This is a genomic window from Clostridium sp. CM041 (assembly GCF_055081035.1).
The window spans coordinates 1,672,469-2,595,214 of sequence record NZ_CM143648.1; the positions used below are offsets into that span (position 1 = coordinate 1,672,469).

Genomic DNA, 922,746 nt, shown 5'->3' on the forward strand with positions numbered 1-922,746 from the left:
AGCTAGATATCAGAAACGACTATCCAAGAGCTTTCGAGGTACCCTTTGATTCCGATAGAAAACTAATGAGTACAGCAAATAAACTTAAAGACAAAACCTTTATGATAACCAAGGGTGCACTTGATGTACTTTTATTAAGGACAATAACTATTGTTACATCAAGTGGAGTTAAAACACTCACTAATGATGATAAAACGGAAATTGAAAGGGTAAATAGGGAATTTTCTGAAAGTGGACTCAGAGTTTTAGCTTTTGCTTATAAAGAAATAGAAAATGGAAAAACAATTGATACGTGCGATGAAAATGACTTGACATTTGTAGGTCTAATTTCCATGATGGATCCTCCAAGAGCGGAATCTAAAGTCGCAGTTGCAGAATGTATCAAGGCTGGCATTAAGCCAGTAATGATAACTGGAGATCATAAAATAACCGCTTCTGCCATAGCTAAACAAATAGGTATATTAAATAATGGATCTGTTGCTATAGAAGGCTATGAAATTGATTCCTTAAATGATGAAGAGCTTAAATCTAAGGTAGAAAATATTTCTGTATATGCAAGAGTATCCCCTGAACATAAGATAAGAATAGTAAGAGCATGGCAAGAAAGAGGAAATGTAGTGGCAATGACCGGTGATGGTGTAAATGATGCCCCTGCTTTAAAACAAGCAGACATTGGTATAGCTATGGGAATAACGGGTACTGAGGTTGCTAAAGATTCTGCTTCTATAGTACTTATGGATGATAACTTTTCAACCATTGTAAAGGCAATTTCCAATGGCAGAAGTATATATTCGAACATAAAAAATTCAATTAAATTTTTATTATCTGGAAATTCTGCTGCTGTAATCTCAGTGCTTTATACTTCACTTGCAGCGCTTCCGATGCCTTTTGCACCAGTGCACCTTTTGTTTATCAACTTGGTTACAGATAGCCTTCCAGCTATTGCAATAGGACTTGAGCCTCATAATAAAAATATAATGGATGAAAAACCTAGAAATATAAACTCACCTATATTAAATAAATCCTTTTCAATAGAAGTACTACTTGAAGGGTTACTAATTGCACTATGTACAATGACAGCGTTCCATATAGGATTATCCACCGGTGATACTGTGGTTGCAAGCACGATGGCCTTTGCAACACTGTGTTTATCAAGACTGCTCCATGGATTTAACTCTAGGTCACAAGAATCAATATTTAGAATAGGAGTTTTCTCAAATAAATATTTATGGATTTCCACTATATTAGGTTATTTACTTTTAGAATTTGTTTTAAGCTTTAAGCCATTTATGGGAGTTTTCGAAGTAGCTACTTTAACAATAACCCAACGTGTTATGATATATGGACTCTCCCTTATGCCTCTAATTCTTATTCAAATATATAAACTATTATTTGTAAGAGCTCATACGTAATATACTAAACTATAGAATAGGGACGGTTAATAACTTCTAGTAAAGTTATTAACCGTCCCTTGTATTTATAATTTATTATATCAGAATTTTCTATGCCGTGCTTTCTCTTAAGAAAGCACAGTTTTGCTTTCCATTTCCTTATCTTCTAAGAGCTGATTTGTATATAGTTTATAGTAATAACCTTTTCTTTTTAGTAGTTCTTTGTGATTTCCTGATTCCGTAATCTTTCCATTTCTTATAACAAGAATTCTATCTGCAGATACTATGGTAGAAAGTCTATGGGCAACCACAAAACTAGTTCTACCATTTAAAACTTTTTCTATGGCATTTTGTATCATTCTTTCTGTTTCCGTATCTATAGATGATGTAGCTTCATCAAGAACAAATAGTGCTGGATCTGCTACAATGGCTCTAGCAAAGGAAATAAGTTGTTTCTCACCTGTGGATAGATTCCCTCCCCCTTCACCAACCTGCGTATCATAGCCTTTTTCTAGTTTACTTATAAACCCATGAGCATTTACAAGCTTTGATGCATTTTCAATTTCATCGAAGGTTGCATTAAGCTTTCCATATATAATGTTATCTCTAATATTTCCACTAAATAAATGTGGGCTTTGAAGTACATAGCCTACATTAGATTGAAGCCACAATAGTGATCTTTCTCTATAATCTTTTCCATCAATTAATATTTCTCCACTACTTGGTTCATAAAATCTACAAAGTAGGTTTACTAAAGTGCTTTTACCAGAACCTGTTTCTCCAACTAATGCTATAGTTTCACCTTTTTTCACTTTTAGGTTAAAGTTTTGAAACACCTTTTCTCCATTTTTATAGGAAAAGCACACATCTTTAAACTCAATATCTCCATGTATTTCTTCCCAGTTTTCTTGTTTTGCATTAAATAAATCTCCGTACTTTTCAATTACATCATTTTTATCCCATATATCTGGCTCAGTTTCTATTAAAGCTATAATTCTCTCTGCAGATGCTTGAGCATTCTGAAGTTCTGCAATGGTTCCAGCTAGCTGACTTACAGGGTCGAAGAACTGCACAGTATAAGCAATAAACATTACAAAAGTACCATAAGATAACGATTGTGATATAACCCTATCCCCTCCTAGCCATAAAGCAAAACCTGCTCCTACGCTTCCCATAGATATAACAATTGGAAGAAAGAGAGCAGAGAACATAGCTGCCTTAACTGAAGAATTTCTCATATTGCCTGCATCTTGTTTAAATTCGTTTAAGTTTTCTTCTTCACGAACAAGAGTTTTAGTAGTTTTAGCTCCAGATACCTCTTCACTAAAATCCGCAGTTAAATGTGAATTTAATTTTCTAACCTTTCTATATGATTTCAATATTTTTTTTTGAAAAAATATCCCTAGTAAAAATAAGAATGGCACCACACTCATACTTATAAGAGTTAGCTTTACGTTATTATAAAGCATTACTCCTATAAACCCAGTCATCATAACTATTGCCCACACCATATCAATTAATCCCCAGGATATTATTTCACTAAGCCTTGTTACATCTGAGGTCATCCTTGCCATAAGCCATCCCACTGATGAGTTATCATAATATGAAAAAGATAGCTGTTGAAGCCTTTTAAACCCAAGCTTTCTTATATGATAAGCTAAGTGCGTTTCAATTTTACCTGCATGCATTATAAATAATCTTACATTTAACGCTTGAAAAACAATTATGCAAAAGTAAACTAATGCAAATATTGCAAGCCCGTCTATTGTTTTCTTTGCAATAAAATTATCAATAGCATACCTTGTAAGTAGTGGCATTACTACATCTACGCCTGCCACACCTACCATTAGGAAAGCCAAAAATATAAGTCCATTTTTGAATTCTGTAAGATATTTAAAGAGCTTTCTCCATACACCTATATCTATTTTTTTAGTAGCTTTATTTTCATCTATCCTATCCATAATATCACCTGCCTTTTACTCATTAAGCACCTGCTTTTCATCCTTTATGGAATCTAACGATGTCTGTATATCCCATATTCTTTTATAGATACCATCCTTTTTAATGAGTATGTCATGGGTTCCTATGTCTTCAATCTTTCCACGATTTATTACAATAATTTTATCCGCAGCCATAACTGTAGAAATTCTGTGAGAGATTATGAAGGTAGTATTACTTTCACTTTTCTTTTTAAGTTTTTGCCTTATAACTCTATCAGTTTCAGTATCCACCGCACTTAGTGAATCATCAAATATCAATATAGGCATATTGTTTATAAGTGTCCTTGCTATGGCGACCCTTTGCCTTTGTCCTCCTGACAAGGTAACACCCTTTTCTCCTACAATAGTGTCATACCCCTTTTCAAAAGAAGCTATAACATTATGCACATCAGCTACTGTAGCCGCATCATGAATTTCTATATCTTCAGAGTCTATCTTTGCCATTTTGATATTTTCCTTTATAGTTCTTGAATAGAGAAAAGGCTCCTGAAGCACTATTCCAACATTTCTTCTCATATGCTTTCTTTCAATATCCTTAAGCTCTACTCCATCAACCTTTATAGACCCACTATTATAGTCATAAAGTCTTAATAATAGATGCACTAGCGATGACTTACCTGAACCTGTTGGTCCAACAATAGCCACTGTTTCGCCTTTCTTTACTGTGAAAGTTATATCGCTTAAAATTTTATTATCTTTCTCGTATTCAAAGTTTACATTTTCAAAGCTTATATCACCTTTAATTTGTGGCTTAAGTGCTTTTCCATATTCTTGTTCTACGTGCTCTTCAAGAACATTCGTTATTCGCTTAAGCGAAACTGACATTTTGCCCATATCTGAAAGAATTCTACCCAGCTGCCTTACTGGCCATAATAACATTCCTTCATATGTGTTAAATACCACCAAACTGCCCAAACTTATTTCTCCATTAACTGCAAAATATATGCCCGATACTAAAACCAAACCAATTTGAGTCATACAAAGTATATCTGATGTAGACCAATAAATTGAATGTAGCTTTACTAATTTGAAATTTAAATCTCTATATTTCATATTCTCTTTTTCATATTTTTCAATCTCAAACTTTTGCCTTCCAAACGCTTTAACCACGCGTACTCCACTTAGATTTTCTTGAAGCACTGAGGTTAGTACCCCCTCTTGTGCATCTGAGTGCTCAAAAGTATCCTTTATTTTATAAAAGAACACATATGAAAATATAAATATAATTGGTACTATTGCCATGGCAATAATCGTCATTTTTTTATTAAGTGATAACATCATTAAAATTGCGAATGTTACTATAAAAAACGCTCTTCCTATTTCCACCATTTGCGTCGCAAAGAATTTTCTAACGGTATCTACATCTGACGTACATCTTTGAATAAGATCACCTGTTTCTGCTTTTACATGATATCCATATGGCAAATTCTGAATATGATCATACAGCTTAACTCTCATATTTCTTGCAATATTTTCAGCAGCGCGAGCAGAAAGATTCCCTCTTAGGAATAAGAAAACCCCTCTTATACATGTTAATATTACAAGCCCCAAAGCACATATCCATAGATTTCTCGAAAGCATACCTGTGCCACCTAATAGCATAACCAATTTTTGCATAGGTAATGGAACGTCCATTGGTTTATTTCCTATTATTGAATCTATTGTTACTTTTATAACCATAGGCTCCAGCATTGCTATGAAAGTAGCTACTGCTATAGAAATTATTGCTGTAATATATAATAATCTATTTCCTTTAGTTAACTTTAAAAGTTTTTTCATATAATTTGTCTCCTTGTAGCTGGGCCTATTTGATACTGATTATTAATCACTTTTCATGTATATACTTTCTAGTCTCCTCTTCAGCGATAGTATACGCTGTCCCCATTTTGCACCTAAACTCATCTGTGCTTGTGCAAAAGTCTGGAATACCCAATGTTTTTATAACTCCATGCTTAACTTCGGGTGTTATATAAGAAAATGTCATGTTTAATACATCATCATCTATTTTATTAAAATTTTCAAATTCTCTTTTTAAATCTTCAATAGTTTTTCTTGACCTACGGTGTATTTTTGCTTTTCGTTTAACCTTTTCACCTTCATTTCCACTTCTTAAAGTTCTCAAAGCTTGTAAAAATTCATCTTTATCCATGCCTCTCAGTTTTAAAATTACAAAGGGATCCTTATCAAACTCAACCCCAAGCATATAATGAACTGCAGCGATATGTTTGCATGGGTTTGCAACGTCTGAGCAGGAACACTGAGTTACTAAATGTATTTGTTTTTTGGGGAAAAGAGAAACTCCGGCTTCTTTAAAAGCTTCCTCTATATTTTCAGGCATTTCTCCATTTAAAAGTTTAGCGCAAAATATAGCTTTTTGCGACATAATCTTCATGATTTTTTCCCACTGCTGATCCGAAAAACTATCAAGCTCCATAATTACTTTATAAGGTGTTAAGCTGCTTCCCTGAACTTCTGCCTCAATTTCCCCCTTTGAAACCTCTATGCTCAGTACATTTCCACCTCTTGCATATTCTCGTCCACTGTCAACTCTAGAACTTATAGTAAAGCTCGAAATTGCGTTATTCCATTTTTTAGACCACCAATTGCTACCAAATTCATTTCTTATTCTTCCAGCCACAAGTTTCCACCTCCTTGCCAATATCTATGTTTATGTAACAATTGTTAATTATCACCTTCGATGTTATCTGTCAATTGTAATCTTTGTTGTCCTGCTCTAATGTAAAGAGTTTGTGAAGCTCTTCATTGCTCATTTCTGATATCCAGTTTTCATTTGTTGAAACTACACTTTCAGCAAGTGCCTGTTTCTTTTCCAGCATAACATCAATTTTTTCCTCTAAGGTTCCCATACATATGAATTTATGAACATGGACATTCTTAAGTTGCCCTATCCTAAATGCCCTATCTGTTGCTTGATTTTCTACAGCCGGATTCCACCATCTATCAAAATGAAATACCTGATTGGCTTTTGTTAGATTTAACCCAAGTCCACCAGCCTTTAAAGATAATATAAATACCATAGGCTCATTACCATCTTCTTGAAAAATATTAATTAGCTCTTCCCTTTTCTTTCTGCTGGTTCCTCCATGTAAAAAGAGTGTCCTTACCCCTAGTTTTTCCTCAATTTCAGATTTTAAAATATGTCCCATTTCTGCAAACTGCGTAAATACAAGCGACCTACCCCCTTCTTCTATAATAACTTCCAGCATTTCTAGAAGCCTTTCAAGTTTTCCAGAGCGTCCTTCAATGTCGCCACCGTCCTTTAAAAATTGCACAGGGTGATTACAAATTTGCTTGAACTTTGTTAATGAAGAAATAATAAGGCCCCTACGCTGAATACCCTCTGATTCATCAATTTTATTTATGCAATCATTTACCACAGCTTGATATAAAGTAGCCTGTTCCTTTGTTAAAGCTGTATATTCCTTAGTTTCTATTTTTTCCGGTAAATCTTTGATAATATTTGTGTCTGTTTTAAGTCTTCGTAGCACAAATGGAGTAATTATTTTTTTTAGTTTATCACTTTTTTTAGAATCTCCGTCCCGCTCTATAGGAACTGCATATTCACTCCTAAATGTTGACCAATTATATAGATATCCTTTATTTAAAAAGTCCATAATAGACCACAAATCTGAAAGTCTATTTTCAACCGGCGTTCCTGTTAATGCAACTTTATATTCCGCTTTAAGTTTTTTTATATATTGAGTTTGTTTGGATGCGCTATTCTTAATATTTTGAGCTTCATCTAATATAATTCCTGCCCATTCTTCTTTTTGGAATAACTCCTTATCTCTTACTATTAGCGCATAGGTTGTAATAACAACCTCATTTTTATGTATTTCCTCGCTAAAAGTTTCATAACTCCACCTACTATTTCCGTGGTGAATTGCTGATTTAAGATTAGGTGCAAACTTTTCAATTTCTTTTTCCCAATTTCCCACAACAGACGTAGGACATATTATTAAAGTAGGTTTATCCGTTAATCCCTTTTCTCTCTCATAAAGCATAAGACATATACTTTGTACAGTTTTTCCAAGCCCCATATCATCAGCAAGGCATGCCCCTATACCATGATTTCGCAAAAAAGTTAACCAATAAAACCCTCTTTTCTGGTATCCACGAAGGGTACCTCTAAATCCTAATGGAATATCAACTTCTTCTATATTATTCAAATCAAATAATTTCTCAAAAAAATGCCCCACAGCTTCTTGATTATCTATATTATCAACAGTAACTCCTGGAATTATCTCCTCATCACTTAAGTTGAGTCTTAATAATTCTCCGACAGGAATCTTCCCATTTAATCCTTTATTCATTTTCATCTTGGAGAGCGTTTTAATTTGATGTATATCAACCTGTACCCACTGGCCCCTTAATTGAATAAATGGTATTTTCAAATTTGAAATTTTTTCAAATTCCTTCTCACTTATCTCTTCTCCATTTAATGCCAATTTCCAATCATATTCAAGAATAGTATCCATATTGAATGTACTCTTTACTGCTAAATTAGTATTTGTAATGTGCTTTTTATCCTTTAGTTTAACAGAGAGCCTTGAAGGTTTTTTCCACCAAGCTGGTGCAATAATACCAAATCCTTTTTCTTTCAAGAAATAAGCTGATTCTCTTAAAAATGAATAGGCTTCCTCCATAGATAGCTTGCACTCTATGGGTACCGCATCATAAAGACTCCTTTCAATAGGAATAAATACTTTTGATGCAACTGCTAAATCCTCTAGAAGCCTTTCTTGGGGATTATCAAATTTTTTATTTAAATAGGTTATTGTATCCACAGATTCTTCAAAAATCATTTTTGCTGGTAGTACAAGACTAAGATCATCCTTTGCTTGAAGCAAATATTCAATTGTCCAATCCTCTTCTCTTGTAGGTGGAATAACTTTGAAACATGTACGAAATTTAAAATTACTGTTTTTAATTTTTATAGGTTCTATCCATTTCTTATACTCATTTAGCATTTTAACCTGGTCACTTTTGTCAATCGGTATCTCAGGCAATTCTGAAAAAAGAGAATGCATCCACGGACTACTTAAATTATTAAAATCATACTCTAAGTAATCATTATCTTTGTTTATTTCGTTACAGCTACTTCTTACCATACTGTCAATCATAGAATCCATGAAATTACTTACCAGTTTATTACTATTTGTGTATATGAATTGCTGATCATCTAAATGAAAATATGCCTTACACTCTGTAGGCATATTACTACATAAAATCTTCTTTTTATCAATATACTCAGGATCGCTTGAGTGCCATCTCCACTGAGAATTCACTTTTTTCTTTGCTCTATCGATGGTTAAAGAAGGTAAATACTTATGCTTTATAATTAGCTCAGCAGTAAACTTTGCCACTGTAATCCAAAACTTTATTTCTCCTGATAACTCTATCTGTTTCGTGCAGTCTCTTTCTATATTCAAAATCAAATTAAATAAATCTAAATTACTAAAAGTAATACCCCTAATTTCTCTTTTTAGAAGCTCCTTTTTTATTGCATCATATTTATATTTCCCATGTTTTATATCTATTGCTGAATTATTTGTTTTGCTACGCAATTCTACAACTGAAGCCATTTTTTCATATAGTGGAAGTGCATTTTTAGGTTTTCTACCTCGTCTTGTGCACTTAGTCTCTCCACTCTCGCCCCACAATATAAATGTGTGCATACCTTCTGTAGTTTCTATCCATCCGCCATTTAATATCAATTTTACTTCACCCTCTAAATAATGCTGTTAACATTTTACTACATACTATATAGTTTACCATATTTTGCTGAAAAATTTCACTTTTATACTTTGTTTTATTATTTTTAAATTTGCTTTCCTTATGAAATGTTGTTAAGGCTTTATTTTAACATTTAAAAGTAAAGTTATTTACGTTTTGTTCGAAATATAACTATAAATATTTTTTATACAATGCTATATTTATATCTATTTGAAAGTGAGGAAAAATATGAATAATAATATACTATTAGAATCTGGAACTGGTGAACTTGAAATACTAGAATTCGTCATAAACAATAAACACTATGCAATTAATATTATAAAAGTTAAAGAGGTAATACATGCAACTAACTTAACAAAACTCCCAGAATCGCATCCTGCCATAGCAGGACTTACATTATACAGAGATAAAATCATAACTTTAATAGACTTAAAATATGTTTTAGAAAAGCAGCATAAAAATGAAATCGAGGCAAAGATTATTCTTTGTGAATTTAACAAAATTGAAGTAGCCTTTAGCATTGATAATATTGTAGGTGTTCATCGCATTAAATGGGAAGAAATAACTAAGCCTGATGACATATCTATCAATTCACTAGTTATAGGAAATATTATTTTAGACAATAAAATAATATTATTGCTGGATTTTGAAAAAGTAGTTACTGATATCAGCCCTTCTACAGGTATTACTGAGGACAAAATTCTTGACATAGCTTGTAAAGATAGATCTAATGTTAAACTTGTTTTAGCTGATGATTCTCCATTAATTAGAAAATTACTAAAGGATACCCTTATTAAAGCTGGCTTCAATGACTTAAAAATATTTGATGATGGAAAGCAAGTTTTAGATTATTTATTAAATTTAGCTCACAAAAAAAACGAAAAATTTATGGAAGAAGTTAATGTACTTATAAGCGACATTGAAATGCCCCAAATGGATGGTCATACTTTGACAAGAAAAATTAAAGAGCATAAAATTCTTAAAGCATTGCCAGTTATACTATTCTCATCATTAATTACAGGTGATTTGAAACATAAAGGAGAATCTGTTGGTGCAAATGCACAGCTGAGCAAACCGGAAATAGGAGAGCTCGTAACTTGTATTGATGGTTTCACTAACATTTGTTATAAATAAAAAGTTTTTTTGTAATGTACCCCTTTAAACTAACTCAAATAGTATAATCTATTGAATACCACCTGCATTCAATAGATTTTATTATATTACTACATCTACTATTTCATCTTCATAATCATTCAAACTTTCTTCAAAACATTCAATAGTTCCTCTATATATTGATCTATTAAAATAATCATTATTATATAAATCAAAATTATCAACAGAATATCCTATAAGATTTTGTACAATATATACAAGTTGTTTACCATATAAATCCATACAACCCTTTGGGTTAACTCCCGGCCAAGCATTACAGCTTACTACTGTTCTTCGATTAAGTGATTTCAAACACTTTGGTATAGTACTATACTCGTCATCAGCAGGGTAAATAACAATTTTATCTAGTGTTCCATGTGGTACACCTTCTATTGCCTTTACTTGAATAGGAAAAACATCTGATAAATAAGGATCTGATGTTAAATCTAAAATTATAGAATGCGCCTTTAAATATCCTAATAATTCATTGCTGACAATATATTCTGTTGCATCATCCCTAGTAGTTGCATCTACTAAAATATCCGTATTTTTTAGAATTTCTATCATATGTTTTTTATCATCAGTCATATTTCTTGGTAGCATCTTAACAAGTACACCTTTAGTTTTTTCCTTAAGTATATCTTCATTTGCTTTGTTATTCCCATATTTACCTGCCAGTCTTGCTGCTGTTAAACCAACCCGTCCCATTCCCATTATACTAACAATTATAGGTTTTCTTTCTTCAATACAAGTATTTTTATAGTTTTTTGCCAGCTCAGTAAATGCTGCATTAATTCCATTTCCTGAAGTCCCCTCATAATCTACAACAATTCTTTCTGAAAAATCATTTCTAATAGAATCCATAGAAACAGCAAATATGCCTTTTTCTTTAAGCTTTTCTACTCTGGTAGCTCTAGTTGGATAATGGAGCATACTTAATAAAATACTTCCTTCTTTCATATAATCAATTTGCTCAAACTCTGGAGATCTTAAAACTACAACTATATCTTTTTCATAAGATTCTTTATTAGATACAAATTGTATTGTGTTATTCTTATTTAAATAATCTTCCTTTGTATAACCTAAAGCCGAACCATATCCTTCTTCAAGAAATATTTTCACTTTTTCCTTTTGAAGTATATCAAAAAATATTGGTAAAAAATCTCTTTTCTCATTTATTTCTTTATGCATTCTTGGAAAACCTATAGTTTTCAATATTATCATCCTCCTTGTCTTTCTCTTCTTTTGTTTAATTCATTTTTTTGAAAAAGTGCAGAACCAAAATAGTTGTTATTTTAAAATAAAATAACACCTTTATCCTTCTTAGTTTTATTTTTTTGTTTTTAAAAATAGATGTACTAATAATTGAATTATATTTTGAAAGGCTTTAAAATTTCAAAGTATTAATTTTAAAATTGTATTATGAAGTAGTGTGAGACTGAGTGTTACTAACTTTTGACAAGTAACAATCTGCATTGTATAATTAAGTTGTTACTTACTGTAGTTTGATTATACAATGCAAATTGCAAGTTTGCAATGTTTATTAGGAGGTTGTGTTAATTTATGAATTATTTTTTAGATAGGTATATTAAAAATCCAAATTTCGATTTTATTTTAACTATAGATTGTGAAGGATACAATTTCGATAAAAATTTAAAAAACAATGTAATGAATTTAGAAAGGCTATTAAAATTAAATTCCGAGAACAATATATATACACTTTTATTCATAACTCCGTTTTTTGCCGAAATGATGAATGAGCTAAATCTAATAGAAAAGATAAAAAATAATTATAAAGTTATATTTGGCCTTCATATTCATCCAAATAATTTGCCAGAACATATAGAAAAGCTTTGTCCATTTATAAAAAGCGATGAAGATTTAATATCCTACTACCCTTATGATCAGCAAAAGATTATAATAAAACATTGTTACGAATATATTTCAAAAATAGGAATTGAGCCTATTGAGGCTTTTCGTGGAGGATATTTCTCAATAGATGATAATACATCAAAAATATTATCAGAGTTAACTAATATAAAATATGAATCTCACAATATTTACAGACCTCAGTATAAAGTAACAAAAAATATATTAACTTCTTTACCTGTTTACGCACAAAATGAGAATGATGAGTTAAGACTCGAATACTTTAACATTGAAAAACTTTCAGAAATATTTGAAAAAGGAATCAAGGAAAATAAAACACTGTTTGGAGTAACTCATAGTTACTTATTAGATCCAAATGATTTTCATTATAAGCGTGATAACATAGAACCAAATATTCATGAAAGAATGAAAATTTTAATAGATATTATAAATAAACAAAAATAAACAAGCTATTAGTTGTAAAATATATATTTTACAACTAATAGCTTGTTTATTTTTCAAATATTCCCTTAACCAAAACCTTATTTTCATGAATCATTGTTATACCCTTTGCTACTACAGTATTGATATTTAAATCATCTTCATTAACTACAATAATATCTGCATCAAATCCAACCTTTAAATATCCTTTTGTTTTCAGTTTTAAGTGTTCTGCAGGATTTGATGTTATTACACTAATTGCATTTTCTATACTAATATTTTCATTAATTATAGCATCTCTTACCTCTTTATATAGCGAATCACATCTCCCTATCTTAAGACCAATACATTCGCCTTTATCATCGAAGTCTGGAAGGCTTCCTTGTCCATCTGAAGTAAATGTTATATTCTTAATATTAACACATCCCTCAAGCATAATTCTAAGACCAGTGCTGCATTTCAGTTCTCCTTCTTCTAGAAATTTTTTTGTAGTACTTGTCGTTAAATCAACATACCCACCATTTCTTGCATATTCTAAACCTTTTTTAAATAAGGATGGATTCCTATTTATATGTGTTGGAATAATTTGAGTTAGCGGTATATCCGTTTCTTCAGCTAACCTATCCAGATAGTTAAGTTCATCCTTACCATCACCCATATGAACATTTATGATTCCTGCTTTTCCAGATAACATCCCAGCAACTCTTGCATCTCCTACTAATTGTGAGAACTGTTCAAATGTTGGATTGCTTGATCGATGGTCTGACAGGGCTACTTCTCCAACACCTATAATTTTATCAATTAAAATAATATCTTCTTGCACATTTCCAGTTATAGATTTAATCGGTATCTTATACGATCCTGTATATATGAATGTTGATACTCCTTCTTCTTCAAGGGCTCTTGCCTTTGCAAGTAAAGACTTCACATCTCTTGATATACCATCAGTCCCTAAACACCCAATTACTGTAGTTACCCCTGCAGTTGTTAAATCAGATAAATTTATTTCTGGAGTTCGGGTTTTAAATCCACCCTCTCCTCCTCCTCCTAAAATATGGACATGCGAATCAATAAATCCTGGGAATAATAATTTTCCATATGCTTCTATGACTTTAATTTCTAACCCACTATTTTCTATATTAATACTATCCTCTATAAGCTCTATTTTATCACCACATATTAAAACATCTTTCTTTCCCATATACTGTGGCGAGTATACTTTTCCTCCCTTAATTAACGTTAACATGCTAATTCTCCTTTCATTATAAGTATTTTAGTAACCTATTGCTACAGCCGTAAACATTACAATTGAAGATATAACAAATAATACACCTTGAAATTTCATTTGGAATTTTGCCCATTTACCCCAGTCTAATTTTGCAACACCTAATACAGCCATTAGACATCCTGAAGTTGGAACAATTAGGTTTGAAAATCCATCACCTAATTGGAACGCCAATACTGCAACTTGTTTGCTTACACCTACCATATCTGCAAGTGGTGCCATGAGTGGCATTGTTATAGCCGCTTGACCTGATCCAGAAACAACAAAGAAGTTAAATATCGCTTGGAATATATACATAAACCATGCATTTAATCCTGAAGAAAGCCCACTAAGTGTAATAGCCATACCATTAAGCATAGTATTTAGAACAGAGTTAGTTACAGGAGACGAATCTCCAAGTACTAAAATAATACCCTGTGCCATACCTACTACTAATGCAGCTCCAACTAAGTCTTTTGCTCCTTCTTTGAATGAAATTGAAATATCGTTTACACTCATATTGTTAAGCTTAAATATTACAGCAATAATACCTGAAACAAGTCCCATGGTAAAAAATACTGTTGCAATTTCCGGAATATAGTACCCGTATTTAGTAACCCCATATACAACCCATACCATTCCGAGTACTATTGTAACAAGCACTAACTTATGTCCAAATGTAAAATCAATATCCTTAAGCTCCTTTTTTTTGAAATCCGTTCTATAAAAGCCGTCTGATTCATATGCAACTGATAATAATGGATTCTTTCTTATCTTCTTAGCATAAAACCAAATATATGCGATGCCTAATGTAGTGAAGAATACCCATAAAACTATCCTAAATCCTGCACCAGATAAAATAGGTATACCTGCGATACCTTGTGCAATGGCCACATTAAATGGATTCATCCATGATGTAGCAAACCCTATTTGAGTTGCACCATAAGTAATCATAATACCAACTATTGCATCATATCCCATGGCTATTACTAATGGAATAATAATCATAGCAAATGGAATTGCTTCCTCCGACATACCAAATACAGCACCTCCCAATGAAAACAATAAGAAGATTAATGGTATAAGTATAACCTCTTTCCCTTTGGTTTTACTTATCATTGAAAGAATACCTTCCTCAACAGCGCCAGTTTTTAATATAATTCCAAATGAACCACCGACTACTAAAATAAATGCTATAACACCTACTGCACTTCCCCACTTGTCTCCTTTTACAAGACCCTCAAATATATAATTAAGGAAGCCCATCTCTCCACCACTTGCAAATAGTTTAACTCCTTTTTTTTCTCCCGTCGAAAAAAATTCACCAAATTCCTGTACTATCTTAAAAGATACCTTATCATCTTTTTTTACTTCTAAAGCCTTAGCCTTGCCCTTATTTATTTCACCTACTGGTTCGTCTTTGCCTTCTTCAATTAATAAAGTTTTTTCACCTGAAGAGTCAATAATATAATTTTGGTTATGTACCTGAAAAGAAGCTTTTTGCCCATCTGCAACTTCAACAATTTTTTTGCCATTAGCATCATAAGCTTTATAATTAATCTCAAATCTGCCTACAGGCATGATATAAGTTAATAGTGCCGCTAATAAGACAACAAAGAATACGATTACATAAGTGTCCGGCATTTTAAAATCACAGTTTTTCTTTTTATTTTGCACCATTATGATTCCCCCTTTAATTCATATGTTTTATATAGTAGCAATTTATATGCCAATTTATATTTTTGTTAAATTGAGTTAATTGCATATATACGTTAGTCATAGTCTCAATTATTTTTATAAACTAAAAATGAATGGTGACCACATAGCATCCAATTATGCTTAATGGTCACCATTCATTATATTATATCTTTAAATTATCATATTAAATTTTATTTTATTTTTGTAATACTACTTTTTCACCTAACTCTGTAAGGCATGTACCTTTTTTCCCTTTACCTTTTACAATTAAGCCCTTTCTTTCTAACCTTTCTAATCTAGTTCTAACCATTGATTCGCTCATATTAAAGTTATTTTTTTTACTTTCTTCTGAAATAATCTTTCTTCCTACAATTATTCTTTCATTACTCAATTTATGTACCTGCATTAGTATATACTTAAGTTCCCTATCTAAATAATCAATAGTTAAACATGAACTTTCATTAATTTTAGTATCATAATTTTGAAAGAAACTTATATCTGGCAGTTCATTTAATGTTATAGTATCACTATCTCTTATAGCAAGCATATAGTTTATTGTATTTCTAAGTTCGCGTACATTCCCGTACCAATCATATTTTTTTAGTATTTCAATTACATCACATTCAATTTTAATCTCTTGTCTGCTTTCCATGTTTAGGAAACATTTCAATAGCGGTTCTATATCCTCTTTACGATCACGTAGAGGGGGAATTTTAAGGTATCCTATTTTTAATCTGTAATATAAATCTTTTCTAAATTGGCCTTCTTCTATCATTTTAAACAGATCTCTATTAGTGGCTACTATTATATTAACGTCTACAGGTATTATGCCATTACCGCCTATCCTCATAACTTCTTTCTCTTGAAGCACTCTAAGTAATCTTATTTGAACTTTTAATGAAATATCTCCTATCTCATCTAAAAAAATAGTCCCCCCATTTGCTTGCTCAAATAAACCGGGTTTCCCACCCTTTTTTGCACCTGTAAATGCTCCATCTTCATACCCAAATAATTCACTTTCAATAAGCTCATCAGGTAATGAACTACAATTTACGGCGAGAAACGGTTCTTTTCTCCGTCTTGAGCTTTTATGTAGAGCACTAGCAAAAAGTTCTTTTCCCGTACCATTCTCTCCTTCAATTAATATAGTTAAATCTGTTTTTGCTAATTTTCTTGCTATGTTTTTTGTTTTTTGCATATTTGAATTATCACTTATAATATCATCAAAGGAATATTTAGCAACCAATCCTTTTGTTATAAGATTTTTTTCCTTGTTATCATTTGTTGTATCATAGTACTTCTTAAATACTGCTACTGTATAATCATTATCATCAATTTGAAATTTATTAACCGATATATCTATCCCCTCTAAATTAAACCCTTTTTCACCAAATTCTGTATTATCCATAAGGTATTCTAAAAGTTTTTTATTATATACCACATTTTTGAGTCTTTTACCTACTAATTTATTATTATTTATTTTTAAACTGCATTTTAGGTCTTCATTTAATACATTTATTATTCCATTTTTATCATATACAATTAACCCTTGATGAAGTCCATCAATAACATAATTAAGATGTGAATTCATCTTGATTATTTTATTATTATATTTACCTAATTTTTCTGCAATGTTAATTATTTTGAAAAGATAATTTTGAGAAAATACAAATGATTTTTTTTCTAATAGATCTAGCTTAACTAAAATTTTTATTATAGTAGTAGGATCCATTATTCTTGGTCCTATATCATATTTTTTTTCTATAAAACTAGGAATTTTATCTGTCTCCCCTGGAGTTATAGCGATTTTTATTCTTTCATTAATTTCTAAGATTCCTGGATAATATGGTGCGCATTTAATGTGGTCAATACCCAATTCCTTAAATATTTCTATCGTTTCATATGTACTTTCTTTTAAATCATTCACTAAGAGCACTTCGGTATTTTCCGGTATTAAGAATATTTCATCAATATGGTCATAATTTATAGTTCTCTTTGCAATAATGATATCACATTTAGTATTTAACAAACCCTTTTCAATTAACTCCCGCTTAACAATTTCGCCCGAAAGAATTACCAAATCATTTTCTATAATGTCATGAATTTTGTTATTTTCTATAGCATAGCTTTTTACATATTTGATATCTATGTATTCTTCAAGTTGCTTTAACAAAGCTATTTTTGTAGATTCAGAGCCTGCGACTAAACTTATACCTCTAATCATATGTATTCCCCCAATATGTATTAAATAATATATATCATATTATACACTACTTTATAAACAATCTAGTATTCCATAATATAAAGCTTAAATATCAATTTGAAAAAATCGAAATTTAAGCTTATATTACAGCTATTTCGTTGTTTGATAATATTATTTAATTAATCTATTTACATATTACTTTTTAATAGGAAAATAATTTTCAGGGGTTTCATCATTAATAACTTTAAATTCATATCCATTATCTTTATAGAACTTTATAACCCTAGGTAGTGCCTTACATGTGTTTTTATGCATATAATCACAATGCATAAGTAATATTATAGGATGCTTTGTAACGGTATTTTTCGTAGCTTCTGTATACATCTTATTAGCGGGAGCTTTAGCATTTATTCCATCAGACATAGTAGCATTCCAATCATATACTTTAAAATTATAGCTATGAAGTTGTTCTAAAAAAGCCTTAGTTAAATGTTTACTACTACCAGACGGAAATCTTATTATTGTTGGATTAGTTCCTATAAGTTCATTAATTTCTTTCTGAGTTTGTAACATTTCAGATATAAACCCTTTTCTACTGGGGTATATATTCTTATATTCATGCGTATAAGAATGCAGACCTATATTATGCCCTTCATTATATATTCTTTTTACTATAGCTTCTTGACCTTTAATTTGATTTCCTATAAGAAAAAAAGTAGCCTTTACATTATTCTCTTTAAGTATATCCAAAACTTTATCTGTCATAACACTAGGTCCATCATCAAAGGTTAAATATATAATTTTTTCATCTTTTCTATTTGCTATAGAATATCCTGATGCTCTTTGACTACCTAATAAACAAGAATTAACAGATAAATAAAATATCCCAAGGGATAAAACTATAAATCTAATTAAACATTTTTTTTTCACATTATTTCCTCCTTAAATTTAATAAAACATATATTGTTCATTAAATTTATTTTACCCTAAGTAATCTATATAATAAGTGGAACTTACTGTATTGTCCTAAAAAAATTGTGTTATCTTAACTTATTGTATACATAACATATAATAAATTAGGTATACTAATTACTATAATTAAATTCCATATGTATAGCAATCATAATTTATGTTTTATATTATCCTTGTAGACCTTTTCGGTAATTTACTAAATTTGTATTTAAAGAGGCAAAACATGAGCAATGCATCAATTCCCCATTGCACCGCAGTAATCCACCATACCGCTGTAATTGGGTATTTTAAAATATAAATAATATAAAATGTTAATGGTAATCTAATAATCCAACTTGTAAAACAACAAATAAAAAATGGGCTTTTAACGTCTCCTAACCCCTTTAATGCACCAGCAAAGACTACCGATATACCTATAAACGGTTGCTCTACTGCTCCAATTGCAAGACATTTCCCTGCTAAATAAGCAACCCTCTTTTCATTTTCATTTACAAAAAACTTTACCAGAATGTTGGACATAAATAAGAATATTATTGCAAATATGCTCATCATAAATACAGCATAAAAAACACAATTATACGCAGTTATTTTTGCTTTTTTATAATCTTTTTTCCCTATATTAAGTCCTACTAAAGTAATAACTGCGATTCCAAATCCAGTACTGGGCATAACTGAAATTCCTTCTATCATATTAGCTATTTCATCCGCTGCATAGGAAACGCTTCCAGAATGAATTATAATGGCAACACATATCAATTTGCTTATGCTAAAAACTGTTTCTTCCAATGAACAAGGAATGGCGAGTGCTAATATTTTTTTGACATCTCTAAAAGTAATACTGAAAATAAAAAAGGGTTTAAACCTAATTTTAGACTTAAAAACAGTATAGTAAAAGGACAAAATAAAACCACCTAAATAAGCAATTATAGAAGCTATAGCCAACCCTTCTATCCCCCTTGCTTTAAATCCAATACCAAAAATTAATAAGTAATTAAAAATCATTTTAAAGGAAATTACAATTAAGGAGCATATGAATGGTATAAAAGTGTTTCCGTATCCTATTAAAATAGAATTTAAAAGCCTCATGTTCATACAAAAAAACATAGCTATAGAGTTAACTTTTATAAATGAATATCCTATTTCTAAAATTCTATTTCTAGCTCCAAGTATATAAAGAAGCTCTTTTCCAAAATTAAAAATAAAAATTGTAATAATTAAACAAAATATAACACCTAAAATTAATCCTATTGCTGCGAATTTTTCAGCGGTTTTATACTTCTTTGCACCTACCAGTCTAGAAACTAGTGAAACAATACTTATACAAAAACCTCCTGAAACAAATATTCCTATAAATGCATTTGTTAAATTATTACTTAATCCCACAGCACTTACTGCTATATTCCCGCCATATTTGCCAATCATCATCAAATCAAAAATGGACATTAATGTATATACTGTTATCTCCGCAACTACAGGTAAAGAAATATTAAGGACTTCATTTGTTGTATCCCTATATGACATACATAATCTACCTCACAAAAATTAATTGCCATTATAAAGTATATTAGCTAACTCTGTTTTGATGAATAATTCTTCGACATTTAACAATAATTTATTTTTAAATTTTGCAAGAAATCTTAATAATGTGGAATACTAAATTAGTACTTATTTTATTATTGTTTTAAATAGATTGGAGGTGTATCAATTCATGAGAAAAAGCACTAACCGAATTCGTATTTCTATTATCATTTTTCCACTTATTTTATTGTTGTGTTTATTTTACTATAAACCAGATACTTTTTATATAAATAAAGATACTGCTATTCCTACAATAGCTTTAATAGATTCTGATAAAACTGAAGTTACAAAAGCACTCGAAGATATTTATAAAGAACGTTGCTCCATGTTTATTACTAAAGATCTAACTAATCTCCCTAATTATTTTGATACCTCTCAAAAACTTGGGAAATGGAGTTTAGAACACGAAGTAAAAAGATTAAGTTATTTTAATGATTGGTCAAGTCAAAGAGATATGAATTTTATAAAAGTTGAATCTACCCCTAAAGTTAGAAAAATAACTAGTACCAAAAGAGGCCTTCGCTTATTAGTGGATGAATATTATAAATTTCAGTATTCTTATAAAAATGATATAGCACTCACTGCAAATGTTTTTGGAGTAGGATTAACACACTCTATTGAATTAATCAAAAAAGAAGGGAAATGGGTAGTTTATTCCGATTGGTATTTAGATTGCTTTGAAGATGCATTAAAATCTTATTTAGGTGAAATAAAAGACGTTAAACTTAATGCTAATAAACAGCCTATTTATAAGCTGGATAATTGCCCTAAAATATCATCTGAATTAAAAGTTATTACCAAAGGTCATTATGACAAAATAAATGCTGTTAAATACGCAGATAAATATTGTGGAATACCATGGGCAAGTGGAAATTCAACAAAATATAATAAAAGGTACACAAACTATACCGGTATTGGTGGAAATTGCACAAATTATGTATCTCAATCAATGGGAGATAAAGAAGGTGGTGGCCTAAGATTTGATAGCACTTGGAACTGTACTTACAAAAAATATGATGGAGCTGACGGAAGCTCTGCATGGGTTAATGCTGATGCATTTAAAAATTATATGCTTTATAGCGGTAGAGGAAAACTACTAGGAAAAGGGACATTTAAGGAATTAATTTCTCCTCTACCTGGCTATCCATGCGGTGCAGTACAAAAATTGGATATAGGCGACCTTATATGTTATGCCAAAGGTAGCGATATAGATCATTTTGCTATGGTTACTGGTTTTGATTCTCATGGTTATCCCCTTGTTAATACTCACACTATTGATAGATATCACGTACCTTGGGATTTAGGTTGGGGCGATAAAAATATTAATTTCTACTTAATACATGTCAAATAGTTTTAAACTCATATTCATTATTTTTATAGAAATTGTACCCCTTTAAATGGACGCAACTAAAAAAGCTGTAGAATCCATTTGATGGGGTGTATCTATATGTTATAGTAGTTTATATAGCTGATTTAAATACCCATGTTTTTTCCCTTTCCTTATAGATTGAAAACTCAAAATTTATGATAGTTTATAATAAAAAAACACCTACATTACAGATAAATCTGAAATCTAGATGTTTAATATAATAGTTTTGTAATGGTGTGACTTTAATACTAATTGATATAACTGTTATTATCCTCATTTTCTAAAAATAATTCTTCAGAGTCATGATCGTAATTAAATACCTCTGCATACCTGCCCCAATCAATTATTGAACCCATTGTATTTTCTACTTCATAAGTTGAAAAATGTTGCATAAATAATTCCTTAAAAAATTCTTCTTTCATAGTCTTATTTCTCTTACTATTTAACACATTTTCAATAACCCTAAAAGTTGAAATATTTTTAATCTGATTTTTAAATATAGTTTTACTATCTTCTATATCAGCTTCGACGAACTCTTTTCCAAGCGTTGTAATAATTATATCACCTTCTTTTATTTCAGCGAAATTAAGCATACATGTACCTTCAATATTTGGAAGTAAATCATCACTCTCCATCATTAAATCACGTCCAAGCTGATAGATATCCATTTTGCCATCATTATCATCAATAAGTTCAAGAAGACCTGACATAACTCCTATAGGAGCTTTTGGTATTAGAACAGGTTTTTCTTTATTTTCATTAATAGCTTCTGTTACTTCTTTGTCTTCTATCTTTTCTTCCAATTTCCCACTGGTCAAAACCTTATAGATGTTATCTACAATACTTTCAAATTCAGGAGACTTCCTATTTCTTGGATGAGGAAGGTCTACCTTTAATTCTGCAATTACCCTTGCAGGATTTTTGCTTAATATTATTATTTTATTAGCCATAAGTACTGCTTCTTCAATATTGTGAGTAATCATTATCACACTTTTCATTGGCATCCTTTTATCTGTCCATAAATCTATAAGCTCAGTTCTTAAATTTTCAGCGGTTAAAAAATCTAGTGCAGAAAAAGGTTCGTCCAAACATAGAAGCTTAGGTTCAACGGCGAGCGCCCTAGCAAATCCAACCCTTTGCCTCATACCACCTGATAATTCTTTAGGATAAGCCTCTTCAAATCCATCTAGTCCTATAAGATTTATTAAATCTTCTGCTTTCTCTCTTGTATATTCTTTAGGAAAACCTTTAGCTTTAAGCCCAAGTTCTACATTTTCAAGTACAGTTAGCCATGGATATAAAGCAAATGTTTGAAATACTATAGATGCGTAGGGGTTAACGCCGTTAACTCTTTTTCCATCAAATAAAACTTCACCTTTATCAGGCTGAATTAGACCTGTTACTATTCTTAATATAGTTGATTTACCAGATCCAGATGGTCCAAGTATTCCAACAAAATCTCCTTCATTAATATCTATATTTATATTTTCAATTGTAGGTTTATCTGAACCTCCATAATATTTAGTTATTCCACTTACTTTAATAAACTCTTTTACCTTAGCCATTACTAACACCTCTTTCTATCTTACTATAGTTCTATTTTATACTTCACTTCTGCTAAATTATACAATGGTTTCCAAATCAACTTATTGAATGTAACTACCACTATACACATAATGATTGTACTAAGAATAAGCATTGGAAAATCCCCACTATTACTTGCATGTGATATTAATGCGCCAATTCCTATAGTGCTAAATGTTTCGTTCCCAAAATTCACATATTCAGATACTATAGTAGCATTCCAGCATCCACCTGTAGCTGTAATCATTCCGGTTATGAGATAAGGAAATATTGCTGGTAGTATTAGTATCTTCCACTTTTTAAAGCCTTTAAGTCCAAAAGTCTTACTAGCTGCTACCAAATCCTCTGGTATTGCCATTGCTCCTGCAATTACATTAAACAATATATACCATTGTGTTCCCATTAACATTAGAAAGACTGATGCTATACTTAATCCTCCAACAGCACTCATAAATAATCCCAATACTACAGGAAATAGTGCTGTAGCTGGAACCGATGCTATAACTTGGATAATTGGTTGAAATATATTTGCTAGCTTTTTATTCATTCCTATAGCAACTCCAACTGGTACTGTCCATAAAAGTGCTATAACTTGTGCAGCAATTACCCTTAATAATGAAGCTCCTACAGCTGGAATAAACTTGCTTAATTCATTAAGAGAAACCGTAGATACAAGTTTTAAAGCGTTAAATAACGAATAAGAAAGCAACATAATTATTATAATTCGTACTATTATGCTTATAAACTTCCCTAAAATACTAACCCTCAAATATTTGCTACTACTAAATCTGCCTATTAAATTATCAATAATATTATTAGTAAAAAATTTAATTTTACTAAATACATTTTCTGATATAAATTCAATAATCACTGAACGCCTTATCATTGTAAGAATAAAGGAATGGGATTTTTCATCATTTCCAGTAAGCTCTAATTTGAATTTATCAGCCCATACAATTACAGGTTTCCAAACCAATTCGTTCAGCAGTACAATCACCAGTACTAATGTAATTATTCCCCACAAGAGTGCTTTTTTATCTCCCTCATTAGCTGCTGTTTGAAGATAAGATCCTAAACCCTCAAGTCTAAAATTTCTATCCTTTATGGTAAACATTTCACACGCCATTAGAAAGAACCAACCACCAGCCCAAGACATCATGCTATTCCAAACAAGACCTATAGCCGAAAATGGAAGTTCCATGGTTTTAAATTGTTGCCATTTACTTAATTGAAAAACTTCAGTTGCTTCTTTTAAATCTCTAGGAATATTCTTAATTGAATGATAAAAGCTGAAGGTCATATTCCATGCCTGCCCGGTAAAAATCAAAATAATTGAAGCAATTTCAATTCCTATGTTATTATTGGGGAATACTGCAACTAATCCCAAAACAACAGCCGGCAAGAATGAAAGTACAGGAATTGATTGCAAAATATCAAGTATAGGTACCAGAACCCTCTCTGCCTTTTCATTATGGGCAGCCATATATCCGTATATAAATGTAAATATTAATGATAAAATATATGCTGCTGTCATTCTTCCAACTGACTTAAGGGCGTAAATTGGAAGCTTTGATAGACTTGTTGAAATCACTACACTTTGACCAGTTGAAGTATGATTAATACTTGGTGACACCAAAATATACAATAATGCTATTATTGATGCAAATATTATAATGTCAAATAGTCCAAATTTTCTTTTAATAAAACTTACTGTATGTTTCATTTTAAAACCTCCTATGATTTGTATTATGAATTAAAATTAACACATCTCATAGTAATCTAAATAAACTTAATTAGTTAAATCATCGTCTTCGATGCTGCAACCTTATATTTCTACCATAACTAATACATATTTAATAAAACATACCTATCAAATAGCGATTGGCTATGGTAATGATATAAAATTCATTAAATTTGTTTATTAAATTACTATCCGCAGGGCCATCATCCATGTCAATCACCTCCTTAAATCATCTTCTGCGAAGCTGCAATTTCAATGACTTCAGAAGGATATTTAGACTCCCGCTGAAGTTTTTTCTTTGTTATAGCATGCAACTTCCACTTATAGACGTGGGAGACTTTCCTTCTAAAAGTCATAAAATAAAAAATCTCTCCACAACAAGCGAAGAGATTCAATACGAATCAAATAATACCTTCTCCACTCGTTGAGTTTTAGCACTGTAAAGCGTAGAACATAATCATTCATATTATCTATGAATGTTGTCAGCTACATTAAGTAAAACCTTAATCCGGTAGTACCTGCTGACCCATTGGCGTCTCTCGACATTTCTGGGCAGTAGCATATTTCTATACAGTAACCTCACCTAACAAGAATATTAAATTGTTATTCTCAATTAGTTTTAGTCTATATTTTTATAATATGCGTAAAACTAAAGTATGTCAATGATATTTTCAATAGTTTTTAATTGATGTTATCAATTAGAAACCATTATTAATATCCCACACAGATACTTTATACCTTTAATTTAATAAAATAAACCACTGTATTATTTTATCCAGTTTTTTTAATTTCATTCACTACATTTTCGTCTTATTAATCAAATCTTTTACCTTACTACTACAGTAGATATATTATCGAGCTCTGTAGTTATAGCATATCAAAAAAACAGCATCATCATAATAGGCATTACTTTTCCTATACACTTGTTTATTAAGAATTAACACATGTTAATATGTATTATTCACAATTAATTCTCATTAATATCTGGATATAATTCTCAATTGATAATATATATATTCATCTTATTTTTAATGAAACCTTTAACACTTCTACCTTCATAACATATAGTAGTTAGTATATGTATTATTAATTGATAATGAGGTGTAATAAGTGAAAGATATTTCATTAAAAGGTTTGAATAAGATCGAGGTAAAAACTCTTAGAGAAAAATATGGCTTTAATGAGCTTTTAAAAGTTAAAAAATCTAATCCCATAATAAAATTTTTAAGTATATTCAAAGAGCCTATGTTTTTATTACTAGCAGGAGCCTCAACCTTATATTTTATTTTAGGTGAACCAAGAGAAGGTAGTATAATGCTTATTTTTGTTATTTTTGTTGCTACTATAACCTTCGTTCAGCAATGGAAAACCGAAAAAACCATGGATGCTTTAAAAGATTTGACGGCACCTCATGTTATAGCCCTTAGGGATGAAAAAAAACAAGTAATTAAAAGTTGCGAACTTGTACCTTCTGATATAATTTTTTTATCAGAAGGAGATCGCATTCCAGCAGATTGTGAAGTAATCGAAGAATCAAATTTCTCAGTGGATGAATCTTCCCTTACTGGAGAAAGCGGACCTGTATATAAGCAGCCCACCGGAGCTATAGATTACTCAAATGAATACTGGAAACAGGATTATCTATATGCGGGTACTTTGTCTAATTTCGGAAAATGTACTGCTAGAGTAAAAACAATAGGCTTTAAAACAGAATATGGAAAAATAGGAAAATCCATAAGTGGAACAAATCAGGAACCTTCTCCTCTCCAAAAGAAAGTATCTCATTTAGTAAAAACATTAGCTATTACTGGTTTTGTTCTATGCATTATAGTAATGTGTTTTTCCTATATGCATACTGGTAAATTTGTTGAGAGTGTACTCGCAGGTATAACCTTGGCTATGGCAATTATTCCAGAAGAGTTTCCCGTAGTACTTACAATATTCTTGTCCCTAGGTGCATTTAGGTTAGCTAAAAAGAACACCTTAATTCGCAGCATAACTGCAGTGGAAACTTTAGGTTCCACCACCGTTCTTTGCGTAGATAAAACAGGAACAATCACACAAAATATTATGAGGGTAAAAACTATATATAACAATGAATTTATAGACCCAGATAAAATGCTGGATATAAATTTAGCAAAGCTTTTAGTTTTAGCTTGCGAAAAAGATCCCTACGATCCTATGGAAAAAGCAATAGTTGCAGCTGGCACTGATAAAATAGACATAAATGAGCTTTACAATCTTGAGTTAGCTAAAAAGTATTCTTTTGATCCTAAAACCAAAAGAATGGCGAACATTTACAAAGAAGATGATGCCTATTATATAGCAGCTAAAGGTTCTCCGGAAACTATGATTCCACTATGTAATTTAAGTCCTAATGAAGAAACCAATATTTTAAATATTATTGATGATATGGCTAGCAGCGGGTTAAGAGTTATTGTACTGGCCGATTTATTAACTTGTACCCTTAAAGATAATTTAGAACAGTATAGTTTATGTTTTAAGGGATTAATTGGACTTCAAGATCCACCGAAAGAAGGCGTACAGGATGCTATAAATATATGTAAAAAAGCTGGAGTAAGAGTAATGATGATAACTGGAGATTATTCTAAAACAGCTACAGCCATAGGACATGAGATAGGTCTTAATTTTAATAACTCTGCTATTACTGGAGATGAAATTGATGCTATGACCGGCCATGAACTTTGCGAGGCAGTGAAGCATTGTGATATTTTCTCAAGAGTAATTCCAGAACATAAAATGAAGATAGTTAAGGCTCTTAAAAAGAACGGTGAAATTGTTGCAATGACTGGAGATGGCGTAAACGATGCCCCAGCTCTAAAAAATGCTCATATAGGTATTGCAATGGGCAAAAGAGGAACAGAGGTTGCGAAAGAAGCTGCCGATATGATTCTAATGGATGATAATTTTACAACTATAGTCCACTCCATAGAAGATGGAAGAAGGGTTTTTGATAACATTCGTAAAGCTATGGTATATATAATGATAATTCACATTCCTATTATGGCCCTAGCGTTATTTTCACCTATTTTTATCTTACCACAAATATTATTACCTGTTCATATTGTTCTTTTAGAGTTAATTTTGGATCCAACCTGTTCTATAGTTTTTGAAGGTGAACCAGCAGAAGATTATATAATGGATCAGCCCCCACGTTTGCCAGATGAACCTCTACTAACAAGAGCATTAACAAAAAAAGTTTTATTACAGGGTACAACAATGTTTTTAGCAGCATTTTTACCTTTTCACTATATGGTTGACTCAGGTCTAAGTGCAGACTATGCAAGAACTTTTTCTTTAATGAGCTTGATAGTCGGAAATGTAATTTTAGTCTTAGTTAATAGATCCAACACTAATTATCTAATTAGTGTTTTTAAAGAAAAAGGTAGCAAAGCTAGAATTTACATTAATAGTTTAGCCTTAATGATGTTATTTTCAATAGTATATATTCCAGCCGCTCATCCTATTTTTAAAACTGTAGCGCTGAATTTCAAAACCGCTATACTAGCTTGCATCCTTGGTGCTGCTTCTACTGGTTGGTGGGAAATTGTTAAGTTTTATAATAATTCAAAGAACAATAAAATAAAAAATAAAAAAATACCCTTTCATAATTAGGATAACTACTGATAGTCTCCCAATTGCCTACAAAAACAAACCCTATAGGTTTAATCCTATAGGGTTAATAGTACTTTTTTACTAGTTTCTGAATCCTCTGTCATTTTGTTGTTTTCTTGCTCTTCTGCAATCAACACATCTTTGAGGTTCATTGTCGAATCCTTTTTCTTTGTAGAATTCTTGTTCGCCTTCAGTGAATAGGAAATCTTTACCACAGTCTTTACATACTAAAGTTTTATCTGCCATTTTAAACATTCCTCCTTTTTCAAATATTAAGATCTAACAATCGATTAACAATTATATTCTAAAAAGAGGATATGTTGTTATCTAGTTTAGTCTCAGTAATAACTGGCGTTAACCAGTTAATATAAATGTATTTTACCATACATATAAGTGAATAACAATACATTTTTGATTGTTCTCGATGAATTTTATACTTATCCTATACGATTATAAATAATTTAATTTTATATTTACACCTTTACAATGTAATATTTATCCTCTATACTATATCTGTATTGCGTTCAATAATACAGTTGACACACTAGGATTATACATTTAAAATAAAAAAGAAAGGAGGAATAAGATGTTTGAATTAGATTTAAGAAGTCGTCTGCCCCTTTACGAACAACTAGTAGAAAAGTTTAAGCAGCTTATAATTAGTGAAATATTGAAGCCTAATCAGCAACTCCCTTCAGTACGCACTATTTCAATGGAGCTTACTATGAACCCCAATACTATTCAAAAAGCGTATAAAGAACTAGAAATACAAGGATATATTCACTCCATAAAAGGAAAAGGCAGTTTCGTTACTCCCTCCGCAAAAGTAGCTGATTCTGAAAAGCTAAAAAAAATAGAAAATGAATTAACAAAAATACTGTCTGAAGCAATGTATATGGGGATGACGAAAGAATATATTTTAAAAATAATTTCACAAGTTGAAAATAATAAGAAGGAGGAATAAATATGATTTCAGTAAAAAATGTTTCTAAATCCTTTGCTGATTTAGAAGCATTACAAAATGTAAACTTGAATGTTAATAAAGGCTCTATTTACGGCCTTGTAGGTTCAAATGGCGCCGGAAAAACAACTCTTTTAAAGCTTTTAGCAGGTATCTATAAACAGGACAATGGAATAGTTCAAATATCTGGTGAAAATGTATTTGAGAATGTATTAATTAAATCAGAAATGGTATTTATACCAGATTCCCTTTATTTCTTTTCCCAATATACAATAGATACTATGGCTAACTATTATAAAAATATTTATCCTAAATGGAACAATGAAAGATATGAAAAACTAATAAAAATATTTAATATGGATGTAAATAAAAAAATAAATAGTTTATCTAAAGGCATGCAAAGGCAAGTTGCCTTCTGGCTTGCACTATCAACTATGCCTAAAGTTATGATTTTAGATGAACCACTTGACGGCTTAGATCCAGTTATGAGACAAAAGGTTAAAAACTTAATAATTCAAGATGTGGCGGACAAAAAAATGACTATTATCATCTCTTCCCACAATTTAAGGGAATTAGAAGATATATGTGACCACATAGGAATTCTTCATAAAGGAGCCCTCATATTAGAAAAAGACTTAGATGAATTAAAATCTGATGTGCATAAAATACAAATCGCTTTTAAGAATAATGTACCCGAGGAATTTTTTAGCGGTGTTAATATACTCCATAAGGAGGAAAGAGGAAGCGTGCTTCTTCTAATCGTTAGAGGAAATAAGTCCGATGTTATTAATTACTTTAATAAATTTAGTCCTGTAATTATGGATGTTATTTCTCTTACCTTAGAAGAAATATTTATATATGAAATGGGGGCCGTTAACTATGAAATCGAAAATATCATGCTTTAACAAAGGAGTACTCATAAATGATACAAAACGCTTTGCCTGGATAGGCATATGTTACACAATATTTTTATTATTTGAAGTACCTTTTAAAATATTAATGATGAACGCTAATAACACCGCTCATCCAGAGTATTCTTCATCAATGAAAGATATTTTTAATAATAACATACTATCGATGTTCACTGTAGTTATACCGGTTTTAACTGCTATACTATTATTTAGATACATACAAAACAAAAAATCTGTAGATATGATTCACGCTCTTCCTATAAAAAGGGTGAAGTTATATGATAACCATATATTTACAGGAATACTACTTCTTGTAGTACCAGTAATTATAACTGCACTTTCTGCATTATTTCTTAAAGAAGCTTTAAATTTGAACACTGCTAATATTTACTTTACGGTTAAAAATGTTATATCCTGGGCTAGTATAACACTTTTATTTAATATTGTTATTTTTCTTTCAAGTGTTTTAGTTGGTATGTTCACAGGACTTTCAACTGCACAGGGAATACTTACGTATATATTTTTATTTTTACCCCTTGGATTAACTGCCTTAATTAGTTATAATCTTGACTTCTTTATTTATGGTATTGCCAGTAACTATCATATAAATAATAGCATAGAATTTTCTCCAATTACAAGATTTTTAACAAATACACCAATGACTTCAATGGAAATATTTATATATATAATTTTATGTATTATTCTTTACCTTGTAGCTAGATTTGCATACCATAAAAGAAATTTAGAAGCTGCATCTAATGTTGTTGCTTTTAAACATCTACAGCCTGTATTTAAATATGGCATAACCTTCTGCTTTATGCTCGTAGGTGGAACGTATTTCAAAAGCGGAGTCTACGATATCCGCTTCATAATACTCGGTTATGTTATAGGCTCTCTAATTGGATATATTATTGCAGAAATTATAATAACTAAATCTCTAAGAATATTTAGAAATATAAAGGGGTATTTCATATATGCAGGCTTTATCGCCATACTAGCAATTGTTATTAATTCTGATATTATTGGATATGAAAAACGAATTCCTACTATAGAAAATATCAACAGCATTGTTATAGATAATGGCTTTTATTATTCAAATGATATAAGGAACAGTTCAATACCTGCTTATCATGAAATACAAAATCTTAATAACATTGTGAAATTGCATAGCAAGCTTATAAATGATAAAAAAACTTTAAAGTACTCTTCAAATTCAAATAAACAACTTGATTTTCTGTATAATTTGAAAAATGGAAAACAAATAAAAAGACAATATAATATTCCACAAGATGAGTATGGAAAATATTTCAAACCTATATATGAATCAAAGGAATATAAAAAATTTCATAATAGTATTTTAAATACTGATCATAAATCCATCGATAAAATTTCAATTAACTCACAATATGCAAATAAAATGGTAACAATAACAAACCCAACAAAAATTAAAGAGGCAACAGATATTTTGAAAAAAGAAGCTTTAAATGAAACTTATGAAAACATCATAGATTCAAGGGATGCATGGGCGAATATTGATATATTACTATCAAATGATAAAAGAATAAATTTATCTTGGAAAAAATCCTATAAAGAATTTGAAAATTGGTTAAAACAAAATGGATACTATTCTAAGGCTAGAATTTTGCCTGAAGATATAGACTATGCTATTATAGAAAAAACAAACCCTAGCAACCCCCATGGAGGAATTAATCTTTCTGATGAAACTGCCAATGTAAAAAGACTTAAAATCACTGATAAAACTAAGCTTGAAACCTGCCTAACAGACTACTCACAAAATAAAATAGGACAGTATGCTTTAGGTCTACATATGAAAAACGGTGAGGATATTACTTATTTAAATATTGAAACCGCATATGTACCTGATTTCGTTCGCGAATATTTCAAATAAAACAAGAAAATATGAGGACGGTTAATAACTAATTGCATGCAATTAGTTATTAACCGTCCTTTTTTTATATTTTTACCAAAGAAGTTCAGATATGGAGAGAGTATTTTAGGATGTTGAGCAAAATGTATGTGATTAAATCATTTACAAATTGGCTAAAATATCTATATGTAGTTAATTATTATAATACAAAGGATGTTTAATTTATGAATGCAAATGACTTTTCAAATATAAACCTAGTAAAATCATTAGATGAAAATATTAATATGATAAAAAACATTTTTATTAATGACACAACAGTCGTATATAGAGATCTATCAATTGGCAAACCTACTAGCACTAAGTGTACGCTTGTTTATATTGATGGAATGGCAAATCTGAAAACAATTAATGAAGATATTATAAAGCCACTTTTGTTAGGTGATTTATCTGATATTAATGATAGTAACATTATGGATATTTTAATGCAAAAAATACTTTTAACTGCAGACAACAAAAAAGCATCTATTGTTGATAATATCATTAATGAAATTATATACGGAAAAACTATGCTTTTCATAGATGGTTTGGCTGAAGTAGTTTCTATTGGTACTATAGGATGGGAAAAAAGGGCAATTTCAGAACCTCAATCAGAAACTATAGTTAGGGGTCCTCGCGAAGGCTTTACCGAATCAATGAATTTAAATCTTACACTTATTAGGCGGAAACTTATTAATTCTAACTTAAAATTCGAATTCATGAGAATTGGTGAACAAACTAAAACTCAAATATGTGTATGTTATATTAAAGGTATAGCAATGGAACCTATACATAAAGAGCTAATGACGCGGCTTAATAATATTGATATTGATGGTATTTTAGATTCTGGTTACATAGAGGAATTAATTAAAGATGCCCCTTATTCTCCCTTTAGGACTATTTTTACTACAGAAAGACCTGATGTGGTAGCAGGTAAACTTCTAGAAGGAAGGTTTGCAGTTCTCTGCGATGGAACTCCCGTTGTTCTAACTCTTCCAACTATCTTTGTTGAGGTTTTTCAGAACAATGAAGACTATTATAACAATTTTTTATATTCCTCCTTTGTCAGATTTCTTCGATGGTTATGTTTTTTTATTAGTACTAGTACTTCAGCTATATATGTAGCACTTGTTACCTTCCATCAAGAACTTATTCCAACTCCACTTCTTCTAAGTATATATTCTGCGAGACAAGGATTACCTTTTCCTTCAATTGTAGAAGCCATGGGCATGATGATTGTATTTGAGATACTTAAAGAAGCAGGTCTTAGAATGCCTAAACATATTGGTGGAGCAATTAGTATAGTAGGTGCCTTAGTGCTTGGTGATGCTGCTGTTAACGCAAGACTAGTCAGTGCCCCTATAGTAATAGTTACTGCACTAACTGGAATTTCAAGCATTATGCTACCTCAAGTGTTAGGAATAGTAGAGATACGAATAATTTTTTTATTATTATCTTCCTTCCTAGGTTTATATGGTTATATTTTTGGCGTAATGGGTTTAGTTCTTCATATGATGTCTATTCGTTCCTTTGGTATACCTTATATGACTAACATCCCTTCTTTTTCTATTCAAGATATAAAAGATACGGTAATTAGAGCTCCCTGGTGGTCTATGTATTTAAGACCGAAGCTGTTTACAAAAAATAAAAAGCGTCAAAAAAAATACAGAAAGTGGGGCCTCAAGTGAAAAAAAAAATTGTAATCATAATTTTTATTATAGCTATGTGTCCTATTATATTATGCGGTTGCTGGAACTATAGCGAAATAGACACATTAGCGATAGTAGCTGGTGTTGCTATAGATAAGGATATATCAACAAATAAATATATTGTTACAACAGAAGTTATAACTACGCAACGTCAAGGTGGTTCCTCAACCATTGGTTCTGAGCTTTATAGCTCCGAAGGTGACAGTATATTTAATGCGGTGAGAAATATGATAGAAAAAACTGGTTTAAAACTTTTTTGGAGTGATGAAAAGGTGCTAATAATAAGTGAGCCAGTCGCAAATGAAGGGGTAATTCCGGTAATTGATTGGGCCCATAGAGACTCCAGCCTTAGATCAGATATGTGGATTCTAATAGCAAAGGGTGATAGTGCTGCCGAAATTTTAAAAACTAAGGTTGACCTTAATAGCGTAACTTCATTTCATCTTAATGATGCCATGACTTCATGGAAAACACTCTCTAAGTTTCCTAATTCAATGTTATGGTCATTTGTCGGTGCAATGTCTTCAGAAGGTAAGTCTGAAGCAATAGCTACAGTTAAAAGTGAGCCTAATGCTGGAAATATAGTACCTATTTTAAATGGCTCTGCTGTTTTTAAGTCAGATAAACTTGTAGGATATATAGATGGAGACGAAACCCTATACATGCTTATGATTCAGAATAAAATAAAGCAAGGGTTAATTACTTTGAAAGATGTTTCAGGTTCTGGCACCAGCATAACCTTAGAAATACATGAAAATAAAACTAAATTAACCCCTATTTATAACAATGGAGTATCATCGCTTATAATTGATATATACCCAGTTGTAACTATATCTGAGGTTGGAGGAACTAAAGATTTTATTAAAGAGGGAAATTTAAAAATACTTAAGAGTGAAGCAGAAAAAATAATAGAAAATAATATACAATCTATAATTAGTAAATTACAGAAAAATTACCATAGCGACGTTTTAGGCTTTAGAGAGATTTTCAAAAAAGAAAAACCAAAAGTAAGTGAGACTTACAAAAATAATGGAGAAGATATTTTAATAAGTCTAAAGACTGAAGTTAACGTGCACCTGAAAATAAAGGGTAGTGGTACAACAACAAATCCTATTCCAATAGGGAAATAATCAAAGGAGAATTTATAAATGTTCTTACTTGTAATATTTTTTTATATCATAGTAATATTATTTGAAACTGTCGTATTATTAAAAGAAAAAAATATTGGTAAAATGGTACTTTATTTTTCTCTAATTATATTTTCAATGATAATTAGCATTTTTCTAACCTTAGGGGTACAGTTACCAAGTCCATCGAATCAAATAAAAAATATTGTGGTTTCAATATTGGGTAAAACAAATTAGTTTTTTATTTACTGTTTATCATTACAGTAAATAGTGTGGGAGGCATAAATGAAAAATGAAGTTATTTCTGAAAGACAAGCTACAATACTTATAATACTTTTTATAATTGGAACTTCTTTTTTAAGAGGATCTGGAGGCGCTGCAAAACAAGATGCCTGGATAGCAATAATTATTGCTATTTTGTGGTCTATTATATTGTTGCTTATGTTTTCTAGAATTTTATCATTATATCCTGGGAAAGATTTATTTGATATACTTCAAATCGCTATGGGAAAGTCTATAGGAAAAATAATAAGTATACTAATGATATGGTTTGCCTTTCATGATGGATCCTTAGTTCTTAGAAGTTTATCAGAATTTACTGATATCTCAGTGTTACCTGATACACCAGTGGTAGTACCTATGATTTTTTTTACTCTACTTCTTATATGGTGTTTAAAAGAAGGTATTGAAGTCTTAGGAAGATGGTCTGAGTTCTTCATTTGGATTGTAATTCTAATATTTTTTACTGTCTCTATATTTTCAATTTCACAAATGAATATAAGCGAATTAAAACCGATACTAAGTAGCGGCGCCGCTCCACTTCTAAGAGGTGCTTTCTCAAGTTTTACTTATCCATTTGGTGAAACCGTAATTTTTACAATGGTATTTTCTAATATATCTAAAGTTAATAATTATAAAAAAACATTTATGGTAGGGTTACTAGTGGGTGGAGGGCTTATATTTTTAGTAACATTAAGAAATATTTTAGTATTAGGTAATGAAACCTTATCCAGATTATACTTCCCTTCTCCCATGGTAATAAGCCTTATTCACCTAGGTAATTTACTTGAAAGACTTGAAATGACAGTAGCTATTGAATTCTTAGTATGTGTCTTTGTTAAAGTAATTATATGTCTCTTTGCAGTTTGCAATGGAATTTCCAAGGTTTTTGGGTTTGATGATTACAAATTTATCGCAACACCTGTAGCTCTTTTGATGCTTAGCTTCTCTTTTTTTGTTTACGAGAGTACCATGGAAATGTTATCCTGGACTTTGAATATATGGCCATATTATTCTCTTGTATTTGAAGTTATAATACCTTTAATTATTTTTATTATAGTGGAGATTAGGAGCCGCAGCGCAAAAACAACAAGTGTAACTAAATAATTATTTAGTATTTCATCACCTAAGTCATATGTAAATGACTATAACAATCATATTTTTAAAACTATTTTTTTAATATAAATAATATATGATATAATATAAATACTTTTAAAATTAGTATATTCTTTGAAAGGAAGTGGTTCACGTATGTTGAAAGAATTTAAGAAATTTGCTCTTAAAGGAAGTGTATTAGATTTAGCAATAGCTGTTGTTATAGGTGCGGCATTTTCTAAAATAGTTACCTCTTTAGTGAATGAAATTATAATGCCCTTCCTTGGCATATTAATGGGTGGAATTAATTTTAGTAGCTTACAATATGATATACCATCATCCATAGCCGGCGGAGTAGCATTGTCAATTAAATATGGTTTGTTTATTCAATCCATCATAGACTTTTTAATAATTGCTTTTTCACTTTTTATATTTATAAAAGCTATACAATCTGTTAAAAAGAAAGAAATCGAAGAAATTATCGCTCCCAAAATTTCAAATGAAGAAGTGCTATTAAGTGAAATTAGAGACTTATTACAACAAAAAAAGTAATATAAAAAAGCTCCAAGTAAACATTTCACTTGGAGCTTTTGTATAATAAATTATATTTACATTCAATTTATATAAACAACTAAAACATGAGAGATATAAATATATAAAGGAGGTGCTTAGTTTGAAGCTTTTTCCCTGTAAGAAGAAATCATTTTTAATCTTGCTTTTACCCTCAGGTATTCTCCTAACTCAAATATCTAGAATGTTTCCGACTCTTATAGAAAAATACTATTCATCATATTTTTATAAAATAATTGCTAATATTTTAAGTTCAATTACCCGTTTCTTACCATTCTCTCTTGCAGAACTTGCAATTATTTCCTTTGTAACTTTCGCGTTATTGTATATTTTAAAAACAATTTTTGACTTATACAAATATAAAAATAAAAGATTATGTATTTTAAAATACTTTGCTTTAAATATACTTGCCACATCTGGATTAATATATTTTTTATTCCAGTTTTTATGGGGATTTAATTATCAAAGACTTACACTCAATAAAATATTTCAGTAAAATGTCCGCTCGTCATCTTCAAATGAACTTGCTTCGCTTTGCATGCATCTTATAAATAGTTCAAGTTCTCTAAGAAAAAAAACAAACGAAAACCAATATGGTGTAATGGAACTTTCTTATAATAAAAAGTATATCCTAAAAACTGCTCAATTAGGATATGATAAAGTTTCACTTCAATATGCTGCATTAAAAGGTAACTATGGAATACCTAAAGGTATATTGCTTTCAAGTCCAATGTGTTATACGGGAATTACAGGTTTTTATTTTCCTTTTACTAACGAAGCAAATATTAATATGGCAGAACCTGATTCATTCCTTCCATTTACCACTGTTCACGAAATGGCCCATCAAAGAGGCTTTGCCAAAGAAGATGAAGCAAACTATATTGCATATATAGCTTGTATAAATCATCCGTATATAGATTTTCAATACTCTGGAACACTTGCAGCATTATCTTATTCATTAAATGCATTACAAAAAAGTGATTCACAAAAATATAATGAATTGATTTCAACTTGTAGCACAGGTGTAATTACTGACTTGAAGTACAACCAATCTTTTTGGGAAATGTACTCTGGTCCTATAGAAAAAATAGGAGATAAAATTAACGACACTTATCTTAAATCTCAAAATCAACAATCTGGAACTAAAAGCTATGGTGCAATGGTCGACTTACTTCTTGCTGATTACAGAGAAAAATGATTTTAAAACACCGTGGTTAAAATTAACCACGGTGTTTTAAAAATCATCAATCAAACCTATTTATATTATTTATGTGAATCATTTTGTGTTATTTTACATGTTACTATCTAACTCTTCTTGCAGACATATAATCACTTCTCGTTAATTGTGATATTTTAACTACATCCCCTGTGCTTGGTGCATGTATGTATGAATTATTTCCTACATAAATACCAACATGGTGAGGACTTCCCGTTCCAAAAAACACCAAATCTCCTGGTTGTAAATTCTCTCTAGACACATATGATCCGTGAGTTATCTGAGCATAAGTATCTCTACCTGTAGTAACTCCAAAATGTGCATATACATATTGAGTAAAACCTGAACAATCAAATGAATTTGGACCCGTTGCTCCCCACACATATGGCGTTCCCAGGAAAGTTTTAGCATATTCTATTACTTCATTTGAACCTATTGGTAAAGTTGGTTTTGGTAAGGTTGGTTTTGGTAAGATTGGTTTTGGTAAAGTTGGTTTTGGTTTGCTTACCTCTTCAACTATTTCTTTTTCATCATTTGTTTCATTTTTCACTGCGGTACTTACTTGCCCTCTTGACGGGGTATTTTCTTGAGTTTTTTTAGTAGCTATTGCCATATCATATTTACGTTTTTGATCTGCTTCATCTTTTATTTGATTCATAGTACTGTCTACTGAAGCCTGTATTTTTATCATTTCATTTTTATTCAATTCTTCCTGTTTATTTGCTTCTGCTACTAGTAGTCCTTGTTCTTTTTTCTTTGCACTAAGCTCGTCCAATTTAATTTCATTATTAGCTTTTAACGCTAGAACTTTTTCTTTGTTATCATTAAGAGTTTTTTTTCTATCCTCAATAATTTTCTTTTTCTGATTTAATTCTTTAATAATTTTGTTATCATATTCTACAATTTTTTTAACATTTTCTACTCTTGAGATAAGGTCTTCGACTCCTTCAGAATCAAGTAGTATCTCTAAATAACTATCTGCTCCGTTCATATACATTACTCTCATTCTTTCATTAAATAAAGATTCCTCGCCCTTAATATTATTCTCGGCAACTATTATATCTTTTGTAGTCTTCTCTATTTTTTTCTCAGTACTATATATCTCATTTTTTGCTTTATCAATTGCCGCGTTCATGTTCCCAATATCTAAATCTAACATTTCAATAGATATCTCTAATTGGTCAGAATTCTTTTGTGACAAACTATATGAACCCTGTTGTTCTAGCAGCTGCCTCTTTTGATTATCTAACTGCTGCGTTAATGACACTGCGAACATCGGCTTACTTACTGACATAACTAATCCAATAGCTATAAGTAAAGGTAATATTCTTCTTCTCATTGTTACTCCCCCCATATCTTATGTTGTAAAATCATCATTAATTCTCATATTATTATTTCCTAACCACATTATAGCACTATATTAGACAATTGGAGCGATTAATATGAATTAACCCTTATTAACAGTCCAAATTAAATTAAATTATTATTACCTGTCCATCTCTATACATCTTCATCCATTTCTAACCATCTCATTTATTTAACCCTTTTTACTATGTTTGTTTGTTTGTTTTTTCGTTTTTCTTTATCCTTTGCTTTAGATAATTGCGGTGTTTTTTCTTTTATTGAGCTATCTTGTGTAATAGAACTAGTTGCTACTTTTATAGGGCTTATAATAGGTGTCTTAACAGACTTTTTTATAGACTCCTTAATAGCATCTTTCTCTGTACTTGATGAACCTACTACGGGACTCACTATTTCGGTCCTATCTACAGTGTTCATAACTGTATTTTCTTTTTTATTCCCATGCAAAATATAAATGCTTGCTAACGTTACAACTAGACAACAGAAAAACCCATTTTTAATTATTGTTAACTTACCTTTATTTGTGATTTTTGTTTTAGCTTTTTTAGTCCCCACATTTGTGCTAATATTATAGTCGCTTAAACCCGCTGTTTTTTCATATTTATCTTTTTTTAATACTTCTAAAATTTCTTTTTTTAAATCTTTAACCGAATTATATCTATCCTTAATATCAATCTTAACGCACTTCTGTATTATTATTTTTAATTTATCATTAATATCGGTCCCGTAATTTTCGTCCAAAAGAGGCTCTACACCCGTGAAAGGGGTCTTCCCTTTCACCATAAAGTATACTAACATTCCGATGCCATATATATCTGTTTGCGTACAACATTTCCCTAAGCCGTATTGCTCTGGAGCCGCATATCCATTAGAACATGCACACACTGTGTCTTGCGACTTGTCACCCTTATAAATTTTCGAAATACCAAAATCAATCAAAACAACTTTTTCACTGATTGTTATAATTATGTTCGATGGTTTTATATCTCTGTATATAATAGCTGGATTTTGATTATGTAAGTATCCTATAATATCACATAAATCAGATGTAATCCGGCAAGTTTTTTCTGTCTGTATTCTACCACTTACCTTAACATATTCCTTTAGTGTTTGACCCTCTACGTAGTCTTGAACCATATATAGATTGTTATTTTCATAAAATATATCAACTATTCTCCGAATACCTGGATGGCTTAGATTTTTTAAAATGTTAGCCTCTGTTAAAATATCTATATTTTTTGTATTTTTTATTACTTCTTTTATAGCCCAAAAATTACCAAGAATTATATTTTCGCATAAATAAACAGTGCCCATTCCACCCTTGCCTAAAATTTTAATTACTACATATTTTTTGTCTAATATATCTCCACTATTTAGCATAATCCACCTCTTGTATAAATGTTTCATAACTTATTCATCTTAATAACATATGTATAAATATAAAATTTTAAGTTAAATTTTCTTTTTATAGTCATACCTTATCCAATAACAATATATATATAAATATAGGTATATTGGGTATCTAATATCCTTTACGCGAAAGTATATACAAATATAAAATGCATTTGCTATTATTGTTTTACCACAAATAATAATAGCTTAACAAAAGAGAACACAAATACAAGGTAATTATATCAAACTTCCCATTGATTTACCATATATTCATGTTAAATGTTACTAAGAATATGACAATAGGATTTTTATTAGAGTTTCTTTAATGTTATATAGCTATCTCTCATAATTTATTAAATACCCAATAAATCTTACAATTTCCTTGTAAACAAATAATTTCTTTGCTTTTTTAAGTACCATTATTAACTCCCTGAATATAATAACACTGTAGAGCGAATTAAGGAGATGACTATTTATGGCTTTCAGTGCTAGGGAGTTATTGGCTAGAATACTACAATGTGAGGCTGGTGGAGAAGGCGAAAATGGGATGAAAGCTGTTGCCTCTGTAGTTATGAACAGAGTGCACGTAGCAGATGGTGAATATCTTAGGATAGGTCAAGGTGATTTAAGAAGGATTATATTTCAGGAAGGACAATTTGATTGTGCAAGATCTGAAATTCGTGGCGTGATTAACCCACAAACCATTTGGGCAAGTCGACCAGAGCAGATACATTATGATATTGCTGATTGGGCTTTAGCTGGCAATAGATTATATACAACAGGTGAGTCCTTATGGTATTTTAATCCCTATGCACCATGTCCAGATGAATTCCCTTTCAATGGTAGTGGTATCTATCAAGTCAGTGTAGGTCTACATTGCTTTTACAATCCCACAGCGAAGTATTTTACTACTTAATTAAAAAGCATTACTAACAATACCTTTAGATAATGATTTAATATAATTTTTAAGGAGGATATTTTATGTTTATAGCACCACCTAACAATTTTAATCAAATTCCAATGTGGGACAGTGTTCCTGTGTTTTCTGAACCCCCAATGGCACCTATCCCAAAATTTGGTACAGATGATAATACAAGAGAAAGACCTGCGATGCCAACCCCTGATAATAACCAGCACCGTGAAATGCCACCTGTCTCACCCATAGTAGATAATCCACTTTATAATCAAGGTTGGTTATCTACCCAAATAGGTAAATATATAAAAGTAGAATTTTTAATTGGAACTGGTATGTGGGTTGATCGCGAAGGCATATTAAAAGAAGTTGGTATTAGTTTTATTGTCATTCAAGAAAGTGGTTCAAATGATCTGGTAATGTGTGATATATTCTCTATTAGATTTGTAAGAATTTACAAAAACCAATCTAAATGTACAGATAATTATGAAAAACAGACAAAGTCTTCGTATTAATGTAATTTAAAATCACGAAACATATAAAAGATGCCCCTAGTGAACTTAACTCACTAGGGGCATTTCTTATAATTTTATTTTACCTTCTCAACTTCACCATACTTTACTCCAAACGTGTCCACAGTAACTTTTTTCATCTTTTGATCTTTTTTAGGTTTATCATTACTCCCAGTCTCAACAGCTACTATTTTATCCACTGTTTCCAAACCTTCTGTAACCTTACCAAAAGCAGCATAATCACCATCTAAGTTGCTGCTTTCCTTAATCATTATAAAAAACTGTGAACCAGCTGAGTCTTTATCAGCACTTCTAGCCATAGATATTACTCCTCTTTCATGTTTTAAAGAGTTGTCAAAACTATTATTACTGAACTCGCCGCTTATTGTATATCCGGGGCCGCCCGTGCCCGTTCCTTCTGGGTCTCCTCCTTGTATCATAAAACCTGGTATTACCCTATGAAAAATTAATCCATTATAATAACCGCTTTGAACTAAAGAAACAAAATTTCTAACTGTATTCGGTGCAATTTCCGGATATAATTCTACCTTAATAGTCAATCCATCTTCCATTACTATAGTAACCATTGGATTTTTGTCATTAGCTCCTTTTTCTGTTTGTTTTTTAACTACTGGGGAAGGTTCTACCCCTTTTGTTGCTTTAGGTTTACTATCGACATTATCTTTTTCCTTATTAGCGCATCCAGCTGCCAAAAACACAAAAATCACTGTACCCAATATCATTGTTTTTTTTAAAAACTTCATCCTTTTCATTTTTAAACGCTCCTTCATATCTCGCCTAGCATTAATCCTCTACACACTAGATTTAATTAATTCCATATTACCTTCAAGTGTATACTCTATTCCTTTTGATATATAAACTGTTTCTTCTTCTTTTAATTCCATTTGCTCATTACTGACTTTTATTACGCCCTCGCCACATATTACAGTGTAGCTATGGAAACTATCATTAACTATGTCTACATAATTGTTATTAACAATAATTTTTTCCACTTTAAAATAAGGTGTCTCTAATTTATTAAAATTATCAATTTTTCCACCTTTATTCTCACCATCATAATCTATAACATCTAAGGATTTTTCAATATGCACTTCTCTGCCTCGTCCCCAGTCATGAAGTCTATAAGTAATGTTGCTATTTTGTTGCACCTCAATAAGCTTTACACCAGATTCTATTGCATGTACCGTACCCGCTGGTATATAGATGAAATCTCCCCTGCTTATATTGATTCGTTCTAAATAATCTTCTAGTTTACCTTCTTTTATAATTTGCCTTAGCTTTTCTTTATTTAAACCTTTCTTTATTCCTGATACTAAAGTCGCTCCCTCTTTAGCTTCCAATATATACCAGCACTCTGTTTTTCCATTAGCATTTTCAACCCTTTTAGCATATTCATCATTTGGATGTACTTGTACTGATAAGGTATCTTCTGCTTTTATAATTTTATTTAGTATAGGAAAATCACTACCACATCCTAAAACTTCAGACAATTCTCGTCCCTCATAAATTCCTTCTTGCACCGTAGAATTTCCTTCTTCATGACATGAAAGTACCCATTTCTCCCATCCCCATATTTTTTCACTTAAGTATGGCTTTAATTTTAAAATTAATTCTTTAGACAATACAACTCCTCCAATACACGTTAATTATTTTTTCCCATATTTGTTATTATACCTTTTGCCTCTTTCACAGTACTACTTGGCCCACAAATATCAAATTTACCATTATATTTGTTATCTACTTCAGCTACTCTTATAAGTATTTCATTGAAGTTCTTTGATGTATTAAGCGTTCCAGTCACTTCATATTGCCCTGTTTTACTATTTTTAGCTTCTATAAAAGTGCTATATCCCGTAGTCTTAAAAACATTGTTCTTCGCCCATATTCTCTTTAGAATAACCTTCTCTTTAATACCATCTACTTCTACACTTCCAGTAAATTCATAATTCAAAGATAATTTCTTTTTTAATTCTCCAACAAGCTTAATTTCAGTTGATTTGTTAAATTCACTATTCTCATCATACATATATCCACCATAGTTTCTTTCAATGCTCACCGGTCTAAAATATATAACTGATATTAAAATCATACCAATAACTGCAATTAATATTGAAGCTTTCAAAGCTGATCTATCCATATTTATCACCTCAGATTTTAATTGTTTTATTTAAAATATATTACTTTCTGCCTTAAGCTATACATAATATTATAAACTAAATTTTCTTATCACTTCCTTTTTTAAAATTTTATCACATTATTAATTTAATTTCTATTATTTTGTAAAAACATTGGAAATTTAGTTATAATTTAGATGCATTATACTCTGAATATTGGAGAAACTAATATTTCATTAAATCATCTCCTGCGGAGCTGCAATATCAACGACTTCAGAAGGAGATTTATACTCCCACTGAAGTTTTTTATTTGTTAGGGCATGTAACTCCCACTTGTAGAAGTGGGAGACTTTCCTTCTGAAATGTCGTTAAACTTTAGAAAGGTGGCAATATCCATGGCAAGAAAAGATTCAAAAAACTACAATTACACTACCCAAGAGCAAATTATGATTAAGAAAAATGATGATACTAGATTACCAAAACGACTTGGCAGCGATGAAAAAATCCAGGCGGCTTCAAAAAGAAGTAAAATAGAATAATTCCTACTCGGTCCATCCTATTTAGTTTAGATAAAACAAGACATCTATGATTATTGCCCATAGATGCCTTATTAATTCATACTTATTTAACTTTCCAAGTCGTTCCTTCCTTAGTATCAAAAAGTTCGATATTCATAGCTATAAATTCATTTCTTATCTCATCTGCTCTTGCCCAGTTTTTACTCTCTCTTGCGTCAGTTCTTTCAATTATAAGCTTATTTATAAGCTCTTCATCTACATTTGTATCTTCCTTTTCAATTGTCATAAGATCTAATGAGAATATTTTATCAAAATCTTCTATAAGTATAGCTTTTTCCTTATTATTAAGTTCACCATCTTTTAAAACATCAAAAAGTACAGTGAAAGCATTTGCTATATTTAAATCATCACTGATATATGCTGAGAATCTTTCTTTGTATGCGTTAGTTTTCTCACCACTCGTTATATCATCTCGATTTATAGAGTTTAAAACAGTAGCAATTCTCTCTTTAAGTTTTTTGTAGCCGTTCCTAGCGTCATTTAAACTGTCGAAACTAAACACTAACTGTTTTCTATATTTAGATTGAAGACAGAAATATCTATAATCAAGAGGACTATATCCTTCTTCTTCAAGTCTTGCTACAGTTAAAAAATCCCCAGTAGATTTTGACATTTTACCACTATCTAGTACTAAAAACTCTCCATGCATCCAGTATTTTACCCATTTATGTCCTAATACTCCTTCAGATTGAGCTACTTCATTAGTGTGATGTATCGCAATATGATCCACTCCACCACAGTGAATATCTAAACATTCACCAATATATTTAACAGACATTGCCGAGCATTCTAAATGCCAACCTGGAAATCCCTTGCCCCATGGTGACTCCCACTGCATAATTTGATTAGAAAACTTAGAGTTTGTAAACCATAGTACAAAATCAAGTGGGTTTTTCTTATTAGGATCTATTTCTATTCTACTTCCTGCTTTCAATTCATCTATACTAAGGTTTGCAAGCTTAGTATAGTCTTCAAATTTGTCAATTTCAAAATACACATTTCCATTAGAAACATAAGTGTATCCTTTTTCTTCAAGTTTTTTTATAAAATCTATCATATCCTGTATATGATCTGTAGCTCTACATACAATAGTAGGTCTTTTTATATTAAGTTTTTTACAATCTTCAAAAAAAGCATCTTCATAAAACTTAGCAATTTCCCATACTGTTTTATGCTCACGGCTTGCACCTAATGCCATTTTATCTTCACCTTCATCCCCATCCGATTGAAGGTGACCTACGTCAGTTACATTCATTACATGCTTAACTTTATAATTAAAATACTCTAAGGATTTTTTAAGTACATCTTCAAAAATATATGTCCTTAAATTGCCTATATGTGCATAGTTGTACACTGTAGGTCCACAAGTATACATTCCCACTTTACCTTCTTTATAAGGTACAAACTCATCTTTATTTCTAGTCATAGTATTATAAACATTAAAACTCAATATATTCACTCCTTCTTAAATAGTACAAAAGTATCCAAATCTTTCCGGAAACTCTTACTAATAATCGAATCTTTTAATTTAAAATATAAAAAGCTACAGGCATGCTGCAGCTTTAAACTTCAAAGTATAAACAAGCACAGATTTTCAAATACAAAAGTAACTCTAATTATTTAGAATCTTAAAACAATAACATATATAAATTCTAACATAATAATAAGATAATGCAATAAATTATGTTAATAATCTTTTATTTGCTTCAAATTTATAAAATTTGCATTATTTATTATAATGCAATTTCCTATAAAATAAAAGTAGCAGAGCATATAGACAAAAGTTTATATGCTCTGCTCTTTTTATTTTCTATCAGCAGACTGTTTTTTTGTTGTAGCATTTTGATTTTTTGCAGATTCTCTAGTTATAGGAGTATCATAATTACTTTTAACTAATCTAGAAAACTTATTATCAGGTTGGCTATCTTTAGGCATAAAAACATCTCCTTTATTTATATTGCTATTTATATGTTTTGCTATTTTCCAAAAAATATTCTACTTAATTATAATTGTAGATCTCAATTTCATAAATTTATTACTTATAGAATCTAGAAAACAAAAACCAATCTAAAATATAGATTGGTTTTTAAAAGATCATTTATATATTTGATTTAACTTCATTAGAATGTTCCTTATAGTATCTCTTCATAATCAACATCAACAATAACACTATCATTATAATTAATATCAATGGAATCTGAAGTATCTTTATCACTACTAAACATATCAGCTTTTGCAGCAAAATTTTTCTTTGTACTTAATTTGTAGATGAAATTTTTAGTACCCTTTATTAGTTTAAAACTATACCATACTAAAGCTCCAAAAACTACAATTGCAAATAAGGCTTTAATAACAAAGATAGCTATATAAGGTAATGTTATTAATAAAACAATAAATGTACCAATTGATAAAACTGATTTAAATAACCTTGAAATTATATTTCTGCCCTTTGTATATTCCATGATAATCCTAGCCTTCTTTCATTTCATAAGATTTATTTATTAAATGTTAATCTAATTATAACATATAATTAGATTCTAATATTAGAGATTGCTTAAGAAGTTATTAATAAATTATTAATAATATTATTATTGCATTCCTCCATCTATTGTTACCACCTGTCCAGTAATATATTTTGAATTTTCACTAGCTAAAAAGGTTACAAGCATTCCAACATCTCGCACTTCTCCAAATTTCATCATAGGTATTTCATTAGTTAAAGATTTGCGTTCGCCATCAGTTAGCCAACCATTCATTTCTGTATCTATAACCCCTGGAGCTATTGCATTAACCCTAATATTAGATGGTGCAAGTTCCTTAGCTAGTGCCTTTGTAAAAGAGTTAATCGCCCCCTTAGATGCTGAGTAAATCACTTCACAAGATGCACCTACATTACCCCACATTGAAGATATATTTATTATGCTTCCGCTTTTTTGCTTTATCATCTCTTTAACAGCACTATGGGAACAATTAATTGTTCCTTTAAGATTTACGTTTAAAATATTGTCCCATTCTTCTGGCGTAGCATCCATAAACAGCCCGACCTTTGAGATTCCTGCATTATTTATCAAAATATCTATTTTACCTAATTTTTCAACAGTAGTTTTTATCATATCCTTTGAAAATTCATAATTACTTACATCACCTTTAATTTTCAAGGCATAAGCTCCTAGCTCTCTAATTTCTTGCAAGGTTTTTTCAGCTGCTTCATCATTACTTTTATAATTTATAACCACGCAAGCTCCAGCCTTAGCTAGTTCTATAGCAATACCTTTCCCAATCCCTCTAGATGCTCCTGTAACTATAGCTACTTTACCTTTTAAATTCATAAATATCGCCCCTAACTTAAAATGTTTTCTTTTTTATTTATTATACCGCTAATTTACTAAATATAAAAACATCCCTTCATTTAATATCTTGTAAATAATTATCTATTCAATTATTCTTCTGTTCAGAATTCCAAAATTCAATCAGCTTTTTTATGACTTCTACCTATTTAAATTTCACACAATTTATGTTACATTTTAGTTAGTTATATAAAAATTCAAATTATTATATCTATTTACACAGTAGCATTTGATAAATGCATTTGGAGGGAAAAATGGCTAATTTAAAAAGAGAATTTGGTGAAGGACCTATATATACGATAACTAATTATATATTTTGGTTTTTCTTGGGCAATCTGTACTTTCTACTTCTCAATATCCCACTACTTTTCATATTAATTGCACTCTTTTCTAATGGTTCAAATACAATTCCACAGGGGTTTATTTCTATTATCCTTATATGTTGTATCCCAATAGGACCTGCCGCAACAGCTCTTCTTAGTGTTATGGGAAAACTTATCCGGGAAAAAAATATAAATATTACGAAAGACTTTTTTAAGGCTTATAAAGTTAACTTTTTTCAATCATTATTCTTTTGGTCTCTAGAAATAATTATACTATCTATACTATTTATTGACATCAAATTGGTTATTTCAAGTAGTTACCCAAAATTTTTAACTGTTTTCATCTTTATAGTTGTAGCTTTTATTTTTCCAATGAGTCTTTATGTATTCCCAATAATCTCAAGATTTTATTTAAGTACAAAAGATATTCTTAAAACTGCTGCCTACTATACCATTCGTAAATTTCATATTACAATTTTGAATTTAACAAGTTTTTTGGTTGTAATACTTATATTTTTTAAAGTTTCTACCTTTATATTAGTATTTATATCAAGTATTATCTGTTATTTAATAATGTTCTATCAGCAAAAAATACTATCGGAAATTGAGTGTAATATTAAAAAAAATACTGAGAAAATTCAGGAAGAAGGCAAAAATGGATTTGGAGATAAAGATAAGGATTAAGTCATCTTCAAAAGGAGATTTATACTCCCACTGAAGTTTTTTATTTGTTAGGGCAAGTAACTCCTACTTATAGTAGGTACTCCCACTTGTAGAAGTGGGAGACTTTCCTTCTGAAATGTCGTTAAACTAACTTCTTTTTAAAAACAATATATCCTTGCAATACAGAGAGTAATCTTTTATATTAAATATAGGACATACATCTATTATAAATAATTTAAAATATCATAATAATTAAGATATATAACAAGGAGGAATTTATATTGAGTAAAATTGAACAACTAACCGTAGATACTATAAGAATTTTATCAGCTGAGGCAATAGAAAAAGCAAAATCTGGACATCCAGGGCTTCCGCTCGGAGCGGCACCCATGGCATATACATTATGGTCGAAGCATATGAAGCATAATCCTTGCAATTCAAAATGGCAGGATAGAGATAGATTTGTATTGTCAGCTGGGCATGGATCAATGCTAGAATATTCTCTACTTCATCTTTTTGGATATGGTCTAACTATTGAAGATTTAAAGAATTTTAGACAATTGGGAAGTTTAACACCCGGTCATCCTGAGTATGGTCATACAAATGGTGTTGAAGTTACCACAGGACCACTCGGACAAGGTATTGCTAATGCGGTAGGTATGGCAATAGCCGAAAGCCATCTTGCAGCAAAATTTAATACTAAAGAATATACTATTGTGGATCATTATACCTATGCTATATGTGGTGACGGATGTAATATGGAAGGAATCTCTGGAGAAGCAGCATCCCTGGCAGGCACCTTAGGCCTTGGAAAACTTATTTTAATGTATGACTCAAATAGTATAACTATAGAAGGAAATACAGATATCGCTTTTAGAGAAGATGTAAGTAAACGATTTGATGCCTATGGATGGCAGGTTTTATATGTAGAAGATGGCAATGATATGGACGCAATAAGTAGTGCCATTGAAACTGCAAAACTTGAGTTAAATAAACCTACATTTATTAAAATTAAAACTATTATTGGATTCGGTTGTGCTAAAAAACAAGGTACTGCCTCAGCACATGGGGAACCACTAGGAGAATCTAATATAACTGAAATGAAAAAATGCCTAGGCTGGAACCTCGATCCATTTACAGTTCCCGATGAAGTAACTAATCATATGGAAAATGTAAAGTCAGATCTTATGAAAAAAGAAGAAACTTGGAACACACTTTATGCGCAGTATAGTGAAAAAAATCCTGAACTTGCTAAGGAATATGAAGCATGGCAAAGCGGAGAACTTTCTGTTGATTTACTTAAGATCCAAGATATGTGGAAGTTTGAAGGCACAGCAGCAACAAGAAACTCTTCTGGCGCAATAATAAATATATTAGCAAAACATGTACCAAACCTTATAGGTGGTTCAGCAGATCTTGCTCCTTCTAATAAAACCTATATGGAGGGCAAAGGTGATTTTTCTATGGAAGATAGAACTGGCACTAACCTTCATTTTGGAGTAAGAGAGCATGCAATGGCTGCTATTGCAAATGGAATATATGTTCATGGAGGTCTTAAACCCTTTGTTTCAACTTTCTTTGTATTTAGTGATTATATGAAGGGTGCAATGAGATTATCTTCCCTTATGAGTCTTCCAGTAATTTATGTTTTAACTCATGATAGTATAGCAGTTGGTGAAGATGGTCCAACTCATGAACCAATTGAACAGCTTGCAGCTTTGCGATCTCTACCAAACTTCAATGTCTTTAGACCAGCTGATTCAAGAGAAACAGCTGTTGGCTTTTATGCTGCAATGACTTCAAAAACAACTCCTACTGCATTAATACTAACAAGGCAGAATCTACCTTTGTATGAAGAAACCTCAATTGAAGCTTTAAAGGGTGCCTATGTCTTAAAAACCTATGAAGAAAAAGGTAAAACCCCTGATATAATTTTAATGGCTTCTGGTTCTGAAGTAGAATTTATTTATGAAGGAGCTAAGATATTAAATGACCGTGGTATCAAAGCTAGAGTAGTAAGTATGCCATCCTTAGATTTGTTTGAATCACAATCAAAAGAGTACAGGGAATCTATATTACCATCAGACATAAGATCCCGCTTGGCAGTTGAAGCCGCTTCTTCCTTTGGTTGGCATAAATATGTTGGAATAGACGGAGATGTAATCTCTATTGATAGATTTGGAGCTTCAGGTAAAGCCGACGATTTATTCAAAATATTCGGCTTTACAACAGAAAATGTTGTTAATAGAGCAATTAAATTGCTCCGTAAGTAATTTAATTAAGTTATAATTTTATTCTGAATAATTTTTTAAATCTTACACATAATATTATTAATAGTTATTAACTCACAGCTAGATAGATGAGCTCATCATTAATATAGATACAGCTAAAAGTTACTAACTACCATATATATTAAATGAACTGTTTTAAATTTAGTTTTTAGCTGTAACTATTATTTAATGCAGTTTATTTAATATTGTATTTTGAAAGCATTTATAAATTATTAATATAAATATTTATTTAATTTAACATATAAAAATAATCATAATAATTATGACATATGTTCCACCATCTTCTATTTCTAAAAAACTCTTTATTTATTAGCCCAATTATGATATTATGTAGTAAATTAGTTAAAAAGGAGGTTGATTATTATGTCATATAAAATTACTGATGCATGTGTAAGCTGTGGAGCTTGCGAACCTGAATGCCCAGTTAACGCTATAAGCCAAGGAGATTCACTATTTGTTATCGATGCTGATACTTGTATCGATTGTGGAGCTTGTGCAGGTGTTTGTCCTACAGGCGCTCCAGTTGAAGCTTAATTAGAACATAGATCTTATGATTAAGATACAAGCTACTGACTTTTGTCAGTAGCTTGTATCTTTTTATTCTGTTATATCATGAAACCCTTCCCCAAGGTTCCTCCCTGCGCTATCAGCTTTCTAAATTAAAAACAGCTCCTATTCTACACATAGGGAGCTGCTTTTAAGTATTGCAATTTACTATTAATTCATCTCCTGCGGATTCGCAGAAGATGCATTGACGACTTCAGAAGGAGATTTATACTCCCACTAAAGTTTTCTATTTGCTAGGGCAAATAACGCCTACTTATAGTAAGTACTCCCACTTATACAAATGGGAGACTTTCCTTCTGAAATGTCGTTAAAATTCAGCAGACCCAGTTGTTCTTGGGAATGGAATAACGTCTCTGATGTTGCTCATACCTGTAATATACATAATAGCTCTTTCAAATCCTAGTCCAAATCCAGCATGCTTAGTTCCGCCGTATTTCCTTAACTCTAAATACCACCAGTAATCTTCTTTATTAAGACCACAGTCTTCCATTCTAGCTTCTAAAATATCTTGTCTTTCTTCTCTTTGGCTTCCACCAATAATTTCTCCTATTCCCGGTACAAGTAAGTCCATTGCTGCAACTGTCTTATTATCGTCATTTATTCTCATATAAAAAGATTTTATTTCCTTTGGATAATCCGTTACAAATAATGGTTTTTTAAACACTTCTTCTGTTAAATATCTTTCATGCTCAGTTTGAAGATCACAGCCCCAAGTTACTGGGTACTGGAATTCATTTCCTGATTTTTGTAGAATATCCACAGCCTCTGTATATGTTATCTGGCCAAACTCTGCGTTTACAACACCATTTAACCTTTCAATTAAACCTTTATCTACAAAACTATTGAAAAATTCCATCTCTTCTGGAGCGTTTTCCATAACATATTTTATTATATATTTCATCATGTCTTCTGCGAGTTTCATATCATCTTTTAAATCCGCAAATGCTATTTCAGGCTCTATCATCCAGAACTCAGCTGCATGTCTTCCTGTATTAGAATTTTCTGCCCTAAATGTTGGCCCAAATGTATAAACATTTCTAAACGCTAAAGCAAAAGCCTCTGCTGCTAACTGTCCACTTACAGTTAAGCTAGTTTCTTTACCAAAAAAGTCTTGCGCGTAATCAATTTTTTTATCTTCGCCTAGCGGAATATTGCTAAAATCAAGGGTAGATATTCTAAACATTTCACCCGCACCTTCGCAATCACTACCAGTTATTATTGGTGTATGGGTATATACAAATCCTCTCTTTTGAAAAAACTCATGTATAGCAAAAGCAGTTAATGAACGCACCCTGAACACTGCTGAGAAAGCATTACTTCTTGGCCTTAAGTGTGCAATAGTTCTTAAATACTCAAAAGAATGTCTTTTCTTTTGCAATGGATAATCGGTATTTGACATCCCTTCTAAAACTATTTTAGTAGCTTTAATCTCAAATGGTTGCTTAGCTTCTGGCGTTACAACAAGTTTCCCTTCTATAGTCAAAGATGAACTTATAGGTAATTTAGCTATTTCAGCAAAATTTTCTAAACCTTCCTCAAAAACTACCTGAATATTTTTGAAGAAGCTTCCATCATTAACTTCTATAAACCCGAACGCTTTAGAAGATCTTAAAGTTCTTATCCATCCAGAGATAGATACTACTTGATCTGCATATTTTTCTTTTTCTCTATAAATTTGTTTTACTAACAATTTTTCCATAAAATTGCCCTCCTTATAATTTTATATTTACCTTAATAATAAAAAAAGCCTTCCATCCCTTAATAATAAAGGGACGAAAGGCTATAATTTCGCTATGCCACCCAGTTTTGTCATATAATATGACCAATCTAATCAGTACAGAATTATATATTCGTTGATACGAGTTATACAATTGATACTGCCCAACAGTTAACGGATTGGAGCCGTCTAAGCCTACTACCTTAAAGATTTCGGTTAGAAACTCTGAGATGTTCTTCGATATAAACTTCGTATTGGTCTTTCACCATCACCAACTCGCTATTACTACCCTTTTATATCTACTCTTCTCTTCACAGTCTTTATATTTAAATATTAGTATATGTATCAATTATTTTTATATTCAATTAAAATTATAATATTTTTAATAATAAATGTCAAATATTTTTATAATAAAAATAGATGCCTAAAATGATTTTTCAATCATTTTAGGCATCCCTTAAGTTTTTCTCTTAATTATATATATTATAATTCTTTTAAACAAGCATATCTATTTAATCAAATTCTTCATCTTCATTTTCGTCTTCAACTATCTCACCAATAACTTCATCTCTCTTTGCCGTTTCTCCAGTAACCTTATTTTCAAGAACAATGTTACATTTCACACATCCATCTTCTTCATTAATGAAAGTTTTTGCAACAACATCATCTTTTTCTAAAGATACACCCTGCGTAAGTTTCTCTGGGTGGTCAAATATAATAGGTTTACTATTTAATCTATCATCCATGTATAATCACTTCCTTTCTAAATTTAGTGTTTACATGAAGACTTCAAAGTATACTTTGAAAATGTTGCCTATTATACTTGTTTTTTATTTTGTAAATCCTTCTCCCGATACTTCTCTTACATCTGCAACAGTAATAAATGCGTTGGCATCAATTAATTTAACCATTTTTTGAAGAGGTACTATTTCATTTTTACCAACTACTATATATAGCACCTGTTTGGGTCCATTTGTATACATTCCAGTAGCATTTATTCCTGTTACACCTCTCTTTAAATCCTTCATTAATATTTCCGCTATTTCCTTAGAATTATTTGAAATAATAAATACCGCTTTAGAATAATTTATTCCTTCAAGTATACCATCTATAACCTTACTAACTATATAAGTAGATATTAGTGCATACATAGCTTTTTGAATACCAAATACAAAAGCACCTGTTAGTATTATAATCGAATCAATAGCTAATATAATTTTAGCTATTGGCATATTTTTTAAATAAACCTTTATGATGTTTGCAGCTAAATCGGTTCCTCCAGTACTAGCGGATGCTCTTAATACAAACCCTAAGCCTATACCAACAAATACTCCACCAAATATACTAACCAACAAAATATCGACCTGTGGCATCGGTATAAAGCTTGTATAAAACAACGCGAAAGATAGATATGCCGCAGCAAACATGGATTTACCCACAAATTTTTTCCCCTTAAGTTTTCTAGCAATGATAAGCAATGGTATATTTATCACAATATTAGTAAACCATAGAGGCACTCCTATTCCGTAATGCCTTTCTGCAATATATTGAATTACAATGGCAATACCTGCTACTCCACCTGTTACCAATTTAAATTTTGCCAAAAACATATTTATGCCTGCTGCGAGTATTGTAGTCCCGATAATAATGTAAATATAATTTAAAACGTTCTCATTTTTAGTTTCTGTTCTCATTTAATCTATCCTACTTTCTACTTACTGCTTTATAATAATAAAGTTATCACAATTATAAAATTATGTAAATAGAAATTATAGTTTTTAATTATTTTATAAGTTTTGCATCATAAATCCATCTAAATATAAAAAGCATCACATGTAATATTAATTTAGGGGGACTAAAAAATACTGCATGTGATGCTTTTTTATTTGGTTATTTAAATTATAGACATAACTGACTATTTCTATCCATATATATTAAAAATATTTTTTATATATTATCTCTTGCCTAGGATGATTTATTTCAACTGATTTTATGTTAATTTTTCTCATTATACTAGCAAATTCTTTAGTAATAGCTACTTCATCTCCGAAATGCATAGGTATAAGTAATTTAGGCCTAATTTCTTTTGCAAAATATTCTCCGCCTATATAATAAAACTCTTGAAGTCTTGGATCTACTGGAAAAAAAGCTATGTCGATAGATTTTTCTTCTTTTAATTTCTCTATGTGAGTTTTAAATGAAGCCTCTGCTTCAGATCGCTCCTCTGAACTGTCCTCTTTCCAGTGCCACCAATTAAGATCTCCAGCATGAAAAATAGTTACCCCATCAACTTTTACTAAAAAAGATATTCCAATATCAGTTGAACCATAAGCTTTTACATAAACGTCTTTAAATAATTTTTCTTCACCTTCCTTTATAAATCTATAATTCGATTTATTCTTATCTATTTTTATATCATTACTAAGTATATATTGTATATCACTATTATAATTTTCCCAATCCAAAATACAAGAATTAAAATGATCCTCGTGACTATGTGATGAAAACACATAAACATTTTTCATGTCTTTAATATTTTCAGATGATAACAATGCTGTCTGCTTATGGGCTTTATCATTTATTACAGGTTCTTTATAGTAATCAAATATTAAAAAATGATTTTTAGTTTTAATGGCAAACCCACTATGGTATATATAGTATATTTTTGTTTCTATTTCTCTCATATATTTTCACTCCTTCATAATTTTGTGATAGTAAACTCATATCATACATTCTATGCAAATATAAATATATTCCAAATCAGATATTTTTATTTTTAAACTTCTATGAATAAAATTTAAGTAAGCTTATAATGATTCTATGGCATATGTGATATATTAATCAGTGTAGCGTGTGCTACACGATATATGGAAAGGTGGTTATATTAAATGAAGTTTTCTTTCGATCATAATAATATAAATGTATTGGATTTAGAAAAAAGTGTGGAATTTTATAAAAATGCTTTAGGATTTATAGAAACTAGGCGATTTCATCCATCAGATGGTAGTTTTACTCTTGTATTTTTAGGTGATGAAACCACTAATCATAAGTTAGAACTTACTTGTCTTAAGGACAGAACGCAATCATACAATTTAGGGGAAAATGAATTCCACCTTGCTGTAGTTACAGACGATTTTGATGAAGCCTACTCATACCATAAAAAAATGGGTTGTATTTGCTATGAAAATAAATCTATGGGAATATATTTTATTATAGATCCAGATGGTTACTGGACAGAGGTTATTCCTAGAAAATAGAAATAATAATATCGATTTAAATAGAAAGATGTTGCTATTTTTATTAGCAACATCTTTTTTTTAATTACCTTTAATAATTGTAAGTTTACCATCCACAATATCAACTATTGCACTACCGCCTGTGCAAAGGTCTCCAAACAGCACTTCATCTACAAAATAAGCCTTTATTTCTTTTTGGACCACTCTATTGATTTCTCTCGCGCCATAATCCTCGGAAAAACCCTTTTTACTTAACCAATCATATAAATTATCTGTAACCTTTAATTTTATATTTTTAGTTAAAAGTTTTTCTTCAAACTGTTTCATTGCCTTCTTAGCTATTTGAAGAGCCATAGCTTCATCAATTTTATTAAATACAATTATGTTATCCAATCTATTCCTAAATTCGGGTGAGAATACTCGCTCCACTTCTTTAGTAATTACTTGCCCAGACTCCATTTTGTCTCCAAACCCAATTATATGTTTGCCAGCCTCTCTAGCTCCTGCATTAGAAGTCATTATTAAAATCACATTTCTGAAATCCGCCTTTTTACCAGTATTATCTGTTAATGTTGCATAGTCCATAACCTGCAATAACACATTAAATATATCAGGGTGGGCTTTTTCAATCTCATCTAGAAGTAGCACGCAATAAGGATTTCTTTTAATAGCCTCAATTAACATTCCGCCCTCTTCATAACCTACATATCCCGGTGGTGCACCGATAAGCCTTGCAACAGTATGTTTTTCCTGGTATTCACTCATATCAAATCTAATAAGTGGAATAGCTAAGCTAATCGACAATTGTTTACTTATTTCTGTTTTCCCAACCCCTGTAGGACCAACAAAGAGGAGCGACGCTATTGGCTTATCTTCTTCATTAAAACCTGCCCTAGATCGCTTTATAGATCTTACTAAAGTGTCTATAGCGTCTCTTTGCCCAAAAACTTGTTTCTTTAAATTAATATCTAGATTTTTCAGTATATCTATCTCATTATTTGATACACTTTGCTCTGGAATTTTTGCAATAGAAGCTACTATTTTTTCCACTGCACCCACCGTAATAGGAATAGTCTCTTCATTGTCTTCAGCATAAAGCCTTGCATAAGCGCCTGCTTCATCCATAATATCTATAGCCTTATCTGGTAGAAATCTGTCCTTAATGTACTTGCTAGATAATTCTACTGCTATTTTTAAAGCTTCATCTTTGTATGTAACATTATGGTAAGTTTCGTATTTATCTTTTAACCCCATAAGAATATCGAAAGTATCCTCAACTGAAGGCTCTGGCACCTCGATTTTTTGAAATCTTCTAGCCAGTGCACTGTCTTTTTCAAAATGTTTCTTATATTCATCATAAGTAGTTGATCCAATAAATCTTACCTTACCATCTGCAAGAAAGGGTTTTAAAATATTAGAAGCATCCATAGATCCTCCAGAAACTGCACCTGCTCCAACTATAGTATGGATTTCATCTATATACACTATAGGTTTTTCTTCCTTACTAATTTCGCTTAACACTTTTTTAATACGTTCTTCAAAATCTCCTCTATACTTTGTACCTGCGAGAAGAGCACCCATATCCAAATAATATATTTTACTCCCTTGCAATAACTTTGGCACTTTATTTTCTACAATTAATTGTGCAAGACCTTCAGTAATAGCAGTCTTACCTACTCCAGGTTCCCCTACATGCACCGGATTATTTTTAAGCCTCCTGCATAATACCTGCAAGGTTCTTAGCAGAATATCTTGTCTCCCTATAAGAGGATCCATCTCTCCTTTGCCCGCTTGTTCTGTTAACTCTACAGTAAAGTTACTTAAAAAATTTTCCTTATCATTGGGATTTTCAATTTCCTCTTCATAGGTGTATTCTATATCTTCTTCATTGTCAGTAAATCTCACCGGCTCTTCTATGTCATTATCTGTTGTAGAATCAAAATCAAAAGTATCTACCACAGATATACCATGAGCTATATAATTAAGAAGATCTCTTCTCTTCATTTGCTGTTTCCGCAAAAAATAAGAAGCAAAGCTTTCATCATCATCATACATGGCCACGATCACATCGCCTATCTTAACTATCTCTTTACCCGAGAGCATAACATGATCTGCAGCCGTTGATAGAATTGTTTGAATTCCAATTGTTTGGATTGGCTCTACATCTTCTACGATTTCTATATTTTCCTTTAAAAATTTTGTTATTTGTTTTTTAAGTCTTTTAACATTCCCACCACTATTCTCTACTATCTCAATTCCCTCTTCAAAAAATAAAGAAGCGTAAAGAATATGTTCTGGTGTAAAGTATTCATGATTTGACATTTGAGCTTCATTAAAAGCCGCAGTAATAATCTCATTTACTATATTATCTAATTGCATAATTACTCCTCTTCTAAGGTTAGTTTCAGTGGAAATCCACTTTCTTCACACATATCCATAGCTTGATCAATTTTTGTTATACCTACGTCATAGCTGTATATCCCTGCAACGCCACTACCTTTTTTATGGACTTCAAACATGGTTTTTGTGGCTTCCACAACCTGTTTTTTAAAAACCCCAACTAAAACCTGCACAACAAACTCCATACTTGTATAATCATCATTGTGAATTATTACCATGTACTTACTAGGCTTCTTAATCTTCATTTCTATTTTTTCTTTAATAATAATTTCCTCATCGAAGGTCCTTTTTTCTGACATAATTAACAACCCCACTATTTGCATTAAAATTTATTTTTAATCTAAAAAAATAACTATTCACATGCTAGTCTATTTTATTTTCAATATCTTGCTCCAAGACTATTATATCCTACTTGTTTATATATTACTGCATTTACCTATATTATTTCAACTATTCTATACTTTTATATTTCATATCTAGCATTAAAAATATACTGATATTTGAATGAACCATTTTTTTATTATTTACATAGTATGTAGAAGGCCATGAGGCCTAAAAAGAAGGAGGAATTACTTTTGGAAAATAATCAAATTCTTCACCCTTGCGATAATTGTGGTGAAATTATTAGTTCAAAAACATTACCTTTAAGCAGTGGAATTAATATTACACCAGTTGGCATTAATGGCCCCCTAGTGGCTAAAATCCCTGTAGTTCTCGGCGAAAGAGAAATTCAAATAGATGTCGAAGCTGAGTTTAGATTGAACGAACCATTCTATGAAATTAAAAGAATAAAGAAAAATGTATATTTAACTCAATGCAAATTACTTCCAAGATCAGGAGTAATTGAAAATGGTGTTCTTAGATCCGGAAAATTATTTATAAGTGGATTTGTAAGGAAAAATATAGAATATGCTACCGCTGACTGCATCGAAGATAAAATTGTAAGTGGTAGAATAGCTCATACAACAATAGATGTCAAATTTACAACCGTTACAGAAGTTCAATATGTTGTACCACCAATAGTTAATGTCCGCAGAGCTCAAACTGAAATAGATTTATTAAGTAGTTGTGTGTGCCATGACGACTGCAAAGAAACTCTTATTGGAAAATCAGCATGTGAGCAATCTTTTGAAGATAATATAGCTTTTACTGAAAGCCCATACTGTGAATTAGAAGGAGTAAGAATTTTTGAAGACGATATGAATACAGACCCTATATACCATAAAACTAATTCAAAAGTACAACTTTACAATAAAGTAATTGAAAAAATGGTTGTATATGTCAGAGTTAAAGTATTACAATTACAACAGGTAAATATACCATATGATGATCCAGTTAACTCCATTTGCACTACGAGTAAATATTGCGATTTCTGCGAGTAATTATTTCACTATAGACATCTAGATATAGCCGTTCTTCTAAAGAAGATATTTTCCTTTAGAAGCACGGTTATTTATATATTTAATAATATTTAAAGTAACACTTTCTTTATTTTCTACATAGTATGTAGAAGGTCATAAGACCTGAAAAAAAAGGAGGAATTACTTTTGGAAAATAATCAAACTCTTCACCCTTGCGATAATTGTGGTGAAGTTATTAGTTCAAAAACATTACCTTTAAGCAGTGGAACTACTATCAGACCAGTTGGAATTAATGGCCCTCTAGTAGCTAAAATTCCTGTGGTTCTCGGCGAAAGGGAAATTCAAATAGATGTCGAGGCTGAGTTTAGATTGAACGAACCATTCTATGAAATTAAAAGAATAAAGAAAAATGTATATTTAACTCAATGCAAGTTACTTCCAAGATCAGGAGTAATTGAAAATGGCATTCTAAGATCTGGCAAATTATTTATAAGTGGATTTGTAAGAAAAAATATAGAATATGCTACTGCTGACTGTATCGACGATAAAATTGTAAGTGGTAGAATAGCTCATACAACCGTAGATGTCAAATTTACAACTGTAACAGAAGTTCAATATGTTGTACCACCAGTAGTTAACGTTCGGAGCGCTCAAACCGAAATAGATTTATTAAGTAGTTGTATGTGCCATGATGACTGCAAAGAAACTCTTATTGGAAAATCAGCATGTGAGCAATCTTTTGAAGATAATATAACTTTTACTGAAAGCCCATACTGTGAATTAGAAGGAGTAAGAATTTTTGAGGACGATATGAATACAGATCCTATGTACCATAAAACTAATTCAAATGTAAAACTTTATAATAAAGTAATTGAAAAAATGGTTGTATATGTTAGAGTTAAAGTATTACAATTGCAACAAGTGAATATTCCGCTATAGACATTTAGATATAACCGTTCTTCTAAAATAATATAATTCTTTAGAAGAACGGTTATTTTTATATAATTAATATAATACGTATTCCATATTCAATAATATTTAATTACATAAGGCATATGAAATAAAATAACTCTACAGTATGCTATCTAGCCCGTTTTATTTAATATTTCTGACCCTTATAATAAAGGAGCATTTTTGAATGAAGGAAAAAAATAACTGTGATAAATCAAGGCTGATGAAGTTACTTATTGTTTTGAATATGTTGCAACGACCAAATTGTTTTATAGTTTTTAATGAATCATCTAAAAAAGTCTCAACAAATGTTAAGCACAAAAATAATTTATGCTTACAAGAAAATACAAAAGATAGAATGAATGTAGAATATATACCGCCTCTTAAACAAGTAAGTATTGAAGATGACTCAGATTTTATACCTTCTCTTAAACAAGTAAATATTGAAAATGACTCAGATTCTATACCTCCTATTTGCGATAAATTAATTATGGCAAAACTGCTTGTTATTTTAAAACTCTTACAACAATCATCTTATAATGAAGATATTAATAAGATATTTAAAAACAGGTTAACAAATATCAAGCATAAAAATAATTTAAGTGTACAAAAAAATATAAACGATAAAATTACTACAAAATTTATACTTCCTACACGCAAATTAATTATTAAAACTGATACAGAATGTATAAAAAAAGAAGGTGACATTAATACTACTCCCGATTGTATTTATGATATCCGTGGAAGTATAAATACTAACCCCAGTAAAAGCTTAGTATCGACCTTCCCCCTCATAATTGCAGAGAAAACCATAGATATTCCTATTGAATCAACATTTAGATTAAAAAACGCTGCCTTAGATATAAAAAACATGAAAAAAGACGTATACTTAACTAATAGTAAGCTTATACCTTTGTATAATAAAGATGATATTTCTCCCTCCTTGAATGGAAAACTTTTTTTAGAAGGTTTTGTAAGAAACAAAGTAGATTCCTCTATAGCTAAAGATGTTCATGATGGTATAATTAATTTAGATACTGAATCTCTTATAATTTATATTCCTTTTAAATGCACTACTTTGATCCAGTATAAAGTCCCCCCCATTTTCTCTAAGCAAAATCCTCTAGATTATATACCAATTTATGTCTCATTAGATTGTTTAGATGTTAATAAAAGTTATGGTGATTATCTATACAAAAAAAATATAGAATGTGATAGATATATAGATTGCAGTGTTCCACCTATAAATTGCGAAATAGAAAAAGCTAAAATTTATGAAACATATACCCTTGTTGATAAAACGCCCTTTAATAAAGACTTTCCTATAGAAATCAATTTTAATACTATCAAAGAAAACATAATAATAAATCTTTCATTAACATTACTTCAAGAACAAGATGTAGCCATAAACTATAAAAAAACTAAATAGATAATTTATAGTAATGATTAAATAAAAAAACATGGCAAAACTGTTAGATGTGAAATGAAGTTTATTTTACTCTCCTAATAAACTTCATTTCACAATTTACGCTCTTATACTAAATCATATTATCTAGAAATTAAGTCTATTAATTTGCACCATTAAATCCATATTTTTTAAAAATACGCTTACAGTCTTTACTCAATAAAAATGAGTACAACTCCTCTGCATATTTATTTTCTTCTTCATTTTTTAATTTAGAAGTCCAGTACTCTGCCTTTACATTATATTTAGGATCAATGTCAATTATCTTAACTTTATCCCTCACGCCTTTTGTAATATCTGATGAATAAACAAATGCTGCATCCGCTTCTCCTATTACAACCTTATTTACCACCTGTTTTACGTTACTCTCCTCTGATACTATGTTGCTTAGTACCTTCCCCTCATATTGTGTTCCTAATTGCTGATTTAGAGAATTAATTATCTTTCTCGTGTACTCTCCAGCAGGCACCTCCTTCTGAGCTATAACGAGTTTACATTTATTCTGTAAATCATCGAGCTTTTCAATCTCAGCTGGATTACTTTTGGGAACAATTAGAACCATGGAATTATGTAAAAAGACTTCTCCTTCTGAAATATGTCCTTCTTCTTTCAATGCATCATAATGTTCTTTATTTGCTGATAGAAATAAGTCAGCTTTTATCCCCTGCTCTATCTGAACTCTTAATCTGCTTGTACTGTCCAGATTCATCGTTACTTTTACATCAGGATTTTCTTTTTCAAATAATTTAATAATTTCTTCAAGACTTTCTGTCAATGAAGATGCTGCTAAAACAATAATTTCTCGTTCTGAGGCTTTATCTGTCTGCTTTGCCTTACATCCCCCGCCTAACATAATTAATAACAAAGTCATCACTATTAATACTGTTCTCACTAACTTCTTTTTCACTATTTTCCTGCCCCCCCGACTTAACAATTCTATATATCTCATTTAAAGTCAAAATTCTAAAGCAATCAATTTTTCTCCCATAGTAATCAAGCCTCTTAATCCTTCTCAGTTCTAGTGATATATTTCAATATACCCAAAACTCCAATTGATACAATAACCAACAATACTGCCATTCCCATAGATAGGTTTAAATCCTTTTCCATTGCCGTATATATAGCTAGAGGCAGCGTCTGTGTTTTCCCTGCCAAATTTCCTGCGAATAAGATAGTCGCTCCAAACTCCGCAAGGGCTCTTGCCCAAGAAAGAATAGCACCAGTTAACAATGCATTTTTAGATAATGGGAGTGTAACATAAATAAAAATCTGCAAATGCGAACCTCCCAAAACTGCTGCTGAGTTCTCTAGTTCTCTATCCACCTTTTTGAATCCAGTCCGTGCTGCTTGAATAAATATAGGCATTGCTATAAACACCTGCGCTGTAACCACAGCTATAAAAGTGAATGGTAGCTGAATCCCAAATGGAGATAGATATTTTCCTATAAGTCCATTTCTCCCAAAAGTAACTAATAATAGCAACCCAGCTACCGCTGGAGGCAGTACAAGAGGCAACTGTACAATGATTTCAACAAGCCTCTTTCCCCAAAATGAGTACCTTTCCATATAATATGCTGTTGGTATACCTAATGAAATAGTTATTAGTAAAGAAAGAAAAGTACTTTTCAAGCTTATTATAAGCGCCTGTAATACAAATGAATCTAAAATCAACTCTAAAGATTTCTCCCATGGAAATATAAAAAGTGTAATGATAGGGCTTAATAAAAACAAAACACATATACTGCATGTTAACGCTAAAATTATCTTGAATAATCCTTTATCCCTCATAAAAAACCTCTATTCATTATAAGTCCATGTTCCTCTCTTAATTTTGAATTTATTATACTCCCTTTCCAAATATACAATCGGGATATCTACATTCCTCACACTCCATACAAAGTCCCCCATGACCATATGCTGCTATATCAGCAAAACTCAATTTTTCCTTTGCGAGTACCCTTGGTAATACCAAATCAAATATAGTTCTCTTAGAGTACATTACACACCCCGGAAGTCCTAAGATTGGAATATTTCCTTTATACGCTAGCAAGAACATTGCACCTGGAAGAACGGGTGATCCATATGTTACAATTTCTGCCCCTGTATTTTGAATTGCTGTAGGAGTAACGTCATCAGGATCTACTGACATTCCACCAGTACAGATTACCATTTCAGCCCCCTGCTCTATCCATGCGTCTACAGCCTCCGTTATCTTATTCTCATCATCTGAAAGTATAGTTTGTCCAAGTATTTCACAACCATATTCCGTAACTTTGCTTCTTATTACAGGACCAAACGCATCCTTTATTCTGCCATGATATACTTCACTGCCTGTAGTAACAATTCCTACTTTCATTGGTGCATACGGTATTATGCTTACAATTTTCGCATCGCCGATTAAATCCTCTGCTTTTTTTATCTTATCCTCCTCAATTACAAGTGGAATAACTCTTGTTCCTGCTACCTTCTGTCCCTTTTTTACAGGATAGTTATTATGTAATGTAGCTAAAATTATCTCACCTAATGAATTAAGTCCATATAACAACCTTGTATTAATTATAAGAAGTCCATCGTGCTCTGCTATAAAATTAATTTTACCTTCTTTTACTTCACTAAATGTAAGTCCTGTTCCTGCTGTAAGGGCTCTCAAACGTTCTGCTGCATCATTTTCATGAAGATATCCTTGTTTCTCCTCCCATACATATATGTTGTCTTTTCCCAATGAAAGTAATAATTGTATATCTTCTTCTTTAATTATATGTCCTTTTTTAAATGCTCTATCTTTTACTACTCCTGGAACAATTTGAGTAATATCATGACATAAAACGGATCCAACTGCGTCTCTCACAGGTATTTTTTTTATATCAATCACCTCTAACTCGTATTTTAAAATAAGTTTTATTTAATACCACACTCCACGTGAAAGCATTGCATCCATTAAACAATCTATAGCCCTCGATTCTTAAACTTTCTTAAATCCCTTTTAGAATTCTCTTTTCCATACCATTAATCCTCATTCTGAGATGTCATTAAATAAAATACTGCTTCTAATACTCCGCCTGCTATATTTCTTGCTTTATCAGAAATAGTATAACAATTCATTTTTTCTGACACCCTTGGATCGATATCCGCAATCTTAAATCCCTCTTTTACAGTACTTCCACTACGTATAATTCCTCTTAACAGTCCTGATATTGTTGCTTTTATTGGTGTCTCTCCTATATATGCAATAACTTCATCTTTTTCAACCACAGCACCAATATCTAGAACATCCTTCATTACCCCAGCGCATATCGAATGTATAACTCTTTCTTTAGAGTACCCCCTAATATTTCCTGGAACTCCTGTGTTTTTCGCAGCTTGTCCACTAAAAATAAGTCTACCTAGATTGTGACCCCTAGCCGTCTCTATTACAACATCTACATCTTTACCTGCTGTAAATCCCGGCCCAATAGCAATAGTTATATCTGCCATATCCCTTGTTGTTCCCATATTTTTCTTAGCAATAATAGCATCAACTACAATTTTAGGCTTTATTTCTTTAATATATTTTCCTTCTTCATCTATAATTACTGGAACTTTTTTATTGCTCCAAGCATTTTCTATTTCACTTAAACTAAATACATGTACAGCCCTAATTCCTTCTACCTCTACTTCTCTTTCATATACCACTTCACTAAAAGAAATCTTCCGTCTAATAGCAGTCGGTTTTGATGCTTCTAGAACTAATACCCTAAATCCACTTCTATGCAATTTTTGAATTGTTCCAGATGCTAAATCTCCTCCGCCACGTACAATGACAATCTCATTAAACATGCTCATTATTCTCCTCTAGTTTTAGAATATACTCATAATTTTCATTAGTATCAATATCAAATAATTTTGTACTATTATGTATTTCTACAAACTTAACTTTCTCTAAATTCTTATTTATTATTATTTTCCCACCAACATCCCCTTCTAACTTCAAAAAGTCTTCCTTAAAGATGTACGGAAATATTACAGGATTCCCATGTCTACCATCACACCTTGGAATAATTATATAAGCTGAATTCTCTTTAAATTCATAGATTAATTCTTTTATCGTATCTTTATCTAAAAAAGGTTGGTCCGCCGTAAAAAACATATATCCATCTGTTTCTGTTGTATGTGTTACACCCAATTTAACTGATTCGCTTATTCCTTTAACTGCATTTTCATTTTTAATAACTTTTAAATCATTTCTTTTACCAATTTCTATTATTTCCTCTTCTCTAGCTACAACAATCACCTCTAAAAAGCAACATTGTTTAATTACTTCTATAGTGTGTTCAATTAGCATTTTACCTTTATATTTTAAAATAAGCTTATTTTTCCCCATTCTCCTCGAATACCCTGATGCTAATATTATAGCAGTTACCATTATTATATCACCTACTCTTACCCATAACTACAAACTTAAAACTTAATTTCATTTTTCTTACATAATTTTTATGATAAAAAATCCTTCTAATCATATAATACCTTCATGGGATTCTCCAAAATATACGTTAGTTTTTAAACTTCCAATAAATACACTATTTAATAATTTCTTATTCTTTAAATTTATTTCCTTAACTAACAACCTGGCTAATATTAAATGATGGAGGTCTTCTATTTTATTTATGTATAGTATTTTTTCTCCTTGTGCTCCCTTGAACAACCCCTTAGGATGAAATATTAGCTTAGATAAGTCTTCGATTTTAACAGTTTCTTCCTCTTTTACCCCCGTTATTTCACAAAATATCTTACTTCTATGAATATTGCTTTCATTAATTAGAATACCACATGACTGTATATCTATAATTCCTACAGTTTTTGTAGTTTTTCCGTATATAACTGGTTCAAATTCATTCCACCCTTTTAGCTGTTTTTCCTTTGCCCCATCTGCCTCTATTAGTATATAGTCAAAATGTGGTACTAACTCATCTAATTCTTTTGTGCTTAGCCCCAATATTTTATTTTCTCCATTTACAGCTAATCCTAAAATATAAATTCCATTTTTATTCATAGTAATATACCTTGGAATTATTTCTTTATCAGTGCATATAAAGTCATACTTATCATCTAATGGAATGTATATCTTAGTGGTTGTAGTTACTAAGACCCTATTATTCGCTCTCAGCTCTTCTGCAAGCTTAAACATCATTGTGGTTTTCCCACCTGCACCTACAAAAGATATAATGTCTTTTTTCTTCAATTCCATATAATTACTCAGCTTCATGATATCACCTACTTATTTTTTCTTACTGTATGGCGTATTCGAAATAGGTAGCTTTGTTCTAAGCTCTCCATCATAATTATAATACGCACCAGCCACAGCAGGCGCAGTTGGTATTGAACATATCTCACCTATTCCCTTTGCTCCATATGCAAGATTCATATTTCCTTTACCTAATATAATAGATTCTATTTTCGGTACCTCCGTTGCTTTAAACAATCCTAGTGTCCCAAATTTTGCAGTTGGTACGCTGCCCCTAAGCGGATAATCCTCTGTTAGAGCATATCCGAGACTCATAACAACACCGCCTTCAATCTGCCCCTCAATACTTTTAGGATTTATAGGAGTACCAACATCATGAACCGCAATAACCTTCAAAAGTTTACCCTCATCATTCAAAATAACTACCTGTGTAGCATAGGCATAAGCTACATGACTTACAGGGTTTTGTTTAATTGAGCTCATTTTATCAGTTATCCCTTTAAATTCTCCATAAAATTCTTGCCCATCTAAGTTTTCTAATGTTTGATAAGTTAATGCATCAAGAAGTTCTCTAGCTGCTCTTTTTACTGCCTCACCTGTGAATAATGTTTGTCGTGAAGCTGTTGTATTCCCAGAATCAGGGCAAGTCAAAGTATCTGGCGCTGCATGTACCACTTTATCCGCTGACATATTAAGGGTTTCACAAACTATTTGCGTTAATATAGTCCCAAGCCCTTGTCCAATACAAGCCGCACTGGTATGAATATATACGCTACCATCCTTTATAACCAGCATGCAACGTCCAATATCAGGGATTCCGACTCCTAGTCCACTGTTTTTAATAGAACAAGCTATTCCTGCTTTAGGATTTTGCTTGCATATTTCTTTCACCGCTTCCAAAGTTTCAACAATAGATGTTGATGAATCTGCAATTTGACCATTAGGAAGTACTTGGCCTGGTCTAATTGCGTTTCTATATCTTATTTCAAAGGGAGTTATTGAAGCCAAATGCGCAAGCTGATTTAAATTGCTTTCTATTGCAAAACAGCTCTGTGTTACCCCAAACCCTCTAAATGCACCAGCTGGTGGATTATTTGTATATACTGCTTTCCCAATTATATCAATATTATGATAATTATACGGTCCTGCAGCATGGGTGCATGCTCTTTGCAGCACAGGTCCCCCCAGCGACGCATATGCTCCTGTATCAGCTATTATGATAGCTTTCATAGCAATCAAATATCCATTTTCATCACACGCAGTTGTAACCTCCATCTCCATAGCATGACGTTTGGGATGTATCATCATGCTTTCCCTGCGACTTAATGCAACCTTCACAGGTTTGTTACATAAATAAGCAAGAATTGATGCATGGTGTTGAACGCTCATATCTTCTTTTCCACCAAAACCACCACCAACTATTTTACTTACAACCCTTACTTTACTTTGATCAATCCCTAAAGCTTCTGCACATTCCTTCCTTGTTTGATAAATACCTTGGTCACCGCAATATATTATTATTCCATCATTACCATCTGGCGCAGCTACTGCCGTTTCGGTTTCTAAAAAAGCATGTTCTGTAAATGGCGTACTGTATTTATTTGTTACGCTGTATTTAGAATTTTTTATAAATTTATCTGCATTACCAAATACCATGCTTTCAGTTACTAATAAATTACCGCTTGCATGTACTTGAGGCGCATCTCCCTTCAGTGCATCTTCCGGACATGTAACCGGTGTTAATTCTTCAAAATCAATTTTAACTAAAGATTTAGCTTTTTCTAGTAATTCTTTCGTTCTAGCAGCTATTAGAACTATAGCATCTCCTATGCAGTGAGTTATCTTTCCCATTGGTATTAATACATCCCAATCCTTTATAATATGACCAACTTTTTGGCTTCCAGGAAGCTCATCCGCTGTAATTACTAAATAAACACCTTGTAGTCTTTTAGCTTCACTAATATCTATACTTTTTACTAAGGCGCGTGGATATTTAGTTCTAACCGCTCCACCATAAATCATACCTTCTATACGCATATCATCTACATATTCTGCTGTGCCAAGCACTTTGTCTACAGCATCAATTCTATTTAAATTTTCTCCTATTGAACCTTTACAAGTAGATTTAGGTACCTCTGTGTTTTCTCGTAATAGTTTAGCCGCCAGCTTCACAGCTTTAATTATTTTCACATATCCCGTGCAGCGGCAAATATTATTCTTCAAAGCATTTTTTATTTCGACCTCAGTTGGATTTTCTACCCTATCAATAAGACCCTTTGCACTTATAACCATTCCTGGAGTACAAAAACCACACTGTACTGCTCCTGCCTCCATAAAAGCATACCCATATACATCTTTCTCTCTACCAGTTAGGCCTTCAACCGTTATAATATTTTTATCTACAAGCTTGCTTGTTTTTAATATGCATGCTTTTTTTGCCTCGCCGTTAACTAAAACCATACATGTTCCACAGGCACCCTCAGAGCACCCATTTTTAACTGATGTTAAATTCAAATCTTCCCTTAAGAATGTAATTAACTTTTTATCTTCCTTAGCCCTAACTTTATTCCCATTTACAACAAAGTTAAAAATTGCGACCACCCCGTTTTATATATTTCCCAAAATTATGCTTTATAATATTTCCATTCTCTACAATCTGTGTCCCTCTTAGAAAAACATGCTTAGCAGACCCTACAGTTCTAAATCCTTCAAAAGGTGTATAATCTACATTTTGTGTTTGATTATACTTAGATATAATTCCTTGATTTCTTATATCCCATACAACTATATCCGCATCACTTCCAACTTGTAATGCTCCCTTTCTAGGATACATTCCAAAAACCTTTGCAATATTTTCACTAAGAATAGAACACATTTGCTCTTTACTTATTCTCCCTTTATCTACTCCATAGGTGTACATAAGGATTGGTCTATGTTCAACCCCTGGTATACCATTGGGTATTTTACTGAAATCGTTTATACCATGATCTTTTTGACCTTTAAAATTAAAACTACAGTGATCTGTTCCAATTGTATCAATATCTTCCTCTGCTAAAGCCTGCCATAATCTTTCTAGATCATCTTTTTTTCTTAAAGGTGGTGACAGAACATACTTAGCACTTTCGAAATCCTCTGATAAATATAAACTATCTTCTAAAAGCAGATATTGAGGACATGTTTCTACATATACTTTTTGTCCTCTTTTTCTTGCTTTTAATACCTCTTCTAAAGCTTCTTTTGTACTTAGATGTACAATATATATAGGTGCGTCTGCTAAATTTGCAATATCTATATATCTTGATACTGCTTCTGATTCCACAATATTAGGTCGTGACAGTGGATGGGCCGTCGGAGTCATATTCCCACTATTAAGCTGTTCTTTTATCATAGCATTTACAAGATCACCATTTTCACAATGAACACAAAGCAAACCATTATATTTTTTCAAGCACTTTAAAAGATCATATATCTCTCCATCATTAAGACGCAAATTGTCATAGGCCATATATGCTTTAAATGATGTTATTCCCTGGTCTTTCATTATTTTAAGTTCATCTTTTACATCTGCATTCCACTGCGTTATTGCCATATGAAAGCCATAATCGCAACTTGAAACATCTTTAGCTAAATTATGCCAATTTATTAGCGCTTCACTTAGAGTTTCTCCTTTGTTTTGCGTTGCAAAATCCAAAATCGTTGTGGTTCCACCTACAATAGCCGCGGCAGTACCTGTTTTAAAATCATCTGCAGTTCTAGTGTATCCTGTATCTAAATCAAAGTGAGTATGAGAATCAATAAATCCTGGAAATACTAAACAACCTGCTGCATCTATAATTTGTGCTTTATCATCTTCTAAATTTTCACCAATAGAGGTAATTATCTCATCTTCAATTTTAATATCAGAAATATAGCTTTTTCTAGGAGTTACAATAGTCCCATTTTTTATAATAATTAACATTTAACCCACCTCATCAATTTTCAAATCATATAACTATAGTTCGAAATTACAGCCCAAATCATATTTTCAATGTCTTTAGGTATTTCTGTATTGTTTTCATTAAGATTAACTTCTAAAACTTCGCTATCTAACCTAACTTTTACGATTTTTTCATCTTTATTAATTAATACAAATCCCATGTTTTTGCTGTTTTCAAAATCGGCTTCTCTAGCAAATAGTGTAAGCTTTTCTTTATATGGAGCACTATCATATGGACAGAACGTTTCACAGTTTCCACACTCATTACATAGTTTATCCAAGTGAATTATTTGATGCATTTTATTACCTTTTACTTTTATAGTAATATTTGCACGATTAGGGCAGACATCAACACAAGCTTCACATATTGTTGAACACTCAAGACATCGTGCGCATTCTTTAGGACCGCACTCAGCCATTTGGAGTATACCTTTTTTAGCTATTGCCGCTTCAGTATTTGTGCTTGCTTTTGGCATATTTATTCTTAAATCACGATTCATTTCTTCTTTGACTATAGACCTTGCAAATCTTGTTGCATCTGCTATGCCTTCAACTACTGTAGCCGGTCCATGCAGACCATCTCCAGCAACATATACTTTTTTAATGTTTGTTTCTAGTGTTTGTGCATTTACATCGGCTTGTCCTTTTTCATTTAGTTTAATATTATTTTCTTCAAATATCTTAGTATCTATCTTCTCTCCAACTGCTGATATAACTATATCTGCTTTTATATCTACCATATCGCCGCTTGGAACTGGTCTTCGTCTTCCACTTTCATCTGGTTCTCCGAGTTTCATAACCTCACATTTAAGAACACCACCGCTAACTTTTACAGGTGATAGTAATTCCTTAAATTCTACTCCATCTTTGATTGCCATTTGCAATTCTTCGACATCTGCAGGCATGTATTTTTTAGTTCTACGATATACTACATATACATTCTCTACTCCGTCTACTCTTTTAGCTGCCCTAGCTGCATCCATAGCAGTGTTACCACCACCTACTACTACAACATTTTTACCAATATTTAAATTTTTATCATTATTCTTTAATTTCTCTAAAAAATGAAGTACATTTATTACATTTCCGCCTTCGATATTAACTCTACCTGGCTGCCATGCCCCGATCGCAAATAGGACATATTTATATCCTTGCTTTTTCAACTCATCTAAAGAATTCTTCTCTGAATTTAATTCAATTTTAACTCCCACGCTTCGAACAAGCTCAATGTCTTTCTCAATAGAATTTGATGGTATTCTAAATCCTGGAATAACATGTTTTACTATTCCTCCTAAAGAGTTTCTTTTTTCAAAAATTGTTACATTGATTCCTTCTCTTGCAAGGAAATACGCTGCCGCAAGACCTGTGGTTCCTCCCCCAACAATTGCTACCCGTGCATCACCTTTATCTGCTATCTTAAGTTCCTTAATTAAACTATCGTATGCTTTTTCTGCTGCTTGTAATTTTATATTCCTTATGTTAACAGACTCATCGCAGAAATTTCTGATGCATTTGCTCATGCAAGCATGACTGCATATTGTTCCAGTAATAAATGGGAGTGGATTTTTTTCAACTATTACCTTTAAAGCTTCAAGATGTTTTCCTTCTGAAACAAGACGTATGTACTCTGGAATATCTTGTCCTATAGGACATCCCTTCTCGCATGATGCAATAAAGCAATCAACTAATGGTACTTTTTCATTTATTTTACGATTAGGAATTGGTTTTATAGGCTTTATATGATGAATATCTTTTACTGATTTATCTTTAAGATCCCTTAATCTTTCATTATTCATAATATATTTATTGGAATATTTTGGCTTATTTAAGTTTTCGGCAATTTGAAAACATCTTTGATATCCACCAACTTTTAAAAGTGTTGATGCTATAGTTATAGGCCATATGCCCGTTTCGAATATGTCGTTTATATTGAAAGCATCTGCACCTCCTGAATAAGAGATCTTAAGTTTTCCTTCAAATTCTTTTGAAAGCTTATAAGCAAGTGCTATTGAAAGAGGATATAGAGATTTTCCTGACATATACATCTCATCGCCTGGTAATTCCGCATTTTTAATCAGAGCTGGAACTGTATTAGTTAATTTAACACCAAATGACAAGCCTTTTTTACTTGCCAAACCTTGTAAACCTCTAAACATAGAAATAGCATCATTAAATTGCAAGTCCTCATTGAAGTGGTGCTCATCAAATGAAACATAATCATATCCCATACTATCTAAAGTTTTACGTACAAATTCATACCCCAATAATGTAGGATTACATTTTACATAAGTGTTTAGTCCTTTTTCATTTATTAGATATGTTGCAATGCGTTCAATTTCTTGTGATGGACATCCATGCATTGTTGATAATGTTATAGATCTGCATACTCTAGGTGGTATACATTTAACATATTCACTATCTATGTTTTTGAATTTATCTATATTTTCTAAGACATATTCAGTGCATTCTTTCCATATGTCACTATTAGATGCATCTTTAAGACCCATAATAAATTTATCTATTTTAGGTGAAGAAATACCTTTAAAATCATATCCTACGCTCATATTAAAAATAAATCCATCAGGACTTCCTAGTTCAAGCTCCTTTGATAATATTTTTAGTGCAAACCAAGCCTTAACATACTCATCATATGCCTCGGTAACCCTAAGCTCTGTTGACCACTCTACGTTATAGCACTCATCTTCTGCTCTTATGCATGGTTTTGACACAGGTAAATCTTCACCGTCAAGGGTTTGCACTGTTTTTAATTCAAAAAATCTACACCCAGAAACGTAAGCTGCAATTATGTTTTGTGCGAGCTGTGTATGTGGACCAGCTGCTGGACCAAAAGGAGTTTCAATTTTTTCTCCAAATATTTGGAGAACCTTATTATCCTGCTTTTTGAAAAATTTGTTTACTCCAAATATCTTGACCTGATTTTTATTTTCGTAAGTTATCCACTCCATTAAGTTTTTAAATGGAATAGGTGTCATTCTATCACCCATAGGTAATACCCCCTTATTTTTATTGTTTTTTACCTGTTGATTTTATTCCACAATTCATTTGATAATTCTCTTGATTTCGCCATGATTTGTTCAGAATCAACACCGATCATTTCACGATCCTTCATAAGAACCTTGCCATTTATCATTGTAGTTGTTACACATCTTCCATTAATTCCAAATAAAATATGAGCGTTTGCATTATTTGCATTAAATGGCGTTAGTGGATCGTATTCTGCTACTATAATGTCAGCATAAGCTCCTTTTTGTATAATTCCAAGAGGTTTTTCAAAGAATCTATTAGCAATCTTTGCATTGTTTTTAAATGTCATTAGAGGAACTTCACCCCACCCAACAGATGGATTACAGTTATTATGCTTTTGCAAAATATTTGCAACCTTCATTGATTCAAGCATATCACTGGTGTATCCGTCAGTTCCAAGCCCTAACGTTAATCCTTTTTTAACAAACTCTAGCACAGGGGTACATCCTACGGCGTTACCCATATTAGATTCAGGATTGTGTACTACCATTGTATTAGTTTCCTTTAATATATCCATCTCACCATTATTAATGTGTATACAATGAACAGCCATAGTTTTGCTTCCCAAAATATCAAAATCAAATAAACGATTTACTATTCTTTTATTGTATTTTTTTAAAGAATCATATACATCATCTATACCTTCTGCTGTATGCACATGATACCCAGCACCACAGGTTATATTTTTAGCACAATACTCAAGTGTTTTATTACTTAATGTAAATGATGCATGAAGTCCCATCATACCCTTTTGCATATCTGAGGAATCATTTTTAGCTGCCTTCATAAATTCAACATTTTCTTTTACAGCTTGTCTCATTTTTTCCTCTCCATCTCTATCAGAAACTTCATAACATAAAGATGTACGAATTCCTAGCTTTTTAGCAACACCCGATATTTGAAATAAACTTCCGGAAATACTACCGTAACTTGCATGATGGTCAAAAACAGTTGTAACCCCATTTCTTATACAATCTAAGTATGTTGAATATGCACTATATTCTGTATCTTCGAGTGTTAATAATCTATCTATTTTCCACCACATTCCAGAAAGAATATCTAAAAAGCTTTTAGGGTTATTCCCTTTAATAGAAAGACCACGAGCAAATGCACTATATATGTGATGATGAGTATTAATCATTCCTGGCATAATTAAACCTTTTTTAGCATCAATAAACTCAGCGCCCTCATACTTTTTCTTCATTTGCTCTGTGGTTCCGATGTTCACTATAATATTAGCATCAATACACACACAACCATCCTCAATAAATGTATTGCCATTATCTCTAGTCAATAACTTACCATTGCCTATTAAAATCATAATATCCCTCCTGTAATATATTTTCAAAATGATATGTAATTAATTGATTGTTCTCATTGTTTTTACTATTCCAAATTTATTCTACCATTATTTTCCGAATTTAGTCAATTCATTCCAATAAGGTTTTTGTAAGCTTAAAAAATTTTTGTATCTTTTATTGATTTATAAAAAAACACTGATATACTTATCTTATAAATATTGTAATATTTTATAAATTATTACTTATTATATAACCGATTGAGAGGTTTATTATGGATATTAACAGTAATTTAGATTTTTTAAAAAATTTAGCCAAAGGCATTTCATCTCAATTTGGGCGAAATTGTGAAGTAGTTATACATGACTTATCTTCCGTCAACCCAGATTATCCCATTCTATTTATTGAGAATGGCGATGTTACAAAAAGAACAACGAGCACTAGTAGCGCTTCGCGTGTTGTATTAACTGCTTTGAAAAACAATTGTGAACAAATTGAAGATAATTTAAACTATATTACCAAAACTCACGATGGCAGGATTCTAAAATCGAGTACTATATATATACGAAATGATGAAAACATTCCTGTTGGTATATTTTCTATAAACTATGATATTACTGAGCTTACCATTGCTAGTAATTGTATAGAGTCCTTAATTAGTCATAAAGAAAACATTTATGACGGGGATAAAATTCCTCAAAATGTAAATCAACTACTAGATGATTTATTAGAAGAATCTGTAATAAAAATAAATAAACCAGTTGCATTAATGAGTAAAGACGAAAAGATACAAGCTATTCAATATCTTAATGATGCCGGTGCATTCCTAATTACTAAAGCAGGCGATAAAATAGCCAGTTTTTTCGGAATTTCAAAGTATTCAATCTACAATTATGTAGATATAAAAAAATAAATTTTCTGGAGGTTTTGTTATGAATAAAATAAACTGGGTACGAAATGAGCTCCCTAAAAACAGTAATAAAATGTTAGATGTAATGTCCCTTCAAAAAATTGATAAGGCATCTTCTTTTCATAAAAGTTTCCCGCAATACAGTCAAACACCCTTAGCTAAACTAGATAATATGGCTAAATTTCTTGGCCTTAAGAATCTGTATGTAAAAGATGAGTCTTATAGATTTGGCTTAAACGCTTTTAAGGTCTTAGGTGGTTCTTTTGCTATAGGTTGCTACATTGCAAAAAAATTAGGCAAGGATATATCAACACTTCATTATGATACTATTACGTCAAAAGAACTTCTTAAAGAATTCGGACAAACAACTTTCTTCACAGCAACTGATGGAAATCATGGAAGAGGTCTTGCTTGGTCAGCTAACAAATTAAATCAAAAATCCGTCATTTTCATGCCAAAAGGCTCTTCAAAAACCAGATTAAAAAACATTCAAAAGGAAGGCGCTACTGCTACAATAGAGGATGTAAATTATGACGAATGCGTCCGCATCGCAATAGCCGAGTCAGCAAAAACTCCCAATTCTGTAGTTGTTCAAGATACCGCATGGCTTGGTTATGAAGAAATCCCCTCTTGGATTATGCAAGGTTATGGAACAATGGCAATGGAGGCTAATGAGCAACTGCATAATGATAATTGTGATGCACCAACACATATTTTTCTGCAAGCTGGTGTAGGTTCTCTTGCTGGTGCAGTTCAAGGCTATTTTTCAAATGCTTATCCTGGTAATCCACCAATAGTTACAATAGTTGAACCCAATAAGGCTGATTGTATATTCCGTTCTGCATCAGCAAGAGACGGAAATGTAAGAATTGTTACTGATGACATGCAAACAATCATGGCAGGCCTTGCATGTGGAGAACCAAATACAATATCATGGGATATTTTAAAAAATAATAGTTCATTCTTTGTATCTTGCCCAGATAATATTTCCGCTAAAGGAATGAGACTACTTGCTGCACCTATTAAGGGAGATCCTACTGTTACCTCTGGTGAATCCGGCGCTGTAACAATGGGTGTTCTCTTTAATATAATGAAAAATGATAATTTAAAAGATTTAAAACAAGCTCTAAAACTTGATGAAAATTCAAGAGTACTCTTGTTTTCAACAGAGGGAGATACTGATCCAGATGTATATCGTAATATTGTATGGGATGGTAATTATTCATCATTGTAATGGTTGTCAATTTAACTAGTAATTTAATATTTACTCAAATTTAAGGGGGCATAAAATATGAATTTTAACAGTATTAAGGAAAAAGCGGAGAGCTATAAAGCTCCAATGACAAAATTCTTACGTGACTTAATTGCTATCCCTGGCGAAAGCTGTGGAGAAGAAGGTGTTGTTAAAAGAATAGAGCAAGAAATGATTTCTCTTGGTTTTGACAAAGTAGAAATTGATCCACAAGGAAATATTTTAGGTTATGTTGGAACAGGTAAAACTCTTATAGCTTTTGATGCTCATATTGACACTGTTGGTCTTGGAGATCTCAGCAACTGGACTTTTGACCCTTATATAGGTTTTGAAACTGAGGAAGAAATCGGTGGACGTGGTGCATCTGACCAACTTGGTGGTATCGTATCAGCTGTATACGGCGCTAAGATAATGAAACATCTTGGCATGTTAAGCGAAGACTACACAGCTCTCGTAGTTGGATCAGTACAGGAAGAGGATTGTGACGGAAACTGCTGGCTGCACATCATAGAACAGGACAAAATCAAACCTGAATTCGTTGTAAGCACAGAGCCAACTGATAGCGGCATCTACAGAGGACATAGAGGACGTATGGAAATCAGTGTTGATATTAAGGGTGTTTCATGCCACGGTTCAGCTCCAGAAAGAGGAGACAACGCAATCTACAAAATGGCTGAAATATTAATAGATATCAAAAACCTTAACGCAAATGATGCTGCTGATTCTACAGAAATCAAAGGTCTCGTAAAAATGTTAGATAAAAAATATAACCCTAAATTCGAAGAAGCTCGATTCTTAGGACGTGGTACTGTAACTACATCAGAAATATTCTTTACTTCACCAAGCCGTTGTGCAGTAGCTGACTCTTGCGCAATTTCATTAGATCGTCGTATGACCTCTGGAGAAACCTTTGAAAGTTGTTTAGAAGAAATCCGTCAACTTCCAGCTGCTAAAAAATACAATGCTGAAGTTACTATGTATAAATATGACAAAGAAAGCTGGACTGGACTTTCATACCCTCAGGATTGCTACTTCCCTACCTGGGTTATTCCTGAAGATCATGCTGTTGTTAAGGCAATGGAAGAATCTTACCAAGGAATGTTCGGAACAACAAGAAGCGGTTCTTATAGCACTGATGAAATGAGAAAAGCTCGTCCGCTTACTGATAAATGGACATTCTCAACAAACGGTGTTGCTATAATGGGTCGTCATGGAATACCATGCATAGGATTCGGACCTGGTGCAGAATCTCAGGCACATGCTCCAAATGAAAAAACTTGGAAAGATGACTTGGTTAAATGTGCTGCTGTATATGCTGCTCTCCCAACGATTTATTGTAAAAATAAATAAAACTAAATAAAAAGGAGTTTTTAAAAATGGCTTTAATGGATAAATACATCAGCAAACTTAACTCCCTGGATTTTAAAAATATGTATAATAATGATTTCATGCTCACTTGGGAAAAATCAAAGGACGAACTCGAGTCAGTGTTCACAGTTGCAGAAGCTCTTAAAGAATTAAGAGTAAATAACATATCATCAAAGATTTTCGATAGTGGCCTGGGAATTTCACTCTTCCGTGACAATTCAACTCGTACAAGATTTAGTTTCGCTTCTGCTTGTAACCTTCTTGGTCTTGAAGTTCAGGATCTTGATGAAGGAAAATCTCAGGTTGCTCATGGTGAAACAGTAAGAGAAACCGCTAACATGATTTCTTTCATGGCAGATGTTATAGGTATCCGTGATGATATGTATATTGGAAAAGGTAATGCTTATATGCGTGAAGTTTCTAAGGCTGTACAAGAAGGTAACGATGAAGGGATTTTAGAACAACGTCCAACACTTGTTAGTTTACAATGTGATATAGACCACCCCACTCAATGTATGGCTGATACTCTTCATATTATAAATGAATTGGGCGGTATTGAAAATTTAAAAGGTAAAAAAATTGCTATGTCATGGGCATATTCTCCATCTTATGGTAAGCCCCTTTCAGTTCCCCAAGGAGTAATTGGACTTTTAACTCGTTTCGGTATGGATGTTGTTCTTGCACATCCAGAAGGTTATGAAGTTATGAGCTCCGTCGAAGAAATTTCAATAAAAAATGCTGCGAAGTCTGGTGGTTCATTTACAAAAACAAATTCTATGGAAGAAGCATTCAAAGATGCCGACATAGTTTATCCTAAGAGCTGGGCTCCTTTTGTCGCTATGGAAAAACGTACAGATTTATATGCAAAAAATGACCAAGCTGGTATAAATACACTTGAAAAAGAACTCCTTTCACAAAATGCTGAGCATAAGGATTGGCAGTGTACTGAGGAACTTATGAAAACTACAAAAGATGGGAAAGCACTTTATCTTCACTGTTTGCCCGCTGATATCTCTGGTGTTAACTGTGAAGTTGGAGAAGTTGCAGCTTCTGTGTTTGATCGTTATCGCAAACCACTTTATAAAGAAGCAAGCTATAAACCTTATACAATAGCTGCTATGATTTTCTTAAGTAAAGTTAATAATCCACAAGAAGTTTTAGCTATGCTTGAAAAGAGCAATAAAGAGCGCAAATTAAAATAACCCAAATTAAATGATGGGGGGAGTTTTTGTTACAACTATAATTGCAATAGCACTAAATCTAACTCAATAAACATGTAAAAAAAATCAAGCCACTTTAGTGGCTTTTAATGAGGTGGTATAAAAATGAATAAGTTTATGAAAATCGCTATAGAAGAAGCTTTGGCTGGAATGGAGAACAACGATGGTGGCCCTTTTGGAGCCGTTATTGTAAGAAATGGTGAAATTATAAGTTCCGCTCATAATCAAGTTATTAAGACCAACGACCCTACTGCACATGCTGAGGTTACAGCCATTAGAAAAGCTTCTAGTACACTTGGTAAATTCGATTTATCAGATTGTATAATATACTCCTCTTGTGAACCTTGTCCTATGTGTTTTGCAGCAATTCATTGGGCAAAAATAAAAACACTTTATTATGGTTCAACAAGGCAAGATGCTGCAAATATAGATTTTGATGACCAATATATTTATGATGTAATAAACGGAACGGCAAAAAAATTGCAAGTTGAAGTGCTACAAATAGATAGAGAAGAGAGCCTTGAAGCTTTTAAAAAATGGAAAATTAAAATAGATAGGGTTCAATATTAGACTATAAAAACAAAGCACTTCCATCGCAGCGATGTAAGTGCTTTATTTTTCATTTCTTGAATCTTCATTATTGTTTTAAACCAGTGACAAGCGAAGTTTAAAACATTTCACCATAGTTCTCAATGGTTACAATTTTCGCAACGATGCTTTTTAACTTTTTCTACAGCATTCAAAATATTTTCATAACCTGTACAACGGCAAAGATTACCTGAAAGTTCTTTTTTGATTTCATCTGTTGTATACTCTTTACTGTCTTCAAGAACAGGGATAGATGCCATAACAGCTCCACATGTACAAAAACCGCATTGGACAGCACCTTCATCAATAAATGCTTCTTGAATATCTGATATATTTCCATCACCATCCATTAAACCCTCAGTTGTACGAATTTCTTTACCCTCTGCCCAAATTGCAAGGTAAATACAAGAATCAAAAGCTTCATCATTAATAAGGACAGTACAAGCTCCACATTCTCCAACCTCACAGCCTTTTTTAACGCTCGTAAGATGAAGATGATTTCTGAGAACATCCGTAAGTGACTCTCTATCATCTATCATAAGTTGTTTAGGTTCATCATTTACTGTGAAGTTTAAAATTGCATTAGCCATTTACCACACCTCCTGATAGTCTTATTGATTCCTTTAAAGCCCGTTTACACAATTCATAAACAAGCTGGAGACGAAAATCTTTAGATGCACGCCAGGAAGTACGCGGATTAACTTCTGTCTTTGCTATTTCTCCAAAAATATTGAACATTTCATCAGATATTTTCATTCCCTTTATGGCTTCTTCAGCTTTTGGACATCTCATAGGAATAGGACCTGCAACCCCAAAGGCAAGATGTACATCGTAAATCACATCTTTTTGCACATTAAGTTTGCAAGTTACACTGCAGCCAAGGGTTGCAATATCCATTGCATTACGCATAGAATATTTAATATAATTACCTGTGAAATTTTCATAATTTTCTTTTGTAATATATATAGCCGTAAGTATTTCACCATTTTTTAAACTAACTTTTCCTGGACCTACATAATACTGCGCAATTGGAATAACCCTCTTCCCATTTGCCCCTTCTATTTCAAGAATAGCATTCAGTGCAAATAACGTCGATGCACTATCAGCACTTGTAACACCATTTGAAATATTCCCGCCAATTGTGCCAATGTTTCTTAACTGTGGGCCTCCTATTTCATCAACCGCATCTCCTAGTACTGGAATATGTTTTTTAATAATTTCATTTTTTGTTATATGTGAAAAACTCGTAAGGGCGCCTATTTTTATACTACCATTTGCCTCCATAGATATTCCTCTTAGCTGGTCTAATCCATAAATACTTATAAGAGAACATCCAGCAAGCTTTCCATTACGAATCTTAATAAGTACATCACTCCCACCTGCAATAATTACAGCATCAGGTTCATCCATAAGGTGCTGTATTGCATCTTGAGTTGAAGTTGCACTATATATTTTCCCGATATCATACATTATTATGTCGCCCCCATCTTTATATTAAATTTTGATTTTTAAATTTTTCTACAAGTCTTTGTGGCGTTAACGGAGCAACATTAAACTGAACTCCTGTAGCATTTAGCACAGCATTTCTAATTGCAGGTGCAACGGGGATCGCAGGCGGTTCTCCTAGTGCCTTGTTGCCAAAAGGCCCTGACACATCATATGTTTGCGCAAACTGTGCTTCCAGGTGTGGTGTATCCATCATAGTTGGAAATTTATAATCTAGTAAATTGTCATTAAGTAGTTTACCAGTCTTTTCATTAAACAATAGCTGCTCACTTAAACCATAACCGAGTCCCATGCTCATACCACCATGTACCTGGGCTTCTGCAAGTGCTGGATTAATAATTTTACCAGAATCATGTACATTAATAACTTTAATAACTTTAATTTTACCAACGGGAATATCAACTTCAACATCGACAAAACATACTCCAAAGGAAAACGTATTTAATTTACATTGGTTTGTTTCTTCAGCTGTTATATGAATTGATCTTTCTACATTGTAAAGTGCATGCATAGCAACTTCTTTAAGTGAAACTAAAACTTCACCAGTTTCCTTGTTTATAATATTATTATCTTTAAGATCAATATTTCCTGATGGAACTTTTAACATGAAATTTGCGTGCTCAATTATTTTTTCTTTGAGCTTTATAGCAGTTTTTTTAGCGGCCATCCCTGATACATAAGACTGCCTCGATGCATAAGCACCTGTGTCAAATGGTGTAATATCTGTATCTTGAGTTGATATCATATGGACATTTTCAATTGGAATAGTAAGAACCTCTGATACCATTTGACTAAATACCGTATCTGCCCCCTGACCTATCTCTGTCGCACCCATTTGGACTTGAACAGAACCATCTTGATTAAGCACAATCCTACAAGATGCTGTTTCGAGTGATATTGGATAAACACCTGTTGCATAACTAAATATTGCCATACCAACACCTTTTCTTACATGCCCTGTTTGATTTTGGTATTCTTTAAGTTTATTGTCCCAATCAATATATTTTCTACCTTTTTCGATACATTCGTAAAGACCATTGCAATTGCATTTAACCTGATTATCAACAAAACCTACTTTCATAGCATTAAGTTTTCTTATTTCAATCCTGTCTAACCCAAGTTTTATTGCAATATCATCCATATGGGATTCAAGCGCGAAAGTGATTTGTGGTATCCCATAACCACGCATGGCACCAGATGGAGGCATATTCGTAAATACCGAATACATATCTCCTTTAGTTGCAGCCGCATCTTGATATATCTGTTTAAATGCGTGGCCAGCTTTATTTGTTACACTATGTCCATGTGATGCATAAGCGCCTTTATTACCATATATTTCAACTTTTCTTGCAACAAATCGTCCATTTGATCTTAGATAACTTTTAATTTTGATTTTCATGGCAGTACGCACGCGGGTATTAGCAAAATCCTCTTCCCGGGTCAGATCAAGTTTGACACATCTACCACCGATAGCCTTACATAAATATGCATTAAGTGGTTCATAAAGAACATCTTGTTTATTCCCAAACCCACCCCCTATATATGGCTTAATAACTCTGATTTTACCCCAATCAACACCAAGTGCTTGACCAATCACACGTCTTGTAATCTGAGGGATTTGAGTTGATGAAACAACAACAATTCTTTTTCCCTCTTCATATGCATAGGAAATTGGATTTTCAATCTGGCAATGTTTAACGGCCGGAGTTTCGTATTCCCCTTCAAAAACAATAAGTCCTTGTTCTTTTATCGCATTATCATAATTACCCATTTCATAACTTGTATGCGAAAGAATATTATCAGGGTAATCTTCATTGATTGCTTTTGCCCCTTCTTTTAAGGCAGCTTCTATGGACATTAATGGTTCATATTCATCGTATTCAACTTTTATAAGATTAATTGCTCTTGTTGCAATTACATTATCTTTAGCAACTACAGCTGCTATGTCATCACCATAATATCTAACTCTTTGATTAAGTAACTTTCGGTCTGCAATATCCGCATGACTCGGGTCAATTGAAAAAGGATGCCCAGCTGTTGGAAATTTAATATCAGGAACATCAAAACAAGTTACAATTTTTACAACCCCTGGAAGTTTCATCGCCTCTGTAGTATCAATAGCTTTAACAAGACCATTCGCAATTTTACTATGAAGAACTTTAGCAACTAGAGCATTATTTAATTGAAAATCATCTGTATATAGTGCCCGTCCAGTTACTTTATCAAAAGCATCAACCCTCTTAATACTTTTCCCAATACTCATTTTTTTCCCTCCTTATATAAATGCGTCCTTATTATATTCAATAACCTCTTATGATCTAATAATATTTTTTATTGTGAAACTGTTTTTGAATCTAAGTTAGCTTTCGATTCTTCTTTTAATACAAAATTAAGTAATAGAGCTGACACTGTACCTGCACTTATACCTGAAGAAAAGAAACTTTTAACTGCTGACGGCATACTATTAGTTACCTTTCGTATACGTTTTCTAGATTCATTTAGAATATTTATAAATAACTAACGATCTGTTATTTTTTTTGTAAAAATATTGTTTTTTTTCCTATTATACCCTTCGTCAAGATTACCATCTTGATAAATAAAAGTCAATGATTTACAAAACTTTTAACCCCTCAGCTATTTCTGCAGCCTTGGCAAATGGACAAGAAATGGAATTGTTGCATTCCAATATAACTAAGGGCTGTGGTGAATGTTTAAATCTATGTACAAAAAATAATTCCAAAATCTAAAAAAGCACTGTGAATATTATTGAAACTCAATAATATTCACAGTGCTTTTACTATTTTTAATTTAAAATATTAATATGATTTTAGTTATCCTACATAAATTTTACTTTTAAGGTAGCTCATTATTCCCTAACTTGCCCATCTCCATATATAAGATATTTTGTAGTTGTTAACTGCTCAAGTCCCATTGGGCCCCTAGCATGAAGTTTTTGATTGCTTATACCTATTTCTGCACCAAATCCAAATTCTGCACCATCTGTAAATCTTGTAGAAGCATTTACATATACACAAGAGGCATCTACTTGCATTAAAAATCTCTGCGAATTTCTATAATTATTGGTTATTATAGCTTCTGAATGTTTTGTTCCGTATTTAAAAATATGGTCAATAGCTTCTTCCATTGAATCAACAACTTTAATTGAAAGTATTAAATCCAAATACTCAGTATCCCAATCCGCGTCGATGGCAGCCTTCGCATCTTTAATAATTTGAATTCCTTTTTCACATATTCTAATTTCCACACCTAATCCATAAAGTCTTTGTGCAAGCCTTGGCAAAAACTCACTAGCAATATTTTCATGTACAAGTAGTGTTTCTACTGCATTACATACTCCCGGTCTTTGAGTTTTAGCGTTAACTACTATTTCTTCCGCCATACCTAAATCAGCCTCTGAATCCACATATATATGACAAATACCTAGCCCTGTCTCAATTACTGGTACAGTAGCATTTGCTATAATGGCTTTTTTAAGTCCAGCGCCACCTCTAGGAATAATTACATCTACGTAATCATTAAGCTTTACTAACTTATTTACTAATTCTCTATCCACCATTTCAATAAGCTGAATACAACCTTCTGGTAGTCCTGCGAAAGTAGCAGCTTTTTTAATAACTTTAGCTAAAGCCATATTAGTATTTATAGCCTCTGAACCTCCTCTAAGTATTATTGAATTACCTGCCTTTAAGCATAAAGCTGCTGCATCTACAGTTACATTTGGCCTTGACTCATATATCATACCTATAACGCCCAATGGAACTCTTACCATGGAAATATCTAAATCATTTGGTCTTTTCCATCTTTTTATTCCGTCACCTATAGGATCAGGAAGTGATGCCACATTTTTAAGTCCCTCAGCCATATTTTCAATTCTCTGCTGATTAATCATTAATCTATCCAGCATTGCAACAGACAAATTATTTTTCTTACCTAATTCCATATCCTTAATATTTGCTTCAATTATAGCGTTTTCACTGCTTATTAAAGCTTTTGCCATATGTAAAAGTGCATTATTTTTCGCATTAGTGCTAGCAGTAACCATGATTCTAGACGCATCTTTAGCACGTCTGCCTATATTTATAATATAATCTTCAAAATTCAATTTTTCTCCTCCTTGGCGCTTTATAGCATAGATAACAGCTATGCTATTACAATGTGTATCCTATTCTATCTCTCGCTCATGGTTTTTGTATTTCTTTCGAATAATGTCCCTACTTCACGACCTTCTAAAATATCATTAATAATATTAGGTTCAGAGCCTTCCGCAATAATCATAGAGGCATTTGCAGCTACTACAATTTCTGCTGCCTTAATCTTAGTTGCCATACCCCCAGTTCCAAGATTTGACCCTACACCTTCTGCAGATTCCTTAATTTCATCAGTTATCTCAGATACATTATAAATGATTTTCGCATCAGAATTTGTCCTAGGGTTTGAGTCATACAATCCATCAATATCGGAAAGTATTATCAATAAATCCGCACCTATTAGACTTGTTACCATTGCAGATAATGTGTCATTGTCTCCAAACATTATTTCATCAACGATTACAGCATCATTTTCATTTACTACAGGTATAACCCCCTGAGATAGTAACGTCAAAAACGTATTATGGGCATTTAGATATCTTGTACTATCTATGATATCCTCTTTTGTTAAAAGAATCTGTGCTATAGTCTTTCCATACTCTGAAAAAAACTTTTCATACATGTGAATTAAAATGCCTTGACCTACAGCGGCCGCTGCCTGCTTTTCTGGTATTGTTTCCGGCCTCACCGTAAACCCTAATTTCCCCATGCCTGCTCCTATAGCTCCAGAGGTGACTAGTACAACCTGAATTCCTTGATTATGAATATCTGCCAATTGTCTTATAAGATTTTCAATACGTTTAAAATTTAATAATCCTGTAGAGTGGGTTAATGTTGAAGTTCCTACCTTTACCACAATTTTTGTTACACCTTTTAAATATTCTTTTCTACTGTTCATATAACCACTCCCCATCTCATTCTAATATTTAATTTAATTTTCTGTTTTTATAAATTTACCATACTTTTTAAAATTTTAAAAGATATTTTATACATAATACTAATTTAATTTTACACCATATAAATTACCAGGGTTAATTAATTTATAAAATTTTGATTTTTAGGATGAGGTTATTTAAGTAGAGTTTTGTATCATAGTGAATTTAATGATATAATTAATCTATTGTCATTAGCCATCTAAAAAATAGACTATCATGCTTACTAGTTATTTTTTTAAGATGCCTTAGTTAATGACTAAATAAAAAATGTAAAGTAGGAAGATTAAAATGAGAAATGCAAAATTAGAAAGAGCAATAGTTAGAATAGATAATGAGATTTCCGCTATGAACATAGCTAAGAAATACTTATCAAATTTAGATGAAATTAAAAATGTACAACACACTTTAAATAATAAAAGACAGTTACTCGCGGACGAATTGTATGTTGAAGACAAAAAATGTTATGAGAAGTGTTGTGACGTTATAGACGACATGCTAGATAAAGAGCTAGGAAAAGAAGACCAAATAGAATTACTTGAAATGATTAGGGAAAATTTCGGAAGACAATCCCCAAACGTAAGCAAGAAAAGTAGTGGCCTTAATGCCTGGTTAAAAGAACTTTGCATTGAATACCATTGGATTAAAAATGAAGAAACTGATTGGGATATGGTTGTTATTACCGGATTTGGGTTATATGAATAATCACCAAATTTTAGATTACAACTAAGTCCCTAATTATAATTAACCGCCATGTTGAGTCAACATGGTGGTAATTGATTTATAATAAAAAACTGCTTATAAAATAAGCAGTTTTTTATATTTTCTTTATTTACCTACCACTGGAACCCTTTTAGCATCGTCTTTCTTCATTTTCTTATTATTATCACCTTTAGGCTGAGCTTGCGGTCTACTCATTCCTTTTTTCGCCATAATTTTTCCTCCTTAAATTTATTTTAATATGCCTCATTACCTTATTATCTTTTACATATTATTTTGTTTAATACTAATACATTTTATTATTTATTCTTTCCTCTAATTTTATCATTAATCTGTATGACTTCCTCTTCATTTAAACTTGTTAAGTTTAAAATTTCAATCATGCCCTTGCCTTCTTCAAGCAAATTTTTTATATTTTCAACTTCCTCTTCATGCTGACCTTTTGGCAATTTTGTTTTTTTCATAAACTTTTATTTACCTCCTCTAAACTTTAATAAAATATTGTAATATCTTATTTTTACCGAGAAGATAACTTTTATTCTAAAACTATTAAAAATATGAATATAAAATGTTAATGTAATATAATCCATAACAAATAATATGTAGACTATATTCTATATATTTCATGGTATTAATAGTCTCATATTTGTAAAATATATTAACATATTATTAAAAAGGGAGGTCTTTTAATATGCGTGAAGGATTAATTCCAACTATGTTAGGTGCAGTTGTTACTACGGCTGGAGCATCATTTTCAAAAAACAGTATGAATAAAAAAAATAAGCTTCCTATGATTGAAGCAGGTGTTATTGGCTTCGGGCTTGCTCACATTGTGTTAGGAGCAATTGATTTGGTTGAGCACAGACGATAACTTACTTTGTTACATTTGTCGTAAATATTAAAAAGTCTTTCTAATTTCAAAAAAATAATTTAGCATAAAAGAAAAAGCTGATTAGAAATTTCAATTTCTAATCAGCTTTTTTATAGTATCTAATCTCTAAATTCCCCATAAAATCTTTTTTTACAATATTTACTAATTAATGTTATAATAGTATTAGTATAATAATTTCATTATAGAAATGTTAGTATATCTAATAATTGAGGAGTTGTTTATATGATTTTAATTAAAAATGCCAATATACACAGTATGGCAAATAAGGATTTTGAAAATGGAATGATTTTAATCGATCATGGTAAAATTATTGCTATTGCAAATGACGTAAATCCACCCCGTAACGCAGAAATTATCGATGTTAAAAATAAGTTTGTTATGCCAGGAATGATTGATGCACACTGCCATCTTGGAATGTGGGAAGACGGAATGGGCTTTGAAGGTGCTGATGGTAATGAGGCTGTTGACCCAGTTACCCCTCATTTAAGAGCAATCGACGCTATCAATCCTATGAACATATGTTTCAAAGATGCACTCGACGCTGGAATAACAACCGTTGCAACTGGTCCAGGTAGTGCCAATGTAATTGGTGGACAGTTTACGGTTATTAAAACCTATGGAAATAGAATTGATGATATGATTGTAAATGAGTGTCTTGCTATGAAAGTCGCCTTTGGTGAAAATCCTAAAAGAGTATATCATGCTCAGAAAAAATCCCCCAGCACAAGAATGGGCACTGCTGCTATTTTAAGAGAAAATCTTATTAAGGCAAAGATGTATATAGAAAAACAAAATAAAGCCTTAGAAAACCCTGATAAAATTCCTGAATTTGACATGAAAATGGAAGCTTTAGCAAAGGTTATAAAAAAAGAAATACCTCTAAAAGCTCATGCTCATAGAGCTGATGATATCCTTACTGCTCTTCGAATCGCAAAGGAATTTAATATAGATATAACCCTTGATCATTGTACAGAAGGCCACTTAATTATAGATTATTTAAAAGAAGGCATTCAAAAGGGTGTAATATTAGGTCCTTCGCTTTCTAATAGATCAAAAGTAGAACTTAAAAATCTAACTTTTAAAACGCCTGGAATTTTATCAAAAGCGGGTATAAAAGTAGCCATAATGACAGACCATCCTGTTATCCCACTTCAATATCTCCCAGTATGTGCTGGCATTGCATCAAGAGAGGGTATGGATGAAGAAGAGGCCCTTAAGGCAATAACTATAAATGCTGCAGAAATACTTGGCATAGATGGCATTGTTGGAAGCTTAGAAATTGGAAAGGATGCCGATATTGTTATATATAGTGGACATCCCTTTGATTTAAGAAGTAAAGTAGCATTGGTAATGGTTAATGGTGAGATTGTAAAAAATGAAATTTCAAAGGAATTTTAAAGGAATTTTAAAGGAATTTAAAGGCTGTCAACATAATATTTATGTTAACAGCCTTTATTTTGTAATGAGATTTAAAAAAAATTTTATATATTAATGTTGCTTTTTAATTCTACTTTTTTTGATGCAATCAAGAAAATTACCATTGCTGCAATTGCTCCTATAATCCCGATCGTGTATGAAATATTTTGTGAAAGTTTAAACCCCTCTGGGGCAATTAAGATGTAAGAAGTACATACGGCTGTCATAAATGTAGCCGGCACCGTTGCCATCCAGTGTTTTTTACCCATACTAACCATATACATACCTGCTGTCCATAATACTATAGTAGCTAAAGTTTGATTAGACCATCCAAAGTATCTCCATATTATTGCAAAATCCATCTTAGTTAATATGAATCCTACCACAAATAGTGGAATACTAATTAGAAATCTATTTTTAATAGGGCCTTGATTAAATTTAAATGCATCAGCTATAGTTAATCTTGCACTTCTAAATGCTGTATCGCCAGAAGTTATAGGACAAGCCACAACTCCAAGTATAGCCAAGATTCCACCAACTTTTCCAAGCAAACTAATTGAAGATTCGTTTACTACCCATGCTGCTGTATGACCACTAATCGCCATAGTAGCATTTAACTGGTCTACTCCTCCAAAAAAACTCATTGCTGCCGCTGCCCAAATTAATGCAACTATACCTTCCACGATCATTGAACCATAAAATATCTTTTTACCTTGTTTTTCACTACTTATACACCTTGCCATTAAAGGCGATTGAGTTGCATGGAACCCCGAAATAGCACCACAAGCAATAGTTATAAATAACATAGGAAATATTGGATTTTCACCTGGGTTTGAATGCATATTCATTAAATTAGCTGGTGTTACTTCTGGAATATGGTATCCTCCAAAAATTAATGCACCAGCAACACCAACCGCCATAAATAACAAACAAAAACCAAAAATAGGATATATCTTCCCTATAAGCTTATCTATTGGAAGCATTGTTGCCAGTATATAATATGCAAATATTATATAAATTAATGTTTGAAAGTTCATTCCTGTTAAACCTTTTAAAATACTTGCTGGTCCAGTTACAAAAACCACCCCTACAAGTATTAAAAGTATTACCGAAAACACTCTCATAAAGTTTTGAAAACCTTTACCGAGATATTTCCCTACAACCTCTGGTATACTTGCGCCATTATGTCTTACTGATAGCATACCTGAAAAATAATCATGGACTCCCCCTGCAAAGATACATCCAAAGACAATCCACAAAAATGCTGCTGGCCCCCACATTGCACCTGCAATTGCCCCAAATATAGGACCTAATCCCGCAATGTTAAGAAATTGAATCAAGAAAATTTTCCAGGCGGGCATCTGAACAAAATCTACACCATCCTCTAGCCTTATAGCTGGAGTTTGAATTGCTTCATCTGCCCCAAAGGCCTTTTCTACAATTGTACCATAAATAAAATAACCTACTATAAGGGCGCTAATTGCTAAAATAAACGATACCATTTTAACCCTCCTCAATATTTATAATTACATTTAAATTTATTAACATAACTATATTATATTGACATATTCGCGATATATTATTAAGAATTAAATACAGTTTTATACATGAAAAAACAAAAAAGCGCATGGAGTACTTTTATATGCCCATTAGTTGTTTAAACTTATCTTTCCAAAGTGTTATTTTATTATTTATACTTTTTTTATCCAAAAATTTCTCATTATTTTTTAATGTACTAACTATACGCTCTTCTGAATACGGCTTTAATATATAATTATAGGCTTGAATTTCAAATGCATCTACAGCATAATCTTTATGAGCCGTAATAAAAATAATAACAATAACTCTATCCCCGTGTAGGTCACTAAAGTTCCAAATGTTCCAAAAATTATTGAGAGCATAATTAAATCTTTTTTTTGAACTCATCTTTTTGAACGATCCTCTTAAATCTCCCTATCCTAGAAACAAAAAAGCAATAAGAATCACATACCCTAAATTATTAGTAAGATTTCTTAACAATTCGATCATACATATTAACCCCATTTCACCCAATATATCTAAAAATAACTAGCCTAGTCTATTTTTCACACATGATTAAAGAAGGTTTTATAAATAGTATATACACCATTCTATAATATATAAAGATATATTATTTATGCTATAATTACTATAAGGTTATTTTTAATTAATACGAAATGTTAGAATACCTTAAATAGCCTTTATACATTATTCTATTAATTGTAAATATACACCTAGGTGATAACTACAGGAGGGTCTCTAATGCGAATGATTTTTTTTGATACAGAAACTACTGGCATAAGGCCAGGTAATATATGTCAACTAAGTTATATCCTTGTTGACACTAATTATAAACCAACAAAAACAATAGGTAAAAATATCTTCTTTACAGTAGATTATATAGAGCCATCTGCGCAAGATGTGCATGGTTTCAGTGTAGAGGCTTTATTTAAACTAAGCAATGGCAAAACTTTTGAAGATTCTCACGAAGATTTTATTGATGACTTTTTAACCGCAAACATTCTTATAGGACACAATGTTAATTTTGACATAAAATTTTTAACTCATGAACTTGAAAGTTGTGGGCATAAGCTAAATCTTAGCCATACTTTTTGTACAATGAAATATTATAAAGATATATGCAAACTTCTTACTTCAAGAGGTGGATATAAAAACCCAAAATTATCAGAAACTATTAAATTTCTTAAGTTAAATGAGACTCATATAAATTTAAAAAGCAATGAATATTTTGGAGATACTTCAAGTTTTCACGATGCTAGATTTGATACTACTGCAACCTATTTGCTAGTTACAGAAGGTATTAAGAAAGGCTTTATCCCTAAACATTATTTTTCAAAGCTTGTTAAATAATTTATAATGAAAAGATAGAATAATCGTACATTATTCTATCTTTTCAAAGAGTTTTTCAAATCCACTCCACATCTCCATATTAACTTTTTTAAGATTTACAACTCTAAATTTTTCATTAACAAAAGCATGAGTTGTACTGCCTTTAGCTAAGATTTTCCCGTCATTTTCTCTAATAACATTATAATTGAATATTACCTTAGCCCCATTTAGCTCTTTCATGAATGTTTGAATTATAATTATGTCTTCATATTTTGCACCTTCTATGTACCTACAAGAGCTCTCTACCACTGGTAACATAATATTATTTTCTTCCACCTGTTTATAGGTCATGCCTATTTCTGTTATATACTCCGTTCTACCTACTTCAAACCAAGCGTAATAATTTGAATGATGCACAATCGCCATTTGATCCGTCTCTACATACCTTACTTTTAATTTCGTTTCATTGATATACATTTTCATTTCTCCAGTCTTCATTTGTATTAAACCCTAAACATTATTAGAATTCATATATTATACCATCGCAAAATATCCTTTTAATAACCTTATTATATACATATATTTGAATTGTATCACCCTTCTTCAAGTATAAGTCTACAGGCAAATTAAGATCACATATAAAATTCCCTGATTTTATTTTTAGTTTTGTCCTGTGAATATGGTTTCTTCCCGCCAAATCTGCAATGTCTGCCCCTAATAGCAACCCCTGTCCTGAGGTCATGCTATCAATTTGTATTCTTGGATAATCTATAATCTTTGCAATCATAGGAATATCATTTCCTATTTTTTCATTATTAACATATACTGTATCCTCATTCATAATAATTGAATCATTTTCAATTATAACATTATTAATATCCACCAAGAAATATGCATTGATCTCTTCATTTGGGATACTTTTATAGTGAAATTTTTCTTCATAACGTAATATTCTAAGATATACCAATTTCAACAATTCTTCATAAGTATTATCTTTAAATTTTCCAAATTCTTTTCTCATTACATTATCTATGCTTTTGCTTAATCTTGGTTCGTTAATTTTCCCTAAAATATTTTTACAGCCTAAAAAGCTAGCTAACTCCGATTTTATTTTGATTTTATTAAAATCCTTCTCTTCCAACTTAACATCTGTGTTAGCAACCATAAATACACTTGTATATTGTGGATATGCAGATTGAATAAATCCTAAATATTTCCTATTTCTATCATATACATTAAAAGGCATAATACGTCACTTCCTCCTAAACTATTTTTAAATCATATAAAAAATATTCCATATTAATATTACACCCCTATTTAAAATTGTTAAATACAAATTTCACTAAATATTATTTTACTTAATTATTTAAAAAGGTAAAAATATCTCTACCATTTATAGTAACTTTCTCATACAAATATTTTTATGATATTAGGTTATATTATTATTATATAACCCTAATATAAAAGGAGGTAATACTTATGGACAATAATAAAAGTCACATGAAAACTGATAAAAAAACTAACGCCGAACTGAGAAAAATGTTCCCCCAAAGCGGTGGTGATATAGGAATTGAAAATGGTGTGAAAATTGATGCAAATAATGATAAATTGACTAAACGCTCTAAATTATCTCATAACAAATAATATTTTTATCGTTATAAAAACTCCAGAATGTTTCTGGAGTTTTTTAGATTGTATTTACCATTTCACTAGTTCATTCTACATAAGAGTTATTCCTAGGTTAATTTTAACTGTGACCTGCTCCAATAATAGATAACTTTATAATAAGAATCTTAATATTATGTTAGACTATGTGAAAAAATAATATTACTTATTATTTTCACTACCTTATGCACTTTTACAATTTCCTAGAAAATAAAAAAAGCCCTATAAACCCAAAGTTTTATAGGGCTTTACACTTATTTATACTATCTTCTGAAAGATGAATTATCATTTTGTTGTTTTCTTGCTCTTCTGCAATCAACACATCTTTGTGGTTCATTTTCGAATCCTTTTTCTTTGTAGAAAGCTTGTTCGCCCTCGGTGAATACGAATTCTTTCCCACAGTCTTTACAAATTATGTTTTTGTCTTCCATTTTAAACATTCCTCCTTTTATTTGGAAATTAAAATCTAAATTTGATTAACAATAATTTCCTAAAAAGAGGATATGCTGTTTATCATATTAGATTCTCTAAATAGCAATTATTAATTACTATTATATACCTATATTAACATAATATGAATGCATGTACAATATTTTTTTACTTTTTTATACAATCATTTTTTATATCAATATAAAATATTAGAAGTAGTAGACTTTCCTTTGGAAATGTGGTTAGAATGCAAAATTACCACTCTTAAATACAGGTATTTCTTTTCCATCTGCTGTAATACCTATTATTTGCAAATCTCCTGTGCCAACCATAAAATCTTCATGCACAAAGGAATCATTAACCCCTAGTTTTTCAAGTTCCTCACTACTTAAATTTTCACCATTTTTTATGCATACTGGATATGCTTTCCCAATAGCCAAATGGCAAGATGCATTTTCGTCAAAAAGTGTATTGTAAAATAGTATATTTGAATTTGATATTGGAGAATCATATGGTACTAATGCCACTTCACCAAGATAATAAGATCCTTCATCGGTTTCAATAATGCTCTTTAAAATATCATAACCATTTTTTGCTTTGAAATCTACAATTCTTCCCTGCTTAAAAGTAAGTGAAAATTCTTCAATTAGATTTCCATTATAGTTTAAAGGTTTTGAGCTTACTACTATTCCATTAACTCCAGTCTTTTTAGGAAGTGTAAATACCTCTTCAGTAGGCATATTAGCTATAAACTCTATGCCCTCTGGGGTATAATCTGATCCTCCAAGCCATAAATGATTTTCTGGAAGCTCAATTTTAAGATCAGTACCCAATGAATTTTTATATTGCAAATATTTAAAGTTATTCAAATTTAAAAAATCCATACTTTTTTTTAGATTGCTTTTGTGAGTTTCCCATGAATCAACAGGATCCTCTGTATCAACCCTTACTGTTTTAAATATAGAGTTCCAAAGTTTTTCCATTGCCTTATCCTCTGATAGTTCTGGAAAAACTTTTTTTGCCCAGGATAAAGTTGGAATTGATGCAACACACCATACATTTTTATTACTCATAAGCCTATCTCTGTATTCTTTTATTGCAGTACTAGCTGCTTTATGTGCTTTTGACAATCTCTGCGGATTAACATCCTTCATAAGTTCAGGATCAGAGGCTGAAATACTTAAGAAAGCTGCGCCCATTCGTGCATTAGATAAGTAAAAATCTCTCTGCCATTCCGGATATTCTTCAAAAACCTCTTCTGGCGCATGCATAAATTTAATTTTTGAGGATAATTCATCCCTCCAATTTATAATTACTTCCCTAGCACCCTCTATATAAGCACTCCTAGAAACAATTCTAGTAAAAGACGCGCACTCTATAGGCGAGTTGATTACAAGTGTTTGATTCTTTTGAATATTTATTCCTGTTTTTACCAATAAAAGAGCATATTTTTCTAATAATTCATTATTCATAATTTATTTTTAGCGAGTAAGTGTACATCAAGTACTCAAATTCACTAAATACTCACTTCCTTCCAATATCTCGTGTAGCCTTCTGCACGGATTGATTTTGATTACTTTATTTATAATTTATTATTAGTACATCCAAGAAAATTATACCATAGAAGACAGCGTATGAAACCTAATGTTTAGTTCCATCTATCTGCTTTTCTATTTACTTCAATGATAATAATCTTTATAACCGCTATACTAGTAATATTATTATATAAAGATAATTATGAGAACTAAATCAAAATAATTATCTCAAAATAATAATATCTGACTTTTACTTAAATATAATTTACTTAAAAACATGAATTTTTATGATTTTGGTTATACTACATTTAAACCGATAATTATTTTACTAATAAGGAGGATTTTTCATGAAATCAAAAATTGTACTATTAACATCAGCTCTATTAACTGTGTTGTTTGTAGGATGCGCTAAGCAACCTGCACCCCCAAAACAAACAACACCGCCAGAAACAACCCCAAATGTAGTAACCACAGCTTCAATAGTAAATACTACAGCTACTTTTGAAAAGGCTATAAGTAGCAAGGGGACATGGATTATTGCAATAACAAAGGATTTAGCTATTGATAAAGATCTTGTAGTTGATGGTGAGTATAAAAACGGTAAAAAAGATGATAGTGGAAAAGATATTATACAACGTAAGATAGCTCTATACAGCCAAGATGAGGATAAAAACATAACTGCTAGATTCACTTTAACTGTTCCAAAATTAACTATCAATAGTGTTAACGGCAGTATAGAACATGGGACTTTCAAAGGTGATCTTTATGTTTCTGCAAATAACTTTCAGTTAAAAGATGCGACCGTTGATGGAAATATATATTTTACTACTGATGAAGCTAAATCTACATTCAAAATGGATGCCAAAAGTAAATTGACAGGAAAAACGGAATTAAAAAAATAGTATAGTATCACAAATATTAAACCATTAAAAAATCGAGTTTTTTAATGGTTTAATTTTATTTTGAAATTTTGTAATCATGTAGGTCTCTTTAACTATTTACAATTACTTATATATAAACCAATAAAGATTCTTTAGAGGTATGTTTTAAATTAGAAAAGGTAGTAACATAAAATGTTATTTTACATAATAATATATTGTGTATAACTTTTATAAGGAGATTTTTATGAAAAATTATTCAATGGAAAACATGAAAGAAATGAACCCTACGATGCCTATTAATCAAATGGATCATATGATGCCTACGATGCCTATGAATCAAATGAATCCTATGATGCCCACCATGCCTATGAATCAAATAAATCCTATGAATCCTATGATGCCTACGATGCCTATGAATCAAATGAATCCTATGATGTCAATGATGCCTATGAATCAGACACCAATGGATCCTATGATGCAGAACTGTATGATGCATATGATGCATATGATGTGTATGATGTGTATGATGCATATGCATCATATGATGCCTATGCCCGACAAAGACAATGTAAAAAAATAATTTTCTACTTAGATTCGAGCAAAATCATATAATTAGGCTAAGTCACATAAATAATCTAAGTGACTTAGTTTTTTTTCTTCCATGCTTATTTTGCCATAATTCCCTTTCCAAATTCTTGTGAAACGCGCCCCTTATTCTCGCTGTATATCATATACTTTAAAGACATATCACATGGTTCCATTTCTAATCACTTTACTTTCTATATTAAGCTTTATTGGCTCTTTAATTCTACTGTTTATTCTACTATGCTATACTCATACTAACTAAGTATATAGAATAAGGAGTGTATAAAATGACTGAACAACAAAAGATGCTAAATGGTGAAACATATAATGCCTATGATAAAGATTTAGTACTCTTAAGAAATAAAGCTAGGCATCTTACAAAACTATATAATAATACAGATCCCGAGGAAACAATCGAGCGAATAAATATTATTAAAAAACTACTTGGAGAAATAGGCGGGAATTTTGAAATAGAACCTCCCTTTCATTGTGATTATGGCACTAATATTGAAATTGGAGAAAATTTCTATGCGAATTTTAATTTTTTGGTTTTAGATGATGGACTTGTAAAAATTGGACATGATGTATTGTGTGCTCCTAATGTAAGCATATTTACTGCAACTCATTTAATTGATCCCAAATTAAGGCCCAAAAATGCTGATTATACAAAAGCTGTAACTATAGGGAATAATGTATGGATTGGTGGTGGCTCTATAATAAATCCCGGTGTAACTATTGGGGATAATAGCGTAATAGGTTCTGGTAGCGTGGTTACAAAAAATATTCCGGCTAATGTTATCGCTGTTGGAAATCCTTGTAGAATAATAAAAAATATTGATTAATTAATAAAAGTACCTAATATAGTACTAACAACTGTTGTATCAACATTTCATCTTTAAATTGAAATCCGATAATGAAATAAATTACAAGTAATATTAAAAATGCTCGATATTCAAAAAACTACTGAAATATATATTTCAGTAGTTCACTATCTGGCTTTTGCCAATTTTTTTATTCACATTCTTTTGTAACCTAAGTTCAACTTCTTCTTATCTAAACTGTAATTGCATATTATAATATTTTACACCCAATTGTGCAAATACTTCCACTTATAGTAGTTACTTCCACTTATAGAAGTGTGAGACTTTCCTTCTGAAATGTCGTTAAAAGTTTTTAGAAACGTAATTTATCATTAACATCCCCTATTTTAAAATTGCTAATACACCACCCTATGATAATTTATTATCCCGATTGGATAATCCCTCAGAATAATTGTTAGATTACTTTACTAAAAAAGAAAACTCACCCTCCACATTATCCTTTAATAAATTTGCGTTGATTTCTACTTGAACTCCTATTTTTCCGGCACTTACAATTATGGTATCTATTTCGAGAGCACTTTTATCAATAAATGTTTTATACTGTTTCTTCATACCTATAGGGGAACACCCCCCTCTAACATATCCTGTAACCTTTTGAAGATCCTTTAAATCTAACATTTCTATTCTCTTCTCGTTAGTTACTTTAGCTACTTTCTTAAAGTCCATTTCTTCTCTAACTGGAATTAATATAATATAAATATTTTTAGAAATTCCATGTGTCACTAAAGTTTTATAGACATACTTTTCATCTCTACCTATCTTATTTGCCACAGACACTCCATCTATTTTATCATCTTTGATATCATAAGTTATAACATTGTATTCTACATTCCCTTTATCTAAAATTCGCATAGCATTTGTTTTTATCATCATCTTCCCCTTTATTTAAATGGATTTACAATAAAAAGTTAGTTTCAAAGCTTCCCTTATTATATCCTCTTTTCTTACCTTATGCACTATTTACCTAATCACAATAGTATTTATTGGTCTATTTTACAATTATTAACTATAAATAACCCCTTTGCTATTGAAATTTTTACCAGTTGCTATATAATGATATTAACAAAGTAAATTAACTTAGATCGTCTACATTAAAGGGGGAAAAAACATGTCGGAAAAAGTAAAAAGTACTAAACATTTAACATTAGTATCATTAGTTTTAATGATTTTTACTTCGGTTTATGGATTTAACAACATTCCCAGATCATTCTATAAGATGGGTTATGCTGCCATTCCTTGGTACATACTGTCTGGAATAACATTTTTTATTCCTTTTGCTTTCATGCTATCTGAGTTTGGTGCAGCTTTCAAGGATGAAAAAGGTGGAATCTACTCATGGATGGAAAAATCAGTGGGGGCTAAATTTGCTTTTATGGCAACGTTCATGTGGTACGCATCTTATGTAATTTGGATGGTTAACGTTGCATCGGGAATTTGGGTTCCAATATCGAATGCAATATTTGGTAAAGATATAACACAGACTTGTTCCTTATTTGGATTAACCGGGCCTAAAACTTTAGGAATACTTGGAATGCTTTGGATAATATTTGTTACATTTATATCAACTAAGGGATTAGATAAAATTAAAAAGGTAACTTCACTAGGTGGCACTGCAGTTGCATTGTTAAATGTAGTATTATTAGTCGGATCTCTACTAGTCCTTATAGGAAATCATGGCCAGTTAGCTCAGCCAATAACTGGACTTAGTTCATTCATATCCTCGCCAGATCCTGCTTATTCTGGAAATATGATTTCATCATTTGCTTTCGTAGTATTTGCTATATTTGCTTATGGTGGTATTGAAGTTGTTGGAGGACTAGTTGACGAAACAGAAAATGCTGAAAAAAACTTCCCTAAGGGTGTTGTTATTTCAGCAATTGTTATCTCAGTTGGATACGCACTTGGACTATTCCTTGTTGGTATATTTACTAACTGGTCAACTGTTATGACTGGAAATGGCGTTCACTTAGGTAATGTTGGTTATGTAGTAATGAGTAACCTAGGATATTCTCTTGGTAGCGCATTCGGTGCAAGCGAAGCAACATGTTTAGCTTTGGCGCATGGAGTAGCTAGATTCGTTGGGCTTTCAATGTTCTTAGCTTTAGCCGGTGCATTCTTTACATTAATGTTTTCTCCATTAAAACAATTAATTGAAGGTACTCCAGCTAAATTATGGCCTGGGAAAATGGCAGAAATGAAAAATGGAATGCCTCAAAGGGCTATGTGGATTCAAGCTACAATAGTTTGTGTTATTATTGCTCTTGTATCCTTTGGTGGAGAGAATATGTCAGGTTTCTTCGTTGTATTAGTAGCTATGACTAATGTAGCTATGACTCTTCCATACATGTTTATAGCTTTTGCTTTTGCACCATTTAAGAAAAACAAAGATATTATTAAGCCTTTTGAAATATTCAAAACTGAAAGAAGTGCACTAATATGGACAATAGTTGTTATGTTCACTGTTGGATTTGCAAACTTCTTCTCAATAATACAACCAGCACTGGAAGGAAAATTGAGCATAACACTTTGGAGTATAGGTGGCCCGATATTTTTTGCGGCTGTTGCCTGGTTTATGTATAGCCACTATGAAAAGAAATATTTAAATAAAAATATACCCTTTACAAATAAAAATTTTAAATAAGTCTATGCTGAATCAAAAAGATGATTTCTGTGTTGTGCACAGAAATCATTTTTTTGCTTTTCACATTATATTATATAATTTCCTCAATAAATAATTTTATTATTATTCCATTTACCTGATTTCATGTAGATTATACACATTACAAGTGATGCGAATGTTGCAAGAGGAGAAGCAAATCCAATTTCATATAGAGTCATACCTACTATTTTACTTAAAACAAAAGATAACGGTATACGAATGATAAATGTAGCAATTAAACTGTGAATCATTGGAAATAACGAATTACCACAACCACTAAAAAACGAGTTCATACAAAATACAAAGCATACCAAAATGCAATCGATGCTGTATGATTTAATATATAATGCAGCTGTTTCTATGACCGCTGTATCCCTAGAAAACAATGCTGTAAGCGATGTTGGATTCCATTGTGCATATGCATAACATATTATTCCTAATATTAATGAGCATCCCGTGCCTATATACAAACATTGTTTTGCTCTTTCCTTCTTTCCTGCCCCCATATTCTGAGCTGTCATCGCTGCAATTGCTGAAGCAAATGCAATCGTTGGAAGCATTGTAAATACAATTATTTTTTCGACAACACCTACAGATGCAGAAGCAGTAAGTCCCATTACATTAATAACTGCTGTAATTATTATAAAAGAAATATTAATTAAACCATCCTGTAATGCTATTGGTAATCCTAGCTTAAATACCTTCTTTGCTTTTCCTGCTTCAATCCTAATATGACTACGATGAAACTCAAAGTTAAAACCTATCTTTTTTATATACAGCACCCCAATTATGAAGCTTATAGCTTGAGCAGCTATAGTAGCAATTGCAGCTCCTGGCGCCCCCATATGGAACCCACCCACTAATATTAAATCTACCATAATATTAGTTACGCAAGCTACCGCAATAAAGAATAATGGTGCTTTTGAATTGCCTAGCCCTCGCAGAATACCACTCAACGCATTGTACCCTATAATAAATGGAATACCACAAGAACAGATAAAAATATATTCTTTTGTGTATTTAAATGCCTCTGTTGGCGTATTCATTAAATTTGTAATAGTACCTGTCATTACCACCATAATTACAGTCAACACAGCTGCTATTATACCAAATGTACAAATGATAGTTCCAACTGACTCTGCAATATCTTTATATTTTTTTGCACCCAAATAGTTGCCAATTAAAATAGTACCTCCAGTTGTTAATCCAAGGATAACGCTTGTGATTGTCTGCATAATCTGGCTTCCTGTTGCCACAGCAGAAACTTGCGCCGAATTATCAAACTGTCCAACAACCAACAAATCAGCTGCACCATAGAGTGCTTGCAACAAGCTTGCTAATAGAAACGGAAATGCAAATTTTAAAAGCGTTGGGATAACCTTACCCTCTGTTAAAGTATTCTCTTGTTTCATAATAACCTTTCCTTCTGTTAAAATGTTCTGTTGTGTCATAATATGTGCCTCCTAAAATAAAAAAATGCTGGATAAGGCAGTTGGCTTTATCCAACCATCTTATCCAGCATATAATTATCTATATACCCTCCGATGAACAGTAGCAATCGTAACACATATGTTCAATATTGTCAAAAATAAAACAAAGACATTTTTACCTATTGACAATTGCTTTTACGAGTAATATACTAAGCAATAACAACTGAATACAACTTATCCAGAGCGGCAGAGGGACTGGCCCGATGATGCCCGACAACCAGCATTCTTAAGTGGAGTGCAATGGTGTCAATTCCATCAGATTATAAAATCTGAAAGATAAGGACGATAGCAAATTTTATAATACAATTTTATTGTTTATTAAAGTTAATCACGCTGCTTTCCTTATAGGAAAGCAGCTTTTTTTTATAAGATGCCTAATTACAAGGAGGATGCAAATGCCAATAAAAATACCTGACAATCTTCCAGCGTTTAAAACTTTAAATAAAGAGAACATTTTTACTATTACAGAAGACTGCGCATTTCACCAAGATATTCGGCCTTTAAAAATTGTGATTTTAAACCTTATGCCAACAAAAATCGATACTGAAACACAAATTTTAAGACTTCTTGGGAACTCTCCACTACAGATTGATATAGTTCTTCTTCACCCTGCAAGCCATGCATGTAAAAATATATCGCAGGAACATTTAATTAAATTTTATAACACTTTTGAAGAAATAAAGAATTCTAGATTTGATGGAATGATAATAACTGGAGCGCCAATTGAAAGTATTCCCTTTGAAGAAGTGGATTACTGGGAGGAGCTTAAAAAAATTATGGAATGGAGTGTTCACAATGTATACTCTACCTTGCATATTTGTTGGGGTGCTCAAGCAGGGCTTCATTATCATTACGGAGTGCAAAAACATAAACTTGATAGTAAAGTATTTGGAGTGTTTAAACATAAAATAACAAAGCAAAACGTTAAACTTTTGAGTGGATTTGATGATGAATTTTATGTTCCACATTCAAGACATACTGAAATAAGAAAAGTTGATATTGATAAAATAGATGAGCTTGAAATTTTATCAGAATCTGAGGAATCAGGCATTTACATTGTATCAGCAAAAAAGGGAAGACAAATTTTTATAACCGGGCATTCAGAGTATGATCCATTAACATTAAAAAATGAATATGACAGGGATATAGCAAACGGCTTAAATATAAATGTCCCCAAAAATTATTATCCAAAAGACGATCCATTAAAAATACCTATCGTAAAATGGAGAGGTCACTCAAGTTTGCTTTTTTTAAACTGGTTAAATTATTATGTTTATCAGGAGACACCTTACAATTTGGTGTACCTAGAATAATACATATAAAAGTTGGGCCCCTAGTAACTTAGGGACCCAACTCTAAATATTGAACTTTATTAAAATTTAATCTGTATTAGAAATTCGTTTTTTAAATTCTTCCATGTCATGGAATGAACTTATATATACCCTATGTAAGGAAAGTATACCATCCTCTTTGGAAGACCATCTGCCGTCAGTACTAAAAGCCATTGTATACCCTGCTTCTCGTACAGCCTCAATTGAAGTTTTACTGTATCCACCATAAGGGTAGGAAAAGAATTTTATTTGTTTATTTAATATTTTTTCCAAATCTTTTTTAGATTTAACTAAAGTTTCTAGTTGCTTATCCTTAGGCATCTCTTTTAAATTTTCATGCTTTACGGTATGACTACCTATTTCTACTCCATATTTTTCCATTTCTACAAGCTGTTTCGAAGTCATATAGTTAGGACTTTTATCAATACTACCAGTAATAACAAAAATTGTTGCTTTAAAATTATACTTTTTCAAAACAGGGAACATATCCGTATAATTATCTTCATAACCATCATCAAAAGTAAGAACTATGGATTTTTCAGGTATTGGTATATCCTTAATAAGATATTCATATAAATTTGTAAGTGTAATAGTATAATAACCATTATCTTTTAAATATTTTAGTTGCTCCTCAAATCTTTTAACAGGAAGACGAATAGGATTATCTTTTTCGTAGTCAATTGAATGGTACATTAAAACTGGAACACTCTTTCCTGAAGCCTTCATAACAGCAGTCTTGTCAAAAGCGGGTATCGAAGAGGTTTGAGCGGGTTCAGCCGGTTTAATGGGTTCAACTGCAGTTGCTGGTTTAACTGGGGCAGTTTTTTTTATTGTAGCAGTCTTCGATCTTGAACATCCCGAAAGAGACATTAAAATAATGAGTGTAAATATTAAAAATATTTTTTTTCTCATAATAACCTCCTTGTATGTATTTTTTCGAAACACATATTATTTTTTAATCTTCATCATCTAATACAAAACCCCTTAATAATAAATTCTCTGAGTATTTTGTAACCCTAATGCTAAATTGATCACCTTACATTTATTAACTTTATACCATCCAGATTATAAAATCAATCTTTTCCGGTATTTTCTTTATTTTAATTTGTAAATATCTAAAACAGGTTGTAAAATATAATATACTTCTATATAATTAAATTATAATAATAATATATGTGCTAGGGGTGCCTAATGGCTGAGATATGAATATTTAATTCATTGACCCTTATACCTGATCTGGATAATACCAGCGGAGGAAAGCGGTTATGATGTATAAGTACATTAACTATATTCCTTTTTTGAATATAGTTTTTTTGTTTTTGCCATAATACTTCTGTAGCACAATACATGGAGGCTATAAAAATGACTTTTGCCGAAAGAATCGCTGAAATTACAAAAACCCCCATTGCTCTTTTTGCACTATTAGGAGTTTTGTTATTAATCTATGCAGTTTTGAAAGTTAGGAAAATTAAATTTACTACGCAGATGATAACTTTAATTGGTATATCTCTTGCATTATCTACTGTATTGCAGTTTATTACAATTCTAAAATTACCACAAGGTGGTAGCATTACTGCTGGAAGTATGGTTCCAATCATACTTGTATCTTTATTTTATGGTCCTGAAGTTGGTTTTTTAACAGGTTTTTTATTTGGAATTATTAATTTTTTAGTAGCGCCCTTCGCACTCCATCCAGTGCAAGTACTATTTGATTATCCGCTTCCTTTTATGGCTATTGGAATAGTTGGTTACTTTAGATCACGTGATACCAAGGTCATACTTATTGGCGTAGTCGTAGCAATGCTAGCTAGATTTACATGCCATTTTATATCTGGAGTAGTGTTCTTCGGAAGCTATGCTCCAAAAGGAACATCTGTTTATTTATACTCCCTTTTATATAACGGTTCATACCTAAGTGTGGAAACCATTATTACCTGTGTAATTATTGGGCTTCTACCTTTAAAACGATTATCAAAGTTAGTTATAACCAAAGCTCTAGATTAACAACAAAATATATCTACTGCCTACTTCAGGTTTTTCTTCAACCAAAATTATATTAATACATTATTCTGTTCATCATGAAGTTTACTGTATTATATTTAATGCTACGTAATATTAATATTACGTAGCATTAAATATAATAACTTTGAAATTACTATCAATCATTTCTTAACTCTAGCCCACTAAAATGGTCAATTCTGTTAGATTATGTTTTAATCATTCTTTTAGATGAAAGAATACCCATAATACATAAACCAATTATAAAATAAAAGATATAATTATAATTCGCAAGGATATCCATTAGAAGTCCAGAAGCCAATACCCCGATAATGGCTCCTATACCATATGCCGTAAACACAACACCATAATTCTCACTATAATGTTTCGTTCCATACATATCAAGAGTTGAAGTAGGCGCTATAGCTAACCATCCTCCAAGATTAAACCAAAATATCGAAAACGCTATACTAAATAATACTAAACTGCCTTCATTTGCCACTAGCATTAATAATGCTGCGATAATAATTAGTGCGTAAGAAATTAGCATGGCATTTTTAGACGAGTACTTATCCGTAATCAAGCCAAATATAGGTCTACCTATTCCATTAAAAACTGCAAATACGATCATTAATAAGGCTACTGTTTTTGGGGATAGCTTAATGAGTTCTACACCAACGTTACTTGTCATTCCAATTAACATTAGTCCAATCATTGATCCAATCATAAAATTTACATATAACCCTTTAAAGTTTTTTGATTTAATCATTTTAGCAGTATTCGTACCATTCATATGAATTTTTGTGCTTGAAGTTGTTTCAAGACTTTTACTTTCCACATCAGACGGATATCTAAATGGATACGAAAGCAAAGGTATTATTACCCCAAAAGATACACCTAATATTAGGAAAGCTTTTGTTATTCCATAACTTTCTATTAAATTTCTTGCAAGTGGAGCTGTTATAAGTGGTGACAACCCAAATCCTATTAATACAATGCCTACTACTAAGCCTTTTTTTTCTGGAAACCATTTTGCTACTACCGTCATCGGAGCTCCATATGCTATGCCTACGCCAGCGCCAATTATTACCCCATATGTTATAGTTAAAATGTATATATTTGGTGCATATGCAGATAATATCCATCCTAATGCTACAAGAAGTGCACCCATAGAAATAACCATTCTTGGACTGTATTTCTCTAAATATTTTCCAGTTATAAACATAAAAAATGAATAAGCTGCTAAAGAAACCATGTAAGGAAAGCCACTTTGAGTAGATCCTATATTAAAAGCCTTTTCAATTGGAATCCTAAAAACACTCCATGAGTATACAGTGCCTAAGCACATCATAATTATAATTCCCAAAATCACATATATCCACCTTTGCTTAAATTTCATATTATCATCCCCTTCGTTTTTTATAATACTCCTTTAAAATTAAAATCAATAAAAAAGCCAATAACAAAAACTCCTCACTCAGAGTTATTGTTATTGGCTTACCCCTTGACTGGTCATTTACCCTTCAGTGCGTCTTCCATGATTATTTTATTAATCGTTCTTCAATATCTTGGTCTACAATTATAGCTATAATTTTTTCACCTGTTTTGGTACTCACATCAGAATAAGTACTTACTATATTAACATCAATTATAGATTTTATAGTTTCTTCCAAATTTTCTCTTGCATTCTCAAACAAAGCAATATTCAGTCTTTTAATTAAATCGACGCCTTCCTTGCTTTGAGCCAAACTTTTTTCTGATTTACTTAAAAATCCTTTAAGTCTTACTATTATTAAATCCTGAAATATGATTGTCCGAATTTTTTCTGGGCCTCTACCCATGTGTTCAATCTCAAATTTACTAATTGCTTCGCTTAATTTCGCTTCAATTTGTCCTTTTGTCATTGAGCTCCTCCATAAATCATCATAAATAGAATCAGAGTCTTGATATAATAAATAATTTTAGCATATCAATTGATAATTGTAAATAATAATATTTAAGGTTGTAGTTTGTTACTTTATCATCCTTTGCTAAGATTCAAATTTCCTAATCAAATTTATTTCCGCTCTAACAGGTGGTTTAGAATCACTTTTGCCTCGCACGTTCACTTTATCTTCGCAAATATTCAGTTCTCTTGCTATAATAGCCTTAACTCTAGGTTTACAAAAATTCCCTTGGCAAGTTCCCATTCCTGCTCTTGTACGTCTTTTAATCGCATCTATAGAGTTAATTGGTATATTTCTATGAAGCGCATCTATAATCTCTGCCTCTGTAACCTGCTCACATCTGCATATAATATTTTTTGATTTATCTTCATGATTAACTTCTCCATCAAAACTATTATCTTTTTTTACTATTATTCCTTTTCTATAAGGATTAAAATTATTATTCTTCACAAGATTCATTCCTGAATTCTTAAGTATTTCTACCACCATCTCAGCAATTGCTGGCGATGATGTAAGCCCCGGAGAATCTATCCCAGCCACATTAATAAATCTTTTAACTCTGCTTTCCTCAATGATAAAATCCCCCGTACTGCTACTAGCTCTTATCCCTGAAAAAGTAGTTAATGCGCCTCTCACATTAAAATCAGGTATGGACTTTCTAGCCGCCATAATGACATCTTTTAAAGTTTCAGCGGTAGTTGACACATCATCTCCATTACTCACTTCTTCTGCATTAGGTCCTATCATAAAATTGCCATGATATGTGGTAGTTACTAATATCCCTTTCCCTTTATCTGTAGGCACTTGAAAAATAACAGTATTCACAAGGTGCCCTTGATCTTTTCCCATTAAAATATATTGGCCTCTCTTTGGTGTTATTTTAAAATCATCGATCCCTACCATGTTAGATATATTATCACTATGCAAACCCGCAGCATTTATAATATATCTTGCTTTAATATCCTCCTTGTTAGTATGTACAATAAACTTATCTTCTAATTTTTCTATAGATATTACTTCATTTTCAAGCTTAAGTTCAACGCCATTAGTTATAGCATTTTCTACTAACGCAATTGTAAATTCATAAGGAGACGCTACCCCTACGCTTTTAGCATATAGTGCTACCTTTACTTCACTATTTAAGTGTGGCTCTATTCCTTTTAGTCTCGCTCCTCTTATCACCTCTAAATCATTACAGTCTAATTTTATACCATTTTCATAAAGCTCAGTAATTTTTTTCTCGTCACCTTCATTAAATCCAATCACTAAAGCTCCTGTTTGTCTGTATCCAAAATTTAATTCTTCCTCAACACTTCTATACATTTTGTTTCCTTTTCCGCATAATCGCCCTTTTAATGTACCGTACTTTGCAGCATATCCACCATGAACTATTCCACTATTTGCTTTTGATGCTTTCGTTGCAACGTCATCTTCTTTTTCTAAAACGCCTATTTTTAGATTATATCTTGAAAGTTCCCTTGCTATCGCTGCACCTACTACTCCTGCTCCTATAATAATTACATCATACATAAATATCACCCCTCAACATATTATTAATATTTAAAACCTTTTAATATTTAATCTTTGTTAATATCTATTATAATATAATTATTTACATTATAATAGATATTTTCAATAAAATCGTTTTCTTATTTATTAGTTTTCGCCGTGTATGTTGTTTATAAAAATAAATGCGATGTAATTTTATAGTTGCTGAGCTATTAAATAAATTTTACTTAATGCGAGAACGCAAAAAGCATGTATCAATTACTTTGACACATACCTTTACTGTATTTTATGATTATGGTTATGTTTAAATGTTAATTTGTTAATTTGTAATATCAGAAACGGAAATCTCGCTTCCCTTCCTTAAGTTCTTTTAAATGCTCTATTGCAATTGTACGAACCTTTTCATTTTTTATATTAGGAATCTCATTTTCAATTACCATCTCGCCCTTTTTTTTGGTATCAAGTGAAGCATAATCCTCCAAATATTCTTTAAGTGTCATTAGTGCGTTCGGCTGACAACAGTTTCCAATTTGACCTGATTTCACAAGGCTCATGAAACGATCACCTGTACGCCCTTCTCTATAACAGGCGGTACAAAAGCTTGGAATATACCCAAATTCCAAAAGCCAGTTTACAATTTCATCTAATTTACGCGTATCTGTTACTTCAAATTGCTTCGAGTTATCTTCTTCCGTTTCCTTCTGCGCATATCCACCAACACTGGTACATGAGCCTCCACTTACCTGAGATATACCCAGTTCCAGCACACGCTCACGCGTTATTTTCGATTCACGAGTGGATACAATCATGCCAGTGTATGGAACAGCGATACGAATAATAGCCACAATTTTTTCGAACATCTCATCCGATATTGAATTTGAAAACGCATTTGGGTCAATATCATCAGCAGGGCATATTCGAGGAACACTAATTGTATGTGGACCCACACCCATGGCTGCCTCTAAATGCTCTGCATGCATGAGTAGTCCAACAAAGTCATAACGGTACATATTTAAACCGAATAAAACTCCGATCCCCACATCATCAATACCAGCCTCCATGGCACGATCCATAGCCTGCGTATGATATTCATAGTTGTGCTTTGGTCCTGTTGGGTGCAACTCCTCATAATTTTTTTTGTTATACGTTTCCTGGAAAAGTATGTAGGTACCGATGCCCGCATCCTTAAGTTTCTTATATTCTTCCACTGTAGTTGCAGCAATATTGACATTGACACGGCGGATATCTCCATTTTTATGCTTAATACTATAAATGGTCTTTATACTTTCAAGGATATATTCAATTGGATTGTTCACAGGGTCTTCTCCTGATTCTAAAGCCAATCGCTTATGTCCCATATCCTGAAGTGCTTTGACCTCTTGTGCTATTTCTTCTTGCGTAAGTTTTTTACGGGATATTGTTTTATTTTTAGCGTGATATGGACAATACACACAACCATTTACGCAATAGTTCGAAAGATATAGTGGAGCAAAAATAACAATACGATTGCCATAAAACTTCTGCTTAATCTCTTTTGCCAGTTTGAACATTTTTTCTTTTTCATCTTCCAAATCACATTCGAGAAGTACTGCAGCCTCCCTGTGTGTTAGGCCCTTACAGTCTTTTGCACGTTCTATCAGGCTATCAATTAGCTCACGATTTCTTTTGTTTTCTCGAGCATAAGAAATGGTAGATAGAATTTCACCGTCATCAATAAACTCAGTTGCATTTTTAGACTTATTATCATACATAGCATAAACCCCTTTTTAATATTTATTATTTATAAATGGTCAAACTCTTATAGACCTTGATTTAATCATTCGTTTACTGCTTTGCTATAGGTGGCGCCTTGGAATAAATCGTTTTGGTGTTTACATTTGGTAGCATTCCAAGCTTACCTGACAGGGCGCTGATAACATCATTCGGCGCATCCACAACGATACTTATTACCGAAATATGGCGTTTCAGATAGGGTACTCCCATTCTTCCTACTATGTATTCTCTATATTCGTGGAGAATAGAGTTAAGCTTTGGAGCAGCATCTGTGTTTTCAACGATAATTCCAATTAGAGCAATTCTTGTTTCCATTGGCAACCTCCTTTCTTTTAAACAATAAAAAAAACCCTGCACCCGAAAAGGCACAAGGATAGTACGTCGAAACCAAAGGTACAACCAATAAAGATATGTTCTTTGGAGCATTCCAACTATTCTCTCGCCTTCTCATTCGGGACGAACCCTCGTGCATTCAGAACGATAACTTTGTTAATTTAAAATCAATCTAACCGTACCACTCCTGATAGTAAAAAGCAATACAACAATTTATTTACTTATTTTTAACTGCCCATCTGATTCCTTTTTCAATATATTCATTCCAAAAATCCCACGTATGGCTACCAGGACTTTCTACATATGTTACATCTATATTTTCTGAAATTAAAAAATCACGGTATTTATGATTTACATCTAACAAAAAATCGTTTGTACCGCACGCCATATATATTTTAGGAATTAGAGCATTTTTCTTCTTCAACTTAATAATAAGTGCCTCTGGGTCTTTATCACTATCCAAAAGTTGATTCAGATCACCAAATACTCTAGTATAAAATTTATAGTCACGAACTTCGTCCTTAAAATCACTAGAAGCTCCAGCAATATTGTATGTAACTATAGCAGAAGATAATGCAATGATACGGCTAAAGTTGTCAGAATATTTTAATCCATTTCGAATTGCTCCATATCCACCCATAGATAACCCACCTATAAATGTATCTTCCCTTTTCCTTGATAACGGAAATATCCTGCGTGTAAATTCCACTAAATCATTTCCAACGAACTCACCAAACAATTCGCCTTTATCAACATCGTCTAAATAAAAATTATTTTCTCCAGAGGGCATAAACACTGCGATATTGTGTCTTAAAGATAGTTCCTCAATTTTACTACTACAAACCCAATCAGTGTAATTTCCAGCTAACCCATGCAAGAGATACAGCGCTTTCATTGGTTTTTTCTTAATTATTTCTTCCTCCTGTATTTCTATTGTATCAATTGGTATAAGAGCATTGAAAGTAACATCTCTTTTTAAGGCTTTCGAAGCAAAGCTCACTTGTAAAAATGCCATTTTTCATTCCCTCCTCTAAGGTATTTTTAGTATTAGTATAATACTAATTAAATAATACTAAAATTGAAATCTATTAACTATAGTTACTATTTAGTCACAAACCAAATTAGCTCCATTTGTCTAAATTATTTGAGCTAAAGTTACTTAATTTGGGAATTCAGATGAGAGACATTATTTCTCTCTTAAATCAAGATGTTAATCACCTATATCCTTGGCAACCACCTTTAGTTATTAGCTTGATTATCTTTTTCTCATAAAGCAGACCACCTCTTAACATAAAAGCATATACACTTTAAATCACAACTGCTCCCTAAGTGTTCTACATCATTCTCCTTTATCATTATGATACCAATGCCAACTAACATTAAATATAGTACTCGGTAGCAATATTATTAAAAATCCAGTAAAATTATATAAATTATAAGTACTAATAATAAGACCACATACAAATACTATTATAGACACTATCACATAATATTCTTTATCTAGTTTCATACCCATCCCCCCTGTAATATATTTTACAAAAATGGTTGAAACCATAAATAATCAACAGTTCCAACCATTCTTTATGATATATATAATTTAAATATATTAAATATTAAGTTCAATTTGTTCCTCTGCTTGTCCTGATTGCAGATTTGGTTATACCGGATTTAATGTAAAAAGTACATCCCCAGCTTTTACTTCTTTACCTTCTAATGCATTTACATTGACTACTGCTCCAGATACAGCCACCATAATTTGCGACTTATTTTCTGTAGTCACTATTCCTTCTTCATTTTTATCCACAAAAACCGTGTAGCTGTCACCTTTTAATTTCATATCATTCTCAAAAGCGAATAGTCCTAATTTTGAATAAGCATACTGAAGATTTTCTTCTTTTTCAGTAAATCTTGCAAACAAGCAATTTGTTACCCTTATTTGATTCTTTAATTCATAGGGTTTTTCTATATTATGGATTTAATTTTTTAGCTGTATCATAAGCTTTATTGTTATTTTAGCCTGTCCATTTTCATCACCCTCCACAAATGAGTAATTAATCATTGGACCCACTTCAGAATTCCCCTTTGACTTTATATAACTATCCATCATATATGTAATCTAATTGTAAATAACTGGCTTAGCGTTGTAAGTTTACGCCTTGCTAGCACTACCCATTATAGGAATTCAATATTTTTTGAAATGGAAACTTGGAAAAGATGAAAAATAATATAAGAGGATTAAGAAAACAACTTGGATTTAGACAGGAGGACATAGCAACTACGCTTGGTGTTACAAGGCAAACCGTTAATGCGATTGAATGAAAAGTATAATCCTACTCTGGAATTAGCTATGAACCTTGCTAAACTATTAAACACTACGATAGAAAAATTATTTATACTTGAAAGTTAAAAAGAAAAATAAATCTAATATAAAAAACAAATGTAATTATTTATTAGACAAAAAACTACGTGATTACAGCCTATAAAGTAAAATAATTACATTTACGGGAGCGTAGGGCGTGTAAATTATTTTGTGTATACTCTTTCTATAGGCAAAAAATTAATCTATTATTTTTTTGTAAAATAATGCTATTTAAAGTCGATTAAAGTTTTTTATCTATAATCACTATACAGTATATTATTGCCCCAATGTTTTGCCTATCCCGCCAAAAGGTATATTAGGGGACAAAATATATTATTAATATGTATTTTGGGTGTTTTGAAAGTTACACAATGTATTTGTGTAACTTTCACTTTCCTTATTCATCAACACTTTCACATGTTTTGTATAGAAAGCATAAATTGAATGTTACTTAATACATAACAATTGATATTGTTATGTAACCTAAGTTCTACTTTGACTTTAACTCATCCACCTCATGCTAATATACCTTTTTGGCGGGTAAGTCAAAAATACCCCATTAGGGTATACTTGGTGAAATATATTGTATTTTTTAAATAAAGTGCTTAAAAAACCACATTTTGGAAATATCATCCACGATGTGGCTCATTTTTGCACGTATGTCTGCTGTACCCGCTTTCAAGTGGATAGAACGCTAATAACCGTCTTTTTGCTGCTTTTGAACATATCATACCACCCTATCTTGAGTTTAATCTTACTAATTATAATTTCTCTTTAACTTTGTTAAATCTAAGTGCTATTTTTCTATCTGTACGTATTGTTGGATATAGTAATAAAAACCCACCAAACGTAGCTATAGATTCAAGCAAAGAACCGATTCCAAAAAATCCGAATGCAGCTATTAAAACTATTATATATCCAAGAGATGCGTATAATGCATCTCTAACAAAAATTCTCTTTGCTAAAGATTTATCTAAATAAAATAAATAACACTTTCTATAATTAGTAATTAAAAACCATACAAACACATAAATTGAAATAAATACAATAATTCCTCTTAGTAATTTAATATCAATCTGTTGTATTTGTGTTATACCCATCCCCAAACCCGCAAATATAAAAAGTGAACTCATCCCAATAGTTGTTGCTTTGCCCATTTTTTCAATATTTTGTTTTTCTGCTTCAGATATTATTTCAACTTCCATGTTTTCTTTTTTTATAATTATATGTATTTTTGCTTTTTTATACATTTTACATTCCAAATATATATTAATAATTAGTAATGAGGCTAATACGACTTGTTGAATAATATACTTTGATGATAAAAATTGAAAAGTAAATTGAAAAGTAACATAACATGATGCAACTCTTATAAACCAATCGATTATTGCCTCTATTTTAAATATTTTATATTCTTCTTTGTTATCAGTAGCTAGTATAAATGATGTAACTACTAAAAATACAAATGGTGACAATACCCACATTACTTCTATTCTTAAATTACTTTGTAATGCTATTTTGTTGTATGAATATATAAATGCAAATGCAAAATTACTTATATAACTCATTAAATTTAATAACATTAATAGCTTAACATCTTTTTTAATTTATAACATCTCCTATTTTTATAATTAGATTTTTTAACATGTATTTAGACGTATCTCAATGGTTTTCGTTAATTATCACTAATACAAAAGTGTAATTAAATCTTCTTAGATTAAAGTCAAAGTGTTAGTTATTAGTTGTTCTTATGTAACCTTAATAATTAGCAAACTATAAAGATCAACACTAATACTACAAGTAAATGCTTTTAGCATTTCCAATCTTCTCAAGAAGACGTTTCAAAATTAATGGAAATTCACCTAATTTTATCTCTTTAACGCCAATGTTATCTTTTTCTTGAAAAAAGTCTTCAATTTCATAATATATTTTTTTTGTAACTGCACTTTTATGTAAAAAACAGGGTTCTGAATCATTGAAGTATTCAATACTTTGCTCAATAATAATATTCTCTGCAACTGGTAGTTTATAAAGATTACCCTCATATAAAATGCAATTATCATTATCTGTTATTTTAATATTTCTCGGCATTTAATAAACTCCTTTATATTTACTATATTAAATTATAAAAACTATAAATAAACAAAATAAGAACATCACTATTGCGGTTAATAATTTTATTAAATACATTTTCTCTACAAGGAATGATGATACTTTGAACATATCAGTCCCTTTATCAATAATAAATACGATTATAATTGGTGGTATAATAAATACTAAATCATATAAGAATAAATAAGAAAAAGCCTTAAGAGAATAAATGCTATTTTTTTGTATCATGTAACTTATACTTGCAAGATATACTTGTCCTGTACATAAAAATTCTCCTAATGAAATAACTACACCTAATAAAAAACTTATAATAACTAATATTTTCCCACTTTTATTTTCCAAAAATCTTTTTATTACATTGTGATTAAAACGTCTAACTTTTCTTGGGAGTTGATTTTTAATTTGTCCAAATTTTTCCTTTCTTGCTTTTAAAAAGTCATTTACATTCAAATAAATAATTATAGCAGAAAACAATATAAATATTTCTTTCATTATTGTATTATATATCCCTATATTTATTTTAGATAGATATGTGTATAAGACTGAACCTATTAATAAATATGCTATAAATTTACCTAAAATAAAACTAAAACCAAGCTTCTTTATTCCAACATTTTTGACACTAATAAGTGAGAGAAAAAATAAGAGCATGGATATAGAGCAGGGGTTAAGTCCATTAATAAATCCTGTAAATATAAAACCTAAAATATCATAATTGAATGAATTTGCATTTATCTGAATTCCCTCCAAAATGGGTGTTTCCTTAACCTTCTCATTCTGTAATATTTCTCTTATTTTAGACTTTATTTCAGACGGCTCTTTTATATATCTATCTGATACGAATATAATTGGTGCTCCTCCAGTCTCTTTATTTAACTTATATTCATTATTATATCTAACAAGCATCTCATAATTTTGACTTTTACTTATATCATATTTATATATCTTAATATTTTTATGCTTTTTCTGTAATTTATTTAGTTCATCTTCAAACTTATTGCATGTATTACAAAGAGGCACATTGAAATAAATCAAATTTAACTCATTAGTCTTTGCATGAATTGTGTCGACCATTAAGAAATTAATGGCAAAGAATATTATTAGCAAAAATAATATTCTACAGTATCTTTTTACTACTTTATTAATATTCATACTTCTCATATTTTAACCTCACTTGGATTATTTATTATTTTAATTTCACTATGAATATGATAAAGTTCCTACTATTTATTTACGATTAAAACATCTAATCATAATTCCACCACAATTTATTTTCCTAATTGGAGTTTAATATATCTTCTACAATTTTTTTAAATTCGTCTTTTTTATAAATACCAACCATTTTTTCATTACCTACATACATTGTTGGTATCGTATTAATCTTGAGATAGTCTATTTCTTTCTTTATTTCCTTGTTATCATCTTTCCTTTTATTATATAATTTCTCTCCTAAATATGACTTTAAGTACTGCTCTGATTTTGGACTAATATACTTTTCTTTTTCATTGAATATCTTTCCAATCTCTTTATAATCCTCTGTACTAATTTTAGGAATATTTAAATGCATATTTTCATTAACAGTCTTAAATATTAAAACAACCTTCTTATTAGCTATGTATTCTAATAGGATTGGCTCAATATTTTCATTCATTTTTTTACAATCTGGACAATTAAAGTCCGTATACTCAATTATCTTAACAGGTGCCTTAATATCACCAAAAACAATTCCAGCATTAGATATAGTCTTAATATCATCTTTTTTACTTAAACCCTCAGATCTATTTATAAAAATACCCATAATCACTAATAGAACTAGACTTATTGTAATGACAACACATTTTTTCTTTCTTTTAACATTCATTTTTCCTTAATCCTTTCAATAAAATATTAAATATTATTGATAAGACAATAGTCGCCAAAAATACAGCCAAAACTAATAATAAAAATGTAGTCTTTATATTAAACGTATAGCCATTGTTTCCAATTTTAAGAATCTCCATTGTGTTAAAAAGGATTTTACCACTTTTATTACCAAACATTTTAAGAAAGATTAAACTCATAGCAGTTATAGGTAAAATAATTATACTTAAAACAGCAGCTAAACCATATGTTTTTTCACTAATTTTTATCATCTTAATCTCCCCTAGTATCTAAATTATTTTTTTATTGTATATCATTAATAATATATAGTTAAGAATATTTTTACCATCACCTGTAAATGGTAGTAAATGTACTAATTGAATAACAAACATACCCGCAAAAATATTGATATACAGAGAATATTGCCACTCTTTAAACATGGTGAAACTAATGATGTACATTAAAACTCCTAAGATTCCAGGAATTATTGATCCTGATAAGGCTATAATAATATTGTTCTTAGAATTAGTTTCTGCCGGTCTTACAAATCTCACTCCTAATGGACTTACCCCTAAAAATCCTATATTTTTATTTTTCTTTTTTATCCATAAAGAGTACATGTGAGATAATTCATGTATGTTTGTACTCAAAATTAATCCAACAAAAGCGACCAAAAATCCAAATGCTACTCCTGAGGCTAAACTATCACTAATTAAAACTACACTCAATATATATAGAACTAATGTCCATATAAATAACATTCCTATTTTTTTAAAAATCACATTATTAATACTATTAAATACAGAAAAAAAGTTGCTGTTTTTTATAGTAACTCGTTCTTTATACCCTTTTTTATATTGTGCAATAAGATTTATAAATATTTTTTTTATCTTTATATTGGTGTCATACTTCCAGTTTAATAGATAATTTTTATTTAATTCATAGAATAAATTATTTATATCATTATATAGAACATCATAATTGATCTTGATTTCTTTGTTTAAATATTCTGTAATCTCACTTACACTTTTAATTCCATCAACTAGTAATAATATTTTATAAGCCGTTTCATTTATTGGAATATCAGCATGTAGATTATGATCAAATATGTGATCTTTATTAATCTCAATATTTTGAGGTATATATGGTATTCTTTTTAATTTATTCATATTTTATCCTCCATTTGGCCACTAAATAAAAAGCAGTAAATAATATAATTGTAAGTACTACCGCCACAATTATCAAAGACATATTTGTTGTAATTATTTGATTTAATATAACCACTATAGGAATCATTGTAAAAAAGAGAATAAAAAAAGCAAATACACCCATATAAGGGTTCTTGTTATCTACTGGAATTAATATTCCTAAAATATATAATGATATTATTGAACTAATAACTATTGGAATGCTAATCAATACTTGATATATATCCATATCAATTCCTAGTATTATTATAGTTATAAGTAGAAATAAACCATATCCGATAATACATAATCCTATTGCCTTTGAAACCAACACCTTTAACAATTCAACCCCATTAGCTTTATACATTATAAAGTAATTATTTTCATTTCCAAAGGAGTTTAGCGCCAACATACTAGAAACTAAACTTACTATCCCTATTATCATAATATTCGGCTCTAAATTTCCCAATTTAAATCTTACTAAAATTGATAACAGTAAAAAAATTATTATATTTATGTAATTTTCTTCATTTCTAATTTGAACTTTAACTTCTTTTATAATTAATGATCTATTAAACCCCTTTGACATAGGCAGAAATTTTAATATTTTAGAAGAGTTGTTATTCTGAACTTTTTCATAGCAAAATAAAGTGCTTAAAGCTAAAAATGCAGTAATTAAGATATAAATACTTATTCTTAAATAGCTTACAGAATTAAATGCTGCAACCTTTACTGATTTCATAAGAACTCCACTAATTAAATAAAGTATATTATAATCAAATTTAGTGTATGAAGATAAAATCCCTTCCACCGAAAAATTTTGTATAAAATAATAAAATACTGACATTAGTAAAATTAAAAGCGTTATAAGTTTTCTATAAGGCAGTCCAATCATAGATATAATAAATATACAAACGTCATATATTATTGTATTTAAAAAGAATACAAAAGTAATTTGTATAATAAAAGCTAATATACTGGCTAGCAAAAACCCTCCCTGTAAATCATTCATAACCAATGACGGTACAACTAATAAAGTATTTATAAACAATTCGCTGACAAATACAACAAAAAATATTGGAAGCTTGTATCCTAAATTCCTTTCGAATGTAGTAAGCGGAAACCAATTTAACTGCATTTCAAATTCACCGCGTTCTTGTATTACAGATTTCACCAATACAAATAGTGCCGTTGTTACTACAGAAATATTTACCAATATACCAGAAAACAATAAATATAGTGACCTAGTATCCCCATTCACAAACATTACTATTATAGGATTTACAACACAGTATCCTGCTATTACGGATAATAAGGTAATAAATAATAAAAATGAAATTACTCCTATAACCTTGCTTTTAGTATTCAATATTTTTGCTAGACTTCTCTGCCATATTTTAAAAATTAATTTACAAATTATTAATGACTTCGTCAATTTTATCACTCCTACTTTTATCAAGGGATGCTTTAATAAAAACTTCTTCAAGTGAATTACAGTTATATTCTTTTTTCAATATATTACTAGTATTTTCTGCAACTTTCCTCCCTTTAGAAATTATTACAATTCTATCACTCAAACTATCAGCTAAAAGAAGATCGTGAGTTGACATTAAAATACTTTTTCCATCTTTCAAAAATTTTCTCAACATTTTTTTTGTTGTTATTATCGATTCTACATCTAATCCTCTAAATGGCTCGTCTAACACCATCAATTTGCCTTCTAACATAAATGCTGCAATTAATTGAAGCTTTTTCTTCATTCCATGTGAATAATTTTTTATTATTTGCTCCATAGCTTCTGCCATATTGTATATTTGTACAAGTTTTTTAATCTTTTCGTCATTTACATTTTGATACATTGATTTTACGAAGTTAATATATTCTTTACCTGTCAAAGACTCAATAAGTAATAGTTCGTCCGGTACATATGCAATATATTCTTTAAATTTCTTAGTATTATTTTTTTGACCATATAAAGACAAAGTCCCTTTGGTTGGAGAAATAACTCCAAGTAAACAATTAATTATTGTAGTTTTTCCAGAACCGTTTGGACCAACAATTGAAACCAATTCTCTTTCTTTTAGTTCTAAATCAAAATTTTGAATGCCCCAAAAATTATTTGAATATTTTTTACTAAGGTCTTTTATTGATAACATAATAAAAGTTCTCCTCCCTAAATAGAATATTGTTTTTGTAAAATTTTATTTTGCAATCAACTATAAATTTAAATGAAACTTAGACAAGCTTATTATCCATTATAGGCTTGTCTAAGTTGAAGAATAATGCAATAAAATAGCTTTTTTATTGCATTTTATTCATTTAATAACATTCAAATTTGACTTTTAATCCCCATTCAATTATGCTATAATCTCCAGTGAAGCCACTGTAACCATTAGCAAGACACCACACTGACATACCTATGAACCATGTAACACCAATTACTAGTAATACTGCCATAAATACTATAATCCACGCTTGATCTTCAGTATATTCAACTGAAGTACAGTCAATTTTTGGACATAAATAAGTTTCCATACAACACCCCTTTTTTGTGGTATTTTCAAAAATATTAATCTATCTTTGACTTACCCAATTTTATTTTAATAATTTATATAAATAACTTGCTTCCAATTCAGGATTAGGTATTTTAGTTTCGCGAGAACTAAAATACCTAAACAAAAGAAAGGAACAAGATATCATCATGATTATTACTTCTTGAATTCTGTCAATCGTTTACATACAAAATAATTACAACCCTTATTTGTCTACCACCATATTATAAACCTTTAAGGGTTGTCCTTTTAATATTCTTACCTAATATACAAACCCATACCAAATCTCTTTATAATTTTTTATCAACCTTATATAATGATTTAGGCATCTTACATTCATTAAATAACCAAACTATACACATTGATGATGAAGCTTTCGCCACTGCCGTTACACCAGAACTAGTTATTGAAGCTACTTTTTCTAATATTAAATTTTTCATTTTTCCACCCCTTATTATTAAGTTGTCCTATTGCTTTACTTGAATTACCATGATATTATTTTACCATATTGTGATTGCTTAATTCTACATTTTTTCCTGAAATGGTCTTTTTTGCGCGTGAAATGTAATTAATATTAATTTTTATCAATAAATTATTGTTTAGGATGGGGTTATATGAATATAAATGAAAAATTAAACAACTTATTCATGGAATTTGTCAAAAAAAATTTAGATAAGACAGAGGAAGAACTTGAAATACTCCATTATGGTACTCAAGTTATTTTAATTAATGTTTACAAATTGATTATTTTATTTTTAACATCATATTTTCTTAAAGTATTCACCTATACATTAGTAGCATTTATAGTTTTTGGCATCCTTAGATCTTTTGCTAATGGAGTTCATGCAAACTCTAGCATAAAATGTATTTTTTTAAATTATATAGTCTTTTTAGGAAATGTGTTTTTAAGTCTAACTTTTACTCTAAATAGAACTTCAATAATTATCTTATTTTTAATAAGCTTAACTTTAGTTGTTAAATATGCTCCTGCCGATACAGCTGAGCGTCCCCTTGTAAGCAAAAAATTAAGAAAAGCTTTAAAACTAAAATCTATCGCTATTGTATTAATTTCGTGTTCAGTAAGTCTATTATTACCAAATTCGATTTATAAAAATATAATTATTTATTCTATCTTCCAAGGATCCTTTTTAATTACTCCCTTTGCCTACTTTATTTTTAGAAAATCTTATAATAACTATAAAAATCTACAACTTTAAAGCACTAATTATTAACAATAATTAGTGCTTGTGTAAAAACAAAGTTATCAATACTAATATTTAAATATACATTATTATATTTTTTATTCAAAATATCCTTAACAGTATCCAAATATAGATTACAAATAAATCTTAGACAAGCCTAATTATAAGCTTGTCTAAGATGTTGCAATAATAAAATAAATTTATTATTACATTTTATTTACATTCAAAATTGACTTTTAATCCCCATTCGACTATGCTATAATCACCAGTGAATCCCTTATAACCATTACTAACACACCACACTGACATACCTACCATCCATGTAACACCTACCGCTAGTAACGCTGCCATAAATACTATAACCCACGCTTGATCTTCAGTAACTTCAACTGAAGTACAATCAATTTTTGGACATAAATAAGTTTCCATACGACACCCCTTTTTGTGGTATTGTCAAAAATATTAATCTATCTTTGACTTACCCCATTATATTTTAATAATTTATATAAATAACTTGATTCCCGCTCATGATTTGGTATTTTAGTTTCGCGAGAACTAAAATACCTAAACAAAAGAATGGAATAAGATATCATCATAATTAATAACATTTAATTAAGACAATCGTTTACATACAATGTAATTATTAGTCTATTTCTTTAGCACTAAATCCAAACTTTTAGCACCATCTTATAAACCCTTTTTTCTCAGTTTTTCTATCGATTTACTTGAATTACCATGACTTTATTTTACCATTTTTAATTGCTTGATTCTACATTATTTCCTAAGTTGGGCTTTTTTGAGCGTGAAATGTAATTAATATTAATTTTTATCAATAAATTACTCTCTTAGACTTCTTTATTTTCAGAAAATCAAATAATGACTGTAAAAATTCACAACACAAGAACTAATTATTAACAATAATTAGTTCTTGTGTAAAAATGAAATTATCAATACTAGTATTTAAATATACATTATTATATTTTTCATTCAAAATATCTTTAACAGTTTTTAAGCCTACTCCTCTATTAACGCCTTTTGTCGAAAAATTTTTTTCGTATATTTTATGAACAGATGGCGTATTTTCCGGGCAAGAATTTTTTATAATAAATGTAGTACTATTATTATTTTTATATACTAAAAATTCAATAAATTTGTTATCACATAATATCGCAGCTTCTATTGCATTATCAAATATAATTCCAGTAATTCTACAGATATCTATTAAATATATTGACAATTCATTAACATCGTCCACAATCTCTATTTTCACTTTTATGTTTTTTGATTGAGCCTTAATAATTTTAGAAGAAAGCAGTCCTTTCAACGAATCAATTTTTATATGCATAAGTAATGTATAAGAGCGATTCTTTTCCAATATCTTTTTACTTTCAGGCATTAATTCTGTATAATAGAATTCCTTCAACTCTTTTATATTTTCTGACTCGATATATGCCCCTATTGTTTGGAATATATTAATTTGGTCATGTCTAAAACCTCTTAAGTCATTTGAAAGATTTTCTAAATTTATAGTATATTCTTTAAGATGGGCCAATTCTTTTTCTCTGTAATCCCATTCTAAATCTTTTTTAATACTTTCGTTATTTGTATGAGTTAATATTAATATAAGAATAAAATAACTAAATATTAAAAAAAGGTTTAATGAAATAAAAACCTTATTAGGCTTATCAGATATCATTTTTAATGATATAGAATAAGAATATATAGAAATAAGTGAGATTACTATGGTAGAGAATAAAATAGAAATATTTTTTGACTTTATTTTTAGATAATTTTCAACATAGTTATTTTTAATAATTTCACATGAAAATTTACTTATAAAATAACATACTGTTAAAATTAATAAAGCTGCTACTAATTTAATTTTAGGATTATTTAGTATATCATAATATTTAAATTTTAAAATAAAAACTAAGATGACCCCAGTAACAGCATCACCAAAAGCAAAGATCAATTGTATAAAAATAGAAATTAACAGAGCATAGTATACTTTTTTAAAAAGTCTATATAAGTATATAGTCATTATTATTGTTGTAATAGGAATTATTAACTTGTTTTCATTATAATTATTCAATAATGCAATTACAGGAAATAAAATACTATTAATAACTAAAAAGTTTTTTTTAGTTATTAATATATAACTTATATTAATCATAATAACACTAAAATTTAATGCAATAATAAATATATATATTAACTCCATAATCATATTAAACATTTTTTAATTAATCCTTTTAGATATAATGCTGAGCTATAACAGATTTCATCATTTATCATATAGATAGTTTTATTTTTTTTATCAAAAAACTTAATTTTGGTGGTATTAACTATATAAGATCTGTGACATTTATAAAAATATGATGGTAATTTAGCTTCAATATCCTTCATTTTTCCATAGAACTCAAAATGGCCATTAGTCGTATGACCCCTTAATTTATGACCAATATCTGCTGTTTCAAAGAATAGAATTTCATTAAATAGAAAGTTTTCAATCCTATTCACTAGATTTATTGAAATGACTTCTTTTTCTTTACCATTAACATTTTTATAATTATTGTAGGCCGCACTTAAGCATTCTGAAATGCTGCTTTTAAGGGCCTTATCATCAAATTTTAAGATATAGTCAAAAGCTCGTACTTTATATTTAAAGGTTAAAAATGATAACTCAGCATGTGAAGTTATAAAAACAATATATCCTTTTGTATCATAATTTCTTATCTCTTTTGCAAGGTCTATTCCATTTGATTTAGTGCCTAAATCTACATCTAAAAAGTAAATAAAGCTTTTTTCTATGTTGTTCTTAAGATGATTTATTACATCTTTAGAATTATCAGCTGATAAAACTATCTTTAAATCAAGCTTTAAATCTATTACTTTATCTTTTATGATACATTCAACCTTTTCCCTTTGCATCTCATTATCTTCACAAATAATTATATCAAGCATTTTAGCACCACCTTAATAAGAATTCAAACTAAAACTTATAATAATATGACAATTTACATTATTATTATACCATTTCCAACAAAAAAACACTACATTGCTAATTAGTTACATGAGCTATGCCCGCGGTGGTTTTTATGAGCAAAGCGAATTTAATCCTCCTATGTCATTTTTAGTTTTTGTATTATTCTATATACACGATATTTCGAATAGATTAAAATAGAGGAATGAATGTAATGACGTTTTCCTCTAAAATTAACTAAGGAGATGTTGCTTTGAAAAACAAATCTAAACTATTATTATGTATAATTATTTCAATAAGCTTTATTTCGCAGGGTTGTAGCAAAAAAGCTGAATCTATTGCTACGCCAAACCAATCAAACCCTAAAAAAACAGAATCCCCTGTAAAGACCTCACAAAAGTACTTCTCTCCTTATACAGGTGAAGATGTAAAAAAAGAAATATTAGATAATATTGCTGTGCTTGTGGTAGTAGAAAATTCAGTAGCTGCAAGACCTCAATCGGGTTTGAATGCTGCGGATATAGTTTATGAGACCCTGGCCGAAGGTGGCACACCTAGATTTATTGCATTATTTCAAAAAAACAACGCTGAAAAGGTTGGACCAATTAGAAGTGCCAGGTCTTACTTTTTAGATATTTCAAAAGAATATAACCTGCCCTTTGCTCACTGTGGTGGAAGTTCGGAAGCTCTTGTTAAAATAAAAGATGAAAACTTAATGAGTATGAATGAAATGACACATGCTTCTACTTATTGGAGAGATTCCATGCGAAAGGCTCCTCATAATCTTTATACCTCCACCGAAAAATTAAGAGAACTTGTTAAAAGAAAAGATTTTGTCAAAACTCCTACTGTAAAATTAAAATTTGACAAAAGCTATTGGGATAACGCTAAATCGCCAAAAGCTATAGATGTACTTTTAAAAATAAACAAGAATTACAACACTAGTTACAACTATAAGGGTGGGCTTTACCTCAAAAGCATGGATGGTAAATCGTCAACTAATAAAGAGAATAAGCTTCCCTTATCATTTAAAAACATAGTGGTACAAATCACCTCCATTAAAAAACAAGCAGATGGACAACATTTAGACATTGCTCTTGTAGGCAAGGGGGATGGTTATGTTATTAGTAATGGTAAATTTATAAAAATGCATTGGGCTAAAAAAGATGCCACTTCGCAAACACTTCTAACTGATGAAGATGGTAATAATTTGCCATTAAATCCTGGAAAAACTTGCTGGAACATTGTAGATAAAAATACCATTGTAGATATTAAGTAAATTATAAGGTTAGGCGAAAAAAAGACTTGCCTCGTATAATGAGACAAGTCTTTTTGTTGTTTTTCGATTAAGCTTTTTGAATTTTTCCATCAATTTCTTCCTGATTAGTTGTTTCTACAATATCTTCTTCATGAAAATATTCTTCTTCAATATCTTCTTCAACAATATCATTGCAAATCTCAGCTTTAGTTAAGCATATTAAACATTTTGAAACTTTTTTGTTTACTACACCCACTCCTAATAGAAGAAATGCGATACCTCCATATATTGCAACTGGTTCAAATATTCCTGGCAACAATTGTGATGGCACTAACGCATCCCTTACAGTAGCGGCAGAATAACCCTGAGCTACAGCTTGATTAAAGTTAGTTCTATATAAGAAAACATTATTAACTAATAATGCAACTCCCATAATTGCAACAACTGAAGCGACAACATACAAAGTAATTGAAATAGCAGATTTTCCTGATTTTTTAGACGCATTTTTTGCCTTGATTTTCATAGTAATTCGTCCCCATTTCCGCCATTAAAGGCTATATTATAATTTCGTTTTAATACTGATATTATTTTGCAGCACTTCTGCTTCTTTTAATAATAGTAACAAATAATTGTTGCATTTAAGTGTCAATATTGTGAACAATTTATAACTAGGGTTTCCAAGTTTTAAAACAACCGTGCGTACATCATTTTCTGTGGAATCCTCAGGCAACATATCTTCTATATTGCCGTGAAGTTCGGACCTTACATCTCCTCTTGTATCTTCTGATAATAAATAACCTATATTCGGACCCTACAAAAGACCATATCGCCAGTAATGGTACTATTATCTAGCATATGTTCCATTTTTATCCGTATATCACCTATACCCCAATATTGACAGACCTGTCACATTTATTCTCAATTTATGGAGTTTTGTAAACAGACAATCCTATGATACCATATAGGTTGTTAGTTTTAATTAATAAAATTTGACTGACATTCTATTATTTTATTGAGGAGAGGTTATATGTTAGAGTTTAGGAATATAAGGAAGGTTTTTAAGGGCAAAACCGTAATTAACGACATTAGTTTTACTGTAAATAAGGGAGAATTTGTAGTTATAGTAGGGCAAAGTGGTTGCGGTAAAACCACAACCTTAAAATTGATTAATAGGTTAATTTCACCAACATCAGGGAGCATACACTTGGATGGTAAAAATATATTAAAGGATGATACAATTAAGCTACGACGGAATATGGGGTATGTCATACAGCAAACAGGACTTTTACCACATATGACTGTAGGAGAGAATATTGGAATAATACCAATGCTGGAAAAATGGCCAGAAGATAAAATACTTGACCGAACAACTGAACTTTTAAAGATGGTAGGAATGAAGGCAGAAGAGTATGTTGATAGATATCCATGTGAATTAAGTGGAGGTCAGCAACAAAGAATTGGGGTAGCAAGGGCCTGGGCAACAAATCCAGATGTAATTCTTATGGACGAGCCTTTTAGTGCCTTAGATCCAATTACGAGAAATCAGCTTCAAGATGAATTGTTTAATCTTCAGCAAGAGTCTAAAAAAACAATAGTTTTTGTAACTCATGATATGGATGAAGCCCTAAAGCTCGGTGATAGAATTTGTATTATGAAGGATGGAAACATTGTTCAGTATGATACCCCAGAAGAAATTTTAAATAATCCTGCTAATGATTTCGTTAAAGAATTTATAGGTAAAAATAGAATATGGCAGCAACCAGGGTTTATAAAAGCTAGGGATATTATGATTACAGAGCCAATTACAACTAGTGGCAACAGAACAGTAGTCCAAGCTTTAGAAATCATGAAGGCAAACAAAGTGGACAGCTTATTAATTATTAATAAAGAAGATAAGCTGGAAGGAATTATTACAATAAAAGACATTATAAGGAATTATATAGGTTCTATAAAGGTAAATACTATTATGGGCACAGAAATTAAAACCGTTAATTTAGATGACTCTTTAATAGATATATTAAATCTAATGAATGAACTTAAAATTGGATATGTTCCAGTTGTAGATGACAGTTCTAAATTAGTTGGATTAATTACTGAGAGTAGCTTGTTGATTGTTTTAAGCAATCAGTATATTAACCAGGAGGATGATGAATAATGGGCATATTAAATGGAATAGTTAGTTTTAAAGACTTTGTAGTTTTAAGGCAGAGTCAAATAATAGATTTAACACTTCAACATATTGAATTAACCGTATTTTCTGTGGTTATAGCCATAATTGTTGGAATCCCTTTAGGTATATTAATATCTAGAGTTAAGAATTTATCGGGGCCCGTTATAGGTTTTGCGAATTTAATACAAGCAATACCTAGTTTAGCTTTGTTAGGGTTTTTAATACCAATACTTGGAATAGGTAGTACGCCAGCAATACTTATGGTATTTTTATATTCACTACTTCCTATTATAAAAAATACCTATACTGGACTTATGAATATAAATCCAGATGTAATCGAGTCATCCAAAGGCATGGGTATGACAACTAAACAAGTACTTAAATTAGTTCAATTACCACTTGCGTTCCCAGTAATTATGACTGGTATAAGAATATCAGCAGTTACCGCTGTCGGACTTATGACAATTGCAGCATTTATAGGTGCAGGCGGACTTGGATATATGGTATTCTCAGGTGTGCAAACGGTAGATAATAATATGATTCTAGCTGGAGCAATTCCTGCATGTTTATTAGCATTGTTAATGGACTCTATTGTAGAGAAAATTGAACAAGGGGTAACACCTCCAGGAATCAGAAAAGCAGATGGAACAATTAAACTGTCTAAGAGAAATAAACATAAGTTTAGTAAAATACAAAAAATCATAGCTAGTAGTTTAGCTATGATACTGATAGCTAGCGGTGTGTATATATCCACTAAAAAAACTGACACTATTGTGGTAGGTTGTTACAACAGTTCTGAACAAATTATATTAGGTAATATACTAGCAACATTAATAGAAAAAAATACAGATATCAAAGTAGAAACACATTTAAATTTAGGAGGATCAGGGCTCGCTTATTCTGCATTAAGAACTGGTGAAATAGACATGTACCCTGAGTATACTGGCATGAGTTTAGTTGGTATTATGAAGAGGGCCCCCATTAATGATCCAGCTAAAGCTTATAAAGTTGTAAGTAATTATTACATTAAAAACTACGGTATAACTTGGCTAAAACCCTTTGGTTTTAATGATACTTATACATTATCGGTAAGACAAGACACTGCTAAAAAATACAATCTAGAGACCATTTCAGACCTTGCAAAGGTAGGAGGCAAGCTTAATCTCGGTGCTACATTAGAATTTTGCAATAGAGCAGATGGTTATTCAGGATTAACTAAAGTATATAATTTGAAATTTAAAAGTGCTAGCGCAATTGATGGAGGACTTCGGTATGCAGCCTTAGATAATAAAAAAGTAGATGCTATAGATGCTTTTAAAACCGAAGGGTTATTAAAGTCATATAACCTTAAGGTTTTAAAAGATGATAAAAACTTCTTCCCAAATTATGATTGTGTACCCATAGTTAGTAGTAAAACTCTTGAAAAACATCCAGAACTTAAACCTTTAATTAATAAATTAGGCGGCAAGATTACGAAAGAAAAAATGATAGACTTAAATTATAAAGTTGATAAGCTTTCCGAAGAACCAGCAAAGGTTGCCGAAGACTTTTTGAGAAAAAATAAATTGATTAAGTAGTATATAAAGTTATAGAATATCTTTTATAAGAAGAGGTATAGCAAAATTTTGCTATACCTCTTCTTATAAAAAATTATTTAGACATGAAGTTTTTACCACGGTGCATATCAATTTCCTCTACCTTTATTACTTTGAGTGAATCGCTAGCATCTTTTTCTAACGCTAATTTTCCGTACTTATTTACCTCATTTTTATCTCGTGAACCATGTTTAAGGGATGCCGCTCCACCTATGCATCCACCAGAACAAGCCATTCCTTCTATGAAATTGCCGTTTGATCTATTAAATTTTAATAATTTCAAGGCTTTATCACATTCAATAAGGCCGTCACAACTAATAGGTTTAAACTCAACTGAAACATTTTCAGCATCAACTAAGTGTTTTACTGCTTCGGTAAGACCACCAGCTTTAGCAAAAATCCTTCCATAATAAGAAGCATTATTCAAAGGAAGTTCTTCACACTCTTGAAGATCTATTTCAAATGCCTCAAGCATTGCCTGAAGTTCTTCAAAAGTCATTACATAATCAGTAATGCCTTTTATATCTGATTGCTTTATTTCCATTTTTTTAGCCGTACAAGGTCCAATAAATACAACTTTAGCTAAAGGATCTGTATTTTTAATGAGCTTAGAAATTGCTATCATCGGAGAAACTGTGCTTGATACATGTTTACCGAGCTCTGGGTAATTTTTCTTAATATATGAAACAAAAGCTGGGCAACAAGAGCTTGTCATAGTTTTGAGCTCCTCGATAGTTTCTATAAATTCTTTTGTTTCATTTTGAACTACCATATCTGCACCAAGGGCTGCTTCTACGACATCATAAAAGCCCATTTTTTTTATACCTGAAAGTACTTGACCAATCTTAACATCTGTAAATTGACTAGCGATTGCAGGCGCAACGACAGCATATACATGCATATTTTTATCTTCTTTTGATTTTATTAATGCATTAGTAATATCTACTACTGATGATTTATCCATAATTGCACCAAAAGGGCATTGATAAACACAAGCACCGCATTGTATACATTTATCATTATCTATTACTGCTTTTTTATCTTCATCAATACTTAATGCGCCTGCACTACAAGCTCTACGACATGGTCTCATAACATCAGAGATTGCGTTGTACGGGCAAGCAGCTTCACATTTGCCACATTCAATACATTTTTCTGTATCAATGTAAGATCTACGATTTATAGAGTGAATTGCATCCACAGGGCATACTTGAATGCATTTGTGTGTTAAACAACCTCTACAAGCTTCGGTAACCGTGAATCGTTGTATGGGACATTCATCACAAGCAATACTTATTACTTCAATAACATTTTTGTTTTTTTTACATCCGCCCATTACAAGTTTTATTCTTTCCCCAATAATTGCTCTTTCCTTATGAATACAACAACGAGTTCTTGCTTTAGGGCCTGGAACAAGAACCTTAAATAGATTTCTACCTTCTTTTTTTAGAGTTCCTTTAATCGCAAGTTTAACTACCTCTGTTATTACCTCATATTTTATAAGTTGTATATCATTATCAAAATGCTTCAAATTTATCACTTCTCCTATTTTTATAATGTAAAGTATGAATATCAAATTCTAGACACTTTTAAAAATGTGTAAAAGATATTCAATTCCTATTACCGAGAATATATATATGTATTGTTCCTAATAATTGGTTTTAGTTACATTAAAATAATATCACTATGTTAAGAAATCAGCAAGTGGGCCCCTCAAGTACCCACAATACCTTTCCTTGACAAAACACCATTGTTATAATAAGTTCTAACTTCTGGTTTATTTTTTATTAATTCCAATATACATTCTATATCCATAAATTTAAAATATAATTCTATAGTAAGCTCATCTAATACAACTACATCATATTCATTATTTTGTTTAATCCTAATTTTTTCTGAGTACTTAGCAATCGAAATTTAATTGTAATATGAAATATGTAATAAAATTGTAATAATTCTGTAATCTCTTAAATTAGAATAAGTAGTATTATAAATGTATAGATACGACAACATTTTACATATGAGTTGATGATATTGCAAATTTTGGACATGTTGTATTTAATTGTAATTTTATCTATTGTTTATTATTTGCAAATAAGCTGTTAAGGAAGTGTTAAATAAGTGTTAAATATTAATGAAAAAAAGATACTTAATAAAAGAACTATAAAAATAAATTTATTATCTGGCTGCATTTTTTTAATTTTAATAGGTGCTCTCATAATAGGTAAAAATTTTCTTAAAGAAGAAGTTAAAGCTGAACCAGTTACTGCTACAAATAATAATGCATTGCAGCATAATAATGAAACCAGTAATAAACCACCAAAAAATTATACCGTAAGTGAAGAAGGACAAAAGTACATTTATGATGCTACAAAGGTAAATGCCATAGTAAATTACAAAGAAAAAAATGATGGTAAGAAGATAGCATTTCTTACCTTTGATGATGGTCCATCTACCACTGTGACCCCCAAAATACTAGATATTCTAAAAGAGTATGATGTTAAAGCAACATTTTTTTTGATCGGAGAAAATATAGAAGAGAATGAAAAAAGTAAAGAACTTGTAAAGCGTGAATTTAATGAAGGACATGCAATAGGCAATCACACTTATTGCCATAGCCTGAATGTGTTGTTTCCTAACAACAAAATTAATATACCTGTTTTCATGAATGATGTGAAAAAAACCGAGGACGCTTTAAAAAATATTCTTGGCCAGGATTTTAATACAAATATTTTAAGGGTCCCAGGAGGATATATGTCCAGGACATATTATAAAGATCCAACTTTACCAGAGTTTGATACAATATTAAAGAAAAAGAACATGGTTAGTATAGATTGGAATGCTCAAATTAAAGATGCGGAAGGTAAGCCCAATAAAAGTCCAGAAGAGTTCCTTAGCATATTAAAGGAAGAGGTTGGAACAAAAGAAAAAGTAATTATATTGATGCATGATACTTATGGTAAAATAGGAACTGCTAATGCATTACCTCAAATTATAGAATATTTAAAGGGTCAAGGATATGAATTTAAAACAATAAAATAAGTGCTAACGCGACTAGTCGCGTTAGCACTTATTTTACTTTTTTTTGCCAATCATCCACGTAACTACCCGTAGCCCAATGAGCCATTACTGGCAGTTCTCCTGATTTAAACTTCAAAGTTAATGATTTTTCTCCAAGGTTATATCCTTTTATAGTAAAAACCATTAATTCTGTATTGGTTAGAACAACAACAAAGTCTCTATTAGGTGAGGAATAAGCATCCACTGCACTAGGAACCTTTGTTTTTATTACGTTAAAAGAAGGAAATAAATTATCATAGGTAGTTAATGATTTAGGTGTAGCATAAGGAATATCAAAATCTATAAATGAATTCTTACTATTTATTTTCGTTTCCATTCTTCCCCTTAGTATCCATCGTCCACCCCTTCTTATTACACCCCAATTAGTATCCACTTTTTTTAGATTTTCATCTTTAATGTTTTTAGGTGCGTTTAAAAGTGTACCTGCCAAAGTAGACTTTTCTATTTCCCTTCCCAGTATGCTTGTAAGTTTTATGGATTCTCCCAATAGATTATCCATAGGAAGAATTTTAAGCTGATTACTAGGGTATTTATTTTCTGAATAATTATTATTTACATCCTCTAAAGTATCAATTGAAACATAATTGCTACCTACAAATTTAATAGCCATATTACCTTCCGTTTTGGTATACTTTATTTGTTTTGAATTTGTATTTATCGGTTTCGTCGGATTAATTGGATAAGACCAAAGTACATCCTTAGCATCTCCATTTTCTATTTTCTTACTTATCCCTACCTTCCAAAATCCATCTTGCCTTGGAAGTAGCAAATCTTTAGTTTCCATAATGGGTAAAATTTTATCATTTACCGAACTAATCATTAAGGTTTTATACAAATATTTGCTAAGCCCAGCTTCCGCTTTAGGGTTTTCATACCTTAGCCCAAGTAATAATCCTGACTTAGATCTTATTTCTTTTTCTGCCTTGCTGATTAAAACTTTTGTGTTATGTTCTTTATCATATGAAGGCGTAGCACTAGAATCTTTTATTTTATGAAAATATAATAAATTGCCCTCATAATTTTTTATTAAAGTTATCTCATCCAACTTTATGTACTCATCGAAAAAAATATTATTGGAGCTAATAGTTATAATTTGCACATCTTCACTTTGTATTCCTAAACTTTTAGCACTTATTTTTACAGTATTCCAAAAATAGTTTTTAGTATTCACGGACTTAACTTTATATTTAGGTTTTTTAGAGATTTCACCATTAAAGTCAACTGTATCTTCACTAAAATATGCACTCTTTCCAATTAATTCTTTTGCCTTTTTATCATCTATTGTAGCTCCACCAATACTAACATATTTTTCTACTGTCCAACTCCCTCCTATAGGAGACACAGTGAGTTTTTTATGTAATCCTTGAGAGTTTAAATTTAATCCTGCATATTGACTCCATATAAAAATTATAATAGAAAATAAAATAAAAAATAAACATAATGCTTTTTTCACTGCGAGCCACCTCTTATATATTTAAATTAGTTATTTCTTATGCCAACGGTAAGAATATTCTAACATCTGTACCCATGCCGTGTTCACTTGAAATCTCAAGTTTACCATTGTGCATTTCTACAATTTCTTTACAAAGAGAAAGTCCTATTCCATTTTGTGACATACTTGTTCTGCCTTTGAAAAATTTTTCTGTGACTTTAGGCAAATCCGCTGGTGAAATTCCTATTCCATTGTCCTTTATAATAATGCAAATATTATTACCGGCAATGCATGCTTCGAGTGTTACATTGCCCCCTTTTTTTGTAAAATTAAAGGCGTTATCTAAAACGTTAATAATAACTTGATTCACCCTTTTTTCATCTGCAAAAACTGGAGATAAAGCCTCTTGTATTTTAACAGTAAAATTAATATTGTGACGTATTGACTTAGGCATAAACTGTTTTTCTATATAGGATATAATGCTTTGAATATTTACATATTCTTTTGTAAGTGGTACTTTTCCAGATATAAATTTAGAAAAGTCCAACAGTTCTTCCACCATTCCTGTAAGTTTATCACTTTCCTTTTCTATGATGCTAAGTCCATCTAGTATTTCTTCCTTATCTTCTAAACTACCAGAACTAATAGTTGCAGCCCAACCTTTTATAGATGTCAATGGAGTTCTAAGTTCATGAGAAACCGACGCAATAAATTCATTTTTCAACTTTTGATTTTTTTCAATTTCTTCTGCCATAAAATTAAATGTATCGGATAGTTCTCCAATCTCATCATTTCTTATTTTTTCTAGTCTTTCATTGAAGTTTCCAGACGCAAATTTCTTAGCTAGGTTTTTTACTTCCTCTAAGGGTTCCACAATAGTATTAGATATAAATATACTAGAAACACCAGAAATCACAATTACAAGAGCCCCAACTCCTAAGAAAAGAAATGTTATTTTACGAATCAGTGCATCTACCTCAGATAATGAAGTAACAAAACGCAGTACACCCTCTATTTTATTAGAGGATTTTAAGGGGTAGGAAACGTACATAAAATTTTCTTTTGTATACTTATCTTTCTTAGTAAAGGTTCCAAGTCCGCCCATCAATGCCTTTTTTACATCATCGTCTTCAATAGGTTTCTCATTAAAATTACCAATTGAATCCATTAGCATCATTCCTGAGTTATCAATAATTTGGACCTCAGCAGAGGTGTTTTTCCAAAAAATATCAGCATTATTCTCCACATTTTCCTTTAAACTTGATGAAGAAAAATAATTATTATAAAAATCAACAGACCCCTTAATTTGGCTCGAAAGCAAAGACTCCATGTTTTTGTAGTAATATTTCTCTATAGAAACCGTAAGAAAAACTTCTAAGGTAATTACCGTAAAAAAAATCACTAACAGATAACTCCAAACAAGCCTGGCTTTTATTCCTCTCAAAATATCACCTCTTTTTCCATCTATATCCAATACCCCATACTGTTTCTATATGTTTGGGTTTAGAAGGAGTATCTTCAATTTTTTCTCTAAGACGTCGTATGTTAACATCTACAATTTTAGAGTCTCCAAAGTATTCATAATTCCATACTAAGTTTAATAAATCATCTCTACTAAAAGCTTTTTCCTCATTTTCCATGAAGGCCTTCAAAATCAAGTATTCTTTAGGCGTTAAATCTAGAAGCTGGCGATTTTTATATACCTTCATTGAAACAGTATCTATGATGAAGCACCCAGAGATTAATCTCTCAGGATTTTTCTCTTCACTATGACTCATTCGTCTAAGTAGAGAGTTTGCTCTGGCAATAAGTTCTAAAGGATTAAATGGTTTTACCATGTAATCATCAGCACCATACTCAAGGCCCATTATTTTATCCATATCTTGTCCTCTAGCAGTAAGCATGATAATACCCAAATTCGGAAAATCAGCCCTTAACAATTCACAGGTTTTAAACCCATCCATACCAGGGAGTGTTATATCTAAAATTATTAAATCTGGTCGCTCCTGGTGGACTTTTTCTAAACCTTCCTCTCCAGATACAGCTTCAAGCACTAAAAAGTTATTTCTTTGGAAATTAATTTTAATAAACCCTCTAATAGATTCCTCATCTTCTATAATGAGCACTTTTTTTTCCATAATTTCACCTCTTACAATGAAAGCAATATTCTACTACAATCTGCTTTACATATTATTAGCTTTAATTATAACATAATGCAGCTATGAAATATCTGCGCACATTTTCAGAAATTTAGTTCTTTTCTTAAAATTAACTCGTAACTTTGAAAAAGTGAAACATTTAGAATTTAAGGTAGATGTATAATGTGCTCTGAAAAAAGCACTTAATCACATTAAGTGCTTTTGTTTAAATTATTTAATTTTTTTAATAATGACCAGCATATCAATCCTTTTACATTATAGATAGTAAGAGTGGCAGACCTGCAAAGGCTGCTGTCCATTTAAACAAATATCCTATTATAATTATTTATTTCATTAGCAAATTATCTTTTAATATCACTCTTAGTAAATGTTTTTGTTAAATATGTTATAAAAAATCCAAAAATTATAAATCCTACTGGTCCACCATAATTCTTTAGTATTGGAACTATTGCTTCTTTGAAACTTGTAGCTCCTGAAATATCTCCCCAGCCAGCGCCAAAGAATGCTAATACACCTAATACGAAAACAATAGTTGAAGATGTAACTACGGCCGCTTTTGATTTTAACATTACAAATGGAGGTACATTACCTTTAAGCCTAAATACTAAATATGCAGCTGCAAGGACAATATAAGGTATTGCAAGACATAAACCGGATAATGTAGTTAATGTGTTAAAAAAAGTATCTATTGAATTCAATCCTATTAGTGGTACTATTATTAATGCTGATAGGATTCCACATTGAACCCAAAGTGCATTAACTAGTGTTCCATCTTCACGTTTCTTAGTTAAAAATTTAGGAAAGGTGCCACTCGGAACCTCGGAGAACATAGCTCTAATTGGAGATTCTAACCAAACCACAAATGCGGCTATAGACGATACAGTTAAAATAAAAGCATATATTTGAACAAATATTTTACCATTTAAACCCCAGGTTTCTGCTAATATCTTATAAACAACATACCCTGCATCCTTAACACCAGCTTTGGTTATTAATTCAGGTGATGCAACTAAGCATATTGCAAGTGAACCTAGTACATATGCTCCAGCTATAAATGTAGTTGCTATAAGAACAGCCTTTGGGAAAACTTTTTTAGGATTTGCAACATCTTTAATATAAGTACCTGCCACCTCAGCCCCTGCAACAGCGAGAATCAGCCATGAGAAAGTTGAAAAATAGTCAGCATCAAACTTGGGAATAAGTGTTGTTTTTGTGAAAGTTGTAGCTGATGGTTGTTTACCAACTAATGCTCCAACAACTGCAAATAAAATAAATATAACTGTAACTGCTAAAGTTAGTTTTCCACCTAAATCACTGATTTTCGAGAATCTTTTAACTCCAGTTGTAGCTATATAAGTTAATACTACTGCTAGTCCCAATCCTATCCAAGGTAACAAATATGCATTGGCATCGTTAAATCTATTTTCACCAAAAAGAGTCCATGATACCATGACTGGTATTCTGGCAAAAACCATTTGCAAATAGAATAAATTAGCAACAAAGTATGACCAAGTACCTATAAACGCCCATCTTGGACCAATTGAACATTCTATCCAGGTGTATAAACCTCCTTCTTTGTCTTTATTAGAAGAAGCTAACTCTGCTATCATTATTGATAAAGGTAGGAAAAATAATAGGGCAACTATAAGCCATGATGGAATAGCTGCAGGTCCGAGTGCCACTGCATTTGAAGCAATATTCCCAAATCCAAATGTTGGAACAAAAATCAACATTACCAAAGTCCATAAGCCAAGTTTTTTTGTATCATTCATAATTTACCTCCCTAATTTTAGAGGTTAGTGCAATCACTAGCCTTACTTTATACAATTATACCAATATTAGTAACCTATAATCAACTACTACTTTCACTTATAAACCAATTGTTTGATTTTATTGTAAAAAATGCACCTCTCTAGTCCTCAAAATACGATATTAGCAGCCATAATGGCCTCTGTCTTTGTCCTATAACTCATAATGTAATTCTTTACGCTAAATAAACTTTATGTTATATTTACTTTAGTTTAACATATTCATTAATGGTACATAGATACCCTACATATATATAAATAAGAAAAACCAATTAAATCAAATGTGGGAGGTATTCCTAATCTTTTTCCTAAAAGACAAATTTAATTTTAAGGGGTGATATCGTGATTAATAATAATAATAATAATAATAATAATAATAATAATAATAATAATAATAGGTCTATCGGAGTTATTGATTCCGGAATAGGAGGTTTATCAGTTGTTAAAGAACTTCAACTTCTCCTTCCTTACGAGAATATAATATATTTTGGAGATAATAAAAATGTACCATACGGGAACAAAACAGTAGGCGAGATTACGAGCTTAACAAAACGTATGATTGATTTTCTAATTAGTAAAAATGTAAAGGTGATAGCAATTGCTTGTAATACAATATCCAGTATAATAGAACTATTTAGTATGGATTATGACATTAAAATAATTGGTATTATTAATCCTGTTATTGATACTATAAGTAAAAGTACAGACAAAGATGCTGTTGGTTTAATAGCTACATGTTTTACAGTAAATACTCATTGTTATAATAAAGCTCTATTAAAAGTTAATAGTAAAATACAAATTATATCAGAAGGGAGTGCAGAACTAGCAGAAATCATTGATAGTTCTGATTATAAATCTGAGGCTGTTAAGTGTATAGTAAAAAATCATATCGGAACTATTGTTACTAAAGAAAATGTTGATACTATTATTTTAGGATGCACTCATTACCCACTAATAATGGATATATTTAAGGAATGTTATCCCAATATAAACTTTATAAATCCTGCTTTACAACAATGTGCTGAGTTAAAGCAGTATTTACAAGAAAATAATATTATTAATAATGATAAGACTAACGGTTCATTTGAGATTTATACAACAGGCGATATTAAAAAGTATGAAAAAGGTGTGGATTTATTAGCACTAAGAAATCCTGACAATATCATAAAATATGTTGAAGAGAATTAATTATATAATAGAAAACAAAACAGGCAAGGATTTTGCCTGTTTTTAATGTACCTTATAAAAAATTTGAAATTTTATAACTTCCATCACTGTTATCTTCACTCTTATCCTTATTTGTTCTCACCTTACTCACATTTTCTAATGACTCAATATCAGAGTGTTTTTTAAGAACTCGATCTTTTATACTATGACTTTCTGCTATATTATTTAGCGCCCCTATCGCATTATCTTTTTGGATTTTATCACGATCTTCATTATAAGATATATTACTATTGTGTGACATAAAAAAACCTCCTCTTTTTTTAAAATTTAATACACTTATTTTAGGCTTTTTACCTTGTTGTAATACTATGAAATTCTTGGTATTTATATGAACTTGATAATGAAATAATGGTTATTGCTAAAAAAAATTATAACCTAAAAAAAACCGTAGAAATCAATCTACGGGTTTTCCTCTATTTTTTTCTTTGCTTTTTTTTTGTAGCTTTTACCTGCTTTTTTTTATTTTTATTTTTATTCATCTTGTTAATTCCTAGCATATATTGCGACTTAGACTCAATACTCTCTCTAGGAAAACATCTCCAACACCTTAACTCTTCTATAGTATCCTTAAGAAATGAATACCCTTCCTCTTTTAACTTTGGAAATTTTTCTTTATCATGGATTTTAATAGCCCCATCCACTTCTTCTAAAGAAATGCACTCCTCATCTATTAGTCCATCTTTATAAGCCTTTTTTATGTGTTCATATAATTCACTAGGACCCGCTTCACAAGAATCATATATAAGCTCATTCCAAACTTGTGAAAATTCCCGTTCAAGTTTCTCTTCAAATAAACTTTTGTAATATTCAATAACTTCACTTTGTGATATAACTCCTTCGCCCAGAAGTACAATAAAGGATTTAATCGCAGCACTTCTAACATATTCATTAACGCTGCTATCTTCTACTAATCTTTTTATTGGATCCATATCGCTTCCACAAACTGATGCTAAAATTTTGTGTAAATCCTCTGTAAGAAAATCACCAAAAATATCGTCTGAAATTTCATTTGGTAGACTAATTAAATCTATAATCGGCTCAATACTTTGCTTTTCTTTAAACTGTGCTAACAAGAAAATGGCATATATATGCGCAAAATAATTAGTTTTTTCTAAAATATCTCCATAATTTTCTTTAGCATTTTTTAATATCTCAAGTAATTCAGGTATGAACTCTTCTTTGTGGTTTATTATTTGCTTTAATTGCGCTTCTGGAAATTTCCCATTATTATATTCAATTTCTTTAAGTAATTCATTCATAAAATAAAACTCCTTCTTCATTTGATTCGTTACTAATGTATTATCTTATAATTTCTTTATAATATCAATGCTTTTTATATTTTCAAGGCCTCTCTATCACCAAGTACATTTTCACTCCCTATAATAACTTGGATAAAGGCATCAGCAATCTCTTTATCGAACTGATTATCGCTAGATCTACAAATCTCATCAATAGCTTCTTTATAAGTTTTGCTTTTATTTTAAGGTCTGCACTACTAAAAAAATAATGAGGCCAGTAAAACTGACCTCATTTCTTTATTATTTTTCTCTTAGACATTTTGGTTCTACAGGCTGATAAGTAAACCACCAACATGCTGAAGAAGCTACAGAAGCCGCCACAAATGTAGTTACTACTGCAATTAAAGTGAATAGGTGTTTATTTATTTTCTTCATACTAATTTTACCTCCTTTTCTTAATATTTATGATTTAAAAAGGTATCTACTTTACCTATTAATAAGTGTGCTGGAGCTGTAAGCGTAAATGCTTGCCATAAGATGCCTGAATATATGCATAGAGCATAAAAAAGTAGATTTATTCCACCACTATTTATATACAACAGGATAATAAATACTGAAATGATTAAATAAACACTTAAAAGTATTGTAGATCCTTTTTTCATCCGCTTTCTTTTTTCTTCTTTTACTATAGGCTTTGAAGCACTGTCCACTGGGGCTAATTTGTAAATTATGTAATAAGACCATATAAAAATCAATGTTCCTATTATTATAATTAATTTTAAATTAACCACTGAGCTCATTAAAAGCGATATTAATACCGCCCCTCCTACACATACAATTGTTCCTATGAAAGTGCAAATCCCTGGTGAACTTGCATGAACTCCTCCAGAATATTTTCTAAGAATACTTGCTGTAAAGGAAATTATTAGAGCTTCAAACGCTACATGAAACAACAATCCAAACAAAAATACAATAATTATAGAAATAAACATCTGCATTAAAGCAAAAGTGCCATAAGCAATTACCTCTCTATTATCCTCATCAAGGGATAATTCTAATGCTACTTTATTAGCAATATTATCAGATAATTTCTCCATTTATTACCTCTCTCATCTTTTTTCTTCTAGTAACATATAAATAATATGTGGATACTATAATTGCAAAAACCAGCAAGGATGGAATCCCATATAGTGTTTTTAATAAAGGTTCGCTTAACGCATACATAAAATCTGCTTTAAAGATATTATCAATTATAAAAACATTAATTCCCTCACAAATAAATTCGAGAATTACTGTCATTATACCTGCTTTTATGGATTTAATTATACTAATTTTATTTATATTAACCGTTAATACAATAATTACTATAATATTGAGAATAGCATGTACCCCATATTGAATTGGTAGTAACCTTATTAAATAAACTGCTATAATAAAAATAATACTTGATATTATATATCTTTTTATATTAATAACAGTCTTTGAAAATACATATACTGCGAAAAAAATTAGAAATCCTTCCGGCAGACCTCTAAATAAAAACTCTAACAACGTTATTTTCAACATATTTTACTTCTCCCCTAACAACCTTCTAAAATACCTATGTATATATTGTCAATTATACCATTAATATTACAAAATAGGATATAATTCTTAATATAATTCAATAAAACTTCAGATACTACTAATGCAACCCTCAGACCTCATTATGTCTGTCCGTTTCATTAATGATCTTTATGGTATTAAATATAATAATAAAGGCAAAAACTCTTATACATATATCTCCAATGCTCATAACGCTGTAACCCACATCAATTATATCTGTTAAAACCTTCAACTTAGTTGCTTCACTCCCCATAATATGTATGTCATTTACTTTCATAAAAGAATCTGGTTTTGCATAACCAGTTAAGTATGCTAAAGTTGGAAATACTGGCATCTTCCCATTATTAGCTGCTATAGCAGTATTATTCAAGGCAGTTCCAATAAAAATAAATATTGATCCAATAATTGCACTAACATTAAGCTTATATTTAATAATCAAAATCAAAAACGTTAAAAGATAAAAATAATGAAAAGTGCTGGCATACTTTATAAATGCATAATTACCATGGAATAGCATTACCTCTAAAATTACATATATTAGTACAAATGCTAATACAGGATATACTGCCCATGTCTTAAAAAGTGGTCTTACTTTGTACCCTTTTATTTTTGCAACAAAAAGAGCTAGAATTATGGATTCAATCATATATATTCCTCACATTCAAAATCTCAATATTAAATCTATTTCTCTTTAAATTATACTACTTTTTCAACCAATTTTATAAATTCTTCCATGCTGTTTACAACATAATCGGGCTCATACTTAAGAATCATGTCCATAGGCAGTGCGCTCCACCCAACAACCACGGATGTGATTTTTGCATTTTTCGCACATAAAACATCAAATGGACTATCCCCCACAAAGATGGTCTCCTCTGGCTTCCCTTTCAATTCCTTTAAAGCCATAAGTGCTGGGGTAGGATTTGGCTTATGTTGGTCTGTATCGTCTGCCCCTATAATGCTTTCAAAATAATCCATTAATCCGAAATGTTTTAATCCTTTAATGGCCGAATCATTAAAACGGGAAGTAACGATTCCAAGATTATATCCTTGTCTATGGAGCTCTATTATTCCTTCCCTTACCCCCTCGTGGATTGTAATCAACTTTTCGAAGTTACCGGTTTGGAATCTACGATAGGTTTTAATGGCTTCTTCACTGTCCTCACCAAATTCCCTATCTAATGTAATTTTTAAAATTTCTCCAAAGTTTTTAATAATCTCCTCTTTATCTACTTGCTTGTTCAAGTGCATTTTATAAGTATGCTGAAAAGATTGTATAATTAGTTCATTTGTATCTAACAAAGTCCCATCCAAATCAAACAAAATATTTCGAATCGCCATAAAATCTCCCCCTTATCTACAATAACGGAGTTACTCCGCTAATTTCATTCTACCAAAATAACAAGCATTTTAAAAGAAAAATAAAACTATATGTCCATATATTTGTATTAAAGTAAATTATATTTAAACGACAGAAAACCACCGAAATATATGTATATTTCAGTAGTTACCTTCGATAGCTTTCACTAAGTTTTTTGTTACTATTCTTCTCTGTATTCTAAAATATCTCCTGGCTGGCACTGAAGCTCACTACATATAGCCTCAAGGGTAGAGAATCTTATTGCCTTTGCTTTATTGGTTTTTAATATAGACAAATTCGAATTTGTAATTCCCACTCTATTTGCCAGTTCAGATAAAGAAATTTTTCTTTTGGCCATCATTACATCTAAATTCACTATTATTGCCATGTATTTCACCTCAATTTGTTTATATAACGCAAATTCTATACCGTAAAATCATTTTCTTCTTTAACTTCAATCGCCTGTTTAAAAACCTTAGAAAGAACTAATGTAAAACAACCTGCAAAAAAGAAAATTATAAACTCAATATCTGTGTGAATCCCTTTAGCATCAATTTCTATTATCTTTAAATTTAAATATTGATTGTTAATAAAAAAATTGAGCACATAACAAGCAGCAATTATAAAACATGAAGCAGCAACAATTTTTAAACTTTCAACATTCTTCCATACAAAAGGGTTTGCTTTAACTAATGAATTCATAATGCACCTAAGATAATACATTATACAAAGTAATGCAAAACCACCTAGGACGAATAGAACACAGGTGATAATATTTTTAAAATTAAGTAAGTTTACTTGCTCAGTCACCAATGCTTTTCTAAGTATTAATAAATACACAATAAACCCTATAACAATTAAACCATCTAGCATTAACTTTAGTAGGGATGATAAAGAAGTTTTTCCATAATATTTCATAAAAATTCCCTCCATAACTTGTAATTTTATTTTTTAAAAGTAAATGCTACTTTATATTAACAAGTAAGTATAAATCAATGTGATTTATTTCAACAATTTATGTTGTTTGCTTTTTATCTCCAGATCTTAAATGATATAAAATTGTAATTTAACTTATATGAACTTTAATACAATATTATCACATTAGTTTTTTTTTTACAATGCAAATTCACTGTTTATCAATGAATTTATATTGCAAAACATTAGCACCCTGAATTATCGATAATAGAGGGTATGAAGTCATTACTTCAAATTAAATTTAGCTATTTTCAATGTTTTCCTGTTTCGGTGGTAATATTTACGTTGAAATACATGGGTGTGATATAATAAAAAAGTTAGTGTGTATATTGGTGATCCCAATGTAATGATAAGGACAATGTAGCCATCTGTAGCAGATAAAAAAATGGAGAATCCTTGTATGTGGAGCATAAAAAAATATATATTCCTAACAATAATAGTAATAGAATTATAAGGAAAGAGATGATCAAATGATAAATGCAAATTTCAACGATTGTAAGTTAAGCAGTGAGTTATTAAAAGCAATTAACATGTTAAATTTTAAGAATTTCACAGAAGTCCAAAAGCAGGTTATACCAGCGGTACTCGCGCAAAAGGATGTAGTAGTAAAGTCCCAAACCGGAAGTGGGAAGACTGCCGCATATGCCATTCCTATTTGCCAATTAGTAGATTGGGAAGAAAATAAACCCCAAGCATTAGTGCTTACACCAACAAGAGAGCTTGCTATTCAAGTCAAAGAAGATATTTTTAATATAGGTAGATTTAAAAGACTTAAAGTATCTGCAATTTATGGAAAGTCTCCTTTCTATGATCAAAAAAAGGAACTTAAACAAAAGACGCATGTAGTAGTTGGCACACCTGGTCGTATTATAGATCATTTAGAAAAAGGTACATTTGATACATCAAATATAAAGTATCTTGTAATAGATGAGGCTGATGAAATGCTTAATATGGGATTTGTAGATCAGATAGAAACAATAATAAGTGGCTTATCAAAAAAACGCGTTACTATGTTATTGTCAGCCACAATGCCGAGAGACATAGAGACTTTATGTAACAACTACATGAAAGATCCTATATACATAGAAATAGAGGACCAAAACAAATTAAAAAGTAATATATGTCAAGAAAGATATAACGTAGACGAACTAGATAAAATAGACCTTTTAAGAGATATAACCATAGTAGAAAACCCTGATAGCTGTATAATATTCTGTAATACAAAACTAAAAGTAGATGCAGTTTATAATAAACTGGCAAATCTCGAGTATACTTGTAAAAAAATACATGGCGGAATGGAACAAAGTGATAGATTAAGAGTAATGAATGATTTTAAAAAAGGTTATTTTAGATATCTAGTGGCTACAGATGTTGCAGCTAGAGGCATAGATATAGATAGCATTAGCCTTGTAGTTAATTATGATATACCGGGCGACAAAGAAAGCTATGTTCATAGGATAGGGAGAACTGGCCGCATAGGAAATATAGGCCATGCAATTACCTTCGTAACCCGAAACGAAAGCAGATTTTTAAATGATATACATCAATATATTGGCAAAGAAATTATTTTGAATGAAAGACCTTCAACCAAAACCGTAAGTAATGCCAAAGAAGAATTTGCGCGAAAAATGAATACAAGACCTGAAGTTAAAGAAGCAAAAGGCGCCGAGCTAAGCAAAGAAATTATGAAATTACATATTAACGCAGGTAAGAAAACAAAGATGAGAGCAATGGATATTGTAGGTACACTTTGCAGTATTAACGGCATGACAAAAGATGATATAGGAATCATCAATATAATTGATATATCTACTTTTGTAGAAATATTAAATAATAAGGGTGAGTTGGTGTTTAATGAATTACAAGAAACACCTATCAAAGGTAGACTTCGCAGCGTAAGTAAAGTTATATATGAATAGAAAAGTAGCTATCAGTTAAGATGTTAGTAGAGGGGGGAATGCTTCCTTAGCTCCCCTCTACTAAATTTTTTCGTATAATAATTAATAACTTTGTTACTATTCTTCCCCGTACTCTAAAACATCCCCCGGCTGACAAATGATAAAGAAGTGTTCCCATAATGTTTCATAAAAATTCCCTCCACAACTTGTAATTTTATCCCTTTAAATTAAAATCTACTTTTTATTAACTAGTAAATATAAATCAATGTCCTTAATCTCAACTTTTTGCGTCTTTTGATTTTTATTACCAGTTATATTTAAGAATACAATTTTGACCTTTATTTTTTGATTTTCATCAACCAATGTCAATTCTTCAGTGGGTAATCCATCCACATTTGGTGCAGCCGAATATTTATCAGCAAGTATCTTTACAAATGAATTTAAGTTCTCGCTATAAACTTCTTTATTAGCATACCTTATTTTTATAGTCTCTGATTCATAATCATAGGATACAGCTAAGGCACTATTTGAGCTATCGCGAAGATTGTTTATGTTTTTCATATCAATTAAGTAATCATATCCTTTTATGTCTATATTCTTATCTGAGGGTCTTCTCGTAAAATTAAAAGCTTTATTAAGGGAGCTGTAGCTTGGATTATCAGGAAACCCTAATACCTTATTAATATCATCTGATTTTAAGTTTTTGGGCAAATATTTAACATCTCGAAGGCTGTGGTTTCTATTGAAATAATCAAGTATACTGACTACCTCTTCCCTATCCTTAATCGAAATATTAGTAGATCTTTGTAACTTCTCATTCTTAATCATGTTGTTTTTTATAAGAATTTTCTCGAGTCTATTATTTTGGCTCATTTTTGAAATTGAGTAACTACTAAACGGACCAAATACAGAAATAAGGGTAATAATTGAAAGTGTAACCGGAATTATTATATTCCTTAGCATTTTAGTAAAGCAGAAATACAGCATTATGAAAAATACCCAGAGGGCTAAAATAGCAACAAAATATCGATTTTCTGTTACTCCGTAAGCATTTATTCTTATACCTATGGAAATAAACATCATTATCAAAAGAGGAAGTATTATTTTAGGTGCAAATGTTAAAAATTTATTTGCAAAGCTTACCTTCTCTCTTATAGGAGTAATAAGGAATAAGATGATTGTAACGATAACTGAGTACCACAGAACCAGATTTGAAACTATACCCATTGGCCATCTCCAGGTTACTATTATCTTTCCAAAGTATATATAAAGGATTATTGTATATGCTATTAAAAGCGGCATTACAATATATAAAAGTAGTATTCTTAATAGTTTTGGATAAGACTTCGGGGTTATTTCTTGATTTTTATGAGGTATTCCTGCAAGAAAATATGAAAGTGCAAATATAAAAACTACAAATAGCCATGTATAATAGTAGACTTTACCTTTAATTATTATTCCAAGCAGCTTATCCATAGTAAATAAAATTGCAGAAAGTCCAGAGAAAAGTACAATTGAATAGATTAGGGTGATGAAAAAGCCTGTAAATATAGTTATAACATACATTTCAAATTGTTCTTTTTTTAGAAGATATGGTATAAAGATAAATCCTAGATACAGTACAAGACTTACAGCAGTGTATCTTGTAATTGTAACCATTCCTATATTATTTAAAAGTAAGAAGTAATAAAGTACGAGTAATAAGGCGCCACTGAAATAAGCAATTGTAAGATTATATGAATTGCTCTCCTCTCGTTTCTCAAAAAAAAGTTTTATGCAAAGTGAAAGAGGTATTCCAATCGCTAGCACCAAGGCTATTTTACTTAGAGTATCATTTCTTGGATTGATTTCTGAAATAGCTATAAGCACAGCGAAAGTGGAAGCTGATAGTATTACTGTTAAAGGGAATCTCTTAAGACTTAAATACAGCCTGGTTAAATTATTTTCAATGGATTTAATAGGTTTCATAATATTACCTCCCGATAGGTTGTTTATTGTATATAGTTCAATACTCATTTCCATTTTTCATACGCATCCTTAAATCATCACCTGCGCAACTGTAACATTAACGACTTAACTTATATTAACTTTAAAACAATATTACCACATTATTTTTTGTTTTACAATATAAATTTATTGTTTATCGAAAAAATATATTGCAATTCATAATTATCGCATCATATAAAAAAAGGAACAAAAGACACTGAATTAAGCAAAGAAATTATGAAATTACAAGCATATCTTGAGAATTCATATCGTTGCCTCCTTACTGACCCTTTTCATCTAAAAATCCTTTTAAAATTGATTTCCTTTCATTTTAATCCTCCTAATCTACAATTAATTTTATGCTAAACATAAAACAATTAGTTAATATAACTTGCTTTTTATAATAAACTATGATAACATAAGAATTGACTTAAATGAATAGTAATTAATGTAGCACATATATATTTCAATTGGTACTTTTAAATATAGTATTTTAATATCGAAATTTTATTAGTGAGCTATTACAAAGCATTTAAGAAAATAAAATTTCGGAGGTATACATTATATGAATGGTACAGTTAAATGGTTTAATGGAGAAAAAGGATTTGGTTTTATTACAGGAGAAGACGGAGTAGATGTTTTCGCACATTTTTCTCAAATAAATTCAGATGGTTACAAATCACTTGATGAAGGTCAAAGAGTTTCTTTTGACATCGTTAAAGGACCTAAAGGACCACAAGCAGAAAACATTTCAGTTTTATAATTAAAAAAAGACCATTAAATAGTTATACTATTTAATGGTCTTTTTTTATTTGTATGATTTATAAAGTACGCATTTGTAGCTTAAAAAAGTGAATTAATTTTTGCTAATGCCTGAGTAATAGTGAAAATCCTAATGAAATTATCCTTTTATTAAAATGAACATAAAGATACCCTATAGGGCAGACTTTTTTTACTTGTCTACTCTATAGGGTATTTAAAAATTTCATTTATCATTATTATTTTATTTATACTACTTCATTATCTAAGTTTGCTCCACTAAATTGACTATTATAAAGATCTGCATAGAATCCATTCTTAGCAAGAAGTTCATTATGACTCCCCATCTCAATAATACTTCCTTTATTCATAACTAATATTAACTCTGCATCTTTAATTGTAGAAAGTCTATGTGCAATTACAAAACTTGTTCTATTTTGCATAAGTTCTGTCATAGCTTTTTGTATATAAACTTCTGTTCTTGAATCAACGCTACTTGTAGCTTCATCAAGTATCATAATAGTTGGATTTGCAAGTATTGCCCTAGCTATAGTAAGAAGTTGTTTTTGACCCTGTGATATATTTGAAGCTTCTTCATTTAGTATTGTATTATATCCATCAGGAAGAGTCTTTATAAAGTGATGCGCATGAGCTGCTCTTGCTGCCTCTATAGCTTCTTCATTAGTTGCTCCCTCTTTACCATACGCAATGTTCTCCATTATAGTACCATTAAAGAGCCATGTATCCTGAAGTACCATCCCAAACATATTACGTAGTTCCCCACGCTTTATGTCTCTGATATCCACTCCATCAACTGTAATTGAACCTGCATCTATCTCATAGAACCTCATAAGCAAGTTAACAAGTGTAGTTTTACCAGCACCTGTTGGTCCAACAATTGCAATTGTATGACCTCTTTTTACATCAAGGTTCATATTCTTAATAAGAGGTTCTTCTGCTTTATAACTAAAGTCAACATTCTCAAACTTAACTTCTCCCTTAGGAAGCTCAACTACCTTGGTATCCTCAGTTTCTACAAGCTCTTCGACCTCATCTAATAATTCAAAAATACGTTCAGCTGAAGCTACTGTTGATTGAATTATGTTAGCAATATTTGCAGTTTGAACTATTGGCTGAGTAAACTGACTAGAATATTGAATAAAGGCTTGAATATTACCAATACTAATTTTACCTTGCGTTGCTAAAAATCCACCAACAACACAAACTACTACATAACCTATATTACTAACAAATCTCATCATCGGCATTATTATTCCCGATATGAACTGAGCTTTCCAACCCGAAACATATAATCTGTCATTAATATTTTTAAACTCTTCGATAGAATCCTTCTCATGTCCAAAAGATTTAACAATTTTGTGTCCAGTATACATCTCTTCAACATGACCATTAAGTGCTCCAATTTCCTTTTGCTGCGCTGCAAAATATTTTTGGGATCGTTTTGCTACAAACGCTGTCACAACAATATATAGTGGCAAAGTTAATATAACAACCAGCGTCATTAATGGGCTTATTGTGAGCATCATAATGATAATACCTACGATTGTAACAACAGACGTAATAAGCTGTGTAAGACTTTGTTGAAGCGTTGTTGATATATTATCAACATCATTTGTTACACGACTTAGTATCTCACCATGCGTTCTTGAATCAAAAAACTTAAGTGGTAACCGCGAAAGCTTATTTTCAACTTCTTTACGCAAGTTATAAACAGTTTTCTGTGCAACTCCAGCCATTATATATTGTTGAAGAAACGCAAAAACTGTACTTACTATATATAATGCAAATAATAAAAGAATAATATTTCGAATGTATATGAAATCTATCTTTCCACCATTTACATCCATTATTTTAGAAATTCCAGTTTTAATTTTGGCAAGGCCCTCAATTACTTCAGGCCTCTTTGCAACTGCTGGATCAGACTTTATTAAAGCTGCTATTTTGCCCTGCTGAGCATGCAACTGAAGTAACCCAACTTTACTCATTATGCCTTCAAATAATTTATCTAAAGCTCTTGCTGAAACCTTAGGTCCTACTATTGTAAAAACAGTACTTACTATCGCAAATATAAATACCAGAATAAAATTAGTTCTTTGAGGCTTTAAATAACTTAAAAGCCTTTTTAATGTACCTTTGAAGTCCTTTGCTTTCACTACAGGACCTGCGAAGGATCCCATTGGTCCACCTGAGCGCCCCATGCCTTTTCCCGCTCCTTCACCTGATTTATTGTTCTTGTTATTTTCACTCATGATAATTCCTCCTCTGAAAGCTGTGAAGATACAATTTCATGATATATCTTACAACTAGTTAAAAGTTCCTTGTGAGTTCCTATGCCTGCAATTTTGCCCTCATCTAAAACTATAATTCTATCTGCGTCCATAACTGTTGCAACCCTTTGGGCAATGATTATTACCGTTGATTTTGCTGTTTCTTTTTTAAGTGCTTCACGTAGTTTTGCATCAGTTTTAAAATCAAGTGCTGAAAAACTATCATCAAAAATATATATTTCAGGTTTTCTAACTAAGGCACGTGCAATAGATAGACGCTGTTTTTGTCCGCCAGAAACATTTGTTCCTCCTTGGGCAATAAGATGGTCATATCCTTTTTTCATTCCATTAATAAAATCTGTAGCTTGTGCTACCGTAGCTGCATGCTGAATTTCTTCAATAGTAGCATTATCCTTACCATATTTAATATTCTCGGCAATAGTTCCAGAAAAGAGTACTGTATTTTGAGGAACGAAACCAATCTTAGACCTTAGAGCTTCCTGACTCATTTCGCGAACATCTACTCCATCAACCAATACTAAGCCACTAACTGCATCATAAAAACGTGGTATTAAGTTGATTAAAGTTGATTTACCAGAACCTGTACCACCAATAATAGCTGTCGTCTCACCAGGTCTTGTACTAAATGTTATGTGGCTAATGGCTGGTTGATCCGCACCTGGGTAGCCAAATGTTACATCCTTAAACTCAACATATCCACTTTGTTTATCCGCCAATTTAGTAATCTTTGGATCAATGATTTCCGGTTCCATTTCTAATACTTCATTTATTCTTATTGCAGAAGCTTGCGCCCTTGGTATCATTATAAATACCATAGCAAGCATTAAGAATCCGAATAAAATTTGCATTCCGTATTGTATAAATGCTATTAATGAACCAACTTCCATACTTGAAGCATCTATTCTTTTAGCGCCGAACCAAATAATAGCAACTGTTGTGACATTCATAATTAACATCATTACTGGCAATAAAAATGCCATGATTTTATTCACTTTTATAGCATTATTCATAAGATCAGTATTTGCATCATCAAATCTAGCCTTTTCAGTATCTATACGATTAAATGCACGTACAACCCTAATACCAGTAAGTCCTTCACGTAATACAAGATTCAATTTATCTATCTTCACTTGCATTAATTTAAATAATGGCATAGCGAATTTAAGGGTTATTCCAATAATAATTCCAAGTAACGGAATTACAACTGCAAAAATCCAGGTTAAATGTGCGTCCTCTCTTAAAGCCATAACAATACCACCTATAGCAGTTAAAGGTGCAAAAAGCATAATAGAAAAAATCATTACAGTTGCTGTTTGAACCTGAGTAACATCATTTGTAGTCCTTGTTATAAGGGTTGCAGTACCGACCTTATCAAACTCATGCAGCGAAAACCCTTCAACTTTAGCAAACAATTTATTACGAATAATCCTGCCAAACCCTACAGCAGTTCTTGACGATAGGAATGCAGCTACAACTGAGCATATAGCTCCACCTGCTGAGAATAATAGCATAAGTCCGCCTATTCTAATAATATAATCTATTCCTTTATAAGTTCCACTGAATCCTAAAAATGAAATAGTTTGAACTACATCCTTTTGTACTATACCTTTATCAACTATATTAGCCATTAAGGTTGGCAAATATAGGTTCGCAAGTACTTGAGTAAAAATCAATATAACTATTAGCACTATTTGCAATGTGTATTCTTTTAAAAATCTAAATAATTTAATCAAAAGTATCATCTCCATTCATTTGTTATTGCATTATTTTTATTAGTCATTTAAAAGCTTCTTAAGTGTATCTAAGCCTTCAAATATTTTATGAAGTTCTTCTGTACTTCCCTTACTCATTATATCTGCAATGTTTTTTTCAAATTGGTTATGAAAGTTTTTATGCATCTCTTTAAAGTTTGGTGACATACTTACGTAGACTACCCTCTTATCCACATCGCTTCTTTCTCTTACTACCATTTCCTGCTTTTCAAGCCTATCAATAATTCCAGAGACTGTACTATTTGATAAACAAAGCTCATTGCTAAGTTCTGATATCTTAAGCTTCTTTTTTTTTCTTAAAAGACCCAAAACCATACCTTGAGGCGCAGAAATACCTGTATCACAAAGCACTTTACTCATATTATGTTTAAATAGCTGCATGACCTCTTGAAAAAGTCTTGCAACTTCTACGCTCTCATTTATTTTTTCCACTTAATTACCCCCTTAAATGTATTTCGTCTACTAATATTTCGTATCCGTATATTTAGCTTACGAATTATATTATAATCCCATATATATTTTATGTCAATACATTTTCATATACCCTTAAATTGGACTTTAGGATATTTTACCTTTGCCAAGCCCTAGAGTTTAAGTTATAATTTTATAAATAATGGAGGTGTGTTTATGAATGTTGATTTTTCTAATATTAATCTGAATACCATTATTATGGTTGCATTAGCTATATTACTTGCTTATCTTGGTATTGCAGTATTTAAAATAATTGGAAGGATATTAAGCATTACACTCGGTGTCTTCCTTTTAATATATGTCCTTAAACAAATAGGTATTGCAATACCTGTATTAACTGATTTTCTTAGCTATCTTTTACAGGTGATAAATCCAATTATCGATAATATAAGACATTTAGTTACTTCTGTAAAGTTTAAATAGGCATATAATTCAGTTAGGTTTTTTATCTTTTGTAGTGAAATAAAAAAAACATGCTAATTAGCATGTTTTTTTATCGCTACTAGGGAATAATAATATTATAAAAACTAATTTTATTAGGAGATGACAACATTGAATGCTAGTCAATTTTTAACTTATAAAAACTGGGTTGTAGTTGGGGATGTATTAAACCCTTCCAAATATGCTTATAAAATATTGAATTCCTTAAAAAAACATGGATTTAACGCAGTGGGTGTAAATCCATCTATTGAAAATGAAGGGATTTATATCACCCTAAGTGATATACCCTACAAGGTAGAAGTTTTAGATTTATGCATTAATCCATATAAAGGTATTAAAATTCTTCATGAAGCTCATGCTTTAAAAATAGCTAAAGTCCTTATTCAACCAGGTGCTGAAAGCCCTGAAATAATTAATTTTTGTAAATCAAATGGAATGCAAGTAATAGAAGGATGTGCCTTAGTAGAATTATCAAAAATATAAATCAAATAAAATCTTTCCTCCCCAATACCGTTTTGTAAGCACAACATAAATAAATTTTGCACATTTTCAGAAATATTGCAGAAATTTGCAGAATGATTATTTCCAATGATAACACAATATTACAAAATAATGTATTACTTTGTGGTATAATTAAAATATTGCGGATAGGTAATTTACCTTTATATGTAAATTGCCTATCCGGCATTGTTTTATACTATAGCGGGAGGGGAATATATGGAATTAAACACATTGGAAAGCGAGATGCTAATTGACATTTACGATGCTGATATGTTGCCAGGAATGTCATTCGAAATTGAAAATTATAATTTAACAGAGGAAGATCCAAAAGAGAAGAATCAAGAATTTGCTTTCTATTTAGGAAAATTAAAAAAGTTAGGTTTTGTAAAATATGAAGAGAACGAAGCCTTTGTAAAATGTGGAAGTCGTAGCCCTAAATATAATAATAATGTAGTTATGATTTCTGAAGATAAAATACACATTGATTCTAAAGGAATAAAATTAGTAGAGTTGTATAATTACAGTAATTCCAAAATTCAAAGGAAACTGTATAGATGTGGCTAAATGATTAGCCCAAACAGTAAGAAATGAATTATTCGCTATGATATTATTTCAATTTGAATATTTTAAAGATCCATATAACAATGCAAGTAAACAATAGAATTCCAGTAATGGGGTTCTTTTTTTAATTTATATCATAAGACATATCATAATAACACTATCCTAAAGGTGTTAACATGGTATAATAAGGTATTGGTATAGTAAAAAATAATAAACAGAATGGAGTGATAAAATTGGAATTCAATTTTAATAAAGACTTGAAATTTACTATTGAGCAGACTATTAACAGCAGTGACACCGCAATTTCTTATGGATCTGGAAATCTAGATGTTTATGCTACTCCAGCTATGACAGCTCTTATGGAGAATGCAGCAACGAATTGTGTTCAACAAACTCTACCTGATGGTTTCACAACCGTTGGTATAGAGATTAGTGTTAAACATATAAAGGCAACACCTGTTGGCGTTAAGGTTAGAGCTGAAGCTTTATTGTCAAAGGCAGAAGGCAAAAAATTGTTCTTTAAGGTGGAAGCCTATGATGACATGGGTAAAATAGGTGAAGGAATTCATATAAGGTACATAGTAAATTCTGAAGAATTCATAAAAAAAAACAATACGTTAAATCATCACCTGTGATTCTATTTATCATCTTCGATGCTACTATTTCACAATTAAGACTGTACCTAACAAGGCAGTCTTTTGTTATGTTAAAAGTTACTATTTGTAGATACAATAGCAATATAAAAAAGCAGTAGAACTAACTACTGCAATTTTTTAGTTTTACTATATGATCTTTGCTATTGTTTTGTATATCACCACCAACTTAAAAAACCATTAAATCTCCATAATAATTGGAAGAATAATTGGCCTACGCTTCGTTTTTTCATACAAATATCGCTCTGTGGATTTTTTTATATTAGATTTTAATACATACCATTCAATAATTTTCTTGTCTAAGCACTTATTAAGCTCAACCCTAACAATTTCTTTTACTTCACTAATTAATTCATCCGATCCCTTTGCATATATAAATCCGCGAGTTATTATGTCTGGTCCTGCAATAATACTATAAGATTCGCGTTCTAAAGTAACCACAACAGTAAGCATGCCATCTTCCGCTAAGTGCTTTCTATCTCTAAGCACTATGCTTCCAACATCCCCAACACCAAGTCCATCTACAAATACAGATCCAGTGTGTACCCGTCCTGTTACTTTAGCTTCATCCTTTGTAAGTTCTAAAACCTGCCCTGTTTCCATAGTAAATATATCTTTGCCTTGCATACCTAATTTTTGTGCTAACTTAGCATGATGACTTAAATGTCTGTATTCACCATGAACTGGCATAAAATATTTGGGATGAACTAATGCGTGAATTAATTTTAATTCTTCTTGATATGCGTGACCGGATACATGTACTTCTTCTAAATCCTCATAAATTACCTCTGCTCCTTTTTTGAATAGCTCATTGATTACTCTAGATATAAGTTTCTCATTGCCTGGAATTGGAGATGCAGAAATAACAAATAAATCCTCTGGTTCAAGGGCGATTTTCCTATGAGTAGCAAAAGCCATTCTAGCAAGTCCTGCCATAGGTTCGCCCTGACTTCCGGTAGTTATTATTGTAATATTTTTATTGTAGTAATTTTGCATATCATCTATACCTATAATGTAACCTTCTGGTACATGGAGATATCCAAGTTCAATAGCTACTTGTGAGATATTGTCCATACTCCTCCCACTAAAAACAATTTTTCTACCATGTTTCACAGATGCATCTACAATCTGTTGGATTCTATGAATATTTGAAGCAAATGTAGCTACAATAACCCTTCCCTCTGCATTAGAAATTATTCTAGTTAGAGTCTTCCCTATAGTTTTTTCAGAAATTGTATGCCCTTCACGTTCCACATTCGTGCTATCCGCCATAAGAAGTAGCACGCCCTCTTTACCTAAATTTGAGACACGTTCAAGATCCATGACTAATCCATCAATGGGAGTATAATCAATTTTGAAATCACCAGTATGTAATATAACACCTAGTGGTGAGTGGATGGCAATAGCACAGGAGTCTGCTATACTGTGAGTAACCCTTATGAATTCAATTTTAAGATTTTGTAGTTCTATAGTTTCTCCAGCATTTACATTGTGAAGTTTACAATTAGATAATATATTGTGCTCCTTTAGTTTATTTTCAATTAGCCCTAACGTTAACCTAGTACCATAAATAGGTACATTCAATTGTTTTAGAATGTACGGAAGCGACCCTATATGATCTTCATGTCCATGAGTTAAAAAAATGCCTTTTACTTTTTCTGCATTATTTTTTAAATAAGTTATATCTGGAATTACTAAATCCACACCATACATTGCCTCATCAGGAAAGGCTATACCACAGTCTATAACAATGATTTCATCCGCATATTCAATAGCTGTTATATTCTTACCTATTTCTCCAAGGCCTCCTAAAGGAATAACCTTTATACTTTCCTCGTTTTTCACTAAATTCTCCCCTTCATTTATATCAATTATATTATTAATATTATTTTCTTTATTTTGCCTTTAATTATTAAATTAATACCTTTATGGGAGAATTTTTTTTACTTTTTTATAATCATTTTATTTATACCAAAATTGCAATTTAATTTGAACTAAACACAGAATGTACATAAACATTATAGTATAATAATATTATCTATATAAAAATAGATTTCATTACATTATAAATTTTATTTTTTGGAGGTTCACCATGAAAATAGCTGTAATAGACGCACAAGGGGCAGGTCTCGGTCAAACAATCATAAAAAAAATTCGTAAAGAAATTGACCTAGATATCTATATTGTTGCACTTGGTACAAATGCATTTGCTTGTTCAAATATGGTAAGAGCTGGTGCAAACATTGGTATAAGTGGAGAGGAATCAATTTGCTCATTTTGCAAGAAAAATAAAATCGATAGTATAATCGGTCCAATTGGAATAATATGTAGTGGCGGCATTAACGGTGAAATTACTCCCATGATTGCCACGTCAATATTTAATATGGATTGTACTAAATATATACTCCCACTACAAAAACATGGTATTTATATACCAGGCACAAGGAATATGCAAATCAAAGATATCATTAAAGAGATTGTACTTGATATAAAAAGTAATATAAAATATCCTTTTATATAATAAGGTTTATACATAATATTTAAAATACCAGTTCTTTATCCTCTGTAACTTTAGCATCTGACTCATACAAAGACTTTATTAATTCTTGGGTTAATACCTCTGTTGGTATTCTATAACTAACAATTTTGCCCGCTTTCACGGCATAAATTTTGTTAATCCGCTCTATTAGCTGTCTAAAAATTTTTATTTAATGTTTTAAGGATTTAAATCCGTATCCAAAGACCTCATAAATATTATTCACTGTTACAAAAGCATCCTTATCAACAAATTTTATGAATTTTTTAAGTGTTATAAACTCCCTTCTTCCTACTATAACCACAACAACTTCTTTATCCTCATCTGAAAAATCCCCTACTCCGTTATATACAGTAGATGTTTTATCTAGCTTTTCTCTTATATATTTTCTTATCTTATCGCTGTTCTTACTTATAATTGTAACTTCTTTGCACACATTTATTCCATCTATGATATGGTCTATAAGAAAACCATTAAATATAACTCCGAGCATTGCATATAATGATAGCTTAATTCCAAAAGCAAAAACTGCCATTAAAATAACAATTAAATCACATATTAAAACTCCTTTTCCTAAATTTATATGAAAAAATTCATTTAATATCTTAGCTAAGATATCTGTCCCCCCTGTTGAAGCATTTTGATCAAAGACTATAGCTGTACCTATTCCTGATATTAGTATTCCAAATATAAGTTCCAGTAAAATATCTCCTGTAATTGAATTATTAATAGGTATAAACTTTTGAAATACAATTATAATACCTCCTACACCAAAGCTTGCATACACACTTTTTCCACCAAAACCCTTTCCGATAGCAATAAATGCTATTACAAACAAAATAAGGTTTATTATCATCATTATCCAACCTACGGATAATCCCCCTGTAAATTTATTTATAACTATCGCTAATCCATTCGCCCCACCTGTCGCTAAATTATTTGGCATTAAAAAGAAATATAAACCTGCTGATACCATGAACATTCCTATGTTTATAAGCACAAATTCCTTTATCTTTGTTTGCATAATATGCCTCCTTATAATTATCAATTGTATTACCTATCCTCTATAAAATAATCATAATTTCTTTCTCAACGAAAAATTAAGCCCTTTAGCATTTATGCTAAGGGCTTGATAATAATACCAACCATATTTGTAAAAAACGCAAAATTTAAATGCATTTTCATACAAATATGCGTCACACCCCCTATCACTCGTAGCGTTCTTGGTGTATTAATAAAGGCAGGTCTTCTGACTTTGGATCACAGTCGCTTTAATCCTTCCCAGCAAAATTGTCAGTGGTATAATTTAGAGCTTCTCACCATTACAGCGGCGGGACCGTTCAGGCTTTTCACCTGGTTCCCTTTTAAATGAAATGCAAAACATCTCATACCTTTAAATTTAATATTAAGTTAAATTAACATATTATTACATAACCAAAGTATACATTTTAAATACTTGATTAATTTAAGCTTTCCTTATTTTCAGTAAGCTGCAATAGACTCACAAGGGGCAGGTCTTGAACAATCAATCATAAAAAAATTTGCTTGTTCAAATATGATATTTATATAACAGGCATTAATTATCACCTCCAAATCCGTATGATTTACTTACCATAAGATATATAAATATTAGGGCACCAATCATAGAAATTAACTACTTCTATATGATATGCTTTAAACATACTAAATTTATCTAATATATGTTTTTTGCATCTACCCTTCGATCTACTATATCTAAAAACTTTTCTAATTTCATTCCACTTTTCAGAGCTTCCTCTAGTCCTAAGTCAATGAATTTTATTATATTATTTTTAATTTCCCAAGATATAAAATCTTCAGTTACAAACGTTCCCTTCCCTTGATAAGCTTTCAAAGTCCCCTCTTGTTCCAAGTCATTATATGCAGTGCTTACAGTATTTCTGCTTACTTTTAACATTTCAGATAATTCTCTTTCTGTAGGTAATTTTGTTCCGACTTTGAGGGTTCCTTTTTCTATTTTATCTATAATCTGTTGTTTAATTTGAATATAAAGTGGCACTCCACTTTTTCTATTTATTATAACATCAATAAAAATCCCTCCCAAAGCATATTGAATTAATTGACTAATTCACTCCAATCATTGACACGACCTCTTAATCATTAAATCATCGCCTGCGGTGCTGCTAAATCTTCTTTTCCACTCTTTGATTAATTCTTTCCTAAATTTAGGGTGAGCTATATTTATTAAAGCTCTCCCTCTTTCTTTTAATGTCTTTCCCCTTAGTTCCGCTATACCATACTCGGTAACTACATAATGAACATCCGTCCTTGATGTCGATGCTATAGCTTCATTGTCTATTAATGGAACTATTCTAGAAACCTTACCATTAAAATCTGTTGATAGAACTGCTATTATCGCTTTACCACCTTTGGATTTATTCGCACCTCTAATAAAATCTACTTGTTCGTAGGCTCCACTAAATTGTTTTAATTCTATAGACTCTAATACTATTCGTCCCATCAAATCTATTTGTGTACATGAACTTATTGATACCATACTATCATTTTGACTTATAACATATGGATCATTTACATAATCAACAGATAACATATCTATCATTGGGTTATTATTAGCAAAATTATATAGTTTCTTCGTTCCCATTAAAACCGCAGCTACTATCTTATTTTTATGAATAGTCTTTCTCTTGTTATTTATAACTCCAGCTTCTACAAGGTCTACTACTCCATCTGATATCATCTCTGAATGTATGCCTAAATCATTTTTACCCTTTAAATTTAAAAGTATGGCATCTGGTATAGCGCCTATTCCAAGTTGTAATGTCGATCCATCCTCTATAATTAAGGAGCAGTTTCTTCCTATTTCATTTTCTGCATCTCCTATTTCACCTTTTTTTAGTTCCATAACTTTATAGTCAGCCTCTACCATATAGTCTATATCTTTAACATGTATAAAGTTATCTCCTAAAACTCTTGGCATCTTCTTATTAACTTCTGCTATAACAATATCTGCACACTCCGCAGTTACTTTAGCGTAGCCACTTGAAACTCCAAAGCTACAAAAACTATGTTCGTCAGGCTCCGAAACTTGGATTATAGCCACATTAACCTTTAAATACTCTTCTCTGAATAATCTTGGCATTTCTGAAAAAAAGCAAGTTGTTAAATCCCCTATATCACTATTTATAACTTCCCTTGCATACGTTCCTTTTCCCATCCCTACCATGTGAACTACTTCTCCGTACCTTTCCTTATTTTCACTCATAGCACCTATAACTAATTTAGGTTCTCCAACTGCATGACCAACAATTACCCGATCCCCAGCTTTTATTTTTTCTGAAGCTTCTTTAGCAGTAACTACCTTTTCTTTATATCTCACTTGCCACTCCATAATATTTCGCTCCTTGTAATTATAAATTATTCAACAAATTGTATCACCTGTACTTTGTAGAATAATTATAATTCCTACTCCCTCACAAAAAATTAAGCCCTTTAGCATTTATGCTAAAGGACTTCATAACAATATTAACCATATTTGTAAAAAACACAAAATATAAAATGCATTTTCATACAAATATGTGTCACACCCCCTATCACTCGTAGCGTTCTTGGTGCATTAATAAAGGCAGGTCTTCTGACTTTGGATCATAGTCGCTTTAATCCTTCCCAACAAACTTGTCAGTGGTATAATTTAAAGCTTCTCACCATTACAGCGGCGGGACCATTCAGGATTTCCACCCGATTCCCTTTTAAATAAGATGCAAAACATCTCATACCTTTATATGCTATATTAAATTACTTTCTTTTAAAAGTTTCTATTAATCTCTTCCATAAAATCTTTTTTAATTGAGCTTTATTTGTAACAGAGTTTTTATTAAATTCTTTCATAATAATCCTATCGGCTTCTCTATTTCCTGTTATATTGACAATAAATTCTTTGCCTAAGTTTTTGTACATATCCATAATTATTCCCCCTTCAAACTCTAAATATCAATATTATTGACTTAATTTTAGAATTTGAGGTGGTTCTGGGAAACATCCATATGCACCTGCTCTTTTTAAATTTAAATACGCAGTACTAAATAAATCATTCAATGAAAATTTATTTAACTTATTTATTTTACCCATATTTATAACACCTCCCAACATCCACGTGAGTAATCAGTATTGTTCCTTATGGCAGGTCTCCTGACTTAGTATCATTGCAATTCGCATCCTTCCTATTTTATAAATAGTGGATATGCAAGCGAATTTGCTCCTCATTACAGTGACGGGCTCGCACAAGATTTTCACTTGTTTCCCTTTTAATTTTAAGCTACAACTTTAAAACCATAAATCATTTATTTAATTTTCAATATAACCATGATGATAAAGCAAACGTAAGTTATGCTAGCTTTATTGTTTTACTTTATATACCAACTTTTTTTTCATAATTAAAACTCTATACCCTCTCTAGATGGTATTCCTTCGTTAAAATAATGTTTAATATCCTTCATCTCAGTTACAAGGTTTGCTTTATCTATTATAGCTTTAGGTACGTCTCTCCCTGTTAAAATCAATTCTATATTACCAGGTTTATTCTCCATTAATTCTAGTAGTTGTTCTTCACTTATTAGTTGATTGTTCAATGCTCCCATTACCTCATCCATGATAAGTATGTCGCATTTTTCTTCTTTTAATGCTTCCCTACAAAATTCATATCCCTTTTGTACCTCTTCTTTTAATTCATTTTTTTCCTCTGCATTTAATGTCCAAAAAAAACCTCTTTTTTTCTCAAACCTAAATATATTAAAAAAGGGAGCCAGTTTTTTTGCACTTTCAATCTCACCAGTTTTACTTCCCTTCAAAAATTGTACCATAAATACAGTATATCCATTTCCTGCTGCACGTACGGCTAATCCTACAGCTGCAGTCGTTTTCCCCTTGCCATTCCCCGTATAAATTTCAACATATCCGTTTTTTAATTTCCCCATTATATTCATTTCTCCTTTTATTATCATATGCATACATATGCTTTATTATCTCAGGGTTATCTTATATTTTTTTATTTTATATTGCAAATCTTGTCTTGAAATACTTAATTCTCTTGATGTTTTGCTAACATTGTTTTCGTTTTTATTCAGTGTTTTTTCAATAATCCCCTTTTCAATATCAGCCATATAGCTAACCAACTCGAACCTCTTTTCTACATTTACCACCATATTTTGAAAACACCTCCCTATCTCTCGTAGAGTTAACTGTGTATAATTATAGAAAGGTATTCTGGCTTAAGTCTCATTGCCCTTAAAACCTTCCCAGTTTCCCAGTGATATTTTTTATAAGGACTCCTCTTTTACAGCGGCGGGACCGCGCAGGATTTCCACCTGTCTTCCCTTTTAAACTAAAGCAATTAATACTTTAATTACCCATAATTATAATATTAAATCAATAAATGATACTTTCATCCCAATTATATGAAAAAGCATTATTCAGTTTTATTCCCCTGATTTTCTTTTTTAGTTCTCTCTACGAATCTTCCCAGGAAAAAGAATAGAACACCAACTCCTATACCTGTCTGTAGACAAAAGAGTAAACTCTCAATTTCCCCTGGTAATTCTCCACCAACCCAAGTTTCCATAACCGGTTCAAACCAAGGCTTATACTCAGTACCTGTAATCTCGGAAACTACTTTACTTCCTGCATCATCTGAGCCACCAAATTCAGCACCCTTTAATGCGAATAATGGTATAATGGCAATTAGTGCAGCAATAATTAATAAAATGAAAACCTTTTTTTTCGTCTTTACCATTAATTTTCGCCTCCCTTTAGGAATCCAAGTTCTGTTAATTCGGATTTTGCATATGTTTCAAGACCCATAATGATGACAACGGTCAGAATACCCTCGATAATTGCCAGTGGAAGCTGTGTCGGTGCAAATACTGCAAGGAACTTGACTACAGATGCTGCGATACCGCCGTTCGCAGACGGATATGCAAGTGCAAGTTCAAAACTTGTTACACAATAGGTTAATAAGTCACCGATTGATGCTGCCAGAAAAATACCTACATATTTATTGACTTTGAGCTTCTGGCATAATTTGTAGATTACATAAGTAACAAGCGGTCCTGCAATAGCCATAGAAAACGTATTAGCACCAAGAGTGGTCAGTCCGCCATGAGCAAGCAAAATTGACTGAAAAAGTAGTACAATAATCCCCAGGATGCTGACTGCCATTGGTCCGAATAGGATTGCACCAAGTCCGGTACCAGTCATATGTGAGCAACTTCCTGTTACTGACGGAATCTTTAAAGATGAAAGCACAAAAATGAATGCACCTGACATAGCAAGAATAGTGATGGATTTACGGTTCTTAGCCAATGTTTTCTTAATTGATAAGTAACCTGCTACTAAGAATGGAACGCATATAACACCCCATATAATACAGAATTTTGGTGGAAGGTATCCTTCCATGATGTGCATTGCATTTGCTACCGGGGCTACCCCGAAAATTAATGCGAAAGCAATCGCAATAAAGATAATTTTCTTTTCTTTCTGATTCATTTTTTTCCTCCTCTATTGTTTTAAATTTATATTAATCTAAGCTGAAACGCCTAGAAAACCCAACTATCTTTCAAGCATTTCCTTGAATTCTTGCGTACTTTTCGGATAGGCACTAGTATCTTCCAGCAGATGTTTTTCTACAAGCAATTCATATATCTCAAGCACTGTTGGCTGTTTTAAATTTGCCTGTTTTAAAATTTCTGTGTTTTGGAAAATTTCTAAAGGTGTTCCATCTGCGATAATTTTCCCTTCACAGAATACAAGGACTCGCTCCGCCCATCGATATGCGAAATCTACATCATGGGTGGAAATGAGCATTGTCTTGCCCTCCGAACCAAGCTTGGCCAAAACTTCTTCTAGTATCAATGCATTTAAAGGATCCAATGATGCAGTCGGTTCATCAAAGATAATGATTTCTGATTTCATAGCAATGATGCCCGCAATGGTGACTCGCTTCTTTTCACCGCCACTCAAATAGTGTGGCGGACGATCCTTGAAATCTGATATGTTCATGTATGCCAGTGCTTCCTCGACTCGCTTGAGTACTTCCTCTTTTGGAAGCTTTAAATTCATTGGCCCGAATCCAACTTCAGCCCTAACTGTAGATGCGATTATTTGATTGTCCGCATCTTGAAAAACAATCCCGATATTTTTTCGAAGTCCTTTTAAATTCTTCTTATTAACGACAGTACCCCGGTAAATTATTTTTCCCTGTTCAGGTGTAAATACACCGTTTATGTTTAAGAAAAATGTAGATTTTCCGGATCCATTAGAACCAATAACAGCGATTTTCTCACCTTCATAGATATCCACACTTACGCCGTCCAATGCAGACTTGCCATTTCCGTAGACGTAGTATAGATCTTCGACCTTCAATATTGATTTCCCCATAATAGCTCCTTTCTATCTTGTAACGCCCCATATCAGAATCAAAAAAATTATAAATGTTACCGCAGAGGCAATCTGTATTGTCTCTACCTTTTTATCTTCCTCCAAAAATATAAGATCGCCATCATAGCATCTGGCCTCCATTGCATCATAATAATCGTTTGCCTTTTTAAGCGAAATAACCAGCATATTGCTTGCAATGCTTCCAAATGTATAGCAGGAAGTCTTAAAATCACAGTAACCCTGACGGGATTCTGCGGAATTTTTCATTTTAGTATAGACATCCATTAAAATGAAAATATAACGGTAAATGAGGTTCATCAGCTCTACAATTAGCTTTGGAACATGTGCCTTTCGAAGCACATATATAATCTCTGAGGACGGAGTTGACAGTGTCATCATTTGTAGGGCACTTATAGCTGCAAAAACTTTCAGAATCAAAAACGCCACTTCCTTAAGCTTTGCCTGAGAAGTAAACACATAGCAGAAGCCAAGATACAGGTTATACTGCCCCATTGGCTGCTTTGAAAAATCAATAGCAATTGTAAAAGTGCCAAGGAGGATAAAGATGATTGGAATCGCCAGTATTGACAAGTATTCGTTTACTGGAAGCTCTCCTTTTACAATGGTCAGATAGCCCATTGCAATAATGACCACAACGGATACATAGGGATTTTCCAATACAATGCAAAGAATCAGTATCACAACAGAAAGAGATACTTTAAAAGTAGCATTCCAGTGTCTGATTTTAGAGGTATAAGCATAAAAATCAATTGAAAACCCTTCGCCGTGTTTATGTCCGGTTCCATGGTGATGATTATGTGTCCCATCCCCTTTTTTCCATTTGAAGAAAAAGCCCACCATTAGAAAAATGGCACATAAAATAATAATTTTTCCCATTTCACATCTCCTTTGAATTTTCACCCCATGGCAGCATTCTGGGAGATTTTAGAATAATAAAAATAGATGAAGCATAGTAAACAATTACACCTACAATCTGATTTAAAAATGCAAGGCCAGATAATGTAACTATAATCGCATTGAAGCACCCGGCGAAAACGATGATATTCTGCCTAATCATGTTATAGGCTCGTTTTGACAATTCGTAGTATAGGCCTGTCTACAAAACAAAAATCCTTCTAACTAAAGTGTTAGAAGGAAACGATTCAAAAATATGCTTAATCATATAAAATCAACAAACAAATTTTCATTATAAAGCCCTCTCTATCACTCGTAGAGTTTGTAGTGCGAAAATATGGGCAGGTATTCTGACTCAAGAATCATTATTTAAGCGCGCCTTCCCCGTTTTCGAGTGGCATAATGCACTTAAATTCATCTATTACAGCTACGAGATAGTTCAGGATTTTAACCTGATTCCCTTTTAATTAATTTAAACCTATATTTTATTATTTAATTTTTATAATTCTTTCACACATGTACTCATTACATAGTAGACTTATTATTACAAAAAATCAACTACTTTAATTGTAAAAAGATAATATTTTTCAAACTTTCACAAAATAATACATTATACTATATTCTGAAATAAATGCTACAGTAAAAAAAGGGACCCACTAGGGGACCCTATACGTACTTTCTCATGTGCTTTAATGCAGTTTTTTCAAGTCTAGAAACTTGTGCTTGAGATATTCCTATTTCACCTGCTACTTCCATTTGAGTTCTTCCATCGAAGAACCTTAAATTTAAGATTAACTTTTCTCTAACATTTAATTTTTTCATTGCCTCTTTAATCGATATATTTTCAAGCCAATTATCATCTAAATTTTTGGTGTCACTTATTTGATCCATTACATAAATTTCATCTCCACCAGCATGATAAATTGGTTCAAATAAAGATACAGGATTTTGTATAGCATCTAAAGCAAATACTACGTCTTCCCTTGGTAATTCTAATTCTTTTGCTATTTCAGCTACTGTAGGCTCTTTATTGTCTTGATTCACCAATCTGTCCCTAACTTGTAATGCTTTATATGCAATATCCCTTAATGATCTACTAACTCTTATTGAGTTATTATCTCTTAAATATCTTCTTATTTCCCCAATAATCATAGGAACTGCATATGTTGAAAATCTAACATTTAGACTTAGATCAAAATTATCAATGGACTTCATTAAACCAATACAGCCGACTTGAAATAAATCATCTACGTTTTCTCCTCGATTATTAAAGTGCTTTATCACACTTAAAACCAATCTTAAATTTCCTTTAATAAATATTTCTCTACACTCATACTCACCATTTTGTATCCTAAATAGTAGCTCTTTCATTTCTTTTTCTTTTAGTACGGGTAATTTTGAAGTATCTACACCACATATTTCTACTTTATTGAATACCATAAGGTCATCATTCCCTTCAGAGTAATTGCTTCTAAATTATGTCCTTATGGTTTGCTTTTTATACTACAGACAACCTTTAACATCTGAAAGGGTGTTTTTATTTTAATCTTAATAATAGATTCATCAAAATTTCATCACAATCTCTTTAATCCTGCCCATAACATTCCTACATATTAATTAAACTTATTTAAGCTATCTATTAATTCATTAAAATTCTTTTTAGCTACTATTTCTCTATTCTTAAAATCACCCATTTTTTGTTTATTAAATTTTTCACTTTTATCCAGGTTTACTAGCTCCTCTTTTACAGTTTCTCTAAGCCTTGGAATAATATTTATTATTTTTTTTATTCCATAAATATATTCATCATCATAAAGCTTGAAACATTCAAATAAACCTGATATAAGTCTCCCATCTGAAAATATGTAAATATATCTATCACTCATTTCATCTGATAAATCGACTTCAATTTTATGCTTATACAACCTAAAGACAACATCATCTTTCTCAATAAAAACAGGAAATATCATAGAAAAGAGCACCTCTATTTCTTCTTCCTGCTCAACTAATCCTGAAAAATCGCTTTCATTAAGTTTTTTAACTATTTCATCTGTAAAAATATATTTCCTTACCTCTTTTCCCAATTTACTCCTTAGTTTTTGCTCCTTTTCATCAGATAATAAATTGTCTATTGAATCAATTAATTTATTTAGCGGACCTTTAATCTCATTTTTTTTCATAATGAAAAAACCTCCTTAATAATACATAAACTACATATATAAACTTAATTTAATCGAAGCTAAAATGTAGCGTATTCCAAGAAATTATCTTAAAAGCGCAAAAACATATTCCATAAAAGAGGATATAAAAGGACAGCTACAATACCTGAAATAGCCATAGTTATACCACTCATCGCTCCCTCAGTTTCTCCTATTTCCATAGCCCTCGCTGTTCCCAGTGCATGAGAAGATGCTCCCATAGCAATCCCTAAGGCAACTTTATCATTAACTTTTAAAATTTTATATAAAAACGGTCCGACAATTGAGCCTACAACACCCGTCATTATTATAGCTACAACTGTAATTGATGAAAGTCCCCCTAACTGATTTGACAATGCTATTCCTATAGGTGTTGTTATAGATTTAGGTATTAAAGATTCAATAAGTACATCGGAAATTCCAAATAATTTCGAAAGGAATACCACACATACAATACCAGAAATAGCACCACTAAAAATCCCTATAAGTATTGGAATAGCATTTTTTTTAAATAATGAGAATTTCTTATACATAGGTAAAGCTAATGACACTGTGGCAGGAAATAAAAAAAATGAAATTATTTTACCTCCGTTATTGTAGTCTTCATATTTAATATGTAGCTTTGTCAAAAAAAATATTAATATAATAATGGCTATCAAAAGTGGATTAAAAATTGAAATTCTGCCTTTCTTCTTTATGTAAATCCCAATTTCATAAGCAATAAGGGATATTATTACACCAAAAACTGGTGAAGTAATTAAATCATTCATATAAACGTCCTTTCCTTAAAAATTTAACTACGAGCGCTGTTACAATCCAAACTAAACATGTGGAAAGGACAACTATAACGATAAATGGTATCCATTTTCCTTTTAACACACCAAATGCTGTCATTAAACCTACTCCAGCAGGAATAAAGAAAAAAGACATATTTGATAAAAGGAACTCACAAACTTCTTCTATCATTTCAACCTTAACTATTCCTATTTGCAACCCCAAAAACAGTAAAACAAGTCCAATAACCGCTCCGGGAATTGGTAATTTAAATGCAAGTTGTAATATGGTTCCAATAATGTACGGAATCAAAATAACCATTAATTGTCTTAAGTACTTCATTATTTCACCTACTTATTATAAAATGTTGTGATTTATTTAATCTTATTATTAAAGTATATAATTTTACTATTTATGTATGTAATCTCTTGTTAACCAACATTTATCACTCCTTAATTATATTAATATAATTTACTAGCAATTAGTTATTTATTTCACAATTATAACAACTAATCTTCTTAGGTATACCATTTTTTTAACTAGAGGTCAAAAGCAATCCATAGAAGACTAGTGCTTGGTAAACGATAATCATAATCTAATTGATATCAAATACTCTCATTTACTTATACTATATATTTGTTTATAATTTCATTAAGTTCATATACATTTTGCTCAGTCCAACTAGTAAAATCTTTTTTATCATTAGTTGCAGCACTTGCAAGTTCGAATAAAAATTTTGGTACTTCTGCTTCCTTAATATCGCCATAATATTTACCTAGCTTTGTTTTACCTATCCCAATCTCTCCCCCAAAATGTAATTCGAATACATTTATAAGCTCATCTTGGACCTTTTTCTTTTTACCGCAAAACCCAATTGTCCCTATTTCGTGTACAGAACAAGAATTAGGGCATCCTGATATATGAACATGAGGCAGTATATCTTTCGTTAAATTATTTTCTTTAAAATAGCTTAGTATTTCCTTTAAAGTACGCTGAGTTTCTAAAATTCCCATCTGACAAGTAGGAACTCCTATACAAGCAATAGAACATTCCAGAGAAGTATTTCCACCCATTTTATCTGTTAGCTCAAGGATTATTTCAGCTTCTTTCCCATTCAAATTTCTAATGTATAATCCCTCTGACATAGCTAGTCTTATCTCTACTTCATTCATAACTTCTATTTTATCTATTATTAGTTTCAAATGATCACTTTTTAATTGTCCGCCTATTGGGTGCACATACACACTGTATAATCCCTTTTGTTTTTGAGTAAATAGTCTTGGACTTCGCATCGATGTTTCAATCCCAACTTTGTCGTAGATTTTAGTTTGTACCTTGATTTTTAAATTTTCTCTAGTCTTAACTTTTTCCAAATAACTATTATAGCAGTTTACAAATTTCTCCTCACCCATTCTTTCCATAATATATCTTATGCGAGCTCTTCCCTTGTTAATGTAGTCACCTTCATTAATAAAAAGATCTGTTATTGCTTCAACATGATATAAAATATCTTCTGGCTTAATCAACTGTTCTCTCTTCACAGATAGTTTTGAATTGTTCCCCATTCCACCACCTAAATATACTTTAAAATACTCTATGCCATTTTCTTTAACCGCTAAAAATCCTAAATCAGTAGCAGTTACATGTGCCTCATCCTTTTCATTACTTGAAAATGCAACTTTAAATTTTCTTGGGAGTTTATACGTATATACCTTACTTAAAAAATAGTCCCCTACAGCTGTTGCGTAAGGTGATACATCAAACACATCTTTTGCCCCTACTCCAGATAGCGGTGAGACCGACACATTTCTAGGAAAATTACCGCCGGCTCCCCTTGAATATAAACCTTTCTTTATACCTTCTTCCATGGAATCACAAACTTCATCAATAGTAATTCCATGTAGTTGTATCGCCTGACGAGTAGTTAGATGTATACTTTGTAATTTATATCTTTGTGTAAAATCATATATTAATTTAAGATCTTTTATAGAAGCTATCCCTGATGGTATTCTAAATCTTATCATAAATTTCTTGCCACTACGCTCGGCATACACGCCCATACCACCTGATGCTCCTTTAAAGTCCATTTTACTTGTTTCCCCATTTAAAAATTTATGTCCAAGCGCTCTAAAACCCTCAACTTCCCCAAGAAGTACTTCACTAAGAAGAATTTTATTTAAAGTTTTCATCTATATCAATCCTTTCCTATTGCAACATTATTATGGCTATAGTATACTGTTTTTTAACCAATAAGTATAATACATGTTTTATATAATACTTATTAATATTTCTGATAGGTAGGGTGATAATTTTGATTGAGGAATTAAAAACCTTTATTGCTGTGGTAGATAAGAAAAGTTTCACAAAGGCTGCAAAGAGCATCAACATATCTCAGCCTAGCGTAAGCTTACATATTGTAATTTTAGAAAAACACTTCAATACAAGACTAATAGAAAGATCAAATAGACAGAGAAATATATTAATTACACAAACTGGAGAAATATTGTACAAAAAAGCTAAACAAATAATCTCCCTAATAGATGATACAAAAGAAGAACTTAACAATTACCATAATTCCACCTCTGGCACTTTAAAGATCGGCGCAAGCATGACTATAGGTGAATTTTTACTCCCCTCAATACTAGGAGAGTTTATTAAAGAGTTTCCAAACATAAAACTAGAAGTTGCTATTGAAAATACCCATAATATTTATGAAAAATTTAAAAACTATGATATTGATATTGCTTTAACTGAAGGTAGCGTCCCTGTGCATAACTATACTTTCAAAAATTTTTATGAAGATACAATGGTCGTTGTAACTCCAAATTCCTTTACCTATGACCAAAATATTGGACTTAAAACTTGTTTGTCAAATCAAACTTGGATGCATAGAGAAGAGGGTTCTGGCACTGGTGAATATCTAAATATCTTTTTAAATACAGAAGGCATATCTCCAAAAAACTTCATTATTCTCGGAAGTAACTACTCCATTAAAGAAGCTGTTAAAAACAATTTAGGGGTAACTTTTATTTCATCTTTAGTAGTAACTGATGCTGCTATTAACAATGAACTTAAAATTATACCTATCAAAACAAAATACAATAGATTTTTTTCTTATTTAGTTCATGAAAAAAATCTATCTAGGATCGCAACATTATTTGTTGAGAAATTAGAAAAGTTTAGCCGTATCAATAAATAATGCTTAATTATTAATAATCTAGCATATCAATAGTAGAAGTGCTTTTATTTTATAAATAAAGGGAGGACTTCTATTATGTCAATAGCTTCAATTAACGATGACTCATATACCCATATTTACGCCACTCCAAATACAGGTAAAATAACTATATTTGAACAAGAAAGAGTTAATTACGGAAATATATACATTAAATTCACTCAATATATTCACATCAGAGGTACACAATATACAAAATACACAGACAAAGATATAAGTTTTGAAACAACTAGAACCGAGTTAAATGATAAATCAAGATTTACAACTTCACCATCTAATATATCAGATTGTCTTTTATTACGAGATTTAGAAGCACTTGTTATAGATCATATATCTAGAAAAGTTAAAATAGTAACAAGAGACCAATATAATTGTATTATACACACTTTATTACTTCTTAATGTTGCAGGCAAGGCAACTACAGGGCTCTTACTAGATATATATAATCAACAATATATTGATAATTTGCAACAGAGCGCTCCACCTACGGTAGGCTTACAACAATATGCAATTAATGATATTCAAGAAACACAAAAGAAAGTAGTTGATATTAGTACGAATGACACAATTCAATTTGCTTTTGCAACAGACCTCCATGCTGATGATTATTTGAATTATTATGACCAAATTCAAAGACATTTAAAAGCCATTGTAGATATTCAAAAATATGGAATATTAGATTTTATTGCTATTTGTGGTGATTTGCATTCTGGTGTTTATCCAGATAAAGAAAATCCTAAGGGGAAATTAAGTGAACTTACTAAAACTTTAAAAGAGTCTAAAATACCAGTACTTATACTCCATGGAAACCATGATGATAATAGTTATAATGTTGTTGCACCTGTTAATCCTATTTTATCTAGTATAATAACTAAAAAGGAATGGTTCAACAGAATGATTAGACCTTTTATGAACGGAGAAATACATGATTCATGCGATAGTATGAGTCTTTATTATTACAAGGATTTTTATGATAAGAAAATTAGAGTAATATGCCTCGATTCAACGGACTATCCAATAATTATAAATAATGATGGTACTATTAAATGGCACGGACAAAACTTTTGGGGATATGGAGCAAGACAAGTACAGTGGCTACAAAGTGAAGCACTTAATACATTAGAAAAAAACGATTGGTCAGTTGTAGTACTATCCCACATGGCTACAAGAGATACAAATTTAATGTTTAATGGATATGATCCATATAACGGTAATCTAGTTGAAGGATTGTTGAAAGCATTTATGAAAGGCTTAACATTTACAGGAACTACTACAGGCGATTACGGCGTTACAGTAAATGCAAATTTTACGAGCCAAGGTCCAAGAAAAATACTATGTTATGTCTATGGACACACTCACACTGATAATAATAATAAACCTATTGATTTGGGATGGAATTTTATTAATACTGCTTCTTGTTATAGTGCAGGAGTTGCAGGAAGAGCTATAGGTACAAATACGGAAGACTTATGGGATGTTATTGTTGCAGATAAAAGTTCGGGTGCTGTGGATTGCTTTAGGTACGGATATGGTGTTGATAGACATATGTTATAATCTATACTGAAAAATAATTTTAAGGCAGGATTATCCTGCCTTAAAATTATTTTTCAGTAGTTCCTTTAGATGCTTCTGAACGTGCATTTAATTGTTGCTTTTCTTCTGGAGTAGCATCACTAGGGCCACTAGTCATGTTAGGCATGTTATACATATTAGTCACATCGCCGTTTGACGCACCACTAACACCTTTATTTGATTCCGATTGTTTTTTCATTTTTTTTATTTCTTCTAAATCATTTTTATTCATAAATATTCTCCCTTCTAATGTACAAAATACACTGCACATATCCAATGCATTATATAGTTTAACCATTTTGTGATATAATATTATGGTTATAAATTGTTAACAATATTGACACTTAAATGCAATACTTATTTAGTAGTATTAATTTATATAGGAATATGTTGCTACAACGATAGTATAAAACAAGACATGCAAAATATAGCTAATAAGAATTAGATTGAAATTTATAGCATGGCCAATAATTGCTGAAATGGAGACAAATAATTATGAAACCTGAAAACGAAAATGTGTCTGAAATGTCGGAAAATACTTCTATTTTAATTACTCTGTGTGTTGTCGCCTTAGTTCTAGCACTTGTGGGGATTAAAATAGTGATAACAACTATGTAACTCAAGGGTATATTAACGCTACCGTTATAAATTAATATTCTTGCAATTAACCCCAGGAATATTTGAACCACCTTTGGATCTAAATCAGATATATTTCACAATAAATTAGAACCATCCTAAATATTAAATTTAGGATGGTTCTTTCTACTTAAATACAGACCTTGCCTAAAGATAACCGTTTTGTTATAATTATGGTGATTTTACCTATTTAAGGAGATGAACATATGCTTACTGTACAAAATCTAAGTAAAAAATATTCTAAGGAATTAGTTGTAAACAATATTAGCTTTCAAGTAAATGAAGGTGAAATTGCTATTCTTTTGGGCCCAAATGGTGCTGGAAAAAGCACCACAATAAAATGCATCGCTGGGCTATTAAAATATGATGGATATATTGAAATTTGTAATCACAAAAACAAGAGTGTTGAGGCAAAAAAATTATTTTCCTATGTTCCAGAGGTTCCAGCTATGTTTGATTTGCTCACAGTTTACGAGCATATAGAATATATGGCTGCCGCTTATGGGATAAATAACTATAAAGAAAAAGCCGAAGAATTACTTAAAAGACTTGATTTAAGTGATAAAAGAAATAAGCTTGGAAAAGAGCTGTCCAAGGGTATGATGCAAAAGGTAAGTATTTGCTGCGCCTTAATAATAAATCCTAAGGTAGTATTATTTGATGAGCCTTTAATGGGCCTAGATCCTAAAGCAATAAAAGAGCTAAAGAAAGCGATTTTAGAACTCAGAGAAAAAGGTTCTGCTATTCTAATAAGTACCCACATAATAGATAGTGTTGATGATTTTTGGGACAAGGTATTAATAATGAAAAATGGAAATATAGTACTCTCCGGTACAAAGCAAGAGCTTATGAATAGGAATGAGACCTTAGAAGAACTCTTCTTTGATGTAACAGAGGATAACGTATGAAGCCATTATTTTATATAATAAAAAAATCTATAAGAAATTTTTTATTAGAACTAAAGCGAAAGCCAATAAAGCTAATTGCCTATATTATACTTCTTATACTTTTGTCACTAACTTTTATTTTTGGCAGCAGTAATACCAGCAAGCAAAAGATTTTAGATCCAGCGTTGTACACTACTATTGTAGGAGTTATTATTATACTATTCACCGCACCGGACCTATATTCCTCAATAAATAATGGAGCCACTTTTTTTAGGAGTGCAGACATAAATTTAGTATTTACATCTCCCACTAGTCCTCAGAAAGTTTTAGTATATGGATTTTTAAAACAAATATATACTTCATTTATAGCAGTTTTTTTTGTTTCATTTCAAGGACCTAACCTTTATAGTTTTACCAATATCAAATCCTATGGAATTATAGTAATTATCTTTGGCCTATTCATTATGCTCATTTTCAACTCAATACTAAAGATATTATTATATTCAATAGCTTCTAAATGTGAAAAAAATAAGGTTATTTTAAGAAATACTTTTAAATTTTTAGGAGTATCCCTAATTATAGTATACTTTATAGAATTATATATAACTAGGTCACCAGTTAAGGCTATTATATCATTGCTAAATAGTCCTGCCATTTCATATATTCCTGTATACGGGTGGGTAAGGGCAATTATATTATCTTCAATGAATGGCATACATTCAATATTTTTTGTTTATATAGCTCTGATTGTTGCGTCTGGAGGTATTTTCAGTTATTTAATTTACTCTATGCAACTTGACTATTATGAAGATGTTTTAGCTTCAACTGAATTAAAAGAAACAGCCATCTCCGCCACGCGTCGGGGTGAGCGATTATTTGTACAACCGGGTAAAAAACCTAAAGTAAGAAAAGTTCAATACACTAAAAAAGGAAAATTTGCCTCTGCTATATTTTGGAGACAAATATTAGAGTATAAAAAGACTGGTTTTGCATTGATAAATGTAGTGTCTGTTATTTACGCAGTTATAGCAATAAGTGCTGGATTATTTAGCCCTATAAAAGATTTAAAAATAGTCTTAGGTGGCATGATATATCTTCAATTATTTTCTACCTTTGCTAGTAAATGGAAAAGAGATTTATCGAACCCATACATTTACATATTGCCAGCCCACGCCTTTAAGAAGGTTATCTATGCAACTGTAGTTGATAACCTTAAAAACCTTATTGATGGAACTATAGTGTTTGCAATAACAGGAATATTATTTAAAAGTAGTATCATTCTTATTCTCCTTAATATAATAGCCTTTGTTTCAATAGGTTCTCTTTTCATCTATGGTGGAATTCTTACTAGAAGAATTTTAGGCAGTGGTAATAACATTGTATTTACATCTCTTATAAGAATTGCAATCTTACTTTTAATACTATCACCTGGTATAGTCCTTCTGATAGCATTATATAGTTCTACGGGAATGCTAATAGCCTACACACTATTCATCACCTATAATCTTATATTTAGCAGTTTAATAGTGTTTTTGGGTAAGGGCGTGTTCGAAAATATTGAATTATAGTGATATGTTTTTTTAGATTAATTATGTACAGGCGACATATATATGTCGCCTGTACATAATTAACCTCTATTTAAAATTGACACATATACTCACTCTTACTTCTATTCCTCTATATTTTGTTACTTATTTGAATGTGCTTCAATCATAGTTTAAATCTATTACTATAGTCTCTACACCTAATTTTCTAATAGCTTGGACATAGCTCATATTCTATTTTCATGTTATTTTACTACTACCAATATCATATTAATGAATATATAAAAAAATTACTAACAGAGTAAATAAAAAAAAGCCTTATAATCTAAGGCTTAATAATTTTATTAGCAGCATTCATTTTTTCAACAATGTTATACATATTTGTGATTTGTCCAACAGACAGCTCATTTTCTAAATTATAATAGTTAAGGCATGTTCCGCAAGATAAAATTTCCACTCCCAACCTTTCCAATTTTTGCAAGCTATCTAACACTGAAGATCGTTTGGTTGGAAGTTTTACTCCCCCATTATAGAAAACAATAGTAGAGGGGATTTGTTCTGCTTCTACCAAAGCATAAATAAAGCCTTTAATTAGAACTTGTCCTAATTCATCATTCCCTTCTCCCATTTTATCAGAAGATATAACAACTAATGTATTTTCCTTTTTCTCACTTTCTAACTCTTTAACAGATTCATCTGAACCTAACCCTTTTATAATTTTAACCTCATAATGATATTCATTAATAGTTTTAGAATCCCATTCATATCCCATTCCCTTAGCCATTTTTTCTAAATTTTTCTTAGCCATTTCATTATCTACAATAACTAATACGGTTTCATCTTCTTCAACTGCTTTAAGAGCATTTCTGGCCTCTATAACTGGTACGGGACAAGTTTTTCCTTTAGCATCAATTCTTATCATATAACTTACCTCCCATGGTAACGCAAGATTTTCAAGTTTAATTCAACCCTGTAAATGTTTTCTACTTATTTAATACATTTCATTATATTACCATTACGCAAAATAAAAGTCAATAAAGTTCTCAGAATATTATTACAATTAAAATAAATCACTTCCCTTCGTTAATCTGAATGAGAGTGATTTATTGGGAACATTATTTTAATACTTCCACATTAACACAAGTATCCGGCTTTTCACCATTCAATACTTTAATAATATTATTAGCTGCAGTTAATCCCATTTTTATTCTTGTTTCCATCGTAGCCGAGGCAATATGTGGAACAATTGCAACATTGTACATATCAAGAAGCTCTGGTTCAATGTCTGGCTCATGTTCAAATACATCAAGCCCAGCTCCCCATATTTCACCTTGCTTAAGGGCTTTAACTAATGCTTTTTCATCGATTACTGGACCATTACATGTATTAACAATAACTGAAGTGTTTTTCATCATAGAAAATTCCTTTTCACTAATATAGTGTCTGGTAGAAGGTGAAAGTGGCACATGTAATGAAACAAAATCCGCTTCCTTTAATAATCTTTCTTTATCCACATAAATAGCACCCAATTCTTTTTCCATTTCATAATTTCTCAACAAATCAGTATAAAGTATCTTCATATCAAAAGCCTTGGCTTTCTTTGCAAAATTAAAACCAATTCTCCCTGCTCCTACAATTCCTAAAGTCTTACCCGTGATTTCACGTCCAAGAAACATCATAGGATCGCAGGATTGAAAAGCACCATTTCTTGTGAATTTATCTGCTGCAATGATTCTTCTAGATACAACCATAAGTAGTGTCCATGCTAAGTCAGCAGTCGCATCATCCAGTACCTGCGGAGTGTTTGTAATTATTACTCCACTTTGAGTCGCTGCAGCTGTATCTATATTGCTGTACCCTGCTGCGTAGTTAGCAAATATCTTACATTTTTCACCAGCTGTCTCGAATACCTCTTTATCAATATTATCAGTCAAGAGACATAAAACTGCATCCTTACCTTTTACCTTTTCTAAGAGCTCTCCTCTTAATAAAACTCTATCTTGAGGATTGATTTCTACATCAAAATACTTTTTTAAAAGCTTAATAGCCTCATTGGGAATTATTCTTGTTACGTAAACCTTCTTCTTATCCATATATTACTCCTCCTATAATTCTAAAATTGACCTCCGACTTTTAGTAATATTTTTTTTATTAATCTTTAACTTTTTTATCAATATTGCTACAATTGAAACAAAAGAAAAATAAAATACGATAGTCGATGCTTTTTCTCTATCTCTTAAACATCGGATTAAGGTATAGGCTGATCCTGCACACATAGCAGATATAAATCCTAAAAGTGGAGGCAGAACTAAAAAATTGAATTGAGGTTTAATAATTAATAGAGCTCCTATAAATGCTAAGGCGAATATCAGCATAAATGTGATAGCTTTAGGTTTATTATCCATTCTTCACACCCTCTCAAATATAAGTTCATTTTTAATCTTTCCTATTTCTTTTATAATCTTCATTTTTCTAAAACAATAAGTAATTTTTCTTGCCTTGTATACCGTAACTTTTAATGTTTTCGCTAATTGTTTATTGGTAAAATTCACTGGTAGTTCTTGTGGTAAAAATTCATAAAAATCTTTTACTTCTCTAAATGTTATTTTATCTACTACTTCTAAAAGTTTTCTATCCACAATGCTTATACCTTTTCTTCTCCAGCTTCCTTTACCATCCTTGCACCGTATCTCTTCTTCTTTAGTCATTAAGATTTCTAGTATAAAATTTTCTTCCGCCATTAAATCAGGTATTCTAATTAGCTCATCAAATAAATCAACCACTTTACCTTTTTTAGGAGATTTTCTTCTACTAATTACTTTATTAGGTTTTTCTGTTGTTACTATATATTTTTCAACAGCTATAGGGTGTACTAGCATAACCTTATTGTACCTAACCAATTCTCTAAGCTTATTGCCAATTGCGCCAAAATTTTTCGTTTGTATTTCAATTAATGAATCTTCCCTTACTAAATCAATTATATATTTATCTACTTTTACTTCTAATCTGTCCCCTGGCACCGCATACCATTGCTTAATGGATGAGTGCAAAGATCTCTCATTTTTTATATTTATTCCTGTTTGCTCTAACATTAAGACCGTGTCTTCTATTTCCCCCATTTTTTCTCCTTGCGCTTTAATAAACATTTAAAACTTCACAACAAATGTAAAAATATACCCTTTTATTTATATAATAATTATAACAGAAATATCATATACCGCACATACTAATTATGTAGCAAATAATAATATAAAACACTATAATATTATAAGGTGATGAAATATGAAAATTGCGATATTATCTGATACTCATGCGAAAAAACATAATGATAAACTTTTTAAATTAATAAATAATATATTTAAAGAAGCTGACATGATAATTCATGCAGGTGATTATATTTCCTCAAGCGTCGTGTCAAAATTAAAAGAGCATAAGAACTTTGTTGGAGTATGGGGAAATAATGATAAAGGATACATCAGAGATTTACTAAAAGAAAAAGTAATTATATCTGTGGAAGGATATAAAATTGGTTTGTATCACGGCCATGGTAATAGCAAAAGCACACTAAATACAGCCTATGATAAATTTATTGATGATAAAGTTGATATTATCATCTTTGGACACACTCATCAGCCACTTATTTTGACTAAAAATAAAGTACTCATGATAAATCCAGGTTCACCCACGTGTAAAAGACGTGAACCATGGTATTCTTATGTTATTTTAGAAATACAAGATAAGAAAATAAATGTTCAATTAAAATTTTATAATTAATATTTTTATATTGAGTAAATAATTTCTTATAATTATTTACTCAATATTTATAGTTTCTACATATAATGGACATGAAAAAGTAGACAGAAAAAAAGCCTACCAATATTGGCAAACTTTTTATTTTTTTATATTAATCTTCTTCTACCTCAGTAACTTCATATCCTATTTCTTCAATAGCTTCCGTAATGTCATTATCAGTTGTTTCGTCTTCAAATTCTGCTACTGCAAATTTTTCTTCTAAATCTACTTTTAATTTACTAGCACCAATATCAAGTAATGCCTCCTTTACATGGCTTACACAATGTGAGCAACTCATTCCATCAATATATATTTTTTTCTTCATTTAAACTACCCCTTTCTATTGTTAATTCATATTATTATATATGTTACATTCTAAATTATATAATCAATAAGTCAACTTATTTTTTTAAATTCTTTTTATCTACCTGTATTTAATAATAATCCTGAACTAAAATTAATACATACTGTTCAACCAAAAGTTAAATAGAGCACACCATTAATGGTTAAAATTTCAATTATTATCGGTATATTTAAAGTATTATATCCAAAAATTCAAAATAAATTCTCTTTTATCCCTTATTTTAGCTTTAATTTTGACAGCCTCTTCATTAATTCTAATGTAAGATTATCCAATTCATTTAATACAAGTTCCAAATTTACTAGCCGCTATTCCCACATAACTATATACCTCTTTGACTCTGTGTGCAATACCTTTATTCATTCCCTTTTTTTGTCTTTATAGGTATATAAGTACCATTGAGTATGTCCTACAATTACGTCGCGCTGAACATCGAAATTGTTGATTTAAATTCAAGTTAAATTACCCCTATATTAATTTTATATAATACTTTTCAAAAAACTATCTTTAAAAAGAATCTTCTTCAAACGCACTAAGTACTCTATCCAATATACCATTTATATGTGCTATAGCTATACCGAAATTGGTAATAGGTAGTTCCTCTATATTAGCCTTCTTAATCCTTGACATGAATTGCTGTCTATTAACCATGCAGGCTCCACAATGAACTATTAGCTTATATCCGCTTAAATCATCTGGAAAACTGCTGCCGGCGCAAATCGTTATATCTAGCTTTCCACCTACTCTTTCTCCAAGCCATATAGGAAGCTTTTCTCGCCCTATATCTCCAACAAGTGGATGATGGGTGCAAGCTTCTGCTATAAGTACCTTATCTCCTGGTTTCAATGTATCTATAGCTTTTGCCCCTTTAACTAAGGTGCGTAAATCTCCTTTATACCTAGCCATAAGTATAGAAAAGGAAGTAAGTGGTACATCTTTTGGCACTATAGAATTGACTTTTTTAAATACCTGCGAATCCGTAATCACCAAATCTGGTTTGTCCTTTAGCGCGGCTAAAATATCCTCTAATTCACTATCCTTTACCACTAGTGCCATAACATCATTATCAAGAAGATCTCTAATTACTTGAACCTGTGGTAGTATTAGTCTCCCTTTTGGTGCTTGGATATCTTGTGGTGCTACAACTATTACCCTTGCCTTCGGTTTTATTATGTCACCAACAATCGTGCATTTTTCAAAATCCTCTGGCGCATTAGCCATAATTACTTTTTTTAACCCATCAATATTTACTTTATCTTTAGCGCTAACATTAATAAAAGTTAGATCTATTACCTTTTGAATATCCTTGAGTGATACTTCATTTTTGTCTATTTTATTGATGACTCCAACTACAGGTATTTTTCTTTTTTTTAAATCTTCATACCATGTTTTCTCAAATATTAAATCTTCCTCATTACCGTCAATAACCAAAAGTGCCAAATCAGTTTTGTCCATAACATCTTTAGTTTTCTTTATTCTAAGTTCTCCGATTACGCCTTCGTCATCAAACCCCGCAGTATCTATAATAACAACAGGACCTATTGGAAGTAGCTCCATCGCCTTATAAACTGGGTCTGTTGTGGTTCCTGCTAAATCAGATACTAATGCAATATCCTGCGATGTAATTGCATTAATCAAACTTGATTTCCCTACATTTCTTTTTCCAAATATAGCTATATGAAGTCTATTAGCATTTGGCGTTTGTTGCATAATATATCCTCCTCTTATCTTTTATGTTCAAATTTATTATTTAAAAATTTTTTCAATTTATTTTTCCATACAATCAGAAGATTCCAACTTTATCAAACAACATAATTATACAAAATTTGAGTATTGAATGTCAACAATTCATCAAATTATACTAACTATCTATAAATCCCTATTACACGCTACATAAAAATTTTATATATAAAAATATACTGCTTTAATACATTTTTCTTTGGGTATACTAATTACGACAAAATTAAAGGTGTGTGATAATATGAATTTTAGAAAAAAAAGTATTTTCCTTGTTTTTGCTACCACTATTATTTGTTTCTTGTTATCTAACAGTTCACATATAACCAATACACAGAAAAACAGCCAGGCATTTATACCATGTAGTCCGCCATTAAAATCTGCTGGGGGCATTGAAACTTCAAAATTTGTTTATTTAACTTTTGATGATGGTCCTACATACGTTGTTACCGATGCTTTATTAGATGTATTAAAAAAACAAAATGTAAAAGCTACTTTTTTTATAGTAGGAAAAGAAATTGAAGGAAAGGAATCAATTCTTAAGAGAATATATAATGAGGGTCATGGTATAGGTCTTCACACATACAGTCATAATTTTAAAAAAATATATAGAAGTACAGATGGTTTTATTTATGAAATGAAAAAAGATTCCAACAAAATTAAAGAAGTCACTGGCTTTGCTCCTAAGGTTATTAGATTTCCTGGCGGTAGCGCTAAACGCTTAAATGCTTCTAATTTAGAGAAACTTCATAAAAACAATTTTAAAGTATATGATTGGAATGTTAATTTATCTGATGGTATAAACCCTAATTTAAGTGTCGCACAACTTGTTAAAAATTCAAAAATAATTAAAGGTAATAAAAATGTAGCCATACTCCTTATGCACTGCAATTTCAATAATAAAAACACAGTAAAAGCTCTACCTGAAATCATAAAATACTATCTTGATTCAGGTTATGAATTTAAGGTTATTACTGGAGATACCCCTGAATATTATTATAAATTTAGAGATTAAATCATCTCCTGCGGAGCTACACATCTTCGGAGAAGATGAATTAACAACTACAGAAGGTGATTTATATTTTCACTGAAATTTTATTTTTGCTATAATATATGCCCCCCCACTTATATGAGTAGGAAACTCACCTTCTGAAATGTCATTAAAAAAACCTCACTATAAAGTGAGGTTTTTACTATAATTGCGTTATAAATTTTTTTCATAATAATTGCTTAACTATTGTTTTTTAAATTTTAATTTACTTACCATTAAATAAGATAATATAACCATTAAAATCATAGTCGACCCTAAATTTGAAGCTTTGTTAAACATAATTAAAGAATACAGCGCTAAAAATGTGCCTGTAATAGTAATAGGAATCCCTGAAAAAACCCCATTAAAATCCGTAATATTATATTTCGCTAACCTATATGCACCTGCTACTGGGAAAATTAAAACCATTAAATACCCAATTGAACCAAGCCCTGCGAAATTATAAATATTAAATATTAATATTGAAGGTGCCAAACCAAAAGATACTAAATCGCATAATGAATCTAGTTCTTTACCTAAATCGTTATCCACATTTAAAAATCTAGCTATTTTACCATCATATCTATCAAATATTCCTGCTAAAAGAATAAATACCGCTGCTAATTTATAATTTCCGTCAAAACTCATAAGTATAGACAAAATCCCACAAGACATATTGCTTAAGGTGAACATGTTTGGCACAGCATTTTTTATTTTAACCATCTATATCACTCCTATCCTTATAATTATATCATATTATTAGCAGTTATTCTTTAGTATTATATAACATTATTATTAAAAGCTTCTTAAATTTTACTTAATCTTCATCTATATCAAAATTTTAAATTAAATCCTTACTTAATTAATATTCCGAATATTAATTAATAATTACTTTATTTTCTATCAACTAAAAAAGGACCAGCATTTTTTTGCTGATCCTTTTTTGCTATTATCTTTGAACGATAATAGCAGTTCCTTGACCGCCACCTATACATAATGTAGCAAGTCCTGTTTTAGAATCTCTTTTTATCATTTCATATATTAATGTAATAAGTATTCTTCCACCTGAAGCTCCTACTGGATGTCCAAGTGCTATAGCCCCACCATTAACATTTACTATTTCTGGATTTAAGCCTAAATCTTTAGCTACAGCTAATGATTGAGAAGCAAAAGCTTCGTTAGCTTCTATTAAATCTAAATCAGCTACGGTCATTCCTGCTTTTTGTAATGCTTTTTTACTTGCTGGAACTGGACCATATCCCATTATTTTCGGATCTACTCCACCTGATGCATAAGATTTTATTGTAACTAGAGGTTTAAGTCCTAATTGATCTGCTTTAGCTCTTGACATTACTACAAACATAACTGCACCGTCATTTATTCCTGATGCATTAGCTGCTGTTACAGTACCGTCTTTTTTAAATGCTGGTTTTAATTTTCTTAATTTTTCTATAGTTGAACCAAATTTCGGAAATTCATCTGTATCAAATGTTATTGGGTCACCCTTTCTTTGAGGGATTACCACTGGAACGATTTCGTCTTTGAATTTACCTTCTTTTATAGCTTTTTCAGCTTTTAATTGACTTTTCAAAGCAAATTGATCTTGATCTTCTCTAGTTATGTTCCACTTTTCTGCAATATTTTCTGCTGTAACTCCCATATGATAATCATTAAACGCATCCCATAGAGCGTCTTTAATCATAGTATCAACTATTTTTCCGTCTCCCATTCTTGCACCCCATCTATTGTTTGGTAGTGCATATGGAGCGTTACTCATGCTTTCAGTTCCACCTGCTAAAACTACTTCCGCATCTCCACACATTATAAATTGTGCTGCCATGCTTACAGCTCTAAGTCCTGATCCACAAACCTTATTTATTGTAAGTGCTGAAGCCTCATCTGGAATACCTGCATGTATTGATATTTGTCTTGCAACATTCTGTCCAAGTCCTGCTTGTATTACATTACCAATAACAACTTCTTCTACAAGTTCCGGTTTAATTCCTGCTCTTTTTATAGCCTCTTTAGCTGCAACAGTTCCCATTTCTACAGCTGATACTTTTGATAATCCTCCACCAAAAGACCCTATTGCTGTTCTTGCTGCTCCTACAATTACTACTTCTCTCATATTATAACCCTCCGTTTATTTATTTCTCTAGTATATTATTACCACATAATAGGAATTTATTATATGCTTTTGTTTTTTTCCTATATATTTATTACTAGCAATTTTCATGCCAAGTGTGCACAATCTTACAACTCTTACTATACCAACCTCTGCCAATTTTTTAAAACAAATCATAACTACGACTGTAAACTTAGTTGACACTAATAACCCCATACACTTACCCATCTTGAGCTTGTTAATATTATAACCTAATTGTTAAAAAAATCACTAAAAGTATTTTCAACGTATTGATACACCTAAGCATATATTTTTTTTTACAATTCCCATTTATATCACTGCAACCATTTTTTATATAAAAACATCACATGTAATCATAGTTTACATGTGTACTAATGTAGATTTGCTTATTTCATTAAATTATACCTGTTTAATTTCTTATACAATCCTGCCCTACTAAGTCCCAATATTTTTGCGGTTTCTTTTTTATTCCCTCCTGTTTTTTTTATACATTCCATGATAAGGTCTTGTTCAATAGTTTCAACAACATCTTTTAAATAATTATTTTCTAATGAATATTTTTTCACTTTACTATTAATTATCTTATCCGGCAAATGCCTTGGCATTATAGAAATGTCTGTATCAAGCAGGTTTATAGCTCTTTCTATTACATTTTCAAGTTGTCTTATATTGCCCGGCCAGTTATAAGATTTCAAATAATCAATAGCCTCTCTTGAAATGCCCTCCGAGTAGATATTATATTTTTTACATATTTTTACTCTTAATGCATTAGACAATTCATCAATGTCTTCTACTCTTTCTCTTAATGAGGGTAATTTAAAATGCATAACATCCAACCTATAATACAAATCTTCTCTAAACTTTCCATCTTTAATTAACTGTTCTAATGACTTATTAGTTGACGCAATAATTCTTATGTCAACTTTGATAGCATCATTTCCGCCAACTCTCACTAATTCTTTTTCTTGAATAACTCTTAGGAGTTTAACTTGCATATTCATAGGCATATCACCAATTTCATCTAATAAGACTGTCCCGCCGTTTGCATGTTCAAACTTACCTTTCTTACCTGATCTTTTAGCACCAGTAAAAGCGCCTTCTTCATAACCAAACATTTCCGACTCAAAAAGCTGTGCTGGAATAGCTCCACAATTAATTTTTATAAAAGGTTTTTGGCATCTTCTACTAGCATTATGAATGGAGTGCGCGAATAGTTCTTTACCCGTTCCACTTTCACCAGTAATTAAGACGTTTGAATCTATCTTAGCTACTCTTTTAGCGAGCTTCATTACCTCGCGACTTTTAACACTATTGCCTATAATGTTTTCAAAAGTATATATTGCTTTTTGATCTGTGCTTAGTTCATTTTTACAATACTCAGCATCTTTTTGTGAATTGTTGATCTTATTACTTAATATTTTAAAATTGTCTAAATCTTTAAACATTATTTTCCCAATGGCCCCTACAATTTTACCATCTTTCTTTATAGGCACTCTTATAGAAATTAACTTATGGCCATTAGTTTCTTGAATTTCTCCAAACTCTTGTTTACCAGTCTTCGCTATTATATGTAATTTTGTGTTTTCTATAACATCAGTTACATGTTTCCCTTCTGGATTTTCGCAATTAATAAATTCTTTATATTCATCGCTCATCATAGTTATTATTCCATTTTCATCTACTACAACTACACATTCCCTTACAGCATTAAAAATTGTATCCAAAATATTTTCGTCTATTCTTCCATTTTTTTGTGAATTCATTAATATCTTATTTTCCGTTTTTTTACTAAATATTTGGAGTGCACCTACGATTTCACCATTTTGAGTTATTGCTTTGCGGGTTATAACAAATTTACCCTCTTTTATATTTAATTGTTCTTCTCTATTTTCAATTATACTTAATAATTCACCATAAGGAGATATTTTTAAAATATGTTTCCCTATGCTACTTTCTGCATTAACTTTCAACATTTTCCCAGCAGCATTATTAATGATTTTTATAATGCCTTTCTTATCAATAACAATAACGCCTTCATTAATAGTGCATATAACCTGGTTATAATAATCATTAATTGTACCCATTTGTCACCTTCCCTTAAGCTTATAACACAATTATAAAGTCCATAGTTTTTTTTATCAAGATATAATTAAAATAGCGAGATTTTTTCTCGCTATTTATGACTATTAACTTATTTTTTAACTATTATATTATTCTTTTACTAAAAAGAAAAGTATGTATTTTAAGTAATACATACTTTCCTTCTGAAATGTCGCTAAAGTATAGAATTTGTAAGATTAAAAGTGTTTATTATTTAATGAAAAAGTTCATAAACGCTGTAATGACTCCAGCGTTAACGAAATCTACGAATAAACCTCCCACTAATGGAACAACAAAGAATGCACGTTCAGCATGACCATATTTTAATGTCATAGCGTTCATATTTGCCATTGCATTTGGTGTAGCTCCCATACCAAATCCACACTGTCCACAAGCCATTACCGCTGCATCATAATCTCTTCCCATAATATTAAAAGTTACGAAATATGCAAATAAAGCCATTAGAATTGTCTGAGCAAATAACATTATGACTAGAGGTAAAGCTAAATCTGCTAACTGCCATAGCTTTAATCCCATTAACGCCATAGATAAGAATAAAGATAATGAAATAGCTCCTATAACATCAATTTCATCTAAATGGACCTTATAAGCCTTTGTAACATCAGCTATATTTCTTAAAATTGCAGCTGCTAACATACCACCTATATATCCTGGAAAAGTCAATCCTGCTTTTTCAAAAAGAGCAGATATAATTGTACCTATTCCCATAGCTAATAAAATCTGAGATGCGGCACCCATAAAATTGTCAGGTATCATTTGTTTTGTAGTGTCTTCTTTTGATAACGTTGCATTTTTAGAGGTTTTTGAATTAACTATTTTCATAGGATACGAAAGATTATTTTTTTCAAGTAACTTTTTACCTATAGGTCCTCCAATCATGCTGCCCATAACTAGTCCAAATGTCGCTGATGCCAATGCTACTGTGGTGGCACCCGCTATACCTTTTGCTTCAAACAATGGTCCAAAAGCACCTGATGTTCCATGTCCACCTACCATTGGGACAGAGCCCGTACAAAGACCTATAATTGGACTTAATCCAAATAGCTTAGCAAGTGTAACCCCTGTAACATCTTGAAGAATTATAAGTACCGTAGTTATTCCTAAAAAAATGAAGACTTGTTTTCCACCTTTTTTTAGTAATTGAAGACTTGCTGTAAACCCAATAGTTGTAAAGAATGCCGTCATAAATACCGCTTGAAGCGTTATGTCCATATCAAAAGTTAATATGTTAGTTACTTTTAGTATTAAAGTAAGTATTACAAACAGCAAGCCACCAACTACCGGTGCTGGTATACAATATCTTTCTAAGAACTCTACCTTATTTTTGATTTTTTGACCTATAAATAGAACGATAACTGCTAATGCTACTGTTTGGATCATGTCCAATTTTATAACCATTTTTTATCCCCCTTGTATTATCTTATATTATATTATAGTATATAAGATAATTATAATAAGCTTATTCAGATAAAAACACAATACTACAAAATACTTCTTTTTAAAAATTAAATTTTCAGACTTTTATGTTTTTTCTTATCGAACCAATCAATATGCATTAAATAATTGTGCCTATAATAATGTAGTACGTCCTATAAATTCCTTTGGATGTATGTAACACTATATTTTCAGTAATACATACTCTTCAATATATTAAACCATCTTCTTTGAAGAAGCTAGCATACCACCTATATATGCTGGGAAAGTAAATCCTGCTTTTACTTTGTTATGCTCTTATAATGCAATAAAAAATAGCGAGATTTTTTTCTCGCTATTTTGATTATTATATCAGGAACACTGCTTAGTTTCCAAAATTATTTAATATGTACAATTTAAATATCTGCTATTTTACAAAAAAATTCGTAAACATTGTAATTACTCCAGCGTTACAAAAATCTATAAATAAACTTCCAACTAACGGAACAATAAAAAACGCTCTTGGAGCAATCCCATATTTTGCTGTCATAGCTCCCATGTTCGCCATTGCATTTGGTGTAGCGCCCATACCAAATCCACAATTACCAGAGGCCATTACTGCTGCATCATAATCTTTCCCCATAACATTAAATGTTATGAAATATACAAATAACCCCATTAAAATCGTCTGAGCAAATAACATTACTATAAGAGGTAAAGCCAAATCTGCTAATTGCCATAATTTTAATCCCATTAATGCCATAGATAAGAATAAAGATAATGAAATGCCCCCTATGACATCGATTTCATCTAAATGGATTTCATATGTATTTGTAGCATCAGATATATTTCTAAGAATAGCAGCTGCAAACATAGCACCAATGTATGGTGGAAAAGTTATCCCTGTTTTTTCTAGAAGTGTTGATATAATTGTACCTATCCCCATTGCTAATAAAATCTGAGATACAGCTCCCATAAACTTATCGGGAATTAGATGTTTTACAGTGTCTTCTTTGGTTGTTGCTGCCTCTTCATACACCTTTGAATTAACCGTTTTCATAGGGTATGAGAGATTATTTTTTTCAATTAATTTTTTCCCTATAGGCCCTCCAATAACGCTGCCCATAATTAGGCCAAAGGTTGCTGATGCCATTGCTACTGTGGTAGCACCTACTGCACCTGCTTTTTCAAATATTGGACCAAATGCACCTGCAGTTCCGTGTCCGCCTACCATAGGTACTGATGCCGTTGAAAGACCTATAAGTGGATTTAGACCAAACATCTTAGCAAGTGCAACTCCTGTAATGTCTTGAAGAATTACAATTACGACGGATAATCCTAAAAAAATAAAAACTCCTTTTCCGCCTTTTTTTAGTAGTTTAAGACTTGCAGTAAACCCGATAGTTGTAAAGAATGCTGTCATAAATAATTTTTGTAGCGTTATATCCATATCAAAAACCAATATATTACTTACTTTTAGTAGCAAAGTGATTATTGCAAAAATCAATCCTCCGATTACCGGCGCTGGTATGCAATACTTTTCTAAAAAAGTCAACTTGTTTTTAATTTTTTGTCCTATAAATAGAACGATAACTGCCACTGCTACTGCTTGAATCATATCTAATTTAAAATTCATTTCTAGTACCCCCTGATGATGTTTTTGTTATATACTATATATTATAATCAAATTATACAAATAACTACACAAAACTACGAACTCTTGCACAAATAAATTAACTTTTCATGTTATTAATATTTTTTTGTTATCTATAGGACTATGTTTTGAATACTTATGAGCTTAATTTGGTAATAATGCTTTCAATAAATTTTTTCGTATTTATTTTACCGGACTCATTTGAATCATTGTTTATATGTCTCATTTCCTGCCTTACTTGCTTGAAGTCAAATAATAATGTGCTATATTCCATAAAAATACTACTACTATAATCATCACAACCGATCTCTGCTATAGTTTTTAAGGCCTTTTGAATAGTTCTCCTAATCCTCTGTTCTAATGCCTTTTTATTTATGTTTACATCCCCATATTCCTCCTGTGCGATTTCACTGTATATTTTTTGTAGCTGATATGTAGATGATGGATTCCTTTTTTTAAAATCTATTATTTTATGTATAATTTTTATTAGCTCATTACTCCCTACAGCACCTGTAATACCTATATCGGCAAAAATATTAGTTATTTGATCATCCAAAAATAATTCCTTTGTTATACTTTTATCATTGTTTAAGCTTGATACTGCACTTTTTATAAGTGCTAACGAATTTTCAAGCTCAATATTATGACATACCCCTCTTATAACATTAGTAACTTCTATACTGTTTATAGGTTTACTTATAAAAAAAATTATTCCATTTTCATAGGCTTTTGATACCAATGACTCATCCTCAACTTGAGATATCATAATAAACTTCCCATTATATCCTTCCCTCTTAGCATCCTTAATTATTTCAATTCCATCCATTGTAGGTAACAAAAAATCAATAAGCACTATATCCGGACTATAGAATATAATCTCTTGCACAGCATCTTCACCACTATCTATTTCAGAAATAACTTTTCCAAGGTTATTTTTCTTTATTAAAAGGCCTAGCATTTTTCTAATATTAACATCGTCATCAATAATCAAAAAACTTTTTCCCACAGTTATCCTCCATTCAATGAGTTCTTAGGTATTTTCAATATAAATGTAGTACCCGTCACTCTATCTGATTTTACCTCTATATCTCCTCCTAAGTCTTCAATAATATTTTTAACATGTGAAAGTCCGATACCCGTAGATGCTTTTCCTGTTATATTATCATACTTTGTAGTAAACCCTGGATTAAAAATATAAGGAATAATCTCTTCATCAATTCCTTTCCCTGTATCAGTTACCTCAAAATATATATTACTTTCATCTTCTTTTTCAGATATTTTAATGAACCCTTCATTTTCACAGTCATCTATACTGTTAATTATTAAATTATTAAGAATAATAAATAAATTATAATAATCCCTAATAGTAAAATCATTTTCAAACTGGAATTCTATTATTATTTCTTTATTGCCTTCTTTTATATATCTGCTTGTATTATCATTAATAATAGTAAAAATATTTGAGAGTGTCATTTCATCTTGATTTTCAAAATTATCTATAAGTGATTCAAATCCTTTTAAAATTCTATAATGATCTTTTTTTATTTCATGTACCTCTCTAGCGATGTCCAATGTTTTTTCTCTTAAATCATCATTATACTTGTAAGTTTCATATAAACAATAGCTTTTTGACATCACCTTTTCAATATCTTTCATAGACTTCTTTAAATAAAACATTTCTGCATGTATATTTGAAATTAATAAATTGAGCTCTGTATATCTCCTCTGATGTTCACTATTTATGATAAATAATTTTTGCTTATCATAAGTGAGGTAACCAATGTAAGATAAAAACGCTCTAATAAATCCTGCCAAAAATATGATTCTTAAAATACATAAATTAATGCCATTTCGCATCATAGCTTCAAATATGTTACTTATCGAATCTATTAATGTTAATAATAAAATTGTATTAACTATACGGTCTTTATATTTTCTAACTTTAGTAAGCTTAATAAAAGCTCCATAAATTAAATAATATACTAGTGAAGGAAAATTAGAAACTATTATATCTATAATTCCATACTGTGATAATACTATGCCAAAAATATTCCTAATTACGAATATTACTAAGCCACATAAAAACGCCATTTTCACTTCTGACATATCGTCCATTATTAGTATACTTAAGTTGAAAATAATTACCCCTACTGAAAATTTCAGTTGACTTTCTGATGAGTAAAAATATATTTCCGCGAATAGAGATACAATTAATGATATGACAATATATTTCTTTGTCTTTAGCATATACCCCTCCAAACAGGTAAATATTATAAGCGATTACGAGATTCTGTTAAAGTACTCAAATATTCCTCTACAGAATTAAAGAATACCGTTACGGCTAGCAAATCTGCTGATCCTCCTGGACTTATGTTGCTTTTTATAAATTCTTTGTCCAATTCTTCTACTGCTACTTTACCGCTTTCTGTAGCCATTCCACCTAAAGAGATTATATGAATTGCCTTTTTCTTCACTTCTTTTAACGTATCCATCGAATGTCTGTGAAGAACATTCGAATCCTCGCAATGTTGCATAATGGATATGAGAGTATGTATTAATCTACTATTTAATTTTTGAGCTTTATTTTCCTTATATACTCCAAGAGAATAATCAAATACTAGTGGAATGCCTCTCTCTACTTGCCCTCTTATTCCTTCTACATTATATTTTAAAAATAATTTTTCTCCATAGCTTGTGACTTTATCTTTATTCATATAAAATAATTCATCCTGAACAAGTCCTCTAGTCATTTGCTTTATTATATTTTGAATTTCCCCAAAATCTTTCTTATCATACATTACTTTGGTCACGGCTGCACAACTTATACCTAAAAGAAAAATCATGCCTTTATGAGTGTTTACACCCTTTGTAGCCTTAAACATCTCTTTTTCGGCTTCTATTCCTATATTTCGAATAGACTTAAATATTTCTTTAGGAGTTCTCTTTGAATATCCTTCCTGGGCAAACAATACCATATACTTACTTAGAGCTGAGGTGCTTTTAATAAAAGAATAGTGATCCATATCTATATGCGCGCCTTTTGATATAGATGATACTAGCCCAGGCGACGGATATGCAGCTACTTCACAAAGCATTGCTTCAATTGCGTACTCTGCTATAAGAAACGCTTCATGGGATATTAAATATTTATTATTCATAAAGTTTCTCCCCATATTCTACAAGTCTACTTTTGATAAATTCTTCAATTTCATCGAAGTTGTGTTTTTTACTTCTTACACAATTATGAGCTACGTCTTCACAGATATAGCATTTTCTCATATCTAACCCGAAATCCCTTCTACTAATACCTCTACCTTTTTCATCATATACATCTAAGTCTACACATCTTCCCAAAATGTGATTATTTTCTATATTAAGTGTCATCGATTTAATGTCCCTTGCTTCCTTATTTATGCACATAATCACAATGGGACCTTCTGCAGTTGTAACTATTTTTTTATAATTAATAGAATCAGAAAGCATTTTACAAATTATTTGATCAATAATCACAGTTATTTCTTGTGAATAATGATTATCCTTGTTTATGCCTGGATAGTTAACCCTAACAACTAGTATTGGCATTTTATATCTCTTCACTAGTTCTTCTTGATATTCAATTCTTTTTTCTCTTGCTAGCAATATATCTTCTGCTGTATACATATCAAAATTAATGCGGAGAATCGCTGAGCCTTATTTTCTGCATTATCTCCTTTCCTACCAAAGTATTTAAAAATTCCCACGTTGAACTAGGTACAATATGTTCAATATGGCTTATTTGGTCTTCCTTAATTAATTTTCTAACTTTTGAGGCACTGATAATGTCTCCTATAAGAGCTTTTCTTTTTACCTCTACTACTTCTACCCCATAGGTAGGTAGTAATTCCTTTAAAGCCTCATTATAAGCGTTTGTAACGTTGCAATAAGGCTCTTCTCCTATAAATCTCTTAGTTATATTTAGGGTTTCACAAAAATATCTTCCAAAAATTGATGCATCGAGTGTTGTATATGCCTTTAGTATTACATCTTCTTTTCTTAAAAAATAGGATGGAAAAGTAGCCTCCGAAATAATATATTCTCCCCCTTTAATCACCCGTACATTATGTAAATGGGAAACACCTTCTTTAACCATAGCATATCTATAGATAAATGGGAATGAAGATTTATCTTCTTCAACTATAAATACCAGGACTTCTGTGCTTTGCCTCGAAGCCTCTTCTATTAAATACTTATGTCCTAGTGTGAAGGGATTACAATTCATAACTATCGCTGACTTCTGAGTATTTGCATCTATATCGTATTCCTCTTGCATATCATTTAAATACTTTTTTATATCATATATCCCACTTTCAAGTAGAGCTACATTATCTATTTTATGTACAAGTTTGTACCCAAGCGACGTAAATATATCTGTGTTTTCTACCTTAGTAAATATAAAACTATGATAAATTCCTTCCTCAAAAAGCTTGTTCGATAATGTTCCCATCAATATAGCGGATACCCCTTCTCCTCTTAAATCATCTGAAACTGCAAAACATTTAAACACATTTTTCGACTTAGAGCAAGTGGCTTTAATCTCTTTATTTATTCTAATAACAATGGTATAATCCACATTATCATCAAGTAGTAATCCAAATGTCTGCAAAAAATCTTTTACTTTCTTTACCTCATCTTCATCCTTTAGATTAATTCTTTCAGCGTTAAATCCATACATAGAAATCCTCCTTATGAAAGCTTCTGGTCCTCCCCAAGATATATTATCGCTACACTCTATTATATCTTTATTATGCGATAAAATCCAATATATATAGGTTTACCATAGCAACGTTTAATATAAATAAAATAAAGCTGAAAATAATTATTTTCAGCTTTATTTTATGCATTATAGTGGTCTTCTAACCACATCAATTACCGAACCATCTCTATATTCTATAACTGCAACTATTTCCTGCGAAAGTTCAATTGCTTTTGGTTTACCTGTCATTTTTTCAGCTATTGCTTTCATCTCTTCAATCGTCATTATAGGAAGATTAGTTTTCTTTAATTTCTCAATTATGTCCGTCCTCTTTGGATTAACGGCTATTCCTCTTTCTGTTACAATAACATCAATACTTTCTCCTGGAGTTGTTACCGTAGTTACACTATCCTTTATAATTGGAAGTCTTGCCTTCGTTAATTGTGTAACAATTATTGTAAGCTTAGCTCCTGCTGCTGTATCACTATGGCCCCCAGAACCACCCATGATAGCCCCATCTGAACCAGTGGTTACATTAACATTAAAATTTGTGTCTATTTCTGTAGCACCTAATATGACTATGTCTAGGTTATTTACAACTGCACCTTTGTTATCTGGATTTCCATACATGGAAGCAGACATTCTTTGATGTTTATGAGTACTTACATAAGATTGTATTGCTTGCAAATCAAAACACTGCACATCAAATAATGATCTAAATAATCCTTCTTTAAACATATCTACAAGATATCCAGTTATTCCACCTGACGCAAAGCTACCAACTATACCATTCTCTTTCATATACTTTCTTAATTCTGCAGCTACAGCTAAAGAAATCCCACCTGCGCCTGTTTGAAATGACATTTCATTTTTAACAAGCCCTGACGCAACCATAACATCACTTGCCATTTTAGCTATTTTAAGCCCCACTGGATCCTTAGTGATTTTTGTAGTACCTGATACTATTCCAGCTGGATCACCAATGGAATCTACCTTTAGAATATAATCTGTATATATTTGACTTATTTCTATAGGGCAAGTAGGGTAAGGTACCAAATTATCTGTTATTGCCACTACCTTATCTGCACACTGCGCATCTGATACTGCATAACCTAGGGCTCCGCAGGCTGATTTTCCATACAATCCATTAATGTTTCCATATGTGTCTGCTGTAGGTGCTGCAATGAAAGCTACGTCTATGTGCAAATCTCCACTTTCTATTGCTCTAGCACGTCCACCATGGGTATGCATTATAACTGGTGTTTTTAATATTCCTCTGGAAATTTCTTGTGCCACAGGACCTGACATATAATTAGTCACTATTTTAGTAATTACACCGTTTTTTATGTGCCCAATTAAAGGCACATTGTTTGGGAACAGAGAGCTTGCCGCTAAGGTAATATTCTTTATTCCTCTTTCTGCAATAGCATCCACCACCAAATTTAATACATGATCTCCATTTCTTAAATGATGATGGAATGAAATTGTCATACCATCTTTTAATGAAACCTTCTCTAAAACTTCCTCTATACTACTTAAAACTTTTTCGTCACTAGGAGTTACAGAGTTTACTTTTACTTCTTTTTTCACTTTAATGCCAACATGTTTAAATGCACCTTCGAAAGGGGTTACTTTTCCATAACCTTCTATATATTCTGGTATTTCTCTACCTAGTATATTTTTCATTACTATCACCTCAATTAACTAATCCACTAAAGTAGCTTAAAAAAGCTTTTATATAAGGCCTAAAAGCTTTGCTAAAGCTACTGTGTTTTTAGCTCTATTTATAACTGGAGCATCTACCATTTTCCCATCTAGGGAAAATACTCCTTTTCCTTCTTTTTCTGCTTCTTCCATAGCCTCTAGGACTCTTTTGGCGTATTTTACTTCTTCTGAAGTTGGAGCATATACAGAATGAATGGTATCAATCTGTCTTGGATTTATTGCCGCTTTACCTGTGAATCCTAGGCTTTTAGCTTTAAACGTATCTTTTGATAATCCCTCAAAATCGTTAGTATCTGTAAATGGAGTATCAATAGAATCCACCTTCATTGCCCTACATGCAATTGCTACTCGATTCCTTGCATAGAAAACTTCTTCTCCTTCTTTGGTTCTTTTTATACCTAAATCTGAAGTTAAGTCCTCTCCTCCAAGTAAAACAGCTACTATCCTATCACAAGATTTTATTATGTTATAAACATTTTCAACTCCATAGGCTGTTTCCACTATTGGAATTAGCTTTATACTTCCCTTTGCAAAACATTCCTGCGCTTCTATGTTTGTAAGTATTTCATTTATAGCCTTTAGTTCTTCTTCTGTAGCTTTCGGTATCATCAATGTATCTGGTTTAACTCTTGCAATTATATCAATATCCTTTTGTGCAAATTCAGTAGAAAATGGATTTACCCGAACTACCACTTCTACATTACTATAATCTACATTTTTTATTGCTTCGCTTACCAAAATTCTAGCACTGTCTTTTTCTGTTAGACTTACAGCATCCTCTAAATCTAATATAATTGAGTCTGCGCCTAAAATTCCTGCGTCCTGAAGCATCGCTGGAGTATTACCAGGCATAAATAGCATAGTTCTTCTCAACCTTTTCATATACATCACCTCTTATTGAGCTCTTTTTGTAGCTGTTTCTATTCTAGCTTTTATTGTATAGTTTAATGCACCTTTATCTTGAGCATTTACTATAATATTTTCTACTTTTAATTCCTTAAGAGTACCCCGTATTACTCTTTCTATTTCTTCCCCAAACTGTTTCATAACAATACTTTGAAGATTTATTTCAATACCGCCCTTAGGGTTTGGCATAAGCATTACATATATATCGTTAGATTCCATTGTTCCGGCTTTTGCTGGTTTATTAATTTCCATGGTATCACCTCACACTATAACTTAAATCAAATTTATTTTACACTTTCCAAATAAGCATTTTGTCCTTGTTTATATAGATCGTTACCTTCACTATCTATTACTACAACTATAGGTAAATCCTCTACCTCAAGTCTTCTTATAGCTTCAGAACCTAAATCCTCATAGGTTACTATTTCTGCTTTTTTTACACATTTACCTATTAGAGCCGCTGTTCCACCAATGGCTGCAAAATATACAGCACCATTTTTAATCATAGAGTCCACAACCTCTTGTGATCTTAATCCCTTACCTATCATTCCCTTTAATCCTTTTTCTAAAAGCTTTGGTGTGTAAGCATCCATTCTATAGCTTGTAGTTGGCCCTGCTGATCCAAGGGCCCTTCCAGGCTTTGCTGGAGTTGGTCCAACATAATATATGACCGCATCTTTAATATCCATCGGAAGTTTTTCTCCCTTATCTATAAGATCCACGAGTCTTGCATGAGCTGCATCCCTAGCGGTATATACAACACCAGATAATAGCACACTATCTCCTGCCTTTAAAGCTTTAACCTTATCTTCTGTAAGTGGCGTAGTTATTCTTTTCTCCATAACATTTTCCTCCCCTTATCCTTATTATAACTCTTTACTCGCATGTCTTGCCGCATGGCAGTTTATATTTACCGCAACTGGTAGACCCGCTATATGAGTTGGATAAGTTTCAATATTAACAGCTAATGCGGTAGTTCTTCCACCAAAACCTTGAGGTCCTATACCAAGCTTATTTATTTCCTGAGTAAGCTCTTTTTCAAGTTCTGCATAGAAAGGATTTGAGTTTGCCTCTTCAGTAGGTCTAATCGCTGCTCTTTTAGCAAGATTAGCTGCCTTATCAAAAGTCCCACCTAATCCTATACCTACAACTATTGGTGGACATGGGTTAGGACCAGCTTCTTTTACTACTTTTAGAATAAATTCCTTAACCCCTTTAAGACCATCTGAAGGTTTTAGCATTTTAATCTGGCTCATATTTTCTGAGCCAAAGCCCTTTGGAGCTACAGTTATTTTAAACTTATCTCCTGGAACTATATCATAATATATAACTGCTGGAGTGTTATCTTTTGTATTTACTCTGTCTATTGGGTCTTTAACTACTGACTTTCTTAAAAATCCATCTTCATATCCTGCGGCTACGCCTTTATTAATAGATTCGTAAAGGCTGCCTCCTACTATATGAACATCTTGACCAATTTCTATGAACACACAAGTCATCCCTGTATCTTGACACATTGGCATTTTTTCATTTTTAGCTATATCTACATTTATTAAAATCTTATCTAAAACACCTTTAGCTATATCCCAAGTTTCCTCTTCTCTAGCCTTTGTTAATTTGTTTCTCATATCATCAGAAAGATAGTAATTAGCATCTATACATAAATTTCTTACGGTTTTTGTTATTTCAGCTACATTTATTTCTTTCATTGTTATTCTCCTTTTTAATTCAACATCTAATATTGGAAAAGGCAGTTTAAATAAACCGCCTTTTCCAATTACCCCTCATTCATTATTCTTCTTATTTTTTTCTATTAACTAAAGCTACAACTCTATTCATTTCATTGTTAACTATCATGTAACCTTCATCTACACCCATACCTGGTTTTGCTAAGCATTGATCTGCTCCACAAGCAATAGCTATGTTTGTGCAAACTTCTGCAGATCTGTTAGTTTCGTTACATGTTCCACCACAGTATGCTCCACGGCCCTGCTTTTTGCAGTATAGTATTGATTCAATTATGTTGTTAACTCCACCTAAGTCTGGAGTTTTTATTTGAAGCATGTGGCCCGCTTTCTTATCAGCAAATAACACTACGTCTTCATATGTGTTACACCATTCGTCTGCAACTAGTTCCACATTAATTTTTCTATTATCAAGTTCTGCTGTTAATCCAGCTAATGATTCAACTTGTCTTTCTCTATGCTCAACATCCATAGGTCCTTCTATCCTTAACTTGAATGGTTTTGCAGCTTCTTCGAGTGTTGCTATATAATCTGCCATAGCTTTTATATCATTATTAAAAGCTAGTCCTATTGTTCCATATACATCTATGTGGAATATTGGATTATAACTCTCGCTAGTTCTTATTTTTAATACTCTATTTTTTAACCATTCAACATAAGCGAGTAATTTTTCACCCTTAAGCCCTAATTTCTCTTCTACGTTATTTATAAGTGCGTGAGGCATTACGTCTGCACCTTTTATTATCATTTTATCTGCACTTGCATATCTATCATCACCTGATTGTGTGAAAATATCAATTCTCTTGATATCTACTCCAGTTTTGTATTCGTCGCGCACAACCTCTGCCATAGTTACCTTTTTAGCTTTTGCGACAGCATCTAGAATAGCTTGAGTTATTCCGTATCTCATTGCTGTATGAAGCCTTTTACCATTAACTAACATGTGATCAAACTCTTCTGCGAGTGATTTAAAGCTTTCTAATTCTCTACCTATTAATTTTGGTGCTATTTCTTTTTCTATAATTGGTATAAAATCTTTTGCAAGGAATAATGGATCTCTTCCACCGGCTCCTGAATATTGTACTGCTGCACAGTCTCCGTAAGCTACTTGACCATCTTCAAGTATAATCATTACTGATATTGATTCTCCTGCTTGTCTAATTGATGTAAATCCTTCTGTTACTGGCGCACCTACATATGTAAATCCATCATGGTCTGCGCCTTTTTTTATAGCTCTTTGGTCGTCAAAATAAAATCCTGTTCTTCCTGTTGAACACACTACATCAATAATTTTCATAATATACACCTGTCCTTCTATAAATTTTTTTTGTAACTTTGAATCATCTATACATTTATTTATTCTGTGGTCTTCCTATAAGCACACCTTTTCCTACTGCAAATATATCATCTATAGTCATTTGAAAGCTTATATCCCTATTTTCAAATTTTGCTCTCTCTTCAAGTTTTCTCATATTGAAATTTTTCAATTCTTGTGTAAATGGTAGATTCCCAAATTTCAGGTATCTTATCGCTCCATTATTATCTCTTGCAGGCATCATTTTACCAGCATTATATTTACTTGGTGCAAATGGTACATCAATAATCCCCATTTCAAATCCTTTAACTGTCGCTATAGCTAAGTCGCCTTTTCCGATTTCATACATCTTATCTAACATACACTTTGTTTCAGCCTTTATTACTTCTATCTCAGTTTGCAACTCTTTAGACATAGGCATCCTTTGGCCTTTTAATAAGTTTAAAGCCATCTTTGTACATCTTATTCCCATAGCATTAGCTTCTTTAGTAGGGATTCCTATAGCCTCATGAGGAGTTTTAACTATTACTTTTGTTGCTCCTGCAAGTGCTGCTGTTGAAGCTCCCGTAGCTATAACTCCAAAAGCTTTCGCTTCATCTTCAGGGAAGCCTCCCATCCATTGATGTAATACCGTGGTTAAATATATATCTTTATATCCATTAGCTTTTAAGTATTCGTCGCATTGCTCTTCTAATGCTCTTATAGCTGCAACATCTTGTATTAAATTTCCACACTGACCATATCCAACCGTAATGTTTTTAACTCCTTGCTCTGCAGCAAGTAAAGCTTCAATTATTGCAATTGCATTTGACGTACTAGGTGGCACTAAAGTTCCTGTTAATGGTCCAAAAGGCTCTCTATTAAATGAGACTCCTTGTTCTTCATAAAAACCAACAAGTCTATCACAATATTGCCAATCTAAAACTGATTTTTCTAAAGTTACATTTTTAGCATATGGAATATTATAAGAAATACCGCCTCCTTCATTTGAAGTCCAACCTGAAGCATGAGTGATTTCAGCTAATAATCTTCCATCTGGAGTTCCGTGTCTTGCTTGTAATGGAGAATTTACAGCTTCAAATACTTTTCTACCACCTTTAACTCCATGATTAACTCCTGGGAATCCGTTTAGTAAAGATCTTCCAGCCTTTAAACTTTCTTGTATACCAATTTCACATTCATCATATCTATTCAGTCTTGTATAACTATCTATTGTAGTTGGTAGTAAATCTGCTCCGCCTTGCTCCTCTAAGTGTTTTAATAATTCGATATGCTTATCAATTAACGCAACACCTGCTCTTGGTTGTGCGAGTGTTACTCCTTCTTCTTTAGCTTTTATTAATTTTTTTGCAAAATCTTTATGCTCTGGGATTCTCTTGTTATATTCTACAGCTTCTTTTAAATCTACCTCTTTACCTGTTGGCCATTGACTTACTACTTCTTTTCTAACCTCAAAGAACTCTTCATCCGACCATTTTTTATTTCTTAATTCCACTGAAATTACCTCCTAATTAATTATACTTTTACTAAATACTTTTTCATGATTCTAACAGCTTTGTCTGGGTAATCTTGAGACAATAATCCCATTGCAGATAATATATAAGTTTTATCAATTAAATGCATTGCATCCCGCGGTTTTAAATACGTTGGATTCTCTGCACTAAAGGCTCCCGCTTTTAAAATATCTTGTGGATTATTACTATGTATTAATGCTCCACCTGTACCTATCATATACTTTACTTCCATAAGATCTTTTCCTGTTTGAGTGTACATAGCCCCCATAGGAGTGTTTGTGTGTTCTATAGTACCTACATGTCTTTCCATAGATATATCTGTGGCTACTTTCGCCATAGCCTCATCAAATTCTATTTCTTCCTTAGTTGTAGGAACCATTTTTATATGCTCTATTCTATATTTACAACTAGCTTCAATATCAATTTTTCTTTCTGTGTCCCCTAAGTACTTTCTGATTTTTCTGCTACCAGCCGCTTCCCTCAAAGAAACTGCAGAATATCTCATACCAAGGTCACCTTCAACAGTTCTTTTTGCAAAAGGTTCTTCTAGGCCTCTTATTGAAACGCCAGACTTTGTAGGTTCTCCCTCTGCTATAGAATGTACATCCGTTGTTGCTCCACCAATGTCGATAATTATTAAATCTCCTAGACCTTTTTCTTCATCACTGCCTTCACTAAGTATCGTAGCTGCCTTTAGAACAGCTGCTGGTGTTGGCATTAAAATGCCTTTCACTAAATCTTCTGCATTACTTAGCCCTTTAGCGTCAATAATTTTTTCCATAAAGACTTTTCTAATTTCTTCTCTAGCTGGCTCTACATTTAGTTTACTTAAAGTTGGCATTACATTTTTAGTAATGCTAAAATACATTTTAGCGTCAGTGAGTATTTGTCTTATTTCATCACTTGCTACTTTATTCCCAGCTACTACTATTGGTAATTTAACTCCATTGTCAGCTAACATTTTTGCATTGTGTATAATGCATTCCTTATTGCCACCATTAGTTCCACCTGCAAGAAGTATTATATCTAAATCCGAATTTTTAATTTCTTCAATTTCAGTCAATGTTAATTCATAGCTATATACTTTTAATACTCTAGCTCCAGCTCCAAGTGCTGCTCTTTTAGCAGCTTCTGCAGTTAGATCTGGTACTAGTCCAATAGCTATCATCTTAAGGCCTCCCGCTGCTGAGGAGCATGCTAATTTATTAATAAGATTAACATTTTTGTCTTTTAATATTGGTTCTATTTTTGCATAGGCTTTTTCATAACCGATCATTATATTGTCTTCAATTGTCGTTATGTCCTTAGCTGTAGCAATTATTTCTTCTTTTGCTATATCTACAACAGTTAATTTCGTATATGTACTTCCAAAATCTACAAGTAAATATGCATCCACTTATATCACTCCTATTGATTTTATAATATTTTCAAATCTTCTTTTAAATCATGTATTGTTGTTTCGAGTGTTGTTCCTGGTGGATATATTCTATCAAATCCCATTTCACTAAATCTACTGTGCACATCTTCCCAATTTTGTTTTCCTACAACTATATTTCCGCCTACAGTAAGTAATATACCTTTTAATCCTGCTTCATCACATTGTTCCCTCATGCCTCTGCAATCGATTTCTCCTTGTCCATAAAGAGAAGATACTATTATGGCATCTGCATTAGTTTCAACAGCTGCATTTATAAAATCCTCTTGTGGCGAAAGCACTCCTATGTTTATAACATTAAAACCAGCCTCCGTTAAAGCATAATCTAAAATCTTATTACCAACCGCGTGACAATCTGAACCTATTACTCCTAAAATTAAAGTCTTTTTTTCCATTTTTTAAAAGCCTCCTAAATAATTTTTTAACACATTATTTTTTGAACTTTATTTCAATAATCTTTGACTTAAGCGCTTTTACTGAACCCTCATCTAGACTATATAGAAATTCAATTATTTCCTTATTGTTGGGATTTTTACTTTTAACATCTTTATATCTGCCTGGTGATACTATCATCACATCTGATTCTCGAATTATATCTTTAAGTTCATTATCATCAGTAGTATTTGAGAATCTTATATTGGCATCAGCTAATCCTGCCTTTTCTAAAGCTCCCTTTATTTTAAAAATAAATTCTTCAGAGATACATACAAATCCAAACTTTGTATCCTCACCGTATCTAGCTATTTTAACTATTGGTTCTAAATTTGGAGTTATAGCAACTCCTAAAATCTCCTTATTAAGCCCATCAGTTAAATTTGTAACTTCATTAATGTGATTAAATGTGGTTATTAAAAACTCAGCACTTTCAATCTTATCTTTAGTAAGCTTGTCCATCTTTTGTAAATCATTTACCATTAAGAACATTACATCCATATTACTATTTTTACTAAGTTGTTTACTAAACATCTTAGCTTGCTCTATATTGCACTCTATGTATATTGCTATAACTTTATCCATTATTTGTTTTTTTTCATTTACTCTTTGATTTACTAAATCTAGAAATTCTTCTGGTTTCATTCCAATTTCTAGAGCTTCCTCTAATCCTAAATCAATGAATTTCATTATCTTATTTTTAATATCCAGACTTTCCCAAGATATAGATTCTTCAACTACGAAAGTTCCCTTTCCTTGATAAGATTTTAACGCACCATCTTGTTCTAAGTCATTATATGCAGTGCTTACAGTGTTTCTACTTACTTTTAATCTCGCAGACAATTCTCTTTCTGTAGGCATTTTTCTTCCAACCTTAAGAGTTCCTTTTTTTATTTCATCCATGATTTGTTTTTTAACTTGAATATAAAGTGGTATTCCATTTTTTTTATTTATTTCGATGTTAATAAAAATTCCTCCTAAAGCATATTGGATTAATGGACTAATCCATTACAAGATTTATTATACTCTATGGACCAATCCACTTCAATCGTTGTTTTACGAGCATTTAGTTTCGTTTTCCGTATTTTAGAGCAATTAGACATAATTATCTAACTTGTTCTTAGATTTAATACTATTTCCATGTAAACGTAACACTATTCGCCTGTAAACGTAATAAAATACTATATATAACTTTTTATATAATATATTCTTATCTCTATTTTTTAATAAGTATTATCTATTTGGGTAAAATAAATGTTAAGGAGTTGATAATATGAATAGTGAAAACATTAAAAATTTGAATTCTATTCTAGAAGGCGAATACATGACTGTTAATAGTTTCGATGACTTAATTGAGCATGCTAATGATGCTAATATCAAAAGTGAACTACAAAAAATACAACAAATTCATAAGCAACATACAACCCAAATTTCCACTAAAATACAGGATCTTGGTGGTAATCCATCAAATGGTATAGGAATCCAAGGTGTCGTAGCCGAAACTATATCAAACATAAAACATATTGGCACTACTGATACTATTAGTTATCTTAAGGAAGCAGTCCAAGGAGAATACATGGGAATAAAATTTGTTAATGAATTACTTGCTGGTAGTGATGCTCCTAACACCTTTGAACTATTAAACACTATAATAACCGAATATCAAACTAATATTAATTCAATAAATAATCTTATTAATAATTTAAATGATGTATAGTAATATTACAAAATAAATAAAATTGGATTAATATACACTTAGTCCAATATTTCATATTAATAATATAATAGCAGAATTTAATTAAACTTATAAAAATGACTTCTGCCTTTTTTTAGCACAATAAAGAAAAAGGAGCACAGTTGTGCTCCTTTTTCTTTATTGGTGATGATGTTCACCATGATGATTACATACTACATTTTTATCTTCTAACGTTCCATTAATATATTCCTCTATAACCTTTTTATATTCTCCAGATGCTCCTTTTATCACTTCAAGGCCATTCTGCTGTAGACCGCTAATTGCTCCCCCACCAATTCCTCCAGTAATAACTACTGTTGCTCCGTGCTTTGTAAGTAGGTCTGCCAATCCTTGATGTTGATGTGCAAGCTCTACTGCAGATATTTCTTCAATATTTACTATCTTTTTGTCCTCTACTGTCGCAATTACAAAACTTTCACTCATTCCAAAATGTTGATTTACCATACTACCATTATTAGGTATTGCTATTTTCATATCTCTTACCCCCATTTTTTCTTACTTTTTTATATTCTTAATCATTTTATTAATAATATTTTCAGCTATTTCTGTTAATTCAGGGTTTAGGTTGTAGTCTCCCTTGTTAGATATATTAACAATTTCTCTACACATTGGAATTTCACCAAGCAAATCTAGGTCATTTTTATTTAAGAATTCATCTATGTTATTTGATTCAAAGATCTTTATTTTCTCACTGCATCCTGGACAAATAATATAACTCATATTCTCTATTAATCCTAATATATTTATATTAAGCTTACGGGCCATATTGATTGCTTTTCCAACAATCATAGACACTAAATCCTGTGGAGTTGAAATCATTACTATACCTGTAATTGGTATTGATTGCATTACTGTCAAAGCAACATCTCCTGTGCCAGGGGGCATATCTATAATTAAATAATCAAGCTCTCCCCATATAACGTCAGTCCAAAACTGCTTAACAACCCCAGAAATTGCGGGTCCCCTCCAAATAACTGGATCCTCTTCATTCTCCACAAGAAAGTTCATTGAAATAACATCAATCCCCTCCACTGTTCTAACTGGTATAATACCCGCTTCACTCATTACAGGTTTAACATCTTTAATACCTAACAACCTTGGTATACTTGGGCCTGTAATATCCGAATCCATAAGGCCGACCTTATAACCTTTTTTATTAAGTTCATGTGCAATAAGAGCAGATATTGTTGATTTACCCACGCCGCCTTTACCACTCATGACACCGATAATGTTTTTAACTTTGTTTAATGGATTATTTTCTATGCTACATGTATCTTTATTATCACACTCACCATTTGATGGGCAACTTTTACAATCAGCCATGCATTATCACCTCGCTTTTTATTTGTCATATGCCATTTATATTATAATACTATAATTTATTGTTGTCAAATGCCAATAAACAAAGATTTATTTTAAGTAAAAACTTATAAAACTATTTATCATCTGTTGTCTGTTTATTACATTGTCCATGACAAAAACTACTTCTTTTATTACAAGTAACTTGCTGCGAAGCACATGATGGACAAATTTTTCTATCTTCTTCATATTTTATTTCATAGGTATAACCGCAGGATGCACATTTGAATTGACATATATTCCTCGTATAGTTTCCACCACTTATATTTATTGCCTTTCCCTCTATTAAAGCTATAGCAATCTTTTTTCGTGCGCTATCAATTATATTTTGAAAAGTTTGTCTTGAAACTAGCATTCTCTTTGCACATTCTTCCTGATTTAGTTCTTCAACATCTTTAAGCCTCATGGCTTCAAACTCTTCAACCTTTATAATTATTTCTTCAATTTCACATTTCCTTCTACCTGCAGGTACAAAGTATGTATATTGCGGTAAATTTTCCACCCTTCTATCCTTAACTGGTCTTGCCATTAATATTCTCCTTAATTCATATACTTTTTTAAGTTCTTAAATGTTCTTCATTGGTGGCATATGCTAATAAATTTTACATCCTTTTGCCATTAATGTCAAACAACAATATTTAATTTATATTTTTTTTCTTAACATGTTGAAGATACAATTAAAATACGAATATTTATAGGTTGAAATTACAATTAGTATAATCTTGAAAAGTATTAGCATAAAAATAAAATGGATCTTATATGATAGACACTTTTTTATATATTATTAAATAAATAGATTTACATTTGAATCTTCAGTTTGGCCTAGGTAATAACCAACTCCACCAATTTTAACTCCATCAATAAGTTCTTCCTTTGTAATTCCCATAACATCCATGGACATTGAGCAGGCTACCACTTCCACTCCACTATCAATCGCTGATTTTATTAAGTCCTCAAGAGAACTTATATTTTTATTCTTCATTACTGATCGAATCATTTTAGCTCCAATTCCCATCATGTTCATTTGTGAAAGTTTAAGTTTCTTACTTCCTCTTGGCATCATAACTCCAAACATTGAATCTATTAAACCTTTTTTTACAGATACTTTTTCAGGTTTCCGTATGATGTTAAGACCCCAGAAGGTAAATAAAATGGTAACTTTACTCCCCATTGCAACTGCTCCATTTGCGATAATAAATGCCGCAATAGCTTTGTCTAAATCACCACTAAAAACTACCATTGTTTTATTATTTTTATCCACTGTATCTGAGGAAAATGATTTATTTACTTTTGTAAGATCATTATTGTTTTTTTTTATAAATGCGTAAACCATACCTTTTTCTTTTCTTAAATCTATTAATTCATTATTTGTTTTATTACACCAAGATTTAATGTCCTCATAAAATCCAGGGTCAGTTGCTGTTACTTTTAATATTTGATCTTCATTTAAATCGTCAATGCTAGCTTTAACTTGAATTAACGGTCCAGGACAACATAGTCCACAAGCATCGAGAGTTTTATCATAATTATCAACGCTTATAGCCACTTCATCCTTTATAACTTGAGTATCTGGATCTAAACTCTGCTTTTTTGGTATATTCTTAATTTTAGCTTTATTTGGTTTAAACTCTAAACTTGAAGCTGATTTATATCCCCCAGTTAAGTTCTTAACCTTAAATTGTTTTTGAGCTAAAATTCTTGCAGCTACGTATCCTCTTAATCCTACCTGACAATACTCAATAATTTCTTTGTTTGTGTCAAGTTCACCAATTCTTTCTCTTAAACTATCTACAGGAATATTTATAGCACCTTCAATATGTCCATTATTAAATTCCATTTCAGTACGAACATCTAATACCGTAACATTTTCTTTATCGTAGTCTATAAACTGATCTGTGGTTAATACATCCACTCTTCCTGCTAACACATTTTCGGCGACAAAACCGGCCATATTTACTGGATCCTTAGCAGATGAGAAAGGTGGTGCATATGAAAGTTCTAATTCAGTTAAATCAGTCACTGTTCCACCAAGTCTAATAACTGTAGCAAGTACATCTATTCTCTTGTCCACTCCATCATAACCTACACCTTGAGCTCCGAGTATTTTACCTTCATCATTAAAAATAAGTTTTAATGACATTGAAAGAGCTGCTGGATAATAGGAAGCATGACTTGCAGGGTGTACAAATATAACTTTATAAGGGATATTAAGTCTTGTTAAAGTTCTTTCATTATTACCTGTGCTTGCAGCTGTTAAACCAAATACCTTTATAATTGAAGTACCCTGAGTTCCCTTATATGTAGTTTTTAAACCAGCTATATTATCGGCTGCTATTCTACCTTGCTTATTTGCAGGACCAGCTAGTGGTATTGCAGTATTTGTTTTGTTTATAAAATCTACAACTTCAATAGCATCACCTACTGCAAATACTCCCTCTGCACTAGTTTCCATTTTATTATTTACTAATATATGACCCTTAGCGCCTACTTTAATACCAGCTTCTTTCGCAAATCCAGTATCAGGAAATACGCCTATTGCCAATATAATCATATCAGCGCTTAATTTTGCACCACTATCTAAAGTTATTTCAACACCATCTTCAGTATCTTTAAAGGCTTTAACTCCATCATTCAAAATTATTTCAACACCATTATCTGAAATTTCTTTTTCGACAGTTACAACAATATCCGTGTCAAAAGGAGCCATTATATGAGGTGCTGCTTCTACTAGAGTAACCTTAAGACCTCTTTCTATTAAGTTTTCAGCCATTTCCACACCAACATATCCTCCACCAATAACTACCGCACTATTAATACCTTTTTTATCCACATATGTTTTAATGTCATCAGTGTCTGGTATATTTCTTAAAGTAAATATTCTTTTATTGTTTATACCTTCTATATTAGGTTTAATTGCTTTTGCTCCTGGTGATAACACTAAATAATCATAACTTTCTTCATAAGTGCCTTTAGCCTTACTATTAACTGTTACAACCTTTTTGCTGGTGTTAATGGAAGTTACCTCACTGTTATTTCTTACATCTATGTTAAATCTAGCTTTCATACTCTCAGGTGTTTGTACTAAAAGCTTATCTCTTTCTTTTATTACCTCACCAATATAATAAGGTAGCCCACAATTTGCAAAAGAAATGTATTCATCTCTCTCAAACATAATTATTTCTGCATTTTCATCTAGTCGTCGTAACCTTGCGGCGGCTGAAGCTCCACCAGCTACGCCACCTACAATTAATATTTTTTTCATCACAAATATCCCCCTCTTATTCTTTTAATTGGTTTACTAACTTTATTATTATTTCATCTTTGATTTTATACTTAACATCATGTGGATATTAACCGAGCGTCATCTAGTTAGACCGTATCTCCAAGAAGATATTCCACGACCTAGATGGTAAATATTTTCAAAATCATTGTTTTCCAAAATATCCACAGCTCTTGGGCTTCTTCCACCAGATGCACAATAAACTAGTACCGGCTTATCTTTATACTTATCAAATTCAGCAAGTTTCATAGGAAGAATCTGAACTGGAACAAGTTTTGCTCCTTGAATGTGACCATTATCATATTCCTCTATAGTTCTAACATCTAAAATAATAAGTTCTTTATCACCACTTATAAGCTTATATGCCTCTTCTGCACTGACATTTTTAACCTTTGAATTAAACATAGTTTAAGCCTCCCTAGAAAATTTATATTTATATATTATTATATCTTAATATTACGTTATAATAATACAATAACATATATAAAATAAAAAGCAATAGAAATTTTAAATTTCATAAATATTTATTTTTAACCACATACAAAAAAAAGATACACGAAAGTTATTCGTGTACCAAACTATTTCATTATAACGTTACATATCTTTATCGTTTAGCCAAAAAAACAGCTTAGTCCTTTAGGGGGTATATTTAATTTTATTGTCTCCATCAAATATAATAAGAGATTTTGCGGCAATTTTTTCGCCTTCAACATTAACTTCCTTATTTGAAAAGTTAGCTATTACCTTTAAGCACTCTCCATATTTAGTCATTTGGACTAATCTATCCTTTGATAAAATCTTAAAATCTGTCATTTCCTTAGTAATTGCCTTTTTACTAAAATCAGACCATACCTTTGTATGTTTTACAATAACGGCTTTATTCTTATTCCATTCATTTTTATCAATATGATAAAGTGGTGGTACATTATATAAAACCTCATATAGCATTCTATTTTCTACTTCATCTTTTATTTTTAATGTACCCCAGCCCCACCAATGAGAAGTAATAACTGAATTATTATAAACTAACTTGTATAGTGGAATTGTATATGCGGTATCCATAAATAACCTCTTATACTTATCCTTTATAGGTATCTGCTTTGAAAATAACTCTGGTGCTCCTCCATTGCTTGAATAATATCTTCCCACATAATATTTACTATCCTTATTTTTACTCATATCCTTATCCATCCATGAAAAAGATGGCGTTTCTATGCCATGAGCAAACGCTATAGATTTGCTTGCAAAATCATTTCCTCCTTCACTTCCAACTACCATATTAAACTGTTTTTGAAGATATTCCATTCTTTCTATTCTTGCCTTTATATCTCCTGCTTCTGTTGTAGGGTGCCCTTTAGAATAATCATCCACCACTTCTCCTGTTGCATCTGTATCTAAAAACCACGAATTATACTTTAAACTAGTCTTTAAAATAGATGAAACTCTATCTTTTACACTTGGCATAGCAAGTGTTGGATTTAACTTTCTCCCAGACCCTTGGAACCCCTCTATCTTTTTGCCCTCTTTATTGGTTACAGTAGCATTTTCATAAAGTGATGTATCAGAAAATTTCGCTGTTGACCACTTTTCTTGTCCTGGCTTATGAATTGAATGATAAGAATCATAAGTACCTATTAAATATCCCAATTCATTTGCTTTTTCAACTAATTCTGGCTTTAAAAAGCCTTCTTGAAAGTCGTCTAATCCAACCCACATTTTATCAATACCGGACTTTTTCATATCGTAAAGTACATTAACAGTATTAGCATCTGCCCATTTTTCAATAGGATCTGCTACATCTCCCAAAGATGATTTTAATAAACCTTTATTTAAATCTATTAATTCTACTGGGTTTAATTTATTTATTCCCTTATCTATTAACTCTTTACTTTTTTTATCTAAATTCGAAAACACCTTAGGATTATAAAACTCCTTTAACTCTATTACAGAATTAAAACCTTTTATAATTCTATTTTTTGTATATTTATCAACATAATCTGAAGAATCTAAATCATTTAAAGCAGTAGCGAGCTCTCCACCATCCTCAACCTTTGTTTTTAATAACTCCTGCATCCAAAGTTTTAGATCTTTTGGAATGCTTCCTTTTATCTTATCCCATTTAATATTTTCCTCAGATATTGCCGACCTATCCCAAAAATAAACATGTGGCGCTCCATAAAGTTTTTGAATATTTTTATTATCCTTAGCCTTATCCTCTAGAGATTTAAAGTTACCTTGCTTCACAATAAAATTTTTATAAGTTTTAGCCACATCTACTGGATTATTCTTAGTTAAATAAATTCTAAATCCATAATCTTTGTTTATATTTATTGAAGGATATTCATGATTAAAAGTAAATTTAATATTTTCTTTAGTATCAAATTTAACTTCATTATTATAAGGATTTTTAATTATATATAATAACGAATAATTCTTTTTGCTTGATGCAAAAAACTGCATAGAAAAAGACTCTAAAGTTTTCATTTCATTACCATTTAAATAGTCTTTCCAGACTTTATCATCCTTTGGAATATACTTACCCTCATTTAATGGAAGCATATATCCTTCTCCTGTTACTTTCGGCCATGAAAATTCATTTTCACCATCCTTATTACTAGATTTTATAGATACATCTAAATACTTATCTTTCTTTTGAATTTCTACATCAATATTTTTCTTTTTATAACTCCAAGATATTTTATTTCCATTATCCTTTAAGTTTGATACCTCCGTTTTTTCTAAAGGCTCAGATACTGTTTCCGTGATTCCATTAGATTCTACCGTTACCTTAAAGGTAACAGGTTCTACTTTAAACTTAAAATCTAAATTTTCAACCTTAGCATTCATTTTGTTATTAATTGGATTAACTTTATTATTACTTGAAATAGCTTTATTATTACAACCTGAAAATAATGTTGTTACAGTTATAGCTACTAAAACTAATGATATTCTTTTTTTCAACTAAATCACCTCATAAGTAAAATAGTGCACTCTCGGAAACTCTTAAGGCACTGCTAACTCTTGATTCATTTTGCTCAAAAATCAACTTCACCTCAAAAATTCGTGGTGCCTCATATTGTACGAATAACCTAGAAAATTTAAGCTATTCGTATTATTTTTTATTTTTTTTACTTAAACATTGTGAAATAAGACTTGACAGCTAGTAAAAATTCGCAAAATTAAATATGTATATTTTTTACATTATTTCATTTGCGAGGAGTGTTTTTATGTTAACTGTTAAGGTTTCTCATTCCCAATATCAATATTTTCTTGAAACATTTTTAGAAAAATTCTATATTCAAACCAATCAACAAATCACTTTGTTTGAGCGTAGTTCACAAATAACTAAAATATGGTCTACCGACCTAACCGGAATTGTCCCTCTAATAGAAAGTACTTATTCTAAATCTAATCAAGGAGCTCCGCCAAAAGATGCGGCAGCATTACTCAGGTCACTTATTATCATGGCTTATTGTAAAGAAACTAGTATATCCTCTTGGGTAAAAACATTACGTTCAGACCCTTTCTATTCAATTTTATCTGGTTTTATACCCGCTTGCTATTCAGACTCTAAAGCCGAAGGCATACATGTTGACCGACTTCCTGGTGTAGGTACTTTTTATGATTTTATGGATAGGCTGATTCATAAGGATAAGATCCTTAATAAATCCAAACTGCGTAAAATTAAACGTAAACCACGTAAAAAGCAAAAGAAAAACCAAAAGATGAATAACTCCAAATCTGGTGTAGTTGACCGTTTAGTTAAAAGAATCTTAAAATTTGATAATTTAAAGCTCCTTGACAGAAGCGAATCCAAAATGAACAACATACTTAAAGAATTATTTGTTATTCCTTCTTTATCAATGGGTATTTTGGGCGATCCTTCTAAACTAAATATTGCTGGCGACGGAACCTGTATGCCAACACAGGCTTCGCCTTACGGTAAAAAAGTTTGTGATTGCAAACTTAAACCAGGAGAACATTGTGACTGTTATCGAAAGTTTACCGACCCCAGTGCTAGCTGGGGTTGGGATAGCTTTAATGAACATTATTACTATGGTCATACCTATCATGGATTTACTGCCTGTGATAGCTTTTACAGCCTACCTATCCATATTAAATTTGTTAGCGCGGCACGCCATGATGCTGTTACTGGAGTTTATGCACTTAAAGAACTTGTAGATTTATATCCTGAAATTAAATTTCATTCTGTAGCCTTAGATTCTGCTTATGATGCTAATGCTTTTTATCTTTTATGCATGCATTATGGAATAAATCCTATTATTGATTTAAATTCACGTTCTTCAAAACCATCATCAAATAGTGAATTTGTTAAACTTGATAAGAATGCTATTCCACACGGAACTGTTTGTGGACATCAGCTTCGTAATTGGGGAATTATTACTAAACAATATAGACATAAATGGTTATTCCCAGTTCAATGTGAAAACTGTGAAAAATGTCCTATGAAAAGCAATAAATCTTATTACACTAAAACATTAGATAACCCAAGGTATTTTACTCCAATATTAAGAGGTTCAAAACAATGGAAATCTCTTTATAAAAGACGTTCAACTACTGAAAGGTGTTGGGATAGAATAAATAATAATTTTCATGCTGAAGATGCAATTATTTATTCTGTTGGGTATAGAATAACAAGGGTATTTCTTGGTGCATTTTGCTGTTTCATAGATGCTTGGGCATCAGAAAAATTAATAGCCCTTGCTGATATTTTCCCAACTCTTAAAAATATAGCTGCGTAATTTAAAATAAATTTCAATTCAATAACCAGCCTACGGCTTTTTTTAATAGTGTATAAAAAAGTCTTTTTGTCATGCCCGTAATTAATTCAAATATAACTTTTCATTCAAATAAGCACTTTTAATACTTAAATATGGAAATTGTTAATTATTGTTTTCCGACTATACTAAAAATACTATAGAAGTGTTACGCCAATGTTACAAAAAACTTTATTTAAAATATTATGTAAAATTCAATCTTATTCTGTTTTACATTAAATCCAAAGTCAAGATTATGTTTTTCTAATATTTTTTTCACTATAGATAACCCTAATCCCGTACCAGAAAGTTCCTTACTTCTTGATTTTTCAAGCACATAAAATGGTGTCCATATATTTTCTAAAGCTTCTTTACTACTTTCTTCTAATCCATTTTTTATAGAAAACATTGTTTTATTATCTTCTTTGACTATTTCTACTTCTACCTCATTATTATTAGTATACTTTATAGCATTTGTAATTAAATTATTTAATACAATATCAATGCCTTCCTCATCTCCATAAATAATATATTCCTCGTCTTTATTTATATTTGATATAAAATTTATGTTAGCCTCATCTATAAGTAGTTTATATTTTTTTAAAACACTACTAAACTGTTTCTTTAAACTAAAGTTAGATTTTTTTAATTCTTTTTTTTCAAGCTTTGACAAAAACAAAAGATTTTCTACTAAACTATCCATATGGTCTATTTGCTCATTAATTATTCCCATATATGTCCCATCATCTAAACCATCCTCAATTCCCTGTCCATACGCCTTTATTAAAGCTAATGGAGTTTTAACCTCATGAGCCATATCTGAAATTAAAGTCTTTAACTTTTCATTTTGAAAATTGATTTCTTTATGTGCCCGCTCTAAGCTTCCACTCATACTATTTATACTTATAGCAAGCTCTTCTATTTCATCATTTGTTTTAATTTCCTCTTTTCTGAAGTTTAAATTAGCAATATCCTTTGATAATTCTTTTATAATTTCTAATGGTTTTATTATTTTTTTAGAAAAAAAGCCAACTAAAATTATAATTAAAATCAAAGAAAATATATTTAAATATATATTAAATTTATTTATAATATCTATAGTTTCTCCCATATATGGTAGTGGCATCGCTATAGCAAATATATATTTATCAACCTTTATAAACTTTGTTAGTACCTTATATTTTGTTACTCCTTGGTCATATATCTTGTTTACACTTTTACTATTTAACTTACTTAGAGTATCTTCCGTAAGCCAAAATTTATTTAGCTTTATTTTATTCGAACTAAATTTAGTTATTAAATCCTCATTAATATTATTAATATCGCTACTTGCCTCCGAATAAACTATAGTGACATCATTTTTCTTTTCCATTTCATCTATATTTTTAAAAATATAATCTGTTTTTTTTCTGTTTATTTGCTCAGAAATCTGGTCTAATGCCCTTGTCTTTTTAAACATATAAAATCTTTCAATAAAAAATACATTTATCACCATAGAAATTATAGTTACAAAAATCGTGACTGACGCTATAGACAATGTGAACTTTTTACTTATTTTGATTCTCATCCGCCTCCATACTATAACCAATTTTTCTATAGGTTTTTATACTATCCTCACCTATTTTCGCTCGAAGTCTTCTTATATGAGTATCCACCGTTCTATGATCCCCATCATAATCCATTCCCCAAACTAAATCTATTAGCTTATCTCTAGATAAAATAATCCCCCTATTTCTAACAAAAGAAATCAAAAGATCATATTCTATTTTTGTTAATTTTAATATTTCTCCATTATTATATACCCTTTTCTCATCTGTGTTTATTTTTATATTATTAATACTTATCTCATCATCAAAATTTATAAGCTTTTTCGCCCTTATTAAAAGTATTCTAGGATCAAAAGGCTTTTTTATATATTCATCGGCTCCGCAATCTAATGCTTCAATTTCATCCTCATTTTGTGTTCTTGCAGTTAAAATTAATACCTTCGTATTACTATTTTCCTTAATATATTTACAAGCCTCAACTCCACTAACCTTTGGCATCATCCAATCCAAAATTGCTAAATCAATTTTATGTAAATGAAACAAATCTAAGGCTTCCTCTCCATCCTTTGCTGTAATTGCATTAAACCCTTCCTTTTGAAAATAAGCTGAAAGGATTTTTACCATTTGTTTCTCATCATCAGCAATTAGTATATTCAATTAAATCTCTCCTTTTAGCCACTACCTATTATAGTTTTTATTTAGATTATACCCAAAGATAAGTATTTTCTCTATAAATTTATAACTTCTACTCAATTGATATCGTGTTATATTCAAAAAACATAGCAAAGCATTAATAAGGCTGCACTCCTTTAAACTTATTTTAAAGGAGTGCAGCCTTGTTATATGGAACGATGTTAGCATTCACTGCCTTTTGCAGCAATGCCTTAACTTAACTCAGTTCTTTTATTAAGCTTCTTCAAATATTGGAGCTTCTATAAGTGTAGCAAATATTAATTCATGGCAATGGTCATCAACGACATTAGTTTTAGCCTTTACAAAATGAACATGCCTACCACCGCCAACAGGTATTGCTAAACCTGAAGTTGCTTCAAATTCATGAAAGTGGTCAAAAAAATCTGTTCTTGATTTAACTTTATGCACATGCCCACCTTGAACTGGTATTGCAGGACTTGACACTCCAGCAAATCTGTGGTTATGAGCATCCTCACTATCTAATTCTGCTAATCTAGTACTTCCTAAGAATTCATGGTCGTGGAATTGCTTTTCTTTTTTACAACAGTTATCCTCATGCTTTTTTTCACAACCACAGTTATTCTCACTCTTTGACATTAACATCACTCCTTTTTCTATTCAGTTACTATTATATGTACCTTATTAAAAAAGAGAACTTAATACAAAAAATTCTTACGTGTTTTATTTCTAGCACTCTCTATACTCTCCTAAAATAATTTAGGTATAATTTTTTATACATTACAAATAATAATTTATAATGTAAATCGGTTTAGGAGGTCGATATGAAAAAAAATTTGTGTTTCATATTTGTATTAATTTTTTTAACCTCTATCCTTGGATGTTCAAAATCTATTTCAAAACCTATACCCATAACAAAGAAAGAGTCTACAGTTAATAAACCTTACGGTGAGAGTGTTCCAGTCCTAATGTACCACTCAATTACCTCTGGAAAAAGTAATTCCAATTCTCTTCCTATTGAAACGTTTAAGGAGCAAATGAACTACCTAGAAGATAACGGTTACCAGACTATAACGCTTACAGATTTATATAAGTACTTTATGAATCAGAAGCCTCTACCTGAAAAATCTGTAGTCCTTACTTTTGATGATGGCTATGAAAATAATTATACTGCTATGTTCCCTGTTCTAAAAGAATATAATTTTAAAGCAGCAATTTTTGTTATTACTTCTCATATTGATAAAGATCATGAATTTATGACATCCAAACAGCTTTTAGAAATGGATAAATACGGAGTAGATATAGAAAGCCATACCGTAAATCATGATAAGTTAAAATCACTTTCTAAGGATAAGCAACTAGCAACATTAATTCAATCTAAAAAAGATCTAGAAAAAATATTAAAGAAAGAAATAAACTTCTTTGCCTACCCTGGTGGTGCGTACAACAAAAGTGCCATTGAGGCTGTGAACGAAGCTGGTTACAAAATGGCTTTCACCATTGATAGTAAGTCGTCTAGTTGGTCCTCTAAAAATGATGGTCTACTTTCCTTACACAGGGTAGATGTAAGTTCTTTTCAGGACCTGAATGCCTTTAAAACTGGAATTTCTAATGCTGATTATAAATCTTTATTTCAATAAAAACAACCATCTGGGCTCCAGATGGTTGTTTTTATTATTATTTTACCCGGTCATCATTATAGAAAACTTTTCTTTTACTATCCATTAATATAATTAAATTTAAGCTTCGACGCATACATTTTCTTCCTCTTTATGTTCAGATTGATTTTTAACAATCGAATTTACTAACTTTTCTCCATATGGAAGGCAAAATTGTATGCATGGACCTGTTAACAATGCAGATATTATTGTACCTATACCAAATACTCCACCGAGTGCAAATCCTGTTATTAAAAAGGTAGCATCTAAGCCCATACGAACCCAACGATATTCTAAATTAGTTTTATCTTTTATTATAAATGGAATAATATCATTTGGTGCAACGCCTAGATTACTTGCTGAAAGTATAGAGAATCCAATTGCAATTAGAACACATCCGAATACAACTAAAAGTATTTTTACGCCAGTATTTAAAGATTCAATTGGGAAAAATGAAACAGCCTTTACCCCAAGATCCATAATGGGGCCTACTCCCACCACGCATATAATTGTTCCTATATTAATACGCGTTCTTTCAACTAAAAGTATTATGCAAACCACTACAAATAAAATAATCATATTGGCATTCCCAGGTGTCTTCTTTAATAAAAATGCTAATCCTTGAGTGAATAAAGTAAACGGGTCAGATCCAATATTAGTTTTTAAAAACAAAGCTACCCCGATCTGTATTATACTCATTCCTATAAAAAATAGGATTAGTCTTTTAATTAGATTTAATTTTTTCGTCATATTTTTCATCCTTTGCCTTATATTTTATAGTTGCTCTCTATAATATTTTTAAACTTTTATTATAAACTACCAAAAAGGTCAATTTTAATTATACAATGATACAAATTTATATACAAGTATATATTACTTATGTAATTGTTTGAAAATATAGTAAATGCTTTTAATCGTGATTCTATATTAATGGCAAAGCCATAATCAAATTCATATTATCACTGGCGGAAGACGCAAAAATTATTGGAATCCTTGATATTTTCCTAATTTCCATGCACCAGTGAAATCCATTATGAAAGGGTAATGTAATATCCAAAATCACCAGCTGCGGATCATATTTTAACTCTGCGTAAATTTTGTATGTACGTAGGGATATGAGCATTAGGAAACACACCTATCCTAACATTTTGTTTTTCTTATGTTTAATAATCCTCACAACAATAACTATAGCAATGATGACTACGATTCCTTCAAGGGCTGGCGACCACCATTGAATAGTTTTAATAATTCCTTCAGACACTCCTAAATTCAATAAAAAATTTTCCAAATTCTTCACTCCTCACTATATTTCTTTATTTTATCTTTTGTTCAACAATGATTTGTTTTGCACTTTCGTAAGTTGCAATGAAGTACACGATATACAAAGCGATAATAATTGCAAAACTTACCCCCATATTTAGCCCAATAGACATCTGAAAGAATGACTCCACTTCATTTAGTACGGATCTAGTAACAAACATAGATAAGACCATTGACATAATGAGTGGCACAATAAAGTAAAATCCAATCTGTAGAAACAATGTGCTACGAATCATTTTTCCATCTGCCCCCATATTGGCTAATGTGTGATATCGTTCTTTGTTATCTTGAGTTTCAGTTAATTGTTGCAGTGCGAGTACTGCCAAACAAATTATAATAAGCACAAGACCAAAATAACTACATATGAATGCGACAACCCCAAATGTTCCAAAATAGAAGTCCTGCAGAACATCTTTTGTGGTATAGGTAATGCTTCCACCTACTATTGAATCAGACCATGCTTTAATCATCTGTGCGTTCAATAATTCTTTGTTCGCGTCCGCCTTATAAAGACCGTTTAAAAAATATGTCTCTGGTATTAACTTTGAAACAATTTCATCAGGTACAATAATTGTTCCCGGATCATTTGCGCCTATAGGAGCAAATGCTATAATTGTCTTGTTAAGGGGTTCTGCCCTTTGTGGTGTTAATTCTTGACCAGAAACTGTAATCTTCCCATGATTCTTTAAAAAATGATCTACATAAGGTATTGTGTTCTTATAGGTTGCATTTATAAGATATTGATTTTTAGATAAGCTAATCTGTTTCTCATTTTGAAGAGTCATCTGTTTATTAAACTCCGTCTCTGACATGAAGTTAATTTTAGATTCTGGCATGTCCTTATCCGTAATGGATAATTTTACGACTTGCCCCTCAAATATATCTCCATAGGTATAATCCGTAACATATAGAATGCTCTCACAATAATCCTTCAAATTTTCTTGCAAAATGACTCCATCTTTTTGGGATTTTTCTAGTGGAGTTACTTTATTCTTGCTTATAGGTAACAGAACGGTAACATCATAAGGAATAGATTTTTTCATCAGATTGTTAATTTGACCACTAATACTAAACCCTGAGCTAAGGACTACAAGCGAGCACAAAAGCAATCCACTAATAACTGTGATGACAAGATAATTTGTCTGAAGCTTGCTACCAATTTGTCTAAATAAGAATGTATTTAATCCACGAAAGTACATACGTTTATTTTTTTGAACAAATAATATCATTACACTAGAAGCAGTATAATAAAACAATAGAATACCAACCCCAATAAGCACCATAACTTTTGGTAGAGTTGTTTTGCTAAGTCCAGTACTAAATAGTATGTATATACCTAAAATCATACAAAATGCTGATGTAGCAAGTAATAAAAATGAAATCCATTTATTATGAACTCTTAATTCTTGATTCTTTCTGTCTGCTGTTAATAAATCAATTAACTTTAATTTAAAAATCGAACGCGTGTTAACTATCATAACAACCCCAAAAATAATAGCAAAATTAATAATTGTTTCTTTTATAGCATTAACAGACAAAACCAACTGGAATGAAGATACATCTGTTGCAAATAAATTTAACGCTATTAGTGAAAGCCCTTGTGATAAAAGCAAACCTATACCTAATCCAACTATTAAGGAAAAAATACCAACCAAAACAATTTCCCCCACAAAAATAGATGAAATGCTCCACTTGTCCATGCCGAGAGTCATATACATTCCCATTTCTTTTTTTCTTCTTTTCATAATAAACTGATTTGCGTATACTACAACAAAAGCAAGAATCACAGCAATAAATTTTGATAGAATTCCTATATATTGATTCATAGTATCGGTCATCATTTTCATTGCAGAAGATAATTTGCTTAATCCTGGCTGAGATGCTATTGAATTAAATGCATAAAACAAACTAACCGCCAGGGCCAATGTTAAAAAGTAGACCACATAGTCTTTAATACTCCTACGTACATTTTTAAAAACAAGTTTAAAAAACATTATCACTCTCACCTCCTAAAACAGAAACAACTTCCATGATGCTATTAAAGAAGGTTTTTCGATCATGACTGCCTTTATATAACTCATTGAATATTTTTCCATCCTTAATAAAAATGATTCTTTTACAAAAGCTTGCATTATACGCATCATGAGTTACCATAAGAATTGTGGCCTCTTGATTACGATTTAAATCTTCCAAACTTTTTAATAGCATTTTTGCAGATTTACTATCAAGCGCTCCTGTTGGTTCATCTGCTAAAAGTAAAGATGGATGAGCCACCATAGCACGAGCTGCTGCCACTCTTTGTTGCTGTCCTCCAGACATTTCATAAGGATACTTATTAAGCACTTTCTCTATATTTAAAGCCAAAGCTACATTATCTATTTCTTGTTTCATTTTATTCACAGGACAATGATTAATGGACAATGCTAATGAGATGTTTTCATATGCTGTCAATGTGTCCAATAAATTATAATCTTGAAATATAAATCCCAATTTTTCACGACGAAATTTGGAAAGCTTACTTCCACCTAAAAGAGTGATATCTTCTTCGTCTACATATACATGTCCTGATGTAATAGTATCAATGGTAGAGATACAGTTAAGTAATGTGCTTTTTCCGCTTCCGCTAGAACCCATTATTCCCAAAAATTCTCCTTTATTCACTTTAAAAGAAACACCATTTAATGCATGTGTAACTTTACCTTTATTCCCATATACTTTTTCAATATCTTTAACTTTTAAAATCGTATTAATATTCATCGTTATCGCTCCTTTTCTCTCTCTTACCCTACTTTATCATCTTTCTATTTTTCAAACTATCGATTAACCTTACCGTAGCATTACCATTTTGTAAGGTTAATCATCAATTGCATTGCTGTAACCAGCACCGTAAGTGATGGTTGGGCTACTCTACTCCTTGCCATTATAACGAATATTATGTACAATATACCATATAATTCATTATAATTGTCGTATGTGCAAAGTACTGCAATATAACATCGTGGTATCGTTTATTATATTTATATCGAAGAGGAGACTGTAAAATGAAGATATTTATCATTGAGGATGATCCAACAATTTCTAGGGAGCTAAAGAGTTTCCTCTCTAAATATGGTTATGAGTGTTTTGATAGCAATGATTTTGAAAATATTATTGAAATTGTATTACATTCAGAATCTAATTTAATACTTTTGGATTTAAATTTACCTTATCAGGACGGGTTCCACGTATGCCGTGAAATACGCAAACAATCTCCTGTTCCTATCATCGTTGTCACCAGCAGAAACACACCAATAGACGAATTGCTAAGCTTAAACATTGGAGCTGATGATTTTATCACTAAACCTTATAATCTTCAAATATTACTAGCTCATATTCAGTCTGTGTTAAAAAGAACCACCGATAATCCTGAGAGTATCTTACTTAGCCATAAAGACCTAACCGTAGATGTTTTAAAAAGCAAAATGATCTATGATGGCGGGGAAGTAGACTTATCAAAAAATGAGTTAGGTATAATTCGATTGCTCATACTGAATAAGGGCAATATAATTTCAAGGGATGATCTTATGAATGAGCTATGGCAAAATGGGGATTATGTTGATGAAAATACCTTGAATGTCAATATTGCAAGGCTTAGACGGAAACTTAAGTCTTTTGGCTTAACCGATTATTTAATTACAAAACGCGGTCAAGGGTATCAGATATGAGTGTCATAAATTATCTTAAAGAAAAATCAATTCAAATTATTCTTGTTCTTTTATCCTATGTTATTAGCACTGGTATACTATATCTATTTAATGTTAAAAGTTCTGTTATTATTTTCATTTGTGGTATATTGCTTTTCTGTTATATTTCTGGATTATGCTTTGACTATTACAGAATGAAGCATTTTTACAGCGAACTGCTTTTAATTTTTCAAAATCTTGATGAAAAGACATATATCACTGATATTGTTGAAGCACCGCATTTTTTTAGTGGTCAGGTTTTTTATCAGATTTTGAAAGACTCAACAAAGGTCATGAATGATAATATCGCAAGCTTTAAAATATCACAACGAAACTATCAGGATTATATTGAATTATGGGTGCATGAAATCAAAACACCTATTACGGCAATCAATTTGATTATAGCAAATAACAAATCACCTATATCGCATCAAATACAATCTGAAATTGATCGAATTGAAGGTTATGTTGAGCAAACACTTTACTATGCCAGAAGTAATACGCTTTATGACGATTATCAGATAGAGACGACTCGTCTCTCATCCATAGTCAATAGCACAATAAAAAGCTGCTCAATGAGTATCATACGAATGAGTGGCAAAATACAAATGAAAGATTTGGAATTAGATGTAACAACTGACCCTAAATGGATTATATTTATTTTGAAACAACTCATTGATAATGCAATCAAGTATCGAAGTGATAAACTAATAATTTCATTTTATACGAGGCAAGTAATATCAGGCACCATTCTGCATGTTCATGATAACGGCATAGGCATTCCTCCTGAGGATATACCTCGCGTTTTTGATAGAGGATTTACAGGACATCATGGTAGATCATATATGAAATCCACGGGAATGGGACTTTATCTATGTAAAATACTATGCAAAAAATTAGGATTAGATATAACCGTTCAGTTTTCTGAACCTTCTGGAACTACAATGATGATTTTCTTTCCTAATAAGCTGAAAATATTTGATGAGTAGTAACCTCTAGAGGTTCTTACTCAAAGTATCCTGAGGTCACTGTAGATGTGAAATAAAATACAACTAAAAAATAGATAGAGCATCATAGAATACTATGTTGCCTACCTATTTTCTATAAATAATATTGAGCTAATTTATATCTAATGTATTTTCGCTCCAAAAGGTATGAGCCCAAGTTGAGCAAATTTAAAATGCTGAAGCCCAAATGGTATTCCTACAATTGTTATACAAAATATCACACCTGTAATGAGGTGCGCTATGGCAAGTTCCCATCCTAAAAAAATAATCCAGATAACATTAAAAATCAATCCTCCAACACCAAAATTACCAAGCTCTATTTCTTTTTCAAAAGGCCACAATACAAATATTGAAATCTTAAAACATTGAATACCAAACGGTATTCCAATAATTGTAACGCATAAAATTAGACCTGATAAAAACCATGCAATAGCTGAAATGATTCCACCAAATAACAACCAAATAATATTACCTATAAAATTCATTATCCATCTCCATTCTTATTATATTCATAAAAATCTTTAAATCGAATACTTATTTATAAATTGATTTCTATTTCTGTACCACGTCCGAGCTCACTTAGCACCCTAATTTCTCCATCATGTGCTTTTACTATGTCCCTCGCAATAGCCATTCCAAGTCCCGAACCTTCATGTCCTTTTCCGGTATTTGCACCTCTGTAATATCTTTCAAATATAAAGTTTAGTTCTTCCGGCCTTATTCCTTTTCCGTTATCACTTATAACAATTTTTATGTTATCCTTCTTCTCAACCAATACTTTTATATTTACGCCCCCTTTATTATGAACTATTGCATTATATACCAAGTTTTTTATAGTCCTCATTATCAGAATATTATCCACAAAAGCTTCTATAACTTCATTATCACAAATAAAATCAATATCTACATTAGCATTCTTAGGATCGTTTAGTATATCAATTACAGCATTTCGTGCCAAGCTAACCATATTTACTTTTTTCTTATTTAGCTTTAATACCTTATTTTTTAATCTTGTTGTTAAATTCAAATCATCTACAAGCTCTTTTATATAGTTAGACTTACTCTCTATTATTTTTGAATACTGATTTATCTCTTCTTTTGATAAATCATACTCATCACTACTTAAAATTTCAGCATATCCTTTTATAGATACCAGTGGTGTCTTAATATCATGTGACATATTTGAAATCCATTCTTCTCTCATTTGATCAAGTTTTTTTCTTTCTATTTCATTACTTCTAAGAGTTGATGAAAGATTGTTTAAGTTCCTATATACCCCAGTGTATATTCCCTTTTGAGGCAATTTTAAATCATATTTTCCATCCGATAATATTAGAACTCCATTTATTATGTTACTAACAGGTCTAGTTAGTTTTCTTGAAAATAAATATGCAAAAAATAATGCAATTAATGCATCTAATATTAAAATGCTGTAAATATATTTACCTATAATTGCTACAAAATTATTATTCTTAATAGTAATTACTTGTCTTTGAATCTTATCCCGCGGAAATCCTATTATATAACTGTATTTACTTCCTTCTATTTGTTTTTCACCCATGAAAATAGTTGCTAATGTTTTTTCATCTGCATATTTGTATTGATTAATCAATTCAAAAGGAGTATAACTTTTTTTTATACTATTTGGCTTTTTATAACTATATATTTCACTACTTTGCTCATCTAATATCTGTATCCATATATTGTTATTATCTAAGCTAGATTTTCCATCATTATCTATATATACAGTTTCTTTATTCCCTACAATATATTCACTAAAATTTCTAGTGTAATCCTCTACCCCTAAACTTTCTAATTTCCCCTTTATTAAAGTGCTTTTTGTCTCATTGTTATAAATTATAAAAGAAAAAACTGTAATAATATTTATAATCATTACGATTATAACTACAGAAACCACAGTTGCCATGAATCTTGCCATCAATTTCCATTTCATATCTATTCATCCTTTACAACAAATTTGTACCCAAGACCCTTAATATTAACTATATATTTTGGCATTGAAGGATTATCCTCTATTTTTTCTCTGAGTCTCCTTATGTGAACCATAATTGTATTGTCAAACCCTATATAATCTTCTCCCCAAACCCCACTACAAATTTTTTCCTTGCTAAGAATTTGGTTCGTATTTTTTGCAAAATATGCTACCATCTTAAATTCTTTTGGTTTTAACTCTATTAATTCCCCATTTTTTTTAAGCTCTATCTTTTCCTCATTTAATTCAAAGGGTCCAAAAACTATGATTTTGCACTTCTGCGCAGGCTCTTCACCAATGTAATTATTTCTTCTTAGATGAGCCTTCACCCTATACGCGACCTCTTTTGGACTAAATGGCTTTGTAATATAGTCATCAGCCCCTAAAGCAAATCCTAAAATCCTATCTAACTCTTCTGTTTTAGCCGACATAAACAAAATTGGTGTTCTAGAAGTGCGTCTTATTTCTTTGCATACTTCATAACCATCTTTATCAGGCATCATTATATCCAAAAGAATAATATCTGGGTTTATTCGTATTACTGCATCTAATGCTTCTTTTGCCGCTGCTGCAGTGTATATATTTTCAAAACCTTCTTTTCTAAGCACAGTAGATAAAAGTCTTAATATATCCTCTTCATCATCAACTATTAATATTTTACTTTTATTAATTGAATTATTCATAATTACCACCTCTTAAATTATCACCTAAATGTTCCATATTAAATATTTCAGAAGACTAAACAATTAATAATTGTTTAGTCTTCTGAAATATCCTTGTATTTCTTACTTATATAATACCATAGAAACTATCTTGTCATATTTTTTATTCCTTTATAAATGATTTGTAAGTAAGCTTTGGTAAAAATATAAAACAAGCAATAACTATTGCTATTTGAATCATAATCAGTGATATTGGAACTTGATATTTTATTAATTCCATAGACATCATTCCCCAAAGTGGAGTTACCCCAAAATATTTTGCGTACACCCCTTGCGATAATAAACCACTTAGTATATATGGCACCCCCATAAGCAATCCCCCAAAAACAAAAGGTATAGAAGCTGATTTACTTATTGCTGATAAATATAATCCTAACTGCGAGAAAAAGAACGAACCTATTATAACTGTTATTATAAGTATAATCATCATTTGCAATACAGTTATGTTTGAGCCACTATTTCCAAAATACCAAAGTTTTTTTAATGGTAAATCTAGCCCTTTAAAATTAGATTTTATTAATCCATCTATACATACTGTAAGTACTATTGATAGATTACCTATTGATGTTGCTATTCCAGCCCCAATGGATTTTGCCATTACAACCTTTTTCTTTCCATTTTGGGTTGTATTTATAAGTTCATTCATATTAGAACTATATTCAAGGGTATATACAGCTGAAATTATCATAAAGGTTAGTAGTCCTATTAATGGCACAATCCCAGAAATTTTACTAAATACATCTGCCCAAACCTCTACGCTTTCACCTGGCCTAATTAAAATTTTACTAAATAAAAGCAAAACAATCCAAGTTATTATAATGCTAGGTTTTAATAACATTTTTCTTATTTCTGATTTTATAAGAATTCCCATAAGTTACACCTCCTTAGTATTTTCTAAATCAAAGTAAAACATATATACATCCTCGAAACTTGGCTCTATGCTTTGCGCTGATACATATAAAGGCATTTTATCGCTTACTACTCTTAGCTGCGTAGAATCTGCCCCCCTTTGCATATTGACCACTTTATAATCTCTTTGTATATCCATAATTTCATTTTCTTTATTCGTTGTAATCTTGTATACTTTTCCAGTCATGCCCGATAATATATCTTTATGATTTCCTTTTATTATAACGCTACCGTTTTTAATCATTATAGTTTCTCTTGCTACTGCTTCTATATCTGAAATAATATGAGTTGAAAGTATTATTATTTTGTCCTTTGATATTTCAGCTATAAGATTTCTAAATCTTGCTCTTTCTTGTGGATCAAGACCCGCTGTTGGTTCATCTAATACAACTACTTTAGGATCATTTAATAATACTTGTGCAATTCCAACTCTTCGTTTCATCCCACCTGAAAATTTACCAACTGCCTTGTTTCTAACCTCATATAAGCCAACAAGGTTTAGTAGTTCATCAATTTTTTCAGATGCACTATTTTTATCTATTCCTTTTAATGCAGCCACGTATTTCAAAAATTGCTTTGCTGTAAAATTTTTATATGCACCAAATTCTTGTGGCAGATATCCAATAATATTTCTATACTCATCCTCTTTATCGTAAATACTTTTCCCATTATAAATAATTTCTCCACTAGTAGGTTTTGTTAATGTTACTATTTGTTTCATTAGTGTAGTTTTACCCGCTCCATTTGGTCCGAGTAGTCCATATACACCATTTTCTAAAGTAAGTGTTATATTATTATTTGCATTCTTTTTTCCAAAGGTTTTTGTTAATTTTTTTATTTCAAGCTTGTTCATAATTATTCCTCCTCTAATTTTAATTATCTTACTAATACTTTTTTAAATGATACTATGCTTAATGTAATTGCTGCCACTATAGTCACTGCAAGCATTCCAATACAAAGATTTATTAAATCAAAATTCATACCAAAGAATTTTACACTTCCATAATATACTCCAGCAAACATTTGAAAATAGACTATTAAATCTATAAAATTAACCTTGCTTAATACCATTTGAACATTACTTGGAATTACTCTTACTATAGTTAACAGTTTTGGAGTAATAACAATAATTAAAAACGCACTTGTTGATGTTATTGAACTTTTTGTTATAAATGAACATAAACATGCAATTACACCTAAAGTAACTAGTATTAATATCATTATGATTATCTTAGATATTATAAATTGAATTATTGTATATGCATCCCGTGCTAGAATAGGATTATCTATTATTCTTATTGCTTGTAGTTTCCCATTTATAGGCATGCCATATTGAATTGCTGTTATTATGAATTGAATTGCTAGATAAAATCCATATAGAACTGTTGGTATTAATATTCCAAGTCCTAATTTTGAATATAAAGTTCTATTTTTATTTTTTGATGTAAGAATCAAATTTTCTACCGTAGAAACAATTTCATCCGTATATGTATTACAGCAAACTATAATTAGAATTACCACCATACAGAATACCATAAATGTATTGGTCGCTCTATAATCGAATACCTTCCAAAAACTAACTTCTTTATACATGGCGCCTTCCATACTTTTTAGCTTTTTGGTGGATATTTCTTTAATACCTTTACTAAATTCATCCTTCTGCTGGTTATTTGCAGCTTCCTTTATTGTTCCTATTTTTGCATCTAATTTTTCTTGTGCAATTACCTCTGCCTTCCTTGTATCTTTAATTAACTCATATTGCTGATTTCTATGTGATTTCTGTGTTTCCATCTCTGGTTTTATAAAAGCCATTACTCCGCAAAGTAAAATAAATATCGCCGCTACAATTATTCCAGTTTTTGATTTTAATATTTTTTTAAGTTCCCAATATATCATATTGTGCCTCCTTGTATTCCTCTTCAGTAATTATTTTTTTCGGTAAGATTATAATTATGAAGTGAATCTTGCTATAGGTACATTATATAAGGTTAATCTTATCTCTTGATAACATTAACCTTAAATAAACCTTACAAATATTTTTATATAAGATAGAGCCAAAGAAGCCAATGACCCTACCCGATGGATTATATTAGCAGACTATTATCTAACTAATAAAGGCAATTACCCTTAATAATAAATTATTAAACAACTGTAACACTCATCAATAGTTAATTTAATGAAAAAAGTATGCTAATTTTATATTTTAGCATACTTTTTTTTATGAATAATAAGCTGTAGAATGAATATAATTATAATTAAATGGAGAACCTGCACAATTCCTAGCACCTAAAAATTATATCTTTGGATCTGCTATGAATAGTTCAGGTTACTCTCTTTTTGACTGTATGGTATCCCCTGGCTTTGACTTTAAAGATTTTGAAATATTAAAAACCATCTCATATCACTTAATACATATGTAATTTTTCCCTTTACTTTTTCATAAAGAAAAAATACCCCTTGCTATTTACTTTCTATGATTATGCTAAAATAATAACCTTAGTTAATACTAATATTCCAAGTAAAATACCTACTACTACTCTATATATTGCAAAGACTTTCATTGGCTTCTTTTTCAAATAATCCACAAATTTTTTCATAACTATCAAAGATACTATGAAGGCTACAACAAATCCTACTATTAATGAAATCCATAATGTTTTCGTCATTACAGAATAATCAAATTCAAATAAATCTTTTCCTGTTGCCCCTATCATAGCTGGAATCGCTATGAAAAATGAAAATTCTGCTGCTATCGGTGTTGATAATCCTGCAATCCATCCGCCCATAATTGTAGAAGCACTTCTTGACATTCCTGGCCACATTGCAAGCAGTTGTAATAAACCGATTTTAAATGATTGTATAGGCGTTATGCTATCTATACTTTCTACTTTATGATCCCTGTTTCTAACTCTCTTCTCGATTATTAGTAACAATAATCCACCAACTATGAATCCTACTATAACAGCCTCTGGTGTAAACAATAGTTTTATTTTATCGTATAATACTACTCCTGCAATTCCCATTGGTATAGATGCCGTAATAACATTTATCCCAAATCTGAATCCTTTCTTTCCCTCTTTTCCTTTAGTAAATATAAACTTAAAAAATTCTATTATACTTTCGCTAATCTTCTCCCAATACAAAACAACAACTGCCATTATTGCTCCAAGTTGGATTACAACTTGAAACATCTTTACAAACTCTCCCTCAAACCCAATTGCCCATCCAATCAATATCATATGTCCTGTAGACGATACTGGGATAAATTCAGTTACCCCTTCTACTATTGCTATTATAATTGCTTTTAATAAAAATATTATGTCCATAACTCACCATTCCTTCCAATCTAATTATTACTGTATATAGTTTATCATAATAATCTATAAGGTACCATCTTGGAACCTTATAGTAACATTACATCTTCGCAAGTTTTAAAAAATGCTTTACCTGTCGTAGTAATTGTGTTATTCTTAAATTACTACGACAGACAAAGTACTACAGATGCAGTAAAAGCAAAGGAGGATATAATTTGATAAGCAGCGATGTAATTCGAGGATATAATGATACGATTATTCTTTTTATGCTTCAAGATGGCGAATCCTACGGGTATGAAATATCAAAAAATATTAAGAAATTATCAGAGGATAAGTACGTTATTAAAGAGACCACACTCTATTCGGCATTCAACCGTCTTGAGAAGAACGGATATATCGAATCTTTCTATAAAGATGAAACCTTTGGTAAAAGACGCACATATTATAGAATTACCCCCGTAGGTCTAACCTATTATAAAGAGAAATGTGAAGAATGGAGCTTAACAAAAGAAGTTATTAATAAATTTATTAAGGAGAGTGATTAGTTTGGAAACTATAAAAAATTACTTAGATAATATGTTTAAAGTCCTACCAATAACAAATCAGACGATAAAATTAAAAAATGATTTATTATGGAATTTGGAAGAAAAATATAATGAGAATAAGAGTGATGGAAAATCAGAAAATGAAGCCATTGGTATTGTAATCTCAGAATTTGGCAATATCGATGAATTAATTGATGAACTTGGCATCGAACATATGAAAGATGGTGCGCTACTTAAAACCATTACACAAGAAGAAGCTGATAATTTTATGACTACAAAAAAAGAATCTGGCTTATTAGTAGGTATCGGTGTTTCTTTATGTATTATAGCAACAGCTATGCTAATATTACTTACCACTCTCACAGATGGTGGCATTATTGGTAAAGGTTTTTCAAAAGATTTCAGCGATATGTTTGGTATTATTGCACTATTCTTACTATGTGCACCTGCTGTAGCTTTATTCATTTATTCCGGTATGAAGCTACAAAAATACGAATATTTACAAAGCGGTTTTGATTTACCTCCTCATGTAAGAGCAATTGTAAATCAAAAAAATAATGCTTTTTCATCAAAGCATATGATATCTGTAATAATAGGTGTAAGTCTATGCATCTTATCACCAGTTGCACTTTTTGTATCATCTGCTTTTGGCGACAATGCATCTAGCTACGGATTAGTTGTTTTACTTATGATGGTTGCTATTGCCGTTTTCCTCTTTATATATTTTGGAAATATTAAGCACAGTTTTAGTATTCTTTTACAAATTTATGACTTTACAACTGAAAAAAACTTTACAACAGAAAAAACTGAAGATAATAAACTTATTGCTGCAGTTGCTGCTATCGTATGGCCATTAGCAATCTGTATCTTCCTTGTCAGTGGATTAGTTTTTAATCTATGGCACATTAATTGGATTATATTCCCTATCGTTGGCATTTTATTTGGCATGTTCAGTGCAGCATATAGTATTATAAAAGAGCATAATTAAAATAACTTTATCTATTAAAAAAGTATTGACAATTGTTTTTATGAGTAATATACTAAATACTAATAACTGAATACAACTTATCCAGAGTGGCAGAGGAACTGGTCCGATGAAGCCCGACAACCAGCATTCTTATTCGAATGTAGTGGTGTCAATTCCTGCAGATTGTAAAATCTGAAAGATAAGGATGTTAGCAAATTTTATGATACAATTTTATTGTTTATTAAAGTTAACTATTGCTACTTTCCTTATAGGAAAGTAGCTTTTTTTCTTCCCCAAAAATCTAAATAAATAATGTACTAAATACTAACAACTAAATATAACTTATCCAGAGCGGCAGAGGGACTGGCCCGATGATGCCCGACAACCAGCATTTTTAAAAGAAGTGCACTGGTGTCAATTCCATCAGATTGTAAAATCTGAAAGATAAGGACGATAGCAAATTTTATGATACAATTTTTTTTATTGTTTAATAAAATTAATCATGCTGCTTTCCTTATAGGAGAGCAGCTTTTTTTGAAAAATAATTATAAAAGGAGAAATTAATATGAGTGAGCGAAAATTAAGTTTTGAAACTTTACAGGTACATGCAGGGCAGGTTCCAGACCCTACTACAGGATCGAGAGCAGTCCCAATTTATCAAACATCATCTTTTGTTTTTAAAAATGCAGATCACGCAGCAAATTTATTTCAATTAAAAGAAGAAGGAAATATATATTCAAGGATAATGAACCCAACTACAGACGTTTTTGAAAAAAGAGTAGCCGCTCTTGAAGGCGGAGTAGCAGGACTTGCTACAGCTTCAGGAATAGCTGCAACATTCTATGCAATACTTAATGTTGCAAATTCAGGCGATGAAATAGTAGCTGCAAGCACTCTATATGGTGGTACTTATGAACTATTTAATGTTACTCTTAGAAAACTTGGAATTAACGTAACATTTGTTGATCCAGATGATCCTGAAAATTTTAGAAAAGCTATCTCTAATAAAACAAAAGCACTTTATGCTGAAACAATGGGAAACCCAAAAATAAATGTTCTAGATATAGAGACAGTAGCGGATATTGCTCATGAAAATAAAATACCCCTTATTATTGACAATACCTTTGCAACTCCCTTCCTTTGCCGTCCAATTGAGCATGGTGCAGATGTAATTATTCATTCAGCAACAAAGTTCATTGGAGGACATGGAACTACTATTGGTGGAATTATAGTTGATGCTGGTAAATTTGATTGGGCAGCTAGCGGTAAATTCCCTGATTTTACAACTCCGGATAAAAGCTATAATGGAATAGTATATGCTAATTTAGATGCTCCAGCATTCGCTTTAAAAGCTAGAGTTCAACTTTTAAGAAACACCGGTGCGACGCTTAGCCCTCAAAGTGCATTTTTATTTCTTCAAGGTTTGGAATCATTATCGTTAAGAGTTGAGAGACATGTAACAAACGCTAGGAAAGTTGTTGAATTTTTGAGTAAGCATCCAAATGTTTCATGGGTAAATTATCCTGAACTTGAAGGGAGCAGATACAAAGATTTAGCTAAAAAATACCTACCAAAAGGAGCAGGATCAATATTCACTTTTGGAATAAAAGGTGGCCTTGAAGCTGGAAAAAAATTTATTAATAATGTAGAATTATTTTCGCTGCTTGCAAATGTTGCAGATGCAAAATCTCTAGTAATTCACCCCTCAAGTACAACTCATGCAGAGCTTAACGCAGAGGAGCAAAAATCTGCTGGAGTTACTTCAGATTTGATAAGACTTTCAATTGGCGTTGAGGGTATCGATGACATTATATACGATTTGACGCAAGCTCTAGAAAAATCAGTTCAATAAAAAGTTAATAATTCTTTGGCAGCTGGTTTCAAAATAAGGTCTTGTCCCTAACTATATTCCTCCATCACCTTAGATGACGGAGGAATAACTTTAAAGTTTAGAAAGGAAAACTATTATGGAAAAGGTAAAAATAGCGATTTTAGGTTTTGGAAACGTTGGGACGGGTGTATGGAAAATACTTCACGAAAATAGAAAAGAAATAATGAAACGTTCAAATTATGAAATAGAAGTTGCTAAAATACTTGTAAAAGATATAAATAAAAAAAGAGAGATCAAAGCACCTAATGGACTATTAACAGATAACATTGATGATATTATAAATGATGAAAGTATAAAAATTGTGGTTGAACTTATTGGTGGATGCGATAAATCTAAAGAGTATATGATACGCGCAATGAAATCTAAAAAACATATTGTAACTGCTAATAAATTAGTTATCGCGAACTGGGGCGAAGAGTTATTTAAAACAGCGGAGAAAGAAAACGTATTGTTTTATTATGAAGCAAGTGTGGCTGGTGGAATTCCAATAATACGCGAGATTAATGAGAGCCTTACAGCCAATAGGATTGAGCAGATAATTGGAATTATAAATGGAACAACTAATTACATATTAAGCAAAATGACAATGGATGGGATTAGCTTTGATGAAGCACTAAAAGAGGCGCAAGAAAAGGGTTATGCTGAAGCGGACCCAACCTCAGATGTTGATGGCTTTGACGCTGTATATAAGCTTGCGATAATGTCTTCTCTAGCATTTGGAACTAAGGTAGATCATGATTGTATTTATAGAGAAGGAATAAGAAGTATTAGTGACATAGATATAGAATATGCTAAAAAACTTGGTTATTCAATAAAACTTTTAGCAATAGCTAAAGAAGTAAATAACAAATTAGAGCTAAGAGTACATCCAACCCTAATACCTTCGAGCCACCCAATGGCAAATGTAGCTGATGCATTTAATGCTATTATGATAAAAGGAAATGCAGTTGGAGAGTTAATGCTATATGGAAAAGGCGCTGGAGCTTTTCCAACTGGAAGTGCAGTTGTAGGTGATATAATATCCATATTAAGAAATAATGTAAATCATTATGACTTATTAGACCTAAGTGACAAGACTGATTTTAAAGAAGTGAAAAAATCGGAAGAAAATGAATCAGAATTCTATATTAGGCTTAATGTTAAAGATACAGTAGAAGTTTTAGGAGATACAGCGAAAATATTTGGAAAAAACAATGTCAGCATTATGTCCGTTACTGGAGATGTAAGGCACGATGATCATGGACCACTAGGCTTTATTACCCATAAAAGTTCAGAAAAAAACATAAGAATTTCATTAGAAAAAATAAAAGAACTAGAAAACGTCAACAAAATAGAAAGTATAATAAGGATGGAATCATTTTATTAAACTTATTCTCCTTTTAGTATTTATATATAAAAACACCCCATCAGATGAATTTTACAACTTTTTTAGTTATAATCATTCAATGGGGTGAAGTTCACTATTTCGGTTCTATTACATTAAACCATGATTTATACTTTTTTAACAAATTCAGATTTTAATTCCATAGCTCCAAACCCATCAATTTTGCAATCAATATTATGATCTCCATCAACCAAACGTATATTTTTTACTTTTGTACCTTTTTTTATGGCTAATGGACTTCCTTTTACTTTAAGGTCTTTGATTATTGTTACAGAATCACCATCGTTTAATACATTTCCATTTGCATCTTTGATAATCCTTTTCTCTTCACTACTTTCTGTTTCTAATTCTAAAGTCCATTCATGAGCACATTCAGGGCAAACAAAAATACTTCTATCTTCGTAAGTGTATTCTGAATTACATTTTGGGCAATTTGGCAAATCAGCCATAATTTCATTTCCTCCATTCGTTATTGTTAACTCTAATATATAAGAATTATTGTCAATTTTCTTTTTACAACTTCATAAGAATAGCAATTACAAAGTTAAAATTCACAAAAAAAAATATATGGAGTTCCTTATATGCTTATATACTATCATAGTCTCCTCATATTGACAAACCTTCCTCCGCCCTCTCCTTAAAGTCCCTTTTTTCTATTAATCATTTTTTACATACAAGTTTTTTAAAAGCAAGTCTAATTTCAAAAATAACCATAGCAGTCATTTATCTTGCCAAATTAATATTTTTAATATTTTCCATTTTCCATAAATCTGAATATGCCCTAATATAAAATAATACATTACTTTCTTTATGATTTTTTAATAGTAAACCCCATTTTGATGTTATCACATTATCATCCATGCTTTTAGTAAATCCCCAGCTTTCCTCGGTGTCATGGGACATTACATAAATAACCATCTTGCTCTGGTCGGTTGCATCACCATCAGTTAACACATTGATAAAAGGTGTATACTTGTTTAATAGTTCTTTACTGGATTCAATACATTCAGCATAGTTGAACATATCTTTAAATTCACCAAATACCCTTCTCCAAAAGTAACTTCCTTCACTTTCTAATGCAAAATGCTTACCCATGTCGATTCTGAACCCACCCACTCCACAATTCTTTAGTTCTTTTAAAAAATTTATATAAATTTTTTGTAATTCTACATCATTGTAATTGAGCATTGGTAATCCAAAAGCACCATTAACAATTGCATTTCTATTGCCATAATCCACTGTATTTTTTGCGTTAGTCCAAAATTTAGGGTTATTTCGTAGGTTTTGATCTACGGTTTGACTTGGTATTAGCTTTCCACTCTCATCACCCGCTAAATGTCGTAACACTACGTCAACGATGATTTTAATTCCTATTTTATTAGCTTTATAACATAATTCTGTTAAATCTTCCTTTGTTCCACTTCTATTACCTATTTTAAATGATAGCGGTTGATAGTATGTCCACCATTCATCTCCTTTTTTGCAAGGTTGCACGGGAGTAACCTGTATGGATGTATAGCCACACTCTTTTACTTTATCTAAAATTTTAGTTATATCTGAGATTTTCCATTGAAAACAGTGCAATATTATTTCTCTCATATTATGTCCTTTCATTAATCACTTATTTTATAATGTATTTAAACATTTACTTACTTTTCAACCATTTAACCCATTTTCAGATTAAATCATCACCTTCGTAACTATTCATCTTGCTCAAGCTGCAACATTAATTAAATTATTACTATTACAATCAGATAATTTTTACAGGAAATAAATTTAACATAATGTAGTTCCTATAGATAATGATGCACTTAATTACCATTAAATATACATAGAATAATTTTTCAAAAAATATCCCCTTCTAATAAGGAATACGATATTTTAAGACTTAAATAACCTAGCCATTAACAAATTCCCTTTAGCGATAGTTTATACAGACAATTTTTTAGAAATACGAATAGTGTTACTGTTATACAATTTAGGTGGAATGAAGTTTCGAGAGAAGATTTCTTCGACTTATGGAAATGCTTTTTAAAAACTGATAATATGTACCTTTTATTTGTTAAATTTAAAGCCACTGGCAGATTTGTATATAAGACTTTATCTGAGAGAAATATTAAAAAATTAGTTGAGTACGTTGACAATAGCCCTGGGGAAGATAAGACTAAAAACCTTAATACCCGAAATTAAACCATAAGAGGACCCTCACTAATTAGTGAGGGTCCTGCAAGTTACTTAGATTATCTCTAAGCGTCAAAGTAATCCTTTAATTTTCTTGGTCCTGCAAGTACTTCGCTGTCTACAAATAAAGTTCCGTCCTTCTTTGTGTTAACATACCACTTTACAAGTTTGATATTACCAAAATCAATTTCCATTGCTGTTATGCATCGAGGATGAACACAGCTTCCATCATTGAAATATGGAGGATCACCTACTTCAGGAAACATAGGCCTATGTGTATGTCCTGCGACCATCATCTGTTTTTCTTTTATTACCCATTCAATAAGCTTTTTTTCTACTACTTGTTTCTTATGATAATTCTGTGCTGTTCTAGTTGGATCATTTACTCCAAAGAAGTTAAGAGGTCTCCATAAATACCTTACTAAAAATCTGGTCAATCTCCACATTTTATCATTTGGACAGTCCACTTGATGCCCGTGTATTAGAAAGATTTTGTCATTAGTAACTTTATGCCTCAATACTATCCCCTCATGGAGCCTAATATTATCGAATAAAGGAATATACCTTTTCTTGAGTTCATCAAAATATTTATATAAATTATTTTTTACAAATTTATCGTTTCTTTTTACTATATCATGGTTTCCAAAAATAAAATTAAGCCTATCTTCATTATAAAATTTAGATAGCAACCAGAAAACATCGCTATGTACCCTCTTAATGTCAGAAAGTCTTTTATTCTCCCAAAGTTCATCTCCATCACCAATCTCTATATAAGTATATTGTTCGTCATAGTAATGAGTTAAGGCCGCAAAATAAATATTTTGATTCTTTGAAAAATCATCTGACCAGTTTCCATCTCCTCTATGGCAATCACTCATTAAAACAATCTTGGAGGAATCGTCAAAAATAATTTCCTCCGATGACTCAAAAACTTTAGATAGATGTTTTAATGTATTCATTTTATCCCCCTCTAAACCAGCAGATTCTTTCTATATTTAAATATATTACAATGTTTACTCATAAAGAACACTTAGAGGCCCGTAAAAAAGGATATCGATGCTTTAGAAACAACGGTCAAGGAATTAATATTAACCTATCTTAAAGAAGTTATTATATTAGGTTCGTTACCTCATATAATATTTTAAAAAAAATAAGAGCCTTGGAAAAAGTCCAAGGCTCCCCTAAGGTGATTAACTGCTGCGTAGTATCCATTTATCATTAAATTACAATACTTTATTATTAATAAAGTTAATGGAGATAAACCTAACATAGAGACTAACCATATTAAAATTATGCATTTAATTTTATTGTTTAATCCTTTAAATTTAAGGCATAACTTCTTATAAAAAAATAATATATAGTAAAACAAGAACTAGGTTAAAAAAGGTATTAGTTACTATTTTCTGTTCCTATTGATCAAGTGGTAATTTTGTTTTAAATTCTGTTTTTTCCTTAGAGCTTGCAACCTCTATATTACCATTATGTAATTCTACTATTGTCTTTACAATTGCAAGCCCAAGTCCAGTTCCATCTTTTTTATTACAAGATCTTTGTACCCTGTATAACCTTTGGAATAAATTCTTCAAATTCTCTTCTTCTATTATATCTCCATAATTTACAAAGCTAACTACAGCCATATTATTTTCTTTCCCTATATTTATATCTAAATATTTCCCCTTACTACCATACTTAATTGCATTAGATATTATATTTTCAAAGGCTCTAACTAATAAAATAGCATCTCCATCTATTATTAAACCTGCATCTTTTGAAGATATTCTATATTCCATACCACTATTTTCAAAAGCCGGTATAAAACCAATGGTAACTTGTTCTATTAATTGGTGTAAATATATATTAGATTTATTTAAATTTACATCTCCATTACATATCTTTGTAAACTCAAAAAGTTGTTCCACTGAACTCTTTAATTCCTTTGATTTACTTAATGAAACTTCGCAATAATGATGCAACTCATTATCATTTTTATAATTTTTCTTTTCAATCAACTGTAAAAATCCAATAACAGAAGTAAGCGGAGTCCTTAAATCATGAGATAAATTTGTAATCAGGTTATTCTTCTGCTTTTCCCACTGTCTTTCTTTTTTCATTAGTTCTTTTATGCTATATGCCATTTTATTAACATCTGAAGCTAATGTTCCCAGCTCATCCTTTGTTCTGATAGGTATATTTATATCTATATTTCCATTAGCTACTATCTTTAAATTTTGTGATATTTCTTCTATATAATCAGTGATTTTATTCATTTTTTTGATAAATATTAAGCACATCAGCACTATAAAAATCACAAACACTCCTATACTAATCCCCAGCATAACTGAACTATTTGTATTATAATCATTAATAAATTTCATATAGAGACTTTGGCAAAAAATATGTAGCCACATAATTACTAAAAAAACTCCTACTAATGTTGATATTATAGACATTATCGTAGCTGTAAAAAAATTTAGGAGTATATTATATTTAATACTGTTATTCTTCAATTTTATATCCCACTCCCCACACCGTTTCTACTATTTTAGGTTCCTTGGGATTATCCTCTATCTTTTCTCTTAATCTCCATATATGAACCATAACAGTATTATTTCCTTCAAAATATTTTTCTTTCCAAATTTCTTTAAAGATATCCTCAGCATTAAATACTTTCCCACCGTTACTTGCCAATAGCAACAATATCTCATATTCTTTTGGAGTTAATTTTAACTCTGTACCAAATAAATTAACTTTATGATTTCTTTTGTTTATAGTAATCCCTTTTATTTCAATAATATCTTCATCGTCAAACGGTTTGTGATTTTCATTAAGAAATACATATCTTCTTATTTGAGCTTTCACTCTAGCAATAAGTTCCATTGGGTTAAATGGCTTTACCATATAATCATCTGCCCCTGTAGATAATCCTTGTATTTTGTCAATGTCTTGACCCTTTGCACTAACCATTATAATTGGAATATTATACTCTTTTCTAATCTTCATACAAACCTGCAACCCATCTATTCCTGGCATCATTATGTCCAAAATCACAAGATGAATCTTTTCTTCATTAATTATATCAAGTGCATCTACGCCATTTGTAGCTTTAAACACCTTATACCCATCATTTAGTAGGTATACTTCCATAAGTTCAATTATTTCTACTTCATCATCTACAATCAGTACATTAAACATAGCGCTTATTTCTCCCATCAAATACCTGTTTTTAATAAAATTATACCACATTTCAAAATAATTGATGTTTCAGGTTATATTTTGAATCCTAAAAAATCAAAGTAATATATGAACCATATGAAAATAAAATTAACTATAGTTATGATTGTAAAATAAATTTTTTCTGCTTTTCTTCCTCTCTTTTTAACCCAATTATATATTAAAATAATTAATCCACAAATACTTAAAACCGTTGATACTATTAGAAATCCTAAAAAAGTATAAAGTAACCATGCAAAGGTAAAATCATTAGTACTAATCATAGTCATTGCCATTATAGTTGCACCAAGCATTCCAACTACATTAAACGCACTAATAACTAAGTTTGCTGTTCTAATTAATTTTATGCCCCTACAACTTTTGCACCCTGTTTGTTTAAACCTCCTTTTTATAAACAAAACTATTGTTCCAATTATATTAATAACGAACATAATCATAGCTATAGCAAATATAGCTATATTAAAATTTATTTCATCAAAAAAACTTATCTTTTCAAATGAATTATGGCTTACATCATTAAATGCATAAGTTACTTTACCACTGTCATTTATCTTAAATGCAAAATCTCCTCGTCCATCTTCCCTTGCAAATACTCCATCTTCCTTTTCAACAAGAGTTGTAGTGATTTTCTGTTTAGCAAGAGTATACTCCTTAAGAGTTAATGTACCGTCTTTATTAGCTATAATTCTCATATTCATAGAAGGGTCAAATAAAAAACCAATCTTCATAATGTTACTTTTTGATATCCCATCATAGTTTCTATATGTTCCTTCATATTTACTAAAATTTTTAATTGAATTTTTCTTTATTTCATTAAACTTATTATTGGTGGTAGGATAAAATTTATTTAAAAACTCTTCTTCAAAGTTAAATGGAAGTGAATTTACTGAATTGGTTGCAATATATAACCCTAAGCCTTCCTTTGGCATTAAAAATAATGTAGTAGTACTACCTGATGGTAATGCACCTTCATGTTTTAATATTTCTTGTCCATTTCTATTGCTTCTTATAAATCCATAGCCCATTCCAGGTAAGCTGCTGTCATTTGAAAATTGCTTATCCTTCATTATTGTTGATGTTTTTTCATTTAAAATTTTCTTTCCTTGAAACTCTCCATTATTTAAGTGAGCTGTCATAAAATTTTCCATATCTTTAACTGTTGCATTTATCCCTGAAGATCCGGAAGTATATTGATAAGCTAAAGGACTTTCATTATAGTCTCCGCCTATTCCTCCGTACCCATAACCCTTAGCTGTATTATTATTTTTTAATCTAACTAAGCTATTATTCATTTTTAATGGCTCTAATATATTTTTCTTTACATATTCTTCATAAGTAATACCAGATACCTTTTCTACAATATATCCTAGAAGGTTATACCCCTCGTTACAATATCTACTAACAGTGTTAGGCTCCCTTACCACCTTGGGAATATGGGTATCCATATAATATTCCTGTGATTGTATGGATTTTTCATCTAAAGTAGTGCCATTAAGTTCACTAGCTTCGTCAACTCCACTAGAATGAGTTAATAAATTACCGCAAGTCACTGGTTCCTTATAATTATTAATAACCTTGTAATGATTTATATACTCATTAATATTTTTTTTCAAATCTATTTTGCCTTCTTCATACAGTTGCATAATAGCTGTTGCAGTGAATAATTTACTCACTGATGCTGCTGGAAAAGTAGTCTTATCAGGATCTACTGATATTTTCTTATCTATATCACTGTACCCATACCCTTTTTTAAATACTTCTTTTCCATCCTTTACAACAGCTATAGCTGCTCCTGCAATTGAATGCTTCTCCATATTCTTCTTGAAAAAATCATCTGTGAATCGCTGTAAATTTTGACTGTTATTCACCTCTAAATGTTTCTTCTCTATTTCCTTTCCAAAACTATTACTATGTAACCCTGAGCTTATCAACACAGTACTTAATAATATTACCATAATTTTTTTTGCTTTCATCTTCATAATTCCAACTCCTTAATTATTCTATAGTTAGATTTTATATTAAAATAAATTTTTAATTTTAACTATTTTCTTACGAAAAACTAAAGTTTATATATAAAAATATAAAACCGTACACTATTTCAGTGCACACTTTTGTTTAATGGAGTATTACAGACTACTATGTTTATGTTTTAAATTAAGGCATAAAAAAATCCTGAGCATCTCTGTTCAGGATTTATGGGAGCGAAGCACAACCTTTAAAATCCACTACATATTTCTATTAAAAACAACCCTATATTTCACTAATATTTTTTACATATAAAAATTATCCAGTTGCTCTTTTCGCCCCATCTCTCTTCATAAATCTACTCCTTTATTTCCTTAACTTTTTTTAGCATAAGGTCTTCTGCTTTTATTTCTGGGTGCGAATAACGCTTTCTATTGTTATTCTTATTGGAGTATTCAATAGCTCTCACTGGACACCATTGAATACAAGCCATACATTGTTCGCAGTTATTATTCCAAGTAGGAATATCATTTAACATTGTAATATTACCCATAGGACAAATGCTCTTACATATCTTACAATGTGTACAATTCTTATTTACTTTAAATTCGCCATCTCTACTTTTCAGAGCTGCTAATCTTTCTAATGAATTTTTATTAAATAATTTAGCTAATATATTTGCTTTTATTATTGCTGTTCTTTCCCTTTTATCTATTATTGAAATAATCTTTACTATTTTTTTACCTTCTCCTTTGTATAGAAACTTACAAAGAAAATTTGGAAATCCACCATATTCCACAATCCAATTTCCAGGCATTCTTATTTTAAATTCAGCAGCTAGTTTTCCACCATTTTTATCTACTATCTCCCTAAGTTGTTGCAATGCCATCCCTCTAGAACCTGCAAAAGAAGCTACTCCAAAAACATATTGATTAGATTGGAACTTAAGTTTATTTAAAATTTCCTTCATTACATTTGGCATGTACAATTCATACACCGGAAATACAAACCCAATTCTTTCATAACTGCTATCTATTTCTATAGAGTTATTTAAAGCTAAAATATGCACAACCTCAGTATCCTTTAAATATTTACCAATATGCTTTGCTATAGCTAAACTATTTCCCGTTCCACTAAAGTAGTATATTACATTTTTCAATACATCCACCTCACTTAAAGTTTTGAAATACATATGTACATATTTCAAATTAACTATAACATTTAATTATTCCCAATTCAATAGTTTTGAAATATCAATCTTATATTTCAAAACTGTTATGATATAATTGAATAAAAACTTACGTATTGGAGGTCCAAATGAATAAATATGAGATTAGAACAAATAAAAAAAAGTTATCAATAGTAAATGCTGCTAATGGGTTGTTTAAAGAAAAAGGATTTGCAAATGTAAATATCAAAGAAATCGCTTCCCAAGCCAATGTATCACAAGTTTCAATCTATAATTATTTTGGGAATAAAGATGCCTTAGTCGCTGAATGTGTTAATTCTCTTATGGGAGATGTATTAGAGGCCGCAAGAAAATTGCTTTATACCGATATGAACTTTAAAGAAAAAATACTTAAGGCTCTTTCTTTATGTTCTAATTACATAAGTAAATCTTTAAGTGAATATTTTACCCTGGAGGCTCTAAATGATAAAGTTCTAATTAAGCTTATTACAGAGAGTGTAAACAAAAATAAGTTTGAATTATTTAGGGATTATATTGAAGTAGGTAAAGATGATGGAACCATAGATAAGACAATTCCAACTGATACAATTATGAGATTTATAGAGATAATATCAATTGCCGAAAGTAATGTTAATTATAGTAAGGTTTCCGATAAATATATTCAAGATATGCAAACCCTAATGTTTTATGGAATAATAGGAAATTAAATACAGAAGACTTTTTTTTAGATAACCTATAAAAATATAATATTTTCTTTCTGTGCTTCACTGATTTAACAGAACTTGCTGGCTTGCAATATTCTTTTTCTGGTAGATTAGCAATAAGAATGATTGAGATCTTATATCGTATTCATGATGAGTACGCTAAAAATGCACACCCCTAAGTTCAAAATCCATAGCGGTGTGCATTTATTCCATTCTAACCTATAATTTTATGACTTTCAGCTCAATTTTCTAAAACATCCTGTTCTCTAAACAAGCTTGAAACAGCCTCATCGTAATCATATAATCTTTCTGATTTCCTAATCTTTTTTGCATACTTTACATTATCAGAAAACGCCGGAATCATATAAAACCATAATTCTTTCATTTTAAACAAGACATTCCTCTCTCCAAAGAGTATTCTTTTATAATCTTCATAAATTTTATCATGAAAGTCTTTCAGCAATTTTTTTTCAAGTTTAATATTATTTGTAATGTAGCTGTTCAGTCCAGGATTGGCTAATAATCCCCTGCCAAACATTAAAGTATCTACATTAGGGAAATCAGCTGAAAACTCCTTGTAATCTTTGATTGTAAAAATGTCACCATTATAGCAAACAGAATTTTTACTTAAATTCAAGGCTTCCTTAAAGATTTTCAGATTAGGCTTATTTTTATAAAAATCTTTTTGAATCCTTGGATGAATAATAAGCTCTTCAATAGGGTACTTGTTAAATATTTCAATTAAATCATAAAATTCTTCAGGTCGGTCTTTTCCTATCCTGGTTTTTAGTGAGATTTTTGTTATCGATTGAGAGAAAATTTCGTCTAAAAACACATCAAGTTCTTCTTTTTTTGAAAGAAATCCAGATCCTCTATTTTTTGAAACTACAGTTCTAGAGGGACATCCTAAATTTAAATTGATCTCATTATATCCTAACATCTTTATCTTCTTTGAAGTATGAATAAAATCTTTTGCATTATTGGTTAGTAATTGTGGAATCAAAACTAGTCCTTGGTTGTTTTCAGGCAAAATATCATTTAATTCCCGTGTTTTAAAACTTTCGCTTTGATTTGCAACAATAAAAGGTGAAAAGTATTTATCTATATTATTGAAAAAAGTGTTATGGGCATTTCTATAAATGTACCCAGTCAACCCTTCCATAGGTGCGAAATAAAAATTCATATATCAATAGCTCCTTTATTCAAATAGTTATCTTTCTTCCTTATCAGGAACTTTCTTTATGAATTATCTTAAGTCTTTCCTTACATACGTTCTTAAGAACTTTTCATTTCGAACTTACCTAATAAATTTTCTATACGAACTTTATGTGAATGCCAATGAAAAATTAGAATCCATTTTCCACTAACCATTTCATAATGCTTTCTTCCCTTTCCTTAATATCGTCATGCTGCGTATCGTATTTACGCATTTTCTTCTGTGCAACTATATTTCCATCTACCATATACAATATTCTTTCGGTTTTTGCTGCCACCTTTACATCATGCGTAACGAGCATTATGGTTGTTCCTTTTTTATTTATCCCTGCAAGAATTGACATAATCTCTGCTGCCGAATTGGAATCTAATGCTCCGGTCGGTTCGTCTCCAAATATGATATCCGGATCATTTATAAGCGCTCTACAGATGCCGGCTCTCTGCAGCTGTCCACCAGATGCCTGGATGATATTATTATCTGCAAGCTTTTCAATTCCTGTCATTTTAAGTAGCTTTTTTGCTTTTTGATTTACCATATTTTTATCCGCATCTTTTGATACAAAGGCAGGAAACATAACATTGTCAATCACTGACAGATTCTTTAAAAGATTAATATCCTGAAAGATAAATCCCATGTTATTAAGCCTAATCTTCGCCAGTTCTTCTTCTTTTAGTCCAACCATTTCACTGCCTTTAAATTTCACACTGCCAGAAGTAATTCTATCCATACCGCTTACATTATATAGCAGTGTTGACTTCCCACTTCCAGATGGCCCCATGACCGTAACGAATTCACCTTTTTCTATCGCAAAGTTTACATCCTTTAAGATATGAAGCTCATTGTCTTTCCATAACTCTACTTTTTTGTTCATACTTCTAGCTTCCAATATATTGATCATATATATTCCTCCAATGTAAAATATTCAAATCAAAGTCTATATCCACAGTGACATCCCGGAATGCCTTATTTTTCAGCAGTTCTAACTTCTTAAAGTTACAGATAAATCATCTTCTACTGTTACCGTGCAACACACAGATATAGTAACTCCAACTACTAAAATCAACGCTAACGGACATAGCAGTAAGGTCTGCCATGCAACATTAACAAATTGAATTCTTGCAGCCCCCATTGGCGACATTGCCAAACTTACAAGAAACTCCCCTAAATAATCAGAAGCCAGCACTCCAAGTATGATTCCCAATATCAGTACCATCAAAGTTCCTGCCATATATTGATGTTTAACATTTTTGGAAGTTAATCCCACACACCGCATGATTGCAATCTGGGACATATCCTTTGACAATAACATCTTAATGAATAATGCAGTTATAAGTATAACAATTATTACTGCAATTGCGATTGAGCCTATAACAATTATGCTCATCTGATCAATGATATTTCCAAGAGTCTGCCCAGTATATTCTTTGATATCATTTACCTGCGCAGAATCATAGGTATTCTGATAGTAGTTCATTTTCTTTCTAATATCAACACCTTTAGCCACATCCATGTTCACAATATACCAAAGAACGGCATCTTCATTTAAACCAAGACTGGTATCCGCTTTCGATGTTTTACCACCATTTGTAATATCTTGATAAATACCACATATTTTCATAGTCTTCTCTGCCTCGAAAGCCTTTACTACTATTTCATCTCCCACTTTCTTGTTTAATCCGTCTTTTGACGCATTTGCATAGGAAACTGAGATTTCCCCTTCACCCTTCGTTGCTCTCCCTTCCACATAATTTAATGGAAATACAGAAAAATCTCCGGTTTCAATATTAATATAGTCCCAGGAACCTTTCGCATTTTTGACCTGGTATGAACATGTTATGTAGGCCGCATACTTTTCAATATCCGAATCATTCTTCAACTCTTCCTGCAGCTTTTTAAAATCTTCTGTAATCGTATCTGTCTTTCGAAGATCGATTCTCATGTCGCATTTTCCTATTCCCATGTATGTGGAAAATGACCGTGAGTTCATGGTGTTATACATATTTAACGGAAGAATTACAATAACCGTACATACAGCAAAAATAAAAATCAGTAACCTGTATAATTTGAAACGCTTCCATACATCCCTAATTCCCATGTAAACATTGGTGCGCAGGAATTTGTTGCTAAGCAGTGGAAAACTGTATTTCCGGTTCTTTCCACGTTCCATGATGTCTGAACGCAATGCCTCCACCGCAGAAATCTTATCTATTTTTTTCAGCACTTTCTTGCAGTACATCACAATTATAAAATATACAAATAATGGAACTATAAGAGATAGTACATATTTTAAGTTTCCTGATAAATCCGAAGATATATAAAGTCTCATTTTACCGTTAAACAGATTTACCACTACAAAGGAAAGCAGATAGCCTATTATACCGGCTACTACTGACATAACCCTGTATTTGATAAGATATACCTTCTTTATATCCTTTTTAGATATTCCCATCGCTTTCATAACACCAATTTCTCTTAAATCTTCATCAATAGTTGCCAGAAAGGTAAGTCTGATACAGCAGGTCGCTATAATAATCAGCAGAATACTGATAAGTATAATTACCATCGCAACTGCCGCATCTGACATAGCATTAAACACCATAAATATCTTTCCGACCACTGTCGGACCGTTTGCCGGAAGACCTGCAACCATATATGCAGTCAAAGCAGCCTGAGAATCCCCGTTTTCATTCAGTTTAAATTCAATAAGATATTCCACTTCCCCTGCCTGCTTTTCAATCATTTCATCATAGTCCGCCTGATTAATAACAAACCGCTTCGAAGACGTAAGGGAAGAGTTCATCTCATAATCTCTTGCATAATTTGAAATGACAAACTCTTTCAGGTATCCTTCACTTTTCACCGTAATCGGATCACCTATTTTCAAGTCATGTTTTTCCATGAAGTAGATGGGAACCGCCACTTCACCTGCCTTTACCTCCAGCTTTTCATTATCCAGATCCAATATAAAATCAAATTTCTTATTCTGTACAACAAATGAAATATCCTGTACCGTTCCAGCCATCGTTTTATTTTTGCCAAAATGGATATTCCCTCCATCAAAATCCAGAAGAACCATCGTCTCCTGCTTCGCTATATTCTCACGCTGCTCTTTCGTAAATTTATCGATTTCTGCCTGATCATATTTTCCGGAATGCATCTGAGTAATGTCAGCTGGGACTGCACGTTCCTGCAACTGGGACATCGACTGAATCAGATTTGCAATGATATTTGTTGCACTAGCTCCTAAAATAACTGCCATGGTTATAAACACAGATACTGTCACAGTTATGATTTTCTTCCTGCTGAAATCATTCTTTACAATTTTAAAAAACATTATTTTTTCTCCTTCTGACTATATATCTTTGCTTCGAAAGCTCTCATCATTAAATGATTGTTCTGCCTCCAAACTACCTTCTGCTTCTTTCTTGGAATCCATTCCACGGATACTCTTTGATTTAGATACAATCAGTGCCGTAATTACAAGGCCTATTCCGGCAAGGATTAGTAAGAATCCGATTCCTCTTGTTTCACCAGTTCCTATGACTTTTCCAACAGTATCCGCCAGCACACCGCCTTCTACCAGTGCTGGATTAAATATATAATCTGCAAGAACACCTGCCAAAATATAAGCAATTACATATCCCAGCTGTGAAATCAAAGAAATAAGTCCCCATGCCCTACCCTGCTTATCATTATCAATGGATTTTCTTATGAGAACATCAATACTTGCAGTCGCATATGGTAGCGAAGCAAAGAATAAAAATCCAGAAATAATAATGACGGTCATGCTTGTCGTTGCACCAAATCCTGCCATAGTAATACCACTCGCAATAAAGCTTGCCACCATGACATTTACATATTTGCTCTTTAATATTCCACTACCAATCATGATACTGGACACCATCATACCGCAGGCAACTACTGTCTGCAGAATTCCAGTTGTTTTCTCACTGGCAAAGGATAGGATCATTGGTTTTGACAGGACCTGAATAAATCCCATATAAAACATTAAGACGGAAACAAGTATAATTAATAGCATGACTCCTTTAGCCTGGATAATAATCTGCCATCCTTCTTTTAAGTCCTTGAAAAAACTCATTTCTTTCTTAACCTGTGACTTTACCGCAAGAGATTTTCTTACGGTAAAGATTGCAACAACCGTTACAACAGAAGTCAGAATATCAATGGTAAGTATCACTTCCATACCGGAAGCTGCCAGAATTAAACCGCCAATAATCGGTGAAATCAAAAACTTGGAAGAGGATGCAATTGACACCATTCCACTTGCTTTTGCATAGTCATCCTCTGTCAGTAAATCCGTAATTGTTGCTTTATATGCCGGATCGAGCAATGCTACAAATGCTGAACTAAATCCCACACAAAGGCAGATTTGCCACACCTGAATATGCCCTTTGTTCATAAGCCCCAGCATAACAATCAGCCCAAACGCTGATACAATATCTCCCAGTATCATGAGCAGTCTTCTATCAAATCGGTCTGCAAGAACCCCCGCAGCCGGACTTAATAAAATCATCGGCAGAAGCGCCGCCATTTCCACCATTGAGACATCCACCGCTGAATGTGTCAGCTGCCACACATACACTCCAAGACCAAAGGCCGTCATTCCAGTACCGATATTAGATATCAGTTCCCCCAGCCAGATAATCAGAAATTTTCCGAAGGATTTTCCCGAATTATTCATTGCTGCCTCCATCTCCGCTACCAAACATCTGCATAACGTACATAAGACTTCCACTTTCGGCACCGAGCAGCCTTTCTACATTGAAAACAAACGCCTGTATGCGTGAAGCGCGCTCCACGCTTGTCATTTTAACCATATCATCATCAAAAACGGTATTTGTATATGACATAACCATTTCCACGCATTCATACGGGAACGGCGTGCTGAACAGTCCCTGCTCAATGCCCTCGCAGATTATTCCCGTCAGTATCGGCGTAACACCGTTTAATATTACCTTTTGTATTTTCTGATGCATAAGCGCGTTCTGTGGCTTGTGAATGTGCTCCATAATTTCCTTGCCGCTTCCGCCACTTATGTTCAGTGCCATTACAACGCGCATAATGCGCTTGTTTACGGGCATGCTCTTGTCTGCGGCAATTTTCTGCGCCGCGCCTAAAATACGGACGTTATATCGCTCAATCAGCACGTCCATAATGCCCTCCTTCGACTTGAAGTGGTAATATAGTGTTCCCCGCGCAATTCCGACCTTTTCGATAATATCGTTTGTGCTTGTGCCGTCAAAGCCCTTCTGACAGAAAAGCTCATCCGCCGCGTCAAGTATTTCTTTCCTGCGTTCTTCAGCTTCTTTTACTATCCTCATTTGTACATCTCCTTACAACAGACTGACTGTCTGTCTATTAATAATATAATGTCATATTTGTTTTAAGTTGTCAAGAGAGCGTGCTAAATTTCGTTAAAAACCGTCTACGAAGCACGGCGTCCATCAGGTCTATAGATCTGTCAGTGTCCTCCCATCTTTTCAGCGATATCAGCTTACGTAAATTCAAGATATTCTACGGTAGGGGTTTATTTTTAGTGTGCATTTATTTTAATTTACACCAAAAACTTATGGTCCAATCATAAGTTTCGCCTTATATTTTTACCAAAAAACAACAAAAACCCCTGAATTCAGGGGTTTTCCATTGTATCAAAATTGTTGCTTATGTATGGTGGAGGCGAAGCCTGATGGGTGTAATCCACTATATAAAGGTGCCTTCCTTAAATACAGAAGACATCTCTAATAACCAGTGAACCCCTGTTACCACTTTTCAAGTCTACCTTTTTAATATTAAACTTATACCTCCCATACTCATCTCATTTATGATTTTAAACTATCTGATACTCCCTTGAAGAAATTTCCAATAGAATCACATACACTTGAGAACCAACTTTTAGCCTTATCACTCTCTAATGTATTTTTCATTGTACTAGCTACACCCTCAAGCTGTCCTTTTACTTTGCTGTAATCCAAGTTCAATTTATTTACATTTTTCATTAATCCAACAATGCCGCTTACATCATCTTTAGACAAATTGTAATTGTAATTATTAGTTACATTATTTACTATTTTTGTTATACCTGCCTCATTCTTAGGTTTATCTTTTATAACTTCACTCTTTACTTCATTGATTAATCCCGCAGCTTTATCTTGTCCAATTTTTTCACCTAGTTTGCCTGTAACTGCGACCTCTTCATTAGCTGTTTTCTTTGTACTTTCATCTAATTTCTTACCGTCTTTACTATTTTCAAATCCCTTTAATATGCCAGTCATAGCTGCCGTACCTGATACGGTGAATGGTGCAGAAACTTTAACATTAGCATTCTCAATTCCTGCTGTAATTAGGGCATTCTTTATCATACTAGCATTTACCCAAGTTACATTATTTGTATTGACTACTAAACCACCATCACTTGTTGGCTCAATATAGGAACATGATATCGCCTTATTACCTAATTGAGCTCTAGATACTGTATCTCCCAGATATTTCTTCTCTTCACTAGCTGTAACTTCAACAACACTCGCACTATTCCTATCTACATCAAAATACTTTAGCATGTTTTCTTTCTGTTGATTCGTCAAATCATCCCCTATAGTAACACTCTTATATGAATCAGCGTATACATTTTTTATAGGTGTTACAAACAAACTTACTGTTAACATTACACCTAAGACTAATTTCTTATTCATTTGACAAGACCTCCATATTCCACATTATTTTACTGTTGTGACTTAGATATATTATAACCTAAACTATACTAATTTGGTAAATGGATTTTTTCCATTGAATTGTATGAACTATAGGTCCCTTTAATACTTGGAAATTTCTTCAACATATACTCCTTCATCACTTCTAATATTGGTTGGAGAATTAAATTTAATAATTTATAGTTCTATTGCTCCCTTTAAAATCCACTACTCCGCCTTTCTTTTTAATAATATTAATTATCATATTTGCCTAAAAACCCTCGAGTTTCTTTCCCAATTTCTTTTGATTTCGTATAGAAAATATAATGTCTTCCTTCTAGATCAGAATAACTAAATTTATTATACTCCTTAAATTCATCTAAATTTTTATTCATTATATTTGTATATTTTTCATTAGGTATATCTTTCATAGATCTAATTGCAATAAATTTAAGTATTGGCAACTCCTTTGACATTTTAGTTTTATTCACGGTTTCACAACTACGCCTTCCTCATAGACCATCTTCACATAATCATTACTTATGAAAAAATAGAATAAAATCATTGTTATTGAATATAAGCATAGCGCAATTATTAACTGAGTATTAAACGAAAAATTCATTATTTGTTCTAACATCTTAATTGCAATAATACTATGCAGTATTCCTACACTACCAGGTAAAATAAATGAAATTCCAACTTGTACATGCACAGATTTCTTTACTTCCGCTTTACTCATGCCTATTTTCTTCAGTGTTTTGTACTGCTCTTTATCCATGAAGGCATCCTTTAATATTTTAAAATAAATTGTACTAAAGGTTGAAAGTATAAATATTATAGACATTATTAGCCCTAAAAAATGAAATATTTCTATTGCATAATAATCCCATGTGTATTCGTTAATATGTGGATATACCTTCTCCTTTGGCATAGCTTCCCTTATATTGGATATTAATTCATCTGCCTCTTTCTCTTTACTTATTTGAACGCAATTTAAAGATGTTTCATTAAAGCCTTCCTTAACCTTTTCATATTCATCATCTTCTAAAATATATATATTTTTTGTCCCTAATTTGTCTATAATCCCAGTAAAGGGTGCATCCTCTTGTTTTTTAATTACATACTCTCTATTTTTTATTTTTATTTCTTCTTTCAGAACATTCAATGGAGATGCTAATGTTGTTGCACTTACTATAAAAACAGCCTCGCATCCCTTAGGCTTAATGCTATCTGTTACTTTATAATTTAGAAACTCTAAGTTCTTTTTTAATGTTGAATAGCTTATTATTATTGCTTCATTTTTATAATCTACTTTTCTATGATAGTTTATATAATCAATCTTTCCTAAAATAAATTTATTTTCATTAATTCCAATTAACTCATGATTAGATTCATTAATTATTCCCACTGCTTTTTCTTTTAATTTTTCATCATTACTTTCGTAGCTAAAACTATATGGAGATTGCTTAATAGCTTCTTTTTGTGCAACTTTCTCAAAGGATAAGCTTACTCCAAAGGCTGTTATAGCTGCTGCACATAACATTGCTGTCATAGCTAGATTACGATAATTGCCCTTTAGTCTAAAGTACACATTAGAAATACTTACTAACATAACATTCTTATATACCATTTTTTTGTTTTTTATCATCTTATTAAAGACTATGGACATGAAACTCCCAAAGAAAAAGTATGTACCTATTGAAACACATAATAGCGCTGTCATAGATGAAAACAGCAAATCTAGCTCCCATCTTTTAATCATAATGCCAACTAAGTAACCAGCTAAAATTAATAGAACCCCTAAGATACCCTTAAAATATCTTAACTTTGGTAGTTCTTCTTTTTCCTTTGTAGCATTAATCATATCTATGAGTTTACTTTTCTTTACTACTCTATATTTTTTATAACCTAATATTGCAAAAATACATGAGAATACTAAGATTACTATAAAGACAGCATTTAATGAAATTTTGAACGGTATTTCTACATTTAAAAATATGGATTTTGCGAGCAGCATAAAAAATAGTTTAGATAAGATTACTCCAAATATAAGTCCACTGCATATAGATGTAGCTCCAAGTAATAAACTTTCTATTGCAAATACTTGTCCAATTTTTGATTGGGTAATTCCCATTAACATATATAAGGCAGTCTCCTTTTGCCTATTTAACAAGAAAAATTTATCTGCATTAAATATAAAATATACTACTGTACATACTAAAATAAATCCACATGAAAGACTTGCTACACTTGCTGCCTGAAATCTTTCACTAATTTCGATAAATGCCTCATTGTCTCCTATTGCTAAAAAGTTATAGAAAGTTGCAACAGATACAATTGTAATAAGTAAATAAAGTTTATATACCTTTATGTTATCCTTAAAAAGCATCAATGATAGTTTAAATGAGTTCATCACTAACTCCTCCCATCATAGCTATCATATTAAGAATCTTTTTAAACATCTCACTTTTATCTCCATTGCTATCTAATTCACCACTTATACTTCCATCCTTCAAAAACATCACTCTATCTGAATAGCTTGAAGCCCTAGGATCATGAGTTACCATTATAATCGTAGTATTACAACTTTTATTTATATTTACGAAGCATTCAAGAACTTCTATAGCTGATTTAGAATCTATTGCACCCGTTGGTTCATCTGCAAAAATCACCTTTGGAGATGTAATTAATGCTCTACAAATTGCTGCTCTTTGCTTTTGGCCCCCTGATAATTGATAAGGATATTTATCCAGATGCTTTTCTATGCCTAAGAGCTTTGTTATTTTATTAATCTTTTCTAATATTATCTCTACCTTTTCATTGTTTAGTGTTAATGGCAATGCAATATTATCTCTTATTGTCATATTATCTAACAAATTAAAGTCTTGAAAAACAAAACCTATTACGTCTCTCCTAAACCTAGCTAATTCATTTTCTTTTAGACTGTTAACATCTTTACCATCAATTAAAACCTCTCCTGAAGTTGCTTTGTCTATCGTTGACATGACATTTAAAAAGGTAGTTTTTCCTGAACCTGAAGGTCCCATTATACTAATAAATTCACCTTCATTAATTTCTAAATCTACTTCCTTTAATACTTTATGTTTATTCGTTAACCTTCCATATTCTTTAATTAACTTTGATACCGCTACAATTTTATTCATATTATCACCTCGTATCTATAGTATGTGCACTCTCGGAAACTCTTAAGGCACTGCTAACTCTTGATTCATTTTGCTCAAAAATCAACTTCACCTCAAAAATTCGTGGTGCCTCATATTGTACGAATAACCTAGAAAATTTAAGCTATTCGTATTATTTTTTATTTTTTTTACTTAAACATTGTGAAATAAGACTTGACAGCTAGTAAAAATTCGCAAAATTAAATATGTATATTTTTTACATTATTTCATTTGCGAGGAGTGTTTTTATGTTAACTGTTAAGGTTTCTCATTCCCAATATCAATATTTTCTTGAAACATTTTTAGAAAAATTCTATATTCAAACCAATCAACAAATCACTTTGTTTGAGCGTAGTTCACAAATAACTAAAATATGGTCTACCGACCTAACCGGAATTGTCCCTCTAATAGAAAGTACTTATTCTAAATCTAATCAAGGAGCTCCGCCAAAAGATGCGGCAGCATTACTCAGGTCACTTATTATCATGGCTTATTGTAAAGAAACTAGTATATCCTCTTGGGTAAAAACATTACGTTCAGACCCTTTCTATTCAATTTTATCTGGTTTTATACCCGCTTGCTATTCAGACTCTAAAGCCGAAGGCATACATGTTGACCGACTTCCTGGTGTAGGTACTTTTTATGATTTTATGGATAGGCTGATTCATAAGGATAAGATCCTTAATAAATCCAAACTGCGTAAAATTAAACGTAAACCACGTAAAAAGCAAAAGAAAAACCAAAAGATGAATAACTCCAAATCTGGTGTAGTTGACCGTTTAGTTAAAAGAATCTTAAAATTTGATAATTTAAAGCTCCTTGACAGAAGCGAATCCAAAATGAACAACATACTTAAAGAATTATTTGTTATTCCTTCTTTATCAATGGGTATTTTGGGCGATCCTTCTAAACTAAATATTGCTGGCGACGGAACCTGTATGCCAACACAGGCTTCGCCTTACGGTAAAAAAGTTTGTGATTGCAAACTTAAACCAGGAGAACATTGTGACTGTTATCGAAAGTTTACCGACCCCAGTGCTAGCTGGGGTTGGGATAGCTTTAATGAACATTATTACTATGGTCATACCTATCATGGATTTACTGCCTGTGATAGCTTTTACAGCCTACCTATCCATATTAAATTTGTTAGCGCGGCACGCCATGATGCTGTTACTGGAGTTTATGCACTTAAAGAACTTGTAGATTTATATCCTGAAATTAAATTTCATTCTGTAGCCTTAGATTCTGCTTATGATGCTAATGCTTTTTATCTTTTATGCATGCATTATGGAATAAATCCTATTATTGATTTAAATTCACGTTCTTCAAAACCATCATCAAATAGTGAATTTGTTAAACTTGATAAGAATGCTATTCCACACGGAACTGTTTGTGGACATCAGCTTCGTAATTGGGGAATTATTACTAAACAATATAGACATAAATGGTTATTCCCAGTTCAATGTGAAAACTGTGAAAAATGTCCTATGAAAAGCAATAAATCTTATTACACTAAAACATTAGATAACCCAAGGTATTTTACTCCAATATTAAGAGGTTCAAAACAATGGAAATCTCTTTATAAAAGACGTTCAACTACTGAAAGGTGTTGGGATAGAATAAATAATAATTTTCATGCTGAAGATGCAATTATTTATTCTGTTGGGTATAGAATAACAAGGGTATTTCTTGGTGCATTTTGCTGTTTCATAGATGCTTGGGCATCAGAAAAATTAATAGCCCTTGCTGATATTTTCCCAACTCTTAAAAATATAGCTGCGTAATTTAAAATAAATTTCAATTCAATAACCAGCCTACGGCTTTTTTTAATAGTGTATAAAAAAGTCTTTTTGTCATGCCCGTAATTAATTCAAATATAACTTTTCATTCAAATAAGCACTTTTAATACTTAAATATGGAAATTGTTAATTATTGTTTTCCGACTATACTAATAGTATAATTTATATCTGATTACTCCTCCACCTATCAAGGTTACAAATCAGGTTCTAATGTGACATTGGTGTAACATTGTAGTAATCTGCTAACTTGTAAAAACTTAGAATAAATTCAGTGTACTCTGCCTCTTCACTTTCTACCTTCAAATCTATATTTAAATTATTACACATTTTTTTTGCATAATATAAACCAATACCAGTTGATTTAGTTCTTGTCCTTCCATTTTTCCCAGTGAATCCTTTATTAAATATTCTTTTTATATCTTCTCTAGGAATACCAATTCCATTATCTTTAATATGTAAATAATAAGCCTCGCTATCCTCTTTATTGAAAATATGTAGTTGTCCATTTTCATTAGTATACTTACTACTATTATTAATAATTTGAGAAAGGATATAGTGAATCCATTTTCTATCACTTATTATGTTAAACCCTTCAACCTCTAATATTATTTCAATATTTTTGTTTATGAAAAATCCTGCATTCTCTTTTATTGCCCTTCTAATTTCATCTCCTACTGCTACTTGCTCACTTTTTACATCTAAATTATAATTATTTGCCCTTGTAACATATAGCACTTGATTTACACTAAACTCCATTTGTTTCATTTCAAATATTACCTTTTGCGACTCATCCTCTTCCAAGTCTTCTAATAATAGGTAAGTAACAGCAATATTAATTTTAATATCATGAACCCATTTTGTAATATAATCCTCAAAATCATTTATATTGTTTTTTAAACTTTCTTCCTTTTTTAGATGTTCTAGACTTTGTTTTTTTAAAATATTTGAAAATACATTTAAATGAAAATCAGTTGTTTTATTATCTAATTCATTATTACACTTTAAAATATTACTGTACTTATTTTTTTCTTTTATAAATCCACAAGTAAAAGCTATAAATACTGTTAATAAAATAAGTATGTCCATGTACATAATATCTTGAAAACTCTTATTTATAGTACTACTGCTATATAATATACAATTAATTATTATAAAAATTATTGTATTGCTTATTATCCATATTTTATTAATCTTCATATAATCAATTATCTTCATCTATCATTTCCCCCTTTTTATCCTTCATATAAATAACTATATCTTTCTTGTATCTTAAGAAAAAGCCAACCATCTAGAATTTTCATCCAAACAGTTGACTTAATATCATAATATTATATATCCAATGCCTTTTTGTGTTATTATTAAATCTTTTATTCCAATTTGCTCTATGCGGTTTCTTAATCTATTAATATTAACAGTTAAAGTATTCTCATTAACATATATATCATCATCCCAAAGCTTTTTCATTAGTTTACTTCTAGAAACTCCTTTTCCCTTACTCTCTATGAGCGAATGCAAAATGATTATTTCATTTTTTGTAAGTTCTAAGGAATTTCCATTATATAAAAGAGTTGTGTTGTCTAAATTTAATAATAAATCATCACATTTTAATACTCTTGCTTCTTCATTTTTATACTCATATGTCCTTCTTATAATAGCTTGTAGTTTTGCAATTAACACATTTGAATCAAAGGGCTTTTGAATATAATCATCTCCACCACTATTAATTGCCATTACTATATCCATATTACTATCCCTTGAAGATACAAATATGATTGGTGTTTTAGATATTTCTCTTATATTTTTACACCAATAAAAGCCATCACAAATTGGAAGGTTAATATCCATAAGAACCACCTTAGGTTCACATTCTTTAAAGCACTCTATTATTTTTTCAAAATCTTCACATACGCTTACTTCAAATCCCCATTTACTTAGAATATTATTTAACACTTCACACATGTTTTTATCATCTTCAATTATCAATAATTTATATGTATTATTCATTTCAACGCCCTAACCCATCCTAATTTATTCCTTTGTCTATTATACAATTTTGTTCTTGAGCTATTGTTATTATACCATCTTTCCTCCCAAAAACAAAAGATAGTCATCTCTTGAAATATAAAAGCCATGACAACTATATCACTGTCCATTGGAAGAAGTGAATCATATAAGTAAAAAGTTTGCATAAAGATTAGAAATAATTGTATAATAAATGTAGGAATAGTTTGTCCTAATTGTGTTTGTGTAATTTTCTATATTGATAACCATATAGAATGGTGTCAATTTTATATATATTATTGTCTAACATAGCCTAAAATTTAAAAGAGGGATTAATTAGCCTTTTTTTAAACCATATTCACTTTGCAACATAATTCTTTACAACATTATAATATAATAAAAAATATTATTAATATTTATAGCTATTTTAAGGAGGTTCATGAATGAAAAAAAAAATAATATCTGTTGTTATGATGCTAACAATAACTATCAATGTCAATACTTTTGCTGCGCCAAGTACTAATGAAACATCTGAATTAGAACAAGTTCAAAGCAGCAAAAAAGCTCTACAGATAAAAGCAAATAATTTTGACATCGAAATTGATAAAGTATTAAATAAAATTGACATTAACAAAGCTAAAATGAATGACATCGCTCAAGATATAAGAAAAACACAAACTAAATTAGAAATTGTAGAAAAAAACGCTATCGATCAAGAATCCTTGTTTGAAAAAAGAGCGAGAGCTATGTATATAAAAGGTTCAGATGGTTATCTTAAGGTGATTCTAGATTCAACTAGTTTTAGTGATGTTATATCAAGGATAGATACACTTGAAATAATAATAAAGCATGATAAAAAACTCATTAATAAAATAAAAAAACAAAGAAATTCTATAATAAAACATAAAGCTACTTTAAATAATGAAAATGATAAATTATCAGTGCTAAAAACAAATAATGAAATTATTCTAACAAAATTAAGTAAAGACATAAAAGAACACAAGGTGCTTATTAGCAACATAACTAAAAAAGAAACTAAATTAATCGCTGACAAAAATGCAAAAGAATTAGCTGATGCAAGAATAAAAGAATTAGCCGCTGCAAAAATAAAAAAGCAAGCAGCAACAAAGACCGTTACTTTATCTAGACACTTAGATTCTGCTAAAAGTGCACCCTCTAAATCTGCTGCTATCCCTAGTGATGCATCAAAATCAAATAACTACTTCATTGTAAACTCAACCGCATATTCAACGGATGGTTTTACAGCATCAGGTTCTAGGACAAACAGAAATCCAAATGGATACAGCACTATAGCTGTGGACCCTACGGTTATACCAATGGGCTCTAAAGTTTATATAGAAGGCTACGGATATGCTATTGCATCAGATACTGGTTCCGCTATTAAAGGTAATATCATCGATGTATTTTTTAATACAGAAGCTGAAGCACTTAATTGGGGCCGAAGAAATGTAAACATACGTATAATAAATGACTAATAAAGAGGGTGTAAATTGTTTTAATTGAGCCTATTAGAGTTACTTCCAGTTTAGTTTTCCTCTCCTTTAAGTCTTCATCTTTTCTTTAAATTCATCATCGTCAAAACCTCAGGTAATTGCATTTATTAATCATAAACTGATTAACATATCTCATAATGCTTTCACCTCATCCGTTACTAAAATTGCTTTGCATATTTATAACTTATAAAAAAGCAGAGCAATCCTTATTAATCATAAGAATTCCCCCACCATAACTTAATATTATTATTAATCTAAATCTTCTCCATTAGTTGCAATCACTTTTTTATACCATTCAAAAGATTTCTTTTTCCTTCTTTCATAACTTCCATTACCAAGGTCATCAGCATCGACATATATAAATCCGTATCTCTTAGTCATTTGACATGTTGACATACTTACCATATCAATACATCCCCATGGCGTATATCCCATAACCTCAACTCCAACTTCAATGGCATCTGCAATGGCTTGAATATGCTCTCTAAAATATTTGATTCTATAGTCATCAATAATTGTTCCATCTTCCTCAATCTTATCTATACATCCAATACCATTTTCTACGATGAATAATGGTTTACGATATCTGTCATATAGCTCTACTAAAGAAATATGAAGTCCAGTAGGATCAACTTGCCAGTCCCATTGTGTTGTTTCAAGATATGGATTTTTAACACCGCTAGTTAGATTCCCACTTACCTTTTCTCTTTGATCTTCATCTTTACTTACAACCTTGCTCATATAATAGCTAAATGATACAAAATCTGATGGATAGCATTTAATTATTTCTTCATCCCCCGGGGCAAATTCTACATTAATATTATTTTGTTCCCAGTAATTTTTCACATGTTTTGGATACTCTCCTAATACTTGTACATCTGAGTAGAAATAATTCTTTCTATTCTCCTCTAAGGCTAGTAACATATTTTTCGGATGACAATTTTCTGGGTAAGTTAATGTTCTTGTTAACATACATCCCATCTGTGCCTCTGGCATTATTTCATGTAAATATTTAGTTGCCAGTGCACTAGCTACAAATTGATTATGAACTGACTGATAAATAACTTCTTCTAGTTTATCTTCTGGATATCTGTCAGCTACAATCCCAACTGTAGTAAATGGATGACGAAACACACTATCTATTTCATTAAAAGTTAACCAATATTTTATTAAACCTTTATAGCGATTAAATACTGTTTTACAAAAATGAATAAAGAAGTCAATCACAGGTCTTTGATACCAGCCATCATAGTGGTTACATAAATATAGTGGCATTTCATAGTGATGAAGTGTTACTAAAGGTTCAATGCCTCTTTTCTTCATTTCAATAAACATTTCCTCATAATGTTTAAGTCCCTTTTCATTTGGTTCTTCTTCAATACCATTTGGATAAATTCTAGCCCATTGAATTGATACACGAAGAACTTTAAATCCCATTTCCTGAAATAAATCTAGATCTTCTTTGTACCTATGATAAAAATCTATTCCATGACGTTTCCCATATTTCGAAACATCTGTACTTTTCATAGCTTCTGCTATGTCATCACTAGTGATCCCATGTTGTGCCTTGTAATCCTTGGGATCAACATTTGCCTTATAGGTACTGCAATCAGCTACAGATAATCCTTTACCATCTATATCCCAAGCACCTTCGCATTGATTTGCCGCAGTGGCTCCTCCCCATAAAAATCCTTTCGAAAACTTGTTTTTTTTCATATTATTTCCTCCTCATAGATAACACCTTTGTGTCCTTAGTAACCGATTCTTTTACTAATATAGATAGTTCGATACCTCTTCAATCTCATCCATATTAGTAAGTATCAGCATTGTAGTAAAATCATATCCAGCCGCTTTAATTTTGTTGATATTAAACTTTACTAATGGCTGACCTTTTTTCACTCTCTTTCCTTTATCTTTTCATCTACATCACTTGTTCCTACTTTATCTTCCCCCGCCTCTTCTTCAAAGCCTAAGAAATACGTAAGGGCTGCTGTGCCAAAGAATGCTAAGCAAATTCCAATTATATAGTAAACAAATGTTTCTCCAATGAAGGCTGGTAAAGTTGTTAATGCGGGGAATACATAAACAATAGCTTTAGTATGCATACCGCCGATAAATCCTCCTGCAATAGCACCCCCAATAATTTGTGCAATAAATGGTTTCTTAAACTTTACTGATAGTCCATATATAATTGGCTCTGTAACACCACCAAGCAATGCCGGAACTGTTGCAGATAATGCAAATGTTTTATTTTCTTTGTTTTTACTTTTTAAAAACACTCCAAATGCTGCTCCGGCGCTTGCAAATGTAGCAGCGGCAACCATTGGACGAATGTAATCAAATCCATAAGTAGCAATATTATTAATCATAATTGGAACAACACCCCAGTGAATTCCTAACAGTACTAAGAATGTCCAACCTCCACCAACGACCACACCTGTGAGAACTCCACTCTTCACACTAAAGAAATTAACTGCATTTCCAACACCATTTGCTAAGTAAACACCCATAGGCCCAATTACAATAATAGTCAACGGAACCATAATAAGTAATGCCGCGAAGGAAAGTGCAAAAAGCTCTATGCTCTTAGGAATAAATTTCTTTAATAGTTTTTCCAACTTAGAATAAACTAAAATCGATAATATGGCAGGAACTAAAGTACCTGAATAACTCATTAGTACAACCGGTATTCCCAAAAAGGTTGTTACATCTCCAGGCGCTTGCATAAGTCCTGTGAACTTAGGCTCCATTAGAGCTGATACAATTGCTAATGAAATAAAAGGATTACATTTGAAAACTTTTGCTGATGAATATGCTAAAAACAAAGGTAAGAAATAAAATACACTGTTTCCAGCTGCTGATAATATTTTATAGGTACTTCCTGAAGTATCGATTATTCCTAATGTAGTAGTTAAAATTACAAGAAGTGCCTTTATCATACCTGCACCTGCAAGAGCTATTACTATTGGATTTACAATAGCTGACATTATATTAAACGCACGTGTTAATGCACTTCCAGTAGGCTTTTCTTCCGTTATTGGATTTCCACCATCATGTTTAATTGGATATAAACTTACCACTGTATCGTATACATCCGTAACTGCATTTCCAATAACAACTTGGAATTGCCCATTTCCTTCTACAACTGATAAAACTCCACTTAATTTTTTAATTATATCTTTATCTGCCTTTGAATTATCTTTTAATTTGAATCTTAAACGTGTTACACAATGAGTTAGATCTGAAACATTATCAACTCCACCTATATTTTTAACAATTTGCTTTGCTAGATTTTCATAGTTCTTTTTTGCCACGATTTTTTCCCCCAATATTATTAATTTTTTTATAACTCTTGTTGTTCACTTATGATAAAGTAATCAATTTAAGTTTAGTTCTCTAATGTATTTTGATTGTAACATAAGTTTTTATGAATCAATGAAAGTTCTCAATTTGGAAACTTTAATAAAAAAAATGAATTATGAGCTATAATATATAGATCTCACAATTCATTTATTATTCCTTTTTACGTGTCAATTGGCGATATCTAAGAGTAATATAATCATTAATTAATTGAAAAATAATTGAATGGGTCTGAACATTAGTTGTATGCTTAAAATTAATACATAAATCTACTTTTCCGAATTTTTCCATTTCCTTGTTTGATGTAATTAAAACAATTTTAGCTTTTGTATTCAAAAAACTCTTTGTAATTTGAAACTCCGATAGCTGATATCTTTGCATATAGCTTCCTGAATTTGAAAAAATTATAATTAGAGTATCTTCTTTAGCATTATTTATAAACTGATCTTGTTTTACATCGTTCAAATTAGTAATTATAAACTTACCATTATAAGCTAATTTAGTCTGTAAATCTAATGTAGCAATTTCAGAAAATAACAATCCAAAACTTGCAACTTTTTTATACTTAATTAAATATTTTGCCAATTCATCAATTTTATTCATATCAATGAAATTTTTACATTCTTCAATATCTTTATGTATAATTTCTAAATAAGAATCCATTCCCTTTTCTTCAATATACTCTGCAATATTCTGATTATAGTTTAGCTTGAATCCATATTTATTTTGTTTAAAGGCTGCCGCTGTCCTAAAACTAGCATAATCTTCAAAATCTATACTACGAATAAATTTTGAAATAGTAGATTTTGAAACAATACACAACTTGGCTACTTCGCTAATAGTCATATCGTATAAGGAATGAAAATTCATAAGTAAGGTCAATACAATATGATAATCTGTTGACTTTGGAGGACTATCATTTAACATTGTCAGTAAACGATTTAATAAAACTCCCATAGAAATTCTCCTTTGTATAAAAAAATATACCATTCTTTATAAGTAGCATATTTTATTATTTAATATAGCACCATTTTATCAATATTTCACTACATTAATTTTTTTATATAATCAAATTTAAACATAAGAAAACCCTCAACTAAAATTAATTAGTCGAGGGTTTCACTGGTGGAGGCGAGGGGTGTCGAACCCCTGTCCGAAAGCCATAACACCTAGGCATCTACGAGCGTAGTCAGTACTTTAAAATTCCCGTCTCCTAACCCCTACTGACGGGGTTTAGGTTCCGGTAGCTTCATATTTTCCGTTCCTGGGTCAAAGCTTTCCTAGGCTCGGTTCACCGCTGTCGGCGCCCTATCCTAAGTCGCGGTATTCAAAGGTAAGACGTAGCAGAACTAAGCTGCTAGTGCTAAATTATCGTTTGCGTTTAAATTGTTCCAATAGTTTTTTAACGCGGGTCCATAGGTTCCCTCGGCTCGCTTCCTCGATGCAACGTACCCCCGTCGAAACCAAGTACGCCCCCTAATATGTCAAAAGATTAAACTAAAATCTTTTGTACTACAATAATATATAACTATTATTGTATGTAATTACGCAAATTTAAATTATTAAATTTTTATGACCCATAAATCAATTAGATATCAACTGCTAATCTAATTTCTTGTTACTTACTATAAACCTAATGATACACTATATTATATCCTTTATCAAGTGCTAATATCATGGAATGTATGTGCATTATTGCTAGTTATCTCATTCTCTCTTTTATCTGCCTATCCATGTCTCTCTTAGCATCTTTTTCTAGCATTGCATCTCTCTTATCATAGTCTTTCTTACCGCGAACAATACCAAGATTAACTTTTACCTTAGTATCCTTAAGATATAGGGATAATGGAACTAGTGTAAAACCCTTTTGAGACGTAAATGATGCTAGTTTATTTATTTGCTCTTTATGAAGCAATAATTTTCTTACTCTTAAAGGATCAGTGTTAAATTGGTTCCCATTTTCGTAATGACTAACATGCATATTTTTTATAAATACTTCACCATTTATAACATCTGCATAAGCATCTTTTAAGTTCGCTTTTCCAGATCTAATAGACTTTACTTCTGTACCAACAAGCGCTATACCAGCTTCCATTGCTTCTTCTATAAAATAATCATGTCTTGCTTTCCTGTTTTCTGCTAGTGTTTTGTTTTCCGATTTCTTTGCCACAATTTCACCTGCTTTATTCTTATTAATATATATAAGAACACATTATATATATTATGTATAATACATAGTATTATACTATACAATGTATTCTTTTTCAAGAATGCATGGATTATTTTTACAATATATTCTTTAAATATATTACACAGAAGAAGCTATTAACCTCTTCTGTGTATTTTAAAATTATTTTATATTATTGTCTTCTTCTTTTGACTACTCTTCCTTTATAAGTTCATTTAAATCACTAACAGAGTATTCAACTTCTTGGTCTTCTTCTTTCTCTTCATCAGCTTCAATTATATCAAAATAAACTTCATGTGAAGTTAAATCAACTTTACTAACTACAATTCTTACTTCTTCTCCTAGTTTATAAATTTTCTTAGTTCTCTCACCAATAAGGGTTAAATGTCTTTCATCGAAGACATAATAATCATCATCCAGGCTAGTCATATGAACTAACCCTTCTACAGTATTAGGAAGTTCAACAAACAATCCGAAATTAGTTACTGAGGATATAATACCATCATATTCTTGACCAATTCGCTCACTCATATACTCAGCTTTCTTTAAGTCATCTACTTCTCTCTCAGCTTCCATAGCTACTCTTTCCATATCTGATGATTGTTTTGACGCTATCTCTACTTCTCTACCTAATCTATCTGTTCTCGCTTGACTTAATCCTCCATTTATAACTTCTTTAATTATCCTATGGATCATTAAGTCAGGATATCTTCTAATTGGTGATGTAAAATGACAATAATACTTGGCTGCTAACCCAAAATGCCCAACACATTCTGGAGAATATTTTGCTTTCATCATAGAACGTAATAATAAAGTGCTTAGTACCATCTCTTCTTTTTGGCCTTTTACTTTTCCTATTACTTCCTGAAGCATTCTAGGATGTATATCCTTTCCCCACTTCATAGAATATCCTAAATTATGAGCAAATTCACTAAATCGCATTAATTTTTCCTCATCTGGATCCTCATGAATTCTATATACAAATGGCACATTTAGCCAGAACATATGCTCAGCTACAGTTTCATTAGCCGTTAACATAAATTCCTCAACTAATCTATTTGCAATAGCTCTCTCATAAGGTACAATGTCTACAGGCTTTCCTAATTCATTTAATATTATTTTACACTCAGCGAAATCAAAATCTATAGCGCCCCTATTCATTCTCTTCTTATTAAGAATTCCACATAACTCTTCCATATGTTTAAAATCTTCATATAAATAATCATATTTTTTAATAGTTTCGGCGTCTTTATCCCTTAGTATTTTAGTAACATCTGTATAAGTCATTCTCTCATTAGTTTTTATAACACTTTCCATTATTTCATGATCTACACATTTACCCTCTTTATCCATTTCCATAATACAACTAAGAGCTAGTCTATCTACTTTAGGATTTAAACTGCAAACCCCATTAGATAATTTTTTAGGAAGCATTGGTATAACCCTATCAATTAAGTATACTGAAGTTGCTCTTTTAAAAGCCTCTTTGTCCAAAGGATTTTTATCTTTTACATAGTGAGAAACATCTGCTATATGAACTCCTAAACGATAGTTTCCATTATCTAAAATTTCAATAGACACAGCATCATCTAAATCTTTAGCATCCTCGCCATCTATGGTTACCATACGTAAATCCCTTAAATCTGTTCTGCGCGTATATTCTTCTTGTGGAATCACTTCGGCTATATTATCGGCATATGCTTCAACATTTTGTGGGAACTCCTCTGGTAGCTTATGTTTTTTAATTATAGTTAATATATCGATGCCCGCGTCACCTTTGCTTCCGAGAATTTCTATAATTCTCCCCTCGGGATTTCTTTTTTGTCCTGGCCACTGAGTTATTTCAGCTATTACTATTTGCCCTGTTTTTGCACCATTTCTTTCTGATTTAGGAACAAATATATCCTGAGCAATCCTCTTGTCATCAGCTACTACAAACCCAAAATTACTACTGTCCTCATAAGTCCCTATTATTGTTTTATTAGACCTTTCTATTACTCTTACAATTTCACCTTCACATTTTTTCCCGCTATTTTCTTCCTTTAAAACTTTTGCAAGAACTTTATCACCATTCATTGCTCCATTTAAATTATCCGCAGGAATAAATACATCTGGTCTTTCTATTTCTGCTATTACGAATCCAAAGCCTCTTTGATGACCTTGGAATTTACCAATTACAAGACCCATCTTCTCTGGAATACCATAATATTCGGCATGTGTTCTAACCACATCCCCATTTGTTTCCATTTCAGCTAATAAATTAGAAAACCCTTTCATATCCTTTTTTTTAATATCGAATACTCTAGAAAGTTCTGCTATATTCATAGGCTTATATGCCTGCTCTGTCATAAAATTTATTAAATTTTCTTTTATCTCCATAAGATTTCCTCCTATCTAAATTTCATATTGATATATTTTTCAAATTTTAAAAAAATATTTAGTATTGCTTTAGTTTTTCACTAAATGTTGTGTTAAATTATTCATGTGTTTCTATATTTACTCGCTTTTATTATAATCCAAAAAATACATCTAGTATATACTATGTGCTTATATACTTCCCTATTATCAAATAAAAAATGCTCACATTAAATAACGTTATTTAATGTGAGCATTTTATCGAAATATGTTATATCAAGAATTTTTCACAAAAATCGACTTTTTTATACAAAATAAAACAGCCCTTGGGGTTGGGCTGCTCTAAACAAATAAAAAGGGGGCTATTTATCTCTCTATTTAACTTTACTACTTAATTATATTAAATTTAACTAATGTTTGCAAGCGTTTTTTACAAATTTAATTGTAATTATATTTTAAAATAAAGACATTTTACTTATTTTTTTCATAAATAATAATATTATTAACTAAATTAAATCTGTTTTAATAAATCCAACTCTTCTTCCGACAATTCTCGATATTGTCCTTCAGATAAATTTCCATCTAATTTTAGTGGACCAAAACTAATTCTTCTTAAAAATGCAACATTTTTATCAACACTTTCGAACATTCTTTTTACCTGATGAAATTTGCCTTCTTGAATAGTAATCATTACCTCAGATCCATTTTCATCTGCATTTAATACTTTTAATATGGCCGGCATGCATTTATAACCATCATCTAATACAACACCTTTCTTAAAGGTGTCTATATCCTTTTGATCTACAAATTTATTAATCTCGGCATAATACGCCTTATCTACATGATTCTTAGGTGCTATCAATTTATGATTTAATTCACCATCATTAGTGATTAGCAATAACCCTACTGTGTCTTTATCCAATCTTCCTATAGGAAATGGATTAAAAGCATGGTATTCTTGATCTATTAAATCAATAACAGTTTCATCATACTTATCTACTGTAGCAGAAACTACCCCAGCTGGCTTATTCATGACTATATATATGTATTTTCTATATGTTATTTCTTCACCAGCTACCTTTATTACAGCCTTATCCGGATCAATTTTCATTGTATTATCAGAAACTATTACTCCATCGACCTCTATTTTCCCTTTTTTTAACAACGCCTTCACTTCTTTTCTTGTTCCATGGCCTAAATTTGATAATATTTTGTCTATTCTTTCCATATCTATTCATCTCCTTAACTATTTCTAAAACTTCAGGTAAATTATCACCTACGGTACTATTCATCTTCTTCGAAGCTTAACATTAAATCTTTTACTCATAAAAAAAACAGCCTTTAAAAGCTGTTTTAAAGTTATTCTTTTACTTCAATCTCCATTATATCATAATCTTCATATGAAATACTCTTATAAGAACTTTTTGATAATACTAGTATTCTGTAAATCCCTTTAGTAAAAGGCATAAAGATGTAATCATTTTTCCTGCTAAATTTTTGTACCAAACTCCAGTCTCCTTTTTCCATGAGATAGACCTCATATTCAACATTCTTGCCACCCTTACTTTGTGCTACAAATGTTATTGTTTCATTAGCCATAAAATTTACCTTATCACATAGAATCTTTGTATCTCTTACAGGTAGCGTCTCATGTATTTCTATTCTTATTTCCTTCTTACAATCATATGCATTTGTGCTCAATTTATTCTTTGCTAGAAGTTCTATTAAATAGTTTCCACTACATTTAGGTTTAATCTCATAATTTTTATGTTCCACAAAATTTGTTTGTTCTACTAAATGACCATCTATTTTCATAACATAATTCACAAGAGTATTTTTTGTATTTTCAGATATAACTTGGAGAGAAATAGTATCTCCAACCATAAAGTATTCTCTTGTTGGCATTAATACATAGTCTATTTTAGCTGGAATGCATTCTAAAGCTTGAATACATAGAACTTCGTGACAATCAAATTTCCTTTTGGAATACTTATCTTTTACTCTTACCTCCAGTTTGAACTTTCCACTCTCCTCTGGCGTGAACTCTAGAAAATCACGTGTTCCAAATTGTACTTTTTCTATCTCTTTATCATCTTTAGAAATTATAAAACTATATCTTAAAGAATTTCCTCCTGCTGCTTTAACTTTTACATGAACTATTTCGCCTATTAATACTGTCTCTTTATTATCCAAAATTATATCATCAATAACCACATTTTCATTACCTATATCGTCAATTATAAAGTCTAAAGAAACTTTCTTCTCATATTCTCCTTTAAAGGATACATCTTTCACCCATAAGTAAGCTTTATATTCTCCCGCTTCTTTTGGTATCCAAAAAAAATTATTTTCTCTAATGTAACCAGAATCCTCTATGCATTTTCCATCAATTTTGAATTTATATAATAACTCCTTCCCACCTCTAGCAATACACTTGAAAATTATAGGAGTGCCACATACTTGCGGTGAACTTAAATCACTAGTGAAACTATGTATGTTTATTACTTCATAAGGTTTAACGCTATAATGAATCAATGCTCTATCATCAAATTCATGAATTGAATACATATCCTTTGCCATACATAGTAGCTTATAATCACCCTTATTTTCTTCAACATAACTAACTAATTTCTTAGTTGAATAATCTTGTATGCAAATGGTGTCTCCCTTAGGATTAATTTTTACAAATTTGTACAAAACCATTCTGTTATCCACATAGTTTGCCTCCACCTCAAAAACTAGTTCCGCACCTTCTACCATACCATCCGTCAAACATTTAAAACTTACAATTTCTACTGATTGTATGGCTTGTACATTAAATCGTATTTTCATAGAGTCATCAAATGTATTTTTTGAATCTAAATTCCTGCACTCTACCAAAAACTCTTGCTCTCCACAATATTTTGAAGTCCATGTCAGTATATTTTCTGATGAATAGTCTTTTATAAGTAGCCAATTCCCCCTTTCATGCACCCAATATCTATACATAATAGGAATCTTTGTGGCATCTACTGTTAAGGTGACTTTTTCACCTGCCATTATTTCTATTTTATCTATGTATATATCATTTATTAACTTTTCGTAAGCCTCGCCTACCAGGTAATCTGTTTTTGACATATAATCAAAGGGCTTTTTACTTTCTTTTCTTTTAGCTTGTACCATTATGGAGTACTTACCATCTGCCTGTGGTTTCCATATAGCATCACTGGCTCCACTTAATTTCTTCAAAGTAGTCCATTTTCCATCAATCCCTACAAGAAATTTGTAGTTCAAATTATCCTCTAATATATTTTCAACACTTATTCCGATTTCTTTATATTTTTCTTCAGGGTTTTCTAATCTAAACGATATATTCATTTCATTCATTTAAATTCACCTACCTTTATAAATAAGCAATACAATACAAAAATATTATTAAAAAAATTAGTCTCTATACTGATATATTATACTATAATCCCATTATTTGTAACAGCATATATTCCATATTTTTTCTTTTATATATAGACATAAACTTTCAATGTTTTATTATAAAACAATAAAATTTAAAATTTCATAGCTTTTTATGTATTAAATTTGTCATTATAATTTGAACGTCGCACACGAAAATTCATCTCTTGACTGAATTGGACATTATTCTTTTAGAATATAAAAATAGCTAGTAATTTTTATTACTAACTATTTCGCATATTCTAAGTGCATTATTGCGTTTTTAGAATCAATTTAATTAAATTGTTATAAAGCTTTTTATCATCTTCATTTGTTCGTTTTTTAGGGCCAAAGGTTTTACCTCCGCTCCGTCTTAGTTTGCCGGATAAATGCCTCTCAAATAATAATTTATCAATATTATCATCATCATATATATGTCCTTTAGGGCCTATTGCATATGCGCCTTTAGCTAAAACCATAGCAGCAACCCCAAAATCTTGAGTGATTACTATGTCATTAGATTTCGCCTCATTAGCTACTTTCATATCAACGCTTTGAAATCCACTATCAACGTACCTTATCGATGCATAATCGCTACTCAAAACATGATTAATATCACAATACATAATAAGCTCTATAAAGTTTTCCTTAGCTGCCTTTTCTATTAGCTGTTTACCAGGGCAACCATCTGCATCTACAATAATTCTCATATGATCTTTCTCATTTTTTTAAAGCCTTTTTTCGAGTGCTGCTTTGGTTTCTTCATATCCTGATTTTCCAAGAAGAGCAAACATATTTTTCTTATATGCTTCAACTCCTGGTTGATCAAAAGGATTCACACCTAATAAATATCCGCTTATTGCTAAAGCCTTTTCAAAGAAATAAACCATATGTCCAAAATTATACGCTGTTAATGCTGGCACATTTAAAATAATGTTAGGTACACCCCCATCATTATGAGCAAGTACTGTTCCTTGGAAAGCTTTCCCATTAACAAAATCCATAGTTTTACCTGCTAAGAAGTTCAATCCATCTAGATCTTCACTTTCATTTTCTACTACAACTTCTTTTCTTGGCTTTTCTACATTAATAACTGTTTCAAATATATTTCTTACACCCTCTTGAATATACTGTCCCATAGAATGCAAATCTGTAGAGAAATTAACTGATGCTGGGAATATTCCCTTTTGGTCTTTTCCTTCACTTTCCCCACAAAGTTGTTTCCACCACTCACCAAAATATTGAAGTGATGGCTCATAGTTAACTAAAATTTCTGTAACCTTGCCTTTTCTATATAGTGCATTTCTAGCTGCTGCATATTTATAACAATCGTTATTGTTTAAATCCTCTACACTGTATGCTTCTCTTGCATCCGCTGCACCCTTCATCATTTCATCAATGTCAATGCCCGCTACTGCTATTGGAAGTAACCCTACAGCTGTTAACACTGAGAATCTTCCTCCTATATCATCCGGAATCACAAAAGTTTCATAGCCTTCTGCATCTGCTGATTTTTTTAGAGCTCCTTTAGAAATATCAGTAGTCGCAAAAATTCTTTCTTTAGCTCCTTCTTTTCCGTATTTCTTTTCTAATAATCCTTTTAATATTCTAAAAGCAATAGCTGGTTCTGTAGTAGTTCCCGACTTTGATATTACATTTATAGAAATATCTTTTCCTTCTACAGCCTCAATTAAATCTGCCATATATGTAGAACTTATATTATTACCTGCAAAGAATATTGCTGGCGCTTTTCTCTTATCGCTTGAAAGACTGTTATAAAAACTATGACTTAACGTTTCTATAGCCGCTCTAGCTCCTAGGTAAGAGCCACCTATTCCAATTACTATTAAGACTTCAGAATTATTTTTTATCTTTTCTGCTGCCTGTTTAATTCTTTTAAATTCTGATTTATCATAATTTAAAGGAAGGTCCATCCATCCTAAAAATTCATTCCCCGCACCTGTTTTATCTGCAAGCATTTTGTGTGCAGCAGATACCATTGGCTGTAAATAAGAAACTTCATGTTCACCTAAATATGGAATTGTTTTGCTTAAATCTAATGATAAAATTTTTGCCATTAATATTCCTCCTTGTTTATATCTTGAAGCAAAACAATCATTGATTATTTTGCTCATCGCATTGCATTGCCTCGCTAAAACAATATACTATAATTTTAGTTTATTCATTTAAATAAATCAAGTTTTTTAATAAAATTTTGTATTTATAGCAAATTCTGTTATTTCTATTTATTAAAATTTTAAAAGTTGAACTTAAATATAAAACTCCATAAAGTTGGAGTTGCCTATGCACGATAGCTATAGTATTATCTGTGAATGCTTCATTTATTCTAGTGACTTTTCCAAATAATTGACCGTGACTTTATTCACCATAAAAATATAGTATGTACTTCCTTGTATTGTATAGCATATATTAAATTATATTACTATAAGAGGTGTGATTTTTTTTGATTATTCATGTTGTAAAAAGTGGTGAAACTTTATATATAATTTCTAAATTATATGGAGTTCCATCTAATAAAATTGCTTCTGATAATGAACTTGCAAACCCAGATGAACTTGTGGTAGGCCAAACGCTTGTAATACTTCAAGGCACAAGAAAACACAAAATTCTTCCTGGTCAATCACTTTACATGATAGCTAGAATGTATGGTGTAACTATTTCAGATATATATGCTGCAAATCCCAACCTTAAAAATACTATACTAATTTATCCTAGTGAAATTATTATTATACCACCATCAACGCAAAAATTAGGCTCACTTGAAGTTAATGGCTATGCACTTCCTACTACGGATATGGATGTTCTCGAAAAGACTCTTCCAAGTCTCACATACCTTAGCATATTTAGTTATCAGGTGCTGGCTAACGGAACTCTAAAAGGAATAAATGATGTCCCCTTAATAGTTGCTGCTAGAAAAGCTAAAGTAGCTCCTATGATGGTAATTACGAATTTAGGAGAAGGTGGTGGTTTTGATAGTGACCTAGCCCATATTATACTTACAGATGAAAATATACAAAACACTTTATTAGATAACATAGTCAGCACCTTGGAAAATAAAAATTATTACGGTTTAGCTATAGATCTAGAATATATTTTCCCAAAAGATAAACAAAACTATAATGATTTTTTACGCAAAACAGTAATCAAACTAAAGGCTTTAGGCTATATCGTTACTACCGCTTTAGCCCCTAAGCCAAATGGTGATATAAAAGGATTACTTTATGAAGCGCATGATTATCCATTTCACGGTGCCATAGCGTCTCATGTTATACTGATGACTTATGAGTGGGGTTATACTGCAGGTCCACCAATGGCGGTGGCTCCAATTAATGAAGTAAAAAAAATCCTTGATTATGCTGTAACCGTAATTCCAAGTAAAAACATCTTTATGGGCATACCTAATTATGGGTACGTTTGGACTTTACCTTATGTAAAAGGAACTAAAGCAACTGTACTCGGTAATGTAGAAGCTGTTGATCTTGCGAGAAAAGTATTTGCATCTATTCAATATGACTATACGGCTCAAGCACCGTTTTTTTACTATTACGATTCTAATGGCAAAAGACATGTAGTTTGGTTTGAAGATGCTAGGAGTATAAACGTCAAACTTAGGACTGCTAATGCATATAATTTAGGCGGGGTTAGTTATTGGACTATTGGGAAATACTTCCCCCAGGCTTTTCTAGTTCAAAATTCATTATTCGATGTAAAAAAGGTAATTTAGTTAAGCGATTATTATTTCAAATAAGAATTAAGAATTTTTCTTTGATTATGCTATAACCAAAAGGATATGTTGCTAAGATGCTTTCTGCGCAACATATCCTTTTAATTTACTTAAAACTAATTTTTTTGTATTTTATTGTATTATAGTAAATATTGAATTAAAATCATTAAAGGTATATATTATAGTTATACCATATATTTACATCAGTTTTATGTAATTGGTATTTTCACAACAGATTTATCACCTCCCTATTTATGGGATACCTCAGGAATAAAAATTAAGGGAGGTGAGAATTAAATGTCGGAGCTTACCCAAATGTTCAAGCTGTTTTGTATTACCTCAATAGCTGTTCTTGGTATAACTTCCGCAGTAGTATTTTTTTCAAAAGATAGAATAAGTTTTAATATAAAAGCGCGTACCAAACTACCTGATCAGTCCGAAACAGAATTTGGTATCGAAGTCCATAAGGATGATAAAAAAACAAAATAGATAGTTATGCGTACTATCTATTTTTTACTACTAATTCTTAATCTGTTGTGTCCTCTGGTATCCCTATTTTATTTAATAAACTAATTGTATTATATGCAATTTACCCATAAAGTGTGCATGTTTTTAAGAATTCAGTAATATGTTTATTCGTGCAGCGATTTTGCTTATATTATCACCATTTTAACTTAAAAGTTCTTGGAGCTACTCTATATGTTAAAATCAACGCAACTACCATATATACAATAGTTGTTATAATAATCCCTGCTGTGAAATAATATGAAGTCGTCTTAATTTGAAGACATGTATAGCTACCAATATACATAACCATGTTTACGACTTTAAATAAGGGACTTTTCACTGTTAACCCTGCTGTATAAGGCTGCAATACATAGTACATGAACAAATGATGTATTGAAAAGAAACAAGCTAAACAAATAATACACAAAAATAGTGGTATCATTCCAATAAGCTGGGAGCTATAACCACTAGCTAATATAATACAAATTATAGCAGAACATAAAGTTAACGCCGGTATCAGGTTAAGAATAACTACCCTCTTAAGTCTTGAAGTGAAGTTGGATAAAATCACACTTGCCTCTCGGTAATAGCCTTGTCTTAATAGACTTGCATCACAATTAAAAAACATAGCCTTGCAAATTCTTTCTCCCGTTGACATGCTGTACATTATAAATACCAATGGGGGAATGCTTTTTTTAATTATGTTCACTATATCCACCCTTTTACTCGGCATAAAAATCACAAAGTACATGGTAATTAAAAATATAAAACCTATAAAGACGACTCTTTCCTTTACAGGTTTTACCATTATTCTTCTGAAACGAAGAAAAAATAATGAGTTTAAATATTCATAGCCCTTCTTTTGGTCATATTTTTTTGTATTTAATTCTTCCTTACTCATTCTCTTTTCATCCAATTTCACAGTTGAAAAAGTCGCTTGATTTCTAATAGCCTCCACATTAAATAAACTATCCTTATTTAATAAATCTTTTGCTATTAAAGTATATTTCTTAAATTTCCATAAGTATATAAAAGCTGCCACGCCTAGAATTAATACAATAATCGCCACGAAAGCATTGAATAATATTAAATTAAAATCAATAGTAACTCTTAATAAAGGTAGTGCATAGGCAAGGACAAGTCCTCCAATGATTACTAGTGACATAAATAAATCTTTATGTTTTTGTATTATTTCTGTCTTATCATATATAAAAAGCTGTAGCCCTTCTTCTATCAATCTAAAAGCTATTATTTCCGCTACAATCACCATAGCTTTTAATGGTGAAAATCCTATTATTAAACCTATAATTATTACTGGAAGAACAAAGTATATAAAGTCTGTTATATTTTTATATACTATTTCTCCAAGATAGTATTCTCTTGCATCAGCTCTCATTAGTGTTATCATATTAAAGGCCGCTTTGTTGGTTTTATCAAAAATTACATTTTTCATAACCGGTCCCAAAATAAAGCTTAAAAAGAAAAGAATATGTAAAAAATAGGGTTGGAGCTTTGCTATGTCCTTAGTCATTAAGTAGGATGGCAAAATAATCATTAGCCCTAAATATATAGTCTTTCCTATAAATTCACCTAGCACTCCTAAAATTTCACGTATAACCCCTATAACCAGTTTAGCATGGGTTCTTTTATACAAATCTTCAGGAATTTTTTTACCCAAAATTGGTATCCTTTTAAGAAAATATATAAAAGTATTAGCTTGCTCTGCAAAAGATACCTTAAAACTATTTATAAATGTACTAATCATTTCCTCCCTCCTTTAAAATCTCCATGATTTTCTCTTCAAATTCAGGACTCTTTAGTAACTCACTATCCACTTCTTCTAAAATACAATTATTTAAAACCAATATTTCATCACATAAATCTGTAGCCAGCTGAAGAATATGAGTAGAAAAAATAATAATGTGTTCACTTTTCATTTTCTTTAACAAATTTTTAATTTCTAGAGCCACTACTACATCAAAAGAGGTTAAGGGCTCATCTAGCAAAATTACAGCAGGTCTAGTTATTAAAAGACAAACCATTTGCATTTTGTTTTTCATTCCATGGGAATATCCCTTCATCAACCTATATCTGTCTTCATCCTTAATTTGTATAATATCAAAATACTCATCTATTGTAAGCAAATTTTCAATTTTCTCCTTATTAATATCAATATAAAATTTTAAGAACTCATATCCAGTTAAAAACTCTGGTATCACTGGATCTGAAAAAACATATCCTACCTTACTATAATCTATTTCAACTGTTGCTTGTCCATCTTCTACTATACTCACGCTACCATCCTCATATTTAGTTTCCCCACTTATGCAATTAAAAAGGGTTGTTTTACCTGCTCCATTTCTTCCTAAAAGTCCATATATTCTTCCTTTTTCAAATGTAAATGATGCTTTTTTTAACACCTGTTTTTCTCCATAACTCTTTTCTATATCTTTAAGTACTAATTTCATTTTATTCTACCACCCTCATTTTTCTCTATTACCAAATTAACAATGCTCAGCCCTAGGCCAACACCAGTACCTGCCTTTTTACTTCTAGAGTCATCACACTGATATCTTTATCTCTTATGTTACACCAGTTATGCCAATAAATATAGTAATAATTGTATTATTAACCATAATAGTTCTCCCTTTCTCTAATTCCCTAAGTTAAAATAAAAAAAGGTTCAGCCTAAGCCAAACCACTTTATATACTAATTATAGGATAATTATTCTTTGTATTTCTCAATATATTCTAGAAGTGCCATGCTAACTAAATCCATACTTTTATACTCTTTATGTGTCTCTGCAAAATCTTTAAACTCACCCCAAACTTCTGAATATAATCTAATAGTAGTCGTCATCTTAAATTCTCCATTAAGTATTTCTTCATCAATTTTTAATTCTTGTGGTTGCGGTATAGTTTTATAATCCTTTGTTTGCTTTGATGTTTGTGTTTCTGTTTCGATTTCAGTTTTATCTGCCCCTGTTTTCAGCTCTTTAACAAAGTAATAAGCTGAATCAATAGCTTCCTCTACATTATCCGCATTAAAACTCACACAAGGGATTGTATCCTGCAAAATCAAACAAAACTTAGCATTTGATTGAATTTCTATCTTATATCCTGCATCTATTAATGTTTCTAATTTATTCATTTTTTTTCACACCCTTTTCTTATCTATTTACTTTTCGAATAATTTCTTATTAACTCATTTTGGTGATATATTACATTTTGATATTGCTCTCTAATATTTATAAATTTATTATGCCACAATTTAATATATATTATGTTTTATAATTACCTTCCTATATCTATTAAATCATCTTCTACGTAAATTCCATATTTTTCTTGTTTTCTATTAAAAAATTCAAAAGGTGTTTATGAAATACTAATTTAATAGTATATTTCATAAACACCTTTTGTTAACTTATTTCATTAATATATATAGGTATAACAACGTTCTTACCTATTCCCACTCAATAGTTGAAGGTGGCTTAGAAGTTACATCATAAACAATTCTGTTTACTCCTTTAACTTCATTAACAATTCTTCTAGAAACTATATCTAACACTTCATATGGTATTCTAGCCCAATCTGAAGTCATTCCATCTGAACTAGTTACAGCTCTTAGGGCAACTGTATGGCAGTATGTTCGTTCGTCTCCCATAACTCCAACAGATTGGATGTTTGGTAGACATGCAAAGTATTGCCATATTTCACTTTCAAGTCCAGCTTTAGCTACTTCATCTCTGAATATTGCATCTGCTTCGCTAGTTATAAATAATTTTTCAGGTGTTATTTCTCCAAGTACTCTTATAGCGAGACCTGGTCCCGGGAATGGCTGTCTCCACACTAAGTAATGAGGAATTCCAATCTCTTCTCCCACTGCTCTAACTTCATCTTTAAATAATTCTCTTAAAGGCTCTATTAATTTAAAGTGCATATCTTCTGGAAGTCCGCCAACATTATGATGACTTTTTATAGTAGCTGAAGTATCAGTACCACTTTCAACTACATCCGGATATATTGTTCCTTGAACAAGGAAATCTAATTGTCCGAGTTTATTAGACTCTTCTTCAAAAACTCTTATAAATTCTTCTCCAATTATCTTTCTCTTTTTCTCTGGATCACTTACACCTTTAAGCTTACCTAAGAATCTATCTTGAGCATTAACTCTTATTATATTCATTTTAAATTCGCCTTTGAATATTGTTTCAACTTGATCGCCTTCATCTTTTCTTAAAAGGCCATGATCTACAAATACACAAGTTAACTGATCTCCTATTGCTTTATGTACAAGCACTGCTGCAACTGAAGAATCTACGCCTCCTGAAAGAGCACAAAGTACCTTTTTATCTCCAACTAGTTCTTTTATAGCCTTGATTTTTTCCTGCGCAAAAGATGACATTGACCAATCGCCTTTAACCTCGCAAACATCATATAAGAACTTTCTAATCATTTCTTCACCAAAAAGAGTATGTTTTACTTCTGGGTGAAATTGAACTCCATAGAGTTTTTTAGAAACACTGGCCATAGCAGCTACCGGACAATCTTTAGTAGTTGCAATTATATCAAATCCTTCTGGTACTTTAGAAATATGGTCTGTATGACTCATCCAGCATTGATTCTTTTCTATCCCTGTAAAAATAGTAGCATCTTTGCATAGGTCAACTTCTACTTTTCCGTATTCTCGAACATCAGGTGTTATAACTTCTCCACCAAATACTCGAGCCATTAATTGAGCACCATAACATATTCCCAAAATAGGAATGCCTAGTTCGAATATTTCTTTTTCAACCTTTGGAGCACCTTTTGCGTATACACTATTTGGTCCACCAGTGAATATTATTCCTTTTGGATTCATGTTTTTTATTTTTTCGGCAGAAGATGTATATGGTATTATTTCGCAATAAACATTATTTTCTCTAACTCTTCTTGCAATAAGTTGATTATATTGACCACCAAAGTCAACCACTAAAATTAATTCTCTATTAATCAATGTTTTTTCCTCCTGTACACTTAAGCTTTATTCTTAGCTATTTATATATATTCTTATCTATTCTAGCTGTTCTCATCTATTCTAGTTGTTCACGCTATAATTTGGCGCTTCTTTTGTAATTGACACATCATGTGGATGACTTTCTCTTAGCCCTGCTGATGTTTGGACAACAAAGGTTGAAGTCTCAAATAATTGCTCTAGCGTTTCAGAACCTAAATATCCCATTCCTGAACGTATACCACCTATCATCTGATATATAGTTTCTATAACACTTCCTTTGAAAGGTATTCTTCCTTCTACCCCTTCTGGAACTAACTTTTTATTTCCTTCTTGGAAATACCTATCCTTACTTCCGCAAGCCATAGCACTTAGAGAACCCATGCCTCTATATACCTTATAGCTTCTTCCCTGATAGATTTCCATTTCACCTGGAGCTTCCTCACAGCCTGCAAACATAGAACCCATCATTACCACATTAGCACCTGCTGCTAATGCCTTAACTATATCTCCTGAGTATTTTATGCCGCCGTCTGCAATAACAGGAACTCCATATTTATTCCCCTCTTCAACGCAATCCATAACTGCTGTAAGTTGTGGAACTCCTACTCCTGCTACAATCCTTGTAGTACAAATTGATCCAGGACCTATCCCTACTTTTACACAATCCGCTCCTGCCTCAATTAAATCTCTGGTTGCCTCACTCGTAGCAACGTTCCCTGCTATTATTTGAAGTTCTGGGTATACAGCTTTTATTTTTCGTACTGCATCCATTACTCCAAAAGAATGTCCATGAGCTGTATCTATAGTTATTACATCTACCCCGGCCTTTACTAAAGCATCTACTCGCTCCGCTATGTCTACAGTTACACCAACAGCTGCACCACATAATAATCTTCCTCTAGAATCCTTTGCAGCATTCGGAAATTTTATGGTTTTCTCTATATCTTTTATAGTAATAAGTCCTCTTAAATAATTTTCGCTATCTACTAAAGGTAACTTTTCTATTTTATGTTTTTTAAGAAGTTCTTTAGCTTCCTGCATACTTGTTCCTTCTGATGCAGTAATTAAATTTTCACTTGTCATTATATCTTTAATTTTCTTACTATAATCAGTTTCGAAAACTATATCCCTATTAGTGATTATTCCAACTAATTTACCATTTGTTGTAATTGGAACTCCTGATATTCTATATTTACTCATTAATGCTAATGCATCTTCTAAAATATTATCTGGAGATAAGAAGAATGGATCTGTAATTACACCATTTTCTTGTCTTTTAACTCTGTCTACTTCAATAGCTTGGTTTTCAATACTCATGTTCTTATGTATAGTTCCTATTCCACCCTCTCTAGCCATAGCAATAGCCATTCTAGATTCAGTAACAGTGTCCATACCAGCACTCATTAAAGGTATGTTAAGTTTTATTTTTTTCGTAAGGTAAGTAGCTAAACTAACATCCTTAGGTAATACTTTAGATTTATTTGGAACTAGCAATACATCGTCGAAGGTATATGCTTGTTTTAATATTTTTGCCATTTAATTAACACCCTTTCACAATTTTATTTTACATTCGTCTTTATAATTAGCATAAGAATATTTATATATACGATATTTTAAAATAAGGTATAAAGTATAAAAAGGCATACTAATCCTACCTTAACTAAAGTAAAATTAGCATGCCAAAAATAAGCTCATACTAAGATTACTCATAGTCGGAAATTTACGGCTTCCGGTAGATACTCCTTGCCATATTCAAGGTATATATGAGTAGCGTAATTGTTCTTTGAATTTGTTATTACAATAATGATAGTTAATGTTTAAGCATTTGTCAATGAATATTTCTAGTATGTTCGTGAACTAGTTCGCGAACATACTAGAAACATAATTATAAGTCTTAACAAAATAAAAAAAATTAACTAAGGTAAAACCCTAGTTAATTTTTTATTTGAATATACTTTATTTATAATAATTATTGTTCAAATTATTTTTAGTACATTCCATCCATTCCCATTCCTGGTGCGCCACCCATTGGTGCTGAATTCTTTTCTGGAATATCTGCAACTGCAACTTCAGTTGTTAAGAATGTTGCTGCAACAGATGCTGCGTTTTGAAGTGCTGATCTTACAACTTTTGTTGGGTCAACAATTCCAGCTTTTATCATGTTTACCATTTCTCCACGCAAAGCATCATATCCAGTTTCTCCAGCGCTTTCTCTTACTTTTTCTATTATAACTGAAGCTTCCGCACCAGCATTTGTAGTTATTTGCCTTAATGGTTCTTCTAATGCTCTTTTAATTATGTTAATACCCACTTGAACGTCTGGTGTATCTGACGATAATTTTGCAATCTCAAGAATAGCATTAATATAAACTGTTCCACCACCAGGAACTATTCCCTCTTCAACTGCCGCTTTTGTAGCTGCAAGAGCGTCTTCTATTCGGAGTTTCTTTTCTTTTAATTCAGTTTCAGTAGCAGCTCCAACTTTTATTACAGCTACTCCGCCTGCAAGTTTAGCAAGTCTTTCTTGTAATTTTTCTCTATCAAAATCTGATGTAGTTTCTTCAATTTGTTTTTTAATTTGGGAAACTCTATCATGTATTGTATCTTTTTCACCCTTACCATTTACTATAGTAGTGTTTTCTTTAGATATTTTAACACTTTCTGCTTTTCCAAGCATGTCAACAGTAACATCTTTTAGTTCTCTTCCTAATTCTTCGCATATAACTTCTCCTCCAGTTAGGATTGCTATATCTTGAAGCATTTCTTTTCTTCTGTCACCAAAACCTGGTGCTTTAACAGCTACACAAGTAAAAGTTCCCCTTAATTTATTAACAACTAATGTGCTTAAAGCTTCACCCTCAATATCTTCAGCAATTATTAATAACTTTTTGCCTTGTTGAACGATTTGCTCAAGTATTGGGAGTATATCTTGTATATTAGTAATTTTCTTATCAGTTATTAAAATATATGGCTCATCAAGATTTGCTTCCATTTTTTCTGCATCTGTAACCATATATGCACTTAAATATCCTCTGTCAAATTGCATTCCTTCAACAACATCAAGTTCTGTTCCCATAGATTTTGATTCTTCTACAGTTATAACACCTTCGTTGCCTACTCTTTCCATAGCATCAGCAATTAGAGCTCCTGTTACTTCATCACTAGCTGATATAGCAGCAACTCTCGATATATCTTCCTTACCATTAACTGGTTTAGAAGATTTTTTAATTTCTTCAACAGCTTTATCTACAGCCATTTTTATACCAGTTCTTATTAACATTGGATTGGCACCAGCTGTAACATTTTTTAAACCTTCTCTTATTATAGCTTGGGCAAGCAATGTAGCTGTAGTTGTTCCATCTCCTGCTACATCATTTGTCTTTGTAGCAACTTCTTTAACAAGTTGTGCTCCCATATTTTCAAATGCATCTTCTAGCTCTATTTCCCTAGCTATAGTAACACCATCATTTGTTATTAATGGTGATCCAAACTTTTTATCTAAAATAACATTTCTTCCTTTGGGTCCGAGTGTTATTTTAACAGTGTTTGCAAGTTTATCTACACCTCTTTGCATAGCTCTTCTCGCTTCTTCTCCAAACAATATATCTTTAGCCATTTTAAACCCTCCTATACGACGCTAATGATTAAATAATCATTTACTATCAATTATTATTTAATTATTATTACGTTAATGTTATTTTTCAATTACAGCTAATAGTTCATCTTGCTTTAATATGATATACTCAATACCATCATATTTTATTTCACTTCCTGAATATTTAGAGAATAATATTATATCCCCTGCCTTAACTTCCATTTTAATTACTTTCCCATCTTCAACTTTTCCTGGTCCTACTGAAACTACTTCAGCCTCTTGTGGTTTTTCCTTTGAAGCTCCTGCAAGAAGTATTCCACTTTTTGTAGTTTCTTCCGCCTCTAATCTTTTAATTAACACTCTATCACTAAGTGGTCTAATATTCATTTTAAACCCCTCCTTATATATTTTGTTGTTTTTGTTAGCACTCATCACATCTGAGTGCTAATGAGTTCTATACCTAATATTTTAATTAATAATCAGTATAATATCAACTTCACCTATTCTATATATTATACCATTTATACGCAATTAAACTATATTATGTTTAGTTATCACTGCATTATATAGTTTTTCTCTTATTTACTTACTTTTTAATGAAATTATAATTTTAGTACATTTTATTATCATTGAATATATTTTGATTTATTGTTAAAATCACTAATAGAGGTGATTTTATGAATAGTCTATATAAATGGTTTAATAACTATTTTTTTAAAGACTCCATTTTTAGAAATGTAAAAACCCTTATTAAATTTTCATTCAAAACGTTTTTTATTTTAAGTTTTACTTTTTCTTTTATAATTTTAAGCATAAATCTTACTTTGCTTTTTAAGCCATTATACTATATGGATATTGAGGTTTTAAAAATCAAAGAATCTTCTAATTTAAATAAAAAGGAACTAAAGACTAATTATGACTATGTAATCACATATTTAACTCAAAATAAAATTGAAGAATTCACTCTTCCAACGCTACCTTCTTCCAATAATGGTAAAATTCATTTTAAAGAAGTTAAAATGATATTTGATAATCTTAAGGTAATGCTATTTTTCTCAATATTAATAAGTATTATAGGTATAATCATAAATAAGAGACACAAAACAATAAGATACTTGTTAACTAGTTCCATTTTTCTTATTATCGTACCTATAATATTACTTGTACCCTTTTTAATTAATTTCGATAAAAGCTTCACAGCTTTTCATCATATTTTCTTTAAAAATGATTACTGGTTATTTGATATTGAATATGATCCAATAATAACGATCCTTCCACAGGATTTTTTCTTCCATTGTGCAATATTAATAATTATTTTGATTACTATAAGTAGCATAATATTAAGATGTATATATAAATCACAATATAAAAAGCTACACTCTTTATAATATTTATAAAAAGCTACACTCTTTATAATATTTATAAAAAGCTACACTCTTTATAATATTTATAAAATCTACGCTCTTTATAATCTTTTATAAAACATGTGTTATCGTAACTTTTTAATAAGATTATTTTTTCTTTTTAATTACATTTTTTATTATAGTATTTCCTTTAAAAATCCCTACTATTGATATAATACTCATTGTTATGCCTATAGTTATTAAACTTGTAACATCCCATGCATCTATTTTTTGACCAAAATATGAAGAAATAAAAATCCCTGGAATTCTACCGAGTGTTGAATATATAAAGAAATCTTTAAAAGAAACATCAGATACTCCACATATGTATATTAGAGCATCTTTAGGTATTCCTGGGATTAAAAAAAATATGAATATAACATTTTTTTTGCTTCCTATTTTTAATATTTTTCTAAAAAATTTCACTTTCTTTTTTAATAACAACTTCTCCACAAAAGGCCTACCATAACTATTAGCAATAAGATATACTATTATACCTCCTAAAGTAATACCCATTAAAGATATTATACCGCCTAAAAATGCACCGAAAATATATCCTCCAGCAATTTGTATAAATTCTCCTGGAATAAAAAAAACTACTACTTGTAAAACCTGCATAAGAATGAAAATTAAAACACTGAAATTTCCATAAGAAAGAATAACTTCTTTTAATATATTCGGATTTCTCAATATATATGAATACTTGAAATAATATTCATATCCTATGTATGCGAAAGCTAGCAAAACTGCTGATAGTAATATATATTGTTTATATCCTGATACCTTCATTTTAATACTATTCCACATTCTTTTCATTGTTTTTCATCCTCTTCACTCTTGTATTTATTAAATAGTAACTCATAGTTTTATATAGTATTACTTGCTTTGCTTAATTTATTCTATTTTAATATTATTTTCTCTTGCATAATAAAACAAATACTGTTGTGCAAAACCTGCTAAGTTTTCAAATTTGTCTCTAGCAAAGGTCCTTATTTTAGGTAGAGAGACATCTGGTGCTAAATAAAAAAATTGCATCGCCCTCTTAACCCACACATCCACTGGGAAAGCAGAATATTTTTGCATAGAAAATAACATAATACAATCCGCGACTTTTGGGCCTATTCCACTAAGTTTTTTTAGTTCTTCATGGCAAATATCATCTTCCGCGGCTTTAATAAGCTCCAAATTCACTTCACCAGTATATACCTGATGTACTGTGTTTTTTACATATTTAGATCTAAACCCCAGACTACAGCTCTGAATTTCTTCTATAGTAGCTTCTTCTAAATCTGCAGCTGTTGGAAATGTGTAGTACGTTTTCCCCTTATATTCTATTGGTTTTCCCCATTTTTTGCTCAAATTGTTTATAGCTCTTTTTATCATTGGGATTCTATTATTTGAAGAAATTATAAATGATATGGTAAGTTCAAAAGGCTCCTGCTGCAATAATCTAATGCCATACCCGAAATCAACAGATCTTTTAAGAAGAGGATCCATCTTAAATTTCTCTTTGATAACTGTGTAATTTCTTTTAAGGTCAAAATAATCACACCAAATCTCATTAAATTCTTCCTCATTTATATTATATATCTTTACTTGCGTCCCCTTTTTTTCTACTTCTATTACCTTCCCATATGCTACCCCTATGTAATTGCCATTAGGCTCCTTGTCCCATCTAAAGCATTGCCCACATTCGAATATATGGTCTAATTCAAAGTTCTCTACATCTTTTATTATAATGCCTTCATTAAATGATTCAATATTTTTGTAATCCATAATTTTTCCTTTCATTAAGTTAAGTTATTAACTTTTAATTCGCGTATCACAATTTCATCTAATATTTCAGTAGCAGTTTCAATCATTACCTTGCAACTACCATCATCTTTTTTATATTTTGCTTTAAGAGCCGCACAATTATTCGTACTTAACTTTAATTCAAATTTTTGGAAGAATTCCTGGCATAGCCTTTTTACTCTATTCCCTTCATGAGCTTTTTCTTTAGTAAACAATATACCTATAACTGCCAAAGAACCTGTTATTGCTCCGCATATGCTCTCAATACCCATTCCTCCACCAAAGGATGACATAGTTTTAAACGTTTCGCTTTTTAATTTCATATTATATTCATCACTAGCAGCGTAAATCATCACCTCAGCACAACTTAAGTCATATTCCTTAGTGTAATATTTATTTATTTTATCTATTAACATAATATACCTCCTTCTATGCAATATTATTATAACAAATAGTTGTTACCTGTCCTCACTTTTTTAAAACAAACTCCATAAACCTTCGTTTATGGAGTTTGTTTTAAATTTTACTATTTTGTTAACATTTCATCTATAGCTTTAGCAGCTTTTTTACCTGCTTCCATAGCTAATATAACTGTAGCAGCTCCTGAAACAGCATCTCCACCAGCATATACATTCTTTTTAGATGTTAATCCAGTTTCATCTTCTGCAACTATGCACTTCCATTTATTGATTTCTAACCCTTCTGTTGTTAAAGGAATTAATGGATTTGGTGATGTACCTAAAGACATTATAACCGTATTTACATCCATTATGAATTCCGAGCCTTCAATTGCTATAGGTCTTCTTCTTCCTGATGCATCGGGTTCTCCTAGCTCCATTCTTATACACTTCATTCCTATAACATTTCCTTTTTCATCTCCTAGGATTTCAATTGGATTTACAAGTAAATCCATTATAACTCCCTCTTCTTTTGCGTGATGCACTTCTTCGGCTCTTGCCGGAAGTTCTGATTCTGATCTCCTGTACACTATGTGCCCTTCTGCTCCAAGTCTCACTGCTGTACGCACAGAGTCCATAGCAACATTTCCTCCACCTACAACAGCAACCTTTTCACCTGTTCTTATAGGAGTCTGATACCCCTCTTTAAATGCTTTCATCAAATTGTTTCTAGTTAAATATTCATTAGCTGAAAATACTCCATTTAAATTTTCTCCTGGTATCCCCATGAACATTGGAAGTCCTGCACCTGAACCGATAAATACAGCTTTAAAAGCTTCTTCTTCCATCAGCTGATTTATTGTTACTGTTCGTCCTACTATCACATTTGTTTCTAATTTAACCCCTAATTTCTTAACATTTTCAACTTCATATTTAACTACTGTATCTTTTGGCAACCTAAACTCTGGAATTCCATATACCAAAACTCCACCGGCTTCATGAAGTGCTTCAAAAATAGTTACATCGTACCCAGCTTTAGCTAAATCTCCTGCGCAGGTAAGTCCTGAAGGACCACTTCCGATTACCGCAACCTTAATGCCATTTTTATCTTTTGTTTCTGAAAGGTCAATATTGTACTCTCTTGAATAATCACCTACAAATCTTTCAAGTTTACCAATAGCTATGGCATCTCCCTTTATTCCTAATATACATTTACTTTCGCATTGAGTTTCTTGTGGACAAACTCTTCCACAAACTGCTGGTAACGCACTATATTTTGCAATTACCTTAACTGCCTCTGTAAATTCTCTATTTTTTACGTGAGCTATGAACCCAGGAATATCTATTGCTACTGGACATTTTCCAACACACATTGGCTTTTTACAATTTAAACACCTTGTAGCTTCCTCAACTGCTTCGTCCTCTGTATATCCTAAACATACCTCTTCAAAATTAGTTGCTCTTACTTTTGGATCTTGTTCCCCTATTGCAACTCTGTTCATTTTACCCATTATTTAGCACCTCCTAAACCGCAGCCTGCTTTAATGCCTTCACCTTTAGAACTCTCTTGAGTTTTGTACATTGTTTGTCTTCTCATTGCCTCATCAAAATTAACTTTATGACCATCAAATTCTGGACCATCAACGCAAGCAAATTTAGTCTCACCATCTACAGTAAGTCTGCAAGCTCCACACATTCCTGTTCCATCAACCATAATAGGATTCATGCTTACAATAGTTGATATTCCAAGTTCTTCAGTCAATTTGCAAACAAATTTCATCATTATCATTGGTCCAATTGCAACAACTAAATCGTATTTTATGCCATCATTTTGAACTAATTCTTTTAATTTATTTGTGACAAGCCCCTTATATCCATATGAACCATCATCAGTACATGGATATACATTCCCTGCTACTTTCTTCATTTCTTCTTCCATAATTACATAATCTTTAGCCTTTGCGCCTATTATTACGTCTGCCTTTATACCTTGATCGCTGAGCCATTTAACTTGAGGGTAAACTGGTGCAGTTCCTAGCCCGCCAGCTACAAACACAATTTTCTTTTTCTTTAAATCTTCAATGCTCTCACTCATTAATTCAGATGCTTGTCCAAGTGGTCCTACAAAATCTGAAAATGAGTCACCAATTTCATACTTTTCCATTTCTTTTGTTGAACAACCTATTGTTTGAACTACTATAGTTACTGTACCTCTTAACGCATCATAATCACTAATTGTTAAAGGTATTCTTTCGCCTTTTTCATCCATCTTTATAATTATAAATTGACCTGGTTTTGCTGATTTAGCTACTCTTGGAGCCTCAATATCCATTAAAAATATCTGAGGTGCTAATGCTCTCTTTTCGACTATTTTATACATTTTTAATCCTCCATATTCATCTATGACTTTGGTCTGCCTATGTTCCTACACTAAAACCTTCGTTATTATATATTCATTTTACCACAAAAATCTAAATTATATATTTGTTAAATCACATTTTACATTATCTCTATTTTGTCAAAATAAATTTCGCATGAAATCTTTATTATAATGAAAATAATAATTTAAAATAGACAGGTAGTAAAGAGCATTAAATACTAATGCTCTTTACTACCTGTCCTCTTTTTAATCATTTAATCATTTAATTATTGTCTATTGGCACAATTTCATAATGTGCCTAATATTAAATCATCTCCTGCGGAGCTGCATATTAACGACTTCAGAAGGAGATTTATACTCCTACTTATAGTAGGTACTCCCACTTATAGAATTGGGAGACTTTCCTTCTGAAATGTCGTTAAAATTTAACTTTTTCTCCCGTAAAGGTACAAGTTAATATTTTTTTCATTTCACAAGCATTTATTGGTCTTGGGTTAGATCCTGTGCAAGCATCTTTTATAGCATTTTCAGATATAAAATCTACATTTGCATCAAACTCTTCTTTTGTCATTCCGTTTTCCTTTAAAGAAGTTGGTATATTCATAGCTTTATTTAAATCTCTTATCATATCAGTCAATGAATCAATTAATTCATCTTCTGTATTTCCATCTAAATTAAGACTTCTAGCAATTGTAGCATATCTATCTCCACAAGTTTTTTTGTTAAAATCTATAACATATGGAAGTAATATTGCATTAGCTAAGCCATGCGCAACATGAAATACTCCACCTATTTTATGTGCCATGCTATGAGATATTCCTAGTAGTGCGTTGGAAAATGCCATTCCCGCAAGACATTGTGCAATGTGCATTTCATTTCTCGCCTCTACATTACCTTCAAATGATTTTAATATATTTTCTCTAATCATAGTTATAGCTTGCATTGCAAGGGGATCTGAAAAACTTGACCTAAGTCCTGCTACATAAGCCTCAAATGCATGTGTTAATGCATCCATACCTGTATATGCTACTAATTTAGGTGGCATTGTTTGAGCTAGTGCTGGGTCTACTATTGCTATATCTGGTGTTAGGTTGAAATCCGCTAAAGGATATTTTATTTTTGCTTTATAGTCAGTAATTACTGAAAATGCTGTAACTTCGGTTGCTGTTCCACTAGTTGATGGTATAGCTATAAATTTAGCTTTTTGTCTTAAGTTAGGAATACCAAATGGTATAACCGCTTGTTCAAAAGTAAATTCTGGATACTCATAAAAAATCCACATAGCTTTTGCTGCGTCAATTGGTGAACCACCCCCGATTGATACTATTAAGTCCGGCTGGAATTCTCTCATTACTGATGCACCGTTCATAACTGTTTCTACCGATGGATCTGGTTCTACTCCTGTAATATGCTTAACTTCAATTCCAGCTTCTTTTAAATAAGCTTCAACCGTATCTAAGAATCCGAATCTTTTCATAGAGCTTCCGCCAGTAACTATTACTGCTTTTCTGCCTTTTAAAGTTTTTAACACCTCTAATGAATTTTCTCCAAAATAAATATCTCTTGGTAACGTAAATCTATTCATTACATTTCCCCCCATTTTTAAAAAATATTACATTCTTTTATACGTCTATACTTAGTTGTTTATACCAACTTTTGTCATTACTTCGTTACATTGTTAATGATATATCATTAACAATGTAAAGTCAACATTAAAACAAGAGCATTACAACCCCTCTACAAGTTGTAATGCTCTCTAAATTCATTGTTCATATTAAAATAATATCTTATTTCGAATAATCAAATATTCCTTTTTTGGTTTTTCTTCCTAGCAATCCACCTCTAACATATTTTCTTAAAAGACTATGAGCTCTGTACTTATTGTCTCCTGTTTCAGTATATAAAACATCCATGATAGCAAGACATACATCAAGACCTATAAGGTCTCCTAGTGCTAGAGGTCCCATTGGATGATTAGCACCAAGTTTCATTGCTTTATCGATATCTTCTGCAGATGCAACACCTTCTGCAAGTATTCCTACAGCTTCGTTAATCATTGGTATTAATATTCTGTTTACAACAAATCCAGGAGCTTCAGCAACTTCTACTGGATCCTTACCGATAGCAATTGCAATTTCTTTAACTGCATCGAAAGTTTCAGCGGACGTACCCATTCCTTTAATTATTTCTACAAGCTTCATCATTGGAGCTGGATTAAAGAAATGCATTCCTATAACTTTGTCAGGTCTATTTGTAGCAGCTCCTACTTCAGTTATAGAAAGTGATGATGTATTTGATGATAAGATAGTTTCTGGTTTACAGATTCTATCAAGCTCTGCAAAAATTTCTTTCTTTATTTTCATAATTTCTACAGCTGCCTCAACTACTAAATCACAGTCTGCTGCTAATTCCATATCAGTAGTTCCTGTAATTCTTGAAAGTATTTCTTCCATTTGTGCTTCAGTAATTTTTTCTTTTTTAACTAATCTTTCTAAATTCTTTTTAATTGTAACAAGTCCTCTATCAACAAATTCATCTTTAATATCTCTCATTATTACTTCGCAACCACTTACTGCAAATGTTTGAACAATACCCGCTCCCATAGTTCCAGCTCCAAGTACAAAAATCTTTTTCATAATAACACACTCCTTTTATTTTATTAAAAACTAAAAGTAATAAATATTTTTAAAACTTACTCCAATGCTAAATTTCAGCATTAGAGCAAGTTCATTTAAATACTATTTTAAAATATAATTATTTATTTCTTAATGTATTAATCTGAGCTATCATCTCTGGAATAACTTTTATGAAATCTCCAGCGATTGCTACATCAGCAGCTTTCATGATTGGTGCTGTTGCATCTTTGTTTATAGCTATTATGAAATCAGAATCTTGCATACCAGCTAAATGCTGAATTGCTCCTGAAATACCGCAAGCTATGTATACAGTTGGTCTTACAGTTTTTCCTGTTTGACCTACTTGAACTGCTTTATCTATCCAACCATTCTCAACTGCAGCTCTTGATGCTCCAACAACTCCGCCTATGGTAACTGCAAGCTTTTCAAGTAACGCGAAGTTTTCTTTACTTCCTACTCCACGACCACCAGATACTATAATGTTAGCTTCTCCAATATCCGCTAAAACTGAAGCAACTTTTACAACGTCTACTGTTTTAGTTCTGATATCTGATTCTTCTAAGTTTACAGTTATTTTTTCAACTGGGCAGCTTCTTTTTTCATCTCTATCTAATTTTTCAAAAACTCCCGGTCTAATAGTAGCCATTTGCGGTCTATGTTCTCCGCAAACTATTGTGGCCATTAAGTTTCCTCCAAATGCTGGTCTTGTCATCATTAGATTGTTGTTTTCTGCATCTATATCTAATGAAGTGCAATCAGCAGTAAGTCCCGTTGAAAGTCTTGCTGATACTCTTGGTCCTAAATCTCTTCCTAAATAACTTGCTCCTACAAATATAATTTCTGGTTTTCTTTCATTTGCAAGATCACATATTACTTTTGTATATGCATCAGTTGTAAAGTGGCCCAATAATGGATGACTAGCAACTATTACTTTGTCAGCGCCATATGCTACTAATTCTTTAACCATATCATCTGTTTTATCTCCAAGTAATACAGCTGTTAATTCTTCTCCTAATTTATCTGCTATTTCACGTCCCTTACCTAAAAGTTCAAATGAAATCTTTTGAAGTTCTCCGTCTCTTTGCTCAGCAAAGACCCATACGCCCTTGTACTCTTCTATATTCATAACTTAATCCTCCTTGCTTCTTAGATAAAGTGATTTTCTTTTAATTTTGAAACTACATATAAAGCAGCTTCGTTAGCTGGTAATTGTATTAATTCGCCTTTTCCCTTAGCTTCTTTAGTCATAGACTTTTTAACCTTTGTTGGTGAACCTTTAAGACCGAGAACAGCTATGTCTGCTCCGATATCTGCTGCATTCCAAACTTTTACTTCCTTATTTTGGAACATTTCAAAAATGCTTTTTATATTCATATATCTTGGCTCATTCAACTCTTTTATTGCTGTTAAAAGAACAGGAGTCTTAACTTCTATATCTTCATATCCGTCTTCCCAAGCTCTTCTAACTTTTAATCCACCCTCAATCACATCGACTTTTTCAACATATGTTATTTGGGCAAGATTTAAATGTTCTGCTATTTCAGGTCCAACTTGCGCTGTATCTCCGTCTATAGCTTGTCTACCTGCAAATACTACGTCATAATCTAATTTCTTTAAAGTTGCTGCAAGTGCATGAGATGTAGCTAATGTATCTGCTCCTGCGAATGCTCTGTCAGATACTAATATTGCTTCATCAGCTCCCATAGCTAAAGCTTCTCTCAAAGCTTTTTCTGCTTGTGGGGGTCCCATGCTTATTACTGTTACATGTGCACCATGTTCATCTTTTAACCTTAAAGATTCTTCCAGTGCATTTTTATCATCTGGATTTATTATTGATGGAACGCCTTCTCTTATAAGTGTTCCTGTTTTAGGATCTATTTTAACTTCGTTTGTATCTGGAACTTGTTTTAAACATACAACTATATTCATTCCTTAATCTCCTCCTACTTTAATAAATTTCCAGCTATAACCATTCTTTGAACTTCTGAAGTTCCTTCATATATCTCAGTAATCTTCGCATCTCTCATCATTCTTTCTAATGGATATTCTTTAGTATATCCATATCCTCCGAAGATTTGAACAGCTTTAGTTGTAACTTCCATAGCTGTTTCTGACGCAAACAATTTTGCTCTAGCAGCTTCTACTGTATATGGTAAACCATTATCTTTATTCCATGCTGCTTTATATATTAAAAGTTTAGCAGCCTCAATTTTAACATCCAATTCAGCAACCATCCATTGTAAACCTTGGAATGCTGAAAGTGGTTTTCCAAATTGTTTTCTTTCTTTCATGTATTTAGTAGCTTCATCGAGTGCGCCTTCTGCAATTCCTAGGGCTTGAGCCGCTACTCCGATTCTTCCGCCATCAAGGGTTTTCATTGCGATACCGAACCCTCTTCCTTCTTTTCCAAGCATGTTTTCTTTAGGAACTATGCAGTTTTCAAATACAAGTTCTGTAGTTGATGATGCTCTTATTCCTAACTTATCTTCGTGTTTACCAATTGAGAATCCTGGAAACTCTTTTTCAACTATGAAAGCAGTGATTCCTTTTGTTCCCTTAGTTTTATCAGTCATTGCAAAAACTACAAATGTATCTGCTACTCCACCGTTTGTGATAAATATTTTTGAACCATTTAATATATAGTTATCACCATCTAAAGTTGCTGTAGTTTGTTGACCTGACGCATCTGTTCCTGCATTAGGTTCAGTTAGTCCAAAAGCTCCTAGTTTTTCACCTTTTGCAAGTGGAACTAAATATTTCATTTTTTGTTCTTCTGTACCGAAAGCATCTATTGGGCTAGCACATAATGAAGTATGAGCTGATAGTATAACTCCTGTAGTTGCACATGCTTTTGATAATTCTTCAACAGCCATAATGTATGATACATTATTTCCGCCTGCTCCACCGTATTTAGCAGCTATTGGGATACCCATCATATGGTATCTAGCCATTTTCTCTACAGTTTCGCTAGGAAATCTTTCTGTCACGTCTATTTCCGCAGCTAAAGGTTTAACTTCGTTTAATGCGAACTCACTTACCATCTGTTTTACAAATTCTTGTTCTTTTGTCAATGCAAAATTCATGAACTTTCCTCCTCACTATTCTCTGTGACAAATAATAATCTTTAATTGTTATCTGCCTATTCTTTTTACAGAATACTTTTTATTACTTATTTTTAAAGCATTTTTCTGTTTTTTCAATAAATGCTGTCATTCCATTTTTTTGATCTTCAGTCGCATAACATTCTCCAAATATCTCTGATTCGTATGAAAGCGCTGAATCTATATCTATTTGTATTCCCTTATTGATTGCTGCCTTACAAAAACTTACAGCAATAGGTGCTTGTCCTGCAATTGTATTTGCTAGTGCTTTAGCTTCTGATAATAAATTTTCTGGATCAACTACTTTATTTACAAGTCCAATTCTTAATGCCTCTTCCGCATTAATAATCTTTGCTGTATAAATTAGTTCTTTAGCCATTCCAAGTCCTACAAGTCTAGGAAGTCTCTGCGTACCTCCAAAGCCAGGAGTTATTCCAAGGCCTACCTCAGGTTGTCCAAATTTTGCTTTTGAAGAAGCTATTCTAATATCACAAGCCATAGAAAGTTCGCATCCTCCACCTAGCGCAAAACCGTTTACTGCAGCTATTATAGGTTTTTCTAAAGTTTCTAGTTTTCTGAAAACTTTATTCCCTAGATTTCCAAATTTCCTTCCACCCATAACATTAAGATCTTTCATTTCGGTGATGTCAGCCCCTGCTACGAAAGCTTTCCCTTCTCCTGTTAAGATCACTGCGTAGATTTTATCATCTTCAGCAATTTCATCTATTGCTAAATCTAGCTCTTTTAATGTTTCTGTATTTAATGCATTTAGAGCCTTTGGTCTACTAATTGTAAGTATTGCAACTTTGTCTTGTTTTTGAAGAACAATATTTTTGTATTCCATAACAATCAACTCCTTACGAATTAATCCATTCATTAAATATTTGTTAATAATATAACAGATAAACCTAAATGTAATTGAAGCCCTTCGCCTCAATTACATTATATCTCTTTTTAGTAATTATTTCAACAAGAAATATTCACAATCTTTTAAATTAATCTTATTGCTTCCATAAATTTTATAAACTTTGTAACTTTTATAAATATGATTTGTCATTCATTAAACAACTAAGTGTTAGCAAACTCTCACTTAAATGGACATTCTCCACAATTGTTTCTACAGGTACCTCTAAATCCACAGGTGCAAAATTCCATATACCTTTAACCCCATTTGCTACCATTATGTCACTAACTTTTTGAGCACTAATATGTGGAACACATATTACTCCAATATCTATTGGTGTCGCTTTAAGGAAACGCGCTAATTCATCTAAGTCTATTACTTCAACATCTCTAATTTTTAATCCTATAAGCTTTGGGTTAACATCAAAAATACCCGCCAAGTTAAATGATAGCTTTTCAAAATTAGTATAATTGGCAATAGCTTGCCCGATATTCCCCGCGCCTACTATTACCATCTTATATTCTTTTGAGAGTCCTAGTATTCCACTAATTTCATTCAACAATTCTTTAACATTATATCCGTATCCCTGTTGTCCAAAATCTCCAAAACAATTTAAGTCTTGTCTAATTTGAGATGCTGTAAACCCAATCTTTTCGCCCAATTCTTTCGAGGATATCCTATCTACATCATTTCTTAAAAGTTCTTTTAAATATCTATGGTATTTAGGCAATCTTTTAATAACTGCCATTGATATATTCTTTTTTCTTTCCACAATATACACTCCTCTACGAATATCATAAATTACATACTATCTATAGTAACACACTATTATAAATTAAAACTACTTTTGATATAAATTTAGTATTTATTGTGAAATTATTACCATTATATATATATTTATACTATTATTAAAATTAATCTATGTATATTTCTTTTTTACTACAAAAAATTAAATATAAATAGTACAATAATATATGAAGCAACTTTAATTAATATTTATAACTAATTAAGTTGAATTTTTTTTAATACTACAAAACAGGGAAGGTGAAAACAATGATAGTTTTAAGTTGCAAGGATATTCACAAAAGTTACGGCATAGATGTTATTTTAGACAAAATAACTTTAAGTATAAATGAAGGTGAAAAAATTGGGTTTATTGGTGCTAATGGGGCAGGTAAATCTACGCTTTTTAAAATACTCACATCACAATTGGATCATGATAATGGTGAACTATTTATAGATAAAAATAAAAAGGTTGGTTATCTATCTCAAAATCTTGAATTAACTTTAAGTAATACTATATATGAAGAAACCCTTTTAGTATTCCACAACCTACTAGACCTCGAAAAAAGACTTAAAAATTTAGAATCAAAAATGAATGAGCCTTATGATACTTCCAAAGAAGAATATAATAATAGAATAATAAAAGAATATACATTACTCTGTGAACTTTACAATAACAGAGGTGGCTACACATATAAAGCTGAAATAAATAAGGTTCTTAAAGGTCTTGGCTTTATTGAAGAAGATTATAATAAGCCAATAAATATATTAAGTGGAGGTCAAAAGACTAGAGTTGCACTATGCAAATTATTACTTAAAAACCCCGATATCCTTTTATTAGATGAACCTACTAACCACCTAGACTTAGATGCTATAGAATGGTTAGAAGATTATTTGAAATCTTATAAAGGAACTATTTTTATAATATCCCATGATAGGTTCTTTTTAGATGCTATTACCAATAAAACTTTTGAACTTACTAACGGTCATGTAGATTCTTATAATGGAAATTATACAAATTTTATTGATTTAAAGAAAAAGAATTATGAAGTTCAATTAAAAGCATACAATTTGCAACGCTCAGAAATAAAAAGGCAAGAGGACATCATAACTAAATATAGATCCTTTAATAGAGAAAAAAGTGTAAAGGCTGCAGATAGCAGACAAAAATCCTTAGATAAAATAGAAAGAATTGATATTCCTGATAAAAATCTTAGGGAAACTAGGATTAATTTCGAAACAGAAATTAAAAGCGGAAATGATGTTCTTCATATAGAAAATTTATCAAAACGATTTGGAGACAATCTTTTGTTCCAAAACTTAAATTTAGATATAAAAAGGTCAGATAAGATTGCTCTTATTGGAGAAAATGGTCGAGGTAAAACTACTCTATTAAAAATTATAATGGATAATCTCTCAAGTGATACAGGCATAAAAATATTAGGTAAAAATGTTTTTGTAGGATATTATGACCAAGAACAATCAAATTTGAATCCAGAAAAAACTATAATAGATGAGGTTTGGGATGAATTCCCTAAACTTACTACCACAGAAGTACGTACTGCATTAGCTTCATTTTTATTCATAGGAGAAGATGTATTTAAAAGTATATCCACATTGAGTGGCGGTGAAAGATGTAGAATTAATCTTCTAAAAATAATGTTATCAAAATCTAACTTCTTACTATTAGATGAGCCAACAAATCACTTAGATATTATGTCTCGTGAAGCTTTAGAAGATTCGATACTTGGATATGACGGTACTGTTCTTGTAATCTCTCATGATAGGTATTTCTTAAACAAGGTAATTACTAAAATACTTGATTTAAAACGAGATGGCCTTAAAGAGTATTTAGGTAATTATACTTATTATATTGAAAAAAAGAAAAACCCTCTAAGGTTCCAAGTAGAGGAAGCATACGACGGCATGTCAAAAACTCAAATAAATCTTGATAAAAGAAAGAAGAGAGATGAACAAAAACTAGAAAAACAAAAGAAAATAGATTTAAAAGACCTAGAAGATAAAATAACCTCATCGGAACAGCGATTAGAAAAATTAAATAGTGATCTTTGCCTTGAAGAGATTTATTCAAGTCCTAGTCGGAGTGTTGAGACAAACAATCAAATTTCTAGTATTAAAACCGAACTTGAAACCCTTTATTCAAACTGGGAAGACTTTATAGCGGAAGTGGACTAAAAATTAAGGCTCTTAGCACACAATCAAACATTTGTGGTCTAAGAGCTTTTTCTTTTAGATTCCTAAATTAATGCCCCTTCTAATAAAACTTTAATATTGTCCTTATAAATTTTATTAAACTGACTTATTAGCAGAGGATTTTTTCCAATTCCGACCTCAATGGTATAACCTGGCCTTCTATATTTTTCTATAAACCAATCCTTATATCCTGCATAGCTTGTGATTCCGTATGTTTCTCCTAATTCATAACCACTTAAAGAGGAAAATACCTCTCCTATTTTTCTAGCCTCAGCGCTTGCCAAATTTTGAAAATCCCAGTATATTACCTCCCCTTGGGTGTGATACGCTATTACTAATCTAAATCCATGTTTTCTTGTAAAATCTGCTACCGCTTTAGACTCTGATTCTGATTCTGGCGCAGTACCTGAATATCTTGTAGGGCCCGGTCCATATACGCCATAACTTTTTTCCGCGTCCTTTGATTTTTGCCACATAGCATCATAGTTATGATTAAGGTCTACACCGCGAATATTAGCACTCCATGTTTTAGAAAAATCAGAACTCCCATTATTCCACTTAATTAAATCATTGTAGTATGGGTTACTCCTCTCTAGGCCATTAAGCACTAAGTCAATCCCATCTGGATTTACCATAGGCATAATGTATATAGTACTTTTATTCCAGATATCTAAGGCACTATACCCTTCTATATTTTCACCTGTTGCATAGGCTTTAGAAAAGTTTTCAATAAACTTCATCAAAAGCACAGTAGTTATCCATTCAATAGCATGATGAGATCCATTATAAAAAACTTTATTGGGTCCATTACCGAGTTTCACATAATAAAGTTCTTTTCCAAGCTCACTCTTGCCGCCACTAGCCACTTCAATAAATGGGTATCTAGCCTTTAGCCCTTCTAAATCTTTTTTCATAATATCATAAGTGTAATCAATATTTGTAAAAACTACATCTAATGAATATGGAACTATGATCACCTCTCCAACCTGCAAGTTGTTAGGATTTATTTGAGGATTTGCAGTAATTATACTTTCTACGGTCACAAAGTACTTACTTGCTATAAGGTATATTGTATCACCCGGTCTAATTCTATAAGTATCATAACCCATTAAAAATCTATTCATAAGTTTATAAGTATCATCATTTACTGTGCCTGTAGGTGATAAGCCAAAATATCTTTGAAACATCAATACTGCCTGTGCCGTTTTAGTTCCGTAAATTCCGTCTATTCCTCCTACATCATAGCCTAATTTATTAAGTAGTGCTTGTATTTCCATTACCGATGTTCCTCTTGAGCCTATTTTTAGGGTTTGCAACTTTTACCCTCCTAAATTTTTCTATAATACTATTATATGAAAATTTTATAAAGATGTTGCAGGTTTTAACGAATAAAATACCACACCTATTTTTTTGCCTCCTCCTTTGTATATAAATTTTCACTCATAAAAATATATTTCTCCTTTTTTGACTTATTATATGATGTCATGTATAATTTTGTCATACATATTAATATTTTTTCACAAAAAATCATAAATATGTTTTCTTGTATAGATTAATTTCACATAATAAAATAGGAGGAATAATAATGTTTAAAAAATTTACAAATGGTTGTGTTAATCTTGTCCAAAAGTATTTACCAGACCCATTCATATTTGCTGTAATCCTTACCTTTCTAGTATTAATTTTAGGGATGGTGCTTACTGGTCAAGGACCATTAGCTATGACTATTCACTGGAGTAAGGGTTTGTGGACGCTCCTCGCTTTTTCAATGCAAATGGCGCTAGTATTAGTTACAGGTCATGCGCTTGCCAATGCACCATCTTTTAAAAAGGGTCTTAAAATTCTTGCAAAAATCCCTAAATCACCAAGTCAAGCAATTATTCTTGTTACAATTATTTCTACTATAGCTTGTTGGATTAACTGGGGCTTTGGTCTAGTTATCGGAGCTATTTTTGCTAAGGAATTAGCTAAAGAAGTTAAAGGCGTAGATTATAGACTTTTAATAGCTTCTGCTTATTCAGGCTTTTTAGTATGGCATGCCGGTCTTTCTGGTTCTATACCACTAGTAGTTGCTACAGGTGGTCCTGAGGTAGTAAAAGCTACTGCAGGTGTTGTTACTTCACCTATACCGACCAGTGCTACATTGTTTTCAGGTTATAATTTAATTATATTAGGGATACTTTTAGTAACCTTGCCTCTTATAAACAAAGCTATGCATCCTGACACGGAGCATACAGTTACTATAGATCCAAAGCTTTTGGTGGAGGAACCAGCGATTATAATAGCTAAAGAAAATATGACTCCTGCTGATAAACTTGAGAATAGTTCTATTATCTCAATATTATTAGTTATTATGGGCTTTAGTTATATTATTTATTATTTTGTTAAAGGCGGTAGTCTTGATTTAAATATTGTTAATGCTATCTTCTTGTTCCTTGGAATTGCTCTTCATGGAACTCCTATAAGGTTTGTTAACGCAATTACATCCGCGGCTAAAGGAACTGCTGGAATTATACTTCAATTCCCATTCTACGCAGGTATTATGGGCATGATGGTTGGTACAAGTACTAGTGGAATTTCTCTCGCGGGAGTTATGTCTACTTCTTTTGTTAGTATATCTAATCAACATACCTTCCCTCTATTCACTTTCCTAAGCGCAGGACTTGTTAACTTTTTTGTACCATCTGGTGGTGGACAATGGGCTGTTCAAGCTCCCATTATGATGCCCGCTGGTGCAGCTTTAGGCGTGCCTGCTGCAAAAACTGCTATGGCTATTTCATGGGGAGATGCATGGACTAACATGATTCAACCCTTCTGGGCATTACCTGCTCTTGGAATTGCCGGTCTCGGTGCTAAGGACGTAATGGGCTTCTGTATAATCGACTTATTATACTCAGGTGTTATTATCGGACTAGGATTAATGTTCATATCATAATAGCTAAGGGACTGTCTAAAAATGATCAAAAGTTATTTTAAGATTATATTGATACCTGTAGAATAGACACTTTGGAAAAAGCGTCTATTCTACAGGTACTTTTTTTTCATAATATAGAATATTATTACATAGGAGCATTTTAAATTTATATAGTTAATAAGGAGGAATCAAAATGTTCAAAAAATTTACAAATGGTTGTGTTAACCTTGTCCAAAAATATTTACCAGACCCATTCATATTTGCTGTACTTCTAACATTCTTCGTATTAATTTTAGGTGTAGTTCTTACTGGGCAAAGTCCTTTAGCTATGACTATTCACTGGAGCAAAGGTTTGTGGACATTACTTGCCTTTTCAATGCAAATGGCATTAGTATTAGTTACAGGCCATGCTCTCGCCAATGCACCATCTTTTAAAAAAGGTCTTAAGACCCTTGCCAAAATACCTAAATCACCAAGTCAAGCAATTATTTTGGTTACACTTATTTCTACTATAGCTTGTTGGATTAACTGGGGCTTTGGTTTAGTTATTGGGGCTATTTTCGCTAAGGAATTAGCTAAAGAAGTTAAAGGAGTAGATTATAGGCTTTTAATAGCTTCTGCTTATTCAGGCTTTTTAGTATGGCACGCTGGTCTTTCTGGTTCTATCCCACTAGTAGTTGCTTCGGGTGGTCCTGAAGTTGTAAAAGCTACTGCAGGCGTTGTTACTTCCCCTATACCAACTAGTGCTACATTGTTTTCAGGTTACAATTTAATTATATTAGCTGTACTATTAATAACATTGCCTCTTATAAACAAAGCTATGCATCCTGACAAGGATCATACTGTTACTATAGATACAAAACTTTTGGTTGAGGAACCAGTAGTTATAATAGCTAAAGAAGCAATGACTCCTGCTGATAAACTTGAAAACAGCACTCTTATCTCAATGTTATTAGCAATTATGGGCTTTAGTTATATTGTTTACTATTTTGTTAAAGGTGGTAGCCTCGATCTAAATATTGTTAATGCCATTTTCTTGTTCCTAGGAGTTGCTCTTCATGGAACTCCTAGAAGATTTGTTAATGCAATTACAGATGCCGCCAAAGGCGCTGCTGGAATTATACTTCAATTCCCATTCTACGCAGGTATTATGGGAATGATGGTAGGTACAAGTGCTGCTGGAATTTCTCTTGCAGGCGTTATGTCTACTTCTTTCGTTAGTATATCTAATCAACATACCTTTCCACTATTCACTTTTTTAAGTGCAGGCCTTGTTAACTTCTTTATACCATCTGGCGGTGGTCAATGGGCAGTTCAAGCTCCTATTATGATGCCTGCTGGTGCAGCTTTAGGCGTACCTGCTGCGAAAACTGCTATGGCTATTGCTTGGGGAGATGCATGGACTAATATGATTCAACCTTTTTGGGCATTACCTGCTCTTGGAATTGCTGGACTTAACGCTAAGGACGTAATGGGTTTTTGTGTAATTGACTTATTATACTCAGGTATTATTATTGGATTAGGATTATTCTTTTTCTAGGAAGTTTTTATTATAACAACAAAAGGGGTACATCTTTAAATGATTAAATAAATCAATTAAAGATGTACCCCCTATTTTTTAATATAAATTTATTAAATTAAACCTCTCTCAACTATCTCCGTAACAGCAAAACTTGCTACATCATCAGCAAATTTTCCTGGTCCGAAACCTGCATCGTATCCAAGCTCTTTAGCAAGTTCATGAGTTATTCTTGGACCTCCACAAATTAAGACAACTTTATCTCTGATTCCTTCTGCTTCTAATAATTCTACTAGATTAGTAAGGTTTTGGATGTGTACATCCTTTTGAGTAACTGTTTGAGAAACTAAAAGAACATCTGCTTTAAGCTCTATAGCTTTTTTGATAAATTCTTCATTCTCAACTTGGCTTCCCAAGTTCAAAGCTTCTATCATAGGGTATCTCTCAAGACCATAGTGTCCTGCAAATCCCTTCATGTTCATTACAGCATCTATACCAACTGTATGAGCATCTGTCCCTGTACTAGCTCCAATTATTACAACGTCACGTTTAATGTTTTCTTTTATATATTCTCCAATTTGTTTCATATCCATTGTTTCTACTTCTACAGTTTGAACATGAATTTCTTCATAGTTTACAGAATGAGATAATGAACCATAAATAACATAAAAAGAAAATTCTTTATCTAAAGATGCATGATGAGCACAGCTTGGATTTTTAAGTCCCATAGATTTAGCAAGTTGAAGTGCTGCTTCTACTCCTCTTTCATTATCTTCTACTGGAAGTGTAAAGCTCACTTGAACCTTACCATCATTCATAGTATCTCCATAGGGTTTAATCTTTGTTAAATCCAAATTTTGATCATACTCTTTAACTTCTAATGAATATTGTCCTTCACTCATTATTTATTTCCCCCTAACATTAAATCTATAAATGGGTTAAAGTAAGCCTTTTCTTTTTCTACAACTCCCGCAAGTCCTTTTCCACCAGTATAAGGTCTCTTAATTCCTGCAAATTTCCCTTGCTGTATTGTAGTAAATAAACCTTCTTTTTCAATTTCTCCAATTAGATCTGCTGCTTTATTTAATACTTCATCAACCCTTGTTTCCATCATGCCACCTTTTTTGAAGGTGATTTCTGATCCTAAATTCTTCATAGTGCTAAATATATATTGAGCATTGTCTATTGATAACGCTCTATCTGACATAAATGGAGTGTGTATTGCTTCTGTAAGCATTCCAAGAAGGTGTAATTTTTGTCCTGTCATAATAGTTACCATATTAAATAATGTATCTTGTACTTGTCCTTTAAATATATCTCCAGTCTTAAACTTAGTTGGAGGCATATATTTTAGTGGTGCTCTTGGGAAGATTTCTCTTGCCATTTGCGCTTGTGCTAATTCATATATAAATCCATTTTCAACATCTGGACTTATTTCAAACGCATGTCCAAGTCCCATTTGTTCTTCTGGAATTCCAGCAACTAATGCAAATTGTTCATTTATAAATTGTGAAGCAAGCACTGTATGAGCTTCTTCTACTGCATCTGCAGTAGTTAAATAATTATCTTCTCCAGTGTTTATAATAACTCCCGCAAATCCATTTATTACTCTTGAGAAATATTGGTCAACTATAGTTCTTTGCATGTTGATATCGCGGAAAAGAATTCCGTATAAAGCGTCATTGAGCATTACGTCTAATCTTTCTATAGCTCCCATAGCAGCTATTTCAGGCATACATAATCCAGAACAATAATTACAAAGTCTTATATATTTCCCTAATTCTTCTCCAACCTCATCAAGGGCCTCTCTCATAAGTCTGAAGTTTTCCTGTGTTGCAAGTGTTCCTCCAGTACCTTCCGTTGTAGCTCCGTATGGAACGAAGTCAAGTAAACTTTGTCCTGTACTTCTTATTACGGCTATTACATCTGCGCCTTGCTTAGCAGCTGCTCTTGCTTGGGTTATATCTTCATAAATGTTACCTGTAGCAACTATTACATAAAGATATGGGCCACTCTTATCGCCAAATTTTTCAAGGTATGATTCTCTTTTGCCTCTATTTTCTTTAATTTTAGCAACCATTTCTTTAGCTACTTTATCTACAGCCATTTTGATTTCGAATTCTTCATGCATAGGAGTTTTAGTTAAATCCATTTCACCTTTAGCTACTTTCTCAGCAATTTCTTGCGGTGAAAGACCAGTTTCAACCATAGCATTCCCTATAAACATTGACGCACCAAGTGCTAATCCATTACCATTTTTAATGTTATCCACTACTACATTTGGAATTGGTACTCCAACTTCATCTACCCCGTCAATACCTAAAAGTCTACACACAGTTCTTTCTACTGTTACTGTAGTATGTATGTCAATAAACTCTTGAGTATCTTTTGCTATGTTTTTAGCTGATTGTCTAGCTTTACTCACAACATCCCAATTCATATTTAATTTACTTTCCATTTTATTCCTCCTAATTATAGAAACTTTTTGCTATATCCACTATTTCCTTTTCGAGTCCTAGTAATACTGCTATATTAAGTGCATCTTTTGGCACTTCATTTTCTTTTGAAACCTTTTCTAGCTTGTAATTCATATGTTGTTGTATTATTTCAACAGAATGAGTTTTATTTAAATCTATCTTATACTTTAGCGCACTAAAATCTACATTTTTAAGTCCCATTACTTGATAATGTTCCATATTATCCTCAACTACTCCGTCGTAATGAGTTGAAATTAGGCTTATTGATTGAAATTTAGTCAAGTATTTAGAAAGAGATTTCATAAGATAGTACCCTTCTTTTGGATTAGTACCTCTTGCAAACTCATCTAGAGCTATAAATCCATTTCCTATTTTTGCAGACTCTACCACTTCTTTTAACTTTATTATTTCTGCACCAAATGTACTTAAGCCTTTGGATATGGACTGCATATCATCTGAAACAAAGTGAATAAAATTAAGGATTGGGAATTGAGCTTTTTTTGCAAATACAAAAAAACCCATTTGACCAAGCAGTAAATTCAGAACAATAGTCTTAAGGGTAACACTTTTCCCACCCATATTAGCACCAGTTATAATAGTTGTACCGCCAAATAGATCTATACTAACTGGAGTAAATACCTTTTTACCTTTTTCTAATATTTCTTTAATTTCAGGATTAAAGGCTTCATCAAGATTAATCTTCATTTTTTCACAAATTTTTGGACGAGAACCATTATAATCTATAGATAAATTCGCTTTGGCAATCAAAAAGTCTAATCTACCTATGGCTTTTATATTTTGGTTTATGGTCTCAGCTTCTTTAGAAATCTGGAGTGTTAACTCTTTTCTAATCCTTAGTTCTTCCTCTTCTTCTTCTATAACTAAATCTAACCTTTGCTTCTTTAGTTCATTTACTTCTTCCTCAGTTTTCACAGTAAAAATTTCTTTTTCCTTTTGTTTCTTCTTTTCACGAATGCTTTTCAAAGTTTTAGAATACTCATCATAAACATAAAAAGTAGACATTCCCTTCTTCTGTGGGTCTAGGAGAGAGATAATCTCATCTAAAGAATTTAGATGAACCTCCTCTATATCAAGCTGTAATTTATCCAAAATATTTTTTAAATCTGTTACTAATATCGAAAAATATTTAATTTCATATAATTCAACCTCATCTAATGTTTCTGATTCATTACATCTTTTAATAGAATTTCTAACATCTTTTAGTTTACAAAATATTCTTCCTATTCCATTATACTCTTGACTATGAGTTCTCATTGATTTAATCATATTTTCTAGATTATTTAATTCATGAGTTAATTCATTTATTTCTGAATCTTTAAATGGTCTAATATTTTTTTTCTCCTCAAGCCCATAAGAAGTAGTTATCCCCAATTTATCCATAACAAAAGAAAAACCAATTTGATCTCTCTGCTGCTGATCTAAAAATTTCATTTTACTCCCCTCCAATTACATCAAATACAGGTATATTTAATTTATTCCTAAGCCCATCTAAAAACTTATGCTTATCAAATTCATACCCATAAGGTGATTTTGGATTGGATGTAACACATACTATATTAATAGGATTTATTGTTTTAATAATTCCGCCTTGCTTTTTAAATTTATAAAGGGTTTCCCTAGTTAAAAAGAGCTTTGTTCCATCTTCAACTAGGAAAATTACACCTTTATACTTATTTGTAGATGTCATAATATCTTCTAGTAGGTTATCTGAAACTACACCTTTAATAACTACATAGGAGGCATTCTCATCTAAAAACTCAATAATCTCCTTAGAAGATCCCAATGCTGTAATTGCGTCTAACATTTTTATAGTATTATCTTTGCAAATAATACCTATTCTGCCAATGCGCAAAACTTCATTAGCGAGATTTAATACTTCATCATTCTTTTCATTTTCTAATGATAGTAATTTAACAGTATGACTAGTTTCTTCTATAACCTTAACCATACTTTTTGACAGCGCCGCTCCAGTTGATAAAATTGTAGCATTTGTAATTGATGGAGAGGCGAAGGTTTTTCTATTAAGGGCACCATCCACAATTACAAGCTCACTTCCAAACCTTTTAAGATCATCACATATTAAAGTCATATAAGAATTTACGGATGGACCTCCTAAATCTACATATCCGTCACTTAATGCTCTGCATATAATTATTTCACCCATAGGAGTGTTAAAACCAGTAGTTTTTAAAATCTCCCTGGTAATATCACTATTCAATAAGCATTGTTTTGCAGTAGCAATTATAGTTCCTTCTTCAATGTAAATTTTAGGTTTTTCAGTAGCAGTTACTTGGTCCAACTCTTCTCCGTCTCTTCCTATAGAGGTAAGCCCTAGGGATATTTCCCCTCTGGCTTCTCTCAATATATGATTTAAGGTGGTTGTTTTTCCTACATTTTTATTCATTCCTATGATAGAAACACTGTCATATTTTTGAATCATATTAAAAATGCTTGGGTTGTTTATGCTGTCCTTAATTTTACTCGTGATGTCCTCTTAGATTTCTCTCAAGTCCAGCTGGTTCCATAGACATTTGCTGACCGTTTAATAGCCCTGCTACTCCTACTTTGTGAACCTTTTTCTTTCCTTCGCAAACTTCACAGTTGCAACCTGAAGTATAACTAGTTGGTTGTTCATAAGTAGTTATAACTCCTTCAAAGTTTCTAAGCACTACTTTTTCAGGACTTTGAGAAATAATATAAGTTGGCATTACTGGTATTTTACCACCGCCACCTGGAGCGTCAACAACAAATGTTGGAACACAGAATCCTGAAGTATGGCCTCTTAAAGCTTCAATAATTTCTATTCCTTTAGATACTGGTGTTCTAAAGTGCTCAAGTCCCATTGAAAGATCACATTGATAGATGTAGTATGGTCTTACTCTAATTTTAACAAGCTCATGTACAAGGTCCATCATTATATGTGCACAGTCATTAACTCCTCTTAAAAGAACTGATTGATTTCCTAGAGGTACTCCTGCATTTGAAAGTCGCGCGCATGCAAGTTTTGCTTCTTCTGTAATTTCATTCGGATGATTAAAGTGAGTGTTTAGCCAAATTGGATGGTATTTCTTTAACATATCAACTAATTCTTTTGTAATTCTTTGTGGAAGAACCACTGGTACTCTCGAACCCATTCTTATTATTTCAACGTGTGGAATTGCTCTTAATTTTTTAATTATATATTCTAATTTATCATCTGAAACAAGTAGAGCATCTCCGCCTGATAATAATACATCTCTAATTTGTGGAGTATTTTTAATGTATTCGATTGCTTTATCTATTCTTTCCATTGGCATAGCACTATCGCTTTGACCTGCGAATCTTCTCCTTGTACAGTGTCTGCAGTACATTGAGCATTGATCAGTTATTAAAAGCAATACTCTATCTGGGTATCTATGAGTTAACCCTGGCACTGGAGAATCTGAATCTTCATGTAATGGGTCCAATAAATCAGCATGTGCCTGATGTAATTCAAGCCCTGTTGGTATAGCTTGTTTTCTTATTGGATCGTTTGGATCATTAGGGTCTATTAATGATAAGTAATAAGGAGTTATAGCCATTCTTAATGTTTGAACACATTTCCTAGCTCCTTCTTCTTCTTCCTGCGTTAATGGTATATACTTTTTAAGTTGATCCACGTCTTCAATTCTATTTTTAACCTGCCATTTCCAATCGTTCCATTGCTCATCAGTTACATCCTTAAATAATTCAAATCTTCTATTAACTTTCATATTAGTACCTCCATCGTATAATAATTTTTAATTTGATAATATGTAGTTGATATATCAATATGGTTTAGAGAGAATACAATATAACTTTATATTGTATTCTCTAAATCACAATTAAATCATCTTCTTCGAAGCTGAAATGTCATTAAACGTATAATTCTTCAAATACTTTTCTTAATGTTTCATTTTCTCTTAACTCTTCAAGGGTTATTTCAGCATGTCCTTTAGTGTATCCGTTTCCTACGATCATAGTAACGTCTTTACCTACACCTTCAGCTCCAAGAGCTGCTTTTGTAAAGCTTGTAGCCATTGAGAAGAAGTATACTATTCCGTCATCTTTCACTGGTAAAATTGATGACATTTCAGTATTTGGAACATTAACCATGTTTATTGCTACATCCACTTCACATCCATTGTTGTGCTCTAGAGTAGTATTCATTACATCAATAGCGTTTCTAGCATCTCCAATAACTATTTGCATTCTTAGACCTAGTCTTTTTAATCTCGCTTTCTCTTCTTCATTTCTTACAAGTCCTATAACGTTTCCTGTTGGTCCTACTCTCTTAACTGCTTCATAAGAGCAAATCATTCCTGATTTCCCTGCTGCGCCTAGTAAAAGAACCGATTGACCTGGTTTAACAAGTTTAGCAACTTGAGCCGGTGCTCCTGCAACGTCTAATGCTGCTAATGCTAGATTTTCATTCATGTCTTTTGGAAGTTTTGCATATAATCCACTTTCAAATAAAATAGCTTTTCCTTTTATTTCAACTCTATCAATATCTGGTTTGATATCAACAATTTTTTCTATTTTTAAAGGAGTTAATGATAGTGAAACTAATGTAGAGATTTTATCTCCAACTTTAAGATCTGTTGTTTCTTTTAAAGCTTCGCCTATTTTTTCAACTGTTCCAATAAGCATTCCACCTGAACCTGTTACAGGATTTTGCATCTTTCCTTTTTCAGATATAATTTCCATAATTTTAGATTTTATTTTTTCAATGTCATGTCCCGCTTCTTCCTCTATTTGAGTAAAGCTAGCTGAATCTATGTTTAAAGCCTGAACATCAATTAAAATTTCATTATCAAATATATTCATATCATTTGATATTTTAGTTGCTGGTTGTGGCAATGCACCTTTTGGTTCAAGTGACCTGTGAGTTCCGTATTTACATCCTTTGTTCATAATAAATTCCTCCTATACATCCATTATTTTTAGATTTTCTGATATTATTAACTCAGCTTCAGTAAGTGATTTAACTTCTTCAACTGTTGTATCTTTATGAATTTCAGTAAGTACAAGTCCCTTTTCAGTAAATTCCATTACTCCAAGTTCTGTAACTATAAGGTTAACTTGTGCCTTTGCTGTTAATGGTAGCGTACATTTTTTTAATATTTTAGGAGTCCCTTTAGCAGTATGTTGCATTGCAATAATAACCTTTTTGGCTCCTACTACTAAATCCATTGCTCCACCCATACCAGGAACCATTTTGCCTGGCACAATCCAATTAGCTAAGTTTCCTTCCTGATCTACTTCCAATGCGCCAAGAACAGTCATATCAACGTGTCCTCCTCTTATTAAAGTGAAAGACATTGCGGTATCAAAGTATGCTCCACCAGGAAGTATTGTAGTAAATTGACCACCTGCATTAGTTACATCCTTATTTTCTTCTCCTTTTGCTGGAGAAGCTCCCATTCCAACCATTCCATTTTCTGATTGGAGAGTAACATGTACGCCTTCTGGAATATAATTCGTAACTAATGTTGGAAGCCCTATGCCCAAATTAACAAGTTGTCCATCTTTTAATTCTTTACCAATTCTTTTTGCAATAATTTGTTTTGCAATCTTGCTATCTGTAATCATATTAGTTAGCCTCCCCTATAATATAATCAACCAATACACATGGAGTCACAATATTATTTGGATCTAAATCTCCAATTTTAACAATTTTTTCAGCTTCTACTATTACAGTTTCTGCAGCAGTAGCTATAATTGGATTAAAGTTTTTTGTTGTTCCATAATAAACTGCATTTCCAATTTCATCTACGACGCTTGCATAAACAAGTGCTAAATCTGCTTTAATTGGAAGCTCTAATAGATATTCTTTTCCTTCTATTGTAAGTTTTTGTTTTCCTTCTTCTATCATAGTACCAACTCCTGTAGGGGTAAGCACTCCACCAAGCCCAGCTCCCGCTGCTCTTATTCTTTCAATTAGTGTTCCTTGTGGCACAAGTTCTACTTCCATTTTTCCTTCTGTCATAAGTCTTCCCGTTTCAGCATTTGTTCCTATATGCGAAGCCACAACTTTTTTAACTTGACCGTTTACTACAAGTCTTCCTATTCCCCTATCTACATAGCTTGTATCATTTGCTATTATAGTTAAGTTTTTTACATTTGTTTCTATTAATAGATCTATCATCTTTTCAGGTGTTCCACAGGCTAAAAATCCACCTATCATTATTGACATTCCATCTTTGAGTAATGGCCTAACTTGTTCTAAAGATACAACCTTATTCATTTATTTTACCTCCTCTTATTTATCTTGAAGATATAACAATTATCAGTTTTATATTTTGTTTAAACCCAATATCTCTCTTGCTTCTTGTGGAGTGGCAATTTCTCTGTTAAGTTCTTTCGCAAGTCTAACTACTTTTTCTACTAATTCTCCATTTGATTTAGCTGGTATACCTTTTTCAATATACACATTATCTTCAAATCCAACTCTTACATGACCACCCATTACAATAGTCACAGCTGCCATTTGAAATTCAAATCTACCAATACCTGATACAGTGTAAGTACTTCCCTCTGGCACGCTTCCTGCCATAAATACTAAATCTCTTGGCGAAGCAGTTATCCCACCATTTACACCCATAACAAAGTTAAAATGCATTGGTGTTTTTATAAAACCTTTCTTTTGAAGTCTTATTGCCATGTCTACCATGCCCTTATCAAAAACTTCAATTTCTGGTTTTACACCCATTTCAATCATCTTTTTACCAAATTCTTTAATAGTGTTTTCAGTATTTACGAATACATCATCGCCACCAAAATTACAAGTACCTGCATCTAAGGTTGCCATTTCTGGTCCTAAATCAACTGGTTGTAATCTTTCTGCATTACTCATTCCCACAGCTCCGCCTGTTGATGGTTGAACAATTGCATCCGGACATCTTTCTTTAATAGCTTCAATACAAGCTCTAAATCTTTCCCTGTCTTGAGTAGGTGTTCCATCATCTTTCCTTACGTGTAAATGAATGATGCTAGCTCCTGCTTTATAAGCTTTTTCCGCTTCTATTGCCACTTCCTCAACAGTATAGGGTACATTTGGATTATGTTCTTTTGTAACTTCCGCTCCAGATATAGCTGCAGTAATTATTAATTTTTCCATGTGCTACCTCCTTATAGTGCTTCGTGGTGCAAAAATAATTACTATCTACCATAATATTTATGATAAGTTATGTATATTATGATAATTTTGCACAAACTTATTTAGCAACTAAAATATTAACCACTAGGTGAAAAAGTTTACATTAATTCTCTTGCATATTATTTTCTTTGGTTTTCTTTTAGAACTACGCAAGTTCCGCTTGCCTTACAAACTATTATTGGTTCTTCTAATACATCACAAGCTGAATCATTTATATCTGGTCTTGGTACTATAACTTTTCTTGCTTCGAAAATCATTTTTCTTGATGAATTCCCTACCTTCACTATTTCTCCAACAGCTTCTATATAGTCACCTGCATAAACTGGTGCTAAAAATTCTACAGCATCGTATGCTTTGAATAATCCTTCATCACCATCGTTCATAATTAAAAGTTCTGTAGCTACATCCCCAAATAATTGAAGCATTCTTGCTCCATCTACTAAATTTCCACCGTAATGTGCATCATGTGCACTCATTCTTAACCTTATTAAAGACTTCATTTTATTTTCCTCCTCGTTTATTGTAGTTATACATTTTGTAATTTTAGGAATTTTGTAAAAAACAACAAATCTGTGTTGTGTATCTTTTAGAAAATGCCTTATGTTAATTTATTTTGAAATAAAAAAAGGCACTGATTTTTCAGCGCCTTAATTAACCAAAGTACTAGGTCTATTAATGCAATGAAAAAACATCTTTTCATTACATAAATAGCTCTCCATAAGAACTCTTATGGCAGTGATAGAAATACTACTTTCTATCCCCAAGAATAAATTGAAGAACCAAAATATTCTTTCGGCAAACAAATACTTCATTTTTGACATTGGATGTTCATATCCTTATCATTCAAAAATTACCTCTTTATCTGCACCTCTATTTATGTGAAACTATTAAATTTTATTTTTAACTTCTTTAACTCTTACTTAATTATAATACGTAAACGTTTCAAATGCAATATTTTTTTAAAAAAATACTGCTTTAGTAAAAAATCTTTTTTCTTAGTTATTATTTTCCTTTTGCTTTATTTACTTCCACTATCTTGCTTACTATATGGTCATATCCATTTTCAGAATGCGGAATCATGCAATTTGAGCAATCTTTAACACCATTTACGAATTTTCCATTTCCACCACATTTCTCTAGAAAATATAGTGGACAATAGCAAAATAAACAATTAAATTTTTCATTATCTTTAACCTCATGGCATGGGAAATATTCACAATCTTTATTTCTAAAAAATTTATAATTATAATTCATTTTTAACCCTCTTTTAATATCTAGTTTAGTTCCGAATTCTAAAAAATTATCACATTATATATATCTATATCTTCTAATATTGTTTGTTCTAAAATAGATTCTTCAGGGAATTGCTTATTCAAAATTTGTTTAAACTTTTTAAGTTGCCCCGCAGAAAGTTCTGTTTGCTTTGGTAAATTATTTTTTTCCTTAATTATATTGCCTGCTTCTAATTTATATATAAATTTGTCCCCTATAATATTTATAATATTTTTATCATCAAATTTTAAATCTCCAGTTATGTCACTATTTATACTTGTCTTGTTTAAATCACTTATAGATTTTCCATCATTATTAATTTTAGCTACATTAATATAAGCACTTACTTCACCATTCGAATTCTTTGAATCTGAATTCCAACTTCTAAAGGCGATCATTTTACCATCTTTAGATATCACTCCATCATATATTTCCTCCTTATCATCTATACTTTCAAAAATTTTATTATCATTAATATACAAATTGGCTCTAGGTTTTGGAAATATATGAGGTGTAACGCTATAAAGAATGCTTTTTTTATTAATAATAATATCTCTTATGGTACCAACGCATGATATTAACTCCAATTTGTTTTTTATGTTATATATTGCATAGCCTGAAGCTGACGGATTAATATGACCCGTAATCAAAATATTTTCATTATCTATCCACTTTAGTTCAATAATTTGTTGAACGTCTTTATTATTTATATCAATCTCTGTTGATTTTTCAGTTTTAATATCATAAACAATTATGTGAGCCGGATTTATTTCTTTTTCTTCATTAAAAGACCTAAATACTATTTTGGTTCTATCTGGAGAAAGTTGTAATAATTCTTTTGAATTTGAATTATCTCCTAAAGATTTAATCTGTTCATTTATTTCATCATAAAGATAAACGTTATTGTCCTTCTCAAATGCTATCCTTGTTAGCTTAGCATTCTTTGCATTTTGATCCTTACTTTTAATTTCAGTTTCTTTACTAGATATAGTCTCTATATTTTTGTTGATTTTATTTAAATAAGCCCTCAGTGTCAATATACTTAGAGATAAACACATCGCTACAATGAGTAACTTTAATTTTTTTTTCGTTATTTTTTTATGTCCAGTCATAATTTTGCTCCTCGTTTAAATTCATAACAATTAATATTTTAAATCATTGAAACATAGATTATTATACTCCACTTATATTAGTGTATCAACTGGAATTTTTTAATGTTTTACACTGTTATTTATATGTTTACAATTTAAAAATATACAACATTTATTTTATCTTTAAGTTATGATTTTTTTATAAATATTAACATTGGTTTATCCGTACAAAAGTAATAAAAGGCATTAGTTTAAATTTAAACTAATACCTTTTATTACTTTTAAAATGACTTCCGCATTTATTATAGATACTTTCCATAAATTCTACCTAAACAGGTATCTATCTTCATTTTTAAATTTATTATTATTTTTTTACTTGATCATTGCTGCTAAACAAGTTCTTTGCCCATGCTAAAAATCCCTTCTTTTCTTGTTTTATCTCTACAACCTTTTTATCTTCCTTAGTTGTCACAGTCTTTACCTTTATCCCATCAGTTTTCATAACAAATTTAACTTTACCATCCATCTTATCACCTACACCTGAAAATGTACCATAATTATTAGATATTTTTACAAGTTCATCTTTCACATCAATAACATCTCGCACATCTCCCATTTTGCTGTCAATTTCGCCACTTATCTTTTGAATGCCCTCTTTATCGAATTTTTTCATATTTTCATCTAATTCTTTATTGCCATTTGCTAATTTATTGGCACCTTCTTTTAATTTTCCTGATCCTACAGAAAGTTCACCCACCGCTGAATTTAGTCTACTCGATCCTTCTGTTAATGGTTTTATCCCCTCATTGTTTAATTTTGTTAAACCATCTGCCACGCTTTGAGATCCTACCACTAATTTATTAGTACTTTCTCCCATAACTTTTGTTCCTGCACTTAAGTCTTCTGCTGCATTATTTAACTTATTCGCTCCACCTTCGAGTCCCTGACTACCAGTTTTAAGCTTTCCTGCAGCTGCTCCTAATTGTTCTGTCCCTTGCGCAAGTCCTCCTGCTCCATTAGCTAATTCACCAGTTTTATCTGATATTTGTTTTGTTGCCTTAGCTAATTCTTTTGACCCTGACGCTGCATTCTTTTGTCCTTCTTGAAGCTGACTCATACCTGTATCTACCTGCTGTGAACCAGTTTTGATTTTTTCTATGCCTTCTTCAAGTTCATTTAATCCTTGTAACAATTCATTGCCGCCATCCTTTAAAGCTATAAGACCCCCTTTTTCATTTTCTAATCCACCATTTAAGTTTCCTGCTACTTCACCTGTACCAGGGATTTCCCCAAGGAACCCAATAAGTCCCTGTAATTTTTCAATTCCTAATATTAAAGAATCAGTAGCTTTTATCTCTGACATTTTACCTTTTTTTAGTTTATCTATACCTTCTAAGCTTTGCTCTACTCCATTTGTTACTTTTTTTTGACCTTGCTGTAGATCCCCTGTAGAATTCACCATTGTATCTAGTCCCTCACTTAGTGATTCCATTTTAGTCGACACTGTATTAGTCCCTTCAGCTAACTTATTAGCTCCATCTGAAAGCCCTTTAGAACCTGCAACTAATTTGTCTGTTCCATATGCTACCTTACCTGCTCCATCAGCAAATGCTTTCGAATTTGCAGCAAATTCTACTGTACCTGATCCAAATTGCTGTGCTCCACTACCGAGTTTTCTAGTTCCTGCCTCAAATTCTTTTAATCCACCTGCCACCTTCTGAGCACCACTTTGTGCTGCACTTGTACCGTCGCCAATCTTTATCATACCAGTATTAAATCCTGAAACCCCAACGCCTAGCTTAGTTACTCCACCATTAAATAATGTCATATTATCAGCTAAAGCCTTTTGACCAAGGTCTAATTTGCCTGTTCCCTCAGCTAGCTTGGTACTAGCATCTTGTATGTTATTAATGCCTTTAGTTAAATCCCCTAAAGATGAGGCACTTTTAAACTCTTCCATATCAGGAAGTTCTGGAGTCCCTGTTATCATTATAGGACCCATTTCAAAGTTTTCTACCTGTGCAGTAATTTCTAAATTCTCTTTTAAGTCTAAAGTAGTCTTTTCTAAATCCAAGCTTTCCTTCATACCTGGAAGAGAAATGAAAGTGACTATTTGATTATTCCCATCATTAATCATTTTCCCACCGCTAATCTTAACATTTCTAAAATTATCTATTGGCAAATCTAGTACAGTTACAGTGCTAAATGGAGTATATATTTTTCTGTTTTTCCCTTTAATATTAACCATACGGCTTTCATTATTCTTATAATCAATTTTTATTTTCACTTCTCCACTTTTACCTGCCAAATCCTCTGGTTTAATTTCTTTTCCATTAAGCTTGTATTTAACATTTACATCAATAGGAAGTTTTTTATCAGTAGTACCTCTATAATAGACATCATTACCACTTATCTTCCAATTTAAACTCTCACCAATACCATTTGGTTTTTCTTCACCCTTTACATTTTTTATATCCTTTAATATAGATTTATCATGAATTTCAATATTTTTCTCGTTAGAGTGAAGCCAATCACTTACTATTTTTTCTTTAACCTCCCCTTGCTGATTTAACGTAACATAAACAGTCTCATCCTTTTGAATTAACTCAGTAGCATAAGTCATATTTGGAATAACTAATGCACCTATTAACACGATACTTAATAATCTTTTTGACATACATTTATTTTTCACGTTAATACATCTCCCCTATAGTTTTGCTTTCAAAAGTTTTTCTTAATTTTCTGATTGTGATTCTGATTTTAGTTCACTACTTGCTTGTGTTTTAGATTTAAAATTTCTACTCGTAATTATTATTAATTTTTCACTTACTAATAGTATAGATGGAAGAACAAAAAGGATAATTCCCATACTTATTACTGCTCCCCTTGCCATCATTGTGCATAGTGAACTTATCATTTCCATGTCAGAAATGATCGCTACCCCTGCAGTAGCTGCGAAAAAGGTTAATGCACTGGTTACAATAGATTTAGCAGAGCCCTTAACTGCGATTTCCATAGCCTTGTTTTTCTCGTATCCATTTCTCATTTCTTCTCTAAATCTTGTTGTCAGTAATATTGCATAGTCAACTGTAGCCCCCAACTGTATAGTTCCAATAACTATAGATGCTACAAATGGAATCACATTTCCCATATAACATGAAATTGCCATATTTATGAATATTGCGAGCTGTATAGCTAAGACCAGAATTACTGGCAAAGATACAGATGTAAACACTATAAGTATTATAGCGAATATTGCGCCAATAGATGCTATGCTAACATGTTTAAAGTCAACATCCGCTATTTCTGTCAAATCTTTAGTAAGAGGTCCTTCTCCTGAAACCATTGATTTCGGGTCATATTGTTTTGTAACTTTAATTACTTCATCTATCTGATCATTTTCTTCTTTTGTAGCTGCCTTATATTTAGAATTTGCCATTATTAGTTTATATCCGCCCTTTTGAACAATGGCTTTAATATCTTCTGGGATAAAGCTCTCTGGAATAAGTGGTCCTAAGTACTTATCTGAAGCAAGTACCTTGTCAATTCCATCTACCTTTTCTATTTTCTTTACCATTTCCTTAACTTTATCAGTTTCAAGCTTATCATTTATTACAATAAAGTGTGTCGAAGTCATATTGTAATCTTTCTTTAGTTTATTTGTTGCCACAATAGAATCCAAATTCTTTGGTAGCGATTCATCTAAGTTGTAATAAACCTTAGTGTGGTTATTTCCGTAAATAGCTGGTATAAATGCAAGTAAAAATACTATAGTTATTACTTTATAGTGTTTAGTAGCCAGTTTTGATGTTTTATCAAATTCAGGTAATATGGTTTTGTGACTAAATCTATGAATAGGTTTATCAAACACTAAAATTAATGCAGGCAATACTGTTACCGTAGTTATAACCCCAAGCAAAACGCCCTTTGCCATTACTAGCCCAATATCCTTACCTAATGCAAGTTGCATGGTACATAATGCTAAGAAACCTGCTATAGTTGTGAGTGAGCTTCCTGATATAGCGACCATGGTATTTGCAATAGCATCTCCCATTGCCCCTATATGATTATTTGGCATAAGTTCTCTTTCCTCATCGTATCTATGAAGTAAAAATATTGAATAATCCATAGTTACACCAAGTTGAAGTACTGCTGCTAATGCCTTTGTAACATAAGAAATTTGCCCTAAGAATATATTTGTTCCCATATTATATAATATGGCATACCCTATCCCTAACAAGAAAATAAATGGAATTATAACCGATTGCATTGTTAAAGATAAAACTACGACTGATAGTATTACTGCAATCATTACATAAAATGGTGTTTCTTTATCCGATAAATCTTTAGTATCCTTTACAATTGCCGATATACCACTTAAATAACATTGTTTATTTGTTACCTTCCTTATATTAGTTATACCATTTTGTGTGGCTTCTGAAGATGCTGATTCTTTAAATTTAATTATTAACATAGTAGAATTACCACTATAAAAAGAGCTTTTAATTTCATCTGGCAAAATCTCCTTAGGTATAGTAGTATCTAAAATATCATCAACCCAAATAATTTTTTCTACACCTTTAACCTTTGAAACCTTTTCTTTTATTTTTAAAACATCCTTGCCTTCCATATTATCAACAATAAGCATTGAAGTGGCTGCGTTTGAGAATGTTTTATCTAAAATATTTTGTCCCTTCATGGAATCAAGTTCTTGTGGTAGATAGGTAAGAAGATCATAATTTATTTTTGTATTTACCATTCCAATTACGGATGGAACCAGTAGCAATGTAGAAATAATTAAAATTATTATCCTGTTTTTAGCTATAAAATGTCCGAACTTTTTCAATTAGGTCATCCCTCTCTTAGAAAATTAATTTTGTAATATTTTCTTAATAGTTTTAAATAACACAGGTTTCATATTATCTATAGTATCTGGTTCCTCCAAAATAATTGAGCTATAGCAAACCGAACCTGTTAGTTCAATAATCATAAATAATATCTTTTCAGCTTCCGCTATACACATCGTTTCACTCACTATATTATCCATAAATACTTTTGCGATTTCCTTCATTTCGTTGTACTCCAAAGGTTCTGCTATCACCTTTCTATAAATACCCCAAGAAAGATTTTTATATATAAGCCTTAAAAGCTTTTTATCTTCCTTTAAATATTCAATTATATAATCTACAAAGAAGATTACTTTATCATTAAATTCTTCAAACTCCTTATTCATAGATACCTCAATAGCTTCTTTTAAGACTTTTGAACTCTTTCTTAAGACTATCAAGTCAATAATGTGATATTTGTCTTTAAAATAAAGGTAAAAAGTTCCTTTAGCAACTCCTGCTCCTTTTACAATATCATTTATAGCAGTGTCATTAATCCCTTTAGTTGTAAAAAGTTCATAAGCTGAGTCGTATAAGCTCCTTTTCTTCTTTAATTTGTTCATTTCCGATTTACTTTGTTTTTCTTTAATAATTTCAATTTTTTTCATAGTGCATTTACCACCTAGTTTTTAATTTTAATTTATGACCAACGGTCATTTGTTCACCACACTTATTTATTATATACTTTTATTACCATTAGTCAATGACAACATTGTAAATATATTGTAAATCTCTAAAATATTGTTATATACTAATTGCTAATTTAACTACTTATTAACCGTCCCGCAAAAAACAAAAATAGTCACTATAAACCTTATACTAACTTGAAATGTGTTATAAATATTCTTTAATTTTTATATTTATGATATACTTACATCATCGTATTATTTTTAAAGTAATTATTAATTAAGGAAGTGAATTGAGCTTGTTCAAAGATAAAAAAATCCCTTATTTAAATTTAATCCCTATAATCTTATTATCGCTTATTTTATTTCGAATAGTATACCACATAGAATTAGTTACCAATGCCCTTAGTATTTTTATATCGTACATAAGTTCATTTATATGGGCATTCGGTATAGCCTACTTATTAAACCCCGTAATGGTCAATATTGAAAAAAAGTTCCATACAAAGCGTAATCTAACTCTACTTATTATGTATATATGTGTTTTAGGCATAATAGTTTTTAGTATCACTATACTAACGCCTAGTATAGGTGAAAGTATTCGCGAACTAACAGTTTCAACTCCCGAGTATATATCTAAAACTCGAATTTGGTTTTATGAAAATATGGATAAGGTTCAATTGCTTGATAAATATGGTGTAACTAAATATTTAGACGAAACTACCTTAACACTTATGTCTAACTTAAGTAAATATCTAAATACCGGTATCAGTGTTGCCTTGCTAACAGCCGTAGGTTTTACCTCCTCTTTTATGAAATTTCTGCTTGGATTTGTTGTATCTTTGTATCTTTTAAAGGATAAAGAATCCTTAATATTAAATATAAAGAGACTAATTTATGCTATCTTAAAAAAAGAAAATGCAGATGGGTTTATAAAATTTAGCAAAGAAGCCAATTATATCTTTTCAGGTTTTGTTATCGGAAAATTTATTGACTCTGTTATTATTGGTATTATATGCTTTGTAGGACTTAGTATTTTTAGAATACCTAATGCTATTTTTATAAGCTTAATAGTTGGAATTACAAATATGATTCCTTATTTCGGACCATTAATTGGAATGGTTCCTGCTTTTTTCATTACCCTATTCTTTAGCCCTATAAAGGCTTTTTGGGTGCTTATATTCATTATTATTCTTCAGCAATTTGATGGATTATATTTAGGGCCAAAGATCCTTGGGAAATCTGTTGGTTTAAGCCCTTTACTTATTATCCTTGCAATACTCATAGGTGGCGGAACCTTTGGGGTTCTTGGAATGTTCCTTGCAGTACCCACAATGGCGATTATTTTACTGATAGTTGAAAGGTTCATTAACAGGAAGCTTGCGGAAAAGGATATTGAATTATAAGAATATTTTCAAAAAGGAATGCGGATATATTGTAATATATCCGCATTCCTTTTTTATATAAAATTCACTATGTTTGTTCTTTAGTAACTCTATATTTATATTATCCTATCTTTCTCCAAGTTTTAAGTTCGGTATCGCATTTAGCGTTAGCGGTGAAATTCTTCCTTTAATTAATTCAAAGTAAGCTGCACTTCCAATCATAGCTGCGTTATCAGTGCAAAGTATCATTTCTGGAAACAAAACTTTTATGTTCTTCTTTTGCCCTTCTTTTATCATTGTCTCTCTAAGGCAAGAATTTGATGCCACACCACCCGCTATTGTTATTTTATCTACGCCTTTAATTTCACATGCCTCTAGAGCATTATGAACCAAAACATCAACCACTGCCTTTTGAAAAGATGCGGCCACATCTGGTACATTAATTGTTTCATTTTTCATGTTCATTTTATTCAGATAATTTAGCACCGAAGATTTAACTCCACTAAAAGAAAAATCTAAGGTATCTTCATGAAATTTAGCTTTCGGAAATTTTATAGCATCTGCATTGCCTTCTTTTGCTATTTTATCTATTTTAGGACCACCAGGGTATCCTAGCCCAATTGCCCGAGCCACCTTATCAAAGGCTTCTCCTGCTGCATCATCTCTAGTTTGAGCCATGACCTCAAATTCACCGTGGTCCTTCATATATACAATAAATGTATGTCCACCCGAAACTACCAAACACATAAATGGTGGTTCAAGTTCTTTATATTGAATAAAATTGGCACTTATATGACCTTCTATATGATTAACTCCAATTAAAGGTTTATTCGTTGCATATGCGAGCCCCTTAGCATATTGAACTCCTACCAGCAGTGCTCCTACTAGCCCTGGGCCATAAGTTACTCCTATTGCATCTATATCATCTAGTGTAACTTTAGCTTCGTCCAACGCCTCTTGAACTACAGCACTTATTGCTTCTATATGCTTTCTAGATGCCACCTCAGGAACAACACCTCCAAACTTTTCATGTATATCAATTTGTGATGCAATTATATTTGATAGAATCTCACGACCATTCACGACTACTGCCGCCGCCGTCTCATCACAACTCGATTCAATTGCAAGTATTTTAATATCCTTTTCCATTGTTTTTACCACCTTTAATATAGTTTATATAATTTTTTTCTCTATATTCATAAAAACATCCTAAGAACTTTATGTTCAATGAATGTTTACATCTGTTAATAACATAAATCAATTATACTTTATTAACTTTAGCATATCAAATTTTTATATGTATTTCCAAGTGTACTTACTTAAGTGTACTCACTTACTTGCTTAAGTGTACTCACTTACTTGCTTAAGTGTACATAAATAGATTTAAACTAAGTATTTATCTTTCTATGATATAATTGCATATGTGATAATATTATAGAAAGTTCAATTAAGTCATTAAAAAAATAACAAATCAAATATTCAAACTTTTTTGAATATGGCTATTAGTTATTATCTATTTAAGATAGATCCTAGGAGGGACATATGAGTAACACCTACGCAAAGGTCATAATAAAAGGCTCACCTATTTCAAAATCTAATTTTAAACTTTTCAACATGAATGGCAGAGCTATTTTACCTTATAATTCCGGGAAGTACCATGATAGATACGCTCTGTATGAGGAAGAGATTGCTTATCAATGCAGAATCCAAAATTGCAATATTTTTTTAACAGAATCCCTTATTGCTGTTCTAAAAGTATATTATAAAAGTATAAAAAGGCATCCTGATACAAACAACATAACTAAAAGCATTTTCGATGGTATAGAGAAAAGTGGTCTTATAGTAAATGATGCCCAAGTTACAAGACTTATTATCGAGGAGTTTTATGATAAAGAAAATCCTAGATTTGAATTAGAACTTTTTGCTGAAAGTACATATGCTATGAATTACGCAATAGTTGAAAAAGAAGAAAAACAGCAACCTATAAATTACGATCCACCCTCAAATAAAAAAAACACCATAGGTGCTAAAGTAAATAAGCCAAAATCTGTGGCTCTTAACAGCTCTACGTCAAAACTAATATGTGAAATATGTAGAAAGCCGGTGTCAAAGGATGAATGCATTTCAGCCAATAAGGGTAAAACTACTATATGCAAAAACTGCTTCAAAAAATTATTTTAGTAAAAGCTCAAACCATTTTAACGACATTTCAGAAGGAAAGTCTCCCACTTCTATAAGTGGCAGTACCTACTATAAGTAGGCGTTACTTACCCCATCAAATAGAAAATTTCAGTGGGAGTATAAATCTCCTTCTGAAGTCGTTAATATTTCAGCTCCGCAGGAGATGATTTAACTTGTAAAATGGTTTGAGCTTTTACTATTTACACATACATATTACAAAAAAATCTGGCTATGCTATTAATATACCTACTACAAAAATATGAAGGGAGATATAACACATGAACAGAAATAAAAAGACTAAAAACAAAAAAGTTAATGACGCAATAGCTAATATGGAAAACAGCACAAGTTTTCAATCTATAAATGATATTAATAGCAGCAGTAAGAGTAAAGATAAAAATAATATTCCCGAAGTGTCAAATTAATAACTTAATCATTTCACAACAAAAAACAACTTCAAAACTATAGTTTTGAAGTTGTTTTTATATTTTATTTTATATACATCTTGTTATAGTATTCGTCTAACATTCTCTCTACTGAAAATTCATAGCTTGTAGTTTTAATACTTTCTTTCATCATCTCTATCCACTTTTCTCTATTTTCATAATAGGTAGTCATAACCCTATTTATTAAAGTATCATAAAGAGCTTCTGTATCATGTTTATCTAATTCTACTTCTGATAAATCATCAAGACCCACTGCATCTCCAAACTGCCATCCATTTACACCGTCCTTGCAAGCTTCCGGCCACCACCCATCTAGAATAGAGCAGTTAAGTACACCATTCATCGCAGCTTTCATTCCCGAAGTTCCGCTAGCTTCTAAAGGTCTCCTTGGATTATTCAACCAAACATCCGAGCCCCTAGTTAGCATCCTTCCTATATTCATGTCATAATTTTCTAAAAACACTACGCTATTTGGATACTTCTTCATCATCCTTACAAGCTTTGCTACTATTTCTTTTCCTGTATCATCAAGTGGATGAGCTTTTCCTGAGAATACGATTTGAACTTTTCCACTTTGGAGTAATGGAGAAATAATTTCTTCATCAGTAAATATCAAATCGCTTCTCTTATACGGTGCAGCTCTTCTTGCAAATCCGATAAGTAACTTATCCGGATCAAGCGTTATGGCCGTTCTTTCTTTAATAAACGCTATTAATTCCTTTTTAACAGTTATATGGGTACCCCATAGGTCTCCATTATTTTCATATGCCTTAGTGATTCGATCATCTACCCAAGTAGGTTTATGAATTCCATTAGTTATCCCAATAATAGATGGCCTTCCAGCAACTGTTTTCCACATTTTATTTGCAGTTTCCATGTGGAGTTGAGCTACGGCATTAGCCTTTCTTGAAAGCCTAAGTCCTGCTATTGTCATATTAAATGGTTCTCCACCAAATCTAATCATTTGCTGCCTAGTTAATCCATTAAATGCTCCCATGTACTCTAATTTGGAAACATCATGAGATTCATTACCTTCAACTATTGGTGTGTGAGTTGTAAATACTACTTCCTCACGTGTTTTACTCCAAGACTCCTCAAAACTACATCCTGATTGCATTTTTTCTTTAATAAGCTCTGTAGCCGCGAGTGCCGCATGCCCTTCATTGAAATGGTATACATTTATAGGAATTTCCAATGCCCTCAAAGCTTTTACTCCACCAATACCTAGCACCATTTCTTGAGCAATTCTTTCTTCTCCAAACCATCCATACAACTGTCCAGTTATCCAATTGTCACCATTTTCCGGTATATCAGTATCTAAAAGGTATATTGGGTTATTCCCAAATTCATCTGATTCCCAAACCTTACACACTACATCCAAATTTCTGATTTTAACAGTTACTTTTACCCCTGTATCCTTTAAAAAATCATAATTATAATTATGATATGTATCGTATACTTTTCCATTTTCATCTACAAGTTGCTCAGTATATCCTTGTTTCCACTTGAGGCCTATTCCCACTAGTGGTAGATTTAAATCTTTAGCTCCTTTTAAATGGTCACCTGCAAGTATTCCTAGTCCACCTGCATAAGTTTTAAAGTCTGATTGTAGTCCATACTCCATACAAAAATAAGCAACTCTTGGAAGATTGTTAATATCCATTAATTTTCCCTCCTATACTTTTTTAGCACTAACCAATTAAAAATTAAACTTAATTTTTAATTGGTTGTTTTCTTTTGTATTTGTTGTAATTGTATCTTTTATAATCATTATACATAATTTTTTAGTTTAATGCACGCGTTTGCACAAAAACATATTTTCCTAAAAATACTTTATTAAGGTTCCTCACTTATTTAAAAATTATCGTTTTTTTTGAATTTCTAGTTTTAAAACTATGCTTTAGTACCATATAATACAATAACTGTACTTATTATTTAATTGTAAAATTCCCTTTAATCGTTATCACCACATATTATAAGGAGTTGTGTTAGTATGAATTTAAAATCCGCCTTTAACCCCCTAAATCGTAAAAATAAATTTATTTTTTTAATTTTAATAATCGGGGTAATAATGATTAATTCGATTATAATCAAATTTAATAATGATAAATCTATAACTTCTACCCTTATTTCCGAAAGATTGTCCAAAATTTCAGAGCTTTCCACATTAAGGTATAATTATTCAAACATAATATCTCTAAAAGATAATAAAAAATTAAAAGATTACTCTATTCCATTTACTGAGAAATCATTTTTAATAAAATACAACGGCTATATTAAAGCTGGAGTAGATTTAAAAGATTTAGATGTTCTTGTCACTAATGATAGCGTTACTATAACTTTAAAAAAAGCTAAAATCTTAGATCATGTAATAAATAGTAAAGACTTATTCATTTATGATGAAAAATCCTCAATGTTTAACAAGCTTAGTATGCAAGATATGATAAATGAAATCAGTAATGAAAAAGTTAAGGTTGAAGCTGATTTAATAAAAACAGGATTTTTAGATAGCGCTAATGCTAATACTAAATTACTTTTACAAGGCATTCTATCAGATATGGGTTTTAAAAATGTAACAATAATTTTCAAATGAAAAATAAAAGGGATCCATATGAGGTGCGTATGAGACTCATAAAATTTAATAGTGATTATTTCTAAATATAAAAAAGCAGAAAACACATTGTTTATCTGCTTTTTTATTTTTAGTTTTAAAAATTATTACACTACTATTAAATATACTCGTGTTAGCTAATATTTCTTATTACTGTTTTAGCTGTTATGAAGTAAAATTAGAAAGATAGGAAACAACTTCTTAGTTTGTAATTTCTATTTATAAGTTTTGAATTTGTGTTAGATTAATCCAATGTTCTCTTAAAATTGCATAATGAACAACGTCATAAAAAGTACCTTTAACCTTCGCTTCCTGTAGACCTGTTCCTTCATATTTCATTCCACATTTCTGCATAACACGACCCGAACCTTCATTTCCTACATAATGTGTAGCTTCAATGCGATTCAATTCCAATTTTGAAAATGAAAGGTCTAATATTAAACTTAACACCTCTGACATGTAATTATTGTTCCAATATTTCCTATTCAATACATAGTCTTAAATCAATACATCCAATACATTTATGCTCTGATTTTAATTCAATTGCAAAAACTCCAATTTTACCTATATAAATTTTTTTTACTACTTCCTCGGTTTGTGATATATCCTTATACGACGGCCATGTTAAATATTTTGTTACAATATCATCACTGGTATGTAAGTATACATCATCTACATCCTCTATAGAAAATGGTCTTAGAATTAATCTGTTTGATTCTAAGGTAGAGTTCTCTTTTATAATTTCACTATAATCAATCATGCTCTGCACCTCCTTATATATAATTTGTGTTTTTCTACCATTATGTAATACCATAATACCAATCCGACATAGCTTGTAAGAATATTATACCATTAGATACTATTTTTACAAACCTATAAACGTCACAAAAGTGATAGTATTTAAAGGTAATTTTTAAATTTATACATGTGAGATATTTGAGTATAGTATGATATACTTTTATTGGGGTTCCTTTTGGTATAACATGTGAGCAGGCTTTTGAAAATAGGTTAGTTGAAAATAATGAAATAAGTGATGAGGAGCTTCCATTTTAATAAGAAAGAACATGAACCAGGTGAGTGGAAGATTAGAGGAGGAGAGCTTTGCAGTATAAAGTGATTCATAAATTAAAAGAACGTAGGTTTATTAATAAAATTTCTAAAAGTGAAGAGGCAGTATTTGACTATTTAGAAAAGCATTTTAATTCTATCCCTCGGTTGTCAGTTATAGAACTAAGTGAGAAAAGTTTTACATCGCAAGCGACCATTAATCGTGCATGCAAAACTTTAGGGTTTAATGGTTATAGTGAACTGAAGTATGCAATTAAAGAAGATCTATCATTTATCGAAACTCACAGTCAAGAGCGTATTAATAAAACAGAATTTTTTCTAGAAAAAATAAATTTCGAAAGTGCAAAAGATATTATTAAATATTTCAAAGGGAGTTATGTGAAATTATTGATTTATGGTCTTGGAGGATCAGAAATTTCAGCTAAATATTTTCAAAGACAGCTATTATACCTCGGAATTCCTACAGTATTTGTTAGCGAAATAAAAATGCTTGATCAATTTAAGGATTATGTAATTGTTATTTTTTCAAGCTCTGGGGAAACTCTTAGGATAAATCAAATAGCAAGGAAAGCTAAGAGTTACAATATGCAGCTGGTATCAATTACTAAAAAAGATAGTAGCCTTGCTCAAATTAGTGATGGTGTTTTTTACCATGAAGTTAATATGGATAAACTAGATGGTATTTCTAGGGAACAACAAATTCATATGATTATTATGGTAAATGAGCTTATTGATCAAATAGCCAAGGTATTATAAAAAAATGAATTGTAGTCTTTTCACATAGTAGAACCACTACTATGTTTTTTTTGCACAAATTTTATGTATAATTATCCGTAAACTTGGAGATAACAAGGTAATAAAACGTCGTATAATGAAAATGTAAAGAATTACATCGCAGTAGGGAGGGTCACAATGAAAAGAGATATAAAGATACTTATGCATACGCATTGGGATCGTGAATGGTATTTTACAAAAGATGAAACACAGGTGCTACTCAGAAACCATTTCCAGGAAGTAATTCAGTTTTTAGAGGAACATGAAGATATTATATATATATTAGACGGTCAAAGTGTCATGATAGATGATTTTTTGGAGGTGGCACCAGAATGGGAAGATCGGTTAAGGGCGGTAGTACAGTCAAATCAGCTTCGCACTGGACCATGGTACACCCAAACAGATTTACTGATTGTCCATGGAGAATCAATAATTCGTAATTTATATTATGGGATTAAAACCGCACTTAAATATGGAGACGTGATGAAAGTTGGGTATGCGCCAGACACTTTTGGGCATTCCAGTCAGATGCCACAAATTTACAAACAGTTTGGTATTGAAAGTACAGTCTTTTGGCGAGGGTTCAGTGAATTAATGGCCCCAAAATCAGACTTTATTTGGGAAGGAATTGATGGAAGTAGAATTTATGGAATTAATCTTGCCACTGGTTATCAAGGAGCCAAATATTTAGAGTCTGATTATGATGCTTTGAAGCAGCGTACGGGGAAAATTCTAGAGGTACTAGATAACTACAGTGCAGGTAATGCCAGGCTTGTTATGAACGGTCACGATCAGATGCCTATCCAAAAAGATATACATCTTATTATAAAACACTTAAAAAAAATATATCCCGACGATAATATAAGCATTAGTGATTTTGAGAGTTACGTAGATTCTTTAAGGGATTGTAATCTTGAAGTTGTAGAAGGAGAGCTTATCCATAGCAAGCATGCACGAATTCATCGAACCATCAATTCTACAAGAATGGATATTAAGCTACTTAATACTGAAATTGAATATAAAATGTACAATATTTTAGAACCTTTAGCAGTTTTAGCATCGCATTTAAAATTAGACTACCCTCATGCACTATTCGCTAAATGTTATAAACAGATGTTTGGCGCTCATGCTCATGATAGTATAGGCGGTTGTAATTCAGATTATGTAAATCAAGATATTAAGAAAAGATTACTAAATGTGAAAGAGGCCGTGGATACACAAACTGAGTTGTATATGAGGTTAATTTCTTTAGGAAATAAGAATCAAGATGAAAAAACTATTACAATTTACAACTTTTTACCGCATTTAAGAAAAGATCAATTTGTAGAAATTGAATTGATTACCCGTTCAAGTAATTTCGAGATCCTAGATGAAGAAAGTAATCATATTGAATATGTGTTATTAGAACAAGAATTGGTTGATGCGGGACTTATTGATCGTCAAGTGGCTGCTCGCTTATTGGATATAAAAGTCTATAAAAGTAAAGTAAAAGCAAAAATAAATGAAATAGATGGGCTTAGTATTCGCTATTTAAGTTATAAAGACCTTGAGGGGAATAAGCAGGTAAATATAAACAATGATGAGTCCATTGAAAATGAATTTTATGAACTGCTAGTTCAGGAAAATACAATATCATTGAAAAATAAATCTACCGGTGAAGTTGTACAAAATGTAATTTCCATTGAGAATAGTGGTGATGCAGGTGATAGTTATGATTATTCACCGCCACACAAAGATATACTTATAAATCATCAAAATGTTAACATTACAAATATTACCACCATCAAAGGTAGTAATTTAGAAGTACTAAAATGTAAGCTTAATTATATTGTACCAAATGACCTTAATGAAAGAGCAGAAGGCAAGCTTAGCACAGAGGTATGTTTTGAAGTTAACTTAACCTTATATAAGGGAGATGCAAAAGGTTATGTGCAAATAAGGCATACCAATATGGCCATGGATGCCAGATATCGATTGGTATTTAATACAGAGATTGTTTCCGATACAGTCCAGGTAGATTCTCATTTATCTGTTGTTAAAAAGCCTGTGTATAACCATAAAGAACTTTCAGTTTGGAAAGAAGAAAAATGGGTGGAAAAACCTGTCTCTATTGAAACTTTTCAATCCTATATTTCTTTAGAAAATGAAGATAAGCAAGGAACTATTTTTGCTTATGGATTAAAAGAATATGAGGTTTACGATAAAAACATTTATATTACACTCTTTAGATGCTTTTCCCACCTTGGAAAACGTGAACTTATAAATCGGCCAGGAAGACCTTCAGGCATTGAAATTGAAACACCTGATAATCAACTTCAAAATCAGGAATTTACATTTAACTTAGCATTTACTTTCCATAAGCCAAAGGTTAATAAATCCTTTGAAGGAAAAGAATTTTTAACTCCTATTATGGGGTATCAATTAAAGGAATTTAATCGTTTTAATGTTAATGTACCTAGGTTTACAACCAATATTAATACAAGTTTGAATTTGGATTTAAATGGATGTGTTGTATCTGCATTAAAACTTACAGAACAAACAAATGATCTTTTTATACGGATGTTTAACCCTAAGGATGAGAATATTTCACTTGTTTTCACAGAAGAAACTTACTTATCAACTCCAACAGAAAACAAATTAGAGAATATAACAACCTACACTATTAAACCACAAGAAATTTTAAACATTATAATTAAAAAATAGAATTCTTTTAGTTATAACTAATTAAAAACATAAAGCTAAAATTAACCTAAATATTAGGGGGTTATTAAATGTCAAATTTTAAGAAGAATTTTCAAAGCTTTGGGAAGTCATTATTATTTCCAATTTCTTTATTGTCCTTTATGGCAATATTTTTGGGGCTAGCTGCAGCGCTTCAGAATCCAAACATTATTAAAGCGGTACCATTTTTAGGAAGTGAACCATTACAAATCTTTTTAGGACTTATCCGTAAAGTATCCGGACTGCCATTTGCACAACTTCCTTTATTGTTTGCTATGGCAATCCCACTTGGAATGGTAAAACGCGATAAAGAAGTTGCAGTGTTTTCTGCAGTTGTTGGCTATATTGCAATGCTTGTTGGTATAAGTTATATTTTAAGCGTGCAAGGACTTACACCATTAACAACAACTGTTGAATTTTTAACGGCAAATAATTCAATGAGTCAAGTGGATGCAATCTTGAAGAATTCATTGTTTACAAATATGCTTGGAATATTTGTCTATAACATGAATGTGATTGGCGGTATTATAGCAGGTCTAATGGGAGTTCTAATCCATAATAAATTCAGAAAAACGGAATTACATCCAGCCTTATCATTTTATAGTGGTAAGCGATTTGTTCCAATTATCTCAGCACTTATCATGGTAATTGTGGGTATGATACTAGCATTTGTTTGGCCTGCGATTAATGCAGCAATTATTTCCACAGGAAAACTTATCAGTGAAGCAGGACTATTTGGAGTTTTCCTTTATGGGTTTACAGAAAAGATCATCAATCCTACAGGATTACATCATATTTTAAACCAAACATTCCGTTTTACGGCATTAGGTGGGATAGAGACTATCGATGGGAATAATTTAGTTGGTGCAATGCAGATTTATCTTTATCAACTAGATAACAATTTACAGTTTTCAACAAATGCAACACAGTATTTAGCACAAGGTAAAATCTTACACATGGCATTTGGAATGCCAGCTGTAGTATATGCTATTTACCGTAAAGCTCTTCCAGAGAAACGAGACAAAGTGATTAAATTCTTCTTAGCTGGTTTAACTGCGGCTATTCTAACAGGAATTACAGAACCGATTGAATTTACATTCATATTTATTTCTCCTCTCTTATGGATTGTGAATTCTGTTTTTGCAGGTCTTTCATTTTTAGTACCTGCTATGTTTCATGCTGCTATTGGAAATATTCAAGGTGGAATCATTGACTGGTTTGTTTTCGGAGTATTACAAGGTGCACAAACGAAATGGGTTATTTACTTGTTTTTAGGCCCGATTTTCTTTGCAATGTATTATTTCTCATTTAGCTTTATTATTTCTAAATTCAACGTAATGACAATTGGAAGAAATAAATCTGACTTTGAAGATTCTGAAGAAGAAACGGGAACTGGAGAAGCGTTAAATGGTGATGATAAAATTTCAGCACGAAATATTGTTGAAGGCTTAGGTGGTCTTGACAATATTGTGGATGTAGATAACTGCATTTCACGTTTGCGTGTTGAGTTAAAAGATGGTTCAATAATAAATAAGGATTTAATAAAAAAGACGAAACCAAATGGGATAATTATTCCTGATCCAAATACAATTCATATTGTTTATGGGGGAAGAGTTACAAAAATACGAAATATGGTAGATGACTATATTTACAATTTAAAGTCAGTAAAATAATTTAAATAGGAGTGATTCAATTGAAAAAATTTAACGTAACACTTGTTGGGGGAGGAAGTACATGGACTCCAGGACTATTGCAAAGCCTATGTAAAATGAAAGAAACATTTCCAATGAATAGGTTAGTCCTGTTTGACATTGATGCGCAAAGACAATCAATTATTGGGGAATTTGCAAAGGTGTTATTTTCAGAAAACTATCCTGAATTAGAATTTTATTATACAACAGATGTAGAAGCTGCTTATAAAGACGTGGATTTTGTGTTTATGCAGATGAGAACCGGCGGATTTAAAATGCGTGAAAAAGATGAAAAAATACCATTAAGTATGGGGCTTGTAGGACAAGAAACTTGTGGCGCAGGTGGATTTGCTTATGGATTACGTTCTATAGGTGATATGATAAAAACTATTAATGATATTCGTAAATACTCAAAAGATGCTTGGATTTTAAATTATACAAATCCTGCAGCTATAGTGGCAGAGGCAGTTAGAAGAGTATTCCCAGATGATAAAAAAATATTGAACATGTGTGATCAACCTGTAAATTTATTAAGATCTTACAGTAAAATTTTAGGAATGGATGCTAGTGAGTTTGAACCAGTTTACTTTGGATTAAATCATTTTGGATGGTTTACACATTTATTTGATAAAGATGGAACAGACTTAGCTCCAAAAATAAGAGAATTAATATGCGAAAATGGGTTTAAGCCTGTTGATGCAGAGCAACGCGACAAATCTTGGCTTGCAACTTATGAGAATGTTTCAAAGATGCTTAAAGACTTCCCAGAGTATCTTCCAAATACCTACTTACAATATTATTTATATCCAAGCGAAAAAGTAGCACATTCAGACCCAAATTATACTCGTGCTAATGAAGTAATGGATGGTAGAGAAAGAAAAGTATTTGAAGAATGCATACGAGTTACACAAGTGGGTACTTCAAAAGGTTCTGTACTTGTACACAATGATGCACATAGTGAATTCATGATAGAAGTTGCCCAGTCTATTGCTTATAATATACAACGTATTTATATAGTAATAACTGAAAATAACGGTGCAATTTCAAATATTCAAGATGATGCAATGGTAGAAGTAGCAGCTGTAATGACTGCTAATGGACCAAGACCACTCGCTGTAGGAAATATATCTACATTCTATAAAGGATTAATGGAGGGTCAATTAGCTTATGAAAAGCTAACTGTTGATGCATATATGGAAGGTTCATATCAAAAAGCTTTACAGGCTCTAACTTTAAATAGAACCGTAGTATCTGCTGAAAAAGCACGTAAAGTACTTGATGCGTTAATTATAGCAAATAAAGAATATTGGCCAGAGCTTAAATAAACTCTGCAATTGATTTATAAGCGATTTATAAAGAGGGGATATTATGAAAAAACTTAAATTTGTGATTGCACCTGATTCTTTTAAGGAAAGTGTAAGTGGATTTGAAGCATCCCATGCTATGAAAAGTGGCATAAAGGGTATCTTTAAAGATGCAGAATTTGATATTATTCCTATGGCGGATGGCGGGGAAGGGACCTCTGAGGTTATAGTAAATGCTCAAAATGGAGAATTTAGAAAAGTAATAGTCACAGGTCCTTTAGGTGAAAAGACAGAGGCTAGATATGGATGGTTAGTAGAAGAAAAAAAGGCAGTAATTGAAGTGGCAGAAGCTTGTGGGCTGTATTTAGTGGAACAATCTAAAAGAAATCCAATGTTTACAACAACTTTTGGCGTTGGAGAAATGATTCTTGACGCTTTGAATAAGGGGGCCGATCACTTAATAATTGGACTTGGAGGGTCTTCTACAAACGATGGAGGCCTAGGAATGTTACAAGCATTAGGATTGATAGCTCTAGATGCTGAGGGTAATGAATTAGGGCTTGGTGGGAAAGAGTTAATTAAAATTCATAAATTAGATATTTCTAAGATGGATACTAGACTAAAAAAAATAAGTATAGAAGTAGCCTGTGATGTCCAAAATCCTTTTGTTGGGGAAAATGGGGCAACAAAAATTTTTGGACCTCAAAAGGGTGCCAAAGGTGAAATTGGAGATGAACTTGAACTTGGAATGATTAATTTTGCCAAGGCATTAGTAGAAACTTTCGACTTTGATATTTCTAATATACCAAAGACCGGTGCTGCAGGCGGATTAGGTGGAGCTTTCCTTTTATTAAATGGTAGCTTAATAAGAGGTATAGATTTAGTTATAAAGCACACTAAATTTGAGGAGAGAATTAAAGATGCAGATTTTATTATAACTGGTGAAGGAAGTATAGATGGACAAACAAAGTATGGAAAAACCATAGCTGGAGTTGCACACACTGCTAAAAAGTATAATATACCAACCATTGTGCTCGCGGGCAAAGTTGGAGATGATATAGAAGAATTATACCCAATGGGAGTAACTTCAGTTTTTGGTATAGTAGATAAGCCTAAAAACTTAGAGGAAGCGCTGAAAGATGGATATAATAGCATTAAAAAAGCATCTGAAAATATTGCTAGATTGATAAAAGTATTGTATTTTAACAAAAAAGAGTAAATTATAGCAGAACCAACAGTTGTTGTGGGGAAAATATGAAACATTTTGTAGTTGAAATTAAAAGATGTTTTTCAAAAGAGGAGATTATTGAAGAAATAGCAAGAGTAACAGGTTTTGCAAAAATAAAAGGTAAAATTAAAGCATGGGAATTCGTTTGCTTATTCTCCTTTATGGATGCATAGGTTGCGAATAGCACTTGAGAACCTGATAATTATCCCTTCGATACCAATACCACTCATAAGCTTTCATAGTGATTATTTATAAATATTAAAAAGCAGAAAACACATTGTTTTCTGCTTTTTAATATTTAATTCCACCAAATTATTTTATTACCAACCTCCAGAAGATCCTCCTCCACTTGATGAACCGCCTCCAAAGCCTCCAGAACCACCTCCGGAACCTCCGAAGCCACCACCATTTCTGCCACCACGTCTACCGATTGAACTCCAAAATAGCAATGTAATAATAAATCTGGTTATTCTTCCTCTATTAAGAACAAAGTCAAGAAAAACTAATACGATAAATCCTATTCCTAGAATTCCACTTCCCTTTTTAGAGACATTTGAACTTTCAACATATTGTGGAACATTAACGTTCTTATCTAGTTTTACATTATATTCTTTAGCTATATTATCAGCTATTGCTGAATATGCTGCCCTAAGACCCTCTCCATATTGATTTTGCTTAAATCTTGGCACTGCAAAATCATTCATAACCCTTGAGGAGTATATATCCGTAACGGCCCCTTCTAGACCTGTGCCTACCTCAACTCTCCACTTTTTTTCTTTCATTGATAGTAAAATTAATAGCCCATTATTTTTACCCTTTTGTCCAATACCAAAACTTCTAAAAATCCCAGTAGTATAAGATTCTATAGGCTCTCCTTGCAGCGAATCTATAACCACAACAGTAGCCTGTGCACCTGTTTTGGCTTCTAATTCCTTACCTACTGACAAAATATATTCTGTAGATTTACTATCTATCACTCCAGCGTAATCATTAACATATTTTAATTCTGTAGCTTTAGGATATTTGGTCTCTGCATTCACTATATTTATAACTGTTACTTGACTCAGTAAAAATATGCTTATCATAACTGCAAAAATAACTTTTGTGCTGATTTTTGCTTTCGTAATCATGCTTGATGAAAAATTATGAATGTTCCTAATTAATTTCATTAAATAAGTCTTCATATTCTATCTCCTACTTAGTAAAGTCAACTTTTGGTACTACTTTAGCTGATTCACTAGCCTTATAATATGCCTTTTCATCAAATCTAAAAATCCCTGCAATAATGTTCGTCGGGAATTTTTTAATTGTGCTGTTGTAACTTGAAACATTTGTGTTATAATCCTGCCTCGCTGTTCCTATTCTATTTTCTGTACCTTCAAGAGCTACCGTTAAGTCCCTAAAATTCTGACTAGATTTTAAATCCGGATAATTCTCTACAACTACTAATAGCCTTGAAACCGCACTTCCAAGTTCGCTATCCGCTTGCGCTTTATCTGGCACCGTTTTTGCTCCTGCAAGTTTAGCCCTGGCATCTGCTATTTTTATAAATATATCTTTTTCCTGAGATGCATAGCCTTTCACCGTTTCTACCAAATTAGGAATTAAATCAGACCTTCTTTGCAATTGTGTATCTATGTTTCCTTCTGTAACTTTTACCTTTTGTTCTAAACTTACAATTTTATTGTAACCTCCAATAATAGGCATTGTTATTACTAGAAATATTGCCGCAACAATTGCAATGGTTCTTAATGTTTTATTCATTTCTATACCACCTTTTTGTTTTATAGAATATATAATAGTTATTAACTATTTCATGTATCTAATTATAATAGATAAATTATTAAAGCAAATTTATCCTTATATAATAACTTATGAATTCATTAATCGTACTATACTAATTTGCTATTTATTCTTTAAAATTATGTATTATTTCAAAAATATATTATTTAAATTTTTCCTTTGGTTAACAACCCTTTATTAAATTTTCAATCTCCTAGTGCACTACTTTCAATAAAAGCAAAGGTTTTTTTTATATATTCTTCTGTTTTATAATTTCCTAATCTATCATTCATTCTAACTAAAAGAGAATTTAACTTTAAAATTTCCTGCGAACTAATCCCTTTCAATTCTTCAAAGATTAGTAAAGTTTTTTGATTCTTGTTATAATCTTCTATTATTAACATTTCACCTTGCTGAGATATATCTAAGTAATAGGCATTTTTTATTAGAGCTTTTTCTTTATGAATAAAATGCTTACTATTTAAATTCTTTACTATTACATGAACTGTAGAAGGTGACCAAAAACTAATTTCACTTAATTCACTTGATGTAATACCTGGGAATGCTGCAATTATCCACAAGGCTCTAAGTTGAGCATAAGTTACATTAAATTCCTTAAGTGGTTCACTATGATTACTTTTAATAGTTAATATGAATGTTCTTAAAAGATTATATACACTAATAGTCTTTTTTATAATACTAACTTCATTTGTATCGAAATCTGTTAAATCAATTTTTAAATTCATTTCATTAAGCTTCTCAATATAATCAAAAATAAACTCTTTGTTTTCTTTTATTATAATTCCAGTAAAAATTTCTATAATAAAATCCAATTCCTTATGTGAAAATAATCCTATTAAGTCAAAAAGATAAATCTTTTTTTTCTTATCCTGTTTATTTATATAAATAAACCAATCACCCGTTTCTGTTAATTGAAATTTATATGCCTTTTTATTATTAGCTTCTTCTTTAAATATCAAATTTTTGCTTATCAAAATTTTAATCATATTGCTAACAGTAGGCGAAGTCCAGCATCCAATCCTTGCGACGCTACTAAGTGAAATTCCTGGAAACACTTTGATAATCCAAAGAATTCTAAGTTGTGGCAAAGTTATACCTGAAGTCTCTACCATCCTTGCGTAATTAGATTCAATTTTTAAAAAAGCATATCTCGCTAGATTATATAACGAATGTATATTAAACAAATACTCATTTTGTTTCATAAAATGTCCCCTTATATGTTAGTTTAGCATTAATAGGAATTATTATTTTACACGCCTATCTAACATTCAATATTGTATCAAAAATGATATATCAAATCAATAAAAGGATTTTCTCTTATAACAAAATATATATTTTTTGTGTAAAATATGATATAATAAATACGTTATATAGTATTTAATATCACATATACTTAAATACAGTTTTGTTGTTTATAAATTTTAATATAAAAAACTAATACATTTGAGTAAAGTAATATTCAAGTATAATAATATTAAAAATAATTATATTTAGAGTAAATTAGTACTCATATGTATCTATTTTTAATATTCGAATGCTAATTAAAAACAATACTCTTTTATAGTTATTTTTAATATTCGAATGCTAATTAAATCATCTCCTGCGGAGCTGCATCATCTTCGTAGAAGATGTATTAACGACTTCAAAAGGAGATTTATACTCCCACTTATAGAAGTGGGAGACTTCCCTTCTGAAATGTCGTTAAAATAGAGGAGTGAAAATTATGTTCGTCCCAAAACTATTTACCTGTTTAAAAAATTATTCTAAAGAGCAGTTTATCAAAGATTTTGTTGCTGGAATCATTGTTGCTATTATTGCTCTCCCCTTATCTATCGCTCTTGCCATAGCCTCTGGTGTCTCTCCCGAAAAAGGGATTTACACAGCAATCGTCGGTGGTTTTGTAATCTCTTTGCTTGGAGGAAGCAGGGTTCAAATTGGTGGTCCTACTGGTGCTTTTGTAGTTATTGTATTTGGTATTGTTGAAAAATATGGCATCGATGGCCTAATTGTATCTACAATACTCGCAGGCATCTTTCTTATAACAATGGGACTACTTAAATTTGGTGGTATGTTAAAATTTATTCCCTACCCTATTACCACCGGATTTACAAGCGGTATCGCTATTATTATTTTCTCCACTCAAATTAAAGACTTCTTTGGGCTAACCATGCAAACCGTGCCTTCAGACTTTGTTCCTAAATGGATTGCTTACTTTAGTAGCTTAAACACTTTAAACATACAAAGTATGATTATTGGTATTCTTTCACTTTTAATAATTATATTTTGGCCTAAAGTAAATAAAAAAATTCCAGGGACGCTTGTCTCGATAGTGATAGCCACTATATTAACCCATGTATTTAATTTGAATCTAGAAACTATCGGAAGCCGTTTTGGTGAGATTTCAAGTTCATTGCCCAGTATCTCTCTTCCTCATACTTCTTTTAGTATGATAAAAGAACTCATGCTTCCAGCTCTAACAATTGCAATTTTAGGTGGAATAGAGTCCTTACTATCTGCAGTAGTCGCTGATGGTATGATTGGTGGTTCACACCGATCTAATATGGAACTTGTAGCTCAAGGGTTTGCTAATATTTGTTCTGGTCTTGTGGGAGGCATTCCTGTAACTGGTGCAATAGCACGAACTGCCGCTAATGTAAAAAATGGTGGCAGGACTCCTGTTGCGGGTATTGTTCATGCTTTAGCATTACTCGTAATACTTTTATTATTTATGCCATATGTAAAACTTGTACCTATGTCGTCTTTGGCCGCAATATTAATTATAGTGTCGTACAATATGGGAGAATGGGAATCCTTTAAGCAAATATTTAAAGCTCCTAAAAGTGATGCTTTAGTGCTCTTAGTTACCTTTTTTTTGACACTTTTCTTCGATCTAGTAATCGCTATAGGAGTAGGCTTGCTTCTTGCATCATTGCTATTTATGAGAAGAATGGCAGATGTTACAGACGTACGATTTGTTCTAGATGAACATAAAGACGAAGACCAAGTAGAGCTTATAGATAGCATAAAGACTCCTGAAAATGTATCTCTATATGAAATTAATGGACCTTTCTTTTTCGGCGCAGCAGATAAATTTGTACATGCTATTAGAGAAATAGGTATTCCTACTAAAATTTTAATTGTAAAAATGTCCAATGTACCTGCTATAGATGCTACGGGATACCACGCTTTAAAAATGCTTTACTCCCTTTGCACAAAACATCACACTCAGTTAATAATATTAAATCTTCAAGAACAGCCTACTAATGTTCTTGAAAAATATGGATTTATAGATATTCTAGGAAAAGAAAATTTCTGCAGTAACGTTGAAGAAGCTATTGATAGGGCTAATTTACTACTGATAACTCCTAAAGTCGTATTAAAAAATCAAATTTTATAAAATAGTAAGAGATATCTTACCTATACTAAAAGTACATTGGCATAAGTCAGTGTACTTTTTATTGTTTAAACCCTACCTGTTTCAAATACAAGCACCCTCCAAAAGCATATTTTTGTAAATTATTCTATATTTAAAATAAAAAATATTTTGCTTTAATATTACAATAATCTATATAAATGTATTATACTATTAACTGTAGCCTTTATATTAAATGGGCTACCCCAATAGAATTATTTCCATTATAAAGGAGAGTCAAAAATGATATTTTCTAGTGAGACACCAATTGATACTATAGAGGAAGATTTGAGATATGTTAAGTTGTTGGCTAGCAAGTATCCCACAATTCCAGATGCTTGTACCGAAATAATAAATCTACAAGCTATCTTAAACCTACCTAAAGGAACTGAGCATTTTCTTACAGATATTCATGGCGAATATGAATCCTTCAACCATGTTCTTAGGAATGCCTCTGGCGTTATCAAAAGAAAGATTAATGATATTTTTGGTAATTCACTGAGAGATAGTGAAAAAAAAGAACTAGCAACCCTTATATATTACCCTGAACAAAAGTTAGACCTAGCGCTTAAAGAAGAGGATGATATAGACGATTGGTACAAAATCACTCTTCATAAACTTATTAAAATTTGTAGAACCATCTCCTCAAAATATACTAGATCTAAAGTCAGGAAAGCACTGCCTGTAGATTTTTCGTACATTATTGAAGAATTACTTCACGAACAACAAAGCACTTTTAATAAACAGGAGTATTACAATGGAATTATTCAAACCATAATTAAAATTGGGAGAGCTAAAGAATTTATAATTGCTATTTCAAACCTAATTCAAAGGCTTACTGTAGATAGGCTTCATATTTTAGGCGATATTTATGATAGAGGACCTGGAGCTCATATAATCTTAGATACCCTTATGCGTTACCACTCTATTGATATACAATGGGGTAACCACGATATACTTTGGATGGGAGCAGCCTCCGGCTCTGAAAGTTGTATTGCTATTGTTCTTCGTATTTCAACGAGGTATGCAAATTTAGATACTATAGAAGAAGGTTATGGCATTAACTTATTGCCCCTGGCGACCTTCGCTCTACATTTTTATAAGGATGACCCATGTAAATCCTTTAAGCCTAAAGTTCTTTCTGAAGATAATTATGGAGAAAAAGACCTTAACCTAATGTCTCAAATGCATAAAGCCATTTCTATAATTCAATTTAAGCTTGAAGGCGCGATAATAAAAAGGCGTCCTAATTATGAAATGCAGGACAGGCTACTTCTTGATAAGATAGACTATGAAAAGGGTATCATTAAAATCGAGGGAAAAGAATATACGCTAAACGATACTAATTTCCCAACTATAGATCCAAGTAACCCTTATAAATTAACTGAAGAGGAAAGGGAACTTATTGACAAACTTAAATCTTCTTTCTCAAATAGCGAAAAACTCCAAAAGCATATACGTTTCTTATATTCTAAAGGTAGTATGTACTTAAGATATAACTCCAATTTGCTTTATCATGGATGCGTTGCACTGACTGATGATGGTAGTTTTAAGAAAATGAAAATAGATAACATTACTTATAGTGGAAAATCCTATATAGATAGAACTGAACGCGTCGCAAGAGAAGCCTATTTTGGGAAAGCGAATTCAGAATCTAAGCTTTATGCTTTGGACACCATATGGTATTTGTGGTGTGGTTGTAATTCCCCTTTATTTGGTAAGGATAAAATGACTACCTTTGAGCGATATTTTATAAATGACAAAAGCGCTCATACAGAAGTTAAAAATCCATACTATAAATATAGGGATGATGAAACAATATGCAATAATATATTAGCTGAATTTGAATTAAACCCTCATGATTCACATATTATAAATGGTCATGTTCCTGTAAAAACTATACAAGGAGAGAGCCCTATAAAAGCTAATGGTAAACTTTTAGTTATTGATGGTGGTTTTTCTAAGGCTTACCAACCAGAAACAGGCATCGCTGGCTATACACTTATTTATAATTCCTATGGATTGCTTTTAGCCTCCCATGCACCTTTTGAATCTACGCAAAAGGCTATCGATGAAGGTAAGGATATTCTTTCTTCTACTATAGTTCTAGAAAAATCTACGTATCGTATACGTGTAATAGATACGGATGTAGGTCTCGACATTCAGGATCAAATTAAAGATTTAGAGTCGCTTCTTACAGCATATAGAAAAGGTCTTATTAAAGAACAACGGGTAAACTTATAAAAAGAGTTTTATAAAACTTAGAATTTAAAGCCACTTGATGCTCAATGAGCCAAGTGGCTTTACCCTTGTTAATTATCACTTTTAGTGCTGTAATTATTATATGAGTTATGAGTAACTTAATTTAACTAGCAATATTACTACTTTCCGTCATGCACATTTAACAATTCTTGCAATTTTTGAGCTTGCATTGCAGATTGTTCCGCAAATTCCCTAAATGTATTACTTACTGCTTCTTCCGATACTTCCCTTGCAAATGATTGATAATCTCTAGTATTTTCTTGTGCATCTAATAATTTTTTCATAATAGTGTCTCTGGTGTTCATTTCCATTTTCATCACTCCTTCACTGCTATTTTCCCACAAAAGATATTTTTTATGTGTTTTAAATTTAAAAATTTGTTAATAAATAAAAGAAACAGGGAATCATATGATTCCCTGTTTCTTTTATTTATTCTATACATTAAATCATCTCCTGTGGAGCCGCGAATTGATGTCGTTAAATTTACTCAGAAAGTGTTAAATTTACTTTTATAGTCTTTCCTTCTCTAACCAATTCTATTTTAATTACATCACCTGCTTTATGTGTACCTTTAATCTTATTTATTTCTTCCACAGTTTTAATCTTTTTACCATCAAATTTAATAATTGTGTCCTCTACTCGCATTCCAGATTTTTCTGCGGCACTAAACTCTTTAATTTGTGCAATGTATACTCCCACTGGAATATTGTATTCCTTTGAAATATCTTCAGTGATGTCTCTGCAAGAAATTCCTATGTTAAGAACTGGTTTAAGCAAACTCTCAATTTTAGGGTTTATTGTATTAATCGGTATTGAAAAACCTAATCCTTCTACTCCTTCTTGACCTATTTTAGCAGTATTTATTCCTATAACTTGTCCCTTAGAATTCACAAGCGGGCCACCACTATTACCTGGATTAATTGCTGCATCCGTTTGAATAAACTTTAAATCTTTATTTTCAATACTTATTTGCCTATTAACTGCACTAACAACTCCTTTAGTAACAGACCCCAGTAATTCTTTCCCTAAAGGGTTACCTATTGCTACCACAGGTTCCCCTACCTGAAGCGTATCTGAATCTCCAAATTCAGCCACACCTGGAACATTAGTATTATCAGCTAATTTAATTACAGCTACATCAGCTGTAGCATCATAGTTGATTATTTTTGCAGAAACCTCCTTTCCATCACTAAGCATAACTTTAATATTCTGAGCCCCGCTTACAACATGATAGTTAGTTAAAATATATCCGTCTTTACTAAATATTATTCCAGTTCCAACACCTTCTTGCTGTTGATCTTGCCTCCTAACATCCTTACTTACACTAGATGTATTTGTAGAAATTGCAACTACAGCGGGACCTACCTTTTTTACAATTTCAGGTGTAGTTAACTCCTCTGTACTATTAGCAGTAGTAAGCTTTACATTTGAATTACTAGACGCCGGTGTATTAGTTGCAGGTGTACCAGTCGTTCTTGTGTCCTTCATCATATTCATTGTTACAACAGCAGAACCCACACCTCCAAGTGTAGAACATATTATACCTACTATCATGTAAGATAATATTCTCTTACCCATCCCACATTTATTTTTTTTCACCTTTTTATTGTTTACTTCCGTATAATTAATATTTTCTAGCTTAAGATTAGTGTTTTCACTTTCTTTTTCGTTATACCCATCATTATCTGCATTTACCGTAAGTTTTTCGTTAACCCCTTCACTATGGATTATGTTTTCGTTCGTTTCATTGTTATTTGTATTGTCGCTCATATTATTTTCCTCCTCATTTACCCCGGTGTATAGATATTAGTCATTAACTATTATTCCCTCAAACATTATAATAAAACTTAATTTATATATACTTTTTTATTTTATCTTTGAATTACATTCTAAGACCTTTATGTTACAATTTGGTGACAAACTTGTTAACAAACTTTTAATTAATATATTTGTTTAACTTCATTTTATCACCGCTTGAGATGATTTAATAATAAAGAAAACCATTATATAAAAATATAATGGTTTTCTTTATTGTGAATTTTTATTTATTTTTATTATTTCAGATGATCCACAGTATTATTTACCAGCATATAACTCAACTATTTTAAGTATCACTTCAACAGCTTTTTCCATAGCAAATGTTGGAATGAATTCATATTTACCATGGAAATTATGGCCACCTGCGAATATATTGGGCGTTGGAAGTCCCATAAATGAAAGCCTTGCACCATCCGTGCCGCCTCTAATAGGTTGCGTTATAGGATTTATTCCTACTTCTTTCATAGCCAAGAATGCTGTATCTACAATATGTTTAACTGGCTCTATTTTTTCTTTCATATTGAAATATTGGTCCTTAACATCTATTTCAACTGTTCCATCACCATATTTTTTATTTAGTTTATATGCTACATCCTTGATAAATACCTTCCTATTTTCAAATCTTTCACTATTGAAATCCCTTATAATATATTGAAGTTTTGATTCCTCAACTTCACCATTAAGACTAATCAAATGATAGAATCCTTCATAACCTTCTGTATTTGAGGGTGTCTCATTTTGTGGCATTGAATTTACAAATTCGTTTGCTATAAGTGTAGAGTGAATCATCTTTCCTTTCGCAGAACCCGGGTGAACATTTCTTCCATGAATACAAATTTTTGCTCCTGCGGCGTTGAAATTTTCATATTCTAGTTCTCCGATAGTTCCTCCATCCATAGTGTATGCAAAATCTGCATCAAATTTTTTCACGTCAAAAATATCTGCACCACGGCCTATTTCTTCGTCTGGTGTAAATCCAATACGAATAGTACCATGTGGGATATGGGGGTTTTCTATTAAGTATTCTACAGCAGACATTATTTCTGATATTCCTGCTTTATCATCAGCCCCCAGTAGCGTAGTTCCATCGGTGGTTATAAGCGTTTTCCCTACGTAATTCTTTAGTTCCGGAAAATCTTTTGGAGACAGCACTATATTATTTTCTTTATTTAATATTATGTCTTCGCCATCATAGTTGTACACAAATTTAGGGTTAACATTTTTTCCTGATATATCTGGAGCGGTATCCATATGTGCTATAAACCCTATAGTTGGTATGTTTTTTTGTACATTTGCGGGAACAGTCGCCATTACATATCCATTATCATCTACACTTGCCTGTTTTAACCCCATTGCCTTTAATTCCTTAACTAATTCTGTCGCAAGTCTCATTTGGCCAGTTGTGCTTGGAACCGTAGTTGATTTCTCATCAGATTTAGTATCGTAACTAACATATTTTAAAAATTTTTCTACAACTTTTGACATATGCTCATCTCCTTATCATTCATAAACTAATTCACTAGATATATACCATTATATTACAATTAGCTCGAATTTTAAACACTTTTTATAAGCATATTTAAATAAAACAACTGTTAATAGTTTATTTTACATTACTAAAGTTTTATATCAGAACTACATAAATTAAATATGTACAAAATTTATTATTTTTTTTTCAAAAAGTTATCAATTAATTTTTCCGCCATTCTTTTTTGCATATTAGCTTTATTAATAAGTAGTAATATCATTAATATTAATTCTATTAACTCCCCATCCTTTTTTCCCATTTCTTTAATTCTCTCTTTTATAAATTTGGTATCTTTATCTATATCTTCTGCAAATTCTTGATTTTGAACTTCTTTAATTGCTAAGAAATTATTATATAGATCTTTTAATGGGATACTCATACTTTGAGGAGCTTTTATATCAATAATAGGATCAAATATTGTATTAATATCACTAATTGATATAGTCTGCTTCAAATTGTAGATAAGTGTCAGCAGAATCATATGCTCATTAGTATATTTTTTATTTTTTGCTGGCATCAAAACCTTACCTTTAGTATAATTATTAATCATAGTTTTTGTAAGAATTTTATCTTCTTCATTTCTTCTAAGACTCCCAAGCTTTTCGTTAAAAAAAGTTGTAACCTGATCCATATATAAATCCACGCATGGTATTTCCATTAAATTGATATCTTTTGTTCCTATAATCTCTTCAACTAATTCATTTAGACTTTCCTTGTTATAATCCATTTATTCCACCTCGCCTTCATTATATAGCATAGATTACTCATAATCCACAATTATGAATAATCTATGTTATATAAGCACCCTATACTTATGACTTTTGTTTGATGATGTTTGTAATAATTAAATCATCATCTTAGATGTTACAATATTAACTATAAATTTAATATTATTACTATTGATTTTTATCACTTTATAATGTAGTATTAATACATAGCTAATCTAGTTTCAAAAACTATATATAGACTTACTATAACTGAATAACCTATATTTAACTAGTAAATGTTACAAAAAGTTTATCCTTATTTTTTAAAATCATTAGATTTAAATAATAAATTTTAATTTTAAAGGAGTGAGTGATTTGTTATCAAAATTTAGAGAACCTGTAAGCAGCCTTACACACTTAGCTGGCGCTTTTTTATCCCTAATAGGTTTAATTCTTCTAATTAAATATTCCTTAATCATTTCAAATATGTATAACACTATTATACTTGCAGTATTTGGGGTAAGTTCAATCCTCCTTTATTGTGCGAGTTCAACATATCACCAGTCCTTATCTTCACAAAAGGTTATAAAAATACTTAGAAGAGTAGATCATTCTATGATATATGTTCTAATAGCAGGAACATATACTCCTATATGCTTAATCGCTTTAAAAGGCACCATTGGAACCCTCCTTTTTTTTGGCATTTGGATTTTAGCTCTTATAGGAATTGTTTTGAAGATAGTTTGGTTTGATGCCCCTAGATCGCTATACACTGGATTCTATATTTTAATGGGTTGGATTTCTGTCATTGCTATTGTCCCTATTATAAAGGCTATATCCTTAGGTGGATTTATCTGGCTACTAGCCGGTGGGCTCTTTTATACTGTAGGAGCTGTTATATACGCTACTAAACGTCCCAAAATAAACCTAAAGCTTTTTGGATTTCACGAGATATTTCATATTTTTATTATGCTTGGAAGCCTTTGTCATTTTATACTTATGTTTAAGTACATAATGTACATTAACTAAATTTAATATAGTAAGAATTTTAAAAATATAATTCCATAAGTATATTCAAAAAATAAAAGCTCTTTAATATTTTCAAAATATAAAGGGCTTTTATTTTTTGATTTTCAGCTAGCTAAAGTTTGCTACCTATTTTCCTTTTCCATTTAGAAATTCACAATAAGGAGCTATTGGACACACCTCGCAATTAGGTTTCCTAGCTTTACATATTTTTCTGCCATGCCATATAATGTAATGATGAGCATCACTCCACATTTTTTTAGGAATATTTTTCATAAGCTTCTGCTCTACCTCGTAAACGTTCTTTCCTGGGGCAAGCCCTATTCTGTTTGATACTCTAAAAACGTGAGTATCTACAGCAATTGCCGGAATACCAAATGCATTAGATAAAACCACATTAGCAGTTTTTCTCCCAACTCCCGGAAGATCTATTAATTCTTCCATTGTGCTTGGCACTTCTCCATTATATTTTTCTAATATTAATTTTGTAGCTCCCAAAATATTTTTACTCTTATTATTATAAAATCCACAGCTTTTAATTTTTTCACCTAGTTCTAAGTCTGATAAAGCGATCATGGATTCTGGTGTATTATATTTCTTATACAACTTCTTTGTAACAATATTTACTCGATCATCTGTGCACTGTGCTGATAGTATGGTTGATACTAAAAGTTCATAATGCGTTGTAAAATCCAAGCCACACTTTGTCCCCGCATACGTTTCGTTAAGAATTTCAAGCACTGCTTTTATTGTTTTTTTATTCATATAAGTCACCTACTTTTCATTACTCAGCCCCAATTCCTTTAGCTCTTAATTTTTCGAGCATATCAATAGTCATTTTAGGCAAATTATATTCAGCAGTAAATCCCCATTCATCTTTAGCGCAGGTTGAATCCATTGAATTTGGCCATGAATTAGCTATTCCTTGTCTTACTGGATCTACATTATAATCCATAATAAACCCTGGAATATGTTTTTTAATTTCATTAGCTATTTCTTCTGGTTCAAAACTCATAGCCGCAATATTAAATGCATTTCTGTGTATTAATTTTGATGCATCAGCTTCCATTAACTTAATTATTGCATTTATTGCATCTGGCATATACATCATGTCCATTTTTGTCCCGCTGCCAATGAATGAAGTGTATTTACCTGACCTTAATGCTTCATAATATATATCAACAGCATAATCTGTTGTCCCTCCACCTGGAAGAACTTCATAAGAAATTAAACCTGGGAAGCGTACTCCTCTTGTATCAACCCCAAATTTCTTATAGTAATAATCACATAATAATTCTCCTGAAACTTTATTTACACCATACATAGTTGTTGGTCTTTGGATTGTATCCTGAGGAGTATTATCTTTAGGTGTAGATGGTCCAAACGCCCCTATAGAGCTAGGTGTAAAGAACTTGCATTTAAGTTCTCTAGCAACCTCTAAAGCATTTACAAGTCCACCCATATTTATATTCCAAGCGAGTAGTGGTTTTGCTTCAGCTGTTGCTGATAATAAGGCTGCTAAATGAATTAATGAATCTATTTCATATTTTTTGCAAAGCTCAAGCATAGCTTTATGGTCAGTTACATCCAGTATTTCAAAAGGTCCTGAAGTAACTACTTGACTATCCTCAGATTTCCTTAAATCTGTAGCTATTACATTATTACTGCCATAAATTTCTCTCATTTTCATTACGAGTTCAGAACCTATTTGCCCTAATGCCCCTGTTACTAATATTTTTTTCATTTTACACCCTTCCTCTCTATATTAAATAAATATTCCTAATATTTAATATTAATTTAGGTATAACACCTAGTAATTATGTGTTATACCTAAATTAAATCAGCTCCTGCGGAGCTGCATATCCCTTATTTTATTATGTTCATTTCTCTGCCAACTTTTGCATAAGTAGCTAAAGCTTCATCTAACATTTCTTTTGTATGAGCTGCCGTGGGCATATTTCTTACTCTCCCAGTTCCCTTTCTAACTGTTGGAAATACTATCGATTTTGCGTAAACGTCTTCTTCAAAAAGTTTCTTACTAAATTCTTGAGTTTTAACTTCGTCTCCTATTATACATGGAGTAATTGGAGTTTCACTATTTCCAATATTAAAGCCAAGTTCTTTTAAACCATTCTTTAAATAATTTGCATTTTCCCAAAGCCTATCATGTAACTCAGTGCTTTCTGTAAGAATATTAATAGCTTCAATAGCCGCACCTGCAGCTCCTGGAGTTAATGATGTTGAGAATAGGAATGGTCTAGCACGAACCATGAGCCAATCAATTAGATTCTGCGATCCAGCTACATATCCACCTACAACTCCAATAGCCTTTGATAAAGTCCCAATTTGGAAATCTATTTTATCTGACAATCCAAAGTGATGTACAGTGCCTGTCCCTTTTCCAAGGACTCCTGAACCGTGAGCATCATCAACATATGTTATTAAGTCAAACTCTTCTGCTATCTTGACAATTTCCGGAAGTTTCGCAATGTCCCCATCCATAGAGAATACGCCATCAGTAATAACCATTATTTTTTCATATAAACCTGATTCTACTGCCTCTTTTGCCTTATTTCTTAAATCTACCATATCAGAGTGTTCTACTCTTATGATTTTCGCACCAGATAATCTACATCCATCTATTATTGACGCATGATTCAATGAATCTGAAAGAATTGCATCTTTTTTATTCATTACTGATGAAATTGCGCCCATATTACAATTAAACCCTGACTGAAAAGCAATAGCTGCTTCTGTATGTTTAAATTTAGCAAGTTTTTGTTCTAATTCAATATGAATTTCTAAAGTACCATTTATTGTTCTAACAGCACCTGCTCCTGCACCATATTTTTTAGTTGCTTCAATAGTAGCCTCAATCATTCTAGGATTAGTCGCAAGACCTAAATAATTATTTGAAGATAAGTTAATTAATTTTTTATCTCCAATTGTAATAATAGGTCCATTTGAACTCTTTAGGGTATTTATCACATTATATAAACCTTTACTTTTTAAATCTTCTAAATTTTCTTTTAAAAATTTCCCAAGTACTTTACTTCCCATGTAACATACCTCCAACTTTTTATTTTTGAAATTCCCATTATACTCCATGAGAATTTCATATTTAATCATAACCCTATTATATATCATTTAATAGTAAAATACCTTTAATTTATAAAATTAATTCCAATTTAATGTAAAAATGTTTTTATTTATTTTTTATCAAGAAAATCCATCGTAAGGTTTTTTTCTTCATTTTTTTATACTAATGCTACTTTCCTTTCATTTACAATCGGAATATACTCCCCTATACTGCTCTGGTAGCATCACAGCTATACTTGACATTATTTCATGCATAACCCTATCATAATACTCATTTTTATCCTCATCTTGATTTTTACTTGGGAGTAAAACGGGCCCACCAATATTAATATTTACATCTGCATAATTAAATCTTTCTGACGCCATGTCATTGTCATTAATTGATAGTAACTTTTCCGTTCCCCAAATACCTATTGGAACAATTGTTGCCTTTGATAATTTAGCCATTAATATAAGACCCTTCTTACCCTCTATCATTTTTCCATTTCTACTTCTAGTACCCTCTGGAAAAATCATAATGTTATTGCCTTGTTTTAGCGTACTAACAATTTTAGATATAGCTTCCTTATCTGCTGAATTAGGTTTTAACTTTATAGTCTTAGCAACGTGAAAACCTAATTTTGTAAGCTTATTATCTGTTAGCTTTACGCCGGCAACAAAAGTTACATTGTGGTCCTTTAATAACTTATTCATAACTATACCATCTGCATTGCTTAAATGATTGCATATAAAAATTATAGGAGATTTTATATCATTAATTTTCTCTATTCCGTGAGTTTTAATATTTGCGTATTTATTAATATATGAATCAATTAGTTTGTTTGCTATAAAGGATACAACTTTATCAGGCAAAATGTCTATTATTCTTAACACCGCTTTAGAAACCATCACAATTCCACCTTTCATAATAAATAATTATAACATTATTATAATTTTAAAAGCTTTAAAAGTCTATAATAATAATCTCTTATATAAGGCGATGTATCCTTCTCTATAGTTATATTTTTACATTTTTCTGTAATAACCTCATTAATCATTGCATTCCTCTTAAGTATATTTTTACCTCTCCATCCACAAGAAGTTATCTTGTACTTATCTTTAAATAACCGATTATCAATATTCATTAATGCTTGCACGTCGATTCTCTTCATATGTTCATAAGGTTTAAATTCCTCAATAGAGCTAAATTCAATTTCTTTATTAAAGTGACATACTCTCTGACAGGTATCACAACCAAATAGTCTACCATTTAATTTTTCAAACCAAGAATCCTCTATTTCTTTTTTCTGTGTTATGTAGGATAGGCATATATTTGCATCATTATTTATTCCTACTCTCCCTTTGACTATAGAATTTGTAGGGCATGCTGCTAAACACATCTCACAATCACCACATTTTTGCTTAAGTGGCTCGTCTGGCTCTATTTCTAGATCTGTTATTATTTCTCCTAAAAAAACATATGAGCCGTACTTTTCTGTTATCAAAGTATTGTTTTTCCCTATAAATCCCACTCCACTACTGCACGCAATGTATCTTTCCGGAAGCGCATTGCTATCCACAAAGCACATAGCTTTTGCACCAATGCCTTCAATGAATTCGCAAATTTTTTTCATATACTCAGTTGTAACAACATGATAATCTCTACCCATGGTATATTTTGAAAAATGCGTTCTCTGATTAAAATCTAAATCATATAGATATGGAAACGCAATAGAAATTATAGTTTTCCCACTGGGCATATATATAAATGGATTTATTCTATTATCTACAATTTGCTCCTCAAACTCATTTTCTAGCCCTAGTTTTTTTCTTTTCTCAAAATAAGGACTTAGCTCATAGAAAATTCTACATTTGCTAAATCCTATTACATCTAAACCATTTTTTTTACAGAACTTCATTATTTCTTCTTTAATATCCATATTGTCTTTCCCTTTTATATTACCATATCGTTGTACATTTTTTTAGTTTCACCTGCATAATCCATAATTTCTATTATAGTTGAATTCTTTACAAAAATTATTCTAGCAGGAATACCTACAGCAGTTGCCTTAGCTAATACATCTTTTAAAACCACAGCATTGGCACCAATCTTACTACCAGTTCCTATTTTAATTGGCCCCAAAATCTTTGCACCAGCACCCACCACCACATCACTGCCTAAAGTAGGATGCCTTTTTCCTGTATCCTTACCTGTTCCACCTAGTGTAACTCCTTGATACAAGGTCACATTATCCCCAATTTCTGTAGTTTCTCCAATTACTACTCCCGTCCCATGATCTATAAATAATCCTTTTCCTATTTTAGCCCCTGGATGAATTTCTATTCCAGTAAAAAACCTAGCTAATTGAGATATAGATCTAGATATAAAATAGATTTTATGATTATATAATAAATGAGCTATTCTATATATTATTATAGCATGGATAGATGGATATAATAATATTACTTCAACCCAATTCTTAGCTGCTGGATCCTTTTCTAATACATTATTAATTTCGTATCCCAGCAATTTAAACATTTTAAACATATGATAATTCCCTCCTATAGAATTATATTTTGTGAATATGGAAATTCAAATTCTTAGATATAAATTTCCATATATGTTAACCCACAGACTACTTATCTATAGAGTAGAAATAAATATTTTCACCTTGTTAAATAATCTCCTGCGGAGCTGCACCATCTTAGTAGAAGATAAATTAACGACTTCAAAAGGAAAATTATACCCCACTGAAGTTTTCTATTTGTTAGGGTAGTAACTCCCACTTATAGAAGTGGGAGTCTTTCCTTCTGAATTGTCGTTAAAAATTTAATCATAGATTCCCATTGAAATATATTTTTCTCCTCCGTCAGGTGCAACAGTTACAATCTTTCTACCCTTGCCTACTTTACTTGCAATTTTCATAGCTGCTGCGATATTAGCCCCTGCTGAAATCCCTACTAATATGCCTTCTTCTTTAGCTATTCTTTTTGCTATTTCAAATGCCTCTTCATCAGAAATTTTTATTATTTCATCAACTACACTACTATCATAGATATCTGGCACAAAACCTGCTCCTATTCCTTGTATTTTATGAGGTCCAGGCTCCCCTCCTGATAATACGGGTGAGTTTTCTGGTTCAACCGCAACTACTTTAATTCCAAGTTTAACTTCTTTTAATCTTCTTCCTATCCCAGCAATTGTTCCTCCAGTTCCTACTCCAGCTACAAAAATATCTACGTCCTCTACATCTCTAATAATTTCTTCTGCAGTAGTAGCGTAATGTTTTTCTGGATTTGCTAAATTAATAAATTGTTGTGGCATAAAAAAGCTAGAATTCCCCTCTGCTATTTCTTTTGCCTTATTTATAGCACCCTTCATCCCTTTTATCCCATCTGTAAGCACAAGTTGTGCTCCATATGACTTAATCAAATTGCGTCTTTCAACACTCATGCTATCTGGCATAACAATAATTACTTCATACCCTTTAATTCTTCCAATCATAGCCAAAGCTATTCCCATATTTCCACTGGTTGGTTCAACTATAGTAAATCCTTCTTTTAATAGTCCTAGTTTTTCAGCTTTCTCTATCATTCCAAGGGCAGCTCTATCTTTTATACTTCCAGCTGGATTGTATTTTTCTAATTTCACAAAAATATCAGCCATATCACCCTCGACTAATTTATTTAATTTTAGAACCGGTGTTGCTCCTATCATATCTAAAACATTGTTATACATCATAATAATATCCCTCCAATTTAAAATAAGTAATCTACCTTCAAAAGCTATCCATATTTCTGTATTCTTAGTATTTTAAATAAAAATCGTCACGTATATAATTATACTTTTAATATTTCAAAAGTTTTTTGGGTACAAAAAAAACTCCCTCTAATTTAGAGACGAAGTTTTGCTTCGTGGTCCACTCTAAGTTATAATCACTAAATTGATTATAAAGCCACTTTTTCAAGCACAGCGCTATGCTCTATCACTATAACGGGTGAATCCCGATGCAGCCTACCAAAGACACATTCATGTGAATTTTTCGGTGCATAACTCCAAAGGGCACTTCATATAAGTCGACCATAAGAATCCTCTCAGCGTTAGACTCTCTCTCTGTAAATTCTTCTTATATTACTTTCCTTCTTCTAAGTATTTCCTAGTATTTTAGTATGAATTACTTTTCTTTATTATATTCTTAACATTAAAATATGTCAATACTATTTTTTTTGTTTTTATGTCATCATCTTTCATGTTCACATTTACGCAAATAAAAAAAACCATTAAAATAAGCTAACAGTTTTAAATTCACTTATATTGGTAAACCATAAAAGTTTACGTACTAGATGCTAGAATTCTTTATGTATTGCGAAGTGCTAATACCTATGTTATAACTTTGCTTTACCACATTTTCAGAAGAATCATAACCAATAGCTACGCTTCCGCAGGCAAAGACGCCGGCTATACTAGTTTGTGAACTTTCATTTAATTCAATTTTTCCTGTTGATGCATTAATTAGTATTTCTACTTGTTTTGCTAATTCATTGTCTGGATATAAGTTTACAGATAAAAGTAACGCATCACAAGAAATATATTCCTCACTATCTTTGATAACTTCATTATTTTTATTAATCTTTACTAAAGTTATCCCCTCAAGCCGTGTTTTGCCTTTAATATCCGCCACCTTATGTTTTATTTTTAAAGGTATATTAAAATCATTCAGGTAATCAATGAGTTTTTTGTCAGTTGCCTCAATAAAATCTTTACTTTCAACTACAGCTTTAACATTAGCTCCTTCAATTGCTAGCCTACTTGCTACTGTTAATGCAATATCTCCTGTACCCAATATAACTATTTCTTTTCCTGGCATATATCCTTCTATATTTATAAATTTCTGTGCACACCCCACTGTGTATATACCTGCACATCTACTACCTGGCAGATTTAAAAATCCTCTTGGCCTTTCTCTACACCCGGTCGCAATTATTATAGCTTTCGCTCCAATTTTAAAAATTCCATCACACGCATTCACTGCATTAATTTCTTTAGTATTACCTAAATCTAAAACAGTAGTATTTAATTTATATGAAATACCCAATTTATTAACTTTATCTATAAATTTCTGCACAAACTCCGGTCCTGTCAATTCTTCACTAAAAATATTCTTGCCAAATCCATTATGAATACACTGATTTATTGTTCCGCCTAATTGATTTTCTCTTTCTAAAATCAAAATTCTACATTTATAGTGCTCTTTAGCTGAAATAGCTGCTGCAAGGCCTGCTATACCTCCCCCAATTACTACTATGTCATATAGTTGCATTACATACCCTCCAGTTTTTTTCAGATGCCTAACATTAAAATTTAATGATTCATTATAATGCATGTTTAAATAAGTAACGTAAAAACCCGTGAAAATAATTTCACAGGTTTTATTTGGCAGGGGTAGTAGGACTCGAACCTACAACCAATGGTTTTGGAGACCACTACTCTACCAATTGAGCCATACCCCTTTATTAACTTTTAAAATGCAAAAATGTAAAAATGTAAAAATGGCAGGGGTAGTAGGACTCGAACCTACAACCAATGGTTTTGGAGACCACTACTCTACCAATTGAGCCATACCCCTAAAATACATCTGAATTATATCACGTGTTATAAATAAATGCAAGATTTTTTTATATTTTAATCTCTTAGGAAACACTGAGGCCTTTTCTTTTTCTATGTTTTAGGATAAAATATTTAGTGAGGTGAAACTTATGGAATACATAGTAACTACAGTAGACGAAACTTATAAAATAGGCGAACTAATAGGTTCACGTGTAAATTCAGGGGACATAGTTTGCTTAATCGGTGACTTAGGCACTGGCAAAACTCATTTAACAAAAGGAATTGCAAAGGGCTTAGATATAAAAGATCATATCACAAGCCCTACATTTACAATTGTAAATGAATATACAGGTCGCTTGAAATTATATCATTTTGATGTCTACAGGGTAAATGACCCTGACGAAATAGCAGCTATAGGCTTTGATGAATATATATTTAGTGATGGCGTTAGTATTATTGAATGGGCTAATTATATTGAAGAACTGATTCCACCCAATAATTTATCCATTACCATAGAAAAGCTTCCTAGATTGGGAGATGATTTCAGAAAGATTAACATCCGATATTCTGATAAAAGATATGATTATATAAAGGAGATAAAACTATGAAGATTTTAAGTCTGGATTCTGCTACACAATCAGCAACTTGTGCTATCCTTGACGATAACAAAGTTCTTGGTGAAATAACTTTTAATTATAAAAAACAACATTCTCAAATACTTATGCCTATAATTGACGAATTATTAAAAAATACAGGAATAAACCTAAGTGATATTGATGCCTTTGTAGCGTCAAAGGGGCCCGGTTCCTTTACAGGCCTTAGAATAGGGATGGCTACCATTAAGGGATTAAGCCAAGGCTCAAAAAAGCCTTTTGTAACTGTATCTACCTTAGATTCTTTAGCATATAACTTAGCATATACAGATGGAATTATTTGTCCTTTACTAGACGCTTTAAGAGATAATGTTTATACAGCCTTATATACTTTTAATAATTACGAGCTCACCCGCATCAGTGACTATATTAATATTTCCTTAGAAGAATTAATAAATATGCTTAAAGAAAAAAATTGCAATATTACCTTTGTAGGAGATGGAACCTTCAAATTCAAAGAAAAACTTATAGCAAATTTACCTAAAGCCAATTTTGCTCCAGCACATTTAAATTTAGCTAAGGCTTCATCTCTAGGAGAATTAGGACTCAACCTTTTATCTAATGGAACATTCGATGATATATACGCGTCAGTGCCTCTTTACCTTAGGCAGCCCCAAGCTGAGAGGGAGTACGAAGAAAAGATGAGGCAAATAAAAAATGAATAGTGATTTTAAAATTTACCCAATGGACGCATCATCTATTAAATCCATACTCAATATTAGCGAGTTAAGCTTTCCAATTTCATGGAGCTACGAATCACTCCAAAGTGAACTAAATAATAAGTTCGCTAAATATGTTGTGCTAAAAAAGGGTACTTCTATAGTAGGTTATGGAGGAATGTGGATAATTATAGATGAAGCGCATATTACTAATGTTGCAGTTCACCCTGAGGCTCGTGGTTATGGCGGCGGCGACATCATCGTGGAAGCCTTATTTAAAATTTGTAGGAAACTAAAAGTTACAGCGATAACCTTAGAGGTTAGAAGTTCAAATTTTATTGCTATAAACTTATATGAAAAGTATGGCTTTGAAAATGAAGGCATTAGACGCCATTATTATGAAGATAACGGCGAAGATGCGGTAATTATGTGGAATCGACATCTATAGTAGATAGCATAGAAAGACTAGCTCTTGCCAGTCTTTTTTTTACATTTTATACTAAATATTTAGCAATCATGCGAATAAAATGGTATAATGTGGGTGAACCATTTAAAATATATTAGAGTAAGGGGTAAAATTTATGACCAAAAAAATTATATTAGCACTATTTTTTGCATTACTATTAGTTGGATGCAATTCCTTAGCTAACCCGACTTCCAGTAAAAGCACAATAATTTCAGATGATTCTCAGATCAAATCAGCCAAAACGGTAGATAATTCATCTAACGTCCCGCACTTATCAACAACGTCTAAAGATTCAATTGTTAGAACTTTTGATAAAGCTGAAGGTGTGTCAAAAAAAATACCAATACTGATGTATCATCATCTACTAAAGAAAAAAGAAAACACATTTACAAATAATGGCGTAGTATTAAACCTTGAAAATTTTCAGCAACAAATGGACTACTTATACAATAATAAATATACTACAATAAATCTAGCAGAATTAGAACAGTGGCTATTAGGTGGTATAGAACTACCCAAGAAATCAGTATGCATAACATTTGATGACGGATATTTAAGCAGCTACATTTATGCCTATCCTATTTTGAAGAAATATAATTTTAAAGCCGCACAATTTTTAATTACATCTTATGTCAAGGATAATAATGCTGAATTTAACCCTAAAACACAACAATTCTTAAGTTGGAAAAACATTTCTGAAACTACCGATGTATTTGAATATTCAAATCATACCCATAATTTACATAAAACAGAGAATAACAAGGGTTATTTAATTACAAAACCTTTAGATTATGTAAAAAAAGATTTAATAAAAAATACAGAACTAACCGGTAGCCATTATCTTTCTTATCCTTATGGACACCATAATGATGATGTATTAAACCTTCTGCCTAAAATAGGAATACGAATGGCTGTTACTGTTAATAACGGAAGCGTAAAGAGAGGAGATTCTTTGCTAGAGCTAAATAGATATGGAATATATCCTAAAACATCCATATCTACATTTAAAAGCATGGTTAATTGTGAATGGTGAATAATAAAGCTAAAGGATGGCTTCCGCATTGTGCAGAAGTCATCCTTTAGTTTGTTAATACCTTTTTTTAAATCTTTGAAATTAGTACATATTTGTATACAGTCTTTTTTATATTTTTTGTTCTCTACTTTTGTATTCTCTCTCCATGTTCTCTTTATGAAGTATAGGCGAAACACTCTTATATAAAGCTAAAGTCATTGCTGTTAATACCAGTCCTTTAAGTAAATTAAAAGGAATAATTGACCAAATGATAAAAGAATTTAAATCGACAATGTTATGATTTATTTTTGATCCCATTTCTATAACGGTAGCTACTGGAAATCCTAATACTTTTTCGTATAAAGGTAAAACAATAAAATAGTTTAATATCCCTGCAAAAATCGACATACAAATTACTCCTATTAATAATCCAGTAATAGCTCCACCTTTACTTTTGCGAGCCTTGTAAATATATCCAGACACTAATACTAAACATGAACCCACTAGAAAATTTGCTACTTCTCCAACGAAGGCTGTTTTAGTAGCTAGCATTCCATGTAATATATTTTTAAAGAGTTCAATAACTACTCCCGCTATTGGTCCTAATGCAAAGGCCCCTAAAAGCGCTGGCAGGTCGCTGATGTCAATTTTTAAGAAATCAGGGAAAATCGGTATCGGTAACTCAATGTACATCAAAAGAAAAGCCATAACAGATAAAAGTGAAATTTTGATTAGTTTAACAAGTTTTTCGTCTCTCATTTTTAGTGCCCCCTAATTAACTATATCTCCTAGGGATGGATATAATATAAGCCCTGACATAGTACTATGCCAGGGCGAATTTATATATATATATATCACATCTTCTTTTATCCAGACTATACTGTCGGCTTCGGAATCAAATCATCACCCAAGGGTGCTGTCTTAACGACTTCAGAAGGAAAACTACCTTCTAAAATGTCGTTAAACCGAATCAGCCTTACGGCTCGCGGGCTTTACCGCCGGTGGGGAAATTAGCCCCGCCCTGAAGATTATTAAATTTTATTTTATAATTTAATTATATATAAATACAGTAAAATAAGCAACATATTAATTAATTATTTTTCATTGATAATGATATTCTTTTTCTTTTCTCATCAACTTCTATCACACTAACCTCTACTATATCGCCAACCTTAACCACATCCAATGGATGCTTTACAAATTTATCTGATAACTGGCTTATATGCACTAATCCATCTTGATGAACTCCAATATCAACAAAAGCTCCAAAGTCAGACACATTTCTAACAGTACCCATAAGTTTCATTCCCGGTTTAAGGTGGGACATTTGTACCACACCCGTTTTTAATATCGGCTTCGGTAGTTCTTCTCTTGGATCTCTCCCAGGCTTTTTAATTTCTTTAATAATATCTCTAAGAGTTGGAACCCCTATTTCCAATATTTGTGCAAGCTCATCTATATTAATATCTTTTAGCCTATCATCCAAATCTTTAAAGTTTAAAGTTTTAAGATCTTCTTTTGTATACCTTAAGAAATCCAATAGTTTTTTAGTAGCATTATACGTTTCTGGATGAATTGAGGTGTTATCTAAAAATTCATTACTCTCCATAACCCTTAAAAATCCTGCACATTGCTCATATGCTTTTGCCCCTAATCTTTTCACTTTTAATAATTCTTTTCTAGTTTTGAACTTACCATTTTCTTCTCTATACACTACAATGTTTTGAGCGATAGCAACATTTATCCCTGATATATAAGCTAATAAAGAGGGTGTTGCAATATTAAGATCTACACCAACTGCATTAACACAATCTTCAACTACTCCTTTTAAGGATTCATCGAGTTTTTTAGCTGCTACATCATGTTGGTATTGTCCAACTCCAATAGCTTTCGGGTCAATTTTCACAAGCTCCACTAATGGGTCTTGAAGTCTTCGCCCTATAGAAATAGCTCCTCTAATAGATACATCTATATCTGGATATTCTTTAGATGCAAGCTCTGACGCTGAATACACTGAGGCGCCTGCTTCCGAGACTATAACATAGTACAAATCTTTTGAACATTCATCCTTAAGTTCTTTAATTATCTGTGCTAAAATCTCTTCAGATTCACGACTAGCAGTCCCATTACCGAGTGACACTACTTCTACATTATGCTTAATTACCAATTTTTTAATAATATCTATAGATTTTTGAATACCGTCCTTACTGCCCGCAGTAGCGTATACTGTAGCTATATCTAAAAGCTTACCAGTATCATCTAGCACCGCTATTTTGCACCCTGTTCTAAATCCAGGATCAAATCCAAGAACTACCTTTCCTTTTATAGGGGACTGCATTAAGAGTGCCTTTAAATTAGCTTTAAATATTTCAATAGCGCTAGTTTCACCCTTTTCTGTGAGTTCGGCCCTTATTTCCCTCTCAATTGAAGGGAATATAAGTCTTTTTACAGAATCACCTATACTTAACTCTATATACTTATCAGTTTCATTGTTCCCTTTTAAACATTTAGTTCTTAAGTACTGGGTAATCTTATCGTTATCGGCTTTGATTTTCACAGAAAGTATCTTACTATTTTCGCCTCTATTTATAGCAAGAATTCTATGCGGCGGAATAGATTTAACCCCTTCTTTATACTCATAATACATTTCAAATGGAGTAGTATCATCAGAGCTACCTTTAGTTTCAACGTTTCCTTGATTATGTACTAACGCTCTAATCCACTTTCTGTAATCAGCTTCATCAGAAATCATTTCACTAATAATATCCCCAGCACCTTGAAGTGCGTGCGAAGTACTATTCACTGCCTTTTCTTCACTTAAGAATTTCTCTGCATACTCATTTATATCACCCTTAAACTCGCCGCATACAATAATTTCAGCTAACGGTTTAAGCCCTTTTTCTATTGCAATGATAGCTCTAGTTCTTTTCTTAGGCTTAAAAGGTCTGTATATATCCTCTATTTCTGTCAATGTCTCGCTTTTTTTTATTGACTCCTCAATTTCCGCTGTTAGTTTTTCTTGTTCACCGATAAGACGTACTACATCTGTTTTTCGTTCTTCTAAGTTCCTAAGATATATAAGCCTCTCTGTAAAGTTTCTAAGGATTATATCATCAAGTCCCCCAGTTCTCTCTTTTCTATATCTAGCTATAAAAGGAACTGTATTCCCTTCATCTAATAATTCAATTACACTTTCCGCCTGCTCTTTAGTTATTGAAAACTCTTTAATTAATCTGTTAGTTATATTTCCCATGTTTTTTAGCTATTTTTGTAAGTCACATTTAAATAACAAGTCACTATGATACTTTATTTTCATGTACCTAAATAGCTATTCCTCCTCACATAATTTATATTTTAAACTTAATGGACTAAAATCAACATATTTAATCATACCACGAATTCTATCCTCATATCTATAGACTATATAGAAATTTTTAGGAGAAATGTTTGAAAGGTTAATATGGTCTTGTTTTTTAACCCTTTGTCTTATATTGTCTTTTATAGTTCACACGTATATTATACCCTATATAGATTTTAAAAAATGATTTGTTAACAAAGAGCTAGCTTTCGATTATCTCTTTGTTAACCTCACAAGCGGTATTAATAATACTTACGAATTGTTTTCTTGACATATTATTATTTTTATTCTATGATTGATTTTATAGTGCCCTTTCACGGGTTTTTTTGTATTTATTTTTAAATATTTTATTGAATCGGAGGAAAATAATTATGGCAAAAGGAAAAAAATTTGTAGAATCTATTACCTCTATGGAGGAAGATTTTGCAAAATGGTATACCGATATTGTAAAAAAAGCGGAACTTGCTGATTATGCGAGCGTTAGAGGTTGCATGGTAATAAGACCTTACGGCTATGCAATTTGGGAAAATATTCAAAAAACGTTAGATCAAATGTTTAAAGATACAGGTCATGAAAATGTATATATGCCAATGTTCATTCCTGAGAGCTTACTTCAAAAGGAAGCGGATCATGTTAAAGGTTTTGCACCAGAGGTTGCTTGGGTAACACACGGAGGCAACGAACTACTAGCAGAGAGGCTTTGCGTTAGGCCAACTTCTGAAACATTATTTTGTGATCACTATTCAAAAATAATTCAATCTTACAATGATCTCCCTAAATTATATAATCAATGGTGTTCCGTTGTGCGTTGGGAAAAAACCACAAGACCTTTTCTTAGAAGTTCAGAGTTTTTATGGCAAGAAGGCCATACCGCTCATGCAACGGCGGAAGAATCAAAAGAGGAAACTCTTAGAATGCTTAATATATATTCAACCTTTTGTGAAGAAACCCTTGCTATTCCAGTTATAAAAGGTAAGAAAACAGAAAAAGAAAAGTTTGCAGGAGCAAATGAAACTTACACAATTGAAAGTTTAATGCATGATGGAAAAGCACTTCAATGTGGTACTTCTCATAATTTTGGAGATGGTTTTGCAAGAGCATTTAACATACAGTATTCAGATAAAACTGGTAAACTTGCTTATGTTCACCAAACTTCTTGGGGAATGTCTACAAGACTTATCGGGGCTTTAATTATGGTTCACGGTGATGATAATGGTCTAATACTGCCACCAGCAGTAGCTCCAATTCAACTTATCATAGTTCCAATTGCACCTCATAAAGAAGGCGTAATTGAAAAAGCTACAGAACTTAAAAATATATTATCAAAGCTTTCACGTGTAAAAATGGATATTAGCGATAAAATGGCTGGATGGAAATTTAGCGAATACGAAATGAAAGGTGTTCCGCTACGTTTAGAAGTTGGTCCAAAAGATATAGAAAATAATCAAGTAGTACTTGTGAGACGTGATAGCCGCGAAAAAATAATTGTTCCAATGTCAGAACTAGAAGCATTAGTACCCGAGATTTTAAAAGATATTCAAAAATCTTTATTTGAAAAAGCTAAAAATGCACAAGATACCCGAACCTTTAACGCAAGCACCGTAGAAGAATTAAAAGAACTTCTTGATAAAACTTTAGGATTTGTTAGCGCTCCATGGTGTGGAGAACTCGCTTGTGAAGAAAAAGTAAAAGAAGTAGCCGGTGCGTCTTCTAGATGCATGCCATTTAATATGCCAGAAGAAAAAGGCGTTTGCTTATGTTGTGGAAAACCATCTAAAGCTACGGTTATTTGGGGAAGAGCTTATTAAATTTAAATATAAAAGCGATTGGTTTATGCCAATCGCTTTTAGTTTTTTAAATTTATACCTTAATAAATCGCGATATAATTCTATACCCTCTTGGTAAATTGATTAAATCGTTACCTGTAGCGATGCAATATTAGCAACTTATGGTTATACTTTTTATTGAATACCTGTATTATTTTTGTTATACTAATGACAATAAATGAAATGCTTATAGGCTTAATTTAAATTTTTTTAAAGTAGGTGATGACAATGGATTTAATTATAGCTTTTATTGTTACATTTGCACTTTTAGTTTTGAGTGTTTTAAAAGGCATATTTCTTGCATATCCATTAATATCTGGGCTAATCCTCTTTATTTTAGTGGAGTTTAAAAGAGGAATTCCCCTAAAACGCTTGTTAAATATGTCTTTTAATGGGGGCAAAAAATCTCTCATAATTATAAAGATTTTTATTCTTATTGGGGCTATTACATCTATATGGATTGTCTCTGGCACTGTACCTGCAATAGTTTATTATTGTATAACTCTAATAAGGCCCAATATGTTTATTTTATCTGCATTCTTAACCAGTTGTTTCGTATCTTTTTTAATAGGTACATCTCTCGGAACGTCCGGTACAATAGGTGTGGCCCTTATGGTTGTTGCAAGAAGCGGTGGTGTAAACCTTGCTGCCACAGCTGGCTCAATTATTGCTGGAGCATACTTTGGTGATAGGTGTTCTCCTATGTCTTCTAGTGCAAGCCTTATTGCGTATCTTACAGAAACAGATATATATATAAATATAAAAAACATGTTTAAAACCTGCATAGTTCCCTTTGGTATTTCAATTATTTTCTACACTATAGTGTCAAGTATATTTCCCTTGCATAGTTCTGCAAACGGGATAAATAATGAAATAATTAATGCATTCTCTATAAATATAATTGTTTTGCTTCCTGCTTTGGTTATACTTGTTTTTTCAGCATTTAAGATAAATGTTAAAACATCTATGATTGTAAGCATATTAACGGCTTTTTTATTGAGCATCTTTATCCAACACGAAACCCTAGTACAATGCATAAAGTTTACTGTTTTCGGATATAACACAGACAAATCAAGTCCCCTTTACACGATACTTAAAGGCGGAGGAATCATTTCTATGCTAAAATCATCCCTGGTGATATATATAGGCTCTGCATTTGCAGGTTTAATAGAGGGAAGTAAAATGTTAGACAGTGTTGAAGCTATAACTTTGAAGGCAAATTCTAGGTATGGGGTCTTTCAAAATATAGTCATTTCAAGCATATTCACCGCTACTGTAGGCTGCAGCCAATCCGTTGCTGTTATGTTAACTCATATGTTAAATAAAAAGGCTTATGAGAAAAATGAACTAGATAACTCATTCTTAGCCATTGATTTAGAAAATACAGCAATAATGATTTCCGCTTTGATTCCTTGGAATATTGCTTTACTTGCTCCACTTACGATTTTAGGTGCTAATCTTTCCTGCATGCCATACCTCTTATATATATATATGGTACCTATAACAAATTTGATCTTAATCCGATTTAAATCAACTACTAGCAATATAGAAATAAATATCAATCATTAAATCATCTCCTGCGGAGCTGTAATATTAACGACTTCTGAAATGTCGTTAAATCATCCTATTGCATTCTAATTTTTTTACGTATTATTATGAAGTAATTGAATAGTTCTACGTAATTCTACTACAGCAATTTGACCTGGTGCAGAAGCCTTCTTGACTGCGCCAAATGTTAATGCAGAGCCAAATAATTCACCTGATAATCTACTAATAAGCCCTTTTTCTGCCATAGAAATTGTAATAATAGGGCCATTCGCATATCTTTCATTCATAATACGCGTTGCATCTAACAGTACAATCACATCCTCTGCACAAGTAGGCATTACTGCGATTTTAGGAATATCTGCACCTAATCCTTGAGCCTTACGTAATCGAGATATAATTTCTTCTTTCTCTGGCGTATTATGAAAATCATGATTAGATATAATAACCGCTACGCCATTTTCATGTGCTGATTCAACTAATTCTTTTATATCTTTTTCATCGTTAAATAACTCAATATCTATAACTTCAACAAGCTTTGTTTCAGAAATCAATCTATTTAATTCAAAATAAAATGCAGTACTAATCTCCTTTTGTCCACCCTCTTTAGCACTACGGAACGTAAAGATAATGGGCTTGTCAACTAGCACTTTCCTAATTGCTTGTAATGCTTTCTTAACTCTCTCTATATTTGTAGCGTTCTCGAAAAAATCTACACGCCATTCTACAACATCTAAGTCAATCCCTTTTAAAATTTCAGCTTCTTCTATAAGCTGTGGAATAGTTTCTCCAACCATTGGAACGCAAATTTTAGGTAAGCCTTCACCAATTGTAACATCCTTAATAGTAACTACTTTTTTCATTAATACCCACCCCATCAAAATAAATTGCGACACTAATTCTTTTCTAGATATAATACCAGTCATTACTAATATAGTAAAGGTTTCTTATTTTTTCTTCCCCCTATAAACTATTAATAAATCACTCAAAATCAAGGGAAAGAAAAGAACTTCGCCACCTCAATCTAATTAATTGTTATTTAATACAATAATCCCCTCATAGATGCCTTCCCGGAATTTAATTATTTTTTTTCTATCTCACATCATCACCTTTTATATATCAACATTATGAACATTTTGTAAACAAATAATATCATTAACGATTTCAGTGCGATATTATGATGAAAAATAGGTTTATATGCATAATTATTAACGCAATAACTAATAATATATAGGCTATGTAACCTTTATCTAGATATTGCTATACATTTATAGGTATAAATAACCAAAAAAAAGTTTTATGAATGTTTATACCTTATTTCTAGCATTATGCATAATAAACTAAAACATTATGAATATATATACACATAATCTAATATTCTAAATTTTCAAGCAGAAACATCCATAGTATTACCGAGTAAAATAAAGCTTAGCATAAATAAGCAGTGTTAAATCAATAACAAAGCTTACATGTACGATATATATGGAATTATAGTAGAATTCTCGGTTTTCCTTATATAAATGTACACTTTATAATGATGGCATAAACAAAAACGAATAGGGGGCTAAATTAAATGGAATCATTTATAAATGTAACTTCTGAAATAGGAAAACTTAATAAAGTAATGCTACATAGACCCGGTAGAGAAATAGAAAATTTAGTACCGAATCTTCTTGAAAGATTACTTTTCGATGATATTCCTTATTTAGAAGTAGCAAGAAAAGAACATGATATATTTGCAAAAATATTAAAAGAAAACGATGTTGAAGTTCTTTATTTAGAAGAACTTGTTACAGAAGCTTTAATTGAGGATAAAACAAAAAAAATATTTTTACAACAGTTTTTACATGAAAGCCACATTAGTAATAAAGAAATATATAAATCTCTTTATGATTATTTAATGTCAAAGCCTACAAGAGAAATGATTGATATACTTATGGCTGGAGTTAGAAAAAACGAAATAGCTGTTAAGGAGATTCATTCTCTAAGAGGATTAATAGGAACGCAGTATCCATTTTACTTAGATCCTATGCCTAATCTTTATTTTACTCGCGATCCAGGTGCTTCAATTGGAAATGGTATTACTATAAATACTATGCAAACTGAAGCTAGAAGACGTGAGACTTTGTTCCTAGAATTTATTCATGAATATCATAGCTCCTTCAAACAAAATGAAGTGCCCCTTTGGTATGATAGAAGCCTTCCAAGTAATATCGAAGGTGGGGACGAACTTATATTATCTGCCACAACCCTTGCAATAGGATGTAGTCAAAGAACTTCACCTGAAGCTATAGAAATTGTAGCAAGAAACTTGTTTGAAAAACATACTACTTTTGAAAAAGTATTAGTATTAGAAATTCCATCTAGTAGAGCATTTATGCATCTTGATACTGTATTTACTATGGTTGATTATGATAAATTTACAATACACCCAGAGATAGAAGGACCACTTAATGTTTTCGAAATTACAAAAGGTGTCAATGGACAATTAAATATTAAGCAAGAAAAAGATATATTGCAAAATGTATTAAAATCTGCATTAAAAGTGACCTCTGTTGATTTAATAAGATGTGGCGGTGGTGACGCTATTGTAGCAGCAAGAGAGCAATGGAACGATGGATCAAACACTCTAGCTATTGCACCAGGAAAAGTTATAACTTATGAACGAAATTATGTTACTAATGAAATTTTATCAAAACATGGTGTAACAGTACTCACAATGCCAAGTGCTGAACTTTCTAGAGGAAGAGGCGGCCCAAGATGTATGAGTATGCCACTAAATAGAGATAACTTATAAAAACAATATAATAACAACAATATTAGGAGGAATTTATTATGTTTAACTTAAGAAACAGAAACTTTTTAACTTTGATGGACTTTACTCCAAATGAAATAAACTACTTTTTAGATTTAGCTAGAGATTTAAAAAGAGCTAAGTATGCAGGTACAGAACAACAGAAATTAAAAGGTAAAAATATTGCGCTAATATTTGAAAAGAGCTCTACAAGAACAAGATGTGCTTTTGAAGTAGGAGCACTAGACCAAGGAGCTCATGTAACTTACCTTGGACCTACAGGAACTCAAATTGGTAAAAAGGAATCTGTAGCAGATACAGCTAGAGTTCTTGGAAGAATGTATGATGGAATAGAATATAGAGGATATGGTCAAGAAATAGTTGAAGAACTAGCAAAATATGCAGGAGTTCCTGTATGGAACGGATTAACAACTGAAGACCACCCAACACAAATTCTTGCAGATTTTTTAACTATAAAAGAACACTTTGACAAACCATTAAGCGACATTGTGTTTGTATATGCAGGAGATGGAAGAAACAACATGGCAAATGCATTGATGATAGGTGCTGCTAAAATGGGTATGGACTTTAGAATCGTATCACCAAAGAGCTTGTTCCCAGAAACAGCATTAGTTTCAAAATGTAATGAAATTGCTAAAGAAACAGGAGGAAAAATTACTATTACAGATAGCGTGGCTGCAGGAGTTAAAAATGCAGATGTAATCTACACAGACGTATGGGTTTCTATGGGCGAAGCAGACGAAGTATGGGCATCAAGAATAGAACTATTAAGACCATACCAAGTTAATATGGAAATGCTTAATAAGACAGGTAATAAAAACGTTAAATTCATGCACTGCCTACCAGCTTTTCATGATTTAAAGACACTTGTAGGTAAAGATATATTTGAAAAATATGGTCTTGAAGGTTTAGAAGTTACAGATGAAGTATTTGAAAGTACACATTCTATAGTATTTGATGAAGCAGAAAACAGAATGCATACAATCAAAGCAATTATGGTTGCTACGCTTGGAAACTAGCCTAAAATAATTATAAAATTAATTGGTGAGGGCAATATTATTGCTCTCACCAATTTAAAATATTGCTTATACATTAATCAAAAGGAGATTATAAAATGGAAAAGGATAAAGATAAGAAGTTAGGCTTGTCTCTATTAATTGCTCTTGGAGTTGGTTCCATGATTGGTGGGGGCATCTTTAATAGCCCAACTGACCTTATCGGTAAAGCAAACCCTCAAGCAGTAATTATTGCATGGGTAATTGGTGGGCTTGGCGTGGCATTTTTAGCACTTGTATTTCAATTACTTGCAAACAAAAGACCAGAGCTTACAGGAGGCATATTTACTTATGCAAAAGAAGGTTTTGGAGAATTTGTTGGATTCAATTCAGCCTGGGGATATTGGCTAAGCGCTTGGCTTGGAAATGTTGCATTTTTTATTCTTATATTTAAAACTTTTAATAGTTTAGTAGGTGACGTGAAACCTATAGTAACATTTTTATTAGCATCTGCACTATTATGGATAATTCACTATATACAAATGCGTGGAGTTAAGAGCGCCGGAGTAATAAATGCCGTTGCCACAGTTGCAAAAATCATACCATTATTTATGGTAATTGTATTTGGTCTTGCAATATTTAAATCCGGAACTTTTAATGTTGATAATTGGAAAACAATATTAGCTTCTACGGGGGGTTCCACTACCGTGTTCTTGCAAGTTAAAGGAGCAATGGGTACAATCTTGTGGTGCTTTATTGGTATTGAAGCTGCAACAGTGCTTTCTGAGAGAGCAAAATCTCAAAAGACTGTTGGTACAGCTACAATAATAAGTTTAATTATAACTTTAGTGCTTTATATACTGGTTTCAACAACAGCTATGGGAGTAATTTCAGCTAATACTCTCGCTAGTTCACAAACCCCTCTAGCAGATATGTTATCAATTACTGTACTTGGCAGTATTGGAGCTGTAATCGTTAAAGTTGGTTTAATTATTTCACTTATAGGCTGCTTAATTAGTTGGGTTATGCTTGCAGCAGAAATTCCTTATGTTGCGGCAAAAGGCGGCACAATGCCAAAATGGTTTATTAAACAAAATGACAATGGTGCTGCAGTAAATTCATTATTACTAACTGATGGCTTAACTCAAATATTTTTACTTTCGCTACTTTTACCGGCACTTCAGTCTGCATATGGTAGTGTATTTTTAATTTCTACAACATGTATTTTAATCCCATATTTACTTTCATCACTATATGCAGTTAAGGTTGCATTTGCAGATGGCCTAGGAGCTAAAGATAAGATAGTTTCTATATTAGCATGTATATATTCACTATATGTAATTTATGCAGTAGGAATAAATTACCTAGGAGCAGCAGTAATACTGTATGCTGTTGGCATATTTGTATATCTAAAGGCTAGGAAAGAAAAGAATAAACCTATTAAAGCAAACGAGAAAATAGGAATGGTAGCCATTATGGTAGTTGCAATCTTAATGATTATACTGCTTTCAACTGGCAAAATTCGACTTTAACGACATTTCAGAAGGAAAGTCTCCCACTTCTACAAGTTGGAGTTACATGCCCTAACAAATAGGAAACTTTAGTGGGAGTATAAATCTCCTTCTGAAGTCGTTAATATTGTAGCTCCGCAGGAGATGATTTAACCATTATTTCAATGAGATTTTATAAAATACCTTTAAATTGCTAAATAAATTATATTTTATATATAATATCAAAGGAGAAATGTATATGTCAAGAATAGTAATAGCACTTGGTGGAAATGCCCTTCAAGCAAATCCAAAGGACACTACAGCCGAAGCACAGTTAGTAACATCAATACAGACGTCAGAGGCCATTGTAGATTTAATCGAAGAGGGTCACGAGGTTATTGTTGCTCATGGGAATGGACCTCAAGTAGGTCAACTTGTAGCTACTTATGAAGCAGCTGCTTCTATAAATAAAAATAGCCCAATAATGCCTTTTCCTGAATGTGGTGCTATGAGCCAAGGTTATATAGGATATCATCTGCAACAAAGCATTAGATCAGAGATGAGAAAACGAGGAATAAATAAGGACGTTGCAACAGTAGTTACTCAAGTAATTGTTGATCAGAATGATCCAGGATTTAAGAATCCAACTAAGCCAGTAGGTTCTTTCTTTACGGAGGAACAGGCTAAGAAACTAATGATTGAAAAAGGATATATAATGAAAGAGGATTCAAATAGAGGCTGGAGACGCGTAGTGGCTTCACCACTTCCAATGGCTATAGTTGAAGAGCCTATTATTAAAACATTAGTTGAAGCTGGACATATTGTTATAACTGTTGGCGGTGGCGGTATACCTGTAATTGATAATGGAAATGGAAACCTTGAGGGCGTTCCAGCAGTAATAGATAAAGATTTTGCTTCTTCTAAAATAGCTGAATTACTAAATGCGGATGTATTAGTCGTACTTACGGCCGTCGAACAGGTTGCTATTAACTTTGGTACTCCAAATCAAAAGAATCTTTCAATAATAACTATTGAAGAAGCTAAAACCTATATTAAAGAAGGACATTTTGCTCCTGGTTCTATGCTTCCAAAAATAAAAGCGGCTCTTGCTTTCGTTGAAGCAAAAGAAGGCAGAAAAGCAATTATAACATCACTCGAAAAAGCTAGAGAAGCTATAAGCGGAGCAGCAGGAACAGTGATAACAAAATAATAAACTTTACATGTAAGTCATAAGATGAAAACGCTTATGACTTATACATAACAAACCTAAAAGATCCAGCAGAATATGCAATATATTCTGCTGGATCTTTTAGGTTCAAATACAAATGTGCCTGCATTTCTTTAACGACATTTCAGCTCCGCAGGAGATGATTTAATGGTACCAACCTTCTTTATTGTAGATACACCTGAAGTTATTTATTGTTCTGCCTTAAGTACGCCTCAATGAAAATATCAATATCCCCATCCATAACTGCATCTACATTACCCATTTCTGTATTAGTCCTATGATCCTTGACCAAATTATATGGATGAAATACATAAGATCTAATTTGACTTCCCCAACCATTTTCTTTCAAATCCCCGGTTAAGTCTTCTATTCTATCTTTTTTAGCTCTTTCCTTTAAATCTAATAATTTTGCCATAAGCATCTTCATCGCAGTTTGTTTATTACTATGCTGACTTCTTTCATTTTGGCACTGGACTACTATACCCGTAGGTATATGGGTAATCCTTATGGCTGAGTCAGTTTTATTTACATGTTGACCTCCTGCCCCTCCAGATCTATAAGTATCTATTCTGAGGTCATCAGGCTTTATTTCAACATCTTGATTATCCGTAAGCTCTGGAAGTACTTCACAAGATGCAAACGAGGTTTGCCTCTTACCATTTGCATTAAAAGGTGAAATTCTTACTAACCTATGCACTCCCTTTTCGGCCATTAAATATCCATAGGCATATTCGCCAGTTATTTTTAATGTCACTGCTTTGATACCTGCTTCATCAGATGGCTGATAATCTAAAACTTCGATCTTATATCCCTTCTTTTCACACCACCTTGAGTACATTCTATAAAGCATTTCTGTCCAATCTTGAGCATCACTTCCACCTGCACCGGTATGAAGCGTTAAAATCGCATTATTTATATCATAGTTCCCAGATAATAAAATTTCTATCCTGAACCTATCTGTATCCAGCATTAGGTCTTTTAATTCACTTTTCATTTCTGCTATAGAGGAATCATCTTCTTCCTCCTCACTTAGTTCAATTAGCACTTCCAAATCTTCTATCTTACTAATTATTAAATTAAATCTATCAATTCTATCTTTAATACCCTTAGCCTTTTGAGTAACTTGTTGTGCCGTTTTTATATCCTGCCAAAAGCTCGTCTCCTGCATCGTGAACTCAAGTTCTCTTAATTGTTTTTCCATAGATGCTACGTCAAAGAGACACCCTGATCTCTTCTACATTACTTTTTAATACGTTTAATTCACTTATTGCTTCTTCGATTAGTATTATCAATTATAGCACCTCTTTCATTATATTTGAAAAGGGATAAGCAGAATCAATTGCTCATCCCTTCCCAGTTGAAAATTGACAGTTATGTATTTCCAACTATTATTATCCATCGCGCGGTCGTCTGAAGTTATTAATAGATATTAACCTCTGCCACAACAATTTTTGTATTTTTTCCCTGAACCACAAGAACATTCATCATTTCTTCCTTGTTTAGTTACTTTTTTAATTGGCTCATTTTTAATGGAATTATCATGATTTGTTGATGTAATCTTAGAAACCATTTCTCTCTCAGGTGCTTTTTCTATTTGCACGTGAAATAAGTATTTAACAGTTTCCGTCTTTATATTTTCAATCATTTCAGTAAACATATCGCTACCTTCCATTTGGTAGGCTTGTGATGGATCCTGTTGCTTATAAGCTCTAAGTCCAATGCCCTGCTTTAAATGTTCCATCTCATCGATATGATCCATCCATTTACTATCCACTACCCTTAGAAGAATAACCCTTTCGACTTCTCTTATTTGTTCGTCACCAAAATTTTCTTCTTTTTGATCATAGATTTTTTTAGCTATTTCTAAAAGAGTATTTTTAATTTCCTCATTAGATGTTTTAGAAAGTTCTTCTATAGAAACCATACCCTTTGGAAGATATATTTCTTCAAGATAGTTAATAAGTTTTACTAATTCCTCATCAAAACTTTCCTCAATTCCACTAATATGTGAATCAACTGCAGTGAAAACAACATCTTGTATCATTTCTTCAATTTGATCTTTTATGTTTTCGCCTTGAAGAACCTCTGTTCTTTGTCTATAAATTATTTCTCTCTGTTGGTTCATTACATCATCATATTGAACAACATTTTTTCTTATATCAAAGTTATTTCCTTCAACTTTCTTTTGAGCACTTTCTATAGCACCACTCACCATTTTGCTCTCAATAGCGTCTTCATCAGTTAATCCTAATTTTTCTACAACCCCTTGAAGTCTTTCAGACGCAAATATTCTCATTAAATCATCTTCGAGTGATATGTAAAATCTTGAGCTTCCAGTATCCCCCTGACGACCAGAACGTCCTCTAAGCTGATTATCAATACGCCTAGATTCATGTCTTTCAGTTCCAATTATCTTGAGTCCACCAACTTCAACAACGCCTTCTTCAAGCTTAATATCTGTACCACGGCCAGCCATATTAGTTGCTATTGTAACCATGCCACGTGCTCCTGCATGAGATACTATATCCGCTTCTCTTTCATGATATTTAGCATTAAGTACTTGATGAGGAATTCCTCTTTTTTTAAGCATAGCAGATAATAATTCTGATTTTTCTATACTAACAGTCCCTACAAGAACAGGCTGCTTGTTCTTATAAGTTTCAACTATTTCATCTACTATAGCTTTATATTTCCCATTAACAGTTTTAAACACTAAATCTGCGTTATCAATTCTTGTTAATGGCATATTTGTAGGTATTACTATTACATCCAATCCGTATATTTCTCTAAATTCATTTTCTTCTGTAAGCGCAGTTCCAGTCATACCCGATAACTTATTATACATTCTAAAATAGTTCTGGAAGGTAATAGTTGCAAGAGTTTTTGACTCTTTTTCAATTTTGACGCTCTCTTTTGCTTCAATAGCTTGGTGAAGCCCATCGCTATATCTTCTGCCTTCCATGAGTCTCCCAGTAAACTCATCCACTATGATAACTTGACCATCCTTTGCCATATAATCTTTATCTTTTCTCATGATGAAGTTTGCTTTTAAAGCTTGAACTGTATGGTGCTGTATACCCATATTTTCCGCATCAGCATAATTCTCTAAATGAAAATATTTTTCCGCTTTATCTATACCAGCATTAGATAATATAACAGCACTAGCTTTTTCATCTATAGTATAATCTTCTTCCTTCACTAGACCCTTAACAAAATAATCTGCTACTTTATAAAAATCCGTAGATTTTTCTCCTTCTCCAGATATTATAAGCGGTGTTCTAGCTTCATCTATTAATATAGAGTCAACCTCATCCACGATTACAAAGTTTAATTTTCTTTGAACCCTTTCTTCTTTATAAACAACCATATTATCTCTTAAATAGTCAAACCCAAATTCGTTATTTGTCCCATATGTTATATCTGAATTATAGGCCGCTTGCCTTTGTGTTTGATCTAAATCATGAATAATTACGCCTACAGAAATACCTAAGAATTCGTGTATTCGTCCCATGTCATCGCTATCTCTTTTGGCAAGGTAGTCATTAACTGTAATTATGTGAACACCATTTCCTGTTAACGCATTCAAATATGAAGGAAGTGTAGCCACTAAGGTCTTTCCCTCACCAGTTTTCATTTCTGTTATTCTTCCTTGGTGCAGTACTATTCCACCAATTAGTTGTACTCTAAAATGCTTCATGTTAAGAACTCTCCATGAAGCTTCTCTAACCACCGCGAAGGCTTCAGGTAATATATCTTCTAAAGTCTCGCCTTTATCTAATCTAGTTTTAAATTCTTCTGTTTTTGATTTAAGTTCTTCATCGCTTAAACTAGTCATCAACGGATCCAATTCTTCTATTTTATCTACTGTTGAAATTATTCTTTTTATTTCTCTATCACTATAACTACCAAATAACTTTTCAAAAAATTTCATATTTTCATCCTCACTATTCATTTTAATAGTCCCTAAATATATACTTAAAATTATACCACTTAATTTGTTACTGTTCAACTTATACAAATTTATAAATTTTGTAAATTATCATTAATATTTTTTTCACTATACTTTTTTAGAATTTAAAAAAGGATTAAAGTAAGTAAATTTACTTTAATCCTTTAAATTTAATATATTTTAAAATTCTGGTTCTATCAAACCATAATTTCCATCTTTTCTTTTATATACTACATTTACCTCTGAACTACCATCACTCATATATACGAAGAAACTATGACCAACAAGTTCCATTTGAAGCACTGCTTCCTCTGCTGACATAGGTTTAAACGCAAATTTCTTCATCTTTACTATCTTAGGATCTATACCGTCATCTTCGTTCTTATCATATTTTGGTATACCTTGAAATTTAAGAGACGTTCCTCTATTCCTTTTTTCTAATTTTGTTTTGTTTTTTCTAATTTGTCTTTCTAATTTATCAACAACAATATCTAATGAGGTATACATATCTTCGTTTTGTTCTTCTGATCTTAAAATAACTCCATTAAAAGGGATTGTAACTTCTATTGTATGTCTATTTTTACAAACGCCTAATGTTGTCTGTGCTTCCACATCTGGACTAAAATACTTATCCAATCTTGCTATTTTCTTGTCTATAATATTTTTCAAGGCTTCTGTTATCTCTATATTTCTTCCTATTACTTTGACTTTCATAATTCCAGCCCCTCTCTAATATCTACATACTGCTTAATTACTAAGCATGATATATGTTTTGTATTTCAATTCTATTACTTTTAATTCTAAATAGCAACCATTAAATTCAGAATTCACATAATATTAATACAATTTAAATTATATTCGATATTTTTAGGTACCAATAAAATAAAAACTCCTAATATAATATTAGGAGTTTTTATATATTAAGTTAGTTGACCTGGTCTTTGACCCCACACTCGCCTGCTGGAGCTTTTGCTACCCAGAATTACCCTCTCACTACTAACACTCTCGTCTACTAAACGGCAGGACTAACCTCTAAGCCGCACCATGCTCACTAAACTTTGTTTAACTTACGTGGATCGTTTCGCCTGCGACTGGCATCGACTTTCAACCACAAACCTAACTTACTACAATAAGTATTATACATTACTCTTGGCTATTGTCAATATATAAATATTATTTATTCCACTTTCTTTCAGTTTGTGAGCACAATGAAATGCTGTAGCCCCAGTGGTTATAACATCATCAATGAGCAAAACATTTTTATTTTTTATAATTTCACTTCTTTGGATGTCAAAACATTTCTCCATATTGTTCCATCGTTCTTCGCCATTGAGACCTATTTGATCTTTAGTATCCTCAGTTTTAATCAAGTTGCAACTTACTGGAATATTTAAAAATCGAGATAAATAGCTTGCCAAAAACTCGCTTTGGTTATACCCTCTATTTTTTAAAGCTTTTTTAGTCATTGGTACATAAGATATTAAGTCAAACTGTAATTCATTGCTTTTTACAAGTTGTAACATGTATTCAGCTAAGATTTCACCGCATATAAAATCGCTTTTATATTTAAGCCTAATAATTAATTCTTTTACTATATTAGAATAATAAAACACTGACCAAACAAGATATTTTTCTTCATTGCGACCTATATAAAAGCTTTGCTCACAGCGCTTCAATTTTTCTCTGCATTTAGTACACAGAGCTTCACTCTCTTCACTATATCCACTACAGATTACGCACTGTTCATCGCCTGAATATATGAGCTGAACTAAACAATAAAGTATTTTTTTTATATATTTAATAATCCTCGCTCCCACGCTTTCTCATTAAATTTTCTAGCTATATTTTTAGCTTTATCCATTTGCACAGTTTCAACATTAGCTAAAAATATGGCCTCTCCCCTTTGTATACTTTCATATCTCCCAACCTTACTTGATAAATATAATAGTTGCTTATGATTATATTTATCATTATCAGCAAAATAAACTATAACATCAATTGAATGGAATTCTAAGTAACTTTCTTCAAAGTCATTAGTGACTATTATCCCTTCATCTTCATTCATGAACTTTACTTTAATATTAGCATCGCTTTTCTTACTAATAAATAAAAATATATTTTCACTTAACTTTTCTTTGAAATTACTTAGATACTCAAAGACCGCTATAGTTTTTTCCTCATCTGGTGTAAATATTATTACCTTTCTATTAGATATAATTGACCAATTCAAATATTGATAAACAACCAAAGGTATATCCATACTAAGATTTATTCTTGTAGTTATGATTCTAGGCTCTATAATCGGAATATTATTGTTTTTTAACGGAAACATTATTGGTGTGCCCTCGCTTAAAACATTCTCTACAGAATAGGCTATAGCTACACTATTTCTTTTACACATTCTTAATAATACTTTTTTTATTTGTTGCCTAGTGTATTTAGGAAAACTTCTAATATCATTATAAATAATCAAATCAAATTTTTCTTGGAGTTTTAACGCATTTTCATGATTGCATATATGTAAATACTCATTCACACTGCCATAATTCGTTTCAGGTGAATATACATATTTACCTAAATTGCTAAATTTATTTATGAAGTAAATAATATCAATGCTCCTCTGGTCTTCATTAGTTATATACAATATATTTTTCTTTTCATTAACATATGCAATTATAGTTTCTAACAATATATCAGAGGAATTGTAAAACATAGATACAACATCAATTCTTTTTTTGCTGTTTAAAGAACATTTTAAAATTTCTTTGCTAATTTCATCTTTTTCTTTACTAAGGTTTAATTTTGCGTAGAAAAGCATGTAAAATCTCCTTTGCAATTTAATATTTATTCTAAACAAATCAATCTAGTTTTCATCATGGCCCACATTTGCATCTACTATTTGTCTTATTCTCCAGCCCAAAGCAGAGTACCGCTCGAAACTTCTGTTGTTATCTTTCATGAAATTAACAGCTTTTATTGCTCCCACTAAAACAACCATATTCTTCGCTCTAGTTATCCCTGTATAAAGCAAATTTCTGTTCATTAAAAGTGGGGGCCCCATAAACATAGGCATAATTACAACTTCAAACTCACTACCTTGACTTTTATGTATTGTAATAGCATACGCTAAGGCTAGTTCATCTAAATATACACCTTCATATTCTACTCGTTTGTCATCATCAAAAATCACAATAACATTTTCATTATCTTCATCAATATCTTCCACATACCCTACATCACCATTAAAAATGCCTATTCCATCTTCGGCTTTTGCATTAATTTTTTTCCATTTTATAGAGTAATTATTTTTAATTTGCATAACCTTGTCGCCTACCCTAAATATAGTATTCCTATATTCCTTTTCCTTTTTATACTTAGATTTAGGGTTCAATATTTGCTGAAGCTTTCCATTTAGATTTTCTATACCCAATATCCCTTTTCTCATAGGAGAGAGTATTTGAATGTTCTTCATCTTATCCCACTCTTTGTTAAATTTCGGCAATCTGGTATTAATTAAAGCAATTATACTGTCTAATATTTTCTCTGGCTCATTATTTTCAATAAAATAAAAATCTTTATCCTTTTTATTTAAAATAGGCATCTCGCCATTGTTAATTTTATGAGCATTCACAATAATCATACTTTCTTGTGCTTGCCTAAAAATCTCCTTAAGCTTAACTACTTTAACACATTTACTGTCAATAATATCTCTTAGTACATTACCCGGTCCGACAGATGGCAATTGGTCAACATCACCAACAATTATAAGTCTAGTTCCTACGCTGATAGCTTTTAATAAACTATTCATAAGCATTATGTCTATCATAGATGCTTCATCAATAATTAGCACATCACAATCTAAAGGTGATTCCTCACTTCTAGAAAACTGCGACCCATCATCTCTGCCTACTCCAAGTTCTAATAACCTATGTATGGTTTTGGCTTCGCGACCAGTAGCCTCTGTCATTCTCTTGGCGGCCCTACCGGTGGGCGCAGCCATATAAACTTTCATTCCCGCTTCTTCAAATACCTCTATAATGCAATTAATTATAGTAGTTTTGCCAGTACCTGGACCTCCAGTTATAATTTCAATACTATTTTCTGCAGCACCACAAATAGCAGTCTTTTGAGACGTTGCAAATTTTATGTTTTTTTCTTCTTCGAAGTCATTAATCTTTTCTTCTATGTCTATTTCTAACTCGTCATACTTTTCTATAGATAATGTTATAATTTTTTTAGTAATAGCTAATTCACAATAATAAAACGGCATAGTGAAAACACATTCTTCTTCATCAATATTTTCGACTTTCAATTTTCCCTGCAATACATTATCATAAACATTTTTTTCAATTTCTTCAGCCGTAACCCCAAGAATATTTTTAGATTCTTTGTATAATTTGTTTAAGGGCATATAAGTATTTCCCATAGCGCAAAATTCATTTACCACATAATTAATTCCACTTTGTATTCTAAAAGGCGACTCTTTGTCAATGCCTAAACTTTGTGCTATCTTATCTGCAATTTTAAATCCTACTCCAGAAATGGTTTCAGTTAACACATAAGGATTATCCTGCACTACCTTTATAGAGTCTCCTCCATATTTTTTATAAATTTTCACGCATTGGTTAGGTGTTACTCCATATGTTTGAAGAAATATCATTATGTTTTTAACTTCTCGTTGCTTAGAATATGATTCAAAAATTAATTGAATCTTTTTTTGTCCTACACCATCAATCTCTTTTAATCTTTCAATTTCATTATCCAATATATTCATGGTGTTTTCACCAAAGTGCTGTACAATTTTTTTAGCAGTTATTGGTCCAATTCCTTGAATAACTCCTGAAGCTAAATATTTTTCTATACCTTCAAGTGAACTCGGTATTATTTCCTCACATTGTACTATTCTAAATTGCTTGCCAAATTGAGGATGAGTAACCCACTCCCCCGTTAGTTTCAGGTTCTGCCCTTCACTTATATATGGCACAATGCCTACCACAGTTATCTGCTTTTTATTATCATTCAACTGAGCAATTATATATCCATTTTCTTCATTATGAAATACTACATCTTCGATTATCCCTTGTATTTCCGGCATAAAATCTCTCCTATTTATAAATTCATATAATAACATTAATAATAATATTATTAGCAATAATATTATTATTAATGTTATTATATCATATGTATTTTACATATCTTATGTTCAGTATACCCCTATCTTAGGTTTTATCAAAATGCTACTTAATAATCACATGCACTAAAAAGGGATAACAATTATTAATTGTTATCCCTCCTTTTATATTATACGTATTTTTTTATTTCATCAACCTTATTTAGTTTTTCCCATGAAAGATCTAAATCAATTCTTCCAAAATGTCCATAGGCAGCTACTTGTTTATAAACAGGTCTTCTTAGTTCTAATTCTCTTATAATTACAGCTGGCCTTAAATCAAATACTTTTTCAACTATTTGAACTATTTTATCATCGTCAATTTTTCCTGTTCCGAAAGTTTCAACCTCTATAGATACTGGTTTAGCTACACCTATAGCATAAGCTAACTGAATTTCCAATTTATCTGAAACTCCTGCAGCAACTAAATTTTTAGCAACCCATCTTGCAGCATATGCAGCGGATCTATCAACTTTTGTTGCATCTTTTCCTGAAAATGCTCCACCGCCATGCCTTCCATATCCACCATAAGTGTCTACTATTATTTTTCTTCCTGTTAAACCAGAGTCTCCTTGCGGTCCTCCGATTACAAATCTGCCTGTAGGATTTATATAATATTTAGTATTTTCATCTAATAATCCACTTGGCACTACAGGTTTTATTACATGCTCTTTTAAATCATTTTCAATTTGATCATGAGTTGCTTCTTCTGCATGTTGAGTTGAAATAACAATAGTATCTATTCTTACTGGCTTATTATCTTCATACTCTACAGTAACTTGAGTCTTTCCGTCAGGTCTTAAGTAATCTAATGTGCCATTTTTTCTTACTTCGCTTAACTTTCTTGCTAATCTGTGAGCCATCGCGATTGGTAGTGGCATGTATTCCGGTGTCTCATTAGTTGCAAATCCAAACATCATGCCTTGATCACCAGCACCTATTGCGTCAACCTTATCAATCTCGCCTGATTTAGATTCTAAGGCCTCATCTACTCCCATAGCTATATCTGTTGATTGTTCATTAATAGACGTAAGTACAGCACATGTGCTAGCATCAAACCCGTATTTTGCTCTAGTATATCCTATGCCTTCAATGGTATTCCTAACAACCTTAGGAACATCTACATAACAACTAGTTGTTATCTCTCCCATAACTAAAACCATTCCTGTAGTAACCGTTGTTTCACAAGCAACTCTAGCATAAGGATCTTGTTCTAAAATAGCATCAAGTACAGCATCTGAAATTTGGTCACAAATTTTGTCTGGATGTCCTTCTGTAACAGATTCGGATGTAAATAATCTTTTCATTATAATTCTCCCTTCTACTCTCTAAAATTTCCCTATTAAAAAATAAAACCTCTTCCAAATATAAGAAGAGGTGATTTAATCATCTCCCTTATCTTGCAGATTATAACTGCAGGAATTGGCACCATGGTGCATTGCACCGGTTGCCGGGTTTCATAGGGCCTTTTTCCCTCCACCTCTCTTGATAAGAGTTATCAATTATTAACTTTTAATTATAATACCATATGCATTCTATAGTGTCAACAGAATCTAAACCCTGTAAAAAATAAAAAAAGACATCTATAGATGTCTTTTGGTGGAGGAGGACGGATTCGAACCATCGAAACATTACGTAACAGATTTACAGTCTGCCCCCTTTGGCCACTCGGGAACTCCTCCATATGTGGAGCTGGCAATAGGAATTGAACCTACAACCTGCTGATTACAAGTCAGCTGCTCTACCGTTGAGCCATGCCAGCATGCATTTTATTCTATTTTAAAAAGATTATTATGGTGGGAACAACAGGGTTCGAACCTGTGACCCTCTGCTTGTAAGGCAGATGCTCTCCCAGCTGAGCTATGCTCCCATAATTTATTGTAAACCATAATTTATTATAAATGGTGGAGGAGGACGGATTCGAACCATCGAAACATTACGTAACAGATTTACAGTCTGCCCCCTTTGGCCACTCGGGAACTCCTCCACTTATGGAGCTGGCAATAGGAATTGAACCTACAACCTGCTGATTACAAGTCAGCTGCTCTACCGTTGAGCCATGCCAGCATATTATGTTTTATCTTTTTGCCGTTTTACCGTGTCGACAAGAATTATTATACAACTTTAATTAATTAATTTCAAGTCTATTATCCTTTAATAAACGACTTCTTCTCTCCGCAACTATATTATTCGCATATTTGCTCAATATTAAGCATTGATACAACTTACTATTCTAAACAAATTATTTTGTTTTCCTCCATATAATTAATATAATTATAAATCATTTTTTAATTAATCATTTTTTTATTCTTTTATTATAATAATACACAGGATTTATTCATATAAATTATTCATAGGAAACTAATAATTTTTCCCAGCGCAATACAAGGAGGTATATTTCTTGAGTAAAGCTAAAACCCATTATAAAGATCCTTTAGCATACTATACACTTTCTAATTTTCTAAAAGACTATATCGACAAAAATACTTTAGTTGTTTGCATAGGTACCGATAGATGTATAGGTGATTGTCTAGGTCCTTTAGTTGGTACACTTTTAAAAGATAGTTCCTTTCCATTACCTGTATATGGCACTATAGATAATCCAATTCATGCCTTAAACATAGATAGTAAATTATCTAAAATAAATGCTTTGCACCCAAATTGTACTATAATAGGTGTAGATGCTTGTTTAGGAGACATTTCAACTATTGGAGAACTCCAAGCTAGAAATTATCCAATTCATCCTGGCAAAGGTGTAGGGAAAACCCTTCCTAAGGTAGGCACTATTTCATTAATAGGTATAGTAGATTCAAGTGATGATAGTGAATTATTTACAAATAGAAACATAAGATTGAGCTTGGTAATGGATATTGCTAATGTTTTAAGCAGATCCCTCTTGCATTCATATTATTTGCACTCCCTTACCAATGAAGAAAATAATTCAAGCCCTGTTTAACATTATTTAATTAGTCTTAAATAATTGTCCGCGATTTAAATTTAGAAATCTTATATAATATAAAAATAAGCAATACAATTAAACTAATAATTGTATTGCTTATTTTTATAGCTTGCTTATACTTTTTATTCTGTTAAGCATAATTCTCTTCCATTGAATGAATTATCTAACTTATCCATATAATCCAATACTTTACCTGTTCCGAGTGCTACGCATGAAATCGGATCCTCCGCTAGATATACCGGAACTTTAGTAACCTCTTGTATGAGCTTACCTAAGCCTTTTAACAATGCACCTCCGCCAGTCATAACTATACCTTTATCAGCTATATCTGCTGAAAGCTCAGGTGGTGTTTTTTCTAATACAGAATGTGCACATCCTGCTATTAAATATACCGCCTCTTTTAAAGCTTCTCTCATTTCTTCTGATGATACTTCTAAATTCTTAGGAAGACCTGTAATTAAATCTCTCCCTCTTATCTCCATGCTTGTCTTTTCTTCTTGTTTATAAGCACAACCTATGTTGATTTTTAAATCCTCTGCAGTCCTCTCACCAATCATTAATTTATGTTTTTTTCTGATATATTTTATAATCTCTTCATCAAACTTATCACCAGCTACTTTAACTGATTCACGTACAACCATGCCACCTAATGAAATAACTGCAATATCAGTCGTCCCTCCACCAATGTCAATAACCATATTACCACTTGCTCTAGTAATATCGAGTCCCGCTCCGATTGCCGCTGCTAGTGGTTCTTCTATAAGTTGAACTTTCTTAGCTCCGGCATTTCTACCTGCATCTTCTACCGCTCTTCTTTCTACTTCCGTTGCCTCGCAAGGTACACATATTACAACTTTTGGAGAAGATAGCCTCCTTTTCCCGCAAGCCTTCTTTATAAAATGATTTAACATTTTTTCAGTTATGTCATAATCCGAAATGACACCGTCCCTCATAGGGCGTATTGCCACAATATTGCCTGGTGTTCTTCCTATCATTTGCCTAGCTTCTTCTCCTACTGCCAATACCTTATTATTATTTCTATCTATGGCAACAACAGAAGGTTCTTTTAATATAACACCTTTTCCTTTAATATATACAAGCACTGTAGATGTACCCAAATCTATTCCCATATCTGTACCCATTCTAAAAAAAAACATTTCAAAACCACTCCTGCTCTTTAGTATATTCAATATTTAAATTATACTAAACTCTATTCTATAAAGCTATAAGAAAACCCTCTTTTAATTTTAAAATTTTTTTATAGTTTTTAGCTTCAAATGTTTTTATCCTTGTGCTTCTTTGTATTTCAATTTAGTTGCTCTTCCACCTCTTATATGTCGCTCAGCCTTATTTATATCCAAAATTGTTTTTGCATCACTGGCAATTCGAGGATTTATTGTGGGTAATCTTTCCGTCATATCCTTGTGTATAGTACTCTTGCTAACGCCAAACACTTTGGCAGTTCTTCTTATTGTGGATTTTGACTCGATAATGTACTTAGCAACTTCTAGTACTCGATCTTCAATATAGTCTTTCAAGTGTTGCCTCCTTAACCCTTATATATTTATAAATATGCATTATCTTGCTTTTAAATTCCATTCCAATTAGTCATCTTCTAATATATTTTTAAAAAATGGCTAATTGAGATGGTTATTGGTTATTTTTTAGTTTTTGCAGGTTGATATTTCTCATATTTTACATATTTAGCAGGATCAACATTCTTATTACTCTGCAAAACTTCAAAGTGTAAGTGAGTTCCATATTCTTCTTTAAACGAATTTAAACTAGTGTTTCCCACTGTACCAATTTGCTGTTTTTTAGTTACTTTATCACCTTTTTTTACTAATATTTTTTCATCTAGGTTAGTACTGTTAGTAACAAATCCATTTTGATGATCTATCTGAACCATCTTACCTTTTTGGCCATTAACGTCAGTACCAACTTCTTTAACTATTCCATCCATAACCGCTACAACTGGCTCCCCAATTTTTGCTTGAATGTCAATACCTAAATTTGTTCTATAGCTTCCATCAGTCTTCCACACTACTGAATCAATATCTTTCGAATATGCTCTTGCGAGTAATCCATTTGCTACGGGATTTTCAAATTTAGCATTAACTGATTTAGAAACTGCTGATGCTGCATTTCCTGTTGTAACCTTCTTAATGTTAGGTACTGCTTTAAGCTCTTCGGTCTTAGCTTTCTTTTCTTCTTTTACTTGAAGAGCACCCTCATATTCTTTTTGTTGCGCTTTTATAGCATCTCCTGCATTTGCTTGTTGTTTTTGTAACGCTTCTTGCTTGCTTGAAAGCTTCTTATTATTATTTGCTGTTATAGACGCCACTGAAGCTACTATACATAAACAAACAAATAAAATTACATAGAATCCTTCCTTCTTAAAAAAATTTAATGTCTTATTGTTTTCATTCTTATTCATACAAACACCTCCATTTGTATTTTTGTCCATATTTTATTAAAACATACATTTTTCCTAAAATTTATTTAAGTTAATCTCATTTTAATAATATTTATATTTTAAATTTTAAATTATGCACCCTTCGTTTTGCTTAAGTCATCTTCACGTTTATTTTTATAAAAAGCAAAGCTGATCATCCATTTTTTATAGAGGATAACCAGCTTATGTGTATTTTTTTCATTTGGATATAACAGTCCCTTGATAATAATGAGTTAATATTTCAATATAGGTTTTCCCATCTTTCGCCATCGCATCCGCACCCCATTGGCTCATCCCTACACCATGACCATATCCGCTGCAATCTATTTCTATGTTGCTTAAATTAAACTTCATTTCAAAATTCGATGATTTTAAACCGAGCATTGTTCTAAACTTACTGCCTGTCATGGTTATATTCCCTACCTTAATACTCTTAACACTTCCTGCCTCAGTCCTATCAATTACTGTTATTTGTTTCTTAACATTAGTTGAGGTTACCTTAGCATTATTATAGTTGTTATTTATAATTCGGCTTAGATCTTTATATTTAAAAGTTTTACTACTCTTAAAGCTTCCTGCTCTTTCTTCACCTGGGCTTTCTACACTTCTTAAATAAGGTATGCTGTCGCTAAATACCTCTTCGGAATTTTCCGTTTTTCCACTGCTTGTTGCAAAATAATAAGGTTCCATTACTAAGCTGTTGTTATATGTTAAAACTTGACCTAATGTCCCTTCAACTGCCATTTTAATCTTATTCCAATTTTCTTCGCCAGTAGTTCCCCATTCTTTTACACGTTCTTCTTTAGTCCTATAAACTTGACAGTGGACTGTATCGCATAAATCAGCTCCATTACCATTTTTACAGGGGGTTCCACCCATTTTTGTGACATGAGCTAAAGCATAAGTCCTAGCCGCCACGGCTTGAGATTTTAAAGCTTCTATTCCAAAGGCAGCTGGCATTTCTGCTGCAACAACTCCCGTAACATATTCTTCTAGATTAAGTTCTTTTATAGTATTTCCTTTCGACATAAAAACTTTAACTTTAGTGATTTTGGCTAGTGAGCCATATTTTATAATATTTTCATTGTCTTCTACCTTAATTGCAGAGTTTTTACTCTTATTTATACTTTTATTATTTCCTACTCCCACTATTAAAACAGAAGTAATAACTATAAATGCAATAAATGCCGTTACTAATAGAAGGATATTTTTTAAATGTACTGTAATAAAAACTCTTCTCATTTTTTTCTCCTCTCGTTATAAAACAACCTTTACCTTATACATATTAAATAACTATAAAAAATATTACTTTTTCCCATTGACTAAATTCTTGTTAAATAATAGTGCATACTATTATGCATTTATTAATGGAGATAGCGGATAAAAATATTTAGACCAGCTGTAACCAAAAGGCACCCAAAAATAATATACTAGTCATTGTGCTAGTTTATTATTTTTAGGTGCTTATTATAATATAATTGGAATATAACACTTATATATTCCAACTATCAAATTTAAATTATAAATGAAACGCCACATATTTCTATTGCTTATTGAGTTTCCAGTTATTTACGGGAACCCACTCTTTCTATGTCTGCTCCTAGTCCCTTTAATTTCTCCTCAATAGAAACATAGCCTCTATCAATATGATATATATCATTTATTGTAGTTGTACCCTCTGCTGTAAGTCCTGCAAGTATTAATGCTGCTCCCGCTCTCAAATCTGTAGCTGTGACTTCTGAACCTGTAAATCTATCTATACCTTCTATTACGGCACTTCTACCATCTATTTTTATATTTGCTCCCATTCTCTTTAATTCTGTGGCATGCATAAATCTATTCTCAAAAATAGTTTCTGTAATTATACTCGTTCCTTTTACTGTACACAGTAAACTCATCATCTGAGCTTGCATGTCTGTAGGGAATCCAGGGTATGGCATAGTTTTTATATCTATTGGGCTTAATTTTTTCCTACCATCAACTATTATGCTATTTTTATTAATTTCTATTCCTACTCCCATCTCTGTAAGTTTTGCTATTATTGGTTTTGAATGAATTTCATCAATGCCATTAATTTTAAACAAGCTTTTCGTTATTGCAGCAGTTATCATAAATGTACCCGCCTCTATCCTGTCATATATCGGCTTATAAACAACTTCTTTAAAATCTTTAACACCTAAAATTCTTATAGTGTCTGTTCCTTCTCCATATATTTTTGCTCCCATAGCCCTTAAGAATTTTGCTAGGTCTACAATTTCTGGTTCTTCTGCTGCATTTCCTATTATTGTTTCGCCCTCAGCTAGCGTTGCTGCCATCATTATATTTTCCGTAGCCCCAACTGACGGATAATCTAAATATATATTGCTGCCTATTAGTTTTTTTGCTTTTGCTTCCACATACCCGTGACCTACCGATACTTCTGCACCTAAAGCTGCTAATCCTTTTAAATGAAGATCAATAGGCCTAGTTCCAATATTGCATCCACCCGGTAGAGAAATTTTGAAGTTTCCAAATCTTCCAAGCATAGGACCCATTATTAAAAAAGATGCTCTCATTTTTCTAACTAATTCATCGTTAGCTCCATTATTAAATAAATTAGCAGTATTAATTTTCACCATTTTAGAAATTTTATCTATATTAATATCTGCTTTAAGAGATTTTAATACATCACAAATTACAAATACATCTTCAAGCATAGGAGCATTTTCAATGGTACAACTATTACCATTTAATATTGTTGCTGCAAGTATAGGAAGAACCGAATTTTTAGATGCACTTATATCCACTTCACCTTCTAATTTTTTCCCACCTTTTATAACTAATTTATTCATTTACTTCCTCCATTATATTGTTATTTTTAATAAGTTGTAATTATTTCAGGTGTACCAATGATAATGTATCTTCCAGATGAATAATTACATATAGCATAATTAAAATCGATTACCTTTTTATTGATTACTAACTCATCGTATTTTTTAGTATATGCTATAGTACTTAGTCCATTGTTTATACTCACAGTCTCAATATTGTAAGTCCCATGGGATTTCAAAACTTTTATTATTCTATTATTTACACCATAAATGTCTTCGTTTTTAACACTTAAACTACTCTCTCCCATTTTCGCCTTTAGGTATTGAAAATATTTGATGTTTTTGCCTCTATAGCCAATAGCCGTGCTAACTTTATTTTTAAGAGATACTAGTCCATTTTCGTTACCTATCTTACTTATGTTTATCGTTATATCATTCTCATTTTTGTATTTTAAGGCTTCTATATATCCTTCAACATTTTCACCAGAAAACTCTATACAATAAGAATCCTCATTTTCGGAAATGTTTAATTTTGTTTTTTTGTTATTAAGGTCTAAAGACTTAATTAAATAGTCACAAAATTGTTTTGGTTCTCCACCAGTTTTAAAGCATGCTTTCAATCCATACTCCACAGTTTTGCTTTTCGTTTGGAGTAATATTTCATCGAATAAATTAACTACCTCCTGTGCATTTGAGATTTTAACATTAATTTGTAAAATAATCAGACTTAATACTATACACAAAAGTGCGATACTTTTTCTTTTCATTTTAATCCCCCTACCCTTCAATTAAATTCTTGACCATAATTTATTTTTTTATTCTATAAATAATGGTTTTTTAATATTCATGTTATTAATAAAACCATCCCCCAGCACAAGTGTGAAGAGGGCTATTTGATTCATTATATAGGTAGGGTTATTGTAAAAATTGATATTTAGTATATATCCATTCTTTATATTATTAATATATAAAATTTTAGTGGAAATGTGCTAAAAAAAATCAAATGCGATTTTTAAGCAAAAAAAATGAAGATATATTAATATCCTCATTTTATAATCTCTATCCTTTTGTCTTGATTCTTTCAAGAGCTCTTAAAATAGCATTCTCTGTTCTCATAAATCCAATTCCATGCTTATGTCTCAATCTTTCTTCTGCTCTTTCTTTAGCCTGCCTCGCTCTTTCAATATCTATATTCTCTGGCCATTCACAGGCACTACATAACATTTCTACCTCACCTTGAATCACTCTTAAAACTCCCGTTGATGTAAACGCTTTTAATTTTTTACCACTTACATCCGTAAATGTTGTCACCGTAGGTTTTAATGGAGATATCATAGGAACATGATTGGCAAAGATACCAAATCTACCATCATCACTCTCCGTGTTCAAACTCAGTATTTCACCACTATAAAACTCCTTTTCCGGAGTAAGTATAGTAAGCTTTATATGATTTTTCATATAAAAACACTTCCATTTCTATGCATATATTCTTAAAAATACTTTATTCACCAGCCATAGTTTTTGCTTTTTCTACTGCCTCTTCTATAGATCCAACAAACATAAATGCCGCTTCAGGTAAGTCATCATGCTTTCCTTCAATGATTTCTTTAAACCCTCTTACCGTTTCTTTTACTGGTACAAATTTACCTTTCATTCCTGTAAATTGCTCCGCTACAGTAAATGGTTGTGATAAAAATCTTTGAACCTTACGTGCTCTTAATACTACCATTTTATCCTCTTCAGATAATTCATCTATCCCTAGTATTGCAATAATATCTTGAAGTTCTTTATATCTTTCAAGGATACGTCTAACTTTTATTGTAACATCATAGTGTTCCCTACCAACTATTCTAGGATCAAGCATTGTTGAAGTAGATTCTAGTGGGTCTACTGCTGGATAAATGCCCAGTTCAACTATCCCTCTAGAAAGCACTGTAGTAGCATCAAGATGACTGAATGTAGTAGCTGGTGCAGGATCAGTTAAATCGTCTGCCGGTACATATACAGCCTGAACAGATGTAATAGATCCTTGTTTTGTAGATGTAATTCTCTCTTGTAATTGTCCCATTTCCGTAGCAAGTGTTGGTTGGTACCCGACCGCACTTGGTATTCTGCCAAGTAGTGCAGACACCTCTGAACCTGCTTGTGTAAATCTAAATATATTATCTATGAATAAAAGTACATCTTGACCATGATCTCTAAAATATTCTGACATGGTAAGTCCGGTTAACGCAACTCTCATTCTAGCTCCAGGCGGTTCATTCATCTGTCCAAAAACTAAAGCTGTTTTAGATATAACTCCTGACTCTTTCATTTCATTATAAAGATCATTACCTTCCCTAGTTCTCTCACCAACTCCGGTAAATACTGAAAGTCCATTATGTTCTTTTGCTATATTATTCATAAGTTCTTGAATAAGAACCGTTTTACCAACTCCTGCCCCACCAAAAAGACCAATTTTACCACCTTTTTGATATGGTGCTATTAAGTCTATTACCTTAATACCTGTTTCAAACATTTCTGGTTCAACAGACTGTTCTGCAAATGTTGGGGCTAACCTGTGAATAGGCATATATTTATCTACTTTAACTTCTCCCATTTCATCCATAGGCTTTCCAAGAACATTAAATAGCCTTCCTAGTACTACATTCCCTACTGGAACTGATATTGGACTACCTGTATCAAACGCCTCAAGACCACGGCTTAATCCTTCTGTGCCTTCCATAGCTATTGCTCTTATAATATCATCACCAATATGCTGTTCAACCTCAGCTACAACTATTCTATCATTCATCTGAATTTCAATACTGTTGTAAATATTAGGAAGACTATCTGAGTCAAATTTTATATCTATAACAGGCCCTATTATTTGTACTACTTTTCCTATATGTCCTGGCATTGTTTTCACTCCCTTTTACCTTTGAGCTTCCGCTCCTCCAACTATTTCTGAAATCTCTTGTGTAATTGCACTTTGTCTAATCCTATTATAACTTAAATTAAGTTTATCAAGTATATCATTGGCGTTGTTAGTAGCCGATCCCATAGACTCCATTCTAGCTCTGTGCTCACTTGCTTTTGAATGCAGCATAGAGTTCAGCATTTTACCACTTAAAAATAATGAAGTAATCTCATATATTGCGTTTTCATCTATTGCCTCAATATCTACATACTCTTTACTGCAATTCTCTTCATTATCAGAACTTAGAGGAAGTAACTTTTCAATTATAACTTCATTTTTCAATGCCGAAATTAGCTTTTTATAAACAATGTAAACTTCACCAACATCTCCGCTACTATACATACCAAGTGCACGATTACTAATAGTAGAAGCTTCCTTTTGAGTAGGCACATCTAAAACTTCAACGTATTCAGCCACAGTTTCAATATTAATTTTTTTAAGTAAAGCTCTACCTTTTTGACCTACAATAATTACATTGTAATCTTCTTTATTGCTTTTTATGCTATTAGTTAGTCCATTAACTACTGACCAATTAAATCCACCACAAAGGCCTGTATCTGATGTCAATACAACATACAATTTTTTGCTGTTATTATTTCCTCTTGTATAGATACTATCATCTTCATAATTATCTTTAACCTGTTTAACAGTTTCCTCAAGCCTACATAAATAATTATTGTTAACATCTACCTTATTTCTTATTTTTTTATATTTAGATGTGGCAACTAATCCCATGGCCCTGGTAATTTTTATAGTATTTGTTATGGATTTTATTCTTCGCTTAATTGCAATAATCCCCATACCTGCCATGTTTCACCTCTCTTTAGTCTTGATAATATATTATCAAAACAAATTAATTATCACCTAAAGGTGCTATTAATCATCACCTTTAGGTGCTACACTAACGACTCGATTCTGAAATGTCGTTAATATTTTCAACTAAGAACATTTTTTTAAATTCATCTATAGCTTCAATAAGTTGTTGTTTTATTTTATCATCTAGTACCTTATTGTCAATTATTGCTTTACCTACTTCTCTATGATGGGTGTCCATATACTCCAAAAATTCACTCTCAAATCTCGTTACTTGATGTACGGGAATATCCATAAGATGATTGGTTGTCCCAGCAAAGAAAATCATAACTTGTTTCTCTACTGACACTGGCATATATTGATCTTGCTTTAATATTTCAATTAATCTTTTCCCCTTTTCTAGTCTCATTTTTGCATCTTTATCAAGATCCGTACCGAATTGAGCAAAAGCTGCAAGCTCCCTATATTGAGCAAGTTCCAACCTTAAAGTTCCGGTAACTTGCTTCATGGCTTTTATTTGAGCATTTCCACCAACCCTTGATACAGATATTCCAGCATTAACTGCCGGTCTTTGCCCTGAATGAAACAATTCAGCTTCAAGAAATATTTGCCCATCCGTTATGGAAATAACGTTAGTTGGTATATATGATGTAACATCGCCTGCAAGAGTTTCTATTATAGGAAGGGCAGTTAATGAACCCCCACCCAATTTTTCTGAAAGCTTTGCTGCTCTTTCGAGTAGTCTTGAATGAATATAAAATATATCTCCTGGATAAGCTTCCCTACCTGGCGGTCTACGAAGTAATAGAGACATAGCTCTATATGCCACCGCATGTTTAGATAAATCATCATATACTATTAATACATTCTTACCATTATGCATAAAGTATTCTCCCATACTACATCCAGCATAGGGTGCCAAATACTGCAATGGTGCTGAATGAGAAGCTGTAGCCGCTACAACTATTGTATAATCTAATGCTCCCATTTCAGATAGGGTATTAACAATATGTGCAACAGTAGATTGCTTTTGACCAATAGCTACATATATACATATAACATCTTTTCCCTTTTGATTTAAAATAGTATCTATGGTTAAAGCTGTTTTACCTGTTTGCCTATCTCCAATTATAAGTTCTCTTTGACCTCTTCCAATTGGCACCATAGAGTCTATTGCTTTTATTCCAGTTTGAAGCGGTTCTTTAACTGATTGTCTTTCAATAACTTCAGGCGCTTCGACTTCTACTGCTCTCGTCTCCGTAGTCTTAACTGGACCTTTACCGTCTATTGGTACACCTAAAGCATCTACAACTCTTCCTATTAAAGCCTCACCTACAGGGACTTCTACTACTCTACCAGTTCTTTTTACTATGTCCCCTTCTTTGATGCCCTCTTCTGGTCCTAAAAGTACACATCCTACATTATCCTGTTCTAAATTTAGTGCCATACCAAATATTCCATTAGGAAATTCTAAAAGTTCATTTTCCATGCATTCATCTAACCCATATACTCTGGCAATTCCATCACCTATTTGAATTATTGTTCCTGAGTCAACAGTGTCAATCGTCTTTTCATATCTCTCAATTTCTTTCTTTATTATGGATGTTATTTCTTCTGGTTTTATATTCATAAACTCACCTCCATTCCTATTTAAACATTAATTTTTTCATTTCATCTAATTTATTTTTTATCGTGCCATCAATAACGTCATCGCCGACCCTTATATATACTCCGCCTATAACGCTTTTATCTAATCTTTCATCAAATATGATTTTTTTATCATACATTTTGTATAATTTCATGCGCAAGTTTTCTCTTTCGGTTTCCTTAAGAGGTATTACTGTTTTAACCACAACCATTAAAGTGTTATTACGCTCCAAGTGGATTTTTTCCATCTGCTTAAGTTTTTCTGCTGTAAACAATATTCTGTCTTTTTCTATAAGAATAAGTAAAAAAGATAAAAGATCTTCATCAATTTTGCCCTTAAAAATCCTAATAAACATCTTCTTTTTTGCAGAAGTACTTATTTGCGGGTATTTAATAACTTTTAGAAACTCAGAGTCATTCTTCATAAGTAAAACTATTTCTCGCAGGTGATTTAAGTACTCTTCAACTTTCCCTTTTTCCTCGGCAACTGTATATAGTGCAAGTGCATATCTTTTATCTAAGTATTCATACATTTTAGCTACCTACCTTAAAAATAAAATCCTCAATCAGTCTTCTGTGTTCTTTTTCATCTATATGCTGTCCAAGTGCTTTTTCAGATAATACTAAAGATAAATCTATGACTTGCTTTTTAATTTCACTTTGCGCTTTTTCTCGCTCTCTATCTATTTCAACTCTTGATCTTTCAACAATAAGTAAGGCTTCTTTTTTTGCATCTTTAATTAATTCTCCAGATATCTTCTCTGCTTTTTGTTTGTATTTTTCAACTATTTCCTTACCTTCTTTTTTTGCTAAGTTTAATTTTTCACCATTTTCTATTTTTAATCTCTTAGCTTCTTCTTTATCATTCCTTGCTTGTTCAAAAGAAGAGTTTAATTCTTGTTTTCTTGTATCTAAAATCCTATTTACTGGTGTAAATAAATAACGTTTAGCAATAAAAAGTAGTATAAGGAAATTTATCATTGCAGCTATAATATTACCTAAGTTCATCCCTATCTCCATATATATAAAATCTCGGTTTATAAATCTCTTTTACCATTACGAAACCGAAACTTTCACCTACCTTCCCTTTACCTATTTCTTTTTAACCTTTTACACCGAATAAAATTAATAATAACGCTATTAAGAAACCATAGATAGCTGTTGCTTCGGATAGTGCACCACCTATAACTAACACTCTTGTAATTTTATCACTAGCTTCTGGTTGTTTGGCAATACCCTCCACAGCCTTCGCTGTAGCATTTCCTGTTCCTATACCACCACCTATAACCCCAAGTGCTGCTATTCCTGCTCCTATTGCTGACATTCCTGCGACAAATCCTGTTGAAACCATATAATATTCCTCCTATTCATTTTTATTTTACTCTTCTGAAATTATTACAATATTAATCATTGTTAACATTACAAAAATAATCATTTGGATAGTACCATCAAATAAATCAAAATACATGTGTAATGGTATCGGTATTCCGAGTTGCGCCACCCAAGTAATGCTATGCAATGCACTATAAACTAATTCCATAATTATAGTTGCCGCAAACATATTTCCAAATAATCTTAGACTTAAAGATACCGGCAACATAATTCTCTCCATTATATTTACTGGAAGTAATAAAGGTAATGGTTTTGCATAGCCAGTAAAATACTGTATAACACCGGACTTCTTAATTGTATAACCCTGTATCACTATAAATGTAATTAAACTCATTCCCAAAGTTACACTATAGTCTGTAGTAGGTGGTTTTATTCCAAGTATACCTACTAAATTCATTGATAAAAGATATATTCCCAACGTACCTATAAATGGAACAAAAGCCTTAAAATTTTTACCCATGGTCTCTTCTATTGTTTTCTGGACAAATTCTACAAAAATTTCAACTACACTCTGTTTTTTGTCTGGTATTTTTTTTAGATTTCTATTAATAAATGCTATTAGTAATATCAATACCAAAACTATTACCCACTGTGTTATTAAACTAGCTGTAATTTGAAAATTATATCCAAACAAATTCACACTAGGTAGTTGTGCAATCGTTGCCACCTACTCACTTCCCTTCACACTCTTTAATATTAATTCCGTAAAGTACTAGAGAAATCAATTGTGAACTATACCCCAATATAAACGCAATTATAGCAAAATCAGAATAATTAAAAACCATCAAGCCTGTTACACATACTATAATCACTCTAAATGCAAAGCATAATAATGTAACAATTCCACATTTGTCTTTTACTTTGCATAATATAAAATTAACATATATTAAATTAAATAACAAATTAATACTTGCCAATATTAGGCCTAATAAAAAAAATACTGCGTATTCCTTATTAATGAAATAAATTACTACAGTCCCAATAAGTGCTATAAAAAAGTTAAAAAAATTAATTTTTTTATACATCTGTGCTGATTTAACATTCACCTTTTTCTTCCTCTCATCATTCGCTAATATTTTTATATTATAGTCTACTAATTTTCATAAACAAAGCCTAGTATTTCTTAATTTTCAAAGCTATATAGCGCTATAAGTCGATTTTATATTAATAATCTTATGTTTCTTCTGTATATCTCTGTTTTAAGATATTTTAAAGCTTAAAGAATAATGCGTACTTGTTTTATTCAATTAATCTATTTCTTTCAATGTGCTCAATGTGCTAAATGTTCTAAATATTCAAAATATTCTTTTCAATATAGTAGCTTTATTAACTTTTAAGAACCCTAAAATATAGATTTTGTTCAGTTAAACATTTACAAAAAATCTATTAATAGATATATCTTCTATTGATTTTTTTCAATTTTTAAAACAATTGCAATATATATATTCTTTTAATTCAAAATTTTTATGATATTTTACATATTTCATCTTATAATTATCATCTAACGGTAAAAATATACATTCCATTTAGATATTTAAGTGGGTATAAGCTTTTAAATACCATATATCATAATAAACGATATATTTAAGTCTACTTCGTTGTTATACATACATTTGATCTTTTTCACTTCGTAAACTGTTATTTTAAACTTATACACTTGTAAAAACCGCAAAAAAATAAATCTAAGAATTTAATTTCTGCCTCCTTAGACTTAATTTAAAAATTATTTATTAGTACCTTAATTGCATTTCCATATACCTTTATGTTTTATCTTTATTAAAGTAATTCACTAGTTCATCTACTATTTTAGCAGAAGCATTTCCATCTCCATAAGGATTAATTGAATTACTCATGTGATTATACTCATCTGCATTTCTAAGAAGATTATTAGCATGCAATACAATTTTATCTATATCTGTCCCAACTAGCCTTACAGTGCCAGCATGCTGCGCTTCTACTCTCTCCGTAACTTTCCTAAGAACTAAAACTGGTTTACCTAAATGAGGAGCTTCTTCCTGAATTCCTCCTGAATCGGTCATTACTAGATAACATTTTTTTATTAAGTTATGAATTTCTTTTGTATCTATAGGCTGGAGTAAATGTACCCTACTTACGCCATTTAAAATGCTGTACACCGTATCTTTCACTACTGGATTGGGATGAACTAGATATAATACTTCGACATTTTGATTTTCTTCGACAACAATTTTCAAAGCATTACATATATTTTCAATTCCAATTCCCCAATTTTCTCTTCTGTGAGCCGTAACCATTATGACTTTTTTGTTTTTATAATCAATTTCATTTAGCTCACAATTTTCAAAAATATACTTCTCTTTAATTGTAAACTTCATTGCATCTATAACTGTATTTCCAGTAACAAAAATATTACTTCCCTCTATTCCCTCTCTTAATAGGTTTTCTTTAGAGGTCCTTGTAGGCGCAAAATGCAAATCTGCTAAAGCGCCAGTTAACTTCCTATTAATTTCTTCTGGGTAGGGAAAATATTTATTATGACTTCTTAGCCCTGCTTCTACATGACCAACAGGTATTTTTCTATAAAAAGCTGCCAGAGCTGCTGCAAATGTCGTTGTTGTATCTCCATGTACAAGCACTATATCCGGTTGTTCTTTTTCAAATATTTCCTCTAAACCTTGAAGAACAGAACATGTTATCCCCGTTAAGCTTTGTTTCGCTTTCATTATGTTTAAATCATACTGAGGTACAATATCAAAAATCTCCAAGACTTGGTCTAATATTTCTCTGTGCTGCGCTGTGACACATACCGTACATTGTATTTGAGAATTTTTTTCTAATTGCTTAATAAGAGGTGCCATTTTTATAGCCTCAGGTCTTGTACCAAATATTACTATAACCTTAATATTTTCCACCAGATACCTCCTAATTTTAATTTATAACCACATGTTAACTAAATTACTCTTTTTGCTGAAAAATCCCATATTTCCAAGCCACTAAAACTATTATAACCATTACTGATGCTAACAAAAAATACGCCCTTTGATTACTAATTTGCATAGCTATAATGGCAATCCCGCCTAAAACAGCGCTTATAAAATACATGATAATAACCGCTTGTTTTTGGCTGAGTCCCATATCCAAAAGCCTATGGTGCAAATGGCCTTTATCTGCTTGCATCATAGATTTCCCATTAACTTTCCTTCTAATCATAGCGAAAAGAGTATCATAAATAGGTAATCCAAAAGCTAAAATTGGTACTGCAATAACAAAAGATGTTGCAGATTTAATAGCCCCTTCAATTGAAATAGCTGCTAGAAGAAACCCTAGTAATTGAGATCCCGTATCCCCCATAAATATAGAGGCCGGATTGAAATTGTATGGTATAAATCCTAAAACAGCACCGCTTAAGACAGCCGTCAAAAATGCTGCTTCGAGTCTTCCATTAAGTAAAGAAACTATCATTAAGGTAACAGAAGATATAAATGCTATACCTGCTGCTAACCCGTCTAAACCATCTATTAGATTAAAAGCATTAGTCACACCTACAATCCATATTATTGTTACCGGGATGTAAACCCATCCTATACTTAGATAAGGGTAGAATTCTCTAAAAGGATTAGTTACAGTTGATATTTTTATACCTGATGCTAGAAGGCATATAGCCGCTATAACCTGTATTAAAACCTTATATTTAGGACTTAACTCTTTAATATCATCTATAATGCCCCCAATAACAATAACAGTTGCTCCAATAATTATACCTATTTGAGAAGTTGTTAGGATACCGTTATATAAAATTGTTCCTATAACAAAAGATATGTATATAGCGAGCCCTCCCATAACTGGAATAGGCTTATTATGAACTCGCCTTTCATCTTTAGGAATATCTATGGCATTCACTTTTATTGCTAATTTCTTAACTAAAGGTGTAGTTATAAAAGAAATTAAAGCCGTAATTATTGCTAAAATATATCTATTACTCATAAAAAACCTTTCTTTCACAAAAATATTGTTTCTATTTGATAAATAGAAGATTAAACTTTATGAAACTAATTTACAGAATTTCATAATTAATATCCACCATCACCTTGAATTGAGTCATCATTTTCTATCCATTCTTCTACATATACAACATTATATTGCGTTTTGTTATCTCTAATTATAACCTTTTCTATACCCGAATTAATTATAAACCTCTTGCATAAAGAACATGGAGATGCATTTATAACTAATTCACCGCTATTAACCTCTTTCCCAACTAAATACAAAGTCGACCCTAACATATCATTTCTCCGGGCTGATATAATTGCATTTTGCTCAGCATGTACTGATCTACAAAGTTCATACCTTGTACCTCTTGGGACTTTTAATTCTTCTCTTCTACAGACCCCTAAATCACAACAATTCGCTCTTCCTCTAGGGGCTCCTGAATATCCAGTAGACATAATTTCATCATTTTTTACTATTATAGCTGCAAAATTTCTACGTAAACAAGTACCTCGTTCAGATATTGTTTCGCATATATCCAAATAATAATTATGCTTATCAATTCTTTCCATAATTATACCTCGTATAAACATATTTTAATTATGTAGATTAAAAATAAAAAATTAAATTTATAATCTAATAATCAATCACTGTTATTTTACACTAAAACATCGATTATTTAAAGTGTTTAATGAACTATATATGTTAACTTACTATAAAGCACGTCAAGAAAAGCATATATTATATGCCGTCCTGACATGCTTAAGTATTGAAAGAGCGTGGGTTTACTGCCAACTATAGCAACACTAAATTATTACTCCGTTTATACCAATAGTTACCTCTTTGTATGGAACTATTATTCCAGCTCGAAGCATAGCTTCCTTTACAGAATTCACAATACCTGCACAACAAGGCACCTCCATTCTAACTACCGTAATACTTTTAATATTATTATTTTCTAATATCTCTGAAATTTTTTGTCTGTAATAATCATTATCATCCAGCTTTGGGCATCCTATTAATGTTACTCTCTCTTTAATAAATTTCTTATGAAAATCTCCATAAGCATACGCCGTGCAATCTGCAGCAATTAATATATCTGCACCCTTTAAAAATCCTGCCTTTGAATTAACTAGCTTTAACTGTACTGGCCATTGATTTAATTCTGAATCTAGCGGCGAATCATCGTAACTGCTTATTTTAGTTGCCGCTAGTTTAACATTCAAATTCGCATTTCTTTTTATTGATTTTTCCATTGTACCAGGGCATCCACAAGGCGAATTAAGTTTAGCATCATTTTGTTTCTTTTTTATTTCAACGGCCTGTACGTCATACTCTACAGCATCTCTTTGGATTATTTTAATAGCATCTATTGGGCACTCTGGCAGACAATCTCCCAGTCCATCACAATATTCATCGCTTATTAATTTAGCCTTGCCGCTAACGAGCTCTATGGCTCCTTCATGACAAGCATTTATGCATAATCCGCAACCATTACATTTATTTTCATCTATACTAATAATATTCCTTTTCATATTTTAACTCCTCCATTTTTTTATATATTCACATTGATGCCCATTCAAATAAATAACAATTCGTATACTATTTTATTTATCTTCATACAGCTAATTAATTTTTTAATTGACTGTATATGTTAATTATATTAAAATTACTTATACTAATATGTAACTTACGTTACCAAAATAAAAATTCGAGGGTGATTTTATGGATAAACTGGTAAATCATTTAAAACACTGTATTTTATTCAAAGGTTTAACTTGTGAAGAATTGCAAAATTTAATTACAAGTATAAACTATTCGATTTCCGATAACTGCAAAAAATGCACTGAATGTCAAACCTGCATTGTTGCTCTTGAGGGTGAGATCTGCGAATCTCTAGGCATTGTAATTGAAGGTAAACTAGAAGTACAAAAACATTATGCTAGTGGAAAAGTCGTTACCCTTGCAAAATTAGATAAAGGAAAAATTTTTGGAGAAGCAATCGCTTTTTCAGAGACAAATATATACCCAGCTACTATAGTATCTTATAAAGGTTCAATTATACTTTATATTTCAAAAAAAGATATTATAGCTATGTGTAGCTCCTACCCTAAAGTACTAAACAACTTCATGCAATTATTATCAAGTAAAATTCTTTTATTAAATAGAAAGATTAAAGAACTCTCCTTTGAAACCCTAAGACAAAAAATATCTAATTACTTACTTTCTCAATATGAAATTCAAAAAAACTTAGCACTCCTACTTCCTATGTCTAGAAAAAGCCTTGCTGATCATCTAGGTGTACAAAGGCCATCTCTTTCAAGAGAGCTCGTGAATATGAGGGATGATGGCTTAATAGATTTCAACAAGAATTTAATTCAAATAAAAGATTTAGATGGCATTGAAAATATATTAAATTAACCACTTGTCGAATACGCTCGAACTTTTTCCACTAAAAGATATTAAATTTTACTTGATAATTATTATCCGTTAGTGTATAGTAGTAATTGTAGCAAAGGTAAACACATATTTTTTATTTATTTAGTAAATTATATAACTAATATACGAGGAGATACAATTTATAATTGTAATCTTACTCAAAAGAATACGAGGGGGAAATTAATATGAAGAAATTTGTTTGTACAGTATGTGGATATATTCACGAGGGAGACTCCGCACCTAGCGTTTGTCCAGTTTGTGGTGCAAAAAGTGATAAATTTATAGAGAAGACTGAAAATGATATGTCATGGGCAGATGAACATGTAATTGGAGTTGCTAAAGGCGTAGATGCAGAAATTATAGAAGGATTAAGAGCTAACTTTGTTGGAGAATGTACTGAAGTTGGTATGTATTTAGCAATGAGCCGTCAAGCTGATAGAGAAGGCTTCCCAGAAGTTGCAGAAGCTTATAAGAGAATAGCTTTTGAAGAAGCTGAGCATGCTTCAAAATTCGCTGAAATGCTTGGAGAAGTAGTAACCGCAGACACTAAGAAAAACCTTGAAATGAGAGTTGATGCTGAACACGGTGCTTGTCAAGGTAAAAAAGATTTAGCTACTTTAGCTAAAAAACTTAACTATGATGCAATTCATGATACAGTACATGAAATGTGCAAAGATGAAGCACGTCACGGCTGCGCATTTAAGGGATTACTTAATAGATATTTTCAATAAAATTTAATTAAGTAAAAAAAAGCAACTTACAGATAATTTTCTGTAAGTTGCTTTTTAAGTTTTCATATATAAATTGTAATAATTAACTATTTAGTTCCAAATAATCTATCTCCAGCATCACCAAGACCCGGTACAATATATCCTTTTTCATTTAATTTTTCATCAATTGACGCTACATATATATCTACATCTGGGTGCGCCTCCGTAATAGCCTTAATCCCCTCCGGTGAAGCTATAAGACACATAATTCTTATATTTTTTGCTCCTCTTTTCTTAAGAGCTGAAATTGCATCTATTGCAGAACCTCCTGTAGCAATCATAGGATCCGTAACAATTACATCTCTTTCACTAATGTCCTGAGGCAATTTACAGAAGTACTCAACTGGTTGCAACGTTTCCTCATTCCTATACATTCCTATATGTCCAACCTTAGCTGCCGGTATAAGATTTAACATACCATCAACCATTCCCAAACCCGCTCTTAATATAGGTACTATAGCCATTTTCTTTCCAGCCAAAACTTTGCATTTAGTAATACAAATAGGAGTTTCAATTTCTACTTCTTCTAATTGTATATCACGGGTAACTTCATAAGCCATAAGCATTGCAACCTCTGAAACTAACTCTCTAAAATACTTTGAACCTGTATTTTTGTCTCTTATGTATGCCAATTTGTGTTGTATAAGTGGATGTGTGATTTGCGTTACTTTACTCATATGTTATTCCTCCTACTTTTTTATTATTTATTTAGAATATTTTTCCTCAATTTTAGTTATTTTATCAATTCTTTTTTGATGTCTGTCCCCTTGAAATTTTGCATTGATAAAAGCATCTACGATATCCAGGGCTAACCCAGTGCCAATAACTCGCTCGCCAAGAGCTAGTATGTTAGCATTATTATGCTCACGCGTTGCATGAGCGCTAAAAGTGTCGCTGCATAGTGCAGCTCTTATCCCAGGTACTTTATTAGCAGCAATACTTATTCCAATCCCTGTGCCGCATATTAGTATACCAAGTTCAAAATTTTTAACTACTATTTCCTGCGCAACTTTTAGCGCATAATCTGGATAATCACAAGACTCCTCAGTATAAGTACCAAAGTCCGCTACCTGGATGTTTTTACTCTCCAGATGTTTAATAATCTCTTTTTTCAAACTTAAACCACCATGGTCACTACCTAACGCTATTTTCATTACGAAACACCCCCAATATTTTATTATCTAAGATATTATATTACAAAAAAAGAAGATATCGGTATTTAAATAAACTATTTAAATACTATTATCTTCTTTATCTTATCCAATAATAAGAATATATTATTCTTTAATTCACTAAATTTTTTGGAATATACTAAGGCATCTTTAACATATGGGTCTATGATATTTATAGTATATATTTTACTATAAATAGATTCTATCATATAGCTTCTTCGCATTTTCTCATTACAAACATACAATATACCCATAGTTATCCTCCTCATATTCATCTGGAATAGATATCAACTATAAATTGTTATCTACTATACTTCAGTCATATCAAATCCTGCAGATTTCTTAAGCCTATTCATTATAGCAACACCTATACCCTTTTCTTCAAACGCTTCTGATAATATTAAATCTACATCGGTATCATCAAAACTTCTTAAAACTTCAAAAAGATTTTTGCCCACACCCTCTAAGTGCTTTCTGCTTCCTAATGAAATAACAGTGCCGTAAGGATATTTAGCTTTAGTTTCATCTGTTGCTATAATTCCTATTTTTTTATAGCCCATATTAGTCTGCACTATTTCATTAATTTTTGCAACAGTTTTTTCTAAATCTCCACATATAATTTTAACTGGAGATTTTGGTGCATAATGCCTATATTTCATGCCAGGTGCTTTAGGTTTAAAATCGTTCTTTGGTTTAGACATTATATTTTTATCAATATATATTTTCTCATCTATCTCTCTTAACATCTCAATGGTTATAGCCCCCGGCCTTAGTATACATAAAGGGGTACAAGTACAATCAACTATTGTTGACTCAAGGCCTACTTTACTTTTATCTCCCCCTAGAATATACTCTATCTTTCCATTTAAATCTTCAATACAACTTTCTACATCAGTTGGACTGGGTCTGCCAGATATATTGGCTGATGGGGCTGCAATAGGTGTTCCAGCTGCCTCAATAAGTTTTCTTGCAATGAGGCTCGCTGGCATACGTATACCTACAGTATCGAGTCCCGCACTTGTAGTTATAGGGATCAAATTAGACTTATTAAAAATAAGTGTTATTGGTCCAGGCCAGTATCTATTCATAATTTCTTTGGCTATATAGGGTATTTCTTTAACTAAATACTCTATATTAAAATCTGCCACATGCACAATAAGGGGGTTATCCTGTGGTCTTCCCTTAGCCTTAAAAATTTTTTCTACAGCAATCTTATCTAAGGCATTCGCACCAAGACCATAAACTGTTTCCGTAGGAAAAACAACTAATCCGCCTTCAGCTATAACGAGTCCAGCCTCATTAATTACATTTTGTTCAATATTATTTTCATCTATTATTGTTATCTTCGTTTTCATCCTTCCACCCCTTAATTAAATCATCTCCTGCGATGCTGCACATCTTCGAAGAAGATGCATTGACGACTTCAGAAGGAGATTTATACTCCCACTTATAGAAGTGGGAGACTCTCCTTCTGAAATTCATTAAAGCACATTAGTCACTATTAACCCAACTATTATCCCCAAAAGTATCCCCAATGTGTTTGTTATTCCTGACCAGAGCTTTTTAGACTGTGGAATCATCTCTCCGTAAATCACATATAACATGACACCTGACGCAAATGCTAGAGCACCACCTAATATATTTACAGATATGCTGCCAATATAAATTCCTATCCAAGCGCCAATTGCAGTAGGCAATGCTGTTAAAAATGCATAAAATAATATTTTTCTACCCTTTGTTCCCGAAAGCATTAGAGGTGCTGCCACAGCCAACCCTTCAGGCACATCATGTATTGCAATTATAACGCTCATTTTAAGGCCTAAGTTTTCTCCGTTAACAAACCCAAATCCCATTATTAGACCTTCTGGAAAATTATGAATCATTATTCCAATGGCAACCATAAAAGCCACCTTTGTATATTGAGAATTTGCATTGCCACTTAAATTGCTGATTTTGTCTATTGTTACAACAATAATAATTCCTAGGATTAAAAATAATAAGGTTCCTGGCAATCCTGTTTTTTCTGTAGCTTCTGGAATAAGTTCAAAAACTACAATAGAAAGCATAAGTCCTGATGAAAATCCTATAATATTCCCCAAAAATTTTTGTGAAGGTTTGTTCATAATAACACCTAAAAACGCCCCTGTCATAGTACCGATCAAAGCTATTACTCCTGAAAATATGATTATCAAAACAATACTATTATTCAAATTTATACCCCCACTTTTATAGAATTATAATCATATATACTACAATTCCATATGAGAATAAAGTATAGAAGCGTTTAGCTTTATGCTTATTTCCCTATACACTAATTTTATTTGTGTCAGTGGGGGTTTATGCCGCAATCTTTAATTTTTTCTATATCATCAGAAAAGATTGCTTGAACACAATATCTATATAAGTCATCTATTAAAATATATTTATAATCTTTTGTCTATTAATATATTTAGCAATAAAACAAAAATAAAGCACATTGATAGCATTAACATTTGCAGGTCTTTTTTTGCTTTCTAATGGCTTTATTTATATTCATAATTTCACCTTTCACTTATAATAATAAGAGTCCTTATAAAACACAAATCAATATGCTAGTTTATTTACATGTGCCTAGACTAAATTCTAATCATTATTACCCATGGATTTCATCTTTTCTGCTTGATCAGCGGTTATCAAGGTATTTAGCATTTCATCTATATCTCCATCAAGAAAAGATTCTAATCTATACAATGTTAACCCTATTCTATGATCTGTTACCCTTCCTTGAGGATAGTTGTAAGTTCTTATTCTCTCACTTCTATCTCCCGTACCTACTTGACTCCTTCTATCTTCAGCTATTCCTGCCGATCTTTCAGCCTCAGCTTTATCAAACAATCTAGATTTTAATATTTTTAGTGCTTTTTCTTTATTCTTTAACTGAGACTTCTCATCCTGACAAGAAACTACAAGTCCTGTAGGGATATGTGTCATTCTTACTGCTGAATCTGTTGTATTAACACACTGTCCGCCATTACCAGATGCTCTAAACACATCTATCCTTAAATCGTTAGCACTAACTTCAATGTCTACATCTTCAACCTCTGGCAGCACTGCTACAGTAGCCGTAGACGTATGAATTCTTCCGCTCGACTCTGTATCTGGAACCCTTTGAACCCTGTGTACTCCACTTTCGTATTTAAATTTACTATATGTAGATTCACCTTTTATCATAAATACCACTTCTTTGAATCCGCCAATATCAGTTTCATTAGCACTCATTACTTCAACTTTCCATCTATTACGCTCTGCATATCTTGTATACATTCTGAATAGATTTGCTGCAAACAATGCTGCTTCATCTCCACCTGCTCCTGCCCTAATTTCAACAAATACATTTTTATCATCATTTGGATCCTTAGGCAAAAGTAAAATTCTTAATTCTTCCTGCATAGTTTCTTTAGTTTGAGTTAAGTCCTTCATCTCTTCTTGAATCATATCTTTCATTTCTTTATCTGATTCTTCTCTAAGCATTTCTTTGTTTGATTCTAAATCCTGCTTAGCTTTTTTATATATTCTATATTTTGTAACGAGTATTTCCAATTCTGCATGTTCTTTGCATAACTTTTGCCATTCCTTTTGATTAGCTATAACCAACGGGTCGCAAATTTTAATTGAAATCTCATCGTATTTATTTTCTGTAAAATCAAGCCTACCCAACATATTTATCACTCCGTATATATATTTTCACATCATATTATTTTATCACAATTAGATTCAAAATACAAATTGCATCTAGCTAATACACCTTCGTCGAAGCTGTGTATCTCCGCAGGAGATGATTTAACATTTATTACACTAAAATGGCTTTAATGACCCTATCATTCCCAGCCAAATCTTTAATACATTCTATTTTCTTAAATCCTGATTTTAAAAGAATATTGCTAACTTCTTCTCTTTGATCATATCCTATTTCAAAAGCTAAGAGCCCTCCCTTTTTCAAAACCTGTAAACTCTCTTCTGTAATCCTCCTGTAAAAATCTAAACCATCTCTTCCACCACTAAGGGCTATATACGGTTCATATTCCTTTACATCATCCATTAAAGTTGGTATAACATCTTCTCTTATATAAGGTGGATTGGAAACTACCACTTCAAATTTCTTGTTTTGTTCAATAGGAGCTTTCAATAAGTCACTATTCTCCACGTTAACTCTAATAGCCAAGTCAAATCTTTCTATATTCAATTTTGCCACAGTTAAAGCGTCATCAGCTATATCATACAGCGTTACCTTCGTACTTTTAATGAATTCAGCTATGGCTATGCCAATAGCTCCACTTCCACTACAAACATCACACACTTCAGTATAAGCTTTTTCATTTATATGATTAATTACTTCTTCAACTAAAATTTCAGTGTCAGGCCTCGGTATCAAAACTCCTGGCCTTACTATAAAATCCATTCCCATAAATTCGCATTCACCAAGAATGTATTTTATAGGCATTTTACTTTTTCTAATCTGAATTAACCGCGAAAATTCATTTTCCTGCTTTTGATTAAGATTAAAATCTCTATTAAGCATTATGAACAATTTATCCTTATTTAAAACCTTAGCAAGTAAGAGTTGTGAATCCAACAAATAACTTTCAATCTGAACTTTTTTTAAAATTTCATACGATTCTAGAAGTATTTCTCCTATATTCATTTCCTACCACCTTCATTTATGATTACCACGGGATGAATATATTTGTTTTTTATATTAGACACATTCAATACCCTCAGCTACTTTAAGCGCCTTTATTGCCACTTCTATCTGAGACAAATCCGGTTCCCTCGTAGTTAGGTTCTGCAATTTCAGTCCTGGATAAGAAAGGATTTTAGCTAGGGTGCCTGTGCTTTTTCCCATCCATTTAATAATTTCATAGCTTCCACCCGAAATCAAAGGAAGAAGTACTATTCTATACATTATTCTTTCCCAGATTGAATTCCAACCAGTTAAAGAAAACATTATTATACTAACTATCATAACTAAAAACAAAAAATTCGTACCACATCTTGGATGCAGTCTTCCAAACTTAGCTGCATTCTCTGGAGTTAATTCAACATTGTTTTCATAACAAAATATAGTTTTATGTTCTGCGCCATGGTATTGATATACCCTCTTGATATCTTCCATTTTTCCTATTAAATATACGTATATTAAAAATATTAAAACTCTAATAATTCCTTCTACAATATTCATACCCATTGTGCTTGCGCCCACCTTACTAAAAAGACTAGCTACAAGAGTTGGTAAAATAAAAAATAACCCTATAGATATAATCAATGAAATGACGAGAGATATCCCCACAATTACATCATTGCTTTTTTCCTTGAATACTTTTTTTATCCATTTATCTAATTTTGAAGGTTCTTCCTCTTCTTCAAAAAAAGAAGCTGAATAATTTAAAGTTTTTACACCTATAACTAAAGACTCAATTAAAGAAACAAACCCTCTTATTATTGGAAGCCCCAAAATTTTATTTTTTTTAGTGTAAGCTGTGTATCCTTTTTTCTCCACTACAATTTCCCCTTGCTCAGTTCTCACCGCGGTGGCAATTCCCGCGCTTCCTCTCATCATAACCCCTTCAATTACTGCCTGACCTCCGACATTTATGTTTTTAGCCATAGTTACACCCCTTCTTTTGGGACAATGTGACACTTTCTACATCGCGCTTCATAGGATTCCGTAGCTCCAATTAAGACAATGGGATCTTCATATTTAGCCGGTTTCCCATTAATTAAACGTTGAGTTCTAGTAGCCGGATTGCCACACACTACACAAATAGCCTGAATTTTGTCAACAAATTCCGCCACAGCCAGAAGTGTAGGTATCGGTCCGAAAGGTATCCCTCTAAAATCCATATCTAAACCCGCACATATAACCCTTTTATTGCTATCAGCTAAGGTAGTGATTACATCAATTATACCCTTATCGAAAAACTGTACCTCATCTATAGCAATAACTTGTGTATCTGCATCCAAGAGCTGCAACATCTGTGCGCTATTCTTAACCGGAACTGCATCTACCTTAGTTCCGGAGTGAGACACCACGTCTCCCCTGCTATATCTATTGTCAATTTCAGGTTTGAAAACCTGCACTTTCTGTCTTGCAATTTTAATTCTTCTTATCCTACGTATAAGTTCCTCAGACTTCCCGCTGTACATAGGCCCTATAATAACTTCCACCCAGCCATGATTTTTTGGTCCGTACATATTTTTCCCTCCAATTTGTTAATCCATGTTTTAAAAGCACAGCTTTAAGTATGCCTTATAATTCTATGGCAAATCTTACACATGTTTTTTTACTTTAATATATTTTTATTCTTATTGACTTAATTATTAATTATATGATAAAATTAAAGAGTTGACAATACGGGTATATATTTTTTTTGAAAGAGGTGAAAAATATGCAAGAAGCAATACATCCAGAATACCATCATGACACAGTTGTTAAATGCGCATGTGGAAACACTTTTATTACAGGATCTACTAAACAAGAACTTAAAGTAGATGTATGTTCTAATTGCCATCCATTCTACACTGGTAAGCAAAAGAATATTGATGCCGGTGGAAGAGTTGATAGATTCATGAAGAAATTTAACATAAAAAATGAAGATGCAGAATAATATATTAATGGAAAAGATTTAATTATCTTTTCCATTTTTTTAATTATACTAATTTAAAAGTTGTGTTATCTAGCTAATAACTCAAAATTCTTATTTATCATCTCAAAAAATTCATTATTACTCTTTGTTGTAGCCAATAAGTTTAGAAGTTTTTCTGTTACACCTAATGCATTGCCTTCTCTATACATTATCTTCCTTAAATTATAAATAGTCTCCATTTCAATCTTAGTAAGTAATAAATCCTCTCTTCTTGTCCCTGATTTATAAATATCTATTGCTGGGAATATTCTTCTTTCTTGAAGTTTTCTATCTAAGTGAACTTCCATATTTCCTGTACCCTTAAATTCCTCAAAAATCATGTCATCCATTCTACTTCCTGTTTCTACCAAAGCAGTAGCAAGGATTGTCAAACTTCCTCCCTCTTCTATATTTCTAGCCGCTCCAAAAAATTTCTTCGGCATCAAGAGTGCACTAGGATCAAGTCCTCCGGATAGAGTTCTTCCTGAAGGGGTTACGGTTAAATTGTAAGCTCTAGAAAGCCTAGTTAAACTATCTAATAGAATAACTACATCTTGACCTTGTTCTACCATTCTTTTAGCTCTCTCAAGAACCATAGAAGCTACTTTTGTATGATGATCTGGTTCTTCATCAAAAGTTGAATAAATAACTTCACCATTAATAGATCTCTGCATATCAGTAACTTCTTCAGGCCTTTCATCTATTAAAACAACAATTAATTTTACTTCTGGGTGATTTATAGAGATACTGTTAGCGATTTTTTTAAGAAGTGTTGTTTTTCCCGCCTTTGGCTGTGCTACAATTATGCCTCTCTGCCCTTTTCCTATAGGAGAAATAATATCCATCATTCTCGAAGACAAATCAGTTGCACATGTTTCTAGTGTCAATCTTTGAGTTGGATAAATCGGAGTTAACTTTTCAAAAGGTCTTCTACCTACAGCTCTGTCAGGATTTTCTCCATTTACTTGTTGTACATACAACAGAGCTTTAAATTTTTCACCTTCTTTAGGCGTTCTAACCTTACCTTCTACTTCATCACCTGTTTTTAAGTTAAATCTTCTAATTTGAGATGGCGAAACATATATATCGTCAGGTCCTGATAAGTAATTATTCCCCCTTAGAAACCCATAACTATTGTTTTCAATTATTTCCAGGACTCCTCTTGCCGATCCCGATTCATTTATCATTTCTTGTAATTTTTCTTTTTTATTTTCATTTTGATTTTTAAAACCTGTATCATGTTCTGAATTATTGGTAGCTTGAGTAGTTTGAATTGGGTTAATTTCGATTTGCTTCTCTGAATTTCCTATAATATTGTCTCCAGCTGTAGAAGTGTTTTTGGGACTTATTTTTTCTCTTAAAATAACTCCATCCTTTTGCATAGAAACTGGCGTTATCTTCTTTATTTCCTCAATTAATTCACTTTTTTTAAGTTTAGAAATATTTTTAATGCCGAGTTCTTTGCAATGTTCCCGCAGCTCGACTACTGTCCTATTATCAAAATCTTTATTTATCAAAAATCTGCACCTCCGAAGGGTATTTCATATATAATATCTATTTAATAAATATCATGGGAATTTTAAAACGAGTCTACTATCCAATGAATTTTCTTGAAATGATATATTCTTTAAATTATATCCTATTTCACAATTTTAATCCACTATATTTAAATTCCCCAGCAACCTATATAGTTCCATGTCCCGCCTAATTACTTGTTTTTTCTTTTATATCATAGCGTAAATCTTCTCTATAGTCTGTCTATATTCATTTACTTTTTCAATAACTTTTTGATTCTTGCCAATTAAAAATATAGGTAAGGCTAATTGTTCACATCCTCCTATAACCATATTTATTTTAAAAAACTCCTTAATATTATAATGATAAAAATGAAACTCCTCACATAGCGAACACTTAACCTTAATTAATATTTCAGTACCTTTATGTAATTCAACTTTTAAAGAGGGAAATACAGTTTCCATGTTCTCTATTTCAAATATTGTCAGTTCGCAAATTTTGTACTCACCATTAGGATTTTTCAAAGCCATAGCAATATTAGTATCAAATACCAATTACTTCACCTCCATATTTTATACTTCTTATGTGAATTTTTTTACATAAGGATTACTAATCATCACCTGCAGTGCTGAAATGCCGTTAAAACAAATCCATTTTTCTTGGCTATAGTGTTTAATACTAAATTCTATAAATTTAATTAAATTCCTGCTAAATTTAAATTGAAACTATTAGTAAGTTTTATATAAAAATCATTATAATTTAAAATTGTTTAATAATTTGTTATGGAGTAAAAAAATAAAGGGCTGCTTATGTTACTTACAGCCCTTTAACTATATCATTTATTAAGCGAGGCCTTAATAAATGCACTAAATAATACATGTGGTTTATTAGGTCTAGATTTAAGTTCTGGATGAAACTGAACTCCAACAAACCAAGGATGATCTTTAATTTCAACTATTTCTACTAATTTTTCATCAGGACTTGTTCCTGTAAGCAAAAGTCCTGCGTCAATCATTTCTTTTCTATACTCATTATTAAATTCATATCTATGCCTATGTCTTTCATATATTACTTCATCTTTGTACGCTTCATAAGCATTAGAATCTTTTGCTAATTTACATGCATATAGCCCTAGTCTCATTGTACCTCCTTTTTCATCTAAATCTTTTTGGTCTGGCATTAAATCTATTACTGGATACTTCGTCTGCGCATCGATTTCTGAACTATTAGCGGTTTTGAGTCCCGACGCATTTCTTGCATATTCTATAACAGCGCATTGCATACCAAGGCATATCCCAAAGAACGGCACTTTATTTTCTCTAGCATATCGAGTCGCCTGTATTTTGCCTTCAATTCCTCTATCACCAAATCCTCCAGGCACCAATATTCCGTCAACATCTTCCAATATTTCACTTGCATTCTCTGAAGTTATATCGCAGGCATTTACCCATTTAATTTCTACATTGCAATCATTATAAAGACCTCCATGACTCAATGCCTCAACAACAGAAATATATGCATCATGAAGTTCTACATATTTTCCTACTAAAGCTATTTTTACATTTCCAGATAAACTCTTTAATTTATCTACCATATTAATCCACGCACTATTATCTATTTCAAGACAAGTAAATTTTAATTTTTTACACACTAGGGTATCTAATCCTTCTTTGTGAAGCATAAGTGGCACTTCATATAAATTCTCAGCATCCAAGTTTTGAATTACGCAGTTCGCCTCCAAATTACAGAACAGACCTATTTTGGACTTCAAATCATCAGATATCTCCTTCTCAGAACGACATACTATGATGTCTGGCTGAATGCCTATACTTCTCAATTCTTTTACAGAATGTTGGGTTGGCTTGGTTTTAAGTTCTCCAGCCTTCCTTAAATATGGCACTAATGTAACATGGATAAAGCAAACATTCTCTATTCCTACTTCATATTTCACCTGCCTTATAGCCTCTAAAAAAGGTAAAGATTCAATATCCCCAACAGTTCCACCGATTTCAGTTATAACAACATCTACGTCTTTTTCTTTATCTACTCGATAGACCCTTTCTTTTATCTCATTAGTTATATGTGGGATTACTTGCACTGTACCACCTAAATAGTCCCCTCGCCTCTCTTTTGATATGACTGACCAATATACTTTCCCTGTGGTTACATTACTACTCTTGCTTAAGTTCTCATCAATAAATCTCTCATAATGCCCTAAATCTAAATCTGTTTCCGCACCATCATCCGTAACAAAAACTTCACCATGCTGATATGGACTCATGGTGCCCGGGTCCACATTTAAATATGGGTCAAATTTTTGAATAGAAACCTTTAACCCTCTATTTTTTAAAAGCCTTCCTAACGAAGCTGCTGTTATTCCTTTCCCTAAAGATGACACTACTCCCCCTGTAACAAATATGTACTTAGCACTCATAATTACTCCCCCTATGTTTTATTGCTCATCATAATTTATTTAACTATTATAAAAAATAACTTGACAAATGTTCTTTATAATTCTATAATAGGAATTACCCTGTAAATTGAATAGCATGGTATAATGGCGTATTTATTATTAAAATAATAATAATATTTTAGCATATTTTTTTGTCATTCACCAGTGTTTTTTTGTTTTTCTTTTTTTTGGAGTTTTGTTATGTAAAATCTCAAATATTTATATTTGCATTTCTAGTCATTTCCCTCTAATATATTTTCTATTTCGAAATACCTCTCTCTAAATTCTTTATTAATGAAAAATCGTTCCTCTGCTTTTTTTAACCCATAATTAGCAGCTCTTTTGTTTGAAATCAGAAAATTCTTATAAGCGCTTTCTTCATCTCCACATTTATACTTTTTTAATAATAAGAATAAAATATACTTACACTCTCTGTCTTTTAATATTTTTAATGATTCATGACTTTTTATGCCTTTAACGTAACAAATAGCTTCTATTATCTTCTCATAATTAATATTTTTTAACATTAAATCACTCCTAGATTTTCTATATATTATGTTGTCACTTAAATTATTGACACTTATACACAAAAACTATACACATAACTTTAACTTGTTTTTTTAAAGTGTATGTTTTTTTAAAGTGTATGTTTTTTTAAAGTGTATCATGCTAATAAAGGCTATGTTCTAAAATTAGAACATAGCCTTTATTTTTATTGTGCTTTAATGTTAATTTGCAAAGTCGTACTTAAAACTTGTTGATTCCCTATTATCATATCATAATCTATAAATACATCTCCGCCGTTATTGTCCACATTCATCTTTAACTCCTTAGTATCCACAGTAAGATCTAATGCTCCATGGGGCGTATTGTATAAAGTTAAGTCCCTTACATACTTTTTAAATTTCATTTCAGTATTAGTAGTTCCTGTTCTTATAAGTGTAAACTTTTCTTCATCAATTTTTAAAGTAGTAGTAGTTCCCTTCATTCCTGAAATCTCGGTCTCTTCATAAACTGCATAATAGCAATCATCTTCTTTATAAAATTTACCCGGTGTCACCACCTCAATTGCTTCACCATCATCTTCATTGTCAGCTTGTTTGCTAACAACTGAAATTATTGCGTTTTTATTCATAACTTTACCCCTCGCTATTTTAAAATGTAGTTGTTTATTTCTTCATCAGTTGCAGGCGTTATATCTATAAATTTATTTAAAGGCTGATCATAACTGCCATAACTAATAGATATATTTTTTTCATCCTTACCCTTACAATATCTCCCCGCAACTTTAGCTGCAAATTCAATATCTTCATTTGTCTCTTTGCCAATTATAGCAACAGTAGACCCATTATAATCTGCAGATAAGAATATTAAATCTTCCTGCGTTAAAAGTTGTTTTAATAATTCCCCCTCTTCCTGAGTTCTTGTAGATATAATCCTAACATCCTTAGATACTTTAAAATGTCTTCCTATTTTTAATAGCTCTAAATCTTTTTTTGATATATCTTCTTTATACTCCAGAAGGTCCTTGAGTCTTATAGAATAGTTAGGCTCCGTAAGTTTACATCCACCAGCAGGTGATGGATACTCTAGGATACCCCACATTTGCGCTAGTTCCATTTGAGTCTTTCTGCTTCTACCTTTTATATCCAAAAGAGCATTTCTATCTATTAACCCTTCAATCTCCATTTGAGTTGGATTAAGATTCTTAGCGCATAATGGCCTTAAGATTTTATCTCCTATACCCGATTCATTTTTCACTATATCTAAAGCTGATCTATTTTGCGACATAGGTCTTTGATTTAACACTTCTCCTGTTATAATAAAATCTGCATGAAATCTTTCTAATAGCTCTCCACTATATCTCATCATCATAGCATGGCAATCTATGCAAGGATTCACATTCTTCCCATATCCATGTTTTGGATTCTTTACCATTTGAAAGTGTTCATCTGAAAAATCTATAACTTCTAATGGTATATCTATTTGTTTAACGATTTTCAATGCATTTTCCTCATTGAAAAAGTGTGATTTAAAGCATATCCCAATGACTTCTATTCCCTGATCTTTTACAAGTTTTGCTGCTAATATACTATCAAGGCCTCCAGAAATCATAGCCAAAGCTGTTGTCATAAGTATTTACCTCTCTTTACTGTATTTTAATAATTCCTATTAAACCATCTCCTGCGGAGCTGAAATATCGTTAAAACTATTATTTATTGTTCCTATTGATAGCCAATTCAATAAGTTCATCAATAAGCTTCACATAAGTTTTCCCTGTAGCTTGCCACATTTTAGGGTACATACTTATTTGAGTAAAACCTGGTATAGTATTAACTTCATTTAAATAAACATCTTCTGTTTCTTTATCCACTAGGAAATCCACTCTTGCCATTCCAGCACAATCTAGTATTTTATAAATTTTTATAGCTTCATCTTTAATTGTCTGTAGCTTAGCTTCACAGAGCGCTGCAGGTATTAAAAGTTTAGATTCCTCGTTTTTATATTTAGCTTCATAATCATAAAATTCTTTTGCGGGGATTACTTCTCCAGGAATAGCCGCCTCAGGATAATCATTCCCTATTACAGCAACCTCAATTTCCCTTGCATTAATGGCCTGTTCAACTAAAATTTTTCTATCATATTTTAGAGCTTCTTCTACTCCAAGCATTAATTCATAGTTGTTGTGTGCTTTTGTTATACCTACAGAGGACCCTCCATTAGACGGTTTAACAAATACTGGATATCCCAATTTTTTTTCTATCTTTTCTATTAATATTTCTTTGTCTTTTGCATGTTCGCTCGAATTTATTACCACATAATCAGCTTGCTTCACATTGAATTTTTCTAATAAGTATTTTGTATATACTTTATCCATGCAAATAGCGGAGGACATTACTCCGGGACCCACGCAAGGAATATTGGATAATTTGCACATACCTTGAATAGTTCCATCTTCTCCAAACGAACCATGCAATACTGGGAATACTACATCCACTTCTTTATTAAATATAATTTTTTGTCCCTCTGGCCTTTTATAATATTCGTCCTTTTCCCATTCACCATTCTCTATGTTATCTAATTTACCAGTATATTCAAACCATAGCCCATTCTTAGTTATTCCTATAGGGTATATATCATATTTTGTTTGATCAATATTTTTCAATACTGATGTTGCTGACAATCTCGAAACCTCATGTTCTGTGGACTGACCACCAAATAACACTGCTATCTTCTTTTTCATTAACGCTCACTCCTTATAATCATAGTAACCATTTCCCAAATAAATTTAGTATTATATCATATTATATCATTTTTATCTATTCCTTTGTATTTTAATTTTCAAAACACTTTCTCTAATAACACAACTTGAATTTATAACGTCAAATTAAATCATCTCCTGGTCACTGCATAGCCTCGAATTAGACGAACTGACAACTTCAGAAGGAGATTTATACTCCACTTTTGAAATGTCATTAAAACAACCCAATTAGAGAGAGGATATACGTGCATAAATCGCACATATATCCTCTCTCTAATTGACTACATATAATATTTTCCTACTCTAAACCTTTTATTATACTAAATAGTTAACTTTCCATTAGGAGTGTCTATTATTTCCATTATTCTTTCTTCATAACCAGTATCAGCATTAATGTACACAATAAAATTTTTCTCCTTGTATACCCCTAAAAACTCATAGCACAATACTTCTTTATTAGTCTCGGTTGGTATGATAGCCAAACTACTTTTATTTATTTTAAGCCTTTTACCAACCTTCTCTTGCGCTTTTGCCGCTGTTACCTTTGGTTTAACGTTATTCCTTTTTTCAACATGAGAAATTAGAAATTTTTCAGATTCAATTCCTATGATACTACCATCGTCTAGCGCAATCTTAAGCTTTACTTGATCTGGGTAAATCGCCACTTCTCCTTGTTTATACACATAACTTACCACTACTGTATTATCATAATTCAGCACGTATGTAGACTCCATATTTTTATATCCTATTTTACTAATAAACTTACTTCCACTTTGTATTGCCTTATCAGCATTCAAAGTTGGTTTTCCTATAGCCCTATTATCTAATAAATATACTATTCTACCTCCGTTTTTACTTACTTCTATTACTGCTTTACCATCACCTTTATTTCTACCTTTAAATGCTACATGAAAGTTGTAAGCAGGTATTTTAGTCTTCCCTTCTTGTGGATTACTTTCAATGCTTTCAATTTTATCTCCTCCAAATATATTTTTTATTATCTTGATTGCTTCTTTTTCGCTTACTTCCTTTTGGGATATTATTTTAGGCTTTATTTCTAATACATTATCTGAGAAAGGCCCATCATAAATTAATGCTGGATACTGAACTATTTGTTTTTGTATACCCGTGAATTTTTCAGTCACAAGGCTCTTACCCTCTTTTGCAAATACTCCACTACTTCTTTTCCTAATTTCTCCCCATTTGACTTTACCTTCATTTATTTGAGAAAGCACGCCATTTAATTGTTCCTGGAGCGTATACGATTGTATCTCTAATTTGTCAATTAGTTCATATTCCTTATCATTAAGTTCCTTTCCTTCTGATGATGCTTTGCCTAAAGTGTAGCAGAAATCTCCTACTTGAGTTAAAAATTCACTAGTATCCGAAATAACTGATTGATCGAGTGGCAACGAATGTAATTTATCATTCGCGGTGGCTGAATGTCTAAATATTTCTTCAAAGACTACTATGCTCTGTTCCCTAGACCCCACAATAGCAGATTTACCTAGGTTTACCCTTATATTTTGTACAGAACTAACAAGTTCATACATATTTTTACTATATTGACCTTGAAGATAATTTCTATAATCTAATCTTTCCAAAAACATTAGTATAGCAAAAGTAGTTGAAAAAACAACAATTATAGTTACAACACTTGTATACAAAATTCTTTTCTTTAGCATTTTCATATGTTTCCCTCCCGGTATTCCTCATAAGGGGATAATAATTATTATCCTCCTAGTAGTCTTCTAGATATTTTTTCAACTAAATAATTTGTTGAAAATCTCGCCAATTTTAAATTTAACAACTATTTTTTTATTACTAACAGTATTATCTACCAAATTATACTCATCATCCGATAATACTGTTTTCATTTCTTTTTCCGTTTTTTCATATGATACATTTCCTTTAGTAATATCTACAAAACATAATGGCGGAAACATAACACACCACCAGTTTTGACCTGTGCCAGTTCCGATAATAATTCTGTAAGCCTCATATTTACCTTGAGGCAAAGTTATATTTCCGTAAGTTTTAACTGGAAAGTTTTCCTCTGAAAGTGTCGACGCTACGGAATATTTAAACCCATTTTTCTTTATAACCGTTTCCGCAATTTTTTTAATGTTTTTATTTTCATTATTTATAATCTTTCTTGATTCTTCTATGTTCTTACAATCCTTAAGTTTTGGCGATATATATTTTAAAACAGAATCTCTTACTTTTAATTTCAACTTTTGATCTGTTTTGTCATCACTATTAGCTATCACATGAAACCTTATAATTTTACCAGCAACATCACTTTGACTTACTTTTTTACTCATATTATTTGTATTTAAAACTATGAAAATTAAAATGATTATGGTAATGCTTGTTAATATAAATTTCTTCATGTTTATCCCCCCCGGATATAATGATTGATTCACATTAAAAGTATTAACAGATTATGCAATTTTATTCATTGAACTGCTCCGATTCTTCGGATTTTAGTATTAACAGTCACATTTACTGTTGCATTTTTATATTTCCCATCCCAATCCTTTTCTATTTTGTTCCATAACGAAGGGTTAAATTTTTCAACATTTTCACGGGTTCCAAATGGATCTATCTCAAATTTTTTCATAGCAATTCCCATGTTTTTTTCACATTCTTCACTAATTGACTTATTAAAGGTATTTTGCAGTCCTTGCAACTCACCTTTTTCAAGTATTTTTTTACCTACATAATAAGCACCCAGCTGGCCCTCAAGGCTTATATTTATATCAATAGCTAACTTACCTCCTTCCTGCGTAACTTTCATTTCCCTTTCATATCCGTCTATTATATAATCAACAGGGTGTCCTTCCATGTAGATAACTTTTTTACCAGCTTTAAACTTACCACTTAACAATTGGATGTCCATAAGTTCGATTGGCGTAAAGTATCCTTTTAATTCATAATCTTTAATTATAGCAGCACCCGTTAAAATCAATTCTTTTTTTTCCTTATCTAAAGTTATTCTGGGTAGTAATGCACTTCCATTTTCACTTAAAAGAATAAGAAATTCATTTAAATTTATGCTCATAATTCTAGAATTTCTCTTGCTGTTATCCATAAGTCCAGAAATATAATATTGAGTACTATTTTCTGTCATAGGTTTAAATTTTATATAGTCTTCAGCTATACCCTCCGAAACAACTACCTGAAGCATTCTATTTATGCTAGGATTTCGTTGCATATAATCAACGATCTCTTTGACAGTATCTTTATATTTTAATACATCATCGCTTAATATAAGTAACTTAGCATGCCCCATATATATATCTCTACTACTTTTAGCCATAGCTTCTGACGCAGCGTCCTCCATAGATGATGCCTGCGTATTAATGTATTTTTCCTGTGGACTCCCAGCTTTATCCCCCTCTATCACACTCATATCCGGAAACCCATAAGTTACATTAATTTTTTTAATCTTCGCCTCAGCAAATGGCTCTTCCGGATTAATACTTTTTAATTCCTTTTCTTTATCGATATCTTCCCCTGCGTCAACAGCTATAGTAGATATGAAATTAAGCCTATCTATTTCTACTTTATCCCAGCATCCACTAAGCAACACACAACTTAGGATAACCGGTAAAACCTTCTTAAATTTCACCCGCACTTTTCCGCCTCCCTTTACCCTTACTTTTACATTTACCTACCAATAAGATGAGTATCGGCAAGAGTAGAAAAACAAATATAGCCGTTAATATAACTGGTGTAGTTTTAAACTGCAAAGCATAAAGTTCTGATATATTTTGTGGATATAGTGCTACGACATAAATAATAGGCATAATTAAAAGTGAAGATAGTTTAATATCTTTCAATTTAAATACATTTTTTACAATCTCGCCAGAAAAGAAATAAGCATTAACAAAGGTGGCGAAATAAAAAAATATCCAGAATGCCATTACTATTCCTTCCCAACGTTCTATAAATGAACCTGGTATATATAATGATCTTATCATGGAAATAGTTGGCCATAATAAGATTCTACTCTGTGATTTAGAAAACACCGCTAAAACAAGTATCATTACAATTAGATAAAATATTGTTACAAACATAATACTCTTTTTTAACACACGGGATGAATTGCTCTTATTCTTAACATAAGGGAGAATAAGATAAGCTATTTCAATCCCACCAAAACAGAATAAAATATACCTAGAAGCCCTAAAGTAATCGGACGGTTTATTGTTGAGTACTGGTAATAAGTTTGTAAAATCTGCATTTATTGCGATAAGTATAAAAACTGTAAAAGCGGGAATAAACATAATCCAAAATACAATTTCATTAAACTTAACTAAATCACATATTTCACCTCTAACTAAGTAAGTTCCTGTTAAAATAGTAATCATCAAAATAAATTCTGTAGGAGTTCGCCTTAATAAATGTAATTTAATTACTTCAGCAAACTCCCTCATTCCAAGAGAAGCAATAAATATACTATAAATTGCAAATATAATCCCAAATACGCCTCCAAGAAGCTTCCCAAAATTATTCTGCAATATATTTGTAAGTTCTTCAAAATCGTTTTTTTCCATAACCATGTACATAAGATACAGTAATAAAAAAACAACTATTCCGCCCGCTAAAGTAACTACCCACGCGTCACTACCTACTTTATCTATGACTTCTCTTGGGGTAGAAAATATCCCTACGCCTACTATAGCTACCACTACAGTAGTAAACAACCCAAAATCTCCAATTATCTTTTTATCTCTCATAGTATCCCTTTAGCCTCCACATAAAAGATGTATAAATTATTTTTGTCTTATCTTATCTCCCGTTTTCATATATTTAGGCCTCTCTTTTAGAGAAGATATCGGCGCTCTAATATACATATCTTTTAAATCCTTAATGTTAATATCCACCGCTGGCGCTAAATAAGGTATTCCAAAACTTTTCATCCTAACTAGGTGAATTAGAAGTATAATGAGCCCCATAATTATTCCATAAAACCCTACAATTGCCGCTGCAATAATAAGCAGAAACCTGACAAGTCTAAACGCCGTAGTAACTTCATAATTAGGAGTTACAAATGTGGTAATAGCCGTAATTGCCACAATAATTGTCATAATTGGACTAACTATTCCCGCACTCACTGCAGATTGCCCTATAACGAGTCCTCCTACAATTCCAATAGTAGCTCCAATGGGCCTCGGTAATCTAACCACAGCTTCCATAAGAAGCGCTAAAAATAATTCCATAATTATAGCCTCTACAAATGCAGGGAATGGCACTCCTTCCCTAGAAGCTGCTATAGCATAAGCTAATTTAGTAGGTATTATAGCTGTATGAAAAGAGGTAATTGCTACATAAAGCGCTGGTGCAGTAAGAGAAATAAATATAGAAAGCATTCTAATAACTCTAACTATAGAACTATGCATCCACCTTTGATAATAATCATCAGGGGATTGAAATAAATTAGGTAATGTAGCTGGAACAACAATTGCAAAAGGAGAATTATCTACAACCACTGCTACTCTACCTTCATATAAAGCTGCTGCTACTACATCTGGTCTCTCTGTACTTTGTATTTGAGGAAATGGAGAATATTTATTATCCTCTATTAGCTGCTCGATGTAAGCACTATCAAAAACTGCATCAATGTTTATTCTTTTTATTCTATCCTCAAGTTCTTGAAGTACTTCTTTATTTACTATATCGTCAATATACATAATAGCCACATCGGTTTTCGATCTAGTTCCTATAGCCTTAGGTTTAATTCTTAGCTTTGTATCTCTAATTCGCCTTCTAATTAATGCCGTATTGAATCTTATAGTTTCTGTAAACCCTTCTCTTGCTCCTCTAATTACCGTTTCACCAGATGGATCACCTACCCCTCTAGCAGGCCAATCTCGAGTAGCAATAACATATGCGCAATTTAGTTCATCTATAAACATTAATGTGTCCCCAGAAAGGGCAGCATTAACTCCTTCACTTAATTTTTTCACTTCCCGCATATCAGTCACTGCAAGCACAGTGTCTTTTATTTCCTCTACACTCTCTATACCCTTTGACCATAACATTAATGGCTCTAATACATAATGATTGAGTAGCTGCTTATTTGCCATTCCATCAATGTAAACTAATGCGGCTTTCCACTCTCCCACATTAAAAGTCCTAAAAATGACATCCGAATTATCTTGTAAAAGTTCCTTTAAGTACTCTATATTTTTTCCTGCATCAAGTTCAATTTTATCATTAATGTTCTCTTTCATATCCTTCACTTCCTTATATGTATATAGATCGACTATAGCCTTAACTCATCTCCTGGGCCGCCGCAATATATTCGTAGAAGATGCATTAACGACTTCATCAGGAGATTTATACCTCTACTGAAGTTTTCTATATGCTTCTGAAATATCGTTAAAACATCCACCTCAGTGTAAATAGAACCATAGCTGTAATAATTGCAAGCCATCCCAAGACACGTGCTTTTTTACCAACAATACCCATGCCAACTTTCTTAAAGTTTCTCACATCCACCGCAAGTACAACGGCGCCTTGAACTACCATCATTGTAAGAAAATAGATATCAAACAATTTCAAAACTCTCATCCTTTACTCCCTATTTTAGTATGATTATTAAAACAATATAAACTATATGATTAAGCAACTTGACTCTACTTTATTTTAATTAGCTTTTACGACACTGGTAGAAAATATTCATTTATATAAATATAAAAACGCGCAAAAGCCACAAAGGGTTTTTACACGTTCTTATATTCCACTATAAAATTATATTTATATCGTTCTTGTTATATATACCTCTTTATATTGAATTTTAAATTTATCATAGCATCTCTGGGCTTTTAACATGTCATCAAAAAAAGCAAATATCGTCGGTCCGCTTCCGCTCATCATTGAACCCATTGCACCCATTTTAACCATATCTTCTTTTATTCTTTTGAGAACTGGATATTTTCTTAGTGTAACATTTTCAAGTAAATTTTTCATACTGCTGCATACATCTGCTAATTTTTCTTGTTCCATAGCTTTTATTAATGCATCTGTATCTGGATGCTTAAAAATCTTACTAATATCTAAGTTTTTAAAAACCTCCCTAGTAGATACTCCAAAATTTGGCTTAACCAACACTAAAATATAATTTTTAAAAGGCGCGAGCGGAGTAATAATTTCTCCAATGCCTTCACACAAGGCAGTCCCCCCGGTTATACAATAAGGGACATCTGCACCTATTTGGACACCTAACTTCATAAGTTCATTGTCATCTACATCTATTTTGAATACTTGTTTCAATGTTTTAAAAACAGCTGCTGCATCCGCACTCCCACCTGCCATACCTGCTGCTACAGGAATGTTTTTCTTAAGATATATATTTATACCTTCGCTAATATCATAAGTGTCCATAAAAAGTTTTGCAGCCTTATATACTAAATTCTTATCATCTGTAGGTATGTACGGCTTATTACAGCTTATATTAATACCCTTGTTACATTTTTGAAAGGACATAGAATCATATAGATCCACATTTTGCATAACCATTTTCAGTAAATGATATCCATCTTCTCTTTTACCTACTATATCTAAAGATATGTTTATTTTGCCATAAGCTTTTACTAACATGATTTTCCTCCAACTCTTTATTGATAATTCACAAAAGCAATTCAATTAATAATTGTTCAGCCCCCCCTTAAGGGATTCCAAGGTTTATATAAGATGAATCATTTCTTGTGAAACATTGTTAATAAAATTAGTATATTACAACAAATTTAATATTGCTACCCATAATTTAAAATATGCTATGCCAAACACAATAAAACCCCTATGTGTTATTTATACCACATAGGGGTTAGTGCTACTTGAAACCTAATTTATAAAATCAATTTTCAGTCAGCCATATTATTTTTTATATGATTATTCTACCTGGTATTATAAGTTTTTGTGAAACCTTTATAATATTAGGGTCCTCTATTTGATTCACTCTTGCAATTTCTTGAATTGTTGTATTATATTTTTTAGCTATTTTCCACAAGGTGTCTGACGATTGAACTACATAAATAGTAACACTAGCTTTTTTCTTAGGGGCCTCCCCTTCTATTGGATAAACATCAACTAAAAACTTTTTCTGTACCATATAATTTACTCTTACATATACTTTCACCACAGCTCTAACAGCCATATTCGCTGCCTCAATATCTACATTTATATTTTCGAGTGAAACTTTACACATGCTGCTCATATTTATCTTAGCACCTAATATATCCGCCCCACAGGTGAAAGGAATCTCATCCGTTACAGCGGAAAGATATTTTTCTTCATCATCACTTCTATATAATACAGTTACATTCATTATGCCATCAATTATAACCTTATCCTCAATCACCTTTTTATCTGTTACACAAACGGTGGCATTACACATAATGACCTTGCTAGGCTTACCCTTGCTGCTATCTAGTTCTATATCTCCTTTAACTAATGTCTCCGTTAATAATTGTCCTTGCATTACATTAAGCCCATAATCCTTTTTATCCATCTCAAGCTTTGTAGTCGGTGAATATACATCTTCAATCATATCCACTTCCTCTTTGTGCATGCCTCTCGTATTAGTTTTTATCAAAAACTCTACATCAATAATTCTTTTTTCTCCCAAATCATCTTCCTTAATATCATATTCCATAGCATCTACCTTAAAGTCTGTATACTGATCCATGTAAGGATTTACATCTTGAAAATCTAACTCTTTATTTAGCATAACCTCATGCTCAATATAAATTAATTCCCTGCTATCTTTGCCCTTATATATCATATTAATAAATGCATAAGCATTTATTTGAATTTTTCCTTCGTACAATTTCACTTCTTTCTTATGAATATTAACATCACACTTTATAACTTTAGCAATTTCTGGATTATCCATCGGAACTTTTAAATTAGCCTTTCCAATAAGCTCACCATTAAAATTCCTAATAACTTTATCTATACTCGTAGGATTTTTTAAATATTGAATGTCCTTAACTGCTTCAATATCCTTAACTATTTGAAAATTAAAATTTTTATACACCTCAGATTTTGATTTTAAAATACCCTCTAGACATATTTTCCTCTCATTGACTATTCTACACTCCATATGTTCTACAAAACATTCAGCATCACAAAGCATTTCAGGCATCGCGCCCATTATATCTATTGTATTTGAGAACTTTGAACTATACACAACGTTCTCCACATCAGTACGTTCTTGACCTTTTGTAATATAAAGTACATTATATTGAATTTCGCCTTCTAAATATACCTTATCTTGAATTATTTCTTTAGAATTTATTAAGGCTTTAACATCTAACATAAGAATTTCCTTAACATCAGGATGAGTATCCGGTATTACATATTCTTCTTTCACTACTGTATCAACAGTATTTTCTCCTAACAATTGTTCATACTCTATGTTTTCTCTTTTCAAATTTATTTCCACATTATGCCTCCTCGTATTTCTATTGGGGTACCACTTATAGGTTGTTACCCTCCTAAAATACCTACTATTAATATATATATAAATAGTCATTTAAATATGATATTTAATGCTTTTATTCGTATTGCAAAATTCAACATAATTCTCTAATAAAAAAACATATAATAAATGGAATGCACAGTTATTAATAACCTAATGCATTCCCTTTAATATATGCTCTGTTAATCTTATATCAGTCACATGAAAATAACTCCCAAGCTAGTATATTTTACTTGTTATTTGTTTTCATATGCCTATTCTCCATTTATAAATATAAAAAACGATACTATGATACAGTATCGTTTTATCCTGCAAAAACTATTTGAACTGTTTTTGTCAAAACATCTGAATAACTATACGTCACTGTCCTGTGGGTGTCTTTTTCTAATCTAATAACAAAAATATTTGGATAAGTCTTTTCAATAATCCCATTATCCACAAGAATCTTTCTTCTTCCACCATTAGCTTTTAATGTTACTCTTTCGCCAACATGACTTTCAATTTCATCTTTTATTGAAGTCAGTACATTTATTTTTTCCAAAGCAAACACCCTCTTTCCACACTTTACATTATATATCATATATTCTTCTTTGTCAAGTAAGCTTTATATTTTATCACTACTATAACAATTTTGTCAATGTTGATTTTATGTTAACAAAATTCATTTCCATAGATTATTCTTCGCATAATTAATTATTATCTATTTTATGAGCATTTACCTTATAAATCACTAATGTAGTATACTTACATACCATTTTTAATACAATCTATGATAGTTTGTTTAAGTACTCAAAATAAAATAACCAGCATTCTAGTAAAGTTTTTGAAGCTAACCTACGCACCTATATATACTTAGACTTAGGAAACCCCTCTCTATACTTTCCTCTAGTTTGTAATCCACCTATCCCATCTAATCCTGTTATAGTGTTCTGTATAACATCTTCTATAGCTACAACATTTTCTATATTTGTATAGGCAATCTTCTCAGAAACTAAAACGGGGTCTAAACAATGGATTAAGACGCGATTTGGCGAACTAGCAAAATTAGCACCAGCATCTAAAATAGCCTCATAACAGGATTGACATGCCCCTGCAAATATTACTAAATCATCATAATTGCTATTATAGGATCTAAGAGCCATAACCGCCTCTACAAAGTACTTTGAATTTCTGTAGTTATCTAAATTCATATAATCATTTATTCCTTTTACCATACCATCATGTCCTGTTATTACGACTATATCCGGATTAACTTCTTTTACTAAATTCACTATTTCATTTGGTTGATTTTTTTCTGATATTATCCTCCCTACAGCATTTAATGATAGCTGCTTATAAGTTTTTAAGCACACTTCTAAATATTCTGCATCACCATCTACATGTAGTATTTTTCCAGGTCTTCCAAAAATCATATCTTTATTTTTGTACTCTTTGTATTTTTCTTGTTTTAGCTGCAAATCTTTAATTTTCCCTTTAAAATCTATAGCCGAGCCCCTGTCTCCTCTGCTCCCTTTAATTCTATTCATTAATACTCTTTTAATAGATGCATTTACCTTTTTATTAAAAACCTTATCAATTTCATAAATGTCATCTTCTTCCACTAATTCTAGATCCTCACTTAAAGAGTCAGCTTCTATTCTTAAATTTATTCCCTTAAGTAAATACACATCATCATTATCTCCTGGCACAATATCTATTATTTTAAATGTAATGTCTCCGCCATAAGATTTTCTTACTACAATGTCACCTATTTTCACAATACCACCTCCATATTTAAACCCATAATATATATTATGAAAATATAGTGAATAGGTGAAATCAAAAAAAGTTATGTAAACATTATATCTACATAACTTTAATAAATATTATGGTTTATTTTACCTTTGATTGAATACTTTTTTATATTGTTCAATAAATTCCATATACTTTTCTTTTTCAGAAATTAACTCCTCCATCTTCTTGTTAAAAGTATTTTGAATCCAGGTAACTTCATTATAATAGTATCTATTACAAAGCCTCCAATATCGTTGTGGAAATACTAAAAATGCATATATGAGTCTGTACTCTTCTTCTAACAGAGGATTTACACTGCTATACGCCTCTAATACTATTTCAGCATATTTTATGTCCCAATCCTGCTTTTTAAGCATCTTGATCAAAAAATTAGATAAATCGTATGCTTTTACTTCTCTTTTGCAGTAATCAAAATCAATTATATTAACATCATTATTTTTATCAATAATAATATTATGATAAGTATAATCATGGTGGCAAAATCCCTTCTCTTCTTCTGTTTGCCTACATATGTCAAAGTACCTAGAGTCATCGAGTATTGCCATAGCTCTTTTGGCTAATTCTTTTTGAGCATCAACACTCCTAATATAATTCATATCAAAATCTGTTTTAAAATTCTTCTTTTTTCTAATCATACCTTGCATTTTATCAAAGGACTTTATTCGTTTTTCCATCAGATGTGGCCATCTTCCAAGATCTGTTTTTAACTTACTGTTTTCTGGTGGATCATATCCTTTGGATGCAATATGCATATAAGCTAATTCTTTTGCGGCCTCAACTAAATCCTCTTCATTGTGAAAATCACATTCGCGACCATCTATCCAGGTTGATAGTGTATAAATATCTTCATTAACTAATGCATAAGGATTTCCTTCAGTATTTAAAAAATATCTATCAACCTTGTCAAATCCATTTTTTGCAAGATGCTCTTTGGCTCCATATACAAACAAAAGTTTTTGTGTCCCGTAACTGATTTTCTTTAGACACTTAGCTCCGTCATCCGTCTTCAAAAAATACACTCCCTTATTGGGACGTATACTTTCTATCTTGATACCATATTGTCTTTCAATTTCAAACTCCCTCATCATGTTACTCACCCCCCCTATAATTTATATTACTAATATTTCATTTTAGAATAAATTCTTGTATGTTTTAACAACATTTATGCTTTCGCTTAATATAATAAAATATATTCATTTATTAAATCAGTATTTAAGGAGTCTTAAAATGAAAATCGGAATCGATGCTAGAGCTGCAAAATGGTATAGAGGAACTGGTATAGGAACTTATTCTTACCAAATAATTAATTCTTTAAATAAAATAGACAATTTTAATGATTATTCGCTTTTTGTACCAGACGACTGTAAGCTTGCCATACCCTTTAAAGAAAATTTTCATATAAAAAGCATTAAGCAAGATAGTCAAAATAACTTTTGGAATGAGGTGAATATTCCCAACAAATTAATAGATAAGTCTTTGGACATATATCACGTTCCCCAAAACGGCATTGGGCTGCCGTCAAAGAAAACCTGTCCCTTCGTTATTACGCTGCATGATGTTATTCCGTATAAAATGCCAGATACAGTTGGTGACCAATATTTAAAAATTTTCAATGAAAAATTGCCCAATATAATTCCCTTATGTGATGGAATAATTACCGTGTCTGAATATTCAAAGGAAGATATCATTAGAGCTTTTAACTATCCACGAGAAAAAATATATGTCACTTATTTAGCTAGCGAAGATATTTATAAGCCTTATGATAAAGCCCTTAGTAAATCTATAATCGAAAAAAATTACTCTATTACAGGAGACTATATTCTTTATATTGGAGGATTTAGTCCCAGAAAAAATATTCTCGGATTACTAAATTCCTTTAGTCTGCTTTTACCAAAATTAAAAAAAGATATTAAATTAGTCATTGCAGGTAGCAAAGGTAAATCATATGATATATATAAAAAAAGAGCACAAGATTTACACATTGATGATAAAGTAATTTTCCCAGGTTTTATATCTATGACTTATATTCCCTTCATGTATAACGCTTGTGAGCTGTTTGTATACCCTTCATTTTATGAAGGTTTTGGATTACCTCCAATTGAAGCAATGGCTTGTGGCGTTCCTGTAATCGCCTCTAACGCCACCTCTATCCCCGAAATAGTTAAGGATTCAACTTTACTTGTAAATCCATATGATATTAATTCCTTAAGTGAAAAAATGTATAATGTGCTCCTTGATAATGACTTAAGACAATCCCTGATAACTAGAGGATTAAAAAGAGCCTCTACCCTAACTTGGGAACATACGGCTGCAACTACTCTAAGTGCTTATCAAAATATATTAGGGACGCTTAAATAAATGTCCTTATTATCAAATTATCAAAACAAAAGCCCCACATAGTGTATTTACAACTATGTAGGGCTTTTAAACTAACAATTATAATGATTCTTAAAGGCCTCTAAAAATCCTTCTCTGTCTTCTTTGCCTTCCACTTTCTTCTTTAATCTGCTTAAAAACACCTCTTCACTCCACTGTTTTTTCCTTGTATAATAATCTCTAGCTATACTGTAAAAGTCCTCTGGAAAGCTAAGCATGCCATACAATACCTTTAATTCCCGATTATTTAATGGCAATACTTTTATATATTCACTTAAAATACCATTAGCCTTTTCTATATCATAGGCAGAATTTTTAATGGCTTTATTTGTAAAGTTGCAAATATCATGCACCTTTAAGTCTATAACTGCATAATCAAAATCTAAGAAATATACATCTTCCTTATTAATCAATATATTATGGTGAGCTAAATCATGATGGCAAAATACAATTTTTTCTTTTTCCTTACATAAATTGTAATACTCTGATTTGCTTAGAATATCTATACTTTGCATTATATTTTTCTCATAATATTCCTCATATTCTAGAAATATATAATCAAATTCATTTTTATTTTCATTTCGAGTTGCTATGCTTTTAAAAAACATAAGATCATTTAATTTTCTTTTAAAATTTTGTATTATTCTACCACATAAGTACCGTTGCTCATTTTTTGCGAGTAACCTTTCAAATGACCCTTCATATACAAGCCCTTCCGATGCCTTATGAAGCTCAGCTATTGCTCTAGATGCGAGCATTACATCCACTGGGTTACTATACTCACACTCTCTCCCTTCTACTAAATTCATAATACAATATAAATCATTTTTCCAAGGGACATATATAAGTTTGGATTTTGTCTTTTCGAATTCAATGATCCTATTAAAATTATTATTTCTAATATACTCAATCCCATAATTAATGAATTCAAGTTGGGAAATGCTATAGTTTACTTTTTTTAAAACCTTATCGCCTTTATCAGTATTAAGTATAAATACTTTTCTTACTGGAATAACATCACTGACCACTAGATCGAATTCGCTAAATAAATCTACATCTAAATCATATTTACTTAAATAAGCCTTATCTTTAAATCTAACGTCTAACATGTTCTCACCTCTTTTATCGTTGCATTAATAACTTAAATTAATGAATCCCCATCTTGAATTAAAGCTTTTATAAGTTTCTCAGAAAACCTCTCTTCATTCCACTTCTTTTTACCTTCTCTATGCTTATTACAACATCTCATGAATTCATGAGGGTAGGAAATTAAAGCTATTAAAAATTTTGAACTGCTTGTGTCTAGCCCTTCAATGTAGCAGAACTCTTGAGCAAGATTATGAAAATCAAGCTTCACGCCTTTTCTTTTTAATTTACTAAGCAAAAGGAAACAATCCATTTCCACCATATTGTAACTACAGTCTTTAAAACTAACAACTTCAATAAAATTATTTTTTCTAATATTTTTAAAATCTGTATTTCCTAAGCATATTTCACAACGCCTCATGCTTCTTGTTATAATCCCTAAATAATCTGCCTGGTATACTTCTCTTATACACCGCTGCCCTCTATCTATAACTTCCTTTCCATATTTAACGATTAATTGTTCAAAGGAATTTTTCGGTTCATATCTTATAATATTATTTATGTCTCCGTCCAACCTTTTAATAGAAATTTTATAATCCTCTATGATTTTCCCTGTATTGTTATTTAACTTATTCCTTAGGTACCCATTAAATCCAAGAGATTTTTCATGTAACGCATAGATAGCACGAAATTGTTCTATTATTACTTTTTCGGTTACGTCTATGTTCTTAGATTCAATTTCACCTACATTTTTAATACCTTTAAACATCATATAATCCGAAAATTCATTATAGATGCTTATCGCCACTGGCACCACCTCAATTTAAATCTATTAGTCAATTGTTATATAATAATCAAGTTCTATCTGACTTTTTTATAATTTTTGTCCATTTTCTTTAATATCTCTCTTTGCTGCAATTCAAGCTCACTGATTTTCTTTTTCCTTTTTCTTATTTTTTTCAGTTTTTTAACTTCCTCTTCCATGTTCTCGAGCCTTATATCATATTCCTCTACAGTGGATTCCTGCGGATCAATTACGTCAATATCAAGCTCATCAATGCACCCATCCTTTTTGTTTTTCCCCACAATACTACCTCCCATATTTTATTTTTATGAATTTCTCAATAAAAATTTGCTTATCCACTCTATCCTCGCGCATTTTTTCGAGCTTCCTTAAGAAAAACTCTTCTCCCCAATCCTTATTTTCCCAATAATATTGAATCCCTATTTGCCAATATTCCTGAGGAAATTCCATAAATGCTGCCATTACTTCTATATCGCTTTTATATATCGAAAAAGCATCATCATACGCTTCCATTATAAAAAGTGCATTTTCAGGACTCCATTTGCCATTCTTCATCCTTCGTATTAGAAGGCTACTTAAATCATGTAAATGAGTGTCTAGAATGCAATAATCAAAATCAATAATATTCACGCCCCCACTTTTATCTAATAATACATTATGATGAGCATAATCATGGTGGCAGAATCCCTTATGTTTAATTTCTTCTTTCATCTTACTTACATATCCACTTTTACATAAATTTTCTATAGATCTATTACTCCGTGCAAGCTCTTCCTCCATAATTCTTAAATAATTGCTGTCGAATTCCGTAATGCATTTTTTTTTACTTATTCTTCTTTTAAAATCTAATATTTCTCTTTCTCTAGTTTTAAAAGTTTCTATCCATTTAAGCCATCCTATTCTGGGTGCCATGTCCGGTGTAACTTTAAAATTCAAACTTTTTTTATGCAGCTCTGCAAGCTTTGAGGTACATAATTTTATTTCCACTGGATTATCATAATTGCATTCTCTTGCTTTTAGCCAAGGTGTTAAATAAGCGTATTTATTCTCAATGGCGATATACTCCTTGTTATCAATAGTCTCAATGATTTCCGGTATATTTTCAAAACCATTGCTCTGCAAATGTTTTATCGCACCAACAATAAATAAAAAATGCTTAAAGTCATAATTAATGCTTTTCAAGCAATACATATTATTTTCGGTTTCTATTCTGTAAACATTCTTTATTTTCACTATATCATTAATACAAAGAGAATAATTATCTTGCACCGTCTCCTTTACTTCCTGGATTTCCAAATGCATGCCTCCGCAATATTGTTCTATTGCAGTATATGAACTTTCTCAATAATTTGTGCTTAATTATATTTTTATAATTAGCACACTTTTTAAGTAAAAACAATATATTAATATATATTGTGGTTTTTTATAATAATTTTAAGGAGTGAAACCTATGAAGATTGCAATTGATGCTAGAGGCATCAATTTCTATAGTGGAACAGGTATAGGAACTTATACAGAAAATGTGTTTAAAAATTTAATCAACATAGATAATGTAAATAACTACCACGTTTTTTGGTCAGGCAACAATTATGAAATTATAAAAAAAGAAAACTGCAAAATAGTAATGACCTCTAAAAAGCATCAAAGATTTTTTGAAGATTATTATTTTCCAGAAAACATTTCAAAAGAAAACATAGATATATATCATATGCCCCAAAATGGTATAGGTTTTTCTCAGGAAATAACTTGCAAGAAAGTAGTCACGATACATGATTTAATTCCATATGTTATGCCCGAAACAGTAGGACGAGGATATTTGCTGAAATTTTTAAAAGAGATGCCAATGATTATAGGAGACTCTGATGGGATAATAACTGTATCCGAATTCTCTAAACGTGATATTTTAAAATTTTTCCCAGTAGACGAAAGTAAGATTTTTGTAACTCCTTTAGCTGCAGATAAAAAATATATTCCTTTAGATAAGATCCACTGTAGGAATTTCCTAAAAGCTGTATATAATTTAACAGATCCCTTTATACTCTACCTAGGAGGATTTAGTGAAAGAAAGAATGTGTCTTCTGTCATAATTGCTTTTTCTAAAATATATAATGATTTAAATAAAAAGTATAATTTAGTTATTGTAGGTGGCTATAAAGATTCCGATCAAAAACTCATAAAACTTGCAAATGAATTAAAAATAGGCTCGCATGTTATTTTTACCGGTTTTGTACCTGAAGATCATTTACCTCTTTTCTATAATTGCTGTGATACTTTCATCTATCCATCTTTTTATGAAGGCTTTGGACTCCCCCCTTTAGAAGCTATGAATTGTGGCACTCCTGTAATAGCTTCTAACCTTACCTCTATTCCAGAGGTAGTAGGTGACGGTGGTATTTTAATAAATCCATATGATATCTCAGAGATGTCTCTCGCCATAGGTAACTTATTAAGTAACGAGGCTCTAAGGTCAGAATTAAGTTCTAAAGCATTAATAAGAGCCAAAGAATTTTCATGGCAGAACACTGCACAATCCACTCTCAAAGTCTATGCCGATATATACAATCGCGAATCCCCTGCACAATAAGAGAAGTATATATTACTGCAACTATATTTTATGTAATATATACTTTTCAAACACACTATAATTAAGGCTTGCATAATGAATATGCAAGCCTCATTTTAAAAAATTAGTTTATAGTTTATTTATAATACTTGCTAAATATCCTGCGCCAAAGCCATTGTCAATATTAACAACACTAACTCCACTAGAACAACTATTTAACATTGATAACAATGCCGAAAGCCCTTTAAAATTAGCCCCGTATCCTATACTAGTTGGAACAGCTATAACTGGTTTATCCACCAAGCCTCCAACTACACTAGTTAAGGCGCCTTCCATTCCCGCCACAGTAATAACCACCTTCGCGTGCCTTATAACATCTAGATTTTCAAACAACCTATGAATACCTGCTACTCCTACATCATAAACTCTTTCAACTTTATTCCCAAAAATTTCTGCTGTAATAGCTGCCTCTTCCGCTACTGATATATCAGAAGTTCCTCCTGTTACTAATGCAATATATGTACTTGGAGTCTCTACAGCCTTTTTTTTAATAACAATTGTTCTTGCAAGTTCATTGTACTCAGCATCATCACATACCTCTTTTACCCCTTCATACATGATCCTAGAGGCCCTTGTACCAAGAATATTTACATCCTTAGTTATCATTAAGCTAACTATACCCTTTATTTGATCCACAGTTTTCCCTTCACAATATATAACCTCTGGGTACCCAACTCTAAGTTCTCTATGATTATCGATTTTTGCAAATCCTAAATCTGAATAAGACAAATCTTTTAACTTATCTACACCATCCTCAATAGATATATTACCATTTTTAACAGACTTAAGGAATTTCTTCATTTCTTCTGAATTCATATATTCTCCACCTTTTTTAATTTAAACTTACAGTTTTATGTTTTTATATCTATAATGTTATATTTCATTCCTTAATTTTTTATATACTTCGCTTATAGGGAGCCCCACACTTTGGGCTATTTTCTTACACTCCTCATATTCTAACTTATTCTTTATTTTTTCACCTTTGTAGTAAGCTTCTTTCACAGTAACTTCACCATAGCTAGTGTTCATTTTAGTAAATTCTCTTTGGAGCATTGTTTTATGTACTTTAAAACTTCTTACTCCAAATGTAGTAGTTTCTCTAAATAATACTTCTTTTATCTTTCCAATTTTATCTTCTTTACATAAAACGCTTACTTTTACGCCGGGCCTGCCTTTTTTCATTATAATTGGAGTTAAATATGCATCCAAAGCACCCTTTGTAAAAAGCTTATCAAGAATATACTCATATAGCTCTGGGTTCATATCATCTATATTACATTCCACAATTTCTTGAAATACTTCCCCTTCATTTTCTGTATTTTCAGCATCAGACAAATTATTTACCTCTTCTGCTAACATGACCCTCAGTACATTAGGAATTTCAGTATCTCTGTTACCTACTCCATAGCCGATCTTCTTTATAATAAAATCGTTATCATCTTTGAATTCAGAGACGTTAGCCGCAAGAATTGCAGCACCTGTAGGTGTTGTAGTTTCAAAAGGTACAGCCCCCAGTTTTACCGGTATTCCCTTCAAAATTTCCATAGTGGCAGGTGCTGGTACTGGTATAAGTCCATGAGCACACTTAACAAACCCACCACCAAGCTCTATAGATGAGCTCATTATTTTATCAACATTTAAATAACTTATGCAAATAGCAGCTCCTACTATATCCACAATAGAATCTATTGCACCTACCTCATGGAAGTGAACTTCATACAATGTTTTTCCATGAACCTTTGCCTCAGCTCTCGCAACCTTCATAAACATTTTTTTGCTTAATTCTTTCACTTTAGAACTTAACTTACTACAATCTATAATTTTCTCAATATCTTTAAGGTTTCTATGTTCCTCATGGCTATGATTGTTGCTCACATGTCCATGAGAGTGTTCTCCTTCACTTCCATCCTGGGTATGTTCATGATGATGCTCCTCTAAATCTACATCCACCTTAGTGCCCTCTATACCTTTTCTACTATCTCTTGATACTTTTATTTCATACCCATTTATATTTAGCTTTTTTAATTCCTCGATTAAATATTTCTCGTCTATACCTAAGTCTAGCAACGCTCCTAAATTCATATCACCACTAATACCTGAAAAACAATCATAATAAAGTATTTTCATTCTCATCCACTCCATTTCTTTTGTATTTATCTCATTGTACCAAATAAATAAATATTATAGGTTATATATATATAAATTATAAAAAAATATGCACTTATTATTATTATGCGATTTTATTTATTACTATGTCTGACTTTTTTATTTAAATTCTAAAACAAAAGCCTTAATATTTGAAAAGAAATAGGTATATCTGCTTTGATATACCTATTTCTTTTCAATTATTATAAAATCAAACTGATTCAATTTCAGCCCATTTTCTATACTATTGCTACAATATAAAACTTGTCCAATGCTATTTTCTATATATACCTTAATACCAAAGTTAATTACAATTCTAATTACTTCATTATGAAGTTCTCTTTCTAAAATAAGTATATCTTTCTTAAGGAAAATAGTTTTATATGTTCCATATAATAAACATGGATTATTATACCTTATTTTAATAAGGTCTTTATACAAGTATAATAAACTTTTTTTATTATTTTTACAAATTTCTACTGATATGTCATCTACCTTATCTTCTATGTTTATCCAAGATTTACTCTTGCTAAATCCATAAAACTCCGAATTTTCCCATTGCATTGGACTTCTTGACTTATCTCTAGAACTCTTATTTGCACTAGCTAATGCTTCTTCTCTACTTTTCCCTTTTAAAATTTCTATATTATATTTCATAATCCCTTGAACATCATTCATTTTGTTTATATCGAGGCAAACCAAATCCTTAATCCCAATTTCCTCTCCAAAATACATAAATGGAACACCATAAGTTGTTAATAATAAAGCTGCCATCGCTCTTTCAATTCCATTTTTATCTCCATTTGGATTAAATCTTGAAACACTTCTTCCCATATCATGGCTATTAAAAAATATTGTTGGTATTTGCTCTGAATTGTATTCCTCATTCATAGCTCTAATTTCTTTATATATTTTCTCCGCTGAAAATTCCTTCATACTACCTAAGTTGAAATTGAATACTACGTCTAATAAATTCTTACCCGAGTAATTTTTCAGTTCAATTAACTCATCTGATCCAATTTCTCCTACGAGGAAAATATCTTCTTTTATTTCTCTTATATCTTTTACTAAAGTTTTTATAACGTCTATAATTCCATCTTGATCTTTATCATTTCTATGTATTTGTTCACCTTTTTCATCATATGGATTATCTTTATTAAAGTCATTTTTTATTGTTAAAAAGTTAATTACATCGAATCTAAATCCATCTACTTCTAGGTCAATCCAATATTTAAGTACATCTTTCATTGCCTCATAAACCTTAGGTTCTGCCCAATTCAAATCTACTTGCTCTTTTGCAAATGCATGATAGTAATATTCCTTTGTTTTCTTATCAAATTCCCAAGCATCTCCACCAAAAAATGACTCCCAGTTGTTAGGTTTGTCTTTTTTCCATATATAAAAATCTCTTTTTTCATTATCTTTAGAGCTTCTTGATTCTTTAAACCATGAATGTTCACTTGATGTATGATTTAAAACTATATCAACTATTACTTTTATTCCTAAATCATGTGCCTTATTTATGAATTCTTTAAATTCTTCTAAAGTACCATAACATTTATCAATATTATAATAATCTGATATATCATAACCATTATCAACTTTAGGAGATGGATAAAATGGTGTAAGCCAAATCCCCTTAATACCTAATTCACTTAAATAATCTAATTTAGATGTTATTCCTTTAAAATCCCCCACTCCATCGTTATTTCCATCCATAAAACTTGACATATATATTTCGTAGAACACACATTCTTTCCACCACTTTTTATCCATGTTTTTTACTTCTCCCTATTTGAACAGATTATCAATTAATCTATACTTTACTCTTTTACACCTACTGAATCTCTTTCAATTACACTTACACTCATAATTATATTTTCATTTAGTTCGTTTTTATGATCTAACCTCCATAATAATTTATTTAAAGCTTTACGTCCCATTAATTCCTTTTCTACTCTCACTGTTGTAATATTAGGCACAACAAATGAGCTTAACACTATATCATCAAAGCCTACAACTGCTATATCTTGTGGAATTGAATATCCCATTTCCTTAAGTGATGAAATTAGAATAATAGCAGCATTATCATTTGAGCATACAAATGCTTCTGGCATATCCTCTAAGCACTTTATTTTTTCTTTTATCCATTCTAAATCTTGTCTTATTACATACTCTTCTAAATTATCTAAAACTGAATATCTATTTATAAAATCAATCATTTTATTTTCTTCCTTGAAATTTATAAACTTTTTCATAGCTTCTTGATATCCAAAAAATCTTTCCTTTACACTTAGAGAATATTCTAGCTCTCCAAAAAAACCTATTTTTTTATATCCACGATCTAAAAGTAATTTCGTAATCTTAAAGCTTCCAAGCTTGTTATCTGTCAAAATACTATCTGTACTTTCTAATAACGATGTATGATCTACTAAAACTACTGGCGCCTTATAACCTTTTAGCTTTATCAAATAATCATCATCTATTGCACCTATTACAACTACTCCACATACCTTCTTATGTTCAATGCAACTTGGAATATTTTCCTCATTTTCATCAATCATACACGTAATTATGTCGTATCCATTTTTTCTCGCTTCCTCAACTATCCCCATCATTATCTTAGAATAAAAATAATTATCTTCAAAATATAATTTTCTTATTAAAACACATATATTTTTACTTGCATATGACAGAATGAATTTAGTTGATTTTTCCAAATAACCAATCTGCTCTGCCACATCAAGAACTGTCTTTCTTGTTTCTTCACTAACTCCTGCCTTTCTATTTAATGCTAATGATACTGCATTAATAGATATGTTTAATTTATCTGCTATATCTTTCATTATTACTTTTCTCATCTAATATCTCCTACCATAAATATACTATAAGGCTATCAGTTAATTTTATCAAATTATCTCCTGCGGAGCTACAATATTAAGGATTTATGTGTTATTTATCCATTAAAGTGAATATATCTTCTATTTTTATATCTGCTCTACAAACTTTATCATCTGCTGCGCCATAATATATTTTAACAATACCATCTTCAAATAAACATCCACATGTAAATACTACATTACCAAAGAAACCTTCTTTTTCATAAGTAGCTTTTGGTTCTAATATAGCTCTACTTGTTTTGGCTAATATTTTGCTAGGATCATTTTTATCAAGTAAGAATGCTCCTAAGCAATATCTATCATTTTTATCTGCTGCATGATAAATTTTTATCCAACCTTTTTCTGTTAAGAATGGTACTGCACCTCCTCCAACCCTTCCATTTTCCCATGCTCCTTCATTTGAACCACCATAAAAATGTTTTTGTTTTCCCCAATGTACTAAATCAGGTGATTCTGCTATCCACATATCTGCTCCGCCGATTGCACATGGAACGGGTCTATTAAATGTTATATATTTCCCGTTTATTTTTTCTGGGAATATAGTTACATCTTTATTTTCTGGGGCAAATATAATTCCATGTCTTTCATAAGTTTTAAAATCCTTTGTAGAAACTAACGAAGTGGCTGCACCATTTCTAGTCACAGATGTATAATTCACATAATATGTATCCTCTATTTTAGTTATTCTTGGGTCCTCCATTCCCCATTCTTCTTCTGAAGCTGTAAGTTTAATAAAAGCTTCATCTTCTATGATGAAATTTTCTCCATCCTTTGATCTTGCTATCCTTATATGTGATAATGAAGTTAAATAAGCAATTTTTCTTACTCCCCCAATATGCGTAATCCATAAAGAACGTGCATCTGAATAATCATATTGCGTATCTATTTCTTTATTAAATGAAACTATGTCTATTACATCTTTTCCATCTATGTTTACTACTACAGGTATCTTTACTTCATCTTCCTTATCAACTTTAACAGATTCTGCAACTCTACATAATAATAGATATTCATCATCGTATTTACAAACACCACAGTTAAATACGCCATCAACTTTAAAATCTTCTCTACTTGGTTTCACGTCACTTGGTTTTATAAGCGGATTCATATCACTTCTTTTAGCAAAACTCATTATTAACACGCCCTTTTGTTTTTCTTATTCCTGCTACCTCTAATGCTGTTATTGCAAATACATTCCAAGAAAAAACCCTTATAGATTTCCATAAACACCCTTCCTTAGATAAATCCGTTGGTAAAAACTCATGACTTACAGGATCATCTTTAATTAGGTTTATCTCTCTATCCATTCTATTTAAAATCCTGTTCTTATAGTCATCTAATCCATATCTCACTCCAACTGCATATGCCATTATCTCTTCTCTAAGCCAGCTACCACCATTATAATATACTCCATCACTCCAGCTAAACTTTTCATCAAAAGGACTATCAGCCCCACTAAAATACTTGTTATTAACATGTCCTATAAAAGTTGCGCAATCATTAATAACCGGTATTTTTTCAAGTGTATTTTTTACAATTCCCTCATTAAGTAACCCTTCATTAAAGAACCATAATGAAACAAATTCAGGCATCAAATCGCCTACCGATATAGCATCTTTATAGTCTAAAGTATTTAATAAGTATCCTTTTTCCTTGCTATAAAAGCTTTTATATCCAATATTAGCTTTCTCTATATAATCATCTGGCACATCTATGCCTAAGGCCTTAGCAACTTTTAATGTCACAGCAAATACACCCTGATTAACTGATACACTTGCTGTTTTTCCACCTTCAAAATATGTTTGAACATCATTTTGACCTAATACAAAATGTGATTTTGCTATACCATCACCATCTTCATCAAACTCATTAATACAATAGTTATAAGCTTTTTTAACTTTGCTCATATTAGGTTCTATTCCATACTTGATTTTATTTATATATGCCCACCATATCCATTCACAAGTAGCTTCGTTACCTTTTACTTCTAAGCTCCCCATATATGGGGTTATTATAGTTCCTATTGTTCCATTTTCATTTTGAGTTGAACCCCACTTTTCCCAAAGTGTTTTGCTCAATTCCTTATCATTTACCCCCGCTACACTCCAAAAAGAATCTCTATTATACATATCTGGGGCATAATTTAAGCTAGGTACATTTAATGGCAAAAAGTCATATGCACTAGTTATCCATGTTAACATCTGCATATCTGCAAAAAGAATTTTTTCAACATCACTTCCATTAAACCCTAACCCATCTGCTAATAACACTTGGCTGTAGTAACGTATATCTCGAAGACCATCCATTTGCTTAATAAGTATGAATAACTTCTTCTCACAACTTTTACCTTGTTCCAACCTATGAAATGGTTTTTCTATACCATTTACCTTAGTTACCTTTAAGTTTTTTATATCAATAGATTCATTATCATTACTCTTTATCACTAAGAGACTCTTTTTATTTTCCGTATTTGATAGTATTAATCCATCTTGGAAGCTAGTCCATGTTTCCTTATAAGATGGTATATTATTCTGATAATCAAAACCATGTACTTCGTAATTATCTTTTGTTAATTCTTTCAAAACAACTACACTTAATTTTCCATTTATCCTATGATCAAAACTTATATCATAATACCCATCTTCAAGATCTAGTGTTATGATTAAACTTCCTTCATTATCTTTATTTATATAATCATTATCTACTTCAACAACTTCTTTTTTCCCGTTATTAAAATCTGTTAATTCTCCTAAAGTTAACTTTACATAATGATCACCTTTTTCTCTATCAGATAAAGTTGAAACTCTATAAAGATTAATATCACAAGCCTCTTTTATTGCTGTAAATCCTAGTTTGTTATAATGTGGCCTTCTTCTAATATTTCTTGTCCAATAATTTCTGTGTCCAGCATCTGTCAGCAAGCCAACATATGCTTTTCCCACTACATATCCCGCTGCTGGAAATACTTCTCTCACCACACCACCATTGTTATTATCATTATCAAAACTCCAATAACATTTTGGCTCCTCACTTGGAATTATAGAGTTCTCTATACTATAAAACAGCATAGGTATATTTGTTTGCTTAAGTATTATTCTTTTCTCCACTAAGGCCTCATTAACTACTTTATAAACAACTTGAATATCTATATACGTTTCTAGCATCTCGCAGTAATATCTACAATTACAGATAATTTCATTTTCATAATAACCAACAGTATCAATATCTATATTACTTATAACCTCTCTATATGATCTATCTTCATTTTCTATAGTAATCTTTATATTTTTAATATCATCCTTTGCTACAACTTTGTTACTATTCATCAAATTTACTGTGTATTTCTTGTTTTCATCTTTACTAATGTCTATAGAAATTCGCTCCACCGTAATAACACACTCCTATTTGCTATATTAAATCATTCCCTGATGAGCTGAAATGTCGTTAAATAGTTTCTGCATGGTGACATGCAACAAATCCATCCCCAAGTTTTCTTAGTTTTGGTTCTTCTTTTTCACATAATTCATTTGAATAAATACATCTTGGATTGAACTTGCATCCACTTGGTAAATCTTTAAGACTTGGAATATCCATTGTCTTTAACGGTAAGTTTGAAATCATATTTTTATTTCTTGGATTTGCAACTGGAACCGCTTTTAATAAAGCTTTAAAATATGGATGTTTAGGATTTGTTATTGCATCATTTATATTATTTAATTCCACAATTGATCCTAAATACATAACCAGAACTCTCCCCTCATTAGCTATATATCTTGCTGTAGCTAAATCGTGTGTTATGTAAACAAAAGAAATTCCATGTTTTTTGTTCATCCTTGCCATTAAATCTAATAACGAAATTCTTAATGATACATCTACCATCGATACTGGCTCATCTGCTACTATAAGCTTAGGTTTCACTAATAAAGCTCTTGCTAATAATATTCTTTGTCTTTGTCCTCCACTTAATTGATGCGGATATTTATGTAAAAACTGATCAACTGGAGTTAATTCTACTTCCTCTAGATATTCTGTACATAGATCTAAAGCTTCTCCATTTGTTTTAACAATTTTATGTTTTAGTATAGGGGCGCTTAATGATTGGAAAATAGTTTTATTTGGATTTAATGCTGCAAATGAATCCTGATGCACCATTTGCACCCCCATTCTAAAGTCCTTATAATCCCCCCTTTTTAGAACATTTATATCTGTTCCTTTATAAAGTATTTTCCCCTCTGTCGGTTTATGAACATCTGCGATAATCTTTCCTAAAGTAGTTTTACCACAACCACTTTCCCCTACTACAGCTAATATTTCACCGTCTCCAATTTCTAGATTAATATCCTTTAATACTCTAACCTGTTCCTTTCCTTCTCCAAAACTTTTACTTACACCCTCTATTTTTATTAAATTACTCACTTTAAATTCCCTCCCAGTACTTACATCTACTATAATGATTATCCTTTACCTTGATAAGCTCTTTACTATTTTCATCCGACCCATCACAGCCAACCTTTCCCTTATAAATACACCTATTTTTAAATCTACATTCACCTTTTAAATCTAACATATTAATAGGTGCCCCTTTTATAGATCTTCTTGTAGTTACATCATCATATAATGAAGGTATTGCATCTAATAATGCTTTTGAATATGGATGCTTCGGCGTTTCGTATACATCTAAAACATCACCAATTTCTACTAATTCTCCTGCGTACATTACAGCTATTCTATCAACCATAGAGCCTATTATTGATATATCATGAGTTAAAAACACTATAGAAACTCCATTTTCTTTATTTATCTTTCTTAATATTTCCAATATATACCACTGCGTTATTACATCTAAAGCAGTAGTAGGTTCATCCAATATTATTAACTTTGGTTCAAGTAATAAACTTAATGCTATTAATACACGTTGCTTCATTCCACCACTTAGCTCAAATGGATAAGAATCTAGAACTTTTTCATCTAACCTAACAAAGTTTAATAACTCTTTTATACGGTTCATCATAACTTCATTAGATACTTTATCTAAATGTGTAGTATAAGTTTCAACAAAATGATCTTTTATCGTCGATATTGGATTAAGTGAATTTTGTGCAGCTTGAAATACTGTTGATATATCTTTCCATCTATATTTGTTATATTCCTTTTCCGAAAGGGCTAATAAATTTACACCATTAAAATAAACAACTTCTCCGCTTGATATTCTACCTGGCTCTCTTACTAAATTTAACATGGCTGAAGCTAAAGTTGATTTACCGCTTCCACTTTCTCCTATTATCCCTAACATTTCACCTTTATAAATATCTAAAGTAATATTATCTGCTGCTTTTAAAACTTTATCTTCATTAAAATATTTTACGTCAAATTCTACAGTTATATTTTTACATTCTAATAATTTTTCCATACTCTCACCCCTAAACTCCCATTACTTTTGTTTTTCTTTTTATAGCTATAGTAGTTTTTATTCTTGGGTTAAATGCATCCTCTAACCCTTTACTAAACATGAAACACCCTAATTGGAATAAAACAATCCCCACAATTGGTGTTAATAGATATATTATCGCTTTTGAACCAAATAATGCCCCTGTTTTGTTTAATGCCATGTCCAGCATTATTCCCCAGTGGTCCCCTTTAAACGGAGCTAATCCTAATACCATTAATCCAACACTTGCAAGTATTGATGATTTCATTATCATAATAAAGTTAACTGCTATGTATGATATAATATTTGGTAAAATATCATTTATAATAATATAAATCTTACTCATACCTAAAATTCTACTTGCCTCAATAAAATCTCTATTTTTCAAAGACAATGTTTGTGACCTTACTGCCCTTGCAAGTCCCGCCCACGACCATATACTTAATATAAGCCCAAACTTTAATGAACTATCAATATTTACTATTAATGACATAACCATTAATACAGGAAAATTAGGTATTGTCTGAACTACATTAGTTATCATCATTAAAATATCATCAACTATTCCGCCAAGTAATCCTGATGTAATTCCTACTGTAACCCCAATACTCAATGTGAAAACACCTGCATAAAGAGCTATTGTTAAAACCTCTCTTGAACCTAATATGAATTGTTTCAATGTATCTTTTCCTGCAAAATCGGTACCTAATAAATGTTGAAATGATGCTCCTTGTAATCTATTTACATAGTTAGCCTTATCAGGAGTTAACATAATTGGTCCTAATATTGCCATCAATGTAAATATGCTTAATATAAAAGCTCCAAAAGTTGCTTGTTTATTTGTAACTATTACTCTCGAGAAATTAACTATCCCTTCCCATAATGAACTTAGCTTATTTTTCATTTATGCTCTCCCCTTTCTTCTTAAACGAGGGTCTACAAACCCATATAATAATTCTACTAAGAAGTTACATAAAATAACTGTTATTATTATTACAAAGAACATCCCTTGCATTAAAGTAACATCTCTATTTGCTGTTGCATTATTTAAATAATAACCAACCCCTGGATATGAAAATAAATTTTCTATAAGTGGTGAACCACCTACTAATAATCCAAAAGTAGTTGCTAATGATGTAACCATTGGCAACATTGCATTTCTACCTACATATTTAAAAATTATCTTTTTGTTAGTTATTCCTCTTGCCCTTGCATATTGAATATAATCTTCACTTAATATTCCAACTGCTATTGATCTCATATTTACTATCCAGTTAACTACGTTAACAATGAAGAATGCCAGTATTGGTAAAATAGCATGTTTTGCAACATCTGCTATAAAAGACATGTTAAATCCGACATCAACCATTGTTGAATATGCACCTTTAGATGGTAGCATCCTTACATTAACTGCAAATATTAATATTAAGAAGAACCCTATAATATACTCTGGTATAGCTCCTAAAACCGATGCCGAGGTATCTAATAAAAGATTTAGCTTTTTACTTCTTTTCCACGCAGCAACCATACCAATGCTTATACCTACTGTAAATGCTAGTATTGTTGAAACTCCGGTTATAAGCAATGTCCATGGTAATGCTGACATTACTATATCTTTAACATCTGTTTTAAACTTTAATGACTGTCCTAAATCCCCATTTAATATTCCTTCACCAAAATCTAAAACCCTTTCGGCCAGTGGAACATTTGGATCATAATTTAACTGCATAACAGCTCTTTTATATGCTTCCCCATAAGGCACTCCTTGTGTGCTAACCATTTCCCTAGCTAATACATCTACAGGATCTCCGGGCATAAGTTCTATTATTAAAAATGTTACTACAACTGCAAATATAACAGTTAAACATAACATTAAAATTTTCTTTATCATAATAATCCTCCCTTGAAAAAAGGTGTCCTATAACATGTATAAGACACCTTTAATATTATTTTCCCAAAGTTATAGTCTTTTCTTTTATTAAAGTTGCAAGTAGATTTTCTCCTACACCAGAGTATCTAACATCTTTTATTGTTTCATCATTTCCAAAACCTAAAGTAATATTATCTTTTAGAGTTCTTATCGGGAACCCTTTTTCTAAATAAGGAATAAAATATGCTTGATCATTAGTTATTTTCATTAATTTCTTAGTTATTTCTTGTATTTCATCATCTTTAGCTGTAAATAGTTTCTTAACTAACTCAGTTACATTTACTTCCTTGCCTTCTGACTCAATAATTATATTTCCTTCTTCGTTCGTCTCTAATCCCATTAAGAACGGTCTTGATCTATAAATTGCTTCATAACTTCCATATGGATGTGCATATAATACATTCCCAGTTGGGGCAAATTCAATAATTACAGTATGCTCTTTCTTCGTAAAGTAATCGTTAAACGCTGAACCTTCCATTGGCTTAAATTGAACATCTAATCCAAATTCTTTAAGCTTTGTTGCAATTGCTTCACCTGGCAACATAGCTGAACCCCACCCATTGTTACACGCTAATTCAAATGTTACAACTTCGCCTTTTTCATTTGTCCAAGTACCAGCAGCATTTCTCTTCCAACCAATTGATGTTAGTAATTTTTCTGCCTTTTCAGGGTCAAATGAATAATCTGTTAATTCATTTTTCGCAAAATCTTTTACTCCCCAGCTTTCTTGTAATGTAGCCGGAAGACCTGTTAATGTAGTCTCACTTTTTAAACTACCTGGTTCTGTTAATGGCATTATTTCTTCTCTATTAATTAAATAAGCCATAGCTTGTCTAAATTCTTTTTTATTTGCAGGATATTTTTGTGTATTAAACACAACTGACATTTGACTAAATTCTGAAACATACTGCGCTTTATATGTGTCTAAACTCTTTTTAATTTGTTCTTCTACATCTCTAACAATACCACCACTGTGCATATCTAGCGTTCCATCCACCATAGCTGTCGCCGCTGTTTCTGGTGTAACTACTCTCATAACTCTTAATTGTTTAATGTCTAATTCTTCACGGTAATTTTGATTTTGAACTAATAACGCTTCTGAAGTTGTAATATTTTTTGCAGTAAATGGGCCTGATCCAATAGTTTCCTCTACTTTTGGCTTAAATCCTTCTAAATCAATATTTAAGTCTTGTAACTTCTTATTAGACTCTTCTAAATACCAGAAAGTTAGTGTTTCTGAATGATACTTTCTTCCTGTCATTGCAATTTCTTTATATTTTTCTGCCCACTTACCATATACTGATGTAGGTGCATTAACTTTAATATCAAAGGCCATATTTATTATTAACGGACTTTCTGTTTTAAAGTTAAACTTCATAGTTGTATCATCTACAATCTGTATATTTTCTAAAAATTCCCAAACCTGTCTTCTTCCAATATTCATGTAGAAAGTAGTCTCAACATCTCTAGTAGTTAATGGTGACCCATCACTCCACTTTAGTCCATCTTTTAATTTAACTGTTAAGACTTTATTTTCGAATGTATAACTTTCCCCTAAATGAGATTTAAATTTTGCTGACGGAAATGGTGCATATACAAATAGATTATCTTGCATATACGGTTCGATACCGTTTACAAATCCCCCTATAAATGGATTTCCATGTGCGGCTGGAGGCACTATGTAATCACCATTGATAACCAGTGTTCCATCCGGATTATTACTTGAGTTCGCTTTATTGCTTCCACCACACCCTACTAATAATGACATTCCTAATAAACAACTCATTAAAACTGCAACTACCTTATTTTTTATCATTTTAAATTTCTCCCTTACTATTTTCATATTAAATCATGTCCTGGGTCGCTTCAATAGCTTCGCAGAAGATGCATTGACTACTTCAGAATGATACTTATACCACCACTGAAGTTTTCTATTTGTTAGGGCAAGTAACTCCTACTTATAGTAGGTACTCCCACTTATAGAAGTGGGAGACTTGCCTTCTAAAATGCAGTTAAAATTTAAAAGGATCTCTAATTAATATTTTGTGAGCTTCTGCATCACTTACTCCACAGTAAAGTTCCGCTTGTCCGTTTTCTTTTCTTATTAATCCGCCACTAAATATTACATCTATTAAATCGGGTCTCTTTGCTGCTCCTTCTTCAAAATTATCTCTTATTGCAATTAACTTCATTTTGCTATATTCTGAAGTTTCATGATTAAATGTAAATACTGATGAATAGTAATGTCTATTTCCCTCATTGTCAAACTTAGCTATATGAGATAAAACTCCTATAGTACCATCTTCAAGTAAATGAAGCTCATTTGCTCCACCCCATTCTTCTTCATAAAACATATTATCTAAAAGTTTCGCACTTTCTATGTTTTCTATAGTTAGCTCTTCTAAACTCCTCATAATAAAGTAACCTATAGTACCTCTATTCCCAATTTCACCTTGTGGTCTTGTAAATACTAATATTTTATTATTTGATAACTCGAGTAGTCTTATATCTTTCATTCTGTCTGGTCCAACAGCAAATCTTTCTAATCTTTTTACTGAACTTCCTTTTAAAAATACAGTTCTATAGCATATAGGCATGTCTTCATTTCCTGTTTCGTAAATTTCTACTCCACCTAAAACTAATTCTCCATTTATTTTAGTTACAAATGGATCTTGCAAATCAAAAATCGGGGTTCCCTCAATTACTCTCCACTCATTTTCAATCTCTTTAAAGAACATTATTTTCGAATGTTCGGAATCCCTTGCTTCAACTCTTCCTGCTATAACTACTTCATTATCAATTTCAAATGGTGCTGTTATGTTATATATATCTTTATTATCATTTAAAACAAATTTTAATTTATTAGCTTTAAATTCAACTTTTTGAAGCTTGAATTCATTTAATAATTCATCACATTTTTTTCTTTTCATATTAGTCTCCCTCCTTTTGTAAACCTTTCAATTGTTATTTTATCAACATTTTACTTTAATTTCAATATACTTTTACTTTAATTTTGGTTTTTTTCAATTTATTCTTACAATTATAATTACTTGAAATAAATTAGAATACAGGTAGTTTATACCAAATGATGTAAAGCACTATATAGCAAATACTTAGACCTTAACATGTGTGACAGCATTTTATTATGGGTAAGAAGATATATTCATTGGTATAACTACGAAAATTTTCAGCTGACATTAAAAAGCCACATTCCTATAGAATATAGGAATGTGGCACATAATTAATTATCTTTTGTTAAATTCATTATGTTACTTTTTGATTTTGTAGCATACAATTTTGTTTTTCAACTTCCATATAAACTTTCTCAACATTTTCTCCAAAGCACTTAGACGATAATGGTTCTATTCTATCATAAGCATTTTTCACCATTAATGCAGATTCCTCTTTGTTCATTAATATTTCGAATAATATTTCAGCTAAATTTTCGTCTTCATAGAAAAATCTTCCATTAATTTTATCGCGAATTATACCATCTAAATTTTTATCGTATTTAGCTACCACAGGGATTTGTGCCGCCATAGCTTCCTCAAATGTTAGTCCTTGCGTCTCAGTTAGTGAAGCACCTACAAACACATCTCCCATCTGATAATACCTACCAATTTCTTCCCAAGGCTTTTCTCCTGCGAATACTACAGATTTTTCAATGCCCAATGCCTTAGCTAAATCTTCTAGATTTTCACGTTCTGGTCCGTCACCTACAATGAGCAATTTACAATTCGGTATTCTCTTAGTTAGTTCTTTCATACTATTTATAATTATATCTATACTTTTTTCTTTTGCTATTCTCCCAATAAATAGTACAACTGGTTGGGTTTCATTTATTCCAAAAGATCTCTTTTCATCTTTGATAATCTCTTTATTGTAATTACTTCTTTTGAATGGTTCAATGTTAACTCCAGTTGGTATTACATCTATATGTCTTGTTAAACCGTAATTTTCCAATGCATCCTTCACCTTTATTGTAGGAACTATAATAGCACTACAATCTCTACAATATAGCTCACTTACCTTCTTAGCTAATTGTGAAGCAGGCTTAAGCATTATACCATGAGATATATAATGGATATAATCCTCATACATAGTATGATAGGTGTGAACTACAGGAATATCTAATCTTTTAGCAACTATTCTTCCAAATATTCCTATGCTAAATTCCGTTTGTGTATGTATTATATCTAGGTCTATTTTTTTTATCTTATTCATAATTTTACGTGAATATATCATCCCAACTCTTTGTGAAGGTAAAAGTAAAAATGGTATGCTAGGCAATCTAATGATACCCTCCTGCTCCTCTACATCTGGGTGCGCAACAGTAATAATGGTTACATTATGTCCAAGTCTAATCAATTCATTTTTCAATATAATAGTAGAAGTAACTACTCCACTTACTTGTGGATAATAAGCATCAGTAAAAATTCCAATATTCATAATCAATCCCCTTTAAACACTATAATTTCCTTATAAAATTTTCTTGCTTAATATGCATTAAATCATCTCCTGCGGAGCTGCAACAACTTCACAGAAGCTGCATTATCGACTTCAGAATTAGATTTATACTCCCAATGAAGTTTTCTATTTATTTGGGCAAGTAACTCCTACTTATAGTAGGTACTCCCACTTGTAGAAGTGAGAGACTTTCCTTCTGAAATGTCGTTAAAGACCTCTGCCTAATTTTTTACAGTAGCATAAAACCCAAAAATTATACAGGAATAAAATGTAATTATTCTCCATAATAATATAGCAGCCATTATATTATTAGATACGAAAAACAAACTAAAAAACATATAGAAAGCACCCTCTGCTCCACCAATGGCTCCAGGCAATGGTATAAACGCCGTGAGCATAATTACAAACGCGGTTGCGGCTATCATACTGCCTATGCTAGCACCCTTCATTCCAAAACTAAGATAAATAAAATAAGGGATGCTAAAATATATCGTCAGTTGAAATACTGTATAAATAACAGCTTTAAGCATCAATCCCTTGCTATGCTTTACTATCTCCATATTATCATGAAATTGATCTAAATTCTCATTGATACGTGTTTCTAGCTTTGATATATTCTTCACCACTCTAAATTTTCCTAATACTTTAGAAAAAGCTATTATTAATTTTCGTGTTAATTTCCGATACTTTGAAAATATAATTAAGCATACAATCACGCTGGCATTAACTGTAAATCCAAACCCTATTAAATAAAATAAATTGCTCATTTTACTTTTGAAAAAAGCTGCTTTCCAAAATATAAGAATTAAAGAATATATAGTCAATATCGTCTGATAGATAATAAATTTAATCATCAGCGCCGAACCAGATTTGCCAGCTCCCAATTTTTGTCTTGTAAGTGTATATAGTTGCATTGGCTGACCCCCAGATGCAAATGGAGTAATTGAATTAAAATATTGCCCTACCATAGTAACTTTAAATGCTTGTTTGAATTTATAATCTTCTTTCATTAAAAGTATAATACTTTGCAATGTTTTAGCTTCAAAAATCCAATATAGCATCATGGAAATAACTGCCACGAATATCCATTGAATTTGCAAATTTTTCATTTGATGGATTAAATCCATCCAACCATTTGTGAAAATGATCAACAAAACAAATATAACCCCAGAGGCTATCCCCAAAATAATACTAAATTTATATTTTTTCATTAGATTACCTACCCTTTATTCTATATACCTTTTCGTAAAATTTTTTCCACATAGCAAGTACATTCTCTCTAGAATAAAAACTGTGCCCTCTTATAGCTTTTTCTTTAGCCTGCTTATAATAAGTTGCATCATTTTTTAATTTCCCTATAGCTTTAATGAATCCTTCATTATCATGTTCTTTTAAGTAATAATCAAATAATATATCCTCATATAGTTCCAAGTCTCTTAGTAGTACTGGCGTATGAGTATTCATTGCCTCAAGTATTGACATAGGAAAAAGCTCGTTATAAGATGGCATAAAAAGAACATCTGATACATTATATATATCATTCATCAAATCTCTTTCAACTATCCCTGTAAATAAGATATTTACAGGTGCATTTTCTATTTCATTTTTTAGTTCTTTATATCCGTCTGTAATATTTCCAAAAGAAAACCCACCAGCCCAAATAAATTGTACTTCTGGAAGTTTTTTTGCGATATCAATAAAATCAATAACACCTTTTCTTGTTTGTATTTGTCCTACTCCAAGCACAACAAATGCATCCTTTGCAATTTTCATTTTTTCCTTTGCTATGTATTTATCGTCAATTGAAACATTATAAAATTTTTCAGTAGAAACAAAATTAGGAATGTAAGTAATTTTCTTTCTATCAATATTATAAGATTCAAGCTTAGTTATAAAATTAGGATTTACTGTAACTAAATAGTCCATACTATTATAAAAACTTATTATATACTTATAAAAAATTTTTTCAACTAACTTGGGCAATTTAATACTTCCTTCAATAGTCTCAGGCAAAAAATGCACATAGCCCACTGTTACCCCTTTTCTTTTAGCAAAAGGTATACTCAAATAATGCTTAAAATCAATACTATGATAATGCATTATTTCGGTTCTTGCTATTTTATTTATTACAACTTTATATTCTTTATCTAATCCGTTTTGGACTAAATTTACTTGCTCTAAATAAGCCGAGCCTACTCCTTGACCTTTGACTTTATCAGCTGTTGACAGCATATTTATAGTAGGCATATTAGTCACTCCCGTCTATCTAACTTTCTTATTATATATATATTGTACTCCATTATTATTAAATATTGATTAATGTTACCTTAAAATTTTCTTAATTTTTATCAATTTGCAATAAAAATCTATTTATAATAAATTTTTCTTCGAATATTTTTGTTGTAAATTACCTTTATTTGATAAGTTAATTCCACATTAACATTACAATAATTTACCAGTTATATTTTAATGCAAAAAGCAGATAATACTCTTGTTCCCATTTAAATAAAAGACTGGAGGTAATAAATATGATGAATGCTGAAAATAAACAAATTGAAAGCAACAACCTAAAAGTTATTAAAGACCAATTAGGATATGAATCATTACTTAATAAAAAATTTAATGAATATGGTTCGCAATGTACAGATCAAAACTTAAAAAATCTTTGCACTGAAGCTAGCCAAACACATAAACAAAATTTTAATACGTTAAAAACTTACCTTGATTCTCATCAATAATATATAAATGGAGGGATATTATATGAATACAAGTATGAGCGAAAAAGATTTGATGAATGATTTACTCGCTACAGAAAAACAAGTTATTTCTGCTTATAGTACAGGAATAACTGAATCTTCTTGTACAAATTTGAGGAGTACTCTAATTGACAATTTTAAAAAAGATCAAAACATTCAATATATGATATTTGACGCTATGAAACAAAAAGGATGGTATCCTACAAAAGATGCTGCAGATAATGAAGTTCAACAATTAAAAGATGAAGCTAACCAAATGATGAATGAATTAAAATAATTAATAATAATCTTTCATTAACTATAAGAAGCCTCTAACAGCTTAAGCTGTTAGAGGCTTCTCTATATATATATAAAATTTTCATTTCACGTGTTTTTCTTTTTAACAAAATAATAATATCTATATTTCTATAAATTGCTTATACATGCCTTGTTTGTTTTTAATTTTATTTTGATTTTGCCCACTACAAGCTATAACTAAAAGTATGACCCCTACAGTCAAAAATATCCCATGAATTTGCACAGCATAATTACCTCCTATTAATGGAAACAGCGGTGAAACCAAAATAGCCAGAATATTATTTACGAAATGTGCAAATATGCTTAAATAAATTGAGCCCGTTCTTAAATATATAACTCCAACAACTAATCCTAGTAAAAATGCATTTATGCCTTTAGGAATGTTCATATGAACTAGAGCAAACAATAATGCAGATGCTACAAGAGCTATAGTTGGTTTTATTTTTTTAGTCATTCCTTTCAATAATATTCCTCTAAAAACAATTTCCTCATATATAGGTGCTACGACAATATCACTAAATATTGATATAATTGGCGAACTAGGTAGTTCTTCGAATGATTGTTTTATAAAATTTGGCATCGATATCTTGCTAACCCACAAAGTTACACTGTTATCAAATAGCAGACGGAAGGCTATAATCATGAGGGCTGCATAAATAAAATCCATCCCATTTAATTGTTGTTTAGGTTTTTGATCATTTGCTTTATTACTAAGCCACTTGAATAAAATGATAATAACATACAATTTAACCAATACCCCAAAAATAAAAATTATATAAGGCACTACTTTTTCAAATCTCCCAGAGAATAAATTTAAAACCTCTACAGGTAATTGCCCTAATCCTTCCAACAAAATTGATAGAAACATGACAAGAAGAGCTTTAATGATTCCCATTTTTTTAATATTTATAGCTCCATTTTCTATGTTTCTTAAAAAATTCATTCGATCACTCTCTCTATTTTAATTAATGTAGCTTTTTTCCTTTGTTCTATTTATATATAATCGTCCCTCTTCGGGCTATATCCCCTTATAAACTCCATTAGATGCACATTGTTTTCATCATATATTCACTATCCTTTCTCATATTATATTTTTAAGTGTACCATAATTTTATAAGATGATATATGAACATAATGGCAACTTTTGTTATGTATTATCAATATTATTGTCTAGCTAGAATATTTCATTTAACAAAAAAAATCTGAGTTTCTAAATATTGTTAAAACTCAATATTTAAAAACACAGACCATATTAAATCATCTCCTGCGGAGCTGTAATATTAATGACTTCAGAAGGAAATTTATACTCTCACTGAAGTTTTATTTTTGCTATGGTAGTTAACCCCCACTTATAGAGGTGGGAAACTTTACTTCTGAAATGTAATTAAATTATTTATTTTCCTATAAATTGTTGAGTCCAATAAATAGCTCCATTTTTATCTCTTGCCACCCCAACTCCTATTTCAGTAAAATTCTTACTTAAAATATTAGCTTTATGTCCTGAAGAATTCATCCAAGAGTTCATTACTGAAGCTGCTGTTTGCTGACCCTTTGCAATGTTTTCACCACCAGCTTTATATGTTATGCCGAAGTTTTTCATCATATCAAAAGGTGATCCATAAGTTGGTGATGTATGAGAAAAATAGTTTTTATCTGCCATATCTTGTGACTTATATCTAGCCACTCTGGAAAGTTCCCAATTATCTTTTAATGGAGCTAGTCCTTGTTTTGCTCTTTCTTGGTTAACTAGTATTACCACATCTTTTTCTAATTTTTTATCCCCAACTAAGTTTGGTATTTTTATTATTTGGTTAACGTTTATCTGATCAGGCTTAGTTATCTGAGGGTTGACAGCTAAAACCTCTGAAACTCCAACCTCATAATTAACACAAATCTTCCACAAATAATCTCCTGACTTAACTGTGTAATTTATGGTATCCCCTGCGTATGCTACTGAACTTATTCCTGTTGTTACTAAAATCCCTAAAGTTAATATACATAATCTTAATGTTTTTTTCATCTTTCTTACCTCACCTTTCTAATTTTAATATACAAAGCGTGATTTTTACTTTGTATACACATTCTATCATCTAAATGAGGTTTGTAGTTTTTTTATTAATGGTATTTATGTTGTATTATGTCATAAATTCACGTTATTACACTTATTGTGTTAGTTTAACTGTTTTAAATTAAGCTATAAATAGAAAATATAATTGATATATTTAATAATCCATTTTATTGTTATAGAGTCATAAAGAGACAAAAAGAATTACTGAGGTACCCTCCATAGCTTTGGGGAGGTATTTTATATACTTTATCTCATAAATAAAATAACAACATTTATAAAAAAATGTTGTCATCTTATTTAATCAAGGAAATATAACTGTTCAATTGTCCCACCTAATAAATGGACAATAGTTATTAAATTGTGTTAATTCTAAGCATAAATTATTTTTTGTTATTATTTCTATAAATTCGCTTCAGATCCCAGTTTTGTATGCAATGGAATAAAATATACAATTACAATCCCTATACAAAGAACTATGGTTGCCGCCATACCGGCTTCAGGACCAAATACTCCACCAGTTAACCATTCTGAACCAGTTAACTTTAAATTCATTAAGCTACCTGTTGCTACTTTTAGTCCACTTACCTCAAACCCAAAAATATTTCCCTGAGTCCAGTTCCACGCAGCATGAAGTCCACAAGCCCCCCACAGATCATTAGTTTTTATAACATATACACCAAAAAACAAACCTACTAAAACAATGTTTATTATAGCTAAAACACTTACATTTGGATTTCCAAGGTGCATAAATCCGAAAAACGTAGAGGAAACAATCAAACCTACAGCTACATTATATCTTGCACCTAAAACATTCATAAACCATCCTCTTGAAAGAATCTCCTCTGCAGCACTTTGTATCATCCACCCTGGTATAACAATTAGCACACCACTTAAAGCTGCTACACCTGAAATACCTATTGGATTACTATTTACTACAGTATGCCCGCTAACGCTAAGCAATAAAACTACTATTGAAAACATTAAAATCCCTATGCCAAAACCTATTAAATACTTTCTTATAAATCCTTCTTTTTTTAATCCCATGCTTGAAATACTTCTTTTTTCTCTAAACTTTACTCTAGCGAATACTAATAATGTTATAAATATAAAACCACAAATAAGTTGATTTAGTAATAAAACGGAAGGATCATTGCCAATAATTTTCTTTGTAAAATGAGCCAATATTTCACCTATTCCTTGCCCTCCAATTAGAAAAAGCAATACCCAAAATAAACATAAAATAATATTAGGAAGTACCTTCGCTTGTTTTGCTTCTCTAAATAAACCAGTTTTATTCGAAAACATATTATCACTCCTACTCTATTTGCTTAAACTGCATATTGTAAAGGTAAGAATATAATCCTTCTTGCTTTATAAGCTCGTCATGCGTTCCTCTTTGGTTTACTCCTTCATCAGTAAGTACAATTATTTCATCCGCATTTTTTATTGTACTTAATCTATGAGCAATAACGAGCGTCGTCCTGTTTTTTGTAAGGTCTTCCAATGATTTTTGAATATATTGTTCATTTTCATTATCAAGAGCTGATGTAGCTTCATCAAGTATTAAAATTGCTGGATTCTTTAAAAATACTCTTGCTATAGATATCCTTTGCTTTTGACCACCAGAAAGTCTTACTCCTCTTTCTCCAGTATAAGTATCATACCCCTGTTCAAGGCTCATAATGAACTCATGAATATTTGCCTTTTGAGCCGCCTCAATTATTTCCTTTTCCGATGCTCCCGGTCTGCCATATGATATATTTTCTTTAATGCTTCCCGAAAACAAATAAACATCCTGCTGGACTATCCCGATAGATTTTCTAAGTGATTTAAGTTTTATATCTTTTATATCGATGCCATCTATTGTTATTGAACCATGGTTTACCTCATAAAATCTTGGTATAAGACTGCAAAAGGTTGTTTTACCACCACCCGATGGACCAACAAGTGCAATATTCTTACCTGATTGTATTTTTATATTTATATTACTTAATACATTATGCCTATTATTATAACTAAATGATACATTATTAAAAGATATCTCGCCTTTTGGATTAACCAATTCAACTGCATCTTCTTTATCGATTATGTCTGGCTTTGTATCTATGACTTCAACAAATCTTTCAAATCCTGAAAGCCCTCTTTGAAACTGCTCAGTAAAATTTACAAGTTTATCAATAGGATTTAAAAATGTATTTATATAAAGTATATAAATTACAAGATCAGATGCCTTTAATGAACCATCACTTATAAATATACCTCCTACAAGTATAGCGCTAAGATAAAGTAATCCTTGAAAAAAGCTGTTACCACTATGGAATCTGCCCATTATAAAATAACTTTCCTCTTTCGTCTTTAAAAATTCGTTATTACCTTTAGCAAATTTAGTATTCTCTATATTCTCATTAGCAAATGATTTCACCACGCGAATACCTGCTAAACTGTCTTGAATTTGGGCATTTACGCTTGCTATCTTTTCCCTATTTTCCGAAAAAACATTTCGCATTTTCTGATTATAGAAATATGAAAAATATAACATTACTAGTGTAAATAAAAGAAGTATAAGTGTTATTCTTGAATTTATATTTGCGAGTATAGCAAAAGACCCAACTATTTTTAGCACGGATATGAGTACATCCTCAGGTCCATGATGTGCAAGTTCTGATATATCAAAAAGGTCTGTAACTATTCTCGACATGAGCTTTCCTGTATTCGCTTCATCGTAATAAGAAAAAGATTGTTTTTGAAGATTGTCAAAAATATCTTTTCTCATATCCGCTTCCATTTTTGCGCCCATTATATGTCCCCATGAGGTTATGAAATACTGACAAAAATACCTTACAATATACATAAGTAATAGTGCTATTCCCACATATAAAACATATTTAAATATCTTATTTTCATCATTTAATACATAAACATCATTTAACAAATATCTAACTATTAAAGGAAACACCAAATCAATTACAGATAAAATTAATGCACAAAACATATCCGCAAAGAACAGCCCCTTGTATGGTCTATAGTAACTTTTAAATTTTTTTAAAATATTCATTATTTTTGTAACTCCTTTTCTTTAAAGTTTGTTTACTATTATATCACTAAACTCATTGAGAATGATTATTTATTTCATTCTCAATGACCCTTCTTAAAATCATTCTTTATATTACTATATTATTTAGTGTAAAATATATTTTATAATATTATTTCCTACGCTAACGAAGGTTGATTGTAAATTATTAAATGAACCTTTTATATTTTCACGCGAACTTTCTATAGGAACCTCTCCTTTTATTATTTCACTAAAAAAAATGGATAAAGAAATGCTAATTTTAATTAACACATTCTTTTATCCATTTTTATTTTAAGAAGTCAAAACCCCCATAGTAATAATCTTATATTTCCATACTATTCAAAATATCTTTAAGTTTCTTTAAATCTTCTACAGATAAAGTAATCCCCTTACCCATCTTCTTATGCTCGCAATCCCAATCTCTAATATCATATTTAGGATCTTTATCATTCCAAGAGACAAGGTTTAGTTCCTTTGTCCATCCCTTTGCTGACTCGGAAATCACCCCTGATTTTTCTTTTATTTCAAATTTAATTCCTGCCATTTAAAATCCCTCCAATAATAGTTTTTTTATTTATTCGAAAATCTATTTCTCAAAATCGTCGCAAAGTTTATTACTATTTTCTCATAAATATAAAAATAAGCACACAAGGGATGTTTATATATCAATAGTAAATATAAATTCTGCCCCAGCTACTTGGTTATTCTTACATTTAATGTTTCCGCCATGGGCTTCTACAATATATTTGCATATTGATAATCCGAGTCCAGAACCCGGGATGCTCATACTTCTAGATTTTTCTGCTCTATAGAATTTATTAAAAACATAGGTCATATCTCCTAAACTAATACCACTTCCATTGTCCATTACAGAAAAAGCTATCTTATTTTCAGTTTCAAGATAAAAAACAGTAATTTTTATCTTGCCATTTTCATGATTAGTATATTTTATACTATTCTCTATAAGGTTGTAAATTACCTGTGTTATACGGCTTTTATCCATAGAAACCATTACATTTGCAGCATTGCACTGATATTCAAAGGTAAGTCCATAATGTTCCACTAAAAGCTTTAATTCTAATATTACCTTTTTTAAATATATATCCAAATAACATTCACTTTTTACAATTTTCAGTTCATTCAATTCCGCATTGGAATGTTCTGACAAATCGTTAACCATTTTAGTAATTACCTCAGATTTTCGAATAATAACTTCAACATATTTTTTGCGTTTTTCTTCAGTGTTTGAAATGCCATCTCGCATGCCTTCACTATACGCTTTAATTGTCGATATAGGTGTTTTCAAATCATGAGAAATGCAGGAAATAAGTTCCTTTTGGGACCTTTTTAATTCCTTTTCTTTTTCTCTCTTTTCCTTTAATTGATCTCGCATTAATTCGAACCCATATGTTAATTCAGCCACTTCATTCTGTAGCAATCTATTGCCTCTTGCGCGTGCTACTGGAATGTCATAATTACCTTCAATAATTGCTTTTGAGGACTGGTTTATTTCAAGCAGTGGATCTAAGACATGGTATTTCATATAAATATTTATGGCAATTAGTATAAGTAGCACAAGGATAATTCCACAAATAATTGGAGCAAATAAATAGAACAAGTTTTCTATTTCTGTACGCTTTAATATCTGCTGTCTTGGTATAGTAAACACAGCAAATTTGTCTACCTTTTTCCCACTTAACAAAACAAAAGAAACTTTAATTTGTTTGTTATTCTTTTCATAAAAACTTTTATCAGTTTGGAGAACCTCTTTAAGATTTATAAATCCCCCTTGTTTATAATCATTTTTGTCACTGGTATAAACAACCATTCCAGCTAAATCAAACACTGTATAAGAAAACTCACCTTGTTTATATTGTTTTGATTCTAGTTCATTGACTTGACTGGCTACTAGAATTCTGGCCTTATTATAAAGAATTTCCTCTTTATTATTTGAATATCTTATCATGGACATTAATGTGGATATTACCAAAATGAGCACTATAAAAAAATGTAACCCTATTTGTTGTTTGAAAATTCTATTTTTCATAATTTTATACAGATAACTTGTATCCTACTCCCCATACTGTTTTGATATAACAAAGTCCAAAATCATTCAACTTTTCTCGAATTCTTTTTATATAAACTGCCACACTACTAATATCACCAAATTCATTCATACCCCAAACCTCTTGGTATATTTGCTGCTTTGAAAATACTTGGTTTACATGCCTTGCAAAAAAATATAAGACTTCAAATTCTTTTGTGGTAAAATCTATAATTTTTCCATCTATACTTGCCTCATAGCTTTCCTTACTAATTCTAATCTTACCAATATTAATAATTACAGAAGGAGCTTTCGATTGTTCGAGCTCTTTATACCTTCTTAAATGGGCTTTTACTCTTGCCACAAGTTCCAACGGACTAAAGGGCTTTGTGACATAATCATCTGCTCCAATTCCAAGGGAAATCACTTTATCCATCTCTCCACTTTTAGCAGATACCATTATTATAGGTATATTAGAATTATTTCGAATTTGCTTACAAACCTCCATACCATTTACTTTAGGGAGCATAATATCAAGAAGTACAAGTTCTGGTTTTTTGGATTTAAAAAGTTTTAATCCTTCCTCGCCATCAAATGAAATGAATATTTTAAAACCTTCTATTTCTAGATAATCGCGTAATATTTCAGCTAATTCTTTCTCATCTTCAATAATTAAAATCGTTTTTTGCTCCATAATATCTCCTATTTTTTTACCATCCTCTTTGTTTTAAAAATTCATAAACTATTTTTTCTCTTTCATCAGCTGTCTCTTTTTTATATTCATCTAATTTTAAATCTCCATCAAAATAGCCATCTTTTAAGAATATAATTCGAGTGCCTCGAAGCGCAGCCTTTAAGTCATGGGTAACCATAACAACTGCTTGACCGCCCTTATGAATATCAGAAAAAATATCTAGTACATTTTCTCCTTGAGCTGAGTTAAGTGCACCTGTAGGTTCATCGGCAAATAATAGTTCAGGCTCATTTATAAGCGCTCTGCAAATTGCCGCCCTCTGACTTTGTCCACCAGATAATTGACTGGGGAATTTTTTTTTGTGATCTGTTAACTCCATTTTCTCTAATAACTCATCAATTTTTTTATCAATGTCAAATTTCTTTCTATTAGTTTTATAAGTTGGACTTACAATATTCTCATAAATGGTTAAATCAGGGATAAGGTTAATCCCTTGAAATACAAATCCGATTTTGTTTCTTCGTAAATCAGCCATTTCACTTTCCTTATAATTTGTAATATTTTCATCACCTATAAGTACCTTTCCACTAGTTGCTCCATCCATACCGCTTAACAGGTAAAGCAAAGTGGATTTACCAGAGCCGGAACTTCCCATAACTACTGTAAAGTCTTCTTTATTTATCTCAAGATTTAAGTTTTTGATTACGTTATTTACTTCACCATCACTTAAAAAACTTTTGCACAATAAGCTTGTTTTAATTATAGCATTATCCATAAAATTCTACCTCACTATTTTTTTATTTTTTATTCTCGTCCGAGTTCCCTTAGATGATTACTAAATAATCCAACTGACGATAGTACAGTACTTATTAAAAACGCAAACAATATCACAATATTGCCCATAACCAAAGTTGTAATATTATATGTCACCAGATATTGTGAAAATCCAAACATAGATAAGGCCATAACCATAGTTTTAGGAAATGTTACAATAAAGATTGGCACAGTTACTAAGATTGATACTAATGCAATAATCCCAATGTAACATAAATTCGTTAGTAATAAATGCTTTCCTGTATAGCCAATAGATTTGAAAATATTATGTTTCTTTCGCTCTTTTATATTTTTTAAATATACTATGCAAAAAAGATTGAGTGCTCCGATAATCATAACCAATACCATAAAGGGAGCAATTGCCTCCTTTTGAGGTCCACATATCATATCCATAATATTGCTGTATTTATTTGAGCGATCTATTATTTTCAAATCATTTTTCATTTTATTATTATATTTCACAATAAACTGATTTTTATCTACATTCTTATTTAAATAAATGGATGCTTCATCGAACGAAAACTTTACTCCATTTTTTTCTAAGGTAGAACTTAGAAGTCTACAAGTTCTACCAAGCTCATAGTACCCTTGGCTAGTTCCTACAATAAGAAGGCTTACTTTTTTATCTGGGGTTAAATAGATATCCACATAATCGCCTACATCCTTTTTCATTTCTTTCGCGATTAAATTTCCTAATACGATTTCATCACTGTGTATTGGATTGCGTCCTTTCACTACCGGCATATCAATATTTTTATAAGTCTCATACACCATCCTTGCAATATTGGGGTCTCCCATCCCTTTGGTCCATTTCATCATAACATTTGAATTTGCAGTTGTTTTAATAACACGCTTAACATCTGAATCTGTTAATAAAACACGGCAATTTTCGTCAAATTTCACCTGGTTTTCAGAAACGGCTGCTACATCAAATTTATCAAAACCTATCCAATAGTAATTGTTATCCTTCATGGTATCTAATACGGAAATGGATGATACCGCAAAATTTACACAATAAATAGAAACCACACAAGTGAGAATAATATAACAGGTGTTTTTTTTATCTCTTTGCATATTTCTAACTGCTATTCCTAGTGGAGAAAAACTTAATTTTTCTGTAAAGGGATGATTTTTTGTTTTACGAGTGCCAAGCTGATTTTCTCTTCCGTTTAACACAATAACCGGTTTTATATCTTTCAATTTATTTATTACTAAATAAACTTGAAGTAATACAAAGCCATTGATTAAGAAAAAACATATTGATGCAGGAAACCATATACTAGCATGATTAGTTTCACCAATATTAGCAAAGATTTGCTTAGTAAATTTACTTGAAATAAATGAAGAACAAATGATTCCTAGAACACTTCCGCTTGCTACAATAAAGAAATATAGTTCCATATAAATTCTCATAATAGATTTTGATGAATAACCAATGGTTTTATAAATAGCTATAGTTTTGCTATCTTGAATTAGAGCATTTTTAATCATATAGCGAATCATCATGCTACTTACTAAAAGCACAAGAATGCTTGCTGCCAGCAATATACCGCCTAAAATTTTCTCTGATATAGCACTGTTACTCATACTATCTTCTATGGTCATGGCTCTTCCTTCTAATACGCCATGATTTTTCACGCGGTATTCGCTAATAATATCATTTCCAGTAATGCTCTTATCGCTAAACACTGCTATAACCTTTGAAGTTTCTAGCTCTTCTGGTATTTCACTCACAAGAAATTCACAATTAAATGCTAAAGATATAGAGTATGGATCTGCATAAATGGCTGCTACTTTGTAAGTATAATTTCTACTGCCACTCCATAAAACAATTTTTCCGCCAACCTTTATATTATATTCATTTGAGAGTGCAGCGGGAATAAAGCACTCTCCTTCCTTAGGCACATCAACTTTATTGCTAATAGATCTTATCTTCCCATATACACTTTCTTCATATTTGGTTAAACTTGCAAATGTTTCAATATTTTTACCTTTATAAGATATTTTTTCTGTTATCCAATGTCTGTTAATTAATACTGTTTTTGATACAGAGTCTAATCCTTCTATTCTTTTGGATAACTCACCGATTTCTTTTTCTCCTTTTTCAAGAGGAAATACTTTTACTTTCGGAGATTGGCACTCTTTTTGGAGATCTTCAAAGGGTTTTTGTAATGATGATATCATCATTATAGAACTTGACATTAGCATGGTACAAATTAATATGATAAAAAAAATCATAATGCTCTGCATTTTTCGTTGTCTTAATTTTTTAACCCACATACCTTACAATCGTCCTTTCTTTTATTATTAATATTATTAATGAATAACTTATTTATCATCATAAGATTATCATACAATTTAATTATTAAATAAAAATAGGATAATTATGAATAATTATGAATAGAATCACCATTAAATATCCTTAGCCCTTTTAATTAAGCTTAATCAAGAATTAAGCTACCCACGGATCCCGTGACTGTCATAAAAAAGTGATTAAGTGATTGAAAATCAATCACTTAATCACTTTTTAAAAATAAATTAAAACCATATTTCTATGTTCAAAATTTAGTTAGGTTGAGTTTCTATCTTTTGCAACTAAAACAGGGAAAATCATCGTCCTTTACAGTATCTTTTCTAAGCTTATATTTCCATACTATTCTAGTATAATTCATTTCACAAGTCCCTTCATATATCTAGTAGAAGCAAAACATTGTTCTCCATTTATCATATATATTATTCGTTCTTTTTTATCAATTCTATTTATCTTATCCCTATTTACTATAAAAGAGCGATGACATCTATAAAATCTGTCATCTAAGGTTTCCTCTATATCCTTTAGTGTACCATAAAATTCAATCTGTTTATTTTCCTCATGTATTCTAACCTTGTGTATTTGATCTGAAGTTTCAAGGAATAATATATCATTGTATTTAATATTTAAAACAGAATCATCACAATTCACAGTAAAGAATTTATCATCATTATTATTTTTAGTGTAGTAAACATTATTAGCTTTTTGCATACACTTATTTACTCGCTCTTTAATATTTTGATAATTGTCTTTTATTATATAATCCATAGCCTCCACTTTATATTCAAAAGTTAAGAGGCTCATTTCAGAATGAGTTGTTACGAATATTATAAAGCCAGTAGGATCTAACTCCCTTATTTCCTGAGCTAGCTGTATACCATTCATGGATACGTGTAAATCTACATCTAAAAAGTATATTCCTACCATTTTTTTATTATTTTTAATATAATCTAATACTTCTTTTGGATTCTGCGACGCTATCGCAACTTCCATATTAAACTCTTCCCTAAGGATTATATTTTCTACTATTTGTGTTATTTTTTCACGTTGATTTTTATTATCTTCACATATAACAACCTTTAACATAACATCGCCCTTTTCTCTAAAGTAAATTTAATAATTAATTCTTGTTTAAATAATTGATTCTCCATAGATGTATTTAAGGATACATTAGTATATTTTTTATTTACTATTTCTTTAACATTACCAAGTCCTACCCCTCTATTACTCCCTTTTGTTGAAAACCCTTTTTCAAACATCTTATATATAGGTGGAGTATTAATCTCACAAGAATTTATAATAACCACAACTACAGAATTTTTTCTGTTTATAATTCCAAATTTTATACCAGGCTCACTACAATTAATAGTAGCTTCAATAGCATTATCAAATAAAATACCTATAACTCTACAAAGGTCTATAATATCCATATCCATTCTGTCAATATCTTCAGCTACATCTATAAACATATCAACTTCCTTACTCTGAGCTTGTATAACTTTAGAAGATAATAAGCCCTTCAAGCCCGTAACTTTTATATGTTGTAAAAGTCCAAGTTTAGTGTTGTTACTATTTATATTTTCACTTAGAGGAATAATATTTTCATTAAAATACTTTTCTAGTTCGTTAATATTTTTTTCATCAATATATCCATTAATAGTTGATATTATATTTATATAATCATGCTTAAACTTTCTCATTTCATTATGCATATTTTCAAGGTTATCAGTATATTCCTTTAGCTGCGTAAACTCTTCTTGCCTGTGCTTATGTACCAGTTCTTTTTTTGCATAATTGCCATAAAAGGCTGTTATGCTTATAGTAGATATAAAGTAAATTATAAACAGGAAAATATTTGAGATAACCACAGACTTACTTAAATTTACATTTTTACTTATCATGGCAATAATATACATCATTATACAAACACTTGCTATATTTGTTAAAAATAATAAGGTTAATTTTTTATTTGCTTTTTTTAGCTGTCCAGCTATATTTATTTTTTTTATACCTAAACCAATTAACTTACTTGCTAAAAAGCACGAAATAAATACCGTCAAATGAAGAATTACATAAAGATTTTTATTAGCTAATAATTCCTTTATAGATATATTAAATATACTTAAAAATAAATATCCACATACCATATACATAGTTAAAAATAGTATTATAGTAAGCACTACACTTATTATATTAATTATTACTTTCCTATTTTTTAAAAATAAGTATGTAAAATGTAAAATAAAAATTAAAGACATACCCAAAATATTACCTACCACATTTGTTAATAATGATATTAATGAATTTATTATACTCAATATTATAAATTCTTTATAATTTAATTTCACTAAATTGAAATTATAAAGAATGCATATAAACAGTAACCCAAAAACTATGGAATTAAATATTGTATATATCATAATCTTTCCCCTTTTTACATAATTAAATATTGAAGGTTATTATATCATATATATACAATAAATTTAACGTAAAATATTTCACAAAAGATAAAACTTTGAGAAATCATAGTTTTAATTGTTTTTATTTTCCTTCATTAAGTATATATTTGCACCACTAAGAATAGAAAGTGCTCCTATTATAAACCCTTTTATAAGTAGCGGAATAAATGGTATAAATATTACAAAAATTAAAACTAAAAATGTTATTGTTATTGTAATACGCTCATAAATTTTCATCTATCTACTCCTATTAAACTTATTTTCATTTGTATTTAATTACATGATCATAGGAAACACTTAAGGAAAATATTGACTAACCCTTTTTTCTATTTGAATTAAATGAAAAAACAACTAATGATATCAATACTACTATAGCGATATAACCTATAGATATAAGAGTAGTTCTGTTAAATTGAAATGCGTTATTCCAAACATTTATAAACAAGTGATTTAAATGATATACAGGGTTTACGCTTGCGATATACAGTACAAATTTAGGACTTTTAGCTACTGGTATTGTAAAATCTCCTGTAAACATAACTACTTGAAATGTAACTATAGAAAATACTAATGCACTCTTCATTTCATTAAAAAAGGAATAACAAGCTAATGAAAACACTAACAAGGTTATATTAATAATTATAAAGAAACCATATGAAAAAAATACTTGTGCTATGTTTAATTTCAAATCATAAACTAAAATGCCTAGTATAAGAATCGATATAAAACCCAAGCTAGTAATTATTATAGATTTTAATATATTTGAAACGATTAATATTTTGATATTAATCGGTGAAATACTTATTCTTTTTTCTATTCCAGATTCTCTATTAACTACATTATCAAACCCAAAAGCAAAGAATACTACAGAGAAAGTTATTAAAATTATAAAAGACGGAGTATAAAACTGAGCATAATTAAATTCACCATAACTTTGATTCCCAAAAATTTGCCCCATAAAAAGGTAGCTTGCTGGTGGCATTATTACTGTAAATACTAAATAAAATAACTCTCTAAAGAACATTTTCAAATCATACTTTAACTGTATTATTAACATAATATATCCCCCTCTATTGCGAAACCTTTGAAATATAAAATTGGTTCATTGTTTTATATCCACCCTCACTTAAAATATCTTTAGGTTTTCTAAATTCCGCTACTATTCCATTATTTATTAACATGACCTTATCACAATACTGTTCAACTTCTTCCATATTGTGAGTAGATAATAATACAGTTCCTTTAGTTTCTTTATTATACTTAATTATGTTTTTCCATAAAACATCTCTCATATATGGATCTAATCCAGTGGTTGGTTCATCTAATACTACTATTTTAGGTTCAGTCATAAATGCTATTGCTAAGGCAACTCTTTGTTTCCAGCCTCCAGACAATTTATCAAAATATACTTTTTTATGACTTTCCAAGTCAAAATTTCTCATAACATCATCTACATCTATGGATTTCTCATAATATGCTGCAAAAAGCTCTAACAGTTCATAAACTTTCAAATTCTTAAAAAAATATGTCGGTTGTAATACAACTGAAATATCCTTCTTTATTTTATTCTTTTCATTTTGAGTTAAAGCATTTGTGTTTTTATTAAAAAGATGTATTTCACCTGAATCAAATTTTTTAACCATCATTATAGATTCTAAAAAAGTAGATTTTCCAGCACCATTCTTACCTATAATCGCTATAATTTCTCCTTGTTCTGCTTCAAAATCTATTCCTTTTAATACTTCATTTGCACCATAAGCTTTTTTTAAATTTTTAACTTCTATATTAAGCATTTTTTATAGCTCCCTCCTTACATATAATAACTTCTGAAGTGTCGTTAAATTGTATTTGTCTGTCTTACAAGTACAATATTAGCATCTTAATTTCAAAAAAAATTTATGATAGTTTAAATACTATTAATAGAATCCTAACCGTAATTATATTTTTGATTTATTGCGCTTATGAACAAATTAAGCGCGCTTGAGATATATTTCGAGAATAAAAAAACACAACGTATAAAAATCTTATACATTGTGTTCTTCTTTACTACTTTAAATTAAACTTAGCAAAAGCCTCGGCCATTGCAGAATTACCAGTTCCTTCATCTTCCTTATTCTGTTGATTCAAAAATCTACTGACATCTTTTTTGTTTAAAGCACTTTTTTCTGAGTCGCGACGTTTGTTAAAGGCTGAAAGTTTTTCTCTGTATCCACAACCACAAACAAAAATCTTATTGTCTCCATCCCCTCTAATCTCCATTTTCTTGTGACAAGTAGGGCAACGTGCATTAGAAACTTGTGAAACTCCTTTACGATATCCACATTCCCTATCTGGGCATACGAGCATCTTTCCCCTTTTGCCTTTAACTTCAAGAAGATACTTACTACACTCAGGACATTTCATTCTTGTGGCGTTGTCATGTTTATATATTTCGCCAGAAGCTGCAACATTCTTCACAAGCTTCACTGCATATTCCCTCATATCTTTTACGAAATTCATGGAATTAGCTTTTCCTTTACTTATAAGTTGAAGCTGTTTTTCCCATTTAGCGGTAAGTTCAGGCGATTTTAATTCTTCTGGGACTAAACCTATTAGCTGTATTCCTTTTGAGGTTGGGAATATATCTTTGCCTCTTCTCTCCATATAAAAGATGTTGAATAATTTTTCAATTATATCTGCCCTTGTAGCAGAGGTTCCGAGGCCTGAAGTATTATCCAAAGCTTCTCTTAAACTCTCATCCTGTATATCTTTCCCTGGATGTTCCATAGCTGTAAGTAGCGTTGCTTCATTATACCTAGCTGGTGGCTTAGTCTTCTCATTCACTGATTTAACTAAAGTAAGTTTAACCGCTTCACCTTTATTAATTGGTGGAAGTGATTGATCTTTATCCTCACTGCCCTCAGAACTGCTTATTTCTTTCCAGCCCCTTGATTTAACTATTTTCCCTTTTGCAGAGAACCTTTCACCCTTAACATCTATAACTACAGTAGTTTGCTCATATTCAAAAGCAGGACTTAGAACTTCTAAGAATCTTTTTATAACTAAGTCATAAATACTTCTCTCTTCTTTGTTAAGGCTTGATAAATCTACATGCTGCTCCGTAGGAATTATAGCGTGGTGATCTGATACCTTGCTATTATCCACAAGCCTACTAGTAGTGTGAATTCTACCCTTTATTATACTTCTAGCAGCTTTCTCATATGGTCCTATAGCAATGCTTTTTAATCGGTCGAGAAGCGTTGCTACTATATCTGTGGTAATATGCCTAGAATCCGTTCTTGGATAAGATAGTATCTTATGAGTTTCATATAACTTCTGCATTATATTAAGAGTTTGCTTTGCAGAAAATCCAAATTTTCTATTCGCATCCCTTTGAAGCTCCGTTAAATCATATGCAAGTGGAGGGAGCTCTTTTTTAGATGCTTTATTTAGCTCTACTACGGTCCCCATTTGATTGTTTACTTTAGCTGCGACATCTTCTGCCCTTTTCTTATCAAAGGTACGTGCTTCACCATTTTTACTTGACCAATGAACATTAAAATTATTTACCTTACCATTTACTGTCCAGTAATCCTTTGGAATGAATCTTTTTATTTCATTTTCTCTATCAACAATAAGTGCTAAGGTCGGTGTCTGTACCCGTCCAGCCGATAATTGAGCGTTATATTTGCAAGTTAATGCTCTTGTAACATTAAGCCCGATAAGCCAATCAGCCTCCGCTCTTGATTGTGCTGCCCAAAATAAATTTTCATAATCTCTTCCAGGTTTCAGATTAGCAAAGCCATCTTTTATTGCTTTTTCAGTTTGAGATGAAATCCATAACCTCTTTATAGGCTTTTTAAATCCGGCCTTTTGAATTATCCAACGCGCTACTAGTTCTCCTTCACGCCCTGCGTCTGTAGCTATAACTAACTCATCTACATCACTTTTTTTAAGTAGTTCGTGTACAATTTTATATTGCTTTGAAGTTTCCTTAATAACTACCAGTTTTAAGTCCTTTGGCAGCATAGGAAGATCTTCCATTTTCCAACTTTTATATTTTTGATCATAATCCTCCGGACCAGCTAGTGTAACAAGATGTCCGAGTGCCCAAGTTACAATATACTTTTGCCCCATTAAATACCCATTTCCACCTTGAGTGCAATTTAAAACTTTCGCCAGTTCACGGCCTACAGAGGGTTTCTCTGCAAGCACCAATATTTTTCCCATATATAAAACTTCCTCTCTTATATATCACGTGTAGCATACGCTGCACGGATTGATTTCACTTATTTTATTAAAATATGATATAGCAACTATACTCATTATAAACTACTTTATATACAACATTCAATTTTTTGCAGCTAAAATTGTAATAGTGCAGGTGTTTTTTACTAAAGAAAATGATATACTACATGATATAGTAATATATCACTATGCACTATAATATTAAATAAGTTTAGAGGTAATTACATGAATTATATAATATTTGACTTAGAGTTTAATCAAGGCTACAATTACACAAAAGATACTACGAACATAACAAATCCTAAATGTCCTTTTGAAATAATTCAGATAGGTGCCATAAAACTAAATGATAATTTTGAAACGATTGGGACTCTAGATGTATTAATAAAACCGGAAATATATACTATCATCAATCCCTTTGTAAAAGAACTTACCGGAATAACAATGGATGAATTAGATAACGGCAAACCTTTTAAAGAACTGTATAAAGAACTTTCAGAGTTTATAAACACTGACTCAAGCATATTATGTGTATGGGGAGTCGCTGATATAAAAGAATTATTTCGAAATATAGAATATCATGAATTAGATACCTTGATTGTACCCACAAAATACATAAACATTCAGTCCTACGCTTCTAAAGAGCTTAATTGTCAAAAAGGAATTAACATTGGGCTAGGTAATGCAGCAGAGCTGTTAGGCATACCTATTGAAAGTACGTTCCATAATGCTTTTAATGATGCCTACTATACCTCAGAAGTTTTCAAAAAGATATACGACAAAAAAATCAAACCTAATGTATATAAGCCCCATAAGAATACAAGGGTAACTAGACCCGATGCTGAAAATTACAAACTTGATACTTTTAATTTAATGAAACAATTCGAGAAAATGTTCAAAAGGGAAATGACCGAGGAAGAAAAGTCTATAATTAATTTAGCTTATATTATGGGAAAAACAAATCAATTTCAAGTTGTTTCTGACCAACTAGCAAAAAATCGAGTAGGAGCTAAATAATTAATTTATTTAGCGACCTCTCACACCACCGTCCATACCGTTCGGTACACGGCGGTTCAATAGAAATTAATGTTTTAATAAATATGTCTCAGATATAGAAACTAATCCTATATTTTTAAGGTATTTATTGGTCAATGTTTTGTTTAATATAGGGCTATTGGATGTTCTCCAATAGCCTTTCCTTGTATTTGCATATTGCAAAGCTTTATTGTTTGGTATTCCTAATTTAACAAGGTTCCCATATTTTGTTTTAATCTTTTTCCATTGTTTCCAAAAACACATTCTAATTCTTCGCCTTAACCATTCATCAAGTGTTTTAAGAATACTTTTAATGTCTGCAATAGCAAAATAATTTATCCATCCAACTATCACTTGCTTAAGTTTCATAAACCTATATTTCATGCTCATCGCATTACTTCTTGAAGTTAATTCTTTTAGCTTTGCTTTGAATTTGATTATAGGTTTTTGAGGAACTCTCATTCTGTATTCACCTTTTGCCCGGTAAAATGAAAATCCTAAAAATTTAAGTTTCCAAGGTCTATCTACTGTACTCTTTTCTTTATTCACTCTAAGCTTTAACTTTTCCTCAATAAATCTCGTAATACTCTTCATTACTCTATTTGCTGATTTCTCACTTTTGACGTATATATTCGCATCATCAGCATATCTACAAAAGTTTAGTCCTCGTTTTGTTAGTTCTACATCGAGTTCATGTAACATTACGTTACTTAATAATGGGGACAAAGGCCCGCCTTGAGGTGCTCCTTCTTCTGTATTCATAAATACCCCATTTATCATCACTCCACTTTGTAGATACTTTCGTATCAGAGAAATTACTCTACTATCTTTAATATCTTCCGATAGTATCCTTATTAATTTATCATGATTTATCGTATCAAAGTATTTAGAAAGGTCTATATTCACCGTCCATGTATGTCCAGCATTAATATATCCCCTACATTTTTCAACAGCTTGTTTTCCACTTCTTAAAGGTCTAAAACCGTAACTATTATCAGAAAATTTCTTTTCATATACTGGTATTAGAGTTTGTGATATCGCTTGCTGAATAACTCTATCTAATACAGTAGGTATTCCAAGTAGCCTAATTCCACCGTCAGGTTTTGGTATTTCTACCCTTCTTACGGCTAGAGGTCTATATCTACTTTCTAATAATGATTGCCTTAATTCTTGTCCATGCTCTTTTAGATAATGTAGAAGTTCATCTACTGTCAAACCATCAATCCCATGACTTCCTTTATTGGCTTTTACTCTTTTATATGCTTTATTCATATTATCTCTCGATAATATCTGCTCGAGTAAACCATTATCATATTCATTCACATCGTTTCTTCCTTCTTCTGACATAGAGGAAATACTATGCACTTCTACATTACCTTCGAGTTCCACTCTATTCTCTCGTAGAGAGCCTTCTTTATGAAGTTGTCTGCTTTTATCATATTTTCTCGTATCCTTCAAAATTCCAAAACCTCCTATTGTTCAGTCCTTCCCACGCTAACGCGTTTTGCATGGTACTATGACGTCTGCTGACTTCTGATAGTTCAGCCATACATCACTGTATGGGTTGTTATTTCTAAATTCATATCCACAACTTACCTATCAGATCTCCCCGGGTAAGAACGCAATCTTTCACTCCATCTATCTGCTACATTTACACCACTTGTTTCGAATAGTTTTGGGCTTCGTTTTGTATTGCAAACTTACCCACAAGCATATGCCTTATATGTAGTTTCTGTTCGTCAGACCGGAGTTTGGCCGCCAACTTCCTTCAGATTCCATCTCACGATGGACACCCTTGTCTTAAGCTATGCACTTGGCACTATTAACCCGTGCTAGGGACTTTCACCCATTAGATTGCGCCCATGCCGGGCGCACAATAAAAGCAGTATAGAATTATCTTCTATACTGCTTTACATTGCTTATTAAATGTCATTAAACTTCTGTTTCTTCAGTTGGTTTATCAAATTCTAACTCAACTTTTTTGTTTTCTAAATTAGCTTTTCTATTATCTAATGTATTAAGATTTATAGGATGAGTAACCATATCTTCAGTTGTATTCATTATAAATCTATTTAAATAAATTTTCCCTTCAGGAGTGTTTGCTACAGCATAAGGTTCTGTATCTTTCTTAAAGAGAACCCATGTATAACTATTATTAACCACTCTGCTTAAATCTTCTTTATCGATTATAGTCCTAGATTTTTCTTTACCATATCTATCTCTTAATATTATAGCAACAGTTTCTTCATCTAATTCTTCATAATCGTTAATTGTATTTTGATTATATACTTCTAGGTTGCATTTTCTATTATCTAGAGTGTCTCCATTGATATGTCTTACAGGTGCTTTTGGATGAACATCTAATATGAATGACTGCAAACTCTGTTTTCTTCTATATTTTTTTTCTTCGATATAATAACTACCTAGATTCTGTGCTAAGAAATTATTAAAATCTTTATTCCATTCTGCAAACCAACGACCTTTTCCTAATACCTTTTGTAAATCTTCAGTATCTATTTTACAATCAATAGTTGTTCCATCTTTTTTAACTATTTTTAAAAATGTGATATTTTCTAGCGTCTGGTACTTGTTTGATTTAATCTCTACTTTAGTAGTTTCTGTTTTATTTATATTTTCGTTTTTTATGATAGGACACCTCTTTCTTCTATTTAGGCATCTTCAAAAAAATAACCAGTCAGCACGCTAGTCTATTTTTTTCATATGCCTTGTAAGGGATTTAAAATTATATATAACTTTAATATTTCCCTAATTTTTTAATAACAATTCAATTTTCTCTAGAACACACATGTTTATTTTTCTACATTATTTTAATTATATCATATTTATTAGAGTAGTGGCTCTTAATTTTACGATAAACTTAAACTTTTTTTAAAACTGCCAATATACGCGCAAAAAAATTATAATGGTAATTTTTTCTAGCTACCAGTTCCAGGTATAGGAACCTCCCCTTGTAGGAACAGTATAAGATTGACTGTTGCCACCTCCCCAGGTTACGTTTCCATCACCATTAAATAGCATTTTGATACGCTTGATTATTATTAGAGATAGCTAGTTCATTCTCTCCAAAGTGTCTTATACCTTTCGATGTAGCCAAATTGGCAACATTTATAACGAGACTTTTGGGAGCTGAATAGCCTGGACTAACATATGCGCTTGAATCATCCATCTCAAGACATGTAAATGTTAAATCTACATTTGATGTCTTAAACTGGTCGAGTAAAGTACTATACTTATAATAACCTGCACCGTACTCCGCAGCATGTGGCATAGTAGGACTATTCATTAACCAGTGTATGCCTGCTATTTTTGCTCCTATTCTAACATCAAAAACTGAATCAAAACTGTTATGTGCTATAGCCGTTATATTCGACAAGTGTTTTGCAAGTACACTTTGATACCAAGTTAAAAAGTCATTACCATAAGTTAACTTATAACCCTTTTCAAAAAAATTATCCCCATCTGTTGGATGCATAATTTGTGTAAAGCTTGTTAGTCCTATAATATTATAAATGACATACATTTAATAATATGTATATCATTACATTTTCTTACTTGAATCTAATTATATATAAAAATACAACAATATTCAATCGAAAATATATTTTACGGCAACATTCTTATAAAAAGTCTATCAAATAGAAATTTTAAATAAAACCTATATTATAAATATTTTCTTTTCCTTTTGGTTAAACTTCTTAGTAGATACACTAAGGAGGAGATATAATGTCAAAAATCAATTGTAGCGTTTCAAATTGCTCCCATAATGACAAAAACACATGTTATGCTAACATAATAAATGTTGGTGGGAAAAGTGCTAAAAAAGATTCTGATACTTGTTGTGCTACTTTTTTAGATAGTATTGTCTATAGCTCTCTTACAAATATCATTAATTCCAATAGCAATGGATGCGACGTAATTGCTTGTAATGTATGTACTTGCACCTATAACTCTAATCAGCTCTGTAATGCTAAATCTATAGACGTTAGTGGCGAAAATGTTAATCTCTATTCAGAAACAGATTGTTTGACTTTTAAAACCTCATAATCGAGTATTTTCCATAAAAAAAACAAAGGGTACCTTAATATTTCTACTAAGGTACCCTTTCTAACTATTCCTTAATTCTATTACCTCTTTCTCTGTTAGGTAACGCCACATGCCAATATCCGTTTCATCAATTTTTATATTAATAATTCGAACTCGTTCTAATCTTACAACTGTATATCCAAAAGTTTTGCTCATTCTGCGAATTTGCTTATTTAGTCCTTGCGTTAAAATAATACGAAAAGTATCATCGCTAACTGCGATAACTTTGCAATGTCTTGTTTTAACTCCACAAATTTGAACACCTTCAGACATTGCTTTGAGAAAAGATTCATCAAAATGCTTATTCACAGTTACTATATACTCTTTCTCATGTTCATTTTCAGATTCTAAAATATTATTTGCCAAATCACCATCATTAGTCATAAGTATTAACCCTTGAGATGCCTTATCTAATCTTCCAACTGGAAATATGTATTCTGGATAGTTCATGAAATTAATTATATTGTTTTCTACTGTTTTTTCTGCAGTACATGTAATCCCGACGGGTTTATTTAGCGCAATATAAATCTTCTCTCTCACTACAATATTCTCATTATCAAGAAGAATATTATCCTCTTTTTCTACCCACTGCCCGGTGGTGCAAAGCTTCCCATTTACCATTATCCTTTTTTCATCTATAAGTCTATTAACATCAGTTCTTGAGCAAATACCATAATTGCTAAGCAGTTTATTTATTCTCATAATAAATCTTTATCCTTTCACTAGTCATCTAAACTACTTTAATCTCTTTGTATCATTATACCAAATATAACTCATGAGCAAGTTGCTCATGAGTTATTTGTTGTTAATTATTTTATTTCCCCATTTTTTCAATGATAGCTTCAGCGAACTCGCGAGTTCCAGTATTTCCACCTAAATCACAAGTTAAATGTTTGCCTTCTTTTAAAACATCATCCACAGCTTTCTCTATTTTATTTGCCGCTTCTACTTCTCCTATAAATCTTAGCATCATGACACCTGATAGAATACACGCAGTAGGATTTGCTAAGTTTAAACCAGCTATATCTGGAGCAGATCCATGAGCTGGCTCAAAAACCGCACCTTCTTCTCCAATATTTGCACCTGGAACTAGTCCTAGCCCACCAATTAACCCCGCTGCCATATCTGATAATATATCTCCGTATAGGTTAGGCATTAGCCTAAACGCAATTTTGTAAAGATATTCTGCAATTTCTTATAATTAATCCGTCATTTTTTTGTTCATATCAATATTTCCCTATACCCTTAAGTAATAATTGTATCTTTCTTTAAAGTAATAAAATTCACAAAATCCTCCACTATAAAGATAATTATCTTTATAATGGAGGATTTTGTTTTGTGGCCTAATATTATATTTCTATAGATTCTTTGTATATATCTAGCTTATTTCCTGGTTTATTTTGATTAAGCCATCTGTAGGCAACAATTAAAATTATGCTTCCTACAATAAAAGCTGTACCATGAATTAATGTAGCATACTTTCCGCTTATTAATTGGAAGGCTCCTGAAATTGAGATTGCCGTAGAATTATTTATAAAGTGTGCAAATATACTTAAATAAATTGAACCTGTATTCAAATATATAGATCCAATAATTAATCCTAGCAAAAATGCATTTATGCCCTGGGGAATATTCATATGCATCAACGCAAAAAATAAGGCTGATACTATAAGTGCTAATGTTGGATTTATTTTGTTAGCCATACCCCTTAGCAATATCCCTCTAAAAACAATTTCTTCATATATAGGTGCTATAACAACAGCACTAAGTATCATTATAATAGGTGACATCGCCAGCTCCTCAAATGCTTGATTTATAAAATCAGGCATAGGTATCTTATTAACCCAGTAAATTAAACTATTATCATATACTATACGAAAGCCTATAATTATTAAAGCAACATAAATAAAATTCTTTCTATTAAAACTTTTTTTATGAATTTTTTCACAGGAATCTTTACTATGCCACTTTAATAAAAGAGTAATAATAAAATATTTAACTAACACTCCTGTAACAAATTTCAAATAGGGGGCTACTTTTGTAAAACGTTTAAAAAATAAATTTAAAATTTCTATGGGTATTTGACCTAATATCTCCAATAAAATTGCTGTAAGCATTACAAGAAAAGCTTTAATTATAGTCATTTGTTTAACAGTTATCGCTTGATTTTCTATATTTTTTAAAAATTTCATATTATAACACCCTCTAACTTATTGATAGTGTAAACACTATCTTTACTTTTTTTATATAAATCCTTGAATTTGCAAGGATTTAAGTTGTTTTTAAAATAAAAAAACAATGCCCCCCTCTATTTGATATAATTGTTGTATCTGAACTCAACAAAATACCAAAAGGAAGGTGTCATTGTGAGTACAATTATATCAATGTTAGTTACCTATAATCAAGTATTACTTTCTCAAATTAAACAATTACTTATTTTTATTGCTAAAAATATACCGCTAAAAGTTCCAAAATACGATATGACAAGTCCTAAATATAAAAAACTTACTGTAGACAAATTGCCTACTATCAAAACTTTTGAAAAGCTTAATTATAATCAACTATTAGATGAGTATAAAACCTCTCATGGTAAGGATAAAAAACCTGTCAATTCTCGTGGTAAATATCCAGTATCCCCAGAGACCATCTGCCCTCAATGTGGCGCTCCGCACATCTATATCTACGATAACGCTGGAGGCCGTGGGCAGCTTTGGTGCAAAGTTTGTGATCTGCATTTCAACAAAAATAAGGTTAATTTTAAAACTGAGAGCTTCCTTTGCCCATTTTGTGGACACTCTTTAAGTAAGAAGAAGGACCGTAAAAACTTTTATATCCATAAATGTGTTAATAAAAAATGTAATTATTACCTGAATTCTCTTTCAAGGCTTTCTCTTGAAGATATTAAAGAATACAAGAAAGATAAGCACAGATTTAAACTGCATTACATTTATCGTGAGTTTACAACGAATTATTTTGATGTAGATTTATCTTCTATGCCAAAAGGTGCTACTAGCCTAAATTTCAGAAATTTTTCGTCTCATGTAATGGGCCTATGTCTAACATATAACATTAATTTAGGATTATCTACACGCCGTACGGCGCTTGCTCTTTGGGAAATACATGGAGTTAAAATATCTCATGTCATGGTTAGCAGATACGCCGTCACAGCTGCCGCTTTAGTTAAACCCTTTGTCGATAATTATGACTATAAGCCTACTGATTACCTCGCTGCTGATGAAACTTATACTAAAGTCAAAGGAGTCCATCAATATGTTTGGCTTGTTATGGACGCTATCAAGAAATCAATTTTAGGATACCAAGCGTCTTTTAGCCGTGATACTGGCCCTTGCATTTTGACTATGCGTATGGCTTTCGATAAGTTCAAAGAGTTTCCCGGCAAGTCACTTAAATTCGTTGCTGATGGCTATACTGCATATAAGCTTGCTGAGCAACAGTTTAAACTTAACGGCATGGACTTCGATGTAATCCAAGTAATTGGTCTTACTAACTCTGATCCTATTTCAACCGAATATCGTTGGCTTAAACAAATAATAGAGCGTCTCAACAGAACATTTAAATTTTCCTATAGGGTTACAAATGGCTTTGGTAGTGAAGAAGGTTCCAACACGCACTTGGCGTTGTTTGTAGCATATTACAACTTTCTCCGCCCACATAGCTACGCTTATTGGGGACCATTGAACTCAATCCCTGAACTTGAAAAGATTTCTACTATGCCAGCAAAATGGCAAAAGTTAATCGAACTTTCACAGCAACTTATAATAGAAAAACAGGTTGTATAAGTGAATTTACCTTTTAATATAGTTTGAATTTTCTTACCCGGCAGGGTTCCGTAAAAAAGGAACAATCTGATTAGGTATATTTTTGCTGACTTTTTTTATTTACCAAAAAAATTACAAGGTTTTGATGAAGACAAAACTAATATTTCATTCCTTTAAGGTATATTTTCACTTTTCAAGGTGCAATTTAAATTCCAAAATTTTTAATCTTGTTTTTTCATAGATTAGTTAACACTATCAACTTATTATATTTTAACATAGTTGCAGTTTATACCATCCTAAGTATACTATATATGTGTTTAACTGTCGTTAAATTACATATATTATATTACTTACCAAATTGGTTATTTTAATAAAGGTGTATATTACATTAAATATATATTATATAGATGAAAAAAGTTATCCACATTGTTTTCCGAAAGCTGTTTCCTATATAATCAAAAAATAACAAGCCAGAAGGTGGCTTGTTATTTTCTTGAAGATGCCTTACTTTAAATTATGACTATCTACTCTGTAATAGACTTTAAACATTTCCACCTTATTATTATGCTGAGATTTCCTTCTACTAGTTCCACTGAAATTTCATGCCCCATTTGTTCAACTAGTTGTTTTGTTATAGCAAGTCCAATCCCTGTACTTTTCCCTGTTCTTGCTCTATCTGCTGTAAAAAATCGTTCAAATAAACGCTTCGCATCTTCATCACTTAAATTTGGGGCAGCATTTTGAAATATTGTAACAATGTAATCATTACTGCGTTTTAAAGAGGTAGCTGCATATCCTTCACCATATTTAATAATGTTTTGCATTAGATTTGAAAACACTCTCTTAACTTCGACTTCATCTCCTATAATAAAATAAGGTTTTTCTTCTATATCAATTTTAGGTTCCACTTCGCAATTTAAAAAATCATTATAAAATGAAGCCACGCATTCACACAATATATTATTTAAGTTTAATGATTTCATATCAAATTTATATTCATTACCTTCTAGTCTTGATAAATCATAAAAACTAGTTATTAAGGATTCTAAGGATTTTGTTCTGTTTTTTACTATATCTATATATTTCTTATTTTCATCTTCAGATAAACTATTATTATCAATTAATTGCATATACCCCATTATTGAAGTTAATGGAGTCCTTAAATCATGAGATATATTTGAAATAGCTTTTCTAAGCTCTAAATCCATCTTTTTATATTTAGCTTGTGACTTTTGTTTTTCTTCTAGATTTTTGTTTATTCCTAGTGCTAACCCACGCAATTGCTTATTATCACAAGATAATAGTATTTTGGAATTAGTCTTAGTCTTATTAATTTTGTTTAATTGGCTGTTTATACTTTTAATTTCACTATACAATAAAACATAAAGGGTAACAGATATGACTACCACAGCTAGTAATAAAATTATTATTAATCTTTGCATAAATATCACCCCTTCATCTAATATCTAGCATAGCTTATGCTAAACTAATTTATTTAATTTCCTTTTTTTCAAAATACACTATAGTTATGATTGTAAATACTAACGTATAAATAACTCCCATTAAAACCGAGGATATTATAGTTTCGCTTGTTAACGATGATGTTGAAATTTCATTTATTTTTTTTGTAATAAGAATATTTTCCAGGTATTTAAACTTATCAGAAACAAAGAATGAAAGCATCATAATAATCCTGTCTGTAAATATAAATATTCCAGAATAGACAAATGCAAAAATAGTATTATTTTTAATAATAACAGCTAAGAAAGTACATATTGCTATAGCTGCTATCCATAGAGGCGTGGCTACTAATGATTTTTGACAAAACCTTATTATAGTAACAATTAGTTCATTATTTACTCCAAATACTACAAATGCGCTCCCAAAATACAAAACTAATATAATAATTTCTGCTATAAATGCAAGGATAACTGTAGTTATAAGCTTTGATAAAATTATTTTACTTCTTGTAACTCCAAAAACCACAACATTTCTAAGTGTTTCATTTTTGTTTTCCTCCGATGTAATCATATCTACAAGTCCAACTACTAAAAATATTGGAATAATAAGAGTTGACATAATGAACTTATCAAACATACTATTAATACTATCAGTGGGAATATGACAATGTACATTTAAAATCATAACATTAGCCCATATAGCTAAAATACCTATAGAAGCTGTATAAGCCCAAAAATATACTCTATTAAAACTTCTATAAAGTTCAGCTTTTATATAATTAATCATGTTTATTACCCCCAATTAAATTTACAAAATACTCTTCTAAATTCACACCACTGTTATTAATTGAAAATAGCTTAATTCCATTATTAATAAGCGCCTCTGACACTCTCTCTGGAGTATCTATATGCTGATATAATCTAATTTCATTTCTATTTAACACTTCATATTCCATAGATCCTAGCTTATTTTCTATTATAACGGTGGCTTTTGAGGTATCATCTACTTTAATTAATAGGTACCGTCTACATTTCTCTTCTAGATTCTTTGCAGATATTTGCTCTACAAACTCGCCCTTATTAATAAATCCATAGGTATTTGCAAGTTGAGATAGCTCACTTAATATATGGCTAGATATAATTATTGTCGTATTTCTTTCTCTATTAAATCTTAATAAGAGTTCTCTTAATTCTATTATTCCAGTAGGGTCAAGACCGTTGGTAGGTTCATCTAAGATTAGTAAGTCAGGACTTGTCATTATAGCTAGCGCGAGCCCTAATCGTTGTTTCATGCCAAGTGAAAAATTTTTGAATTTTTTCTTGCCCGCATCCTCAAGACCTACCATTTTAATTGCCTTATCCACACATTCTTTTTCTACAACGCCCCTTTGCAATCTATAGTATTCCAAATTTTTCTTTGCTGATAAATACTTGAAAAAACTTGGTGTTTCAACCATGCATCCAAGCTTTTTCCTTGAATTATTTAAACCGGCTTTTGATACTTCATTAAAAAGTTCTATTTCTCCGCTTGTTGGTATAGATAATCCAGATATCATCCTAAGAATTGTTGTTTTTCCTGCACCGTTCTTACCTACAAGTCCGTAAATATCCCCTTGTTTTAATTCTAAATCAACATTATTTACGGCAAAGTCCTTACCATACTTTTTAGTTAATTTTTTTGTTTTTAAAATTATATCCCCCATTAAATTCCCTCCCCTTATCTTATATATTTATAATAGTACTTAAAGTATAAGAAACCTTAAGTAAATCCTTAATAAAGTATTAAGATTTCTAGCTCATTTTATAACCAATTCCCCATACTGTATGAATATACTCACTATCTGGATCAATTTTTGTTATTTTCGAGCGAATATTGCTTACATGAACATTTACAGTGTTATCATCACCAAAAAACTCATCATTCCATACAGTCTCAAATATATTTGCTTTAGTAAACACCTTGTTTGGGTAAGACATTAACATTTCTAATATGTGAAACTCTCTTGGTGTAATGTTAATATTTTCGCCTTTAACTAGTGCCTCTACTGCTTCACTATTTAAAATTAAATCTTTATACTTTAAAATATTTTCGCTTTTACTTTTATTAGAAAATATCATATATCTTCTGAGTTGTGATTCAACCCTTGCTAGAATTTCATTTACATCAAAAGGCTTGGACACAAAATCATCTGCACCTAGTCTTAGTACTTCTATTTTTGTATCCTGTGCTGTCTTTGCAGATAAAACTATTATTGGCATAGTTTTAATTTTTCTTATGATTGATATAAGCTCCTCCCCAGATATACCCGGTATCATTAAATCTAATAAGATAATGTGAAAATCATACTGATTTATACACATTCTTGCTTCCGATCCTGAATATGCAGTTTTTACATGATATCCATGCCTTCTCAATATTTCACATAATAAATTATTTATATCTATATCATCTTCCACTACTAATACGCTTATATTATCATTCATCTTACTCACCCTTTATAAATTAATTTCATACATCATCTTATATATGGAATTTTATCCATATATGTATAGTTTAGATTTACACAATTTTAGTATACTTTTATTTCATTAATTTGTAAAATTATTAAAGCGCTTCCTTTATTATATCCATTATAGGAATCTGAATCTTGATAATTAACAAACAAAAATTGTTCACTACGTTACTAATTGTAGTAATGTCTATGGGACAGTCACCTAAAAAAGGGCTGTAGTGACTAATGTTTACTTCTCATATTTTTATCATAGTTATGGTATACTATCATTTTAAGGTGGTGATAATAATGGACGTAATAAAGGGTCTGATTCTTATTGTTGATGATGAAAGTAGAATTAGACGAATGCTTAAGGACTTTCTCGTTAGTCATAAATATGAGATACTTGAAGCAAGCAATGGAAAAGAAGCGATGGAAATATTTTATTCTAATAACAGTAAGATAGATTTAATTTTATTAGACGTAATGATGCCAATGAAGAATGGATTTGATGTTCTTTCTGAAATTCGTGAAGACTCGATTACTCCAATTATTATGCTTACTGCTAAGGGCGAGGAATATGATCAATTGGCTGGATTTAAATTTGGTGCAGATGATTATATATCTAAACCTTTTTCGCCGTCATTACTTCTTGCACGACTTGAAGCTGTATTAAAAAGAACTGGTAAGCGAAAGGTCGAAAATGTTGTTATAGGCAATATATCCGTTGATAAGTTAAAAAAAGAAGTAGTTTGTGCCAATGAAAAATTAGACCTTACACCCAAAGAATACGATTTACTTTTATACTTTATTGAAAACAATGAACTAGTGTTAGCCAGAGAACAAATTTTAGATGCGGTTTGGAATTATGATTATGTAGGCGATGCAAGAACAGTTGATACACACATAAAGCAATTAAGATCAAAACTTGTATTCAATTGCCAATATATCAAAACCGTCCATGGCGTTGGTTATCGCTTTGAGGTGAAAAATGAATAAGACAATTAAAACTAAAGTTACTATATTTGTTGGGCTAATTATTTTTTCAATTGTAATATTACAAGTAATATTCAATATATTTTTAGCAAATCCATATTTTAAGGCACAAAAAAGCAATGTAATTGAGCAACTATTTAGTCAAATCAATCAAAATTACAGTGATGATGATACAAATTTATACAATATCGTAAACCACCGCGAAGAAACTGATAATTTAAAAATTACAATTTTAGATAAATTAAATAATGTTATTTATAATAGTTATGGGGGAAATAATCCATTTCCACTAAATGCACCTCTTCGTTTTAAAAGTGAAAATGGTAGAGTAATATTTTCTGAAAATCCACGCGCTGAGTTACAGGTGAACTATAGAACAAATGAAGAAAGCTTAATGCTTCACGGAATAATAAATTCGAAAAATGGAAAACGATTCATTGTAATTGAAACACCCATTTCTGGAGTTGAACAGAGCGCAAAAATTCTCGCTAAATTTAGTGTGTTTATTTCTATTTTTGCATTACTATTTGGTGGATTTGCAGCATATATATTTGCTTCGAAATTCAGTAAACCTATTAAACAAATTGATGAAGTGGCACGAAATGTAGCTATTTTGAATTTTACGAAAAAAGCAGATGAAAATTTGCCTGATGATGAAATAGGAAGGTTAGCTAAGAACATTAATATCATGTCGAATACACTTTCACAAATGATTTCAAAGCTTACAAGCGCAAATCAAGTCCTGCAAAAGGGTATTGATTACCAAAAGCAAATAGAAAAAATGAGAAGAGAATTTATTGCAAATGTTTCCCATGAGTTAAAAACCCCACTATCATTATTATTGGGGTATTCCGAAATGTTAAAAAATGATGTAGAGGGTATCGATAAAACCTTTTATTATGATGTAATTATTGATGAAAGCCAAAAAATGGATCAGCTTGTTAAGAGCTTACTTGATATTTCAAGTATTGAAAATAATTTGGTTAAATTAAAAAAAGAAAATATTGAATTAGGAGAATTTGCATCACTTCTTACTGCAAAAAACCATGTATTATTTGCAAAAAAAGATATTATCTATAGTACGCATTTTGAAAATGATTGTTGCGTTAGTGGTGATAAAATACACTTAGAGCAAGTGATGAAAAATTATATGATAAACGCACTTTCACACACAAAACCAAATAATATGGTTAAGATATCTGTTAAGAAACAACAAGAAAATGTGGTGTTTTCAATATATAATGAGGGCATAAATATTCCTATTGAGAATATCGACAAGATATGGGACAGCTTTTATAGGACGGATCAAGCAAGAACAAGAAATGACGAAAACAATGTCGGATTAGGGCTTTACATTGTTAAAACAATTATTAACGCTCATGAAGGCGATTATGGTGTTATAAATCATGATGGTGGCGTTGAATTCTGGTTTTCTTTGAAAAGCACAAATTAATAATTTAATCTGCTTAACGCTTAGGCGTTAAGCAGATTTTTTTTAAAAGCTCACAAAAACATCACAACTGTTAAATATAATTAGAATTAAAGAAGGAGATGATTAGTCACTATGTATATTTTCAAAAATGCACTTAAAAATATTTCGAGAAATCTAGGTCGAAATATATTAATAGGAATTATTGCGCTTGTAATCGCAGTTTCTAGCTGTGTTGCTTTATCTATTAAACAAGCAGCAAAAACTGCCCAGAATGAGGGACTAAAAGACCTATCAATTACAGCCACAATTGGAGTTGATATGACAAAAATCCAAGAACAAGCTAAGAATGACGGACAGGAATTACGTCAGCTTATGCAAAACAATCCGGCTATTACCTTAGCTGAAATGCAAAAATACTCAAATTCAAGCTATGTTAAAGATTTTAATTACTCATTAGAAAGTTCTATTTCAAAAAGTGATGGCATCGAGCCATACACTGAAACTGAGACCACGACAACCGGAGATACAAATGGATTTAAAGTTGTCATTGGTGACAAAAAAGGCTTTGGGGGTATGGGACAACAGGGCGATTTCACAATTATGGGATATAACACAGAAAATGCAATGACATCATTTGTAAATGGCACAAATAAAATTACATCTGGTGAGGTTTTTTCATTTGATAAAGCAGATAACTCCTGCCTAATAAGTGATACACTTTCAACTTTTAACAATTTGAAGGTTGGTGATAAAATAAAGTTATCAAACCCTAATTTAAGTACGGAAACATATGAACTCACCATAAAGGGCATTTATAGCACAACCGCTACAAGCGATAATAAAATGATGAGATTTTCCGCATCGCAGGATCCTGCAAATTATATTTATACAAACTACAACACACTAAAAGCAATTACTAATAACTCAGAAAATAAGGCGCAAAAAGCTACTGATCAGAATGAAACCGAAACTACAACAGCTTTAAGATACCAAACTAGTGGTATATATTCTTTTTCAAATATAGAACAATTTAATAACTTTAAAACTGATGTGGTATCACTTGGACTATCCAAAGACTATACTGTTACATCAGAAGATGTAACCAATTACGAGCAAAGCTTAGTTCCACTTAAGAATTTAAACAAATTTGCAGACATATTTCTTTTACTTGTTTTTTTAATCGGTGGAACAATTTTAGTTGTACTTAACATTTTTAATATTCGTGAACGCAAATATGAGGTAGGAGTATTGACTGCTATTGGAATGAAAAAAATAAAAGTTGCATTTCAGTTTGTTATAGAGCTATTTTTAGTTACTTTTGTTGCAATAATTATTGGGACATCAATTGGAGCAATAGCTTCTGTACCAATTGCAAACACATTACTTGAAAGCCAAGTAACATCAGCTCAAACACAGCAATCCACCCAAAATGAAAATTTCGGAAGACCGGGAATGGGTCAAGCTGGAGGAAGTGTTCAAATTCGAAATTCTTCAAAAAATAACGATGTCAGCTATATTAAAAATATAACGGCAGCAACTGATATTAAAGTAATATTGCAGTTAATTGGAATTGGTATATTACTTACAATAATTAGTAGTTGTGGAGCAACGATATTCATCTTACGCTATGAACCGCTTAAGATATTATCAAATAGGAATTAGGGGGAGAGGTATATGAGTATATTAAAACTTGAAAATTTGTCTTATTCTTATGATGGTAATAATCAAAAGATTTTAAATGATATTAATTTTGAATTTGAAAAGGGCAAGATCTATGCAATTATTGGCAAATCAGGTGCAGGCAAAAGTACGCTTTTATCTGTATTATCGGGGTTAACTACTCCAACTGAAGGGAAGATTTTATATGATGGTAAGGATATTAAAAAAATAGATAAATACCAATATAGGAGCCGAATGGTGGGAGTTATATTTCAAGGATACAATTTGTTGCCTCAACTGACAGCACAGGAAAATGTGGTATTATCACTTGATGTATCTGGAAAGAAACTAGAAAATAAAAATGAAATTGCTCTAAATATGTTATCAAATTTAGAACTTGATGAAACAAAATCAAAGCGTAGAGTCCTAAAGCTTTCTGGTGGTGAACAGCAAAGAGTTGCAATAGCAAGAGCATTATCATATAATCCAGATATAATTTTAGCTGATGAGCCAACAGGTAACCTTGATAAAGACACAGAAGAAGGCATAATGAAGATTTTTTTAGAACTAGCAAGGCAGCAAGACAAATGTGTAATTATCGTTACTCACTCATCAAAAGTAGCTACATTCGCTGACGAAAAAATAATGATTGCTAACGGAAAATTCGATAAAACTGATAGCAAGCTATCTTCGCTTTAAAATCCACCCCACTGATTCCGTAGATGACTTCCATTTTAAACCCTCTTATTTAATTAAGAGGGTTTAATTTCGTATTAATATTGGCTTATATAGATTAATTACATCATCGATTTTCCTTATTTATGTTATTTTTGTGTTATTAATATAATAAGCAAAAATTATGTCAATAATAACCAAAAGAGTAGAGCGTGCTGTTATATCATAACCATATAAACTAAGTTTGAGTCTATGTAATAGAAAATATGTTTTTCAGCATAAGTTAAGTAATTTAACTTATCAGCGAAATAGCTAACAACAACACTCAAATATAATACCTCCAATTTTTATGTTGTTTTATAACGAATATTATAATTACATTATACACATCATAATGCGGAAAAGTAAAATTATACTTTCTTTGTATAACAAAAGTTTATCTCTTTATGTAATAATTATCTTGTAAATGTAAAAGATTTCACAAATCAATAAGCCCTCATATATAAAATGATAAAGGAGAATGATCATGGATTTAAAAAATATGACTAATAGTGAATTAATCATTTTAAATCAAAAATCTTTAAAAAAAGAAGAAGTTATAAAAAAACTAATAGATAAACTTTATGATCAAGGTATACTTTCATCAAAAGAAGAATTTTTTAAAACTGTAATGGAGAGGGAATCACAGTCTCCAACAGGACTAGAAAGAGGGGTTGCAATACCACATGGTAAATCAACTTCGGTAAATAAAGCAGCTTTTGCAGTGGCTAGGTTAGAAAGTCCTATAAATGATTGGGAAAGTGTAACGGAAAATAATGATGTTGAATTAGTATTTTTATTAGCTATCCCCAAAGCAGAAGAAGGCTCAACTCATTTAAAATTGTTAGGTGAACTTGCATCAGCTTTAATGTATGAAGACTTTACCACAAATTTAAAGAAGGCTAAAGATATTAAAGCGTTTATAGCGGCGCTAGATTATAAAAAGGTTAATAATGAAGTTGTAGAATATAATAAGACAGTTTTAGCTGTTACATCTTGTGCAGCAGGAATAGCTCATACATATATGTCTGCTGAAGCACTAGAAAAGGCCGGTAAGGAAATGGGAGTTAGAGTGCTTACTGAAAAGCAAGGCGCTAACGGTATAGAAGATAGACATAGCCAGGACGATATAAAAAATGCAGATGGAGTAATATTTGCCTGTGATATAGCCGTTAAAAACATTGAAAGATACAATGGTAAATCATTTGTAAAGGTAAAGGTAGCAGAACCACTAAAGGATGCTAAGGGTTTAATTGTGAGAGTTTTAGAAAATCCAGATGGCAAAGTAGAGAGTGGAGCTGTATCAGAATCCTCTGTGGATAGCGGTGTTAAAAAAGGCTTCTTAGCTGGAATGATGGAAGCTATAATGACTGGTATTTCTTATATGATTCCAGTTATAGTTGCAGCTGGTCTTATGATGGGTATAGCAAAACTTTGGGCTATGGGCCTAGGTCAAATAGATAACTTGAATAAATTAGGAGAAAGCGCAAATCAATTATACGTATTCTTATATTATTTAGATAAGTTTGGTGCATTAATATTTAAGTTTATATATCCAGTATTCGCAGCATATGTAGCATATTCAATTGCAGATAGACCGGGTCTTGTACCAGGATTTATAGGTGGTGCTTTTGCCGGTGGATTGCATTATACCTTCTGGGAAATCAAAGGAGGGATACCTTCAGGATTCTTAGGTGCTTTAATTCTTGGTTTAGTCGCAGGTTACTTAACCAAGTTCTTAAATGAAAAGATCAAGTTACCAAAAAATCTTCGAGCAATGAAGCCAATGTTCTTATTACCAGGTATAGTCGTATTTGTTATTTTTGTACTAAATTTCTATGTTATTGATCCTGTCTTTGGAGGTTTAAATGGTTGGTTATCAAATTTAATTGCTTCTTTTAATACTGGAAGTACATTAATATTAACTTCTATAATAGCAGCTTGCACAGCATTTGACCTTGGAGGGCCAGTAAATAAGGCAGCAGGTGCTATAGCTATGGGGCTTGCAGCAGATGAAATATTCCCTTTAACAGGAAGAGTATTATCTATAGTAATTCCTCCAATAGGACTTGGACTTGCAACAGTTTTAGATAAATATATAGTTGGAAGAAGAGTATTTGATGAAAACTTAAGAGTTGTTGGTAATACATCTATTGTGTTAGGGCTCATAGCAGTTAGTGAAGGCGCAATACCATTTATGTTAAAAAATCCATTAATAACTATTCCAATCAATGTAATTGGTGCAATAATTGGTTCATGTACAGCTGTTGCGCTAGGCGCTGTTCAATGGAATCCATTACCAGCAATATGGGGATGGCCTTTAGTAGAAAATTTATGGGCTTACATAATAGGATTAATAGTAGGTGTATTATTCATAGCTTTTGCTAATATTTTTATAAGATATCATATTATTAGAAAACACGAGAAAAAGACAGCTTTATAAATAAAAGAACTAAAAGCTATATTTATAGCTTTTAGTTCTTTCACTAGGGATTATGATTTAGGAGGAGAATATGAATAAAAAGAAAAAGGTATATATAGTACCACATTCTCATTGGGATAGAGAATGGTACTTTACAATAGAGGATTCAAACGTACTACTAAGCCAAAACATTCCATACCTTATTGAAGTGTTAGAAAAGGACTCAGAATTTAATTCTTATACATTAGATGCACAATTATCAATAGTTGAGGAATATTTAGTGCTTTATCCAGAAGATAGGGTGAAATTAGAAGAATTGATTAAGGAAAGAAGAATATTTGTAGGGCCTTGGTATACTCAAACTGATACATTGCTTGTAAATAAAGAATCAATAATAAGAAACTTATTATATGGAACAAGACTAGGAAATAAATTTGGCCACTCTATGACGGTAGGATATCTACCCGATGTATTTGGACAAAATCAATATTTACCTTCAATATTTAGGGGTTTTGATATAGAAGACAGCATACTTCAAAGAGGAGTATACACAGAGGATTTAAAAGATAATTTAAACTTTAGATGGTCATCACCTGATGGAGAAAGAGTTAAGGCTAATAATATTTTCTTGGGTTATGGACCGGGTAAATTTCTAACTACAGATGATAAATATATAGAAGAAAAACTTATACCAATGTTAGAAAAGTTGGAGTCTTTAAATGTGGGCTCAGATGATCTATTATTGCCAGCAGGAGGAGACCAAGTTCTAGTTAGAAATCATTTTCCAAAAACTATAAAAGAGCTTAATGAAAAGCAGTATAAGTATGAGTTTATATTGTCTAACTATGAAGACTTTATGAAGGATACAATGAATAAATCTTTTGAAAATGAGATAAAAGGAGAACTAATAGCTTGTCAAAAATCAAGGATACATAATACTATAAAATCTCAAAGGTATGATATTAAAAAAGCTAACTATGATGTGGAAAATAAGATACTTTATATATTAGAGCCACTTGCTGTTATAGGGAACTCCTTAGGGTTGAAATATCCAACTCCATGGGTAGATATAATGTGGAAATCATTATTTGATGTTCATGCTCATGATAGTATAGGTGGATGTAATTCTGATGCTACAAATATAGGGATTTTAAATAGGATCGAGAAGGCTGATAGGATTTGCTCTGGATTAATTAATGTAATTAAAAAGCAAATTACTACAGCTATTAGTAAAAAAGTAGGAAATGAAAATATAGTTGTATTATTTAATACTAAAGTTTATAGCTCAGTAGAAAATGTTGAAACAGTTATATTTAGTGTGAAAAAAAACTTTAACTTAAATACAATAGAAGGAAATTCGGCCGAGTTTGATTTAGTTAAAAGAGATTATATTAGTGGCGGAAAGCAAGTAGTGGCAAGTGCTGATGGAGATACTCAAATAGAGCTTCCTGGCTATTATAGAAGTGAAGTAATTATAAAAAATGAAGAGCTTAAATCTTTGGGATATAAGACCCTTATCGTTAATGAAGGTGAAATAAACAGTGAAAATATACTAGAGGTTATTGATGACCATGAAATAGAAAATAACTTCTATAAAATAAGGTTAAAGGATAATGCAATTACATTAATCAATAAAAAAACAAGTGAAGAAGTTACGGACATCTTCTATTTTGAAGATAGTGAAGATTGTGGAGATTCTTACGATTATTCTCCATCTTCAAATGGAGAACGCACAGTTATAAGTGAGGCTATTCTTTTAGAAGTTAAAAAATCTAAGAACATAAACAAGATGATTATTCAGCATAGAGGAGTTAATTATAAATCTTGTGAGATAATTGTAAACACAGAAATAGAGCTTAGAAATGGTGAATCCACTATAAGAATCAAGCATCATATAGATAATACGGCAAAGGATCATAGAGTAAGAGTTGTTTTAAATACTAATGTAGTTAGTTCAACTTCACTAAGTGACCAGGGATTCTCTTTTATTGAAAGAAGTAATACTAATAAATATCTAAAAAACTGGAGAGAAAGTGGATTTGTAGAAGCACCAGTACCAATATATGCCTTAGAGAATATGGTTATGTTAAAGGATGAAAAGTATACTTATGGGGTTATTACCAAGGGCATTAAAGAATATGAAATTCTAGAGAATTCAAAGATAGCATTAACACTATTTAGAAGTGTTGGGTTACTTGGACGTGATGATTTACTCTGGAGACCAGGTAGAGCTTCCGGAATAAACAACAAGGTTGTTTACACTCCAGATGCACAAATGATCAAAAAAATGAATTTTGAATATGCCATAACCCTAAGGGATTCATCAGAAGAATTATTTAAACAAGCTGACAAATTCATTGGAAGATATACAAGTTACCAAAAGCAGAATCTGAATTTATTTGAAGAGAGAGTAGAAAGGTTTGAGATTCCATTAAATCTTGATGTTAATGGAGATGAATATTCATTAATGAAAATAGATAACACAAATATAATACAAAGTGTATGTAAAGAATCCTACGAGAAGGATGGATTTATAGTAAGATTATTTAATCCAGGATATAGTGAAGAAGTGGTTAACTTATATTGTGATAAGTTTAAATCCATAAAGTTAACTAATCTTTATGAAAAAGAGATTGAAGAAGTTAATGGAGAAATTAAAGTTAAGCCTAGAGGATATGTGACTATAAAGATAATAGTATAAGAACTGGAGGTTTTTATGAATAATTTAGAATTAACTACCGCTGTAGTTGAAAAATTAAAGTTTATTTATGGATTAGAATATAAAGATGAATTTAAAGATGAAATTGAAAAACTGATAAATAAGTGGGAAGAAATAAGACTTACGAAGGCAGATGCTATTTCAGAAAAAAATGTATATTTGATAACTTATGGAGATAGCATCTATGAGGATGGGGTTCCAACAATAAGAACTTTAAAGAAGTTCTTAAATAAAAAGGTAGGAAACACTATAACAGACATTCACATTCTTCCAATGTTTACTTATACCTCTGATGATGGATTTTCTGTGGTTGATTATATGGAAATAAATAAAGATTTAGGTGATTGGGGATGTATAAAAAATTTATCTGAGGATTATAGATTAATGTTTGATTTTGTAGCTAATCACATTTCTAAATCAAGTAGCTGGTTTAAGGGCTACTTAAGTAATGAAAAAAAATATGAAAATTATTTTATAAAAGAAGATAATAATTTTAATACTAAAAATGTTATAAGGCCTAGAACATCACCATTATTCCATAAGTATGAAGGAGAAAGTGGAATAAAAACAGTATGGACAACGTTCAGTGAAGACCAAATCGATGTGAACTTTGGATGTTTTGCAGTTTTATTAGAAATGACAGATATATTATTAAACTATGCTAGAAATGGCGCAACATCAATAAGGTTAGATGCTATAGGTTTCTTATGGAAGCAGTCTGGCACAAACTGCATGCATCTCCCTCAAACCCATGCAGTTATTGAGGTTTGGAGACTATTGTTTGATTACTTTAAAGAAAACACTCAAATAATAACGGAGACTAATGTACCTCACAGTGAAAATATAAGTTACTTTGGAGGTAAGAGTAATGAAGCAAATATGGTATATCAATTTCCGTTACCACCACTAGTACTATACACTCTTACAACCCATAATTCTAAAAAGTTAACAGAGTGGGCAAATACTATAGATAAGGTATCTGATACAGCTACATATTTTAACTTCTTATCAAGTCATGATGGAATAGGGATGAGACCAACAGAAGGAATCTTAACTGATAGTGAAAGACAAGTTTTAGTAGATAAGGTTAATAAAAATGGAGGAAGAGTTTCTTATAAGAATAATGCGGATGGAAGTAGGTCGGTATATGAACTTAATATTAATTATAATGATGCTATTATAAATATAGATGAAGATATTACTTTAGAGGATGAAGTTAATAAGATAATAGCTTCAATTTCAATATTACTATCTTTTGTAGGAGTACCTGCTATATACTATCATTCATTATTAGGATCAAGAAATGATTATAAGGGCTTAGAATCGTCAGGAATAAATAGAAGAATTAATAGAGAAAAGCTTGAATTTAGCAAGCTATCTAATGAATTAGATAATGATGAAAGAAAAAAGGCTATATTTAATAGAACAAAGGAATTAGTTGAAATTAGAAAAACACATTCAGCATTTTCACCTTTTGCATCTCAAGAGGTTTTAGATTTAGGAGAAAATATATTTGTATTAGAAAGATATAATGACCATACTAAAGAAAAGATAACATTTATAGTAAATGTAGACTCAAAAACAGTAAGAATCAACCCTAATATTGTGGGGATTGACATAGTTACAGGTAGAGAAATAAAGGGTACTATTGATCTAAACCCCTATGAATTTGTATGGATAAAGTAACCAATAAGCCCCCCTATAGGTGGGGCTTATTAAAATTAAATTATATATATTTTTCCGTTCCTTCATACTCTTTAAGTTCATTAACCAAATGCTTAATCTCCTGATCCTTATTCTTGTCCATTACGAGTATTACATCTCCTGCATCGACAATTATAAGATCCTTTACACCAAACCCAATTATAAGTCTGTCCTTACCAAATACTGAACAATTTTCACTCTCTTCCATAAACGTGTTACCCAATACATTGTTACCTCGTAAATTACTTAGAAACCTTGAAAGTGCTGCAAAAGTTCCTATGTCATCCCATACAAAGTCACATTTTATAACAAATGCCTTTCTAGTTTTCTGCATTATGCCAAAATCTACTGATATTCCATCTATTTCATTGTACTGTTCTTTTGTTACCTCGGATTCTTCATCAGTCTCTAAAGCTTGATATATAGTCATTAATCTTTTATACATCTTAGGTAAATACTTCTCCATCTCTCGTAAGTACACATCTGCTCTCCATACAAACATACCACTATTCCAAAGGAAGTTTCCTTTTAAGAGCAAATCCTTGGCTACTTCGGTATTAGGTTTTTCTAAAAATCGTTCTACTTTGAACGTAGGCATATCAGCGTTTACCCTATCTCCCATTTCTATATAACCATATCCAGTTTCTGGTCTTGTGGGCTGTACCCCTATGGTGACTAGTCCTCTTTTTTTATTTGCAATTTCAACTCCCTGTAAAATAGTCTCTTTAAACTCCTTTTCATTTTCTATATAATGATCAGAAGGTAAAACTATCATGGTTGCTTCCTTGTCCTGTTTCACTAGCTTGGCAGCGGATAGACCTATACAAGTAGCAGTTTCTTTATTACTAGGTTCCACAAATATGTTTTTTTTATTAATTTCTGGAAGTTCCTCGCATATTTTATCAAAATAATCTTCATTAGTAACTACATAAATATTTTCATTGCTAACTAAACATTTTATTCTATCCACAGTGCTTCTTAAAAAGCTCTTATTATTGATAATATTCAAAAACTGCTTCGGGTTTTGTGCACGAGATAGAGGGTAAAGTCTTGTTCCTTTTCCACCTGCTAAGATTAGTACGTATAGCAAAATACCACCCCAAATTATTACTCATTTCATTTTATGATTCATAAGTCTATGTTGTGAGAACAATTTATAATATTGTTTAAGTATTTAGTTTTATATATTTAAAAATTGCTTATACCTCTTGTTAATTTAAAAAAACAAAAATGTGCAGGATGGAAAATACATTTTTCATCCTGCACATTTTTGTCTAAATGTTTTTATTTCTCATCCGAGAATACCTTCTTTATCTAAAACAATACTCTCTTCATCAAAAGGCGAAACAAATTCAAATCTGTCTGTTGACATTTTGCCTCCGCTTTTTTCAAGTAATTCTAAATCATCGTATTCGTCAATATTATATTCCTTTAAAACAGAGGTCATATCCTTTTCTCCTAGGCATGGTAGTCGCTTAACAAATGAACGAAATAATTCTTCGCTGAAATACTTTGAATTTACTATAGGAAAACACGGCAATGGAGAAAATCCATACGCTTCAGCCTTCTTAACACCCTCAATATCATATTTGAAATAATATTTTTCCGTTCCTTTACTTAATTCTCCTACTTTAAATGTTTCTTCTTGTTCATTTTTCCATATCATCCATATTACGTTCTTCACTTTGCTAGTCATTCCTCTCACCCTCTTATTAAAAATCATACTATTATCATACTCTGTTATTATACTTATTATAACTTAACTGGAATAATATGCAAACAAAAATTTCACTAAGTAAGGTTTTATGTTTTTTCTAATTATTTAATTTTTGTGATAATCTATCCATAACTACACTAGGATTTCTATAAAATTCACTGGCACGTATTTTATAAAACTCCCATCCAACCCTTTCAAGACACATTTGCATTTCATACTGCTTTTGCCAATTATAATTTTCATCTTGTGGCATTCCAATGCATTTAACTGCTATTTTTTTATAATGACCTCCAGTAATATCCAAAGATAAATCCGTTTCTACAACAAAGTCTATAGTATATTTTCCTACTTTAACCTTTGGTGTAATCTTATATCCACTTTCTTTTATGCATCTTTCTATGTGCTCCTCAAAATCATTTAATAATAAATATTGTTGTGATTTAATTTCTTCCTTAGGTTCATTCTCCTCAAGGCAATATTTTAATAGGGAGTATCTAACACATTTATTATTGAGGTTATCTAAATCCACTGAGTGAAATAGCCACATTTGATTCCTTGCACGGCTTGCCGCTACATTAAATCTTCTTATATCTGATCCCTTAGTTAAAGCTGTAAATTTAGCATTATTTGCAATAACCATCGATAGGAACATTACATCTCTCTCATCCCCTTGGAAGGAATAAGCATCTCCACATATAAGTCTTCTTTGCAGTATTTCCTCCATGCCAAGTGTCTCTACCAACATGCCCAGTATTAATTCAGCTTGAGCGTCCCCTAGTAACGATACAACTCCCATTGTCATGCCATTATACCTCTCGTCACTACAACACTCTACTATCTTATCTACAATGCTTTTTGCTTCGTTTGCGTTTATAGCCTTAGTTTCATCCCTACATCCCTGCGTAACTTTAGAGGTTACTATAAATGGGCCAACTATCTCTTTAGCGTCTATTCTTCTTAAAGGTATTATTTCGCCCGAATAGCACAATTCATTACTAAATCCTATTATCTCTGGCACACACCTAAAGTGCTCCTTTAATAATAGTCTATTTGGGAATACCCTTAGGGCTGTATTGTACAAGCTAGTTTTTAAATCAAACCATTCTGCATGTGGAATATCTTCTAAATATGTGCTTATTAAAGTTTCTACAGCGACATGGTCCTTTCCAATGGCTTCTGGACTTATTTGCTTTTCATCTCCTACAATAATTGCCTTCTTAGCCCTCATTAAAACTGTTATAGCTGATATATCACTTTGACTGCTCTCGTCCACAATTACCACATCGAATAAATTATCCGTAAGCTTTAAATTCTCCATGACCCTATTTATTGGCATAATCCATACAGGAATTACATCCTTACAATTTTCCATTTCCTTTTGTGCAATTTTCCTATACTTCACTGCCTGAGTTCCCGTGCCTTTTCCTATTCTTTTTATAGCTTCCATCCAAGTAAATAAGCTTCTTTTTTGAGCCTCAGTAGTACGCTCTATTTGATTGAACCAACTTTTTTTAGAAACAAGTTCTCTTATAATATATTTTTCTTTGATTTTTTCCTGGGCTATATTTTTCTCTAAAGCTTCCACATCAATCTCTTCTAATTTGCATAAAAAATCATTCCATTTTTTCCACTTCCATGCCTTTTCCCAATTTGAATCTTCTAAACCCTTCATGGCTTTTTTATTATCATTCGTGATATTTTCAAGTAATATAGGACAGCATTTTTCCATCTTTTTGCTTAATTGTGTTAATTCTAACACACTACTCGCTACTTGCATTAGGCTATCAATCCCCATATAAACAGAATGCAAACTATCAACGTCTCTTGTTTTTATAGCATTGTGTAACTTTTGCATGCACCCTACATTATTGAATGTTTTCTCTATCCCTTCCATTTCTAATTTTAATTTGTTATATTTATGTATAAGCCTTAAACTCTCAAATCCATTTTTCAGATATATATATGATTCTTTTTCATACCAATGTAACCTAATCGTCAGGTTTTTATCTGGTAAAAAATTAATTATATTATTTCTAAAGTCTTTGTCCCAGTTAATAATCGTTTCAATACCTCTAATGCCCCTCGCGACCTCACTTACATAGTTTAAGTTCGAATCATCTATTATCTTTGCCCCATACTCTTCTATTGTATTATTCCAAATATTTTTAAGTTCTCTTTCTAATAGCTGTAGCTTTATATATAAATTAACTACCCTTATTTGTTCACTATTATTTATAAGCTCATAATCCACCTTACAACCCGCGAATATATATTTAAACTTACCATGGAGTATTTTAAATACAATTCCCAGTTTGCCTTTTTCACTTATTGCTTTTGATACAACATCAAAGTCATTTTTAAATTTGTTTATATCAACATCAGTCGGTATTTCTAACTTGTGATCATTTAATTCTTGCTTAATTTCACTTATACTTCTTATATATTCATTACACTTATTAACTAATTGTTGCCAAAGACTTCGTGATTCGTTATTAGAATAATAATGAGTCATAACATTATTTAACCAGCTATTCTCAAACCCTTCTAGCCTTTCTATTGCATCATCTACAAGTTTTAGTAATCTTCTATTCCCATAATCTATAGACTTAACATTATTCCAGTCTTTAATGTTATTCTCATGAATATGTTGGTACTGTTCTAATTTAAATAATTCTAATATTTTATAACATAACTCATCTTCTTTAGGCAATATCGCTCTGTACTTATCTATGTTATTTATTTCATGCACTTGCTCTTTTGTAATTATACTTGATAATGTAACTAACTTAATAAATTCTTCATGACCTAAGGGATTTTGTTTATTAAAATCAACCTTATCTACTAACCAAGAATGAGCATCTTCATTATCTTTAACCCACTTAGCCATATGCATTAATGTGTATTTTTGCCCTTCATACTCTACCTTGTCGTTTTCTCTATCTTCAATGCATTTTAACCCTTCATATAATTTTTTTTGAGTTTCAATGCACTTACTAAGTTTATATTTTAAGAGTTTTATGTCTTTATGTAATTCTTTAGTGTCCATTGATAAATTTTCTGTTATTTTTCTAACAGACTCGTCCAATTCTTCTAGTGATTTCGTATCATTTCCCAATATACTTATACATAATGCCCTAACTTCTTCGGGGATTTTATTAGACAAAACCCTTAATGCTCTATCTGTTTGGCTTGTAACTAGCACCCTCTTGCCATGTGCCAAAAGATGGCATATTAAATTAGCTATAGAATGGCTTTTACCAGTACCTGGTGGTCCCTGTACAACAATCCCAAAGTTTTCAGCGAGCCTCTTAGTTATTTCCATTTGCTCCTGATTTGCAGGCAGAGGAAATAATACATCTTGTCCCACTTCCGTCCACTCATTAAGTTCCTCGATATCTTGCACCATATTTTCCTCTGAAACTAAAGCTTCTATAGTTTTAGGAATAGGAAATCCCGCTCTTATTTGCGTTAATACATCATTTAGTTCCATATTCCAAAGTCTTGTGTCAACCTTACGAAGTATGATGCATGGGGCATTGTAAAATTGCATGTTACTTTGAATCTTTATATCTGATTCGCAGCTTAGCTCCTCAATATAAAAATCCGACCTGTGAGCTTTTAAAAGCATAGCTATCTCTTCGAATATTTTCGAAGCCATTTCAATATTTCTCACATCCAAAGCCATATCTTTTGCTTTATTGCGAATGCTTAGTAAACTGTCTAAGTTTACTTCGAGGTATTCATTTAAAAATTCAAGCTCCACATTGGTTTGGTTATTATATGGTTTTAGGGTAAATATTTTTTTCATTGCGTCAAGTTTTATTTCCATTTTAGTCGTAAAAATAGGATGGACTACTTTTTTGCCCTCTTTTTCCCAAGTTAAAAGTCCATTTGACCAAATCACCTCTAAATCTTCACTGTTTTTTTCTAGTTTTAAATATGTTTTCTGAAACTGAGCGTATAATTTTCCTGCTCTCTCATCTATAGTTAACCAATAATCCTTATTTTCATCAACATTAAAAGTGCACCCACTAATATTTTGGAGTTCCTTTTGCCAATGTACATTTTCATATTCATTAATATTTCTTATAGTTTTTTGATTCATATTTTTTATACTTAGTAAATATGAAAATATTTTTTCTACTTTATTATTAATATTCAAAACTTTGTTACCTCCAACTTGTTAATTTGACATTTATAAAATCACCTAATTGTATATTCAAGGCTCATGAAAATAATGTAAAAAGTCTTATTAAAACTTATTTTGTTTTAATAAGACTTATATTTATTTACAGGAGTCTCTCTCCACTATTCTATACGGTAATACAAAATGTTTTTCCTCAACCTCTAAATTAGTTATAGCTTTTATAAGCATTCTCATACTTACAGATCCCATGTCATACATTGGTTGAGCCACTGTAGTCAATTTAGGATAGAATATTGAAGCTGAATAAATATCATCAAAGCCCATAACATCTATGTCCTCCGGAACTTTAATAGATTTATCTCTTAATGCATTTATTACTCCCATAGCAATTTCATCACTAGCACAGAATACTGCGTCTATTTGGACACCTTTATCTAATATCGCATTAATCCCCTTGTACCCATCTCTAGCCTTAACTCCGCCAAGATAAATTAGCTCTTTATCAAGTGTTATTCCCATTTCCTCAAGCCCTTTGATATAGCCCGTGTGCCTTTTAGCTAGCGCATTAGCTTTTTCTATATCAGTACCTACATATGCAATTTTCTTGTTGCCCTTATTTATCAAATATTTTACCGCATCAGCTGCTGCCCTTACATTATCAATAGTAACACTAGGTAATATTCCACCAGCATCTGTAGTTTCTACAAGAACCGTCGGCATTTCGAGCTCTCTTATTAAGCTTATAACATTATTCTCTATGGAATTACTCATGTATATAACTCCATCTATCATTTTCTCTTTAAGTATTCTTAAAGATTCCATTTCTTTATCTACGTCCAAATCCGCATTGCAAAGCATAATGTTGTATTTATAAATATTAGCTACATCCTCACAGCCTCTAACAATTTCAGGATAAAATTGATTTGATATATCCGGTATGATTATCCCTATAGTACTAGATTTTTGAGTTTTTAAGCTTCTTGCAACTATATTAGGCCTATACGACAATTTTTTAATAGCATCATTTACTTTTTTCTTAGTGTCTTCATTTACCACATCTATATCATTTAAAACTCTGGATACTGTGGCAATAGAAACTCCCGCTTCTCTTGCAACATCTTTTATTGACGCAGCCATATTTCTCAACTCCTACTATTTTCTTATCTTATCATTATACTGATAAAAGCCTGTCATTTCAAGTTATATATGAACTTGCTACTATTAGTATAGTTATAGTGTTCCCATTAAATCAAGTTTACAATGATATTTATAAATATATCTCATAAAGTGTACCCCCACATTATTATTACTAAAAAAGAAAGTATGTGCTTAATATCACATACTTTCTAAATCATTAATTACAATTTTTCTAAATCTAGTTTTAAATCTTCACCATTTATCTTAACCGTCGTATATTCTCTTTCACCATTATATACAACTTCTACAGATAAAGTATCCCGTTTGATTTGTTCCTCAAATCTCGAAATTACATTTTGAAGCATTTCATTTCCAGATACGTAAATTCTAATCTTATCAGCAACTTCAAAACCACTTTCTTTTCTCATGTTTTGAATCTTGCTTAAGATCTCACGTACGTTTCCTTCTTCTTTAAGTTCTTCGGTGATGTTAGTCATTAAGACTACTCCCATTTCACCTTCCCCAGCAAATGCATAGCCTTCAAGCCCTTGCATTGTAACAAGTAATCTCTCGCTATTGAGTTCTATTTCTGTTCCCGCTACATTTATAGTAACTATGCTCCCGTTATTTATAGTTTGAGCAAGCTCCATTTGGTTCATAGCTCCTATTGCTTTCTTAATTCCTGGTATTAGCTTACCATATGGCTTACCTAGCACAGGTAAATTTGGTTTAATTTCAAATTTAACATATTTAGAAATATCAGCTCCTAGCTCTACTTCTTTAATATTAAGTTCTTCTTTTACTATATCTCCATAATACTCTGGAAGAGATTTAGAACTAACTAGCATTTTAGAAAGCGGCTGTCTATTCTTTATATTAGCAGCATTTCGTGCACTTCTTCCTAATTTAACAGTCTTATAAGCCATATCCATTTCTTCTTCTAATACTTTATCCACTTGATCCTCTCTATATTCAGGCCATGCACATAAGTGAATACTTTCTGGTGCACTTTTGTCAAATGCAACTACTAAGTTTTGATATAACTCTTCTGTTATAAACGGTATAAACGGAGCAGATATTTTGGAAAAAGTTGTGATAACTCTATATAATGTCATATAAGCGCCTATCTTATCATCTGTAAGTGACTCTACCCAGTATCTTGCTCTATTGCGCCTTACATACCAATTAGAAAGTTCATCTACAAAACCTTCGAGTTCAAGAGCACCTTGAGTTATTCTATAATTCGTCAAATGGTCATCTATATTCTTAACTAATGTGTTTAGTTTTGACATCATCCATTTGTCCATAATATTCTCAGATTCAAAGCGATCATATTTAGTTGGGTCAAAATTATCTATTTCAGCATATAGAATATAGAATGAATATACATTCCAAAGGGTTCCTATGAACTTCCTTTGTGCCTCAATTACCGCGCCTTCATAAAATCTTGAAGGTAACCATGGCGCACTAGCAGTATAAAAGTACCATCTTAGAGCATCTGCTCCTTGATTTTCTAGCACTGTAAATGGACTTAGCACATTCCCTTTATGCTTAGACATTTTAATTCCGTTTTTATCTAATACATGCCCTAGTACAATACAGTTTTCAAATGGGTTTGTATCAAATACAGCTGTAGATACCGCAAGTAACGTATAGAACCATCCTCTTGTTTGGTCTACTGCTTCTGAAATAAATTGAGCTGGGAAATTAGCTTCAAATAGTTCTTTATTTTCAAATGGATAGTGATGTTGCGCAAATGGCATTGATCCTGAGTCAAACCAACAATCTATAACTTCTTCTACTCTAGTCATAGATTTGCTACATTTTGGACATTTTAAATTTATCTTATCTATAAATGGTTTATGAAGCTCTATTCCTCCTGGCACATCTATTCCCTTTTCATTAAGTTCTGCTATACTTCCTATAAGTTCGCGATGACCGCATTCACATTCCCAAATTGGAAGTGGAGTCCCCCAATATCTAGATCTACTTATACTCCAATCTATAACGCCTTCAAGGAATTTACCCATTCTTCCCGTCCTTACGTTATCTGGCATCCAATTAATTTTATTATTATTATCTATAAGTTTGTCCCTTACTGAAGACATTCTTACAAACCAACTTTCTCTTGGATAATATAAAAGTGGTGTATCACATCTCCAACAGTGTGGGTATGAGTGTTCAAATTTCTCTGCTTTATATAAAACATTGTTTTCTTTTAAGTATTCTAATATCTTAGCATCAGCCTCTTTAACAAAAATGCCCTTCCATGGAGCAACGCAATCTACAAATTTTCCTTCTAGATCAACTAAATTAATAAGTGGTAAATCATATTTTTTACCAAGCAAATTATCATCTTCACCATAAGCCGGAGCAATATGGACTATCCCTGTACCATCTGAGAGCGTTACAAAATCTCCGTGTACTACATAGAATGCTTTTTCTTTTGGAGTATAGAAATTAAACATTTGCTCATATTCAAGACCTATTAGAGCTTCTCCTTTAAATTCACGTACTACCTCATACTCTCCCTCGAGTCTACTTAATAAATCTCTCGAAAGTATTAAAGTCTCACCTTCCTCAATTACCTCAACATAATCATATTTTTTGTTTACTGCAAGCGCTACATTACTTGGAAGTGTCCAAGGAGTTGTAGTCCAAACAAGTATAAATTTTTCTTCACCCTTAACTTTGAATTTTACATATGCTGACATCTCTTTTACATCCTTATATCCTTGAGCCACTTCATGAGATGATAAAGATGTTCCACATCTTGGACAATAAGGCATTACTTTATGACCTTTGTATAATAGATCCTTATCCCACATTTGCTTTAATGCCCACCAAACTGATTCAATATAATCATTATGATAAGTTACATATGGCTTCTCCATATCTACCCAGTATCCTACCCTATCCGACATTTCCTCCCACAAATTCACATAATTAAAAACACTGTCCTTACATTCTTTTACAAACTTTTCCACACCATAAGATTCTATTCCAGCTTTACCATTAATTCCAAGTTTTTTTTCTATTTCAAGTTCTACCGGTAACCCGTGAGTATCCCACCCAGCTTTTCTAAGAACATTATACCCCTTCATTACCTTATATCTTGGAATTAAATCCTTCATAACTCTTGTTAAAACATGACCGATATGTGGTTTTCCATTAGCCGTTGGTGGACCATCATAAAAAGTAAAGGCCTCTCCTTCCTCATTTAAATCAAAATTCTTTTGAATAATATCTTTTTCCTTCCAAAGCTTAAGCACATCTTTTTCTATATCCATAAAACTTTTTGAAGCATCATTTTTCTTATACATAATAAAACTCCTTTCCCTATTTCATTTAATAATTACTATTTGTATGCGGGGAACTTTCCTTCTGAAATGTCGTTAAATCATCACCTGCGGTACTACAATATTTTAAAATATAAAAAAACCCCACCCTAAATAGGACGAAGTTAAATTCGTTATGCCACCTATAATAAATATAAATTCAAGTACAATAATACTTTATTCTTTAACGCAGAAATACGGATAAGCTTACTAAACATTCAGCTCTCAGCTCCTAGGTGATTTTCTCTAAACCTTCACTATGGGTTCTCAGCCTGGCCCATTCTCTGTAAGTTACTTGCTTAAATACTTTTCCTAATCAAAGCTTTTTATTAGTCATAATCAATAATTACTATGAACTTCTTATCATTATATTATAATGAATTTTTATTGTCAATTTCTTTTTAAATTCTCTTGTATTTACCATAAAAAAAAGAGGTCTATATCTAAAAAATAAAATTTGTGTTATAACTCCTATATGTCAATATTTTGGAAATACTATTCTGCCAAACCTTCAATAACACTTTGATTATTTAAATATCACCTTTTCATAGATGTATGTGATATAATACTAGTTAAAAATAAACTTTGATATGATTTGAATTTATAAATGAATTTTTATTTAAAACAACTTGCAAATAAGCACCATTATTTCATGATTAATTGTATTTTATGATGTTTTCTTATTGACATACTTGCATTTTCATAATAAAATCATTTTATTTACAAATAAATTTTTGTTGTATTTTTTAAAAAAGCTCACTACTTCTATATGTTGTAGTCCTGTTACAGGCAATTCAAGTATTCTGCTAAGATCATGATTCTATTTCTAAAAATGTTAATCAAGTCACTTTAGTGGCTTTTAAGCAATTTATATACTTTAAAGGAGGAATATTATTTTGAAAAAATTAATTTATGTAATTCCTAAAGAAAAGCATTCTGAAAAAGAAATTAAAGAAACTTTACTTGCTCACTCTGAGGTGAAATTCGTCTCACTAGTTGGTATTGACTTATCCGGTAATGACACTGACGAGAGAATTCCGATGAAAATATTCTTAAATGATATTAGCGGTTTCGCGGACGGCGCTATTCAAACTGATGGTTCATCTGTAGTATTGCCAGGTATTGCTACTCTAAACAATGCTAAATTAGACATGCTGGCAGATTTTGACTGTAATTGGTACGTTGACTACAATTATGAAAACATTGACCCTGAAACATCATTACCTATAGGTACATTAAAAATCCCATGTATATTATTACATGATAATCTCCCAGTAGATTCAAGATCAATCTTAAAAAGATCCGTCGAATGCTTTAAAACAACCCTCCTTAATTTATTCAAAGAATATCCATCATCTTTAACCTCTTTTAATTTTGAATATAAAGATATTGATGAGCTAATGCTCACTTCTGCTACTGAGTTAGAATTTTGGGTAAAAACACCTAATGATAAAGCTGATATAGAAGAACTATCTACTTCGCAGGTACTAAAAGAGCAATATTGGAGTAAAACTAAAGGAAATGTTCGAACAGCTCTCGAGCAAACACTTCTTTTAATGGAAGAGTATGGTTTCGAACCTGAAATGGGCCATAAAGAAGTTGGTGGGGTAAAAGCTCAAATAGGTGAAGCTGGTACTCTAACACATATTATGGAACAACTTGAATTAGATTGGAAGTTTTCAAATGCTCTTCAATGTGCAGATAATGAGCTATTTATCAGAAATTTAGTAAAGGAAACCTTCAGACTTAACGGTCTAGATGTTAATTTTTTAGCAAAACCTGTACATGATGTGGCTGGAAGCGGTGAACATATTCATGTCGGAGTCGCTGTAAAGTTAAAAAACGGAAAGAGAGTTAACTTATTCAATTCAAATAAAAAACATTTTTTAAGCACTTTAGGTTATGCTTCCGTGATGGGCGTACTTAAAAATTATGAAGTAATAAATCCATTTGTTTCTTCAACAAATGATTCTTTAAGAAGATTAAAAGTTGGTTTTGAAGCTCCTATTTGCATAGTAACTTCACTTGGTCACAGTGTAGATATTCCATCGAGAAACAGATCTATACTTTTAGCCTTAATAAGAGACCTTGATAATCCACTTGCTACAAGATTTGAACTTAGGTCTCCATGTCCACATACTAATGCCTATTTAGCTTTATCTACCATGTATATGACAATGCTCGATGGAATTGTATATGCCATAGAAAACAATAAATCTGAAGATGACCTTTTGAAAGAATTATCTAAAGCACCAGGAGACGACAGCGATTATTTAGAAAAAGATAGAGCTTATAGAAGTGAAGAAGATGTATTCGAATTCTATACAGAAGATGAGCGCGCAAAATATTTTGGAAAAGCACCTAAAACTGTTTATGAAAATGTTCGTACATTAGAAGAATATCCTGAAAAACTTAAGGTTCTTACGACTTCCAATGTATTTACTACTAGCATAATAAATAGTTTTAAAATGGCAATAACCAGTAGATGGGTTACTGAAATAAATAATAGGTTATTAAATAATTATGCAGAAGAGATTCGAAAATCTGAAATGATTCACACTGCTGAAAAAGCTTTAGATTTAGATTTAGCAAATTGGCAAAAAATTAATGATCTTAGACATTCTCTTATGAAGGATACTTATTCTAAGAAAAGCCTATTTACTAAAATAAAAGAAGCTTCTAACCTTGAAAACTATGAAGAACTTTCATCATTACAAATACAATTAGATGCACAAATGGAAGAGCTTAGACTTTATTATTCTAACTATAAAAAGAATTTATTAGATATTTGATAAAAATCAAAATTATATATCGTGAGTCATGAAATGACCGTATAAAAGGTTCTATTTCTACACAATATATTAATTTTAAAGGCATTTCAGAAGGAAAGTCTCCCACTTCCATAAGTGGGAGTTACATACCATAACAAAGAGAAACCATTTAACAAAAGGAGAATTTACATGAAAATAACTTGGTTAGGTCATTCATGCTTTCTTTTGGAAGATTCAAAAGGTGTGAAGCTTTTAACAGATCCATTTGACAATACTTTAGGGTATGATATTTATAAAGGTAGTCCAGATATTGTAACTATAAGTCATCAACATTTTGATCATAATTATATTAAAGAGCTAAATGGCAACTATAAAATCATAGATAAAATCGGTATGTCCACTTCACATGATATATCTATAAAAGGCACCCCTTCTTATCACGACAAAAATAAAGGTGCAAAACGGGGTGATAATATAATATTCACCTTCAGAATGGATGGGTACTCCTTATGTCATTTAGGAGATCTAGGCCACACTCTTTCAAATGATGATATGTCCTCCCTTGGAGATGTAGATATATTGTTTATCCCAGTAGGTGGTAATTATACAATTGATGGCAAGGAAGCGTCGGAAGTTACTAAAAAAATGAACCCCAAAATAGTTATACCTATGCACTATAAAACTTCACGACTATCTCTTCCATTGGAGGGAGTAGAAACATATCTTATGCATATGAAAAACGCCTCAAAAATAGATAGTAATACTTTAGTGATCAATGATGAAATAAAAGAATCCATGTCTGTCAAAATATTAAGCTATATTTAGAAGAAGAGCCCACCATTTTTAAATAAGTGGTGGGCTTTCCTTTTTTATTTCACATTCGATCAAATTATTAATAATGAATTTTATATTTGCTTATTCCATAATACAATTTGACTTTCTAAAATACTTTTTTGAACATCAATGATTCTCTGATTAGATGATCCAATATACTTACTAGCGCCTTCCTTTAATTCTTTATCAAATTTGCCATCAACAAGTACGTCAATACAGCTTAGTAGTCTTAGTTTGTCACTATCTCCGCTATGTATTAGTTCTTCGAAAGTGTATCCACTATAACACCAAATATTTAATCCCTGGCCCTTTAATTTCTCTGATAATTTCGATAAAGCTACCGCACTCTCAAAAGGTTCTCCTCCTGAAAAGGTAACCCCTTTTATTATAGGCATGTTCTTCTTTATTTTTTGTGCAATATCATCTATTGAAATGTAATCCCCATAATTAAAATCTTGCATAAACTCATTTTGGCAACTTTCACAGTTATGCATGCATCCAGACACAAAAATTACAGACCTAAGTCCATCTCCATTAACTAATGAATTATCTAGAAACCCGCCTATTTGAAGTTTCATTCACTCCACCACCCTTTATAAAATAATCACATGAAAATGATGGGCAATTGTTTAATACAATTGCCCATCATTTTCATCGTACTTAGCGATTTTTAATATGTAGATACATGACCCGCAGTATGAGATATTCTATCTGCTCTCTCTGCTGTCTTCCCATAACCAAATCTCTCATCCAAACTTAAGTAACCTGTTACCCTTGAAATCCCTTGTATATTACTACTTCCACATTTGCTACATTTATGTGCTCCATTATGGAGATATGTTCCACAGTCTTTACAATATCTAATATGGAAATTTATGCCCATATAACTAATGTTTGTTTGCTTATATGCATAATCTAATATGTCCATTATAATCTCTTCTGTTGGATAATCGTCAAGTTCTATATAACTAATATGTCCACCATTGCATAATTTATGATAAGGCGCCTCGATATCTATTTTTTCCTTAATTGATATTGGATACCCTACTGGAATATGATAACTATTTGTATAATATTCTTTGTCAGTAACCCCCGGTATTTCACCAAACACAGCTTTGTCTTGAAGTATAAATCTACCACTTAATCCTTCAGCCGGCGTAGCATAAGCACTCCAATTAAGCTTAGTTTCATCTATTAGCTTGTCAGTATAATTCCTTATATAAGATATTATTTCAACTCCTAATTTTCTGGAGTCTGCGCATTCTCCATGATGTTTTCCAGTTAGCGACGCTACCGTTTCTGCAAGCCCTATAAAACCAATACCCCATGATCCATTTTTTAAAATAGGTTCTATGGAATCCTCAGGTAATAACCCTTCACTACCTACCATAAGACCTTGCCCTGCTACAAAAGGTAGATCCTTAACTCTTAATTTTTTCAGAACATCATATCTATGCATAAGTGCTTCTCTAGAAAGTTCTAACTTACTATCAAGTAATTTATAGAACTTATCTACCTCTCCCTTCGCTAATATACCAAGTCTAGGGAGATTTAAAGTTACTGGAGCAATATTTCCTCTCCCTTTCGTTCCTGCCTCTCCATTTGCATTAGAACAAATATAAGTACGGCATCCCATAGTAGCCGGAGTAATCCCTTGATCATAGTAGAATTTATTAAAATCAGCATCCAAGTTCATAAAGGTAGGATTCATTCTCCTACTAGCAACTCGACAAGCAAGCTTATATAAGTAGTGATATGGGTCAGTCTTTTCTCTATTGACCCCTTTTTTAACTCTAAAAATTATGTTTGGGAATACAGGTTGTTCCCCTTTTCCAAGTCCTTTTTCGTATTCAATTAAAAATATTTCACATACGAGTGCTGCATCTTTAGATTCCGGTACTCCAATATTCATCGAACTAAAAGGCACTTGTGATCCAGCTCTGCTGTGCATTGTGTTTAGGTTATATACTATTCCCTGCATAGATTGTTCTACAGCTCTTCTTAATTTACGTTCCGCAAATTCGCAAATTTTGTGCTCTTCTACACCAAGTTCTCTAATTTCTTGTCTAATTTCTTGCCTTGTATATTCTATGAATGCCGCCATGTCATTGTCAAAATCTGGATGTGATTGACCTCCAAACATATCATTCTGCGTTGATTGAAGTAAAATGCATGAAAGCTCTGCTGCAGACTCTATCCTTTTTGCTTTTCTTATATATCCGTATCCTGTATTAAACCCTCTTTCTAAAACTTCTCTTGTTGGTATATGCAAACAATTTACAGTTAAATTATAGCTATCTAGATCATGGTAATATACGTCACCATTTTCATGTGCTTTTGACAAATGCTTAGGCATCATAGATAAATTATGCCATTTGTTAGATTCGCTAGCAATTCTAAGTAACTTAGAACTAAAGTTATTACCCACATTAGCATTATCTCTATCTGTCTCTACTCCTATTTTTTCTATAGCTTTCATAAGGTCTGATTTTATTTCTCTAATCTTGTTACGTTCGCGTCTGTAATTAGAAAAAGCTACTCCAATAGCCTTATGACCATTTTCTAAAAGTGTACCTTCAACAATATTCTGTATTTCTTCAACAGTTAGTTGCTGTTTCTCCAAACACTCAATTTTTTCTATGACCTTTTGAGTTAGCTCTATAACTTCACTTTCTTTTAAATTAAAAGCGATCTCATCCATCGCTCCCTTTATGGCATTTGTAATTTTAATTGAATCGAATTGAACCTCTCGTCCATCTCTTTTGACAACATGTAGCATATTTTGACCCCTCCGAACACAGTATCTTTTACTTTGCTTATTATACTCTAGTAAAAAATTTATATCAATTTCTAAATTAACTTCTATCATATAATACAGCCAATTAATTTTTAGTTACCTCGATATCCTTTGATTTTTTATAGTTATCGCCTTATTAACATAATTAGTTAACCTATCCACTCAGTTTTGATAATATCTTCTTGATGAAAACTTTAAAAATAAAATAGTATAAAAAACATATTGAAAGCCAAACTATATATATAATTTAAATTAAAACCTATTATAAATAATAAAGTGTTGTAGGTGAATATATTTTTATAAATAGATATAATATTATAATATATGTTGTATTTAGATACATTTTAGTAAAAAAATAGTATAAATACATATATAATATTATTATTTTCAAAAAACTATTTAAAAATTCACCAAAGTGTAGTATCATAATAGTTATGTTACAAATGTTACAAATTTTTTTATTCAGGAGGAAAGTTATATGAAAACAGGTACAGTTAAATGGTTTAATTCAGAAAAAGGGTTTGGTTTCTTATCCGTAGAAGGAGAAGAGGATGTATTCGTACATTTTTCAGCTATTCAAGGAGACGGATATAAATCTTTAGAAGAAGGACAACAAGTTCAATTCGAAATAACTACTGGCGCTAGAGGCCCTCAAGCTTCAAACGTTACTAGATTATAATTCAAAATCTAATCTATAATATAAATTAATTATAGAAAAAACACCTATCATTTTGTGATAGGTGTTTCTTAGTTTTTTGATAATATAAACCATACTTTCTCGCACGCAATTCCATTCATTTCATATTATCCATAAAAACATTATCACTTTCATGAATATAATAGTGTTCTTTGCTAAAACTATAATAAATATAGTTTATATATTATGAAAGGATGGTTTTATAATGTTCGGTAAAATAATAGATATGAGCAATACTGATGCTTTTATAAATTTTTTAAATGGAACTAGTATAAACGTAAGTGTTTCCCGCTTACCTAAAAATTCAAAAATAGGAGATACTATTGATTTAAATATTGATGCTCCTACTAATATGCTTAACGATACAATGATAAATTTTCTCTAATGAAGTTTTAATAATAAAAAACTGCATTTATTTTACAAATACAGTTTTTTATTATTTTTTGCAAATTGTTAAAATCCATTAGGTTTTTTATCTTCAAAAATTTCAATATTCCATCCTTTATCATATTTCGCTACTACATAATATTTCTTTTCCTTCTCATTCAATTTATTCTTAATCGTCACAGAAGATTTGTATATAGTAGATTTGTATCCTTCCGTTTTAACACTTACTAACTCATCATATCCTGTATTTTTATCTTTTACCAATAGTGCATTAAAATCATTTAATAGCTTACTTTTAAATGATTCTAAATCAGTTGATACTATAAATTTAGACACTTCATTATCTTCACTTATATCGACAAATATTTTTTTGCTTTTATCATCATCATTTTTATACTTATCTAATACCTTTAAAATCGAATCATAATATACAGTTTCAAAATCTATAGGCTTTCTAATATTCCAAAAGTTTTCTATGATATCATTATCAATCCTTTTAGATACGATATAACTTTTATCTTCACTATATAAATTAGCTCCATCTTTTTTATCAAGTCCTGCTATATAACTAAATTTATGGACTTTATCGACACCTTCATACATTTCAAAAATATAATCAGCCTCTAGTGTTGATTTTTTATTAACTTCCTTAGCTGACGATAAAATTTTATACAAATCTTTTATAGCTATTTCATCCGTAACCACAAATCTAAAGCTTTTATCTCTAGTACTTTGTATTATTATTTTTTTAATTCTTCCCTGCTCAATATACTCAAAATCAACATTTTTCGTCCCAATCTTTACTTTAATTTCATCAAAGCTTTTACATCCCGTAAATATAAATGAAGTTATAATTATAAAACAAAATATAATTAGTTTGCTTTTATTTTTAATCATTTGTTATCCCCCTAGCTAATCTCTGCAGGAAATAACAATTATAAATTGTTATCCTAACTCTCAAATATTATTTCCACAAAGTTTCTTTTATTTTTTTAAATTCATCTCCTTTTTATTCCCTTTATTTAAGATGCTTAGTACAATATAGTAATGGAATGTCTTTTAGATATCATTAAATAAATTATAATACTTTAAAAAGTTTTAAGCAACTCTAATTAATTTCATACGACATTTGGAGAAATGTATGAAATGTCTAAGCCATCCTATCGAACTTTTAAAGTCTCAACTATACTTTCAAAAATAGCTCCATAAGTCTCTTTAAAATTAACATTTCTTGTAAAAAAAGAAATTCTATAAAATTCTTTCCCATCATCAATAAAATATTCATAGGCCTTGTACCAATTATTATCGCTTACATTAATTAAGTATTTCACTAAGTATGTTTTTTTCCCATTTATAATAGTGTCATCTATCTTATAATTTCTAATCGCATTTTGCTTCTGTGATATCTCTTTGCTACTATCTAAAAATGCTTTTAAGTCCTGTTTACCCTTCCAAACTTCTACAAAGCCATGAATAACTGCATCATTTGATTGAAAATCATTATGATACATAATCTCACCACCAGAAAATTTTTTTTCTTTAGTTGTCCATCCAACCGGCAATTTATAACTTACCTTTCCGTCTATAGCTGTATAATCATTAAGTAATTTAATATTATTCTCCACAAGAATAGTAGTTTTTAGCTTGTCATCAAATTGTTTTGATATCCCCAAAAGCGTGATCATCAGTCCGAGGATTATTACTATAATTCCAACCTTTTTTCTGTTTATAAGTATAACCTTCACTGTACCCCTCCACATATTAATGTTAATATACTATATGATATATATTAAAAGAATATTAAAAAATTAAATGTGTGACTAAATTATTTAGCCACACATTTAATTTTACATATATTATTTTTTTAAAGGTACAACAATTGTAGAATTTTTAAAATCATAAAACATTAGCCAATATCCCATTCCATCATTTTCTTTATCAGGAATCCAACTTACAAAACCAGTTTTCCCTCCATAAGGTTGATGAGTTTTAGCTCTACTCCCCGGTATTCCATAAACAATATATTTCATTTTCCCGCTTGAGTCACATTTATACCCTAACATAAAAGATTTATAGTTTCTAATATACGGATAATACGAAATCATAGGATAATATGCTATTGTATATTTGTTATAATCATTCAAATCATACATATTCTCTAAATTACTAACCGGTACTTTATACCATTTACACCATTTAATTTCATTAGAAAAGTCAGGTACTTCATCAAAATCTTGAGCTACTGCCTTGAAGAATTCTCCCGTAGTGCCTTTAGGATATTCCTCTTTCGAAGAATTTTTCTCCTTATAATTACACTCATCTTTTTTATCTTCTTTATGTTGCTTTTTATCCTTATCTCTATTTACATCAAAATCATCTTCAAGTTTCTTAACTTCATTTTTTCCCTTTAGTTTGTCTGAAATCTCAACATCTTCAATATTAATTCTTTGTGTAGTATCTACCTTGTCTACTTTATCGACTTTATCGACTTTATCTTGATATTCTAAAGGTCCAAGATCTTCGGTATTACCTCTTTTCATTGTGTCTACTTTTGTGTCCGCTGCTTCATCTACCTTCTCCTGAGTTTCTAAATGTTCGACTGCGTCATCATCTACTTTATCTTGAGATTCTAAAGGTCCAAGATCTTTGATATTGCCTCTTTTCTTTGTGTCTACTTTTGTGTCCGCTGATCCATCTACCTTCTCCTGAGCCTCTAAGTGTTGGACTACGTCATCATCTACTTTATCTTGAGCTTCTATAGGTCCAATATCTTCGGTATTGCCTCTTTTCTTTGTGTCCACTGCTCCATCTACCTTTTCCTGAGCTTCTAAATGTTCGACTACGTCAGCATTTTTCACTTTAATTAATTCAATACTTTGTTCATATTCATCAAATTCATTACTTATATCATCTACTCTAGTTTCCTTCTTTTCTTTATTACCATCCGCTAGTTTATAGTTTTTCCACTCATTTGGTTTATCTGTTGTTGAAAATCCACTCATTATTGAAATCACATTGACATCTAAGAATTTTACAATTGCAGCTCCAATAATTTTTTCAGCAGAAATTCCAGTATCTGCTATATTGTCCATATCATATTCATGAGAAATATCCACCCTACCGTGATCGTCTATGTTCAATTTGCCAACTTTTATAATTTTGTTTACATCTTTTTTACCGCATATTAAAATCATGTAATAAGGTTGTTTTTCCTTCCTTAGGTTTTGCACGTAGTATGAAACCTTACATTTACTGTTTTTCATTTCAAGCTTTGCATATCCAGATGGAATCTTGTCAGCTTCTAATGAATAGCCTTTTTCATCTTCTTGTAATATAATAAAGTACCTACTATAATTTTTTTTAGGTGTCACCTGCATTTACCTCCATATAAAACTTATTCATTATAATATATGAACTATATTATAAAAAATGAACACTATATGGAAATTTATTTTACAAGTCCTATTTCATCCGAAAGCGTTGCAAACTCTTGCAGTGATAAAGTCTCGCCTCTCCTCTTAGGATCAATGTTTGCTCTTTCAAAACATTTTAGTAAATCTTCCTTAGGAATTCCTATATCTTTAACAGAGTTCCATAAGATTTTCCTTCTCATATTAAAAGATTTTCTGACTATAGAGAAAAATAATTCTTCATCCTTCACCTTAACTTTAGGCTCTTTTAATCTATCTAACCTTATAACCATAGATTCTACTTTAGGCTGGGGCAAAAATGCTGAAGGCGGCACGAGCCGGAGTATTTTCGTGTCACAGTAGTACTGAACTAATATTGAAAAGGCTCCGTAAGCTTTGCAATTTGGCTCTGAATCTATCCTCTGCGCAACTTCCTTTTGTATCATTATAGTTAGAGATTTAAAATTATAACCTCCAGTAAGTAAGTTAACAATTATTGGTGTCGTTAAGTAATATGGTAAATTAGCAACTAATTTTACAGATTTTTCATCCTTGATTAGTTCATTAAAATCCACTTTTAAAGCATCATTATGTATAAGCTCAAAATTATCGAACTCTTTAAGTTCATCTTGCAAAATCGGCAAAAGTTTTTCGTCTAGTTCTATAGCACAAACCCTTTTAGCTCTCCTTAAAATTGCTCTAGTTAATGTACCAAATCCTGGTCCTATTTCTATAATAAAATCTTCTTCATTAACTTCTGCACCCTCTACAACATCGTCTAGCACAGAGTCATCTATTAAAAAGTTTTGGCCTAAACCTTTTTTGAATTTAAATTCATATTTTTTGCTAACCTCACTAATCGTCAAATCTGCCATAATCCATCTCCTTGTTTATTTTTTGTACAGCATTTATAAATTCTTCTTTTATAATTCCATAATTGTTTAACCTAGTTATAAATTGCGCCGAATTACCGTATCCTATACCTAATTCGTTTCCTATCGCATGACGTCTTTCCTTAGCTCTAATATCTGCCGTTAACTTGAAAAATATCATATCTTGCACGTCAAACTCTTTTCTTTTCTCTTGAACTTCAAATTTTGCAGTTTCGAGAGCCCTTAATATTGTTTCAGGTGATGCATTTTCAACGCCTATATCTCCGTCCTTAGTACCTTCCTTTTGAGATATGTACGCATGTTTTACATTTGCTACTCTTTTGGTAATAATCTTTCTTATTTTTTCTCCAGCAAAGTCTGGATCTGTAAATACTATTACCCCTTTTCGCTTTTGTGCTTCCCTTATTTTACTAATTACCTTTTCGTTGATTCCAAAGCCTCCTACAGAAATTAGTTCAGCGTCTACCGCTCTTTTAACTGCTGTAATATCATCTCTTCCCTCAACTACTATCACTTCTTTAATCATATTGTCCTCCTACTTCTTCATACCGCAGGGCACCACTTATTATGTGGTTATCGACCTGCTATGATAAACTAAGGCATTTTCCTTATTATATAATCATAAAAAATAAAAACATCCCTTAGTATTTCTTTTAGCTGTATCTATAATACCATTTTACTTATTAATAGTGAACTATAAACCAAAAAAAGGAGCTTGCGCTCCTATTTCACAATATAAATACTTACATTTCGTGCTCCCCAACCCCACATTTCATCACTGGAGTCGTAATACAAATCTATATGATTACCCTTTATAGCTCCACCTATATCTTCTGCAATACCATATCCGTACCCTTCTACGTAAATCTTGCTTCCTAATGGAATAACGCTAGGATCAACGGCTATAGTACTATACCCATCTGCGTTTCTTTTTGCCCTCACCCCTGTGCTAGTTATACCAAAGTCAGGGTCGCCCGCACTCTTACCAGTGCAACTATAATCAGCAGTATATGCTGTTGCCCTAACCTTCAATTTCCTAGTATAACTAATATCGCCTCCACGAGATGGGGTATATACACTAGTAGTACCTAATGCAATTATTTCTTTAACGGGCTGTGCTTTAAATTCTTCATTAAGTAATTTTCTAGATACCTCTTTGCCATTTTCATAAACAACAGCTGAAGTTATAACCTTCTGACCTGTTATGCCTTTTTGAATAACTTTCTTAACACCTTTATTTAGTTCATCGCTGCTTTTAATTTCAGTTGCAAATTTAACTGCTTTAGTTTCCTTCACATTCTCAGTGTTTACCCTTGTTACCTTTACTGCGAGACCTGATTTTAGCGAATCACTTTTTAATGGCGTAATCTTGTCTTCATCACCTAATACAATTTTTTCTGCTTTCAGCATATCTTCTACCGTTTTTTCAGCAGTTTGTATATTTAATTCTTTCCCATCAACTGTTACTTTGACATTTACAGCTTTTTTTATATATATTTTATCTCCGTCTTTTACTTTACTGTCTAAACTAACTGTTATTTGGTCTTTTGACCCTAATGCTATATTGTTACTTTTTAGTATTTGAGTAACATTACTTTTTAAAGTTATAACTTCTATAGACTTTCCATCAACGATAACAGATATAGCTTTTTTCATGTTAAACATAGTAACTGAAATGCATGTTAATAATAGCATTACTACAAAAAATGTCTTGGGACCATTTGAAAAATAGTTCTTAAAATTATTTTTCGCGTTTTTTATCATATAAATTCCCTCCCTTAGTCAAGAATACTTGGGTATTATACCTTGAAGCATTAAATATGTCAAATTTCGACCCAATTATTCTTAGTTTCGACTTTTAATGCATCTTTTTGCATATAATTATATTCTTAAACCATCTCAACTAGCCCATTCTTGAGGGTAACCCGGCAAATTAATATTCACCATTAAAATCATATGTTGGAAACTTAATTTTAATTACTAACAATTCCGTGTAAAATTGTCACACTAATTGTATTAATAACCATTCTACACTATTTGTAAATTTTTAGCAATTGTTTTATATTATGTATTGTTGCATCTTCAATTTCTCCTATGGTTTTACCCTTAACTTCTGATATTTTTTCTATTATGTACTGAATATAATCCGATTGGTTTCTTTTCCCTCTATGTGGTACAGGCGCCATGTATGGACAATCCGTTTCCACTAGTATCCTGTCCATTGGTACGACCCTTGCAACCTCTGCCGTTTTTTTTGCATTTTTAAAGGTTATAACACCCGTGAATCCTATATAATACCCTAATTTTAAACACTCCTTAGCAAATTCAACACTTCCTGAAAAACAGTGAACTACCCCTACTACTTCCGGAAATTTCTTTAATATATCTAAAGTATCTTTATGAGCGTCCCTATCATGGATAACCACTGGTAATCCAAGTCCTTTTGCAAGCTCCATTTGAAGTTTAAAAGCCGCTTTTTGAATTTCTCTATCTGGGTTTTCGGCGTAATAATAATCTAATCCTATTTCTCCTATAGCTTTAACCTTTGGATAGTGTGTTAAATTCCTTAATTCTTCAATAATTTCCTCATTAACAATATTTGCATATTCAGGATGTATTCCTACCGCCGAGTATATAAAATCATATTTATTCGATAACTCTGCTGACATTCTTGCACCTTCAAGTGATGCACCGCAGTTTAAAACCCCTATTACTCCTTTATCGTTTAACCCCTTTATTACTTCTTCTCTATCTCCATTAAAGGCCTCATCATCATAATGTGCATGTGAATCAAATATCATAATCTATACTGTCGTTAAACCCGTTAATTTCAAAAGTTTAAATACAGTTTTCACCATCCTTTCTATGTAATAATAAATTCTTTAATATAATTCAAATGTCTGTTTGATATTATATCACTAATATTCAACTATTTGCAAAATTGTATAATCGACAATTTAGTTAAAATAAATAAAAGCCACTTTACGACGAAAGTGACTTTTACCTATTAATTAATAATGTACTAAAGCGACCCTAATACAGGTGATAATAATCCCATAATTGCGCCGAGCAGTGCTCCGAGCCAAGTTATAGCTCTTAACTCTTTGCTAGCAATGTCTAATATAATTTTCTCTGAAAAAGCTACATCAAATTCATTGATTTTGTCTTCAACTATCTTAGCTACATTCAACACTTCAATTACGTCAGCAGACTTATTCTCTACGAATTTATTGTATAGCTCAAGAGCTACTTTGGAAACAGATTGGGGTATTTTATCCCCCTTTCCATTAAATATTGATTTAGTTCCCATATGTAAGAATCTATTAATCATTACAGATACTATTTCTGTAATTTTTATTTTTGCAGAATTGCTTTTTGCCATAGCTTCTATTCGACTTTTTATAAATTTTTCTATTTCATTTTTATAATTTATGCCTATTTTATCGAGCAACTCCTCAATAGACATGTACTTATTAAATTTACCCTCTAACTTATCAAAAGTGTCTCTAATAAATTTTTCATCTACAACCTTTGTTGTAAATAAATTAATCAAAGGCTCTATACCGTCGTCTATCCCTTCTTTTGGTAATTCAGAAAGCACGGTAGATATTGAATTTTTGAGCAACTTATCTATTATATCATTAATAATTAAGGCAATATCATTATGATTTTTCGTATCATCTAAGAATTCGTCTATCCCAATTGCAACTTTTTCATAAACACTATCCACATTCATAAACATTGCTATCATGGGGCTTAGTTTAGTACTTATTGTTTCCCCTACAATTTTTCTTAATTTCTGACTGTTTTTTTCTTCTTTCATTGTTTTTTTTATTTCCATGGCAATATTGTATCTTTTCCCATAAACATATACTTTTAAATTGCTTATCATCGTACTAGGTATAACTTCCTCAAAATTCTTGTCTAAAACCACTAACTGAGCTACCTTATCTTTTAATATTTTTTGAATTTCCTTATAAAATTCTTCCGAATTTTTATACCCAATAACCATGTTTAACGCTTTATTTTTTATTGAATTATATAATTCACTTTCACAAATGGTTTGTGGTTTAACCTTTAGTTCTAGCATTATTTGTGCATATGCATATTTAGCAATTCCTTGTTTAACATCTTCTTCATTTATATACTCTATAAGTAATTTAGAAAGATTATTGCTAGTATTCTGCAAAAAATTACAATATTCATCGCCTAATAGGGATTTTATCTCATCTTCTACTACATTCTCGCTATTCCCCATAGCAGACACCTTACTTTGCACCCAAGAATCCAATTGCTGATTCATATCTTCACTGCATAAAGACTCCATAATTGTTTCCTTTGTCAAAAGATGTTGGCCTATAGACTCACCCACACTTTTAGCAATTCTAGATTTTTCTTTTGGTATAAGACCTGGAGTAAATGGAACTTTAAATTTAAAAAGTCTAATCTCATTGTGAGGTCTAAACAACATCTTTATAGCTAACCAATTGGTTATATACCCGATAACAGCTCCGATTAAAGAACCTATAATAAATTTCATATTATTTTCCTCCTTGTAATTCTTAGTAGTATTTATAACAACTAATTATAAATCTATCCTTATTAAAATTCAATAGGTCGATATTACCCTATATAAGGCACATTCAAATGCAAAAGCATGAAGTCTAATTTACTAGCACTTCATGCTTTCTAAACTCAAATTACCTTACTATACTTCCAGTAGGTAATTCACCCGGCACTGATATTGCAAATAGCTTGCTATCGTCTTCTGTAGCTGCTGAAATTATCATCCCCTGTGACAATTCTCCCCTTAAAGTAACAGGCTTTAAATTAGCTACTAATACTACGTACTTTCCAATTAGGTCTTCTGGCTTATAGTGCTGAGCTATTCCTGAAATTACTTGTCTTACTTCTCCACCTAAATCTACTTTTAGCTTAAGAAGCTTTTTAGCTTTTTTCATTGGCTCGCACCCTAATACTTTAACCACTCTCATATCTATCTTGTCGAAATCTTCTATAGTAATTTCTTCTTTTAATTTCTCCATAGTAGGCTTTTGCACCGCTTTTCTTTGTTCTTCTACAAGTGCATCAAGCTCCTCTATTTTAGCTTCTACATCTATTCTTGGGAACATTATATCGCTTTTTTTAACTTTTGTTCCTGCACTTGTTCCATCGAAGGATGCCAAGCTGTCCCACGTAGTTATTTCTGCATTTATTTGAGCATTTATTTTCTTACTTGTAGTTGGTAAAAACGCCGATATCAATACTGATGTCATTCTTAATGATTCTACTAAATTGTACAATACTGTACCCAGTCTTCCCTTTTGCGATTCATCTTTTCCAAGTATCCATGGGGTTGTTTCATCTATATATTTATTAGTCCGTCTAATAAGTGTCCAAGCATGGTCCAGTGCTTCAGAAATTTTCAAATCTTCTATAGCTTTCTCTACCTTACTTGGAACTGCAAGCGCTAGTTCTATTAGTTCATTATCAACATCAGCTTTTTCAATAGGTGCTGGAATAACGCCGTCAAAATACTTTTCTACCATCGTTACTGTTCTTGATAATAAGTTTCCTAAATCATTAGCTAAGTCTGAATTTGTTTTCCTTATGAATATTTCACTAGTAAATATTCCATCTGAACCAAATGGTATTTCATGAAGTAGATAATATCTTACTGCATCCACTCCAAAATGATTCACTAGTGTTACCGGATCTACTACATTTCCTCTGGATTTAGCCATTCTTACTCCACCATCAACAAGAAGCCATCCATGACCAAATACTTGTTTTGGAAGCGGTAGGCCTAATGCCATTAGCATAATTGGCCAATAAATTGTATGGAATCTTAATATGTCTTTGCCTATTAAGTGTACATCCGCCGGCCAGAATTTCTCATAAAGAGATGTATCTTCTCCATTATATCCAAGGGCTGTTATATAGTTTGATAAAGCATCTACCCATACATATATAACGTGACCTGGATCAAATTCTACCGGTATCCCCCAGTCAAAGGTTGTTCTTGAAACACATAAATCTTGAAGCCCTGGTCTTAAGAAGTTATTTAACATTTCATTTTTTCTTGATTCTGGTTGAATAAACCCTGGATGGGTCTCTATATATTCTATAAGTCTATCAGCATATTTTGACATTTTGAAAAAATACGCTTCCTCCTTTGCTTTCTCCACAGGCCTCCCACAATCAGGGCATTTCCCATCTACTGCCTGAGTTTCTGTCCAGAAAGATTCACAGGGAGTACAGTACCATCCTTCATATGCACTTTTATATATGTCACCTTGATCATATAGCTGCTTAAATAATCTTTGTACAGACTTTTTATGATACTCATCTGTAGTCCTTATAAACTTATCATAGCTTATGTCCATAAGCTCCCACAATTCTTGTATGCCCGCTACTACTTTATCTACATACTGTTTTGGAGTAACCCCTTTTTCCGCAGCTATTCTTTGAATCTTTTGACCATGCTCATCTGTTCCCGTTAAGAACATTACATCATAGCCTGTAAGTCTCTTAAATCTAGCAATTGCATCCGCCGCAACCGTTGTATAGGTATTACCGATGTGTAGTTTTGCTGATGGATAATAAATTGGTGTAGTAATGTAAAAAGTTTTTTTAGTCATAGTTTTATCCTACCTCTCGTATTGAAATTATTTATAGTTTTCAGTCCCATGAATATAAATATATTAACTAGCTTTAATAATCCCCAAAGATTATAATTTCCCGGAAAATAAAAAAAATCTCTAAACAGAAAAAAATTCTGTTTAGAGACGTATTTAACGTTTTACCACTCTAATTTATCTTTACATCACTATAAAGACCTCAATGGGTGACCATCATCACCTGTCAATATAACGGTTGCTCCCGTATTATCCTAACAATTAAATTTAAAAGTATATTTTAACAATAAACTTTAAATTTTTCACTTAGATAATATGCTTAAAGGCCATCTTCATAAGCTACCTTGCTACTGATTTTCACCCTTCTCAGCTCTCTTTTAACAATTAGGCTTATTACTCTTCTCATCATTGCATTTGTTTAATAATAATCATATTGCAAATAAATCACTATGTCAATATTTTTATCCTAAAATCAATAAATTATACTTAGTTCAATATTATTTTATATTTTACGACTCTATTTTTCTTAATATTTCTACCCCTTTTGTACCTAATAGGTAATACAGCACTACATCTATAATCGCATATGAAGATGCTATTATAGCAAATGTAGTCCATTTAGTTAGTTCAAATTTGATAACCATAAATACTGTAAGCCCACCTAAAGCTATGCAAATAATTATACTAATCATAACATTAAGATTCCGTTTAATTGCCTCTTGCTCTGTACTCCACTGAAGTTTAGGGAAATTCAAATCAATAAATATACCTATAAAAGATGTAAATACTATTCCAAAAAAACCAACTATAATCATTAATAAAACTAAATCTATCGGTATCTTAAGAAATATTAAACCAATTATAGTTACCATAATCATACCAGCTATTCCTAAAACTACTGCAGATAATGCCTTTGCCATAAGCTGATCTTTATATTTCATAGGTATGTATTTTAATATAAATATATTTTTACCTTCTCTTGATATTGCTGTAGTAGCGATTGCATTACTGCACGATGCAAAAATCATAAATGCAAAGAAACCGCCTAATGCTATGCCTGGTCTTTTGCTATTTTGTAAAAAGTCAATTAACATGTTAAGTTGATCTGAATCGCCTTTTTGCGCAAAAATTGGTATAAGTAAAAATACTGGCCATAAAAAATTCATAAGTATACAATTCATAAAATAAATCGGTGTCCTAAATAAAAGCTTTAACTCTTTTATTGTATATACCTTTAGTGAGGAATTTTGTGCCGTATTTTTTATAAGCTCACGGCTACTAAGAGTTTTCCTTTTTGAGGTTGTTTCAGATATTCCCATAACACCTTTAAAATACAATGCTTCACCCAACACTATAAATATCATTAATGCAGCTAATGTTATTACTATAAATAAAATCAAATTGATAAACCCCTGAACATTAGTAGTATTAATTAAACTATTTACAGCTATCTTAGTACTAGGAAATAGCTTTGTTGCCAAACCAACTAAGGAATTATTTCCCTGTGCAAACATTTTAGTAACTTCTGATTGGCTTAGATTTTGTGAAAACCTTTGGATATATATGTTTATTCCTACACCAAAACACATAGCTATAAGTCCACCCACTAATCTAAACCTATCCTTGTTTTTCGCTATATTAGTAAATCTCATTATAATCATATTAATTACAGATGCAATTACTAAAGGAACTATAGGCAAAAGTAAAAATATAATAACTCCATAGCCATAATACAACACCCCTGCATTACTCTTTATACCGTAAGCAACTATTGTAGGCAAAAAAAATATTATTTCTGTGAAGTATTCATAAATTAATACTACAGCAAATTTAGCCCCCATAATGTGCCAAGGCTTAAAAGGTAGTGGTAATAAATTTTCTACATCCATAGAAAAATAAAATATACTCATAGCATAAAAAATACCAAAAAAGAAAATTACAACGCTAACAATAGATAATCCAAATCCCAATATAACTGCTTCTTGACCAATTTGATGTAATCCATCATAGGCCGTAAATATAAACTCTCCAAACCCTATAGCCATAGGTGTGAATGCTAGTACTAAAAGTAATCCAAGCAATATTCCTTTTATCTTTTTTTTATCTTTCTTACTACTAGGGGATCCAGTTCCTGTTTTTAATAATACCTTAGTTAGCGCTATAAATTTATACATTTTCAGTCATCTCCAAGAAGATTTTTTCAAGTGACCCACTGGCTTTAAAATGTTCCCTTAGTTCTACAAGGGTTCCGCAGAATAATATTTTCCCCTTATTTATTACAGCAACCCTATCGCATATTTTTTCAGCTACTTCTAGAACGTGAGTTGAGAAAAATACGGTTTTTCCGTTATTTGCATGCTCTTTCATCATTTCCTTCAAAACATATGAAGATTTAGGATCAAGGCCCGTCATTGGCTCATCTAAAATCCAAACTTCTGGTTCATGAAGAAGTGCTCCCATAATAATTATCTTTTGTCTCATACCATGAGAATAACTTTGAATTTGGTCCGTTAGCGCATTGCTCATTTCAAATCTATTTGCTAAAGCTTCGACCCTATCTTTTCTAATAATACTTGGCACATCATAAATATCTGCCATAAAGTTTAAATACTCAATACCCTTAAGTCTTAAAAACATGTCGGGATTGTCTGGTACAAAGCCAAATAATTTTTTAGCCTCTAAATCATTTTTTTCAATATCAATTCCATTGATATTGATTCTTCCGCTATCAGCACTCAATATTCCAGTAATCATTTTTATGGTAGTAGTTTTACCTGCTCCATTTGGACCTAAGAATCCAAATATCTCTCCGTCCCTTATAGTTAGACTTATGTTGTCAACAGCTTTATTCTTACCATTATAGCTCTTATTTACGCCAGTAATTTCAATCATATTATATCCCCCTTACATTCTTCTAATATAAATAACAATTATATTTGTTTTCTACCTTATTTTACTCCAGTATATTTATAATATCATACTTTTTCTTTCTTTTACAATTTGTGTTATAAGTTTAATCTTCTTCGAAGCTGCAACACTAATAACTTCAGAAGGAGATTTATACCCCACTGAAGCTTTTTCTTTCTTATATTATGTATCTCCACTTATATAAATGGGGAACTTCCCTTTTGAAATGTCGTTAAAAGAAGAACTTAGCCAGGTTAACTGCCATTATAATTGCCGTAATATCTGCTAATATTGCTGCTACTAGTGTGTGCCTTATTTTTTTTATATTTACCGCTCCAAAGTATACTGTCAAGGTATAAAAAATGGTTTCTGTTGATCCCATTATTATGGATGCCACGCGTCCTATGTAACTATCTGCTCCATATTGCTTTATAATATCAGTGAATACTCCTAAAGCTCCACTTCCTGAAAGTGGTTTTATTAAAACTAAAGGAACAACTTCAGGGGGGAGTCCAATAAACACAACAACTGGTTTTACTAAATAAATAAAAAAGTCTAAAGCCCCGGAAGCCCTAAATACATTAACAGCTATAATCATAGCCAAAAGATACGGAAAAATTTTCAGGCAAATAGTTATTCCGTCCTTTGCGCCTTCAACAAAACACTCATATACCTTCACCTTCTTAATAACTCCATATATTACCACAAGCGTTATGATAATTGGAATTATTCCCTTTAAAATATACGATACTAAATTAGCTATAATCATCCTATTTCACCTACCCCATCTAAATTTAAACATTAATATTTCTATATATTTAAAAATACCTTTGTAGAATTTTACAATAAACTACGCCTAAGACTGCAGCAGTACCCGTTGCAATTATTGCAGGTATTATAATAATTGCTGGATTTTGAGAATTATAAGCAGCCCTAATGGATATCACCGTTGTAGGCAGAAGCTGAATGCATGCAGCATTTAAAACTAAAAATAAAGCCATGTCATCACTAGCTATATCTTTTTCATTATTAATTTTCTGCATTTCTTCCATAGATTTTATGCCAAAGGGGGTGGCTGCATTAGAAAGTCCCATCATATTGGCTGTTAAATTCATGGTAATACTAGCCATCGCCTTCTGGTTTTTTCCAGCTTCTTTAAATACAATTTTTAATATTGGCCTAAGCAGCCTTGCCAATTTATCAGTTAATCCACTTTTTTCAGCAATTCTCATTATCCCACACCACAGACACATCATTCCAACTAGTCCCATTACTAATTCCACAGCACTAGTTGTTGATGAAACAATAACTTTTGATAAAATCTCTCCTTTTCCTGTAACAATACCAATAATTGTCCCTAATGATAAAATTAAAAACCAAATAATATTTATCATGTATTTTCCTCCTAGAATTCAAATTAAATTATCATTGCTTAATTAATATATATGTAGTTCTTTCTATAAAATTGCATATAATAATATTTATTCATCCTATATACTATAAAAAAAACGCTTTTTGTGTTATCATTTTCTTATTCAATGTACAATGGGCTTAAAAAAAGGGAGTTAACCTATGATTAATATGACTTTGTTAAATTCTAGCGTTTTTACGCTTTTTTATTATTTTATTATCTATTCCTTTATGGGATGGTGTCTTGAAACAGTATATGCTACAGCTAAGAAAAAAGAATTCATTAACCGAGGCTTCCTTAATGGTCCCTTTTGTCCTATTTATGGTTTTGGTACTTTGGCAATAATTGTTTTGCTAAGGCATATTGAAACTAATTATATTTTTCTTTTTTTAGGTTCGGTATTCTTAACCTCTGCTCTAGAGTATATGACAGGTTATATTCTAGAAACTGCATTTAATAGTACTTGGTGGGATTACAGTGATGAGCCATACAATCTTAAGGGTAGAATTTGCTTATCCTTTTCTATAATATGGGGCTTTGTTTCCATATTTATTTTGAAGGTAATTCACCCCTATATTATTTATATAGTAAATTTAATACCACCTACCCCAGGCATAACACTTTTTTATATTCTATTCCTATATTTCTTAATTGATTTTATAATTACTGTGAATACGATATTTAAATTAAGGTCCCTATTAACCCAATTAAATACAGTATATTCAGATTTAATCGATAAGCTTCCAGATATCAAATTAAATTTAGGGAATACTAAAGATATGTCCGAATTAAAAATTAAATTGGACCAGTTAATAGAAAGTGCCGAAATTAGGATGAGTAAGAAAAAATCTGACGTTGAGACTATCATAAAAGAGTTGAAAGTAAAATATGATTCTTTGGTTTTCAAAAAATCCCCCGATTATTCAAGACTTATAAAAGCCTTTCCTGACGTAAAATTCAAAGGTTTCGATTCTATTTTGAAAGATGTTAAAAATAAAATTCTTAAGAATAAGAAAAATTGATTTTTTCAGTTTTACATAAAATAAAAGTCATTCTTAACTTGAAATTAGTAATTACTAATGTTAGGGTTTAAGTATATTTAATAAAATAACATAAGTTAAAGGAGATTAAAAAATGAAAGAAGCTAATCTAAAACTAGCACAAAAGGGCATTGATGATGCACTCGACACTATAGACGTGTTAGAAAGAACTATAAAAGAAACTCCTCTTCCAAAAAATATATTAAAAGATAGTTTTTATATTCTCTCTAGAAAAGTTGATGAAATTGAAGATATATTAAAAAATGAAGGAATACTGTAGTTTGGCATAATAGCTACATAAGGTACATTCAAATAAAATGCTCAGCTCCACATGATGGTTTAACTCAACATAAAACTAAAAAAAAGACACATAAGTTTATACTTATGTGCCTTTTTTAAATCATCACCTTTGGTGATGTAATATTAACCATTTTATTGGTTTTTAATAATTAACTTCTTCTAAAAACAAGCCTTTTGCTGGTGCAATATGTCCAGCATATTTTCTTTCTTTTCTATCTAAAATATCACTAATTTCATTTACGGATTTTTCACCCAGGCCCACCTCAACAAGTGTTCCAACTATTAATCTCACCATATTTTTCATGAATCCATTTCCTTGAACACTAATTTCTATATTTCCATCATCATTTACAATATTTATTGTATAAATATTTCTTATAGTAGACTTCTTCTTTGTTTTAAGTGTTGTAAAGCTTTGGAAATCATGTTCTCCTATTAAAATTTCTGCTGCTCTTCTCATATTTTCAATATTTAGTGGTTGTGGCACATGATAATCATATTTTCTAGTAAAAACATTGTGTGCTTTGTTATTACAAATATTATATACATATTTTTTAACTTTAGCATTATATCTAGCATGGAAATTGAGATCTACTTCTTCAACTGTCTTCACTACAATGTCTTCTGGTAAATATTCATAGCAATAACTACGCATTTTATGATCAGGCATTGTGCATTCTGTTCTAAAATTTGCTACTTGGTTTGTTGCATGTACTCCTGCATCTGTTCTTCCAGACCCAATAATTTCAATATTTTCTTCTGCCATCTTACTTAAAACAGCTTCTACTTTGTGCTGAATCGTATTATCGCTATCTCCAAGTCTTTGCCATCCTTTATACCTAGTACCATCATATTCTATTACAATTTTTATATTTCTCATATTTATTATTTATCCTACTTTCTGTTTTAGAATTTAATCTAATATTTTAACTATATTTTTTAATACTTAACTATATTTTTAATACAATGCTTATATTATATACATATATCACAATTAATAAAACACACCATATAAAATAATTTTTAATTTTGACAATGCTGAATTTAATTTTACTATAGGATACCTTATTTCTGTTTTTAAAATAACCCTTCTCCTTAACATTCTCCACTTAGATAGCTTCCAAGTTATTTTTAAATCATTTTCGTTTTTTCTTATAGCTTTTTTTTCTCTTTCACTACCATCATAAAATATTACAAAATCAAATTCTGCATTTTCACTATCAAATTCTGAATCAAATTTTTTAATAATATTATTAGGTGAAAGTAATAGCCTGCCAGCTTTCGTTTCTAAGTTAAATGTAAGCCCTTTCTTATTCCTTGAACATAAATACGATTTATAAATTAATTCACTACAAAACAAAGCATTATCTGTCATAATGTCAAAATTATAATCATATGCCTTTCCTAAAGATTCAAACGCTGTAAACAAGGCTTTTAATTTATCCTCTTTAGGTAATTTAGGACGTAATGCGGAAAAATAGTCAACTTTTGCAATAGCATCTAGAGGATTTATTACCACACCAGGGGCAATAACTTCTATAATATATTCTCCATTATTTTCATTGCATAAACTATCATATACTTTAGGATAAATTACTTTTACATACTCTGAAACACACAAACAATCCCCCAATGGGATGTCGTTAAAATACTTGTCCAATTTTTCTAAACAACCTATATAGATCCCAGTATGAGTCCAAAATCCTGGTAATCCCAGGTTGGTTAGTTGATAATTATTTCTCTTTAAAAGTATATCCCCTGGTAGCAATTCTTCTTTTATAATATTAATGTCTTCATTACTAACATATTTCTCTTTTCTACTAGAGTAATCAACTCCAGTAATACTTATAGCAACCCATTTTTGAAATGGAAACCAAAAATCAAAAATATTTTTTCCAAAAAAATTAATCATATTATTTTTAACAATATTTCTATGGTTTTTAACAAGTTTTATTACATTCAAATAATTATAACTTGCGTAATTTAATAATTCTTCTTCGTTTTCATCTCTTTCATATCCATAAACTTCATAGTGATTTACCATAAAATCAAAGTAATGCTTATTCCTAAACAAAGATATCATATAATAAATTTCTGTAATTTCTTGTGTAATATAATAATATTGTTTTTTATTAATATTATATTCGGGCCTAGCCTCATTTAACATTGACTCCAAATACTTATTTTTTTCTATAATGTTAGCTAACAATACAGCATTTTTACGTATCGCTATGGTAGAAGCATAAATTAGTAATATATTTTTATATTTAGTGTGTGAATCTTCTGTATATTTTAATATAAGTTTATTTTTATATTTTTCCCGAATTTCATTCAATTCATTATAACATCCTACATAACTAACCCACTTATCTAATATACTTTGTTTGTTAGTTAAAGACATATTTTGAATGTTAGAACTAAATAGGCTTTCGCTATTTTGAATCTCATTCATCACAAGTTCTAATTCTTTTATAAGCTCTAAGGATTTGTTTATTTCCTCATCAACTATTCTATGAACTAACCCCATATCCTTATCCCCGATTCCATTTTCATTTTTAAAGTAGCATTCTAGTATAAATCTTCATGCACAAATAAAAAAACAATACATATTATTAATATATTCATCAATTCAATTCAAAGCATATTCTTCACATAAGTTGATTTCAGCAATTTAATTTTATTATACCATAAAACTCGCTATTCCTTTAATAATATAAATTATAATATTGAAATATTTCTATTTTACTCAAAAACATTTGATAAAAAATAGATATTCTATTTATACGTACTTTTAATGTTTTTTTATACGCTTTTATATGTATACTATCATTATAAGATAAAACGAATTTTTGGAGGCACATATGTTTACAAATGAACTATTATTACATTTTTTAAATTTATTATTTATTATCAATATCCTCTTCGCCTTTGCAGTTGTATTTCTTGAACGCAAAAATCCTGCAAACACTTGGACTTGGCTTATGGTATTATTATTTTTACCTACCATAGGATTTATTCTATACTTATTTCTTGGCCAAAATTTAAAAAGAAAAAAATTATTTTCTCTAAAAAAAGAAGAAAAAGAGAATCTTACCTCAATTATTGATAAACAAAAGGAGTTCTTAACTAATGAATATTTAATTAAAGCTAATCCTTTTTTAAGTAAATATTCTGACATTATGACACTTAATCTTTGCAGTGATAATTCTTTTTACACTAATAATAACAAGGTAACAATATTTACTGATGGTAAATCAAAATTTGATCAACTTAAAGAAAACCTTAAAAATGCAAAAATATATATCCATATGGAGTATTATATATTTCAAAATGATAATCTAGGAAGAAGTATTCTTGAAATTTTATCCGAAAAAGCTAAAGAAGGGGTGGAGGTAGAATTACTCTATGATGGTATGGGATGCCTTAAAGTGCCTAAAAGCTTTTTCGCTCCACTAATTGAGGCTGGCGGAAAAGTTGTTTGTTTCTTCCCACCCTTTGTTCCTTATATAAATCTAAGAGTAAATTTTAGAAATCATCGTAAAATATGTACTATCGATGGTCAATATGGCTTTATAGGCGGTTTTAATATTGGTGATGAATATTTAGGACTTTCTAAAAAATTTGGATTTTGGAGAGATACCCATTTATTCATACAGGGCGATGCAATAGATGCATTGGAATTGCACTTCCTAATGGATTGGAGATTTGCCGCCAATGAAAATTCAGTTTTTGATAACAAGTATTTCCCTCACAGAACTCACCTTGGAAATACAGGCCTTCAAATAGTTTCAAGCGGCCCTGATTCCACTTGGAAGTCTATTAGAAATGGATATTTAAAAATGATTAGCAAAGCTGAAACCAATATTTTTATAGAAACTCCTTATTTTATTCCAGATGACAGTATATTAGAAGCTTTAAAAATAGCATCCTTATCCGGAGTCGATGTTCGTATAATGATACCGAGTAAACCAGATCATCCATTTGTGTATTGGGCTTCTACATCTTATATGGGAGAGCTACTAGAATCAGGCGTAAAATGTTATACCTACACTAAGGGCTTTCTTCATAGTAAATTTCTTTCTATTGATAAGTCTATAAGCTCCATAGGCACCGCTAATTTAGATATTAGAAGCTTTACTTTAAACTTCGAGATTAATGCTTTTATATATGATAAAGAAATAACTTCCGACTTAGAACGTTTTTTTATGGATGATTTAAAATTTTGCGATGAATTAACTCTCGAAAAATATGTTAATAGAAGTTTTAGTGTTAAATTTAAGGAATCTATTTCGAGATTACTTTCTCCTATATTGTAATATGCCTAATTTATTTTACGCCTAAAATATATACTAAATAACAAACGAGAAGTCATTAACTCTCTTAATTTCATTGTATGCTGCCCTTTTATGATTTAGCATTATCACTAATCCATATTTCTTATCTTTATGAACTATTGGAATTATTAATAACTTCTCATGTGATATAATAATAATAATTGAAACTTAGTGCATACTCTGTATATTTTAGTTTCATTAAATCGTCAATATAATGATTATCAACCTTTTTAATTTTCAAAATTAATTTAACGACATTTCATGAGGAAAGTCTCCTACTTCTATAAGTGGGAGTATAAATTGCCTTCTGAAGTCATTAATATGCAGCTTCGCAGGAGATGATTTAATACATTTATTCTCCTGTAAATAGTTACTTAAGTTTACATCCTCGCAATAAACGTGACAGGCATAAGTTCCAATCCATTATTATTTTTAAATATACTTACAGCATATAAATAAAATCAATGGGTATTATCGTATAAAAGGGGTGCCACTATGCAAAAATCTGGTAAAATAATTAATATTGAAAAAAATAAGGTCCATATCATAACGGAAAAGAATGAATTTGTAACTCTTGAAAAGCATACGGCTGATCCTAAAATAGGCGAACTATATGTGGGTAAAGAATTTCGAAATATTTCCGTTTGGAAGTACTTATTGGCTATTTCTTGCATCCTATTACTTTTATTTTCAATAAGAAAGTTATATTTGGATAATAGATATAATTTTTCTGTTATAGTCGACATGAATTGTTCTCTAAAAATGGAGGTAAATGGATCAAATAAAATTACAAAAGTAGAAGGCAGAAGTCCTGGAGGCTATAAAATAAAACAACTTGTAAATTTAGAAAATAAATCCTTGGATGAAGCACTTCATTTAATTTTAGATGAATCACTTAAACAAAAGTACCTAACTAAAGCACATGCGGATGACGGTTTAAAAATTTATATATTTGTTTCTGAAAATAAAAATAAAACTCCAATTAACTTAACTGAGTTTAATAGGTATGCTGGTACACATAATTTTAAGGTATCACTAAATAATAATGGTCAAGCTGTAATTGACTAAGTATATCGCGCTTAAGATATCCTTACAACTATTTGTATGGTTATTAAACGACATTTAATCTCCACAGGAGATGATCTAACCATATAATATGAGCTGCTTACCTTAATCTTATTTTATAATTCCAAAGGACGGTGCAAAATGAAAACCACACCTAATGAAAAAGAAAAAAACATTATTCAGCCCTATGAAAATAGCGCTTTAAAAATTAGATTAAATAAATTTATAAGTGAAACAGGTTTTTGCTCTAGACGTGAAGCAGATAAACTTATTAACAAAGGCAATGTCACGTTAAATGGCAAAATTCCTGAAATGGGCACTCAAGTATCTGCAGCTGATCACATTGAAATAAATGGTAAACCATTAAAACATAAAGTAGAATTTGTCTACTTAGCTTTCAATAAACCTGTTGGAATAACCTGCACTACTGAGCATAAAGTTAATGGAAATATCATAGATTTTATAAATTTTAAAAAAAGAATTTTCCCCATTGGTCGCCTTGATAAACCTTCTCAAGGTCTTATATTTCTAACTAACGATGGAGACATTGTGAATAAAATTTTACGTTCAGGTAATAACCACGAAAAAGAGTATATTGTCACTGTAGATAAACCTATATCCCCTAATTTCATAAAGAGTATGGCAAATGGTATTCCTATACTAAATACTATAACTAAAAAATGTTTTGTAAAAAAAGAAAGCAAATATGTTTTTAAAATAATTTTAACAGAGGGACTTAACCGTCAAATACGAAGAATGTGTGAGCATTTAGGGTATGCTGTTGTTAAACTTGAAAGGCTTAGAATTATGAATGTTTCTATAGATAACTTGCCACTTGGGAAATGGAGATATCTAACGCCAAAAGAACTTGTCGGTATTAATAAGTTAATTTCTAATTCTATTAAAACTGAAAATGCTTAACCATTATCTTCTATGCTTAAATGTAGTTAAAAAGCACACAAATTTGTGTGCTTTTTGGCTTATATAAAAGTTATCAACATTATTCACACAGAAAATGTGTATAACTTGTTAGTCTTATTTAATAATAACTATCTTATTTAACTTCTGCTTTTTTTTGTAAATATATCTTTAAAATTATTAGTAATTACTTGTTTATTTCCCTTAACTTCAAATACTTCTTTAGTCTTTTTCTATGAGATATTATCCAATATTTTTCGTACTAACTCAAAGTAATTTCTTCTATGGGCTCCCTACAATTCTAGATCTTTTTAATTTTTTACTGTTTTATAGATATTACATTTTAATTACATTTATGGTGATTAATCACGCTACTAGGCCATTTGTTATAGTTATCATTAAAAAACTGATAACTCTTTCGCAACCTTTTAAAATTCTTTCTAAGTAATTATATTTCTATTTTTCTATAAATATGGTGTTATATTTCACTCTATTATTTTCATAAACTTACTAATAATTTGAAATCTTTTACTGTTTTTTATTTAGACTAACAGATTGTACACATTAATATTTACTAATCCACAAACACACTAAAACTATGTATATTTTTGTAAATTTTTATAAAACATTTAAGGCTTATACACATTATCCACAGCTTTTTTGTGGATAATGTGTGGGGTTGATGTTAATGAATACTATATAGTATTTATTATAGGCGTTTTTAGAATATTTTTTGTAAATGCTTGCATTTTAAATAATATATTTCAAAATTTTATCATTAAGTTATACACACTATCCACAGTTTTGTGGATAACATGTTAATAATTTATTTGCTATTTTCTCATCATCTTTCCTATTACTAAGATGCGCGAGTGCCTCACTACTTATTTTAATATGTTACTCTAATAAATTTTCTTGATTACCTTCTCATGAAATGCTATATTATATAAAGAAAAGCATATATTCCTACTGCTACATTTCTATATATTTAAAATATTTATAAATTAAATTGAAAAGGGGTAATTCGCTTGAGAATTGGAATGGGCTATGATGTTCATAAATTAGTTAAGGGTAGAAGTTTAATACTTGGTGGAGTAACCATACCGCACGAGGCTGGATTACTAGGGCATTCAGACGCAGACGTTCTTGTTCACGCTATCATAGATGCTCTTTTAGGTGCTGCGGCTCTTGGTGACATTGGAAATCATTTCCCCGATACTGATGCTAAATATAAAGGCATGTCTAGCATTGTCCTACTTAAATATGTAGGCAGTTTAATAAAAAATAAGAATTACATAATCGAAAATATTGATGCTACAATAATTGCACAAAACCCTAAAATGGCGCCCCATATACCCCCTATGGTAATAAATATTGCAACTGCGCTACAATTACCTATAGATAAAGTTAACATTAAAGCTACTACAGAGGAAGGCCTTGGTTTTACTGGCCGCCTAGAAGGGATCTCTTCTAATGCCATCTGTCTTTTAAAATAAAATTTTATTTTCTGTTTGTTAGGGTCTGTAACTCCCACTTATAGAAGTGGGAGACTTCCTTCTGACATGTCGTTAAAATTCTAAAATCCTTGTTTCCAAATTCCATAATCTGCATGATCAATAAGCATAGCTGAAGAAAAATAAGTACCTTGTCCATATTCAACACCTAGTTCCATTAGCTTGTCCTTTTCTTCCAAGGTTCGTATTCCCTCGGCTATAATCTTCATTCCTGTTTTTATCCCCATTTTAACCATATGTTCTATCATCAATGCTTTTATTTCATCTTTATGCACATCTTTTACTATTTCCTGAGAAATTTTTATAAAATGTGGCTTCATCTTTATTAATTCTACCATATTAGAGTTACCTTCTCCAAAGTTATCCATAGCTAATTTAAATTTTAATTCATCAGCAAAATTACGCCAAAATGCACTTCTCGGTATACGTTGTGTAATTTCTAAAACTAAGTTTGTCCCTTCCAATTTCTTTATAACCTTTTTTATAGTATGCCTAGTTGTATCCGATTGAATCTTAAAAAATAATCCTTCTTCAATAAATGGTTCAAGTTTGTTTAGATAGTTATTTAATTTGTCACAAGCTAGCATAGTAAGGTTTTCCAAATCCCCGGTAAGTCTAGCTTTTTCAAACATTTCATCTGGGAAAAATTCTAATCTTGAATCCCTAACTAGTATTTCTAATGATTTAACCCTACCACTGTTTAAGTTTATAATAGGCTCAACTGTAAGCTCTATAGACTTATTTTTTATTATACCCGAAATGTGATATGCCTTTTCGTCAATTTTATATATTGAATCATTATCTAGAAACTCACTTATTGAAGCTTCATCTAAAAACCATTGAACACTAGTGCTGGATGATAAACTAGGATTATATAAATCTATAAGTTCATGCTTTAAAACTGCTCTTAAGTTATACATTGTATATATCATTGCTGCCATCCTTTTATTTTCATCCTTTGCTTTACGGATGAAATTCAATCCTGCAGAAACTCCAGCTAAGTAAAAAGATGGCTCATATAGTTTATTTCTAGAATCCGAGAGCAAATAGTCTATACCATGTCTTAATTCTGGTATTATATCTCTCAATATACTGGCTCCCTCTCCATCTGGTATATCAACATATTTAACATTCCTTGTTAATTCCTCACATAAACTAATCCAAAATTTTCTTTGTTTATTGTTATCGAATTTTAAATAGTCCATTAAAGAATGTATTTCTAAATACCTTGTATCATAAAAAATATTACTATGAAGTTGGTAACTTCCAAAATCGATAATAGACGGTTTTTTCACCGAAACAATTATATTTCCTCCGTGCAAATCACCATGTATGCATGAATCTAAATACTTTATTTTACGACCACACCACACCTTTTCATCTGCAAAAAATTTATATGGATTAGGGAAGAATTTATCAACTCCATCAATTACTAACCATTTTTTATCTTCATCAATCATTAATGTTTCAAAACCCTTTATAAATTTCTCATCCATAAATCTATAACCTAAAGAAGTTTTCATTATATCAATAGGAGATTTAATTTCAGATGTATGAGGTTTATTCCAATTATATAAAAATTTAGCTACTTGTTCTGAAGTCTGTTTAACTAATGCTAATTCATTTTCCATTGAATATTTCAATGTCTTAATTCCCAGTACATTATCTCCGCCTAATTCATATAAAACTCCAAATCTCTTTAAATTATTTACACATTGTATTTCCACTTCATCAATAATTTTAGGAATATATCCTTCAATTCCATTCTCTATCGCTTGCAAAAATGCTTTATTATGTAATCCGCTTTCATTCATTTCCTGAATTTTTACAACTCCTAATTTACGCGATTCACTAAATTCCACAGTATATACCGCCGCCTCAGATTGTCCATCATTTAACTTATTTATTATTTCTATAGGTTGATTTTCTTCTGCAAAATTTTCTAAAATCATTGTTTTCTCTTTCTGGCTTAGCATATTTTACCCCCTACACCAATTATTATTACACTATAGCTAAACACACCTTTATCCAGACTTATTGCATTTCATATGTTAATTTTATAAATTATAAACCATTTCCAGTTAAGTTAACAGTGTATAACTTATTAATTTCACTAGAAATATATGATTTACACTATTTATCGATTAATTCACCCTTATATTTATAAAGAGTATTTTTTATTTTATAAGCTAAAATATACTTATCATTATTTGATTATACTACAAATATATAATATTACTATAAATGCAGAAAATCACACAAGCTTTATTAATTATAAAGCTTGTGTGATTAAATAAATGTCGTTAAAACTATGTTCAAAAATTTAGTTAACTAAACAATTTCCTAGTGCAATAATACTTATCTTCTCTTTTCTCTAAATCAAATTCACTTATAGATGTAACTCTATCATGTTGCTCTATATGAAGCACATAACCCTCTTCATTCTCATTTTCAAAAAAAACTTTCGTGTAATTCATAACTTCTACTTTGTCCCCACACAGATCATAAATTAATGTTGGCATCTTATCAATCATATCCATCTACCCCTTTAATATTTATTAACTATAGTTAATAAATATTATGGTGTACTACTATTTATGCTGAAAATGTTATTAATTTTGATTTTTTTAGATATAGTTAATATACACCTCTTTATTTTTTAATTTTCATAATCATCTACAATTTTTCTTATTAATTTTTTTATTGCACTAGCTTGCGATACCAATGTCATTACAACTAAAAACACTGTTATTCTTTCCTCATCATTTTCTTTTAAATCTAAATCATTAATTATACTTTGTAATTTTGATTTATCACAAAACTGATTTTTTACGAAATGATTAAGGCTTTCTTTTTGCATATCAGAGAAAATTTTATAGGCTTTTTCCCATGAAATAATATCATCATCTCTATCATTAATTTCATTGAACGCTAGCCTAAAGACTTTCTTAATTTCCTCTGCTGTAAGTATAGGTCTCATGTAGCTAAGTAACACTAATTGGGCAAGATGTAACTTTGTATAGCCTCTCTTTTTACTATCTTCTGGCTTAGATATAACTCCGCCTTTTATATAATTCTGTACTATATTATTGGTGTAATTATCAGCATCAAATTTATCATTTAAGTAATCAATCACTTGAGATAAAAACAAATCGTACTGAGGTAATTCTTCATACATAATTATGCTGTTTTCGGATATCGATTTTGATAATGAACTTATATTATCTAGAGTAAATTTAGCCTTATCCACCATTTATCACCTTCCAAAAATTAATTTACTAAATAAAATATATTTTCTAGTCTTGAGCATATAACTATATTATAAGGTATGTATATACTATTACAAGTTATTTTCTATTTTTTTATGTTTTGCATTATTTCTATAGAAATTTGAAAATAACTAACCTTAGATTCGCCTATTAAAATATTAATTTTACTTTTTCTTTGCTCTGTATACTTTAATAATAAATAGCGGTTAATATAAATTATTAGTTTGAAAACCCACTAATTTTTAACATTATTTATAATACGCAATATACTCTACTCTTTTACAAGATTCTCGTTATGCAATTTGATTTAATTCACAGTTAATATTGCAAACATCTAAATTTTAACCATTATAATTAAGTTATCCACTGTTTTTAACATTTAATCAACAGAAGCTGTGGACAATTTAATTTACACGGAAAGCCTTGTTTAAAAGCATTTACATATTAAAAGTAATTCTGACAAGTTTCTTATCCACATTATACATTATCACCTGTTCATAAACTGTTAATCCTTGTGTGGAGAAAAGAGTATTAAATTATTTTTCTACTTTCAATTTTTATCTTTTTCTGCCATTTGATTTTTATCTTATTTAAATAAATTATTATAGTTTGCAAGTGATTTTAGCTATATCTGAAATCACTTGCAAACTAACCCTCCCTATACTATCTAATCTCCCCAAAAAACAGCTGACTAATCCACTCCTGCTTTAGTCAGCTATGTTTTATACACTCAAACTTATTACCCCCCCTCAGCAATACCACATATCTTTTCTATTCCCTCTTTTGCTATTAATATTGCAATTTTTCTTGAACTCGTTTATATTAGTATTCGATAATTAGCCACAGAAAATATCATCCATGTTATATTTTCTGTGGTCAATTTACGGTTTTATAAAAATCAAACTTTACAATTTTCTCGTGAATAAAAAAACAGACTATTAAAATAGCCTGTTTTTTATTTAAAATTACTTAACCCTTCTTGCAGTAAGGTAATCTCCTCGTGTTAGTTCTGATATTTTAATCACATCTCCCGTACGAGGTGCATGAATATATGAGTTATTTCCTACATACATTCCCACATGATGTGGATCTGACGCCGAACCAAAGAAAATTAAATCTCCTGGTTGCAAAGCTTCTCTAGGTACATATGATCCTTCATTTATCTGTGTATATGTAGTTCGGCTTAATGAAACTCCGAAATGATTATATATATGTTGCATAAAACCAGAGCAATCAAAATATTGAGGACCAGCAGCACCCCAAACATATGGCGTTCCTAAATAATTACTTGCATAAGCAACTATCGCATTAGAGCTAAGTGACGCTGATGCTGATCCTGCTCCTCTAGATGGAGTAACATTAGATTGAGCAGTCTTAGCTGCATTGTCTCTTATTTGTTGTATTTGCTTCATAGTAGCATCTACGGTAGCTTGTCCATCACTAATTTTGCCAGAATATAATTGTTTTTTCTTTTCAGCTTCCTTGATTAATGCATCTTGTTCTTGCTTCTTTTCTTTAAGCTTGCCTATCTTATTTTCATTATCAGTTTTCAACACTAATAACTTAGTTTTTTCAGCTTCAAGCACAACCTTTTTGTTTTCAATTTTACTCTTCTCAGCTGTTAATTGTCCAATAATTTTATTATCATATTCCACAATTTTTTTAATGTTGTCAACCCTTGAAATAAGATCTTCTACTCCCTCAGAATCCAGTAAAACTTCCAAGTAGCTATCCGCACCATTCATATACATGCTTCGCATTCTCTTATTAAATAAGTCCTCTTCTTCTTTAATATTAGCCTCTGCAACTTGTATATCTTTTGTTGTTTTTTCTATTTGCTTTTGGGTCTCGCCTATTTTATCTTTTGTTTTGTTCACTTCTATGCCCATTTTCCCTATGCTCGAATCCAATTTTTCAATTGAAATTTCTATATCCTCAACATTATCTTGTATTTTCTTGTACTCGTTTTTTTGCTCCTCAAGCTGGCCCTTTTGATTACTAAGCTTATCCGATAATGGATCTGCCAATGCCTGTATATTTATTGTAGCGGCCAGTCCAATTGTTACTATAAGCGATATTATTTTTTTACGCAACTTAATCCCCCCATATCAAAAAAAATATATATATGTATTTTTATAATTTATTCACTCTTAAAACGACATTTTTATTATAACACTATTTTGACCAAGCATTCATTGGGAACATAGGTTAAATTTCCAATGAATGCTTGTATACTTCTGATTTAGGCATATTTCTATCTTTTGCAACTTTTTTCATTGCATCTTTTTTATTTACTCCCTCATCCATATGTTTTTGTATATGTTCTTCTATAGTTAGTAAATCCCATTTAGCTCTTTCATCTTTATCTATATCTTCCTTACTCTTACCTTCAACTACTAATACATATTCTCCTCTTGGGGCGTTTTGTTTATAATATTCCACAGCTTCTTCTAAACTCAACCTAATTATCTCTTCATATAATTTTGTAAGTTCCCTGCACATTGATATTTTTCTGTTTCCAATACTTTCATATAAAAATTCTAAAGTTTTTAAGAGTCTGTGAGGAGCCTCATAGAAAATTAAAGTTTCACTCCTATTTATTAAATCATCAATAATAGGCTTTCTATCTTTATTTTCCCTAGGTAAAAATCCTCTAAATATGAATTTTGTAGTATCAAGTCCTGAATATACAAGTGCAGTAGTAATTGCAGTGGCACCAGGAAGCACTACGAATTCTATGTTCTGTTCTATACACTTTAAAACTATTACGCTTCCCGGATCTGATATTCCCGGCGATCCCGCGTCGCTAATTATAGCTATATTTTTACCTTCTTTTATCTGCTCAATTATATTTTGACTTTTTCCTTGTTCATTATGTTGATGATAGCTTATAAGTGGCTTTTTTATATTAAAATGATTTAGTAATTTTAAGCTTTGCCTCGTATCTTCTGCCGCTATTATATCTACATTTTGTAACACTTCTAATGCTCTGAGCGTTATATCCTTTAAATTGCCTATAGGGGTTGGAACTAAGTATAATTTTCCTGACATTCTTATCACCCTTTACTTTAATATTTGCATTAATTGGCTCTACCTTTAAATTATTTAATATTCTATTGTATTTGAATTATACATATCAGCAATTTCCTGAGTATACCCACCATCCTCAGTGTGAACATAAAGAGGGGGCTCCCATTTTAAAAAGGTTCCTCCATCTCTTTGTCCCTCGATGAGCACTATGTTAGGTGCCTTATTTACACTAGGATGCACCATTCTTATACGTTTAGGCTCAATTCTATGTTTTCTCATAGCACATAAAATATCAACTAATCTATCCGGCCTATGTACCATATACATCCGTCCATTATCCTTCAGCAAAACTCTACATGCAATAATTACATCTTCTAATGTACAACAAATCTCATGTCTTGCTATAGCATTCTTATCATCTAAACTTATTAATCCTGAATTTTGAAGTTTATAAGGTGGATTAACTGTAACAATTTCTACCTTGGGGATACTTTTAATGAGTTCTATATCCTTTAAGTCTCCATTTATAAATTTAATTTTATGTTCTAATTTATTATATCGTGCGGATCGATTCGCCATATCAACAAATTCTTTTTGAATTTCCACACCAATTAGATTACTTGCATATGTTTTACCTGCTAATATGAAAGGAATTATTCCTGTGCCAGTACATAAATCAACAACTTTAGCATTTCTTCTTACTTTAGCAAAATTAGCAAGTAATACTGCATCCACCCCAAATCGGAAAGCATGTTTTTTTTGAATAACATGAATTCCCTTTAAATTAAGATCATCTAAAGTTTCATCATCTCCTAAAAACTCCATTATGTATCTCCTTTCTATGAAATCTATATTTACTTTATGCATAACAACAAAAGAAGTATACCTCAATTTTTGTTGCTAAATCAAGAGAATACAGATTATAAAATAATAAATATATTTATTTTATTTATCACTAATCTAATTAATTATAAAACTACTATTAGTAAACATTGTTGAATATACATTAATTATATAATAATCGATTATAATGAGGTTAAAAATGCAATTAATATTATATCCTTTTAAAAATATAGTTTTCAATAAAAATTCTGTTTTATTAGATGCATCCTTCTTGCTCAGCTTAATATATGATGACGATATTAAGCATAGTGATTGTTTATCATGCTTAAAGCAACTTTCTGAAGGAAGTTGTGAGTTTTACACTACCAGTATCATCTCTGCAGAAGTTTTAAATAAAATACTTTATAAATTGTTCATTAGTGACATCCAATGTAAAATAAGCAATAATAGACCCTATAACTCAGCCGTCAACATCAGATCTATAGCAAATAGCTTTAGCCGTCACGATACAAAAATATTAAAGGAAAAGAAAAAAGACAGACTTATTCATATTCCATATAAGAGGTATTTTGATAATATTTCTAAAAATTCTATGAAAAGAAATTTATTAAATGTCTATTACAATAAGTCCGTAGAAATAATTTCAGAACTAGAAAAAATTATAAACATAAAATATCTTAACATTCCTGAAGAGTGTATATCTCTAGTTAAAAAATTCATGTGTGAAAACTTATTATCTGTAAATGATGCTTTCCACATAGCTACTGCAGAGTACAATAATATAGACTTTTTACTAACTTTGGATGGTGACTTTATTTTTGCTGAAAGTAGTAAAATGCAAATACTTAGGATTTAACAAACTAATATTTGTTTCAACTTTACCGTCGCTAATTCATTTTTTTCGAAGCTGTGTAACTCCACAAGTGATGATTTAATGCATCAATTACTTGCACTATAAAAAAGAAGTGTATTTTGAGAGAATCAAAATTACACTTCTTTTTTATAGCTATTATTTTGGAATATTAATAATTGTGCCTTCTTTTATAGCATCCTCATTTGTAATTTTATTTGTTTCTTTTAACATTTCTATCGCCTTTTTCACATTATATGAGGTCATGTTATTTTTGGCAATTGAAGTTAATGTATCTTTGCTTTTAACAGTGTAGTCACCAGTTTCAGATTTTTTAACTACAGCTGTTTTATCCGTTTTAGCTATTTTATCCTTTTTAGCTTTTTCAACTACATCATTCGAAGCTTGAATTGCTTTTTCATAAGGAATTACTATTTTCTGACCCGCTGCAATTTTGTAAGATTCATTTATACCATTCCTACTTTTAATAAATTCAACCATTTTGCTTTTGTCCTGACTAGGTGTATATGTTTTTACTATACTAAACACTGTGTCATTTTCTTTAACAGTATACATTCCAACGTTAGTTTTGTCATTTATATAAGCAGCATCCATTTCATTAGTGCTTTCCCCTTGAGTATTTTTATTTGTTACCGTCTCATTATTATCTGCCGGTATTATTTTATTGCTTTGCACTATACTATCATTTTGTAATTTTACATTAGCAACATTTTCTCTTCCTCCAATAAACTTTATAGAAAAAAACACGCCTAACATTACTACAGCAATCGTAGATATACTAATTATTCCTTTTTTCATACTCATATTTAAAACCCCTTCCATATTTATTAGTCAATGATTTACATTTAAATTATTGACTTAATTTAAAATTCTCATACCTCCAAATATATTTTATTGTTGTTTAAAACTAATTTATGTTTTTGCAAAAATTATCAGCATATTTTAAATGTATTTCAAAAAAAAACAGGCTGTTAACCTTTGAATGTAAGTTAACAGCCTCTATATCCCAATATATTACTTTTTGTTATTTACTATTTTTTTCTATTTGCATCTTAACTTCTTCACCAGTCATTCCAGTTGCATTAATAATTGAAGTTTTTGATATAGTATTCTCTATACCCATAATATCTTGATTCTCGCCCGTAACAATAACAGCATCATATTTATTTAAAAAATTACCTGCATTCTTTTTTCTATTATCAAACTCTTTTACTGTATATCCCTCGTCACTCAAGTAATCTTTAATTGGGTTCAAGCCCTTTTGTACTGCTAATTTTTTCATATTTTATGCCTCCCTTCAAAATTATTATCTCCAATTCTAAAATGTGTATTCATATAATCCATTTATACTTTACTTTTTAACATAGCAAAAAACAAAGAAAAGAAACCAGAGAAAGTTTCTCTGGTTTCTTTATATAACTGTATACCCGACTACCTCAATTGACTCAATTAAATTATCCAATGAAACAAAATAATCATCATATATTATTTCTATTTCTTTACTTACACTATTTATTTGGCAAGCAACTACCCCTTGATTATTTGATACTGCTACATTAATGTTACTAATATCCTCCGAAGTATTCATATTGTATACTTTTATAACTGACTTCATCTTCCCCCTCCCTAGTTATCTTTAAATAATTCTTTTACAACATATGAATCTTCCTCATCTCCATCTAATTCCAATTTAATATTCTCCACAATAACAGAATCTTCATATCTTCCAGAAATTAATGTTAAGTCTTCAATTTTAACCTCTACTATCTCTTCATCGCTCCCATTAAGTTTTATCTTAATTTTCACAGTTTCTTTTACAACACTATTCCCAATAACCTCTGATCTACCGTAAGGTGTGTCTACTATGGATCCTAAAGTAGGTAAGGTTTTCCTTATTCTTTCATATGTGTCCTGCTCATAGTTTAAACAGCACATAAGTCTACCACAAATACCTGAAATTTTTGTAGGGTTTAATGATAAATTTTGCTCTTTAGCCATTTTTATAGACACTGGTGCAAATTCGCCCAAAAAGGTTGAACAACACATAGGTCTACCACACGGTCCAAGACCACCTATCATTTTTGCTTCATCCCTAACTCCTATTTGTCTAAGTTCTATTCTGGTTCTAAATACCGCCGCTAAGTCCTTTACTAATTCACGGAAATCCACTCTTCCATCTGCTGTAAAGTAAAATATAACTTTATTATTATCAAACGTATACTCTACATCTATGAGTTTCATATCTAGTTCATGTTTATGTATCTTATCTAAGCATACTTCATAGGCTTCCTTTTCTTTTCTTTTATTTTCTAAGTCTTTTTCTGCATCACCATCTGTAGCCTTTCTGATAACGCATTTAAGGGGAGATACTATATCGTCTTCTCGTATTTCTTTTATGCCAATAACACATTCTCCAAATTCTATCCCTCTTACGGTTTCAACAATAACCTTATTTTCCTTTTGAATATCTATACCATTTGGACTAAAATAATATATTTTACCAGCTTTTTTAAATCGTACTCCTATTACTGTAACCATGTTAAATCATCTCCTTCGCAGCTGCATATTAACGACTTCAGAAGGAGATTTAACTACCACTTATATAAGTGGGAACCTTTCCTTCTGAAAAGTCGTTAAACCTCCTGCATTTTAAATAGCATTACTTCAAACGTCAATCCCGGGTTAACGTTCTTAACTAAATTCTCCCTAGTATCATTAATTATGCTTATAATACCATTTAATTTATTAAATGAAAATATATTAGCCAATTCTTTTATACTTAATAACTTATCTATGTTAAGAATTAAATCTTCTTCTTCAATTTCTTTATATATTATGGTATCCCTAATATACGAAAGAAATGCAGTTAATATTTCTTCAAAACTTTCTTTTTGATTAGCTAATTTTTTTTCATATTTAATTAGCTCTTCAGTTCCAACTTTATTAAGATTAAGCAATATTTCCAAGGTAATGTTTCTAATATCCTTGAAATTATTATCTTGAATAAACTTTTCAGCCTTTCCTGGTATTCCATCACTAAAAGCTGTAATAACCCTTATCTCTTCTAAAGATAAATCATAATAATTTATTTTTAAAAACTCTTCCATCTCATCTACGTTTAAATTCTTTAGTTTATGTATTTGGCATCTTGATTTTATTGTATCCAGTATAACTTCAAGATTTTCACATAATAAAAGTATAATCACGTTTTTAGGTGGCTCCTCGATTGTTTTTAAAAAAGCATTTTGAGCTTGCACCGTCATTTTATGGGCATTGTAAATAATAATAACTTTCCTATCACCTTCATAAGGTTTTCTGTTAATTTCTTCAATTAAAGTTCTTATAGAGTTAACTCCTATGGTACTTTTGTTTTTTTCTATTCTCCATTCTACCAAATCAACATATTGCCTATCTTGATTTTTTCCTAAAACCTTTAATCCTATATTCTTAGCTAATATACTTTTGCCTATTCCACCCTCTCCAACTAAAAGGTGAGCATGTGATAACCTATCCGCTTCTATAGATTTACTTATTTGATTCTTTATACTATTATGACCTATTATACTCTCAAAACTCATTTTGATCCTCCATACATAGAAGCAAGTATAGATTTATATATACTTGCTTCTACTTAGTTATACCTTTATGTACTTGTCTACGTCAACTACAAATACATTTGCTCCACCTACCTCCACTTCAATAGGAAATGGCATATATACTCCAGTAGAACCAGCCACAGGTGAAGGTGATGATATTATTTGCTTTCTTTCCTTACATACTTCCTCGATAATGGCTAAAACTTCATCTACCTTTTCTTTATCAACACCCATTAGTAATGTTGTATTTCCCGATTTTAAAAACCCTCCGGTTGTAGCTAATTTTGTAACCCTAAAACCCTTGTCTGTTATTTCCTCAATTAACTCATTTGCATCATCATCTTGTACTATTGCAATAACTAATTTCATTTAATCCCACCCTTTTTATAATTTTATTTTTTTTATTCTGTTTATTATATCTTTATGTATTTCATCTACATTTCTATTACCATCTATTACTTCTATTTTACCATATTTCCTACAAATATCTAAGTAACCTTCAAAAACTTTTTTATGAAATTCATTCCCGCCATTTTCTAAACGATCTAAAGTCTTTTGCATTTTTTTTCGATTTAATCCTTCTTCATATGGGATAGTAATCATAAATATTAAATCTGCCTCTAATCCATCTAAAGCGGCTTCATTCATGCTCTTTATTCTTTCCAATCCGAGTCCGCGGCCAATGCCTTGATACACCATTGAAGAATATACAAAACGGTCGCATATAACTATCTTACCCATGTCTAAGGCTGGCTTTATAACCTCGCTAACTAGTTGAGCCCTAGACGCAGCATAGAGTAATGCCTCGCACATATAACTCATATTACAATTATCATTATCTAATATTATTTCTCTGATTTTCTCACTAATTTCTGTGCCACCCGGTTCCCTAGTTCTTACTACTTCAAATCCCAATTCTTTCAGATGCTTTTCTAGTAATTGTATTTGAGTAGTTTTCCCTGAACCATCTGGGCCTTCTAGTGCTATTAGACGCCCTCTTTCCATTCAATCCCCTCCACCACTATTAATAGTCTATTTTTCTACTGTTGCTACTTTCCCATCATTAATTCCAAGTACCGTTACATTGCATTGCAAGTAATATTCTATAACGGCTATAGTATCCTCATCTAGTCTTTCTCCAGGCATTACAATAGGTATTCCCGGTGGATATGGAACTATTGCTACTGCACTTATTTTCCCCTCTGAATTTTTTAACTCTACCATAGTTTTTTCTCTATCCATTACTTCATATGGGTACATAATTGGCATTGGCATACCATAATCTATTAATTCTACATATTTCCCCTTTAAATTGTTCATATCACAGTTTTTCAGGGCTATGTATAACACTTCAAAATCCTGCTGATTATTAAAGGGAGAAAATATTAAAACTACATTTCTACTATCACTCATTTCAGCTTGAATATTGTTTATTCTTAAATACTCTAATAACTTATGTCCACTATACCCCTTAGGTACATTTAATATATACCTAGTTAAATCCATAGTATACTTATTACCATCTTTAGTGGAATTCTCTGATGCATCTAATAAATCTTCCTCACCTATAATATGAAATTTGCCTACTCTATTGATTCTCTCTCTATTAAATTTACAGACTTTAATTAACCCTTCATAATCATTTTCACCATACTCTTGAAGATAAAATCTTGCATAATCCATAGAACACAAAAGCATATAAGATGGACTTGTACTTAAAAAGGCACTTGCATAGAAATCTACCTTACTGATATCCGTACCTTTTCCTACATGTAAAAAAGCCGTTTGCGTTAGGCTAGGTAGAGTTTTATGCGCACTCATAACTACCATATTAACTCCCATTTTCAAAGGATTTTCGGGTAATAACTTATTGGCACCAAAATGCGCACCATGAGCGGCATCTACTAATACCTTAATATTATATTTTCTAGCAATTTCAATAATGTATGATAAATCAAAGCATATACCATAATAATTAGGGTAGGTAACAATAATCCCTTTAGCATCTTTATTTTCATTAATTAAGGTGGAAAAATGCTCCTTATCTAAAGGAAAAGGAACATCATATTTTGGATGAATTTCATTTTTAATATATACTGGCTTTAGTTTTCTCATAATAATGGCATTAAATATCGAGCGATGACAATTTCTCTCTACAATGATTTTGTCACCCTCATTGAAGGATGAAAAAATCATAGCTAAGTTCCCACTAGTACTACCATTCACTAGAAAATAAGATTTAATACTTCCATAGTATTCACTCAATAATTGTTGAGACTCTTTTATTATTCCTCCTGCATGGTGAAGATTATCTAATCCATCGACCTCAGTAATATCTCCTTTTATAAAGTTTTCGTAAAGCTCCTTGCCTCTTATCGTTTTAAAAAACCCAAGCCCTCCCTTATGCCCTGGCATACAAAAGGAAACATTTTTTTCTTTTATATATTTTAACACTCCATCTACAAGTGGTAATCTTGACAATCCTTAGTCACTCCTCTTGGTATAAACTGCACCAAATTCTTTCTTATACAGTTCTTGTAATATTCATAAAAATCAGTATTAGGCTTTGATTCTATAATTCTTCCTTCGCAATTATTGCAAATTCCTCTTCCATTTATTATTATACCATCATTTAGAGGCTTTCTACATATAATACATTTTTCTTTTTTCATAATTTCCCCCTTAAACTTGCTAACTAAAAACTACCTACAGTATAGCCTCTTATACTATATTTTATTCAACTAAGTACGGTTTCTTATTTTGTCCACTTAATAATTCAAAATATATTTATCTACATTTTATGCCATAAATAGCTATATAAAATATTGTTTATTATTATAAATATATTTGTATACCTTTGGTTATACTAAATGTGTTAATAGGTATGAACATTTTGAAAGGAGCGAAGCTATGAAACAAGAAATTATAAGTTATATAAGCAGCATAAAAGAAGATATCCATAATTTATCAAATTATCTTTATACTAACCCTGAAACGAGTTATAAAGAGTATAAAGGTTATTCTTACATAATAAACATGTTAAAAACTCATGATTTTGAAATACAAGAAAACTATTCTAATATTCCTACTTCTTTTTATGCTCAATATGGAAATGGCCACCCTAAGATATGCTATATATGCAAATACACATCTAGTGAAAATGTAGGTCATATTTTTGGTAATAACGTGAATGCTAGCATTTCTATTGCGGCAGCATTAGGATTATCAAAAGTAATATCTAAAAGCGGTGGAAGTGTAATTCTATTAGGATGCCCAGGCGAGTACACAAATGGCGCAGAATTATCTTTAGCAAAGGAAAAATGTTTTGATGATATGGATGCTATTATTGCTCCTCACTGTGATACAAGCAATGCAGAAAGCGGTACCTCTATGGCTACAATTCCACTTAAACTTAAATGTCATCAAACTATTAATATTAATAATAAAGTTCTTAGTAACCTTTCATCTTTGGATGCCTATTTATTTATACTTAATACACTAAGCCAATTATTAAAAGGATTGCACAACAGGTATTTTATTGATAGCATTTCTATAGAAAATGCCTCTTCATGCATTAATGAATTTTCTGAATCAGAGGCTAAATTTTATTTGAAAGCTCCTAGCCTAAAAGAAGCTAAATCTCTAGAAAAAACTATTATAACCTTTATTCAATCACTATCTCAAATAATGAATATAACCGGAGAAATAAGTATATTTGAATTGCCTTCACAAGAGCTTTTGACTAATAAATCTTTATCAAGAATATTTACACACAACTTAAAAGAATGCGGAATCATCGATATTGCTTGTTGTAAAAATACTCTATATGGTCTGGGAATAGGTTCTATAAGTCATATTACTCCATGCATATATCCATCCATATCTATTACAGAAGATTCCTCGCTGAGTTGCCCCTCACCCGCATTTGCTCTAGAAACTCAAACAGATTTTTGTAAAAATAATATGATAAAAGCTGCACAAGCCCTTGCCTTAACTGGCCTCGACATTATTGAGAAAGAAGATTTATTAAAAGAAATTGGACTTGAATTAAAATAGTATGCAAATAAATGTTTCTTTAAAGTATCATTTGTTAATGAGCGACTCATAATTGGGATGTTGGAAATTATCCAACATCCCTTTCTCATCTTGGTAATAGATTTTGGATGAATTATACACCCTAACTCCATCTTTGGATCTATAAAATGAAAACTCAAGAAACTTAATTTCCATACTTGGTCTACCTTTGTTTCTCACCATTTACTTCAATAAATAGTTTCTTTTTTACAAATGATACATTATTATTCATCAAATGTTCGTATTCCTTAGGTTGGAACCCTACCTATGGCCTCCTTGAGCTCACCCCTCACATTTGATACCTTGCCTTTAGCTATTGGTTGGTAACTACAGTCTCCCACTGTGGACTTTCTACCTAGTTAATTTCCCATGCCGGGCACACTAAAAAAGAAGTATAATCATAGCTCAATTATACTTCTTATATATATCTATTGTTTATTTTTAAAATATGCTTTTTCTTTTAGTAATTTAATTTTATTCATAAGACCATCACTAGGCTCAAAATAAAACTTTTTAAAGTTATCTCCTACTTTATATATACAACAAAACTTACTCCTAATAAACGTAGAACAAATATACTTTTTACTGCTACTAATATGAACATCTGCACTGTAGTTTCTATATTTACCAATATAATCTATATCCTTTAATTTAATATCTTCTAGTATTTTAACCTCTTCACCTTTTATTTTATGAATAATGAATTGATCCGCTACAATTGAATACTTATACTTAACCTTACATTTTGAAAACTCCATATAACAAAGAGCAATCATTAGTGTATTAAAGAACATAGTTACAAACGTCTTAATATTTATTCTGCCTATACTCACTTTAGGGAATACGTCTGATAAGCATATAAATACAATTAATGTAATAAACAACAATATTATAGCTGAAATTTTTTTTCTTTGAACCATCTCTTTATACATGAAAGCCAGACCCCCTAAATCAATTAAAAATGCTAAATACAAATAGTTTTGTGACCAACATATGTGATTATACTAGCATTTCATATATTAATCTACTTATGCTAAGCTCACTATAGTGCGTATACCATAATATATGCCCATATACGTTACTTATACTAATACATATGTATCAGTATAGGTATTTCTAGCTTTTTCGCTATATTTCTTATTTTTAATAAATAATGTAGATATTTTATATATTTATGTCCACTAAAAAATGAACTGAGCATATCTAAAACAAACGAACCTTTACCATTTACTATAATAAATAATGAAGTTGGTAGACCTCGTGTAATTATGTTTAAACATTTATTGTACACTCCTCCGTTAGTTAGCTTAGATGGCCCTTTTCATCCTATTGACTCCACAAACATTCTGGGCGCAGCACAAAAAAACACTTTGTAATATTTACAAAGTGTTTTGGAGGCGCCACCCGGATTTGAACCGGGGAATAAAGGTTTTGCAGACCTTGACCTTACCGCTTGGCTATAGCGCCATAACTTGGTGGCTAGACCAGGAATCGAACCAGGGACACGAGGATTTTCAGTCCTCTGCTCTACCGACTGAGCTATCCAGCCACATTACCTGGCGACAACCTACTCTTCCACAAGGTCACCCCTGCAGTACCATCGGCGCATTGAAGCTTAACCTTCGTGTTCGGTATGGGAACGGGTGTTACCTTCATGCCATAATCACCAGATTGAGAATATAAATATTCTCTGAAAATTGCACAGTGAATTAGTCTTTTCGCTCACGCTCAAAGCCTCGCTTCTTCCTTTGTCAGAAGCTTAGTTTCTTTCTTACGAAAGAAATAGTTCCTGTAAAAGAAGTATATCGCATTACTTTTAATTATTTATTTAGGTCAAGCCCTCGACTTATTAGTATTAGTCAGCTGAACATGTTACCATGCTTACACCTCTAACCTATCAACCTGGTGGTCTTCCAGGAGTCTTACTAACTTGTGTTAAAAACACGCGTTATGGGAAATCTCATCTCAGGGTGGGCTTCACGCTTAGATGCTTTCAGCGTTTATCCCTTCCAAACATAGCTACCCAGCGATGCCACTGGCGTGACAACTGGTGCACCAGAGGTTTGTCCATCCCGGTCCTCTCGTACTAAGGACAGCTCCCTTCAAATTTCCTACGCCCGCGACGGATAGGGACCGAACTGTCTCACGACGTTCTGAACCCAGCTCGCGTGCCGCTTTAATGGGCGAACAGCCCAACCCTTGGGACCTACTTCAGCCCCAGGATGCGACGAGCCGACATCGAGGTGCCAAACCTCCCCGTCGATGTGGACTCTTGGGGGAGATCAGCCTGTTATCCCCGAGGTAGCTTTTATCCGTTGAGCGATGGCCCTCCCACGAGGTACCACCGGATCACTAAGCCCGACTTTCGTCCCTGCTCCACTTGTAAGTGTCGCAGTCAGGCTCCCTTCTGCCTTTGCACTCTTCGCGCGATTTCCAACCGCGCTGAGGGAACCTTTGGGCGCCTCCGTTACTTTTTTGGAGGCGACCGCCCCAGTCAAACTGCCCACCTAACAATGTCCTGTGACCAGATTCATGGCCTCCAGTTAGAACCTCAGTACTGTCAGGGTGGTATCCCAAGGATGACTCCACACAGGCTGACGCCCATGTTTCTCAGTCTCCCACCTATCCTGTACAGACAATACCGAAATTCAATGCTAAGCTACAGTAAAGCTCTACGGGGTCTTTCCGTCCAATCGCGGGTAGCAAGCATCTTCACTTGCACTACAATTTCGCCGGATGTGTTGTTGAGACAGTGCCCAAATCATTACGCCATTCGTGCGGGTCGGAACTTACCCGACAAGGAATTTCGCTACCTTAGGACCGTTATAGTTACGGCCGCCGTTTACTGGGGCTTAAGTTCATAGCCTCGCTTGCGCTAACTAATCCCCTTAACCTTCCAGCACCGGGCAGGCGTCAGCCCCTATACATCAGCTTTCGCTTTAGCAGAGACCTGTGTTTTTGCTAAACAGTTGCTTGGGCCTATTCTCTGCGACCTACTTTCGTAGGCACCCCTTCTCCCGAAGTTACGGGGTCAATTTGCCGAGTTCCTTAACAACAATTCTTCCGATGGTCTTAGGATTCTCTCCTCACCTACCTGTGTCGGTTTGCGGTACGGGCACCAATATCCTCGATAGAGACTTTTCTTGGCAGCGTGGAATCAGATACTTCAGGAATAAATTCCCTTCCCCATCACATCTCAGCGTTAAGAGCAAACGGATTTGCCTGCTTGCTCCGCCTAAATGCTTAGACACACATCCAATAGTGTGCACATCTTATCCTCCTGCGTCATCCCATTTCTAATAACGTCCATTGGTGGTATCGGAATATCAACCGATTGTCCATCACCTACGCCTTTCGGCCTCGGCTTAGGTCCCGACTAACCCTGAGAGGACGAGCCTTCCTCAGGAAACCTTAGGTTTTCGACCGTTAAGATTCTCACTTAACTCTCGCTACTCATGCCAACATTCTCACTTCTGTACCGTCCACCACTCCTTACGGTATGACTTCAGCCAGTACAGAAAGCTCCTCTACCGCGTACACAATTGTGTACACCCATAGCTTCGGTGGTAAGTTTTAGCCCCGGACATCTTCGGCGCAGGATCTCTTGACTAGTGAGCTATTACGCACTCTTTAAATGAGTGGCTGCTTCTGAGCCAACATCCTAGTTGTCTTAGAAATCCCACATCCTTTTCCACTTAACTTACACTTTGGGACCTTAGCTGATGGTCTGGGCTGTTTCCCTTTTGACTACGGATCTTATCATTCGCAGTCTGACTGCCGAAATAAAAGTATATGGCATTCGGAGTTTGATAGGGTTCAGTAACTGTTGTCAGCCCCTAGCCCATTCAGTGCTCTACCTCCATTACTCAATTAATCGACGCTAGCCCTAAAGCTATTTCGAGGAGAACCAGCTATCTCCGAGTTCGATTGGAATTTCTCCGCTATCCACAGCTCATCCCATGGTTTTTCAACACCAACGTGGTTCGGACCTCCACGGAATTTTACTTCCGCTTCATCCTGGCCATGGATAGGTCACCCGGTTTCGGGTCTACGACATGCAACTATGCGCCCTATTCAGACTTGGTTTCCCTTCGGCTCCGTACCTTAAGTACTTAACCTTGCTACATATCGTAACTCGTTGGCTCGTTCTACAAAAAGCACGCCGTCACACATATAAAGTGCTTCGACCGGTTGTAGGCACACGGTTTCAGGTTCTATTTCACTCCCCTTCCGGGGTTCTTTTCACCTTTCCCTCACGGTACTTCTTCACTATCGGTCACTAGGTAGTATTTAGCCTTGGGAGGTGGTCCTCCCAGCTTCCCACAAGGTTTCACGTGTCTCGTGGTACTCTGGATTAGATCTGACTGTTTTTCCTTTTCATTTACAGGCCTATTACCTTCTGCGGAGCAGCTTTCCAGCTATCTTCAATTAAGGAATTGCAGTATTTATGATCTATCCTCAACCCCCAGGTCAAAGACCTGGGTTTGGGCTCTTTCCCTTTCGCTCGCCGCTACTTAGGAAATCGATATTTCTTTCTCTTCCTCCGGGTACTTAGATGTTTCAGTTCCCCGGGTCTACCTCTGCATACCTATTTATTCAGTATGCAGTACATAGTTGTTACTATGTGGGTTCCCCCATTCGGAAATCTTTGGATCACAGGCTATTTGCGCCTACCCAAAGCTTATCGCAGCTTAACGCGTCCTTCTTCGGCTCCTAGTGCCAAGGCATTCGCCATGCGCCCTTTGTAGCTTGACCTTGATTCTGTCTATTTACATAGACGGTTATATTAATTTTGCGAAATTGTATTAAATTAATTTATAAACTACTTGCGTAGTTTTAATTTTTTTAAAACAACTTTTTTCACTGTGCAATTTTCAAAGAACATTTTAAGAAAAACTATTCATTATCTAACTCCTAAGAGTTAGATAAAATTAGTCTCTCAAAATTAAACAGAGAACTAGGTACGATTAATTACAATAGATATTTTTGAAGAACAAATTAATATTCTTCTATTGCATCGACCGAAGTCAATACATCTACTCCCTAGAAAGGAGGTGATCCAGCCGCAGGTTCTCCTACGGCTACCTTGTTACGACTTCACCCCAATCATCAATCCCACCTTCGGCCGCTGGCTCCTTACGGTTACCTCACGGACTTCGGGTGTTACCAACTCTCATGGTGTGACGGGCGGTGTGTACAAGGCCCGGGAACGTATTCACCGCGACATGCTGATTCGCGATTACTAGCAACTCCGGCTTCATGTAGGCGAGTTGCAGCCTACAATCCGAACTGGGATGAGTTTTTGAGTTTGGCTCCACCTTGCGGTCTTGCATCTCTTTGTACTCACCATTGTAGCACGTGTGTAGCCCTAGACATAAGGGGCATGATGATTTGACGTCATCCCCACCTTCCTCCCGGTTAACCCGGGCAGTCTCACTAGAGTGCTCAACTTAATGGTAGCAACTAATGATAAGGGTTGCGCTCGTTGCGGGACTTAACCCAACATCTCACGACACGAGCTGACGACAACCATGCACCACCTGTCACCCTGTCCCGAAGGACTTCGCCCATCTCTGGGTTATGCAGGGGATGTCAAGTCTAGGTAAGGTTCTTCGCGTTGCTTCGAATTAAACCACATGCTCCGCTGCTTGTGCGGGCCCCCGTCAATTCCTTTGAGTTTTAATCTTGCGATCGTACTCCCCAGGCGGAATACTTAATGTGTTAACGGCGGCACCGAGGTTCGACCCCCGACACCTAGTATTCATCGTTTACGGCGTGGACTACCAGGGTATCTAATCCTGTTTGCTCCCCACGCTTTCATGCCTCAGCGTCAGTTACAGTCCAGTAAGTCGCCTTCGCCACTGGTGTTCTTCCTAATCTCTACGCATTTCACCGCTACACTAGGAATTCCACTTACCTCTCCTGCACTCTAGACACCCAGTTTCAAATGCAGCACCCAAGTTAAGCTCGGGTATTTCACATCTGACTTAAATGTCCGCCTACGCATCCTTTACGCCCAGTAAATCCGGACAACGCTTGCCACCTACGTATTACCGCGGCTGCTGGCACGTAGTTAGCCGTGGCTTCCTCCTCTGGTACCGTCATTATCGTCCCAGAAGACAGAACTTTACAACCCGAAGGCCTTCATCATTCACGCGGCGTTGCTGCGTCAGGGTTTCCCCCATTGCGCAATATTCCCCACTGCTGCCTCCCGTAGGAGTCTGGACCGTGTCTCAGTTCCAATGTGGCCGATCACCCTCTCAGGTCGGCTACGCATCGTCGCCTTGGTGAGCCGTTACCTCACCAACTAGCTAATGCGCCGCGGGTCCATCTCAAAGTGGAATTTTCTAAAAGAAAAATCCTTTGATGTTTCGATCATGCGACCAAAACATATTATGCGGTATTAATCTCCCTTTCGGGAGGCTATTCCCCTCTTTGAGGCAGGTTACCCACGTGTTACTCACCCGTCCGCCGCTAATCCACCCCGAAAGGTTTCATCGCTCGACTTGCATGTGTTAGGCACGCCGCCAGCGTTCGTCCTGAGCCAGGATCAAACTCTCAATTTAAAAGTTTACACTTTTTTAGTTGAAATGATTAATCTGCGACAACTGTTAAGTTGTTACGCAAGCTCATTACATACTTTTAGTCTTACGACTAAATTTTACTTTATACTAAAGTAATTAACTGGTTTAACGAAATATTATTTCGCTATCTTTACCTATTTCTCTGTTTAATTTTCAAAGACCAATTTGTTATTTGTATCTACCGTCATGTGATGACTTCTACTATTTTACTGTTTAGTTTTAATTTTGTCAACACTTTTTTATATGTTAACATCCTCAAACCCGACATCATCACTTTCTTTCGACGACAAGAATTATTTTAACACAACAAAATAATCGTATATTTGAATTATGGCTCATATATTCAATTTATTCTCATTTATCTCCACTATTCACTATTAATTCTAATAATATCACATATTGATACACTAGGATAAGTATATAGTTTTTTAACTATATTTGTAGATTTTGAAGTTCCTATTATATTTTATTTACTTATTAACAACAACTAACTTTTTTAGACTGTTATACTATAGTTAAGGAGTTGAGCTTATGTGCTATGGATTATTAAAAACAATTATAAAAAACACTGCTAGTATAGTTTTTTTTGGAGGTGCAGGCGTATCTACAGAAAGTTGTATTCCTGATTTCCGTTCTGCAAAGGGTCTATATAATATAGAAACTGATTTGAAATTTCCTCCTGAAGTTATTTTAAGTCATTCTTTTTTTATAAATCATACCGAGGACTTTTTTAAATTTTATAAATCCAACATGATTTTTGAAGATGCAATTCCCAATGATGCGCATATTGCATTATCTACCCTAGAAGAAAAGAATAAATTAAAAGCTATAATCACTCAAAATATTGATGGTTTGCATCAAATGGCAGGATCCAAAACTGTATACGAACTTCATGGATCTATACGTAAAAATTACTGTATGAAATGCAATAATTTTTTTAACTTAAATTATATGCTAAATAGTAAAACCATAGTTCCTAAATGTAATGTCTGTGGTGGTATTATTAAACCAGATGTAGTTCTTTATGAAGAAAGTTTAGATATGTCCGTCTTGAATAGCTCTATTAAAGCGATAAGTATTGCTGATACACTGATTGTGGGTGGCACGTCTCTTGTGGTATACCCCGCTGCAAATCTCATAAAATATTTCACAGGAAATAATTTAATTCTTATTAACAAGTCTTCTACCCCTTATGACAAACAAGCAAATTTAGTAATTCATGATAGTATAGGTAAAGTTTTAAGTACAGTATGTAAATTTTAATTTAGTTGAATATAAATTTATTTTTTTAACCAATCGAGTAGGAGCTAAATAATTAATTTATTTAGCGACCTCTCACACCACCGTGCATACCGTTCGGTACACGGCGGTTCAATAGAAATTAATGTTTTAATAAATATGTCTCAGATATAGAAACTAATCCTATATTTTTAAGGTATTTATTGGTCAATGTTTTGTTTAATATAGGGCTATTGGATGTTCTCCAATAGCCTTTCCTTGTATTTGCATATTGCAAAGCTTTATTGTTTGGTATTCCTAATTTAACAAGGTTCCCATATTTTGTTTTAATCTTTTTCCATTGTTTCCAAAAACACATTCTAATTCTTCGCCTTAACCATTCATCAAGTGTTTTAAGAATACTTTTAATGTCTGCAATAGCAAAATAATTTATCCATCCAACTATCACTTGCTTAAGTTTCATAAACCTATATTTCATGCTCATCGCATTACTTCTTGAAGTTAATTCTTTTAGCTTTGCTTTGAATTTGATTATAGGTTTTTGAGGAACTCTCATTCTGTATTCACCTTTTGCCCGGTAAAATGAAAATCCTAAAAATTTAAGTTTCCAAGGTCTATCTACTGTACTCTTTTCTTTATTCACTCTAAGCTTTAACTTTTCCTCAATAAATCTCGTAATACTCTTCATTACTCTATTTGCTGATTTCTCACTTTTGACGTATATATTCGCATCATCAGCATATCTACAAAAGTTTAGTCCTCGTTTTGTTAGTTCTACATCGAGTTCATGTAACATTACGTTACTTAATAATGGGGACAAAGGCCCGCCTTGAGGTGCTCCTTCTTCTGTATTCATAAATACCCCATTTATCATCACTCCACTTTGTAGATACTTTCGTATCAGAGAAATTACTCTACTATCTTTAATATCTTCCGATAGTATCCTTATTAATTTATCATGATTTATCGTATCAAAGTATTTAGAAAGGTCTATATTCACCGTCCATGTATGTCCAGCATTAATATATCCCCTACATTTTTCAACAGCTTGTTTTCCACTTCTTAAAGGTCTAAAACCGTAACTATTATCAGAAAATTTCTTTTCATATACTGGTATTAGAGTTTGTGATATCGCTTGCTGAATAACTCTATCTAATACAGTAGGTATTCCAAGTAGCCTAATTCCACCGTCAGGTTTTGGTATTTCTACCCTTCTTACGGCTAGAGGTCTATATCTACTTTCTAATAATGATTGCCTTAATTCTTGTCCATGCTCTTTTAGATAATGTAGAAGTTCATCTACTGTCAAACCATCAATCCCATGACTTCCTTTATTGGCTTTTACTCTTTTATATGCTTTATTCATATTATCTCTCGATAATATCTGCTCGAGTAAACCATTATCATATTCATTCACATCGTTTCTTCCTTCTTCTGACATAGAGGAAATACTATGCACTTCTACATTACCTTCGAGTTCCACTCTATTCTCTCGTAGAGAGCCTTCTTTATGAAGTTGTCTGCTTTTATCATATTTTCTCGTATCCTTCAAAATTCCAAAACCTCCTATTGTTCAGTCCTTCCCACGCTAACGCGTTTTGCATGGTACTATGACGTCTGCTGACTTCTGATAGTTCAGCCATACATCACTGTATGGGTTGTTATTTCTAAATTCATATCCACAACTTACCTATCAGATCTCCCCGGGTAAGAACGCAATCTTTCACTCCATCTATCTGCTACATTTACACCACTTGTTTCGAATAGTTTTGGGCTTCGTTTTGTATTGCAAACTTACCCACAAGCATATGCCTTATATGTAGTTTCTGTTCGTCAGACCGGAGTTTGGCCGCCAACTTCCTTCAGATTCCATCTCACGATGGACACCCTTGTCTTAAGCTATGCACTTGGCACTATTAACCCGTGCTAGGGACTTTCACCCATTAGATTGCGCCCATGCCGGGCGCACAATAAAAACCGCTAAGTATAACTTAGCGGTTTTTTCTTACCTGGCGACAACCTACTCTTCCACAAGGTCACCCCTGCAGTACCATCGGCGCATTGAAGCTTAACCTTCGTGTTCGGTATGGGAACGGGTGTTACCTTCATGCCATAATCACCAGATTGAGAATATAAATATTCTCTGAAAATTGCACAGTGAATTAGTCTTTTCGCTCACGCTCAAAGCCTCGCTTCTTCCTTTGTCAGAAGCTTAGTTTCTTTCTTACGAAAGAAATAGTTCCTGTAAAAGAAGTATATCGCGTTATTTCTAATTATATATTTAGGTCAAGCCCTCGACTTATTAGTATTAGTCAGCTGAACATGTTACCATGCTTACACCTCTAACCTATCAACCTGGTGGTCTTCCAGGAGTCTTACTAACATCGCACTTACGTGCGAGTTATGGGAAATCTCATCTCAGGGTGGGCTTCACGCTTAGATGCTTTCAGCGTTTATCCCTTCCAAACATAGCTACCCAGCGATGCCACTGGCGTGACAACTGGTGCACCAGAGGTTTGTCCATCCCGGTCCTCTCGTACTAAGGACAGCTCCCTTCAAATTTCCTACGCCCGCGACGGATAGGGACCGAACTGTCTCACGACGTTCTGAACCCAGCTCGCGTGCCGCTTTAATGGGCGAACAGCCCAACCCTTGGGACCTACTTCAGCCCCAGGATGCGACGAGCCGACATCGAGGTGCCAAACCTCCCCGTCGATGTGGACTCTTGGGGGAGATCAGCCTGTTATCCCCGAGGTAGCTTTTATCCGTTGAGCGATGGCCCTCCCACGAGGTACCACCGGATCACTAAGCCCGACTTTCGTCCCTGCTCCACTTGTAAGTGTCGCAGTCAGGCTCCCTTCTGCCTTTGCACTCTTCGCGCGATTTCCAACCGCGCTGAGGGAACCTTTGGGCGCCTCCGTTACTTTTTTGGAGGCGACCGCCCCAGTCAAACTGCCCACCTAACAATGTCCTGTGACCAGATTCATGGCCTCCAGTTAGAACCTCAGTACTGTCAGGGTGGTATCCCAAGGATGACTCCACACAGGCTGACGCCCATGTTTCTCAGTCTCCCACCTATCCTGTACAGACAATACCGAAATTCAATGCTAAGCTACAGTAAAGCTCTACGGGGTCTTTCCGTCCAATCGCGGGTAGCAAGCATCTTCACTTGCACTACAATTTCGCCGGATGTGTTGTTGAGACAGTGCCCAAATCATTACGCCATTCGTGCGGGTCGGAACTTACCCGACAAGGAATTTCGCTACCTTAGGACCGTTATAGTTACGGCCGCCGTTTACTGGGGCTTAAGTTCATAGCCTCGCTTGCGCTAACTAATCCCCTTAACCTTCCAGCACCGGGCAGGCGTCAGCCCCTATACATCAGCTTTCGCTTTAGCAGAGACCTGTGTTTTTGCTAAACAGTTGCTTGGGCCTATTCTCTGCGACCTACTTTCGTAGGCACCCCTTCTCCCGAAGTTACGGGGTCAATTTGCCGAGTTCCTTAACAACAATTCTTCCGATGGTCTTAGGATTCTCTCCTCACCTACCTGTGTCGGTTTGCGGTACGGGCACCAATATCCTCGATAGAGACTTTTCTTGGCAGCGTGGAATCAGATACTTCAGGAATAAATTCCCTTCCCCATCACATCTCAGCGTTAAGAGCAAACGGATTTGCCTGCTTGCTCCGCCTAAATGCTTAGACACACATCCAATAGTGTGCACATCTTATCCTCCTGCGTCATCCCATTTCTAATAACGTCCATTGGTGGTATCGGAATATCAACCGATTGTCCATCACCTACGCCTTTCGGCCTCGGCTTAGGTCCCGACTAACCCTGAGAGGACGAGCCTTCCTCAGGAAACCTTAGGTTTTCGACCGTTAAGATTCTCACTTAACTCTCGCTACTCATGCCAACATTCTCACTTCTGTACCGTCCACCACTCCTTACGGTATGACTTCAGCCAGTACAGAAAGCTCCTCTACCGCGTACACAATTGTGTACACCCATAGCTTCGGTGGTAAGTTTTAGCCCCGGACATCTTCGGCGCAGGATCTCTTGACTAGTGAGCTATTACGCACTCTTTAAATGAGTGGCTGCTTCTGAGCCAACATCCTAGTTGTCTTAGAAATCCCACATCCTTTTCCACTTAACTTACACTTTGGGACCTTAGCTGATGGTCTGGGCTGTTTCCCTTTTGACTACGGATCTTATCATTCGCAGTCTGACTGCCGAAATAAAAGTATATGGCATTCGGAGTTTGATAGGGTTCAGTAACTGTTGTCAGCCCCTAGCCCATTCAGTGCTCTACCTCCATTACTCAATTAATCGACGCTAGCCCTAAAGCTATTTCGAGGAGAACCAGCTATCTCCGAGTTCGATTGGAATTTCTCCGCTATCCACAGCTCATCCCATGGTTTTTCAACACCAACGTGGTTCGGACCTCCACGGAATTTTACTTCCGCTTCATCCTGGCCATGGATAGGTCACCCGGTTTCGGGTCTACGACATGCAACTATGCGCCCTATTCAGACTTGGTTTCCCTTCGGCTCCGTACCTTAAGTACTTAACCTTGCTACATATCGTAACTCGTTGGCTCGTTCTACAAAAAGCACGCCGTCACACATATAAAGTGCTTCGACCGGTTGTAGGCACACGGTTTCAGGTTCTATTTCACTCCCCTTCCGGGGTTCTTTTCACCTTTCCCTCACGGTACTTCTTCACTATCGGTCACTAGGTAGTATTTAGCCTTGGGAGGTGGTCCTCCCAGCTTCCCACAAGGTTTCACGTGTCTCGTGGTACTCTGGATTAGATCTGACTGTTTTTCCTTTTCATTTACAGGCCTATTACCTTCTGCGGAGCAGCTTTCCAGCTATCTTCAATTAAGGAATTGCAGTATTTATGATCTATCCTCAACCCCCAGGTCAAAGACCTGGGTTTGGGCTCTTTCCCTTTCGCTCGCCGCTACTTAGGAAATCGATATTTCTTTCTCTTCCTCCGGGTACTTAGATGTTTCAGTTCCCCGGGTCTACCTCTGCATACCTATTTATTCAGTATGCAGTACATAGTTGTTACTATGTGGGTTCCCCCATTCGGAAATCTTTGGATCACAGGCTATTTGCGCCTACCCAAAGCTTATCGCAGCTTAACGCGTCCTTCTTCGGCTCCTAGTGCCAAGGCATTCGCCATGCGCCCTTTGTAGCTTGACCTTGATTCTGTCTATTTACATAGACGGTTATATTAATTTTGCGAAATTGTATTAAATTAATTTATAAACTACTTGCGTAGTTTTAATTTTTTTAAAACAACTTTTTTCACTGTGCAATTTTCAAAGAACATTTTAAGAAAAACTATTCATTATCTAACTCCTAAGAGTTAGATAAAATTAGTCTCTCAAAATTAAACAGAGAACTAGGTACGATTAATTACAATAGATATTTTTGAAGAACAAATTAATATTCTTCTATTGCATCGACCGAAGTCAATACATCTACTCCCTAGAAAGGAGGTGATCCAGCCGCAGGTTCTCCTACGGCTACCTTGTTACGACTTCACCCCAATCATCAATCCCACCTTCGGCCGCTGGCTCCTTACGGTTACCTCACGGACTTCGGGTGTTACCAACTCTCATGGTGTGACGGGCGGTGTGTACAAGGCCCGGGAACGTATTCACCGCGACATGCTGATTCGCGATTACTAGCAACTCCGGCTTCATGTAGGCGAGTTGCAGCCTACAATCCGAACTGGGATGAGTTTTTGAGTTTGGCTCCACCTTGCGGTCTTGCATCTCTTTGTACTCACCATTGTAGCACGTGTGTAGCCCTAGACATAAGGGGCATGATGATTTGACGTCATCCCCACCTTCCTCCCGGTTAACCCGGGCAGTCTCACTAGAGTGCTCAACTTAATGGTAGCAACTAATGATAAGGGTTGCGCTCGTTGCGGGACTTAACCCAACATCTCACGACACGAGCTGACGACAACCATGCACCACCTGTCACCCTGTCCCGAAGGACTTCGCCCATCTCTGGGTTATGCAGGGGATGTCAAGTCTAGGTAAGGTTCTTCGCGTTGCTTCGAATTAAACCACATGCTCCGCTGCTTGTGCGGGCCCCCGTCAATTCCTTTGAGTTTTAATCTTGCGATCGTACTCCCCAGGCGGAATACTTAATGTGTTAACGGCGGCACCGAGGTTCGACCCCCGACACCTAGTATTCATCGTTTACGGCGTGGACTACCAGGGTATCTAATCCTGTTTGCTCCCCACGCTTTCATGCCTCAGCGTCAGTTACAGTCCAGTAAGTCGCCTTCGCCACTGGTGTTCTTCCTAATCTCTACGCATTTCACCGCTACACTAGGAATTCCACTTACCTCTCCTGCACTCTAGACACCCAGTTTCAAATGCAGCACCCAAGTTAAGCTCGGGTATTTCACATCTGACTTAAATGTCCGCCTACGCATCCTTTACGCCCAGTAAATCCGGACAACGCTTGCCACCTACGTATTACCGCGGCTGCTGGCACGTAGTTAGCCGTGGCTTCCTCCTCTGGTACCGTCATTATCGTCCCAGAAGACAGAACTTTACAACCCGAAGGCCTTCATCATTCACGCGGCGTTGCTGCGTCAGGGTTTCCCCCATTGCGCAATATTCCCCACTGCTGCCTCCCGTAGGAGTCTGGACCGTGTCTCAGTTCCAATGTGGCCGATCACCCTCTCAGGTCGGCTACGCATCGTCGCCTTGGTGAGCCGTTACCTCACCAACTAGCTAATGCGCCGCGGGTCCATCTCAAAGTGGAATTTTCTAAAAGAAAAATCCTTTGATGTTTCGATCATGCGACCAAAACATATTATGCGGTATTAATCTCCCTTTCGGGAGGCTATTCCCCTCTTTGAGGCAGGTTACCCACGTGTTACTCACCCGTCCGCCGCTAATCCACCCCGAAAGGTTTCATCGCTCGACTTGCATGTGTTAGGCACGCCGCCAGCGTTCGTCCTGAGCCAGGATCAAACTCTCAATTTAAAAGTTTACACTTTTTTAGTTGAAATGATTAATCTGCGACAACTGTTAAGTTGATTCGCAAGCTCATTACATACTTTTAGTCTTACGACTAAATTTTACTTTATACTAAAGTAATTAACTGGTTTAACGAAATATTATTTCGCTATCTTTACCTATTTCTCTGTTTAATTTTCAAAGACCAACTTGCTTTGTCATCATGTGACGACTTCTACTATTCTACTAGGTATTTCTTGTTTTGTCAACAACTTTTTAAAGATTATTTTCATTTGAAAACATATTAAATTGTTATCAACAGTTAGCTTATCGTGCCACTTGTTTGTGACGACAAGGAGTATTCTATCATATAAATAAGGTCATAATTTCACAACATAGGTATTCTAGCTAGATTATATTCATATTTCTACATATAGGTCTAAATAATTCAATATTTCGCATCCTGATACACATGGGTAAGTATCATTTATACTAATGATCTAGATACTCTGTTTAATATTATAAGACCTTTGTACAGCTTACCAAAATTCGTTGCTACTAATAGTCATGTTAATATATTTACATGATTCTTCATAATAACTATTCCACTTATAAAAGTAAATAGCTTCTCAATCAATACTCCAAGTATTCCAACTTTGCCAAAACAAGTAAGGCCATTTCGACCTCCAAAACTCTGATAGATTAAATATATGGTGTATTGAAACGATTCGTGAAAAAACAGCTATAAGATATTACTCTCCATTTTTGATGAACTATAAATCAAAAACGAACTACTATTTTATGGCTGGTATGGAATGACATAAAATAAGAAAGATACGACAGAACTGAATCTAAAATTATGTTACATTAACTCTACAAACTGGAATTTGACGTGGAGATTATGCTTATATACTTTCTTCTTTATCTAATATTTGCAGTAGATAATTTTTTATTAATTTCATTCTATCTTTTGGTAGCATCATAAATTTAGAAGCAATAGCAACTACCATATTTCTTTCTGGTAGGCAACAAATCACGTTACCTGCATCCCCAATAGCACAATACGCAAATTCATCTTCTTTAAATAGCCACCAAAGATATCCATAATAATTTGAATTATCCTGCAGAGATTCCTCAATCCATTCTCTTAAAATTATCTGTTTATCATTCCAATTTCCATAATTCAAATAGAGTTGTCCAAATCGAGCCATATCAACTGCTGATAAGGTAACACCCCAACCACCAGTACTGTTTCCCTTAGGATCAGATACCCATCCACAAACATTCTTACCCTTAATAAAATTCATATAGGTAGTAGTAGTTACTTCATAATTTGGAAGTTGTTTTATTTCAATTGGTTCAAATAAATATTCATTTGCAAATTCTCTTGCTGTCTTTCCGGTTGCTTTCGTAAGTATTACAGATAATAAATGCGCTCCGGCTGTAGAATACTTGAATGTACCGCACTCATCTTTTCCGCCTAATAAATCAAGCGCATATTTTGCCCAATCTGAACTACTGCATAATTCTTTAAAAGGTTCCCGCTTATAAATATATGGTGCTGTCATTGTAATAAGATGTTTTATCGTTATTTCTTGCTTTTTGCTATCTACGTGTGTGCTACCATACCCCGGAAAGAAATCCATCACCTTTTGATTTACACTTTCTATAAATCCTTTATCAATAGCAATTCCTATCAGTGTAGATAATACACTTTTTGTTACCGAAGCAACATGAACTGTATCCTCTCTTTTATAACCATTGAAATAATTTTCATAAATCGTGTTGCTATCTTTCACAACAACAATACCTGCTATATTTTTATATTTCTTTGCTATTAATTTTTCTAAGTCACCATGAAAGTATTCTTTTTTAAACACATTATTTCCTCATCACATTAATCAAACCTTCTTCACGGGTAAATACACATCAGTGATAAAATCTTTCGGTCTCTCAGTTTCCAGCGGATTTGTTATATAAACATCGAATGGAGGTTTTGCCACACAATATCTTTCTTGTTCTACCCATTCATGTTGCTTCACATATACTGAGGTATTTTCTGAATAGGCTCCTTTAAGTCGGGTTTTAATGCACAATCGCGGATTAAAATCTTTTGTACCGGTGACATATTCTTTGATTGAAATTGCAAATTCAATATCATACCTTTCAAATAAATATTCCTCACTATGATATATTGTCATTGGCGGACCTATGGTTGTAAGACCATCTTCTGCTATTCTTTTATACAATTGATTAAAAAATACGTCATATCCTAAATTGCATTCTTCTAAACTTACTAATTTGCGAATTAATAAAATATACATAGTCGGTACTTCTACAAGCATAATATCTAAATCTTTTATATCGCTAAATACAGATTCATCTTTTTCAAGATTTTATATATCATTATTTATTTGTTGCAGCATTATATCATAGGCTGCTACCTTTGCTTGAATATCATATTTCTTTTTATTCAACAACACTATTAATTTTTCTTCAAACTGATCTTTTTCTAATTGTAAAAAGGTTTTTATTTCTTCTAATGAAATTTCATACGACTTTAAACGATTAATAAGAAGCATTGTTTCTAACTGTCTTATAGAGTAATATCTATATCCATTCTCTGGGTTAATTTCCTCCGAATTAATTAGATCAATCTCTGCATAATACCTAAGTGTTTTGGTGGACACTTGACATATCTTCGAAAACTCTCCAATTGAAAGCATAAATCCAACTCATCCTCCTTTCATATTCATCTATCCTCAACTACAATAATAAACCTTCCCCTAAGGTTAAAGTCAATTACTCTTATAAAAAATAAATAGTTTCTGCTACTAATTACTTTACTCTAGTGTTCTTCAATCTCAAGTTCTATTTTATGGTCGAGAGTTATATCAACTATATGAATTGCATCTCTTGAATTCGTATTTATAATACCTATTCCAGATCTTGAACACTGATCACTTACAGCTGAGTACATTGTCTCACCTTTCTCTAAGATATAATTTCTTAAATTTTTCCTGATAGATAATTTTTTACTGCCCGGGTTTCTCTTTTACTTTTTATGGGATCTACAGTTTTGATTCCTTTTTTCCTTTTATTATTTTCCATTTTTATCCCTCACTTAGTTACTATTATCAATACTATAATTGTACTTTAGCTAAGTTATTTTGAGCAAAAAAATAAGAGCTTTATCATTTAGTGATTAAACCCTAGATATATCAATGCTTTACACCGATGTCATATATATTTTCGAGTTAGAACTATTGTATATTAGTTCTAATTCGAAATATTCAAATATTAACGTTTATCTGTAAATAATTGGCTTAACGTTGTGAATTTACGCTTTGCGAGCACTGCCCCTTAGAGATATCGATATCTACTGCCCATGTATATCCAGCATTGATATATCCCCTACAATTTTCTATCCATAGTTTTCCTGCCGACTTCCTCCAGATTCCACTTACATATCTCTCGATAATATCTGCTCGAGTAAACCATTATCATATTCATTCACATCGTTTCTTCCTTCTTCTGACATAGAGGAAATACTATGCACTTCTACATTACCTTCGAGTTCCACTCTATTCTCTCGTAGAGAGCCTTCTTTATGAAGTTGTCTGCTTTTATCATATTTTCTCGTATCCTTCAAAATTCCAAAACCTCCTATTGTTCAGTCCTTCCCACGCTAACGCGTTTTGCATGGTACTATGACGTCTGCTGACTTCTGATAGTTCAGCCATACATCACTGTATGGGTTGTTATTTCTAAATTCATATCCACAACTTACCTATCAGATCTCCCCGGGTAAGAACGCAATCTTTCACTCCATCTATCTGCTACATTTACACCACTTGTTTCGAATAGTTTTGGGCTTCGTTTTGTATTGCAAACTTACCCACAAGCATATGCCTTATATGTAGTTTCTGTTCGTCAGACCGGAGTTTGGCCGCCAACTTCCTTCAGATTCCATCTCACGATGGACACCCTTGTCTTAAGCTATGCACTTGGCACTATTAACCCGTGCTAGGGACTTTCACCCATTAGATTGCGCCCATGCCTGGCGCACAATGAAAACCGCTAAGTATAACTGAGGCCGCTGAAAAAAGCACTCTTTATTTAGTAGAGTTTTCAAGCTTGAATAGAAAAAGCATGAGATGTCCATATTTTGGATATCTCATGCTTTTTATTTTATAATTAAGTTTTAAAAGCCCTATTTCATGCTTTTCAACTTAATTATTCTCTTTAGATTCACAGTGAAGATTGATAATGCACCTTGCATTTGCATGCTAATTAAGCCTGACGATATTGCTACATCATAGCTATGTTGGTGCTTAAGTTCACTGTTTTTAGCCTCTATCATATAACGTTCCCTAGCTCGTTTTTTAAAATATTCACTTTTTTCGAACTCTATTTGATCTTTGTGAGTATTTGACTTTATTGAAACTGAATAAGTTTTAGATTTAGCGCCTTCTTTATAACACCCATCTTTATGAACACAATTTTTACACTTTTCTACATTAAAATAGTAGGTTAGCACTTGATTTTTACCAACATTCTTCTTTCCCTGTTTTGCTTTTTTAATAGCCATATGACCTGCCGGACATACAAATAAACCAGCATCTTTATTAAACTCAAATTCATCTTCTTTTTTTCGCATTCCTTGTGAAATTACAGGATTTAGTCTTGAAATTAATGCAATTTTATTTTCTTTTGTATATTCTAGGTTTTTCTTTTCAGAATAAGCTGTATCTCCAATTACTTCATTTACATCTATACCAGCCTCACGGCTTTTTTCTATTAAGGTTATGAGCTCCTTTCCATCACTTTTTTCGCCAGTTGTAATAACAGCTGCTGTAATTAAACGTTCTTCACTCATAGCAAGGTGTGATTTATATCCAAAAAAAGAACTATCCTCAGTTTTATGCCCCACTTTTGCATCCTCATCTTTTGATATTTTTAGATTTTCTAAGTCATCATTAATAGCTTCAATTAAGTAGTTTAATTTAGTTTTCACAGCTGGATTTGCTGCAGTTTCTGGCTTCTCGTTTATGGTATCAATTAATAATTTGCAGTACTCAAGAATATCTTCAAGTACTCCAGTTGTAACTTTATTAGGTAACTCTTCTTTAATACCAGGATGTACTCCGTACAATGTTTTTCTTAAGTTTTTTGCACGTTTCAATAATTCCTCGCTTGCTGACTTTTGGTTATAACGTGACTTGGTATGCGTAGCATCAACTATTATTGCTTTACTTTTTAAAACTCCCTCTTTTATAGCAAGTTCTACAGTCTTGTTTATTAATAAATCCAATAAATTCATGTCTTTAAGGCGAAGCTTTCTAAATTTAGTTAGTGTACTTGAGTTTATTAAATTTGTTTCTTCTGGGGCTAAATTTAGAAAATATTTAAAGGACATGTCATAAAGAGTTCTTTCAACAACATCTTCATCAGACAATTCATATATTACTTTCAAAAGTAAATATTTAAATAGCATTATGGGGTTAATAGCACCTCTACCCATAGATGAACTATAGTTAATCATCAATTCGTCATAAACAAATGAAAAGTCAACAAGGTCATTAATTTGCTTTAAAATGTTATCTTTCGGAATAATTAACGAATATAAGCTATGGTATGTATTTATTTTTATTTCCAATTGTCCTTTTAGCATAATAGTTTAGCCCCTTTTATTTTATTCTACTATACTAATTCGACATATCTTTTAAAATTCCTTTTTGTTTTTTAGTCTTTTATATAAAAAAATCGCCATCTTTAATTAGATGACGATTTTTTTATATAGTTTTTCAGTGGCCTCGTATAACTTAGCGGTTTTTTTCTTACCTGGCGACAACCTACTCTTCCACAAGGTTACCCCTGCAGTACCATCGGCGCATTGAAGCTTAACCTTCGTGTTCGGTATGGGAACGGGTGTTACCTTCATGCCATAATCACCAGATTGAGAATATAAATATTCTCTGAAAATTGCACAGTGAATTAGTCTTTTCGCTTACGCTCAAAGCCTCGCTTCTTTCTTACGAAAGAAGTATTTCGCATTACTTTTAATTATATATTTAGGTCAAGCCCTCGACTTATTAGTATTAGTCAGCTGAACATGTTACCATGCTTACACCTCTAACCTATCAACCTGGTGGTCTTCCAGGAGTCTTACTAACACCGCACTTACGTGCGAGTTATGGGAAATCTCATCTCAGGGTGGGCTTCACGCTTAGATGCTTTCAGCGTTTATCCCTTCCAAACATAGCTACCCAGCGATGCCACTGGCGTGACAACTGGTGCACCAGAGGTTTGTCCATCCCGGTCCTCTCGTACTAAGGACAGCTCCCTTCAAATTTCCTACGCCCGCGACGGATAGGGACCGAACTGTCTCACGACGTTCTGAACCCAGCTCGCGTGCCGCTTTAATGGGCGAACAGCCCAACCCTTGGGACCTACTTCAGCCCCAGGATGCGACGAGCCGACATCGAGGTGCCAAACCTCCCCGTCGATGTGGACTCTTGGGGGAGATCAGCCTGTTATCCCCGAGGTAGCTTTTATCCGTTGAGCGATGGCCCTCCCACGAGGTACCACCGGATCACTAAGCCCGACTTTCGTCCCTGCTCCACTTGTAAGTGTCGCAGTCAGGCTCCCTTCTGCCTTTGCACTCTTCGCGCGATTTCCAACCGCGCTGAGGGAACCTTTGGGCGCCTCCGTTACTTTTTTGGAGGCGACCGCCCCAGTCAAACTGCCCACCTAACAATGTCCTGTGACCAGATTCATGGCCTCCAGTTAGAACCTCAGTACTGTCAGGGTGGTATCCCAAGGATGACTCCACACAGGCTGACGCCCATGTTTCTCAGTCTCCCACCTATCCTGTACAGACAATACCGAAATTCAATGCTAAGCTACAGTAAAGCTCTACGGGGTCTTTCCGTCCAATCGCGGGTAGCAAGCATCTTCACTTGCACTACAATTTCGCCGGATGTGTTGTTGAGACAGTGCCCAAATCATTACGCCATTCGTGCGGGTCGGAACTTACCCGACAAGGAATTTCGCTACCTTAGGACCGTTATAGTTACGGCCGCCGTTTACTGGGGCTTAAGTTCATAGCCTCGCTTGCGCTAACTAATCCCCTTAACCTTCCAGCACCGGGCAGGCGTCAGCCCCTATACATCAGCTTTCGCTTTAGCAGAGACCTGTGTTTTTGCTAAACAGTTGCTTGGGCCTATTCTCTGCGACCTACTTTCGTAGGCACCCCTTCTCCCGAAGTTACGGGGTCAATTTGCCGAGTTCCTTAACAACAATTCTTCCGATGGTCTTAGGATTCTCTCCTCACCTACCTGTGTCGGTTTGCGGTACGGGCACCAATATCCTCGATAGAGACTTTTCTTGGCAGCGTGGAATCAGATACTTCGGGAATAAATTCCCTTCCCCATCACATCTCAGCGTTAAGAGCAAACGGATTTGCCTGTCTGCTCCGCCTAAATGCTTAGACACACATCCAATAGTGTGCACATCTTATCCTCCTGCGTCATCCCATTTCTAATAACGTCCATTGGTGGTATCGGAATATCAACCGATTGTCCATCACCTACGCCTTTCGGCCTCGGCTTAGGTCCCGACTAACCCTGAGAGGACGAGCCTTCCTCAGGAAACCTTAGGTTTTCGACCGTTAAGATTCTCACTTAACTCTCGCTACTCATGCCAACATTCTCACTTCTGTACCGTCCACCACTCCTTACGGTATGACTTCAGCCAGTACAGAAAGCTCCTCTACCGCGTACACAATTGTGTACACCCATAGCTTCGGTGGTAAGTTTTAGCCCCGGACATCTTCGGCGCAGGATCTCTTGACTAGTGAGCTATTACGCACTCTTTAAATGAGTGGCTGCTTCTGAGCCAACATCCTAGTTGTCTTAGAAATCCCACATCCTTTTCCACTTAACTTACACTTTGGGACCTTAGCTGATGGTCTGGGCTGTTTCCCTTTTGACTACGGATCTTATCATTCGCAGTCTGACTGCCGAAATAAAAGTATATGGCATTCGGAGTTTGATAGGGTTCAGTAACTGTTGTCAGCCCCTAGCCCATTCAGTGCTCTACCTCCATTACTCAATTAATCGACGCTAGCCCTAAAGCTATTTCGAGGAGAACCAGCTATCTCCGAGTTCGATTGGAATTTCTCCGCTATCCACAGCTCATCCCATGGTTTTTCAACACCAACGTGGTTCGGACCTCCACGGAATTTTACTTCCGCTTCATCCTGGCCATGGATAGGTCACCCGGTTTCGGGTCTACGACATGCAACTATGCGCCCTATTCAGACTTGGTTTCCCTTCGGCTCCGTACCTTAAGTACTTAACCTTGCTACATATCGTAACTCGTTGGCTCGTTCTACAAAAAGCACGCCGTCACACATATAAAGTGCTTCGACCGGTTGTAGGCACACGGTTTCAGGTTCTATTTCACTCCCCTTCCGGGGTTCTTTTCACCTTTCCCTCACGGTACTTCTTCACTATCGGTCACTAGGTAGTATTTAGCCTTGGGAGGTGGTCCTCCCAGCTTCCCACAAGGTTTCACGTGTCTCGTGGTACTCTGGATTAGATCTGACTGTTTTTCCTTTTCATTTACAGGCCTATTACCTTCTGCGGAGCAGCTTTCCAGCTATCTTCAATTAAGGAATTGCAGTATTTATGATCTATCCTCAACCCCCAGGTCAAAGACCTGGGTTTGGGCTCTTTCCCTTTCGCTCGCCGCTACTTAGGAAATCGATATTTCTTTCTCTTCCTCCGGGTACTTAGATGTTTCAGTTCCCCGGGTCTACCTCTGCATACCTATTTATTCAGTATGCAGTACATAGTTGTTACTATGTGGGTTCCCCCATTCGGAAATCTTTGGATCACAGGCTATTTGCGCCTACCCAAAGCTTATCGCAGCTTAACGCGTCCTTCTTCGGCTCCTAGTGCCAAGGCATTCGCCATGCGCCCTTTGTAGCTTGACCTTGATTCTGTCTATTTACATAGACGGTTATATTAATTTTGCGAAATTGTATTAAATTAATTTATAAACTACTTGCGTAGTTTTAATTTTTTTAAAACAACTTTTTTCACTGTGCAATTTTCAAAGAACATTTTAAGAAAAACTATTCATTATCTAACTCCTAAGAGTTAGATAAAATTAGTCTCTCAAAATTAAACAGAGAACTAGGTACGATTAATTACAATAGATATTTTTGAAGAACAAATTAATATTCTTCTATTGCATCGACCGAAGTCAATACATCTACTCCCTAGAAAGGAGGTGATCCAGCCGCAGGTTCTCCTACGGCTACCTTGTTACGACTTCACCCCAATCATCAATCCCACCTTCGGCCGCTGGCTCCTTACGGTTACCTCACGGACTTCGGGTGTTACCAACTCTCATGGTGTGACGGGCGGTGTGTACAAGGCCCGGGAACGTATTCACCGCGACATGCTGATTCGCGATTACTAGCAACTCCGGCTTCATGTAGGCGAGTTGCAGCCTACAATCCGAACTGGGATGAGTTTTTGAGTTTGGCTCCACCTTGCGGTCTTGCATCTCTTTGTACTCACCATTGTAGCACGTGTGTAGCCCTAGACATAAGGGGCATGATGATTTGACGTCATCCCCACCTTCCTCCCGGTTAACCCGGGCAGTCTCACTAGAGTGCTCAACTTAATGGTAGCAACTAATGATAAGGGTTGCGCTCGTTGCGGGACTTAACCCAACATCTCACGACACGAGCTGACGACAACCATGCACCACCTGTCACCCTGTCCCGAAGGACTTCGCCCATCTCTGGGTTATGCAGGGGATGTCAAGTCTAGGTAAGGTTCTTCGCGTTGCTTCGAATTAAACCACATGCTCCGCTGCTTGTGCGGGCCCCCGTCAATTCCTTTGAGTTTTAATCTTGCGATCGTACTCCCCAGGCGGAATACTTAATGTGTTAACGGCGGCACCGAGGTTCGACCCCCGACACCTAGTATTCATCGTTTACGGCGTGGACTACCAGGGTATCTAATCCTGTTTGCTCCCCACGCTTTCATGCCTCAGCGTCAGTTACAGTCCAGTAAGTCGCCTTCGCCACTGGTGTTCTTCCTAATCTCTACGCATTTCACCGCTACACTAGGAATTCCACTTACCTCTCCTGCACTCTAGACACCCAGTTTCAAATGCAGCACCCAAGTTAAGCTCGGGTATTTCACATCTGACTTAAATGTCCGCCTACGCATCCTTTACGCCCAGTAAATCCGGACAACGCTTGCCACCTACGTATTACCGCGGCTGCTGGCACGTAGTTAGCCGTGGCTTCCTCCTCTGGTACCGTCATTATCGTCCCAGAAGACAGAACTTTACAACCCGAAGGCCTTCATCATTCACGCGGCGTTGCTGCGTCAGGGTTTCCCCCATTGCGCAATATTCCCCACTGCTGCCTCCCGTAGGAGTCTGGACCGTGTCTCAGTTCCAATGTGGCCGATCACCCTCTCAGGTCGGCTACGCATCGTCGCCTTGGTGAGCCGTTACCTCACCAACTAGCTAATGCGCCGCGGGTCCATCTCAAAGTGGAATTTTCTAAAAGAAAAATCCTTTGATGTTTCGATCATGCGACCAAAACATATTATGCGGTATTAATCTCCCTTTCGGGAGGCTATTCCCCTCTTTGAGGCAGGTTACCCACGTGTTACTCACCCGTCCGCCGCTAATCCACCCCGAAAGGTTTCATCGCTCGACTTGCATGTGTTAGGCACGCCGCCAGCGTTCGTCCTGAGCCAGGATCAAACTCTCAATTTAAAAGTTTACACTTTTTTAGTTGAAATGATTAATCTGCGACAACTGTTAAGTCGTTTAATCAACAATTAAGCTGATTCGCAAGCTCATTACATACTTTTAGTCTTACGACTAAATTTTACTTTATACTAAAGTAATTAACTGGTTTAACGAAATATTATTTCGCTATCTTTACCTATTTCTCTGTTTAATTTTCAAAGACCAATTTACTTTGTCATCATGTGACGACTTCTACTATATTACTAGGTATTTCTTATTTTGTCAACATTTCTTTTAAACATTTTTAAAATATTAAATGTTAACTTATCAATCTTTATAGTTACTCGTTCGTGACTACAAGGAGTATTCTATCATAATAATAAAATTCTATACTTAACCTACCATTTATATAATAGAATTATTATTCATTTGCTATATATTACTCTAATAATCTAATAATTAACTATGCTGACACACGTGAATAGGTGTCTGCGTGCTTTTTGCTTTAGTATCGTTTGTTAAAAAAATATTTTACTATATATTTCATAATTAGCTAACCATATAAATTAATATATGTATGATTGTATTATTTTTTGAAATATACCATCCTTGAATAAAAAAAAGGATTTACATAAATATTATATGTAAATCTTTTTTCAATATAAATAAATATAAATTTCAAATATTAAACTTAGCTTTATAGCTTCACTTTCATAAATATATTGCATTTAATATTAACAGTTATACCAAATGAATTCACATTATCCACAAATGTTCGCCTATTTATGTTAATAAAACCATATCATTTTTAATAATATGTAACTATATATTAGCTCCATTTTTTAGTGAATCGAGTAGGAGCTAAATAATTAATTTATTTAGCGACCTCTCACACCACCGTGCATACCGTTCGGTACACGGCGGTTCAATAGAAATTAATGTTTTAAGTTCAGGCATACATCACTGTATGGTTTGTTGTTTTTAAATTCATATCCACAACTTATCTATCAAATCTCCCCAGGTAAGAACGCAATCTTTCACTCCATCTATCTGCTACATTTACACCGCCTGTTTTCGAATAGTTTTGGGCTTCGCTTTGTATTGCAAACTTACCCACAAGCCTATGCCTTATATGTAGTTTCTGTTCGTCATACCAGAGTTTAGCCGCCAACTTCCTTCAGATTCCACGTCACCATGGACACCCTTGTCTTAAGCTATGCACTTGGAACTATCAACCCGTGCTAGGGACTTTCACCCTTTAGATTGCGCCCATGCTGGGCGCACAATAAAAATAACAGTCCTAATAGGACTGTTATTTGGTGGACCTTCAGGGACTCGAACCCCGGACCGACCGGTTATGAGCCGGTAGCTCTAACCAGCTGAGCTAAAGATCCATGTATTGACCTGGCGACAACCTACTCTTCCACAAGGTCACCCCTGCAGTACCATCGGCGCATTGAAGCTTAACCTTCGTGTTCGGTATGGGAACGGGTGTTACCTTCATGCCATAATCACCAGATTGAGAATATAAATATTCTCTGAAAATTGCACAGTGAATTAGTCTTTTCGCTTACGCTCAAAGCCTCGCTTCTTTCTTACGAAAGAAGTATTTCGCATTACTTTTAATTATATATTTAGGTCAAGCCCTCGACTTATTAGTATTAGTCAGCTGAACATGTTACCATGCTTACACCTCTAACCTATCAACCTGGTGGTCTTCCAGGAGTCTTACTAACATCGCACTTACGTGCGAGTTATGGGAAATCTCATCTCAGGGTGGGCTTCACGCTTAGATGCTTTCAGCGTTTATCCCTTCCAAACATAGCTACCCAGCGATGCCACTGGCGTGACAACTGGTGCACCAGAGGTTTGTCCATCCCGGTCCTCTCGTACTAAGGACAGCTCCCTTCAAATTTCCTACGCCCGCGACGGATAGGGACCGAACTGTCTCACGACGTTCTGAACCCAGCTCGCGTGCCGCTTTAATGGGCGAACAGCCCAACCCTTGGGACCTACTTCAGCCCCAGGATGCGACGAGCCGACATCGAGGTGCCAAACCTCCCCGTCGATGTGGACTCTTGGGGGAGATCAGCCTGTTATCCCCGAGGTAGCTTTTATCCGTTGAGCGATGGCCCTCCCACGAGGTACCACCGGATCACTAAGCCCGACTTTCGTCCCTGCTCCACTTGTAAGTGTCGCAGTCAGGCTCCCTTCTGCCTTTGCACTCTTCGCGCGATTTCCAACCGCGCTGAGGGAACCTTTGGGCGCCTCCGTTACTTTTTTGGAGGCGACCGCCCCAGTCAAACTGCCCACCTAACAATGTCCTGTGACCAGATTCATGGCCTCCAGTTAGAACCTCAGTACTGTCAGGGTGGTATCCCAAGGATGACTCCACACAGGCTGACGCCCATGTTTCTCAGTCTCCCACCTATCCTGTACAGACAATACCGAAATTCAATGCTAAGCTACAGTAAAGCTCTACGGGGTCTTTCCGTCCAATCGCGGGTAGCAAGCATCTTCACTTGCACTACAATTTCGCCGGATGTGTTGTTGAGACAGTGCCCAAATCATTACGCCATTCGTGCGGGTCGGAACTTACCCGACAAGGAATTTCGCTACCTTAGGACCGTTATAGTTACGGCCGCCGTTTACTGGGGCTTAAGTTCATAGCCTCGCTTGCGCTAACTAATCCCCTTAACCTTCCAGCACCGGGCAGGCGTCAGCCCCTATACATCAGCTTTCGCTTTAGCAGAGACCTGTGTTTTTGCTAAACAGTTGCTTGGGCCTATTCTCTGCGACCTACTTTCGTAGGCACCCCTTCTCCCGAAGTTACGGGGTCAATTTGCCGAGTTCCTTAACAACAATTCTTCCGATGGTCTTAGGATTCTCTCCTCACCTACCTGTGTCGGTTTGCGGTACGGGCACCAATATCCTCGATAGAGACTTTTCTTGGCAGCGTGGAATCAGATACTTCAGGAATAAATTCCCTTCCCCATCACATCTCAGCGTTAAGAGCAAACGGATTTGCCTGTCTGCTCCGCCTAAATGCTTAGACACACATCCAATAGTGTGCACATCTTATCCTCCTGCGTCATCCCATTTCTAATAACGTCCATTGGTGGTATCGGAATATCAACCGATTGTCCATCACCTACGCCTTTCGGCCTCGGCTTAGGTCCCGACTAACCCTGAGAGGACGAGCCTTCCTCAGGAAACCTTAGGTTTTCGACCGTTAAGATTCTCACTTAACTCTCGCTACTCATGCCAACATTCTCACTTCTGTACCGTCCACCACTCCTTACGGTATGACTTCAGCCAGTACAGAAAGCTCCTCTACCGCGTACACAATTGTGTACACCCATAGCTTCGGTGGTAAGTTTTAGCCCCGGACATCTTCGGCGCAGGATCTCTTGACTAGTGAGCTATTACGCACTCTTTAAATGAGTGGCTGCTTCTGAGCCAACATCCTAGTTGTCTTAGAAATCCCACATCCTTTTCCACTTAACTTACACTTTGGGACCTTAGCTGATGGTCTGGGCTGTTTCCCTTTTGACTACGGATCTTATCATTCGCAGTCTGACTGCCGAAATAAAAGTATATGGCATTCGGAGTTTGATAGGGTTCAGTAACTGTTGTCAGCCCCTAGCCCATTCAGTGCTCTACCTCCATTACTCAATTAATCGACGCTAGCCCTAAAGCTATTTCGAGGAGAACCAGCTATCTCCGAGTTCGATTGGAATTTCTCCGCTATCCACAGCTCATCCCATGGTTTTTCAACACCAACGTGGTTCGGACCTCCACGGAATTTTACTTCCGCTTCATCCTGGCCATGGATAGGTCACCCGGTTTCGGGTCTACGACATGCAACTATGCGCCCTATTCAGACTTGGTTTCCCTTCGGCTCCGTACCTTAAGTACTTAACCTTGCTACATATCGTAACTCGTTGGCTCGTTCTACAAAAAGCACGCCGTCACACATATAAAGTGCTTCGACCGGTTGTAGGCACACGGTTTCAGGTTCTATTTCACTCCCCTTCCGGGGTTCTTTTCACCTTTCCCTCACGGTACTTCTTCACTATCGGTCACTAGGTAGTATTTAGCCTTGGGAGGTGGTCCTCCCAGCTTCCCACAAGGTTTCACGTGTCTCGTGGTACTCTGGATTAGATCTGACTGTTTTTCCTTTTCATTTACAGGCCTATTACCTTCTGCGGAGCAGCTTTCCAGCTATCTTCAATTAAGGAATTGCAGTATTTATGATCTATCCTCAACCCCCAGGTCAAAGACCTGGGTTTGGGCTCTTTCCCTTTCGCTCGCCGCTACTTAGGAAATCGATATTTCTTTCTCTTCCTCCGGGTACTTAGATGTTTCAGTTCCCCGGGTCTACCTCTGCATACCTATTTATTCAGTATGCAGTACATAGTTGTTACTATGTGGGTTCCCCCATTCGGAAATCTTTGGATCACAGGCTATTTGCGCCTACCCAAAGCTTATCGCAGCTTAACGCGTCCTTCTTCGGCTCCTAGTGCCAAGGCATTCGCCATGCGCCCTTTGTAGCTTGACCTTGATTCTGTCTATTTACATAGACGGTTATATTAATTTTGCGAAATTGTATTAAATTAATTTATAAACTACTTGCGTAGTTTTAATTTTTTTAAAACAACTTTTTTCACTGTGCAATTTTCAAAGAACATTTTAAGAAAAACTATTCATTATCTAACTCCTAAGAGTTAGATAAAATTAGTCTCTCAAAATTAAACAGAGAACTAGGTACGATTAATTACAATAGATATTTTTGAAGAACAAATTAATATTCTTCTATTGCATCGACCGAAGTCAATACATCTACTCCCTAGAAAGGAGGTGATCCAGCCGCAGGTTCTCCTACGGCTACCTTGTTACGACTTCACCCCAATCATCAATCCCACCTTCGGCCGCTGGCTCCTTACGGTTACCTCACGGACTTCGGGTGTTACCAACTCTCATGGTGTGACGGGCGGTGTGTACAAGGCCCGGGAACGTATTCACCGCGACATGCTGATTCGCGATTACTAGCAACTCCGGCTTCATGTAGGCGAGTTGCAGCCTACAATCCGAACTGGGATGAGTTTTTGAGTTTGGCTCCACCTTGCGGTCTTGCATCTCTTTGTACTCACCATTGTAGCACGTGTGTAGCCCTAGACATAAGGGGCATGATGATTTGACGTCATCCCCACCTTCCTCCCGGTTAACCCGGGCAGTCTCACTAGAGTGCTCAACTTAATGGTAGCAACTAATGATAAGGGTTGCGCTCGTTGCGGGACTTAACCCAACATCTCACGACACGAGCTGACGACAACCATGCACCACCTGTCACCCTGTCCCGAAGGACTTCGCCCATCTCTGGGTTATGCAGGGGATGTCAAGTCTAGGTAAGGTTCTTCGCGTTGCTTCGAATTAAACCACATGCTCCGCTGCTTGTGCGGGCCCCCGTCAATTCCTTTGAGTTTTAATCTTGCGATCGTACTCCCCAGGCGGAATACTTAATGTGTTAACGGCGGCACCGAGGTTCGACCCCCGACACCTAGTATTCATCGTTTACGGCGTGGACTACCAGGGTATCTAATCCTGTTTGCTCCCCACGCTTTCATGCCTCAGCGTCAGTTACAGTCCAGTAAGTCGCCTTCGCCACTGGTGTTCTTCCTAATCTCTACGCATTTCACCGCTACACTAGGAATTCCACTTACCTCTCCTGCACTCTAGACACCCAGTTTCAAATGCAGCACCCAAGTTAAGCTCGGGTATTTCACATCTGACTTAAATGTCCGCCTACGCATCCTTTACGCCCAGTAAATCCGGACAACGCTTGCCACCTACGTATTACCGCGGCTGCTGGCACGTAGTTAGCCGTGGCTTCCTCCTCTGGTACCGTCATTATCGTCCCAGAAGACAGAACTTTACAACCCGAAGGCCTTCATCATTCACGCGGCGTTGCTGCGTCAGGGTTTCCCCCATTGCGCAATATTCCCCACTGCTGCCTCCCGTAGGAGTCTGGACCGTGTCTCAGTTCCAATGTGGCCGATCACCCTCTCAGGTCGGCTACGCATCGTCGCCTTGGTGAGCCGTTACCTCACCAACTAGCTAATGCGCCGCGGGTCCATCTCAAAGTGGAATTTTCTAAAAGAAAAATCCTTTGATGTTTCGATCATGCGACCAAAACATATTATGCGGTATTAATCTCCCTTTCGGGAGGCTATTCCCCTCTTTGAGGCAGGTTACCCACGTGTTACTCACCCGTCCGCCGCTAATCCACCCCGAAAGGTTTCATCGCTCGACTTGCATGTGTTAGGCACGCCGCCAGCGTTCGTCCTGAGCCAGGATCAAACTCTCAATTTAAAAGTTTACACTTTTTTAGTTGAAATGATTAATCTGCGACAACTGTTAAGTTGATTCGCAAGCTCATTACATACTTTTAGTCTTACGACTAAATTTTACTTTATACTAAAGTAATTAACTGGTTTAACGAAATATTATTTCGCTATCTTTACCTATTTCTCTGTTTAATTTTCAAAGACCAATTTATTTTGTCATCATGTGACGACTTCTACTATATTACTAGGTATTTCTTGTTTTGTCAACACTTTTATATGATATTTAAAATTTTTATATTTTTAATTCTAAATATCTCTTTCTTTCCATTTGTAGTAACAACAGTAACTAGCAAGTAAAACATCTAATAATATATGATTTGTATTTATTCTTTATGACTATTACTCTCTCTACGGTTATTCCTATATTTATCTCATAATACAACTCCTGTAATATTAACGACTTCAGAAGGAGATTTATGCTCCCGCTTATATCAGTGAGAGTATAAGTCTCCTTCTGAAATGCCGTTAAAACTATGGATATAACCTTTTATTTTATTTCTACATCATATTTGTTTTTTAATTCCGCTATGGAGCTTGTATATTTCTCATTTTGTTTTTGGTGTGAAATATTCTCCAAAATCATAGGCCTAGATTCTTCCAAGGATTTCATATCTTCTAGGATTTTCTCATCTAACTGTATTAAATGATATCCAAATTGAGTCTTAACAGGTTCACTTATTTCACCAACCTGTAGTTCAAAAGCTACTTTTTCAAATTCAGGAACCATTCTACCTCTAGTAAAACTACCTAAACTACCGCCTTGCGCTGATGATGGACATTTAGAATATTTTTTAGCCGCTTCCTCAAAAGACATTCCGTTAATTATTTCCGCTTTAATTTCTTGCATTTGCTCTAGGGTATCTACTAATATATGTTTAGCTGATGCAGTCTCGCCACTTTTAAACATTTGACTATTATCTTTATAGTACTTTTGAATCTCTTCTTCTGTTATATCTAAATCAGCCATTATGCTTTTGACGCCTACTTGTATTAAAACATCTTTTTGTATCAACTTCATTTGTTCTATATAGTCTGCGTCTTTCTCCATATCATTATCAAGAGCATAATTATATATTAATTCAAAATTTATCATTTGATCTAAAAATTGTTTTTTACCTTCTTCTGTTTTGTAGTGCTCTTGCGTTTCCTGTGGAAATCTTAATAATGATCTTTTTATATCTTTTTCAGTTATTTCACTTCCATTTACTATAGCTAAAACTTTATTCTCCATAATTACTCTCCTTTAAAATTATTATAATTATATATCTTCATTATCATGATACCATAAAAATAATGAAAAACACAATCAATAAAATGTTATTTAAAAATAAAAAAAGCACTTCATAACGAAGTACTTTTTTGGTGGCTTACCGGGGAATCGAACCCCGGACACCATGATTAAAAGTCATGTGCTCTACCAACTGAGCTAGTAAACCATGTTTACCTGGCGACAACCTACTCTTCCACAAGGTTACCCCTGCAGTACCATCGGCGCATTGAAGCTTAACCTTCGTGTTCGGTATGGGAACGGGTGTTACCTTCATGCCATAATCACCAGATTGAGAATATAAATATTCTCTGAAAATTGCACAGTGAATTAGTCTTTTCGCTTACGCTCAAAGCCTCGCTTCTTTCTTACGAAAGAAGTATTTCGCATTACTTTTAATTATATATTTAGGTCAAGCCCTCGACTTATTAGTATTAGTCAGCTGAACATGTTACCATGCTTACACCTCTAACCTATCAACCTGGTGGTCTTCCAGGAGTCTTACTAACATCGCACTTACGTGCGAGTTATGGGAAATCTCATCTCAGGGTGGGCTTCACGCTTAGATGCTTTCAGCGTTTATCCCTTCCAAACATAGCTACCCAGCGATGCCACTGGCGTGACAACTGGTGCACCAGAGGTTTGTCCATCCCGGTCCTCTCGTACTAAGGACAGCTCCCTTCAAATTTCCTACGCCCGCGACGGATAGGGACCGAACTGTCTCACGACGTTCTGAACCCAGCTCGCGTGCCGCTTTAATGGGCGAACAGCCCAACCCTTGGGACCTACTTCAGCCCCAGGATGCGACGAGCCGACATCGAGGTGCCAAACCTCCCCGTCGATGTGGACTCTTGGGGGAGATCAGCCTGTTATCCCCGAGGTAGCTTTTATCCGTTGAGCGATGGCCCTCCCACGAGGTACCACCGGATCACTAAGCCCGACTTTCGTCCCTGCTCCACTTGTAAGTGTCGCAGTCAGGCTCCCTTCTGCCTTTGCACTCTTCGCGCGATTTCCAACCGCGCTGAGGGAACCTTTGGGCGCCTCCGTTACTTTTTTGGAGGCGACCGCCCCAGTCAAACTGCCCACCTAACAATGTCCTGTGACCAGATTCATGGCCTCCAGTTAGAACCTCAGTACTGTCAGGGTGGTATCCCAAGGATGACTCCACACAGGCTGACGCCCATGTTTCTCAGTCTCCCACCTATCCTGTACAGACAATACCGAAATTCAATGCTAAGCTACAGTAAAGCTCTACGGGGTCTTTCCGTCCAATCGCGGGTAGCAAGCATCTTCACTTGCACTACAATTTCGCCGGATGTGTTGTTGAGACAGTGCCCAAATCATTACGCCATTCGTGCGGGTCGGAACTTACCCGACAAGGAATTTCGCTACCTTAGGACCGTTATAGTTACGGCCGCCGTTTACTGGGGCTTAAGTTCATAGCCTCGCTTGCGCTAACTAATCCCCTTAACCTTCCAGCACCGGGCAGGCGTCAGCCCCTATACATCAGCTTTCGCTTTAGCAGAGACCTGTGTTTTTGCTAAACAGTTGCTTGGGCCTATTCTCTGCGACCTACTTTCGTAGGCACCCCTTCTCCCGAAGTTACGGGGTCAATTTGCCGAGTTCCTTAACAACAATTCTTCCGATGGTCTTAGGATTCTCTCCTCACCTACCTGTGTCGGTTTGCGGTACGGGCACCAATATCCTCGATAGAGACTTTTCTTGGCAGCGTGGAATCAGATACTTCGGGAATAAATTCCCTTCCCCATCACATCTCAGCGTTAAGAGCAAACGGATTTGCCTGCTTGCTCCGCCTAAATGCTTAGACACACATCCAATAGTGTGCACATCTTATCCTCCTGCGTCATCCCATTTCTAATAACGTCCATTGGTGGTATCGGAATATCAACCGATTGTCCATCACCTACGCCTTTCGGCCTCGGCTTAGGTCCCGACTAACCCTGAGAGGACGAGCCTTCCTCAGGAAACCTTAGGTTTTCGACCGTTAAGATTCTCACTTAACTCTCGCTACTCATGCCAACATTCTCACTTCTGTACCGTCCACCACTCCTTACGGTATGACTTCAGCCAGTACAGAAAGCTCCTCTACCGCGTACACAATTGTGTACACCCATAGCTTCGGTGGTAAGTTTTAGCCCCGGACATCTTCGGCGCAGGATCTCTTGACTAGTGAGCTATTACGCACTCTTTAAATGAGTGGCTGCTTCTGAGCCAACATCCTAGTTGTCTTAGAAATCCCACATCCTTTTCCACTTAACTTACACTTTGGGACCTTAGCTGATGGTCTGGGCTGTTTCCCTTTTGACTACGGATCTTATCATTCGCAGTCTGACTGCCGAAATAAAAGTATATGGCATTCGGAGTTTGATAGGGTTCAGTAACTGTTGTCAGCCCCTAGCCCATTCAGTGCTCTACCTCCATTACTCAATTAATCGACGCTAGCCCTAAAGCTATTTCGAGGAGAACCAGCTATCTCCGAGTTCGATTGGAATTTCTCCGCTATCCACAGCTCATCCCATGGTTTTTCAACACCAACGTGGTTCGGACCTCCACGGAATTTTACTTCCGCTTCATCCTGGCCATGGATAGGTCACCCGGTTTCGGGTCTACGACATGCAACTATGCGCCCTATTCAGACTTGGTTTCCCTTCGGCTCCGTACCTTAAGTACTTAACCTTGCTACATATCGTAACTCGTTGGCTCGTTCTACAAAAAGCACGCCGTCACACATATAAAGTGCTTCGACCGGTTGTAGGCACACGGTTTCAGGTTCTATTTCACTCCCCTTCCGGGGTTCTTTTCACCTTTCCCTCACGGTACTTCTTCACTATCGGTCACTAGGTAGTATTTAGCCTTGGGAGGTGGTCCTCCCAGCTTCCCACAAGGTTTCACGTGTCTCGTGGTACTCTGGATTAGATCTGACTGTTTTTCCTTTTCATTTACAGGCCTATTACCTTCTGCGGAGCAGCTTTCCAGCTATCTTCAATTAAGGAATTGCAGTATTTATGATCTATCCTCAACCCCCAGGTCAAAGACCTGGGTTTGGGCTCTTTCCCTTTCGCTCGCCGCTACTTAGGAAATCGATATTTCTTTCTCTTCCTCCGGGTACTTAGATGTTTCAGTTCCCCGGGTCTACCTCTGCATACCTATTTATTCAGTATGCAGTACATAGTTGTTACTATGTGGGTTCCCCCATTCGGAAATCTTTGGATCACAGGCTATTTGCGCCTACCCAAAGCTTATCGCAGCTTAACGCGTCCTTCTTCGGCTCCTAGTGCCAAGGCATTCGCCATGCGCCCTTTGTAGCTTGACCTTGATTCTGTCTATTTACATAGACGATTATATTAATTTTGCGAAATTGTATTAAATTAATTTATAAACTACTTGCGTAGTTTTAATTTTTTTAAAACAACTTTTTTCACTGTGCAATTTTCAAAGAACATTTTAGAAAAACTATTCATTATCTAACTCCTAAGAGTTAGATAAAATTAGTCTCTCAAAATTAAACAGAGAACTAGGTACGATTAATTACAATAGATATTTTTGAAGAACAAATTAATATTCTTCTATTGCATCGACCGAAGTCAATACATCTACTCCCTAGAAAGGAGGTGATCCAGCCGCAGGTTCTCCTACGGCTACCTTGTTACGACTTCACCCCAATCATCAATCCCACCTTCGGCCGCTGGCTCCTTACGGTTACCTCACGGACTTCGGGTGTTACCAACTCTCATGGTGTGACGGGCGGTGTGTACAAGGCCCGGGAACGTATTCACCGCGACATGCTGATTCGCGATTACTAGCAACTCCGGCTTCATGTAGGCGAGTTGCAGCCTACAATCCGAACTGGGATGAGTTTTTGAGTTTGGCTCCACCTTGCGGTCTTGCATCTCTTTGTACTCACCATTGTAGCACGTGTGTAGCCCTAGACATAAGGGGCATGATGATTTGACGTCATCCCCACCTTCCTCCCGGTTAACCCGGGCAGTCTCACTAGAGTGCTCAACTTAATGGTAGCAACTAATGATAAGGGTTGCGCTCGTTGCGGGACTTAACCCAACATCTCACGACACGAGCTGACGACAACCATGCACCACCTGTCACCCTGTCCCGAAGGACTTCGCCCATCTCTGGGTTATGCAGGGGATGTCAAGTCTAGGTAAGGTTCTTCGCGTTGCTTCGAATTAAACCACATGCTCCGCTGCTTGTGCGGGCCCCCGTCAATTCCTTTGAGTTTTAATCTTGCGATCGTACTCCCCAGGCGGAATACTTAATGTGTTAACGGCGGCACCGAGGTTCGACCCCCGACACCTAGTATTCATCGTTTACGGCGTGGACTACCAGGGTATCTAATCCTGTTTGCTCCCCACGCTTTCATGCCTCAGCGTCAGTTACAGTCCAGTAAGTCGCCTTCGCCACTGGTGTTCTTCCTAATCTCTACGCATTTCACCGCTACACTAGGAATTCCACTTACCTCTCCTGCACTCTAGACACCCAGTTTCAAATGCAGCACCCAAGTTAAGCTCGGGTATTTCACATCTGACTTAAATGTCCGCCTACGCATCCTTTACGCCCAGTAAATCCGGACAACGCTTGCCACCTACGTATTACCGCGGCTGCTGGCACGTAGTTAGCCGTGGCTTCCTCCTCTGGTACCGTCATTATCGTCCCAGAAGACAGAACTTTACAACCCGAAGGCCTTCATCATTCACGCGGCGTTGCTGCGTCAGGGTTTCCCCCATTGCGCAATATTCCCCACTGCTGCCTCCCGTAGGAGTCTGGACCGTGTCTCAGTTCCAATGTGGCCGATCACCCTCTCAGGTCGGCTACGCATCGTCGCCTTGGTGAGCCGTTACCTCACCAACTAGCTAATGCGCCGCGGGTCCATCTCAAAGTGGAATTTTCTAAAAGAAAAATCCTTTGATGTTTCGATCATGCGACCAAAACATATTATGCGGTATTAATCTCCCTTTCGGGAGGCTATTCCCCTCTTTGAGGCAGGTTACCCACGTGTTACTCACCCGTCCGCCGCTAATCAACGTCTCCCGAAGGAGACGAATCATCGCTCGACTTGCATGTGTTAGGCACGCCGCCAGCGTTCGTCCTGAGCCAGGATCAAACTCTCAATTTAAAAGTTTACACTTTTTTAGTTGAAATGATTAATCTGCGACAACTGTTAAGTTGTTACGCAAGCTCATTACATACTTTTAGTCTTACGACTAAATTTTACTTTATACTAAAGTAATTAACTGGTTTAACGAAATATTATTTCGCTATCTTTACCTATTTCTCTGTTTAATTTTCAAAGACCAATTTGTTTTGTCATCATGTGACGACTTCTACTATATTACTAGGTATTTCTTGTTTTGTCAACAACTTTTTAAAACTTATTTTCATTTGAAAACATATTAAATAGTTATCAACAGTTAGCTTATCGTGCCACTCGTTTGTGACGACAAGGAGTATTCTATCATATAAATAAGAGTATAATTTCACAACATAGGTACCCTAGCTAGATTATATTCATATTTCTACATATAAGTCTAAATAATTCAATATTTCGCATCCTGATACACATGGGTAAGTATCATTTATATTAATGATCTAGATACTCTATTTAATATTATAAGACATTTGTACAGCTTACCAAAATTCGTTGCTACTAATATTCATGTTAATATATTTACATGATTCTTCATAATAATTATTCCACTTATGAAAGTAAATAGCTTCTCAATTAACACTCTAAATCTTACAATTTTTGCAAAATAAGTAAGACTATTTCATCTTATTAGAGTATTAAATTTTAGTGTTAATTTTAATAGTTAATCATTTTTAACCAATTGAAAGGGATCTAATTAATTAATTTATTTAGATCCCTTTTCTGTATTCATAAAAATCGCATTTATCATTACTCCACTTTGTAGATACTTTCGTATCAGAGCCGTTACTCTACTATTTTTAATATCTTTCGATAGCATCCTTATTAACTTATCATGATTTATCGCATCAAAGTGTTTAGAAATGTCGATATCTACTCACCATATATACCCATTATTAATATATCCCCTACAATTTTCTACACAAAGTCTTTCTACCTAATTGTTCCATATTTCGTCTTGCGGTGGATACCCTTGTCTTAATCTAACGGTTGGTATATCCCCCGCATCGGACTTTCACCGACAAGTAATCACTAATTTCAGGTGCACAATCGAGTAGGAGCTAAATAATTAATTTATTTAGCGACCTCTCACACCACCGTGCATACCGTTCGGTACACGGCGGTTCAATAGAAATTAATGTTTTAATAAATATGTCTCAGATATAGAAACTAATCCTATATTTTTAAGGTATTTATTGGTCAATGTTTTGTTTAATATAGGGCTATTGGATGTTCTCCAATAGCCTTTCCTTGTATTTGCATATTGCAAAGCTTTATTGTTTGGTATTCCTAATTTAACAAGGTTCCCATATTTTGTTTTAATCTTTTTCCATTGTTTCCAAAAACACATTCTAATTCTTCGCCTTAACCATTCATCAAGTGTTTTAAGAATACTTTTAATGTCTGCAATAGCAAAATAATTTATCCATCCAACTATCACTTGCTTAAGTTTCATAAACCTATATTTCATGCTCATCGCATTACTTCTTGAAGTTAATTCTTTTAGCTTTGCTTTGAATTTGATTATAGGTTTTTGAGGAACTCTCATTCTGTATTCACCTTTTGCCCGGTAAAATGAAAATCCTAAAAATTTAAGTTTCCAAGGTCTATCTACTGTACTCTTTTCTTTATTCACTCTAAGCTTTAACTTTTCCTCAATAAATCTCGTAATACTCTTCATTACTCTATTTGCTGATTTCTCACTTTTGACGTATATATTCGCATCATCAGCATATCTACAAAAGTTTAGTCCTCGTTTTGTTAGTTCTACATCGAGTTCATGTAACATTACGTTACTTAATAATGGGGACAAAGGCCCGCCTTGAGGTGCTCCTTCTTCTGTATTCATAAATACCCCATTTATCATCACTCCACTTTGTAGATACTTTCGTATCAGAGAAATTACTCTACTATCTTTAATATCTTCCGATAGTATCCTTATTAATTTATCATGATTTATCGTATCAAAGTATTTAGAAAGGTCTATATTCACCGTCCATGTATGTCCAGCATTAATATATCCCCTACATTTTTCAACAGCTTGTTTTCCACTTCTTAAAGGTCTAAAACCGTAACTATTATCAGAAAATTTCTTTTCATATACTGGTATTAGAGTTTGTGATATCGCTTGCTGAATAACTCTATCTAATACAGTAGGTATTCCAAGTAGCCTAATTCCACCGTCAGGTTTTGGTATTTCTACCCTTCTTACGGCTAGAGGTCTATATCTACTTTCTAATAATGATTGCCTTAATTCTTGTCCATGCTCTTTTAGATAATGTAGAAGTTCATCTACTGTCAAACCATCAATCCCATGACTTCCTTTATTGGCTTTTACTCTTTTATATGCTTTATTCATATTATCTCTCGATAATATCTGCTCGAGTAAACCATTATCATATTCATTCACATCGTTTCTTCCTTCTTCTGACATAGAGGAAATACTATGCACTTCTACATTACCTTCGAGTTCCACTCTATTCTCTCGTAGAGAGCCTTCTTTATGAAGTTGTCTGCTTTTATCATATTTTCTCGTATCCTTCAAAATTCCAAAACCTCCTATTGTTCAGTCCTTCCCACGCTAACGCGTTTTGCATGGTACTATGACGTCTGCTGACTTCTGATAGTTCAGCCATACATCACTGTATGGGTTGTTATTTCTAAATTCATATCCACAACTTACCTATCAGATCTCCCCGGGTAAGAACGCAATCTTTCACTCCATCTATCTGCTACATTTACACCACTTGTTTCGAATAGTTTTGGGCTTCGTTTTGTATTGCAAACTTACCCACAAGCATATGCCTTATATGTAGTTTCTGTTCGTCAGACCGGAGTTTGGCCGCCAACTTCCTTCAGATTCCATCTCACGATGGACACCCTTGTCTTAAGCTATGCACTTGGCACTATTAACCCGTGCTAGGGACTTTCACCCATTAGATTGCGCCCATGCCGGGCGCACAATAAAAACCGCTAAGTATAACTTAGCGGTTTTTTCTTACCTGGCGACAACCTACTCTTCCACAAGGTCACCCCTGCAGTACCATCGGCGCATTGAAGCTTAACCTTCGTGTTCGGTATGGGAACGGGTGTTACCTTCATGCCATAATCACCAGATTGAGAATATAAATATTCTCTGAAAATTGCACAGTGAATTAATCTTCTTCCTTTGTCAGAAGCTTAGTTTCTTTCTTACGAAAGAAATAGTTCCTGCGAAAGAAGTATATCGCATTACTTTTAATTATATATTTAGGTCAAGCCCTCGACTTATTAGTATTAGTCAGCTGAACATGTTACCATGCTTACACCTCTAACCTATCAACCTGGTGGTCTTCCAGGAGTCTTACTAACACCGCACTTACGTGCGAGTTATGGGAAATCTCATCTCAGGGTGGGCTTCACGCTTAGATGCTTTCAGCGTTTATCCCTTCCAAACATAGCTACCCAGCGATGCCACTGGCGTGACAACTGGTGCACCAGAGGTTTGTCCATCCCGGTCCTCTCGTACTAAGGACAGCTCCCTTCAAATTTCCTACGCCCGCGACGGATAGGGACCGAACTGTCTCACGACGTTCTGAACCCAGCTCGCGTGCCGCTTTAATGGGCGAACAGCCCAACCCTTGGGACCTACTTCAGCCCCAGGATGCGACGAGCCGACATCGAGGTGCCAAACCTCCCCGTCGATGTGGACTCTTGGGGGAGATCAGCCTGTTATCCCCGAGGTAGCTTTTATCCGTTGAGCGATGGCCCTCCCACGAGGTACCACCGGATCACTAAGCCCGACTTTCGTCCCTGCTCCACTTGTAAGTGTCGCAGTCAGGCTCCCTTCTGCCTTTGCACTCTTCGCGCGATTTCCAACCGCGCTGAGGGAACCTTTGGGCGCCTCCGTTACTTTTTTGGAGGCGACCGCCCCAGTCAAACTGCCCACCTAACAATGTCCTGTGACCAGATTCATGGCCTCCAGTTAGAACCTCAGTACTGTCAGGGTGGTATCCCAAGGATGACTCCACACAGGCTGACGCCCATGTTTCTCAGTCTCCCACCTATCCTGTACAGACAATACCGAAATTCAATGCTAAGCTACAGTAAAGCTCTACGGGGTCTTTCCGTCCAATCGCGGGTAGCAAGCATCTTCACTTGCACTACAATTTCGCCGGATGTGTTGTTGAGACAGTGCCCAAATCATTACGCCATTCGTGCGGGTCGGAACTTACCCGACAAGGAATTTCGCTACCTTAGGACCGTTATAGTTACGGCCGCCGTTTACTGGGGCTTAAGTTCATAGCCTCGCTTGCGCTAACTAATCCCCTTAACCTTCCAGCACCGGGCAGGCGTCAGCCCCTATACATCAGCTTTCGCTTTAGCAGAGACCTGTGTTTTTGCTAAACAGTTGCTTGGGCCTATTCTCTGCGACCTACTTTCGTAGGCACCCCTTCTCCCGAAGTTACGGGGTCAATTTGCCGAGTTCCTTAACAACAATTCTTCCGATGGTCTTAGGATTCTCTCCTCACCTACCTGTGTCGGTTTGCGGTACGGGCACCAATATCCTCGATAGAGACTTTTCTTGGCAGCGTGGAATCAGATACTTCAGGAATAAATTCCCTTCCCCATCACATCTCAGCGTTAAGAGCAAACGGATTTGCCTGTCTGCTCCGCCTAAATGCTTAGACACACATCCAATAGTGTGCACATCTTATCCTCCTGCGTCATCCCATTTCTAATAACGTCCATTGGTGGTATCGGAATATCAACCGATTGTCCATCACCTACGCCTTTCGGCCTCGGCTTAGGTCCCGACTAACCCTGAGAGGACGAGCCTTCCTCAGGAAACCTTAGGTTTTCGACCGTTAAGATTCTCACTTAACTCTCGCTACTCATGCCAACATTCTCACTTCTGTACCGTCCACCACTCCTTACGGTATGACTTCAGCCAGTACAGAAAGCTCCTCTACCGCGTACACAATTGTGTACACCCATAGCTTCGGTGGTAAGTTTTAGCCCCGGACATCTTCGGCGCAGGATCTCTTGACTAGTGAGCTATTACGCACTCTTTAAATGAGTGGCTGCTTCTGAGCCAACATCCTAGTTGTCTTAGAAATCCCACATCCTTTTCCACTTAACTTACACTTTGGGACCTTAGCTGATGGTCTGGGCTGTTTCCCTTTTGACTACGGATCTTATCATTCGCAGTCTGACTGCCGAAATAAAAGTATATGGCATTCGGAGTTTGATAGGGTTCAGTAACTGTTGTCAGCCCCTAGCCCATTCAGTGCTCTACCTCCATTACTCAATTAATCGACGCTAGCCCTAAAGCTATTTCGAGGAGAACCAGCTATCTCCGAGTTCGATTGGAATTTCTCCGCTATCCACAGCTCATCCCATGGTTTTTCAACACCAACGTGGTTCGGACCTCCACGGAATTTTACTTCCGCTTCATCCTGGCCATGGATAGGTCACCCGGTTTCGGGTCTACGACATGCAACTATGCGCCCTATTCAGACTTGGTTTCCCTTCGGCTCCGTACCTTAAGTACTTAACCTTGCTACATATCGTAACTCGTTGGCTCGTTCTACAAAAAGCACGCCGTCACACATATAAAGTGCTTCGACCGGTTGTAGGCACACGGTTTCAGGTTCTATTTCACTCCCCTTCCGGGGTTCTTTTCACCTTTCCCTCACGGTACTTCTTCACTATCGGTCACTAGGTAGTATTTAGCCTTGGGAGGTGGTCCTCCCAGCTTCCCACAAGGTTTCACGTGTCTCGTGGTACTCTGGATTAGATCTGACTGTTTTTCCTTTTCATTTACAGGCCTATTACCTTCTGCGGAGCAGCTTTCCAGCTATCTTCAATTAAGGAATTGCAGTATTTATGATCTATCCTCAACCCCCAGGTCAAAGACCTGGGTTTGGGCTCTTTCCCTTTCGCTCGCCGCTACTTAGGAAATCGATATTTCTTTCTCTTCCTCCGGGTACTTAGATGTTTCAGTTCCCCGGGTCTACCTCTGCATACCTATTTATTCAGTATGCAGTACATAGTTGTTACTATGTGGGTTCCCCCATTCGGAAATCTTTGGATCACAGGCTATTTGCGCCTACCCAAAGCTTATCGCAGCTTAACGCGTCCTTCTTCGGCTCCTAGTGCCAAGGCATTCGCCATGCGCCCTTTGTAGCTTGACCTTGATTCTGTCTATTTACATAGACGGTTATATTAATTTTGCGAAATTGTATTAAATTAATTTATAAACTACTTGCGTAGTTTTAATTTTTTTAAAACAACTTTTTTCACTGTGCAATTTTCAAAGAACATTTTAAGAAAAACTATTCATTATCTAACTCCTAAGAGTTAGATAAAATTAGTCTCTCAAAATTAAACAGAGAACTAGGTACGATTAATTACAATAGATATTTTTGAAGAACAAATTAATATTCTTCTATTGCATCGACCGAAGTCAATACATCTACTCCCTAGAAAGGAGGTGATCCAGCCGCAGGTTCTCCTACGGCTACCTTGTTACGACTTCACCCCAATCATCAATCCCACCTTCGGCCGCTGGCTCCTTACGGTTACCTCACGGACTTCGGGTGTTACCAACTCTCATGGTGTGACGGGCGGTGTGTACAAGGCCCGGGAACGTATTCACCGCGACATGCTGATTCGCGATTACTAGCAACTCCGGCTTCATGTAGGCGAGTTGCAGCCTACAATCCGAACTGGGATGAGTTTTTGAGTTTGGCTCCACCTTGCGGTCTTGCATCTCTTTGTACTCACCATTGTAGCACGTGTGTAGCCCTAGACATAAGGGGCATGATGATTTGACGTCATCCCCACCTTCCTCCCGGTTAACCCGGGCAGTCTCACTAGAGTGCTCAACTTAATGGTAGCAACTAATGATAAGGGTTGCGCTCGTTGCGGGACTTAACCCAACATCTCACGACACGAGCTGACGACAACCATGCACCACCTGTCACCCTGTCCCGAAGGACTTCGCCCATCTCTGGGTTATGCAGGGGATGTCAAGTCTAGGTAAGGTTCTTCGCGTTGCTTCGAATTAAACCACATGCTCCGCTGCTTGTGCGGGCCCCCGTCAATTCCTTTGAGTTTTAATCTTGCGATCGTACTCCCCAGGCGGAATACTTAATGTGTTAACGGCGGCACCGAGGTTCGACCCCCGACACCTAGTATTCATCGTTTACGGCGTGGACTACCAGGGTATCTAATCCTGTTTGCTCCCCACGCTTTCATGCCTCAGCGTCAGTTACAGTCCAGTAAGTCGCCTTCGCCACTGGTGTTCTTCCTAATCTCTACGCATTTCACCGCTACACTAGGAATTCCACTTACCTCTCCTGCACTCTAGACACCCAGTTTCAAATGCAGCACCCAAGTTAAGCTCGGGTATTTCACATCTGACTTAAATGTCCGCCTACGCATCCTTTACGCCCAGTAAATCCGGACAACGCTTGCCACCTACGTATTACCGCGGCTGCTGGCACGTAGTTAGCCGTGGCTTCCTCCTCTGGTACCGTCATTATCGTCCCAGAAGACAGAACTTTACAACCCGAAGGCCTTCATCATTCACGCGGCGTTGCTGCGTCAGGGTTTCCCCCATTGCGCAATATTCCCCACTGCTGCCTCCCGTAGGAGTCTGGACCGTGTCTCAGTTCCAATGTGGCCGATCACCCTCTCAGGTCGGCTACGCATCGTCGCCTTGGTGAGCCGTTACCTCACCAACTAGCTAATGCGCCGCGGGTCCATCTCAAAGTGGAATTTTCTAAAAGAAAAATCCTTTGATGTTTCGATCATGCGACCAAAACATATTATGCGGTATTAATCTCCCTTTCGGGAGGCTATTCCCCTCTTTGAGGCAGGTTACCCACGTGTTACTCACCCGTCCGCCGCTAATCCACCCCGAAAGGTTTCATCGCTCGACTTGCATGTGTTAGGCACGCCGCCAGCGTTCGTCCTGAGCCAGGATCAAACTCTCAATTTAAAAGTTTACACTTTTTTAGTTGAAATGATTAATCTGCGACAACTGTTAAGTTGATTCGCAAGCTCATTACATACTTTTAGTCTTACGACTAAATTTTACTTTATACTAAAGTAATTAACTGGTTTAACGAAATATTATTTCGCTATCTTTACCTATTTCTCTGTTTAATTTTCAAAGACCAACTTGCTTTGTCATCATGTGACGACTTCTACTATTCTACTAGGTATTTCTTGTTTTGTCAACAACTTTTTAAAAATTATTTTCATTTGAAAATATATTAAATAGTTATCAACAGTTAGCTTATCGTGCCACTTGTTTGTGACGACAAGGAGTATTCTATCATGTACGCATATTACACATTCACGTCAATTCGCTAAATATGGCAATTATGCTCAATATTCTTCATTATACTACTAATTATCAAGTCTTTTTCACACTGATACACTAGGATTAGTATACTTTGTTCTTGTCTATAACGTACTCAAATTACATTGTATTTAATCTTTTAATGCCCTTAATCCATATACAATAGCATCATTTTTATATTTAAATTAATATAGGCTTATCTACTCCCTGTTTGGGACTATCATTAGATCTATAATATAAATATTATAATTTTTATGGTTTGACTTTAGTTCAGCCGATGATTCCTCACCGGCTTATCATTTATGTTTGTTTTAAAAATGGATTGTTTAATTATACTTCATTTAAAAAAACTTCAGCCATATTTTTTTCACACTCAAAACCTAGTACTTTTAATGAGTGTTGTAATGCAAGTAAAGTATATGCCACCTTATCCTTTTTTGCATTTTCCCCCATATGTCCTATTCTTATTACTTTCCCCTGTAGATATCCAAATGAGCCGGCTATAAATACATTAAATTCGTCAACCATATGTTTTAATAGTTCTTTATCATTTATAGCCTCAGGTATTTCTATAACTGTTACCGTATTAGAATATCCCTCTTCAATATATAAATTAAGGCCTGCTTCCATTACAGCTTTTCTTGTAGCTTTACCAATAGAATTATGCCTCAAAATTATCTCTTTATCCTCGAGTATATTATCAATAGCCTGTCTTAGTCCAACGATATCACTTATTGGTGGTGTATATGGAAACCATTTGTTTTCATAGTAATCCTTCCATATAAGTAAATTACAATAGTAAGAAGCTATTGGTTTTTTCCTCTGCTGCATTAATTTAAACGCATCTTCACTGATACTTAAAAAAGTGAGCCCTGCTGGAGCAGAAACGCATTTCTGTGAAGCACCTAATGCTATATCTATTTCCCATTCATCTACTCTTATATCTTCTCCACCCATAGCTGCTACACTATCTACCACCGTTAATATACCCTTTTTCTTTAATAATCTACATATTTTATCTATGTCATTTAAAACTCCTGAAGGCGTATCACAATGTACTACCGTAGCATATTTAAAGTCATGGTCTTTTTCAAGAAATTTTTCAAGTTCTGTTATATCTACCTTACATCTCCTATTTCCTTTAAAAAAAACCGCTTCTCCACCGTACATCTTAACAAAATCAGCGAATCCTTCTCCAAATATTCCATTATCAATTACCAATACCCTATCATCATTTTCAGTAAGGGATGCACATACAGCCTCAAGACTTAAGATCCCCTCGCCGCTTAAGATTCTAACTTCGTTATTAGTTTTTAAAAACCTACCTATTTCCTCACAAGTTTCTTTGTAAAATTCATAAAACTGCAAATCTAAATCTGGATTAGTAGTAGCTAGAGCTCTGGCCATCCTGACGTTCTCTCTTACCTCCGTGGGTCCTGGAGTCATTATTTGAGACACTTTCATAATTTTCACTCCCTTAAACTATAATTTATATTCTTATATTAAAAATTATATCACTATTAATAGATTCTAAAAAATGTATCGATACAATATTGTTAAAAAATATGTTTAAGATTATGCTAAATACTTTACTCGATAATTATACTGTATAACTAAATAAAGATTATATACATTATGATATCAGTAGACTTACCATATAAGTTGTACTTGAAAAAATCAATGATACTATCAAAATCCTACTTACCCTTTTAAATTTTGCTTTATTTCTATTTTCAATTCCAATAACTCGTTACTCTATCCTTTTAACTTAAATATAATTATATCGAATTTCATAACACTATAAACCATTATTACTCCAAATTTACCTTAATTTCAGTATTCAGTTATTTAGTTTTAGTACGATATTACATATGATAGAATGAAAACATTGTATAATTTTGGCGCAATATTGGTATATTTGCCGTTTTTTATATATTTTTACCACTTCGGCGATATACTTTTAGTTGAAATATACTTTATATAATCATTGGTATAGTGATAATCGTTTCCTACTATTAAAAGGAGATTAGGATCTAATTATATTTTATATCTCTATATATTCTTTGGTGTACATCATTATATTTTAATAAAAAAATTAACTTTAGTCAAAAATCAACTTATCATATTATAAGTTAGATAAACTAAAAAAGGGGCAATTATAATGAATTTTAAAAATTTAAAGATTAACAGTATTCGTACTAAATTAGTTATTAGTTTGGTAGGAATTTGTGTAATTCCATTAATTATAATAGGTTTTTGTTCTTACACTCAGTCAAAATCAATTCTCAGTAAAAAATTAACAGTTACAAGCACGCAAACACTTACCGAAATAAATAATGGGTTAGTTGATTACTTTAATGGATTTTCTAATACCGTTTCATTCGCATCAAATAATTATGCCTTCATAAATGGCGATACAAAAGATAATTTTAAAAATGTAACCGATATATTAAAAAGCATAAAAGAAAGTAATAAAGATATACTTAGTCTGTACTATGGAACTGCCTCCGGCAATCTTTCATTATATCCCTACGTAAAAATGCCTGATGGATATGACCCAACTATACGGCCTTGGTATAAACAAGCTTTAGAACACAAAGGTCAAGTTATAATAACTCCTCCATATAAAGATGATAGAACTGGAAGCAATATTGTTACATTTGCGCGAACAGTAGAAAAAATGGACAAGTAGTTGGCACTGTGGGAATAGATTGTTCATTAGCTACTCTTTCAGGACAAATATCCACAAAAAAAGTAGGCAATACAGGATATGTTTTTATTTCTGATGTGTCAGGCAATGTTCTAGCTCACCCCCAAAAGGAGATTATCGGCACAGATGCGGCATCTAAGTTATCAATTTGGGATAAGGTTAAGTCAGAGGCTAATGGATTTGTTGCGTATGATTATAATGGTGTAAAAAAATTTGGAGTATATGAAACAAATATATTAACGGGTTGGAAGCTAGTGGCTACGTTAAATGAAAGTGAACTATCTAGTGATACAAAGTCTATATTACAAACAACTTTCTTAATAATATTAGTAATGGGATTAATTTCAGTAGTTATGTCATTGTTATTAAGTAAGGGGATAGCTCATAATATCCAAAAGCTAAAAAAAGTATTTGCTAAGGTTTCAAACGGAGATTTAACGGTGTCTTTTAACACTTCAACAAAAGATGAATTTAACGATTTAGCTATATCATTTAACTCAATGATAAAAAACATATCAGAACTTATGAATAGTGTTATAAGGTCTTCTAATACAGTACTCGAAACATCAACAAATCTTGCGAGCATGTCAGAAGAAGTAACAGCTTCTATAAACGAAGTGGCAAGTGCAATAGAACAAGTTTCCATAGGCGCGACTGAGCAGGCTCAAAATGCTCAAGATGGTGCTTCTGCAATGGATGACTTGTCAAACCGATTAGATAAAATCAGTGTCAACTCCAATGATATGGATAAAATTTCAAGCGGAACTAAAGCTTTAGGCTCAACAGGACTATCCATGATAAATACCTTAATTGAAAAATCTAATAAAACTAAAACATCCACTACAGAAGTTAATAATATAGTTAAAGATATGAATGAAAGTACTAAGCAAATAAATGCTATTTCAGAAACAATAGCTAATATAACACAGCAAACTAATCTTTTATCATTAAATGCAAGTATAGAATCTGCCCGCGCAGGTGAAGCAGGTAAAGGATTTGCTGTAGTGGCAGAGGAGATAAGAAAACTTGCTGACCAGTCAAAAACTTCAACAGAAGAAATAAAGGTAATTATATCAAGTATACAAAAAAAATCAGATACAGCAGTAAAGGCTATTGAATCCACCGAAATCATAGTAAATGAACAGGACTTGGCGGTAGGTCAAACTAAGGAGATATTTAGTGAAATCTTAAAATCAATTGAAATAATGATTACTAAGGTTGATGAAGTGAAAATATCTATTGTTGATATAAATGAGAAAAAACAATCTACAGTATCGGAAATTGAAAATATTTCATCTATATCAGAAGAAACAGCCTCATCTTCAGAAGAAGTCACTGCTTCAACGGAGGAAATAACAGCTACTATGGAAGAGTTTACAAAACATTCAAGTGAGCTTCAAATATTATCAGAGCAATTAGGGACTGAAATAAATAAATTTAAAATTAATTAATATAGGTACTAATATAAATAAGCCCCCTATTCATATTGAATTGATGATATACCTATAAACAAAGTTGTCCACACTGAACCTAACTTTATTGGTTTAATGTGGACAACTTTGTTTATAACTTTATTTATATTTTCTATAACGTCCTTATAATATACATATGCTGTTTCCTTATTCATATCCTTAATTTAAATGTGAAATATCAGCCTCTAAAATAATTTCAATTTTCTTATCTTCAACTTCTAATACAGTTAAACATGTATCATACATAAATGGTTTATTCCAAAATTCCTCAAGAGAATAATTCTTTATTATTGAATAGATCGCCTTTATTACAAGTGTATGTGATACTATTAAAATGTTTTCACCTATAGTATTACTCGCAATGTCATACAACACTTTTTTTACTCTATTAATCAATTGATCAAAGCCCTCCCCCTCTACAGGTTGATACAAATAAGGCTTATTCCAGAAATTAAACTGCTGCAAGGGATATAGTTCTTTTACTTTTTCTTGATCCATGCCTTCCCATATACCAAATCCCATTTCTTTTAAAGTATCAATTTTAATTATTTCCGTATCCTTATTTCCTCTAATGTACTTCGCTGTATCAACAGCCCTTCCCAGCGGGCTACAATAAATATAATCAAAATCTATATCTTTTAAACTTACGCCGAGCTTTTTAGCGTTATCAATCCCTATTTCAGTTAAATTAGAATCCTTCCATCCCTGCATTCTGCCTTCTCTATTCCATTCTGTTTCCCCATGTCTTGTTATATATATTTTCATTTTAACCCACCCTCTTACTATAATAAGATAATACCAAATATCTAACAATTATTATATGTTTTTGCTCTTTATAATACCTTCTGCCCTTTTCAGAAACAATAAATCTCTTATTTGAATGAATTTACCAATGTAATTATCCGGTGTGTCTTTCTCAAGAATCAGTATAGCCTCATCTAATGCAACCCATTTTAATTGAAATCCATTATCTATTTCCTCATCTGTAAATGATGGTTGTTTAATATACCCTTTAACTTTAGAATAGAAGCAGTATGATATTTGCAATAATTTTTGCATATTTTTATATTCTATTATTGTACCTACTTCACCTAAAATATCAATATTTACCCCCGTTTCTTCCATAACCTCGCGATTTAAAGCACTATTTCGATCTTCACCTGCTTCAATTCCTCCACCCGGCAACTTGTGGTAGTTATTCTTTGATACATATAATAAAGCTATTTTCCGTGAATCATTTAATACAATCGATCTTGATGCTTTTCTGAGCTTATAAGTAATGTCTATATCTTCATAATTGTAACCAATATCTTTTTCATATATTTCTTTTATTAATTCCATTTAATTTACCTACCCTATTTCAATTTAGATTTATAAATGCACTATTAATATATGTTTTCTCTGTGATTTCTCATAACTATAAGATTATATTATTTACTTAGATTCATTTGTTAACTCGGTTATGCAATCAAATGAATAACCCAAATTTCACCATATACCCCTATTATAGACTTGTTTCATTGGTTAATTTATATTTAATAGTTATAATGGACGATAATTCTTTTACTCACCTATATTTACCATATTCCATGACTATGTATATCTCCTTTTAATTTAGAAATAAAACCCTCCTTACCCCTTAGAAATAATATTTGTAACACACCAATTAATGTTGGTTTGTCTGGTATTAAGTGAATATCTTAAATGTAAAAGCTCCGATAGCTAATCGAGCGGGCAGTTGATTAGCTATCGGAGCAAAATTTTATTTAAATTTAGTCAGGTCTTTTTTCGAAGAAGCAATTTTTTTTAATGTGACACAAATATACATCGTCAAGAATGCGGCAAGGCCTCCACAAGTATCTATTATCACATCTCGAAAGGCAGGTCCTCTTCCTGGAACAAAAGCTTGATGATACTCATCTGAGCATGCATATAAAAACACAATCAATATAATCTTAATAAAAACTTTAATGTCTAGATTCTTCTTTGTATTTATAGCTCTATATAACAGAAAATATAAAATAAAATATTCAGTGAAATGAGCTGCTTTTCTAACTATAAAATCACTCAAAGTCCCAAATATGCTATTTAAATCTAATCCAAGTAAGTTGAATACAGATGCAACAAATTTATTATTTCCACTTGATACTTCTCCAACTTGGCTAGAAAACAAAAATATTAATATCATCCACCCTATAACCAAAATCCAATCTATATGTTTCTTCTTCATATACACACCCCTTAATCATTTCACTAACTTCTCTTTATTAACACTTCAATTATGATTTAATTAAATATACTTGTCAATAATAATATCTTTAGAGTTTTAGTAACATCATGTAATGGTTACAGTCCTTTAACATAGAGAAGTACCCTGTAAAACCAAACATTTATTTTTGCATGTTGACAAATTTCATCTTGCAAGTTAAAATGATTTAAAGTTATTTATCTAAAAACTGTGACGAGAAGAGTAAATGTAGGAAGTAGTTAAAGCGAGTGGATTATAGTGTAAGTTCCATACGAAGCCTATGTTGAATAACATCTCTGAGTTTCCAACTGAAATCCTTGTGAAATTAGGTATGGACGGAGCCTAACCGTTATTTATAGGGCAGTATCGAAGATTTATTTCCGTACTGATTATGAGTGAGCTTTTTCAGCTAATTTAGGTGGTACCACGGAAGTCTAACCTTTCGTCCTAGAAACTAGGATGAAGGTTTTTTGTTTTTTGTTTAAATTTTTAAAATTATTTAGCACGACCATTATAATCATTACAAAAAAAATCACAACATTACTAGGAGGTTTTATTTATGATAACTTACAAGAAAGGACTTGCAATTCCCGATGGATACAATCCACTTCTCGGATTAAAGCATACGGAAATTGCTATTAAACAATTAAAAGATTATTTTGAAAACAGGCTATCAAAAGAGTTATCTCTTACCAGGGTCTCAGCTCCTCTTTTCGTAAAGTCTAGCACCGGTTTAAATGATAACCTAAGCGGTACTGAACGTGCTGTTTCCTTTGATATGAAAGCCATGACTGATACACCTATTGAAATCGTACATTCTTTAGCTAAATGGAAACGTATGGCTTTATATAGATATAATTTTGAGTCCGGAGAAGGTCTATATACTGATATGAATGCTATAAGACGCGATGAAGATTTAGATAACCTTCACTCCATATATGTGGACCAATGGGATTGGGAAAAGGTTATTCTTAAAAAAGAAAGAACTTTAGATAAATTAAAAGAAATTGTAACTAGTATTTATGCAGTTTTTAAAGATACTGAGGACCATATCCACAAACTATATCCTGAAATAGACCAATTTTTACCTGAAAAAATCTTCTTTATAACTACACAAGAACTAGAGGATATGTACCCTTCTCTTACCCCAAAAGAAAGGGAAGATGCCATATGCAAAGAAAAACTTGCAGTATTTATAATGCAAATTGGTGGCGACCTAAAATCTGGCGAAAAGCACGATGGTAGAGCTCCCGACTATGATGATTGGTCACTTAATGGAGATATCGTATTCTGGTATCCAATACTAGAAAAAGCCTTTGAACTTTCCTCTATGGGAATAAGAGTTGATGAAATAGCGCTAAAAGAGCAACTTGCATTATCAGGTTGTGAGAAACGTTGTACATTAGAATTCCATAGGATGTTACTGGAAGGTAAGCTCCCATATACTATGGGTGGTGGCATAGGCCAATCTAGAATGTGTATGTATTTCCTAAACAAGGCTCATATTGGTGAAGTTCACGCCTCAATATGGCCAGATGAAATGATAACCGATTGTATAGACGAGAATATAGTTTTACTATAACAAAGAGAAAACTATTCAAAAAAGATTAACCTTAGAAAAACACTGTAACTAACTATTACAGTGTTTTTCTAAAGTTATTTTTGTAATATTTATAATTTATTACTATTTACATTTTACCGCAGTTCCATAAGCAATAACCTCTGCGGCCCCTTGCATTATAGCGCTAGTTGCATATCTTATGTTAATGACACCATCAGCACTCAAACCTTCTGCTTCTTCTACCATACGTTTTGTTGCTATAGCCCGAGCTTCATTCATCATCTCTGAGTAACTTTTAATTTCTCCGCCAACTAAAGTTTTAAAATTGCTTAAAATATCCTTGCCCACATTTTTTGACCATACAACTGATCCTTTAACAATAGAAATAGTCTCTATATCTTTGCCAGTAATATAATCAGTATTTACTAATATCATTCTCATCACCCCTTCTTATTTCCTTTATTCTTTCATACATGTTATAACTTAATACTCCCATAATTCCTATAAAAATAATTACTGATAGTGGTAGTAAGAACGCTGGCCCCCCATCCTCTACTATTGTATAAAACATACCTATAGTATAGGCTCCAGCTATTATAACAAAAATAAGTGTTATAACTATAGTTATAATAACTTTCTTCATTTTAACTCCCTCATCCCAAAATTATTTATTATTTATATTATACAACACATCTGAAATAATTGGAATAATTTATCTATAGGTGATTTATGATAACAAATTAACACATCTCTAAATTAATTTTATTTCAAATATTTTAGGCCACATCTTTCCAGTTACAAAGGTGCGATTATTTTTTTTATCATACGTTATTCCATTCAGTGTACCTGCTCTTTTACATTCTTTAGGACTTAGCAGTCCTTTAAGCTCTATCCATCCAGTTATTTTCCCGCTATGTGGACAAATTCTAGCAATTTTATCACATTTCCATACATTCGCATAAATTTCCCCTTTAATAAACTCCAATTCATTTAGTTTTTTAATAGGCTTAAATTCATCATGTACTTTAATACTATACACCTTTTTAAAATTTTGGGGATTTAAAAAATATATTTCATCTGTACCATCACTCATAATTAAATGCTCATCGTTGTGAGTGATTCCCCACCCCTCTGTATTATAGTAAAATTTATTAATTAAATTAAAAGTATCTTTATCATAAATAAATCCCACATTAGATTTCCATGTTAGCTGAAAAATTTTATCATTATAAAGTGTAATTCCTTCGCCAAAATAATTTCTATCTAATTTGTGTAACTTTAAAATCTCTCCTGTTTGCAAATCTACTTTACGTAGTGTGGATTCATTAATTCTTCCGGTGCTTTCATAAAGAAGCCCATCTTCATATACTAGCCCCTCGGTAAAAGCATTAACATCATGTGGATAAGTGTTTATAATATTATAAGAATATCTTGGAACATTATTGAAATATATCATAACCCTCACTTCCTAAATAGTTTATATTTTATATTTATTATATGTATATTTCAATAGCTATATTAGTGTGCCCCAAAAATATACATTATTTGAAGCGCATTTCACATGATATGTTCCTATATATACAAATTATAAAAGTTGACCCTGGATCTTCACCCAAGGAACTCAGGTTTTTTTACATTGTCTGCTCTTATTGCCTTTTTCATTATAGTCAAATCTACAGTTTGATTGTCTTTATCAAAGCAGCAAGGATATTTGGTGCCACACTGATTACATTCTATAAATTCCTTGAAACAAGTCTGTTCTCTATTATCAAATAAAAACGGAAGATTTTCTGCTCCTTCATCATCTATATTTATATTTACTGTATCTATTTTATATGTATAGAGATAAGTTGCCTCATGTTTTATTTCGAAGTTTTTACTATTACATTTTGGGCATACTAGTGATTCATTTATTTTCAATTTATAACATCCTCTCTGTCTTAGCATATTTATAGTATTTCTTTGTTTTCTTTCATATTTCTATTATTAGCCTTAGAGTTTTATAGTGTTTTTATACATTAAATGATAAACTAGTTATAATAACTGTATATTATTTTTAATAAATAAAATCTCATTTTATTATTAAATTTCTTTATATAAATTTAATTTTATTTTCTAAATCTATATCAGTCGGTACTATAGATCTAGAAATAAGATTGGGGGTTAAACTTTGATTAATACTAGAAAACAGATAAGTACATCTATTTTAGAATCACAAAATTTATTTAAAGATATATTTGTTCCTGTAAATAAACGTCCTGGGTTTATTAGATCGAAATCACCTAATATACCCATTTATTTTTATAGATATATTGGCACTTGTAAAAATAAAGAACTCTATTATGAGAATTTACATAAACTAAACGATGAGCTGACTTCACTTCAAAGCTTATATTTAAAATTCACCTCAGGAATACCAATGACAATTTTATCTACCTCTATATTACAAATACCCTGGGATGGACTTCTTAGTTCCAATCCACTCCAAAGAAATACTTTAATTAGTATTCTTAAAACTAAAGGACTACTGCCGAACATAAAAAACAACTTCCTCGATGATTATATTGAAAGTAGTTTTGATGAAACCTTAGACCTTTATTTAGCAAATAAACCTAATGTTACAGAAACTGTAATCAAGAATTTTGCTGTTAAATTTTTAGGATGGATTGGAGAGTTTGTTCCAAAATTATTCCAAAACTCTGATTATAACCCTAAAATTGAAAAAGATATTATTAATCCTAAAGTCCTTTTTTATGGTGAGATAAAAAACCATGAAATATATTTTTTAATATTCTTATCGAAGCTAGGTTGTGATGTTCTTTATATTAATTCACTATCCGATATGGATTTCGCCAAAATTGATAAAGAAAATATGTATTCAAAACTCATAAATTTACCTAAGACTGAACCATTAATAGATCTTAATTTTAAAACAAACCTTACTAATACTAAAGCTAAAAAAGAGGATACTATTGAATCTCCAAAAACTATTACTCAAAACAAACAGCATGTTGTAGAAAACAGAAATTCATCTTTATATATAACCTTTAAAGATTCTATTAACATTATCCTTAAAAGCAGTATGAATATATTTGATGATTTAACCATACCTGCCAATAAAAGAATTGGGTTTTTAGGTGGCTCTTCTGCTTTTATCCCAGTATATTTTTATAGGTATATAGGAATAAAGCAAAATGAAGATGACTATTATAATGACCTATTTAAATTAGACAAAAACTTTAGTATCTTCGAAGGTTTATATTTAAGATTTACAGACTCTATACCCATACGCTCTAATCCTAAATTAATCACCAGTACTTTAAACATATGGCAATATATAGATCCTTGTGATGTATCACTCACAAGGAAGCTTGCGGCTCTATTTCTAGAACACAAGGTTTTCCCGACGAGTAATCATACTTTAAATTGCTCTATGGCAAATAGTTTTAGCTATATATTAGATTTATACTGTAAGGAAGAAAAAAATTTAAACCTGTCCAAAGTTAGAAATTTTTCTTTGAAATTACTTTCTTGGGTTTATGAATTTGTTCCAAACCTTATGAAAAATTTCGACTTTCAAAATACTTCGTCCGATGAAATTTTTAATCCTAAAGTAATATATTATGGTGATATTAAAAAACATGAGCTTTTATTCTTGATTTTTTTATCTAGATTAGGCTGTGATATTATATATATAAATTCCTTCTGTGATATGATTTTAGAGATTACAGAATATAGTGATCTATTTTCAAAAAGCTTTGAACTCCCATATAAAGCACATTTAAAAGAATTTCCAAAAGAAGAATTACTCATAAGACACGAAACTATTGCTCTAAAAGCCTCAAGGGAATTAGAGGCTACACTATATACCGATGATGATGGCTTTTATAAGCCTTGGCAATTTGAAAAATATGAAACTCACCCTACTACGTTAAAAACTACCTTTTATGAGCTGAAAATTTTATGGGATGAACCCTCTAGTTTGCGCACAGGATTTAAAGTAGAGAATAGCACCGTATATATGCCAAACTTATTCGCGAAAATAAGCGGTGTACACAGCGATTTGAATTTATATTGGAATGATTTCTTTAAGTTAAAATCATCAGATAATACATTACTTATAGCTGAAATTCCTTTTACTAAGGTAACCTACTCCAAAACCGATTTATACTCCTTAGCCTTTGTACTTGATAATATCGGGTTAATTGATAAACAAAAACTACTAAATCATAGCTGTTACAAATTTTCTTATTTAAAAACTTCCCTGCAACATACTATTTTACAAAAAATAAATTATTTGATGAAAACCGATATGCTAATAAAAACTATAGATAAAGAATTCAAATTAAAGATTTTAATGACCATATTAAATCTTGATAAAAATATACTACAGCTAATTCAGCAGTATGATTACCCTTCAAAAATACCTAAACTTGTTATTTATGATAATAATGAAAGTATTTTTAGCGATGAAGATTCCATTGTATTATGTTTTTTAAACATATTCGGATTTGACATTACTATATTAACTCCTACTGGCTATAATAACATAGAAGGAAAAATCCAGGAAAAATTTTATGATACTCATAGATTAGAAGAAGTTAATTTTAATTTATCCTTACCTGATTTTAAAAACGAAAAAAAATATACCAAAGAAAAAGCAAAAAAATTCTTTTCTAACATCTTTAATTTCAAATGATTTTCTTCAAAAAACAAATAAGGGACTTATTGAGTAAAGTCCCTTATTTATTTTAAATATAAGTTATATAATGTTGATATTTAGGAATTTCAAAGCTAACAATCAATTCCTAAACCGTATCGATCCCATAATTATTACACAAAGCTTCTAACCCACCCCTAAATCCACTACCTATGCAATTAATTTTCCATTCATTTTTATATCTATATATCTCAGCTACTACGATGGCTGTTTCTACAGATAAATTTTCATTAAATTTATAGTTTAGAATTTCTTGTTTATTGTCACCCGCTATAATTCTAAAATATCCATCTGATACTTGCCCAAAGTTTTGCTTCCTTTCATTTGCTTCATATACGGTTACAGTAAAAGCTAATTTTTGAATATGAGGTGGTATTAGATTTAAATCTAGCTGTATGCACTCATTGTAAGCTTCCTTAAGAGAAGTATTATGATCCTTTTTAATTACTATTCCGCCACAAGTGCTCTTAGTGTTTTCATAAAAAATAAAATCTTTTTCTGCTATTTTATCATTTATATCTACCATAAATACCGATACATCTAAATCAAACTCATTATAATTATTTTTTATTATATTATAATCTAATGTTACTATTAATTTCGAAAGATTTTTAGCGTTCTGATTTAAGCTTAACTTCTGCCCTTTCGCTAATTTAATGCTTTTAGTAACATCCACAAGTTTTCTTTTTTCCATATTATTTACCTTTAATGGGACATTAACTTTAGGCTCAGAAATAATTTTAGAATGTACATTGTTTGACCCTTCAGCATTATTCTTATTCGTGTTCTGATTTGGCCCCATTACTACAGTTGCCTTTTTTTCGGGAATAATTGAGGTCTCAACAATTAATTTTCCATATTGTCTCTTTTGAGATATTATTTTTTTATTACTGCTTTCAATAATTATAGCCACAAACACGTACCTCCTAATCTATTGCAACATTTAATCCTGAAGTTCTTTCACAAGGCTGGATAATTACAGTTTCGCCCTGAGAATTAAATTCTAACATATAGGATTCTCCAGAGGTTTGCCCAAGAAAAGTTTTCCAATTTACATCTGTTTTAAAATGAGGGTCAGCGCCTGTCCAGCATACTACTGCATCAGGATCTACTACGCAAGGAGACTCTAGAATAATCGGGTTTCCATTTGTAGTTATAACTACCTGCGCATTATTAGAAGTAGCTGTTAAATTTGATGTAAACATACCCTTTTGAGATATTACACCTGACCCCATAAATCTAACTCCATATTTACACTCCTGCGTAAAAGCAAGTAAATTTTCTCCTTCAACTCCTATACTCTGACCTGACTGAAGTGTAATTATACTAATATGTTGTGCTTTGTCTGCCATATAATAACTTCCCTGTCCATTTACTTTCATAATAGGAATATTCTCACCTGTCAGCTTTCTAGCAGCTAGATTCATAACAGATTTGAATATGCTTTGATTGTTATTTGTATCTACTAATACTTTTTCTTGAGTAAAATTACCCGTGTAAGCCACCATAGCACCAACTTTTGCAAAAAAATGTCCATCTCCCTCGGCGATGCAAGTAAGCTCTTGGTGATTTCTAAAATTAAACATGTATGTTGACTCCTTTCTCAATTTAAATATAGCGGAATTTCTAACTATGTACTCTATGTATTTTTGCAAACTTCCATTTTTTAAAATTCTATGTGTAAAGTATATCATAATGTTGTTAATGATTTATTAACGAATAGATCAATTATATTTATTCTATATTCAGTAATTTCTGTGTGTAATATGTAATTGTGTATAGAAATATGCTATAATTTGTATCACAATCAGTACTATTTATAATCTTTAAATTACTGATTAATTTATTATAATAAATGGAGAACAATTATGCGATATTTTAATAATATTAATAATTCACAAGATATTTTCTTTAAAGCCCCTTCAATTTACGGATTATTTTCCTCAAAGGAAGAGTTATCCTATTCATTAGGCGCATGTTTATACATGCCAGCAACGCGAGAACATTTACTTAAGGACATTCTTTTAAGTAACAAAATGGGTACTCACACCATCAGTCTTTGTCTTGAAGATTCCGTATCTTCAGACCAAGTTGTACAAGCTGAAACTAACATTATTAATCTATTTAAGAGTATCGGCCTTCTTTTAAAAGATAACTCTTCTTTTATCGATAGTCTACCCCTTATTTTTATCAGAGTCCGAAATGTTAGTCAACTTCAAAAGTTGATTAATGAATCTTCTTTAATTGGTCTTTGTGGTTTTATTTTCCCTAAATTTGATTTTACACTTGGAGAAAAATACTTTTCTATACTAAAAGAATACAATATATCTAATAAAAGAACCCTGTACGGAATGCCAATACTCGAAACCCCCTGCATAATTCATAAAGAAACTCGAATAGAAGAACTTACTCGCGTAAAACATATCTTAGATTCTTATAAAGAATATGTTTTAAACATTCGAATTGGCGGAACAGATTTTTCTGGATTATATAGTCTTCGTCGAGGTAAAGATTTCACCATATACGATTTAGCCGTAATAAAGGACTGTATTAGTGATATAATAAATGTCTTTAAACGAGATGATTATGTTATTTCCGGGGTAGTTTATGAATATTATAGCAACGTTTTAGATTTTCATAATAATGTTCTTATTAAAGAAACCCTTTTAGATAGAACCAATGGCTTAACTGGTAAAACTGTTATACATCCAACTCAAGTAAATGTAGTAAATTCTCTTATGGTAGTTTCTAAAGAAGACTATACAGATGCACTTAATATTATCAGTTCATCACTTGATGGTGTAATAAAGAGCAATTATTCCAATAAAATGAATGAGGTAAAACCCCATGAAATGTGGGCTAAAGAAACATTACTAAAAGCTAAAATAATGGGGGTATTAGAGGATGGAAAATCACACAGAGAATTATTACAATCAATCACTTCATTACAATATAGATAATAGCCTACAAATATCACTTAATATAAAAGAAAATAAATGTAACATTCCAGCTTCAAAGCTTTTTACAATGTCCGCTAGAGAAAATAAAAAGAGGGATTTTTTATTTGTAAGTAAGGTTATAGGAAAACATATGCCAATGATTCCAGATACTCTAAAAATTATTGGAGGAATTTTGGCTCGTTTATGGATTAATGAAAGAGAGGACACAGTGCTTTATCCTACTACTGAATTAGTTGATACGCTTATTTCATTAGATGTCTCTCATAACATGGATACCTCTGTTAATCTCCACAGTTTACACGATATTTTAAACACACCCATAAGGCTTGCAAACAAAACCCTTTTTATAGGTTTTGCAGAGACAGCTACAGGTCTTGCTCAATCAGTATTTCAAAACTTCTCAAATGCGGCTTATATACATACTTCGCGTGAGAAAATAACTTCTATAGAACCTGCATTGTTTTTTAATGAAGAACATTCTCATGCAGTAGAGCATTCGCTTTTCCCTTATGAAAGTGATTTTTTTAATAAATTTTCTGATATAGTTTTAATAGACGATGAACTTACTACAGGTAAATCTGCATTAAATTTAATAAAATGCCTTCCCGGGAAATATTTTGGGATAATATCCATTTTAGACTGGCGAGATGCTAATAGTTATAAAATGTTCATTGATGAAAAAAACATAGATGTCAGGGTATGTTCCTTATTAAAAGGTGATATTAAGTGCAGTAAATCAAAAGATATTATTAGCGACGAGATAACTATTCCTCCAAGTTCTACTAAACTAATTCCAAGTAAAGAGTGTGTTTTTCAAATAGCGCAAAGTATTGAGGGCTATAATAAATCTACTGGTAGATTTGGAATTACCTCTCGCGATAATTTGAAAATTTCTGAAGAAATCAATTCAATATCTAAATTTTTGATAAAAGAAAGAACTACTGGAAATTGTCTTTGCATAGGAACTGGGGAGTTTATATATTTACCTTGTAGTATAAGCTCGATGCTCGGAGATAATGTCTATTTTCATTCCACTACAAGAAGTCCCGTTCATGCTAGAAATATAGCTTCTTATGGAAATAAAAATAAGATTGCTTTTCAAAGCCCTGAGGATGACACTATAACTAACTACCTTTATAATATTCCTGATAATTTCTATACCCAGGTATTTTTCTTCTCTGAAAAGCCTTTAACCAAAGAAAAGAAAGATGAATTAAATAGCATTTTCTCTTATTTTCATGCTAAATCCATTATATTTGTATGCTGGAAATGCTAATGTATAATCCCTTTTAAATTGATTACAGCAGATAATTTTTAAGTTTCTTAAATAATATAAAAAAGAGGTGTATTTAAATGAATAAATGTATTTTTTCAGGAAGCTACTGCACGGAAGATGTTGTATTTCTTCTTAAAGACATATCACACCTTATAGTGGAGCAAGATAATGAATTTAGAGAAAATGCTATACAAAGTGGAATCCACTATTCAGAAATGTTACCAATAGAATATACTCCCTCAAAAGGATACATGGATATTTTCTATAGTACCCTTGAGCATTCAAAAAACAAACTAGCTTCTCTAGTTTCTATATTAAGCGAGAAAATTATAGCTAAAAGAGGTAAAAATATTGTTTTAGTCTCTCTTGCAAGAGCCGGTACACCTATTGGCATATTAATTAAAAGATATATACAGTTTAAGTATAATATAACCGCTCCTCATTACAGTATTTCTATAATACGTGATAAAGGCATAGATAAAAATGCACTTATGTATATATTAAAGAATCACCCCTTCTTAGAGATACAATTCATTGATGGGTGGACAGGTAAAGGGGTTATTCAACATACATTAACAAAAGCTTGCAAAGAATATTCGCAGGAGTTTAATATAACCTTGAATTCGGACCTAGCCGTACTATCGGACCCCGCTCATTGTACCCTCATTTATGGTACAAGAGAAGATTTTTTAATTCCAAGCGCTTGTCTTAATTCTACAGTTTCGGGTCTTGTAAGCAGGACTGTACTTAATGATAAGTTTATTTGCAGTGATGATTTTCACGGTATAAAATTTTATAAAGAATTAACGCCCGCTGATGTTTCCAATTTCTATATAGATGAAATATGTAACTGTTTCGATGAGCTAGATAATAATTATCTATATGAACTGTTGAATGACCCAAACGTTACACAAGTTGCCGCGGATATTGAGTTTGATGGTAATTCTTTAAACTGCAAAGGACTTCGCGACATCGAAAGCATCAGACATAAATTTGGCATCAATAATATTAATCTTATAAAGCCAGGAATTGGGGAAACCACACGAGTACTTCTAAGAAGAATTCCCTTTAAAATACTAGTTGACTCCTTTGATAATCCAAATTTAAAGCATATATTTACGTTAGCCGCGGAAAAGGATATTCCTGTAGAAATATATACCGATATGTGCTATTCCTGCTGTGGCATTATTAAATCTAAAGAAAAAGAAGATCTATAAGGATGTGTTTTTATGATATTTGCCTCGGACCTTGATAGTACGCTTATATATTCTTCAAGACATTGTAACTTAATTAATGAAGAAAACCTTTTTCCTGTTGACTTTTATAATAACAATATGTGCAGTTTTATTACTAAATCCATGCACAATAAACTTGAACATATAAATGAAATTATGCTTTTTATACCTGTTACCACTCGTTCCCCAGAGCAATACACGCGAATGAAATATTTTTATGATATAATAAAACCTAAATATGCCGTTGTAGCCAATGGAGGTATCATTCTTAAGAATGGTATTGAACTTAAATCTTGGACAGATATAAGCTCTAATAAGCTTAAAAAAGTTGTATCTGTTAGGAATATGATAGTATTATGCAGTTTCTTTTTAGAAAGTGATTTTATAAAATCATATAAAACTTGTGAAGATTTATTCATATACTCTATTGTGGATGAGGACAAACTAGCTAATAACATAACAAATGGGAAAGTGGAATTAGATTATTTTGAAGTATTACGTTCATTTTGCAAAGGCTATAATTACAGCGTATCAAAGCAAGGTAAAAAGGTATATATAGTACCTAATTGTATAAATAAATATGATCCTATAAATTATATAATGCAACTAGAAAATACAAATATATTCCTTGCTGCTGGTGATTCTCTGCTAGACTACCCCCTAATTAAACATTCAAATTATGGATTAGTTCCGTCTCACGGAGAATTACTAAGTAACCTTTTCGAGAAAACACTCCATAATAATGTCTATATTACAAAAAAATCTGGTATATTTGCAGGTGAGGAAATTTTAAATATAGTACATCAAAAATTCCACGAAATTAACGATATTTCTCGTAATGAAGTATGTTCCTATATTGAATAATATTACGTTTACCTTATTTAGAACAAATTAAATCCCCCATTATTGATTAAAATCAATAATAGGGGATTTATCATTTTGTCCACATGAAAATAAATAATAAGTACGTATTCCAGTCTATTTATTTTCATATTCCTACTCTTCTAAGCTACTCTCTTTTCTTCTGATTCTTCTTCTATTTGTTGTTGTTCTTTTTTTACAAAAGGCTTCACAATCAATTTCACAATTTCATTTACTACTATTATAAGTGAAGATAAAATGATTATCTTTAACCACATAGTAGCGCTTAAAGACACTGCATTAAAGAATTTTGAAAACACTTCAGTTACAAATATTTGTGTTACTGCTGTAATCATAATTATCTTTAAAAATATAGTGTTCTTTGTAAGGCTAGGAAATATGCTATCTGACCCAAATTCTCTACAATTAAAAGCATTAAATAATGCACTGAAAGCAAATAATGCAAATAATGCTGTTTGCATTTCGTTTGGTCCTGCAATCCCATCTTTAGGGAATCCAGTTCCTAATATGTCAAATTTCATCTGAATCATGATAACACAAGTTATATATAAAGCATTGGCAATCATACTTCTTAACATTTGTTTAGTTATAATACTAGCATTTCTATTTGTAGGTTTTCTGTTTAAAACAGCATCTCTTACTGGTTCTAGTCCCAGGGATAGTGCCGGTGGGCCATCCATTATAATATTTACCCATAGAAGTTGTATTGTAGTGAATGGCATTTGAAAGTCAAACACTACAGATAAAATTGCTGTTAAGAATGCAATTATATTTACAGTTATCTGGAATTGAATAAATCTTTGGAAGTTTTCATAAATACCTCTTCCCCATTTAATTCCTTTTACTATAGTCCCAAAACTATCATCTGTTAAAATTATATCCGCTGCATTTTTACTAACTTCGGTACCAGCTATACCCATAGCTATACCCACATCTGCTCTTGTAAGGGCTGGAGCATCATTTATTCCATCTCCAGTTACTGCAACTACTTCTCCATTACTTTGAAGAGCCTCAACTATTCTCATTTTTGTATCAGGCTTTGAACGTGCTACTATTGAGATTGTTGTTATTTCATCTTTAAGTTCCTCATCAGATAATGTATCTATATAAGTAGCCTCTACTGCCCTATTTTTACCACTAAGTAATCCTAATTCTTTTCCTATAGCAATGGCGGTATTAATGTTATCCCCTGTAAGCATTTTTGTAGAAACTCCTGCTTTTTTAGCAGTTTCTACGGCTTCCTTAACGTCAAGTCTTAGAGGATCTCTTATTCCTACGAATCCTGTAAACACTAAGTCATTTTCTAAAGTGCCTTGCTCGGATGCCATAGCTACCTCTTCACTTATATTTCTATATGCAAATCCAAGTACACGCATAGATTTTCTCTGAAGTTTCTCTATTTCATCTAATATTTCTTCTCGTCTTGCTTGATCGAGCTCCACTTCCATGCAATTAATATGTTCATACTTGCATAATTCTAAAATAATTTCTGGCGCTCCCTTTGTTAATACTGTGGCACCTTTATCCTCTTCTATAACAGTACTCATTCTCTTACGCTTTGAACTAAATGGAATTTGATGAGCTATTTTTGCGCTTTGTCTTTCTTGTACATAATCACAAGCATCATTGTATAAAAGAAGAGCACATTCTGTTGCACTACCTAAATATTTTACTTCTTTATCAGCTTTCTCAATATCTGCTGTTGAATTTACGATACAGTTATCTATAAAATAGTTATTTCTATCGCTTAATTCATCTCTTGCTTTGAACTTGCCATTTAAGTAAACTTGTTCTACAGTCATTCTATTTTGAGTAAGTGTACCTGTTTTATCTGAGCATATTACACTTACAGAACCTATTGTTTCACAGGCTTCTTTTTTAGTAACAAGCGCATTTATCTTAGCCATCTTTTGCATAGTTATTGCAAGTGTCATATTTATCATTGTTGGAAGACCTTCTGGAACAGCTGCAACAATTAAAGCAACACATACAACAAACGCAGTTTTTATTGGTCCAACAGACTCTAAAAAGGCAAATACACCGGTAGTATCTGGTGATATAGTATTTGCTAGAACCATTTTTATAATCATAATTATAAATAGTATCGCAGCTATTGCGCTTGATACTTTTGAAATCTTAGCACCCAAATCTCCAAGTTTTGCTTGAAGCGGTGTTTCTAAATCACTTTCTTCAAGATTTTTAGCTATTTCGCCCATTTGTGAGCTATCACCAGTGGAAGTAACTACAAAGCTAGCTCTACCATACGCAATAAGTGTTCCCCCGAAAACCATATTCGTTTGTTTTGCTGGAATAGGGTCTTGCACAATATTTTTATCTTTAGCTTGTATATTTTCCATTTCTATAATAACATCGAAATCCTTGCTCACGTCTTCTGATTCTCCTGTAAGCATATCCTCTCTAACCATTAAATCTATACTACTTATGAGTCTTCCGTCCGCTGGTACCATATCACCCGTCTCAATTGAAACTATATCACCAGGTACCAAATCACTTTTATTCACTTGAACAATTTTCCCATTGCGCAATGCTTTTACTTCTATATTTTCTGTCATTTTTGAAAGCGCATCTGCAGCTTTTTGTGATTTTCCTTCTGTGAAAATTCCTATGCCAATTCCTATTGCTACAGCACATACTATACCAATGGCGTCACTAAACTCTCCTACTAATGCACTAATTACCGCTGCCACTAAAAGTATTATCATCATAGGCTCAGTTATTGCCTCCTTAATACTATCCCACATCGATCCCTTTTCTTGTTTAGTAAATTCGTTAGCACCATACTTTGCTAGTCTTTCTTTAATCTCAGAACCCGATAATCCCTTACTACTATCAACTTTAAGACTTTTTAAAACTTCTGAGATCTGCTTATTAAAATATTTCATGTTATCCACCCTTCTGTAATTTACATAATTTCTTTTAAATTAAAATGTAGAAAATGATAACCCTCTCATTTTCTACATCACTAGTATATCTATATATCTATATATCTATAAATGTATATAAATATATCTACATTTATCTATAATCTATTTAAACCCAGTTTGTCTATTGGTATCTTTTTATCATTTCACCTAAGCCAGATGAAGCATCTGTTTCTCCTACGGCTGTAAATTTCCATTCTCCATTATTGCGATAAATTTCTGCAACGAATAACCCAGTTTTACCAGAATATTCTTCTGTTAAGTTAAAACGAAGCATCTCTTTATTGTCCGTTAGATTTACTAAACGTATAAAAGCATTTTGTATCATACCAAAATGTTGTTTACGCTGAACTGCCGCATAGATATTAACCACAAAAACTAACTTAGTTATATTTTGAGGTATGCTTGACAGATCAACCATAATTTGCTCATCATCTCCATCACCATCTCCAGTAAGATTGTCTCCCATATGCTGAATACTACCACATTTACTTTTTAAGTTCCCGAAATAAACCATATTTTCTTTTCCTCTTAGCTTATCATTTTCATCAAGCATTAGCACAGAAGCATCACAATCTATTTGTGCTTGCTTTCCACCAAATAAGCCTCCAAACAATCCCTTAGATGCTCGCTCCACTGGATCCCATCCAAGTCCGACCATTGTCTTTTTTAACCCAGGATTATCTTTTGTAAGATTTATCTTTTGACCTTTTTGTAAATTTATACCCATTTTGTCATCCCCTTTAAATATTCAGTGAATATTTATCCACTGATTAATTTAAATATCATATTGCTTTCTATGCATCAAGACCATAATTTTTACAAAGGGCTGCTAATCCACCTTGAAATCCACTTCCTGTCGCACTAAATTTCCATTCTCCATTGTTACGATATATTTCACAAAATACTAATGCAGTTTCTACTGAAAAATCTTCTGATAAGTCGTACCTTAGGATTTCTTCATTAGTTTCTTCATTTACCACTCTAACAAAAGCATTAGAAATTTGGCCGAAATTTTGTGCACGAGCTATTGCATCATGTATAGTTACTGTAATTGCAATTTTATCAATGTCTGTTGGTACTTTAGAAAATTCAATGATTAATTGTTCATCGTCTCCCTCGCCTTCTCCAGTTCTATTATCACCGGTATGTATAACAGCTCCTGTTGAATGCTCTAAATTGTTATAGAATATAAAGTCTAGGTCATTATTGGTTTTTCCATTTGAACCTACTAAAAAGGCTGAAGCATCTAAATCAAAATCTCCTCCACCTGAATATTTATTTGTATCCCAGCCTAGTCCTATAACTGCTTTAGCTAAACTTGGGTTAGTTTTAGTTAAATCTATTTTTTGACCTTTACTTAAGTTAATTGTCATAATTATTCCTCCTTATTAATCATCATTTCTTATGCTATTAATCATCATTTTTAATGCTGTTTATCATCATTTTTAATGCTGTTTATCATCATTTTTAATGCTGTTTATCATCATTTTCAATGCCATTTAATCTACACTAATTCCAAAGTTACTACAAAGCGCAGTTAATCCACCCTCAAAACCACTTCCTATTGCACTGAACTTCCACTCTCCGTTGTTACGATATAGTTCTGCTACTACCACTGCGGTTTCAATACTATAATCTTCACTTAAATCATATCTTATTAATTCATTATCATTATTTTCATTGAGAATTCTTATAAATGCATTAGATACTTGTCCAAAATTTTGGCATCTTTGAACAGCTTCGTGAATAGTTACAGTAAAGTTAATCTTCTCAATAGAAGATGGCACTTTACTCAGTTCAATTCTAATTTGTTCATCATCACCATCACCATCACCAGTTTTGTTATCTCCTAAATGTGTTACAGACCCTGCTGAGTCCTTTGGGTTATTATAAAAAATAAAATCATTATCAGATGTTACTTTCCCATTTGCTCCAACTAAGAAAGCCGCTGCATCTAGATCGAAGGAAGCTCCACCATCATACTTATTAGTATCCCATCCAAGTCCAACAATAACATTACTAAGGCCTGGATTAGCTTTCGTTAAATCTACCTTTTGACCCTTTTTTAAACTAATTGCCATAATAAATTCCTCCTCAGAAACCACTATATAATATATAGTCCTTCAATAATTAATTTTACTTATTAAAAATAAAAAGCTTATTATTAATCATTTCCAAAAATTCAGACAATAAACATCTTATCTGTTCATTTATAAAAAAAACTTTATTTTAGTCTAAATTATATAATATAATTAAACTAAAATAAAGCAACTATCATCATTACTATTATAACATTATTCCCCACTAAATACTAGATTACCAGTTAAATATCACTTACTGTTTTGTATATTTTTGGTGAACAAATAGCTATTCTGATAAAAGCAAGGTAAAAAATTCGATAATAGCTGATGGTTATGTTATAGAATTAATTGTTTAAAATAGCATTCTCTGCAAAAGCTGTAGGGTAAAGTCCTAAAGTTTTTTTTGAAGTTTATTAACTAATTCAATTTTTTTTTCTTTATCTATACTAGGTAATTTTTCAACGTAAACGCTTGTGCTTGGGAAAGCCATTGAAATTCCCTCTTGCTGTAAAATGTCCAGTATATTAAAATTAACATTTTCTTTTATTTTAAAATATTCATCAAAATCTGGTGTATCAGTAAAGAAACATATTAAAATATCTAAACTAGTTGCATTAAATTTATCAAATGTAACAAGGATGCCTTCCCTACTAACCTGTGAATAATTCTCTAACATATTTCTAATCTTATCCACACAAATCTCTAATTTCTCCCTAGAGCTATAAGTTAATTCTAAATTCAAATTAACCCTTCGTTTACCCCTTCTGCTAAAATTGGTTACAGCCTCATTAGTTAATTTTGAATTAGGCACTATTATTAATGCTTGATCAACAGTTCTTATTTTAGTAGTCCTAAACGAAATATCCTCTATGCTACCTTCTAATGTGTCACTATTAATCCAATCTCCAATAGTAAAAGGCTTATCTAATATTATAAACATACCTGCAATAACATTGGATGCCGCATCTTTAGCTGCTAATGCAAAAGCCAATCCTCCTAACCCAAGCCCAGTAACAAAACCTTGAATGTTATATCCCCACTTCTCAGCAATTATGGTAATAACTAACGCTACTAGCATCATTCTTAACGTTTTTGATATAAATGGGAATAATATTTTATCCACTTTTACATCATATGCTTTATGCATTCTCTCAAACAGCAGAGAAGATTCTCCAGTAAGATCATATAGTCCCCAACAAATTAAAATTATTACAGCAGAACTGAAAATCTTTTCTATAAATGAACTGTCAATTGGAACTCCTGCGATAATTAAAATTTTAAAAGCAAAATAAAATCCTAATACCTCAAAAAAGTTAGTTACAGGTTTTTGGAAAGCAGCTACTATTTTTGTATCTGTTTCAAATTTCGTTTTATTAACAAGTTTTAATATTATTTTGAATACATATTTTGCGAATATCTTTTTTAACAATACAAATAATGCGAAAACTGCGATAGCTATTCCTACATATTTTAATTTATAGGATGTTAAATCATTAAAAACCTCTTGTATTTTGTCTTTAGCAAAAAAGTCAACTATGGATTGGAACAAAACAACACACTCCTTTTTTTCTTATGTTAATATATATAATCATTTTAAGCTAATAATGTTATTTTCTCAATGGATTATATAGGAAGAAACAGCTTTTTATTAATATACAACGCTTTAAAATTATACTCTAGATGAATTTAGTTAATTTTCTTGTAAGGTATTATAAATTAAACGCCCTTATTTAACAGCTATTTATATTTCTATAAGACATATAAATAACTTCAGGGTATTTATATTCTCCCTCTGAAGTGGTTTATCGATCACCTTAGATACTCCTTGAATTGTAAACACTATTTAGCACCTTGACTTTGTACCGGTCTCATTATTTTTAAAATGTCCAACACGTACCCCCTTATAACTATTAAAATATGATGTTTGATTTTCTTTCTCCATATTATCTCCGTAATCTATATTTTTTTCATTAAATATATAAAAAAATGAAGTTAATTTCTTTAAATTTCTATCTGCTGGTTTATAAGTTGGATCAAACACATATGACGCTCTATAGTATTTACACGCCATAGCTGCATCGCCTTTATATTCTGAAATAACTCCTAGTAAATTGTACACTTCTGCCGAATGATCATTTTGAATCATAGCTGCATATAGATACATATGTGCTAGATCATATTTATTTGACTTTATTTCATTAATAGCTTCTTTTATATTATTTTGAAAATAACTTTCTTCATTACTATTTGTTAACATATAATCACCCCAGGTTATCCTTTCACTTTATATTTATAATTATATCTTATCAAAATCACCATGAACTTGATATTAAGAAAGTATAAAGATAAATCCTGATGTATAAAGATTATGTTAATATTTTAAGTTACGTCTTATTTTTTTGCAAAAAAAGATGAAGCTAAAAGCTTCATTTTTGAAACATTATTCATCTACTAAACGATAACCTACCCCAACCTCCGTTATGATATACTGCGGCCTAGCAGGATCCTTCTCTATTTTTCTTCTTATATTAGCCATAAATACCCTAAGAGACTGTGTATCATTCTCAAAATAACTTCCCCAAATCTCATCAACTATATATTTATGAGTTAACACACGTCCTGCATATCTTGACATTAGCTCAATTAGTTTGTATTCTATTGGTGTTAAATGTATCTCTTTATCTAAAATTATAACTTTACGTTTTTCAAAATCTATCTTTAAATCCTTAACCTTAAACACTGACTGCACATCGTTTTGTGACTTATTCTCTCCATTAAAATGTCTAAGTGCCACTCTAGTTCTAGCTAAAAGCTCTGCTACACTAAAAGGCTTGGTCAAATAATCATCTGCACCTTTATCTAAGGCTTCAACTTTTTCCCTTTCAAGTCCACGAGCTGAAACAACTATAATCCTAGCTTTTGTAGACTCCCTTACTTTCTCAATAACATTAAGTCCATCAATATCTGGTAACCCTAAGTCCAAAATTATTATATCTGGATTATGTGAAAAAATAAGTGTTATAGCCGCATTCCCAAATTCAGTTTCAATGCACTTATATCCCTGCGCTTCAAGCGAAATTTTCATAAATTTTTTAATAGGCTTATCATCTTCAACTATTAAAATCATAGGCTTCATATCCACTGCCATCACTCCTTATTACAGGTAAACTAAATCTAAAAGTCGCCCCACCAGAAGAGTTATTTAAAGCTTCCAAATATCCACCATGTGCCTCTATTATAGACTTACAAATAGCAAGTCCCAATCCTATCCCTCGTTTTTCTAGGGAATAACCCTTAGCCTTGGTATAAAACCTATCAAATATAGTTGGTATATCTTCTTCTGGTATGCCTTTCCCATTATCTGATACCTCAAAAACCACACTATCTTCCTTTTCTGTAACTTTAACTTCTATAATAGAATCACTCTGTGAATACTTGATGGCATTATCAATCAAATTAATAAACACTTGTTCTATTAATAATCCATCTACAAATAATATAACCATTTTTTCTGGTAGTTCAATCTTAATATTATGACTTCCCGAAAACCTTGTAACTCTCGATATAGATTCAGCAACAAGTTCTTCAACAATCTCTACATCTTTCTTAATTTCAAGCTTACCTTCATCTATCCGTGTCATGCTTAATATATTTTCAACTGAATGTATAAGCCAGCTTGTATCTTCATAAATTATTTCAAGAAGTTCTTTCTTGGTGTCATTATCAAGTACATCATAATTATCACTAATAGTAGAAACTGACCCTAATATTCCTGTTAGCGGAGTTCTTAAATCATGCGAAATTGACCTTAAAATATTGCCCCTAAGCCTTTCCGACTCAGTCTCTAAATTTATCTGTCTTTTCTTTTCGTATAACTCTTCTCTTTCAATAGCTAAAGCGATTTGTGTAGAAACGGACTCTAGAAGGATCTTTTCATTTTTTGATAACACATTTTCTTCTAAACATGCGATGCCAATAATTCCAAGAATCCTATTTTGCCCTTTAATGGGATGGTAATATCCAATACTATTTAAGGAAATTTCAGCTTCAATGCCAACTGATTTGCCTGTTTTAAAGCATTTTTCAATTGCTCCAACCTCTATATCTGACCTAAAAATACCCCTACTATATTCTCGATTAAGCATATATTCACTTGGCTGTTGCAAATTATTTTTATCATCTACTATAGCTATCATAATATTTCTGTTAAACATATCAACTAAATTATCGCCACAAAACTCAACTACTTGTTTTTTATTTCTTGCCGTAAGCAATGATTTATTAATTTTATATAAAATTTGCATTCTATTTTCACGTATATAAGATATCTTAGCTTGCGACTTAACTCTTGAAGTTAAAGTGCTTGTAATAATTGCTGCTATAAGCATTATAATAAAAGTTACTGGATAATCCGCTCTATAAGCTAGAAAGGTATAATATGGCACCGTAAATAAAAAGTTAAATGATAGCACTCCAATTATCGCGGCCAGTATACCATAACCATATCCATCAGTACTTCTTGATACGAATAATACACCTAAAATAAATACTATTATTACATTTGATTCATGTAACCCAATTTTTTTAAATATCAGAGATATTACAGTGGCTAAACTCATAATTACTATAGTTTTAACCACATTGGTAATCATTATTGTTTTAGGTTTGATTTCTTCATAATCACTATATTCATATTCACTAGAAATTTTGAAAAACTTCTCATCAAATTTACCTTTCTTCAAACTCCACATCACCTTCCTAATATATCTAAATATCGTTTATTTAAACTATGACTATCCTAAATGCCTCTTAATTAGCAATGCTAATCTTGAATAATCCATTACTTAAAAAGGATATCTAGTACTATGCTTAGTATGGACAAAATAGTTTTAGTTTTAAAGTTCTAAAAAAAGCATTTCATTTTGAAGTGCTTTTAGTAAATTTTATATATGAAAAAATTAAAGCAAGTGTGATGACTGTTAATATTATTGCTATACCTTTTTTATTGTTACTTATAGGGATTGCTACTTTGTGCCCAGGCTCTATAATTTTAACCGAGCTTGCATGGATATCCATATCCCCACCATGGTCCTTACAAGCCCTATTAAAAGTTCCATTTATCTTAACTATATCTCCCCTATAACCATACTTACCAAATTTTTTTATACTTTGAACTTGTTCAGATTTAATCCATATTCCCATAGCTGTGCTTCCATCATTGATGTTTACCCATGAATATTTACCTCTATTCATACATTCACCAATAGCTTCACCCTTTAATGTAATTTTACTATTATCAATATTTTTGCTATTTTCGATTAATTCATTAAAATTACTATATTCCTTTGCCATACATGATATTGAAAAGGAAAAAGCCAAAGTACACACTACTATTATTGTTTTAAAAGTCTTAACCATAATTTCTTTATGCCTCCAAATGTGACTCCTATTAGCGCAAACACAGATATGAATTCTAATCTTCCTAAATACATCGCAATTATATAATATACCTTCATTGCAGTAGGCATTGTAGGCGCCGTAATCCCAATGGATAATCCTACATTTCCTGTAACTGAAGCTGCTTCAAAAGCTGAACTGAGCACTGGGTATCCATAATAGGTTCCCAACGCAGTACCTATAAAAAATAATATTATATATAATATTATTATTAGGTAAGCAGATTTCACCATTGCATCCTCTAAGATAATTTCCTTTATATGATGAAATTTAAACACCTTTATTTTTCTATCAGAATTTAATAATTTGTTTACCTCTGCAATTATACTTTTAAAAACCAATCCTACCCTTAATCCTTTAAACCCACCTGCCGTAGAACATGCTGATCCACCTATAAGCATGGCTATTATAAGCATAACCACAGGAAAATCGCCCCATTCAGTTGCAAACTGTCTGGCATAAAGATTACCAAACCCTGTAGTTGTATGCGCTGATAATACATTATAAACACCTTTTCTGAAAACCGATATACCATTACTATATACACCTGAATTTGTTAGTTTTAACGCTGTAAAAAAAGAAATAATTAAAGCTGTAATAAAAAAACTCTGTGTTTCAATATTCCTGAATATTTCTTTTTTATTACCTTGCCATACTGCATAATGTAATGCAAAATTTAAAGAACCAATGACAAAGAAAATCATTGTTAATAACTCATAGGAAAGACTATGATAATACAGAATGTTTTGAGACATTGGTGCAAATCCACCAGTACTCCACGCAGACATAAAAATAAATAATCCATGAAAGAAAGCACTTACAGGCTGCATACCTATAAACATTCCATTAATCCAAAGCATAGTAGTACCTACAATTAAATACACAATACTTATTTTCCATATAATTCTTGCTGTGTTTTTTACATTAGGTACGAGTTCAGCATCCTTACCTTCACCAACATACATTTTGTAAGCACCTAAAGTATGGTTTACCATAAAACTTAAAGCTAGTACCACCATGCCTTGGCCTCCAACAAAGGTAAGAATGTGTCTCCACATATTTAATCCTAGAGAAAGATGGTCAAGATTTTGAATAAGTAGGACTCCTGTGGTTGTAAATCCACTCATAACATCAAAACATGCATCTAAGAAAGATGTTGTATTTCCACTAAGCTCATAAGGCACCGCACATAACAAAGTTAATATAAGCCATGAACTAGATGCAATAATTAACCCATGCTTCCATTGCAACCTTACTTTATCAACCTTGTCTTTACCTGTAAACATAAGAACTATACCTAAACTAACCGCTATATTTATACTAATAATAAAATCTAAAAGCGCGCTCCATTCCTTAAATATCAATGAGATCAATATGGGTATCAACATTAAACTTGCAGTTCCCATTATTACATAGCCTACATAAAAATTTATTATTTTAAAATCATCAAAGTTTTTTGTTATTTTTTTCATATAATCACCTTGCTAAAATCATATTAATGCCATATAAAATAAATAAAAATGTTAATGTATATCCTATCTCTGTAATTACTCCGCATACAATTTTTTTATTAGTCATAATATATTTACCCTCCAATTATAGATTTTTCTACATCATTTTTTTTATCTGTATTTGTGATAATAAGTACTTTATCACCTTCTTTTATATCTACGCAGCCTCTTGGAAAAATTACTTCCCCACTTCTTATTATTGATAGTATTACACATTCCTTAGGTATATTTAACTGCTCTACGGATTTATCTTTCCATGCGCTTCTTTTATCTATTTTTGCTTCTACTAATGTCATTTCTCCTTTATTAATGCTTTCTATAATTTTCAGTGGTTCGCTATTAAATTCACCCTCTATCAAATTGCAAATTACTTGTGTGCTACATACAGTCTTATCCACTCCTAACGCTTCGAAAATTGCTGTATTTTTAGGATTGTTGATTCTAGCTATTGTTTCATTAATATTAAAGTTTACTTTAGCCATCTGACATATTACCAGGTTTTCCTCATCTTTTCCCGTTACTGCAGCTACAACTTCAGCTTGCTCTATATCCGCATCTTCTAATACTTCAACATCTGAGCCATCCCCACATATTACATCTACTTCAAGTTCTTCGGCAACCTTTTCACAAATTTTTGTGTTTTTTTCTATTAACACTACCTGATGTTTTTTTTCTTTTAATGCTTTAACAAGATAGTATCCTACCTTCCCACCGCCAACTACTATTGCTCTCATCTAAGTTTCTCCTTCATTATTGCCTTTACTAACTTTTCTTTATTCTCCTTATTTATGCTACAAATTATTTTGTCACCCTTTTCCAATAGTTCATTTTCATTTGGTATAATAAGTTCCCCCTTTTTGGAAACTGCACATATCCTACAATTAAACTTATCTTCTATTTCTAAAATGTTATTAATTCTAAGTCTGTTTATTGTAATCTCCTCTATTGATATATCATTATTTAATATCAATAATGCATCTGATTTTTTATCTATTATTTTGTTTTTAATTATATTTATACTTACTTCAGTTGGACTTATAGTTTGTAGTCCTAGTTTTCTATAAATAAATTCCCTTGATGGATCAAAAATTCTAGCTATTACTTTAGGCACCTTAAATATATCCTTTGCAATTTGACTAGCCATAATATTTATATTATCTGCTGGAGTCATAGCTAAAAATATATCTGCTTTATCTATTCCCGCGTCTATTAATATATCATTATCTATCTCCACTCCTTTAATTCTAATTCCATTAAATCCACTTCTAAGTCTCTCCAGATTTTCCGCATGTTTATCCACTATTACCACATCATGACCGTCATTAGACAATTCCATAGCAAGTCCGCTACCTAATCTACCACAACCTATTATTACAATATACATAGTATGTTCTCCTTACTTAAATTTCTTTTAAAAAAACCATAGCTGAATTTAAAACTACTTTTAGTAAGTTAATATGAATTTACTATTAAATTTAAATACCATATGCATATTTTAAGCAATTATAGGAAATAATGCAACTTTGCATAACTGTCCTTAAAATCATTCTCCTACCTGTTATATGTGGTTTAAGAAATCTAGCAATTCTATTCTTTGTCTACATTCGTTTTTGTTCATTTTCCTCATAGTACTAACTTCATAATTGAGTATATAACTTACTTAAAAGAAGTAGAGTGTGTTTTTATCTATAATTTGCACATAACACATATTTTACATGTTAAAGTATTCACTTGTAGTTGATTATAATTAATAAAAGTGATATATAAACTTAAAAATACAGATGAGAATATTATCAGGATTATTATTTTATTTAAAATCCTTACTCAACTAAAATTAAGCTATAATTCTACACCATTAAGTGTTAAAATTATAGCTCTATATGTTTAACGACATTTCAGAAGGAAAGTCTCCCACTTCTATAAGTGGGAGTTACATACCCTAACAAATAGAAAACTTCAGTGGGAGTATAAATCTCCTTCTGAAGTCGTTAATGTTTCAGCTCCGCAGGAGATGATTTAATAATACAATTTTTCACTTGGGAAAGAAGGACTACTATGAAAAGAGCTTTAGTTGTAGATGATACAAAAAATATTCGTACGTTGCTAGGCATTTACCTTAAACTAAACAATTTTGAAGTTTTGATGGCTACTAATGGTCATGAAGCTTTATCATTAATTGATACTGTGCCCGTAGATTTAATATTTTTAGATATTAAAATGCCCGAAATAAGTGGCACAGAAGTTCTAAAACGAATTAGAACTAAAGGAATAACCGCTCCAGTAGTAATTATGACAGCTTTTGCCACAGTTAAAAATGCAGTGGATTGTACTAAACTTGGGGCAATTACTTATTTACAGAAGCCTTTTACTACAGATAAGATTAAAACTATTCTTGCTGAATTGACTACAAAAGATGATACCTATGATAAAAATATTGATAAAAATATTGAACACCAAATAATTACTATAAAATATTTAATAAATGAAGATAACTTAGAAAAAGCATTAGATACTTTAAAAGTGGTTTTATCCACCGATCCAAGTATTCCAGAGATTTATGAATTAATGTCTATAGTATATAGTAGACAAGGAGAATTAAAAAAATCGAAAATATTTCATAATATGTCGGAACAATGGAAATAAAAAAAAGCACTTCATAAAGAAGTGCTTTCTGGTGGCTTACCGGGGAATCGAACCCCGGACACCATGATTAAAAGTCATGTGCTCTACCAACTGAGCTAGTAAACCATGTTTACCTGGCGACAACCTACTCTTCCACAAGGTCACCCCTGCAGTACCATCGGCGCATTGAAGCTTAACCTTCGTGTTCGGTATGGGAACGGGTGTTACCTTCATGCCATAATCACCAGATTGAGAATATAAATATTCTCTGAAAATTGCACAGTGAATTAATCTTCTTCCTTTGTCAGAAGCTTAGTTTCTTTCTTACGAAAGAAATAGTTCCTGCGAAAGAAGTATATCGCATTACTTTTAATTATATATTTAGGTCAAGCCCTCGACTTATTAGTATTAGTCAGCTGAACATGTTACCATGCTTACACCTCTAACCTATCAACCTGGTGGTCTTCCAGGAGTCTTACTAACACCGCACTTACGTGCGAGTTATGGGAAATCTCATCTCAGGGTGGGCTTCACGCTTAGATGCTTTCAGCGTTTATCCCTTCCAAACATAGCTACCCAGCGATGCCACTGGCGTGACAACTGGTGCACCAGAGGTTTGTCCATCCCGGTCCTCTCGTACTAAGGACAGCTCCCTTCAAATTTCCTACGCCCGCGACGGATAGGGACCGAACTGTCTCACGACGTTCTGAACCCAGCTCGCGTGCCGCTTTAATGGGCGAACAGCCCAACCCTTGGGACCTACTTCAGCCCCAGGATGCGACGAGCCGACATCGAGGTGCCAAACCTCCCCGTCGATGTGGACTCTTGGGGGAGATCAGCCTGTTATCCCCGAGGTAGCTTTTATCCGTTGAGCGATGGCCCTCCCACGAGGTACCACCGGATCACTAAGCCCGACTTTCGTCCCTGCTCCACTTGTAAGTGTCGCAGTCAGGCTCCCTTCTGCCTTTGCACTCTTCGCGCGATTTCCAACCGCGCTGAGGGAACCTTTGGGCGCCTCCGTTACTTTTTTGGAGGCGACCGCCCCAGTCAAACTGCCCACCTAACAATGTCCTGTGACCAGATTCATGGCCTCCAGTTAGAACCTCAGTACTGTCAGGGTGGTATCCCAAGGATGACTCCACACAGGCTGACGCCCATGTTTCTCAGTCTCCCACCTATCCTGTACAGACAATACCGAAATTCAATGCTAAGCTACAGTAAAGCTCTACGGGGTCTTTCCGTCCAATCGCGGGTAGCAAGCATCTTCACTTGCACTACAATTTCGCCGGATGTGTTGTTGAGACAGTGCCCAAATCATTACGCCATTCGTGCGGGTCGGAACTTACCCGACAAGGAATTTCGCTACCTTAGGACCGTTATAGTTACGGCCGCCGTTTACTGGGGCTTAAGTTCATAGCCTCGCTTGCGCTAACTAATCCCCTTAACCTTCCAGCACCGGGCAGGCGTCAGCCCCTATACATCAGCTTTCGCTTTAGCAGAGACCTGTGTTTTTGCTAAACAGTTGCTTGGGCCTATTCTCTGCGACCTACTTTCGTAGGCACCCCTTCTCCCGAAGTTACGGGGTCAATTTGCCGAGTTCCTTAACAACAATTCTTCCGATGGTCTTAGGATTCTCTCCTCACCTACCTGTGTCGGTTTGCGGTACGGGCACCAATATCCTCGATAGAGACTTTTCTTGGCAGCGTGGAATCAGATACTTCAGGAATAAATTCCCTTCCCCATCACATCTCAGCGTTAAGAGCAAACGGATTTGCCTGTCTGCTCCGCCTAAATGCTTAGACACACATCCAATAGTGTGCACATCTTATCCTCCTGCGTCATCCCATTTCTAATAACGTCCATTGGTGGTATCGGAATATCAACCGATTGTCCATCACCTACGCCTTTCGGCCTCGGCTTAGGTCCCGACTAACCCTGAGAGGACGAGCCTTCCTCAGGAAACCTTAGGTTTTCGACCGTTAAGATTCTCACTTAACTCTCGCTACTCATGCCAACATTCTCACTTCTGTACCGTCCACCACTCCTTACGGTATGACTTCAGCCAGTACAGAAAGCTCCTCTACCGCGTACACAATTGTGTACACCCATAGCTTCGGTGGTAAGTTTTAGCCCCGGACATCTTCGGCGCAGGATCTCTTGACTAGTGAGCTATTACGCACTCTTTAAATGAGTGGCTGCTTCTGAGCCAACATCCTAGTTGTCTTAGAAATCCCACATCCTTTTCCACTTAACTTACACTTTGGGACCTTAGCTGATGGTCTGGGCTGTTTCCCTTTTGACTACGGATCTTATCATTCGCAGTCTGACTGCCGAAATAAAAGTATATGGCATTCGGAGTTTGATAGGGTTCAGTAACTGTTGTCAGCCCCTAGCCCATTCAGTGCTCTACCTCCATTACTCAATTAATCGACGCTAGCCCTAAAGCTATTTCGAGGAGAACCAGCTATCTCCGAGTTCGATTGGAATTTCTCCGCTATCCACAGCTCATCCCATGGTTTTTCAACACCAACGTGGTTCGGACCTCCACGGAATTTTACTTCCGCTTCATCCTGGCCATGGATAGGTCACCCGGTTTCGGGTCTACGACATGCAACTATGCGCCCTATTCAGACTTGGTTTCCCTTCGGCTCCGTACCTTAAGTACTTAACCTTGCTACATATCGTAACTCGTTGGCTCGTTCTACAAAAAGCACGCCGTCACACATATAAAGTGCTTCGACCGGTTGTAGGCACACGGTTTCAGGTTCTATTTCACTCCCCTTCCGGGGTTCTTTTCACCTTTCCCTCACGGTACTTCTTCACTATCGGTCACTAGGTAGTATTTAGCCTTGGGAGGTGGTCCTCCCAGCTTCCCACAAGGTTTCACGTGTCTCGTGGTACTCTGGATTAGATCTGACTGTTTTTCCTTTTCATTTACAGGCCTATTACCTTCTGCGGAGCAGCTTTCCAGCTATCTTCAATTAAGGAATTGCAGTATTTATGATCTATCCTCAACCCCCAGGTCAAAGACCTGGGTTTGGGCTCTTTCCCTTTCGCTCGCCGCTACTTAGGAAATCGATATTTCTTTCTCTTCCTCCGGGTACTTAGATGTTTCAGTTCCCCGGGTCTACCTCTGCATACCTATTTATTCAGTATGCAGTACATAGTTGTTACTATGTGGGTTCCCCCATTCGGAAATCTTTGGATCACAGGCTATTTGCGCCTACCCAAAGCTTATCGCAGCTTAACGCGTCCTTCTTCGGCTCCTAGTGCCAAGGCATTCGCCATGCGCCCTTTGTAGCTTGACCTTGATTCTGTCTATTTACATAGACGGTTATATTAATTTTGCGAAATTGTATTAAATTAATTTATAAACTACTTGCGTAGTTTTAATTTTTTTAAAACAACTTTTTTCACTGTGCAATTTTCAAAGAACATTTTAAGAAAAACTATTCATTATCTAACTCCTAAGAGTTAGATAAAATTAGTCTCTCAAAATTAAACAGAGAACTAGGTACGATTAATTACAATAGATATTTTTGAAGAACAAATTAATATTCTTCTATTGCATCGACCGAAGTCAATACATCTACTCCCTAGAAAGGAGGTGATCCAGCCGCAGGTTCTCCTACGGCTACCTTGTTACGACTTCACCCCAATCATCAATCCCACCTTCGGCCGCTGGCTCCTTACGGTTACCTCACGGACTTCGGGTGTTACCAACTCTCATGGTGTGACGGGCGGTGTGTACAAGGCCCGGGAACGTATTCACCGCGACATGCTGATTCGCGATTACTAGCAACTCCGGCTTCATGTAGGCGAGTTGCAGCCTACAATCCGAACTGGGATGAGTTTTTGAGTTTGGCTCCACCTTGCGGTCTTGCATCTCTTTGTACTCACCATTGTAGCACGTGTGTAGCCCTAGACATAAGGGGCATGATGATTTGACGTCATCCCCACCTTCCTCCCGGTTAACCCGGGCAGTCTCACTAGAGTGCTCAACTTAATGGTAGCAACTAATGATAAGGGTTGCGCTCGTTGCGGGACTTAACCCAACATCTCACGACACGAGCTGACGACAACCATGCACCACCTGTCACCCTGTCCCGAAGGACTTCGCCCATCTCTGGGTTATGCAGGGGATGTCAAGTCTAGGTAAGGTTCTTCGCGTTGCTTCGAATTAAACCACATGCTCCGCTGCTTGTGCGGGCCCCCGTCAATTCCTTTGAGTTTTAATCTTGCGATCGTACTCCCCAGGCGGAATACTTAATGTGTTAACGGCGGCACCGAGGTTCGACCCCCGACACCTAGTATTCATCGTTTACGGCGTGGACTACCAGGGTATCTAATCCTGTTTGCTCCCCACGCTTTCATGCCTCAGCGTCAGTTACAGTCCAGTAAGTCGCCTTCGCCACTGGTGTTCTTCCTAATCTCTACGCATTTCACCGCTACACTAGGAATTCCACTTACCTCTCCTGCACTCTAGACACCCAGTTTCAAATGCAGCACCCAAGTTAAGCTCGGGTATTTCACATCTGACTTAAATGTCCGCCTACGCATCCTTTACGCCCAGTAAATCCGGACAACGCTTGCCACCTACGTATTACCGCGGCTGCTGGCACGTAGTTAGCCGTGGCTTCCTCCTCTGGTACCGTCATTATCGTCCCAGAAGACAGAACTTTACAACCCGAAGGCCTTCATCATTCACGCGGCGTTGCTGCGTCAGGGTTTCCCCCATTGCGCAATATTCCCCACTGCTGCCTCCCGTAGGAGTCTGGACCGTGTCTCAGTTCCAATGTGGCCGATCACCCTCTCAGGTCGGCTACGCATCGTCGCCTTGGTGAGCCGTTACCTCACCAACTAGCTAATGCGCCGCGGGTCCATCTCAAAGTGGAATTTTCTAAAAGAAAAATCCTTTGATGTTTCGATCATGCGACCAAAACATATTATGCGGTATTAATCTCCCTTTCGGGAGGCTATTCCCCTCTTTGAGGCAGGTTACCCACGTGTTACTCACCCGTCCGCCGCTAATCCACCCCGAAAGGTTTCATCGCTCGACTTGCATGTGTTAGGCACGCCGCCAGCGTTCGTCCTGAGCCAGGATCAAACTCTCAATTTAAAAGTTTACACTTTTTTAGTTGAAATGATTAATCTGCGACAACTGTTAAGTTGTTACGCAAGCTCATTACATACTTTTTAGTCTTACGACTAAATTTTACTTTATACTAAAGTAATTAACTGGTTTAACGAAATATTATTTCGCTATCTTTACCTATTTCTCTGTTTAATTTTCAAAGACCAATTTGCTTTGTCATCATGTGATGACTTCTACTATTGTATCTGTTATATCTTAAGTTGTCAACAGTTTTTTTAATTCTTTTAACTGTTATTCTTCTTAATCTTTCTTGCTTCATCACTATTGAACCGCAGCGACAATTAATATAATATCATCTTTCAAAAACATAATATTTTATTTTTTTCTTTCATACGACAATTATATACAGTATTCTTTATAATGCTATTATATGTTAAGTTTCTTTTGTACTGACACACTAGGAATAGTATACCTTTATACACCAAATAATATACCAGCTTCATCACATTATACTTAGTTATAAATAAAGTGTAAGCCCTCTACATTAAGAAAAAACTCAATAAAGAGGACTTGCAACTATTATATTAAATAATCACCTGCGGTGCTGCAACTGCTTCGCAGAAGATGCATCGACGACTTCAGAAGAAGATTTATACTGCCACTGAAGTTTTTTCTTTATTATAGTCCGTAACCCCCTCTTATACAAGAGGGGGACGTTCCTTCTAAAATGTCATTAAAAATTCGGAAGATTATCTAAGTTGTCTTCTGTGATACTATTGGGTGATGACCTTATAACATCATTCCCATTTCTATTTTTACCAACAATCACCGATTCTACTGTTCCCCTCTTTGCTAACGCTACAACCTTACTCACATCCAATTCTTCACCTGTACTAGTTAATACATTTGTGATATCTCCGTCTGCATTTTTTCTTACCTTAACTATCTTCATAAAAATACATCTCCTCGTTAATTAATATAAGTAGAATTCAACATCTAAATTTTTTTAATACTATATTGTTTTTTATGTTAGCTTTTACATCACATATTTAGTATTTCCCTTTTTACCATTGTTTTATTACTAAACTATTACAAATCATATAAATTAATATTTACTAACTATCCTTTTAATATAATGAAAGCATGTAACTAATTACATGCTTTCATTATATTAAATCCTCTCCTACGGAGCTGCAATATTAACCTATAGGGCTTTTAAATCCATTACCTTCAACCTCAGCTATATCAATTATAGAAATAAAAGCTTCTTGGTCTATAACTTTTATTACTCTCTTAATTTGTGGTAGTTGACCCAATGAAACAACACAATACACTATATTTTTTCTATGTTTAGTATATGCGCCTTCTCCATATAAAATAGTTACTCCTCTATTAAAATTACTCATTATCGCATCACTTACTTCTTTTTCTTTTTCTGATACTATTAAAAGCATTTTTCGTCGGTTTAATCCATTCATAACTTTTTCCATAACAGCCACCGTAATATACATAGAAATCAGAGTATATAATCCAACTTTAAAATTAAATAATACAGATCCAACAGCTACAATTAAGAAATTTATTGTAAAGCTCATTATACCTATTTCTATATCATATTTCTTTTTAGCATATATAGCTAAAATATCCATACCACCTGTAGATCCTTCATTAGAAAAAACAATTCCAGTCCCTATACCTGAAAGTATCCCGCCATATATACAGTAAAGAAGTCTATAAGACTCTTCAACAGGAGCAAGAACATTATTTAAAGATGAGGTAAGCATTAAACAAACCGATAGCGAAATGGTCCCCAATATCGTAAATGCAGTAAATTTCTTATTTATTTTTAATATACTTAATATAAGAAGTGGAATATTAAATATCAATAATGTAATACCCATTGGAAGATTGAAAATATACTGTAACATTAGCCCTATTCCTGAAAGTCCTCCACTAAGAAGCTTATTGGGAATAATAAATAAATTTATTGCAACCGCTAAAATAAAAGTGCCTAAAATAATAAGAACTATTTTCTTAAATAAATCTTTAAAATCAGTGCTAGATACCTTTTTCATAAACTATCTCCTTGTCTTTCTCTGAAATACAAAACAGCTATTAATTGGTTTGTACCATATATTTTTGTATCTTCTTCTATTATTATATACCATTTAACACTTAAAACAAGCAGAAGTACCATCCTATATTTTTATAATTTATACAATGAAAATAACAACTTATTTTATGAAAATAAATGCATTTATGTTACACTTAATTGAGGTGATTTTATGAATAATTTAGTAAATGATTGGAACGAGCTCTTATTAGAAGAATCTAATAAAGATTATTATTTAAAATTAAGATATTTTTTAAAAGAAGAATATGAAAAGGCGCAAATATATCCTGAAGTGCAGGATATATTTAATTCACTTAAATATACAGCATATAATGATGTAAAAATTGTTATACTTGGTCAAGATCCTTACCATGGACCTAGCCAAGCTCACGGTTTAAGTTTTTCTGTAAAAACAAATGTACCCATTCCCCCTTCTTTATTAAATATATATAAGGAATTAAATAATGATGTAGGCTGTTATATTCCTAATCACGGTTATTTAAAGAAATGGGCTGATCAGGGTGTTCTGCTCTTAAATACCGTTCTTACTGTTAGATCCGGAGAGGCTAATTCACATAAAAATAAAGGTTGGGAACATTTTACGGACAAAATCATTGCTTTATTAAACGAGAAAACAGAGCCTATAGTTTTTATTTTATGGGGGAACAATGCTCAGACAAAACAATCTCTTGTAACAAATCCAATACACTACATAATAAAGTCTGTTCACCCAAGCCCATTATCCGCATATAGAGGTTTTTTTAATAGTAAACCTTTTTCTGATGCTAATAATTTTTTAACTTCGGTAGGCGAAAAAAACATCGATTGGCAAATTGAAAATTTATAAATATATCACTCCAACTAAAAAAAACGTCTTAGAATTATCTAAGACGTTTTTGGTGGCTAGACCAGGAATCGAACCAGGGACACGAGGATTTTCAGTCCTCTGCTCTACCGACTGAGCTATCCAGCCACATTACCTGGCGACAACCTACTCTTCCACAAGGTCACCCCTGCAGTACCATCGGCGCATTGAAGCTTAACCTTCGTGTTCGGTATGGGAACGGGTGTTACCTTCATGCCATAATCACCAGATTGAGAATATAAATATTCTCTGAAAATTGCACAGTGAATTAGTCTTTTCGCTTACGCTCAAAGCCTCGCTTCTTTCTTACGAAAGAAGTATTTCGCATTACTTTTAATTATATATTTAGGTCAAGCCCTCGACTTATTAGTATTAGTCAGCTGAACATGTTACCATGCTTACACCTCTAACCTATCAACCTGGTGGTCTTCCAGGAGTCTTACTAACATCGCACTTACGTGCGAGTTATGGGAAATCTCATCTCAGGGTGGGCTTCACGCTTAGATGCTTTCAGCGTTTATCCCTTCCAAACATAGCTACCCAGCGATGCCACTGGCGTGACAACTGGTGCACCAGAGGTTTGTCCATCCCGGTCCTCTCGTACTAAGGACAGCTCCCTTCAAATTTCCTACGCCCGCGACGGATAGGGACCGAACTGTCTCACGACGTTCTGAACCCAGCTCGCGTGCCGCTTTAATGGGCGAACAGCCCAACCCTTGGGACCTACTTCAGCCCCAGGATGCGACGAGCCGACATCGAGGTGCCAAACCTCCCCGTCGATGTGGACTCTTGGGGGAGATCAGCCTGTTATCCCCGAGGTAGCTTTTATCCGTTGAGCGATGGCCCTCCCACGAGGTACCACCGGATCACTAAGCCCGACTTTCGTCCCTGCTCCACTTGTAAGTGTCGCAGTCAGGCTCCCTTCTGCCTTTGCACTCTTCGCGCGATTTCCAACCGCGCTGAGGGAACCTTTGGGCGCCTCCGTTACTTTTTTGGAGGCGACCGCCCCAGTCAAACTGCCCACCTAACAATGTCCTGTGACCAGATTCATGGCCTCCAGTTAGAACCTCAGTACTGTCAGGGTGGTATCCCAAGGATGACTCCACACAGGCTGACGCCCATGTTTCTCAGTCTCCCACCTATCCTGTACAGACAATACCGAAATTCAATGCTAAGCTACAGTAAAGCTCTACGGGGTCTTTCCGTCCAATCGCGGGTAGCAAGCATCTTCACTTGCACTACAATTTCGCCGGATGTGTTGTTGAGACAGTGCCCAAATCATTACGCCATTCGTGCGGGTCGGAACTTACCCGACAAGGAATTTCGCTACCTTAGGACCGTTATAGTTACGGCCGCCGTTTACTGGGGCTTAAGTTCATAGCCTCGCTTGCGCTAACTAATCCCCTTAACCTTCCAGCACCGGGCAGGCGTCAGCCCCTATACATCAGCTTTCGCTTTAGCAGAGACCTGTGTTTTTGCTAAACAGTTGCTTGGGCCTATTCTCTGCGACCTACTTTCGTAGGCACCCCTTCTCCCGAAGTTACGGGGTCAATTTGCCGAGTTCCTTAACAACAATTCTTCCGATGGTCTTAGGATTCTCTCCTCACCTACCTGTGTCGGTTTGCGGTACGGGCACCAATATCCTCGATAGAGACTTTTCTTGGCAGCGTGGAATCAGATACTTCAGGAATAAATTCCCTTCCCCATCACATCTCAGCGTTAAGAGCAAACGGATTTGCCTGTCTGCTCCGCCTAAATGCTTAGACACACATCCAATAGTGTGCACATCTTATCCTCCTGCGTCATCCCATTTCTAATAACGTCCATTGGTGGTATCGGAATATCAACCGATTGTCCATCACCTACGCCTTTCGGCCTCGGCTTAGGTCCCGACTAACCCTGAGAGGACGAGCCTTCCTCAGGAAACCTTAGGTTTTCGACCGTTAAGATTCTCACTTAACTCTCGCTACTCATGCCAACATTCTCACTTCTGTACCGTCCACCACTCCTTACGGTATGACTTCAGCCAGTACAGAAAGCTCCTCTACCGCGTACACAATTGTGTACACCCATAGCTTCGGTGGTAAGTTTTAGCCCCGGACATCTTCGGCGCAGGATCTCTTGACTAGTGAGCTATTACGCACTCTTTAAATGAGTGGCTGCTTCTGAGCCAACATCCTAGTTGTCTTAGAAATCCCACATCCTTTTCCACTTAACTTACACTTTGGGACCTTAGCTGATGGTCTGGGCTGTTTCCCTTTTGACTACGGATCTTATCATTCGCAGTCTGACTGCCGAAATAAAAGTATATGGCATTCGGAGTTTGATAGGGTTCAGTAACTGTTGTCAGCCCCTAGCCCATTCAGTGCTCTACCTCCATTACTCAATTAATCGACGCTAGCCCTAAAGCTATTTCGAGGAGAACCAGCTATCTCCGAGTTCGATTGGAATTTCTCCGCTATCCACAGCTCATCCCATGGTTTTTCAACACCAACGTGGTTCGGACCTCCACGGAATTTTACTTCCGCTTCATCCTGGCCATGGATAGGTCACCCGGTTTCGGGTCTACGACATGCAACTATGCGCCCTATTCAGACTTGGTTTCCCTTCGGCTCCGTACCTTAAGTACTTAACCTTGCTACATATCGTAACTCGTTGGCTCGTTCTACAAAAAGCACGCCGTCACACATATAAAGTGCTTCGACCGGTTGTAGGCACACGGTTTCAGGTTCTATTTCACTCCCCTTCCGGGGTTCTTTTCACCTTTCCCTCACGGTACTTCTTCACTATCGGTCACTAGGTAGTATTTAGCCTTGGGAGGTGGTCCTCCCAGCTTCCCACAAGGTTTCACGTGTCTCGTGGTACTCTGGATTAGATCTGACTGTTTTTCCTTTTCATTTACAGGCCTATTACCTTCTGCGGAGCAGCTTTCCAGCTATCTTCAATTAAGGAATTGCAGTATTTATGATCTATCCTCAACCCCCAGGTCAAAGACCTGGGTTTGGGCTCTTTCCCTTTCGCTCGCCGCTACTTAGGAAATCGATATTTCTTTCTCTTCCTCCGGGTACTTAGATGTTTCAGTTCCCCGGGTCTACCTCTGCATACCTATTTATTCAGTATGCAGTACATAGTTGTTACTATGTGGGTTCCCCCATTCGGAAATCTTTGGATCACAGGCTATTTGCGCCTACCCAAAGCTTATCGCAGCTTAACGCGTCCTTCTTCGGCTCCTAGTGCCAAGGCATTCGCCATGCGCCCTTTGTAGCTTGACCTTGATTCTGTCTATTTACATAGACGGTTATATTAATTTTGCGAAATTGTATTAAATTAATTTATAAACTACTTGCGTAGTTTTAATTTTTTTAAAACAACTTTTTTCACTGTGCAATTTTCAAAGAACATTTTAAGAAAAACTATTCATTATCTAACTCCTAAGAGTTAGATAAAATTAGTCTCTCAAAATTAAACAGAGAACTAGGTACGATTAATTACAATAGATATTTTTGAAGAACAAATTAATATTCTTCTATTGCATCGACCGAAGTCAATACATCTACTCCCTAGAAAGGAGGTGATCCAGCCGCAGGTTCTCCTACGGCTACCTTGTTACGACTTCACCCCAATCATCAATCCCACCTTCGGCCGCTGGCTCCTTACGGTTACCTCACGGACTTCGGGTGTTACCAACTCTCATGGTGTGACGGGCGGTGTGTACAAGGCCCGGGAACGTATTCACCGCGACATGCTGATTCGCGATTACTAGCAACTCCGGCTTCATGTAGGCGAGTTGCAGCCTACAATCCGAACTGGGATGAGTTTTTGAGTTTGGCTCCACCTTGCGGTCTTGCATCTCTTTGTACTCACCATTGTAGCACGTGTGTAGCCCTAGACATAAGGGGCATGATGATTTGACGTCATCCCCACCTTCCTCCCGGTTAACCCGGGCAGTCTCACTAGAGTGCTCAACTTAATGGTAGCAACTAATGATAAGGGTTGCGCTCGTTGCGGGACTTAACCCAACATCTCACGACACGAGCTGACGACAACCATGCACCACCTGTCACCCTGTCCCGAAGGACTTCGCCCATCTCTGGGTTATGCAGGGGATGTCAAGTCTAGGTAAGGTTCTTCGCGTTGCTTCGAATTAAACCACATGCTCCGCTGCTTGTGCGGGCCCCCGTCAATTCCTTTGAGTTTTAATCTTGCGATCGTACTCCCCAGGCGGAATACTTAATGTGTTAACGGCGGCACCGAGGTTCGACCCCCGACACCTAGTATTCATCGTTTACGGCGTGGACTACCAGGGTATCTAATCCTGTTTGCTCCCCACGCTTTCATGCCTCAGCGTCAGTTACAGTCCAGTAAGTCGCCTTCGCCACTGGTGTTCTTCCTAATCTCTACGCATTTCACCGCTACACTAGGAATTCCACTTACCTCTCCTGCACTCTAGACACCCAGTTTCAAATGCAGCACCCAAGTTAAGCTCGGGTATTTCACATCTGACTTAAATGTCCGCCTACGCATCCTTTACGCCCAGTAAATCCGGACAACGCTTGCCACCTACGTATTACCGCGGCTGCTGGCACGTAGTTAGCCGTGGCTTCCTCCTCTGGTACCGTCATTATCGTCCCAGAAGACAGAACTTTACAACCCGAAGGCCTTCATCATTCACGCGGCGTTGCTGCGTCAGGGTTTCCCCCATTGCGCAATATTCCCCACTGCTGCCTCCCGTAGGAGTCTGGACCGTGTCTCAGTTCCAATGTGGCCGATCACCCTCTCAGGTCGGCTACGCATCGTCGCCTTGGTGAGCCGTTACCTCACCAACTAGCTAATGCGCCGCGGGTCCATCTCAAAGTGGAATTTTCTAAAAGAAAAATCCTTTGATGTTTCGATCATGCGACCAAAACATATTATGCGGTATTAATCTCCCTTTCGGGAGGCTATTCCCCTCTTTGAGGCAGGTTACCCACGTGTTACTCACCCGTCCGCCGCTAATCCACCCCGAAAGGTTTCATCGCTCGACTTGCATGTGTTAGGCACGCCGCCAGCGTTCGTCCTGAGCCAGGATCAAACTCTCAATTTAAAAGTTTACACTTTTTTAGTTGAAATGATTAATCTGCGACAACTGTTAAGTTGATTCGCAAGCTCATTACATACTTTTAGTCTTACGACTAAATTTTACTTTATACTAAAGTAATTAACTGGTTTAACGAAATATTATTTCGCTATCTTTACCTATTTCTCTGTTTAATTTTCAAAGACCAATTTACTTTGTCATCATGTGACGACTTCTACTACTTTACCAGTTATTTAACCATCTGTCAACAGTTTTTTAATTTTTTAATTTAAATTCTCTGTTGTAATGATTACTTTCTCGCGGCTAAACTGTAGCAACATGTAATATCTTATCATAATTATTTTTATCTGTTTTATGATGTGTATTACTTATCTTAATATAAGTGCATAATAATCTTATTTTCTTACTTATTCTACGTTTTTCTCATATTGATACACTAGGATTAGTATACATATCATATACTTGTAAACTCATCCTAAACACTTAAATTCATAAAAATATCTATTCCAATAGCCATTCTAGTTATAAATAAAATTTCAATTATATTAGATTAGTTAACTGCTTTTAACCTTATAAAAAACCATTTGATCTCTCCATTCACCATTTATGTATAAATGTTTTTCACTTATACCAAGTTCTTTAAACCCACAACTACTTAAAACTCTTTGTGACTTTTCATTATCTATTAAAGTAGTTGCTTCTATTCTATGAAGCTCTAATTCTTCAAAAGCATATTTCATTACAAGTTTAACTGATTCTTTCATATATCCCTTACTTTGTTCCTTTTCATCCATAGAATAACCTATAAACGCATTTTTAAAACTGCCCATCACTATATTCGATATCTTTATTTTCCCAATAAGTTTGTTATTCTTGTATATCCCAAAATTCACAACATTACCATTCAAAAATTGTTTATAGCTCTCTTCTAAAGTACGTTTTTGGCTCTCTAAAGTATAAAACCTCTCATCTCTAGACGGTTCAAAAGGCCTTAGAAATTTTCTGTTTCTTAAATGAAACTCTAACACTTCTTCCGCATCACTTGGAATTAATGCATGAATCTTAATATTCATTCCTTTAATTGTAAGTTCCCTTTTTATTGAATTTTTTTTAAGTCCAAACTCATTTATACCAAACATCATTTGTGATTGATATTCAGATTTATTTACTACACTATCTGTGATAATACCTTCTAACTGAAATCCTAAATCAATAAAAGCACTAATATTTATACTTTCATGAACCATAACATTTACTTTGTTTAATCCCATATTTTTAAACAAAATACCCAGCATAAGATTTAACGTATCTTTTAAATACTCATAACCCCCATTATTGTGGTTATGAAATTTCAATCTAAACTGACAAAACTTATTTTTTTTATCTAATTCAACTATAAATATTCTTCCTAGTATAATATAATTACTATCCTTTATTATATACTCTCTATCATTACCTTTTAAAGCTTCTAAATTTACGTACTTACCTTTGTTCATCTTAAGCCCCTTTATCTACACTAAAATCATTAATTAAAGTTTAATAGTTGCTTTTCTTCATACCATTTATTATAACATAACCAATTATAATATTATATTTTTCTTCAATAGCTTTTAATTTTTTGTTATACTTGTAGCATAGTTGAAAAATAATTATAGAAGAAAGGTTTGAGCACAATGAATAAGCAAAATATTAATAAATTAAAACTTTTTCTAATGGGCCTAGAAAATAGATTTTCTGAAAACTGTCCAATATTTAAACAAATTGATACTACCTATATAACAGGTCTAAAAGAGTTTAAAGGAACAGGTATTTATGATAACGGAAATATTAAATATAATTTTAATGGAAAAACAGAAACTTTGAGTATAAATCAATTATTTTCTAACATAACTAAAGAAGCCGAAAGCTATGAATGCTTATCTCTAGTTTATAGTGAAAGAGGCTCTTCAATTTTAATCTCTGCAGATAATAAAAATGTAACTATGAAGAGCTTAAATGTGGATTTCGTAGAGGATGAAGACTTAAATACTATTTCTTCTAAATTACCCTCTACTCATATTAGTAGAACTACCTCCACTCTTTTGAATAGAGATTACTATATAAAGATTGGTAGTGCAGATGCTTTGTTAAAAGAAATAGGCATAATGAGCAAAGATGGTAAAATTAAAAATGATAAAATAAGAAAATATAATCAAATTGATCACTATGTAGAACTCTTAGAAGGAATTTTAGATAAGCTCCCACAACATCAAGTTATAAATATATTAGATTGTGGTTGTGGAAAATCTTATTTATCATTTGTACTAAACTATTATTTAACTGAAGTTAAAAAGAAAAAATGCCATTTTATTGGGCTAGATTACTCTAAACCTATAATAGACTCATCTAAAAACATGGCCAAAAACTTAAATTACAGGAATATGGAGTTCCATGCTATTGATATTAAAGATTATGAACCTGATAAAACTATACATGTAGTATTATCATTACACGCTTGTGACACTGCTACAGATATGGCATTAGCTCTAGGTATTAGAGTAAACTCTAATATAATCATTGCAGTTCCATGCTGCCATCGAGAATTTTTAAAGCAATATTCTTATGAACCCTTTAAAAACATACTAAAGCAGGGTGTATTTAAATCAAGAATGGCCGATATTTTAACAGATGGAATGCGTTCATTACTGCTAGAAGCTAAAGGATATGATGTTTCTGTAGTAGAATATATATCTCCTCTTGAAACACCTAAAAATCTAATGATAAGAGCCATAAAGACAAGTGAAGAAAATGATACAGCTATGGATGAATATATATCTTTAATGAGTAATTTAAATGTTTATCCAGCGTTATATTCGTTTTTGAATTAATGGTAAATATATTTACACAAATAATTTTCAACAAAAATAAGAGTGCATTAATTTTCACTCTTATTTTTGTTCATCCCAATAACATTAAATATTAATTTTTCCTTTTAACGACATTTCAGAAGGAAAGTCTCCCACTTCTATAAGTTGGAGTATAAATCCCCTTCTGGAGTCGTTAATTCATCTTCTTCGAAGCTGTTCAGCTCCGCAGGAGATGATTTAATTAAATCCTTAATAACTTCTCCACCAAGTATCATTCCTGCTACTGGAGGAACGAAAGATATACTACCTGGGATTTGTCTTTTTATAGCACACTTTTTTGAACCTCCTGTACATACACAACCTTCTTTACATGTTATAACCTCATCTAACTTTGGCCTCATAGGGGTTTCCTCTGAGTAAACAACCTTTAAGCTATCAATATTCCTCTTTCTTAGCTCCTGTCTTATAACCCTTGCAAGTGGACATACTTTTGTATCATAAATATCTGCGACTCTAAATAGCGTTGGATCTAATTTATTTCCAGTCCCTAAACAGCATATAATATTGATATTACGTTTTCTGCAGTGTTCAACTAATGATATTTTTGAAGCTACTGTATCGATAGCATCTACTACATAATCTGTGTCCTCAGTAATTATATCTCCCATATTATCTGCAGTTACGAATTTTTCATGAGTGATAACTTCACATTTAGGATTTATTTCGAGTATTCTATCCTTCATTACTAAAACCTTACTTTTGCCTATAGTTTTAAATGTAGCATGTATTTGTCTATTTAAGTTTGTTAAACAAATTGTATCATCATCTATTAATACCAATTTTCCAACACCTGCTCTTACTAATGCTTCAACTGTATAACTACCAACTCCACCTATTCCAAAAACTACTACTTTACTTTCTCGTAATTTATTTAAACTGTCCATACCTATGAGTAACTCTGTTCTTGACAATGAATGCTGTGGCATATGTTTCTCTCTCCTTTGAAATATATCTTATTTTAAGTATTATATGTTTTCATATTATAAAATTTATTAATAAAACAAATCAATTTCATAATTTAATTATACCCTATATATTTAAAAAGACCACGCATATGCGTGGTCTTTTTCCATTTCAACGGTTTTATTCTTATCATGATGTTAGATTATAGTTCGTGGACAAATATTCCACTTTGTAATTTAGGTTCAAACCAAGTTGATTTAGGAGGCATTACTTTCCCCGCATTTGCTATATCCATTAGATCATCCATAGTTGTAGGGCACATAGAAAATGCAACTTTCATTCCTTCTCTAACCCTTCTTTCTAATTCCCCAAGCCCTCTTATTCCACCTATGAAATCGATTCTTGAATTTGTTCTTGGATCATCAATATCTAAAATCGGATCTAGTAAATTCTTTTGAAGTATTGATACATCTAATCTTTCAACTGGATCACTCATATTAAAAGTCCCTTCTTTTGCTGACAGTTTGTACCATTTTCCCTCTAAGAACATTCCGTATGTTCTTTGCACTTCTGGTTTAAATTGGCCTTTACCTTCATATGGAGTTATATCAAATTTGTCAGTAACTTTATTTAAAAAATCTTCTGAAGAATTTCCATTTAAATCTGAAACAACTCTATTATAATCCATTACGTATAAATCATTATCTGGGAATATAACCGATAGGAAGAAATTAAATTCCTCATCACCAGTGTATGCTGGGTTATCTTTTCTTCTCTTTAGTCCAACTTTAACAGCTGAAGCTGATCTATGATGTCCGTCAGCTATATATAAATAATCTGTTTGCGTAAATACAGCTGATAGCTTATTTATAATTGCTTCCTCATCTATAACCCAAATAATTTGTGATACTCCATCTTCTGATTTATAATCATATACTGGTGTTTTTGTTTCTGTCCAATTTTTAACTATACTATCTATTTCATCTTTATGTCTATATGTTAAAAATATTGGTCCAGTATTACAATTTGTATAATCAACATGATTAAATCTATCAAGCTCTTTATCCGATCTTGTTAGCTCATGTTTTTTAATTGTATTATTTATATAATCATCAATTGAAGCACAAGCAACTATACCAGTTTGAGGTCTTCCATTCATTATTTGTCTATAAATATACATACAAGGTTTTTCATCTTGCATATACACTTTATCGCTAATCATTTTTTGAAGATTTTCTCTGGCTTTCAAATAAACTTGCTCACTGTGCGTATCTATACCTTGTGGTAAATCTATTTCTGGTTTATCGACATGTAGAAATGAATAAGGTTTTCCTTTTACCATTTCTCTAGCCTCTTCACTATCCATAACATCATAAGGGAGAGCTGCTACTTTCTCTACTAAACCTAATTGCGGTCTGTATGCTTTAAATGACTTTACTACTGCCATGATTATCCCTCCTGTGATTAATTAATTTATTTGAAAAATTCTAAAATAATACTTATTATCTCGGTACCTATTCTTGTTTGAGCTTCCTGCGTTGCAGCTCCAATATGTGGTGTTACAGAAACCTTTGGATGGTTAACTAAAGTTTCATTTTTAGTTGGTTCTTCAACAAAAACATCTACTCCAGCTCCTGCTAATTTGCCATTATCTAAAGCTTCTACTAAAGCATCTTCATCAACTACTCCACCTCTAGCACAGTTAATTAAGAATGATCCATCCTTCATCATATCTAATTGGTCTTTTCCTATAGTAGCCCCTTGATCTTTAATGAATGGTATATGTAATGATAAATAATCTGCTCTTTTTAATACATCATTTAACTCACAGAATTCGTACTCATCACAATCCTTAGCTTTACCTATTATATCTGTATATATGACCGTCATGCCAAGTGCAAATGCTTTTTTAGCTAGTTCTCTTGATATTCTTCCAAACCCAACTAAACCTAAAGTTTTTCCCGCAATTTCTACACCTACATATTTTTTCTTATCCCATTTGCCCTGTCTCATAGATACATTAGAAATATTAACAAATCTCGATACTGCAAACATATGAGCAAGCGTAAGTTCCGCTACAGATGCACTGCTTGCATTTGGAGTATTAGATACATTTATCCCTTTTTCTCTAGCATATGCTACGTCAATATTGTCAACGCCAACCCCTCCACGTATTATAAGCTTTAGTCTTCCCGCTTCTGCCGCTTTGTCGATTATTGGTTTTCTAACCTTTGTTGCAGATCTAACTACAATTACGTCAAATGATTTTAATGCTTCGCCCAAAACTTCTGGTTCATAAAACTTCTCAACAACTTCAAACCCTTTAGCTTTCAACTCTTTAACAGCATTTTTTTCCATACTATCAGTAACTAATACCCTAATCATGATTATCCTCCTCTTTATATAAAGAAATATTATCCTTTAATTTAGATACTTTAGTGGATTCTTAAACCAATTATATTATTTTCAATAATTACATAAACTCAAATTAAGAATGAAAAATCACATTACAATTTTTCATTCTTAATCTAATTGTTAATTATTTAAGTTCTAAAATTTCGGTTATTATTTTCAATAAATTTTTCACTTCTTCTGGTGTAGTTTCAGCCATATGAGCAATTCTAAATGTCTTATCTTTTAATTTTCCATAACCATTAGAAATAATAAAGCCTCTTTCACCTAATTTCTTATTTAAGTCAGAAATACTGATTCCTCTTGTGTTTTTAACATTAGTTAATGTATTTGACAAAAAGTTTTCATTAGCGAATATTTCAAAATATTTTCTAGCCCACTCTCTAACAAGTTCAGCACCAGCAATATGTCTATCATATCTGTTCTGTAAGCCTTCGTCTAATATCTTATCTAACTGATAATCTAAAGCAAACATATGTGCAAGTGAAGGCGTAGACGGATATTGATAATCCTTCTTTTGGATGCAATTATATAGTCCTAATAAATCAAAATATACTCCTCTGTTTGTAACTTGTTTAGCCCTTTCTACTGCTTTTTTTGAGAATGTGCAAATAGCCATTCCTGCAGGTAATCCTAAACATTTCTGAGTTGAAGTTATACAAATATCTATAGCCCATTCATCTACTTTTACTTCTGTTCCAGCAGCGTTACTTACTGTGTCAACGCATACTACAATTTCAGGGTATTTTTTGTAAACTGACGAAAGAACTTCCATATTATTCACGAGTCCTGTTGAAGTCTCATTCATAGTAATCGTTATTAAATCATATTTACCAGTTACTAATGCTTCTTCGATCATTTCTGGAGTTGTTGGTTGTCCCCATTCAGATTCAAATTTATCTGCTGGTACTCCATTATCCGTACACATTTCAAACCATCTGTTTCCAAATGCTCCTACTGAAAATATTGCTGCTCTCTTGGCTGTACATGAACGTACAGCACCTTCCATTAGACCACTTCCTGAACTAGTTGAAAGTAGTATTTCTTCTTTAGTATTAAACACTTTTCTCATTTTGTCGCTTATGTTTCTTTGTAGCTCCGATGCTTCCTTGCCTCTATGTGATATTTGAGGCGTAGCCATTTTTTGAAGTACGTCCTCTGCTACGTCTACTGGCCCCGGTATAAATAATCTTTTATGCATGATTCACCCTCCAAGTTTTACTTTTCCCATTTTTTGTTAACCTTATGATTTGTCTTGAAGTCTAACAACTATTTTAACACTTAAATATAAATTTCTCAATATATTTAAAATAAATGTTATGAATATTCTATATTTAATACGCAATTCTATATTAGTATATCATTTGCTTTATTATTTGTTTTTAAATTACTTTTATCATTATTTTACACTAAAGTTTTCGCTTTGTTATGATGTGTAACTCCCACTTAGAAGTGGGAGACTTTCTTGTGGAATGCCTCTAAAATATTAGTGATTTAATACTTGCATTAACCTTGATCTAATCCTGCTAAAACTTTGTCATATAAATTGATTTCACATTTATTGTTTTTTAAATGCTGGCAATTATCACAGCTTTTACTAAATGATGTTCCTATTGAAGATTGAAATCCTGTTCCTACCGAGTCATATCCCTTACAGCTATTTGCTACATGTGTCATCTGTTCTATATTTGGCATAATATTGTTCCTCCTTATATTTTAAAACTTAATTAATTTCTCCTTATTATTTCCCTACTTTCATCAAATAATTCCTCTATACATTTTTATCTTACAAAATTACCACAACTATTATAACTTTCAGCCCCATATTTAAAAAATTATATATTACCAAAACTTATCTAATCTAAATAATTTTAATTTTTTTATAATTTCATGTAAATTAAATAAAGCTACCAAAACATAAACTGTTCTAGTAGCTTTATATGCTATTTAAAATAGCATATTTATTATATTAATAGCCTATTGCTTTTATATGCTCTTCAAGTTTTTACAACTTTCATCCTACTACCTTATTCAAGGTTATCCCACCAGTAATCTTTTATGTTAATTATAGATTCAGTTTCTCTACAGTATTTTGTAGTTAAACACTGCCTTAAATTTCTAGGGCATCTTTTGCATAAACAGTCCACGTCTCCTCCATTACACTGTTTTGTAGAAGCTTCAGGACATTTATCACAGTTATCTCCACCTACAGCCATTTTATCACCTACCATTTTAATCAAAATTGTTTTATCAATAGTTACTTTATTTTATGCTATTTTTCTTCATTCTCTGTCTCGTAAATCGTTCTATACTTAATCATTATTTCATTTAAAATATCTGCTACTATTGGGGGGGTATATGTAATTGCATTAGCCCCTGCTTTTATAGTTTCCCTTATAGTTTCATTATTGGGACCACCTGTCGCAATTATAGGAAAATCGGGATGTTTTTCTCTTATTTTTTCAACTATATATGCTGTCTTTTTAGCACCTGAAACATTAATTATAGTTGCTCCGGCATTTATCCTAGCCTCTGTATCTTCAAATTCTGACACAACTGTAACTATTATTGGAATATCTACAGTTCTCCTTACTTGTCTTATAACATCATTTGATATAGGACTATTGACAACTACACCCATAGCACCTTTAAATTCAGCATCTAGTGCTAAATTTGTCACCCTTCTCCCTGTAGTAATCCCTCCTCCAACGCCACAAAACACTGGTACATCTGCTGCTAATACTAAGGCTTCTGTTATAATGGGCTGAGGTGTAAATGGATATACTGCAATAATTGCATCCGCATTTGTATTTCTTATAACTGCAACATCTGTAGTAAAAACAAAAGATTTTAACCTTTTCCCAAATATTACAATCCCACTAGCATCCCTAATTGCACTTGGTAGTTCTATCATATGGCTCCTCAAACTCCCTGTTATTTGAGGCACTTTTTTACTTAAATTTTTACATTCAATGTTTTTTTCCATTTTTATCCTTCTCTCTTTTTATAATTATTTAATATTAACACTAATATAATATTTAATCTAATTATTACGAAGCTACTAACATTTTATTAATATCCCCATTATAATTATACTTATAATGGGGATTTAATTCTACCCTTAATACTTATATTATTTTATTTGTACTAGTAATTCTTTTGCCTTTACTATAAAATAATTACATAGGGTTTACGTTTATAAATTAAGGAGGTCTTTGATGCGAATAAAAGTTCATTCTACCTATTATATGTTTATTTGCTTATCTTTATTTTTCATGATTTTAGCATTTTTTATGGACACCCCAACGGAAATTTTCATAGGTTTTAAAAAAATACTTTTTGAATCTAATATACTAATTACAGATTATGTAGAACTTGCAGGCATTGGCGCTACCTTTTTTAATATGTCTTTAGTAGTTTTAGCCTCTATATTCATACTTGTATATGTAGGAATAAAACCAAATGGTTCCACTGTAGCCGCACTATTTACAATGGCAGGCTTCTCTCTTTTTGGAAAAAGCATTGTAAACATCTGGCCAATAATATTTGGGGTTTGGTTATATTCTAGATATCAAAAAGAAAAGTTTATAAATTATGTTTTAATAGCACTATTTGGAACAACTTTATCTCCTACCGTTAATCAATTATCATTTTTAGGTCATTTACCCTTTCTAGGAAATATAATAATAGGAATATTAATAAGCACTTTTATCGGCTTTATTTTCCCTCCAATGGCAGCTTATTGTCTAAAGCTTCACCAAGGTTATAATCTTTATAATATAGGTTTCGCAGCTGGCCTTCTTGCAACCTTGGTCATGTCTTTATTAAGAGCTTTTGGTATAAACTTTGAAAGTCGGTTACTTTGGTCTACAGGAAATAATTTATTTTTTTCTATAATATTAATTTCCTTATTCATACTAATGATAATAGTTGGATTCATACATAATGATAAAAGTTTTAAAAACTTATTTAAACTTTATAAACAACCTGGTAGACTAGTAAGTGATTATTATCTTTTATTTGGACGTGGACTTACTATGATAAACATGGGTATTCTAGGCGTATATTCAACTATTTACGTACTCATAATTGGAGGGGATTTAAATGGTCCTACTATAGGTGGAATATTAACCATTGTTGGTTTTGGATCATTTGGAAAGCACCTACGAAATGTATTTCCTGTTATGATAGGCGCAACACTTGCATCTCTATTAAATATTTGGCAATTCAGTTCACCTGGAATGCTATTAGGCATCTTATTTAGTTCAACATTAGCTCCTATTTCAGGTCAATTTGGATGGGTTTATGGTGCTATTGCCGGATTTTTACACATTTGCTTGTCTATGAATATTAGCTATCTTCATGGTGGCTTAAATCTATACAATAACGGTTTTTCAGGAGGAATAGTATGTATAATCCTTATTCCAATTATTACTGCCTTTAGAAAGGAGGTTGATTAATATTGAAACATACAGATCAACGAAATATTAAAATAGTAACCGAATTAATGGGTTATTGTTATAAACATGGTTCAGATAATGTTCGCATTGATATAAGTAAAGAAAATAAAAAAATAATCATATTTATAAGAGCACAACTTTCATTTATATCCAAAGAAAATCTTGAGCTTTTAGAAGAATCACTAACTGCACCAAGATGTCATGAAATGGAAGAATACTATTGGAATCTTACAGGGGATAGTGATACATGTACAGAACTTACCCTTGTAGGTATGATGATTGATGAATCTAACATAAATTATGTAGATGGCGAGTATCTAGAGATACTTTTAACTAGGATTCCATAAATAACTTTAAATAGCTAGGTTATATTACTTTGCATTTAACAATTTCAGAAGATTAAACATTTATTAATTTTGAGTCTTCTGAAATATCGTTAACCTTTCACAGTGGATTTTAAATTATTTTATGAAATTCACTCTTTCTATTTGATATGGCAGTAGTTGGCCTATATATCACATCTATACGCCTCTTCTCCCTTATATTCAATTTCCTTCAGCAATTTTCTTACAACCCTTTTCCCTATTTCGTCTTCACTCATTTCACATATGGCATCATCTATTTTTTCCCACTCAGCCCAATCAACTTCAGGAGACTTATTTATTTCACCTTCAACATACTTAGCCATAAAAGTTAACATTATAATTTCTTTAGAAGCTAAATAATCACTCCCCAAATATTTTACCTCTCCAACTATTATTCCAGTCTCCTCTTTAACTTCTCTATGAACAGTTTCCTCAACAGATTCTCCAGTATTTACATATCCTGATACTAATACCTTTGAATTCTTAAAAGTGTAGTTTTGTTTAAGAAGTAAAATTTCTTTACCCTTGACAACTGCAACTACCACACATGGCTTTGGTGTGTCGAAATACATAATATCATCCACAGGGCAATATGGAACTGACCCTTCATCCCAGCTATCTTTCTCTATTAATTCTTTTCCACAAATTGGGCAATATATAAATTTCAAACTTTTACCTCCTCAATTTCCATGTTCTTAACCAACATGTTCTTTAACATTCTAATTCAATTATTGCTTACTTTAAAACAAATGTCATCACATTTCTTAAATCATTATCTTCTAAGCTACACTAAATTATCGCCTGCGGTGCATCAATATCAGCGACTTCATAAGAATATTTATATTCTCTGAAGTTTTTCTTTGTTTAGTCCGTAACCCTCTCTTATAGAAGATGGAGACTTTCCTTCTATAATTTCGTTAAGGTTATAAACTAACTTCAACGGGACTACTTAAAGTTATAAACTTTTCACCAACTTCACATTCGTAAGCAAAAATATCAACACCATTTTTGCATGCTAATCTTAATGCTTCTCCAAACGCTACATCCATATCATCATATGGAGAGAATTTTTTTATATTGCTCATTTGAATAAGAAATAGTACTCCAGCTCCAAATCCTCTTTTTTTAGCCTCTATAAGCTCTAATAAGTGTTTTCTGCCTCTCTCTGTAGGTGCATCTGGAAACTTAGTTTTACCATCTATTTCAAATGTAACCCCTTTTACCTCGAGATAATATTCTTCATCCATGTCATTAGATAGTTTAAAATCAAATCTACTATTTCCAAAAGTCTTTTCTCTTTGTATTATATTATATTTAACCAGATTTTGTATTTTTTTGTCTTTTAATGCCTCTTCAACAACTTTATTAGGCATTTGTGAATCTATATTAATGATCTTATTATCTTTATACCCTGAAATTAGATCGTATAATGTTTTTCTAGTAGGATTAAGCTCTTCTCTTAATAGAACTGTGGAGCCTGGAATTAGTATTTCCTTACATCTTCCCGTATTAGGAACATGTACTATTATTTCTTCGCCATTAAGATTTACATACGCTTGAAATCTATTTGGTCTTCTTATAAATTCAGCAACAAAAACCCTATTATTTATAAACATAATTTCATCTCCATTTTTTAAATATACACTAATAAATAAAAATAATCAACATTATCCACAATCATAATATTATTTTATGTAAAAATATTGATTATTATATAACGCCATAAAAAAGCCCTTGCTTTTGCAAGAACTTTTTTATGGTGACTCCTAGGGGAATTGAACCCCTGTTACCACCGTGAAAGGGTGGTGTCTTAACCGCTTGACCAAGGAGCCTTATAAAATTTGGTGGCTTACCGGGGAATCGAACCCCGGACACCATGATTAAAAGTCATGTGCTCTACCAACTGAGCTAGTAAACCATAATGGCTGGGATAGCAGGATTTGAACCTACGGATGCCACAGTCAAAGTGTGGTGCCTTACCGCTTGGCGATACCCCAATATTGTATGGTGCGTCTTAAGGGATTCGAACCCCTGGCCCACGCCTTAGAAGGGCGTTGCTCTATCCAACTGAGCTAAAGACGCATATTAAATAAAATGGAGCGGGTAGAGGGAATCGAACCCTCGTAATTAGCTTGGAAGGCTAACACTCTACCATTGAGTTATACCCGCTTATATAAACATGGTGCAGGTGAAGGGACTTGAACCCCCATGCCGTAAAGCGCTAGATCCTAAGTCTAGTGCGTCTGCCATTCCGCCACACCTGCATACATATGGTGACTCCTAGGGGAATTGAACCCCTGTTACCACCGTGAAAGGGTGGTGTCTTAACCGCTTGACCAAGGAGCCTTATAAAATACTGAAATATTCTTATTTTAGTATTGACCTGGCGACAACCTACTCTTCCACAAGGTCACCCCTGCAGTACCATCGGCGCATTGAAGCTTAACCTTCGTGTTCGGTATGGGAACGGGTGTTACCTTCATGCCATAATCACCAGATTTATTTTTAGAAACAATAATTGAGAATCTACCGTCGTTGACTACGGATATTAGATATAAAATATATTCTCATTATTATCTCTATATAGAGAAATTTCACTTTCTTTACAGAAAAGTATTCTCTCAAAATTGCACAGTGAATTAATCTTCTTCCTTTGTCAGAAGCTTAGTTTCTTTCTTACGAAAGAAATGGTTCCTGCGGAAGAAGTATATCGCATTACTTTTAATTATATATTTAGGTCAAGCCCTCGACTTATTAGTATTAGTCAGCTGAACATGTTACCATGCTTACACCTCTAACCTATCAACCTGGTGGTCTTCCAGGAGTCTTACTAACATCGCACTTACGTGCGAGTTATGGGAAATCTCATCTCAGGGTGGGCTTCACGCTTAGATGCTTTCAGCGTTTATCCCTTCCAAACATAGCTACCCAGCGATGCCACTGGCGTGACAACTGGTGCACCAGAGGTTTGTCCATCCCGGTCCTCTCGTACTAAGGACAGCTCCCTTCAAATTTCCTACGCCCGCGACGGATAGGGACCGAACTGTCTCACGACGTTCTGAACCCAGCTCGCGTGCCGCTTTAATGGGCGAACAGCCCAACCCTTGGGACCTACTTCAGCCCCAGGATGCGACGAGCCGACATCGAGGTGCCAAACCTCCCCGTCGATGTGGACTCTTGGGGGAGATCAGCCTGTTATCCCCGAGGTAGCTTTTATCCGTTGAGCGATGGCCCTCCCACGAGGTACCACCGGATCACTAAGCCCGACTTTCGTCCCTGCTCCACTTGTAAGTGTCGCAGTCAGGCTCCCTTCTGCCTTTGCACTCTTCGCGCGATTTCCAACCGCGCTGAGGGAACCTTTGGGCGCCTCCGTTACTTTTTTGGAGGCGACCGCCCCAGTCAAACTGCCCACCTAACAATGTCCTGTGACCAGATTCATGGCCTCCAGTTAGAACCTCAGTACTGTCAGGGTGGTATCCCAAGGATGACTCCACACAGGCTGACGCCCATGTTTCTCAGTCTCCCACCTATCCTGTACAGACAATACCGAAATTCAATGCTAAGCTACAGTAAAGCTCTACGGGGTCTTTCCGTCCAATCGCGGGTAGCAAGCATCTTCACTTGCACTACAATTTCGCCGGATGTGTTGTTGAGACAGTGCCCAAATCATTACGCCATTCGTGCGGGTCGGAACTTACCCGACAAGGAATTTCGCTACCTTAGGACCGTTATAGTTACGGCCGCCGTTTACTGGGGCTTAAGTTCATAGCCTCGCTTGCGCTAACTAATCCCCTTAACCTTCCAGCACCGGGCAGGCGTCAGCCCCTATACATCAGCTTTCGCTTTAGCAGAGACCTGTGTTTTTGCTAAACAGTTGCTTGGGCCTATTCTCTGCGACCTACTTTCGTAGGCACCCCTTCTCCCGAAGTTACGGGGTCAATTTGCCGAGTTCCTTAACAACAATTCTTCCGATGGTCTTAGGATTCTCTCCTCACCTACCTGTGTCGGTTTGCGGTACGGGCACCAATATCCTCGATAGAGACTTTTCTTGGCAGCGTGGAATCAGATACTTCGGGAATAAATTCCCTTCCCCATCACATCTCAGCGTTAAGAGCAAACGGATTTGCCTGCTTGCTCCGCCTAAATGCTTAGACACACATCCAATAGTGTGCACATCTTATCCTCCTGCGTCATCCCATTTCTAATAACGTCCATTGGTGGTATCGGAATATCAACCGATTGTCCATCACCTACGCCTTTCGGCCTCGGCTTAGGTCCCGACTAACCCTGAGAGGACGAGCCTTCCTCAGGAAACCTTAGGTTTTCGACCGTTAAGATTCTCACTTAACTCTCGCTACTCATGCCAACATTCTCACTTCTGTACCGTCCACCACTCCTTACGGTATGACTTCAGCCAGTACAGAAAGCTCCTCTACCGCGTACACAATTGTGTACACCCATAGCTTCGGTGGTAAGTTTTAGCCCCGGACATCTTCGGCGCAGGATCTCTTGACTAGTGAGCTATTACGCACTCTTTAAATGAGTGGCTGCTTCTGAGCCAACATCCTAGTTGTCTTAGAAATCCCACATCCTTTTCCACTTAACTTACACTTTGGGACCTTAGCTGATGGTCTGGGCTGTTTCCCTTTTGACTACGGATCTTATCATTCGCAGTCTGACTGCCGAAATAAAAGTATATGGCATTCGGAGTTTGATAGGGTTCAGTAACTGTTGTCAGCCCCTAGCCCATTCAGTGCTCTACCTCCATTACTCAATTAATCGACGCTAGCCCTAAAGCTATTTCGAGGAGAACCAGCTATCTCCGAGTTCGATTGGAATTTCTCCGCTATCCACAGCTCATCCCATGGTTTTTCAACACCAACGTGGTTCGGACCTCCACGGAATTTTACTTCCGCTTCATCCTGGCCATGGATAGGTCACCCGGTTTCGGGTCTACGACATGCAACTATGCGCCCTATTCAGACTTGGTTTCCCTTCGGCTCCGTACCTTAAGTACTTAACCTTGCTACATATCGTAACTCGTTGGCTCGTTCTACAAAAAGCACGCCGTCACACATATAAAGTGCTTCGACCGGTTGTAGGCACACGGTTTCAGGTTCTATTTCACTCCCCTTCCGGGGTTCTTTTCACCTTTCCCTCACGGTACTTCTTCACTATCGGTCACTAGGTAGTATTTAGCCTTGGGAGGTGGTCCTCCCAGCTTCCCACAAGGTTTCACGTGTCTCGTGGTACTCTGGATTAGATCTGACTGTTTTTCCTTTTCATTTACAGGCCTATTACCTTCTGCGGAGCAGCTTTCCAGCTATCTTCAATTAAGGAATTGCAGTATTTATGATCTATCCTCAACCCCCAGGTCAAAGACCTGGGTTTGGGCTCTTTCCCTTTCGCTCGCCGCTACTTAGGAAATCGATATTTCTTTCTCTTCCTCCGGGTACTTAGATGTTTCAGTTCCCCGGGTCTACCTCTGCATACCTATTTATTCAGTATGCAGTACATAGTTGTTACTATGTGGGTTCCCCCATTCGGAAATCTTTGGATCACAGGCTATTTGCGCCTACCCAAAGCTTATCGCAGCTTAACGCGTCCTTCTTCGGCTCCTAGTGCCAAGGCATTCGCCATGCGCCCTTTGTAGCTTGACCTTGATTCTGTCTATTTACATAGACGATTATATTAATTTTGCGAAATTGTATTAAATCAATTTATAAACTACTCGCGTAGCTTTAATTTTTTTAAAACAACTTTTTTCACTGTGCAATTTTCAAAGAACATTTTAGAAAAACTATTCATTATCTAACTCCTAAGAGTTAGATAAAATTAGTCTCTCAAAATTAAACAGAGAACTAGGTACGATTAATTACAATAGATATTTTTGAAGAACAAATTAATATTCTTCTATTGCATCGACCGAAGTCAATACATCTACTCCCTAGAAAGGAGGTGATCCAGCCGCAGGTTCTCCTACGGCTACCTTGTTACGACTTCACCCCAATCATCAATCCCACCTTCGGCCGCTGGCTCCTTACGGTTACCTCACGGACTTCGGGTGTTACCAACTCTCATGGTGTGACGGGCGGTGTGTACAAGGCCCGGGAACGTATTCACCGCGACATGCTGATTCGCGATTACTAGCAACTCCGGCTTCATGTAGGCGAGTTGCAGCCTACAATCCGAACTGGGATGAGTTTTTGAGTTTGGCTCCACCTTGCGGTCTTGCATCTCTTTGTACTCACCATTGTAGCACGTGTGTAGCCCTAGACATAAGGGGCATGATGATTTGACGTCATCCCCACCTTCCTCCCGGTTAACCCGGGCAGTCTCACTAGAGTGCTCAACTTAATGGTAGCAACTAATGATAAGGGTTGCGCTCGTTGCGGGACTTAACCCAACATCTCACGACACGAGCTGACGACAACCATGCACCACCTGTCACCCTGTCCCGAAGGACTTCGCCCATCTCTGGGTTATGCAGGGGATGTCAAGTCTAGGTAAGGTTCTTCGCGTTGCTTCGAATTAAACCACATGCTCCGCTGCTTGTGCGGGCCCCCGTCAATTCCTTTGAGTTTTAATCTTGCGATCGTACTCCCCAGGCGGAATACTTAATGTGTTAACGGCGGCACCGAGGTTCGACCCCCGACACCTAGTATTCATCGTTTACGGCGTGGACTACCAGGGTATCTAATCCTGTTTGCTCCCCACGCTTTCATGCCTCAGCGTCAGTTACAGTCCAGTAAGTCGCCTTCGCCACTGGTGTTCTTCCTAATCTCTACGCATTTCACCGCTACACTAGGAATTCCACTTACCTCTCCTGCACTCTAGACACCCAGTTTCAAATGCAGCACCCAAGTTAAGCTCGGGTATTTCACATCTGACTTAAATGTCCGCCTACGCATCCTTTACGCCCAGTAAATCCGGACAACGCTTGCCACCTACGTATTACCGCGGCTGCTGGCACGTAGTTAGCCGTGGCTTCCTCCTCTGGTACCGTCATTATCGTCCCAGAAGACAGAACTTTACAACCCGAAGGCCTTCATCATTCACGCGGCGTTGCTGCGTCAGGGTTTCCCCCATTGCGCAATATTCCCCACTGCTGCCTCCCGTAGGAGTCTGGACCGTGTCTCAGTTCCAATGTGGCCGATCACCCTCTCAGGTCGGCTACGCATCGTCGCCTTGGTGAGCCGTTACCTCACCAACTAGCTAATGCGCCGCGGGTCCATCTCAAAGTGGAATTTTCTAAAAGAAAAATCCTTTGATGTTTCGATCATGCGACCAAAACATATTATGCGGTATTAATCTCCCTTTCGGGAGGCTATTCCCCTCTTTGAGGCAGGTTACCCACGTGTTACTCACCCGTCCGCCGCTAATCCACCCCGAAAGGTTTCATCGCTCGACTTGCATGTGTTAGGCACGCCGCCAGCGTTCGTCCTGAGCCAGGATCAAACTCTCAATTTAAAAGTTTACACTTTATTAGTTGAAATGATTAATCTGCGACAACTGTTAAGTCGTTTAATCAACAATTAAGTTGATTCGCAAGCTCATTACATACTTTTAGTCTTACGACTAAATTTTACTTTATACTAAAGTAATTAACTGGTTTAACGAAATATTATTTCGCTATCTTTACCTATTTCTCTGTTTAATTTTCAAAGACCAATTTGTTTCGTCATTATGTGACGACCTCTACTATTGTACTAGGTATTTCTTGTTTTGTCAACATTTTTTCATTATTATAAAAATGTATTTTTAAAGTAATATTCAAATGTTAACTTATCAATTTTCACCTTTATCGTTACTCACTCATAGCGACAAGGAATATCTTATCATAGAATATTCTCTATAAAATTAAATTTAAAGCAATTAAAATAAACCAAGTTTCGCATTCTTGAATTTTTAAACTTTTTCTCTATATATCTTATATTGATACACCAGGATAGTTATTTTAATAATACTTACTAGTATTTAATAATTAAATATCTCATACAATAATTTCAACAATTATCACATATATTAAATGTTCTCCTTAACGGGCTATAAATATACCATTATAAAGTCTTTTATTTATAAAAGATTAAATTATCGCCTGCGGAGCTGCACTATTATAAAATTAACCTTACCCTAATTTTATAATTTATTAACAAATAACAAATAGAGTAATACCCCTTATAAGAGATATTACTCTATTTGTTATTTCTTATTTATATAAACCACCACTACTACGGTAACATCACATTAACATTCTAAAAATTATTAAAAATATTACTCCTGGTACTCCTAAAAATCCTGCAATTAGTGCCGTTACAGCATTTATTGGAATTACTATACCTACATACTTGCCTAGAAAATTAGCAAGCAGCAATAGTAAGACACCAAAAACACAATTCAATATTAATTTAACCAGTATTTTTAGTGGCCAAGAAAAGAGCTTGACTACAATTAACATCCCCACTATACCAATTAAAAAATATAATGCTATATCCATATCTCAATCCCCCTATGTAAATCTTTAATTTCCCTTTTTTTATTATGTTTCTAACTTACTTTAAATTTTTTTTATCTCTTCATGCTAGCACCAATCTCCTCGATCATGTAGCTAGCATCAATAGTTACACCTTTTCTTCTAGCTTCCAATAAAAAATATATGTATCTAGCTTTAGATTGATCTTCTCTATAAATTGCATAGTCTACAAGTCTAGGGTCATCTGCCACTTGAAAGTATTTTTTTGCAGTTTCCCACTCAAGTTTGGCTTCTTCTAATTGGATAATAATATCCTTTTGTTCCTGTGTATATTTTAAAGTTGAAAATAATATTTCTATTATTTTTTTTCTATTCATAATAAAAACCTCCCATTTTATATCTTCACTAAATTCTTGACATAAAACAGGAGTAATATTCTATATTTCTTTTCTTCCTTCTAAAGCTTTAGAAAGGGTTACTTCATCTATATATTCTAAATCTCCACCAACAGGGATACCATGTGCAATCCTTGTGACTTTTGCGCCTAAAGGTTTTAATATTTTAGATATATACATAGCTGTAGCTTCCCCCTCTATGTTGGGATTCGTTGCAACTATTACTTCGCTAACTTCTCCATTAATCCTTCTTATCAGTTCTCTTAATTTTATATCTTCAGGGCCTCTTCCTGACATAGGCGATATTGTCCCATGAAGAACATGATAAACCCCATTAAATTCCCTTACTTTTTCCATAGTCATAATATCTTTTGGATCTTCAACTACACATATGGTGCTCTTATCCCTATTAGGGTTAGAACAAATTGCGCAAGGGTTTGTATCTGTAAAACTTCCGCATATAGAACAGTATTTTACGGTACCTCTAGCTTCTACCAGTGCATGAGCAAACTCCTCTACTTCTTCCTTTGGAAGATTTAGAACAAATAAAGCCAGCCTCTGAGCTGTTTTTCGCCCTATACCAGGCAGTTTGGCAAATTCTTCTATAAGTCTTTCTATTGCTACTGGATATAAATCCAATCTAGTCACCTCATAACAACGTAGTTTTTAAGCTACTGTTTATTAGAACATTCCTGGCATGTTCATTCCACCTGTTAATTTACCCATTTCATTACTTGATTCATCTTCTGCTTTCTTTAGAGCTTCATTACAAGCACTCATAATTAAATCTTCTAGCATTTCAATATCATCTGGATCTACTACTTCTGGTTTTATCTTCACTTCAACAAGTTGTCTCTTTCCGTTAGCTATTGCGGTTACCGCTCCACCACCAACAGATGATTCAAATTTCTTGTCTCCTAAGTCTTTTTGCATATCTTCCATTTGTTTTTGAAATTTTTGAGCTTGCTTCATTAAACTATTCATATTTCCACCCATACCTGGAAATCCACCTTTTGCCATAATAGTTACCTCCTATATATTGGTTATTCAAGTTAATATTATAATATTTATCTCCTCTAGATTTGTAACCACTAAAATTTAATCTAAAAGGAAACATATTGCTAATCCATTATAACTTTCTATATTATTATATACTAATACCTATAATAATTTCCATTAAATAAATAAATATTTTTTATTAATAATATGCATTTATTCTAGTATCCTAGACTTATTCATCTAGTACTTCCACAAGATCTTCTCCAAATGTTTCTTTTAGTATATCCTCAGGTGATCTCGCCTGTATTTCATCAGATTCTATAGTATATTTTATTTTTACCGGTTCTTTTAGTGATTCAGAAAATATTTCTTCTATTAAATTTCTATTTTCCTCTTTCTCTAATCTAATTTTATTAAAGGCATATTGCTTTTCGTAACCTAGTTCTATTACCCCTCCATCACATGACACAATTTCTCCTGTCATTAGAGACGCATATATAACCATATGTCTTCGTGCTTTAAACATATCTAAAATATCCTTAAAAGATTTTTTTACCATGTCTACAGTTAAATTAGAGTTAGCATTATGCTTTTGTACTGGACTTATTTCTGCTTTTTTATTTGCTTTATCTTTTAAAGGAGTACTCTTTTCGGAAACTCTAGTAGTAACACTTTCACATGCTACAGTTATTTTTCCTTGTTTAATTATTTCCTCTAATTTGTTTATTCTAGATAATAGTACTTCTTTTGATGTGTCATACTCTATTTTGCACATTTTAATAACTGCAAGTTCTAAATAAATCCTATTTTGTTTACTCCATTTAGCTTGTTCCTGCGCATCTTGAAGTATCTTTATATTTCTCATAATCTCTTCTACTCTGATTTTAGCAGCTTGCCTTTTTAAAATATCTATATTTTCACTGGACATATCTAAAATATCCTCTACATTTTCACTTACTTTAGCCATCAAAAGATTTCTCATATGGGTGGTCATATCTTTTATAAATACATATATATCCTTACCAATAATAACTATTTCATTTATGACCTTTATTGCCCCTTCAATATTTCTATCTATTACACTTTCCGAAAGTTTTATAAGACTCTCAGACGTTACGAGTCCTAGCATATCTATAACATTATCATATTCTACCCTGCCGTCATTCATTGATATGGCTTGGTCTAGAACGCTTAGGGCGTCTCTCATTGCTCCATCAGAAATTCTTGATATTAATTTCAAACTATTATCGTCCACAAAAATGCCTTGCTGCTCAACAATTTTTCGAAGTCTTTCAAATATATCTGCACTTTTTATTCTTTTAAAGTCAAATCTCTGGCATCTTGATAGTATTGTTATTGGTAATTTTTGAGGATCAGTTGTGGCTAATATAAATATTATGTGGCTCGGCGGCTCCTCTAATGTCTTTAAGAATGCATTAACTGCCCCTATGGATAACATATGAACCTCATCTATAATATAAACTTTATACCTAGCTTCCTGTGGTGGATACTGAACATCTTCAATTATATCGCGAATATTATCTACTCCATTATGTGATGCTGCGTCTAGTTCAGTAACATCTATCGCCGTTCCGGCATTTATCTTCTTACACATTTCACATTCATTGCAAGGCTCTCCACGATCCGAATTTAAGCAATTAACCGCTTTAGCTAATATCTTAGCTGTTGAAGTTTTTCCCGTTCCTCTTGTGCCACATAAAAGATATGCGTGAGCTATTCTCTCGCTATTTATTTGATTTTTTAAAGTTATAGTCACATGCTCCTGACCTACTACATCTTGAAAAGTTTTTGGTCTCCATTCTCTATATAAAGCTTTATACGCCACAAATTTCACCTCTTTTAAGTATGGTGCACTCTCGGAAACTCTTAAGGCACTGCTAACTCTTGATTCATTTTGCTCAAAAATCAACTTCACCTCAAAAATTCGTGGTGCCTCATATTGTACGAATAACCTAGAAAATTTAAGCTATTCGTATTATTTTTTATTTTTTTTACTTAAACATTGTGAAATAAGACTTGACAGCTAGTAAAAATTCGCAAAATTAAATATGTATATTTTTTACATTATTTCATTTGCGAGGAGTGTTTTTATGTTAACTGTTAAGGTTTCTCATTCCCAATATCAATATTTTCTTGAAACATTTTTAGAAAAATTCTATATTCAAACCAATCAACAAATCACTTTGTTTGAGCGTAGTTCACAAATAACTAAAATATGGTCTACCGACCTAACCGGAATTGTCCCTCTAATAGAAAGTACTTATTCTAAATCTAATCAAGGAGCTCCGCCAAAAGATGCGGCAGCATTACTCAGGTCACTTATTATCATGGCTTATTGTAAAGAAACTAGTATATCCTCTTGGGTAAAAACATTACGTTCAGACCCTTTCTATTCAATTTTATCTGGTTTTATACCCGCTTGCTATTCAGACTCTAAAGCCGAAGGCATACATGTTGACCGACTTCCTGGTGTAGGTACTTTTTATGATTTTATGGATAGGCTGATTCATAAGGATAAGATCCTTAATAAATCCAAACTGCGTAAAATTAAACGTAAACCACGTAAAAAGCAAAAGAAAAACCAAAAGATGAATAACTCCAAATCTGGTGTAGTTGACCGTTTAGTTAAAAGAATCTTAAAATTTGATAATTTAAAGCTCCTTGACAGAAGCGAATCCAAAATGAACAACATACTTAAAGAATTATTTGTTATTCCTTCTTTATCAATGGGTATTTTGGGCGATCCTTCTAAACTAAATATTGCTGGCGACGGAACCTGTATGCCAACACAGGCTTCGCCTTACGGTAAAAAAGTTTGTGATTGCAAACTTAAACCAGGAGAACATTGTGACTGTTATCGAAAGTTTACCGACCCCAGTGCTAGCTGGGGTTGGGATAGCTTTAATGAACATTATTACTATGGTCATACCTATCATGGATTTACTGCCTGTGATAGCTTTTACAGCCTACCTATCCATATTAAATTTGTTAGCGCGGCACGCCATGATGCTGTTACTGGAGTTTATGCACTTAAAGAACTTGTAGATTTATATCCTGAAATTAAATTTCATTCTGTAGCCTTAGATTCTGCTTATGATGCTAATGCTTTTTATCTTTTATGCATGCATTATGGAATAAATCCTATTATTGATTTAAATTCACGTTCTTCAAAACCATCATCAAATAGTGAATTTGTTAAACTTGATAAGAATGCTATTCCACACGGAACTGTTTGTGGACATCAGCTTCGTAATTGGGGAATTATTACTAAACAATATAGACATAAATGGTTATTCCCAGTTCAATGTGAAAACTGTGAAAAATGTCCTATGAAAAGCAATAAATCTTATTACACTAAAACATTAGATAACCCAAGGTATTTTACTCCAATATTAAGAGGTTCAAAACAATGGAAATCTCTTTATAAAAGACGTTCAACTACTGAAAGGTGTTGGGATAGAATAAATAATAATTTTCATGCTGAAGATGCAATTATTTATTCTGTTGGGTATAGAATAACAAGGGTATTTCTTGGTGCATTTTGCTGTTTCATAGATGCTTGGGCATCAGAAAAATTAATAGCCCTTGCTGATATTTTCCCAACTCTTAAAAATATAGCTGCGTAATTTAAAATAAATTTCAATTCAATAACCAGCCTACGGCTTTTTTTAATAGTGTATAAAAAAGTCTTTTTGTCATGCCCGTAATTAATTCAAATATAACTTTTCATTCAAATAAGCACTTTTAATACTTAAATATGGAAATTGTTAATTATTGTTTTCCGACTATACTAGTATGGTATTTGTTTTTATCGCAAATCCTTATTGATTTGTAAACTTAACTATTAAAATCCCATATTCTCTTATTTAAATAATTATATCATTTAAATCAAAATATTAGTTTATATTTATATAAAAAATAAAATCATATTCCACATGACTAATTTATATTTAACAATTAATTTAAATTTTATTTATAATTCTCAAACAATCGAGCAGGAGCCAAATAATTAATTTATTTAGCGACCTCTCACACCACCGTGCATACCGTTCGGTACACGGCGGTTCAATAGAAATTAATGTTTTAATAAATATGTATCAGATATAGAAACTAATCCTATATTTTTAAGGTATTTATTGGTCAATGTTTTGTTTAATATAGGGCTATTGGATGTTCTCCAATAGCCTTTCCTTGTATTTGCATATTGCAAAGCTTTATTGTTTGGTATTCCTAATTTAACAAGGTTCCCATATTTTGTTTTAATCTTTTTCCATTGTTTCCAAAAACACATTCTAATTCTTCGCCTTAACCATTCATCAAGTGTTTTAAGAATACTTTTAATGTCTGCAATAGCAAAATAATTTATCCATCCAACTATCACTTGCTTAAGTTTCATAAACCTATATTTCATGCTCATCGCATTACTTCTTGAAGTTAATTCTTTTAGCTTTGCTTTGAATTTGATTATAGGTTTTTGAGGAACTCTCATTCTGTATTCACCTTTTGCCCGGTAAAATGAAAATCCTAAAAATTTAAGTTTCCAAGGTCTATCTACTGTACTCTTTTCTTTATTCACTCTAAGCTTTAACTTTTCCTCAATAAATCTCGTAATACTCTTCATTACTCTATTTGCTGATTTCTCACTTTTGACGTATATATTCGCATCATCAGCATATCTACAAAAGTTTAGTCCTCGTTTTGTTAGTTCTAATGTAGAAGTTCATCTACTGTCAAACCATCAATCCCATGACTTCCTTTATTGGCTTTTACTCTTTTATATGCTTTATTCATATTATCTCTCGATAATATCTGCTCGAGTAAACCATTATCATATTCATTCACATCGTTTCTTCCTTCTTCTGACATAGAGGAAATACTATGCACTTCTACATTACCTTCGAGTTCCACTCTATTCTCTCGTAGAGAGCCTTCTTTATGAAGTTGTCTGCTTTTATCATATTTTCTCGTATCCTTCAAAATTCCAAAACCTCCTATTGTTCAGTCCTTCCCACGCTAACGCGTTTTGCATGGTACTATGACGTCTGCTGACTTCTGATAGTTCAGCCATACATCACTGTATGGGTTGTTATTTCTAAATTCATATCCACAACTTACCTATCAGATCTCCCCGGGTAAGAACGCAATCTTTCACTCCATCTATCTGCTACATTTACACCACTTGTTTCGAATAGTTTTGGGCTTCGTTTTGTATTGCAAACTTACCCACAAGCATATGCCTTATATGTAGTTTCTGTTCGTCAGACCGGAGTTTGGCCGCCAACTTCCTTCAGATTCCATCTCACGATGGACACCCTTGTCTTAAGCTATACACTTGGCACTATTAACCCGTGCTAGGGACTTTCACCCATTAGATTGCGCCCATGCCGGGCGCACAATAAAAAAGATGCCTTTATAGGCATCTTATATTTTTTATGTAAACCGTACACCTCGCTTCGATATATAAACTATGCGCGTTACCTATACAGTTAGCTCAAACCAGGTTGCTCCACGGCACATGGAAGGTTTCACTTACCGCTGCTTCCTTCCGGATCTCACGGGGTTCATGAATTTCCATTGCGTGGGACCAAGTTCTCAACACCACTTATATAGGGCAGACCACACATTTTATAACCTATGCGAGGAATTCACCCCTGCTGTAGCGGATTGCAGGTTACAGGGCACCGCTAACTCCCCGGCTAGTACGGAAATATAAACTGGTGGAAAAAGAGGGATTCGAACCCTCGGTAGAGTCGCCCCTACACACGCTTTCCAGGCATGCTCCTTAAGCCACTCGGACATCTCTCCATAAATTGTTTTAATCTTTGTATACACATAAGTAGTGCAACATAAATAATTATACTATTAATAAATAGTAATTTCAATAGTTAATTGCTAAAATATTTTTCGAATTTTTTTCTAATCATTAATATTGTATTATCTTATATTTCTCAATCTACTTATATATATACATATTTAAATAATTATTTGTATAATTTATAATGATTATTATAAATTAGTGGCATGAATCCCTTCTCTTACAGTTTATAGCAAGAAATATAACCCATAAAGCAATTCCTACTAAGCTTATTAGCTGTGCTACCCTTAGATCTCCAAACATTAAACTATCAGTTCTTAATCCTTCTATAAAGAATCTTCCTAAGGAATATAATCCTATATAGCTAAAAAACACCGTTCCTCTCTTAAGTGTTTTTGTTAATAAATAAATCAGCAATAAACCTACCATAACATTCCATACTGATTCATAAAGAAACGTTGGGTGATAATAAACTCCTTCTATTAACATTCCATTTTGTATAAAATCCGGGAATTTGCTTATAAAGCCTTGAGTAACCGGCCCACCATGAGCTTCACTATTAAAGAAATTCCCCCATCTGCCTATAGCCTGTGCAATAATTATAGATGGTGCTGCTACATCTACAAATTCTAAAAGATTCTCTTTTTTATATCTTGTATATATTAACGCTGCTATCATACCAAATATAATCCCGCCATGGATAGCAAGCCCACCTTGACGTGTATTGAACACTTCTATTAAATTATCTTTATATTGATTAAATTCAAAAATCACATAATAAGCTCTAGCTCCAATAATCGCTATTGGGAAAGATATTAGTACAATATTTAGAAATTCATCATAATCAACATCTTTTAACTTACAAGTGTAATTTGCCAATATAATTCCAACCATCATTCCTATCGAAATAAGAATACCGTACCATCTAATTGTGAGTCCAAATATATTAAAAGCTATTGGTTCCATAAGTAACCTCTCCTTTTATATTAATATTTCGTCATTTGTTCATAAAACCACTAATACAGATAATAAAAAATCAAGTTTTAAATTGAACTTGACTCTCTATATAAGTCTCATAACAATTGTGTATGACTATGATAAAAAAGTAAAGATAAATATTTAAAATACCCTTTGCTCCTCTTAATTTTTCAATACTAGAAATCATAGGAAACATTTCACTTTTACTTTATCTACACTTTTATTAAAGGTTTATAATTTCTTTTTCAATAACTATTCTTAATTCCTCTACAGCCTTAACTTCATCGTCTCCATTAGCAACAATTTTGAGTTTATCGCCTTTTGTAGCTGCCATGCTTAATATATTTATTATACTTTTTGCATTATACTTTTCTTCATCCTTAATTAAAGTTATATGTGAAGTAAACTTTGATGCTTTTTTAGCAACAATGCTCGCTGGTCTAGCATGCAACCCTTGCTCGTTCATCAACACAATTTCAACTTCGTACATAAAAACATCCCCTTTATAATTCTTATTTTGATTATTTTTATAGGTAATTTATAGTTATTTGCTTTTTTAGTTTCTCTATGTCAGCAAATCTTCCTGTTTGTGTTCCCTCAGTCATTACATTAGCTGTACTTGTTGCACATGCTAGCTTTATAGTTTCTTCAAAGCTATAATTATTCTCAATTGCTACAGCCATTGCTGCGACCATAGAATCTCCAGCCCCTACTGTACTTTTAACTTCTACCTTTAAACCATTTACTTTTGCAACTTTATCACGACTTATGAATATAGATCCTTCTGAGCCTTTCGAGATCACTACATATTTTACTCCATACTCTAATATTTTTTTAGCAGTTTCAATAATTTCATCTTCGCTATTAATGCTGACACCAAAAGCTTTTTCAAGTTCATCAATATTTGGCTTTACCATATATGGACCAGCTTTAATTCCCTGCATTAACACATCGCCATCTGCGTCCAATATAACCTTGCCACCCTTGCTTTTTATATCTTTAATTATTTCACCGTATATATCACCGCGCACTCCACTTGGAACGCTACCTGAAAGAACTACTAGAGTATTTCCCTGGCAATATCCCACGATTTTCTGTTTTACATTAGTAATATCTTCTTCTACTAAACTAGGACCACTTTCGTTTATATCTGTATGTGTATTATTAATCTTATCAAAAATCTTTAAATTAGTCCTAGTTTCACCTTTAACAGATAAAAATTCATTTTTAATATTTAAATCATCTAAATAATCTTTTATTTGATTTCCACTGTTTCCACCTAAAAAACCTAAAGCTAAGCTTTTATGTTGTAATTCCTTAATAACTTTAGATACATTGATACCTTTACCTCCAGCATCAATTCTTGTAGACACAATTCTATTAACACTACCAATTTTAAATTCATCTATTTCAATAGTTTTGTCTATTGCTGGGTTTAGAGTCACTGTTATTATCATTTTTTCACCGCCATTTATTTTGCTGTCATAATTTGTACACCTTTTTCTTCAAACTTTTCTAATAATTCATTATCTAATTGATTATCCGTTATTATTATATCAACACTATCTAAATCAACGATTTTGGCAAAATAAACTGTACCAAATTTAGTATGGTCACATAATAATATAGTTTGCTTTGCAATTTTTATCATTTCTCGTTTTGTGCTCGCTTCAATAATATTGGGAGTAGTTAGCCCATTAATAATGCATACACCATTAGACCCCATAAATGCTTTATCTACTCTGAAATTTTTAAGTGTATAATTTGATACTGGTCCTACCATAGCTCTCGTTTCCCATCGCAATGTACCTCCAGTAACAATCACCTCTACATCTCGCTTTTTAGAAAGTTCATAGGCTACATCTACAGAATTTGTTAAAACCGTTATATCTTTAGCTGTTATATACTTAGCAATACTAAGAGTAGTCGTCCCTGCATCTATTGCTATTGTATCTCCATCTACTATCATTGATGCAGCAATCTTTCCAACAGATTCTTTTTCATCATAAAACTTATCTACTTTTTCTGAAAAAGTGGGTTCAAATTTAGTATTGCAGTTTAGTATAGCCCCCCCATGTACTCTTTTTATAAGTTCATCTTCTTCCAATTCTTGAAGATCACGTCTAATTGTAACTTCTGACACTTCATATAGCTGCGATAAATCGCATACTTTTACTTTTCCATACTTATTTAAACTATCTAATATTTTTGATTTTCTTTCTTCAGCAAACATAATTTCAATCTTCCTTTTATCATATTTGGGATAACAATGTACGTTTGTATTCGTATTTGTTTCATTTGCTTTCGCTTGTGTTCATTTTAATATAATTTGATAACGTTGTCAAGATATATAAACTATTTTAAATTTAAATTTTATAATTCTAGACTATGAATAAAAATATCCTTCAAAAACAAAAACGAAACCCTTTGGCTTCGCTTTCATTATATCGAGCTATATAGTTTTTGGCCTATTATGCGTTATTTTGTTCTTTCTCTAATTCTTGTTTTAGTATCTCCTCAATTTTAGGAGTACATCTATGCCCATTGCATCCGCCTGTTCCCGCCCCTGTAGCTTTTTGAACTTCCTCTACAGTTCTTGCACCATTTTGTATAGCTTTTTTTATTGTAGACCTCGGTATTGCCTTACATAAACATGTTTTTGTAATTTTATCCATTATTTCATTGTTTATACTCTGTTCCATGATGTTTTCCTCCTTTTACACTATCTTTTATCTTTAAAAAAATCAGTCAATAAATTACCACATTCCTCGGTGTATAACCAATTTATTTCTGTCCAGTGATTTAAATCATCATTTTGAAGAACATTTATAACTGACCCACAAGCCCCTACGCTAGGATCAAAGATGCCTATATATAATTTGCTTATCCTAGACTGTAATATAGCACCTGCACACATAGGGCATGGTTCTAACGTTACATACATATCACATCCAGTTAATCTCCAACTTCCTATTACATCACAGGCTTTTTTTATAGCTAAAACTTCTGCATGGGCCGTAGCATCTTGAAGCGTTTCTCTGAGGTTGTGCGCCCTAGCAATTATTACATTGTCTTTAACTATAACTGCACCTACAGGTACTTCCCCTAGTAATAATGATCTTTTGGCTTCTTTTAATGATTCATTAATAAAATGTTTTTTCATTATACCCCTTTATTATATAAATAATTACTTTTAATAATTTTTATTTCGCGGTAATCGAGTAGGAGCTAAATAATTAATTTATTTAGCGACCTCTCACACCACCGTGCATACCGTTCGGTACACGGCGGTTCAATAGAAATTAATGTTTTAATAAATATGTCTCAGATATAGAAACTAATCCTATATTTTTAAGGTATTTATTGGTCAATGTTTTGTTTAATATAGGGCTATTGGATGTTCTCCAATAGCCTTTCCTTGTATTTGCATATTGCAAAGCTTTATTGTTTGGTATTCCTAATTTAACAAGGTTCCCATATTTTGTTTTAATCTTTTTCCATTGTTTCCAAAAACACATTCTAATTCTTCGCCTTAACCATTCATCAAGTGTTTTAAGAATACTTTTAATGTCTGCAATAGCAAAATAATTTATCCATCCAACTATCACTTGCTTAAGTTTCATAAACCTATATTTCATGCTCATCGCATTACTTCTTGAAGTTAATTCTTTTAGCTTTGCTTTGAATTTGATTATAGGTTTTTGAGGAACTCTCATTCTGTATTCACCTTTTGCCCGGTAAAATGAAAATCCTAAAAATTTAAGTTTCCAAGGTCTATCTACTGTACTCTTTTCTTTATTCACTCTAAGCTTTAACTTTTCCTCAATAAATCTCGTAATACTCTTCATTACTCTATTTGCTGATTTCTCACTTTTGACGTATATATTCGCATCATCAGCATATCTACAAAAGTTTAGTCCTCGTTTTGTTAGTTCTACATCGAGTTCATGTAACATTACGTTACTTAATAATGGGGACAAAGGCCCGCCTTGAGGTGCTCCTTCTTCTGTATTCATAAATACCCCATTTATCATCACTCCACTTTGTAGATACTTTCGTATCAGAGAAATTACTCTACTATCTTTAATATCTTCCGATAGTATCCTTATTAATTTATCATGATTTATCGTATCAAAGTATTTAGAAAGGTCTATATTCACCGTCCATGTATGTCCAGCATTAATATATCCCCTACATTTTTCAACAGCTTGTTTTCCACTTCTTAAAGGTCTAAAACCGTAACTATTATCAGAAAATTTCTTTTCATATACTGGTATTAGAGTTTGTGATATCGCTTGCTGAATAACTCTATCTAATACAGTAGGTATTCCAAGTAGCCTAATTCCACCGTCAGGTTTTGGTATTTCTACCCTTCTTACGGCTAGAGGTCTATATCTACTTTCTAATAATGATTGCCTTAATTCTTGTCCATGCTCTTTTAGATAATGTAGAAGTTCATCTACTGTCAAACCATCAATCCCATGACTTCCTTTATTGGCTTTTACTCTTTTATATGCTTTATTCATATTATCTCTCGATAATATCTGCTCGAGTAAACCATTATCATATTCATTCACATCGTTTCTTCCTTCTTCTGACATAGAGGAAATACTATGCACTTCTACATTACCTTCGAGTTCCACTCTATTCTCTCGTAGAGAGCCTTCTTTATGAAGTTGTCTGCTTTTATCATATTTTCTCGTATCCTTCAAAATTCCAAAACCTCCTATTGTTCAGTCCTTCCCACGCTAACGCGTTTTGCATGGTACTATGACGTCTGCTGACTTCTGATAGTTCAGCCATACATCACTGTATGGGTTGTTATTTCTAAATTCATATCCACAACTTACCTATCAGATCTCCCCGGGTAAGAACGCAATCTTTCACTCCATCTATCTGCTACATTTACACCACTTGTTTCGAATAGTTTTGGGCTTCGTTTTGTATTGCAAACTTACCCACAAGCATATGCCTTATATGTAGTTTCTGTTCGTCAGACCGGAGTTTGGCCGCCAACTTCCTTCAGATTCCATCTCACGATGGACACCCTTGTCTTAAGCTATGCACTTGGCACTATTAACCCGTGCTAGGGACTTTCACCCATTAGATTGCGCCCATGCCGGGCGCACAATAAAAAAACTAGCAAAGTATTACTTTACTAGTTTTTGGTGCACACGAGAGGAGTCGAACCTCCGACCTTCCCCTTAGGAGGGGGACGCTCTATCCAGCTGAGCTACGGGTGCATATTTTATTTCTACCTAACCATAATATTACACTTTTATAAGTATGTCAACCTATAGATAAATTAAAACACAAATTTATATGAATTATTAAAATTCTTATAGTCTTTATTTATTATTAGAATTTTAATACAGTTAATAGTATATACTGTATAGTATATACTATTAACTGGAGGTGTTCTAATTGAATAATGATATTAAAAATTTTTTTCTCGCTGGACTAGGATCTGCAGCATATACTTATGAAAAAGCTACAAATCTAATAGATGATTTTGTACAAAAGGGTAAATTAACCTTAGAAGAGGGTAAAAATTTATCTGAAGAACTAAAAAGAACTGTAAAAGGAAAAAAAGAAGAATCTAAAGTTTTTACAAAAGAAGAAAAGCCTTTGACAAAAGAAGATATGTTATTACTCCTTTCAGAAATGAGCTTTGCAACTAAAGAAGATATCGAAACTTTGAATACAAGATTAGCAAATTTAGAAACCCTTCAGCCATAAATTCACAAATGAAAGTCCTGCTATTATTTCAGGATTTTTATTTTCAAGTGACATCTCAGATGGAAAGCTAACTGCTTTTATAAGTAGGTTTCCATACTATAATAAAGCTAAAATTTCAGCGGGTGTATAAATCCCCTTCTGGAATCATTAATATTTCATCACCGCAGGTGATGAACAACTGCGAAGTTGGTGATTTAAGTGAGGTATAAAATGCGACGTAATTCTGTTAATCGATTTAGAACAATTATCAAAGTTCTTGGCTCTTATGGCTTTGGATATATTATAGACTCTAAATTTAACAAACAAAATAAACTCCCTGAAAATTTAAGGAAAGCCTTTGAAGAGCTTGGCCCTACTTTTATAAAGATTGGCCAAATATTGAGTACTAGACCAGATTTATTACCCTCAGCTTATATAGTAGAACTATCAAAGCTCCAAGATAGCGTACTTCCAGAAAACATTGAAACCATAAAAAAAGTATTCTTTGATCAATTTGGAAAATCAACAACTGAGTGTTTTCAAAAGTTTTACGAAGAACCTTTAGCCTCTGCATCTATCTCTCAAGTGCATAAGGCTACCTTAAAGGATGGTAGGGAGGTAGTAGTTAAAATACAAAGACCAGATATTGCAAAAAAGATGAAACTAGATATTTCTATACTCGTTCGTATAATAAAATTTACAAAAACAAAATTCTCTGATTCACCAATTGACCCTGAAGAAGCCTTACATGAAATACTTTTAGCAACTGAACTTGAGCTTGATTTTAACAATGAAGTTAAAAATATAAATAACTTTAAAAATCTCAACAAAGATGTTGCATTTTTATATGTACCTTACGTGGTTCAAGATTTATCTGGTACTAGGGTTTTAACCATGGAAAGAATTTATGGCTTTAAAGTAGATGATATGAAACAGCTCCTAACTTTTCATTATGATCTTGATGATTTAGGTAAGAAATTAGCTTTATCTTACTTAAAACAAGTTCTACAAGATGGCTTTTTTCACGGAGATCCACACCCCGGAAATATATTTATATGCGAAGGTAAAATTTGTTTTATTGACTTTGGAATTATGGGGAGTCTCTCAAATTCATTAAAATCAACACTAAATGATATGATATCAGCTGTTGTCCTTAATGATATAAATAAAATGATTTCATCTCTTTTATCTATAGGAATAAAAAAGGGCTATGTAGATAGGAATAAACTATATGAAGACTTAGATTATCTAATTGTAAATTATCTTTCAGTTTCTTTAAACAACATTCAGATTTCCGTTATGCTCTCTGAAATCTTTAATATAGCTAAACAAAACAATATTCGTCTGCCTCGTGATTTTACACTTCTAATAAGAGCTCTTGTAATTTTAGAAGGTGTAATAGCAAGTATCGCTCCTGATATAAAAATAATAGATATAGCTATACCCTATGTAAAAGATAATAATAAATTTTCTTTATTAAAAAATCTAGATTCTAATACTTTACTTATTTATACATATTCATTTATAAAAGATTCATTTAGACTTCCATCAAAAATTATAGAATTATCTGAAAGTCTAATGACTGGAAGAGCTAAACTTCAATTAGAACATAAAAATTTAAGTGCTCCTATAAACGAGTTAAATAAAGGCATAAACCGATTAGTTTTTGGCCTTATTATTTCTTCAATGATTATAGGATCTTGTACAATTTTAAATTCTGATATAGGTCCTAAAATATATAATATATCACTTATTGGTATAACTGGTTTTTTGGCTGCGGCATTTATGGGCTTTTGGTTATTAATTTCTATAATAAAATCCGGCAAATTATAATATAAACTATAAAAACGAGGTATTCTTATGATTAAGTATTACAATAGAAAACAAAATAAATATGAAATTGAAAAGGTCGCTGGTGAAAAGTATTTAAATTGGTCTTATTCCTCTCCTTCTGGAAAAGGACTAGTTGAGTTATTACTTAAGAAAAAGCTATTTTCAAAATTATATGGTTATTACTGCGACACAAAAATAAGTTCTAGAAAAATCAAAAATTTTATTAAAGATTTTGATATTGATATGTCTTTATACACTAAGACTTATAATGAGTATTCGTCTTTTAATGATTTTTTTATAAGACCTTTAAATACAAGTGCCCGAATAATTGATAAAAATAATAATATTTTAATCTCACCTTGTGACGGCAAAATTTCGGCTTACGCTAATATTAGCCTAAATGATTTAGTTCAAATAAAAGGCTTTACTTATTCGCTTAAAGAACTACTCCAAGATAATGAAATATACAATTTGTACGATGGAGGTACCTGCTTAATCTTTAGATTATGCCCAACTGATTATCATCGCTTTCATTTTATTGATGATGGTGTCTGTAGCGATACAACTAGAATCAAAGGTCATTATTATTCTGTAAACCCTATAGCATTAAAAAATGTAAAAAAATTATTTTGCCAAAATAAAAGAGAATGGAGTATTTTTCACTCCGATAACTTTGGTGATGTTATTTGTATGGAGGTCGGTGCTACTTGCGTAGGTTCAATTCTTCAAAGTTATAGTACAGATGCCAAAATTACAAAAGGAGAGGAAAAAGGATATTTCAAATTTGGTGGTTCCACTGTAATCCTATTTTTTAAAAAAGATACCGTAAAAATTCATGAGGATTTACTAAATCAAACGCAATTGGGTTTTGAAACTTCTGTATTAATGGGAGAAAAAATAGGACTGAAATAACTTTTCAGTCCTATTTTTTTATGCATAATTAGTTCTCAACTTTATATATTATAATGCTTATGTTAAGAAAAAATAGTTGTTTTTATAACATCAATTAAATCATCACCTTCGGTGCTTCAATATCAACGACTTCAGAAGTAGATTTAGACTCCCATTGAAGTTCTCTCTTTGTTATAGTCCGTAATACCCTCTTATAGAAGAGGGCGACTTTCCTTATAAGATATCGTTAAACTTAAAAATCCATTTAACAAAAACAAAAGAAGCGGCGATAATATAAAATCCCTGCTTCTTTTTCATAACTTATTGTATTTTATACAAACTTCAAAATACGACAAATCCCAGTAACTATTACAGTTACTGGGCTTCTATGGTGCGTCGGACAGGAGTCGAACCTGCGACCAACTGGTTCGTAGCCAGCTACTCTATCCAACTGAGCTACCAACGCATATATATCATTACTATATTACCATATTATATGTTAATAGTAAAGGTTTATTTACAAACTTTTATCTACAAAATCTTCTTTAAGAATTCCCATAATAATTACATCCCTATAATTTCCATAGGAAAAGCAAGTCTTTCTCTTCTTTCCCTCTTCTATAAACCCACATTTTTTATAACATTGAATTGCTCTTAAATTAAAATCTAGTACTTCGAGTTCTACTCTATACGCGGCAATATCCATGAATAAATATTTTAACAAAACCTTTATAGAATCTTGCCCATATCCTCTATTCCAAAAGTTTTGACCTACAGTTATACCTAATACATATACATTCTTACTTTCACTAATTTCTCTAAACGTTATATATCCTACAACTACCCCTTTTTCATTTATAATGCTAAGATATTTCTTATCAAGATTAATAAATTTATTAAAATTATTTAATATATCCTCTTTAGATGGAGGCAATCTGAAATTACCATCAAGTCTTCTAACCTCTTCATCAGCCCAAATATCATAAAATATATTCAAATCTCGTCTCTCTACACATCTCAATAATATTTTATTACCTTTTAACATATTTTAGCCTTCTTTATTATTTTAATACTATAATTATACCTTTTATTTACTTTTAATTCAATAAGCAAATTACTTATTTTGTAATATAACGAATTTTTAGAAGGAAAGTCTCCCTCCTATATAGCATGAGTTACATTCCCTAACAAATAAAAAACTTCAGTGGGCGTATAATTCACCTTCTAGTTATTCAATAAAGAAAAAAAAGTATCTAACAATTGTTAGATACTTTTGGTGGAGAAAGAGGGATTTGAACCCTCGCACCAGTTTCCCAGTCTATACCCTTAGCAGGGGCACCTCTTTAGCCACTTGAGTATTTCTCCACGGCTTAATTTTATGTCGTTAAAAAATGGTGGAGGAAGTGGGATTCGAACCCACGGTACGCTTTCACGTACGTCGGTTTTCAAGACCGGTGCCTTAAACCAACTCGACCATCCCTCCATATCTTAACGACAAGGTTTATTATATCAGCATGTTGATATAATGTCAATATTTTTTTGAAAACATTTACCAAAATAATATATTATGTGAAAATAAAAAACATCTAACAAATGTTAGATGCTGCTGGTGGAGAAAGAGGGATTTGAACCCTCGCACCAGTTGCCCAGTCTATACCCTTAGCAGGGGCACCTCTTTAGCCACTTGAGTATTTCTCCATAGCTTAATTTTATGTCGTTAAAAAATGGTGGAGGAAGTGGGATTCGAACCCACGGTACGCTTTCACGTACGTCGGTTTTCAAGACCGGTGCCTTAAACCAACTCGACCATCCCTCCATATCTTAACGACAAGGTTCATTATATCAGCATAAACATCACCTGTCAACACATTTATATTTCATGTCATAAACTTTAATTTTATATACTATAATAAATAAACAACTTAATATTAACTCATCTCCTGGGTCGCTGAAATATTAACGACTTCAGAAGGAGATTTGTTAAATACTTAAGTTGCTCATTTATTATTATCATATAAATTAATAATTTAAATACTTATTTTGAGATTAATGTTTTTTCTCCCATATACTTCACTAAAACATTTGGAATAGTTACTGATCCATCTTCATTCTGGTAGTTTTCAAGTACTGCAGCTAATGCCCTTCCAATAGCTACCCCTGATCCATTTAGTGTATGAATATAATTAGCTTTATCCTTTTTATCATCTTTATACTTAATGTTGGCACGCCTTGCTTGGAAATCCTCGAAATTACTACAGCTTGATATTTCAACATACTTGTTGTAGCTTGGCATCCAAACCTCAATATCATATTTAAATGATGCTGTAAATCCTAAATCACCTTTACATATTTTAACTATTCTATAAGGTAATTCAAGTCCTTGTAATACTGACTCTGCATCCATAAGTAACTTTTCAAGCTCTGCATATGAATCCTCAGGTTTCGTGAATTTAAGAAGTTCTACTTTATTAAATTGATGTTGCCTTATAAGTCCTCTACTATCCCTTCCTGCGGAACCTGCTTCTTGTCTAAAACAAGCACTATACGCAACATGCTTTATAGGAAGATCTTGACCATTTAATATCTCATCTCTATAAATATTTGTAACAGGTACTTCTGCTGTCGGTATTAAGAAATAGTCTGTATTAGCCACTTTAAAGGCATCTTCCTCAAACTTAGGTAATTGACCCGTACCGATCATACTTTGTCTATTAACCATATATGGAGGCAGTATTTCTGTATACCCATTGTTATCAACATGAAGATCTAAAAAATAACTTATTAGTGCTCTTTCAAGCCTTGCTCCGAGGCCTTTATACACTGTAAATCTTGAACCTGTAATCTTTGCGCCTCTTTCAAAATCTAAAATATCATTGTCTGTTCCCAAATCCCAATGTGCTTTAGCCGCATAGCTGAAATGTTTAGGTTCTCCCCATTTTTTCACTTCAACATTATCTTCCTCCGTGTCCCCTTCTGGCACATTTACACTCGGTATATTTGGAATGCTTAACATGATATTTTTAATCTTTTCATTTACTTCATATAGTTCAATATCAAAATTTTTAATTTCATCTGAAAGTTTTTTCATTTTAACCATAATTTCTTCTACATTTTCTCCACTTTTCTTTAGCTTCGGTATAAGCGCAGATTGAGTGTTTCTATTATTTTTTAATTCTTCAACCTCAACTAATATATCCCTTCTTGCTTTATCAAGAGATACCACTTCATCAATTACTGATAAATCAAAATTTTCCCCTCTATTTTTCATTAATTTTTTTATTTCTTCTGGATTATTTCTTATTCTTTTTAAATCTAACATGACTATTCCTCCTTAAGTATTATTAATTATTTATTCTTCTAAAATCTTAATTAAGTATTTCTTTCGATATTTTTTGTGCAAATAATATCAACTCCGGTATTAAGTACGTTTTTACATACTATATCCCCTATTTTTATAGGAGGACCTACATGTATTCTGCTTAATGCTTTTGAGCATTCGATCCATAACCTCTTACTAATAGGTTTACTACTTTTTACTGGAACTACATTTCGTAATTCAGATCCTTTTATTCTAACTAGAGTTGTTAATATTGCTTTAGTTTCATTAATTTTGCAATCAGTTTCTTCGCTCAAATAAAATCATCTCCTACATACTATCAAATTCTTTTATTCTATATAATACAATATTAGAATTTTTTGAGTCCTTAACTATCTCTGTCATTTTCTTATTGGTTTCTCTTGCTAAAATAGAAACAATCTTGTTTAAACAATGTGATCCTTGGCAATTTCCAAATGCAGCACCTGTTCTTCTTTTAACACCTTCTACCGTCCGTGCACCTAAAGGTCTCCTTATAGCATCCACTATTTCACCTTCAGTTACTTTTTCACATCCGCATATTATATTACCATATTTTTTGTCTATCTTAATAATACTTTTTCTTTCCTCGTCACACAATTCTCTAAACTTATAGTACTCTCGCCTTTTATCATTGAAATCTTTTTTGAGCTTGCATTCCATCTTGCTCACTACACTTTCACATACAATGCTTGCTATAGCGGGTGTCATGGTAACTTGACCATAGTGCTTTCCTTTGATCTGAATAAGTCCATCATCTATTGCGCTATCATCAATTATCATAGGCTCTTCGAAAAAAGGCCACTCTAAAAACATTTTAACATCCATATCGTCTAGACCATTTGTTATCTTGGATACCCTATTTACTATTTCATCATAACTAATATTCTTTTTTGTATCAAAAGCAGCTACAGTATCCCCCTCCATAGTTGGAATTGTATACATACTCTCCCCTTTAACATTAATCATAAATAATGCATGCGAAAATCTTGCTTTTTTATCATTGTCTAAAAGTATATATTTTGATATTTCTTCATTGTTATTTGCATGAATCTTTTTTTCATTTACTATACTGTAATTTTCTGAAGGCGTTGTATTTATTACCATTTTGCAAGTGAGTTTATTTTTATTAGTAACAACTCTAAACCCTTTTGATATTTCTTGAATATCTATTACTTCTTCTTCTAATTTAAATTTTACACCATTATCGAATGCCACTTCGCCATAAGATAATGCTAAATCAAACGGACAAATTACACCCGTATTTTTAGAATATAATGCTTTTTTAACATCTATATTTAAATTTTGTTCCATTTCATATATGTATTCTGGTTCTAAAATAAATACGTCCTTCGTGCCTCGCTCTATTGCTCTATTATATATTTTTTTGATTATTTCAACCTCTTCATCGGTTTGAGCAATTATTAAGGAACCGCACCTTTTGAATGGAACATTAAATTTAGCACTTATCGTATCCATCATTTTATTACCCATACGTTCAAGCTTTGCAGTCAAAGCATCTTCACTTTCAATACCATTATATATCATAGCAGTGTTTATTAATGCTACATCATCAGCTATATCATAGTCTTTTTCAATAACAGCTATATTAAGATTATATTTTGATATCTCATAAGCGACCGCACATCCAATTATTCCTCCGCCCAAAATAAGTACGTCATAGTCCATAGTAACCCTCCAACATAAAACAAAACTATTTTTATTTACATTATTATTATATCCTTTTTTTAAACATGTGACTCAATATGTTAAATTTTTTTCTGATTTCACTAAAAAAAAGAACAGTCATCCATCCTTCTTCTCGCCCGTATTTTAGACGTAATTATCATTTCATGAATCTTTAATCTCTCATACTATAACAAGAAAACATTTTCTTTAAACTTTCTTTATTTATAGGTTTATTTAAAATGAAATCAACATTATTCATTTCTTGACCTTCAAAAGATCCCACCCAACCCGTCATTAAGCAAAAATATGTCTGATTGTTTATTTGTTTAACTTTTTCAGCAACCTGAAATCCATTAATCCTCGGCATGGTAAAATCACATACAATTATATCATATTTTCTCCTTTTTAACTCTGAGTCTAAATTTTCACACCCACAAGCCTTCGTTTTACATTTAACAATTGACTTTATCATACTAGCAACAACATTTCTTATTTGCTCCTGATCATCGATAACAAGAATGTTCCCTTCAAAATCAATTACATCCCTTAATCCTACGTCATCACTTTTAATTATTTTTTCACAAAGAGGTAATTTAATAATAAAAGAAGTTCCTACATTTTGTTTGCTTTCAATTTCCATGCTCCCTTTATGTGAAAGTATTATATTATAAGAAATACTTAATCCAAGCCCTGAACCATAATTTCCCTTCGTTGTAAAAAACGGTTCAAATATTCTTTTTTGAATCTCTTTTCCCATTCCCATTCCATTATCTATTATTTCTATAATTGCCATATTAGCTTTGTTTTTAGTAATAAATTCTATTTTACCACCTTTTGGCATAGCATCTATAGCATTTGCTATTATATTTATAAATACCTCTCTTATTTCTGTTATATTTCCTTGCATCTCCTCATTAGATTTTAATGATTTAATTATGCTTATTTTTATTCCTTTAAAACTACTTCCAGTTAGCCATTTACTTTTAGTTAAATCTATTGCATCTGAAATTACATTATCTACACTAAAGATTTCAAAATTATTATCTTTTCCATTACATTTTTGGGTTAATTTTTTAACCTTATTAGTAATATTGATTCCATCATATGCACATATTTCTATAATACTAAGCAACTTCAAATTTTCTTTTTCTTTAGTTGTATCCTTTAAAAGTTGAACTGAGCCTACGATTGGTGTAAGTATATTATTTATATCATGAGTTATTCCCGCAGCCATTTCTCCCATAGCCCTTAGTTTTTCGTTTTGTATTAGTCTATTTCGCATATCAGAGAATCTTTTTTGATCCTCAATTAAATAAAATGCAGTTTTACATATTGATTTTAAATGTTCTATGTTATTTTTAGATAGCTCCCTATTATTTTTATATCTTCCTATACATATTACACCCTTAGAACTATCATAATATTCTACATTAATAGCCATATAGCTTACTATACCTAATAACCTGAGTTTTTCTGCTAATTCTGAGTCCTCTATTTCACTTGAATTTAATAATGCATCTCCACTACTATTTAATACCATTTCATTGAAATAATTAATGTAATGGATTGTTTTTATATCCTTAATCAAATAGTATTTATGTTTTTTAGTGATCCCATAATAATTACCCATTTCTATCGTATTTTCTTGTTCTTTAATTGAACTATGTAAAATACAAAAATCTACATCACATACATCCTTAATTTTATTCATTACGATTCCTCTGAATTCATTTTCATCTGTATTTTGGGGTATATTTGAAAAAATATCATTAAATAAAACTAGATTTTTATTCTGATATTTTAGTTGTGAATTAGACTGAAGCATCCAAATTGCTTTTTCTATTTCATTTTTATTTTTAAATTCCATTTCTTTATTTCTATCTATAATAATTAATGTTTGAAATAAATTACTAAGTCTATGTAGTTTATTGAAATTATATACATTATTATCAATGTATACCATATTAGAAATATTATGTTTTGAACATTCTATTATTTTTTGAACACATTTAATTAAAACATCTACTTTTCCAACTCTTCTAATTACATTTTTAAAATCCCATATTATTCTCAATTTTTGTCTAACAACAAAAATAATATCTAAAAATTCTTTATAGTCATACTCAAAAGTATCAATATTATAGGTTTTTATATTAAAGATACCTTCATTTATATTTTGCGTTATGAAATCTTCATCACCCTCAAAGTTTTTTTCAATATTTTTATAGAATATATCATCTGTAAAAAATATAATTTTCTCTCCGTTTATAAGAGCATCTGAAATATTTTTTATTATTACTTTAGGTAAATTATTAATATTTAAAGAATCTGTACCTATACACAATGAATTTTTCCCAGCCTTATACAAATTATCATTTGTATATTTCATAACATAACCCCCATACCCCTTATACTCTTATATATATAAACTTATTCGACATTTTATTTCAAATTCCTTTGTTTTATACAATATTTATCTCACTCTATATATTTTTACATAACGCAAAACAAATTATACTATAAAAGCAAGGACATATAACAATATATGCCCTAAGATAACATTTCATGATAATATAATGTAATATAAACCTATTTAAAACTGAGGAGTTTTTAATATGTCTTAATTATGTTAACTATATTTAAATATATTTTACTCACTTATTTTATTTAATGTATCACCTAATTGTTTTATAAATATCCCATATTCAGCCCACTTACCATTTTTTTGAGCTTCCAACGCCTTGTTATAAATTTCTTTAGCAACTTTTATATTTTCCAATGATTTTTCATCTAAATTTGATTTTTCTTTAGTTTGGGATATATTATTTTTATCTGTATAATCAAATATTTGTTCAAGCGCTAACTCTATATTATCAGCTAAAACTATTTTATCACCATAAGACACTATAACCTTTTTCATCTCTGGTATGCTTTTCTCACCTTTAGCTCTCAAATACATAGGCTCTACATAAATCAAAGAGTTTTTAATTGGTATAATTAACGTTTCTCCAAATTGGACTTGTGAACCTTGGGTATTCCAAAGTGATAATTCTTTTGATATTATAGTGTCCTGATTCATCTTTTGTTTAAATAGTACAGGGCTATATACTGTTTGCTTCGGTGGGAATTTATATAAAACCATTTTTCCATAATTGTCCCCATCCATCCTTGCTCCCAATAATGATACCATGTTATCTCGCCCTTTAGTGTTGAAGTATTCAAGTAATATCATTTCTTCTGTGCTTTCATTTGGTAGTTTCATTATTACATAAGAAGCTTTGTTTTTTTCATTTTTACCCACAACCTTCTCTTTGTTAGTTGCTATAGACCATACATCATCTCCGTTATAAAATACTCCAGGATCAGTTATGTGGTATTTGCCAAGTACATTACATTGTAAATTAAATAAGCCTTCTGGATATCTAAAATGTTCTTTTATACCACTAGGAACTGTCTCTAAGTCCTTAAATAGCTTTGTAAATATCTTTGAATAATTATTTGCTATAGGATCCTTTTTATCGACTATATAAAATTCAGGTATTCCATCTAATGCGTCAATGACAACTTTAATTGAATTCCTCATATAATTCACACCATTTTGTGGCTGTGAAAACGGATATCTATTGGAGGTTGTATATGCATCTATAATCCAGTATAATCTTCCTTCGTTAATTACAATGTATGGATCACTATCATACGTTAAAAATGGAGCAATTTTTTTTACTCTTTGAACTATATTTCTATCAATTAATATTTTACTATTAGAAGTTATATCGTTGGATAATAAAAACTGGGTACTTTTTTTATTTATTGCAAATAAGATTCTATTTGCGACGCTCATCTTTATTCCAGCTTTTCCATCGTAGTTATTAATTTGGTTTTCTCCACCCTTAGGATAATCTAACTCTCCAATTTTTGTATTGACTATACTGTAATCATTGGTACTTTCACCAAAATATATTCTAGGATTATCTGTTTTTATACTTGTTTTATTTTCTAAAGGTATATTATTAATCACAAAATCCGGCTGACCTTCACTTGTTACAGAGTTTACCTTACTCATAGCCACACCGTATCCATGAGTATAAACTAGATGTCTATTTTGCCAAGTATTTGAATTGTCTTTTAATGACTCTAACTCAATTTCTCTTGGTGCAATAAATACTTGATTGTATTTCCCATTTATATTATATCTATCAATATCTAAATCATTAAATCCATAATAAAACCTCATATATTGAAATTGATTATAAAATTCTAATGCTGGTTTAAAAGAGTTTATTTTTATATTATCAATAGTATCTTTATTAAAATTAATATCCTCTTTCGTTAAATCATTTTTTATTTCAAATGGAACTTCTCCTATGGTATGTAAATTAAAAGCTTTTCTCGTATTATCTATATTATATTGAATATATGGTTTTTCTAAAGTTTTTTCATTCGATTGAACTTGAAACTTTTGAACTAGATTTGCTGTTATATGTTCCCCAAAAATTAATGCAACAACCACAACAACAGATATAATCACAGGCTTTGTTTTATATTTTAGTATACTTATAAATGTAATTATGGCTGCAATTAAAGATACCACCGCTATTGTTTGGTAAAACCTTAAGGTTACATGTATATCTGTATATCCTGCTCCAAATACTATTCCTCTTGGCGAGTATACTAGATTCCAAGCTTTTACTAAGTATCCAAGAGCTACTACCATCAATATTAGTGAAGACACTATGGAAAGCTGCCTTCCTGCAAATTTAGTTATTCCACTCTTAAAGTTTTTAAGTTTAGAAAATATATTTCCTTTATTGGAATGTAATATATGATCCTTTGCAGTTAATGTGATGTATATTACTATAGTAATAATTACTAATACTACTAGCAAAGTTATGAACATTCGATATAGTGATTCAATTAATGGAAGTTTGAATATAAAAAATGAAATATCTTTTTTATATAATGGGTCTACAGTATTAAAACTTGTAGCATTCGCGAACTGAAGTATTGTATACCAATAGTTAGAAGCAAATGTAATCGAAACTATAAAAGAGATTATAATATTTATAAATATAATAATTTTGCGTTTTAATCTTTCTTTATTTTTATTCACTTCAACAACCTTTTTCCATCTTAAAATACTACTTTTAAATGTTTTATAATACATCCATATTGCAATGTAACTCACCATAAACACTGGTATCATTAACTTTATAATTGATGTTAATTTAGTAAAATATACTGATAAATATCCTACTTCCTTAAACCACTGTATGTTTATAGCAAAGTTAATTATGTTACCTAAGAAAGCTAAAATTATTACTATTATTGCTATAATGATAGCTATGGTCTTTTTTCTTTTCGTAAAAAATCACCTCTTATCTAATTTTAGTAATTTAGCTAACTTTGAATATTTTGTTTCAATTGCACCAACTGGGCATAATTCCTGACAACAAAAACATCTAATACATTCATGCATATTCCATTTAGGATTTAATATGTCTCCTTTTAGTACCATCTCAATCGCCGCGGGCTTCTCTGGACATACCTCAGCACACCTTCCACAACCTATGCAATTTTCTTTGATTAGGGTTGGGTTTGGTGCTATCATTTCTCTTAGAAAATTAGTTACCCCTGGGTTTATAAAATAAAAGTTACCTCCCTTCCTACATAGTTTAAAATCTTTTGCTTTCATAGATTCTAAGTCTTCACCAAGTATGTTTATATCCTTTGAAAGTACTACTCCCCATTTGCTATCATATGCTTCTTTTAAAACAGGTGTATCCAAAGGATCATCGTAACCTATAAGTCTAACGGCAGTGGAATCCACAGCTGTTAAGCTCTGTCCCATAATTAAAGTATTCATTTTATATGGCTGTCCACTTTTAGGTCCATTACCTTCCATAGCAATTATACCGTCTAAAATAGCAAAATTAGTCCCAACGGCCGTATTCAAATCCAAAAGCATCTTGCAAAAATTATTTGCATCAGGCATTCTTGTATGCCAAGTTGCTTTTTGCGTTCCTGGTATACAACCAAATTGATTTTTTACAGCTCCTGTATAATAGGCCATAGCATGTGTTTTAAGTTTTGGCAGTGATATAACAACGTCTGCCTCATAAGCAGCTTTAGATATATTCCAAGATTTACATAAAATAGAATTATCTAATTTAATATGTACTGACTCTTTAAAATCCTCAAAAGTAACTCCGTATTTATCAGCAACCTCCATAAGACCAGATTTTTCTGCTGCTTTTCTTGAATCTCCGAAGCCAGGCGAATCACCAAAGCTAATGTAACTAGAATATTCCCTAATAACTCTAATTACTGCTTCAAAAACAGCATAATGAGTTACTACTGGCGACCCTTTACTCTCAACACTTAACATATTAGGCTTTAAAAGTACTTTACTGTTTTTTGATATTAATTGTTTCAAAAATTGATGTCCACCTAATAATTCAAATCCCTCTCGCAACTTTTTTTCTACTAAATCGACATCATATTCCGTACATTTTAAAAGTGCAACATTTTCCATAATACTTTCTCCTTTAATAATTAAATTACTCACAAATTAAGTAATTCTTATTTTTTAATTCTTTTATAATACACTCTATAATCTCTTCATTATCCGCTTTTATAGTATGTAAGTGTATTCCTTTAGTTAACGAGGATAATGGCTTGGCACTAAATTCTTTAAACTTTCTTGTGAATTTCTCAATATCCATAATTGTCTTTATCATGAGCATTGCTCTTATTTCACCGTATAAAGAGTGTTCTACTGTTACATCCTCTACTATACCCCCAAATTTTACAATGCATTCAAGCTCATTATATATATCGTCTCTTGTGTGTGAAACTGCAATTACCCGCCTTACATAATTACTTTCTTCTTTAGGTATTAAATAACCTTCTGAAGTCGCAATTATATTTACACCTTCTGCCCTTATAATTGCAATATCTTTTACTATAACTTGTCTTGTAACCCCTAGTTTCTCTGCTAAAAAGTTACCTTTACATGTAATATTGTCTTTAAACAATTTGTTTTTAATATATCCTCTTCTTTCCTTTGAATCCATTTTTCCCTCCCAATATTTGTATTTAATTATATTCTATCACTCTTTATGTATTATTAGAAATACTTTATAACATATAAATGATTTTAAATTAAAAGCATCCTTTTTTATAAGTATATTTATCTAATATATACTTTTACTGTGATAAATCAAAAAAAGAAACTATATATTAGTTTCTTAATTTCTATCATCACATTCTTTTAATAAATCTAATTCTATATCACCTGTTATATTATTATTATGATGATTTTTCACTAAAAATAAAATTCTATCGTTGTAACCATACTTCCTTAATAAACTATATCCTATATCTCCATGATTATAATAAATATTAACATTTTTATTTTTCTTATATGTTCTAATTTTTCCATTTGTCACCTTGTGAATTATAACCATTATAGCTTTATCTATTGGATTCATACTATTATATATTTTACCTATATCATGAAGCAATGCAACCTTTATCAAATCATTTGATTCTAACTTTCTTTGATTACAAATTAATTTTACATCCCTAGCTACATTTATACAGTGTTTTTGCTCATAAGTAGGTAATTGGTTTAATAATTGTAATTCATAAGTTTCTAAATGCATTTTAAGAAACTCTAAATCTTCATCATTGATCTTCGAAACCATTGCCCTGTAAAACTGCTTTACTCTATATAGTGACATCATAAAGTTCCTTTCATATTTCATATTATTGCTTTTATATTGTAATACATTTTACCTAATAAATCTATAATTAAATCATTTCCTTCTGAAATGTCGTTAAGGACTAATTTTTGACGAAATAAAAAACAGCCCATATTTGGACTGTTTTTTGGTGGAGATAAAGGGAATCGAACCCTTGACCCCCTGCGTGCAAGGCAGGTGCTCTCCCAGCTGAGCTATATCCCCACATATGGTGGACCTTCAGGGACTCGAACCCCGGACCGACCGGTTATGAGCCGGTAGCTCTAACCAGCTGAGCTAAAGATCCATGTATTGACCTGGCGACAACCTACTCTTCCACAAGGTCACCCCTGCAGTACCATCGGCGCATTGAAGCTTAACCTTCGTGTTCGGTATGGGAACGGGTGTTACCTTCATGCCATAATCACCAGATTTATAAGGCATTAACCTTACAATTAAATTATACCAAGCTATTGTTAACTTGTCAATATACTTTATGAGATATTCTCTCAAAATTGCACAGTGAATTAATTTTCTTCCTTTGTCAGAAGCTAGTTTCTTTCTTACGAAAGAAATAGTTCCTGCGGAAGAAATATATCGCATTACTTTTAATTATTTATTTAGGTCAAGCCCTCGACTTATTAGTATTAGTCAGCTGAACATGTTACCATGCTTACACCTCTAACCTATCAACCTGGTGGTCTTCCAGGAGTCTTACTAACACCGCACTTACGTGCGAGTTATGGGAAATCTCATCTCAGGGTGGGCTTCACGCTTAGATGCTTTCAGCGTTTATCCCTTCCAAACATAGCTACCCAGCGATGCCACTGGCGTGACAACTGGTGCACCAGAGGTTTGTCCATCCCGGTCCTCTCGTACTAAGGACAGCTCCCTTCAAATTTCCTACGCCCGCGACGGATAGGGACCGAACTGTCTCACGACGTTCTGAACCCAGCTCGCGTGCCGCTTTAATGGGCGAACAGCCCAACCCTTGGGACCTACTTCAGCCCCAGGATGCGACGAGCCGACATCGAGGTGCCAAACCTCCCCGTCGATGTGGACTCTTGGGGGAGATCAGCCTGTTATCCCCGAGGTAGCTTTTATCCGTTGAGCGATGGCCCTCCCACGAGGTACCACCGGATCACTAAGCCCGACTTTCGTCCCTGCTCCACTTGTAAGTGTCGCAGTCAGGCTCCCTTCTGCCTTTGCACTCTTCGCGCGATTTCCAACCGCGCTGAGGGAACCTTTGGGCGCCTCCGTTACTTTTTTGGAGGCGACCGCCCCAGTCAAACTGCCCACCTAACAATGTCCTGTGACCAGATTCATGGCCTCCAGTTAGAACCTCAGTACTGTCAGGGTGGTATCCCAAGGATGACTCCACACAGGCTGACGCCCATGTTTCTCAGTCTCCCACCTATCCTGTACAGACAATACCGAAATTCAATGCTAAGCTACAGTAAAGCTCTACGGGGTCTTTCCGTCCAATCGCGGGTAGCAAGCATCTTCACTTGCACTACAATTTCGCCGGATGTGTTGTTGAGACAGTGCCCAAATCATTACGCCATTCGTGCGGGTCGGAACTTACCCGACAAGGAATTTCGCTACCTTAGGACCGTTATAGTTACGGCCGCCGTTTACTGGGGCTTAAGTTCATAGCCTCGCTTGCGCTAACTAATCCCCTTAACCTTCCAGCACCGGGCAGGCGTCAGCCCCTATACATCAGCTTTCGCTTTAGCAGAGACCTGTGTTTTTGCTAAACAGTTGCTTGGGCCTATTCTCTGCGACCTACTTTCGTAGGCACCCCTTCTCCCGAAGTTACGGGGTCAATTTGCCGAGTTCCTTAACAACAATTCTTCCGATGGTCTTAGGATTCTCTCCTCACCTACCTGTGTCGGTTTGCGGTACGGGCACCAATATCCTCGATAGAGACTTTTCTTGGCAGCGTGGAATCAGATACTTCAGGAATAAATTCCCTTCCCCATCACATCTCAGCGTTAAGAGCAAACGGATTTGCCTGTCTGCTCCGCCTAAATGCTTAGACACACATCCAATAGTGTGCACATCTTATCCTCCTGCGTCATCCCATTTCTAATAACGTCCATTGGTGGTATCGGAATATCAACCGATTGTCCATCACCTACGCCTTTCGGCCTCGGCTTAGGTCCCGACTAACCCTGAGAGGACGAGCCTTCCTCAGGAAACCTTAGGTTTTCGACCGTTAAGATTCTCACTTAACTCTCGCTACTCATGCCAACATTCTCACTTCTGTACCGTCCACCACTCCTTACGGTATGACTTCAGCCAGTACAGAAAGCTCCTCTACCGCGTACACAATTGTGTACACCCATAGCTTCGGTGGTAAGTTTTAGCCCCGGACATCTTCGGCGCAGGATCTCTTGACTAGTGAGCTATTACGCACTCTTTAAATGAGTGGCTGCTTCTGAGCCAACATCCTAGTTGTCTTAGAAATCCCACATCCTTTTCCACTTAACTTACACTTTGGGACCTTAGCTGATGGTCTGGGCTGTTTCCCTTTTGACTACGGATCTTATCATTCGCAGTCTGACTGCCGAAATAAAAGTATATGGCATTCGGAGTTTGATAGGGTTCAGTAACTGTTGTCAGCCCCTAGCCCATTCAGTGCTCTACCTCCATTACTCAATTAATCGACGCTAGCCCTAAAGCTATTTCGAGGAGAACCAGCTATCTCCGAGTTCGATTGGAATTTCTCCGCTATCCACAGCTCATCCCATGGTTTTTCAACACCAACGTGGTTCGGACCTCCACGGAATTTTACTTCCGCTTCATCCTGGCCATGGATAGGTCACCCGGTTTCGGGTCTACGACATGCAACTATGCGCCCTATTCAGACTTGGTTTCCCTTCGGCTCCGTACCTTAAGTACTTAACCTTGCTACATATCGTAACTCGTTGGCTCGTTCTACAAAAAGCACGCCGTCACACATATAAAGTGCTTCGACCGGTTGTAGGCACACGGTTTCAGGTTCTATTTCACTCCCCTTCCGGGGTTCTTTTCACCTTTCCCTCACGGTACTTCTTCACTATCGGTCACTAGGTAGTATTTAGCCTTGGGAGGTGGTCCTCCCAGCTTCCCACAAGGTTTCACGTGTCTCGTGGTACTCTGGATTAGATCTGACTGTTTTTCCTTTTCATTTACAGGCCTATTACCTTCTGCGGAGCAGCTTTCCAGCTATCTTCAATTAAGGAATTGCAGTATTTATGATCTATCCTCAACCCCCAGGTCAAAGACCTGGGTTTGGGCTCTTTCCCTTTCGCTCGCCGCTACTTAGGAAATCGATATTTCTTTCTCTTCCTCCGGGTACTTAGATGTTTCAGTTCCCCGGGTCTACCTCTGCATACCTATTTATTCAGTATGCAGTACATAGTTGTTACTATGTGGGTTCCCCCATTCGGAAATCTTTGGATCACAGGCTATTTGCGCCTACCCAAAGCTTATCGCAGCTTAACGCGTCCTTCTTCGGCTCCTAGTGCCAAGGCATTCGCCATGCGCCCTTTGTAGCTTGACCTTGATTCTGTCTATTTACATAGACGGTTATATTAATTTTGCGAAATTGTATTAAATTAATTTATAAACTACTTGCGTAGTTTTAATTTTTTTAAAACAACTTTTTTCACTGTGCAATTTTCAAAGAACATTTTAAGAAAAACTATTCATTATCTAACTCCTAAGAGTTAGATAAAATTAGTCTCTCAAAATTAAACAGAGAACTAGGTACGATTAATTACAATAGATATTTTTGAAGAACAAATTAATATTCTTCTATTGCATCGACCGAAGTCAATACATCTACTCCCTAGAAAGGAGGTGATCCAGCCGCAGGTTCTCCTACGGCTACCTTGTTACGACTTCACCCCAATCATCAATCCCACCTTCGGCCGCTGGCTCCTTACGGTTACCTCACGGACTTCGGGTGTTACCAACTCTCATGGTGTGACGGGCGGTGTGTACAAGGCCCGGGAACGTATTCACCGCGACATGCTGATTCGCGATTACTAGCAACTCCGGCTTCATGTAGGCGAGTTGCAGCCTACAATCCGAACTGGGATGAGTTTTTGAGTTTGGCTCCACCTTGCGGTCTTGCATCTCTTTGTACTCACCATTGTAGCACGTGTGTAGCCCTAGACATAAGGGGCATGATGATTTGACGTCATCCCCACCTTCCTCCCGGTTAACCCGGGCAGTCTCACTAGAGTGCTCAACTTAATGGTAGCAACTAATGATAAGGGTTGCGCTCGTTGCGGGACTTAACCCAACATCTCACGACACGAGCTGACGACAACCATGCACCACCTGTCACCCTGTCCCGAAGGACTTCGCCCATCTCTGGGTTATGCAGGGGATGTCAAGTCTAGGTAAGGTTCTTCGCGTTGCTTCGAATTAAACCACATGCTCCGCTGCTTGTGCGGGCCCCCGTCAATTCCTTTGAGTTTTAATCTTGCGATCGTACTCCCCAGGCGGAATACTTAATGTGTTAACGGCGGCACCGAGGTTCGACCCCCGACACCTAGTATTCATCGTTTACGGCGTGGACTACCAGGGTATCTAATCCTGTTTGCTCCCCACGCTTTCATGCCTCAGCGTCAGTTACAGTCCAGTAAGTCGCCTTCGCCACTGGTGTTCTTCCTAATCTCTACGCATTTCACCGCTACACTAGGAATTCCACTTACCTCTCCTGCACTCTAGACACCCAGTTTCAAATGCAGCACCCAAGTTAAGCTCGGGTATTTCACATCTGACTTAAATGTCCGCCTACGCATCCTTTACGCCCAGTAAATCCGGACAACGCTTGCCACCTACGTATTACCGCGGCTGCTGGCACGTAGTTAGCCGTGGCTTCCTCCTCTGGTACCGTCATTATCGTCCCAGAAGACAGAACTTTACAACCCGAAGGCCTTCATCATTCACGCGGCGTTGCTGCGTCAGGGTTTCCCCCATTGCGCAATATTCCCCACTGCTGCCTCCCGTAGGAGTCTGGACCGTGTCTCAGTTCCAATGTGGCCGATCACCCTCTCAGGTCGGCTACGCATCGTCGCCTTGGTGAGCCGTTACCTCACCAACTAGCTAATGCGCCGCGGGTCCATCTCAAAGTGGAATTTTCTAAAAGAAAAATCCTTTGATGTTTCGATCATGCGACCAAAACATATTATGCGGTATTAATCTCCCTTTCGGGAGGCTATTCCCCTCTTTGAGGCAGGTTACCCACGTGTTACTCACCCGTCCGCCGCTAATCCACCCCGAAAGGTTTCATCGCTCGACTTGCATGTGTTAGGCACGCCGCCAGCGTTCGTCCTGAGCCAGGATCAAACTCTCAATTTAAAAGTTTACACTTTTTTAGTTGAAATGATTAATCTGCGACAACTGTTAAGTTGATTCGCAAGCTCATTACTTACTTTTAGTCTTACGACTAAATTTTACTTTATACTAAAGTAATTAACTGGTTTAACGAAATATTATTTCGCTATCTTTACCTATTTCTCTGTTTAATTTTCAAAGACCAATTTAATTTGTCATCATGTGACGACTTTTACCATTCTACTATTTAATTTTAAAATTGTCAATATATTTTTCTATTTTTTCAAATATTATTTTGAGTTTAGAAAAATATTTGATTTTTAAAATTAAACTGCTGTTGTTACTAATTCGTAACGACAAGGAGTATTGTATCAAATCTATTTGATACTGTATTTACGATAGTTCTATTCCTACATAGATTATACTAATCCTTATATATATATCTTTGTTTTTCTCTGATTTACTGCTTGAGATACACTAGGTTAGTTATAATACGTAACTATAGAATAAAAAAGTACTTATTTGAAATAATTCCAAATAAGCACTTTAATATTTTAATCTTCTATTTTATCATTTACTTCACTAGTTGTTTCTAAGTCATATTCCTCATTATCAGAAGTTCCTTTAATGTTCTCTTGAACAGAGTCAGCTTTTTCTTGCACAGAATTTGTTTCTTCTTGCAAAGAATTCTCTTCTGTATTAATTTCATCACTACAATTTATTTTAGCTATAGCAACTATATTATCTCCTTCTCCATTCCTCATTAAAGTAACTCCCATGGTATTCCTACTTGTAGTTGATATTCCCTCTACATTTAATCTTATAACAACACCATTACTGTTTATAAGTATCATTTCGTCTCCATCTTTTACTATTCTAGCCCCTACAAGTTTTCCTGTTTTATCTGACACCTTATAAGTTATTACGCCCTTACCACCTCTACGTTGGAGTGAGTATTCTGAAACCAAGGTTCTCTTTCCAAATCCATTTTCACTTATAACTAAAAGTTCTTCTTCAGGCTTAACTATATTCATAGACACTACAATATCGCCTTGTCTTAAAGTTAAAGACTTAACTCCAGTTGCAGTTCTTCCCATACCTCTTACATCTTTTTCACTGAATCTTATAGAATAACCATTTCTTGTAACAAACAGCATTTCGCTATCTCCAGTAGTTATTGCAGCTCCAATTAGTTCATCATCTTCTCTTAAATTTATTGCATTTAAACCATTCTTTCTTATAGCAGCATATTTATCAAGTGATGTTTTCTTAATTAAGCCATGTTTTGTTCCCATTACAAGATAATTATCCTCTAAGAATTCCTTAAGACATATAACTGCTTGAATATTTTCATCGCTATCTAAAGGTATAATATTTATCAAGTTTGTTCCCTTAGCTGTTCTTCCACCTTCTGGAATCTCATATGCTTTTAATTTAAATGATCTTCCTTTGTTTGTGAAGAATAAAATATTATTATGAGTGGTGGTTGTAAAAATATGTTCCACAAAATCATCTTCTTTTGTAGTAACACCTTGTATCCCTCTACCCCCTCTTTTTTGAGCACTATAAGTATCAGCTGGAAGCCTCTTTATATAACCTGCATGGGTTAGTGTTATTACAATATCTTGCTCTTGAATTAAATCTTCCTCATCTATGCTATATGGGTTTTTTTCTATTGACGATCTTCTAGTATCACCATATTTATTTCTAACTTCTATAAGTTCGTCTTTAATTATGCCCAATAACACTATCTCATCTGCTAATATTCCTTTTAAATAATTAACAGTCTTCATTATTTCGTTATACTCAGCTTCTACTTTATCTCTTTCAAGACCTGTAAGTCTTCCAAGTCTCATTTCAACAATAGCAGTTGCTTGTTTTTCTGATAAATCAAAAGCATTAATTAAACTTTCTTTAGCTTGACTAATATTTTTAGATGCTCTTATTAAACGAATTACTTCATCAATATGGTCTAGCGCAATTTTCATACCTTCTAAAATATGAGCTCTAGCTAATGCTTTATCAAGATCAAATTGAGTTCTCCTTTTTATTACATCTTTTTGATGGTCTAAATAATGAACTAAAACTTGTTTTAAATTTAAAGTTTGAGGCTCACCATTTACAAGTGCTATCATTATAACTCCAAAAGTGTCTTGCATCCTCGTATGTTTAAATAGCCTATTTAATACTATATTAGGATTTGCATCTCTTTTTAGTTCTATAACAATTCTCATACCTTCTCTATCTGATTCATCTCTTAAATCTGATATTCCATCTATTTTCTTATCTTTTACTAAATCTGCAATACCTTCTATAAGTTTTGCTTTATTAACTTGATAAGGCAATTCTGTTACTATTATCGTATTTCTTCCTTTGTTCTCTTCAATATCTGTTTTAGCCCTTACAAGTATTCTTCCTCTTCCTGTTTCATAAGCACTTTTTATTCCTGCTCTTCCTAGAATAATTCCTCCCGTAGGAAAATCCGGACCTTTTATTCTTGTCATTAAATCGCTTATAGTAACTTCCGGTTCATCAATAACCATAAGTACCCCATCTATAACTTCTATTAGGTTATGTGGAGGTATATTGGTTGCCATCCCAACAGCAATTCCTGTCGATCCATTAACTAAAAGGTTAGGAAATCTTGATGGTAGAACTGATGGTTCCTTTTCTTCTCCATCAAAATTAGGAATGAAATCTACTGTCTCTTTATTAATATCTCTAAGCATTTGCGTTGTAATTTTGCTCATTTTAGCTTCTGTATACCTCATTGCCGCCGCTGAATCACCGTCTACAGAACCAAAATTTCCATGACCATCAACTAACGTACATCTTTGTGAAAAATCTTGAGCCATTCTAACTAATGCACCATACACTGCAGTATCACCATGTGGGTGATATTTACCTAAAACATCCCCTACAATTCTGGCACATTTTCTGTATCCTTTCTCTGGTGTTAATCCTAATTCATGCATAGAGAATAATATTCTTCTATGGACAGGTTTAAGACCATCTCGTACATCTGGAAGCGCACGGCTTACAATAACACTCATAGCGTAATCTATATAAGATTTTTTCATTTCACGTCTTATATCAATAGGTAAAATTTTTCCCTGATTATTAATCATGTTACACCTCTTTAAACAAAATATTTTAATGCCACTCTAGAAAGTAATTTCATCATACTCCATGGGTGACGGTAATTACTTTAATGGATTAACCTTCGTAGTAGTAGTTGATCTGCTTTAATGCATTATCAAACTATATGTCTAAGTTAAGCACACCTTTAGCATTTTCTTGTATAAACTCTCTACGAGGTTCTACTTTATCGCCCATAAGAATAGTGAATATTTCATCCGCTGCCATTGCATCCTCGACCTGTACCTGAAGGAGTATACGATCTTCAGGGTTCATTGTCGTATCCCAAAGTTGGTGTGCATCCATTTCCCCAAGACCTTTGTATCTTTGTATATCAGTGTTATTATCTTTTCCTCCTATTTCTAAAAGCAAAGCTTTTAATTCCTTGTCAGTATATACATAATGCTCTTTTTTAGCTTTAGAAACCTTATATAGTGGAGGTTGAGCTACATATACGTGTCCTTGCTCTACTAATTCTTTCATGTATCTATAGAAAAATGTTAGTAATAAAGTTCTAATATGTGCTCCGTCTACGTCCGCATCCGTCATAATAATAATACGATCGTACCTTATTTTTTTTACATCAAAATCCTTTCCTATACCAGCACCAAAAGCGGTTATCATAGCCCTAATTTCTAGAGATGCGAGCATTTTATCAATTCTTTGCTTTTCAACATTCATTATTTTTCCTTTAAGAGGAAGTATAGCTTGGAATCTTCTATCTCTACCCTGTTTTGCTGAACCACCCGCTGAATCGCCCTCCACCAGATATATTTCACATTCCATAGGATCTTTCGAAGCACAATCTGATAATTTCCCTGGAAGTGTAGTACTTTCTAGTACAGACTTTCGTCTTGTAAACTCTCTTGCTTTTTTTGCCGCTTCGCGAGCTCTTGCTGCATTTAATGCTTTATCAATTATGTTTTTACCGAGTTGTGGGTCTTCTTCTAGAACATTACTGATAGACTCACCAACTATACTATCAACTATACCCCTTACCTCACTATTACCAAGTTTAGTTTTTGTTTGACCCTCAAATTGAGGATCAGTAAGCTTTATAGATATTACTGCTGTAAGACCTTCCCTTACATCTTCACCTGATAGATTTTTATCATTTTCCTTTAAAAATCCAAATTTTTTAGCATAATCATTTACTACTCTTGTTAATGCCGACTTAAAACCAACTAGGTGTGTTCCACCTTCCACAGTATCTATGTTGTTAGCAAATGAAAATATATTCTCTGTGTATGTATCGTTGTATTGTAATGCTATTTCAACAACATAATCATCCTTATTACCTTCCATGTATATGGTCTCATGAATTGTTCCTTTATTTCTATTCAAATAATCTACAAAAGATTTTATTCCCCCCTCATACAAGAAATCATGCTTTTTCTCTTCTCGTTCATCTTCAAGGGTTATTCTTAAACCTTTATTTAAAAAGGCCAACTCTCTAAGTCTTTGAGACAAAGTCTCAAAATCAAAATCAATTTCTTCAAAAATTTCTGGATCAGGGGTAAAGAACACTTTTGTTCCATGTTCCTGCGTTGTTCCTATATTTATAAGTGTACTAGTAGTTTTACCCTTTGAAAAAGTTTGTTTCCATATGTCTCCATCAACTTTAACTTCTACTTCACAAATCACAGACAATGCATTAACTACGGATGAACCAACACCATGAAGACCACCTGATACTTTATATGCCCCACCACCAAATTTACCACCTGCATGTAATACAGTCATTATAACTTCTACAGTGGGTATTTTCATTTTATGATGCATTCCTACGGGCATACCACGACCGTCATCTATAACAGTTATAGAATTGTCTTTGTGTATAATTACATTAATATTTTTACAAAAACCTGCTAAGGCCTCGTCAATACTATTGTCTACAATTTCATAAACTAGGTGATGAAGACCCCTAATGCTAGTGCTACCTATATACATACCAGGCCTTTTTCTTACAGCTTCTAATCCTTCAAGTACTTGTATTTGACTTTCGTCATAAATATTATTATTTTCCATGTATATCCTCCTAACTTACTCTAAAGCGCATAATATACAGTTTCTGTTCTTTTGCATAAAGTTGAAGATGATATTGGTGATATATATATTTTACTTTTTTTATCTACCTCTGCAATTACAAAAGATTTAGCAATATTTTTTGTTATCCGTTCTACAAAACCATCTTCTTCCGCCATTCTTAAAAATTGGATAGTGTCCGAACTATACATAGTAGTTTCCATGTCAAATATACCTATAATGTCTTTTATAGGCACTACTACATTTTCCCCTAAATGTAAAAACATATAATATCCTCCTTGATAATACATTTTACTTTATTTGACTCTACGTCATTTGTTTTACTTCACCTGACATAACTTCAAATATCTTACTTTCTGAGTTTAAATATTTTCTTATATCATTAATTCCGTTGCATGTAATTAATGTTTGAACTTCTTTTATAGATTTTAATATATATTCTTGCCTTTTTGTATCTAATTCAGACAAGACATCATCAAGTAATAAGACTGGGTATTCTCCAGTTAGTTCTTTTATTATTGCTAGAGCTCCAAACTTAATTGTTAAAACTGAAGTTCTCTGTTGACCTTGGGATCCAAATATTCTAGCATTTATACCATTAATATCTATGGAAAAATCATCCCTATGTGGACCTATTGATGTAGCTTTAGTTTCTATATCTCTTTTCCTATTTTTACATAAAAGTAAGTAAAAATTTTCTCGTATATTATCTAACTCCTTAATAGGTGTTAAATATTTAATATCTATTACTTCACTTTTAGATGTTATATTGCTATGTATTGTTTTTGATATTTTGTTTAATTTTTCTATATAAGTTATTCTATCTTTTATTATAATTGCACCAAATTCACTAAGTTGCTTATCATATACATCTATAATATCATCATTTGTATTCCATTTTTTTATAGTCAAGTTTCTTTCATTTAAAATTTTTTTATATCGCGATAGACTATAGTAGTAACGACGACTTAACTTACAAAGCTCTATATCTAAGAATTTTCTCCTGTATGATGCAGATTCTTTAACAATATTTAAATCTTCGGGTGAAAACATAATCACATTGAAACTTCCTACTAACTCGGAGAGTTTTTGAACTTTTATAGAATTTATATTAACTCCTTTTCTACCTTCTTTAAAAATCTTTATTTCTATTTTTTTATCTAATCTAGTTTTACACACATAAAGCTTTATATATGCCTCTGTGCCGTTCCAATTTATCAATTCCTTATCTCTATTCGTTCTGTGAGACTTAGCTAAACTACAATAATAAATAGCTTCTAAAATATTTGTTTTTCCTTGTGCATTATCCCCTACAAATACATTAGTACCTTTATTTAATTCTATAAATAATTTATTATAATTCCTGAAATTTTGAAGTTGTAAATATTTTATATGCATACAATCACCTATTATGATTATAACATATATATATAAGTTTATTATTTTATATATATAAATAACTTCTTATAAATTTTATTATTATATACATAAATTGTGCACCGGAGATTATTTTAAAATTTTCCGGTGCATTCATATAATTTAAATTATTTTATAAGTTTCGCCGTTAAACTCAATTATATCGCCTTTAGATAATTTCTTACCTCTTTGAGTTTCTATTTCTCCATTTACTTTAATATCCTCGTTTTTGATATAAAATTTTGCTTCTGAACCTAAACAAGCTATCCCAGCCCATTTTAGAAAAGAATCTAATTTTATTATATCTGTTTCTATTTTTATTTCATTCATTTCAAAACCTTCTTTTTCAAATATTATTAAAAATATACTTTAATTAATTATTATTAGCTCTTATTCTTACTGGCAATACCATATAAGTACAATTGTTTTTTTCTTTATTTTTTACAACACAAGGATTAACTCCACTAGAAAACTCCATAATTATCTCTTCTTCCTCCATTATTTTTAGAAGTTCTATTAGGTATTTTGAGTTAAATGCAATTTGAAGAGACTCTCCTTGCAAAATTATATTTATTTCTTCTCTAGCCTTTCCCAATTGAGAATTAGAAGTAATTATCATGTTATCTTCTTCTATGTTGAATTTAACTAAATTGGTATTTCCCTCTTTTGCCATAAGAGAAGCCCTTTCTATGCAGCTTAATAATTCATGTCTTTTAGCTGTAATTTTTAGATTATATTCCTCAGGTATTATTGAGCTATATTTTATGAATTCACCTTCGAGCAATCTCGATATAACCTTCGTTTTTCCAATATTAAATAAAATATGATTTGGTGTGAATGTTATATTAACGTTCTCATCTGTTTCTTCTAGTATTTTTGATACTTCACTTAATGTCTTACCTGGAATTACAGCATTTATATTAAAATCATTATCTACTGGTTCACTTCTAAATGCAACCCTATAACCATCTAAAGCTACAAGATTAAGTTTTTTATCTTTTATTTCAAATAAGACTCCTGTAAGAATTGGTCTAGTCTCGTCTTGCGCAACTGCAAAAATAGTACCTTTCATCATGTTTTTTAATACTTTTTGAGAAATTGAAAAGATCATGTTCTCTATTATATTTGGTAAATTGGGATAATCATCACTATTCATATGTATTATAGTTGCATATGATTTTTGGCAAACGATTTTAATAGAGTTATTTTCACTTGTTGCTATCTCTATTGCACTATTGGGTAATTTTCTTATGATTTCACCAAAAAGCTTAGAATCTAAAACTACACTTCCATCTTCCATAACCTCTGCATTAATTTTAGCCTCAATGCTTAAATCAACATCAGAGCCTATAAGAGTTACTTCTCCGTTCCTAGCAGTTATTAATATACCTTGTAATACGGGTAAAGTTGATTTTCCTGTAATAGCTTTTTGAACGTTTGAAATTGCTTCTTGTAATATACTTTTTTCACATATAAATTTCATATAATAAAGACCTCCTTATCCACATGGGAAATTTATTAAAGATAGGTAAGATAATAATAAATTATTAGTAGTAATAGTAGTAGGGGCTGTTGATATGTTAAGAACCTATCTTAGACTATAAGCTGCAACAATGCTAGGTAGAAATGTTTGTGGATAAGTATGCAAAAAAAAATCACAGTTATCCACAATATCAACAGCTAAGTTTTATGTATTATTTTATACACAGGATTATATATATATAGTATCAACACCTGTTAATATCGCAATTATACTATTTTTGACTTATTTTTTTAGTTAGTTCTGCTATGTTATCTTGTAAATTTTCATCTTCTTTAAGACCATTAGATATTTTCTCACATGCGTGGATTACAGTTGTATGATCCCTACCTCCAAATTCTTCGCCTATTTTAGGGAGAGACATATCTGTAAGCTTTCTGCACAAATACATTGCGATTTGTCTAGGAAATGTTATGTTCCTAGTTCGCCTTGAAGATTTAAAATCCTCAATTTTTAAATTGAAATAGCTAGAAACTATATCTTGTATTAACTCAATAGTTACTTGTTTTGAATTTCTACTAGAAATAATATCTTTGAGTGCTTCTGATGCCAAATCTATACCAATTTCTTTATTAGTTAGGGAAGAAAAAGCTACAATTCGAATAAGAGCGCCTTCTAGCTCTCTTATGTTAGATTTTATTTTAGTAGCAATATACACCAATACTTCGTTTGGAATATTTAAATTCTCTATATCTGCTTTTTTCTTCAAAATAGCTATTCTAGTTTCAAAATCCGGTGGTTGTATATCAGCTATAAGACCCCACTCAAATCTAGACCTCAATCTATCCTCTAGAGTAGGTATTTCTTTAGGTGGTCTATCACTAGATAAAATAATTTGCTTATTTGCTTCATGAAGATCATTAAATGTATGGAAGAACTCTTCTTGCGTACGTTCTTTACCTGCAATAAATTGAATATCATCAATTAGAAGTACGTCCACATTTCTGTACTTGTTCCTAAATTCTACGTTTTTGTCGTCTTTAATAGAATTGATAAGTTCGTTTGTAAACTTTTCAGAAGAAACATAAACAACCTTAGACTTTGGGTTGTTTGCTAATATATAATGACCAATAGCATGCATTAAATGCGTTTTTCCAAGACCAACCCCTCCATAAATAAATAGTGGGTTATAAGCTTTCGCAGGGGATTCAGCTACAGCAAGTGATGCAGCGTGAGCAAACCTATTACTATTGCCAATTACATAAGAATCAAATGTATATTTTGGGTTTAGTGTTGCAGACATTTCATCATTAAATATTATATTATTTCTAGTAGCTTCTCGTTTCGCTTTAGGTGTTTCAATTTCGGCTACGTCCTCAGATAATATAAAGAATTCTATTTTATATGTTTTAGAAGTAATCAATTTAACAGCATTCATTATTAAATCTTTATATCTATTTTCAAGAATGTCTTTGGTAAAATTATTAGGAACACCTAATTTAAAAGTATTATTATCTAAGGCCATAGGTTCTATACTTTTAATCCAAGTATTAAAACTAACCTCTGTAAGTTCACCTTTTATTATACTTAAAGTTTTTTCCCAGATATCTTTAATTTGGGTGCTCATTGCCTACCCTCCAGTTCAAATAAAAAAATTTTATGTAAAAACAAACAATATATAAACAACTTTATAAACAAAGTTATAAGCAATAAATTAATACATTGTAGGTTGTTGATAAATAGCATTAAAAATATACACATGTTAATAACCATGCTTATAATTTTAATAGGACTTAAATTGTTAACAATACAAAAAAAAACTATTAACATATTAAATTAGAAATAAATCTGCTTATATAGCTAAAAATAGATAAGCAAAAGAAGTTTAATACAATATTGTAGTAGTTATTAACAGTTTTGTCCACAAGTTGTGAATAACTTTATCAATAAACAGGTTATTCACAGTTCTTTCTTATATAATATCAAAAAATAACAAGGTGTTCAAGAAGTTATCCACAAAAAAACATGTAAATATAAAAAATATTAACAATAGTAATAAAAATGCTTATCTTGACATTAAGATGATGTGACTATATAATCTAATAGTAAAACTGTAAAAATGCGATTGAAAGATGATTGCTACAATGTATGGTTTAAATAAGGAGGTGTAGCAGATATGTTCATGACTTACCAACCTAAGAAAAGACAAAGAAAAAAAGAACACGGATTTAGAAAGAGAATGAAAACCGCTTCTGGCAGAAACATTCTTCAAAAAAGAAGACAAAAAGGTAGAAAAAAATTGACAGCATAAAGGCCGCTAATGTGGCCTTTTTCTGCAATTTGCGGAAAAGAGGGCGGCTAATATTAATATTAATGTTAAGAAATATAGAATAAGAAAGAATACTGAATTTAGAACAGTATATAGAAGAGGAAAATCGTTTTCTAACCAATTATTAGTATTATATATTTATAGAAATGGTAAAGATATTAATAGATGTGGAATATCCGTTAGTAAAAAGGTAGGAAACAGTGTAATTCGCGGTAGAGTTAAAAGATTAATAAGCGAAAACTATAGGCTTAATAATGTAGGATTAAAAACAGGATATGATTTAGTGTTTATTGCAAGGAACCCTTCTAATTCTAAAAATTATAAAGAAATAGAAAGTGCTTTGACTAAACTACTTAAGAAAGCTGGTTTAATTAATAATGAAAAAAATACTTATACTGGGAATTAAGTGTTATAAAAAATATATATCACCGTTTAAGAGGCCTTGTTGTATATTTTACCCTACATGTTCTCAGTATACTTTAGAAGCTATTGAAAAACACGGAGCAATAAAAGGGTCTGTTATGGGAATAAAGAGAATACTTAGATGTCATCCTTATAATAAGGGCGGCTTTGATCCAGTTAAATAACCACTTGGGAGGTTTTGTATTTGAAATTACAGTTTTTAAGTGATCCACTTTCAAAGTTCTTTTTCTTGATACATAATGGAGTGAATACGCTTATACCAAATAATGATATATCATTTGGATTAACAATAATTATATTTACAGTTATAATAAGAGTAATATTATTGCCATTAAGTATTAAACAAACTAAATCAACGGCTAAAATGGGTGCAATTCAGCCAGAAATGAAGAAAGTTCAAGAAAAATATAAAAAAGACCCACAAAAATCTCAGCAAGAAGTAATGAAGCTATATAAAGAAAATGGAGTAAATCCAATGGGTGGATGTTTACCAATGCTTGTTCAAATGCCTATTTTATTTGCTTTGTTTTATGTGTTTAACAACTTAGATATGCAGGGCGCTGGGTTCCTATGGATGAATGATTTAACAAAACCTGACCCTATATATATATTACCAATATTGTCTACTGTTACAACATACTTTTCATCAAAACTTATGCAACCACCAGGAGATGCTGCTAAATCTAAACAGACTTCAACAATGAATACAGCAATGGCTATTTTTATGGGATTTATGAGTCTTAAATTTAAAGGTGCATTAGTATTATATTGGGTAATAAACAACTTATTACAAGTTGTTCAAACTTTAGTTATAAATAAAATTGAACTTCCAAAAAAAGAAAGTTAACGACATTTTAGAATGATAGTCTCCCAGTTTCATAGGTGGGAGTCTAAATTTCCTTCTGAAGTCGTTAATGTTACAGCATCGAAGATGATGATTTAACACAAGTGCCTAATTTTGATATTTAGAAAGGCGGGTGAAGTGTGGTATGAAGAATATAGAAATTATGGGGAAAAATGTAGAAGATGCAATTAATAATGCGTTGATGCAGTTAAAAGTTACAAGAGATAAAGTAAAAGTGGAAACACTTGATGAAGGTAGCAAAGGGTTTTTAAATATCATAGGGGTAAAACCTGCTAAAATAAGAGTTACAGTTAAGAGAGATAGCTTAAATGAAGCTAAAACTTTTTTAATGGAAGTATTGCAGTCTATGAGTATGAAAGCTGAAGTAAACCTTAAATATGAAAATAATGAAATAAAGATTGAATTAATCGGACCTAATATGGGGCTATTAATAGGATATAGAGGCGAGACTTTAGATTCACTTCAATATCTTATAAGTTTAGTTGTAAACAAAAATCATGATGAAGAGTATAAAAGAGTAACATTAGATACTGAAAATTATAGAGCAAAAAGAGAAGAAACTTTAAAAAGACTTGCATCAAAAATTGCCTATAAGGTAAGGATTAGTGGTAGAATATTAAAACTTGAGCCTATGAATCCTTATGAGAGAAGAATAATACACTCTACACTTCAAAATGATTCATATATTTATACTTATAGTGAAGGTGAAGAGCCCTATAGAAGAGTTGTAGTTGATTTGAAGAAAGCCTAAGGGCTTTTTTTTTAAATTTATGAAACTAAGCTCAATATTAATTATAAAATTAGGAGGTCATATTTAATGAAAGAATTTGATACTATAGCTGCAATAGCAACTAGTATAGGAGAAGGTGGTATATCTATAATTAGAGTATCTGGTGATATGTCTATAGATATAGTCGATAGTATATTTATAGGCAAAAATAATAGAAAACTTCATGATTTAAAATCTTATACTATGAGATATGGACATATTATTGATAAAAATGGTAGTAGACTTGATGAAGTTATTATTTCCTATATGAAAGGCCCTAAAAGCTTTACTGCAGAAGACACTATTGAGATAAATTGTCATGGTGGAGTAGTTGGAACTAATAGAATTTTACAAGAGGTTATTCTCGCTGGAGCAAGAATGGCAGAACCTGGTGAATTTACTAAAAGAGCATTCTTAAATGGTAGAATTGACTTAAGCCAGGCAGAAGCAGTTATAGATATAATAAGAGCAAAGACAGATCTAAGTATGAAGTCAGCTCTTATGCAATCAGAAGGTTCAATTTCCAGGGAAATAAAAAAAATAAGAAATAAATTACTTAGTGTAATTGCAAGTATAGAGGTTACAGTTGATTACCCTGAAGAGGATATTGAAGAAGTAACTGCAGAAAAAGTTAATGAAGATGTTATTGATATAATTAGTGAGATAGATACACTTTTAAGTACGGCTGATGAAGGGAAAATTCTAAGAGAAGGCCTAAGCACTGTTATAGTTGGGAAGCCAAATGTAGGAAAATCATCACTTCTTAATGCCCTCGTTAAAGAAAAAAGAGCTATTGTTACAGATGTACCCGGTACTACAAGGGATGCAATAGAAGAGTATATAAATATTGAAGGTATACCAGTTAAAATAGTAGATACTGCAGGAATTCGCGAAACTGAAGATATAGTTGAGAAAATTGGAGTAGAAAAATCAAAGGAAAAAATTGATGAGGCGGATTTAGTTATCTTAATATTAGATTCAAGTAAGAAATTAAGTCATGAAGATAGAGAAATTATTAAATATATTAAAAACAAAAAGTATATTGTACTCTTAAACAAAAGCGATTTAGGTGGTAAAATAGAGATAGAAGAATTACAAAGTCTAAAATCTAAGTATATAACTAATGTTTCAGTAAAAACAGGTGAAGGATTAAATCATGTTAAAGAATATATAAAAGATTTATTCTTTAAGGGTGAGATTAAAACTGAAGGAATATTTGTTACAAATAATAGACATAAGCAATCTTTAATAAGGGCAAAGGAAAACTTAGAATCTTCATTAAATGCACTAGAATATACATTAGCTATAGATTTGGCATCAATTGATATACGAAATGCATGGATAAGTTTAGGTGAAATTACAGGAGAAGTTTTAGAAGAAGATATTATACATAAGATATTCTCAGAATTTTGTTTAGGAAAGTAGGGATAAATATGAAATATGATGCAGGAAATTATGATGTTATAGTTATTGGAGCCGGTCATGCAGGTTGCGAAGCGGCACTTGCAGCTGCAAGAATAGGGTGCAAGACTTTAATTTGTGCTATAAATTTAGATAGTGTGGCTTTGATGCCATGTAACCCCAATATCGGTGGAACGGCTAAAGGGCATTTAGTAAGGGAAATAGATGCTCTTGGTGGTGAAATGGGAATAAATATTGATAATACATATATACAATCAAGAATGCTAAACAAATCAAAAGGACCAGCTGTATTCTCGTTAAGAGCTCAAGCGGATAAAAAAGCATATGGACAAAGGATGAAACATGTAATAGAAAATCAAGAAAATTTGCAATTAAAACAATTAGAAGTAATATCTATAGATGCACCAAAAGGAAAAATAAAGGGTGTATGCACGAAAAATGGCGCATATTTTACTACTAAGGCTGTTATTATAGCTTCTGGAACGTATTTAAAATCAAAGGTTATTATTGGAGATTGTTCTTATAATGAAGGACCTAGTGGATTACTTCCAGCTAATGAACTTTCTAAATCTTTAGATGATATGGGTATAACTTTAAGAAGGTTTAAAACAGGAACTCCAGCTAGAATAAACAAACGGTCAGTAGACTTTTCTAAAATGGATGAGCAAGTTGGTGATGAAGAGGTAGTTCCATTTTCATTTATTAGCGAAGATATTAGTAGAAATCAGCTATGCTGCTATTTGACTTATACAAATGAAAATACTCATAATGTAATTAGAAAAAACATTCATAGATCACCGCTATATAATGGATCAATTAAGAGTACTGGTCCTAGATATTGTCCGTCTATCGAAGATAAAGTAATGAGATTTACAGATAAAGAAAGGCACCAAATATTCATAGAACCTGAAGGTGAGAATACTCAGGAAATGTATGTTCAAGGTATGTCTAGCTCACTTCCAGAGGAAATTCAGGTGGAAATGCTAAAAACAGTACCTGGACTTGAAAATGTAGAAATTATGAGAACGGCCTATGCCATAGAATATGACTGTATAGATTCAACCGAGTTAAAACTTTCACTAGAATTTAAAAATATTCAAGGTTTATTCTCAGCGGGTCAAATAAATGGTAGCTCAGGATATGAAGAAGCTGCTTCGCAGGGGATTATTGCGGGGATTAATGCTGCACTTACTATTCAAAATAAGGATCCATTAATATTAAAAAGATCTGATGGATATATAGGTGTTTTAATTGATGATTTAGTTACTAAAGGCACTAATGAGCCATATAGGATGATGACCTCAAGAGCAGAGTATAGATTGTTGCTAAGGCAAGACAACGCTGATTTAAGGTTAACTGAAATAGGGTATGGAGTAGGCCTTGTTAAAGAAGATAGATATGAAATATTTAAGAAAAAGAAGATGCAAATTGAAGAGGAAATTGAGAGAATAAAACATTTGCAAATCACAAATAAAAAAGAAATTGAGGAATTTTTAATTTCTTGTAAGTCTACTCCACTGAAAAAGCCTATTAGTTTATACGAGCTTATAAAAAGACCTGAACTTGATTACTATATAGTTAAAAAACTGGATGAAGATAGACCTAAATTAAATAAGTATATACAGCAGCAAGTTAATATCGTTTCAAAATATGAGGGGTATATCCAGAAACAATTAGATCAAATTAAGCAATTTAAAAAGTTTGAAAACAAAATCATATCAAAAGATATAAATTATGACAATATAAAGGGATTAAGGATAGAAGCTATGCAAAAACTAGGTAAAATAAAACCAGAAAGTATAGGTCAAGCTTCTAGAATATCAGGTGTTTCTCCTGCGGATATGTCTGTTCTAATGATATATCTTGAGCAACAGAAAAGACTTAACGTTAACCAACAATAAAAAAACATGGAGTTGAGATATGAAATACTTTGATATATTAAATAAGGCTAGCAGTAACGAAGGACTTGAATTTAGTGAAAAAAAATACGAGCAATTTATGAAATATAAAGACCTTATAAAGGAATGGAATGAAAAAGTAAATTTGACTGCTATAAAAGAAGATGAAGAAATAGTAAAGAAGCATTTTATTGATTCTATGAAGGTTTTTAAGTTTGATCAGCTAAAGAATGCAAAGAATGTTATAGATATAGGTACTGGAGGAGGGTTTCCAGGCATTCCTATGAAAATAATAAAACCAGAAGTAAATATAGTTTTATTAGATTCACTGAATAAGAGAGTTAAATTTTTAAATGAAGTAATTAACTCTCTTCAACTAGAAAATATTAAAGCTATTCACGGTAGAGCAGAAGATTTTGCACAAGAAATACAATATAGAGAAAAGTTTGATGTTGCAGTATCAAGAGCTGTTGCTAATTTAACAGTCCTAAGTGAATACTGTATACCTTATGTAAAGGTTGGAGGATATTTTGTTGCAATGAAGGGTCCTGCAGTTGAAGAGGAAATTAAGCAATCTAAAAATGCAATTAGGATGCTTGGTGGACGAATCGAACATATAGAAAAGGTACAAATTGAAGATAGTGATTTAAATCATAACCTGGTAATAATAAGTAAAATATCGCGAACACATAGGAAATATCCTAGAAAAGCAGGAATGGTTACTAAAGAGCCTTTATTTTAACGACATTTCAGAAGGAAAGTCGCCTACTTCTATAAGTGGGAGTACCTACTATAAGTAGGAGTTACTTGCCCTAACAAATAGAAAACTTCAGTGGTGGTATAAATATCCTTCTGAAGTCGTCAATGCAGCTTCTTGAAGCTGTTTCAGCTCCGCAGGAGATGATTTAACGACAGCACCACAAGTGATGATTACAGCAAACTGGGATAAGTAATGTTATAATTTGTCGTACGAAAGAATAAAAAAAAAGAAGGAAATAAGATAAAAATGGAGAATTGTTAATAAAAGGTAATAAAAAGGAAAAATTGAGGGATGGTATATTATGAAAAGTAATGTAAATCACGTATCTATAGAATTAATTTCTCCAAATGTTTATCAGCCTAGAAAGCATTTTAATGAAGAAACTATTGAAGAACTATCACAATCAATAAAGGCTTATGGGATAATTCAACCGCTAACAGTTAGAAAAATTGGGGAGAATAGGTATGAACTAGTAGCGGGAGAGAGAAGACTAAGAGCAGCAAAAAAAATAGGGCTTGAACAAGTACCAGTAATTATTATAGATATTACAGATAAAGATTCCGCAGCAATTGCGCTATTAGAAAATTTACAAAGAGAAGATTTAAATTTTTTAGAAGAAGCTATAGCTTATTATAATCTTATTCAAGATCATTCTTACACGCAAGAACAGTTAGCACAAATGATAGGAAAAAAACAATCAACGATTGCAAACAAATTAAGGTTACTAAAATTGGACAATCAAATAACAAGTATATTGATAGAAAATAAGCTTACTGAAAGACATGCTAGAGCATTGCTGAGATTAACTGATATAAAAATTCAAAAGAAAGTACTTAAAATAATTGTTGATAAATCGCTTAATGTTAAAAATACAGAAGAACTTATTGAAAAAGAACTATTGAAGTTATGTAGAGATGGAGTGCTTGTTAGTGGTAAGAAAAGAATCAAAGGAATTTTTGCGCCTAGAGTATATATAAATACTATAAAACAAGTTTTTGATAAGTATGGAATAAATGCAGAATACAAGTCTAAAGAATTAGAAGATAGTATAGAAGTAATAATAAGAATACCTAAAAAATAGACATTAAAAACAGAATGTTTCACGTGAAACATTCTGTTTTTTTAATGTTATTTTGGAAAATTCAAAAAAGTACTATTAAAATATTTAACATAAATATATAATGAACTATATAGCAAAATCAAAGTACAAGTTATAAATTATAAAGTATAGTTTATATTACCTGTAACCTATATAAATTATAAGTTATTGGGGTCTATACAACTTATAAACTATAGAAACACAAATAATATTATGAAGGGTAAGTGTAGCCATGAAAACCATATGTATCTTTAATCAAAAGGGAGGAGTAGGCAAAACTACTACAAATATAAACCTATGTTCTTATTTAGCTATGCAAGGGAAAAAAATATTAACAATAGATATTGATCCTCAAGGAAACACTACAAGTGGATTAGGATTTGATAAGAAGCAAATAAATTTATCAATATATGATTTATTAACATCAGACATTTCAATTAGAGATACTATAAAAGAATGCGAGTTAGTTAATAATTTGTATTTATTACCTTCTACGATGGAACTTGCAGGGGCAGAAGTAGAATTGATTAGTATAGATAATCGTGAAAATAAGCTAAAAGAAAAGCTAAAGGAAATTGAAGGTGAATTTGACTATGTATTTATAGATTGCCCACCTTCGTTGGGTATTTTAACCATAAATGCACTTACAGCCGCAAATAGCGTGCTTACACCTATTCAATGTGAATTTTATGCTTTAGAAGGTGTGGGGCAATTAGTAAATACAATCCAATTAGTTAAAAAATCTTTAAATAAAGAATTAGAAATTGAGGGTATAATTCTTAGTATGTATGATAATAGAACAAAACTTTGTAATGAGGTTGTATCAGAAGTTAAAAAATATTTCAATGATAAAGTGTATAAAACAACGATACCTAGAAATGTTCGTCTAGCTGAATCTCCAAGTTTTGGATTGCCAATTATGTTGTATGATGATAAGTGCAAAGGAGCAGAAGCTTACGAAAAATTGGCAAATGAATTTTTAAATAGACAAAGGAGATGTTAAATATTGAGTAAAAAATTTGGATTAGGTAAAGGGTTAGGAGCTTTAATACCTGAAGAAGAAAGTACAGAAGATAGTTCTAATGTTCTTAAAATATCTATGAATTTGATTAAAGCTAATAAAGATCAGCCGAGGAAAAGCTTTGATCCTGAAAAAATATCTGAATTATCACAATCAATAAAAGAACATGGAGTTATTCAACCTATTATTTTGAATAAAGAAGATGATGTATACATAGTAGTAGCGGGAGAAAGAAGATTTAGAGCAGCGAAAAATATTGGGCTCGCAGAAATACCTGCAATCATTATGAATATAAACAACAAAGAAGTACTAGAAATATCATTAATAGAAAATATTCAAAGAGAAGATTTAAACCCAATTGAGGAAGCTATAGCTTACAAAAAATTATTAACAGAATTTCATCTTACTCAGGAAGAAATAAGTAAAAAGGTTTCCAAATCTAGAACAGCTATAACAAATTGCATGAGATTATTAAACTTAGATGAAAGAGTTCAAGATTACATAATAGATGGAGTAATTTCGGAGGGACATGGAAGGGCAATACTCGGCATAAGTGATAGACAGATTCAGTATCAAATTGCTCAAATGGTTATAGATGAAAATCTTAACGTGAGAGAAACAGAAAGGTTAGTAAAGAACTTTGGAAATGAAAAGCCACAAAAAGTAGTTAAAAATGAAAATGATATATATTATAAAGATATAATGAATAAATTAGAAAATCGTTTTGGTACTAAAGTTATTATAAATTCTAAGAATAAGAGTAAGGGTAAAATAGAAATTGAGTATTATTCAGAAGAAGATTTTGAAAGAATTTTAGAGGTTTTTAATATATAATGTTTCACGTGAAACTAATGGAGAGGATGTAATTTAAAATGAAAAGTATCATTAATTTTATAAAGAATGAACAGATTTATATAGTAATAGCTCTTATGATTATTGTATTTATGCTAATAATAATAATTATAATAACCTATGCATTTTTAAATAAATTAGAGAGAAGATACAGAAAATTGATGAGAGGTGTAAATAATAAAAATTTAGAAGAAGTGGTTATATCTTATTTAGACAAAATTGACGAAGTTAAAGATGAAAATGAAGTTATAAAACAAAGGTATGAACAAATAAGTGGGGAACTGAAAACTTGTGTGCAAAAAACTTCAATGATAAGATATAAAGCATTTGATGATATGGGAAGTGATTTAAGTTTCTCTATAACATTGATTGATGGAAATGGTAATGGTGCTATATTAACAAGTATTTATGGTAGAAATGAGAGTACTACTTACGCTAAACCCATAGATAAAGGAATATCTAGGTATGAATTATCTCAGGAAGAAAGTGAAGTTTTAGAGCAAGCTATAAATTTAAATAAATAAAAAAGTATATATTGCGATTATGCATTTACTTCACGAAGAACTACAAATTTTATTTTTCATTAATCTGGTAAAAAACATAAAGTCGCTGTATCCCAAACATATGTTTTTCTTAACCTACCTTAATTAAAGATAACTAAGAAGTTCTTCTAAAGCTCGCTTCAATGTATTATACGCGATATATACTTTTTTGCGCATAAAAATCAACCTTTAACGTCTTTTATATTGAAATCATCATAAATGGAATTTATTTTTTTTTCGCTTGCAATTTTGAGTATTGAATGGTATAAACCAGTGGATATAGCATCGGCAAGCATCATTACTGTATATAATCTTGTATTTTGAAGAACCATAAATTCAAAGGATCCAGATATATTTACAACGCCCGTTATGCTTAAATCGCCCACCTTAGGTAAATCTTTATTCATAGCAGCGCCAGGACTTAATGGTTTTTCCTCAATAATAATTTTCCCTACATTTTGCAAACTTCCAAGGCAGGCATCTATTGCAATAATGTAAGGGTTAGTATAGGAATGGTTAATTTCATCAATTGTTTCACATAAATTTTTTGCATGGACTGGACATTCAAGACTACCGTAAATATGAAGTCTATTTCTAACTAAAAATTTAAGTTTATTTCCAACAAGGGGTCCTAAACTATCACCAGTAGATCTGTCGGTACCAATACATAAAATAACAATAGGGCGTGAGCATTTTGCTATGGGGAAAATATATTGACTTATAATATTTCTTAACTTAAAAGTGCAATCTCTGGACATAGAATCTAAAATAAATTTATCTACCATAAAAAAACCTCCTATTCGGATATTAACCATTTAGGAGGTTTTCTATTCTATAAAACTTCAACTTTTTTCAATATATTATAAAAAACTAAAAAAAACATACAGAATAGCATCCCAACAATACCATTTGCTCTTAATCCTATAAATATAGAAGCGAGAACTGCTACGGGGTGAATGCCTAGTGATGAAGACACAATCTTGGGTTCTATAATTTGTCTTACTATAGTGATAATTATATAAGATATCAAGAGGCCTAAAGCAGCTACATAATTATTAGATATAAAAAATATTATTATCACAGGAAGATATATAGTTCCTATACCGAAAATAGGCAGTAAATCAAATAATCCACATAATACACTCAGAGTTACAGCATACTTAACTTTAAAAACTAAAAAAACAATTAATGTTTCTAAAAATGTTATAGTGATTATCAGTAAGTAAGAAAGTAAATAATTCTTAAGCATCTTTTTTGATTCATCAAATATGGAATGTAATCTATCTTCATTTTTGCGGGGAATTAAATCAAACTTTTTTTTGCTTGAAGATGACAAATCTTTTGTGAAGAAATAAGTAGTAAGTAAAGTAAATAATAAAACCATTAAAATATAAGGTATAGTAGATACAAAATCTAGAGTTTGAGAAAAAATCTTTGTGGATGCATTCATGCTAATATTTATAGTCTTGGTTATATAATTAGTAATATTTGACTCAATATTACTTACCACGTTTGGATCTAAAGTTTTATAATAATTTTGTAAGTTACTAAAAATATTAATTACAATGTCTTTGTTTAAAGTTATATATGATTGGATGTTTTTTCCGAGTAGTATCGATTCTGAAGTCAAAGTAGTGATGATTAAAGATAATAATACAACAATTACAGCGAAAAATATGGTTGTAGTAAATAATGAAGCTATAGTGTTTTTAAGTTTGAATTTTTTCATCAAAAATTTTGTTGGTATCTTAAGTAGTGAAGCTAAAATAAAAGCAAATACAAAGGGAAGGGTGAAACCAATAGTTCCGAAAAAGATTACAAAAACAAATGTATACAAAACAAAAAATATAGCTAGTTTATCAATTTTTTTTAGAATATTTTCCATGTAAATAAAATCACACCTTTCTAATGGTAGTATTGAGGGCGTTAAGGGTATAATTGATGTCTTTAATATCATTAAAGGGGCCAATGCCAAATCTTAAAGTACCAGATGGATATGTTCCAATGCTTTTATGAGCCAGGGGCGCACAGTGAAGGCCGGTTCTTGTTGTAATGCCATATTCACTATCTAGAATAAACCCTAATTCGGAATTGTCGATTTTTGTTGAATTAACAGAGATGGTAGCGGTTCTTTTAGAACTATTCGTGAGACCATAGACATTAACAGAGGATATATTCAGAAGCCCCTCTATAAAATTTTTGCACAAATATTCTTCGCTTTCGCGAATAAAGTCTAAACCCTGGTCATTAATAAAATTAATACCTTCTAAAAGGCCAGCTATACCGGGAGCATTTAGAGTCCCGCTTTCAAATTTATCAGGCAAAAAATCTGGTTGAACAATACTAGATGAAAGACTACCAGTCCCACCTTCTATAAATGCAGTGCATCTTTCATTTAAATTATCATCAATTAAAAATCCACCGGTGCCTTGAGGTCCTAGTAAACTTTTATGGCCTGTAAAAGCTAGGGCATTACAATTTAATTTATAGAAATCTATTGGTAATATTCCGGCAGTTGGCGCAGTATCTATAACAAAATAAATGCCCTCATCCTTACATATTCTACCAATGGATTCCAAAGGCTGAATACTTCCAATGATGTTAGAAGCATGTGAGAGAACTACCAATTTTGTATTAGGCTTAAGTGTATTTACAAAATCGTCTACATTAATTAAGCCTTCTTTTGAGCAAGGGACAATATCTAAGTCTATAATGCCTTTTTCGCAAAGGGAGTTTAATGGTCTTAAAGTAGCGTTATGATCCATTGAAGAAGTTATTACATGCCAGCCTTTTTGGCATGTAGATTTTATAAGTATATTTAAAGAAGTAGTAATATTTGATGTAAAAATTACATTCTCAACTTTATCAAAGTGAAAAAAATCCATTAAAGCATATCTACAATTTAAGATAACTCTATTTCCGGCAAGTGAAGTTGTAGATACACCTCTTCCTGGGTTTGAACCTATATTCATCATATAATTCATCATTGAATTATACACCGCGGGTGGTTTAGGAAAGGTAGTGGCTGCATTATCTAAATATATTTTCATGATTTCCTCCAATATTACACAATGATTTATTAGTATATTCTATATAAAATATAGAGGCTATTAATATTATGTATAACAAGTTAAATTTTGTTTTCATACAATTAAGACTATAAATAGTTTATAATAAAATTAGATAAATAATAAAATACACTTTTTATAAAATATATTAGAAGTTAGAAATTTAATTTGACATTATGAAATAATATACAATGATGCATTATAAATACATAATTTTGAATTAATATATTATACAATATTATAATCTAAAGTTATGTAAATGTATATGAAGTGATTAATATTATGATATGGAAGTAGGGTGGAAAATATTGAATAAATATTATATAGTAACATTTCAAAATACACATGAAGCCATGAAAGCGGAAAGAGAAGCGCTGCGACAGCAGGTGAAGGTAGTAGTTATTCCTACGCCTACATATATAACTAAAAGTTGTGGGATTAGTTTAAAAATAGAGGATGAGGATATTCAAATTATAATTGAGCTAATTAAGTTAGAAAAGATAAAGGTAAAAGAAATTTTTGTACGGGATAAAGAAAGTGTAAGAGTTATGACAATATAGTAATAATAAATTAAAGGCGGGATGTTTAATGAAGGTATTCAATTTAGGAGATATTGTTGAAATGAAAAAAACTCACCCTTGTGGCAGCAAGAATTGGGAAATCATTAGGTTAGGTGCGGATATAAAAATAAAATGTTTAGGTTGCGCTCGGATAGTAATGCTTCCAAGGATAAAATTTGATTCTGGTGTAAAGAAAACTATAAAAGAAAATATACTAAATAAGTAAATAAAAAGGAATTACTAAAGAAAAAGCACCTATAAAGAAATAATTACTTGATTAATGCATAATTAAATGATATAATCTATTATTGTAATCCCTGCCGTGCAATGCATGGCCGTTAGTCCGAGGGGAGGAGGTGAAATTAATGAGAAAATATGAAACTATATTCATATTACATCCTTCATTAGACGAAGAAGCTGTTAAAGCTAACGTTGAAAAGTTTAAAGGTGTAATAGAAAATAATGGTGGAGAAATTGAAAATGTTGATGCGTGGGGCAAAAGAAAACTAGCTTATGAAATACAAAAAGTTGGTGAAGGTCACTATACATTAATCAATTTCAATGCAAAACCTGAATTACCGAAAGAATTAGATAGAGTATTCAGAATTACTGACAGTGTTATAAGACATATCATAATAAATCCAGAAAAATAGGTGGTGCATTTATGAATAAAGTTGTTTTAGTTGGTAGATTAACAAAAGACCCTGAGTTAAAGTTTGCTCAAGGGACAGGAACAGCTGTAGCCACTTTCACTGTAGCCGTCAATAGAAGATTTAAAAGAGAAGGTCAACCAGAAGCAGACTTTATACCAGTAGTGGTATTTGGAAAGCAAGCGGAAGCTACTGCCAATTACATGAGTAAAGGCAAGCTTTTAAGCGTATCTGGAAACATTCAAACTAGAAATTATGAGGCTAAAGATGGTACTAGGAGATATGTTACTGAAGTAATTGCTGATGAAGTTGACTTCCTTGAATGGGGAGGAAATAAAACATCAGGTACGAATACTAATCAAGGTGGAAATAATAGCGAATCAAATGCTGGATCTCATGGTTTTAGCAGCGATAGTGATATAACACCAATTGATGATGGAGATATTCCATTCTAATATTAGGTAAGGAGGAAAAACAACAATGGCTATGAACGAACATAAAAGAAGCGGCGGCGGTGCTGGCGGAAACAGAAAGAGAATGAAAAGAAAAGTTTGTGCTTTCTGTATGGACAAAGCAACTGCAATCGACTATAAAGATATAAATAAATTGAGAAAATATGTTACAGAAAGAGGAAAGATTCTTCCAAGAAGAATTTCTGGAAACTGTGCAAAACATCAAAGGATGCTTACTGTATCTATAAAAAGAGCAAGAAACATAGCATTATTACCATTTACTACTGAATAGTAAATGACTGAAAGCAGCGCCTTAAGGTAGCTGCTTTTATTTTTTTACAAGTAAAAATAAATATTATACTCAATAATCAAAATATAAATATAAAAGTATATATTATGCAGTACGATTTGTAGTATACTTGTAGTTGTAACCCATAAAATGTAAACATAGAAAATATTAGATATTAAACTGCGAATTGTCTATATAGAAATAAACTTTAGTTGCATAAATTTAGAAAACTAACTAAAATGGAGTTATAAGCATAAGCCTACAAGGGGAGATGATATACTATGAAGAGACAAGATTTTAATATAATGTCTAATGTTAAGATAGTTGAAAGTTTGAAGGCTGAGCTATTATGTATAATAGGTGATTTCTTCAAGTTGCTAAGTAAGGGAAGCAATGTTGCTCAAGACGCCATACTAGATTGCATTTCGGGGGCAATAATACTTTTATATATATTAGGCGAAAGGCTAGGATATTCAAATGTAGCCGTGGATGAGAGTATGAAAAAGAAACTAAAGGTGGGAATAGTTGAAGGAGATAATATAGAAAAAGATGGGAAAGATCTAAGTAAACTATATTCGCATATAAAGGAAAGATAAGTAATGGAGGAAAAAATGGAGAATAAAAATTATAGTACAAAGGCAATTGTAGAGGCTTCACTTATAGCGGTTATAATTTCAGTAATAATGATTGTAACGGGATACTTGCCGATTGTGTCATTTATAGGGATTTTAATATTACCAATTCCGGTTGCAATACTCTATATAAGGCATAACAGTAAAATAACAATCACTGCTATATTTTTGAGTATAATTTTAACATCCTTAGTATATAACCCAATAATGGCGATATATTCGGCTATAACTTATAGCATTGTTGGAATTGTGCTTGGTTATTGTGTTAAGAAAAATAAAAAGTCATCTAAAACTTTGTTATTTTTAGCTATTAGTTCTGCAATATCTAATATGCTAACCATAGCTTTTTCTATGTTGTTTATAGAAAAAGTAAGTTTTATGAATTTTATTTCCAAAAACTTAGAGTTTTTTAAGCAAACAATGAAAGTTTCCTTTGATGGAGCAAAAACCTTTTATTCACAAGCGGGAATCACCCCAGAACAGTTGCAGCTTTTAGAGAAAAATTATGAAGTGATAGACAAAATGGATGTTACGATAGTTTTGGTAGTAATACCTGCAACTATTTTAATAATTTCATTTATATCAGCTTATTTGAATTATATAGTGTCTAGATCTATATTAGAGAAGCTAAACTACAAAATGGATAAAGTATTACCTTTCAGCAAAGTTTACGTTCCTAACATACTAGGAGCTGTATTAATAGGTATAGTATGTATAGGCATAATACTTTCATCAAAAAAAGTAGCAGGTGGGGATTATATACTAAATGCCTCCCAATTACTTGTGCAACTTGTATTTATTATAAATGGCCTGGCGGCAGCTACATATTTTCTAAGAGTTAAAAAAAATGTATCTAAACCAGTAGTAGCACTAATTTTAGTGTTAACATCGCTTTCGCGTCTAGGTAGTATTTACTTTTCAATAGGACTCATGGAGATGGCTTTTGATTTTAGAAAGCTTGATTCAGATAGAATTAAAAGAAAATAATTGGGGGCACATTATGGAAAATAAATACAATTATTTTAGTGTTAATAATAAAATATATATGGTGACAATGGCCCTACTCATATGTATAATATTTTATTACGGTCACCTTGAAGTAGGGAGTTTAACACTGGGACTATACGCAATACTAGTAGTGTATAATATCTACAACTCTAAGGTTAAAAAAAATGAGTGGAAAAAATTCATTGAAAACTTTTCATCTAAACTGGATATAGCAACCACAAGCACCTTAGTAAAACTTCCTTTTCCACTAATAATAATAGGGTATATGGGAAATATATTATGGTATAATCAAAGTGTAACTACAATGCTTGAAGGGGAAGATCTTTTAAATAAAAATATTAGAGATATAATTAAGGAACTAAATCTAAAACAAGTTTTAGAGGGTAAAAGAAATATATTTCCAAATATTAAAATAAAAGAAAAGTGGTATGAAATCTACACAAATATTGTTGATACAAACGAGAATAAAAATGTTAAAGATAAGATTATGCTTTTATATTTTTATGATATAACGGAAAAAAACAGTGTAATAAAAGGCATTAACGGTAATAGGGAAAGCGTTATGCTAGTGGAAGTTGATAACCTTGATGATGTTGTTAAAACTACAGAAGAAGATAAGGCTCCCTTACTTGTAGCTGAGATTGAGAGAACAATAAACAGCTATGGACAGAGTGTAAATGCGGTGGTAAAAAAGTATACATCGAATAAATATGTTATTATAGTTCAAGACAAGTATATTGAAAAAGAAATAGAAAAGAAATTTGATATACTAGATAGTGTTCGCGAAATAAGTAATGGTAATAAACTCGCAGTTACATTAAGTGTGGGCGTTGGTAGGGGAGAAGATACACCACTTAAAAACTATGAATTTGCTACCTCGGCTAAGGAACTTGCCTTAGGTAGGGGTGGTGATCAAGCAGTTGTGAAAAAAGGTGAAAAATTATCTTTCTTTGGTGGGAAAACAAAAGAAGTTGAGAAAAGAACTAAGGTTCGCGCAAGAGTTATAGCTCATGCATTAATGGATTTAGTAAACGAGAGCAACACTATCTTCCTCATGGGACACAAAAATGCTGATCCTGATTGTTTAGGCTCGGCTATAGGTCTATATAGTATTATTAAAAAATCAAACAAAGAATGCTATATTATTCTCGAAGGAATAAATAGCGGTATAAAAAGCATGATGGATATAATACTTGCAGATGAAGAATACAAAAATACTTTTATAACAAGTGAGAAATTTAAAAGTGTTAAAAATTCAAATAGCCTAATTATATTAGTGGATGTGCACAATGAAAGTCATGTTCAAAATTTAGAAATAGTTAAAGAGATAGAAAAAGTAGTTATAATTGACCATCATAGAAAGTCACAAGATTTTATACAAGGGGCAGTCCTGAGTTATATGGAAACTTACGCATCATCTACTTCTGAGTTAGTTACTGAGATGATTCAATATATGGTTGATAAGCCAAAACTTAAACATATAGAAGCGGTAAGTCTTTTGGCAGGAATATGTGTGGATACAAAAAATTTCTCGTTTAAAACGGGGGTTAGGACATTTGAAGCAGCAGCTTTTTTAAGGCGTCATGGTGCAGATACTATGGATGTTAAAAAAATGTTTTCTGATGATTTGAGTATTTATTTGAAAAGAGCTGATATTATAAGATCGGCGAAAATTAAAAATGAAATTGCTATAGCCATTTGTCCAGAAATAATAGATGATACTGTATTAGCTGCCCAAGTTGCGGATGAACTTCTAAATATTACAGGTATCGAAGCGTCGTTTGTTATTGTAAAAACAGGAGATGAAGTATTTATCAGTGGAAGGTCTCTTGGTAAAATAAATGTACAGTTAATACTTGAGACATTAGGGGGAGGCGGACATATGACTATGGCCGGTACGAAATTTACTTCACTGAAACTTGAAGAAGTAGTGGTGAAGTTAAATGAAGCTATAGATGAATATTTAAAGGAGGGCGAAAAATAATGAAAGTTATATTATTAAAGGATATTAAAGGCACAGGTAAAAAGGGCGACGTGATAAACGCTGCAGATGGATATGCGAGGAATTTTTTATTTCCTAGGCAATTAGCTAAAGAAGCTACAGACTCAAATATGCACATATTAAATAAAAAAAATGATATTGAAAGAAAAAAGAAAACATCTGAAATTGAGGATGCGCAAAAATCAGCTAATGAGCTTAAAGACAAAGTTATAAAAATAATTGGTAAAGCTGGAGAAAATGGAAAACTTTTTGGTGCAATTACAACTAAAGATATAGCAATAGCGTTAAATAAACAATGCAATTTAGATATTGATAAAAAGAAAATAGTAACAGATACAATAAAATTATTAGGAACTTATGAAGTAGAAATTAAAATATATCCAGAAATATCTACTAAGATAAAAGTTCTTGTTTGTGAGGAATAATTATATAAACCGAAGGGAGGAAACGCTTTAGTAAATAAATGATAATCATATTTATTAAAGCGGATTACGTTTGAAGACATTATTAGTTAATCAAATTGGAGAACAGGTTGAAAGAGATGTGTTACCTCTGGACACACAAATAGACGTTTTATATGAAATAATGAGGAATGTGCTAGATGAAGGCACTATAAAGTCTAAAACCATAAAATTTAAACTTCAGAAGCACATTAAAAGTGAAAGTATCTATAGAAGGTTATTCGCTTTAAATAAAATTATCAGCAATGGTAAGGGTATAGAGATAGTTCCTAATGAAAAAAATATACAAGAGGCACTAGATAATACTAATGAATGGTTGACTGATGAAATAGCTAAAAGATATGTGCAAAATAAGATTGAAGCTGAAGTAGAAAAAAATCTAATGGAAAAGCAAGATAAGTATATTGATGAAGTAAGACTTGGAATAATTAAGAAACAAAAGGGACCTGAAAATGCTAAGACACTTAAAAAATATGCGGATTTAGAAGAACTTGATAGTAGAAAACTTACTAAAAATATACAAGCTATGTTAAGGCCAGAGAGTTTTAGTGAAATAGTTGGTCAGGAAAGAGCTATAAAATCCCTGTTATCTAAAATGGCATCACCATATCCACAACACATTATTCTTTATGGGCCACCAGGAGTTGGAAAGACTACTGCGGCGAGGCTTGCTCTTGAGGAAGCTAAAAAGCTAAGTTATACTATTTACCATAAAGATGCTAAATTTGTAGAAGTGGATGGTACAACACTACGGTGGGATCCAAGAGAAATAACAAATCCACTTTTAGGATCAGTACATGATCCGATATATCAGGGAAGTAAAAGAGATTTAGCTGAGGGTGGTATTCCAGAGCCAAAAACAGGTCTTGTAACAGAGGCTCATGGAGGAGTATTATTTATTGATGAAATAGGTGAACTCGATAGTATACTTCAAAATAAATTACTTAAAGTATTAGAAGATAAAAGAGTTGAGTTTTCATCATCTTATTATGATCCTGAAGACGAAAACACACCTAAATATATAAAATATTTATTTGATAAAGGTGCTCCAGCAGATTTTGTTTTAATAGGAGCTACTACCAAGGAACCATCAGAAATAAATCCGGCATTAAGATCAAGATGTACTGAAGTTTATTTTGAACCATTAACTGCTGTGGATATAGAAAATATAGTGGTAAATGCTGCGAATAAATTAGAAGTTAAAATAGGAGATGGGGTTGCGCAAATTATTGGTAGATATACTATTGAAGGAAGAAAAGCTATAAACATTTTAGCAGATGCTTATGGATTTGTACTGCATAATAGAAAATCAGAAGATGCGTCTCAAGTTGAAATTCAGGTTAAAGACTTGTTAGATATTATATCTATAAGTAGACTATCGCCCTATGAGGAATTAGATAAAGAAGTTAAAGCTGAAGTTGGCCACATATATGGACTTGGGGTATCGGGATATATAGGATCAACTATAGAAATAGAAACATCAGTATTTGAGGCCAAGGAAAAAGGTAAAGGTCAAGTAAGATTTAATGATACCGCTGGAAGCATGGCTAAGGACTCAGTGTTTAATGCTGCATCCGTAATAAGAAAAACAACAAATAAAGATATTAAGGATTATGACATACATGTAAATATAGTAGGTGGAGGTAAAATTGATGGACCATCGGCTGGAGCCGCTATAACTGTATGTATAATCAGTTCTCTTTTAGACAAACCTGTAAGACAGGATGTTGCAGTAACTGGAGAGATATCCCTTAGGGGTATTATAAAACCAGTAGGTGGCATATTTGAAAAAATTTACGGGGCAAGAAGAAAGGGAATTAAGCTAGTTATAGTTCCGAGTGATAATGAAAAGGAAGTTCCGATTGACCTTAAAGATATTGAAATAAAAACATCATCAAACATTGAAGAGCTAATGGAATTAGTGTTTGAAATAAAATAAATTAAATATAATTAATGGCCCTGTTAAATCATTACCTGCGGTGATGTATTTTTAGCAGGGCATAAATCATTACTTTAGGGGAGATAAAAAAATGGATACACCTCTTAGAAGTTTACCTTATAATTTAGAAGCAGAACAATCAGTAATTGGATCAATGCTTATAGATAAAACCGCGATATCACGAGTAGTAGAAGTTTTAAAAAGTGATGATTTTTACAGAGATTCTCATAAGGTTATATTTAGCGCTATTTTTGATTTATATCAAAAAGATACGCCCATTGACATGATTACTTTACTCGAGCATTTACGTTCTTCTGAAAAATTAGAAGCATCAGGGGGAATTACTTATATTTCAGAGATAAGTAACTCAATACCCTCCACAGCTAATTTAAGTTCGTACATAAAAATTGTAGAAGATAAATCTACTTTAAGAAAACTTATTAGAGCTTCTACTGAGATTATGGAAAATTGTTATAATAAGCAAGATGATGTAGAAGCTGTAATGGATCTTGCAGAGCAAAAAGTATTTAACATATCACAGAAAAAAAATGCAGGTGATTTTGAACCAATGAACACAGTTCTAGAGCGAGGGTTCTTAGAAATAGAAAGAATATTTAATAATAAAGGGGAAACAACAGGAATATCTAGTGGGTTCCCAGAACTTGATGATAAAACCGCTGGATTTCAAAAGGGTGATATGATTCTTATTGCTGCAAGGCCGTCTATGGGTAAAACTACCTTTGCACTAAATTTAGCAGAGTATGCAGCTCTTAGGCAAGGGAAAAGTGTAGCTGTATTCTCCCTGGAAATGTCTAAGGAACAACTTTCTTATAAACTGCTTTGTTCAGAAGCAAATGTTGACATGTCAAAGCTCAGACATGGTGATTTGGAAGATAGGGACTGGGAAAATATAGCAAAAGCATCCGGACCGCTTGCTGCTGCTAAAATATTCATTGATGATACAGCAGGAACTTCTGTTATGGATATGCGTTCAAAATGTAGAAAATTAAAAATGGAGCATGGCATAGATCTTATAGTTATAGATTATCTTCAACTTATGACTGGTAGCAATACAGAAAGCAGACAACAAGAAGTATCAGAAATATCAAGATCTATTAAAGCTCTTGCGAAGGAGATGCAGTGCCCTGTTATAGCATTATCACAGCTATCGCGTGCGCCAGAGCAAAGAACAGACCATAGGCCTATGTTATCTGATCTTAGAGAGTCAGGTTCTATTGAGCAGGATGCTGACCTTGTTATGTTCTTATATAGAGATGAGTATTATAATGAGGAAACGGAAGATAAAAATGTAGCAGAACTTATAATAGCAAAACAAAGGAATGGTCCTATAGGCACAGTAAAACTTGCATGGATAGGCCAATTCAGTAAATTTGCAAGACTTGATGTAATTCATAGAGAGTAAGAATACATTAAAGTAGATTTATCTACTAAGCTAGATAAATTATGATAGGATAACAAAATTTAAAAATTTTGTTATCCTATTTTTATTTGAGTATATATTGTGGGAGAGGTTGATATGACTAGTGAGCTATTAAGGATATATTCTTTAATGTAGATATATATATGTTTACATTTGTAAATAAATATATAAATATATAAATCTATTTATATATTTACAAGTATGTAGATAAACATCTATAAATAGGTTTATAAATATATTTATAAATATGTCATTACAAAAGAAGGATATTAATACATAATATAGAATATATACCAATAAGAAATAATTAGAAAAATTTAGGAGGGAAAATAAATGAACTTAACAGAAATATCAAAAAAATATCCTATATTAAAGAAAGAGTTAGAATCTGTACTAACTGTTGACATAGGAAATACATTTACAAAAACAAGTACCAATGTAATTTTTGCTAGTAGAGTGTCTGCTGTAAGCAAACATGGTTCTAGGGCTACTGGAATAAGTAACATCACTTGGAATGGAAAGTTATACACCGTAGGTAATAAAGAAGGCAAGCTTAACATGGAATCTAACAAATATATGTCCGATCATTATAAGTTAAACCTGCTTAACGCTATTGCACTAAGTTTTAAAGGGGAAACTAAAATAAAGGTAAGACTCGCTGTGGGACTTCCCGCAGAATATTATATAGATCACAGCAGTCCACTTAAAAATGAAATAAAGAAGATGGAAAAGCAATCTATAACAATAAATAATATAACATATGATATAGAAATATTAGATGTACAAGTATTTAAACAAGGAGGTACATTAAGCGCTGAAACAATGGAAACATTTACCTATCCTATGTTATTACTTGACTTTGGTGGTGGTACTTTAGATGTATCTCATTGGAAATATGAGAAAGATGAATTTGGTAACAAGGTGCTTGGAATGACTAAGGCTAGCAGTTTTGCACAACATGGGTTTGAGCCAACGATAGAAGCATTACTCACTAAGTTCAACTCTGCTGACGGATCTGATGGTAATTATGATATATCAGATGCTATCGAATATTTAGAAGATGACGAATTACCTTTTGGGGAAGCAAATGTATTAAAAGACATTAAAGATTTAGTGTTAAGACCATATGTGGAGAAAGCAATAAGTTCAATTAATAGCTCTTTTAAACCGAATACTTGTAAAGATATAAGAATAATAGGCGGACCTTCAAGGTTACTACTAGAATATTTACAAACAGAGTTCATAAAAACTGAGCCAAAGCTCATAGACAATAAAAACCCTCAATGTGCAAATTCTATACTGTTCGCTGAAAGATATAAAGAATTGCTAGTGCTTGAATACTTAGATGGAAATAAAGAAGTTGCTGCAACTACAGTAGCAGGTCAATAATTATGGGAGCACTCCGTAAAACTGTATCATCAAATCTAGGAGAGGAAACAGATAAAGACTTAATTAATTATGTGAGCAATATGGAGAAGAAAGGTATTAATAATTCTAAACTTATAAAGCAGGCCCTGAGATTTTACAGGGACTACGGCAATAAAGTTAAGAAGCTAGATACAGTAGATATTGCAAATATTTTAGATAACCCTGAAGTTAAAAATTATATAGGTAATATAGTTGGAGAGCTTTTTAAAGGTGCTATGCCAAATTCAATTCCACAAATTAACAATGACGTTTTTGTTAAAAAATCAAATGAGAGGGATATAGATTCTGTTGAAAGCGAGTATATGAAAAAACTTAATTGTGTGAAAGATATGTCGTTATAGCTTGGAGTGGCGTTTTCGTCACTCCTTTTTACTTTAAGAATCATAATTATTTTAAAAACACTTATCCTATACGTATAGTAAAATGATACCATATATGATAAAATGTAAGAAAGGCATTCAAAGTAAGCTAAAAAGGGTGATTTAATGTTCTGTCCTAGTTGTGGATCTCAAAATGAAGATAGCTCTAATTTTTGTAAAATATGTGGGATTAATTTATTAATTCAACCTAATACGACTGGTGAACAGATTATTAGTGAAAAAAACTGGTTAGTTGCTTTATTGATGTGTATTTTTCTTGGGGTATTTGGTATTCATAGATTTTATGTAGGTAAAATAGGTACGGGAATTTTAATGATTTTAACCTTTGGTGGTTTTGGAATATGGGTATTAGTTGATATTATTATGATTGCTACTAATTCATTTAAAGATATAAATGGGCTTCAACTAAATAAAAATATGTATAGGTATTAGTTTAAATTGTTTTGTGTATGCTGAAATAGCTCAGTTGGTAGAGTAACGCACTCGTAACGCGTAGGTCGAGGGTTCGATCCCCTTTTTCAGCTCCAAGTTTGTAATATGGAAACAAATATTTTTTAGCACTGGCATAACTGCTGGTGCTTTTTTGTGCGTTCAGCATAGTAAAGTAGACAGACAGTGATTTATAAAGTGGAATAGTAAATGAATGGAAATATAGTAAAACATAGCTTGAGGGTAGAGAAATTTATCTCCAGGCTTTTATATTTAATAGATTGATTAATATTACAAATATTGGGTAATAATACTGATAGACAGAACAAATAAGAGGAAACGATCATGTTTTATTAGCACTAGAAGTGTAATTATATATAAGGTGAGGTTGAATATAAATGAAAAAGATAAAAGTGAAAGTTGGAATAGATAAAAGTAAATTAATAAAAGGTAACAAACGAGTTGTTGCTTGTGGCAAGAACTTTTAACGACATTTCAGAAGGAAAGTCTCCCACTTCTATAAGTGGGAATTACATACCATAACAAAGAGAAAACTTCAAAGGGAGTATAAACGTCCTTCTGAAGTCGTTAATGCAGCTCCTTTGTAGCTGTTGCAGCACCACAGGTGATGATTTAACGACGTTTAAGCATCGAGGATTATAATTTAAAAGGATAGTAAAAAGTAGTTGAGAGTTATATCTTAACTACTTTTTTAGTGTATCATTTATTTCAGAATATTTTCAAGGAGGAGTCTTATTATTTGTATAATTATATCCTCGTTTTATTTGACCTAATAAGTAAGATACAGGTAAAAGTCATGATAATCAGTGGTTTTTTATAAATTATATTATATAAAAAATTATTATTTTCTGTTACAATGGTATTGTACAAAAAAAGGAAAAATTTGTGACATTAGTAATAGTCTTAAATTAAAGGGGAAGATTGATGTAAAAATATGAAAAGTACTAGTTATAATAAGTAGTAAGCTAAATTTCCAAAATATTTTCTAGAAAATATTGCAGAGAACAAAAATGCAAGTAAATCTCTAGGAGAAAAGAATTTACATTAGAAATAATTTATATATTTCTATAATTTTTATTCATTTAAAATATAGGAGGTAAGCATATGAAAAAAAGAGTAGCTTTTATAGCCATGTTATTAACTATGGCGGGTTCACATGTTGTATTCGCTGATAATGGAACAGTGACCGCAAGTTCATTACATGTCAGGCAAAAATCATCAATTTCATCATCAATTATAGCTTCTCTTGCAAGAGATACGAAGGTAGAGACACTTGGTAAAGAAGGGGAGTTCTATAAAATAAATTATAAAGGACAAACTGGATATGTACATAGCTCATATATAAAAATATCGGCAAATACGTCTGGTTCTACAAGTACAGCAAATGGAGCAGGGACGACAGGAACAATAACAACAGATTATTTAAATGTAAGAACAGGATTCGGGATAAATTATTCTGTTGCTAATGTTATTACACGCGGAACTAAAGTGACAATGTATGAAAAATCAAACGGATTTTGTAAGATAAATTATGGTGGCAAAACAGGTTATGTAAGTGAGCAATATGTGAAGGCCGCAACAGCACAGGATACAAACACAAGCACAAATACAGATAGTACAAGCAGTGTGATTACTGGAAGTGGTAATATTACAGCATCAAGTTTAAATGTAAGAAAAACGTCGTCTATGGGTAATAATATCATGGGCACAATAAAAATAAATGCAAAAGTGGATTTGTATGGAACACAAAATGATTTTTATAAAATCAAGTATAATGGACAATGGGGATATATAGCTAAAACTTACGTAAGCCTAGGTAATGACACTCCAAGTAGAGGTGATGTCATAGAAAATGACTCAAATGGACAACAAGGTACTGCAACAAAAAATATAGAGAGTTTAATCTCACAATTAAACACGTTTTTAGGAATGCCATACTTATGGGGTGGTACAACACCAGCGAAGTTTAATTCTAATGGCAAATATGTAAGTGGTGGTTTTGATTGTTCAGGTCTTATACAATATGCTTATAAAAACATAGGTATAAATCTACCTAGAACGACTATGGACCAAATAAATGTAGGTACCTCAGTTAATATAAATAGTCTCAAAAAAGGTGATTTGGTATTCTTTAGGACAAATCCAGCATCGCCTTCCCAAGCATCTCACGCGGGAATATATATTGGTAATAATAAATTTATACAATCTCCCAAAACTGGTGATGTTGTAAAAATATCTGAATTAACTGGATATTATAAAAGTAATTTTATAATAGGAAAAAGAGTAGTAAAATAAGTATATTTAATATAAACCAGGAATAATTAATATTATAGATGAATGTATGATTTTTATTAAATCATACATTCATTTTTTATATCCAATTTATCATAATTAAAAAAGTGAATTTAAAAATATTTCTTAACTTAAAGATTTCTAAAATTTATAAACAATATTGATGTATAATTAAAATATATATTAAAGTTATGTAATTTAATTGATTGACATATAGATATTAAGCACTTGTATCGGCATAATGTATTAGATATAATAAGTTTATTACAATATAAGGAGATAAATATGGAAATGAAGAAGATAAGTGGAATGAAGAAAGGTGATAGGATTGAAGGTTTTTATGTTATAAAATCTGTAGATAGCAAGGTTTCTAACAATAGTAACACAAATAAATATTTGGATTTTAATTTAGGAGATGCCACCGGCGATATAAATGCAAAACTTTGGGAATGGAATGAAAAATTAGAAGATACATTTAAACAAAGCATCTTAGTGAAAATTAAGGGCACAGTAAATGAGTGGAGAGGAAAGCTTCAATTAAAAGTTGAAGCAATAAGACTAACTGAGGAAAAAGATGAAGTAAACATTTGTGATTATGTTGCAGTGGCGCCGTATTCACCGGAAAAAATGTATGATAATATTTTAAATTATTTATCTAAAATCAAAAATATAGATATTCAAAATATAGTTACCAATATTTTAGGGCATAATGAGAAAAAGCTAATGCATTATCCAGCTGCGAAGTCTAACCATCACTCAATAAGATCGGGTCTGTTATATCACACAATCACCATGCTTAAGGCAGGAGAAAAATTAAGCGAAATTTACACCTTTCTAAATACAGATTTGCTATATGCAGGTATAATACTTCATGATATTGGTAAAATATATGAAATGAATGCTAGTGAACTTGGAATTGTAAGCGAGTATTCAGTAGAGGGTCAACTTTTAGGTCATATAGTTCAAGGAATTAAAATGATAGAAACGGCGAGTCTTGAGGTTAAAGCAGATACTGAAGTATCTATGTTGTTACAGCATATGGTGCTAGCTCATCATTATGAAGCAGAATATGGAAGCCCTAAAAAACCTATGATACCAGAAGCGGAAATGCTACATCATTTAGATATAATGGATGCAAGAATGTATGATATGAATAAAGCTTTAGGAGATACAAAGGAAGGCAAATTTTCAGAAAGAATAAGGTCTCTAGATAATATAAATGTTTATAAGAGTTTTGTTAATAAATAGTCTTAAGGAAGATTAGGTAACAGAAAAATACAGTTATTCAATATGGGTAAGTGTATTTTTTATTTAGATAAATAATGTATATACGAACTATTAATTGAAATAATTTATTAATATTCGCATTTTATATTGACTGGGTTATACTGCTCTGATATCATTAAGTAGCATGGCAACAATTGATAGTTTTTATTTCCTATAGAGTAATACAAGGAGGAATATGAAATGAAAAATTTTTATGATGTAGTTATTGTAGGAGCTGGCCCAGCAGGCATATTTACGGCACTAGAAATTTCTAATAAAAAACCTGAACTTAGTGTACTTATAGTTGATAAGGGAAGAAATATAGAAAAAAGAAAATGTCCAGCTAGAGACACAGGAAAGTGTGTTAAATGTAATCCTTGTGGGATAACGTTTGGTTGGTCAGGTGCTGGAGCTTTTTCAGATGGTAAGCTTTCTCTAAGCCCAGAGGTGGGGGGGAGACTTCTCGAATATTTTTCTGAAGACGAATCAAAAAAATTAATAAAGTATTGCGATGATATATATATAAAATTTGGAGCAAATGAGAAGGTATATGGGATTAATAGTGACAAGGTTGACGAAGTTAAATATGAAGCAAGTAAGCATAATATTCGTCTTGTTGAATGTCCAGTAAGGCATTTAGGAACAGAACTTGCCTATGAAGTTTTAAAATCTATGTACCATCATTTAGTGGATAATACAAATACAGAATTTATGGAACTTAGCGAAGTGGAAGAAATATTAATAGAAGATAATAAGGCTACTGGAGTATTATTAAAGAATAAAGATGGTGTGTTTAAGGTTAATGCAAAGTATATTGTAGCAGCACCGGGTAGAGGTGGGGCGGAATGGGCTTCAAATGAAGCTAAAAAACATAATATTGTGGTTACTAATAATGCAGTAGATATTGGAGTAAGAATTGAGGTGCCTAATTCTGTTATGGATCATCTGACAAAGGACTTATATGAAGCAAAATTAGTATATTATTCAGATACTTTTGATAACAAGGTTAGGACCTTTTGCATGAACCCGGGGGGAGTAGTGTCAGCAGAATATTATGATGATAACACGATTGCAGTTGTAAATGGTCATAGTTACTCCGACCAAAAGCTTAGAACAACTAATACAAATTTTGCGATGCTTGTATCTACTACTTTCACAGAGCCATTTAATCAACCTATAGGGTACGGAAAATATATAGCCCAGCTAGGTAATATGTTAACTGGCGGAGGGATAATGGTTCAAAGACTCGGGGATTTACTAAAAGGAAGAAGAACAGATTATGACAGATTAGGTAAATCAACTACGACGCCTACTTTAAAATCAGCAGTACCAGGTGATTTAAGCTTTGTATTACCACAAAGGCACTTAACGTCTATTGTGGAAGCATTAAAGGCTTTTGACAAGATAGCACCAGGTTTATATAGCAAAAACACATTGCTATATGGAGTTGAGGTGAAGTTTTATTCTAGTAAGATTAGTACAAATGATAAGTTTGAAACATCTGTTAGAAATTTATATACAATAGGGGATGGAGCAGGGATAACTAGAGGTCTAATGCAAGCATCTACAACAGGAATCGTAGTAGCAAGAGACATAGCTCAAAAAGAAGACTAAAAATTTAATCTAAATAATTGGTTATATGAATATTAAAAGTGTATAATTCAACATGAAGTAAACATAGAAGACAATAAAATTTCTTAATACTAGTAGTTAAGAAATTTTATTGTGAACTGAAAGAAAGCGAGGAATTTATATGTCAGCATTTATAGTTTTAGGAGCCCAGTGGGGAGATGAAGGTAAAGGTAAGATGACAGATTATCTTGCTGAGGGGGCAGACGTTGTAGTCAGGTTCCAAGGCGGAAATAATGCAGGTCATACCGTAGTTGTAGGAGAAAAGGAATATAAACTTCACTTAATACCATCAGGAATATTATATAAAGATAAATTGAATGTAATAGGTAATGGTGTGGTTGTAGACCCAGAGGCGTTATTTATAGAAATTGACTACTTAGAAGCGCTAGGCGAAAAAATAACTCCAGAAAGATTAATAATTAGTGATAGATCACAGCTTATAATGCCATACCATAAAGAGCTAGATAATTTATACGAAATAGCTAGAGGTAAAAATGATATTGGAACTACAAAAAAAGGGATAGGCCCTTGTTACACTGACAAGTTTGAAAGAAGTGGAATCAGAGTTTGTGACTTAATGAAAAAAGATGTTTTTAAAGAAAAGCTTAAAACTAGTCTAGCAATGAAGAATGATATAATAACAAAAGTTTTGGGTGGAAAAGCTTTAGATTTTGATAAAATATATACAGAATATTTAGAGTATGCAGAAAGAATGAGACCTTTTGTAAAAGATATATCAGTTAAAGTTTATGATTCAATAAAGTCTGGAAAAAATGTTTTATTTGAAGGAGCACAAGGAACGCTGCTTGATATAGATTACGGTTCATATCCTTTTGTAACCTCATCAAACACTATTGCAGGCGGAGTTTGTGTTGGAGCAGGAATAGGACCTACTATGATAACAAATGCTGTAGGAGTTGCGAAAGCTTATACTACAAGAGTAGGAAAAGGACCATTCCCAACAGAACTTAATGATGAAGTAGGAGAATGGATCCGCGAAAAAGGCTTTGAATTTGGCGTAACAACAGGTAGAGCAAGAAGATGTGGATGGCTTGACCTTGTTATATTAAAAACTGCGGCAAGAATTTCAGGACTTACTAGTTTTGCTGTAACTAAAATAGATACATTAGCGGGACTTGAAAAAATTAAAATCTGTGTAGGATATAAATTTGAAGGTAGCGTTATAGATTATTTCCCAGCGAGCCTCGAAGATTTAGCTAAATGCGAACCAGTATATGAAGAGTTTAATGGTTGGGATGAAAAGATAGCTGATGCAAGAAGCTATGAAGAACTTCCTGAAAATGCAAAAATATACTTAAAGAAAATTGAAGAATTTACAGGAGTTAAGGTTTCTATAGTTTCAGTAGGACCTAAAAGAGATCAAACAATGGTGTTAACTGAAATATAGCATATATACATGCATATTATACAAAAGATATTTTTTAATATGTATGTTTTTTATATTATAGGGAATTATAATTATTGTGGGAAATATATATTAGGTATACAAGTGCATACTATAGATTAAAAAAGTGCGTACTAGTAAAATTTAAGTATATAAAATATAATGAGAATTAGAGTTAAATTAACATAAAGTGAGGTAGATAATATGAAAATAACTAAAGATATGACAATAGGCGAAGTTGTAAGACAAAATCCAGAATCAGTTGAAGTATTAATGAGCTTTGGAATGGGTTGTGTAGGGTGTCCTTCAGCGCAAGCTGAAACATTAGAAGAAGCAGCAATGGTTCATGGTCTTAATTTAGAAGAATTAATGACTGCATTAAATGCATAAAAAAATTAAGACACTTAGCATTTGCTAAGTGTCTTGTTTTTTATCTTTTCTTTATTTTCTTAATGGCTAGGATAACAGGTATGGTAATTACAGTAGCTATGGTGGCCTCTGGAACACCATTTATTATACCTATACCATAAATAGTCTTTGCAGCGATAGATGGATTTATGCCCTTAGAAGTAGCAAATTTAGCCGCATAAAAAACATATATCATAGTAAGAACCCCAAAAGTGTTAGTTAGCGAACCAACAACGGTCGCGAGTCCAATCCTTAGGCTATCATTTTTAACGTGGATTAGTTTATAAACATAGTAAGAAGTAAGACCAATAAGAACCCTTGGTAATACAGATACTAAAGGATTTATAAAAGCAAAAGAGAGTAAATTGGGAGTTGTTATGTTTTGCATAATACTAAACATCCCAAATATTAAACCAATAGTCATTCCTACCATAGGGCCACCTATTATTGATCCTATAATAACGGGAATGTGCATGATAGTAGCTTTGGCACCAGGAAGTGGAATAAAGCCATATCCAGTTAAACCAAGTACGATGCAAATAGCTGATAGCATACCAATAGTTGTAAGTTCACTTGTTTTTATTCTTCTAAGTTTAATAGAATTATTATTAATCATGTGTTCCCCCCGCTCTTATTCCATAAGGATATAAGTCGTCCTATTCATAATCCTTATTTATAGTTCAGTTTCATAATGAATACTGACAACAATATTTTAACACTATTTTGATAATAATTACATAGATAAATAAAAATTTAACAAACTTTATGTTAATACTATACAGTTAATGTTTACTGTGTTGGTTTAGTTTGGTATTATTTTAAGTATGAAGAAAACTAAGAAGCGTAGAAATTAATAGTTATTATATTATGTACTCATGAGAAATATAGGAGGGGTATTATGGGCAAAATGCCAGAGGTTACAGATAGAGATTATAATATTCATTATTATGAAGTAGATATTCATAAAAGAGCTTTGATGACAAGCATTATAGATTATCTTGGTGATATGGCAATGTATCAAAGTGAAGTGCTTGGAGTTGGCATAGAACATCTTAAAGAGAATAAATCAGCTTGGGTGTTATATAAATGGGACATAACAATGGAGTCGTATCCTTTATTAAATGAAACTATAAAGATTAGAACTTTTGCACATTCTTTCAATAAATTTTATGCATACAGGAAATATGAAATTATTGATATGAAAGGGAATAAAATAGGACATGCGAGTTCTGTGTGGATTTTAATAAATACAGACAGAAGAAGACCAATAAGGATTACGAAAGATATGTATGAGGCTTATGGTATTGATGATAGCAATAATACACCCATAGACATTGAGGATATAGTACCAATAACTACAGTGCATAGCGAGAAAAACTTTCAAGTTAGGTATAGTGATATTGACACGAATATGCACGTAAACAATGTTAAATATGTTGCTTGGGCTTTAGAAACAGTTCCTAAGGATATAGTATTAGACCGTCAACTAACTAATATTAAGGTAACTTACATCAAGGAAACAACATATGGAGAGACCATAAAGGTAAGCACGCAGGTTATAAGAGAAGAAGATAAGACGATATGTAGACATAAAATCATAAATGAAGAGGGTGTTGAGCTTACGCTCTTAGAAAGTACTTGGGTACAGTAGTCTAAGTATTTTTCTTATATTATACTTTTCTAAGCATAATATAAGAAAATCCCTTAATCAACTTTCACGTTTCAAACCCTTAGTTCAATTCACGCAGGACAAACTTCATACTAATCGCACTCTTATTTTTTAATTGGAAGCATTTCTCCCGGCAATGGCACCAGAACTCCATGCCCATTGAAGGTTAAAACCGCCGCAATCGCCATCTACATCTAATATTTCTCCCGCAAAGAATAAATTTTTAGTAATATTGGATTCTAGAGTTTCAGAATTAATTTCTTTTGTATTAATGCCTCCTGCAGTTATCTGAGCATTTGCAAAAGAATTAGTACCTGAAACCTCAAATCGCCATTGCTTTAACAAAGTATATAGAGCATTTTTTTCGTTTGAGGTCAAATCGCAACAAGGCTTATGAATGTCATCTATTTTTGCTTCTTTTAAAATTATTGGAATGACCTTCTTGTTAATTATTCCGATGAATGAATCATGAACGCAGCGACTCTGAAATACTGACCAGTGATTATTTAAAAATGATTTTAGATCTTCGTAGCTAATATTTGGTAGCATATCAATACATAAAGAAACCTTGCTATTTTTAGATAAACCATAAGATGCAGTTCTACTAAGCTGAAGAATAGGGGGTCCGGAAATGCCGTAATCTGTAAAAAGTATTTCTCCGAATTCCTTTTGAACATATTTATCGTTTATAAATATTTCCGCAAAGCCATCAAACTTTACTCCAGATAGAGCCTTTAGTTTATTATAGTTTAATTTAAGCTGTACAAGGGCTGGTACAGGAGAGATTATACTATGACCTAATTGCCTAGCCAACGAATAGCCGGAGCCGTCAGAACCTGTTTTAGGAGCTGATTTACCACCGGTCGCAATAATCAACTTTTCACATTCATATGTAGAGTTATCTGTGCTATAAACTTTAAAACCCTTCTTTGATTTAATAATCTCCTTAGCTTTGGTATTTGTATACAGTGGAATTTTTTTTTCGTCTATAGCAAAGCGAAGTATATCAAGTACTGATGAGGCTTGCAATGACATAGGAAACATTTTACCACCATCTATTGTCACTAAAGGTAGTCCTAAACATTCGAAAAAATCTATAGTATCTTTTATGGTGAAAGAATCCAGAGTGTAACCTGCGAAATTTGTATTTTCACTGTGATATCTATCATTATTTATATGTACATTACTGATATTACACCTACCGTTACCGGTGGTTAGTATTTTTTTACCTACTCTATCGGTTCCTTCAATTATTGCTACATCTATTCCAAAATCTTTTGCTATTAAAGCAGAGGTTAAACCAGAGGCGCCTCCGCCAATTATTATAAGGGAATGTTTCAAGAAAATCTCTCCTTTCGAGAAAAAATATTTTTATATTATAAAGTATATACATATAAGCTTACCCTAAAATGAGTAGGATGAAAATGAATTTTTATTTTGTTTTATAAGTAACCATAAAATTTGTTTAAGAGTGTTTAATAAAAGGTAGTTATTTTCAAAAAAACATATAAAAAAGCATACAAGGTAAACCATTGATTTAACTGGGTTTGAGTGTTTTGTAAAAAAAAATAATAAAAAAAACAAGAAAATATGTTGACACTTTAAGAAAAATTAGGTATTATAGTTTATGTCGGGTTGCAAGACGTAAGCCCATAATAAATAAAGTGACAAATTAGTATGGCTCCTTGGTCAAGCGGTTAAGACACCACCCTTTCACGGTGGTAACAGGGGTTCAATTCCCCTAGGAGTCACCATAAACATACATGGGAGCATAGCTCAGCTGGGAGAGCATCTGCCTTACAAGCAGAGGGTCACAGGTTCGAACCCTGTTGTTCCCACCATATATGGCTCAATAGCTCAGTTGGTTAGAGTGCCGCCCTGTCACGGCGGAGGTCGAGGGTCCGAGTCCCTTTTGAGTCGCCATTTTTACTAAACTGGTATAGTTTAATAAAAGAACATCTAATTTATAAGCTTGATTCTTATCAAAAGAATCATTAAAAAGTAATAAGGCTCCTTGGTCAAGCGGTTAAGACACCACCCTTTCACGGTGGTAACAGGGGTTCAATTCCCCTAGGAGTCACCATTAAAACATATATGGGAGCATAGCTCAGCTGGGAGAGCATCTGCCTTACAAGCAGAGGGTCACAGGTTCGAACCCTGTTGTTCCCACCATATATGGCTCAATAGCTCAGTTGGTTAGAGTGCCGCCCTGTCACGGCGGAGGTCGAGGGTTCGAATCCCTTTTGAGTCGCCATTTTTGCTGGCATGGCTCAACGGTAGAGCAGCTGACTTGTAATCAGCAGGTTGTAGGTTCAATTCCTATTGCCAGCTCCAAAAAAGTCCTAAACATTTGTTTAGGACTTTTTTTACGTCCAATATGTTTACTGAGCTGAAAGATTGTAAGAATTAAAAGGATTGATAGCCTCTAAAAACAAAATGTATTTAAAGTGATTTGATTTTTGTCTTGAAAAAATAAAAATATTGACAACATTCGATCGTTATAGTAGCATAAACACATACGATAAGCAATTAAAATAAATTAACGTTCGTATTTTTCTGGACGAATATCAATATTTTGCCATATCATTGGTTTTGTAAAATAAATATAAATTATATATATCCAACAAAAATATCATTAAGATAAAATTTTAGGAGAGTTAAACCTATGAAGAAAAAATGGACTTACATATTATTTGTACCATGTTTAATATTACTATCTTATTTTCTTATAGTGCCTTTAGTTAGTACTATAATTCCTACTTTTAATATTAATGGAAGCTTTAGCTTGGATCATTATTTAAATTTCTTTGGAGATAAGTATACGCTGCAGATATTTTATAGAACATTAAGAATTGCTTTAATATCATCTGCAATATGCATGGTTATTGGAATTCCAACAGCATATTTTGTGTCTAGAACCTCAAAGAAGATTAGAGGGTTATTCATGGCATTAACCATATTCCCTATTCTTACAAATTCAATTGTTCGTTCTTTTGCTTGGATGAGTATTTTAGGTAAAAATGGAGTTATAAATAAAGTGTTACTTAGCTTAGGCGTTATCAATGAATCTTTAACTATGATGTATACTGAAGGCGCGATCATTGTTGGTACAGTTTATTTATTTTCACCGCTAATGATAATTTCTTTAGTAGGAGTTTTAGAAAATATAGATAATGACTTATTAGAAGCAGCGGAAAGTTTAGGAGCTAATAAAGTGAAGGCCTTCTTTAAGGTTATATTCCCACTGAGTTTACCGGGATTAATAGTTGGAACAGTCCTTGTATTTACAGGAGCACTTACGGCTTATACTACACCACAATTATTAGGTGGTAATAAAAATACAGTGTTAGCCACATTAATTTATCAAGAAGCGATGACCTTGAGTGACTGGCAAGCGGCGTCTGTTGTTGCAACAATAATGATAGTTACAACATTGTTGGTTATAAAAGGAATAAACTTATTAGCGTCTAGATTAGATAAGAGGGGATTATAACATGAAAGGCAGAAAAAGCAAATTACTTACTATATTCGTAGCATTAGTATATATATTTTTACTAGCACCATTAGTAATTATAGCGTTAACAAGTATAGGAACAGAAAGTTATATTGCATTCCCACCAAAGGGGTTTAGCATTAAGTGGTATGCAAATGTATTTCAATCAGATATGTTTATGAATACAATGTTTGTAAGTTTTTTAGTATCCTGTGGGTCTACAGTATTAGCACTGTTAATTGGAATACCGGCAGCTTACGGATTAAGCAGATTTGATTTCAAAGGAAAGGGTGTTTTAAAGAATTTTTTCTTTTCACCATTAATAATACCAGGAGTGGTTGTTGGTTTTGCATTATTTCAGTTTTTAGTAATAAAATTAGAATTTTCAGTATACATGAGTTTATTTATAGGTCATACATTGGTAATAGTACCTTACATAATTAGAGTTGTTGGTTCAAGTTTAGAGGTATTTGATTATTCAATAGAAGAGGCTGCAATGAGTCTTGGCTATACAAAAATAAATACTTTTTTTAAGGTAGTTATGCCAAATATAACTTCAGGAATTATAGCAGCGGTTATGTTAGCATTTATAAATTCCTTTAACAATGTGCCTGTATCAATATTTTTAACAGGACCAGGAGTAAGTACTTTGCCAATTAGTATGATGAGCTATGTAGAGTATAACTATGATCCAACCGTATCAGCATTATCAGTTATATTAATGTTAATAACAATTGGAATAATGTTTATAGTAGAAAAAACTTTAGGATTAGATAGTCTTTCTTAGGCAAAATACGTTCGTAATAGGCCTTAAATAATGCTAATAAACGTGGGGGTAACACATGAATTTAATAAACTTAAAAAATATAGCAGTATCATATGATGGAAAAGACAATATATTACAAAATTTTAATTTAAGCATTAAAAAAGGAGAGCTTGTATCTCTTTTAGGACCTAGTGGATGTGGTAAAACTACAACATTAAGAGTAATTGCTGGATTTATAGAGCCAAACAATGGAACGTTTATGCTAGGAGGCAAGGATTATACAAAAATACCTGTTCATAATAGAAATTTCGGATTAGTATTTCAAAGCTACGCATTATTTCCGCACCTAACAGTAGAAGAAAATGTAGCATTTGGTTTAAAAATGAAGAAGATATCAAGGGATGAAATAAAGAAAAAGGTAAAAGATATATTAGAAGTAGTAGATATGAATCAATATGCTAAAAGATATCCAAAGGAGCTTTCGGGAGGGCAAAGACAGAGAGTTGCAACAGCTAGAGCGTTAGTAATAGAGCCAAGTTTATTACTTTTAGATGAACCTTTAAGCAACTTAGATGCGAAGCTTAGATTGAAGATGAGAGTTGAAATAAGAAAGCTTCAACAAAGCTTAGGAATTACTACTTTATTTGTTACCCATGACCAAGAGGAGTGTTTCTCTATATCTGATAAAGTGGCGGTAATGAACAAAGGTGTAATAGAGCAATTTGATACTCCAGAAAATATTTACTCAAATCCTTCTACAGAGTTTGTTGCTAGATTTGTGGGATTTGAAAATTTTATAGATTTAACGAAGGTACAAGATGGATTATATGAAAGTAATAAAGGATTAAAGTTTAATGTGGAAAATCCTAAAATAGACAAGGTAGAAGTTAAAGGTACAATAAGACCAGATGATATAGTTATAGCATCAATAGAAGCGTCAAATACTATAGAGGGAACTGTAGAAATAAGAACATTCTTAGGGAAATCCTATCAGTATAATGTAAATACCACTGTGGGTAATTTAGTTGTAAATAGCCAAAATGATGTAGTTTATCCTCAAGGGGATAAAATAAATCTTTACTTACCTGAAAATAAAATAGTATTAGTATAAGCTGAAATGGATATTATTAATTTGAGCAAGTTAGGAGGAATGGATATGTTAAAAAAATCTTTAGTAGTAACGGTTGCATTAGGATTGCTAGCAACTGTATTTGTTGGATGCAGCGGTGCATCTTCAGTCTCGGGTAAAAAAAAGGAACTTGTAATTTCAACTTTTGGGTTAAATGAAGACAAGCTAACAGAAAATGTACTTAAACCTTTCGAAGAAAAGCATGGAGTTAAAATAGTATTAGAAACAGGTAATAACTCTGATAGATTAACAAAACTTAAAAACAACCCAAAGTCAACAGTAGACTTAATATACTTAGCTGAGAGCTATGCTGAGCAAGGAATAAAAGCGGGGGTATTTGAAAAACTTGACTATAGTAAAATTCCTAATAGTGAAAATGTAGTAGATAAGGGCAAAGGAACAATAAAAGATGGATTTGGACCAGCATATGCATTAAACAGCATAGGAATAGCTGTTAATCCAAAGGAAGTAGAGTTTGAAATAACGTCTTGGGAAGATTTATGGAAGCCTGAACTAAAGGGTAAAATAGCTATACCAGATATAACAACAACCTTTGGTCCAGCTATGCTTTATATAGCAGCAGAAAAAGCAGGAGTAGATATATCTAAAGACGAGGGTGCAGCTGCATTTAAAGAGTTACAAAAATTAAAGCCTAATGTAGTTAAAACTTATAGTAAATCTTCAGACCTATCTAATATGTTTGCTAGTGGAGAAATAACAGTAGCAGTAACAGCTGACTTTGCTTATGAAATGATTACTAATGCATCACCAGAAATAAAGCTTATAACTCCAAAGTCGGGAAGATATTTAAACCTTAATTCAATAAACATGAATAAGAATTCAGATAATAAAGATTTAGCTTATGAGTTTATAAATTATGCTTTAAGTGAAGAGATTCAATATAAAGGTGCTAAGAATTTAAGTGAATCACCAGTAAATAAAAAGGTTTCTTTGACTGAAGAGGAAAGTAAAAATTTAACCTATGGCCCAACAGTGAAAAATGCTAAAACTATAGATTATAAAGTGGTTAATCCATTAATGAGTGAATGGATAGATACTTGGAATAGAATTATGAACTAATTATATAGATTAAATAAATAACTAGTCAAAATCTTTATGATTGAGACTAGTTATTTTTTAAATTTAGCTATAAGGGTAAAAAATAAGTCTGCATAATTTTAAGAGAGAAATATATATTAAAGAGGTGCATTATGGAAGTTGAATTAATAGTTAAAAATATCAGAGTGTATAATAGTTATTTTAAGAAATTCATTAATGCAGATGTAGCAATAATGGATGAAAAATTTATATATATAGGCAAAGAATATGAAGGTAAATTAAGTGCTAAAGAAGTTGTAGATGGACATGGAAATTATATGATTCCTGGCCTTATTGACATTCATATGCATATAGAGAGTTCGATGACTATTCCCAGTGAGTTTTCTAATGCTGTTATACCACATGGAGTAACTACGGTGGTGGCTGATCCACATGAGATTGCTAATGTTTTTGGTGTGGAGGGGATAATAGCTTTTATAAGTAAAGAGGAAAAAATAGATATATTTTATGGAATACCAAGCTCAGTACCATCAACATCAAAGGAGTTTGAAACCACAGGGGGATTTATAAGTGATAAAGAAGTTGGTGAGCTTTTAGCATACCCGAAGGTTATTTGTTTAGGAGAGGTAATGAATTTTAAGGATTTAATAGAAGAGGATAATTCTAATATAAATAAAATTATAAATCTAATCAAGAGAGAAAAAAACAATTTCCCAATAGAAGGTCATTGTCCTAAGATTGAAGGGTTAGATTTAGCTATGTACATATATAGAGGGGTGGATGGAGATCATACCCACCAGAGTTTAAAATCCATAGAAGAAAAAATAAGTAATGGAATGTTTTTAGAAATACAAGAGAAATCTATGAGTGAAGAAAATATGAATTATTTAAGGGATAATAATTTATATGAGCACTTTTGTTTGGTTACAGATGATGTAATGGCTGACAAGCTAACAAGTGGACATTTAAATAAATTAGTGAAGAAAGCTATGGATATGGGAATTAGTGAAGAAAACGCTATATATGTATCTACATATACTCCTGCTAGAAGAATGGGACTTTTAGATAGAGGAGTTATTGCCCCAGGAAAGATGGCAGACTTTATATTATTAGAAGATGTTAAAGAGTTTAAAATACACTCGGTATATAAAAATGGAAAAGTGATATATAATAAGGAAGAGTGTGAAGGGAATAGTTATCGGCAAATAAATTCAAAAGAAGGTATAAACATAAAAGATACAATAGAGGTGAAAGAAAATAAAAAGGAAATATTTCCTAGGAAATTTTATAATAGCATAAAGTTAAATTCTTTAAATGAAGAGGATTTTAAGGTGGAAACTCCTATATTAAATGGAGAACTTATTTGTAGAACAATCAAGGTGGAGCAAGATACAACCTTTACTGAAGAGGGAGAAGCTACAATTAAATCATTAAATGGGGAACTTCAATGGGAAATAAAGGGTTGTGCATTGATAGTAGTCTTTGAAAGATACGGAAAAACTAAGGGTAAAGCCTTTGGTATAGTAGATGGTAATATAATAAAAGAAGGAGCTGTGGCTACTACTTGGGCCCATGACCATCATAATCTTATGGTAATGGGAAGAAATGTTAAGGATATGATAGCAGCAGCTAATGAAGTTATAAACTGCAAAGGTGGATATGCAGTGGCAAATAAAGGTCACATTCTAGGTTCAGCACCATTACCAATTGGTGGAATAGTAAGTGATGTTCCTATAGAGGTTTTAGGAACGCAGTTAAAAGAAATAAGAAAAGCTATGAAAGAATTGGGATATGACCATAAGAATGAAATAATGTCATTTAGTACATTATCACTACCAGTTAGCCCAGCTTTAAAGATAACTGATAAAGGATTAATAGATGTTAAAAAACAGGAGATTGTTTCATTATTTAAAGAAAGTAGTGAAAGATAAAATAAAAAAATTGGCGGTATTAGCATATGAAAAAAGGAATAGAAGATAATAGAATTTTAATAAAGAATGTAAATATAATTACTATGAATAAGGATAAAGAAGTTATAGAAAATGGTATACTCGTAATAGAGGGAGATGAAATAAAGGCAATTGGCGGAGCTGATTTAGAAAATCAGTTTCAAGGATATAACATAATAGATGGTGAAGATGGAATATTAATGCCCGGTATGATTAATTGTCATTGCCACGGTTCTATGGTTCCGTTTAGAAGCTTAGCGGATGATTGCAAGGATAGATTAAAAAGATATTTATTTCCATTAGAGAATATATTGGTGAATAAGGAATTGGTTTATATAGGAGCGAAATATGCAGTGGCAGAAATGTTGCTTGGTGGAGTAACTACCTATTGCGATATGTATTACTTTGAAGATGAAGTGGCAAAGGCAACATCAGAGTTAAATATGAGGGGAATACTATGTAATAGTATTATAAATTTCAAAGCACCAGATGCTGAGGAACCCTTTGGTGGATTAGATTACTCTATAGAATTTATTGGAAAATGGAAGGGGCATGAATTAATAACACCAGGAATAGCACCCCATGCACCTTATACCAATAGTGATGAAAGTTTAAAAATGGCCTATGAAATATCTAAAAAATATGATGTGCCTTTTACTATGCATTTAGCAGAAATGGACTTCGAATTTGAAAAATATAAGGAAGAATTAGGGCTAACCCCAGTGGAGTATGTAGAAAGCTTAGGAATACTGGATTCTAACTTTATAGCAGCACATGCTGTAACTTTAGAGGAACAAGACATAGATATACTTAAAAAGCATAATGTTAAGGTAAGTCATAATATAGGGGCAAATGCTAAAGGAGCAAAGGGAGTGGCTCCCATATTAAAAATGAGAGAAAAAGGTATAGATGTAGGGCTAGGAAGTGATGGTCCAATGAGCGGAAACACCATGGACATAATCACTCAAATGAGTCTAGTTGGAAAAATACAAAAATTATATAATAACGATAGAAGCTTATTCCCCGCAGTGGAATTAGTAGAAATGGCAACAATGGGAGGAGCAAAGGTATTAGGTTTAGAAAATAGAGTGGGATCCATTGAAGTCGGTAAGAAAGCTGATATAACATTAATAGAAACTAAATCAGTAAATATGCAACCAATATATGATTACTATTCAGCGGTGGTATATTCAGCTAATGCAGGGAATGTGGATACGGTAATAGTTAATGGGAAGATTGTAGTTAGAAATAAGGAATTGGTTTCTGGAAACTTTAAGGAGATAAGAAGGGAGCTTTTAAAATTGAAGGACAAGATTGAGAAGGTAGCTGGAAAATTATAAATGAATAATATTCTTATAATAGAAGATAAAAAAATATGATAGCAAAAGCACATAGTACTTAAAATGCATTTGAGGGTCTTAGAAGTAATTCATGAGGACAAACGCATTTATAGTAATATGTGCTTTTTATTAATGTGCATATTTTTATATTATTTTGATTTACTCAAATTTTTCTTAATTCTTATGTCGTCTCCAAAGAATTTGCAAAGTGTAAAATTTCCAATTAATCTAGAGGTTATTCTCTCAGTATAGGTATTTAATAAATTTTCAAGGGTCAAATTAGTAGACACTAGCATTTTTTTTTGTTTTAATAATTTGGTATTAAGTAGATTGAACATTTCTGTTTTAGTAAAATCTGAAATTTGCTCAGTACCCAAATCGTCTATAATAAGTAAATCACAATTTATTAGTAGTTCCTCTAAAGAGGTGTCGCCATTAAAGCGAATTTCTTTTAAAGCCTTTATCAATTGTTCGGCTGTTCTATATACTACAAAAGAACCTTTGTCGAGTAATTCCTTTGTAATGCAATGAGACAGAAAGGTTTTTCCTGTACCAGAACTTCCATAGAATAATAAATTTTCATCAGTGGTATTGAAATTCTTTAAAAAGTTCATAGACCTAGATAAAATCTTTTCAATGTTCTTTTTAGGAGATTCTGATTCAAGTTCACTTTTTCTAGAAGGATAGTAGTCTAACTTAAAATTATCAAAGTTATTGGTATTTAACATACCTTGAAGTTCAGAACTAGTATAATAAACATCTATAACCTTTTGCTTAAAGCAAGGGCATTTAGTATTTCCAATAAAACCTGTATCGCGACATTTTGTGCATCTATAATGCAAATTCAAGTATTCCATATCAAAACCATTAGAGACTAATAGCTCAGATTTTTTCATTCTTAAATCTATTATTTTTTCTTTCAAAGAATGTAAATATTCATCTCTATTGTTGATACTTTTCAAAGCACTAATGGATAATTCTATACATAGCTTACCTATTTTGTGATCTAGTTCAATAATTTCAGGGTGAGTCTTTTCTATGTGAACTTTTCTTTTTCTAAAGTCAGCCTCTTCTTCTTGCCTTATTTGATCATATATAGCTAATATTTTGGTTTGATATCCTTTAATCATTATTATCCCATCCTAGTAATTTTTTTTCTAGTTCATCAAAGTTATAAGCTCTTTGTTCATAATCATTGAAACTTCCCCTAGCAGGCTTTCCACCGGCAGTAGTTTTTTTATTAGTAACTAAACGTTTTTTATCTTTCTTCTCTATATCCTCTAAAGAGTTTATGCCATCTTTAAACCAACTGTTTAGAATCCCATCGATATATTTAAAATCAGCGCGGCTAAGCCTATCAAAACAAATATCGCAAGCTTTATATATAATTTCTAGAGAAAATTTATAAACATTTATCCATTTATCTAATATTTGTTCTTGAGGTTTCATTATTTCTGGAGCTTTTATTCCTAGGTAATTTAAGATTTTTCTGATGTTTATCCATTTATCCTCATGTTTTTTTATATAGGATTGAGCACCTTCAATATTTTGAATATTAGCATCATGCCATGCAATTGCAATGGTTTCAATGTATCTATAGTCAACTTTACCTTTTGATACACAATATTGAATTAATAAAAGTATTAATTCTGGGGGGAAATTATAATCTTTTTGCCAACTTAGGTACATGGTCATTTCTTTCGGTGAAAGAGGTTTGGCTAATAGTTTTTCAATATCTTGGAGCATACCTTTTATTGAAGAATTGGTTAATTCCTCAAGCAAATTTATGTTTTGGATATCGTCACTTGGAACATCTAATAAATCCAAGAATTCAATATTAAAGTTACCCATATTATCAATGGGGGTCATTTTAATTAGGTTCTCATCATTCCAATAGTTCCAAGCATTTACAACATCTGTTTCTAAAAGTCCAAGCGTATTTGCTATAACTGAAGAGGTAGCACCTATTTCTCCAGTTGTACAATATTTTAGCCCGAGAAGATAAACTTTAACAAATTCTCCTCTAGCTCTAGGCATAAACTTATCTATAAAGATATTACTCACAGGAGTATATTTATAGTTTTCATTCTTAAACATGAAAGTACTCATAAAGTCACTACCTTTCTTTTAAAATTATAGAAATATAATTTTAAAATACAAAATTGCTGGTTATTTATATAATGTGTTAATTTATAGGGATTTATTATTCAACATATAGTATACCATACAGTGAATGATACAAATAAAAAAAATGTTTCAAGAATGTATATTATTTGTAATAAAAGGGTATATTAAGTAAGTATTGCGGGAGGTAGAACATTGAATGCTCTAAAACGAAATAAAATGAATATAGGCGTGATAATTATAACACTTATGATTACCGCTACTATGGTGTATTTGAATGTATATAGGTTTTATGGTTATAAAGTTTGTATAGGGAGCAGTACCATAACATTTGTAAAAAATAAGAATGAATTTAATAAAACATATAAGGAATTAAAATCTGAAATTAAATCCAAATATGGTAATGAAATTACAATAAAAGGTTTAACTTTAGGTAAAGTAAAGGTAAATGATGATGCTATGTTTATAAGTGGAGATAGCCTTAAGAAAGTGATGTTAAAAAAATCCAATGAAGTAGTGGACGTATTTTTAATGAAATCAGATAATAGAAAAATGGCATATGTAACAAATGAAAATCAAGGGAAGGAAATTTTAAACTCTGTAAAAGATTATTATTCTGAGGGTTCGAAGCTAAATAGCATAATAAAAACAGATATAGAGAATAAAATTAGTTATGAACCGGTTAAGGTTAAAACAGGAAACTTATATGAAAATAATGAAATTATTAAGGAATTAATTAAATATAACAATAAAGCACAAGTTCCATTAATTACTGTAAGAACAGTAGGAAATATAATTAAAGAACAAGCGATATACCCTACTACAATTATAAGATCTTCAAGTAAACTAATGGATGGTGTTAAAAAGGTAGGTCGTGAAGGTAGTGATGGAATGAAAAAGGTTACTACCGAAGTAATAGCCATTAACAATAATATCATAGCTGAAAAGGTCTTAAAAGAAGATACTATAACGCCAGTGCAAAACAAAGAAATATTGGTAGGAACTAATAGCCCAATAACACCTCGATTGGAAGCTATAAATAGTCCATCAAGAGGTAGTATAAGTTCAAGCTTTGGTGTGCGCTGGGGAAAAATGCATAAAGGAGTTGATATAGCAGCGAGTTTTGGTGCAACAATAAGTGCAGCATTAGATGGTAGTGTCACTTATGCAGCTTGGCAGGATGGGTATGGTAATGTGATAAAAATCAACCATGGGGGAGGAATAGAAACTACATATGCACATTGTAGTGTCATTACTGTAAAAAGAGGTGAAATAGTAAAGGGTGGTATGAAAATAGGAGAAGTAGGAAGTACTGGGAATAGTACAGGACCTCATCTACATTTTGAGGTAAGAGAGAATGGTGAGCCTAAAAATCCTCAAAAATACATTAAATAAAAATAAATGTATGAATAAAATTATACTAAAAGTAAAAAATACTTTATAAAGGAGTGATTTTATGCCATATAAAGAAATGAAGACACCAGCAAAAGAAAAAGATAATAAGCCTAAAAAACCACAGACTATAGAAGCATCTGATATGAAGAAGGCAAAACGTAAATCAGCAATAAGAGCTGAAGAATAATAAAACTAATTTCTGAATTTTAGTAAAGAGAGCTTTAATGCTCTTTTTATTTTTTTAAAATATAATTAACCATTTATGAAATAGTAATTAATTTATAATGATATACTTACGGTAACATAAGTTACCGTAAGTATTGGCTAAATATAGTATTATTAGACTATAAGTTAACGCCATTTCAGAAGGAAAGTCTCCCAATGCTATAAGTGGGGGTATAAATCTACTTCTGAAGCCGTTAATGCAGCTCCGCAGGAGATGATTTAAAAGAATAAATAGATATTGGAGGAATAATAATGAGCGCTTTTTTAGCACCTATTCACACATGGTTATTTAATAAAATCTTATTGGCAGAGGATTTAGAGACAAATTTAAAAAAAGATTATATAGATAAATACGGTGACAATGCGAAAGATGTTGCCCAAAAATCAGTGGCTTACGGAAGTCCAATAGATACCAAGAAAAATATAGAAGATATAATTGATGTATCTAATATTCATGGCTGGTTACAAGATAAAATTTTAAAAGTGGAAACTAGAACAGCATTTATAATAACAGAAATGATTAAAAATTATGGAGAAGAAGCTGAAGTTATTGCTAAAGCATGCTTTGCAAAGCAAGGTAAAACTGTTGGAGAAACTTTAAAAGTAAAAGAAATGCAAGGAAAGCCAGAAGAAGTATTTAATAACCTTAATAATTATTTGTTAGAAGGTATGCCTTGTGATAGAGTAATGAGGGTTATAAAATCTGAAAATGACATATTTGAATGGGAAACTACAAGCTGTATTCATAAAAATTATTGGGAAATGGTAAATGGAGATGTAAATATATTTTACATGCTTAGACATGTATGGATTAAAGCGTTTATTGAAAATTCTAATGAGGAATATACTTATAGTTTCATTAAAGGGTTAGAATATAATGGTATAATAGGAACAAATCAAATCACAAGAAAGTAACATAAAGAGCAATATAATAATTAATGGTTGTTACGATCCCCATGGAATAGGAGGAAATTTAATGGAACCTAAATATGCTGTACTTCAAAAAGTAAGAGATGGAAAAAGAACTTATGGTGTAACGCCTCATATCCCGGGGGGATTTATAACATCAAAACAGCTATCAAAAATAGCTGAAGTAGCTGAAAAATATAAAGGAATCTTAAAAATGACCTCAGGGCAGAGAATTGCAATATTAGGACTAGAATCTGAAGATGTTGCAAAAGTGTGGGAAGAATTAGGTATGCAGCCAGGAGTTAAATCCCTAAACTCTGTAAAAAATGTTCATATGTGTCCTGCAGCATTTTGCAAAAGGGCGAAACAAAATTCCTTAAAAATTGGAATGCTTTTAGATAAGAGGTACCATGGAATGGAGATGCCTTGTAGAACAAAGATTGGAGTAGCTGGTTGTAGGAATGCTTGCACTAGTGTATACGCTAGAGATTTAGGCATAATAGGAGACAAGGAAGGCTACATAATAGTCGCAGGTGGTAGTGGTGGATTTAACCCTAGGGTAGCTGATATTATTGTAGATAGATTAACAGAAGAAAAGGTATTGATTGTGGTTGATACCTTAATGGAATATTACAAGGCTAATGGAAATATGGGAGAAAAACTAGGAGATTTCATTCAACGAATAGGACTAGAAAAATTTAAATCGGATATCCTTCTAAAGTCGTTATTGCAGCACGGCAAGTGATGATTAATAAGTCCATTCAATAAAAACGCATAATAAGCGTTTTTATTTTTTTGAAAAATAAAAGCATCTCTTTTTATTAACAATATTGCCTAGAAAATAAAATGTTTTTAGAATTAATTAAGTATATATATATTTGTATATGGATAGCATAATGTTTGAAAGGAGAGATGAAGTGTGGTGAGTATGAAGTCAAGAGAACTAGGTAATGAAAAATTATTTAAATATGGATTAGAAAGGTATGTTGAGATTGAAGGCACAGACATCAAGTTAGTAAACATACCTACAATAGTTACAGGAATTAATAATAATGGAAGCATAAAACAAGAAAAAAATGAAGCCTACGCATATGAGGTAGTTGATCAAAATAAAAGATTTACAGATTAGTATTCAGGGACTCACAGAGCATATAACTAGAGCTACCACGTATAATGTCTAGTTGTATGCTTTACTAGGATGTAGGGCATAGGATGATTTAATCTAATAATCATATTTTAACATATAAAAAAATAGATATAGTCTATTAAAAACTTATATCTATTTCAAAATATGTAACTTAGTTACTTTTTATATACATCAACCGCCAAGTGTTACATCTTGATCATCATACCAATGTAAAGCATTTGATAAATGCTCCGGTTTAAAGTCAGGCCAAAAGTCATCTATAACGTAAAAGTCAGAATATATGGATTGTAAAGGCAAAAATCCACTAAGACGCCTTCTTCCACCCCAACGAATAATTAAATCTACTCTAGAGATATCATTAGTTTTTATGCAATTAAATATATTACTTCTTTTGCTACTTTTGTTTTGATCTAGATTACTTAGATCCCATTCCCAGCCATAGTTTACGAGAAAGTTTAGCTTAATACCACCTTTACCAAAGGTTCTACGCGAGGTGAAAGGAAGTAGTTCTTTAGGAAACATAGGTGAGGCACTATTTCCTACTACTAATAAATCAGCATCCTGTGTACTTAACAGTTTTACTGCATCTACACAAGCTTTAGCAAAAGCTTCTCTCTGCAAGGGTGGTCTTTTTGTATTATCAGTAGTAAACCCATAATAAGTTATTTCTTTTACGCCCACAGCTTTGCAAAGTTTATACAAAGACAAACCAGGATCTAGTCCAAAGGAATACCCTTTGTCTTTTGATAAACCATTATCTACCGACCATCTTCTATTCCCATCGGGAATTACTCCGATGTGGTTTGGTATTCTCATATTATCACCCTTTAATTATGAATTTTTATAACTTATAAATCATAGTATATCCATTATTAATATATTAATCCATTGTATTTTCAAAATATTAATGAATTAGCAATATATAGTATTAAATAATCCGATTTGTTTAATTTTTAAATTAGATAATGTATAAAATACTTTCAATTTATAGGGATATAGTATAGTATTATTGGAATATCGATTAAGATATTCGAAATAAGATTTAATGTTCCTTAATATTAAAATAACGATACAAGATAAATTTATTGATAAGTTGAGGTGAGTTAATGAATAAAACAAAAAGAGCTATATTTCAGTCTGCAATTAAAACTTTTTCTACTAACGGATATGACGGAGCTACTATGGATGAGATTTCAGCAAATGCTGGGGTAGCTAAAGGTACGGTGTACTATTATTTTAAAAGTAAGGATGAGGTTTTTAAATATATAATTACAGAGGGAGTAAGCTTACTTAGGCAACAAATAGAAAAAATTACTACTGGGCAGGGAGACTATACCTGTAAGTTAAGAGAACTAACCAAGGATCAGTTAAAATTGGCATATGAAAATAGGGATTTATTTAAGGTTATAATGAGTCAAGCATGGGGCGGGAAAATAAGACATTCTGAGCTTAGAGGAATGCTAAAGGCGTATATGGAAGATATTGAAAAATTTTTAGCAAGTGCTATGGCTGAGGGAGCTATAAAAAAATGCGAATCTTCTTTTTTAACATATATGTATTTTGGAAACTTAGTATCAGTAGCCGTTTATAATGTTATTAAAAATGATAGTATGAAATTAGATGAAATTACAGATAATTTTATGGAGCACCTACTAAATGGAATAAAGTAAAAATACACAGTAAGATAATCTAGATAATAGAATATCTTGCTGTTTTTTATTTCAAATAAAATTATAAAATTAATGAGCACGTTTACTTCTTTTGTTAACAAAAAATACATTGACTTTATGAAAAAAAAATGTAAAATATACATATATGACTGACTAGTCAGTTATATATGTAGGTTGTTAAAACTGTTGTAGAAAATAATTATATATATAAAGGATGAGGTGATAACATGAACTTTTTAAAAGTAGCTTGGAGAGATATCTCAAGTATATTTAAAAATAGATTCATACGAGTATCGGTAGTAGCAATTATTATAGTTCCACTTTTGTACAGTTTACTTTATCTTGATGCTTTTTGGGATCCATATGCTAGAATTAAGGATATGCCAGTGGCTGTGGTAAACCAAGATAGAGGAAGCTTAAAGGATGGAAAAAAAGTTAACTACGGTCAAGATTTAGTAAATAATCTTAAAGATAAGGAAGCAGTAGGCTGGAGGTTTGTTACAAAAGAGCAAGCTGAAGATGGAGTCAAGGGAAAGAATTATTATGCCATGTTCGTAATTCCTGAAGATTTTTCGCAAAATGCTTTAAGTTCGACTAAAGGTAAACCAGAACAAGCTACTATATTATATAGTGCAAATGAAAAGAGGAATTTTTTAGCAGCACAAATCAATGGTAAAGTTTTAGATCAGCTTAAATCAGAACTAACCAAAAGTATGTCAAAAGAATACGCAACAGCAGTGTTTGATAGTTTATATGAACTTAAAGATGGTATGAAAAAAGCTTCTGATGGAAGCAAGAAACTCGCTGACGGTGTAGTTACCGCAAAAGATGGTACGCATCAGTTAAAAGATGGAACTGGGAAACTTAAAAGTAATGTTCCAGAAATGATGGATGGAGTAGGGAAATTACTAGCGGGTTCTAATACATTAACTAGTAAGCTAGGGGAGCTTAAAGCTCAAGTGCCTACAATGGTAAGTGGGGTAAATCAGCTTCATGGTGGTGCAGACCAATTGAATAATGGATTATCAGAGCTTAACAAGCAAGTGCCAACTATGGGAACAGGGGTACAAAAACTTCATGGTGGTGCAGACCAGTTGAATAATGGATTATTGGAGCTTAACAAGAAAGTACCAGAAATGGCAACAGGGATACAACAGCTTCATGGTGTTGCAGACCAAGTGAATAATGGGTTATTGGAGCTTAACAAGAAAGTACCAGCTATGGCAACAGGGGTGAAAAAGCTTAATGATGGATATAAGAAAAAAATACTACCTTCAACTAAAGAACTTAAAGAAGGAGCATCAACTCTTGCTTCAGGGCTTGCAGGAACTAAAGATGGATCAACTAAGTTAAATGATGCATCAACTAGGTTAAATGATGGATCAAAAGGTCTTAGTGGTGGATATGATAAAATGGAAAACGGCATGAGCGATCTTAGCGTGGTCAGTGCAAAAGTTGCTGGCGGAGTAGATGTTTTAGTAGATAATAGTAAAAAATCTCAAGTGGTATTGCAACAAGCAGTGAGTACTCAATTAAGAGCATATTTTAAAGATAATCCAGAAGCAATGGATAATGCAAATATGAAAGGCTTTGTAGATACACTGAATTCATTAAACCAAGCGGCTACAGATGAAAACAACGTAGCGATGATGAATGAACTTCAAAAGGGTGCTCATGGAGTAGCAGAAGGATCTAAGCTATTAAAGGATGGATCCTCAGACTTTGTAAAGGGTTCGCATGACTTTGCACAAGGTGCAGAAGAGTTTTCAAAAGGGGCTGCAATGTTTGCAGAAAAAACAGGTGAAGCAGCGGGCGGCGCAGCTAAAATTAGTGGAGGTTTAAATCAGCTATATGATGGTATGAATGGTGATTTTGGAAATGGAATTTCACAGCTTAATGATAATATTCCAACTTTAACTGGAGGAGTTCAGAAGTTAGCTGTAGGTTCAGGGGCTTTATCGGGAGGACTTTCAAAGCTTAACGATAAAATTCCAGATTTGACTGGGGGTACAGCGAAGTTAGCTGTAGGTTCAGGAGCTTTATCAGGAGGAATTTCAGAGCTTAACGGCAAAATCCCAGCTTTAAGCGGAGGTGTGCAGAAGTTAGCTGTGGGTTCAGGAGCTTTATCAGGAGGGCTAGCACAGTTTAGTCAAAAGATGCCAGCTTTAGCAGATGGAACGTCGAAACTAAATGCAGGTTCAGCAGAGCTTACAAAAGGAATTAGTACTTTAAATGGAAAATTACCGGAGCTAAAAGATGGGGTAAGCAAGTTAGATGATGGTACTAATAAATTAGATGATGGCATGACAGAATTAGCAGATGGTTCTAAAGAACTTAACAAAAAGCTTGCAGATGGTCATAAGGATCTTAGTAGTAGCTTGAAAAATGATAGTAAAACTATGGGAGAGACATTCTCGCAGCCAGTAGTTATGGATCAAAAGCCAATAAATCCTGTTAAAACTTATGGTGAAGGATTTACTCCATATTTCATTCCACTATCATTATGGGTAGGAGCATTAATGATGTTCTTTGTAATTACAGATAAGGTAGATGCAGATATTGCAGCAAGTCCAGCTTCTGTAGTAGCAGGTAAGTTCTTATCATATGGAGCTATAGGAGCTATGCAAGCGGTACTTGCAAGTGGAGCTGTAATGTTATTAGGTCTTAGACCAAGTAATATACTACTGTATTTCTTGTTTAATATTTTCTTATCAAATGTGTTTATAGCGATTATTCAATGCATGGTATTCTTACTTGGGCAAGCAGGAAGATTAATATCAATTGTATTATTAATTCTTCAACTTACTTCTTGTGCAGGTACGTTCCCAATAGAAGTTGTACCTAATTTGTTTAAGGTTTTAAATCCATTTATGCCTTTTACTTATGCAGTATCTGGGTTAAGAGAAGTAATATCAGGTATTGATTATGGCGTATTTACAAAAGATGTAATAGTCCTTGCGGCAATGTTAGTTGTATTCTTATTCATATCTATATCAATGAAGGGGCATGCAGATAAAGTGCAAAAATTGATACAAGATAAAAAAGATGAAGCAACAAATATAACTGCATAGTATAAAGTAAGAACGTATTAAAAAATTTAGATATTTGTAAACCACATTCCTATATTATTAGGAGTGTGGTTTTTTAATATAATCATCAATGATTATTACTAAATTAACATTTAAGATCTATTCTAAACACCAATTCATAAACATTTAAAAGGAGAGATATTATATACGACTGAATTATTATCATTAGACATGATTCTGCAATTCTAGGAAGCCACAAAACCATAAAACCTACACTAGAAAGCCCTGGTATAAATAATATTAGAAAATAAGTGTTAATAGATGAAATTACAATTGCAGGCAATCCTATTGCTAAAATCATTTTAATATAGTTATCATATAGTTTATTTTCACTATTGTTTCTTTTAATCACATTATTAATAACCAAAATTACAAAACCAAGCAGTGCTATAATCTCGAGTCCAATACCAATAAACTGAGTTTTCTTTCCAAGCGAAAATATAAGTTTGCCTAAATTTGATTTTGGAAATAGCAATATTACAATAGTATTAACAATTCCTATTAATCCTAAAGTTGCAAAACAAGTAATATAGTATTTCACTTGTTTTGAAACTTTAGTAAATTTTGTGTGTTTCCATATTAGTCCTGGAATAAAGCCTGCGAGCATTGTCATTAAAGTAAATAGTGGAATATAAGGTCCCAGAGGTCTTATAATATATGCAAGAATATCCACAAGACCACCAGCAAGTGCCCCATAAATTGGTCCGAAAATAATTCCAGGAAGAATATAGAAAATACCATCAATGCTAATTCTCATAGCCCCTGCACCACCAATTGGGATCATTATACTAATTGATCTTAGAATTACTGCAATTGCAATGAAAACGGAAGTTGAAACCAAAGTCTTCGTACTCATCTTTTCTTTCATTTAAAGACCTCCGATAAATTATTTAAAAAAAACTGATTCACAGACTTGGTAAACTCAAATTTATTATTAATATGTAACAACTTTTAGATAGACAAACTATTTGTTTCACAAAGTGTATTGATAACAGAAAAAATCAATACAGCTGCTAAGTTTGCTGTAACGTCGTCTTGGTCAAATCTTGGCGAAACCTCAGCTATATCAAAACTTACTACTTTATTTGACCTTAAAATGTATTTAAGAAACTTTAATACACGTTCAGGATCGAGACCAAGTGGTTGTGACGAACTTACTCCTGGTGCAAAAGCTGTAGAAAATACATCGGAGCATATAGTTACATATAGATAATCTTTAAATTTTATGAAATTATCTATTTCCTCCATAAGCGGCCAACTGTCACTATCTATTATATCTTTCGCAAGCATGTATTTAACACCAAGTCTATCAGCTGTTTTAAAAAGATCTATGGTGTTACTGTGCTTTTGAACTCCGATGCACAAATAAGAATATTGAAGATCCCTATCACTACAAATATCTGCTATTTGTCTAAACATTGTTCCGGAACTGGTCACTTTTGTATAAGGTCTTAAATCAAAATGAGCATCAAAATTTATTATCCCGATATTAGGTTCTTGGCTTTTTTGTGATAAGTAATTTAATGTACCCATATAACTTCCAAAAGCAACTTCGTGACCACCGCCCAAAATAATAGGAAAAAGATTTAAACTTAAAATCTTTTCGATTGCTTTTGATAGAAGAGCTTGGCTTTCATCAAGGGTACAGTTTTCACATAATATATCTCCTACATCAAAAAGTTTAACTTCTTGTGAAAAATTGCATGGAAGGTTAGATAATTCTTTTCTTATACTTTTAGGGCCCTTAGATGCCCCTACTCTGCCACTATTAAGCCTTACACCTTCATCACAACAAAAACCAATAAAAGCAAATCCCAGTTTACCGGCGTAGGAAATTAAATCATCTCTTTTTAAATCTATTATCTTTACACATTGATGCCATCTAAAAGCATCATAGTTGGTTTCACTATCAGTGCGTCCCTGCCAAACTGTTTTATCCGTTATTTTATAATTTTTATCAAACATTGTATTTAGCCTCCCAAATTATTTATGTATTTATAATTACATCACTATCATTATTTTAAATATAGTTTTCAGTATGATAAGCATATTAAGTATGTTTAAACATATTAAAAAACAACCTAAGGCAAATTATGATTTACCTTAGGTTGATGGCTATGGGGATCTATCCCTATTATAAAACTACTTTGCTTAGTAGTTGTTTTTCTCTTTCAACTACATTTTGTTCAAGAGTAGATACTTTTTTTTCAAATCGAGCTACGAACTCACTATCATTGATTGAGGATAGATTTATTTTTACATTGTAAAGAGCTGATAGAACTGCACTTCTTGCCATCATAGCTGATACAGCACCATCGGTTACTGCATTTTTATTTCCGTGTTTTATTGCCTTTTCTGAGTAATCCATAAGTGCATACGCATCTTCTGCTATCTTATATGGAGTCTCTGATGCATGCTTTAATGCATTTTGAATAGTTTCTTTTCTTGCAGATTTCTCTTCATCACTGTTTTTTGGCAATTTGAAGGCGTCCATTACTCCATGAAAAGATTCAGAGTCTGCATCTATATACTCTATAAATCTTTCTTTATATTTGTTGGCTTGTTCATAAACTTCTTTCATCATGACTTCACTATCTTCATAACCTTTTTTACCAATAGTCAAACTTGCAACCATTGAAACAAGTGCTGCTGCAGATGCAGCTGATAGTGCCGCAATGCTTCCCCCTCCTGGCACGGGGCAATTTTGGGAGGTTTGGTCAATGAATTCTCTAACGCTTTTATCAACTAATAACATAATAATGTACTCCTTTCTCTATCTTTTCAACATAATATGAGCATATGTCTAAAATAATCCTGTTATAACTCCACTTCTATTTATATCCATCTTTTCTGCGGCGCTAACCTTAGGAAGTCCTGGCATGGTCATTATAGTGCCAGCTTCGCATACAATAAATCCTGCGCCTGCAGAGACTCTTACAGTTTTTATTGTAATTTTAAAACCTTTTGGAGCTCCAAGAAGTTTATTGTCATCAGATAGGGAGTATTGAGTTTTAGCAATGCACAGGGGCATCTTATCAAGGCCTAATTCTTCAAGTTTTTTCATCTGATTTTTAGCAGCTGCTTCAAACACTACTGTATCTCCACCGTATATTTCCCTAACAATTGTGTTGATTTTTTCGTTTATAGAACTACTTACATCATAAATAGGCTTAAAGTTTGACGCCTCTGTTTCCACAAGTTTTATAAGCGTTTGAGCCATATCAACTCCGCCTTCGGAGCCTTTAGACCATACTTCATTAAGGGCTATTTCAACTCCGAACTCTTTACATTTTGATATAAGAAGTTCTATTTCTTTTTCTGTATCGTTACTGAATCTATTTACAGCAACCATTACAGGTACATTAAATTTTCTTATATTTTCAACTTGTTTTTTTAAGTTCTCAAACCCACTACTAAGGGCTTCAAGATTTTCTATGCCTAAATCTGATTTAGATACTCCACCATGCATTTTCAGCGCCCTTATAGTAGCAACTATAACTGTAGCGGATGGTTTCAATTCTCCATATCTACATTTTATATCAAAGAACTTCTCTCCACCAAGGTCAGCACCGAAACCTGCTTCAGTTACTAAGTAATCACAAAGTTTAAGACCAAGCTTTGTAGCTATGAGGCTATTGCAACCATGAGCTATATTAGCAAATGGTCCGCCATGAATTATTGCTGGTGAATTTTCTAATGTCTGAACTATATTCGGCTTTATAGCATCCTTCATCAAAAGGGTCATCGCTCCATTAATTTTAAGATCTTTTGCAGTTACTGGATTACCATCCATGTTATAAGCTACTATTATTTTACCGAGCCTCTCTTTAAGATCCATTAAATCTTTAGAAAGACAAAGAATAGCCATAACCTCTGATGCAACGGTAATCATGAAACCATCTTCTCGTGGGAAACCACACACCTTTCCACCAAGACCAACAACTATATTTCTAAGAGATCTGTCATTCATATCCATAACTCTTTTAAATACAATCTGCCTAATATCTATCTTAAGGCTATTCCCTTGATGAACATGGTTATCAATTGCTGCAGTAAGTAAATTATTTGATGCAGTTATAGCATGCATATCTCCTGTAAAGTGAAGGTTAATATCTTCCATAGGAACTACTTGGGCATATCCGCCGCCGGCTGCTCCTCCCTTCATACCAAATACGGGTCCTAAAGAGGGCTCTCTTAATGCTATACATGTCTTCTTACCTATTCTATTCAAGGCATCTCCAAGACCAATAGCAGTAGTTGATTTTCCTTCACCTGCAGGAGTTGGAGTAATTGCTGTTACAAGGATTAGCTTTCCATCCTTTTTATCCTTTAATCTATCAAAAATACTTAAAGAAACTTTTGATTTGTATTTACCATAAACTTCTAATTCGTCATCTTCAATTCCTAATTTTTCAGCAATGTTTGCAATGGGTAGCATTTTAGCCTTTTGAGCTATTTCAATATCACTCGGAACAATACTCATATAATTCGACTCCTCATCATAATTAATTATATTTTCTTGGTTCCTTACCCTGAAAGCTTTTTAAGTTTTTATTCTGAAAGTTTCTTTTCAAGTATTTGACTTATATCAAAATTTTCTATTTGAAGATAATATTCAGCACAGTCTATTAATGCTTTCAAAGGAACCAATCCAATAACTTCACTGCCAACAACGGGTACTCCATATCGTAAAGCTTCCATTTTAACCATTTCGTGGGCTCTGTATACGGCGGTTTTTTCATAGTTTACAAGATTCATAGAAATCTGAACTATGTTTCTCTCACAAAGTTTAACGCCCATAGCTTTTACAAATCTAAGCCCTCCACCTATAAATCTTACTTTTTTAGCAATAGCAGTTGCTATTTCCATATTGTCTGTGCCTAAGTTTACATTGTATGCTACAAGTGGAAATCTGGCACCTATAACTATACAGCCACTTTTTTCATTCATTTCACATGGACCAAAATCAGGTTTCCATTCTGGAAGTTTTATTTTTTCAAAGAATCCCTCGTACTGACCTTTTCTAATTTTAGCAAGATTTCTTCGTGCTTCACAAGTAGCTGCATCTTCATAAAGATAAACAGGAATATTTAATTCTTCTCCAACTTTCTTGCCAAGTTCTTTAGCCATTTCAACACATTCTTCTGTAGTAATATCCTGAATTGGAATAAATGGAACCACATCTGTAGCTCCCATTCTTGGATGAGCACCTTCTTGAGTCCTCATATCTATAAGCTCTGATGCTCTTTTAATTAGCTTAAAAGCTGCTTTTTTAGCATCTTCAGGTGAAGCAACAAATGTAACAACTGTCCTGTTATGGTCTTTATCGGAAGAATAGTCAAGTAGTTTTACATTTTCTGTATTTCTTATCTCGTCAACTATGCTTTCAATTATTTGTTTGTTTCTGCCTTCACTAAAATTTGGAACGCATTCTACTAATTTTAACATAATATTCTCTCCTTTGCTATTTAAGATTAATTATATATTAACAACTACATTCCCAGCTTTAATTACTTTTTCTACAATGTTTATACCTGTATGATATGGTATAAAATTATAAGAAGGATATTTTAAAATAACGATATCACCCTTTTTACCAGGGTCGATACTTCCAATGGAATCTGATCTACCGACAGCAGCGGCACCGTTTATTGTAAGTGCTGTTATAGCTTCTTCCGTACTCATATTCATATATATAGCTGCCACTGCGAATACCAGAGGTATTGAATATGTAAAGCAGCTTCCTGGATTAAAATCCGATGCCAGTGCTACAGCGCAGCCCTTATCAATCATTTCCCTTGCCCTCGCATATGGTTCTTTTAGGCAAAATGCAGTACAGGGAAGGAGGGTAGAAATTACCTTTTTATCTGCCATGGCTTTTATTCCATCATCTGAAGCATGTAATAGATGGTCGGCTGATATTGCGCCAACTTCTGCTGCAAGCTCTGATCCTCCAAGGGTTACTATTTCATCCGCATGAAGTTTAAGTTTAAAACCCATTTCCTTTGCTTTCAAAAGAAGTTTTCGTGATTCATCTACAGAAAAAACTTTGTCTTCGCAAAAAACATCGCAAAACTCTGCAAGATTTTCTGATTTAACCACAGGGAGAACTTTATCTATAATGAAGTCAATATATTCATCATTTTTACCTTTGTATTCGGGTGGAACAGAATGTGCACCTAAAAAGGTAATTGCGAGGTCCATAGCATGATCTTCATTAAGTTTCTTCATAACACTAAGTTGCTTTATTTCTGTATCAAAATCAAGGCCATAACCGCTTTTACCTTCTACAGTTGTTACTCCAAGTTTAAGCATCTCATTAAGCCTTTCAAATCCAATATTATAAAGTTCTTCATCTGAAGCATTCCTTGTTGCGTTTACTGTATTTTGTATTCCGCCGCCTCTCTCCATTATATCCATATAGCTGTCTCCGCGGAGTCTCCAAGCAAATTCATCTGCCCTGTAGCCACCAAATACAAAATGAGTGTGAGAGTCTACAAATCCTGGAAGGACGCATTTATTAGATGCGTCTATAACTTCATAATCTGCTTCATTGTAAATTTTCAATATTTCTTCTGTAGTATTAACAGCTTTAATTATGCCATCTTCAATGACAACGGCTCCATTTTTTATGATATGAATGTTTTTCATTTCCTCACCGTATTTTGCATTGCTACCACTGCAGGTAACAAGTTCCGAGGAGTTTTTTATAAGCAAATTTCCTTTTTTCATAAATACATCCCCTTAAATATATTATTTATCAAAATACTTGCTAACAGTATCCCTTACAAGTTTTTCGTTTGTTAAATAAGGAATAGTAACATGGTCTGTACCTTTATGTGTATTGTTAAATTCTATGACTGTTTCTATAGAATGTTCATTTCTTGCCCATGAACGTCTTGCAACTCCATTCATAACATCCCATGAAAGAGCGGATTTGATTATCTCGTCTACTCTATAACTTCCATCAAGTACAAGACCGAATCCTCCATTTATTGATTTCCCGATTCCTACACCGCCACCGTTATGAAGTGCTACAAGACTCATACCTCTTGCTGCATTCCCGGCATAGCACTGTACAGCCATATCTGCCATAACATTACTTCCATCTTTTATGTTGGAAGTTTCTCTAAATGGTGAATCAGTACCACTTACATCATGATGATCTCTACCCATCATAACAGGTCCTATCTCTCCATTTCTTACCATTTCATTGAACTTAAGAGCTATGTTTATTCTTCCTGTAGCATCCTGATAAAGTATTCTTGCTTTTGTACCAACAACAAGATTGTTTTTTTCTGCATCCCTTATCCAGTTATAGTTATCTCTATCCTGGTATCTTCTATTTGGGTCTATGCATCCCATTGCAGCATGATCTGTTTTTATTAAATCTTCATTCTTTCCACTTAAACATACCCATCTGAATGGTCCATATCCATAGTCAAATAGCTGTGGTCCCATTATATCTTCTACGTAAGATGGAAATATAAAGCCATCTTTTTCGTCTATTCCATTTTTAGATATTTCCTTAACACCGGCATCATAAATTGCTTTCATAAATGAATTGCCATAATCAAAGAAGTATGTCCCTCTTTCAACTAATATTTTTATAAGTTCAAAATGACGTTTTAAACTTTTGTCAACCAATTGGCAAAAATTAGTTCTGTCTTTTGCAAGAAGACTTGTTCTTTCCTCAAAAGTTACTCCCTTAGGGCAATATCCACCTTCGTATGCCGCATGGCAAGATGTTTGGTCAGATAATAAATCAATTTTTTTGTTGTTTTTTACTGCATACTCAAGCAAATCAACTATATTTCCGTGATATGCAATTGACATTGGCTCTTTCTTTTCCAAGTATTCGTCAGCAATTTTGAATACCTCATCAAGATCTGATGATTGCTTCATAACCCACCCTTGCTCAAGTCTAGTACTAATTCTTGATTCATCAACTTCAGCTACGATGCCTACACTATTTGCGATTTCAATTGCCTTTGGCTGAGCACCGCTCATACCGCCCAAACCTGATGTTACAAATATATGTCCTCTTAAATCACCATCATTTGGAATTCCAAGCTTCATTCTACCTGCATTTAATAAAGTATTGTAAGTACCGTGAACTATGCCCTGAGGTCCTATATACATCCATCCCCCGGCAGTCATCTGTCCATAGTTTGCAACACCCATTTCCTCTGCTATTTCCCAATCTTTTTGATTATCGAACATGCCTATCATTAGTGCATTTGTAATTATTACTCTTGGTGCATCGGGTTTTGATTTGAAAAGCCCTAGAGGGTGTCCTGATTCTAAAACCAATGTTTGATCTTGAGTCATTATTTCTAGATATTTCTTTATAAGTCTATATTGCATCCAGTTTGGACATACACTTCCTGTTTCACCGTAAGTAACAAGCTCATAAGGATATAAAGCCACTTCAGAATCAAGATTGTTATCAATCATAAGCTGAAAAGCTTTACCTTCAATACAGTTTCCTTTATATTCATCTATTGATTTTCCATATATTCTGCCTTCGGGACGAAACCTGTATCCATATATTCTGCCTCTTGTAGTAAGCTCTTCCATAAATTCTGGGATAAGCTCCTCATGATACTTTTCTGGAATGTAACGAAGTGCGTTTTTAAGTGATATTTCTGTCTGTGATTTTGAAAGGTGGAAGCCTCTATCTGGAGCTCTCCTTATTCCCTCAATAAATTCAGGCATAGTAGGTAAACAATCATCTAAAGAAACTGTCATTGCATTTTTTATATCAATATTATTAATCATTACTGATCACTCCCCTCTTTATAATCACAGTTTAATACTATGTCGTCATTAAAATGTCTATTTTTGGGGGCACTCATAACTATTTTCCTTTATTAAGGTATTTAGCAAATCTATTTCATAATTATCCTTTGATGTAGTTAAAAAATTAATACTATTTTCACAATAGAATTGTAAATTTTCATTTAAGTACATATTAAAAATTTTATTTAACTTTTCATTATTTTTCATTTCACTTTTAATTTGAGCTTTTACCATATATACAATTCCAATTTCATGAGGGTTTTTTAGCAACCTTGAATGCACATCTGAATTTTTTAAATATTTTAAGGCACTTTCATAATTTCCTTCACTAATTATTATTCTTGACATAAAGGCTTCTACAATAGACTTTTCCCACATTAAATCGAATTGTTTATATATATCCATGGCCTTTTGGAAATATTTTTTTGCCTCAGGATATGATCCCATATTGAAACATGTTTCACCCGCATTTATGTTAAAAATAGAAAGACTGGTGAATACATTTTTTTCTTCGCATATTTTTATTGCTCTATTAAAAAAATCTAAAGCTTCTTGAAATTTCATGCTTTGTCTTCTTATATCGCCTATATAGTTATAAGCGGCCGCTATACTCAAGGCGTATTTATCAGCTACACTTTTAGTTACATTAAAGATATTTATAGATTCATTAAAGAGTCTTTCTGCTTCACTGTATTTTCCCTGCATTTTTTTATATAAGGCTTTAAATCGTAGAAATACGCCTATTTCCATATGATAATTACAATCTGCTGCTTTATCTAAACCGATGTTTACATATTTTATCATATCATCAATATTATTAGTTTGTATACAATAATATATCATCTGCTTGTACCCTTCTATAGAGTAATCTGAATCTTCAATCTCATTAGCTTTTTCTATCATTTCATTTATGAATTCAACGCCTTTTTCATAGCTTCCTTCTCTTATAAGATATCTTCCTTTAATATGTAAAAATTCGATCTCTAATCTTAAAACTTCTTTAGAGTTTCTACAGTCATTTTTTATTTTTAATAGTAGAATTTCTATCTTCTTTATGCTTTTAATGGTTTTATTGTTACTAAAATATAGATTGTTATAAAAATTAACATCCTTATAATATAGTACTGGATAAAGTTCATGACTAAAATTTAAATATACGTTTAAACTTTTTATACTATACTTTAATGTTGCTAAATTATTATTTGCGTTTGAAAAATGATAAACAAGTTTATTGTAAATGGTTATATCACTTCTATTATTTGTTAAACCCTTTTCAATAATGTAGCCTATATTATTATGAAGAATTCTTCTTCTTGCCAAGGATTGATTAATGTAAATAAATTCTCTTAACTTTTGATGAGTAAACATAAAGCTTATTATATTATTGTTATTTGTTTCTTTTAATATAAATTTATTTTGAAGTTCTTCTATTGAGTCAATTATCTTAAGTTCATCTTCTCCTGTAAGTTCATGTAAAATATACAAAGGTATTTCATCAAAAAATAAAGATGAAATTCTTAAAATGTTTTTGCACCCTTCAGAAATATCTAAAAGCCTGCTTTTCATTACATCTTGCATTTTAGAAGACATAATATTTATACTACTATTAGATTTTATAGTATTAATATATTCTGTTAAAAAAAATGCATTTCCTTCAGTTTCGTTGTATATTTTATTTACTATATCTTTATTGAAATGATTTTTTGGAAGACCAATTTTAATGAAATTTTCGACTTCATCATTATTAAATCTTAATAAATCCATCCTTAAAATCTTATTGTGTTTATTTGCTGAAGCTAAGAATTTATCTATTTCGATGTTGTATTCATTTCTATATGTCATGAAACACAAAATGTTAGCATGACCATGTAAAATTATACTGCTTAAAAAGGTTAAACTACCATAATCAATCCACTGTATATCTTCAAAAATAAGCATTATTTTCTTTTCGTATGCTATTTTAGTAAGTATATTAGTAATTACATTCCCAATGACTTCATATTTTAATGTATAGTTACTCTCTATAACCTTAAGGCTTCGTTCTTTATTATCTAATTCATCAATCTGCGAAAAACAATTTTCTAAAATATCTTCCCATAAAGTTGGGATTTTTATATTTTTATTTTTCATAATTTCGGAGAGCTTGGATAATATTATGGTCCATGGTTTTAAAATACAATCCTTTTCAAATTGAAAACAATAAGTTTCTAAAATATAAGTTGTATCCTCATCTACTACTTCTAGAAATTTATCTTTCAATCTTGTTTTTCCTATACCAGCTTCGCCTACCAAAAATACGGATTTCGAAGATTCGTTTTTCATGAAATTATTGTAATTGTTTTGTAATATCCTCAATTCATTATATCTTCCATAGAAAAAATCATCAGCGTTTTTACTGCTTTTAACTGTATTCATAATATCTATTACTTCATTAACTACATTTAATATTTTATCATTAAGAGAAATGGATAATTCATCTTTAAATAATTTCTTAACATCATTATATGTTTCAATTGCTTGGTTATATTTACCTTGATTTTTGTAACTTTCCAGTAGATATATATAAGCATTTTCATTGAATTCATCTATTTTTATCAATAGCTTTGAATATTTTTCAACAATATCATAATTATTATTTTGTAATTCCTTTTCTATCTTTTTATTCAATTTATCAATATACATACATTCAAAACTTTCACGCATTTCTAATAGCCAAATTTCAAAATTTTCAGCGTTTTTAGGGCAAAATCCTTGTAGAAATTCTCCTTTAAAAACATCTATTTCATTTTCATCACTCATAAAAGTATATATATCTACGTCTATTTTTATATCTGGATTGAGCATGATTATTGATTTCTGAGGGGAAACCAATACCGGAACATTAGAGCATTTATTTATTTTATAGATAGCATTTCTTAGATTCTTTTTAGCATTACCTTCTTCTTGGTTAGCCCAAAAAAGTTCTGAGAGATGTTCTCTGTTATCTTGTTTATTTAGTAGTAAATAACAAAATAGGCCTTGAGCTTTACTGAATGGTAGGAATATTTCTTTTTCATTGACGGTTACGCAAAAATTACCAAACATTTTACAATATATATAATCCATCGAATCACTCCCGTATAATGTCATAAACTTTCTTACATAAATTATACTACAATATAAATAAAATGCCAAAACAAGATTATAGCTGAATTTTTTACGTGGAAATTCTGGATTAATAGATGTAATATAGACGTAAATAGTAAAATGGAATATGAATGCAAGTACAAAAAGGTAAAATAGTACTATGACAAGGGAATAAATGTATTTTTATGGTATAAAAATAGTAAACTAAGAATGTACAGTATATACCTAAAATGTTTATCGAATTTAATTAATAATTCATAATAGACAATTATTTGACGTTTGGATGTTAAAATTGATTTATAATAAAAATAAAAAAGAAGTTATAACAATAAAATTACATTTCATTAAATTAAATACAGTAGAAAATATGACCGTTTTTATTTTAGATCCTGCATCGGGACAATTTCATATCAATGTTGCTAATAAAATTATGGAGTATGGAAGCCTCCATGCTGAACAGGTTGAATTGATAGAAAAACCTTGTACAGAAGAAGGAAAAAGTAGCACTGTCCTAGGCTTCAGATGATGGGAGGCGAGTTTTGTGGAAATGCGACAAAGTCGTTAGTGGCAGTTTTGGTGGACAAGGAGTATCCTTGTGTGAAAAAGGAAAATGAAAAACTTATTGTTCTTTAGAAGTATCAGGATTTAACGGAGTAATAAATTGTGAGGTAGAGCATTTAAAAAATAGTAACGAATATAGTTCTAAAATTGTTATGCCTTTGGTTAAAGAGACTAAAGATTTTTATATTAATCGTAATGGAATCGTTTACAAATGTAATGATAGAGTTTCCAGGAATAATTCATTTAATAGTAGATAGTAAAGGGACCAGATAGTTTTTTTTTGAAAGAAGTTGTGCTTCAGGTACATCCGCTTTAGCGGGAGCATTAACTCAAAACAAGAGGGGAGCTTAGATATTTTACTTAAATGGTAAAGTGAAAATTGTTGCTGAAGGTAAAGTTTATCTATAACAATTAACCACGAGGAGGGAATATATGTTATTATTTAATCCGGTTGTTGTATCAGTTATTGTAATGATAATTTTATGTCTTTTTAAACTTAATGTGCTACTGTCTATATTAATTGCAGCTATGATAGCAGGCCTAGTTTCTGGTATGTCTTTGGGAGATACTATGGGTACACTCATTGGAGGAATGGGAGGAAATGCTGAAACTGCATTAAGCTATATATTACTTGGAGCATTAGCAGTTGCAGTAAATAAAACTGGACTAGCAGGAATCTTGGCTAAGAAAATATCTAAAGTTGTTGGACAAAAGAAATATGTATTTATAATGTTATTAGCCTTTTTAGGTTGTTTTTCTCAAAACCTTATACCAGTCCATATAGCATATATTCCAATATTAATACCGCCGCTACTTTTATTAATGAATAAACTTAAAATAGACAGGAGAGCAGTAGCTTGTGCTCTTACATTTGGATTAAAGGCTCCGTATATTGTTTTACCAGTAGGATTCGGTCTAATATTTCATGGAATTATAAGCGCTGAAATGACTAGAAACGGTATGGCTGTTGCAACATCGGATGTAGCTAAAGTGCTATGGATTCCAGGGATTGGAATGGTCATAGGTCTTCTTGTAGCTGTATTTTATACTTATAGAAAGCCAAGAGAATATAAGGATATTCAAATAGAAGGGCTGGATGAGATTAAAGATGGAGACCTTAAAATGAATTCAAAACATTGGCGTGTTCTAATTGGAGCTGTGTCTGCATTTGTAATTCAAGTTCTTACAGGATCTCTTCCTCTTGGGGCATTGGGAGCATTAATTATAATATTTGTTTCAGGAGCAGTTAAGTTCGAGGATGTTAATGGCTTACTTGATGGTGGAATTAAAATAATGGGGTTAATAGCATTTATAATGCTTATTGCATCAGGTTATGGGGATGTTTTAAGAAAAACTGGAGCAGTGGAAGCTTTAGTTGCATCTCTTGCAGGAATGGTTAATGGAAGTAAACTGGCAGGTGCATTTTTAATGTTACTTGTTGGTTTATTAGTAACGATGGGTATAGGAAGTTCATTTGGTACAATTCCTATAATAGCTGCGATTTACTGTCCACTTGCAATTAAACTTGGATTTTCTCCACTATCTACTATAGTTCTAATAGGGGTTGCGGCAGCACTTGGAGATGCAGGTTCACCAGCATCAGATAGTACACTTGGACCAACATCAGGACTTAATGTAGATGGACAACATGACCACATTTGGGATACGTGTGTACCGACGTTCTTACATTATAATATACCACTTATGATATTTGGTGTTATAGGGGCTATGATATTCTAGTTTAAATAAATTGCTAATAAATTTTTAGGAGGAGTAAAAATGAAAGAAATACTTTTGACAGGAAATGATTTAACTTTAGAGGAAATGGTATCTATAGCTAGAGAAGGTTGCAGGGTTTCGATAAAAGAAAGTGCTATAGCAAGAGTTATAAAATCAAGAGCAATAATTGATGATATAGTTGAAAATGAAAGGGCGGTTTATGGTGTAACTACAGGATTTGGTGAATTTTGTAATGTGAGTATTTCTAAAGAAGATTGTAAAACACTTCAGAGAAATTTGATTTGTTCACATGCTTGTGGATATGGTCCTAAATTTCCAACTGATGTCGTACGAGCTATAATGCTTTTAAGAGCTAATGCACTATCAAAAGGATTTTCAGGTATAAGACCTGGAACTTTGCAAACATTGATTGAAATGATTAATAAAGGTGTTTACCCAATAATTCCTGAAAAAGGATCTTTAGGAGCATCAGGAGATTTAGCTCCACTTGCACATATGGTTTTACCTATGATTGGTGAAGGTGAAGCAGAGTATAAAGGAGAAATATTACCAGGTAGAGTGGCTATGGAAAAAGCAGGAATCCCTATAATAGAACTTGATGCTAAAGAAGGTTTAGCGCTTATAAATGGTACCCAAGTTTTAACTGCAACAGGAGCTTTAGCTACTTATGATGCTATAAAGTTATTAAAAACTAGTGATATAGCAGTAGCTTTGACAATGGAGGCTTTAAGAGGAATTACAGATGCTTTTGATCCAAGAATTCATGCGCTAAGACCACAGCCAGGACAATTAGCAACAGCAAGAAACATATTAAAACTAGTTGAAGGTAGTACTTATGTAACAAGACAAGGTGAAGTAAGAGTACAAGATGCTTACTCATTAAGATGCGTACCTCAAATTCATGGTGCAAGTAAAGACGCTATAAACTATGTAAAAGCTCAAGTTGAAAGAGAAATAAATTCAGTTACAGATAACCCTATAGTAACTGAAGAGGGAGACGTAATTTCAGGGGGTAATTTCCACGGAGAACCTATGGCATTAAGCTTTGACTTCTTGGGAATTGGATCAGCTGAAATTGCTAGTGTATCTGAGAGAAGATTAGAAAGATTGATTAACCCTCAATTAAATGATTTACCAGCGTTCTTAGCTAAACATGGTGGATTAAACTCAGGATTTATGATTACGCAATATGCAGCAGCAGCCTTAGTATCTGAGAATAAGATATTAGCTCATCCTGCATCAGTAGACTCAATACCTTCGTCAGCTAATCAAGAAGACTTAGTTAGTATGGGAACAATAGCAGCAAGAAAGGCTAGGGATATAGTTGATAATGCATCTAGAGTAGTTTCAACAGAAATATTAGCTGCATGTCAAGCTATAGACTTCAGAAAAGAATCTGGATTCAAACTTGGGAAAGCAACTCAAGAAGCTTACAATTTAGTTAGAGAGTCTGTAGACTTTATTGAATATGATATAGTTATGTATAAAGATCTAGATAAAGTTACTGAACTTGTTAAGAGCGGAAAATTATTAGCAGCAGTAGAAAAAGTAGTTGAAATAGAATATTAATATAGCCTGGATTAGAAAAGGGGGAGAAACAAAATAGAAATTAATTTCTATTTTGTTTCTCCCTCTCTTTTTATTTTTTTATATATATAATCTGTATGAGGTTTTATTTAGTCTAATATTTTGCTAAAGGTCTGCTCATAAATTCAGCAGGCCTTAATGTCTGTGGGCAAAAACTGCAGAAAAGATTACATATATTTGTAGTTTCTATATAAAATTTTTTAAACTTATGCATTTGATATACTTAAATTATAGCCAGACTTGAGTGATTTAAATGGAAATAGCAACAATATATAAATATATATAAATATCTATAAATATATCTATAAATATATCTATAGATATATTTATAGATATATATATACATATTACAGCATAGAAAAGTTCTCTATTCTATAAGAGGGGGTATACACTATAACAAAGAGAAAACTTCAGAAGTAGCATTTATAAATGAATAATAATTCAGTATGATGCTAAAAATAAATTTAAGATTGAAAGGGAGGAAGAAACTATGGCGTTATTAGGAAATCCATTCGTTGCAAATGTACCAAGACAAATGTCAAATGAAGAGCTGGCGCAAGCAATTCGTGTGGACATTGCTGGTGAACTTGAGGCTATCATAGCTTATGAAGCTCATGTAATGTCAACATCTCATGAAATAGTTAAAAAGGTTTTAAATCACATTGCAGATGAAGAAAGAAGGCACGTTGGGGAACTTCAAGAGGTTTTGTATATGTTATCACCAAAGGATTCTCAATTTATGGAGGATGGTAAACAGAAAATTAAAGATCAGCAGTCTCAAAATTTCCAGCAACCAATGTAGAATTTTTGCCGCCTTTTGGGTGGCATTTTCAATTTTTATTAGAAGGTGAAAGTTCATGTCCACTTGAACCTGCCTTATAGCTTTTTAAAAATAGATTGTAAAATGTATTTACTACTTGTGCACTTTCGATCTCTCTATTTAGTTTTAATACTTCGATCGCAGCTTCTATTGTGCATAAATTACCATCGACCGCACCTCGTCTTAAATCATATTTAGACTTAAAACTTGGCTTCAATGAAATAATTGGAAGTTTCTCTAGATAGGCACTTCTCCTGACTATTTTTCGTGCTTCCTTCCATGTACCGTCTATGATAATAAATACAGGGATTTTACCAGTGTTTTTATATTCAACTTTTCGGGTCTCAGCCTCACAATTTTCTATAGGAAAAAGTAAGAATGGCTCATATATTTCATTATTTATGTTTGCTACTAATTTTTCAGGTATCTTCGTTCTTTCCCAAAGAAAAATTTCTGTTGAATGTGGATTAACCATTTTTAATATTCTTGCAGTATTTGAGGGTCTGTAAAATTCTTTTTCTGTAGATAAAATCCAAATATTCGCATCAGTTTTTATTTTTGGTGCCTTATCACAAAGGCAATTTATAATTGGCAACCCGCATGTATTACAACTATTATATAGACTTGTTATTTGTTTTACTTTATAAATTGAATTCATAATGCCTCCTAAAATTCTTTTAATAGTTCATTTATTACGTTCAATGGAGTTAGAAAAAGGTGGGAACATTTCTAAACTGTTAATACCAATAACAACGATGACAATATATTCAAAATGATTGCAATTACCACTATTTTTTTTATTTTGCCTAATAACCTTTTTCATATTTTTCACCATCATAATTACGCATAGTGTTAATTAATTATAATACAATCTATGCTAAAGGTAATTAAAATATTAAATTAATAAATAATTTTCAAAACATAGTAAATACTAAGAAGTATGTAATGCAAAACTGTATTATCAAAAAAATACTCAAAAAAGTTATAAGATACTTTTATCTTGACATAGAATATAAAAATATATATACTTTGACTATCAAACTAATTGAAAATCAAAGTAAAGGGAGCGGATAATTATGAAGTTACCTCCTTTAAAAATTGGAGAATTAATAGCAAGTATTCCTATAATCCAAGGCGGTATGGGAGTGGGAGTGTCTCTTTCGAGTCTAGCATCAGCGGTTGCAAATGAAGGCGGGATTGGGATAATATCTACTGCTCAAATTGGATATAATGAAAAAGACTTTGGAACCAATGCAAAGGAAGCAAACATAAGAGCATTAAGAAGTGAAATCAGAAGAGCTAGAGAATTAAGTCCTAAGGGTATTATTGGGATAAATATTATGGTAGCTATGAATAATTATGAAGAGCTTACAGCAACTGCTTTAGAAGAAGGAATAGATTTAATAATATCTGGTGCGGGACTTGCACTTAATTTACCTAAAATGGCTAAGGGGTTCAATACAAAACTTGCACCAATAGTATCATCAGCAAAGGCAGCTACAGTCATATCAAAAATGTGGGATAAAAAAAATAATTGTGCTGCAGATTTAATTATTGTTGAAGGTTCTGAAGCCGGTGGACATCTTGGTTTCTCTATGGAATCATTACTAGAAAAGAAAACCCAAGACTTAAAGGATATAGTTAAAGAAGTTATTGAGGCAATCAAGCCTTTTGAAGAAAAGTACAATAAAAAAATTCCTGTAGTAGCTGCTGGTGGTATTTATACTGGCACAGACATTGCAGAAATCATGAAACTTGGAGCAGCAGGGGTACAAATGGCTACTAGATTTGTGGCTACGCAGGAGTGTGATGCTAGTTTAGCTTTTAAAATGGCTTATGTTAATTTAAAAGAAGAAGATATAAAAATAGTAAAAAGTCCTGTAGGTATGCCAGGGAGGGCTATTAACAATAAGTTTATGAAGCTCACTCAGGAAAGTGGTTGCAAAGTGGATAAATGTTATTTATGCATTAAGGACTGTAATCCTCAAAAAACTCCTTATTGTATTACGGAAGCGTTAATACAATCAGTAAAAGGTAATTTAGATAAGGGACTTATTTTCGTTGGAAGTAATGCTTACAAAGTAGATAAAATTATATCGGTTAAAGAACTTATGAGTGAACTAGTAGTAGAGGCAGAACACGATTTTTAATTTTATTACAAATATAAATTAAAAAAGAAGATTTGCATATTTATGGTAAGTATATTGACAAATAATCATTACATCGATATACTTTGATTGTCAAAGTATATGAAAATAAACTACATGAAAATTAAAGTATGGGAAATGGTGATAAATATGAGCAAATCTGTTGGTGTTATAAATGAACTTTTAGTAGAGACCTTTAACGATATATTACAGATAGAACAGAGGGCGCTTAAAGAGGGGATACTTAAAGACCTATCTATAACGGAAATACATACTATTGATGCAATAGGGATGTATGAGTACAGAACTATGTCAGAAGCAGCTCAAGATATTAAAATTACTGTAGGTACGCTTACAACGGCTATCGATAAACTTCTCAAAAAAGGATATGTAAATAGGAAAAGAGGAGAAGAAGATAGAAGATCAGTAATGATTGCGCTTACTAGAAAAGGGAAACTCGCCTATAGAATACATGAAAAATTTCATTCTGATATGGTGCACGCAACTATAGATGGCCTAAATTCAGAAGAAGAAGATGTGCTAATAAAATCTCTTGAAAAATTAAATGATTTCTTCAAAAAAAAATATAGATTAGAAAGTTAATGAAAGGATCGATTAAGGAATGAATGAGGTACAAATAATTGGTACAGGAAGTTATGCTCCTCTAAACATAATGACTAATCATCAACTGGCAGAGATTGTAGACACTTCTGATGAATGGATAGTTTCTATGACGGGTATCAAAGAGAGGCATATATCACAAGGTGAAAACACTTCAGACTTAGCAACAAAAGCGGCCTTCGAGGCATTGAAAGATGCACAAGTCAAAGCGGAAGATATAGATTTGATAATCCTTGCAAGTACATCGCCTGATCAATTTGTACCGGCCACTGCATGCATAGTTCAAGGAAATATTGGAGCAGTTAATGCTATGGCCTTTGACATATCAGCAGCATGTACGGGGTTTATATTTGCCCTTGATATAGCAACGCAATTTCTTAAAACAGGAGAGCGTAAACGAGCCTTAATAATAGGTGCAGAGGTCCTATCAAAGATAGTTGATTGGACAGATAGAAAAACTTGTATACTCTTTGGTGATGGAGCAGGAGCAGCAGTTCTTGAAGCAGGCAGCAAAAAAGGAATTATTTCTATAAATTCAGCTTCACAAGGTGAAAAGGGTGGAGTTTTAACTTGTCCTACTGTAGATGTAAAAAACACTTTTATAGAAGGAAATGAAAATTTTAATTCGAAAATAAGTATGGATGGCAAAGAGATTTTTAAATTTGCAGTAAAAACTATTGCAAGCAGTATAAATGAAATCTTAAATGAAAATAATTACACCTTAGAGGATGTTAAATATGTAGTTTGCCATCAAGCAAACTACAGAATAATAGATTTTGTAGTTAGAAAATTGAAGGCTGATAAAGATAAATTCTTTGTGAACTTAGATCGTTATGGAAACACTTCAGCAGCAAGCATAGCTATAGCAATAGATGAAATGAATAAGGAGAATTTATTAAAAGCTGGAGATAAGATTATACTTGTAGGCTTTGGCGGTGGATTAACCTACGGAGCTTCATTAATAGAATGGACAATAAATAAATAAAATATTAGGAGGAATTAGTAATGGTATTTGAAAAAGTTAAAAATGTAATAGTTGAACAATTAGGGATAGACGAAGCAGAGGTTAAAATGGAGTCAAATTTCACAGATGATTTAGGAATAGATTCTCTTGAAATATTTGAAATTGTAATGTCACTCGAAGAGGCCTTTGAAATTGAAATACCGAATGAGGATATAGAAAACATTAAAGACGTAAAGGGAATTGTTAACTATATAGAAGAAAAGTTAAAATAATAGGAATTAATGAGTTAGGTGATTAGGGAACTGGGCTACTAATCATATTAAAATTTAGTTTATTTCGTATGATAAAAGAGTATATATTACATGAAATGTAGTCCACGTAATATATGCTTTTTTTCTATAATTATCTGACTTTAACGACATTTCAAAAGGGAAATCTCCCACTTTTATAAGTGGGAGTTCCATACTATAACGAAAAAGAAACTTCAGTGGGAGTATAAATCTCCTTCTTAGGGTTGTTATATTGCAACTCCACAGGAGATGATTTAATTATATACTTTTAAGGAACAAAGGAGGGATAAAATGTTTAATTCCGTATTTTTTGAAGATTTAGGTGTGAAATATCCGATAATACAAGGTGGTATGGCTTGGGTTGCAGACAGTAGCTTAGCATCTGCAGTATCTAATGCAGGGGGATTAGGCATTATAGCAGCGGCTAATGCGCCAGTTGATTATATAAGAAATGAAATTAGAAAAGCAAAGAAGTTAACAGATAAACCATTTGGCGTTAATATAATGCTTTTAAGTGATAATGCAGAAGAAATTGCACAGCTTGTATGTGAAGAAGGTATTAAAGTTGTTACTACGGGTGCAGGCAATCCAGGTAAGTATATGGAACTTTGGAAGTCACATGGAATTAAGGTGATACCAGTGGTACCATCAGTGGCACTGGCTAAACGCATGGAGAGGGCAGGCGCAGATGCAGTTATCGCAGAAGGTTGTGAATCTGGAGGACATATCGGTGAACTTACAACTATGGCTCTGGTTCCACAAGTTGTCGATGGAGTTAGTATTCCGGTGATTGCAGCAGGGGGTGTAGGTGATGGGCGTGGTATTGCGGCAGCATTTATGCTTGGAGCCCAGGGAGTTCAAGTAGGAACAAGATTTTTAGTGGCGGATGAATGCACAATACATGAAAAGTACAAAAAGAAGGTATTGGCTGCAAAGGATATAGACTCTGTAGTTACAGGAAGACCTACAGGGCACCCTGTTAGGGCTTTAAAAAATAGGTTATCAAGACAATTTCAAAAGCTTGAAAAGGAAAATGCTCCAGTAGAGGAGCTAGAGGCCCTCGGACGAGGATGTCTACAAAGGGCAGTAAAAGAAGGCGATATTGAGATGGGATCTGTTGTGGCAGGTCAAATCGCAGGTCTTGTAAAGAAAGAACAAAGCTGCAGAGAAATTATAGAAGAAATGTTTGCAGAGGCAGAAGAAGGTATTATAAAATTTAGATAAAAAAGAATATTATTATTTAAGGAGGGAAATATGAGTAAAATTGCTTTTATTTTTCCTGGACAGGGAGCCCAATATATTGGTATGGGTAAGGAATTATTTGAAAATATAGAGGTTTGCAAAAATATATTTAATATAGCAGATAAGGAGCTTAAATTTGAGCTAAGCAAACTTTGTTTTGAGGGCATAGAAGATGAGCTAGATATCACAGAGAATACTCAACCAGCTATTTTAACTACTAGTATAGCAGCCCTTATGGCATTAAAAGAACATGGCATAAAATGTGATGTAACTGCAGGACTTAGTCTTGGAGAGTACTCAGCACTGGTTTGTAGTGGAGCTATGGATTTCAAAGATGCGGTAAAGATTGTTAAAAAGCGTGGACGATTTATGCAGGAAGCAGTGCCTGTAGGGATAGGAACTATGGCAGCTATTTTAGGCCTTGCAGTTAACTTAGTTGAAGAAGCTTGTAGTGAGGCTAGAACCTCTGGGATAGTAGAAATCGCTAATTTAAACTGCCCAGGACAAATAGTAATTGCCGGGGAAATAGCGGCGGTAGAACTTGCCTGCGAAAGAGCTGTGAAAAAAGGCGCAAAACGGGCTATTAATTTACCTGTAAGCGCACCATTTCATACTTCTATGTTAAAACCAGCAGCGGAGAAGTTAGAAATTGAACTTGAAAATATAAACCTTAAAGACATTACTATTCCAGTAATGACAAATGTAAACGGTGATTATGTAAAAGGCAAGGAGGATATTAAAGGTAATTTAAAACTTCAAGTTATGAGTTCCGTTTTATGGGAAACAATTATAAGAAATATGATAAAAGACGGTGTCGATACTTTCGTAGAAATAGGTCCAGGTAAGGTCCTGTGTGGATTTATCAAGAAAATAGATAGAAAACTTACAGTAGTTAATGTAGAAGATATGGCATCTTTGGACAAAGCTGTTGCATCTTTAAGTAAGCAATAGAATTGATTAAAAAGTGGAATCCTATGAAAGATGTAAAGGAGCATGAATTTATGTTAAAAGGGAAAACAGCAGTAGTTACAGGAGCTAGTCGGGGTATTGGAAGAGCAATAGCCGTAAAGCTAGCAAAGCTTGGAGCAAATGTAGTTGTTAACTATAGAAATAGTGAAGACGCAGTGCGCGAAGTAGTTAAAGAAATAGAAGATTTAGGAGTTAAGGTGTTAGCAATTCAATGTGATATTAGCAGTTATAGTGATGTGGAAAATATGATGAAAAAAAGTGTTGAAGAGTTCGGAAGCTTAGATATTCTAGTTAATAATGCTGGCATAACAAAAGATGGTCTTTTAATGAGAATGAAGGAAGCTGATTTTGACAGTGTTATAGATATTAACCTGAAGGGTGCTTTTAATTGCACAAAACATGTATCAGCCATAATGCTTAAACAGAGAAGTGGAAGAGTAATAAATATATCTTCAGTGTCTGGGCTTACAGGAAATGCAGGCCAAGTGAATTATTCCTCCGCAAAGGCAGGTATAATAGGTATGACTAAGGCTGTGGCTAGAGAATTTGGGGGCCGCGGAGTTACTTGTAATGCAGTAGCCCCAGGATATGTTCAAACAGATATGACACGTGGTTTGACCGAGAAGGTAAAGGATACTATAATGAGCACTATTCCGCTAAGGAGACTTGGAACGCCAGAAGATGTGGCAAATGTAGTAGCATTTCTAGCCTCAGAGGAAGCTTCATACATAACAGGTCAAGTTATAAATGTAGATGGTGGAATGGTAATGTAACTTAGTTGATGATTAAAGGAGGGTTTACTTTATGAAAAATAGAGTTGTTATAACAGGCATGGGAGCAGTTACTCCTATAGGAAATGATGTAAATAGTTTTTGGGATAATATAAAAAAAGGTACTTGTGGCATAGATGTAATTAAGGCTTTCGATATTTCTAAATTTAAATGTAAGCTTGCTGCAGAGGTTAAGGATTTTGACGTAACGGTTGCACTCGACAAAAGAGAAGCTAGAAAAATGGATAAATATTGTCAGTATGCAATGGTTGCAGCAGATGAAGCAATTAAAATTTCAGGATTAGATTTAAAAACTATAGATAGTGAAAGATTAGCAGTAATAGTTGGTTCAGGAATAGGCGGAATTGGTACTATTGAGAACGAGCATGCAAAGCTTATGGAAAAGGGAGCAAGCAGAATTACCCCTTACTTAATACCTATGATAATAGGTAATATGGCGGCCGGGAATATTGCAATAAAATATGGTGCTAAAGGTATGTGCTCGAGCGTTGTTACGGCTTGTGCTACAGGAACTAATGCAATAGGAGATGCTTTTCACATGATTCAAGATGGAAGAGCGGACATAATAATAGCTGGAGGTGCAGAGGCTTCAATAAGCCCGCTAGCTTTAGCAGGGTTTGCACAACTAACAGCTTTAAGCAAAAGTGAAGATCCTTTAAGAGCATCAATTCCTTTTGATAAAGAGAGGGATGGTTTTATTATGGGAGATGGTGCAGGTATAGTTATACTTGAATCTTTAGAGCATGCAGAAAAAAGAAATGCAAAAATATATTCAGAGGTTAAGGGTTATGGATCAACTTGTGATGCCTATCATATAACTTCACCATCTCCAGATGGAGAAGGAGCAGCAAGATCAATGATAATAGCGCTTAAAGACGCAGATGTTAAGGCAGAAGAAATATCTTACATTAATGCACATGGAACAAGTACTCCATATAATGATAAGTTTGAAACTATAGCTATAAAATCTGCTTTTGGGGAATGTGCATATAAAATACCTGTAAGTTCAACAAAGTCCATGACAGGTCATCTCTTAGGAGCATCAGGGGCTATAGAAGCTATAGTATGTGCAAAAGCATTAGAAGAAGGTTTTGTGCCAGCAACTATAGGATATAAGGTGCCAGATGAAGATTGTGATTTAGATTACGTTCCAAACGTAGGAAGAAAACAGCAACTTAAATATGCATTGTCAAATTCATTAGGCTTTGGTGGTCATAATGCTACTATTATATTAAAAAAATGGGACGGTAGATAATTATGGATTATAAAAACATTCAAGAGTTAATAAAAACCGTTAGTGAATCGATTCTTACTTCTTTTGAAATTGAGACAGAAGGTATCAGAATAATGATGGAGAAAAAAGAACAACAGGTGGTAATAGAAAAAACACCTTTAAATGCTGCACCTTTAGAGCGAGTTGCTAAGGAAACCCTTACTAGGGAAGATGTAGCTTCTAAAGAAGTGTATTTAGAAAAACTAGAAAAGGATATAGCTATAACTACAGAAAATGCAGAAAGGGCAATACCCAAGGAAAACCTATTTGTAGTTAAATCACCTATTGTTGGAACTATGTATTCTTCTCCAAGTGCTGAATCAAAGAATTTTGTAAAGGTTGGGACTAAGGTTAAAGTTGGAGACACACTTTGTATTTTAGAAGCTATGAAGCTTATGAATGAAATTGAAAGCGAAGTAGATGGAGAAGTTGTAGAAGTATTGGTTTCAAATGAAGATATGGTAGAGTACGGACAGCCATTGTTCAAAATAATTGAAAACTAGTGGCGAAAAGACAGCTTTAAACTGTCATATGGTGACCGGTGTAATTGAATGAAAGGTGGAATCATTAATATGGAAGATATAAAAGGTACTACTTTAGATATAAAACAAATACAAGAAATTATTCCTCATAGATATCCATTTTTATTTGTGGATAAAGTGGAGGAACTAGAACCAGGCAAAAGAGCTGTTGGGTATAAGAATGTTACTATGAATGAGTATTTCTTTCAGGGGCATTTTCCAGAAGAACCTATACTTCCGGGAGTAATAATTATTGAGGCTTTAGCGCAGGTTGGGGCAGTGGCACTTTTAAGTATGGAGAGCTATAAAGGTAAAATAGCTTACTTTGGTGGTATTAATAAAGCTAAATTTAGAAAGAAAGTTGTTCCGGGAGATGTGTTAAAGCTAGAGGTAGAAATAATCAAAATGAAGGGACCTGTTGGGATAGGTCTAGGCATAGCTACAGTAAATGGAGTTAAAGTGGCACAAGCTGAAATTACATTTGCGGTAGGGAAATAAACATTAAAAACACTTTTGTTAATAATTTTTAGTGTGGGGAAGGTAATAATATGTTTAAGAAGATATTGATTGCAAATAGAGGCGAGATTGCGGTAAGAATAATCAGGGCGTGTAATGAAATGGGTATTCAAACTGTTGCAGTATATTCTGAGGTAGATAAAGATGCTCTTCATACTCAAATGGCAGATGAGGCTGTATGTATTGGACCTAGTAAATCTAAGGATAGTTATTTAAATATGCAAAATATTTTGAGTGCCACGGTGCTTACGGGCGCAGAGGCAATTCATCCGGGGTATGGGTTCTTATCAGAAAATAGTAAGTTTGCACAGATGTGTGAGGAGTGTAATATAAAATATATAGGCCCAAATTCACAAAACATTGATAATATGGGAAATAAATTAAAGGCAAGAGAAATTATGATAAATGCTGGGATACCAGTAGTCCCTGGTTCGGGCGGAGCGATTGACTCTGAAGCAGATGCTTTAACGGAAGCTGAAAAAATAGGATATCCTGTAATGATAAAGGCCTCAGCAGGAGGCGGGGGACGAGGAATTAGAGTCGTTAGTAAAATAGAAGATCTTATACCTGCGTACAACACTGCAAAAGCTGAGGCGAAAACTGCTTTCGGTGATGATACAATGTATATGGAAAAATTCATAGAAGAGCCAAGACATATAGAGTTTCAAATACTTGCAGATGAGCATGGAAATGTTGTTCATCTTGGTGAGAGAGACTGTTCTATTCAAAGGCGTAATCAGAAGGTAATAGAAGAGGCACCAGGAGTCCGAATGACAGGAGAACTTAGAAAACAGATGGGTGAGGTTGCAGTTAAAGCGGCTAAGTCTATTAATTATAAAAATGCTGGAACTATAGAGTTTTTATTAGATAAACATGAAAAATATTACTTTATGGAGATGAATACACGTATACAGGTAGAGCATCCAATAACAGAAATGATCACTAGAGTAGATTTAGTTAAAGCGCAGATAAGAATTGCTGCAGGCCAAATACTTCCTTATAAACAGGAGGATATAAAAATTGAGGGCCATGCTATTGAATGTAGAATAAATGCAGAAAATCCTTCTAAAAATTTTATGCCTTGTCCTGGCGTTATAAAATCACTACATATTCCAGGAGGATATGGAGTAAGGATTGATAGTGCGGCATATCAAGGATACAAGATTCCACCCACATATGACTCCATGATAGGAAAACTCATTGTCCACGGAAAAGATAGAGATGAAGCAATACGTAAAATGAGAAGAGTATTAGGGGAGTTTATAATAGAGGGTGTGGATACTAATATAGATTTTCAATTTAAAATAATAAATAATAGTAATTTTATAAAAGGAAAATTTGATACTAGTTTTATTAGTAAAGAATTTAACAAGTAGCTAAACACATACTGGAATTTATTGCATAAAAGTTTTATACTATGAGAGTGGTATCTATTTGGTATGCTATAAATTATAGTGTAGGTATGTTTTTAGAAAGGGGTAGCTATATGTTTGAGTTTAAACGTATATTTAAAAAAAGTAAATATATTGAGGTTAAAAGTTTAGAAGATGAATATGGTGAGAAAAAACCTAATATCCCTACAGGAATGTGGGTTAAATGCGAAACATGTGGCAAAATCCTTTATAATAAGGATTTAGAGAGTAGCATAATGACATGTGATAATTGTAGAACCCATTTCAGAATTGGGTCTAGAGAAAGAATAAATTATACTATAGATGAAGGGACTTTTATAGAATACGATAAAGATATGATCTCAGATGACCCTATAGATTTTGAGGGATATAAAGATAAACTCCAAAGTTTGCATGATAAAACCTTATTAAAAGAAGCTGTAATAACTGGAGAAGGAAAGATAAATGGACAGGATACGTTAATTGCAGTAATGGATAGCAATTTTATGATGGGAAGCATGGGCTGCGTTGTCGGAGAGAAAATTACAAGGGTCATTGAAAGAGCAACAGAAGCTAAAAAACCAATTATTATATTCACTGCCTCAGGGGGAGCTAGGATGCAGGAAGGCATATTTTCGCTAATGCAAATGGCCAAAACTAGTGCTGCTATTGCAAGGCATAATGAAAAAGGTTGTCTTTATATAACTGTTCTTACAGACCCAACTACAGGTGGAGTTACAGCAAGTTTTGCTATGCTGGGAGATATAATAATCTCTGAACCTAATGCATTAATAGGGTTTGCAGGTAAAAGAGTTATTGAACAAACATTAAAGCAACAATTACCTGATGGTTTTCAAAGGGCTGAATTTCTGCTCCAAAAGGGTTTTATAGATAAAGTAGTGGATAGAAAAGCTATGAAGGATACTTTAACGCAAATATTGAAAATTCATTCATAGCATTAAGAGAAAGACAAAAGTAACGGTAGGGAGTGGAATTTTATGGTAACTTTACCTTTTGAAAAGCACATGTATGAACTTAAAAGTAAAATAGATGAACTAAAGAATTTAGCAATAGATCAAAATATGGATTTAGAAAAAGAAATAAGACAGATGGAAATTAAGCTCTACAATATGAAAAAGGAAGCCTATAAAAACTTAACTGCCTGGGATAAAGTAAGTATTGCGAGGCTTGTGGAACGTCCTACTGCTCTTGATTATATAAATCTGATTTTTGATTCCTTTATGGAGCTACATGGTGATAGGTATTATGGAGATGATTCTGCTATTGTAGGTGGAATAGCAGAGTTTAATGGTATTCCTATAACTGTTATAGCCCAGCAAAAGGGAAATAACACCAAGGAAAACATAAAGAGAAACTTTGGTATGCCAAATCCAGAGGGGTATAGAAAAGTTTTAAGACTTATGAAACAGGCAGAAAAATTTAAAAGGCCTATTATTTGTCTTGTAGATACTCCGGGAGCATATTGTGGACTAGGTGCAGAAGAAAGAGGTCAAGGTGAGGCAATTGCTAGAAATCTTATGGAAATGGCAACATTAAAAACACCAGTAATTTCAATAGTTATAGGAGAAGGCGGAAGTGGTGGAGCTTTAGCTATGGCGGTAGCAGATGAGGTTTGGATGCTAGAACATGCAATTTATTCTATTTTGTCACCGGAAGGTTTTGCTAGCATATTATATAAAGATGCAAGTCTTGCTAAAGAAGCGGCTACTGCAATGAAAATAACAGCTCAGGATTTAATTGATTTTGGAATAATAGATAGAATTATAAAAGAGCCTTTAGGTGGGGCGCACACTAATTTAGATGAGATGGCGGCAAGTATTAAACGTAATTTAGAGGAGTCAATTGTTAGATTAATGCGGGAACCTATAGAATCTTTACTTACTAAGAGATATTATAAATTTAGAAAGATTGGTAAGGTAGTGGAATAATTTTAATTTTAGTGATGTTAAGAAAAGTATATATACTTTTCTTTTTTTTTGTATTGAAGTGTTTATATAAATCATACATAATAGAAGGTGAGAATAATATTTAAGATAATGGCAAAGGGGAATTAAGTTATGAGTAGAACACACAGTGGGACGATTTTAGTGATAGATTCAGGATGCGATCTATCTTTAGATTATATTAAACAAGAAAACATAGTACCGATAGGAATAATATGTAATTTTAAAGGTCAAGCAATAGAGGATGATTTTGGGAAAAATATTATTCGTAAGGACTTTTATGATGCTTTAAGGCAGGGAGAGATGCCTACTACATCACAAATAAATAGTCAAAGATATGTAGAGGTTTTTAGAAAGTATGTGAAGGAAGAAAAATCTATAATATATATTGCTTTGTCTTCTGCATTAACAGGAACTATAAACAGTGCAAATATAGCAATAGAGACTATACTTGAAGAGTTCCCTGAGGCGGATATAAGTATAGTTGATAGTAAATGCGCAAGCCTTGGACAAGGGCTGTTAGTGCATTATGCTTATGAAATGTTAAAGAAAGGAAATTCAAAAGGAGAGATAGTTACCTGGCTTGAGGAAAATAAACTTAAGATTAACCACTGGTTTACAGTTAATGATTTAAACCATTTAAAAAGAGGTGGAAGAATTTCAAGTTCCGCTGCAGCTGTTGGCACCTTGTTAAATATAAAACCAGTTTTGTTTGTGGATAATGAAGGAAGACTTACTCCTTTTTCTAAGTGTAGAGGTAGAAAAAAGGCAATAAATACCTTAGTTGAAAAATTTAAGGAAAGAACAGACCCAAATAAAGAGCAAGTTATTGCTATAAGTCATGGAGATTGTATTGAAGATGCATTAGCTTTAGAGGCTTTGGTTAGAGAAAATGGAAATGTTAAAGATGTTATTTTAAATTATGTGGGTACAGCAATAGGGTCCCATACAGGACCAGAAATATTAGGATTATATTTTATGGGTGATGAAAGATAATGGTTAAGGCGTATTATGATAAATGGAATTGCAATTTATACAATATCATAAATTAAAAATTATTTTATGAAGTAAAAGAAAGACAGGGGAAGATATCTTTCTTTTACTAATATAGAGAAGATCTATTCTGTTTCATTTCCTAATTTCTTAGATTCTTTAGAAACACCTATTTCGTTGGCAGTTTCCATTCTCATTTTATCTAATTCTTTTTTCGTTTTTGGATTAGCCTTTTTATTATCTTTACTATTTTTGTTGTTTTTATGTGACATTGCAAGATCCTCCTTATATTACTTAGAGCACAAATAACTATTAATTGATTTGCTCCTTTATAATAAATATTTCAATATTAGTATAACCAAGTTCATGAAATGTATGTGATATAATTAGTATTATTAAAAAAATTATATAGGAGGAAATAATTATATGAATAAAAAGATAGGATTTATAGGCTGTGGTAATATGGCAAAGGCTATGATAAGTGGAATAGTAAAATCAAATTTAGTTTCTAGCCAACAAGTAATAGCAAGTAATCCATCAGATAAGAGTTTAAATAAGGTAAAAGAACAATATAATATTCTAGTAACTAATGACAACAAGGAAGTTGCTGAATTTTCTGATATATTAATTTTAGCTGTAAAACCCTATAAATACTCTGAGGTTATCGATGAAATAAAACCATATTTAAAGACGACGGTAGTTATAGTAACTATAGCTGCAGGGGTAACTTTAGAATATATGAGCAATGCACTCGGAGGCGCTGCAAAGGTTATAAGAACTATGCCAAATACTCCAGCGTTTGTTGGCGCGGGTATGAGTGCACTTTGTGCTAATAAAAATATAACTAAAGAAGAATTGCAAGACGTAGTAAATATTTTTGAAAGTTTTGGTAAGATAGAGATATTAGAGGAAAAGCTTATTGATGTAGTTCCGGCGGTAAGTGGCTCATCTCCTGCTTATGTTTATATGTTTATTGAAGCTTTAGGTGATGGGGCGGTGCTTCAAGGAATGCCAAGAGAAAAGGCTTATAAAATGGCAGCGCAAGCAGTGCTAGGGGCAGCTAAAATGGTACTTGAAACAGGAGAACACCCAGGAAAACTTAAAGACGATGTATGCTCACCAGGTGGAACTACTATAGCGGCCGTATACACCTTAGAAAAGAATAATTTTAGAGGAACAGTAATTTCAGCTATGGAGAGTTGTACAGAAAAGGCAATTAAAATGGGTGAAAAATAAGATTTTCAAAAAATAGAGGCAGTTACATATGAATCTCAATAGAATGAAACTGTTTGGTGACTAGGTACAGGATTAGGGTATAAAATATGCTCTAATCCTGTACCTTTTTTATTGTGCAACAAAGAATTACCCCTGAAAATATTTGTAATAAAACTACATGAAAAACATATACATTTATTAAGGGTTTGAGCAATTTGCATCCCTAAAGCACCACTATAGCAGATAATTTAACGACATTTCAGCTCGGCAGGAGATGATTTAACTGGAGGGAAAGCAAATGGAAACAAAGGGTTTATTGGTTAAGATTAATTATTCGCAAGAGGGTAATGACAGTTTAGCAATATCTTATACTACTAATATAAATAAGGATAATCATTCTTCTAAGTATTTAATTTGTGGAGGAAGGTATAATAGAAATGGTGGAACTATAATGTTTAAGGCCAAAAATATAGAAGAAGCTTCAGAAATAGCTAATAATAAAGTTTTTGCGAAACGGTTGAATACTTGGGATTATGAACTATAATTAAAGATGAAATCATCAATATAGAATATACTTACAACTAAACTGTGGTTGTAATTGACGGTTTGAATAATTTCAATTGGGAGGAAATATAATGAATAAACTATCGCGAAATGATATTTGTTGGTGTGGCAGTGGTAAGAAATATAAAAAATGTCACATGGATCAGGATATATTTATAGGGAATATAGAGGAAAAAGTAGGTTATAAAATACCTAGAGATATAATGAAAACAGAGGAACAAATAGAGGGTATAAGGAAAAGTTGCAAGTTAACTCATGATATACTCGATATTGTTGGGGAGAGAATAAAAGTTGGAGTAACCACAAATGAAATTAATACTTGGGTACATGAATATACTGTGCAGCATAATGCATATCCAGCACCACTCGGCTATGGGGACTTTCCTAAGAGTGTATGTACATCTATAAATGATGTAATATGTCATGGTATACCCGATGATACAGTTCTAAAAGATGGTGATATAATTAATGTAGATGTGTCTTGCATATTAGATGGATATTATGGTGATGCTAGTAGAATGTATACAATTGGAGAAATGTCTAAGGAAGCGTTAGATTTGGTGCGTGTATCGAAAGAGTGTTTAGAAAGGGGTATAGAGCAGGTAAAACCCTTCAATACCCTTGGAGATATAGGGTGTGCTATTCAAGAGCATGCAGAAGGTTTTGGATATTCAGTAGTATACGATTATGGTGGTCATGGCGTTGGATTGGAGTTTCATGAAGAACCATTTGTACCTCATATAGGCAAAAAAGGAGAGGGGTCAATATTACTACCTAATATGATTTTTACTATTGAGCCTATGATTAATATCGGTAGTCCTGAAACAGATGTACTTGAAGATGATTGGACAGCGGTTACAGTAGATGGTTCATTGTCATCTCAGTGGGAACATACAATACTTGTTACTAAAACAGGATATGAGATACTAACATAAGACTACATTATATGTAAAAATACCCCCAGAAATGGAGGTATTTTTATATATAATGTTTTATAAGTCACTATTCTATTTTTATTTATGTACCAATGGTATTGTAAATGTCGTTAAATTTTATAAATAGGATTAATTAAGCTTATGAACATAAATGGAGAAAGGGAAGATAAAATAGCATTATATGATTTTGTTGTTTAGGTGTAGTATAGACAAAATAAAAATGAGGAAAGATAAATCTATAATTTATGTTGATGGTAGCGCGGAATAAAATGTTGTATAATGAATATAATAGGTAAATATTGATATTGACAGGTGTAATTTACATGGGGCAAGGTTTTAGGATATGAAACACTTAATAAGTATTTAAACTTTTAAAAAAAGTACGAGGAGGACAGAAATGAAGTTTACGATTGGCGGTATATATCACGGATTTAAGTTAATTGAAGAGAAAAATATAGGAGAGCTAAATTCTGTTACAAGGTTGTTTGAACACATTAAAAGTGGGGCTAGACTGTTGCATTTAGAAAATGATGATGATAACAAGGTGTTTTCTATAGGATTTAGAACACCACCGAAAAGTAGTAATGGGCTTCCACATATACTGGAACATTCAGTGCTTTGTGGCTCTAGAAAATTTCCAACAAAGGAGCCTTTTGTTGAATTAATAAAGGGATCTTTAAATACATTTTTAAATGCTATGACTTTTTCTGACAAAACGATATATCCTCTAGCTAGTAAAAATGATAAAGATTTTTTTAATCTTATGGATGTGTATTTAGATGCAGTTTTCTATCCGAATATATACTCACAAGCTGAAATATTAATGCAAGAGGGCTGGCATTATGAATTAGAAAACAAGGAAGATAAACTAACTTATAAAGGTGTAGTTTATAATGAAATGAAAGGTGCATTTTCATCTCCAGAAGGGTGCCTCATGCGCAAGGTTCAAGAGTCCTTATTTCCGGACACATCATATGGCGTAGAATCTGGTGGAGATCCAGAATGTATACCAGAATTATCGCAGAAAGAATTCATAGAGTTTCATAAAAAATATTATCATCCATCAAATAGTTATATATTCCTATATGGAGATGGAGATATTGATAAACAGTTACAATTTATTAGTGAAGAGTATTTAAATAATTTTGATAAAATTACAGTAGAGTCATCTATTAGCTTACAGAAACCATTTAGCAAAATGGAAGAAGTTAAGATGGATTATCCTATTTCATGTGATGACGATGAGAATGGCAAAACATTCTTAAGTATGAACTTTGTATCAGGTGATAATATTAGCCATCCAGAAATGCATTTAGCCTTTGAAATTTTAGAGTATTTATTACTAGAAAGCGCTGCAGCACCTTTGAAGAAAGCACTTATAGACGCCGAGATAGGTAAAGATGTATTTGGAGGTTTTGATAATAGCATATTACAACCGGTGTTTAGTATAGTAGTAAAAAACTCTAATGAAAGTGAAAAAGAAAGATTTAAGGAAGTTGTATTTACAACTTTAAAGGATTTAGTTAAAGAAGGAATAGATAAAAAATTAATAGAAGCTTGTATAAATAGTACTGAATTTAAATTAAGGGAAGCTGACTTAGGTGGTTTTCCAAAGGGATTATATTACTATATAACTAGTATGGACAGCTGGCTTTATGATAAAGATCCAACTATGCATTTAGAGTATGAAAGTTATTTGATCAAAATAAAAGCTGCATTAACTACTAATTATTTTGAAAAACTTATAGAAAAGTACCTAATAAATAATACCCATAGTTCTATGGTTATATTGAATGGTAAAAAGGGCCTAGCAGAACAAAAGTCCAAGGCAGTAGAAGAAAAACTAGCTAAGTATAAGGAAAGTCTTTCAGAAAAACAAATAGAGGAAATAGTTAAGCAGGGGAAAGCTCTTAAAGAAAGACAAATGACGCCAGATGCTGTGGAAGTGCTAGAAACTATTCCTTTACTTGAACTAACGGATATTGAGAAACAAGTAGAACATTTACCTTTAAAGGAAAAGGATGAGCAAGGAGTAAAAGTATTATCTCATAATATATTCACTAATAAAATTGCCTATATAAATGTATTATTTGATTCTAAAAAAGTAGATATAAAGTTACTGCCTTATGTAACATTATTATCAACTATTTTAGGAAGGGTAAGTACGCAGAATACTAGTTATTCTGATTTATCTAATGAGGTTAATATTCATACAGGCGGAATTCATTTTACCACAGAGGTATTTGGCGAAAGTGGAAATTTTGAAAAATATAGCCCCAAGTTAGTAGTAAAGACTAAAGCTTTAACTGAAAAGCTTCCTAAATTATTTGATATTATGGCAGATATAATTAGCAATACTAAATTTGATGAAAAGAAACGTTTGAAGGAGCTAATTCAACAATTAAAATCAAGGCATGAAATGAAGATTCTTGATAGAGGACATATGGTATCAGCTGGAAGACTTACATCTTACTTCTCGCCAGCTTCAGCTTATATAGAAAAAACTACAGGAATAGCTTTTTATAAATTTATTGATGAGATTGAAAGAGATTTTGATAACAAAGCAGAAGAGATCATTGAAAACTTAAACAAGGTATCAAAGCTTATATTTAACAAAAATAATCTTATAATAAGTGTTACAGGAGAAGAAGACATATATACTGCATTTACTACAGAGCTACCTAAGATTATAAGCGTCTTAGGAGAAGAAAAATTGCCAGATGCATTGTATAATTTTGATCTAAATAAAAATAATGAAGGATTATTAACCTCATCAGATGTTCAGTATGTAGCTAAAGGATATAACTTCATTAAGAAGGGATATTCATATTCAGGTAAAATGCTAGTACTTAAAACTATAGCAAGTCTCGATTACCTATGGAATAGAGTGCGTGTGCAAGGTGGCGCCTATGGTGGTTTTGCAAATATAGCTAGAAGTGGGAATATAGTCTTTGTATCTTATCGTGATCCTAATGTCCAAGAGACTTTAAAAGCTTACGATGGAATATGCGATTATATAGGAAGCTTTGAAGCCTCAGAAAGAGAAATGACAAAATACATTATTGGAACAATCAGTGAGCTTGACTCACCATTAACACCTTCTATGAAAGGTGAGCGGGCGACAGCATATTATATAAGAGGTATTACTGAGGAGCAAAGACAAAAGGAGAGAGAAGAAGTATTAAGTACAAATCCTGCGGACATTAAGTCTTTTAAAGCACTATTAAATGATGTTATAAAGGAAAACTACTTTTGTGTACTGGGAAATGAAACTAAACTTAAAGATAATAAAGAAATATTTACTAATTTGGTAAATGTATTTAAATAAGGTGCCTTATGGCACCTTTTTTTCGAAGGAGGATTTGCATGGCTATTAAAGCACTCTTTACATATAATTATGGCGAAGAAAAAATGAAAGGTATAGAAGATTTTGGGTATGATATAAAGGTAGCTAAAGAGCAAGATTTAATTTATAGTGAAAAGCTTGAGGACATAGAGGTTTTAATTTGTTATGATCCATTTAAAACACTCGCCATAGAGAAAATGAAAAAGCTAAAATGGATTCAATTATCTAGCATAGGTATTGACCAATTGCCAACAGAGTATGTTAAAAACACTTCTATTATAATTACGAATAATAAAGGTGGCTATAGTATACCAATGGGGGAATGGATTGTATTAAAAATTCTAGAGCTCTTTAAGAATAGTAAGGGGCTATATGAAAATCAAGCTAATAAAAAATGGAAAACGGATACAAGTATTCGGGAGATATATGGTAAAACTATAGGATTTATAGGGACAGGCACAATAGCTGCGGAGGCAGCTAAACGACTTCAAGGGTTCGGCGTAAACTTAATAGGTGTAAATACAGATGGTAGAGATGTTGAATATTTTAATACATGCTATGCTATGAGTGAATTAGACCAAATGATTAAGTTATGTGATGTGATTGTGTGTACAGTGCCATATACCAAAGCTACCCATCATTTAATTAATGAAGATAGATTTATTGCAATGAAAAATGGAGTTTTTTTCATAAATGTAGCTAGAGGGAGTATTGTGGATGAAGCTTCTTTAATTAAAAATTTGAAAAATGGTAAACTAGCAGGAGCCGCAATAGACGTATATGAAGAAGAACCTTTAAAAGTGGATAATCCATTATGGAATCTAAATAATGTTATATTAACTTCTCATAATTCCTGGATTTCAGAGATGAGAAACCAGCGAAGATTTAACCTTATATATAAGAATATGAAAAAATATGTACAAGGGGAAGAACTAGTAAATGTAGTAGATTTAAAAAGAGGGTATTAGATTATTTATAAAAAGGAGTTAGTGATTTTTAAGGGGGATAAGGTAAGTGGACAAGGATAAAAAATTTAGCAACTTATTTATAACAAGCATGGTTATGGCTGCAATCATAACTTACATAACAATTATTTTAGGGAAAAATGCAAAAGAGATATATTTGTGGGGAATTATTATCTCTTTAGTCTTAGTGATGCTAGGTCTAGTAGCAAGAAGCAAAGCAATATTTTATAAGAAATTAAAACAGGTTAGAGAAAACTATGGTGTGGAAAATAAGCGAGAGAGGAAATTTGAAGATATTAAATTATTATTTGATGTATTAAAGTATAAAAACCCGCAGGAAATATATGTTGATGATCAAACTTACTTAGATTTAAATATGAACCAGGTTTTTGAAAAGGTAGACAGAACATTGTCATCTCCAGGGGAACAGTACTTATACCATATTTTAAGAAATCCAATTTTAAAAGAAGAAAAACTAATTAATAGAAATAAGACTATTAGTTTTTTTCAAAAAAATAAGGAAACAAGAGAAAAAATACAAGTTAGTTTATTAAAGCTGGGAAGACAGCGTAATAATACTGTAACATCGTTTTTATGGAATGAGATCTTATATAAAACTTCAATGAAGCCATTGCTATATCTTTTAACATTACTAGCTTATGGTTCTTTAGTTTCAATAGCTTTTATTGGAATATCTAAAGCCTTTTATTTTTTATTTATAATGTTTTTAGCTAATGGGTTTATTAATGTTAAGATTAAAAAACAGGTTGGGGCAGAAATTGAAGCTATGGGATATTTAGGAAAGATAATTACGTTAGCTGAAGTTATGGGAAGAGTAGAGGATGAAGAGATAAAGGAATATACCTTAAAGCTTAAAGAAAAAGCAAAGGGTTGCAAGGTGATAATGAAAAAAGCTACCTCCATTGGAATAGGAAGAATAGAAGGTGCAGATGTTATTTTTGAATACTTTAATATGTTTTTTTTAAAAGAAGCTAGAGGCTTTTATAGAATAATAGATGAGGTTAAAGCACATATTGGAGAAATAAGAGAAATTTATTTAATTTTAGGAGAAATTGATGCATTAATATCTGTAGCGTCCTATAGGGATGGGCTTTTAGAATATACGGAGCCTAAATTAACAAAAGGACTTAAAGAGATAAAAGGTGAGAATATAAAACATCCATTAATAGAAGCTGCTGTAGGTAATTCTTTAACTATAGAAAAGGGTGTTATTATAACGGGTTCAAACATGTCAGGTAAATCTACTTTTTTAAGGGCTGTGGGCTTAAATGCACTATTTGCACAAACTATTTTTACCTGCCTTGCTACAAGCTATGAAGGTGGATATTTCAATATAGTATCTTCGATGACTGTAAGTGATAATATAACTGGTGGGAAAAGTTATTATTTAAGTGAGGCAGAGGCAATATTTAGAATAATTAATGTTTGCAATGAGGAAGTAACAAACCTATGTCTTATTGATGAAATTTTTAGGGGAACTAACCCTATTGAGAGGGTTAATGCTTCTGCTGAAATTTTAGCTTATTTGTCTATTCACAATTCTTTGGTTGCAGTAGCTACACATGATCTTGAAATAACTAAAATGGTAGGAGACTTATATGAATGCTATTATTTTACTGAGAGTGTAGGGGAGCATGGATTAGAGTTTGATTATAAAATAAGAAAAGGGGTATCTTCTACCAGAAATGCAATAAAAGTACTTGAATTTATGGGATATCCAGAAGAAATTATTCATAGAACCAATGAAAGAATTATAAAGAGTAAAATTTAAGCGAAATTACTCTTTAATGTAAATATGTAAATACCACTTGCTACGTAAGTGGCATCTAAGGGAGGAAGTTATTATGAAAGCAGAAATATTATCAGTAGGTACGGAAATATTACTCGGCGATATTGTTAATACAAATGCACAATATATTGCTAAGAGACTTGCAGATTTAGGTATATCAGTTTATCATCAGTGCGTAGTTGGAGATAATCCAGAAAGACTTTTAGAATCATATAGATTAGCATTTAGTAGAGCTGATTTAGTTATAACTAGTGGGGGACTTGGACCTACAAAGGATGATTTAACCAAGGAAGTAGCTTTTGAATATTTTGGCAAGCGTAGCGTTGTTCATGAAGCTTCTTTAAAAATTATTGAGGATTATTTTAAAGATATGAACAGACCAATGACGAAAAGCAATAAGAAACAAGCGTATTTTCCAGTAGATGCGGTAGTGATTCCTAATAATAATGGCACAGCGCCGGGATGTATAATAGAAGAAAATGGTAAGATAATTGCACTTTTACCTGGTCCACCTTGGGAAATGAAACCTATGTTTGAGGAGGCGGTTATTCCTTATCTTAAAAAGTTTGCGCAAGGTGTATTAGTTTCAAAGGTGCTCAGAGTTATTGGAGTGGGAGAGAGCAGTGCGGAAGAAATGATAGAAGATATATTGAATAATCAAACTAATCCAACTGTGGCACCTTATGCTAAAGCAGGGGAAATGACATTTAGAATTACAGCAAAGGCTAATACACAGGAAGAAGGCACAAGACTGATTGCGCCTATGGAAGATGAAATACGTAGAAGACTAGGAAATAACATTTATGGCGAAGGGAATATAACCTTAGAAAATGTACTTGGAGAAATGCTTATAAATAAGGAGTTAACTATATCCACAGCAGAATCTTGCACAGGAGGAATGGTAGCTGCAAAGCTTATAAATTACCCAGGGATATCTTCTGCGTTTATAGAGGGGGCAATTACATATAGCAATGAGGCTAAAATTAATAGATTAGGAGTTGCGAGAGAAACATTAGATAAGTATGGTGCAGTAAGTAGTGAAGTAGCCGCAGAAATGGCGCAAGGTATAGCAAAAACTGCAGGCACTAGTATTGGCCTTTCAACTACGGGAATTGCGGGCCCAGATGGTGGAAGTGCAGAAAAACCAGTGGGACTTGTATATGTTGGGTTATATATTAATGGTGAAGTTAAAACTAAGATGCTTAAATTATCTGGTAACAGGCAGAAAATACGTGAGAGTGCAACTATGGAGTTACTTGATTTAGTTAGGAGAGAGCTATTGTAGTTAACTTGCACTTATAAAAAGTCATTAAATAAAAAAAAATTATAGTATTGTATAATGGAACTAATAAAGGCGCATATCAATATTGATATGTGCCTTTAAAAATCTATTTAAAATATATATGTTACTTTTATGAATTTATCTATTTTATTTAGTAACAGGTGGTACAAAAACCCTAGTTGCGAGTTCGTTATCCAGCATATAAATACTTGTAGGATCAGCGTTGATTCTCGCAAGCCTTTTTATAAGGCCATTAAAATTAGATTCTTCCTCAACTTGCTCATCAATAAACCACTTAAGTAAGCTTATAGTAGCATGTTCTTTTTCTTCAGTAGCAATGTCAGTAAGATTATAAATATTACTAGTTACAACTTTTTCATGAGCATATGCTATGTTAAAAACATCAAGAAGTGTTTCATAATCATTTTGAGGTTCACTCATTCCTTCTAAAGTTAAGCGTCCGTTCATTTCATTTATATAATTATAAAATTTCATAGCATGGAATTTTTCTTCTTCAGCTTGTACTTTAAAGAAATTAGAAAAACCATCAAAATCTTCTGCTGCGCAATAAGCTGACATAGCTAAATAAAGGTGTGCAGAATAAAATTCAAAGTTCATTTGCTTGTTTAGTTCATTGAACAATCTTTCGCTTATCATAATAATCCTCCTCATATTCCTCTGGTCTAAAACAATGATTATGACCTTGGAAATGTAAATTTACAATAGTATAATATTATTGTTTGACGTTAATAATTGTTTTTACTTAATTATAAATATTAAACAATATCTATATTATACACCAAATGTGTTTTTATTAAACAATAATTATACAGCGAATGTATAGTTATTGTGCTAACATGCCATATATATTAGGAATTAGGCTTTAAAATATAATTACATTAAACATTTCAGAAGGAAGATCTCCCACTTTTGTAAGCTGGAGTTACATACCCTAGCAAATAGAAAACTTCAGTGGGAGTATAAATCCCCTTCTGAAGTCGTTAATGTTTCAGCTCCGCAGGTGATGTTTTAAGGTAATAATTTTTCTAAGTTTACAATTCCAGAACCTTGCATATATTTTGGGGAATTTATTAGGCTTGAAGATGTCTTTAATAAAGCCAATGTATCCTTATAACATAAATTTATATTGTTCTCATACAGCAGTGCACATAATCCACTTATAAAAGCCGCAGAGCATGAAGTTCCAGTGTAGGTCGTATACAGATTAGTGATGCGAGTAGGATAAAGCTTCACACCATTTTTTTCAGAGATAAATTGTGCATCAGAAATCAAAGAGCAAATATTAACACAGGCAGCTATCAAATTTGGCTTATCAAGCTTTTGGAAAGGACCGCAGGAAGAATATTCATATATTTTTGGGCTTCCTATGTTATCATACCCACCTACCGTTATACAATTTTTAAGAGTAGCTATGCCCCGCACAGAACTTTTAACATTTTTATTGCTACCACTAGGAACGATTACTACTATGCCCTTTGAGATTGCAAGGTCGAAAAGCTTTGAGAATAAAGAAAGGACAAATTCATTAGTTTCAAAAGTTTCAAAAGGAAGGCAAATGATTTTAAGGTTAAAGTCATTATCTTCGCTTAATAGAGTTTCTAATGAAAATAAAATATCAGATACAAAACCCTTTCCTAGTTTATTAAAGGCTTTAATCATGTATATATGGCTATTTTTGGCGACACCTTTATACATACCCTTAGATCCATAACCACTACCACAAATTAATCCGCTCATAAAGGTGCCGTGACCATTATCATCATAAGGATAGTTTAAATTATTAACAACGTCTACAAACTTTCTAATTTTATTACAAGGATTTAATAAGTCAGGATGGGGATACACGCCGCTATCAATTATTCCAACGCCAATGCCCTTTCCAGTAAGGCTATAGTCATTTTGAAAGGATACGCCATTAGACGCGAGTATACTATTACCACATAAATGTGCATAAGAATCAAAAGTTATATATGCTACTTGGGGATATTCTAGTAATCTATATATAGCACTGGAAGTTAAAATAGCACAAATACAATTTATCGAGGGGATATGGCGTAGAATATCACATTTTAAAAATTTAATTTTATTAACGGTCTTAGTCTCAAGGGATTTGCAATGTATTAGCACCCTATAGTTTTCATATAGGCTACTAAATAAAGCACACCTTAAGTTGGGATCTAACTTATTTTTGAAGGAAAACATGTATGCCTCCTAAATGTATTGTTACATTATTATAGTATATGCAAATTTTTTGAAAATGTTAATAAAAAAGAGATTATTAACATTTCCATTTAAAGATTATTATGCCTACAATCATTATGCCAATACCTATAAACTTAGATAAGGCAAATTTAATTTGCTGAGCTCCGAACATTCCAAATTTATCAATTACACCGGCGGATAGTAGCTGAGCAACTAATATAATTGCAATGGAGCATGTTGGTCCCATTTTTGTTATTCCCTGCATAACAGAAAATATAATTATAGCGCCTAAGAATCCTCCTAGTAAATATAATTTATTTACTTCTTTTATAGCTTTGATATTACCATTGCCAACTATAAGGAGTATTACTAAGGTCACGATGAATCCAGTTCCTTGAACAAATGCGTTAGTTTCCCAAAGTCCAATTTTTTCACTTACCCTTGTATTAAAAACACCTTGAAGACTCATACAAACGCCTGCAACTATAGAAAATATTAATCCCAATTACAATCACACTCCTCTAGGGTAGTTTACCCAGAATGTGTTGTAATATTAAAAAAATATAGTGAAAACATTTCAGAAGAAAGGTTTCCACTATATTTGAATATGAATTAGTATCCATTATCCTGTCTTTCGTGATTAATTTTATTTTTATAGAAATATGCATTTTCAATATCTTCTTCTGAAAATCCTAGATTTTGACCTAAACTCAAAAAGTTTTGAAAAATATTTAAATAGTTATCAAGAGAAGAACAAATTATAAAATCTGCAATATTTGTATACACAGTTAAAAACTGCTGAGATAATTCAGCGGTAATGCATTTAGTATTCAAAGTGATATCTTGAAAGTTTTTTTCTATTCCGAGGCTTAAAATAAAGTGTATACAATCAACATATTCTTCAAGAATTACATCGTTACTTGAAGGTTTCTTTGTACTCCAAAATTTAAAACAACGAGTTTCATTCGCGAGTTCGCCTAGTTCCACTTGAAGGGAAAGTATTTTTTTTTGTAATAAGGGTACTCCTTCAAGGTTATGTTGCACTTGAATTCTATGGTCTAAAGTATTTTGCATCTGGAATAATTTTTGTAAATTCATATTTGAAACCGCCTTTTTACTGAATTATGTATATTCATTTTAATCGATATTAAGGTGCAAGAAAATCAAATGATATATTTTATAGAATATATTTCTTAATCACCATTTCATCATTATTATTTATAGGTTTCCAAAGCTCGATAGTATCCACTGTGATAGTTCTTGAGAAATTTTCATCCTTGGCTGAAGCACAAGCTGCTAAATATTCACTATTAGACCATTCTCTATCAGCGAAAGTTGTATTAGCTAGTGAGATATGCAAATTCCAAGTTTCAATATCATCTCTAACCTTAAACCCATGTAAATTTAAAATTGAATTTATATTTTTAGATAATTGATATATAGTGCCTTCATTACCAATATTTAAATTTACAGACTTATAGGGAGGGTCAAAACATATTACGCCATTCAATTCAACTTCAAATTTAGTATAATTCCTAAGAATGTTTTTTAAAGCAGTATCCAAATCGTAAAGATTGGGATTAGTTATTATTTCTAGAGTTACATGAAGCATAGGTAAATTAGCATCAGACTTGTATAGGTTATACTTTTCACAGATTGCCTTTTGCATAGATTCTATATATTTATAAGAAACATTATCAAATAAGCCAACCAAGTAGTAAATCATTGTCATCCCCCTTAAACCTAAAATATAACTTCATGTTTTTAATATTCCCTTAGCTCATAAGTTTTAACTAACATTTCCTTTTTAGTACTAACCTGTTTCCACAATTCAAGTTTAGAAACCTTTACAAATTGTAGGAAATCACCCTTATCTAAAGTGTCATCAATAGAAATTGTACTTCCGTTATATGACTTTTTAATGAGGTGATTGGCATTAGCTAATATAATATTTAAATCAACATTATAATCATCACTTTTAACGTTAAAACTATGTAAATCTAAAGTGTCTGTAATATTTCTTGCTAGCCGAAAAATATATCCTTTATCTTCAACATCAAGATTAACTTGACTTAAATTTTCGTTTAAACTAATACTATTATTTATAGCCACTTTAAATTTTTTATAGGGAGATAGAATTTTAGAAACAACAACATCTAATTTTTCTAAATCAGGATTAATTATTGAAACTATAGGTATAAAAAGATTAGGAGAACTCTTATATAGTTTATATTTTCTACAGATATCTCTTTGAATATTTTGAACTGTAGAATTAGATAAATCATCAAATAACGCAACTAAAAAATATTTCATATGTTTCCTCCAAGCAAAATTAATAACCAATGTTGGTTAACATTATTTTGAGTAAATTATAAGTGTATTATAACATAATTTTTAGGTTTTGTATTTCCTGTGTAAATTTATGTATGAAGATTCATTTGTAATTTATTAAGGTGAAAAAATGAAGATGTTACAATCAAATATTTTTGTATTGCTAGCATAATTATTTTTGATTATGCTAACAATAGTTTTATAATTAATAAAGGGAGGTGCTTTTCTTATGAAGCATAATGACAGTATAGGTTGTACCGTAAATGAATGTGAATATCATTGTAAAGATGATAATTACTGCACTTTAAACAAAATTGAAGTTGTAAAACATGAAAGTGTTGCTAAAACACCAGAATGTACAGACTGCGGAAGTTTTAAAACAATAGAATAAAGTTAAACAATGTAAAGATCACCCGTGGAAGCACGGGTGATTTTTTACGTTGTTTTTTTACAAAGTATAAATATTGTAAGAAATTCTGTGTTTAATAAAATAATATCGTCTAACATTTAAAAAAAATGTTAAAATATAATGTAATTATGGTATAATTCAATTGTATGTATAAAAATGAAAGTAATTAATATATAATGCATAGTGAGGATGATACAAATATGGATAAATTGGTAATTAACGGAGGCCGACGTATTTTTGGTCAGGTAGAAATAAGTGGTGCAAAAAATGCAGCAGTAGCAATTTTACCAGTAGCTATAATAGCAAGTAAGGGTAAATGTATCATTGAAAATATTCCTAATATAGAAGATGTAAATTGTATAGAAAGAATATTAGAAAATTTAGGCTGTGAAATTAAAAGAGAAAAAAATTCAGTTTCTATAGATAGTACAAATATAACTAGCATTGATGCTAACACAGAAGATGTAAGAAGAATGAGAGCTTCCTATTATTTGATTGGTGCGCTTTTAGCAAGGTTTAAAAAGGCTAGGGTAGAGCTTCCGGGGGGGTGCCCTATAGGTGTAAGACCTATAGATCAACATATAAAAGGGTTTGAAGCACTTGGAGCAACAGTAGTTATTGAGAATGGTGCTGTAAACATTCAGGCAGATAAACTAATTGGAACTAGTATTTATTTTGATGTTGTTAGTGTAGGTGCAACAATAAATGTAATGGCCGCTTCAACGCTTGCAGAAGGTACAACTATTTTAGAAAATTCTGCAAAAGAACCACATGTTGTTGACGTAGCTAACTTTTTAAACTCTATGGGAGCTAATATTAAAGGGGCAGGTACGGATGTTATAAGAATTATAGGTGTAAAAGAATTAACAGGATGCAACTATAGTGTAATTCCAGATCAAATTGAGGCAGGTACTTTTATGATAGCAGCTGCTGCTTGTGGTGGGGAAGTAACTATAAATAATGTTATTCCAAAACATCTTGAATCAATTTCAGCAAAGCTTATGGAAATGGGAGCAGATGTACATGAAGGTGGAGATAGTGTTACTGTTAAATCTGAAGGAAGACTCAAGGCTGTAAATATTAAGACTTTGCCTTATCCTGGATTTCCAACGGATGTCCAACAACCAATGAACACATTGTTATCTGTTTCAGAGGGTAGGAGCATAATAAATGAAAGTATTTGGGAAGCTAGATTTAAGCATGTGGACGAGCTTAAAAAAATGGGCGCTAATATAAAGGTTGAAGGAAGTGTCGCTACGGTAGATGGCGTAGATAAACTTATAGGGAAAGTAGTTATTGCATCAGATTTAAGAGCGGGAGCAGCTTTGGTTATAGCGGGGCTTATAGCAGAAGGTACTACAGAAATTTTAGGCATAGAGCATATTGATAGAGGATATCCAAATATTGAAGAAAAATTTAGAAGCATAGGGGCGGATATAAAAAGAGTTACTATGTAACAATTTGAAATTAAAGGAGACAATTATGATATTCTGTCCATTATATAGTGGAAGTAGCGGAAATAGCATATTTGTAGCGTCAGAAAATACAAAAATTTTAGTTGACGCTGGTATGCCAGGTAAAAGCATTGAAAGCGCACTTAAAGAAATAAATCAAGATCCTAATGATATTGATGGCATTTTTATTACTCATGAACATTCTGACCACATAAAGGGTGCAGGAATTATTTCTAGAAGATATAATGTACCGATATATGCCAATGAGAATACTTGGGAAGCTATGAAAATCAAGATAGGTAAGATAAAAGAAAATAATATAAAAATCATCAATAATAATTCTGTGGATATAAAAGACATGCATATAATAAATTATAATATATCACATGATGCGGCGGCACCTATAGGATATGCGTTATATAGTGGTAATAAGAAGGCATGCATAGCTACAGATTTAGGCTATTTTTCTGATGAAGTAAAGAATATGATAAAAGATGCAGATGTAATTCTACTCGAGAGTAATCATGATGTGGAAATGGTGAAATTTGGGCCCTATCCGTATCCGTTGAAAAGAAGAATATTAAGTAATATGGGTCATCTATCCAATGATGCATGTGGGAAAGCTATAGTAGAAATAATGAATGATAAGCAAAAACATATTATTTTGGGACATTTGAGTAAAACTAATAATTATCCTGATTTAGCCTATCAAACAGTGGTGAATATACTCAAAGAAAATCATATCGAAATAGGTAGGGATATTTCTTTGAATTTAGCTAGAAGAGATATGCCAAGTGATGTAATCAACTTTTAACGACATTTCAGAAGGGAAGTCTCCAACTTGTATAAGTGGGAGTTCCATACTATAACAAAGAGAAAACTTCAGTGGGAGTATAAATCTCCTTCTGAAGTCGTTAATATTGCAGCACCGCAGGTGATGATTTAACGACATTTCAGAAGGAAAGTCACTTACGTCTATAAGCAGGTGTTACATAATATAACGAATATAAACTTTAGTGAGTGCCATAAATCTCCTTTTGAAGTCGTTAATTAGGCCACTTTAGTGGATTATTAAAGGGAGGTCAAATATGAAAAAAGCAATCAAAATATTATTATGTTCATTGCTAGTTGGCTCAACAATGTCATTTTATGGGTGCGAAAAAAAAGATGAGAAAAGTGTCACAAATAAAGAAAAGCTTCAAAATCTAAACCTGCCCCTAGAAAAAGATGGATTTATCCAATTGGGTGTTTATTTTGATGGCACTAAAGAGGGTTCTGATGTAGGAGTAGTTAAAGATGAGAGACTTATTAATAAAGAAGAACTTATCGGGGAAACTATTATGCAAGAACTTGTAAAAGGGCCTACTGTAAAAAGTGAGCTAAAACCAATACTTCCTAAAGAGACTAGGATATTAAGTTTTTCTATTAAAGATAATATTGCTTATGTTAATTTAAGTAAAGAAGCTAAAATAGATATGACGGAAACAAAAGAAAAAAGCTGTCTAAAAGGGATATCGGCGTCATTAACTCAATTGTCATCTGTAAAGAAAGTAAAGATAACAGTGGAAAATAGGAATATTGATACTATAGGTGGAAATTTTGATATATCAAAGCCTTTTAGTAAAGAGGACCTAATTCCAATTAAAAAATAATAGGTTAGTTGTAAGAAATTCTGAAAGTATATTCGATTTAACAATTTTATGTTGAATGCTAGCGAAATATTTATTAAAATAATGTAATATAACAAAATATAGTATGATTCGGAGGAGAATAGAGAATGAGTTTATATAAAGAGTGGACAGATATGGTGGTTGATTATGTTAAACGTAAAGGAGAACCTGCATTTTGGCATGATTATGGGGAAATAGAAAAACGTGTCTATACAAAATTATTATCAAACCATAAAGATGAAGTTAAGGGTACAATGGACGAGCTTGCAAAATACTTTGATGTATCTAACATATATTTTATGGGATTTGCTGATGGGATAAACGATAGTCTTTTAGACCCTATAAAACTAGAAGAAACTGAAAGTGATACAAAAGTAGATTTCAAAATAGATTTTGAAAAACTTTATTTCAATATGCTAGACGCAAAAGCAGATTATTTATATGAACTTCCACAATGGGAAGGGATTTTTTCAAAAGAAAAAAGAAGAGAAATTCAAATAGCTTATAGAGATTCCAAAATGGTGGTCAATAACGACAAAATCGGAAGAAATGACACTTGCCCCTGCGGAAGTGGGAAAAAATACAAAAAATGCTGTGGGAAATAATATAGTATAATTATGTAAAACAATATATGAATTGTAGTAAATAAAACTTTGCACTTTTGTGGTAAGTTTTATTTATTTTTTTTGCATTTTTTTATAATTTAATCAATTAGATGCTATTCTAATAAAAGGATAAATATATTAATTAACGAAGATATTGTTGGTAAAATAACAATATCTTTCCTGTGGGGGTTGTTTTTTTCAGTCATCGGGGTAATATTATGACTATACTAATCAGAAAGGAGTTTTTTATGTATCAGATCTTTTATAAATTGGATGAAGAAAAACAAAATAGAATTATTAATGCAGGGACGAATATATTTTCTATAAAGGACTATAAACATGCATCAACAGACGATATTGCAGCGGAGGCTAAAATTTCCAAAGGTTCATTATTTCAATATTTTAAGAACAAAAAGTCATTATTTATTTTTTTATATGAATATGCTATGAAGATTTTGGAGAAAAAAGTGTACGAAAAGTTTAATTTTGATGAGAAAGATTATTTTAAAATGCTTACGCAAAGTCTGAATTTTACAATGGTTCTTTTAGAAAAATATCCTTATATGTATAAATTTGTGATTAAAGCGAGTTGCGAAAAAATGCCAGAGATTGCTGACTCAATGAAAGAAATCAATGATAAAATCGAAGAAAAAATGTATAAGCAAATGTTTGAAAAAATCGATTTAAATAAGTTCAAAGATGGCACGGATATTGAAAAGCTAAATAAAATGATTGGATGGTGTTCAGAAGGAATCTGGAACGAAGGTGTTAAAAATCATTCAAGTATGAGCGAAATGTATGAACAGGCACTTGATATTTATGATTTTTATAAAAATGCAGTATACAAGGAGGAATATCTATAATTAACAATATAATTGTATCAAGATTACAGGGGGGATTATTAATGAATGCTATTGAAATCAAAAATTTGACTAAAAGTTATGGTAAAGCAAGAGGTATTACAAATGTAAGTTTTAATGTTGAACAAGGAGAAATCTTTGGTTTTATTGGACCTAACGGTGCAGGTAAATCAACAACGATAAGAACGTTATTATCTCTGATTTATCCTACTAGTGGTAGTGCTACAATTTTCGGTAAAGACTGTATAGAATTTGGTCCTGAGATAAGGAAGGAAATAGGATATTTACCGTCAGAAATTTTTTATTATGATAATATGAAAGTTATTGATTTACTAAAGTATTCTGCTAGTTTTTACAAGAAAGATTGTAGCAAAAGAATTACAGAACTAGCTGAGATAATGGATCTTGACCTCAATAAGAAAATTGATGATTTATCTTTTGGGAATAAAAAGAAAGTGGGTATTGTTCAAGGCCTGCTACACTCACCTAAACTTATTATACTTGATGAGCCCACTAGTGGACTTGACCCGCTTATGCAACAAAAATTCTTTGAGCTTCTTGAGGAGGAGAACAAAAAAGGTGCAACAATTTTACTTTCTTCTCATATTTTAAGTGAGGTCCAGAGGCTATGCAATCGTGTTGCAATTATTAAAGAGGGGAAAATAATAAAGGTTGATAAGATTAGTACATTACAAGAAAGTAACCATAAAAAAATTAAAATTGAGGTAAAATCAAAAATAGATGATAATTATTTTAAAATCAGTGGAGTCGCCAATTTAGATATAAAGGATAATGTAGTAAGCTTTTTGTTTAGTGGTAATATTAATTTTATTATGAAAAAGATTTCGGAAATAGAAATAAGTAATCTTTGGATTGAAGAGCCAGACCTCGAAGAGATCTTTATGCATTACTATGAAAAGGAGGACTAAAAGCTATGAATATGTTTCTTCATGAATTAAAGACTTATAGGAAATCCACTATTATATGGACTTGTTCTTTAATAACACTTGTTATTCTTTTCTTATCAATGTTCCCCGCTTTTTCAAAGGAAGCTGAGGCATTTAAAGAAATAATGAAAGGATTTCCAGAGCCGGTAAGAAAAGCAATGGGATTCTCTGTAGATAGTATGTCTTCTATTTTAGGGTTTTACTCCTATATGTTTTTATATACAACACTTTGTGGTGCCATTCAAGCTATGGATCTAGGAACCTCCATTATATCAAAGGAAGTTGGCGCAAAAACAGCAGATTTTCTTTTAACTAGGCCTGTTACTCGCAGGGCGATTATGACATCAAAGCTAATGGCTGCATTAACCTGCCTTGTAATTACTAATATAATCTACTTGTTAGCTTCTAGCATTATGGTGTCCATTGTTTCAACAAAAGACTATAGTTACAAGCTATTTTTTATGATTTCTATTACATTGTTTTTCGTTCAGATTATGTTTCTTGCTTTGGGGATTATAATTTCAGTTGTGATGCCAAAGATTAAATCGGTGCTACCTATTTCCCTTGGTACTGTATTTACATTTTTCATTATTGGTATGTTTGCAGCTACATCGGGAGATGCTGCCATGCGTTACGTTACTCCTTTTAAGTATTTTGACGCAAATTACATCATGAAAAATTCAAGTTATGAGGTTTCATTTAGTATAATAGGAATAGGATTTATTGCTTTTGCAATTACTGCCAGCTATTTTATATATTCTAAAAAAGATGTTCATGCTGCTTAGATATGTTAACACTTAATATTTATTAATGAATGATACGAGGGGGTTAGTTTATGAATGTATTTATTGTAGAGATGAGGGCCCATAGAAAAGGGCTTATTATATGGGCTTTTGGTATTTTATTTATGGTTATTGCTGGTATGGGCAAATATGTTGCATTATCAGCCTCAGGTCAGTCAATGAATGATTTATTTGATCAAATGCCAAAATCTATGCAAACAATCTTTGGTATAGGTAGTTTTGATTTGTCAAAGGCTAGTGGTTATTATGGAATGCTCTTTTTATATTTAGCGCTTATGGCAACTATTCATGCTGCTATGCTTGGGGCTGATATAATTTCAAAAGAAGAGAGAGATAAAACTGCAGAGTTTCTACTTTCAAAACCTATTTCAAGAAATAAAATCATAACATCAAAACTATTGGCAGCCTTTGTGAATGTTTTAATATTTAATATTATTACTTTGGTTTCTTCGATCATTGTGGTAGGGAAATACAGTAAAGGGGAAGCAGTAACCACAGAGATAGTAATCTTAATGAGCGGAATGTTTGTTTTGCAGCTTATATTTATGTTTATTGGCACGGCCATAGCTGCAATAAGCGAAAATCCAAAGACTGCAACATCAATATCTACAGCAGTTCTTTTAATAACGTATATATTATCTATGGCAATAGACTTAAGCGGTAAATTTAAAAATCTTAAATACTTTACACCATTCAAATATTATGAAGCTAAGAATTTGATTAATGGTGGTGGTTTTCAATTGAGTTTTGTAGTTTTATCAATTATAATTATTTCAGCAACCATAAGCATCACATATGTGTTTTATAAGAAAAGAGACTTGAGCATATAGAATGCCATTCGAATTTTAGTTATAACATGGGGGTTTATCCATGTTATTTGTTTTTAACGACATTCCAGCTCCGCAGGAGATGATTTAATGAGAATTCAGAAGATGGATAGCTGCGCAGGTAATGATTTGGTTTGTAATTTTAAAATATGTCATGCAATCTTATATTATATTTATGAAAAATGTAATATAAGTGAAATAAGGAGAGCTAAAAATGAATATAACTATAATTTGTGTAGGAAAAATAAAAGAAAAATATTTAAAAAGTGCTATAGATGAATATACAAAAAGATTATCTAGATATTGTAAACTTAATATAATTGAATTAAGTGATGAAAAAACTCCTGATAATGCCTCTGAAAAAGAAGAGATTATAATAAAAGATAAAGAAGGCGACGCAATAATAAGAAGCATAAAGGATAATATGTTTGTAATTGCTCTAGAGCTAAATGGAAAGACGTTATCCTCAGTGGAGTTGTCCAATTATATAAGGGATTTAGGTATAAGAGGTGACAGTAATATAGCTTTTGTTATTGGAGGTTCATTGGGACTATCTAAGGCTGTTTTAGAAAGAGCTAATTATAAATTATGCTTTTCAAAGATGACTTTTCCACATCAATTATTTAGAGTAATGCTATTGGAACAGGTTTATAGAGGGTTTAGAATAATAAGTGGGGAACCGTACCATAAGTAATGTAGAATTTATTTGTGGAAGTTCACCTTGCTTAATACGAGCTTATCGAACTTGCTAGATGTATTCTTAAAGTTATCCACAACCATAGTATGAAACCTCCACTTTATCAACATTTTATTCATATTAGTATACAGTCATTTGTCATCTCCAACTAATATTATTTAGAATATGGATAAATATATCTATGCCAGTACTCTTAAATGCTGCATATATTATATGGAACAAATAATTTGTTTTAATTATTTGTCCCATGTTTATAGTTGTCTAGTATTAATGGAGATGAGAAAATGGACAAGAACAACATTTTTTTAAAAATATATGGAATATCTGGAATATTGGGCATCCTTTCTAAAATATTCACAAGCATACAAACTTCATATACTATACTTTTGGTGCTTATTAGCTTAGATACTATTACAGGAATATATACTGCTATAAAATATAAAAGGTTTTCAAGTGTGGGACTACGTAAATTCACTAAAAAAGTTAGCACTTATACACTTTCCATAATTACAGTTAAATTGTTAGAGAATATTATAGTTCCAATAGTAAATACAAGCATGTTATCTCAAATTGTTATAGCTTTTCTAGCAATTACAGAGAGTATAAGTATTTTAGAAAATCTAACATTAGTCGGAGTGCCTATACCTTCTAATTTTTTACCTTTATTGATTAAGACCTTAAAGATACCAGGATTAAATAATTTGTTGGAAGATTCGAAACACAACAAGGAAGAATCCTCTGCTATTGATGATATTGATGATATAGTAAATTATCAAATTCCTACTTTTGAGGATAAATATATGAGGATGTTTTTAGAAATTAAATATGATGTATGGAAGTCTATTATTAATCAAATCATGCTTATAAATGAAACTATTCAGGATAATCCAGATATTTTGTTTTGTAAGATACTATCATTAGTAGAGTTAGGCATTAACGATACGAATAAGAGATGGGTAGAAGAGAAAATTCCAATTAAATATATTGAAAAAATATCGCAAGAACATCAGTCTAAAATAGATAAGTGCATAGAGAAGCTAAAAATCATTTGTTACTCTGAGAAAACTACAGGGGAGAAAAAAGATCAGATTATTGATTGTATTCTAATAGCTTTATATCAAACAATAATTGATGCACGTAAAATGATATAATAATAAATCCTAGCTTCATTTGAATTCTAGGATTTATTATTAGTATAATTACTACTATAAATAGAATAGAAGGGAGGGATTATTATAGATGAGTCACAATTATTAAAAGGCATTTTAGAAGGTAGCGTATTAAGCATTATTTTTCAGGGTGAAACTTACGATAAAAATATTATGAGGATTTTAAAAAAGTGTATTAAAGGACTAAAAAATGAAAATTAGTGAGGTGTGATTATGCTAAAAGTTATTGTTGTTGGAGGAGGACCTGCTGGTATCATGGCAGCTATCAGTGCAGCAAAAAATAGTGAAGTTATATTAATAGAAAGAAACAAAGAAATTGGTGCAAAGCTAAAACTTACGGGTGGAGGCAGATGCAATATTACAAATAATAGAGATATAGAGGAATTTTTTGATAAGATAGTAAGTAATAAGAAATTTCTATATAGCGCTCTTTATACATTTTCAAATAATCAACTTTTAGAATACTTTAAAGGAATTGGATTAGAATATAAGGAGGAGCTTGACCAAAAGATATATACCAAAAGTAATAGGGCCGATGAAGTTATAGAATTACTGAAAAATGATTTAGAAAGAAATAATGTTAAGATTATGTATAACAGTAAGGTTCAAGGGTTGATAGTTGAAGATGGACAAATTAAAGGTGTAGTAACGGATGATGGCAAGCGGATTTTAGGCGAAAAGGTAATTGTTACAACAGGAGGAAAGAGCTACCCAGGTTCTGGTTCAGATGGTTCTATGTTTGAAGTATTAAGTAAATGTGGACACACTATAACACCTTTATACGCAGCATTAATCCCATTAGTTATAAAGGAAGAGTTTGTTAAGAGTTTACAAGGCGTTGCAATGAAGGATGTTGTAGTTTCAGCTAAGATTAAAAAGAAGAGTATAGAAAAGTTTGGTGATATGATATTCACTCATTTTGGAATATCAGGACCAGCAGTGTTAAAGCTTTCATCTTATATAAGCAAAGCTTTAGGAGAGGGAGAAGTACAAGTTACTTTAGATTTTTTAAGAAATAAGTCTAAGGAGGAAATATCAGAGATTATGTGGAGCAATCCAAATAAGACTGTACTTAATAATTTAAAAGGCATTCTTCCACAAAATTACTTGAAAGAAATATTTGATATGTTAGGAGTAACAGAGGTTAAGATTAATGACTTAAAGAAGACTGATGAGAATAAGATAATTACTTATATGAAGGAAATGAAACTAACAGTTAGAGAAACTTTATCGATTAAAGCAGCTCAAGTAACTTCAGGTGGAGTTAAAGTTAAAGAAATAAATGCTTCAACTATGGAATCAAAACTTATAAAAAATCTTTATTTTGCAGGAGAAGTTATGGATATTGATGCTGAGACAGGTGGATATAATCTTCAAATGGCATTTTCTACAGGATACTTAGCGGGAAGCAATTAAGCACAGAAGGGTACATGTAATACTTTTTCATGCAATTTTATTGACAAGAAAATACTTCGGTGATAGAATTAAAATATAATTCGTAACAAGAACTAATTCGGAGGAAGTTTATGGATATAAACAAAATAGAGCAAATTATTTTTAATCATATTGATGAGTTTAAGGTTTTGTTTTTTCCAGAACAGTGGAGTGATATATTCTTAGATTTTTCTAAGAATGAAATATTAGCATTATTATTCTTGCATCGAAAAAAGAATGCTAATATGACGGAAATAGCAGAGTACATAAATGCTCCATTAAATACTGCCACAGGGGTTATCGCTAGATTAGAAAAAAAGCTAATGGTAGAAAGAATAAGAAGTGCAGAGGATAGAAGAATAGTTTTAATAACCCTTACAGAGATTGCTAATGCAGTGATTGAGAAGGAAAAGGCTATGATTGTTAAATATTTTATTGAGATTTACGGAAAGCTTACCGAGGAGGAAATTTCTTCAGCTCTAAGTATTTATAACAAAGTACTGGGAGTTTTTAAGGGAATTAAGAATCCAGTTAAAGAAGAGATTCCTGTTAAAAAATTAAGAAAAATAATTATTGAATAGCTCAGTAAACCTGAGTTATTTTAAGAAGAAATACTTCGTTAAAAGAACTATTCAATTAAAGAATTAAAATTAGGAGGGATGATATGAAAAGAATAATTATTTTTACTGGAAAAGGTGGAGTTGGTAAAACAAGCACCGCAGCAGCTCATGCACTTAAGGCTTCAATAGAGGGAATAAAAACTTTAATTGTTAGCACTGATATGGCACATAACTTGAGTGATATTTTTATGCAACAAATAAAGAATGAGCCTACAGAAATACGGGAAAATTTATGGGGGCTTGAAATTGATCCTAATTATGAAATGGAGAATTATTATGGGAGTATTCAAGCTGCTTTTAAAAAAATGATGGTTTTTAAAGATGAAGAGCAAGCAGAAAGTTTTGAGGATATTGTTGTGTTTCCAGGAATGGAAGAGCTATTTTGTCTTTTGAAAATTAAAGATTTATATGACAAAGGTACTTATGACCTAATAATTGTGGATAGTGCACCCACAGGAGAGACCATATCCCTTTTAAAATTTCCAGAGCTTATGAGTTGGTACATGGAGAAATTATTTCCCATTGGAAAGGTTGCAATGAAAGTGCTCAGACCTATCTCTAAAATAGCATTTAAAATAGAAATGCCTGATAAGCAAGCTATGAATGATATTGAAAAACTTTATATAATGCTAACAGATCTTCAAAACTTATTTAAGGATAGAGAGAGTTGCAGTATAAGATTGGTTACAATTCCTGAAAAAATGGTTATTGAAGAGACCAAGAGAAATTACATGTATTTAAATCTTTATAATTTTAATGTAGATGCAATATATATTAACAGGATAATACCCCAGGATATAGGTAATGAATTTTTTGATGAGTGGAAATGCATTCAAGGAAAGTACATGGAAGAAATAGATTCAGTATTTTTGAATTTACTGAGGTTCAAAATTAAATGGTATGAGGTAGATATTAATGGAATTTGCGGCTTAGAAAGGATAGTTGTGGATTCTCTGAATGTTAAGGATATATTTAAGGTTCAAAAAATAACCTTTAACGAGAAATTTGAAAAGGTTGAGGGTGGTTATAAGCTTCAAGTTTATGTGCCCTTTGGAGATAAAAAAGACTTAGAACTGTATGAAACTGGTTCCGATATATCCATAAAAATAGGTAATTTTAAGAGGAATATTCCTTGTCCAAATTCACTGAGAAAGTACTCAATAAGTAAAGCTGATTTTAATGAGGATTATCTATCTATTTATTTTGATGAGAAGGTGGATTAGATGAATGGTGAAATAATTAAAAAATTGATAAGAATAGAAAAACTTAAATATGAGGTTATAAAAGATGTTTTGCCAGAAAAAATCTTGCACAAGATCAATAACTTTGAGAAGGAAGCAATTATCCTTATTAAGGATATTGGATTGGATCTTATTAACGAGGGTTGTGAAAAAGCGGAAGAGGAAGCAAACCAAGAGATTAAAAAGGTTAAAGTAGATTTTTTATAATTGAATTGGAGGGATTAAAATGAGAATTATTTTATATACAGGAAAAGGTGGAGTTGGAAAAACTAGTGTCGCATCAGCCACAGCCTGCCAGATTGCAAAGCAGGGGAAAAATGTGCTTATAATGAGCACTGATCAGGCTCATAGTCTTTCCGATGCCTTCGGTGTAAAGCTATCGAATACACCTACCCAAATTTCAGAAAATTTAGAAGCTATAGAGGTGGATGCTCTTATTGAAAATGAAGCTATTTGGGGGAATATCAAAGGCTATATAGAAAAATTGATGCTTTTAAAAAATGCAAAAACCATTGAGGTTGAAGAATTACTGGTTTTCCCAGGGTTCGAGGATCTGATCTCCTTACTTAAAATTAAACAGATTAATGATGAAAATAACTATGAGGTGTTAATAGTTGATTGTGCTCCTACTGGCGAAACTATGTCGCTTTTGAAGTTTCCAGAGCTTTTCAAGTGGTGGATGGACAAAATTTTTCCTATGAAAAGAAAGATGGCAAAAATTGCAAAGCCAATAATTGAGCATACAGTAAAGATTCCGCTTCCTGATGAGAGAACTTTTGATGAAATAGAAATGCTATATAAGAAAATTGATGAACTCCATAAGTTAATGCTCCAAAAGGATAAGGTAAGCCTTAGAATAGTTACTACTCCAGAAAAGATTGTTATCAAGGAAGCTAAAAGAAATTTTTCTTATTTGCATCTCTATGATTTTAATGTAGACGCAATTATTGTAAATAAAATAATTTCAGAAGAGGGAGGGAAAGGATATTTCGAAAAATGGATGAAGCTTCAAAGTGAAAATCTTAAGGAGATAAGTGAAAGTTTTAGCCCGGTACCAATTTTCAAAACTGAGTTAATGCATAGCGAGGTTAGGAATTATGAGGTCCTATTAAATATGGGAGAAAGTATATTTAAAGAAGTTTCTGCAGACAAAGTGCTCTTTAAAGACAAAATTTTTGAAATTGAAAAATCAAGTACAGATGAAAGCTATTATTTAAATATCAATATGCCTTTTGTAGATAAAAATGAATTAAATTTACTTCAAAATGGAGATGAAATTAGTATTTCCATTAAAAATGAAAAACGAAATTTTGTACTTCCACAAAAATTACAATCAAAGGAAATCATTAAAGCCGGTTACAAGGATGGGAAATTAAGAATACAATTTAATTTTAGGGAGCAAAAAGTGAAATATATTTAGTAGATATAAGAAGTTCTGATTATCTTAAAATCAATATTTTAGCTAGGGTAGCAGGTATAATTCGTTATATGTGATAATAACTCATAATTTGGTGGAAGTCACCCAATTATGAGTTATAAAAGTGTTATTTAATAGGAACACATATGTCAAATTGTCCATTATTCATAAATCTCTCGTCGTACAATTCTAGTAGGGGTCTACAATCAAATTCATACGAAGAGGATGGAATGAACTTTTCAAATACATCATTGTAAAATGCACCTAAATCTTTTATAGCTCCACTATAAGTATACACCATGTACTTACCCTCTGGGACAACCTTTGTTACCATACCTTCAGGTACATCAGAAAAGCTGTCTACTTCGGCGCAAGCAGTATAGTTGAACCTACCTTCTGAATCCATTCCACAATTTCCATAATCACATATACCATAATACAGCATGGACTTGCTTTTTTGCTTTATGTCTCCGCAGTTTTTGTTAAATGATTCCCAAAGAGTAGCAATTTCACTATTACTATTGTTTCCAAAATAAGGTATACCTACAGACTTAAATCCTTCAAAGCTTACTATTTTTTCTTCCATAATTATTGCCTCCATCCATTTATTTGATATCACAATTATATCAGGGAATCCTTGCCAACAGTATGTCAGGAATTATGTAGCCCTATATAAATTTGAAATTATATTTGTTTTTCTAATTATGTACGATCTAAGCTCTATAGGCTCTAAAACCTCAATTCTATCACTTAAAGGGAAAATTACATTGGAGGCAGTTTGAAAACTTATCATGTCGATATCATAAAACCAATTATCATTAACTTTCATGGAAGAGAGTACACAAAAGCCTTCAAGGGTCTGCTTCTTTTCCTCATAGAATTTAATTTTAACAGGGTATGAAGCGTGGTTTACTTTGAGGTAGGATTGTCTCACAAATTGATGCTTACTATTTTCCCAAAACTTTCCCAGGTTAAAGTTCTCATCCATGCTGAAGCTTTCATCTAGAACTTCAATACTTTCAATTCTGCTACATTTAAAAATTCTAATCTCGTTTTTTAATTCACAAAACGCTACCACATACCAATCAGAATTTTTTACCACCGCACCATAAGGTCTTAGAATCCTCTCGGATACTTCTCCATCAAATTTTTTATAGTGAACTTTTAACTTCTTTAAATTAAGCACTGACTTTTTAATTATATCTACATTCTGATTTTGTATTCGCGTGCCCCACCAAGGTTGCGAATCAATAAAAAACCTTTCCTTAGCTTTAATAATTTCTTCTCTATGTTCCTTTGATACACTATTTTCAAGCTTAATGACGGCAAGTTTTAGTTGCTGCGACATTTCAGTATTTTTTTCTGAGTGTATACCCATACCTGAAAGCAATAGATTAACTACATCTCCGCTCGCTAGGTTATTAGAATTGATTTTATACCCCTCAACAAAAGAAAAACCTCCACTGGGACCTGGAATTGATAAAATAGGAATACCTGATTCGCACAATATATCCATATCTCTGTATATAGTTCTTTCTGAGGTTTCAAGTATTTTTGATAAATTTCCGGCTTTCATTATTCCTCGTGTATTAAGCAACATAATAATTCCGAGTAGCCTGTGAAGTCTCATGAAATCACATCCTTATTATTAATTTTTCACTAATTAGTGGCCTGTAGGTGGGAGAAAAAAACGTATAATGTTATCGGGGGTGGTGTACTGGAGCTACCTTACTATTTTATATTCTCTATGGATAAATTTAATTTATAATTTCCATATTTTAAAATTTCATCTAACAGTTGTACTATTTCTTCTTGAGAAGATGCAGTTACTTTTAACATATAGCAGCCTTCTCCGCTTATTCTGTTGGCTTCAGTTATTATAGAATTATTATGTATATATGTTTGAAATGCTAAATGGTCAGTTGTTTTCATAAAAACAGTTATGAAACCAGTTAAGGGCTTACCAATTAACGCAGAATTAATTTTTATAGTATAGCATTCAACAACACCTAAATTTTCCATTTTAGTTATTCTGTTTCTAACTGCTTGTCCAGTTAAATGAACTTCTTGGCCAATTTCCTGCCATTGCATACGTGAATTTTTTGTAAGAATATTTAAAATTTGAATATCTGTTTGATCAAGCATAATATATAAAATCCTTTCATGACGAAATTATTTTCACTCTTTTACTTTCTCTAATCAAGTAATTTCTATTATATAATAAATGTATATAAAACAACAGGAGGAATGAACAGTGAAAATTCAATTAATTCGTCATGCTACCTTAATATTATCTGTAAATAATAAGAGAATACTTGTAGATCCTGTATTAAGCGAAGCAGGATCTATAGCTCCTATTGGGAATGTACCAAATCAAAAATATAATCCCTTAGTAGAATTACCTATAAGTATCGATGATATTACTAATTGTGATGCTGTACTTGTTACTCATACTCATAGGGACCACTTTGATGATGCGGCAGCAAAATTACTTCCTAAAAGCATTCCAATATTCTGCCAACCAGAAGATGAAATGAAATTGAAATCCTATGGGTTTACTGATGTATACGCAATTCAGGATAATTATACTTGGAATAATATAATTTTTAATAGAACTAAAGGAAAACATGGTCACGGTGTTCTTGCTATGAAAATGGCACCAGTATCTGGTTTTGTTATTTCTTTAAAAGGCGAAATTCCTGTCTATATTGCGGGGGATACAGTATGGTGCACGGAAGTTGAAAAGTCTATAGAAAACTTTAAACCTGGAATAGTTGTTTGCAATTGTGGTGGTGCACAATTTAAATATGGAAAACCTATTACTATGACAACAAAAGATTTACATGAATTATGCCGTAGATATGAAAATATAAAGATTGTTGCTGTACACATGGAGGCATGGAATCATTGCAGATTATCAAGAAAGGGCTTGAAGTGTTATTTAAGTGCTAATAGTATTAGTATTAATGTATCTATACCCGAAGATGGAGAAGTATTATCTTTTAAAAGTTAAAGGCTCCCATTATAAAGTAGTTTAAAAGAATATTATCATTTTGTTTTAAGACCGCCAATGATCATTAAAGCGCTTGCAATTAATAGTATTGGTGTCGCAAACCAATCAGATAATGGCATACTTAACGATTGTTCAGCAATCGTATATTTATGATTGTTGAGCTATTTATGAAGGATGCGACATAAATAGCTCAAAGATTATGCTAATAATCCCCCAGTTTATTTCTTTATCAAAGGTATTTGTAACTCGGTAAGCCATTCATCTTCGCTTTCTTTATTCCAAATACCATCGATATAGTTTTCTCGTGGACTGTCAACAACTATATATCCATTATCTTCAGTCCACTTAAAAGCAAATGCATACGCCTTTGCAAGCCCAGCATATGCACCCTTGTGCATAATGGAAACTGCAGATACACTTTCAATCTTCTTAAATTTAATATCGCCAGTTTCTTTACCCATTTTGTCTACCGCTTCGCAGAATTCAATGTTAATATCTTTATCTTTGTATTCATTGTCAATATACTTGATGAAGCAGTACTCAGGAACAGTACATTTTAATTCAGGATTTGCTGCAGTAACCTCTTCTCCGATTGCCGGTATGATCTCAAAATATGAGTCATAACTTGGTACTGTAATCCTCTTTGAATAGACGATACACTCTGGTAGTTCCTTTAAAATCGCTTGATAATTCATGATTAACTCCTCCCCTTTCCCTTGTAATATAAATTCAATTCGAGAGAGCTGTGAATTACTTTCAGCGATAGTATCTTCAATTTCACTTTTTCGTTTTTCCAAAATTAATTCTATACAGTGTCCGGACATGATCAGCTTGATTTCTGTATTTGTCAAGTGAAAACTCCCCCATATTCTAACCCAAAACTCCTCCACCAAAAATTGTAAAAAAATAATATTCCCTCCAAATTAATTATATAGTGAAGGAAAATTTTATTATTGTTTTGCGAGCCATTCTTTAGTTTCCTTTAATCTGTAGGAGTTACCATTCATATTTACTATATATGCCTTATGCGTAAGTCTATCGATCATTGCAGCGGTCATAATAGGGTCTTTAAATATCTCATTCCACCTTTCAAAGGATAAATTTGTGGTTACTATAGTTGATTTTCTACCTGCTCTTAATGATAAGTGACTAAATAAAAGTTCTGAACCTTCTTTATCATAAGAAATATATCCCAATTCATCAGCAATAATTAAATCATATTTATCAAATTTATTTTCAAATGCTCTTAATACTTTCTGAGAACGACTTTCTTTTAATTGGGTGATAAGCGATGATACCGTAATAAAAAGAACTTTATAGCCAGCTAAACAAGCTTTTATTCCAAGGCCAATACTCATGTGGGTCTTGCCTGTCCCAGGATTTCCAGCTAAAATTACATTTTGTCCTGTACTAATAAATCCAAGTGAACTTAACGTCTTTAATTTCTTTTTAGCATCAACTGGTAAATCTTCAACTACAAGATCTTCGATATATTTTTTATAAGGAAACTTTGCTATTCTAATTCTATTTTGTTTACTACTTTCACTTCTTAAAACAGATTCTTTTTCCAATAATTTGTAAAGAAATTCTTCATAGCTTATGTCATTAATGCAAGCATCTTTCGCACCCACCTCAAAGTTATTTTTTATACCTGCAAGTTTAAGATCTATTGCTAATTCTTCAATATCTTTATATAATTTCTTCTTATTTATCATATTATAGCCACCTCATTATTAAAATCTTCCGTTGATATTGGTATTAAAGATTTATACACATCTAGTAAACCGTTAGGTTTAAATTCAACAGTTGAATTTAGTTGGATAACATTATTTTCGATAAAATTAGTATAATCTCTATTACAAATAGACTTTATTTTTTCGGTTGTTATATCCGTAGGATTTATTTTATTTAATAAATTTATTGCATTTAGGACCTTAGAGATATTGCTTTTACCTATAAATAAAAGTAATTCTATAAAATCTTTCTCTTTTTTGTTATAATAGGTATCATAGATGTTTTGAATCCTAGGGTCTGCTTGTAGCATTGCAGTGCTTGAAGCTAATGATCCTGGCTTTCTTTTAAAGGTATTAAGATAATGTTCAAGCTTAATAGACCATTCATAAAATCCTAACTTCCTTTCATGGGAAGCTATTTTTTTACCCTCACTAAAGCAAACAATGTCATTGGAATATATTTTTATGAATATTCTTTTTCCAACATATATATCAGGTACAGAATACCGACAGGTATTCACTGAGAATGTCGAATATTTATCCACTCTAGGTTCTTCTATCCTAGCAGTGTCAAGTTTTGCAATATAAGGCCCCATATGTTGTCTTTCCTCATTAAGAATTTCTTTTGCAGTCTTCATATTTTTTATTTTATGTGGTTGGCTATTCAATTTATCGCATGTTTCCATCAGAAATTTATTAGCTTCTTCTAATGATTTAAAACTATCATTTTTACAAAAAGACTTACGTCGTACTACCTCTACACTTCGCTCGACATGACCTTTTTCATTTCCAGCTCGAGTATTGCAAAACCTAAAATCAAAGCCATAATACATGGACATTTTAAGCAATGCATCCGTAGGTTCTTTCTCAGTAGGTCCTACAAATTTTTTAACTGCAACTCTCATGTTATCATAAACGATTGTTCTATATACTTGTCCTATATGTTCAAAAAACAAAGCATGAGCTTCTTGAAAACACTCTGAATTTTGTTTAGCAAATAACTGTGCATATCTATAATTCCCTTTTGCAGATGTAAATACAGCCATTTGAAATGTTCTATCCACAGCATTAATAGTTAACTTTACTTCCCCCCAATCAAATTCACAAATATCCCCAAGCTCATATTCTGATTTTATAAATGCCTCGGCTCCATTCTCAAGTAATTTATTTATATAGTTACTCACAGTTGGATAACTTATATCGTAATCCTCTTCTTTTAACGCTTCATATATATCAATTTTCTTTTTTTGCTGCTTATGCCTCCCGGCATGCCGTTTTTGTTGGTTTTCTTCAATATACCCCTTTATCTTATTTATAATTTCATCGGTTAATTTTTTCTTTTTTCTATTTATGCAATTGTATTTAGGTTTCTCAACAATACTGTCCTGAAGTTCTCTTATATCATCAATTCCTCCATTAAAATTCAAAATTTCTTGTCTTGCCACTTCGTATTCTTTAACATATTTACTAATGGTTTTTCTATCAATTCCAGTCTCTCTAGCTATGGACCTTTGAGACTTTCCGTTTAGATGTGCCGATATTATGATGTGTTGTTTTTCACTCAATTTAATCATCTCCATTTCCCCCTCTTATGATGCCTCTCATAAGAAAGTTTACTGTAAGGTGGGGGATATTTCAATTAGAATTGTGGGGTAGTTTTAGATTAACATATACAATTTCATTAATTGATAAACCGATTTGGCGAAAAGATTGAATTTTGTGAAGCTTTATCAACTGTTTCGTTGTATAAAAACGATAGTTTGTTTCCTCATCCACAAATTCAGGTTTTAATAAATCAATTTCATCATAATACCTTAATGGTTTTACTGTAGTTTTCGTAAGTTTGGAAAAGTCGCCTATTCGAAACATATACACATCTCCTTTCCTTGTGAAGTTAGATTACAGTATCCTCTAAAGGGAGTGTCAATAGGGCTTTTATATTTTAGAGAAATATTATATAAATAAAGTTACTTTACCATTTTCTACAATGCTGTATGTATGGTGTTTTTAGAATATACAAAACCAACAATAAAATTGTAACATGTTTTCTATATTTTTGAAATAATATATATCACCAAGGAGCCTATTAGTAATCTAAAAATTAACGTATTATGTATTTATGTGATAATATTAGGATATAAAATTAGGAAGGATGTTTTATATGCTTAGAATTAAAGGTTTATACAAAGAACAAAAGAATAATGTGATAAGAGATATAGATATTAATTTAAACAAAGGTAGTTCCATAAGTATAGAGTGTAGCAATGAAGTAAGTGATTTGCTGGTGAATTTGATTTTAGGAAACGAAACACCAGCCAAAGGTGAAATATATATAGAAGACGTAAGAAACGACCAGTATATTAAACCTAATATTGGTAGTGTTGGAGTTGTATTAAGAGAAGAGGATTTTTGTGAGAGGATGACTATAGAGGATTATATGAAGTTTTTCTCTAATCTTCTAGGCTTAAAAGTAGATTATAAAGAGATAATGTTAAAATTGGGTCTTTTAGACATTGGAATGTGAAAATTAAATTTGAATTATTCTCAAAGAAGAACTGGAAAAGGTATTTAAAGGTCAAATCATAGGTGCTGAATCGTCCTATGGCCTATTTGTAATTTTGGCTTGGATAGTAATCGCTGCAGGGGGGGGTGTTTACATTTATAGCAAAAGGGGATTAGATAAGTAAGAACGGGTTTGGATAATAGGCGCAAATAGTTATTTCAACCTTTGATTAAAATGCGTCATAATTAATGAAATTGAAAGTACGAACAATGGTCTTTGATAACTGAATAATACGGTATTTAAAATTGTAAAAACCACCATCATAAAAATACATCGATGCAGAAATATGTATAATATGCTATAATTTCTATAGAGTTACGTCGAAGTTGTAAAATATTGTGGTGCGACCTTTATTATTGATAAGGAGGAAAAGAGTAAATGAAAAACAAAAATGTATTTATGATAATTATAATGATAATTACGATAATATGTATGGGGATTAATCGGTTTATATCACCATTCTCTGATATTGCAATAAGAGTCGTAGGTTGCATAATGCTTATTGATATATTTGTTTTAAGTTATAGCACAGTAAAATTAAAAAGCAACATTAAGTAATGTGGATTTCATACATTATGCGAGGGATAGGTTAATTCGTAATCTTCACATAGAACGTCGCAACTATTAAAACTGAATAATCTCTTTAAAACACCGTATTATTCAATTGCATTTTACGGTGTTTTTATGTCGCGCTCCAAATACATGTAGTCTTATAATAAAGCATAGAAGTTAATCTAAGAATAGGGGGTAATAGATGTTTAACATAATGATAGTTGAGGATAATGAACAATTAAAAAATGAAATAGCAAGTCTTTTGATATGCAATGGATATTCTGTTATAAAAGCTAATGAATTTAATAAAATTCCTAAATTGGTTAAGGAGAGAAGTCCTAATCTAATTTTGTTGGATATTTATTTACCTTATGATGATGGGTTTAAGATATGTACAGAAATACGTAGTTTTTCAACAGTACCAATTATATTTGTTACAAGCAGAAATACTAACATTGACGAGCTTATGAGTATAACATTAGGTGGAGATGATTTTATTACAAAACCATATAATACTCAAATTTTATTAGCTAGGATAAATTCGCTTTTAAAAAGAGCCTACCCTAATGAAAAAACAATGGATGTGGTTGAGTATAATGGCATAAGGTTAAATATATTATCTAGCACCATAGAGCACAATGGTAATGAAGTTGATCTTACTAAAAATGAGTTGAAAATACTTCATTACTTATTAAATAACAGAGGCACGATAGTATCTAGAGTAGATATTATGGAGTATTTATGGGATAGTTCATTATTTGTAAATGATAATACCCTTACTGTAAACATTACTAGAATAAGAAATAAATTTGAAGATATTGGAGTTAAGGACTTTATAAAAACTAAAAGAGGACAAGGGTATATAATATGAGTTTAAGTGATTATTTTAAAGGAATAATTAATGTGATACTACTAAATATTATATCACTTGGTACCTTAGTAATATTTCTCTTTAGTGTAGGAAATACTTTTGATACCATAAAAGTTATAGTAGTAATTTGGATTACAGTGGTTATAACATTTTTTACATATGAGTATAGAAAAAGAAAATTATATTTTAATGATATCCTAAATACTATTGATAGATTGGATAAGAAGTATCTTATTAGTGAAGTGATAGAAGTACCAGCATATAGTGATTCAGTACCATACTACATTATGATGAAAAAGGCTAGTAAATCTATGCGTGAAGAAATATATAAGAGCAAAGTCCAACGTAAAGATTATAAAGAGTATATTGAGCAGTGGATTCACGAAGTAAAAACACCAATATCATCGATTAAGTTAATAGAAGAAAATAATAAGACGAATACTTCTAGAGTAGTTTTAGAAGAATTAGAGAATATAGATAGATTTGTTGAACAGGCTTTATTTTATGCTAGAAGTGAGGAAGTTGAAAAGGATTATCTTATAAAAGAGATTTCGCTAGAGCAATGTGTAAGTCATGTTCTAATAAGAAATAAACAAATATTTATTTCTAGCGGTATAGATATTGAGTTAATAAGCCTAGATAAAAGCATTTATTGTGATAGCAAATGGTTAGAGTTTATATTAAATCAAATAATAGTTAATTCAGTAAAGTATAGAACAAAGAATTTTCCAAAGGTTAAAATATATACAGATGATATTAAAAATGGTGTTCAGTTAAGTATTGAAGACAACGGTATAGGAATACCATCGAATGAAATTAATCGTGTGTTTGAAAAAGGATTCACAGGAACCAAAGGAAGGCTTAATAATAAATCTACAGGGATAGGATTATATATTTGTAAAAAATTATGTGACAAATTAGGTTTATTAATAACATTAGAATCAAATGAAAATTTATATACCAGAGTAATAATTGCTTTCCCAAAGGGAAGTTTTAGTAACTCAAATTTAATCCTACACCATAAGGTGTAGGAATTTTTTTGGTGACAAAGTTGTAACATAAAAGTAAGGTTTAATCGAATTAGGTGTAATATAAATAATGTACAATGGTATTGGGGTGAGAGTAATGGATAAGATATTAAGTTTGAAAAATGTTGAAAAGTATTATGGTAACAAGGGGAATGTAGTAAAGGCGATTGATGATATTAGTTTTGATGTTTTTAGAGAAGAATTTGTTGGGGTTATGGGGCCTTCTGGGTCCGGAAAAACCACACTATTAAATATTATAGCAACTATTGATGAAGTTAGTTCAGGATTCATCTATATAGATAATAAGGATTTAACAGAGATAAGTAAGAAGGATATTGCAAAGTTTAGGAGAGAGAATCTAGGGTTTATATTTCAGGATTTCAACTTATTAGATACTTTGACTATTCATGAGAACATAGCTTTAGCATTAACAATTAATAGATGTAAAAAGAATGAAATAGATGGAAAAGTAAGTAAAGTTGCTAGAGAATTAGGTATAGAAGATATACTCTTAAAGTACCCATATGAGGTATCGGGAGGCCAAAAGCAACGCTCTGCATGTGCAAGAGCGTTGATAACAAATCCTAAACTTATTTTAGCAGATGAACCAACGGGAGCATTAGATTCAAGAGCGTCTCAGATGCTAATAGAAATGATTTCACATTTAAATGAGGAATTAGGAGCAACTATTTTAATGGTAACGCATGATTCATTTACAGCAAGTTATTGTGAGAGGATTCTATTTATTAAAGACGGTAAGATTTTCACGGAACTCGTTAAGGGAGAAAATACACGTAAACAATTTTTAAATCAAATCTTAGATGTGGTTGCACTGCTAGGAGGTGACATAAGAGATGTACGTTAGGCTAGCAATTAACAATGCAAAAAAGTCTATTAAGGATTATTTAATTTACTTTATAACAATAACATTATGTGTAAGCTTGTTCTATGCGTTTACATCAATGTCAAGCTCAAGCTATGAATTAATAACAGAGGATTCTATTAACCTTGAACTATTAAAGCAAATATTGAAATATTCCACATATATAGTTACAGCTTTATTAGTATTACTTATAGGATATGTAAACAAATATATGATAAAAAGACGGCAGAATGAATTTGCTACATATATATTGCTAGGAACTGAGCAGAAAAGCGTCGCATTAATGTTTTTTATAGAAATGCTAATAATCGGAATTGCTTCAATTATATTAGGGATTTTTATAGGCACATTATTTTCACAAGTAGTTACTGCAATAGTTCTTATGACTGCAAAGCAGAGCATAAATTTCTCTTTTAAATTATATATGGATACTGTAATTATAACGTTCATATTTTTTATAGTTATGTTTTGTATTATTGGATTTTTCAATATGAAAGCTTTAGGGAAAGTTAAGATTATTGATATGATAAATGCACAAAAGAAAACAGAGTTTCAGTTTAAAAGAAGTAAGTTTGTATATGTAAGCATATTTATTGTGGCAATAGTTCTATATAGTGTTTGTGGATATTGTTCTTATGAGATTTTAAAAACTACAGTTACAGAAGGTGATAAGGCAATTTGTATAGCAGTAGGATTAATAGGATACATTATAGGAACATATGCATTGTTTTATTCATTAGCGTATATAATTATTGATGTTAAGGATAAGTGGACAAATTTTAAATATGAATATACAAACTTATTTTTAATAGGGGCTATAGTTTCAAAAATAAAGACAGCGCCTATTTTAATGGCCACAATTTCAATAACATTTTTAGGCGCTGCATTAAGCTTTTCACTAACTTTACTGATGTCACAATGGACTTTAGGATTTCTAGATTATAGAGTGCCTTACGATATAATCATAAACAATGATTATTCTATAATTTCAGATAGAAGTGATATATCTAAAAAAAGTAATTTACTTAAAATAGATTATAAGAAAATAATAGAACATCTAAATAATGATGACTATAATATGGATGATTACTGTCAGGCAGAGAAATATTTCTTAAATGTCGATGATTTTAAGGCAAGAGATAAAAGAAAAAAGCCTATGTTAGTAATTAGCTTAAGTGATTATAATAAGCTAAGGAAAATGCGAGGATATGAGAAAGTAACGCTAAATAATAATGAGTTTACCATGCAATGGGCGAAAATGATAGAAGATACTGATATTGAAAATTATATAAAAGAAAATTCAACTATTAACATAAATAGTAATAACTTAAAGATTAGCTCAAATTCATACTATAAAGAATCTATTGGAGAAGGTATCTATAGCGGAAATACAAATGCTCTGATAGTAGTTCCTGATAAATGGTGTAAAAAATTAATATTAGCCGGCACTGATCTTTTCGCAAATACAAAAAAGAAGATTAGTTATGATAAGGCATTAGGCTTTGAAAAACAGTATGTACCACAATGGTTTGAGGAAAACTATAGTAAGGTACTAAGTGAATATAAAATTCGAGCTTTTTATCCGATTTTTACTAACATAAAAGTAGCTGAAGTTAGTGAGATATTAAATGCTACACTAGCAATGAGAATACTAGGAATGTACCTAGGAACAGTCTTATTAATGATTAGTTTGACAGTTCTTGCTTTGCAACAGTTATCAGACTCCATTGAGCATAAGGAAAGATTTAAAACGCTAAAGAAATTAGGAATAGACAATAATGAAATCAATAAGATAATATTAAAACAAATAGCATTGTACTTTATTATGCCAATATCGGTAGCCATAATAGGGTTCATAATATGTATGTATAATTTTGAAGGCATAAACAGTAAAGTAATAAGCGTCTTTATAGGGGATAGCGCATTTGTGTTTAACATAGGTATATCATTGGCAATAATTTTAATTATCTATATATGCTATTTTCTTGCAACATATTATACATTTAAGAGGAACGTTGTTAGCGGTAAACTAAAAGGGTGATATTTCGGCAAACAAAAAAGGAGAATAATTTCCAGTTAAGTACAATAATAATTCCTTCTCTGATACAATTAGAGATATATTTTACAGAGGGGGAATTTAAAATTGAAAGGATGGAATATGTTTAGTGAAATAAAACAATATAAAGCACTTGGATTTAATAAATCACAGGTTGAAAGAGCTCTAAATATAAATTACAAAACAGTTCAAAAGTATTGGGACATGGATCCTGGTGAATATGCTAAAGTCACTATTCAATCGAAGAATAGACATAAAAAAATTGATATCTACAAAGATGATATTTTAGAATGGATTACTGATTTCAGAGATATGTCAGCAGCACAAGTACTTGATTGGATAAAGGAAAGATATGGTGATGTAAAATTTAAAGAAAGGTCTTTAAGGCTTTATATTAGTAATTTAAGGAAAGAATACAATCTGCCTAAGGCTTCGCCAATAAGACAATTTGAGGAAGTACATGAACTTCCCATGGGCTACCAAGCTCAGGTTGATATGGGTCAAATATGGCTCAAAAGATTAAATGGAAACAAAGTAAAAGTGTATTGCTTTGCAATGGTTTTATCACATTCAAGGTATAAATACATACTTTGGACAGACAAACCATTTACTACCGCCTCTTTTATTGATGCTCATAATCGAGCTTTTGAATATCTTGGTGGTATGCCTATTGAAATAGTGTATGACCAAGATCGTGTGCTTGCAGTAGCCGAGAATTCTGGAGACATTATTTATACCGAAGGTTTTCAAAATTATATTAATACTATGAAATATAAAGTTAGGCTTTGTAGAGGTTTTGATCCTCAAAGTAAGGGGAAAATAGAATCTGTGGTAAAATACTCAAAATATAACTTTGCTATAAACAGAGTATTTATAGATGTTGATTCCTTTAATGAAGACTCATTCAAATGGCTAGATAGAACAGGCAATGGTAAAAAACATGAAATAACGAAAAAAATACCGGCAGAAGTGTTTGCTCTCGAAAAGAAACACTTGCTACCAGTACCTGAACTCTTTGAAAAAAATTCATCTAATACTAGTTTAACTTATGCTGTACGAAAAAACAATGTAATTTTGTATAAACAGAACAGGTATCAAGTGCCCAAAGGAACTTATAGCCCAGGTAAAGAACTTAAATTAATGATAAAAGGCTCCAAAATGAATATAGTTGATTTTGATACAGGTGTATTAATAGCAAGTCATCAAGTAAGCACAAGGCAGGGTGAACTTATAAAAATAATTCATCCCGAACGGGATATTCACAGTTCTATTGACCAAGTTTATGAAAGATTGTTTTTTGCTCTCGGTAAAACTGAAAATGCAAAAATGCTACTAGATGGCATAAAACGTGAAAAACCAAGATACTGCAAAGATCAATTTGGATCAATACTAAATATAGTACATTCATATGAAGCTTCGCTAATAGAACAAGCATTGAATTATTGTGTTATACGAAACTTGTGGAGTGCTGGAATGTTTAAAGAAACCCTTGAATATCTTGCGATACAGGATATTGCAAAAGTTGATAAAAAATCTGTAATTGATAAGTTATCTATACCATCAAAGTATAGAGGGTTAAAACCGGAAGTAAGAAGTATAAGTGACTATATTGATGCTTTGAAGGAGGACAAGCAATCATGGAGAAATTAGAATTAATCAAAGAGTATGCCAAAAATCTTAAGCTAAACTATTTAAATGTAGATGCAGATAAAATTATTGAAAAAGGCGAGTTAGGTAATGTTTCCTATCAAGACTTTCTGTTATCAATACTTAAAAATGAGGTTGGTTTGAAGGATCAGAAAACACAAGAAAAAAGACTTAAATATGCTGGCTTTCCAGTTAAAAAGACAATGGAGGAATTTGATTTTCTATTTCAAAAATCAATAACAAAGAAACAAATAAACAGACTCATGGAAATGGAATGGATAGATAGGATGTATAATCTTATATTTTTAGGCCCACCGGGCGTTGGGAAGTCTCACACAGCTATTGCCTTGGGTTATAAAGCCGTTGAGGCAGGTTATAAGGTAAGTTTTGTAACTATGGATAATCTGATGCATGTTTTGAAAACTCAGCAGATATCAAGAAAAAGCAAAGGTAAACTAAATAGAATCCTTTCTTCAAGTCTCGTTATAATTGATGAGGTCGGATATCTTCCTATAACTAGAGATGAGGCTAATTTGTTCTTTCAATTAATATCATCCCTTCATGAACAGGCATCACTAATTATAACTTCTAACAAAGGATTCGAAGAATGGGTAGAGCTTTTAGGAGACCCAGCATTAACAACAGCTGTATTAGATAGAATATCTTATAGATGCGAACTTTTTAACATGATTGGAAAGAGCTATAGATTGGAGCACAGAAAATCTATATTCTAGCAGTTAAATGGTAAAAATATACTGGGATAAATTCAGTAAAATAGTTTGCCGAAATTTCTCCAAAAGTACTTGCCAATAACAAACGTTAAGGGTAGAAGTAAATCTTGTTAAAGGGTGATTAAATAAACTAATAAATAACTAAAGTTAGAAGTAGGTGTCAGGAATCTGTAAGGTGTTTACAGGATGAATGATACTCTACTTTTATTTTTTTGAATAAAAGTTAAAACCTAGTGGGAAAACTGCTCCTGGCGGGATATTAAAGTTAATGTAAATGGATCTAAAGGCATTTTTCAAATTTGTTTGTGTAAATTTTTCAAAAGATTTGTTCCACTATACTTCATGTTTAAACCATTATCGACCATTAATCCAAAGAAAACATCGCTTTAAGTATTAAATCCTAGAAGAAAATTGGAAAATAATTAAAAATGACCGAAAAAAGGGAGTGATTTTGGTTGAAACCTGACCTGCTATCATGACATAATAATGGTAATAAATACATATATAAGGGAGAAAAAAATGAAAAGAGGAATTAATAAAAACTCATGCCTATCAGTAATTATAGTAATGTTGTTTTTTATTACTATGATTCCAGCAAAAATTACTTTTGCGTCAGCAGCAGATGCACCAGGGGTAGCATCATTATCTCATGATCAATGGTCAGGTGATTTAGATGGTAATTACAATATTACATTAAGTATGTGGCATGGCAATAATGGGACAAGCTACAAACTTTATGAAAAGATAGGAGGATTAAGTGAATTTAAGGTGGTTGACGAGGGGGATTTAACTGATAACACACCAGCAGCACAATCTAAAGCGATTAGTATTAAAGGAAGAACAATTCCTGCAACATATTTTTATTATGTTGAATTAATTAATAGTTTTGGGAAATCAAAAAGTAATGTAATTGAAGTTTCCGTTGGAACGGCGAATGAAAGTAAAATACTAATTGAGGGCATTGATGGAGATTCTCAAGCGCTTCAAGCAGTAATTACACAGGGTACAAATAAATATAAAGTAGTTAATAATAATACAAAGGAGCCACAATATAGCGTGAAAATAAGTAATTCATCAGTACTTAAAGCGACTATAGACAATGATGGTAATTTAACATTAGAAGGACTTGCGGCTGGAAGAAGTGGACTTCAAATCCATGAAGCAAGCACAAATGAAACTAGATACATAGGAGTAAAAATTAAAGAGGCTAATGGTGACTTACCAGGTATGCCTAAGTATTTATCTTTAGGACAAGTCTCAGAAGATAAAAAAGGAGATTTAGATTTTTGGAAAGATATAGATATAGATAATACAAATAAGAGAATGGATGTTAGATATATATATATAAATGGGGGACCTCTAGCTAATGGGTGGAGAGAGTGGACAACTGTTGATGGAGATAGGGCTAAGAATTATATTAAAGAAAGTTTAAAGCTTGGAATAATTCCATTCTTTGTTTACTATAACATTCCGGATAGCGGAGAAAACTATGAATTAGATTTAGCCCATATCAATAGTAAGGAATATATGGAAGCTTATTTCAAAAATTTAAAATTCTTTTTAGATATATGTGTTGAATATGGACAAGGTGAAACTATAGGAATGGTATTTGAACCAGATTTCTTAGGATATATGATGCAACAATCTAAGAAAAAACCAAATGAAATATCAGCTTTAGTTGAAGCCGCTTATTCATCGGGTGTGCTACAAAAGGGTGTAGACCCAAAGTTTAATAATACGGTGGAAGGCCTTGTTACTTCTATTAACTATACTGTTAATAAATATTATCCTAAAGCATATAATGGATGGCAATTTAATACATGGGCTTATGAAAACGGAGAAATACCAGGACAAGGCTTAATGCATTTAACTGAAAGAGATGGATGGGCAGCGGGAAGACAACAAATTGAAGCAGTGGCGAAAGAAACTGCTGAATATTATTTAGCAGCTGGAATTACAAGCTATGATGCAGAATTTATTTCTATAGATAAGTATGGATTAGATGGAGGTGTTTGCGAAACAGGAGCAGCTGTAAATCCAAAATTTTCTAAATGGTTTTGGAATGCAGACCTTTGGAATAATTACTTGTTATATACAAAAACTCTTCATGAAACTACAAAAAAGCCGGTTATACTATGGCAAATTCCTGTGGGACATATTAATGGAACTGTTGAAAACAGTCCATATACTGGCAAACCATTTGAAACTTTAACTAACAAGGATGCGACAGGTGAAGATTCAGCGCCATCATTCTTCTTTGGAGATACATTTAAAGCTGGAAATTCTGATAGAGTAGATTATTTTGCTTCAAATGGGGCTAATGATCCTGATATAAAAAGGCAAGGAGACACTATTACTTGGGGAAGTCATATGGGTGAAGCTAGAGATGCGGGAGTAGTATCAATGTTGTTTGGTGCTGGTGTTAATTCTAGTACTGATGCAGTTGGATCACCACCTACTGAAGATTATTGGTGGATTACAAAAGCGCAACAATATTATAAAAATCCAGTTTATTTAAATAAAACTGTAAATCAATAACTTTTCTGTTAGTGTAAATTTTATAAAAAATAAGGAGGCGTAATAAGTGAAAGTAATCAAATTTAAAAAGGCGATGGCAGCAATTATGGTATCTGTTTTTGCAGTTAGTACATTTGCAACACCGGCGAAGGCAGTTACAAGCGATGAAAAGACGAAAGACTTAGAAAGAAAGGTTGTTGGATATTTCCCAGAATGGGCTTACAAAAGTGAAGTTCAAGGTAATTTCGATGTAGCTGATTTACAATGGGAGTCTTTAACACATATCCAATATTCATTTGCAATGGTTGGAGAAGACAATAAAATTGGATTTGGAGATAAAAAAGCAGCTATTGAAGAGGATTTCGCAGATCATAAATTAGAGCATAATGGGAAGGAGGTAAAGTTGGATCCAAATCTACCATATAAAGGTCACTTTAATATATTACAACAAATGAAAAAACAATATCCAGATGTAGATTTATTAATATCTGTAGGTGGATGGACGGGAACTAGAGGTTTTTATAAAATGATAGATACAGATTCTGGGATTAACACATTTGCTGATTCTTGTGTTGACTTTATTAGAAAATATGGGTTTGATGGCGTGGATATTGATTTCGAATATCCATCATCAGTAGCTACATCTGGGAATCCTGCGGATGCAGATTTATCAGAACCAAGAAGAGCTGTATTAAATGAAAGATACAACGTTTTAATGAAAACGTTAAGAGAAAAATTAGATGCAGCTTCAAAAGAAGATAATGAAAAATATTTATTAACTGCAGCAGTTACTGCTTCATCTTGGGTGCTTGGTGGAGTTCAAGATAATAGATATGCAAGTTATTTAGATTTTCTAAGTATAATGTCATATGATTTTCATGGTGGATGGAATGAATATGTTGAAAACTTAGCAAATATTTACCCAGATGCAGCTGATAATGAAACTACTGGAATGGCGATGCCAACTCTTAATATGGATTGGGCATACAAGTTCTATAGAGGGGTGCTTCCTCCAGAAAAGATTTTAATGGGAATTCCATACTATACAAGAGGGTGGGAAAATGTACAAGGTGGAAATGGCTCAGGTTTACATGGTAAAAGTAAAACACCTGCCGCAGGAAAGTACAACCTTTGGGGAGATGATGATAATAAAGATGGAACTCCGGACCCCGCTGGCACTAATCCATTATGGCATGTATTAAACCTTATGGAAAGAGATCCTAACTTGAGAATTCACTGGGAGGATGTTGGTAAGGTGCCATATGTGTGGCAAGGAGATAAAAAAGTATTTTTATCTTTCGAAAACGAACAATCTATAGATGAAAGAGTTAAGTACATTGAAGATAAAAACTTAGGTGGAGCTTTAATCTGGGTTATGAATGGTGACTATGGTGTTAATCCTAACTATGTTAAAGGTTCAGATAAGACAAATGAAGGTAAATATACTTTCGGGGATACATTAACTAAAAATCTGAAAAGTGGATTAGATAAAATGGGAAATTGTAAAGAAACAAAAGAAGATATTGGAGATGCTCAAGCAATCGATGTTAAAGTTGATACTATTACTAAATATGATCATCCAAATGGAGAAACCGTATTCACAGTAACTAACAATACTGGAGCAACGATTCCTAAGGGATGGGAGATTCAATTTGATATACCTAAATCTGCTTTATACGTTGGAGCGGAAGGAGGAACTGGAACTGTTACAGAAGTTGGCGATTTCTATAGAGTAAACTTAAAAACATCTGGTTGGACTGATATTCCAAATGGTGGGACCGCATCAGTTAAGGCTAAGATGAAGTTATGTTTCTCGGGAGTTAGAAATATAAAGATTAATGGGAAGATTCCTGCTAGTCAACCTGTTAATGGTAATCATCTTCCTACACTTAAAGGTGTTAAAGATCAAGTTATAGTAGAAGGGTCACCTTTTAATATTATGAATGGTATTTCTGCAAATGATGTAGAAGATGGAGATATAACTAGTAGTATAGCTGTATCAGGTGAAGTTGATACAAAAAAAGTTGGAACTTATACAGTAAAATATAGTATTACAGATAAGGCTGGAATGGTAGATAAAAAAGATGCAAAAATATATGTTATTCCTAAAGCTCATTCAAATGCAGCTATTTGGGATGCCGCAACTTTATATACAAATGGACAAAAAGTAGTATATGAAGGTAAGATTTATGAAAATATTTCGTGGTGGACACCTGCTGGAACATTACCAACGAGTGTGTCACATTACAAAGTTATTGTTGATTTATCACTGTAAAGTAATGCAAATGGTGATAATATCATTGATATATATGACTTAGTTATAGTAGGAAAAGATATGTAATTAAATGAAAAAAATTATTAAGGGGGAGAAAAGTCATGTCAAAAGAGAAATTATTTAAAAATATCAAATCAGTAGTAGCATTAGCTGCAATTGCCACGTTAACAATGACAAGTGTTGTACCAGCAGCTACAGTTAATAATTTAGCAGCACCACCACAGGAGGTCGAGCAAAAAGCATCTACTTCTAAACTTCGTAATGTTATGTATTATGGAGATTGGTCAATTTGGGGAGGAGAAGGAAACTTTTTTCCTAAAGATATACCGGTAGATAAACTAACACATTTGAATCTTGCATTCATGGACTTTACTAAAGATGGTGAATTGGTATTTTGTGATAAGGACGCTAATATTGGACATCCGCTAGGAAATGCAGGTGTTACGTATGGAGATATTAATGGTGGTATCATAAATGAATACCAATCTTTAAGAGAGAAAAATCCGAATTTAAAAATTGGTACATCTTTAGGTGGATGGTCTAAATCAAATAATTTTACATGGGTAGCTAGAAATCCACAAACTAGAGCTAAGTTTATTAAAAATGTATTAGATTTTATGGAGTATGCTAATTTAGATTTCGTAGATTTTGATTGGGAATATCCAGGCGAAGTTAGGGCGGCAGACAAGGTTGATAACAAAAATGATATGGGTAATCCCGATTCAATTCCGGCAGATAAAGAAAATTATATAACGATGCTTAAAGAATTTAGAGTAGCATTAGATGCAAAGGAAAAAATATTAGATAAGAAATATGAGATGTCAGCAGCGTTACCAATGGCACATGAAAAAACTAATGTTGGTATTAATGTTAATGAAATGTTTAAAATATTAAATTTTGGTAACATTATGACTTATGATGCAGCAGGTGCATGGTCAGATACAAGTGGTCATCAAACTGCTCTTTATGATAATCCTAATGATCCGTTTGCAGGAAAGGGATTCACAGTTGATTCAAGTATTAAGAAATATATTGAACTTGGGGCACCATCAGAAAAGTTAGTTATAGGTGCTGCATATTACACTAGAGGCTGGGAAAAAGTTTCAAATGATGTGCCAGATAAAAATCTTCCAGGTTTATTTGGAAAAGCAACTCAAATAAAAAAGGATTCAGATGGAACACTCTCTTATGGGGCTACCAATTATGCTCCGGTAAAATCGGGAGACGGTGGTCGTAACAGTGGAGTTTGGGGATGGAGAAATCAAGATGAGTTAAAAGCTAAATATCCAGGAATAAAAGAATATTGGGATGATACTGCAAAAGCACCATACATGTACAATGAAAAGACAGGAGCGTTCTTCACTTATGATAACCCAAGATCAATTGCAGAAAAAACTAAGTATGTTAAGGATAATAACTTAGGTGGGATGATTGCATGGATGGCATCTCAAGATAAGCAAACAGATTCAACTAAGAGAGATGAGTTAACAAAAGCAACTAAAGAAGGTTTATTTGGGAAAGATGCATTACCTACTTATAAAATAGTTCAACCAAAAGTATATGCAAAAGCTTCAGTTACTTCAAGCAAACCAGCATGGGGAAATGGAGGTGCTTTATCTATTGATTTAAAAAATGATTGTAAAATAGAAACAAGCGGCCAAACTATACAACTTACAGAAACAGCTGCAAAGACTTTAAAGCATACTAAATTATATATAAAAACTAATGGAGTTAAAATTACTGGAGGAGAATATCCAGCACCAGCAGTTAAAGAAGAAAATGGATACTATGTTCTTTCATTTGATGGGTCAGAACAAAAACTTATAAAGCCAGGGGCTTCAATGAAGTTTAATTTAAGAACTGATAAAGTATTAAATGGATTAGACGGAATAGTAAGTATTGAAATGACTCAAAGAATGCATGCAAATGGTCCAGAATTCGGTAGAGTTACTTTATACTAAGGTGCTGGAGCGGGTGGAACAACAAACCCAGAAACACCATGGACAGCTTGGGAAAAAGTAGACTAAATAAATAGAAGTATGGGGGTCAAGAAGCTGTAAAGTGATTACAGGATGAATGACTCCCTACTTCTATTTATTTTAAAAATGAGAGGGCATTTAAATAAATAACAAGTCAATGTGCTAATCTATTTTCATGTCCATAATAAAAAAACCATTTACATAACTATCTTCATATACTTCCTTGTAGTAGCAATAAAGTAAACGATATATACAGCTACAAAAATAACAATGCTACTGATAGCGGTTACTATAGCAATGCATTTATTTTAGCAATCAAAATATCCATTGAAAAAGGCTTGGTTATATATTCATCACCACCGGTATTCATTGCCATGATAATATCCATATTCGTATCCCTTGAAGAAACGAATATTATAGGCACCTTTGATACTTCGCGAAGCTTATTACACCAGTAAAATCCATCAAAGCAAGGTAGATTTACATCCATAATAACCAAATCTGGATTGTTGCGAGCAAACTCTGCAGTTATGTTCTCAAAGTTATCCACAGGCATTGCATCAAACCCCCACTTTATCAACATTTCATTCATGTTAGTGCACAGTGATTTATCATCTTCAACTATCATTATCTTATACATTTTTTACACCCCTAAAATAAGGTGAAACATCAATGGTTAGTTTCGCCTAATATTATATATAATAGAAATCTGAAAATTTCCAGTAAAATTTGCCTTGTTTAGTATAATTGTAACATTAATAATAATGAGGGTAAATCTCTAGATTATTTAACAATACTATAAAAAGAATTGACATGTACCTCACTGTCAGGTTTAAAATTGAATTATTATAAGGGAGGGGTGACGCATGAACATAAAAGATGCTGCTGAAAAAACTGGATTAACCAAAAGGGCAATAAAGTATTACGAAAGTGAAGGGTTAATTATGCCTTTAAAAAATATTCAAAATAACTATAGAGAGTACACTTGTCAAGATGTCATAAAGATTAATTTAATAGGAGCGCTTAGAACGTTGGGTATTCCCATTGCACAAATCAAAACTGTGACTTCTGGTAACAAAAGTATTCCCGAAGTTATGGCGCAAGCGCTTTCTAGAATAGATAAAGATATTGAAAATTTAGAGAAAAGTAGACTAATTATTTTAAATATTATAGAGAAAAATTTAACTGATTATGACGCTGCGGGAGAACATATAAAGCTGCTTAGGGAAACATTAGAATTGTCCATAGGTGAAAAGAAAGAATATATTTCAAATGCTCTTAGTAGAATATTCCCAGGAATATTTGGTGAAAGTCTTATTATGAACTTTGAACCATTTTTGAATATTGTTATTGATAACGAGGGAAAAAGAAGAGTGTGGCTAAAACTTGTGGAGGAATTGGATGAAATAAATACCGAAGAATTTTTTGGGGATAATAACTATTTTAAGGAACTTGAAAATAAGTTTGAAAATGAAGCTATTTCAGAAGAAGATAAGAGAAGACATTTGTCTGGCATTAAAAATATAATAAATTATGATAAAGCATACATTAAAGGGTATATAAAAAGGATTAAGCACAGTTACCTATTGTTAAAAGAAGATGAAAAAGAAAAGGAACAAGTGAACGAATTCGGTTCATTTTGCGATGATTATTCTAAAAAATTTGGGCGTTTTCACACGAAATTTAGTGAATATTTGACTATTCTTAATGAAGATTATAAAAAATATATGGAAAACATGATAAAAATGACTGTTGAACTAAATAAAAAGATGCAAGAAGAAACAGGGATGAATGTAAATGAGTTTTTCGAAAGATATATTATAGAAAAATAAATATTTTACAATAATAAGAATAGCATAAGTCAGCCAAGTAAACGTTGAGGTGAAGGAAGGAATAATATATTGTTCTATAGTAATATTATATAAATAGGATATAATTTAACTAGTAGTATTTTATAGCGATATATAAGGAGGTAAAAATGTTTAAAAAAATAGATGAAAAAAAATCGTTGATAGATAGTAAAAGGCCTCTGCCAGAGTATACGCTTAAGAGTATTAGAGAAAATCTTTTGCTAGAGTGGACATATAATTCTAATGCTATAGAAGGAAATACTTTAACACTTATGGAAACTAAGGTTGTTCTTGAAGGCATTACTATTGGTGGAAAAACCTTAAGAGAACATTTAGAAGTTGTAAATCATAAAGAGGCTATACTTTATATTGAAGATATAGTTCAAAGAAAGGAGCCTTTTACAGAGTGGCAAATTAAGAATATCCACAGGTTAATTTTAAAAGCTATTAATGATATATATGCAGGGAATTATAGAAATCAGCAAGTCATGATAGCTGGGGCAAAGCACATGCCACCAGAGCCTTTTTTAATTAGGCAGCAAATGGAAGCCTTTATAAAGTGGTATAATTCAGAGGCACAAAAGTTACATCCTATAGAGAGAGCGGCTATGATCCATATAATATTTGTAGGAATACATCCATTTATAGACGGTAATGGTAGGACTTCGAGATTACTATTAAATCTCGAACTTATGAAGAGTGGATATCCTCCTATAGTTATTAGAGCAAAGAGTAGAGTAAGTTATTACAATGCATTAGACAAAGCGCATACAACTGGTGATAATAAGGATTTTTTTGAAATAGTTAAGAATGAAGTGGATAGAACATTAGATATATATTTAAAGCTGATAAAATAAATGATTAGAGTATTCAAATATAAACAACCACTTAATCGAATAATTAGATTAAGTGGTTATTTTAATTGGAAACTAAGGTATAATAAATTTATAAATATTTGTAAAAAAGAGGTGTCACTTTTATGAAAAATAGAATTCTACTTGTTGAAGATGATATAGCTATTAGTGAAATGGTTGAGAATTACCTAATAAAAGAAGGTTTTAACATAACTACTGCTTTCAATGGAGAAGAAGGAGTAGGTAAGTTTTTAAATAATTCCTTTGATTTAATTGTTCTTGATATAATGATGCCGAGGCTTGATGGAATGGAAGTTATGAAAATTGTAAGAGAAACAAGCTTAATACCTATTTTAATTATGTCAGCAAAGGACAGTGATGTAGACACGGCTGTAGGACTGGGACTCGGTGCTGATGACTATATCACAAAGCCTTTTTCAATGATAGAGCTTTGTGCAAGGGTTAAGGCAGGGATAAGACGTGCCAATCAATATGCTAAAAACGATAAGAAAGAAGAAGCGACTATTATTAATGTTAACCACCTTACTGTTAATTTGAAAAACTATTCAGTTACTAAAAAGGGTGTAAATCTACAGCTGACTTCAAAAGAATTTGATATTTTAAGACTATTCATTTCGAATCCAAATAGAGTTTTTACTAAAGCACAAATCTACAGTGTTGTTTGGAATGATGAATATTTTGGAGATGAGAATGTTATAAATGTGCATATGAGAAGATTAAGAGAGAAAATAGAGGACAATCCTTCAGAGCCTAAATATCTTAAAACATTATGGGGCATAGGCTACAAATTAGGAGAATTTTAAAATGATTATTTTTTTATTAATAGTAATAGTTATTTTATTGGGTATCATTTACATTCAGCATAAATCCAAAAAACATAGAAGTGACAATTTAAAGTACATTCATGAAAAGTTAAACAATATTATAAAAAGCAACACCAGTGAAAAGCTTTTAGTCTTTACTGACGATAAAGAGATTATACCCATTTTAATAGAGATTAATAAGGTTTTAGAACATAATCAAAAAATACTAGCAGATTATTTGAAGGCTGAAATAACAATGAAGAAAATGCTTTCAAATATCTCTCATGATTTAAAAACACCACTTACAGTGGTGCTTGGGTATATTGAAACAATAAAACTGGACAGCGATATAAGCAGCGAAGAAAGAAATTTCTTATTATCAAAGGTTGAAAATAAAACAAAAGAAGTGATGAAGCTCATTAATAAGTTCTTTGACTTAGCAAAGCTAGAGTCAGGGGACACGGATATACCACTAACAAGAATTAATATTAATGAGGTTTGCAAAAAAAACATATTAGCTTTTTATGATATTTTAACTAATAAAGGCTTTGAGGTTATTATTGATATTCCAAAAATCAACATTTATTGTCTAGGAAATGAAGAGGCGCTAGATAGAATTATAAATAATTTCATTTCAAATGCCATTAAATATGGAAACGATGGAATGGTTTTAGGATTAACACTTAGAAGTGATGAGGAGTATGTATATGTAGAGGTTTGGGATAAGGGTAAAGGCATTAGTGAAACGCATCAAGATAGGGTCTTTGAAAGGATGTACACTCTTGAGGATTCAAGAAATAAACTGTATCAAGGCAGTGGTCTTGGTCTTACAATAACTAAAAGACTTGTAGAAAAATTAGAGGGAGAGATAATCCTCGAGAGCAAACCTTATGAGAAAACGTCGTTTATTTTTAAATTAAAAAGAATAACCTATTAATGATTATGTAAAGCAAGGTGACCTGTCTATAGTACCACTATAAAGATAGGGCACCTTTTTTTAGAAAAGACTTAAGAATTTTGTAAGATTTAAGTAATAAAAAAGAGAAGTTCAATTGCTATAATATAAATATGGAAAGTGGTTGAAGGGGGAGATAAAATGGAATATATACTAAAAACTAGTAATCTGACTAAAACATATAATGGCAAAGAAGTGGTAGCAAATGTGAATATGAATATTAAAAAGGGTGAAATTTATGGGTTTCTAGGACCAAATGGTGCAGGGAAAACAACAATTATGAAGATAATGACAAATCTAGTTAAGCCTACAAGTGGTGAAGTTGAAATTTTCGGCGAAAAGCTTACAGATACCTCCTATGAGGTTTTAAAAAGGCTTGGTTCTATCATTGAATATCCCGTGTTTTATGAAAGGCTTACAGCCAGAGAAAATTTGGAGCTTCACTGTGGGTACATGGGTTACCACGATAAGGGAGCAATTGATAAAGCGATAGATCTTGTAAATCTAAAAAATATTGATAATAAACTAGTTAAAGATTTTTCTCTTGGTATGAAGCAAAGGCTCGGAATTGCAAGAGCAATCACAACCAAGCCAGAATTATTAATACTAGACGAACCTATCAATGGACTTGACCCAATAGGCATTAAGGATTTAAGAAATTTATTTAAAATGTTGAGTAAGGAGTACGGAATAACTATATTGTTATCTAGTCATAGTTTAGGAGAAATTGAGCAAATAGCGGATACCATAGGAGTTATAAATAGTGGTAGATTAATAGAAGAAGTTTCTATGCAAAGCATCAGAGAAAGTAATACAGAATATATAGAACTGGTTACTAAAGATTACAAAAAAGCGTCGTATATTCTATCAAACAATCTTAATATATCCAATTTTAAAGTTCTGGATATTGGTGTAATAAGGATATATGAAGCTACAGTACCACAAAGCATTATATCTAAAACCTTAGTTTTAAATGATGTTCTCATTGAAGAAATAACTAAGAAAAACAGTTCATTAGAAGAACACTTCTTAAACTTGTTAAATGGAGGTGACATAAATTCTTAAATTAATAAAATTAGAAATGAAAAAGAGTAAGGTATGGCGAAATATAAAAGGGGTTATAATCGCAAATATAGTTATAATAGCGCTGCTGGCAGTAATGATTTTTTCAACAAAAAATGAAGGCGGTGTAGAGTTTACTAGCATCCCCTTTACTTTTTCATTTGTTGATGGCATGGTAAAAGGTACTTTTATAATATTTGCTTCAGTGCTTATTGCTAGGTTCATAATTGAAGAATATAAAAGCAATACAATTACGGTATTGTTTATGTATCCTATAAGTAGAAAAAAGTTGATTATAGCTAAACTACTTATTGTGGTAGTATTCACTTTTATTTCTACAGTTTTATCTAATATTTTTATAGATTTTGTTTTATGTATTGTTAATAATTTTTATAACTTTACGCCTGACAAATTAACCAGCTCATTAATAATGAGTAACTTTATGACTATTGGTATTAATGCTTTAGCATCTAGCGGTATGGGACTAATTCCTCTATATTTTGGAATGAGAAAAAAATCAGTACCTGTTACAATAGTATCTTCAATATTAATAGTATCTATTGTATGTGGCGATAGGGGCGGTCATTCATTAAGTAATAGTATTGCAATATCAATAGCACTTTCTATTATAGGAGTATTTATTGCGTATCTATCTATAAGGAATATAGAACATGTAGATGTTATTAAATAATATTTAGCAAATTTGTATATTGACGGAGGAATAACTGAAGTTGAAACTTCTTGCATTTATCAATGATGGGAAGGGTAAGTACAGTAATGAGTACAGGTTGTTAGAAGTAACTTGATTAAGGAACCGCAAGTAGATTTAGAGGTATGAAAAATGGTAAATACACTTTTAAAATTTATTACATGGAGATGACATGGATGTTTAAATTAATGAAATTAGAAATGGAAAAGGTTAAGATGGGGGGATATATAAAAGGAGCCATAATCGCAAACATAGTTATAATAGCTATATTCGCAATGACAATTGTTGTATCAAAAAATGTAGGGGACATAGACTTCACTAGCCTTACTTTTACTTTTTCAATGGTTGATACCACGGTAAAAGCTACTTTTATAATATTTGCTTCAGTGCTTATTGCCAGGTTCATAATTGAAGAATATAAGAGCAATACAATTACGGTATTGTTTATGTATCCTATAAGTAGAAAAAAGTTGATCATAGCTAAACTGCTCATTGTGGTGTTATTCACTTTTATATCTACAGTTTTATCTAATATCTTTATAGATTTTGTTTTATGCATTATTAATAACTTTTACAATTTTACGCCTGATAAATTAACCAGTTCCACAATAATAAGGAGTTTTATGACTATTGGCATTAATGCTTTAGCTTCTACCGGTATGGGACTAATTCCTATATATTTTGGGATGAGAAAAAAATCGGTACCTACTACAATAATATCTTCAATATTAATAGTATCTATTGTATGTTCTAATAATGGAGGGTACTCATTAGGTGATATTATTGCAATACCAATAGCACTTTCTATTGTAGGAGTATTTATTGCGTATCTAACTATAAGGAATATAGAACATATAGATTTGATTAAATAAGGTATTACATTGAAAAATATGGAAATAACCATCGCAGTGAGTTTTCAATAACACGGTGATGGTTTAATTTCTAGATTCTAGAGCTATTCATCCTAATATACTTATGTGGATATTTTCAATCTTTGAAAAAGTAACATAAAATTTAGAAATTAAAAGCGCTTTAAACTTAATTAGTCTTTAATTCTTAGGGAGCCAGATATCTTAACTTTAGCTTCTTCTCTTTTTAATGTTGCTTCAATGATTTTTATATCTTGTATCTTCTGTTTATATATGGATACATCTTCTAAAGTAACTTTGTGCCTTGTAAATTCGATACTTTCTTCACTAAGAGGGATGCGTATTACTTCTGTATGCATATCTTTGTGTTTTGTAGTAATATCTGCAGGAATTGTATGTTCTATTACAAGATCTACGAGTTCAACAGGCACAGTAAAACTTTTTTGTAGCGTAGAAGACTCTCTATAAATCTTAACATCTCCTGTTTGCATCCACTCTTTAGAGATATCAAGTTGTTCTTCTTTAATTTTAAGGGTAACATTTTTATTAGGGTCACATATGCTTTGTTTCAAAGCAGCTGCTTTTGGCATATATTTACCGTTTTTGTTTTCTGTGGAATCCATTGCCATGCTTTTTCCCTCCACTTATCTTGAAAAACACCTCACGAGCCATTAGTGAGGTGTTTTCTAATTTATTGTTTTTGATCGGTTCCATTGTCAATTATATTGACATCACCAATTTTATTTATTCGAGCTTCTTCTCGTTTAAGGGTCTCATCTATATGCACTGTATTTTCAATTTCGTGTTTATGAGCTGAAATTTCACCTGTTATTACTGTATGTTTACCTACATTAACTTTCTCCTCACTTACAGGAATGTTAATGGTTTCTTCACTAGTAATAGGGGAATCACTTGCTTCATTGTTTAAGGTTCTTCTTTCAATTACTACTTCTTCACGTATTACGGGTACTTCAACTTTTTTATGTTCTTCTAAAATTTCCTTACTAATTTCTACATCACCTTTTTGTACTCTGCTTTTCGAAATATCAAGCTCTTCTTTGCGCAGACTAAGGTTTGCGGTATCATCAGTAGTTTTTTTGACAGCGGAATCACCTTTTTCAAAAAATCCATCAAGTATGCTCATATATAATACCTCCATATATTAATAATTTTAATTCATTAATATATTGTCCTTTAAAGAAATATATTATCCTAAAGATTTGTATGTAATGATTGATTCAATAAATACTAAAATGTTTAAATTAACCATTTTTTATTGTTTACTTATACATAATAATGAAGCTTGAAGGTGTAGCTGTATTCTACATAAAGATAATCATACCGTAATCTTAAGAAATCTTAAGGTTTAATTACAATTTTCTTAAACTCCTTTTTGTAATATAAGAAAGTAAGGAATATACATTTTACTTTGTTGAAAAATTTCAAATAAAATAAATGTGTTATTTACTTGAAATTAAGTTTTAAAAGTAAATAAGGAGGAGTTTAAGGTGAAGAAGAAAATCGGAGTGATTTTGATTTTAGGAATTGTATGCTTAATGTATATAAACAGCAAATATGGTAGTATAAAAGTTATAGGGGATGTAATTGAAAGGAATGCTTATATTGAATCTATTAAAGATATGTCTAATGACAATAGCAATGTAGATGATGGAGAGTTAATGTTAGTGAATAGAAAAAATACTCTGGATAAGGATTATGTTCCACATAATTTAAAAGTGGCAAAGGTTAAAATTTATCCTAACGTGTCAAATGAAGAAATGCAAATGGAAGGGAATGCAGTAGATGCACTTAAAAGACTATTTGATAAAGGTGAGGAGGAAGGAATTATACTTTATGCATTATCTGGTTATAGGTCTTATGCAACTCAAAAAGAGTTATATGAAAATAGTATTAAAATAAGAGGGAAAGGGTATACATATAAGTATGTGGCAACGGTAGGTAAAAGTGAGCATCAATCAGGGTTAGCAATGGATATAACTAATGCTGAAAAGAGTACAGGTTTTGAAAACACTAAAGAAGGTAAATGGCTTCAAGAGAATGCTTATAAATTTGGATTTATAATAAGATATGGAAAAGGAAAAGAAGATATTACAGGTTATAATTATGAACCTTGGCATGTAAGGTATGTAGGTGTCGAGAATTCAGAGAAAATTTACTCAAAAGATATTACTTTGGAGGAGTTTTTAGGATCTTAAACAATCAAAGCATATAATCAAAGTATGTTTGGTATGATATTACCTGTGTTTTTAGTAAATGAACTTGGAATAAATCTTCCATATTTTGTGTTTCTATATTTATGTTCGACAAATATATTTTTAAGTTATATACTTATTAAAAATGTATAAGTTTCAACCTTAAGTACGCTTAGAAGTTATATATTGAACAAAATGCTATCTGAACAAATAAATGGAGTGATTATATGGGTAAAAATATATTAGTTGTAGATGATGATAAAGAAATAGTTAATTTAATTGAAATATATTTAACCAATGAAGGACATGATATTTACAAAGCATATGATGGGGAACAAGCTTTGCAGGTTATAGATAATTATAATATAAATCTTATAATACTAGATATAATGATGCCTAAAATTGATGGTATAAAAGTGTGTAACAAAGTTCGCGAGAAGCTTAATATACCTATAATTATGTTAAGTGCTAAAAATCAAGATTCAGATAAAATAAAAGGGCTATTGTCAGGAGCTGATGATTATATGGTAAAACCATTTAATCCTTTAGAGCTTATGGTTAGAGTTAAGTCTATATTTAGAAGAATTTACGAATTCGATAAAAATAGCAACGAATTAAAAGATAGAGATATTATAGTTATAGGACCACTTAAAATTAAAAAATCCACTCATCGGGTAGAAGTATATAATAAGATTATTGCTTTAACTTCTACAGAGTTTGAAATATTACACGTCTTAGCTAATAATCCAGGGAGAGTTTTTAGTGCAGAAGAAATATTTCAAAGGGTTTGGAAGGAAAAATATTATCAATCTAATAATACAGTTATGACTCACATGAGTAAATTAAGAGATAAGCTTGATGAGGTTTTAGATGGTGAGAAACTTATTCATACTATATGGGGAGTAGGGTATAAAATTGAAAAGAAAACTTATATATAAATTAGAGTTAAAAGTAGTTTTTAATATATTACTTGCTTTTCTATTATCAGCATTAACAATGGCAGTAATGTATATTATGTGGAAGTTTTTTTTGGAAATAGGTGCAATCTATTCACAACAAGTTTTAGATAGAATTTATAGGGCAAGGCTACATTACGATTTTATAAAGATAGCAATTGAACTATGGATAATAATTTTTATAAGTTATTCCCATTTATTGCTTTACAAGAAGATTAAGTACTTTGTAGAAGTCGATGAACATATAAAAGCTATAGCAGAGGGTAGGATAGATAAAAAGATACCAGAACAATCGAAAGCAGAGCTAGGGAAAATAGCTAAAAATATGAATGAAATAATAGAAAAATTAAATAAATCAATAGAGGAAGAGCGGAGATCCGAACAAACAAAGTATGAATTAATAACAAATGTATCTCATGATTTACGTACTCCATTAACATCAATACTAGGGTATCTTGAACTCATAGATAAGGATAAATATAAAGATGAAGTTGAACTTAGATATTATGTAAATATTGCCTATGAAAAATCAAAACGATTGAATAATTTAATCAATGATTTATTTCAGTATACTATAATGAGGAATAGTACTTTAAAATTAAATAAAGAATTAATAAACGTAATTGAACTAATAAATCAAATGGTATTGGAATTTAGGCTAGAGTTTAGAAAAGTAGATATAGAGTGTAGGACATATTTTTCGGAGGATAAACTCTTAATAGTGGCTGATGCAGTTAAAATGGCTAGGGCATTTGAAAATCTAATTTCTAATGGCATGAACTATGGTAGTGGGACTGAGTATATTGACATATGTACTAGGAAAGAAAATAATAGTGCGGTTATAGAGATAATTAATTATGGTGAGCCAATACCAAGTATAGATGTACCTTTTATTTTTGAAAGGTTCTATAGAGTTGAAAAATCACGTTCAGGATTTACTGGAGGTTCAGGATTAGGTCTCGCTATAACCAAAAGTATAATAGAGCTTCATGAAGGTGAAATTTTTGTTGAAAGCAATTATGAGAGAACTGCTTTTATAATTAAATTGCCCTTGGATAGTTAATAAGGTGATAAATTCCCAGAGCTAAACAATAAACGAAATTGCAGCTACTAGAGGTGTATCAAATACAGCAATTGCAATTACTTGGATTCTAAGGCATCCTGCTAAAATCCAGCCATTAGTGGGTACAACAAACCAAAAGCGTTTAAAGGATATTTGTAAGGCCTCGCAGGTTAAACTAACAAGGATTGAGTGGTATGAGATATATAGGGCGGCGGGTAATAAGCTTCCATAAATAGCTGATATAAGAGTAATAAAGTGAATTACCTAAGGATGGTATAGGTTAATTCACATCTGTAGCTATTAATATAAAAGCATCTTAGGCTACAGGTATTTAATGAATATAACAAGTTGAAAAATATCTTCTTTATACAATTGCAGTAAGTTTATCAATTGAAATAATACAGTTAGTTTTTAGTTTAGGTTCTTGGATATTGATGATATTATATTAAATGTTTTAGGATCAATTTTAGGATTTTGGGTATATAAAATGGTAAAAAAATTTAGAAGTTACCGCAAAATTCTTAATAAAGTCAATTTATGACTTCAGAATAAATATCCAAATAAAAAGGCTACATTCCCTTTAAGATAATTTAAAGGAATGTAGCCTTTTTATTTTTTTTATGGAGCGGTTGTTTATAATATGAGAATTGGGACCAAAGCTTTGTAATAATATTTCTTAATAAATTGTAATCTTAAGAAATCTTAAGAATTAATTACAATTTTCTTAAACTCCTTTTGGTAATATTAGAAATAAGATAGTGAAGAAGGTAATGTACAAGCTTTGAAGAGTAAATATGTTTTGAACATGATAATAAACTAGGTGCAGAGATATGGAAAGGTAACATCCAGGTGAGATATATATTTTGAGGGTAAGGCGAGATATGTAAATACCATAAAATAAACAGGTTATTAAAATAGCAATCCTTTAAATGGTTAAAAGGATGAGTTTTAAAAATATTAAATTAAGGAGTTTATAATTTTACTCCTGTAAAACGTGATGAATAAATAATACATAAGAGAAGAAAAGTGCAATCTTCTGTGATTAAACAAAACCAGCACAAAATAAGGAGATGTTTTATTATGCTTAAAAAACCTAAGAAGAAAACAAAAGTAATTTTTTTGTCATTATTATTGATGGTTGTCATTGTCCTTCTCGTATATAAATCTATTACTATCGTTGGAGGCCGATCTTTACATGATAAGAGTGGCGATAATAAAACCACGCTGAGGCCCTCGGTAATGGTAGCATCTGACCCATCTAGTTCTATATCTTCAAATAATCTGAATAGTCCTCATGCGATTCTGGTCTGCTTAAATGATCACACTATCATGATGCAGAAAAAGAGTGAAGAAAAAATTAATCCTGCGTCCTTGACCAAAATAATTACCGCAATTGTTGCAATAGAAAATTTGTCAAATTTGCAGGAAAAAATAGAACTCCCTAATTCTATGTTTAAAAAGCTGTACAATGCAGATGCTTCAATGGCCGGCTTCTTACCGAATGAGCAAGTCAGTGCAATTGACCTGCTATACGGGGCGCTGCTACCAAGTGGTGGGGAGTGTTCTATTGGGCTTGCCGACAAAATTGCTGGTTCAGAGCAGAACTTTGTAAAGATGATGAACCAAAAGGCGGCAGAGCTCGGTATGAATAACACCCATTTTGACAATGTGACTGGACTTGACAATAAAAATCACTATACAACGGTTAAGGATATGACTATAATTCTTAGCTATGCACTTAAAAATGATACATTCCGTAAGATTTTCACTTCTTCCAGCTATTCAACCCAATCCACGAATAAGCACCCTGATGGGATAACATTTAACAGTACAATGTTTGAAAAACTTAACGGTTCAAATATTGGTGGCGGAAAAATTTTAGGAGGAAAAACTGGGTATACCGATAAGGCTGGTCTATGCCTCGCAAGTCTCGCTAAAGTAGGCGGGAAAGAATATATTTTGATTACAGTCGGTGCTAAGGGAAATCACAAATCTGAGCAGTACAATATTACCGATGCATTAACAGTGTACAACAACTTAGGAAAAAAATAAGCTTCCCATAAAAACTTATTAACAACACTACTCGTATAATGATTACCTAATTTATAATATGATAAATGCAGGATACTGTATTGTTGTATTTAAATATAATTACTGTAAATTCAACTGTAGGTATGGACCCTTCAAGTAATACAAAGGTAAGCTCAATAGCTACTATAGAGGAACCAAACTCAATGAAATATTATGCGAGACAGACAGCAGTACCAGCAGCACGTAGGCTATTTTCAGATTTGTTTTCAATAATGAATATATCTCCATATGATGCAAATGATAAAATTAACAAAAATGCTACAAAAAAAAATTAAAACTATTGTTTAATTATATTGCTTAATAAGTTGTAATCTTAAGAAATCCTAAGATTTAATTACAATTTTCTTAAACTAATTCTTGTAATATTAGAGAGTAAGGAAAAGATATTACAAATAAATAGATGGAAGGATAGATTATATGACACGAAAGAGAATTACACAGATATTCCCATTTTTATTGCCACTTAGAAAAATGCAAAGAAAAAATTTCTTCTACATACATATGTATTTTGATAAAAACAGCTATGCGAAAACGAAAGAAGATAATGAATTACTCTACAAGGTATTCGAAGCAGGGTCTTTGTTGATAAACGACAACAGTGGATTTGATTTACAATATCAAATTAATAAAGTATATAACCTAAAACTTGCTGCCAAAACAGTTAACAATATTTTAATACAACCTGGAGAAACCTTTTCCTTTTGGCAACTTGTCAAATCAGCCGACCGTTATGAAAATTATAAAGATGGATTAGTCTTACAGGATGGAAAAATAGTAGGGGAGTATGGTGGTGGACTTTGTCAATTAAGTAATTTAATTTTTTGGTTGCTGATTCACACCCCACTTACAATTGTAGAGAGACATACCCACGATATTAAAACATTTTCATCAGAAGCAAGTGATATTCCCGAAGCTACGGATGCTACTGTCAGTGAGGGGTGGTTGGATTTAAAGGTTAAAAATGAGACAAATTCCATATTCCAAATAAAGATTACATTCAATGACAGCTATATGCAGGGTTGTATTTTGACAAATAAAGAGCTAGATTTCACGTACGAAATATTTGATCGAGATATATCCTATTATAGAAAAGGGTGCAATGTATTTCAGCAGGTATCTATTTATCAAAGAAAGTCAGATGAAAAATTACAACAGTTTTACGATAGTCTTCTTTATAACAATATATGTGAAATAGGATATCAGTTACATGATGATATAGAAATTATAGAAAAAGGAGAATAATACAATGAAAAAGAAAACAATTGCAATCATATTTGGGGGATGTTCTAGCGAATATGAGGTTTCCTTACAATCTGCTTATTCTGTTATTATAAGCCTTAACCTGGAATATTACGATGTAATCCTAATCGGTATTACGCGGTGGGGAGTTTGGATGAGATATGATGGTTCACCGGAGCAAATTCGTGACAATACATGGATGGATATTGGGGCCTGTGTTCCGGCTATTATTTCACCTGATCGGCATATTCATGGGATGCTTGAGTTTTATGATGATAAGATAATTGCGACCAGAATTGATGTGGTTTTTCCCGTCCTTCATGGAAAAAACGGTGAGGACGGAACAGTACAAGGTTTATTGACGATGGCTGGTATCCCTTTTGTAGGATGCGACACGTTGAGCTCGGCAATGTGCATGGACAAAGACATTGCCCATAAAATCGTTCATTTGGCTGGAGTAAAAACGCCCCCATCAATTTTGCTTAGATCTAAGATTTCCGATGCAGAACTGATGGAGCGGATTGTTCCCTTAAAATTTCCAATGTTTGTTAAACCCGTAAGTGGAGGGTCCTCTCTTGGCATCACAAAGGTTTCGCAAGAGAGTGAACTTCAAGGTGCGATCGCTGTCGCCTTTCAGTATGACAATAAGATCCTCATAGAGGAAGCAATCAATGGATTCGAAGTTGGTTGCGCTGTCCTTGGCAATGATTCACTTACTATTGGAGAGGTGGATGAGATAGAACTGTCGAATGGGTTTAATGATTATATCGAAAAATACACCCCGAAAACCTCCCAAATTCATATGCCTGCCCGCATTGACGCAGATATGGCTGTGCGGATCAAGCGGACATCTGTCATAATTTATCAGGCGCTGCGATGTTCCGGATTTGCACGGGTAGACCTATTTTTAACACCGGATAGAGATATCATTTTTAATGAAGTCAATACCATTCCCGGGTTTACTTCTCATAGCCGCTATCCCAATATGCTTAAAGGAATTGGTATGACTTTTGATAAAATTGTAGATTCCCTAATAATGCTGGAGATGAGACGATGAGGACACTGACATTAGACCCTAAAGATACTGCGAACCTTAGCAGTATGATTTTAAAAAAAACGAAAAGAATGGAATTTAATTCAAAACAAACACATATGGACAGAGCGTGGATTGAAATCAATTTAACCAACTTAAAACATAATGTGAAAGCCTTAAGTGAGGTTCTTTCAGATGGATGCGAATTGATGGCTGTTGTGAAAGCCAATGCCTATGGGCACGGCGATGTGGAGGTAGCAGCCAATCTAAACCAATTGGGCGTTAAATCTTTCGCTGTTGCCACAATAGACGAGGCTATCCATTTGCGGATGCACGGAATTGAAGGCAATATACTGATTTTAGGTTATACCTCACCGAAGAGGTCTAGAGAAATGCTTTGTTACAATTTGATGCAGACGATAACCGATTATGACCACGCAAAACAGCTTAATGTGTTCGGAAAACTTATACAGGTTCACATTAAAATTGATACTGGTATGCATCGTTTGGGTGAACGCTGCAACAACACGATGGAGATTGATAAAATCCTGGGATGCGAGAATTTGAAGGTTTGTGGAATTTTCACTCATCTATGCGTCGCAGATAGCACAAAAGCAGATGATACTGAATTTACCATAAATCAATTTCATAGTTTTTATGCACTGTTGCATCGGCTTGAGAAACTTGGGCATACATTACCTAAAATTCACATTCAAAGCAGTTATGGAGTCTTGAACTATCCAGAACTCCAATGCGATTATGTCAGAATCGGAGATGCACTATACGGTGCATTAAGTTCGCCCGATAATAAAACAAGAATGCAGATAAATTTGCAACCTGTTCTGGCTTTAAAAGCGAGAATTGTACTCGTAAAAACAATTTATACAGGAGAAAGTGTCAGCTATGGCCGTCAATTTATTGCACAAAGGGAGACACGCGTTGCCATTCTTCCTATAGGTTTTGCAGATGGCCTGCCGAGAAGCCTTTCCTGTGGAGTGGGTTATGTCTTGATTCACGGCTGCTTTGCACCAACAATTGGCCGGATTTGTATGGATCAACTCATGGTTGATGTCACCGATATTCCTGATGCTCGTAAAAATGAAATTGCTACATTGATTGGTTGTGATGGCCCAGAGAAAATTACAGCACAACAATTAGCTAAAAATGCTGGGACAATTGCCAGTGAACTGCTAAGTCGTTTAGGAGGTCGGTTGAAAAGGGTAATTTTATGAATCTACAAAAATTTACAAGTAATTACAATTGAAATTAATATAATTATTAAAAAAAAAGGAATAGTATATAAATGTACGTTATAAACAAAGCAAGGATCAAAATGGCTAAGCAGTTTCAGTACACTTAGAAAATAATAATGTATGCATAACATTTATTGATCATGAAAATAATTTTACTTCTGAACCAGAATTTGAACCTATGAAATAATAGGGAAATGCTGAGAAGAAGCCCGAGCCGTTATTGATATTCTGTATGGGAATGGGAAGCTTTGGGCGGCCATTTTAATTGTCCCTGTGAGAACTAAAGCGATAAAATTCATAACTAGATTATATGAGGAGAAAAAATAATGCAAATAACACAAATGATAAGAAGAAATAGGCGGAAAAACAAAGGCCTTGTAACAATAAAGAATATTTTAATATTATCCTTAATTATTGGAAGTTTTTCTGGGGGTTATAAGGTATATAATCATTTTTATAATAAAGATGGACAAGCTAGTAGGGTAGAAATAGTTAAGGATGTTGAAGAAACTAAACCTAAAAATGAAGGTAGTACAACGGATAGAGGTCTTATCAAGGGGTCAAATGTGAACGAAAAAGGGGATAAGTATACCTATGATATTTCAAAATTAAAGGGTTTAATGAGTAGTAAGAAAGATGGTAAAAAAATGGTTTTTCTTACTTTTGATGATGGGCCATCTGTCACGGTGACTTCTAAAATATTGGATGTATTAAATGAAGAAGAAGTGAAAGCAACTTTCTTTTTAATTGGGAAAAGCGTAGAAGCTGATGAAAAAAGTAAGCAGATAGTAAAAAGAGCTTTTGAAGATGGTCATGCCTTAGGAAATCATACATATAGCCACGATTTAAAAAAGATATATCCTGGGAATAAGATTGATATAGGAACCTACATGAATGAAGTTAATGAAACCAATGAGGTAATAAGAGGAATTATTGGACAAGATTTTCATACAAGAGTTCTGAGAATGCCAGGTGGATATATGTCTAGAAAACACTATAATGACCCTAATTTGGATGAGTTTAGTACTAGATTAAAGGAAAACAATATGTATGAGATTGATTGGAATGCCTATGATTTTGATTCAGAGGGGAAAAAGAAAACTGCAGATGAAATATTCGAGTTAACAAAAGCATCTATAGGAACTACTGAAAAGGTAGTCCTTTTGATGCATGATACATATGGTAAGGAAGAAACGGCTAAAGCATTACCTAGAATCATAAGGTATTTAAAAGAAAAAGGATATGAATTTAGAACATTGAGATAGGGCTAAAATTCATTTAGTAGCTAAAAAAAAGCTAAGAATAATTATTAATCTTCCGTAGCTTTTTCAATATCTAATAGTCCGCTTATTTTAGTGTACAGAACATCATATCGATTAGCTTGCATGCACCATTAAATAAATCAATAGAGGAATAAATGGAGGTATTATGAATAAACGAGAGAGAATTAAAACAGTCTTTTTATATGGTGTTTTCATTTGTTACATACTTTTATTAAGTAAAATATTGTTGTTATCAAGAATTTCGCATTTGGAGCATAGGTCAATCAATCTCATTCCTTTTTATAGTATAATGCAATATATATCTGGCAGTTCTGCGAATATAAAAGCATTTGCTTTTGGTAATGTGGGTGGCAATATAGTTATTTTTATTCCACTTGGTACATATTTGTCATTATTCAAAAATGATAAAAGAGTAATAACCAATTTGTTGTTTATATTTATAGTGAGTTTGTTTGTTGAAATCATTCAGGGGCTTTTAGGCATTGGAGCATCAGACATTGATGATATATTTCTAAACTGTTTGGGTGGATTGATTGGTATTTTAGGGTATAAGTTTTTATTGTGTATATTACGAGATGAGAAAAAAGTACATACTGCAATCACAATACTATCTGCCATCGGATTACCTTGTGTATTATATTATTTATTCATGGTGAGAATGAGATTCTGAATAGCTTTATTGATTATTCCTTTCCATAATATTATATTTTTAAATATAGCATCCAAAAGGTGGATTAAGGACTATTTCATAAAGTATACTTTTTGAAATAGTCCTTAGGCGTTTGTATTGTGTACCAAAAGTACATCTTATTTATTTCTGACATATTTCAAATGGTGACTACATGTTTTGAAAGACAAACATAGAGTTATAAAATTCATAAAAATGTCGAATAAATCCTATTGAAATTTACATAACCTTGCAGTATACTAAATGTGAAAGCGGTAACATATTTCAGAAAATTAAGTCTTAAGGGTATTTATTTAGAATTTTACAATCGTTTTCCTGAAAGTGAGGAGGGCTAAAATGACAGTGACAATAAGTGATATTGCGCAAAAGTCTAAAGTATCACATGCAACAGTGTCAAGAGTTTTAAACAATTCAGGTTATGTAAAAGATGAAACAAGAAAAAAAGTTCAAAGGGTAATTAAAGATCTAAATTATACACCTAGTGCTATAGCTAGAAGCCTATCCAAAAGCAAAACTAATACTATTGGAGTTATAGTTCCTGATATAAACAATTTGTTTTTTGGGGAGATTATTAAAGGTATCACTGAAATTGCGGATGAACATAATCTAAATATAATTCTTTGTGACACCGATGAGAATAAAGATAAGGAACTAAAAGCTATTAATGTTCTTAAGCAGCAAAGGATTCAAGGACTCCTCATAACTCCAACATTCTACAAGGATTCAGGTAATAGTGAAAACTTAAATGCACTTAAAAACTTAGAAATCCCAATAATTTTAATTGATGGGCATGTTGAGTATCTTGATTTTAGTGGAGTTTTTATAGATCATATAAAAGGGGCTTATGCTGGAACAACTACTTTAATAGAAGAAGGTCACACAAAAATTGCTATAATTACAGGAAATATGAATTCTAGACCTGCAAAAGAACGATTGCTAGGATATAAAAAAGCATTAGAAGCTAATAATATTCCTATAGCAAAGGAATATATTTTTTATGGTGACTATAAATATGAAACTGCTTATGAAATCACAAAGCAAATATTGAAAATGGATAATAGACCTACTGCTATTTTTGTAAGTAGTAATACCATGATTTTGGGATGCATAAAAGCCTTCTATGAAGAAAAACTAGATATACCGCGTGATATGGCGATAATTGGATTTGATAAGATTGATATGTTAAATATAATAGGGATGAACATTAGTTTTATTAATGGGCCATCTATTGAACTTGGTAGAATTGGAATGAAGATGTTATTAGAAAATTTAAATAGTAACAAGCCTACCGAAATTAAAAGAGTAACTATTTCGCCGGATATTCTATTAAAAGGATCAGAAAAGTATATAGAAAATAAATTTATAAAAGATAAAGGAGAAGATTAAAATGAAAATAGAACAATATATAGACCATACACTATTAAAACAAGAAGCCTGCGAGGAGCAAATTATAAAAGTTTGTTCTGAAGCTAAAGAATACGGGTTTGCTTCAGTATGCGCTAATGCATATTACGCATCACTTGTAAGAAAAGAGTTAGAAGGAAGTAACGTAAAAACTTGTATCGTTGTTGGTTTTCCACTGGGAGCTACAACAAAAGAAGTAAAAGCATTTGAAACAAAACAAGCAATTGAAAATGGTGCGCAGGAAATAGATATGGTGGTTAATATTGGTGCTATAAAATCAAACAAGTTTGATGTAGTAAAAGATGAAATTAAAGCAGTAGTTGCTGCTTGTAAAGGATACGCACTAGTAAAGGTAATAATAGAAACTTGTCTTTTAACAGATGCACAAAAAGTTAGGGCATGCCAAATAGCTAAAGAAGCTGGAGCGGACTTCGTAAAAACTTCAACAGGATTTTCAACAGGCGGAGCAACAGTTCATGATGTAAAATTAATGAGAGAGACTGTAGGACCAGAAATGGGAGTTAAAGCGTCTGGAGCAGTAAGGACAGCTGAAGATGCAAAAGCTGTTATTGAAGCAGGCGCTAGTAGAGTAGGAGCTAGTAGTTCTATAGCAATAGTTCAGGGGTTTAAATAGTCAAACTATAATTATTAAATTTGAAGACATATAAATATATTTAAAATGAATAATTAGGGGTGAGTAGTATGAGAATGTATGATTTAATAATAAAAAAAAGAAATGGCAACCAACTTACTACAGAAGAAATTAATTTTTTTGTTGGCGGATATACAGATGGAACTATCCCGGATTATCAAGTTTCAGCATTACTTATGGCTATATACTTTCAAAAAATGAATAAGAGAGAAACTAAAGATTTAACAATGGCAATGGTGAATAGTGGTGAAACTATTGATTTATCTTCTATTGAAGGTGTAAAGGTTGATAAGCATAGTACTGGTGGTGTTGGTGATACAACTACTTTAATTCTTGGGCCTATTGTTGCAGCAGCAGGCGTGCCAGTTGCTAAAATGTCAGGAAGAGGACTCGGACATACTGGCGGAACTATTGACAAGCTAGAATCATTTGAAGGCTTCTCAGTTGCCATGTCAATTGAAAAGTTTATGCAAAATGTAAACAGAGCTAAAATTGCTATAGGGGGTCAAACTGCTGATTTAGCGCCAGCAGACAAGAAACTATATGCACTTCGTGATGTTACTGGGACTGTTGATAATATGTCTTTAATTGCAGGAAGTATAATGAGTAAAAAAATAGCTTCTGGAGCAGACGCTATAGTACTCGATGTAAAGACAGGTAGTGGTGCATTTATGAAAAATGAGGATGATGCATTTGAACTTGCAAGAGAGATGGTTGATATAGGAACTAATGTAGGTAGAAATACTATTGGTGTAATAACTGATATGGACCAACCATTAGGTTACGCAGTTGGTAATGCTTTAGAAGTAAAAGAAGCTATAGATACATTAAAAGGTGAAGGTCCAGAAGATCTTACAGAACTTTGTTTAACCTTAGGAGCACATATGCTTGTATTAGGAGGAAAAGCAACGGACGCGCAGCAGGCGAGAAAAGTGCTTGTGGATATTATAAAATCAGGAAAAGGTATCCAGAAATTAAGAGAACTTGTAGTATCACAAGGTGGAAATCCAGCTTACGTAGATGATCCATCTATATTCCCAATGCCAGCTATTATAGAGCCCATTATATCAATCCATGAAGGCTATGTGAAAGGAATAAAAGCTGACGACATAGGAAAGGCTGCTTTAGTTTTAGGGGCTGGGCGTGAAACTAAAGAAAGCAAAATAGATTTATCAGTGGGAATTGTTCTTCATAAGAAAATCGGAGATTTTGTAAACAAGGGTGAGGCTATTGCAACTGTTTATGCAAGTAGTGTTGAAAAACAAAAAATATCTGTAAAAATGGTATTAAATGCGTATGAAATAGTACAAGAAAAAATAATAGCTAAGTCATTAATCAAAGGTATTGTTACGAAAGACGGTACGACAAGATTTTAATGACATTTCAGAAGGAAAGTCTCCCATATATATAAGTGGGAGTTACATACCCTAACAAATAGAAAACTTCAGTGGGAGTATAAATCTCCTTCTGAAGTCGTTAATATTGCAGCTCCGCAGGAGATGATTTAATAAAGTAAAGAATAGAGGGGGAATACCCTCTATTCTTTTTTCATTGGAAATTATATAATTTACATTGTTTTAGCAGGCTGAGAGAGGTATATATTATGGAAAATGCATTTGAGCAAGCACCAGTAATACATACTTTTTTCTTTTTTATTTGAGTTAAAGTGCAGTTTAGAGGTACAATGTATATAAGCTGGGGGGCGATACATGATGAATATTCTAATTGTAGAAGATGAACAGGATATTAGAGAATTGCTAGAGATTCATTTATCAAAAGAAGGATATCAAATATTCACAGCAGAAGATGGTATGCAAGCTTTAAATATATTTGAAAATAAAGATATAGATATTGCACTACTTGATGTTATGATCCCGAAAATTGATGGATTTAAGGTTTTAAAAAAGATTAGGGAAACTAGCGAAATACCGGTGATTTTTATTACTGCAAGAGAAGAAGAGTCGGATAAAATCCTTGGTCTTGGACTAGGGGCTGATGATTATGTACTAAAACCTTTTAGTCCCATTGAAATAATTGCACGAGTTAAGGCTCAGCTACGACGGTATTATAAATATTCTAATAAAACTTATAAAACTGGAATAATAATTGGAGAGTTAATGCTAGACAAGGAAAGTTGTATTATTTATAAAAACAATATAGAGATAGTTTTAAATCCAAAGGAATATAGGTTGCTTGGGTTTATTTTAGAGAATCCGGGAAAGGTATACACCAAAAAACAGTTATATGAAATAGTTTGGGGCAATACATATTATGGGGATTCTAATACTATTATGGTGCATATAAGCCATATTAGAGAAAAGATCGAAGACGATCCTAAAAATCCTAAATATTTAAAAACAATAAGAGGTATAGGATATAAAATGGAGAAGAACCATGATTAATAGAAATAAATTAAAAAAGATAGCAACATATTTTAAAAGTAAGAAGATGGAAACTCAATTATTCAAAAATTACATTTTATTTTTGGTTATTATAATTGTAATATTTATACTAGCCATGGGTGCTTTGTTTTTTTACATTTCCATTGATTATGTTGATCCATCAACGGATAAGGCTACAGCACAGTATATGATAAAACAAAATTATAAGGATATTAATGTAACGAATTTTATAAAACATAAGGGATATGTTGAAGTGCTTGATAAAAACCTAGTTATTGTGATGGAAAATGGAAGTAACCATAAAGCAGGTTTTAAGTACTCACTAGATTATTATAATGATATGATTACTAATAATTTAAAAGATGGTTATTTTTATTCTAGTAAATATGGCGAAAATAAAGACTTTATTTTAATCACGGCTATGCCTGACAGTATTTTTGACGCATATACATGGGGGCTTGAACATAAAGAGCAAATAGAAGAAGCCAATAAACCTAAAAATACAAGACATATTTTTTTGAATATATTTCCCTTTATAATATTTATATTTTTAATATCTACAATGGTACTTTATTCTAAACTCACATCAAGGATTTTTGTTAAACCATTAAAAAAGCTATTACAAGGGGTTAATACTATAAAAAATGGAGAATATTCAGCTCGAGTTGAAATTAATTCTTTGAATGAAATAGGTCAACTAAAAGATGCTTTTAATCTAATGGCTGAAAAAATACAGCAAGAAAAGCTACTAAAGGAAAAAGCGGAACATAACAGGAAGAGGATGATCCTTGATATATCTCATGATTTAAAAAATCCATTAACAAGTATATTGGGGTATTCTGAATTCTTATTAGAAAATGAGGATATCTCATCAGAAGATAAAAACAAGTTATTAAAAGTTATTAATAATAATAGTAGACGAGCGAATGACTTGATTCAAGATCTTTTTGAATTTTCTCGTGTTGAAAGTACAGAATATAAATTAGATATAGGAAATCATGATGTAGGCGAGTTTTTAAGAGAACTTATTGCCGGGTATGTTCCAATGATGGAGCAAAAAGGTGTTCAATATGAAGTTGATATTACCGAAGATGAAGTTGAAATACCGTTTGATAGAAAAAATTTAGATAGAGCTATAAGTAACATTATACTAAATAGTATTAAATACAATAGTCCAGGGATTACTATTAGTATCAAGCTGTTAATAGATGATGGCACGACTGTAATTATTATTGAAGATGATGGAGTAGGAATATCTAAGGAATTTGAAGGAGATATTTTTGAGCCTTTTGTTAGAGTGGATTCTACAAGAAACTCAAAAAATGGTGGTACAGGACTTGGGCTTGCAATATCAAAGGCAATAATTGAAAAGCATGGAGGGAGTATATATTTAGGGAGCGATATAGAAAAAGGTTGCAAATTTATAATTAAATTAAAGGGGTACGGAGATAATGCATCGACGATTTCATAAGGAGATTTATGCTCCTTCTGAAGTTTTTTATTTGTTATAGTCCGTAACCCCATCTTATAGAAGAGGAGGACTTTTCTTCTAAAATATCGTTAAACTAATTTGTAATATTATATACTTTTTTGTATTAATGATAGCTTTTGTGATAAGATTATATAGTTATACATACGAGGAGGAGATTTTTTGGATAGCTCAAAACAATTAGGAGAGGAAAATATAGGTAAGTTACTTATGAAGTTTTCAATTCCTGCCATTATAGGAATGCTAGTTAATGGTTTATATAATGTTGTAGATAGAATATTTATAGGAAGAGGAATAGGAAAACTTGCACTATCAGGAGTTACAGTTACATTTCCTATTGCTATTATGATTATGGCGTTTGCAATGCTTGTGGGAATTGGAAGCGCCGCACTTATATCTATTAAACTTGGACAACAAAAAAAAGAAGAGGCAGAACATATCTTAGGAAATGCCTTTACTCTTCTTATTATACTTTCAATTGTAGTAACTGTTTTAGGGCTTATATTTTTAGAACCCCTGTTACTTAAAATTGGAGCGAGTAAAGATATATTGCCATATGCTAAGGAATACATAACAATAATACTTATAGGCGGAATATTTCAAAGTGTAGGATTTGGACTGAATAATATAATAAGGTCTGAGGGTAACCCGCGAGCAGCTATGGTTACAATGTTGATTGGGGGAGTATTAAATACAATTTTAGACCCAATTTTTATTTTTGTTTTTCATATGGGAACTAGAGGGGCGGCTATTGCAACTATTCTTTCTCAGGCCATAAGTATGATATGGGTATTATCCTATTTCTTTGGTGGGAATAGTGTGCTAAAAATACGCTATAAAAATTTAAAATTAGATGCTAAGGTTGTAAAAAGCATTTTTGCTATAGGTATGTCTCCATTTTCAATGCAACTTGCTGCAAGTATAGTATCTATTATTTCTAATAGAAGTTTAGTTAAATATGGTGGGGACATGGCCCTCGGAGCCATGGGAGTTATTATGAGTGTGGTGATGATGGTGTTAATGCCTACTTTCGGAATTAACCAAGGGTGTCAACCAATTATCGGATACAATTATGGATCAAAAAACTATGGACGAGTAAAACATGCCCTAAGATTAGCAATAATCGCAGCTACAACTATTACTACAACTGGATTTATAATTATACAGGTGTTTCCAAAACAAATTATAAGTTTGTTTAATAAGGATCCAGAACTAATAGTAATAGGTAGCCATGGCATTAGAATATACCTGTTTATGCTCCCTATAATAGGATTTCAAATAGTTAGTTCGAACTACTTCCAAGCTATAGGTAAAGCTAAAATATCCATATTTTTAGGATTAAGCAGACAAGTAATACTCCTTATACCATTACTATTTATTCTGCCAAGGTTCTTTGGATTAGATGGTGTATGGTTATCGGGACCTAGTTCGGATGCAATAGCTTCAATTATAACAGCCGTGTTTATTTTTGTAGAGATAAGACATTTAAATAAACTACATAATGAAGGCCTGGATGTAATTACATAACAGGCTACGTTAAAATAAATAACAAATATTTTCATGCGCAAAAAAGTATATATTACGTATAATACATTCAAATTAGTAGTTCTTAGCGAAATGAATGCATTAATAGTAATATATACTTTTTTATTTATTTTTTATTATCAATTTTATTGAGCTTTTTTTCTAGATTTTTTATTCGGGCCTCTATTTTTTTTAATGTCTTGCAATAATCTAAAAGGGAGTCATCAATGTGATTATTAGTTTTAAAAATTGCGTACAGTTCTTTTCCTATATCTTTGTAGAGATCTTCCATACTGTTCTCTTCAGAATGGATTTTATATTTAAGTTTTGATATTTCAATAAAATATTCAGACTTGTTTGATATAATATCTAAACTATTACTTATTGAATCTTTAATTTTGTCCAAATTGGGTGCGGAAGGCATAATATTCCTCCTTTTTATGGTGCAGTCTGAATTTAATGCATAGACTTAATAATATATTATTTAATATAATGTGTATTTGTGACTAAAAAACATGAAGATGTTACATATTTTATTTTGAATTAAGTATAGCAATATCATGACTATAAGAATAGACTAAACTATACAAAGAACAACAGAAATAAGGTGATAAAAATCAGAGTATTTCAATTAAAAAATAATAATGAACACCATATAGGTCAGGATATATTTAATATGGAAATTGAAGAAGCAAAAAAAATTAATTGTATAATTATCAATAATCCAGTTCAAAGTGATTGTTTATGTATTATAAATCATCTAGTATGTAAATCCGAAGAAAATAAAAATATCGCACATTTAATCATTGCAAATGAGGATAAACAGTTAGAAAATATAACTAACTTTGGTAGTTTAAACATTGGATATGAATACAATATAGCGGAGGCTTACGGAAACTTAGAAATAGATACAGTAAATATTGAAAAAAATCGAGAGGTAGACATGCTAGATGAACATTTTCTAATAATACTTCCTGGAGGTAATATTCATATAAAATTAGAGAAACCTCAAGAAAAAATGATTTTGCAAATAAGCGTCGGTCATCAAGTTATTTAACTTTTTACAAGGTGCATATCTAAAAAAATAACTAGTGGAGTTACTAGTTATTTTTTTAGATTACTAAATATACGGCTTATATATAAAGATTAGTAAATAATATAAAATGTGATATAATTTATAATGAATACATAATAGAAGGAGAGATAAATATATGAATCCAATAGTAACAATTAATATGGAAAATGGAAAAGTAATAAAGGCTGAACTGTTCCCAGAAGTTGCACCTAACACGGTAAATAATTTTATAAGTCTTATAAATAAGGGATTTTATAACGGACTTACTTTTCATAGGGTAATTCCAGGATTTATGATTCAAGGTGGCTGCCCTGAGGGGACCGGTGTCGGTGGACCAGATTATTCAATAAAAGGTGAGTTTTCTTCTAATAAATTTAAAAATGATTTAAAGCATTCAGTTGGGGTTCTATCAATGGCTAGATCTAATGATTCAGATTCAGCAGGAAGTCAGTTTTTTATTATGGTAGCTAATTCTTATCATTTAGATGGAAGTTATGCAGCTTTTGGAAAAGTAACTGAGGGTATGGAACATGCTTTAGAAATAGCTAAGGTAGAAAGAGATTTTAGAGATATGCCACGTAAGGTGCAAAGAATAAAAAGCATGAGCGTTGATACTTTAGGAATTGAGTACGATCAGCCAGAAAAAATGTAATAAAAATATTAAATTGTAGGGGGGATGTATGGTGGAGCTTATTAATGAAAAACATATCCTTGCATATGGACTAACCGAGGATGAAGAAGAAAAGCTTAATAGTTTACTATCAAAACAAAATATGTTACCTTGCAAAGTAATTGAGAAAGATATGGGCAACCTAACAATTAAAGAAGTATTAGAGAATATAGAAGGTGAAAAAAGCAAAATAGAACTACCACCTGAAAAATTACTTTTATTTAATAGTTATAAAGATAAGGAACTGTATGATTTAATTGATAGTATAAGGCAAATTAAAAGCAGTAATACTATACTAGCCGCTGTAACACCAACATCTATAAACTGGACGATTAATTATCTTATGCAACATCTAATTGAAGAAAGAGAAGCCTATAGAAAAATGGAATAAGGCATGTGGCACAAAATATAAATCTTCTGCAAGATAGCAGGAGATTTATATTTTAGGGGAAATTATTTAATTGGAAAGGTGGAGAATTATGAGCAGAGTAGGAGATAGAATTAAAGAGGTAAGAGAATCAAAAGCGATAAGTCAAAAACAATTAGGTAAAAAAATCGGAGTTTCTGAAAACTTTATTAATGAAGTTGAAATGGGAAAAAAGATTATAAACGAGAAATTTTTAGAAAAAATATCTAAAATCTTAGGGGAAGAAATTGAAGATACATCTGTATCATTTCAAGCCGCTGAGTATGTAGAAGAAAGAAAACCAAAGCTCGAAAGACCTAGCGTGGGAAAAGTAAACGAGGTATGGAATGATGCGTTTAGCTCAGTGTTAAAAGATGTTTCTATTTATAAATATGATTTAGCTAAAGCGATAGGTGTAAAACAAATGCCAATAATATCAAATAAAGTAGAAGGATATGCTCAAGATAAAGTATTGTTTTTAGAAATAGAGAATGACGATATGCTTGGGTTTAGAATTTGTAGTGGGGACATTGCTTTTGCTCATTTGACACATGAAATAGAAAATAATGCTATTTCGCTAGTGGATTACAATGGAGAAAGAGTGTTAAGACAAATAAAAAAATTAGATAGTAATAAAATATTGTTAATAAGCAATAGAGTTTCATTAAGAACTGATACAGTTAAACATAATGACATTAAGATAATTGCAAGGTTAGATAGAGTAGAGTTTAAGGTATAAGTAACAATAAATTATGAGAAAACCTGTGAATTAACAATTGATTTTATTAACAAATTATCATTATTAGGTTACAATGTATCTTAAAGGGGAGATTCACTTAATAACTTAGATAACAAAAAGTAAATAACAGGTAGAATGGGGGTATTAACAGTATGAAAGGGACAGTAGTAGCTACATGGATGAAAACTTGTAGAAAGCTTTATGGCGATGGTGTAGTTAATAGTGCGATGGAATCTGCGGGGTGGAATTCTCGTAAAATATTTTCACCAGTTGAGAATGTAGATGATGGACAGGTTAAAAATGTAATAGGTAATATATCAAAGAAACAAAACATACCTATTGAAAAATTATGGAGAACCATAGGAAAAGATAATATAGACGCTTTTCATAGAGACTTTCCTGCATTTTTTCATACTGAGAATGTTTATTCATTTTTAAAATCACTATTTGATATACACGTGGTGATGACAAAGAAGTTTGAGGGGGCTAAGCCACCACTCGTGGGTATAAACCCTATTTCTAGTCGCGAGGCTATTTTTACTTATAATTCTAAGAGAGCGATGTTTGATTATTTTCTAGGTCTTTTAGATGGAACTTGTGAATATTTTAATGAGAAAATTGAAATTCAGCAAATAGAAAAAACTTCAGATAGTCTAAGTTTAAAACTTACATTTGAAAATGATATTTATTATAAAAAAACATATAAAATTAATAAAATGATATCTTTAGGGTTTATTAATAATATATCTGGAAAAGTAGGGCTATTTACATTTATTACAGCTTTACTCGGAGGTATGATAATAAGTAGGTCAGATAATATCGCAGCGGTATTAGGAGTTGCAGTGCTTTCTGGAGCTGCTTCAAGCTTTGCGTCTTTTATAATGGGAAGGCCTACAAAGCTAATTTCAGATACTATAGACCAAATTAACAACAATAATTATGTTGAAGATGGAGATATAGTTACTGGAGATGAATATGAAGAGTTATACAAAAAACTTAAAGATTATAAAAAGGGGTTTAGAGCAGATTTTGTTGATTTCAAAGGCGTAACTGATGAGATGGATACTTTTGCTGAAAATATAAATAAAATTTCACAGGTAATGAACAGTACATCTGAAGACATATCAGGAGTGGTTGAGCAAATGGCTAACACTTCTGTAAGTCAAGCAGAAAATACTGAAAATGCTGTTTTAATATTAAATGATAATATTAGATCACTTAAGGATATTGTTAAAAACGAAAATAATAATAAGAATGAATTAGAAAAAGCTATTAAAAAGATAAATAATAGCTATGAAAGTGTTGATAGCACAAGTAAAAATATAGTTGGGACTTTAGAAAAATTTCAAGAGGTTAAGGATAATGGTATTAGACTAGAATCAAAGGCTCATGACATAACAAGTATAGTATCAATTGTTTCTCAAATTTCTGAGCAAACAAATCTGCTTGCTCTAAATGCATCAATAGAGGCTGCCCGTGCAGGAGAGCAAGGGAAAGGTTTTGCTGTAGTAGCAGATGAGGTTAGAAAGCTTGCCGAACAGTCCAAGAGCGCTGTAGAAGAAATTAATAGTAATTTAATCGAATTTGTTAAGGATATAAAAACACTTGTTGATAAAATCGGTGATCAGTATGATATTTTACAAAACGAAACTAAGGGTCTGGAAGAAGTAAGAGATATAAGTTATGAGGCTACAATGTCTGTTAGAACGGTTTCTACGGAAATGATAAATACTATAAATGATTTAGACAAAGAAGCAAAATCTATTGCAAATATATATGAAACAATAGAGTCTCTAGCTGCAATTGCGGAAGAAAACTCGGCAGCTTCAGAAGAGGTAAGTGCAAGTGTTGGAAGTTATACTAATGAAATAAAGAAGCTTATTGACAGTATATATGAATTTAAAAAGATAACAAGCTCATTTAAAGGTGATTTGAAAAAATATAAGATATAGCTTTTATTAAGGAGGGAAGGAGGAGATAAAATGGAACAACTACAAAAGAACGTAGCGCTACAAGAATGGAAGGATATTATTAAAAGAGGCCTACTTGGACTAAGTATACCATTAGTAAGTATGACATATCCAATGTTAAACCAATATAGAGGAGATACTAACGACCTATTTACTTTTGTAGATAAACTCATCCCTTTTAATAGATTTTTTATATTACCTTATATATCTTGGTATATATTTATAGCAATTTTTGTGACTATCCTATGTATAGTAGATAAAGGAAGGTATCTAAAGCTACTTATAACTTTAAATATAGGTATGATTACATGTTATATAATATATTATTTTTATCCAACCTGTGTTCCAAGGCCCATAATAACAGGAACGGATTTCTTAAGTAATTTGGTTTTAAGGTTATACATGGCTGATAATCCGTATAACTGTTTTCCAAGCATTCATGTTTTAAATTCAGTATTAGTAGCTTTATATATTTATGAATCGGAAAAGGTTTGTAAATGTATTAAAACAATTTGTGTCACTACAGCTGTTTTTATAATTCTATCTACTATGTTTATAAAGCAACATTATTTTGTAGATGTGCTTGCAGGCGTAATAGTCGCTTGTGTATTGTATTTTTCCTTTAAGAATCTAAAGTTTGATGTTAACGACATTTCTGAAGGAAAGTCTCCCACTTCTATAGGGGAGAGTCCTATACGGTAACAAAGAAAAAACTTCAGTGGGAGTATAAATCTCCTTCTGAAGTCGTTAATCCAGCTCCGCAGGAGATGATTCATAAAGATCAAAGCGCGGTCTATATAGAATGATTATATGCTAAAAGGTCCCCATGATTAAAACCATGGGGACCTTTTAGCATTATACTCCGATTAAATCAAAGTCGGGCACAAAAGTCGAAGATGAGCTTTCGCTTTCTTGAATAAAGCACTTGGTGATACCTAGGTTTAAGCAGTACTCAATTAGAGCATCATAATGATTAGGGTTTACTTTCTTGTTTATTTCAGGATAATTAATTGCGACTTGCATAGGGGTATATTGATTCATTAAGCTGATATATACTGAATTATTAAAGGTGTTATATATAAAATCTATTATTTTCTTAGAATCAAATAATAATCCTGGTAGCATTAGGTGCCTAATGATTACTCCCTTTTGAATTATTCCATCAGCATCAAATTTGACTTCTCCTACTTGCGAAACCATTTCAGTAATAGCGGCAGAAGCTACAGTAAAATAATTAGGAGCTTTTGAATATTTAATAGCATATTTATTGTTACAATATTTTAAGTCTGGTAAATAAACATCAATAAACCCGCGGAGCATTTTAATGGTATCTATATTTTCATAGCCACTTGAATTATAGAGAATAGGAATATTAAGGCCTTTATTTTTAGCAAGTTTCAAGGCTTCTATTATTTGGGGTACATAGTGAGTAGGGGTAACTAAATTTATATTAAGGGCCCCTCTTTCCTGCTGCTCCAAAAAAATTTCACTAAGGCGATATATAGATACCGTTTTCCCAGCGTCTTCATGGCTTATCTTATGATTCTGACAAAATACACATTTCAGATTACAATTGGAAAAGAATACAGTTCCAGAGCCATTTGCGCCGGAAATACAGGGTTCTTCCCAGTGATGCAGGGAAGCCTTAGCTATTTTTACATCCTTAGAAGCTCTACAAAAGCCTAATTCTCCACCTAATCTATTAACAAAACATTTCCTAGGGCATAAATTGCATTTTTTTAACAAGTTTAAAAAATATGAACTATCTAATTCTCTAGTACCTTTATTAATCATCTTTATCTCCTTGTTTTATAATTTAAATCTTTAGAATATATAAGAACTGTACAGCTCAATATATATAATGTCAATTATGTTTTTTTGAAGTTTTTCTATAAAATAGAATACATTGAATCAAAAAAATAAAGCTTATTGCACCGAAGCCAGGATAAAGGACTTTAATTAAATTTTTAAAGCCAATTTGAGAAATAGGCAAGGATATGATAAGTATTAATATGACCGCTTTTTTATAAGAAATATTAAACTTTTTCTCAAGGGTCTTGCCTACGCTATATATATTAGAAACTTCAGTTGAAAACATTTCACAAAAAATTACACAAAGCAGAAGAATCTGCATTAGTATGCCAAAACGGTTTGTAATATATAGAAGTGGAATTTCATATTTAAAAATTTGAGGAATGTTTAATAAAAGCATCACATTAACAAAATAACATAATATGGTTAAAACTATAGCGCCTATTATAACTCCGGGAATAAGAGTACGTTTATGTTTTATTTCTTGGCTTATTGGGACTAGAACACCACTACAGGATAGCATGTTATAACTGGCATAGAGCACGGCTGAAAAAAACCATTGGACAGGGACAATTTGGGTTTTATAAGAGGGGATTTGTCTTATATAGGAAGCGCTTACTATATCTTTGTAGAATACTAAATACAAAACAAATATAGTTACAATGATTGTAGTAAGAGCAGGTACTATAAAGGAATTTATTGTTATTAATCCTTTGGTATCTTTAAGTAAAGTATATAAAGAGATTACAGACATAAGTAAAATTCCTACCCATTTTGAAACACCGAAATATTGATGAAGAAGCGCACCACTTCCAGCTAATATTATGGATGCTCCACTAATTAAGAAAAAACTTGTAAAAACATCTGTAATTACACCAAAAAAACCTGGGCTTATAAGGGTTATAAGCTCAGTATAGGAGCTTAATTTATGTTTTAGGCTAATAGAAATTATAATAGAACTTATTAAAATATAGATTAAGCCACATATGAGAATTCCCCAGAAGCTCATATACCCATAAGTGCTGAAAAATTGAGTTATTTCCTGACCGGAAGCAAGGCCTGCACCAACTATTGTTCCGATAAATACAGCTGAAATTTGAAATATTTGACCAATTGTTTTTTTCAAAAAATCTCCCCCACAAAATTATTAAATTAATAGTCATACTTAAATAAGATGCTTGTCTTTCTAAATATATGTGCATTGTTTAATAATAAATAATGATTTTAATAATAAATGATGATTTTATAAATTAAAAATTTATTTAGAGGGAAACTATAATTAGCATAATGAATTTGATTTTATAAATCTTAAGTATAAAGGTAATTATAATTTCCATAATTAAATTAAAATTGGATTAAAGGGAGTGGAAATATTGAAAAAAATTTTAAGTTGTTTATTAATAGCGTGTTGTATTTTGTCTTTTACATCATGTTCTAAAAAAGAGAATAAAGAAAAGCCAAAAGTTAATGCTTTTGAAATTAAAACTGCAACTAATGTAGTTGAGAGTTATATGAATTTCATAATGAAGGAAGATTATGAAAATGGTAAAAAACTATATAGTAAGGAATTATCTGAAAAAGTTTCTAATATGCCAATTAGTAATATGAAGATAAAAGGTTATAAAGTTACAGAAAGCAATGAAGTTGGTAGAAATGGGGTTTTTAAGGTTAGAGTTACAAGAACATCGATAGATAGCTCTCAGTCATGCCTTGATGAATATTCTATCAGAATTATTAAAGATGGGGCTGAATATAAAATAAGCGAAATAACCAATACACCACAAAATGAAGCTTTTGTGGAGGACATGGGCATTAGATTTAGAGATAAAAAAAATGTAAAAACCAATTTAATTATTGATAAAGCGGGGTTGCCTAAATATGTATATTCTAAAGATGATGGAGCACGATTATATAAAGTAGTGGTGCCTACAAAAGAATTTAGCTCCATAAATTTCAGTTATGAAGGAGATAAACTTGCAGTTAGTACTTATAACAAAAACTCATTTATTGGTATTGTTAACATTGATCAATCTCTAGCAGTTCAGGGAAGTGCTACAAATCCAACTGAGGAATCCCCGCAAGGTGGAGGATCAGTTGAAATAGCCAAGGAAAAACCAATTGGAAAGGAATTAATTTCAATAGATTTATTGATTGATTGTAAAGTAGAATTTATGACATTCTCCTTAGATGAAAAATTTTTGATTGTACAGTATAATAAGGAAAAAACGGGCAAATACATTAGGGTTTATAAAGTAGATAATGGAGAGATGATTCCTGTTAATTTTGAAAAAGACTATCCTATAGAAAAAGTTCAAATAGTATTTTCTTCTTTTGGTGAGGATACTATGACTTATGAAGTAATGCCTAAACCAAATGTTAACAGTTCGGAAGCAGATATAATTGGTAAATGGAAACTTGATTTAAAGACTTTTACCGTAGATAAATTATAAATAATGCACTGTTTATAGACTATAAGGTATAATCGATATAGGGCTTGAATCTTCAAATAGCTAACTAATCTTACGACTAGTTAGTTTATTTAAATGGTCTTTAAATAAAGAAAGGATGATATTAGTGCAGAAAATATGGAGTGACAAAAGATATCAAAGTTTAAATTATTTTTTAAGGAACAAGTTTGGTAATAAGGTTTTTAAAATTGCTTTGGATGCTGGATTTTCTTGTCCAAATAGAGATGGGACTATTAGTAGTGGAGGGTGTTTATTTTGTAGCGAAAGGGGCTCAGGAGATTTTGCTGGGAATAGGGATTTTTCTATTACAAAGCAATTTGAAGATATAAAGGTTATGATGAATAAAAAATGGAAAACAGGAAAATACATTGCTTATTTTCAGGCTTATACAAATACTTATGCAAATATCGATGTATTAAGAGAAAAATATGAGGAGGCAGTATCACAAGAAGGAGTGGTGGCTCTTGCTATAGCTACAAGGCCTGATTGTTTAGACGATGCGGTATTGGATCTTATAGAGGAATATTCTAATAGAGTATACACATGGGTAGAACTAGGGCTGCAAACTAGTAGTGATGAAAGCGCAAAAATTATTAATCGGGGATATAAATTAGTGAGATTTGAGGAGGCTCTAAGTGAGCTTAATAAGAGAAACATTGATGTGGTGGTGCATACCATTTTTGGACTTCCTGGAGAGAGTAGGAAGGACATGCTAAAAACAATAGACTACGTAGCACATAAAAATATAAAGGGTATAAAAATGCATCTACTTCATCTTATGGAAGATACCCCTATGGTTAGCCTTTACAAACAAGAAAAGCTGAAGTTTTTGCAGCAAGATGAGTATATAGATATAATTTGTACGTCAATTACTATGCTTCCACCTAATATGGTTATTCATAGATTAACAGGCGACGCACCAAGGGAGTTACTAATAGGTCCTATGTGGAGTTTGAAAAAATGGGAAGTTTTAAATGGAATAGATAACAGATTAAAGGAATTAGATTTATATCAAGGGGAAAATTTTAAGAATTAGGTTTTGACGACATTTCAGAATGAAAGTCTCCCACTTTTATGAGTGGGAGTTACATACAATAACAAAGAGGAACTTCAGTGGGAGTATAAATCTCCTTCTGAAGTCGTCAATGTATCTTCTGTGAAGATGTTGCAGCACCGCAGGTGATGATTTAATAAAGGGGTCAGTTGTGTCTTTCTACAAATTAACTTTACAATTTTTGTGTGTTTTGCAAATAGATAAATAACTATTAAAGGTTTAATATATACATATAGAAACATATAGGGGGGTATATATTATGTCAAATTTATCATTAAGACACATATACAAGGTTTATACTGGAAATGTAACTGCGGTTAAAGATTTTAATCTTGAAATAGAAGATAAAGAATTTATAGTTTTTGTAGGACCATCTGGCTGTGGTAAATCAACAACTTTGAGAATGATAGCAGGTCTTGAAGAGATATCACAAGGGGAAATATATATTGGAGATAAATTAGTAAATGATGTGGCACCCAAAGATAGAGATATAGCAATGGTTTTCCAAAACTATGCATTATACCCTCATATGACTGTATATGATAACATGGCATTTGGATTAAAATTAAGAAAAATGCCAAAGGATCAAATAAAACAAAAGGTTACTGATGTAGCTAAAACCCTTGATATAGAACATTTGCTTGATAGAAAACCAAAGGCATTATCAGGTGGACAAAGGCAAAGAGTAGCGCTTGGACGAGCTATAGTAAGGAGTCCAAAAGTATTCTTAATGGACGAGCCACTATCGAATTTAGATGCTAAACTTAGAGTTCAAATGAGAACAGAAATAGCAAAACTCCATCATAAACTTCAAACAACTTTTGTATACGTAACGCATGATCAAACAGAAGCTATGACTATGGGGACAAGAATAGTTGTAATGAAAGATGGATTAGTGCAACAAGTAGATAGTCCTCATAACATATATGAACATCCAGTTAATATGTTTGTTGCTGGATTTATAGGAAGTCCTCAAATGAACTTTATGGAAGCTAAGGTTTTAGAAAAAGATGGTGAAGTTGTGCTTTCTTTCGATAATGAAACTATAATATTACCGAAGGATAAGGCAGAATCTGTAAAAGAGAAAGACTATATAGGCAAAATCGTTATAATGGGAATTAGACCAGAAGATATTGATGACGGTATTGACTTTATTGAAAAAAATAAAAATTCAGTTATAGAAGCCAAAGTTGACGTTACGGAGCTTATGGGTGCGGAGACTAATATTTATTTGTCAAAGGGAAATACAAGTATTGTAGCTAGAGTAAATGGATCGTCCAAAGCTATAGTTGGAGAAAAAATTAAGATTGCTTTAGATACTAATAAAATTCATATATTTGATAAAGAAACGGAGAACACGATAATATAGGGGGAAACGTACTATGTACAATTTTACTGAATTCCTGAAGGATTTAAGTCACTCTTCAAATATACCATTTGATATAGTTACCGAAGATGGGATTGCTTTATATATTAGTGACTCAAATATTGAAAATTCAAATATAACTAACTTTACTATTATGCTTGGACGTGTTAAAGGCATAATAAGTTTAGAGAAGAAGTATGAAAATTGTACATTCTTACTTAAATATGTTATTGAAAATAAATATACTCAGCATTTTTTAACTAAAGAACAAGCAGTTATTGATATTTTAGAAAATAGAGAAATTTCTATTGATAATATTAATTACAACTTACCTTTTCTCAAAAATGGGTGTTATATCATATTAATAAGTTCAGATGGAAGTAATTATGAATCTCTCAACATAATAAAACAAATATATGATAAAGAACCAGTTGTAAGTTTAATATATAATGATAGTATTATCGTAATTGGTGAATTTGCTGAAATAGAAGAACATACAGAAAGTATAAAGGAATCCATATCATCAGATTTGTATTGTAAATGTTATCTAAGTTATGGAGATAGGGCTTATGATATAAACGAGTTTAAAAAATCTTATAATGATGCTGTTCAATGTATGCAGCTAGGGAAAAAATTTGATATAAAAGATCATATATTTAGTTATAATAAAATGTTGTTCGAGAAAATTGTCTATAACATAGACATAAAAATTAAGCAGGAGTTTTTATATATGTTAAAAGACAAATTTGATGCTTTCGATAGTGAAATGATAGCAACTATTGAGCAATTTGTAAATTGTGGTCTTAATATTAGTGAAGCTGCTAGGAAACTATATGTTCATAGGAATACCTTGATCTATAGATTGGATAAGATTAAGAAAGAAACAAATTTTGATATTAGGAACTTTAAAGATGCATCTGTATTTCTTATAGCCTTTTTAATATGGAAGGAAAATAAGGAATAAGGTATGGGGAATTTTTTTTCTTAGAGTATGCTATAACGAAAAGTACATATTACTGGAATGCGTTCACATCGCTAAGTAATTCTAAAATTTATTTTATTTGCATATGCTAAAATAAAATAAATTGTGAATTACTAAGGCTTGTTCAAACGCATTCTGCGTAATATATACTTTTGTTAGCATTTTCTAAGAAAAAAGAGCTTATCTCAAAAAGAGCAAAAGCGCTGTAATTATAAGTTTTAAAAGAAAGATTAAATTATCATATAAAGACTTCAGAAGGAGATTTATACTCCACTGAAGTTTTCTTTTTTTTGCTATGGTAAATAGTGGTATAATGTTTGTAGCGGTTTGGTGGGAATAAAAGCTAATTATTTAAAAATAGTTTATTGAAGGGGGAGATTTTATGGACACAAATTTGACTAAAATTAAAAATGAAATATTAGCATTCTTATTAGCTACTTTTTCAATTACATTTGGTATGGGTCTAATAATGTTTTTTGTTTGTAAACATATTGATGCGAGTGGTGTCCAAGCATTTGCTATAGTACAGATGATTTATCCTGCGTTAGCGGCTATTGGGATAAGAATTTATTATGAAAAAAATAGTATTTCTAAGGGATTGATGGATTTCTTTACGTTCTATATTATTTTTAGTGTTTTATGTATCATTATTTTAGTTGTTGGAGTTTTTGCTTTTCCGGGACATGTATCAAGTGTTATAAATACACTAGTAATTATAGCTAGTATATTTGCTTTTACTATAATAATGATTAACAAAGATAATCGTTTTGAAAAAATTAGTATGGTTTTTAAAAAGAACTTTAAGACTGTTATACTATTAGGTTTATTGTATATTGTACTTAAATTAATTATAGTTATGTTTGGTGGACTTGTTGATGGTAATTTATCTGAAATACTAAAAAAGACTATGATGCGTATTGCTTTACTTACTATTATTGTACCAATTGGTGTTGTTTCATCTTTTATAATATTTTTTGGAGAAGAACTGGGATGGAGAGAATACTTACAGCCAAAACTTCAAGTTTTATTTGGTAAAAAACTTGGCGTTATTATATTAGGATTTATATGGGGAATATGGCATTTACCACTTTGCTTTATGTTATATAGCCCATCAACCCCTATTTACTGTGTAATATCTCATATTTTCTATTGTATTCTTCTTGGTATTTTCCTTGGGTTTGTCTATATGAAAACTAGAAACCTTTGGTCAGTTATAATTATTCATTTAATTAATAATAGTATGATTATTAATGAGAGTAGTGCCTATGACACAGTAATAACATCAAAATATTTAGTATTAGGTTTAATATTTTGTGCTATTGTATTCCTACCATTTCTATTTACTAAAGAGTATAAGGGTAAGATGAGTGAGGAATAACGATTAAATCTAGGTATTCTAAAACATTAAGTTGATTAAGAGTAGGGGGGTAAAACATAAATGGATGTAATAAAAAAATTTTGCGTCATAAATAGCTTTACATATAATGGACGAGGTGGGAATGCCGCAGCTGTATTTATTCATCAAGGTGGGTTAGAAGATTATGTTATGCAAAATATTGCTCGTCAACTTAATTTAGTCGAAACGGTGTATATTACCGAAAGTGATGAAGATGGAATAGATTTTGATATTAGATATTTTACGCCAGATAATGAAGTCAAAATTGCAGGTCACCCTACAGTAGCTGCATTTATTGCACTTGAAAAAGCAGGAAAATTAAGTCCAATAATAAAAGAAAAATATTTAATCAAGACAAAAGATGGAATAAAAGAAGTTAATATTGAAGAGCAGTATAATGACATGGTTGTTAAATTGAAACAAGAAACTGTTGAATTTGGAGTAATTATTGAGGAAAAGCATAAAATAGCTAAAGTTTTAGGAATTAATGATGATGACATAATGGATAATTTACCACTACAATGTATAAATACTGGATTAGGCCACTTAGTTGTACCAATAAAATCTTTAGATGGATTAATGAATGTTAAAAGGAACATAAGTCAATTAAAAGATCTATGTAATTTTATTGGTGTAAGAGAGGTGCAAGTGTTTTGTTTTGAAACTAAAGATGACTCATTTAATATCCATACAAGAAATATATGCCCAAGAGAGGGGATTGAAGATGCGGCATGCGGCATTGGAAATGCAGCATTAGGTGCGTATTTGTTAAAGAATCATTATACTGATAGAAGAAGTATATCAATAAAAGCTGAACAGGGATATATAGTAAAAGTTCCGTGTGCAATTGATATATATGCCTATAGAGAGAATGATGATATTATGGTGAGAGTTGGAGGTACAGGTAAAGTAATAATTAAAGGTGATTTTATTGTAAGTAATATCTAAGTTATTGAGATAGAACTTGTGATTATAAAAGCATATAATTGCATGGGAAACAATGGTGATATATTTATAGCGGTTGCTTCAAGTTTGTTTAAAAGTATGTATCAATTAAGAAAAATAATGTTATGTAAAAAAGCGATATAATTCACTGGAATATAAATAATAATCTTTATAAAAAACGTTACGGAGGTTATAAATGGAAAATAAAAGAACGAAACAAGAGTTATTAACAACTTGCTTATTGATAGTGTATTTGCTCATATTAACTTGGATTATAGTATTTAAAATGCAATTTTCAATTCAGGAATTAGACCGTTTCCATGGCATTAACTTAATTCCATTTCATGAATCGGTAATAGTGAATAACAAGATTGAATTTTCAGAAATATATAAAAACATAATTGTATTTATTCCTTTTGGACTTTACGTTAGTATGTTGAAAAGCAACTGGTCCTTCTTAAAAAAAGTTGCTCCGATAGCAAGTGTGAGTTTATTCTATGAGGTATTGCAGTTTATATTTGAAATAGGTGCGACTGATATAACTGACCTTATAGGAAATACTCTTGGAGGAATTATTGGAATTGTAATTTATCTTGTTCTTCGTAGATTATTCAAAACAGATTTTAAAACAAATAAAATTCTTAATATTATTGCATTAATCGGGACAATTTGTGTGGTTATATTGTTAGCACTATTAGTTATATAATCCTAAACTGTTATATAAAATAGTAATATGTACTATAATTATATTAGCGACACATAAGACAAAAAGAATTATTAGGGGAGGAAAAACATATGAAAATAGATATAATAATTTCTGCGGATGATATAAAAAAAGAGAAAATAGCAAATAAAACAGTGGTAGTAATAGATATGCTTAGGGCAACTAGTGTAATAACTACTGCGATGAACAACGGATGCAAAGGCGTAATTCCTGTTTTAACAGTTGACGCGGCAGCTGAGATTGTGAGAAATAGCAAAGAAGAGTTTATGCTTGGTGGAGAGAGGAACGCATTGAAAATAGAAGGATTTCACTATTCAAATTCTCCATTAGAATACACTAGAGACACTATAGAAGGCAAAACTCTTGTTATGACTACAACTAATGGTACTAAAGCTATAAAAGGCTGCGTGGGTGCAAGCAACATCTTAATAGGGGCAATGATTAATGCTAAGGCTACTGCAAATAGAATAGTATCTTTAAATAATGATGTAGTAATAGTCAATGCTGGAACTTACGGTGAATTTTCTATAGATGATTTTTTATGCAGTGGGTACATAATTGATTGTGTGTTAAAAGAAATAGAAGTAGAACTTTCGGATATTGCTGTAACTTCACATTATATTTATAAGAATAATGAAGATATTCATGGTTTTATAAAATATGCAAGTCATTATAAAAGGATCACACAGTTAGGATTAGAAGCAGATTTAGAATACTGTTGCAAAAAAGATATTATAGATATTGTTCCAGAATATAAGGATGGGATTATAGTTTAAGAAAATGTTATCAAGAATTTAGGGGGCAATTGGTTGGTGAAAAATAGTTATAAAATTGTGATTTTTAGTTTATTGGTAGTTATGTTAGTTGGATATATTCTAATCAATAAAATTACTGCTAAAAAAAATGAGCCATGTGAATCATCACAAGATAAACTAATTATATCTGCTTTTTCCATGGATAATAAAGGTAGTATATTATCGTTGGATGTTAAAAGTAAAATTGAGAAATATCTTATAACTGATAGACAGGTATGTATTACTGGTGATTTATATAAGGATAGTTCTAAAATAGTCTATGTAGATGCTTTAAATGATTATGATCCTTGGCAAATTTATTTGCATAATTTAAAGGATAATAAAAATTTCCAAGTTACAGATAATAAGTCTGGAAAAGCTCATCCCAGAGTTTCGGATGATAATTCAATATTTTTTTTAAATGCTCCTCATGGAATAGTTAAGGTTGCTAAAATAAAAATTGAAACAAAATCATATGACATAATTGACAATACTGATTCAGATAGAGAAGTAGATACTTTTAGCATTAAACATAATAATTTGCTTATATCAACCTGTTCGAATAGCTTAAGATTAAATAGTTGGAAAAAAAATGAAGGACAACTAAAACCATTGATTCATACTATTTTTAAAGTAAATTCAAATGGAAATAAATTAAGCAAAATTGCTACGATAAAAGCTTCACTAGTAGATTCGCTTTCATATAATTCTAATTATAAAAAGGTTCTTATCGGTGGTTCTGATATAAATGAAAATCCTGGGGTTGGTATATATGAGTTGTCTTTAGATACAGGGCATTTAACTACTATATTAACAGATAGCACTTTAGCGAATGATAACAATTCAATTGTAAGTAAAATTGCATATCCTGCTTTAGTAGAAATGTCCAAAGATGACAGCCTTGTATATTTTACAGGAGTGCCTAAAAATAGCAAAGAAGTAATGATAAGTGAAATACTCTGCTATCCAACGGCTATATTTAGTTATAATATAAATTCCAAAGAGTTAAAAAACATATTTAATCCTAAAGTTTCAAGTTTTATTTTTGATATGAATATTAAATATTAGTATGGATTTCTCCATAGTGACCTTGCACCAGGGTGCCTTGCACCAGGGTGCTTTGCAATAAGAAGAGCAGAAAAGATTAGAATTTCTTAATGAAATTTCATGTTTCAAGCTCATATTGCAAGCCACACAGGAGAAAGTTCATAGGGCAAACTCTTATTTTTTTAAACTACTTGGAATATGTAGAATTTCAAGTAGTAGGATTCATCAGAATTCCATAGTATTGGATGGTCTGATGCTTGAGTTCTAAACTCAACTTGTCTAAGTGTTCTTTTAGCATCTAATGCTGCATCGGCTATTGTATCTCTAAATATATCAGGGTACATAAAATGAGAGCAAGAGCAAGTTACAAAATATCCGCCCGGTTTAACCAATTTAATACCACGTAGGTTAATTTCCTTATATCCGCGTGTTGCGCCGTCTATAGTAGAACGTGACTTTGAAAAGGCTGGGGGATCAAGTATTACTACGTCATATTGTCTTTTTTCTCTTGACCATTCTCTTAATACATCAAAGGCATTATGGCATTCAAATTTAACAGTACCTGAAAGTCCGTTAAGCGCTGCATTTTTTCTGCAACAATCTACTGCATATTCAGAAATATCTACTCCAAGTACACTTTTAGCCCCAGCTATACCTGCATTAAGCGCAAAGGAACCTGTGTGGGTAAAACAATCCAAAACATCAGCATCTTTGCATAATCTGTGGATAGCTGCTCTGTTTTCCTTTTGATCTAGGAAAAATCCGGTTTTTTGACCATTTGCAATATCTACATAATACTTAACTCCATTTTCAATAATTTCTATATCGGTATCGAAGGGTTCGGTTAAGAATCCTGTTGTTTTCTCCATTCCTTCAAGCTCGCGAACTCTAGCGTCACTTCTTTCATAGACACCCTTTGCACTGTATTCCTGCATTAGTAACTTAACAACTATATCTTTATATTTGTCGATTCCTAGTGCTAAAGATTGAATAACATAATAGTCTTCATACTTATCTATAATCATTCCAGGTACAAAATCTGCTTCTCCAAACAAGAATCTACAGCTAGAAGTATCTATAACGGTTTGTCTATATTTCCATGCAGCGGCAAGTTTTTTTCTGAAAAACTCTTCATCTATTTCTTCGTGAATATCTCTTGTCATTATTCTTATGGCAATTTTAGAAACGTCATTTATGAAACCTTTCCCTATAAACTCCTGTCTAAAATTGTACACCTCAATTATATCTCCATTTTCATATTCACCATCAAAGTTTTCGATTTCATTTGCATATATCCAAAGGTGTCCATTTTCTGAATTTCTGCCTTTACCTTTATATAAGTAAAATTTGCAAGCCATTTTAAATTCCTCCTGTGTTATTTAAGGAGACATAACAATTTATAATTATTATGTCTCTTATATTTTTTATAGTTAAAACAATCTTTAATAAAATATTAAGCTATTTATCTATAGTAGTATACCACACTGAATTAATTTGTAATATAAGATCCGGTAAGTTGTATAATGAAATGACCGAAGAGTAACAAAAAAATAAAGACTCAAGAGAAATACTCTTGTATAATGTTAAGTGACTAAACCAACATATACGGGAGGATTTCAAATGAGTCAATTAGATTTTATCACACAGAGCAGAAAAGGTAAACACATAACATACGAGGAACGCATAAAGTTAGAAGCTTTACACAAAATGGGACTTAATTCAACTCGTATTGCGGAGCAAATAGGTGGGCGCTCAGAACGTACAATAAGGCGTGAAATTGCTAAAGGAATTGTAGAACTATTGAATAGTGACTTAACCACTCGAATGGAATATAGCGCAGAAATTGGGCAGTCAGAGCATGACAAACAAGGTGCCGCTAAAGGTCCTGCATTAAAAATAGGAAAAGATCACAAATTGGTGAGGTACTTAGAAAAAGCTATTGGTATAGATGGCGAATCTCCGTATGCAGCTATTCAAAATATCACAAATAAAAATCTACAATTTGAAACAACTATTTGCTTCAAAACTGTGTATAACTATTTGGATAATAATTTGTTTTTAAATATAAGTAACAAAGATCTGCCTGTTAAAAAGAATGCTAAAAAGAGAAACTATAAAAAAATAAGATCAGCGTATAACAATACCAAAGGAACTAGCATATCGGAGAGACCTGCAGCGGTAGCTGCACGTGATGAGATAGGCCATTGGGAAATGGACACTGTAGTTGGCAAACAGGGTACAAAAACTGTCTTAATGGTGTTAAGTGAAAGAGTAACTCGTAAGGAGTTAGTCTTTAAAATACCATCTAAATCACAGGCGGCTGTCGTGAAAGAATTGGACAAATTGGAGCGTAAAATGGGAATGTTATTCTCAAAAACATTTAAAACAATCACCTGTGATAACGGCTGTGAGAACCTTGATTTCGAGGGTATTGAGAACTCAGTAAGAAATAAACGAAAGAGAACTAAAGTGTATTATGCTCACCCATATAGTTCATGGGAGCGAGGCACAAACGAAAATATCAATAAAATGATACGACGATTTATCCCAAAAGGTGTGGATATTTCAGCATTCTCTAAAAAACAAATTATGCAAATACAGCACTGGATCAACAATTATCCAAGAAGGATTTTCAACGGTTTATCTGCCAATATGATGGAACAGAAAACCATTACAACTTAACATTATATTTTTCGTGAAAATTTCGGACATTTTATATTGCAATCTACAGTAATATAAGATCCATAAAATTGTTTTGACATAAAGACAATTATAAATTACACTAGTATATGTGTCATTTTTCAATGCACACTCGAATTAAGCATATTTAGATAAAATTGGACGTGTTTTCTTTGCATGGGAATCTATATACAACATCTAATTATTAAGAACAAATAGATATATAACTAGAAATAGTTTTAAAATTATAAATATATAAAATCATACTATAGTAAGGAGAAATACAAATGAGTAGATTGGTAGTAAAAAATATGAGCCATGGATTTGGTGATAGAGTAATATTTGAAGATGTATCTTTTAGATTACTTAAAGGGGAGCACATAGCACTTATAGGTGCTAACGGAGAGGGTAAATCAACATTTATGAATATTATTACAGGTTCGCTTATGCCAGATGAGGGCGATGTTGAATGGTCAAGTAGCGTAAGAGTGGGATACATGGATCAGCATACGGTTTTGGAAAAGGGAAGAACTATTAGAGAAGTTTTAAGGGATGCTTTTAAATATCTTTTTGACTTAGAAGATGAAATGCTTAGTGTAACAGAAAAAATGGGCGAGGCATCACCTGAGGAACTAGAAAAGTTACTAGATAGAATGGGAACAATACAAGATCAGCTCGATAATAATGGATTTTATGGTATTGATTCTAAGATAGATGAGGTAGCTGTAGGAATTGGACTTAAAGATGTTGGCCTTGAAAATGATGTTGCAGATTTAAGCGGAGGACAAAGGACGAAAATTCTTCTTGCAAAACTTTTATTAGAAGCTCCAGATGTTCTACTACTGGATGAGCCTACTAACTTTTTGGATGAGCAGCATGTAGAGTGGCTTAAGAGATATCTTCAAAATTATGAAAATGCATTTATCTTAATATCTCATGATATTGAATTTCTAGACGGCGTAATTAATATAATATATCATGTGGAAAATAAAAAACTAACTAGATATATAGGTTCATATAACGAATTTTTGAGAGTTCATGATGCTAAAAAGAAGCAAATGGAAGCTGATTATGAAAGACAACAAAAAGAAATTACCAAACTAGAGATTTTTGTTGCTAAAAATAAATCAAGGGCTTCTACAAGTGGTATGGCAAAATCAAGACAAAAGAAATTAGATAAAATTGATAAAATGGAAATTACAAAAGATAAACCAAAGCCGCAATTTGATTTTAAATCTGCAAGAGCTTCAGGGAAGATATTATTTAAAACTGTGGATTTAGTTACTGGATATGATAGTCCATTATCCAAACCATTAAATTTATATATGGAAAGAGGACAAAAGATTGCTTTAGTTGGGGCTAATGGTGTTGGAAAAACAACATTGTTGAAGAGTCTTATGGGTGATATAAAAGCTGTTTCAGGGCATACAAACGTAGGAGATTATCAATATATAGGATACTATGAGCAAGAAATAAAGGGAGTCAATCGAAATAATTGTATTGAAGAATTTTGGCAAGAATTCCCTAGCTTCACTCAGGGTCAGGTAAGATCTGCGCTTGCTAAGTGTGGACTTACTACAAAGCATATTGAAAGTAGAATTACTGTGCTTAGTGGTGGAGAGCAAGCAAAGGTAAGACTTGCGAAACTCCTAAACAGGGAAACTAATATATTGATCTTAGATGAGCCTACCAATCATTTAGATGTAGATGCTAAAGAAGAGCTCAAGAGGGCCCTAAAAGAATATACAGGAAGTATACTTATAGTTTGTCATGAACCAGAATTCTATCAAGACGTAGTAACAGATGTATGGAATTGTGAAGAATGGACAACTAAAATCGTATAATTTACAACAAAAAGAGCTAGAATAATTTCTAGCTCTTTATATATATATCACTTTTTTAAAACTTCTAATCCTAGGTCTAGAATATTTGCAAATAATGATAATGTATTAGTATTTGGAATAACATTATTTTTAACATCTAATAATTTTCCAAGTCCATAACCCGTGCATATGCTAACAGTAGGGAAATCAATTTCATCGAGGTCACAAATAATATCACTTTCGTTTAATTTTATTTTAGTTGTTTCATCAATAGGTTCTAGTATGATATAAAGCCTTGTAGAAGGGTTGTATCTTAGGACTTTTAAAGTATCACTTATTAGGATCTCTTTAGGTTTAGTGTTAATATCATACTTTGAAGTAGATGAAGCAATGTTATTTATAACAAAGTAATAAATATTTCTTTTGTAGTTTACCTTATCTTTAAATTCTTGTAATCTATCAAAATTCAACCCTATATCTACTGAGATTTCATCATTTTCTAAATTGTTAAAGCTTTCTTTTATGTAAGTTAATTCTTCTTTTCCATCAAGTTCTCTAGCTAGGATATCCATACAGTTATCATAAATATCTTGAAATGAACTAAATGGTAAGGAACATTTTATATTATCTAAGACAAGGTAGACCTTGAATTTAGCAGATTTATTACTACTTTTAGATGAATAATTAACTTCAACTAATAAGAGTTCATGGAGTAGCTCTGTATCAAGTGTTATTTTTTGAATTCCTTTACTAAATTGTAGAATGTAATTCTCATTAGTAGATAAGCTTTGTGTATGTTGATTTATTATATAAGTACTTTTAAAACCAGCTTCAGTAATTTCACCAACTCTCAATGAACTTTTTATTGAAAGTTTTTTTAAATTTATATATGGTCTATTTGTACATAGGTTGCTTTTAGATATTATTCTCATATTAAACCCCTTTAGTTCTAACAAGATTGTTAGTTTGATTTATAAATTATAACATAATTAGCATTCTGAAAATGAAAAAACTAATTACTGATGGAAATAAAGATTAATTTTAAAAGGCATATATTTTGTGGATATATGCCTTTTGTTTTTTAAGTAGGAATCTCCTCTTGGTGACTAACAGTGTCGTCCAGTGTAATTATGTTATCTTTTTTTATCCATCCTTTATTGTTAATGGTGGTCTGAGAGTTTATAGATACTTCATACCATGAAATATCAAAAATATCAGCGGAATCTTGAATCTCTACGGTCGTACTTTTAACTATATTAGATAGAACAGGTGAAATTTCAATAGGACTTAAATACAAACTACAACTCTCTTTTATAGTTCCACTTTTAAAAAGAGGTAGTTTGTATTTTATTATAATAGGACCCTCAGCACAACGTGAAGTTTCAATTTTTGATTTGAGTTCTCTATTTTGCCTAGAGATAATCTTTAGCTGGGTTTTTTGAGTTGATAATTTTTGGTCCATAATATAATAATAAACACCAAAGCATATCAAAAGAATAGAAAAAAGAAAAATGAGCAATAGTATCTCTCCTTGTAGATTACTTCTTTTAGTAATGATATATTAATATGATAGAGTTTAATCGCAAGTTTGTGCATATGTTAAATAGTTATATTTATCCTTAGTATATTATATTCGATAGAAAACAAAAACATTCACAAAAAACTCATGTATACACATGAGTCTTAAATCGCTGTAGTTAACTCGTTATATCCTATTATATACATATCTGCATAATTAACAATATCCTCCCTTTGTTCTTTGGAGAAATCATCATAGACACCGACTACTCTCATTCCGGCGGATTTAGCGCCTTTAACTGCAGGAAGTATATCTTCAAATACAATGCATTCTTCTGGGATTACGCCTAATTTTTCAGCGGCAAGTAAATATACATCGGGAAAGTCTTTCCCACGAGATACTTCATCAGTTAGAGTTATGCAGTCAAAATAATGGTATATATTATTAGCATGTAGTGCAGCTTCTAACAAAGATTTACTATTACTTGTAGCGAGTCCAATTTTTATATTCAGCGTTTTAAGTAAAGATAAAAACTCAACTACACCGGGCTTTAGTTTTACATTATTAAGATACTCTTCATGGGCATAATCATTCCATTCATTTTTAATTTCGTCGATAGTATCTAATATACCGAAATTATTTTTAAAATATGCTGCAGTCTCATTGAAGCTAAGGTGCTCTATTTGGGTTTTTAGATTTTTAGGTAAATCCATATTTCTGCTTCTAAAATAATTTTCATCTATTCTATCCCAAACCCACATAGAGTCTATTAGGGTTCCGTCTAAATCGAAAATTGCAGCTTTAATATTTTTTAACATTTAATCACCTCTTATATAAGTATAACAGGTCGAATTGTAATTAAATACTAGGATTTAAAATTAAAAGAATCTATAAGTAAGAAAAGAACAAGTACTTCCGATAAAAATACCCATAATAACATCGGTAGGATAATGAACGCCTATGTAAATTCTAGAAATTCCTACACAACAAGCAATGGGTATAGTTATAAACCCAAATATTGGGAAATATAAAGCTATTATTATAGCTAATGAGAATGCACCAGTAGTATGACCTGACGGAAAGGAGTATTTATCTATGCCTATTTTTTTTATGTTCAAGTTTGGAACTGTTATAAAAGGTCTTAATCTAGTAACGCTTACTTTGAGAATCTTACCAATGCCAGTACTAATGGTTATAGAAATCATAGCTTTAATAGCTATGGTGTGAACAATAGTACTATTAAATAGAAAAGCAAGGGTACAGAATATAAACATAAAAGAAAAAGAACCTAAGTAAGTCATAATTGGCATTATAATATCTAAAAACCTACACTTCCAAGAATTATTTATAATTCTAAGCAGGCTAATATCTTTATCGCTTATATATTCAAGTAATGCTTTCATAAAACCCCCCTTTGAATGCAAAAAAATATATTAATTACTGAGTATTATACCATATTATAATTTGCATTTATATTGAAAAATATTATCTAAAATTCTCTGTCGAATATTTTGGTTTTGTTTTTATCTTTAAAATCATCAACAGTATTAATACCAATTCTACTTAGAATTTCGTTCATACAATCACTATCTAAGGAAGTTTTAATTTTTGAACTTTCTGCAAACTTATCCACTCTAAGTTTTCCGCAGTTTGCATCAATCAAAGCTTTAGGTCCGCCAACACAACCACCAACACAACCCATACCTTCTATAAAATTTGCATTAACCTCTACATTTTGAGCTTTTGTAAGCAGTTTTTTACATTCTTTTACACCGTTTCCTTGAATAGCATTTAATAAATGATATTTTTGAGGAAATAATTTTTCCATAACGTCTCCAATTGCTATAGATACTCCTCCTGTCCTAGCGTAAAGCCTGCCGCCTCTGGAAGCATACTCACTGGATACAGCTTGTGGAAGTTTTTCTGGGTTAATGTTTAATATATCAAAAATATCCTTAAGTTCTGAGAATGTAAGAACAAAATCAATATCACCTAAAAGGTCTTTTTCCTTAGCTTCACCCTTTTTTGCAATACAGGGACCTATAAAGACTACTTTGCAGTTAGGGTTTAATTTCTTTAAAATTCTACCGGAGGCAATCATAGGAGATACAGAGGGAGATACATACTTCACTAAATCGTGGTAAATCTTTTTTACCATCCCTACCCACATAGGACAACAGCAAGAGGTGATCATTAAATCTTCTTTTGTTTTAATGTGCTCATCAAATTCTATGGATTCTTTCAATGTAAGCATATCGGCAAAAAAAGCAACTTCAACCATATCTGTAAATCCCATTTTTTTAAAAGCGGTTCTAAGATTATTTATATTAACATTTTCTCCAAATTGACCAGTAATGGCAGGGGCTACAGCTGCTATTATTTTCGAATCTCCTCTTAATAAATTTAAAAGAGGAATAAACTCTACCTTGTCCATTAAGGCACCATTCGGACATGCTTCTACACAAAAACCACAGTCTGTGCATTTATCATTGTCAATATACGTAGTATTACTTTTATTATCTATTAATATGGCATCAAAAGGGCAGGAAGCTTGACATTTTGTCTTTCCAGGCTTATCTGTACAATCCATAGTGCAGCCTTTGATTTTATTTACAATTTTATAATTTGATTCATAAGAAAGGATAGCTTTATTTAAATCATCTATGTAATTATGCGAAAAGTCTACTTTAACTCCGCAAAGTGAGGAAATTACGGAGCTTAACTCAGTTTTATTAATATTATCTTTAGATAGTAATTCCTGTACTTTGTTTTCAAAATTATCTTCATAATAGGATTTTATTAAGTCTTTAAAAATTTCATTATACATTTTATTCAAAATAATCACTCCTAAGTTGTTAATAGATATGTAATGACGTTAGTATAATATCTGCAAAAAATAATAAAAGAATACGCTATTATCTATTTTGTCAAAAATGAGGAGTTTTATACATACTAACGAATAAAAATTTATAATAAAAAAAGAGTTGTCATTAGACAACTCTTTTTGGTCGGGGTGACAGGGATTGAACCTGCGACCTCATGGTCCCAAACCACGCGCGCTCCCAGCTGCGCTACACCCCGAAGACAATTTAATTATACAAAACAAATGCATAAATGTCAACAAAATTAGTGAATGTTTTTGAAAATATAAAACATGAAATATGTAAGTTATAAATTCAACTTGCTGACAACACTAGTTATTATATAAAACAAATGCATAAATGTCAATAGTATTCACATTTATTTTTTTAGTGCATAACTGGGCTTTGCCACAACTTTCTGAAAACGTTATTGCATTTAAAATTTTTATAGATTACAATTGAGTTCAAATTGTAATCTATAAAAATTAATGATCTCACATTAATAGAAGTGCAGAAAAAGAGGTAATTTTTAAGTGATAAGAATGTATATGAGTTAGGGGGAACTAAATGTATAAATATATAATACAAGGATTACTCTTGGGTTTTGCATACGTAGCACCCATAGGTACACAAAACATATTTGTAATAAATACGGCTATACGCAAAAGTAGACTAAGGGCATATCAAGTTGCACTTATTACTATATTTTTTGATATATCACTTGCGCTTTCATGCTTTTTAGGTGTAGGGGCGCTTATGGAAAGGTTTAAACTTTTAAAGATACTTATTCTTTTACTAGGTAGTGTAGCAGTAATCTACATTGGAGTAGGTCTCGTGAGACAAGTACCAAAAGTTGAATCGGGAGAAACTGTTGATGTGAATAAATCATTTATAAAAATAGTATGGACATGTTTTGCAGTAACCTGGCTAAATCCCCAGGCTCTAGTTGATGGTTCCTTATTATTGGGTGGGATGAGAGCTTCACTTCCAGTAAACATGTCAAGCTACTTTATTATAGGGGTATGCTTAGCGTCCTTCATTTGGTTTACTTCGTTAGCAACAATTATTTCGCTATTTAAAGGGAAGTTTAACATTAAAGTTATTAAAATAATAAACTTAGTATGTGGTGTAGTCATAATATTATATGGATTTAAATTAGCATATTCTTTTGTTAAATTAGTTATTTAGTGAATGTGTAAAAGTAGAGAGCGGCGTTTAGGATGATATAAAAATAATATTATCCTAAAAGCTGCTTTATATTTATTTATTTATTTTTACCAGTTTTTTCTTTATCACCGGCGCCTCTAGTAGGTACAGTAGACATAATAAAACCTACTAGGATTGATAATAAGGCAGGAGCTAGTATGTTAATATACACTATATATCGAGTTTTGTATAAAACTAGAGCTATGAGAGATGTTACTAGTGCGCTAGATACAAAGATAATAATTACGAATTTTGCGAAGGAACTCATGAATTTCTCATACAATCGGTGACGAGTTGGCCCACTTATAACACTTCTAAATAGAAAATATGAAGCAAAAATTATTACGACATCTACTATAGCTGAAACTAGAAAATTTTTCATTATATATACCTCCAAAACATTTTTTCATATTTAGTGTTACCAAAGACTAATGTTTTTACGCAGTATAATTATAAATATTGAAATTTTAATATGAGTATTTACATTAGTAGATTATTTTGGTAGTATAAAATTTAGTTGCTTTAAAATGTAAAAAAATGAAAAATACAATGAGGGATATTATGTTGGAAATTGCAGAAATAATTTTTTGAAATATATAGATAGTTTTAGAGTTATTAGATAAAGGTAATATTGTGACCGGAAGAGAATATATAATTGATAAAGAAATTTATGAAATAGCCTAATACTAATATCTTTTATTGGAGGTGCCATATGATTTATGAGAAAAGCAATTTGAAAATAATAGGCGATTTCGCAGTAAAGGAAATACAAAAGGATGAATATAACGTTGATTTAATAATTGAAGTGGAGTATCGATGCGTAAATTTATATTTTGAAAATCTGCCTAAGTACATAAAGTCTAGAATTCAATTTCCGTCTGTTAAGGGTATACTTATTAGATTTTGCAATATAGAAGATAATAATATATGCACAGTGCATTTTTTAAGTGATAGTGGAATCCATTCCACTATGGCAAATTTTGAAATAGATTATAGTGAAATATATATGGAAGTAACAGATAAAGAATTTTTCGTGGAGCTGAAAATTCACAAATAGTATATTAGGGGGGAAGCAATTGAAAGAAATTAAATTTAGTAGAGTAACAAAAAAAATGGCTATGAAGCAAGGTGCATTCAGTATTTTAATGAGCTTTGCATTATTAATAGGAGTCATAGGATCATTTGTTCGTGGAAGAGCGGGAATTGCGGGAATATTTTTAATGGTCACATTTGTATCTATAGGATTTTCAATATCTTTTATTATAAAACTTAGAAAACTAGAAAATTTAAATTATTTAAAATTTGAAAAGGATAGATTTGAACTTAATAGTAACTTTGCATCAAAGGGTAAGATTATTATGTTCAATGATATAAGTAAGGTTGCAATAACAAAAAAATATATCGCAATAAAAGTAGGTAAAAAGCCGTATAATATCCTTCTTCAACATATTGAACCTGAAAGCGTTAAGGTAGTAGAACAACTTTTCATGAGATATAATAGAAAGTAAAAAAGCTCATATCCTTATTATATTATAAGGATATGAGTTTTAATTTTTTTGATTTATGTAGCTCAAATAAGCCTTTCCATAACAATGACTGCTTTACCCCCAACCTTTACTGTTAAGTTTTCTTTGCTTCCTTCTAATCTTACGATTATTTTACTAGGTCTATTCATATAGTAGCCTTGTTCACAGATTATAGTTATATTATCTTCAAATTTAAGCACATCGTTTTTTACTAGATAGGCACCAAGTGCTCCATTAGAAGTCCCTGTGGCAGATTCTTCATTTATGCCAGCAGCGGGACCAAAGTTTCTACAAGATAGAGTGGAGGAGTCTTCTTCAGTTTCAAGCGTAAAGGCATGTACCCCAATAATGTTTAGATTATTACTATATTCAGTTAATCTAGTATAGTTTGGATTTAAGGATTTTAATGCAGACAAACTTTTGACCGGAAGCATAATGTCAGTAAGGCCGGTAGATACAGCTTGAGGAATAAGGCTATATCCGGATATTCCTATATCATGTGCATTGATACCCATGATTTGTGCAAGTTCATATGTATTTGCAACATCAAAAACAAATTTGGGTTTAGCTTGAGTCATCATTACACTATCGATTTTATTATCTTTAAAATAAAGTTCAACTGGTAAAATACCTGCCTTTGTTTTTTGTTTTACAATTTTAACATTATCGGTTCCAGTAATAATACCTTTTGAAGCTAAAGAAAAAAAAGAACCAATTGTAGCATGACCACATAAGTCTACTTCTTGGGTTGGTGTAAAAAATCTTACCTCATAATCTGCGTCTTTATCTTTCATAGGAAAAATAAAGGCAGTTTCCGATAAATTCATTTCTCGCGCAATATTTAACATATGGGTATAATTTAATCCAATAGCGTTAGGCACTACACCGGCTGGATTACCTCCGAAGGGCACATCTGAGAAGGCATCTACTTGGTAAATAACTTTTTTCATAAAGAACACATTCCTTTCTAAGGTTAATTTTAAATATATTTTCAGGGTTATACTCCTAATATAGTAGTTGTAGACAAACATGTAAAAAGGCTTAAGTCCACATCTTAAAGACGTAGACTTAAGCCTTAAGTCTTATAATTTCATAAAAATACTTTGATAAATATAAACAATTATTTTAAGTACATTTCTCCAATTTTAACGATGTCTCCTGCACCCATTGTAAGAAGAATATCTCCTTCTTTTAAATTGTTTTTAAGATGATCAACAATTTCATCAAAGCTATGAAGATTTATGCAATTTACACTTTTCTCTCTTATTCTATCTCCAAGCATATTTGAACTTATTACTCCAGTATCTTTTTCCCTGGCAGCATAAATATCTGCTAGTATTAAGTTATCCATATCATAAAAAGAATCTGAAAAATCTTCAAATAAGCTTAATGTTCTTGAATAAGTATGGGGTTGGAAAACACAATAAATTTTATTATGAGGATAATTTTTTGTGGCACTCAAAGTTGCTTTAATTTCTGTAGGATGGTGGGCATAATCGTCAATAACAGTTACGCCATTTTTAATTCCCTTTAGCTCAAATCGCCTATGTGTACCCTTAAAACTAGAAAGGCCGCACATAATTGAGTTTTCAGAGAAATTAAGGATTAGTGCGGTGCCTATACTTGCAAGAGCATTTAGAACATTATGCTGCCCAGGTACATTAAGGTTTATTTGAAATAGTCTGTGACCCTCTTTGTATACATCAAAGGTGGCACAACCTAATTCATTATAACTAATATCTTTTGCCTTAAGCATTCCGTTATTTATTCCGTAAGTAAGTATGCTACAGTTGTAATTATGGTTATTGAGAATAGTTTTAACATTTTCATCTTCCACATTCGCGACTAAATAGCCTTCTTTTGGTATAATATTAATGAATTTTATGAAGGTATCTTTAATGTGATTTATGTCTTTATAGTAATCTAGGTGATCCGCATCTATGTTTAATATCGCTCCTATATAGGGGAAAAACTTTAAGAATGATGCTTTATACTCACAGGCTTCTGTAATAAAATAGTCGCTATTTCCAGCTAAAACATTACCTCCGATAGCATCTAATTCTCCACCCACGAGTATTGTAGGGTCTACATTCTCTTTTAAAATGATGTGGGCAAGCATTGAAGTTGTAGTAGTCTTACCATGTGTACCAGCTACTGCAACATTATATTTGTGACCTTTCATAATTTGACCTAAAAATTCAGCCCTATCTATTAAAGGAATGTTTAACTCTTTAGCCTTAATGTATTCTGGATTCTCAGGAGAAATAGCAGCAGTGTAAACTACTAAGTCTGCAGTATTTATGTTATCACCATTATGGCCTATATAAATTTGAACACCTTTTTCTTTAAGTTTGCTTGTGATATGTGATGAATTCATATCAGACCCAGAGACCGTATAGTTATTTTTTATGAGTATTTCAGCAAGACCGCTCATACTTATACCGCCGATTCCTATGAAATGAACTTTTTTGTTTTTATCTCTTATAAAATCAAAAGACATTATATCAACTCCTTAAAAATGATTATGACTATTTAGTATATGCAAATTGCATAGTATTGATTATAACAAATAAATGTATATATGTACGTCTTAATTATATACAAAAATACAAAAAAACTAAACACATTATAGAATAATATTTTTTGAAAATGACTTGCATCAAATTATAAAGCTTAAAAGCTGTCAATAAGTTTTTGCACGTAAAGTAACTAAATCTCTTGAAATTAGTTATTAGGCATTGTAATAAAGATAAAAAAGATTTACAATTAAAATACGAATGATAGTAAGAATTTTACAAAGTAAAATTCGTAAAATAAAGATATGGGTGAGATATTATGAATAAATATAGTAGAAATCAAAGAGTTACAGGTATTACTAAAATATTAACAGAAAATCCTAATAAGACAATTAATTTAAAAATGTTTACGGAATTATTTAATGCAGCTAAATCTACAATTAGTGAAGATATTGTTATTGTTCGTGAAACTTTAAGTGAGCTATCTATGGGAAGAGTGGAATCGGTGGCAGGTGCAGCTGGTGGAGTAAAATATATTTGCGGAGTCTCAAGGCAAGAAGGTATAACATTTGCAGAAAAATTATGTGAAATTTTAGCACAGAAGGACAGGGTGATACCAGGAAATTTTATATATATGACTGATATTATGTATAATCCAGAAATAGTGCATAAAGCAGGAGTAATCCTTGCATCTGCTTTTAGTGAGTTAGACATAGACTATGTTGTAACAGTCGAGACTAAAGGGATACCACTTGCGTATGAAGTGGCAAAAATGCTTGGTGTTCAACTAGTTATTGTAAGGCATGATCCGAAGGTTACTGAGGGCAGTACTGTTAGTATCAACTATGTATCTGGATCTAGTAACAGAATTCAAACTATGTCTCTTTCAAGAAAGTCTATAAAAAAACAGAGCAAATGTATTTTTATAGATGACTTTATGAAAGCTGGAGGCACTGCAACAGGTATAATTAATTTGCTTAAAGAATTCGAAAGTGAACTTTTAGGTATTGGAGTTCTCGTTGATAATATTCAAAGCGGTCATAAATTAATAGCAGAATACATATCGATTATTCAGTTTAAAGGAATAAACGAGGAAGGTAACTCTGAGTTAACTCCATCAAAAAACTTTGAAAAAGTGTAATATTCAAAAGATTTAATTTTTATTTGCAATTTAAGAAGGAAAAACCCAAGTTATAGAGAAATAGTATAACTATAACGCAACTTGGAGGTGGAGTGTATGGAAATTACAGACGTTAGAATTAGGAAAATAGCTACAGAGGGGAAAATGAAAGCAATTATATCAATAACTTTTGACAATGAATTTGTTGTTCATGATATTAAAGTGATAGAAGGGCAGAGTGGACTTTTTATTGCTATGCCAAGTAGGAAAACTCCAGATGGGGAATTCAAGGACATAGCACACCCAATAAATACTCAAACAAGAGAGAAGATTCAATCAGCTATATTGGATGAGTATGAAAAAGTAAGAAATGAGAAACCAGTAGAAGAGGTAGAAGAAAATTTAGAAGTTTAAAAAAGGGGGTTACCCCTTTTTATTTTATAAAGAAAATATTAAAAACGGCCAAGGTTGGTTGCAATTAAATGTTATATAAAATATAATATAAGAAGTGTTTTAATTGAAGAAAAGATAAAATAAAATGTGTAAATATGTCGAATTAATATATAAAGAGGTGTTTAATTTGTATAAATGCGCTATAATATTAGCTGCAGGTCAAGGAAAAAGAATGAATTCTAATATGCCTAAGGTTGTACATAAGGTTTGTGGTAAAGAAATGATAAACCATGTTATTGACATTATGAGAAAGGCAGATATTGAAATGGTTGATGTGGTAATTGGAAAAGGAGCCGCGCAGGTTAAAAAAGTATCAGGAGATAGAAAAATTAATTACTCCGTCCAAGAAGATCAGTTAGGCACAGGACATGCAGTAATGTGTGCTAAAGAGTTCCTAAGCGGGAATGAAGGTACGGTAGCAATATTTGTTGGAGATGGTCCACTAATTACTGAATGTACAGTTAGGAGACTATTAGATTACCATGAAAAAGGTGAGTTTAAAGCTACTATATTAACTTCAAGTATGGCTGAGCCTGCAAAGTATGGTAGAATAATTAGGGATGAAAATGGTGAGGTTAAAAAAATTGTTGAGTTTAAAGATTGTACAAAAGAAGAAGTATTAGTTAAAGAAGTAAATTCAGGAATGTATTGCTTTAGCATAAAAGAATTACTTAATAGTTTAGATAGATTAAATAATAATAATGCTCAAGAGGAATACTATTTAACAGATGTTATTAGTATATTAAAGGAGCAAGGGTTTAAGGTTGGAGCTTTTGATGTGCCGGTTGAAGAAATTACTGCAGTTAATTCAAAGGTAGAGCTTGCAGATGCAGAAGCGATTATGAGAAAAAGAATAAATAGAAAACATATGGAAAATGGAGTTACAATAATTGACCCTAATAATACATACATAGATTCAGAAGTTACAATAGGAAAAGATACTACTATATATCCAGGGAATATTTTGCAGGGTAAGACTATTATTAAAGAAGACTGTGTTCTTTACCCTAATAATAGAATTGCTGATAGCATTATAGGAAACGGAGTTTCAGTTCAAAGTTCTGTAGTAATTGAAAGCCAGATAGGCGATCAAACTACTGTTGGACCTTTTGCGTACATTAGACCAGAAAGCAATATAGGTAAACATGCTAGAATAGGAGATTTTGTTGAAATTAAAAAATCAACTATTGGAGATAATACAAAGGTATCTCACCTTACTTATATTGGTGATGCGGAGGTAGGAAGTGGATGTAATTTTGGCTGCGGAACTGTAGTTGTAAATTATGATGGAAAAGCAAAATACAAAACTATAATAGGCAATAATACGTTTATAGGATGCAATACTAACCTAGTAGCACCTGTAAAGGTTAATGATAACGCGTACATTGCGGCTGGTTCTACAATTACAAATGAGGTACCTAAAAATGCTTTGGCAATAGCTAGAGCAAGGCAAAAAAATATTGAAAATTGGGTAGTGAAATCAGGACATAGCAAATAAAATAACAAGCATACAATCAATAAGTAAATTATAAAGGGAGGTGTAAAACTGATTTTTTCAGCATAATGTGTATACAAAAACTACTAAAGGCGCATTGAATGGTATGTAAGGGTTTAATGTAAGAGTATTAACCCTAGTAGTTGAGTCTCGTGATGTTGACGTTCTATTTAGTGTATAGAATGAAAATTTATATAAATTGTATTAAAATATGATTTGTTACGATTTTAGGAATCAGAACTACATATGATAAACCACGGAAAGAATATTAAAATTTTTACGGGCAACTCAAATCCTAAATTAGCCGCAGATATAGCTGACATACTAGGATTACCGATTGGAGCTTCAGAAGTAGGAACTTTTAGTGATGGAGAAATATCTGTTAATATACATGAAACTGTCAGGGGCGCAGATGTATTTGTTGTTCAATCGACTAATGAACCAGTAAATGATAATTTAATGGAATTACTTATTATGATTGATGCATTTAAGAGAGCTTCAGCAGGAAGAATAACTGCGGTTATACCATATTATGGATATGCAAGGCAGGATAGAAAAGCAAAAGCAAGAGATCCAATTACAGCAAAACTCGTGGCAGATATTATAACAACTGCAGGAGCAGATAGAGTACTTACTATGGATTTACACGCAGCTCAAATACAAGGATATTTTAATATTCCTGTTGATAATATGACTGGAACACCTATACTTGCAAAATATTACATCAAGAATGGATTTAAAGATAGGGATGATGTAGTTGTAGTTGCACCAGATCTTGGAAGTGTTGCTAGGTCGAGAAAATTTGCAGATAAGCTACATGCATCAATAGCGATAATTGATAAGAGAAGGCCAAAAGCTAATGTTGCAGAAATTATGAATGTCATAGGTGATATTAAGGGGAAAACTTGTATCATGATGGATGACATGATAGATACTGCGGGAACAATAACTAATGGAGCGAATGCTTTAGTTAAACTCGGAGCAAAAGACGTTTATGCATGTTGTAGTCATGGCGTATTATCAGGGCCTGCTATTCAAAGAATAAATGATTCAGTAATAAAAGAATTAATAATATTAAATACAATTGATATGCCAGAAGGTAAACAATGCGAAAAATTCACTACATTATCTGTAGCACCAATTTTGGCGGAGGCAATAAAGAGAATATATGAGGATGTTTCGGTAAGTAAATTATTCGAGGAAGATTCCAGTTTATAATACATATTTTAAAATAGTGATGCTCTATTATTTTTATAATTGGGCATCGCTATTTTTTTATAATCTGGATTTATATAATAGTGGGATAGTAAGCATACTATATTAACTAAGTAAATATGTAAAATATTTAAATTATTATCGGAAGTGGTGAATAATTTGTAACATTTAAAAAAAACTAATAACTTATCATTAAAGTATGATAAATTATTAATAAGATAAATTAGCATGTTGACTAGTTATTTTTCAAAGATGAATGATAGAAAAAAATAGAGAAAAAAAACAGAGGAAATAATTTGGAGGTACTGATATGGAAGGAACTATAGGGAAAATACTAATAGTTGATGATGATAAAAACATTGCTGAGGTAATTAAAATGTACCTTGAGAATTCAGGATATGCAACAAAAGTAGCATATGATGGCAGGGCTGCACAGGAAGCATTTTTAAGTTATAAACCAGATTTGGTGCTTTTAGACATAATGTTACCTTATATTGATGGAATCGATGTTTTAAAATGGATAAGAAAAGAGAATGAAACACCGGTTATTATGCTAACTGCCAAAGGAGAAACATTTGATAAGGTATTGGGGCTAGAACTTGGAGCGGATGACTATGTAGTTAAGCCATTTGAACCAAAAGAAATAATTGCAAGAGTGAAAGCTGTGCTTAGGCGTTATAACTTAGATAAAGGTGGTAAAGAGGTTTTAAATTTTGAGAATCTAGAAATTGATATTAATTCTTATAATGTTACATATAAAGGTTCAGAGGTAAAAATGCCGCCTAAAGAATTTGAATTAGTACATTATTTAGCTCTTAATAAGAATAGAGTTTTCACAAGGCAACAACTCTTATGTGAAGTTTGGGGATACGATTATC

791 protein-coding genes, 38 tRNA genes, 30 rRNA genes, 2 other RNA genes, 11 pseudogenes, 14 riboswitches and 3 other annotated features (2 of these 889 only partly in view) are annotated in these 922,746 nt (G+C 32.2%); of the genes and pseudogenes, 306 read left to right on the forward strand and 566 right to left on the reverse strand.

The annotated features are described in order from the left end of the window. Positions 1 to 1,412, forward strand: the 3' portion of a protein-coding gene (locus ACWJJT_RS07835) for a cation-translocating P-type ATPase (RefSeq protein ID WP_462956625.1). 1,198 nt of this gene lie to the left of the window's left edge; only the last 1,412 of its 2,610 coding nucleotides appear in the window; the start codon falls outside the window, past its left edge; its stop codon occupies positions 1,410 to 1,412. 107 nt (positions 1,413 to 1,519) lie between these two features. Here ACWJJT_RS07835 and ACWJJT_RS07840 read toward each other — a convergent pair whose 3' ends face one another. From ACWJJT_RS07840 to ACWJJT_RS07855, 4 genes are all read right to left on the reverse strand, one after another. Continuing rightward, positions 1,520 to 3,352, reverse strand: a complete 1,833-nt coding sequence (locus ACWJJT_RS07840) for an ABC transporter ATP-binding protein (protein WP_462956626.1) — start codon at positions 3,350 to 3,352, stop codon at positions 1,520 to 1,522. Positions 3,353 to 3,367: 15 nt separating this feature from the next. Beyond that, positions 3,368 to 5,170, reverse strand: coding sequence for an ABC transporter ATP-binding protein (locus ACWJJT_RS07845; protein WP_462956627.1), 1,803 nt, complete (start codon positions 5,168 to 5,170; stop codon positions 3,368 to 3,370). 46 nt (positions 5,171 to 5,216) lie between these two features. Next, positions 5,217 to 6,029 carry an SWIM zinc finger family protein gene (locus ACWJJT_RS07850; RefSeq protein ID WP_462956628.1) on the reverse strand — a complete coding sequence of 271 codons (813 nt, stop codon included), beginning with the start codon at positions 6,027 to 6,029 and terminating at the stop codon, positions 5,217 to 5,219. Positions 6,030 to 6,099: 70 nt separating this feature from the next. Further along, positions 6,100 to 9,129 carry a DEAD/DEAH box helicase gene (locus tag ACWJJT_RS07855; RefSeq protein ID WP_462956629.1) on the reverse strand — a complete coding sequence of 1,010 codons (3,030 nt, stop codon included), beginning with the start codon at positions 9,127 to 9,129 and terminating at the stop codon, positions 6,100 to 6,102. Positions 9,130 to 9,376: 247 nt separating this feature from the next. Between ACWJJT_RS07855 and ACWJJT_RS07860 the strand changes: the two genes are divergently transcribed. Then, positions 9,377 to 10,282 carry a chemotaxis protein gene (locus tag ACWJJT_RS07860; RefSeq protein WP_462956630.1) on the forward strand — a complete coding sequence of 302 codons (906 nt, stop codon included), beginning with the start codon at positions 9,377 to 9,379 and terminating at the stop codon, positions 10,280 to 10,282. 81 nt (positions 10,283 to 10,363) lie between these two features. Here the strand turns inward: ACWJJT_RS07860 and ACWJJT_RS07865 are convergent, their stop codons facing one another. After that, on the reverse strand, positions 10,364 to 11,515 hold the full coding sequence (locus tag ACWJJT_RS07865) for a Rossmann-fold NAD(P)-binding domain-containing protein (RefSeq protein WP_462956631.1): 1,152 nt from the start codon (positions 11,513 to 11,515) through the stop codon (positions 10,364 to 10,366). Between the two features lie 348 nt (positions 11,516 to 11,863). On the opposite strand from ACWJJT_RS07865, the gene ACWJJT_RS07870 reads away from it, so the two are divergent. Next, positions 11,864 to 12,634 carry a hypothetical protein gene (locus tag ACWJJT_RS07870; RefSeq protein ID WP_462956632.1) on the forward strand — a complete coding sequence of 257 codons (771 nt, stop codon included), beginning with the start codon at positions 11,864 to 11,866 and terminating at the stop codon, positions 12,632 to 12,634. 46 nt (positions 12,635 to 12,680) lie between these two features. On the opposite strand, the gene iadA is transcribed toward ACWJJT_RS07870, so the two are convergent. From iadA to ACWJJT_RS07895, 5 genes are all read right to left on the reverse strand, one after another. Next, positions 12,681 to 13,856, reverse strand: coding sequence for a beta-aspartyl-peptidase (gene iadA, locus ACWJJT_RS07875; protein ID WP_462956633.1), 1,176 nt, complete (start codon positions 13,854 to 13,856; stop codon positions 12,681 to 12,683). Between the two features lie 27 nt (positions 13,857 to 13,883). Then, positions 13,884 to 15,554 carry a putative basic amino acid antiporter YfcC gene (gene yfcC / locus ACWJJT_RS07880; RefSeq protein WP_462956634.1) on the reverse strand — a complete coding sequence of 557 codons (1,671 nt, stop codon included), beginning with the start codon at positions 15,552 to 15,554 and terminating at the stop codon, positions 13,884 to 13,886. Positions 15,555 to 15,768: 214 nt separating this feature from the next. Beyond that, positions 15,769 to 17,796, reverse strand: coding sequence for a sigma 54-interacting transcriptional regulator (locus tag ACWJJT_RS07885; RefSeq protein ID WP_462956635.1), 2,028 nt, complete (start codon positions 17,794 to 17,796; stop codon positions 15,769 to 15,771). A 174-nt stretch (positions 17,797 to 17,970) separates the two neighbouring features. Further along, on the reverse strand, positions 17,971 to 18,705 hold the full coding sequence (locus ACWJJT_RS07890; protein ID WP_462956636.1) for a polysaccharide deacetylase family protein: 735 nt from the start codon (positions 18,703 to 18,705) through the stop codon (positions 17,971 to 17,973). 204 nt (positions 18,706 to 18,909) lie between these two features. Continuing rightward, entirely contained in the window at positions 18,910 to 20,268 is a 1,359-nt protein-coding gene (locus ACWJJT_RS07895) for an MATE family efflux transporter (protein WP_462956637.1), read from the reverse strand. A gap of 187 nt (positions 20,269 to 20,455) precedes the next feature. Here ACWJJT_RS07895 and ACWJJT_RS07900 point away from each other — a divergent pair, with 187 nt between their 5' ends. Next, a complete protein-coding gene (locus ACWJJT_RS07900) occupies positions 20,456 to 21,676 on the forward strand; it encodes an amidase domain-containing protein (protein ID WP_462956638.1) in 1,221 nt (406 codons plus the stop codon). Between the two features lie 266 nt (positions 21,677 to 21,942). On the opposite strand, the gene ACWJJT_RS07905 is transcribed toward ACWJJT_RS07900, so the two are convergent. Both ACWJJT_RS07905 and ACWJJT_RS07910 read right to left on the reverse strand, forming a co-directional pair. After that, a complete protein-coding gene (locus tag ACWJJT_RS07905) occupies positions 21,943 to 23,259 on the reverse strand; it encodes an ABC transporter ATP-binding protein (RefSeq protein WP_462956639.1) in 1,317 nt (438 codons plus the stop codon). Between the two features lie 23 nt (positions 23,260 to 23,282). Next, entirely contained in the window at positions 23,283 to 25,001 is a 1,719-nt protein-coding gene (locus ACWJJT_RS07910) for an ABC transporter permease (protein WP_462956640.1), read from the reverse strand. A gap of 426 nt (positions 25,002 to 25,427) precedes the next feature. Beyond that, positions 25,428 to 25,617: riboswitch (M-box (ykoK) riboswitch) on the reverse strand. 512 nt (positions 25,618 to 26,129) lie between these two features. Between ACWJJT_RS07910 and ACWJJT_RS07915 the strand changes: the two genes are divergently transcribed. Beyond that, positions 26,130 to 28,655: a cation-translocating P-type ATPase gene (locus ACWJJT_RS07915; protein WP_462956641.1), complete on the forward strand. Its 2,526-nt coding sequence runs from the start codon at positions 26,130 to 26,132 to the stop codon at positions 28,653 to 28,655. 81 nt (positions 28,656 to 28,736) lie between these two features. Here ACWJJT_RS07915 and ACWJJT_RS07920 read toward each other — a convergent pair whose 3' ends face one another. Beyond that, positions 28,737 to 28,901: a zinc-ribbon domain-containing protein gene (locus ACWJJT_RS07920; RefSeq protein WP_462956642.1), complete on the reverse strand. Its 165-nt coding sequence runs from the start codon at positions 28,899 to 28,901 to the stop codon at positions 28,737 to 28,739. A gap of 340 nt (positions 28,902 to 29,241) precedes the next feature. On the opposite strand from ACWJJT_RS07920, the gene ACWJJT_RS07925 reads away from it, so the two are divergent. The 9 genes and pseudogenes from ACWJJT_RS07925 to ACWJJT_RS07965 all read left to right on the forward strand — a co-directional run bounded on the left by ACWJJT_RS07925 (position 29,242) and on the right by ACWJJT_RS07965 (position 38,429). Then, positions 29,242 to 29,619: a GntR family transcriptional regulator gene (locus ACWJJT_RS07925; RefSeq protein WP_462956643.1), complete on the forward strand. Its 378-nt coding sequence runs from the start codon at positions 29,242 to 29,244 to the stop codon at positions 29,617 to 29,619. Positions 29,620 to 29,621: 2 nt separating this feature from the next. Further along, positions 29,622 to 30,521 (forward strand): ABC transporter ATP-binding protein, encoded by a 900-nt coding sequence (locus ACWJJT_RS07930; protein WP_462956644.1) that lies wholly within the window; start codon positions 29,622 to 29,624, stop codon positions 30,519 to 30,521. Continuing rightward, positions 30,496 to 32,436, forward strand: a complete 1,941-nt coding sequence (locus tag ACWJJT_RS07935) for a DUF6449 domain-containing protein (RefSeq protein WP_462956645.1) — start codon at positions 30,496 to 30,498, stop codon at positions 32,434 to 32,436. Before ACWJJT_RS07930 ends, ACWJJT_RS07935 begins: the two co-directional genes overlap by 26 nt. Positions 32,437 to 32,639: 203 nt before the next feature. Next, positions 32,640 to 34,139 (forward strand): spore germination protein, encoded by a 1,500-nt coding sequence (locus ACWJJT_RS07940; RefSeq protein ID WP_462956646.1) that lies wholly within the window; start codon positions 32,640 to 32,642, stop codon positions 34,137 to 34,139. Further along, complete coding sequence (locus tag ACWJJT_RS07945) at positions 34,136 to 35,290, forward strand: Ger(x)C family spore germination protein (protein ID WP_462956647.1); 1,155 nt, start codon at positions 34,136 to 34,138, stop codon at positions 35,288 to 35,290. The genes ACWJJT_RS07940 and ACWJJT_RS07945 overlap by 4 nt, the downstream gene beginning before the upstream one ends. Before the next feature lie 18 nt (positions 35,291 to 35,308). Then, positions 35,309 to 35,524 (forward strand): hypothetical protein, encoded by a 216-nt coding sequence (locus ACWJJT_RS07950; RefSeq protein ID WP_462956648.1) that lies wholly within the window; start codon positions 35,309 to 35,311, stop codon positions 35,522 to 35,524. Between the two features lie 48 nt (positions 35,525 to 35,572). Then, positions 35,573 to 36,673, forward strand: coding sequence for a GerAB/ArcD/ProY family transporter (locus ACWJJT_RS07955; RefSeq protein WP_462956649.1), 1,101 nt, complete (start codon positions 35,573 to 35,575; stop codon positions 36,671 to 36,673). A 144-nt stretch (positions 36,674 to 36,817) separates the two neighbouring features. After that, positions 36,818 to 37,213 carry a large-conductance mechanosensitive channel protein MscL gene (gene mscL / locus ACWJJT_RS07960; RefSeq protein WP_462956650.1) on the forward strand — a complete coding sequence of 132 codons (396 nt, stop codon included), beginning with the start codon at positions 36,818 to 36,820 and terminating at the stop codon, positions 37,211 to 37,213. A 202-nt stretch (positions 37,214 to 37,415) separates the two neighbouring features. Further along, a pseudogene (locus tag ACWJJT_RS07965) lies at positions 37,416 to 38,429 on the forward strand (DUF3810 domain-containing protein). A 103-nt stretch (positions 38,430 to 38,532) separates the two neighbouring features. Here the strand turns inward: ACWJJT_RS07965 and ACWJJT_RS07970 are convergent. Beyond that, a complete protein-coding gene (locus tag ACWJJT_RS07970; protein WP_462956651.1) occupies positions 38,533 to 39,786 on the reverse strand; it encodes a C40 family peptidase in 1,254 nt (417 codons plus the stop codon). 194 nt (positions 39,787 to 39,980) lie between these two features. Beyond that, positions 39,981 to 41,189: a serine/threonine-protein kinase gene (locus ACWJJT_RS07975; RefSeq protein WP_462956652.1), complete on the reverse strand. Its 1,209-nt coding sequence runs from the start codon at positions 41,187 to 41,189 to the stop codon at positions 39,981 to 39,983. A 487-nt stretch (positions 41,190 to 41,676) separates the two neighbouring features. Here ACWJJT_RS07975 and ACWJJT_RS07980 point away from each other — a divergent pair, with 487 nt between their 5' ends. Next, positions 41,677 to 42,117 carry a cell wall hydrolase gene (locus ACWJJT_RS07980; RefSeq protein WP_165413026.1) on the forward strand — a complete coding sequence of 147 codons (441 nt, stop codon included), beginning with the start codon at positions 41,677 to 41,679 and terminating at the stop codon, positions 42,115 to 42,117. A gap of 65 nt (positions 42,118 to 42,182) precedes the next feature. Continuing rightward, the gene (locus ACWJJT_RS07985) at positions 42,183 to 42,629 is read left to right on the forward strand and encodes a hypothetical protein (protein ID WP_462956653.1); all 447 of its coding nucleotides are present in this window, start codon (positions 42,183 to 42,185) and stop codon (positions 42,627 to 42,629) included. Between the two features lie 74 nt (positions 42,630 to 42,703). On the opposite strand, the gene ACWJJT_RS07990 is transcribed toward ACWJJT_RS07985, so the two are convergent. Genes ACWJJT_RS07990 through ACWJJT_RS08000 form a run of 3 tightly spaced genes read right to left on the reverse strand, consistent with a single transcriptional unit; the run spans position 42,704 to position 44,784 of the window. After that, a complete protein-coding gene (locus ACWJJT_RS07990; protein ID WP_462956757.1) occupies positions 42,704 to 43,390 on the reverse strand; it encodes a peptidylprolyl isomerase in 687 nt (228 codons plus the stop codon). A gap of 48 nt (positions 43,391 to 43,438) precedes the next feature. Further along, positions 43,439 to 44,269 carry a type I phosphomannose isomerase catalytic subunit gene (locus ACWJJT_RS07995; protein ID WP_462956654.1) on the reverse strand — a complete coding sequence of 277 codons (831 nt, stop codon included), beginning with the start codon at positions 44,267 to 44,269 and terminating at the stop codon, positions 43,439 to 43,441. A gap of 20 nt (positions 44,270 to 44,289) precedes the next feature. Further along, positions 44,290 to 44,784, reverse strand: coding sequence for a hypothetical protein (locus ACWJJT_RS08000; RefSeq protein WP_462953204.1), 495 nt, complete (start codon positions 44,782 to 44,784; stop codon positions 44,290 to 44,292). 372 nt (positions 44,785 to 45,156) lie between these two features. Here ACWJJT_RS08000 and ACWJJT_RS08005 point away from each other — a divergent pair, with 372 nt between their 5' ends. Further along, complete coding sequence (locus ACWJJT_RS08005) at positions 45,157 to 45,300, forward strand: hypothetical protein (RefSeq protein WP_462956655.1); 144 nt, start codon at positions 45,157 to 45,159, stop codon at positions 45,298 to 45,300. Positions 45,301 to 45,382: 82 nt separating this feature from the next. Here ACWJJT_RS08005 and cysS read toward each other — a convergent pair whose 3' ends face one another. The 4 genes from cysS to ymfI form a co-directional block, all read right to left on the reverse strand. Beyond that, positions 45,383 to 46,789, reverse strand: a complete 1,407-nt coding sequence (cysS, locus tag ACWJJT_RS08010; protein WP_462956656.1) for a cysteine--tRNA ligase — start codon at positions 46,787 to 46,789, stop codon at positions 45,383 to 45,385. Positions 46,790 to 47,142: 353 nt separating this feature from the next. Continuing rightward, on the reverse strand, positions 47,143 to 47,274 hold the full coding sequence (locus tag ACWJJT_RS08015; RefSeq protein ID WP_411955877.1) for a hypothetical protein: 132 nt from the start codon (positions 47,272 to 47,274) through the stop codon (positions 47,143 to 47,145). Positions 47,275 to 47,471: 197 nt separating this feature from the next. After that, positions 47,472 to 47,801: a hypothetical protein gene (locus ACWJJT_RS08020; RefSeq protein WP_462956657.1), complete on the reverse strand. Its 330-nt coding sequence runs from the start codon at positions 47,799 to 47,801 to the stop codon at positions 47,472 to 47,474. 126 nt (positions 47,802 to 47,927) lie between these two features. Then, the gene (ymfI, locus tag ACWJJT_RS08025; RefSeq protein WP_462956658.1) at positions 47,928 to 48,668 is read right to left on the reverse strand and encodes an elongation factor P 5-aminopentanone reductase; all 741 of its coding nucleotides are present in this window, start codon (positions 48,666 to 48,668) and stop codon (positions 47,928 to 47,930) included. Positions 48,669 to 48,940: 272 nt separating this feature from the next. Between ymfI and ACWJJT_RS08030 the strand changes: the two genes are divergently transcribed. The 3 genes from ACWJJT_RS08030 to ACWJJT_RS08040 all read left to right on the forward strand — a co-directional run bounded on the left by ACWJJT_RS08030 (position 48,941) and on the right by ACWJJT_RS08040 (position 52,497). Continuing rightward, positions 48,941 to 49,693 carry a YesL family protein gene (locus tag ACWJJT_RS08030; RefSeq protein WP_462956659.1) on the forward strand — a complete coding sequence of 251 codons (753 nt, stop codon included), beginning with the start codon at positions 48,941 to 48,943 and terminating at the stop codon, positions 49,691 to 49,693. 257 nt (positions 49,694 to 49,950) lie between these two features. Continuing rightward, positions 49,951 to 51,945 (forward strand): transketolase, encoded by a 1,995-nt coding sequence (tkt, locus tag ACWJJT_RS08035; RefSeq protein ID WP_462956758.1) that lies wholly within the window; start codon positions 49,951 to 49,953, stop codon positions 51,943 to 51,945. Between the two features lie 381 nt (positions 51,946 to 52,326). Beyond that, on the forward strand, positions 52,327 to 52,497 hold the full coding sequence (locus ACWJJT_RS08040; protein WP_165414303.1) for a DUF362 domain-containing protein: 171 nt from the start codon (positions 52,327 to 52,329) through the stop codon (positions 52,495 to 52,497). 340 nt (positions 52,498 to 52,837) lie between these two features. Here ACWJJT_RS08040 and asnS read toward each other — a convergent pair whose 3' ends face one another. From asnS to ACWJJT_RS08060, 4 genes are all read right to left on the reverse strand, one after another. Beyond that, the gene (gene asnS, locus ACWJJT_RS08045) at positions 52,838 to 54,229 is read right to left on the reverse strand and encodes an asparagine--tRNA ligase (protein WP_462956660.1); all 1,392 of its coding nucleotides are present in this window, start codon (positions 54,227 to 54,229) and stop codon (positions 52,838 to 52,840) included. A 66-nt stretch (positions 54,230 to 54,295) separates the two neighbouring features. Beyond that, positions 54,296 to 54,571: a binding site (T-box leader), on the reverse strand. Between the two features lie 188 nt (positions 54,572 to 54,759). After that, entirely contained in the window at positions 54,760 to 54,993 is a 234-nt protein-coding gene (locus ACWJJT_RS08050; RefSeq protein ID WP_216302681.1) for a hypothetical protein, read from the reverse strand. A gap of 84 nt (positions 54,994 to 55,077) precedes the next feature. Then, positions 55,078 to 55,941, reverse strand: a complete 864-nt coding sequence (locus ACWJJT_RS08055; protein WP_462956661.1) for a YitT family protein — start codon at positions 55,939 to 55,941, stop codon at positions 55,078 to 55,080. Between the two features lie 240 nt (positions 55,942 to 56,181). Beyond that, positions 56,182 to 56,931: an MBL fold metallo-hydrolase gene (locus ACWJJT_RS08060; RefSeq protein ID WP_462956662.1), complete on the reverse strand. Its 750-nt coding sequence runs from the start codon at positions 56,929 to 56,931 to the stop codon at positions 56,182 to 56,184. Positions 56,932 to 57,135: 204 nt separating this feature from the next. Here ACWJJT_RS08060 and ACWJJT_RS08065 point away from each other — a divergent pair, with 204 nt between their 5' ends. Further along, complete coding sequence (locus ACWJJT_RS08065; protein ID WP_216302678.1) at positions 57,136 to 57,504, forward strand: VOC family protein; 369 nt, start codon at positions 57,136 to 57,138, stop codon at positions 57,502 to 57,504. A gap of 60 nt (positions 57,505 to 57,564) precedes the next feature. Here ACWJJT_RS08065 and clpA read toward each other — a convergent pair whose 3' ends face one another. Then, positions 57,565 to 59,862 (reverse strand): ATP-dependent Clp protease ATP-binding subunit ClpA, encoded by a 2,298-nt coding sequence (gene clpA / locus ACWJJT_RS08070; RefSeq protein ID WP_462956663.1) that lies wholly within the window; start codon positions 59,860 to 59,862, stop codon positions 57,565 to 57,567. Positions 59,863 to 59,864: 2 nt separating this feature from the next. Then, complete coding sequence (locus ACWJJT_RS08075) at positions 59,865 to 60,182, reverse strand: ATP-dependent Clp protease adaptor ClpS (protein WP_216302676.1); 318 nt, start codon at positions 60,180 to 60,182, stop codon at positions 59,865 to 59,867. 276 nt (positions 60,183 to 60,458) lie between these two features. Between ACWJJT_RS08075 and ACWJJT_RS08080 the strand changes: the two genes are divergently transcribed. The 3 genes from ACWJJT_RS08080 to ACWJJT_RS08090 all read left to right on the forward strand — a co-directional run bounded on the left by ACWJJT_RS08080 (position 60,459) and on the right by ACWJJT_RS08090 (position 63,624). Then, a complete protein-coding gene (locus tag ACWJJT_RS08080; RefSeq protein WP_462956664.1) occupies positions 60,459 to 61,265 on the forward strand; it encodes a CsxC family protein in 807 nt (268 codons plus the stop codon). A 165-nt stretch (positions 61,266 to 61,430) separates the two neighbouring features. After that, complete coding sequence (locus ACWJJT_RS08085) at positions 61,431 to 62,183, forward strand: CsxC family protein (RefSeq protein ID WP_216302674.1); 753 nt, start codon at positions 61,431 to 61,433, stop codon at positions 62,181 to 62,183. Positions 62,184 to 62,382: 199 nt separating this feature from the next. Further along, positions 62,383 to 63,624: a DUF7852 domain-containing protein gene (locus ACWJJT_RS08090; protein ID WP_462956665.1), complete on the forward strand. Its 1,242-nt coding sequence runs from the start codon at positions 62,383 to 62,385 to the stop codon at positions 63,622 to 63,624. 139 nt (positions 63,625 to 63,763) lie between these two features. Here ACWJJT_RS08090 and modA read toward each other — a convergent pair whose 3' ends face one another. The 10 genes from modA to ssnA all read right to left on the reverse strand — a co-directional run bounded on the left by modA (position 63,764) and on the right by ssnA (position 77,223). Next, positions 63,764 to 64,567 carry a molybdate ABC transporter substrate-binding protein gene (modA, locus tag ACWJJT_RS08095; protein ID WP_462956666.1) on the reverse strand — a complete coding sequence of 268 codons (804 nt, stop codon included), beginning with the start codon at positions 64,565 to 64,567 and terminating at the stop codon, positions 63,764 to 63,766. 95 nt (positions 64,568 to 64,662) lie between these two features. After that, complete coding sequence (locus ACWJJT_RS08100) at positions 64,663 to 65,448, reverse strand: ABC transporter permease (RefSeq protein WP_462956667.1); 786 nt, start codon at positions 65,446 to 65,448, stop codon at positions 64,663 to 64,665. Between the two features lie 52 nt (positions 65,449 to 65,500). Continuing rightward, positions 65,501 to 66,523 carry a molybdopterin-binding protein gene (locus ACWJJT_RS08105; protein ID WP_462956759.1) on the reverse strand — a complete coding sequence of 341 codons (1,023 nt, stop codon included), beginning with the start codon at positions 66,521 to 66,523 and terminating at the stop codon, positions 65,501 to 65,503. A 143-nt stretch (positions 66,524 to 66,666) separates the two neighbouring features. Further along, positions 66,667 to 67,476, reverse strand: a complete 810-nt coding sequence (gene yqeB / locus ACWJJT_RS08110) for a selenium-dependent molybdenum cofactor biosynthesis protein YqeB (protein ID WP_462956668.1) — start codon at positions 67,474 to 67,476, stop codon at positions 66,667 to 66,669. After that, positions 67,469 to 68,062 (reverse strand): molybdenum cofactor cytidylyltransferase, encoded by a 594-nt coding sequence (gene mocA, locus ACWJJT_RS08115; RefSeq protein WP_462956669.1) that lies wholly within the window; start codon positions 68,060 to 68,062, stop codon positions 67,469 to 67,471. Before mocA ends, yqeB begins: the two co-directional genes overlap by 8 nt. Before the next feature lie 90 nt (positions 68,063 to 68,152). Further along, entirely contained in the window at positions 68,153 to 68,902 is a 750-nt protein-coding gene (gene yqeC / locus ACWJJT_RS08120) for a selenium cofactor biosynthesis protein YqeC (RefSeq protein ID WP_462956670.1), read from the reverse strand. A gap of 12 nt (positions 68,903 to 68,914) precedes the next feature. Further along, positions 68,915 to 71,473 (reverse strand): selenium-dependent xanthine dehydrogenase, encoded by a 2,559-nt coding sequence (gene xdh / locus ACWJJT_RS08125; RefSeq protein ID WP_462956760.1) that lies wholly within the window; start codon positions 71,471 to 71,473, stop codon positions 68,915 to 68,917. Then, positions 71,466 to 72,839, reverse strand: coding sequence for a dihydropyrimidinase (gene hydA, locus ACWJJT_RS08130; protein ID WP_462956671.1), 1,374 nt, complete (start codon positions 72,837 to 72,839; stop codon positions 71,466 to 71,468). The genes xdh and hydA overlap by 8 nt, the downstream gene beginning before the upstream one ends. Positions 72,840 to 72,859: 20 nt before the next feature. Then, complete coding sequence (ygfK, locus tag ACWJJT_RS08135; protein ID WP_462956672.1) at positions 72,860 to 75,862, reverse strand: putative selenate reductase subunit YgfK; 3,003 nt, start codon at positions 75,860 to 75,862, stop codon at positions 72,860 to 72,862. Between the two features lie 29 nt (positions 75,863 to 75,891). Next, on the reverse strand, positions 75,892 to 77,223 hold the full coding sequence (ssnA, locus tag ACWJJT_RS08140) for a putative aminohydrolase SsnA (RefSeq protein WP_462956673.1): 1,332 nt from the start codon (positions 77,221 to 77,223) through the stop codon (positions 75,892 to 75,894). Between the two features lie 251 nt (positions 77,224 to 77,474). On the opposite strand from ssnA, the gene ACWJJT_RS08145 reads away from it, so the two are divergent. The 5 genes from ACWJJT_RS08145 to ACWJJT_RS08165 all read left to right on the forward strand — a co-directional run bounded on the left by ACWJJT_RS08145 (position 77,475) and on the right by ACWJJT_RS08165 (position 82,520). Continuing rightward, positions 77,475 to 78,113, forward strand: a complete 639-nt coding sequence (locus tag ACWJJT_RS08145; RefSeq protein WP_462956674.1) for a helix-turn-helix transcriptional regulator — start codon at positions 77,475 to 77,477, stop codon at positions 78,111 to 78,113. A gap of 19 nt (positions 78,114 to 78,132) precedes the next feature. Then, positions 78,133 to 79,344 (forward strand): diaminopropionate ammonia-lyase, encoded by a 1,212-nt coding sequence (gene dpaL / locus ACWJJT_RS08150; protein ID WP_462956675.1) that lies wholly within the window; start codon positions 78,133 to 78,135, stop codon positions 79,342 to 79,344. 57 nt (positions 79,345 to 79,401) lie between these two features. Further along, positions 79,402 to 80,712 (forward strand): YgeY family selenium metabolism-linked hydrolase, encoded by a 1,311-nt coding sequence (locus tag ACWJJT_RS08155; RefSeq protein WP_462956676.1) that lies wholly within the window; start codon positions 79,402 to 79,404, stop codon positions 80,710 to 80,712. Between the two features lie 26 nt (positions 80,713 to 80,738). After that, positions 80,739 to 81,932, forward strand: a complete 1,194-nt coding sequence (gene ygeW, locus ACWJJT_RS08160) for a knotted carbamoyltransferase YgeW (RefSeq protein WP_462956677.1) — start codon at positions 80,739 to 80,741, stop codon at positions 81,930 to 81,932. A 123-nt stretch (positions 81,933 to 82,055) separates the two neighbouring features. Continuing rightward, the gene (locus ACWJJT_RS08165) at positions 82,056 to 82,520 is read left to right on the forward strand and encodes a nucleoside deaminase (protein WP_462956678.1); all 465 of its coding nucleotides are present in this window, start codon (positions 82,056 to 82,058) and stop codon (positions 82,518 to 82,520) included. Between the two features lie 119 nt (positions 82,521 to 82,639). Here the strand turns inward: ACWJJT_RS08165 and xdhC are convergent, their stop codons facing one another. The 6 genes from xdhC to proB form a co-directional block, all read right to left on the reverse strand. Further along, positions 82,640 to 83,128 carry a xanthine dehydrogenase subunit XdhC gene (gene xdhC / locus ACWJJT_RS08170; RefSeq protein ID WP_462956679.1) on the reverse strand — a complete coding sequence of 163 codons (489 nt, stop codon included), beginning with the start codon at positions 83,126 to 83,128 and terminating at the stop codon, positions 82,640 to 82,642. After that, positions 83,121 to 84,008 carry a xanthine dehydrogenase subunit XdhB gene (gene xdhB / locus ACWJJT_RS08175; protein WP_462956680.1) on the reverse strand — a complete coding sequence of 296 codons (888 nt, stop codon included), beginning with the start codon at positions 84,006 to 84,008 and terminating at the stop codon, positions 83,121 to 83,123. The genes xdhC and xdhB overlap by 8 nt, the downstream gene beginning before the upstream one ends. 19 nt (positions 84,009 to 84,027) lie before the next feature. Next, positions 84,028 to 86,307 (reverse strand): xanthine dehydrogenase subunit XdhA, encoded by a 2,280-nt coding sequence (xdhA, locus tag ACWJJT_RS08180; protein ID WP_462956681.1) that lies wholly within the window; start codon positions 86,305 to 86,307, stop codon positions 84,028 to 84,030. A 68-nt stretch (positions 86,308 to 86,375) separates the two neighbouring features. Then, positions 86,376 to 86,504 (reverse strand): hypothetical protein, encoded by a 129-nt coding sequence (locus ACWJJT_RS08185; RefSeq protein ID WP_462956682.1) that lies wholly within the window; start codon positions 86,502 to 86,504, stop codon positions 86,376 to 86,378. Positions 86,505 to 86,910: 406 nt separating this feature from the next. Then, positions 86,911 to 88,167, reverse strand: a complete 1,257-nt coding sequence (locus tag ACWJJT_RS08190) for a glutamate-5-semialdehyde dehydrogenase (protein WP_462956683.1) — start codon at positions 88,165 to 88,167, stop codon at positions 86,911 to 86,913. A 65-nt stretch (positions 88,168 to 88,232) separates the two neighbouring features. Next, the gene (gene proB, locus ACWJJT_RS08195) at positions 88,233 to 89,051 is read right to left on the reverse strand and encodes a glutamate 5-kinase (RefSeq protein ID WP_462956684.1); all 819 of its coding nucleotides are present in this window, start codon (positions 89,049 to 89,051) and stop codon (positions 88,233 to 88,235) included. 325 nt (positions 89,052 to 89,376) lie between these two features. On the opposite strand from proB, the gene ACWJJT_RS08200 reads away from it, so the two are divergent. After that, a complete protein-coding gene (locus ACWJJT_RS08200) occupies positions 89,377 to 89,790 on the forward strand; it encodes a hypothetical protein (protein ID WP_165412644.1) in 414 nt (137 codons plus the stop codon). A gap of 314 nt (positions 89,791 to 90,104) precedes the next feature. Here ACWJJT_RS08200 and ACWJJT_RS08205 read toward each other — a convergent pair whose 3' ends face one another. Beyond that, positions 90,105 to 90,269 (reverse strand): hypothetical protein, encoded by a 165-nt coding sequence (locus ACWJJT_RS08205; RefSeq protein WP_165412643.1) that lies wholly within the window; start codon positions 90,267 to 90,269, stop codon positions 90,105 to 90,107. Positions 90,270 to 90,496: 227 nt separating this feature from the next. Here ACWJJT_RS08205 and ACWJJT_RS08210 point away from each other — a divergent pair, with 227 nt between their 5' ends. Together ACWJJT_RS08210 and ACWJJT_RS08215 are read left to right on the forward strand one after the other, a co-directional pair. After that, positions 90,497 to 90,676 (forward strand): asparagine synthase, encoded by a 180-nt coding sequence (locus ACWJJT_RS08210; protein WP_165412642.1) that lies wholly within the window; start codon positions 90,497 to 90,499, stop codon positions 90,674 to 90,676. 243 nt (positions 90,677 to 90,919) lie between these two features. Continuing rightward, on the forward strand, positions 90,920 to 92,095 hold the full coding sequence (locus ACWJJT_RS08215; protein WP_462956685.1) for an amidohydrolase: 1,176 nt from the start codon (positions 90,920 to 90,922) through the stop codon (positions 92,093 to 92,095). A gap of 83 nt (positions 92,096 to 92,178) precedes the next feature. Here ACWJJT_RS08215 and ACWJJT_RS08220 read toward each other — a convergent pair whose 3' ends face one another. Further along, positions 92,179 to 93,615, reverse strand: a complete 1,437-nt coding sequence (locus ACWJJT_RS08220; RefSeq protein ID WP_462956686.1) for a carbon starvation CstA family protein — start codon at positions 93,613 to 93,615, stop codon at positions 92,179 to 92,181. 136 nt (positions 93,616 to 93,751) lie between these two features. Then, positions 93,752 to 94,039, reverse strand: a complete 288-nt coding sequence (locus ACWJJT_RS08225; RefSeq protein ID WP_462956687.1) for a hypothetical protein — start codon at positions 94,037 to 94,039, stop codon at positions 93,752 to 93,754. Between the two features lie 354 nt (positions 94,040 to 94,393). Here ACWJJT_RS08225 and ACWJJT_RS08230 point away from each other — a divergent pair, with 354 nt between their 5' ends. Further along, positions 94,394 to 95,002 (forward strand): 3'-5' exonuclease, encoded by a 609-nt coding sequence (locus ACWJJT_RS08230; protein WP_462956688.1) that lies wholly within the window; start codon positions 94,394 to 94,396, stop codon positions 95,000 to 95,002. 30 nt (positions 95,003 to 95,032) lie between these two features. On the opposite strand, the gene ACWJJT_RS08235 is transcribed toward ACWJJT_RS08230, so the two are convergent. Then, complete coding sequence (locus ACWJJT_RS08235) at positions 95,033 to 95,458, reverse strand: acyl-CoA thioesterase (protein WP_165412635.1); 426 nt, start codon at positions 95,456 to 95,458, stop codon at positions 95,033 to 95,035. Positions 95,459 to 95,501: 43 nt separating this feature from the next. Further along, positions 95,502 to 96,227, reverse strand: coding sequence for a hypothetical protein (locus ACWJJT_RS08240; protein ID WP_462956689.1), 726 nt, complete (start codon positions 96,225 to 96,227; stop codon positions 95,502 to 95,504). A gap of 233 nt (positions 96,228 to 96,460) precedes the next feature. Here ACWJJT_RS08240 and ACWJJT_RS08245 point away from each other — a divergent pair, with 233 nt between their 5' ends. Further along, entirely contained in the window at positions 96,461 to 96,625 is a 165-nt protein-coding gene (locus ACWJJT_RS08245) for a hypothetical protein (protein ID WP_165412633.1), read from the forward strand. Positions 96,626 to 96,909: 284 nt separating this feature from the next. On the opposite strand, the gene ACWJJT_RS08250 is transcribed toward ACWJJT_RS08245, so the two are convergent. Together ACWJJT_RS08250 and ACWJJT_RS08255 are read right to left on the reverse strand one after the other, a co-directional pair. Continuing rightward, positions 96,910 to 97,077, reverse strand: coding sequence for a zinc-ribbon domain-containing protein (locus ACWJJT_RS08250; protein WP_462956690.1), 168 nt, complete (start codon positions 97,075 to 97,077; stop codon positions 96,910 to 96,912). A 240-nt stretch (positions 97,078 to 97,317) separates the two neighbouring features. Next, entirely contained in the window at positions 97,318 to 98,547 is a 1,230-nt protein-coding gene (locus ACWJJT_RS08255) for an aminopeptidase (RefSeq protein WP_462956691.1), read from the reverse strand. Between the two features lie 410 nt (positions 98,548 to 98,957). Here ACWJJT_RS08255 and ACWJJT_RS08260 point away from each other — a divergent pair, with 410 nt between their 5' ends. From ACWJJT_RS08260 to ACWJJT_RS08270, 3 genes are all read left to right on the forward strand, one after another. After that, complete coding sequence (locus tag ACWJJT_RS08260) at positions 98,958 to 99,512, forward strand: hypothetical protein (RefSeq protein ID WP_462956692.1); 555 nt, start codon at positions 98,958 to 98,960, stop codon at positions 99,510 to 99,512. 223 nt (positions 99,513 to 99,735) lie between these two features. Continuing rightward, a complete protein-coding gene (locus ACWJJT_RS08265) occupies positions 99,736 to 100,071 on the forward strand; it encodes a hypothetical protein (protein WP_462956693.1) in 336 nt (111 codons plus the stop codon). 292 nt (positions 100,072 to 100,363) lie between these two features. Continuing rightward, on the forward strand, positions 100,364 to 100,918 hold the full coding sequence (locus ACWJJT_RS08270) for a sugar O-acetyltransferase (RefSeq protein WP_462956694.1): 555 nt from the start codon (positions 100,364 to 100,366) through the stop codon (positions 100,916 to 100,918). Between the two features lie 438 nt (positions 100,919 to 101,356). Here ACWJJT_RS08270 and ybaK read toward each other — a convergent pair whose 3' ends face one another. Next, on the reverse strand, positions 101,357 to 101,827 hold the full coding sequence (gene ybaK, locus ACWJJT_RS08275) for a Cys-tRNA(Pro) deacylase (protein WP_462956695.1): 471 nt from the start codon (positions 101,825 to 101,827) through the stop codon (positions 101,357 to 101,359). Between the two features lie 238 nt (positions 101,828 to 102,065). Between ybaK and yjeM the strand changes: the two genes are divergently transcribed. Next, positions 102,066 to 103,598 (forward strand): glutamate/gamma-aminobutyrate family transporter YjeM, encoded by a 1,533-nt coding sequence (gene yjeM / locus ACWJJT_RS08280; protein ID WP_220286749.1) that lies wholly within the window; start codon positions 102,066 to 102,068, stop codon positions 103,596 to 103,598. 83 nt (positions 103,599 to 103,681) lie between these two features. Here yjeM and ACWJJT_RS08285 read toward each other — a convergent pair whose 3' ends face one another. After that, positions 103,682 to 105,067 carry an MATE family efflux transporter gene (locus tag ACWJJT_RS08285; RefSeq protein WP_258280571.1) on the reverse strand — a complete coding sequence of 462 codons (1,386 nt, stop codon included), beginning with the start codon at positions 105,065 to 105,067 and terminating at the stop codon, positions 103,682 to 103,684. 210 nt (positions 105,068 to 105,277) lie between these two features. Continuing rightward, a riboswitch (SAM riboswitch) is annotated at positions 105,278 to 105,389 on the forward strand. Between the two features lie 112 nt (positions 105,390 to 105,501). On the opposite strand from ACWJJT_RS08285, the gene metA reads away from it, so the two are divergent. Further along, positions 105,502 to 106,419: a homoserine O-acetyltransferase MetA gene (gene metA / locus ACWJJT_RS08290; protein ID WP_220286750.1), complete on the forward strand. Its 918-nt coding sequence runs from the start codon at positions 105,502 to 105,504 to the stop codon at positions 106,417 to 106,419. A 66-nt stretch (positions 106,420 to 106,485) separates the two neighbouring features. On the opposite strand, the gene ACWJJT_RS08295 is transcribed toward metA, so the two are convergent. Beyond that, complete coding sequence (locus ACWJJT_RS08295; protein WP_462956696.1) at positions 106,486 to 107,349, reverse strand: polysaccharide deacetylase family protein; 864 nt, start codon at positions 107,347 to 107,349, stop codon at positions 106,486 to 106,488. 258 nt (positions 107,350 to 107,607) lie between these two features. Beyond that, a riboswitch (TPP riboswitch) is annotated at positions 107,608 to 107,712 on the forward strand. 87 nt (positions 107,713 to 107,799) lie between these two features. On the opposite strand from ACWJJT_RS08295, the gene thiT reads away from it, so the two are divergent. Beyond that, positions 107,800 to 108,441 carry an energy-coupled thiamine transporter ThiT gene (gene thiT, locus ACWJJT_RS08300; RefSeq protein ID WP_462956697.1) on the forward strand — a complete coding sequence of 214 codons (642 nt, stop codon included), beginning with the start codon at positions 107,800 to 107,802 and terminating at the stop codon, positions 108,439 to 108,441. Positions 108,442 to 108,643: 202 nt separating this feature from the next. Here the strand turns inward: thiT and ACWJJT_RS08305 are convergent, their stop codons facing one another. The 8 genes from ACWJJT_RS08305 to ACWJJT_RS08340 form a co-directional block, all read right to left on the reverse strand. Next, on the reverse strand, positions 108,644 to 109,834 hold the full coding sequence (locus ACWJJT_RS08305; RefSeq protein ID WP_462956698.1) for an L-lactate MFS transporter: 1,191 nt from the start codon (positions 109,832 to 109,834) through the stop codon (positions 108,644 to 108,646). A 142-nt stretch (positions 109,835 to 109,976) separates the two neighbouring features. Further along, positions 109,977 to 110,339 (reverse strand): Na-translocating system protein MpsC family protein, encoded by a 363-nt coding sequence (locus ACWJJT_RS08310; RefSeq protein WP_220286753.1) that lies wholly within the window; start codon positions 110,337 to 110,339, stop codon positions 109,977 to 109,979. A 126-nt stretch (positions 110,340 to 110,465) separates the two neighbouring features. Next, complete coding sequence (locus ACWJJT_RS08315) at positions 110,466 to 111,911, reverse strand: FAD-dependent oxidoreductase (RefSeq protein ID WP_462956699.1); 1,446 nt, start codon at positions 111,909 to 111,911, stop codon at positions 110,466 to 110,468. 311 nt (positions 111,912 to 112,222) lie between these two features. Further along, on the reverse strand, positions 112,223 to 113,641 hold the full coding sequence (gene hydG / locus ACWJJT_RS08320; RefSeq protein WP_462956700.1) for a [FeFe] hydrogenase H-cluster radical SAM maturase HydG: 1,419 nt from the start codon (positions 113,639 to 113,641) through the stop codon (positions 112,223 to 112,225). A 73-nt stretch (positions 113,642 to 113,714) separates the two neighbouring features. Continuing rightward, entirely contained in the window at positions 113,715 to 113,978 is a 264-nt protein-coding gene (locus ACWJJT_RS08325) for a TM1266 family iron-only hydrogenase system putative regulator (RefSeq protein ID WP_216303192.1), read from the reverse strand. Positions 113,979 to 114,213: 235 nt separating this feature from the next. After that, a complete protein-coding gene (locus ACWJJT_RS08330; protein WP_462956701.1) occupies positions 114,214 to 115,011 on the reverse strand; it encodes an alpha/beta hydrolase in 798 nt (265 codons plus the stop codon). A 324-nt stretch (positions 115,012 to 115,335) separates the two neighbouring features. Further along, a complete protein-coding gene (locus tag ACWJJT_RS08335; protein ID WP_165412609.1) occupies positions 115,336 to 115,506 on the reverse strand; it encodes a hypothetical protein in 171 nt (56 codons plus the stop codon). Positions 115,507 to 115,653: 147 nt separating this feature from the next. Continuing rightward, positions 115,654 to 115,914: a hypothetical protein gene (locus ACWJJT_RS08340; protein WP_462956702.1), complete on the reverse strand. Its 261-nt coding sequence runs from the start codon at positions 115,912 to 115,914 to the stop codon at positions 115,654 to 115,656. 296 nt (positions 115,915 to 116,210) lie between these two features. On the opposite strand from ACWJJT_RS08340, the pseudogene ACWJJT_RS08345 reads away from it, so the two are divergent. Next, positions 116,211 to 116,403: pseudogene (locus tag ACWJJT_RS08345) on the forward strand (helix-turn-helix transcriptional regulator). A 713-nt stretch (positions 116,404 to 117,116) separates the two neighbouring features. Here ACWJJT_RS08345 and ACWJJT_RS08350 read toward each other — a convergent pair. The 10 genes from ACWJJT_RS08350 to ACWJJT_RS08395 form a co-directional block, all read right to left on the reverse strand. After that, positions 117,117 to 117,938, reverse strand: a complete 822-nt coding sequence (locus ACWJJT_RS08350) for a hypothetical protein (protein WP_462956703.1) — start codon at positions 117,936 to 117,938, stop codon at positions 117,117 to 117,119. A 211-nt stretch (positions 117,939 to 118,149) separates the two neighbouring features. Beyond that, positions 118,150 to 118,446 carry a hypothetical protein gene (locus ACWJJT_RS08355; RefSeq protein ID WP_165413325.1) on the reverse strand — a complete coding sequence of 99 codons (297 nt, stop codon included), beginning with the start codon at positions 118,444 to 118,446 and terminating at the stop codon, positions 118,150 to 118,152. A 27-nt stretch (positions 118,447 to 118,473) separates the two neighbouring features. After that, a complete protein-coding gene (locus ACWJJT_RS08360; protein WP_462956704.1) occupies positions 118,474 to 119,628 on the reverse strand; it encodes an urease accessory protein UreH domain-containing protein in 1,155 nt (384 codons plus the stop codon). Between the two features lie 115 nt (positions 119,629 to 119,743). Continuing rightward, positions 119,744 to 120,328 carry a thioredoxin domain-containing protein gene (locus tag ACWJJT_RS08365; RefSeq protein ID WP_462956705.1) on the reverse strand — a complete coding sequence of 195 codons (585 nt, stop codon included), beginning with the start codon at positions 120,326 to 120,328 and terminating at the stop codon, positions 119,744 to 119,746. After that, positions 120,318 to 120,599: a hypothetical protein gene (locus ACWJJT_RS08370; RefSeq protein ID WP_462956706.1), complete on the reverse strand. Its 282-nt coding sequence runs from the start codon at positions 120,597 to 120,599 to the stop codon at positions 120,318 to 120,320. Before ACWJJT_RS08370 ends, ACWJJT_RS08365 begins: the two co-directional genes overlap by 11 nt. 18 nt (positions 120,600 to 120,617) lie before the next feature. After that, positions 120,618 to 121,496, reverse strand: coding sequence for a hypothetical protein (locus tag ACWJJT_RS08375; protein ID WP_462956707.1), 879 nt, complete (start codon positions 121,494 to 121,496; stop codon positions 120,618 to 120,620). After that, on the reverse strand, positions 121,489 to 122,949 hold the full coding sequence (locus ACWJJT_RS08380; RefSeq protein WP_462956708.1) for a hypothetical protein: 1,461 nt from the start codon (positions 122,947 to 122,949) through the stop codon (positions 121,489 to 121,491). Before ACWJJT_RS08380 ends, ACWJJT_RS08375 begins: the two co-directional genes overlap by 8 nt. After that, the gene (locus ACWJJT_RS08385; protein ID WP_216303213.1) at positions 122,924 to 123,670 is read right to left on the reverse strand and encodes an ABC transporter ATP-binding protein; all 747 of its coding nucleotides are present in this window, start codon (positions 123,668 to 123,670) and stop codon (positions 122,924 to 122,926) included. Before ACWJJT_RS08385 ends, ACWJJT_RS08380 begins: the two co-directional genes overlap by 26 nt. A 163-nt stretch (positions 123,671 to 123,833) precedes the next feature. Next, positions 123,834 to 124,049, reverse strand: a complete 216-nt coding sequence (locus ACWJJT_RS08390) for a hypothetical protein (protein ID WP_216303214.1) — start codon at positions 124,047 to 124,049, stop codon at positions 123,834 to 123,836. Between the two features lie 307 nt (positions 124,050 to 124,356). Next, positions 124,357 to 124,506, reverse strand: coding sequence for a cyclic lactone autoinducer peptide (locus ACWJJT_RS08395; RefSeq protein WP_462956709.1), 150 nt, complete (start codon positions 124,504 to 124,506; stop codon positions 124,357 to 124,359). Between the two features lie 174 nt (positions 124,507 to 124,680). On the opposite strand from ACWJJT_RS08395, the gene ACWJJT_RS08400 reads away from it, so the two are divergent. Then, positions 124,681 to 125,283, forward strand: a complete 603-nt coding sequence (locus ACWJJT_RS08400) for an accessory gene regulator ArgB-like protein (protein WP_462956710.1) — start codon at positions 124,681 to 124,683, stop codon at positions 125,281 to 125,283. 198 nt (positions 125,284 to 125,481) lie between these two features. On the opposite strand, the gene ACWJJT_RS08405 is transcribed toward ACWJJT_RS08400, so the two are convergent. From ACWJJT_RS08405 to ACWJJT_RS08415, 3 genes are all read right to left on the reverse strand, one after another. Next, positions 125,482 to 125,697: a hypothetical protein gene (locus ACWJJT_RS08405; protein ID WP_216303216.1), complete on the reverse strand. Its 216-nt coding sequence runs from the start codon at positions 125,695 to 125,697 to the stop codon at positions 125,482 to 125,484. A 475-nt stretch (positions 125,698 to 126,172) separates the two neighbouring features. Beyond that, positions 126,173 to 127,504, reverse strand: a complete 1,332-nt coding sequence (locus ACWJJT_RS08410; protein WP_462954366.1) for a sensor histidine kinase — start codon at positions 127,502 to 127,504, stop codon at positions 126,173 to 126,175. After that, positions 127,492 to 128,232, reverse strand: a complete 741-nt coding sequence (locus tag ACWJJT_RS08415; RefSeq protein ID WP_462954367.1) for a LytR/AlgR family response regulator transcription factor — start codon at positions 128,230 to 128,232, stop codon at positions 127,492 to 127,494. The genes ACWJJT_RS08410 and ACWJJT_RS08415 overlap by 13 nt, the downstream gene beginning before the upstream one ends. A gap of 272 nt (positions 128,233 to 128,504) precedes the next feature. Here ACWJJT_RS08415 and ACWJJT_RS08420 point away from each other — a divergent pair, with 272 nt between their 5' ends. Continuing rightward, the gene (locus ACWJJT_RS08420) at positions 128,505 to 129,530 is read left to right on the forward strand and encodes a DUF3048 domain-containing protein (protein ID WP_462954368.1); all 1,026 of its coding nucleotides are present in this window, start codon (positions 128,505 to 128,507) and stop codon (positions 129,528 to 129,530) included. Positions 129,531 to 129,597: 67 nt separating this feature from the next. On the opposite strand, the gene ACWJJT_RS08425 is transcribed toward ACWJJT_RS08420, so the two are convergent. Next, positions 129,598 to 130,032 (reverse strand): hypothetical protein, encoded by a 435-nt coding sequence (locus ACWJJT_RS08425; RefSeq protein WP_462954369.1) that lies wholly within the window; start codon positions 130,030 to 130,032, stop codon positions 129,598 to 129,600. Positions 130,033 to 130,536: 504 nt separating this feature from the next. Here ACWJJT_RS08425 and ACWJJT_RS08430 point away from each other — a divergent pair. Then, positions 130,537 to 131,664, forward strand: coding sequence for an ABC transporter ATP-binding protein (locus ACWJJT_RS08430; protein WP_462954370.1), 1,128 nt, complete (start codon positions 130,537 to 130,539; stop codon positions 131,662 to 131,664). Continuing rightward, complete coding sequence (locus ACWJJT_RS08435; protein WP_462954371.1) at positions 131,664 to 133,256, forward strand: ABC transporter permease/substrate-binding protein; 1,593 nt, start codon at positions 131,664 to 131,666, stop codon at positions 133,254 to 133,256. Before ACWJJT_RS08430 ends, ACWJJT_RS08435 begins: the two co-directional genes overlap by 1 nt. Before the next feature lie 73 nt (positions 133,257 to 133,329). Here ACWJJT_RS08435 and ACWJJT_RS08440 read toward each other — a convergent pair whose 3' ends face one another. Both ACWJJT_RS08440 and ACWJJT_RS08445 read right to left on the reverse strand, forming a co-directional pair. Further along, positions 133,330 to 134,805: a 4Fe-4S dicluster domain-containing protein gene (locus ACWJJT_RS08440; protein ID WP_462954372.1), complete on the reverse strand. Its 1,476-nt coding sequence runs from the start codon at positions 134,803 to 134,805 to the stop codon at positions 133,330 to 133,332. Positions 134,806 to 134,987: 182 nt separating this feature from the next. Further along, positions 134,988 to 135,191: a cob(I)yrinic acid a,c-diamide adenosyltransferase gene (locus ACWJJT_RS08445; protein WP_462956761.1), complete on the reverse strand. Its 204-nt coding sequence runs from the start codon at positions 135,189 to 135,191 to the stop codon at positions 134,988 to 134,990. A gap of 204 nt (positions 135,192 to 135,395) precedes the next feature. On the opposite strand from ACWJJT_RS08445, the gene ACWJJT_RS08450 reads away from it, so the two are divergent. Then, positions 135,396 to 136,316, forward strand: coding sequence for a polysaccharide deacetylase family protein (locus ACWJJT_RS08450; RefSeq protein WP_462954373.1), 921 nt, complete (start codon positions 135,396 to 135,398; stop codon positions 136,314 to 136,316). Between the two features lie 28 nt (positions 136,317 to 136,344). On the opposite strand, the gene ACWJJT_RS08455 is transcribed toward ACWJJT_RS08450, so the two are convergent. From ACWJJT_RS08455 to ACWJJT_RS08470, 4 genes are all read right to left on the reverse strand, one after another. Then, on the reverse strand, positions 136,345 to 137,808 hold the full coding sequence (locus ACWJJT_RS08455; protein ID WP_462954374.1) for a hypothetical protein: 1,464 nt from the start codon (positions 137,806 to 137,808) through the stop codon (positions 136,345 to 136,347). 37 nt (positions 137,809 to 137,845) lie between these two features. Beyond that, positions 137,846 to 139,231: a HAMP domain-containing sensor histidine kinase gene (locus ACWJJT_RS08460; RefSeq protein ID WP_462954375.1), complete on the reverse strand. Its 1,386-nt coding sequence runs from the start codon at positions 139,229 to 139,231 to the stop codon at positions 137,846 to 137,848. Positions 139,232 to 139,235: 4 nt separating this feature from the next. Further along, entirely contained in the window at positions 139,236 to 139,925 is a 690-nt protein-coding gene (locus tag ACWJJT_RS08465) for a response regulator transcription factor (protein ID WP_462954376.1), read from the reverse strand. A gap of 362 nt (positions 139,926 to 140,287) precedes the next feature. Then, positions 140,288 to 141,718, reverse strand: a complete 1,431-nt coding sequence (locus ACWJJT_RS08470) for an amino acid permease (RefSeq protein ID WP_462954377.1) — start codon at positions 141,716 to 141,718, stop codon at positions 140,288 to 140,290. Positions 141,719 to 142,096: 378 nt separating this feature from the next. Between ACWJJT_RS08470 and murI the strand changes: the two genes are divergently transcribed. Further along, complete coding sequence (gene murI, locus ACWJJT_RS08475; RefSeq protein WP_462954378.1) at positions 142,097 to 142,942, forward strand: glutamate racemase; 846 nt, start codon at positions 142,097 to 142,099, stop codon at positions 142,940 to 142,942. 52 nt (positions 142,943 to 142,994) lie between these two features. Here murI and ACWJJT_RS08480 read toward each other — a convergent pair whose 3' ends face one another. From ACWJJT_RS08480 to ACWJJT_RS08520, 9 genes are all read right to left on the reverse strand, one after another. Next, positions 142,995 to 143,222 carry a hypothetical protein gene (locus ACWJJT_RS08480; protein WP_462954379.1) on the reverse strand — a complete coding sequence of 76 codons (228 nt, stop codon included), beginning with the start codon at positions 143,220 to 143,222 and terminating at the stop codon, positions 142,995 to 142,997. A gap of 172 nt (positions 143,223 to 143,394) precedes the next feature. Further along, positions 143,395 to 144,240 (reverse strand): DUF1186 domain-containing protein, encoded by an 846-nt coding sequence (locus tag ACWJJT_RS08485; RefSeq protein WP_462954380.1) that lies wholly within the window; start codon positions 144,238 to 144,240, stop codon positions 143,395 to 143,397. A gap of 279 nt (positions 144,241 to 144,519) precedes the next feature. Next, a complete protein-coding gene (locus ACWJJT_RS08490; RefSeq protein WP_216303228.1) occupies positions 144,520 to 144,654 on the reverse strand; it encodes a cyclic lactone autoinducer peptide in 135 nt (44 codons plus the stop codon). 20 nt (positions 144,655 to 144,674) lie between these two features. Beyond that, positions 144,675 to 145,316, reverse strand: a complete 642-nt coding sequence (locus tag ACWJJT_RS08495; RefSeq protein ID WP_462954381.1) for an accessory gene regulator ArgB-like protein — start codon at positions 145,314 to 145,316, stop codon at positions 144,675 to 144,677. Continuing rightward, positions 145,300 to 145,785, reverse strand: coding sequence for a hypothetical protein (locus ACWJJT_RS08500; protein ID WP_462954382.1), 486 nt, complete (start codon positions 145,783 to 145,785; stop codon positions 145,300 to 145,302). Before ACWJJT_RS08500 ends, ACWJJT_RS08495 begins: the two co-directional genes overlap by 17 nt. Before the next feature lie 130 nt (positions 145,786 to 145,915). After that, positions 145,916 to 146,470: a DUF5317 family protein gene (locus ACWJJT_RS08505; protein ID WP_462954383.1), complete on the reverse strand. Its 555-nt coding sequence runs from the start codon at positions 146,468 to 146,470 to the stop codon at positions 145,916 to 145,918. A gap of 50 nt (positions 146,471 to 146,520) precedes the next feature. Next, positions 146,521 to 147,165, reverse strand: a complete 645-nt coding sequence (gene ppaX / locus ACWJJT_RS08510) for a pyrophosphatase PpaX (protein WP_462954384.1) — start codon at positions 147,163 to 147,165, stop codon at positions 146,521 to 146,523. Between the two features lie 200 nt (positions 147,166 to 147,365). Further along, positions 147,366 to 147,572 carry a helix-turn-helix domain-containing protein gene (locus ACWJJT_RS08515; protein WP_165413294.1) on the reverse strand — a complete coding sequence of 69 codons (207 nt, stop codon included), beginning with the start codon at positions 147,570 to 147,572 and terminating at the stop codon, positions 147,366 to 147,368. A 35-nt stretch (positions 147,573 to 147,607) separates the two neighbouring features. Then, positions 147,608 to 148,102: a DUF2975 domain-containing protein gene (locus ACWJJT_RS08520; protein ID WP_462954385.1), complete on the reverse strand. Its 495-nt coding sequence runs from the start codon at positions 148,100 to 148,102 to the stop codon at positions 147,608 to 147,610. A 527-nt stretch (positions 148,103 to 148,629) separates the two neighbouring features. Between ACWJJT_RS08520 and ACWJJT_RS08525 the strand changes: the two genes are divergently transcribed. Continuing rightward, the gene (locus ACWJJT_RS08525; protein ID WP_462954386.1) at positions 148,630 to 150,078 is read left to right on the forward strand and encodes a DEAD/DEAH box helicase; all 1,449 of its coding nucleotides are present in this window, start codon (positions 148,630 to 148,632) and stop codon (positions 150,076 to 150,078) included. Positions 150,079 to 150,291: 213 nt separating this feature from the next. Here ACWJJT_RS08525 and ACWJJT_RS08530 read toward each other — a convergent pair whose 3' ends face one another. Next, positions 150,292 to 152,025: a DUF4153 domain-containing protein gene (locus ACWJJT_RS08530; RefSeq protein WP_462954387.1), complete on the reverse strand. Its 1,734-nt coding sequence runs from the start codon at positions 152,023 to 152,025 to the stop codon at positions 150,292 to 150,294. Between the two features lie 583 nt (positions 152,026 to 152,608). On the opposite strand from ACWJJT_RS08530, the gene ACWJJT_RS08535 reads away from it, so the two are divergent. After that, positions 152,609 to 152,806, forward strand: a complete 198-nt coding sequence (locus ACWJJT_RS08535; RefSeq protein ID WP_165413285.1) for a cold shock domain-containing protein — start codon at positions 152,609 to 152,611, stop codon at positions 152,804 to 152,806. A gap of 244 nt (positions 152,807 to 153,050) precedes the next feature. Here ACWJJT_RS08535 and ACWJJT_RS08540 read toward each other — a convergent pair whose 3' ends face one another. From ACWJJT_RS08540 to ACWJJT_RS08550, 3 genes are read right to left on the reverse strand one after another with little or no spacing between them, the layout of a single operon-like run. Beyond that, complete coding sequence (locus tag ACWJJT_RS08540; protein WP_216303844.1) at positions 153,051 to 155,072, reverse strand: ABC transporter ATP-binding protein; 2,022 nt, start codon at positions 155,070 to 155,072, stop codon at positions 153,051 to 153,053. After that, entirely contained in the window at positions 155,069 to 156,844 is a 1,776-nt protein-coding gene (locus ACWJJT_RS08545; RefSeq protein ID WP_462954388.1) for an ABC transporter ATP-binding protein, read from the reverse strand. The genes ACWJJT_RS08540 and ACWJJT_RS08545 overlap by 4 nt, the downstream gene beginning before the upstream one ends. A 39-nt stretch (positions 156,845 to 156,883) precedes the next feature. Further along, complete coding sequence (locus tag ACWJJT_RS08550) at positions 156,884 to 157,315, reverse strand: MarR family winged helix-turn-helix transcriptional regulator (protein WP_462954389.1); 432 nt, start codon at positions 157,313 to 157,315, stop codon at positions 156,884 to 156,886. Between the two features lie 195 nt (positions 157,316 to 157,510). Between ACWJJT_RS08550 and ACWJJT_RS08555 the strand changes: the two genes are divergently transcribed. The 4 genes from ACWJJT_RS08555 (at position 157,511) to ACWJJT_RS08570 (ending at position 159,492) form a co-directional block, all read left to right on the forward strand. Continuing rightward, the gene (locus tag ACWJJT_RS08555) at positions 157,511 to 157,777 is read left to right on the forward strand and encodes a hypothetical protein (RefSeq protein ID WP_462954390.1); all 267 of its coding nucleotides are present in this window, start codon (positions 157,511 to 157,513) and stop codon (positions 157,775 to 157,777) included. Positions 157,778 to 157,906: 129 nt separating this feature from the next. Next, positions 157,907 to 158,278, forward strand: a complete 372-nt coding sequence (locus ACWJJT_RS08560; RefSeq protein ID WP_462954391.1) for a CoA-binding protein — start codon at positions 157,907 to 157,909, stop codon at positions 158,276 to 158,278. Positions 158,279 to 158,512: 234 nt separating this feature from the next. Beyond that, complete coding sequence (locus tag ACWJJT_RS08565; RefSeq protein WP_462954392.1) at positions 158,513 to 158,860, forward strand: hypothetical protein; 348 nt, start codon at positions 158,513 to 158,515, stop codon at positions 158,858 to 158,860. Positions 158,861 to 159,090: 230 nt separating this feature from the next. Further along, positions 159,091 to 159,492 carry a thioesterase family protein gene (locus tag ACWJJT_RS08570; RefSeq protein WP_462954393.1) on the forward strand — a complete coding sequence of 134 codons (402 nt, stop codon included), beginning with the start codon at positions 159,091 to 159,093 and terminating at the stop codon, positions 159,490 to 159,492. Between the two features lie 198 nt (positions 159,493 to 159,690). Here ACWJJT_RS08570 and ACWJJT_RS08575 read toward each other — a convergent pair whose 3' ends face one another. Further along, positions 159,691 to 161,355: a ribonuclease J gene (locus ACWJJT_RS08575; RefSeq protein ID WP_462954394.1), complete on the reverse strand. Its 1,665-nt coding sequence runs from the start codon at positions 161,353 to 161,355 to the stop codon at positions 159,691 to 159,693. A 247-nt stretch (positions 161,356 to 161,602) separates the two neighbouring features. Between ACWJJT_RS08575 and ACWJJT_RS08580 the strand changes: the two genes are divergently transcribed. Beyond that, positions 161,603 to 162,031: a DUF3842 family protein gene (locus ACWJJT_RS08580; RefSeq protein ID WP_462954395.1), complete on the forward strand. Its 429-nt coding sequence runs from the start codon at positions 161,603 to 161,605 to the stop codon at positions 162,029 to 162,031. 187 nt (positions 162,032 to 162,218) lie between these two features. Here ACWJJT_RS08580 and ACWJJT_RS08585 read toward each other — a convergent pair whose 3' ends face one another. The 16 genes from ACWJJT_RS08585 to ACWJJT_RS08660 all read right to left on the reverse strand — a co-directional run bounded on the left by ACWJJT_RS08585 (position 162,219) and on the right by ACWJJT_RS08660 (position 175,550). Continuing rightward, positions 162,219 to 163,070: a YitT family protein gene (locus ACWJJT_RS08585; protein WP_462954396.1), complete on the reverse strand. Its 852-nt coding sequence runs from the start codon at positions 163,068 to 163,070 to the stop codon at positions 162,219 to 162,221. Between the two features lie 198 nt (positions 163,071 to 163,268). Next, positions 163,269 to 163,456: riboswitch (cobalamin riboswitch) on the reverse strand. A 283-nt stretch (positions 163,457 to 163,739) separates the two neighbouring features. Further along, on the reverse strand, positions 163,740 to 164,084 hold the full coding sequence (locus tag ACWJJT_RS08590; protein WP_462954397.1) for a GntR family transcriptional regulator: 345 nt from the start codon (positions 164,082 to 164,084) through the stop codon (positions 163,740 to 163,742). Positions 164,085 to 164,162: 78 nt separating this feature from the next. Beyond that, positions 164,163 to 165,434 carry an acetyl-CoA hydrolase/transferase family protein gene (locus ACWJJT_RS08595; RefSeq protein WP_462954398.1) on the reverse strand — a complete coding sequence of 424 codons (1,272 nt, stop codon included), beginning with the start codon at positions 165,432 to 165,434 and terminating at the stop codon, positions 164,163 to 164,165. A gap of 216 nt (positions 165,435 to 165,650) precedes the next feature. Then, positions 165,651 to 165,838, reverse strand: a riboswitch (cobalamin riboswitch). Then, entirely contained in the window at positions 165,839 to 166,006 is a 168-nt protein-coding gene (locus ACWJJT_RS08600; RefSeq protein ID WP_462954399.1) for a hypothetical protein, read from the reverse strand. It abuts the riboswitch before it with no gap. A gap of 33 nt (positions 166,007 to 166,039) precedes the next feature. After that, complete coding sequence (locus ACWJJT_RS08605) at positions 166,040 to 166,171, reverse strand: hypothetical protein (RefSeq protein WP_462954400.1); 132 nt, start codon at positions 166,169 to 166,171, stop codon at positions 166,040 to 166,042. Between the two features lie 33 nt (positions 166,172 to 166,204). Beyond that, a riboswitch (cobalamin riboswitch) is annotated at positions 166,205 to 166,392 on the reverse strand. Between the two features lie 84 nt (positions 166,393 to 166,476). Further along, the gene (locus ACWJJT_RS08610) at positions 166,477 to 167,016 is read right to left on the reverse strand and encodes a cob(I)yrinic acid a,c-diamide adenosyltransferase (protein ID WP_462954401.1); all 540 of its coding nucleotides are present in this window, start codon (positions 167,014 to 167,016) and stop codon (positions 166,477 to 166,479) included. Positions 167,017 to 167,061: 45 nt separating this feature from the next. After that, positions 167,062 to 167,244 (reverse strand): helix-turn-helix domain-containing protein, encoded by a 183-nt coding sequence (locus ACWJJT_RS08615; protein WP_216303854.1) that lies wholly within the window; start codon positions 167,242 to 167,244, stop codon positions 167,062 to 167,064. 34 nt (positions 167,245 to 167,278) lie between these two features. Further along, positions 167,279 to 167,467: riboswitch (cobalamin riboswitch) on the reverse strand. A 40-nt stretch (positions 167,468 to 167,507) separates the two neighbouring features. Further along, a complete protein-coding gene (locus ACWJJT_RS08620; RefSeq protein ID WP_462954402.1) occupies positions 167,508 to 167,831 on the reverse strand; it encodes an energy-coupling factor ABC transporter substrate-binding protein in 324 nt (107 codons plus the stop codon). Continuing rightward, on the reverse strand, positions 167,831 to 168,583 hold the full coding sequence (locus tag ACWJJT_RS08625; RefSeq protein WP_462954403.1) for an energy-coupling factor ABC transporter permease: 753 nt from the start codon (positions 168,581 to 168,583) through the stop codon (positions 167,831 to 167,833). Before ACWJJT_RS08625 ends, ACWJJT_RS08620 begins: the two co-directional genes overlap by 1 nt. 63 nt (positions 168,584 to 168,646) lie before the next feature. Continuing rightward, positions 168,647 to 169,474 (reverse strand): energy-coupling factor ABC transporter ATP-binding protein, encoded by an 828-nt coding sequence (locus ACWJJT_RS08630; RefSeq protein ID WP_462954404.1) that lies wholly within the window; start codon positions 169,472 to 169,474, stop codon positions 168,647 to 168,649. A gap of 12 nt (positions 169,475 to 169,486) precedes the next feature. Next, positions 169,487 to 170,335, reverse strand: coding sequence for a cobalt ECF transporter T component CbiQ (gene cbiQ / locus ACWJJT_RS08635; protein ID WP_462956762.1), 849 nt, complete (start codon positions 170,333 to 170,335; stop codon positions 169,487 to 169,489). Positions 170,336 to 170,712: 377 nt separating this feature from the next. Further along, a riboswitch (cobalamin riboswitch) is annotated at positions 170,713 to 170,886 on the reverse strand. Positions 170,887 to 171,055: 169 nt separating this feature from the next. After that, the gene (gene sigG, locus ACWJJT_RS08640) at positions 171,056 to 171,829 is read right to left on the reverse strand and encodes an RNA polymerase sporulation sigma factor SigG (protein WP_462954405.1); all 774 of its coding nucleotides are present in this window, start codon (positions 171,827 to 171,829) and stop codon (positions 171,056 to 171,058) included. A 173-nt stretch (positions 171,830 to 172,002) separates the two neighbouring features. Continuing rightward, a complete protein-coding gene (locus ACWJJT_RS08645; protein WP_462954406.1) occupies positions 172,003 to 172,569 on the reverse strand; it encodes a hypothetical protein in 567 nt (188 codons plus the stop codon). An 89-nt stretch (positions 172,570 to 172,658) separates the two neighbouring features. Next, positions 172,659 to 173,357: an LrgB family protein gene (locus ACWJJT_RS08650; protein WP_462954407.1), complete on the reverse strand. Its 699-nt coding sequence runs from the start codon at positions 173,355 to 173,357 to the stop codon at positions 172,659 to 172,661. Beyond that, positions 173,350 to 173,703, reverse strand: a complete 354-nt coding sequence (locus tag ACWJJT_RS08655; protein WP_462954408.1) for a CidA/LrgA family protein — start codon at positions 173,701 to 173,703, stop codon at positions 173,350 to 173,352. Before ACWJJT_RS08655 ends, ACWJJT_RS08650 begins: the two co-directional genes overlap by 8 nt. Positions 173,704 to 173,984: 281 nt before the next feature. Continuing rightward, entirely contained in the window at positions 173,985 to 175,550 is a 1,566-nt protein-coding gene (locus ACWJJT_RS08660) for a nitrite/sulfite reductase (protein WP_462954409.1), read from the reverse strand. 122 nt (positions 175,551 to 175,672) lie between these two features. On the opposite strand from ACWJJT_RS08660, the gene ACWJJT_RS08665 reads away from it, so the two are divergent. Further along, the gene (locus tag ACWJJT_RS08665) at positions 175,673 to 176,560 is read left to right on the forward strand and encodes a LysR substrate-binding domain-containing protein (RefSeq protein ID WP_462954410.1); all 888 of its coding nucleotides are present in this window, start codon (positions 175,673 to 175,675) and stop codon (positions 176,558 to 176,560) included. 75 nt (positions 176,561 to 176,635) lie between these two features. Then, the gene (locus ACWJJT_RS08670) at positions 176,636 to 178,150 is read left to right on the forward strand and encodes a metallophosphoesterase family protein (RefSeq protein WP_462954411.1); all 1,515 of its coding nucleotides are present in this window, start codon (positions 176,636 to 176,638) and stop codon (positions 178,148 to 178,150) included. A gap of 46 nt (positions 178,151 to 178,196) precedes the next feature. Here the strand turns inward: ACWJJT_RS08670 and ACWJJT_RS08675 are convergent, their stop codons facing one another. Further along, positions 178,197 to 178,400: a hypothetical protein gene (locus ACWJJT_RS08675; protein ID WP_462954412.1), complete on the reverse strand. Its 204-nt coding sequence runs from the start codon at positions 178,398 to 178,400 to the stop codon at positions 178,197 to 178,199. 263 nt (positions 178,401 to 178,663) lie between these two features. On the opposite strand from ACWJJT_RS08675, the gene ACWJJT_RS08680 reads away from it, so the two are divergent. The 3 genes from ACWJJT_RS08680 (at position 178,664) to ACWJJT_RS08690 (ending at position 181,259) form a co-directional block, all read left to right on the forward strand. Continuing rightward, positions 178,664 to 178,786: a hypothetical protein gene (locus ACWJJT_RS08680; RefSeq protein ID WP_258280580.1), complete on the forward strand. Its 123-nt coding sequence runs from the start codon at positions 178,664 to 178,666 to the stop codon at positions 178,784 to 178,786. Between the two features lie 224 nt (positions 178,787 to 179,010). Next, on the forward strand, positions 179,011 to 179,712 hold the full coding sequence (locus ACWJJT_RS08685) for an ABC transporter ATP-binding protein (RefSeq protein WP_462954413.1): 702 nt from the start codon (positions 179,011 to 179,013) through the stop codon (positions 179,710 to 179,712). Then, entirely contained in the window at positions 179,709 to 181,259 is a 1,551-nt protein-coding gene (locus ACWJJT_RS08690; protein WP_462954414.1) for a putative ABC exporter domain-containing protein, read from the forward strand. Before ACWJJT_RS08685 ends, ACWJJT_RS08690 begins: the two co-directional genes overlap by 4 nt. Positions 181,260 to 181,560: 301 nt before the next feature. On the opposite strand, the gene yedF is transcribed toward ACWJJT_RS08690, so the two are convergent. The 4 genes from yedF to ACWJJT_RS08710 all read right to left on the reverse strand — a co-directional run bounded on the left by yedF (position 181,561) and on the right by ACWJJT_RS08710 (position 184,354). Next, positions 181,561 to 182,157 carry a sulfurtransferase-like selenium metabolism protein YedF gene (gene yedF, locus ACWJJT_RS08695; protein ID WP_462954415.1) on the reverse strand — a complete coding sequence of 199 codons (597 nt, stop codon included), beginning with the start codon at positions 182,155 to 182,157 and terminating at the stop codon, positions 181,561 to 181,563. A gap of 193 nt (positions 182,158 to 182,350) precedes the next feature. After that, positions 182,351 to 183,328 carry a 2-hydroxyacid dehydrogenase gene (locus tag ACWJJT_RS08700; protein WP_462954416.1) on the reverse strand — a complete coding sequence of 326 codons (978 nt, stop codon included), beginning with the start codon at positions 183,326 to 183,328 and terminating at the stop codon, positions 182,351 to 182,353. Positions 183,329 to 183,340: 12 nt separating this feature from the next. Continuing rightward, the gene (locus ACWJJT_RS08705; RefSeq protein ID WP_462954417.1) at positions 183,341 to 183,640 is read right to left on the reverse strand and encodes a hypothetical protein; all 300 of its coding nucleotides are present in this window, start codon (positions 183,638 to 183,640) and stop codon (positions 183,341 to 183,343) included. 3 nt (positions 183,641 to 183,643) lie between these two features. After that, positions 183,644 to 184,354 (reverse strand): hypothetical protein, encoded by a 711-nt coding sequence (locus ACWJJT_RS08710; RefSeq protein WP_462954418.1) that lies wholly within the window; start codon positions 184,352 to 184,354, stop codon positions 183,644 to 183,646. A gap of 163 nt (positions 184,355 to 184,517) precedes the next feature. Here ACWJJT_RS08710 and ACWJJT_RS08715 point away from each other — a divergent pair, with 163 nt between their 5' ends. After that, a complete protein-coding gene (locus tag ACWJJT_RS08715) occupies positions 184,518 to 185,009 on the forward strand; it encodes a metallophosphoesterase family protein (protein ID WP_165413345.1) in 492 nt (163 codons plus the stop codon). A gap of 130 nt (positions 185,010 to 185,139) precedes the next feature. Here ACWJJT_RS08715 and ACWJJT_RS08720 read toward each other — a convergent pair whose 3' ends face one another. Together ACWJJT_RS08720 and hydF are read right to left on the reverse strand one after the other, a co-directional pair. Beyond that, a complete protein-coding gene (locus tag ACWJJT_RS08720; protein WP_165413344.1) occupies positions 185,140 to 185,352 on the reverse strand; it encodes a heavy-metal-associated domain-containing protein in 213 nt (70 codons plus the stop codon). A 543-nt stretch (positions 185,353 to 185,895) separates the two neighbouring features. Continuing rightward, positions 185,896 to 187,098: a [FeFe] hydrogenase H-cluster maturation GTPase HydF gene (gene hydF / locus ACWJJT_RS08725; RefSeq protein WP_462954419.1), complete on the reverse strand. Its 1,203-nt coding sequence runs from the start codon at positions 187,096 to 187,098 to the stop codon at positions 185,896 to 185,898. 271 nt (positions 187,099 to 187,369) lie between these two features. Here hydF and ACWJJT_RS08730 point away from each other — a divergent pair, with 271 nt between their 5' ends. Next, positions 187,370 to 188,140 carry a polysaccharide deacetylase family protein gene (locus ACWJJT_RS08730; protein ID WP_462954420.1) on the forward strand — a complete coding sequence of 257 codons (771 nt, stop codon included), beginning with the start codon at positions 187,370 to 187,372 and terminating at the stop codon, positions 188,138 to 188,140. 219 nt (positions 188,141 to 188,359) lie between these two features. Here ACWJJT_RS08730 and pssA read toward each other — a convergent pair whose 3' ends face one another. The 21 genes from pssA to ACWJJT_RS08835 form a co-directional block, all read right to left on the reverse strand. Next, positions 188,360 to 188,878, reverse strand: coding sequence for a CDP-diacylglycerol--serine O-phosphatidyltransferase (pssA, locus tag ACWJJT_RS08735; protein ID WP_462954421.1), 519 nt, complete (start codon positions 188,876 to 188,878; stop codon positions 188,360 to 188,362). A 226-nt stretch (positions 188,879 to 189,104) separates the two neighbouring features. Further along, positions 189,105 to 190,283, reverse strand: a complete 1,179-nt coding sequence (locus tag ACWJJT_RS08740; protein WP_462954422.1) for an acetyl-CoA C-acetyltransferase — start codon at positions 190,281 to 190,283, stop codon at positions 189,105 to 189,107. Between the two features lie 27 nt (positions 190,284 to 190,310). Next, positions 190,311 to 190,496: a hypothetical protein gene (locus tag ACWJJT_RS08745; RefSeq protein ID WP_462954423.1), complete on the reverse strand. Its 186-nt coding sequence runs from the start codon at positions 190,494 to 190,496 to the stop codon at positions 190,311 to 190,313. 191 nt (positions 190,497 to 190,687) lie between these two features. Then, on the reverse strand, positions 190,688 to 192,385 hold the full coding sequence (locus ACWJJT_RS08750; RefSeq protein WP_462954424.1) for a sigma-54 interaction domain-containing protein: 1,698 nt from the start codon (positions 192,383 to 192,385) through the stop codon (positions 190,688 to 190,690). A gap of 226 nt (positions 192,386 to 192,611) precedes the next feature. Continuing rightward, positions 192,612 to 193,820 (reverse strand): sodium/glutamate symporter, encoded by a 1,209-nt coding sequence (gene gltS / locus ACWJJT_RS08755; protein ID WP_462954425.1) that lies wholly within the window; start codon positions 193,818 to 193,820, stop codon positions 192,612 to 192,614. Between the two features lie 442 nt (positions 193,821 to 194,262). Further along, complete coding sequence (gltS, locus tag ACWJJT_RS08760; protein WP_462954426.1) at positions 194,263 to 195,471, reverse strand: sodium/glutamate symporter; 1,209 nt, start codon at positions 195,469 to 195,471, stop codon at positions 194,263 to 194,265. Between the two features lie 154 nt (positions 195,472 to 195,625). Continuing rightward, positions 195,626 to 196,495: a response regulator gene (locus ACWJJT_RS08765; RefSeq protein WP_462954427.1), complete on the reverse strand. Its 870-nt coding sequence runs from the start codon at positions 196,493 to 196,495 to the stop codon at positions 195,626 to 195,628. A 2-nt stretch (positions 196,496 to 196,497) separates the two neighbouring features. Continuing rightward, on the reverse strand, positions 196,498 to 197,736 hold the full coding sequence (locus tag ACWJJT_RS08770; protein ID WP_462954428.1) for an ATP-binding protein: 1,239 nt from the start codon (positions 197,734 to 197,736) through the stop codon (positions 196,498 to 196,500). Between the two features lie 23 nt (positions 197,737 to 197,759). Next, positions 197,760 to 198,647, reverse strand: coding sequence for a triphosphoribosyl-dephospho-CoA synthase CitG (gene citG, locus ACWJJT_RS08775; protein WP_462954429.1), 888 nt, complete (start codon positions 198,645 to 198,647; stop codon positions 197,760 to 197,762). After that, positions 198,640 to 199,149, reverse strand: coding sequence for a citrate lyase holo-[acyl-carrier protein] synthase (citX, locus tag ACWJJT_RS08780; RefSeq protein WP_462954430.1), 510 nt, complete (start codon positions 199,147 to 199,149; stop codon positions 198,640 to 198,642). Before citX ends, citG begins: the two co-directional genes overlap by 8 nt. Positions 199,150 to 199,156: 7 nt before the next feature. Next, entirely contained in the window at positions 199,157 to 200,200 is a 1,044-nt protein-coding gene (gene citC / locus ACWJJT_RS08785; RefSeq protein ID WP_462954431.1) for a [citrate (pro-3S)-lyase] ligase, read from the reverse strand. A gap of 168 nt (positions 200,201 to 200,368) precedes the next feature. Next, positions 200,369 to 201,907, reverse strand: coding sequence for a citrate lyase subunit alpha (gene citF, locus ACWJJT_RS08790; RefSeq protein ID WP_462954432.1), 1,539 nt, complete (start codon positions 201,905 to 201,907; stop codon positions 200,369 to 200,371). Between the two features lie 48 nt (positions 201,908 to 201,955). Then, complete coding sequence (locus ACWJJT_RS08795; RefSeq protein ID WP_462954433.1) at positions 201,956 to 202,828, reverse strand: HpcH/HpaI aldolase/citrate lyase family protein; 873 nt, start codon at positions 202,826 to 202,828, stop codon at positions 201,956 to 201,958. A gap of 12 nt (positions 202,829 to 202,840) precedes the next feature. Continuing rightward, positions 202,841 to 203,104 (reverse strand): citrate lyase acyl carrier protein, encoded by a 264-nt coding sequence (citD, locus tag ACWJJT_RS08800; protein WP_462954434.1) that lies wholly within the window; start codon positions 203,102 to 203,104, stop codon positions 202,841 to 202,843. 32 nt (positions 203,105 to 203,136) lie between these two features. Then, on the reverse strand, positions 203,137 to 203,694 hold the full coding sequence (locus ACWJJT_RS08805) for a Fe-S-containing hydro-lyase (protein WP_216302216.1): 558 nt from the start codon (positions 203,692 to 203,694) through the stop codon (positions 203,137 to 203,139). 24 nt (positions 203,695 to 203,718) lie between these two features. After that, the gene (locus tag ACWJJT_RS08810; RefSeq protein WP_216302217.1) at positions 203,719 to 204,561 is read right to left on the reverse strand and encodes a fumarate hydratase; all 843 of its coding nucleotides are present in this window, start codon (positions 204,559 to 204,561) and stop codon (positions 203,719 to 203,721) included. A 91-nt stretch (positions 204,562 to 204,652) separates the two neighbouring features. Beyond that, entirely contained in the window at positions 204,653 to 205,894 is a 1,242-nt protein-coding gene (locus ACWJJT_RS08815) for a methylaspartate ammonia-lyase (protein ID WP_462954435.1), read from the reverse strand. Positions 205,895 to 205,949: 55 nt separating this feature from the next. After that, on the reverse strand, positions 205,950 to 207,407 hold the full coding sequence (locus ACWJJT_RS08820; protein WP_462954436.1) for a methylaspartate mutase subunit E: 1,458 nt from the start codon (positions 207,405 to 207,407) through the stop codon (positions 205,950 to 205,952). Positions 207,408 to 207,427: 20 nt separating this feature from the next. Continuing rightward, a complete protein-coding gene (glmL, locus tag ACWJJT_RS08825; RefSeq protein ID WP_462954437.1) occupies positions 207,428 to 208,822 on the reverse strand; it encodes a methylaspartate mutase accessory protein GlmL in 1,395 nt (464 codons plus the stop codon). Between the two features lie 20 nt (positions 208,823 to 208,842). After that, positions 208,843 to 209,256 carry a methylaspartate mutase subunit S gene (gene glmS / locus ACWJJT_RS08830; protein WP_462954438.1) on the reverse strand — a complete coding sequence of 138 codons (414 nt, stop codon included), beginning with the start codon at positions 209,254 to 209,256 and terminating at the stop codon, positions 208,843 to 208,845. Between the two features lie 34 nt (positions 209,257 to 209,290). Further along, entirely contained in the window at positions 209,291 to 210,298 is a 1,008-nt protein-coding gene (locus tag ACWJJT_RS08835) for a GntR family transcriptional regulator (RefSeq protein ID WP_462956763.1), read from the reverse strand. A gap of 268 nt (positions 210,299 to 210,566) precedes the next feature. Between ACWJJT_RS08835 and ACWJJT_RS08840 the strand changes: the two genes are divergently transcribed. Next, a complete protein-coding gene (locus tag ACWJJT_RS08840; protein WP_462954439.1) occupies positions 210,567 to 211,010 on the forward strand; it encodes a DUF2383 domain-containing protein in 444 nt (147 codons plus the stop codon). A 156-nt stretch (positions 211,011 to 211,166) separates the two neighbouring features. Here ACWJJT_RS08840 and ACWJJT_RS08845 read toward each other — a convergent pair whose 3' ends face one another. The 6 genes from ACWJJT_RS08845 to ACWJJT_RS08870 all read right to left on the reverse strand — a co-directional run bounded on the left by ACWJJT_RS08845 (position 211,167) and on the right by ACWJJT_RS08870 (position 218,649). After that, entirely contained in the window at positions 211,167 to 211,523 is a 357-nt protein-coding gene (locus ACWJJT_RS08845; protein WP_462954440.1) for a NifB/NifX family molybdenum-iron cluster-binding protein, read from the reverse strand. 21 nt (positions 211,524 to 211,544) lie between these two features. Further along, the gene (locus ACWJJT_RS08850) at positions 211,545 to 212,372 is read right to left on the reverse strand and encodes an Mrp/NBP35 family ATP-binding protein (protein ID WP_462954441.1); all 828 of its coding nucleotides are present in this window, start codon (positions 212,370 to 212,372) and stop codon (positions 211,545 to 211,547) included. A 112-nt stretch (positions 212,373 to 212,484) separates the two neighbouring features. After that, positions 212,485 to 212,937, reverse strand: coding sequence for a DUF134 domain-containing protein (locus ACWJJT_RS08855; RefSeq protein WP_165414309.1), 453 nt, complete (start codon positions 212,935 to 212,937; stop codon positions 212,485 to 212,487). A 255-nt stretch (positions 212,938 to 213,192) separates the two neighbouring features. Continuing rightward, complete coding sequence (locus tag ACWJJT_RS08860) at positions 213,193 to 215,673, reverse strand: CoA-disulfide reductase (protein WP_462954442.1); 2,481 nt, start codon at positions 215,671 to 215,673, stop codon at positions 213,193 to 213,195. Between the two features lie 96 nt (positions 215,674 to 215,769). Next, the gene (locus ACWJJT_RS08865; RefSeq protein WP_462954443.1) at positions 215,770 to 216,093 is read right to left on the reverse strand and encodes a rhodanese-like domain-containing protein; all 324 of its coding nucleotides are present in this window, start codon (positions 216,091 to 216,093) and stop codon (positions 215,770 to 215,772) included. A gap of 231 nt (positions 216,094 to 216,324) precedes the next feature. Then, positions 216,325 to 218,649 (reverse strand): glycoside hydrolase, encoded by a 2,325-nt coding sequence (locus tag ACWJJT_RS08870; protein WP_462954444.1) that lies wholly within the window; start codon positions 218,647 to 218,649, stop codon positions 216,325 to 216,327. A gap of 266 nt (positions 218,650 to 218,915) precedes the next feature. On the opposite strand from ACWJJT_RS08870, the gene ACWJJT_RS08875 reads away from it, so the two are divergent. Then, positions 218,916 to 220,451 carry a transposase gene (locus ACWJJT_RS08875; RefSeq protein ID WP_462954445.1) on the forward strand — a complete coding sequence of 512 codons (1,536 nt, stop codon included), beginning with the start codon at positions 218,916 to 218,918 and terminating at the stop codon, positions 220,449 to 220,451. A gap of 211 nt (positions 220,452 to 220,662) precedes the next feature. On the opposite strand, the gene ACWJJT_RS08880 is transcribed toward ACWJJT_RS08875, so the two are convergent. The 3 genes from ACWJJT_RS08880 to ACWJJT_RS08890 form a co-directional block, all read right to left on the reverse strand. Then, positions 220,663 to 222,033, reverse strand: coding sequence for a HAMP domain-containing sensor histidine kinase (locus tag ACWJJT_RS08880; RefSeq protein ID WP_462954446.1), 1,371 nt, complete (start codon positions 222,031 to 222,033; stop codon positions 220,663 to 220,665). After that, positions 222,014 to 222,670, reverse strand: a complete 657-nt coding sequence (locus ACWJJT_RS08885) for a response regulator transcription factor (protein ID WP_220286989.1) — start codon at positions 222,668 to 222,670, stop codon at positions 222,014 to 222,016. Before ACWJJT_RS08885 ends, ACWJJT_RS08880 begins: the two co-directional genes overlap by 20 nt. Before the next feature lie 249 nt (positions 222,671 to 222,919). Then, on the reverse strand, positions 222,920 to 223,303 hold the full coding sequence (locus ACWJJT_RS08890; protein WP_462954447.1) for a YmaF family protein: 384 nt from the start codon (positions 223,301 to 223,303) through the stop codon (positions 222,920 to 222,922). A gap of 185 nt (positions 223,304 to 223,488) precedes the next feature. Here ACWJJT_RS08890 and ACWJJT_RS08895 point away from each other — a divergent pair, with 185 nt between their 5' ends. Further along, positions 223,489 to 224,304: a polysaccharide deacetylase family protein gene (locus ACWJJT_RS08895; protein WP_462954448.1), complete on the forward strand. Its 816-nt coding sequence runs from the start codon at positions 223,489 to 223,491 to the stop codon at positions 224,302 to 224,304. A gap of 99 nt (positions 224,305 to 224,403) precedes the next feature. Here the strand turns inward: ACWJJT_RS08895 and ACWJJT_RS08900 are convergent, their stop codons facing one another. The 5 genes and pseudogenes from ACWJJT_RS08900 to ACWJJT_RS08920 all read right to left on the reverse strand — a co-directional run bounded on the left by ACWJJT_RS08900 (position 224,404) and on the right by ACWJJT_RS08920 (position 228,399). Then, entirely contained in the window at positions 224,404 to 225,072 is a 669-nt protein-coding gene (locus tag ACWJJT_RS08900; RefSeq protein WP_462954449.1) for a YczE/YyaS/YitT family protein, read from the reverse strand. A 184-nt stretch (positions 225,073 to 225,256) separates the two neighbouring features. Next, positions 225,257 to 225,406 (reverse strand): annotated as a pseudogene (locus ACWJJT_RS08905) (response regulator); the annotation flags it as partial. A 51-nt stretch (positions 225,407 to 225,457) separates the two neighbouring features. Next, positions 225,458 to 225,610: a hypothetical protein gene (locus ACWJJT_RS08910; RefSeq protein ID WP_462954450.1), complete on the reverse strand. Its 153-nt coding sequence runs from the start codon at positions 225,608 to 225,610 to the stop codon at positions 225,458 to 225,460. 25 nt (positions 225,611 to 225,635) lie between these two features. Then, positions 225,636 to 227,636, reverse strand: a complete 2,001-nt coding sequence (locus tag ACWJJT_RS08915; RefSeq protein WP_462954451.1) for an FtsX-like permease family protein — start codon at positions 227,634 to 227,636, stop codon at positions 225,636 to 225,638. Then, a complete protein-coding gene (locus ACWJJT_RS08920; RefSeq protein ID WP_462954452.1) occupies positions 227,626 to 228,399 on the reverse strand; it encodes an ABC transporter ATP-binding protein in 774 nt (257 codons plus the stop codon). The genes ACWJJT_RS08915 and ACWJJT_RS08920 overlap by 11 nt, the downstream gene beginning before the upstream one ends. Before the next feature lie 284 nt (positions 228,400 to 228,683). Between ACWJJT_RS08920 and ACWJJT_RS08925 the strand changes: the two genes are divergently transcribed. Both ACWJJT_RS08925 and ACWJJT_RS08930 read left to right on the forward strand, forming a co-directional pair. Then, positions 228,684 to 229,346 carry a response regulator transcription factor gene (locus tag ACWJJT_RS08925; RefSeq protein WP_462954453.1) on the forward strand — a complete coding sequence of 221 codons (663 nt, stop codon included), beginning with the start codon at positions 228,684 to 228,686 and terminating at the stop codon, positions 229,344 to 229,346. Then, positions 229,343 to 230,353, forward strand: coding sequence for a sensor histidine kinase (locus ACWJJT_RS08930; protein ID WP_462954454.1), 1,011 nt, complete (start codon positions 229,343 to 229,345; stop codon positions 230,351 to 230,353). Before ACWJJT_RS08925 ends, ACWJJT_RS08930 begins: the two co-directional genes overlap by 4 nt. 140 nt (positions 230,354 to 230,493) lie before the next feature. On the opposite strand, the gene ACWJJT_RS08935 is transcribed toward ACWJJT_RS08930, so the two are convergent. From ACWJJT_RS08935 to ACWJJT_RS08960, 6 genes are all read right to left on the reverse strand, one after another. Beyond that, positions 230,494 to 230,856 (reverse strand): YccF domain-containing protein, encoded by a 363-nt coding sequence (locus ACWJJT_RS08935; protein ID WP_220320341.1) that lies wholly within the window; start codon positions 230,854 to 230,856, stop codon positions 230,494 to 230,496. A 53-nt stretch (positions 230,857 to 230,909) separates the two neighbouring features. Continuing rightward, positions 230,910 to 232,325 carry a sensor histidine kinase gene (locus tag ACWJJT_RS08940; RefSeq protein ID WP_220320340.1) on the reverse strand — a complete coding sequence of 472 codons (1,416 nt, stop codon included), beginning with the start codon at positions 232,323 to 232,325 and terminating at the stop codon, positions 230,910 to 230,912. 2 nt (positions 232,326 to 232,327) lie between these two features. Next, positions 232,328 to 233,047, reverse strand: coding sequence for a response regulator transcription factor (locus ACWJJT_RS08945; protein WP_220320339.1), 720 nt, complete (start codon positions 233,045 to 233,047; stop codon positions 232,328 to 232,330). Between the two features lie 142 nt (positions 233,048 to 233,189). After that, complete coding sequence (locus ACWJJT_RS08950; protein ID WP_462954455.1) at positions 233,190 to 233,957, reverse strand: hypothetical protein; 768 nt, start codon at positions 233,955 to 233,957, stop codon at positions 233,190 to 233,192. 3 nt (positions 233,958 to 233,960) lie between these two features. Continuing rightward, on the reverse strand, positions 233,961 to 234,848 hold the full coding sequence (locus ACWJJT_RS08955) for an ABC transporter ATP-binding protein (protein WP_462954456.1): 888 nt from the start codon (positions 234,846 to 234,848) through the stop codon (positions 233,961 to 233,963). A 23-nt stretch (positions 234,849 to 234,871) separates the two neighbouring features. Then, entirely contained in the window at positions 234,872 to 235,891 is a 1,020-nt protein-coding gene (locus ACWJJT_RS08960) for a hypothetical protein (RefSeq protein WP_462954457.1), read from the reverse strand. A 365-nt stretch (positions 235,892 to 236,256) separates the two neighbouring features. Between ACWJJT_RS08960 and ACWJJT_RS08965 the strand changes: the two are divergent. After that, positions 236,257 to 236,415, forward strand: a pseudogene (locus tag ACWJJT_RS08965) (cupin domain-containing protein); the annotation flags it as partial. Positions 236,416 to 236,472: 57 nt separating this feature from the next. On the opposite strand, the gene ACWJJT_RS08970 reads toward ACWJJT_RS08965, so the two are convergent. Then, positions 236,473 to 237,321 carry an undecaprenyl-diphosphate phosphatase gene (locus tag ACWJJT_RS08970; RefSeq protein WP_462954458.1) on the reverse strand — a complete coding sequence of 283 codons (849 nt, stop codon included), beginning with the start codon at positions 237,319 to 237,321 and terminating at the stop codon, positions 236,473 to 236,475. Between the two features lie 203 nt (positions 237,322 to 237,524). Here ACWJJT_RS08970 and ACWJJT_RS08975 point away from each other — a divergent pair, with 203 nt between their 5' ends. From ACWJJT_RS08975 to ACWJJT_RS08990, 4 genes are all read left to right on the forward strand, one after another. Then, the gene (locus ACWJJT_RS08975; protein WP_462954459.1) at positions 237,525 to 237,854 is read left to right on the forward strand and encodes a PadR family transcriptional regulator; all 330 of its coding nucleotides are present in this window, start codon (positions 237,525 to 237,527) and stop codon (positions 237,852 to 237,854) included. Position 237,855: 1 nt separating this feature from the next. Continuing rightward, entirely contained in the window at positions 237,856 to 238,842 is a 987-nt protein-coding gene (locus tag ACWJJT_RS08980; RefSeq protein WP_462954460.1) for a permease prefix domain 1-containing protein, read from the forward strand. A gap of 74 nt (positions 238,843 to 238,916) precedes the next feature. Next, a riboswitch (SAM riboswitch) is annotated at positions 238,917 to 239,027 on the forward strand. A gap of 133 nt (positions 239,028 to 239,160) precedes the next feature. After that, positions 239,161 to 239,272, forward strand: a riboswitch (SAM riboswitch). A gap of 114 nt (positions 239,273 to 239,386) precedes the next feature. Further along, a complete protein-coding gene (locus ACWJJT_RS08985) occupies positions 239,387 to 240,673 on the forward strand; it encodes an O-acetylhomoserine aminocarboxypropyltransferase/cysteine synthase family protein (RefSeq protein WP_462954461.1) in 1,287 nt (428 codons plus the stop codon). Positions 240,674 to 240,788: 115 nt separating this feature from the next. Continuing rightward, positions 240,789 to 242,078 (forward strand): homoserine dehydrogenase, encoded by a 1,290-nt coding sequence (locus tag ACWJJT_RS08990; RefSeq protein WP_462954462.1) that lies wholly within the window; start codon positions 240,789 to 240,791, stop codon positions 242,076 to 242,078. A gap of 125 nt (positions 242,079 to 242,203) precedes the next feature. Here ACWJJT_RS08990 and ACWJJT_RS08995 read toward each other — a convergent pair whose 3' ends face one another. The 7 genes from ACWJJT_RS08995 to ACWJJT_RS09025 form a co-directional block, all read right to left on the reverse strand. Beyond that, the gene (locus tag ACWJJT_RS08995; RefSeq protein ID WP_165413571.1) at positions 242,204 to 242,545 is read right to left on the reverse strand and encodes a zinc ribbon domain-containing protein YjdM; all 342 of its coding nucleotides are present in this window, start codon (positions 242,543 to 242,545) and stop codon (positions 242,204 to 242,206) included. Positions 242,546 to 242,819: 274 nt separating this feature from the next. After that, complete coding sequence (locus ACWJJT_RS09000) at positions 242,820 to 243,695, reverse strand: alpha-amylase family glycosyl hydrolase (protein ID WP_462954463.1); 876 nt, start codon at positions 243,693 to 243,695, stop codon at positions 242,820 to 242,822. 647 nt (positions 243,696 to 244,342) lie between these two features. Next, complete coding sequence (locus ACWJJT_RS09005) at positions 244,343 to 245,236, reverse strand: metallophosphoesterase (protein WP_462954464.1); 894 nt, start codon at positions 245,234 to 245,236, stop codon at positions 244,343 to 244,345. A gap of 450 nt (positions 245,237 to 245,686) precedes the next feature. Further along, positions 245,687 to 246,784 carry a sensor histidine kinase gene (locus tag ACWJJT_RS09010; RefSeq protein ID WP_258280583.1) on the reverse strand — a complete coding sequence of 366 codons (1,098 nt, stop codon included), beginning with the start codon at positions 246,782 to 246,784 and terminating at the stop codon, positions 245,687 to 245,689. Then, complete coding sequence (locus tag ACWJJT_RS09015; RefSeq protein WP_462954465.1) at positions 246,774 to 247,469, reverse strand: response regulator transcription factor; 696 nt, start codon at positions 247,467 to 247,469, stop codon at positions 246,774 to 246,776. Before ACWJJT_RS09015 ends, ACWJJT_RS09010 begins: the two co-directional genes overlap by 11 nt. Before the next feature lie 74 nt (positions 247,470 to 247,543). Continuing rightward, positions 247,544 to 249,487 carry a serine hydrolase domain-containing protein gene (locus ACWJJT_RS09020; RefSeq protein WP_462954466.1) on the reverse strand — a complete coding sequence of 648 codons (1,944 nt, stop codon included), beginning with the start codon at positions 249,485 to 249,487 and terminating at the stop codon, positions 247,544 to 247,546. 344 nt (positions 249,488 to 249,831) lie between these two features. Next, on the reverse strand, positions 249,832 to 250,632 hold the full coding sequence (locus ACWJJT_RS09025; RefSeq protein WP_462954467.1) for an EFR1 family ferrodoxin: 801 nt from the start codon (positions 250,630 to 250,632) through the stop codon (positions 249,832 to 249,834). Between the two features lie 158 nt (positions 250,633 to 250,790). Here ACWJJT_RS09025 and ACWJJT_RS09030 point away from each other — a divergent pair, with 158 nt between their 5' ends. Further along, positions 250,791 to 251,369, forward strand: a complete 579-nt coding sequence (locus ACWJJT_RS09030) for a TetR/AcrR family transcriptional regulator (protein WP_462954468.1) — start codon at positions 250,791 to 250,793, stop codon at positions 251,367 to 251,369. 238 nt (positions 251,370 to 251,607) lie between these two features. Here the strand turns inward: ACWJJT_RS09030 and ACWJJT_RS09035 are convergent, their stop codons facing one another. The 9 genes from ACWJJT_RS09035 to ACWJJT_RS09075 all read right to left on the reverse strand — a co-directional run bounded on the left by ACWJJT_RS09035 (position 251,608) and on the right by ACWJJT_RS09075 (position 262,453). Then, entirely contained in the window at positions 251,608 to 252,549 is a 942-nt protein-coding gene (locus ACWJJT_RS09035) for a tRNA dihydrouridine synthase (protein ID WP_462954469.1), read from the reverse strand. 163 nt (positions 252,550 to 252,712) lie between these two features. After that, on the reverse strand, positions 252,713 to 253,480 hold the full coding sequence (locus tag ACWJJT_RS09040) for an ABC transporter ATP-binding protein (protein WP_462954470.1): 768 nt from the start codon (positions 253,478 to 253,480) through the stop codon (positions 252,713 to 252,715). Positions 253,481 to 253,561: 81 nt separating this feature from the next. Further along, positions 253,562 to 255,916 (reverse strand): ABC transporter permease, encoded by a 2,355-nt coding sequence (locus ACWJJT_RS09045; RefSeq protein WP_462954471.1) that lies wholly within the window; start codon positions 255,914 to 255,916, stop codon positions 253,562 to 253,564. A gap of 18 nt (positions 255,917 to 255,934) precedes the next feature. Then, the gene (locus ACWJJT_RS09050) at positions 255,935 to 257,284 is read right to left on the reverse strand and encodes an MFS transporter (RefSeq protein WP_462954472.1); all 1,350 of its coding nucleotides are present in this window, start codon (positions 257,282 to 257,284) and stop codon (positions 255,935 to 255,937) included. Continuing rightward, positions 257,277 to 257,924, reverse strand: coding sequence for a TetR/AcrR family transcriptional regulator (locus ACWJJT_RS09055; RefSeq protein ID WP_462954473.1), 648 nt, complete (start codon positions 257,922 to 257,924; stop codon positions 257,277 to 257,279). The genes ACWJJT_RS09050 and ACWJJT_RS09055 overlap by 8 nt, the downstream gene beginning before the upstream one ends. A 498-nt stretch (positions 257,925 to 258,422) precedes the next feature. Beyond that, complete coding sequence (locus ACWJJT_RS09060) at positions 258,423 to 259,292, reverse strand: DUF1002 domain-containing protein (RefSeq protein ID WP_462954474.1); 870 nt, start codon at positions 259,290 to 259,292, stop codon at positions 258,423 to 258,425. 251 nt (positions 259,293 to 259,543) lie between these two features. Continuing rightward, positions 259,544 to 259,780, reverse strand: coding sequence for a hypothetical protein (locus ACWJJT_RS09065; protein ID WP_462954475.1), 237 nt, complete (start codon positions 259,778 to 259,780; stop codon positions 259,544 to 259,546). Further along, the gene (locus ACWJJT_RS09070) at positions 259,777 to 261,702 is read right to left on the reverse strand and encodes an FtsX-like permease family protein (protein ID WP_462954476.1); all 1,926 of its coding nucleotides are present in this window, start codon (positions 261,700 to 261,702) and stop codon (positions 259,777 to 259,779) included. Before ACWJJT_RS09070 ends, ACWJJT_RS09065 begins: the two co-directional genes overlap by 4 nt. Then, positions 261,689 to 262,453 (reverse strand): ABC transporter ATP-binding protein, encoded by a 765-nt coding sequence (locus ACWJJT_RS09075; RefSeq protein WP_462954477.1) that lies wholly within the window; start codon positions 262,451 to 262,453, stop codon positions 261,689 to 261,691. The genes ACWJJT_RS09070 and ACWJJT_RS09075 overlap by 14 nt, the downstream gene beginning before the upstream one ends. Positions 262,454 to 262,719: 266 nt before the next feature. On the opposite strand from ACWJJT_RS09075, the gene ACWJJT_RS09080 reads away from it, so the two are divergent. Continuing rightward, on the forward strand, positions 262,720 to 264,255 hold the full coding sequence (locus ACWJJT_RS09080) for a transposase (RefSeq protein WP_462954445.1): 1,536 nt from the start codon (positions 262,720 to 262,722) through the stop codon (positions 264,253 to 264,255). 222 nt (positions 264,256 to 264,477) lie between these two features. Here the strand turns inward: ACWJJT_RS09080 and ACWJJT_RS09085 are convergent, their stop codons facing one another. After that, the gene (locus tag ACWJJT_RS09085; RefSeq protein WP_462954478.1) at positions 264,478 to 265,485 is read right to left on the reverse strand and encodes an ATP-binding protein; all 1,008 of its coding nucleotides are present in this window, start codon (positions 265,483 to 265,485) and stop codon (positions 264,478 to 264,480) included. Between the two features lie 105 nt (positions 265,486 to 265,590). Beyond that, the gene (locus ACWJJT_RS09090; RefSeq protein WP_462954479.1) at positions 265,591 to 266,274 is read right to left on the reverse strand and encodes a response regulator transcription factor; all 684 of its coding nucleotides are present in this window, start codon (positions 266,272 to 266,274) and stop codon (positions 265,591 to 265,593) included. Between the two features lie 440 nt (positions 266,275 to 266,714). On the opposite strand from ACWJJT_RS09090, the gene ACWJJT_RS09095 reads away from it, so the two are divergent. After that, a complete protein-coding gene (locus ACWJJT_RS09095) occupies positions 266,715 to 267,767 on the forward strand; it encodes a 3D domain-containing protein (protein WP_462954480.1) in 1,053 nt (350 codons plus the stop codon). A 267-nt stretch (positions 267,768 to 268,034) separates the two neighbouring features. Here ACWJJT_RS09095 and ACWJJT_RS09100 read toward each other — a convergent pair whose 3' ends face one another. The 11 genes from ACWJJT_RS09100 to ACWJJT_RS09150 form a co-directional block, all read right to left on the reverse strand. After that, positions 268,035 to 269,501 (reverse strand): glycoside hydrolase family 1 protein, encoded by a 1,467-nt coding sequence (locus ACWJJT_RS09100; RefSeq protein WP_462954481.1) that lies wholly within the window; start codon positions 269,499 to 269,501, stop codon positions 268,035 to 268,037. Between the two features lie 54 nt (positions 269,502 to 269,555). Next, positions 269,556 to 269,684: a PTS glucose transporter subunit IIA gene (locus ACWJJT_RS09105; protein WP_304518632.1), complete on the reverse strand. Its 129-nt coding sequence runs from the start codon at positions 269,682 to 269,684 to the stop codon at positions 269,556 to 269,558. Then, positions 269,681 to 271,099 carry a PTS transporter subunit EIIC gene (locus ACWJJT_RS09110; protein ID WP_462954482.1) on the reverse strand — a complete coding sequence of 473 codons (1,419 nt, stop codon included), beginning with the start codon at positions 271,097 to 271,099 and terminating at the stop codon, positions 269,681 to 269,683. Before ACWJJT_RS09110 ends, ACWJJT_RS09105 begins: the two co-directional genes overlap by 4 nt. A gap of 199 nt (positions 271,100 to 271,298) precedes the next feature. Continuing rightward, positions 271,299 to 272,102 carry a MurR/RpiR family transcriptional regulator gene (locus tag ACWJJT_RS09115; protein WP_462954483.1) on the reverse strand — a complete coding sequence of 268 codons (804 nt, stop codon included), beginning with the start codon at positions 272,100 to 272,102 and terminating at the stop codon, positions 271,299 to 271,301. A gap of 166 nt (positions 272,103 to 272,268) precedes the next feature. Then, positions 272,269 to 272,622: a transfer-messenger RNA gene (gene ssrA, locus ACWJJT_RS09120) on the reverse strand. Positions 272,623 to 272,847: 225 nt separating this feature from the next. Then, positions 272,848 to 273,318, reverse strand: a complete 471-nt coding sequence (smpB, locus tag ACWJJT_RS09125) for an SsrA-binding protein SmpB (RefSeq protein ID WP_411955889.1) — start codon at positions 273,316 to 273,318, stop codon at positions 272,848 to 272,850. Between the two features lie 207 nt (positions 273,319 to 273,525). Then, positions 273,526 to 275,712: a ribonuclease R gene (gene rnr / locus ACWJJT_RS09130; protein WP_462954484.1), complete on the reverse strand. Its 2,187-nt coding sequence runs from the start codon at positions 275,710 to 275,712 to the stop codon at positions 273,526 to 273,528. Positions 275,713 to 276,199: 487 nt separating this feature from the next. After that, positions 276,200 to 276,916, reverse strand: coding sequence for a pseudouridine synthase (locus tag ACWJJT_RS09135; RefSeq protein WP_462954485.1), 717 nt, complete (start codon positions 276,914 to 276,916; stop codon positions 276,200 to 276,202). Positions 276,917 to 277,047: 131 nt separating this feature from the next. Continuing rightward, positions 277,048 to 279,054 (reverse strand): triple tyrosine motif-containing protein, encoded by a 2,007-nt coding sequence (locus ACWJJT_RS09140; RefSeq protein ID WP_462954486.1) that lies wholly within the window; start codon positions 279,052 to 279,054, stop codon positions 277,048 to 277,050. A 332-nt stretch (positions 279,055 to 279,386) separates the two neighbouring features. Continuing rightward, on the reverse strand, positions 279,387 to 279,824 hold the full coding sequence (locus tag ACWJJT_RS09145) for a YaiI/YqxD family protein (protein ID WP_462954487.1): 438 nt from the start codon (positions 279,822 to 279,824) through the stop codon (positions 279,387 to 279,389). 18 nt (positions 279,825 to 279,842) lie between these two features. Beyond that, positions 279,843 to 281,192, reverse strand: coding sequence for a glucose-6-phosphate isomerase (locus ACWJJT_RS09150; protein ID WP_462954488.1), 1,350 nt, complete (start codon positions 281,190 to 281,192; stop codon positions 279,843 to 279,845). Between the two features lie 386 nt (positions 281,193 to 281,578). Between ACWJJT_RS09150 and ACWJJT_RS09155 the strand changes: the two genes are divergently transcribed. Both ACWJJT_RS09155 and ACWJJT_RS09160 read left to right on the forward strand, forming a co-directional pair. Further along, positions 281,579 to 282,859, forward strand: a complete 1,281-nt coding sequence (locus tag ACWJJT_RS09155) for a glycosyl hydrolase family 18 protein (RefSeq protein ID WP_462954489.1) — start codon at positions 281,579 to 281,581, stop codon at positions 282,857 to 282,859. A gap of 297 nt (positions 282,860 to 283,156) precedes the next feature. Next, the gene (locus tag ACWJJT_RS09160) at positions 283,157 to 283,348 is read left to right on the forward strand and encodes a hypothetical protein (RefSeq protein WP_462954490.1); all 192 of its coding nucleotides are present in this window, start codon (positions 283,157 to 283,159) and stop codon (positions 283,346 to 283,348) included. 172 nt (positions 283,349 to 283,520) lie between these two features. On the opposite strand, the gene ACWJJT_RS09165 is transcribed toward ACWJJT_RS09160, so the two are convergent. The 7 genes from ACWJJT_RS09165 to ACWJJT_RS09195 all read right to left on the reverse strand — a co-directional run bounded on the left by ACWJJT_RS09165 (position 283,521) and on the right by ACWJJT_RS09195 (position 292,344). After that, complete coding sequence (locus ACWJJT_RS09165) at positions 283,521 to 285,131, reverse strand: hypothetical protein (RefSeq protein ID WP_462954491.1); 1,611 nt, start codon at positions 285,129 to 285,131, stop codon at positions 283,521 to 283,523. Next, positions 285,124 to 285,834, reverse strand: a complete 711-nt coding sequence (locus ACWJJT_RS09170) for an ABC transporter ATP-binding protein (RefSeq protein WP_462954492.1) — start codon at positions 285,832 to 285,834, stop codon at positions 285,124 to 285,126. The genes ACWJJT_RS09165 and ACWJJT_RS09170 overlap by 8 nt, the downstream gene beginning before the upstream one ends. Before the next feature lie 257 nt (positions 285,835 to 286,091). Continuing rightward, positions 286,092 to 286,517, reverse strand: a complete 426-nt coding sequence (locus tag ACWJJT_RS09175; RefSeq protein ID WP_462954493.1) for a hypothetical protein — start codon at positions 286,515 to 286,517, stop codon at positions 286,092 to 286,094. Between the two features lie 312 nt (positions 286,518 to 286,829). Continuing rightward, on the reverse strand, positions 286,830 to 288,359 hold the full coding sequence (gene guaA / locus ACWJJT_RS09180) for a glutamine-hydrolyzing GMP synthase (protein ID WP_462956764.1): 1,530 nt from the start codon (positions 288,357 to 288,359) through the stop codon (positions 286,830 to 286,832). Positions 288,360 to 288,443: 84 nt separating this feature from the next. Continuing rightward, complete coding sequence (guaB, locus tag ACWJJT_RS09185; RefSeq protein ID WP_462954494.1) at positions 288,444 to 289,898, reverse strand: IMP dehydrogenase; 1,455 nt, start codon at positions 289,896 to 289,898, stop codon at positions 288,444 to 288,446. Positions 289,899 to 290,051: 153 nt separating this feature from the next. Continuing rightward, a riboswitch (purine riboswitch) is annotated at positions 290,052 to 290,149 on the reverse strand. Between the two features lie 200 nt (positions 290,150 to 290,349). Then, positions 290,350 to 291,978: a chaperonin GroEL gene (gene groL, locus ACWJJT_RS09190; protein ID WP_462954495.1), complete on the reverse strand. Its 1,629-nt coding sequence runs from the start codon at positions 291,976 to 291,978 to the stop codon at positions 290,350 to 290,352. 78 nt (positions 291,979 to 292,056) lie between these two features. Next, positions 292,057 to 292,344 carry a co-chaperone GroES gene (locus ACWJJT_RS09195; protein ID WP_165412565.1) on the reverse strand — a complete coding sequence of 96 codons (288 nt, stop codon included), beginning with the start codon at positions 292,342 to 292,344 and terminating at the stop codon, positions 292,057 to 292,059. A 290-nt stretch (positions 292,345 to 292,634) separates the two neighbouring features. Here ACWJJT_RS09195 and ACWJJT_RS09200 point away from each other — a divergent pair, with 290 nt between their 5' ends. Further along, positions 292,635 to 293,345 (forward strand): TIGR01906 family membrane protein, encoded by a 711-nt coding sequence (locus tag ACWJJT_RS09200; protein WP_462954496.1) that lies wholly within the window; start codon positions 292,635 to 292,637, stop codon positions 293,343 to 293,345. Between the two features lie 123 nt (positions 293,346 to 293,468). On the opposite strand, the gene ACWJJT_RS09205 is transcribed toward ACWJJT_RS09200, so the two are convergent. From ACWJJT_RS09205 to ACWJJT_RS09260, 12 genes are all read right to left on the reverse strand, one after another. Further along, the gene (locus tag ACWJJT_RS09205) at positions 293,469 to 294,176 is read right to left on the reverse strand and encodes a TVP38/TMEM64 family protein (RefSeq protein WP_462954497.1); all 708 of its coding nucleotides are present in this window, start codon (positions 294,174 to 294,176) and stop codon (positions 293,469 to 293,471) included. Positions 294,177 to 294,254: 78 nt separating this feature from the next. Next, positions 294,255 to 295,136 carry a DNA-3-methyladenine glycosylase family protein gene (locus ACWJJT_RS09210; protein ID WP_462954498.1) on the reverse strand — a complete coding sequence of 294 codons (882 nt, stop codon included), beginning with the start codon at positions 295,134 to 295,136 and terminating at the stop codon, positions 294,255 to 294,257. A gap of 14 nt (positions 295,137 to 295,150) precedes the next feature. Continuing rightward, the gene (locus ACWJJT_RS09215) at positions 295,151 to 295,570 is read right to left on the reverse strand and encodes a C-GCAxxG-C-C family (seleno)protein (protein WP_462954499.1); all 420 of its coding nucleotides are present in this window, start codon (positions 295,568 to 295,570) and stop codon (positions 295,151 to 295,153) included. Between the two features lie 110 nt (positions 295,571 to 295,680). After that, positions 295,681 to 297,063 (reverse strand): NADPH-dependent glutamate synthase, encoded by a 1,383-nt coding sequence (gene gltA / locus ACWJJT_RS09220; protein ID WP_462954500.1) that lies wholly within the window; start codon positions 297,061 to 297,063, stop codon positions 295,681 to 295,683. Then, the gene (locus ACWJJT_RS09225) at positions 297,063 to 297,932 is read right to left on the reverse strand and encodes a sulfide/dihydroorotate dehydrogenase-like FAD/NAD-binding protein (RefSeq protein ID WP_462954501.1); all 870 of its coding nucleotides are present in this window, start codon (positions 297,930 to 297,932) and stop codon (positions 297,063 to 297,065) included. The genes gltA and ACWJJT_RS09225 overlap by 1 nt, the downstream gene beginning before the upstream one ends. 418 nt (positions 297,933 to 298,350) lie before the next feature. After that, the gene (locus tag ACWJJT_RS09230) at positions 298,351 to 299,517 is read right to left on the reverse strand and encodes an iron-containing alcohol dehydrogenase (protein ID WP_462954502.1); all 1,167 of its coding nucleotides are present in this window, start codon (positions 299,515 to 299,517) and stop codon (positions 298,351 to 298,353) included. Between the two features lie 202 nt (positions 299,518 to 299,719). Further along, on the reverse strand, positions 299,720 to 300,568 hold the full coding sequence (locus tag ACWJJT_RS09235; protein WP_462954503.1) for a 3-hydroxybutyryl-CoA dehydrogenase: 849 nt from the start codon (positions 300,566 to 300,568) through the stop codon (positions 299,720 to 299,722). A 118-nt stretch (positions 300,569 to 300,686) separates the two neighbouring features. Further along, on the reverse strand, positions 300,687 to 301,694 hold the full coding sequence (locus tag ACWJJT_RS09240; protein ID WP_462954504.1) for an electron transfer flavoprotein subunit alpha/FixB family protein: 1,008 nt from the start codon (positions 301,692 to 301,694) through the stop codon (positions 300,687 to 300,689). Between the two features lie 20 nt (positions 301,695 to 301,714). Then, positions 301,715 to 302,497, reverse strand: coding sequence for an electron transfer flavoprotein subunit beta/FixA family protein (locus ACWJJT_RS09245; protein ID WP_165412575.1), 783 nt, complete (start codon positions 302,495 to 302,497; stop codon positions 301,715 to 301,717). Between the two features lie 14 nt (positions 302,498 to 302,511). After that, positions 302,512 to 303,651: an acyl-CoA dehydrogenase gene (locus ACWJJT_RS09250; protein ID WP_462954505.1), complete on the reverse strand. Its 1,140-nt coding sequence runs from the start codon at positions 303,649 to 303,651 to the stop codon at positions 302,512 to 302,514. Between the two features lie 82 nt (positions 303,652 to 303,733). Next, a complete protein-coding gene (locus ACWJJT_RS09255; RefSeq protein ID WP_462954506.1) occupies positions 303,734 to 304,513 on the reverse strand; it encodes a short-chain-enoyl-CoA hydratase in 780 nt (259 codons plus the stop codon). Between the two features lie 193 nt (positions 304,514 to 304,706). Then, on the reverse strand, positions 304,707 to 305,345 hold the full coding sequence (locus tag ACWJJT_RS09260) for a redox-sensing transcriptional repressor Rex (protein WP_462954507.1): 639 nt from the start codon (positions 305,343 to 305,345) through the stop codon (positions 304,707 to 304,709). Positions 305,346 to 305,626: 281 nt separating this feature from the next. On the opposite strand from ACWJJT_RS09260, the gene abc-f reads away from it, so the two are divergent. Next, complete coding sequence (gene abc-f, locus ACWJJT_RS09265; RefSeq protein ID WP_462954508.1) at positions 305,627 to 307,552, forward strand: ribosomal protection-like ABC-F family protein; 1,926 nt, start codon at positions 305,627 to 305,629, stop codon at positions 307,550 to 307,552. Between the two features lie 62 nt (positions 307,553 to 307,614). Here the strand turns inward: abc-f and ACWJJT_RS09270 are convergent, their stop codons facing one another. Then, positions 307,615 to 308,886 carry a M14 family zinc carboxypeptidase gene (locus ACWJJT_RS09270; RefSeq protein ID WP_462954509.1) on the reverse strand — a complete coding sequence of 424 codons (1,272 nt, stop codon included), beginning with the start codon at positions 308,884 to 308,886 and terminating at the stop codon, positions 307,615 to 307,617. Between the two features lie 269 nt (positions 308,887 to 309,155). On the opposite strand from ACWJJT_RS09270, the gene ACWJJT_RS09275 reads away from it, so the two are divergent. Then, positions 309,156 to 310,505, forward strand: coding sequence for a TIGR00366 family protein (locus ACWJJT_RS09275; RefSeq protein WP_462954510.1), 1,350 nt, complete (start codon positions 309,156 to 309,158; stop codon positions 310,503 to 310,505). Between the two features lie 172 nt (positions 310,506 to 310,677). Further along, the gene (locus ACWJJT_RS09280; RefSeq protein WP_462954511.1) at positions 310,678 to 312,024 is read left to right on the forward strand and encodes a TIGR00366 family protein; all 1,347 of its coding nucleotides are present in this window, start codon (positions 310,678 to 310,680) and stop codon (positions 312,022 to 312,024) included. A 92-nt stretch (positions 312,025 to 312,116) separates the two neighbouring features. Here ACWJJT_RS09280 and kamE read toward each other — a convergent pair whose 3' ends face one another. The 15 genes from kamE to ACWJJT_RS09355 form a co-directional block, all read right to left on the reverse strand. Further along, positions 312,117 to 312,905 carry a lysine 5,6-aminomutase subunit beta gene (gene kamE, locus ACWJJT_RS09285; RefSeq protein ID WP_462954512.1) on the reverse strand — a complete coding sequence of 263 codons (789 nt, stop codon included), beginning with the start codon at positions 312,903 to 312,905 and terminating at the stop codon, positions 312,117 to 312,119. Next, positions 312,905 to 314,461: a lysine 5,6-aminomutase subunit alpha gene (gene kamD / locus ACWJJT_RS09290; protein WP_462954513.1), complete on the reverse strand. Its 1,557-nt coding sequence runs from the start codon at positions 314,459 to 314,461 to the stop codon at positions 312,905 to 312,907. Before kamD ends, kamE begins: the two co-directional genes overlap by 1 nt. A 10-nt stretch (positions 314,462 to 314,471) precedes the next feature. Further along, positions 314,472 to 315,932: a lysine 5,6-aminomutase reactivase ATPase KamC gene (kamC, locus tag ACWJJT_RS09295; RefSeq protein WP_462954514.1), complete on the reverse strand. Its 1,461-nt coding sequence runs from the start codon at positions 315,930 to 315,932 to the stop codon at positions 314,472 to 314,474. Between the two features lies 1 nt (position 315,933). Beyond that, on the reverse strand, positions 315,934 to 316,941 hold the full coding sequence (gene kamB, locus ACWJJT_RS09300) for a lysine 5,6-aminomutase reactivase subunit KamB (RefSeq protein WP_462954515.1): 1,008 nt from the start codon (positions 316,939 to 316,941) through the stop codon (positions 315,934 to 315,936). A 37-nt stretch (positions 316,942 to 316,978) separates the two neighbouring features. Further along, positions 316,979 to 318,232, reverse strand: a complete 1,254-nt coding sequence (kamA, locus tag ACWJJT_RS09305; protein ID WP_462954516.1) for a lysine 2,3-aminomutase — start codon at positions 318,230 to 318,232, stop codon at positions 316,979 to 316,981. Positions 318,233 to 318,374: 142 nt separating this feature from the next. Then, complete coding sequence (gene kdd / locus ACWJJT_RS09310) at positions 318,375 to 319,412, reverse strand: L-erythro-3,5-diaminohexanoate dehydrogenase (protein ID WP_462954517.1); 1,038 nt, start codon at positions 319,410 to 319,412, stop codon at positions 318,375 to 318,377. 12 nt (positions 319,413 to 319,424) lie between these two features. After that, entirely contained in the window at positions 319,425 to 320,090 is a 666-nt protein-coding gene (locus tag ACWJJT_RS09315; protein WP_165412589.1) for a 3-oxoacid CoA-transferase subunit B, read from the reverse strand. A 1-nt stretch (position 320,091) separates the two neighbouring features. Continuing rightward, positions 320,092 to 320,745, reverse strand: a complete 654-nt coding sequence (gene atoD, locus ACWJJT_RS09320; RefSeq protein ID WP_220287272.1) for an acetate CoA-transferase subunit alpha — start codon at positions 320,743 to 320,745, stop codon at positions 320,092 to 320,094. A 48-nt stretch (positions 320,746 to 320,793) separates the two neighbouring features. Further along, positions 320,794 to 321,618, reverse strand: coding sequence for a 3-keto-5-aminohexanoate cleavage enzyme (kce, locus tag ACWJJT_RS09325; RefSeq protein WP_462954518.1), 825 nt, complete (start codon positions 321,616 to 321,618; stop codon positions 320,794 to 320,796). A 158-nt stretch (positions 321,619 to 321,776) separates the two neighbouring features. Then, on the reverse strand, positions 321,777 to 322,157 hold the full coding sequence (gene kal / locus ACWJJT_RS09330) for a 3-aminobutyryl-CoA ammonia lyase (protein ID WP_216302313.1): 381 nt from the start codon (positions 322,155 to 322,157) through the stop codon (positions 321,777 to 321,779). A gap of 200 nt (positions 322,158 to 322,357) precedes the next feature. Further along, a riboswitch (Lysine riboswitch) is annotated at positions 322,358 to 322,538 on the reverse strand. Between the two features lie 121 nt (positions 322,539 to 322,659). After that, positions 322,660 to 322,911 carry a cysteine-rich small domain-containing protein gene (locus tag ACWJJT_RS09335; protein ID WP_462954519.1) on the reverse strand — a complete coding sequence of 84 codons (252 nt, stop codon included), beginning with the start codon at positions 322,909 to 322,911 and terminating at the stop codon, positions 322,660 to 322,662. Positions 322,912 to 322,949: 38 nt separating this feature from the next. Then, positions 322,950 to 324,041 (reverse strand): hypothetical protein, encoded by a 1,092-nt coding sequence (locus tag ACWJJT_RS09340; RefSeq protein ID WP_462954520.1) that lies wholly within the window; start codon positions 324,039 to 324,041, stop codon positions 322,950 to 322,952. A 343-nt stretch (positions 324,042 to 324,384) separates the two neighbouring features. Continuing rightward, on the reverse strand, positions 324,385 to 326,712 hold the full coding sequence (locus tag ACWJJT_RS09345; protein WP_462954521.1) for a methyl-accepting chemotaxis protein: 2,328 nt from the start codon (positions 326,710 to 326,712) through the stop codon (positions 324,385 to 324,387). A gap of 42 nt (positions 326,713 to 326,754) precedes the next feature. Then, on the reverse strand, positions 326,755 to 328,866 hold the full coding sequence (locus ACWJJT_RS09350) for an efflux RND transporter permease subunit (RefSeq protein WP_462954522.1): 2,112 nt from the start codon (positions 328,864 to 328,866) through the stop codon (positions 326,755 to 326,757). Positions 328,867 to 328,890: 24 nt separating this feature from the next. Further along, on the reverse strand, positions 328,891 to 329,514 hold the full coding sequence (locus ACWJJT_RS09355) for a TetR/AcrR family transcriptional regulator (RefSeq protein WP_462954523.1): 624 nt from the start codon (positions 329,512 to 329,514) through the stop codon (positions 328,891 to 328,893). Between the two features lie 317 nt (positions 329,515 to 329,831). Between ACWJJT_RS09355 and ACWJJT_RS09360 the strand changes: the two genes are divergently transcribed. Then, on the forward strand, positions 329,832 to 330,938 hold the full coding sequence (locus tag ACWJJT_RS09360) for an AI-2E family transporter (RefSeq protein WP_462954524.1): 1,107 nt from the start codon (positions 329,832 to 329,834) through the stop codon (positions 330,936 to 330,938). A gap of 105 nt (positions 330,939 to 331,043) precedes the next feature. Here ACWJJT_RS09360 and tsaD read toward each other — a convergent pair whose 3' ends face one another. Further along, positions 331,044 to 332,066 (reverse strand): tRNA (adenosine(37)-N6)-threonylcarbamoyltransferase complex transferase subunit TsaD, encoded by a 1,023-nt coding sequence (gene tsaD, locus ACWJJT_RS09365; RefSeq protein WP_462954525.1) that lies wholly within the window; start codon positions 332,064 to 332,066, stop codon positions 331,044 to 331,046. Between the two features lie 393 nt (positions 332,067 to 332,459). Between tsaD and ACWJJT_RS09370 the strand changes: the two genes are divergently transcribed. Both ACWJJT_RS09370 and ACWJJT_RS09375 read left to right on the forward strand, forming a co-directional pair. Further along, the gene (locus ACWJJT_RS09370; RefSeq protein WP_462954526.1) at positions 332,460 to 333,098 is read left to right on the forward strand and encodes a RusA family crossover junction endodeoxyribonuclease; all 639 of its coding nucleotides are present in this window, start codon (positions 332,460 to 332,462) and stop codon (positions 333,096 to 333,098) included. A 278-nt stretch (positions 333,099 to 333,376) separates the two neighbouring features. Then, positions 333,377 to 333,523 carry a hypothetical protein gene (locus ACWJJT_RS09375; RefSeq protein WP_462954527.1) on the forward strand — a complete coding sequence of 49 codons (147 nt, stop codon included), beginning with the start codon at positions 333,377 to 333,379 and terminating at the stop codon, positions 333,521 to 333,523. Between the two features lie 64 nt (positions 333,524 to 333,587). Here ACWJJT_RS09375 and glgP read toward each other — a convergent pair whose 3' ends face one another. Next, a complete protein-coding gene (gene glgP / locus ACWJJT_RS09380; protein ID WP_462954528.1) occupies positions 333,588 to 335,207 on the reverse strand; it encodes an alpha-glucan family phosphorylase in 1,620 nt (539 codons plus the stop codon). A 408-nt stretch (positions 335,208 to 335,615) separates the two neighbouring features. Here glgP and ACWJJT_RS09385 point away from each other — a divergent pair, with 408 nt between their 5' ends. Continuing rightward, positions 335,616 to 336,137 carry a DUF4230 domain-containing protein gene (locus ACWJJT_RS09385; protein WP_462954529.1) on the forward strand — a complete coding sequence of 174 codons (522 nt, stop codon included), beginning with the start codon at positions 335,616 to 335,618 and terminating at the stop codon, positions 336,135 to 336,137. Between the two features lie 237 nt (positions 336,138 to 336,374). Here ACWJJT_RS09385 and ACWJJT_RS09390 read toward each other — a convergent pair whose 3' ends face one another. Together ACWJJT_RS09390 and ACWJJT_RS09395 are read right to left on the reverse strand one after the other, a co-directional pair. Further along, entirely contained in the window at positions 336,375 to 336,614 is a 240-nt protein-coding gene (locus ACWJJT_RS09390) for a GNAT family N-acetyltransferase (protein ID WP_462954530.1), read from the reverse strand. A 22-nt stretch (positions 336,615 to 336,636) separates the two neighbouring features. Next, positions 336,637 to 336,915 carry a GNAT family N-acetyltransferase gene (locus ACWJJT_RS09395; RefSeq protein ID WP_462954531.1) on the reverse strand — a complete coding sequence of 93 codons (279 nt, stop codon included), beginning with the start codon at positions 336,913 to 336,915 and terminating at the stop codon, positions 336,637 to 336,639. Positions 336,916 to 337,256: 341 nt separating this feature from the next. Between ACWJJT_RS09395 and ACWJJT_RS09400 the strand changes: the two genes are divergently transcribed. From ACWJJT_RS09400 to ACWJJT_RS09425, 6 genes are all read left to right on the forward strand, one after another. Beyond that, the gene (locus ACWJJT_RS09400) at positions 337,257 to 337,979 is read left to right on the forward strand and encodes a MurR/RpiR family transcriptional regulator (RefSeq protein ID WP_165413641.1); all 723 of its coding nucleotides are present in this window, start codon (positions 337,257 to 337,259) and stop codon (positions 337,977 to 337,979) included. A gap of 156 nt (positions 337,980 to 338,135) precedes the next feature. Beyond that, positions 338,136 to 340,700, forward strand: coding sequence for a glycoside hydrolase family 38 N-terminal domain-containing protein (locus tag ACWJJT_RS09405; protein WP_462954532.1), 2,565 nt, complete (start codon positions 338,136 to 338,138; stop codon positions 340,698 to 340,700). A gap of 68 nt (positions 340,701 to 340,768) precedes the next feature. Continuing rightward, positions 340,769 to 342,391: a PTS transporter subunit EIIC gene (locus ACWJJT_RS09410; RefSeq protein WP_462954533.1), complete on the forward strand. Its 1,623-nt coding sequence runs from the start codon at positions 340,769 to 340,771 to the stop codon at positions 342,389 to 342,391. Between the two features lie 20 nt (positions 342,392 to 342,411). After that, complete coding sequence (locus ACWJJT_RS09415; protein ID WP_462954534.1) at positions 342,412 to 343,734, forward strand: 6-phospho-alpha-glucosidase; 1,323 nt, start codon at positions 342,412 to 342,414, stop codon at positions 343,732 to 343,734. A 43-nt stretch (positions 343,735 to 343,777) separates the two neighbouring features. Then, positions 343,778 to 344,932: a glycerate kinase gene (locus tag ACWJJT_RS09420; RefSeq protein WP_462954535.1), complete on the forward strand. Its 1,155-nt coding sequence runs from the start codon at positions 343,778 to 343,780 to the stop codon at positions 344,930 to 344,932. 35 nt (positions 344,933 to 344,967) lie between these two features. Then, entirely contained in the window at positions 344,968 to 345,114 is a 147-nt protein-coding gene (locus ACWJJT_RS09425; protein WP_462954536.1) for a hypothetical protein, read from the forward strand. 147 nt (positions 345,115 to 345,261) lie between these two features. Here ACWJJT_RS09425 and ACWJJT_RS09430 read toward each other — a convergent pair whose 3' ends face one another. From ACWJJT_RS09430 to ACWJJT_RS09440, 3 genes are all read right to left on the reverse strand, one after another. After that, positions 345,262 to 346,092: a TPM domain-containing protein gene (locus tag ACWJJT_RS09430; protein ID WP_462956765.1), complete on the reverse strand. Its 831-nt coding sequence runs from the start codon at positions 346,090 to 346,092 to the stop codon at positions 345,262 to 345,264. 43 nt (positions 346,093 to 346,135) lie between these two features. Next, complete coding sequence (locus tag ACWJJT_RS09435; RefSeq protein ID WP_216304635.1) at positions 346,136 to 346,705, reverse strand: LemA family protein; 570 nt, start codon at positions 346,703 to 346,705, stop codon at positions 346,136 to 346,138. 224 nt (positions 346,706 to 346,929) lie between these two features. Further along, positions 346,930 to 347,946: a MarR family transcriptional regulator gene (locus ACWJJT_RS09440; protein ID WP_462954537.1), complete on the reverse strand. Its 1,017-nt coding sequence runs from the start codon at positions 347,944 to 347,946 to the stop codon at positions 346,930 to 346,932. A 521-nt stretch (positions 347,947 to 348,467) separates the two neighbouring features. Here ACWJJT_RS09440 and ACWJJT_RS09445 point away from each other — a divergent pair. Both ACWJJT_RS09445 and ACWJJT_RS09450 read left to right on the forward strand, forming a co-directional pair. Beyond that, on the forward strand, positions 348,468 to 350,141 hold the full coding sequence (locus ACWJJT_RS09445) for a SulP family inorganic anion transporter (protein ID WP_462954538.1): 1,674 nt from the start codon (positions 348,468 to 348,470) through the stop codon (positions 350,139 to 350,141). Positions 350,142 to 350,399: 258 nt separating this feature from the next. After that, on the forward strand, positions 350,400 to 352,400 hold the full coding sequence (locus ACWJJT_RS09450) for a fructose-1,6-bisphosphatase (RefSeq protein WP_462954539.1): 2,001 nt from the start codon (positions 350,400 to 350,402) through the stop codon (positions 352,398 to 352,400). A gap of 137 nt (positions 352,401 to 352,537) precedes the next feature. Here the strand turns inward: ACWJJT_RS09450 and ACWJJT_RS09455 are convergent, their stop codons facing one another. The 4 genes from ACWJJT_RS09455 to ACWJJT_RS09470 form a co-directional block, all read right to left on the reverse strand. Next, positions 352,538 to 352,729, reverse strand: a complete 192-nt coding sequence (locus ACWJJT_RS09455) for a hypothetical protein (protein ID WP_462954540.1) — start codon at positions 352,727 to 352,729, stop codon at positions 352,538 to 352,540. A 172-nt stretch (positions 352,730 to 352,901) separates the two neighbouring features. Beyond that, a complete protein-coding gene (locus ACWJJT_RS09460; RefSeq protein ID WP_462954541.1) occupies positions 352,902 to 354,188 on the reverse strand; it encodes a S1C family serine protease in 1,287 nt (428 codons plus the stop codon). 306 nt (positions 354,189 to 354,494) lie between these two features. After that, entirely contained in the window at positions 354,495 to 355,721 is a 1,227-nt protein-coding gene (gene pepT, locus ACWJJT_RS09465; RefSeq protein ID WP_462954542.1) for a peptidase T, read from the reverse strand. 179 nt (positions 355,722 to 355,900) lie between these two features. Further along, complete coding sequence (locus tag ACWJJT_RS09470; RefSeq protein WP_462954543.1) at positions 355,901 to 356,491, reverse strand: DUF1836 domain-containing protein; 591 nt, start codon at positions 356,489 to 356,491, stop codon at positions 355,901 to 355,903. A 355-nt stretch (positions 356,492 to 356,846) separates the two neighbouring features. Between ACWJJT_RS09470 and trhA the strand changes: the two genes are divergently transcribed. Then, entirely contained in the window at positions 356,847 to 357,500 is a 654-nt protein-coding gene (trhA, locus tag ACWJJT_RS09475; RefSeq protein WP_216303949.1) for a PAQR family membrane homeostasis protein TrhA, read from the forward strand. 126 nt (positions 357,501 to 357,626) lie between these two features. Here the strand turns inward: trhA and nth are convergent, their stop codons facing one another. From nth to ACWJJT_RS09525, 10 genes are all read right to left on the reverse strand, one after another. After that, positions 357,627 to 358,262: an endonuclease III gene (nth, locus tag ACWJJT_RS09480; RefSeq protein ID WP_216303950.1), complete on the reverse strand. Its 636-nt coding sequence runs from the start codon at positions 358,260 to 358,262 to the stop codon at positions 357,627 to 357,629. A 19-nt stretch (positions 358,263 to 358,281) separates the two neighbouring features. Beyond that, positions 358,282 to 359,241, reverse strand: a complete 960-nt coding sequence (locus tag ACWJJT_RS09485; protein ID WP_462954544.1) for an L-threonine 3-dehydrogenase — start codon at positions 359,239 to 359,241, stop codon at positions 358,282 to 358,284. Positions 359,242 to 359,363: 122 nt separating this feature from the next. After that, on the reverse strand, positions 359,364 to 360,557 hold the full coding sequence (locus tag ACWJJT_RS09490; protein ID WP_462954545.1) for a glycine C-acetyltransferase: 1,194 nt from the start codon (positions 360,555 to 360,557) through the stop codon (positions 359,364 to 359,366). A gap of 219 nt (positions 360,558 to 360,776) precedes the next feature. Further along, positions 360,777 to 361,484 carry a lysophospholipid acyltransferase family protein gene (locus tag ACWJJT_RS09495; protein WP_165413622.1) on the reverse strand — a complete coding sequence of 236 codons (708 nt, stop codon included), beginning with the start codon at positions 361,482 to 361,484 and terminating at the stop codon, positions 360,777 to 360,779. A gap of 38 nt (positions 361,485 to 361,522) precedes the next feature. Continuing rightward, complete coding sequence (queG, locus tag ACWJJT_RS09500; RefSeq protein WP_462954546.1) at positions 361,523 to 362,515, reverse strand: tRNA epoxyqueuosine(34) reductase QueG; 993 nt, start codon at positions 362,513 to 362,515, stop codon at positions 361,523 to 361,525. Between the two features lie 14 nt (positions 362,516 to 362,529). Then, entirely contained in the window at positions 362,530 to 363,123 is a 594-nt protein-coding gene (gene epsC / locus ACWJJT_RS09505; RefSeq protein WP_462954547.1) for a serine O-acetyltransferase EpsC, read from the reverse strand. Between the two features lie 282 nt (positions 363,124 to 363,405). Continuing rightward, a complete protein-coding gene (gene cysK, locus ACWJJT_RS09510; RefSeq protein WP_462954548.1) occupies positions 363,406 to 364,317 on the reverse strand; it encodes a cysteine synthase A in 912 nt (303 codons plus the stop codon). Between the two features lie 598 nt (positions 364,318 to 364,915). Next, a complete protein-coding gene (locus ACWJJT_RS09515; protein ID WP_462954549.1) occupies positions 364,916 to 365,896 on the reverse strand; it encodes an NAD(P)/FAD-dependent oxidoreductase in 981 nt (326 codons plus the stop codon). Positions 365,897 to 366,010: 114 nt separating this feature from the next. After that, a tRNA-Trp gene (locus tag ACWJJT_RS09520) sits at positions 366,011 to 366,086 on the reverse strand. A gap of 40 nt (positions 366,087 to 366,126) precedes the next feature. After that, positions 366,127 to 366,202, reverse strand: a tRNA-Trp gene (locus ACWJJT_RS09525). A 130-nt stretch (positions 366,203 to 366,332) separates the two neighbouring features. Between ACWJJT_RS09525 and tsaE the strand changes: the two genes are divergently transcribed. The 4 genes from tsaE to ACWJJT_RS09545 all read left to right on the forward strand — a co-directional run bounded on the left by tsaE (position 366,333) and on the right by ACWJJT_RS09545 (position 368,994). Continuing rightward, entirely contained in the window at positions 366,333 to 366,791 is a 459-nt protein-coding gene (tsaE, locus tag ACWJJT_RS09530; protein ID WP_165414856.1) for a tRNA (adenosine(37)-N6)-threonylcarbamoyltransferase complex ATPase subunit type 1 TsaE, read from the forward strand. Continuing rightward, positions 366,788 to 367,501 carry a tRNA (adenosine(37)-N6)-threonylcarbamoyltransferase complex dimerization subunit type 1 TsaB gene (gene tsaB / locus ACWJJT_RS09535; protein WP_462954550.1) on the forward strand — a complete coding sequence of 238 codons (714 nt, stop codon included), beginning with the start codon at positions 366,788 to 366,790 and terminating at the stop codon, positions 367,499 to 367,501. The genes tsaE and tsaB overlap by 4 nt, the downstream gene beginning before the upstream one ends. Then, positions 367,494 to 367,943 carry a ribosomal protein S18-alanine N-acetyltransferase gene (rimI, locus tag ACWJJT_RS09540; RefSeq protein WP_462954551.1) on the forward strand — a complete coding sequence of 150 codons (450 nt, stop codon included), beginning with the start codon at positions 367,494 to 367,496 and terminating at the stop codon, positions 367,941 to 367,943. Before tsaB ends, rimI begins: the two co-directional genes overlap by 8 nt. A 133-nt stretch (positions 367,944 to 368,076) precedes the next feature. Continuing rightward, on the forward strand, positions 368,077 to 368,994 hold the full coding sequence (locus tag ACWJJT_RS09545; protein WP_462954552.1) for a polysaccharide deacetylase family protein: 918 nt from the start codon (positions 368,077 to 368,079) through the stop codon (positions 368,992 to 368,994). Positions 368,995 to 369,102: 108 nt separating this feature from the next. On the opposite strand, the gene ACWJJT_RS09550 is transcribed toward ACWJJT_RS09545, so the two are convergent. Together ACWJJT_RS09550 and ACWJJT_RS09555 are read right to left on the reverse strand one after the other, a co-directional pair. Beyond that, complete coding sequence (locus ACWJJT_RS09550; protein WP_462954553.1) at positions 369,103 to 369,732, reverse strand: ECF transporter S component; 630 nt, start codon at positions 369,730 to 369,732, stop codon at positions 369,103 to 369,105. A gap of 95 nt (positions 369,733 to 369,827) precedes the next feature. Continuing rightward, a riboswitch (FMN riboswitch) is annotated at positions 369,828 to 370,006 on the reverse strand. A 57-nt stretch (positions 370,007 to 370,063) separates the two neighbouring features. After that, positions 370,064 to 372,226 carry a Tex family protein gene (locus tag ACWJJT_RS09555; RefSeq protein ID WP_462954554.1) on the reverse strand — a complete coding sequence of 721 codons (2,163 nt, stop codon included), beginning with the start codon at positions 372,224 to 372,226 and terminating at the stop codon, positions 370,064 to 370,066. 476 nt (positions 372,227 to 372,702) lie between these two features. Here ACWJJT_RS09555 and proS point away from each other — a divergent pair, with 476 nt between their 5' ends. Both proS and ACWJJT_RS09565 read left to right on the forward strand, forming a co-directional pair. Next, positions 372,703 to 374,139 (forward strand): proline--tRNA ligase, encoded by a 1,437-nt coding sequence (gene proS / locus ACWJJT_RS09560; protein ID WP_462954555.1) that lies wholly within the window; start codon positions 372,703 to 372,705, stop codon positions 374,137 to 374,139. Between the two features lie 246 nt (positions 374,140 to 374,385). Then, positions 374,386 to 375,726, forward strand: coding sequence for a Na+/H+ antiporter NhaC family protein (locus ACWJJT_RS09565; protein ID WP_462954556.1), 1,341 nt, complete (start codon positions 374,386 to 374,388; stop codon positions 375,724 to 375,726). A 74-nt stretch (positions 375,727 to 375,800) separates the two neighbouring features. Here the strand turns inward: ACWJJT_RS09565 and aroD are convergent, their stop codons facing one another. Next, positions 375,801 to 376,565 carry a type I 3-dehydroquinate dehydratase gene (gene aroD / locus ACWJJT_RS09570; RefSeq protein ID WP_462954557.1) on the reverse strand — a complete coding sequence of 255 codons (765 nt, stop codon included), beginning with the start codon at positions 376,563 to 376,565 and terminating at the stop codon, positions 375,801 to 375,803. A gap of 710 nt (positions 376,566 to 377,275) precedes the next feature. On the opposite strand from aroD, the gene arcA reads away from it, so the two are divergent. The 4 genes from arcA to arcC all read left to right on the forward strand — a co-directional run bounded on the left by arcA (position 377,276) and on the right by arcC (position 382,212). Further along, positions 377,276 to 378,499: an arginine deiminase gene (arcA, locus tag ACWJJT_RS09575; RefSeq protein ID WP_462954558.1), complete on the forward strand. Its 1,224-nt coding sequence runs from the start codon at positions 377,276 to 377,278 to the stop codon at positions 378,497 to 378,499. A 38-nt stretch (positions 378,500 to 378,537) separates the two neighbouring features. After that, entirely contained in the window at positions 378,538 to 379,536 is a 999-nt protein-coding gene (argF, locus tag ACWJJT_RS09580) for an ornithine carbamoyltransferase (protein ID WP_462954559.1), read from the forward strand. Positions 379,537 to 379,631: 95 nt separating this feature from the next. Then, entirely contained in the window at positions 379,632 to 381,044 is a 1,413-nt protein-coding gene (locus ACWJJT_RS09585) for a basic amino acid/polyamine antiporter (RefSeq protein WP_462954560.1), read from the forward strand. Between the two features lie 217 nt (positions 381,045 to 381,261). After that, complete coding sequence (gene arcC, locus ACWJJT_RS09590) at positions 381,262 to 382,212, forward strand: carbamate kinase (RefSeq protein ID WP_462954561.1); 951 nt, start codon at positions 381,262 to 381,264, stop codon at positions 382,210 to 382,212. 202 nt (positions 382,213 to 382,414) lie between these two features. Here the strand turns inward: arcC and prfB are convergent. The 12 genes from prfB to ACWJJT_RS09650 all read right to left on the reverse strand — a co-directional run bounded on the left by prfB (position 382,415) and on the right by ACWJJT_RS09650 (position 393,416). After that, positions 382,415 to 383,522 (reverse strand): peptide chain release factor 2 gene (gene prfB, locus ACWJJT_RS09595; protein ID WP_462954562.1). Its coding sequence is split into 2 segments (ribosomal slippage): positions 382,415 to 383,443 and positions 383,445 to 383,522, totalling 1,107 coding nucleotides; the frame shifts between segments, so codons are not numbered across the junction. A gap of 137 nt (positions 383,523 to 383,659) precedes the next feature. Next, the gene (gene secA / locus ACWJJT_RS09600; protein WP_462954563.1) at positions 383,660 to 386,161 is read right to left on the reverse strand and encodes a preprotein translocase subunit SecA; all 2,502 of its coding nucleotides are present in this window, start codon (positions 386,159 to 386,161) and stop codon (positions 383,660 to 383,662) included. Positions 386,162 to 386,359: 198 nt separating this feature from the next. Continuing rightward, complete coding sequence (gene hpf, locus ACWJJT_RS09605; RefSeq protein WP_165413081.1) at positions 386,360 to 386,893, reverse strand: ribosome hibernation-promoting factor, HPF/YfiA family; 534 nt, start codon at positions 386,891 to 386,893, stop codon at positions 386,360 to 386,362. Positions 386,894 to 387,315: 422 nt separating this feature from the next. Next, entirely contained in the window at positions 387,316 to 387,855 is a 540-nt protein-coding gene (locus ACWJJT_RS09610; RefSeq protein WP_462954564.1) for a ComF family protein, read from the reverse strand. A gap of 113 nt (positions 387,856 to 387,968) precedes the next feature. Next, a complete protein-coding gene (locus tag ACWJJT_RS09615; RefSeq protein ID WP_462954565.1) occupies positions 387,969 to 388,997 on the reverse strand; it encodes a hypothetical protein in 1,029 nt (342 codons plus the stop codon). Positions 388,998 to 389,042: 45 nt separating this feature from the next. Next, positions 389,043 to 391,274, reverse strand: coding sequence for an SF1B family DNA helicase RecD2 (gene recD2, locus ACWJJT_RS09620; RefSeq protein ID WP_462954566.1), 2,232 nt, complete (start codon positions 391,272 to 391,274; stop codon positions 389,043 to 389,045). A 206-nt stretch (positions 391,275 to 391,480) separates the two neighbouring features. Beyond that, positions 391,481 to 392,656, reverse strand: a complete 1,176-nt coding sequence (gene metK, locus ACWJJT_RS09625; RefSeq protein WP_462954567.1) for a methionine adenosyltransferase — start codon at positions 392,654 to 392,656, stop codon at positions 391,481 to 391,483. Between the two features lie 85 nt (positions 392,657 to 392,741). Continuing rightward, positions 392,742 to 392,844: riboswitch (SAM riboswitch) on the reverse strand. A gap of 102 nt (positions 392,845 to 392,946) precedes the next feature. Further along, positions 392,947 to 393,031: transfer RNA gene (locus tag ACWJJT_RS09630), tRNA-Tyr, on the reverse strand. A 5-nt stretch (positions 393,032 to 393,036) separates the two neighbouring features. Beyond that, positions 393,037 to 393,111 (reverse strand) — tRNA-Thr (locus ACWJJT_RS09635). A 32-nt stretch (positions 393,112 to 393,143) separates the two neighbouring features. Continuing rightward, positions 393,144 to 393,219: transfer RNA gene (locus ACWJJT_RS09640), tRNA-Val, on the reverse strand. 32 nt (positions 393,220 to 393,251) lie between these two features. Further along, a tRNA-Tyr gene (locus ACWJJT_RS09645) sits at positions 393,252 to 393,336 on the reverse strand. A gap of 5 nt (positions 393,337 to 393,341) precedes the next feature. After that, a tRNA-Thr gene (locus ACWJJT_RS09650) sits at positions 393,342 to 393,416 on the reverse strand. A 334-nt stretch (positions 393,417 to 393,750) separates the two neighbouring features. Between ACWJJT_RS09650 and yyaC (ACWJJT_RS09655) the strand changes: the two genes are divergently transcribed. Next, positions 393,751 to 394,305 (forward strand): spore protease YyaC, encoded by a 555-nt coding sequence (yyaC, locus tag ACWJJT_RS09655; protein WP_462954568.1) that lies wholly within the window; start codon positions 393,751 to 393,753, stop codon positions 394,303 to 394,305. A gap of 125 nt (positions 394,306 to 394,430) precedes the next feature. On the opposite strand, the gene mreB is transcribed toward yyaC (ACWJJT_RS09655), so the two are convergent. The 19 genes from mreB to ACWJJT_RS09750 form a co-directional block, all read right to left on the reverse strand. Further along, a complete protein-coding gene (mreB, locus tag ACWJJT_RS09660; RefSeq protein ID WP_216303345.1) occupies positions 394,431 to 395,465 on the reverse strand; it encodes a rod shape-determining protein in 1,035 nt (344 codons plus the stop codon). Between the two features lie 126 nt (positions 395,466 to 395,591). Beyond that, positions 395,592 to 395,846 (reverse strand): sporulation transcriptional regulator SpoIIID, encoded by a 255-nt coding sequence (gene spoIIID / locus ACWJJT_RS09665; protein ID WP_462954569.1) that lies wholly within the window; start codon positions 395,844 to 395,846, stop codon positions 395,592 to 395,594. A 119-nt stretch (positions 395,847 to 395,965) separates the two neighbouring features. Then, positions 395,966 to 396,745, reverse strand: coding sequence for a peptidoglycan DD-metalloendopeptidase family protein (locus ACWJJT_RS09670; protein WP_462954570.1), 780 nt, complete (start codon positions 396,743 to 396,745; stop codon positions 395,966 to 395,968). A gap of 216 nt (positions 396,746 to 396,961) precedes the next feature. Then, the gene (gene spoIID / locus ACWJJT_RS09675; protein ID WP_462954571.1) at positions 396,962 to 398,005 is read right to left on the reverse strand and encodes a stage II sporulation protein D; all 1,044 of its coding nucleotides are present in this window, start codon (positions 398,003 to 398,005) and stop codon (positions 396,962 to 396,964) included. A 323-nt stretch (positions 398,006 to 398,328) separates the two neighbouring features. Then, entirely contained in the window at positions 398,329 to 399,594 is a 1,266-nt protein-coding gene (murA, locus tag ACWJJT_RS09680; RefSeq protein WP_462954572.1) for a UDP-N-acetylglucosamine 1-carboxyvinyltransferase, read from the reverse strand. 26 nt (positions 399,595 to 399,620) lie between these two features. Beyond that, entirely contained in the window at positions 399,621 to 400,340 is a 720-nt protein-coding gene (locus tag ACWJJT_RS09685) for a YwmB family TATA-box binding protein (RefSeq protein WP_462954573.1), read from the reverse strand. Positions 400,341 to 400,632: 292 nt separating this feature from the next. After that, positions 400,633 to 401,031, reverse strand: a complete 399-nt coding sequence (locus ACWJJT_RS09690; RefSeq protein ID WP_462954574.1) for a F0F1 ATP synthase subunit epsilon — start codon at positions 401,029 to 401,031, stop codon at positions 400,633 to 400,635. Positions 401,032 to 401,074: 43 nt separating this feature from the next. Next, positions 401,075 to 402,472, reverse strand: coding sequence for a F0F1 ATP synthase subunit beta (gene atpD / locus ACWJJT_RS09695; protein WP_462954575.1), 1,398 nt, complete (start codon positions 402,470 to 402,472; stop codon positions 401,075 to 401,077). 15 nt (positions 402,473 to 402,487) lie between these two features. Continuing rightward, positions 402,488 to 403,342 carry an ATP synthase F1 subunit gamma gene (atpG, locus tag ACWJJT_RS09700; RefSeq protein WP_462954576.1) on the reverse strand — a complete coding sequence of 285 codons (855 nt, stop codon included), beginning with the start codon at positions 403,340 to 403,342 and terminating at the stop codon, positions 402,488 to 402,490. Positions 403,343 to 403,433: 91 nt separating this feature from the next. Beyond that, entirely contained in the window at positions 403,434 to 404,975 is a 1,542-nt protein-coding gene (gene atpA / locus ACWJJT_RS09705; RefSeq protein WP_462954577.1) for a F0F1 ATP synthase subunit alpha, read from the reverse strand. Positions 404,976 to 404,991: 16 nt separating this feature from the next. Next, positions 404,992 to 405,525: a F0F1 ATP synthase subunit delta gene (locus tag ACWJJT_RS09710; RefSeq protein WP_462954578.1), complete on the reverse strand. Its 534-nt coding sequence runs from the start codon at positions 405,523 to 405,525 to the stop codon at positions 404,992 to 404,994. Between the two features lies 1 nt (position 405,526). Then, on the reverse strand, positions 405,527 to 406,000 hold the full coding sequence (locus ACWJJT_RS09715; RefSeq protein WP_462954579.1) for a F0F1 ATP synthase subunit B: 474 nt from the start codon (positions 405,998 to 406,000) through the stop codon (positions 405,527 to 405,529). A 94-nt stretch (positions 406,001 to 406,094) separates the two neighbouring features. Further along, a complete protein-coding gene (atpE, locus tag ACWJJT_RS09720; RefSeq protein ID WP_165413064.1) occupies positions 406,095 to 406,343 on the reverse strand; it encodes an ATP synthase F0 subunit C in 249 nt (82 codons plus the stop codon). A gap of 27 nt (positions 406,344 to 406,370) precedes the next feature. After that, positions 406,371 to 407,051 carry a F0F1 ATP synthase subunit A gene (locus ACWJJT_RS09725; RefSeq protein WP_462954580.1) on the reverse strand — a complete coding sequence of 227 codons (681 nt, stop codon included), beginning with the start codon at positions 407,049 to 407,051 and terminating at the stop codon, positions 406,371 to 406,373. A gap of 4 nt (positions 407,052 to 407,055) precedes the next feature. Next, positions 407,056 to 407,430 (reverse strand): ATP synthase subunit I, encoded by a 375-nt coding sequence (locus ACWJJT_RS09730; RefSeq protein WP_462954581.1) that lies wholly within the window; start codon positions 407,428 to 407,430, stop codon positions 407,056 to 407,058. Positions 407,431 to 408,144: 714 nt separating this feature from the next. After that, positions 408,145 to 409,275, reverse strand: coding sequence for a non-hydrolyzing UDP-N-acetylglucosamine 2-epimerase (gene wecB, locus ACWJJT_RS09735; protein WP_462954582.1), 1,131 nt, complete (start codon positions 409,273 to 409,275; stop codon positions 408,145 to 408,147). Between the two features lie 43 nt (positions 409,276 to 409,318). Continuing rightward, positions 409,319 to 410,347: a glycosyltransferase family 4 protein gene (locus tag ACWJJT_RS09740; protein WP_462954583.1), complete on the reverse strand. Its 1,029-nt coding sequence runs from the start codon at positions 410,345 to 410,347 to the stop codon at positions 409,319 to 409,321. 86 nt (positions 410,348 to 410,433) lie between these two features. After that, the gene (locus ACWJJT_RS09745) at positions 410,434 to 410,922 is read right to left on the reverse strand and encodes a deoxycytidylate deaminase (RefSeq protein ID WP_462954584.1); all 489 of its coding nucleotides are present in this window, start codon (positions 410,920 to 410,922) and stop codon (positions 410,434 to 410,436) included. 234 nt (positions 410,923 to 411,156) lie between these two features. Beyond that, entirely contained in the window at positions 411,157 to 411,885 is a 729-nt protein-coding gene (locus tag ACWJJT_RS09750; protein WP_462954585.1) for an ATP-binding protein, read from the reverse strand. A 190-nt stretch (positions 411,886 to 412,075) separates the two neighbouring features. On the opposite strand from ACWJJT_RS09750, the gene ACWJJT_RS09755 reads away from it, so the two are divergent. Then, complete coding sequence (locus tag ACWJJT_RS09755) at positions 412,076 to 412,771, forward strand: Crp/Fnr family transcriptional regulator (protein ID WP_462954586.1); 696 nt, start codon at positions 412,076 to 412,078, stop codon at positions 412,769 to 412,771. Between the two features lie 203 nt (positions 412,772 to 412,974). Continuing rightward, a complete protein-coding gene (locus ACWJJT_RS09760) occupies positions 412,975 to 413,520 on the forward strand; it encodes an NADH peroxidase (RefSeq protein WP_216303359.1) in 546 nt (181 codons plus the stop codon). An 86-nt stretch (positions 413,521 to 413,606) separates the two neighbouring features. Here ACWJJT_RS09760 and upp read toward each other — a convergent pair whose 3' ends face one another. The 9 genes from upp to ACWJJT_RS09805 all read right to left on the reverse strand — a co-directional run bounded on the left by upp (position 413,607) and on the right by ACWJJT_RS09805 (position 420,962). Then, entirely contained in the window at positions 413,607 to 414,236 is a 630-nt protein-coding gene (upp, locus tag ACWJJT_RS09765) for a uracil phosphoribosyltransferase (RefSeq protein WP_165413055.1), read from the reverse strand. 27 nt (positions 414,237 to 414,263) lie between these two features. After that, positions 414,264 to 414,713, reverse strand: a complete 450-nt coding sequence (gene rpiB, locus ACWJJT_RS09770; protein WP_462954587.1) for a ribose 5-phosphate isomerase B — start codon at positions 414,711 to 414,713, stop codon at positions 414,264 to 414,266. Positions 414,714 to 414,787: 74 nt separating this feature from the next. Then, positions 414,788 to 414,985 carry a hypothetical protein gene (locus ACWJJT_RS09775; RefSeq protein ID WP_462954588.1) on the reverse strand — a complete coding sequence of 66 codons (198 nt, stop codon included), beginning with the start codon at positions 414,983 to 414,985 and terminating at the stop codon, positions 414,788 to 414,790. A gap of 54 nt (positions 414,986 to 415,039) precedes the next feature. Beyond that, positions 415,040 to 416,086: an L-threonylcarbamoyladenylate synthase gene (locus tag ACWJJT_RS09780; RefSeq protein ID WP_462954589.1), complete on the reverse strand. Its 1,047-nt coding sequence runs from the start codon at positions 416,084 to 416,086 to the stop codon at positions 415,040 to 415,042. Between the two features lie 126 nt (positions 416,087 to 416,212). Next, positions 416,213 to 416,941: a ZIP family metal transporter gene (locus tag ACWJJT_RS09785; RefSeq protein WP_462954590.1), complete on the reverse strand. Its 729-nt coding sequence runs from the start codon at positions 416,939 to 416,941 to the stop codon at positions 416,213 to 416,215. Between the two features lie 412 nt (positions 416,942 to 417,353). Further along, the gene (gene prfA, locus ACWJJT_RS09790; protein WP_216303364.1) at positions 417,354 to 418,430 is read right to left on the reverse strand and encodes a peptide chain release factor 1; all 1,077 of its coding nucleotides are present in this window, start codon (positions 418,428 to 418,430) and stop codon (positions 417,354 to 417,356) included. Between the two features lie 130 nt (positions 418,431 to 418,560). Then, positions 418,561 to 419,412, reverse strand: coding sequence for a peptide chain release factor N(5)-glutamine methyltransferase (gene prmC / locus ACWJJT_RS09795; protein WP_462954591.1), 852 nt, complete (start codon positions 419,410 to 419,412; stop codon positions 418,561 to 418,563). A 54-nt stretch (positions 419,413 to 419,466) separates the two neighbouring features. Beyond that, positions 419,467 to 420,375 carry a DUF1385 domain-containing protein gene (locus ACWJJT_RS09800; RefSeq protein WP_220286865.1) on the reverse strand — a complete coding sequence of 303 codons (909 nt, stop codon included), beginning with the start codon at positions 420,373 to 420,375 and terminating at the stop codon, positions 419,467 to 419,469. A 2-nt stretch (positions 420,376 to 420,377) separates the two neighbouring features. Then, a complete protein-coding gene (locus ACWJJT_RS09805) occupies positions 420,378 to 420,962 on the reverse strand; it encodes a thymidine kinase (protein WP_462954592.1) in 585 nt (194 codons plus the stop codon). A gap of 194 nt (positions 420,963 to 421,156) precedes the next feature. On the opposite strand from ACWJJT_RS09805, the gene rpmE reads away from it, so the two are divergent. Continuing rightward, on the forward strand, positions 421,157 to 421,375 hold the full coding sequence (rpmE, locus tag ACWJJT_RS09810) for a 50S ribosomal protein L31 (protein ID WP_462954593.1): 219 nt from the start codon (positions 421,157 to 421,159) through the stop codon (positions 421,373 to 421,375). 65 nt (positions 421,376 to 421,440) lie between these two features. Here rpmE and rho read toward each other — a convergent pair whose 3' ends face one another. The 18 genes from rho to ACWJJT_RS09900 form a co-directional block, all read right to left on the reverse strand. Then, positions 421,441 to 422,910: a transcription termination factor Rho gene (gene rho / locus ACWJJT_RS09815; protein ID WP_216303367.1), complete on the reverse strand. Its 1,470-nt coding sequence runs from the start codon at positions 422,908 to 422,910 to the stop codon at positions 421,441 to 421,443. A 207-nt stretch (positions 422,911 to 423,117) separates the two neighbouring features. Next, complete coding sequence (locus ACWJJT_RS09820) at positions 423,118 to 423,462, reverse strand: hypothetical protein (RefSeq protein WP_220286864.1); 345 nt, start codon at positions 423,460 to 423,462, stop codon at positions 423,118 to 423,120. 281 nt (positions 423,463 to 423,743) lie between these two features. Beyond that, positions 423,744 to 425,342 (reverse strand): CTP synthase, encoded by a 1,599-nt coding sequence (locus ACWJJT_RS09825; protein ID WP_462954594.1) that lies wholly within the window; start codon positions 425,340 to 425,342, stop codon positions 423,744 to 423,746. Between the two features lie 251 nt (positions 425,343 to 425,593). Continuing rightward, complete coding sequence (locus ACWJJT_RS09830) at positions 425,594 to 425,887, reverse strand: ribose-5-phosphate isomerase (RefSeq protein WP_462954595.1); 294 nt, start codon at positions 425,885 to 425,887, stop codon at positions 425,594 to 425,596. Between the two features lie 185 nt (positions 425,888 to 426,072). Next, positions 426,073 to 426,495 carry a YwiB family protein gene (locus ACWJJT_RS09835; protein WP_462954596.1) on the reverse strand — a complete coding sequence of 141 codons (423 nt, stop codon included), beginning with the start codon at positions 426,493 to 426,495 and terminating at the stop codon, positions 426,073 to 426,075. Between the two features lie 14 nt (positions 426,496 to 426,509). Continuing rightward, on the reverse strand, positions 426,510 to 427,493 hold the full coding sequence (locus ACWJJT_RS09840) for a tRNA 4-thiouridine(8) synthase ThiI (RefSeq protein WP_462954597.1): 984 nt from the start codon (positions 427,491 to 427,493) through the stop codon (positions 426,510 to 426,512). Between the two features lie 79 nt (positions 427,494 to 427,572). Beyond that, positions 427,573 to 428,604, reverse strand: a complete 1,032-nt coding sequence (locus ACWJJT_RS09845; protein WP_462954598.1) for a D-alanine--D-alanine ligase family protein — start codon at positions 428,602 to 428,604, stop codon at positions 427,573 to 427,575. Between the two features lie 338 nt (positions 428,605 to 428,942). After that, on the reverse strand, positions 428,943 to 430,313 hold the full coding sequence (ypeB, locus tag ACWJJT_RS09850; protein ID WP_462954599.1) for a germination protein YpeB: 1,371 nt from the start codon (positions 430,311 to 430,313) through the stop codon (positions 428,943 to 428,945). A gap of 72 nt (positions 430,314 to 430,385) precedes the next feature. Beyond that, positions 430,386 to 431,015 carry a stage II sporulation protein R gene (spoIIR, locus tag ACWJJT_RS09855; protein ID WP_462954600.1) on the reverse strand — a complete coding sequence of 210 codons (630 nt, stop codon included), beginning with the start codon at positions 431,013 to 431,015 and terminating at the stop codon, positions 430,386 to 430,388. 65 nt (positions 431,016 to 431,080) lie between these two features. Beyond that, positions 431,081 to 432,262 (reverse strand): Ger(x)C family spore germination protein, encoded by a 1,182-nt coding sequence (locus tag ACWJJT_RS09860; protein WP_462954601.1) that lies wholly within the window; start codon positions 432,260 to 432,262, stop codon positions 431,081 to 431,083. Then, positions 432,246 to 433,367 (reverse strand): GerAB/ArcD/ProY family transporter, encoded by a 1,122-nt coding sequence (locus tag ACWJJT_RS09865; protein WP_462954602.1) that lies wholly within the window; start codon positions 433,365 to 433,367, stop codon positions 432,246 to 432,248. The genes ACWJJT_RS09860 and ACWJJT_RS09865 overlap by 17 nt, the downstream gene beginning before the upstream one ends. Positions 433,368 to 433,403: 36 nt before the next feature. Beyond that, positions 433,404 to 434,864 carry a spore germination protein gene (locus ACWJJT_RS09870; RefSeq protein ID WP_462954603.1) on the reverse strand — a complete coding sequence of 487 codons (1,461 nt, stop codon included), beginning with the start codon at positions 434,862 to 434,864 and terminating at the stop codon, positions 433,404 to 433,406. Positions 434,865 to 435,012: 148 nt separating this feature from the next. Further along, entirely contained in the window at positions 435,013 to 435,204 is a 192-nt protein-coding gene (locus ACWJJT_RS09875; protein ID WP_462954604.1) for a CLC_0170 family protein, read from the reverse strand. A gap of 186 nt (positions 435,205 to 435,390) precedes the next feature. Then, positions 435,391 to 436,233: a 4-(cytidine 5'-diphospho)-2-C-methyl-D-erythritol kinase gene (gene ispE / locus ACWJJT_RS09880; RefSeq protein WP_462954605.1), complete on the reverse strand. Its 843-nt coding sequence runs from the start codon at positions 436,231 to 436,233 to the stop codon at positions 435,391 to 435,393. A 283-nt stretch (positions 436,234 to 436,516) separates the two neighbouring features. After that, positions 436,517 to 438,079 carry a DUF3794 and LysM peptidoglycan-binding domain-containing protein gene (locus ACWJJT_RS09885; RefSeq protein WP_462954606.1) on the reverse strand — a complete coding sequence of 521 codons (1,563 nt, stop codon included), beginning with the start codon at positions 438,077 to 438,079 and terminating at the stop codon, positions 436,517 to 436,519. A gap of 340 nt (positions 438,080 to 438,419) precedes the next feature. Beyond that, a complete protein-coding gene (locus ACWJJT_RS09890; RefSeq protein WP_462954607.1) occupies positions 438,420 to 438,695 on the reverse strand; it encodes a Veg family protein in 276 nt (91 codons plus the stop codon). Positions 438,696 to 438,957: 262 nt separating this feature from the next. Next, on the reverse strand, positions 438,958 to 439,872 hold the full coding sequence (yabG, locus tag ACWJJT_RS09895) for a sporulation peptidase YabG (RefSeq protein ID WP_462954608.1): 915 nt from the start codon (positions 439,870 to 439,872) through the stop codon (positions 438,958 to 438,960). A 120-nt stretch (positions 439,873 to 439,992) separates the two neighbouring features. After that, positions 439,993 to 440,997, reverse strand: coding sequence for a CotS family spore coat protein (locus ACWJJT_RS09900; protein WP_462954609.1), 1,005 nt, complete (start codon positions 440,995 to 440,997; stop codon positions 439,993 to 439,995). 139 nt (positions 440,998 to 441,136) lie between these two features. On the opposite strand from ACWJJT_RS09900, the gene ACWJJT_RS09905 reads away from it, so the two are divergent. Further along, positions 441,137 to 442,267 carry a glycosyltransferase family 4 protein gene (locus ACWJJT_RS09905; RefSeq protein ID WP_462954610.1) on the forward strand — a complete coding sequence of 377 codons (1,131 nt, stop codon included), beginning with the start codon at positions 441,137 to 441,139 and terminating at the stop codon, positions 442,265 to 442,267. A gap of 71 nt (positions 442,268 to 442,338) precedes the next feature. Here ACWJJT_RS09905 and ACWJJT_RS09910 read toward each other — a convergent pair whose 3' ends face one another. Genes ACWJJT_RS09910 through ACWJJT_RS09925 form a run of 4 tightly spaced genes read right to left on the reverse strand, consistent with a single transcriptional unit; the run spans position 442,339 to position 445,472 of the window. Beyond that, a complete protein-coding gene (locus ACWJJT_RS09910) occupies positions 442,339 to 443,394 on the reverse strand; it encodes a CotS family spore coat protein (protein WP_462954611.1) in 1,056 nt (351 codons plus the stop codon). A gap of 32 nt (positions 443,395 to 443,426) precedes the next feature. Beyond that, entirely contained in the window at positions 443,427 to 444,179 is a 753-nt protein-coding gene (locus ACWJJT_RS09915) for a spore coat protein (RefSeq protein WP_462954612.1), read from the reverse strand. 53 nt (positions 444,180 to 444,232) lie between these two features. Further along, positions 444,233 to 444,457 (reverse strand): hypothetical protein, encoded by a 225-nt coding sequence (locus ACWJJT_RS09920; protein WP_462954613.1) that lies wholly within the window; start codon positions 444,455 to 444,457, stop codon positions 444,233 to 444,235. Between the two features lie 4 nt (positions 444,458 to 444,461). Continuing rightward, a complete protein-coding gene (locus tag ACWJJT_RS09925; RefSeq protein WP_462954614.1) occupies positions 444,462 to 445,472 on the reverse strand; it encodes a CotS family spore coat protein in 1,011 nt (336 codons plus the stop codon). Positions 445,473 to 445,626: 154 nt separating this feature from the next. Between ACWJJT_RS09925 and ACWJJT_RS09930 the strand changes: the two genes are divergently transcribed. Then, the gene (locus tag ACWJJT_RS09930) at positions 445,627 to 446,760 is read left to right on the forward strand and encodes a glycosyltransferase family 4 protein (protein WP_462954615.1); all 1,134 of its coding nucleotides are present in this window, start codon (positions 445,627 to 445,629) and stop codon (positions 446,758 to 446,760) included. A gap of 108 nt (positions 446,761 to 446,868) precedes the next feature. Here ACWJJT_RS09930 and larB read toward each other — a convergent pair whose 3' ends face one another. The 12 genes from larB to ACWJJT_RS09990 all read right to left on the reverse strand — a co-directional run bounded on the left by larB (position 446,869) and on the right by ACWJJT_RS09990 (position 462,132). Further along, complete coding sequence (gene larB, locus ACWJJT_RS09935) at positions 446,869 to 447,615, reverse strand: nickel pincer cofactor biosynthesis protein LarB (protein ID WP_462954616.1); 747 nt, start codon at positions 447,613 to 447,615, stop codon at positions 446,869 to 446,871. Positions 447,616 to 447,672: 57 nt separating this feature from the next. Beyond that, positions 447,673 to 448,926 (reverse strand): nickel pincer cofactor biosynthesis protein LarC, encoded by a 1,254-nt coding sequence (gene larC, locus ACWJJT_RS09940; RefSeq protein ID WP_462954617.1) that lies wholly within the window; start codon positions 448,924 to 448,926, stop codon positions 447,673 to 447,675. A gap of 204 nt (positions 448,927 to 449,130) precedes the next feature. Further along, positions 449,131 to 450,720: an alpha-amylase family glycosyl hydrolase gene (locus ACWJJT_RS09945; protein ID WP_462954618.1), complete on the reverse strand. Its 1,590-nt coding sequence runs from the start codon at positions 450,718 to 450,720 to the stop codon at positions 449,131 to 449,133. A gap of 47 nt (positions 450,721 to 450,767) precedes the next feature. Then, positions 450,768 to 451,805, reverse strand: coding sequence for a LacI family DNA-binding transcriptional regulator (locus ACWJJT_RS09950; RefSeq protein ID WP_462954619.1), 1,038 nt, complete (start codon positions 451,803 to 451,805; stop codon positions 450,768 to 450,770). A 91-nt stretch (positions 451,806 to 451,896) separates the two neighbouring features. After that, positions 451,897 to 452,976 carry a glycoside hydrolase family 130 protein gene (locus tag ACWJJT_RS09955; RefSeq protein ID WP_462954620.1) on the reverse strand — a complete coding sequence of 360 codons (1,080 nt, stop codon included), beginning with the start codon at positions 452,974 to 452,976 and terminating at the stop codon, positions 451,897 to 451,899. Further along, positions 452,963 to 455,230 (reverse strand): hypothetical protein, encoded by a 2,268-nt coding sequence (locus ACWJJT_RS09960; RefSeq protein ID WP_462954621.1) that lies wholly within the window; start codon positions 455,228 to 455,230, stop codon positions 452,963 to 452,965. The genes ACWJJT_RS09955 and ACWJJT_RS09960 overlap by 14 nt, the downstream gene beginning before the upstream one ends. Positions 455,231 to 455,288: 58 nt before the next feature. After that, positions 455,289 to 456,260, reverse strand: coding sequence for an ABC transporter ATP-binding protein (locus ACWJJT_RS09965; RefSeq protein ID WP_165413266.1), 972 nt, complete (start codon positions 456,258 to 456,260; stop codon positions 455,289 to 455,291). A 1-nt stretch (position 456,261) separates the two neighbouring features. After that, positions 456,262 to 457,254 carry an ABC transporter ATP-binding protein gene (locus ACWJJT_RS09970; RefSeq protein ID WP_462954622.1) on the reverse strand — a complete coding sequence of 331 codons (993 nt, stop codon included), beginning with the start codon at positions 457,252 to 457,254 and terminating at the stop codon, positions 456,262 to 456,264. A 10-nt stretch (positions 457,255 to 457,264) separates the two neighbouring features. Continuing rightward, positions 457,265 to 458,176 (reverse strand): ABC transporter permease, encoded by a 912-nt coding sequence (locus tag ACWJJT_RS09975; RefSeq protein ID WP_462954623.1) that lies wholly within the window; start codon positions 458,174 to 458,176, stop codon positions 457,265 to 457,267. Continuing rightward, a complete protein-coding gene (locus ACWJJT_RS09980) occupies positions 458,177 to 459,163 on the reverse strand; it encodes an ABC transporter permease (RefSeq protein ID WP_462954624.1) in 987 nt (328 codons plus the stop codon). It abuts the gene before it with no gap. A 55-nt stretch (positions 459,164 to 459,218) separates the two neighbouring features. After that, positions 459,219 to 461,018 carry an ABC transporter substrate-binding protein gene (locus tag ACWJJT_RS09985; RefSeq protein WP_462954625.1) on the reverse strand — a complete coding sequence of 600 codons (1,800 nt, stop codon included), beginning with the start codon at positions 461,016 to 461,018 and terminating at the stop codon, positions 459,219 to 459,221. Positions 461,019 to 461,214: 196 nt separating this feature from the next. Beyond that, positions 461,215 to 462,132: a DUF1861 family protein gene (locus ACWJJT_RS09990; protein ID WP_462954626.1), complete on the reverse strand. Its 918-nt coding sequence runs from the start codon at positions 462,130 to 462,132 to the stop codon at positions 461,215 to 461,217. Positions 462,133 to 462,327: 195 nt separating this feature from the next. Here ACWJJT_RS09990 and ACWJJT_RS09995 point away from each other — a divergent pair, with 195 nt between their 5' ends. After that, a complete protein-coding gene (locus tag ACWJJT_RS09995; protein WP_462954627.1) occupies positions 462,328 to 462,447 on the forward strand; it encodes an IS3 family transposase in 120 nt (39 codons plus the stop codon). 19 nt (positions 462,448 to 462,466) lie between these two features. Here the strand turns inward: ACWJJT_RS09995 and ACWJJT_RS10000 are convergent, their stop codons facing one another. The 3 genes from ACWJJT_RS10000 to ACWJJT_RS10010 all read right to left on the reverse strand — a co-directional run bounded on the left by ACWJJT_RS10000 (position 462,467) and on the right by ACWJJT_RS10010 (position 465,916). Beyond that, complete coding sequence (locus ACWJJT_RS10000) at positions 462,467 to 463,651, reverse strand: glycosyltransferase family 4 protein (RefSeq protein ID WP_462954628.1); 1,185 nt, start codon at positions 463,649 to 463,651, stop codon at positions 462,467 to 462,469. Positions 463,652 to 463,890: 239 nt separating this feature from the next. After that, positions 463,891 to 464,880 carry a lysylphosphatidylglycerol synthase transmembrane domain-containing protein gene (locus ACWJJT_RS10005; RefSeq protein WP_462954629.1) on the reverse strand — a complete coding sequence of 330 codons (990 nt, stop codon included), beginning with the start codon at positions 464,878 to 464,880 and terminating at the stop codon, positions 463,891 to 463,893. Positions 464,881 to 464,884: 4 nt separating this feature from the next. Next, on the reverse strand, positions 464,885 to 465,916 hold the full coding sequence (locus tag ACWJJT_RS10010; RefSeq protein WP_462954630.1) for a glycosyltransferase family 4 protein: 1,032 nt from the start codon (positions 465,914 to 465,916) through the stop codon (positions 464,885 to 464,887). A 281-nt stretch (positions 465,917 to 466,197) separates the two neighbouring features. Here ACWJJT_RS10010 and ACWJJT_RS10015 point away from each other — a divergent pair, with 281 nt between their 5' ends. Together ACWJJT_RS10015 and ACWJJT_RS10020 are read left to right on the forward strand one after the other, a co-directional pair. Next, the gene (locus ACWJJT_RS10015) at positions 466,198 to 466,407 is read left to right on the forward strand and encodes a hypothetical protein (protein ID WP_165413274.1); all 210 of its coding nucleotides are present in this window, start codon (positions 466,198 to 466,200) and stop codon (positions 466,405 to 466,407) included. 34 nt (positions 466,408 to 466,441) lie between these two features. Then, complete coding sequence (locus tag ACWJJT_RS10020; protein WP_462956766.1) at positions 466,442 to 466,702, forward strand: spore coat protein; 261 nt, start codon at positions 466,442 to 466,444, stop codon at positions 466,700 to 466,702. A gap of 120 nt (positions 466,703 to 466,822) precedes the next feature. Here the strand turns inward: ACWJJT_RS10020 and ACWJJT_RS10025 are convergent, their stop codons facing one another. The 15 genes from ACWJJT_RS10025 to ACWJJT_RS10095 all read right to left on the reverse strand — a co-directional run bounded on the left by ACWJJT_RS10025 (position 466,823) and on the right by ACWJJT_RS10095 (position 484,414). Then, a complete protein-coding gene (locus ACWJJT_RS10025) occupies positions 466,823 to 467,665 on the reverse strand; it encodes a lysostaphin resistance A-like protein (protein WP_462954631.1) in 843 nt (280 codons plus the stop codon). 450 nt (positions 467,666 to 468,115) lie between these two features. Continuing rightward, positions 468,116 to 468,742 (reverse strand): CAP domain-containing protein, encoded by a 627-nt coding sequence (locus ACWJJT_RS10030; RefSeq protein ID WP_462954632.1) that lies wholly within the window; start codon positions 468,740 to 468,742, stop codon positions 468,116 to 468,118. 447 nt (positions 468,743 to 469,189) lie between these two features. Next, positions 469,190 to 470,095 (reverse strand): lysostaphin resistance A-like protein, encoded by a 906-nt coding sequence (locus ACWJJT_RS10035; protein WP_462954633.1) that lies wholly within the window; start codon positions 470,093 to 470,095, stop codon positions 469,190 to 469,192. Between the two features lie 10 nt (positions 470,096 to 470,105). Beyond that, complete coding sequence (locus tag ACWJJT_RS10040) at positions 470,106 to 471,845, reverse strand: ABC transporter ATP-binding protein (protein WP_462954634.1); 1,740 nt, start codon at positions 471,843 to 471,845, stop codon at positions 470,106 to 470,108. Between the two features lie 340 nt (positions 471,846 to 472,185). After that, positions 472,186 to 472,407 carry a YdbC family protein gene (locus ACWJJT_RS10045; protein WP_462954635.1) on the reverse strand — a complete coding sequence of 74 codons (222 nt, stop codon included), beginning with the start codon at positions 472,405 to 472,407 and terminating at the stop codon, positions 472,186 to 472,188. Between the two features lie 114 nt (positions 472,408 to 472,521). Further along, entirely contained in the window at positions 472,522 to 473,910 is a 1,389-nt protein-coding gene (locus tag ACWJJT_RS10050; RefSeq protein WP_462954636.1) for a sensor histidine kinase, read from the reverse strand. 4 nt (positions 473,911 to 473,914) lie between these two features. After that, complete coding sequence (locus tag ACWJJT_RS10055) at positions 473,915 to 474,601, reverse strand: response regulator transcription factor (RefSeq protein WP_462954637.1); 687 nt, start codon at positions 474,599 to 474,601, stop codon at positions 473,915 to 473,917. A 16-nt stretch (positions 474,602 to 474,617) separates the two neighbouring features. Beyond that, positions 474,618 to 475,376, reverse strand: coding sequence for an ABC transporter ATP-binding protein (locus ACWJJT_RS10060; RefSeq protein WP_462954638.1), 759 nt, complete (start codon positions 475,374 to 475,376; stop codon positions 474,618 to 474,620). 29 nt (positions 475,377 to 475,405) lie between these two features. After that, the gene (locus ACWJJT_RS10065; protein ID WP_462954639.1) at positions 475,406 to 477,715 is read right to left on the reverse strand and encodes an ABC transporter permease; all 2,310 of its coding nucleotides are present in this window, start codon (positions 477,713 to 477,715) and stop codon (positions 475,406 to 475,408) included. A 388-nt stretch (positions 477,716 to 478,103) separates the two neighbouring features. Then, positions 478,104 to 478,832 (reverse strand): LytR/AlgR family response regulator transcription factor, encoded by a 729-nt coding sequence (locus tag ACWJJT_RS10070; protein ID WP_462954640.1) that lies wholly within the window; start codon positions 478,830 to 478,832, stop codon positions 478,104 to 478,106. Beyond that, complete coding sequence (locus ACWJJT_RS10075; protein ID WP_462954641.1) at positions 478,826 to 480,166, reverse strand: sensor histidine kinase; 1,341 nt, start codon at positions 480,164 to 480,166, stop codon at positions 478,826 to 478,828. Before ACWJJT_RS10075 ends, ACWJJT_RS10070 begins: the two co-directional genes overlap by 7 nt. Positions 480,167 to 480,277: 111 nt before the next feature. Beyond that, positions 480,278 to 480,442 carry a hypothetical protein gene (locus ACWJJT_RS10080; protein WP_462954642.1) on the reverse strand — a complete coding sequence of 55 codons (165 nt, stop codon included), beginning with the start codon at positions 480,440 to 480,442 and terminating at the stop codon, positions 480,278 to 480,280. Between the two features lie 76 nt (positions 480,443 to 480,518). Then, positions 480,519 to 481,262 carry an ABC transporter permease gene (locus tag ACWJJT_RS10085; RefSeq protein WP_462954643.1) on the reverse strand — a complete coding sequence of 248 codons (744 nt, stop codon included), beginning with the start codon at positions 481,260 to 481,262 and terminating at the stop codon, positions 480,519 to 480,521. A gap of 13 nt (positions 481,263 to 481,275) precedes the next feature. Further along, complete coding sequence (locus ACWJJT_RS10090; protein ID WP_462954644.1) at positions 481,276 to 481,998, reverse strand: ABC transporter ATP-binding protein; 723 nt, start codon at positions 481,996 to 481,998, stop codon at positions 481,276 to 481,278. A gap of 253 nt (positions 481,999 to 482,251) precedes the next feature. Continuing rightward, a complete protein-coding gene (locus ACWJJT_RS10095; RefSeq protein WP_462954645.1) occupies positions 482,252 to 484,414 on the reverse strand; it encodes a DNA topoisomerase III in 2,163 nt (720 codons plus the stop codon). A gap of 243 nt (positions 484,415 to 484,657) precedes the next feature. Between ACWJJT_RS10095 and ACWJJT_RS10100 the strand changes: the two genes are divergently transcribed. Then, positions 484,658 to 485,449, forward strand: a complete 792-nt coding sequence (locus ACWJJT_RS10100) for a 3'-5' exonuclease (RefSeq protein ID WP_462954646.1) — start codon at positions 484,658 to 484,660, stop codon at positions 485,447 to 485,449. A 66-nt stretch (positions 485,450 to 485,515) separates the two neighbouring features. Here the strand turns inward: ACWJJT_RS10100 and ltrA (ACWJJT_RS10105) are convergent, their stop codons facing one another. From ltrA (ACWJJT_RS10105) to ACWJJT_RS10115, 3 genes are all read right to left on the reverse strand, one after another. Then, entirely contained in the window at positions 485,516 to 486,925 is a 1,410-nt protein-coding gene (gene ltrA / locus ACWJJT_RS10105; RefSeq protein WP_258280593.1) for a group II intron reverse transcriptase/maturase, read from the reverse strand. 474 nt (positions 486,926 to 487,399) lie between these two features. After that, positions 487,400 to 487,846 (reverse strand): hypothetical protein, encoded by a 447-nt coding sequence (locus ACWJJT_RS10110; protein ID WP_462954647.1) that lies wholly within the window; start codon positions 487,844 to 487,846, stop codon positions 487,400 to 487,402. A 649-nt stretch (positions 487,847 to 488,495) separates the two neighbouring features. Further along, positions 488,496 to 489,008, reverse strand: coding sequence for a family 14 glycosylhydrolase (locus ACWJJT_RS10115; protein ID WP_462954648.1), 513 nt, complete (start codon positions 489,006 to 489,008; stop codon positions 488,496 to 488,498). A gap of 203 nt (positions 489,009 to 489,211) precedes the next feature. Here ACWJJT_RS10115 and ACWJJT_RS10120 point away from each other — a divergent pair, with 203 nt between their 5' ends. Beyond that, positions 489,212 to 489,532 (forward strand): DUF1540 domain-containing protein, encoded by a 321-nt coding sequence (locus ACWJJT_RS10120; RefSeq protein ID WP_462954649.1) that lies wholly within the window; start codon positions 489,212 to 489,214, stop codon positions 489,530 to 489,532. A 60-nt stretch (positions 489,533 to 489,592) separates the two neighbouring features. Here ACWJJT_RS10120 and ACWJJT_RS10125 read toward each other — a convergent pair whose 3' ends face one another. The 3 genes and pseudogenes from ACWJJT_RS10125 to ACWJJT_RS10135 form a co-directional block, all read right to left on the reverse strand. Then, the gene (locus ACWJJT_RS10125) at positions 489,593 to 490,273 is read right to left on the reverse strand and encodes a pseudouridine synthase (RefSeq protein ID WP_216303337.1); all 681 of its coding nucleotides are present in this window, start codon (positions 490,271 to 490,273) and stop codon (positions 489,593 to 489,595) included. A 112-nt stretch (positions 490,274 to 490,385) separates the two neighbouring features. Then, a pseudogene (locus ACWJJT_RS10130) lies at positions 490,386 to 490,730 on the reverse strand (isocitrate/isopropylmalate family dehydrogenase); the annotation flags it as partial. A gap of 190 nt (positions 490,731 to 490,920) precedes the next feature. Beyond that, positions 490,921 to 491,763 (reverse strand): CPBP family intramembrane glutamic endopeptidase, encoded by an 843-nt coding sequence (locus ACWJJT_RS10135; RefSeq protein WP_165412924.1) that lies wholly within the window; start codon positions 491,761 to 491,763, stop codon positions 490,921 to 490,923. Positions 491,764 to 491,937: 174 nt separating this feature from the next. On the opposite strand from ACWJJT_RS10135, the gene ACWJJT_RS10140 reads away from it, so the two are divergent. After that, positions 491,938 to 493,371 (forward strand): DDE-type integrase/transposase/recombinase, encoded by a 1,434-nt coding sequence (locus tag ACWJJT_RS10140; RefSeq protein WP_258280699.1) that lies wholly within the window; start codon positions 491,938 to 491,940, stop codon positions 493,369 to 493,371. 503 nt (positions 493,372 to 493,874) lie between these two features. Here ACWJJT_RS10140 and ACWJJT_RS10145 read toward each other — a convergent pair. The 4 genes from ACWJJT_RS10145 to ACWJJT_RS10160 all read right to left on the reverse strand — a co-directional run bounded on the left by ACWJJT_RS10145 (position 493,875) and on the right by ACWJJT_RS10160 (position 497,294). After that, a complete protein-coding gene (locus ACWJJT_RS10145; protein WP_462954650.1) occupies positions 493,875 to 494,792 on the reverse strand; it encodes a sensor histidine kinase in 918 nt (305 codons plus the stop codon). Between the two features lie 49 nt (positions 494,793 to 494,841). Next, positions 494,842 to 495,597: an ABC transporter permease subunit gene (locus tag ACWJJT_RS10150; RefSeq protein ID WP_462954651.1), complete on the reverse strand. Its 756-nt coding sequence runs from the start codon at positions 495,595 to 495,597 to the stop codon at positions 494,842 to 494,844. Next, entirely contained in the window at positions 495,590 to 496,513 is a 924-nt protein-coding gene (locus ACWJJT_RS10155) for an ATP-binding cassette domain-containing protein (protein WP_462954652.1), read from the reverse strand. Before ACWJJT_RS10155 ends, ACWJJT_RS10150 begins: the two co-directional genes overlap by 8 nt. Before the next feature lie 88 nt (positions 496,514 to 496,601). Beyond that, the gene (locus tag ACWJJT_RS10160) at positions 496,602 to 497,294 is read right to left on the reverse strand and encodes a response regulator transcription factor (protein ID WP_462954653.1); all 693 of its coding nucleotides are present in this window, start codon (positions 497,292 to 497,294) and stop codon (positions 496,602 to 496,604) included. A 317-nt stretch (positions 497,295 to 497,611) separates the two neighbouring features. On the opposite strand from ACWJJT_RS10160, the gene ACWJJT_RS10165 reads away from it, so the two are divergent. From ACWJJT_RS10165 to ACWJJT_RS10195, 7 genes are all read left to right on the forward strand, one after another. Next, positions 497,612 to 498,301, forward strand: a complete 690-nt coding sequence (locus tag ACWJJT_RS10165; protein WP_462954654.1) for a response regulator transcription factor — start codon at positions 497,612 to 497,614, stop codon at positions 498,299 to 498,301. Next, positions 498,294 to 499,751, forward strand: coding sequence for a sensor histidine kinase (locus tag ACWJJT_RS10170; protein ID WP_462954655.1), 1,458 nt, complete (start codon positions 498,294 to 498,296; stop codon positions 499,749 to 499,751). Before ACWJJT_RS10165 ends, ACWJJT_RS10170 begins: the two co-directional genes overlap by 8 nt. A 111-nt stretch (positions 499,752 to 499,862) precedes the next feature. After that, positions 499,863 to 501,392, forward strand: a complete 1,530-nt coding sequence (locus ACWJJT_RS10175; RefSeq protein WP_462954656.1) for an ABC transporter permease — start codon at positions 499,863 to 499,865, stop codon at positions 501,390 to 501,392. 12 nt (positions 501,393 to 501,404) lie between these two features. Continuing rightward, the gene (locus ACWJJT_RS10180; protein ID WP_462954657.1) at positions 501,405 to 502,088 is read left to right on the forward strand and encodes an ABC transporter ATP-binding protein; all 684 of its coding nucleotides are present in this window, start codon (positions 501,405 to 501,407) and stop codon (positions 502,086 to 502,088) included. Positions 502,089 to 502,590: 502 nt separating this feature from the next. Then, on the forward strand, positions 502,591 to 504,546 hold the full coding sequence (locus tag ACWJJT_RS10185; protein WP_462954658.1) for a fructose-specific PTS transporter subunit EIIC: 1,956 nt from the start codon (positions 502,591 to 502,593) through the stop codon (positions 504,544 to 504,546). A 70-nt stretch (positions 504,547 to 504,616) separates the two neighbouring features. Further along, positions 504,617 to 507,226, forward strand: a complete 2,610-nt coding sequence (locus tag ACWJJT_RS10190) for a glycoside hydrolase family 38 N-terminal domain-containing protein (RefSeq protein ID WP_462954659.1) — start codon at positions 504,617 to 504,619, stop codon at positions 507,224 to 507,226. A gap of 15 nt (positions 507,227 to 507,241) precedes the next feature. Then, positions 507,242 to 508,930: a sugar phosphorylase gene (locus ACWJJT_RS10195; protein ID WP_462954660.1), complete on the forward strand. Its 1,689-nt coding sequence runs from the start codon at positions 507,242 to 507,244 to the stop codon at positions 508,928 to 508,930. A gap of 40 nt (positions 508,931 to 508,970) precedes the next feature. On the opposite strand, the gene ACWJJT_RS10200 is transcribed toward ACWJJT_RS10195, so the two are convergent. The 5 genes from ACWJJT_RS10200 to ileS all read right to left on the reverse strand — a co-directional run bounded on the left by ACWJJT_RS10200 (position 508,971) and on the right by ileS (position 519,272). Continuing rightward, a complete protein-coding gene (locus ACWJJT_RS10200) occupies positions 508,971 to 510,038 on the reverse strand; it encodes a mannose-1-phosphate guanylyltransferase (protein ID WP_462954661.1) in 1,068 nt (355 codons plus the stop codon). 201 nt (positions 510,039 to 510,239) lie between these two features. Continuing rightward, a complete protein-coding gene (locus tag ACWJJT_RS10205) occupies positions 510,240 to 510,644 on the reverse strand; it encodes a hypothetical protein (protein WP_462954662.1) in 405 nt (134 codons plus the stop codon). 118 nt (positions 510,645 to 510,762) lie between these two features. Then, positions 510,763 to 514,827 (reverse strand): AAA domain-containing protein, encoded by a 4,065-nt coding sequence (locus ACWJJT_RS10210; RefSeq protein WP_462954663.1) that lies wholly within the window; start codon positions 514,825 to 514,827, stop codon positions 510,763 to 510,765. Between the two features lie 123 nt (positions 514,828 to 514,950). After that, positions 514,951 to 515,949, reverse strand: a complete 999-nt coding sequence (locus ACWJJT_RS10215) for a LacI family DNA-binding transcriptional regulator (RefSeq protein WP_462954664.1) — start codon at positions 515,947 to 515,949, stop codon at positions 514,951 to 514,953. A 221-nt stretch (positions 515,950 to 516,170) separates the two neighbouring features. After that, the gene (ileS, locus tag ACWJJT_RS10220; protein WP_462954665.1) at positions 516,171 to 519,272 is read right to left on the reverse strand and encodes an isoleucine--tRNA ligase; all 3,102 of its coding nucleotides are present in this window, start codon (positions 519,270 to 519,272) and stop codon (positions 516,171 to 516,173) included. 127 nt (positions 519,273 to 519,399) lie between these two features. After that, positions 519,400 to 519,616: a binding site (T-box leader), on the reverse strand. Positions 519,617 to 520,180: 564 nt separating this feature from the next. Here ileS and ACWJJT_RS10225 point away from each other — a divergent pair. Next, a complete protein-coding gene (locus tag ACWJJT_RS10225) occupies positions 520,181 to 522,079 on the forward strand; it encodes a type I glutamate--ammonia ligase (RefSeq protein WP_462956767.1) in 1,899 nt (632 codons plus the stop codon). Positions 522,080 to 522,247: 168 nt separating this feature from the next. After that, positions 522,248 to 522,883 carry an MBL fold metallo-hydrolase gene (locus ACWJJT_RS10230; protein ID WP_462954666.1) on the forward strand — a complete coding sequence of 212 codons (636 nt, stop codon included), beginning with the start codon at positions 522,248 to 522,250 and terminating at the stop codon, positions 522,881 to 522,883. A gap of 80 nt (positions 522,884 to 522,963) precedes the next feature. Here the strand turns inward: ACWJJT_RS10230 and nrdG are convergent, their stop codons facing one another. Both nrdG and nrdD read right to left on the reverse strand, forming a co-directional pair. Further along, on the reverse strand, positions 522,964 to 523,470 hold the full coding sequence (gene nrdG, locus ACWJJT_RS10235; protein ID WP_462954667.1) for an anaerobic ribonucleoside-triphosphate reductase activating protein: 507 nt from the start codon (positions 523,468 to 523,470) through the stop codon (positions 522,964 to 522,966). A gap of 92 nt (positions 523,471 to 523,562) precedes the next feature. After that, complete coding sequence (gene nrdD / locus ACWJJT_RS10240) at positions 523,563 to 525,671, reverse strand: anaerobic ribonucleoside-triphosphate reductase (protein WP_462954668.1); 2,109 nt, start codon at positions 525,669 to 525,671, stop codon at positions 523,563 to 523,565. A 496-nt stretch (positions 525,672 to 526,167) separates the two neighbouring features. Here nrdD and ACWJJT_RS10245 point away from each other — a divergent pair, with 496 nt between their 5' ends. Both ACWJJT_RS10245 and ACWJJT_RS10250 read left to right on the forward strand, forming a co-directional pair. Continuing rightward, positions 526,168 to 526,368, forward strand: coding sequence for a cold-shock protein (locus tag ACWJJT_RS10245; protein WP_071611001.1), 201 nt, complete (start codon positions 526,168 to 526,170; stop codon positions 526,366 to 526,368). Between the two features lie 223 nt (positions 526,369 to 526,591). Further along, on the forward strand, positions 526,592 to 526,771 hold the full coding sequence (locus tag ACWJJT_RS10250; protein ID WP_165412906.1) for a hypothetical protein: 180 nt from the start codon (positions 526,592 to 526,594) through the stop codon (positions 526,769 to 526,771). Positions 526,772 to 526,839: 68 nt separating this feature from the next. On the opposite strand, the gene ACWJJT_RS10255 is transcribed toward ACWJJT_RS10250, so the two are convergent. From ACWJJT_RS10255 to ACWJJT_RS10315, 13 genes are all read right to left on the reverse strand, one after another. Further along, positions 526,840 to 527,670 (reverse strand): hypothetical protein, encoded by an 831-nt coding sequence (locus ACWJJT_RS10255; protein ID WP_462954669.1) that lies wholly within the window; start codon positions 527,668 to 527,670, stop codon positions 526,840 to 526,842. A 263-nt stretch (positions 527,671 to 527,933) separates the two neighbouring features. Then, entirely contained in the window at positions 527,934 to 528,518 is a 585-nt protein-coding gene (locus ACWJJT_RS10260) for a hypothetical protein (RefSeq protein ID WP_462954670.1), read from the reverse strand. A gap of 111 nt (positions 528,519 to 528,629) precedes the next feature. Beyond that, complete coding sequence (locus ACWJJT_RS10265; RefSeq protein WP_462954671.1) at positions 528,630 to 530,144, reverse strand: DUF7922 domain-containing protein; 1,515 nt, start codon at positions 530,142 to 530,144, stop codon at positions 528,630 to 528,632. Positions 530,145 to 530,221: 77 nt separating this feature from the next. Continuing rightward, positions 530,222 to 531,058: a 16S rRNA (adenine(1518)-N(6)/adenine(1519)-N(6))-dimethyltransferase RsmA gene (gene rsmA / locus ACWJJT_RS10270; RefSeq protein WP_462954672.1), complete on the reverse strand. Its 837-nt coding sequence runs from the start codon at positions 531,056 to 531,058 to the stop codon at positions 530,222 to 530,224. Then, on the reverse strand, positions 531,039 to 531,602 hold the full coding sequence (gene rnmV / locus ACWJJT_RS10275) for a ribonuclease M5 (RefSeq protein ID WP_462954673.1): 564 nt from the start codon (positions 531,600 to 531,602) through the stop codon (positions 531,039 to 531,041). The genes rsmA and rnmV overlap by 20 nt, the downstream gene beginning before the upstream one ends. Positions 531,603 to 531,799: 197 nt before the next feature. Further along, the gene (locus ACWJJT_RS10280) at positions 531,800 to 532,840 is read right to left on the reverse strand and encodes a ubiquitin-like domain-containing protein (RefSeq protein WP_462954674.1); all 1,041 of its coding nucleotides are present in this window, start codon (positions 532,838 to 532,840) and stop codon (positions 531,800 to 531,802) included. 269 nt (positions 532,841 to 533,109) lie between these two features. Next, positions 533,110 to 533,877, reverse strand: coding sequence for a TatD family hydrolase (locus ACWJJT_RS10285; RefSeq protein WP_462954675.1), 768 nt, complete (start codon positions 533,875 to 533,877; stop codon positions 533,110 to 533,112). Between the two features lie 221 nt (positions 533,878 to 534,098). After that, positions 534,099 to 535,616, reverse strand: coding sequence for a DUF445 family protein (locus ACWJJT_RS10290; protein ID WP_462954676.1), 1,518 nt, complete (start codon positions 535,614 to 535,616; stop codon positions 534,099 to 534,101). Between the two features lie 160 nt (positions 535,617 to 535,776). Beyond that, positions 535,777 to 537,717, reverse strand: coding sequence for a methionine--tRNA ligase (metG, locus tag ACWJJT_RS10295; RefSeq protein ID WP_462954677.1), 1,941 nt, complete (start codon positions 537,715 to 537,717; stop codon positions 535,777 to 535,779). 506 nt (positions 537,718 to 538,223) lie between these two features. Further along, positions 538,224 to 539,888 (reverse strand): putative ABC transporter permease subunit, encoded by a 1,665-nt coding sequence (locus tag ACWJJT_RS10300; protein ID WP_462954678.1) that lies wholly within the window; start codon positions 539,886 to 539,888, stop codon positions 538,224 to 538,226. Beyond that, positions 539,881 to 540,606 (reverse strand): ABC transporter ATP-binding protein, encoded by a 726-nt coding sequence (locus ACWJJT_RS10305; RefSeq protein ID WP_462954679.1) that lies wholly within the window; start codon positions 540,604 to 540,606, stop codon positions 539,881 to 539,883. Before ACWJJT_RS10305 ends, ACWJJT_RS10300 begins: the two co-directional genes overlap by 8 nt. Positions 540,607 to 540,853: 247 nt before the next feature. Then, positions 540,854 to 541,390, reverse strand: a complete 537-nt coding sequence (locus ACWJJT_RS10310) for a spore maturation protein (protein WP_165414495.1) — start codon at positions 541,388 to 541,390, stop codon at positions 540,854 to 540,856. A gap of 49 nt (positions 541,391 to 541,439) precedes the next feature. Continuing rightward, complete coding sequence (locus ACWJJT_RS10315) at positions 541,440 to 542,015, reverse strand: nucleoside recognition domain-containing protein (protein ID WP_462954680.1); 576 nt, start codon at positions 542,013 to 542,015, stop codon at positions 541,440 to 541,442. Positions 542,016 to 542,193: 178 nt separating this feature from the next. On the opposite strand from ACWJJT_RS10315, the gene ACWJJT_RS10320 reads away from it, so the two are divergent. After that, on the forward strand, positions 542,194 to 543,054 hold the full coding sequence (locus ACWJJT_RS10320; protein ID WP_462954681.1) for a putative ABC transporter permease: 861 nt from the start codon (positions 542,194 to 542,196) through the stop codon (positions 543,052 to 543,054). A gap of 112 nt (positions 543,055 to 543,166) precedes the next feature. Continuing rightward, entirely contained in the window at positions 543,167 to 543,352 is a 186-nt protein-coding gene (locus ACWJJT_RS10325; RefSeq protein ID WP_462954682.1) for a hypothetical protein, read from the forward strand. A gap of 162 nt (positions 543,353 to 543,514) precedes the next feature. Here the strand turns inward: ACWJJT_RS10325 and truA are convergent, their stop codons facing one another. Continuing rightward, positions 543,515 to 544,252 carry a tRNA pseudouridine(38-40) synthase TruA gene (gene truA, locus ACWJJT_RS10330; RefSeq protein WP_462954683.1) on the reverse strand — a complete coding sequence of 246 codons (738 nt, stop codon included), beginning with the start codon at positions 544,250 to 544,252 and terminating at the stop codon, positions 543,515 to 543,517. 114 nt (positions 544,253 to 544,366) lie between these two features. Beyond that, positions 544,367 to 545,899 (reverse strand): YiiX/YebB-like N1pC/P60 family cysteine hydrolase, encoded by a 1,533-nt coding sequence (locus ACWJJT_RS10335; protein ID WP_462954684.1) that lies wholly within the window; start codon positions 545,897 to 545,899, stop codon positions 544,367 to 544,369. A 334-nt stretch (positions 545,900 to 546,233) separates the two neighbouring features. Here ACWJJT_RS10335 and cls point away from each other — a divergent pair, with 334 nt between their 5' ends. The 4 genes from cls (at position 546,234) to ispF (ending at position 551,185) form a co-directional block, all read left to right on the forward strand. Beyond that, a complete protein-coding gene (gene cls, locus ACWJJT_RS10340) occupies positions 546,234 to 547,688 on the forward strand; it encodes a cardiolipin synthase (RefSeq protein WP_462954685.1) in 1,455 nt (484 codons plus the stop codon). A gap of 513 nt (positions 547,689 to 548,201) precedes the next feature. Continuing rightward, positions 548,202 to 548,774: an anti-sigma-I factor RsgI family protein gene (locus ACWJJT_RS10345; protein ID WP_462954686.1), complete on the forward strand. Its 573-nt coding sequence runs from the start codon at positions 548,202 to 548,204 to the stop codon at positions 548,772 to 548,774. A 138-nt stretch (positions 548,775 to 548,912) separates the two neighbouring features. Continuing rightward, complete coding sequence (rluF, locus tag ACWJJT_RS10350; RefSeq protein WP_462954687.1) at positions 548,913 to 549,692, forward strand: 23S rRNA pseudouridine(2604) synthase RluF; 780 nt, start codon at positions 548,913 to 548,915, stop codon at positions 549,690 to 549,692. A 1,025-nt stretch (positions 549,693 to 550,717) separates the two neighbouring features. Next, a complete protein-coding gene (ispF, locus tag ACWJJT_RS10355; RefSeq protein WP_216303296.1) occupies positions 550,718 to 551,185 on the forward strand; it encodes a 2-C-methyl-D-erythritol 2,4-cyclodiphosphate synthase in 468 nt (155 codons plus the stop codon). Positions 551,186 to 551,265: 80 nt separating this feature from the next. Here ispF and ACWJJT_RS10360 read toward each other — a convergent pair whose 3' ends face one another. From ACWJJT_RS10360 to ACWJJT_RS10385, 6 genes are all read right to left on the reverse strand, one after another. Next, positions 551,266 to 553,179, reverse strand: a complete 1,914-nt coding sequence (locus tag ACWJJT_RS10360) for an EAL domain-containing protein (protein WP_462954688.1) — start codon at positions 553,177 to 553,179, stop codon at positions 551,266 to 551,268. A 351-nt stretch (positions 553,180 to 553,530) separates the two neighbouring features. Further along, positions 553,531 to 553,737 carry a hypothetical protein gene (locus ACWJJT_RS10365; RefSeq protein ID WP_462954689.1) on the reverse strand — a complete coding sequence of 69 codons (207 nt, stop codon included), beginning with the start codon at positions 553,735 to 553,737 and terminating at the stop codon, positions 553,531 to 553,533. Between the two features lie 125 nt (positions 553,738 to 553,862). Continuing rightward, positions 553,863 to 554,456 carry a DUF1836 domain-containing protein gene (locus tag ACWJJT_RS10370; RefSeq protein WP_462954690.1) on the reverse strand — a complete coding sequence of 198 codons (594 nt, stop codon included), beginning with the start codon at positions 554,454 to 554,456 and terminating at the stop codon, positions 553,863 to 553,865. A 981-nt stretch (positions 554,457 to 555,437) separates the two neighbouring features. After that, on the reverse strand, positions 555,438 to 556,565 hold the full coding sequence (locus ACWJJT_RS10375) for a C40 family peptidase (RefSeq protein ID WP_462954691.1): 1,128 nt from the start codon (positions 556,563 to 556,565) through the stop codon (positions 555,438 to 555,440). A 115-nt stretch (positions 556,566 to 556,680) separates the two neighbouring features. Beyond that, entirely contained in the window at positions 556,681 to 557,523 is an 843-nt protein-coding gene (gene rsmI / locus ACWJJT_RS10380; RefSeq protein ID WP_462954692.1) for a 16S rRNA (cytidine(1402)-2'-O)-methyltransferase, read from the reverse strand. A 54-nt stretch (positions 557,524 to 557,577) separates the two neighbouring features. After that, positions 557,578 to 558,327, reverse strand: a complete 750-nt coding sequence (locus ACWJJT_RS10385) for a tRNA1(Val) (adenine(37)-N6)-methyltransferase (RefSeq protein WP_462954693.1) — start codon at positions 558,325 to 558,327, stop codon at positions 557,578 to 557,580. Between the two features lie 217 nt (positions 558,328 to 558,544). Between ACWJJT_RS10385 and ACWJJT_RS10390 the strand changes: the two genes are divergently transcribed. Next, positions 558,545 to 559,201, forward strand: a complete 657-nt coding sequence (locus ACWJJT_RS10390; RefSeq protein WP_462954694.1) for a PIN domain-containing protein — start codon at positions 558,545 to 558,547, stop codon at positions 559,199 to 559,201. 153 nt (positions 559,202 to 559,354) lie between these two features. Here ACWJJT_RS10390 and ACWJJT_RS10395 read toward each other — a convergent pair whose 3' ends face one another. The 9 genes from ACWJJT_RS10395 to ACWJJT_RS10435 all read right to left on the reverse strand — a co-directional run bounded on the left by ACWJJT_RS10395 (position 559,355) and on the right by ACWJJT_RS10435 (position 565,484). Beyond that, entirely contained in the window at positions 559,355 to 560,020 is a 666-nt protein-coding gene (locus ACWJJT_RS10395) for a LysM peptidoglycan-binding domain-containing protein (protein ID WP_462954695.1), read from the reverse strand. A 220-nt stretch (positions 560,021 to 560,240) separates the two neighbouring features. Further along, positions 560,241 to 560,498, reverse strand: a complete 258-nt coding sequence (locus ACWJJT_RS10400; RefSeq protein WP_462954696.1) for a YkuS family protein — start codon at positions 560,496 to 560,498, stop codon at positions 560,241 to 560,243. 129 nt (positions 560,499 to 560,627) lie between these two features. Then, positions 560,628 to 560,831 (reverse strand): heavy-metal-associated domain-containing protein, encoded by a 204-nt coding sequence (locus ACWJJT_RS10405; protein ID WP_462954697.1) that lies wholly within the window; start codon positions 560,829 to 560,831, stop codon positions 560,628 to 560,630. Between the two features lie 11 nt (positions 560,832 to 560,842). Further along, positions 560,843 to 561,754, reverse strand: coding sequence for a PSP1 domain-containing protein (locus tag ACWJJT_RS10410; protein ID WP_462954698.1), 912 nt, complete (start codon positions 561,752 to 561,754; stop codon positions 560,843 to 560,845). 95 nt (positions 561,755 to 561,849) lie between these two features. Continuing rightward, on the reverse strand, positions 561,850 to 562,794 hold the full coding sequence (locus tag ACWJJT_RS10415) for a DNA polymerase III subunit delta' (RefSeq protein WP_462954699.1): 945 nt from the start codon (positions 562,792 to 562,794) through the stop codon (positions 561,850 to 561,852). Between the two features lie 57 nt (positions 562,795 to 562,851). Further along, positions 562,852 to 563,181, reverse strand: coding sequence for a cyclic-di-AMP receptor (locus tag ACWJJT_RS10420; RefSeq protein WP_462954700.1), 330 nt, complete (start codon positions 563,179 to 563,181; stop codon positions 562,852 to 562,854). A 15-nt stretch (positions 563,182 to 563,196) separates the two neighbouring features. Next, complete coding sequence (tmk, locus tag ACWJJT_RS10425; RefSeq protein WP_462954701.1) at positions 563,197 to 563,817, reverse strand: dTMP kinase; 621 nt, start codon at positions 563,815 to 563,817, stop codon at positions 563,197 to 563,199. A gap of 27 nt (positions 563,818 to 563,844) precedes the next feature. Further along, on the reverse strand, positions 563,845 to 565,293 hold the full coding sequence (locus ACWJJT_RS10430; protein WP_462954702.1) for an aminotransferase class I/II-fold pyridoxal phosphate-dependent enzyme: 1,449 nt from the start codon (positions 565,291 to 565,293) through the stop codon (positions 563,845 to 563,847). Beyond that, on the reverse strand, positions 565,272 to 565,484 hold the full coding sequence (locus ACWJJT_RS10435) for a sigma factor G inhibitor Gin (protein WP_462954703.1): 213 nt from the start codon (positions 565,482 to 565,484) through the stop codon (positions 565,272 to 565,274). The genes ACWJJT_RS10430 and ACWJJT_RS10435 overlap by 22 nt, the downstream gene beginning before the upstream one ends. Positions 565,485 to 565,722: 238 nt before the next feature. On the opposite strand from ACWJJT_RS10435, the gene ACWJJT_RS10440 reads away from it, so the two are divergent. Continuing rightward, positions 565,723 to 566,868: a zinc-binding metallopeptidase family protein gene (locus ACWJJT_RS10440; protein WP_462954704.1), complete on the forward strand. Its 1,146-nt coding sequence runs from the start codon at positions 565,723 to 565,725 to the stop codon at positions 566,866 to 566,868. A gap of 446 nt (positions 566,869 to 567,314) precedes the next feature. On the opposite strand, the gene ACWJJT_RS10445 is transcribed toward ACWJJT_RS10440, so the two are convergent. The 6 genes from ACWJJT_RS10445 to ACWJJT_RS10470 all read right to left on the reverse strand — a co-directional run bounded on the left by ACWJJT_RS10445 (position 567,315) and on the right by ACWJJT_RS10470 (position 573,452). Beyond that, positions 567,315 to 567,818: a hypothetical protein gene (locus ACWJJT_RS10445; protein ID WP_462954705.1), complete on the reverse strand. Its 504-nt coding sequence runs from the start codon at positions 567,816 to 567,818 to the stop codon at positions 567,315 to 567,317. Positions 567,819 to 568,278: 460 nt separating this feature from the next. Beyond that, positions 568,279 to 568,353 (reverse strand) — tRNA-Cys (locus tag ACWJJT_RS10450). Positions 568,354 to 568,359: 6 nt separating this feature from the next. Further along, a tRNA-Phe gene (locus ACWJJT_RS10455) sits at positions 568,360 to 568,435 on the reverse strand. A gap of 5 nt (positions 568,436 to 568,440) precedes the next feature. Next, positions 568,441 to 568,557: ribosomal RNA gene (rrf, locus tag ACWJJT_RS10460) — 5S ribosomal RNA — on the reverse strand. Positions 568,558 to 568,715: 158 nt separating this feature from the next. Then, positions 568,716 to 571,641: ribosomal RNA gene (locus ACWJJT_RS10465) — 23S ribosomal RNA — on the reverse strand. 292 nt (positions 571,642 to 571,933) lie between these two features. After that, a 16S ribosomal RNA gene (locus ACWJJT_RS10470) occupies positions 571,934 to 573,452 on the reverse strand. Together the 16S, 23S and 5S rRNA genes with 2 tRNA genes alongside form the textbook arrangement of a ribosomal RNA operon. Before the next feature lie 549 nt (positions 573,453 to 574,001). On the opposite strand from ACWJJT_RS10470, the gene ACWJJT_RS10475 reads away from it, so the two are divergent. Beyond that, a complete protein-coding gene (locus ACWJJT_RS10475; protein WP_462954706.1) occupies positions 574,002 to 574,733 on the forward strand; it encodes an NAD-dependent protein deacylase in 732 nt (243 codons plus the stop codon). Positions 574,734 to 574,851: 118 nt separating this feature from the next. Here ACWJJT_RS10475 and ltrA (ACWJJT_RS10480) read toward each other — a convergent pair whose 3' ends face one another. The 27 genes from ltrA (ACWJJT_RS10480) to ACWJJT_RS10610 all read right to left on the reverse strand — a co-directional run bounded on the left by ltrA (ACWJJT_RS10480) (position 574,852) and on the right by ACWJJT_RS10610 (position 615,162). Continuing rightward, positions 574,852 to 576,261 carry a group II intron reverse transcriptase/maturase gene (ltrA, locus tag ACWJJT_RS10480; protein WP_258280593.1) on the reverse strand — a complete coding sequence of 470 codons (1,410 nt, stop codon included), beginning with the start codon at positions 576,259 to 576,261 and terminating at the stop codon, positions 574,852 to 574,854. Positions 576,262 to 576,716: 455 nt separating this feature from the next. Continuing rightward, positions 576,717 to 576,833, reverse strand: a 5S ribosomal RNA gene (gene rrf / locus ACWJJT_RS10485). Between the two features lie 158 nt (positions 576,834 to 576,991). Then, positions 576,992 to 579,917, reverse strand: a 23S ribosomal RNA gene (locus ACWJJT_RS10490). 292 nt (positions 579,918 to 580,209) lie between these two features. After that, positions 580,210 to 581,728 (reverse strand): 16S ribosomal RNA (locus ACWJJT_RS10495). Positions 581,729 to 582,606: 878 nt separating this feature from the next. After that, positions 582,607 to 583,581 (reverse strand): serine hydrolase domain-containing protein, encoded by a 975-nt coding sequence (locus ACWJJT_RS10500; protein ID WP_462954707.1) that lies wholly within the window; start codon positions 583,579 to 583,581, stop codon positions 582,607 to 582,609. 21 nt (positions 583,582 to 583,602) lie between these two features. Beyond that, the gene (locus tag ACWJJT_RS10505) at positions 583,603 to 584,046 is read right to left on the reverse strand and encodes a GyrI-like domain-containing protein (protein ID WP_462954708.1); all 444 of its coding nucleotides are present in this window, start codon (positions 584,044 to 584,046) and stop codon (positions 583,603 to 583,605) included. A 51-nt stretch (positions 584,047 to 584,097) separates the two neighbouring features. Then, complete coding sequence (locus ACWJJT_RS10510) at positions 584,098 to 584,427, reverse strand: MerR family transcriptional regulator (protein WP_462954709.1); 330 nt, start codon at positions 584,425 to 584,427, stop codon at positions 584,098 to 584,100. A 122-nt stretch (positions 584,428 to 584,549) separates the two neighbouring features. Beyond that, positions 584,550 to 584,681, reverse strand: a complete 132-nt coding sequence (locus tag ACWJJT_RS10515) for a Tn3 family transposase (protein WP_462954710.1) — start codon at positions 584,679 to 584,681, stop codon at positions 584,550 to 584,552. A 483-nt stretch (positions 584,682 to 585,164) separates the two neighbouring features. Then, positions 585,165 to 585,353 carry a hypothetical protein gene (locus ACWJJT_RS10520; RefSeq protein ID WP_462954711.1) on the reverse strand — a complete coding sequence of 63 codons (189 nt, stop codon included), beginning with the start codon at positions 585,351 to 585,353 and terminating at the stop codon, positions 585,165 to 585,167. Positions 585,354 to 585,914: 561 nt separating this feature from the next. Continuing rightward, a complete protein-coding gene (locus ACWJJT_RS10525; protein WP_268064022.1) occupies positions 585,915 to 587,375 on the reverse strand; it encodes an IS1182 family transposase in 1,461 nt (486 codons plus the stop codon). 168 nt (positions 587,376 to 587,543) lie between these two features. After that, positions 587,544 to 587,660, reverse strand: a 5S ribosomal RNA gene (gene rrf, locus ACWJJT_RS10530). A gap of 116 nt (positions 587,661 to 587,776) precedes the next feature. Beyond that, positions 587,777 to 590,702, reverse strand: a 23S ribosomal RNA gene (locus ACWJJT_RS10535). Positions 590,703 to 590,994: 292 nt separating this feature from the next. Then, positions 590,995 to 592,513 (reverse strand): 16S ribosomal RNA (locus ACWJJT_RS10540). A 1,293-nt stretch (positions 592,514 to 593,806) separates the two neighbouring features. Next, positions 593,807 to 593,883, reverse strand: a tRNA-Ile gene (locus ACWJJT_RS10545). 8 nt (positions 593,884 to 593,891) lie between these two features. Continuing rightward, a 5S ribosomal RNA gene (gene rrf, locus ACWJJT_RS10550) occupies positions 593,892 to 594,008 on the reverse strand. A gap of 116 nt (positions 594,009 to 594,124) precedes the next feature. Beyond that, a 23S ribosomal RNA gene (locus ACWJJT_RS10555) occupies positions 594,125 to 597,050 on the reverse strand. Between the two features lie 292 nt (positions 597,051 to 597,342). Continuing rightward, positions 597,343 to 598,861: ribosomal RNA gene (locus ACWJJT_RS10560) — 16S ribosomal RNA — on the reverse strand. A gap of 522 nt (positions 598,862 to 599,383) precedes the next feature. Then, entirely contained in the window at positions 599,384 to 600,127 is a 744-nt protein-coding gene (locus ACWJJT_RS10565) for a peptidylprolyl isomerase (protein WP_462954712.1), read from the reverse strand. A 129-nt stretch (positions 600,128 to 600,256) separates the two neighbouring features. Beyond that, positions 600,257 to 600,332 (reverse strand) — tRNA-Lys (locus ACWJJT_RS10570). A gap of 6 nt (positions 600,333 to 600,338) precedes the next feature. Beyond that, positions 600,339 to 600,455 (reverse strand): 5S ribosomal RNA (gene rrf, locus ACWJJT_RS10575). Between the two features lie 116 nt (positions 600,456 to 600,571). Continuing rightward, positions 600,572 to 603,497: ribosomal RNA gene (locus ACWJJT_RS10580) — 23S ribosomal RNA — on the reverse strand. Positions 603,498 to 603,788: 291 nt separating this feature from the next. Further along, a 16S ribosomal RNA gene (locus ACWJJT_RS10585) occupies positions 603,789 to 605,315 on the reverse strand. Positions 605,316 to 606,480: 1,165 nt separating this feature from the next. Then, positions 606,481 to 607,890: a group II intron reverse transcriptase/maturase gene (gene ltrA, locus ACWJJT_RS10590; RefSeq protein ID WP_258280593.1), complete on the reverse strand. Its 1,410-nt coding sequence runs from the start codon at positions 607,888 to 607,890 to the stop codon at positions 606,481 to 606,483. Positions 607,891 to 608,345: 455 nt separating this feature from the next. After that, positions 608,346 to 608,462: ribosomal RNA gene (gene rrf / locus ACWJJT_RS10595) — 5S ribosomal RNA — on the reverse strand. 133 nt (positions 608,463 to 608,595) lie between these two features. Further along, positions 608,596 to 611,521 (reverse strand): 23S ribosomal RNA (locus ACWJJT_RS10600). Positions 611,522 to 611,813: 292 nt separating this feature from the next. Then, a 16S ribosomal RNA gene (locus ACWJJT_RS10605) occupies positions 611,814 to 613,332 on the reverse strand. A gap of 696 nt (positions 613,333 to 614,028) precedes the next feature. Next, positions 614,029 to 615,162 (reverse strand): pyridoxal-phosphate-dependent aminotransferase family protein, encoded by a 1,134-nt coding sequence (locus ACWJJT_RS10610; RefSeq protein WP_462954713.1) that lies wholly within the window; start codon positions 615,160 to 615,162, stop codon positions 614,029 to 614,031. A gap of 697 nt (positions 615,163 to 615,859) precedes the next feature. Here ACWJJT_RS10610 and ACWJJT_RS10615 point away from each other — a divergent pair. Further along, positions 615,860 to 617,859 (forward strand): annotated as a pseudogene (locus ACWJJT_RS10615) (methyl-accepting chemotaxis protein). Between the two features lie 180 nt (positions 617,860 to 618,039). On the opposite strand, the gene ACWJJT_RS10620 reads toward ACWJJT_RS10615, so the two are convergent. The 3 genes from ACWJJT_RS10620 to ACWJJT_RS10630 form a co-directional block, all read right to left on the reverse strand. Next, on the reverse strand, positions 618,040 to 618,645 hold the full coding sequence (locus tag ACWJJT_RS10620; RefSeq protein WP_462954714.1) for a histidine phosphatase family protein: 606 nt from the start codon (positions 618,643 to 618,645) through the stop codon (positions 618,040 to 618,042). Between the two features lie 51 nt (positions 618,646 to 618,696). Continuing rightward, positions 618,697 to 619,221: an NUDIX domain-containing protein gene (locus ACWJJT_RS10625; protein WP_462954715.1), complete on the reverse strand. Its 525-nt coding sequence runs from the start codon at positions 619,219 to 619,221 to the stop codon at positions 618,697 to 618,699. Between the two features lie 421 nt (positions 619,222 to 619,642). Next, positions 619,643 to 620,110: a VanZ family protein gene (locus tag ACWJJT_RS10630; protein WP_462954716.1), complete on the reverse strand. Its 468-nt coding sequence runs from the start codon at positions 620,108 to 620,110 to the stop codon at positions 619,643 to 619,645. 219 nt (positions 620,111 to 620,329) lie between these two features. Continuing rightward, positions 620,330 to 620,581: a binding site (T-box leader), on the forward strand. Between the two features lie 106 nt (positions 620,582 to 620,687). On the opposite strand from ACWJJT_RS10630, the gene asnA reads away from it, so the two are divergent. Beyond that, entirely contained in the window at positions 620,688 to 621,710 is a 1,023-nt protein-coding gene (gene asnA / locus ACWJJT_RS10635; RefSeq protein WP_462954717.1) for an aspartate--ammonia ligase, read from the forward strand. 102 nt (positions 621,711 to 621,812) lie between these two features. Here asnA and ACWJJT_RS10640 read toward each other — a convergent pair whose 3' ends face one another. The 4 genes from ACWJJT_RS10640 to ACWJJT_RS10655 all read right to left on the reverse strand — a co-directional run bounded on the left by ACWJJT_RS10640 (position 621,813) and on the right by ACWJJT_RS10655 (position 623,609). Next, positions 621,813 to 622,124, reverse strand: a complete 312-nt coding sequence (locus ACWJJT_RS10640; protein ID WP_462954718.1) for a YbjQ family protein — start codon at positions 622,122 to 622,124, stop codon at positions 621,813 to 621,815. Next, positions 622,105 to 622,332 carry a hypothetical protein gene (locus ACWJJT_RS10645; RefSeq protein WP_462954719.1) on the reverse strand — a complete coding sequence of 76 codons (228 nt, stop codon included), beginning with the start codon at positions 622,330 to 622,332 and terminating at the stop codon, positions 622,105 to 622,107. The genes ACWJJT_RS10640 and ACWJJT_RS10645 overlap by 20 nt, the downstream gene beginning before the upstream one ends. Positions 622,333 to 622,440: 108 nt before the next feature. Next, a complete protein-coding gene (locus tag ACWJJT_RS10650; protein WP_216304207.1) occupies positions 622,441 to 623,145 on the reverse strand; it encodes a glutaminyl-peptide cyclotransferase in 705 nt (234 codons plus the stop codon). 152 nt (positions 623,146 to 623,297) lie between these two features. After that, positions 623,298 to 623,609: a hypothetical protein gene (locus ACWJJT_RS10655; protein WP_216304206.1), complete on the reverse strand. Its 312-nt coding sequence runs from the start codon at positions 623,607 to 623,609 to the stop codon at positions 623,298 to 623,300. Between the two features lie 250 nt (positions 623,610 to 623,859). Between ACWJJT_RS10655 and ACWJJT_RS10660 the strand changes: the two genes are divergently transcribed. Continuing rightward, on the forward strand, positions 623,860 to 626,388 hold the full coding sequence (locus ACWJJT_RS10660) for a YceG family protein (protein ID WP_462954720.1): 2,529 nt from the start codon (positions 623,860 to 623,862) through the stop codon (positions 626,386 to 626,388). A gap of 109 nt (positions 626,389 to 626,497) precedes the next feature. Here the strand turns inward: ACWJJT_RS10660 and ACWJJT_RS10665 are convergent, their stop codons facing one another. Next, on the reverse strand, positions 626,498 to 627,322 hold the full coding sequence (locus ACWJJT_RS10665; protein WP_462954721.1) for a TerD family protein: 825 nt from the start codon (positions 627,320 to 627,322) through the stop codon (positions 626,498 to 626,500). Positions 627,323 to 627,335: 13 nt separating this feature from the next. Continuing rightward, a complete protein-coding gene (locus tag ACWJJT_RS10670) occupies positions 627,336 to 627,995 on the reverse strand; it encodes an AIM24 family protein (RefSeq protein WP_165413746.1) in 660 nt (219 codons plus the stop codon). A 282-nt stretch (positions 627,996 to 628,277) separates the two neighbouring features. Between ACWJJT_RS10670 and ACWJJT_RS10675 the strand changes: the two genes are divergently transcribed. The 4 genes from ACWJJT_RS10675 to ACWJJT_RS10690 all read left to right on the forward strand — a co-directional run bounded on the left by ACWJJT_RS10675 (position 628,278) and on the right by ACWJJT_RS10690 (position 632,744). Further along, positions 628,278 to 629,369, forward strand: a complete 1,092-nt coding sequence (locus ACWJJT_RS10675; RefSeq protein ID WP_220287427.1) for an HpcH/HpaI aldolase/citrate lyase family protein — start codon at positions 628,278 to 628,280, stop codon at positions 629,367 to 629,369. Continuing rightward, positions 629,314 to 630,645 (forward strand): phosphoribosyltransferase family protein, encoded by a 1,332-nt coding sequence (locus ACWJJT_RS10680; protein WP_220287429.1) that lies wholly within the window; start codon positions 629,314 to 629,316, stop codon positions 630,643 to 630,645. Before ACWJJT_RS10675 ends, ACWJJT_RS10680 begins: the two co-directional genes overlap by 56 nt. Before the next feature lie 77 nt (positions 630,646 to 630,722). Continuing rightward, positions 630,723 to 631,862, forward strand: a complete 1,140-nt coding sequence (locus tag ACWJJT_RS10685; RefSeq protein ID WP_462954722.1) for a cysteine protease StiP family protein — start codon at positions 630,723 to 630,725, stop codon at positions 631,860 to 631,862. A 12-nt stretch (positions 631,863 to 631,874) separates the two neighbouring features. Next, positions 631,875 to 632,744, forward strand: coding sequence for an HAD family hydrolase (locus ACWJJT_RS10690; RefSeq protein WP_220287434.1), 870 nt, complete (start codon positions 631,875 to 631,877; stop codon positions 632,742 to 632,744). Positions 632,745 to 632,884: 140 nt separating this feature from the next. Here ACWJJT_RS10690 and ACWJJT_RS10695 read toward each other — a convergent pair whose 3' ends face one another. From ACWJJT_RS10695 to ACWJJT_RS10750, 12 genes are all read right to left on the reverse strand, one after another. Beyond that, the gene (locus tag ACWJJT_RS10695; RefSeq protein ID WP_220287436.1) at positions 632,885 to 635,665 is read right to left on the reverse strand and encodes a calcium-translocating P-type ATPase, PMCA-type; all 2,781 of its coding nucleotides are present in this window, start codon (positions 635,663 to 635,665) and stop codon (positions 632,885 to 632,887) included. 163 nt (positions 635,666 to 635,828) lie between these two features. Further along, positions 635,829 to 636,434, reverse strand: a complete 606-nt coding sequence (locus tag ACWJJT_RS10700) for a TerD family protein (RefSeq protein WP_216304200.1) — start codon at positions 636,432 to 636,434, stop codon at positions 635,829 to 635,831. A 67-nt stretch (positions 636,435 to 636,501) separates the two neighbouring features. After that, entirely contained in the window at positions 636,502 to 637,080 is a 579-nt protein-coding gene (locus ACWJJT_RS10705) for a TerD family protein (RefSeq protein ID WP_216304199.1), read from the reverse strand. Between the two features lie 126 nt (positions 637,081 to 637,206). After that, positions 637,207 to 637,788 (reverse strand): TerD family protein, encoded by a 582-nt coding sequence (locus ACWJJT_RS10710; protein WP_216304198.1) that lies wholly within the window; start codon positions 637,786 to 637,788, stop codon positions 637,207 to 637,209. Between the two features lie 391 nt (positions 637,789 to 638,179). Next, complete coding sequence (locus ACWJJT_RS10715; protein WP_462954723.1) at positions 638,180 to 639,337, reverse strand: mechanosensitive ion channel family protein; 1,158 nt, start codon at positions 639,335 to 639,337, stop codon at positions 638,180 to 638,182. A gap of 294 nt (positions 639,338 to 639,631) precedes the next feature. Further along, positions 639,632 to 640,045 carry a tetratricopeptide repeat protein gene (locus ACWJJT_RS10720; RefSeq protein WP_462954724.1) on the reverse strand — a complete coding sequence of 138 codons (414 nt, stop codon included), beginning with the start codon at positions 640,043 to 640,045 and terminating at the stop codon, positions 639,632 to 639,634. A gap of 183 nt (positions 640,046 to 640,228) precedes the next feature. Next, complete coding sequence (locus ACWJJT_RS10725) at positions 640,229 to 640,930, reverse strand: response regulator (protein ID WP_462954725.1); 702 nt, start codon at positions 640,928 to 640,930, stop codon at positions 640,229 to 640,231. Beyond that, positions 640,899 to 642,530, reverse strand: a complete 1,632-nt coding sequence (locus ACWJJT_RS10730) for a DUF4118 domain-containing protein (RefSeq protein ID WP_462954726.1) — start codon at positions 642,528 to 642,530, stop codon at positions 640,899 to 640,901. The genes ACWJJT_RS10725 and ACWJJT_RS10730 overlap by 32 nt, the downstream gene beginning before the upstream one ends. A gap of 175 nt (positions 642,531 to 642,705) precedes the next feature. Next, a complete protein-coding gene (locus ACWJJT_RS10735; RefSeq protein WP_462954727.1) occupies positions 642,706 to 643,206 on the reverse strand; it encodes a hypothetical protein in 501 nt (166 codons plus the stop codon). Further along, the gene (locus ACWJJT_RS10740; protein WP_462954728.1) at positions 643,182 to 644,717 is read right to left on the reverse strand and encodes a TrkH family potassium uptake protein; all 1,536 of its coding nucleotides are present in this window, start codon (positions 644,715 to 644,717) and stop codon (positions 643,182 to 643,184) included. Before ACWJJT_RS10740 ends, ACWJJT_RS10735 begins: the two co-directional genes overlap by 25 nt. A gap of 113 nt (positions 644,718 to 644,830) precedes the next feature. Continuing rightward, the gene (locus ACWJJT_RS10745) at positions 644,831 to 645,490 is read right to left on the reverse strand and encodes a potassium channel family protein (RefSeq protein WP_165413760.1); all 660 of its coding nucleotides are present in this window, start codon (positions 645,488 to 645,490) and stop codon (positions 644,831 to 644,833) included. Then, a complete protein-coding gene (locus ACWJJT_RS10750) occupies positions 645,487 to 646,140 on the reverse strand; it encodes a potassium channel family protein (protein WP_216304192.1) in 654 nt (217 codons plus the stop codon). The genes ACWJJT_RS10745 and ACWJJT_RS10750 overlap by 4 nt, the downstream gene beginning before the upstream one ends. A gap of 671 nt (positions 646,141 to 646,811) precedes the next feature. Here ACWJJT_RS10750 and ACWJJT_RS10755 point away from each other — a divergent pair. Next, complete coding sequence (locus ACWJJT_RS10755; RefSeq protein ID WP_462954729.1) at positions 646,812 to 647,399, forward strand: response regulator; 588 nt, start codon at positions 646,812 to 646,814, stop codon at positions 647,397 to 647,399. A 29-nt stretch (positions 647,400 to 647,428) separates the two neighbouring features. Here ACWJJT_RS10755 and ACWJJT_RS10760 read toward each other — a convergent pair. The 7 genes from ACWJJT_RS10760 to ACWJJT_RS10790 all read right to left on the reverse strand — a co-directional run bounded on the left by ACWJJT_RS10760 (position 647,429) and on the right by ACWJJT_RS10790 (position 654,548). After that, positions 647,429 to 647,504: transfer RNA gene (locus tag ACWJJT_RS10760), tRNA-Lys, on the reverse strand. Between the two features lie 6 nt (positions 647,505 to 647,510). After that, a 5S ribosomal RNA gene (gene rrf, locus ACWJJT_RS10765) occupies positions 647,511 to 647,627 on the reverse strand. Positions 647,628 to 647,760: 133 nt separating this feature from the next. Continuing rightward, positions 647,761 to 650,686 (reverse strand): 23S ribosomal RNA (locus tag ACWJJT_RS10770). Positions 650,687 to 650,978: 292 nt separating this feature from the next. After that, positions 650,979 to 652,497 (reverse strand): 16S ribosomal RNA (locus ACWJJT_RS10775). A 172-nt stretch (positions 652,498 to 652,669) separates the two neighbouring features. Beyond that, complete coding sequence (locus ACWJJT_RS10780) at positions 652,670 to 652,792, reverse strand: hypothetical protein (protein ID WP_268064038.1); 123 nt, start codon at positions 652,790 to 652,792, stop codon at positions 652,670 to 652,672. Between the two features lie 414 nt (positions 652,793 to 653,206). Beyond that, entirely contained in the window at positions 653,207 to 653,425 is a 219-nt protein-coding gene (locus ACWJJT_RS10785) for a DUF3892 domain-containing protein (protein ID WP_165415007.1), read from the reverse strand. Between the two features lie 247 nt (positions 653,426 to 653,672). Beyond that, positions 653,673 to 654,548, reverse strand: coding sequence for a YitT family protein (locus tag ACWJJT_RS10790; RefSeq protein WP_165415008.1), 876 nt, complete (start codon positions 654,546 to 654,548; stop codon positions 653,673 to 653,675). A gap of 210 nt (positions 654,549 to 654,758) precedes the next feature. Between ACWJJT_RS10790 and ACWJJT_RS10795 the strand changes: the two genes are divergently transcribed. Continuing rightward, a complete protein-coding gene (locus tag ACWJJT_RS10795; RefSeq protein WP_462953396.1) occupies positions 654,759 to 655,433 on the forward strand; it encodes a uracil-DNA glycosylase in 675 nt (224 codons plus the stop codon). Between the two features lie 50 nt (positions 655,434 to 655,483). Here ACWJJT_RS10795 and ACWJJT_RS10800 read toward each other — a convergent pair. The 5 genes from ACWJJT_RS10800 to ACWJJT_RS10820 all read right to left on the reverse strand — a co-directional run bounded on the left by ACWJJT_RS10800 (position 655,484) and on the right by ACWJJT_RS10820 (position 662,024). Then, positions 655,484 to 655,559: transfer RNA gene (locus ACWJJT_RS10800), tRNA-Phe, on the reverse strand. A 5-nt stretch (positions 655,560 to 655,564) separates the two neighbouring features. After that, a 5S ribosomal RNA gene (gene rrf, locus ACWJJT_RS10805) occupies positions 655,565 to 655,681 on the reverse strand. A 116-nt stretch (positions 655,682 to 655,797) separates the two neighbouring features. Further along, positions 655,798 to 658,723, reverse strand: a 23S ribosomal RNA gene (locus tag ACWJJT_RS10810). Positions 658,724 to 659,015: 292 nt separating this feature from the next. Beyond that, a 16S ribosomal RNA gene (locus tag ACWJJT_RS10815) occupies positions 659,016 to 660,534 on the reverse strand. A 548-nt stretch (positions 660,535 to 661,082) separates the two neighbouring features. Continuing rightward, entirely contained in the window at positions 661,083 to 662,024 is a 942-nt protein-coding gene (locus ACWJJT_RS10820; RefSeq protein WP_462954730.1) for a GNAT family N-acetyltransferase, read from the reverse strand. A gap of 177 nt (positions 662,025 to 662,201) precedes the next feature. On the opposite strand from ACWJJT_RS10820, the gene ACWJJT_RS10825 reads away from it, so the two are divergent. Then, positions 662,202 to 663,395, forward strand: coding sequence for a class I SAM-dependent methyltransferase (locus ACWJJT_RS10825; protein WP_462954731.1), 1,194 nt, complete (start codon positions 662,202 to 662,204; stop codon positions 663,393 to 663,395). Between the two features lie 137 nt (positions 663,396 to 663,532). On the opposite strand, the gene ACWJJT_RS10830 is transcribed toward ACWJJT_RS10825, so the two are convergent. The 7 genes from ACWJJT_RS10830 to ACWJJT_RS10860 form a co-directional block, all read right to left on the reverse strand. Further along, positions 663,533 to 664,360 (reverse strand): tRNA threonylcarbamoyladenosine dehydratase, encoded by an 828-nt coding sequence (locus ACWJJT_RS10830; RefSeq protein WP_462954732.1) that lies wholly within the window; start codon positions 664,358 to 664,360, stop codon positions 663,533 to 663,535. A gap of 179 nt (positions 664,361 to 664,539) precedes the next feature. After that, positions 664,540 to 665,784, reverse strand: coding sequence for a DUF1015 domain-containing protein (locus tag ACWJJT_RS10835; protein WP_216304489.1), 1,245 nt, complete (start codon positions 665,782 to 665,784; stop codon positions 664,540 to 664,542). 26 nt (positions 665,785 to 665,810) lie between these two features. Continuing rightward, positions 665,811 to 666,722 carry a D-2-hydroxyacid dehydrogenase gene (locus tag ACWJJT_RS10840; protein WP_216304487.1) on the reverse strand — a complete coding sequence of 304 codons (912 nt, stop codon included), beginning with the start codon at positions 666,720 to 666,722 and terminating at the stop codon, positions 665,811 to 665,813. A 154-nt stretch (positions 666,723 to 666,876) separates the two neighbouring features. Beyond that, a complete protein-coding gene (locus tag ACWJJT_RS10845; protein WP_462954733.1) occupies positions 666,877 to 667,950 on the reverse strand; it encodes a pyridoxal-phosphate-dependent aminotransferase family protein in 1,074 nt (357 codons plus the stop codon). Positions 667,951 to 668,255: 305 nt separating this feature from the next. Further along, positions 668,256 to 668,444, reverse strand: coding sequence for a hypothetical protein (locus ACWJJT_RS10850; RefSeq protein ID WP_462954734.1), 189 nt, complete (start codon positions 668,442 to 668,444; stop codon positions 668,256 to 668,258). A 332-nt stretch (positions 668,445 to 668,776) separates the two neighbouring features. Further along, complete coding sequence (locus ACWJJT_RS10855; RefSeq protein WP_165414545.1) at positions 668,777 to 668,965, reverse strand: hypothetical protein; 189 nt, start codon at positions 668,963 to 668,965, stop codon at positions 668,777 to 668,779. Between the two features lie 56 nt (positions 668,966 to 669,021). Continuing rightward, positions 669,022 to 669,735, reverse strand: a complete 714-nt coding sequence (locus tag ACWJJT_RS10860) for a beta/alpha barrel domain-containing protein (RefSeq protein WP_462954735.1) — start codon at positions 669,733 to 669,735, stop codon at positions 669,022 to 669,024. 232 nt (positions 669,736 to 669,967) lie between these two features. On the opposite strand from ACWJJT_RS10860, the gene ACWJJT_RS10865 reads away from it, so the two are divergent. Together ACWJJT_RS10865 and ACWJJT_RS10870 are read left to right on the forward strand one after the other, a co-directional pair. Next, complete coding sequence (locus ACWJJT_RS10865; RefSeq protein WP_462954736.1) at positions 669,968 to 671,209, forward strand: DUF1576 domain-containing protein; 1,242 nt, start codon at positions 669,968 to 669,970, stop codon at positions 671,207 to 671,209. A 2-nt stretch (positions 671,210 to 671,211) separates the two neighbouring features. Continuing rightward, positions 671,212 to 671,556 (forward strand): hypothetical protein, encoded by a 345-nt coding sequence (locus ACWJJT_RS10870; RefSeq protein WP_462954737.1) that lies wholly within the window; start codon positions 671,212 to 671,214, stop codon positions 671,554 to 671,556. A gap of 161 nt (positions 671,557 to 671,717) precedes the next feature. Here ACWJJT_RS10870 and ACWJJT_RS10875 read toward each other — a convergent pair whose 3' ends face one another. The 17 genes from ACWJJT_RS10875 to dnaX all read right to left on the reverse strand — a co-directional run bounded on the left by ACWJJT_RS10875 (position 671,718) and on the right by dnaX (position 683,287). Then, positions 671,718 to 672,242 (reverse strand): NAD(+) diphosphatase, encoded by a 525-nt coding sequence (locus ACWJJT_RS10875; protein WP_462954738.1) that lies wholly within the window; start codon positions 672,240 to 672,242, stop codon positions 671,718 to 671,720. Positions 672,243 to 672,497: 255 nt separating this feature from the next. After that, positions 672,498 to 673,190, reverse strand: coding sequence for a DNA/RNA nuclease SfsA (sfsA, locus tag ACWJJT_RS10880; RefSeq protein WP_462954739.1), 693 nt, complete (start codon positions 673,188 to 673,190; stop codon positions 672,498 to 672,500). A gap of 141 nt (positions 673,191 to 673,331) precedes the next feature. Beyond that, positions 673,332 to 673,406: transfer RNA gene (locus ACWJJT_RS10885), tRNA-Glu, on the reverse strand. A gap of 10 nt (positions 673,407 to 673,416) precedes the next feature. Next, positions 673,417 to 673,492: transfer RNA gene (locus tag ACWJJT_RS10890), tRNA-Lys, on the reverse strand. A gap of 4 nt (positions 673,493 to 673,496) precedes the next feature. After that, positions 673,497 to 673,571 (reverse strand) — tRNA-Gln (locus ACWJJT_RS10895). Positions 673,572 to 673,579: 8 nt separating this feature from the next. Continuing rightward, positions 673,580 to 673,656, reverse strand: a tRNA-Arg gene (locus ACWJJT_RS10900). Between the two features lie 13 nt (positions 673,657 to 673,669). Then, positions 673,670 to 673,743 (reverse strand) — tRNA-Gly (locus ACWJJT_RS10905). A gap of 11 nt (positions 673,744 to 673,754) precedes the next feature. Beyond that, a tRNA-Leu gene (locus tag ACWJJT_RS10910) sits at positions 673,755 to 673,838 on the reverse strand. A gap of 7 nt (positions 673,839 to 673,845) precedes the next feature. Next, positions 673,846 to 673,920: transfer RNA gene (locus ACWJJT_RS10915), tRNA-Glu, on the reverse strand. Positions 673,921 to 673,955: 35 nt separating this feature from the next. Beyond that, a 5S ribosomal RNA gene (rrf, locus tag ACWJJT_RS10920) occupies positions 673,956 to 674,072 on the reverse strand. 236 nt (positions 674,073 to 674,308) lie between these two features. Next, positions 674,309 to 677,234 (reverse strand): 23S ribosomal RNA (locus ACWJJT_RS10925). Positions 677,235 to 677,525: 291 nt separating this feature from the next. After that, positions 677,526 to 679,044: ribosomal RNA gene (locus tag ACWJJT_RS10930) — 16S ribosomal RNA — on the reverse strand. A gap of 772 nt (positions 679,045 to 679,816) precedes the next feature. Beyond that, positions 679,817 to 680,071 carry a pro-sigmaK processing inhibitor BofA family protein gene (locus ACWJJT_RS10935; protein WP_216304595.1) on the reverse strand — a complete coding sequence of 85 codons (255 nt, stop codon included), beginning with the start codon at positions 680,069 to 680,071 and terminating at the stop codon, positions 679,817 to 679,819. A 71-nt stretch (positions 680,072 to 680,142) separates the two neighbouring features. Next, positions 680,143 to 680,424, reverse strand: a complete 282-nt coding sequence (locus tag ACWJJT_RS10940; protein WP_216304594.1) for a DUF2508 family protein — start codon at positions 680,422 to 680,424, stop codon at positions 680,143 to 680,145. 60 nt (positions 680,425 to 680,484) lie between these two features. Next, positions 680,485 to 681,081: a recombination mediator RecR gene (recR, locus tag ACWJJT_RS10945; protein ID WP_462954740.1), complete on the reverse strand. Its 597-nt coding sequence runs from the start codon at positions 681,079 to 681,081 to the stop codon at positions 680,485 to 680,487. A 42-nt stretch (positions 681,082 to 681,123) separates the two neighbouring features. After that, positions 681,124 to 681,462 (reverse strand): YbaB/EbfC family nucleoid-associated protein, encoded by a 339-nt coding sequence (locus ACWJJT_RS10950; RefSeq protein WP_165414974.1) that lies wholly within the window; start codon positions 681,460 to 681,462, stop codon positions 681,124 to 681,126. A 211-nt stretch (positions 681,463 to 681,673) separates the two neighbouring features. Next, a complete protein-coding gene (dnaX, locus tag ACWJJT_RS10955) occupies positions 681,674 to 683,287 on the reverse strand; it encodes a DNA polymerase III subunit gamma/tau (RefSeq protein WP_462954741.1) in 1,614 nt (537 codons plus the stop codon). Between the two features lie 265 nt (positions 683,288 to 683,552). Here dnaX and ACWJJT_RS10960 point away from each other — a divergent pair, with 265 nt between their 5' ends. Then, complete coding sequence (locus tag ACWJJT_RS10960; protein WP_462954445.1) at positions 683,553 to 685,088, forward strand: transposase; 1,536 nt, start codon at positions 683,553 to 683,555, stop codon at positions 685,086 to 685,088. Between the two features lie 449 nt (positions 685,089 to 685,537). Here ACWJJT_RS10960 and ACWJJT_RS10965 read toward each other — a convergent pair whose 3' ends face one another. From ACWJJT_RS10965 to ACWJJT_RS11025, 13 genes and pseudogenes are all read right to left on the reverse strand, one after another. Continuing rightward, on the reverse strand, positions 685,538 to 685,951 hold the full coding sequence (locus tag ACWJJT_RS10965; RefSeq protein ID WP_462956768.1) for a group II intron maturase-specific domain-containing protein: 414 nt from the start codon (positions 685,949 to 685,951) through the stop codon (positions 685,538 to 685,540). A gap of 39 nt (positions 685,952 to 685,990) precedes the next feature. Then, a pseudogene (locus ACWJJT_RS10970) lies at positions 685,991 to 686,152 on the reverse strand (reverse transcriptase domain-containing protein); the annotation flags it as partial. 17 nt (positions 686,153 to 686,169) lie between these two features. After that, entirely contained in the window at positions 686,170 to 686,439 is a 270-nt protein-coding gene (locus ACWJJT_RS10975) for a hypothetical protein (RefSeq protein ID WP_462954742.1), read from the reverse strand. Between the two features lie 462 nt (positions 686,440 to 686,901). Then, an RNA gene (gene ffs, locus ACWJJT_RS10980) (signal recognition particle sRNA large type) lies at positions 686,902 to 687,167 on the reverse strand. A gap of 10 nt (positions 687,168 to 687,177) precedes the next feature. After that, positions 687,178 to 687,267: transfer RNA gene (locus ACWJJT_RS10985), tRNA-Ser, on the reverse strand. A 208-nt stretch (positions 687,268 to 687,475) separates the two neighbouring features. Then, positions 687,476 to 688,243 (reverse strand): prolipoprotein diacylglyceryl transferase, encoded by a 768-nt coding sequence (gene lgt / locus ACWJJT_RS10990; RefSeq protein WP_220287557.1) that lies wholly within the window; start codon positions 688,241 to 688,243, stop codon positions 687,476 to 687,478. Between the two features lie 235 nt (positions 688,244 to 688,478). After that, complete coding sequence (locus ACWJJT_RS10995) at positions 688,479 to 688,745, reverse strand: HPr family phosphocarrier protein (RefSeq protein ID WP_165414899.1); 267 nt, start codon at positions 688,743 to 688,745, stop codon at positions 688,479 to 688,481. Positions 688,746 to 688,782: 37 nt separating this feature from the next. Then, positions 688,783 to 689,712 carry a 1-phosphofructokinase gene (gene pfkB / locus ACWJJT_RS11000; RefSeq protein ID WP_462954743.1) on the reverse strand — a complete coding sequence of 310 codons (930 nt, stop codon included), beginning with the start codon at positions 689,710 to 689,712 and terminating at the stop codon, positions 688,783 to 688,785. 14 nt (positions 689,713 to 689,726) lie between these two features. Next, positions 689,727 to 690,488: a DeoR/GlpR family DNA-binding transcription regulator gene (locus ACWJJT_RS11005; protein ID WP_462954744.1), complete on the reverse strand. Its 762-nt coding sequence runs from the start codon at positions 690,486 to 690,488 to the stop codon at positions 689,727 to 689,729. A gap of 238 nt (positions 690,489 to 690,726) precedes the next feature. Then, entirely contained in the window at positions 690,727 to 690,957 is a 231-nt protein-coding gene (locus ACWJJT_RS11010; RefSeq protein WP_462954745.1) for a (2Fe-2S)-binding protein, read from the reverse strand. A 20-nt stretch (positions 690,958 to 690,977) separates the two neighbouring features. Beyond that, positions 690,978 to 691,418 carry a nucleoside deaminase gene (locus tag ACWJJT_RS11015; protein WP_462954746.1) on the reverse strand — a complete coding sequence of 147 codons (441 nt, stop codon included), beginning with the start codon at positions 691,416 to 691,418 and terminating at the stop codon, positions 690,978 to 690,980. A gap of 139 nt (positions 691,419 to 691,557) precedes the next feature. Next, positions 691,558 to 692,967, reverse strand: a complete 1,410-nt coding sequence (gene ltrA, locus ACWJJT_RS11020) for a group II intron reverse transcriptase/maturase (RefSeq protein WP_258280593.1) — start codon at positions 692,965 to 692,967, stop codon at positions 691,558 to 691,560. 454 nt (positions 692,968 to 693,421) lie between these two features. After that, positions 693,422 to 693,498: transfer RNA gene (locus ACWJJT_RS11025), tRNA-Arg, on the reverse strand. A gap of 181 nt (positions 693,499 to 693,679) precedes the next feature. Between ACWJJT_RS11025 and ACWJJT_RS11030 the strand changes: the two genes are divergently transcribed. From ACWJJT_RS11030 to ACWJJT_RS11040, 3 genes are all read left to right on the forward strand, one after another. Beyond that, complete coding sequence (locus tag ACWJJT_RS11030; protein ID WP_462954747.1) at positions 693,680 to 693,994, forward strand: phasin family protein; 315 nt, start codon at positions 693,680 to 693,682, stop codon at positions 693,992 to 693,994. Positions 693,995 to 694,204: 210 nt separating this feature from the next. After that, positions 694,205 to 695,806, forward strand: a complete 1,602-nt coding sequence (locus ACWJJT_RS11035; RefSeq protein WP_462954748.1) for an ABC1 kinase family protein — start codon at positions 694,205 to 694,207, stop codon at positions 695,804 to 695,806. Positions 695,807 to 695,833: 27 nt separating this feature from the next. Continuing rightward, positions 695,834 to 696,718, forward strand: a complete 885-nt coding sequence (locus ACWJJT_RS11040; RefSeq protein WP_462954749.1) for a phosphatidylserine decarboxylase — start codon at positions 695,834 to 695,836, stop codon at positions 696,716 to 696,718. 368 nt (positions 696,719 to 697,086) lie between these two features. On the opposite strand, the gene ACWJJT_RS11045 is transcribed toward ACWJJT_RS11040, so the two are convergent. From ACWJJT_RS11045 to dnaA, 26 genes and pseudogenes are all read right to left on the reverse strand, one after another. Next, positions 697,087 to 697,163 (reverse strand) — tRNA-Arg (locus tag ACWJJT_RS11045). A gap of 51 nt (positions 697,164 to 697,214) precedes the next feature. Beyond that, complete coding sequence (locus ACWJJT_RS11050) at positions 697,215 to 697,742, reverse strand: GNAT family N-acetyltransferase (RefSeq protein WP_462954750.1); 528 nt, start codon at positions 697,740 to 697,742, stop codon at positions 697,215 to 697,217. A 229-nt stretch (positions 697,743 to 697,971) separates the two neighbouring features. Beyond that, positions 697,972 to 698,062 (reverse strand) — tRNA-Ser (locus tag ACWJJT_RS11055). A gap of 27 nt (positions 698,063 to 698,089) precedes the next feature. Next, a tRNA-Ser gene (locus tag ACWJJT_RS11060) sits at positions 698,090 to 698,180 on the reverse strand. A gap of 124 nt (positions 698,181 to 698,304) precedes the next feature. Beyond that, positions 698,305 to 698,395 (reverse strand) — tRNA-Ser (locus tag ACWJJT_RS11065). A gap of 27 nt (positions 698,396 to 698,422) precedes the next feature. Continuing rightward, positions 698,423 to 698,513 (reverse strand) — tRNA-Ser (locus ACWJJT_RS11070). Between the two features lie 219 nt (positions 698,514 to 698,732). Beyond that, positions 698,733 to 700,016: a serine--tRNA ligase gene (serS, locus tag ACWJJT_RS11075; RefSeq protein WP_462954751.1), complete on the reverse strand. Its 1,284-nt coding sequence runs from the start codon at positions 700,014 to 700,016 to the stop codon at positions 698,733 to 698,735. A 50-nt stretch (positions 700,017 to 700,066) separates the two neighbouring features. Beyond that, a pseudogene (locus ACWJJT_RS11080) lies at positions 700,067 to 700,306 on the reverse strand (DUF1667 domain-containing protein); the annotation flags it as partial. A 37-nt stretch (positions 700,307 to 700,343) separates the two neighbouring features. Further along, positions 700,344 to 701,741, reverse strand: coding sequence for an FAD-dependent oxidoreductase (locus ACWJJT_RS11085; protein WP_462954752.1), 1,398 nt, complete (start codon positions 701,739 to 701,741; stop codon positions 700,344 to 700,346). Between the two features lie 172 nt (positions 701,742 to 701,913). Beyond that, positions 701,914 to 704,130: a hybrid sensor histidine kinase/response regulator gene (locus ACWJJT_RS11090; RefSeq protein ID WP_462954753.1), complete on the reverse strand. Its 2,217-nt coding sequence runs from the start codon at positions 704,128 to 704,130 to the stop codon at positions 701,914 to 701,916. A 261-nt stretch (positions 704,131 to 704,391) separates the two neighbouring features. Continuing rightward, positions 704,392 to 707,103: pseudogene (locus tag ACWJJT_RS11095) on the reverse strand (UPF0182 family protein); the annotation flags it as partial. Positions 707,104 to 707,109: 6 nt separating this feature from the next. Beyond that, a complete protein-coding gene (locus tag ACWJJT_RS11100; RefSeq protein WP_462954754.1) occupies positions 707,110 to 708,273 on the reverse strand; it encodes a DUF362 domain-containing protein in 1,164 nt (387 codons plus the stop codon). Between the two features lie 25 nt (positions 708,274 to 708,298). Beyond that, a complete protein-coding gene (locus tag ACWJJT_RS11105) occupies positions 708,299 to 708,814 on the reverse strand; it encodes a transcription repressor NadR (protein WP_216304407.1) in 516 nt (171 codons plus the stop codon). A 174-nt stretch (positions 708,815 to 708,988) separates the two neighbouring features. Then, positions 708,989 to 709,486, reverse strand: coding sequence for an HD domain-containing protein (locus ACWJJT_RS11110; RefSeq protein WP_462954755.1), 498 nt, complete (start codon positions 709,484 to 709,486; stop codon positions 708,989 to 708,991). 146 nt (positions 709,487 to 709,632) lie between these two features. Next, positions 709,633 to 709,708, reverse strand: a tRNA-Ala gene (locus ACWJJT_RS11115). A 5-nt stretch (positions 709,709 to 709,713) separates the two neighbouring features. Continuing rightward, a tRNA-Ile gene (locus tag ACWJJT_RS11120) sits at positions 709,714 to 709,790 on the reverse strand. Positions 709,791 to 709,798: 8 nt separating this feature from the next. After that, positions 709,799 to 709,915 (reverse strand): 5S ribosomal RNA (gene rrf / locus ACWJJT_RS11125). 189 nt (positions 709,916 to 710,104) lie between these two features. Then, positions 710,105 to 713,030, reverse strand: a 23S ribosomal RNA gene (locus tag ACWJJT_RS11130). 292 nt (positions 713,031 to 713,322) lie between these two features. Continuing rightward, positions 713,323 to 714,841 (reverse strand): 16S ribosomal RNA (locus ACWJJT_RS11135). A 530-nt stretch (positions 714,842 to 715,371) separates the two neighbouring features. After that, positions 715,372 to 717,945, reverse strand: coding sequence for a DNA gyrase subunit A (gene gyrA / locus ACWJJT_RS11140; protein ID WP_462954756.1), 2,574 nt, complete (start codon positions 717,943 to 717,945; stop codon positions 715,372 to 715,374). A gap of 133 nt (positions 717,946 to 718,078) precedes the next feature. Further along, positions 718,079 to 719,983, reverse strand: coding sequence for a DNA topoisomerase (ATP-hydrolyzing) subunit B (gene gyrB / locus ACWJJT_RS11145; RefSeq protein ID WP_462954757.1), 1,905 nt, complete (start codon positions 719,981 to 719,983; stop codon positions 718,079 to 718,081). 20 nt (positions 719,984 to 720,003) lie between these two features. After that, a complete protein-coding gene (gene remB / locus ACWJJT_RS11150) occupies positions 720,004 to 720,267 on the reverse strand; it encodes an extracellular matrix regulator RemB (RefSeq protein ID WP_165411855.1) in 264 nt (87 codons plus the stop codon). Between the two features lie 40 nt (positions 720,268 to 720,307). Continuing rightward, positions 720,308 to 721,399, reverse strand: a complete 1,092-nt coding sequence (recF, locus tag ACWJJT_RS11155) for a DNA replication/repair protein RecF (protein WP_462954758.1) — start codon at positions 721,397 to 721,399, stop codon at positions 720,308 to 720,310. A 141-nt stretch (positions 721,400 to 721,540) separates the two neighbouring features. Beyond that, positions 721,541 to 721,747 (reverse strand): S4 domain-containing protein YaaA, encoded by a 207-nt coding sequence (gene yaaA / locus ACWJJT_RS11160; RefSeq protein ID WP_462954759.1) that lies wholly within the window; start codon positions 721,745 to 721,747, stop codon positions 721,541 to 721,543. A gap of 43 nt (positions 721,748 to 721,790) precedes the next feature. After that, positions 721,791 to 722,900: a DNA polymerase III subunit beta gene (dnaN, locus tag ACWJJT_RS11165; protein WP_462954760.1), complete on the reverse strand. Its 1,110-nt coding sequence runs from the start codon at positions 722,898 to 722,900 to the stop codon at positions 721,791 to 721,793. A 271-nt stretch (positions 722,901 to 723,171) separates the two neighbouring features. Then, positions 723,172 to 724,524 (reverse strand): chromosomal replication initiator protein DnaA, encoded by a 1,353-nt coding sequence (gene dnaA / locus ACWJJT_RS11170; protein ID WP_462954761.1) that lies wholly within the window; start codon positions 724,522 to 724,524, stop codon positions 723,172 to 723,174. A 549-nt stretch (positions 724,525 to 725,073) separates the two neighbouring features. Here dnaA and rpmH point away from each other — a divergent pair. The 12 genes from rpmH (at position 725,074) to ACWJJT_RS11230 (ending at position 734,859) form a co-directional block, all read left to right on the forward strand. Beyond that, complete coding sequence (gene rpmH / locus ACWJJT_RS11175; RefSeq protein WP_165411850.1) at positions 725,074 to 725,208, forward strand: 50S ribosomal protein L34; 135 nt, start codon at positions 725,074 to 725,076, stop codon at positions 725,206 to 725,208. A gap of 58 nt (positions 725,209 to 725,266) precedes the next feature. After that, positions 725,267 to 725,632, forward strand: a complete 366-nt coding sequence (gene rnpA / locus ACWJJT_RS11180; protein WP_165411863.1) for a ribonuclease P protein component — start codon at positions 725,267 to 725,269, stop codon at positions 725,630 to 725,632. After that, complete coding sequence (gene yidD, locus ACWJJT_RS11185; RefSeq protein ID WP_462954762.1) at positions 725,604 to 725,813, forward strand: membrane protein insertion efficiency factor YidD; 210 nt, start codon at positions 725,604 to 725,606, stop codon at positions 725,811 to 725,813. Before rnpA ends, yidD begins: the two co-directional genes overlap by 29 nt. Before the next feature lie 20 nt (positions 725,814 to 725,833). Beyond that, complete coding sequence (yidC, locus tag ACWJJT_RS11190; protein ID WP_462954763.1) at positions 725,834 to 726,496, forward strand: membrane protein insertase YidC; 663 nt, start codon at positions 725,834 to 725,836, stop codon at positions 726,494 to 726,496. A gap of 142 nt (positions 726,497 to 726,638) precedes the next feature. Next, complete coding sequence (gene jag, locus ACWJJT_RS11195) at positions 726,639 to 727,265, forward strand: RNA-binding cell elongation regulator Jag/EloR (protein ID WP_462954764.1); 627 nt, start codon at positions 726,639 to 726,641, stop codon at positions 727,263 to 727,265. 66 nt (positions 727,266 to 727,331) lie between these two features. Beyond that, complete coding sequence (gene mnmE / locus ACWJJT_RS11200) at positions 727,332 to 728,708, forward strand: tRNA uridine-5-carboxymethylaminomethyl(34) synthesis GTPase MnmE (RefSeq protein WP_462954765.1); 1,377 nt, start codon at positions 727,332 to 727,334, stop codon at positions 728,706 to 728,708. A gap of 8 nt (positions 728,709 to 728,716) precedes the next feature. Next, the gene (mnmG, locus tag ACWJJT_RS11205; RefSeq protein ID WP_462954766.1) at positions 728,717 to 730,606 is read left to right on the forward strand and encodes a tRNA uridine-5-carboxymethylaminomethyl(34) synthesis enzyme MnmG; all 1,890 of its coding nucleotides are present in this window, start codon (positions 728,717 to 728,719) and stop codon (positions 730,604 to 730,606) included. Positions 730,607 to 730,625: 19 nt separating this feature from the next. After that, positions 730,626 to 731,345, forward strand: coding sequence for a 16S rRNA (guanine(527)-N(7))-methyltransferase RsmG (rsmG, locus tag ACWJJT_RS11210; RefSeq protein ID WP_462954767.1), 720 nt, complete (start codon positions 730,626 to 730,628; stop codon positions 731,343 to 731,345). Positions 731,346 to 731,664: 319 nt separating this feature from the next. Further along, the gene (gene noc / locus ACWJJT_RS11215; RefSeq protein ID WP_462954768.1) at positions 731,665 to 732,444 is read left to right on the forward strand and encodes a nucleoid occlusion protein; all 780 of its coding nucleotides are present in this window, start codon (positions 731,665 to 731,667) and stop codon (positions 732,442 to 732,444) included. Positions 732,445 to 732,694: 250 nt separating this feature from the next. Further along, on the forward strand, positions 732,695 to 733,465 hold the full coding sequence (locus ACWJJT_RS11220; RefSeq protein ID WP_462954769.1) for a ParA family protein: 771 nt from the start codon (positions 732,695 to 732,697) through the stop codon (positions 733,463 to 733,465). 3 nt (positions 733,466 to 733,468) lie between these two features. Beyond that, the gene (locus ACWJJT_RS11225; protein WP_462954770.1) at positions 733,469 to 734,317 is read left to right on the forward strand and encodes a ParB/RepB/Spo0J family partition protein; all 849 of its coding nucleotides are present in this window, start codon (positions 733,469 to 733,471) and stop codon (positions 734,315 to 734,317) included. A 38-nt stretch (positions 734,318 to 734,355) separates the two neighbouring features. Further along, positions 734,356 to 734,859 carry a DUF4446 family protein gene (locus tag ACWJJT_RS11230; protein ID WP_462954771.1) on the forward strand — a complete coding sequence of 168 codons (504 nt, stop codon included), beginning with the start codon at positions 734,356 to 734,358 and terminating at the stop codon, positions 734,857 to 734,859. 200 nt (positions 734,860 to 735,059) lie between these two features. Here ACWJJT_RS11230 and yyaC (ACWJJT_RS11235) read toward each other — a convergent pair whose 3' ends face one another. Genes yyaC (ACWJJT_RS11235) through ACWJJT_RS11245 form a run of 3 tightly spaced genes read right to left on the reverse strand, consistent with a single transcriptional unit; the run spans position 735,060 to position 737,927 of the window. Further along, on the reverse strand, positions 735,060 to 735,662 hold the full coding sequence (gene yyaC, locus ACWJJT_RS11235) for a spore protease YyaC (RefSeq protein ID WP_462954772.1): 603 nt from the start codon (positions 735,660 to 735,662) through the stop codon (positions 735,060 to 735,062). Between the two features lie 47 nt (positions 735,663 to 735,709). Then, positions 735,710 to 736,762 carry a sporulation integral membrane protein YtvI gene (gene ytvI, locus ACWJJT_RS11240; protein ID WP_462954773.1) on the reverse strand — a complete coding sequence of 351 codons (1,053 nt, stop codon included), beginning with the start codon at positions 736,760 to 736,762 and terminating at the stop codon, positions 735,710 to 735,712. 10 nt (positions 736,763 to 736,772) lie between these two features. After that, positions 736,773 to 737,927 carry an aminotransferase class V-fold PLP-dependent enzyme gene (locus ACWJJT_RS11245; RefSeq protein WP_462954774.1) on the reverse strand — a complete coding sequence of 385 codons (1,155 nt, stop codon included), beginning with the start codon at positions 737,925 to 737,927 and terminating at the stop codon, positions 736,773 to 736,775. A 326-nt stretch (positions 737,928 to 738,253) separates the two neighbouring features. Here ACWJJT_RS11245 and ACWJJT_RS11250 point away from each other — a divergent pair, with 326 nt between their 5' ends. The 20 genes from ACWJJT_RS11250 to ACWJJT_RS11345 all read left to right on the forward strand — a co-directional run bounded on the left by ACWJJT_RS11250 (position 738,254) and on the right by ACWJJT_RS11345 (position 756,622). Further along, a complete protein-coding gene (locus ACWJJT_RS11250; RefSeq protein WP_462954775.1) occupies positions 738,254 to 738,505 on the forward strand; it encodes a DUF3343 domain-containing protein in 252 nt (83 codons plus the stop codon). Positions 738,506 to 738,533: 28 nt separating this feature from the next. Beyond that, on the forward strand, positions 738,534 to 738,731 hold the full coding sequence (locus ACWJJT_RS11255) for a DUF951 domain-containing protein (protein WP_462954776.1): 198 nt from the start codon (positions 738,534 to 738,536) through the stop codon (positions 738,729 to 738,731). A gap of 139 nt (positions 738,732 to 738,870) precedes the next feature. Then, on the forward strand, positions 738,871 to 739,158 hold the full coding sequence (rpsF, locus tag ACWJJT_RS11260; RefSeq protein WP_165411835.1) for a 30S ribosomal protein S6: 288 nt from the start codon (positions 738,871 to 738,873) through the stop codon (positions 739,156 to 739,158). An 11-nt stretch (positions 739,159 to 739,169) separates the two neighbouring features. Then, complete coding sequence (locus tag ACWJJT_RS11265) at positions 739,170 to 739,610, forward strand: single-stranded DNA-binding protein (RefSeq protein WP_165411834.1); 441 nt, start codon at positions 739,170 to 739,172, stop codon at positions 739,608 to 739,610. Between the two features lie 25 nt (positions 739,611 to 739,635). After that, positions 739,636 to 739,899 (forward strand): 30S ribosomal protein S18, encoded by a 264-nt coding sequence (rpsR, locus tag ACWJJT_RS11270; protein WP_165411833.1) that lies wholly within the window; start codon positions 739,636 to 739,638, stop codon positions 739,897 to 739,899. 278 nt (positions 739,900 to 740,177) lie between these two features. Beyond that, positions 740,178 to 740,492: a MazG-like family protein gene (locus tag ACWJJT_RS11275; RefSeq protein WP_165411832.1), complete on the forward strand. Its 315-nt coding sequence runs from the start codon at positions 740,178 to 740,180 to the stop codon at positions 740,490 to 740,492. 15 nt (positions 740,493 to 740,507) lie between these two features. After that, complete coding sequence (locus tag ACWJJT_RS11280) at positions 740,508 to 741,515, forward strand: YybS family protein (RefSeq protein WP_462954777.1); 1,008 nt, start codon at positions 740,508 to 740,510, stop codon at positions 741,513 to 741,515. Positions 741,516 to 741,528: 13 nt separating this feature from the next. After that, positions 741,529 to 743,520, forward strand: a complete 1,992-nt coding sequence (locus tag ACWJJT_RS11285) for a DHH family phosphoesterase (protein WP_462954778.1) — start codon at positions 741,529 to 741,531, stop codon at positions 743,518 to 743,520. Further along, positions 743,520 to 743,963, forward strand: coding sequence for a 50S ribosomal protein L9 (gene rplI, locus ACWJJT_RS11290; protein WP_216302167.1), 444 nt, complete (start codon positions 743,520 to 743,522; stop codon positions 743,961 to 743,963). The genes ACWJJT_RS11285 and rplI overlap by 1 nt, the downstream gene beginning before the upstream one ends. 70 nt (positions 743,964 to 744,033) lie before the next feature. Beyond that, positions 744,034 to 745,938 (forward strand): Lon family ATP-dependent protease, encoded by a 1,905-nt coding sequence (lonC, locus tag ACWJJT_RS11295; RefSeq protein WP_462954779.1) that lies wholly within the window; start codon positions 744,034 to 744,036, stop codon positions 745,936 to 745,938. Between the two features lie 91 nt (positions 745,939 to 746,029). Next, complete coding sequence (locus ACWJJT_RS11300) at positions 746,030 to 747,361, forward strand: replicative DNA helicase (RefSeq protein ID WP_462954780.1); 1,332 nt, start codon at positions 746,030 to 746,032, stop codon at positions 747,359 to 747,361. A gap of 351 nt (positions 747,362 to 747,712) precedes the next feature. Further along, positions 747,713 to 748,768 carry a ParM/StbA family protein gene (locus ACWJJT_RS11305; RefSeq protein ID WP_462954781.1) on the forward strand — a complete coding sequence of 352 codons (1,056 nt, stop codon included), beginning with the start codon at positions 747,713 to 747,715 and terminating at the stop codon, positions 748,766 to 748,768. Positions 748,769 to 748,770: 2 nt separating this feature from the next. After that, positions 748,771 to 749,148, forward strand: a complete 378-nt coding sequence (locus tag ACWJJT_RS11310) for a hypothetical protein (RefSeq protein WP_462954782.1) — start codon at positions 748,771 to 748,773, stop codon at positions 749,146 to 749,148. 144 nt (positions 749,149 to 749,292) lie between these two features. Continuing rightward, positions 749,293 to 749,619 carry a TM2 domain-containing protein gene (locus tag ACWJJT_RS11315; RefSeq protein WP_462954783.1) on the forward strand — a complete coding sequence of 109 codons (327 nt, stop codon included), beginning with the start codon at positions 749,293 to 749,295 and terminating at the stop codon, positions 749,617 to 749,619. Positions 749,620 to 749,638: 19 nt separating this feature from the next. Then, positions 749,639 to 749,714 (forward strand) — tRNA-Thr (locus ACWJJT_RS11320). Between the two features lie 1,027 nt (positions 749,715 to 750,741). Continuing rightward, complete coding sequence (locus ACWJJT_RS11325) at positions 750,742 to 751,932, forward strand: C40 family peptidase (RefSeq protein ID WP_462954784.1); 1,191 nt, start codon at positions 750,742 to 750,744, stop codon at positions 751,930 to 751,932. A gap of 282 nt (positions 751,933 to 752,214) precedes the next feature. After that, positions 752,215 to 753,177, forward strand: a complete 963-nt coding sequence (locus tag ACWJJT_RS11330; protein ID WP_462954785.1) for a 3'-5' exoribonuclease YhaM family protein — start codon at positions 752,215 to 752,217, stop codon at positions 753,175 to 753,177. Between the two features lie 219 nt (positions 753,178 to 753,396). Continuing rightward, complete coding sequence (locus tag ACWJJT_RS11335; RefSeq protein ID WP_462954786.1) at positions 753,397 to 754,809, forward strand: NAD(P)/FAD-dependent oxidoreductase; 1,413 nt, start codon at positions 753,397 to 753,399, stop codon at positions 754,807 to 754,809. 139 nt (positions 754,810 to 754,948) lie between these two features. After that, positions 754,949 to 756,235 carry an adenylosuccinate synthase gene (locus ACWJJT_RS11340; protein WP_462954787.1) on the forward strand — a complete coding sequence of 429 codons (1,287 nt, stop codon included), beginning with the start codon at positions 754,949 to 754,951 and terminating at the stop codon, positions 756,233 to 756,235. A gap of 201 nt (positions 756,236 to 756,436) precedes the next feature. Next, positions 756,437 to 756,622 (forward strand): DUF1858 domain-containing protein, encoded by a 186-nt coding sequence (locus ACWJJT_RS11345; protein ID WP_216302157.1) that lies wholly within the window; start codon positions 756,437 to 756,439, stop codon positions 756,620 to 756,622. 40 nt (positions 756,623 to 756,662) lie between these two features. On the opposite strand, the gene ACWJJT_RS11350 is transcribed toward ACWJJT_RS11345, so the two are convergent. Beyond that, the gene (locus ACWJJT_RS11350; protein WP_462954788.1) at positions 756,663 to 757,256 is read right to left on the reverse strand and encodes an ECF transporter S component; all 594 of its coding nucleotides are present in this window, start codon (positions 757,254 to 757,256) and stop codon (positions 756,663 to 756,665) included. Positions 757,257 to 757,538: 282 nt separating this feature from the next. Here ACWJJT_RS11350 and ACWJJT_RS11355 point away from each other — a divergent pair, with 282 nt between their 5' ends. Continuing rightward, positions 757,539 to 758,291, forward strand: coding sequence for an acyl-[acyl-carrier-protein] thioesterase (locus ACWJJT_RS11355; protein ID WP_462954789.1), 753 nt, complete (start codon positions 757,539 to 757,541; stop codon positions 758,289 to 758,291). A 129-nt stretch (positions 758,292 to 758,420) separates the two neighbouring features. On the opposite strand, the gene ACWJJT_RS11360 is transcribed toward ACWJJT_RS11355, so the two are convergent. Then, positions 758,421 to 759,650: a BaiN/RdsA family NAD(P)/FAD-dependent oxidoreductase gene (locus ACWJJT_RS11360; protein ID WP_462954790.1), complete on the reverse strand. Its 1,230-nt coding sequence runs from the start codon at positions 759,648 to 759,650 to the stop codon at positions 758,421 to 758,423. A gap of 338 nt (positions 759,651 to 759,988) precedes the next feature. On the opposite strand from ACWJJT_RS11360, the gene ACWJJT_RS11365 reads away from it, so the two are divergent. From ACWJJT_RS11365 to ACWJJT_RS11425, 13 genes are all read left to right on the forward strand, one after another. After that, positions 759,989 to 760,063: transfer RNA gene (locus ACWJJT_RS11365), tRNA-Glu, on the forward strand. Between the two features lie 11 nt (positions 760,064 to 760,074). Next, positions 760,075 to 760,150 (forward strand) — tRNA-Val (locus ACWJJT_RS11370). 5 nt (positions 760,151 to 760,155) lie between these two features. Continuing rightward, positions 760,156 to 760,232 (forward strand) — tRNA-Asp (locus ACWJJT_RS11375). A gap of 85 nt (positions 760,233 to 760,317) precedes the next feature. Next, positions 760,318 to 760,392, forward strand: a tRNA-Glu gene (locus tag ACWJJT_RS11380). 13 nt (positions 760,393 to 760,405) lie between these two features. Next, a tRNA-Val gene (locus ACWJJT_RS11385) sits at positions 760,406 to 760,481 on the forward strand. 5 nt (positions 760,482 to 760,486) lie between these two features. After that, positions 760,487 to 760,563: transfer RNA gene (locus tag ACWJJT_RS11390), tRNA-Asp, on the forward strand. Between the two features lie 5 nt (positions 760,564 to 760,568). Then, positions 760,569 to 760,643, forward strand: a tRNA-Thr gene (locus tag ACWJJT_RS11395). A 331-nt stretch (positions 760,644 to 760,974) separates the two neighbouring features. Further along, positions 760,975 to 761,802 (forward strand): ABC transporter permease, encoded by an 828-nt coding sequence (locus ACWJJT_RS11400; protein ID WP_462954791.1) that lies wholly within the window; start codon positions 760,975 to 760,977, stop codon positions 761,800 to 761,802. Position 761,803: 1 nt separating this feature from the next. After that, the gene (locus tag ACWJJT_RS11405) at positions 761,804 to 762,589 is read left to right on the forward strand and encodes an ABC transporter permease (protein WP_462954792.1); all 786 of its coding nucleotides are present in this window, start codon (positions 761,804 to 761,806) and stop codon (positions 762,587 to 762,589) included. A 55-nt stretch (positions 762,590 to 762,644) separates the two neighbouring features. Beyond that, the gene (locus ACWJJT_RS11410) at positions 762,645 to 763,679 is read left to right on the forward strand and encodes an ABC transporter ATP-binding protein (protein ID WP_462954793.1); all 1,035 of its coding nucleotides are present in this window, start codon (positions 762,645 to 762,647) and stop codon (positions 763,677 to 763,679) included. A 45-nt stretch (positions 763,680 to 763,724) separates the two neighbouring features. Further along, complete coding sequence (locus ACWJJT_RS11415; RefSeq protein WP_462954794.1) at positions 763,725 to 764,777, forward strand: ABC transporter substrate-binding protein; 1,053 nt, start codon at positions 763,725 to 763,727, stop codon at positions 764,775 to 764,777. Positions 764,778 to 764,908: 131 nt separating this feature from the next. Further along, complete coding sequence (locus ACWJJT_RS11420; protein ID WP_462954795.1) at positions 764,909 to 766,687, forward strand: adenine deaminase C-terminal domain-containing protein; 1,779 nt, start codon at positions 764,909 to 764,911, stop codon at positions 766,685 to 766,687. A gap of 26 nt (positions 766,688 to 766,713) precedes the next feature. Further along, the gene (locus ACWJJT_RS11425; RefSeq protein WP_462954796.1) at positions 766,714 to 768,045 is read left to right on the forward strand and encodes an amidohydrolase; all 1,332 of its coding nucleotides are present in this window, start codon (positions 766,714 to 766,716) and stop codon (positions 768,043 to 768,045) included. 149 nt (positions 768,046 to 768,194) lie between these two features. Here ACWJJT_RS11425 and ACWJJT_RS11430 read toward each other — a convergent pair whose 3' ends face one another. Beyond that, positions 768,195 to 769,175: an ATP-binding protein gene (locus ACWJJT_RS11430; protein WP_462954797.1), complete on the reverse strand. Its 981-nt coding sequence runs from the start codon at positions 769,173 to 769,175 to the stop codon at positions 768,195 to 768,197. Beyond that, positions 769,168 to 770,154 (reverse strand): DnaD domain protein, encoded by a 987-nt coding sequence (locus ACWJJT_RS11435; RefSeq protein ID WP_462954798.1) that lies wholly within the window; start codon positions 770,152 to 770,154, stop codon positions 769,168 to 769,170. The genes ACWJJT_RS11430 and ACWJJT_RS11435 overlap by 8 nt, the downstream gene beginning before the upstream one ends. 210 nt (positions 770,155 to 770,364) lie before the next feature. Between ACWJJT_RS11435 and ACWJJT_RS11440 the strand changes: the two genes are divergently transcribed. The 5 genes from ACWJJT_RS11440 to ACWJJT_RS11460 all read left to right on the forward strand — a co-directional run bounded on the left by ACWJJT_RS11440 (position 770,365) and on the right by ACWJJT_RS11460 (position 773,827). Further along, positions 770,365 to 771,564: a M23 family metallopeptidase gene (locus ACWJJT_RS11440; protein WP_462954799.1), complete on the forward strand. Its 1,200-nt coding sequence runs from the start codon at positions 770,365 to 770,367 to the stop codon at positions 771,562 to 771,564. A gap of 61 nt (positions 771,565 to 771,625) precedes the next feature. Then, positions 771,626 to 771,751 (forward strand): hypothetical protein, encoded by a 126-nt coding sequence (locus ACWJJT_RS11445; protein ID WP_258280600.1) that lies wholly within the window; start codon positions 771,626 to 771,628, stop codon positions 771,749 to 771,751. Between the two features lie 290 nt (positions 771,752 to 772,041). After that, a complete protein-coding gene (locus ACWJJT_RS11450) occupies positions 772,042 to 772,704 on the forward strand; it encodes a hypothetical protein (protein WP_462954800.1) in 663 nt (220 codons plus the stop codon). Positions 772,705 to 772,765: 61 nt separating this feature from the next. Further along, entirely contained in the window at positions 772,766 to 773,443 is a 678-nt protein-coding gene (locus ACWJJT_RS11455; protein ID WP_462954801.1) for a nitrite/sulfite reductase domain-containing protein, read from the forward strand. Between the two features lie 174 nt (positions 773,444 to 773,617). Further along, on the forward strand, positions 773,618 to 773,827 hold the full coding sequence (locus ACWJJT_RS11460; RefSeq protein ID WP_462954802.1) for a hypothetical protein: 210 nt from the start codon (positions 773,618 to 773,620) through the stop codon (positions 773,825 to 773,827). Positions 773,828 to 774,016: 189 nt separating this feature from the next. On the opposite strand, the gene ACWJJT_RS11465 is transcribed toward ACWJJT_RS11460, so the two are convergent. Next, complete coding sequence (locus tag ACWJJT_RS11465) at positions 774,017 to 774,661, reverse strand: undecaprenyl diphosphate synthase family protein (protein WP_462954803.1); 645 nt, start codon at positions 774,659 to 774,661, stop codon at positions 774,017 to 774,019. A 290-nt stretch (positions 774,662 to 774,951) separates the two neighbouring features. On the opposite strand from ACWJJT_RS11465, the gene ACWJJT_RS11470 reads away from it, so the two are divergent. Both ACWJJT_RS11470 and ACWJJT_RS11475 read left to right on the forward strand, forming a co-directional pair. Then, a complete protein-coding gene (locus ACWJJT_RS11470; protein WP_462954804.1) occupies positions 774,952 to 775,515 on the forward strand; it encodes a TetR/AcrR family transcriptional regulator in 564 nt (187 codons plus the stop codon). A gap of 227 nt (positions 775,516 to 775,742) precedes the next feature. Next, positions 775,743 to 778,586, forward strand: a complete 2,844-nt coding sequence (locus ACWJJT_RS11475; RefSeq protein WP_462954805.1) for a YhgE/Pip domain-containing protein — start codon at positions 775,743 to 775,745, stop codon at positions 778,584 to 778,586. A gap of 103 nt (positions 778,587 to 778,689) precedes the next feature. Here the strand turns inward: ACWJJT_RS11475 and ACWJJT_RS11480 are convergent, their stop codons facing one another. The 8 genes from ACWJJT_RS11480 to ACWJJT_RS11515 form a co-directional block, all read right to left on the reverse strand. Beyond that, entirely contained in the window at positions 778,690 to 779,472 is a 783-nt protein-coding gene (locus tag ACWJJT_RS11480; protein ID WP_462954806.1) for a folate family ECF transporter S component, read from the reverse strand. A gap of 83 nt (positions 779,473 to 779,555) precedes the next feature. Further along, positions 779,556 to 780,569: a formimidoylglutamase gene (hutG, locus tag ACWJJT_RS11485; protein ID WP_462954807.1), complete on the reverse strand. Its 1,014-nt coding sequence runs from the start codon at positions 780,567 to 780,569 to the stop codon at positions 779,556 to 779,558. Positions 780,570 to 780,738: 169 nt separating this feature from the next. After that, the gene (locus ACWJJT_RS11490; protein ID WP_462954808.1) at positions 780,739 to 781,359 is read right to left on the reverse strand and encodes a cyclodeaminase/cyclohydrolase family protein; all 621 of its coding nucleotides are present in this window, start codon (positions 781,357 to 781,359) and stop codon (positions 780,739 to 780,741) included. Positions 781,360 to 781,407: 48 nt separating this feature from the next. Then, on the reverse strand, positions 781,408 to 783,087 hold the full coding sequence (locus ACWJJT_RS11495; RefSeq protein ID WP_462954809.1) for a formate--tetrahydrofolate ligase: 1,680 nt from the start codon (positions 783,085 to 783,087) through the stop codon (positions 781,408 to 781,410). 68 nt (positions 783,088 to 783,155) lie between these two features. Further along, positions 783,156 to 784,052 carry a glutamate formimidoyltransferase gene (gene ftcD, locus ACWJJT_RS11500; RefSeq protein WP_216302139.1) on the reverse strand — a complete coding sequence of 299 codons (897 nt, stop codon included), beginning with the start codon at positions 784,050 to 784,052 and terminating at the stop codon, positions 783,156 to 783,158. Positions 784,053 to 784,082: 30 nt separating this feature from the next. Continuing rightward, complete coding sequence (gene hutI, locus ACWJJT_RS11505) at positions 784,083 to 785,336, reverse strand: imidazolonepropionase (protein WP_462954810.1); 1,254 nt, start codon at positions 785,334 to 785,336, stop codon at positions 784,083 to 784,085. 21 nt (positions 785,337 to 785,357) lie between these two features. After that, entirely contained in the window at positions 785,358 to 787,385 is a 2,028-nt protein-coding gene (locus ACWJJT_RS11510) for a urocanate hydratase (protein WP_165411794.1), read from the reverse strand. A 57-nt stretch (positions 787,386 to 787,442) separates the two neighbouring features. Beyond that, positions 787,443 to 790,511, reverse strand: coding sequence for an AAA family ATPase (locus ACWJJT_RS11515; protein WP_462954811.1), 3,069 nt, complete (start codon positions 790,509 to 790,511; stop codon positions 787,443 to 787,445). 313 nt (positions 790,512 to 790,824) lie between these two features. Here ACWJJT_RS11515 and ACWJJT_RS11520 point away from each other — a divergent pair, with 313 nt between their 5' ends. The 3 genes from ACWJJT_RS11520 to hutH all read left to right on the forward strand — a co-directional run bounded on the left by ACWJJT_RS11520 (position 790,825) and on the right by hutH (position 794,402). Next, entirely contained in the window at positions 790,825 to 791,058 is a 234-nt protein-coding gene (locus ACWJJT_RS11520; protein ID WP_462954812.1) for a hypothetical protein, read from the forward strand. Between the two features lie 467 nt (positions 791,059 to 791,525). Beyond that, a complete protein-coding gene (locus tag ACWJJT_RS11525) occupies positions 791,526 to 792,833 on the forward strand; it encodes a Na+/H+ antiporter family protein (RefSeq protein ID WP_462954813.1) in 1,308 nt (435 codons plus the stop codon). 39 nt (positions 792,834 to 792,872) lie between these two features. Then, a complete protein-coding gene (gene hutH / locus ACWJJT_RS11530) occupies positions 792,873 to 794,402 on the forward strand; it encodes a histidine ammonia-lyase (RefSeq protein WP_462954814.1) in 1,530 nt (509 codons plus the stop codon). Positions 794,403 to 794,512: 110 nt separating this feature from the next. On the opposite strand, the pseudogene ACWJJT_RS11535 reads toward hutH, so the two are convergent. Next, a pseudogene (locus tag ACWJJT_RS11535) lies at positions 794,513 to 794,634 on the reverse strand (radical SAM protein); the annotation flags it as partial. 276 nt (positions 794,635 to 794,910) lie between these two features. Here ACWJJT_RS11535 and ACWJJT_RS11540 point away from each other — a divergent pair. After that, positions 794,911 to 795,222: a demethoxyubiquinone hydroxylase family protein gene (locus ACWJJT_RS11540; RefSeq protein WP_462954815.1), complete on the forward strand. Its 312-nt coding sequence runs from the start codon at positions 794,911 to 794,913 to the stop codon at positions 795,220 to 795,222. 28 nt (positions 795,223 to 795,250) lie between these two features. Here ACWJJT_RS11540 and ACWJJT_RS11545 read toward each other — a convergent pair whose 3' ends face one another. After that, the gene (locus ACWJJT_RS11545) at positions 795,251 to 795,898 is read right to left on the reverse strand and encodes a tRNA-uridine aminocarboxypropyltransferase (protein WP_462954816.1); all 648 of its coding nucleotides are present in this window, start codon (positions 795,896 to 795,898) and stop codon (positions 795,251 to 795,253) included. Positions 795,899 to 795,925: 27 nt separating this feature from the next. Next, positions 795,926 to 796,063 carry a hypothetical protein gene (locus ACWJJT_RS11550; protein WP_462954817.1) on the reverse strand — a complete coding sequence of 46 codons (138 nt, stop codon included), beginning with the start codon at positions 796,061 to 796,063 and terminating at the stop codon, positions 795,926 to 795,928. Positions 796,064 to 796,316: 253 nt separating this feature from the next. Here ACWJJT_RS11550 and ACWJJT_RS11555 point away from each other — a divergent pair, with 253 nt between their 5' ends. The 14 genes from ACWJJT_RS11555 (at position 796,317) to ACWJJT_RS11620 (ending at position 808,925) form a co-directional block, all read left to right on the forward strand. After that, positions 796,317 to 797,390 carry an NAD(P)H-dependent flavin oxidoreductase gene (locus tag ACWJJT_RS11555; RefSeq protein ID WP_462954818.1) on the forward strand — a complete coding sequence of 358 codons (1,074 nt, stop codon included), beginning with the start codon at positions 796,317 to 796,319 and terminating at the stop codon, positions 797,388 to 797,390. A 147-nt stretch (positions 797,391 to 797,537) separates the two neighbouring features. After that, complete coding sequence (locus tag ACWJJT_RS11560; protein WP_462956769.1) at positions 797,538 to 797,990, forward strand: MarR family winged helix-turn-helix transcriptional regulator; 453 nt, start codon at positions 797,538 to 797,540, stop codon at positions 797,988 to 797,990. 19 nt (positions 797,991 to 798,009) lie between these two features. Beyond that, positions 798,010 to 798,993, forward strand: coding sequence for a beta-ketoacyl-ACP synthase III (locus tag ACWJJT_RS11565; protein WP_462954819.1), 984 nt, complete (start codon positions 798,010 to 798,012; stop codon positions 798,991 to 798,993). 20 nt (positions 798,994 to 799,013) lie between these two features. Beyond that, positions 799,014 to 799,244 (forward strand): acyl carrier protein, encoded by a 231-nt coding sequence (gene acpP, locus ACWJJT_RS11570; protein WP_165411784.1) that lies wholly within the window; start codon positions 799,014 to 799,016, stop codon positions 799,242 to 799,244. Positions 799,245 to 799,553: 309 nt separating this feature from the next. Further along, a complete protein-coding gene (fabK, locus tag ACWJJT_RS11575) occupies positions 799,554 to 800,486 on the forward strand; it encodes an enoyl-[acyl-carrier-protein] reductase FabK (RefSeq protein ID WP_216302127.1) in 933 nt (310 codons plus the stop codon). Between the two features lie 30 nt (positions 800,487 to 800,516). Continuing rightward, positions 800,517 to 801,455 (forward strand): ACP S-malonyltransferase, encoded by a 939-nt coding sequence (gene fabD / locus ACWJJT_RS11580; RefSeq protein WP_462954820.1) that lies wholly within the window; start codon positions 800,517 to 800,519, stop codon positions 801,453 to 801,455. A 50-nt stretch (positions 801,456 to 801,505) separates the two neighbouring features. Beyond that, positions 801,506 to 802,246 carry a 3-oxoacyl-[acyl-carrier-protein] reductase gene (gene fabG / locus ACWJJT_RS11585; protein ID WP_165411858.1) on the forward strand — a complete coding sequence of 247 codons (741 nt, stop codon included), beginning with the start codon at positions 801,506 to 801,508 and terminating at the stop codon, positions 802,244 to 802,246. 31 nt (positions 802,247 to 802,277) lie between these two features. Then, on the forward strand, positions 802,278 to 803,519 hold the full coding sequence (fabF, locus tag ACWJJT_RS11590) for a beta-ketoacyl-ACP synthase II (RefSeq protein ID WP_462954821.1): 1,242 nt from the start codon (positions 802,278 to 802,280) through the stop codon (positions 803,517 to 803,519). Between the two features lie 2 nt (positions 803,520 to 803,521). Continuing rightward, positions 803,522 to 804,040 (forward strand): acetyl-CoA carboxylase biotin carboxyl carrier protein, encoded by a 519-nt coding sequence (gene accB / locus ACWJJT_RS11595; protein ID WP_462954822.1) that lies wholly within the window; start codon positions 803,522 to 803,524, stop codon positions 804,038 to 804,040. 69 nt (positions 804,041 to 804,109) lie between these two features. Further along, on the forward strand, positions 804,110 to 804,556 hold the full coding sequence (gene fabZ / locus ACWJJT_RS11600) for a 3-hydroxyacyl-ACP dehydratase FabZ (RefSeq protein WP_165411779.1): 447 nt from the start codon (positions 804,110 to 804,112) through the stop codon (positions 804,554 to 804,556). A gap of 50 nt (positions 804,557 to 804,606) precedes the next feature. Then, on the forward strand, positions 804,607 to 805,950 hold the full coding sequence (locus tag ACWJJT_RS11605; protein ID WP_216302123.1) for an acetyl-CoA carboxylase biotin carboxylase subunit: 1,344 nt from the start codon (positions 804,607 to 804,609) through the stop codon (positions 805,948 to 805,950). Between the two features lie 110 nt (positions 805,951 to 806,060). After that, positions 806,061 to 806,921: an acetyl-CoA carboxylase, carboxyltransferase subunit beta gene (accD, locus tag ACWJJT_RS11610; RefSeq protein ID WP_165411777.1), complete on the forward strand. Its 861-nt coding sequence runs from the start codon at positions 806,061 to 806,063 to the stop codon at positions 806,919 to 806,921. Positions 806,922 to 806,963: 42 nt separating this feature from the next. After that, complete coding sequence (locus ACWJJT_RS11615) at positions 806,964 to 807,914, forward strand: acetyl-CoA carboxylase carboxyltransferase subunit alpha (protein WP_216302122.1); 951 nt, start codon at positions 806,964 to 806,966, stop codon at positions 807,912 to 807,914. A 129-nt stretch (positions 807,915 to 808,043) separates the two neighbouring features. After that, positions 808,044 to 808,925, forward strand: a complete 882-nt coding sequence (locus ACWJJT_RS11620) for a DegV family protein (RefSeq protein ID WP_220286232.1) — start codon at positions 808,044 to 808,046, stop codon at positions 808,923 to 808,925. Positions 808,926 to 809,047: 122 nt separating this feature from the next. Here the strand turns inward: ACWJJT_RS11620 and ACWJJT_RS11625 are convergent, their stop codons facing one another. Further along, entirely contained in the window at positions 809,048 to 809,194 is a 147-nt protein-coding gene (locus tag ACWJJT_RS11625) for a small, acid-soluble spore protein, alpha/beta type (RefSeq protein ID WP_165411774.1), read from the reverse strand. A 154-nt stretch (positions 809,195 to 809,348) separates the two neighbouring features. Between ACWJJT_RS11625 and proC the strand changes: the two genes are divergently transcribed. From proC to ACWJJT_RS11660, 7 genes are all read left to right on the forward strand, one after another. After that, complete coding sequence (proC, locus tag ACWJJT_RS11630; RefSeq protein WP_462953413.1) at positions 809,349 to 810,158, forward strand: pyrroline-5-carboxylate reductase; 810 nt, start codon at positions 809,349 to 809,351, stop codon at positions 810,156 to 810,158. Positions 810,159 to 810,435: 277 nt separating this feature from the next. After that, positions 810,436 to 810,681 (forward strand): hypothetical protein, encoded by a 246-nt coding sequence (locus ACWJJT_RS11635; RefSeq protein ID WP_462954823.1) that lies wholly within the window; start codon positions 810,436 to 810,438, stop codon positions 810,679 to 810,681. Between the two features lie 91 nt (positions 810,682 to 810,772). After that, positions 810,773 to 811,636 carry a methionyl aminopeptidase gene (locus ACWJJT_RS11640; protein ID WP_462953415.1) on the forward strand — a complete coding sequence of 288 codons (864 nt, stop codon included), beginning with the start codon at positions 810,773 to 810,775 and terminating at the stop codon, positions 811,634 to 811,636. A gap of 397 nt (positions 811,637 to 812,033) precedes the next feature. Then, positions 812,034 to 814,964 carry an insulinase family protein gene (locus tag ACWJJT_RS11645; RefSeq protein ID WP_462954824.1) on the forward strand — a complete coding sequence of 977 codons (2,931 nt, stop codon included), beginning with the start codon at positions 812,034 to 812,036 and terminating at the stop codon, positions 814,962 to 814,964. A 38-nt stretch (positions 814,965 to 815,002) separates the two neighbouring features. Then, positions 815,003 to 815,950, forward strand: coding sequence for a phosphoglycerate dehydrogenase (locus tag ACWJJT_RS11650; protein ID WP_220286236.1), 948 nt, complete (start codon positions 815,003 to 815,005; stop codon positions 815,948 to 815,950). A 46-nt stretch (positions 815,951 to 815,996) separates the two neighbouring features. Further along, positions 815,997 to 817,739: a MutS-related protein gene (locus ACWJJT_RS11655; protein ID WP_220319888.1), complete on the forward strand. Its 1,743-nt coding sequence runs from the start codon at positions 815,997 to 815,999 to the stop codon at positions 817,737 to 817,739. A 73-nt stretch (positions 817,740 to 817,812) separates the two neighbouring features. Then, positions 817,813 to 819,042, forward strand: coding sequence for a competence/damage-inducible protein A (locus ACWJJT_RS11660; protein WP_462954825.1), 1,230 nt, complete (start codon positions 817,813 to 817,815; stop codon positions 819,040 to 819,042). Positions 819,043 to 819,186: 144 nt separating this feature from the next. Here ACWJJT_RS11660 and ACWJJT_RS11665 read toward each other — a convergent pair whose 3' ends face one another. From ACWJJT_RS11665 to ACWJJT_RS11690, 6 genes are all read right to left on the reverse strand, one after another. Next, positions 819,187 to 819,696: a ferritin gene (locus ACWJJT_RS11665; RefSeq protein WP_165411766.1), complete on the reverse strand. Its 510-nt coding sequence runs from the start codon at positions 819,694 to 819,696 to the stop codon at positions 819,187 to 819,189. Positions 819,697 to 820,068: 372 nt separating this feature from the next. After that, positions 820,069 to 821,262, reverse strand: a complete 1,194-nt coding sequence (locus ACWJJT_RS11670) for a S8 family serine peptidase (RefSeq protein WP_462954826.1) — start codon at positions 821,260 to 821,262, stop codon at positions 820,069 to 820,071. A gap of 76 nt (positions 821,263 to 821,338) precedes the next feature. Further along, entirely contained in the window at positions 821,339 to 821,767 is a 429-nt protein-coding gene (locus ACWJJT_RS11675) for a DMT family transporter (RefSeq protein WP_462954827.1), read from the reverse strand. 107 nt (positions 821,768 to 821,874) lie between these two features. Next, complete coding sequence (locus ACWJJT_RS11680) at positions 821,875 to 822,360, reverse strand: dUTP diphosphatase (RefSeq protein ID WP_462954828.1); 486 nt, start codon at positions 822,358 to 822,360, stop codon at positions 821,875 to 821,877. 79 nt (positions 822,361 to 822,439) lie between these two features. Continuing rightward, complete coding sequence (locus tag ACWJJT_RS11685) at positions 822,440 to 822,988, reverse strand: 2'-5' RNA ligase family protein (protein WP_462954829.1); 549 nt, start codon at positions 822,986 to 822,988, stop codon at positions 822,440 to 822,442. 38 nt (positions 822,989 to 823,026) lie between these two features. Next, on the reverse strand, positions 823,027 to 823,575 hold the full coding sequence (locus ACWJJT_RS11690) for a hypothetical protein (protein ID WP_462954830.1): 549 nt from the start codon (positions 823,573 to 823,575) through the stop codon (positions 823,027 to 823,029). A gap of 247 nt (positions 823,576 to 823,822) precedes the next feature. Here ACWJJT_RS11690 and ACWJJT_RS11695 point away from each other — a divergent pair, with 247 nt between their 5' ends. The 16 genes from ACWJJT_RS11695 to ACWJJT_RS11770 all read left to right on the forward strand — a co-directional run bounded on the left by ACWJJT_RS11695 (position 823,823) and on the right by ACWJJT_RS11770 (position 837,749). After that, entirely contained in the window at positions 823,823 to 823,984 is a 162-nt protein-coding gene (locus tag ACWJJT_RS11695) for a DUF1540 domain-containing protein (protein WP_462954831.1), read from the forward strand. A gap of 218 nt (positions 823,985 to 824,202) precedes the next feature. Continuing rightward, on the forward strand, positions 824,203 to 825,459 hold the full coding sequence (locus tag ACWJJT_RS11700) for a UDP-N-acetylglucosamine 1-carboxyvinyltransferase (protein WP_165411760.1): 1,257 nt from the start codon (positions 824,203 to 824,205) through the stop codon (positions 825,457 to 825,459). A 25-nt stretch (positions 825,460 to 825,484) separates the two neighbouring features. Beyond that, the gene (locus ACWJJT_RS11705; RefSeq protein WP_462954832.1) at positions 825,485 to 826,270 is read left to right on the forward strand and encodes an MBL fold metallo-hydrolase; all 786 of its coding nucleotides are present in this window, start codon (positions 825,485 to 825,487) and stop codon (positions 826,268 to 826,270) included. Between the two features lie 274 nt (positions 826,271 to 826,544). Next, complete coding sequence (locus ACWJJT_RS11710) at positions 826,545 to 827,108, forward strand: GerMN domain-containing protein (protein ID WP_216302110.1); 564 nt, start codon at positions 826,545 to 826,547, stop codon at positions 827,106 to 827,108. A 125-nt stretch (positions 827,109 to 827,233) separates the two neighbouring features. Next, entirely contained in the window at positions 827,234 to 827,731 is a 498-nt protein-coding gene (locus ACWJJT_RS11715; protein ID WP_216302109.1) for an SEC-C metal-binding domain-containing protein, read from the forward strand. Positions 827,732 to 827,979: 248 nt separating this feature from the next. Beyond that, on the forward strand, positions 827,980 to 828,594 hold the full coding sequence (locus tag ACWJJT_RS11720; protein WP_462952643.1) for a TetR/AcrR family transcriptional regulator: 615 nt from the start codon (positions 827,980 to 827,982) through the stop codon (positions 828,592 to 828,594). A gap of 41 nt (positions 828,595 to 828,635) precedes the next feature. Then, positions 828,636 to 829,520: an ABC transporter ATP-binding protein gene (locus ACWJJT_RS11725; RefSeq protein ID WP_216302107.1), complete on the forward strand. Its 885-nt coding sequence runs from the start codon at positions 828,636 to 828,638 to the stop codon at positions 829,518 to 829,520. Between the two features lie 5 nt (positions 829,521 to 829,525). After that, the gene (locus ACWJJT_RS11730) at positions 829,526 to 830,323 is read left to right on the forward strand and encodes an ABC transporter permease subunit (RefSeq protein ID WP_462954833.1); all 798 of its coding nucleotides are present in this window, start codon (positions 829,526 to 829,528) and stop codon (positions 830,321 to 830,323) included. A 50-nt stretch (positions 830,324 to 830,373) separates the two neighbouring features. Then, the gene (locus ACWJJT_RS11735) at positions 830,374 to 831,171 is read left to right on the forward strand and encodes an ABC transporter permease subunit (RefSeq protein ID WP_462954834.1); all 798 of its coding nucleotides are present in this window, start codon (positions 830,374 to 830,376) and stop codon (positions 831,169 to 831,171) included. Positions 831,172 to 831,382: 211 nt separating this feature from the next. Continuing rightward, complete coding sequence (rlmH, locus tag ACWJJT_RS11740; protein WP_462954835.1) at positions 831,383 to 831,862, forward strand: 23S rRNA (pseudouridine(1915)-N(3))-methyltransferase RlmH; 480 nt, start codon at positions 831,383 to 831,385, stop codon at positions 831,860 to 831,862. Between the two features lie 287 nt (positions 831,863 to 832,149). Then, complete coding sequence (locus ACWJJT_RS11745) at positions 832,150 to 833,016, forward strand: phage holin family protein (RefSeq protein ID WP_462952646.1); 867 nt, start codon at positions 832,150 to 832,152, stop codon at positions 833,014 to 833,016. Between the two features lie 231 nt (positions 833,017 to 833,247). Next, complete coding sequence (locus ACWJJT_RS11750; protein ID WP_462954836.1) at positions 833,248 to 834,450, forward strand: BaiN/RdsA family NAD(P)/FAD-dependent oxidoreductase; 1,203 nt, start codon at positions 833,248 to 833,250, stop codon at positions 834,448 to 834,450. Positions 834,451 to 834,560: 110 nt separating this feature from the next. Next, positions 834,561 to 835,049 carry a MarR family transcriptional regulator gene (locus tag ACWJJT_RS11755; protein WP_462954837.1) on the forward strand — a complete coding sequence of 163 codons (489 nt, stop codon included), beginning with the start codon at positions 834,561 to 834,563 and terminating at the stop codon, positions 835,047 to 835,049. An 83-nt stretch (positions 835,050 to 835,132) separates the two neighbouring features. Continuing rightward, positions 835,133 to 836,311: an ArsA family ATPase gene (locus ACWJJT_RS11760; protein WP_462954838.1), complete on the forward strand. Its 1,179-nt coding sequence runs from the start codon at positions 835,133 to 835,135 to the stop codon at positions 836,309 to 836,311. Continuing rightward, a complete protein-coding gene (locus tag ACWJJT_RS11765) occupies positions 836,312 to 836,536 on the forward strand; it encodes a hypothetical protein (RefSeq protein ID WP_216302092.1) in 225 nt (74 codons plus the stop codon). A gap of 19 nt (positions 836,537 to 836,555) precedes the next feature. Then, positions 836,556 to 837,749, forward strand: coding sequence for an ArsA family ATPase (locus tag ACWJJT_RS11770; RefSeq protein WP_462953422.1), 1,194 nt, complete (start codon positions 836,556 to 836,558; stop codon positions 837,747 to 837,749). Between the two features lie 124 nt (positions 837,750 to 837,873). Here the strand turns inward: ACWJJT_RS11770 and ACWJJT_RS11775 are convergent, their stop codons facing one another. The 3 genes from ACWJJT_RS11775 to ACWJJT_RS11785 all read right to left on the reverse strand — a co-directional run bounded on the left by ACWJJT_RS11775 (position 837,874) and on the right by ACWJJT_RS11785 (position 839,891). Further along, the gene (locus ACWJJT_RS11775) at positions 837,874 to 838,332 is read right to left on the reverse strand and encodes a GyrI-like domain-containing protein (protein WP_462954839.1); all 459 of its coding nucleotides are present in this window, start codon (positions 838,330 to 838,332) and stop codon (positions 837,874 to 837,876) included. Between the two features lie 72 nt (positions 838,333 to 838,404). Next, on the reverse strand, positions 838,405 to 839,376 hold the full coding sequence (locus tag ACWJJT_RS11780) for a helix-turn-helix transcriptional regulator (RefSeq protein ID WP_462954840.1): 972 nt from the start codon (positions 839,374 to 839,376) through the stop codon (positions 838,405 to 838,407). 101 nt (positions 839,377 to 839,477) lie between these two features. Next, positions 839,478 to 839,891: an Lrp/AsnC family transcriptional regulator gene (locus ACWJJT_RS11785; protein ID WP_462954841.1), complete on the reverse strand. Its 414-nt coding sequence runs from the start codon at positions 839,889 to 839,891 to the stop codon at positions 839,478 to 839,480. Positions 839,892 to 840,000: 109 nt separating this feature from the next. On the opposite strand from ACWJJT_RS11785, the gene ACWJJT_RS11790 reads away from it, so the two are divergent. Further along, positions 840,001 to 840,759, forward strand: coding sequence for an MBL fold metallo-hydrolase (locus ACWJJT_RS11790; RefSeq protein WP_216302087.1), 759 nt, complete (start codon positions 840,001 to 840,003; stop codon positions 840,757 to 840,759). 218 nt (positions 840,760 to 840,977) lie between these two features. Here the strand turns inward: ACWJJT_RS11790 and ACWJJT_RS11795 are convergent, their stop codons facing one another. The 4 genes from ACWJJT_RS11795 to ACWJJT_RS11810 all read right to left on the reverse strand — a co-directional run bounded on the left by ACWJJT_RS11795 (position 840,978) and on the right by ACWJJT_RS11810 (position 844,361). Continuing rightward, positions 840,978 to 841,610, reverse strand: a complete 633-nt coding sequence (locus ACWJJT_RS11795) for a GyrI-like domain-containing protein (protein ID WP_462954842.1) — start codon at positions 841,608 to 841,610, stop codon at positions 840,978 to 840,980. 99 nt (positions 841,611 to 841,709) lie between these two features. Further along, positions 841,710 to 842,474, reverse strand: coding sequence for an IS21-like element helper ATPase IstB (gene istB / locus ACWJJT_RS11800; RefSeq protein WP_253198316.1), 765 nt, complete (start codon positions 842,472 to 842,474; stop codon positions 841,710 to 841,712). Continuing rightward, entirely contained in the window at positions 842,471 to 844,066 is a 1,596-nt protein-coding gene (gene istA / locus ACWJJT_RS11805; RefSeq protein ID WP_462954843.1) for an IS21 family transposase, read from the reverse strand. The genes istB (ACWJJT_RS11800) and istA (ACWJJT_RS11805) overlap by 4 nt, the downstream gene beginning before the upstream one ends. 61 nt (positions 844,067 to 844,127) lie before the next feature. Then, positions 844,128 to 844,361, reverse strand: coding sequence for a MerR family transcriptional regulator (locus ACWJJT_RS11810; RefSeq protein WP_462954844.1), 234 nt, complete (start codon positions 844,359 to 844,361; stop codon positions 844,128 to 844,130). 292 nt (positions 844,362 to 844,653) lie between these two features. Between ACWJJT_RS11810 and ACWJJT_RS11815 the strand changes: the two genes are divergently transcribed. The 11 genes from ACWJJT_RS11815 to ACWJJT_RS11865 all read left to right on the forward strand — a co-directional run bounded on the left by ACWJJT_RS11815 (position 844,654) and on the right by ACWJJT_RS11865 (position 859,576). Beyond that, positions 844,654 to 845,016, forward strand: a complete 363-nt coding sequence (locus ACWJJT_RS11815) for a hypothetical protein (protein WP_462954845.1) — start codon at positions 844,654 to 844,656, stop codon at positions 845,014 to 845,016. Between the two features lie 417 nt (positions 845,017 to 845,433). Continuing rightward, positions 845,434 to 845,613, forward strand: a complete 180-nt coding sequence (locus ACWJJT_RS11820; RefSeq protein ID WP_462954846.1) for a hypothetical protein — start codon at positions 845,434 to 845,436, stop codon at positions 845,611 to 845,613. A 196-nt stretch (positions 845,614 to 845,809) separates the two neighbouring features. Continuing rightward, positions 845,810 to 846,478, forward strand: a complete 669-nt coding sequence (locus ACWJJT_RS11825; RefSeq protein WP_462953427.1) for a response regulator transcription factor — start codon at positions 845,810 to 845,812, stop codon at positions 846,476 to 846,478. Continuing rightward, the gene (locus tag ACWJJT_RS11830) at positions 846,475 to 847,509 is read left to right on the forward strand and encodes an ATP-binding protein (protein ID WP_462954847.1); all 1,035 of its coding nucleotides are present in this window, start codon (positions 846,475 to 846,477) and stop codon (positions 847,507 to 847,509) included. Before ACWJJT_RS11825 ends, ACWJJT_RS11830 begins: the two co-directional genes overlap by 4 nt. A 94-nt stretch (positions 847,510 to 847,603) precedes the next feature. After that, positions 847,604 to 848,371 carry an ABC transporter ATP-binding protein gene (locus ACWJJT_RS11835; RefSeq protein WP_216302073.1) on the forward strand — a complete coding sequence of 256 codons (768 nt, stop codon included), beginning with the start codon at positions 847,604 to 847,606 and terminating at the stop codon, positions 848,369 to 848,371. Continuing rightward, entirely contained in the window at positions 848,361 to 850,430 is a 2,070-nt protein-coding gene (locus ACWJJT_RS11840) for an FtsX-like permease family protein (protein ID WP_462954848.1), read from the forward strand. Before ACWJJT_RS11835 ends, ACWJJT_RS11840 begins: the two co-directional genes overlap by 11 nt. 102 nt (positions 850,431 to 850,532) lie before the next feature. Continuing rightward, positions 850,533 to 852,095, forward strand: a complete 1,563-nt coding sequence (gene istA / locus ACWJJT_RS11845; RefSeq protein WP_258280587.1) for an IS21 family transposase — start codon at positions 850,533 to 850,535, stop codon at positions 852,093 to 852,095. Then, entirely contained in the window at positions 852,083 to 852,826 is a 744-nt protein-coding gene (gene istB / locus ACWJJT_RS11850; RefSeq protein WP_258280588.1) for an IS21-like element helper ATPase IstB, read from the forward strand. The genes istA (ACWJJT_RS11845) and istB (ACWJJT_RS11850) overlap by 13 nt, the downstream gene beginning before the upstream one ends. A 516-nt stretch (positions 852,827 to 853,342) precedes the next feature. After that, positions 853,343 to 855,361, forward strand: a complete 2,019-nt coding sequence (locus ACWJJT_RS11855) for a hypothetical protein (RefSeq protein WP_462954849.1) — start codon at positions 853,343 to 853,345, stop codon at positions 855,359 to 855,361. Between the two features lie 46 nt (positions 855,362 to 855,407). After that, complete coding sequence (locus ACWJJT_RS11860) at positions 855,408 to 857,615, forward strand: glycosyl hydrolase family 18 protein (protein ID WP_462954850.1); 2,208 nt, start codon at positions 855,408 to 855,410, stop codon at positions 857,613 to 857,615. A gap of 101 nt (positions 857,616 to 857,716) precedes the next feature. Next, complete coding sequence (locus tag ACWJJT_RS11865; RefSeq protein WP_462953430.1) at positions 857,717 to 859,576, forward strand: glycosyl hydrolase family 18 protein; 1,860 nt, start codon at positions 857,717 to 857,719, stop codon at positions 859,574 to 859,576. Positions 859,577 to 859,883: 307 nt separating this feature from the next. On the opposite strand, the gene ACWJJT_RS11870 is transcribed toward ACWJJT_RS11865, so the two are convergent. Further along, positions 859,884 to 860,234, reverse strand: coding sequence for a response regulator (locus ACWJJT_RS11870; protein ID WP_462954851.1), 351 nt, complete (start codon positions 860,232 to 860,234; stop codon positions 859,884 to 859,886). A gap of 226 nt (positions 860,235 to 860,460) precedes the next feature. On the opposite strand from ACWJJT_RS11870, the gene ACWJJT_RS11875 reads away from it, so the two are divergent. The 7 genes from ACWJJT_RS11875 to ACWJJT_RS11905 all read left to right on the forward strand — a co-directional run bounded on the left by ACWJJT_RS11875 (position 860,461) and on the right by ACWJJT_RS11905 (position 866,720). Beyond that, positions 860,461 to 861,426, forward strand: coding sequence for a MerR family transcriptional regulator (locus tag ACWJJT_RS11875; RefSeq protein WP_462954852.1), 966 nt, complete (start codon positions 860,461 to 860,463; stop codon positions 861,424 to 861,426). Positions 861,427 to 861,572: 146 nt separating this feature from the next. Then, positions 861,573 to 862,301 (forward strand): Fic family protein, encoded by a 729-nt coding sequence (locus ACWJJT_RS11880; protein ID WP_462954853.1) that lies wholly within the window; start codon positions 861,573 to 861,575, stop codon positions 862,299 to 862,301. 122 nt (positions 862,302 to 862,423) lie between these two features. Further along, the gene (locus ACWJJT_RS11885) at positions 862,424 to 863,122 is read left to right on the forward strand and encodes a response regulator transcription factor (RefSeq protein ID WP_462954854.1); all 699 of its coding nucleotides are present in this window, start codon (positions 862,424 to 862,426) and stop codon (positions 863,120 to 863,122) included. A 1-nt stretch (position 863,123) separates the two neighbouring features. Continuing rightward, entirely contained in the window at positions 863,124 to 864,059 is a 936-nt protein-coding gene (locus ACWJJT_RS11890; RefSeq protein WP_216302064.1) for a sensor histidine kinase, read from the forward strand. 159 nt (positions 864,060 to 864,218) lie between these two features. Next, positions 864,219 to 865,142: an ABC transporter ATP-binding protein gene (locus ACWJJT_RS11895; RefSeq protein WP_216302063.1), complete on the forward strand. Its 924-nt coding sequence runs from the start codon at positions 864,219 to 864,221 to the stop codon at positions 865,140 to 865,142. 4 nt (positions 865,143 to 865,146) lie between these two features. Next, positions 865,147 to 865,830, forward strand: a complete 684-nt coding sequence (locus tag ACWJJT_RS11900; RefSeq protein ID WP_304518726.1) for an ABC transporter permease — start codon at positions 865,147 to 865,149, stop codon at positions 865,828 to 865,830. A gap of 194 nt (positions 865,831 to 866,024) precedes the next feature. Further along, positions 866,025 to 866,720: an ABC transporter permease gene (locus ACWJJT_RS11905; RefSeq protein WP_220319875.1), complete on the forward strand. Its 696-nt coding sequence runs from the start codon at positions 866,025 to 866,027 to the stop codon at positions 866,718 to 866,720. 170 nt (positions 866,721 to 866,890) lie between these two features. Here ACWJJT_RS11905 and ACWJJT_RS11910 read toward each other — a convergent pair whose 3' ends face one another. Both ACWJJT_RS11910 and ACWJJT_RS11915 read right to left on the reverse strand, forming a co-directional pair. Then, positions 866,891 to 867,346 (reverse strand): YsnF/AvaK domain-containing protein, encoded by a 456-nt coding sequence (locus ACWJJT_RS11910; RefSeq protein ID WP_253198099.1) that lies wholly within the window; start codon positions 867,344 to 867,346, stop codon positions 866,891 to 866,893. A 62-nt stretch (positions 867,347 to 867,408) separates the two neighbouring features. Continuing rightward, a complete protein-coding gene (locus tag ACWJJT_RS11915) occupies positions 867,409 to 867,861 on the reverse strand; it encodes a YsnF/AvaK domain-containing protein (RefSeq protein ID WP_216302062.1) in 453 nt (150 codons plus the stop codon). A 364-nt stretch (positions 867,862 to 868,225) separates the two neighbouring features. Here ACWJJT_RS11915 and ACWJJT_RS11920 point away from each other — a divergent pair, with 364 nt between their 5' ends. The 17 genes and pseudogenes from ACWJJT_RS11920 to ACWJJT_RS12000 all read left to right on the forward strand — a co-directional run bounded on the left by ACWJJT_RS11920 (position 868,226) and on the right by ACWJJT_RS12000 (position 886,010). Further along, positions 868,226 to 868,933, forward strand: a complete 708-nt coding sequence (locus tag ACWJJT_RS11920) for a M15 family metallopeptidase (RefSeq protein ID WP_220286256.1) — start codon at positions 868,226 to 868,228, stop codon at positions 868,931 to 868,933. Between the two features lie 224 nt (positions 868,934 to 869,157). Continuing rightward, positions 869,158 to 869,868, forward strand: coding sequence for a response regulator transcription factor (locus ACWJJT_RS11925; RefSeq protein WP_220319874.1), 711 nt, complete (start codon positions 869,158 to 869,160; stop codon positions 869,866 to 869,868). Beyond that, positions 869,846 to 870,949 (forward strand): sensor histidine kinase, encoded by a 1,104-nt coding sequence (locus tag ACWJJT_RS11930; RefSeq protein WP_216302059.1) that lies wholly within the window; start codon positions 869,846 to 869,848, stop codon positions 870,947 to 870,949. Before ACWJJT_RS11925 ends, ACWJJT_RS11930 begins: the two co-directional genes overlap by 23 nt. 6 nt (positions 870,950 to 870,955) lie before the next feature. Continuing rightward, a pseudogene (locus ACWJJT_RS11935) lies at positions 870,956 to 871,181 on the forward strand (aldo/keto reductase); the annotation flags it as partial. 848 nt (positions 871,182 to 872,029) lie between these two features. Continuing rightward, positions 872,030 to 873,001, forward strand: a complete 972-nt coding sequence (locus tag ACWJJT_RS11940; protein ID WP_216302058.1) for a D-alanyl-D-alanine carboxypeptidase family protein — start codon at positions 872,030 to 872,032, stop codon at positions 872,999 to 873,001. A gap of 80 nt (positions 873,002 to 873,081) precedes the next feature. Continuing rightward, positions 873,082 to 873,315, forward strand: a complete 234-nt coding sequence (locus ACWJJT_RS11945) for a hypothetical protein (RefSeq protein WP_216302057.1) — start codon at positions 873,082 to 873,084, stop codon at positions 873,313 to 873,315. A gap of 142 nt (positions 873,316 to 873,457) precedes the next feature. Next, complete coding sequence (vanW, locus tag ACWJJT_RS11950) at positions 873,458 to 874,282, forward strand: glycopeptide resistance accessory protein VanW (protein WP_220286260.1); 825 nt, start codon at positions 873,458 to 873,460, stop codon at positions 874,280 to 874,282. Positions 874,283 to 874,286: 4 nt separating this feature from the next. Continuing rightward, the gene (gene vanG / locus ACWJJT_RS11955; protein WP_220286261.1) at positions 874,287 to 875,336 is read left to right on the forward strand and encodes a D-alanine--D-serine ligase VanG; all 1,050 of its coding nucleotides are present in this window, start codon (positions 874,287 to 874,289) and stop codon (positions 875,334 to 875,336) included. Then, on the forward strand, positions 875,333 to 876,544 hold the full coding sequence (gene vanT / locus ACWJJT_RS11960) for a serine racemase VanT catalytic subunit (RefSeq protein ID WP_220319872.1): 1,212 nt from the start codon (positions 875,333 to 875,335) through the stop codon (positions 876,542 to 876,544). Before vanG ends, vanT begins: the two co-directional genes overlap by 4 nt. Positions 876,545 to 876,891: 347 nt before the next feature. Next, entirely contained in the window at positions 876,892 to 877,830 is a 939-nt protein-coding gene (locus tag ACWJJT_RS11965; RefSeq protein WP_258876411.1) for a polysaccharide deacetylase family protein, read from the forward strand. A gap of 163 nt (positions 877,831 to 877,993) precedes the next feature. Next, complete coding sequence (locus ACWJJT_RS11970) at positions 877,994 to 878,518, forward strand: VanZ family protein (protein WP_462954855.1); 525 nt, start codon at positions 877,994 to 877,996, stop codon at positions 878,516 to 878,518. Between the two features lie 354 nt (positions 878,519 to 878,872). Further along, positions 878,873 to 879,922, forward strand: coding sequence for a LacI family DNA-binding transcriptional regulator (locus ACWJJT_RS11975; protein WP_462954856.1), 1,050 nt, complete (start codon positions 878,873 to 878,875; stop codon positions 879,920 to 879,922). 1 nt (position 879,923) lies between these two features. Beyond that, the gene (gene deoC, locus ACWJJT_RS11980; protein ID WP_462954857.1) at positions 879,924 to 880,574 is read left to right on the forward strand and encodes a deoxyribose-phosphate aldolase; all 651 of its coding nucleotides are present in this window, start codon (positions 879,924 to 879,926) and stop codon (positions 880,572 to 880,574) included. Between the two features lie 68 nt (positions 880,575 to 880,642). After that, positions 880,643 to 881,968, forward strand: coding sequence for a pyrimidine-nucleoside phosphorylase (locus ACWJJT_RS11985; protein WP_462954858.1), 1,326 nt, complete (start codon positions 880,643 to 880,645; stop codon positions 881,966 to 881,968). A gap of 336 nt (positions 881,969 to 882,304) precedes the next feature. After that, positions 882,305 to 882,994: a response regulator transcription factor gene (locus tag ACWJJT_RS11990; RefSeq protein ID WP_216303795.1), complete on the forward strand. Its 690-nt coding sequence runs from the start codon at positions 882,305 to 882,307 to the stop codon at positions 882,992 to 882,994. Beyond that, positions 882,987 to 884,465, forward strand: a complete 1,479-nt coding sequence (locus tag ACWJJT_RS11995; protein ID WP_462954859.1) for a HAMP domain-containing sensor histidine kinase — start codon at positions 882,987 to 882,989, stop codon at positions 884,463 to 884,465. The genes ACWJJT_RS11990 and ACWJJT_RS11995 overlap by 8 nt, the downstream gene beginning before the upstream one ends. Before the next feature lie 180 nt (positions 884,466 to 884,645). Further along, entirely contained in the window at positions 884,646 to 886,010 is a 1,365-nt protein-coding gene (locus tag ACWJJT_RS12000) for an MATE family efflux transporter (protein ID WP_462954860.1), read from the forward strand. Positions 886,011 to 886,134: 124 nt separating this feature from the next. Here the strand turns inward: ACWJJT_RS12000 and ACWJJT_RS12005 are convergent, their stop codons facing one another. Then, positions 886,135 to 886,431 (reverse strand): zinc ribbon domain-containing protein, encoded by a 297-nt coding sequence (locus tag ACWJJT_RS12005; RefSeq protein WP_165412371.1) that lies wholly within the window; start codon positions 886,429 to 886,431, stop codon positions 886,135 to 886,137. 252 nt (positions 886,432 to 886,683) lie between these two features. Here ACWJJT_RS12005 and ACWJJT_RS12010 point away from each other — a divergent pair, with 252 nt between their 5' ends. From ACWJJT_RS12010 to ACWJJT_RS12035, 6 genes are all read left to right on the forward strand, one after another. After that, entirely contained in the window at positions 886,684 to 887,064 is a 381-nt protein-coding gene (locus tag ACWJJT_RS12010; protein WP_462954861.1) for a hypothetical protein, read from the forward strand. Positions 887,065 to 887,218: 154 nt separating this feature from the next. Then, positions 887,219 to 887,734: a peptidylprolyl isomerase gene (locus ACWJJT_RS12015; protein WP_462954862.1), complete on the forward strand. Its 516-nt coding sequence runs from the start codon at positions 887,219 to 887,221 to the stop codon at positions 887,732 to 887,734. 28 nt (positions 887,735 to 887,762) lie between these two features. Further along, positions 887,763 to 888,143 carry a DUF3783 domain-containing protein gene (locus ACWJJT_RS12020; RefSeq protein WP_462954863.1) on the forward strand — a complete coding sequence of 127 codons (381 nt, stop codon included), beginning with the start codon at positions 887,763 to 887,765 and terminating at the stop codon, positions 888,141 to 888,143. 88 nt (positions 888,144 to 888,231) lie between these two features. Beyond that, positions 888,232 to 888,897 (forward strand): S24 family peptidase, encoded by a 666-nt coding sequence (locus ACWJJT_RS12025; RefSeq protein ID WP_216303769.1) that lies wholly within the window; start codon positions 888,232 to 888,234, stop codon positions 888,895 to 888,897. 152 nt (positions 888,898 to 889,049) lie between these two features. After that, a complete protein-coding gene (locus tag ACWJJT_RS12030) occupies positions 889,050 to 890,849 on the forward strand; it encodes a heme NO-binding domain-containing protein (protein WP_462954864.1) in 1,800 nt (599 codons plus the stop codon). A gap of 30 nt (positions 890,850 to 890,879) precedes the next feature. Beyond that, positions 890,880 to 891,569, forward strand: a complete 690-nt coding sequence (locus ACWJJT_RS12035) for a phosphatase PAP2 family protein (protein ID WP_462954865.1) — start codon at positions 890,880 to 890,882, stop codon at positions 891,567 to 891,569. 153 nt (positions 891,570 to 891,722) lie between these two features. Here the strand turns inward: ACWJJT_RS12035 and ACWJJT_RS12040 are convergent, their stop codons facing one another. After that, positions 891,723 to 892,661 (reverse strand): radical SAM protein, encoded by a 939-nt coding sequence (locus ACWJJT_RS12040; protein ID WP_462954866.1) that lies wholly within the window; start codon positions 892,659 to 892,661, stop codon positions 891,723 to 891,725. Positions 892,662 to 892,731: 70 nt separating this feature from the next. Beyond that, complete coding sequence (locus ACWJJT_RS12045) at positions 892,732 to 893,805, reverse strand: YkvI family membrane protein (RefSeq protein WP_462954867.1); 1,074 nt, start codon at positions 893,803 to 893,805, stop codon at positions 892,732 to 892,734. Between the two features lie 247 nt (positions 893,806 to 894,052). Between ACWJJT_RS12045 and ACWJJT_RS12050 the strand changes: the two genes are divergently transcribed. From ACWJJT_RS12050 to ACWJJT_RS12090, 9 genes are all read left to right on the forward strand, one after another. Further along, positions 894,053 to 895,129 (forward strand): hypothetical protein, encoded by a 1,077-nt coding sequence (locus ACWJJT_RS12050; RefSeq protein ID WP_462954868.1) that lies wholly within the window; start codon positions 894,053 to 894,055, stop codon positions 895,127 to 895,129. Between the two features lie 124 nt (positions 895,130 to 895,253). After that, positions 895,254 to 896,183, forward strand: a complete 930-nt coding sequence (mnmL, locus tag ACWJJT_RS12055; protein ID WP_462954869.1) for a tRNA modification radical SAM protein MnmL/YtqA — start codon at positions 895,254 to 895,256, stop codon at positions 896,181 to 896,183. A gap of 277 nt (positions 896,184 to 896,460) precedes the next feature. Next, complete coding sequence (locus tag ACWJJT_RS12060) at positions 896,461 to 897,570, forward strand: ABC transporter ATP-binding protein (protein ID WP_462954870.1); 1,110 nt, start codon at positions 896,461 to 896,463, stop codon at positions 897,568 to 897,570. 13 nt (positions 897,571 to 897,583) lie between these two features. Continuing rightward, entirely contained in the window at positions 897,584 to 898,531 is a 948-nt protein-coding gene (locus tag ACWJJT_RS12065; protein ID WP_462954871.1) for a PucR family transcriptional regulator, read from the forward strand. Between the two features lie 400 nt (positions 898,532 to 898,931). After that, positions 898,932 to 899,927 carry a CPBP family intramembrane glutamic endopeptidase gene (locus ACWJJT_RS12070; RefSeq protein WP_462954872.1) on the forward strand — a complete coding sequence of 332 codons (996 nt, stop codon included), beginning with the start codon at positions 898,932 to 898,934 and terminating at the stop codon, positions 899,925 to 899,927. Positions 899,928 to 899,987: 60 nt separating this feature from the next. Continuing rightward, a complete protein-coding gene (locus ACWJJT_RS12075) occupies positions 899,988 to 900,893 on the forward strand; it encodes a PhzF family phenazine biosynthesis protein (protein WP_462954873.1) in 906 nt (301 codons plus the stop codon). 193 nt (positions 900,894 to 901,086) lie between these two features. Beyond that, positions 901,087 to 901,596: a VanZ family protein gene (locus tag ACWJJT_RS12080; RefSeq protein WP_462952668.1), complete on the forward strand. Its 510-nt coding sequence runs from the start codon at positions 901,087 to 901,089 to the stop codon at positions 901,594 to 901,596. 89 nt (positions 901,597 to 901,685) lie between these two features. Further along, positions 901,686 to 902,390: a 2-phosphosulfolactate phosphatase family protein gene (locus ACWJJT_RS12085; protein ID WP_220286273.1), complete on the forward strand. Its 705-nt coding sequence runs from the start codon at positions 901,686 to 901,688 to the stop codon at positions 902,388 to 902,390. 36 nt (positions 902,391 to 902,426) lie between these two features. Continuing rightward, the gene (locus ACWJJT_RS12090) at positions 902,427 to 903,476 is read left to right on the forward strand and encodes a TolB-like translocation protein (RefSeq protein WP_462954346.1); all 1,050 of its coding nucleotides are present in this window, start codon (positions 902,427 to 902,429) and stop codon (positions 903,474 to 903,476) included. A 161-nt stretch (positions 903,477 to 903,637) separates the two neighbouring features. On the opposite strand, the gene ACWJJT_RS12095 is transcribed toward ACWJJT_RS12090, so the two are convergent. Further along, positions 903,638 to 904,813, reverse strand: a complete 1,176-nt coding sequence (locus ACWJJT_RS12095; protein WP_462954874.1) for a class I SAM-dependent rRNA methyltransferase — start codon at positions 904,811 to 904,813, stop codon at positions 903,638 to 903,640. Between the two features lie 262 nt (positions 904,814 to 905,075). On the opposite strand from ACWJJT_RS12095, the gene ACWJJT_RS12100 reads away from it, so the two are divergent. Beyond that, complete coding sequence (locus ACWJJT_RS12100; RefSeq protein ID WP_462954875.1) at positions 905,076 to 906,137, forward strand: IS30 family transposase; 1,062 nt, start codon at positions 905,076 to 905,078, stop codon at positions 906,135 to 906,137. Between the two features lie 284 nt (positions 906,138 to 906,421). Then, on the forward strand, positions 906,422 to 907,978 hold the full coding sequence (locus ACWJJT_RS12105) for an ABC-F family ATP-binding cassette domain-containing protein (protein ID WP_165412355.1): 1,557 nt from the start codon (positions 906,422 to 906,424) through the stop codon (positions 907,976 to 907,978). 47 nt (positions 907,979 to 908,025) lie between these two features. On the opposite strand, the gene ACWJJT_RS12110 is transcribed toward ACWJJT_RS12105, so the two are convergent. The 6 genes from ACWJJT_RS12110 to ACWJJT_RS12135 all read right to left on the reverse strand — a co-directional run bounded on the left by ACWJJT_RS12110 (position 908,026) and on the right by ACWJJT_RS12135 (position 912,557). Further along, positions 908,026 to 908,889, reverse strand: a complete 864-nt coding sequence (locus ACWJJT_RS12110; protein ID WP_462954876.1) for a hypothetical protein — start codon at positions 908,887 to 908,889, stop codon at positions 908,026 to 908,028. A 149-nt stretch (positions 908,890 to 909,038) separates the two neighbouring features. Then, positions 909,039 to 909,419, reverse strand: a complete 381-nt coding sequence (locus tag ACWJJT_RS12115) for a hypothetical protein (RefSeq protein ID WP_462954877.1) — start codon at positions 909,417 to 909,419, stop codon at positions 909,039 to 909,041. 221 nt (positions 909,420 to 909,640) lie between these two features. Further along, a complete protein-coding gene (locus tag ACWJJT_RS12120) occupies positions 909,641 to 910,294 on the reverse strand; it encodes an HAD family hydrolase (protein ID WP_462954878.1) in 654 nt (217 codons plus the stop codon). A 60-nt stretch (positions 910,295 to 910,354) separates the two neighbouring features. After that, complete coding sequence (locus tag ACWJJT_RS12125; protein WP_462954879.1) at positions 910,355 to 910,879, reverse strand: phosphatase PAP2 family protein; 525 nt, start codon at positions 910,877 to 910,879, stop codon at positions 910,355 to 910,357. Positions 910,880 to 910,965: 86 nt separating this feature from the next. Further along, positions 910,966 to 912,312 carry a [Fe-Fe] hydrogenase large subunit C-terminal domain-containing protein gene (locus ACWJJT_RS12130; protein ID WP_462954880.1) on the reverse strand — a complete coding sequence of 449 codons (1,347 nt, stop codon included), beginning with the start codon at positions 912,310 to 912,312 and terminating at the stop codon, positions 910,966 to 910,968. A 169-nt stretch (positions 912,313 to 912,481) separates the two neighbouring features. Then, a tRNA-Pro gene (locus ACWJJT_RS12135) sits at positions 912,482 to 912,557 on the reverse strand. A gap of 347 nt (positions 912,558 to 912,904) precedes the next feature. On the opposite strand from ACWJJT_RS12135, the gene ACWJJT_RS12140 reads away from it, so the two are divergent. Next, positions 912,905 to 913,525 carry a LysE/ArgO family amino acid transporter gene (locus ACWJJT_RS12140; RefSeq protein WP_462954881.1) on the forward strand — a complete coding sequence of 207 codons (621 nt, stop codon included), beginning with the start codon at positions 912,905 to 912,907 and terminating at the stop codon, positions 913,523 to 913,525. A gap of 76 nt (positions 913,526 to 913,601) precedes the next feature. Here ACWJJT_RS12140 and ACWJJT_RS12145 read toward each other — a convergent pair whose 3' ends face one another. Further along, complete coding sequence (locus tag ACWJJT_RS12145) at positions 913,602 to 913,925, reverse strand: hypothetical protein (RefSeq protein ID WP_462954882.1); 324 nt, start codon at positions 913,923 to 913,925, stop codon at positions 913,602 to 913,604. A 330-nt stretch (positions 913,926 to 914,255) separates the two neighbouring features. Between ACWJJT_RS12145 and ACWJJT_RS12150 the strand changes: the two genes are divergently transcribed. Both ACWJJT_RS12150 and ACWJJT_RS12155 read left to right on the forward strand, forming a co-directional pair. Continuing rightward, positions 914,256 to 914,600, forward strand: coding sequence for a hypothetical protein (locus ACWJJT_RS12150; protein ID WP_462954883.1), 345 nt, complete (start codon positions 914,256 to 914,258; stop codon positions 914,598 to 914,600). Between the two features lie 19 nt (positions 914,601 to 914,619). Further along, entirely contained in the window at positions 914,620 to 915,051 is a 432-nt protein-coding gene (locus tag ACWJJT_RS12155; RefSeq protein ID WP_462954884.1) for a hypothetical protein, read from the forward strand. A gap of 62 nt (positions 915,052 to 915,113) precedes the next feature. Here ACWJJT_RS12155 and ACWJJT_RS12160 read toward each other — a convergent pair whose 3' ends face one another. After that, positions 915,114 to 916,019: a PhzF family phenazine biosynthesis protein gene (locus ACWJJT_RS12160; protein ID WP_462954885.1), complete on the reverse strand. Its 906-nt coding sequence runs from the start codon at positions 916,017 to 916,019 to the stop codon at positions 915,114 to 915,116. Between the two features lie 170 nt (positions 916,020 to 916,189). Further along, the gene (gene murC / locus ACWJJT_RS12165) at positions 916,190 to 917,569 is read right to left on the reverse strand and encodes a UDP-N-acetylmuramate--L-alanine ligase (RefSeq protein WP_462954886.1); all 1,380 of its coding nucleotides are present in this window, start codon (positions 917,567 to 917,569) and stop codon (positions 916,190 to 916,192) included. Positions 917,570 to 917,904: 335 nt separating this feature from the next. Here murC and purR point away from each other — a divergent pair, with 335 nt between their 5' ends. The 5 genes from purR to ACWJJT_RS12190 form a co-directional block, all read left to right on the forward strand. After that, entirely contained in the window at positions 917,905 to 918,726 is an 822-nt protein-coding gene (gene purR, locus ACWJJT_RS12170; protein ID WP_462954887.1) for a pur operon repressor, read from the forward strand. Positions 918,727 to 918,822: 96 nt separating this feature from the next. After that, positions 918,823 to 919,119 carry a septation regulator SpoVG gene (gene spoVG, locus ACWJJT_RS12175; RefSeq protein WP_462954888.1) on the forward strand — a complete coding sequence of 99 codons (297 nt, stop codon included), beginning with the start codon at positions 918,823 to 918,825 and terminating at the stop codon, positions 919,117 to 919,119. Between the two features lie 166 nt (positions 919,120 to 919,285). Further along, entirely contained in the window at positions 919,286 to 920,656 is a 1,371-nt protein-coding gene (gene glmU, locus ACWJJT_RS12180; protein ID WP_462954889.1) for a bifunctional UDP-N-acetylglucosamine diphosphorylase/glucosamine-1-phosphate N-acetyltransferase GlmU, read from the forward strand. 243 nt (positions 920,657 to 920,899) lie between these two features. After that, positions 920,900 to 921,871: a ribose-phosphate diphosphokinase gene (locus tag ACWJJT_RS12185; RefSeq protein ID WP_462954890.1), complete on the forward strand. Its 972-nt coding sequence runs from the start codon at positions 920,900 to 920,902 to the stop codon at positions 921,869 to 921,871. Between the two features lie 307 nt (positions 921,872 to 922,178). Beyond that, positions 922,179 to 922,746 carry the 5' portion of a response regulator gene (locus tag ACWJJT_RS12190; protein ID WP_462954891.1) on the forward strand. It continues 119 nt past the right edge of the window, so only the first 568 of its 687 coding nucleotides appear in the window; it begins with the start codon at positions 922,179 to 922,181; its stop codon lies off the right edge, out of view.

Coding starts and splice junctions, on each gene's coding strand:
- ACWJJT_RS07840 (WP_462956626.1), bottom strand. CDS start 3,352: ATGGATAGGATAGATGAAAATAAAGCTACTAAAAAAATAGATATAGGT.
- ACWJJT_RS07845 (WP_462956627.1), bottom strand. CDS start 5,170: ATGAAAAAACTTTTAAAGTTAACTAAAGGAAATAGATTATTATATATT.
- ACWJJT_RS07860 (WP_462956630.1), top strand. CDS start 9,377: ATGAATAATAATATACTATTAGAATCTGGAACTGGTGAACTTGAAATA.
- ACWJJT_RS07870 (WP_462956632.1), top strand. CDS start 11,864: ATGAATTATTTTTTAGATAGGTATATTAAAAATCCAAATTTCGATTTT.
- iadA (WP_462956633.1), bottom strand. CDS start 13,856: ATGTTAACGTTAATTAAGGGAGGAAAAGTATACTCGCCACAGTATATG.
- yfcC (WP_462956634.1), bottom strand. CDS start 15,554: ATGGTGCAAAATAAAAAGAAAAACTGTGATTTTAAAATGCCGGACACT.
- ACWJJT_RS07885 (WP_462956635.1), bottom strand. CDS start 17,796: ATGATTAGAGGTATAAGTTTAGTCGCAGGCTCTGAATCTACAAAAATA.
- ACWJJT_RS07895 (WP_462956637.1), bottom strand. CDS start 20,268: ATGTCATATAGGGATACAACAAATGAAGTCCTTAATATTTCTTTACCT.
- ACWJJT_RS07900 (WP_462956638.1), top strand. CDS start 20,456: ATGAGAAAAAGCACTAACCGAATTCGTATTTCTATTATCATTTTTCCA.
- ACWJJT_RS07905 (WP_462956639.1), bottom strand. CDS start 23,259: ATGGCTAAGGTAAAAGAGTTTATTAAAGTAAGTGGAATAACTAAATAT.
- ACWJJT_RS07910 (WP_462956640.1), bottom strand. CDS start 25,001: ATGAAACATACAGTAAGTTTTATTAAAAGAAAATTTGGACTATTTGAC.
- ACWJJT_RS07920 (WP_462956642.1), bottom strand. CDS start 28,901: ATGGCAGATAAAACTTTAGTATGTAAAGACTGTGGTAAAGATTTCCTA.
- ACWJJT_RS07925 (WP_462956643.1), top strand. CDS start 29,242: ATGTTTGAATTAGATTTAAGAAGTCGTCTGCCCCTTTACGAACAACTA.
- ACWJJT_RS07930 (WP_462956644.1), top strand. CDS start 29,622: ATGATTTCAGTAAAAAATGTTTCTAAATCCTTTGCTGATTTAGAAGCA.
- ACWJJT_RS07935 (WP_462956645.1), top strand. CDS start 30,496: ATGAAATCGAAAATATCATGCTTTAACAAAGGAGTACTCATAAATGAT.
- ACWJJT_RS07940 (WP_462956646.1), top strand. CDS start 32,640: ATGAATGCAAATGACTTTTCAAATATAAACCTAGTAAAATCATTAGAT.
- ACWJJT_RS07950 (WP_462956648.1), top strand. CDS start 35,309: ATGTTCTTACTTGTAATATTTTTTTATATCATAGTAATATTATTTGAA.
- ACWJJT_RS07955 (WP_462956649.1), top strand. CDS start 35,573: ATGAAAAATGAAGTTATTTCTGAAAGACAAGCTACAATACTTATAATA.
- mscL (WP_462956650.1), top strand. CDS start 36,818: ATGTTGAAAGAATTTAAGAAATTTGCTCTTAAAGGAAGTGTATTAGAT.
- ACWJJT_RS07970 (WP_462956651.1), bottom strand. CDS start 39,786: ATGAGAAGAAGAATATTACCTTTACTTATAGCTATTGGATTAGTTATG.
- ACWJJT_RS07975 (WP_462956652.1), bottom strand. CDS start 41,189: ATGCTAAATAGTGGAGATATATTAGACAAAAAATATGTAGTAATTAAA.
- ACWJJT_RS07980 (WP_165413026.1), top strand. CDS start 41,677: ATGGCTTTCAGTGCTAGGGAGTTATTGGCTAGAATACTACAATGTGAG.
- ACWJJT_RS07985 (WP_462956653.1), top strand. CDS start 42,183: ATGTTTATAGCACCACCTAACAATTTTAATCAAATTCCAATGTGGGAC.
- ACWJJT_RS07990 (WP_462956757.1), bottom strand. CDS start 43,390: ATGAAGTTTTTAAAAAAAACAATGATATTGGGTACAGTGATTTTTGTG.
- ACWJJT_RS08000 (WP_462953204.1), bottom strand. CDS start 44,784: ATGGATAGATCAGCTTTGAAAGCTTCAATATTAATTGCAGTTATTGGT.
- ACWJJT_RS08005 (WP_462956655.1), top strand. CDS start 45,157: ATGGCAAGAAAAGATTCAAAAAACTACAATTACACTACCCAAGAGCAA.
- ACWJJT_RS08015 (WP_411955877.1), bottom strand. CDS start 47,274: ATGCCTAAAGATAGCCAACCTGATAATAAGTTTTCTAGATTAGTTAAA.
- ACWJJT_RS08020 (WP_462956657.1), bottom strand. CDS start 47,801: ATGGAATATACAAAGGGCAGAAATATAATTTCAAGGTTATTTAAATCA.
- ymfI (WP_462956658.1), bottom strand. CDS start 48,668: ATGAATTTAAAAGGTAAAGTAGCTATAGTTACAGGAGCATCTAGAGGG.
- ACWJJT_RS08030 (WP_462956659.1), top strand. CDS start 48,941: ATGGCTAATTTAAAAAGAGAATTTGGTGAAGGACCTATATATACGATA.
- ACWJJT_RS08040 (WP_165414303.1), top strand. CDS start 52,327: ATGTCATATAAAATTACTGATGCATGTGTAAGCTGTGGAGCTTGCGAA.
- asnS (WP_462956660.1), bottom strand. CDS start 54,229: ATGGAAAAATTGTTAGTAAAACAAATTTATAGAGAAAAAGAAAAATAT.
- ACWJJT_RS08050 (WP_216302681.1), bottom strand. CDS start 54,993: ATGGATGATAGATTAAATAGTAAACCTATTATATTTGACCACCCAGAG.
- ACWJJT_RS08055 (WP_462956661.1), bottom strand. CDS start 55,941: ATGAGAACAGAAACTAAAAATGAGAACGTTTTAAATTATATTTACATT.
- ACWJJT_RS08060 (WP_462956662.1), bottom strand. CDS start 56,931: ATGAGAGAAATAGAAACAAAAATATACTATATATACCATAGTGGGTTT.
- ACWJJT_RS08065 (WP_216302678.1), top strand. CDS start 57,136: ATGAAGTTTTCTTTCGATCATAATAATATAAATGTATTGGATTTAGAA.
- clpA (WP_462956663.1), bottom strand. CDS start 59,862: ATGCAATTAGATAATATAGTAAATGAGATTATTACTGCGGCTTTTAAT.
- ACWJJT_RS08075 (WP_216302676.1), bottom strand. CDS start 60,182: ATGTCAGAAAAAAGGACCTTCGATGAGGAAATTATTATTAAAGAAAAA.
- ACWJJT_RS08090 (WP_462956665.1), top strand. CDS start 62,383: ATGAAGGAAAAAAATAACTGTGATAAATCAAGGCTGATGAAGTTACTT.
- ACWJJT_RS08100 (WP_462956667.1), bottom strand. CDS start 65,448: ATGAGGGATAAAGGATTATTCAAGATAATTTTAGCGTTAACATGCAGT.
- yqeB (WP_462956668.1), bottom strand. CDS start 67,476: ATGTTTAATGAGATTGTCATTGTACGTGGCGGAGGAGATTTAGCATCT.
- mocA (WP_462956669.1), bottom strand. CDS start 68,062: ATGGTAACTGCTATAATATTAGCATCAGGGTATTCGAGGAGAATGGGG.
- yqeC (WP_462956670.1), bottom strand. CDS start 68,902: ATGAAGCTGAGTAATTATATGGAATTGAAGAAAAAAGACATTATATCT.
- hydA (WP_462956671.1), bottom strand. CDS start 72,839: ATGTTAATTATTATAAAAAATGGGACTATTGTAACTCCTAGAAAAAGC.
- ygfK (WP_462956672.1), bottom strand. CDS start 75,862: ATGGGTGATAGAATGACACCTATTCCATTTAAAAACTTAATGGAGTGG.
- ssnA (WP_462956673.1), bottom strand. CDS start 77,223: ATGATTTTAATAGGCAATGGTAAGTTATTGACTAGAGATAATGGCAAT.
- ACWJJT_RS08145 (WP_462956674.1), top strand. CDS start 77,475: ATGGATATTAACAGTAATTTAGATTTTTTAAAAAATTTAGCCAAAGGC.
- dpaL (WP_462956675.1), top strand. CDS start 78,133: ATGAATAAAATAAACTGGGTACGAAATGAGCTCCCTAAAAACAGTAAT.
- ACWJJT_RS08155 (WP_462956676.1), top strand. CDS start 79,402: ATGAATTTTAACAGTATTAAGGAAAAAGCGGAGAGCTATAAAGCTCCA.
- ygeW (WP_462956677.1), top strand. CDS start 80,739: ATGGCTTTAATGGATAAATACATCAGCAAACTTAACTCCCTGGATTTT.
- ACWJJT_RS08165 (WP_462956678.1), top strand. CDS start 82,056: ATGAATAAGTTTATGAAAATCGCTATAGAAGAAGCTTTGGCTGGAATG.
- xdhC (WP_462956679.1), bottom strand. CDS start 83,128: ATGGCTAATGCAATTTTAAACTTCACAGTAAATGATGAACCTAAACAA.
- xdhB (WP_462956680.1), bottom strand. CDS start 84,008: ATGTATGATATCGGGAAAATATATAGTGCAACTTCAACTCAAGATGCA.
- xdhA (WP_462956681.1), bottom strand. CDS start 86,307: ATGAGTATTGGGAAAAGTATTAAGAGGGTTGATGCTTTTGATAAAGTA.
- ACWJJT_RS08185 (WP_462956682.1), bottom strand. CDS start 86,504: ATGCCGTCAGCAGTTAAAAGTTTCTTTTCTTCAGGTATAAGTGCAGGT.
- proB (WP_462956684.1), bottom strand. CDS start 89,051: ATGAACAGTAGAAAAGAATATTTAAAAGGTGTAACAAAAATTGTGGTA.
- ACWJJT_RS08200 (WP_165412644.1), top strand. CDS start 89,377: ATGAGAAATGCAAAATTAGAAAGAGCAATAGTTAGAATAGATAATGAG.
- ACWJJT_RS08205 (WP_165412643.1), bottom strand. CDS start 90,269: ATGAAAAAAACAAAATTGCCAAAAGGTCAGCATGAAGAGGAAGTTGAA.
- ACWJJT_RS08210 (WP_165412642.1), top strand. CDS start 90,497: ATGCGTGAAGGATTAATTCCAACTATGTTAGGTGCAGTTGTTACTACG.
- ACWJJT_RS08215 (WP_462956685.1), top strand. CDS start 90,920: ATGATTTTAATTAAAAATGCCAATATACACAGTATGGCAAATAAGGAT.
- ACWJJT_RS08220 (WP_462956686.1), bottom strand. CDS start 93,615: ATGGTATCGTTTATTTTAGCAATTAGCGCCCTTATAGTAGGTTATTTT.
- ACWJJT_RS08225 (WP_462956687.1), bottom strand. CDS start 94,039: ATGAGTTCAAAAAAAAGATTTAATTATGCTCTCAATAATTTTTGGAAC.
- ACWJJT_RS08230 (WP_462956688.1), top strand. CDS start 94,394: ATGCGAATGATTTTTTTTGATACAGAAACTACTGGCATAAGGCCAGGT.
- ACWJJT_RS08235 (WP_165412635.1), bottom strand. CDS start 95,458: ATGTATATCAATGAAACGAAATTAAAAGTAAGGTATGTAGAGACGGAT.
- ACWJJT_RS08240 (WP_462956689.1), bottom strand. CDS start 96,227: ATGCCTTTTAATGTATATGATAGAAATAGGAAATATTTAGGATTTATT.
- ACWJJT_RS08245 (WP_165412633.1), top strand. CDS start 96,461: ATGGACAATAATAAAAGTCACATGAAAACTGATAAAAAAACTAACGCC.
- ACWJJT_RS08250 (WP_462956690.1), bottom strand. CDS start 97,077: ATGGAAGACAAAAACATAATTTGTAAAGACTGTGGGAAAGAATTCGTA.
- ACWJJT_RS08255 (WP_462956691.1), bottom strand. CDS start 98,547: ATGAATAATGAATTATTAGAAAAATATGCTCTTTTATTGGTAAAAACA.
- ACWJJT_RS08260 (WP_462956692.1), top strand. CDS start 98,958: ATGAAATCAAAAATTGTACTATTAACATCAGCTCTATTAACTGTGTTG.
- ACWJJT_RS08265 (WP_462956693.1), top strand. CDS start 99,736: ATGAAAAATTATTCAATGGAAAACATGAAAGAAATGAACCCTACGATG.
- ACWJJT_RS08270 (WP_462956694.1), top strand. CDS start 100,364: ATGACTGAACAACAAAAGATGCTAAATGGTGAAACATATAATGCCTAT.
- ybaK (WP_462956695.1), bottom strand. CDS start 101,827: ATGATAAAAACAAATGCTATGCGAATTTTAGATAAAGGGAATGTAGAA.
- yjeM (WP_220286749.1), top strand. CDS start 102,066: ATGTCGGAAAAAGTAAAAAGTACTAAACATTTAACATTAGTATCATTA.
- ACWJJT_RS08285 (WP_258280571.1), bottom strand. CDS start 105,067: ATGACACAACAGAACATTTTAACAGAAGGAAAGGTTATTATGAAACAA.
- metA (WP_220286750.1), top strand. CDS start 105,502: ATGCCAATAAAAATACCTGACAATCTTCCAGCGTTTAAAACTTTAAAT.
- ACWJJT_RS08295 (WP_462956696.1), bottom strand. CDS start 107,349: ATGAGAAAAAAAATATTTTTAATATTTACACTCATTATTTTAATGTCT.
- thiT (WP_462956697.1), top strand. CDS start 107,800: ATGACTTTTGCCGAAAGAATCGCTGAAATTACAAAAACCCCCATTGCT.
- ACWJJT_RS08305 (WP_462956698.1), bottom strand. CDS start 109,834: ATGAAATTTAAGCAAAGGTGGATATATGTGATTTTGGGAATTATAATT.
- ACWJJT_RS08310 (WP_220286753.1), bottom strand. CDS start 110,339: ATGACAAAAGGACAAATTGAAGCGAAATTAAGCGAAGCAATTAGTAAA.
- ACWJJT_RS08315 (WP_462956699.1), bottom strand. CDS start 111,911: ATGTATGATGTAATTATTATAGGAGCAGGAGTAGTAGGTGCAGCGATA.
- hydG (WP_462956700.1), bottom strand. CDS start 113,641: ATGTATGATAATAAGTCTAAAAATGCAACTGAGTTTATTGATGACGGT.
- ACWJJT_RS08325 (WP_216303192.1), bottom strand. CDS start 113,978: ATGGAAACAAGAATTGCTCTAATTGGAATTATCGTTGAAAACACAGAT.
- ACWJJT_RS08330 (WP_462956701.1), bottom strand. CDS start 115,011: ATGGCATTTTTACAAGTGAGCTTTGCTTCGAAAGCCTTAAAAAGAGAT.
- ACWJJT_RS08335 (WP_165412609.1), bottom strand. CDS start 115,506: ATGAAACTAGATAAAGAATATTATGTGATAGTGTCTATAATAGTATTT.
- ACWJJT_RS08350 (WP_462956703.1), bottom strand. CDS start 117,938: ATGTTATTAAATTTAATGAGTTATATAAGTAATTTTGCATTTGCATTT.
- ACWJJT_RS08355 (WP_165413325.1), bottom strand. CDS start 118,446: ATGCCGAGAAATATTAAAATAACAGATAATGATAATTGCATTTTATAT.
- ACWJJT_RS08360 (WP_462956704.1), bottom strand. CDS start 119,628: ATGAGAAGTATGAATATTAATAAAGTAGTAAAAAGATACTGTAGAATA.
- ACWJJT_RS08365 (WP_462956705.1), bottom strand. CDS start 120,328: ATGAATGTTAAAAGAAAGAAAAAATGTGTTGTCATTACAATAAGTCTA.
- ACWJJT_RS08370 (WP_462956706.1), bottom strand. CDS start 120,599: ATGATAAAAATTAGTGAAAAAACATATGGTTTAGCTGCTGTTTTAAGT.
- ACWJJT_RS08375 (WP_462956707.1), bottom strand. CDS start 121,496: ATGAATAAATTAAAAAGAATACCATATATACCTCAAAATATTGAGATT.
- ACWJJT_RS08385 (WP_216303213.1), bottom strand. CDS start 123,670: ATGTTATCAATAAAAGACCTTAGTAAAAAATATTCAAATAATTTTTGG.
- ACWJJT_RS08390 (WP_216303214.1), bottom strand. CDS start 124,049: ATGGAAACTTATTTATGTCCAAAAATTGACTGTACTTCAGTTGAATAT.
- ACWJJT_RS08395 (WP_462956709.1), bottom strand. CDS start 124,506: ATGAAAAATTTAATATTAGAAAAAGTAGCTTCAATAACTAGTTCTGGT.
- ACWJJT_RS08400 (WP_462956710.1), top strand. CDS start 124,681: ATGAATATAAATGAAAAATTAAACAACTTATTCATGGAATTTGTCAAA.
- ACWJJT_RS08405 (WP_216303216.1), bottom strand. CDS start 125,697: ATGGAAACTTATTTATGTCCAAAAATTGATTGTACTTCAGTTGAAGTT.
- ACWJJT_RS08410 (WP_462954366.1), bottom strand. CDS start 127,504: ATGTTTAATATGATTATGGAGTTAATATATATATTTATTATTGCATTA.
- ACWJJT_RS08415 (WP_462954367.1), bottom strand. CDS start 128,232: ATGCTTGATATAATTATTTGTGAAGATAATGAGATGCAAAGGGAAAAG.
- ACWJJT_RS08425 (WP_462954369.1), bottom strand. CDS start 130,032: ATGAAAATCAAGGCAAAAAATGCGTCTAAAAAATCAGGAAAATCTGCT.
- ACWJJT_RS08430 (WP_462954370.1), top strand. CDS start 130,537: ATGTTAGAGTTTAGGAATATAAGGAAGGTTTTTAAGGGCAAAACCGTA.
- ACWJJT_RS08435 (WP_462954371.1), top strand. CDS start 131,664: ATGGGCATATTAAATGGAATAGTTAGTTTTAAAGACTTTGTAGTTTTA.
- ACWJJT_RS08465 (WP_462954376.1), bottom strand. CDS start 139,925: ATGGAAAAAAAAGTGCTCATTATAGAAGATGAGGAATCTATTAGAGGG.
- ACWJJT_RS08470 (WP_462954377.1), bottom strand. CDS start 141,718: ATGAATGATACAAAAAAACTTGGCTTATGGACTTTGGTAATGTTGATT.
- ACWJJT_RS08480 (WP_462954379.1), bottom strand. CDS start 143,222: ATGTCACACAATAGTAATATATCTTATAATGAAGATCGTGATAAAATC.
- ACWJJT_RS08485 (WP_462954380.1), bottom strand. CDS start 144,240: ATGAATGAATTACTTAAAGAAATTGAATATAATAATGGGAAATTTCCA.
- ACWJJT_RS08490 (WP_216303228.1), bottom strand. CDS start 144,654: ATGAAGAAAATAAATAAACACCTATTCACTTTAATTGCAGTAGTAACT.
- ACWJJT_RS08495 (WP_462954381.1), bottom strand. CDS start 145,316: ATGGAGAAATTATCTGATAATATTGCTAATAAAGTAGCATTAGAATTA.
- ACWJJT_RS08500 (WP_462954382.1), bottom strand. CDS start 145,785: ATGTTGAAAATAACGTTGTTAGAGTTTTTATTTAGAGGTCTGCCGGAA.
- ACWJJT_RS08505 (WP_462954383.1), bottom strand. CDS start 146,470: ATGATTGAATCCATAATTCTAGCTCTTTTTGTTGCAAAAATAAAAGGG.
- ppaX (WP_462954384.1), bottom strand. CDS start 147,165: ATGGCGATTCGAAATATTTTGTTTGATTTGGATGGGACTTTGTTAGAT.
- ACWJJT_RS08515 (WP_165413294.1), bottom strand. CDS start 147,572: ATGGCAATAATAGTGAATTTAGATGTAATGATGGCCAAAAGAAAAATT.
- ACWJJT_RS08520 (WP_462954385.1), bottom strand. CDS start 148,102: ATGAAATATTATGGAAAAACTTCTTTATCATCCCTACTAAAGTTAATG.
- ACWJJT_RS08525 (WP_462954386.1), top strand. CDS start 148,630: ATGATAAATGCAAATTTCAACGATTGTAAGTTAAGCAGTGAGTTATTA.
- ACWJJT_RS08530 (WP_462954387.1), bottom strand. CDS start 152,025: ATGAAACCTATTAAATCCATTGAAAATAATTTAACCAGGCTGTATTTA.
- ACWJJT_RS08535 (WP_165413285.1), top strand. CDS start 152,609: ATGAATGGTACAGTTAAATGGTTTAATGGAGAAAAAGGATTTGGTTTT.
- ACWJJT_RS08540 (WP_216303844.1), bottom strand. CDS start 155,072: ATGAGTGAAAATAACAAGAACAATAAATCAGGTGAAGGAGCGGGAAAA.
- ACWJJT_RS08555 (WP_462954390.1), top strand. CDS start 157,511: ATGAATGTTGATTTTTCTAATATTAATCTGAATACCATTATTATGGTT.
- ACWJJT_RS08565 (WP_462954392.1), top strand. CDS start 158,513: ATGGAATTAAACACATTGGAAAGCGAGATGCTAATTGACATTTACGAT.
- ACWJJT_RS08580 (WP_462954395.1), top strand. CDS start 161,603: ATGAAAATAGCTGTAATAGACGCACAAGGGGCAGGTCTCGGTCAAACA.
- ACWJJT_RS08585 (WP_462954396.1), bottom strand. CDS start 163,070: ATGCAAACAAAGATAAAGGAATTTGTGCTTATAAACATAGGAATGTTC.
- ACWJJT_RS08595 (WP_462954398.1), bottom strand. CDS start 165,434: ATGGAGTGGCAAGTGAGATATAAAGAAAAGGTAGTTACTGCTAAAGAA.
- ACWJJT_RS08600 (WP_462954399.1), bottom strand. CDS start 166,006: ATGGATATGTACAAAAACTTAGGCAAAGAATTTATTGTCAATATAACA.
- ACWJJT_RS08605 (WP_462954400.1), bottom strand. CDS start 166,171: ATGGGTAAAATAAATAAGTTAAATAAATTTTCATTGAATGATTTATTT.
- ACWJJT_RS08610 (WP_462954401.1), bottom strand. CDS start 167,016: ATGGGGAAATTAAAAAACGGATATGTTGAAATTTATACGGGGAATGGC.
- ACWJJT_RS08615 (WP_216303854.1), bottom strand. CDS start 167,244: ATGGTGGTAAATGTAGAAAAGAGGTTCGAGTTGGTTAGCTATATGGCT.
- ACWJJT_RS08620 (WP_462954402.1), bottom strand. CDS start 167,831: ATGGTAAAGACGAAAAAAAAGGTTTTCATTTTATTAATTATTGCTGCA.
- ACWJJT_RS08625 (WP_462954403.1), bottom strand. CDS start 168,583: ATGAATCAGAAAGAAAAGAAAATTATCTTTATTGCGATTGCTTTCGCA.
- ACWJJT_RS08630 (WP_462954404.1), bottom strand. CDS start 169,474: ATGGGGAAATCAATATTGAAGGTCGAAGATCTATACTACGTCTACGGA.
- cbiQ (WP_462956762.1), bottom strand. CDS start 170,335: ATGGTGGGCTTTTTCTTCAAATGGAAAAAAGGGGATGGGACACATAAT.
- sigG (WP_462954405.1), bottom strand. CDS start 171,829: ATGGTATTCAATAAAGTAGAAATATGTGGTGTAGATACTTCAAAATTA.
- ACWJJT_RS08645 (WP_462954406.1), bottom strand. CDS start 172,569: ATGAAAAAAAATGAGATTAAAGGTCCGCTAAATAAATTAATTGATTCA.
- ACWJJT_RS08650 (WP_462954407.1), bottom strand. CDS start 173,357: ATGAATGATTTAATTACTTCACCAGTTTTTGGTGTAATAATATCCCTT.
- ACWJJT_RS08655 (WP_462954408.1), bottom strand. CDS start 173,703: ATGAAGTACTTAAGACAATTAATGGTTATTTTGATTCCGTACATTATT.
- ACWJJT_RS08660 (WP_462954409.1), bottom strand. CDS start 175,550: ATGAAAACTTTAAATAAAATTCTTCTTAGTGAAGTACTTCTTGGGGAA.
- ACWJJT_RS08670 (WP_462954411.1), top strand. CDS start 176,636: ATGTCAATAGCTTCAATTAACGATGACTCATATACCCATATTTACGCC.
- ACWJJT_RS08675 (WP_462954412.1), bottom strand. CDS start 178,400: ATGAATAAAAATGATTTAGAAGAAATAAAAAAAATGAAAAAACAATCG.
- ACWJJT_RS08680 (WP_258280580.1), top strand. CDS start 178,664: ATGAAACCTGAAAACGAAAATGTGTCTGAAATGTCGGAAAATACTTCT.
- ACWJJT_RS08685 (WP_462954413.1), top strand. CDS start 179,011: ATGCTTACTGTACAAAATCTAAGTAAAAAATATTCTAAGGAATTAGTT.
- ACWJJT_RS08690 (WP_462954414.1), top strand. CDS start 179,709: ATGAAGCCATTATTTTATATAATAAAAAAATCTATAAGAAATTTTTTA.
- yedF (WP_462954415.1), bottom strand. CDS start 182,157: ATGATAAGAATTGATGCTAAAGGAAAAACTTGTCCCGTACCAGTTATA.
- ACWJJT_RS08700 (WP_462954416.1), bottom strand. CDS start 183,328: ATGGATAAGAAGAAGGTTTACGTAACAAGAATAATTCCCAATGAGGCT.
- ACWJJT_RS08705 (WP_462954417.1), bottom strand. CDS start 183,640: ATGGATAATAAACCTAAAGCTATCACATTTATGCTGATATTCGCCTTA.
- ACWJJT_RS08710 (WP_462954418.1), bottom strand. CDS start 184,354: ATGGGGGAAATAGAAGACACGGTCTTAATGTTAGAGCAAACAGGAATA.
- ACWJJT_RS08715 (WP_165413345.1), top strand. CDS start 184,518: ATGAAAATTGCGATATTATCTGATACTCATGCGAAAAAACATAATGAT.
- ACWJJT_RS08720 (WP_165413344.1), bottom strand. CDS start 185,352: ATGAAGAAAAAAATATATATTGATGGAATGAGTTGCTCACATTGTGTA.
- hydF (WP_462954419.1), bottom strand. CDS start 187,098: ATGCAACAAACGCCAAATGCTAATAGACTTCATATAGCTATATTTGGA.
- ACWJJT_RS08730 (WP_462954420.1), top strand. CDS start 187,370: ATGAATTTTAGAAAAAAAAGTATTTTCCTTGTTTTTGCTACCACTATT.
- pssA (WP_462954421.1), bottom strand. CDS start 188,878: ATGGTTAAAATAAAAAATGCTGTGCCAAACATGTTCACCTTAAGCAAT.
- ACWJJT_RS08740 (WP_462954422.1), bottom strand. CDS start 190,283: ATGAGAGAAGTAGTAATTGTAGGAGCAGCAAGAACAGCAATAGGGTCT.
- ACWJJT_RS08745 (WP_462954423.1), bottom strand. CDS start 190,496: ATGGGGTTATTAGTGTCAACTAAGTTTACAGTCGTAGTTATGATTTGT.
- ACWJJT_RS08750 (WP_462954424.1), bottom strand. CDS start 192,385: ATGGGTACAATTAATGATTATTATAACCAGGTTATATGCACTATTAAT.
- gltS (WP_462954425.1), bottom strand. CDS start 193,820: ATGGTTATAAAATTGGACATGATCCAAACAGTAGCATTAGCAGTTATC.
- gltS (WP_462954426.1), bottom strand. CDS start 195,471: ATGAATTTTAAATTAGATATGATTCAAGCAGTAGCAGTGGCAGTTATC.
- ACWJJT_RS08770 (WP_462954428.1), bottom strand. CDS start 197,736: ATGCTAAAGACAAAGAAATATATTGTCATATCATTAATTGTATCTCTA.
- citG (WP_462954429.1), bottom strand. CDS start 198,647: ATGAATAATAAATATTTAATATCCCATGAAGCGTTTCTTATAGCAGAG.
- citX (WP_462954430.1), bottom strand. CDS start 199,149: ATGTATACAGCAGAAGATATATTGCTAGCAAGAGAAAAAAGAATTGAA.
- citC (WP_462954431.1), bottom strand. CDS start 200,200: ATGTATGGATTTAACGCTGAAAGAATTAATCTAAAGGATGAAGATGAG.
- citF (WP_462954432.1), bottom strand. CDS start 201,907: ATGAAAAATATACTAGGTAGAGAAATACCAGAATATATAGAAGGTTAT.
- ACWJJT_RS08795 (WP_462954433.1), bottom strand. CDS start 202,828: ATGAAAAGGTTGAGAAGAACTATGCTATTTATGCCTGGTAATACTCCA.
- citD (WP_462954434.1), bottom strand. CDS start 203,104: ATGGAAATTAATAAACCAGCAAAAGCCGGAACAATGGAATCTAACGAT.
- ACWJJT_RS08805 (WP_216302216.1), bottom strand. CDS start 203,694: ATGGAGAAAAGAATAACTACGCCACTTACAGAAGATAAGGTTAAAGCT.
- ACWJJT_RS08810 (WP_216302217.1), bottom strand. CDS start 204,561: ATGAAAGAAATAAATGTAGCTGAAATAACAAAAACCGTAAGAAATTTA.
- ACWJJT_RS08815 (WP_462954435.1), bottom strand. CDS start 205,894: ATGAAAATTATTGATGTAGTGTGTTCAACAGGAAGAACAGGATTTTAT.
- glmS (WP_462954438.1), bottom strand. CDS start 209,256: ATGGAAAAAAAGACTTTAATTTTAGGAGTAATAGGTTCAGATTGTCAC.
- ACWJJT_RS08840 (WP_462954439.1), top strand. CDS start 210,567: ATGAATAGTGAAAACATTAAAAATTTGAATTCTATTCTAGAAGGCGAA.
- ACWJJT_RS08845 (WP_462954440.1), bottom strand. CDS start 211,523: ATGAAAATAGCAATACCTAATAATGGTAGTATGGTAAATCAACATTTT.
- ACWJJT_RS08850 (WP_462954441.1), bottom strand. CDS start 212,372: ATGGCTGATTGTAAAAGTTGCCCATCAAATGGTGAGTGTGATAATAAA.
- ACWJJT_RS08855 (WP_165414309.1), bottom strand. CDS start 212,937: ATGGCAAGACCAGTTAAGGATAGAAGGGTGGAAAATTTACCGCAATAT.
- ACWJJT_RS08865 (WP_462954443.1), bottom strand. CDS start 216,093: ATGTTTAATTCAAAGGTTAAAAATGTCAGTGCAGAAGAGGCATATAAG.
- ACWJJT_RS08875 (WP_462954445.1), top strand. CDS start 218,916: ATGTTAACTGTTAAGGTTTCTCATTCCCAATATCAATATTTTCTTGAA.
- ACWJJT_RS08880 (WP_462954446.1), bottom strand. CDS start 222,033: ATGAGAATCAAAATAAGTAAAAAGTTCACATTGTCTATAGCGTCAGTC.
- ACWJJT_RS08890 (WP_462954447.1), bottom strand. CDS start 223,303: ATGTCAAAGAGTGAGAATAACTGTGGTTGTGAAAAAAAGCATGAGGAT.
- ACWJJT_RS08895 (WP_462954448.1), top strand. CDS start 223,489: ATGAAAAAAAATTTGTGTTTCATATTTGTATTAATTTTTTTAACCTCT.
- ACWJJT_RS08900 (WP_462954449.1), bottom strand. CDS start 225,072: ATGACGAAAAAATTAAATCTAATTAAAAGACTAATCCTATTTTTTATA.
- ACWJJT_RS08915 (WP_462954451.1), bottom strand. CDS start 227,636: ATGTTTTTTAAACTTGTTTTTAAAAATGTACGTAGGAGTATTAAAGAC.
- ACWJJT_RS08920 (WP_462954452.1), bottom strand. CDS start 228,399: ATGAATATTAATACGATTTTAAAAGTTAAAGATATTGAAAAAGTATAT.
- ACWJJT_RS08925 (WP_462954453.1), top strand. CDS start 228,684: ATGAAGATATTTATCATTGAGGATGATCCAACAATTTCTAGGGAGCTA.
- ACWJJT_RS08930 (WP_462954454.1), top strand. CDS start 229,343: ATGAGTGTCATAAATTATCTTAAAGAAAAATCAATTCAAATTATTCTT.
- ACWJJT_RS08935 (WP_220320341.1), bottom strand. CDS start 230,856: ATGAATTTTATAGGTAATATTATTTGGTTGTTATTTGGTGGAATCATT.
- ACWJJT_RS08940 (WP_220320340.1), bottom strand. CDS start 232,325: ATGAAATGGAAATTGATGGCAAGATTCATGGCAACTGTGGTTTCTGTA.
- ACWJJT_RS08945 (WP_220320339.1), bottom strand. CDS start 233,047: ATGAATAATTCAATTAATAAAAGTAAAATATTAATAGTTGATGATGAA.
- ACWJJT_RS08950 (WP_462954455.1), bottom strand. CDS start 233,957: ATGGGAATTCTTATAAAATCAGAAATAAGAAAAATGTTATTAAAACCT.
- ACWJJT_RS08955 (WP_462954456.1), bottom strand. CDS start 234,848: ATGAACAAGCTTGAAATAAAAAAATTAACAAAAACCTTTGGAAAAAAG.
- ACWJJT_RS08960 (WP_462954457.1), bottom strand. CDS start 235,891: ATGATATATTGGGAACTTAAAAAAATATTAAAATCAAAAACTGGAATA.
- ACWJJT_RS08970 (WP_462954458.1), bottom strand. CDS start 237,321: ATGGACATAATATTTTTATTAAAAGCAATTATAATAGCAATAGTAGAA.
- ACWJJT_RS08985 (WP_462954461.1), top strand. CDS start 239,387: ATGAGTGAGCGAAAATTAAGTTTTGAAACTTTACAGGTACATGCAGGG.
- ACWJJT_RS08990 (WP_462954462.1), top strand. CDS start 240,789: ATGGAAAAGGTAAAAATAGCGATTTTAGGTTTTGGAAACGTTGGGACG.
- ACWJJT_RS08995 (WP_165413571.1), bottom strand. CDS start 242,545: ATGGCTGATTTGCCAAATTGCCCAAAATGTAATTCAGAATACACTTAC.
- ACWJJT_RS09000 (WP_462954463.1), bottom strand. CDS start 243,695: ATGAGAGAAATAATATTGCACTGTTTTCAATGGAAAATCTCAGATATA.
- ACWJJT_RS09005 (WP_462954464.1), bottom strand. CDS start 245,236: ATGAATACATTAAAACATCTATCTAAAGTTTTTGAGTCATCGGAGGAA.
- ACWJJT_RS09015 (WP_462954465.1), bottom strand. CDS start 247,469: ATGTTTAATGTACTGATTGTAGATGATGAAGTAGAAATAATTGAACTT.
- ACWJJT_RS09020 (WP_462954466.1), bottom strand. CDS start 249,487: ATGAAGATGAAAGCAAAAAAAATTATGGTAATATTATTAAGTACTGTG.
- ACWJJT_RS09030 (WP_462954468.1), top strand. CDS start 250,791: ATGAATAAATATGAGATTAGAACAAATAAAAAAAAGTTATCAATAGTA.
- ACWJJT_RS09035 (WP_462954469.1), bottom strand. CDS start 252,549: ATGAATTTTTATTTCGCACCTATGGAAGGGTTGACTGGGTACATTTAT.
- ACWJJT_RS09040 (WP_462954470.1), bottom strand. CDS start 253,480: ATGATCAATATATTGGAAGCTAGAAGTATGAACAAAAAAGTAGAGTTA.
- ACWJJT_RS09045 (WP_462954471.1), bottom strand. CDS start 255,916: ATGTTTTTTAAAATTGTAAAGAATGATTTCAGCAGGAAGAAAATCATA.
- ACWJJT_RS09050 (WP_462954472.1), bottom strand. CDS start 257,284: ATGAATAATTCGGGAAAATCCTTCGGAAAATTTCTGATTATCTGGCTG.
- ACWJJT_RS09055 (WP_462954473.1), bottom strand. CDS start 257,924: ATGAGGATAGTAAAAGAAGCTGAAGAACGCAGGAAAGAAATACTTGAC.
- ACWJJT_RS09060 (WP_462954474.1), bottom strand. CDS start 259,292: ATGAATAAGAAATTAGTCTTAGGTGTAATGTTAACAGTAAGTTTGTTT.
- ACWJJT_RS09070 (WP_462954476.1), bottom strand. CDS start 261,702: ATGAACTCATTTAAACTATCATTGATGCTTTTTAAGGATAACATAAAG.
- ACWJJT_RS09075 (WP_462954477.1), bottom strand. CDS start 262,453: ATGAATAAAATTGTAGCGGTATCAAAGTTAATTAAAGAATATGGAAGG.
- ACWJJT_RS09080 (WP_462954445.1), top strand. CDS start 262,720: ATGTTAACTGTTAAGGTTTCTCATTCCCAATATCAATATTTTCTTGAA.
- ACWJJT_RS09085 (WP_462954478.1), bottom strand. CDS start 265,485: ATGAAGATAATTGATTATATGAAGATTAATAAAATATGGATAATAAGC.
- ACWJJT_RS09090 (WP_462954479.1), bottom strand. CDS start 266,274: ATGAATAATACATATAAATTATTGATAATTGAAGATGATAAAAACATG.
- ACWJJT_RS09095 (WP_462954480.1), top strand. CDS start 266,715: ATGAAAAAAAAAATAATATCTGTTGTTATGATGCTAACAATAACTATC.
- ACWJJT_RS09100 (WP_462954481.1), bottom strand. CDS start 269,501: ATGAAAAAAAACAAGTTTTCGAAAGGATTTTTATGGGGAGGAGCCACT.
- ACWJJT_RS09115 (WP_462954483.1), bottom strand. CDS start 272,102: ATGGGAGTTTTATTAAATCGTTTACTGACAATGTTAAATGATAGTCCT.
- rnr (WP_462954484.1), bottom strand. CDS start 275,712: ATGGAGATAAAAGAAAATTTAATAAATTTTATGACAGAGCAGGCATAT.
- ACWJJT_RS09135 (WP_462954485.1), bottom strand. CDS start 276,916: ATGGAAAGAATAGACAAAATATTATCAAATTTAGGCCATGGAACAAGA.
- ACWJJT_RS09140 (WP_462954486.1), bottom strand. CDS start 279,054: ATGAATGAAATGAATATATCGTTTAGATTAGAAAACCCTGAAGAAAAA.
- ACWJJT_RS09145 (WP_462954487.1), bottom strand. CDS start 279,824: ATGAGAATTATTGTAGATGCAGATGGTTGCCCTGGTAAACAGCTAATA.
- ACWJJT_RS09150 (WP_462954488.1), bottom strand. CDS start 281,192: ATGGCAAAAATTTTATCATTAGATTTAAGCAAAACAATTCCATATTTA.
- ACWJJT_RS09160 (WP_462954490.1), top strand. CDS start 283,157: ATGTCGGAGCTTACCCAAATGTTCAAGCTGTTTTGTATTACCTCAATA.
- ACWJJT_RS09165 (WP_462954491.1), bottom strand. CDS start 285,131: ATGATTAGTACATTTATAAATAGTTTTAAGGTATCTTTTGCAGAGCAA.
- ACWJJT_RS09170 (WP_462954492.1), bottom strand. CDS start 285,834: ATGAAATTAGTACTTAAAGATATAGAAAAGAGTTATGGAGAAAAACAG.
- ACWJJT_RS09175 (WP_462954493.1), bottom strand. CDS start 286,517: ATGAATAAATTAGAAACATTAATAGATGCAGGATATAAGATAGAAATT.
- guaB (WP_462954494.1), bottom strand. CDS start 289,898: ATGGCAAAAATATTAAAACAAGCATATACCTTCGACGATGTATTGCTA.
- groL (WP_462954495.1), bottom strand. CDS start 291,978: ATGGCTAAAGATATATTGTTTGGAGAAGAAGCGAGAAGAGCTATGCAA.
- ACWJJT_RS09195 (WP_165412565.1), bottom strand. CDS start 292,344: ATGAATATTAGACCACTTAGTGATAGAGTGTTAATTAAAAGATTAGAG.
- ACWJJT_RS09200 (WP_462954496.1), top strand. CDS start 292,635: ATGAATAGTCTATATAAATGGTTTAATAACTATTTTTTTAAAGACTCC.
- ACWJJT_RS09205 (WP_462954497.1), bottom strand. CDS start 294,176: ATGAAAAGAATGTGGAATAGTATTAAAATGAAGGTATCAGGATATAAA.
- ACWJJT_RS09210 (WP_462954498.1), bottom strand. CDS start 295,136: ATGGATTACAAAAATATTGAATCATTTAATGAAGGCATTATAATAAAA.
- ACWJJT_RS09215 (WP_462954499.1), bottom strand. CDS start 295,570: ATGTTAATAGATAAAATAAATAAATATTACACTAAGGAATATGACTTA.
- gltA (WP_462954500.1), bottom strand. CDS start 297,063: ATGGGTAAAATGAACAGAGTTGCAATAGGGGAACAAGATCCAAAAGTA.
- ACWJJT_RS09225 (WP_462954501.1), bottom strand. CDS start 297,932: ATGTATAAAATAGTCGAAAAGAGAGCATTAGCACCTCAGATATTTTTA.
- ACWJJT_RS09230 (WP_462954502.1), bottom strand. CDS start 299,517: ATGAATAGATTTACGTTACCAAGAGATATTTATTTTGGAGAAAATTCA.
- ACWJJT_RS09235 (WP_462954503.1), bottom strand. CDS start 300,568: ATGAAAAAGATTTTTGTACTTGGAGCTGGAACTATGGGAGCGGGTATT.
- ACWJJT_RS09240 (WP_462954504.1), bottom strand. CDS start 301,694: ATGAATATAGAAGAGTACAAGGGCGTATGGGTCTTTGCTGAGCAAAGA.
- ACWJJT_RS09245 (WP_165412575.1), bottom strand. CDS start 302,497: ATGAATATAGTTGTATGTTTAAAACAAGTTCCAGATACAAACGAAGTT.
- ACWJJT_RS09250 (WP_462954505.1), bottom strand. CDS start 303,651: ATGAATTTTGCATTGACAAAAGAACAAGAATTTGTAAAACAGATGGTA.
- ACWJJT_RS09255 (WP_462954506.1), bottom strand. CDS start 304,513: ATGGAATACAAAAATATTGTTCTTCAAAAACAAGACAAAGTTGCAATA.
- abc-f (WP_462954508.1), top strand. CDS start 305,627: ATGATAGTTTTAAGTTGCAAGGATATTCACAAAAGTTACGGCATAGAT.
- ACWJJT_RS09275 (WP_462954510.1), top strand. CDS start 309,156: ATGTTTAAAAAATTTACAAATGGTTGTGTTAATCTTGTCCAAAAGTAT.
- ACWJJT_RS09280 (WP_462954511.1), top strand. CDS start 310,678: ATGTTCAAAAAATTTACAAATGGTTGTGTTAACCTTGTCCAAAAATAT.
- kamE (WP_462954512.1), bottom strand. CDS start 312,905: ATGAGTGAAGGACAATATTCATTAGAAGTTAAAGAGTATGATCAAAAT.
- kamD (WP_462954513.1), bottom strand. CDS start 314,461: ATGGAAAGTAAATTAAATATGAATTGGGATGTTGTGAGTAAAGCTAGA.
- kamC (WP_462954514.1), bottom strand. CDS start 315,932: ATGAAATTTTTAGATCAGCAGCAGAGAGATCAAATTGGTTTTTCTTTT.
- kamB (WP_462954515.1), bottom strand. CDS start 316,941: ATGATTCAAAAATATGACAGTGTTTCTATCATAGGAATGAATAAAAAT.
- kamA (WP_462954516.1), bottom strand. CDS start 318,232: ATGAAAGTTAATAGAAGATTTGAATTATTTAAGGATGTAACTGATGAG.
- kdd (WP_462954517.1), bottom strand. CDS start 319,412: ATGAACAAAGGATGTAAATACGGAACTCACAGGTCACTTGAACCAAAA.
- ACWJJT_RS09315 (WP_165412589.1), bottom strand. CDS start 320,090: ATGATTACAGATAGCAAGATTGCAAAACAAATTATTGCAAAAAGAATT.
- atoD (WP_220287272.1), bottom strand. CDS start 320,745: ATGAATAAGGTTGTATCTTTAGAACAAGTTAGGCCATTACTCAAAGAT.
- kce (WP_462954518.1), bottom strand. CDS start 321,618: ATGGAAAAATTAATAATTACTGCAGCTATATCTGGAGCGGAAGTTACA.
- kal (WP_216302313.1), bottom strand. CDS start 322,157: ATGAAGTCTTTAATAAGGTTAAGAATGAGTGCACATGATGCACATTAC.
- ACWJJT_RS09335 (WP_462954519.1), bottom strand. CDS start 322,911: ATGAATTATAATTATAAATTTTTTAGAAATAAAGATTGTGAATATTTC.
- ACWJJT_RS09340 (WP_462954520.1), bottom strand. CDS start 324,041: ATGACTGGACATAAAAAAATAACGAAAAAAAAATTAAAGTTACTCATT.
- ACWJJT_RS09355 (WP_462954523.1), bottom strand. CDS start 329,514: ATGAAAAAAATTGAAATTATTAAAGAAAAACAAAGTAAATCGGAAATG.
- tsaD (WP_462954525.1), bottom strand. CDS start 332,066: ATGGAAAAGGATATTAAAATACTTGCAATTGAATCGAGTTGTGATGAG.
- ACWJJT_RS09370 (WP_462954526.1), top strand. CDS start 332,460: ATGAGTAACACCTACGCAAAGGTCATAATAAAAGGCTCACCTATTTCA.
- ACWJJT_RS09375 (WP_462954527.1), top strand. CDS start 333,377: ATGAACAGAAATAAAAAGACTAAAAACAAAAAAGTTAATGACGCAATA.
- glgP (WP_462954528.1), bottom strand. CDS start 335,207: ATGGATATTAACAATCTTCCAAGAGTTGCTTATTTTTGTATGGAGTAT.
- ACWJJT_RS09385 (WP_462954529.1), top strand. CDS start 335,616: ATGATTAATTCGATTATAATCAAATTTAATAATGATAAATCTATAACT.
- ACWJJT_RS09390 (WP_462954530.1), bottom strand. CDS start 336,614: ATGTCAGAGGTGTTAAGTTTAATATTAGACCTTTCATTTTCAAAATTG.
- ACWJJT_RS09395 (WP_462954531.1), bottom strand. CDS start 336,915: ATGATTGATTATAGTGAAATTATAAAAGAGAACTCTACCTTAGAATCA.
- ACWJJT_RS09405 (WP_462954532.1), top strand. CDS start 338,136: ATGAAAAGAGATATAAAGATACTTATGCATACGCATTGGGATCGTGAA.
- ACWJJT_RS09410 (WP_462954533.1), top strand. CDS start 340,769: ATGTCAAATTTTAAGAAGAATTTTCAAAGCTTTGGGAAGTCATTATTA.
- ACWJJT_RS09420 (WP_462954535.1), top strand. CDS start 343,778: ATGAAAAAACTTAAATTTGTGATTGCACCTGATTCTTTTAAGGAAAGT.
- ACWJJT_RS09425 (WP_462954536.1), top strand. CDS start 344,968: ATGAAACATTTTGTAGTTGAAATTAAAAGATGTTTTTCAAAAGAGGAG.
- ACWJJT_RS09435 (WP_216304635.1), bottom strand. CDS start 346,705: ATGAATAAAACATTAAGAACCATTGCAATTGTTGCGGCAATATTTCTA.
- ACWJJT_RS09440 (WP_462954537.1), bottom strand. CDS start 347,946: ATGAAACAAAATGAGTATTTGTTTAATATACATTCGTTATATAATCTA.
- ACWJJT_RS09445 (WP_462954538.1), top strand. CDS start 348,468: ATGTTCGTCCCAAAACTATTTACCTGTTTAAAAAATTATTCTAAAGAG.
- ACWJJT_RS09450 (WP_462954539.1), top strand. CDS start 350,400: ATGATATTTTCTAGTGAGACACCAATTGATACTATAGAGGAAGATTTG.
- ACWJJT_RS09455 (WP_462954540.1), bottom strand. CDS start 352,729: ATGGAAATGAACACCAGAGACACTATTATGAAAAAATTATTAGATGCA.
- ACWJJT_RS09460 (WP_462954541.1), bottom strand. CDS start 354,188: ATGAGCGACAATACAAATAACAATGAAACGAACGAAAACATAATCCAT.
- pepT (WP_462954542.1), bottom strand. CDS start 355,721: ATGTCAAAAGTTGTAGAAAAATTTTTAAAATATGTTAGTTACGATACT.
- ACWJJT_RS09470 (WP_462954543.1), bottom strand. CDS start 356,491: ATGGATTATAACAAGGAAAGTCTAAATGAATTAGTTGAAGAGATTATA.
- nth (WP_216303950.1), bottom strand. CDS start 358,262: ATGAATAAAAAAACAATAAAAGCAGTGCTTGAAATTCTTAACGAAACG.
- ACWJJT_RS09485 (WP_462954544.1), bottom strand. CDS start 359,241: ATGAAAAAAATATTAGTAACAGGGGCATTAGGGCAAATAGGTTCTGAA.
- ACWJJT_RS09490 (WP_462954545.1), bottom strand. CDS start 360,557: ATGGGAAGTAAAGTACTTGGGAAATTTTTAAAAGAAAATTTAGAAGAT.
- ACWJJT_RS09495 (WP_165413622.1), bottom strand. CDS start 361,484: ATGGTTTCTAAAGCGGTGTTAAGAATAATAGACATTTTGCCTGATAAA.
- queG (WP_462954546.1), bottom strand. CDS start 362,515: ATGGATATTAAAGAAGAAATAATGAAGTTCTGTAAAAAAAATGGTTTA.
- epsC (WP_462954547.1), bottom strand. CDS start 363,123: ATGTTTAAAATGTTTAAATTGCTGGGATACGAAATTAATAATGTATTA.
- cysK (WP_462954548.1), bottom strand. CDS start 364,317: ATGATGTATAACAATGTTTTAGATATGATAGGAGCAACACCGGTTCTA.
- ACWJJT_RS09515 (WP_462954549.1), bottom strand. CDS start 365,896: ATGCAACTATATGACATAGTAGTAATTGGGGGAGGTATAGCAGGCCTT.
- tsaE (WP_165414856.1), top strand. CDS start 366,333: ATGGAATACATAGTAACTACAGTAGACGAAACTTATAAAATAGGCGAA.
- tsaB (WP_462954550.1), top strand. CDS start 366,788: ATGAAGATTTTAAGTCTGGATTCTGCTACACAATCAGCAACTTGTGCT.
- rimI (WP_462954551.1), top strand. CDS start 367,494: ATGAATAGTGATTTTAAAATTTACCCAATGGACGCATCATCTATTAAA.
- ACWJJT_RS09545 (WP_462954552.1), top strand. CDS start 368,077: ATGACCAAAAAAATTATATTAGCACTATTTTTTGCATTACTATTAGTT.
- ACWJJT_RS09550 (WP_462954553.1), bottom strand. CDS start 369,732: ATGAGAGACGAAAAACTTGTTAAACTAATCAAAATTTCACTTTTATCT.
- ACWJJT_RS09555 (WP_462954554.1), bottom strand. CDS start 372,226: ATGGGAAATATAACTAACAGATTAATTAAAGAGTTTTCAATAACTAAA.
- proS (WP_462954555.1), top strand. CDS start 372,703: ATGGCAAAAGGAAAAAAATTTGTAGAATCTATTACCTCTATGGAGGAA.
- ACWJJT_RS09565 (WP_462954556.1), top strand. CDS start 374,386: ATGGATTTAATTATAGCTTTTATTGTTACATTTGCACTTTTAGTTTTG.
- aroD (WP_462954557.1), bottom strand. CDS start 376,565: ATGAAAAAAGTAGTTACTATTAAGGATGTTACAATTGGTGAAGGCTTA.
- arcA (WP_462954558.1), top strand. CDS start 377,276: ATGGAATCATTTATAAATGTAACTTCTGAAATAGGAAAACTTAATAAA.
- argF (WP_462954559.1), top strand. CDS start 378,538: ATGTTTAACTTAAGAAACAGAAACTTTTTAACTTTGATGGACTTTACT.
- ACWJJT_RS09585 (WP_462954560.1), top strand. CDS start 379,632: ATGGAAAAGGATAAAGATAAGAAGTTAGGCTTGTCTCTATTAATTGCT.
- arcC (WP_462954561.1), top strand. CDS start 381,262: ATGTCAAGAATAGTAATAGCACTTGGTGGAAATGCCCTTCAAGCAAAT.
- secA (WP_462954563.1), bottom strand. CDS start 386,161: ATGAAATTTTTTGAAAAGTTATTTGGTAGTTATAGTGATAGAGAAATA.
- hpf (WP_165413081.1), bottom strand. CDS start 386,893: ATGAAAGTCAAAGTAATAGGAAGAAATATAGAGATAACAGAAGCCTTG.
- ACWJJT_RS09615 (WP_462954565.1), bottom strand. CDS start 388,997: ATGCTTTTCTACGCAAAATTAAACCTTAGTAAAGAAAAAGATGAAATT.
- recD2 (WP_462954566.1), bottom strand. CDS start 391,274: ATGCCGGAAATACAAGGGATAATCGAAGATGTAGTATTTCATAATGAA.
- metK (WP_462954567.1), bottom strand. CDS start 392,656: ATGAAAAGATTATTTACATCCGAATCTGTTACAGAAGGACATCCAGAC.
- mreB (WP_216303345.1), bottom strand. CDS start 395,465: ATGTTTTTTTTTAGAATGGGTACAGATATGGGAATAGATTTGGGTACA.
- ACWJJT_RS09670 (WP_462954570.1), bottom strand. CDS start 396,745: ATGAATAAGAATGAAAACAATAAGACATTAAATTTTTTTAAGAAGGAA.
- spoIID (WP_462954571.1), bottom strand. CDS start 398,005: ATGAGAAGAGTTTTTATTACAGTACATTTAAAAAATATCCTTCTATTA.
- murA (WP_462954572.1), bottom strand. CDS start 399,594: ATGAATAAATTAGTTATAAAAGGTGGGAAAAAATTAGAAGGTGAAGTG.
- ACWJJT_RS09685 (WP_462954573.1), bottom strand. CDS start 400,340: ATGAAAAGAAAAAGTATCGCACTTTTGTGTATAGTATTAAGTCTGATT.
- ACWJJT_RS09690 (WP_462954574.1), bottom strand. CDS start 401,031: ATGAAAAATCATATAAAGCTTACTATACTTACTCCGGAAAAGGAGTTT.
- atpD (WP_462954575.1), bottom strand. CDS start 402,472: ATGCCAGGACATATAGGAAAAGTAGTACAAATAATAGGGCCTGTTATA.
- atpG (WP_462954576.1), bottom strand. CDS start 403,342: ATGGCAGGTATGGGGATTATTGCAATTAAGCGAAGAATAAAATCCATA.
- atpA (WP_462954577.1), bottom strand. CDS start 404,975: ATGAATATAAAACCAGAAGAAATAACATCCATAATAAAGAAAGAAATT.
- ACWJJT_RS09710 (WP_462954578.1), bottom strand. CDS start 405,525: ATGTATGAATACTTAGATAAAAGATATGCACTTGCACTATATACAGTT.
- ACWJJT_RS09715 (WP_462954579.1), bottom strand. CDS start 406,000: ATGAACTTAGGTAATATTATAGCTGCAATGATAAATTTCCTTATACTA.
- atpE (WP_165413064.1), bottom strand. CDS start 406,343: ATGGTTTCAACAGGATTTGTCGCAGGAATGTCAGCAATAGGAGCAGGA.
- ACWJJT_RS09740 (WP_462954583.1), bottom strand. CDS start 410,347: ATGAGTAATAGATATATTTTAGCAATAATTACGGCTTTAATTTCTTTT.
- ACWJJT_RS09745 (WP_462954584.1), bottom strand. CDS start 410,922: ATGGAAAGAATTGATAAGCATAATTATTATTTGGATATATGCGAAACA.
- ACWJJT_RS09750 (WP_462954585.1), bottom strand. CDS start 411,885: ATGAAAAGGAATATTATTAGTATAGATGAAAATAAATGTAATGGTTGC.
- ACWJJT_RS09755 (WP_462954586.1), top strand. CDS start 412,076: ATGGATAAACTGGTAAATCATTTAAAACACTGTATTTTATTCAAAGGT.
- ACWJJT_RS09760 (WP_216303359.1), top strand. CDS start 412,975: ATGAAGAAATTTGTTTGTACAGTATGTGGATATATTCACGAGGGAGAC.
- upp (WP_165413055.1), bottom strand. CDS start 414,236: ATGAGTAAAGTAACGCAAATCACACATCCACTTATACAACACAAATTG.
- rpiB (WP_462954587.1), bottom strand. CDS start 414,713: ATGAAAATAGCGTTAGGTAGTGACCATGGTGGTTTAAGTTTGAAAAAA.
- ACWJJT_RS09775 (WP_462954588.1), bottom strand. CDS start 414,985: ATGGGTATATTGTATGTTTGTAATGAGAAAATGCGAAGAAGCTATATG.
- ACWJJT_RS09780 (WP_462954589.1), bottom strand. CDS start 416,086: ATGAAAACGAAGATAACAATAATAGATGAAAATAATATTGAACAAAAT.
- prfA (WP_216303364.1), bottom strand. CDS start 418,430: ATGTTGGGTAGGCTTGATTTTACAGAAAATAAATACGATGAGATTTCA.
- prmC (WP_462954591.1), bottom strand. CDS start 419,412: ATGAATATAGGAGAAATACTTCTAGAATCGTATGAAATTTTAAAAAAA.
- ACWJJT_RS09800 (WP_220286865.1), bottom strand. CDS start 420,375: ATGGCTAAAAACATAAATGTCGGAGGTCAGGCAGTAATTGAAGGGGTT.
- ACWJJT_RS09805 (WP_462954592.1), bottom strand. CDS start 420,962: ATGTACGGACCAAAAAATCATGGCTGGGTGGAAGTTATTATAGGGCCT.
- rpmE (WP_462954593.1), top strand. CDS start 421,157: ATGCAAGAAGCAATACATCCAGAATACCATCATGACACAGTTGTTAAA.
- ACWJJT_RS09825 (WP_462954594.1), bottom strand. CDS start 425,342: ATGAGTGCTAAGTACATATTTGTTACAGGGGGAGTAGTGTCATCTTTA.
- ACWJJT_RS09830 (WP_462954595.1), bottom strand. CDS start 425,887: ATGTTAAAAAATATTAATTATGAGAAGATAATAGAAGCTATTTGTTAC.
- ACWJJT_RS09835 (WP_462954596.1), bottom strand. CDS start 426,495: ATGAATAAAAACGCAATAATTTCAGTTGTTAGCAAACAAGCTGACAAT.
- ACWJJT_RS09840 (WP_462954597.1), bottom strand. CDS start 427,493: ATGACAACAGCTTTGGCTATGATTTCTGGAGGCCTTGATAGTATATTA.
- ACWJJT_RS09845 (WP_462954598.1), bottom strand. CDS start 428,604: ATGAAAAAGAAGATAGCAGTGTTATTTGGTGGTCAGTCCACAGAACAT.
- ypeB (WP_462954599.1), bottom strand. CDS start 430,313: ATGAAAATGCTAAAGAAAAGAATTTTGTATACAAGTGTTGTAACTATA.
- spoIIR (WP_462954600.1), bottom strand. CDS start 431,015: ATGAAGAAATTTATATTAACAAGCATTACCATAATCATTTTAATTTTC.
- ACWJJT_RS09865 (WP_462954602.1), bottom strand. CDS start 433,367: ATGAGAGATAAAAAGATAATTGGAGATTTTGGGTTGTTTACTACTGTA.
- ACWJJT_RS09870 (WP_462954603.1), bottom strand. CDS start 434,864: ATGAAAGAGAACATTAATGATAAAATTGAACTTGATGCAGGAAAAAAT.
- ACWJJT_RS09875 (WP_462954604.1), bottom strand. CDS start 435,204: ATGAGAGTTTTGAAATTGTTTGATATCTATTTTCTTACAATGATGGTA.
- ispE (WP_462954605.1), bottom strand. CDS start 436,233: ATGTTAGTAAAAGCTTATGGCAAAATAAACATATCTTTAGATATAGTA.
- ACWJJT_RS09890 (WP_462954607.1), bottom strand. CDS start 438,695: ATGATATATAATGTAAAGTGTGGAAAGAGGGTGTTTGCTTTGGAAAAA.
- ACWJJT_RS09900 (WP_462954609.1), bottom strand. CDS start 440,997: ATGATGAGGGAGTTTGAAATTGAAAGACAATATGGTATCAAGATAGAA.
- ACWJJT_RS09905 (WP_462954610.1), top strand. CDS start 441,137: ATGAAAATCGGAATCGATGCTAGAGCTGCAAAATGGTATAGAGGAACT.
- ACWJJT_RS09910 (WP_462954611.1), bottom strand. CDS start 443,394: ATGTTAGACGTTAGATTTAAAGATAAGGCTTATTTAAGTAAATATGAT.
- ACWJJT_RS09930 (WP_462954615.1), top strand. CDS start 445,627: ATGAAGATTGCAATTGATGCTAGAGGCATCAATTTCTATAGTGGAACA.
- larB (WP_462954616.1), bottom strand. CDS start 447,615: ATGAATTCAGAAGAAATGAAGAAATTCCTTAAGTCTGTTAAAAATGGT.
- larC (WP_462954617.1), bottom strand. CDS start 448,926: ATGAAAATACTTTATTATGATTGTTTTTCAGGTATTAGTGGTGATATG.
- ACWJJT_RS09945 (WP_462954618.1), bottom strand. CDS start 450,720: ATGGATAAAAAGTGGTGGAAAGAATGTGTGTTCTACGAAATATATATG.
- ACWJJT_RS09950 (WP_462954619.1), bottom strand. CDS start 451,805: ATGAGAAAAGTAATAATGAAAGATATAGCAGATAAATTAAACATATCT.
- ACWJJT_RS09955 (WP_462954620.1), bottom strand. CDS start 452,976: ATGAGTTTTGCTAAAAGAAGTGATATGAATCCGCTTATAAAACCAAGT.
- ACWJJT_RS09970 (WP_462954622.1), bottom strand. CDS start 457,254: ATGGAAAAATTATTAGAATGTAAAAATATAACTGTAGAATTTGACGTA.
- ACWJJT_RS09975 (WP_462954623.1), bottom strand. CDS start 458,176: ATGAAAAATAAGCTAAGTTCATTATGGGAAGGGATAGTTAATTTCTCG.
- ACWJJT_RS09980 (WP_462954624.1), bottom strand. CDS start 459,163: ATGATAAAGAAAATTTTAATGTTATGTTTAACTGTTATATTTGCAGTT.
- ACWJJT_RS09985 (WP_462954625.1), bottom strand. CDS start 461,018: ATGATAAAAAATAAGGTAGTTGCAGTTTTAATGAGTTGTTTATTAGGA.
- ACWJJT_RS09990 (WP_462954626.1), bottom strand. CDS start 462,132: ATGAAAAGAAAAAAATGTGATGAATTATTAAATGAATTCAAGCTTCAA.
- ACWJJT_RS09995 (WP_462954627.1), top strand. CDS start 462,328: ATGTGTGACAGCATTTTATTATGGGTAAGAAGATATATTCATTGGTAT.
- ACWJJT_RS10000 (WP_462954628.1), bottom strand. CDS start 463,651: ATGAATATTGGAATTTTTACTGATGCTTATTATCCACAAGTAAGTGGA.
- ACWJJT_RS10005 (WP_462954629.1), bottom strand. CDS start 464,880: ATGAAAAAATATAAATTTAGTATTATTTTGGGGATAGCCTCTGGGGTT.
- ACWJJT_RS10010 (WP_462954630.1), bottom strand. CDS start 465,916: ATGCCTACTATAAATATGCTGTCAACAGCTGATAAAGTCAAAGGTCAA.
- ACWJJT_RS10015 (WP_165413274.1), top strand. CDS start 466,198: ATGATGAATGCTGAAAATAAACAAATTGAAAGCAACAACCTAAAAGTT.
- ACWJJT_RS10020 (WP_462956766.1), top strand. CDS start 466,442: ATGAGCGAAAAAGATTTGATGAATGATTTACTCGCTACAGAAAAACAA.
- ACWJJT_RS10025 (WP_462954631.1), bottom strand. CDS start 467,665: ATGAATTTTTTAAGAAACATAGAAAATGGAGCTATAAATATTAAAAAA.
- ACWJJT_RS10030 (WP_462954632.1), bottom strand. CDS start 468,742: ATGAAAAAAACATTAAGATTATGTATATTAACTTTAGGGATTTTAGTA.
- ACWJJT_RS10035 (WP_462954633.1), bottom strand. CDS start 470,095: ATGTTTTCGAATAAAACTGGTTTATTTAGAGAAGCAAAACAAGCGAAG.
- ACWJJT_RS10040 (WP_462954634.1), bottom strand. CDS start 471,845: ATGAATATTTTAAAAAAATTTAAAAGTTACTATAGACCATACAAGGGG.
- ACWJJT_RS10045 (WP_462954635.1), bottom strand. CDS start 472,407: ATGGCAGGAATTAAATTTGAAATAAAAGAAAAATCAGGGGTGATTTCC.
- ACWJJT_RS10050 (WP_462954636.1), bottom strand. CDS start 473,910: ATGAAAAATAGAATTTTCAAACAACAAATAGGGTTACATTTTTTTATA.
- ACWJJT_RS10055 (WP_462954637.1), bottom strand. CDS start 474,601: ATGGAGCAAAAAACGATTTTAATTATTGAAGATGAGAAAGAATTAGCT.
- ACWJJT_RS10060 (WP_462954638.1), bottom strand. CDS start 475,376: ATGGATAATGCTATAATTAAAACAAGCTTATTGTGCAAAAGTTTTTTA.
- ACWJJT_RS10065 (WP_462954639.1), bottom strand. CDS start 477,715: ATGTGGGTTAAAAAATTAAGACAACGAAAAATGCAGAGCATTATGATT.
- ACWJJT_RS10070 (WP_462954640.1), bottom strand. CDS start 478,832: ATGTTAAAGGTTGTTATATGTGAAGATAATAAAAATCAACGTGAAAAA.
- ACWJJT_RS10075 (WP_462954641.1), bottom strand. CDS start 480,166: ATGATATATACAATATTTAATTCCATAGTTTTTGGGTTACTGTTTATA.
- ACWJJT_RS10080 (WP_462954642.1), bottom strand. CDS start 480,442: ATGAAAATTTATGAGCGTATTACAATAACAATAACATTTTTAGTTTTA.
- ACWJJT_RS10085 (WP_462954643.1), bottom strand. CDS start 481,262: ATGTTAATAATACAGTTAAAGTATGATTTGAAAATGTTCTTTAGAGAG.
- ACWJJT_RS10090 (WP_462954644.1), bottom strand. CDS start 481,998: ATGCTTAATATAGAAGTTAAAAATTTAAAAAAAGCTTATGGTGCAAAT.
- ACWJJT_RS10095 (WP_462954645.1), bottom strand. CDS start 484,414: ATGGGAAAAATATTGGTGCTTGCAGAGAAACCCTCTGTAGGCCGTGAA.
- ACWJJT_RS10100 (WP_462954646.1), top strand. CDS start 484,658: ATGAATTATATAATATTTGACTTAGAGTTTAATCAAGGCTACAATTAC.
- ACWJJT_RS10115 (WP_462954648.1), bottom strand. CDS start 489,008: ATGTATGTCATTTATAATATTATAGGACTAACAAGCTTTACACAAATT.
- ACWJJT_RS10120 (WP_462954649.1), top strand. CDS start 489,212: ATGTCAAAAATCAATTGTAGCGTTTCAAATTGCTCCCATAATGACAAA.
- ACWJJT_RS10125 (WP_216303337.1), bottom strand. CDS start 490,273: ATGAGAATAAATAAACTGCTTAGCAATTATGGTATTTGCTCAAGAACT.
- ACWJJT_RS10135 (WP_165412924.1), bottom strand. CDS start 491,763: ATGAAATTTTTAAAAAATATAGAAAATCAAGCGATAACTGTTAAACAA.
- ACWJJT_RS10145 (WP_462954650.1), bottom strand. CDS start 494,792: ATGCAAAGATTAATAATAATTTTATTACTAGCTGTGGTAGTCATATCT.
- ACWJJT_RS10150 (WP_462954651.1), bottom strand. CDS start 495,597: ATGATTAATTATATAAAAGCTGAACTTTATAGAAGTTTTAATAGAGTA.
- ACWJJT_RS10155 (WP_462954652.1), bottom strand. CDS start 496,513: ATGGGGGATATAATTTTAAAAACAAAAAAATTAACTAAAAAGTATGGT.
- ACWJJT_RS10160 (WP_462954653.1), bottom strand. CDS start 497,294: ATGAATGATAATATAAGCGTATTAGTAGTGGAAGATGATATAGATATA.
- ACWJJT_RS10165 (WP_462954654.1), top strand. CDS start 497,612: ATGGACGTAATAAAGGGTCTGATTCTTATTGTTGATGATGAAAGTAGA.
- ACWJJT_RS10170 (WP_462954655.1), top strand. CDS start 498,294: ATGAATAAGACAATTAAAACTAAAGTTACTATATTTGTTGGGCTAATT.
- ACWJJT_RS10175 (WP_462954656.1), top strand. CDS start 499,863: ATGTATATTTTCAAAAATGCACTTAAAAATATTTCGAGAAATCTAGGT.
- ACWJJT_RS10180 (WP_462954657.1), top strand. CDS start 501,405: ATGAGTATATTAAAACTTGAAAATTTGTCTTATTCTTATGATGGTAAT.
- ACWJJT_RS10185 (WP_462954658.1), top strand. CDS start 502,591: ATGGATTTAAAAAATATGACTAATAGTGAATTAATCATTTTAAATCAA.
- ACWJJT_RS10190 (WP_462954659.1), top strand. CDS start 504,617: ATGAATAAAAAGAAAAAGGTATATATAGTACCACATTCTCATTGGGAT.
- ACWJJT_RS10195 (WP_462954660.1), top strand. CDS start 507,242: ATGAATAATTTAGAATTAACTACCGCTGTAGTTGAAAAATTAAAGTTT.
- ACWJJT_RS10205 (WP_462954662.1), bottom strand. CDS start 510,644: ATGACTAGCAAAGTGAAGAACGTAATATGGATGATATGGAAAAATGAA.
- ACWJJT_RS10215 (WP_462954664.1), bottom strand. CDS start 515,949: ATGGCTGCGTCAATAAAAGATGTTGCAAGAGAAGCGGGAGTTTCTATT.
- ileS (WP_462954665.1), bottom strand. CDS start 519,272: ATGTATAAGAAAAATGATGCTTCAAAAAGTTTTATGGATATAGAAAAA.
- ACWJJT_RS10230 (WP_462954666.1), top strand. CDS start 522,248: ATGAAAATAACTTGGTTAGGTCATTCATGCTTTCTTTTGGAAGATTCA.
- nrdG (WP_462954667.1), bottom strand. CDS start 523,470: ATGAAACTTCAAATAGGCGGGTTTCTAGATAATTCATTAGTTAATGGA.
- nrdD (WP_462954668.1), bottom strand. CDS start 525,671: ATGCTACATGTTGTCAAAAGAGATGGACGAGAGGTTCAATTCGATTCA.
- ACWJJT_RS10245 (WP_071611001.1), top strand. CDS start 526,168: ATGAAAACAGGTACAGTTAAATGGTTTAATTCAGAAAAAGGGTTTGGT.
- ACWJJT_RS10250 (WP_165412906.1), top strand. CDS start 526,592: ATGTTCGGTAAAATAATAGATATGAGCAATACTGATGCTTTTATAAAT.
- ACWJJT_RS10255 (WP_462954669.1), bottom strand. CDS start 527,670: ATGATTAAAAATAAAAGCAAACTAATTATATTTTGTTTTATAATTATA.
- rsmA (WP_462954672.1), bottom strand. CDS start 531,058: ATGGCAGATTTGACGATTAGTGAGGTTAGCAAAAAATATGAATTTAAA.
- rnmV (WP_462954673.1), bottom strand. CDS start 531,602: ATGATTAAAGAAGTGATAGTAGTTGAGGGAAGAGATGATATTACAGCA.
- ACWJJT_RS10280 (WP_462954674.1), bottom strand. CDS start 532,840: ATGATAAAAAACGCGAAAAATAATTTTAAGAACTATTTTTCAAATGGT.
- ACWJJT_RS10285 (WP_462954675.1), bottom strand. CDS start 533,877: ATGATATTTGATTCACATGCACATTATGATGATGAGGCCTTTAATGGA.
- ACWJJT_RS10290 (WP_462954676.1), bottom strand. CDS start 535,616: ATGAAATTTATTATAGGTTCTTTAATCGGAGCTGTTATCGGGTATATA.
- metG (WP_462954677.1), bottom strand. CDS start 537,717: ATGACTAAAAAAACTTTTTACATTACTACACCAATTTATTATCCATCA.
- ACWJJT_RS10300 (WP_462954678.1), bottom strand. CDS start 539,888: ATGTATAAATTTATAGCGCTAACTAAGGTATTATTAAAAACAGGAACT.
- ACWJJT_RS10305 (WP_462954679.1), bottom strand. CDS start 540,606: ATGATTGAAATTACTGGCGTAAATAAGAGCTATAATGGTAAGAATAAA.
- ACWJJT_RS10310 (WP_165414495.1), bottom strand. CDS start 541,390: ATGATTATAGCTAATTTAGTATCGTATATTTTAAAGGGAATAATTCCA.
- ACWJJT_RS10315 (WP_462954680.1), bottom strand. CDS start 542,015: ATGATAAATATTATTTGGTTTTTAATTTTATCATTAGGGACAATTATT.
- ACWJJT_RS10320 (WP_462954681.1), top strand. CDS start 542,194: ATGATTAATATGACTTTGTTAAATTCTAGCGTTTTTACGCTTTTTTAT.
- ACWJJT_RS10325 (WP_462954682.1), top strand. CDS start 543,167: ATGAAAGAAGCTAATCTAAAACTAGCACAAAAGGGCATTGATGATGCA.
- truA (WP_462954683.1), bottom strand. CDS start 544,252: ATGAGAAATATAAAAATTGTAATAGAATATGATGGTACTAGGTATAAA.
- ACWJJT_RS10335 (WP_462954684.1), bottom strand. CDS start 545,899: ATGGGGTTAGTTCATAGAATAGTTGATGAGGAAATAAACAAATCCTTA.
- cls (WP_462954685.1), top strand. CDS start 546,234: ATGTTTACAAATGAACTATTATTACATTTTTTAAATTTATTATTTATT.
- ACWJJT_RS10345 (WP_462954686.1), top strand. CDS start 548,202: ATGCAAAAATCTGGTAAAATAATTAATATTGAAAAAAATAAGGTCCAT.
- rluF (WP_462954687.1), top strand. CDS start 548,913: ATGAAAACCACACCTAATGAAAAAGAAAAAAACATTATTCAGCCCTAT.
- ACWJJT_RS10360 (WP_462954688.1), bottom strand. CDS start 553,179: ATGCTAAGCCAGAAAGAGAAAACAATGATTTTAGAAAATTTTGCAGAA.
- ACWJJT_RS10365 (WP_462954689.1), bottom strand. CDS start 553,737: ATGATTGATAAGATGCCAACATTAATTTATGATCTGTGTGGGGACAAA.
- ACWJJT_RS10370 (WP_462954690.1), bottom strand. CDS start 554,456: ATGGTGGATAAGGCTAAATTTACTCTAGATAATATAAGTTCATTATCA.
- rsmI (WP_462954692.1), bottom strand. CDS start 557,523: ATGTCAGGAAAATTATACTTAGTTCCAACCCCTATAGGCAATTTAAAG.
- ACWJJT_RS10385 (WP_462954693.1), bottom strand. CDS start 558,327: ATGGAGTTTTTAGGAGATGATGAAACTTTAGATGATCTTAATTTAAAG.
- ACWJJT_RS10390 (WP_462954694.1), top strand. CDS start 558,545: ATGCAATTAATATTATATCCTTTTAAAAATATAGTTTTCAATAAAAAT.
- ACWJJT_RS10395 (WP_462954695.1), bottom strand. CDS start 560,020: ATGAGTATGAAAAAAGGAATAATTAGTATATCTACGATTGCTGTAGTA.
- ACWJJT_RS10400 (WP_462954696.1), bottom strand. CDS start 560,498: ATGAAAAAATTAGCAGTACAAAAGGGCTTGAACCCAATTAAAGATTAC.
- ACWJJT_RS10405 (WP_462954697.1), bottom strand. CDS start 560,831: ATGAAGTCAGTTATAAAAGTATACAATATGAATACTTCGGAGGATATT.
- ACWJJT_RS10410 (WP_462954698.1), bottom strand. CDS start 561,754: ATGGTTACAGTAATAGGAGTACGATTTAAAAAAGCTGGTAAAATATAT.
- ACWJJT_RS10415 (WP_462954699.1), bottom strand. CDS start 562,794: ATGAGTTTTGAGAGTATAATAGGTCATAATAGTATAAAGAATCAAATA.
- ACWJJT_RS10420 (WP_462954700.1), bottom strand. CDS start 563,181: ATGAAATTAGTTATTGCAATAGTACAAGATGATGATGCAAATGAGTTA.
- tmk (WP_462954701.1), bottom strand. CDS start 563,817: ATGGAAAGAGGGCGTCTAATAGCACTAGAAGGCCCAGATGGTTCAGGG.
- ACWJJT_RS10435 (WP_462954703.1), bottom strand. CDS start 565,484: ATGAAAAAAGAAAAATGTATTATATGTAGAAAGCCTCTAAATGATGGT.
- ACWJJT_RS10440 (WP_462954704.1), top strand. CDS start 565,723: ATGAAACAAGAAATTATAAGTTATATAAGCAGCATAAAAGAAGATATC.
- ACWJJT_RS10445 (WP_462954705.1), bottom strand. CDS start 567,818: ATGTATAAAGAGATGGTTCAAAGAAAAAAAATTTCAGCTATAATATTG.
- ACWJJT_RS10475 (WP_462954706.1), top strand. CDS start 574,002: ATGTGCTATGGATTATTAAAAACAATTATAAAAAACACTGCTAGTATA.
- ACWJJT_RS10505 (WP_462954708.1), bottom strand. CDS start 584,046: ATGCTTGTAGAAGTACCGACTATGTATATTTTATTAATTCGCAAATTA.
- ACWJJT_RS10510 (WP_462954709.1), bottom strand. CDS start 584,427: ATGCTTTCAATTGGAGAGTTTTCGAAGATATGTCAAGTGTCCACCAAA.
- ACWJJT_RS10515 (WP_462954710.1), bottom strand. CDS start 584,681: ATGTACTCAGCTGTAAGTGATCAGTGTTCAAGATCTGGAATAGGTATT.
- ACWJJT_RS10525 (WP_268064022.1), bottom strand. CDS start 587,375: ATGCTAAAAGGACAATTGGAAATAAAAATAAATACATACCATAGCTTA.
- ACWJJT_RS10565 (WP_462954712.1), bottom strand. CDS start 600,127: ATGGAGAATAAAGTTTTAGCTATAGTAAATGGAAGTGAAATAACTGAA.
- ACWJJT_RS10610 (WP_462954713.1), bottom strand. CDS start 615,162: ATGAAAGTGTCTCAAATAATGACTCCAGGACCCACGGAGGTAAGAGAG.
- ACWJJT_RS10620 (WP_462954714.1), bottom strand. CDS start 618,645: ATGAAAATATATATAACAAGACATGGGGAAACAGAATGGAATAGAGAA.
- ACWJJT_RS10625 (WP_462954715.1), bottom strand. CDS start 619,221: ATGGAATTAATAAAAGAAATATATGAAAAAGATATTGGTTACAATTAT.
- ACWJJT_RS10630 (WP_462954716.1), bottom strand. CDS start 620,110: ATGAAGAAGAAACATATAGATTGGATTTTGGTTATAGGGTGGATGATA.
- asnA (WP_462954717.1), top strand. CDS start 620,688: ATGATAACTTACAAGAAAGGACTTGCAATTCCCGATGGATACAATCCA.
- ACWJJT_RS10640 (WP_462954718.1), bottom strand. CDS start 622,124: ATGATATTAGTAAATACTGATTATATTACTGGCAAAGATATAGAGACT.
- ACWJJT_RS10645 (WP_462954719.1), bottom strand. CDS start 622,332: ATGAAGAAAGTTATTATAACTATAGTTATAACACTTATTTTTGTTATA.
- ACWJJT_RS10650 (WP_216304207.1), bottom strand. CDS start 623,145: ATGATATATTTCAATAATGTTCCAAGATATTCTTATAATATTATAAAC.
- ACWJJT_RS10670 (WP_165413746.1), bottom strand. CDS start 627,995: ATGTTTAATTTTAGAAATCACCAAGAGCTTACTTGCATCGCCGAGGGA.
- ACWJJT_RS10675 (WP_220287427.1), top strand. CDS start 628,278: ATGCGATATTTTAATAATATTAATAATTCACAAGATATTTTCTTTAAA.
- ACWJJT_RS10680 (WP_220287429.1), top strand. CDS start 629,314: ATGGAAAATCACACAGAGAATTATTACAATCAATCACTTCATTACAAT.
- ACWJJT_RS10685 (WP_462954722.1), top strand. CDS start 630,723: ATGAATAAATGTATTTTTTCAGGAAGCTACTGCACGGAAGATGTTGTA.
- ACWJJT_RS10690 (WP_220287434.1), top strand. CDS start 631,875: ATGATATTTGCCTCGGACCTTGATAGTACGCTTATATATTCTTCAAGA.
- ACWJJT_RS10695 (WP_220287436.1), bottom strand. CDS start 635,665: ATGAAATATTTTAATAAGCAGATCTCAGAAGTTTTAAAAAGTCTTAAA.
- ACWJJT_RS10700 (WP_216304200.1), bottom strand. CDS start 636,434: ATGGGTATAAATTTACAAAAAGGTCAAAAGATAAATCTTACAAAAGAT.
- ACWJJT_RS10705 (WP_216304199.1), bottom strand. CDS start 637,080: ATGACAATTAACTTAAGTAAAGGTCAAAAAATAGATTTAACTAAAACT.
- ACWJJT_RS10710 (WP_216304198.1), bottom strand. CDS start 637,788: ATGGCAATTAGTTTAAAAAAGGGTCAAAAGGTAGATTTAACGAAAGCT.
- ACWJJT_RS10720 (WP_462954724.1), bottom strand. CDS start 640,045: ATGTTAACAAATAGTAATGAAGAAAGTTATTTTCAAAATAATATAAAA.
- ACWJJT_RS10735 (WP_462954727.1), bottom strand. CDS start 643,206: ATGGTTAAGACTTTTAAAACAATAATAGTAGTGTGTACTTTGGCTTTT.
- ACWJJT_RS10740 (WP_462954728.1), bottom strand. CDS start 644,717: ATGAAAAAAATAACAAAAAACTTTGATGATTTTAAAATAATAAATTTT.
- ACWJJT_RS10745 (WP_165413760.1), bottom strand. CDS start 645,490: ATGAGAGCAATAGTAGTTGGCGGTGGGAAGGTAGGATACTATCTTGTT.
- ACWJJT_RS10750 (WP_216304192.1), bottom strand. CDS start 646,140: ATGTATATTGTAATAATAGGTTGTGGTAGATTAGGTAGCGGACTTGCT.
- ACWJJT_RS10755 (WP_462954729.1), top strand. CDS start 646,812: ATGAAAAGAGCTTTAGTTGTAGATGATACAAAAAATATTCGTACGTTG.
- ACWJJT_RS10780 (WP_268064038.1), bottom strand. CDS start 652,792: ATGAAGCAAGAAAGATTAAGAAGAATAACAGTTAAAAGAATTAAAAAA.
- ACWJJT_RS10785 (WP_165415007.1), bottom strand. CDS start 653,425: ATGAAGATAGTTAAGGTAAGAAAAAATGCAGACGGAGATATCACAAAT.
- ACWJJT_RS10790 (WP_165415008.1), bottom strand. CDS start 654,548: ATGAAAAAGGTATCTAGCACTGATTTTAAAGATTTATTTAAGAAAATA.
- ACWJJT_RS10795 (WP_462953396.1), top strand. CDS start 654,759: ATGAATAATTTAGTAAATGATTGGAACGAGCTCTTATTAGAAGAATCT.
- ACWJJT_RS10820 (WP_462954730.1), bottom strand. CDS start 662,024: ATGAACAAAGGTAAGTACGTAAATTTAGAAGCTTTAAAAGGTAATGAT.
- ACWJJT_RS10825 (WP_462954731.1), top strand. CDS start 662,202: ATGAATAAGCAAAATATTAATAAATTAAAACTTTTTCTAATGGGCCTA.
- ACWJJT_RS10830 (WP_462954732.1), bottom strand. CDS start 664,360: ATGCCACAGCATTCATTGTCAAGAACAGAGTTACTCATAGGTATGGAC.
- ACWJJT_RS10835 (WP_216304489.1), bottom strand. CDS start 665,784: ATGGCAGTAGTAAAGTCATTTAAAGCATACAGACCGCAATTAGGTTTA.
- ACWJJT_RS10840 (WP_216304487.1), bottom strand. CDS start 666,722: ATGATTAGGGTATTAGTTACTGATAGTATGGAAAAAAATGCTGTTAAA.
- ACWJJT_RS10845 (WP_462954733.1), bottom strand. CDS start 667,950: ATGCATAAAAGATTATTTATACCGGGGCCAGTAGACGTAGCAGAGGAC.
- ACWJJT_RS10850 (WP_462954734.1), bottom strand. CDS start 668,444: ATGCCAAATATAGAACAGATGACACATGTAGCAAATAGCTGTAAGGGA.
- ACWJJT_RS10855 (WP_165414545.1), bottom strand. CDS start 668,965: ATGGCTGTAGGTGGAGATAACTGTGATAAATGTCCTGAAGCTTCTACA.
- ACWJJT_RS10860 (WP_462954735.1), bottom strand. CDS start 669,735: ATGGAAAAAAACATTGAATGTAAAAATTTAAGTAAAAAAGTGCCTCAA.
- ACWJJT_RS10865 (WP_462954736.1), top strand. CDS start 669,968: ATGCGAATAAAAGTTCATTCTACCTATTATATGTTTATTTGCTTATCT.
- sfsA (WP_462954739.1), bottom strand. CDS start 673,190: ATGTTTATAAATAATAGGGTTTTTGTTGCTGAATTTATAAGAAGACCA.
- ACWJJT_RS10935 (WP_216304595.1), bottom strand. CDS start 680,071: ATGGATATAGCATTATATTTTTTAATTGGTATAGTGGGGATGTTAATT.
- ACWJJT_RS10940 (WP_216304594.1), bottom strand. CDS start 680,424: ATGAATAGAAAAAAAATAATAGAAATATTATTTTCAACTTTAAAATAT.
- ACWJJT_RS10950 (WP_165414974.1), bottom strand. CDS start 681,462: ATGGCAAAAGGTGGATTTCCAGGTATGGGTGGAAATATGAATAGTTTA.
- ACWJJT_RS10960 (WP_462954445.1), top strand. CDS start 683,553: ATGTTAACTGTTAAGGTTTCTCATTCCCAATATCAATATTTTCTTGAA.
- ACWJJT_RS10965 (WP_462956768.1), bottom strand. CDS start 685,951: ATGAGAGTTCCTCAAAAACCTATAATCAAATTCAAAGCAAAGCTAAAA.
- lgt (WP_220287557.1), bottom strand. CDS start 688,243: ATGGAACCAATAGCTTTTAATATATTTGGACTCACAATTAGATGGTAC.
- ACWJJT_RS10995 (WP_165414899.1), bottom strand. CDS start 688,745: ATGTACGAAGTTGAAATTGTGTTGATGAACGAGCAAGGGTTGCATGCT.
- pfkB (WP_462954743.1), bottom strand. CDS start 689,712: ATGATAATAACAGTGACTCTAAACCCAGCAATAGACAAAACTATTGAA.
- ACWJJT_RS11005 (WP_462954744.1), bottom strand. CDS start 690,488: ATGTTTGCTGAAGAAAGAAAATCAAAAATATTAGATAGTTTAAATAAG.
- ACWJJT_RS11010 (WP_462954745.1), bottom strand. CDS start 690,957: ATGGAACAGAGTATAAACAATGAAATAATGGATAAAATTACAAAAACA.
- ACWJJT_RS11015 (WP_462954746.1), bottom strand. CDS start 691,418: ATGAAAAAACATTTTATTAATGAATCATTAAAAGAAGCCAAAAGATCA.
- ACWJJT_RS11035 (WP_462954748.1), top strand. CDS start 694,205: ATGCGACGTAATTCTGTTAATCGATTTAGAACAATTATCAAAGTTCTT.
- ACWJJT_RS11040 (WP_462954749.1), top strand. CDS start 695,834: ATGATTAAGTATTACAATAGAAAACAAAATAAATATGAAATTGAAAAG.
- ACWJJT_RS11050 (WP_462954750.1), bottom strand. CDS start 697,742: ATGTTAAAAGGTAATAAAATATTATTGAGATGTGTAGAGAGACGAGAT.
- serS (WP_462954751.1), bottom strand. CDS start 700,016: ATGTTAGATTTAAAAAGAATAAGAAATAATCCAGAAGAAATAAAAAAA.
- ACWJJT_RS11085 (WP_462954752.1), bottom strand. CDS start 701,741: ATGGACTATGACGTACTTATTTTGGGCGGAGGAATAATTGGATGTGCG.
- ACWJJT_RS11090 (WP_462954753.1), bottom strand. CDS start 704,130: ATGAAATATACAAATGATAATTTGTATAAGGCTGGGAAAAATTCATTG.
- ACWJJT_RS11100 (WP_462954754.1), bottom strand. CDS start 708,273: ATGGAAAATGTTGCACTTTTAAAATGTACGGAATATGATGTCGATTTA.
- ACWJJT_RS11105 (WP_216304407.1), bottom strand. CDS start 708,814: ATGGATTCAAAGGAAAGAAGAGGATATATTAAAAACAAATTGTTTAAA.
- ACWJJT_RS11110 (WP_462954755.1), bottom strand. CDS start 709,486: ATGATGTCACTATATAGAGTAAAGCAGTTTTACAGGGCAATGGTTTCG.
- gyrA (WP_462954756.1), bottom strand. CDS start 717,945: ATGATTAATAATCAGGGAAAAATTTTACCTATTGATATAAGACGTGAA.
- gyrB (WP_462954757.1), bottom strand. CDS start 719,983: ATGGAAAATAATAATATTTATGACGAAAGTCAAATACAAGTACTTGAA.
- remB (WP_165411855.1), bottom strand. CDS start 720,267: ATGTTTTTACATTTAGGGGAAAATGTAGTAGTGCCTATAAAAGACATT.
- recF (WP_462954758.1), bottom strand. CDS start 721,399: ATGCATATAAAATATTTACAACTTCAAAATTTCAGGAATTATAATAAA.
- yaaA (WP_462954759.1), bottom strand. CDS start 721,747: ATGAATGAAATAAAAATAGAAACAGATATAATAAAATTAGATTCTTTT.
- dnaN (WP_462954760.1), bottom strand. CDS start 722,900: ATGAAATTTATATGTGAAAAAAGTATATTACAAGAAGCAATTTCAAAC.
- dnaA (WP_462954761.1), bottom strand. CDS start 724,524: ATGAGCACCCAAATTAAAGATATCTGGGAAAAAACTTTAAGTATAATA.
- rpmH (WP_165411850.1), top strand. CDS start 725,074: ATGTTCATGACTTACCAACCTAAGAAAAGACAAAGAAAAAAAGAACAC.
- yidD (WP_462954762.1), top strand. CDS start 725,604: ATGAAAAAAATACTTATACTGGGAATTAAGTGTTATAAAAAATATATA.
- jag (WP_462954764.1), top strand. CDS start 726,639: ATGAAGAATATAGAAATTATGGGGAAAAATGTAGAAGATGCAATTAAT.
- mnmE (WP_462954765.1), top strand. CDS start 727,332: ATGAAAGAATTTGATACTATAGCTGCAATAGCAACTAGTATAGGAGAA.
- mnmG (WP_462954766.1), top strand. CDS start 728,717: ATGAAATATGATGCAGGAAATTATGATGTTATAGTTATTGGAGCCGGT.
- rsmG (WP_462954767.1), top strand. CDS start 730,626: ATGAAATACTTTGATATATTAAATAAGGCTAGCAGTAACGAAGGACTT.
- noc (WP_462954768.1), top strand. CDS start 731,665: ATGAAAAGTAATGTAAATCACGTATCTATAGAATTAATTTCTCCAAAT.
- ACWJJT_RS11220 (WP_462954769.1), top strand. CDS start 732,695: ATGAAAACCATATGTATCTTTAATCAAAAGGGAGGAGTAGGCAAAACT.
- ACWJJT_RS11230 (WP_462954771.1), top strand. CDS start 734,356: ATGAAAAGTATCATTAATTTTATAAAGAATGAACAGATTTATATAGTA.
- yyaC (WP_462954772.1), bottom strand. CDS start 735,662: ATGGTAGATAAATTTATTTTAGATTCTATGTCCAGAGATTGCACTTTT.
- ytvI (WP_462954773.1), bottom strand. CDS start 736,762: ATGGAAAATATTCTAAAAAAAATTGATAAACTAGCTATATTTTTTGTT.
- ACWJJT_RS11245 (WP_462954774.1), bottom strand. CDS start 737,927: ATGAAAATATATTTAGATAATGCAGCCACTACCTTTCCTAAACCACCC.
- ACWJJT_RS11255 (WP_462954776.1), top strand. CDS start 738,534: ATGAAGGTATTCAATTTAGGAGATATTGTTGAAATGAAAAAAACTCAC.
- rpsF (WP_165411835.1), top strand. CDS start 738,871: ATGAGAAAATATGAAACTATATTCATATTACATCCTTCATTAGACGAA.
- ACWJJT_RS11265 (WP_165411834.1), top strand. CDS start 739,170: ATGAATAAAGTTGTTTTAGTTGGTAGATTAACAAAAGACCCTGAGTTA.
- rpsR (WP_165411833.1), top strand. CDS start 739,636: ATGGCTATGAACGAACATAAAAGAAGCGGCGGCGGTGCTGGCGGAAAC.
- ACWJJT_RS11275 (WP_165411832.1), top strand. CDS start 740,178: ATGAAGAGACAAGATTTTAATATAATGTCTAATGTTAAGATAGTTGAA.
- ACWJJT_RS11280 (WP_462954777.1), top strand. CDS start 740,508: ATGGAGAATAAAAATTATAGTACAAAGGCAATTGTAGAGGCTTCACTT.
- ACWJJT_RS11285 (WP_462954778.1), top strand. CDS start 741,529: ATGGAAAATAAATACAATTATTTTAGTGTTAATAATAAAATATATATG.
- rplI (WP_216302167.1), top strand. CDS start 743,520: ATGAAAGTTATATTATTAAAGGATATTAAAGGCACAGGTAAAAAGGGC.
- ACWJJT_RS11300 (WP_462954780.1), top strand. CDS start 746,030: ATGGATACACCTCTTAGAAGTTTACCTTATAATTTAGAAGCAGAACAA.
- ACWJJT_RS11305 (WP_462954781.1), top strand. CDS start 747,713: ATGAACTTAACAGAAATATCAAAAAAATATCCTATATTAAAGAAAGAG.
- ACWJJT_RS11310 (WP_462954782.1), top strand. CDS start 748,771: ATGGGAGCACTCCGTAAAACTGTATCATCAAATCTAGGAGAGGAAACA.
- ACWJJT_RS11315 (WP_462954783.1), top strand. CDS start 749,293: ATGTTCTGTCCTAGTTGTGGATCTCAAAATGAAGATAGCTCTAATTTT.
- ACWJJT_RS11325 (WP_462954784.1), top strand. CDS start 750,742: ATGAAAAAAAGAGTAGCTTTTATAGCCATGTTATTAACTATGGCGGGT.
- ACWJJT_RS11330 (WP_462954785.1), top strand. CDS start 752,215: ATGGAAATGAAGAAGATAAGTGGAATGAAGAAAGGTGATAGGATTGAA.
- ACWJJT_RS11335 (WP_462954786.1), top strand. CDS start 753,397: ATGAAAAATTTTTATGATGTAGTTATTGTAGGAGCTGGCCCAGCAGGC.
- ACWJJT_RS11340 (WP_462954787.1), top strand. CDS start 754,949: ATGTCAGCATTTATAGTTTTAGGAGCCCAGTGGGGAGATGAAGGTAAA.
- ACWJJT_RS11345 (WP_216302157.1), top strand. CDS start 756,437: ATGAAAATAACTAAAGATATGACAATAGGCGAAGTTGTAAGACAAAAT.
- ACWJJT_RS11350 (WP_462954788.1), bottom strand. CDS start 757,256: ATGATTAATAATAATTCTATTAAACTTAGAAGAATAAAAACAAGTGAA.
- ACWJJT_RS11355 (WP_462954789.1), top strand. CDS start 757,539: ATGGGCAAAATGCCAGAGGTTACAGATAGAGATTATAATATTCATTAT.
- ACWJJT_RS11400 (WP_462954791.1), top strand. CDS start 760,975: ATGAAGAAAAAATGGACTTACATATTATTTGTACCATGTTTAATATTA.
- ACWJJT_RS11405 (WP_462954792.1), top strand. CDS start 761,804: ATGAAAGGCAGAAAAAGCAAATTACTTACTATATTCGTAGCATTAGTA.
- ACWJJT_RS11410 (WP_462954793.1), top strand. CDS start 762,645: ATGAATTTAATAAACTTAAAAAATATAGCAGTATCATATGATGGAAAA.
- ACWJJT_RS11415 (WP_462954794.1), top strand. CDS start 763,725: ATGTTAAAAAAATCTTTAGTAGTAACGGTTGCATTAGGATTGCTAGCA.
- ACWJJT_RS11420 (WP_462954795.1), top strand. CDS start 764,909: ATGGAAGTTGAATTAATAGTTAAAAATATCAGAGTGTATAATAGTTAT.
- ACWJJT_RS11425 (WP_462954796.1), top strand. CDS start 766,714: ATGAAAAAAGGAATAGAAGATAATAGAATTTTAATAAAGAATGTAAAT.
- ACWJJT_RS11430 (WP_462954797.1), bottom strand. CDS start 769,175: ATGATTAAAGGATATCAAACCAAAATATTAGCTATATATGATCAAATA.
- ACWJJT_RS11435 (WP_462954798.1), bottom strand. CDS start 770,154: ATGAGTACTTTCATGTTTAAGAATGAAAACTATAAATATACTCCTGTG.
- ACWJJT_RS11445 (WP_258280600.1), top strand. CDS start 771,626: ATGCCATATAAAGAAATGAAGACACCAGCAAAAGAAAAAGATAATAAG.
- ACWJJT_RS11450 (WP_462954800.1), top strand. CDS start 772,042: ATGAGCGCTTTTTTAGCACCTATTCACACATGGTTATTTAATAAAATC.
- ACWJJT_RS11455 (WP_462954801.1), top strand. CDS start 772,766: ATGGAACCTAAATATGCTGTACTTCAAAAAGTAAGAGATGGAAAAAGA.
- ACWJJT_RS11465 (WP_462954803.1), bottom strand. CDS start 774,661: ATGAGAATACCAAACCACATCGGAGTAATTCCCGATGGGAATAGAAGA.
- ACWJJT_RS11470 (WP_462954804.1), top strand. CDS start 774,952: ATGAATAAAACAAAAAGAGCTATATTTCAGTCTGCAATTAAAACTTTT.
- ACWJJT_RS11475 (WP_462954805.1), top strand. CDS start 775,743: ATGAACTTTTTAAAAGTAGCTTGGAGAGATATCTCAAGTATATTTAAA.
- ACWJJT_RS11480 (WP_462954806.1), bottom strand. CDS start 779,472: ATGAAAGAAAAGATGAGTACGAAGACTTTGGTTTCAACTTCCGTTTTC.
- hutG (WP_462954807.1), bottom strand. CDS start 780,569: ATGTTTGATAAAAATTATAAAATAACGGATAAAACAGTTTGGCAGGGA.
- ACWJJT_RS11490 (WP_462954808.1), bottom strand. CDS start 781,359: ATGTTATTAGTTGATAAAAGCGTTAGAGAATTCATTGACCAAACCTCC.
- ACWJJT_RS11495 (WP_462954809.1), bottom strand. CDS start 783,087: ATGAGTATTGTTCCGAGTGATATTGAAATAGCTCAAAAGGCTAAAATG.
- ftcD (WP_216302139.1), bottom strand. CDS start 784,052: ATGTTAAAATTAGTAGAATGCGTTCCAAATTTTAGTGAAGGCAGAAAC.
- hutI (WP_462954810.1), bottom strand. CDS start 785,336: ATGAAAAAAGGAAATTTGCTTATAAAAAACTCCTCGGAACTTGTTACC.
- ACWJJT_RS11510 (WP_165411794.1), bottom strand. CDS start 787,385: ATGATTAATAATATTGATATAAAAAATGCAATGACAGTTTCTTTAGAT.
- ACWJJT_RS11515 (WP_462954811.1), bottom strand. CDS start 790,511: ATGGATTATATATATTGTAAAATGTTTGGTAATTTTTGCGTAACCGTC.
- ACWJJT_RS11525 (WP_462954813.1), top strand. CDS start 791,526: ATGTTATTATTTAATCCGGTTGTTGTATCAGTTATTGTAATGATAATT.
- hutH (WP_462954814.1), top strand. CDS start 792,873: ATGAAAGAAATACTTTTGACAGGAAATGATTTAACTTTAGAGGAAATG.
- ACWJJT_RS11540 (WP_462954815.1), top strand. CDS start 794,911: ATGGCGTTATTAGGAAATCCATTCGTTGCAAATGTACCAAGACAAATG.
- ACWJJT_RS11545 (WP_462954816.1), bottom strand. CDS start 795,898: ATGAATTCAATTTATAAAGTAAAACAAATAACAAGTCTATATAATAGT.
- ACWJJT_RS11550 (WP_462954817.1), bottom strand. CDS start 796,063: ATGAAAAAGGTTATTAGGCAAAATAAAAAAAATAGTGGTAATTGCAAT.
- ACWJJT_RS11555 (WP_462954818.1), top strand. CDS start 796,317: ATGAAGTTACCTCCTTTAAAAATTGGAGAATTAATAGCAAGTATTCCT.
- ACWJJT_RS11560 (WP_462956769.1), top strand. CDS start 797,538: ATGAGCAAATCTGTTGGTGTTATAAATGAACTTTTAGTAGAGACCTTT.
- ACWJJT_RS11565 (WP_462954819.1), top strand. CDS start 798,010: ATGAATGAGGTACAAATAATTGGTACAGGAAGTTATGCTCCTCTAAAC.
- acpP (WP_165411784.1), top strand. CDS start 799,014: ATGGTATTTGAAAAAGTTAAAAATGTAATAGTTGAACAATTAGGGATA.
- fabK (WP_216302127.1), top strand. CDS start 799,554: ATGTTTAATTCCGTATTTTTTGAAGATTTAGGTGTGAAATATCCGATA.
- fabD (WP_462954820.1), top strand. CDS start 800,517: ATGAGTAAAATTGCTTTTATTTTTCCTGGACAGGGAGCCCAATATATT.
- fabG (WP_165411858.1), top strand. CDS start 801,506: ATGTTAAAAGGGAAAACAGCAGTAGTTACAGGAGCTAGTCGGGGTATT.
- fabF (WP_462954821.1), top strand. CDS start 802,278: ATGAAAAATAGAGTTGTTATAACAGGCATGGGAGCAGTTACTCCTATA.
- accB (WP_462954822.1), top strand. CDS start 803,522: ATGGATTATAAAAACATTCAAGAGTTAATAAAAACCGTTAGTGAATCG.
- fabZ (WP_165411779.1), top strand. CDS start 804,110: ATGGAAGATATAAAAGGTACTACTTTAGATATAAAACAAATACAAGAA.
- ACWJJT_RS11605 (WP_216302123.1), top strand. CDS start 804,607: ATGTTTAAGAAGATATTGATTGCAAATAGAGGCGAGATTGCGGTAAGA.
- accD (WP_165411777.1), top strand. CDS start 806,061: ATGTTTGAGTTTAAACGTATATTTAAAAAAAGTAAATATATTGAGGTT.
- ACWJJT_RS11615 (WP_216302122.1), top strand. CDS start 806,964: ATGGTAACTTTACCTTTTGAAAAGCACATGTATGAACTTAAAAGTAAA.
- ACWJJT_RS11620 (WP_220286232.1), top strand. CDS start 808,044: ATGAGTAGAACACACAGTGGGACGATTTTAGTGATAGATTCAGGATGC.
- ACWJJT_RS11625 (WP_165411774.1), bottom strand. CDS start 809,194: ATGTCACATAAAAACAACAAAAATAGTAAAGATAATAAAAAGGCTAAT.
- proC (WP_462953413.1), top strand. CDS start 809,349: ATGAATAAAAAGATAGGATTTATAGGCTGTGGTAATATGGCAAAGGCT.
- ACWJJT_RS11635 (WP_462954823.1), top strand. CDS start 810,436: ATGGAAACAAAGGGTTTATTGGTTAAGATTAATTATTCGCAAGAGGGT.
- ACWJJT_RS11640 (WP_462953415.1), top strand. CDS start 810,773: ATGAATAAACTATCGCGAAATGATATTTGTTGGTGTGGCAGTGGTAAG.
- ACWJJT_RS11645 (WP_462954824.1), top strand. CDS start 812,034: ATGAAGTTTACGATTGGCGGTATATATCACGGATTTAAGTTAATTGAA.
- ACWJJT_RS11650 (WP_220286236.1), top strand. CDS start 815,003: ATGGCTATTAAAGCACTCTTTACATATAATTATGGCGAAGAAAAAATG.
- ACWJJT_RS11660 (WP_462954825.1), top strand. CDS start 817,813: ATGAAAGCAGAAATATTATCAGTAGGTACGGAAATATTACTCGGCGAT.
- ACWJJT_RS11665 (WP_165411766.1), bottom strand. CDS start 819,696: ATGATAAGCGAAAGATTGTTCAATGAACTAAACAAGCAAATGAACTTT.
- ACWJJT_RS11670 (WP_462954826.1), bottom strand. CDS start 821,262: ATGTTTTCCTTCAAAAATAAGTTAGATCCCAACTTAAGGTGTGCTTTA.
- ACWJJT_RS11680 (WP_462954828.1), bottom strand. CDS start 822,360: ATGAATTTACAAAAATTATTCCAGATGCAAAATACTTTAGACCATAGA.
- ACWJJT_RS11685 (WP_462954829.1), bottom strand. CDS start 822,988: ATGATTTACTACTTGGTTGGCTTATTTGATAATGTTTCTTATAAATAT.
- ACWJJT_RS11690 (WP_462954830.1), bottom strand. CDS start 823,575: ATGAAATATTTTTTAGTTGCGTTATTTGATGATTTATCTAATTCTACA.
- ACWJJT_RS11695 (WP_462954831.1), top strand. CDS start 823,823: ATGAAGCATAATGACAGTATAGGTTGTACCGTAAATGAATGTGAATAT.
- ACWJJT_RS11700 (WP_165411760.1), top strand. CDS start 824,203: ATGGATAAATTGGTAATTAACGGAGGCCGACGTATTTTTGGTCAGGTA.
- ACWJJT_RS11705 (WP_462954832.1), top strand. CDS start 825,485: ATGATATTCTGTCCATTATATAGTGGAAGTAGCGGAAATAGCATATTT.
- ACWJJT_RS11710 (WP_216302110.1), top strand. CDS start 826,545: ATGAAAAAAGCAATCAAAATATTATTATGTTCATTGCTAGTTGGCTCA.
- ACWJJT_RS11715 (WP_216302109.1), top strand. CDS start 827,234: ATGAGTTTATATAAAGAGTGGACAGATATGGTGGTTGATTATGTTAAA.
- ACWJJT_RS11720 (WP_462952643.1), top strand. CDS start 827,980: ATGTATCAGATCTTTTATAAATTGGATGAAGAAAAACAAAATAGAATT.
- ACWJJT_RS11725 (WP_216302107.1), top strand. CDS start 828,636: ATGAATGCTATTGAAATCAAAAATTTGACTAAAAGTTATGGTAAAGCA.
- ACWJJT_RS11730 (WP_462954833.1), top strand. CDS start 829,526: ATGAATATGTTTCTTCATGAATTAAAGACTTATAGGAAATCCACTATT.
- ACWJJT_RS11735 (WP_462954834.1), top strand. CDS start 830,374: ATGAATGTATTTATTGTAGAGATGAGGGCCCATAGAAAAGGGCTTATT.
- rlmH (WP_462954835.1), top strand. CDS start 831,383: ATGAATATAACTATAATTTGTGTAGGAAAAATAAAAGAAAAATATTTA.
- ACWJJT_RS11745 (WP_462952646.1), top strand. CDS start 832,150: ATGGACAAGAACAACATTTTTTTAAAAATATATGGAATATCTGGAATA.
- ACWJJT_RS11750 (WP_462954836.1), top strand. CDS start 833,248: ATGCTAAAAGTTATTGTTGTTGGAGGAGGACCTGCTGGTATCATGGCA.
- ACWJJT_RS11755 (WP_462954837.1), top strand. CDS start 834,561: ATGGATATAAACAAAATAGAGCAAATTATTTTTAATCATATTGATGAG.
- ACWJJT_RS11760 (WP_462954838.1), top strand. CDS start 835,133: ATGAAAAGAATAATTATTTTTACTGGAAAAGGTGGAGTTGGTAAAACA.
- ACWJJT_RS11765 (WP_216302092.1), top strand. CDS start 836,312: ATGAATGGTGAAATAATTAAAAAATTGATAAGAATAGAAAAACTTAAA.
- ACWJJT_RS11770 (WP_462953422.1), top strand. CDS start 836,556: ATGAGAATTATTTTATATACAGGAAAAGGTGGAGTTGGAAAAACTAGT.
- ACWJJT_RS11775 (WP_462954839.1), bottom strand. CDS start 838,332: ATGGAAGAAAAAATAGTAAGCTTTGAAGGATTTAAGTCTGTAGGTATA.
- ACWJJT_RS11780 (WP_462954840.1), bottom strand. CDS start 839,376: ATGAGACTTCACAGGCTACTCGGAATTATTATGTTGCTTAATACACGA.
- ACWJJT_RS11785 (WP_462954841.1), bottom strand. CDS start 839,891: ATGCTTGATCAAACAGATATTCAAATTTTAAATATTCTTACAAAAAAT.
- istB (WP_253198316.1), bottom strand. CDS start 842,474: ATGATAAATAAGAAGAAATTATATAAAGATATTGAAGAATTAGCAATA.
- istA (WP_462954843.1), bottom strand. CDS start 844,066: ATGATTAAATTGAGTGAAAAACAACACATCATAATATCGGCACATCTA.
- ACWJJT_RS11810 (WP_462954844.1), bottom strand. CDS start 844,361: ATGTTTCGAATAGGCGACTTTTCCAAACTTACGAAAACTACAGTAAAA.
- ACWJJT_RS11815 (WP_462954845.1), top strand. CDS start 844,654: ATGCTTAGAATTAAAGGTTTATACAAAGAACAAAAGAATAATGTGATA.
- ACWJJT_RS11820 (WP_462954846.1), top strand. CDS start 845,434: ATGAAAAACAAAAATGTATTTATGATAATTATAATGATAATTACGATA.
- ACWJJT_RS11825 (WP_462953427.1), top strand. CDS start 845,810: ATGTTTAACATAATGATAGTTGAGGATAATGAACAATTAAAAAATGAA.
- ACWJJT_RS11830 (WP_462954847.1), top strand. CDS start 846,475: ATGAGTTTAAGTGATTATTTTAAAGGAATAATTAATGTGATACTACTA.
- ACWJJT_RS11835 (WP_216302073.1), top strand. CDS start 847,604: ATGGATAAGATATTAAGTTTGAAAAATGTTGAAAAGTATTATGGTAAC.
- ACWJJT_RS11840 (WP_462954848.1), top strand. CDS start 848,361: ATGTACGTTAGGCTAGCAATTAACAATGCAAAAAAGTCTATTAAGGAT.
- istB (WP_258280588.1), top strand. CDS start 852,083: ATGGAGAAATTAGAATTAATCAAAGAGTATGCCAAAAATCTTAAGCTA.
- ACWJJT_RS11855 (WP_462954849.1), top strand. CDS start 853,343: ATGAAAAGAGGAATTAATAAAAACTCATGCCTATCAGTAATTATAGTA.
- ACWJJT_RS11865 (WP_462953430.1), top strand. CDS start 857,717: ATGTCAAAAGAGAAATTATTTAAAAATATCAAATCAGTAGTAGCATTA.
- ACWJJT_RS11870 (WP_462954851.1), bottom strand. CDS start 860,234: ATGTATAAGATAATGATAGTTGAAGATGATAAATCACTGTGCACTAAC.
- ACWJJT_RS11875 (WP_462954852.1), top strand. CDS start 860,461: ATGAACATAAAAGATGCTGCTGAAAAAACTGGATTAACCAAAAGGGCA.
- ACWJJT_RS11880 (WP_462954853.1), top strand. CDS start 861,573: ATGTTTAAAAAAATAGATGAAAAAAAATCGTTGATAGATAGTAAAAGG.
- ACWJJT_RS11885 (WP_462954854.1), top strand. CDS start 862,424: ATGAAAAATAGAATTCTACTTGTTGAAGATGATATAGCTATTAGTGAA.
- ACWJJT_RS11890 (WP_216302064.1), top strand. CDS start 863,124: ATGATTATTTTTTTATTAATAGTAATAGTTATTTTATTGGGTATCATT.
- ACWJJT_RS11895 (WP_216302063.1), top strand. CDS start 864,219: ATGGAATATATACTAAAAACTAGTAATCTGACTAAAACATATAATGGC.
- ACWJJT_RS11905 (WP_220319875.1), top strand. CDS start 866,025: ATGTTTAAATTAATGAAATTAGAAATGGAAAAGGTTAAGATGGGGGGA.
- ACWJJT_RS11910 (WP_253198099.1), bottom strand. CDS start 867,346: ATGGCAATGGATTCCACAGAAAACAAAAACGGTAAATATATGCCAAAA.
- ACWJJT_RS11915 (WP_216302062.1), bottom strand. CDS start 867,861: ATGAGCATACTTGATGGATTTTTTGAAAAAGGTGATTCCGCTGTCAAA.
- ACWJJT_RS11925 (WP_220319874.1), top strand. CDS start 869,158: ATGGGTAAAAATATATTAGTTGTAGATGATGATAAAGAAATAGTTAAT.
- ACWJJT_RS11940 (WP_216302058.1), top strand. CDS start 872,030: ATGCTTAAAAAACCTAAGAAGAAAACAAAAGTAATTTTTTTGTCATTA.
- vanW (WP_220286260.1), top strand. CDS start 873,458: ATGACACGAAAGAGAATTACACAGATATTCCCATTTTTATTGCCACTT.
- vanG (WP_220286261.1), top strand. CDS start 874,287: ATGAAAAAGAAAACAATTGCAATCATATTTGGGGGATGTTCTAGCGAA.
- vanT (WP_220319872.1), top strand. CDS start 875,333: ATGAGGACACTGACATTAGACCCTAAAGATACTGCGAACCTTAGCAGT.
- ACWJJT_RS11965 (WP_258876411.1), top strand. CDS start 876,892: ATGCAAATAACACAAATGATAAGAAGAAATAGGCGGAAAAACAAAGGC.
- ACWJJT_RS11970 (WP_462954855.1), top strand. CDS start 877,994: ATGAATAAACGAGAGAGAATTAAAACAGTCTTTTTATATGGTGTTTTC.
- ACWJJT_RS11975 (WP_462954856.1), top strand. CDS start 878,873: ATGACAGTGACAATAAGTGATATTGCGCAAAAGTCTAAAGTATCACAT.
- deoC (WP_462954857.1), top strand. CDS start 879,924: ATGAAAATAGAACAATATATAGACCATACACTATTAAAACAAGAAGCC.
- ACWJJT_RS11985 (WP_462954858.1), top strand. CDS start 880,643: ATGAGAATGTATGATTTAATAATAAAAAAAAGAAATGGCAACCAACTT.
- ACWJJT_RS11990 (WP_216303795.1), top strand. CDS start 882,305: ATGAATATTCTAATTGTAGAAGATGAACAGGATATTAGAGAATTGCTA.
- ACWJJT_RS11995 (WP_462954859.1), top strand. CDS start 882,987: ATGATTAATAGAAATAAATTAAAAAAGATAGCAACATATTTTAAAAGT.
- ACWJJT_RS12005 (WP_165412371.1), bottom strand. CDS start 886,431: ATGCCTTCCGCACCCAATTTGGACAAAATTAAAGATTCAATAAGTAAT.
- ACWJJT_RS12010 (WP_462954861.1), top strand. CDS start 886,684: ATGGAAATTGAAGAAGCAAAAAAAATTAATTGTATAATTATCAATAAT.
- ACWJJT_RS12015 (WP_462954862.1), top strand. CDS start 887,219: ATGAATCCAATAGTAACAATTAATATGGAAAATGGAAAAGTAATAAAG.
- ACWJJT_RS12020 (WP_462954863.1), top strand. CDS start 887,763: ATGGTGGAGCTTATTAATGAAAAACATATCCTTGCATATGGACTAACC.
- ACWJJT_RS12025 (WP_216303769.1), top strand. CDS start 888,232: ATGAGCAGAGTAGGAGATAGAATTAAAGAGGTAAGAGAATCAAAAGCG.
- ACWJJT_RS12030 (WP_462954864.1), top strand. CDS start 889,050: ATGAAAGGGACAGTAGTAGCTACATGGATGAAAACTTGTAGAAAGCTT.
- ACWJJT_RS12035 (WP_462954865.1), top strand. CDS start 890,880: ATGGAACAACTACAAAAGAACGTAGCGCTACAAGAATGGAAGGATATT.
- ACWJJT_RS12040 (WP_462954866.1), bottom strand. CDS start 892,661: ATGATTAATAAAGGTACTAGAGAATTAGATAGTTCATATTTTTTAAAC.
- ACWJJT_RS12060 (WP_462954870.1), top strand. CDS start 896,461: ATGTCAAATTTATCATTAAGACACATATACAAGGTTTATACTGGAAAT.
- ACWJJT_RS12065 (WP_462954871.1), top strand. CDS start 897,584: ATGTACAATTTTACTGAATTCCTGAAGGATTTAAGTCACTCTTCAAAT.
- ACWJJT_RS12070 (WP_462954872.1), top strand. CDS start 898,932: ATGGACACAAATTTGACTAAAATTAAAAATGAAATATTAGCATTCTTA.
- ACWJJT_RS12075 (WP_462954873.1), top strand. CDS start 899,988: ATGGATGTAATAAAAAAATTTTGCGTCATAAATAGCTTTACATATAAT.
- ACWJJT_RS12080 (WP_462952668.1), top strand. CDS start 901,087: ATGGAAAATAAAAGAACGAAACAAGAGTTATTAACAACTTGCTTATTG.
- ACWJJT_RS12085 (WP_220286273.1), top strand. CDS start 901,686: ATGAAAATAGATATAATAATTTCTGCGGATGATATAAAAAAAGAGAAA.
- ACWJJT_RS12095 (WP_462954874.1), bottom strand. CDS start 904,813: ATGGCTTGCAAATTTTACTTATATAAAGGTAAAGGCAGAAATTCAGAA.
- ACWJJT_RS12100 (WP_462954875.1), top strand. CDS start 905,076: ATGAGTCAATTAGATTTTATCACACAGAGCAGAAAAGGTAAACACATA.
- ACWJJT_RS12105 (WP_165412355.1), top strand. CDS start 906,422: ATGAGTAGATTGGTAGTAAAAAATATGAGCCATGGATTTGGTGATAGA.
- ACWJJT_RS12110 (WP_462954876.1), bottom strand. CDS start 908,889: ATGAGAATAATATCTAAAAGCAACCTATGTACAAATAGACCATATATA.
- ACWJJT_RS12115 (WP_462954877.1), bottom strand. CDS start 909,419: ATGGACCAAAAATTATCAACTCAAAAAACCCAGCTAAAGATTATCTCT.
- ACWJJT_RS12120 (WP_462954878.1), bottom strand. CDS start 910,294: ATGTTAAAAAATATTAAAGCTGCAATTTTCGATTTAGACGGAACCCTA.
- ACWJJT_RS12125 (WP_462954879.1), bottom strand. CDS start 910,879: ATGAAAGCATTACTTGAATATATAAGCGATAAAGATATTAGCCTGCTT.
- ACWJJT_RS12140 (WP_462954881.1), top strand. CDS start 912,905: ATGTATAAATATATAATACAAGGATTACTCTTGGGTTTTGCATACGTA.
- ACWJJT_RS12145 (WP_462954882.1), bottom strand. CDS start 913,925: ATGAAAAATTTTCTAGTTTCAGCTATAGTAGATGTCGTAATAATTTTT.
- ACWJJT_RS12150 (WP_462954883.1), top strand. CDS start 914,256: ATGATTTATGAGAAAAGCAATTTGAAAATAATAGGCGATTTCGCAGTA.
- ACWJJT_RS12160 (WP_462954885.1), bottom strand. CDS start 916,019: ATGAAAAAAGTTATTTACCAAGTAGATGCCTTCTCAGATGTGCCCTTC.
- murC (WP_462954886.1), bottom strand. CDS start 917,569: ATGTCTTTTGATTTTATAAGAGATAAAAACAAAAAAGTTCATTTCATA.
- purR (WP_462954887.1), top strand. CDS start 917,905: ATGAATAAATATAGTAGAAATCAAAGAGTTACAGGTATTACTAAAATA.
- spoVG (WP_462954888.1), top strand. CDS start 918,823: ATGGAAATTACAGACGTTAGAATTAGGAAAATAGCTACAGAGGGGAAA.
- ACWJJT_RS12185 (WP_462954890.1), top strand. CDS start 920,900: ATGATAAACCACGGAAAGAATATTAAAATTTTTACGGGCAACTCAAAT.